The sequence below is a fragment of the Burkholderia sp. MSMB1589WGS genome (genome assembly GCF_001636105.1).
GTDB classification, from domain to species: domain Bacteria; phylum Pseudomonadota; class Gammaproteobacteria; order Burkholderiales; family Burkholderiaceae; genus Burkholderia; species Burkholderia humptydooensis.
Genome location: NZ_LNJT01000006.1, coordinates 228,213 through 1,140,389 on the forward strand (window position 1 = coordinate 228,213; position 912,177 = coordinate 1,140,389).

Annotated in this window: 821 protein-coding genes, 4 tRNA genes, 1 other RNA gene, 22 pseudogenes and 2 riboswitches (2 of these 850 running past the window's edge); of the genes and pseudogenes, 401 read left to right on the top strand and 447 right to left on the bottom strand. The window is 68.3% G+C overall.

Annotation, left to right across the window (positions count from 1 at the left end):
* The 13 genes from WT16_RS03395 to WT16_RS03455 all read right to left on the bottom strand — a co-directional run.
* On the bottom strand, positions 1-1,218 hold the beginning of the coding sequence (locus tag WT16_RS03395; protein WP_063532712.1) for an FtsX-like permease family protein. It extends 1,395 nt beyond the left edge of the window; only the first 1,218 of its 2,613 coding nucleotides appear in the window; the start codon lies at positions 1,216-1,218; its stop codon lies off the left edge, out of view.
* The gene (locus WT16_RS03400) at positions 1,215-1,832 is read right to left on the bottom strand and encodes a DUF4126 domain-containing protein (protein ID WP_015601015.1); all 618 of its coding nucleotides are present in this window, start codon (positions 1,830-1,832) and stop codon (positions 1,215-1,217) included. Before WT16_RS03400 ends, WT16_RS03395 begins: the two co-directional genes overlap by 4 nt.
* A 191-nt stretch (positions 1,833-2,023) precedes the next feature.
* Positions 2,024-2,344 (bottom strand): quaternary ammonium compound efflux SMR transporter SugE, encoded by a 321-nt coding sequence (gene sugE / locus WT16_RS03405; RefSeq protein WP_009911759.1) that lies wholly within the window; start codon positions 2,342-2,344, stop codon positions 2,024-2,026.
* A 130-nt stretch (positions 2,345-2,474) separates the two neighbouring features.
* Positions 2,475-2,771 (bottom strand): DUF333 domain-containing protein, encoded by a 297-nt coding sequence (locus WT16_RS03410; RefSeq protein ID WP_009911758.1) that lies wholly within the window; start codon positions 2,769-2,771, stop codon positions 2,475-2,477.
* 85 nt (positions 2,772-2,856) lie between these two features.
* Positions 2,857-3,555 (bottom strand): two-component system response regulator KdpE, encoded by a 699-nt coding sequence (kdpE, locus tag WT16_RS03415; protein ID WP_009911757.1) that lies wholly within the window; start codon positions 3,553-3,555, stop codon positions 2,857-2,859.
* Positions 3,548-6,577, bottom strand: coding sequence for a sensor histidine kinase KdpD (locus WT16_RS03420; protein WP_063532713.1), 3,030 nt, complete (start codon positions 6,575-6,577; stop codon positions 3,548-3,550). The genes kdpE and WT16_RS03420 overlap by 8 nt, the downstream gene beginning before the upstream one ends.
* Before the next feature lie 128 nt (positions 6,578-6,705).
* Positions 6,706-7,287 carry a potassium-transporting ATPase subunit KdpC gene (kdpC, locus tag WT16_RS03425; RefSeq protein WP_063532714.1) on the bottom strand — a complete coding sequence of 194 codons (582 nt, stop codon included), beginning with the start codon at positions 7,285-7,287 and terminating at the stop codon, positions 6,706-6,708.
* Between the two features lie 12 nt (positions 7,288-7,299).
* Positions 7,300-9,411: a potassium-transporting ATPase subunit KdpB gene (gene kdpB / locus WT16_RS03430; RefSeq protein ID WP_015600820.1), complete on the bottom strand. Its 2,112-nt coding sequence runs from the start codon at positions 9,409-9,411 to the stop codon at positions 7,300-7,302.
* Between the two features lie 67 nt (positions 9,412-9,478).
* Positions 9,479-11,287, bottom strand: a complete 1,809-nt coding sequence (gene kdpA, locus WT16_RS03435; protein ID WP_063532715.1) for a potassium-transporting ATPase subunit KdpA — start codon at positions 11,285-11,287, stop codon at positions 9,479-9,481.
* The gene (gene kdpF, locus WT16_RS03440; protein WP_004550719.1) at positions 11,284-11,376 is read right to left on the bottom strand and encodes a K(+)-transporting ATPase subunit F; all 93 of its coding nucleotides are present in this window, start codon (positions 11,374-11,376) and stop codon (positions 11,284-11,286) included. The genes kdpA and kdpF overlap by 4 nt, the downstream gene beginning before the upstream one ends.
* Positions 11,377-11,639: 263 nt before the next feature.
* Positions 11,640-12,614: a quinone oxidoreductase gene (locus tag WT16_RS03445; protein WP_015601250.1), complete on the bottom strand. Its 975-nt coding sequence runs from the start codon at positions 12,612-12,614 to the stop codon at positions 11,640-11,642.
* Positions 12,615-12,786: 172 nt separating this feature from the next.
* On the bottom strand, positions 12,787-13,179 hold the full coding sequence (locus tag WT16_RS03450; protein ID WP_006025061.1) for a methylglyoxal synthase: 393 nt from the start codon (positions 13,177-13,179) through the stop codon (positions 12,787-12,789).
* Between the two features lie 85 nt (positions 13,180-13,264).
* Entirely contained in the window at positions 13,265-14,044 is a 780-nt protein-coding gene (locus tag WT16_RS03455) for an SDR family oxidoreductase (protein WP_063532716.1), read from the bottom strand.
* A 234-nt stretch (positions 14,045-14,278) separates the two neighbouring features.
* Here WT16_RS03455 and upp point away from each other — a divergent pair, with 234 nt between their 5' ends.
* The 9 genes from upp to rng all read left to right on the top strand — a co-directional run bounded on the left by upp (position 14,279) and on the right by rng (position 22,328).
* The gene (upp, locus tag WT16_RS03460) at positions 14,279-14,929 is read left to right on the top strand and encodes a uracil phosphoribosyltransferase (RefSeq protein ID WP_006025059.1); all 651 of its coding nucleotides are present in this window, start codon (positions 14,279-14,281) and stop codon (positions 14,927-14,929) included.
* A 307-nt stretch (positions 14,930-15,236) separates the two neighbouring features.
* The gene (locus WT16_RS03465) at positions 15,237-15,965 is read left to right on the top strand and encodes a YebC/PmpR family DNA-binding transcriptional regulator (RefSeq protein ID WP_006025058.1); all 729 of its coding nucleotides are present in this window, start codon (positions 15,237-15,239) and stop codon (positions 15,963-15,965) included.
* Between the two features lie 110 nt (positions 15,966-16,075).
* Complete coding sequence (purD, locus tag WT16_RS03470) at positions 16,076-17,353, top strand: phosphoribosylamine--glycine ligase (RefSeq protein ID WP_006025057.1); 1,278 nt, start codon at positions 16,076-16,078, stop codon at positions 17,351-17,353.
* Between the two features lie 130 nt (positions 17,354-17,483).
* Positions 17,484-18,407: an oxygen-dependent coproporphyrinogen oxidase gene (gene hemF, locus WT16_RS03475; RefSeq protein ID WP_063532717.1), complete on the top strand. Its 924-nt coding sequence runs from the start codon at positions 17,484-17,486 to the stop codon at positions 18,405-18,407.
* Positions 18,404-19,156, top strand: coding sequence for a nicotinate-nucleotide adenylyltransferase (locus WT16_RS03480; protein ID WP_063532718.1), 753 nt, complete (start codon positions 18,404-18,406; stop codon positions 19,154-19,156). Before hemF ends, WT16_RS03480 begins: the two co-directional genes overlap by 4 nt.
* 4 nt (positions 19,157-19,160) lie before the next feature.
* Positions 19,161-19,637: a ribosome silencing factor gene (gene rsfS, locus WT16_RS03485; protein ID WP_015601569.1), complete on the top strand. Its 477-nt coding sequence runs from the start codon at positions 19,161-19,163 to the stop codon at positions 19,635-19,637.
* Between the two features lie 61 nt (positions 19,638-19,698).
* Positions 19,699-20,169, top strand: a complete 471-nt coding sequence (rlmH, locus tag WT16_RS03490) for a 23S rRNA (pseudouridine(1915)-N(3))-methyltransferase RlmH (protein ID WP_015601304.1) — start codon at positions 19,699-19,701, stop codon at positions 20,167-20,169.
* Positions 20,170-20,220: 51 nt separating this feature from the next.
* Entirely contained in the window at positions 20,221-20,853 is a 633-nt protein-coding gene (locus WT16_RS03495; RefSeq protein WP_015602220.1) for a nucleoside triphosphate pyrophosphatase, read from the top strand.
* Positions 20,854-20,861: 8 nt separating this feature from the next.
* Positions 20,862-22,328: a ribonuclease G gene (gene rng / locus WT16_RS03500; RefSeq protein WP_006025051.1), complete on the top strand. Its 1,467-nt coding sequence runs from the start codon at positions 20,862-20,864 to the stop codon at positions 22,326-22,328.
* Between the two features lie 179 nt (positions 22,329-22,507).
* Here rng and WT16_RS03505 read toward each other — a convergent pair whose 3' ends face one another.
* Complete coding sequence (locus tag WT16_RS03505; protein ID WP_063532719.1) at positions 22,508-22,891, bottom strand: DUF1493 family protein; 384 nt, start codon at positions 22,889-22,891, stop codon at positions 22,508-22,510.
* A 2-nt stretch (positions 22,892-22,893) separates the two neighbouring features.
* A complete protein-coding gene (locus WT16_RS03510) occupies positions 22,894-23,325 on the bottom strand; it encodes an STM2901 family protein (RefSeq protein ID WP_063532720.1) in 432 nt (143 codons plus the stop codon).
* Between the two features lie 284 nt (positions 23,326-23,609).
* Here WT16_RS03510 and WT16_RS03515 point away from each other — a divergent pair, with 284 nt between their 5' ends.
* Both WT16_RS03515 and WT16_RS03520 read left to right on the top strand, forming a co-directional pair.
* Positions 23,610-24,146, top strand: coding sequence for a GNAT family protein (locus WT16_RS03515; RefSeq protein ID WP_063532721.1), 537 nt, complete (start codon positions 23,610-23,612; stop codon positions 24,144-24,146).
* Positions 24,147-24,259: 113 nt separating this feature from the next.
* Positions 24,260-25,669: a uracil-xanthine permease family protein gene (locus WT16_RS03520; protein ID WP_009911738.1), complete on the top strand. Its 1,410-nt coding sequence runs from the start codon at positions 24,260-24,262 to the stop codon at positions 25,667-25,669.
* Positions 25,670-25,766: 97 nt separating this feature from the next.
* On the opposite strand, the gene WT16_RS03525 is transcribed toward WT16_RS03520, so the two are convergent.
* The 4 genes and pseudogenes from WT16_RS03525 to WT16_RS33430 form a co-directional block, all read right to left on the bottom strand.
* The gene (locus WT16_RS03525; RefSeq protein ID WP_063533043.1) at positions 25,767-27,140 is read right to left on the bottom strand and encodes a pectin acetylesterase-family hydrolase; all 1,374 of its coding nucleotides are present in this window, start codon (positions 27,138-27,140) and stop codon (positions 25,767-25,769) included.
* Positions 27,141-27,213: 73 nt separating this feature from the next.
* Entirely contained in the window at positions 27,214-27,927 is a 714-nt protein-coding gene (gene plcR / locus WT16_RS03530; RefSeq protein WP_063532722.1) for a phospholipase C accessory protein PlcR, read from the bottom strand.
* Between the two features lie 565 nt (positions 27,928-28,492).
* Positions 28,493-28,819, bottom strand: a pseudogene (locus WT16_RS34285) (chemotaxis protein).
* Positions 28,820-28,926: 107 nt separating this feature from the next.
* Positions 28,927-29,142 carry a hypothetical protein gene (locus tag WT16_RS33430; protein ID WP_015602052.1) on the bottom strand — a complete coding sequence of 72 codons (216 nt, stop codon included), beginning with the start codon at positions 29,140-29,142 and terminating at the stop codon, positions 28,927-28,929.
* Positions 29,143-29,491: 349 nt separating this feature from the next.
* Here WT16_RS33430 and WT16_RS03550 point away from each other — a divergent pair, with 349 nt between their 5' ends.
* Positions 29,492-29,785, top strand: coding sequence for a hypothetical protein (locus WT16_RS03550; protein ID WP_059934718.1), 294 nt, complete (start codon positions 29,492-29,494; stop codon positions 29,783-29,785).
* Positions 29,786-30,097: 312 nt separating this feature from the next.
* The gene (locus tag WT16_RS03555; RefSeq protein ID WP_006025040.1) at positions 30,098-30,427 is read left to right on the top strand and encodes a TfoX/Sxy family protein; all 330 of its coding nucleotides are present in this window, start codon (positions 30,098-30,100) and stop codon (positions 30,425-30,427) included.
* 187 nt (positions 30,428-30,614) lie between these two features.
* On the opposite strand, the gene WT16_RS03560 is transcribed toward WT16_RS03555, so the two are convergent.
* Positions 30,615-31,844 carry an MFS transporter gene (locus WT16_RS03560; RefSeq protein ID WP_063532725.1) on the bottom strand — a complete coding sequence of 410 codons (1,230 nt, stop codon included), beginning with the start codon at positions 31,842-31,844 and terminating at the stop codon, positions 30,615-30,617.
* 108 nt (positions 31,845-31,952) lie between these two features.
* Here WT16_RS03560 and WT16_RS03565 point away from each other — a divergent pair, with 108 nt between their 5' ends.
* The 6 genes from WT16_RS03565 to WT16_RS03590 all read left to right on the top strand — a co-directional run bounded on the left by WT16_RS03565 (position 31,953) and on the right by WT16_RS03590 (position 38,024).
* Positions 31,953-32,936: a LysR family transcriptional regulator gene (locus WT16_RS03565; RefSeq protein WP_063532726.1), complete on the top strand. Its 984-nt coding sequence runs from the start codon at positions 31,953-31,955 to the stop codon at positions 32,934-32,936.
* 191 nt (positions 32,937-33,127) lie between these two features.
* On the top strand, positions 33,128-34,021 hold the full coding sequence (locus WT16_RS03570; protein WP_015600752.1) for an RNA polymerase sigma-70 factor: 894 nt from the start codon (positions 33,128-33,130) through the stop codon (positions 34,019-34,021).
* Between the two features lie 296 nt (positions 34,022-34,317).
* Entirely contained in the window at positions 34,318-34,770 is a 453-nt protein-coding gene (locus tag WT16_RS03575; RefSeq protein WP_006025036.1) for a carboxymuconolactone decarboxylase family protein, read from the top strand.
* Positions 34,771-35,165: 395 nt separating this feature from the next.
* Positions 35,166-36,146, top strand: a complete 981-nt coding sequence (locus WT16_RS03580) for a hypothetical protein (protein ID WP_063533044.1) — start codon at positions 35,166-35,168, stop codon at positions 36,144-36,146.
* Positions 36,143-37,405 (top strand): MFS transporter, encoded by a 1,263-nt coding sequence (locus WT16_RS03585; RefSeq protein ID WP_006025034.1) that lies wholly within the window; start codon positions 36,143-36,145, stop codon positions 37,403-37,405. Before WT16_RS03580 ends, WT16_RS03585 begins: the two co-directional genes overlap by 4 nt.
* Before the next feature lie 61 nt (positions 37,406-37,466).
* Complete coding sequence (locus WT16_RS03590) at positions 37,467-38,024, top strand: FUSC family protein (protein WP_063532727.1); 558 nt, start codon at positions 37,467-37,469, stop codon at positions 38,022-38,024.
* Positions 38,025-38,281: 257 nt separating this feature from the next.
* Here the strand turns inward: WT16_RS03590 and WT16_RS03595 are convergent, their stop codons facing one another.
* Positions 38,282-38,665 carry an RcnB family protein gene (locus WT16_RS03595; protein ID WP_006025032.1) on the bottom strand — a complete coding sequence of 128 codons (384 nt, stop codon included), beginning with the start codon at positions 38,663-38,665 and terminating at the stop codon, positions 38,282-38,284.
* A 442-nt stretch (positions 38,666-39,107) separates the two neighbouring features.
* Here WT16_RS03595 and WT16_RS03600 point away from each other — a divergent pair, with 442 nt between their 5' ends.
* Positions 39,108-39,872, top strand: a complete 765-nt coding sequence (locus WT16_RS03600; RefSeq protein WP_063532728.1) for a glycosyltransferase family 2 protein — start codon at positions 39,108-39,110, stop codon at positions 39,870-39,872.
* A gap of 150 nt (positions 39,873-40,022) precedes the next feature.
* Here the strand turns inward: WT16_RS03600 and WT16_RS03605 are convergent, their stop codons facing one another.
* From WT16_RS03605 to dnaE, 7 genes are all read right to left on the bottom strand, one after another.
* Positions 40,023-41,195, bottom strand: coding sequence for a glycosyltransferase family 9 protein (locus WT16_RS03605; protein WP_059934712.1), 1,173 nt, complete (start codon positions 41,193-41,195; stop codon positions 40,023-40,025).
* A gap of 86 nt (positions 41,196-41,281) precedes the next feature.
* Positions 41,282-42,553 carry a glycosyltransferase gene (locus tag WT16_RS03610; RefSeq protein ID WP_006025029.1) on the bottom strand — a complete coding sequence of 424 codons (1,272 nt, stop codon included), beginning with the start codon at positions 42,551-42,553 and terminating at the stop codon, positions 41,282-41,284.
* Positions 42,550-43,848 carry an O-antigen ligase family protein gene (locus WT16_RS03615; RefSeq protein WP_063532729.1) on the bottom strand — a complete coding sequence of 433 codons (1,299 nt, stop codon included), beginning with the start codon at positions 43,846-43,848 and terminating at the stop codon, positions 42,550-42,552. Before WT16_RS03615 ends, WT16_RS03610 begins: the two co-directional genes overlap by 4 nt.
* Complete coding sequence (locus WT16_RS03620; protein WP_015601946.1) at positions 43,845-44,990, bottom strand: glycosyltransferase family 9 protein; 1,146 nt, start codon at positions 44,988-44,990, stop codon at positions 43,845-43,847. The genes WT16_RS03615 and WT16_RS03620 overlap by 4 nt, the downstream gene beginning before the upstream one ends.
* 317 nt (positions 44,991-45,307) lie before the next feature.
* Positions 45,308-46,390, bottom strand: a complete 1,083-nt coding sequence (locus WT16_RS03625; protein WP_063533045.1) for a glycosyltransferase family 4 protein — start codon at positions 46,388-46,390, stop codon at positions 45,308-45,310.
* Positions 46,391-46,443: 53 nt separating this feature from the next.
* Positions 46,444-48,234 (bottom strand): lipid A export permease/ATP-binding protein MsbA, encoded by a 1,791-nt coding sequence (msbA, locus tag WT16_RS03630; protein WP_043282092.1) that lies wholly within the window; start codon positions 48,232-48,234, stop codon positions 46,444-46,446.
* A 37-nt stretch (positions 48,235-48,271) separates the two neighbouring features.
* Positions 48,272-51,796, bottom strand: a complete 3,525-nt coding sequence (dnaE, locus tag WT16_RS03635) for a DNA polymerase III subunit alpha (protein WP_063532730.1) — start codon at positions 51,794-51,796, stop codon at positions 48,272-48,274.
* A gap of 328 nt (positions 51,797-52,124) precedes the next feature.
* Here dnaE and WT16_RS03640 point away from each other — a divergent pair, with 328 nt between their 5' ends.
* Complete coding sequence (locus WT16_RS03640) at positions 52,125-53,027, top strand: sulfurtransferase (RefSeq protein ID WP_059934710.1); 903 nt, start codon at positions 52,125-52,127, stop codon at positions 53,025-53,027.
* A gap of 25 nt (positions 53,028-53,052) precedes the next feature.
* Positions 53,053-53,946: a tRNA glutamyl-Q(34) synthetase GluQRS gene (gene gluQRS, locus WT16_RS03645; RefSeq protein WP_063532731.1), complete on the top strand. Its 894-nt coding sequence runs from the start codon at positions 53,053-53,055 to the stop codon at positions 53,944-53,946.
* A 348-nt stretch (positions 53,947-54,294) separates the two neighbouring features.
* Here gluQRS and WT16_RS03650 read toward each other — a convergent pair whose 3' ends face one another.
* The 4 genes from WT16_RS03650 to purT form a co-directional block, all read right to left on the bottom strand.
* Complete coding sequence (locus WT16_RS03650; RefSeq protein WP_006025021.1) at positions 54,295-55,743, bottom strand: DEAD/DEAH box helicase; 1,449 nt, start codon at positions 55,741-55,743, stop codon at positions 54,295-54,297.
* Between the two features lie 358 nt (positions 55,744-56,101).
* Positions 56,102-56,491: an MliC family protein gene (locus WT16_RS03655; RefSeq protein ID WP_006025019.1), complete on the bottom strand. Its 390-nt coding sequence runs from the start codon at positions 56,489-56,491 to the stop codon at positions 56,102-56,104.
* A 55-nt stretch (positions 56,492-56,546) separates the two neighbouring features.
* Entirely contained in the window at positions 56,547-56,711 is a 165-nt protein-coding gene (locus tag WT16_RS33435) for a DUF6726 family protein (RefSeq protein ID WP_015602246.1), read from the bottom strand.
* Between the two features lie 152 nt (positions 56,712-56,863).
* Positions 56,864-58,078, bottom strand: coding sequence for a formate-dependent phosphoribosylglycinamide formyltransferase (purT, locus tag WT16_RS03660; protein ID WP_015602086.1), 1,215 nt, complete (start codon positions 58,076-58,078; stop codon positions 56,864-56,866).
* A 557-nt stretch (positions 58,079-58,635) separates the two neighbouring features.
* Between purT and WT16_RS03670 the strand changes: the two genes are divergently transcribed.
* Both WT16_RS03670 and WT16_RS03675 read left to right on the top strand, forming a co-directional pair.
* Complete coding sequence (locus WT16_RS03670) at positions 58,636-59,184, top strand: META domain-containing protein (RefSeq protein ID WP_063532732.1); 549 nt, start codon at positions 58,636-58,638, stop codon at positions 59,182-59,184.
* A gap of 175 nt (positions 59,185-59,359) precedes the next feature.
* Positions 59,360-64,113: pseudogene (locus WT16_RS03675) on the top strand (DNA translocase FtsK).
* A gap of 66 nt (positions 64,114-64,179) precedes the next feature.
* On the opposite strand, the gene WT16_RS03680 reads toward WT16_RS03675, so the two are convergent.
* Positions 64,180-65,355: a lactonase family protein gene (locus WT16_RS03680; RefSeq protein ID WP_041861735.1), complete on the bottom strand. Its 1,176-nt coding sequence runs from the start codon at positions 65,353-65,355 to the stop codon at positions 64,180-64,182.
* Between the two features lie 234 nt (positions 65,356-65,589).
* On the opposite strand from WT16_RS03680, the gene WT16_RS03685 reads away from it, so the two are divergent.
* Positions 65,590-67,422, top strand: a complete 1,833-nt coding sequence (locus WT16_RS03685; protein ID WP_015601771.1) for a glycoside hydrolase family 15 protein — start codon at positions 65,590-65,592, stop codon at positions 67,420-67,422.
* A 218-nt stretch (positions 67,423-67,640) separates the two neighbouring features.
* Positions 67,641-69,110: a polyhydroxyalkanoate depolymerase gene (gene phaZ / locus WT16_RS03690; RefSeq protein ID WP_015601462.1), complete on the top strand. Its 1,470-nt coding sequence runs from the start codon at positions 67,641-67,643 to the stop codon at positions 69,108-69,110.
* An 18-nt stretch (positions 69,111-69,128) separates the two neighbouring features.
* Here the strand turns inward: phaZ and bspR are convergent, their stop codons facing one another.
* Positions 69,129-69,761, bottom strand: a complete 633-nt coding sequence (gene bspR / locus WT16_RS03695; protein WP_006025009.1) for a T3SS transcriptional regulator BspR — start codon at positions 69,759-69,761, stop codon at positions 69,129-69,131.
* A gap of 257 nt (positions 69,762-70,018) precedes the next feature.
* Between bspR and rsxB the strand changes: the two genes are divergently transcribed.
* Entirely contained in the window at positions 70,019-70,879 is an 861-nt protein-coding gene (gene rsxB / locus WT16_RS03700) for an electron transport complex subunit RsxB (protein ID WP_015600730.1), read from the top strand.
* A gap of 4 nt (positions 70,880-70,883) precedes the next feature.
* Positions 70,884-71,528, top strand: coding sequence for an endonuclease III (gene nth, locus WT16_RS03705; protein WP_006025007.1), 645 nt, complete (start codon positions 70,884-70,886; stop codon positions 71,526-71,528).
* A gap of 210 nt (positions 71,529-71,738) precedes the next feature.
* Here nth and WT16_RS03710 read toward each other — a convergent pair whose 3' ends face one another.
* The gene (locus tag WT16_RS03710) at positions 71,739-72,671 is read right to left on the bottom strand and encodes a DMT family transporter (protein WP_063532733.1); all 933 of its coding nucleotides are present in this window, start codon (positions 72,669-72,671) and stop codon (positions 71,739-71,741) included.
* A gap of 241 nt (positions 72,672-72,912) precedes the next feature.
* On the opposite strand from WT16_RS03710, the gene WT16_RS03715 reads away from it, so the two are divergent.
* Positions 72,913-73,464, top strand: coding sequence for a DUF1841 family protein (locus WT16_RS03715; protein ID WP_006025004.1), 552 nt, complete (start codon positions 72,913-72,915; stop codon positions 73,462-73,464).
* Between the two features lie 136 nt (positions 73,465-73,600).
* Here WT16_RS03715 and WT16_RS03720 read toward each other — a convergent pair whose 3' ends face one another.
* Entirely contained in the window at positions 73,601-73,969 is a 369-nt protein-coding gene (locus WT16_RS03720; protein WP_006025003.1) for a c-type cytochrome, read from the bottom strand.
* Positions 73,970-74,012: 43 nt separating this feature from the next.
* On the bottom strand, positions 74,013-74,372 hold the full coding sequence (locus WT16_RS03725) for a cytochrome c (protein ID WP_004185759.1): 360 nt from the start codon (positions 74,370-74,372) through the stop codon (positions 74,013-74,015).
* Between the two features lie 233 nt (positions 74,373-74,605).
* On the opposite strand from WT16_RS03725, the gene WT16_RS03730 reads away from it, so the two are divergent.
* The 5 genes from WT16_RS03730 to WT16_RS03750 all read left to right on the top strand — a co-directional run bounded on the left by WT16_RS03730 (position 74,606) and on the right by WT16_RS03750 (position 80,022).
* Positions 74,606-75,448: a MoxR family ATPase gene (locus WT16_RS03730; RefSeq protein WP_006025002.1), complete on the top strand. Its 843-nt coding sequence runs from the start codon at positions 74,606-74,608 to the stop codon at positions 75,446-75,448.
* 206 nt (positions 75,449-75,654) lie between these two features.
* On the top strand, positions 75,655-76,830 hold the full coding sequence (locus WT16_RS03735; protein WP_006025001.1) for a VWA domain-containing protein: 1,176 nt from the start codon (positions 75,655-75,657) through the stop codon (positions 76,828-76,830).
* Positions 76,831-76,913: 83 nt separating this feature from the next.
* On the top strand, positions 76,914-78,131 hold the full coding sequence (locus tag WT16_RS03740; protein ID WP_063532734.1) for a benzoate/H(+) symporter BenE family transporter: 1,218 nt from the start codon (positions 76,914-76,916) through the stop codon (positions 78,129-78,131).
* A 223-nt stretch (positions 78,132-78,354) separates the two neighbouring features.
* A complete protein-coding gene (gene tal / locus WT16_RS03745; RefSeq protein WP_006024999.1) occupies positions 78,355-79,308 on the top strand; it encodes a transaldolase in 954 nt (317 codons plus the stop codon).
* A gap of 279 nt (positions 79,309-79,587) precedes the next feature.
* Positions 79,588-80,022, top strand: a complete 435-nt coding sequence (locus WT16_RS03750; RefSeq protein WP_006024998.1) for a glyoxalase/bleomycin resistance/extradiol dioxygenase family protein — start codon at positions 79,588-79,590, stop codon at positions 80,020-80,022.
* 118 nt (positions 80,023-80,140) lie between these two features.
* On the opposite strand, the gene WT16_RS03755 is transcribed toward WT16_RS03750, so the two are convergent.
* The 3 genes from WT16_RS03755 to WT16_RS03765 all read right to left on the bottom strand — a co-directional run bounded on the left by WT16_RS03755 (position 80,141) and on the right by WT16_RS03765 (position 83,052).
* Positions 80,141-81,691 carry a sodium:solute symporter gene (locus WT16_RS03755; RefSeq protein ID WP_006024997.1) on the bottom strand — a complete coding sequence of 517 codons (1,551 nt, stop codon included), beginning with the start codon at positions 81,689-81,691 and terminating at the stop codon, positions 80,141-80,143.
* Positions 81,688-81,927 carry a DUF3311 domain-containing protein gene (locus WT16_RS03760; RefSeq protein ID WP_009911690.1) on the bottom strand — a complete coding sequence of 80 codons (240 nt, stop codon included), beginning with the start codon at positions 81,925-81,927 and terminating at the stop codon, positions 81,688-81,690. Before WT16_RS03760 ends, WT16_RS03755 begins: the two co-directional genes overlap by 4 nt.
* Before the next feature lie 204 nt (positions 81,928-82,131).
* Entirely contained in the window at positions 82,132-83,052 is a 921-nt protein-coding gene (locus WT16_RS03765; RefSeq protein ID WP_059932215.1) for a hypothetical protein, read from the bottom strand.
* A 190-nt stretch (positions 83,053-83,242) separates the two neighbouring features.
* Here WT16_RS03765 and WT16_RS35485 point away from each other — a divergent pair.
* Together WT16_RS35485 and WT16_RS03770 are read left to right on the top strand one after the other, a co-directional pair.
* Positions 83,243-83,292 (top strand): annotated as a pseudogene (locus WT16_RS35485) (hypothetical protein); the annotation flags it as partial.
* Between the two features lie 126 nt (positions 83,293-83,418).
* Complete coding sequence (locus WT16_RS03770) at positions 83,419-83,685, top strand: type II toxin-antitoxin system RelE/ParE family toxin (protein WP_156521409.1); 267 nt, start codon at positions 83,419-83,421, stop codon at positions 83,683-83,685.
* Positions 83,686-83,771: 86 nt separating this feature from the next.
* Here the strand turns inward: WT16_RS03770 and WT16_RS03775 are convergent, their stop codons facing one another.
* From WT16_RS03775 to WT16_RS03790, 4 genes are all read right to left on the bottom strand, one after another.
* On the bottom strand, positions 83,772-84,248 hold the full coding sequence (locus WT16_RS03775) for a DNA-deoxyinosine glycosylase (RefSeq protein ID WP_006024993.1): 477 nt from the start codon (positions 84,246-84,248) through the stop codon (positions 83,772-83,774).
* Positions 84,248-84,856, bottom strand: coding sequence for a chorismate lyase (locus WT16_RS03780; protein ID WP_006024992.1), 609 nt, complete (start codon positions 84,854-84,856; stop codon positions 84,248-84,250). Before WT16_RS03780 ends, WT16_RS03775 begins: the two co-directional genes overlap by 1 nt.
* Positions 84,856-86,754 carry a molecular chaperone HtpG gene (htpG, locus tag WT16_RS03785; protein ID WP_009911687.1) on the bottom strand — a complete coding sequence of 633 codons (1,899 nt, stop codon included), beginning with the start codon at positions 86,752-86,754 and terminating at the stop codon, positions 84,856-84,858. Before htpG ends, WT16_RS03780 begins: the two co-directional genes overlap by 1 nt.
* Positions 86,755-86,885: 131 nt before the next feature.
* On the bottom strand, positions 86,886-88,340 hold the full coding sequence (locus WT16_RS03790; RefSeq protein WP_006024989.1) for a PLP-dependent aminotransferase family protein: 1,455 nt from the start codon (positions 88,338-88,340) through the stop codon (positions 86,886-86,888).
* A gap of 148 nt (positions 88,341-88,488) precedes the next feature.
* On the opposite strand from WT16_RS03790, the gene WT16_RS03795 reads away from it, so the two are divergent.
* The 7 genes from WT16_RS03795 (at position 88,489) to WT16_RS03825 (ending at position 96,735) form a co-directional block, all read left to right on the top strand.
* Positions 88,489-89,181 carry a VOC family protein gene (locus WT16_RS03795; RefSeq protein ID WP_063532736.1) on the top strand — a complete coding sequence of 231 codons (693 nt, stop codon included), beginning with the start codon at positions 88,489-88,491 and terminating at the stop codon, positions 89,179-89,181.
* Between the two features lie 67 nt (positions 89,182-89,248).
* A complete protein-coding gene (locus WT16_RS03800) occupies positions 89,249-90,157 on the top strand; it encodes a DMT family transporter (RefSeq protein WP_063532737.1) in 909 nt (302 codons plus the stop codon).
* A 60-nt stretch (positions 90,158-90,217) separates the two neighbouring features.
* Entirely contained in the window at positions 90,218-91,399 is a 1,182-nt protein-coding gene (locus WT16_RS03805; protein ID WP_009911682.1) for a PLP-dependent aminotransferase family protein, read from the top strand.
* A gap of 64 nt (positions 91,400-91,463) precedes the next feature.
* Complete coding sequence (locus WT16_RS03810; protein WP_015601002.1) at positions 91,464-91,922, top strand: RidA family protein; 459 nt, start codon at positions 91,464-91,466, stop codon at positions 91,920-91,922.
* Positions 91,923-91,938: 16 nt separating this feature from the next.
* Positions 91,939-92,835: a PhzF family phenazine biosynthesis protein gene (locus WT16_RS03815; RefSeq protein WP_063533046.1), complete on the top strand. Its 897-nt coding sequence runs from the start codon at positions 91,939-91,941 to the stop codon at positions 92,833-92,835.
* Between the two features lie 202 nt (positions 92,836-93,037).
* Positions 93,038-95,398 carry an EAL domain-containing protein gene (locus tag WT16_RS03820; RefSeq protein ID WP_015600202.1) on the top strand — a complete coding sequence of 787 codons (2,361 nt, stop codon included), beginning with the start codon at positions 93,038-93,040 and terminating at the stop codon, positions 95,396-95,398.
* A 128-nt stretch (positions 95,399-95,526) separates the two neighbouring features.
* On the top strand, positions 95,527-96,735 hold the full coding sequence (locus WT16_RS03825; RefSeq protein ID WP_059932206.1) for a chromate transporter: 1,209 nt from the start codon (positions 95,527-95,529) through the stop codon (positions 96,733-96,735).
* Between the two features lie 79 nt (positions 96,736-96,814).
* Here WT16_RS03825 and WT16_RS03830 read toward each other — a convergent pair whose 3' ends face one another.
* The 3 genes from WT16_RS03830 to WT16_RS03840 form a co-directional block, all read right to left on the bottom strand.
* Positions 96,815-97,840, bottom strand: coding sequence for a histone deacetylase family protein (locus tag WT16_RS03830; protein ID WP_006024981.1), 1,026 nt, complete (start codon positions 97,838-97,840; stop codon positions 96,815-96,817).
* Positions 97,841-97,994: 154 nt separating this feature from the next.
* Positions 97,995-99,257: a Zn-dependent hydrolase gene (locus WT16_RS03835; protein ID WP_063532738.1), complete on the bottom strand. Its 1,263-nt coding sequence runs from the start codon at positions 99,255-99,257 to the stop codon at positions 97,995-97,997.
* A 1-nt stretch (position 99,258) separates the two neighbouring features.
* Complete coding sequence (locus WT16_RS03840) at positions 99,259-100,572, bottom strand: MFS transporter (protein ID WP_043282084.1); 1,314 nt, start codon at positions 100,570-100,572, stop codon at positions 99,259-99,261.
* Positions 100,573-100,786: 214 nt separating this feature from the next.
* On the opposite strand from WT16_RS03840, the gene WT16_RS03845 reads away from it, so the two are divergent.
* Positions 100,787-101,749, top strand: coding sequence for a LysR family transcriptional regulator (locus WT16_RS03845; protein WP_015600177.1), 963 nt, complete (start codon positions 100,787-100,789; stop codon positions 101,747-101,749).
* 120 nt (positions 101,750-101,869) lie between these two features.
* Here WT16_RS03845 and WT16_RS03850 read toward each other — a convergent pair whose 3' ends face one another.
* On the bottom strand, positions 101,870-102,331 hold the full coding sequence (locus WT16_RS03850; protein WP_063533047.1) for a multidrug/biocide efflux PACE transporter: 462 nt from the start codon (positions 102,329-102,331) through the stop codon (positions 101,870-101,872).
* A 105-nt stretch (positions 102,332-102,436) separates the two neighbouring features.
* On the opposite strand from WT16_RS03850, the gene WT16_RS03855 reads away from it, so the two are divergent.
* The gene (locus tag WT16_RS03855) at positions 102,437-103,321 is read left to right on the top strand and encodes a LysR family transcriptional regulator (RefSeq protein ID WP_006024975.1); all 885 of its coding nucleotides are present in this window, start codon (positions 102,437-102,439) and stop codon (positions 103,319-103,321) included.
* A gap of 87 nt (positions 103,322-103,408) precedes the next feature.
* Here the strand turns inward: WT16_RS03855 and WT16_RS03860 are convergent, their stop codons facing one another.
* The 5 genes from WT16_RS03860 to WT16_RS03880 all read right to left on the bottom strand — a co-directional run bounded on the left by WT16_RS03860 (position 103,409) and on the right by WT16_RS03880 (position 111,509).
* A complete protein-coding gene (locus tag WT16_RS03860; RefSeq protein ID WP_063532739.1) occupies positions 103,409-103,867 on the bottom strand; it encodes a CopD family protein in 459 nt (152 codons plus the stop codon).
* Between the two features lie 554 nt (positions 103,868-104,421).
* Positions 104,422-106,740, bottom strand: coding sequence for a DNA topoisomerase IV subunit A (gene parC / locus WT16_RS03865; protein WP_063532740.1), 2,319 nt, complete (start codon positions 106,738-106,740; stop codon positions 104,422-104,424).
* A 58-nt stretch (positions 106,741-106,798) separates the two neighbouring features.
* On the bottom strand, positions 106,799-108,781 hold the full coding sequence (gene parE, locus WT16_RS03870) for a DNA topoisomerase IV subunit B (RefSeq protein WP_063532741.1): 1,983 nt from the start codon (positions 108,779-108,781) through the stop codon (positions 106,799-106,801).
* Positions 108,782-108,986: 205 nt separating this feature from the next.
* Entirely contained in the window at positions 108,987-110,933 is a 1,947-nt protein-coding gene (locus WT16_RS03875) for an ATP-binding cassette domain-containing protein (RefSeq protein WP_063532742.1), read from the bottom strand.
* Positions 110,934-111,101: 168 nt separating this feature from the next.
* A complete protein-coding gene (locus WT16_RS03880; protein WP_015601721.1) occupies positions 111,102-111,509 on the bottom strand; it encodes a DUF4399 domain-containing protein in 408 nt (135 codons plus the stop codon).
* A gap of 207 nt (positions 111,510-111,716) precedes the next feature.
* On the opposite strand from WT16_RS03880, the gene WT16_RS03885 reads away from it, so the two are divergent.
* Positions 111,717-111,899 (top strand): rubredoxin, encoded by a 183-nt coding sequence (locus WT16_RS03885; protein WP_006024969.1) that lies wholly within the window; start codon positions 111,717-111,719, stop codon positions 111,897-111,899.
* 485 nt (positions 111,900-112,384) lie between these two features.
* On the opposite strand, the gene WT16_RS33445 is transcribed toward WT16_RS03885, so the two are convergent.
* The 8 genes and pseudogenes from WT16_RS33445 to WT16_RS34745 all read right to left on the bottom strand — a co-directional run.
* Positions 112,385-112,870: a hypothetical protein gene (locus tag WT16_RS33445; protein ID WP_066571992.1), complete on the bottom strand. Its 486-nt coding sequence runs from the start codon at positions 112,868-112,870 to the stop codon at positions 112,385-112,387.
* Between the two features lie 172 nt (positions 112,871-113,042).
* Positions 113,043-113,390, bottom strand: a complete 348-nt coding sequence (locus WT16_RS03895; RefSeq protein WP_156521395.1) for a hypothetical protein — start codon at positions 113,388-113,390, stop codon at positions 113,043-113,045.
* Positions 113,391-113,612: 222 nt separating this feature from the next.
* The gene (locus WT16_RS03900) at positions 113,613-113,876 is read right to left on the bottom strand and encodes a PAAR domain-containing protein (RefSeq protein WP_009911669.1); all 264 of its coding nucleotides are present in this window, start codon (positions 113,874-113,876) and stop codon (positions 113,613-113,615) included.
* Positions 113,877-113,893: 17 nt separating this feature from the next.
* Positions 113,894-114,223, bottom strand: coding sequence for a hypothetical protein (locus WT16_RS33450; protein ID WP_156521396.1), 330 nt, complete (start codon positions 114,221-114,223; stop codon positions 113,894-113,896).
* Between the two features lie 78 nt (positions 114,224-114,301).
* Positions 114,302-115,996 (bottom strand): DUF2875 family protein, encoded by a 1,695-nt coding sequence (locus tag WT16_RS03905; protein WP_082874688.1) that lies wholly within the window; start codon positions 115,994-115,996, stop codon positions 114,302-114,304.
* A complete protein-coding gene (locus WT16_RS03910; protein ID WP_063532744.1) occupies positions 115,993-118,332 on the bottom strand; it encodes a DUF3274 domain-containing protein in 2,340 nt (779 codons plus the stop codon). The genes WT16_RS03905 and WT16_RS03910 overlap by 4 nt, the downstream gene beginning before the upstream one ends.
* Before the next feature lie 19 nt (positions 118,333-118,351).
* Positions 118,352-120,782: pseudogene (locus WT16_RS03915) on the bottom strand (type VI secretion system Vgr family protein); the annotation flags it as partial.
* A pseudogene (locus tag WT16_RS34745) lies at positions 120,779-120,925 on the bottom strand (site-specific integrase); the annotation flags it as partial. The pseudogenes WT16_RS34745 and WT16_RS03915, both read right to left, overlap by 4 nt.
* A gap of 174 nt (positions 120,926-121,099) precedes the next feature.
* Here WT16_RS34745 and WT16_RS03920 point away from each other — a divergent pair.
* Positions 121,100-121,174, top strand: a tRNA-Arg gene (locus tag WT16_RS03920).
* A gap of 98 nt (positions 121,175-121,272) precedes the next feature.
* Here WT16_RS03920 and WT16_RS03925 read toward each other — a convergent pair.
* The gene (locus WT16_RS03925) at positions 121,273-121,617 is read right to left on the bottom strand and encodes a hypothetical protein (protein WP_231892026.1); all 345 of its coding nucleotides are present in this window, start codon (positions 121,615-121,617) and stop codon (positions 121,273-121,275) included.
* Between the two features lie 128 nt (positions 121,618-121,745).
* Here WT16_RS03925 and WT16_RS03930 point away from each other — a divergent pair, with 128 nt between their 5' ends.
* The 4 genes from WT16_RS03930 (at position 121,746) to WT16_RS03945 (ending at position 124,498) form a co-directional block, all read left to right on the top strand.
* Entirely contained in the window at positions 121,746-122,573 is an 828-nt protein-coding gene (locus tag WT16_RS03930) for a class I SAM-dependent methyltransferase (RefSeq protein ID WP_231892027.1), read from the top strand.
* Between the two features lie 23 nt (positions 122,574-122,596).
* A complete protein-coding gene (locus WT16_RS34290) occupies positions 122,597-122,902 on the top strand; it encodes a hypothetical protein (protein ID WP_197486459.1) in 306 nt (101 codons plus the stop codon).
* Positions 122,899-123,123, top strand: a complete 225-nt coding sequence (locus WT16_RS03940) for a hypothetical protein (protein ID WP_063532747.1) — start codon at positions 122,899-122,901, stop codon at positions 123,121-123,123. Before WT16_RS34290 ends, WT16_RS03940 begins: the two co-directional genes overlap by 4 nt.
* A gap of 232 nt (positions 123,124-123,355) precedes the next feature.
* Positions 123,356-124,498 carry a serine hydrolase gene (locus WT16_RS03945; RefSeq protein WP_015600486.1) on the top strand — a complete coding sequence of 381 codons (1,143 nt, stop codon included), beginning with the start codon at positions 123,356-123,358 and terminating at the stop codon, positions 124,496-124,498.
* Between the two features lie 101 nt (positions 124,499-124,599).
* Here the strand turns inward: WT16_RS03945 and eco are convergent, their stop codons facing one another.
* Positions 124,600-125,139 carry a serine protease inhibitor ecotin gene (gene eco / locus WT16_RS03950; RefSeq protein WP_059932182.1) on the bottom strand — a complete coding sequence of 180 codons (540 nt, stop codon included), beginning with the start codon at positions 125,137-125,139 and terminating at the stop codon, positions 124,600-124,602.
* A gap of 172 nt (positions 125,140-125,311) precedes the next feature.
* Between eco and WT16_RS03955 the strand changes: the two genes are divergently transcribed.
* Positions 125,312-125,704, top strand: coding sequence for a hypothetical protein (locus tag WT16_RS03955; RefSeq protein WP_063532748.1), 393 nt, complete (start codon positions 125,312-125,314; stop codon positions 125,702-125,704).
* 295 nt (positions 125,705-125,999) lie between these two features.
* Here WT16_RS03955 and WT16_RS33455 read toward each other — a convergent pair whose 3' ends face one another.
* Complete coding sequence (locus WT16_RS33455) at positions 126,000-126,371, bottom strand: hypothetical protein (protein ID WP_063532749.1); 372 nt, start codon at positions 126,369-126,371, stop codon at positions 126,000-126,002.
* A 158-nt stretch (positions 126,372-126,529) separates the two neighbouring features.
* Between WT16_RS33455 and WT16_RS03965 the strand changes: the two genes are divergently transcribed.
* The 4 genes from WT16_RS03965 to WT16_RS03980 all read left to right on the top strand — a co-directional run bounded on the left by WT16_RS03965 (position 126,530) and on the right by WT16_RS03980 (position 130,375).
* Entirely contained in the window at positions 126,530-126,910 is a 381-nt protein-coding gene (locus WT16_RS03965; RefSeq protein WP_063532750.1) for a DUF5594 family protein, read from the top strand.
* A gap of 398 nt (positions 126,911-127,308) precedes the next feature.
* On the top strand, positions 127,309-127,812 hold the full coding sequence (locus WT16_RS03970; RefSeq protein ID WP_009911637.1) for a YbhB/YbcL family Raf kinase inhibitor-like protein: 504 nt from the start codon (positions 127,309-127,311) through the stop codon (positions 127,810-127,812).
* Positions 127,813-127,931: 119 nt separating this feature from the next.
* Complete coding sequence (locus WT16_RS03975; protein WP_063532751.1) at positions 127,932-129,305, top strand: MFS transporter; 1,374 nt, start codon at positions 127,932-127,934, stop codon at positions 129,303-129,305.
* Between the two features lie 458 nt (positions 129,306-129,763).
* Positions 129,764-130,375: a glycine zipper domain-containing protein gene (locus WT16_RS03980; RefSeq protein WP_063532752.1), complete on the top strand. Its 612-nt coding sequence runs from the start codon at positions 129,764-129,766 to the stop codon at positions 130,373-130,375.
* Between the two features lie 156 nt (positions 130,376-130,531).
* Here the strand turns inward: WT16_RS03980 and WT16_RS03985 are convergent, their stop codons facing one another.
* The 3 genes from WT16_RS03985 to WT16_RS30155 all read right to left on the bottom strand — a co-directional run bounded on the left by WT16_RS03985 (position 130,532) and on the right by WT16_RS30155 (position 132,874).
* Positions 130,532-131,134, bottom strand: coding sequence for an AAA family ATPase (locus WT16_RS03985; protein ID WP_015600921.1), 603 nt, complete (start codon positions 131,132-131,134; stop codon positions 130,532-130,534).
* Positions 131,127-132,545: an alpha,alpha-trehalose-phosphate synthase (UDP-forming) gene (otsA, locus tag WT16_RS03990; RefSeq protein WP_015601718.1), complete on the bottom strand. Its 1,419-nt coding sequence runs from the start codon at positions 132,543-132,545 to the stop codon at positions 131,127-131,129. The genes WT16_RS03985 and otsA overlap by 8 nt, the downstream gene beginning before the upstream one ends.
* 131 nt (positions 132,546-132,676) lie before the next feature.
* Complete coding sequence (locus WT16_RS30155) at positions 132,677-132,874, bottom strand: hypothetical protein (RefSeq protein WP_006024936.1); 198 nt, start codon at positions 132,872-132,874, stop codon at positions 132,677-132,679.
* 282 nt (positions 132,875-133,156) lie between these two features.
* Here WT16_RS30155 and WT16_RS03995 point away from each other — a divergent pair, with 282 nt between their 5' ends.
* Complete coding sequence (locus tag WT16_RS03995) at positions 133,157-133,708, top strand: hypothetical protein (RefSeq protein ID WP_043282176.1); 552 nt, start codon at positions 133,157-133,159, stop codon at positions 133,706-133,708.
* Entirely contained in the window at positions 133,705-134,211 is a 507-nt protein-coding gene (locus tag WT16_RS04000) for a hypothetical protein (protein ID WP_006024934.1), read from the top strand. The genes WT16_RS03995 and WT16_RS04000 overlap by 4 nt, the downstream gene beginning before the upstream one ends.
* Before the next feature lie 88 nt (positions 134,212-134,299).
* Here WT16_RS04000 and WT16_RS04005 read toward each other — a convergent pair whose 3' ends face one another.
* Positions 134,300-135,640, bottom strand: coding sequence for a nitrate/sulfonate/bicarbonate ABC transporter ATP-binding protein (locus WT16_RS04005; RefSeq protein WP_006024933.1), 1,341 nt, complete (start codon positions 135,638-135,640; stop codon positions 134,300-134,302).
* 53 nt (positions 135,641-135,693) lie between these two features.
* Positions 135,694-137,451 carry an ABC transporter permease subunit gene (locus WT16_RS04010; protein WP_063532753.1) on the bottom strand — a complete coding sequence of 586 codons (1,758 nt, stop codon included), beginning with the start codon at positions 137,449-137,451 and terminating at the stop codon, positions 135,694-135,696.
* 492 nt (positions 137,452-137,943) lie between these two features.
* Between WT16_RS04010 and WT16_RS04020 the strand changes: the two genes are divergently transcribed.
* Positions 137,944-138,210, top strand: coding sequence for a hypothetical protein (locus tag WT16_RS04020; protein WP_006024930.1), 267 nt, complete (start codon positions 137,944-137,946; stop codon positions 138,208-138,210).
* A gap of 90 nt (positions 138,211-138,300) precedes the next feature.
* Here the strand turns inward: WT16_RS04020 and WT16_RS04025 are convergent, their stop codons facing one another.
* Complete coding sequence (locus tag WT16_RS04025; RefSeq protein ID WP_063532755.1) at positions 138,301-139,614, bottom strand: ATP-binding protein; 1,314 nt, start codon at positions 139,612-139,614, stop codon at positions 138,301-138,303.
* Positions 139,598-140,323 (bottom strand): response regulator, encoded by a 726-nt coding sequence (locus WT16_RS04030; RefSeq protein WP_006024928.1) that lies wholly within the window; start codon positions 140,321-140,323, stop codon positions 139,598-139,600. The genes WT16_RS04025 and WT16_RS04030 overlap by 17 nt, the downstream gene beginning before the upstream one ends.
* A 240-nt stretch (positions 140,324-140,563) precedes the next feature.
* On the opposite strand from WT16_RS04030, the gene WT16_RS04035 reads away from it, so the two are divergent.
* Positions 140,564-141,109, top strand: a complete 546-nt coding sequence (locus tag WT16_RS04035; RefSeq protein WP_009916750.1) for a periplasmic heavy metal sensor — start codon at positions 140,564-140,566, stop codon at positions 141,107-141,109.
* A 97-nt stretch (positions 141,110-141,206) separates the two neighbouring features.
* Here WT16_RS04035 and WT16_RS04040 read toward each other — a convergent pair whose 3' ends face one another.
* Positions 141,207-141,905, bottom strand: a complete 699-nt coding sequence (locus WT16_RS04040; protein WP_009916748.1) for a pirin family protein — start codon at positions 141,903-141,905, stop codon at positions 141,207-141,209.
* A 380-nt stretch (positions 141,906-142,285) separates the two neighbouring features.
* On the opposite strand from WT16_RS04040, the gene WT16_RS04050 reads away from it, so the two are divergent.
* The 5 genes from WT16_RS04050 (at position 142,286) to WT16_RS04070 (ending at position 147,250) form a co-directional block, all read left to right on the top strand.
* Entirely contained in the window at positions 142,286-143,062 is a 777-nt protein-coding gene (locus WT16_RS04050; protein WP_006024925.1) for an ABC transporter substrate-binding protein, read from the top strand.
* Positions 143,063-143,272: 210 nt separating this feature from the next.
* A complete protein-coding gene (gene hisQ, locus WT16_RS04055; RefSeq protein ID WP_006024924.1) occupies positions 143,273-143,962 on the top strand; it encodes a histidine ABC transporter permease HisQ in 690 nt (229 codons plus the stop codon).
* Positions 143,959-144,672: an ABC transporter permease gene (locus tag WT16_RS04060; protein ID WP_006024923.1), complete on the top strand. Its 714-nt coding sequence runs from the start codon at positions 143,959-143,961 to the stop codon at positions 144,670-144,672. Before hisQ ends, WT16_RS04060 begins: the two co-directional genes overlap by 4 nt.
* Before the next feature lie 22 nt (positions 144,673-144,694).
* Positions 144,695-145,474: an ABC transporter ATP-binding protein gene (locus WT16_RS04065; protein WP_041861743.1), complete on the top strand. Its 780-nt coding sequence runs from the start codon at positions 144,695-144,697 to the stop codon at positions 145,472-145,474.
* A 687-nt stretch (positions 145,475-146,161) separates the two neighbouring features.
* The gene (locus WT16_RS04070) at positions 146,162-147,250 is read left to right on the top strand and encodes a porin (RefSeq protein ID WP_009911629.1); all 1,089 of its coding nucleotides are present in this window, start codon (positions 146,162-146,164) and stop codon (positions 147,248-147,250) included.
* Between the two features lie 112 nt (positions 147,251-147,362).
* Here the strand turns inward: WT16_RS04070 and WT16_RS04075 are convergent, their stop codons facing one another.
* Both WT16_RS04075 and WT16_RS04080 read right to left on the bottom strand, forming a co-directional pair.
* On the bottom strand, positions 147,363-147,701 hold the full coding sequence (locus WT16_RS04075; protein WP_004193987.1) for a P-II family nitrogen regulator: 339 nt from the start codon (positions 147,699-147,701) through the stop codon (positions 147,363-147,365).
* Positions 147,702-147,761: 60 nt separating this feature from the next.
* Positions 147,762-149,471: an NAD+ synthase gene (locus WT16_RS04080; protein ID WP_063532756.1), complete on the bottom strand. Its 1,710-nt coding sequence runs from the start codon at positions 149,469-149,471 to the stop codon at positions 147,762-147,764.
* 130 nt (positions 149,472-149,601) lie between these two features.
* On the opposite strand from WT16_RS04080, the gene WT16_RS04085 reads away from it, so the two are divergent.
* The gene (locus tag WT16_RS04085) at positions 149,602-150,780 is read left to right on the top strand and encodes a GNAT family N-acetyltransferase (RefSeq protein WP_063532757.1); all 1,179 of its coding nucleotides are present in this window, start codon (positions 149,602-149,604) and stop codon (positions 150,778-150,780) included.
* Positions 150,781-150,849: 69 nt separating this feature from the next.
* On the opposite strand, the gene WT16_RS04090 is transcribed toward WT16_RS04085, so the two are convergent.
* Complete coding sequence (locus WT16_RS04090) at positions 150,850-153,090, bottom strand: glycoside hydrolase family 3 protein (RefSeq protein ID WP_063532758.1); 2,241 nt, start codon at positions 153,088-153,090, stop codon at positions 150,850-150,852.
* A gap of 144 nt (positions 153,091-153,234) precedes the next feature.
* Here WT16_RS04090 and WT16_RS34295 point away from each other — a divergent pair, with 144 nt between their 5' ends.
* Both WT16_RS34295 and WT16_RS04100 read left to right on the top strand, forming a co-directional pair.
* On the top strand, positions 153,235-154,269 hold the full coding sequence (locus WT16_RS34295; RefSeq protein ID WP_059932164.1) for an AraC family transcriptional regulator: 1,035 nt from the start codon (positions 153,235-153,237) through the stop codon (positions 154,267-154,269).
* 49 nt (positions 154,270-154,318) lie between these two features.
* Entirely contained in the window at positions 154,319-154,933 is a 615-nt protein-coding gene (locus tag WT16_RS04100) for a GIY-YIG nuclease family protein (protein WP_063532759.1), read from the top strand.
* Between the two features lie 57 nt (positions 154,934-154,990).
* On the opposite strand, the gene ppa is transcribed toward WT16_RS04100, so the two are convergent.
* Complete coding sequence (gene ppa / locus WT16_RS04105; RefSeq protein WP_006024915.1) at positions 154,991-155,518, bottom strand: inorganic diphosphatase; 528 nt, start codon at positions 155,516-155,518, stop codon at positions 154,991-154,993.
* Between the two features lie 160 nt (positions 155,519-155,678).
* On the opposite strand from ppa, the gene WT16_RS04110 reads away from it, so the two are divergent.
* From WT16_RS04110 to WT16_RS04120, 3 genes are all read left to right on the top strand, one after another.
* Positions 155,679-157,118, top strand: coding sequence for an aldehyde dehydrogenase family protein (locus tag WT16_RS04110; protein WP_059932162.1), 1,440 nt, complete (start codon positions 155,679-155,681; stop codon positions 157,116-157,118).
* A 76-nt stretch (positions 157,119-157,194) separates the two neighbouring features.
* The gene (locus WT16_RS04115; RefSeq protein ID WP_063532760.1) at positions 157,195-157,953 is read left to right on the top strand and encodes an SDR family oxidoreductase; all 759 of its coding nucleotides are present in this window, start codon (positions 157,195-157,197) and stop codon (positions 157,951-157,953) included.
* A 61-nt stretch (positions 157,954-158,014) separates the two neighbouring features.
* Positions 158,015-159,322 (top strand): MFS transporter, encoded by a 1,308-nt coding sequence (locus WT16_RS04120; RefSeq protein ID WP_015601842.1) that lies wholly within the window; start codon positions 158,015-158,017, stop codon positions 159,320-159,322.
* Between the two features lie 159 nt (positions 159,323-159,481).
* On the opposite strand, the gene WT16_RS04125 is transcribed toward WT16_RS04120, so the two are convergent.
* From WT16_RS04125 to hemC, 3 genes are read right to left on the bottom strand one after another with little or no spacing between them, the layout of a single operon-like run.
* Positions 159,482-160,672: a heme biosynthesis protein HemY gene (locus WT16_RS04125; RefSeq protein WP_015601378.1), complete on the bottom strand. Its 1,191-nt coding sequence runs from the start codon at positions 160,670-160,672 to the stop codon at positions 159,482-159,484.
* Positions 160,673-160,676: 4 nt separating this feature from the next.
* Entirely contained in the window at positions 160,677-162,668 is a 1,992-nt protein-coding gene (gene hemDX, locus WT16_RS04130) for a fused uroporphyrinogen-III synthase HemD/membrane protein HemX (protein ID WP_006024910.1), read from the bottom strand.
* Positions 162,668-163,657 (bottom strand): hydroxymethylbilane synthase, encoded by a 990-nt coding sequence (gene hemC / locus WT16_RS04135; RefSeq protein ID WP_015601225.1) that lies wholly within the window; start codon positions 163,655-163,657, stop codon positions 162,668-162,670. Before hemC ends, hemDX begins: the two co-directional genes overlap by 1 nt.
* A 262-nt stretch (positions 163,658-163,919) precedes the next feature.
* On the opposite strand from hemC, the gene ppc reads away from it, so the two are divergent.
* Positions 163,920-166,904, top strand: a complete 2,985-nt coding sequence (ppc, locus tag WT16_RS04140) for a phosphoenolpyruvate carboxylase (RefSeq protein ID WP_063532761.1) — start codon at positions 163,920-163,922, stop codon at positions 166,902-166,904.
* Positions 166,905-166,972: 68 nt separating this feature from the next.
* Here the strand turns inward: ppc and WT16_RS04145 are convergent, their stop codons facing one another.
* Positions 166,973-167,728 (bottom strand): class I SAM-dependent methyltransferase, encoded by a 756-nt coding sequence (locus tag WT16_RS04145; RefSeq protein ID WP_009911605.1) that lies wholly within the window; start codon positions 167,726-167,728, stop codon positions 166,973-166,975.
* A 188-nt stretch (positions 167,729-167,916) separates the two neighbouring features.
* On the opposite strand from WT16_RS04145, the gene WT16_RS04150 reads away from it, so the two are divergent.
* From WT16_RS04150 to WT16_RS04160, 3 genes are all read left to right on the top strand, one after another.
* Positions 167,917-168,732 carry a helix-turn-helix transcriptional regulator gene (locus tag WT16_RS04150; RefSeq protein ID WP_006024906.1) on the top strand — a complete coding sequence of 272 codons (816 nt, stop codon included), beginning with the start codon at positions 167,917-167,919 and terminating at the stop codon, positions 168,730-168,732.
* A gap of 305 nt (positions 168,733-169,037) precedes the next feature.
* Positions 169,038-170,447 carry an argininosuccinate lyase gene (argH, locus tag WT16_RS04155; RefSeq protein ID WP_059932150.1) on the top strand — a complete coding sequence of 470 codons (1,410 nt, stop codon included), beginning with the start codon at positions 169,038-169,040 and terminating at the stop codon, positions 170,445-170,447.
* 32 nt (positions 170,448-170,479) lie between these two features.
* Positions 170,480-171,154, top strand: coding sequence for an HAD family phosphatase (locus tag WT16_RS04160; RefSeq protein ID WP_015600318.1), 675 nt, complete (start codon positions 170,480-170,482; stop codon positions 171,152-171,154).
* 13 nt (positions 171,155-171,167) lie between these two features.
* Here WT16_RS04160 and WT16_RS04165 read toward each other — a convergent pair whose 3' ends face one another.
* From WT16_RS04165 to apbC, 5 genes are all read right to left on the bottom strand, one after another.
* Positions 171,168-171,881, bottom strand: a complete 714-nt coding sequence (locus WT16_RS04165) for a lysozyme inhibitor LprI family protein (RefSeq protein WP_063532762.1) — start codon at positions 171,879-171,881, stop codon at positions 171,168-171,170.
* A 2-nt stretch (positions 171,882-171,883) separates the two neighbouring features.
* The gene (locus WT16_RS04170) at positions 171,884-174,163 is read right to left on the bottom strand and encodes an arginine/lysine/ornithine decarboxylase (protein WP_063532763.1); all 2,280 of its coding nucleotides are present in this window, start codon (positions 174,161-174,163) and stop codon (positions 171,884-171,886) included.
* Between the two features lie 102 nt (positions 174,164-174,265).
* Positions 174,266-174,835, bottom strand: a complete 570-nt coding sequence (dcd, locus tag WT16_RS04175) for a dCTP deaminase (protein ID WP_006024901.1) — start codon at positions 174,833-174,835, stop codon at positions 174,266-174,268.
* Between the two features lie 104 nt (positions 174,836-174,939).
* On the bottom strand, positions 174,940-175,479 hold the full coding sequence (gene sodC / locus WT16_RS04180) for a superoxide dismutase [Cu-Zn] (RefSeq protein WP_006024900.1): 540 nt from the start codon (positions 175,477-175,479) through the stop codon (positions 174,940-174,942).
* A 132-nt stretch (positions 175,480-175,611) separates the two neighbouring features.
* Complete coding sequence (apbC, locus tag WT16_RS04185; RefSeq protein ID WP_006024899.1) at positions 175,612-176,700, bottom strand: iron-sulfur cluster carrier protein ApbC; 1,089 nt, start codon at positions 176,698-176,700, stop codon at positions 175,612-175,614.
* A 377-nt stretch (positions 176,701-177,077) separates the two neighbouring features.
* Here apbC and WT16_RS04190 point away from each other — a divergent pair, with 377 nt between their 5' ends.
* Together WT16_RS04190 and metG are read left to right on the top strand one after the other, a co-directional pair.
* Complete coding sequence (locus WT16_RS04190; RefSeq protein ID WP_015602359.1) at positions 177,078-177,725, top strand: OmpA family protein; 648 nt, start codon at positions 177,078-177,080, stop codon at positions 177,723-177,725.
* 489 nt (positions 177,726-178,214) lie between these two features.
* Positions 178,215-180,371, top strand: coding sequence for a methionine--tRNA ligase (gene metG / locus WT16_RS04195; protein ID WP_063532764.1), 2,157 nt, complete (start codon positions 178,215-178,217; stop codon positions 180,369-180,371).
* A 26-nt stretch (positions 180,372-180,397) separates the two neighbouring features.
* Here metG and WT16_RS30185 read toward each other — a convergent pair.
* The 4 genes and pseudogenes from WT16_RS30185 to WT16_RS04220 form a co-directional block, all read right to left on the bottom strand.
* Positions 180,398-181,046: pseudogene (locus WT16_RS30185) on the bottom strand (methyltransferase).
* Positions 181,043-181,636 carry a hypothetical protein gene (locus WT16_RS34750; protein WP_063533049.1) on the bottom strand — a complete coding sequence of 198 codons (594 nt, stop codon included), beginning with the start codon at positions 181,634-181,636 and terminating at the stop codon, positions 181,043-181,045. Before WT16_RS34750 ends, WT16_RS30185 begins: the two are co-directional and overlap by 4 nt.
* 50 nt (positions 181,637-181,686) lie before the next feature.
* Complete coding sequence (locus WT16_RS04215; RefSeq protein ID WP_063532767.1) at positions 181,687-185,760, bottom strand: translocation/assembly module TamB domain-containing protein; 4,074 nt, start codon at positions 185,758-185,760, stop codon at positions 181,687-181,689.
* 13 nt (positions 185,761-185,773) lie between these two features.
* On the bottom strand, positions 185,774-187,591 hold the full coding sequence (locus tag WT16_RS04220; protein ID WP_063532768.1) for an autotransporter assembly complex family protein: 1,818 nt from the start codon (positions 187,589-187,591) through the stop codon (positions 185,774-185,776).
* A 208-nt stretch (positions 187,592-187,799) separates the two neighbouring features.
* Here WT16_RS04220 and WT16_RS04225 point away from each other — a divergent pair, with 208 nt between their 5' ends.
* Both WT16_RS04225 and WT16_RS04230 read left to right on the top strand, forming a co-directional pair.
* Positions 187,800-187,988 carry a DUF3460 family protein gene (locus WT16_RS04225; protein ID WP_004193782.1) on the top strand — a complete coding sequence of 63 codons (189 nt, stop codon included), beginning with the start codon at positions 187,800-187,802 and terminating at the stop codon, positions 187,986-187,988.
* 4 nt (positions 187,989-187,992) lie between these two features.
* Entirely contained in the window at positions 187,993-188,868 is an 876-nt protein-coding gene (locus WT16_RS04230; protein ID WP_006024892.1) for a ScpA family protein, read from the top strand.
* 43 nt (positions 188,869-188,911) lie between these two features.
* Here the strand turns inward: WT16_RS04230 and WT16_RS30190 are convergent, their stop codons facing one another.
* Positions 188,912-189,322 (bottom strand): hypothetical protein, encoded by a 411-nt coding sequence (locus WT16_RS30190; protein WP_231892028.1) that lies wholly within the window; start codon positions 189,320-189,322, stop codon positions 188,912-188,914.
* On the opposite strand from WT16_RS30190, the gene panC reads away from it, so the two are divergent.
* Positions 189,312-190,151 (top strand): pantoate--beta-alanine ligase, encoded by an 840-nt coding sequence (gene panC / locus WT16_RS04235; RefSeq protein WP_063533050.1) that lies wholly within the window; start codon positions 189,312-189,314, stop codon positions 190,149-190,151. The two genes, WT16_RS30190 and panC, sit on opposite strands and share 11 nt — an antisense overlap.
* Before the next feature lie 53 nt (positions 190,152-190,204).
* On the top strand, positions 190,205-190,591 hold the full coding sequence (panD, locus tag WT16_RS04240) for an aspartate 1-decarboxylase (protein ID WP_009911576.1): 387 nt from the start codon (positions 190,205-190,207) through the stop codon (positions 190,589-190,591).
* A gap of 5 nt (positions 190,592-190,596) precedes the next feature.
* On the opposite strand, the gene WT16_RS04245 is transcribed toward panD, so the two are convergent.
* The 3 genes from WT16_RS04245 to WT16_RS04255 form a co-directional block, all read right to left on the bottom strand.
* Positions 190,597-191,220, bottom strand: a complete 624-nt coding sequence (locus WT16_RS04245) for a ParA family protein (RefSeq protein WP_006024888.1) — start codon at positions 191,218-191,220, stop codon at positions 190,597-190,599.
* A gap of 249 nt (positions 191,221-191,469) precedes the next feature.
* Positions 191,470-191,886, bottom strand: a complete 417-nt coding sequence (locus WT16_RS04250) for a DoxX family protein (RefSeq protein ID WP_015600407.1) — start codon at positions 191,884-191,886, stop codon at positions 191,470-191,472.
* A gap of 205 nt (positions 191,887-192,091) precedes the next feature.
* Positions 192,092-193,711 (bottom strand): cobyric acid synthase, encoded by a 1,620-nt coding sequence (locus WT16_RS04255; protein WP_063532769.1) that lies wholly within the window; start codon positions 193,709-193,711, stop codon positions 192,092-192,094.
* A gap of 27 nt (positions 193,712-193,738) precedes the next feature.
* Here WT16_RS04255 and cobU point away from each other — a divergent pair, with 27 nt between their 5' ends.
* Genes cobU through WT16_RS04275 form a run of 4 tightly spaced genes read left to right on the top strand, consistent with a single transcriptional unit; the run spans position 193,739 to position 197,214 of the window.
* Positions 193,739-194,296 (top strand): bifunctional adenosylcobinamide kinase/adenosylcobinamide-phosphate guanylyltransferase, encoded by a 558-nt coding sequence (cobU, locus tag WT16_RS04260; RefSeq protein WP_015601059.1) that lies wholly within the window; start codon positions 193,739-193,741, stop codon positions 194,294-194,296.
* Complete coding sequence (cbiB, locus tag WT16_RS04265; protein ID WP_063532770.1) at positions 194,290-195,234, top strand: adenosylcobinamide-phosphate synthase CbiB; 945 nt, start codon at positions 194,290-194,292, stop codon at positions 195,232-195,234. Before cobU ends, cbiB begins: the two co-directional genes overlap by 7 nt.
* Positions 195,227-196,285: a threonine-phosphate decarboxylase CobD gene (cobD, locus tag WT16_RS04270; RefSeq protein ID WP_063532771.1), complete on the top strand. Its 1,059-nt coding sequence runs from the start codon at positions 195,227-195,229 to the stop codon at positions 196,283-196,285. The genes cbiB and cobD overlap by 8 nt, the downstream gene beginning before the upstream one ends.
* A 5-nt stretch (positions 196,286-196,290) precedes the next feature.
* Entirely contained in the window at positions 196,291-197,214 is a 924-nt protein-coding gene (locus WT16_RS04275) for a cobalamin-binding protein (RefSeq protein ID WP_063532772.1), read from the top strand.
* Positions 197,215-197,293: 79 nt separating this feature from the next.
* On the opposite strand, the gene cobC is transcribed toward WT16_RS04275, so the two are convergent.
* The 6 genes from cobC to WT16_RS04305 all read right to left on the bottom strand — a co-directional run bounded on the left by cobC (position 197,294) and on the right by WT16_RS04305 (position 203,577).
* The gene (cobC, locus tag WT16_RS04280; protein ID WP_063532773.1) at positions 197,294-197,893 is read right to left on the bottom strand and encodes an alpha-ribazole phosphatase; all 600 of its coding nucleotides are present in this window, start codon (positions 197,891-197,893) and stop codon (positions 197,294-197,296) included.
* Entirely contained in the window at positions 197,878-198,636 is a 759-nt protein-coding gene (locus tag WT16_RS04285; protein WP_063532774.1) for an adenosylcobinamide-GDP ribazoletransferase, read from the bottom strand. The genes cobC and WT16_RS04285 overlap by 16 nt, the downstream gene beginning before the upstream one ends.
* A 6-nt stretch (positions 198,637-198,642) precedes the next feature.
* Positions 198,643-199,698 carry a nicotinate-nucleotide--dimethylbenzimidazole phosphoribosyltransferase gene (gene cobT / locus WT16_RS04290; protein WP_006024879.1) on the bottom strand — a complete coding sequence of 352 codons (1,056 nt, stop codon included), beginning with the start codon at positions 199,696-199,698 and terminating at the stop codon, positions 198,643-198,645.
* Between the two features lie 43 nt (positions 199,699-199,741).
* Positions 199,742-200,572, bottom strand: coding sequence for an ABC transporter ATP-binding protein (locus WT16_RS04295; RefSeq protein WP_063533051.1), 831 nt, complete (start codon positions 200,570-200,572; stop codon positions 199,742-199,744).
* The gene (locus WT16_RS04300; protein ID WP_015601725.1) at positions 200,569-201,570 is read right to left on the bottom strand and encodes an iron ABC transporter permease; all 1,002 of its coding nucleotides are present in this window, start codon (positions 201,568-201,570) and stop codon (positions 200,569-200,571) included. Before WT16_RS04300 ends, WT16_RS04295 begins: the two co-directional genes overlap by 4 nt.
* A gap of 78 nt (positions 201,571-201,648) precedes the next feature.
* Entirely contained in the window at positions 201,649-203,577 is a 1,929-nt protein-coding gene (locus tag WT16_RS04305) for a TonB-dependent receptor (protein ID WP_063532775.1), read from the bottom strand.
* A 68-nt stretch (positions 203,578-203,645) separates the two neighbouring features.
* A riboswitch (cobalamin riboswitch) is annotated at positions 203,646-203,906 on the bottom strand.
* Positions 203,907-204,108: 202 nt separating this feature from the next.
* Here WT16_RS04305 and WT16_RS04310 point away from each other — a divergent pair.
* The 5 genes from WT16_RS04310 to WT16_RS04330 all read left to right on the top strand — a co-directional run bounded on the left by WT16_RS04310 (position 204,109) and on the right by WT16_RS04330 (position 206,507).
* Positions 204,109-204,459: a hypothetical protein gene (locus tag WT16_RS04310; RefSeq protein WP_006024875.1), complete on the top strand. Its 351-nt coding sequence runs from the start codon at positions 204,109-204,111 to the stop codon at positions 204,457-204,459.
* Positions 204,456-204,770 carry a cell division protein ZapA gene (locus tag WT16_RS04315; RefSeq protein ID WP_006024874.1) on the top strand — a complete coding sequence of 105 codons (315 nt, stop codon included), beginning with the start codon at positions 204,456-204,458 and terminating at the stop codon, positions 204,768-204,770. The genes WT16_RS04310 and WT16_RS04315 overlap by 4 nt, the downstream gene beginning before the upstream one ends.
* A gap of 82 nt (positions 204,771-204,852) precedes the next feature.
* A non-coding RNA gene (gene ssrS, locus WT16_RS04320) (6S RNA) lies at positions 204,853-205,034 on the top strand.
* A gap of 75 nt (positions 205,035-205,109) precedes the next feature.
* Positions 205,110-205,571 (top strand): EVE domain-containing protein, encoded by a 462-nt coding sequence (locus WT16_RS04325; RefSeq protein WP_015602326.1) that lies wholly within the window; start codon positions 205,110-205,112, stop codon positions 205,569-205,571.
* A gap of 198 nt (positions 205,572-205,769) precedes the next feature.
* On the top strand, positions 205,770-206,507 hold the full coding sequence (locus WT16_RS04330; protein WP_015600668.1) for an SIMPL domain-containing protein: 738 nt from the start codon (positions 205,770-205,772) through the stop codon (positions 206,505-206,507).
* A 91-nt stretch (positions 206,508-206,598) separates the two neighbouring features.
* On the opposite strand, the gene lgt is transcribed toward WT16_RS04330, so the two are convergent.
* Together lgt and WT16_RS04340 are read right to left on the bottom strand one after the other, a co-directional pair.
* The gene (gene lgt, locus WT16_RS04335; RefSeq protein WP_063532776.1) at positions 206,599-207,489 is read right to left on the bottom strand and encodes a prolipoprotein diacylglyceryl transferase; all 891 of its coding nucleotides are present in this window, start codon (positions 207,487-207,489) and stop codon (positions 206,599-206,601) included.
* A gap of 106 nt (positions 207,490-207,595) precedes the next feature.
* On the bottom strand, positions 207,596-208,561 hold the full coding sequence (locus WT16_RS04340) for a LysR substrate-binding domain-containing protein (protein WP_063532777.1): 966 nt from the start codon (positions 208,559-208,561) through the stop codon (positions 207,596-207,598).
* 177 nt (positions 208,562-208,738) lie between these two features.
* Here WT16_RS04340 and ilvD point away from each other — a divergent pair, with 177 nt between their 5' ends.
* On the top strand, positions 208,739-210,412 hold the full coding sequence (ilvD, locus tag WT16_RS04345) for a dihydroxy-acid dehydratase (RefSeq protein WP_006024869.1): 1,674 nt from the start codon (positions 208,739-208,741) through the stop codon (positions 210,410-210,412).
* A gap of 140 nt (positions 210,413-210,552) precedes the next feature.
* Positions 210,553-210,876 carry a c-type cytochrome gene (locus tag WT16_RS04350; protein ID WP_015600121.1) on the top strand — a complete coding sequence of 108 codons (324 nt, stop codon included), beginning with the start codon at positions 210,553-210,555 and terminating at the stop codon, positions 210,874-210,876.
* Positions 210,877-211,034: 158 nt separating this feature from the next.
* Here the strand turns inward: WT16_RS04350 and WT16_RS04355 are convergent, their stop codons facing one another.
* Genes WT16_RS04355 through WT16_RS04365 form a run of 3 tightly spaced genes read right to left on the bottom strand, consistent with a single transcriptional unit; the run spans position 211,035 to position 213,714 of the window.
* Positions 211,035-211,721, bottom strand: a complete 687-nt coding sequence (locus tag WT16_RS04355) for a DUF2486 family protein (RefSeq protein ID WP_063533052.1) — start codon at positions 211,719-211,721, stop codon at positions 211,035-211,037.
* A 21-nt stretch (positions 211,722-211,742) separates the two neighbouring features.
* Positions 211,743-212,159 carry a DNA polymerase III subunit chi gene (locus WT16_RS04360; RefSeq protein ID WP_015601311.1) on the bottom strand — a complete coding sequence of 139 codons (417 nt, stop codon included), beginning with the start codon at positions 212,157-212,159 and terminating at the stop codon, positions 211,743-211,745.
* A gap of 43 nt (positions 212,160-212,202) precedes the next feature.
* Complete coding sequence (locus WT16_RS04365; RefSeq protein ID WP_063532778.1) at positions 212,203-213,714, bottom strand: leucyl aminopeptidase; 1,512 nt, start codon at positions 213,712-213,714, stop codon at positions 212,203-212,205.
* Between the two features lie 120 nt (positions 213,715-213,834).
* Here WT16_RS04365 and lptF point away from each other — a divergent pair, with 120 nt between their 5' ends.
* From lptF to WT16_RS04380, 3 genes are read left to right on the top strand one after another with little or no spacing between them, the layout of a single operon-like run.
* On the top strand, positions 213,835-214,932 hold the full coding sequence (gene lptF, locus WT16_RS04370) for an LPS export ABC transporter permease LptF (protein ID WP_006024864.1): 1,098 nt from the start codon (positions 213,835-213,837) through the stop codon (positions 214,930-214,932).
* Between the two features lie 3 nt (positions 214,933-214,935).
* Positions 214,936-216,087, top strand: a complete 1,152-nt coding sequence (gene lptG, locus WT16_RS04375; protein WP_006024863.1) for an LPS export ABC transporter permease LptG — start codon at positions 214,936-214,938, stop codon at positions 216,085-216,087.
* A 26-nt stretch (positions 216,088-216,113) separates the two neighbouring features.
* Positions 216,114-216,500: a CbiX/SirB N-terminal domain-containing protein gene (locus WT16_RS04380; RefSeq protein ID WP_063533053.1), complete on the top strand. Its 387-nt coding sequence runs from the start codon at positions 216,114-216,116 to the stop codon at positions 216,498-216,500.
* 168 nt (positions 216,501-216,668) lie between these two features.
* On the opposite strand, the gene cobA is transcribed toward WT16_RS04380, so the two are convergent.
* From cobA to WT16_RS04410, 6 genes are all read right to left on the bottom strand, one after another.
* Entirely contained in the window at positions 216,669-217,442 is a 774-nt protein-coding gene (gene cobA, locus WT16_RS04385; protein WP_059932107.1) for a uroporphyrinogen-III C-methyltransferase, read from the bottom strand.
* Positions 217,443-217,501: 59 nt separating this feature from the next.
* Positions 217,502-218,818: a GTP-binding protein gene (locus tag WT16_RS04390; RefSeq protein WP_063532779.1), complete on the bottom strand. Its 1,317-nt coding sequence runs from the start codon at positions 218,816-218,818 to the stop codon at positions 217,502-217,504.
* Positions 218,819-218,840: 22 nt separating this feature from the next.
* Positions 218,841-219,806, bottom strand: a complete 966-nt coding sequence (gene cysD / locus WT16_RS04395; RefSeq protein ID WP_063532780.1) for a sulfate adenylyltransferase subunit CysD — start codon at positions 219,804-219,806, stop codon at positions 218,841-218,843.
* A gap of 79 nt (positions 219,807-219,885) precedes the next feature.
* Positions 219,886-220,635: a phosphoadenylyl-sulfate reductase gene (locus tag WT16_RS04400; protein ID WP_059932103.1), complete on the bottom strand. Its 750-nt coding sequence runs from the start codon at positions 220,633-220,635 to the stop codon at positions 219,886-219,888.
* Positions 220,632-221,174, bottom strand: a complete 543-nt coding sequence (locus WT16_RS04405; protein ID WP_063532781.1) for a DUF934 domain-containing protein — start codon at positions 221,172-221,174, stop codon at positions 220,632-220,634. Before WT16_RS04405 ends, WT16_RS04400 begins: the two co-directional genes overlap by 4 nt.
* Before the next feature lie 22 nt (positions 221,175-221,196).
* On the bottom strand, positions 221,197-222,876 hold the full coding sequence (locus WT16_RS04410) for a nitrite/sulfite reductase (RefSeq protein ID WP_006024856.1): 1,680 nt from the start codon (positions 222,874-222,876) through the stop codon (positions 221,197-221,199).
* A gap of 219 nt (positions 222,877-223,095) precedes the next feature.
* Here WT16_RS04410 and WT16_RS04415 point away from each other — a divergent pair, with 219 nt between their 5' ends.
* From WT16_RS04415 to WT16_RS30205, 4 genes and pseudogenes are all read left to right on the top strand, one after another.
* Positions 223,096-224,037, top strand: a complete 942-nt coding sequence (locus WT16_RS04415; RefSeq protein WP_006024855.1) for a CysB family HTH-type transcriptional regulator — start codon at positions 223,096-223,098, stop codon at positions 224,035-224,037.
* Between the two features lie 53 nt (positions 224,038-224,090).
* Complete coding sequence (locus WT16_RS04420) at positions 224,091-225,251, top strand: ABC transporter substrate-binding protein (RefSeq protein WP_063532782.1); 1,161 nt, start codon at positions 224,091-224,093, stop codon at positions 225,249-225,251.
* 116 nt (positions 225,252-225,367) lie between these two features.
* Positions 225,368-225,452: transfer RNA gene (locus tag WT16_RS04425), tRNA-Leu, on the top strand.
* 174 nt (positions 225,453-225,626) lie between these two features.
* A pseudogene (locus tag WT16_RS30205) lies at positions 225,627-225,746 on the top strand (Arm DNA-binding domain-containing protein); the annotation flags it as partial.
* Positions 225,747-225,836: 90 nt separating this feature from the next.
* On the opposite strand, the gene WT16_RS04430 reads toward WT16_RS30205, so the two are convergent.
* From WT16_RS04430 to WT16_RS30215, 5 genes and pseudogenes are all read right to left on the bottom strand, one after another.
* Positions 225,837-226,124, bottom strand: a complete 288-nt coding sequence (locus WT16_RS04430; protein ID WP_009911534.1) for a PAAR domain-containing protein — start codon at positions 226,122-226,124, stop codon at positions 225,837-225,839.
* A 2-nt stretch (positions 226,125-226,126) separates the two neighbouring features.
* Positions 226,127-227,473 (bottom strand): type VI immunity family protein, encoded by a 1,347-nt coding sequence (locus WT16_RS30210; protein ID WP_082874694.1) that lies wholly within the window; start codon positions 227,471-227,473, stop codon positions 226,127-226,129.
* A 38-nt stretch (positions 227,474-227,511) separates the two neighbouring features.
* Positions 227,512-228,777 carry a VRR-NUC domain-containing protein gene (locus WT16_RS04440; protein ID WP_063533054.1) on the bottom strand — a complete coding sequence of 422 codons (1,266 nt, stop codon included), beginning with the start codon at positions 228,775-228,777 and terminating at the stop codon, positions 227,512-227,514.
* A 25-nt stretch (positions 228,778-228,802) separates the two neighbouring features.
* Positions 228,803-231,657, bottom strand: a pseudogene (locus WT16_RS04445) (type VI secretion system Vgr family protein).
* 195 nt (positions 231,658-231,852) lie between these two features.
* Positions 231,853-232,056: pseudogene (locus WT16_RS30215) on the bottom strand (hypothetical protein); the annotation flags it as partial.
* Between the two features lie 823 nt (positions 232,057-232,879).
* Between WT16_RS30215 and WT16_RS35355 the strand changes: the two are divergent.
* Positions 232,880-233,014 carry a hypothetical protein gene (locus WT16_RS35355; RefSeq protein WP_269447540.1) on the top strand — a complete coding sequence of 45 codons (135 nt, stop codon included), beginning with the start codon at positions 232,880-232,882 and terminating at the stop codon, positions 233,012-233,014.
* Positions 233,015-233,157: 143 nt separating this feature from the next.
* Here WT16_RS35355 and WT16_RS04450 read toward each other — a convergent pair whose 3' ends face one another.
* Positions 233,158-233,721: an XRE family transcriptional regulator gene (locus WT16_RS04450; RefSeq protein ID WP_063532784.1), complete on the bottom strand. Its 564-nt coding sequence runs from the start codon at positions 233,719-233,721 to the stop codon at positions 233,158-233,160.
* 131 nt (positions 233,722-233,852) lie between these two features.
* Between WT16_RS04450 and WT16_RS04455 the strand changes: the two genes are divergently transcribed.
* The 3 genes from WT16_RS04455 to WT16_RS04465 all read left to right on the top strand — a co-directional run bounded on the left by WT16_RS04455 (position 233,853) and on the right by WT16_RS04465 (position 236,317).
* A complete protein-coding gene (locus tag WT16_RS04455; RefSeq protein WP_063532785.1) occupies positions 233,853-234,635 on the top strand; it encodes an aldolase in 783 nt (260 codons plus the stop codon).
* Between the two features lie 81 nt (positions 234,636-234,716).
* Entirely contained in the window at positions 234,717-235,613 is an 897-nt protein-coding gene (locus WT16_RS04460; protein WP_009911529.1) for a dihydrodipicolinate synthase family protein, read from the top strand.
* A gap of 14 nt (positions 235,614-235,627) precedes the next feature.
* Positions 235,628-236,317 carry an MOSC domain-containing protein gene (locus WT16_RS04465; RefSeq protein WP_063533055.1) on the top strand — a complete coding sequence of 230 codons (690 nt, stop codon included), beginning with the start codon at positions 235,628-235,630 and terminating at the stop codon, positions 236,315-236,317.
* 50 nt (positions 236,318-236,367) lie between these two features.
* On the opposite strand, the gene WT16_RS04470 is transcribed toward WT16_RS04465, so the two are convergent.
* Positions 236,368-237,258 (bottom strand): alpha/beta hydrolase, encoded by an 891-nt coding sequence (locus tag WT16_RS04470; protein ID WP_063532786.1) that lies wholly within the window; start codon positions 237,256-237,258, stop codon positions 236,368-236,370.
* Positions 237,259-237,372: 114 nt separating this feature from the next.
* On the opposite strand from WT16_RS04470, the gene WT16_RS04475 reads away from it, so the two are divergent.
* Positions 237,373-238,269, top strand: coding sequence for a LysR substrate-binding domain-containing protein (locus WT16_RS04475; protein ID WP_063532787.1), 897 nt, complete (start codon positions 237,373-237,375; stop codon positions 238,267-238,269).
* 202 nt (positions 238,270-238,471) lie between these two features.
* Positions 238,472-239,434, top strand: a complete 963-nt coding sequence (locus WT16_RS04480) for a LysR family transcriptional regulator (RefSeq protein ID WP_006024844.1) — start codon at positions 238,472-238,474, stop codon at positions 239,432-239,434.
* A 294-nt stretch (positions 239,435-239,728) separates the two neighbouring features.
* On the opposite strand, the gene copC is transcribed toward WT16_RS04480, so the two are convergent.
* Complete coding sequence (gene copC / locus WT16_RS04485) at positions 239,729-240,100, bottom strand: copper homeostasis periplasmic binding protein CopC (RefSeq protein WP_006024842.1); 372 nt, start codon at positions 240,098-240,100, stop codon at positions 239,729-239,731.
* Positions 240,101-240,244: 144 nt separating this feature from the next.
* On the opposite strand from copC, the gene WT16_RS04490 reads away from it, so the two are divergent.
* Both WT16_RS04490 and WT16_RS04495 read left to right on the top strand, forming a co-directional pair.
* Positions 240,245-240,967, top strand: coding sequence for a 16S rRNA pseudouridine(516) synthase (locus tag WT16_RS04490; RefSeq protein WP_059932090.1), 723 nt, complete (start codon positions 240,245-240,247; stop codon positions 240,965-240,967).
* Between the two features lie 116 nt (positions 240,968-241,083).
* Positions 241,084-241,272, top strand: coding sequence for a hypothetical protein (locus tag WT16_RS04495; RefSeq protein ID WP_006024840.1), 189 nt, complete (start codon positions 241,084-241,086; stop codon positions 241,270-241,272).
* Here the strand turns inward: WT16_RS04495 and WT16_RS04500 are convergent.
* Entirely contained in the window at positions 241,265-242,344 is a 1,080-nt protein-coding gene (locus WT16_RS04500) for an NAD-dependent epimerase/dehydratase family protein (protein WP_063533056.1), read from the bottom strand. The genes WT16_RS04495 and WT16_RS04500 overlap by 8 nt on opposite strands.
* A gap of 28 nt (positions 242,345-242,372) precedes the next feature.
* Between WT16_RS04500 and WT16_RS04505 the strand changes: the two genes are divergently transcribed.
* The 3 genes from WT16_RS04505 (at position 242,373) to WT16_RS04515 (ending at position 245,329) form a co-directional block, all read left to right on the top strand.
* Positions 242,373-243,404, top strand: a complete 1,032-nt coding sequence (locus WT16_RS04505) for a CDP-6-deoxy-delta-3,4-glucoseen reductase (protein WP_006024836.1) — start codon at positions 242,373-242,375, stop codon at positions 243,402-243,404.
* 275 nt (positions 243,405-243,679) lie between these two features.
* Positions 243,680-244,864: an acetylornithine transaminase gene (locus WT16_RS04510; protein WP_063532788.1), complete on the top strand. Its 1,185-nt coding sequence runs from the start codon at positions 243,680-243,682 to the stop codon at positions 244,862-244,864.
* 6 nt (positions 244,865-244,870) lie between these two features.
* Positions 244,871-245,329, top strand: coding sequence for a GNAT family acetyltransferase (locus WT16_RS04515; protein ID WP_006024834.1), 459 nt, complete (start codon positions 244,871-244,873; stop codon positions 245,327-245,329).
* A 74-nt stretch (positions 245,330-245,403) separates the two neighbouring features.
* On the opposite strand, the gene WT16_RS04520 is transcribed toward WT16_RS04515, so the two are convergent.
* The 8 genes from WT16_RS04520 to WT16_RS04555 form a co-directional block, all read right to left on the bottom strand.
* Positions 245,404-246,072 (bottom strand): DUF2278 family protein, encoded by a 669-nt coding sequence (locus WT16_RS04520; RefSeq protein WP_015602268.1) that lies wholly within the window; start codon positions 246,070-246,072, stop codon positions 245,404-245,406.
* Between the two features lie 251 nt (positions 246,073-246,323).
* Entirely contained in the window at positions 246,324-247,040 is a 717-nt protein-coding gene (locus tag WT16_RS04525; protein WP_015600719.1) for an ABC transporter ATP-binding protein, read from the bottom strand.
* Positions 247,040-247,813, bottom strand: coding sequence for an ABC transporter ATP-binding protein (locus tag WT16_RS04530; RefSeq protein ID WP_009911514.1), 774 nt, complete (start codon positions 247,811-247,813; stop codon positions 247,040-247,042). Before WT16_RS04530 ends, WT16_RS04525 begins: the two co-directional genes overlap by 1 nt.
* A gap of 61 nt (positions 247,814-247,874) precedes the next feature.
* The gene (locus WT16_RS04535) at positions 247,875-249,044 is read right to left on the bottom strand and encodes a branched-chain amino acid transport system / permease component family protein (RefSeq protein WP_015600361.1); all 1,170 of its coding nucleotides are present in this window, start codon (positions 249,042-249,044) and stop codon (positions 247,875-247,877) included.
* A 10-nt stretch (positions 249,045-249,054) separates the two neighbouring features.
* Positions 249,055-250,005 (bottom strand): branched-chain amino acid ABC transporter permease, encoded by a 951-nt coding sequence (locus WT16_RS04540; protein WP_006024830.1) that lies wholly within the window; start codon positions 250,003-250,005, stop codon positions 249,055-249,057.
* Positions 250,006-250,226: 221 nt separating this feature from the next.
* Positions 250,227-250,727 (bottom strand): hypothetical protein, encoded by a 501-nt coding sequence (locus WT16_RS04545; protein WP_063532789.1) that lies wholly within the window; start codon positions 250,725-250,727, stop codon positions 250,227-250,229.
* Between the two features lie 274 nt (positions 250,728-251,001).
* Positions 251,002-251,982 (bottom strand): 4-hydroxy-3-methylbut-2-enyl diphosphate reductase, encoded by a 981-nt coding sequence (gene ispH, locus WT16_RS04550; RefSeq protein ID WP_006024828.1) that lies wholly within the window; start codon positions 251,980-251,982, stop codon positions 251,002-251,004.
* Between the two features lie 2 nt (positions 251,983-251,984).
* Positions 251,985-252,440, bottom strand: coding sequence for a peptidylprolyl isomerase (locus WT16_RS04555; RefSeq protein ID WP_009911510.1), 456 nt, complete (start codon positions 252,438-252,440; stop codon positions 251,985-251,987).
* A 138-nt stretch (positions 252,441-252,578) separates the two neighbouring features.
* On the opposite strand from WT16_RS04555, the gene radC reads away from it, so the two are divergent.
* The 4 genes from radC (at position 252,579) to nadB (ending at position 255,817) form a co-directional block, all read left to right on the top strand.
* Positions 252,579-253,373: a DNA repair protein RadC gene (gene radC / locus WT16_RS04560; protein ID WP_015602417.1), complete on the top strand. Its 795-nt coding sequence runs from the start codon at positions 252,579-252,581 to the stop codon at positions 253,371-253,373.
* Positions 253,374-253,629: 256 nt separating this feature from the next.
* Positions 253,630-253,863 carry a 50S ribosomal protein L28 gene (gene rpmB, locus WT16_RS04565; RefSeq protein WP_004186391.1) on the top strand — a complete coding sequence of 78 codons (234 nt, stop codon included), beginning with the start codon at positions 253,630-253,632 and terminating at the stop codon, positions 253,861-253,863.
* A 17-nt stretch (positions 253,864-253,880) separates the two neighbouring features.
* Positions 253,881-254,048 (top strand): 50S ribosomal protein L33, encoded by a 168-nt coding sequence (gene rpmG, locus WT16_RS04570; RefSeq protein WP_004185395.1) that lies wholly within the window; start codon positions 253,881-253,883, stop codon positions 254,046-254,048.
* Positions 254,049-254,215: 167 nt separating this feature from the next.
* Entirely contained in the window at positions 254,216-255,817 is a 1,602-nt protein-coding gene (nadB, locus tag WT16_RS04575) for an L-aspartate oxidase (RefSeq protein ID WP_009911507.1), read from the top strand.
* A 132-nt stretch (positions 255,818-255,949) separates the two neighbouring features.
* Here the strand turns inward: nadB and nadC are convergent, their stop codons facing one another.
* From nadC to purN, 6 genes are all read right to left on the bottom strand, one after another.
* Positions 255,950-256,834, bottom strand: coding sequence for a carboxylating nicotinate-nucleotide diphosphorylase (nadC, locus tag WT16_RS04580; RefSeq protein ID WP_059932083.1), 885 nt, complete (start codon positions 256,832-256,834; stop codon positions 255,950-255,952).
* The gene (gene nadA / locus WT16_RS04585) at positions 256,831-257,967 is read right to left on the bottom strand and encodes a quinolinate synthase NadA (protein WP_063533057.1); all 1,137 of its coding nucleotides are present in this window, start codon (positions 257,965-257,967) and stop codon (positions 256,831-256,833) included. Before nadA ends, nadC begins: the two co-directional genes overlap by 4 nt.
* A 156-nt stretch (positions 257,968-258,123) precedes the next feature.
* Positions 258,124-259,320: an acyl-CoA desaturase gene (locus WT16_RS04590; protein WP_063532790.1), complete on the bottom strand. Its 1,197-nt coding sequence runs from the start codon at positions 259,318-259,320 to the stop codon at positions 258,124-258,126.
* A gap of 196 nt (positions 259,321-259,516) precedes the next feature.
* On the bottom strand, positions 259,517-260,869 hold the full coding sequence (locus WT16_RS04595) for a mechanosensitive ion channel domain-containing protein (RefSeq protein ID WP_015601676.1): 1,353 nt from the start codon (positions 260,867-260,869) through the stop codon (positions 259,517-259,519).
* 15 nt (positions 260,870-260,884) lie between these two features.
* Positions 260,885-262,147: an RsmB/NOP family class I SAM-dependent RNA methyltransferase gene (locus tag WT16_RS04600; RefSeq protein ID WP_059932081.1), complete on the bottom strand. Its 1,263-nt coding sequence runs from the start codon at positions 262,145-262,147 to the stop codon at positions 260,885-260,887.
* Positions 262,144-262,806 carry a phosphoribosylglycinamide formyltransferase gene (gene purN, locus WT16_RS04605; protein WP_006024818.1) on the bottom strand — a complete coding sequence of 221 codons (663 nt, stop codon included), beginning with the start codon at positions 262,804-262,806 and terminating at the stop codon, positions 262,144-262,146. Before purN ends, WT16_RS04600 begins: the two co-directional genes overlap by 4 nt.
* A gap of 125 nt (positions 262,807-262,931) precedes the next feature.
* Here purN and WT16_RS04610 point away from each other — a divergent pair, with 125 nt between their 5' ends.
* The 5 genes from WT16_RS04610 to dut all read left to right on the top strand — a co-directional run bounded on the left by WT16_RS04610 (position 262,932) and on the right by dut (position 269,154).
* The gene (locus WT16_RS04610) at positions 262,932-263,924 is read left to right on the top strand and encodes a bifunctional riboflavin kinase/FAD synthetase (protein WP_006024817.1); all 993 of its coding nucleotides are present in this window, start codon (positions 262,932-262,934) and stop codon (positions 263,922-263,924) included.
* A gap of 110 nt (positions 263,925-264,034) precedes the next feature.
* On the top strand, positions 264,035-266,872 hold the full coding sequence (ileS, locus tag WT16_RS04615) for an isoleucine--tRNA ligase (RefSeq protein WP_063532791.1): 2,838 nt from the start codon (positions 264,035-264,037) through the stop codon (positions 266,870-266,872).
* The gene (gene lspA, locus WT16_RS04620; protein WP_006024815.1) at positions 266,873-267,373 is read left to right on the top strand and encodes a signal peptidase II; all 501 of its coding nucleotides are present in this window, start codon (positions 266,873-266,875) and stop codon (positions 267,371-267,373) included.
* A 61-nt stretch (positions 267,374-267,434) separates the two neighbouring features.
* On the top strand, positions 267,435-268,646 hold the full coding sequence (gene coaBC / locus WT16_RS04625; RefSeq protein ID WP_059932075.1) for a bifunctional phosphopantothenoylcysteine decarboxylase/phosphopantothenate--cysteine ligase CoaBC: 1,212 nt from the start codon (positions 267,435-267,437) through the stop codon (positions 268,644-268,646).
* A 61-nt stretch (positions 268,647-268,707) separates the two neighbouring features.
* On the top strand, positions 268,708-269,154 hold the full coding sequence (gene dut / locus WT16_RS04630) for a dUTP diphosphatase (RefSeq protein WP_006024813.1): 447 nt from the start codon (positions 268,708-268,710) through the stop codon (positions 269,152-269,154).
* Between the two features lie 83 nt (positions 269,155-269,237).
* Here the strand turns inward: dut and WT16_RS04635 are convergent, their stop codons facing one another.
* From WT16_RS04635 to clpS, 5 genes are all read right to left on the bottom strand, one after another.
* The gene (locus WT16_RS04635) at positions 269,238-270,041 is read right to left on the bottom strand and encodes a membrane protein (RefSeq protein WP_006024812.1); all 804 of its coding nucleotides are present in this window, start codon (positions 270,039-270,041) and stop codon (positions 269,238-269,240) included.
* A gap of 135 nt (positions 270,042-270,176) precedes the next feature.
* Complete coding sequence (locus WT16_RS04640; protein ID WP_063532792.1) at positions 270,177-270,911, bottom strand: hypothetical protein; 735 nt, start codon at positions 270,909-270,911, stop codon at positions 270,177-270,179.
* Positions 270,908-272,299: an amino acid permease gene (locus WT16_RS04645; RefSeq protein ID WP_015601623.1), complete on the bottom strand. Its 1,392-nt coding sequence runs from the start codon at positions 272,297-272,299 to the stop codon at positions 270,908-270,910. The genes WT16_RS04640 and WT16_RS04645 overlap by 4 nt, the downstream gene beginning before the upstream one ends.
* A gap of 99 nt (positions 272,300-272,398) precedes the next feature.
* Entirely contained in the window at positions 272,399-274,699 is a 2,301-nt protein-coding gene (gene clpA, locus WT16_RS04650) for an ATP-dependent Clp protease ATP-binding subunit ClpA (protein WP_006024809.1), read from the bottom strand.
* On the bottom strand, positions 274,696-275,010 hold the full coding sequence (gene clpS, locus WT16_RS04655) for an ATP-dependent Clp protease adapter ClpS (RefSeq protein ID WP_006024808.1): 315 nt from the start codon (positions 275,008-275,010) through the stop codon (positions 274,696-274,698). The genes clpA and clpS overlap by 4 nt, the downstream gene beginning before the upstream one ends.
* Before the next feature lie 529 nt (positions 275,011-275,539).
* On the opposite strand from clpS, the gene WT16_RS04660 reads away from it, so the two are divergent.
* Entirely contained in the window at positions 275,540-275,743 is a 204-nt protein-coding gene (locus tag WT16_RS04660; RefSeq protein WP_004196460.1) for a cold-shock protein, read from the top strand.
* Between the two features lie 123 nt (positions 275,744-275,866).
* Here WT16_RS04660 and WT16_RS04665 read toward each other — a convergent pair whose 3' ends face one another.
* Positions 275,867-277,465, bottom strand: a complete 1,599-nt coding sequence (locus WT16_RS04665; RefSeq protein ID WP_063532793.1) for a multicopper oxidase family protein — start codon at positions 277,463-277,465, stop codon at positions 275,867-275,869.
* A gap of 170 nt (positions 277,466-277,635) precedes the next feature.
* Positions 277,636-278,895 (bottom strand): NADP-dependent isocitrate dehydrogenase, encoded by a 1,260-nt coding sequence (gene icd / locus WT16_RS04670; RefSeq protein ID WP_006024806.1) that lies wholly within the window; start codon positions 278,893-278,895, stop codon positions 277,636-277,638.
* A gap of 264 nt (positions 278,896-279,159) precedes the next feature.
* Between icd and WT16_RS04675 the strand changes: the two genes are divergently transcribed.
* The 6 genes from WT16_RS04675 (at position 279,160) to WT16_RS35525 (ending at position 285,523) form a co-directional block, all read left to right on the top strand.
* Positions 279,160-279,738, top strand: coding sequence for a pseudouridine synthase (locus WT16_RS04675; protein ID WP_063532794.1), 579 nt, complete (start codon positions 279,160-279,162; stop codon positions 279,736-279,738).
* A 260-nt stretch (positions 279,739-279,998) separates the two neighbouring features.
* On the top strand, positions 279,999-280,217 hold the full coding sequence (locus WT16_RS30230; RefSeq protein WP_071810810.1) for a hypothetical protein: 219 nt from the start codon (positions 279,999-280,001) through the stop codon (positions 280,215-280,217).
* 192 nt (positions 280,218-280,409) lie between these two features.
* Entirely contained in the window at positions 280,410-280,919 is a 510-nt protein-coding gene (locus WT16_RS04680) for a DUF192 domain-containing protein (RefSeq protein WP_063532795.1), read from the top strand.
* Between the two features lie 274 nt (positions 280,920-281,193).
* Complete coding sequence (gene fusA, locus WT16_RS04685; protein ID WP_006024803.1) at positions 281,194-283,308, top strand: elongation factor G; 2,115 nt, start codon at positions 281,194-281,196, stop codon at positions 283,306-283,308.
* 260 nt (positions 283,309-283,568) lie between these two features.
* Positions 283,569-284,036 carry a hypothetical protein gene (locus WT16_RS33480; protein WP_156521401.1) on the top strand — a complete coding sequence of 156 codons (468 nt, stop codon included), beginning with the start codon at positions 283,569-283,571 and terminating at the stop codon, positions 284,034-284,036.
* Positions 284,037-285,055: 1,019 nt separating this feature from the next.
* Positions 285,056-285,523 carry a hypothetical protein gene (locus tag WT16_RS35525; protein WP_197486450.1) on the top strand — a complete coding sequence of 156 codons (468 nt, stop codon included), beginning with the start codon at positions 285,056-285,058 and terminating at the stop codon, positions 285,521-285,523.
* Positions 285,524-285,807: 284 nt separating this feature from the next.
* On the opposite strand, the gene WT16_RS04705 is transcribed toward WT16_RS35525, so the two are convergent.
* Positions 285,808-286,653 carry an aldo/keto reductase gene (locus tag WT16_RS04705; protein WP_063532798.1) on the bottom strand — a complete coding sequence of 282 codons (846 nt, stop codon included), beginning with the start codon at positions 286,651-286,653 and terminating at the stop codon, positions 285,808-285,810.
* Between the two features lie 167 nt (positions 286,654-286,820).
* Here WT16_RS04705 and WT16_RS04710 point away from each other — a divergent pair, with 167 nt between their 5' ends.
* On the top strand, positions 286,821-287,567 hold the full coding sequence (locus WT16_RS04710) for a GntR family transcriptional regulator (RefSeq protein ID WP_015600055.1): 747 nt from the start codon (positions 286,821-286,823) through the stop codon (positions 287,565-287,567).
* A 14-nt stretch (positions 287,568-287,581) separates the two neighbouring features.
* Here WT16_RS04710 and WT16_RS04715 read toward each other — a convergent pair whose 3' ends face one another.
* Positions 287,582-289,003, bottom strand: a complete 1,422-nt coding sequence (locus WT16_RS04715) for a CoA transferase (protein WP_063532799.1) — start codon at positions 289,001-289,003, stop codon at positions 287,582-287,584.
* A gap of 164 nt (positions 289,004-289,167) precedes the next feature.
* On the opposite strand from WT16_RS04715, the gene WT16_RS04720 reads away from it, so the two are divergent.
* From WT16_RS04720 to WT16_RS04730, 3 genes are all read left to right on the top strand, one after another.
* Positions 289,168-290,493 (top strand): citrate/2-methylcitrate synthase, encoded by a 1,326-nt coding sequence (locus WT16_RS04720; RefSeq protein ID WP_063533058.1) that lies wholly within the window; start codon positions 289,168-289,170, stop codon positions 290,491-290,493.
* Between the two features lie 224 nt (positions 290,494-290,717).
* Entirely contained in the window at positions 290,718-292,154 is a 1,437-nt protein-coding gene (gene mdtD, locus WT16_RS04725) for a multidrug transporter subunit MdtD (protein WP_009911484.1), read from the top strand.
* 503 nt (positions 292,155-292,657) lie between these two features.
* Positions 292,658-293,932: an EAL domain-containing protein gene (locus WT16_RS04730; RefSeq protein ID WP_063532800.1), complete on the top strand. Its 1,275-nt coding sequence runs from the start codon at positions 292,658-292,660 to the stop codon at positions 293,930-293,932.
* A 76-nt stretch (positions 293,933-294,008) separates the two neighbouring features.
* Here WT16_RS04730 and WT16_RS04735 read toward each other — a convergent pair whose 3' ends face one another.
* From WT16_RS04735 to WT16_RS04745, 3 genes are all read right to left on the bottom strand, one after another.
* Entirely contained in the window at positions 294,009-294,614 is a 606-nt protein-coding gene (locus tag WT16_RS04735) for a class I SAM-dependent methyltransferase (RefSeq protein WP_006024792.1), read from the bottom strand.
* A 434-nt stretch (positions 294,615-295,048) separates the two neighbouring features.
* Positions 295,049-296,071, bottom strand: coding sequence for a 2-dehydropantoate 2-reductase (locus WT16_RS04740; RefSeq protein WP_063532801.1), 1,023 nt, complete (start codon positions 296,069-296,071; stop codon positions 295,049-295,051).
* 9 nt (positions 296,072-296,080) lie between these two features.
* The gene (locus WT16_RS04745; protein ID WP_015602466.1) at positions 296,081-296,608 is read right to left on the bottom strand and encodes an Mpo1-like protein; all 528 of its coding nucleotides are present in this window, start codon (positions 296,606-296,608) and stop codon (positions 296,081-296,083) included.
* Between the two features lie 90 nt (positions 296,609-296,698).
* On the opposite strand from WT16_RS04745, the gene WT16_RS04750 reads away from it, so the two are divergent.
* On the top strand, positions 296,699-297,478 hold the full coding sequence (locus tag WT16_RS04750; protein ID WP_015600673.1) for a Crp/Fnr family transcriptional regulator: 780 nt from the start codon (positions 296,699-296,701) through the stop codon (positions 297,476-297,478).
* Between the two features lie 278 nt (positions 297,479-297,756).
* Positions 297,757-298,962, top strand: coding sequence for a chromate efflux transporter (gene chrA / locus WT16_RS04755; RefSeq protein WP_063533059.1), 1,206 nt, complete (start codon positions 297,757-297,759; stop codon positions 298,960-298,962).
* A gap of 380 nt (positions 298,963-299,342) precedes the next feature.
* Here chrA and WT16_RS04760 read toward each other — a convergent pair whose 3' ends face one another.
* The 3 genes from WT16_RS04760 to xseA form a co-directional block, all read right to left on the bottom strand.
* Complete coding sequence (locus WT16_RS04760; RefSeq protein ID WP_041861751.1) at positions 299,343-300,629, bottom strand: hypothetical protein; 1,287 nt, start codon at positions 300,627-300,629, stop codon at positions 299,343-299,345.
* A gap of 435 nt (positions 300,630-301,064) precedes the next feature.
* Positions 301,065-301,643 carry a superoxide dismutase [Fe] gene (gene sodB / locus WT16_RS04765; protein WP_006024786.1) on the bottom strand — a complete coding sequence of 193 codons (579 nt, stop codon included), beginning with the start codon at positions 301,641-301,643 and terminating at the stop codon, positions 301,065-301,067.
* 192 nt (positions 301,644-301,835) lie between these two features.
* Complete coding sequence (gene xseA / locus WT16_RS04770; RefSeq protein ID WP_006024785.1) at positions 301,836-303,218, bottom strand: exodeoxyribonuclease VII large subunit; 1,383 nt, start codon at positions 303,216-303,218, stop codon at positions 301,836-301,838.
* Positions 303,219-303,668: 450 nt separating this feature from the next.
* Here xseA and lpxK point away from each other — a divergent pair, with 450 nt between their 5' ends.
* The 5 genes from lpxK to WT16_RS04795 all read left to right on the top strand — a co-directional run bounded on the left by lpxK (position 303,669) and on the right by WT16_RS04795 (position 307,640).
* Positions 303,669-304,697, top strand: coding sequence for a tetraacyldisaccharide 4'-kinase (gene lpxK, locus WT16_RS04775; protein WP_043282042.1), 1,029 nt, complete (start codon positions 303,669-303,671; stop codon positions 304,695-304,697).
* Positions 304,678-304,884, top strand: a complete 207-nt coding sequence (locus WT16_RS04780) for a Trm112 family protein (RefSeq protein ID WP_006024783.1) — start codon at positions 304,678-304,680, stop codon at positions 304,882-304,884. Before lpxK ends, WT16_RS04780 begins: the two co-directional genes overlap by 20 nt.
* Positions 304,885-305,018: 134 nt before the next feature.
* The gene (gene kdsB / locus WT16_RS04785; protein WP_063532802.1) at positions 305,019-305,810 is read left to right on the top strand and encodes a 3-deoxy-manno-octulosonate cytidylyltransferase; all 792 of its coding nucleotides are present in this window, start codon (positions 305,019-305,021) and stop codon (positions 305,808-305,810) included.
* A 209-nt stretch (positions 305,811-306,019) separates the two neighbouring features.
* Complete coding sequence (adk, locus tag WT16_RS04790; RefSeq protein ID WP_063532803.1) at positions 306,020-306,682, top strand: adenylate kinase; 663 nt, start codon at positions 306,020-306,022, stop codon at positions 306,680-306,682.
* Between the two features lie 199 nt (positions 306,683-306,881).
* Positions 306,882-307,640 (top strand): 3-hydroxyacyl-CoA dehydrogenase, encoded by a 759-nt coding sequence (locus WT16_RS04795; protein WP_009911462.1) that lies wholly within the window; start codon positions 306,882-306,884, stop codon positions 307,638-307,640.
* Positions 307,641-307,689: 49 nt separating this feature from the next.
* Here the strand turns inward: WT16_RS04795 and WT16_RS04800 are convergent, their stop codons facing one another.
* Positions 307,690-308,532, bottom strand: a complete 843-nt coding sequence (locus WT16_RS04800; RefSeq protein WP_006024779.1) for a tetratricopeptide repeat protein — start codon at positions 308,530-308,532, stop codon at positions 307,690-307,692.
* A 9-nt stretch (positions 308,533-308,541) separates the two neighbouring features.
* The gene (gene murJ / locus WT16_RS04805) at positions 308,542-310,092 is read right to left on the bottom strand and encodes a murein biosynthesis integral membrane protein MurJ (protein WP_063532804.1); all 1,551 of its coding nucleotides are present in this window, start codon (positions 310,090-310,092) and stop codon (positions 308,542-308,544) included.
* Between the two features lie 415 nt (positions 310,093-310,507).
* Between murJ and rpsT the strand changes: the two genes are divergently transcribed.
* The gene (gene rpsT, locus WT16_RS04810) at positions 310,508-310,786 is read left to right on the top strand and encodes a 30S ribosomal protein S20 (RefSeq protein ID WP_004189743.1); all 279 of its coding nucleotides are present in this window, start codon (positions 310,508-310,510) and stop codon (positions 310,784-310,786) included.
* A gap of 182 nt (positions 310,787-310,968) precedes the next feature.
* Here the strand turns inward: rpsT and WT16_RS04815 are convergent, their stop codons facing one another.
* Positions 310,969-311,292 (bottom strand): DUF3579 domain-containing protein, encoded by a 324-nt coding sequence (locus WT16_RS04815; RefSeq protein ID WP_006024777.1) that lies wholly within the window; start codon positions 311,290-311,292, stop codon positions 310,969-310,971.
* 414 nt (positions 311,293-311,706) lie between these two features.
* Here WT16_RS04815 and argF point away from each other — a divergent pair, with 414 nt between their 5' ends.
* Complete coding sequence (gene argF / locus WT16_RS04820; protein WP_009911459.1) at positions 311,707-312,636, top strand: ornithine carbamoyltransferase; 930 nt, start codon at positions 311,707-311,709, stop codon at positions 312,634-312,636.
* Positions 312,637-312,729: 93 nt separating this feature from the next.
* On the opposite strand, the gene murB is transcribed toward argF, so the two are convergent.
* Positions 312,730-313,779, bottom strand: a complete 1,050-nt coding sequence (gene murB / locus WT16_RS04825) for a UDP-N-acetylmuramate dehydrogenase (RefSeq protein ID WP_063532805.1) — start codon at positions 313,777-313,779, stop codon at positions 312,730-312,732.
* A 135-nt stretch (positions 313,780-313,914) separates the two neighbouring features.
* On the opposite strand from murB, the gene WT16_RS04830 reads away from it, so the two are divergent.
* Positions 313,915-314,400, top strand: coding sequence for a YajQ family cyclic di-GMP-binding protein (locus WT16_RS04830; protein WP_059932043.1), 486 nt, complete (start codon positions 313,915-313,917; stop codon positions 314,398-314,400).
* Positions 314,401-314,457: 57 nt separating this feature from the next.
* Here WT16_RS04830 and plsY read toward each other — a convergent pair whose 3' ends face one another.
* On the bottom strand, positions 314,458-315,066 hold the full coding sequence (plsY, locus tag WT16_RS04835) for a glycerol-3-phosphate 1-O-acyltransferase PlsY (protein ID WP_063532806.1): 609 nt from the start codon (positions 315,064-315,066) through the stop codon (positions 314,458-314,460).
* A 109-nt stretch (positions 315,067-315,175) separates the two neighbouring features.
* Positions 315,176-315,667, bottom strand: coding sequence for a Cys-tRNA(Pro) deacylase (gene ybaK / locus WT16_RS04840; RefSeq protein WP_059932041.1), 492 nt, complete (start codon positions 315,665-315,667; stop codon positions 315,176-315,178).
* Between the two features lie 141 nt (positions 315,668-315,808).
* Between ybaK and WT16_RS04845 the strand changes: the two genes are divergently transcribed.
* Positions 315,809-317,371: an AMP-binding protein gene (locus WT16_RS04845; protein ID WP_063532807.1), complete on the top strand. Its 1,563-nt coding sequence runs from the start codon at positions 315,809-315,811 to the stop codon at positions 317,369-317,371.
* A 145-nt stretch (positions 317,372-317,516) separates the two neighbouring features.
* Here the strand turns inward: WT16_RS04845 and xerD are convergent, their stop codons facing one another.
* From xerD to queG, 3 genes are all read right to left on the bottom strand, one after another.
* Complete coding sequence (gene xerD, locus WT16_RS04850) at positions 317,517-318,518, bottom strand: site-specific tyrosine recombinase XerD (protein WP_015600900.1); 1,002 nt, start codon at positions 318,516-318,518, stop codon at positions 317,517-317,519.
* Positions 318,518-318,985, bottom strand: coding sequence for a methylated-DNA--[protein]-cysteine S-methyltransferase (locus WT16_RS04855; RefSeq protein WP_015601174.1), 468 nt, complete (start codon positions 318,983-318,985; stop codon positions 318,518-318,520). The genes xerD and WT16_RS04855 overlap by 1 nt, the downstream gene beginning before the upstream one ends.
* Before the next feature lie 80 nt (positions 318,986-319,065).
* Positions 319,066-320,295 (bottom strand): tRNA epoxyqueuosine(34) reductase QueG, encoded by a 1,230-nt coding sequence (gene queG, locus WT16_RS04860; protein WP_015601468.1) that lies wholly within the window; start codon positions 320,293-320,295, stop codon positions 319,066-319,068.
* 17 nt (positions 320,296-320,312) lie between these two features.
* On the opposite strand from queG, the gene WT16_RS04865 reads away from it, so the two are divergent.
* Positions 320,313-320,867 (top strand): bifunctional tRNA (adenosine(37)-N6)-threonylcarbamoyltransferase complex ATPase subunit type 1 TsaE/phosphotransferase, encoded by a 555-nt coding sequence (locus tag WT16_RS04865; RefSeq protein ID WP_015602338.1) that lies wholly within the window; start codon positions 320,313-320,315, stop codon positions 320,865-320,867.
* Entirely contained in the window at positions 320,849-322,417 is a 1,569-nt protein-coding gene (locus tag WT16_RS04870; RefSeq protein WP_015601141.1) for an N-acetylmuramoyl-L-alanine amidase, read from the top strand. The genes WT16_RS04865 and WT16_RS04870 overlap by 19 nt, the downstream gene beginning before the upstream one ends.
* 98 nt (positions 322,418-322,515) lie before the next feature.
* Here WT16_RS04870 and WT16_RS04875 read toward each other — a convergent pair whose 3' ends face one another.
* Positions 322,516-323,400: an EamA family transporter gene (locus WT16_RS04875; RefSeq protein ID WP_063533060.1), complete on the bottom strand. Its 885-nt coding sequence runs from the start codon at positions 323,398-323,400 to the stop codon at positions 322,516-322,518.
* A gap of 179 nt (positions 323,401-323,579) precedes the next feature.
* Here WT16_RS04875 and WT16_RS04880 point away from each other — a divergent pair, with 179 nt between their 5' ends.
* On the top strand, positions 323,580-324,461 hold the full coding sequence (locus WT16_RS04880) for a pirin family protein (protein WP_059932032.1): 882 nt from the start codon (positions 323,580-323,582) through the stop codon (positions 324,459-324,461).
* 53 nt (positions 324,462-324,514) lie between these two features.
* Entirely contained in the window at positions 324,515-325,363 is an 849-nt protein-coding gene (trxA, locus tag WT16_RS04885; RefSeq protein ID WP_006024763.1) for a thioredoxin, read from the top strand.
* Between the two features lie 123 nt (positions 325,364-325,486).
* Here the strand turns inward: trxA and tcdA are convergent, their stop codons facing one another.
* Complete coding sequence (gene tcdA / locus WT16_RS04890) at positions 325,487-326,353, bottom strand: tRNA cyclic N6-threonylcarbamoyladenosine(37) synthase TcdA (protein WP_059932030.1); 867 nt, start codon at positions 326,351-326,353, stop codon at positions 325,487-325,489.
* 133 nt (positions 326,354-326,486) lie between these two features.
* On the opposite strand from tcdA, the gene pdxH reads away from it, so the two are divergent.
* The 3 genes from pdxH to WT16_RS04905 all read left to right on the top strand — a co-directional run bounded on the left by pdxH (position 326,487) and on the right by WT16_RS04905 (position 329,912).
* Entirely contained in the window at positions 326,487-327,131 is a 645-nt protein-coding gene (gene pdxH / locus WT16_RS04895) for a pyridoxamine 5'-phosphate oxidase (protein WP_015602122.1), read from the top strand.
* 130 nt (positions 327,132-327,261) lie between these two features.
* Positions 327,262-328,482 carry a cyclopropane-fatty-acyl-phospholipid synthase family protein gene (locus tag WT16_RS04900; protein WP_015602204.1) on the top strand — a complete coding sequence of 407 codons (1,221 nt, stop codon included), beginning with the start codon at positions 327,262-327,264 and terminating at the stop codon, positions 328,480-328,482.
* 26 nt (positions 328,483-328,508) lie between these two features.
* Positions 328,509-329,912, top strand: a complete 1,404-nt coding sequence (locus WT16_RS04905; protein WP_063532808.1) for a DUF72 domain-containing protein — start codon at positions 328,509-328,511, stop codon at positions 329,910-329,912.
* Between the two features lie 116 nt (positions 329,913-330,028).
* Here the strand turns inward: WT16_RS04905 and msrA are convergent, their stop codons facing one another.
* Positions 330,029-330,586 carry a peptide-methionine (S)-S-oxide reductase MsrA gene (gene msrA / locus WT16_RS04910; RefSeq protein WP_063532809.1) on the bottom strand — a complete coding sequence of 186 codons (558 nt, stop codon included), beginning with the start codon at positions 330,584-330,586 and terminating at the stop codon, positions 330,029-330,031.
* Between the two features lie 278 nt (positions 330,587-330,864).
* Here msrA and WT16_RS04915 point away from each other — a divergent pair, with 278 nt between their 5' ends.
* Positions 330,865-331,380 (top strand): flavin reductase family protein, encoded by a 516-nt coding sequence (locus WT16_RS04915; protein ID WP_015601807.1) that lies wholly within the window; start codon positions 330,865-330,867, stop codon positions 331,378-331,380.
* Here WT16_RS04915 and WT16_RS04920 read toward each other — a convergent pair.
* Positions 331,367-331,870 (bottom strand): Lrp/AsnC family transcriptional regulator, encoded by a 504-nt coding sequence (locus WT16_RS04920; RefSeq protein WP_004189016.1) that lies wholly within the window; start codon positions 331,868-331,870, stop codon positions 331,367-331,369. The two genes, WT16_RS04915 and WT16_RS04920, sit on opposite strands and share 14 nt — an antisense overlap.
* 128 nt (positions 331,871-331,998) lie before the next feature.
* Between WT16_RS04920 and kynB the strand changes: the two genes are divergently transcribed.
* The 3 genes from kynB to kynA all read left to right on the top strand — a co-directional run bounded on the left by kynB (position 331,999) and on the right by kynA (position 334,951).
* Positions 331,999-332,640 (top strand): arylformamidase, encoded by a 642-nt coding sequence (gene kynB / locus WT16_RS04925; RefSeq protein WP_015600527.1) that lies wholly within the window; start codon positions 331,999-332,001, stop codon positions 332,638-332,640.
* Positions 332,641-332,682: 42 nt separating this feature from the next.
* Positions 332,683-333,933, top strand: a complete 1,251-nt coding sequence (gene kynU, locus WT16_RS04930) for a kynureninase (RefSeq protein ID WP_015601096.1) — start codon at positions 332,683-332,685, stop codon at positions 333,931-333,933.
* Between the two features lie 97 nt (positions 333,934-334,030).
* On the top strand, positions 334,031-334,951 hold the full coding sequence (kynA, locus tag WT16_RS04935; protein WP_015600141.1) for a tryptophan 2,3-dioxygenase: 921 nt from the start codon (positions 334,031-334,033) through the stop codon (positions 334,949-334,951).
* A 25-nt stretch (positions 334,952-334,976) separates the two neighbouring features.
* Here the strand turns inward: kynA and WT16_RS04940 are convergent, their stop codons facing one another.
* Positions 334,977-336,431, bottom strand: a complete 1,455-nt coding sequence (locus WT16_RS04940; protein ID WP_063532810.1) for an MFS transporter — start codon at positions 336,429-336,431, stop codon at positions 334,977-334,979.
* A gap of 9 nt (positions 336,432-336,440) precedes the next feature.
* On the opposite strand from WT16_RS04940, the pseudogene WT16_RS34765 reads away from it, so the two are divergent.
* A pseudogene (locus WT16_RS34765) lies at positions 336,441-336,628 on the top strand (hypothetical protein).
* Between the two features lie 287 nt (positions 336,629-336,915).
* On the opposite strand, the pseudogene WT16_RS04950 reads toward WT16_RS34765, so the two are convergent.
* The 3 genes and pseudogenes from WT16_RS04950 to mdlC all read right to left on the bottom strand — a co-directional run.
* Positions 336,916-337,083 (bottom strand): annotated as a pseudogene (locus WT16_RS04950) (2-dehydropantoate 2-reductase N-terminal domain-containing protein); the annotation flags it as partial.
* A gap of 12 nt (positions 337,084-337,095) precedes the next feature.
* Positions 337,096-338,547: an aldehyde dehydrogenase gene (locus WT16_RS04955; RefSeq protein WP_015601129.1), complete on the bottom strand. Its 1,452-nt coding sequence runs from the start codon at positions 338,545-338,547 to the stop codon at positions 337,096-337,098.
* A gap of 102 nt (positions 338,548-338,649) precedes the next feature.
* Positions 338,650-340,269: a benzoylformate decarboxylase gene (gene mdlC / locus WT16_RS04960; RefSeq protein WP_063533061.1), complete on the bottom strand. Its 1,620-nt coding sequence runs from the start codon at positions 340,267-340,269 to the stop codon at positions 338,650-338,652.
* Between the two features lie 100 nt (positions 340,270-340,369).
* Between mdlC and WT16_RS04965 the strand changes: the two genes are divergently transcribed.
* The 4 genes from WT16_RS04965 (at position 340,370) to WT16_RS04980 (ending at position 345,478) form a co-directional block, all read left to right on the top strand.
* Positions 340,370-341,284, top strand: a complete 915-nt coding sequence (locus WT16_RS04965) for a LysR family transcriptional regulator (RefSeq protein ID WP_063532811.1) — start codon at positions 340,370-340,372, stop codon at positions 341,282-341,284.
* Between the two features lie 129 nt (positions 341,285-341,413).
* Positions 341,414-342,856 (top strand): D-arabinitol 4-dehydrogenase, encoded by a 1,443-nt coding sequence (dalD, locus tag WT16_RS04970; protein ID WP_063532812.1) that lies wholly within the window; start codon positions 341,414-341,416, stop codon positions 342,854-342,856.
* A 97-nt stretch (positions 342,857-342,953) separates the two neighbouring features.
* On the top strand, positions 342,954-344,435 hold the full coding sequence (gene xylB, locus WT16_RS04975) for a xylulokinase (RefSeq protein WP_063532813.1): 1,482 nt from the start codon (positions 342,954-342,956) through the stop codon (positions 344,433-344,435).
* 95 nt (positions 344,436-344,530) lie between these two features.
* Complete coding sequence (locus WT16_RS04980; protein WP_006024745.1) at positions 344,531-345,478, top strand: sugar-binding transcriptional regulator; 948 nt, start codon at positions 344,531-344,533, stop codon at positions 345,476-345,478.
* Positions 345,479-345,541: 63 nt separating this feature from the next.
* On the opposite strand, the gene WT16_RS04985 is transcribed toward WT16_RS04980, so the two are convergent.
* Both WT16_RS04985 and WT16_RS04990 read right to left on the bottom strand, forming a co-directional pair.
* Positions 345,542-346,753, bottom strand: coding sequence for an MFS transporter (locus WT16_RS04985; protein WP_063532814.1), 1,212 nt, complete (start codon positions 346,751-346,753; stop codon positions 345,542-345,544).
* Complete coding sequence (locus WT16_RS04990) at positions 346,750-347,976, bottom strand: serine hydrolase domain-containing protein (protein WP_063532815.1); 1,227 nt, start codon at positions 347,974-347,976, stop codon at positions 346,750-346,752. Before WT16_RS04990 ends, WT16_RS04985 begins: the two co-directional genes overlap by 4 nt.
* Positions 347,977-348,092: 116 nt before the next feature.
* On the opposite strand from WT16_RS04990, the gene WT16_RS04995 reads away from it, so the two are divergent.
* Positions 348,093-348,977 (top strand): LysR family transcriptional regulator, encoded by an 885-nt coding sequence (locus WT16_RS04995; RefSeq protein ID WP_063532816.1) that lies wholly within the window; start codon positions 348,093-348,095, stop codon positions 348,975-348,977.
* A gap of 201 nt (positions 348,978-349,178) precedes the next feature.
* Positions 349,179-350,489 carry a haloacid dehalogenase-like hydrolase gene (locus tag WT16_RS05000; protein ID WP_063532817.1) on the top strand — a complete coding sequence of 437 codons (1,311 nt, stop codon included), beginning with the start codon at positions 349,179-349,181 and terminating at the stop codon, positions 350,487-350,489.
* A gap of 60 nt (positions 350,490-350,549) precedes the next feature.
* On the opposite strand, the gene ugpC is transcribed toward WT16_RS05000, so the two are convergent.
* From ugpC to WT16_RS05040, 8 genes are all read right to left on the bottom strand, one after another.
* Positions 350,550-351,662: a sn-glycerol-3-phosphate ABC transporter ATP-binding protein UgpC gene (gene ugpC / locus WT16_RS05005; protein ID WP_063532818.1), complete on the bottom strand. Its 1,113-nt coding sequence runs from the start codon at positions 351,660-351,662 to the stop codon at positions 350,550-350,552.
* 60 nt (positions 351,663-351,722) lie between these two features.
* A complete protein-coding gene (locus WT16_RS05010) occupies positions 351,723-352,421 on the bottom strand; it encodes an HAD family phosphatase (RefSeq protein ID WP_063532819.1) in 699 nt (232 codons plus the stop codon).
* Positions 352,418-353,296 carry a carbohydrate ABC transporter permease gene (locus tag WT16_RS05015; protein WP_006024739.1) on the bottom strand — a complete coding sequence of 293 codons (879 nt, stop codon included), beginning with the start codon at positions 353,294-353,296 and terminating at the stop codon, positions 352,418-352,420. Before WT16_RS05015 ends, WT16_RS05010 begins: the two co-directional genes overlap by 4 nt.
* On the bottom strand, positions 353,293-354,237 hold the full coding sequence (locus WT16_RS05020) for a sugar ABC transporter permease (protein ID WP_063532820.1): 945 nt from the start codon (positions 354,235-354,237) through the stop codon (positions 353,293-353,295). The genes WT16_RS05015 and WT16_RS05020 overlap by 4 nt, the downstream gene beginning before the upstream one ends.
* A 107-nt stretch (positions 354,238-354,344) precedes the next feature.
* Positions 354,345-355,673, bottom strand: coding sequence for a sugar ABC transporter substrate-binding protein (locus WT16_RS05025; RefSeq protein WP_063532821.1), 1,329 nt, complete (start codon positions 355,671-355,673; stop codon positions 354,345-354,347).
* Between the two features lie 50 nt (positions 355,674-355,723).
* A complete protein-coding gene (locus WT16_RS05030) occupies positions 355,724-357,157 on the bottom strand; it encodes a D-tagatose-bisphosphate aldolase, class II, non-catalytic subunit (RefSeq protein ID WP_063532822.1) in 1,434 nt (477 codons plus the stop codon).
* Entirely contained in the window at positions 357,145-358,101 is a 957-nt protein-coding gene (locus WT16_RS05035) for a sugar kinase (protein WP_015602152.1), read from the bottom strand. Before WT16_RS05035 ends, WT16_RS05030 begins: the two co-directional genes overlap by 13 nt.
* Positions 358,102-358,105: 4 nt before the next feature.
* Positions 358,106-358,882: an L-iditol 2-dehydrogenase gene (locus tag WT16_RS05040; protein WP_063532823.1), complete on the bottom strand. Its 777-nt coding sequence runs from the start codon at positions 358,880-358,882 to the stop codon at positions 358,106-358,108.
* A 273-nt stretch (positions 358,883-359,155) separates the two neighbouring features.
* Here WT16_RS05040 and WT16_RS05045 point away from each other — a divergent pair, with 273 nt between their 5' ends.
* From WT16_RS05045 to WT16_RS05060, 4 genes are all read left to right on the top strand, one after another.
* Positions 359,156-359,620: a Fur family transcriptional regulator gene (locus WT16_RS05045; RefSeq protein WP_006024733.1), complete on the top strand. Its 465-nt coding sequence runs from the start codon at positions 359,156-359,158 to the stop codon at positions 359,618-359,620.
* Between the two features lie 143 nt (positions 359,621-359,763).
* Positions 359,764-360,753: a zinc ABC transporter substrate-binding protein gene (locus WT16_RS05050; protein WP_059932000.1), complete on the top strand. Its 990-nt coding sequence runs from the start codon at positions 359,764-359,766 to the stop codon at positions 360,751-360,753.
* Between the two features lie 34 nt (positions 360,754-360,787).
* Positions 360,788-361,672, top strand: a complete 885-nt coding sequence (locus WT16_RS05055) for an ABC transporter ATP-binding protein (RefSeq protein ID WP_063532824.1) — start codon at positions 360,788-360,790, stop codon at positions 361,670-361,672.
* Complete coding sequence (locus tag WT16_RS05060; protein ID WP_015600444.1) at positions 361,665-362,456, top strand: metal ABC transporter permease; 792 nt, start codon at positions 361,665-361,667, stop codon at positions 362,454-362,456. Before WT16_RS05055 ends, WT16_RS05060 begins: the two co-directional genes overlap by 8 nt.
* Before the next feature lie 87 nt (positions 362,457-362,543).
* Here WT16_RS05060 and fghA read toward each other — a convergent pair whose 3' ends face one another.
* Positions 362,544-363,404 carry an S-formylglutathione hydrolase gene (gene fghA / locus WT16_RS05065; protein WP_082874703.1) on the bottom strand — a complete coding sequence of 287 codons (861 nt, stop codon included), beginning with the start codon at positions 363,402-363,404 and terminating at the stop codon, positions 362,544-362,546.
* A gap of 13 nt (positions 363,405-363,417) precedes the next feature.
* Positions 363,418-364,524 carry an S-(hydroxymethyl)glutathione dehydrogenase/class III alcohol dehydrogenase gene (locus tag WT16_RS05070; RefSeq protein ID WP_006024728.1) on the bottom strand — a complete coding sequence of 369 codons (1,107 nt, stop codon included), beginning with the start codon at positions 364,522-364,524 and terminating at the stop codon, positions 363,418-363,420.
* Positions 364,525-364,706: 182 nt separating this feature from the next.
* Between WT16_RS05070 and WT16_RS05075 the strand changes: the two genes are divergently transcribed.
* The gene (locus tag WT16_RS05075; RefSeq protein ID WP_063532825.1) at positions 364,707-365,741 is read left to right on the top strand and encodes a helix-turn-helix domain-containing protein; all 1,035 of its coding nucleotides are present in this window, start codon (positions 364,707-364,709) and stop codon (positions 365,739-365,741) included.
* A gap of 130 nt (positions 365,742-365,871) precedes the next feature.
* Here the strand turns inward: WT16_RS05075 and WT16_RS05080 are convergent, their stop codons facing one another.
* Complete coding sequence (locus tag WT16_RS05080; protein ID WP_063532826.1) at positions 365,872-367,296, bottom strand: FGGY family carbohydrate kinase; 1,425 nt, start codon at positions 367,294-367,296, stop codon at positions 365,872-365,874.
* A 400-nt stretch (positions 367,297-367,696) separates the two neighbouring features.
* Here WT16_RS05080 and WT16_RS05085 point away from each other — a divergent pair, with 400 nt between their 5' ends.
* Positions 367,697-369,070, top strand: coding sequence for a nucleobase:cation symporter-2 family protein (locus WT16_RS05085; RefSeq protein ID WP_015600163.1), 1,374 nt, complete (start codon positions 367,697-367,699; stop codon positions 369,068-369,070).
* A 214-nt stretch (positions 369,071-369,284) separates the two neighbouring features.
* Here WT16_RS05085 and oprB read toward each other — a convergent pair whose 3' ends face one another.
* From oprB to WT16_RS30280, 4 genes are read right to left on the bottom strand one after another with little or no spacing between them, the layout of a single operon-like run.
* Complete coding sequence (gene oprB, locus WT16_RS05090; RefSeq protein WP_063532827.1) at positions 369,285-370,826, bottom strand: efflux RND transporter outer membrane subunit OprB; 1,542 nt, start codon at positions 370,824-370,826, stop codon at positions 369,285-369,287.
* Between the two features lie 3 nt (positions 370,827-370,829).
* On the bottom strand, positions 370,830-374,030 hold the full coding sequence (gene bpeB / locus WT16_RS05095) for an efflux RND transporter permease BpeB (protein ID WP_015601799.1): 3,201 nt from the start codon (positions 374,028-374,030) through the stop codon (positions 370,830-370,832).
* A 15-nt stretch (positions 374,031-374,045) separates the two neighbouring features.
* Positions 374,046-375,290, bottom strand: coding sequence for an efflux RND transporter periplasmic adaptor BpeA (gene bpeA, locus WT16_RS05100; RefSeq protein ID WP_043282033.1), 1,245 nt, complete (start codon positions 375,288-375,290; stop codon positions 374,046-374,048).
* Between the two features lie 19 nt (positions 375,291-375,309).
* Positions 375,310-375,456, bottom strand: coding sequence for a hypothetical protein (locus WT16_RS30280; protein ID WP_009911389.1), 147 nt, complete (start codon positions 375,454-375,456; stop codon positions 375,310-375,312).
* Positions 375,457-375,699: 243 nt separating this feature from the next.
* Between WT16_RS30280 and bpeR the strand changes: the two genes are divergently transcribed.
* On the top strand, positions 375,700-376,335 hold the full coding sequence (bpeR, locus tag WT16_RS05105; RefSeq protein ID WP_063532828.1) for a TetR family transcriptional regulator BpeR: 636 nt from the start codon (positions 375,700-375,702) through the stop codon (positions 376,333-376,335).
* A gap of 126 nt (positions 376,336-376,461) precedes the next feature.
* On the opposite strand, the gene WT16_RS05110 is transcribed toward bpeR, so the two are convergent.
* The 6 genes from WT16_RS05110 to WT16_RS05135 form a co-directional block, all read right to left on the bottom strand.
* Positions 376,462-377,193 carry an SRPBCC domain-containing protein gene (locus tag WT16_RS05110; protein ID WP_006024720.1) on the bottom strand — a complete coding sequence of 244 codons (732 nt, stop codon included), beginning with the start codon at positions 377,191-377,193 and terminating at the stop codon, positions 376,462-376,464.
* 27 nt (positions 377,194-377,220) lie between these two features.
* Entirely contained in the window at positions 377,221-377,580 is a 360-nt protein-coding gene (locus WT16_RS05115) for a DUF427 domain-containing protein (RefSeq protein WP_006024719.1), read from the bottom strand.
* Positions 377,581-377,707: 127 nt separating this feature from the next.
* Positions 377,708-378,130 (bottom strand): carboxypeptidase-like regulatory domain-containing protein, encoded by a 423-nt coding sequence (locus WT16_RS05120; protein WP_006024718.1) that lies wholly within the window; start codon positions 378,128-378,130, stop codon positions 377,708-377,710.
* Positions 378,131-378,291: 161 nt separating this feature from the next.
* Complete coding sequence (locus tag WT16_RS05125; RefSeq protein WP_015600854.1) at positions 378,292-379,782, bottom strand: DegQ family serine endoprotease; 1,491 nt, start codon at positions 379,780-379,782, stop codon at positions 378,292-378,294.
* Between the two features lie 146 nt (positions 379,783-379,928).
* Positions 379,929-381,242, bottom strand: a complete 1,314-nt coding sequence (locus WT16_RS05130) for an ATP-binding protein (RefSeq protein WP_015601431.1) — start codon at positions 381,240-381,242, stop codon at positions 379,929-379,931.
* Between the two features lie 3 nt (positions 381,243-381,245).
* Entirely contained in the window at positions 381,246-381,908 is a 663-nt protein-coding gene (locus WT16_RS05135) for a response regulator (RefSeq protein WP_006024715.1), read from the bottom strand.
* Positions 381,909-381,938: 30 nt separating this feature from the next.
* On the opposite strand from WT16_RS05135, the gene WT16_RS33485 reads away from it, so the two are divergent.
* The 4 genes from WT16_RS33485 to WT16_RS05150 all read left to right on the top strand — a co-directional run bounded on the left by WT16_RS33485 (position 381,939) and on the right by WT16_RS05150 (position 386,147).
* Positions 381,939-382,106, top strand: a complete 168-nt coding sequence (locus tag WT16_RS33485; protein ID WP_156442991.1) for a hypothetical protein — start codon at positions 381,939-381,941, stop codon at positions 382,104-382,106.
* Positions 382,103-383,641, top strand: a complete 1,539-nt coding sequence (dacB, locus tag WT16_RS05140; RefSeq protein ID WP_063532829.1) for a D-alanyl-D-alanine carboxypeptidase/D-alanyl-D-alanine-endopeptidase — start codon at positions 382,103-382,105, stop codon at positions 383,639-383,641. Before WT16_RS33485 ends, dacB begins: the two co-directional genes overlap by 4 nt.
* Before the next feature lie 340 nt (positions 383,642-383,981).
* Positions 383,982-384,899: a sterol desaturase family protein gene (locus WT16_RS05145; protein ID WP_006024713.1), complete on the top strand. Its 918-nt coding sequence runs from the start codon at positions 383,982-383,984 to the stop codon at positions 384,897-384,899.
* Positions 384,900-385,007: 108 nt separating this feature from the next.
* Positions 385,008-386,147 carry an SGNH/GDSL hydrolase family protein gene (locus WT16_RS05150; RefSeq protein WP_063532830.1) on the top strand — a complete coding sequence of 380 codons (1,140 nt, stop codon included), beginning with the start codon at positions 385,008-385,010 and terminating at the stop codon, positions 386,145-386,147.
* Positions 386,148-386,378: 231 nt separating this feature from the next.
* Here the strand turns inward: WT16_RS05150 and WT16_RS05155 are convergent, their stop codons facing one another.
* The 10 genes from WT16_RS05155 to WT16_RS05195 all read right to left on the bottom strand — a co-directional run bounded on the left by WT16_RS05155 (position 386,379) and on the right by WT16_RS05195 (position 395,959).
* Positions 386,379-387,404 carry an L-threonylcarbamoyladenylate synthase gene (locus WT16_RS05155; protein ID WP_063532831.1) on the bottom strand — a complete coding sequence of 342 codons (1,026 nt, stop codon included), beginning with the start codon at positions 387,402-387,404 and terminating at the stop codon, positions 386,379-386,381.
* Positions 387,405-387,415: 11 nt separating this feature from the next.
* Positions 387,416-388,612, bottom strand: coding sequence for a 5-(carboxyamino)imidazole ribonucleotide synthase (locus WT16_RS05160; protein ID WP_063532832.1), 1,197 nt, complete (start codon positions 388,610-388,612; stop codon positions 387,416-387,418).
* Positions 388,613-388,706: 94 nt separating this feature from the next.
* Positions 388,707-389,225, bottom strand: coding sequence for a 5-(carboxyamino)imidazole ribonucleotide mutase (purE, locus tag WT16_RS05165; protein WP_006024709.1), 519 nt, complete (start codon positions 389,223-389,225; stop codon positions 388,707-388,709).
* 35 nt (positions 389,226-389,260) lie between these two features.
* Positions 389,261-390,151: a phosphoribosylaminoimidazolesuccinocarboxamide synthase gene (locus tag WT16_RS05170; protein ID WP_063532833.1), complete on the bottom strand. Its 891-nt coding sequence runs from the start codon at positions 390,149-390,151 to the stop codon at positions 389,261-389,263.
* A gap of 189 nt (positions 390,152-390,340) precedes the next feature.
* Positions 390,341-391,405, bottom strand: a complete 1,065-nt coding sequence (gene fba / locus WT16_RS05175) for a class II fructose-bisphosphate aldolase (RefSeq protein WP_063532834.1) — start codon at positions 391,403-391,405, stop codon at positions 390,341-390,343.
* A 282-nt stretch (positions 391,406-391,687) separates the two neighbouring features.
* Positions 391,688-393,124: a pyruvate kinase gene (gene pyk / locus WT16_RS05180; RefSeq protein ID WP_009911366.1), complete on the bottom strand. Its 1,437-nt coding sequence runs from the start codon at positions 393,122-393,124 to the stop codon at positions 391,688-391,690.
* Entirely contained in the window at positions 393,103-393,381 is a 279-nt protein-coding gene (locus WT16_RS35530) for a hypothetical protein (RefSeq protein ID WP_082874704.1), read from the bottom strand. The genes pyk and WT16_RS35530 overlap by 22 nt, the downstream gene beginning before the upstream one ends.
* A 28-nt stretch (positions 393,382-393,409) precedes the next feature.
* Positions 393,410-394,603, bottom strand: a complete 1,194-nt coding sequence (locus WT16_RS05185; RefSeq protein ID WP_063532835.1) for a phosphoglycerate kinase — start codon at positions 394,601-394,603, stop codon at positions 393,410-393,412.
* Between the two features lie 286 nt (positions 394,604-394,889).
* On the bottom strand, positions 394,890-395,213 hold the full coding sequence (locus WT16_RS05190) for an AzlD domain-containing protein (protein ID WP_063532836.1): 324 nt from the start codon (positions 395,211-395,213) through the stop codon (positions 394,890-394,892).
* On the bottom strand, positions 395,210-395,959 hold the full coding sequence (locus tag WT16_RS05195) for an AzlC family ABC transporter permease (protein ID WP_006024701.1): 750 nt from the start codon (positions 395,957-395,959) through the stop codon (positions 395,210-395,212). Before WT16_RS05195 ends, WT16_RS05190 begins: the two co-directional genes overlap by 4 nt.
* A 222-nt stretch (positions 395,960-396,181) precedes the next feature.
* Between WT16_RS05195 and WT16_RS05200 the strand changes: the two genes are divergently transcribed.
* The 6 genes from WT16_RS05200 to WT16_RS05225 all read left to right on the top strand — a co-directional run bounded on the left by WT16_RS05200 (position 396,182) and on the right by WT16_RS05225 (position 400,778).
* Complete coding sequence (locus WT16_RS05200; protein ID WP_009911362.1) at positions 396,182-397,105, top strand: branched-chain amino acid transaminase; 924 nt, start codon at positions 396,182-396,184, stop codon at positions 397,103-397,105.
* 67 nt (positions 397,106-397,172) lie between these two features.
* The gene (locus WT16_RS05205) at positions 397,173-397,370 is read left to right on the top strand and encodes a zinc-finger domain-containing protein (protein WP_004197553.1); all 198 of its coding nucleotides are present in this window, start codon (positions 397,173-397,175) and stop codon (positions 397,368-397,370) included.
* Between the two features lie 127 nt (positions 397,371-397,497).
* Positions 397,498-398,538: a lipopolysaccharide heptosyltransferase II gene (gene waaF, locus WT16_RS05210; protein ID WP_006024699.1), complete on the top strand. Its 1,041-nt coding sequence runs from the start codon at positions 397,498-397,500 to the stop codon at positions 398,536-398,538.
* 132 nt (positions 398,539-398,670) lie between these two features.
* Entirely contained in the window at positions 398,671-399,117 is a 447-nt protein-coding gene (locus WT16_RS05215) for a nuclear transport factor 2 family protein (RefSeq protein ID WP_006024698.1), read from the top strand.
* 19 nt (positions 399,118-399,136) lie between these two features.
* Positions 399,137-400,171 (top strand): hydrolase, encoded by a 1,035-nt coding sequence (locus WT16_RS05220; RefSeq protein WP_006024697.1) that lies wholly within the window; start codon positions 399,137-399,139, stop codon positions 400,169-400,171.
* On the top strand, positions 400,164-400,778 hold the full coding sequence (locus tag WT16_RS05225; RefSeq protein WP_006024696.1) for a DUF2946 family protein: 615 nt from the start codon (positions 400,164-400,166) through the stop codon (positions 400,776-400,778). The genes WT16_RS05220 and WT16_RS05225 overlap by 8 nt, the downstream gene beginning before the upstream one ends.
* A 289-nt stretch (positions 400,779-401,067) precedes the next feature.
* Here the strand turns inward: WT16_RS05225 and WT16_RS05230 are convergent, their stop codons facing one another.
* Positions 401,068-402,786, bottom strand: a complete 1,719-nt coding sequence (locus WT16_RS05230; protein ID WP_063532837.1) for a M48 family metalloprotease — start codon at positions 402,784-402,786, stop codon at positions 401,068-401,070.
* 150 nt (positions 402,787-402,936) lie between these two features.
* Between WT16_RS05230 and moaC the strand changes: the two genes are divergently transcribed.
* Positions 402,937-403,431: a cyclic pyranopterin monophosphate synthase MoaC gene (gene moaC, locus WT16_RS05235; protein ID WP_009911355.1), complete on the top strand. Its 495-nt coding sequence runs from the start codon at positions 402,937-402,939 to the stop codon at positions 403,429-403,431.
* 174 nt (positions 403,432-403,605) lie between these two features.
* On the opposite strand, the gene WT16_RS05240 is transcribed toward moaC, so the two are convergent.
* From WT16_RS05240 to recA, 10 genes are all read right to left on the bottom strand, one after another.
* Complete coding sequence (locus tag WT16_RS05240; RefSeq protein ID WP_059931261.1) at positions 403,606-403,971, bottom strand: TonB family protein; 366 nt, start codon at positions 403,969-403,971, stop codon at positions 403,606-403,608.
* A gap of 169 nt (positions 403,972-404,140) precedes the next feature.
* Positions 404,141-404,611, bottom strand: coding sequence for a DUF2501 domain-containing protein (locus WT16_RS05245; protein ID WP_015601045.1), 471 nt, complete (start codon positions 404,609-404,611; stop codon positions 404,141-404,143).
* 290 nt (positions 404,612-404,901) lie between these two features.
* On the bottom strand, positions 404,902-406,689 hold the full coding sequence (locus tag WT16_RS05250; protein ID WP_063532838.1) for a Wzy polymerase domain-containing protein: 1,788 nt from the start codon (positions 406,687-406,689) through the stop codon (positions 404,902-404,904).
* A 182-nt stretch (positions 406,690-406,871) separates the two neighbouring features.
* Positions 406,872-407,390: a type IV pilus assembly protein PilA gene (gene pilA / locus WT16_RS05255; protein WP_061083893.1), complete on the bottom strand. Its 519-nt coding sequence runs from the start codon at positions 407,388-407,390 to the stop codon at positions 406,872-406,874.
* A gap of 237 nt (positions 407,391-407,627) precedes the next feature.
* Positions 407,628-408,341 carry a TerC family protein gene (locus tag WT16_RS05260; protein WP_006024687.1) on the bottom strand — a complete coding sequence of 238 codons (714 nt, stop codon included), beginning with the start codon at positions 408,339-408,341 and terminating at the stop codon, positions 407,628-407,630.
* A gap of 162 nt (positions 408,342-408,503) precedes the next feature.
* Complete coding sequence (sucD, locus tag WT16_RS05265; RefSeq protein ID WP_009911351.1) at positions 408,504-409,385, bottom strand: succinate--CoA ligase subunit alpha; 882 nt, start codon at positions 409,383-409,385, stop codon at positions 408,504-408,506.
* A gap of 146 nt (positions 409,386-409,531) precedes the next feature.
* Positions 409,532-410,713, bottom strand: coding sequence for an ADP-forming succinate--CoA ligase subunit beta (gene sucC / locus WT16_RS05270; RefSeq protein ID WP_258006876.1), 1,182 nt, complete (start codon positions 410,711-410,713; stop codon positions 409,532-409,534).
* Positions 410,714-410,777: 64 nt separating this feature from the next.
* Complete coding sequence (locus WT16_RS05275; RefSeq protein ID WP_063532839.1) at positions 410,778-411,389, bottom strand: DUF2889 domain-containing protein; 612 nt, start codon at positions 411,387-411,389, stop codon at positions 410,778-410,780.
* A 270-nt stretch (positions 411,390-411,659) separates the two neighbouring features.
* A complete protein-coding gene (recX, locus tag WT16_RS05280; RefSeq protein WP_063532840.1) occupies positions 411,660-412,532 on the bottom strand; it encodes a recombination regulator RecX in 873 nt (290 codons plus the stop codon).
* Positions 412,532-413,602 (bottom strand): recombinase RecA, encoded by a 1,071-nt coding sequence (gene recA / locus WT16_RS05285; RefSeq protein ID WP_015600328.1) that lies wholly within the window; start codon positions 413,600-413,602, stop codon positions 412,532-412,534. Before recA ends, recX begins: the two co-directional genes overlap by 1 nt.
* 205 nt (positions 413,603-413,807) lie before the next feature.
* On the opposite strand from recA, the gene WT16_RS05290 reads away from it, so the two are divergent.
* The 4 genes from WT16_RS05290 (at position 413,808) to WT16_RS05305 (ending at position 418,251) form a co-directional block, all read left to right on the top strand.
* Positions 413,808-414,545, top strand: coding sequence for a response regulator transcription factor (locus tag WT16_RS05290; protein WP_063533063.1), 738 nt, complete (start codon positions 413,808-413,810; stop codon positions 414,543-414,545).
* A 23-nt stretch (positions 414,546-414,568) separates the two neighbouring features.
* Positions 414,569-416,128, top strand: a complete 1,560-nt coding sequence (locus WT16_RS05295; protein ID WP_063532841.1) for a sensor histidine kinase N-terminal domain-containing protein — start codon at positions 414,569-414,571, stop codon at positions 416,126-416,128.
* Between the two features lie 221 nt (positions 416,129-416,349).
* Positions 416,350-418,008: an MFS transporter gene (locus WT16_RS05300; RefSeq protein ID WP_015600611.1), complete on the top strand. Its 1,659-nt coding sequence runs from the start codon at positions 416,350-416,352 to the stop codon at positions 418,006-418,008.
* 166 nt (positions 418,009-418,174) lie between these two features.
* A tRNA-Met gene (locus WT16_RS05305) sits at positions 418,175-418,251 on the top strand.
* Between the two features lie 502 nt (positions 418,252-418,753).
* On the opposite strand, the gene WT16_RS30300 is transcribed toward WT16_RS05305, so the two are convergent.
* Positions 418,754-419,341, bottom strand: coding sequence for a restriction endonuclease (locus WT16_RS30300; protein ID WP_171845222.1), 588 nt, complete (start codon positions 419,339-419,341; stop codon positions 418,754-418,756).
* Positions 419,334-419,546: a helix-turn-helix transcriptional regulator gene (locus WT16_RS34305; RefSeq protein WP_061083862.1), complete on the bottom strand. Its 213-nt coding sequence runs from the start codon at positions 419,544-419,546 to the stop codon at positions 419,334-419,336. The genes WT16_RS30300 and WT16_RS34305 overlap by 8 nt, the downstream gene beginning before the upstream one ends.
* Before the next feature lie 130 nt (positions 419,547-419,676).
* Here WT16_RS34305 and WT16_RS30305 point away from each other — a divergent pair, with 130 nt between their 5' ends.
* The gene (locus WT16_RS30305) at positions 419,677-420,639 is read left to right on the top strand and encodes a site-specific DNA-methyltransferase (RefSeq protein ID WP_231755912.1); all 963 of its coding nucleotides are present in this window, start codon (positions 419,677-419,679) and stop codon (positions 420,637-420,639) included.
* Between the two features lie 406 nt (positions 420,640-421,045).
* On the opposite strand, the pseudogene WT16_RS34770 reads toward WT16_RS30305, so the two are convergent.
* Positions 421,046-421,454, bottom strand: a pseudogene (locus WT16_RS34770) (IS3 family transposase); the annotation flags it as partial.
* A 1,068-nt stretch (positions 421,455-422,522) separates the two neighbouring features.
* Here WT16_RS34770 and WT16_RS05315 point away from each other — a divergent pair.
* The 3 genes from WT16_RS05315 to WT16_RS05325 all read left to right on the top strand — a co-directional run bounded on the left by WT16_RS05315 (position 422,523) and on the right by WT16_RS05325 (position 425,228).
* Complete coding sequence (locus WT16_RS05315; protein ID WP_006024676.1) at positions 422,523-423,272, top strand: hypothetical protein; 750 nt, start codon at positions 422,523-422,525, stop codon at positions 423,270-423,272.
* 151 nt (positions 423,273-423,423) lie between these two features.
* Positions 423,424-424,770 (top strand): 3-phosphoshikimate 1-carboxyvinyltransferase, encoded by a 1,347-nt coding sequence (locus tag WT16_RS05320; RefSeq protein WP_063532842.1) that lies wholly within the window; start codon positions 423,424-423,426, stop codon positions 424,768-424,770.
* Positions 424,771-424,829: 59 nt separating this feature from the next.
* A complete protein-coding gene (locus WT16_RS05325) occupies positions 424,830-425,228 on the top strand; it encodes a LuxR C-terminal-related transcriptional regulator (protein ID WP_230479243.1) in 399 nt (132 codons plus the stop codon).
* A gap of 243 nt (positions 425,229-425,471) precedes the next feature.
* On the opposite strand, the gene WT16_RS05330 is transcribed toward WT16_RS05325, so the two are convergent.
* From WT16_RS05330 to WT16_RS05340, 3 genes are all read right to left on the bottom strand, one after another.
* Complete coding sequence (locus tag WT16_RS05330; RefSeq protein ID WP_063532843.1) at positions 425,472-426,557, bottom strand: enolase C-terminal domain-like protein; 1,086 nt, start codon at positions 426,555-426,557, stop codon at positions 425,472-425,474.
* Between the two features lie 77 nt (positions 426,558-426,634).
* Positions 426,635-427,573 (bottom strand): EamA family transporter, encoded by a 939-nt coding sequence (locus tag WT16_RS05335; protein ID WP_009916521.1) that lies wholly within the window; start codon positions 427,571-427,573, stop codon positions 426,635-426,637.
* A 103-nt stretch (positions 427,574-427,676) separates the two neighbouring features.
* Positions 427,677-428,159 (bottom strand): lipocalin-like domain-containing protein, encoded by a 483-nt coding sequence (locus tag WT16_RS05340; RefSeq protein ID WP_231892029.1) that lies wholly within the window; start codon positions 428,157-428,159, stop codon positions 427,677-427,679.
* Between the two features lie 191 nt (positions 428,160-428,350).
* Here WT16_RS05340 and WT16_RS05345 point away from each other — a divergent pair, with 191 nt between their 5' ends.
* Positions 428,351-429,226 (top strand): LysR substrate-binding domain-containing protein, encoded by an 876-nt coding sequence (locus tag WT16_RS05345; RefSeq protein WP_063532845.1) that lies wholly within the window; start codon positions 428,351-428,353, stop codon positions 429,224-429,226.
* A 67-nt stretch (positions 429,227-429,293) separates the two neighbouring features.
* Here the strand turns inward: WT16_RS05345 and WT16_RS05350 are convergent, their stop codons facing one another.
* From WT16_RS05350 to WT16_RS35535, 7 genes and pseudogenes are all read right to left on the bottom strand, one after another.
* Complete coding sequence (locus WT16_RS05350) at positions 429,294-430,442, bottom strand: malic enzyme-like NAD(P)-binding protein (protein WP_063532846.1); 1,149 nt, start codon at positions 430,440-430,442, stop codon at positions 429,294-429,296.
* Between the two features lie 70 nt (positions 430,443-430,512).
* Positions 430,513-431,844, bottom strand: a complete 1,332-nt coding sequence (locus tag WT16_RS05355; protein WP_059931240.1) for an ATP-grasp domain-containing protein — start codon at positions 431,842-431,844, stop codon at positions 430,513-430,515.
* Entirely contained in the window at positions 431,841-432,938 is a 1,098-nt protein-coding gene (locus WT16_RS05360; protein ID WP_015601017.1) for a DUF1611 domain-containing protein, read from the bottom strand. The genes WT16_RS05355 and WT16_RS05360 overlap by 4 nt, the downstream gene beginning before the upstream one ends.
* A 37-nt stretch (positions 432,939-432,975) precedes the next feature.
* Positions 432,976-434,211, bottom strand: coding sequence for an ATP-grasp domain-containing protein (locus WT16_RS05365; RefSeq protein ID WP_063532564.1), 1,236 nt, complete (start codon positions 434,209-434,211; stop codon positions 432,976-432,978).
* Positions 434,212-434,221: 10 nt separating this feature from the next.
* Entirely contained in the window at positions 434,222-435,124 is a 903-nt protein-coding gene (locus WT16_RS05370) for a phytanoyl-CoA dioxygenase family protein (RefSeq protein WP_006024663.1), read from the bottom strand.
* A 986-nt stretch (positions 435,125-436,110) separates the two neighbouring features.
* Positions 436,111-436,664, bottom strand: a pseudogene (locus WT16_RS05375) (hypothetical protein); the annotation flags it as partial.
* A gap of 164 nt (positions 436,665-436,828) precedes the next feature.
* A pseudogene (locus WT16_RS35535) lies at positions 436,829-437,273 on the bottom strand (sel1 repeat family protein).
* A 369-nt stretch (positions 437,274-437,642) separates the two neighbouring features.
* Here WT16_RS35535 and WT16_RS05385 point away from each other — a divergent pair.
* Genes WT16_RS05385 through atsR form a run of 3 tightly spaced genes read left to right on the top strand, consistent with a single transcriptional unit; the run spans position 437,643 to position 440,848 of the window.
* On the top strand, positions 437,643-438,518 hold the full coding sequence (locus tag WT16_RS05385; protein ID WP_063532849.1) for a helix-turn-helix domain-containing protein: 876 nt from the start codon (positions 437,643-437,645) through the stop codon (positions 438,516-438,518).
* 24 nt (positions 438,519-438,542) lie between these two features.
* The gene (locus WT16_RS05390) at positions 438,543-439,043 is read left to right on the top strand and encodes a molybdopterin-dependent oxidoreductase (RefSeq protein WP_006024658.1); all 501 of its coding nucleotides are present in this window, start codon (positions 438,543-438,545) and stop codon (positions 439,041-439,043) included.
* Positions 439,040-440,848 carry a hybrid sensor histidine kinase/response regulator AtsR gene (gene atsR, locus WT16_RS05395; RefSeq protein ID WP_063532850.1) on the top strand — a complete coding sequence of 603 codons (1,809 nt, stop codon included), beginning with the start codon at positions 439,040-439,042 and terminating at the stop codon, positions 440,846-440,848. The genes WT16_RS05390 and atsR overlap by 4 nt, the downstream gene beginning before the upstream one ends.
* A 52-nt stretch (positions 440,849-440,900) precedes the next feature.
* Here the strand turns inward: atsR and WT16_RS05400 are convergent, their stop codons facing one another.
* Both WT16_RS05400 and WT16_RS05405 read right to left on the bottom strand, forming a co-directional pair.
* Complete coding sequence (locus WT16_RS05400) at positions 440,901-441,875, bottom strand: LysR family transcriptional regulator (RefSeq protein WP_063532851.1); 975 nt, start codon at positions 441,873-441,875, stop codon at positions 440,901-440,903.
* Positions 441,876-442,076: 201 nt separating this feature from the next.
* Positions 442,077-444,503 carry a penicillin acylase family protein gene (locus WT16_RS05405; RefSeq protein WP_063532852.1) on the bottom strand — a complete coding sequence of 809 codons (2,427 nt, stop codon included), beginning with the start codon at positions 444,501-444,503 and terminating at the stop codon, positions 442,077-442,079.
* 465 nt (positions 444,504-444,968) lie between these two features.
* Between WT16_RS05405 and WT16_RS33495 the strand changes: the two genes are divergently transcribed.
* The 3 genes from WT16_RS33495 to WT16_RS05415 all read left to right on the top strand — a co-directional run bounded on the left by WT16_RS33495 (position 444,969) and on the right by WT16_RS05415 (position 450,348).
* On the top strand, positions 444,969-445,166 hold the full coding sequence (locus WT16_RS33495; protein ID WP_156521404.1) for a hypothetical protein: 198 nt from the start codon (positions 444,969-444,971) through the stop codon (positions 445,164-445,166).
* A complete protein-coding gene (gene tssF / locus WT16_RS05410; RefSeq protein ID WP_063533064.1) occupies positions 445,163-446,986 on the top strand; it encodes a type VI secretion system baseplate subunit TssF in 1,824 nt (607 codons plus the stop codon). The genes WT16_RS33495 and tssF overlap by 4 nt, the downstream gene beginning before the upstream one ends.
* A 269-nt stretch (positions 446,987-447,255) precedes the next feature.
* Entirely contained in the window at positions 447,256-450,348 is a 3,093-nt protein-coding gene (locus WT16_RS05415; RefSeq protein ID WP_063532853.1) for a transglycosylase domain-containing protein, read from the top strand.
* Positions 450,349-450,395: 47 nt separating this feature from the next.
* On the opposite strand, the gene WT16_RS05420 is transcribed toward WT16_RS05415, so the two are convergent.
* The 4 genes from WT16_RS05420 to WT16_RS05435 all read right to left on the bottom strand — a co-directional run bounded on the left by WT16_RS05420 (position 450,396) and on the right by WT16_RS05435 (position 454,628).
* Positions 450,396-451,094, bottom strand: coding sequence for a phosphoribosyltransferase (locus tag WT16_RS05420; RefSeq protein ID WP_009911333.1), 699 nt, complete (start codon positions 451,092-451,094; stop codon positions 450,396-450,398).
* Positions 451,095-451,247: 153 nt separating this feature from the next.
* Positions 451,248-452,609, bottom strand: a complete 1,362-nt coding sequence (locus tag WT16_RS05425) for a nicotinate phosphoribosyltransferase (protein ID WP_063532854.1) — start codon at positions 452,607-452,609, stop codon at positions 451,248-451,250.
* On the bottom strand, positions 452,606-453,283 hold the full coding sequence (locus tag WT16_RS05430; protein ID WP_015601239.1) for an alpha/beta family hydrolase: 678 nt from the start codon (positions 453,281-453,283) through the stop codon (positions 452,606-452,608). The genes WT16_RS05425 and WT16_RS05430 overlap by 4 nt, the downstream gene beginning before the upstream one ends.
* Positions 453,284-453,308: 25 nt before the next feature.
* Positions 453,309-454,628 carry an erythromycin esterase family protein gene (locus WT16_RS05435; protein ID WP_063533065.1) on the bottom strand — a complete coding sequence of 440 codons (1,320 nt, stop codon included), beginning with the start codon at positions 454,626-454,628 and terminating at the stop codon, positions 453,309-453,311.
* Positions 454,629-454,973: 345 nt separating this feature from the next.
* Here WT16_RS05435 and WT16_RS05440 point away from each other — a divergent pair, with 345 nt between their 5' ends.
* Together WT16_RS05440 and WT16_RS05445 are read left to right on the top strand one after the other, a co-directional pair.
* Positions 454,974-456,710 (top strand): ABC transporter permease subunit, encoded by a 1,737-nt coding sequence (locus WT16_RS05440; RefSeq protein ID WP_009911324.1) that lies wholly within the window; start codon positions 454,974-454,976, stop codon positions 456,708-456,710.
* A 110-nt stretch (positions 456,711-456,820) separates the two neighbouring features.
* Positions 456,821-458,086: a nitrate/sulfonate/bicarbonate ABC transporter ATP-binding protein gene (locus tag WT16_RS05445; protein WP_045554915.1), complete on the top strand. Its 1,266-nt coding sequence runs from the start codon at positions 456,821-456,823 to the stop codon at positions 458,084-458,086.
* A 74-nt stretch (positions 458,087-458,160) separates the two neighbouring features.
* On the opposite strand, the gene WT16_RS33500 is transcribed toward WT16_RS05445, so the two are convergent.
* Positions 458,161-458,328: a hypothetical protein gene (locus tag WT16_RS33500; protein WP_009911322.1), complete on the bottom strand. Its 168-nt coding sequence runs from the start codon at positions 458,326-458,328 to the stop codon at positions 458,161-458,163.
* Here WT16_RS33500 and WT16_RS05450 point away from each other — a divergent pair.
* A complete protein-coding gene (locus tag WT16_RS05450) occupies positions 458,327-458,521 on the top strand; it encodes a hypothetical protein (RefSeq protein ID WP_015600233.1) in 195 nt (64 codons plus the stop codon). The two genes, WT16_RS33500 and WT16_RS05450, sit on opposite strands and share 2 nt — an antisense overlap.
* 129 nt (positions 458,522-458,650) lie before the next feature.
* Here WT16_RS05450 and mnmH read toward each other — a convergent pair whose 3' ends face one another.
* Together mnmH and WT16_RS33505 are read right to left on the bottom strand one after the other, a co-directional pair.
* Positions 458,651-459,730 (bottom strand): tRNA 2-selenouridine(34) synthase MnmH, encoded by a 1,080-nt coding sequence (gene mnmH / locus WT16_RS05455; protein WP_063532855.1) that lies wholly within the window; start codon positions 459,728-459,730, stop codon positions 458,651-458,653.
* Positions 459,731-459,778: 48 nt separating this feature from the next.
* Positions 459,779-459,889 (bottom strand): annotated as a pseudogene (locus WT16_RS33505) (LysR family transcriptional regulator); the annotation flags it as partial.
* Between the two features lie 510 nt (positions 459,890-460,399).
* Between WT16_RS33505 and WT16_RS05465 the strand changes: the two are divergent.
* From WT16_RS05465 to WT16_RS05475, 3 genes are all read left to right on the top strand, one after another.
* Positions 460,400-462,160, top strand: coding sequence for a cholesterol oxidase substrate-binding domain-containing protein (locus WT16_RS05465; RefSeq protein ID WP_063532857.1), 1,761 nt, complete (start codon positions 460,400-460,402; stop codon positions 462,158-462,160).
* A 34-nt stretch (positions 462,161-462,194) separates the two neighbouring features.
* On the top strand, positions 462,195-462,572 hold the full coding sequence (locus WT16_RS34780) for a hypothetical protein (protein WP_063532858.1): 378 nt from the start codon (positions 462,195-462,197) through the stop codon (positions 462,570-462,572).
* Positions 462,573-462,650: 78 nt separating this feature from the next.
* Positions 462,651-464,402, top strand: a complete 1,752-nt coding sequence (locus WT16_RS05475; RefSeq protein WP_063532859.1) for a PAS domain-containing methyl-accepting chemotaxis protein — start codon at positions 462,651-462,653, stop codon at positions 464,400-464,402.
* 165 nt (positions 464,403-464,567) lie between these two features.
* Here WT16_RS05475 and WT16_RS05480 read toward each other — a convergent pair whose 3' ends face one another.
* Positions 464,568-465,161: a DUF4142 domain-containing protein gene (locus WT16_RS05480; RefSeq protein ID WP_009911317.1), complete on the bottom strand. Its 594-nt coding sequence runs from the start codon at positions 465,159-465,161 to the stop codon at positions 464,568-464,570.
* A 461-nt stretch (positions 465,162-465,622) separates the two neighbouring features.
* Between WT16_RS05480 and WT16_RS05485 the strand changes: the two genes are divergently transcribed.
* Both WT16_RS05485 and WT16_RS05490 read left to right on the top strand, forming a co-directional pair.
* Entirely contained in the window at positions 465,623-467,068 is a 1,446-nt protein-coding gene (locus WT16_RS05485; RefSeq protein ID WP_063532860.1) for an HD domain-containing phosphohydrolase, read from the top strand.
* A 61-nt stretch (positions 467,069-467,129) separates the two neighbouring features.
* A complete protein-coding gene (locus tag WT16_RS05490) occupies positions 467,130-468,968 on the top strand; it encodes a histidine kinase (RefSeq protein ID WP_063532861.1) in 1,839 nt (612 codons plus the stop codon).
* Here WT16_RS05490 and WT16_RS05495 read toward each other — a convergent pair.
* Positions 468,946-470,628 carry a metallophosphoesterase family protein gene (locus WT16_RS05495; RefSeq protein WP_063532862.1) on the bottom strand — a complete coding sequence of 561 codons (1,683 nt, stop codon included), beginning with the start codon at positions 470,626-470,628 and terminating at the stop codon, positions 468,946-468,948. The genes WT16_RS05490 and WT16_RS05495 overlap by 23 nt on opposite strands.
* A gap of 175 nt (positions 470,629-470,803) precedes the next feature.
* Here WT16_RS05495 and WT16_RS05500 point away from each other — a divergent pair.
* Positions 470,804-471,074, top strand: a pseudogene (locus tag WT16_RS05500) (DUF4377 domain-containing protein); the annotation flags it as partial.
* 66 nt (positions 471,075-471,140) lie between these two features.
* Here the strand turns inward: WT16_RS05500 and WT16_RS05505 are convergent.
* Positions 471,141-471,488: a GFA family protein gene (locus WT16_RS05505; RefSeq protein WP_015602258.1), complete on the bottom strand. Its 348-nt coding sequence runs from the start codon at positions 471,486-471,488 to the stop codon at positions 471,141-471,143.
* Positions 471,489-471,781: 293 nt separating this feature from the next.
* Here WT16_RS05505 and dgoD point away from each other — a divergent pair, with 293 nt between their 5' ends.
* Positions 471,782-472,930 carry a galactonate dehydratase gene (gene dgoD, locus WT16_RS05510; protein ID WP_009911311.1) on the top strand — a complete coding sequence of 383 codons (1,149 nt, stop codon included), beginning with the start codon at positions 471,782-471,784 and terminating at the stop codon, positions 472,928-472,930.
* A 197-nt stretch (positions 472,931-473,127) separates the two neighbouring features.
* Here the strand turns inward: dgoD and WT16_RS05515 are convergent, their stop codons facing one another.
* Complete coding sequence (locus tag WT16_RS05515; protein ID WP_015600761.1) at positions 473,128-474,054, bottom strand: CopD family protein; 927 nt, start codon at positions 474,052-474,054, stop codon at positions 473,128-473,130.
* A gap of 81 nt (positions 474,055-474,135) precedes the next feature.
* On the bottom strand, positions 474,136-474,276 hold the full coding sequence (locus WT16_RS34315) for a hypothetical protein (protein WP_167359303.1): 141 nt from the start codon (positions 474,274-474,276) through the stop codon (positions 474,136-474,138).
* Positions 474,277-474,478: 202 nt separating this feature from the next.
* Between WT16_RS34315 and WT16_RS05520 the strand changes: the two genes are divergently transcribed.
* The 3 genes from WT16_RS05520 to WT16_RS05530 all read left to right on the top strand — a co-directional run bounded on the left by WT16_RS05520 (position 474,479) and on the right by WT16_RS05530 (position 478,134).
* Complete coding sequence (locus tag WT16_RS05520) at positions 474,479-475,240, top strand: c-type cytochrome (RefSeq protein ID WP_009911308.1); 762 nt, start codon at positions 474,479-474,481, stop codon at positions 475,238-475,240.
* 19 nt (positions 475,241-475,259) lie between these two features.
* Complete coding sequence (locus WT16_RS05525; protein ID WP_015600703.1) at positions 475,260-476,558, top strand: cytochrome c; 1,299 nt, start codon at positions 475,260-475,262, stop codon at positions 476,556-476,558.
* A gap of 127 nt (positions 476,559-476,685) precedes the next feature.
* Positions 476,686-478,134 carry a DEAD/DEAH box helicase gene (locus WT16_RS05530; protein WP_063532863.1) on the top strand — a complete coding sequence of 483 codons (1,449 nt, stop codon included), beginning with the start codon at positions 476,686-476,688 and terminating at the stop codon, positions 478,132-478,134.
* 28 nt (positions 478,135-478,162) lie between these two features.
* Here the strand turns inward: WT16_RS05530 and WT16_RS05535 are convergent, their stop codons facing one another.
* From WT16_RS05535 to WT16_RS05545, 3 genes are all read right to left on the bottom strand, one after another.
* Entirely contained in the window at positions 478,163-478,672 is a 510-nt protein-coding gene (locus WT16_RS05535) for a hypothetical protein (RefSeq protein ID WP_059931202.1), read from the bottom strand.
* Positions 478,673-478,741: 69 nt separating this feature from the next.
* The gene (locus tag WT16_RS05540) at positions 478,742-479,575 is read right to left on the bottom strand and encodes a ferritin-like domain-containing protein (protein WP_063532864.1); all 834 of its coding nucleotides are present in this window, start codon (positions 479,573-479,575) and stop codon (positions 478,742-478,744) included.
* Between the two features lie 300 nt (positions 479,576-479,875).
* Entirely contained in the window at positions 479,876-481,522 is a 1,647-nt protein-coding gene (locus tag WT16_RS05545; protein ID WP_063533066.1) for a gamma-glutamyltransferase family protein, read from the bottom strand.
* Between the two features lie 214 nt (positions 481,523-481,736).
* Between WT16_RS05545 and WT16_RS05550 the strand changes: the two genes are divergently transcribed.
* The gene (locus WT16_RS05550; RefSeq protein WP_009911299.1) at positions 481,737-482,516 is read left to right on the top strand and encodes a DeoR/GlpR family DNA-binding transcription regulator; all 780 of its coding nucleotides are present in this window, start codon (positions 481,737-481,739) and stop codon (positions 482,514-482,516) included.
* Between the two features lie 317 nt (positions 482,517-482,833).
* The gene (locus WT16_RS05555; RefSeq protein ID WP_009911297.1) at positions 482,834-483,031 is read left to right on the top strand and encodes a phage tail assembly chaperone; all 198 of its coding nucleotides are present in this window, start codon (positions 482,834-482,836) and stop codon (positions 483,029-483,031) included.
* A gap of 66 nt (positions 483,032-483,097) precedes the next feature.
* Here the strand turns inward: WT16_RS05555 and WT16_RS05560 are convergent, their stop codons facing one another.
* Positions 483,098-483,469 (bottom strand): hypothetical protein, encoded by a 372-nt coding sequence (locus WT16_RS05560; protein ID WP_059931200.1) that lies wholly within the window; start codon positions 483,467-483,469, stop codon positions 483,098-483,100.
* Between the two features lie 167 nt (positions 483,470-483,636).
* Between WT16_RS05560 and glpD the strand changes: the two genes are divergently transcribed.
* The 3 genes from glpD to WT16_RS05575 all read left to right on the top strand — a co-directional run bounded on the left by glpD (position 483,637) and on the right by WT16_RS05575 (position 487,612).
* A complete protein-coding gene (glpD, locus tag WT16_RS05565; RefSeq protein ID WP_063532865.1) occupies positions 483,637-485,169 on the top strand; it encodes a glycerol-3-phosphate dehydrogenase in 1,533 nt (510 codons plus the stop codon).
* A 112-nt stretch (positions 485,170-485,281) separates the two neighbouring features.
* Positions 485,282-486,784 carry a glycerol kinase GlpK gene (gene glpK, locus WT16_RS05570; RefSeq protein ID WP_059931196.1) on the top strand — a complete coding sequence of 501 codons (1,503 nt, stop codon included), beginning with the start codon at positions 485,282-485,284 and terminating at the stop codon, positions 486,782-486,784.
* 111 nt (positions 486,785-486,895) lie between these two features.
* Positions 486,896-487,612, top strand: coding sequence for an MIP/aquaporin family protein (locus WT16_RS05575; RefSeq protein ID WP_006024617.1), 717 nt, complete (start codon positions 486,896-486,898; stop codon positions 487,610-487,612).
* 284 nt (positions 487,613-487,896) lie between these two features.
* On the opposite strand, the gene WT16_RS30355 is transcribed toward WT16_RS05575, so the two are convergent.
* Positions 487,897-488,301 (bottom strand): hypothetical protein, encoded by a 405-nt coding sequence (locus WT16_RS30355; protein WP_230479246.1) that lies wholly within the window; start codon positions 488,299-488,301, stop codon positions 487,897-487,899.
* A 183-nt stretch (positions 488,302-488,484) separates the two neighbouring features.
* Here WT16_RS30355 and WT16_RS05585 point away from each other — a divergent pair, with 183 nt between their 5' ends.
* From WT16_RS05585 to WT16_RS05615, 7 genes are all read left to right on the top strand, one after another.
* Entirely contained in the window at positions 488,485-488,892 is a 408-nt protein-coding gene (locus WT16_RS05585; protein ID WP_006024614.1) for a RidA family protein, read from the top strand.
* Between the two features lie 20 nt (positions 488,893-488,912).
* Complete coding sequence (locus WT16_RS05590) at positions 488,913-490,220, top strand: 3-phosphoshikimate 1-carboxyvinyltransferase (protein WP_006024613.1); 1,308 nt, start codon at positions 488,913-488,915, stop codon at positions 490,218-490,220.
* 39 nt (positions 490,221-490,259) lie between these two features.
* Complete coding sequence (gene aroA, locus WT16_RS05595; protein ID WP_063532866.1) at positions 490,260-491,615, top strand: 3-phosphoshikimate 1-carboxyvinyltransferase; 1,356 nt, start codon at positions 490,260-490,262, stop codon at positions 491,613-491,615.
* A gap of 41 nt (positions 491,616-491,656) precedes the next feature.
* Positions 491,657-493,189, top strand: a complete 1,533-nt coding sequence (gene asnB / locus WT16_RS05600; RefSeq protein ID WP_006024611.1) for an asparagine synthase (glutamine-hydrolyzing) — start codon at positions 491,657-491,659, stop codon at positions 493,187-493,189.
* Between the two features lie 76 nt (positions 493,190-493,265).
* Complete coding sequence (locus WT16_RS05605) at positions 493,266-494,486, top strand: ATP-grasp domain-containing protein (RefSeq protein WP_063532867.1); 1,221 nt, start codon at positions 493,266-493,268, stop codon at positions 494,484-494,486.
* Between the two features lie 73 nt (positions 494,487-494,559).
* Positions 494,560-495,438 (top strand): DMT family transporter, encoded by an 879-nt coding sequence (locus tag WT16_RS05610; RefSeq protein ID WP_063532868.1) that lies wholly within the window; start codon positions 494,560-494,562, stop codon positions 495,436-495,438.
* Between the two features lie 135 nt (positions 495,439-495,573).
* The gene (locus tag WT16_RS05615; RefSeq protein ID WP_006024608.1) at positions 495,574-496,260 is read left to right on the top strand and encodes an HAD family hydrolase; all 687 of its coding nucleotides are present in this window, start codon (positions 495,574-495,576) and stop codon (positions 496,258-496,260) included.
* A 78-nt stretch (positions 496,261-496,338) separates the two neighbouring features.
* On the opposite strand, the gene ribB is transcribed toward WT16_RS05615, so the two are convergent.
* The 3 genes from ribB to WT16_RS05630 form a co-directional block, all read right to left on the bottom strand.
* Positions 496,339-497,073 (bottom strand): 3,4-dihydroxy-2-butanone-4-phosphate synthase, encoded by a 735-nt coding sequence (gene ribB, locus WT16_RS05620; protein ID WP_063532869.1) that lies wholly within the window; start codon positions 497,071-497,073, stop codon positions 496,339-496,341.
* Positions 497,074-497,212: 139 nt separating this feature from the next.
* A riboswitch (FMN riboswitch) is annotated at positions 497,213-497,361 on the bottom strand.
* A gap of 134 nt (positions 497,362-497,495) precedes the next feature.
* Positions 497,496-498,164 carry an XRE family transcriptional regulator gene (locus WT16_RS05625; protein WP_009911291.1) on the bottom strand — a complete coding sequence of 223 codons (669 nt, stop codon included), beginning with the start codon at positions 498,162-498,164 and terminating at the stop codon, positions 497,496-497,498.
* Between the two features lie 133 nt (positions 498,165-498,297).
* Positions 498,298-499,470 (bottom strand): MFS transporter, encoded by a 1,173-nt coding sequence (locus WT16_RS05630; protein WP_015601882.1) that lies wholly within the window; start codon positions 499,468-499,470, stop codon positions 498,298-498,300.
* Between the two features lie 145 nt (positions 499,471-499,615).
* Between WT16_RS05630 and WT16_RS05635 the strand changes: the two genes are divergently transcribed.
* From WT16_RS05635 to WT16_RS05690, 12 genes are all read left to right on the top strand, one after another.
* On the top strand, positions 499,616-500,548 hold the full coding sequence (locus tag WT16_RS05635; RefSeq protein ID WP_015600550.1) for a LysR family transcriptional regulator: 933 nt from the start codon (positions 499,616-499,618) through the stop codon (positions 500,546-500,548).
* 175 nt (positions 500,549-500,723) lie between these two features.
* Positions 500,724-502,109, top strand: coding sequence for a tRNA (N6-isopentenyl adenosine(37)-C2)-methylthiotransferase MiaB (miaB, locus tag WT16_RS05640; RefSeq protein ID WP_059931182.1), 1,386 nt, complete (start codon positions 500,724-500,726; stop codon positions 502,107-502,109).
* Between the two features lie 23 nt (positions 502,110-502,132).
* Complete coding sequence (locus WT16_RS05645) at positions 502,133-503,206, top strand: PhoH family protein (RefSeq protein ID WP_015600092.1); 1,074 nt, start codon at positions 502,133-502,135, stop codon at positions 503,204-503,206.
* Positions 503,207-503,809: 603 nt separating this feature from the next.
* Positions 503,810-504,616: an rRNA maturation RNase YbeY gene (gene ybeY / locus WT16_RS05650; RefSeq protein WP_063532870.1), complete on the top strand. Its 807-nt coding sequence runs from the start codon at positions 503,810-503,812 to the stop codon at positions 504,614-504,616.
* Between the two features lie 28 nt (positions 504,617-504,644).
* Positions 504,645-505,277, top strand: a complete 633-nt coding sequence (locus WT16_RS05655; protein ID WP_063532871.1) for a gamma-glutamylcyclotransferase — start codon at positions 504,645-504,647, stop codon at positions 505,275-505,277.
* 306 nt (positions 505,278-505,583) lie between these two features.
* Positions 505,584-506,471, top strand: a complete 888-nt coding sequence (locus WT16_RS05660) for a transporter associated domain-containing protein (RefSeq protein ID WP_015600400.1) — start codon at positions 505,584-505,586, stop codon at positions 506,469-506,471.
* A gap of 39 nt (positions 506,472-506,510) precedes the next feature.
* Complete coding sequence (lnt, locus tag WT16_RS05665; protein WP_059931177.1) at positions 506,511-508,226, top strand: apolipoprotein N-acyltransferase; 1,716 nt, start codon at positions 506,511-506,513, stop codon at positions 508,224-508,226.
* Between the two features lie 246 nt (positions 508,227-508,472).
* Positions 508,473-509,480, top strand: coding sequence for a glycine--tRNA ligase subunit alpha (gene glyQ / locus WT16_RS05670; RefSeq protein WP_006024596.1), 1,008 nt, complete (start codon positions 508,473-508,475; stop codon positions 509,478-509,480).
* A gap of 16 nt (positions 509,481-509,496) precedes the next feature.
* A complete protein-coding gene (glyS, locus tag WT16_RS05675; protein WP_015600424.1) occupies positions 509,497-511,596 on the top strand; it encodes a glycine--tRNA ligase subunit beta in 2,100 nt (699 codons plus the stop codon).
* Between the two features lie 17 nt (positions 511,597-511,613).
* Positions 511,614-512,177, top strand: a complete 564-nt coding sequence (gene gmhB, locus WT16_RS05680) for a D-glycero-beta-D-manno-heptose 1,7-bisphosphate 7-phosphatase (RefSeq protein ID WP_006024594.1) — start codon at positions 511,614-511,616, stop codon at positions 512,175-512,177.
* A gap of 42 nt (positions 512,178-512,219) precedes the next feature.
* The gene (locus WT16_RS05685) at positions 512,220-512,999 is read left to right on the top strand and encodes a lysophospholipid acyltransferase family protein (RefSeq protein ID WP_006024593.1); all 780 of its coding nucleotides are present in this window, start codon (positions 512,220-512,222) and stop codon (positions 512,997-512,999) included.
* Positions 513,000-513,046: 47 nt separating this feature from the next.
* Entirely contained in the window at positions 513,047-513,934 is an 888-nt protein-coding gene (locus WT16_RS05690) for a SprT family zinc-dependent metalloprotease (RefSeq protein ID WP_043282012.1), read from the top strand.
* An 84-nt stretch (positions 513,935-514,018) separates the two neighbouring features.
* Here the strand turns inward: WT16_RS05690 and gloA are convergent, their stop codons facing one another.
* Complete coding sequence (gene gloA / locus WT16_RS05695) at positions 514,019-514,408, bottom strand: lactoylglutathione lyase (protein WP_009911274.1); 390 nt, start codon at positions 514,406-514,408, stop codon at positions 514,019-514,021.
* 316 nt (positions 514,409-514,724) lie between these two features.
* On the opposite strand from gloA, the gene WT16_RS05700 reads away from it, so the two are divergent.
* The gene (locus tag WT16_RS05700) at positions 514,725-515,663 is read left to right on the top strand and encodes a DMT family transporter (protein ID WP_006024590.1); all 939 of its coding nucleotides are present in this window, start codon (positions 514,725-514,727) and stop codon (positions 515,661-515,663) included.
* An 88-nt stretch (positions 515,664-515,751) separates the two neighbouring features.
* Here the strand turns inward: WT16_RS05700 and rsmA are convergent, their stop codons facing one another.
* From rsmA to WT16_RS05720, 4 genes are all read right to left on the bottom strand, one after another.
* The gene (gene rsmA, locus WT16_RS05705; RefSeq protein ID WP_059931171.1) at positions 515,752-516,579 is read right to left on the bottom strand and encodes a 16S rRNA (adenine(1518)-N(6)/adenine(1519)-N(6))-dimethyltransferase RsmA; all 828 of its coding nucleotides are present in this window, start codon (positions 516,577-516,579) and stop codon (positions 515,752-515,754) included.
* A gap of 31 nt (positions 516,580-516,610) precedes the next feature.
* Positions 516,611-517,660, bottom strand: a complete 1,050-nt coding sequence (pdxA, locus tag WT16_RS05710; RefSeq protein WP_063532872.1) for a 4-hydroxythreonine-4-phosphate dehydrogenase PdxA — start codon at positions 517,658-517,660, stop codon at positions 516,611-516,613.
* A 15-nt stretch (positions 517,661-517,675) separates the two neighbouring features.
* On the bottom strand, positions 517,676-519,022 hold the full coding sequence (locus WT16_RS05715) for a peptidylprolyl isomerase (RefSeq protein WP_059931168.1): 1,347 nt from the start codon (positions 519,020-519,022) through the stop codon (positions 517,676-517,678).
* Positions 519,023-519,088: 66 nt separating this feature from the next.
* Complete coding sequence (locus WT16_RS05720) at positions 519,089-521,449, bottom strand: LPS-assembly protein LptD (RefSeq protein WP_015600383.1); 2,361 nt, start codon at positions 521,447-521,449, stop codon at positions 519,089-519,091.
* A 212-nt stretch (positions 521,450-521,661) separates the two neighbouring features.
* Between WT16_RS05720 and WT16_RS05725 the strand changes: the two genes are divergently transcribed.
* Positions 521,662-522,696 carry a phosphotransferase gene (locus WT16_RS05725; protein ID WP_015600743.1) on the top strand — a complete coding sequence of 345 codons (1,035 nt, stop codon included), beginning with the start codon at positions 521,662-521,664 and terminating at the stop codon, positions 522,694-522,696.
* Positions 522,697-522,699: 3 nt separating this feature from the next.
* Positions 522,700-523,419 carry an N-acetylmuramate alpha-1-phosphate uridylyltransferase MurU gene (gene murU / locus WT16_RS05730; protein WP_015600985.1) on the top strand — a complete coding sequence of 240 codons (720 nt, stop codon included), beginning with the start codon at positions 522,700-522,702 and terminating at the stop codon, positions 523,417-523,419.
* A gap of 82 nt (positions 523,420-523,501) precedes the next feature.
* Here murU and WT16_RS05735 read toward each other — a convergent pair whose 3' ends face one another.
* Positions 523,502-525,373, bottom strand: coding sequence for an ABC transporter ATP-binding protein/permease (locus WT16_RS05735; protein ID WP_015601765.1), 1,872 nt, complete (start codon positions 525,371-525,373; stop codon positions 523,502-523,504).
* Positions 525,374-525,660: 287 nt separating this feature from the next.
* Between WT16_RS05735 and WT16_RS05740 the strand changes: the two genes are divergently transcribed.
* Positions 525,661-526,059, top strand: coding sequence for an acyl-CoA thioesterase (locus WT16_RS05740; protein WP_009892921.1), 399 nt, complete (start codon positions 525,661-525,663; stop codon positions 526,057-526,059).
* 57 nt (positions 526,060-526,116) lie between these two features.
* Here WT16_RS05740 and WT16_RS05745 read toward each other — a convergent pair whose 3' ends face one another.
* The gene (locus WT16_RS05745) at positions 526,117-526,596 is read right to left on the bottom strand and encodes a nitrate reductase associated protein (protein WP_009911269.1); all 480 of its coding nucleotides are present in this window, start codon (positions 526,594-526,596) and stop codon (positions 526,117-526,119) included.
* 134 nt (positions 526,597-526,730) lie between these two features.
* Here WT16_RS05745 and fdhD point away from each other — a divergent pair, with 134 nt between their 5' ends.
* Positions 526,731-527,555: a formate dehydrogenase accessory sulfurtransferase FdhD gene (fdhD, locus tag WT16_RS05750; RefSeq protein ID WP_059931166.1), complete on the top strand. Its 825-nt coding sequence runs from the start codon at positions 526,731-526,733 to the stop codon at positions 527,553-527,555.
* Between the two features lie 22 nt (positions 527,556-527,577).
* Here fdhD and WT16_RS05755 read toward each other — a convergent pair whose 3' ends face one another.
* The 18 genes from WT16_RS05755 to WT16_RS05840 form a co-directional block, all read right to left on the bottom strand.
* Entirely contained in the window at positions 527,578-528,342 is a 765-nt protein-coding gene (locus tag WT16_RS05755; RefSeq protein ID WP_009911268.1) for an enoyl-CoA hydratase, read from the bottom strand.
* Between the two features lie 94 nt (positions 528,343-528,436).
* The gene (locus WT16_RS05760; protein ID WP_015602255.1) at positions 528,437-529,636 is read right to left on the bottom strand and encodes an acetyl-CoA C-acyltransferase; all 1,200 of its coding nucleotides are present in this window, start codon (positions 529,634-529,636) and stop codon (positions 528,437-528,439) included.
* A gap of 74 nt (positions 529,637-529,710) precedes the next feature.
* Positions 529,711-532,146, bottom strand: coding sequence for a 3-hydroxyacyl-CoA dehydrogenase/enoyl-CoA hydratase family protein (locus WT16_RS05765; RefSeq protein ID WP_063532873.1), 2,436 nt, complete (start codon positions 532,144-532,146; stop codon positions 529,711-529,713).
* Between the two features lie 90 nt (positions 532,147-532,236).
* On the bottom strand, positions 532,237-534,024 hold the full coding sequence (locus WT16_RS05770; protein ID WP_006024576.1) for an acyl-CoA dehydrogenase C-terminal domain-containing protein: 1,788 nt from the start codon (positions 534,022-534,024) through the stop codon (positions 532,237-532,239).
* A 58-nt stretch (positions 534,025-534,082) separates the two neighbouring features.
* Positions 534,083-534,682, bottom strand: a complete 600-nt coding sequence (locus tag WT16_RS05775) for a TetR/AcrR family transcriptional regulator (protein ID WP_004189774.1) — start codon at positions 534,680-534,682, stop codon at positions 534,083-534,085.
* Positions 534,683-534,870: 188 nt separating this feature from the next.
* Positions 534,871-536,145 (bottom strand): cardiolipin synthase ClsB, encoded by a 1,275-nt coding sequence (gene clsB, locus WT16_RS05780; protein ID WP_059931162.1) that lies wholly within the window; start codon positions 536,143-536,145, stop codon positions 534,871-534,873.
* Positions 536,142-536,618 (bottom strand): dihydroneopterin triphosphate diphosphatase, encoded by a 477-nt coding sequence (nudB, locus tag WT16_RS05785; RefSeq protein ID WP_063532874.1) that lies wholly within the window; start codon positions 536,616-536,618, stop codon positions 536,142-536,144. Before nudB ends, clsB begins: the two co-directional genes overlap by 4 nt.
* Before the next feature lie 205 nt (positions 536,619-536,823).
* Complete coding sequence (gene aspS, locus WT16_RS05790; RefSeq protein WP_006024571.1) at positions 536,824-538,626, bottom strand: aspartate--tRNA ligase; 1,803 nt, start codon at positions 538,624-538,626, stop codon at positions 536,824-536,826.
* 56 nt (positions 538,627-538,682) lie between these two features.
* Positions 538,683-539,333, bottom strand: a complete 651-nt coding sequence (locus WT16_RS05795; protein ID WP_006024570.1) for a DUF502 domain-containing protein — start codon at positions 539,331-539,333, stop codon at positions 538,683-538,685.
* A 67-nt stretch (positions 539,334-539,400) separates the two neighbouring features.
* Complete coding sequence (locus tag WT16_RS05800) at positions 539,401-539,760, bottom strand: FmdB family zinc ribbon protein (RefSeq protein WP_063532875.1); 360 nt, start codon at positions 539,758-539,760, stop codon at positions 539,401-539,403.
* A gap of 100 nt (positions 539,761-539,860) precedes the next feature.
* Complete coding sequence (locus tag WT16_RS05805; protein WP_063532876.1) at positions 539,861-540,598, bottom strand: methyltransferase domain-containing protein; 738 nt, start codon at positions 540,596-540,598, stop codon at positions 539,861-539,863.
* Positions 540,599-540,748: 150 nt separating this feature from the next.
* Positions 540,749-542,326, bottom strand: coding sequence for a ubiquinone biosynthesis regulatory protein kinase UbiB (gene ubiB / locus WT16_RS05810; protein WP_006024566.1), 1,578 nt, complete (start codon positions 542,324-542,326; stop codon positions 540,749-540,751).
* 12 nt (positions 542,327-542,338) lie between these two features.
* Positions 542,339-542,986 carry an SCP2 sterol-binding domain-containing protein gene (locus WT16_RS05815; protein ID WP_063532877.1) on the bottom strand — a complete coding sequence of 216 codons (648 nt, stop codon included), beginning with the start codon at positions 542,984-542,986 and terminating at the stop codon, positions 542,339-542,341.
* Positions 542,987-543,093: 107 nt separating this feature from the next.
* The gene (locus WT16_RS05820) at positions 543,094-544,116 is read right to left on the bottom strand and encodes a TIM44-like domain-containing protein (RefSeq protein WP_063532878.1); all 1,023 of its coding nucleotides are present in this window, start codon (positions 544,114-544,116) and stop codon (positions 543,094-543,096) included.
* A gap of 42 nt (positions 544,117-544,158) precedes the next feature.
* Positions 544,159-544,890, bottom strand: coding sequence for a bifunctional demethylmenaquinone methyltransferase/2-methoxy-6-polyprenyl-1,4-benzoquinol methylase UbiE (gene ubiE, locus WT16_RS05825; protein WP_006024563.1), 732 nt, complete (start codon positions 544,888-544,890; stop codon positions 544,159-544,161).
* Positions 544,891-544,938: 48 nt separating this feature from the next.
* Positions 544,939-545,349, bottom strand: a complete 411-nt coding sequence (locus WT16_RS05830) for a DUF971 domain-containing protein (RefSeq protein WP_006024562.1) — start codon at positions 545,347-545,349, stop codon at positions 544,939-544,941.
* Complete coding sequence (locus WT16_RS05835; RefSeq protein WP_009911259.1) at positions 545,346-545,789, bottom strand: HIT family protein; 444 nt, start codon at positions 545,787-545,789, stop codon at positions 545,346-545,348. The genes WT16_RS05830 and WT16_RS05835 overlap by 4 nt, the downstream gene beginning before the upstream one ends.
* Before the next feature lie 34 nt (positions 545,790-545,823).
* Positions 545,824-549,852, bottom strand: coding sequence for an FAD/FMN-binding oxidoreductase (locus tag WT16_RS05840; RefSeq protein ID WP_063533067.1), 4,029 nt, complete (start codon positions 549,850-549,852; stop codon positions 545,824-545,826).
* On the opposite strand from WT16_RS05840, the gene WT16_RS30370 reads away from it, so the two are divergent.
* From WT16_RS30370 to queF, 3 genes are all read left to right on the top strand, one after another.
* Positions 549,823-550,125, top strand: coding sequence for a hypothetical protein (locus WT16_RS30370; protein ID WP_009911257.1), 303 nt, complete (start codon positions 549,823-549,825; stop codon positions 550,123-550,125). The genes WT16_RS05840 and WT16_RS30370 overlap by 30 nt on opposite strands.
* 233 nt (positions 550,126-550,358) lie before the next feature.
* The gene (gene ilvA, locus WT16_RS05845) at positions 550,359-551,882 is read left to right on the top strand and encodes a threonine ammonia-lyase, biosynthetic (protein ID WP_063532879.1); all 1,524 of its coding nucleotides are present in this window, start codon (positions 550,359-550,361) and stop codon (positions 551,880-551,882) included.
* Positions 551,883-551,901: 19 nt separating this feature from the next.
* A complete protein-coding gene (queF, locus tag WT16_RS05850; protein ID WP_015601476.1) occupies positions 551,902-552,726 on the top strand; it encodes an NADPH-dependent 7-cyano-7-deazaguanine reductase QueF in 825 nt (274 codons plus the stop codon).
* 27 nt (positions 552,727-552,753) lie between these two features.
* Here queF and WT16_RS05855 read toward each other — a convergent pair whose 3' ends face one another.
* The 3 genes from WT16_RS05855 to WT16_RS05865 all read right to left on the bottom strand — a co-directional run bounded on the left by WT16_RS05855 (position 552,754) and on the right by WT16_RS05865 (position 555,644).
* Entirely contained in the window at positions 552,754-553,140 is a 387-nt protein-coding gene (locus tag WT16_RS05855) for a RidA family protein (RefSeq protein ID WP_063532880.1), read from the bottom strand.
* Positions 553,141-553,267: 127 nt separating this feature from the next.
* Complete coding sequence (locus tag WT16_RS05860) at positions 553,268-554,749, bottom strand: D-aminoacylase (RefSeq protein WP_006024555.1); 1,482 nt, start codon at positions 554,747-554,749, stop codon at positions 553,268-553,270.
* 1 nt (position 554,750) lies between these two features.
* Positions 554,751-555,644 (bottom strand): MurR/RpiR family transcriptional regulator, encoded by an 894-nt coding sequence (locus WT16_RS05865; protein ID WP_063532881.1) that lies wholly within the window; start codon positions 555,642-555,644, stop codon positions 554,751-554,753.
* A gap of 147 nt (positions 555,645-555,791) precedes the next feature.
* Between WT16_RS05865 and WT16_RS05870 the strand changes: the two genes are divergently transcribed.
* Both WT16_RS05870 and WT16_RS05875 read left to right on the top strand, forming a co-directional pair.
* Positions 555,792-557,072, top strand: a complete 1,281-nt coding sequence (locus WT16_RS05870) for an amino acid deaminase (protein WP_063532882.1) — start codon at positions 555,792-555,794, stop codon at positions 557,070-557,072.
* 174 nt (positions 557,073-557,246) lie between these two features.
* On the top strand, positions 557,247-557,828 hold the full coding sequence (locus WT16_RS05875) for a DJ-1/PfpI family protein (RefSeq protein WP_015600671.1): 582 nt from the start codon (positions 557,247-557,249) through the stop codon (positions 557,826-557,828).
* Positions 557,829-557,889: 61 nt separating this feature from the next.
* On the opposite strand, the gene WT16_RS05880 is transcribed toward WT16_RS05875, so the two are convergent.
* Both WT16_RS05880 and WT16_RS05885 read right to left on the bottom strand, forming a co-directional pair.
* Positions 557,890-558,324 carry a MarR family transcriptional regulator gene (locus WT16_RS05880; RefSeq protein WP_006024551.1) on the bottom strand — a complete coding sequence of 145 codons (435 nt, stop codon included), beginning with the start codon at positions 558,322-558,324 and terminating at the stop codon, positions 557,890-557,892.
* A 49-nt stretch (positions 558,325-558,373) separates the two neighbouring features.
* Entirely contained in the window at positions 558,374-559,969 is a 1,596-nt protein-coding gene (locus tag WT16_RS05885; RefSeq protein ID WP_063532883.1) for an MDR family MFS transporter, read from the bottom strand.
* Positions 559,970-560,075: 106 nt separating this feature from the next.
* On the opposite strand from WT16_RS05885, the gene WT16_RS05890 reads away from it, so the two are divergent.
* The gene (locus tag WT16_RS05890) at positions 560,076-561,032 is read left to right on the top strand and encodes an EcsC family protein (RefSeq protein WP_063532884.1); all 957 of its coding nucleotides are present in this window, start codon (positions 560,076-560,078) and stop codon (positions 561,030-561,032) included.
* On the opposite strand, the gene WT16_RS05895 is transcribed toward WT16_RS05890, so the two are convergent.
* The gene (locus WT16_RS05895; protein WP_043282010.1) at positions 561,002-561,967 is read right to left on the bottom strand and encodes an alpha/beta hydrolase; all 966 of its coding nucleotides are present in this window, start codon (positions 561,965-561,967) and stop codon (positions 561,002-561,004) included. The genes WT16_RS05890 and WT16_RS05895 overlap by 31 nt on opposite strands.
* 91 nt (positions 561,968-562,058) lie before the next feature.
* A complete protein-coding gene (locus WT16_RS05900) occupies positions 562,059-562,493 on the bottom strand; it encodes a CHRD domain-containing protein (protein WP_015601636.1) in 435 nt (144 codons plus the stop codon).
* 496 nt (positions 562,494-562,989) lie between these two features.
* Here WT16_RS05900 and WT16_RS05905 point away from each other — a divergent pair, with 496 nt between their 5' ends.
* Positions 562,990-564,012, top strand: a complete 1,023-nt coding sequence (locus WT16_RS05905; RefSeq protein ID WP_043282154.1) for a hypothetical protein — start codon at positions 562,990-562,992, stop codon at positions 564,010-564,012.
* Between the two features lie 28 nt (positions 564,013-564,040).
* Here the strand turns inward: WT16_RS05905 and WT16_RS05910 are convergent, their stop codons facing one another.
* From WT16_RS05910 to WT16_RS05925, 4 genes are all read right to left on the bottom strand, one after another.
* On the bottom strand, positions 564,041-565,285 hold the full coding sequence (locus WT16_RS05910) for a glycosyltransferase family 1 protein (protein WP_063532885.1): 1,245 nt from the start codon (positions 565,283-565,285) through the stop codon (positions 564,041-564,043).
* A 170-nt stretch (positions 565,286-565,455) separates the two neighbouring features.
* Entirely contained in the window at positions 565,456-566,655 is a 1,200-nt protein-coding gene (locus WT16_RS05915) for a polysaccharide biosynthesis/export family protein (RefSeq protein ID WP_006024543.1), read from the bottom strand.
* Positions 566,656-567,128: 473 nt separating this feature from the next.
* Positions 567,129-568,511 (bottom strand): undecaprenyl-phosphate glucose phosphotransferase, encoded by a 1,383-nt coding sequence (locus tag WT16_RS05920; RefSeq protein ID WP_063532886.1) that lies wholly within the window; start codon positions 568,509-568,511, stop codon positions 567,129-567,131.
* Between the two features lie 32 nt (positions 568,512-568,543).
* On the bottom strand, positions 568,544-569,353 hold the full coding sequence (locus WT16_RS05925) for a Crp/Fnr family transcriptional regulator (protein ID WP_006024541.1): 810 nt from the start codon (positions 569,351-569,353) through the stop codon (positions 568,544-568,546).
* Between the two features lie 921 nt (positions 569,354-570,274).
* Here WT16_RS05925 and WT16_RS05930 point away from each other — a divergent pair.
* The 7 genes from WT16_RS05930 to WT16_RS05960 all read left to right on the top strand — a co-directional run bounded on the left by WT16_RS05930 (position 570,275) and on the right by WT16_RS05960 (position 579,234).
* Complete coding sequence (locus tag WT16_RS05930; protein WP_063533068.1) at positions 570,275-571,069, top strand: Crp/Fnr family transcriptional regulator; 795 nt, start codon at positions 570,275-570,277, stop codon at positions 571,067-571,069.
* A 259-nt stretch (positions 571,070-571,328) separates the two neighbouring features.
* A complete protein-coding gene (locus WT16_RS05935) occupies positions 571,329-571,580 on the top strand; it encodes an acyl carrier protein (protein WP_006024538.1) in 252 nt (83 codons plus the stop codon).
* A complete protein-coding gene (locus tag WT16_RS05940) occupies positions 571,577-572,800 on the top strand; it encodes an acyl-CoA dehydrogenase family protein (RefSeq protein WP_006024537.1) in 1,224 nt (407 codons plus the stop codon). The genes WT16_RS05935 and WT16_RS05940 overlap by 4 nt, the downstream gene beginning before the upstream one ends.
* On the top strand, positions 572,797-573,771 hold the full coding sequence (locus WT16_RS05945) for an amino acid--[acyl-carrier-protein] ligase (RefSeq protein ID WP_082874712.1): 975 nt from the start codon (positions 572,797-572,799) through the stop codon (positions 573,769-573,771). The genes WT16_RS05940 and WT16_RS05945 overlap by 4 nt, the downstream gene beginning before the upstream one ends.
* Positions 573,768-574,856 carry a DUF1839 family protein gene (locus WT16_RS05950; protein ID WP_063532888.1) on the top strand — a complete coding sequence of 363 codons (1,089 nt, stop codon included), beginning with the start codon at positions 573,768-573,770 and terminating at the stop codon, positions 574,854-574,856. Before WT16_RS05945 ends, WT16_RS05950 begins: the two co-directional genes overlap by 4 nt.
* On the top strand, positions 574,853-577,372 hold the full coding sequence (locus WT16_RS05955; protein WP_063532889.1) for a glycoside hydrolase family 2 protein: 2,520 nt from the start codon (positions 574,853-574,855) through the stop codon (positions 577,370-577,372). Before WT16_RS05950 ends, WT16_RS05955 begins: the two co-directional genes overlap by 4 nt.
* The gene (locus WT16_RS05960; protein WP_063532890.1) at positions 577,369-579,234 is read left to right on the top strand and encodes an alpha/beta hydrolase; all 1,866 of its coding nucleotides are present in this window, start codon (positions 577,369-577,371) and stop codon (positions 579,232-579,234) included. Before WT16_RS05955 ends, WT16_RS05960 begins: the two co-directional genes overlap by 4 nt.
* Before the next feature lie 55 nt (positions 579,235-579,289).
* On the opposite strand, the gene WT16_RS05965 is transcribed toward WT16_RS05960, so the two are convergent.
* The 3 genes from WT16_RS05965 to WT16_RS05975 all read right to left on the bottom strand — a co-directional run bounded on the left by WT16_RS05965 (position 579,290) and on the right by WT16_RS05975 (position 583,424).
* Complete coding sequence (locus WT16_RS05965; protein WP_009911221.1) at positions 579,290-580,678, bottom strand: sigma-54 dependent transcriptional regulator; 1,389 nt, start codon at positions 580,676-580,678, stop codon at positions 579,290-579,292.
* A 760-nt stretch (positions 580,679-581,438) separates the two neighbouring features.
* Positions 581,439-582,152, bottom strand: coding sequence for a phosphatase PAP2 family protein (locus WT16_RS05970; RefSeq protein ID WP_063532891.1), 714 nt, complete (start codon positions 582,150-582,152; stop codon positions 581,439-581,441).
* A gap of 27 nt (positions 582,153-582,179) precedes the next feature.
* Positions 582,180-583,424 carry a glycosyltransferase family 4 protein gene (locus WT16_RS05975; protein WP_059932576.1) on the bottom strand — a complete coding sequence of 415 codons (1,245 nt, stop codon included), beginning with the start codon at positions 583,422-583,424 and terminating at the stop codon, positions 582,180-582,182.
* An 18-nt stretch (positions 583,425-583,442) separates the two neighbouring features.
* Here WT16_RS05975 and WT16_RS30390 point away from each other — a divergent pair, with 18 nt between their 5' ends.
* The 5 genes from WT16_RS30390 to WT16_RS05995 all read left to right on the top strand — a co-directional run bounded on the left by WT16_RS30390 (position 583,443) and on the right by WT16_RS05995 (position 588,598).
* Complete coding sequence (locus tag WT16_RS30390; protein WP_197486457.1) at positions 583,443-583,835, top strand: hypothetical protein; 393 nt, start codon at positions 583,443-583,445, stop codon at positions 583,833-583,835.
* Positions 583,802-584,434, top strand: coding sequence for a drug:proton antiporter (locus WT16_RS05980; protein WP_009911218.1), 633 nt, complete (start codon positions 583,802-583,804; stop codon positions 584,432-584,434). The genes WT16_RS30390 and WT16_RS05980 overlap by 34 nt, the downstream gene beginning before the upstream one ends.
* Entirely contained in the window at positions 584,431-586,023 is a 1,593-nt protein-coding gene (locus tag WT16_RS05985; RefSeq protein WP_015600697.1) for a mannose-1-phosphate guanylyltransferase/mannose-6-phosphate isomerase, read from the top strand. Before WT16_RS05980 ends, WT16_RS05985 begins: the two co-directional genes overlap by 4 nt.
* Positions 586,024-586,056: 33 nt before the next feature.
* A complete protein-coding gene (locus WT16_RS05990; protein WP_063532892.1) occupies positions 586,057-587,253 on the top strand; it encodes a glycosyltransferase family 4 protein in 1,197 nt (398 codons plus the stop codon).
* A gap of 76 nt (positions 587,254-587,329) precedes the next feature.
* Positions 587,330-588,598 (top strand): flippase, encoded by a 1,269-nt coding sequence (locus tag WT16_RS05995; protein ID WP_006024526.1) that lies wholly within the window; start codon positions 587,330-587,332, stop codon positions 588,596-588,598.
* A gap of 79 nt (positions 588,599-588,677) precedes the next feature.
* Here the strand turns inward: WT16_RS05995 and WT16_RS06000 are convergent.
* The 6 genes and pseudogenes from WT16_RS06000 to WT16_RS06025 form a co-directional block, all read right to left on the bottom strand.
* Positions 588,678-590,957, bottom strand: a pseudogene (locus WT16_RS06000) (EAL domain-containing protein); the annotation flags it as partial.
* A 591-nt stretch (positions 590,958-591,548) separates the two neighbouring features.
* Positions 591,549-593,819 (bottom strand): TOMM precursor leader peptide-binding protein, encoded by a 2,271-nt coding sequence (locus tag WT16_RS06005; RefSeq protein ID WP_063532894.1) that lies wholly within the window; start codon positions 593,817-593,819, stop codon positions 591,549-591,551.
* Positions 593,820-593,912: 93 nt separating this feature from the next.
* Positions 593,913-594,275, bottom strand: a complete 363-nt coding sequence (locus WT16_RS06010) for a BMA_0021/BMA_0022 family TOMM bacteriocin (RefSeq protein WP_006024523.1) — start codon at positions 594,273-594,275, stop codon at positions 593,913-593,915.
* Between the two features lies 1 nt (position 594,276).
* Positions 594,277-594,639 carry a BMA_0021/BMA_0022 family TOMM bacteriocin gene (locus WT16_RS06015; RefSeq protein ID WP_015601332.1) on the bottom strand — a complete coding sequence of 121 codons (363 nt, stop codon included), beginning with the start codon at positions 594,637-594,639 and terminating at the stop codon, positions 594,277-594,279.
* Positions 594,636-598,727 carry a TOMM system kinase/cyclase fusion protein gene (locus WT16_RS06020; protein ID WP_063532895.1) on the bottom strand — a complete coding sequence of 1,364 codons (4,092 nt, stop codon included), beginning with the start codon at positions 598,725-598,727 and terminating at the stop codon, positions 594,636-594,638. Before WT16_RS06020 ends, WT16_RS06015 begins: the two co-directional genes overlap by 4 nt.
* A gap of 10 nt (positions 598,728-598,737) precedes the next feature.
* On the bottom strand, positions 598,738-599,736 hold the full coding sequence (locus tag WT16_RS06025; protein WP_015600851.1) for an FHA domain-containing protein: 999 nt from the start codon (positions 599,734-599,736) through the stop codon (positions 598,738-598,740).
* Positions 599,737-600,005: 269 nt separating this feature from the next.
* Here WT16_RS06025 and WT16_RS06030 point away from each other — a divergent pair, with 269 nt between their 5' ends.
* From WT16_RS06030 to WT16_RS06065, 9 genes are all read left to right on the top strand, one after another.
* The gene (locus WT16_RS06030; RefSeq protein WP_006024519.1) at positions 600,006-600,359 is read left to right on the top strand and encodes a hypothetical protein; all 354 of its coding nucleotides are present in this window, start codon (positions 600,006-600,008) and stop codon (positions 600,357-600,359) included.
* Between the two features lie 18 nt (positions 600,360-600,377).
* Positions 600,378-600,557 (top strand): hypothetical protein, encoded by a 180-nt coding sequence (locus WT16_RS35540; protein ID WP_075645041.1) that lies wholly within the window; start codon positions 600,378-600,380, stop codon positions 600,555-600,557.
* 422 nt (positions 600,558-600,979) lie between these two features.
* Entirely contained in the window at positions 600,980-601,357 is a 378-nt protein-coding gene (locus WT16_RS06035; RefSeq protein ID WP_006024518.1) for a hypothetical protein, read from the top strand.
* 58 nt (positions 601,358-601,415) lie between these two features.
* Positions 601,416-601,757, top strand: coding sequence for a hypothetical protein (locus tag WT16_RS06040; protein ID WP_006024517.1), 342 nt, complete (start codon positions 601,416-601,418; stop codon positions 601,755-601,757).
* Between the two features lie 715 nt (positions 601,758-602,472).
* A complete protein-coding gene (locus WT16_RS06045) occupies positions 602,473-602,820 on the top strand; it encodes a carboxymuconolactone decarboxylase family protein (protein WP_015601447.1) in 348 nt (115 codons plus the stop codon).
* A 412-nt stretch (positions 602,821-603,232) separates the two neighbouring features.
* Complete coding sequence (locus tag WT16_RS06050; protein ID WP_010676321.1) at positions 603,233-603,550, top strand: hypothetical protein; 318 nt, start codon at positions 603,233-603,235, stop codon at positions 603,548-603,550.
* Between the two features lie 141 nt (positions 603,551-603,691).
* The gene (locus tag WT16_RS06055; RefSeq protein WP_006024513.1) at positions 603,692-603,943 is read left to right on the top strand and encodes a hypothetical protein; all 252 of its coding nucleotides are present in this window, start codon (positions 603,692-603,694) and stop codon (positions 603,941-603,943) included.
* A gap of 403 nt (positions 603,944-604,346) precedes the next feature.
* Positions 604,347-605,075: a dienelactone hydrolase family protein gene (locus WT16_RS06060; RefSeq protein WP_063532896.1), complete on the top strand. Its 729-nt coding sequence runs from the start codon at positions 604,347-604,349 to the stop codon at positions 605,073-605,075.
* A gap of 254 nt (positions 605,076-605,329) precedes the next feature.
* The gene (locus WT16_RS06065) at positions 605,330-605,941 is read left to right on the top strand and encodes a hypothetical protein (protein ID WP_010676320.1); all 612 of its coding nucleotides are present in this window, start codon (positions 605,330-605,332) and stop codon (positions 605,939-605,941) included.
* A 264-nt stretch (positions 605,942-606,205) separates the two neighbouring features.
* Here the strand turns inward: WT16_RS06065 and WT16_RS06070 are convergent, their stop codons facing one another.
* Both WT16_RS06070 and WT16_RS06075 read right to left on the bottom strand, forming a co-directional pair.
* Positions 606,206-606,748 carry a single-stranded DNA-binding protein gene (locus tag WT16_RS06070; protein WP_063532897.1) on the bottom strand — a complete coding sequence of 181 codons (543 nt, stop codon included), beginning with the start codon at positions 606,746-606,748 and terminating at the stop codon, positions 606,206-606,208.
* 113 nt (positions 606,749-606,861) lie between these two features.
* Complete coding sequence (locus WT16_RS06075; RefSeq protein WP_043281995.1) at positions 606,862-608,049, bottom strand: MFS transporter; 1,188 nt, start codon at positions 608,047-608,049, stop codon at positions 606,862-606,864.
* Between the two features lie 213 nt (positions 608,050-608,262).
* Here WT16_RS06075 and uvrA point away from each other — a divergent pair, with 213 nt between their 5' ends.
* Both uvrA and WT16_RS06085 read left to right on the top strand, forming a co-directional pair.
* Complete coding sequence (uvrA, locus tag WT16_RS06080) at positions 608,263-611,130, top strand: excinuclease ABC subunit UvrA (RefSeq protein WP_015600126.1); 2,868 nt, start codon at positions 608,263-608,265, stop codon at positions 611,128-611,130.
* A 177-nt stretch (positions 611,131-611,307) separates the two neighbouring features.
* On the top strand, positions 611,308-612,393 hold the full coding sequence (locus WT16_RS06085; protein WP_063532898.1) for an AI-2E family transporter: 1,086 nt from the start codon (positions 611,308-611,310) through the stop codon (positions 612,391-612,393).
* Positions 612,394-612,420: 27 nt separating this feature from the next.
* Here the strand turns inward: WT16_RS06085 and purU are convergent, their stop codons facing one another.
* The 5 genes from purU to WT16_RS06110 all read right to left on the bottom strand — a co-directional run bounded on the left by purU (position 612,421) and on the right by WT16_RS06110 (position 617,591).
* Positions 612,421-613,302, bottom strand: a complete 882-nt coding sequence (gene purU, locus WT16_RS06090) for a formyltetrahydrofolate deformylase (RefSeq protein ID WP_006024505.1) — start codon at positions 613,300-613,302, stop codon at positions 612,421-612,423.
* 54 nt (positions 613,303-613,356) lie between these two features.
* Positions 613,357-614,208 (bottom strand): NUDIX hydrolase family protein, encoded by an 852-nt coding sequence (locus tag WT16_RS06095; RefSeq protein WP_006024504.1) that lies wholly within the window; start codon positions 614,206-614,208, stop codon positions 613,357-613,359.
* 11 nt (positions 614,209-614,219) lie between these two features.
* Positions 614,220-614,834 (bottom strand): LysE family translocator, encoded by a 615-nt coding sequence (locus WT16_RS06100; protein ID WP_006024503.1) that lies wholly within the window; start codon positions 614,832-614,834, stop codon positions 614,220-614,222.
* Between the two features lie 97 nt (positions 614,835-614,931).
* On the bottom strand, positions 614,932-615,498 hold the full coding sequence (locus tag WT16_RS06105) for an adenine phosphoribosyltransferase (protein ID WP_009911189.1): 567 nt from the start codon (positions 615,496-615,498) through the stop codon (positions 614,932-614,934).
* Positions 615,499-615,581: 83 nt separating this feature from the next.
* Complete coding sequence (locus WT16_RS06110; protein ID WP_006024500.1) at positions 615,582-617,591, bottom strand: monovalent cation:proton antiporter family protein; 2,010 nt, start codon at positions 617,589-617,591, stop codon at positions 615,582-615,584.
* A gap of 126 nt (positions 617,592-617,717) precedes the next feature.
* Here WT16_RS06110 and kdsD point away from each other — a divergent pair, with 126 nt between their 5' ends.
* From kdsD to WT16_RS06165, 11 genes are all read left to right on the top strand, one after another.
* The gene (gene kdsD / locus WT16_RS06115; protein ID WP_006024499.1) at positions 617,718-618,701 is read left to right on the top strand and encodes an arabinose 5-phosphate isomerase KdsD; all 984 of its coding nucleotides are present in this window, start codon (positions 617,718-617,720) and stop codon (positions 618,699-618,701) included.
* A complete protein-coding gene (locus WT16_RS06120) occupies positions 618,701-619,240 on the top strand; it encodes an HAD family hydrolase (RefSeq protein WP_009911188.1) in 540 nt (179 codons plus the stop codon). The genes kdsD and WT16_RS06120 overlap by 1 nt, the downstream gene beginning before the upstream one ends.
* Before the next feature lie 4 nt (positions 619,241-619,244).
* Positions 619,245-619,859 (top strand): LPS export ABC transporter periplasmic protein LptC, encoded by a 615-nt coding sequence (lptC, locus tag WT16_RS06125; RefSeq protein ID WP_006024497.1) that lies wholly within the window; start codon positions 619,245-619,247, stop codon positions 619,857-619,859.
* An 18-nt stretch (positions 619,860-619,877) separates the two neighbouring features.
* The gene (lptA, locus tag WT16_RS06130; RefSeq protein WP_006024496.1) at positions 619,878-620,543 is read left to right on the top strand and encodes a lipopolysaccharide transport periplasmic protein LptA; all 666 of its coding nucleotides are present in this window, start codon (positions 619,878-619,880) and stop codon (positions 620,541-620,543) included.
* Positions 620,540-621,316 (top strand): LPS export ABC transporter ATP-binding protein, encoded by a 777-nt coding sequence (lptB, locus tag WT16_RS06135; RefSeq protein ID WP_006024495.1) that lies wholly within the window; start codon positions 620,540-620,542, stop codon positions 621,314-621,316. Before lptA ends, lptB begins: the two co-directional genes overlap by 4 nt.
* Positions 621,317-621,484: 168 nt before the next feature.
* Positions 621,485-622,993, top strand: coding sequence for an RNA polymerase factor sigma-54 (locus WT16_RS06140; protein WP_006024494.1), 1,509 nt, complete (start codon positions 621,485-621,487; stop codon positions 622,991-622,993).
* A gap of 149 nt (positions 622,994-623,142) precedes the next feature.
* Positions 623,143-623,502 carry a ribosome-associated translation inhibitor RaiA gene (gene raiA, locus WT16_RS06145; protein WP_006024493.1) on the top strand — a complete coding sequence of 120 codons (360 nt, stop codon included), beginning with the start codon at positions 623,143-623,145 and terminating at the stop codon, positions 623,500-623,502.
* A 232-nt stretch (positions 623,503-623,734) separates the two neighbouring features.
* Positions 623,735-624,244, top strand: a complete 510-nt coding sequence (gene ptsN / locus WT16_RS06150; RefSeq protein ID WP_004534308.1) for a PTS IIA-like nitrogen regulatory protein PtsN — start codon at positions 623,735-623,737, stop codon at positions 624,242-624,244.
* A gap of 128 nt (positions 624,245-624,372) precedes the next feature.
* Complete coding sequence (gene hprK / locus WT16_RS06155; RefSeq protein WP_004195225.1) at positions 624,373-625,341, top strand: HPr(Ser) kinase/phosphatase; 969 nt, start codon at positions 624,373-624,375, stop codon at positions 625,339-625,341.
* 76 nt (positions 625,342-625,417) lie between these two features.
* The gene (gene rapZ / locus WT16_RS06160) at positions 625,418-626,311 is read left to right on the top strand and encodes an RNase adapter RapZ (protein ID WP_063532899.1); all 894 of its coding nucleotides are present in this window, start codon (positions 625,418-625,420) and stop codon (positions 626,309-626,311) included.
* 26 nt (positions 626,312-626,337) lie between these two features.
* On the top strand, positions 626,338-626,970 hold the full coding sequence (locus WT16_RS06165) for an LON peptidase substrate-binding domain-containing protein (protein ID WP_009911186.1): 633 nt from the start codon (positions 626,338-626,340) through the stop codon (positions 626,968-626,970).
* 82 nt (positions 626,971-627,052) lie between these two features.
* Here WT16_RS06165 and mutY read toward each other — a convergent pair whose 3' ends face one another.
* On the bottom strand, positions 627,053-628,159 hold the full coding sequence (gene mutY, locus WT16_RS06170) for an A/G-specific adenine glycosylase (RefSeq protein WP_063532900.1): 1,107 nt from the start codon (positions 628,157-628,159) through the stop codon (positions 627,053-627,055).
* Between the two features lie 4 nt (positions 628,160-628,163).
* Positions 628,164-628,994: a bifunctional DNA-formamidopyrimidine glycosylase/DNA-(apurinic or apyrimidinic site) lyase gene (gene mutM / locus WT16_RS06175; RefSeq protein WP_063532901.1), complete on the bottom strand. Its 831-nt coding sequence runs from the start codon at positions 628,992-628,994 to the stop codon at positions 628,164-628,166.
* 88 nt (positions 628,995-629,082) lie between these two features.
* Between mutM and WT16_RS06180 the strand changes: the two genes are divergently transcribed.
* From WT16_RS06180 to hisC, 8 genes are all read left to right on the top strand, one after another.
* Positions 629,083-630,903 (top strand): tetratricopeptide repeat protein, encoded by a 1,821-nt coding sequence (locus tag WT16_RS06180; protein ID WP_015601007.1) that lies wholly within the window; start codon positions 629,083-629,085, stop codon positions 630,901-630,903.
* Positions 630,900-631,532, top strand: a complete 633-nt coding sequence (lolB, locus tag WT16_RS06185; protein WP_041861765.1) for a lipoprotein insertase outer membrane protein LolB — start codon at positions 630,900-630,902, stop codon at positions 631,530-631,532. Before WT16_RS06180 ends, lolB begins: the two co-directional genes overlap by 4 nt.
* 33 nt (positions 631,533-631,565) lie before the next feature.
* Entirely contained in the window at positions 631,566-632,447 is an 882-nt protein-coding gene (ispE, locus tag WT16_RS06190; protein WP_063532902.1) for a 4-(cytidine 5'-diphospho)-2-C-methyl-D-erythritol kinase, read from the top strand.
* A gap of 53 nt (positions 632,448-632,500) precedes the next feature.
* Positions 632,501-632,577 (top strand) — tRNA-Gln (locus WT16_RS06195).
* A gap of 46 nt (positions 632,578-632,623) precedes the next feature.
* Positions 632,624-633,580: a ribose-phosphate pyrophosphokinase gene (locus tag WT16_RS06200; RefSeq protein WP_006024484.1), complete on the top strand. Its 957-nt coding sequence runs from the start codon at positions 632,624-632,626 to the stop codon at positions 633,578-633,580.
* 163 nt (positions 633,581-633,743) lie between these two features.
* Positions 633,744-634,358, top strand: a complete 615-nt coding sequence (locus WT16_RS06205) for a 50S ribosomal protein L25/general stress protein Ctc (RefSeq protein ID WP_015600789.1) — start codon at positions 633,744-633,746, stop codon at positions 634,356-634,358.
* Between the two features lie 125 nt (positions 634,359-634,483).
* Positions 634,484-635,089, top strand: coding sequence for an aminoacyl-tRNA hydrolase (pth, locus tag WT16_RS06210; protein WP_015602324.1), 606 nt, complete (start codon positions 634,484-634,486; stop codon positions 635,087-635,089).
* Between the two features lie 50 nt (positions 635,090-635,139).
* Positions 635,140-636,207, top strand: coding sequence for a histidinol-phosphate transaminase (hisC, locus tag WT16_RS06215; RefSeq protein WP_063533069.1), 1,068 nt, complete (start codon positions 635,140-635,142; stop codon positions 636,205-636,207).
* A 49-nt stretch (positions 636,208-636,256) separates the two neighbouring features.
* On the opposite strand, the gene WT16_RS06220 is transcribed toward hisC, so the two are convergent.
* The 3 genes from WT16_RS06220 to rsmD all read right to left on the bottom strand — a co-directional run bounded on the left by WT16_RS06220 (position 636,257) and on the right by rsmD (position 637,824).
* On the bottom strand, positions 636,257-636,520 hold the full coding sequence (locus WT16_RS06220; protein ID WP_059932616.1) for a YfhL family 4Fe-4S dicluster ferredoxin: 264 nt from the start codon (positions 636,518-636,520) through the stop codon (positions 636,257-636,259).
* Positions 636,521-636,584: 64 nt separating this feature from the next.
* Positions 636,585-637,085 (bottom strand): pantetheine-phosphate adenylyltransferase, encoded by a 501-nt coding sequence (gene coaD / locus WT16_RS06225; RefSeq protein WP_010676314.1) that lies wholly within the window; start codon positions 637,083-637,085, stop codon positions 636,585-636,587.
* A gap of 112 nt (positions 637,086-637,197) precedes the next feature.
* The gene (gene rsmD / locus WT16_RS06230; RefSeq protein ID WP_063532903.1) at positions 637,198-637,824 is read right to left on the bottom strand and encodes a 16S rRNA (guanine(966)-N(2))-methyltransferase RsmD; all 627 of its coding nucleotides are present in this window, start codon (positions 637,822-637,824) and stop codon (positions 637,198-637,200) included.
* A gap of 255 nt (positions 637,825-638,079) precedes the next feature.
* Between rsmD and ftsY the strand changes: the two genes are divergently transcribed.
* Positions 638,080-639,336: a signal recognition particle-docking protein FtsY gene (gene ftsY / locus WT16_RS06235; protein WP_063532904.1), complete on the top strand. Its 1,257-nt coding sequence runs from the start codon at positions 638,080-638,082 to the stop codon at positions 639,334-639,336.
* Positions 639,337-639,491: 155 nt separating this feature from the next.
* Here ftsY and maiA read toward each other — a convergent pair whose 3' ends face one another.
* The gene (maiA, locus tag WT16_RS06240) at positions 639,492-640,136 is read right to left on the bottom strand and encodes a maleylacetoacetate isomerase (RefSeq protein WP_010676309.1); all 645 of its coding nucleotides are present in this window, start codon (positions 640,134-640,136) and stop codon (positions 639,492-639,494) included.
* Positions 640,137-640,521: 385 nt separating this feature from the next.
* On the opposite strand from maiA, the gene nirB reads away from it, so the two are divergent.
* Genes nirB through ybiB form a run of 4 tightly spaced genes read left to right on the top strand, consistent with a single transcriptional unit; the run spans position 640,522 to position 647,246 of the window.
* Positions 640,522-642,966, top strand: coding sequence for a nitrite reductase large subunit NirB (gene nirB, locus WT16_RS06245; RefSeq protein ID WP_015602366.1), 2,445 nt, complete (start codon positions 640,522-640,524; stop codon positions 642,964-642,966).
* Between the two features lie 55 nt (positions 642,967-643,021).
* Positions 643,022-643,417 carry a nitrite reductase (NAD(P)H) small subunit gene (locus WT16_RS06250; RefSeq protein ID WP_063532905.1) on the top strand — a complete coding sequence of 132 codons (396 nt, stop codon included), beginning with the start codon at positions 643,022-643,024 and terminating at the stop codon, positions 643,415-643,417.
* A complete protein-coding gene (locus WT16_RS06255) occupies positions 643,414-646,269 on the top strand; it encodes a nitrate reductase (protein WP_063532906.1) in 2,856 nt (951 codons plus the stop codon). The genes WT16_RS06250 and WT16_RS06255 overlap by 4 nt, the downstream gene beginning before the upstream one ends.
* A complete protein-coding gene (ybiB, locus tag WT16_RS06260) occupies positions 646,266-647,246 on the top strand; it encodes a DNA-binding protein YbiB (protein WP_010676304.1) in 981 nt (326 codons plus the stop codon). The genes WT16_RS06255 and ybiB overlap by 4 nt, the downstream gene beginning before the upstream one ends.
* Positions 647,247-647,737: 491 nt before the next feature.
* Here the strand turns inward: ybiB and WT16_RS35545 are convergent, their stop codons facing one another.
* Positions 647,738-648,001, bottom strand: a complete 264-nt coding sequence (locus WT16_RS35545) for a hypothetical protein (RefSeq protein WP_010676303.1) — start codon at positions 647,999-648,001, stop codon at positions 647,738-647,740.
* Between WT16_RS35545 and leuA the strand changes: the two genes are divergently transcribed.
* A complete protein-coding gene (gene leuA / locus WT16_RS06265; RefSeq protein ID WP_063532907.1) occupies positions 647,895-649,535 on the top strand; it encodes a 2-isopropylmalate synthase in 1,641 nt (546 codons plus the stop codon). The genes WT16_RS35545 and leuA overlap by 107 nt on opposite strands.
* Positions 649,536-649,665: 130 nt before the next feature.
* Here the strand turns inward: leuA and WT16_RS06270 are convergent, their stop codons facing one another.
* A complete protein-coding gene (locus tag WT16_RS06270) occupies positions 649,666-650,052 on the bottom strand; it encodes a nuclear transport factor 2 family protein (RefSeq protein WP_010676302.1) in 387 nt (128 codons plus the stop codon).
* Between the two features lie 41 nt (positions 650,053-650,093).
* Positions 650,094-650,663, bottom strand: coding sequence for an acyloxyacyl hydrolase (locus tag WT16_RS06275; protein WP_015601857.1), 570 nt, complete (start codon positions 650,661-650,663; stop codon positions 650,094-650,096).
* A gap of 364 nt (positions 650,664-651,027) precedes the next feature.
* Between WT16_RS06275 and rpoH the strand changes: the two genes are divergently transcribed.
* The 5 genes from rpoH to cydX all read left to right on the top strand — a co-directional run bounded on the left by rpoH (position 651,028) and on the right by cydX (position 655,520).
* On the top strand, positions 651,028-651,963 hold the full coding sequence (gene rpoH / locus WT16_RS06280; protein WP_010676300.1) for an RNA polymerase sigma factor RpoH: 936 nt from the start codon (positions 651,028-651,030) through the stop codon (positions 651,961-651,963).
* A gap of 333 nt (positions 651,964-652,296) precedes the next feature.
* Positions 652,297-652,581, top strand: coding sequence for a cytochrome oxidase putative small subunit CydP (gene cydP / locus WT16_RS06285; protein ID WP_006024467.1), 285 nt, complete (start codon positions 652,297-652,299; stop codon positions 652,579-652,581).
* Positions 652,571-654,166, top strand: coding sequence for a cytochrome ubiquinol oxidase subunit I (locus WT16_RS06290; RefSeq protein ID WP_063532908.1), 1,596 nt, complete (start codon positions 652,571-652,573; stop codon positions 654,164-654,166). The genes cydP and WT16_RS06290 overlap by 11 nt, the downstream gene beginning before the upstream one ends.
* Before the next feature lie 37 nt (positions 654,167-654,203).
* Complete coding sequence (gene cydB, locus WT16_RS06295) at positions 654,204-655,340, top strand: cytochrome d ubiquinol oxidase subunit II (RefSeq protein WP_063532909.1); 1,137 nt, start codon at positions 654,204-654,206, stop codon at positions 655,338-655,340.
* 81 nt (positions 655,341-655,421) lie between these two features.
* Entirely contained in the window at positions 655,422-655,520 is a 99-nt protein-coding gene (gene cydX, locus WT16_RS06300; protein ID WP_004550904.1) for a cytochrome bd-I oxidase subunit CydX, read from the top strand.
* On the opposite strand, the gene WT16_RS06305 is transcribed toward cydX, so the two are convergent.
* A complete protein-coding gene (locus WT16_RS06305; protein ID WP_063532910.1) occupies positions 655,477-656,301 on the bottom strand; it encodes an oxidoreductase in 825 nt (274 codons plus the stop codon). The genes cydX and WT16_RS06305 overlap by 44 nt on opposite strands.
* On the opposite strand from WT16_RS06305, the pseudogene WT16_RS06310 reads away from it, so the two are divergent.
* The 3 genes and pseudogenes from WT16_RS06310 (at position 656,272) to WT16_RS06320 (ending at position 660,679) form a co-directional block, all read left to right on the top strand.
* Positions 656,272-657,118, top strand: a pseudogene (locus tag WT16_RS06310) (AraC family transcriptional regulator). The gene WT16_RS06305 and the pseudogene WT16_RS06310 overlap by 30 nt on opposite strands.
* Before the next feature lie 475 nt (positions 657,119-657,593).
* Entirely contained in the window at positions 657,594-657,944 is a 351-nt protein-coding gene (locus WT16_RS06315; protein WP_063532911.1) for a hypothetical protein, read from the top strand.
* 215 nt (positions 657,945-658,159) lie between these two features.
* Complete coding sequence (locus WT16_RS06320; protein ID WP_063532912.1) at positions 658,160-660,679, top strand: family 20 glycosylhydrolase; 2,520 nt, start codon at positions 658,160-658,162, stop codon at positions 660,677-660,679.
* A 187-nt stretch (positions 660,680-660,866) separates the two neighbouring features.
* On the opposite strand, the gene nagE is transcribed toward WT16_RS06320, so the two are convergent.
* The 8 genes from nagE to imuA form a co-directional block, all read right to left on the bottom strand.
* Positions 660,867-662,666 (bottom strand): N-acetylglucosamine-specific PTS transporter subunit IIBC, encoded by a 1,800-nt coding sequence (gene nagE, locus WT16_RS06325; RefSeq protein ID WP_063532913.1) that lies wholly within the window; start codon positions 662,664-662,666, stop codon positions 660,867-660,869.
* A gap of 117 nt (positions 662,667-662,783) precedes the next feature.
* Positions 662,784-665,348 carry a phosphoenolpyruvate--protein phosphotransferase gene (ptsP, locus tag WT16_RS06330; protein WP_063532914.1) on the bottom strand — a complete coding sequence of 855 codons (2,565 nt, stop codon included), beginning with the start codon at positions 665,346-665,348 and terminating at the stop codon, positions 662,784-662,786.
* A 57-nt stretch (positions 665,349-665,405) separates the two neighbouring features.
* Complete coding sequence (locus WT16_RS06335) at positions 665,406-666,413, bottom strand: SIS domain-containing protein (protein WP_063532915.1); 1,008 nt, start codon at positions 666,411-666,413, stop codon at positions 665,406-665,408.
* Positions 666,406-667,509, bottom strand: a complete 1,104-nt coding sequence (gene nagA / locus WT16_RS06340) for an N-acetylglucosamine-6-phosphate deacetylase (RefSeq protein ID WP_006024454.1) — start codon at positions 667,507-667,509, stop codon at positions 666,406-666,408. The genes WT16_RS06335 and nagA overlap by 8 nt, the downstream gene beginning before the upstream one ends.
* A gap of 100 nt (positions 667,510-667,609) precedes the next feature.
* The gene (locus tag WT16_RS06345; RefSeq protein WP_015602079.1) at positions 667,610-668,344 is read right to left on the bottom strand and encodes a GntR family transcriptional regulator; all 735 of its coding nucleotides are present in this window, start codon (positions 668,342-668,344) and stop codon (positions 667,610-667,612) included.
* A 295-nt stretch (positions 668,345-668,639) separates the two neighbouring features.
* On the bottom strand, positions 668,640-671,837 hold the full coding sequence (locus tag WT16_RS06350; protein WP_063532916.1) for an error-prone DNA polymerase: 3,198 nt from the start codon (positions 671,835-671,837) through the stop codon (positions 668,640-668,642).
* 5 nt (positions 671,838-671,842) lie between these two features.
* The gene (locus tag WT16_RS06355) at positions 671,843-673,318 is read right to left on the bottom strand and encodes a DNA polymerase Y family protein (protein ID WP_063532917.1); all 1,476 of its coding nucleotides are present in this window, start codon (positions 673,316-673,318) and stop codon (positions 671,843-671,845) included.
* A complete protein-coding gene (gene imuA / locus WT16_RS06360; protein WP_041861768.1) occupies positions 673,251-673,946 on the bottom strand; it encodes a translesion DNA synthesis-associated protein ImuA in 696 nt (231 codons plus the stop codon). Before imuA ends, WT16_RS06355 begins: the two co-directional genes overlap by 68 nt.
* A 226-nt stretch (positions 673,947-674,172) precedes the next feature.
* Between imuA and WT16_RS06365 the strand changes: the two genes are divergently transcribed.
* From WT16_RS06365 to arsB, 5 genes and pseudogenes are all read left to right on the top strand, one after another.
* Positions 674,173-674,508 carry a metalloregulator ArsR/SmtB family transcription factor gene (locus WT16_RS06365; protein WP_063532918.1) on the top strand — a complete coding sequence of 112 codons (336 nt, stop codon included), beginning with the start codon at positions 674,173-674,175 and terminating at the stop codon, positions 674,506-674,508.
* The gene (locus WT16_RS06370; protein WP_063532919.1) at positions 674,505-674,984 is read left to right on the top strand and encodes an ArsI/CadI family heavy metal resistance metalloenzyme; all 480 of its coding nucleotides are present in this window, start codon (positions 674,505-674,507) and stop codon (positions 674,982-674,984) included. Before WT16_RS06365 ends, WT16_RS06370 begins: the two co-directional genes overlap by 4 nt.
* Before the next feature lie 9 nt (positions 674,985-674,993).
* Positions 674,994-675,489, top strand: a pseudogene (locus tag WT16_RS06375) (arsenate reductase ArsC).
* 16 nt (positions 675,490-675,505) lie between these two features.
* Positions 675,506-676,000, top strand: a complete 495-nt coding sequence (locus WT16_RS06380; protein WP_063532920.1) for an arsenate reductase ArsC — start codon at positions 675,506-675,508, stop codon at positions 675,998-676,000.
* A 64-nt stretch (positions 676,001-676,064) separates the two neighbouring features.
* Complete coding sequence (gene arsB, locus WT16_RS06385) at positions 676,065-677,138, top strand: ACR3 family arsenite efflux transporter (protein ID WP_063532921.1); 1,074 nt, start codon at positions 676,065-676,067, stop codon at positions 677,136-677,138.
* Between the two features lie 304 nt (positions 677,139-677,442).
* On the opposite strand, the gene WT16_RS06390 is transcribed toward arsB, so the two are convergent.
* From WT16_RS06390 to WT16_RS06410, 6 genes are all read right to left on the bottom strand, one after another.
* The gene (locus tag WT16_RS06390; protein WP_006024445.1) at positions 677,443-678,237 is read right to left on the bottom strand and encodes an ABC transporter ATP-binding protein; all 795 of its coding nucleotides are present in this window, start codon (positions 678,235-678,237) and stop codon (positions 677,443-677,445) included.
* Positions 678,238-679,134 (bottom strand): ABC transporter permease, encoded by an 897-nt coding sequence (locus tag WT16_RS06395; protein WP_009911173.1) that lies wholly within the window; start codon positions 679,132-679,134, stop codon positions 678,238-678,240.
* A 221-nt stretch (positions 679,135-679,355) separates the two neighbouring features.
* A complete protein-coding gene (locus WT16_RS06400) occupies positions 679,356-680,327 on the bottom strand; it encodes an ABC transporter substrate-binding protein (protein ID WP_009911172.1) in 972 nt (323 codons plus the stop codon).
* A gap of 249 nt (positions 680,328-680,576) precedes the next feature.
* Positions 680,577-681,395, bottom strand: coding sequence for a MetQ/NlpA family ABC transporter substrate-binding protein (locus tag WT16_RS06405; RefSeq protein WP_006024442.1), 819 nt, complete (start codon positions 681,393-681,395; stop codon positions 680,577-680,579).
* Positions 681,396-681,548 carry a permease gene (locus WT16_RS30435; RefSeq protein ID WP_082874717.1) on the bottom strand — a complete coding sequence of 51 codons (153 nt, stop codon included), beginning with the start codon at positions 681,546-681,548 and terminating at the stop codon, positions 681,396-681,398.
* Entirely contained in the window at positions 681,545-683,185 is a 1,641-nt protein-coding gene (locus WT16_RS06410; protein WP_063532922.1) for a methyl-accepting chemotaxis protein, read from the bottom strand. Before WT16_RS06410 ends, WT16_RS30435 begins: the two co-directional genes overlap by 4 nt.
* 187 nt (positions 683,186-683,372) lie before the next feature.
* On the opposite strand from WT16_RS06410, the gene WT16_RS06415 reads away from it, so the two are divergent.
* The gene (locus WT16_RS06415; protein ID WP_006024439.1) at positions 683,373-683,663 is read left to right on the top strand and encodes a YciI family protein; all 291 of its coding nucleotides are present in this window, start codon (positions 683,373-683,375) and stop codon (positions 683,661-683,663) included.
* Positions 683,664-683,775: 112 nt separating this feature from the next.
* On the opposite strand, the gene WT16_RS06420 is transcribed toward WT16_RS06415, so the two are convergent.
* Genes WT16_RS06420 through WT16_RS06440 form a run of 5 tightly spaced genes read right to left on the bottom strand, consistent with a single transcriptional unit; the run spans position 683,776 to position 687,881 of the window.
* Positions 683,776-684,393 carry an SCO family protein gene (locus tag WT16_RS06420; protein WP_006024438.1) on the bottom strand — a complete coding sequence of 206 codons (618 nt, stop codon included), beginning with the start codon at positions 684,391-684,393 and terminating at the stop codon, positions 683,776-683,778.
* Between the two features lie 19 nt (positions 684,394-684,412).
* On the bottom strand, positions 684,413-685,315 hold the full coding sequence (cyoE, locus tag WT16_RS06425; protein ID WP_006024437.1) for a heme o synthase: 903 nt from the start codon (positions 685,313-685,315) through the stop codon (positions 684,413-684,415).
* A 12-nt stretch (positions 685,316-685,327) separates the two neighbouring features.
* Positions 685,328-686,437, bottom strand: coding sequence for a COX15/CtaA family protein (locus WT16_RS06430; RefSeq protein WP_009911166.1), 1,110 nt, complete (start codon positions 686,435-686,437; stop codon positions 685,328-685,330).
* Positions 686,438-686,479: 42 nt separating this feature from the next.
* A complete protein-coding gene (locus WT16_RS06435; RefSeq protein WP_015602042.1) occupies positions 686,480-687,121 on the bottom strand; it encodes a glutathione peroxidase in 642 nt (213 codons plus the stop codon).
* Between the two features lie 46 nt (positions 687,122-687,167).
* Positions 687,168-687,881 (bottom strand): SURF1 family protein, encoded by a 714-nt coding sequence (locus WT16_RS06440; RefSeq protein ID WP_015602351.1) that lies wholly within the window; start codon positions 687,879-687,881, stop codon positions 687,168-687,170.
* Positions 687,882-687,968: 87 nt separating this feature from the next.
* Here WT16_RS06440 and WT16_RS06445 point away from each other — a divergent pair, with 87 nt between their 5' ends.
* Positions 687,969-688,178, top strand: coding sequence for a twin transmembrane helix small protein (locus tag WT16_RS06445; RefSeq protein ID WP_004200193.1), 210 nt, complete (start codon positions 687,969-687,971; stop codon positions 688,176-688,178).
* Between the two features lie 160 nt (positions 688,179-688,338).
* Here the strand turns inward: WT16_RS06445 and WT16_RS06450 are convergent, their stop codons facing one another.
* The 8 genes from WT16_RS06450 to WT16_RS06485 form a co-directional block, all read right to left on the bottom strand.
* Positions 688,339-689,196, bottom strand: coding sequence for a cytochrome c oxidase subunit 3 (locus WT16_RS06450; RefSeq protein ID WP_006024431.1), 858 nt, complete (start codon positions 689,194-689,196; stop codon positions 688,339-688,341).
* Positions 689,197-689,329: 133 nt separating this feature from the next.
* Entirely contained in the window at positions 689,330-689,530 is a 201-nt protein-coding gene (locus WT16_RS06455; protein ID WP_006024430.1) for a DUF2970 domain-containing protein, read from the bottom strand.
* A gap of 19 nt (positions 689,531-689,549) precedes the next feature.
* Positions 689,550-690,155 (bottom strand): cytochrome c oxidase assembly protein, encoded by a 606-nt coding sequence (locus tag WT16_RS06460; RefSeq protein WP_006024429.1) that lies wholly within the window; start codon positions 690,153-690,155, stop codon positions 689,550-689,552.
* A 21-nt stretch (positions 690,156-690,176) separates the two neighbouring features.
* Positions 690,177-690,317, bottom strand: a complete 141-nt coding sequence (locus WT16_RS06465) for a cytochrome oxidase small assembly protein (RefSeq protein ID WP_006024428.1) — start codon at positions 690,315-690,317, stop codon at positions 690,177-690,179.
* A 68-nt stretch (positions 690,318-690,385) separates the two neighbouring features.
* Positions 690,386-691,993 (bottom strand): cytochrome c oxidase subunit I, encoded by a 1,608-nt coding sequence (ctaD, locus tag WT16_RS06470; protein ID WP_006024427.1) that lies wholly within the window; start codon positions 691,991-691,993, stop codon positions 690,386-690,388.
* Positions 691,994-692,036: 43 nt separating this feature from the next.
* Complete coding sequence (gene coxB / locus WT16_RS06475; RefSeq protein WP_015600434.1) at positions 692,037-693,614, bottom strand: cytochrome c oxidase subunit II; 1,578 nt, start codon at positions 693,612-693,614, stop codon at positions 692,037-692,039.
* 49 nt (positions 693,615-693,663) lie between these two features.
* Positions 693,664-694,140: a DUF2244 domain-containing protein gene (locus WT16_RS06480; RefSeq protein WP_197486451.1), complete on the bottom strand. Its 477-nt coding sequence runs from the start codon at positions 694,138-694,140 to the stop codon at positions 693,664-693,666.
* A gap of 236 nt (positions 694,141-694,376) precedes the next feature.
* On the bottom strand, positions 694,377-695,342 hold the full coding sequence (locus WT16_RS06485; protein ID WP_015600782.1) for a methyltransferase domain-containing protein: 966 nt from the start codon (positions 695,340-695,342) through the stop codon (positions 694,377-694,379).
* Positions 695,343-695,425: 83 nt separating this feature from the next.
* On the opposite strand from WT16_RS06485, the gene WT16_RS06490 reads away from it, so the two are divergent.
* Together WT16_RS06490 and trmL are read left to right on the top strand one after the other, a co-directional pair.
* The gene (locus WT16_RS06490) at positions 695,426-696,193 is read left to right on the top strand and encodes a ComF family protein (protein ID WP_015600171.1); all 768 of its coding nucleotides are present in this window, start codon (positions 695,426-695,428) and stop codon (positions 696,191-696,193) included.
* 61 nt (positions 696,194-696,254) lie between these two features.
* Positions 696,255-696,725, top strand: a complete 471-nt coding sequence (gene trmL / locus WT16_RS06495) for a tRNA (uridine(34)/cytosine(34)/5-carboxymethylaminomethyluridine(34)-2'-O)-methyltransferase TrmL (RefSeq protein ID WP_006024422.1) — start codon at positions 696,255-696,257, stop codon at positions 696,723-696,725.
* Between the two features lie 248 nt (positions 696,726-696,973).
* Here trmL and WT16_RS06500 read toward each other — a convergent pair whose 3' ends face one another.
* The 5 genes from WT16_RS06500 to WT16_RS06520 all read right to left on the bottom strand — a co-directional run bounded on the left by WT16_RS06500 (position 696,974) and on the right by WT16_RS06520 (position 699,941).
* A complete protein-coding gene (locus tag WT16_RS06500; RefSeq protein WP_063533070.1) occupies positions 696,974-697,507 on the bottom strand; it encodes an O-acetyl-ADP-ribose deacetylase in 534 nt (177 codons plus the stop codon).
* Between the two features lie 143 nt (positions 697,508-697,650).
* On the bottom strand, positions 697,651-698,649 hold the full coding sequence (locus tag WT16_RS06505) for an NAD(P)H-dependent glycerol-3-phosphate dehydrogenase (protein WP_063532924.1): 999 nt from the start codon (positions 698,647-698,649) through the stop codon (positions 697,651-697,653).
* Between the two features lie 25 nt (positions 698,650-698,674).
* Entirely contained in the window at positions 698,675-699,145 is a 471-nt protein-coding gene (gene secB / locus WT16_RS06510; RefSeq protein WP_006024419.1) for a protein-export chaperone SecB, read from the bottom strand.
* A 116-nt stretch (positions 699,146-699,261) separates the two neighbouring features.
* On the bottom strand, positions 699,262-699,522 hold the full coding sequence (gene grxC, locus WT16_RS06515; protein WP_015601575.1) for a glutaredoxin 3: 261 nt from the start codon (positions 699,520-699,522) through the stop codon (positions 699,262-699,264).
* A gap of 11 nt (positions 699,523-699,533) precedes the next feature.
* Positions 699,534-699,941: a rhodanese-like domain-containing protein gene (locus WT16_RS06520; protein WP_006024417.1), complete on the bottom strand. Its 408-nt coding sequence runs from the start codon at positions 699,939-699,941 to the stop codon at positions 699,534-699,536.
* A gap of 133 nt (positions 699,942-700,074) precedes the next feature.
* Between WT16_RS06520 and gpmA the strand changes: the two genes are divergently transcribed.
* The 3 genes from gpmA (at position 700,075) to moeB (ending at position 703,499) form a co-directional block, all read left to right on the top strand.
* Positions 700,075-700,827: a 2,3-diphosphoglycerate-dependent phosphoglycerate mutase gene (gene gpmA / locus WT16_RS06525; RefSeq protein WP_015600149.1), complete on the top strand. Its 753-nt coding sequence runs from the start codon at positions 700,075-700,077 to the stop codon at positions 700,825-700,827.
* Positions 700,828-701,057: 230 nt separating this feature from the next.
* Complete coding sequence (locus WT16_RS06530; protein ID WP_015601591.1) at positions 701,058-702,632, top strand: S41 family peptidase; 1,575 nt, start codon at positions 701,058-701,060, stop codon at positions 702,630-702,632.
* A 108-nt stretch (positions 702,633-702,740) separates the two neighbouring features.
* Entirely contained in the window at positions 702,741-703,499 is a 759-nt protein-coding gene (gene moeB / locus WT16_RS06535; RefSeq protein WP_063532925.1) for a molybdopterin-synthase adenylyltransferase MoeB, read from the top strand.
* A gap of 91 nt (positions 703,500-703,590) precedes the next feature.
* Here moeB and ptsP (WT16_RS06540) read toward each other — a convergent pair whose 3' ends face one another.
* The 7 genes from ptsP (WT16_RS06540) to WT16_RS06570 form a co-directional block, all read right to left on the bottom strand.
* The gene (gene ptsP, locus WT16_RS06540; protein WP_006024413.1) at positions 703,591-705,381 is read right to left on the bottom strand and encodes a phosphoenolpyruvate--protein phosphotransferase; all 1,791 of its coding nucleotides are present in this window, start codon (positions 705,379-705,381) and stop codon (positions 703,591-703,593) included.
* A gap of 178 nt (positions 705,382-705,559) precedes the next feature.
* Positions 705,560-705,829 carry an HPr family phosphocarrier protein gene (locus WT16_RS06545; RefSeq protein ID WP_006024411.1) on the bottom strand — a complete coding sequence of 90 codons (270 nt, stop codon included), beginning with the start codon at positions 705,827-705,829 and terminating at the stop codon, positions 705,560-705,562.
* Positions 705,830-705,907: 78 nt separating this feature from the next.
* Positions 705,908-706,381, bottom strand: coding sequence for a PTS sugar transporter subunit IIA (locus WT16_RS06550; protein WP_006024410.1), 474 nt, complete (start codon positions 706,379-706,381; stop codon positions 705,908-705,910).
* Between the two features lie 172 nt (positions 706,382-706,553).
* The gene (gene gshB / locus WT16_RS06555) at positions 706,554-707,510 is read right to left on the bottom strand and encodes a glutathione synthase (RefSeq protein ID WP_015601505.1); all 957 of its coding nucleotides are present in this window, start codon (positions 707,508-707,510) and stop codon (positions 706,554-706,556) included.
* A 27-nt stretch (positions 707,511-707,537) separates the two neighbouring features.
* Entirely contained in the window at positions 707,538-708,827 is a 1,290-nt protein-coding gene (gene gshA, locus WT16_RS06560) for a glutamate--cysteine ligase (RefSeq protein WP_006024408.1), read from the bottom strand.
* A gap of 392 nt (positions 708,828-709,219) precedes the next feature.
* Positions 709,220-710,743, bottom strand: coding sequence for an ammonium transporter (locus WT16_RS06565; RefSeq protein WP_063532926.1), 1,524 nt, complete (start codon positions 710,741-710,743; stop codon positions 709,220-709,222).
* Positions 710,744-710,775: 32 nt separating this feature from the next.
* Positions 710,776-711,114 (bottom strand): P-II family nitrogen regulator, encoded by a 339-nt coding sequence (locus WT16_RS06570; protein WP_004198020.1) that lies wholly within the window; start codon positions 711,112-711,114, stop codon positions 710,776-710,778.
* A gap of 368 nt (positions 711,115-711,482) precedes the next feature.
* Here WT16_RS06570 and WT16_RS06575 point away from each other — a divergent pair, with 368 nt between their 5' ends.
* Together WT16_RS06575 and WT16_RS06580 are read left to right on the top strand one after the other, a co-directional pair.
* Complete coding sequence (locus WT16_RS06575; RefSeq protein ID WP_006024405.1) at positions 711,483-711,734, top strand: accessory factor UbiK family protein; 252 nt, start codon at positions 711,483-711,485, stop codon at positions 711,732-711,734.
* 139 nt (positions 711,735-711,873) lie between these two features.
* Positions 711,874-713,459: pseudogene (locus WT16_RS06580) on the top strand (YifB family Mg chelatase-like AAA ATPase).
* Positions 713,460-713,776: 317 nt separating this feature from the next.
* Here WT16_RS06580 and WT16_RS06585 read toward each other — a convergent pair.
* Complete coding sequence (locus WT16_RS06585) at positions 713,777-714,217, bottom strand: GNAT family N-acetyltransferase (protein WP_063532927.1); 441 nt, start codon at positions 714,215-714,217, stop codon at positions 713,777-713,779.
* Here WT16_RS06585 and WT16_RS33515 point away from each other — a divergent pair.
* Both WT16_RS33515 and WT16_RS06590 read left to right on the top strand, forming a co-directional pair.
* Positions 714,207-714,371, top strand: coding sequence for a hypothetical protein (locus WT16_RS33515; RefSeq protein WP_156521405.1), 165 nt, complete (start codon positions 714,207-714,209; stop codon positions 714,369-714,371). The two genes, WT16_RS06585 and WT16_RS33515, sit on opposite strands and share 11 nt — an antisense overlap.
* 136 nt (positions 714,372-714,507) lie before the next feature.
* Positions 714,508-715,287: an alpha/beta fold hydrolase gene (locus WT16_RS06590; RefSeq protein ID WP_063532928.1), complete on the top strand. Its 780-nt coding sequence runs from the start codon at positions 714,508-714,510 to the stop codon at positions 715,285-715,287.
* 405 nt (positions 715,288-715,692) lie between these two features.
* Here the strand turns inward: WT16_RS06590 and WT16_RS06595 are convergent, their stop codons facing one another.
* Positions 715,693-716,292 (bottom strand): hypothetical protein, encoded by a 600-nt coding sequence (locus WT16_RS06595; RefSeq protein ID WP_348982051.1) that lies wholly within the window; start codon positions 716,290-716,292, stop codon positions 715,693-715,695.
* Positions 716,293-716,572: 280 nt separating this feature from the next.
* Here WT16_RS06595 and WT16_RS06600 point away from each other — a divergent pair, with 280 nt between their 5' ends.
* On the top strand, positions 716,573-717,109 hold the full coding sequence (locus WT16_RS06600) for a TlpA disulfide reductase family protein (protein WP_063532930.1): 537 nt from the start codon (positions 716,573-716,575) through the stop codon (positions 717,107-717,109).
* Between the two features lie 58 nt (positions 717,110-717,167).
* On the opposite strand, the gene WT16_RS06605 is transcribed toward WT16_RS06600, so the two are convergent.
* From WT16_RS06605 to WT16_RS06645, 9 genes are all read right to left on the bottom strand, one after another.
* Positions 717,168-718,523 (bottom strand): sigma-54 dependent transcriptional regulator, encoded by a 1,356-nt coding sequence (locus WT16_RS06605; protein WP_006024398.1) that lies wholly within the window; start codon positions 718,521-718,523, stop codon positions 717,168-717,170.
* A 49-nt stretch (positions 718,524-718,572) separates the two neighbouring features.
* Positions 718,573-720,606 (bottom strand): ATP-binding protein, encoded by a 2,034-nt coding sequence (locus WT16_RS06610; protein ID WP_063532931.1) that lies wholly within the window; start codon positions 720,604-720,606, stop codon positions 718,573-718,575.
* Between the two features lie 2 nt (positions 720,607-720,608).
* Positions 720,609-721,895 carry a dicarboxylate/amino acid:cation symporter gene (locus WT16_RS06615; RefSeq protein WP_006024396.1) on the bottom strand — a complete coding sequence of 429 codons (1,287 nt, stop codon included), beginning with the start codon at positions 721,893-721,895 and terminating at the stop codon, positions 720,609-720,611.
* A gap of 366 nt (positions 721,896-722,261) precedes the next feature.
* On the bottom strand, positions 722,262-723,977 hold the full coding sequence (locus WT16_RS06620) for a cation acetate symporter (RefSeq protein ID WP_059932714.1): 1,716 nt from the start codon (positions 723,975-723,977) through the stop codon (positions 722,262-722,264).
* 11 nt (positions 723,978-723,988) lie between these two features.
* A complete protein-coding gene (locus WT16_RS06625; protein WP_059932670.1) occupies positions 723,989-724,294 on the bottom strand; it encodes a DUF485 domain-containing protein in 306 nt (101 codons plus the stop codon).
* A 124-nt stretch (positions 724,295-724,418) separates the two neighbouring features.
* On the bottom strand, positions 724,419-725,624 hold the full coding sequence (locus WT16_RS06630) for a CaiB/BaiF CoA-transferase family protein (protein ID WP_063532932.1): 1,206 nt from the start codon (positions 725,622-725,624) through the stop codon (positions 724,419-724,421).
* Positions 725,625-725,649: 25 nt separating this feature from the next.
* Complete coding sequence (locus WT16_RS06635) at positions 725,650-726,792, bottom strand: acyl-CoA dehydrogenase family protein (protein WP_006024392.1); 1,143 nt, start codon at positions 726,790-726,792, stop codon at positions 725,650-725,652.
* A 14-nt stretch (positions 726,793-726,806) separates the two neighbouring features.
* On the bottom strand, positions 726,807-728,018 hold the full coding sequence (locus WT16_RS06640; protein ID WP_063532933.1) for an acyl-CoA dehydrogenase family protein: 1,212 nt from the start codon (positions 728,016-728,018) through the stop codon (positions 726,807-726,809).
* Between the two features lie 53 nt (positions 728,019-728,071).
* Entirely contained in the window at positions 728,072-730,198 is a 2,127-nt protein-coding gene (locus WT16_RS06645; protein WP_063532934.1) for a 3-hydroxyacyl-CoA dehydrogenase NAD-binding domain-containing protein, read from the bottom strand.
* A 158-nt stretch (positions 730,199-730,356) separates the two neighbouring features.
* Between WT16_RS06645 and WT16_RS06650 the strand changes: the two genes are divergently transcribed.
* Entirely contained in the window at positions 730,357-731,259 is a 903-nt protein-coding gene (locus tag WT16_RS06650; RefSeq protein ID WP_009911141.1) for a LysR family transcriptional regulator, read from the top strand.
* An 87-nt stretch (positions 731,260-731,346) separates the two neighbouring features.
* On the opposite strand, the pseudogene WT16_RS06655 reads toward WT16_RS06650, so the two are convergent.
* A pseudogene (locus WT16_RS06655) lies at positions 731,347-731,692 on the bottom strand (hypothetical protein).
* A 172-nt stretch (positions 731,693-731,864) separates the two neighbouring features.
* Here WT16_RS06655 and ggt point away from each other — a divergent pair.
* On the top strand, positions 731,865-733,757 hold the full coding sequence (gene ggt, locus WT16_RS06660) for a gamma-glutamyltransferase (RefSeq protein ID WP_063532935.1): 1,893 nt from the start codon (positions 731,865-731,867) through the stop codon (positions 733,755-733,757).
* A gap of 115 nt (positions 733,758-733,872) precedes the next feature.
* On the opposite strand, the gene WT16_RS06665 is transcribed toward ggt, so the two are convergent.
* Entirely contained in the window at positions 733,873-734,787 is a 915-nt protein-coding gene (locus WT16_RS06665; protein WP_015601691.1) for a LysR family transcriptional regulator, read from the bottom strand.
* A 103-nt stretch (positions 734,788-734,890) separates the two neighbouring features.
* Between WT16_RS06665 and WT16_RS06670 the strand changes: the two genes are divergently transcribed.
* Complete coding sequence (locus WT16_RS06670; RefSeq protein ID WP_063532936.1) at positions 734,891-735,880, top strand: zinc-dependent alcohol dehydrogenase family protein; 990 nt, start codon at positions 734,891-734,893, stop codon at positions 735,878-735,880.
* A 161-nt stretch (positions 735,881-736,041) separates the two neighbouring features.
* Here WT16_RS06670 and lipA read toward each other — a convergent pair whose 3' ends face one another.
* The 3 genes from lipA to WT16_RS06685 form a co-directional block, all read right to left on the bottom strand.
* Positions 736,042-737,031, bottom strand: coding sequence for a lipoyl synthase (gene lipA, locus WT16_RS06675; RefSeq protein ID WP_063532937.1), 990 nt, complete (start codon positions 737,029-737,031; stop codon positions 736,042-736,044).
* On the bottom strand, positions 737,024-737,812 hold the full coding sequence (lipB, locus tag WT16_RS06680; RefSeq protein WP_063532938.1) for a lipoyl(octanoyl) transferase LipB: 789 nt from the start codon (positions 737,810-737,812) through the stop codon (positions 737,024-737,026). Before lipB ends, lipA begins: the two co-directional genes overlap by 8 nt.
* Before the next feature lie 87 nt (positions 737,813-737,899).
* On the bottom strand, positions 737,900-738,226 hold the full coding sequence (locus tag WT16_RS06685) for a DUF2917 domain-containing protein (protein ID WP_059932683.1): 327 nt from the start codon (positions 738,224-738,226) through the stop codon (positions 737,900-737,902).
* A gap of 101 nt (positions 738,227-738,327) precedes the next feature.
* Here WT16_RS06685 and WT16_RS06690 point away from each other — a divergent pair, with 101 nt between their 5' ends.
* Positions 738,328-739,290: a transcriptional regulator GcvA gene (locus tag WT16_RS06690; protein ID WP_063532939.1), complete on the top strand. Its 963-nt coding sequence runs from the start codon at positions 738,328-738,330 to the stop codon at positions 739,288-739,290.
* Between the two features lie 10 nt (positions 739,291-739,300).
* Here the strand turns inward: WT16_RS06690 and WT16_RS06695 are convergent, their stop codons facing one another.
* The 10 genes from WT16_RS06695 to WT16_RS06740 form a co-directional block, all read right to left on the bottom strand.
* Positions 739,301-739,609 (bottom strand): YbeD family protein, encoded by a 309-nt coding sequence (locus WT16_RS06695; protein ID WP_004189266.1) that lies wholly within the window; start codon positions 739,607-739,609, stop codon positions 739,301-739,303.
* A 33-nt stretch (positions 739,610-739,642) separates the two neighbouring features.
* On the bottom strand, positions 739,643-740,554 hold the full coding sequence (locus WT16_RS06700; protein WP_006024379.1) for a D-amino acid aminotransferase: 912 nt from the start codon (positions 740,552-740,554) through the stop codon (positions 739,643-739,645).
* 85 nt (positions 740,555-740,639) lie between these two features.
* Positions 740,640-741,950: a D-alanyl-D-alanine carboxypeptidase family protein gene (locus tag WT16_RS06705; RefSeq protein ID WP_063532940.1), complete on the bottom strand. Its 1,311-nt coding sequence runs from the start codon at positions 741,948-741,950 to the stop codon at positions 740,640-740,642.
* Between the two features lie 239 nt (positions 741,951-742,189).
* Positions 742,190-742,834, bottom strand: a complete 645-nt coding sequence (locus WT16_RS06710) for an alpha/beta hydrolase (protein WP_006024377.1) — start codon at positions 742,832-742,834, stop codon at positions 742,190-742,192.
* Between the two features lie 34 nt (positions 742,835-742,868).
* On the bottom strand, positions 742,869-743,186 hold the full coding sequence (locus tag WT16_RS06715; protein WP_015601571.1) for an NAD(P)H-dependent oxidoreductase subunit E: 318 nt from the start codon (positions 743,184-743,186) through the stop codon (positions 742,869-742,871).
* Between the two features lie 152 nt (positions 743,187-743,338).
* Entirely contained in the window at positions 743,339-744,550 is a 1,212-nt protein-coding gene (locus WT16_RS06720) for a VanZ family protein (protein WP_197486452.1), read from the bottom strand.
* A 43-nt stretch (positions 744,551-744,593) separates the two neighbouring features.
* A complete protein-coding gene (locus tag WT16_RS06725; RefSeq protein ID WP_015602392.1) occupies positions 744,594-745,232 on the bottom strand; it encodes a PqiC family protein in 639 nt (212 codons plus the stop codon).
* Between the two features lie 18 nt (positions 745,233-745,250).
* On the bottom strand, positions 745,251-746,180 hold the full coding sequence (locus tag WT16_RS06730; protein WP_006024373.1) for an MlaD family protein: 930 nt from the start codon (positions 746,178-746,180) through the stop codon (positions 745,251-745,253).
* A 25-nt stretch (positions 746,181-746,205) separates the two neighbouring features.
* Positions 746,206-747,048: an ATP-binding cassette domain-containing protein gene (locus WT16_RS06735; RefSeq protein WP_063532942.1), complete on the bottom strand. Its 843-nt coding sequence runs from the start codon at positions 747,046-747,048 to the stop codon at positions 746,206-746,208.
* The gene (locus WT16_RS06740) at positions 747,045-748,169 is read right to left on the bottom strand and encodes an ABC transporter permease (RefSeq protein ID WP_063532943.1); all 1,125 of its coding nucleotides are present in this window, start codon (positions 748,167-748,169) and stop codon (positions 747,045-747,047) included. The genes WT16_RS06735 and WT16_RS06740 overlap by 4 nt, the downstream gene beginning before the upstream one ends.
* Before the next feature lie 298 nt (positions 748,170-748,467).
* On the opposite strand from WT16_RS06740, the gene WT16_RS06745 reads away from it, so the two are divergent.
* The 5 genes from WT16_RS06745 (at position 748,468) to WT16_RS06765 (ending at position 753,952) form a co-directional block, all read left to right on the top strand.
* Positions 748,468-750,534 carry a bifunctional 2',3'-cyclic-nucleotide 2'-phosphodiesterase/3'-nucleotidase gene (locus WT16_RS06745; RefSeq protein ID WP_063532944.1) on the top strand — a complete coding sequence of 689 codons (2,067 nt, stop codon included), beginning with the start codon at positions 748,468-748,470 and terminating at the stop codon, positions 750,532-750,534.
* Positions 750,535-750,609: 75 nt separating this feature from the next.
* Positions 750,610-751,503 carry a tetratricopeptide repeat protein gene (locus tag WT16_RS06750; protein ID WP_059932695.1) on the top strand — a complete coding sequence of 298 codons (894 nt, stop codon included), beginning with the start codon at positions 750,610-750,612 and terminating at the stop codon, positions 751,501-751,503.
* Positions 751,504-751,782: 279 nt separating this feature from the next.
* Positions 751,783-752,733 (top strand): biotin--[acetyl-CoA-carboxylase] ligase, encoded by a 951-nt coding sequence (locus WT16_RS06755; protein ID WP_063532945.1) that lies wholly within the window; start codon positions 751,783-751,785, stop codon positions 752,731-752,733.
* Entirely contained in the window at positions 752,730-753,512 is a 783-nt protein-coding gene (locus WT16_RS06760; RefSeq protein WP_006024367.1) for a type III pantothenate kinase, read from the top strand. Before WT16_RS06755 ends, WT16_RS06760 begins: the two co-directional genes overlap by 4 nt.
* A gap of 107 nt (positions 753,513-753,619) precedes the next feature.
* Positions 753,620-753,952, top strand: coding sequence for a hypothetical protein (locus tag WT16_RS06765; protein ID WP_063533071.1), 333 nt, complete (start codon positions 753,620-753,622; stop codon positions 753,950-753,952).
* 34 nt (positions 753,953-753,986) lie between these two features.
* Here the strand turns inward: WT16_RS06765 and rfaE2 are convergent, their stop codons facing one another.
* The 6 genes from rfaE2 to WT16_RS06795 all read right to left on the bottom strand — a co-directional run bounded on the left by rfaE2 (position 753,987) and on the right by WT16_RS06795 (position 760,146).
* Positions 753,987-754,472, bottom strand: coding sequence for a D-glycero-beta-D-manno-heptose 1-phosphate adenylyltransferase (gene rfaE2 / locus WT16_RS06770; RefSeq protein ID WP_006024365.1), 486 nt, complete (start codon positions 754,470-754,472; stop codon positions 753,987-753,989).
* A gap of 149 nt (positions 754,473-754,621) precedes the next feature.
* Positions 754,622-755,497 carry a ferritin gene (locus tag WT16_RS06775; protein ID WP_009911126.1) on the bottom strand — a complete coding sequence of 292 codons (876 nt, stop codon included), beginning with the start codon at positions 755,495-755,497 and terminating at the stop codon, positions 754,622-754,624.
* Between the two features lie 476 nt (positions 755,498-755,973).
* Positions 755,974-757,206 (bottom strand): patatin-like phospholipase family protein, encoded by a 1,233-nt coding sequence (locus WT16_RS06780; RefSeq protein ID WP_006024362.1) that lies wholly within the window; start codon positions 757,204-757,206, stop codon positions 755,974-755,976.
* 36 nt (positions 757,207-757,242) lie between these two features.
* Positions 757,243-758,055 (bottom strand): PhaM family polyhydroxyalkanoate granule multifunctional regulatory protein, encoded by an 813-nt coding sequence (locus WT16_RS06785; protein WP_063532946.1) that lies wholly within the window; start codon positions 758,053-758,055, stop codon positions 757,243-757,245.
* 88 nt (positions 758,056-758,143) lie between these two features.
* The gene (locus WT16_RS06790) at positions 758,144-758,971 is read right to left on the bottom strand and encodes an enoyl-CoA hydratase/isomerase family protein (protein WP_063532947.1); all 828 of its coding nucleotides are present in this window, start codon (positions 758,969-758,971) and stop codon (positions 758,144-758,146) included.
* A 182-nt stretch (positions 758,972-759,153) separates the two neighbouring features.
* The gene (locus tag WT16_RS06795) at positions 759,154-760,146 is read right to left on the bottom strand and encodes a fumarylacetoacetate hydrolase family protein (protein WP_063532948.1); all 993 of its coding nucleotides are present in this window, start codon (positions 760,144-760,146) and stop codon (positions 759,154-759,156) included.
* Positions 760,147-760,262: 116 nt separating this feature from the next.
* On the opposite strand from WT16_RS06795, the gene WT16_RS06800 reads away from it, so the two are divergent.
* The 5 genes from WT16_RS06800 to metH all read left to right on the top strand — a co-directional run bounded on the left by WT16_RS06800 (position 760,263) and on the right by metH (position 767,016).
* Positions 760,263-761,126 carry an IclR family transcriptional regulator gene (locus WT16_RS06800; RefSeq protein WP_015601048.1) on the top strand — a complete coding sequence of 288 codons (864 nt, stop codon included), beginning with the start codon at positions 760,263-760,265 and terminating at the stop codon, positions 761,124-761,126.
* An 83-nt stretch (positions 761,127-761,209) separates the two neighbouring features.
* Complete coding sequence (locus tag WT16_RS06805) at positions 761,210-762,526, top strand: DUF3108 domain-containing protein (RefSeq protein WP_063532949.1); 1,317 nt, start codon at positions 761,210-761,212, stop codon at positions 762,524-762,526.
* A gap of 182 nt (positions 762,527-762,708) precedes the next feature.
* Positions 762,709-762,966, top strand: coding sequence for a DUF3567 domain-containing protein (locus tag WT16_RS06810; RefSeq protein ID WP_006024354.1), 258 nt, complete (start codon positions 762,709-762,711; stop codon positions 762,964-762,966).
* Positions 762,967-763,158: 192 nt separating this feature from the next.
* A complete protein-coding gene (locus WT16_RS06815; RefSeq protein ID WP_006024353.1) occupies positions 763,159-764,238 on the top strand; it encodes a homocysteine S-methyltransferase family protein in 1,080 nt (359 codons plus the stop codon).
* Between the two features lie 60 nt (positions 764,239-764,298).
* On the top strand, positions 764,299-767,016 hold the full coding sequence (metH, locus tag WT16_RS06820) for a methionine synthase (protein ID WP_059932701.1): 2,718 nt from the start codon (positions 764,299-764,301) through the stop codon (positions 767,014-767,016).
* Positions 767,017-767,139: 123 nt separating this feature from the next.
* Here metH and WT16_RS06825 read toward each other — a convergent pair whose 3' ends face one another.
* Positions 767,140-767,463, bottom strand: coding sequence for a DUF1840 domain-containing protein (locus tag WT16_RS06825; RefSeq protein WP_006024351.1), 324 nt, complete (start codon positions 767,461-767,463; stop codon positions 767,140-767,142).
* A gap of 203 nt (positions 767,464-767,666) precedes the next feature.
* On the opposite strand from WT16_RS06825, the gene argS reads away from it, so the two are divergent.
* The 4 genes from argS (at position 767,667) to WT16_RS06845 (ending at position 771,868) form a co-directional block, all read left to right on the top strand.
* A complete protein-coding gene (gene argS / locus WT16_RS06830; protein WP_063532950.1) occupies positions 767,667-769,451 on the top strand; it encodes an arginine--tRNA ligase in 1,785 nt (594 codons plus the stop codon).
* 78 nt (positions 769,452-769,529) lie between these two features.
* Complete coding sequence (locus WT16_RS06835) at positions 769,530-770,381, top strand: SPOR domain-containing protein (RefSeq protein WP_015601198.1); 852 nt, start codon at positions 769,530-769,532, stop codon at positions 770,379-770,381.
* A gap of 49 nt (positions 770,382-770,430) precedes the next feature.
* Positions 770,431-771,069, top strand: a complete 639-nt coding sequence (gene dsbA / locus WT16_RS06840; RefSeq protein ID WP_006024348.1) for a thiol:disulfide interchange protein DsbA — start codon at positions 770,431-770,433, stop codon at positions 771,067-771,069.
* A gap of 19 nt (positions 771,070-771,088) precedes the next feature.
* Complete coding sequence (locus WT16_RS06845) at positions 771,089-771,868, top strand: SDR family oxidoreductase (protein ID WP_006024347.1); 780 nt, start codon at positions 771,089-771,091, stop codon at positions 771,866-771,868.
* Positions 771,869-771,956: 88 nt separating this feature from the next.
* Here the strand turns inward: WT16_RS06845 and WT16_RS06850 are convergent, their stop codons facing one another.
* The gene (locus WT16_RS06850; RefSeq protein ID WP_043281960.1) at positions 771,957-772,670 is read right to left on the bottom strand and encodes an SDR family oxidoreductase; all 714 of its coding nucleotides are present in this window, start codon (positions 772,668-772,670) and stop codon (positions 771,957-771,959) included.
* Positions 772,671-772,882: 212 nt separating this feature from the next.
* Here WT16_RS06850 and WT16_RS06855 point away from each other — a divergent pair, with 212 nt between their 5' ends.
* Together WT16_RS06855 and WT16_RS06860 are read left to right on the top strand one after the other, a co-directional pair.
* Positions 772,883-773,299: a MarR family transcriptional regulator gene (locus WT16_RS06855; RefSeq protein ID WP_015600951.1), complete on the top strand. Its 417-nt coding sequence runs from the start codon at positions 772,883-772,885 to the stop codon at positions 773,297-773,299.
* A 247-nt stretch (positions 773,300-773,546) separates the two neighbouring features.
* Positions 773,547-775,136 (top strand): ABC transporter substrate-binding protein, encoded by a 1,590-nt coding sequence (locus WT16_RS06860; RefSeq protein ID WP_006024343.1) that lies wholly within the window; start codon positions 773,547-773,549, stop codon positions 775,134-775,136.
* A 213-nt stretch (positions 775,137-775,349) separates the two neighbouring features.
* Here the strand turns inward: WT16_RS06860 and WT16_RS06865 are convergent, their stop codons facing one another.
* Both WT16_RS06865 and WT16_RS35550 read right to left on the bottom strand, forming a co-directional pair.
* A complete protein-coding gene (locus WT16_RS06865) occupies positions 775,350-776,429 on the bottom strand; it encodes an MBL fold metallo-hydrolase (RefSeq protein ID WP_015600151.1) in 1,080 nt (359 codons plus the stop codon).
* A 65-nt stretch (positions 776,430-776,494) separates the two neighbouring features.
* Complete coding sequence (locus tag WT16_RS35550; RefSeq protein WP_075644905.1) at positions 776,495-776,734, bottom strand: hypothetical protein; 240 nt, start codon at positions 776,732-776,734, stop codon at positions 776,495-776,497.
* Between WT16_RS35550 and aceK the strand changes: the two genes are divergently transcribed.
* From aceK to bioB, 10 genes are all read left to right on the top strand, one after another.
* Complete coding sequence (gene aceK, locus WT16_RS06870) at positions 776,726-778,537, top strand: bifunctional isocitrate dehydrogenase kinase/phosphatase (RefSeq protein ID WP_015601834.1); 1,812 nt, start codon at positions 776,726-776,728, stop codon at positions 778,535-778,537. The two genes, WT16_RS35550 and aceK, sit on opposite strands and share 9 nt — an antisense overlap.
* Positions 778,538-778,572: 35 nt before the next feature.
* A complete protein-coding gene (gene can / locus WT16_RS06875; protein ID WP_006024338.1) occupies positions 778,573-779,343 on the top strand; it encodes a carbonate dehydratase in 771 nt (256 codons plus the stop codon).
* On the top strand, positions 779,330-780,523 hold the full coding sequence (locus WT16_RS06880; protein WP_015601976.1) for an acetyl-CoA C-acetyltransferase: 1,194 nt from the start codon (positions 779,330-779,332) through the stop codon (positions 780,521-780,523). Before can ends, WT16_RS06880 begins: the two co-directional genes overlap by 14 nt.
* Before the next feature lie 32 nt (positions 780,524-780,555).
* The gene (locus tag WT16_RS06885) at positions 780,556-781,233 is read left to right on the top strand and encodes an SDR family oxidoreductase (protein WP_063532951.1); all 678 of its coding nucleotides are present in this window, start codon (positions 780,556-780,558) and stop codon (positions 781,231-781,233) included.
* 32 nt (positions 781,234-781,265) lie between these two features.
* A complete protein-coding gene (locus WT16_RS06890; protein ID WP_063532952.1) occupies positions 781,266-781,718 on the top strand; it encodes a YchJ family protein in 453 nt (150 codons plus the stop codon).
* A 138-nt stretch (positions 781,719-781,856) separates the two neighbouring features.
* Entirely contained in the window at positions 781,857-783,128 is a 1,272-nt protein-coding gene (locus WT16_RS06895; protein ID WP_015602099.1) for a CocE/NonD family hydrolase, read from the top strand.
* 456 nt (positions 783,129-783,584) lie between these two features.
* Positions 783,585-784,931: an adenosylmethionine--8-amino-7-oxononanoate transaminase gene (gene bioA / locus WT16_RS06900; RefSeq protein WP_063532953.1), complete on the top strand. Its 1,347-nt coding sequence runs from the start codon at positions 783,585-783,587 to the stop codon at positions 784,929-784,931.
* Entirely contained in the window at positions 784,928-786,112 is a 1,185-nt protein-coding gene (gene bioF / locus WT16_RS06905; RefSeq protein WP_063532954.1) for an 8-amino-7-oxononanoate synthase, read from the top strand. Before bioA ends, bioF begins: the two co-directional genes overlap by 4 nt.
* Complete coding sequence (gene bioD / locus WT16_RS06910) at positions 786,109-786,831, top strand: dethiobiotin synthase (RefSeq protein WP_015602386.1); 723 nt, start codon at positions 786,109-786,111, stop codon at positions 786,829-786,831. Before bioF ends, bioD begins: the two co-directional genes overlap by 4 nt.
* Positions 786,832-786,889: 58 nt before the next feature.
* Positions 786,890-787,900: a biotin synthase BioB gene (gene bioB, locus WT16_RS06915; RefSeq protein ID WP_015601451.1), complete on the top strand. Its 1,011-nt coding sequence runs from the start codon at positions 786,890-786,892 to the stop codon at positions 787,898-787,900.
* An 87-nt stretch (positions 787,901-787,987) separates the two neighbouring features.
* Here bioB and WT16_RS06920 read toward each other — a convergent pair whose 3' ends face one another.
* From WT16_RS06920 to WT16_RS06940, 6 genes are all read right to left on the bottom strand, one after another.
* Entirely contained in the window at positions 787,988-788,701 is a 714-nt protein-coding gene (locus WT16_RS06920; RefSeq protein WP_015600809.1) for a copper homeostasis protein CutC, read from the bottom strand.
* Between the two features lie 205 nt (positions 788,702-788,906).
* Entirely contained in the window at positions 788,907-789,656 is a 750-nt protein-coding gene (locus tag WT16_RS06925; RefSeq protein WP_041861773.1) for a hypothetical protein, read from the bottom strand.
* A 5-nt stretch (positions 789,657-789,661) separates the two neighbouring features.
* On the bottom strand, positions 789,662-791,065 hold the full coding sequence (locus WT16_RS06930; protein WP_006024327.1) for an alkaline phosphatase: 1,404 nt from the start codon (positions 791,063-791,065) through the stop codon (positions 789,662-789,664).
* A 31-nt stretch (positions 791,066-791,096) separates the two neighbouring features.
* Complete coding sequence (locus tag WT16_RS06935; protein ID WP_063532955.1) at positions 791,097-792,539, bottom strand: alkaline phosphatase; 1,443 nt, start codon at positions 792,537-792,539, stop codon at positions 791,097-791,099.
* 284 nt (positions 792,540-792,823) lie between these two features.
* Positions 792,824-793,000 carry a hypothetical protein gene (locus WT16_RS34320; RefSeq protein WP_197486453.1) on the bottom strand — a complete coding sequence of 59 codons (177 nt, stop codon included), beginning with the start codon at positions 792,998-793,000 and terminating at the stop codon, positions 792,824-792,826.
* Positions 792,997-793,377: a hypothetical protein gene (locus WT16_RS06940; RefSeq protein WP_006024324.1), complete on the bottom strand. Its 381-nt coding sequence runs from the start codon at positions 793,375-793,377 to the stop codon at positions 792,997-792,999. Before WT16_RS06940 ends, WT16_RS34320 begins: the two co-directional genes overlap by 4 nt.
* 437 nt (positions 793,378-793,814) lie before the next feature.
* Here WT16_RS06940 and WT16_RS06945 point away from each other — a divergent pair, with 437 nt between their 5' ends.
* The gene (locus tag WT16_RS06945) at positions 793,815-794,927 is read left to right on the top strand and encodes a hypothetical protein (RefSeq protein WP_059930475.1); all 1,113 of its coding nucleotides are present in this window, start codon (positions 793,815-793,817) and stop codon (positions 794,925-794,927) included.
* A 14-nt stretch (positions 794,928-794,941) separates the two neighbouring features.
* On the opposite strand, the gene WT16_RS06950 is transcribed toward WT16_RS06945, so the two are convergent.
* Positions 794,942-796,231, bottom strand: coding sequence for an EAL domain-containing protein (locus WT16_RS06950; protein ID WP_015601933.1), 1,290 nt, complete (start codon positions 796,229-796,231; stop codon positions 794,942-794,944).
* Between the two features lie 313 nt (positions 796,232-796,544).
* On the opposite strand from WT16_RS06950, the gene WT16_RS06955 reads away from it, so the two are divergent.
* Positions 796,545-798,212, top strand: a complete 1,668-nt coding sequence (locus WT16_RS06955) for a Na+/H+ antiporter (RefSeq protein WP_063532956.1) — start codon at positions 796,545-796,547, stop codon at positions 798,210-798,212.
* Positions 798,213-798,337: 125 nt separating this feature from the next.
* Here the strand turns inward: WT16_RS06955 and WT16_RS06960 are convergent, their stop codons facing one another.
* The 6 genes from WT16_RS06960 to WT16_RS06985 form a co-directional block, all read right to left on the bottom strand.
* Positions 798,338-801,913, bottom strand: a complete 3,576-nt coding sequence (locus tag WT16_RS06960; protein ID WP_063532957.1) for an indolepyruvate ferredoxin oxidoreductase family protein — start codon at positions 801,911-801,913, stop codon at positions 798,338-798,340.
* A gap of 218 nt (positions 801,914-802,131) precedes the next feature.
* A complete protein-coding gene (locus WT16_RS06965; RefSeq protein ID WP_063532958.1) occupies positions 802,132-803,151 on the bottom strand; it encodes an ion channel in 1,020 nt (339 codons plus the stop codon).
* Positions 803,152-803,295: 144 nt separating this feature from the next.
* On the bottom strand, positions 803,296-803,700 hold the full coding sequence (locus WT16_RS06970) for a hypothetical protein (protein ID WP_006024318.1): 405 nt from the start codon (positions 803,698-803,700) through the stop codon (positions 803,296-803,298).
* A 45-nt stretch (positions 803,701-803,745) separates the two neighbouring features.
* Positions 803,746-805,449, bottom strand: a complete 1,704-nt coding sequence (locus WT16_RS06975; RefSeq protein WP_063532959.1) for a peptidase S10 — start codon at positions 805,447-805,449, stop codon at positions 803,746-803,748.
* A 509-nt stretch (positions 805,450-805,958) separates the two neighbouring features.
* On the bottom strand, positions 805,959-806,972 hold the full coding sequence (locus tag WT16_RS06980; protein ID WP_063532960.1) for a sulfate ABC transporter substrate-binding protein: 1,014 nt from the start codon (positions 806,970-806,972) through the stop codon (positions 805,959-805,961).
* 201 nt (positions 806,973-807,173) lie between these two features.
* Positions 807,174-807,839, bottom strand: coding sequence for a hydantoinase/oxoprolinase N-terminal domain-containing protein (locus tag WT16_RS06985; RefSeq protein WP_063532961.1), 666 nt, complete (start codon positions 807,837-807,839; stop codon positions 807,174-807,176).
* A gap of 621 nt (positions 807,840-808,460) precedes the next feature.
* Between WT16_RS06985 and dapA the strand changes: the two genes are divergently transcribed.
* A complete protein-coding gene (dapA, locus tag WT16_RS06990; RefSeq protein ID WP_171845218.1) occupies positions 808,461-809,348 on the top strand; it encodes a 4-hydroxy-tetrahydrodipicolinate synthase in 888 nt (295 codons plus the stop codon).
* Positions 809,349-809,372: 24 nt separating this feature from the next.
* Here dapA and WT16_RS06995 read toward each other — a convergent pair whose 3' ends face one another.
* From WT16_RS06995 to WT16_RS07005, 3 genes are read right to left on the bottom strand one after another with little or no spacing between them, the layout of a single operon-like run.
* The gene (locus WT16_RS06995) at positions 809,373-810,215 is read right to left on the bottom strand and encodes an alpha/beta hydrolase (protein WP_063532962.1); all 843 of its coding nucleotides are present in this window, start codon (positions 810,213-810,215) and stop codon (positions 809,373-809,375) included.
* Complete coding sequence (locus WT16_RS07000) at positions 810,212-810,514, bottom strand: AzlD family protein (RefSeq protein WP_063532963.1); 303 nt, start codon at positions 810,512-810,514, stop codon at positions 810,212-810,214. Before WT16_RS07000 ends, WT16_RS06995 begins: the two co-directional genes overlap by 4 nt.
* The gene (locus tag WT16_RS07005; protein ID WP_059930497.1) at positions 810,511-811,239 is read right to left on the bottom strand and encodes an AzlC family ABC transporter permease; all 729 of its coding nucleotides are present in this window, start codon (positions 811,237-811,239) and stop codon (positions 810,511-810,513) included. The genes WT16_RS07000 and WT16_RS07005 overlap by 4 nt, the downstream gene beginning before the upstream one ends.
* 124 nt (positions 811,240-811,363) lie before the next feature.
* On the opposite strand from WT16_RS07005, the gene WT16_RS07010 reads away from it, so the two are divergent.
* Positions 811,364-811,822, top strand: a complete 459-nt coding sequence (locus WT16_RS07010) for an Lrp/AsnC family transcriptional regulator (protein WP_006024311.1) — start codon at positions 811,364-811,366, stop codon at positions 811,820-811,822.
* A gap of 32 nt (positions 811,823-811,854) precedes the next feature.
* Here WT16_RS07010 and WT16_RS07015 read toward each other — a convergent pair whose 3' ends face one another.
* Positions 811,855-812,493 carry a glutathione S-transferase N-terminal domain-containing protein gene (locus tag WT16_RS07015; protein ID WP_063532964.1) on the bottom strand — a complete coding sequence of 213 codons (639 nt, stop codon included), beginning with the start codon at positions 812,491-812,493 and terminating at the stop codon, positions 811,855-811,857.
* 116 nt (positions 812,494-812,609) lie between these two features.
* Here WT16_RS07015 and WT16_RS07020 point away from each other — a divergent pair, with 116 nt between their 5' ends.
* The 3 genes from WT16_RS07020 to WT16_RS07030 all read left to right on the top strand — a co-directional run bounded on the left by WT16_RS07020 (position 812,610) and on the right by WT16_RS07030 (position 816,155).
* On the top strand, positions 812,610-813,602 hold the full coding sequence (locus WT16_RS07020) for a LysR substrate-binding domain-containing protein (protein WP_063532965.1): 993 nt from the start codon (positions 812,610-812,612) through the stop codon (positions 813,600-813,602).
* 92 nt (positions 813,603-813,694) lie between these two features.
* Positions 813,695-813,991, top strand: a complete 297-nt coding sequence (locus tag WT16_RS07025) for a hypothetical protein (protein WP_059930501.1) — start codon at positions 813,695-813,697, stop codon at positions 813,989-813,991.
* Between the two features lie 46 nt (positions 813,992-814,037).
* Entirely contained in the window at positions 814,038-816,155 is a 2,118-nt protein-coding gene (locus tag WT16_RS07030) for a phospholipase C, phosphocholine-specific (RefSeq protein ID WP_015601082.1), read from the top strand.
* 195 nt (positions 816,156-816,350) lie between these two features.
* Here WT16_RS07030 and WT16_RS07035 read toward each other — a convergent pair whose 3' ends face one another.
* Positions 816,351-816,989 (bottom strand): alpha/beta hydrolase, encoded by a 639-nt coding sequence (locus WT16_RS07035; protein WP_059930505.1) that lies wholly within the window; start codon positions 816,987-816,989, stop codon positions 816,351-816,353.
* Between the two features lie 148 nt (positions 816,990-817,137).
* Between WT16_RS07035 and WT16_RS07040 the strand changes: the two genes are divergently transcribed.
* The 5 genes from WT16_RS07040 to WT16_RS07060 all read left to right on the top strand — a co-directional run bounded on the left by WT16_RS07040 (position 817,138) and on the right by WT16_RS07060 (position 820,410).
* A complete protein-coding gene (locus WT16_RS07040; protein ID WP_063532966.1) occupies positions 817,138-817,575 on the top strand; it encodes a VOC family protein in 438 nt (145 codons plus the stop codon).
* A gap of 4 nt (positions 817,576-817,579) precedes the next feature.
* Positions 817,580-818,521 (top strand): glyoxylate/hydroxypyruvate reductase A, encoded by a 942-nt coding sequence (locus WT16_RS07045; protein WP_063532967.1) that lies wholly within the window; start codon positions 817,580-817,582, stop codon positions 818,519-818,521.
* Between the two features lie 73 nt (positions 818,522-818,594).
* Positions 818,595-819,527 carry a hydroxymethylglutaryl-CoA lyase gene (locus tag WT16_RS07050; protein ID WP_009911100.1) on the top strand — a complete coding sequence of 311 codons (933 nt, stop codon included), beginning with the start codon at positions 818,595-818,597 and terminating at the stop codon, positions 819,525-819,527.
* 50 nt (positions 819,528-819,577) lie between these two features.
* Positions 819,578-820,084: a YbaK/EbsC family protein gene (locus tag WT16_RS07055; RefSeq protein WP_006024302.1), complete on the top strand. Its 507-nt coding sequence runs from the start codon at positions 819,578-819,580 to the stop codon at positions 820,082-820,084.
* Positions 820,081-820,410 carry a DUF1289 domain-containing protein gene (locus tag WT16_RS07060; protein WP_063532968.1) on the top strand — a complete coding sequence of 110 codons (330 nt, stop codon included), beginning with the start codon at positions 820,081-820,083 and terminating at the stop codon, positions 820,408-820,410. Before WT16_RS07055 ends, WT16_RS07060 begins: the two co-directional genes overlap by 4 nt.
* A 220-nt stretch (positions 820,411-820,630) precedes the next feature.
* On the opposite strand, the gene WT16_RS07065 is transcribed toward WT16_RS07060, so the two are convergent.
* A complete protein-coding gene (locus WT16_RS07065) occupies positions 820,631-821,545 on the bottom strand; it encodes a DMT family transporter (RefSeq protein WP_006024300.1) in 915 nt (304 codons plus the stop codon).
* Positions 821,546-821,656: 111 nt separating this feature from the next.
* On the opposite strand from WT16_RS07065, the gene WT16_RS07070 reads away from it, so the two are divergent.
* Positions 821,657-822,145, top strand: coding sequence for an Lrp/AsnC family transcriptional regulator (locus tag WT16_RS07070; RefSeq protein ID WP_015602269.1), 489 nt, complete (start codon positions 821,657-821,659; stop codon positions 822,143-822,145).
* 46 nt (positions 822,146-822,191) lie between these two features.
* On the opposite strand, the gene WT16_RS07075 is transcribed toward WT16_RS07070, so the two are convergent.
* The gene (locus WT16_RS07075) at positions 822,192-823,085 is read right to left on the bottom strand and encodes an alpha/beta hydrolase (protein WP_006024298.1); all 894 of its coding nucleotides are present in this window, start codon (positions 823,083-823,085) and stop codon (positions 822,192-822,194) included.
* A gap of 298 nt (positions 823,086-823,383) precedes the next feature.
* Between WT16_RS07075 and WT16_RS07080 the strand changes: the two genes are divergently transcribed.
* On the top strand, positions 823,384-824,343 hold the full coding sequence (locus WT16_RS07080; RefSeq protein WP_059930514.1) for a nitronate monooxygenase family protein: 960 nt from the start codon (positions 823,384-823,386) through the stop codon (positions 824,341-824,343).
* Between the two features lie 169 nt (positions 824,344-824,512).
* On the opposite strand, the gene WT16_RS07085 is transcribed toward WT16_RS07080, so the two are convergent.
* From WT16_RS07085 to WT16_RS34325, 3 genes are all read right to left on the bottom strand, one after another.
* Positions 824,513-825,475: a LysR family transcriptional regulator gene (locus WT16_RS07085; protein WP_063532969.1), complete on the bottom strand. Its 963-nt coding sequence runs from the start codon at positions 825,473-825,475 to the stop codon at positions 824,513-824,515.
* A gap of 158 nt (positions 825,476-825,633) precedes the next feature.
* A complete protein-coding gene (locus WT16_RS07090; RefSeq protein ID WP_063532970.1) occupies positions 825,634-826,710 on the bottom strand; it encodes a porin in 1,077 nt (358 codons plus the stop codon).
* A gap of 408 nt (positions 826,711-827,118) precedes the next feature.
* Positions 827,119-827,604: a hypothetical protein gene (locus WT16_RS34325; RefSeq protein ID WP_043281943.1), complete on the bottom strand. Its 486-nt coding sequence runs from the start codon at positions 827,602-827,604 to the stop codon at positions 827,119-827,121.
* Between the two features lie 379 nt (positions 827,605-827,983).
* On the opposite strand from WT16_RS34325, the gene WT16_RS07100 reads away from it, so the two are divergent.
* The 6 genes from WT16_RS07100 (at position 827,984) to WT16_RS07125 (ending at position 834,682) form a co-directional block, all read left to right on the top strand.
* Complete coding sequence (locus WT16_RS07100) at positions 827,984-829,024, top strand: bile acid:sodium symporter family protein (RefSeq protein ID WP_015602149.1); 1,041 nt, start codon at positions 827,984-827,986, stop codon at positions 829,022-829,024.
* Positions 829,025-829,208: 184 nt separating this feature from the next.
* Positions 829,209-830,768 carry a methyl-accepting chemotaxis protein gene (locus WT16_RS07105; protein WP_063532971.1) on the top strand — a complete coding sequence of 520 codons (1,560 nt, stop codon included), beginning with the start codon at positions 829,209-829,211 and terminating at the stop codon, positions 830,766-830,768.
* 172 nt (positions 830,769-830,940) lie between these two features.
* Positions 830,941-831,960, top strand: a complete 1,020-nt coding sequence (locus WT16_RS07110) for a LacI family DNA-binding transcriptional regulator (protein WP_015601005.1) — start codon at positions 830,941-830,943, stop codon at positions 831,958-831,960.
* The gene (locus WT16_RS07115; RefSeq protein WP_063532972.1) at positions 831,957-833,387 is read left to right on the top strand and encodes an AGE family epimerase/isomerase; all 1,431 of its coding nucleotides are present in this window, start codon (positions 831,957-831,959) and stop codon (positions 833,385-833,387) included. Before WT16_RS07110 ends, WT16_RS07115 begins: the two co-directional genes overlap by 4 nt.
* Positions 833,384-834,292, top strand: a complete 909-nt coding sequence (locus tag WT16_RS07120) for a carbohydrate kinase (RefSeq protein ID WP_006024288.1) — start codon at positions 833,384-833,386, stop codon at positions 834,290-834,292. The genes WT16_RS07115 and WT16_RS07120 overlap by 4 nt, the downstream gene beginning before the upstream one ends.
* Before the next feature lie 165 nt (positions 834,293-834,457).
* Complete coding sequence (locus tag WT16_RS07125; RefSeq protein ID WP_006024287.1) at positions 834,458-834,682, top strand: hypothetical protein; 225 nt, start codon at positions 834,458-834,460, stop codon at positions 834,680-834,682.
* A 108-nt stretch (positions 834,683-834,790) separates the two neighbouring features.
* On the opposite strand, the gene WT16_RS07130 is transcribed toward WT16_RS07125, so the two are convergent.
* A complete protein-coding gene (locus tag WT16_RS07130; RefSeq protein ID WP_006024286.1) occupies positions 834,791-834,985 on the bottom strand; it encodes a DUF2905 domain-containing protein in 195 nt (64 codons plus the stop codon).
* 18 nt (positions 834,986-835,003) lie between these two features.
* Positions 835,004-836,194, bottom strand: coding sequence for an SAM-dependent methyltransferase (locus WT16_RS07135; RefSeq protein ID WP_063532973.1), 1,191 nt, complete (start codon positions 836,192-836,194; stop codon positions 835,004-835,006).
* A 13-nt stretch (positions 836,195-836,207) separates the two neighbouring features.
* Between WT16_RS07135 and WT16_RS07140 the strand changes: the two genes are divergently transcribed.
* The 3 genes from WT16_RS07140 (at position 836,208) to ttcA (ending at position 838,513) form a co-directional block, all read left to right on the top strand.
* Positions 836,208-837,035 carry an SDR family NAD(P)-dependent oxidoreductase gene (locus tag WT16_RS07140; protein ID WP_063532974.1) on the top strand — a complete coding sequence of 276 codons (828 nt, stop codon included), beginning with the start codon at positions 836,208-836,210 and terminating at the stop codon, positions 837,033-837,035.
* An 81-nt stretch (positions 837,036-837,116) separates the two neighbouring features.
* Positions 837,117-837,521 (top strand): dihydroneopterin aldolase, encoded by a 405-nt coding sequence (locus WT16_RS07145; protein WP_006024283.1) that lies wholly within the window; start codon positions 837,117-837,119, stop codon positions 837,519-837,521.
* Positions 837,518-838,513: a tRNA 2-thiocytidine(32) synthetase TtcA gene (ttcA, locus tag WT16_RS07150; RefSeq protein ID WP_063532975.1), complete on the top strand. Its 996-nt coding sequence runs from the start codon at positions 837,518-837,520 to the stop codon at positions 838,511-838,513. The genes WT16_RS07145 and ttcA overlap by 4 nt, the downstream gene beginning before the upstream one ends.
* 65 nt (positions 838,514-838,578) lie before the next feature.
* On the opposite strand, the pseudogene WT16_RS34795 reads toward ttcA, so the two are convergent.
* Positions 838,579-838,710, bottom strand: a pseudogene (locus WT16_RS34795) (alkaline phosphatase family protein); the annotation flags it as partial.
* Positions 838,711-839,001: 291 nt separating this feature from the next.
* On the opposite strand from WT16_RS34795, the gene glmU reads away from it, so the two are divergent.
* Both glmU and glmS read left to right on the top strand, forming a co-directional pair.
* The gene (gene glmU, locus WT16_RS07155) at positions 839,002-840,363 is read left to right on the top strand and encodes a bifunctional UDP-N-acetylglucosamine diphosphorylase/glucosamine-1-phosphate N-acetyltransferase GlmU (protein WP_006024281.1); all 1,362 of its coding nucleotides are present in this window, start codon (positions 839,002-839,004) and stop codon (positions 840,361-840,363) included.
* Positions 840,364-840,425: 62 nt separating this feature from the next.
* Positions 840,426-842,258, top strand: coding sequence for a glutamine--fructose-6-phosphate transaminase (isomerizing) (gene glmS, locus WT16_RS07160; protein WP_015601271.1), 1,833 nt, complete (start codon positions 840,426-840,428; stop codon positions 842,256-842,258).
* A 39-nt stretch (positions 842,259-842,297) separates the two neighbouring features.
* Here the strand turns inward: glmS and WT16_RS07165 are convergent, their stop codons facing one another.
* From WT16_RS07165 to WT16_RS07175, 3 genes are read right to left on the bottom strand one after another with little or no spacing between them, the layout of a single operon-like run.
* Entirely contained in the window at positions 842,298-842,795 is a 498-nt protein-coding gene (locus WT16_RS07165; protein ID WP_009911086.1) for a TPM domain-containing protein, read from the bottom strand.
* Complete coding sequence (locus WT16_RS07170; protein WP_063532976.1) at positions 842,795-843,649, bottom strand: YgcG family protein; 855 nt, start codon at positions 843,647-843,649, stop codon at positions 842,795-842,797. Before WT16_RS07170 ends, WT16_RS07165 begins: the two co-directional genes overlap by 1 nt.
* Positions 843,646-844,326: a LemA family protein gene (locus WT16_RS07175; RefSeq protein WP_063532977.1), complete on the bottom strand. Its 681-nt coding sequence runs from the start codon at positions 844,324-844,326 to the stop codon at positions 843,646-843,648. Before WT16_RS07175 ends, WT16_RS07170 begins: the two co-directional genes overlap by 4 nt.
* A 678-nt stretch (positions 844,327-845,004) precedes the next feature.
* Between WT16_RS07175 and WT16_RS07185 the strand changes: the two genes are divergently transcribed.
* Positions 845,005-847,428, top strand: a complete 2,424-nt coding sequence (locus WT16_RS07185) for a heavy metal translocating P-type ATPase (protein ID WP_063532978.1) — start codon at positions 845,005-845,007, stop codon at positions 847,426-847,428.
* A 55-nt stretch (positions 847,429-847,483) separates the two neighbouring features.
* On the opposite strand, the gene WT16_RS07190 is transcribed toward WT16_RS07185, so the two are convergent.
* The 9 genes from WT16_RS07190 to WT16_RS34335 form a co-directional block, all read right to left on the bottom strand.
* Positions 847,484-847,684 (bottom strand): heavy-metal-associated domain-containing protein, encoded by a 201-nt coding sequence (locus tag WT16_RS07190; RefSeq protein ID WP_006024274.1) that lies wholly within the window; start codon positions 847,682-847,684, stop codon positions 847,484-847,486.
* 202 nt (positions 847,685-847,886) lie between these two features.
* Complete coding sequence (locus WT16_RS07195; protein WP_015600847.1) at positions 847,887-848,606, bottom strand: hypothetical protein; 720 nt, start codon at positions 848,604-848,606, stop codon at positions 847,887-847,889.
* Positions 848,607-848,685: 79 nt separating this feature from the next.
* On the bottom strand, positions 848,686-849,189 hold the full coding sequence (locus WT16_RS07200) for a hypothetical protein (protein ID WP_063532979.1): 504 nt from the start codon (positions 849,187-849,189) through the stop codon (positions 848,686-848,688).
* A gap of 233 nt (positions 849,190-849,422) precedes the next feature.
* Positions 849,423-850,763, bottom strand: coding sequence for an argininosuccinate synthase (gene argG, locus WT16_RS07205; RefSeq protein WP_006024271.1), 1,341 nt, complete (start codon positions 850,761-850,763; stop codon positions 849,423-849,425).
* 336 nt (positions 850,764-851,099) lie between these two features.
* On the bottom strand, positions 851,100-852,461 hold the full coding sequence (gene gor / locus WT16_RS07210) for a glutathione-disulfide reductase (RefSeq protein WP_063532980.1): 1,362 nt from the start codon (positions 852,459-852,461) through the stop codon (positions 851,100-851,102).
* A gap of 193 nt (positions 852,462-852,654) precedes the next feature.
* Positions 852,655-852,882 carry a hypothetical protein gene (locus WT16_RS07215; RefSeq protein ID WP_063532981.1) on the bottom strand — a complete coding sequence of 76 codons (228 nt, stop codon included), beginning with the start codon at positions 852,880-852,882 and terminating at the stop codon, positions 852,655-852,657.
* A gap of 353 nt (positions 852,883-853,235) precedes the next feature.
* Positions 853,236-853,379 carry a hypothetical protein gene (locus WT16_RS34800; protein WP_231892031.1) on the bottom strand — a complete coding sequence of 48 codons (144 nt, stop codon included), beginning with the start codon at positions 853,377-853,379 and terminating at the stop codon, positions 853,236-853,238.
* Positions 853,380-853,448: 69 nt separating this feature from the next.
* Positions 853,449-855,107 (bottom strand): NRAMP family divalent metal transporter, encoded by a 1,659-nt coding sequence (locus WT16_RS07225; RefSeq protein ID WP_063532982.1) that lies wholly within the window; start codon positions 855,105-855,107, stop codon positions 853,449-853,451.
* Between the two features lie 69 nt (positions 855,108-855,176).
* Positions 855,177-855,317, bottom strand: coding sequence for a hypothetical protein (locus WT16_RS34335; RefSeq protein WP_006024265.1), 141 nt, complete (start codon positions 855,315-855,317; stop codon positions 855,177-855,179).
* Positions 855,318-856,387: 1,070 nt separating this feature from the next.
* Between WT16_RS34335 and WT16_RS30490 the strand changes: the two genes are divergently transcribed.
* The 6 genes from WT16_RS30490 (at position 856,388) to WT16_RS07255 (ending at position 862,756) form a co-directional block, all read left to right on the top strand.
* Positions 856,388-856,657, top strand: coding sequence for a hypothetical protein (locus WT16_RS30490; protein ID WP_082874719.1), 270 nt, complete (start codon positions 856,388-856,390; stop codon positions 856,655-856,657).
* 98 nt (positions 856,658-856,755) lie between these two features.
* Entirely contained in the window at positions 856,756-858,219 is a 1,464-nt protein-coding gene (locus tag WT16_RS07235) for a carbohydrate porin (protein WP_063532983.1), read from the top strand.
* 447 nt (positions 858,220-858,666) lie between these two features.
* Complete coding sequence (hpnI, locus tag WT16_RS07240) at positions 858,667-859,914, top strand: bacteriohopanetetrol glucosamine biosynthesis glycosyltransferase HpnI (RefSeq protein ID WP_015601420.1); 1,248 nt, start codon at positions 858,667-858,669, stop codon at positions 859,912-859,914.
* A gap of 91 nt (positions 859,915-860,005) precedes the next feature.
* Positions 860,006-860,986: a lysylphosphatidylglycerol synthase domain-containing protein gene (locus WT16_RS07245; protein WP_197417878.1), complete on the top strand. Its 981-nt coding sequence runs from the start codon at positions 860,006-860,008 to the stop codon at positions 860,984-860,986.
* A 325-nt stretch (positions 860,987-861,311) separates the two neighbouring features.
* Positions 861,312-861,875, top strand: coding sequence for a hypothetical protein (locus WT16_RS07250; RefSeq protein ID WP_006024256.1), 564 nt, complete (start codon positions 861,312-861,314; stop codon positions 861,873-861,875).
* 59 nt (positions 861,876-861,934) lie between these two features.
* Positions 861,935-862,756: a hypothetical protein gene (locus WT16_RS07255; RefSeq protein WP_006024255.1), complete on the top strand. Its 822-nt coding sequence runs from the start codon at positions 861,935-861,937 to the stop codon at positions 862,754-862,756.
* Positions 862,757-862,829: 73 nt separating this feature from the next.
* On the opposite strand, the gene WT16_RS07260 is transcribed toward WT16_RS07255, so the two are convergent.
* The 3 genes from WT16_RS07260 to WT16_RS07270 all read right to left on the bottom strand — a co-directional run bounded on the left by WT16_RS07260 (position 862,830) and on the right by WT16_RS07270 (position 865,317).
* On the bottom strand, positions 862,830-863,963 hold the full coding sequence (locus WT16_RS07260; RefSeq protein ID WP_015601566.1) for a porin: 1,134 nt from the start codon (positions 863,961-863,963) through the stop codon (positions 862,830-862,832).
* 245 nt (positions 863,964-864,208) lie between these two features.
* The gene (locus WT16_RS07265) at positions 864,209-864,955 is read right to left on the bottom strand and encodes a YoaK family protein (RefSeq protein ID WP_063532984.1); all 747 of its coding nucleotides are present in this window, start codon (positions 864,953-864,955) and stop codon (positions 864,209-864,211) included.
* Between the two features lie 17 nt (positions 864,956-864,972).
* The gene (locus WT16_RS07270; protein ID WP_059930547.1) at positions 864,973-865,317 is read right to left on the bottom strand and encodes a zinc ribbon domain-containing protein YjdM; all 345 of its coding nucleotides are present in this window, start codon (positions 865,315-865,317) and stop codon (positions 864,973-864,975) included.
* Positions 865,318-865,429: 112 nt separating this feature from the next.
* Here WT16_RS07270 and WT16_RS07275 point away from each other — a divergent pair, with 112 nt between their 5' ends.
* Positions 865,430-865,768: a hypothetical protein gene (locus WT16_RS07275; protein ID WP_006024251.1), complete on the top strand. Its 339-nt coding sequence runs from the start codon at positions 865,430-865,432 to the stop codon at positions 865,766-865,768.
* An 82-nt stretch (positions 865,769-865,850) separates the two neighbouring features.
* Here the strand turns inward: WT16_RS07275 and WT16_RS07280 are convergent, their stop codons facing one another.
* Both WT16_RS07280 and WT16_RS07285 read right to left on the bottom strand, forming a co-directional pair.
* Complete coding sequence (locus WT16_RS07280; protein ID WP_059930550.1) at positions 865,851-866,381, bottom strand: chromate transporter; 531 nt, start codon at positions 866,379-866,381, stop codon at positions 865,851-865,853.
* Complete coding sequence (locus tag WT16_RS07285) at positions 866,378-866,974, bottom strand: chromate transporter (RefSeq protein WP_063532985.1); 597 nt, start codon at positions 866,972-866,974, stop codon at positions 866,378-866,380. Before WT16_RS07285 ends, WT16_RS07280 begins: the two co-directional genes overlap by 4 nt.
* 97 nt (positions 866,975-867,071) lie before the next feature.
* Here WT16_RS07285 and WT16_RS07290 point away from each other — a divergent pair, with 97 nt between their 5' ends.
* The gene (locus WT16_RS07290) at positions 867,072-867,953 is read left to right on the top strand and encodes a transcriptional regulator GcvA (protein WP_009911076.1); all 882 of its coding nucleotides are present in this window, start codon (positions 867,072-867,074) and stop codon (positions 867,951-867,953) included.
* A gap of 103 nt (positions 867,954-868,056) precedes the next feature.
* Here the strand turns inward: WT16_RS07290 and WT16_RS07295 are convergent, their stop codons facing one another.
* The 13 genes from WT16_RS07295 to flgB all read right to left on the bottom strand — a co-directional run bounded on the left by WT16_RS07295 (position 868,057) and on the right by flgB (position 881,752).
* Entirely contained in the window at positions 868,057-869,364 is a 1,308-nt protein-coding gene (locus WT16_RS07295) for a solute carrier family 23 protein (RefSeq protein WP_015600634.1), read from the bottom strand.
* 365 nt (positions 869,365-869,729) lie between these two features.
* Positions 869,730-870,962 carry a flagellar hook-associated protein FlgL gene (gene flgL, locus WT16_RS07300; protein WP_063532986.1) on the bottom strand — a complete coding sequence of 411 codons (1,233 nt, stop codon included), beginning with the start codon at positions 870,960-870,962 and terminating at the stop codon, positions 869,730-869,732.
* Positions 870,963-870,977: 15 nt separating this feature from the next.
* The gene (gene flgK, locus WT16_RS07305; protein ID WP_015601449.1) at positions 870,978-872,981 is read right to left on the bottom strand and encodes a flagellar hook-associated protein FlgK; all 2,004 of its coding nucleotides are present in this window, start codon (positions 872,979-872,981) and stop codon (positions 870,978-870,980) included.
* Between the two features lie 196 nt (positions 872,982-873,177).
* Positions 873,178-873,936 carry a flagellar brake protein gene (locus tag WT16_RS07310; protein ID WP_006024243.1) on the bottom strand — a complete coding sequence of 253 codons (759 nt, stop codon included), beginning with the start codon at positions 873,934-873,936 and terminating at the stop codon, positions 873,178-873,180.
* Positions 873,937-874,159: 223 nt separating this feature from the next.
* Positions 874,160-875,095: a flagellar assembly peptidoglycan hydrolase FlgJ gene (flgJ, locus tag WT16_RS07315; protein WP_063532987.1), complete on the bottom strand. Its 936-nt coding sequence runs from the start codon at positions 875,093-875,095 to the stop codon at positions 874,160-874,162.
* Positions 875,096-876,289, bottom strand: a complete 1,194-nt coding sequence (locus tag WT16_RS07320) for a flagellar basal body P-ring protein FlgI (protein ID WP_063533072.1) — start codon at positions 876,287-876,289, stop codon at positions 875,096-875,098.
* Between the two features lie 5 nt (positions 876,290-876,294).
* A complete protein-coding gene (flgH, locus tag WT16_RS07325; RefSeq protein WP_015600406.1) occupies positions 876,295-876,990 on the bottom strand; it encodes a flagellar basal body L-ring protein FlgH in 696 nt (231 codons plus the stop codon).
* A gap of 20 nt (positions 876,991-877,010) precedes the next feature.
* Positions 877,011-877,799 carry a flagellar basal-body rod protein FlgG gene (flgG, locus tag WT16_RS07330; RefSeq protein WP_006024239.1) on the bottom strand — a complete coding sequence of 263 codons (789 nt, stop codon included), beginning with the start codon at positions 877,797-877,799 and terminating at the stop codon, positions 877,011-877,013.
* A gap of 32 nt (positions 877,800-877,831) precedes the next feature.
* Positions 877,832-878,593 carry a flagellar basal-body rod protein FlgF gene (flgF, locus tag WT16_RS07335; protein WP_059930564.1) on the bottom strand — a complete coding sequence of 254 codons (762 nt, stop codon included), beginning with the start codon at positions 878,591-878,593 and terminating at the stop codon, positions 877,832-877,834.
* A 25-nt stretch (positions 878,594-878,618) separates the two neighbouring features.
* Positions 878,619-879,860, bottom strand: a complete 1,242-nt coding sequence (flgE, locus tag WT16_RS07340; protein WP_009911064.1) for a flagellar hook protein FlgE — start codon at positions 879,858-879,860, stop codon at positions 878,619-878,621.
* Positions 879,861-879,886: 26 nt separating this feature from the next.
* Positions 879,887-880,693: a flagellar hook assembly protein FlgD gene (flgD, locus tag WT16_RS07345; RefSeq protein ID WP_006024236.1), complete on the bottom strand. Its 807-nt coding sequence runs from the start codon at positions 880,691-880,693 to the stop codon at positions 879,887-879,889.
* 58 nt (positions 880,694-880,751) lie between these two features.
* A complete protein-coding gene (gene flgC, locus WT16_RS07350; RefSeq protein ID WP_009911063.1) occupies positions 880,752-881,177 on the bottom strand; it encodes a flagellar basal body rod protein FlgC in 426 nt (141 codons plus the stop codon).
* 83 nt (positions 881,178-881,260) lie between these two features.
* Positions 881,261-881,752, bottom strand: a complete 492-nt coding sequence (gene flgB / locus WT16_RS07355) for a flagellar basal body rod protein FlgB (RefSeq protein WP_015600307.1) — start codon at positions 881,750-881,752, stop codon at positions 881,261-881,263.
* Between the two features lie 261 nt (positions 881,753-882,013).
* On the opposite strand from flgB, the gene flgA reads away from it, so the two are divergent.
* From flgA to WT16_RS07435, 16 genes are all read left to right on the top strand, one after another.
* The gene (gene flgA / locus WT16_RS34340) at positions 882,014-883,357 is read left to right on the top strand and encodes a flagellar basal body P-ring formation chaperone FlgA (protein WP_063532988.1); all 1,344 of its coding nucleotides are present in this window, start codon (positions 882,014-882,016) and stop codon (positions 883,355-883,357) included.
* A 103-nt stretch (positions 883,358-883,460) separates the two neighbouring features.
* Positions 883,461-883,796, top strand: a complete 336-nt coding sequence (flgM, locus tag WT16_RS07365) for a flagellar biosynthesis anti-sigma factor FlgM (protein WP_063532989.1) — start codon at positions 883,461-883,463, stop codon at positions 883,794-883,796.
* A 25-nt stretch (positions 883,797-883,821) separates the two neighbouring features.
* Positions 883,822-884,316, top strand: a complete 495-nt coding sequence (locus WT16_RS07370; RefSeq protein ID WP_197486454.1) for a flagellar protein FlgN — start codon at positions 883,822-883,824, stop codon at positions 884,314-884,316.
* Between the two features lie 495 nt (positions 884,317-884,811).
* On the top strand, positions 884,812-885,102 hold the full coding sequence (locus WT16_RS07375) for a RebB family R body protein (RefSeq protein WP_006024230.1): 291 nt from the start codon (positions 884,812-884,814) through the stop codon (positions 885,100-885,102).
* A 32-nt stretch (positions 885,103-885,134) separates the two neighbouring features.
* Positions 885,135-885,404 carry a RebB family R body protein gene (locus WT16_RS07380; RefSeq protein ID WP_006024229.1) on the top strand — a complete coding sequence of 90 codons (270 nt, stop codon included), beginning with the start codon at positions 885,135-885,137 and terminating at the stop codon, positions 885,402-885,404.
* A gap of 38 nt (positions 885,405-885,442) precedes the next feature.
* Positions 885,443-885,709 carry a RebB family R body protein gene (locus tag WT16_RS07385; RefSeq protein ID WP_006024228.1) on the top strand — a complete coding sequence of 89 codons (267 nt, stop codon included), beginning with the start codon at positions 885,443-885,445 and terminating at the stop codon, positions 885,707-885,709.
* Between the two features lie 57 nt (positions 885,710-885,766).
* On the top strand, positions 885,767-886,039 hold the full coding sequence (locus WT16_RS07390; protein ID WP_006024227.1) for a RebB family R body protein: 273 nt from the start codon (positions 885,767-885,769) through the stop codon (positions 886,037-886,039).
* Between the two features lie 88 nt (positions 886,040-886,127).
* On the top strand, positions 886,128-886,319 hold the full coding sequence (locus tag WT16_RS07395) for a RebB family R body protein (RefSeq protein WP_009911057.1): 192 nt from the start codon (positions 886,128-886,130) through the stop codon (positions 886,317-886,319).
* A gap of 5 nt (positions 886,320-886,324) precedes the next feature.
* Positions 886,325-886,858, top strand: a complete 534-nt coding sequence (locus tag WT16_RS35360; protein ID WP_006024225.1) for a RebB family R body protein — start codon at positions 886,325-886,327, stop codon at positions 886,856-886,858.
* Positions 886,859-886,907: 49 nt separating this feature from the next.
* Positions 886,908-887,255, top strand: coding sequence for a hypothetical protein (locus WT16_RS07405; RefSeq protein WP_006024224.1), 348 nt, complete (start codon positions 886,908-886,910; stop codon positions 887,253-887,255).
* Between the two features lie 44 nt (positions 887,256-887,299).
* Entirely contained in the window at positions 887,300-888,400 is a 1,101-nt protein-coding gene (locus WT16_RS07410; protein ID WP_059930571.1) for a hypothetical protein, read from the top strand.
* On the top strand, positions 888,397-888,738 hold the full coding sequence (locus WT16_RS07415) for a hypothetical protein (protein WP_063532990.1): 342 nt from the start codon (positions 888,397-888,399) through the stop codon (positions 888,736-888,738). Before WT16_RS07410 ends, WT16_RS07415 begins: the two co-directional genes overlap by 4 nt.
* Positions 888,735-889,106 carry a hypothetical protein gene (locus WT16_RS07420; protein WP_015600243.1) on the top strand — a complete coding sequence of 124 codons (372 nt, stop codon included), beginning with the start codon at positions 888,735-888,737 and terminating at the stop codon, positions 889,104-889,106. The genes WT16_RS07415 and WT16_RS07420 overlap by 4 nt, the downstream gene beginning before the upstream one ends.
* Before the next feature lie 181 nt (positions 889,107-889,287).
* The gene (locus WT16_RS07425) at positions 889,288-891,237 is read left to right on the top strand and encodes a hypothetical protein (protein WP_231892032.1); all 1,950 of its coding nucleotides are present in this window, start codon (positions 889,288-889,290) and stop codon (positions 891,235-891,237) included.
* 91 nt (positions 891,238-891,328) lie between these two features.
* A complete protein-coding gene (locus WT16_RS07430; RefSeq protein WP_063532991.1) occupies positions 891,329-892,006 on the top strand; it encodes a glycoside hydrolase domain-containing protein in 678 nt (225 codons plus the stop codon).
* Between the two features lie 58 nt (positions 892,007-892,064).
* Complete coding sequence (locus WT16_RS07435) at positions 892,065-892,778, top strand: glycoside hydrolase domain-containing protein (protein ID WP_063532992.1); 714 nt, start codon at positions 892,065-892,067, stop codon at positions 892,776-892,778.
* Here the strand turns inward: WT16_RS07435 and WT16_RS07440 are convergent.
* Positions 892,759-894,669: a helix-turn-helix domain-containing protein gene (locus WT16_RS07440; protein WP_231755903.1), complete on the bottom strand. Its 1,911-nt coding sequence runs from the start codon at positions 894,667-894,669 to the stop codon at positions 892,759-892,761. The two genes, WT16_RS07435 and WT16_RS07440, sit on opposite strands and share 20 nt — an antisense overlap.
* Before the next feature lie 126 nt (positions 894,670-894,795).
* On the opposite strand from WT16_RS07440, the gene WT16_RS07445 reads away from it, so the two are divergent.
* On the top strand, positions 894,796-895,518 hold the full coding sequence (locus WT16_RS07445; protein WP_063532993.1) for a response regulator transcription factor: 723 nt from the start codon (positions 894,796-894,798) through the stop codon (positions 895,516-895,518).
* Here the strand turns inward: WT16_RS07445 and WT16_RS07450 are convergent.
* From WT16_RS07450 to WT16_RS07470, 5 genes are all read right to left on the bottom strand, one after another.
* Entirely contained in the window at positions 895,482-897,362 is a 1,881-nt protein-coding gene (locus tag WT16_RS07450; protein WP_063532994.1) for an ATP-binding protein, read from the bottom strand. The two genes, WT16_RS07445 and WT16_RS07450, sit on opposite strands and share 37 nt — an antisense overlap.
* A 634-nt stretch (positions 897,363-897,996) precedes the next feature.
* Positions 897,997-899,238: a multifunctional CCA addition/repair protein gene (locus WT16_RS07455; protein WP_006024213.1), complete on the bottom strand. Its 1,242-nt coding sequence runs from the start codon at positions 899,236-899,238 to the stop codon at positions 897,997-897,999.
* Entirely contained in the window at positions 899,235-899,882 is a 648-nt protein-coding gene (locus tag WT16_RS07460) for a glutathione S-transferase family protein (RefSeq protein WP_059930579.1), read from the bottom strand. Before WT16_RS07460 ends, WT16_RS07455 begins: the two co-directional genes overlap by 4 nt.
* Before the next feature lie 64 nt (positions 899,883-899,946).
* Positions 899,947-900,906: a complex I NDUFA9 subunit family protein gene (locus tag WT16_RS07465; RefSeq protein ID WP_015601159.1), complete on the bottom strand. Its 960-nt coding sequence runs from the start codon at positions 900,904-900,906 to the stop codon at positions 899,947-899,949.
* A 120-nt stretch (positions 900,907-901,026) separates the two neighbouring features.
* Entirely contained in the window at positions 901,027-902,982 is a 1,956-nt protein-coding gene (locus WT16_RS07470) for a lytic transglycosylase domain-containing protein (protein WP_015602139.1), read from the bottom strand.
* 21 nt (positions 902,983-903,003) lie between these two features.
* Between WT16_RS07470 and WT16_RS07475 the strand changes: the two genes are divergently transcribed.
* Positions 903,004-903,600, top strand: a complete 597-nt coding sequence (locus WT16_RS07475; protein ID WP_006024209.1) for a 5-formyltetrahydrofolate cyclo-ligase — start codon at positions 903,004-903,006, stop codon at positions 903,598-903,600.
* A gap of 80 nt (positions 903,601-903,680) precedes the next feature.
* Here WT16_RS07475 and WT16_RS07480 read toward each other — a convergent pair whose 3' ends face one another.
* Positions 903,681-904,193, bottom strand: coding sequence for a winged helix DNA-binding protein (locus WT16_RS07480; RefSeq protein WP_010113407.1), 513 nt, complete (start codon positions 904,191-904,193; stop codon positions 903,681-903,683).
* A 149-nt stretch (positions 904,194-904,342) separates the two neighbouring features.
* Here WT16_RS07480 and pxpB point away from each other — a divergent pair, with 149 nt between their 5' ends.
* From pxpB to WT16_RS07510, 5 genes are all read left to right on the top strand, one after another.
* The gene (gene pxpB / locus WT16_RS07485; RefSeq protein ID WP_059930584.1) at positions 904,343-904,999 is read left to right on the top strand and encodes a 5-oxoprolinase subunit PxpB; all 657 of its coding nucleotides are present in this window, start codon (positions 904,343-904,345) and stop codon (positions 904,997-904,999) included.
* Complete coding sequence (locus WT16_RS07490; protein WP_006024206.1) at positions 904,996-906,093, top strand: biotin-dependent carboxyltransferase family protein; 1,098 nt, start codon at positions 904,996-904,998, stop codon at positions 906,091-906,093. The genes pxpB and WT16_RS07490 overlap by 4 nt, the downstream gene beginning before the upstream one ends.
* 56 nt (positions 906,094-906,149) lie before the next feature.
* Positions 906,150-906,914, top strand: a complete 765-nt coding sequence (gene pxpA / locus WT16_RS07495) for a 5-oxoprolinase subunit PxpA (RefSeq protein WP_009911042.1) — start codon at positions 906,150-906,152, stop codon at positions 906,912-906,914.
* 497 nt (positions 906,915-907,411) lie between these two features.
* A complete protein-coding gene (locus WT16_RS07505; protein WP_015600507.1) occupies positions 907,412-908,155 on the top strand; it encodes a DUF969 domain-containing protein in 744 nt (247 codons plus the stop codon).
* Positions 908,152-909,108, top strand: coding sequence for a DUF979 domain-containing protein (locus WT16_RS07510; RefSeq protein WP_006024202.1), 957 nt, complete (start codon positions 908,152-908,154; stop codon positions 909,106-909,108). The genes WT16_RS07505 and WT16_RS07510 overlap by 4 nt, the downstream gene beginning before the upstream one ends.
* Before the next feature lie 490 nt (positions 909,109-909,598).
* Here WT16_RS07510 and WT16_RS07515 read toward each other — a convergent pair whose 3' ends face one another.
* The 3 genes in view from WT16_RS07515 to WT16_RS07525 are tightly spaced (each overlapping or abutting the next) and all read right to left on the bottom strand, a layout consistent with a single transcriptional unit that may run on beyond the window.
* Positions 909,599-910,747, bottom strand: a complete 1,149-nt coding sequence (locus WT16_RS07515) for a TraB/GumN family protein (RefSeq protein WP_063532995.1) — start codon at positions 910,745-910,747, stop codon at positions 909,599-909,601.
* Positions 910,740-911,756 carry a peptide ABC transporter ATP-binding protein gene (locus tag WT16_RS07520; protein WP_015601711.1) on the bottom strand — a complete coding sequence of 339 codons (1,017 nt, stop codon included), beginning with the start codon at positions 911,754-911,756 and terminating at the stop codon, positions 910,740-910,742. The genes WT16_RS07515 and WT16_RS07520 overlap by 8 nt, the downstream gene beginning before the upstream one ends.
* A protein-coding gene (locus WT16_RS07525) for an ABC transporter ATP-binding protein (RefSeq protein ID WP_063532996.1) crosses the window boundary here: on the bottom strand, positions 911,753-912,177 show its final stretch. 568 nt of this gene lie beyond the right edge of the window; 425 of the gene's 993 nt are visible here — the last part of the coding sequence; its start codon lies off the right edge, out of view; the stop codon is at positions 911,753-911,755. Before WT16_RS07525 ends, WT16_RS07520 begins: the two co-directional genes overlap by 4 nt.

A 912,177-nucleotide genomic window follows, 5' to 3' on the forward strand; every position in this document is an offset into this window, starting at 1 on the left:
CGGCAGCGCGAAGCCGAGCAGCAGCACGAGCCCCGTCGCGACGCCGATCGCCGCGGGCCACACCGAAGGCGGCGGCAGCACGACGTCGATCAGGCTGCCGAGCGCGCGCAGCAGCACGAGATGGCCGACGTAGCCGAGCGCCGCGCCCGCCGCGCCGCCCGCGACGCCGAGCAGCGCGAATTCGATCGCGAACAGCGCGGACAGCGTGCGCCGGCTCGCGCCGAGGCAACGCATCGCCGCGCAGCCGTCGAGATGGCGGCGCATGTAGCGCTGCGCGGCCATCGCGATCGCGACGGCCGCGAGCAGCGCCGTCAGCAGCGCGACGAGCGTGAGGAAATGGCGCGCGCGGTCGAGCGTCTGCCGCACCTGCGGCTGCCCTTCCTGCAGCGATTCGAGCGCGACGCCGCGCAGCTTGCCGCCGTCGACGCGCGCATGCGCGTAGCGCGCGAACCGCTCGACGGCCGCATCGTCGCCCGCGACGAGGAGCCGGTACGTGACGCGGCTGCCGTAGCCCGTGAGCCCCGTCGATTCGAGCTCGTCCGCGCGCAGCATCACGCGCGGCGAGAAATTGACGAACGAGAAGCCCCGGTCGAGCTCGCGGGTGATCGCCGCGCCGATCGTGAACGTGCGGCCGCCGACGCGCAGCGCGCCGCCGACCTTCAGATGCAGCGCGTCGAGCAGCGACGGGTCGACCCAGACGGTGCCGGGGACCGGAATCGAACCGGCAGCGCGACCGGGCCCGTTCGCATCGGGCGCGATCTCGACCGCGCCGCGCAGCGGATAGCCCGTGGACACCGCCTTCACGGCCGCGAGCCGCACGGGCGGCGAGCCGCCGCTTGAGCCGGACGTACCGGACGCGGCGGCAGGAGAATCGGGCGGATTGGCCGCGCCGACCATGCTCGGGAAGATCGCGGTCGTCGCGGTCGCGAGGCTAAGCGATCGCGCCTCGCGCGCGAACGCCGGATCGACCGGATGATCGGCCCGCACGACGAAATCCGCGCCGAGCATCCGGCGCGCGTCGCGCTCGAGCCCCTGGCGCAGCCTGTCGGCGAGAAAGCCGACGCTCGTGAGCGCCGCGACGGCCAGCACGAGCGCAAGCGCGACGAGCGTCAACTCGCCCGCGCGCCAGTCGCGCAGCGTCATCCGCCCCGCCTGGTGCAGCAGATCGGCGACGCCGAAGCGGCGGCCGGCCGGCATCGTTTTGCCCGCCGCCGTCAATCGCGCTTGCTCCCGATCGAATTCAGCCGCGACACCATGTGGTTCGCCATCCCGCGAAAGCCGCCCGACACGCCGCGCCAGAGGCGCGGCAGCGCCCACGCGGAGAACGCGAGAAAGCCGATCATCAGCGCGATGAACACGAGCGGCACGAAGAACGCGAGCGCGAGGCCGCCGACCGTGAGCCCGTCTTCCGTCGTCGACGCGATCCAGTTCGAGATCGGCTCCGGCGACAGGTTGATGAGCGCGCGCGTGCCTGCCTTCGCGATGTGCGCTGAGCCGGCGAGCGTGCCGCCCGCGAGGCCCGCGGCCACGAGGAGCGCGGGATCGGCGTGGCCGAGCGAGGCCGCCGCGAGCACGGCGCCCGCGGGAATCCGGATGAACGTGTGGACCGCGTCCCACAGCGAATCGAACGCGGGAATCTTGTCGGCGAGGAATTCGGCGACCGCGAGCACGGCGGCCGCGCCGATCACCCACGGCGACGTCAGCACCGCGAGCGCGTCGGGCAGGTGGATGAGGCCCGCGCGCGCGAACACGCCCGCGATCAGCACGGTGAGATAGAGGCGCAGGCCGCTCGCCCACGCGAGCCCCGCGCCGAGCGAAATGGCTTCGACCATGTGCCGCCTCCTTGCGCAATGCGCGCGGTTCGAGGGCGGACCGCGCCCGAGCCCGGGCGAAGCGGCCCATCGACCCGCCTGCCCCGCCGGTTCGCGCGCGGCGGCGGGACGTTGTCAGATGGATTTCGCTTCATTATAGACGCGCGCCGCGCGCAACCGCCGCAGCGCCGACGGCGGGGCAAACCCTGCGCTCAGCCCGCCGACGACAGCTTCAGGCCGACGAGCCCGACGACGATCAGCGAAGCGCTTGCAATCCGCGCGAACGTCGCCGCTTCGCCGAGCATCACGATCCCGAAAATGAACGCGCCGACGGCGCCGATGCCCGTCCAGACCGCGTATGCGGTGCCGAGCGGCAGCTCGCGCATCGCGACGGCGAGCAGGCCGAAGCTGCCGAGCGCGGTGACGATCGTGAAGACGGACGGGCCGACGCGCGTGAAGCCCTCGGACGATTTGAGACCGGCCGCCCACGCGATTTCGAGCAGACCGGCGATGAGAAGCCACAACCAAGGCATGCGGAGACTCTCCGTGAATCAAATGGGGTCGTCCCCGTTGGACATCGGCGGCCCAGGGTCGTCCCCGGGCCGCGAAAGTATAACAAGCGGCTTACAATCCTGCCGGCCGGGCCCGCGCCGGCCCGCTCCGTCACTTCGACGCGGGTTTCCTGTCGCGCTGCGCGATCGGCCAGCCGTGCGCATCGAGCTGCACGCAGCGGTCGTCGCGATAGAGCGCCCATTCCTCGCACTCGCGCCCGTCCCTGAACGCGCAGATTCCATACTGGCCGCGCGGGCCGTCGTGGATCACCACCTTGCCGCCCAGCTTTTCGCAATTCACCGACGCCGGATTCGCGAGCGTGGTCGACTGATTCGGCGGCAACGGCTGCGCGAGCGCCGTCGCGGCGGCGATGCCCAATGCGCAACCGAACAGTAGACGGACGAGCATGGCTGACCTCCTCATGTTGTTTGTCGAGCATTCAGCATAAGAGAAAAATGCTCGCCGCGGCGCCGGAAGAACGGGCGCCGCGGCGTCAGCCCGTGCCGACGAGCCGGTAGCCGACGCCCGTCTCGGTCACGATGTGCTGCGGCTGCGCGGGATCGGCCTCGAGCTTCTGCCGCAGATGCGCCATGTAGATCCGCAGGTAATGGTGGCTCTCGACGTGCGTCGGCCCCCAGACGTCGCGCAACAACTGGCGATGCGTGAGCACGCGGCCCGCGTGCCGCACGAGCGTCGCGAGCAGCCGGTACTCGAGCGGCGTCAGATGCACGATCTCGCCGCCGCGCCACACCCGCCGCAGCGCGAGATCGACGCTCACGTCGCCGAACCTCACGACCGGCGACTCGGCCGCGCCGCTCTGGTTGCGCCGCCGCAGGTGCGCGCGGATCCGCGCAAGCAGTTCGGAGACGCCGAACGGCTTCGTCAGGTAGTCGTCCGCGCCCGCGTCGAGCGCGGCCACCTTCTCCTCCTCGTGCGTGCGCGCCGACAGCACGATCACCGGCATCTCGGACCAGCCGCGCAGCTCGCGGATCACGTCGAGGCCGTCGCCGTCCGGCAGGCCGAGATCGACGATCGCGAGGTCGGGCTTGCGGGTCGCGGCCTCGATCAGGCCCTGGCGGCCCGTCTCGGCGTCGAATACCGCGATCCCCTCTTCCTCGAGCGCGCTGCGCACGAAACGGCGGATCTGTTTTTCGTCTTCGATCAGGACGACGGTAACGGTCGGTTCACTCATGGGCATGCGGATGTTCGTTGGCTACGGGTGCCGGCGCGCTGCCGTCGCATCGCGGCGCGGACGCAGGCGCGGCCTGGCCGGGCGCAGCGCGGACGCGCGGGTCGGCGGGTTCGTCGGGCGCGCGATCGCCAGTTTCACGCGCATCGGCGGCGCGATCGCCGGGCGTGTGCTCGCCGGCGTCGTGCTCGCCGGCGGCCGCCTCGCCCGCACCGCCTGCCTCATCCGCAGCTTCGCCCGCTTCGTCTTCCGGCACGTCTTCGCCGGCGCCGGGTTCGGGCGGCGGCGTGTCGACAGGCAGCGTGAACCAGAAGCGCGCGCCCTCGACCTTGCCATCCGGCCCGAGCCGGTTGAGCGCGCCGATTTTACCGCCGTGCGCGTCGACGATCGCGCGGCAGATCGCGAGCCCGAGGCCGATGCCGGGCGTCGCCGATTCCTTCTCGCCGCGCGTGAATTTCTCGAAGATCCGCGCCTCCATGCCGGCCGGCAGCCCCGGGCCGTGGTCGTCGACGAACACGCGCACGAACGGCCGGCTGTCGTCGATGATGCGCTCCGCGCCGATCTCGATCGGCGTGTCGAGCGGCGTGTATTTCGCCGCGTTCTCGAACAGGTTCGCGAAGAGCCGCTCCATCAGCACCGCGTCCATCTGCAGGAGCGGCAGGCCAGCGGGCAGCCGCACGCGCGCCGGATGACGCGCGAGCACGCGCTTGCACGCGGCGAGCGCCGCGCCGACCGTCTCCTCGAGCAGTGACCACTGGCGCTTCAGTTGCAGGCTGCCCGCCTGCAGCCGCGCCATGTCGAGCAGGTTCGTGACGATCCCCGTCATCCTGAGCGCCTCGTCGTGGATCGATTCGACGAGTTCGTCCTCGCGCGCGGACGAGGCGCCGCCGCCGCGCGCCGCGCCGCGCGCGTTCGCGAGCATCGACGACAAGCCGACGATCGCCGTAAGCGGCGTGCGCAGATCGTGCGAGATCGCCGACAGCAGCGAGTTGCGCAGCCGCTCCGATTCCATGTTGACGAGCGCGTCGCGCGCGATCTCGACGTAGTGAACGCGCTCGACCGCCAGCGCGATCTGCGCGGCGAACGCGTCGAGCATCCGCTGCTGCTCGGGCACCTCGAGCTCGCCTGGGTCCTTCGTGACGACGGCGAGCACGCCGCGCGTGCGCATCGGCGCCTTCAGCGGCAGATAGAGCGCGGTGGCCGCGGGCAGCGTGTCGGTGCCGTGCCCGGCCGGCTTCTGCTGGTCGTACACCCATTGGCCGACGTCGATGTCGAGCGCCGCGCCCGTGATCGTCACCGCCTCGTCGGGGTTCTCGATCTTCTGCTGGACCTTGTCGCCGCTGTCCGGCAGCAGGATCGCGACGCGCGCGCGGAACACCTCGGACACGTGCCGGCTGCCGATCTCGACGATCTGCTCGGCCGTGAGCGCGGCCCCGAGCTCGCGCGCCATCGCGTACATCGCGCCCGTGCGGCGCTCGCGCCGCTGCGCGAGCGCCGCGCCGCGCGTGAGGCTCGACGTCAGATGGCTGATCACAAGCGACGTGAGCAGCATCCCGAAGAAGGTCAGCAGGTACTGCGTGTCCGTCACGGAGAACGACATCCGCGGCGGCACGAAGAAGTAGTCGAACGCGGCGACCGACAGGAACGACTGCACGACGCCCGGCCCGCGCCCGAGGCGCACCGCCGAGAACACGACGCCGAGCAGGTACAGCATCACGAGGTTCGTCAGGTCGAGATGGTCCTGCAGCAGGTTCGCGACGCCCGTGATCAGCGCGCAGATCGCGGCCGCGTAGCCGTAGTTGCGCGGCGCCGAGCGGCCGACGACGACGCTCGAGAACGCGTCGCGCCACGCGCGCGCGCCCGGGTCGAGCGGCGTGCGCGCGTCCTCGCCTGCCGACGCGCGGATCAGCATCAGGTCGACGTCGCCCGCGCGCTCCGCGAGCTGCTCGCCGAACGGGCGCGAGAAACGGCGCAGGAAGCCCGCCTTCGACGAGCCGCCCGCGACGATCTTCGACACGTTGCGCACCTGCGCATAGCCGATCAGCGCGGCCACCGCGTCCGCGCCCGTGAGCGTCGCCGTCTCGGCGCCGAGCTCGGCCGCGAGCTTCAACGCGTTGAGCGTGCGCTGCCGGATCGCGTCGGGCAGCCGCGCGAGCCGCGGCGTCTCGACGTACACCGCGAGCCAGTCGGCCTTCAGGCTCGCCGCGAGGCGCGCGGCCGCGCGCACGAGCGTGGGCGCCTCGGGCCCCGCGCCCACGCACACGAGCAGGCGCTCGCGCGCCTGCCAGATCCGCTGGATCGAGCGGTCCGCGCGGTACTCGCGCATCTGCGCGTCGACGCGGTCGGCCGTGCGGCGCAGCGCGAGCTCGCGCAGCGCGATCAGGTTGCCCTTGCGGAAGAAGTTGCGCACCGCCCGCTCGGCCTGCTGCGCCATGTAGACCTTGCCTTCGCGCAGCCGGCTCAGCAGCTCCTCGGCGGGCAGGTCGACGAGCGTGACTTCGTCGGCGACGTCGAACACGCGGTCGGGCACGGTCTCCCACACGCGGATGCCCGTGATCGCGCCGACCACGTCGTTCAGGCTCTCGAGATGCTGGACATTGACGGTCGTGTAGACGTCGATGCCCGCGTCGAGCAGTTCGTACACGTCCTGCCAGCGCTTCAGGTGGCGCGCGCCCGGCACGTTCGAGTGCGCGAGCTCGTCGACGAGGACGAGCTGGGGGTGGCGCGCGAGCGCCGCGTCGAGATCGAACTCGCCGATCGTGCGGCCGCGATAGTCGATCTGCATGAGCGGCAGCACGTCGAGCCCGTCGAGCAGCGTCGCCGTCTCGCTGCGGCCGTGCGTCTCGACGATGCCGACGACGACGTCGACGCCCTCCTGCTTGCGCGCGCGCGCGGCGAGCAGCATCGCATAGGTCTTGCCGACGCCCGCCGACGCGCCGAAGAAGATCTTCAGCTTGCCGCGCTGCTGTTTTTCCTCTTCCCGCTGGATCTTGTCGAGAAGCTGGTCAGGATCGGGACGGTTCATGCGAGGCCGAGGTCTCCGGTTGGCGGCTGAATTTCATTGTCGTTCCAAAACGCCCCAAAAGGAAAGGACGGCGCGTCGAACGCGTCGTCCGGAACTCGGAGCGGCGCGCGGCGGCGCGCCGCGCTTCTTCAATGCGCGGTCTGCGCGGCGTCGAGCGCGAGATTGAGCTTCAGCACGTTCACGCGCGGCTCGCCGAGCACGCCGAACTGGCGGCCCGCCGTATTGTCGGCGACGAGGCGGCGCACGTCGGCCTCCGGCAGCTTGCGCGCATGCGCGACGCGCGCGACCTGATAGTCGGCCGCGGCGGGGCTGATCTCCGGATCGAGGCCGCTCGCCGACGCCGTCACGAGATCGACGGGCACGGGCTGCGACAGATCGGTGCCCGCCGCCTTCAGCGCGTCGAGGCGGCCCTTCACCTGATCCTTCAGCGAAGGGTTCAGCGGCCCGAGATTCGAGCCGCCCGAGCCCGTCGCGTTGTACGGCATCGGGCTCGTCGCCGACAGGCGGCCCCAGAAGTACTGCGGCGCATCGAACTGCTGGCCGATCAGCGCGGAGCCGACGACCCTGCCGCCCTTCTCGACGAGGCTGCCGTTCGCCTGCGACGGGAACACGGCCTGCCCGAAGACCGTCATCACGGCCGGATACGCGAGCCCCGTGACGGCGGCCAGCACGACGAACACGACGATGAGCGGACGAAACAGTGATTTCATGACGATGTTCCTTTAAACCCAGCCGAGCGCGGCGAGCACCACGTCGATCAGCTTGATGCCGACGAACGGCACGAGAATCCCGCCCAGCCCGTAGACGAACAGATTGCGGCGCAGCAGCGCCGCGGCGCCGAGCGGACGGTACTTCACGCCCTTCAGCGCAAGCGGAATCAGCAGCACGATGATCAGCGCGTTGAAGATCACGGCCGACATGATCGCCGACGCGGGCGTTGCGAGATGCATCACGTTCAGCGCGTTCAGTTGCGGATACGTGGTCGCGAACGCTGCCGGGATGATCGCGAAGTATTTCGCGATGTCGTTCGCGATCGAGAACGTCGTGAGCGAGCCGCGCGTCATCAGCATCTGCTTGCCGATCTCGACGATCTCGATCAGCTTGGTCGGATTCGAGTCGAGGTCGACCATGTTGCCCGCTTCCTTCGCGGCCTGCGTGCCGGTGTTCATCGCGACGGCGACGTCGGCCTGCGCGAGCGCCGGCGCGTCGTTCGTGCCGTCGCCCGTCATCGCGACGAGCCGGCCCGCCGCCTGGTGCTCGCGGATCGTCGAGAGCTTCGTCTCGGGCGTCGCTTCCGCGAGGAAATCGTCGACGCCCGCTTCCGCCGCGATCGCCGCGGCGGTGAGCCGGTTGTCGCCCGTCACCATCACGGTCTTGATGCCCATCTTGCGCAGCTCCGCGAAGCGCTCCTTGATGCCGCCCTTCACGATGTCCTTCAGCTCGATCACGCCGAGCACGCGCGCGGCCTCGCCCCGCTTCTCGGCGACGACGAGCGGCGTGCTGCCGCGGCGCGCAACGTCCGTCACCGCGCTCGACACCTCGGCCGGGAAGCGTCCGCCGTGGCTCTCGACGTACTTCTTCACCGCATCGGCCGCGCCCTTCCTGATTTCGCGGTCCGGCGCCCCGGCGGAAGTCCCCGTGGGGGACAGGTCGACGCCGCTCATGCGCGTCTGCGCGGAGAACGACAGGAACACCGCGTGCAGCGCGCCCATGTCGCGCTGGCGAATGTTGAAGCGCTCCTTCGCGAGCACGACGATGCTGCGGCCTTCCGGCGTCTCGTCGGCGAGCGACGACAGTTGCGCGGCGTCGGCGAGCATCACCTCCGTCACGTCGGGCGCGGGCAGGAACGCCGACGCCTGCCGGTTGCCGAGCGTGATCGTGCCCGTCTTGTCGAGCAGCAGCACGTCGACGTCGCCCGCCGCTTCCACCGCGCGGCCCGACGTCGCGATCACGTTCGCCTGCATCATCCGGCTCATGCCCGCGACGCCGATCGCGGACAGCAGGCCGCCGATCGTCGTCGGGATCAGGCACACGAGCAGCGCGACGAGCGCGGTGATCGTCACGACGTGGCCCGCCTTCATCGCGTCGACCGAGAATATCGAGAACGGCAGCAGCGTCGCGGTGGCGAGCAGCATCACGATCGTCAGCGCGACGAGCAGGATCGTGAGCGCGATCTCGTTGGGCGTCTTCTTGCGCTTCGCGCCTTCGACCATCGCGATCATCCGGTCGAGGAACGCCTCGCCGGGGTTCGCCGTCACCCTGACGACAATCCAGTCGGACAGCACGCGCGTGCCGCCCGTCACCGACGAGAAGTCGCCGCCCGATTCGCGGATCACGGGCGCCGATTCGCCGGTGATCGCCGATTCGTCGACCGACGCGACGCCTTCGATCACCTCGCCGTCGGCGGGAATCGTGTCGCCCGCCTCGATAAGCACGACGTCGCCGCGGCGCAGGTCCGACGCCGTCATGATGCGCACGGGCGACTTCGGATGCGGCTCGTTGAGCTTCTTGGCCATCACGTCCTTCTTCGCGCTGCGAAGCGACGCGGCCTGCGCCTTCGAGCGGCCCTCGGCGAGCGCCTCGGCGAAGTTCGCGAACAGCACCGTGAACCACAGCCACAGCGCGACCGCGAGAATGAAGCCCGCGGGCGCCTCGGCCTGCCCCATCAGCGCGGCGATCCAGAGGATCGTCGTCAGGATGCTGCCGACGTACACGCAGAACATCACCGGGTTGCGCAACTGCGTGCGCGGCGTGAGTTTCTTGAACGAATCGACGATCGCCGGGCGCACGAGCGCCGGGTCGAACATCGATCGCGTAGCGGAATGTTGAGTCATTGCAATCCTCAGATGCGCATCGCCAGTCCAGTGGCTTTGCGCGAGTCCTCTCGTGTCGTATGCGTGTTCAATGCGCGCCGACGAACAGCATCAGGTGTTCGACGCCCGGGCCGAGCGCGAGCGCCGGCACGTACGTGAGCGCGCCGACGAGCAGCACCGTGCCGAGCAGCAGCACGACGAAGAGCGGGCCGTGCGTCGGCAGCGTGCCGCTCGTCGCGGCGATGCGCTTTTTCGCGGCGAGCGAGCCCGCGATCGCGAGCACCGGCACGATCGTGCCGAAGCGGCCGAACCACATCGCGATCGCCGTCATCCAGTTGTAGAACGGCGTGTTCACCGAAAGCCCCGCGAACGCGCTGCCGTTGTTGTTCGCGGCCGAGCTGAACGCATACAGGATCTCCGAGAAGCCGTGCGGGCCGGGGTTCGCGATGCCCGCGCGGCCTGCGTCGGCGAGCACGGCGATCGACGTGCCGACGAGCACGAGCAACGGCGTGAGCAGCACGACGATCGACACCATCTTCATCTCGTACGACTCGATCTTCTTGCCGACGTACTCGGGCGTGCGGCCGATCATCAGGCCCGCGACGAACACCGCGAGGAGCGCGAACACGAGCATCCCGTAGAGACCGGAGCCGACGCCGCCGAAGATCACTTCGCCCAGTTGCATCAGCAGCATCGGCACGAGGCCGCCGACGGGCGTGAGCGAATCGTGCATCGCGTTCACGGCGCCGCACGACGCGGCCGTCGTCGCGACGACGAAGATGCCCGTCTGCGCGATGCCGAAGCGCGTTTCCTTGCCTTCCATGTTGCCGCCCGCCTGCAGCGCGCTCGCCGTCTGATCGACGTTCAGCGATGCGAGCACGGGCGTGCCGCCCTGCTCGGCGCTCGTCTCGATGCCGATCGCCACCGCGAGCGCGACCGTCATCGCGGCGAGCACCGCGACGCCCTGCCGGCGGTCGCCGATCACGTTGCCGAACACGAGGCAAAGCGCGGCCGGAATGATCAGGATCGAGAAGATCTCGAGGAAGTTCGAGAACGGCGTCGGGTTCTCGTACGGATGCGCGGAGTTGCCGTTGAAGAAGCCGCCGCCGTTCGTGCCGAGCATCTTGATCGCTTCCTGAGAGGCGACCGGGCCCATCGCGAGCGTCTGCGACTTCACGGGCGTCGTCACCGTCACCGGGTTGCCCTGCGCGTCCTTGAGCGGATTGCCCTGCGCGTCGAGCTTCGGCGCCGCGTAGGTCGTCGCCTGCAGCGTCGGCACGTCCTGGTACGCCTTCATGTTCTGGATCACGCCCTGGCTCATCAGCAGCGCGGCGATGATCGCGGCCATCGGCACGAGCACGTACAGCGTCACGCGCGTCACGTCGACCCAGAAGTTGCCGATCGTTTGCGCGGTGTGGCGCGCGAAGCCGCGGATCAGCGCGATCACGACGACGATGCCCGTCGCCGCCGACAGGAAGTTCTGCACGGTCAGGCCGAGCATCTGCGTGAGATAGCTGACGGTCTGCTCGGGCGTGTAGTCCTGCCAGTTCGTGTTCGTCACGAACGACACGGCGGTGTTGAACGCGCCGTCGACCGTCATCGGGCCGAAGCCTTGCGGATTGCCGGGCAGCAGGCCCTGCACGCGCAACAGCGCGTAGAGGAACAGCACGCCGAGCGCGTTGAACGCGATCGTCGCGAGCGCGTACTGCTTCCAGCTCATCTCGGTGCGCGGATCGACGCCCGCGATCCGGTAGAGCACGCGCTCGAGAGGGCCGAACACGCGCACGACGGCCGACGAGCCGTCCATCACGCGCGTCAGATAGCGCGAGACCGGCACCGCCGCCGCGATCAGGACGACGATGAAGATCGCCGTCTGCAACAGGTTGTTCGCGTTCATTCGATGTCCTCCGCGCGCAACAGCGCGTAGACGAGATACGCGAACAGCAGGAACGTCGACGCCCCCGCCAACCACAACATCCAGCTCATGAACGCCCCCCGCGACCGTATTGCGCAAGCTTCTCGCAACCGGCGATCAGCGCGAGTATCAACCCCGTGAAAAGCGCCAGACCGCCTATGTAAACCGCATCCATTTTTGTTTCTCCGTGTTCCAGATCGGACCGGTGAAACGTTAGAGGATCGCGTGTAAAGGGCGGGTCAAAGGTTCGTGGAGGGATGTAAAAAACGCGTAAATACGGGAGAGCCGCGGCGCGCGGGCCCGGGTCGCGGGCGCGCCCGCGCGCCGCCTGTGGTCAGGGCAGCAGGATCGTCGAGCCCGTGGTGCGCCGCGCCTCGAGATCGCGATGCGCCTGCGCGACGTTCTCGAGCGCATAGCGCTGCTGGATGCTCGCCTTCACGCGCCCGGACGTGAGCACGTCGAACAGTTCGGCCGCGTTGCGGTCGAGATCCTCGCGCTTCGCGATGTACGAGAACAGCGTCGGCCGCGTGAAGAACAGCGAGCCGCGCGACGAGAATTCCTTCGAGTCGATCGGCGGCAGCGGCCCGGACGCGTTGCCGAAGCTGACGAACAGGCCGAGCGGCGCGAGGCAGTCGAGCGAGCCGATGTACGTGTCCTTGCCGATCGAGTCGTAGACGACCGGCACGCCCGCGCCGTTCGTGATCGCCTTCACGCGCTCGGTGAAGTTCTCGCGCGTGTAGACGATCGGGTGGTCGCAGCCGTGCGCCTTCGCGAGCGCGGCCTTCTCGTCGGAGCCGACCGTGCCGATCACCGTCGCGCCGAGCGCCTTCGCCCACTGGCAGACAAGGAGGCCGACGCCGCCCGCCGCCGCGTGGATCAGGATCGTGTCGCCCGGCTTAACCTCGTACGTGCGGCGCAGCAGATACTGCGCGGTCAGGCCCTGCAGCATCACCGACGCCGCGTCTTCGTAGCCGATGGCGTCCGGCAGCTTCACGAGCTTCGCGGCGGCCAGCACGCGCTCCTGCGCATACGCGCCCGGCGGCTGCGCGACGTACGCGACGCGGTCGCCGGGCTTGAGCGTCGTCACGCCATCGCCGACTTCGGCGACTTCGCCCGCCGCCTCCATGCCGAGACCGCCCGGCAGCGGCTGCGGGTAGAGGCCGGTGCGGAAATAGACGTCGATGTAGTTCAGACCGACCGCGTGCTGCTTGATGCGGACTTCGCCCGGCTGCGGCGCGCCGACATCGACGTCGACCCATTTCATGACCTCCGGGCCGCCCGGCTGGTCGTAACGAATTGCCTTCGGCATGCTGGCTTCTCCTGGTTGCGATGCGCGTTGAGTTCGGATTCGGCTCGCGCGCCCAGGCGATGCGCGGGCGTCGCGACGCACGATTGTCGCGCGTTGGGGGAACTCTTGCAGGGAGCGGTTTCGACCGTGCGCGGAAGCGGCAAGGAAACAGGAAGAAAGCGGCGGGCCACGCTCACGCGCTCGCGGCAAGCCGGCGCACCAGATCGTCGAGCAGCACGCGCGCCGTGGCGACGTTCGTCGCGACCGGCACGTCGTGCACGTCGCAGGCGCGCACGAGCGCGGTGATGTCCGGATCGTGCGGCTGCGCGGTCATCGGATCGCGCAGGAAGATCACGATGTCGACGCGCCCGTCGGCGAGCTCCGCGCCGATCTGCAGGTCGCCGCCGAGCGGCCCCGACAGCTTGCGCTCGACGTCGAGCCCGTGCGCCTGCGCGATCCGCCCGCCCGTCGTGCCCGTCGCGACGAGCCGGCATTGCGCGAGCGCAGCCCGGTACGCGCCCGCGAGCGCGACGATTTCGTCCTTCTTCGCATCGTGCGCGATCAGCGCAATGCGGGGTGTGCTCATCTGTGCATCCTTTTCTGCTGATCAATCGACGCGAGCGCGCCGCCCCGCTACTTTACGGGCTCCCGGTGACAGGCTCAAATCGGTTTCAAAACGTGCCGGGATACGCGCCGCCGTCGAGCAGCCAGTTCTGCCCGGTGATGTAGCCCGCATGGACGCTGCACAGGAACGCGCATGCCGCGCCGAACTCGTCGGGCGTGCCGAGGCGCCTCGCCGGAATTTCCCTCGCGCGCCGCGCGCGCAGCTCGTCGACGGTCGCGCCTTGCGCGTTCGCCGCGGCGGCGAGCGTCGTCGCGATCCGGTCGGTGTCGAAGAGGCCCGGCAGCAGGTTGTTGATCGTCACGCCGTGCTCGGCGACCTTGCGCGCGAGCCCCGCGACAAAGCCCGTGAGCCCCGAGCGCGCGCCGTTCGACAGCGCGAGCACGTCGATCGGCGCCTTCACGGCCGAGCTCGTGATGTTGACGATGCGCCCGAAGCGGCGCGCGATCATCCCGTCGACAGTCGCGCGAATCAGCTCGATCGGCGTCAGCATGTTCGCCTCGAGCGCGCGAATCCAGTCGTCGTGCGAGAAATCGCGGAAGTCGCCCGGCGGCGGGCCGCCCGCGTTCGTTACGAGAATGTCCGGCTGCGGGCACGCGGCGAGCGCGGCCGCGCGGCCGTCGGGCGTCGTGATGTCGCAGGCGACGGCCGTCACGTCGGCGCCCGTCTTCGCGCGAATGTCGGCTGCGGCGGCCTCGAGCGTTTCGCGCGTGCGCGCGACGATCACGAGCCGCGCGCCCTCGGCGGCGAGCGCCTGCGCGCAGCCGCGCCCGAGCCCCTTGCTGGCCGCGCACACGAGCGCGGTCCGTCCTGCGATTCCCAGATCCATGAAGCGTGTCCCTTGTCGATGCCTGCGTGACGAAAACCGTCGCCGGCGGGGCGCGCGACGCCACACGCGCGCGGCCGAACCGCCTGCGGCCGAACGCGCGCCCGAAGCGCGCGTCGAAACGCCGATAATATCCGGATCGCGCGCGCCCATCTTCGGTAAACTTGCGGCTGTTGCGCGCGCAGCCTGCCGCCCCGGCACGCCCGCCGTCCCAGAATCCTTTGAGCCGCCGCCTCCATGAAACAGGACCGCCGTTTCCCGAATCTCTTCATCCTCGACCACCCGCTGATCCAGCACAAACTCACGCACATGCGCGACAAGGACACGTCGACGCGCACGTTCCGCGAGTTGCTGCGCGAGATCACGCTGCTGATGGGCTACGAGATCACCCGCAACCTGCCGATCACGACGAAGCGGGTCGAAACCCCGCTCGTCGAGGTCGACGCGCCCGTGATCGCGGGCAAGAAGCTCGCGATCGTGCCCGTGCTGCGCGCGGGCGTCGGGATGTCGGACGGCCTGCTCGAGCTGATTCCATCGGCGCGCGTCGGCCACATCGGCGTGTACCGCGCCGACGACCACCGCCCGGTCGAATACCTGGTGCGGCTGCCCGATCTCGAGGACCGGATCTTCATTCTGTGCGACCCGATGGTCGCCACGGGCTACTCGGCCGCGCATGCGATCGACGTGCTCAAGCGCCGCGGCGTGCCGGGCGAGCGGATCATGTTCCTCGCGCTCGTCGCCGCGCCCGAAGGCGTGCAGGTGTTCCAGGACGCGCACCCGGACGTGAAGCTCTATGTCGCGTCGCTCGATTCGCACCTCGACGACCACGCGTACATCGTCCCCGGCCTGGGCGACGCGGGCGACCGCCTGTTCGGCACGAAGAACTGACGAGCGAAACCGGCGACCGAAGCGCTCGCATGCCGCGCCCCGGCGCCCTCGCGCGCGGCCTTGCCCCGGCGCGCGGCGAGTCGCGGGCGAGTCGTGGGCGAGTCGCGGGCGAGTCGCGGGCAAGTCGGCGGCCGCGCGCCGGGCGTCGTCCGGCCGCCGTTCGGCGCATCGCCGCGTGATAAAATCTCGTTCCACTCGACAACGCGCGGCCCAAGCGGCACTTGCCCGCTCACGCGGCCGCCGGACTCAACGACAGACACATTGCTAGACGCCGGCGCGGGATGCGCGCGGGCGCACGGAGAAAAGTATGGCTGGTCACTCGAAATGGGCCAACATCAAGCATAAGAAAGCGGCAGCCGATGCGAAGCGCGGCAAGATCTGGACGCGCCTCATCAAGGAAATCCAGGTGGCCGCGCGTCTCGGCGGCGGCGACGCGAACTCGAACCCGCGCCTGCGTCTCGCGGTCGACAAGGCGGCCGACGCGAACATGCCGAAGGACAACGTGAAGCGCGCGATCGACCGCGGCGTCGGCGGCGCGGACGGCGCGAACTACGAAGAGATCCGCTACGAAGGCTACGGCATCGGCGGCGCGGCGATCATCGTCGACACGCTGACCGACAACCGCACCCGCACGGTCGCCGAAGTGCGCCACGCGTTCTCGAAGTTCGGCGGCAACATGGGCACTGACGGCTCGGTCGCGTTCATGTTCGATCACGTCGGCCAGTTCCTGTTCGCGCCGGGCACGTCGGAAGACGCGCTGATGGAAGCGGCGCTCGAGGCGGGCGCGAACGACGTGAGCACGAACGACGACGGCTCGATCGAAGTGCTGTGCGACTGGCAGGAATTCTCGAAGGTGAAGGACGCGCTCGAAGCCGCCGGCTTCAAGGCCGAACTCGCCGAAGTCACGATGAAGCCGCAGAACGAGATCGAGTTCACCGGCGAAGAGGCGGTGAAGATGCAAAAGCTCCTGGACGCGCTCGAGAATCTCGACGACGTGCAGGAGGTCTACACGAACGCCGTCGTCATCGAGGAATGAGCGTTGCGCGGCCGCCCTTTCGCGCGAAAGACGGCGGCCGCGGCCGTTTCTCGCGGCCGGCCCGCCTCGCGCGCGCCGGCCGCCCTATTTTCTAGTCTGCGGGGAATCCCATGAAACTACTCGTCGTCGGCTCCGGCGGCCGCGAACATGCGCTCGCCTGGAAGCTCGCCCAGTCGCCGCGCGTCCAGCTCGTCTACGTTGCCCCCGGCAACGGCGGCACCGCGCAGGACGAGCGCCTGAAGAACGTCGATCTGAGCTCGCCCGACGACCTGGCCGATTTCGCCGAATCCGAAGGCGTCGCGTTCACGCTCGTCGGCCCGGAAGCGCCGCTCGCGGCGGGCATCGTCAATCATTTCCGCGCGCGCGGCCTGAAGATCTTCGGCCCGACGAGGGAAGCGGCGCAGCTCGAGAGCTCGAAGGATTTCGCGAAGGCGTTCATGAAGCGCCACGGCATTCCGACCGCCGACTACGAAACGTTCACCGACGCGGCCGCCGCGCACGCGTACCTCGATTCGAAGGGCGCGCCGATCGTCGTGAAGGCCGACGGCCTCGCCGCGGGCAAGGGCGTCGTCGTCGCGATGACGCTGGACGAAGCGCACGCGGCCGTCGACATGATGCTGTCCGGCAACAAGCTCGGCGACGCCGGCGCGCGCGTCGTGATCGAGGAATTCCTCGACGGCGAGGAAGCGAGCTTCATCGTGATGGTCGACGGCAAGCACGCGCTCGCGCTCGCGTCGAGCCAGGATCACAAGCGCCTGCTCGACGGGGACCGCGGCCCGAACACGGGCGGCATGGGCGCGTACTCGCCCGCGCCGATCGTCACGCCGCAAATGCATGCGCGCGTGATGCGCGAGATCATCATGCCGACCGTGCGCGGGATGGAGAAGGACGGCATCCGCTTCACGGGCTTCCTGTACGCGGGCCTGATGATCGACAAGGAAGGCAATCCGCGAACGCTGGAATTCAACTGCCGGATGGGCGACCCCGAGACGCAGCCGATCATGGCGCGCCTGAAGAGCGATTTCTCGAAGGTCGTCGAGCAGGCGATCGCGGGCACGCTCGACACGGTCGAGCTCGACTGGGACCGCCGCACCGCGCTCGGCGTCGTGCTCGCCGCGCACGGCTACCCGGATGCGCCGAGGAAGGGCGACCGGATCAACGGCATCCCGGCCGAAACCGCGCACTCGGTGACGTTCCACGCAGGCACGACGTTCGACGGCGACAAGCTCGTCACGTCGGGCGGCCGCGTGCTGTGCGTCGTCGGCCTCGCGGATTCGGTGCGCGGCGCGCAGCAGGCCGCGTACGAGACGATCAACCAGATCAACTTCGAGGGCATGCAGTATCGCCGCGACATCGGCTACCGCGCGCTCAGCCGCAAGACGGTCTGACGCGCGCCCGCCGCCGTTCCTCGCGCGCCGGCTTTCGGGCGGCGCGCCCCCTCCTCTGCCGGGGTTCGCTAGAATGCCCGGCAGAAGCATTTTTCGACGGCGTCCGTCCCCCGGATGCCACCCCACATCGATGACCGATTCGACTTACGACGTCAACCGAGTACGCGCCTACCTGCAAGGGCTGCAGACGCGCATCGCCGACGCGCTCGGCGCCTTCGACGGCACGCCGCTTTTGGCCGACACGTGGCAGCGCGGCCCCGACGAGCGGCTGCGCGGCGGCGGCTGCACGCGCATTGTCGAGGAAGGCGGCTTCTTCGAGCGCGCGGGCATCGGCTTTTCCGACGTCGCGGGCGACGCGCTGCCGCCGTCGGCGAGCGCGTCGCGCCCGCAGCTCGCGGGGCGCGGCTTCGAGGCGCTCGGTGTGTCGCTCGTGCTGCACCCGCGCAATCCGTACTGCCCGACCGTCCACATGAACGTGCGGATGCTGATCGCGACGAAGCCGGGCGAGGCGCCCGTGTTCTGGTTCGGCGGCGGCATGGATCTGACGCCGATTTACGGCTTCGAAGAGGACGCCCGGCACTTCCATCGCACGTGCCGCGCGGCGCTCGATCCGTTCGGCGCCGAGCTGTACCCGCGCTTCAAGCAGTGGTGCGACGACTATTTCTTTCTGAAGCACCGCAACGAAGCGCGCGGCGTCGGCGGCATCTTCTTCGACGACTTCTCGGCGCTCGGCTTCGAACGTTCGTTTGAAATGCTGCAGAGCGTCGGCGACGCGTTCCTGCCGTCGTACCTGCCGATCGTCGAGCGCCGCCGCGACACGCCGTACGGCGAGCGCGAGCGCGCGTTCCAGGCGTACCGGCGCGGCCGCTACGTCGAATTCAACCTGGTGTTCGACCGCGGCACGCTGTTCGGGCTGCAAAGCGGCGGCCGCACCGAGTCGATCCTGCTGTCGATGCCGCCGACGGCGGGCTGGCGCTACGACTGGCGTCCGGACCCGGGCACGCCGGAAGCGCGCCTCTACAGCGATTTCCTCGTGCCGCGCGACTGGGCATGAGCCGTTCCGTCACCGGCCGAGCCGCCGCCCCGCCAGGACACGCGCCGAATTCCGACCATGCGGGCCCGCCCGCGCTGGCGCGCCGCATCGGCATCCTCGGCGGCACGTTCGACCCGATCCACGACGGTCATCTCGCGCTCGCGCGCCGCTTCGCGGACGTGCTGCGCCTGACCGAGCTCGTGCTGATGCCGGCCGGCCAGCCGTATCAGAAGCAGGACGTATCGGCGGCCGAGCACCGGCTCGCGATGACCCGCGCGGCGGCGGGCGCGCTCGCGCTGCCGGGCGTGACCGTCAGCGTCGCGACCGACGAGATCGAGCACGCCGGCCCGACCTACACCATCGAGACGCTCGCGCGCTGGCGCGAGCGGATCGGCGCGGACGTGTCGCTGTCGCTCCTGATCGGCGCGGATCAACTCGTGCGCCTCGACACGTGGCGCGACTGGCAGCACCTCTTCGATTACGCGCACGTCTGCGCGGCGACCCGGCCTGGCTTCGATTTCGCGGCGGCGTCGCCCGCCGTCGCGGCCGAGATCGCGAGCCGGCAGGCGAGCGCGGACGTGCTGCAGGCGACGCCCGCCGGGCGCCTTCTGATCGACACGACGCTCGCGCTCGACGTCGCCGCGACCGACATCCGCGCGCACCTGCGCGCCTGCATCGCGCGACGCGCGCAGGCGCCCGACGCGTCGGCCGAGCACGTGCCCGCCGCCGTGTGGGCCTATATTCTCCAACATCGTCTCTACCATCCCTGATTCCATGGATATCCGCAAACTCCAGCGCGTGATCGTCGACGCTCTCGAAGACGTCAAGGCGCAAGACATCAAAGTGTTCAACACGAGCCACCTGACCGAGCTGTTCGATCGCGTGATCGTCGCGTCCGGCACGTCGAACCGGCAAACGAAGGCGCTCGCGTCGAACGTGCGCGACAAGGTCAAGGAAGCCGGCGGCGACGTCGTCAGCTCCGAGGGCGAGGACACGGGCGAATGGGTGCTCGTCGATTGCGGCGACGCGGTCGTCCACATCCTGCAGCCGGCGCTGCGCCAGTACTACAACCTCGAGGAGATCTGGGGCGACAAGCCGGTGCGGATGAAGCTCGGCGGCCCGGCGGCGAACGCGCGCGGCGCGCGCGCGGCTGACGGCGCCGACGAGGACGAGCCGGACGAAGACGAGGCCCACACGGCCGCTACCGCAGCCCGCCCGGCCCGCAAGACGACGGCCGCGCGCCGCCGCTGAGCGCGCCGCCGCGCGCCGTTTTGTCGCTTTCCTTGTTGTCGCTCTCATTGCGTTCGCCGTCATGAAACTGCACATCGTCGCGGTCGGCCACAAGATGCCCGGCTGGATCGCAACCGGCTTCGACGAATATGCGAAGCGGATGCCGCCCGAGCTGCGGATCGAGCTGCGCGAGGTGAAGCCCGAGCTGCGCTCGGGTTCGCGCACGGCCGACAGCGTGATGGCCGCCGAGAAGCAGCGGATCGAGGCCGCGCTGCCGAAAAACGCGCGCGTCGTCGCGCTCGACGAGCGCGGCCGCGACTGGACCACGATGCAGCTCGCGCAGGCGTTGCCCGCGTGGCAGCAGGATGGACGCGACGTCGCGTTTGTGATCGGCGGCGCCGACGGGCTCGATCCGGAGCTGAAATCGCGCGCCGAGCTGCTGCTGCGCGTGTCGAGCCTCACGCTGCCGCACGGCATGGTCCGCGTGCTGCTCGCCGAGCAGCTTTACCGCGCGTGGAGCATCACGCAGAATCACCCCTACCATCGCGCGTAGCGGCCGTCGTCCCGACGCGCCGCGCACGCGCTCATCGAGACTACCGAGAAGATGCCCGACCGCGCCGCCGCCCCGTCCTACCCGTTCGTCTACCTCGCCTCGCAAAGCCCCCGGCGCCGCGAACTGCTCGACCAGCTCGGCGTGCGCTACGAACTGCTCGCGCCCGCGCCCGATGAGGATGCCGAAGCGCTCGAAGCCGTGCTGCCGGGCGAAGCGCCCGACCATTACGTGCTGCGCGTGTGCGTCGCGAAGGCGGAAGCGGCGCGCGCGAGGCTCATCGCGAGCGGCAAGCCGGCCGCGCCCGTGCTCGTCGCCGACACGACGGTGACGATCGACGGCGCGATCCTCGGCAAGCCCGCCGACGCCGCCGACGCGCTCGCGATGCTCGCGCGCCTCGCCGGCCGCACGCATGACGTGCTGACGGCGCTCGCCGTGATCGATGCGACAGGCGAGCTGATGCCGCCCGCGCTGTCGCGCTCGGAAGTCCGCTTCGGCCCCGCGACGCGCGGCGCGCTCGCACGCTACGTCGAAACCGGCGAGCCGTTCGGCAAGGCGGGCGCGTACGCGATCCAGGGGCGCGCCGCGGAATTCGTCGAGCAAATCGATGGCTCCCATTCAGGTATCATGGGTCTGCCCCTTTTTGAGACCGCGGCGCTGCTGCGCGCGGCGCACGTCGCCTTCTGAATCGCACCATGAACGAAGAGATCCTGATCAACATCACGCCGCAGGAAACGCGGGTCGCGCTCGTCCAACAAGGCGCGGTGCAGGAGCTTCACGTCGAGCGCACGCTGTCGCGCGGACGCGTCGGCAACATCTATCTCGGCAAGGTCGTGCGCGTTTTGCCCGGCATGCAGTCGGCGTTCATCGACATCGGGCTCGAGCGCGCGGCATTCCTGCACGTCGCCGACATCTGGCAGCCGCGCGCGGGCGACGCGCCCGCCGCCGCGGCGCACCACCCGATCGAGAAGATCGTGTTCGAGGGCCAGACGCTGATGGTCCAGGTGATCAAGGACCCGATCGGCACGAAGGGCGCGCGGCTGTCGACGCAGATCAGCATCGCGGGGCGCACGCTCGTCTACCTGCCGCAGGAGCCGCACATCGGCATCTCGCAGAAGATCGAGAGCGAGGCCGAGCGCGAGGCCGTGCGCGCGCGGCTGACCGCGGTGATCCCGGCCGACGAGAAAGGCGGCTACATCGTGCGCACGATCGCCGAGGACGCGAGCTCCGACGAGCTCGCCGGCGACGTCGCGTATCTGCGCAAGACGTGGGCGACGATCGTCGGGCAGGGCCAGCGGCTGCCGCCGACGAGCCTGCTGTATCAGGATCTCGACCTCGCGCAGCGCGTGCTGCGCGACTTCGCGAACGACGACACGACGCGCATCCAGGTCGATTCGCGCGAGACGCACCAGCGGCTCGTCGATTTCGCGGCCGAGTTCACGCCGGCTGTGAGCCCGAAGCTGCACCACTACACCGGCGAGCGGCCGCTCTTCGACCTGTACAACATCGAGGCCGAAATCCAGCGCGCGCTGTCGCGGCGCGTCGATCTGAAGTCGGGCGGCTACCTGATGATCGACCAGACCGAGGCGATGACGACGATCGACGTGAACACGGGCGGCTACGTCGGCGCGCGCAATTTCGACGACACGATCTTCAAGACGAACCTCGAGGCGGCGCACACGATCGCGCGGCAGTTGCGGCTGCGCAATCTCGGCGGGATCATCATCATCGACTTCATCGACATGGAGAACGCCGAGCATCGCGACGCGGTGCTCGCCGAGCTGAAGAAGGCGCTCGCGCGCGACCGCACGCGCGTGACGGTGAACAGCTTCTCGCAACTGGGGCTCGTCGAGATGACGAGGAAGCGCACGCGCGAATCGCTCGCACACGTGCTATGCGAGCCGTGCCCGACGTGCCAGGGCAAGGGCCAGGTGAAGACGTCGCGCACCGTGTGCTACGACATCCTGCGCGAGATCCTGCGCGAGTCGCGGCAATTCAACCCGCGCGAGTTTCGCGTGATCGGATCGCAGCAGGTGATCGACCTCTTTCTCGACGAGGAATCGCAGCATCTCGCGATGCTGATCGACTTCATCGGCAAGCCGGTGTCGTTGCAGGTCGAGTCGAACCTGAGCCAGGAGCAGTACGATATTGTGTTGATGTAGGGTTCACCCTATATCACCCCGCATCATCCCCCGTTACTATCTTCACGCCCCGATAATCGGGGTTTTGGCCAGCCAGGCCCGGTCTCGCCGAGCTTGAGCGCTTGCCTCAGGGGCGATACTCGTAAAGCGCAAAGCTATCGGCAAGGCGGTGCGGGCTGGCACGCCATGAACCGGTGGATCTAATCGCGGCGCGGTGCCCGGTACTGAGCCACGCGCTCGATTGCATCCGTCTCCCATCGACCAAGGCGCATTGCCTCTTCCAACATGCCGAGCGTCAGCGGCACTCGTGGCGGCTTACGAAACCGCTTGGAAAAGAGGGCGAGAAACGACGTCAACAGTTCCTGTCCCTCCGGGCCGAAATAACGGTCATACGGGAATCCTTCGGCCTGGACACCAAACGCCTCTGCCCATTTGTCGATATACTCGACCGCATCCGTGCCGGTCACGCCTAGGTCCTGCTCAAGGCGCGACGACGGTTCAAGTCGCAGTTCGCCGCCGAACAGCGGCCGCCCCAGTTCCTCGCGCGTAAACGCGGCCAACTTTTCCCATGTATCGGTCGGCATGGTCAGAACACCCTATCTTCCGGTTCGGCGACGGCGTTATACATGCGCACGGTGTTGAACATGATCATCGCCGCGTCCGTGGCCAGAAACACCTCTCCGACTACAGGAATAGTCCGGCCGACCCAAGCGCCAAGGTTCTTCGTGAACGCGATGCGCACACCCTGCACACCTACCGTCATGATCATCGGCAAGCGCCTTTTCAGTTCGAACGGCAGCAGCTTCCGGGCAGCGATCGATATAACCGACGTGCCTTTGGTCGCGTTGGCGAATTTCCCCGGCACTGGCACATCGGCCTGACCGAGTAGCGTAGCCGAGGCGGCGGCGAGATCGTAGAACCCGAGACGCTTTTGCGTCTCGTCGACGGCGACCCAGAAGAACAAGTCGACCGGTTGAAGATTAGTATGCCCGCTGTACGAATAGCGATTGTCCGCCATACGGCCCTCGGTGTTGTTTGAATGAGGCCGAGATTACCAGAATCGCAAACGCCGACTTACCCTGTATCATCCCGTCTCGCGCTCCAAACTGAATTTTCATCAACCCCGAGACAGTACGATATCGTCTTGATGTAGATTCGTCCGGCGGCGCTCGGGCGGCCGACGATCCGAGCGGCCGCGCATCGATCCGCCCGCCGGCCGCCGGCATTGACCGGCTTTCCCGCGGCGCCGAACGATGCGAAAACCATCGCGCCGCGACGCCCGCTCGACCGCCAGGGTTCCGCATGAGAATCGACCACGCGCCGCATCTGAACTATCCGGGCGTCTCGCTTCGCCCACTCGAACGCGCCGACACGCACGCGTGGTATGCGTACCTGAAACTGCCGCACGTCGTCGAGCACACGAGCTGGAACCTGCGCGCCCGTGAAGACCTGCTGCCGCTATTCGACGATGACGAATCCAATTCGGCCGAATCGAATCGGCGTCTCGCGATCGTCGACGACGGCACGCGCGAATTGATCGGCACGATCGGCTTTCACACGATTTCAGCGACGAACCGTACCGCCGAGATCGCCTACGATCTCGCGCCTTCGCATTGGGGAAAAGGCATCGCGCGCGCCGCATGCGCGTGCGTCACCGCGTGGTCGTTCGAGCACTGCGGCTTCGTCCGCGTGCAAGGAACGGTATTGACGAGCAACGCGCGATCGGCGCGCGTGCTCGTCGCTTGCGGCTATCGATACGAAGGCCTGCTGCGTTCCTATCGCATGGTGCGAGGCACACCGGGCGACTTTGCGCTCTATTCGCGACTGGCAGCCGATTGACGATCGCCGGCCGCGCTCGCAGGCAAACGAACAGCCGGACAGCCTCAACCGGCCAGCCGCCGCCGTCGCTTCCGTTAAAATCCCGCCTTTCCAACCGGACCGGCCCTTTCGCGATGCAACCCGCCCCCCTCGCCCCACCCGCTTCCCAAGGCACCGACGGCGCCGAATCCGCCCACGATCTCGTCTACGGCCCCGACGACCGCCCCGCGCCGACGGTCGCCTTCGTCGCCGCCTTGCAGCACCTGCTCGCCATCCTCGTGCCGATCGTCACGCCCGGCCTGCTGATCTGCCAGGCGCTCGGCGTCGCGAGCCGCGACACCACGCTGATCGTGTCGATGTCGCTCGTCATCTCCGGCTTCGCGACCTTCGTCCAGTGCAAGCGCTTCGGCCCGCTCGGCGCCGGCCTGCTGATCGTCCAGGGCACGAGCTTCAACTTCGTCGGCCCGCTCATCGCGGGCGGCAGCCTGATGGTCAAGCAGGGCACGCCGGTCGAAACCGTGATGGCCGCGATCTTCGGCGTCGTCATCGCCGGCTCGTTCGTCGAAATGGCCGTGTCGCGCATCCTGCCCTTCGTCAAGCGCCTCATCACTCCGCTCGTCACCGGCATCGTGGTGCTGCTGATCGGCCTCACACTCATCAAGGTCGGCCTCGTCAGCATGGGCGGCGGCTATGGCGCGATCGCCAAGGGCAGCTTCGGCAGCGCCGAAAACCTGACGCTGTCGGGCCTCGTGCTCGGCACCATCATCGCGCTGAACCGCGTGCCCATCGTCTGGGTGCGCAGCACCGCGCTCGTCATCGCGCTCGCGCTCGGCTATCTCGCGGCCGCCGCGATGGGCCGTCTCGACTTCACCGGCGCGCGCGAAGCCGCGCTGTTCCAGATCCCCACGCCGCTGCACTTCGGCCTCGCGTTCTCGTGGCCGCTCTTCGTGCCGATGCTGATCATCTATCTCGTCACGTCGCTGGAAGCGATCGGCGACGTCACGGCCACGAGCAAGATCTCCCGGCAGCCCGTCGAGGGGCCGCAGTGGATGCGCCGCATCAGGGGCGGCGTGCTCGTCAACGGCGCGAACTCGCTGCTCGCCGGCGTCTTCAATACGTTCCCGAGCTCCGTCTTCGCGCAGAACAACGGCGTGATCCAGCTCACCGGCATCGCGAGCCGCCATGTCGGCATCTGGATCGCGGGCATGCTCGTGCTGCTCGGCCTGTTCCCCGTCGTCGCGGGCGTCCTGCAAGCGGTGCCCGAGCCCGTGCTGGGCGGCGCAGCGATGGTGATGTTCGGCGCGGTGGCCGCGTCCGGCATCAACATCCTCGCCGGCATCCGGCTCGACCGCCGCGCGCTGCTGATCATCGCCGTCTCGCTCGCCCTCGGGCTCGGCGTGTCCCAGGTGCCGGAGATCCTGACGAACCTGCCGCACGCGCTCAGGAACGTGCTCGAATCGGGCGTCGCGACGGGCGGCATCTGCGCGCTCGTGATGAACTGGTTCCTGCCCGGGGAAGGCATGACGCGCCCGCAAGACTCCTGAAAAGAATCGGCGGTCTGCGGACCGCCGTCAGGCTTCGTCAGGCTTCGGCAACGAACGACGCTCGCGAATCCGGATGAATTCGCGCCGCCCCGTCCGTTCAGGACCGATGTCCGGAAATCGGCCCTGCCTCGCCGGTCAGGTTGAAGATGCTGTCGATCCACGCAAGAAAGGTCGAGAACGTGAAGTCCGACCATTGCTCGGTACGGTATGCCTTCATGACGGGCACGTCCGCCGGGTCCTGCTGATTGAGCAGATCGGCGACGAACGTGCCGACGTCCGCGTCGATGCCGTTCTCGTGGATGCCCGATCCCGTGAAGCTGACCGCCGTCACCTGATGGTTGCCCATGAAATCGTCGCGCGCCCACGGGATGAAATAGCCGAAGTTCGGCAGCGGATTCAGCACCTGCTTCAGATTGCTCAGTTCGCGGTCGAACATCGCGAGCGACAGTTCGTCCTTCGTCGCGTCGTCCGGCGCCGCGATCACCGCGGGCACGAAAGGACGGTAATGATAGGCCGCGATGATCTTGTCGCGCCGGTACGTCGTATAGCCGAAGCGGTCGCGCGGATAGGTCGCCGATAGCGCCGCATACGCGCTGCCCATGTTGCCCGGATCGAAGTGGCGCGTCAGCCGGCTGTTGATCGTGATCATGCCGTCGGGCGCCGTCATCCCCCATTCGTCGCGCACCTTGTCGTACAGGCCGACGGACGGGTACGTCGCCGGGTCGGCGCCGAAGCGCGTATTGAAGACGGTGCCCGCATCGTCGAGCAGCGAGCTGTGCATTTGCGGCTGCAACGTGCTGCGCAACGTCGCGTAGTTGCCGAGGGTGCCGTAGCCGCCCGCACTCGTTCCATACACGAGCAGCCGGCCCGGCTTGCCGAATCCGTGGTCGACGAGCCACTGCGCGACCACCCGGACGTTTTTCAGGCCACTGTAGTGCTGAATCCGCCAGTCGCCCGACGGCGACACATAGCTGCGCACCGCGCTGCCCATATGAATGTCGCCCGTACAGTACGGAACGAACACCTGCGTCCATTCCTGCGTCTCGACCTTCGGCTCGCCGACGAGGATATGCGCGAGATCCATCCGCGTCATCAGCGGCGACAGAAACGACGACTTCAGGCTCTGCTGCACGGTGCCGTTCACGTAGTTGTGCGGGATGCCGTCGGGATTGAACGCGCCGAGCCCCGCCTGCGCGCCGGTCGCGGTTTCGGTACAGGTGCCGTGATCCCAGCATGCGCCGCCCGGCTCCATCATGTAGAGCAGATTGTCCGATTGCGCGCGGTTGATATAGAAGCGCATCGGCGTGCCGTTGCCGCATGACGCGCCGCTGCTTTCCGGCAGCGTCACTTCGTACCACGAATAATAGGGAATCGACGGGTCCTGCATCGCAGCAGCAGCCTGCCCGCCGACGGCGGCTACGCTCAGCAGGCCGGCGACGCACAGGCGTTCGACACATTCGCGTACGGACATGCTCTCCTCCATCTCTATCGATCGGTTTTCCACGACGCGCGTGCACTTTCGCGGCGATGCGGTCGCGGCTCGCTCAACGGGTATCGGATCGGGAAGTCTGGTCGAACAGTTGAACGCGCAGCGCCTGCAGGCGCTGCGCGATGACGGCCTGTTGCTGATCGGGATCGGGAACGCTCGCCTGAACCTGCCGGACGATGTCCCGGCTCTGCTGCGCGTAGGCCAGATAACGCGGATCGCGTGCGGGCGACGGCCCCACCGTCTGCCGGGCGTAGGCGTCCCACTGTTGCCGCATCGACTGGATGGCCGCGCCGCGCGTCTCGGGGTCCGCCGTCGCGTCCGCAAGCAATGCGGCGCTGAGCGCCTCGGCCTGCACGGGAACAATTTCGTTGCGCGCAACGTGCTCGGGCAGCTCGGCAAGAATCTGACGGGCCAGCCGCGCCCGCTCCGCAGCCGGCATGCTGTTTCTGCCCTCGCCGTATGCCGCGATCCGGTCGCGAAAGCGGGCGAATGCGACGATGCGCTGCAATTGCGCTTGCGCATCGTCGCTGCCAGCGAGACTCTTTCGCAGTGCGACGAGATCCAGCTTGCGCTCGGAGGGGCCGGCGTCGGCTCGCGTCTCGTCCGCCGCATCCACGGGCGGTTCGCCGCGCTCGTTGGGCGTCGCGTCGGATCGCACGGGATGGGCTACAGCCGTCTGTGACGGCGACACGTATCGCCATCCCGCAACCGCTGCGCCGATCATCGCCAACAGCAACGCGGTTCGCCAAAGCGCTTTCGATTTTTTCACGGCGTCTCCTCATCGGGCCGTCGCGACGCTTCACTGTCTGCTTTCGTGTAGGTTCTATGTCGAAACCCAACCGTGGTCAAAGCGCGCACTAGAAGCGATCTACTAATCGACAAAAGACGAAGCGAACGCACGCATTGCCTGCATTTTTCGACACGCCGCGTTCGTCGACGACGGTCGTGTTTCAGTTGCGGTTCAGTTGGGCTTCGGTCGCGCTGCGGTCATGGATTCGACCGCGCGAACTCGTTCGCCCGAATGCGGCTGACGCTCGTTGCTCCGACGATGCGAATGCACGGCGAGTCGACATGCGCGATCGGCTCGTCGCATTGCGTCCGGAGCGCAATGGCCGTGCTCGTCGAATTCGAATCGACGAACCGCGCCGTCGGCGGATGCGCCCGCATGGCGGCCGTCATGTGCGGCTGATCGGCGCGCCGCGCGCGACGCCGTGGCGCGACTCGCTCAACGAAATGCAGGCAGGGGGGCGGCGGCGCAATCCGCGCGCGGCGGCACGCGTCGTCCGCCGCCGTCGCATTTTGCAATGGTCTTGTAAAAAAGCGCTCGCCGCCGTTCAGTCTTCGCCGCGCTTCGTCCGCGACACCCGCTCCGTGCGGTCCGGCACGATGTCCGCGCTGTCGTCGAACGTCAAATCGCCGTCCGCCGATGCGCGCTCGCCCATTCCGCCGCGGTCCGTGTCGCTTTCGAGTTCTTCGTCGCCCGTCTCGGGCGCGTGATGGTCGAACCCGGCGTCGACGTCGCACGGCCACCGCTTCGCCCCCGCAACGTCGCTACCGCAATCCGACTAATCGCTCGGGCCGAGCGAACGGCTGTCGTCGCTCGCCGACGGACGCTCGTCCGGTTGGTGCGGCTCGTCGTCCGGATTCGGCGTGCTGCTCATGTCGCCGCCCTCTGTCGATCGGGCGAATCGTGCGCCGGCCCAGGCGCGCCGTGCGCCTTGCGTGCGCGTTGCCTGCGCCGCGCGCCCGGCCGACGCGCTTCGGTGGATCAACCTCCGCCGGATGCGCCGCCGGGCGCCGCACCGGAACTGCCGGACGGCGCCATCGGTGTGGGCTGCACGCCGCCCGTCGCGCCGCCCGTCGAGCTCGAATCGGTGTTCGAGCCGCCCTGCTTCGAGCACGAAGCCATCGTCATCGCCAGTCCGGCCGTCGTCACCCCGACGGCGACCACTCGCCACATGCTTCGATGAAATTCGGGTCGCATAGCACCTCCTGCAGTGAACGAATCCGTCGCGCAGCAAGCGACGTGCCGCGTGCTGCTGCGGCGAGCGGGGCGTGCGACCGGCCGGCCGCGCGGTGGCCGGACGGCAGCCGGCGCGCGGCCAGCGACGCGTTCGCGGTGACGGCGGCGCTCGCGGCCCATGCTGGCCTCGCGGCCTGCGCTGCCTCGTTGCCTTTCGCCTTCCTCGTCTCCTTCGCAGCACACGTCGCACACGCTGCGCCGCACACGCCGCCGCGCTGCGCATCGCCTAGAATTTCCTTCAAAGGACAACGACGAAAAAACGGCCGCGCGACGGGCGCAGTGCATGCCGAGCGCGGCCTGGGAGACAGCCATGTCCGAGCCGCCGCTTCCGTCTCGACAAGTCGATTACGAAGGCTTCGAGATCCACGTGTCGCCGGCCCCAACGCAAACCGACGCGAACCGCTACACGTACGCCGGCTACGTGTGCCATCCGGGCGCCGATCCGGCGCTGCCCGGCCACACGGTGCCGTTTCACGCGGACGGCGAAGAGAGCTTCCGCAGCGCCGACGAGGCGTTCCACGAGGCGGTGTCGATCGGCCGCAGCATCGTCGACGGCACGCATCCGGATCTGTCGGTGCTGTCTCTCGTCACTCACGGCTATTGATGCCGCGCGACAAGCGGCGCGGCGCGGCGGCAATGCCGGCGTCGCCGGCTTCTGGCGTCGGCGTTCGGTGACGGCTGACGCTTGACGTGCGGCGTTTGCGGATTCACCTTCGGCTTCGGGCTGCCGGCATGGGGTCGCCCTTTGCTGTTCACCGTTCACTATCGGTCATCGATCACCCGCCGCGCGTCGCCGGCAAGCACCGCTCTTTCGTCAACCGCCCGCGACGACATCGCTCGCCCCCGGCTCCGCCGTTAAACCACGACGCCCGCCGGCGCCCAGCGCACGCTGCGCCACCAGGAACGAAAACGTCAGATGGCCCGCGATCCCGGACTCGAAGCGCTCGTCGAAGACGAACTGAAATTCGAACCCAACGTCGTCGCGCAAGCGATGTTCGGCGGTTGGGCGTGGCTGCTCGATGGCCATCTGCTGTGCGCCGCGCGCGACGACGGCATGCTCGTCAGGCTCGGCAAGGGCAACGACGGCTGGGCGCTGAAGCATCCGGGCATCGTCCGGATGATCTCGCGCGGCAGGCCGATGCTGGGCTGGGTGCGCGCCGCGCCCGACGCGTACGGCAACGACGCGTTGCGCCGCAGCCTGATCGACGCGGCGCTCGCGTTCGTCCGCTCGCTGCCGCCGAAGTAGCATGCGCGCGCCGTCTCCCGCGCCGTTCTCAGGCGGCGATCCGTATCGCGGCACGCCCGCCGAATACGCGCAGGCGGGACGCACGTAGCGCGGCTCGTCTGGCGGCGCACGACGCCGAACGGATGACATCGCGCGACGAGCGGGGACCGTCAATGAATCCCGGCTCGCGCCGCCGCCGATTCGCCCGTCATCCGGCAGCCCGCGTGCCCGCCGCGCGCGCGGCCGTACTCGCGCGCGGCACCACCGCATACCGTCGCGAAATGCCCAACGCAATCAGCGCGGCGACCGTCAGCGCCGCCGATGCCGGCGCGAGCAGGCCGACGCCCCACGTGTCGGCGACCCGCCCGCCGAGCGCCGAGCCGAGCGAGATGCCCGCGAAGATTCCCGACGAATTGAGCGCGAGCGCCATCCCCCGGTAATGCGGCTCGAGGCCGACGACGCGCCGCAGTTGCGACGGATAGAACAGATCCTGCATCAGCGCCCAGAGCGTGAGCAGCGCGAGCGCCGCGGCAAACCGCGCGTCGCCCCCGAAACCTGTCGCCGCGAGCGCGGCAAGGCCCGCGAACACCGCGAGCATCGCGCCCATCGCCGCGGCAAGCAGCGGCTCGGCGGACCAGCGCCGCGCGACGCGCTGCGCGACGAGATTGCCGAGCATGCCCGTCACGCCGAACACGAGGAGCGCGAACGCGCCCTCACCCGCACTCGCGCCGAAGCGCCGATGCAACAGCGGCAGGATCAGCGTGTACGTGCAGAAGAACGCGCCCGTCTGCAGCACGACGACGGCGAGGCCCGCCGCCGTCGCGGGACGCGCGAGCAACGCAACGAGCCCGCCCGCTCGCATCCGTTCGCCGCGCGACGCGTCGCGGACCGTGCCGGCGATCCACGCGGCGCTGCCGAGCGCGACGGCGGCGAGCCAGCCGAACGTCGCACGCCAGCCGAGCGCCTGCGCGACCCACGCCGACAGCGGCGCGCTGACGACGCTCGACAACGTCACGCCGACGAACACGATCGCGAGCGCCTTGCCCTGCCGCTCGGCCGGCGCGAGCCCGGCGCCGATCGCCGTCGCAACCGGGCTCACCGCGCCCGCGCCGACGCCCGCGACGATCCGCGCCGCAAGCAGCCAGCCGAAGCTCGGCGCGAACGCGCCGGCGAGCGTCGCGAGCGACGTCGTCAGCAGGCCGGCGATCAGCACGCCGCGCCGCCGCCGATGCCCGATCAGCATTTGCAGCACCGGCGCGCCGATCGCGAACGCGATCGAGAACGCCGCCATCAGGAGCGCCGCGCGCCCCGGCGCGATCCGCCAGTCGGCGGCCAGCGACGGCAGCGCGCCCACCACGCCGTACGACATGCTGCCCATCGCGAAATTGGCGCTCGCGAGCGCCCGTAGCGCATGACGCTCGGTTTCGTGTGTCTTCATCGAATGCCCTTCGAAAGTCCGGTCGCGGCCACCCAAGCCGCGTCTCGCGACAGTCTGCGCATCCCGTTGGTATATTTGAAATCGATTCTTCGTATTGGAGCCATTTACATGAAAAATATGTCGACCGAATGGCGCGGCGCCGACCTCGCGCTGCTCGCCGCGCTCGACGTACTGCTCGAAGAGGCGAACGTGACGCGCGCGGCCTCGCGGCTGCATTTGAGCCAGCCGGCGCTGTCCGCGCAGCTCGCGCGGCTGCGCGAGCTGATCGGCGATCCGCTGCTGCTGCCCGCGAAGAACGGCCGCGGAATGGTGCCGACCGCACGGGCCCTCGCGCTGCAAGGCCCGTTGCGCGGCGCGCTGCGCGAATTGCAGGCCGCGCTGCGCCACGGCGCCGCGTTCGATCCGGCGACCGACGAGCGCACGTTCCAGATCGTCGCGAGCGACAACGGCTTCGTGATGGCGGGCCTCGATCTCGTGCGGCACGTCGCGACGCACGCGCCGGGCGTGCGCCTCGCGTTCCGCAATGTGCCGGCCGACGCTGCGGGCGCACTGCTCGAGCGCGGCGAGGCCGACCTGCTGATCGCGGCCGATTTCGCGGTGCCGCGCGCGACGATCGCGCGCCCGCTGCTGCGCGAGCGCTATGTGATGGCGCAGCGCAACGGGCATCCGCGCGGCCTCGCGCCCCCCGATCTCGACGCGTACTGCGCGCTTCGCCACGTGATCGTATCGGGCGACGGCGGCGGCCTGCACGGCTTCATGGACGACCGCCTGCGCGCGCTCGGACGCTCACGGGCCGTCGCCGTGTCGGTGCAGCAGTACCATCTCGCGCCGCTCGTGCTCGAAGCGACCGACTATGTGTGCGCGCTGCCCGAGCGCTTCCTGCTGCGCTTCGCCGACCGGCTCGATCTGCTGCCGCTGCCCGTCGAAGTCGACGGCTTCACGCTCGCCGCCGCGTGGCACCCGCGGCTGCACGCCGATCCCGCGCATCGCTGGCTGCGCAGCGCGCTGTTCGCCGTCGCGGGCCGGCGCACGGAGGACGAGCCGCCCGCCGGGCCGGCCGCGGCATCGGACGACGACTCGCACGCGACATGACTGCCAGCGCCCTGCATACGCGAAACGGCGCGCCGAAGCCGAACGCAGCAGTTCAAGGGCGACGGCCTTCGGGCATCGCCGCGCCTGCCGCTGTCACAAATACGCCGCCTGCTTCGTCTTGATCCTTCGAACGCTTCAAACCCTTCGAACCGCAAGTCTTTCAAGCAGCCCGTCCAGCAAACCCCAGGAACATGACCGAAACCTCCCGCCCGGCGCCGCCCGACGAACCGTTCACCGCGCTACGCCCGCGCCTCTTCTCGATCGCGTACCGGATGCTCGGCACGCGCGCCGACGCCGAAGACGTGCTGCAGGACACCTGGCTGCGCTGGCACCAGGCCGCCCGCGACGCGCTCGACTCGCCCGAGGCGTGGCTCGTCACGGTCGTCACCCGGCTGTCGATCGACCGGCTGCGCGCCGCGAAAGCACAGCGCGACGCCTACGTCGGCTGGTGGCTTCCGGAGCCGCTCGTCGACGTCGACGAGCGCACGCCCGAGACCGCGGCCGAATTCGCCGACAACCTGTCGGTCGCGCTGCTGTGGGTGCTCGAACGCCTGTCGCCCGAGGAACGCGCGGCGTTCCTGCTGCGCCAGGCGTTCGAGCGCGACTACGCGGAAATCGCGCAGTTGCTCGACAAGAGCGAGGCCGCCTGCCGCCAGCTCGTCCACCGCGCGTCGACGCGCGTGCAGCAGGAACACCGGCGCTTCGACGTGTCGCGCGACCGGCACCGGCAACTCGTCGAGCGCTTCGCGCAGGCGTCGGCAAGCGGCGAGCGCAGCGCGATCCAGGCGCTACTCGCGGACGATGTCGAGCTCGTCGGCGACGGCGGCGGCAAGGTGCCGTCGTTCTTCAAGGTATTGCGCGGCGCGTTCCGGATCGCGAATCTGTACTGGGTCGTCGGCAGGCGCCATGCCGGGCGGGTCGAGTACCGGCTCGCGCAGATCAACGGCGAGCCGGGCCTGCTGCGCTTCATCGACGGGCAGATCGAATCGGCGCAGGCGTTCGTCACCGATGGCGCACGGATCGTCGCGATCTACGCGGTGCGCAATCCGGACAAGCTCGCGCATATTCCGACCGGCCATGCGTGACGCGCGTGGCGCGGCGCGCGCTGCGACGGATCACATTCCGGCGCGCCACGGCCCGGCTCGGTACGACTCGCTCTCCCTGTCTCGCCCCTCCACGCGACGCTTGGTCTCGTCTCGCACTCAGCATGGTACGGCGTGCATCGGAAACCGCTCCATCGTCCGAACGGCCAACGATTTCGCTCCGCGCCACACCGACCAGCAACGCATGCTCGCGACACCCTGTCACAAACGCGCGACGCGCCACGTCTTGTAGGCGAGAGGGCCGCATCGGGCGGCCCCGCTTTCAGAGGAAACCGATCATGGCGCACGCCCCCCGCCTTCCGTACCCGAAGCTCGCATCGAAGCCGTTCAACGCGCTGCTCCATCTGTCCGAAACCGTGTGGAGCGGCTCGCTCGGCAAGCAACTCGTCGATCTGGTGTTCCTGCGCGTCTCGCAGATCAACGGCTGCGCGTACTGCATCGACATGCACTGGCGCGATCTCGTGAAGCTCGGCGTGAACGAGCGGCATCTGAACGCGGTCGCCGGCTGGCGCGAGGCCCCGTTCTTCGACGCACGCGAGCGCGCCGCGCTGCAATGGGCGGAAAGCGTCGCGCGGATTCCGCACACGGACCCGGGCGACGAGGCGTTCGCGCAGTTGCAGGCGCACTTCTCCGATGCCGAGATCGCCGAGCTCGGCTTCGCGATCGCGACAATCAACGCGTGGAATCTGCTGAACGTCAGCTTCAGGAATCCGATTCCGGAGACGACGTAAGCGGACGCCGGGCGACGCGTCGCCTCTACCCCGCCGGATGCCGGGCCCGGCCGCAGCGACGGCGGCCACCGCCGCGCCGCCCGCGCCCGCAACGCAACCGCCCGGCGGGATACGCCAAACGACGAGCGGCAAAGCGAACAAGAGGCAAAAAAAAATTCTCCCGGCACCCGCCGTCCGCGGCGCTGACCGTCGCCAACTCAGCCATTCACTCCAACTGCCCCGCGCGAGCGTACCATTCGATTCGAACGCCCACCCCGGCCCGTCGCGCGGCGCCGTTTTCCGGCCCGTATTCTTCACAGGTTAAACTCTGTCCTCCCGCGATGCCCTTCGGGCGTCAGCCATCATCGCCAGCGGCGCGCCCATGCGGCCCGCCCCCGTCCATGGAGTATTTCTTGATGAGCGGCGGATTCCCGCGTTCTGCCTTCCGTCTCCCCAGTCCCGTCGCCACCGCGGCACCCGTCGTCCTCGCCACGCTCGCGCTGTCCGGCTGCGCGCTGTTCCGCGCGCCGCAGGCGCCCGCGCCCGTCGTCGAAGCGGTGGCCGTGCCCGTCGAGCCGGCGAGCGAGCCCGTCGCCGCGCCCGGGCCCGCGAGCGCGCCCGAGCCCGTCGAGACCACGCCGCCGAAGAAACCGCACCGCGAGGCCGCCCCGCCGAAAAAGCCCGCGCGCGCCGTACCGCCGCCTCCTGCGCCCGCGCCTGCGCCCGCGCCGCTCGTGACGACGCGCGCGATCGAGCGCGGCCAGGTGCACGCGCTCCTCGACAGCGAGGTGCGACGCGGCGGCAAGGTGATCGGCCGCGCGGTCGACATGACGGCCGACGCGAACGGCGCGCCGCGCGAGATGCTCGTGAACCTGCAGGGCTTCATGGGCGTCGGCGACCGCAAGGTCAGCTTCCCGTGGAAGCTGTTCCGCTTCACGCCGGGCGGCAAGCAGGAGCCCATCGTCCTCGACATGCCGGCCACCGCGCGGCTGCAACCCGCCGACCGCCCGAAGACAGTGCCGCTCACGGGTTCGACGCGGGCAGGCGCCGAGCCCGGCCAGATGCGGATCATCGACGCCGACATCGAGCGCCCGAACGGCACGAAGGTCGGCCGCGTCGTCGACGTGCTGATCGGTCACGACGCGCAGCCGCAGGCGGTCGTGCTCGACGTCGGCGGCCTCGTCGATCCGGATCGGCACACGATCGCCGCGAACTGGTCGGCGCTGCGCTTCGCGCCGAAGGACAAATCGCTGCGCGCGCTGCTCGACCTGAACGACGCGCAACTGAGGGCGTCGCCGCCCTACGCCGGCGACAAGCCGATCCTCGCCGTCTCGCCCGCCACCCCAGCCGCCCCCGCCGCCGCGCCGGCAACCGCTCGAGCAGGTGCGAAACAATGACGGTCCGGCATGCGGTCAGCGCGCGTAGCCTGCGCGCCCTCGACTGGCTCAACTTCTTTGTCGCGAACGTGCAGACAGGCTTCGGTCCGTTCATCGCGTCGTATCTCGCGTCGCACAAGTGGACGCAGGGCGAAATCGGCATGGTGCTGTCGATCGGAACCATCAGCGCGATGGTGAGCCAGGTGCCGGGCGGCGCGGCCGTCGACGCGCTGAAGAACAAGAAAGGCGCGGCCGCGTGGGCGATCGCCGCGATCATCCTGTCCGCGGTGCTGCTCGCCGCGAGCCCGACCGTCGTGCCCGTGATCGCGGCCGAGGTGTTCCACGGGTTCGCGAGCTGCATGCTCGTGCCGGCGATGGCGGCGATCTCGTTCGCGCTCGTCGGCCGCGAGAGCCTCGGCGACCGGCTCGGCCGCAACGCGCGCTGGGCGTCGCTCGGCAGCGCGATCGCGGCGGGCCTGATGGGACTCACGGGCGAGTACTTCTCCGCGCGCGCGGTGTTCTGGCTGACGGCGGCGCTCGCGCTGCCCGCGCTCGTCGCGCTCGCGATGATCGAGCCGGCGCACCGCCATCATCACGCGGCGCCGCGCGCATCCGCGCCGCGCGACGACGCCGATGAAGACGAAGAGCACGAAACGCTGCGCGAGCTGCTGCGCGACAAGCGGATGCTGATCTTCGCCGCGTGCGTCGTGCTGTTCCATCTGTCGAACGCGGCGATGCTGAACCTCGCCGCGGGCGAAGTGACGGCGGGCATGGGCGAGAACGTGCAGCTCGTGATCGCCGCGTGCATCATCGTCCCGCAGGCGATCGTCGCGATGCTTTCGCCGTGGGTCGGACGCTCCGCGCAGCGCTGGGGCCGCCGGCCGATCCTGCTGCTCGGCTTCGCCGCGCTGCCGCTGCGCGCGCTGCTGTTCGCCGGCGTGTCGAGCCCGTACCTGCTCGTGCCCGTGCAAATGCTCGACGGCATCAGCGCCGCCGTGTTCGGCGTGATGCTGCCCCTCATCGCCGCCGATGTCGCGGGCGGCAAGGGGCACTACAACCTGTGTATCGGGCTCTTCGGACTCGCGGCGGGTGTCGGCGCGACGTTCAGCACGGCGCTCGCCGGCTTCGCGGCCGACCACTTCGGCAACGCGACGAGCTTCTTCGGGCTCGCCGCCGCGGGCGCGCTCGCGACGCTGCTCGTCTGGTTCGCGATGCCCGAGACGCGCGACGCGGCGCTCGCCGAAGACGCGCAGCGCTCGAGCGCCGAGCCGGCGCAGTGACGGGCCGACGGCCGCTGAACCGGCGTGCGGCGCGCTTTCCCCCCCTCCTTGCCTGACCGAGATGGAAACGATCAAAGCATTCAACGACGCGCGCCGACAGATCCAGGAATCAGTGCTCGACCTGTTCAAGGGCTTGTCGCTCAGGGAGCGCCTGCTGCAAGGCGCGCTGATGGCCGTGCAGGCCGCGAGCGGCGCGTGCCTCGCGTATGGGATCGGCCGCGCGCTGCACACCGAGCAGGCCGTGTGGGCGGCGATCACCGCGATCGCGGTCACGCAGCACAACTACACGGACACGATCAACCTGTCGCGCGACCAGTTCATTGGCGCGATGGTGGGCGGACTGATCGGCTTCGCGGGCGCGGCGACGGGTGCCGGCCACTTCGTCGCGTACGCGGTCACGATCGTGGTCGCGATCATCTGCTGCTGGTGTCTGAACGTCGGCAGCGCAGCGCGGCTCGGCGCGATCACCGCGACGATCGTGCTGCTGTTTCCGGGCGAAGGCCCGCTGTGGGACATTCCGCTCGTGCGGCTCGGCGAAGTGACGCTCGGCACCGCGTGCGCGATGGCGGTCGGCTGGACGATGTCGCGGATCGAGCGGCGCTGGTTCGCGAAAGACTGAAGCCGCAGCGAACGGGCGAATGCGGCAAAAGTGAAAACGGCGGTGGCGCGCGAAGAAAGCGCGGTGTCGAACGGTGCTGAACAGTGCCGAACGACACCGCCCCGCGCGACGCTCCGACAGACAGCCGCCCTCGCCGGCGCGGCGGCCGCGAGCCGCATCCGAGCCGGCCGGGAAACGGGATGTGCGCGGCCCCCCGTATCGGCCGCTGCGCCCGATTTCGCGGGAAACGGCGGTCGGCGCACCGCGCGTCGGCCGGCTTACGGTCCGATCTGCAGGATGACGCCCGTCGAGATGCGCACGAGCAGGTAGTCGCCGCCGATCCCGACCCAGTGATAGCCGCGCGGCGGCGGCGACAGGCGGTACCCGCGCCAGTCGTCGATCACGTACTGGCGGTCCCGGTATTCGTCCGGCAGGCGATCTCCGCGGCGCCACGCGGCGTTTTCGTCCCCGCGGTGCTCGCCGGGACGGGGGCCGCCGTCGTCGCCGTATCCGCCGTGATCGCGCCCGACATGCTTGCCTGGAGGCGGCCCGTGGCGTTCGTCGCCCGGTCCGCCCGGGCCGTGGGGTTGGGCGGCGGCGAGCGACGACACGAGCGCGCCGGCAGCGAGCATCGAAATCCACAGCGTACGATGTGCTTTCATCGAATCTCTCCGTGAAAAGGCGCAACCGGCTGTCGGCGCCGGGGCGCATAGAAAAAGGTAGCACATCGCGCCGAATCCGCCGGAAATTGCGGGTCGAGATCAAAAAAATCCGAGACGGCTCAAATCGCCGATTCGGCGACACTGCTGCTTGCTCGGACCGCGCCGTCCGGCCTTCTGGTCCAGCTCCGTCTTCCGTCTCCGGCCATCCGCTCGTCTGCCCCATCGACCCTCCGATCTCTCCGGGTTGCCCCGTCCGAGTCGCCCGAGTCGCTCGAATCGTCGCTCGTCGCCGGGAGCCGGCGCGCTGATCACAACTGCCTTGCCGGACGCGCACCGCAAGCCGGCCCCCGTCCGCTTGCGCAATCGCGCCGGCCGCCCAGCGGCACGCGGGTATACTCGCGCTCACCGCTCAACGCCCCTCTCGCATTCAGACACCGCTTTCATGGCAGAACCCACTCTCGGCGTCGCCCTCATCGCCCACAACGCCGCGGCCCGACTGGCCGAATGCCTCGACGCGCTGTCGTTCGCCGACGACATCGTCGTCGTCGACGGCGGCAGCACCGACACGACCGTCGGCATCGCGAAGACGCACGGCGCGCGCGTCATCGTCGCCGCCGACTGGCCGGGCTTCGGGCCGCAGAAGAATCGCGCAGTGGCCGCGCTCGACACCGACTGGATCCTGTCGATCGACACCGACGAGATCGTCACGCCCGAGCTCGCCGCATCGATTCGCGCGGCGATGCGCGCGCCGCGCGCGCCGGTCTATGCGCTCGACCGGCTATCGAGCTTCTGCGGCACCTGGGTGCGTCACAGCGGCTGGTACCCGGACTGGCTGCCGCGGCTTTTCAGGCGAGGCGCGGCACGCTTTTCCGATGATCTCGTCCACGAGCGCCTCGTATTCGACGGACCGTCCGCGAAGCTCGACGGCAAGCTGCTTCACTACTCATACGAAGATTTCGAAACCGTGCTGCGCAAGCTCGACGCATATTCGAGCGCGGGCGCCGCACAGCGTCGCGCGGCAGGCAAGCGCGGCGGGTTGGCGAAGGCGCTCGGACGCGGTGCGTGGGCATTCGTGCGCACCTATCTGCTGCGGCGCGGCTTCCTGGATGGACGGGCGGGCTTCATGATCGCCGTGTTCAATGCCGAAACGGTCTACTACCGCTTCCTGAAGCTCGGATTTTCGCGGCCGCAAAAGAGGCGCGACTGACGCGCGGAGAATCCGCGCCGGCACGGTCGCACGATGCACTCGCTGCACGCGTGATCCGCACCACGCCCGATCGATCACACGCAGCCGAACGAATCGCGTCGTCGAAGTCGAGGCACGCCGCGATACACCGGCCCGATCCGGGGGGCCGCCTTACTTGCGCGCCCCGAGCCGGCTGACGTCGACCGGCATCGCGACGTCCGCCTGCGTGCTCGCCGCATCGAGTCCGAGCATCGCGGCCGCGGCGCCGATCACGCGCGCCGACGACAATTCAGTCAAGCATCGGCTCCAACTGTCCAGATGCCGGTCGCAGCCTTCGAGCTTGCACGGCACGCAGTCGCCTTCTCCTTGCAGAAGTTGGACGTTGCCGTGCCGCCCGGAGCCGCGCAGCGGCCACGGCTCGTTGCCGGCCGGCCAGTGCGCGGGCCACGGGCCCCAGCGCGTCGGATTCGACGGCCCGAAGAGGGCGATCGTCGGAACGCCGCAAGCGGCGGCAACGTGGGTCGCGCCGGTGTCCGGGCCGATGAAGAGCCGCGCGCGCCGGAACATCTCGGCGCTCTCGCCGAACGACAGCTCGCCCGCCATGTTCAGCACGGGCTCGCCCGCCGCTTGCGCGATCCGCGCCGCATAGTCGCGCTCGGGCTGCGCGGGGCCGCCGCTCAACGCAACCGCGAAGCCCCGGCTGCGCGCCCAGCGCACGAGATCGACCCAGCCGTCCTCGTGCCACTGCTTGTAGCGAAACATCGGATACGGATGCAGCACGACATACGGCTCGTCGCGCGACAGCGCGGACGACCCGTACAGCTTCGCGTCGAAGCGCGCGCGCGCGGCGGGATCGTCGCCGATGCCGGGCGCGACGACGTCGGCGCACGGCGTCACGCCGAGCGCGCCGGCGAGCGACAGATTGCTCGTGACGGTATGGACGCCGCGGTGCTCATCGGGCACGATGCCGTTCAGGATGAGCCGCGTGAGCCGCGTGACCCGCTCAGGATCGACGAGTCCGATCCGCCAGCGGCCCGCGAAGAACGCGTAGAAGCGCGCGCGATCGGAACTGATCGCAGCGCACGCGAGATCGTACTTGCGCCAGATGCGCAGCGCGTCGGCGATGCGTTCCTTCGGCCGAGCGCGCGGCGCGACCGTGATCACACGCCGGATGTCGGGATTGTGCTCGAGCACGCCTTCGGTGCCGCGAAACACGATCATGTCGATCTGCGCGTCGGGCCAGCGCGCCTTCAGCGACCGAACGAGCGGCGTCGTCAGCAGCACGTCGCCGAGACGACGCGTGCAGGACACGAGGATGGTGCGCGGCGGCCGGGGAAGCGTCAACGGAACAGTCACGGTGAAAGCCTGAGGAACGGGCGACTGGACATTTTAGCGAATTCGCGCCGCGCACCCTGGCGGCGCGGGCGTGCTCACGCCGACTCGAGCAGTTGCGCGGCGAGCGCCTGCATGCGCGCGTTCGCCGCGCGGGGACCGAACGCCTCGATCTTGCGCGACGCATGGGCGACGAGCGCCGCGCGCAGCGCGTCGTCGGCGAGCATCCGCTCGATCGCGTCCGCGAGCGCCGCGGCATCGCCGAGCGGCACGAGCAGCCCGCCGCGACCGCCGTCGAGCTGATCGCGCGGCCCCGTCGGACAATCCGACGAGATTACCGGCGTGCCGAGCGCCATCGCCTCGCCGAGCACCATCGGCAAACCCTCGTAGCGGCTGCTCAGGATCAGCATGTCGGCCGCGCGCACGTATGGAAACGGATTCGCGCAAAAGCCCGCGAACTGCACCGCATCGCACAGCCCGAGCTCCGTCGCGAGCCGCTCGAGCGCGCCACGGTCAGGACCGTCGCCCAAGAGCACGAGGCGCGGCGCGTCGGCACGGCGCGCACGCACTTTCGCATACGCACGCAGCAAAGTCCGATGGTCCTTCTGCCCTTCGTCGAGGCGCGCGACCGACACGATGAAACGCCCGGCTGGCAGTTCGGCCGGCTCGTCCGCACGCCCGCGCAGCGCCGCCGGATCGATCACGTTCGGCAGTGCGGTGACGACGACGCGGGTATTCGCGAAGAGCGGCTCGGCCTCGCGCTGCATACCGGGCGTGAGCACCGCGAGCGCCGCGTAGCGCTCGTACTGGCGAACGCGCCGCGCCATGTACGACGTGCTCTTGTCGCCGAACCGCGCGGCGAAGCTGTAATGGCTGACGCCGATCCACGGCATGCCGCCGCGCCCCGCAATACGGCGCAGCGAGAAATCGAAATCACAGACCACGTCGTAGCCGCGCGCGAGTTGCAGGAATCGGCGCGCGACGGCCGGCCGGATCAACGCATGCGTCGACGCCTTGTGCAACAGCTTCTCGCCGCCGCGCAGCTTGCGCACGCGCTCGCGCTGGTGGAGCGCATGCATCCACCGCTCGGGCGCAAGCACCTGCAGCGCGACGTCGGGCGGAATCGCCTTCGCGCACCACGTCGTCAGATCCGGCGTCGGATACGTGACCGACAGTCCGATCTCGAACACGCGGCGATCGAGCGCGTTGAGCCACGCGAGCAGCGCAGTCTCCGTGCCGCCCCGGCCGAAGTCGTTGATGTGAAACAGGATGCGCACGTGCCGGGCGCCCGGGCGGGCGAAGCCGGCCGACGCGGCGGCCTGCTCGAGGAGCGTAAGGGGCGGCGCGTCGGGCGCGACGGGCGTCGTCATCGTGCGTCTCCGTCTTGCGACACGCGCGGCGCGCGCGCCTCGCGTTCGCCTTGGCCGAGCAGGAAACCCGCGAACGACCAGAACGCGAGCATCGTCGTCTGCCACATGAAATCGTCGACGGTGTTCTTCGCGATCATCCCGACGACGAGCGCGAGCCCCGCCGCGGACACAGCCGGCACGCCGCGCCTGAGCCGCCAGAACGCGGCCGCGAGACTCACGAACAGCATCGCCTCCAGCGCGACGCCGATATAGCCCGTCTGCAACCACGTGTTGAGGAACAGGTTGTGCGCATGCGTGAGCGCCTGCGGCTCGATCTGCAACAAGAGCGGCGGCGCGTCGGCCGCGTACGCGTGTCCGGGCAGCGGCTTGCCAAAGCCGACGCCGAGCCACGCATGCTGCTTACCCTGCTCGGCATAGAATGCCCAGAGCTTCGGGCGCGTGTCGGACGACAGCGTATCGCCGAGCGCGTTCAGCTCGCCCGGCACGTAGACCCGCTGGCCGGCGACCGTGATGTCGCGCGCGGCCGACGACGCCGAAGCGGTTGCGGCGGACGCGGACGGATCGCGCTCGCGCGCGCTGTATTCGAGCAACCCGAGCGCCGCGGCGCCGAGGACCATGATCGCAACGACGCTCATGCCGAGCCGGCGCCGATAGAGCGGATAGAACGCGACCACGAGCGTCGCCCCCGCCGCCGGCCAGAAGAAGCGGTTCAGGCTCGCGAGCCCGACGAAGCCGCACGCGAAGAGCCCGACCACGCCGATCACGCGCCAGCGAACGCGCATCAGCAGCGCGGCGAAGAGCGGCATCGCGAACACGACGAGCGTGCTCGTGTGGCCGACGCGGTTGTAGAAGCGAACCGGGAAGATATCCGGCGTGGGCGGCTGCAGACGCCCCCAGTAGAACGCGCTGAGGAGCGCAAGCAGCACGCACGCGGCCCATACGACAAGCACCGGCCATTCGGGACGCTTCACGCGCGAGCCGAACAGCCAGAAGCCCCAGAACGTGACGAGCGGATACAGCACCTCGTCGAACCACGCGCGCAGACTGATGCGCGGATACAGCGACCAGCCGACCGACGCGAGGCTCCACGCAGCCCATGCGACGATCGGCAAAACGAGCGGCCATTGCCGGAACGGCGGCCGGCTCGCGGACAGGATGCCGGCAAGCGTGCCGACGCCGATCAACGCGAGCGTCGTGTTGACGACCCCGTTCATGTGGCCGAACATCACGCCGAACATCAGCGTGGGACACGCGATCCAAAGCACGCGCTCGACGCGCGATGTCGTAATCGTCATCGACTTGAACTTGACGGCGCAAGCGCCAAAACGTTTTGCAGCGCACGATGCACCGCATCCACTGAAAGACGTCCCATGCAGTCTGCATGGTCGTCGCGCCACGCGACGCAGGTCGTCGCATTCCGGTCGCAGCGCCGCACCCATGCGACGTGACGCCGGAAAATCGACGGCTGGTCGCGGCACGGCATGTCCGCGATCGTCAGCGCGACGAATGGCGCGTCCTGCCAATAGCGGCCCGCGCCATGAATACCGGCGTTGCCGGGGCCGAACAGCGCGACGGTCGGCACGCCGACGAGACGCGCGAGATGCGCGATGCCGGTATCGGGGCATACGACAGCCTGCGCGCCGGCGAGCACGTGCCACAGATCGGCCAGGCCGAGCCGCCCCGCGAGATTCGGCTGCGCGGGATCAGGACCGATCTCGGCGACGAGCTCGACTTCGCTCGGTCCACCGCTCCAGACGGGCAGATAGCCTTGCTCCTCGATGCGGCCCGCGAGATCGAGCCAGCGCGCGGACGGCCAGCGCTTGACCGCCGTGCTCGCGCCCGGATGGAGCACCACGTAGGGCCGCTCGCGCAACGCGGCGGGCAGCGGCGCGCTTGCCTGCGGCGCCGGCCAGTCGGACGGGCGATAGAGGCGCGGCGCGGGCCCGTCGACGAGCGCCGCAGCGAAATCGGCCCAAGCGGCGGGCGCTTCCGGATACGGAACCGGCTCGTCGACCGGCCAGTTCTTCCACGCGGGCGTATCACCCGCATGCGCGACGATCCAGCGGCAGCCCGCGCCGAGCGCAAGCCAACTGTGGCGGTTGTCGCCCGCGACGATGCCGAGATCGTACGGTCCCGACGCGAGGAGACGCCTGACCGACGAGCCGTCGCGCGGATCGAACGCGAGCGCGTCGACGCCGAACGGCCGCTTCGCGTAAAGCGGCGCAATCGCCTTCGGGCACGCCAGCACGATCTGCGCATCCGGGTGCTGCTCGCGCAGCTTCGCGACGAGCGGCGTCAGCAGCAACGTGTCGCCGAGCAGCAGATGATGCGCGATCAGGATGCGCCGCAGACGAACGGGCCTGCGCCGCAACGGCTTGAGAGCGAGCCTCGGCAGCGCTCGCGAGAAGATGTGGATCCGGCCGTGAAGTCTGCTCATTCGATTAGATCAACGGCCGATCGATTCCGTCACTTGTGGTGCGATGCGCCGGAGGCCGGCCGAAAGCCGTTTCGTCATGCAGAATTTCCACGATTCATATTGCGGGGGACAAACCGGAACGCGCCGGAACCCTCGTGAGACATCCGCGAAACCAACGCGCATTCCTCGTCACCGGGCCCAAGTACGCGGCTCGGCCCGCGACGCATTGCACATGCGCGCGAGGCCGAGCGGAACCCGCTGAGTATACCATTCGGCCCAGACGCTTCCGGAGCCAATATCCTGATGAAAGGCCGGGCCGGGCGACGCGCGAACGCGCGTCACCGCAGCCCGTCGCCCGCAGCCTCGGCGGCCAGATCGAGCAATTGCGCGACGTGGCGCGCGACGCCCGGATCGTACTGGATCGCTGCATGCGCCGCAGCGCCCGATTCGACGCGCACGGCGCCCGCCCTCGCCCGCCGCACGGCTTCATCGAGCACACCGCGTAGCCCGGCCGCGTCGCCGGGCGCGAACACGAGCTTCGCCGACGGCGCGATCGCGTCGCAGCAGCCGACGTTCGACGACAGAATGACGGGCGTGCCGCACATCACCGATTCGATGCCGACAAGCCCGAACGGCTCGTACTTCGACGCGAGGATCGTGAAATCGGCGGCACGGTAGCCGTCCTCGATGTCCTTCACGTAGCCGACGTAGCGCAGCCGCTCCGACGTTCGCTCGGGCGGCCGGCCGGCGACAGCGACGACGACGCCCGGCCCGGCGTCACGCAGCACCGCTTCGATGAGCGGCAGCCCCTTGCGCTCGTGGCTGCTCGACGGGAACAGCAGCACGACCTCGTCGCCGGCGAAGCCGAAGCGCGTGCGCAGCTCGGCACGGCGCACGGCGTCGACGGGCGTGAAGCGCGCGGCGTCGACGGGCGGGAACAACACGCGGATCTTGTCGTCGCCGAGCCCGTAGAAGCGGCGCAGTTCGTCGCGCATCAGCATCGAATGCGCGACGACAAAGCGCGCGCGCTCGTATTGACGGCGTTCGAGCGCGATCTGACGGCGATCGGAGCACGTCGGCGTGCGGCCGATCGCATCGAGAAAGCCGAGATGCGTGCCGCCGCAAATCGCGATGTCAGACGAATCGACGCGATTGCAGCCGATCAGCACGTCGACGGGTGACGCGCGGCGAGCCGCGCGCAGGCGCCATGAGAACCATGCGTCTCGGCACTTGCCGGGCAGGAACGAAACGTTGATCCGGTGCGGCTCGACGAACCGGTATTCCGGCACCGACGAATCGAACGATCGCGCAAAGATCGAAGGCCGGACCCCGACGGCGGCAAGACCGCGTGCGAGGTCGATCGCATAGCGCTCGAGCCCGCCGCCGTACTTGAGCGCGTTGCACGACAGGCCGATTTTCATCGGATCGCGACCATCGCGCTCGCCGGACGACCGCCCGGCCGGACGTGCGCCGCTCACCCTGCGTCCTGCTGGAACTGGATGCGATGCAGGTGCGCGTACAGTCCGCCCTGCTCGAGCAGTTCGCGGTGGCTGCCGCTTTCGACGATCTTGCCGCCTTCGAGCACGAGGATCCGGTCCGCGCGCTCGATCGTCGACAGGCGGTGCGCGATCACGAGCGTCGTGCGCCCCTTCATCAGCGTCTCGAGCGCCGCCTGCACGTGTCGCTCGGATTCGGAATCGAGCGCGGACGTCGCCTCGTCGAGAATCAGGATCGGCGCATCCTTGTAGATCGCGCGGGCGATCGCGAGACGCTGGCGCTGACCGCCCGACAGCCGCATCCCGTTGTCGCCGACGAGCGTGTCGATGCCGTCGGGCATCGCGGTGACGGTCTCCCACAGATTCGCCGCGCGCAGCGCCGCCTCGACGCGGTCGCGCTCGGGCGTCTGGCCGTAAGCGACGTTCGCGGCGATCGTGTCGTTGAAGAGCACGACGTCCTGGCTCACCATCGCGATCTGGTTGCGCAGGTCATGCAAGCTGTACTCGGGCAGCGCGACGCCGTCGACGCGCACCGCGCCCGACGACGGATCGAAGAAGCGCGGAAGCAGATTGACGAGCGTCGTCTTGCCGCTGCCCGACGGTCCCGCGAGCGCGACCATCTCGCCCGGCGCGACGGTAAACGACACGTCGTCGAGCGTTTGCCGGCCGTCGCGCGGCATGCCATACGAGAACGACACATGGCTGAACTCGATCGCGCCCGACGCGCGTGCGAGCGGCTTGCCCCCCCCTTCAGGCTCGCACGGCTCGTCGATCAGCCCGAAGATCAGCTCGGCCGCCGTCATCCCGCGCTGCAGCGGCTGGTTCACGTCCATCAGGTGCTTGAGCGGCGAAATGATGAGCAGCATCGCGGTCACGAATGCGACGAAGCCGCCGACCGTCGTCTGATCGTTCGCCGACTGGACGACCGCGATCGTCAGCACGACGGCGAGCGCGATCGACGCGAGAAACTGCGTGAGCGGCTGCGCAAGCCCGCCCGACACGGTCATCCGCATCGAATAGCCGCGCAGCTTGCGGCTCAGCTCGTTGAAGCGCCCGATCTCGTATGGTTCGCCGTTATGAACCTTGACGACCTTGTAGCCGCCGACCGTCTCTTCGACGATGTACGCGAGCTGGTTCGTGAGCGTCTGATGCTCGCGGTTCAGGCGGCGCAGCCGCCGGTTGATCTTGCCGACGAGCCAGCCGATGCACGGCAACAGGATCGCGACAATGAGCGTCAGGCGCCAGTTCAGATAGAACAGATAGCCAAGCAGGAAGACAACCGTCAGCGAATCGCGCACGAGCGTGATCGTGACGCCCATCAGCACGCTCAGCACCTGGTTCACTTCGAACACGACCGCGTTGATCACCGTGCTCGCCGTCTCGCGCTGGAAGAACGATACGCCCGTGTGAATCATCCGCTCGAACATCTGGATCCGCAGATCGAGCAGGATGCGGTTCGACACGTACTGCAGCAGATAGCCGGACGCGTATTGCGCGAGCGCGCGCGCAAGCGCGAGGCCGACGACCGCCACGGGCACATACAGCTTCGTCGTCATGTCGCCCTTCGAGCCGAAGCCGTGGTCGAGAAGCGGCTTGAGCAGCGCGGGAATCCCGGCTTCCGTCGCGGCAACCGCCGCCATCGCGAGCACGCCGGCGACGAGCACCCATACGAGCGGTTTCACGTACGGCCAAAGGCGGCGCATCACAACGGCGGGCGACGACGCGTCCTGGCCGCCGATCGGTTTGCTTAGGGTAGGCTTGACGCTCAAAATGTCCTCGGGAGAATCCGGAAAACGTGCAGGAGGATCAGTAGACGATCTCGACGACGCTGCCGCCGAACGCCGCGCGCAGGTCGGCGAGCAGCGCGTCGCTCGGCTTCACGCGCCACGCGTCGCCCAGGCGCATCTCGCCCTGCGCGCGCGCATTGCTGTAGGCGATCCGCACCACGAGGCCGTTCGGTATCACCACCTGCGCGCGCCGCCCGCCTTCGCGGCCGCCGCGCGGCGCCGGCGCCTCGGCGGGGGGCGTGTCGTCGGCTTTCGCGACGTGCGCTTCGAGCACGCGGCGCAGCGCCGCCGCGTCCGCGTTGCCGTTCATCGTCATCCGCACCGCCTGCGCGTAGCGGCTGCGCGCGCGCTCGAGATCCATCACGGAATCGGCGGTGAAGCGGATCCCGCCCGTGAACGCGTCGTTGCGCGCCTGCCCCTGGACGATCAGCAGTTCGTCTTCCTTGAAGAGTGCGCGGTTCACGTCGAACTGCTCGTTGAACACGGTGACTTCGCACTGGCCAGTGCCGTCGTCGAGCAGTGCGATCACCATCTTGCCGCGCTGCGTCATCTGCGTGCGCAGCGACGCGATCACGCCGGCCACCACCTTGTCGCGCCCTTCCTTCAGCTCGCCAAGCTTCTGGCGCACGAAACGGCGCACCTCGTCGCGATACGCGTCGAACAGGTGGCCGGACAGATAGAAGCCGAGCGCGCTCTTCTCCTCCTGCAGGCGGCGCTTGTCGTCCCAGGCGGGCTCGTCGACGAGCGCGTGCTGGTGCGCGGGCACGCCGCCGATGTCGAAAAGGCCCGCCTGCAGCGCGTTCGCGGCCGCCTGCTCGGCGGCCTCCATCGCGAGCGGCACCGACGCGAGCAATTGCGCCCGGTTCGCGTGCAGCGAATCGAGCGCGCCCGCGCGGATCAGCGCCTCGATCGTGCGGCGGTTCACGATGCGCCGGTCGATCCGCTCGCAGAAATCGAACAGATCGGCGAACGGCTTTTCCTCGCGTGCGCGCAGGATCTCCTCGATCGCGTTCTGGCCGCTGCCCTTGATCGCGCCAAGGCCGTAGCGGATCGTGCACGAACGCTTGCCGTCGGCTTGCGCGACCGGCTCGAAGCGGTAATGCGATTGATTGATGTCGGGCGGCAGCACGGCGATGCCGTTGACGTCGCAATCGTCGAACAGGATCTTCACCTTGTCGGTGTCGTCCATCGCGAGCGTCATGTTGGCCGCCATGAATTCGGCCGGATGGTGCGCCTTCAGCCACGCGGTGTAGTACGCGAGCAGCGCGTACGCAGCCGCGTGCGACTTGTTGAAGCCGTAGCCCGCGAACTTCTCCATCAGGTCGAAGATCTCGTCGGACTTCTCGCGCGTGAGGCCGTTCTTCGCGGCGCCCTCCGCGAAGATCTCGCGATGCTGGGCCATCTCCTCGGGCTTCTTCTTGCCCATCGCGCGGCGCAGCAAGTCCGCGCCGCCGAGCGAGTAGCCGCCGATGATCTGCGCCATCTGCATCACCTGCTCCTGATAGACCATGATCCCGTAGGTCTCTTTCAGGACGGGTTCGACGCGCATGTCGGGATACTCGACCTTCTCGCGCCCGTGCTTGCGCGCGCAGAAGCTCGGAATCAGGTCCATCGGGCCCGGTCGGTACAACGACACGAGCGCGATGATGTCCTCGAAGCGGTCGGGCTGCGCATCCTTCAGCATGCCCTGCATGCCGCGGCTTTCCAACTGGAACACGGCGACCGTGTTGGCCTTCTTGAGGATCTGGAACGACGTCGGATCGTCGAGCGGCACCTGCGCGAGCGACCAGTCGGCCTTCGACGGATCGAGCCGGCGGATGTAGCGCTCGGCCCAGTCGAGGATCGTCAGCGTGGTCAGCCCCAGAAAGTCGAACTTCACGAGGCCGACGGCTTCGACGTCGTCCTTGTCGTACTGGCTGACGACGCCGCCGTCGTCGCCCTGCGTGTAGAGCGGGCAGAAGTCGGTCAGCTTGCCGGGCGCGATCAGCACGCCGCCCGCGTGCATCCCGACGTTGCGCGTCAGGCCCTCGACGCGCTGCGCGAGATCGAGCAACTGGTGGACTTCGTCCTCGTTGTCGTAGCGCTCCTGCAGGAGCGGCTCTTCCTTCATCGCATCGGCGATCGTCACGTGCTTGCCCGGCTTGAACGGGATCAGCTTCGCGACGCCGTCGGTGAACATGTAGCCCAAGTCGAGCACGCGGCCGATGTCGCGCACGGCCGCCTTCGCGGCCATCGTGCCGAAGGTGGCGATCTGCGACACCGCGTCCGCGCCGTACTTCTCCTTCACGTACTGGATCACGCGATCGCGCCCGTGCTGGCAGAAGTCGATGTCGAAGTCGGGCATCGACACCCGCTCCGGATTCAGGAAGCGCTCGAACAGCAGGTTGTAGCGCAGCGGATCGAGGTCCGTGATGCCGAGCGAATACGCGACGAGCGAGCCCGCGCCCGAGCCCCGGCCCGGCCCCACCGGCACGCCGTTGTTCTTCGCCCAGTTGATGAAGTCCGCGACGATCAGGAAGTAGCCCGGAAAGCCCATCTTCTTGATCGTGCCGCACTCGAAATCGAGACGTTGGCTGTACTTGTCGCGCTGCGCTTCGCGCTCGGCCTCGTCCGGATAGAGTTGCACGAGGCGCTTCTCGAGCCCTTCCTGCGACAGTTGCACGAGGTAGTCGTCGAGCGACATGCCGTCGGGCGTCGGGAAGAGCGGCAGCTTCGGCTTGCCGAGCTCGAGCGTCAGGTTGCAGCGCTTCGCGATCTCGACCGTGTTCGCGAGCGCCGAAGGCAGATCGGCGAACAACGCGACCATGTCGTCCTGCGTGCGGAAGAACTGCTCGGTCGTGAAGCGCTTCTGGCGGCGCGGATTCGCGAGAATGTCGCCTTCCGAGATGCACACGCGCGCCTCGTGCGCGGTGAAGTCGTCAGCCGTCATGTACTGCAGCGGATGCGTCGCGACGACGGGCAGCATCAGCTCGGCCGCGATCGTCACCGCCTGCTGGATGTACGCTTCCGCGCCCGGCTGGCCGTGGCGCTGCAATTCGATATAGAAGCCGCCCGGGAACACCTGCGACCAGCGCTGCGCGTGGCGGCGCGCGGCCGCCTCGTTTCCCGCCGCGAGCGCGAGGCCGATGTCGCCCTGCTGCGCGCCGGACAGCGCGAGCAGCCCTGCGGCGAGCTCGCCTTCGAGCCAGTTCGCGTCGAGCTCCGCGCGGCCGCGGTATTGGTTCGTGAGCCACGCCTTCGACAGCAGCTCGCAGAGGTTCAGGTAGCCGCGCTTGTCCTTGACGAGCAGCAGCAGCCGCGACGGCTTGTCGCGATCGTCGTGGTTGGTGATCCAAACGTCGCAGCCGGCGATCGGCTTGATGCCCGCGCCGCGGGCTTCCTTGTAGAAACGGACGAGACCGAACGCGTTGCCGAGATCGGTCAGGGCGAGCGCGCCCTGACCGTCTTCGGCCGCCGACTTGACGATATCGTCGAGACGCACGATGCCGTCGGCAATCGAGAATTCGGAGTGAACGCGAAGATGAACGAAACGGGGATCTGACATGGGCGCTATTGTAGCCGGCCCGGGGGCCCGGCATCGTTCGCGGCGGCCAAAAAATCGCCGCGTCGGCCGTTCGGCCGAGTGCCGGCACAAGGCCGCGGGCGGCAAAGCCGCGCGCGACGGCGATTCGCCGCGGCCCGCAGCGGCGCCGCGGCGCGACGCCGACGCACGTCGTCCATTCGGCCGACTGCGGAAAGCCGCGCGGTTTGCGGGATAATACGGTTTTTCCGTTTTCGCCCGCTTGGCGCCCGGCCGCCCCGCCGCGCCCCGCCGCGCCCGTTTCGCGTGGCCTCGCCGCCGGGCTGCAGCCCCGCCTTACTGTCCGAACCTCATGACCACCGTCAATCTCGCCGCCTACCGTTTCGTCTCGCTCGACTCGATCGAGCAATGGCGGCCGCTCATTGCCGAGCGCTGCAACGCGCTCGGGCTGCGCGGCACGATCCTGCTCGCGCCCGAAGGGATCAACCTGTTCATCGCGGGCCCGCGCGACGCGACCGGCGCGTTCGTCGATTACCTTCGCCACGATCCGCTCTTCGAAGGCAAGTTCGCCGATCTGGCGTTCAAGGAGAGCCTGTCCGATTCGCAGCCGTTTCGCCGGATGCTCGTGCGCCTGAAGCGCGAGATCATCACGATGAAGATGCCCGCGATCAAGCCGGAGCTCGGCCGCGCGCCGTCCGTCGACGCGCGCACGCTGAAGGCGTGGCTCGACCGGGGCCGCGACGACGCGGGCCGCCCCGTCGTGATGCTCGATACGCGCAATGCGTTCGAAGTCGACGTCGGCACGTTCGACAACGCGCTCGACTACCGGATCGACAAATTCAGCCAGTTCCCCGGTGTGATCGAGGCGAACCGCGCGGACCTCGAAGGCAAGACCGTCGTGTCGTTCTGCACGGGCGGCATTCGCTGCGAGAAGGCGGCGATCCACATGAAGGACGCCGGCATCGAGAACGTCTACCAGCTCGAAGGCGGGATCCTCAAGTACTTCGAGGAGGTCGGCGGCGCGCATTACCACGGCGACTGCTTCGTGTTCGATTACCGCACCGCGCTCAACCCGCAGCTCGAGCCGACGGCCGACGTCACGTGCTTCGCATGCCGCGCGGTCGTGCCGGCCGACGCGCAACAGTCGCCGCTCTACGTGCCCGGCAAGTCCTGCCCCGCCTGCCATCACCCGGACAATTCGGGCAACCCGGGCGAGCGCGCGGACCGCCCCGCCGAACCGGCGCGCGCCCCTTGACCCGCTTCGCCGCGCGTTGCATCGGATGACACGCTATCGCGGGCGCTTCGCGCCGTCGCCCACCGGCCCGCTGCACTTCGGCTCGCTCGTCGGCGCGCTCGCGAGCTGGCTCGACGCCCGCGCGTGGGGCGGCGCGTGGCTCGTGCGGATCGAGGACATCGACGGGCCGCGCACGGTGCCCGGCGCGGCCGACGACATCCTCGCGACGCTGCGCAGCTTCGGCTTCATCGCCGACGAGCCGTCCGTCTGGCAAAGCGCGCGCATCGCACGCTACGAAGCGGCGCTCGCGCGGCTCACCGCCGCAGGGCTCGTCTATCCGTGCGGCTGCACGCGCAAGGAGATCGCCGATTCGCTGCGCGCCGCGCACGAGCGGCACACGACGCTCGCGTATCCCGGCACGTGCCGAACGGGCCTGCACGGCAAACCCGCGCGCGCATGGCGGCTGCGCGTGCCGGACGGCGCGGCGGCCGTCGTCACGTTCGACGATCGCTGGCAGCGCGCGCAGACACAGAATCTCTCGACCGAAGTCGGCGACTTCGTGCTCAAGCGCGCGGACGGACAATGGGCGTATCAGCTCGCGGTCGTCGTCGACGATGGCGATGCGGACATCACGCACGTCGTGCGCGGCGCCGACCTGCTCGACTCGACCGCTCGCCAGATCTACCTGCAGCGCTGCCTCGGCCTGCCGACGCCGCGCTATCTGCACGTGCCCGTCGTCGTCGATGCGAACGGTGAAAAGCTCAGCAAGCAGACGGGCGCGACGGCGCTCGATCCCGCCGCGCCGCTGCCCGCGCTCGCCGCGGCCGCGCGGCATCTGGGACTCGCGCTCGACGATGCGGCGTGCGCGTCGCTCGACGCGTTCCAGTCAGCCGCGATCGCCGCGTGGGACACGCGCTTCGGGCCGAACGCGCGTCGCTGAGGGCGCCGGCCGGAATACGCGCCCTCGTCGCTTCGATAGTCACCCGGCCGCGCCGTTCGCGATTCACCGATTCACCGATTCACCGATTCACCGATTCACCGATTCACCAATCCGCCGATTCACCGATATCGCGCTCACGCGCTCCGTCGCCGTGCCCCTCCCGGGCCTCGCCCTCGCCGAGCCGGGCGATTCCGCCGGCTCCCGGCCGCGACCGCAGCCCTTTTGCGTCACCGCCCCGATCGCCGTTCCCGCTCCGCTCGCCCGCAAAAAGAAAAGGCGGATGCTCGCGCGTCCGCCCTCTTCCCATCGGCCCGGCGCCGTTTCCGGCGCCCGATGTTCAATTCCGCGTCACGACGACGACGTCTTGCGCGGCATCCCGAACCCGCCCAGCAGCGCGGCGAGCGGCTGCTTGGGCGCCTTCTTCTCCGGCTGCACGGGCGTCGCCTCTTCCGGCTTGCTCGCGGACGGCGACGGCACGTACGGCTTCAGGAAGAAATCGTCGATCGGCGCTTCGCGGCGCGGATGATACGCGCGCTCGCCGCCCGCCGAACGGCGGCCGGCCGATGCGCCGCGGCGCTCGTCGCGGTCGCGCTCGCGGCGGCCGCCGCGCTCGTCATGGCGATGGCGCGGCAGGTCGAGCTCGAGCGTTTCGAGCGACAGCGTCCGCTTGATCAGCTTCTCGATGTCGGCAAGCTGCTTGCGCTCGTTCGGGCTGCACAGCGACAGCGCGTCGCCCGACGCGCCCGCGCGCCCCGTGCGGCCGATCCGGTGCACGTAGTCTTCCGCATTGAACGGCAGATCGAAGTTGATGACGGCCGGCAGTTCGACGATGTCGAGGCCGCGCGCCGCCACGTCGGTCGCGACGAGCGCTTCGATCTCGCCGCGCTTGAACGCGTCGAGCGCCTGCATCCGCTCGCTCTGCGAACGGTCGCCGTGAATCGCGGCCGCGACGATGCCGTCGCGCTCGATCTGGCGCGCAAGGCGGCTCGCGCCGATCTTGCTGTTGCAGAACACGATCACCTGCTTGAGCGAGCGGTCGCGGATCAGCTTGACGACGGCCGCCTGCTTGTCGCCCTCGGCGACGTCGTAGACGATCTGCGTGACGGTGGACGCGGCCGCGTTGCTGCGCGCGACCTCGATCGTCTGCGGATCGCGCAGGTAGGTGGACGCGAGCTTCTTGATCTCGGGCGAGAACGTCGCCGAGAAAAGCAGCGTCTGACGCTCTTTCGGCAGCAGGTTCAGGATGCGCTGCAGATCGGGCAGGAAGCCCATGTCGAGCATCCGGTCGGCCTCGTCGAGCACGAGGATCTGCACCTGACCGAGATTCGCGGTCTTCTGCTGGACGTGATCGAGCAGGCGCCCCGGCGTCGCGATCAGGATCTCGACGCCGCGGCGCAACTCGGCCATCTGCGGGTTCATGTCGACGCCGCCGAACACGACGGCGCTGCGCAGCGGCGTGTGCTTCGCGTACGCGTGCACGTTCGCGGCGACCTGATCGGCAAGCTCGCGGGTCGGCGTGAGGATCAGCGCACGCACCGGATGGCGGGCAGGCGACGCGCTCGTGTTCGCCTGCGGCAGCAGCCGCTGGATGATCGGCAGCGAAAAGCTCGCGGTCTTGCCGGTGCCGGTCTGCGCGGCGCCCATCACGTCGCGGCCGGACAGCACGACCGGAATCGCCTTCGCCTGGATCGGCGTCGGCGTCGTATAGCCCTGCTCGGCAATCGCTTTCAGGATCTCGGCGGCAAGGCCGAATTGATCGAACGTCGCGTCGACAGGCTTGGCAACAGAATCGGACATGGTGGCGTTTCGCTCAAAAGGCGCGGCGGGACATCTTGCGCACGGCCTGCTCGCTCGCGAGACAGGCGGCGCACCCCACTTCGGAATGAATACGAAGCCGCGGCGCGCCGCAGGGCGCCGCCGGCGCTTGAGGCCATCCGGGCCGCGCGCGAGGCTTCGTCCGGCAGGAGCGCCGGCAGAAAGGGGCGTATTGTAGCATCCCTCGCGAAACGGCTCGGTCGGCGGGCAAGCATCGGCGATCCGCGCGGCAGGGCCGCCGAAGCCGGCCCTGCGCGACGGCCCCCGCGACATGATGCGCGCCGCCGCGCGGCGGCGATATGACGCATTGGCGATCCGGCGACGGCGCACGCTCCGACGCTCAGCCCTTCCCGCGCTTCTTGCGGACCTCGCTGCAGCCGCCGAGCACGGGCGGCGCGTGCTCGCCCGCGATTTCGTCGTACAGGTCCGCGTCGCGCCCCTTCGTCCACCAGACGTAGCGGCCCGCCTGATAGCGCGCCCCCGACGCCGACACGGTGTCGACGAACAATAGCCGCGTGCCGTTGACGGGCACGAGCGCGAAGCTCTGGCCGTTGCCCGCGCGCCAGTACGACACCCGCACCGGCTTCGGCTCGTTCGCGCACTGATAGACGACGGTTTCGCGCGCGTCGGCGTCGATTTCCTCGACGGTCAGCCGCGCCGCGTGCGCGGCGCCCGCGGCGGCGGCGCACAGACCGGCGGCGCCGATCGCCGCCCGCGTTATCTTGTTCATGTCCTTCCTCGTCGAGCGATGGAGGCGAGCCGTGCGAGCGCCGCACGCCGCTCCGTCAATCCGGATCGATCACGCCCGCGCACGCGTCGGTCGGCGCGGCCGCGACGTGGCCCACGACGGGCACGACCTTCAGCCCCGCCGACGCGACCCGGCACGGCGCGGCGGCGAGCCCGCAGCCCGCCGTCGACGCACACAATGCAACGATCAACATCCACTTCATTGCCGCCTCCTCTCCCGGCCTCGCCGCGCGCGGGTGCGCGGCATCGGGCCGGAAACCACGACTGCCGAGAGCCCGGCGGCTGGCGGCGCGACCGGCACGATCCGGTTCCGGCGAGCGCATTCGCCGGCGCGCGCGATGCGCGCCTTCCTTCGTCAGCGCGCGGACACCGGACGCACCGCGGCGGCCGCCCGCTTCGCGCGCTCGCGCGCTTCGTCGACATTCGCGCCCGTCGCGAGCGCGACGCCCATCCGGCGCTTCGCGAAGCTCTCCGGTTTGCCGAACAGGCGCAGGTCCGCGCCCGGCACCGCGAGCGCGTCGCGCACGCCCTCGAACGCGATGCCCGCCTCGTCGAGCCCGCCGTAGATCACGGCCGACGCGGCGGGCGTCGCGAGCGCGGGCTCGACCGGCAGGCCGAGGATCGCGCGCGCATGCAATTCGAATTCCGACTGGCGCTGCGACGCGAGCGTCACGAGCCCCGTGTCGTGCGGACGCGGACTCACTTCGGAGAACCAGACGTCGTCGCCGCGCACGAACAGCTCGACGCCGAAGATCCCGCGGCCGCCGAGCGCGCTCGTCACGCGATGCGCGATGTCGCGCGAGCGCTCGAGCGCCTTCGCGCTCATCGGCTGCGGCTGCCACGATTCGACGTAGTCGCCCGCAACCTGCACGTGCCCGATCGGCTCGCAGAAATAGGTGTGCGTGTCGAGGCTCGCCGGATCGATCGCGCGCACCGTGAGCTGCGTGATCTCGTAATCGAACTCGACGAAGCCCTCGACGATCACTCGGCCGTGATTCACGCGGCCGCCCGCCATCGCGTACTGCCACGCGGGCTCGACGTCCGCGTCGCGCCTGAGGACCGACTGCCCCTTGCCGGACGACGACATCACGGGCTTCACCACGCACGGGAAACCGATCTGCGCGACGGCCGCCTTGAACGCGTCGAACGACTGCGCGAACGCGTACGGCGACGTCGGCAGCCCGAGCTCCTCGGCCGCGAGCCGGCGAATGCCCTCGCGATTCATCGTGAGCTGCGTCGCGCGCGCGGTCGGGATCACCTCGGCGACGCCGGCCGCTTCGATCGCGGCGAGCGCGTCGGTCGCGATCGCCTCGATTTCCGGCACGACGAGATGCGGGCGCTCGGCGTCGACGAGCGCGCGCAGCGCGTCCGGATCGGTCATGTCGATCACGTGCGCGCGATGCGCGAGCTGATGGCCGGGCGCGTTCGGATAGCGATCGACGGCGATCACTTCGACGCCGAGCCGCTGCAACGCGATGATGACTTCCTTGCCCAACTCGCCCGCGCCGAGCAGCATGACGCGCGTGGCGGACGGCGAAAGCGGCGTGCCGAGCCGCTGACCGATCTGCATGAGATTTCCCGCTGGATGATGGATGGAGAAAACGACTTGCGATGCTAACACGCGGGGCTTGGGAGCCGGGATCGCGCGCTCGCGCGCCTCTTGCGTTCTCCACGCCTGTCGCGTCGCTCGGCGGTCATCGCGGCGTCGACGGCTTCAAGCGCGCCCGCCGCGATCCGTCGGCCCGCCGTCGGTCGACAGCGCCGCTCGCCTCGCGAACGCGAAGACATCCGCATCATCGATGCAATGCGCGGACCCGGCACGTCGGCGACACCCACGATAAGGCGCCGTGGGCAGGACGAGCGCGGGGAACGCAACGGGCACGCGTCATCCTTGCCTCCCACACGCCCGCGTCTCGCAACCATCCCTTGTCAATCAGCCGCCAATCGGTCGCCAATCGGTCGCGACACCCCGCATTGCCGCCGAATCGCGCAAGAAACGCATCGCATCGTCGCCGCAAAACGCATGAACGAACGCGTGCGGCGACTGTCCGCTCGCGTCCGACGACACGAGTGCGTTACCCTTACGGCTTCGCCCGCAACATTGAAGATTCGAAGAGGAACGAGGTCATGTTCAATTCATCCGCAGCCGCGCACGTGCGCTTTCGCATCGTCCGCTCGCTGCGCGCGCCGCTCGGCGCGCTGACCGTCGCCGCGCTTCTCGCCGCCTGCACGATGCCGACTCATCCCGATTCGAGCGCCCCCGCCCCCGATCCGTTCAACCCCGCGACGATCCAGTTGATCGACGACACGAGCTGGGAGCTCGTCGGCTGGCGCAACGCCGACGGCTCGGCGCGCGACATCCCGCACGGCGACAACGGCGAGCCGATCAAGCTCGCGCTGTCGACCGAAACGGGCGTGCGGCGCGCGGCCGGCTTCTCGGGCTGCAACCGTTACATGGGCACCTACGACGTGAAGAACGGCGTGCTCGCGTTCGGCCCGCTCGCCGGCACGCGGATGGCGTGCGGCGCGCCCGCGCGCGCCGCGCTCGAGCGCGACTACCTCGCCGCGCTCGGCCACATCTCGAAGGCTGGCGTGCAGATGCGCGCCCCGCAGCAACTGATCATCATCACCGACGACGGCGCGACGCTGACGTTCGCGCGACGCGACGGCAAGTAAGCGCCGCGCGGCGCGCGGCGGACGGCCCTGCCGGCGAACCGGACGGCGGGCGTCATCCGCCGGGCCGCGCGCACGACGGCGGCGCGACGGTGCGCCGTTCCTGAAAACATCTTCGTCGACCGGTTAAACTCGACGGCGTCGCGCGTCGCGCCCCGTCCTCCTCCTGTTTCTGAGCATGCAAACGGTAGTCCTCGGCTGGTTCGGCTTTTCGGCCGTCTGGTTCATTCCTCTTTTCTGGCGGCTCGCCAAGGCGTCGCTGCCGGGCGGCGGCGGCCTCGCGGGCCCCGGCTCGATCCGGCTATGGCTCGGCTTCTTCTGCGTGCTGATCGCGAGCTGCACGCTCGCGACCGCGCTGACGGGCGACGCGACGACGAACGCGCTCGGCCACGCGCTCGCGGGCGGCTTCGAGCGCGTGTTCGGCCACGTCGGCACGCCGTTCGCGATGGTCGCGCTGTTCGTCGTCGGGCTGCCGTGGCTCGTCGGCGTCCGCTGGCGGCAGGTGAACACGTGGCTCGACGCATCGTTCGGCATCCGCTTCGCGCGCGAGCGCGGCGACGAGGAATCGCGCGGCGTCGCGGACCTGCCGCGCGCCGCATTGCACCGCGACGACGACCGGCGCGTGCGCCGCGCGGCCGACGTGCAGCCGACGACCGCGCATACGATCAACCCGATGGCGCCACGGCAGAACGGCCGTTATGCGCGGCCGACGCTCTGGAAGCCGAACGACGCGCAGCGCGGCGACCGGCGCAACGCGCCGGCGGGCGCCGCGGCGCGGGCCGCCGTCGAGCCGGCCGCGCCGGCCGGCTGGCTCAAGCCGGGCGCGCCGTCGCGGGGCGCGGCATCGACTGCGGCAGCGGGAACGGTGACGGCCGGCGTCGCGAAAACGGCCGGCGCCGGCACGTCGACGGCCGCATTCGCAAAGGCTGCCGGCACCGAGCCGGCGAAAACGGCCGGCATCGCCATGCCCGCCGACAACGCGCCGATGACGGTCGATCCGACGCCATCGGCGAGCGGCATGCCGAAGACCGCCGGTCTCGCGATGCCGGGAAGCGGCATCGCGAAAACGCCGCCCCCCGTTTCGGCCACGCCCGCGGCAACCGCCGCCGCGAAGCCTGCCGCCGCGAAGCCTACCGGTGCGGCGATGGCGTCGGGCGGACTGCCGAAGGCGGCGAGCCACGCGGCATCGACGGGCGGGGCAGCCGCCTCGCTCGTTATGCCCGTTGCACCCGGTTCGTCGGCGACGTCGCCCGCCGCGTTCGCGCCGGCTGCGACCGGCGTCGCGAAGCCGATCGGATCGACCGCAGCCGTCGCAGCGATCGGCAAACGCGCGCAAGCGCGCCCGGCCCCGCCCGATCCGCGCTTCGCGCCGCGCCGGCCGGTGACGCAGGCCGCCGTGTCGGCGGCCCGCAATCGGCCGATGACGTTCACGCCGTCGCGGCAGGCAACCGTCGCGGCGCGCGACGGCGCCGCGACGCCCCCGCAACCCGCAGCCCGCGCGCAGACGGCGGCGGCACCCGCCGAGATCGCGCGCAAGCGGCCGGCGGGCCCGGCGCGCGCGCCGCTCTATGCGTGGAACGAGAAGCCTGCGGAACGCATCGCGCCTGCGGCGAGCGTGCACGAGACACTGCGTTCGATCGAGGCCAGCGCCGCGCAATGGACGGCGCTGGCGGGCGCAACGGGCGCAGCCGCAGCACCTGGGACGGCGCGTGAATCGATGATTGCATCGGCTGCGCCGTCGCACGGCGCGGCGGTGACGGCCGCGTCGGGCAGGCACGCGCCGACGACCGCGGAAACGGCCGCCGTCGCGGCCCCTGCGGGCATCGCAACGGTTGCGCCGGCTGACGATGGAATCGCGCCGTGCGTCGCCGACGGCGTCACCTGCGCTGCCGAGGACGGCGTAATCGCTGCCGTCGAATCGACGACGGTATGCGCGGCGCCCGCAGCCGTCGGCTCCGACGCGATCGCCGACGCCGACGCCGACGCCGACGCTCGCGCGGCTGCGTCGGCCGTCGATCCCGCTTCCAGCGTCGGCATGGGCACATGTGTCGCGCACGGCCGAGAAACGGACATCGCCGTCGAGGCGGCGCTGACGGCGACCGAAGAGGCGCGTCCTGATAACGCGTCCTTCGCACCCGACGCCGCCGACATGCCGCTGTCGACGGTGAAATCGATGAGCGCCGCCGCCTCGAACGGGAACGAACGGCACCCCGCCGCCGTCCCGGCAGGCGTCGCGCCTGCTTCGCCGTCCGCTGCCGCGACCGCCGCTGATGTCGGCTCACAAGCCGCGGCGATGAACGCCGACGCGATGGATCGCCAGTCGATCGCGACCGCGAGCAACGAGACCGCCCAAGCCGTTGCGCGGCCGGCCGTCGCCGCCGATTCGCGCGCGGCGACGAGCGTGTCGCCCACGGTCGACGACATGCCACGCGCGCTCGCGCCACGGGAGGACGCGAGCGATACCGCCGCTGCGGCCGCTGCCTCCGCGACCACGCAAACCGAATCGCGCATGCAATTGCAATCGCAATCACAATCGCCGCGAGCCGCGACCGCAATCGGCGCGACCGCTTCGCAACCGGCGCCCATCGCGCCGCAATCGAGCGGCGCGGCCGCCCTCCTCCGATCGGGCGACGCCACTGCCCGTCCCACGACGGGCATTCAGCACAGCGAGGCGCAAGCCGCGACGCAAAGCGTGACAGCGCCCGCTCCGGACAAGACCGCGGCAGCCATATCGAACGACTCGAACGTCCAAAGCGCACCTGCTTCGGCCATGTCGCCGGCTGCGCCGGCGACGCCGGGCGCCGCGGCGGCCCCGGTCGTTTCGGCGCCTTCCACGGCGCAGACGTCGACAGGCCATGCAGCAGGCGCGATCGGCATCGTCGGCGCGGCATTCGGCATGCTCGACGCGGCCCGCGCGGCGGCCGCGACTGAGCCGGCCGCAACGGCAAGCGCGAACGCCACGACGCCTGCTGTCGGCGCACCCGCGTTCGATCGAGCCGCATCCGGTGCCACTGCCGCGCCGCCGAACGTGCCGAATGCGACGCTGCCCGGCAGCGCCAAGCCAAGCGCGGCCGTATCGAATTCGATCGCGTCGCTTACCGGCGCATCGGCCGTCGCATCGAGCGCGAGCACGCCGGCGATTGCGTCGACAGGTGTCGCAACCTCGGTCGCCTCCACGGCGGACAGCATTTCACCGAGCGTCGCTCCTGCGCTCGCCGCCGCGTCGAATGCGATCGTGTCGCCCGCCGGTGCATCGGCCGCCGCGCCGGACGTTGCGCAAGCCACGCGAGTCGCCGGCGCACCAGGCACGCCGGAAACGCCCGCCCCATCGCCCGTCTCCGCCACGTCGACGGCGCCCGCCCCCCCAGCCGAACGCCGTCCCCCGCCGAGCCCGCCCGCCCGACCCGCCCGCCCGCGCCGAACGCGTTCGAGTTCCACGCGCCCGCCGCGTCGAACGTCGAGCTGCCGACGCTCGACCTGCTCGAGCCCGCCTGCGACACGATCGAGGCGATCTCCGACGAGCATCTCGCGCAAACCGGCCAGATCATCGAGCAGCGCCTGCAGGAGTTCAAGGTGCCGGTGACGGTCGTCGGCGCGTCGGCGGGCCCGGTGATCACGCGCTTCGAGATCGAGCCCGCGCTCGGCGTGCGCGGCAGCCAGATCGTCGGCCTGATGAAGGACCTGTCGCGCGGCCTCGGCCTCACGTCGATCCGCGTCGTCGAGACGATCCCCGGCAAGACCTGCATGGGCCTCGAACTGCCGAACGCGAAGCGCCAGATGATCCGCCTGTCCGAAATTCTCGCGTCGCGCCAATACCAGCACTCGGCATCGCAACTCACGATCGCGATGGGCAAGGACATCACCGGCAACCCGGTCGTCACCGATCTCGCGAAGGCGCCGCACATGCTCGTCGCCGGCACGACGGGCTCGGGCAAGTCGGTCGCGATCAACGCGATGATCCTGTCGCTGCTGTACAAGGCGACGCCCGAGGACGTGCGGCTCATCATGATCGACCCGAAGATGCTCGAGCTGTCGGTCTACGAAGGCATCCCGCATCTGCTCGCGCCCGTCGTCACCGACATGAAGCTCGCCGCGAACGCGCTCACCTGGTGCGTCGGCGAGATGGAGAAGCGCTACCGGCTGATGTCCGCGCTCGGCGTGCGCAACCTCGCGAGCTTCAACCAGAAGATCCGCGACGCCGTCGCGAAGGAAAAGAAGATCGGCAACCCGTTCTCGCTGACGCCGGACGATCCCGAGCCGCTGTCGACGCTGCCCCTCATCGTCGTCGTGATCGACGAGCTCGCCGATCTGATGATGGTCGCCGGCAAGAAGATCGAGGAGCTGATCGCGCGGCTCGCGCAGAAGGCGCGCGCGGCCGGCATCCATCTGATCCTCGCGACGCAGCGCCCGTCCGTCGACGTGATCACGGGCCTCATCAAGGCGAACATTCCGACGCGCGTCGCGTTCCAGGTGTCGTCGAAAATCGACTCGCGCACGATCCTCGACCAGATGGGCGCCGAATCGCTGCTCGGCCAGGGCGACATGCTGTTCCTGCCGCCCGGCACGGGCTACCCGCAGCGCGTGCACGGCGCGTTCGTCGCGGACGAGGAAGTGCACCGGATCGTCGAATACCTGAAGCAGTTCGGCGAGCCGCAGTACGAGGAAGGCATTCTCGACGGGCCGAGCGCGGAAGGCGGCGCACAGGATCTGTTCGGCGAAGCGCCGGACGCGGAAGCCGATCCGCTCTACGACGAGGCCGTCGCGTTCGTCGTGCGCACGCGGCGCGCGTCGATCTCGTCGGTGCAGCGGCAGTTGCGCATCGGCTACAACCGCGCGGCGCGGCTCGTCGAGCAGATGGAAGCGGCCGGCCTCGTATCGCCGATGGGCATCAACGGCAGCCGCGAAGTGCTCGCGCCGCCGCTGGCCGAGTAAGCGCGGCGGGACGCGGCGGCGCGAAGCGCGGCACGGCTTCGATGCCGGGCGGCGCGCCGCCCGGCGTCACCGCACCGGCACGAACTTGAAGTCGACCGGCTTGCCGATCCTGAACTGCGCCGGATTCGGCTCGAGGCGGCCGCTCGCGACATCGCGCCTGAACACGAACACGCTGTCGCTGTCCTGGTTGCCGACGATGAGCCACTTGCCGCTCGGATCGATCGCGAACTCGCGCGGCGTCTTGCCGAGGCTCGACTGCCGGCCGACGAGCTTCAATTTGCCGTCGGCCGCGTTCACCGCGTAGATCACGATGTCGTTCGCGTCGCCGCGATTGGTCGCGTACAGGAAGCGCCCGTCCGGCGACAGATGCAGCGCGCCGCCGCCGACCTTGCCCGCGAAGCCCGGCGCCGTCATCGGCACGGTCTCGACGTGCGCGAGCCGGCCGTCGTCGTAGCGGTACACGCCGACCGACGCGTTCAGCTCGTTGGTCACGTAAGCGAACCGCCCGCTTGCGCCGAACACGAGATGGCGCGGGCCCGAGCCCGCCTTCACGAGCGTGTAGCGCGACTCGGTCGGGCCGATGAGGCCGCGGCCGCCGTCCGGCGCGTAGCGGTACGAGTAGAGCTTGTCCGCGCCGAGGTCCTGCACGAACAGGTACTTGCCGTCCGGCGAGAACACGGTCGAATGGACATGCGCGCCGTCCTGCCGCCCCGTTACCGGGCCCGTGCCCTCGTGATGCACGTTCAGCACCGCTGCGCCGAGCGCGCCCGTCGCCTCGACCGGAAACACCGAGAAGCTGCCGCCCGGATCGGACGCGACCGAATAGTTCGCCGCGACGAGATAGCGCCCGTCCGGCGACAGGCTCAGGTAGCACGGATCGTTCCCTTGCGCCGACACGCGGTTGACGAACTGGAGGGCGCCCGTCTTCGCGTCGAAGGCGAATGCGCTGACGCCGCCGCGCACGCTCGCGGGGCCGGCGTCGCCCGGCAGTTCGTTGACCGCGTACACGTGGCGGCCGTCGCGGCTCGCGACGAGGTACGACGGGTTCTCGGCCTTCGCCGACGACACGGGCGTCGCGCGGCCCGAGTCGGTATCGAAGCGATACACGTAGATGCCGTCGCCGCCCGCGCCCGTATAGGTGCCGACGAGCAGGTTGTACACGCCGCCCGCAGGGCCGCCGCTCGCATCCTGCGCGAACGAGGGATTGCCGAAAAGCGGCAGCGCGAGCGCGAAACCTTTCATCCAGTGACTCAGCCTAAGCGGGAAAGCGAACGACGAAGGCGCGTGAGCGCGTCGGGTCATCGGAACCTCCTTGCATCGATCCGTCTCAAGTGATGTGATGTTGCGAAGCGCGGGCCCTTCGAACGCCCGCGCCGCGCAGTCCGCCGAGTATACGGGCCCGTGCGCGCCGCCGTACAGCGCGGCGCGAAAATGCCCGGATCGTGAACGACAAGGATTGCTGGAGGATCGCCGCCCATGCCCGCCCTCATCGAAGACTACGCCCTCGTCGGCGACGGCCACACGGCCGCGCTGATCTCCCGGGACGGCTCGGTCGACTGGCTGTGCTGGCCCCGTTTCGATTCCGGCGCGTGCTTCGCCGCGCTCGTCGGCACGCCGGAGCACGGCCGCTGGCTCGTCGCGCCCGCCGACGACGTGCGCGTGAGCGCGACGTCGCGCCGCTACCGCGGCGACACGCTGATCCTCGAAACCGACTACGAGAGCGACGCCGGCGCCGTCACGGTGATCGACTTCATGCCGCCCGGCAGCGGCTGGTCGGAGCTCGTGCGGATCGTCGTCGGCCGGCGCGGCGAGATGAAGATGCAGATGCAGCTCGTGTTGCGTTTCGACTACGGCTTCTCGGTCCCGTGGGTCACGCGGCTGCCGCGCGAGGCGGGCGTGAAGGCGATCGCCGGCCCGGATACGGTCGTGCTGCGCACGCCCGTGCCGCTGTCGGGCGAGAACCTGCATACGGTCGCCGAATTCACGGTGAAGGCGGACGAGCGCGTGCCGTTCTCGCTGTCCTATGCGCCGTCGCACCTGCGGCTGCCGCCCGCGCGCGAGCCGCTGTCGATGCTCGCGCGCACCGAGAACCATTGGTTCGAATGGTCGGCGCGGTGCCCGTTGCGCGGCCGCTACGCGGCCGCCGTGCGCCGCTCGCTGATCACGCTGAAGGCGCTCGCGTACGAGCCGACGGGCGGCATCGTCGCCGCGCCGACGACGTCGCTGCCCGAGCAGTTGGGCGGCACCCGCAACTGGGACTACCGCTACTGCTGGCTGCGCGACGCGACGATCACGCTGCTCGCGTTGATGCGCGGCGGCTACTACGACGAGGCGCGCGCGTGGCGCACGTGGCTCGGCCGCGTGATGGCCGGCTCGCCCGAGCAGATCCAGATCATGTACGGAATTGCGGGCGAGCGGCGCCTGCCCGAGATGGAGCTCCACTGGCTGCCGGGCTACCACGATTCGCGCCCGGTGCGCATCGGCAACAACGCGGCGAACCAGTTGCAGCTCGACGTGTTCGGCGAAGTGATGGCCGCGCTGCACGTTGCGCGTGTGGGCGGCCTGCAGGCGGACGACACGGTCTGGTCGGTCCAGACGACGCTGCTCGCGCACCTAGAGAAGATCTGGCGCGAGCCGGATGAAGGCATCTGGGAGACGCGCGGCGGCCGCCGGCACTTCACGTTCTCGAAGGTGATGGCGTGGGTCGCGTTCGATCGCGCGATCAAGTCGGCCGAGATGTTCCGGCTGCCCGCGCCGCTCGAGCGCTGGCGCGCGGTGCGCGACGAGATCCACGCGGACGTCTGCGCGAACGGCTGGAATCCGCGGCTGCGCGCGTTCACGCAGAGCTACGGCAGCGACGCGCTCGACGCGAGCGTGCTGATGCTGCCGCTCGTCGGCTTCCTGCCGCCCACCGATTCGCGCGTCTCGGAGACCGTCGCCGCGATCGAGCGGGGCCTGATGCGCGACGGCCTCGTGCTGCGCTACCACACGAGCGAATACGACGACGGCCTGCCGCCCGGCGAAGGCACGTTTCTCGCATGCAGCTTCTGGCTCGTCGACAATCTCGCGCTCCTCGGCCGCATCGACGATGCGCACGCGCTGTTCCGCCGCCTGCTGTCGCTCACCAACGACCTCGGCCTGCTTGCCGAGGAATACGATCCCGTGACGCGTCGCCAGGTAGGGAATTTCCCGCAGGCGTTCTCGCACGTCGGGCTCGTGCACACCGCGTTCAACCTGATGCATCATGAAGAGGAAATGCTGCGCGCGGCCGGCCAGCCTACGGCGGCGGACGCCATCGCCGGGCGCTAGCGCCGAACCACGTTTGCGCGACAAACGTAAGACAAGGTCAGATGTCGAAGCAACGCTCGGAAATGCGGGTATGCTGCGTTGCGACACCCCTGAATGTCCGATATGATCAGTCGCGACTGATTCGATCCGACGAGTGAATCGGTCCGATTGCTGACTGACACGGCACGCCGCGGCGCCCCGCGCCGCCTTCGCGCACCGTTCTCCCATCGGGAGCTCGCATGCTTTACCAATTGCACGAATTCCAGCGGGCGATGCTGAGCCCGCTGACCGCCTGGGCGCAAGCCGCCTCCAAATCGTTCGCGAATCCGTCGAGCCCGCTTTCGCTCGTGCCGGGCGCGACGCGCCTCGCGGCGGGCTACGAATTGCTGTACCGGCTCGGCAAGGATTACGAGAAGCCGGAGTTCGCGATTCACCAGATCGTCAAGGACGGACACAACATTCCGATCGTCGAGCAGACGATCATCGAGAAGCCGTTCTGCCGGCTGCTGCGCTTCAAGCGCTACGCGGACGATTCGGGCGCCGTCGGGCAACTGAAGGACGAGCCCGTCGTGCTCGTGTGCGCGCCGCTGTCGGGCCACCACGCGACGCTTTTGCGCGACACCGTCCGCACGCTGCTGCAGGATCACAAGGTCTACATCACCGACTGGATCGACGCGCGGATGGTGCCCGCCGAAGTCGGCCCGTTCCATCTCGACGACTACGTCGACTACATCCAGGAATTCATCCGACATATCGGCGCGCGCAACCTGCACGTGATCTCGGTGTGCCAGCCGACCGTGCCCGTGCTCGCGGCGATCTCGCTGATGGCGAGCCGCGGCGAGGACACGCCGCTCACGATGACGATGATGGGCGGCCCGATCGACGCGCGCAAGAGCCCGACGTCGGTGAATTCGCTCGCGACGAACCGCTCGCATTCATGGTTCGAGAACAACGTGATCCACACGGTGCCGGCGAACTATCCGGGCGAAGGCCGCAAGGTCTATCCGGGCTTCCTGCAGCACACGGGCTTCGTCGCGATGAATCCGGAGCGCCACGCGCAATCGCACTGGGACTTCTACCAGAGCCTGTTGCGCGGCGACGAGGAAGACGCCGAAGCGCACCGCCGCTTCTACGACGAATACAACGCGGTGCTCGACATGGCGGCCGAATACTATCTGGACACGATCCGCATCGTGTTCCAGGAGTTCCGCCTCGCCGAAGGCACGTGGGACATCCACGGCGAGCGCGTGAAGCCGGCCGACATCCATTCGAGCGCGCTGATGACGATCGAAGGCGAGCTCGACGACATCTCGGGCAGCGGCCAGACGCACGTCGCGCACGAGCTTTGCACGGGCATTCCGCAGGCGCACCGCCGCAGCCTCACCGCCGAGAAGTGCGGCCACTACGGCATTTTCTCGGGCCGCCGCTGGCGCACGATCATCTATCCGCAACTGCGCGACTTCATCCGCGAGCATGCGTCGCAGCCGAAGAAGCCGACGCCGCGGGCCGGCTCCACGTCGACATCGCCTTCCACGCCGAGCCGGTCGACGGCGGGCAGCGAAACGATAAGCGCCGCGCCCGCGAAGGCGGCCGCGCTCAGGCTGACGGCCGCGAAGCGCCCCGCCGCGAAAACCCGTGCGGCGAAGCCGGCCGCCGCCAAGCGCGCCGCGACGAAAGCCGCATTGCCGCGCGCGCGCAAGGTCGCCTGACGCGCGCGCCCGTCCGGCTCAGCGCCTCAACAGAAACGCGAGCAGCAACTCGGTGTTCATCTTGATCATCTCGGTGCGCTCGTGCTGCGCGCTGAAATCGCGGCCGAAGATCGCGGCGAGCGTGAAGCGGTTCGACACCATGTAGTAGCCGAGCCCCGACAGCGTCACGTAGAACCGCAGCGAATCGATGTCCGTGCGGAAGAGCCCCGCCTTCTGGCCGCGATCGAGCACGCCGTCGAGCGTCTTGACGATCGGCGAGATCATCTCGCGAATGCGCGTCGATTTCTGCAGATAGCGCGCCTCGTGCAGGTTCTCGTTGTTGAGCAGGCGCAGCAGATCGGGATGATCGCGGTAGTAGTCCCACACGAAATGCGCGAGCCGCGTGATCGCTTCGACGGGCGCGACGCCTTCGAGATCGATCGCCCGCTCGGCCTCCATCAGCGCGGAAAACGCATATTCGAGCACCGCGGTGAACAATTGCTCCTTGCTGCCGAAGTAGTAATAGAGCATGCGCTCGTTGGTTTCGGCGCGGCGCGCGATCTGATCGACTCGCGCACCGAACAGCCCCCCTGTCGCGAATTCTTCGGCCGCCGCGAGCAGGATCCGGCGCCGGGTTCCCTCTGGGTCTCTTTTGATTTTTGGCTGATTCATAGTGGCGTTTTGCTATGTGAGCCGCGTAATCCGGCTCGCGCCGCCGGCGATCGACGCGGGGCCTGCGGCGATCGCCGGCGGCGTGAACGGGCGCGCCATCGTTAAGGGACACCCTGCTATAGTCACGCAAAAAAGCGTTTTGATTATGGCACATGCGTTGTTAAGCGCAATGCGAAAAATCGGCGATAATTGTTGTTTCCAGAAATATCCGGGCCGCGTTCGAACGCCCGGCCGCCGCGCCGGCCCACGTCGTCACTGTGACCGATTCCAAGACCCTCGCCGATCGCATCGAAGATCTGCTTCCCCAGACGCAATGCACGAAGTGCGGCTACGACGGCTGCCGTCCGTACGCGGAGGCAATCGCGGCCGGCACCGCCGGCTATGATCAATGCCCGCCAGGCGGCGCCGAGGGCGTCGCGCGGCTCGCGAAACTGCTCGGCAAGCCCGTGATACCGCTCAATCCGGAGCACGGCGTCGAGCGTGCGCGCCCCGTCGCGTTCATCGACGAGCAGCTTTGCATCGGCTGCACGCTGTGCATGCAGGCGTGCCCCGTCGACGCGATCGTCGGGGCACCGAAGCAAATGCATACGATCGTCGCCGAACTCTGCACCGGCTGCGACCTGTGCGTGCCGCCGTGCCCCGTCGACTGCATCGCGATGATACCCGTGACGGGCGAGCAGACCGGCTGGGACGCGTGGTCGCAACAGCAGGCCGACGCCGCGCGCGCGCGGCACGATGCGCGCCTCGCGCGTCAGAAGCGCGAGCGCGAAGCAGCCGAGGCGCGGGCGGCGGCCCGCCGCGCGGCAAGCGCCGCCGCGGCGGCCACCGCCCCCACCACCGCCCCTGCCGCCGCCGAGCCCGCGGCGCCGGCCGACGACGATCCGCAAGCGAAGAAGCGTGCGATCATTGCAGCGGCGCTCGAACGCGCGCGCAAGAAGAAGGAAGAACTCGCCGCCCAGGGCGCGGGGCCGAAGAACACCGAAGGCGTGAGCGCCGCGGTGCAGGCGCAGATCGACGCGGCCGAAGCGCGGCGCCGCCGTCTCGCCGGGCAGCGCGACGCAGCCGGCAAGCCCGATCGCGAAGACGACGCGCCGCCGATCTCGAAACCGAAACCGTGACCGCATGAACGCCAACAAACGACGCGCGATCTTCGAAACGCTGCAAAGCCTCAACCCACATCCGACGACCGAGCTCGAATACACGACGCCGTTCGAGTTGCTGATCGCGGTGATGCTGTCGGCGCAGGCGACCGACGTGTCGGTCAACAAGGCGATGCGCAAGATGTTCCCGGTGGCGAACACACCGAAGAGGATCGTCGCGCTCGGCGAGGAAGGCGTCGCCGACTACATCAGGACGATCGGTCTCTACCGGACGAAGGCGAAGAACGTCGTCGCGGCGAGCCGGATCCTGCTCGAGCGCTACGACGGCGAAGTGCCCGCCGACCGCGAGGCGCTCGAGAGCCTGCCGGGCGTCGGCCGCAAGACCGCGAACGTCGTGCTGAACACCGCGTTCGGCCAGCCGACGATCGCCGTCGACACGCACATCTTCCGCGTCGCGAACCGCACGGGCCTCGCGCCCGGCAAGGACGTGCGCGCGGTCGAAGCGGCGCTCGAGAAGTTCACGCCGAAGGAATTCCTGCACGATGCGCATCATTGGCTGATCCTGCACGGACGCTACGTGTGCAAGGCGCGCAAGCCCGAATGCTGGCACTGCGCGATCGAGCCGCTTTGCGAGTACAAGCCGAAGACGCCTGCGCCCGTGCAGTGACGGGGGCGGGTCGCGCGCTGCGGCGCGCGGCGGGCGCGGATCGCTTCGGGCATCCGCGGGCCTGCCGGACCGGACCCGCGATTGCTGCAAAGCGGCACGTTCATCGCACGTTCGCGTTCCGCGTTCCGCATTTCGCGTTCCGATCGGCGAAGCCGGCCGCGGGCCGCACCCGATCCCGGCCGACACCTCCCGCTACCCGCCCCGCGAGCCTCACGCGCTCGCGATCGTCGTCGGCTCCGCGTGGTCGGCCGGCGTGCCCGCGCGCACGAGCCACAGCACCGCCGCGAGGATCGCGACGCCGCCCGCCCATTGCAGCGGCGTCAGCGTCTCGCCGAACAGCGCGGCGGCCAGCGCGACCGTCACGACGGGCTCGAGCGTCGACAGCATCGACGTGCGGGCCGCGCCGAGCCGCGCGAGGCCGGCGAAGAACGCGAGCATCGCGGCGACGGTCGACACGAGCGCGATCGCGACGAGCGCGGCCCAGCCGGACGCCGCGCGCGGCCAGTGCGGCGGCGCGCCGAACGCCGCCGTGCGTGCGAGCGCGAGCACGATGAGCATCGCCGCCGCGGCGCAACAAATGATCGCGACGGTCGCGAGCGGATCGACGCCGCGCGCCGCCTTCGCGCCGACGACGATGTACAGCGAATAGACCACCGCCGCGCCGAGCGCGAGCGCGATGCCGAGCGGCTCGCCGCGACCGCCGCCCACCATCAGCGCCGAGCCGGCGACGCACAGCGCGAGCGCGACCGCCTTCGCGCGCGTGAGCCGCTCGCCGAGCCACCAGGCGGCGAGCAGCGTGACGAACGCCGGATACAGATAGAGCAGCAGCGCGACGAGGCTCGCCTGCGCATGTTGCAGCGCGCTGAAATAGCACAGCGACTGTCCGACGTAGCCGAGCGCGCCCATGCAGACGATCGCGGCGAGCGCACGGCCGCGCGGCCAGCGCACGCGCCGCCTCCGCGCGACGGCGACGAGCAGCGCGCCCGCGATCGAGAAGCGGACGATCAAGAGGCCGAGCACGTCGGCGCCGCCCGCGTATGCGTAGCGACCGAAGATCGCCATCGCGCCGAACGCGGCGGCCGACAACGCGACGTACAGCGCGCCGCGTCGCGCGGCGCAAGAGGTTCCGGCGGTCAAGGCCATGGCTCGTGCGAGTAGTGAAAGCGCTCGATTCTAACGAGCTTCGAACGGCCGCATAAGCGGTGTTTATGCCGAATCCGTTGCGGACCGCGATGCGTGCCGTGACGGATCTCGCGTCGAACGGTGAGCGGTGAGCGTGCCGCGCGCCCGAAATGCCCGGCAGCCCATCGCCGCGCGATTGCGTCGGCGCCCCGAAACCGGCGCATCACGCGCCTGAATGCCCGGATGCTGTTTCGCAGTTTCGTTGCTTCGCCGCTTCGTTACGCCGTCGCGCCGTCGCGCTTTCGGCAGCCCTGCCGCGGACAGCGTAAAATACGCGCTCGCGGGCCGCAGCGGCCTGTCACACGCCCTGCTTTACATCATGTTCAATCCGAGCCGCGACGACGTGCGTCGCTTCTTCATCGACACCTGGCGCAAGCAGCGCTCGGGCGAGATCCTCACGCCGCTCGAAGCGATGGCGGCCGACTGGATCGTCGAGCATCCCGAATATCACGCGGAACTCGAGGACGCCGGGCGCTCGGCCGCGCACGACTACACGCCCGACGAAGGGCGCACGAATCCGTTCCTGCATCTGTCGATGCATCTCGCGATCAGCGAGCAGTTGTCGATCGACCAGCCGCCCGGCATCCGGGCCGCGCACGAGAAACTCGCCGCCCGCTGCGATTGCGCGCACGACGCGCAGCACGCGATCATGGAATGTCTCGGCGAAACGATCTGGGAAGCGCAACGCACGAACACGCCGCCTGATTCCGACGCCTATCTGCAGCGGATCCTGCGACGCGCATCGCGCGGCTGACGCGGCCCTCGCGAAGGCATCACGCACCGCATGCCGCGCACGTGCGCAACGGACAAAAAAATGCCCCGCTCGAAGCGGGGCATTTTTCGGCGCGCGCGTCGCGCGAGCGGACACGCGCGACGCCGGCGTACCGGCGTTACTTCTTGAACACGAGGCTGCCTTGCAGCGACTCGAGGTACGCGGCGATGTCCTTCATGTCGGCAACGGACAGGCTCTGCACCTGCGCCTGCATGATCGCGTTGCTGCGGCCGAGGAGCGGGTTCGTCAGGCCCATCTGGTACTGGCGCATCGCCCAGACCAGGTAGTCGGCGTGCTGGCCCGCGAGGCGCGGATATTCGGCGTTGATCGGATTGTCGAGCTTCGCGCCGTGGCAGGCCGCGCAGTTGTGCGACTCGACGAGTTCCTTGCCCTTCGCGACGTCCGCCGCATGCGCGGTGCCGATCGCGAAGCCGGCTGCGAGCGCGAGCGCCGCCGCCGTCTTGAGTGCCGTCTGAGGCTTCTTCATGGATGATGCTCCTATCCCGGTGCTGAGGTCAGCAAGCGCGAGCTTACTTGTAGGGATTGTTCTTCGAATCGGGCTTTTGCGCGGCGTAGTAGGACGCGAGATCGGCGATGTCCTGATCCGTCAGCGATTCGGCGATCGCGTTCATCGACGGGAAATGGCGATCCTTCTTCCGGTAGGCCTTCAGCGCATTCTCGAGATAAACCTGGTTCTGGCCGCCGAGGAGCGGCACCCGGTAGACCTCCGGGTAGGCCACGCGGTAGCCGTCGATGCCGTGACAGCCGATGCACATCGCGGCCTTGCTTGCCCCGTCCTTCGGGTTGCCGACCACACCGGCCGCCTGCGCGCCGGCGGCGAGCGCCGCGAGCGCTGCTGCGACAACGACATGTTTGCCGAATTTATTCATAGCTCTTGTAACCTAGCTTGAGGGGAAACTGGCGCCCGCAAAGGCAACGGCCGGCGCCGTTTTACTTGTGAGGCCGCCACGCAGGCCAAAAAAACGGCCAGATTGTACCGCGTCGCCGGGGAACGCGTCCACCACGCGCGCCCACCGAATGCGCTTCGCACGATACGCCGGCCGCGCCAAGCCAGCGGCGCTTCTGACTTATACTGGGATTTTTTCGCCGGAAGCTCGCCGCCATGCGTTTCGAAGGTTCCTCGCACTACGTCGCGACAGACGATCTGAAGCTCGCCGTCAACGCCGCGCTCACGCTCGAGCGCCCGCTCCTCATCAAGGGCGAGCCCGGCACGGGCAAGACCATGCTCGCCGAGGAAGTCGCGGCGGCGCTTGGCATGCCGCTCCTGCAATGGCACATCAAGTCGACGACGAAGGCGCAGCAGGGCCTTTACGAATACGATGCGGTGTCGCGCCTGCGCGACTCGCAGCTCGGCGACGAGCGCGTGAAGGACATCGCGAACTACATCGTGAAGGGCGTGCTGTGGCAAGCGTTCGAGGCCGAGCGCCCGAACGTGCTCCTCATCGACGAGATCGACAAGGCCGACATCGAATTCCCGAACGATCTGCTGCGCGAGCTCGACCGGATGGAGTTCCACGTGTACGAGACGCGCGAGACCGTGCGCGCGCGGCACCGCCCGCTCGTCATCATCACGTCGAACAACGAGAAGGAGCTGCCCGACGCATTCCTGCGCCGCTGCTTCTTCCACTACATCCAGTTCCCCGATCCGTCGACGATGCAGAAGATCGTCGAGGTCCACTACCCCGGCATCAAGCAGGACCTGCTGCGCGCGGCGCTCGAGAGCTTCTTCGAGCTGCGCGGCGTGTCGGGGCTGAAGAAGAAGCCGTCGACGTCCGAGCTGCTCGACTGGCTGAAGCTGCTGCTCGCCGAGGACATCCCGCCCGACGCGCTGCGCTCGAAGGACCAGAAGCAGATCGTGCCGCCGCTTGCGGGCGCGCTGCTCAAGAACGAGCAGGACGTGAGCCTGTTCGAGCGGCTCGTCTACATGAACCGCCACAACCGCTAGACGCACGGGCGCCGCGAGGAGACACGCGAGATGAGCCGCCGGAATCCAGCCGCCACGCCCGCGGGCACGCGCGCGATGCGTCGCGCGAACCCGAACCCGCTGCGCGCTTCGTCGCGCGGCGCGTGCGCGCTCCGGCCCGCCGTCGCGCGGCGCGCCCGTGCGCCGCACGGCCGCCCGGCTCGCCGCGGCGATGCGAGGGCCCGCCCATGCTGATCGATTTTTTCTACTCGCTGCGCGCGGCGAAGCTGCCGGTGTCGGTCAAGGAATACCTGACGCTGCTGGAAGCGCTGAAGGCGCAGGTGATCGAGCCTTCGCTCGACGCGTTCTACTATCTCGCGCGGATGACGCTCGTGAAGGACGAGCAGTACTTCGACAAGTTCGACAAGGCATTCGGCGCGTACTTCCACGGCGTGTCCGCGCTGCCCTCGGATGCGTTCGACATTCCGCTCGACTGGCTCGAGAAACGCCTGCAGCGCGAGCTCACGCCCGAGGAGAAGGCGCAGATCCAGGCGCTCGGCGGCCTCGACAAGCTGATGGAGCGCCTCAAAGCATTGCTCGACGAGCAGAAGGCGCGCCACGAGGGCGGCAACAAGTGGATCGGCACGGGCGGCACGTCGCCGTTCGGGCACGGCGGCTACAACCCGGAAGGCATCCGGATCGGCGGGCCGTCGAACGGCAACCGCACCGCGGTCAAGGTGTGGGAGGCGCGCGCGTATCGCGATTACGACGATTCGGTCGAGATCGGCACGCGCAACATCAAGGTCGCGCTGCGGCGGCTGCGGCGCTTCGCGCGCGAAGGCGCGGCCGAGGAGCTCGACCTGCCCGGCACGATCCGCAGCACCGCCGCGAACGCCGGCTGGCTCGATCTGCGGATGGTGCCCGAGCGCCACAACAACGTGAAGGTGCTGATGCTGCTCGACGTCGGCGGCTCGATGGACGACCACATCAAGCGCACCGAGGAGCTCTTCTCCGCCGCGAAGGCCGAGTTCAAGCACCTCGAGTTCTACTACTTCCACAACTGCGTGTACGACCACCTGTGGAAGAACAACCGCCGCCGCCACGCGGAGCGCACGCCAACCTGGGACGTACTGCACAAGTTCACGCCCGACTACAAGCTGATCTTCGTCGGCGACGCGACGATGAGCCCTTACGAAGTGCTGCAGCCGGGCGGCTCCGTCGAATACAACAATCCCGAGGCGGGCGCCGTGTGGCTGCGCCGTCTCACCGATCAGTTCCCGCACTACGCTTGGCTCAATCCGGAGCCCGAGCGGCTATGGGAATACCGGCAGTCGATCGCGATCATTCGCGACGTGCTAGGCGACCGGATGTATCCGCTCACGCTCGCGGGCCTCGAATCCGCGATGCGCACGCTGAGCAAGTGACGCGCCCGCCGCACCCGCCGAGCTCCCTGAATTCCGTCGTTTTCGACGCCTCACCTCAACGCTTCAGACCCGACGTTTCACCGATGAGCAGTCAGCCACCCGCCTCCAATCTGTCGCCCGCCGTCGCGCGGCCGAATTTTTTCACCGACACGTCGCCGTCCGCGCTCGTCGCGGGCTTCGTCGCGATGATGACGGGCTACACGAGCTCGCTCGTGCTGATGTTTCAGGCGGGCCGCGCCGCGCACCTGAGCGACGCGCAGATCTCGTCGTGGATCTGGGCGCTGTCGCTCGGCATGGCCGTGACGACGATCGGGCTGTCGATGCGGTATCGCGCGCCGATCGTCGTCGCGTGGTCGACGCCCGGCGCAGCGCTCCTCGTCGCGTCGCTGCCGGGCGTCGCGTATGCGGACGCGATCGGCGCGTTCGTCGTCTGCGCGCTGCTGCTCGCCGCCGTCGGCGCGAGCGGCCTGTTCGACACGCTGATGCGCCGGATTCCGTCCGGCATCGCCGCGGCGCTGCTCGCCGGCATCCTGTTCGAGATCGGCATCGAGATCTTCCGCGCCGCGCAGTTCCAGACCGCGCTCGTGCTCGCGATGTTCTTCACGTACCTGATCGTCAAGCGCGCCGCGCCGCGCTATGCGATCGTCGCGACGCTCGCCGCGGGCATCGCGGCCGCGGGCGCGCTCGGCTTGCTCGACTTCAGCCGCTTTCACGTCGCGCTCGCGCGGCCCGTGTTCACGGCGCCGTCGTTCTCGATCTCGGCGATCGTGAGCATCGGCATTCCGCTGTTCGTTGTCGCGATGGCGTCGCAGAACGTGCCCGGCATCGCGGTGCTGCGCGCGGACGGCTACGGCACGCCCTCCTCGCCGCTCATCGCGACGACGGGCGTCGCGTCGCTCGTGCTCGCGCCGTTCGGCTCGCACGGGATCAACCTCGCGGCGATCACGGCCGCGATCTGCACCGGCCCCGAGGCGCACGACGATCGCGCGAAGCGCTACACGGCGGCCGTCTGGTGCGGCACGTTCTATCTCGTCGCGGGCGTGTTCGGCGCGACGATCTCCGCGCTGTTCGGCGCGCTGCCGAAGGCGCTCGTCGTGTCGGTCGCCGCGCTCGCGCTGTTCGGCTCGATCATGAGCGGCCTCACCAACGCGATGCAGGACGCGCGCCAGCGCGAAGCGGCGCTCGTCACGTTCATGGTGACGGCGTCCGGCCTCACGCTGCTGTCGATCGGCTCGGCGTTCTGGGGGCTCGTCGCGGGCGTGCTCACGCAGGCGATTCTCAACGCGCGTCGCGCCGCCTGACGCCCGTCCGGCTCGCGGCCGGATCGGGCATGGTTCGTGCGCGATTCGCCCCTGGCGCGCGTCACACCCGCCGGCGCACGAGCGTTCGGCACCGGTTCCGCTTTCCGGCCTAGAATGTAGGGTCCGGCGGCGCGCGCCAAGCGCGCCGCCCAGCATCGCCCCGCGCCCTGCCGCGCGGTCGTCCTCACCGAACCGGCGCGCCGCGCCTCGCTTTCGACTCGTCATGACTACCGCACTCGACCAGCTCAAGCAGTACACGACCGTCGTCGCCGACACGGGCGACTTCCAGCAACTCGCGCAATACAAGCCGCGGGATGCGACGACGAACCCGTCGCTGATCCTGAAGGCCGTCCAGAAGGACGCGTATCGGCCGATCCTCGAGAAAACGGTCCGCGATCATGCGGGCGAATCGGTCGGCTTCATCATCGACCGCCTGCTGATCGCTTTCGGCACCGAGATCCTGAAGCTGATCCCGGGCCGCGTGTCGACCGAAGTCGACGCGCGCCTGTCGTTCGACACGCAGCGCTCGATCGACAAGGGCCGCGAAATCATCAAGCTCTACGAAGCAGCGGGCATCGGCCGCGAGCGCGTGCTGATCAAGCTCGCGTCGACGTGGGAAGGCATCCGCGCGGCCGAAGTGCTGCAGCGCGAAGGCATCCGCTGCAACATGACGCTGCTGTTCTCGCTCGTGCAGGCGGCCGCGTGCGCGGAAGCGGGCGCGCAGTTGATCTCGCCGTTCGTCGGCCGGATCTACGACTGGTACAAGAAGCAAAAGGGCGCCGAGTGGGACGAGTCGAAGGACGGCGGCGCGAACGATCCGGGCGTGCAATCGGTGCGCCGCATCTATACGTACTACAAGCAATTCGGCTACCAGACCGAAGTGATGGGCGCGAGCTTCCGCACGACGAGCCAGATCACCGAGCTCGCCGGCTGCGACCTGCTGACGATCAGCCCCGACCTGCTGCAGAAGCTGCACGACAGCGCCGAGACGGTTGCGCGCAAGCTGTCGCCGGACGCGGCGAAAGATGCACGGCTCGAGCGCGTCGCGATCGACGAATCGTCGTTCCGCTTCCAGTTGAACGACGACGCGATGGCGACCGAGAAGCTCGCCGAAGGCATTCGCCTCTTCTCGGCAGACGCGGTGAAGTTGGAAAAGATGATCGACGCGCTGCGCTGACGCGCGCGGGCTCCGATTCGCGACGGGCGGTATGACAAACGTTCGTCCCGCGCTTCGGGGCCGCCATCTTTGGGGATCGGCATTTTTTTCGATGCGCGATTCGGCGGGCGCCGCCTTGCGAGGCGGTATCCGCCGAATCGCGCCCTTCCCCCGCGCGCATTCCCGGCCCGCTCGTTGCGGCCCTTTTCACGATTCCCGTTGCTGTCACCCGGACGCACTACAATCGTCAACATGGGCGCGGTTGCGCCCTATTCCCTCCCCAGGATCAAGGAGACGACGATGCAAGTACAACCGTATCTGTTTTTCGGCGGCCGCTGCGACGAGGCGCTGAAATTCTACGGCGACGCGCTCGGCGCACGGGTGAACTTCCTTGCGCGCTACAAGGACGCGCCGCCGAATCCCGAGCGGCCGACGCCGCCCGAGATGGCCGACAAGGTGATGCACGCGAATTTCCAGATCGGCGACTCGGTGCTGATGTGCTCGGACGGCGACTGCTCATCAGGCAACCAGCAGGTGCACAGCGGCTATTCGCTGTCGCTCGATCCGAAGAACGTCGAGGACGGCAAGCGGATGTTCGACGCGCTGCTCGCCGACGGCGGCGCGGTGACGATGCCGTTCGAGAAGACGTTCTGGGCGCTCGGCTTCGGCATGCTGCGCGACAAGTTCGGCGTGCACTGGATGATCAACGTCGAAGACCCGAACATGAAGAAGTGAACGCTTCGGAAGCCGAAGCGTTCGGGTTTGCTCCCGGTCGACCGATGCACGACGCCCGCGGCGCGATGCGCGCCGCGGGCGTTTTCATTCGCGCGCCCGGCCGGCGCGAAACCGCGCGTCAGCTCTCGACGACGTCGAGATAATCCTCCGGCCGCGTGCGATCTTCCGCATGCGCGATCCCGAGCACGCGCACGAGCACGCTGACCGCGATCGACACGATGAGGTTCACGGCCAGCGCCCAGACGGCCGCATAGCCCGGAATCGCATAGCCGAACAGATGGACCGCGAAGATCGAGCTCGCGAGCTTCAGCGAGATCGCCATCCACGTGCCGCACACGAGCCCCGCCACCCAGCCGAGCAGCAGCCCGCGATAGTCGAGCACCCGCGTGTAGAGCCCGAGCACGATCGCGGGCAGCGTCTGGATGATCCAGATTCCGCCGAGCAGTTGGAGCTGGATCGCGTACGTGAGCGGCAGGCCGAGGATGAACGCGACCGCGCCGACCTTCACGATCAGCGACACGAGCTTCGCGACGTTTGTCTCCTGATCGTGCGTCATGTTGCGGTTGACGAACTCGCGATGGATGTTGCGCGTGTACAGGTTCGCGGCCGCGATCGACATGATCGCCGCCGGCACGAGCGCGCCAATGCCGATCGCGGCGAACGCGACGCCGACGAACCACGACGGGAAGAAATGCAGGAACAACGCCGGCACCGCGAAATTCGGCCCGAACGCCTTGAAGTACGGCGCGTATTCCGGCATGTCCTTCACGCCCGAGGCGAGCGCCATGTAGCCGAGCAGCGCGAGCAGGCCGAGCACGAACGAGTACGCGGGCAGCATCGCCATGTTGCGGCGGATCGTGTTGCCCGACGACGACGACAAAATTGCCGTCACCGAATGCGGATACAGGAACAGCGCGAGCGCCGAGCCGATCGCGAGCGTCGTATAGGCGCTGAAGCCGTTCAGGCCCGCTGCGTCGGGCGCCTTCAGGAGCAGCTTCGCGGGCGGCACCGCGCCGAAGATGTGCCCGAAGCCGCCGAGCTTCGCCGGAATCACGATCACGGCCGCGGCGATCGTGATGTAGATCAGGATGTCCTTGACGATCGCGATCATCGCGGGCGCGCGCAGCCCCGACGTGTACGTGTACGCGGCGAGGATCGCGAACGCGATGATGAGCGGCAGGTCGCCGACGAAGCCCTTCGTGTCGAAGCCGAGCCCGCCGATCACCACTTCGATGCCGACGAGCTGCAGCGCGATGTACGGCATCGTCGCGACGATGCCCGTCACCGCGACGGCGAGCGCGAGCGAGCGGCTGCCATAGCGCGCGCTGACGAAGTCGGCGGCCGTCACGTAGCCGTGACGCTTCGCGATGCTCCAGAGCTTCGGGAACACGACGAACGCAAACGGGTAGATGAGGATCGTGTACGGCAGCGCGAAGAAGCCCATCGCGCCCGCGCCGAACACGAGCGCCGGCACGGCAACGAACGTGTACGCGGTGTAGAGGTCGCCGCCGAGCAGGAACCACGTGACGATCGTGCCGAAGCGCCGGCCGCCGAGACCCCATTCGTCGAGATGCGCGAGGTTGCCGCGCCGCCAGTTCGCGGCGAGAAAGCCCATGATCGTCACGCCGACGAAGAACAGCACGAAGACGAAGGTCGCGGTCAGATTCATTTGCCGTCTCCCCGCGGAACGCCCTTCCAGCAGTTCTTGGTCTTCTGGTAGACGAATGCGGTGATCACGGCGCTAATGAACACCCACAGCAGTTGATACCAGTAGAAAAACGGGAATCCGAACCATTGCGGTTCGGTCCGGTTGTACGACGGCACCCAGACCATCGCGACGAGCGGCAGGACCAGCAACCAGAGCCAGCGTTTCGCGGCCCGGTTGGCGTCGGCATCGTGAGCCATGACGTCTCCTCTTCACATCCCGGTTATTGATATGTTCTGAACGGGTACGGCGGTGCAAGAGGAACGACACGACGGGCAGGTTGCGACTCCCCTGGCGTCGGCCAGTATAGGAGTCGAAAAAAACGGCGGCAAACGAGGGCGAACCCGGAGCCCGCGAGCGCTGCGGCGCGGGCGGCCTGCTCGGCCATCCCGCGCGCTTTGGCCTCAGATCGTGAAGACGCCGGCGCGCTCGCCGAACGACGCTTTCAATCCTTTCACCCACGAGCGGGCGGGCAGGCGCAGCTCGGCTTCGATCAGCTTCGCGCGCTCGGTCAGTTGAGCGAACGATACCGACAGCGCCGGCCCCGAGAACGCGAGCGCGATCCGGTTGCCGTCATGCACTTCGGGCAGTGCGATCACGCGTTGATCGAATGCGGCGTTCAGGTGCTTCATGTTGCGCACGAAGCTCGGGTGATCGCCGAACAGGTTGATCGTCGCGACGCCCGCGTCGGCGAGGCAGCCGCGCACCGCGCGGTAGAACGCGACGCTGTCGAGTACCGGGCCGCGCGCGGTCGCGTCGTACAGGTCGATCTGCAGCGCGCCGATCGTGCCGCGATTCTTCGGATCATTGACGAAATCCCACGCGTCCGTTTCGTGGACGGTCAGACGCCCGTCGTCGGGCGGCAGCTCGAACATCGAGCGCGCAGCGACGATCACGGCCGGATTCAGCTCGACCGCCTCGACGCGCGCACGCGGCAGGAAGCGATGCGCGAACTTCGTCAGCGCGCCCGTGCCGAGGCCGAGCTGGACGACGCGCTGCGGCGTTTCGAGGAAGAGCAGCCACGCCATCATCTGCTGCGCGTACTCGAGCTCGATGTGATACGGCTTCGACAGGCGCATCGCGCCCTGCACCCACTCGGTGCCGAAATGCAGATAGCGCACGCCGCGCTCTTCGGAAAACGTGACGGGCGCGAAGCGCGGCTTGCGCGGCTCGTCGAGGACGGCGACGCCGTCGAGGTCGTCGAACTCGGCGCGGCTGCGCTTCGCGCGGGACGGCTTGAGCTTCTCGGAGCCGTTGAACGGAGACGGCGTGGCGCGCCGGGACGCGCGCGCCTCGGCGGAGGCTCGCTTGATGAGTCGGGTCATGGATGAGTCTCTTGCTGACGTGGCTGTTTGAGCGAACGAGAGGATAGCACTCGCGGCGTCGCGCGCAGGCAAACCGCTTGCTCGTCGGACCCGCCGACCGGCCGACTTGCATCAACAAAGCGAGGGACGGATATTGCATCGCAATTGCGATGCATCGAGAGACATCATGAAATCCGCCACCTTTCCATCCATGCGGGTTGAACCGGAACTGCGCGACGCCGCCGAAAGCGTCCTCGGCGAAGGAGAAACGCTGTCGGGTTTCGTCGAGCAATCGATCCGCGAGGGCATCGAGCGCCGTCGCAACCAAAGCGAATTCATTGCCCGCGGCATCGCGTCACGCGAAGCGGCCCGGCGCACCGGCGACTTCTGGACCGTCTTTATGGCTTCATCGTCGATCGCGAAGACGCCGACGTCGAACTCGCCGCCCGCGCGCTTGCCGCCATCACCGCCGGAATCGCCACGCTGGAATCGTCGCCGTTCACTTGCCGCAAAGCTCATCCGTCGATGCCATTTCTGCGGGAGCTGCTCATTCAGTTCGGCGCATCGGGATATGTTGCGCTGTTCGAGATCGACGACGATCGAACGGTGACGATCCTTGCCGTGCGCCATCAGCGTGAAAGCGATTATCACTGAGCCGGAACCACCCCGACGACCGGTCGCTCAGGCTGCGGGCCGGCCCGCATGTGGCGCGTCGTTGCGCCGCCATCCATCGAATGCCGTCAGGAAAGCACCTCGCGCCAACACGAGAGCTTCTGCTCGAACGACAGCATTGCATTCGCCGGACTCGACGACGGCAGCACGAGCGTATCGAACCCCGCCGCGCGTATCGTCGGCTCGAAGCGCCCCGCCGTCTTGCCGTTGAAACAGACCTTCCTGAGCTTCGGCGCGACTTCCCGCAACGAATCGAAGTCGTTCGGCTGCGCATGGCGAATCGCCGCGTCGAGGCTGCCTTCGCGATGGCACGCGGCGAGCACGTCCCAGATGCCGAAGTCGTGCGCGAGCACGCGCGAAAGCCGCGCGTCGTACGGCAGCGCCTGCAGTTCCGGCTCGCCGAGCACAGCGCCCAACAGCCGCCAGAACTGATTGCGCGGATGCGCGTAGTACTGCGCGGCCGCAAGCGACGCCTCGCCGGGGAAGCTGCCGAGAATCAGCGTGTGCGTGCCGGGCGACACGACGGGAGGAAAGCCGCGCAGCATCACGTCGCCTCGAAGTCGCGCGCGCGGCGCTCGCCGTGCGCGTCGAGATGCCGCCACAGCGCGGGCAGCATGCATTCGGTCACCATCAGCGGCGTGCCGCGCCGCTCGAACACCGAGCGGCGCGCGCCGAACGCGTGCGGCGCGGCATGCACGCGCACGCGCGCGAGCGCGTGCGACGCGAGCGCGAACAGCGGATGCCCGGCGATCACGCGCCGGCTCACGAGCGGCGAGCGCGTCACCTCCGGATCGCTGTAGAGCAGCTCCGCGAGCGGCCGCGTGCGCAGCCGCCGCATCGCCTGCCACACGCCCTTGCTCGCGGCAAGCGGCGCGATGCTGTGCGCGGCGACGAACGGCGTGCCGTCGACCGCGAGCACGACTTCGCGCACCCACACCGGCGCGCGCGACGCGCATGAAAGCGCGCCGTGCTCGTCGGCCCACGGCGTCGCGACCGTCTCGCGCGTCACGCGCACCGTCACGCGGCCGAGCCGGGCGAGGTGCGCGGTCAGCGAGCCGCCGCGCGTGAGCCAGTCCTTCTGCGCGCTCGACGCGCCGGGGCGCGGCGTCTCGCGCCAGTACGCATCGGCCGCGTCGAAACGCATCCGCGCCATCACGCCGCGCGCGACAGCAACAGCGCGTTGGTCCGCTTGACGAAGCTCGCCGGGTCTTCGAGCGCGCCGCCTTCGGCGAGCAGCGCCTGATCGAACAGCAGGTGGCACCAGTCGCCGAAATCCGCGCCGTCGGCCTTCAGCGCCTTGACGAGCGGATGCTCCGGATTGATCTCGAGAATCGGCTGGAACGACGGCGCATTCTGACCCGCCGCCTTCAGCATCCGCTGCAGGTAGCCGCTCATGTCGTTGTCGTCGGCGACGAGGCACGACGGCGAATCGGTCAGCCGGAACGTGACGCGCACGTCCTTCACCCTGTCGCCGAGCGTTTCCTTCATCTTGTCGACGACGGGCTTCATCGCCTCGCCCGTCTCTTCCTGCGCCTTCTTCTCGTCGTCGTTCAGCGCGCCGAGATCGAGATCGCCGCGCGCGACGCTCGCGAGCGGCTTGCCGTCGAACTCGTGCAGGAACGACAGCATCCATTCGTCGACGCGATCGGTGAGCAGCAGCACTTCGACGCCCTTCTTGCGGAACACTTCGAGATGCGGGCTGTTCTTCGCGGCCTGCCACGTGTCGGCCGTCACGTAGTAGATCTTCGATTGATCGGGCTTCATCCGCGCGACATAATCGGCGAGCGCCACGTTCTGCGCATCGGTGTCCCCATGCGTCGACGCGAAGCGCAGCAGCTTCGCGACGCGCTCGCGGTTCGCGTGATCCTCGCCGACGCCTTCCTTCAGCACCTGGCCGAACGCGCTCCAGAACGTCGCGTACTTCTCCTTGCCCGCGTCGTCCTCGGCGTTCGCGAGTTCTTCGAGCATCGAGAGGGCGCGCTTGGTCACGCCTTCGCGAATCGCCTTCACGTCGCGGCTTTCCTGCAGGATCTCGCGCGACACGTTCAGCGGCAGATCCGACGAATCGACGACGCCCTTGATGAAGCGCAGGTACTGCGGCAGCAGTTGCTCGGCGTCGTCCATGATGAACACGCGCTTCACGTACAGCTTCAGGCCGCCGCGATAGTCGCGGTTCCACAGGTCGAACGGCGCGTGCGACGGCACGAACAGCAGTTGCGTGTATTCGCTGCGGCCCTCGACGCGGTTGTGCGTCCACGCGAGCGGCTCCTGGTGATCGTGCGCGACGTGCTGGTAGAACTGCTTGTACTGCTCGTCGGTGACGTCGTTCTTCGCGCGCGTCCACAGCGCGCTCGCCTGGTTGACGGTCTCGTCCTCGTCCTTCTCGACCATCTCGCCCTTTTCCTGATCCCACTCTTCCTTCTTCATCAGGATCGGCAGCGCGACGTGGTCCGAATACTTCTGGACGATCGATTTCAGCCGGTACGACGACAGCAGCTCGTCCTCGCCGTCGCGCAGATGCAGCGTGATCGTCGTGCCGCGCGCGGCACGCTCGATCGTGTCGACCGAGAAATCCCCTTCGCCGGCGCTTTCCCAGCGCACGCCCTCGGACGCGGGCACGCCCGCGCGGCGCGTCTCGACCGTGATCCGGTCGGCGACGATGAAGCCCGAGTAGAAGCCGACGCCGAACTGGCCGATGAGCGCCGCGTCCTTCTGCTGGTCGCCGGAGAGCTTCGCGAAGAATTCCTTCGTGCCCGAGCGCGCGATCGTGCCGAGGTTCGAGATCGCCTCGTCGCGGCTCATGCCGATCCCGTTGTCGTCGATCGTGAGCGTGCGCGCGGCCTTGTCGAACGACAGGCGAATGCGCAGGTTCGGATCGCTCTCGTAGAGCGCGTTGTTTTCCAGAGCCTCGAAACGGAGCTTGTCAGCGGCGTCGGACGCGTTGGACACGAGTTCGCGCAGGAAGATTTCCTTGTTGCTGTAAAGCGAATGAATCATCAGGTGGAGGAGCTGCTTGACCTCTGCCTGAAAGCTCATGGTTTGCTGAGTCATCTTGATTTACCTGTTGATTGCGTCAATACGACAGACGGTTTCGATTCACGACCCCATAGGAGCCGGCGCGCGGCGTCATGCTGCTGCCGCGACGCCCGACCGCGCCCCAAGTTGGGGCGCTCGACGGAATTTCAAGAGGCGCGGCGGTTCACGCTGTCGAGATAGCGGCCGAGGAACGCGGGCAACGCGGGATCGCCGCAGTTCGCGACGTTAAAGCGCGTCCATGTCGAAGGCGACTGCTGCGGCGAGAAGAGGCTCCCCGGCGTGAGCAGGAAGCCCTCCTCGTGCGCGGCCGCGGCGAGCGCGTCCGAATCGACGCCCGTGTCGGCCCACAGGAACATCCCCGCCGCCGGCATCGTGAAGAGCCGCATCCCGGTGCGCTCGAGCATCCGCGCGGTCTTGTCGCGCACGCCGCCGAGCCGCGCGCGCAGCCGCTCGACGTGGCGCCGGTAATGCCCTTCCGTCAGCACCTTGTACAGCACGCGCTCGTTGAGCTCGGGCGTCGTCATCCCGACGAGCATCTTCTCGTCCGTCAGCGCCTTCGCGAGTTCCGGCGCGCACGCAATGTAGCCGACCCGCAGGTTCGCGGCGAGCGTCTTCGAGAAGCTGCCGAGGAAGATCACGCGCTTCAGTTGATCGAGGCTCGCCAGGCGCGTCGCCGGATAGCTCGGCGGGCACAGGTCGCCGTAGACGTCGTCCTCGACGACGAGGAAATCGTACGCCTCCGCGAGTTTCAGGATCCGGAACGCCTGCGCGGCCGACAGCGACGTGCCCGTCGGATTCTGCAGCACCGAGTTGATCACGAGCATCTTCGGGCGCCACATCTGCACGAGGTTCTCGAGCGCATCGAGATCGGGGCCGTCCGGCGTGTACGGCATCCCGACGAGCTGCGCGCCCTGCGACGCGAAGCGGCCGAACATCTGGAACCAGGCCGGATCGCCGACGATCACCGCGTCGCCCGGCCGCACGCAGTGGCGTGCGATCAGGTCGATCGCCTGCGTGATGCCGGACACGAGCACGAGCTGATCGGGCGTCGCGCCGATCTCGATTTCGGCGAGGCGCGTCTGAAGCTGCTGCCGCAGCGGCAGGAAGCCCTGCGCGCTGCCGAAGCCGAGCATCTGCGCGCCGGACTGCCGGCCGAGCGCGCGCAACGCGCTCGTGATCAGATCGCCGTCGAGCCAGCGGCTCGGCAGGTAGCCGAGCCCTGGCCCCTTTTCCGGGCTGACCGTGTGCAGCATGTTGCGCAAGAGCCAGACGACGTCGATCGTGTTGTGCACGGGCTGCGCCCGCCCGCCGCCGGACGCGCCGGCGGGCTGCGCCCCCGGCGCACGCTCGCGCACGTAGAAGCCGGAGCCGCGCCGCGAATCGAGATAGCCTTGCGCGACGAGCCGCTCGTACGCCTCGACGACCGTGAAGCGCGACACGCTCTTGTCGATCGCGAGCTTGCGGATCGACGGCATCCGCATGCCGGGCCGAAACACGCGCTCGTCGATCCGGCGGCGCGCCCACTGCACGAGCTGGTCGACGAGCGTGAGCGTCGCGGTATCGTGCGGCGCGGGAATCTGCGCAAGCGGGACGGTGGACATCGCGGGCCTCCAACTGTACCGAAGAGTATCGCGGCGATTGTACCGTTACTGTGCCGGTCGCCGCGATTACAGTTTTTCGGCGGCGATGCGGCGCACGCACGCCCGAAAACCGAAAACCGGTTCCGATTTCCCCTTCGCATTTCGTCCGATGGCAGCCCATTCGCTGAAACTCGATCATCTCGTCGTCGCCGCGCGCACGCTCGAAGAAGGCGTCGCGTACGTCGCCGACACCCTCGGCATCGAACCCGCGGACGGCGGCGCGCATCCGTCGATGCGCACCCACAATCGCCTGTTCGGCCTGTGGGGCGGCGCATATCTCGAAGTGATCGCCGCCGACCCCGGCGCGCCGCCGCCCGCCGACGGCCAGCCGCGGCCGCGCCTGTTCGGCCTCGACGATCCGGCGACGCACGCGCGGCTCGAGCAGGGCCCGTACCTCGCGCACTGGGTCGCGCGCGTCGATCGCCCGCGCCAGCTCGACCTGTGGCAGCGCCAGTATCCGGCGCGGATTGCGCGCATCGTGCCGATGACGCGCGGCGATCTCGGCTGGCGGCTGACGGTGCCCGACGACGGCTCGCTGCCCGCGTGGCGAGGCGCGGGCGACGGCGTGCTGCCGTCGCTGATCCAGTGGAACGACGCGCGCCATCCGTCCGACGCGCTGCCGCACGGCGGCGTCGCGCTGAAGGCGCTGAAGGCGGCGCATCCGCACGCGGGCACGGTGCGCGAGCAGCTTGCCTGGCTGAACGCCGCGCACCTGCTCGACGTCGAGGCGGTCGAGGCGGGCGAAGCGCCCGCGCTCGCCGCCGAATTCGACACGCCGAACGGCGCGCGCACGCTGCGTTAGCGCGCGGCGGCCCGGCGCACCGCCCCGCTTCCGGCAGAAACCCGATATCGACGGAGACACTTCACTCATGGATTCGCGCGAAACCCGCGGCATGCTGCTCGGCATGATCGGCGTGATGATCTTCAGCCTGACGCTGCCGATGACGCGCATCGTCGTCACCGAGCTCCATCCGCTCCTGAACGGCCTCGGGCGCGCGCTCGCCGCTGCGGTGCCCGCCGCTCTGCTGCTGTGGCTGCGCCGCGAGCGCGTGCCGACCCGCGCACAGTTGAAAAGCCTCGCCGTCGTGTCGGCGGGCGTGATCATCGCGTTTCCGGTGTTCTCCGCCTGGGCGATGAAGACCGTGCCCGCCGCGCACGGCGCAGTCGTCAACGGATTGCAGCCGCTCCTCGTCGCGCTGTACGCGGCGTGGCTCGCGCGCGAGCGGCCGTCGAAGGCGTTCTGGGCGAGCGCCGCGCTCGGCAGCGCGCTCGTGATCGCGTTCGCGCTGCGCGACGGCGGCGGCGCGCTGCAGCCGGGCGACCTGCTGATGCTCGTCGCGGTCGGCATCGGCGCGCTCGGCTATGCGCAAGGCGCGCGCCTCGCGCGCGAGATCGGCGGCTGGCAGGTGATCTGCTGGGCGCTCGTCGTGTCCGCGCCGTTCCTCGTGCTGCCCGTCGGCTGGCTCGCGTGGGCGCACCACGCAGCGCATCCGGGCCCCGTGTCGCCGCGCGTGTGGCTCGCGTTCGGCTACGTGACGCTGTTCTCGCAGTTCATCGGCTTTTTCGCGTGGTACGCGGGCCTCGCGACCGGCGGCATCGCGCGCGTCGGTCAGGTGCAACTGCTGCAGATCTTTTTCACGATCGCGTTCTCGGCGCTGTTCTTCGGTGAAACCGTTTCGCCGTCGACCTGGCTGTTCGCCGCCGCCGTGATCGCGACCGTCGTGCTCGGCCGCCGCGCCGCCGTGCGCCTCACGCCGCAACCGGCTCGCGCCGCCTGATTTGACGAGCGATAATCGACGCTTTCATCCGAACGACCCATGACACCGACCGAGGAGACCATGAATCCGAGCGATCTCAAGCCGCCCCACTGGGCCCTGTCCGAACGCGCACGCAAGCTCACGAGCTCGGCGATTCGCGAAATCCTGAAAGTGACCGAGCGCCCCGAGGTGATCTCGTTCGCAGGCGGCCTGCCATCGCCCGCGACGTTCCCCGCCGAGCGGATGCGCGAGGCCGCCGACCGCGTGCTGCGCGATTCGCCCGCCGCCGCGCTGCAATACAGCGCGACGGAAGGCTTCCTGCCGCTGCGCGAGTGGATCGCCGAGCGCTATCGCGTGCGCGCGACGCAGGTGCTCGTCACGACGGGCTCGCAGCAGGCGCTCGATCTGCTCGGCAAGGTGCTGATCGATCCGCAAAGCCGCGTGCTCGTCGAGACGCCGACCTACCTCGGCGCGCTGCAGTCGTTCTCGCTCTACGAACCGGCCTACGCGCAGGTGCCGACCGACGACGCGGGCCTCCTGCCCGATGCGCTCACGCCCGAGCTGACGAAGGGCGCGCGGCTGTTGTACGCGCAACCGAATTTCCAGAATCCGACGGGCCGCCGCCTCCCCGTCGAGCGCCGCCGCGCGCTCGCCGCCTTCGCGCAGACGAGCCCGTTCCCGGTGCTCGAGGACGATCCGTACGGCGCGCTGAACTACGCGGGCGAGCCGCTGCCGACGATGCTGTCGATGGCGCCCGATCACGTCGTCCATCTCGGCACGTTCTCGAAGGTGCTCGCCCCCGGCCTGCGGATCGGCTATATCATTGCGCCCGAGGAGTTGCACTTCAAGCTCGTGCAGGCAAAGCAGGCGACGGACCTGCATACGCCGTCGATCACGCAGCGCATCGCATACGAGGTGATCCAGGACGGCTTCCTCGACGCGCACATCCCGACGATCCGCGCGCTCTACAGCGCGCAGTGCGAAGCGATGCTCGCGTCGCTCGCGCGGCACATGCCGGAAGGCGTGAGCTGGAACCGCCCGGAAGGCGGGATGTTCATCTGGGTGAAGCTGCCCGCGCAGATCGACAGCATGCAGCTCCTCGAGGCGGCGGTCGCGAACAACGTCGCGTTCGTGCCGGGCGCGCCGTTCTTCGCGGACGACGCGCAGAAGAACACGCTGCGGCTGTCGTTCGTCACGGTGCCGCCGGAGAAGATCGAGGAAGGCGTCGCGCGGCTCGGCAAGCTGTTGCGCGAGCGTCTGTGACGCTTTTCGTTCGTTCACGCATTCACGATTGATTGATTCACGCACTCACGAGGATATGAATCAGATGGCAAACGTCTACGACAAACTGAAGGAACTCGGCATCGAGCTGCCCGTCGCGGGTGCGCCCGCCGCCGCCTACGTGATGAGCGCGCAAAGCGGCAACACCGTCTACCTGTCGGGCCACATCGCGAAGAAGGACGGCAAGGTCTGGGCGGGCAAGCTCGGCCAGGACGTCACGACGGAGCAAGGCAAGGAGGCCGCGCGCGCGGTCGCGATCGATCTGCTCGCGACGCTGCACGCGCACACGGGCGACCTGAACAAGGTCAAGCGCATCGTCAAGGTGATGAGCCTCGTGAACTCGACGCTCGAGTTCACCGAGCAGCATCTCGTGACGAACGGCGCGTCCGAGCTGATCGCCGAGGTGTTCGGCGACGCGGGCAAGCATGCGCGCTCGGCGTTCGGCGTCGCGCAGATCCCGCTCGGCGCGTGCGTCGAGATCGAGCTGATCGCCGAAGTCGCGTAACGCGATGGCAGCCGCGATGACCGTCGCGCCAGGCGCCGCGGGCGCGGTGCGCTTCAAGCAGGTCGACGTGTTCGCGTCGGCGCCGTTCAAGGGCAACCCGCTCGCCGTCGTATTCGACGCGGACGCGCTCTGCGACGCCGACATGCTCGCGATCGCGCGCTGGACCAACCTGTCCGAGACCGCGTTCCTCGTCGCGCCGACCGATCCCGCCGCCGACTACCGCGTGCGGATCTTCACGACGGGCGGCGAGTTGCCGTTCGCCGGCCATCCGACGCTCGGCGCCGCGCACGCGTTTCTCGACGCGGGCGCGCAGCCGAGAACGCCTGGGCGGCTCGTCCAGCAATGCGGCGCGGGGCTCGTCGAGCTCGCCGAGCGCGACGGCGGCTGGGCGTTCGCCGCGCCGCCCGCGCGCGTGACGCCGCTCGCGCAACGCGAGTGGCCCGCGCTCGCGGCCGCGCTGCGCACCGGCGCGATCGACTTCGGCGTGCCGCCGCAGGCGGTCGACAACGGCGCGCCGTGGCTCGTCGTGCAGTTCGCGTCGGCCGCCGACTGCCTCGCGCTCGATCCCGACCGCGCGGCGCTCGCGCCGATCGTCGCCGCGCTCGGCGCGGCCGGCCTCGCCGCATACGGCCCGCATCCGGCCGACGGCCCGGCGACGTTCGAAGTGCGCTGCCTGATGACGGGCGACGCGTTCGGCCCCGGCGAAGACCCGGTGACGGGCAGCGCGAACGCGGCGATTGCGGGCGTCCTCGCGCAAGCGGGACGCCGCCCGGGCCGCCGCTATACCGCGCGCCAGGGCACGGCGCTCGGCCGCGACGGCCGCATCTCGGTCGATTACGACGACGACGCCGGCAAGATCTGGATCGGCGGCGCGGCCGTCACGCTCGTCGACGGCGCCATCCGGCTGCGCTGAGCGGCGTTTGCGCCCGGTCGCGCTCGCCGCGCGGGCCGCGCATGGTGCCGCCCCTCCCGGCCCGGTTAGCGATATCCCGCTCACGCTAAATCAAAGACTGACCATTCAGTAATATCGGGCCTCGTCTATTGTCTTCTTTATCGGCCCGTTTACTCGGTTATCCTGTCGGATCGCCTATGCGCGCAAGGACACCTTTCGTCCGATGAGTTCGTCCCGGTCACACGCCGCCCGCGCCGCGCGGCCGGTGCGCGCGACACGCAAGTCGCGCCGCCGCCGCGCGTTGTTCGCGATCCCGCTCCTCGGCACGCTGGCGCTCGCGCTGCTGTGGGTGGCCATCATCGCGCGCCTGTCCGTCGAGAAGGACAGCGCGTTCCGCGACGCGGGCGCGTCGGCCGCGATCCTGTCGACGGCGCTCGAGCAGCACACGGTCAAGGCGATCCATCAGGTCGACCAGATCACCCGCTTCGTCAAATACGAGTTCGAGAAGTCGCCCGCCCGCTTCAATCTCGCGAGCACGGTCGAGAAAGGCGTCGTGCCGAGCGACACGCTGATCCAGGTGTCCATCCTCGACGCGCGCGGCCGGCTCGTCGCGAACACTGCCGAGTCGCATCCGAAGCCGATCGACCTGTCCGACCGCGAGCACTTCAAGGTGCACACGCAGCGCAACGACGACGAACTCTACATCAGCAAGCCGGTGTTCGGCCGCGTGTCGCGCCACTGGACGCTGCAGATGACGCGGCGCCTGAACCATCCGGACGGCTCGTTCGCCGGCGTGGTCGTCGTATCCGAGGATCCGACCTACTTCACGAACGACTTCTACAACAACGCGACGCTCGGCAAGGACGGCGTGATCGCCGTGATCTCGGATACGGGCGCCGTGCTCGCGCGCAGCACGGGCTCCACGCAGAAGGCGCCCGGCACGTTCTCGGCATCGGGCGTCTACCCGGTGTCGGAGCGCGCGTCGGGCACCTATGTCGATCCGATCGACGGCATCATGCGCATCGTGTCGTATCGCCATCTCGACGGCTATCCGCTCGGCGTGATGGTCGGCCTATCGCAGGCGGAAGAATTCGCCGACTATCACCACACGCGCAACGTCTACCTGCTGATGACGAGCTTCATCACGCTCGCGATGCTCGCGTTCTTCGGCGTCGCGACGGGCCTGATCGGCAAGCTGCTCGGCCGCGAGCGCGAGATGACGCAGCTCGCCGAGTTCGATCTGCTGACGGGGCTCGCGAACCGCTACGCGACGCTGCGCAGCCTGCGCAACGACGTCGCGCTGCCGTCGAATCTGTCGCGCCTCGCGATCCTGTTCATCGACCTCGACAATTTCAAGACCGTCAACGACACACTCGGCCACAATGCGGGCGACATCGTGCTGCAGATGACGGCCGCGCGCCTGTCCGACGCGGTGACGAACGAAGGCGCGCTCGCGCGGATCGGCGGCGACGAGTTCGTCGTCGTCGTGAAGGGCGAGAACGTCGAGCGGCGCGCCGAGCATCTCGCGGAGGCGATCGTGCGGATGTTCGCCGAGCCGTTCGACGTGCGCGGCAGTTCGTTCGTGCTGCACGCGAGCATCGGCATCGCGCTGCATTCGGTCGGGAACGAGAGCGAGATCGACCTGCTGAAGAAGGCCGATCTCGCGATGTACAGCGCCAAGGACGCCGGCAAGAACTGCTACCAGTTCTATGCACCGCACCTGTCGCATCGCGCCGATCACCTGATGCGCTGGGAGCAGCAGTTGCGCGTCGCGCTGTCGGACGGGCAACTGTTCCTCGCGTACCAGCCGAAGATCGATCTCACGTACCGCTGCATCACCGGCTTCGAGGCGCTCGTGCGCTGGGACCATCCGGAGCACGGCGTGATCTCCGCGAACGAATTCATCTCGATCGCCGAATCGACGGGACTCATCGTGCCGATCGGCGACTTCGTGATCCGCACCGCGTGCGAGCAGCTCGCGCGCTGGCGCGACGAGGGCCACGACAAGCTCACGCTCGCCGTCAACATCTCGCCCGTGCAGTTCTGGCGCGGCGACCTGATCGACACGATCTCGCGCGCGCTCGTCGAGACCAGGATCGAGGCGCGCCGCCTCGAGCTCGAGATCACCGAGACCGCGATGATGGAATACCCCGAGCTCGTGTCGGAGAAGATCGTCGCCCTGAAAAGGCTCGGGATCCGTGTCGCGCTCGACGATTTCGGCACCGGCTATTCGTCGCTGTCGTACCTGCACCGCTTCTCGGTCGACACGCTGAAGGTCGACCGCTCGTTCATCCAGGCGATCCCGGCCGACCGCAGCGTTTGCGTGATGGTGTCGTCGATCGTGCACCTCGCGCGCTCGCTCGGGCTCACGGTCGTCGTCGAGGGGACGGAGACGGAAGAGCAGATCGCGTGGCTCGCCGCGCTCGGGCGCATCGAGGCGCAAGGCTTCCTGTTCTCGCGGCCGGTGCCCTCCGACGGCATTCCGGCCCTGCTTGCGCGCTTCGGCGTCTGCGGCGGCGACGACGCGCCCGCTACCCGCCGCGACGGCGCGAACGCCGCTAAACAGTCGCTCGGCAGCGACTAAACGACGCATCCTGACTAGCGCCGCATACTCGTTTTTGCTCATACAACGAACGGCTTTCGGAGTCCACAATGAATTGTGCGACGCACGCGTGGCCGCACGTGCGACCGCGAGCGCACTGGACACAAGCCATGACAATCGCAAGCGTGAATGCCGCCTGCTGCGGCGAACGGGAATCGCTGTGGGCGTTGTTCAAGACCGTGACGGGCATATCCGCCGTGTCGTGGGGCGGCCTGGCGATGATGGCTCAGCTCGAGCAGCATTACGTCGAGCATGAGCGGCGTATCGATGCGCTGTCGTTCGCCGATCTCGTCGCGCTCGCATGGATGATGCCCGGCCCGGTCGGCTGCAACGTCGCGGTGCAGGTCGGCCACACGCTGCGCGGCCGCGCGGGCGCATGGATCGCCGGCGTCGCGAGCGTGCTGCCGTTCTTCGCGGCGATGACGGTCTTCGCGATCTTCTACCAAACCCCGCTCGTGCGCTCGCTCGCGTCGCCCGTGCTGCTGCATCACTTCGCGATGGTGCTCGCCGCGCTGATCGGGCTCACCTGGTTCAGGCAGGTTCGCGCGCTCGTTCACGCGCCGCTCGAGCGCGTGGTCGCCGCGCTCGCGACGGGGCTGCTCGCGCTCGCGCACAGCCCCGCCGCGTTCGTCGTGATCCTCGCCGCCGCGTTCGCAGTCGGCTGGCTCGCGAGCGGCCGGCGGCAAGGCGAAGCGCCGCGGCTCGCGCTGCCCGCGCGGGAATGGCGGCTGCTCGCATCGCTCGCGCTCCTGATCGCGCTGTTCGCCCTGCCGCTGCCGATCGAATACGAATCGCCGCTGCTCTGGCCTCGGCTCGCGGGCGCCGGCATGACGCTCTTCGGCGGCGGCTTCTCCGCGCTGCCCGTGCTGAAATCGCTGTTCGTCACGCGCGCGACGGGCATCACCGAGCAGGACTTCATGCTCGCGTTCACGCTGTCGCCCGTGTCGCCCGGGCCGCTTCTGAATGTCGTGCCGTTTCTCGGCTATCTCGAGGACGGCTGGCGCGGCGCGCTGCTGTCGACCGTCGCGCTGTTCGTGCCCTCCGGCTGTCTCGTCATCTTCGCGCGGCAGCACGTCGAGCGGCTGAAGCGGCATCCGCGCTTCGCGAGCGGCATGCGCGTGCTGCGCGCGGCCACCACCGCATTCCTCGTGATCGCAGCCTTGCGCCTCGTCGCGAAGACGCCTGCCGAGCCCGTGTATTGGGCGACGGGCGTGATCGCGTGGCTGTGTCTCGCGCGATTCAAGGTGCCCGTCTATGCGCTGTACGGCGCGGTTGCGGCGGCGTGCGGCGGCTGGCTGATCCTCGCGGCGCACGGGTGAGCACGCTTTGCCCGCATTGCGGCGTTCCGGTTCGGCGCGCGCCGCTGGCTGCCCGCCCCCGCGCGTCTCGCCCGCCGCCTCAGCCGCGCATTGCGCCGAATCCATCGAAGAACGACCGCGCGTTCGCCTCGAGGCTCTCGATGTGATAGCCGCCCTCCTGCACGATCACGGTCGGCAGCCGCAGCCCGCCGATCAGGCCGCCTAACCGTCCAAAGCCGTCCGTCGTCACCGCGACCTGCGATTGCGGATCGTCGCGATAGATGTCGAAGCCGAGCGACAGCACGAGCGCATCCGGCGCGAAGCGCCGCAGCTCGCGCAGCGCGTCGTCGACGCGCTCGAAGAACGCCGCCTCGCCCGATCCGTGCGGCATCGGCAGATTCACGTTGTAGCCGTGGCCGTCGCCCGCGCCGCGCTCGTCGTCGAAGCCCGCGACGGCCGGATAGAAGTTCGTCGGATCGCCATGGATCGACACATACAGCACGTCGCGTCGCGCGTAGAAGATTTCCTGGATGCCCTGTCCGTGGTGCATGTCGGTGTCGAGTATCGCGACGCGCGCATGGCGCGCGCGCAGCGCCTGCGCGGCGATCGCCGCGTTGTTCAGATAGCAGAAGCCGCCCGCGGCATCGACGCGCGCATGATGGCCGGGCGGCCGGCACAGCGCGTATGCTTCGGGCGCACCGTCGCGCACCGCCGCCGCGGCGGCGAGCGCGCTCTGCGCGGACCAGTACGCGGCGCGCCATGTGTGCTCGCCGACCGGGCAGCTACCGTCCGCGAGATGGCGGGCGGCTTGTGCGAGCACGCCGCGCAGCGCGTTCGGCTCGCGCACGAAAATGTTCGACATCGCCTCGTCGCCCCAGTCCTCCGGCATCTTCTTCCATTCTCGATGCACGGTCTCGAGAAAGCGCAGGTAGTTCATGTCATGCACGGCCGCGATCGGCGCGATGCCGAAGTCGTCCGGCTCGCGCACGGAAAAACCCATCGCGAGCGCGGCCGCGACGAGCCGCGTCGCGCGCTCGGGCACCTCCTGCGGCGTGCGCATCCGGCCGCGCGAAAAGTACGTGCGTGGATGATGCAGCGATTGGTCGGGGTGGAAGTACGTCAGCATCTTGATTTCCTCGGGTCGAATGAACGGACGGCAAGGCGCCCGTTATCGGTTGCAGGGTGTGGGCTGCGTTCGGCATTCGGCATTTGACGTCGGCGACCGCATTCGATGCTCGATGCCGGAATACGCGTCGCCCCGGCATTCGTCGCACCGCCCCTCACCGGCCGGCGACGCCAGCGCGATCGAGCACCGCGCCGAGCAGCACGTTCGCGCCGCGCGTCGCGTCGTCGGGCAACACGTCCTCGGCTGCGTTGTGCGACAGTCCGCCGACGCACGGAATGAACACCATCGCGCTCGGCGCATGCCTCGCCAGATGGATCGCGTCGTGCCCGGCGCCGCTCACGATCCGCTCATGCCGATAGCCGAAGCGGGCCGCCGCCGCCTCGACGCTCGCGACGCAAGCCGCGTCGAACGGCGTCGACGGACTCGCCCAATGCGTCGATACGTCGACGCGCAAGCCGCGCCGCGCGGCGATGCGCGCACACGCGTCAGTCGCCGCGCGCGCCATCGCGTCGAGCGTCGCATCGTCCGGATGGCGCAGGTCGAGCGTGAACTCGACCGCGCCCGCGATCGTGTTGCGCGACGCGTTCGGAACCCCGACGCAGCCGATCGTCGCGAGGCCGTGCGGCGCGAACTCGGCGAGCATCCGCTCGAGCGCGTCCGCGATCTGCGCGAAGCCGAACAGCGCGTCGCGGCGATGCGCGATCGGCGTCGTGCCCGCGTGCGCGGGCTGGCCCGCGATCGTCACGTCGAGCCAGCGGATCGCCTGCCCGCCCGTGACGACGCCGATCTCGGCGCCATTCGCCTCGAGCACCGGCCCCTGCTCGATATGCGCTTCGAAGTACGCGTCGATCGCCGGACGCACCGCGCGCCGCGCGCCGCGATAGCCGATCTGCTCGAGCGCGTCGCCAAGCGTCACGTGCGCGGCATCGCGCACCGCGAGCGCGCGGGCGAGCGGCATCGCGCCCGCGGCAACCGCCGAGCCGAGCATCGCTGGCGCGAAGCGCGCGCCCTCCTCGTTCGTCCACGACACGATCTCGATCGGCTTGCGCGTGACGATCGTCGCATCGTTCAGGCTGCGCACCACTTCGAGCGCGGCGAGCACGCCGTAGGCGCCGTCGAAGCGGCCGCCTTCCGGCTGCGTGTCGAGATGGCTGCCGATCAGCACGGGCGGCGCGCCGGCATCCGCGCCCGCGCGGCGCGCGAACAGATTGCCGATCTCGTCGACGCTGACCGCGAGGCCCGCATCGCGACACCACTGCGCAAACAGGTCGCGCCCGCGCCTGTCGTCGGCGGTCGCGGCAAGCCGCCGCACGCCGCCGTTCGCGGTGCCGCCGATCCGCGCCATCTCCATGAGCGAGCGCCACAGCCGCGCGGCGTCGATGGCGCGCGACCGCCCGTCGAATGCAGACGCAATCATGTCAGCGCGCCTCCAAAGCTTCGTTACCCGAAGCGCCTCGGGCCGCGCGGCGCGCGTCGAGCGCGACGATGCTCGCGAGCGACAGCCCCGCAAGACACGTATAGAACAGCGCGAGCGGCAGCCACGCGCCCGCGTACCGGTGCGCGAGCCACGTGCCGGCGAGCGGCGTGAGCCCGCCCGCGAGCGCGCCGCACACCTGATAGGACAGCGAGATCGCCGAGTAGCGGATGCGCGCCGGAAACACGCCGGACACGAAGCCCGCGATCACCGAGTAGAAGCCCGCCATGCAGACGACCGCGAGCGCGATGCCTGCGACGATCGCGCCGGGCCGCCCGCTCGTCACGAGCGCGAACATCGGATACGGCGACGCCATCGCGGCGACGGCCGCGAGCTTCAGGAAACGCGCGCCGCCGAGCTTCTCGGCGAGCCACGCGGCGACGGGCTGCGCGAGGAACTGGATGATCGCGACCGCGAACAGGCAATCGAGGATCGTCGAGCGCGGGATGCCGAGCTGCTGCGTCGTGTACGCGATCATGAACGTGTTCGTGAAATACACGCCGGCGATGCCGATCGTATTCGCGCCGATGCACAGCAGCACGAGCCCCGACGCCGAACGGAACACGTCGGCGATCGGCAGCTTCGCGGTGGCGCGCGTGCGCTTGACCGCCTCGAATTCCGGCGATTCGTTGACGCCGAGCCGGATCACGATGCCGACGATCAGCAGCACCGCGCTCGCGAGAAACGGCAGACGCCAGCCCCACTCGAGAAAGTCGGCCTTCTCGAGCGACGTGACCGCGCGAAACGCGACGAGCGACAGGATGAGCCCGGCCGGGCTGCCGAGCTGCGCGAACGACGCGAAGAACGTGCGCCGCCCTTCGGGCGCGTGTTCGCCCGCCATCAGCACCGCGCCGCCCCATTCGCCGCCCACCGCGACGCCCTGCACGATCCGCAGCAGCACGAGCAGCACGGGCGCGAGCGCGCCGATCGACGCATGGCTCGGCAACAGGCCGATGCAGACGGTCGCTGCGCCCATCATCGCGAGCGTCGTCATCAGCGCCTTCTTGCGGCCGATCCGGTCGCCGAGATGGCCGAACACGATGCCGCCGAGCGGCCTTGCGAAGAAGCCGGCCGCGAACGTGCCGAACGACGCCATCGTGCTGACGAACGGGTCGCCGGACGGAAAGTACAACTCGCCGAACACGAGCGCGGCGGCGGTCGCATAGATGTAGAAGTCGTACCACTCGATCATCGTGCCGACGAACGCGGCGCCGGCGGCGCGCACCGGCTGGCGCGCACACGGTTGGGAAACAGTCATCGCAAGATCTCCTCTCTGCTCTCACGCGCGTCGCCCGGCGGGTTCGGCGGGCGCGCGCCCGATGTCGCGCGGCCCGCTGCTCCGGGGCCTGCGCCGCACGCAGGCGGCTCTCGCGCTGCACGTTTTATCGCCGTCCATTAACTATTAGTCAAATTTCGACTTATTATTCATGACATAACTTTTACTAATGTCGATCCGCTGGAGACCCGCCGCCATGCGCGCTGCCGCCGCCCGCTTCCTGAACGACCGCCTCGACTGGAATCTGCTGCGCACGTTCCTCGTCATCATGCAGGAGCGCAGCGTGAGCCGCGCGGCGGCGCGCCTGCACGTCACGCAGCCGGCCGTGAGCCAGGCGCTCAGGCGGCTCGAGGAAACGCTCGGGCACACGCTGATCCGGCGTCGCGGCCCGCACTTCGAGCCGACGCAGGCGGGCGCCGAGGTGTACCGGATCGCGAGCGACATCTACGGCACGATCTCGCGGCTCGACACCGAGCTCGACGACGCGGCGGCGGACCTGACGGGCACGATCCGGCTGCTTTCGGTGAGCCGCGTCGAATCGGGCGCCTACGATCTCTTTCTCGCCGACTTCCACCGGCAATATCCGCGCGTCGATCTGCAGATCGAGGTGATGCGCTCGTCCGACATCATTTCGTCGCTGTTGCAGAAAACCGCGACGGCGGGCCTCGGCCTCTGCCGCAACCCGGTCGACAAGCTCGCGCGCACGCCGTTCCTGCGCCAGCGCTACGCGATCTACTGCGGCCGCCACCATCGCCTGTTCGGCCAGACGCAACTGACGACGAACGATCTGCTCGCGGAGAACTTCGTGTCGTTCACGAGCGACCAGATCGGCGACAGCCTGTCGCCGCTCACCGTGTTCCGCGACCAGAAGGGCTTCACGGGACGCATCGTCGCGGCATCGCCGAGCCTCGACGAAGTGCGGCGCCTCATCTTCGCGGGCTACGGGATCGGCTGCCTGCCCGAGCACATCGTGCGCGACGATCTCGCTCGCCAGCGGCTCTGGCGATTGCCGCCCGACGAAGGGCTCGTCGACGTCGACATCTACCTGCTGTGGCACCGCGAACGAAAAATGAACGCGGCCGAGCTCGCGTTCCTCGAGGGCTTCGAGCGCGCGATGCAGCGCTACTCGTTCGACGAGCGGCTGTCGGTCAATCCTTGACGCGGGGCGGCGCGCGGTCGCGCCTCACGCCCGGCCGTGCCTGGACCGGCGGTACAAAAAACAAAAGCCGGCATCGCGCCGGCTTTCGAAAGGGACCATCGAAGAAGATCAGGACTCCGCTCATCGACAGGCCACCGCCCTTTGCGCGATCCAGCGCGCGCGCAGCCGGTCGTAGCCGAGATTGAACAGGAACGTGTACGGCAGGAAGAACAGCAGGATGCCGAAGTCGAGCAAGAGCGCTTCGAGCAGGCTGATCTCCAGCCACCACGCGGCAAGCGGCAGCGCCATCGCGACGAGGCCGAGCTCGAACGCGATCGCGTGCGCCGCGCGCACCGCGAGCGTACGCGTCAGCCGGTAGCGGCGCTCGATCCGCTCGAAGAGCGCATTGAACGTGACGTTCCACACCATCGCGATCACCGACACCGCCGCCGTCAGCGCCCCCACGTGCACGAGCGACAGGCCGAGCACCCAACTGACGATCGGCGCGCAGATCGCGATTGCGGTCGCTTCGAACGTGAGCGCGTGCACGAGGCGCTCGGTCAGCGTCTTCCTCGGAACGAGTTTGGCCATTTGCATTTGCATGTTCAGCTCCATCAGTGGACGAAAGAGCCCCATTTTCATCGGATTAACCGTAAGCATCCAGTTTGATATGATCGGTTTTTCCGATATAGAGAAGGAGCACTCGCGATGCGCCACTCTCCGGAAGCGCTGCTCGCGTTCGCCGAGGCCGCGAACCTCGGTTCGTTCTCGGCCGCCGCGCGCAAGCTCGGCAAGCGCCAATCGACGGTCAGCGAAGCGATCGCGAACCTCGAGATCGATCTCGGCGTCACGCTGTTCGACCGCTCGACGCGCCAGCCGACGCTGACCGACGCCGCCCGCGCGCTGTTGCCCGAAGTCCAGCGCGTGCTCGAGGCGAGCGAGGCGATCGATCAGGTCGCCGCGCGTCTCGCGGGCGGCGAGGAGGCACGCCTCACGCTCGTCGTGTCGGACACCTATCAATCGAGCCGGTACGAGGAAACGCTCGCGGCGCTCGACCGCCGCTTTCCGACGCTCGAATTCGAATGCCAGATCGCCGAGCACGACGACGTGCTCGACCTGATCCAGCAAGGCCGCGCGCAGCTCGGGCTGATGGCGGCGCGCAGCACCTACCCGCCCGACATCGGCGCGGCGACGGTCGCCGAGCGCTCGGAAATCGGGCTCTACGTCGGCCCGCAGCACCCGCTCGCCGCGCACGGCAGCGCCGACGTGCCGCTCGCCGCGCTGCACGACGCGCGCGAGCTGCGCCTCAATACCTACGTCGCGCCGCGCGGCGAGCGGATCGAAACGGGGCTCGTCGCGGGCCGGCGGTGCTGGCTGGCGCCGAGCTATCTGCAGTTGCTGGAAATGGCGGTGGCGGGCTTCGGCTGGGCGGAGCTGCCGCGCTGGATGGTCGAGCACTTCGCGCGCGAGCGGCTCGTCGAGCTCAATGCGCGCGGCTGGCCGCGGCGCGTGCCGGTGGATGCGGTGTGGTCGCGCGGCCGGCCGCTCGGGCCGGCCGGCTCATGGCTGCTGGAGACGATGCTTGCCGCATGATGCGCGCCGCGAGACGCGCGTGGCAGCGATTGCAGTTGCGACCGGGGGCAAGATCGGCGGCGTGCGGCGCGTGCGTCCGCGCGAACGTCAGAAGCCGCGCGACAGCACGGCCGCGCCGATCGTCACGACGCCGAGCACGAGGTTGACGATCACGAGCAGGCGCACCGCATTGACCGCGCGCGCGCCGTCCGGCCAGTTCTGCGCCTGCACCGCGCGGCGGATGCGCGGAAACAGCGCGAAGCGGATATGCCCGTAGACCAGCATCATCACGACGCCGAGCCCCGCCATCGCGTGCAGCGGCCACGTCGCATGCGCGCCGCCGAATTGCGTGAGGAGGAAGCCGCCCGTGAGCAGGATCACGAGCACCGAACCCGCGACCCAGTTGAAGAAGCGGCCGAACACGGCTTCGACGAGCGGCAGGCGCAGTTGCGGCGACAGGTCCGACAGCGCGGGACGCAGGCAGAATTTCGCGAACACCATGCCGCCGACCCACACGGCAACCGCCAGCAGATGGAGAAACAAGGCAACGGCGATAGCGTGGGACATGGTGGGGTTCCTTCATGGTTTTCGAATGACCGATGCGCTGCTGGAACGCACGGCGCGCGAGACGTTGAGCGCGTTCGACAGCCGCGGCGCGCAGCGGTTCAGCGCAATGTCCGCGGGTCATGTTTTGTGGGGGATGCCCGCCAGCGCCTGGCGCGCCGGCGATGCGCATGGTTCGCATGCCGGGCGATGCGCGTGTAAGCAGGTGTCGGCGCGCAGCACGCATTGCCCTCGCCCCGCTCGTTCGAAAAGGATAACGAACGAAGACCAGTGGCGGTTCGCCGTTCGCCGCAACGTACTCGTCACTGCTGCGAACCACAAACTCAGCCGATGCCAGCGATTCGACGAACGGCGCTCGAACCGCGGATCGACGAATCGCCGAATCGCCTGCGTCCGGAAAATTCCGAACGCCAGCGCCGGCACTCGCTTCCCGACGCGCGCGCATCGCGAAAAAGGCCCCGCCGCCGCGCCGCGCGCCCCGACGTCCGCGCGGCCGGGCAGCCCGTTCGGGCCGCCCGCTCACGCCCGTCAGCGGGGCCCGGCGAGCCCGGCAAAGCTCAGTCGAGCACCGGACGCAGCCCGCTCACCTTCAGCCGGGTATCCGGCGCGCGGCCCTTGCGCGCCCGCTTGCCGACGTGCGGTTCGAGCGCGCGCCCCGCGAGCGCCTCTTCCTGCGCCTTGCCGCCGCGGCCCGCGCCCGTCAGCACGACGCCCGCCGCATTGATCGCGAGCGCCTGCACGAGCGTCTCCTTCGCGTCGAGCGCCATCAGGATCACGCCGCGCCCGCCGCCCGAAAGCGTCTTCATCTCGTCCATGCCGAACACGAGCAGGCGCCCGCCGCTCGACAGGCATGCGACCTGCGCGGCATCCGGCAGCACCGGCATCGGCGCGAGCGGCGCCGCGCCCGCATCGATCGTCATGAACGATTTGCCCGCCTTCACGCGGCTCACCATGTCGCCCACCTTCGCGACGAAGCCGAAGCCGTTGCTCGACGCGAGCAAGAGCGGCTGCTCGGCGGGCGCCGCGAAGTAGTGCAGCAGATGCGAGCCCGACTCGAGCTCGATCAGCGACGTGACGGGCACGCCGTCGCCGCGCCCGCCCGGCAGCACCTGGACGGACACCGAATACACGCGGCCCGTGCTGCCCCACGCGATCAGCGTGTCGGGCGTGCGGCACTGGAACGCCGCATACAGGCCGTCGCCCGCCTTGAACGAGAAGCTCGCCGGATCGAGTCCGTGGCCCTTCAGCGCGCGCACCCAGCCCTTCTGCGACACCACGACCGTCACCGGCTCGTCGACCACCTTCGCCTCGAACGTCGCGCGCTTTTCCTGCTGGATCAGCGTGCGGCGCTCGTCGCCGTACTGCTTCGCATCGGTCTCGATCTCCTTGATCATCAGCCGCTTCATCGCGCTTTCGTTCGCGAGCAGCTCTTCGAGCTTCGCCTTCTCCGCGCGCAGCTCCTCCAGCTCCTTCTCGATCTTGATCTTCTCGAGCCGCGCCAACTGGCGCAGCCGGATTTCGAGAATGTCGTCGGCCTGCCGCTCGGTGAGGCCGAACGCGCTGATGAGCGCGGCCTTCGGCTCGTCCGACTCGCGGATGATGCGGATCACCTCGTCGATGTTCAAAAAGACGATCATCCGCCCTTCGAGGATGTGGATCCGGTCGTTGACCTTGCCGAGCCGGTGACGGCAGCGCCGCGTGACGGTGGCCTGGCGGAACCGCACCCATTCGCCGAGGATCGACGCGAGCCCCTTCTGCGCGGGCCGCCCGTCCTCGCCGATCATCACGAGATTGAGCGCCGCGTTCGATTCGAGGCTCGTGTGCGCGAGCAGCGAATTGACGAATTCGGTCTGGTCGATCGTGCGCGTCTTCGGCTCGAACACGAGCCGCACGGGCGCGTCCTTGCCCGATTCGTCGCGCACCGCGTCGAGCAGGTCGAGCATCGCCTTCTTCGTGTTGATCTGCTCCTGCGTGAGCGTCTTCTTGCCCGCCTTGAGCTTCGGGTTCGTCAGCTCCTCGATCTCCTCGAGCACCTTCTGGCACGACGTGTTCGGCGGCAATTCGGTGACGACGAGCTGCCACTGGCCGCGAGCGAGATCCTCGATCTTCCAGCGCGCGCGCACCTTCAGGCTGCCGCGGCCGGTTTCGTACGCGGCGGAAATCTCCGCGTCGCTCGAGATGATCTGGCCGCCGCCCGGGAAGTCCGGCCCCGGCACGAGCTGCATCAGCTCCGCGTGCGGCAACGCAGGATGGCGGATCAGCGCGACCGCGGCGGCCGCGACTTCGCGCAGGTTGTGCGACGGGATCTCGGTCGCGAGACCGACCGCGATCCCCGACGCACCGTTCAGCAGCACGAACGGCAGCCGGCCCGGCAAGAGCTTCGGCTCGTCGAACGAGCCGTCGTAGTTCGGCATGAAGTCGACGGTGCCCTCGTCGATCTCGTCGAGGAGCAGCTTCGCGATCGGCGTGAGACGCGCTTCGGTGTAACGCATCGCCGCCGCGCCGTCGCCGTCGCGCGAGCCGAAGTTGCCCTGGCCGTCGATCAGCGGATAGCGCATCGAAAAGTCCTGCGCGAGACGCACGAGCGCGTCGTACGCGGACTGGTCGCCGTGCGGGTGGTACTTGCCGAGCACGTCGCCGACGACGCGCGCGGACTTCACGGGCTTCGCGTTGTCGCCGAGGCCCATCTCGTTCATCGCGTAGAGAATCCGGCGCTGCACGGGCTTCTGGCCGTCGCTGACGTCGGGCAGCGCGCGCCCCTTGACGACGCTCACCGCGTAGTCGAGATACTGGCGCTCCGCGTAGCGGCCGAGCGTCAGGAAATCGCCCTCGGGCGCCGCCGGCTCGGCGAAAAGATCGGGAGTGTTGTCGTCCATCTAGATTTCGTGTCCGTATATGCGATGCGTGCGTAGCCGGGCGCGCGCCCGGCTGCGCTCAGATATCCGCTTCGACTTCGTTGCCCTTTTCCTCGAGCCAGTTGCGGCGCGCGGCGGCTTCGCCCTTGCCCATCAGCATCGTCATCCGCGCGACCGTCGCCTCGAAGTCGAGCTCGCCGAGCGCGACGGGCATCAGGCGGCGCGTGTCGGGGTTCATCGTCGTGTCCCACAATTGCTCGGCGCTCATTTCGCCCAGGCCCTTGAAGCGGCTGATGGTCCATTGCGATTCGCGCACGCCGTCATTGCGCAGCTTGTCGAGGATCGCCTCGAGCTCGCCGTCGTCGAGCGCGTAGAGCTTCTGCGCGGGCTTCTTGCCGCGCGCGGGCGCGTCGACCCGGAAGAGCGGCGGCCGCGCGACGAACACGTGGCCGCGCTCGATCAGTTGCGGGAAATGCTTGAAGAACAGCGTGAGCAGCAGCACCTGGATGTGCGCGCCGTCGACGTCCGCATCCGACAGGATGCAGATCTTGCCGTAGCGCAGGTTCGACACGTCCACGCTGTCGTCCGGGCCGTGCGGATCGACGCCGATCGCCACCGAGATGTCGTGCACCTCGTTGTTCGCGAACAGGCGGTCGCGCTCGGTCTCCCACGTGTTGAGCACCTTGCCGCGCAGCGGCAGGATCGCCTGGTATTCCTTGTCGCGGCCCATCTTCGCGGAGCCGCCCGCCGAATCGCCCTCGACGAGGAACAGCTCGTTGCGCGCGATGTCCTCGGTCTCGCAGTCGGTCAGCTTGCCGGGCAGCACCGCGACGCCGGAGCTCTTCTTCTTCTCGATCTTCTGGCCCGCGCGCGTGCGCGCCTGTGCCTGCTTGATCACGAGCTCGGCGAGCTTCTTGCCGTGCTCGACGTGCTGGTTGAGCCACAGCTCGAGCGCCGGGCGCGTGAACGACGACACGAGCTTCACAGCGTCGCGGCTGTTCAGGCGCTCCTTGATCTGCCCCTGGAACTGCGGATCGAGCACCTTCGCCGACAGCACGAAAGACACGCGCGCGAACACGTCCTCCGCGAGCAGCTTCACGCCCTTCGGCTGCAGGTTGTGCAGCTCGACGAAGCTCTTCACCGCCTGATAGAGGCCGTCGCGCAGGCCGGATTCGTGCGTGCCGCCCGCGGGCGTCGGAATCAGGTTCACGTACGACTCGCGCGCGAGCGAGCCTTCCTCGCTCCACGCGACGACCCACGACGCGCCCTCGCCCTCGGCGAACGTGTCGTCGCCCGTGCGCGAATCGGCAAAGCGCTCGCCCTCGAAGAGCGGGATCAGGAGCTCGCTGCCATTCATCTCGTCGAGCAGGTAGCCGCGCAGGCCGTCGTCGTATTTCCAGCTCTGCCGCTCGCCCGTCTTCTCGTTGACGAGCACGACCTCGACGCCCGGCAGCAGCACCGCCTTCGAGCGCAGCAGCCGCTGCAGTTCTCCGAGCGGCAGGTTCGGCGAATCGAAGTATTTCGGATTCGGCCACACGGTCACGCGCGTGCCGGATTTCTTCTCGCCGCGGCCCGCGCCTTGCGTCGCGAGCGGCTTGACGACGTCGCCGTCGGCGAAGCCGAGCTGCGCGATCTTGCCGTCGCGCCAGACGGTCACGTCGAGGCGCGTCGCGAGCGCGTTCGTCACCGACACGCCGACGCCGTGCAGGCCGCCCGAGAACGTGTACGCGCCGCCCTTCGCCTTGTCGAACTTGCCGCCGGCGTGCAGCCGCGTGAACACGATCTCGACGACGGGCACCTTCTCCTCCGGATGCAGCCCGAACGGGATGCCGCGCCCGTCGTCCTCGACAGACACCGACTGGTCGGGGTGCAGCGTGACCGTGATCTGCCTGCCGAAGCCGCCCAACGCCTCGTCGGACGCGTTGTCGATCACTTCCTGGATGATGTGCAGCGGATTCTCGGTGCGCGTGTACATGCCGGGCCGCTGCTTGACGGGCTCGAGGCCCTTCAGCACCTTGATCGATGCTTCGCTATAGGCCGCTGCGGGCTTTTTCGTGGACATAGAAGCTCAGGTTCGTCATTCACCTTGACGTTATCCCCAGCTCGTGTGGATAACGTCGTGGACAAAACGTTGAATTCGATAAAAATCCGAGTCGAAACAATGGCGTGCTCGCACTGCTTCGAAAGTGGGCGGCGCGCCGCGCGCGACGGCTGCGCGGCACGCCGCCCGGAACGCGGCGTATTTTACTGGTTCCGCAACGGCGGGCTCATGAAGGCTTGCGTTTCGCTTCGAGCGCCTCCCAGCGCTCCAGCGCCGCGAGCAGCTCGTCGTCGAGCGCCGCGAAGCGCTCGGTCAGGCGCGCGCCCTCCTGCGCGTCCTTCGAGAAGATCGAGCCGTCCTCGAGCTGCGCGGAAATTGCCTTCTGCTCGGCCTCGAGCGCCGCGATCCGCTCAGGCAGCGCGTCGAGCTCGCGCTGCTCGTTGAACGACAGCTTGACCGTGCGCTGCGCGTTGCGGCCCGCCGCGCCCTTCGGCGCATCGTCCGCCGCGCTCGCGGGCTCCTTCGCCGCGCGCTTGGCCGCCTCCTCGTCCGCGATCCGCTGCGCGCGCTCGCGCTGGATCTGCCAGTCGGTGAAGCCGCCGACGTATTCGTGCCACCGGCCGTTGCCCTCCGACGCGATCACCGACGTGACGACATTGTCGAGAAACGCGCGGTCGTGGCTGACGAGCAGCACCGTGCCGTCGTAGTCGGTCAGCAATTCTTCGAGCAGCTCGAGCGTCGGGATGTCGAGGTCGTTGGTCGGCTCGTCGAGCACGAGCACGTTCGCCGGCCGCGCGAACAGGCGCGCGAGCAGCAGCCGGTTGCGCTCGCCGCCCGACAGCGACTTGACGGGCGAGCGCGCGCGCTCGGGCGCGAACAGGAAGTCGCCGAGGTAGCTCATCACGTGCTTGCGCACGCCGCCGATCTCGACCCATTCGCTGCCGGGGCTGATCGTGTCGCCGAGGCTTTTTTCCGGATCGAGCTGCGCGCGCATCTGGTCGAAGTACGCGACCTGCAGGTTCGTGCCGGTGCGCACCGTGCCCGCATCGGGCTTCAGCTCGCCGAGGATCAGCTTGAGCAGCGTCGTCTTGCCCGCGCCGTTCGGGCCGATGAAGCCGATCTTGTCGCCGCGCATCACGGTCGTCGAGAAGCGGTCGACGACCGTGCGCTCGCCATAGCGCTTCGTCACGTCGGTCAGCTCCGCGACGATCCGGCCCGACTTCTCGCCCTGCGCGACGTCGAGCCTCACGTTGCCCTGCGCGTTGCGGCGCTCCGCGCGCTCGCGGCGCATCTGCTCGAGCCGCGCGACGCGGCCGACGCTTCGCGTGCGCCGCGCCTCGACGCCCTTGCGGATCCACACCTCCTCCTGCGCGAGCAGCTTGTCGAACTTCTCGTTCTCGACGCGCTCGACTTCGAGCTGCTGCGCCTTGCGCGTCTGATACGCGGAGAAGTTGCCCGGATACGACAGCAGGCGGCCGCGGTCGAGCTCGACGATGCGCGTTGCGACGCGATCGAGGAACGCGCGGTCGTGCGTGATGAAGAAGAGGCCCGCGCGCTGCGAGACGAGCAGTTCCTCGAGCCACCGGATGCCGTCGAAATCGAGATGGTTGGTCGGCTCGTCGAGGAGCAGCACGTCCGGCTGCACGACGAGCGCGCGCGCGAGCGCCACGCGCTTCTGCATCCCGCCCGACAGCGCATCGATCTTCGAGTCGCCGTCGAGCCCGATCTGCGCGAGCGTCGTGGCGACGCGCGTGCGCCAGTTCCATGCGTCCGCCGCGTCGAGCGACGATTGCAGCGCGTTCATCCGCGCGAGCAGCGCGTCGTGCTCGGCGCCTTCGGGCGTATCCGCGAGCCGGTGCGCGGTCTCGTCGTATTCGGCGAGCAGCGCGCGCGTGCCGGTCAGCCCCGACGCGACGGCATCGAACACCGTCTGCCCGGCAACGAATTCCGGCTCCTGCGGCACGTAGACCGTCACGAGATTCTGCTGCCGCGTGACGAGCCCGTCGTCGGGCTTCGCCAGGTCGGCGACGATCTTGAGCAGCGACGACTTGCCGGCGCCGTTGCGGCCGATGAGCCCGACGCGCTCGCCGGCTTCGAGCGAGAAATCCGCGTGATCGAGCAGCGCGACGTGGCCGAACGCGAGTTGCGCGCCGGTGATGGAATAAAGCGACATGGGGAAGACGGCGGAGAAAAAAACGGAAGCGCTCATTGTACCGGGGGCGGCGCACGACGCCGATACGGCACAATGGCCTGACGCGAAACACGAGACGCCGGGCCCGCGCGAGACGGCCGGCGGCGCGGGCTGGCGGGAACCTTGCGCGGTCCTCGCCAGCCCAATGACCTACTTGACGTTGACCGTAATGGTCCGGCTCATCTCCGGGCCGTACGAGCGGTGCGCGCCATCGCCGAACTGCAGCGTCAGCGTGTGCTGACCGGGCGGCAGCCTCACATCCGTCTCGGTCTGGGGCTTGCCGAAATGCAGCGAGTGATCGTTGGCGGGAATCACGTCGCCCCTCGCCACCGGCTTGCCGTCGATCAGCAGGTGGTGATGGCCGGTGTGGGGCGTCATGTCGCCCGCGGGCCGAAGCACGATGTCGCCTTCGAGACCGAATTTCACGTGGACGGGGTTCGTGACGGACGCGCCGTCGGTCGGCTCGACGAAGTACACCCTCGCTTCCGCGTGCGCCGAGGCGGACGCGAAAAGCGCGGCCGCGGCGAACACGCCGGCCAGCCATTTGTTGTAGAACATCGCTCTCTCCTTTTGGGTTGAAAGGCCATCGAAGCATACACTGCGAGCGGGCGGCGCGTCGTGGGTTGTGGGTTTGGAGCGGGCGGCGGGGGCGCGGGAAAGCGGGCGGACGCGACAAATCCGGTACCATTGCGCCTTTCGCCGCTCGATGTGCCGCGTTCGCGCGATCGGGCGACGCCGATTGCAATGGTTCCTCAAGAGCGCAACATGAGCGAAGTGGTCGAATACAAGAGCTGGGTCTGCCTGATTTGCGGCTGGGTCTATAACGAAGCAGAAGGTTTGCCCGACGAAGGCATCGCGGCCGGCACCCGCTTCGCCGACATTCCGGACGGCTGGCGCTGCCCGCTGTGCGATGTCGGCAAGGAAGATTTCGTCGTCGTGGAGTTCTGAGGCAGGCGATTCCGAGGCCGGCGATCCGGTCGCCGCGACGCGAAGGCGGACGTTGCGCAAAACGTCTTTGCTATACTCTGCCCTCGCCATGCGTCGACCGACGGGCGGCGCGCTCGAATCGCATCGAAGTAAGATCGAATCGAGCGGCCGGACAAGCTCGATAAAGCGATTCCGATTCGAAGCTTGTTTCCGTTTGGCGAATCCTATCCGCTCCCCGTAGTTCAGGGGATGGAATGATAAGCGCGGGGCTTTTCCAACAAGGTTCCAGCCCCTTGCTGTAGCAAATTTGTAGCACACAAAAAAGCCTGCTCGATGCGGGCTTTCGTGCTTCCGGGGATCGATCCCGCTATTCGGTTGCAAAGCAACTTGCAGCGCCCAATGATGCAGCAGTGCCTGCGCCGTATCTAACAGGGCGTTGATCTCAAAGCTACGCTTGAAACATACGCCAGCAATTTCTGGAACGGTCGGCCGCTATAGCGCCGAGACTAGCCGTTCCACCACTCAGGCGTGGGCTGTTTCTTGGTGAAAGGCGAGCACTGCTCGCGAACAAGTCGCATGTCCTTGTAGTCCAACGTTACGACTGAGACGGCGGGGTCAGTTGGCCACTCCGCAACCGCGAAATCGGCTTCGTACTCTTTGCCTTCGATACACACGATATAGGGCTCACCATTGAACGCCACAGCCGTGGTCGCCCAGATGCGCGCTTCTCCATGTCGATCGAGCGTACCATCGAAGGCAGTCGAATCATATTGATTGCAGGAGGCCCCAGACAATCCGAATGACGAGATGCACGGCATCCGCCATGTCGTTTGGTAGACCTTGACATCTGCTCCAGATAAAGGGTGTCCTTCTCCCGCGACTACCCGTAACGTCAGGTGCCGGGGAAAGACCCAAGGCCCCGCGTGTTCCCACATCAGGAAATAGAGCGCCAAAGGGATGCCAACGAAGAGCCAACCATTTCTGAGCTTCATACGCACCTACGTGACGAATCTGCGCGCGTTCGAAGCCGCATCGCCCCGGGAGACAGATCCCTGAATATTAAAATTCGTTTGAAAACTGCCACGTCGGCAACCCCAAACACGATGGAGATCGAGCCCACTAGAATCCGACCGAGGCCGTCGGCGAAGAAGCACGCGTTTCGATCTAATGGCCGATGAATGGCATTCCTATGAACGCCCACATCCCAACCAGAACCAACGACTCAATGATAAACATTGCTTGATCATATGCGTTGCGAAGCACCGAGCGTCTCGCATAGACGATGTAAATCAACGTAAAGAGTGGCGTCACCACCCACGTGGCGAGCATGAATCCAAGAAACTCCATGGTGCCCGATACGAAAATTCCGCTGTGAAATCCGCCGACCTCCACGTACCAGTACGCGAACCCAATCCACGGAAGCCACAATCCAATGAGGGTGGCAATCGCAAGCTTGATTGCACCATATGAAGGTCCAGAACCAGCACTCTCCAAATCTGAGGGATTAATCATAGGAGACCTATTCACATTTTTTGCAGGTAAAGCAGTTGACCAACAGCACCGCTAGGTCTGCATCTGCAAGCGCCCAACGGATCCACGCGAGACCTACCTCGGCGCTCAACCTCCGCATCCTTACATGCCAGATTCTGTTTCTCTACTCACCATCATCAATCGACTCTGCCGACAAAGCTCCTTTGCTCACCGCGAGTCGGATGACCTCCTCAATACAGCAGCCTAAATTCGACCAGATGTCGGCATCGATGAAATCAAAACGCCCCCACATGACGTCCTGTGACCGTCGAAGGCAACCGCCCGTCCGTCAATCTGAACATGCTCATCACCTTCAAGAATTTCGCATTCGCCAAGCCCCGACTGACAAGTACAGCGATCGCCGACCCGAGCAACTGCGCGCCCCATCACCACGGATCGTTCGCTACCAGTCTTGACAACCTGACAACCATGATCCGTCGAATCGCCCACTCGAATCACGCCTCTCATCGACTTACTCTCCGAAGTTACTCAAAACCATGCCGAGAATCGAACGCCGCCGCGACTACTTCCGGTCCCGTCCAGACGAGGAAAACTATGCCCGCCATCAGTGCAACGCTGTTGATTACATAGCCTCGGCATCCAGGACCGCGCATTTCCCAAGGCGATGTGATAAAGGCATGCACGCAGCGAAGCACAAGCAACAACGCCGTGCTTCGAAAGGTCCATACCCACCACCAATCTGCACCGTTGGCACCGGCCATGCCATGAATCAACCCCGCGCAAACTCCAAAATCCCAAAGCCGAGGAAGGTCGCCATAAACAAGACAGAACGCACTGGCGAAGGCAGCATCCATTCCCGAACGTCGTCAGGTTTCGCATTTGTGGATTGGATCTGACGGTCGCGCTCTTTCATGGAGTTCACGATATAGCCATCATTTGAACGGATTCGCGCCGTTGTTCGCTTGAGCCCACGCTGCTTTACTCGTCGCGTCGGGCGGGCTAACCATGATGATGCTCGCTGTACCATTAGGGCGCCGGTTGACGGTCGCACTCGCTCCGCCATCCTGATAGCCTGCAATCAGTCCCAAACCGATCTGTACAAGTGGCGAACTCACACCGGTGTTGCCAATGCGAGCACCGATATCGTAACCATCCTTGACGTCGCTCAGGCTCGGGGCAGCCGCGCCTGCTTGCGCGAGCGCCTGATTCAATGGGACAGCCCATAGGCGATCGCCAGTCGTATCGTAAAACACGCGTTTCGGCTCCTTCCCGCCTGGCAACGTTGCGACGGCCTGCTCCCACCCCGCTTTTAGCGCTGCCGCCTGAGCCACAGTCTTGAGCGGTTGTCCGTGATCGTCGGTCAGCTTTACATCAACCGGACGATGGAGATATCCGAGCAAAGGTGCATCGTCGAATTGCTTGACCTGCCACGTCGTCCAGCGCACTGGAATATACGGCGTTGGCGTGAACTGACCCGGCCCTTTGTTGTCGATGGTTTTCCAGAACGCCGGCAATTTCGCCTGCCACCACGTAGACGACATCACGCCAATCGCTCCCGGATACAGAACGCCAGCCTGCTTTTCCTGCTCGATGTAATGCGCTGTGAAGCTGTCAGGGCCGCGGCCGTCGTTCTGCTCCCAAAAGAAATTCCACAGCTTGATGATGTCGTATTCGGTACTGTTCCGATCGATCTGCGCAGTCTGCTCGACGGCGTACGGACGAATAAGTTTGTCCACTCGATCCGAACGGGACACGAGGATGGCGCCCATACTATCCGGCAGTTCGGGAATGATGTGTCCCGCGCGAGATGTTCCGCCACTACCAGGCGCAACAAGAAGCGAGCGCAGCATCGACCCGTCCTGACTGACCACCAAGGCAGCCGGTACGTCTGGATGCGAGTCGAAAAACGCGAACAGCTTCTCGATCATTGCCGCGCCATCGCTAGTATTAGCGTCCGCCTCCCACAGGAAAAGCGTCACACCAAGACTCGCTTTTTGCCTGCCATCAGCAATATTCTTTGCCGCACGAAAATCATTCCGCTTGTCTTTTGGTGGTCCCCAGACAATGGTTGGCACCGGCCAGTATTCGACGGCATGACGACCGCCTTCCTTGAATGACAAAGTAGTTGACACACCAAGATCAGCCATCCGGATATCGTCACTATCCGGATAGTCTTCCGGATTTGCCGATACATACGATGCGTGGTTGTCAGCCTTTTTTTCGATCTCGCGCCAGATTTCCTCGTCGGCATATTCACCAACCACGATCCCCATTCCACGAACCTCAAGCACGTACTTTTGTCCGGCCTGTGACAACATCGTGGAAGAGCCGTTGAAGCCGTGCGCTACGACTGCACTGCTCTCTTGATTGCCCGGAACCGGACGGTCGGATGTGCCAGCAGTCGCCACCGGAGATCGATGCAACCACGCGACGCTCGCGGCGTACGCCAAGGCGATCAAAGCCAAGATCACTAGCACGCCATTCCGAATGCTACTTCCCATTTGCGGCATCTCCTGCCCTGTCGTTTGCCAATAACTGTAGTGTCGCGCCATCACAAAGATAGTCCAGATTATCGCCACCACAAAAAACGCGGCAGCATACGGCCAAATTCGCGGTCTCGCGATCATCGCGGCATCCCCTGGAATACTTCCCCGAGCGTCTTATTCCCATACATCATCTGGGCTTTCTGCGCCTCTTGTTTGTAGTACTCGGCCTGAGCCTTCTCTTGTGCAGCGATGGCCGCTGATGTCAATTCACTGGTTACCAATGGCGGCGGAGTCGAAGACACGTGCGCATCAGGAAAAGTCCCGTACATATAATAGTCGGAACAGGCTTGAATAAAATCCTGCATCTTGGAATCAAGACGATCATAATTTGCATTTTTTTTAATCTTGGCGAGTGACGCCGGAACCATTTTCCAGTCCGCCATCAGGATCAGCAATTCGCGCCAAACCGGATCATCGAGCGTGATGGCCTGACCAATCGCGACGTCCATCGCGGTCACCCACCGATGATTCTCCGTGCTGTGCAGCACACCCGAATGGTAATTGTTGGGTTCTCGAGCGTCCGGATTCTGCTGCATGTCCAGACGAGCTTCATTCGGGGTTTGCTCTCGTTGAATGAGATACTGCGGCGGAACGATCGGAAGCAATGCGTTCTTGATCATTGAGGTCGCAGATGTGTCCGGGACCACCCGCCAATTCTGCGACTGACCGTCGATCGCCTTGCCCTGATTGAAAGCAGTCTTGTAAGACTCGATGCTAGCCAGCGGATTACGCGTCGTCTCGACGGTAATCCATTTGAATGACGCGTATTGATTGCCCAACGAAACATCCTTCGTGACATCGTCTGGCGTCATCATCCCGGCCACGTCGGCGTGGCCGGGACGTGGACCACCTTTCTTGATTTCGCCACCGTACAAGTCGGGTTCGCACGGCGGCTTCAGTTCCTCACCGTTAATAAAACGGATATCGTTACGAGTAAATGACGCCTGCAGAGCAGCATTCTTGCTCGATTCAAGCACCGTGCCCAACATGGTTCCATCCGTGTCAGGTCCAGGTGTAAGTCGCTCGAACCGGTCGCGCACGGGCACCCGCGCAGGTGATGTGCCGACCAGCACCTTCTTGAACTTGCCATTGCCGTTATCATCGCGCTCCATCCGCGTCCACATGCGCTGGTGGAAACGCTTGGGCGCAAGGGCCGTCATGGCCTGCATGGTCTTACCATGTTTGGCGGCAGCTCCATCAGCAGGCACTTCATCAGGCACACCAAACGTTCCGATCCCGCGCACTTTCTTAAGCCCTACCACCGTATCTTCAGGGCAAAAGTACAGATACACCTTGCCGCGATTGTCTCGCTCGTCGAACGTAACCCAGTTCTTACCGTTCTTGTCCAGTCGCTTTCCGCAGGTCTTGCTCCAGTTCGCGCCTGCTCGACCACTTGATTGCTCCGCAGTGATCAGCAGGTCTGCCAGATCGGGAACGGTATGCGGCTCGCTCGTAACCACATTGACGATATCGATCAGCGTTTTCAGCTTTCCGTGGCCGGTCTGGTTGCCGTCGTCTTCCGTTGCGTAGAGGCTGTAGGGTGTGTCCACCATGATGATGCAATCAACGCAACGCTGCCCCTGTTGCTTAAGAATCGCCTGTGCCAGCAGGGTAATGATCGTCCCCTGACTGTGGCCCAACACTGTAATGGTTTCATGCCGAGGGTCTATGCCATGCTCAGAGGCCAACGCCTTCGGCTGGATTGTGCGAATCGTCTTGATGAGGTTCGCCAGTCGCGTCGCTGCCAGTACGAAATAGCGCCGATCAGGCGCTTTGCCCGCGAACACGCTGTTCCCAGCCACTGCGTTGCGCATCACAAGGCGCGTTTTCAAGTCCGGCTCGAAACCTCGACCGTACATCTGCGGGATGTTGTTGGTTGCGTTGGCAAAGAATCCGCCGGCCTTTGCAAAGTGTGCATCGAGCCGATTTCCGTTGACATCCTGATACTGGCCACGTGTCATAAGGTTGCCGCGATCGTCTGCCACCCGACTCTTGATGATGCCGGGGTTATTCAATTTGGCAATATCCCGATTGTCGGCACGCAACCCCCAATAGAACGGAATAAAAAAACTTTTCGTGATATTGGGAAGTTCGGCACGCTGATATAGATACATATCAGGATCGGACAAAATCTCCGCTTGCCGCTTGCTCGGATTGTTTTGAGTCTTTGCTCGTTGATAAAGGGCGCCGTAGCTACCCTCTTTCAAATCGGTCCGTGACAAGCGCTCATTGAGCCCTTGACACAGCCCTTGCTCGACAACGGAATACACGGCACCCGGATCGTTCACCCCGTGAATAAAGATCACGATGCCCGGCAGATCACCCGGCAGCTGCACGTTGCGAGCATCCGGTCGATCCGAAATCGTGACGCCAGCGCCCTGCGCATGCACACGATAGTCGTTGTTGGTCTCGGCCACAGAATTCTCCCCTGTCGTTTCAGAGCGACGGCTTCAAGATATCGATCTTGGCGATGCGCATCACGTCGTCCTTCACCAGATCCGTCAGCCCACTGGCATCCGACTTCCCTTCGATGATCCGACCGTCGTTGAGCGCGATGCGATATTGCTGGTTAGCCGCCAGCGCCGGCGTTTCCGGCGTATGCCCAGGGAAGTGCAAACGGAACTGCTGGTCGGTCGGCTGGTTCGTGAAGGATGTTTTCGAAGCCTGCTCCGTCGACGGCCCGCCCCACTGGTGCGACGCCGACAGCAACTTGATGTCACCGTTCGTGCCGAGCGTCACGCCACCGCCGATCTTGATATAACTGCCGTCTTCGGCAACGAACCGGATCGTCGGTGCGGTGACAAGCACCTCGTTCTCATTCGTCGCGATCTTGACGCCCTTCTGAGCATTCGCCGTCAGGGTGTCGGCCTGCGCCTGCAGCAACATCGGCCCCTCACCGGCCACGGCCTGTACGCCAGTGCCGCGCGCGAACAACTGCATTCCCTGTCCGGCCGTCGCATTAAAGCGCTGACCGCTCATCAACTGAAGATGCTGCTGCGCGACCTGATCGATGTTCTCGCCCGCATACGTTACGTGCGTCTTCGGCGTCACGTTCACCGACCCGGCCTGCGCCCCGAACGCCATCAGCGCCTGCGAACCGCCTGTGGCACTGCCGGATTCCGATGCACCGCTCCCCGGCGTCCAACCCTTGAACGCCTGCGCGACGGCGGTCTGCCCTGCCGTATCTGCCGCCTGCCCGCCATGCTGCCCCGCGTAGTCGCCGAGTGACTTGAAGAGCTCGGTGCACTCGCCGAGCAATTGCAGCAATTCATCGCGATCGAGCTGGCCGCCGCTCGCCTGCGAGCGCGCATAGGTCGTCAGCAGAATGCCCTGCGCCGCCCGCAGCGCCGCGGCCGCGTCCGTGCGCAGTTCCGCGCCTTCGCCGCGATCCTGTCCGACGCCGTTGTTGCGCGGCTGGGTCAGATAACCCAAATTCAATTGCGTATGCGCGTGTTCGCTCGCAAGTTGAGCACTTATCTGCTGCGGCGTATCGTCGAGACGGAGCTGGTTATATTTCCGGCCCTTGATTTCCTGCGTCTTGATTCCCGACACGAAACGGTTGCCCGGCAGCGAGCCGGTATGAGTGAACGTCGCGGGCGTGTTCACGCCGTTTCCGAGCACACAGAGGATCACCAAACGGTCGGGATCGCCCGCGATACAGCCCAGCAGAACCTCCATGCCGGCGCGCGGCAAGAACGTTACGCCGAAGCCCGCCCCGGCCAAACTGGATGCCACCCGGATCGGGGCGCTGTCGCCCATATTGCCGTTGGTGCCTGCGCCCTGCGCATGCGCGTGATCGCCCGCATCGAGCCCCTGTATCTGCACGTAGACCCGGCCAAGTTCGTCGCACACGACTTCCTCGCCGCTGCGCGTCACAATCACGCCCGTGAGCAGATGGACGGGCGGCAGGTCGATCTTCGGATCGTACGCGGGCGTGAGCGGAACGCCGCGCCGCACGCAGGTGAACGCGTTCTCGTAGCGGGTATCCGATTCCGCCTCGAGCGCGGCCGGCAATGCGGGTGCAGCCTGCGTCAGATTGCGGCTCGCGGCAAATAACGCGTGGACGCGCCCCGTCAAGCCCTTCGGCAGATTGTTCCAGACCTCGTGATGCACCGACGTGATCATGAACTGCCGTTTCTCGGCCGGCTGCATGTCGAGATCGACATCGCCGGTCAGCGTGAACCAGTGGCCGACCGGCATATCCCGCACACTGCTTACGCCGTCGTAGCGCTCGGCGTCGAATTGATGCGCGAGCATCCGGTCGCGCGTAATGCGATCGTGATCGTCCCACGAATCGCCGACATGCGGAATGTCGATCGCCACGTCCGTCAGCAGGTTCGCAAGGTCGTTGCCGGCTTCGCCCTGATCGATACTCGCGGTCGCTGCCGAATCGTGGACACGCCCCTGCTTGTAGTCCCACGACGGCCGGCTCGCCTGCCCGGAAATCAGTTGCTGATGCAGCGCAAACAGCGTGATCGTGTCGCGCTGCTCGGTCGCGGCGTCGCGCGGGTGCAGGCGCACCGTGCCCGCCGGGGCCTCCGGCAATTGCAGCGGGTTGTCGCAAAAAACAAGCGTATGGACGGGCGTCTCGTCGTGAATGTTGCGCGGCGGCGTCGCGGGACCGGCTTTCGCGAACACGTTGATGCCCTCGCGGCGCAGCAGCCGGCGCACGAACTTCGCGTCCGACTCGTTGACCTGCCGGGTCAGCTCGCGCGCCGGATAACGGCTCCGGTCGAGGCCGGACAGGTCGAACTCGAACGCCGGCCGCGAGCGCCGGGCTACGGCGCCGCCATTCGTTCAACAGGACCGCCAGCACGTCGACGACGCTCGTCTTGCGGAACACGCGCGAATTGGTGCGCTTGTCCATGCTTCAGCCGCGCCCTTAGTTCGAAACGTCTTTGATATACTCTGTCCCCGCTGGCGGACTTGAGCCCGCCAGCGGTCGCCGATCTTGAGGATCGAAGCCATGAAACACCCCGTTTGTGGACTGTAGCAATGCGTCATCCACATACGCTGCTACAGGGTCGATTTGTAGCAGAGTTGTAGCAGGCGGGGCGTTGAACTATGCTTCACGGCTTGTCATTTCGCGTCATACGCGGACAGGCGAAAATCCCGGAAAGGCAAGCTGGACAAGGCTAAGAACCTGATTCACAAGGGTTCGATCCATCCCGCTCAGGCTATCCGCTCCCCGTAGTTCAATGGATAGAACAAGCGCCTCCTAAGCGCTAGATACAGGTTCGATTCCTGTCGGGGGGACCAGTGGGACAAGGGTTTCAGGGATCGGCGTGATACGTTTGTGATAAATCGCCTTCCCTACTCCCCATCCGGAATCACCGCGTCATCGCCCGTCGTCGATGTCAGAGCGTTGTCGCAGTGCCCCTTAGCGTGTACTGTCCGGGCCCCGTCTGCGTGGCTGTGCGGAAATGCACGATCTCGCCACCGACGTGAGCCAGACAGAAAGCCATGCCGCACTGCTGGCGCGCATCCAGAAGCTCGAATCCCAGGTCGGGCAGTTGCAGGAAACGCTCGACGCGCAAGTCGAGACGAGCCTGCGCAAGCAGATGTTCGTGCCGCGATTCGACATCGCCGACGCAGCCGATTCGCATCGCTTCATGTCGGCCTCGACCTGCAGCGCATCCGATCTTCTGCACCCCGAATATCGGCGAATCTGCGGGCTCCTCAACATCGAGCGGCGCTTCCATCGCAAGGTCTGGGAGTGGGCGTTCATCGTCCACAAGCTCGAACAGGCCGGCGTGCGACGGAGGGCAAGCGCGGCCTCGTATTCGGCGTCGGACGCGAGCGGCTGCCGGCCTATTTCGCGAGCCGCGGCGTGTCGATCGTCGCAACCGACGCGCCCGCGGAAATCAGCGAGCAGGTCGGCTGGACGAAGTCGCTCGAGCACAGCAGCTCGCGCGACCAGTTGCGCTATCCGGACATCGTCTCCAACGAACAGTTCGACCGCCACGTGTCGTACCGCACCTGCGACATGACCGCGATCGACAAGGATCTCACCGGCTTCGACTTCACGCGGCCGTCATGCTGCTTCGAGCACCTCGGGCCGCTGCAAGCGGGCCTGCAGTTCGTCATCGACAGCGTCGAGCAGACACTGAACGACGGCGGCATCGCCTGCCACACGACCGAATTCAATCTGTCGTCGAACGAAGGCACGCTCGATCACGGGCCCGTCGTCTTCTATCGGAAGCGCGACATGCAGGCTCTCGTCGAGCGTCTGCAAGACCTCGGGCACGAAGTGCAGCCGTTCGTCGTCGCGCCGGATTCGCATTATCTCGATTCGTATGTCGATCTGCCGCCGTACCGGCAGAACCCGCATCTGAAGCTGCTGATGGCCACGCACGTCGTGACGTCGGCGGGCATCGTCATACGAAAGAACGGGCTGCGCGATAGGCGCAAATGGCTGGCGACGCTTGCGGTGCGCGCGTCATGGACGCATAGGCCGCCGCACGGGCATTACCGTGCGCGGCATCCGCATTCGGGACCCGCTTGGCGCTTGCACGTTCGGCCGCGCGCGCTCGACGGTGCGCGCTCGACGGTACGCCCTTGGCGGCACGCGCCGGACGGCGTGCCCGGCGGCTCGCGCTTCGCAACGTATCGGTCGCGGCTGTGTGCGCATCGAAAGCTCGCCGGGCTGCGGCATTGATCGCGGTCGCCGGGATCGCATCGATGAAGCAGCGCCGGAACGAATCCGCCGACGCGCCCGTATCGCGCGTCGTCCGGGCCGCCATCGACGTCCGCTCTTTCCGCTGGCACGCGCGATGCGTGCCTTGCAACGCCGCGGGCTTTGCTGCGATGATTGCCGTTGACCGGCGTTTCGATGCAGCCGCCGCAGATACACATGAGAAGCCGATGGCGACCAGCCAGCGTCCGCAGCGATACGCGGCCGCATTTGCCGCCGATACGTCGATCGCCGCCCGGCCGCCGCGCACCGTCCGCATGCGGCCGACCATGAAGTTTTCCGACTTGCGATGAAAGCCGCCCCGCCCGATCCTGCTGCCAGAAAACGCCGACGCCCGTCGCCCCTCGTGCTCAACCTCTTCGCCATGCTGATCGGCGTCGTCACGTTCGGCCTCGGCGCGGCCTGGGTGATCTACACGTGGCTCGTCGACCGCGAAGCGCCGTACTTCGCCATCCCGCTCGTCTTCTCGGTACCGGTGATCGTCGCGGTCGCCGTGCGCGGCATCTGGGAGTGACGCGCGTTCGCTCGCGCGGGCTGCGCATCGCACCCACCGACCTTCGCCGACCTTCGCCCCCCTTCGCCCCCCTTCGCCCCCCTTCGCCGCCGTTCACCATTGTTCGCCCCGCGTCGTCCGTCGACGCCGTCGAAGCGACCGACATCGCCGCCCCCGCGAATTTCCCGGCCGGACTGCTGTCCTACCGCGCAACACGCTCGTCCGATTCCCTCCCGTTTACCGCCTGACCGCCATGCCATCCAAGCCGCATCGCCCAAGCCTCAGTTTGTTCTCCGTCCGCCTGCTATTCGCCGTCTGCGTCGTCTGGATCGCGTCCGTTGCGGGTGTCGCATTCGCGTCGCCAGCCCACGCGGCGGACAAGGCCTGCGCGCGCACGTCGGCCGCGCACGGCCACGCCTGCCGCGTCGCGCGCCACGTTCATGCGAAGCACGCCAAGCGCGCCGCCCGCGCGCGGCATCATGCGCCGCACATCAAGCATGAGCGCAGGGCCATTCCGGGAAAGAGCGGGCATCGTGCTCGGGCGAGCGCGCATCAGCCTCATCCGAAACGCAAGCGTCCGCGCACGTCGCGCGACGCCGTCGTCGCGGCCGCGAAGCCGCAGTTGCTCGCGAGCTGCGGCTACACCGCCGCGTCGCGCCGCCTGCTGCGCTCGCGCGCGATCTACGTCGTCGACGAGCGCACGGGCACCGCGCTGATCGAAAAGAACGCGGATCGCGTCGTGCCGATCGCGTCGGTGACGAAGCTGATGATGTCGATGGTCGCGCTCGACACGCGCGCGCCGATGTCGCGCCCGCTGCGCGTCAGCGCGCAAGACCGCGACTACGAGAAGTTCACGGGATCGCGCCTGAAGGTCGGCTCTGTGCTGTCGCGCCGCGACATGCTGCACATCGCGCTGATGTCGTCGGAAAACCGCGCGGCGGCGGCGCTGTCGCGCGACTATCCGGGCGGGCGGCCCGCGTTCGTCGCCGCGATGAACCGCAAGGCGCGCACGCTCGGCATGAAGCGCACGCATTTCGTCAACGCGACCGGGCTCTCGCCGCGCAACGTGTCGACGGCGCGCGATCTGTCGCGGCTCGTCGCCGCGGCGAACCGCTATCCGCACATCAAGACGTTCTCGACCGATACGTCGAAAACGGTCTTCCCCAGCCGCGGCGAGCTGCGCTATGTGAATTCGAACGCACTCGTGCGCGCCGGCGACTCGAGCATCGTGCTGCAAAAGACCGGCTTCATCAACGAAGCGGGCCACTGCGTGGTGCTGCGCTACGCGGTGCGCGGACGGCTGGTCGACATCGTGCTGCTCGGCGCGCCCGGGCCGCACGACCACGTCGCCGACGCGGCGAAGATCCGCCGCTGGCTCACATGCTCGATGCAGTGACGCTGCCCGGGCGCGCCCGCTGCCTGGTGGGCGCCGCCGCGCGATCCGCGCACGGCGGCCATACCGCAACCGCCGCGGATCGCGGCGAGCGGCTGCGCCGCTTACTTCTCGATCGCGCGCGCCACTTCGTTCGATCCGTACCACAGCCGGTAGCGGACCTCGAACTCCTTCGGCACGTACACGACGATCGGCAGACGGCTGTTGTAGCGCAACAGGTAGCCGCTGCCGCGCACCGGCACGAACGCCTGCTGCGGTTCCTGGCCCGGGCAGGCCATCAGCGTGGCGGCCGGCCCCTTCGCATTGGCGAGCACGTAATACGGATAGCCCCAGCCCTGCACCGTTTCGTGCTTGAGGTCGCCGCCGAACCAGTGCTGATTGCAATCGACGTTGATCGTCTTGCCGACGACGAGTTCGACGCGAATGTCTTCTTCCAGCTTTTCGGCGGGCAGCACGATGACCTCGCGCTTCTGCCCCGCCTGGGCGGCCGGGAACATCTTGATGTCTTCCGCGGACGGCTTCGGCAACGATGCGGCGTCGGCGCCCGCGGCGGGCGTCGACGTGCTCGCCGCCGACGCGGCGGCGGAGAAGCCGGCGAATGCGACGCACGCCGCCCAGGCTGCCAGGCGAGAGGCTGATTTCATACGGTGCTCCTGAAGAAGAGTGATGAATTGAACGAAAAGCGCGACGCGCAGCCGGCTTCCGTCCTTCGACCGCTTACGTGATTGTAATGTGCAGACACAATTCGCTTCGCACGGAGCCGGTTCGCACACATCACAATGAAAACGACAGGAAATCAGGGAGAAGGAGAAAACCATGCTGAAACTCGTCGCTTCGCTCGGAGCCGCTGCGCTCCTGGCCGGCTGCGTCGCGGTGCCGGACGATGGGTACGGCTATGGCTACGCGCAGCCGTACTCGTACTATCCGGGCGGCTATGCGTATGGGCCGGGCTACGCGCCCGTGTACGGAACGGTGAATATCTGGGGCGGCGGCGGATGGCGCGACCGCGACCACTGGCGCGGCGGCGACGACCGCTGGCGTGGAGGCTGGCGCGGCGGCGACAACTGGCACGGCGGCGACCAGTGGCGCGGCGGCGGGCGCGGCAACGGCTGGCAAGGCGGCCGGGGCCCGGCCGGCGGCCGCAACGTCCGCGGCGGCAACGATTGGCCGGGCGGCGGCGACAGCGGCAGCCGGGGCGGGCGGCACTGATCGACGCGGGCCGCGGATTTGCAACGAGTTGTATCGCACGATGCGCTCGTGCCGCGGCGCGCGCATGTGGCGCATGCGTCATGCGTTGCGTCTTCGGCGCCGTCCCGTCGAACCGCTGCGGTTCTCATCTCCACAAGATCATCGAGGCCGCGAGGTCGCGCCCGATCGATTCGGCATGATCCCATGCGCGTTGCGCCGAGGCGATGCGCCGCCGGCCCACCACCCGGCCGAGCGCATCGATACGCATATCCGCGCACGGGCTCGTCGGCTCGTCATGACAGCGCGCCGCTCACGCTCACCATCCGGCCGGCTGCGGCTGCGCGTAGCCGTATCCGCGATAGCCATCGTCGTCGTACGCTTGCGCGCCGCAACCGACGTATGCGCGTCGATACGAGTCATAGCAATAGCCCGAGGGTTGACCGCCGTATCGGGGGGCCGGCTGATATTGTGCCGGCTGATAGGCAGGCGCCTGATACACGGGAGCCTGATAGGCGGGCGCCGTATACGCGACTGCCGGCGCCGGATTCAGCGCGGACGTCACGATCGCGCCCAGCACCGCGCCACCGATCAGCGCGCCGACGATGTCGCCGCCGCGATCGTGCGCGCTCGCGGGCCCCGCGAGCACGAGACTGCCCGCCGTCAACAGAACTGCCGCGATCTTCTTCATGATGGACTCCGCCGAACGTGGTGCATGACAAAGCCCATTGTGGGTGCCGCCCGCCGTAATAGATGCAGCAAGTGGTAACGCGGAATTACGCGTGTTGCGCCCTCGCTCGCGCCCGCCTGTGCCGTGCTACGATTTTCGGCACAAAGGAGACGCCGTCGATGAGCCCAGACACTGCCCGCCGATTCGATACCGAGTTCGCGCCGCGCATCGCGCGCGCCATCGCCGATTTGCTGACCCATCGGGCGGACACCGAGGTCGTCGGCTACGGCGGCCACGGCCATCCGACGCAGGTGCGAATCGTTGCGCCGCACACCGAGCACGTGCGCGGCTACGCGCACCCGCTCAACATCGCGCTCACGTGGGACACCGACGAGATCGAGCGCCTGATGGCGGAGGATGGCGCCGCGCGCTTCGAGCGCTATCTGGCGGCACTGCCGCACAAGCTGCCGGCCTGGGAAAACGCGCGCGGCATCGACTTCGGCTCGCGCACGCAGACCGACGCGCTCGTGCTGCTCGGCGGGCTCGACTTCGAGGCGTAAAGGTGGCGGCGGACGGCTGCGGGCAAGCCGCGTCGCACGATGCGTCGACCGGATTCGGTCCGGCATGCGGCGGCGAGGCGATCCGTCGCGATCCGTCACGATGCGCCGCTTGGCCGGCCGACGGACGCCGCACCCGATCGGCATCGGCGCATGATCGCGTTGCCGAGGCGTCCCCCGAATGCCCGGCTGCGCGATGGCCCAATTCGCGCAGCCTCGCACCGCTCGCGCATGCGCCCGCGCAACGCCCGACACGGCCGGCCCGCGCGTTCCCCCGCCACATGCCCGACTTCACGATTCAAGCGCCGGTGATACACTCGACCGGTTCACGCCGATGCTCGCGCGCGTTCGTCGCCGCGACGCGCAGGCGCCACTCTGTCGAACTTCACAAGGAGGCCCCCATGGCTGATTTCCGGCTTTGGACTGACGAGTTTCCGGCCAACGGCTTCATGCCGAAGGCGCAAGAGTACAAGCACGAAGGCTTCGGCGTCGACGGCGGCAACCGCTCGCCCGCGCTCCACTGGGAAGGCGTGCCCGCCGATGCGAAGAGCCTCGCGCTCACGGTCTACGATCCCGACGCGCCGACGGGCAGCGGCTTCTGGCATTGGACCGTCGTCAACATCCCGGCCGACGCGACGGGCCTGCCGCAGGACGCGGGCGCGGCCGGCAGCGCGGCGCTGCCCGCAAGCGCCGTGCAGGTGCGCAACGACTACGGCGACGAAGGCTTCGGCGGCGCCGCGCCGCCTCGCGGCGACAAGCCGCATCGCTACGTCTTCCGGCTGCACGCGCTGAAGGTCGACTCGCTGCCCGTCACGAAGGACACGACCAACGCGGTCGCCCGCTTCATGATCCATCTGAACGAGATCGATTCGGCGACTTACACCGGCCTCTACGAATTGAAGTAAGCCGTCCCGGCCGGGCGCACCGCCCGGCCCTTCGCCGCCGGCGCGCGCGACTCGGCGCGCGCGCCGCCGCTTGCGCCCGCCACGAACCCGCCGCCCCTCGCCTCGCCATCGCTTCCGTCATGAACGCCGATTCCGGACTGCCGTTCCCGCAACGCTACTGGGCGATCGTCTGCGTCGCGCTGGGCATCACGCTCGCCGTACTCGACGGCGCGATCGCGAACGTCGCGCTGCCGACGATCGCCCGCGATCTGCGCGCCTCCGACGCCGCGTCGATCTGGATCGTCAACGCGTACCAGCTCGCCGTCACGATCTCGCTGCTGCCGCTCGCGTCGCTCGGCGACCGGATCGGCTACCGGCGCGTCTACATCGCGGGGCTCGCGCTCTTCACGGCGGCGTCGCTCGGCTGCGCGCTGTCGAGCTCGCTGCCCGCGCTCGCGACGCTGCGCGTGATCCAGGGCTTCGGCGCGGCCGGCATCATGAGCGTCAACACCGCGCTCGTACGGATGATCTATCCGTCGTCGCAGCTCGGGCGCGGCGTCGCGATCAACGCGATGGTCGTCGCGCTGTCGTCGGCCGTCGGGCCGACCGTCGCGTCCGCCGTGCTCGCCGTCGCGCCGTGGCCGTGGCTCTTCGCGATCAACGTGCCGATCGGCATCGCCGCCGTATACGGCAGCCTGCGCGCGCTGCCCGTGAATCCGGGCCGCGACGCGCCGTACGACTTCGTCAGCGCCGTGATGAACGCATGCGTGTTCGGGTTGCTGATCGTGTCCGTCGACGGGCTCGGCTATGGCGAAAATCGCGCGAACGTCGCGGGCACCGCGCTCGCGGCCGCCGTGATCGGCTACTTCTTCGTCAGGCGGCAACTGACGCAGCCCGCGCCGCTCTTGCCCGTCGATCTGCTGCGCATCCCGATCTTCGCGCTGTCGATCGGCACGTCGGTCGCGTCGTTCACGTCGCAGATGCTCGCGTTCGTCGCGCTGCCGTTCTGGCTGCAGAACACGCTCGGCTTCTCGCAAGTGCAGACGGGGCTCTACATGACGCCGTGGCCGCTCGTGATCGTGGTCGCCGCGCCGCTCGCGGGCATGCTGTCCGACCGCTATTCGGCGGGCGCGCTGGGCGGCATCGGCCTCGTCCTCTTCGCGTCGGGCCTCCTCACTCTCGCGACGATCGGCGCGCACCCGGCGCCCGTCGACATCGTCTGGCGGATGGCGCTGTGCGGCGCGGGCTTCGGGCTTTTCCAGTCGCCGAACAACCGCGCGATCCTGTCGTCCGCGCCGCGCGAGCGCGCGGGCGGCGCGAGCGGGATGCTCGGCACCGCGCGGCTCACCGGGCAAACGCTCGGCGCCGCGCTCGTCGCGCTGATCTTCGGCGTCGCGCCGCAGCACGGGCCGACGATCGCGCTCTACACCGCAACCGCGTTCGCCGCCGTCGCGGCAGCCGTGAGCCTGATGAGACTCCGGGCGCGGCGCGACACCACCGCCGCGGCGGGTTGAGCGCCGCAGAATCGCCCGCGCGCGCCCACCCCGTGTTCGCGGCGGCGGCCGATCGCGGGCGGCCGCATGTCATGCCGCCATGCCGGCCCAGATACCGTTCGCCGAAGTCTCGCCGGCCCGCATGCATCGCGTGATGCGTCTCGCGTTGCCACCCGGCAATCCGCCGGAACGCAGCGTCCGGAATACCCCACCACTTTCGCAGTATCGCGCGGCCGCGTCGACTCGGCCATTCGGGCGACCCGCCCGCCGCGTCCACCCACCGGTTCTGCGCTTCCGCCCCGTTATTCCCCGCCCGTCGCCGTCCTCCGCTCCGCGCCGGGATCCGCACGCGCCCCCCTCTTCGCCAGCACTCCGCCCCGCACCGGCTGTCCAATACATGCCCGCGCCGCAAGCCGAGCGCATCCGCCGTTCGGGCGACGGGCTTCGGATGGCCTTCACGCCACCGTCAGGAGGGCGCCATGTCATTGATCGTCGCAGCACGCTTCACGACGCAGCCCGCCGCCGAGGCCGCTGCCCAGCGGCTTCTCGACAGCGATTTCGTCGCCGAGGACGTCAGCCTGTTCTTCGTCAATCCGCGCGGCCAGCACGCGCCACGATGGTCCGAACACCTGCCACGCGCCGAACATGCGGCTGCGCATCCGATCGACGCGATGCAGCACGCGCGACACGGCACGACGATCGGCGCCGTCGCCGGCGCGATCTTCGGCGTCGCGCTGTTTTCGCTCGTCACGCCGTCGCTCGTCGTCGCGATCTGTGCGGCCGGCGTCGGCGCGTTTCTCGGCGGATGGGTCGGCGGGATGATGCACAAGGAAGACTTCACGCGCATGCACGTGCGCGAGCTCGCGCACGACGCGATCCATCACGAGACGCGCGCGTCGGGGATGCTCGTCGCCGTGCACGTGACGGCCGATTCGCAGGCCGATGCCGCGCGCGTGCTCGCCGATGCCGGCGGCGCCGACATCGAGCGCGCGACGGGCCGCTGGCAGTCGGGCCACTGGGCGGACTTCGATCCGACCCGCCCGCCCGAACCGTTCAACGGCGCGCAGTCGCCGACGCACCGTCACGCGTGAGCGGCGCCGGCCGCATCGAACGAAAGACCGGGATGACGGCAGCGATCAGGAAGGAACGCGAAGCCGGAACGGGCAAAGCGCCGGGCCGATGCGATATCGGCCGGCGCCTTCAACGTGCGATTCCCGAGAAAAAAGCGAGGAGCAATGCGGAGGCGGTCACGCCTCCGCCGTCACGGCATCGAGAACGAAGCGGCAGCGCTCGTCGACGCTCGCACGCGGCAATTCGATCAGCCGATAGCCGCAGGCCGCATACGTATCGACCATCGCGTCGCAGGTGCGCACGGCCTCCGCGTAGTCCTGCTTGCGTTCGGTGTCCTGCACATAGATCTCCGGCCACGGCGGCGCGATGAACACGTCGCGGCGGTAGCGGAACCGCTCGGCGGCCGCGACGAGATGCGCGGGCACGGGCAGCGCGGACAGTTTCAGATAGCCGATCACGTCCGGCACGCCGCGATCGAAGAACACCGGCCCGTGCGCGCGCCGCGCGAGGTGGTGCGAGCGCATCTCCCAGCCGAGCATCAACTCGGCGAACGCAGCGCGGTCGCACCACGGCAGCGCATGGCCGCCGATCGCCATCTGATCCTGGATCACGCCGCGCCCGGCTTCGTGCGAGCGCGCGTAGCCGCGCGCCTCGAGCGCATCGATCAACGTGCTCTTGCCCGAACCGGGCCCGCCCGTGATCACGACGAAGCGCGCGACCGCCGCGTCGGCATCGGCGTCGGGGTCGCCCGCGCGGGCATCGGCGCCCGCGTCAAGCATTCGCGACGCGCCGTCCCGCGCGCTGCGTGACGGACGCGGCCGTCGCGACACTGCGCAGATCCGCGAGAAACGAATCGCGCCACACCGACAGATCGTTCTTGCGCAGCCGCTCGATGTTCTCCGCGTGGCGCGCCTGGCGCTCCTCGAGCGGCATCGCGAGCGCGCGCTCGAGCGATTCGGCCATCTGCGACAGGTCGAACGGATTCACGAGCAGCGCGCCCGGCAGCTCGGCCGCGGCGCCCGCGAATTCGGACAGCACGAGCACGCCGGGATCGTTCGGATCCTGTGACGCGACGTACTCCTTCGCGACGAGGTTCATCCCGTCGCGCAGCGGCGTCACGTAGCCCACCTGCGACAGCCGGAACAGCGCCATCAGCAGATTGCGCTCGTACTTGCGGTTCAGGTACTGGATCGGCGTCCAGTCGAGCTGCGCGAAACGGCCGTTGATCCGCCCCGCCTCGCCTTCTAGCGTCTGGCGGATTCGCTGATAGGTCTGCACGTCGGAGCGGGTCGGCGGCGCGATCTGCACGAGCGACACGCGCCCCTGCCAGCCGGGCGCGTTCGCGAGCATCCGTTCGAACGCCTGGAAGCGCTCGACGAGGCCCTTCGAGTAATCGAGGCGATCGACGCTGATCACGAGCCTGCGCTCGCGCATCGTGTCGCGCAGCGCCTTCACCGCCTTGCGCGAGCCGTATTCGACAGCCGCCTTGCCGATCGCATCCGGATAGATGCCGATCGGATACGCGGCGACCTTCACGACGCGGCCGTGCGCGTGCAGGATTCCATCCTCGCTCGAGGTGCCGAGCCCGCGGCGCTCGATGTAATCGACGAACGCCTGCTTGTCGCTTTCCGTCTGCAAGCCGACGACGTCATACGCGCACATGAACTTCATCAGCTCTTCGTGCGGCGGCACGGTCCGCAGGACCTCGGGCGACGGGAAAGGAATGTGCAGGAAGAAGCCGATTGGGTTCTTCACGCCGAGCTCGCGCAGGCAATGCGCGAACGGCAGCAGGTGATAGTCGTGCACCCAGATGATGTCGTCGGGCTGCACGAGCTCGCGCAACTGCTTCGCGAGCGCGCAGTTCACGCGCAGATAGCCTGCATATTCCTGGCGATCGAAGCGCGCGAGATCCCCGCGATAGTGGAACACGGGCCAGAGCGTGGCGTTCGAGAAGCCGCGATAGTACTGGTCGTAGTCGCGGCGGGTCAGGCCGACGGTCGCGTAGGTCACGTTGCCGGCCCGCTCGATCACGGGCTCCTCGGGCGCGCCGGCGATCTCGCCGTTCCAGCCGAACCAGACGCCGCCCGTCTCCTTCAGCGCGTCGAGCACGCCGACCGCCAGCCCGCCCGCCGTCGGACGCGCATCCTGGCCGGCCGCCACGCGATTCGATACCACGATCAATCTGCTCATTACGGCTTACCCTCCTGTATCAGATCGCCCGGCGAGCGGGAAAGCAGCACTCCCGTCAAATCAGGCAAGTCGCATGCCATCTCGCGACGTTTCGAACGTTAAAAATGCAAGAAGTTGTAACAAAGACGTCTTCATGCGTCCTGCTCCGAGCCGAGATCGCGCTGATAGTCAAGCCCTTCCGGGCGGGCGCCGCCCTGGTTGTGATCGCCGTCCGAAGGTGTATCGGGCGTGGAGCCGGCAGGCGCGGGAGAGGTCGGAGCATTGGCCGGCCGAGACGGGCCGGTGCCGGCGTCGCGCCCGCGATGCTCGGGGCGCTTGGAACGGCGCATGGCAGGGTGTCTCATGATCGGAGCGGCGCGGGGCCGTCGGTGAAACAGTCCATAGCTCTTTAGTTTAGGATCGCCGCGCAAGGTTCACGGTAACAATTACATTCAATTTGTAACGATTCGACCCCGGATCGCCGCTTTGCACCACAATGTTGCCGCTCGCGCGCGCCCGGCAGACGTTTTGTCAATTGTTTGCATTGCTCGTCGGACAATTGCAGAACAATGGCGCTCTACGTACGCTCGCTGCGCGACGCGCGGCGCACGAAGACAGGACCGCATTCAGGGATGAATCAACGCATCGCACGGCCGACGCGCCGTTGGGCCGCATGGGCCACGCTCGGCGCCGCCGCCTTCTCGACGCTGCTCTCCGGCTGCAATTCGCTCTATAGCGAAGGCGCGACGGCAGGTGCCGGCATCGCCGGCGCGGCCGTCGCCTCGAAAGTCACCAACAACGCCGCTGTCGCGACCGGCATCGGCCTGGGCGCCGTCGCGGGCGCGCGGGCGGGCGTCCAGTACACGCAGCGCGTCGCGCACCGCTATTCGCAGGCGCAGATCGCCGCGGCGGCGGGCCCGCTCGACGTCGGCGGCGTCGCGCCGTGGGCGACGCATCACTCGTTTCCGATCGAGGATGACGAGCACGGCCGCGTGACCGTGAGCCGGCTCATCAGCGTCGGGCCGCTCGACTGCAAGGAAATCGTGTTCTCGGTCGACACCGACGCGAAGGGGAACGCCCCCGCGCAATCGGGCTTCTACGTCGCGACGATCTGCCGGGACGGCCCCGCGTGGAAGTGGGCGTCGGCGGAACCCGCGACCGGCCGCTGGGGAGCGCTGCAATGAACGTGAACGCGCGCGCGGCGCTGCCGCTCGCGACGGCGCTCGCGCTCGCCGCAGCGGCGCTCGGCCTTTCCGGCTGCGGCTCGGTCGGCGCGGCGAGCGGTGCGCTCGCGGGCGCGGCGACGGGCCTCGTCACCGCGAATCCAGCCGTCGGCGTCGGCGTCGGCATCGCGGTGCAGGCGGCGACCGACGAGGCCGTCAACCGGACGATGAAGCAGCTCCACAAGAATCAGCAGGACGCGATCGCACAGGCGGCGGGCGGACTCGCCGTCGGCGAGACGCGCGCGTGGCAGGTGAAGAACCGGGTGCCGCTCGAAAACGGCGAAGGCGACGTGCGCGTGACGCGCGCGTTCCAGACGCCGCTCGCGCTCTGCAAGGAATTCGCGTTTTCGGTGAAGGACGGCGCGCGCGCCGACTGGTATCTCGCGAGCGCGTGCCAGGATGCGCAGGGCTGGCAATGGGCGTCGGCGGAGCCGGCCGTCGAGCGCTGGGGCAATCTGCAGTGAGGCGGGCGCGAGCCGAATGCCGCCGCGCGCACGCCCCTCGCCCCCTCCTCCGATCGGCGACCACGGGCCGCAACGGCCCGCCCGCCGCTCAGGACTCGACGTCCTCGAGGCTGAAGATCTCGGTCTGGTCGTTGTACGAGAAGATCTCGCCGTAACGGCCCCAGTCGATCACCGCGTCGAGCGTTTCCTCGGCCGCGCCGTCCGACAGGAAGTCCTCGAGCTCCTGCTCGAAGCGCACGCGCGGCGCGCGGTGCCCGGGCCGCTCGTTCAGCACCTTCTTGATTCGCGCGGCAAGCGGCACGTGGCGCAGCAGATGCTCGGCGAACATCATCTTGCGCTCCTGCGTGCCGAATTCGGCGAACACGCGCCCCGGCGGCGTGAGGAACACGTCGCCCTCGCGCACGTCGGCGAAGCCCAGGTACTGCAACACTTCGGCGATCGGGAACAGATCGTCGACCTCGAGATGCAGCGTGCGCGCGATTTCCGGCATGTCCGCGCGGCCGTGGTACGGCGGCGCGGCGAGCGTCTCGATGAGACCCGCCATCAGGTTCGTCGACACCTGCGGCAGCCAACTGCCGAGCTCGAGCCCCTTCTTCGTCGCCTCGCCGACCTGGCGCGCGGTCATCTTCGCGTAGATGTCGTCGACGAGGCGCCGGAACGCGGGGTCGAGCCGGTTGCGCGGATGCTTGAACGGCACCTTGATCTCGGCGATCACGCGGCCCGGATTCGACGACAGCACGAGAATCCGGTCGCACATGAACACCGCCTCCTCGATGTTGTGCGTGACGATCAGCACCGATTTGATCGGCATCCGGCCCTGCGTCCACAGATCGAGCAGGTCGGTGCGCAGCGTCTCGGCCGTCAGCACGTCGAGCGCGGAGAACGGCTCGTCCATCAGGAGCAGCGTCGGATCGACGACGAGCGCGCGCGCAAAGCCGACGCGCTGGCGCATGCCGCCCGACAGCTCGCGCGGATACGCGTTCTCGAAGCCGTCGAGACCGATCAGGTCGATCGCGGCGAGCGCGCGCTCGCGCCGCTCGCGCGCGCCGACGCCGAGCGCCTCGAGCCCCGCCTCGACATTCTGCAGCACGGTGAGCCACGGAAACAGCGCGAAGGTCTGGAACACCATCGCGACGCCCGCGGCCGGGCCGGAGAGCGGCTTGCCGAGATAGCTGACCTCGCCGCCCGTCGGCTCGATCAGCCCGGCGATGATGCGCAGGAGCGTCGATTTTCCGGAGCCCGAGCGGCCGAGCAGGCCGACGATCTCGCCTTCGCGCAGCGACAGGTTCGCGCCGTCGAGCACGAGCAGCTCGCCCTGCGTCTTGTTGAAGCCGCGGCTCACGTTCTCGACGCGCAGGATTTCCTCGCCGACCCGCGGCGGCACGGGCGGCGTGTGGACGGGGGCGTTGACAGCATTCGGGTTTTGCATCGCGTTTCGCTCTCGGTCGGTCTCAATCGGCTGACATCAGTCTCAAATCAGTCTCAATCGAGACGCAGCTTCGCTTCGGCGTACGCGTACAGCGGACGCCACAACAGGCGGTTGAACAAGGTGACGAACAGGGACATCACGGCGATGCCCAGGATGATCTTCGGGTAGTCGCCCGCGGCCGTCGTCTGCGCGATGTACGCGCCGAGGCCGTGCGCCTGGATCCTGGTGTCGCCCCACTGGACGAGCTCCGACACGATGCTCGCGTTCCACGCGCCGCCCGACGCGGTGATCGCGCCCGTCACGTAGTACGGAAAGATGCCGGGCAGGATCGCCTGCCGCCACCACTGCCAGCCGCGGATGCGGAAATTGGTGGCCGCTTCGCGATAGTCGTTCGGATAGGCGGTCGCGCCCGCGATCACGTTGAACAGGATATACCACTGGGTGCCGAGCACGATGAGGGGCGACAGCCAGATGTCCGCGTTCAGGCGATAGCGCGCGATCACGATCACGAACACCGGGAACAGCAGGTTCGCCGGGAACGCCGCGAGGAACTGCGCGAGCGGCTGCACCTTCTCGGCGATCGCGGGCCGCAGGCCGATCCACACGCCGATCGGCACCCAGACGACGGACGCGAGCGCGATCAGGAGCACCACGCGCAGCAGCGTGATGAGCCCCAGCACGAATACGTGGCCCACCTCGGCCATCGTCACGCCGGTCGACACGAAGCTGACCACGCGCCACACGACATAGGCCGTGCCGGCCAGCACGAGAATCGCCCACACGATATCGGCGGCGAACGACGCCTTCTTCTCGACCCGCGGCAACGTGAAGCGCACCGCTCCGGACAGCGGCAGGCGCAACGGAATCCGCGCGGCCTTCGCGAAGAACCAGCCGGCCGGCACCAGCAGTTGGTGGATCAGGCGCGTGCGGCGCACGAGGTCGAGCAGCCACGACTCGGGCGCGTTGCCGGAGCTGGTGGTTTCCATCCGGAACTTGTCGGCCCAGGCGACGAGCGGGCGGAACAGCAGTTGGTCGTACGCGAGGATCACGACCGTCATCGCGAGAATCACCCAGCCGACCGCGCCGAGATTCTTCTCGGCGATCGCCTGCGCGAGATAAGCGCCGATGCCGGGCAGCGTGATCGTGTGATTGCCGACCGTGATCGCCTCGGACGCGACGACGAAGAACCAGCCGCCCGACATCGACATCATCATGTTCCAGATGAGGCCCGGCATCGAGAACGGCACTTCGAGCTTCCAGAACCGCTGCCAGGACGTCAGATGGAAGCCGCGCGAGACCTCGTCGAGATCGCGCGGCACCGTGCGCAGCGACTGGTAGAAGCTGAACGTCATGTTCCACGCCTGGCTCGTGAAGATCGCGAAGATCGCGGCGAGCTCGGCGCCCAGCACGCGGCTCGGGAAGAGCGCGAGGAAGAACGTGACCGTAAACGAGATGTAGCCGAGCACGGGCACCGATTGCAGGATGTCGAGGATCGGCACGAGCACGATCCCCGCGCGGCGGCTCTTCGCGGCAAGCGTGCCGTAGACGAGCGTGAACGCGAGCGACGCGACCATCGCCGCGAGCATCCGCAGCGTCGTGCGCAGCGCATACTCGGGCAGATTCGCCGGATCGAGCGAAATTTTCTGCGTCTCGAGCGTCGCGATCGGCGCCATCGTCTCGTGAAAGCCGATCGCCGCCATCGCGATCACGCAGATGATGAGCGGGAACGCAACGAAATCCCAGCGGTTCGGCAGGACGCGCCACGCGGATGCGTTGGCGGTCCGGTTCGGATCGAAGAATCCGAGATCCATCAGGCGCCCTCCCCGGCAAGGCCGTGCGAATCGATAAATGAGGCCAGAAAGCGAATGTGACTCATGGCAAGGCGCGCTTACGCGGTAAATCGTTTTGACTGCAAGTGCCGCGAAAGCCGCGGCGCACCCGGCCGCCGGCATTTCGCTCGCGAAGCGGGGATCGCCCGGCCTCGCGACGGCAAGACACTACTACATCCTGTATTTCAGGCACAACCTTCCGGACGACGAACGATGGAATTCCGGCCTGGCCGCGAGCGCATCGTGTCTGGAACGGGCGCGCGGCGGGCGCATCTGCGGGGTGCGGCGGTGCGCCGGCCGGCCGCTGCTGCGCCGCAACGCCGAATTATGCCGCGATCCGGCCCCGCCGTGAACCCGCGTTCGCGCAAGCGCCGCGCGCCCGCAGGCGAGGCTTTCGTCGACGAATGGACACGCCGATGCGGGTATGATCGGTATTTGCCCCGAGCGGGGCCGATGGTCAATCAGGAGGAGTGAATGGCAGGAAATCTGGTTATCGTGTGCCGGGACCAGGACGCCGACGCGTTCGATCAACTGATGCAGGAGTATGGCTCGTTCCAGACGCGGCTGTCGTCGACGGCCTGGTATCTGAACATGAACATCGTGCCCGAGACGCTGCAGGAGGACATCCTCGAGCGTCTCGGCAAGTACACGACGCTTTACATCTTCGAGGCGACGAGCGTCACCTACAACACGATCGACAGCAACGCCGCCGAGACGCTCAGCACGCTCTTCGGCGAGTGACCCGCCGCCCGCGGCACGCCGGCGCGCTCGCGCCGGGCGCCGCGATTCCCGCGATTCCCGCGATCCCCGCGCCGCCCGTGCTGCAGTGCGTCAGGACGCCTCAGCCTGCGGTTCCGTCTTCGGCACGACGTCGAACGCAAACGTCATCGCGACCCGCAGGCCCCCTTCTTCCCGGTTGCCGATCTCGCATGTGCCGCCCGTGCGCTGCACGAGCCGCTCGACGATCGCGAGCCCGAGGCCGCTGTGGCCGTTGCCGCCGCGCGCCGGATCGAGCCGCACGAACGGGCGCGTCGCGTCCGCGAGATCGCGCGGCGCGATGCCCTTGCCGTGATCGCTGACGGTGAGCGTGTAGCCCGTTGCGGTGCGCGCGGTCGCGATCACGACGGGCGGCGCGCCGTACGCGTGCGCATTGTCGAGCAGGTTCGACAGCACCCGGTCGAGCGTCGCCGTCGGCAGGCGAAAGCCTGGCCCCGCCGCGAGCTCGGTCCGCACGGTCGGCGCGTTCGGCGACACCGCGCGGTACGTGCGCGCGATCCGCTCGCACGCCTGGTCGACCGGCACGGCCTCGCTGCGGTCGGCGTCGCCGTGCGCAAACACGAGGAATTGATCGACGATGTGCGTCATCGAATCGACGTCGCGCACGACGCCGTCGCGCAGCCGCGCGTCGTCCATCATCTCGGCGCGCAGCCGCATCCGCGCGAGCGGCGTGCGCAGGTCGTGCGCGACGCCCGCGAGCATCACCGCGCGGTCGTTCTCCGCGCGCGACACCTGCTTGACCATCTGATTGAAGCCGTGCGTGAGCTGGCGCAGCTCGCGCGGCCCGCGCTCGGGCAGCGGCGGCACCGCCATCCCGCGGCCGAAGCGCGCGACCGCGCGCGCGAGCGAGCTGAGCGGCTGCTGCAACTGCCACGCGGCGAAGAGCGCCGCCATCACTGCGGCCGAGAAGATCATCACGAGCCAGAGCACCATCCGGTCGAGCGAGCGCGGCGGCCGCAGCGGCTGAACCGGCACGACGATCCAGTCGCGGTCGGTCGGCTGCTTGACCCACAGCACGGGCGGATGGCCCGGCCTGCCGATGCGCACCTGCGTGCCGACCGGCAGGCGCTCGCGCAGGTCGTCGGCGAAGCGCTTGAGCGGGGGCGGCAGATCCGGGTTCGCAGCCGGCACGTCGCCGCTGCCCGGCGCGACGAGCCGCACCCGCGACGGCAGCGGCTGGTCGGGCGAGCGCTCCGCGTGCTGGCGCACCGCGTCGACGAGGAACGCCGCCTCCTCGACCGCGTAGCGCGTCTGGAACTGGTTGCGCTCGAGCCGGATCGCGAAGTACCAGGCGAAGTGCGACAGCAGCAGCACGCAGACGACGAGGAGCGCGAGCCGCCCGAACAGCGAATCAATGGGCTTGCGCATGAGCCTCGCCGTTCGGCACGAACACGTAGCCGCGCCCGCGCACCGTCTGGATGAAGCGCGGCGTCGACGGATCGGTTTCGAGAATCCGGCGCAGGCGCCAGACCTGCACGTCGATCCCGCGGTCGGTGCCGTCGTACTCGGGGCCGTGCAGCAGTTCGAGCAGGCGCTCGCGGGTCAGCGTGCGCAGCGCATGGTTGACGAAGATCTTCAAGAGCGCGAATTCGCTGCTCGACAGCGTCGCCGGCTTGCTGTCGACCGACAGCGTGCGCGCCTGGAAGTCGAGCACGAAGCGGCCGAACGCGTACGGCTCGCGCTGCTCGGGCGCCGCCGCCGACGGCGTCGCGCGACGGCGGCGCAGCACCGCCTGCGCGCGCGCGAGCAGCTCGCGCGGGTTGAACGGCTTGCCGAGATAATCGTCCGCGCCGAGCTCGAGGCCGACGATCCGGTCGACGTCGTCCGCGCGCGCGGTCAGCATGATCACCGGGATGTCGTCGCCCGCCGCGCGCAGTTGGCGCAGCGCGGTGAGGCCGTCTACGCCCGGCATCATCAGGTCGAGCACGATGAGATCGGGGCGCTCGCGTTCGAGGCGCTTTTCGAGCGAGGCGGCGTCGTGCAGCACCGACACCTCGATGCCCTGCCGCACGAGGTAGTCGCGCAGCAGGTCGCGCAGTTCTTGGTCGTCGTCGACGATGAGGATCTGTGTAGTCATGGCGTGAAGTTTACCGTGCGGGTTCTCGGGGCTGAGCGAAACAAATTCCTGAAAGGGTTACTGCGGATTACCGCGCAAGCAGAGTGTAATGCGCGGTAATCGCGGCGGCGGCGCGCGTAACACGGGGGCGGGAGCGCTTGGCTACGCTGCGCATTACCGGATGCCGCCTCACGCCGGGGCGCGAACGCCCAGGCGCCGAGCCGGCCGCAGCACCGGATTTTTCAATACAGGAGTTGCTCAATGTATAAGAAGACTTCCCGCCTCGCCATCGCCGCCGCCGTGCTCGCCCTGTCGTTCAGCGCCGTCTCGCGCGCCGCGCCGCCCGACATGCCGCCGCCGGGCGGCCCGGGCGAGCATCATCATAGGGAAGGCGGCCCGTTCATGATGATGCAGCGAATCCACGACAAGCTGAACCTGAGCGCCGCGCAGGAGCAGCAATGGCAGGCCGCCGTCAATACGATGAAGCAGAACCGCGACGCGATGCGCAAGAGCCACGACGCGCTGCGCCAGCAGTTCCAGACCCAGCAGAACCAGCCGATCCTCGATCTGAACGCGCTGCACGCGGCGCGCCAGCAGGCCGAGCAGCAGAACGCGCAGTTGCGCGAGCAGACGGCTTCCGCGTGGCTCGCGTTCTATAACGGCCTGAACGACCAGCAGAAGACGACGGTCAGCACCGCGCTCAAGCAGCAATTCGCGAAGATGGACGAGCGTCGCGCGAAGATGCACGAGCGCTGGGAGCAGCGGCGCGCGGCGAAGGGCGCGTCGGCGCCTGCGCCGCAGCAGTGACGCCGGGCGGTGGGCGAGCGGCGCGGCCGGGCAGCGCCGCGACCCGACGCTCGTCCGGTCGCGGTGTTTTCACATCGACGCGGCCCCGCCCGCCGCGTCACGCAAGATCGAACAGCAACACCTCCGCGTGCTCGCCGCGCTCGAACACGACGGTCTCGATTCCGGCAATCCGCGCGCCGTCGCCCGCCGCGAGCGCCTCGCCGTTCACCGCCACGCTGCCGCGCGCGACGTGCACGTACGCGCGCCGGCCGGCCGGCAGCGCAAACTCGGCGCGCTCGTCGCCGTCGATGAGGCCCGCGTAGATCGACGCGTCCGAGCGCACCGACACCGCCCCGTCGCGCCCGTCGGGCGACGCGACGAGCCTCAGCCGGCCGCGCTTGTCGGCGTCGGCGAAGCGCGCTTCCTGGTAGCCGGGCCGGCCGCCCGGCTCGGTCGGCAGCAGCCAGATCTGCAGCAGATGCAGCGTCGCGTCCCGCGACGCGTTGTATTCGCTGTGCACGATCCCCGTGCCCGCGCTCATCCGCTGCACGTCGCCCGCTCGGACGATCGAGCCGTTGCCCATGCTGTCGCGGTGCGCGAGCGCGCCTTCGAGCACGTACGTGACGATCTCCATGTCGCGATGCGGATGCATGCCGAAGCCGCGCGTCGGCGCGATACGATCGTCGTTCAGCACGCGCAGCGCGCCGAAATGCACGTGCTCGGGATCGCGATAGTCGGCAAACGAAAAGCTGTGATAGGTATCGAGCCAGCCATGATCTGCATGGCCGCGGTCGCCCGCGCGGCGGATCTCGAACATGGCGCTTCCCCCTGAGAAATATCGACAGCCTCGAATGTAGAGGTCGCGCACGCCTGCAACAATCCGGCGCGAATGCACCGGTTCGTTGCGCCGATCCGCGCAATCGTCCACACGATTCGCGCACTATTCGCACACGACGCCGCGCCGACGAGCGAAGCGATGCCGACGCGCGGCACGCTCGCATGCATCGTTTCTGCTGGGCCGCGGCCGGCGTTCGGGTAAAATACCGCGCTTTTGGCCGCCGTCGACGGTGCCTGGCCCGTTGGGCAAGCCGCGCCGACATCGACGAACGCGAATTTTGGCCACCTAGAATACGCCCGGCGCACGCGTGACCGGGCGAATCCGGCCGCGCGGCCGGGGAAGTCAGGAAGAGGAACGACATGAAGAAGCTCGCCTTGTGCGCGGCCCTCGCCCTTGCGGCGGGCGGCGCCTTCGCGAAGGAATGGAAGACCGTGCGGATCGGCGTCGACGCCAGCTATCCGCCGTTCGAATCGACCGCGCCGAGCGGCGAGATCGTCGGATTCGACGTCGATCTCGCGAAGGAAGTCTGCAAGCGGATCAACGCGAAGTGCGTCTGGACGCCGCAGGATCTCGACGGAATCATCCCCGCGCTGAAGGCGAAAAAGTTCGACGTGATCGTGTCATCGCTGACCGTCACCGACAAGCGCCGCGAGCAGATCGATTTCTCCGACAAGCTGTACGACGCGCCCGCGCGCATGATCGCGAAGGCGGGCTCGCCGCTCGCGCCGACCATCGAGTCGCTGAAGGGCAAGCGCGTCGGAGTCGAGCAGGGCTCGACCCAGGAGACCTTCGCGAAGGCGCACTGGGAGCCGAAGGGCGTGACGATCGTGTCGTACCAGAACCAGGATCAGGTGTACGCCGATCTCGGCTCGGGCCGCCTCGACGCGACGCTGCAAGACGAGCTGCAGGCCGACTACGGCTTCCTGCGCACGCCGCGCGGCAAGGGCTTCGCGTGGGCAGGCCCGGCCGTGAAGGACCCGAAGACGCTCGGCGACGGCACCGCGATGGGGCTGCGCAAGGACGACGCGGACCTGAAGGACGCGATCAACCGCGCGCTCGCGTCGATGCACAAGGACGGCACGTACGACAGGCTGTCGCGCAAGTACTTCCCGTACAGCGTCTATTCGGCGAAGTAAGCGCCGGGCGGGCCACGCCGAGCGACCGGCGCGCGGCCCGCGCAGCACCAGCGGTCGACACCACGCGCCGCAATGCGCCGCCGCCCTGCCCGATCGCAGGCGACGGCGCGGCCCGCGAAAGCGGAGCGGCGATGATACGCACGGGGCGTTCCGCGCAACACGCGGGGCGCGTCTTTCGCGGCGCGCACGACGCGCCGTCAAGGACTACATATGTTTCTTCAAGGCTACGGCCCGCTGATATTCTCCGGCACCTGGCAGACCGTCAAGCTCTCGGTGCTGTCGCTCGCGCTGTCGTTCCTGCTCGGCCTCGTCGGCGCGGCGGCGAAGCTGTCGAGGAACCGCGTCTCGAACGGGATCGGCACGCTCTACACGACGCTCATCCGCGGCGTGCCGGACCTCGTGCTGATGCTGCTCCTCTTCTACAGCCTGCAGATCTGGCTCAACCAGCTCACCGACGTGATGAACTGGGATCAGATCGACATCGATCCGTTCGCGGCCGGCGTGCTCGTGCTCGGCTTCATCTACGGCGCGTACTTCACCGAGACGTTCCGCGGCGCGTTCCTGTCGGTGCCGCGCGGCCAGCTCGAGGCGGGCAGCGCATACGGGATGACGAACTGGCAGGTGTTCGCGCGGATCATGTTCCCGCAGATGATGCGCTTCGCGCTGCCCGGCATCGGCAACAACTGGCAGGTGCTCGTGAAGTCGACGGCGCTCGTGTCGATCATCGGTCTCGCCGACGTCGTGAAGGCGTCGCAGGACGCGGGCAAGGGCACGCTGCGATTCTTCTTCTTCACGCTGCTCGCGGGCGCGATCTATCTCGCGATCACGACGATCTCGAACTTCGTGCTGATGTGGCTCGAGAAGCGTTATTCGACGGGCGTACGCAAGGCTGACCTATGATCGAGCTGATCCAAGAATACTGGCGCAACTACCTGTATACGGACGGGTATCGCTTCACCGGCCTCGCGATCACGATGTGGCTGCTCGTCGTGTCGATCGGGATCGGCTTCTGCCTGTCGGTGCCGCTCGCGGTCGCGCGCGTGTCGAAGAGGAAGTGGCTCGCGGGCGCCGTCTGGCTCTACACGTACGTGTTCCGCGGCACGCCGCTCTACGTGCAGCTTCTCCTCTGCTACACGGGCCTCTACAGCCTGCAGGCCGTGCGCGGCACGCCGATGCTCGACGCGTTCTTCCGCGACGGGATGAACTGCACGCTGCTCGCGTTCACGCTGAACACCTGCGCGTACACGACCGAAATCTTCGCGGGCGCGATCAAGTCGACGTCGTACGGCGAGATCGAGGCGGCCCGCGCCTACGGGATGTCGACCTTCACGCTGTATCGCCGGATCGTGCTGCCGTCGGCGCTGCGCCGCGCGCTGCCGCTCTACAGCAACGAAGTGATCCTGATGCTGCACGCGACGACGGTCGCGTTCACGGCGACCGTGCCCGATATCCTGAAGATCGCGCGCGACGTCAATTCGGCGACCTACATGTCGTTCCATGCATTCGGCATCGCCGCCCTCCTCTACCTCGCGATCTCGTTCACGCTCGTGTGGCTGTTCCGCCGCGCCGAGCGCCGCTGGCTCGCGTATCTGCGCCCGCAAGGCAAATGAGTTTCGCCCGGACATGCCTCAGATGAACACCCAGATGCACAAGCTCTTCGTCGACGATCTCCACAAGCGCTACGACAACAACGAAGTTTTGAAGGGCGTCTCGCTGCGCGCGAACGCGGGCGACGTGATCAGCGTGATCGGCTCGTCCGGCTCGGGCAAGAGCACGATGCTACGCTGCATCAACTTCCTCGAGCAGCCCAACGCGGGCCGCATCTTCGTCGACGGCGAGGAAGTGCGCACCGCGCAGGACAAGACGGGCGCGCTCAAGGCCGCCGATTCGAAGCAGCTCCAGCGCGTGCGCACGAAGCTCGCGATGGTGTTCCAGCACTTCAATCTGTGGTCGCACATGAACGTGCTGGAGAACGTGATGGAAGCGCCCGTGCACGTGCTGGGGATTTCGAGGCGCGAGGCGGAGGGGCGCGCGCGCGAATATCTGGAGAAGGTCGGTCTCGCGCCGCGGGTGGAGAAGCAGTATCCGTCGCATTTGTCGGGCGGCCAGCAGCAGCGCGTCGCGATTGCGCGCGCGCTGGCGATGCACCCGGACGTGATGCTGTTCGACGAGCCGACGTCGGCGCTCGATCCGGAGCTGGTCGGCGAAGTGCTGAAGGTGATGCAGAAGCTCGCGGAGGAAGGGCGGACGATGATCGTCGTCACGCACGAGATGGGCTTTGCGCGCAACGTGTCGAATCACGTGATGTTTCTGCACCAGGGTCGCGTCGAGGAGGAAGGCGCGCCTGCCGAGGTGTTCGGCGGCACGAAGAGCGAGCGCCTGAAGCAGTTCCTGTCGGGCAGCCTCAAGTAAGCCATCGGGCGCCGGTGCGGGCGCCATCGCATCGTCGAACCACGTTCGCGGGCGCTTCGCTCGCGAGCCGGTAGCGTACCCATTGCGCTCCACGTCCGCGCCGATCGCCTCATGGAAACGAATCGCGGGCTCGTTCCAGTCGAGCACACTCCATTCGAAGCGCCCGCAGCGAAGCGGCACGCGCGTGCGCCCCCCCTGCCGCCGTTTTCATTACGGATTCCTGACACAACCGACGCAAACGCGTTTACCCGCACGATTTCCCAGCGTCAATAGTGGCAATCCTTGATCCACCTCGCCCGATTCCGTGCGTGCCTTGCCCATCAAGGCATCCGACCGTTTCTGCGAAGGCCGTCCGGCACGGCTTCGCGCATGTTTATGGCAATTTGGCGACACGTGCTAGTCAAACAACGATTTTCATCGCCACAAAAGTGTATTTTTGCTAAATTAGTAACCAAAGTAGCAAAACGAAAGTCATGAAATGTAGTTTTACTTCATGACGGCAGGAGACCCCGGCAAGCCGTCACCGGCCACACGGGCCCGCAAAACGGTACTCCCGTCCGCTCGCTCACGTGCTTCGCCGAACCGGCTGCACGCGGTCTCTCTGGTTATCCCAATTTTGTCCGGCACACGAAGCCGGACATCTTGCGCAGTTCTGGGTTGACTTTTTGACAGGGTATGGAGGAGATGATGAAGAAAGTTATGCTCGCGGCGGTACTGGCGACTGCCGGAGTGGCGGCTCACGCTCAAAGCAGCGTGACGCTGTACGGCCGTCTGGACGCCGGCATCGAATACATGAACGGCCTGCCGAGCGCGAACGGCGGCAGCACGAGCCGCTGGCGCGCGGAAAGCGGCAACTGGGGCACGAGTCTCTGGGGCTTGAAGGGCTCGGAGGACATCGGCGGCGGCAACAAGATCGTGTTCCAGTTGGAAGGCAGCTTCGACACGATGAACGGCAACGGCCCGGGCGCCGGCAGCATCTGGAATCGCTGGGCGACGGTCGGCATCTCCAACGACACATACGGTACCCTGCTGCTCGGCCGCGAGCTCGCGATCGCGAACGGCGTGTGGGACTTCGATCCGTTCGGCCAGTCGTCGTGGTCGACGGCCTCGCTCGTGCGCGGCCGCAACTGGAACAAGACCAGCAACAACATTTCGTATCAATCGCCGAAGCTTTACGGCTTCGACGTCTACGGCCAGTACGCGCTGTCGAACGCGACGAACTGGAACGGCAACGGCTCGACGAGCCAGGGCCGCAGCGCGGGCCTGCAGCTCACCTACACGACGTCGCTCTTCCAGGTCCGCGGCCTCTATGACGAAGCGCGCGATCCGGCGAACGGCAAGCTCGACGACGTGTTCAACTACTCGCGCGAATATTTCGCCGGCGTGAACGTGTTCCTCGGCCAGTTCAAGATTCAGGCGGCATATCAGACGTCGCACGCCGACAGCGCGCCCGTCGTGAACAGCGGCATCACGTCGACGCAGCAAGTCTGGGGCGGCGTGACGTGGCAGGCAACGCCCGCCGCCGCGCTGATCGCGGCCGCCTATCACGTGAACGCGAACCACGGCGGCGGCAACGCGAACATCTTCACGGTCGGCGGCACGTACAACCTGTCGAAGCGCACGCTGCTCGACATGCAGGTCGCGACGGTTCGCAACAGCAAGACCGCGAACTTCGGCCTGAACGCGAACCCGGCCGGCACCGACATCTCGACCGGCAATCCGAAGTTCGGCGGCAGCCAGACGGGCGTGTACGCCGGCATCCAGCACCTGTTCTGATCACTCACGCCTGATCATTTGAACCGATAGTCTTTTCACGCTGCTGCGAGAGGCGCGTACCGGTGCGATACCCCTGGGTGTCGCACCGTTTTTTTATTCTTCGCGGCCTGCCTCAGACGGCCGCTTCGTTCTCCTCGCCCGTGCGAATCCGGATCACGCGCTCGACGTCCGACACGAAGATCTTGCCGTCGCCGATCTTGCCGGTGCGCGCGGCGCCGATCACCGCGTCGATCACCTGATCGACGAGATTGTTCGCAACCACCACTTCGATCTTCATCTTCGGCAGGAAATCGACCACGTACTCGGCGCCGCGGTAGAGCTCCGTGTGCCCCTTCTGGCGGCCGAAGCCCTTCACTTCCGTGACGGTGAGCCCCGTCAGGCCGACTTCGGCGAGCGCTTCGCGCACTTCGTCCAGCTTGAACGGCTTGATGATGGCGGTGATGCGTTTCATGATGTGCCCCTTGCTTCGAATGAGTAAAAATCGTCAGCCGATTCTACGCCGCGCGCCGCGTCAGTCGATGCTCTCGGTGAAGCGCGACGTGATCGGATAGCGCCAGTCGCGCCCGAACGCGCGGTGCGTGACGCGAATGCCGACGGGCGCCTGCCGGCGCTTGTACTCGTTGATCTTGATGAGCCGCGTGACGCGCTTCACGTCCGCCTCCGAATAGCCCGCCGCGACGATCTCCGAAAGCGGCCGGTCCTCCTCCATGTACATCCGCATGATCGCGTCGAGCACGTCGTACGGGGGCAGGCTGTCCTGGTCGGTCTGGTTCTCGCGCAACTCGGCCGACGGCGCGCGCGTGAGGATCCGCTCGGGAATGATGCCGAGCGCGCCATATTCGGCCGCCGCGTTGCGGTAATGGCAGAGCCGGTAGACGAGCGTCTTCGCGATGTCCTTGATCACCGCGAAGCCGCCCGCCATGTCGCCGTACAGCGTGCAATAGCCGACCGCCATCTCGCTCTTGTTGCCCGTCGTCAGCACAATCGAGCCGAACTTGTTCGACAGCGCCATCAGCAGCGTGCCGCGGATGCGCGCCTGGATGTTCTCCTCGGTCGCGTCTTCCGCGCGGCCCGCGAATTCGCCCGCGAGCGACGCGCGGAACGCGTCGAACATCGGCGCGATCGCGATCTCGTCGTAGCGCACGCCGACGCGCGCCGCCATGTCGGCCGCGTCGGTCGTCGAGATGTCGGCCGTGTAGCGCGACGGCATCATCACCGCGCGCACGCGCTCCGCGCCGAGCGCGTCGACGGCGACCGCGAGCACGAGCGCCGAATCGACGCCGCCCGACAGCCCGATGATCGCGCCCGGGAAGCCGTTCTTGCCGATGTAGTCGCGCACGCCGAGCACGAGCGCGCGATACACCTGCGCCTCGACGGACAGCGCCGGCGCGATAGCGGCGGGCAGCGGGTGCGCGCCGTCGAACTCGACGATCGCGTTGCCTTCCTCGAACTGCGGCATCTTCGCGACGAGCTCGCCCGCGCCGTCGAGCACGAACGAGCCGCCGTCGAACACGAGCTCGTCCTGGCCGCCGACGAGGTTCACGTAGACCATCGGCAGGCCCGTTTCGCGAATCCGCGCGCGCAGGATATCGATGCGCACCGTGTCCTTGTTCATGTGATACGGCGAGCCGTTCGGCACGATCAGCACCTGCGCGCCCGCCGCCTTCGCGAGTTGCGCGGCCGACGCGTGCCACACGTCCTCGCAGATCACGACGCCGAACGTCACGCCGTTCAATTCGAACACGTACGGCGCGGCGTCGGTCGCGAAATAGCGCTTCTCGTCGAACACCTCGGTGTTCGGCAAGTCCTGCTTCCGGTACGTGCCGGCCACCTCGCCGCCCACGATCAGCGACGCCGCGTTGTAGGTGTCGGCGGGCGCGGCGCCGCGCTCGATCGGGCGGTTTGCATTACCATCGGCGCTTGGCGCGCTTGGTGCTCCTGCGTCGCCCGCGCGCAGCGGATGGCCGACGAGCACCGCGAGCCCGGCGAGCGGCTTCAGTTGCGCGGCGAGCTCGGCGAGCGCCGCGTCGGACGCCGCGTAGAACGCGGGGCGCAGCAGCAGATCCTCGGGCGGGTAGCCTGACAGCGCGAGCTCCGGCGCGATCAGGAGCTGCGCGCCGGCATCGTGCGCGGCTTGCGCGGCGGCGACGATCTTGGCGGCGTTGCCGGCGAAATCGCCGACGGTGACGTTGAGTTGGGCGAGTGCGATACGGGTCTTCATCACGGAATCAGCGCGGCCTCCTCGGGCCGTGGCGCGAACGCCTTGGATCAAACGCACGGCCGGGGCGGCGCGGCAACACGCGCGACCGGCCCGCCGTGCAAACGGGTACGAACGAAACGGATTCGAATCGTTGAAACACGAACGTTACGATTATCGCATGGGCATCCTCACGTCTGCCCTCGACGCAAGCGCCGCCGAGTGGGACGCGCTCGTCGCGCGCGCGCCGCGCCCGACGCCCTTCCTGAAGCACGCGTTCCTGAGCGCGCTGCACCGCGCGGGCTGCGCGGTCGACGACACCGGCTGGGCGCCGCGCTTCGTCACGCTCGCGGACGGCGCGACGGGCGCGCTCGTCGCGGCCGCGCCCGTCTATGCGAAGCGCCATTCGTATGGCGAATACGTGTTCGACTGGGCGTGGGCCGACGCGTACCAGCGCAACGGGCTGCCGTACTACCCGAAGCTGCTGTGCGCGGTGCCGTTCACGCCCGTGCAGGGCAGCCGCCTGCTCGCCGTCGACGACGACGCGCGCCGCCAGCTCGCCGCCACGCTCGTCGCGCTCGCCGAGCAGAGCGACGTGTCGTCGCTGCACGTGCTGTTTCCGACCGGCGAAGAGGCGCGCACGCTCGCCGACATGGGGATGATGCTGCGCGAAGGCGTGCAGTTCCACTGGCTGAACGACGGCTATCGCGACTTCGACGCGTTCCTCGGCACGCTCGAGCAGAAGAAGCGCAAGAACATCCGCGCGGAGCGCCGCAAGGTCGCGGACGCGGGCGTCACGTTGCGCCGCGTGCGCGGCGAGGACGCGACCGACGCCGACTGGCGCTTCTTCGCGCGCTGCTACCGGCAGACGTACCGCGAGCACTTTTCGAGCCCGTATCTGAATCTCGAATTCTTCCGCGAGATCGGCGCGACGATGCCGGAGAACCTGCTGCTCGTGATCGCCGAGCGCGGAGGACGGCCGATCGCGAGCGCGCTCGCCGTCTACCAACGCGGCGCGTCGGGGGGCGGCGTGCTGTACGGCCGCTACTGGGGCGCGCTCGAACACGTGCCCTGCCTGCACTTCGAGACCGCGTACTACCAGTTGCTCGAATTCTGCATCGACGAGCGGCTCGACGCGTTCGAAGGCGGCGCGCAGGGCGAGCACAAGCTCGCACGCGGCTTCATGCCGACCGTCACGCACTCCGCGCACTGGCTCGCGCATCCGGCGTTCGCCGATGCGGTCGGGCGCTTCCTCGCGCAGGAGACGAACCAGATTCACGCGTATGTCGACGAACTGCACGAGCACAATCCGTTCAGGGACGGCGGGCGCTGACCCAACCCGCCGACCAAGCCTTGACGCCCCTGCGCCGAACCCGCGATCGGGCGCGGCGGCAGGACCAGACTACAGACGCGCGCCGCTCAACGACACCGGCTGCGACAGCGCATTCGGATCGCGCGACGACGCGGCGACGCTCAGCCGATAGCTGCCCGCGTTCAAGCGCCACGCGTGCGCGCCCGCATCCCAGGTCGCGAAGCGTTTCGCCGGAATCGTGACGGCGACGCGCTGCGCCTGCCCCGGCTGCAGCGCGACCTTCGCCCAGCCGACGAGCCGCTGCGGCGGCTCGCCGAGCCCGGCGGGCAGCGCCGCATAGACTTGCGCGGCCTCGGCACCCGCGCGCGCGCCGGTGTTCGTCACCGTGAAGCCAACCGTCACGTTGCCGGACGCGTCCGCCTGCGCGCTCATCCCCGAGTAGGCGAACGTCGTGTACGACAGCCCGAAGCCGAACGGAAAGAGCGGCTGAACGTGCTTCGCGTCATACCAGCGATAGCCGATCATCAGCCCTTCGCCGTACACGGTGCGCTGGCTCGCCGGATCGATCGCGGGCTGCGGCAGATCCGCCTCCTTCTGCGGGAACGTGACCGGCAGCTTGCCGGACGGGTTCGCGTCGCCGAACAGCAGATCCGCGATCGCCTCGCCGCCCTTCACGCCCGGATACCACGCCTCCAGCACGCCGTGCACGTTCGCGAGCCACGGCATCAGTACCGGGCTGCCGCTCTCGAGCACGACGACCACCCGCTTCGCCTTCGCCGCGACCGCCGCGATCAGCGCGTTCTGGTCGTATTGCTGGTTGTACGGATCGGCCGCGGCGTCGGGCAGCGACAGGCTCGGCAGATCGAGCCCCTCGGTCTGCCATTGCGTCGCGAAAACGATCGCGACGTCGGCCTGCGCGGCCGCGTTGGCCGCCGCGTTCGCATCGGCGCCGTCAAGGTAGCTGACCGCCGCGTGCGGCGCCTTCGCGCGGATCGCCGCGAGCGGCGCCGATTTGTACCAGGTCGCGCAGCCGCCGAACAGCATGTCCGCCGGCTGCCGGCAGCGCGTCACCGCATTGCCGTCGATCGCGGGCGCGGCGCCCGAGCCGCCGCCCGACAGCACCCCCGCGTCCGCGTGGCCGCCGATCACGACGACCGACGCGAGCGATGCGGCCGCGAGCGGCAGCACCGGCCGCGCATCGCCCGCCGCGGCCGCGTTCTTCAGCAGCACCGCGGACTGCCGCGCGATCGCGAGCGCGTCGGCGTTGCCGGCCGCTTCGTCGATCGCGCCGCCCGGCTTCGGCGGATCGTCCATCACGCCGATCCGGATCAGCGTGCGCAGCTTGCGCCGCACCATGTCGTCGAGCCGCGCGACGGACACCGTGCCCGCGTCGAGCGCCGCACGCAGCTTCGCATTGAAGTACGAGCCGAGCGGCGCGTCGTTGTCGTCGGCCGCGCCGGGCTCCTCTTCGTCGAGCCCAGCCAGCACGGAGGCGACTGTCGAGTGCGCCGCGCCCCAGTCGGACTGCACGACGCCCTTGAAGCCCCATTCGTTCTTCAGCACGGTCGTCAGCAGATACGGGTTCTCGCACGCGGCGATGCCGTTGACCTTGTTGTACGAACACATCACATTGCCAGGCCGGCCGTCGAGAATGCCGATCTCGAACGCGAGCAGCTCGGTCTCGCGCATCGTCCGCTCGTCAACGACCGAATCGTCGGTCGTGCGGTTCGTTTCCTGATCGTTGAACGCGAAGTGCTTGATCGTCGCGATCACCTTCTGCGATTGCGTGCCGGCCGTGCGCGCGGCGCTCATCACGCCCGCGAGCACCGGGTCCTCGCCCATGTATTCGAACGTGCGGCCGTTGCGCGGCTCGCGCGCGAGGTTGATCCCGCCGCCGAGCCCTTGCGCGAAGCCGAGCGCGCGCAGCTCGGCCGCGATGCGCACGCCGTACGCGCGCGCGAGCGCCGGGTCCCAGCTCGCCGCGAGCGCGACGCTCGCGGGCAGCGCGGTGATCCGCGCGTTCTTCACGTTGACGCCGCCCGCCGAATCCGCGCTGTTGACGGCCGGGATGCCGAGCCGCGGCACGCCGGGAATGTAGCTCGCGCCGTTCAGCGCATCGGCGGAAAACGGCCCGCCGATGTCGAAGGCCGGCATGCCCGTGCCGTGCACGAGCCGGATCTTCTCGTCGGTCGTCAGTTGCGCGACGAGCGCGGACGCCCGCGCGTCAGCGGCCGCCTCCGGATCGGCGGGGCGATTCACGTCGTCGCCGCCGCACGAAGCGAGCAGCACCGACAGCGCGATCGTCGACAGCCCAAACAGCGATTTTTCCATTGCTCCTCCAAGGGGGTTTCTGTTGTACTTACCAGCGCTCGACAGTCTATGAAGCCGCCGGCAGCGCGGTTTGACCGCAAGGAGCAGCGCTTGACCCATCGAGGCGGGGACAAACCCGATGGTCGCGACGACATGGAGAGAGACATGGAGTTACGGCAGAAATCCGTTTCCGCCCGCATCCACCGCGGGCTGTTCGACGCAGCCCGCGCGAACGGCTTCGACACGGCCCGCGTCGCCGATCTGCTCGGGCTCGCCGAAGCCGATCTCGACGAGCCGCACCGCCGCGTGCCGGGCGACCGGCACGTCGCGGCGATGCGGCTCGCGAGCGGCTGGACGCACGGCTGGCTGCGGCCGCCGCCCGATATCGTCCAGTGGCTCACGCCGTTTCCGGAATTCGCGGGCGTCGTCTGCAATGCCGCGACGCTGCGCGACGCGCTGCGGCAATACGCGGCGTATCGCCCGCTCGTCGGCGACGTCGACTGGCTGCTGCCCGCCGAGACCCGTGACGCGATCGCATTCGAATACGTGATCGAAGGCGACGGGCGGCGCGCGATCTGCGCGTTCGCGAACCTGGCGATCCTCGCGGCGCTCGCGCGGCTCTACGATCCCGCCGCGCAGATGCGCGAGCCCGAATTCACGGGCAGCGCGTTCGCGCCCGCTTCCACGCTCGCCGGCATGCTGCTCGCGCGCCCCGCGTTCGACGCGCCGCGCAACCGGATCGTGATCGCGTCGACGCGGCTCGACGCGCCGTTCGAGCGCTTCAACGGCGCGCTCGCCGCGATCCAGCGCCACGCGGCCGACGACGCGCGCGAACGGCTGCGCGCGCGAGTGTCGTTCGGCGCGGCGGTCGAGCGCTGCCTGCGCGACTGGCTGCGCGCGACGGGCGACGGCGACGCGCCGCCCGAGCGGCTGCTCGGGCACGTGTGCGAGCGCTTCGCGATCTCGCGCTGGACGCTGCGCCGGCGCCTGCATCACGAGGCGCTGACGTTCCACGCGCTCGTCACGCGCGCGCGTATCGGGGAGGCGGAGCGGCTGCTGCTGCACACGCGGCTGCCGATCGGCGAAATAGGCGCGCGGGTCGGCTTCGGCTCGACGAGCGCGTTCAGCCGCTTCTTCGCGCGCGAGCATGGCGCGGCGCCGAGCCGCTATCGCGAAGACCGCCGCGACAAATGGCATTGAGCCGCGCAATTTCTGCGACACTGGCGGCTTCGCGTCACGCCGCCCTTACATGTCCTGGTATCTGTATCTGATCGAATGCGCGGACGGCAGCGTCTACACCGGCATCACGACCGACGTCGCCGCCCGCTTCGACAAGCACGCGCAAGGCGTGGGCGCGCGCTACACACGCGCGCGCAAGCCGCGGGCGGTGCTCGCGTCGTTCGAGCTCGCCGATCGCTCAAGCGCGTCGCGCGCGGAATATTGGGTGAAGCGGCTCACCGCCGCGCAAAAGCGCGAGCTGGCGGCGGGCGCGCGCACGCTCGAGTCGGTGCTGCCGGTAGTGGCGGCGGTCGCGCCGGGCGACGCCGACGAAGATCGCGGCGCGGCTGCGGTGGCGACGACGGACGTGGAGGCGCATGACACCGCGGGGCGCATGACGCTCGTCGACGCGAATCGAGCGGCGGGCATGTTGGATACGCCGGGTATGGCGACGCCGCGGTCTCGCCGCGATGCCGCCCGGGCCTCGCCCGAGACGCCCGATGCAGGCGCGCCGGCCGACACGCGTGATACGACGGAGCCAACGAAGCCTTCGGGCGCTTCCCACGGAGCAAAATCCATTCGCGCGACCGCATCCGCCGCGCCGCCGAGGCGCGCGCGCGCAAAACAAAACCGCGCGGCCTCGTGACGAGACACGCGCGGTTCCGCGTAACCGATGGGCGCCGCAGCGGGCGCACCCGGCTGCTTACTTCTTGAAGTTCGCGATGCCGTCGGTGATTTCCTTGTGCGCAGCGTCGATGCCGTCCCAGCCCTCGACCTTCACCCACTTGCCCTTCTCGAGCGCCTTGTACTGCTCGAAGAAGTGCTTGATCTGATCCTTCAGGTACGCGGGCACGTCGTCGATCGACTTGATGTTCGCCGTCATCGGGCAGACCTTGTCGTGCGGCACCGCGACGAGCTTCGCGTCGACGCCCGATTCGTCGGTCATCTTCAGCATGCCGAGCGCGCGCGCGCGAACGACCGAGCCCGCGAGCAGCGGAAACGGCGTGATGACGAGCACGTCGACGGGGTCCCCGTCGCCCGACAGCGTCTGCGGAATGAAGCCGTAGTTCACCGGGTAGCGCATGCCGGTGCCGATGAAGCGGTCGACGACGAGGAGGCCGAGTTCCTTGTCGGCTTCGTACTTGACCGGCTCGCTTTGCGCCGGGATCTCGATGATCACGTTGAAGTCTTGCGGCAGATCCTTGCCGGCCGGAACATTGCTGAAGCTCATGAGCGTTCTCTGAAGTTCGGATGGGAATCGGGACGGATGGCGGCCTTGCGGGCGCCTCCGATGGAAAGCGCATTATAGCCAATCGCCCGATGGCGCTTGCGCCGCGTTCGGCCGATAATCGGGCGACGATCAGACAACGCGCGAACGGCCGGGAGCGGGCATGGAAGAAGCGAAGCACTTCATCGCGGGCGCATGGGCGGCGCCCGCGGGCGGCGAGACGATCGCCGTGATCGATCCGTCCGACGGCGAGCCGTTCGCGCGGCTCGCGCGCGGCACCGCGCCCGACGTCGACGCTGCCGTGCGCGCGGCCCGCGCGGCGTTCGACGGCCCGTGGGGCTCGGTCGGCGCGGCCGAGCGCGGGCGCGTGCTGTACCGGCTGTCGATGCTCGTCGCCGCGTGCCGCGAGGAGCTCGCGCTCATCGAGTCGCGCGACACCGGCAAGCCGCTCGCGCAGGCGCGCGCGGACGCCGACGCGCTCGCCCGCTACTTCGAGTTCTACGCGGGCGCGGCGGACAAGCTGCACGGGCAAACGCTGCCGTACCGCGACGGCTACACGGTGCTCACGCTGCGCGAGCCGCACGGCGTGACGGGCCACATCGTGCCGTGGAACTACCCGATGCAGATCCTCGGGCGCAGCGTCGGCGCGGCGCTCGCCGCGGGCAACGCGTGCGTCGTCAAGCCATCGGAGGACGCGTGCCTGTCGATCCTGCGCGTCGCGACGCTCGCCGCCGAAGCCGGGCTTCCCGCGGGCACGCTCAACGTCGTGACGGGCTACGGCCACGAGGCGGGCGCGGCGCTCGCGCGGCATCCGGGCGTCGACCACGTATCGTTCACCGGCTCGCCCGACACGGGCCGCCTCGTCGCGCAGATGGCGGCCGAGCACCACGCGAGCGCTACGCTCGAGCTCGGCGGCAAGTCGCCGCAGATCGTGTTCGCCGACGCGGACCTCGACGCCGCGCTGCCCGTGCTCGTGTCGGCGATCGTCCAGAACGCCGGCCAGACCTGCTCGGCCGGCAGCCGCGTGCTGATCGACAAGGCGGTCTACGAGCCGCTCGTCGAGCGGCTCGCAACCGCGTTCAACGGGCTGAAGGTCGGCCCCGGCCACGCCGATCTCGATTGCGGGCCGCTCATCAACGCGAAGCAGCAGCAACGCGTGTGGGACTTCCTGTCCGACGCGCAGCACGACGGCATCCCGATGGCCGCGCATGGCGAGGTCGTGCCGGACGCGCCCGAAACGGGCTTCTACCAGGCGCCCGCGCTGCTGCGCGACGTGCCGTACACGCACCGGCTCGCGCAGGAGGAGGTGTTCGGCCCGGTGCTCGCCGCGATGAAGTTCGCCGACGAGGACGAAGCGCTCGCGCTCGCGAACGGCACGCCCTACGGGCTCGTCGCCGGCATATGGACGCGCGACGGCGCGCGGCAGATGCGGCTCGCGCGCAAGCTGCGCGCGGGGCAGGTGTTCGTCAACAACTACGGCGCGGGCGGCGGCGTCGAGCTGCCGTTCGGCGGCACCGGCCGCTCCGGCTACGGCCGCGAGAAGGGTTTCGAGGCGCTGTACGGCTTCACCGTGCTCAAGACGATCGCGCTCAGACACGGCTGAGCCGGGCGGCGGCGCGCATGCGTGCCGCGGCGGCGTTCCGGCATTCGCATTCACAACAAGACTCAGGAGACAACCGATGCGGCTCAGCGGCAAGACGGCCGTCGTCACGGGCGCAGGCTCGGGCTTCGGCGAAGGCATTGCAAGAACGTTCGCGCGCGAAGGCGCGTGCGTCGTCGTCAACGATCTGAACGCGGCGGCGGCCGAGCGCGTCGCGAACGAAATCGCGCTCTCGGGCGGCCGCGCGCTCGCCGTCGCGGGCGACGTGTCGCGCGGCGAAGACTGGCATGCGCTGCGCGGCGCCGCGCTCGACGCGTTCGGCAGCGTGCAGGTCGTCGTCAACAACGCCGGCACCACGCACCGCAACAAGCCGGTGCTCGACATCACCGAAGCGGAATACGACCGCGTGTACGCGGTCAACATGAAGAGCCTCTTCTGGAGCGTGCAGACGTTCGTCCCGTATTTCCGCGGCGCGGGCGGCGGCGCGTTCGTCAACATCGCGTCGACGGCGGGCGTGCGGCCGCGCCCCGGCCTCGTCTGGTACAACAGCACGAAGGGCGCGATGATCACCGCGAGCAAGACGCTCGCCGTCGAGCTCGGAGCCGACCGGATCCGCGTGAACTGCGTGAACCCGGTGCTCGGCGAGACCGGCCTCACGAGCGAGTTCATGGGCGTGCCCGACACGCCGGAGAACCGCGCGCGCTTCGTCGCGACGATCCCGCTCGGCCGGCTGTCGACGCCGCAGGACATCGCGAACGCGGCGCTCTATCTCGCGTCCGACGAAGCCGCGTTCGTCACCGGCGTGTGCGTCGAAGTCGACGGCGGCCGCTGCGTCTGAACGCCGCGCGCCGGCCAACCGTACAGCCAAACAACCGGACGACACGCAAGAGGAGACGATCATGGCCAGCACCATGCCGGCGACCACGCCGAACGCGCCGCCCGCCTTCGAGGCGGCCACCTATCGCAAGGTTTCGTGGCGGCTCGCGCCGCTGTTGCTGCTCTGCTATGTGGTCGCGTATCTCGACCGCGTCAACGTCGGCTTCGCGAAGCTGCAGATGGCGGCCGACCTGCACCTGTCCGACGCGGTCTACGGCCTCGGCGCCGGGATCTTCTTCGTCGGCTATTTTCTGTTCGAAGTGCCGAGCAACGTGATCCTGCACAAGGTGGGCGCACGCATATGGATCGCGCGGATCATGGTCACGTGGGGCATCATCTCGGCGCTGACGATGTTCGTGTCGACGCCTGCGATGTTCTACACGATGCGCTTTCTGCTCGGCGTCGCGGAAGCCGGCTTCTTCCCCGGCGTGATCCTCTACCTGACCTACTGGTATCCGGCGCACCGCCGCGGCCGCATGACGACGCTCTTCATGACGGCCGTCGCGCTGTCGGGCGTCGTCGGCGGGCCGATCTCCGGCTACATCCTGAAGACGTTCGACGGCGCGAACGGCTGGCACGGCTGGCAGTGGCTGTTCCTGCTCGAAGGCGTGCCGTCGGTGCTCGTCGGCATCCTGCTGCTGTTCGCTCTCGACGACCGGATCGCGAAGGCGAAATGGCTCGACGACGACGAAAAGGCGCTGCTGTCGCGCAACATCGCCGCCGAAGAGGCGCGCAAGGAGGACCTGCCGCTTTCCGTCGTGTTCACGAGCCCGCGCGTCTGGCTGATGGGCCTCATCTACTTCTCGTTCGTGATGGGGCTCTACGGCGTCGGCTTCTGGCTGCCGACGATCATCAAATCGACGGGCGTGACCGACGCGTTCGCGATCGGCCTTTTGTCCGCCGTGCCGTACGCGGCGGCCGTCGTCGCGATGCTCGCGATCGCGCACAGCGCGGACCGCCGCCGCGAGCGGCGCTGGCACCTCGCGATTCCCGCGGCGGCGGGCGCGCTCGGGCTCGTGCTGTCGGTCGCCTGGGCGCACGACACGGCGCTCGCGATGCTCGGCCTGACGCTCGGGACGATAGGCATCCTGACGACGCTGCCGCTCTTCTGGAGCCTGCCGACCGCGTTCCTCGGCGGCACGGCCGCCGCCGCGGGCATCGCGATCATCAATTCGGTCGGCAACCTCGCGGGCTTCCTGAGCCCCTACCTCGTCGGCTGGCTCAGGCAGGCGACCGCGTCGAACGACGCGGGAATGTACATGCTCGCCGGGTTCCTCGTGCTGGGCGGTCTGCTCGCGCTGTCGGTGCCTAAATCGCTCGTCGACGTCTGATTCGACGCTCGATCCTCGGTATTCGATGCGCGATGCACGTTGCGCATCGCGGCGCCTCAACGAAAACGGCAGCCAACGAGGCTGCCGTTCTCGGGTTCCACCGTTCTGCCGTTCGGCGTCGGGCGCGCCGGAAAGCGCCCGCCGCCCGAGCGCTCAGACTCAGACGACCGTGATTGCAAGCGCGCTTTCGCGATAGTGCTGCGCGGCCTTGTCGGTCTCGCCGAGGTGCTCGAACAGGCGCGCGAGCGCGCGATGCGCGCGAATCCTGAGCGGCTCGTCGTCGGCAAGCTTCAGCGCCGATTCGAGGAACGATTGCGCCTTGCCCCACAGTTGCTGCTGCTGGCACAGGCGGCCAAGCGCGAACAGCAGGTCCGCGTCGTCCGGGCGCTCGCGACGCCAGCCCTCGGCCTTCTGGATCAGCGGCAGCGCGTCGGCGCCCGCCGTGTCCGGATAGCGGCGCAGCAGGCGCGCGTTCCAGTTGTGCGCGAGCGCGTCCTCGATGATCCGCCGCGCTTCCTGGCGGCGCTCGAGCGCGATCAGCAACTCGGCGGCGAGATCCGCGAGGCGCGGCGATTGCCGCTCGGCGGCCGACAGCGTCTGCCACACTTCGAGGAGCGCGTCGGCGTCGTGCCGGCGGTCGCGCAGCAGATGCTCGGCCGCCTGCTGGCGCAGACGCACGGCCGCGGCCGGATGCAGCGCCTCGCGCTTTTCGAGCGCCTTCGCGATCTTCAGCACCTCGACCCAGTTCTTGTTCTGCTGCTGCGCGCGCAGCGCGATCTGCTGCGCGTGGATGCGCTTGCCGCCCGACGCCTGCATCTCGGCGAGCGCGGCGAGCGCGCCCTCGGCGTCGCGGCCGTCCGCGCGCATGTCGGCCGTCGCGAGCAGGCGCGCGTCCTGCCATTCCTGGCCGCTCACCTTCGCGAGCCATTCGTCGCGCCGCGCATACTCGTGCATCCGGTGCGTCGCAGCCGCGGCGATGAGGCTCGCCGCGCCCTGGTTCGAGCCGACCGCGAGCGCATCGCGCGCGGCCTTCTCCGCACGCGAGAAGCGGCCCGCGTAGAGGTTCGCGAGCGCGTCGCGCAGCGAAGCCTGCGCGCGCTCGTTGCGCATCCGCGCGCGATACGCGGCCACGCGCTGCGGCATCCGCCACAGGTTGCGCACGATCCGCATCAGCGCGTACAGCACGATGAACGCGACGATGATCGCGAGCACGAAGAAGTTCAGCGACACGTCGATGCGATACGGCGGATAGACGATCAGCACCTGGCCGGCATCGAAGCGCCCGACCGTCGCGAGCGCCGCGGCGATCGCGAACAGCACGGCGAGCCAAATGATTCCACGCAGCGTCATGGCGTCAACCCCGGCTCTTGAACTGTTGAACCGCGTTCAGGCTCGCGTTGAGGTTCGGCACCGCAACCGTCAGCGACGCGGCGTCGACCTGCTTGAGCAGATCCTGAACGATCCGGGTGTCCTTCGACGCACCGTCGAAGTAGCGCGCGACGGCCGCCTGCGCGGCATGCAGATCGGATTTCATCGCGCTGTCGTCGCGCGCGAGCAGCGAAAGCCGCGCGCTCAGAAGACGCAGCTTCACGTTCTCGCGCACGAAGTAGCCCTGTTCGGGCGACGCGAGCATCGCGTCAGCGTGATCGATGCGGCGCACTTCGACGAGCGACTTCAGTTGCGCGCCGATGCCCGCCGAGAAACCGCGCCACCACGCCTTCCAGCGCGGCTCGCCCGCCGCCGCGGCCGCGTGCTCGGCGCTCGCGGCAACCTCGGGCTTCGCCTGCGCGTGCGGCGCGAGCACTTCGCCCGCGAGCGGCAGCGTGTCGACCTTCGCGATCGCATCGTCGAGCTTGATCGCGAGCCCGGTGAGGTCCGCCGTCGGCGCGGCCTTCAGCCGTTCGATGTCCTGCGCGACTGCCTTGCGCACGACGACGGCCTGCGCGCTCTGCGACGCCGCGAGCCGCGAATCGGCGTTCTGCAGCGCGATCAGCGCGAGCTGCGTGTTGCCCGTCAGCAGGAGCTGCTGGCTCGCGCTCGACAGCATCTGGCCGACTTCCTCGATCATCCACGCGTCGCGGTTGCGCGACAGATCCTGATATTGCTGCTGCAGCGCGGTCTGCGCGGTCTGCGCGTCGGCGAGCTTGCCTTCGAGCTGCGACAACTGCGAATCCGCCTGACGCACGCTTGCGAGCGCCTGATCGGTCTTCGTGCGGATCTCGGCCGTCTGCGCGTCGAGCGCCTTCTGACGCTCGAGCGCGTGCTGGTCGAGGCGGTCGACCTTGCGGTTCAGCGCGTAGCCGCCGGCGCCCGCCGCGGCCGCGATCACGACGACCACGAACCACAGCGCCGCGCTCGAGCCGCTGCGCCGCTCTTTCGTTTCAAACGGCGTAAACGGTTGATTCGGCGGCGGAACAGGAGCCGCGGCCGGTTTGGAAGAGACGTCTTTGGTATCGTTGGTGTCTGTCATGCGAGAAGGCATCGGTGCGGCTGTCGCCGGTTGATCGGCCTGGTCGGCCTGGTCGGCCAACGTGCGAAATGCGCGGACGATACGCTCATCGCCCGCGCCGGACAGCGTAATCCTATCAAAACCGAGTGCGCGCGCGGTCTCGACGATCCTCGGATGCGGCGCGACGAACTGCGCGCGCTTGAGCGCATCGATCTCGGCCTCGTTCAAATGCTCGTGCGCGAGCTCCTGCAGATTGCGCACGCCTTCCGAGCTCGTCACGAGCCATGCGTGCGGCGCGCCCGACAGCAACGCGTGCACGCGCTCCCACGCGCCGATCGAGGGTTCCGGGCTCACGCGCCGGTACGCGGCGACGAGCTCGACGTCGGCGCCCGCTTCGCGCAGGCGCTCGGCGAGCCATTCGCGGCCGCCGTCGCCGCGCACGATCAGCGCGCGCTTGCCGGCGAGCGTCGCCTCGCCGTCGAACGCGCGGACGATCTCGGCGAAGAGGCTTTCGGAATCGTAGTGCGGCTCGCCGCCGTCGTCGGGCGCGCGCGGCGCGATCACGCGATGCGCGCCCGGCGCGACCCCGTGCCGGGCGAGGGCGGCGACGCTGCCGGGCCCGACGACGCCGATCGGCAGCGAATGCGGCCAGATCGCGCCGAGCCGCGCGAGCGCGTGATCGATCGCGTTCGGCGACACGAACACGACGAGCGCATACGCGTCGAGCCGCGCGAACGCCTCGGCGAGCGGCGCGTCGTCCGCAAGCGGCGCGATGTCGATGAGCGGGAAGTCGAGCACGTCGATGCCCGCTGCGGCGAGTTGCGCCGCGAGCGCCGCCGACTGCCCGTCGGGGCGCGTGAGCACCGCGGTGAACGTCGTGCGCGGCGCGCCCGCCATCACGCGCCGCCCTGTTGCGCTTGCGCGCTCGCCGCGACGAGCGCGTCGACGATCGCGCGCGCGCCCTGCCGCTCGAGCTCGTCGGACACCGCGCGGCCGAGCGCGAGCGCATCGGCGGCCGTCGCGGCGCGCGACCGCGCGTGCGCGGCGAGCACGCGCGCGCCGTCCGTCGTCGACACGCTGCCCGTCAGATGCAGCTCGTCGCCGCGCCACACCGCATGCGCGGCGAGCGGCACCTCGCAACTGCCGCCGAGCGCGCGCGACACCGCGCGTTCGGCCTCGACCGCGAGCGCGGTCGCATGATCGTGCAGCGGCGCGAGCCACGCGGCGACGTCCGCGCGGCGCGCGGCGATCTCGATGCCGAGCGCGCCCTGGCCCGCGGCGGGCAGGCTGTCATCGACGTCGAGCAGCGCGCGGATCCGCGCGGCGAGGCCGAGGCGCTTCAAGCCCGCGGCGGCGAGAATGATCGCCGCGTAGTCGCCGCGGTCGAGCTTCGCGAGCCGCGTGTCGAGATTGCCGCGCAGCGGCCGCACGTCGAGCCGCGGATGGCGCGCGCGCAGCATCGCCTCGCGGCGCAGGCTCGACGTGCCGACGACGGCGCCCGCCGGCAGCGCGTCGAGCGACGCGTAATCGTTCGACACGAACGCGTCGCGCGGGTCCTCGCGGCTCATCACGGCCGCGAGCGCGAAGCCTTCGGGCAGCGCCATCGGCACGTCCTTCAGCGAATGCACGGCGAGATCCGCGCGGCCGTCGGCGAGCGCGCTCTCGAGCTCCTTCACGAACAGGCCCTTGCCGCCGACCTTCGACAGCGTGCGATCGAGAATTTGATCGCCGCGCGTCGTCATCCCGAGGATTTTCACGTCGCAAGCTGGATATAATTTGCGCAGCGCATCACGCACGTGCTCGGCTTGCCACATGGCGAGGCGGCTCTCGCGCGACGCGATCGTCAGCGTCGCGGGCAGCTCGGCCGGAAGAGTCTCGGAGTTCATTGCAGGGACATCGAGGGACGGGGTTAGGAACAGACTATGGTAGCACGCGCATCTTGCGCGGCCGCCCGCCGGACGGGCTGCGCGAGCGGCCCGCCCGGTCTGCGTCAAGATCCCGAACGGTCGTTCGGTTCGAGAAGGAGTCCGGCATCCGCCAGGGGGGGCCGGTCCGCCGTCGTCGCGTCATCCGCCGCGCCGCTTGATCGCCCTCGCTGTTGCTGGACCGCAGTTCCCGTTCACTCGTGCTTTCCCAAGGAAATCGATCGTGAAGTCTTCCGGATCGGCGCGCGCGACGCGCCGCAATGCTGTCTCGTCCTCCTCCGCCCCGGCGAACGCCGAGCTTCCCGCCCGCCGCGCCGCGAAACCCGCGCGCAAGCGCAACGGCGCCGCCGTGCGCACGATCGCGCCGACGAACGCCGCATCCGCGAAACCCCAGGGCCGCACGCGCGAGGACAAGGACCGCCCGCTCTTCGAGGACATCCGCTATCTCGGCCGCCTGCTCGGCGACGTCGTTCGCGAGCAGGAAGGCGACGCCGTGTTCGACATCGTCGAGACGATCCGCCAGACCGCCGTCAAGTTCCGCCGCGAGGACGACAAGGCCGCCGCGCAGACGCTCGAAAAAATGCTGCGCAAGCTCACGCCCGACCAGACGGTGAGCGTCGTGCGCGCGTTCAGCTATTTCTCGCACCTCGCGAACATCGCCGAGGACCGCCATCACAACCGCCGCCGCCGGATCCACGCGCTCGCGGGCTCCGCGCCGCAGGCGGGCACCGTCGCGTACGCGCTCGACAGGCTCCGGCAGGCGGGCGACGCGTCGCCGAAGACGATCAAGCAGTTCTTCGAAGGCGCGCTGATCGTGCCCGTGCTGACCGCGCACCCGACCGAAGTGCAGCGCAAGAGCATTCTCGACGCGCAGCACGACATCGCGCGCCTGCTCGCCGAGCGCGACCAGCCGCTGACCGCTCGCGAGCTCGCGCACAACGAGGCGCTGCTGCGCGCGCGCGTGACGACGCTCTGGCAGACCCGGATGCTGCGCGACGCGCGCCTGACGGTCGCCGACGAGATCGAGAACGCGCTGTCGTACTACCGCGCGACGTTCCTCGACGAGCTGCCCGCGCTCTACGCGGACATCGAGGAGGCGCTCGCCGAGCACGGCCTGTCCGCGCGCGTGCCGGCGTTCTTCCAGATGGGTAGCTGGATCGGCGGCGACCGCGACGGCAACCCGAACGTCACCGCCACGACGCTCGACGAGGCGATCACCCGCCAGGCGGCGGTGATCTTCGAGCATTACCTGGAGCAGGTGCACAAGCTGGGCGCGGAGCTCTCCGCGTCGAACCTGCTCGTCGGCGCGAGCGATGCGCTGAAGGCGCTCGCGGCCGCGTCGCCGGACCAGTCGCCGCACCGCGTCGACGAGCCGTACCGCCGCGCGCTGATCGGCGTCTACAAGCGGCTCGCGGCAAGCGCGCGCGTGCGGCTGGGCGAAGGCGCGGTGCCCGTGCGGAGCGCGGGCCGCGGCGCCGCGCCCGTGCGCGCGACGCCGTATGCGGACGCGGAGGAATTCGTCGCCGATCTGCGCGTGCTGACCGATTCGCTCGCGCTGCATCACGGCGAATCGCTTGCGACGCCGCGCCTCGCGCCGCTCACGCGCGCGGCCGAGGTGTTCGGCTTCCATCTCGCGAGCATCGACTTGCGGCAGAGCTCGGACATCCATGAAGCCGTGATCGCCGAGCTGCTCGCGCGCGGCGGCGTCGAGCCCGACTACGCGGCGCTGCCCGAAGCGGACAAGCTGCGCGTGCTGCTCGCGGCGCTCGCGGACCCGCGGCCGCTGCGCTCGCCGTATCTCGACTATTCGGACCTCGCGAAGAGCGAGCTCGGCGTGCTCGAGCGCGCGCGCGCGATCCGCGCGCAGTTCGGCTCGCGCGCGGTGCGCAACTACATCATCTCGCACACCGAGACGGTGAGCGACCTCGTCGAAGTGCTGCTGCTGCAGAAGGAAACGGGCCTCTTCGAAGGCACGCTCGGCACGCCGCACGCCAACGCGCGCAACGGCCTGATGGCGATTCCGCTCTTCGAGACGATCGCCGATCTGCGCAACGCGTCCGACATCATGCGCGAATTCTTCGCGCTGCCGGGCGTGGGCGAGCTGCTCGCGCACCAAGGCCACGAGCAGGAAGTGATGCTCGGCTATTCGGACAGCAACAAGGACGGCGGCTTCCTCACGTCGAACTGGGAGCTCTATCGCGGGGAACTGGCGCTCGTCGACCTGTTCCACGAGCGCGGGATCAAGCTGCGCCTGTTCCACGGCCGCGGCGGCACGGTGGGCCGCGGCGGCGGTCCCACCTATCAGGCGATCCTGTCGCAGCCGCCCGGCACGGTGAACGGCCAGATCCGGCTGACCGAGCAGGGCGAGGTGATCGCGAGCAAGTTCTCGAACCCGGAGATCGGCCGGCGCAATCTGGAGACGGTCGTCGCCGCGACGCTCGAGGCGACGCTCGCGCCGCACAGCAACGCGCCGAAGCAATTGCCTGCGTTCGAAGCGACGATGCAGGCGCTGTCGGATGCGGCGATGGCGTCGTACCGCGCGCTCGTCTACGAGACGCCCGGCTTCACCGACTACTTCTTCTCGTCGACGCCGATCACCGAGATCGCCGAGCTGAACATCGGCAGCCGGCCCGCTTCGCGCAAGCTGCAGGATCCGAAGAATCGCAGGATCGAGGATCTGCGCGCGATTCCGTGGGGCTTCTCGTGGGGCCAGTGCCGGCTGCTGCTGACTGGCTGGTACGGCTTCGGCAGCGCGGTCGCCGCGTATCTCGACGGCGCGCCGGACGCGGCCGAGCGCGGCAAGCGCGTCGCGCTGCTCAAGAAGATGAACAAGACCTGGCCGTTCTTCGCGAACCTGCTGTCGAACATGGACATGGTGCTCGCGAAGACCGATCTCGCGGTCGCATCGCGCTATGCGCAGCTCGTCGCCGACAAGAAGCTGCGCAAGCACGTGTTCGAGCGGATCGTCGCCGAATGGCACCGCACGGCGGACGCGCTCGCCGAGATCACCGGCACCGAGGCGCGGCTCGCCGCGAATCCGCTCCTCGCGCGCTCGATCAAGAACCGCTTCCCGTACCTCGATCCGCTGAACCACCTGCAAGTCGAGCTGATCAAGCGGCACCGCGCGGGAGACTCGAACGCGCGGCTGCGGCGCGGGATCCACCTGACGATCAACGGGATCGCGGCCGGCCTGCGCAATACGGGTTGAGCGTCGCGCGCGGGCGGCGACGCGCGCCTTCCTGCCCGCCCGCGCGCCCCGCCACCCTCGCCGCCGCATCAACGCGCGTCGATCATCACCGCGTCGAGCTCGAATGAGCCGTCCGGCTGCACGTCGAAATACGCGCGCACCTCGTCGGGCGCGTCCGCCCACAGCGCGCGGATCGCGTTCGCGCGCACGTCGGGCGTCCTCATCCGCGCGACCCAGCCGTCGAACCCGATCGGCAGGCGCCAGCGCTCGCGCACCCGCGCGACGAAGCCCGCCTGCGCGAAAAATGCGAGCCATTCGTCCGCGCGGTAATCGCGCACGTGCGACGCGTCGCGCAACAACTCGACCGTCTGCAGATGCGTGTCGACGAGCGGATGATCGGCGCCCGCGATGTCGACGAACAGCACGCGGCCGCCCGGCTTCAGCACGCGGCGCGCCTCGCCGAGCGCGCGCGGCACGTCGTGCCAGTGGTGCGCGCTCATCCGGCTCACGATCCAGTCGAACGACGCATCGGCGAACGGCAGCCGCTCGGCCGCGCCCTGCTCGATTCGCACGTCCGCGAGGCCGCGCTCGCGCGCCGCCGCCTCGACCGTCGCGAGCATCTGCGGCGCGAGGTCGTAAGCGATCACCTCCTGCGCGCCGCCGCGCGCGGCGGCAAAGCTCGCATGGCCCGCGCCGCAGCCGAGATCCAGCACGCGCGCGCCGGGCGTCGCGCCGATCTCGGCGGCAAGCGTGTCGAGATCCGCGCCGCTCGCATGGACGGCGCTCGTCAAATAGGCGGAGGCGGTCGTGCCGAACGCGTCGGCGACTCGATCGTGATGCTTCATCGGCGGATTCCTTGTCACGTGGGGATCGAAGGCGGCCGGCCAACAGCATCGGCCGCCATGAGCCGCTACAATAGAGCCCGATTGGTACTGGTACAAGCCAAGCAATTATCCTGGTATCCGCTCCACCAGCCTGCCTGCCGGAGCACCGCCTTCCCGTTCGTTCTCACGCATCGCCCGATCCGCCCCAGATGAGCCGCCCGTCCGCCCCGCCGCCGTCCCTCGATTCCACGCCCGCCCGCGCGCTCGGCGAGTTCATCCGCGCGCACCGCGAGCGGCTGTCGCCGCAGGCGCTCGGCCTGCCGCCCGGCCCGCGGCGCAGGACGCCCGGGCTGCGCCGCGAGGAAGTCGCGCAGCTCTGCGGCGTGAGTCCGACCTGGTACACGTGGATCGAGCAGGGCCGCGAAGTGTCGGCATCGGCCGACGCGCTCGCGCGCATCGCGGTCGCGCTGCGGCTGTCGCGCGCCGAGCGTGCATATCTGTTCGAGCTCGCCGCGCAGCGCGACCCGGCCGAGCCCGAATTCGCGGCGAGCGACGTGCCGGACACGCTCGTCGCCGCCGTGAAGCTGATCGCGACGCCCGCGTACGTGCTCGACCGCCAATGGAACGCGCTCGCGTGGAACGACGCGGCCGCCGCGCTCTTCACCGGCTGGCTCGACGGCGAGCGCGGCGAGCGCAACCTGCTGCGCTTCACGTTCACGTCGCCCGCGGCGCGCGCGCTGATCGTCGATTGGGAAACGCGTGCGCGGCGGCTCGTCGCCGAATTCCGCGCGGACACGATCCGCCATCTGAACGACGCGCCCACCCGCGCGCTGATCGATTCGCTGCTCGCCGACAGCGAGGCGTTCGCGCATTACTGGGCGTCGCAGGACGTGGGCGAGCGCGAAGGCGGCGAACGCGCGTTCGACCATCCGCGCGAGGGCCGCGCCGTCTATCAGCAAATGACGCTCAAGCCCGCGCACCGCGAGGACCTGAAGCTCGTCCTGCTGGTTCGGGAGGACGTCTGACGGCGCGAAACCGCGCCCGCGTTCGGCCGCACGCGTCAATCCGCCGTGCCGCGCCAAGCTGGCCGAAGCCGGGCAAGACCGCGTCAGAACATGATCGTCGCGGTGAAAGCGCATGCGGAAGCGACGCCCGGCATCTACAACGCGGGCGTCGCGAGAGCGGCGCCGCCGCCCCGGCGCGCGCCTTTTTCGCCGCGCGCGCCTCGCCGCTCCGGCCCCGCCGGCGTCGGCCGGCCGGCCCGCGAATGCTAGAATCCGCGTTGTCCATTCGCGGCGCGCGCCGCTCCACTCCCCTGCTAAGAATCGCCATGACGTCCCAACTGCACAAAAAGGGCGAGGCCTGGTCGGCCCGCTTTTCGGAACCGATGTCCGAGCTCGTCAAGCGCTATACGTCGTCGGTCTTCTTCGACAAGCGGCTCGCGCTCGTCGACATCGCCGGCTCGCTCGCGCACGCGGGCATGCTCGCCGCGCAGAAGATCATCAGCGCCGACGACCTCGCCGCGATCGAGCGCGGGATGGCGCAGATCAGGGGCGAGATCGAGCGCGGCGAATTCGAGTGGCAGCTCGATCTCGAAGATGTGCACCTGAACATCGAGGCGCGCCTGACCGCGCTCATCGGCGACGCGGGCAAGCGCCTGCACACGGGCCGCTCGCGCAACGATCAGGTCGCGACCGACATCCGCCTGTGGCTGCGCGGCGAGATCGACCGCATCGGCGGCCTCTTGACCGACCTGCGCGGCGCGCTGATCGATCTCGCCGAAAAGAACGCGGACACGATCCTGCCGGGCTTCACGCACCTGCAGGTCGCGCAGCCCGTCACGTTCGGCCATCACCTGCTCGCCTACGTCGAGATGTTCTCGCGCGACGCCGAGCGCATGCGCGACTGCCGCGCGCGCGTGAACCGCCTGCCGCTCGGCGCGGCGGCGCTCGCGGGCACGAGCTATCCGATCGACCGCCACGCGGTGGCGAAGACGCTCGGCTTCGACGGCATCTGCGCGAACTCGCTCGACGCGGTGTCCGATCGCGACTTCGCGATCGAATTCACGGCCGCGGCCGCGCTCGTGATGACGCACGTATCGCGCTTCTCGGAAGAGCTCGTGCTGTGGATGAGCCCGCGCGTCGGCTTCATCGACATCGCCGACCGCTTCTGCACCGGCAGCTCGATCATGCCGCAGAAGAAGAACCCGGACGTGCCCGAGCTCGCGCGCGGCAAGACGGGCCGCGTGAACGGCCACCTGATGGCGCTCCTCACGCTGATGAAGGGCCAGCCGCTCGCGTACAACAAGGACAACCAGGAAGACAAGGAGCCGCTGTTCGACACGGTCGACACCGTCGCCGACACGCTGCGGATCTTCGCGGAGATGGCCGCGGGCATCACCGTGAAGCCGGATGCGATGCGCTCGGCCGCGCAGCAGGGCTTCTCGACGGCGACCGACCTCGCCGACTATCTGGTGAAGCGCGGGCTGCCGTTCCGCGACGCGCACGAAGCGGTCGCGCACGCGGTGAAGATCTGCGATGCGCGCGGCATCGACCTCGCGGACCTGACGCTCGACGAAATGAAGCAGGAGCTGCCGAACGTCGCGCATCTGATCGGCGACGACGTGTTCGGCTACCTGACGCTCGAAGGCTCGGTCGCGAGCCGCAACCACCCGGGCGGCACCGCGCCGGACCAGGTGCGCGCGGCGGCGAAGGCCGCGCGCGCGGCGCTCGGCAAGTAAGCGGGAGCGGCGCCCGCGTCACGGACGATCCCATGTTCATAGCGGCAATCTTCGACATGGACGGCCTGCTCGTCGATTCCGAGCGGACCATCATGAACGCGTGGATCGACGTCGCGCATGCGCACGGCGCCGCGCTGTCGGCCGCCGATTATCTGCAGATCGTCGGCCGCTCGTTCCGCGAAGGCCAGACGATCCTCGCCGGCCTGCTCGGCGACGACACGTTCCACGCGGTGTCCGCGCAGGTGCGCGCGCGGCTCGCGGCGCCGCAGCCGCATCCGAAATTTCCGCTGAAGGCGGGCGCGCGCGCGTTGCTGGCCGCGCTCGCCGGCGCGGGCGTGCCGTGCGCGGTCGCATCGTCGTCCGCGCGCGACGTGATCCGCACGCGGCTTCACGCGGTCGGCGTGCTCGGGCATTTCGCCGCGATCGCGGGCGGCGACGAAGTGGCGCGCGGCAAGCCCGATCCGGCCGTCTACCGGCTCGCTGCCGAGCGGCTGAACGTGCCCGCGCACGCGTGCGTCGCGTTCGAGGACAGCGATTTCGGCGCGCTCGCCGCGACGCGCGCGGGCGCGTCCGTCGTCACCGTGCCCGATCTGAAGGCGCCGACGCCCGAGATCGTCGCGCTGAGCCTGCGCGTGCTCGATTCGCTCGACGATGCGGTCGCGCTCGTGCCGGCGTGGTTCGGCCCGCGCGCCGCGCGGCTCGCGTGAACCCTCGCGGCGCTCAGCGATTGTTGACGGTCTCGGAGAAGCGCTTGAGCGTCGCGACGCGCGCGCCGATCAGATCGACGCGCTCGCCCTCGCCGACGAGCGGCGTCGTCGCGTCGCGGAACGCCGCCCACTCGCGCTGCGCGGCGACGAGCGTCGGCAGCGAATCGACAGGCATCCGCGCGCGCAATTTCTCGTAATAGCGGTTCATGTCGAAGAGCGCGTGCTCGCACGCCGCATCGCGCATGCAGGGCCGCACCCGATGCACGGCGCCCTTGCCGCCGCCCGGCTGCGCGTAGCGTTCGGCCGCGCCGCGCAGCGCGAGCGCGCGGTCGCGCACCGGCTGCAGCCGCATGTCGGCGCTCGCCATCGCGTACATCGTCCCCTGCGTCGTCTCGTAGACCGCGCGCACGAGATGCGCCTCGTCCTTGCGCCACGCGAGCCAGCGGCGCTGGCTCTCCTGCCAGCCGCGCCGCGCGTCGGCGGGCGCGGTCTTCACGAGCCGCTGGTACGCGGCGTCGGCCTCGCCCTGCCACTGCTGCCGCGCCTCGTCCATGCACTGGATCTGGCCCGCCGTCGACGAGCGGTCGCGCCGCGCGAGACATTGGCGCATCGCGACGTCGATCGGATCGGCCGCCGCGACCTCGGCGCGCGCCGCGCCCGCCGCCGCGAGCCATCCGGCGAGCGCGGCGGCGGCGAAGCGCATGAGCGTCTTGCGGACTTGCGTCATCGTCAGTCGCGCACGCAGTCGACGTAGTACTCGATGCGCCCGTTCATCTCTTCCGCGACGAGACCGTGGATGTCCGTGTGGAAGCCCGGGAAGCGCTCGTTGAAGTCGCGCGCGAACCGCAGGTAGTTGACGATCGTCTTGTTGAAGCGCTCGCCCGGGATCAGGAGCGGAATGCCCGGCGGATACGGCGTGAGCAGGATGCTCGTCACGCGCCCTTCGAGCTCGTCGAGCGGCACGCGGTCGATCTCGCGGTGCGCGAGCTTCGCGAACGCGTCGGACGGCTTCATCGCGGGCTCCATGTTCGACAGGTACATCTCCGTCGTGAGACGCGCGATGTCGTTCGCGCGGTACACGTCGTGGATCTGCGTGCAGAGATCGCGCAGGCCGACGCGCTCGTAGATCGGATACTGCGCGACGAACTCGGGCAGCACGCGCCAGAGCGGCTGGTTGTTGTCGTAGTCGTCCTTGAACTGCTGCAGCTCGGTGACCATCGAGTTCCAGCGGCCCTTCGTGATGCCGATCGTGAACATGATGAAGAACGAGTACAGGCCCGTCTTCTCGACGATGATCCCGTGCTCCGCCAGATATTTGGTGACGATCGCGGCCGGAATGCCGGTCTCGCCGAATTCGCCGTCCACGTCGAGCCCCGGCGTGATGATCGTCGCCTTGATCGGGTCGAGCATGTTGAAGCCCTGCGCGAGCGGGCCGAAACCGTGCCAGCGGTCGTTCGGCTTCAGCATCCAGTCTTCGCGCGAGCCGATGCCTTCTTGCGCCAGGTTGTCCGGCCCCCACACGCTGAAGAACCAGTCGTCGCCGTATTCGGCGTCCACCTTGCGCATCGCGCGGCGGAAATCGATCGCCTCGGCGATCGATTCCTCGACGAGCGCGGTGCCGCCCGGCGGCTCCATCATCGCGGCCGCGACGTCGCACGACGCGATGATCGCGTACTGCGGGCTCGTCGACGTGTGCATCAGGTACGCCTCGTTGAAGCGGTGCTTGTCGAACGTGCGGTTCTCCGAATCCTGCACGACGATCTGCGACGCCTGCGAGATGCCCGCGAGCAGCTTGTGCGTGGAGTGCGTCGCGAACACGAGCGCGCCCGTGCGCGGGCGGCCCGCGCCGATCGCGTGCATGTCCTGGTAGAACGAATGGAACTCCGCGTGCGGCAGCCACGCTTCGTCGAAGTGCAGCGTGTCGACGAGGTCGCCGAGCAGATCCTTGATCTGCTCGACGTTGTAGACGACGCCGTCGTACGTACTCTGCGTGATCGTCAGGATTCGCGGCTTCGCGTTCGGGTTCTTCCGGAGCGCCTCGCGCGCGAACGGATTCGCCTCGATCTTCTTGCGGATGTTCTCCGGCTTGAACTCGTCGCGCGGAATCGGCCCGATGATGCCGAAGTGGTTGCGCGTCGGCGTGAGGAACACGGGAATCGCGTGCGTCATCGTGATCGCGTGCAGGATCGACTTGTGGCAGTTGCGATCGACGAGCACGATGTCGCCGGGCGCGACCGTCGCGTGCCAGACGATCTTGTTCGACGTCGACGTGCCGTTCGTCACGAAGAACAGGTGATCGGCGCTGAAGATCCGCGCGGCGTTGCGCTCGGAAGCCGCCACCGGCCCCGTGTGGTCGAGCAGTTGGCCGAGCTCGTCCACCGCGTTGCAGACGTCGGCGCGCAGCATGTTCTCGCCGAAGAACTGGTGGAACATCTGGCCGAGCGGGTTCTTCAGGAACGCGACGCCGCCCGAGTGGCCCGGGCAGTGCCACGAGTACGAGCCTTCGTCCGCGTACTTGACGAGCTCCTTGAAGAACGGCGGCGCGAGCGAATCGAGATAAACCTTCGCCTCGCGGATGATGTGGCGCGCGACGAACTCCGGCGTGTCCTCGAACATGTGGATGAAGCCGTGCAGCTCGCGCAGGATGTCGTTCGGCAGATGGCGCGACGTGCGCGTCTCGCCGTACAGGAAGATCGGGATGTCCGCGTTGCGGCGGCGCACTTCGGTCACGAACGCGCGCAGCTCGATGATCGCGGTCGCGAGCTCGGGCAGTTCGCCGTCCGCGCCGACTTCGCCGAGCATCAGCTCATCGTCGTCGATCGACAGGATGAAGCACGACGCGCGGCTCGACTGCTGCGCGAACGACGTCAGATCGCCGTAGCTCGTCAGGCCGAGCACCTCGACGCCCTCCTTCTCGATCGCCTCCGCCAACGCCCGGATGCCGGAGCCCGAGATATTCTCGGAGCGAAAATCTTCGTCGATGATGACGACGGGAAAACGAAACTTCATGGGCGATTCTCCAAAAAGAACGACCGCGGCGCAGGGGCCTGTTCATGCCCTGGCACAGCGGTCACCCGGACTGGCGATAGGTCAGATCGATATGCAAGCAGATCAGGTTTTCGGCAGCGTGACACCGCGCTGGCCCTGATACTTGCCGCCGCGGTCGGCGTACGACACGTCGCAGACTTCGTCGCTCTCGAAGAAGAGCACCTGCGCGACGCCCTCGTTCGCGTAGATCTTCGCGGGCAGCGGCGTCGTGTTCGAGAATTCGAGCGTCACGTAGCCTTCCCATTCGGGCTCGAACGGCGTCACGTTGACGATGATCCCGCAGCGCGCGTAAGTCGACTTGCCGAGGCACACCGTCAGCACGGTGCGCGGAATGCGGAAGTACTCGACGGTGCGCGCGAGCGCGAACGAGTTCGGCGGGATGATGCACACGTCGCCCTTGAAATCGACGAACGAGCCCTCGTCGAAGTTCTTCGGATCGACGATCGTCGAATTGATGTTCGTGAAAATCTTGAATTCGTCCGCGCAGCGGATGTCGTAGCCGTAGCTCGACGTGCCGTAGCTGACGATCTTGCGGCCGTCCGCGGCGGCGCGAACCTGATCGGGCACGAACGGCTCGATCATCTTGTGCTCTTCGGCCATGCGCCGAATCCACTTGTCGGACTTGATGCTCATAAAAAGGCGCCGGAAAACGCTGCGTATCGGGAAGGGAGCCGCCGGACGGTCCGGCGGCCACGAAAGGCGCACATTTTACGCGATCGCGAACGGACCGACTCGCGTCATTGCCGCACGACGCCGCACGCGAGCGCGGGGCCCGCGCCGTGCTGCGGGAACGCCGGATCGCCCGGATCGCGATGGACGAGCACCGAGCGGCCGAGCACCGAACGCACGCCGTCGAGCGCGAGGTCCGGCGCGGTGATGAACCCCGCCGCGACGCCGTTCGCGTCCGCATGGATGTTGCCGAGGTCGCCGCCGACGCGCGCGCCCGCGCGCAGCCGGTCGGCCGCGGGCGCGAACACCGCGCCCGCGCTCGAGCCGTCGGCGGCGTTGCAGTCGCCGCGCTCGTGAACCTGCAACGCGTGGTCGCTGTTGGGCGGCAGGCCCGCGAAGTTGTACGTGACCTGCACGCCGTCCGGGCGTTCGGCGAGCGTCACCGTGCCGCGCGCCTGGCTGCCGACGGTCGGCTGGAGCAGCGCGTCGGCGCGCTTTTCGTGTTGCGATGCAAAAGTAGTGCAGCCGGCCAAAAGGCCGATGGCGGCCAGGACGAGCGGCGCATTGAGCGCGAGCCACCCCGGCACGCCGTCGAGTCGTCGTTTCATGCGATCCTCATGCCGGGCGAAACGCTCGGGCGAGCGCCCGCCGGGCCGGTAAAGGGGACCTTCGGGAAAGTCGTCATGATACCGTGACTCGCGGCGCCGCAAACACCGCCCGACGCGGGCCGGCGCGGGATTTTACGTATTTTGAACAACGATCGTCGGAAACTTCGACGACATGTCCCGCGCGCGCTCGGCGATCGCGATCGCAACGCCGCGCGCGATCGCGCGGTAGCGCTCGGCGAGCGCGCCGTTCGGGTCCGCCACGACGCTCGGCGCGCCGCTGTCCGCCTGCTCGCGAATCCGGATGTCGAGCGGCAGGCTGCCGAGCACGGCGACGCCGTATTCCTGCGCCATCCGCTCGGCGCCGCCCGCGCCGAACACATGCTCCTCGTGCCCGCAGTTCGAGCACACGTGGATGCTCATGTTCTCGACGATGCCGAGAATCGGAATATTGACCTTCTCGAACATCTTGAGGCCCTTCTTCGCGTCGAGGAGCGCGATGTCCTGCGGCGTCGTGACGATCACGGCGCCCGTCACCGGCACGCGCTGCGCGAGCGTCAACTGGATGTCACCCGTGCCGGGCGGCATGTCGACGATCAGGTAGTCGAGATCGCGCCAGTTGGTCTGGCGCAGGAGCTGCTCGAGCGCCGACGTCGCCATCGGGCCGCGCCACACCATCGGGTTGTCCTCGCCGACCAGAAAGCCGATCGAGTTCGCCTGCAGCCCGTGGCCGACGAGCGGGTTCATCGACTTGTTGTCGGGCGATTCGGGCCGCTCGTGGATGCCGAGCATCGTCGGCAGCGACGGGCCGTAGATGTCGGCGTCGAGGATGCCGACCGACGCGCCCTCCGCCGCGAGCGCGAGCGCGAGATTCACGGCCGTCGTGCTCTTGCCGACGCCGCCCTTGCCGGACGCGACCGCGACGATGTTCTTCACGTTCGGCAACAGTTGCACGCCGCGCTGCACCGCATGCGCGACGATTTCCTGCGACACGTCGACGCGCGCGCTCCGCACGCCCGGCACCGCGGCAAGCGCGGCCAGGACGCGCGCGCGCGCGTCGTCGAACTGGCTCTTCGCCGGATAGCCGAGCACGACGCCGGCGGACACGGCGTCGCCGTCGATCGCCACGTTGCGGATGCCGCGGTGCGCCGCATACGGGCGGCCGGTGTTCGGGTCGACGACTGCCGCGAGTGCGGCGTCGACGAGCGCCCTGTCGATACTCATCGAAACTCCGTGGGAACGTCGCTCAAAATCGCCCAAAAGGTCAATAATCTTCAAATATCCGGGCGCAAAGCGAGAAAAGTGAAAGAATTTATTGCACGCCATTGCGCAAAGCCGACTTGCGGCGCAATCTTCGCGGGCGGCGCGCATCGGGGCCACATCGGTGGCCACACCGCCTATATTGTAGAGGCTGGGGCGCGCTCGATCCGAACAGCCATCCTGGCGAACGGGGCTTGTCGCGATGGCGACGGGCCCCTGACCGGACGCCGGACGGATCGGGGCGCTCGCGCGCCCGCATGATCGTCGGCGCGCGGGCCGCCCCCGCCGAAAGAGCAGTTCTTTTTTTGTTCTTGTCGAGTCACTCAAGAGAGGAAACCAAGATGAATACCAAAATCGCGACGCGCTTGTCCGTATTCGCTCTCGCCGGCGCCCTGCTGGCGGGCTGCGCGACCCAGCAAGGCACCAACACGGCTGTCGGCACCGGCACGGGCGCCGCGCTCGGCGCGGGCATCGGCGCGCTGGCTGGCGGCGGCAAGGGCGCGGCGATCGGCGCCGGCGTCGGCGCGCTCGTCGGCGGCGTGACGGGTTACAACTGGCAAGCGATCAAGAACAAGCTCGCGCCGTCGGCGCAGCAGACGGGCACGCAGGTCACCGAGCAGCCGGACGGCTCGCTCAAGCTGAACGTGCCGAGCTCGGTCACGTTCGCGACCAACCAGTACGCGGTCACGCCGGCCTTCACGCCGCTCCTGAACGACCTCGCGACGACGCTGAACCAGAACCCGCAGATCACCGCGTCGGTCGTCGGCTACACCGACAGCACGGGCTCGGCCGCGTACAACCAGACGCTGTCGCAGAATCGCGCGCAGAGCGTCGTGAACGCGCTCTCGCAACGCAGCGTGGCGGCGAACCGCCTGTCCGCGCAGGGCATGGGCGCATCGAACCCGATCGCCGACAACGCGACGGAAGCCGGCCGCGCGCAAAACCGCCGCGTCGAGATTTACCTGCGCGCGCCGCAAGCGGCGCAGTAAATCCGACCGACTCGGAGAATGGCGCGCCGAGCCCCGCCGCACAAGGCTTTCGAGGCGATTCGTAACAACTCGAAAAAATTTTCGAACTTCTTGCGAGCGGCGTAGTCTCTCTTTACGGTACGTGACTGGTGCTGCCGGCGCGTCACCATTCTCCTCTTGTCGTTGTTGCTCCGGGGCAAAGTCCGCCCCGGTTTTTTTTGCCCGCACGCAGCCTGGCTGCAGCGCAATATTTCTTCTGCCGCGCCAGCGCTGCGCGGCACCGAATCGCCGGCGTCAATGTAGCCGTCCCGCCCCAATCTTTCAATCCGCAAGTCATCATGCTTCGTGACATGCGGCCGAAGCAGCCGATGCGCCGCCGTCGCGCGCGGGATCGCAACCCCGCGCGACGGGCGCTACCGCGCGCGGCCCGCCCGCACATCGGCAGGCGGCCGCCCTGCTAGAATCGCAGCTTCCCTACGATTTTCCGCAAGCAGTCCCTTCAGAGACCCTATGTCCGCATCCGACCTCACCTCCGTGCAGGCCGGCGCGCCGCAAGGCCGCCGCCAGATCCTCGTCACGTCCGCGCTGCCCTATGCGAACGGGCAGATTCACATCGGCCACTTGGTCGAGTACATCCAGACCGACATCTGGGTGCGGACGATGCGAATGCACGGTCACGAGATCTACTACATCGGCGCGGACGACACGCACGGCACGCCCGTCATGCTGCGTGCCGAGCAGGAAGGCGTGAGCCCGAAGCAACTGATCGAGCGCGTGTGGCGCGAGCACAAGCGCGATTTCGACAGCTTCGGGGTTTCGTTCGACAACTTCTACACGACCGACTCGGACGAGAACCGCGTGCTGAGCGAGAAGATCTATCTCGCGCTGAAGGAAGCGGGCTTCATCGCCGAGCGCGAGATCGAGCAGGCTTACGACCCCGTCAAGGAGATGTTCCTGCCGGACCGCTTCATCAAGGGCGAGTGTCCGAAGTGCCACGCGAAGGACCAGTACGGCGACAGTTGCGAAGTGTGCGGCACGACCTACCAGCCGACGGATCTCATCCATCCGTATTCGGTCATCTCGGGCGCCGCGCCCGTGCGCAGGACGTCGACGCACTACTTCTTCCGCCTGTCCGATCCGCGCTGCGAGGCGTTCCTGCGCGAATGGGTGAGCGGCCTCGCGCAGCCCGAAGCGACCAACAAGATGCGCGAATGGCTCGGCGACGCGGGCGAAGCGAAGCTCGCCGACTGGGACATCTCGCGCGACGCGCCGTACTTCGGCTTCGAGATCCCCGGCGCGCCCGGCAAGTATTTCTACGTGTGGCTCGACGCGCCCGTCGGCTACTACGCGAGCTTCAAGAACCTGTGCGAGCAGCGCGGCATCGATTTCGACGCGTGGATCAGCAAGGATTCGACGACCGAGCAGTATCACTTCATCGGCAAGGACATCCTGTACTTCCACACGCTGTTCTGGCCCGCGATGCTCGAGTTCTCGGGCCACCGCACGCCGACCAACGTGTTCGCGCACGGCTTCCTGACGGTGGACGGCGCGAAGATGTCGAAGTCGCGCGGCACGTTCATCACCGCGCAGAGCTACATCGACACGGGCCTGAACCCCGAATGGCTGCGCTACTACTTCGCCGCGAAGCTGAACGCGACGATGGAAGACATCGACCTGAACCTCGAGGACTTCCAGGCGCGCGTGAACAGCGACCTCGTCGGCAAGTACGTGAACATCGCGAGCCGCGCGGCCGGCTTCCTGATCAAGCGCTTCGACGGCCGCGTGCAGGCGAGCGCAATGAATCATCCGCTCGTCGCGACGCTGCGCGACGCGATTGCGCAGATCGCCGCGCACTACGAGGCGCGCGAGTACGGCCGCGCGCTGCGCCAGACGATGGAGCTCGCGGATGCGGTCAACGGTTACGTCGACACCGCGAAGCCGTGGGAGCTCGCGAAGGACCCCGTGAACGCGGTCGCGCTGCACGAAACCTGCAGCGTGAGCCTCGAGGCGTTCCGCCTGCTGTCGCTCGCGCTCAAGCCCGTGCTGCCGCGCGTCGCGGAAGGCGTCGAGGCGTTCTTCGGCATCGCGCCGCTCACATGGGCCGACGCGGGCAAGCCGCTGTCGTCCGAGCAGCCGATCCGCGCATATCAGCACCTGATGACCCGCGTCGATCCGAAGCAGATCGACGCGCTCCTCGCGGCGAACCGCGGCTCGCTGCAGCGCGCGGCCGACGCCGCGGCCGACGCGGGCGCGGGCGCGACGAACGGGAAAAGTGCGAAGGCCGCGAGTGCGGCGAGCGCGGCGAGCGCTGGCGACGGCGCATCGCCGATCATCTCGATCGACGATTTCGCGAAGATCGATCTGCGCATCGCGAAGATCGTCGCGTGCCAGGCGGTCGAAGGCTCGGACAAGCTGCTGCAGCTCACGCTCGACGTCGGCGAGGAGAAGACCCGCAACGTGTTCTCGGGCATCAAGTCCGCGTACCAGCCCGAGCAGCTCGTCGGCAAGCTGACGGTGATGGTCGCGAACCTCGCGCCGCGCAAGATGAAGTTCGGCCTGTCCGAAGGAATGGTGCTCGCCGCATCGGCGGCCGACGAGAAGGCCGAGCCGGGCCTCTACATTCTCGAGCCGCACGGCGGCGCGAAGCCTGGCATGCGCGTGAAGTAAGCGCGCGACGCCGATGCGCGCGAACGTCACGGCTTCACGCCCGTCACGAGGCTGAAATACCCGGAACCCGGAATCGTCTCGATCGCCATCCGGCGGCGGCGAGCGGCCCGCCCTTGTCGTCGCGATACAGCACCTCGTGCAGCACGATGCGCCCGCCACACGGCAGCGCATCGAAGCTCTTGCGCACGAGCGCCGCGCTCCTGTCGGCCGGCCAGCCGTGAAAGATGTTCGAGTAGAAATGCAGATCGGCCGCAGGGAACGGATCGCGCCACATGTCGCCCGGATGCAGCGCCACGCGCTCGCGCCAGCGCGCAGCGACGGCCACGCCGACAGCGCGCCGACCGCGTTCGCGCCCGAGCCGCCGCCGACGTCGAGCATCACGCGATGCCGCGCGAGGTCGAGCTTGGTCGGCCACGCCAGCGCGTGTGACGCGCTCAGGCTTTCCATCGCGCGCATGAAACGCATGCCGAGCGCGACCGACGCGTTGACGAGCGCCTCGGCGGGCCGCCGCGCAAGGCCGAGCGCGGCGCCGATTTCGTCGAGCGTGCGCGGGCCCTCGCCCAGCCGCTTGAACAGGCCCAGCCGATGCGCGATCAGCATCGCCGGATAGACGAACAGATTCGTCGCGACGTCGAATACGGCGGCGGCGTCGTAGCGCGGGAGTGCGTGCGTCATGGCGTTTCCACCGAGACGGACGGCGCGCCGACGCGGGCGATCTCGCCTGCCGCTTCGTGCGTCCACGCGGCGAACGCGTCGAACACCCGGTCGACGGGCGCGACGCAGCGCCGCCGCTTCGCAGCGTCGAGCTCGATGCCGCTCAATTGCGCATGCTCGCGCGCGAAGTAATACGCGCCCACGTAACGCAGCTCGCGCCCCGTCTGCGCCTGTACCTCGTCGGCGAGCCGCGTCGTCAGCGCGAACAGCACGTTGCCGGTTTCCTCGATCGCCTCGACGATCGCGCACAGCTCGTACATCGGCAAACGGCATCGGTGCGTGTCGTCGTTCCACAGCGCGCGCAGCGCATCCGTCATCGTGGTCTCGCGGCTCCAGCCGAGCCTCTCCAGATCCTTGAGAAGCCACGGCCAATGACGATCGTCTTCGCGCGTGTGCGCGTTGACGCGCGGCGGCAGGCGGTCGTCGCGCAGCGAGGCGAAGAGCGGCAGCGTCGCGCACCGCTGCGTTCTGCGCATGATGTGGGTCAGCACGGTCATAGGTACGCGCCCTCGTATCGCCGCCGTTTCGTCGACGATATCATTCGTCTGCATGACGAACGATCGCGGCGGCTGCCTGCGCAACGACCACGCACGCTGCGCCGTCACCACCAGCGATCGAAGCGCCGCGTGTAGTTGAGGTCGACGCCCTGGAACGTGCCGCCGTAAGCGGAGATCGCCCAGAACCGCGTCAGGTTGATCGTCGCCTTGAACGCGTTGCTCGCCGACTGCAGCCCCTGCTCGTAGCCGAGCACGAAGCGCTCGTTGATCGCCTTCGACACGAGCACGACCTGCGGATCGGTCAGCCCGACGTCGCTGCGGCCGACCGACACTTCGTCCAGCCCGACCGTCTGCGCGACGCGCTTGCCGGTCGCGCTGCCGAGCAGCGCGAGCGCCGTCGTCATCGCGTTCTGCTGGCCGAGGTTGTTGCCCTGGTCGGTGCCGTGGCCGAACAGGAGCCACGACAGCTTCTCGTTGTCGTTCACGTTCGGCTCGGACACGAGCCTCACGGCCGGCGACTGCACAGTGCCCGTCACCTGCACGCCCGCCTCGACTTCCTGGTTGCGGCGCATCGCGAGGATGTTGATGCCCGGATTCGACACCGGCCCGTTGAACGTGAAGAAGCCGTTCTCGATCGCGAGCTTGCGGCCGAACGACGTGTACGTCGAGCCTTCCGTCACGCGCACGTTGCCGACCGCGCGCAGCGGCACGCCGGGCGCGCTCATCACGGTCACTGTGCCCGCGAGCCGCAGATCCGCGCCGTGGCCCTTGAAGCGGAAGTCGCGGCCGAGACCGATGTCGATGTTCGCGCGCGGCGCGAGCGACGGCGCGGGCTTCTCGGTCGCGGGCGCGGGCTTCGCGATCGCGGTGCCCGTCTTCGTCTCGCCGCGCTCGAGGCTGCCGGGGCGCACGATCACGACGTCGTCCGACAGGTGCGGCGCCGCCTCTTCGGGCAAGTCGAACAGCGCGCGGTCGACGGTGAACTTGCCGTTGATCGCGATGCCGCCGCGCGGCGCGTCGTTCCCGACGACCGCCTTGCCCGACAGCGACAGCTTGCGGTCCGGCGCCGCGAAGAGCTCGAGCTTGTCGGCGACGATGCTCGCCGTCAGATCCGGCTCGCTGCCGTCCAGCCGCACGCGGCCGATCGCGCGCAGCGTGCCGTCGCCGCCGTGGAACTCGACCTGCTGGAACTCGACGAGGTTCTCGGTCAGGTTCACGCGCACGATCCCCTCCTTCAACTGCACGCCCTGGTCGACGAGCGTCGCCGACAGGTTGTCGCCCGTCAGCGTGCCCGAGAGCTTCGGCTTCGCGGGCGTGCCGGCGACGGTCAGCTTCAGCGCCGCGCGCCCGTCGAGCAGATAGCTCGGCCCGAACAGGCCGCCCGTCGATTGCAGCGCGGGCACATCCGCGTCGACGCGGCCCGCGAGCGGTCCGTCCTCGGCCACGCCGAACACGCCGTCGCGCAGCGCGAACGGCACCGCGATGTTCGCGTCGAACGTGCCGACGCGGCTCGCCTGCGCGTGCGCGGCCGCATTCAGCCGGTTGCCGGGCGCGAACGCCGCGCGCGCCGACAGATCGGTGATGCCGAGCGAGGCGACGCCGCGTCCGGTCTCGATCGTCACGTCGCCGCTGCGGCGCTTGATCTGCGCGTGGCCCGCGGCCGCATCGCCGAGCGTGACGTCCCAGTCGCCGTCGAGAATCAGGTCGGTGCGCAGCGGCGAGCGCTTGCCCGTGAGCTCCGCGCGGATCTCGAGCGCGCGCGCGACCGACAGGTTCGTGATCGCGCCCGCGGTGCGCAGCTTGCCGCGCTCGAGCGCGAACGACTTCAGGTCGAGCGTCGCGCCTTCGACGGACAGCTTCGCCGCGCTCAGCGTCACGCGCTGCGCGCCCGCCGAGATCGTGAGCGGCGTGTCGAGCGAAATCGACGGCGTGCCGCGGTTCGACAGCCGCGTGACGGTGCCGTCCCAGCGCATTCCGTCGCGCGCGTCGACGACGCCTCCGTTCGCCGCGACCGCGAGATTGATCACGCGCCCTTCGGCGATGCCGACCGCGGTCGCCTCGAACGTGTGCTTCGCGCGCGTGCCGTTCAGGTGTGCGGATAGCGTCTTCAGGCTGACCGCGCCGAGCGCGATGTCGCTCGCGTCGGCGGTGAACACGAGCGCACCCTTCGCGCCGTCGCGAATGTTCGCGCGGCCTTGCGCCGCGCCGATCCGGTTCGAGCCGAACACGACGCCCGCCGCCGTGTAGTCGGCGACGACGTTCGGGTGTGCGAACGATCCCGTCAGCTCGCCGTTCGCGCGCACGAGGCCCGCGAGACCGAAACCGAGGCGCTCGAGCTGCGGCGCGTCGACATTGAAGCGCAGCCGGTCGCCGGGCGCGCCGAAGCTGCCGCGCAAGTCGACCTGGTTGCCCGCGATCGACAGGTTCGCGTTGCTCGGCAGGACCCGCGCGCCCGCCATCTGCACGGTGCCTTCGCCCGTCATCGGCAGGCCGTCGTAGACGCTGTCGCCGAGCCTGAACTGCACCTTCGTCGAGAAGCCGGGCGCGAGCGCGCCCGTGGCGGCGAGCGTGCCGTTCACGCGCGCCGTGCCCGCCCGTGGGGCAATCGCCGCGCCTTGCGCGGTCCGCGCGCCCTTCGCGCCCTTCGCGCCCTTGCCGCCGCCCGCCTTCGCGCCGGACGGCGCGCCGGCTGCCGCCAGCGCGAGCGGATCGAAGTCGACGAGCTTCGCCTTCAGGTCGTAAGTCGAGCGCGCGTCGTGCTCGAGCGCGCCCGCGAGTTCGATGCGCCCCTTGCCCGCCGTCACGCGCGCATCGGCGATCGTCGTCCGTTTCGCGTCGAGCCGGACCTTCGCCTTCGCGCCGAGCGCGAGCCTCGCGTCGGCGAGATCGAAGTCGATCGTCTGCGCGCCCGGCTCGAGCGCGACGCCGACGGGCCCCGCGAGCCGCATCGGCCGCAGCGCGGCGACGAACGCGTTCGGATCGAGATTCGCGACCTTCAGGTCGAATTTGCCGCGGCCGTTCGCGAGCGCGCCGCCACCCGTCACGCTGCCGTCGCGGATCGTGCGCACGGCGAGCGCGTCGACGCGCTGCGCGTGCGCGTCGAGCCGCACGTTCGCGTGCGCTTCGACGAGCGGCAGCAGCGCGTCGCCGAGCGGGCCGGGCTTCGCGTTGACGATCGACACCGGCCCCGTGACGACGAACGCCTTCGGCGACGTCGGATCGGGCGCGGCGGGCTCGAGCTGCGCGCGCACCGCGAGATCGGCGACGGGCGCGCCGGGCGACAGCGCGCGCGGGTTCACGTGATCGAACACGAGCGACGCGCGCGTGAGCGGCACGGCCGAAAACGGCGCGGCCTCGACGTGCGCGCGGCCGGCGAGCTTCATCCCCGACGCGTCGAGCTCCGCGACGAGCGCCTCGAGCGAGCCCGACACCCGCGCGCGCGCATCGACGCTCTCGCCCGAGAGCTTGCCCGCATAGGTCGCGCTGCCGTCGATCGCGAACGGACGCACGCCGTCGAGCCGCGCGTTCGCGGTGAGCGCGCCGAACGGCGTGTCGAGGCGCTCGAGCGTCGCATCGTGACGGCGGCCGTCGCTCGCGCCGCGAAAGATCAGGTTGTCGAGCTCGGTCGTCGAGCCGGCCTTGTGGATCAGCAGCTTGTCGAAGCGCAGATCGTCGATCGCGAGCTGCAGCGGCAATTGCAGATCCTTCGGCATCACCGTCGGCTGCGGCGGCGACGGCGCGACGCGCACGTCGATCGTGCCCGCGCGCAGCGACGCGATCGCGAAGCGCCACGGCGCGCGCGTGAGCGCCCAGCGCCCGGCGACGCGGTCGATCCTGACTTCGGTGCCCGAACCGTCCGGGCTCGTCCACGCGAGCTGCCTGATCCGCACGCCGGTTGCGAGCGCGCCGCCTTCGAGCGTGCCCGCGAGCCGCCCGCCGAGCAGCTTGACGGCCGCCTGCCACGCGAGCTGCGTGCCGCGTTCGGTCGTCGCGGCGGCGACGAGCGCGCCCGCCGTCGCGCAGACAAGCACGACGAGCGCGAGCGCCGCCCACGCGAGCGAAACGAGCGCGCGCGCGCCGGGCGAGCGGCGCGGCTTCGGCGCGGGCTCGCGCGGGCCGCCGGGCGCGCCGCCGTCCGGCGCGTCGGGAGGAGTCGGTTCGGATACGTCCTTCGTCATGCCAAATGAAAAATCAGAATGCGATGCCGAGCGTCAGATACGGACGCACGCTCTTGTTCTTCAAGCCGTAAGCGAGATCGAAATTGACGGGGCCGACCGGGCTGCGCCAGCGCACGCCAAGCCCCGCGCCCGGATAGAACACCTTCTCGCCCCATGCGTCGGTCGCGGTGCCGATGTCGAAGAAGGTCGCCGCGCCCCAGTCGCGGTTGAACCAGTGCTGGTATTCGGCCGTGCCCGTCACCAGGTACTTGGTCGGCAGCACCGAGCCGTCGACGGAATGGCCGATGCTCTGGTAGCCGTAGCCGCGCACCGAGTTCGAGCCGCCCGCGCGAAACAGCAGCGACGCCGGCACGCCCGACGAGCCGCCGCTCGTGAACACGCCGCCCAGCTCCGCGCGAAACACGAACAGGTCGCGCTTGCCGATCGGCACGTATTGCTGGCCGCGCGCGTAGCCGCGGATGAACGTCTGGTCGGTCAGCACGCCCTTCACCGCGAAGCCGGCTTCCGCGTGGATCAGGTTGCCCGAGCGCGGGAACAGCGGATCGTCGACGTTGCGGCGCGTCCACGCCCATTGCGGGACGAGCGCGCGGCTCGTCGTCGGGCCGGCGCCGTTCTGGTCGAGCCGGTCCTGATAGAACATCAGCGAGTACGAGTAGTCGATGAACTGGCCGGTGCGCGTGCGCTGCGCGCCGATGCGCGCGCTGTAGATCCGCGTGTCCGACACGTTCGTGTTCGTGTACGACGCGAGGATGCTGTTGGTCCACGCGCGCGGCCCCGGCGGCATCGATAGCTGGACCTGCCCGTACTGCTGGATCTGGTCGACCCGCCCCGACACCGACAGCGGCCACGCGGCGCCGAACGTGTCGAGATACGTATAGGAACCCTGAATGTGCGGCCCCGTGTCGGTCGCGTAGCCGATCCCGCCGCGCACGCTGTTGTACGGGTATTCGCTCACCTTCACGTGAACGGGCGAATCGAGCGGGCGCGCGACGTCGTCGGAGACGTCGATCGCGACGCTCGCGTAGTACGGCGTGTTCTGCAGTTGCCGCTGCAGTTCGGTGATGCGTTTCGCGTCGTAGATCTCGCCCACCGCCAGCGGATTCACGTTGTGCACGATCTTTTCCGGATAGCGGCGCACGCCGGACACGTCGAGCGCGCCGATCGTAAACGTCGATCCGCTGTCGAGCGTCACCGCGAGCGTCGCTTCTCGCGTGCGCGGATCGATGCGCGCCTCCGACGCGGTGATCTTCGCGCCGAGATAGCGGCGCGACTGCAGTTGCCTGAGCGCCGCGTTCTTCGCATCGTCCCAGCCGGACTGCGTAAACGGGTCGCCCGGCTTCAGCGAGAACGCAAGACGCGTCGCCGTCTCCTGCTTCGGGTCCTCGCTCGCGACCGGGCCGTCGAACTTCAGATCGACCGCGGACACCACCGTCTGCGCGCCCGGCTCGACCGACACCGTCACGCGGCGCTCGCCGCCCGTCGTGCGCACGTCGGTGCGCACGACGGGCGAGAAGTAGCCGGCCGTCGCGGCGAGCTCGCGCACCTGCTGCGGCGTCGCGGTCACGAGGAATTCGAACTGGTCTTCGCTCAGGTCCTCGCGCTTCGCGAAGCGGGCGATGTCGAGGTGCTGCTTGAGGAGGCTCCTGACCGAGCGCGGCGCGTCGATCTCGACCGCGTACTTCGCGAACGCGGGCGCCGCGAGCGTGGCCGCGCAGCCCGCGAGCAGCGCGCGCAGCCCGCACCGCGCAAATGCGTGCCATCCGGGCGAGCGGCTCGGCGCGCCGCGCGCGCCGCGCGAAAAAGCATGCTGTCGTGGTGCCCGCCCTGCCAAACAAAACCTCCGCTGTAAGAATTTCGTCGGATCAAAGCCGTCATTTGAACACAGTGCGGTGCACGCGGAACGCGCTTTCGGACACATTGACGCATGACGCTCGCGCTTTCGACGCCGTTTGCCGCCGGCTGTTCCCCGCGTTGCGGTAAAATCCCGGCGATCGTACCCGCGGGCGCGCCGCGCCCGGCTCAGAACGGAAAGCCAAGCCATGCCGTACCAGTCCGACATCACGCAATTCCTGAACCAGTTGAAGCAGCAAAAGCCGACGCTCGAAGAAGAGCAGCGCAAGGGCCGCGCGCTGCTGTGGGACAAGCAGCCGATCGACCTCGAAGAGCGCGACGCGCAGCAGCGCGCGCGCGTGCGCCAGACGCCATACGTCTACTACCAGAACTTCTGACGCCGTGAGCGCCGCCGACGAGGCCAGCGCCAGCGCGCAGCCCGAGGACGCGATCGCCGCGCCCGCCGGCGCGGATTCGACGCCCGACACGGTCGACGGCGTCGCGGCATTCGCTCGCCTGTACGGCGAGCCGCTCTTCAAGCTGCCGCAGGATCTGTACATCCCGCCGGACGCGCTCGAAGTCTTTCTCGAAACGTTCGAAGGCCCGCTCGATCTGCTGCTGTACCTGATCCGCAAGCAGAACTTCAACGTGCTCGACATCCCGATGGCGGAGGTCACCGCGCAGTATCTCGGCTACGTCGACCAGATCCGCGAGTCGAATCTGGAGCTCGCGGCCGAATACCTGCTGATGGCGGCGATGTTGATCGAGATCAAGTCGCGAATGCTGCTGCCCGTGAAGAAGGCGGACACGGGCGAGGAAGCGGAGGACCCGCGCGCCGAGCTCGTGCGGCGCCTGCTCGAATACGAGCAGATGAAGCTCGCCGCGCAGCGCCTCGATCAACTGCCGCAGCTCGGCCGCGACTTCCTGCGCGCCGAGGTGTACATCGAGCAGAGCATCACGCCGCGCTTCCCCGACGTGAACGCCGACGACCTGCGCGCCGCATGGGCCGACGTGCTCAAGCGCGCGAAGCTCGTCCAGCATCACAAGATCTCGCGCGAGGAGCTGTCGGTGCGCGAGCACATGAGCCTCATCCTGCGCAAGCTGCAGAACGCGCGCTTCATGGAGTTCGCCGATCTGTTCGACACGTCGCGCGGCGTGCCCGTCGTCGTCGTCAACTTCATCGCGATGCTCGAGCTCGCGCGCGAATCGCTCGTCGAGATCACGCAGGCCGAGCCGTTCGCGCCGATCTACGTGCGGCTCGCCTATCTGCCGGCTTGAGCGCGTTTCGCGCGGCGCTTGTGTGATTCGGCGCACGCGCCGGTCATTTCATCCGACGATTCAGGATTCGAAGCGTGACGGCGGCTTGCCGCGCGACGACACGCACCGACACATTGCGATACGTCACGTTTGATGCCGCCATGCCGCGCAGGCTGACAAAGCGGTTACGTGCGTCGGCGCACGGATGCGCGAAATCCGATCGCGCCGTCGGCCTCGGCGAAATCGCGATCGCGGCCGCCCTTTCGGTCCCGCCCCATCTGATCGCCGCCGCGTTGCCGCGCCTGTGCCGATTAAAGTGAACGATCGTGCTTTTATCGATGCGCCAAAACGGCAAATCCTCTACAATCGCCGACGCTCGACGCCCCATGCGTTCCGGCCACGACGATCCCGACCACGCCGCCTCGCGCGGCCAACGCGCGCACCGCGCGAGGAACCGCCAACTCATGAAAGTCATCAGCTCGATCCAGGAACTGCGCGACCAGCTACGCGGCCAGAACCGCACGGCGTTCGTGCCGACGATGGGCAACCTGCACGACGGGCACCTGTCGCTGATGCGGCTCGCGCGCCAGCACGGCGATCCGGTCGTCGCGAGCATCTTCGTGAACCGGCTCCAGTTCGGCCCGAACGAGGACTTCGACAAATACCCGCGCACGCTGCAGGAAGACATCGAGAAGCTGCAGAAGGAAAACGTCTACGTGCTGTTCGCGCCGACCGAGCGAGACATGTACCCCGAGCCGCAGGAATATCGCGTGCAGCCGCCGCACGACCTCGGCGACATCCTCGAAGGCGAGTTCCGCCCCGGCTTCTTCACCGGCGTGTGCACGGTCGTCACGAAGCTGATGGCGTGCGTGCAGCCGCGCGTCGCCGTGTTCGGCAAGAAGGATTACCAGCAGTTGATGATCGTGCGGCGGATGTGCCAGCAGCTCGCGATGCCCGTCGACATCGTCGCGGCCGAGACCGTGCGCGACGCCGACGGCCTCGCGCTGTCGTCGCGCAACCGCTATCTGAGCGAAACCGAGCGCACGGAGGCGCCCGAGCTCGCGAAGACGCTCGCGCAGGTGCGCGACGCGGTGCTGGGCGGCGAGCGCGATCTCGCGGCAATCGAGCAGCGCGCGCTCGCCCGCCTCGCCGCGCGCGGCTGGAAGGCCGACTACGTGTCGATCCGCCGGCGCGCGAACCTCGTCGCGCCGACCGCGGCGCAACTCGAGGCGGGCGAGCCGCTCGTCGTGCTCACGGCGGCGAAGCTCGGCGCGACGCGCCTCATCGACAATCTGGAAATCTGACGGCCGGCCACGCGGCCGCCCGCCTTTCGTCTGGTAGCACCAAGGGAGCCATCATGCAGCGCCACATGCTGAAATCGAAGATCCACCGCGCGGCGGTCACGCACTGCGAGCTGCATTACGAGGGCTCATGCGCGATCGACGAGGATCTGCTCGACGCCGCGAACATCGTCGAAAACGAGCGGATCGACATCTGGAACATCAACAACGGCGAGCGCTTCTCGACGTACGCGATCAAGGGCGAGCGCGGCAGCGGGATGATCTCGCTGAACGGCTCGGCCGCGCGCCGCGCGCAACTGGGCGACCTCGTGATCATCGCCGCGTTCGCGATGATCGACGAGGCGGAGCTGAAGGCGGGCTGGAAGCCGAATCTCGTGTTCGTCGACGAAGACAACAAGATCAAGGGCAGCCGCGATCACGTGCCGACGCAGAACTGGACGTAAAGCGCCTACTTCTGCGCCCACTCGACGATCGGTCCCCACTGCTCGAGATCCTTGTCGACGCGGCTTTTCGCGACATCCCACAGCGTGAGGCCGTGCGCGGCGAGCTGCACGTAGTTCTGCGTATCGCGCAGATAGCCGAGCACCGGCATATCGAGCCCCTCGACGAAGCGGTGCAACTGCTCGGCCGAGCGCGTGCGCGCGTCGACCCGCATCCCGACGATCCCCACCTTGATCGCGCCCTTCCTCACCGCCTTCTCGCTCGCGAGGCGCTCGAGGAATTGCTGGGTCGCCAGGATATCGAACATCGACGGCTGCAACGGCACGATCACCTTGTCGGCGAACTCGAGCGCGACGCTCATCCGATTGCCGTGCAGGCCGGCCGGCGTATCGACGATCGCGTATTCGAGGCCGCGCGGCGGCTTCGACGGCGCATCGGGATCGAGCGCCCAGGTCTCGATCGCGGGCAGCCCGGCCGGCCGCAGGTCGAGCCATGCGTGCGCCGACTGCTGCCGGTCGAGATCGGCGAGCGCAACCCATGCGCCCTGCGCCGCGAAATACCCAGCCAGATTGGTGGACAGCGTGCTCTTGCCGACGCCGCCCTTCGGATTCGCCACCACGATCACCGTCATGAATTCCCCCGAAGAAGCCACGCGGCGCGACGCCTGGCACCGGCGCCGCGCCGCGAAAAATGCGGATACAGGGAGCGATGATATCGGCAAATGCGTCCGCACCGAAACGGGTTTGTCCGGCGGCGCCCGAACGGACGGCGGCAAATCGACGCCGCGCGCAGCCCGCGCGCCGAGCGCCGCGCCGTGGCGAGGGCCGGCGTTGCGGCCGCCGCGGCTCGCCGCGCACGGGCGGCGGCGGCCGAACGCCGCTTACGCGGCCCGGCCGGCGACGCCGCGCGCGCCGCCGAGCGCGAACGCGCCGGCGCCGACGAGCGCCTGGACGACAAGCGTGACCGCCCAGAACGCCGGATACTCCCAGCCGCCGTGCGGCGCGGCGAAGCTCCAGCCGTTCGGGAAGTGCGTCATCGTCGCGCCGAGCATGAACGGCAGCAGCACGAGCGACGCGAGCCGCACCCGCACGCCCGCAAGAAGTGCAAGGCCGCCGGCGAGCTCGACGAGCGTCGTCACATAAGCGAGCCAGCCCGGCAGGCCGACCGATGCGAAAAACTGCGCGGTGCCGGGCAGCGTGAACACGAAGACCTTCTGCGCGACGTGCGCGAGGTACAGCACGCCGAGCGCGACGCGCAGCAACGCGGCGCCGGCGTCGTTCAAGCGGTTCGAATCCATGTTGGGTTCCTCGTTCGAAGTTTGAATGGAACGAACTTTATTCGAGTCGCTTTTGATGAAAAATAGCTCGTTTGGCCTAATTTATTTCCAAATGAGAATGAATTGCCAAGCGAGGGGCGAGCGGAAAATCAACGGGATCGCGCCCTTTGGCTGTCCGGGTTGCGTGCCGCGCCTCGCGCCCTGGCCTCCCGCCCGCGCGCGCCCATCACGCGAACGCCGCAAACACGCGATCGAGATCGAGGTGCTCGGCGAGCGTGTCGGCGAGCCGCTCGAGCGACGCCTCGCGCAGCGCCGGATAGTCGACCGGCTCCGCGCCGCCGAGCCCCGCCCATTCGAGCAGCGCCGAGCACGCCTGCGGCGTGTCGAAGAGCCCGTGAAGATAGGTCGCGAGAATCTGCCCGTCCGCCGACACCGCGCCGTCCGGCCGCTCGCCGTCCGGCCCCGCGAGCGCGAGCGCTGGCGACGCAAGCGCCGGCCCTTCCGTCCGCCCCATGTGGATCTCGTAGCCGGAGACGCGCGCATCGCCACCGAACGCGAGCCGCCCCGTCGCGTTGACGAGCGTCTTCTCCGGCGTCAGCGTCGTCGCATAGTCGAGGAGGCCGAGGCCCGCGCTCGTCGCGCCCGCCTCGCCCTCGACGCCGTGCGGATCGTCGAGCGTGCGGCCGAGCATCTGCATGCCGCCGCAGATGCCGATCACCTTGCCGCCGTAGCGCAGATGGCGCTTGACCAGCGCGTCCCAGCCCGCGTCGCGCAGCCACGCGAGATCGGCGAGCACGTTCTTCGAGCCGGGCAGGATCAGCAGATCGGCGTCGGGCGCGGGCCCGCTCTTCCAGTACGCGAAGTCGACGCGCGGATGCACGCGCAGCGCGTCGAAATCGGTGTGGTTGCTGATTCGCGGCAGCGCGGGCACGACCACCCGCAGCACGCTCGCGTCGCGCCGCGGCGCCGCCGTGCGCGCGCTCGCGGGCAGCATGTCCTCCGCGTCGAGCGTGAGGCCGTGCAAATAGGGCAGCACACCGAGCACGGGCTTGCCGGTCCGCGCCTCGAGCCAGCGCAGCCCCGGCTCGAGCAGCGCGGGATCGCCGCGAAAGCGGTTGATCACGAAGCCGCGCACGCGCGCGCGCTCGCTGTCCGACAGGCACGCGAGCGTGCCGACGAGATGCGCGAACACGCCGCCTCGGTCGATGTCGGCGACGAGCACGACCGGGCAGTCGACCGCTTCCGCGAATCCCATGTTCGCGATGTCGCCTTCGCGCAGGTTGATCTCGGCGGGACTGCCCGCGCCTTCGACGATCACCGCGTCGTACGCGCCGCGCAGCCGGCCGTAGGATTCGAGCACCGCCCGCATCGCGGTCGGCTTGTAGTCGTGATAGGCGCGCGCGTTCAGGTTCGCGCGCGCCTTGCCGTGGATGATCACCTGCGCGCCGCGATCGCCCGTCGGCTTCAGCAGCACCGGATTCAGATCGGTGTGCGCGTCGATGCCGGCCGCGAGCGCCTGCAGCGCCTGCGCGCGGCCGATCTCGCCGCCGTCCGCCGTCACCGCGCTGTTGAGCGCCATGTTCTGCGGCTTGAACGGCGCGACGCTTATGCCCGCGCGGCGCGCGAGCCGGCACAAGCCCGCGACGAGCGTGCTCTTGCCCGCGTCGGACGTCGTGCCCTGAATCATCAGCGCGCCGCGCGCACGGGCGGCGTTGGCGTTGGCGTTGGCGTTGGCGTTGGCGTTGGCGTTGGCGTTGGCGTTGGCGTTGGCGTTGGCGTTGGCGTTGGCAGTCATCGTGAACGAATCGCGCGACGCGCGGCGCGCGGCAAATGGCGAAAGCCGCATTATCGCGCGGCCCGTTACAATCACGCGATGACTCCGCGCGACCTCACCTTCGTTCTCGGCGGCGCGCGCTCGGGCAAGAGCGCGCACGCCGAACGGCTCGCCGCCGCCGGCGGGCGGCCCGTCACCTACATCGCCACCGCCCGCGTCGCCGACCGCGAATTCGCCGAGCGCATCGCGCATCATCGCGCGCGCCGGCCGGCCGACTGGGCGCTCGTCGAGGCGCCCGTCGAACTCGCGGCCGCGATCGCCCGGCTCGACGACGCGAACGCGTGCGTGCTCGTCGACTGCCTGACGCTCTGGCTCACGAACCTGCTCTGCCCGGCCGACGGCCCGGGCGTGGACGACGCGCGCTGCGGCGCGCACGTCGCCGAGCTCGAAGCGGCGCTGCGCGCGAGCCGCGCGCAGGTGATCGTCGTCAGCAACGAGATCGGCTTCGGCGTCGTGCCGCTCGGCGAGGAAACGCGCCGCTTCGTCGATACGCTCGGCCGCGTCAACCAGCGCATCGCGGCGCTCGCGACGCGCGTGACGCTGTGCGTGGCCGGCCTGCCCGTCACGATCAAGCACGAGGGCGCGCCGCGATGCTGATCCTGTCGCTGCCCGCCGTCGCCTTCCTCGCGGTCGCCGGCTGCGTCGTCGACAAGCTCGTCGGCGAGCCGCGCACCGCGCATCCGCTCGTTGCGTTCGGCCGGCTCGCCGCGCGCGTCGAGCGCGCGCTCAATACCGGACGCCGCGGCCGGCTCGCGGGCCTCGCCGCGTGGCTCGCGGTCGTCGCGCCGCCCGTCGCGCTCGCCGCATGGCTCGTCGCGACGCTGCCGTGGCCGATCGCCGCCGCGCTGCACGTCGCGCTGCTGTGGTTCGCGCTCGGCGCGCGCAGCCTCGCCGAGCACGTCGCGCCGATCGCCGCAGCGCTGCTGCGCCGCGACCTCGCGGCCGCGCGCATGCTGAGCTCGCGCATCGTGTCGCGCGACACGAGCGACGCCGACGAGGCCGCGCTCGCGCGCGCGGCGGTCGAATCTGCGCTCGAGAACGGCAACGACGCGATCTTCGGCGCGCTCTTCTGGTTCGCGCTCGCGGGCGGCCCGGGCGCGCTGCTGTTCAGGCTCGCGAACACGCTCGACGCGATGTGGGGCTATCGGACGCCGCGCTTCTCGCGCTTCGGCTGGGCGGCCGCGCGCATCGACGACGCGCTCAACTGGGCGCCCGCGCGCCTCACCGCGGCGAGCTACGCGCTCCTCGGCGACACCGCGAACGCGTGGCGCTGCTGGCGCGCGCAGGCGCGCCACTGGGACAGCCCGAACGCGGGCCCCGTGATGGCCGCGGGCGCGGGCAGCCTGAACGTCGTGATCGGCGGCCCCGCCGTCTATCACGGCGCGATCGAGGACCGTCCCGTGCTCGGCGCGGGCGAGCCCGCAGCGCCCGTGCACATCGCGGCCGCGCTGTCGCTCGTCGCGCGCACGATGATTCTCTGGCTCGCGCTGCTGATCGCGGGCGCGGCACTGTCGATCGCAACGCACCATGGCTGACGCACCGATCACGCACGGCGGCAATCTGCACGAAGCCGCCCTTCGCCACGGCATCCCGCGCGACGCGTGGCTCGATCTGTCGACGGGCATCAATCCGCACGGCTATCCGGTGCCGCCCGTGCCCGCCGACGCCTGGCGCCGGCTGCCCGAGGACGACGGCGCGCTCGCCGCGCACGCGGCGCGCTACTACGGCGCGCCGGGCGCCGCGCACGTGCTGCCCGTCGCGGGCAGCCAGGCGGCGATCCGCGCGCTGCCGGCGCTGTTCGCGCGCGGCACGGTCGGCGTCGCGCCGCTCGCATACAGCGAATACGCACCCGCGTTCGCGCGCCACGGCCATCCCGGCGCGCCGCTCGACTGCGGCAGCGACACGCTGCCTGCGGCGCTCACGTATGCGATCGTCGCCAATCCGAACAACCCCACCGCCGAGCGCGTCGATCGCGCGCGGCTGCTGCGCTGGCACGCGCAGCTCGTCGCGCGCGGCGGCGCGCTCATCGTCGACGAGGCGTTCGCGGATGCCGACACGCACGCGCACCCGAACGCGTCACTTGCGGCGGACACGCACCGCGACGGCCTCGTCGTGCTGCGCTCGGTCGGCAAGTTCTTCGGGCTCGCGGGCGTGCGCGCGGGCTTCGCGCTCGCCGCGCCCGCGCTGCTCGCGCGGCTGCGCGATGCGCTCGGCGCGTGGACCGTCAGCGGCCCGGCGCGCCACGCGGTGCTCGCCGCGTTCGCGGACACCGCGTGGCAGCGCGCGACGCGCGAGCGGCTCGCGCACGACAGCGCGCGCCTCGCCGCGCTGCTGCGTGCGAACGGCTTCGTCACGCACGCGACGCCGCTTTTCAGTTGGACCGCCGATCCGCGCGCGCACGCGCTGCACGACGCGCTCGCGGCGTGCGGGATCTGGACGCGCTACTTCGCGCACGCGCCGAGCGTGCGCATCGGGCTGCCCGCCGGCGAAGACGAATGGCGGCGGCTCGAATGCGCGCTCGCCGAATGCGTGCCGGCGCTGCCCGTCGCGTCGACGAAGCCGTCCGGATCGACGAAACAAGATTGACGCCCATGCGCCTCGCCCTCTCCCGCACCGCCCTCGCGGCGACCGTCGCCGCAAGCGCCTGCGCGCTTCCAACCGCCGCCGCGCACGCGGACATCGCCGTCACCGACGACGCCGGCCACGCGATCACGCTCGCCGCGCCCGCGCAGCGCGTCGTGAGCCTCGCGCCGCACGTGACCGAGCTGGTCTATGCGGCGGGCGGCGGCGCGAAGCTCGTCGGCGCGGTGTCGTACAGCGACTACCCGCCCGCCGCGAAGGCGATCCCGCGCGTCGGCTCGAACCAGGCGCTCGACCTCGAACGGATCGCGGCGCTCAAGCCGGACCTGATCGTCGTCTGGCGTCACGGCAACGCCGGACGCGAGACCGAGCGGCTGCGCGCGCTCGGCATCCCGCTCTACTTCAGCGAGCCGCGGCATCTCGACGACGTCGCCGCGTCGCTCGACAAGCTCGGCCTGCTGCTCGGCACGCGCGAGACCGCGTCGGCGGCGGCCGACGCGTACCGGCGGCGGATCGCGCAACTGCGCGCGCGCTACGCGGGCAAGCCGCCCGTGACGGTGTTCTTTCAGGCGTGGGACAAGCCGCTCATCACGCTGAACGGCGATCACATCGTCAGCGACGTGATCGCGCTGTGCGGCGGCCGCAACGTGTTCGCGCAACTGCAGCCGGTCGCGCCGTCCGTCACCGACGAAGCGGTGCTCGCGGCGAATCCGGAAGCGATCGTGACGACGGCGGCCGGCGCGACCCCGACGCGCGACGCGCTGCCCGACTTCGCGCGCTGGCGCGCGTGGCCCAGGCTGACCGCGGTCGCGCGAGACAATCTGTTCGCGATCGACGGCGACCTGCTGACGCGGCCCGCGCCGCGCATCGCGCAAGGCGCCGAGCAACTGTGCCGGGATCTCGACGTCGCGCGCGCGCGGCGGCCGAAGCCGTGAGCGCGGCGCGATGCGCGCTCACTGACTCACTCGAACGAAAATCACGCTCGCGCGCGGGCTCGCTTGCCGATTGCGGGCGTCACGCGTCCCAATGCTCGAGCCGCCAGGCGCCAGCGCAATCGCCGGCACAATCGTCATCGCGCCGCAACCACACGACGCCGCCCATCGCGATCGGCCGCGCGAGCATCGCCTCGAGCGGCGCATCGAGCGCCTGCGACGCCAGCGCGCGCATCACGCCCGCATGCGTGACGACCCAGCTCGCGCGCGCCGAAGCAGCGAGCGTCGCGAGCGCCGGCCGCACGCGCGCGACGAATTGCGCGGCGCTCTCCCCGCCGTGCTCGCGCGCATGCATCAGATCGGCGCTCCATCGATCGAGCGCGTCGCGGCCGATTGCGTCCCAGCTTTTCATCTCCCACGCGCCGAAGTCGATTTCGCGCAAGCGCGAATCGATCTCGACCGGCGCGCACACGTCGTCGGCCAGCATGCGCGCGACGTCCGCGCAGCGCGCGAGCGGGCTCGCCCACACGCGCGACGCGCGCGCGACGCCGAGCGCGCGCAGCCGCCGCAGGATGCCGGCCGCGCCCGCCGCCGCGCCCGCCGCGAGCGGCACGTCGCTGCTGCCGTAGCAAAGGCCCGCATCGACGGCGACGGCCGGATGGCGAATCAGGACGACATCCATCCGAGCATCGCCAGATAGATCGACAGCTCGAACACCTGCTGTGCGAAGCCGAGGCAATCGCCGGTATAGCCGCCGATGCGCGCGTCGAGATAACGCGCGATGCCCGCGCGCAGCACGAGCATCGCCGCGAGCGCGAGCGCGCCCGCGCGCCAGTCCGGCCAGAACAGCCACGGCAGGCCGAGCACGGCCGCGAACGCGAACGCGCCCGCGCGCATCCGGTGCGCGACCGGCTGCGCCTTGCCTGCGGCGCGCGCATAGTCGAGCGTGACGAGCAGGCTCGCGGCGAGCGTGCGGCTTCCCGCGTGCGCGGCGATCATCGCCCACGCGGCGCGCGCGGGCGGCATCGCGGCGAGCGCCTGCCACTTCAGCGCAAGCGCGACGACGAGGGCCGCCGCGCCGAACGTGCCGATCCGCGAATCGCGCATGATCCGCAGCACGTCATCGCGCGTGTAGCCGCCGCCGAACGCATCGCAACTGTCGGCAAGGCCGTCTTCGTGCAGCGCGCCCGTCGCGGCGAGCGTCGCCGCGATCGACACGAGCGCCGCGACGCCCGGCGGCCACACGCGCGAGGCGGCGAGATGCACGGCCGCGGCGAGCGCGCCGACGCACACGCCGACGAGCGGAAAGTAACGCGCCGCATGCGCGAGATCGACGGCCGCGCCGCTGATCGCGCGCGGCACCGGCACGCGCGTGAAGTACCCGAGCGCGACGACGAAGTAGCGCAGTTCGGCGAGCGGATTCATCGCGCGTCACGCATCGCGGTTCGCGACGCCCGCCGACTCGAAGCTCGCCATCTCGTTGACGAACGCCGCCGCCGCGCGCACGAGCGGCAGCGCGAGCGCGGCGCCCGTGCCCTCGCCGAGACGCAGGTCGAGCGCGAGGAGCGGCTCGCCGCCGAAGTGCTCGAGCATGCGCCGATGCCCCGCTTCGTTCGACACGTGCGAGAACACGCAGTATTCGCGCACCGCGGGCGCGAGCGCGTCGGCGACGACGAGCGCCGAGGTCGCGATGAAGCCGTCGACGAGGATCGCCATCCGCGCGCGCGCCGCTTCGAGGAACGCGCCCGCGATCATCGCGATCTCGAAGCCGCCGAACGCGGCGAGCACGTCGAGCGGCTCGACCGCGTCCGCGTGCCGCTCGAGCGCGCGCCCGAGCACCGCGCGCTTGTGCGCGAGGCCCGCGTCGTCGAGGCCCGTGCCGCGGCCGACGCACGCGTCGATCGGCACGTTCAGCAGGCGGCTCATCACGCACGCGGCCGCCGACGTGTTCGCGATCCCCATCTCGCCGAAGCCGATCACGTTGGTGCCGAGCGCCGCGTGATGCCGCACGCGCGCGGCGCCCGCGGCGAGCGCGGCGAGCGCTTCGTCGCGCGACATCGCGCGCTCGTGCGCGAAGTTGCGCGTGCCGCGCGCGATCGCGGCGCCGACGAGCTGCGGCGATTCCGGCAACGGCGACGCGACGCCCGCATCGACGATCTCGAGCGTGAGGCCCGCGACGCCCGAGAACGCATTGATCGCCGCGCCGCCCGCGACGAAGTTCGCGACCATCTGCGCGGTCACCGCCTGCGGATACGGGCTCACGCCTTCGGCGGCGATCCCGTGATCGCCGGCGAACACAATCATCACGGGACGCGCGACGCTCGGCGCGGTCGTGCGCTGGATCATGCCGAGCTGCAGCGCGAGCGCTTCGATGCGCCCGAGGCTGCCGGGCGGCTTCGTCTTGTGATCGATGACACGCGCAAGCGTCGCACGCAGTTCGGCGTCGTCGAGCGGCTCGACGGTCGGCAGGGAGAAGGTGAAAGTCATCGGTTCGTCTCCTGGATGAAATGGGTCGCGCGATGCGCGTCGATCAGGCGCTGCGGGGACGATCATGCGCATCGGGCCACGCGGGCACGAGCGCCTCGCGGCCGTCGCGCTCGATCAGCACGAGCGGGTAGCCGAACGCGCGGCTCGCGCGCTCGGGCGTGAGCACGTCGCGCACCGGGCCCGCGTGCGCGCCGCCGCGGCCGTCGAGCAACAGCGCGTGCGTCGCGAAGCGGCGCGCGAGATTCAGGTCGTGGCACGAGAAGATCGCGGTGCGCTCGCCCGCTCGCAGCCAGCCGGCGAGCGCGACGAGACAGTCGATCTGGTGATGCAGATCGAGATGCGCGAGCGGCTCGTCGAGCAACAGCAGCGGCGCGTCCTGGCACAGCGCGGCCGCGAGCGCGACGCGTTGCCGCTCGCCGCCCGACAGCGACAGCACGTCGCGCGCGGCGAACGATTCGAGCCCGAGCGCCGCGAGCGCCGCGTGCGCGGCCGCGCGGTCATCGGGGCGCTCCCAGCCCCAGCCCGTCAGATGCGGGAAGCGGGCGAGCAGCACGGTATCGAACACGCTCGCGCTGAACGCATCGTGCAGCGCCTGCGCCATCAGCGCGCGCCGCCGCGCGAGCGCTTCGGGCCGCCAGTCGGCGAGCGGCACGCCGTCCGCCTCGACGTGGCCCGCCGCCGGCTTCGCGAGCCCGGCGAGCGTCGTGATCAACGTCGTCTTGCCCGCGCCGTTCGGCCCGGCGACGCACCACAGCTCGCCCGGATGGAACGTATGCGTGAATTCGTCGAGCAGCGTGCGCGCGCCCGCCTTCAGCACGAGACGCAGCATGCCGTAGCGGGCCGAGCGCGGCGTCGGCGCGCCGTGCGTCGTCATCGCGCGGTCCTCCGCAGCAGCATCCACAGAAAAAGCGGCACGCCGATCAGCGCCGTCATCACGCCGACCGGCAACTGCGCGGGCGCGATCGCCGTGCGCGCGAGCAGGTCCGCGGCCATCACGCCCGCGCCGCCCGCGAGCATCGCGGCGGGCAGCAGCATCCGCTGATCGTTGCCGAACGCGAGCCGCAGCGCGTGCGGCACGACGAGCCCGACGAAGCCGATCGTGCCCGCCGTCGTGACGGCCGCGGCCGCCGCGAGCGACGCGATCAGATAGACGCGCAGCCGCAGCCGCGCGGCCGGCACGCCGAGCGCGGCGGCCGCTGCGTCGCCGCGCAGCAGCACGTTCAGTTGCGGCGCGACCGGCAGCGCGACGCACGCGGCCGCGGCGAGCGCCGCCAGCGCGAACCACGGCGACGCCGCGCCGCTCAGGTCGCCCGACAGCCAGAACAGGATGCCGCGCAGGCGCTCGTCGGGCGCGATCGCGAGCATCAGCGTGATGAGCGCGAACCAGCCGGCCGAGATCACGACGCCCGTGAGCAGCAACCGCGGCGACGCGTCGCGCGGCTCGCCGCGCCACAGCTCGCGGCGCGCGAGCCCGAGCACGAACGCGATCGATGCGAGCGCGCCGGCGAACGATGCGAAATCGACGATCCACCACGCGCCGCCCGCGATCATCGCGCCGAGCGCGAACGCGGCCGCGCCGCCCGACACGCCGAGCACGTAAGGCTCGGCGAGCGGATTGCGCAGCAGCACCTGCAGCAGCGCGCCGGCGAGCGCGAGGAGCGCGCCGCAGCCGAAGCCCGCGAGCGCGCGCGGCAGCCTGAGCGTGCGGACGATGTCGGCCGCGAGCGGATCGGCGCTGGCGCGATGGACGAGCGCCGCGAGCGCGTCGACGGGCGTCATCGGCACGCTGCCGAGCGTGAGCGACGCGACGAACGTCGCGCACGCGACGAGCGCGAGCGCGGCCCAGATCGCGGCCGCGCGCGCCGCATGCATGCCGGCGCCGCGCGCATCGGACCTCATGCGCCCACCCGCGCGCGGCCGCGCGAACCGCGCCGACGGCGCGGCCGGCCGTCAGCGCTGCTGCCAGCCGAGCGTGACATAGGCGCCGCGGCGCGGCGTGTTGTAGGCATAGGCAAGCTCGTAGTCCTTGTCGAACAGATTGTCGAGGCGCGCGCTCACGTACCACGACTTCGTGATGTCGTAGCGCGCGGACAGATTGACGACGCCGTATCCGCCGAGATGATCGCCGAAATCGTCGCGCGCGCCGCTCACGAGCCATTCGCCGCCGACGCGCCAGCCGCCGAACGAGCGGTTCGCCGAGATCGCCGCGAAGCGCCGCGCGCGCCGGTTCAGATCCCGGCCGGCGGTTTCATCGATCGGGTTCTGCAGCGTCGCGGCGACGCGCACGTCGGTCCTGCCGATGTGCCCCTGCCACGATCCCTCGACGCCCTGCACCTTCGCGCGGCCGACGTTCTGCGCGACATAGTACGGGCCGCTCGCGCCGGGACGATAGTCGATCAGGTTCGTGTAGCGCGTCTGGAACGCGGTGACGCGCACGACGCCCACCGCATCCGACGCATACTGCACGGCCGCCTCGACCGAATGGCTGCGCTCGGGCCGAATCGACCGGTTGCCCGCGTTCGGATAGTACAGATCGTTGAAGCTCGGCGCGCGAAACGCGCTCGAATAGCTCGCCGACACCTTCCAGCGCTCGGTGACGTCGAGCCCGTAGCCGAGATAGTAGCTGTTCGCGCCGCCGAAATCGGAGTACTGGTCGCGGCGCACATTCGCCTGGAACTGGCTGCCGCCGAGGCGGCCGGTGTAGCCGAGCCAGCCGGAATTCACGTGGCGCTCTGGCGCCGAATACCTGTTCGATTCGAACGACTGGTCGAGCCGCTCGTACCCCGCCTGGATCTTGTGGCCGCGCGCGATCGCGAAGTCGTTCTGCCACGTGTACTGGCGGTCGTCGGTATTGAAGTGATCGGTGTACGCGCCGTTCAGCGCCGACTGGTTGCGGTCCTTGCCGCTCGACACGTTCACGCGCGTCGTCCACCAGTCGGCGAGCTTGCCGTTCGCGAACGCGGACAGTTGCTGGACGCGGCTGTACAGGTCGTTCAGATCGGTCGGCGAGCCGTAGGCGTCGTCGTAGCTGTTGCGGCCGTTCGCCTGGAAGTATGTGACGCCCGCGTCCCATTTGTCGCTGAACCGGTGCCGAAGCGACGCGGAGGCGCTCTCGTTCAGATAGCCGTTCGCGTTCGGATTCGCCTGCGGCTTGCGCGCGGGATCGAGCGCCGAGAAGCCGTCGGTCTTCAGCCGCGCGAGCGACACGCTGAACGTCGTCTTGCCGTCCTCGTCGAGCCGGCCCGACGCGCCCGCGCTTTGCGTCTGCGTGTGATAGCTGCCGTAGCCCGCGGAGAAATCGAAGCGCGGCGGATGATCGCCGCCGTTCTTCGTGAACACCTGCACGACGCCGCCGATCGCGCCGGACCCGTACAGCGACGACACGTTGCCGTTCACCACTTCGACGCGATCGATCTGATCGAGCGGCAACTGACTGATCTGCGACTGGCCGAGACTCGCCGAATCGACGCGCGCGCCGTCGATCAGCACGAGCGATTGCGTCGGCTGCGCGCCGCGCAGGAAAAGGCTCGCGCTCGCGCCCGGCCCGCCGTTGCGCACGATCTGCGCGCCGGGCGCGAGCGCGAGCAGGCCGGGCAGATCGGTCGCGCCGCTGTCGGCGATGTCCTGCGCATCGAAGAGCGTCGTCTGCGGGATCGCATCGGCGAGCTTCTGCGGCCCGCGTTGCGCGGTGACGATGATCGGCGCGAGCGGCTCGGCGGATGTCGAGGATGTCGAGCGCGTCGGCGCGGCCGAAGACGCACTGGAGGCGGCGGTGGATGCGGTGGATGCGGCAGATGCCGACGCATCGCCTTGCGCGAGCGCGATGCAAGGCAGTCCGGACAGAGCGGCGAGCGCTGCGCGAACGAGAGGGGTTCGCATGAACGAAGATCCTGTTGAGTCACTGCGGCGCCCGCTTCCCCGCAGGCTCCGCATCACGGAGACGGGCACGCCCGTCTCCCCGCCTCGGCCGGTATCCGGGCTCGCGACATCACCGCCTCGCCTTCCCGCGCAATGCGCAGTGGCACGGCGCCGGCGGCCGGCCGAGGCGGCCGTGCCGGCGCATCGAGAGTGCGGCTTGCATCGAAACCGATGCGATCGCTTACCGTTGCGGGGGCAGCGCAGGTTGACTCGGTCCCGGCGGACGTCGCGCCCTGCTTCCCGTTTAACCGCGCGCGAAGCGCGCGAGCACCGAGGCGGCGCCAGTTTAGGAGTGCGCGCGCCGCAGCGTCAAGGCGCCGCGCCGACGCGGCGCAAGAAACGTCGCGCCGTCTATCGGCGAGACGATCGGCATCAACGAACGACGAAGATATTTCGCGGCGAGAAGCGGGGGTGTTACGTCTAGAAACGTTACAGATATCGGAAACTCGCCTATTCCGCGCTAAAATGCTGGGTCTTTAGAGGACGCAGCACATGCTCAACGAACTCGAAACCCTATCTCAAAACATCGGCCGCCTGATCGCGCTGAATCAACGCCATCAAACGGAACGGCTCGCGCTCGAGGAGCAGGTCGCGCAATTGCGCAGTGAAGCGCAGACGCTGCACGCGGAACTCGAGCAGTTGCGCGACGAGCGCAACGCACTCGCGGCCGAGCGCGACACGCTGTCGGCGAAAATCGACGACGCGCAAGTGAAGCTCAACGCGATCCTCGAGAAACTGCCGCGCACGAAAAGCGTGCCGGATGCGGAAAACCAGCTCGACCTGCTCGCACCGCAGGCGAACGACGAAGGCGAAAGTGCGACGGGCCACGGAGAACATGCATGAGCACGAAGCAGATCGAAGTATCGATTCTCGGCCAGTCGTATCGTCTCGCCTGCTCGGCCGAAACCGAGGCGGCGCTTCTCGAGGCGGTCGCGCGTGTCGACGCGGAAATGTCGAAGATCCGCGCGAACAGTTCGGTGCGCGGCACGGATCGCATCGCGGTGATGGCCGCGCTGTCGCTCGCGTCGGAGTTGCTCAGGCTGCAACAGAGCGTGCGTCACGGCGAGGCGTTCCCTGCGGAAGAAATCCGGCGTACAATGCGCCAAATGAATGAACAACTCGGTGCGGTGCTCGCACAGCACGAGGTGCAGTAAACAAGTTTCACCGGGTTCGGCCAATGCTTGATCTATCGCGTTCAAGCCGCTGAATCCAAAGGTGATTCGAACAGTCAAGTCAGCTTCCCTGCCTGGTTCGCCAAGGTCATATATTCCTTGAACCAATGCCATGTGCACGGTTGCGGAAATTTGTAGCACGGGCGCGCGCGTCACTCTGTCTGATGTACCCGAAGTGCTGCTAACTGCGACCAATTCTGAACCTCAGGTTCAGGATGCCGGCCTAGCGGCTAAGGCGGGGGCCTATTCGACGGCATCGGGCAAGTCCCGATGCCGTTTCCTTTTGTGCAGCCTTTTCATTGCGTCGAGTCATTGCGATCCATGCGCTACTGGCTGATGAAATCCGAACCGGACGAGGCGAGCATCGACGATCTCGCCGCCGCCCCCGACCAGACCTTGCCGTGGACCGGCGTGCGCAACTATCAGGCGCGCAACTTCATGCGCGACATGATGCAGATCGGCGACGGCGTGCTGTTCTATCATTCGAGCTGCCCCGAGCCCGGCATCGCGGGGCTCGCGCAAGTCTCGTCGACGCCCTACCCCGATCCGACGCAGTTCGATTCGCAAAGTCCGTACCACGATCCGAAGTCGACGCAAGAATCGCCGCGCTGGGTGCTCGTTGACGTGCGCTTCGTCAGGAAGTCGCCGCTCGTTCCCCTCGCCGCATTGCGCGGGCACGACGCGCTCGCGAACATGCGCGTGCTCGCGAAAGGCAACCGGCTGTCGATCACGCCCGTCACGCCGGACGAATGGCGCTTCATCACGACGCGCCTGATGAAGTGACGCGGCCGCCACGTCAAACATTGTCAGAGCCGGCGCAAGAATCCGCGCCGGCCGGAACCTCAGCCCGCCTTCGACGGCCTAATGGGCGCATCGACGGATGCAGTGCCGCGTCCGCCGGGCGTTTCTGGAGAAGCGCGGCGTCCGTCCGCGCATCGCACGCCCCCGAACGCGTGCGCGCTTACGCTCAAGGAGTCAACAATGACGAAAAAATCCGCTCTAGCCATTGCCGTCACGCTTGCGGCGGCGCTGCCGATCGCCCTCGCGCTCGCCCCGTCCGCCGCGCGCGCGCAAAGCATGGGCCAGATGCAGCCGCCCGCGGGCGTGCTGTCGCTGTCCGCACAGGCAAGCACCGACGTCCCGCAGGACGTCGTCGACATCACGCTGTTCTACGAGCAACAGGCAAAGGACCCCGGCACGCTGACCGCCGAGCTGAACAAGCGCGCGGATGCGGCGCTCGCGCAGGCGCGCGGCGTCACGGGCGTCACGGCCCGCACGGGTGAATTCTCGGTGTCGCCGAGCGTCGACCGCGACGGCAGGATCTCCGCGTGGCGCGGCCGCACCGAGGTCGTGCTCGAGTCGCACGACTTCGCAGCCGCATCGAAGCTCGCGGGCCAGTTGAGCCCGATGATGCAAGTGGGCAACGTCGCGTTCTCGCTGTCGCCCGAAGCGCAGCGCGCGGCCGAGCAGAAGCTCACGACGGAAGCGATCAAGGCGTTCCGCACGCGCGCCGAGGAAGCGACGCGCGCGTTCGGCTACAACAACTACGCGATCCGCGAAGTGAACGTCGGCAGCGGCCGCAACGTGCAGCCGTATCCGCGGATGTTCGCGATGGCCGCGCCCGCGATGGATAGCGCGAAGATGAGCGCGCCGATCGCCGTCGAAGGCGGCAAGACGACCGTGACCGTCAACGTGAACGGCTCGGTGCAGATGAAGTGACGTACTGGAAGCGGCGCGTTGGCGCGCCGTTGACAGTCGATACGAAAACGCCGGCGACGAGCCGGCGTTTTTCATCGCGCGCCCCGGACGATCAGGCCGGCTTCGCGACGCCGCCGCGCCGATACGCCCAGATCATCATCAGCACGCCCGCGACGATCATCGGCAGCGACAGCCACTGCCCCATCGACAGGCCGAACGTCAGCAGGCCGAGGAAATCGTCCGGCTCGCGCGCGAACTCCACCGTGAAGCGCGCGGCGCCGTAGCCGATCAAGAAGAGCGCCGAAATCGCGCCCATCGGCCGCGGCTTGCGCGAGAAGAACCACAGCACGAAAAAGAGCGCGATGCCTTCGAGCGCGATTTCGTACAGTTGCGACGGATGCCGCGGCAGCATCTGGTGCGACAGGAACACCTCGTTCAGATTCCACTTCGCGGCGATGTCCTGGTGCGCGGCGAGCCACGCGGCGTCGTCGCGCGACGCGCCCGGAAACAGCATCGCCCACGGCGCGTCGGGGCTCGTCACGCGGCCCCACAGCTCGCCGTTGATGAAGTTGCCGAGCCGCCCGGCCGCGAGCCCCGTCGGCACCATCGGCGCGACGAAGTCGGTCACTTCGAGCCAGTGGCGCTTGCGCTGCCACGCGAACAGCGCCATCGCCAGCGTGACGCCGAGGAAGCCGCCGTGGAACGACATCCCGCCCTCCCACACGCGGAAGATGTCGAGCGGATGCGAGAAGTAGTAGCCCGCCTTGTAGAACAGCACGTAGCCGAGCCGGCCGCCCAGCACGACGCCGAGCACGCCGTAGAACATCATGTCGTCGATGTCCTTCGCGCTCCAGCCTTGCGCGGCGACGTGCGGCAGCTTCAGGCGCAGCCGCCCGACGACGATCGCGAGGATGAAGCCGACGAGATACATGAGCCCGTACCAGCGCACGGCGAGCGGGCCGAGGTGAATCGCGACGGGATCGAAATTCGGATGAGTGATCATGAGTTAGCGTTGAAGGTTCTGAATCGATGCGGCATGCATGGGCACGTCGACCGCCACCGCGCGAACGCGTCGCGACCGCGATTCGACGCCCGCGCCGCGCGAACGTTCACGGCCGCGTCGCGCGCCTGCTCACGTCCACCCCGGCGGCCGCGTCCGGCGGCGAAGGCGAAGCGCGCCGCGCGGCGCCTCGCACGACGTCGATGAAGCCCGCGAGCACCGGACTTACGTCGTCCGTGCGCCACACGAGGCCCGTCTCGACGACGGGCGCCGGATCGGCGAGCGCGCGGTAGACGACCCCCGTGCGCCGCAGGTTACGCAGCGATTGCGGCACGAGCGCGACACCCATGCCCGCGGACACGAGGCTCACGATCGTCTGCATCTGGATCGCCTCCTGGCCGATGCGCGGCGCGACGCCCGCCGCGCCGTAGCAGCCCGTAATGATGTCATAAAAGCCGGGCGCCAGACGACGCGGGAAGATGACGAGCGGCAGCGACGCGATGTCGGCGATGCGCACGGGCGCGTCCCCCGCCGCCTCGGCGGCGTCGGCCGGCATCGCGACGACGAGCGGCTCGCGCAGCACCGGCAGATACGACAGCGACGCCGCGTGCCGCGGCGGCACGGGCGGGATCACGAGCCCCGCGTCGATGCGGCCCGCAGCGAGCTCCTCGATCTGCACGTCGCTCGTCGCCTCGGTCAGTTGCAGCCGCACGTGCGGGTGGCGCGCGCCGAACTCGCGCAACAGTTGCGGCAGCAACCCGTAGTCGGCCGTCGACACGAACGCGAGCGCGAGCGAGCCCGCCTCGCCGCGCGCAAGGCTCTGCGCGAGCGGCGGCAGCGCGTCGGCCGCGGCGATCAGCCGCCGCACGTCGGGCAGCAGCGCCGCGCCGACCGCGGTCAGCTCGACCGAGCGCTTCGTGCGCGCGAAGAGCGCGACGCCGAGCACATCCTCGAGCGCGCGGATCGCCTGAGACAGCGGCGGCTGCGTCATCGAGAGCCGCTCGGCGGCGCGGCCGAAGTGCCGCTCGTCGGCGACGGCGATGAAATAGCGCCATTGGCGCAGATCAGGGGTCAAATCAGGCTCCGCCTCGTCGTCAACACGCCAATTGATATGCGTATCGACCTAATAGACGATGAATAATATATTGGACATTCTCCAACAGAAACTGCATTCTTGCCCACCTGAGCCGGACCGCGCCGATGCAGCGCGCCGCTCGGCCCCACAGTCAACCAGTCGATGATGGAGTTCCCCATGTCGTACAACCGCCGCTCGAAGAACATCACGCAAGGCGTGGCCCGTTCGCCGAACCGCTCGATGTATTACGCGCTCGGCTATCAGAAGGAAGATTTCGACAAGCCGATGATCGGCATCGCGAACGGCCACTCGACGATCACGCCGTGCAACGCGGGCCTGCAGCGCCTGTCGGACGCCGCCGTCGCGGCCGTCAAGGACGCCGGCGCGAATCCGCAGATCTTCGGCACGCCGACGATCTCGGACGGCATGTCGATGGGCACCGAAGGGATGAAGTACTCGCTCGTGTCGCGCGAGGTGATCGCCGACTGCATCGAGACCTGCGCGCAGGGCCAGTGGATGGACGGCGTCGTCGTCGTGGGCGGCTGCGACAAGAACATGCCGGGCGGCATGATCGCGCTCGCGCGCAGCAACGTGCCGGGCATCTACGTGTACGGCGGCACGATCCGCCCCGGCCACTGGAAGGGCAAGGATCTGACGATCGTGTCGTCGTTCGAGGCGGTCGGCGAGTTCACCGCGGGGCGCATGTCGCAGGAGGATTTCGAAGGGGTCGAAAAGAACGCGTGCCCGACGACGGGCTCGTGCGGCGGCATGTACACCGCGAACACGATGAGCTCGTCGTTCGAGGCGCTCGGCATGTCGCTGCTGTACTCGTCGACGATGGCCAACCCCGATCAGGAAAAGGTCGACTCGGCGGCGGAATCGGCGCGCGTGCTCGTCGAGGCGGTGAAGCAGGACCTGAAGCCGCGCGACATCATCACGAAGCAGTCGATCGAGAACGCTGTGTCGGTGATCATGGCCACGGGCGGCTCGACGAATGCGGTGCTCCACTATCTGGCGATCGCGCACGCGGCCGAGATCGACTGGTCGATCGAAGACTTCGAGCGCATCCGCAAGCGCGTGCCGGTGATCTGCGACCTGAAGCCGTCGGGCCAGTACGTCGCGACTGATCTGCACGCGGCGGGCGGCATTCCGCAGGTGATGAAGCTCCTGCTCGACGCGGGCCTGCTGCACGGCGACTGCGTGACGATCACGGGCCGCACGATCGCCGAGGAGCTGAAGGACGTGCCGAGCGCGCCGCGCGCCGACCAGAAGGTGATCTACCCGATCGACCAGGCGCTGTACAAGGAAGGCCACCTCGCGATCCTGAAGGGCAACCTCGCCGAGGACGGCGCGGTCGCGAAGATCACCGGCCTGAAGAACCCGGTCATCACCGGCCCGGCGCGCGTATTCGACGACGAGCAGAGCGCGCTCGCCGCGATCCTCGACGACAGGATCCACGCGGGCGACGTCGTCGTGCTGCGCTACCTCGGCCCGCAAGGCGGCCCTGGGATGCCGGAGATGCTCGCGCCGACGTCGGCGATCATCGGCAAGGGCCTCGGCGAATCGGTCGGCCTCATCACGGACGGCCGCTTCTCCGGCGGCACGTGGGGGATGGTGGTCGGCCACGTCGCGCCGGAAGCGTTCGTCGGCGGCGCGATCGCGCTCGTGCAGGAAGGCGATTCGATCACGATCGACGCGCACAAGCTGCTGCTGCAGTTGAACGTCGACGACGCCGAGCTCGCACGCCGCCGCGCCGCGTGGAAGCAGCCGGCGCCGCGCTACACGCGCGGCGTGCTCGCGAAGTACGCGGCGCTCGCCCGCCCGGCGAACAAGGGCGCGGTGACGGGCTGACGCACGGCTGCGCCACAATGGCGCCACAGCGGGACGACAAAAAGCGACAAGACGAAGAAGGGGGCGCGACGTACTCGCGCCCCCTTTCCTTTTATAATGCGCGCACCGCCAAGCCGGACGCTGTGCCGGCGGAGACCAGCATGAAGAGAACGACCTTGCGCCTGATGGCAATCGCGCTCGTTGCCGCGGCCGCCCATGCGCACGCGCAGCAGGCCGACGGCCTCGCGCTCGCGCAACGCAAGAACTGCATGGCCTGCCACGCGATCGACAAGACGTTGATGGGACCGTCGTTCCACGCGATCGCCGACAAATACGCGACGCGCGGCGACGCCGCCGCCTATCTCGCGCAGACGATCGTCAAGGGCAGCGTCGGCGTGTGGGGCAACGTGCCGATGCCCGCGAACACGCAATTGACGAGCGCCGAGGCCGGCACGCTCGCGCACTGGATCCTGTCGCGCAAATAAATCATCCGCATCGACGCGCGCCGCCGATCGCGCGAGGCATCCTGTTGCGCGGGGTTGCCGATGATTGCGCGCGCAACGCGATGCCCGAGCGCCTCGCCGCTCGCCCCGCCCGTGACGGGCGACGCAACAGATGATGAGGCAAGCCGGCCGGCTTGCCGTTATGCGGTATCGCGCTGCGTGAGCGCGTTGCGGCGCGCGAGCGCCGCGCCGACTTCCTCCGTCACCCAGCCGGCGACCTCGGTCTCGAGCGTAAGCGCGACTTCGCGTGCGATCTGGCCGACGAGCCAGCCCGCATGGTCGTGCAGCGCCTCGCGGCAACGCGCCTCGATGAGGCCGCGCCCTTCCCCCGTCAGATAGTGGGTCATGCGGCTCTTCAGCCGCTCGGCGATCTGCCGCGCTTCGAGGTCCGCGGCGAACGACGGCGCGGCCTGCCCGACCTCGGGCACCGACGAAGGCAACGCAGCGGGTGGTTCGAGATCCGGCGCCGGATGCGCGGCGGGCAGATCGTCCGCATACGTCGCGCTCGCCGCATAGGCGGTCGGCAGTTCGGCGGCAAGCGGATCGGGCGCGGACACGAACGACGGCTCCGCGCGCGGCGGCACGCCCGTCTCGCCAACGGGTGGGATCGCCGCGTCACGCGCCACGGGCGCGGCCGCATCGAACTTGTCGGCCTCATGAGCTTCCTGGGCCTCATGCGCTTCATGCGCGTCGCCGGCCCGAGCCGCGGCGGCGGCCGTCTCGCCCGCCTCCGCGCGCCCGGCGACGGGCGGCCGCGCGAGCGCCGGATTGCCGGGCACGAGCACGTCGGTCAGCACGGGGATCGACGATTCGTTGGCTTCGACCACGTTATCCTCCATCCGCTCGGGCTAGCCGCCCTGCTTGTGATTGTTGAGCGCATAGCCGCGATCGCGGTAGAACCGGTACCGGTCGCGGCCGGCCGCGAGTTCGTCGGGCGTGTTGCCGACCACTTCGAGCAGGCGCTCGAAGCGCGCGAACTGCGCCGGCACCTGAACGCCCAGGTTCAGCAGGATACCGTGATGCGGCGCGCGGTCGAGATCCGCGGTCAGCACGATCGGCGTGCCCGCCGCGTGCGCGTTGTCGACCGCGCAATGCGGAATGAAATCGAGCGGCGAGAACGTCCACAAACGCTCGTCGAGCGCGCGCAGCCGCGCGGGCTCCGCGCACACGACGACGGGCCGCCCCGCCTGATACGCCTTGCGCAGCAGCCGGCACGCGTACGCGAGCGAATCGCCGACGTTCGTATGGAAATCGATCCGCGTCATCGCTCGCCGCGCCCCGCCGTGCGGTTCGTCGAACCTTGCGCCATCACGCGCCGGCGCGGTCGATCAGGAATTGCGCGAGAAGCGGCACGGGACGGCCCGTCGCGCCCTTCGCCGCGCCGCTCTTCCATGCGGTGCCCGCGATGTCGAGGTGCGCCCACGGATAGCTCTGCGCGAAGCGCGACAGGAAGCACGCAGCCGTCACGCTGCCGGCCGGCCGGCCGCCGATGTTCGCGAGATCCGCGAAGTTCGACTTCAGTTGATCCTGATACTCGTCGTCGAGCGGCAGGCGCCACGCCGGGTCGCCCGCCTCGCGCGACGCGTCGAGCAGTTCGCCCGCGAGCGCGTCGTCCGTCGAGAAGAGGCCGGTGTTGTGATGGCCGAGCGCGATGATGCACGCGCCCGTCAGCGTCGCGACGTCGACCACCGCGGCCGGCTTGAAGCGCTCCGCGTACGTGAGCGCGTCGCACAGGATGAGGCGGCCTTCCGCGTCGGTGTTGAGCACCTCGATCGTCAGGCCCTTCATGCTCGTGACGATGTCGCCCGGCTTGTTCGCGTTGCCGGCCGGCATGTTCTCGCAGGTCGGCACGATCGCGACGACGTTGATCTTCAGGCCCATTTCGGCGACCGCGCGGATCGTGCCGAGCACCGAGCCCGCGCCGCACATGTCGTACTTCATCTCGTCCATGCCCTCGCCCGGCTTCAGCGAAACGCCGCCCGAATCGAACGTGATGCCCTTGCCGACGAGCACGACGGGCGCCGCCTTCGCGGCCGCGCCCTGATACTGCAGCACGATGAACTGCGGCGGCTCGATCGAGCCCTTCGCGACCGACAGGAACGAGCCCATCTTGAGCGCCTGGATCTGCTTGAGCCCCAGCACGTCGGCTTTCAGGCCCCAGTCCTTCGCGAGCTTCTTCGCGGTGTTCGCGAGGTAGGTCGGCGTGCAGACGTTGCCCGGCAGGTTGCCGAGGTCGCGCGTCAGGTCCATTCCGTTCGCGAGCGCGACCGCCTGCTTCACGGCGACCTTCGCCGCCTTGTCGTCGGCCGGATCGACGCTGAACACGACGCGCTTGAGCGCCTGCGCGCCCGCGTCCGGCTTGCTCTTCATCTGCGTGAACTTGTACGTTTCATTGCGCAGCGCGAGAATCGCCGCGCGCACGCCCCAGTCGGACGCGCGCTCGGGCACGGGCAGTTGCGCGAGCGTGAACGTGACCTGGACCACTTTCGTGCCGATGAGCGCGCGCCATGCGGCCTTCGCCGCGTCGTTGTAGGCTTTCTGGCTGAAAGCATCCTGCTTGCCCAGGCCGACGAGCAGCACACGCGACGCGCCGATACCCGAAACTTCGTGCAAAAACAAGGTCTTGCCGAGCTTGCCGTCGATGTCGCCCGCCTTGATCACGCGCGAGACGAGGCCCTTCGTCGCTTCGTCGATGTCGAGCGCCGCGCCGGACAGGGTTTGCGCCTCGAACACGCCCAGCACGATGCAGTCGGATTTCCCCGTCAGGAAGCCCTTCGCCGCGCCTTTGCTCCAATCACAGCCTTTTATGCTAAAGTCCATCGCGCTTGTCCTCGGATAAAATCTGGGCTAAGGATGAAAGCCGCAATTATCCGCTATTTTTCCCGTGCGGCGTGAGCGCCCCCCACTCGTGCGCTGTTTCCCGCCCTCTTCGCATCAATAATGATCTTCGAACGCTCCCTCCAGCGCGAGCTGGCGTACACCGCCGGCGCCGTTTTCATGGTGCTGCTCACGATCATGCTGACGTCGATGATGATTCGCATCGTCGGCTACGCCGCGTCCGGCGAGGTGAATCCGAAGGACGTGCTGGTCCTGATCGGCCTCACCGTGATCGGCTATCTCGCGATGATCCTCGTCGGCACGCTGTTCGTGTCGATCCTGTTCGTGCTCACGCGCTGGTACAAGGATTCCGAAATGGTCGTCTGGCTCGCGTCCGGCGTGAGCCTCACGCGGCTCATCAAGCCGATCGGCGTGTTCGCGACGCCGATCGTGATCCTCATCGCCTTCTTCGCGTTCGTCGGCTGGCCGTGGTCGAACCAGCAGAGCAAGCTCATCAAGGCGCGCTTCCAGCAGCGCGACGAGGTGTCGCTCCTCGCGCCCGGCCAGTTCCGCGAATCCGCGGCGAACCACCGCGTGTTCTTCATCGAGAAGATGTCGCCCGACCAGGCGAAGGTGCAGAACGTGTTCGTCACGACGACCGAGCAAGGCAAGGTGAACGTCGTCGTGTCGCAGACGGGCCACACCGAGACGATGAAGAACGGCGACCGCTTCATCGTGCTCGAGAACGGCCGCCGCTACGACGGCGTGCCCGGCCAGCCGAACTTCAAGATCATGGAGTTCGAGCGCTACGGCGTGAAGATCCAGAGCAAGCAGATCGTGAGCCAGCCGACGACGACGGGCACGTCGACGCCCGATCTGCTGCGCAACCCGACCAACCAGAACCTCGCCGAATTCGCGTGGCGCGCCGGGCTGCCGCTCATCGCGATCAACCTGATGATCCTCGCGATCCCGCTCGCGTATCAGAACCCGCGCCGCGGGCGAACCGTGAACCTCGTGATGGCCGTGCTGATCTACCTCACCTATTCGAATCTGCTGAACGTCGTCCAATCGCAAATGGAGCGGGGCAAGATCGCCTTCGGGCTCGGGCTCGTCGGGCTGCACGTGGTCGTCGCCGGTGTCGTCGCGCTGCTGTTCTGGCTGCGCGTGCGCAACCGGCCCCTCTTCTCGCGCGCCGCGTCCGGCCGCTCGCAGGGGGCCTGACCGATGCGCCTCTACGAGAAATACTTCGCGCGGCAGATCTACGTCACGTTCATCTTCGTGCTGTTCGCGTTCTCCGGGCTCTTCTTCTTCTTCGACCTCATCAGCGAGCTGAACTCGGTCGGCCACGGCAACTACAAGTTCGGCTACGCGGTGCTGCGCGTCGCGCTGCAGGCGCCGTCGCGCTTCTATGAAATCATCCCGGTCGCCGCGCTGATCAGCGCGATCTACGTGTTCGCGCAGATGGCCGCGAACTCGGAGTTCACGATCTTCCGCGTGTCCGGCCTCGCGACGAACCAGGCGCTGCGCTCGCTCGTGAAGATCGGCGTGCCGATCGTCATCGCGACCTACCTGATCGGCGAATTCATCGGCCCGTACTCGGATCAGTTGTCCGAGCGCGTGCGGCTCGAGGCGCTCGGCTCGTCGGTGTCGACGAACTTCGCGTCGGGCGTCTGGGTGAAGGACACGCTCACCGCGCGCGACAACGGCGAGCCCGTCACGCGCTTCGTCAACGTCGGCAAGCTGTCGCCCGACTCGACGATCAGCGACGTGCGCATCTACGAATTCGATTCGAGGTTCAACCTGCAGAACGTGCGGATCGCGAAGAGCGGCCGCTATCAGCCGCCCGGCCACTGGCTGCTGACGGACGTCACCGACACGCAGCTCACGAGCCTCGCGGGCAACGGCGCGACGTCGCCCGCCGATACGCTCAGCCCCGTGTATCGCGCGCAGCAGGTCACGCTGCCGCAGTATTCGCTGCGCTCGGACCTGACGCCGCAGATCCTGTCGGTGCTGCTCGTGTCGCCCGAGCGGATGTCGCTCTTCAACCTGTTCCGCTACATCCAGCACCTGAAGGAAAACCAGCAGGACACGCAGCGCTACGACATCGCGCTGTGGCGCAAGCTGCTGTATCCGTTCGCGGTGTTCGTGATGCTCGTGCTGTCGCTGCCGTTCGCGTATCTGCATACGCGCGCGGGCGTCGTCGGCGTGAAGGTGTTCGGCGGGATCATGCTCGGCATGAGCTTCCAGCTATTCAACACGCTGTTCTCGCACATCGGCACGCTGAACACGTGGCCCGCGCCGCTCACCGCCGCGCTGCCCGGCTGCATCTACCTCGCGCTCGGCCTCTTCGCGCTGAAGTGGGTCGATCGGCACTGAGCGCGCGCACGTCATCGGAGGGCGTGATGAATCGACACGGAATCGTCCTTTTCGGCCACGGCGCGCGCGACGCGCGCTGGGCCGAGCCGTTCGAGCGCCTCGCGGCGAAGCTGCGCGCGGCGCGCGGCGCCGATGTGCCCGTCGTGCTCGCGTTTCTCGAATTGATGGAGCCGTCGCTCGTCGCGGCGGCAACCGCGCTCGCCGCACGAGGCTGCGACGCGATCACCGTGATTCCGGTGTTCTTCGGCGAGGGCGGCCACGTTCGGCGCGACCTGCCGCAACTGATCGATGCGTGCCGCGCCGCGCAGCCGGGAATCGACATCCGCTGCGCGACCGCGGTCGGCGAAGACGATGCGGTGCTCGACGCGATCGTCGCATATTGCGTGCGGGCGAGCGAGGGTCCCGCGCGTTGATCGCTCGCCGCTTGCGCGGGCCGCTCCGCTCGTGACGGCCGGCGCGGCGACATAAAAAAGACGCCGGCTCATCGCCGGCGTGTCGTTCGTTTTGCGTGTCTCGCGCGCTTTGCGTCTATCGCGCGGTTCGCTTCTTTCGTTCGTGTCTTTCCTTCGTTTCGCACCGCATCACGCGGCGCTGCGCATCCCGCGCTTGCCCCTTTCGTCGCCCGACTGCTCGTCCGCGAGCCGCTGCGCACGTTCGGCGAACGCGTCGCCGATCATCAGCAGGCTCGGCTGCGCCGGATCGAGCCACGCCTGCGCGGCGCCCGCCGCCATCTCGGCGAGCGTGAGCGTCAGCGTGCGCTCGCGCGGCGTGCTGCACGCCTCGACGATCGCCACAGGCGTCGCGCCCGCCCGCCCCGCGTCGATCAGTTGCCGCGCGATGCCGGGCGCGCTGTCGCGGCCCATGTAGTAGACGAGCGAATCCGCCCTTACCTGCTCGCGGATCTCGTCGCTGCCGGGCGCGCGGCTGTGCGTCGCGAACGCGACGCTGCGCGCGACGCCGCGCAGCGTCAGCGAGCGCCTGAGCGTCGCGGCGCCCGCGAGCGCCGCCGTGATGCCCGGCACGACCTCGTAATCGATGCCTGCTGCTTCGAGCGCGCGCATCTCCTCGTCCGCACGGCCGAACAGCATCGGATCGCCGCCCTTCAGCCGCACGACGATCGCATGCTCGCGCGCCGCGTCGACGATCTGCTTGTTGATGAAGTGCTGCGCGGTCGAGCGCTGCCCGCAGCGCTTGCCGACCGCGATCCTGCGCGCGCGCGGCGCGTAGTCGAGCATCGCGGGCTCGACGAGCGCGTCGTGCAGCACGACGTCGGCATCGGCGAGCAGGCGCGCGCCGCGCACCGTGATGAGGTCCGCCGCGCCCGGCCCTGCACCGATCAGATACACCTTACCCATTGGCATCGATCCCCTTCGTGCGCGCGTGCCCGCGGGCGCCGCCGATGCGGCGCGCGACGTCACGCGGAAAACGCACGAATCATACCCGCGGCGACCGTGTGATGGGTCGCCTCGTCGATCAGCACGAACGCGCCCGTGCCCGGATGCACGTCGTACGTGTCGCAGACGATCGGCTTTTGCAGCGTCAGCGCGACGCGGCCGATGTCGTTCATCTTCAGCTCGTGGCGATCGGTCGCGTGCGACAGCGTGTGCACGTCAAGCACCTGCTTGAGCGCGCCGATCTTCGTGAACACGGTGTTCGTCGTTTGCTTGAGCAAATACTTGCGCTGCGGCGAAAGCGGCGTCTCGTCGAACCAGCAGAGGTCCGCCTCGAGCTTCTTCGCCGGCTCGACGGGCTGCGCGCGCGGCACGAACGTATCGCCGCGCGACACGTCGACGTCCTCGGCGAGACGGATCGTCACCGCCTGCCCCGCGAACGCGCGATCGACTGCCGCCGTGCCGCCGGGCACCGGCGCGATGATCTCGGCGACCGTCGCCGCGCGGTTCGACGGCAGCACGGCGATCTCGTCGCCGACCTTCACCTCGCCCGCCTCGATACGACCCATGTAGCCGCGGAAATCGTCGGCCGAGCTGCCGTCCTGGCGCGCGACCCATTGCACCGGGAAGCGCAGCGCGTCATGCGCCTGCGCCTCGACGGGCAGCGTCTCGAGCACGTTCAGGAGCGGCTCGCCCGCGTACCACGGCATCCGCTCGCTCGCCGCGACGATGTTGTCGCCCTTCAGCGCCGACACCGGCACGAAGCGCACGTCGGCCAGGCCGAGCTGCTGCGCTAGCTTCACGTATGCGTCGCGGATCTCGTTGAAGCGGGCCTCGCTGTAGTCGACGAGATCCATCTTGTTGATCGCGACGATCACGTGCTGCAGATCGAGCAGCTTGACGATCGCGCTGTGGCGCTTCGTCTGCGGCAGCAGTTGCGCGGCGCCGTCTTCGAACGTCACGCGCGTCGCGTCGATCAGGATGATCGCCGCGTGCGCGGTCGACGCGCCCGTCACCATGTTGCGCGTGTACTGTTCGTGGCCCGGCGTGTCGGCGATGATGAACTTGCGCTTCGCGGTCGCGAAGTAGCGGTACGCGACATCGATCGTGATGCCCTGCTCGCGCTCGGCCTCGAGGCCGTCGGTGAGCAGCGCGAGGTCGAGCTCGTCGCCCACCGTGCGCTTGTTCTTCGCGCGCGACAGCGCGGAAAGCTGGTCGGACAGCACCGCCTTGCTGTCGTACAGCAGCCGCCCGATCAGCGTGCTCTTGCCGTCGTCGACGCTGCCCGCCGTGATGAACCGCAGTACGCCGAGGTCTTCGTTGTTCTCGATGATGCTCATGATGGATGTGTCCTCGCGTGCGTCAGAAATAGCCCTGCTTCTTGCGCTGCTCCATCGCGGCCTCCGACGCCTGGTCGTCCATCCGCGTCGCGCCGCGCTCCGTGATCTCCGTCACCGCCGTCTCCGCGATGATCTTCTCCACGTCGTCAGCGTCGCTCTCGACCGGGCATGTGCACGAGATGTCGCCCACCGTGCGGAACCGCACGAGCGCCTCTTCGCTCGTCTCGCCCTCGCGCATCGGCGTGAGCGGCGTGACGGGCACGAGCAGGCCGTTGCGGCGCACGATCTCGCGGCGGTGCGCGTAGTAGATCGCCGGCAGTTCGAGCTGCTCGCGCGCGATGTACTGCCACACGTCGAGCTCCGTCCAGTTCGAGATCGGGAACACGCGCAAGTGCTCGCCCTGGTGCAGCCGCGCGTTGTACAGGCTCCACAGCTCCGGGCGCTGCGCCTTCGGGTCCCACTGGCCGAATTCGTCGCGAAACGAGAAGATCCGCTCCTTCGCGCGCGCCTTCTCTTCGTCGCGCCGCGCGCCGCCGATCATCGCGGTGTAGCCGTGCTGCTCGATCGTTTCGAGCAGCGTGACGGCCTGCGCGGCGTTGCGCGAATCCGTCTCGCGGCGCAGCACCACGGTGCCGCGCGCAATCGAATCCTCGACGTGGCCGACGACGAGCTCCGCGCCGATCTCCTTCGCGCGGCGGTCGCGGAAGTCGATCACCTCGTCGTAGTTGTGGCCCGTGTCGATGTGCACGAGCGGAAACGGCAGCGCCGTCTTGCGGTTCGCGCCGAGCCCGAACGCCTTGAGCGCGAGATGCAGCACGACGACCGAATCCTTGCCGCCCGAGAACAGCAGCGCCGGCTTGCTGCACTCGGCGACGAGCTCGCGCAGGATGTGGATCGACTCGGCCTCGAGCCAGTCGAGATGGCCCATCCGGCTCGTCGACGCGCCGGCGGACGGGGCAAAAGCGGATTGTTCGAGCGTCGTGCTCATGATTACGGTCCTTGTCTGGGTTCGTGCCGCCGGGCTGGCCGGCGGCGCAATCTGACTATCTTATTATGCGGCGGCCGCCTCAGGCGGAAGCCGATTCGGCTCCGGCCGACGGCACCGGCGTGATCGCGATGTGCAGCCCGCACTCCTTCGTGTCGCGCGACTCCCACCACCAGCGGCCCGCGCGGCTGTCCTCGCCGGGACGGATCGCGCGCGTGCACGGCTCGCAGCCGATGCTCGGATAGCCGCGCGCGTGCAGCGGATTGACGGGCACGTCGAACGCCTTCAGGTAAGCCCACACGTCGCGTTCGGTCCAGTCGGCGAGCGGGTTGTACTTCGCGATCCCGCGCGCGGCGTCGTGCTCCTCTTCGTGGAGCTCCGCGCGCGTGACCGACTGCTCGCGCCGCTGGCCCGTCACCCATGCGTCGACGCCCGCGAGCGCGCGGTTCAGCGGCTCGACCTTGCGGATCTCGCAGCAGCGCTTGCGCAGCTCGACGCTCTCGTAGAACGCGTTCAGGCCGTGCTCGGCGACGTACGCGTCGACCGCGTCCTGCCGGGGGTGGAACTGCTCGATTTCGTAGCCGTAGCGCTCGCGCACGCGCTCGATCATGCCGAGCGTCTCCGTATGCAAGCGGCCGGTATTCAGCGAGAAGATGCCGATCGCGACGCCCTTCGACAGGATCGCATGCGTAATCAGCATATCTTCCGCCGCGAGGCTGCTCGCGAGCTTGACCTTCGGATGACGGCCGGCGATTTGCGCGAGCAGCGCGTCGAGCCGCCCGATCTTGCCGGCGAGCGCCGGGGTCAGCGTCGTTGCGTCGGCGGCGCTCATGCGTTCACCTTCGTTTCGGCCGCCGCCGCGCGGCGGCGGAACAGCGGCGCCGGCTCGTCGAACGCGCCCTGGTAGCGCTGCGAGAACTCGCCGAACGCGTTCAGCGCGTCGCGGATGTCCTTGTCCGCGCGCACCGCGAACGCATCGAAGCCGCAGCGCGACAGGTAAAGGAGCTGGTCGCGCAGCACGTCGCCGATCGCGCGCAGCTCGCCCGTCCAGCCGTGGCGCTCGCGCAGCAGGCGCGCGATGCTGTAGCCGCGGCCATCCGCGAAGCGCGGGAATTCGACGCCGATCACCGCGATGCGGCCGAAATCGGCCACGAGGTCGGCGGGTTCGCTGTCGGGCGCGAGCCACACGCCGAGTTCGTCCTTCGTCTTCGCGGCGACGAGCGCGTCGCGCGCCTCCAGCCACAGCGCGAGCGGCACGAGCACCTTGCCGGCCGGCAGCGCGTCGAGTGCGGGCAGCGCGCCGTCTTCGGCCGCGCGCACGACTTGCCATGCGTCGTCGACCACTTCGCGATTCTTGATAATCAAAGCCATCTGCTGATTCCTCTGCGCTGGGTTACGCGTGCGCGGTCTGGCGCGCCGCGTAGACGCGCGCCTTGAACGGCGCGATGCCGATGCGCTCGTACGTGTCGATAAAGCGCTCGCCGTCGATGCGCGCATCGACGAACGTGTCGATCAGCTTCGAGATCACGTCGGGCACCTCCTCCGCGGAGAACGACGGGCCGATCACGCGGCCGAGGCGCGCGCCGCCCGCGCCCGTGCCCTGCTCGCCGCCGAGCGACACCTGATACCACTCGGCGCCGTCCTTGTCGACGCCGAGAATGCCGATGTTGCCGACGTGGTGGTGTCCGCACGAGTTCATGCAGCCCGAGATGTTGAGCGACACGTCGCCCAGGTCGTGCACGTAGTCGAGATCGTCGAAGCGCTGCTGGATCGCGAGCGCGATCGGGATCGACTTCGCGTTCGCGAGCGAGCAGAAGTCGCCGCCCGGGCACGCGATGATGTCGGTCAGGAGGCCCACGTTCGGCGTCGCGAAGCCGGCCGCCTTCGCCTTTTCCCACACGGCGAACAGATCGCGCTTCTTCACGTTCGCGAGAATCAGGTTCTGCTCGTGCGACACGCGCAGCTCGCCGAACGAGTACGCGTCGGCCCAGTCGGCCACCTGCTCCATCTGCTCGGCGCTCGCGTCGCCGGGCGCCACGCGGTGATTCTTCAGCGACAGCGTGACGGCCGCGTACCCCGGCACCTTGTGCGGCGCGACGTTGCGCTCGACCCAGCGCGCGAACGCGCGGTTCTCGAGCAGATGCTGCTCGAACGGCGCGTCGGTGTCGGCGAGCTTTTCGTAGACGGGCGGCAGGAAGTACTGGGACACGCGGTCGAGTTCGGCCTGCGTGAGCGTCGACGGGCCGTCCTTCAAGTGCTGCCATTCCTCTTCGACCTGCTGCGAGAACTTCGCGGGCGACAGCGCCTTCACGAGGATCTTGATCCGCGCCTTGTACAGGTTGTCGCGGCGGCCGTAACGGTTGTAGACGCGCAGCACCGCCTCGCAATACGTGATGAGGTGCTGCCACGGCAGGTTTTCGCGGATGATCGCGCCGACGATCGGCGTGCGGCCGAGGCCGCCGCCCGCGAGGATGCTCGCGACCACTTCGCCCGCCTCGTTCTTCTTCAGGTAGACGCCGAGATCGTGGATCTGCACGGCCGCGCGATCGGCCTTCGAGCCGGACACGGCGATCTTGAACTTGCGCGGCAGCCACGCGAATTCGGGATGGAACGTCGACCATTGGCGCAGGATCTCGGCCCACGGGCGCGGATCGATCTCCTCGTCCTGAGCCACGCCCGCGAACTGGTCGGCGGTGATGTTGCGGATGCAGTTGCCCGACGTCTGGATCGCGTGCATCTGCACGGACGCGAGCTTCGCGAGAATCTCGGGCGTTTCCTCGAGCTTCACCCAGTTGAACTGGATGTTCGTGCGCGTCGAGAAGTGGCCGTAGCCGCGGTCGTGCTCGCGCGCGATGCGGGCGAGCATGCGCAACTGGCTGCTGCGGAGATTGCCGTAGGGAATCGCGATGCGGTGCATGTACGCGTGGCGCTGCATGTACAGGCCGTTCTGCAGCCGCAGCGGACGGAACTCGTCCTCGCTCAATTCGCCGGACAAGCGGCGGCGGACCTGGTCGCGGTACTGCGCGACGCGCTCGTCGACGATCGTCTGATCGTATTGGTCGTACTGGTACATTCGGGGACCCCAGGGTTTGCTCGATATGACCGCGCGACGTCCTAGCCACGCCGCGCCCGAATCCTGCACCGTCCGCGCCGAGCCGGCCATCCGCCCGGCCGGTCATTTGCAAATGACGATTACAGATATCCATATTTGAAAAACACGGGGCAATCGTAATAAACTCCCCTTATATTTCAAACGACTAAAAAATTCTGTTGATATGCGGAAGGGTTATAAATGAACCTGCACCAATTTCGCTTCGTGCGCGAGGCCGTCCGGCAGAATTTCAACCTCACGGAAGCCGCGAAGGCGCTGTACACGTCGCAGCCCGGGGTGTCGAAAGCCATCATCGAGCTCGAGGACGAGCTCGGCGTCGAGATCTTCACGCGCCACGGCAAGCGCGTGCGCTCGCTGACCGAGCCGGGAAGGATCATTCTCGCGTCGGTCGAGCGGATTCTCCAGGAGGTCGAAAGCCTTAAAAGGGTCGGAAAAGATTACGCGGCGCAGGACCAGGGCAACCTGACGATCGCCGCGACGCACACGCAGGCCCGCTACTCGCTGCCCGCCGCGATCGCCGAGTTCAAGAAGCGCTTCCCGAAGGTGCATCTGTCGATCCTGCAAGGCAGCCCGACGCAGGTCGCCGAAATGGTGATCCACGATCAGGCTGACCTCGCGATCGCGACGGAGGCGATCGCCGACTATAAGGAGCTCGTGTCGCTGCCCTGCTTCCAGTGGCACCACGCGGCCGTCGTGCCGGCCGATCACCCGCTCCTCGAGCGCAAGCCGCTGTCGCTCGACGATCTCGCGCAATTCCCGCTCATCACGTACGACGACGCGTTCGCCGGCCGCAAGAAGATCAACCAGGCGTTCGCGCTGCATCGCCTCACGCCCGACATCGTGCTCGAGGCGATCGACGCGGACGTGATCAAGACCTACGTCGAGCTCGGGCTCGGCGTCGGCATCATGGCCGACATCGCGTTCAACCCGGAGCGCGACCGCAATCTGCGCGCGATTCCGGTCGGGCACCTGTTCGGCAGCAACGTGACGCGCGTCGCGCTCAAGCAGGGCGCGTATCTGCGCGGTTATATCTATACGCTCGTCGAGCTGCTGTCGCCGACGCTCAATCGCAAGCTCGTCGAGACCGCGCTCAAGGGCGAGGCCGAGACCTACGAGCTGTGACGCACGGCGCGCCGTTCCCGCGCGCCGCCTCGAACCGGCATGGAGACCTCCGGATGAAGCCATTCTGCCTGCTGCGCCGCGCGGCCGCCTGCGCCGCGGTCGCGCTCGCCTGCACTGCGGCGCGCGCCGATCTGACGGTTGGCGTCGACCTGTCGACGACCGGCCCCGCCGCGACGATCGGCCTGACGAGCAAGAACGCGATCCTGATGTGGCCGAACACGATCGCGGGACAGAAGCTGAACGTGATCGTGCTCGACGACGCGTCCGATCCGGGCCTCGCCGTGCGCAACATCCGCAGACTCGTGACGGAGGACAAGGTCGACGTCGTCGTCGGGCCAAACATCACGCCGGCGGCGCTCGCCGCGCTCGAACCCGTCGCCGCCGCGCAGACGCCGATGATCACGCTGATCGGCTCCGGCTCGATTGTCGAGCCGCAGCAGGGCAAGCGCGTATGGGCGTTCAAGATGGCGCAGAGCGACCGCGCGATGGCCGACGTGCTGACCCGCTACATGGCGAACCACGGCGTGAAGACGGTCGGCTTCATCGGCTTCGCGGACAGCTACGGCGATAGCTGGCTCGACGAGTTCACGCGCTTCGCGGCGCTGCGCAAGGTGAGGATCGTCGCGACCGAGCGCTACAACCGAACCGACGCGAGCGTGACGGGCCAGACGCTGAAACTGATCGCGGCGAAGCCGGACGCGATCCTGATCGCGGGCGCCGGTACGCCGACCGTGCTGCCGCAGCGCACGCTGATCGAGCGCGGCTACCGGGGGCCCATCTACCAGACGCACGGGATCGCGACGCCCGAGTTCCTGCGGCTCGGCGGCAAGGACGTCGAAGGCACGCTGTTCCCGACGCAGCCTGTCGTCGTTGCGCGCACGCTGCCCGCCGGCCATCCTGCGAAGCGTGCGGCGCTCGCGTTCGTCGACGCATACGAGACGAAATACGGACTCGATACGGTCACGCAGTTCGCGGGCGACGCGGCGGGCGTCTACCCGCGCCTCGCGGACGCGGCCGGCCGCGCGCTGAAGATCGCGCAGCCGGGCACGCCGGCGTTCCGCACGGCGCTGCGCGCGGAGCTCGAGCGCGCGCACGAGCTCATCGTGCCGAACGGCATCGTCAACACGAGCGCCGCCGACCACGTCGGGCTCGACCAGCGGGCGAGCGTGATGGGCATCGTGAAGCACGGCGCATTTGTCTATCTGAGTCAGTGAATGAGCCGGTGAACCGCCCTGTCGCGCCGTGGCGGCGGCGGATGCTTGCCCGTATGAGGGATTTCGGTGATAATTTGCGTTTTCGCCGCGCACAATCGCATGTGCGGCGCAGGTTGGCCCAGGTGGTGAAATTGGTAGACGCAGGGGACTCAAAATCCCCCGCCGCAAGGCGTGCCGGTTCGATTCCGGCCCTGGGCACCATCAACTATTCCTCGAAATTCCCGGCAAGTCGCAAAAACCTTGATAAATAAAGGCACGGAAGGGAATTTCGTTCCTAAAGAGTCCGGCTCGGTTCGTTGATAGCCGGGGGTACATCGGGGTACTTTTAGGGGTATGTCCTCACTTCGAGGCTCCACCGCAACGGAAATACCCCTGATGCGCTTGACCGATACGGCAATCCGGACTGCCAAGCCCGGGCCGAAGATTCAAAAACTCTACGACGGTAACGGCCTGTTCTTGCAAGTCATGCCGAGCGGCCAAAAATACTGGCGGCTCGCGGGCGCGCAATTTTGACCGTCCGATAGTTGATGCTCGCAATGCGGCCCGCATGCAGCCGCCCAACAGTTTAGGCATTCCGGAAAACAGTCAGACATCGACCGACATGACCTGTTGCGACGCAATGAGCAACGGCGGAACCGGGCACTTGCAAATGCACAGATCATCGCTCAGTGCCACGCGTCGGCCGTCCGGCCCCGTCATCGGAATTCGCGGACCGGAGCATTGAATTTTGCCGATCGTTTTACACACCGGGCAAAACACATCGTCGTTCTCGTGCGCGACGTGCCTGCCGTCGAGTGCGAAGGGTGTCGCCTTGGCTTGGACTGTTCCCGCGACCGTCGTATGATCGCCGTCGAAAATCAAGTATCTCGTCATGGTCAACGTGACCCGTCTTGTTTCTCACTCGGCGACCAGTGCCAGTTCGTCGTACCCCAAGAACTTCCTTCGATCACCGGCATGATTTCACCCACTTCGAAATAACGGCGGCTGCCAGCTTTGGCTGGCGTATGCCACCAACCAGCTTCGGGACACGGGTTGCCGCCTCGCACGCTTTGGCGAGCCGGTTCGCGATTCACGGGCGGCGGAACGATCGTCGGCGGCTCAGCGATGGGCGGTGCATCCGGCAAGTCAAAACGTGCTACCCATTTGCGCGCATTTTTCGTGTCTGCACTCGGCAGATCGGGAATGTAGGTATGCAGCGCATCAGGCTTCGGATCGCGCAGCACACGCAAGACACTGTTCACGAACACGTACGGCTCAGGCAAGCCCTCTTCAGGAGCGCCAAGGCGCGGGAAGTCGCCCGCGCGGATCATCAGACATGCATTCGCGCGCTCGATATGAATATCGGGACGGTCAAGCTTTTCCCGAATCGCTGCCTCGCCGCCTAAGCGCTCGATGAACAGTTCGCCTAGGATCGTGTACCAGTTTACGCTCTTGATGAAACCCCATCGCCCAACCTTGGCACCCGGATGTAAGCCGGTATAGAAAGCCGTCATTTCCTCTTTGGACTCACCCTCATAGGAAATCGGGCTGTAGTCCCTTGCCTGCAAGTGTGCGGTACTATCAATTTCCAATCCACTGAACCGTTCCGCAAGTGCCCATTCCTGCGGCATATAACGATGGTAACTGTAAGGCAGAATTGGTGCTAATCCGCCATACCCTCCGCGCACGACAAGCTTGTTACATACATATCGCAGGAACCCCTCATACTGCGCGATTCCGTCGTCAGTGGTTACCAAATCCATCGGCACATTGAACTTCAAATACGACAGGCCGGATTCTTGCCCTTTCTTTGCTGTCCATCCGCGCGGCGAAACATAATCGCGGATGCTCGCAGTCCCGGTTAATACTCCGATATCGTATTCCGCCGCCGCGTCTTGGTCGGTAGCGCTGGAAAGCACCACGCTCACTGCTAAATGTGACGGCATATCGATGATCGCGCGGCGAATTTTCTCAATGCCCTTTGCATTTCGTTTTGTGAATTTTCCCTCATCGGTGTCCTTGCCGCCCTTCAGATGCTCGCCGAACATTTCAGCGAAGCGGTCAAAGCAGTCAAGAATCGCCTGCCTCACCTCAGGCTGCGAGCCACTCTCAAAGAACACCGTACCGATGACACCCGGCAACACGCCCATCGAGTTGTCGGCAAGGCGCACGCTCAAATCTTCCTGATAGCGGGAAAGTGCTTGCAACGGCGTCAAGACAGGTTTCGAATCACTCAAAGTCATAATCGGATCGTCAATTGATCAGTCGCACATGAATGCAGTCAGCTTGCGGAGAGTGCCGCAACTGCACTCCCGCCCCCGACGACTACACCAAGGGTCGCAGCCAATGCAGCAGCGGCCTCTGCACCAGCCGCGATAATCGCACACAGAGCAGCAAATATCGCGATCAACTCAGGCAACAACAGGATCACGATTGCGACGCCGACGACAATGGCTACCGCTATCGCGGCTCCTTTCAGCAGCGTCACGCCGACCTGCGCCCAATCGATATGCGTGAGCACATCCCACGTCAAATCGGTCATGCGTACGATCGCTTCCCATCCGGCCTTGAGTTGCGCGGCCGTATAGCGGAATAGCTCGTGACCTTTCTCGTCCACCCATATCCAAGCGCTATGCGTCTTGTCGGCGACCCACTGACCGGCCGTAAACATCCATGCTGCGTGCTGATGCAGGAAAGCGCTTGTCTCAGCAGACAGGTAAGAATATCCACGTTGAACCGCATCCCAAACCGGAGCGACAGCATGTTCGACCTCTTCACCGAATTCATGCGCCTTTTGCCACCAGTCCTCATACCAGACGTGGTGCGGAACAGCGGGAACGCTGCGAATGGGGACGCGCTGACGCTCCTTCTCATCTTCGGTTTTCGGCGCGGGAATAGGGGCGGGCTTGGGGATTTTCTGCAGGTCCCCGTTGCAATCGGTCACATCGATCACGGTCATGCGATTTTTGAAGTCACCAGCAATCGCCTGATAGGCCAACTCCTGCGCTCTCCCCAAGGTATCGCCGGGAAACTTGACTTCCACGAGCCTTAGCAAGTTGTTGACATGACGATCACCTTCGCGATCGATCGTCCCACGACCGGGCCAGAGAATCGCTTCTGTTTCTACGATGATTACATCGGGACGCCGTAGTAGGCCGACGGTTGCTCCCGGCGGGAATGGATTCAGACTGCGGCGACGCTCCGAACCGTGAGGTCTTTCGTTACTCAAAAATGGGATCGGCGCTTCCACCCCTTCCGAAAGAACACTGGCTTCCATATCAAAGCTGACTTCCGCCTTGTACTTGGATAGCCACTTCCATTTTTCCTCTTCCTCGATAATCATCGGCACACTCATCGCGGCCTGCATGAGCAACCGATAAACGATCGATCCATCGCGCAACTTGACAGGCACGTATTTTGCCGTTTTCAGCGCAGTCTCGACCTTTTCTTGCAAATATCCCTTGGTTCCCGGTGGTAGATACGCGTACTCAGGTACACGCTCTTTGATCGTCTCGCACGCGCCCGCCGGTTGAAGTGATCCGCCCATTGTGTTCTCCAAGTATCGCCGGCGCTCACGCGCGCTCGTCGGGGTCAACCTTCAGGTAATCGGCCCAAATGTCAGGTTCCCCGCCGCCCGCATATTTCCACGGCTCGACATCCTGCTTTTCCTGCTCGAACGCCTTGAGGCTTACGCTTTGAGCGCTCGGCGTGAAAATCGGTGCTGTCTCGCCGAGGTCGTTCGTGTGTCCGAGCACGGTTCGCCCCGATGGCAGCTTCATTTCGTAGGCGTGTCGAATCATCGGCGTACCATCTGCCTCGTTTTTCAGGACGTATTGCGCCTGATACGACGGCTTGAACTGCGGCATCGTGTACGACTCACTGACCAGCCCCGCAAAGCTGAATGACGCGCCCTTGAAGTCAACGTTGCCCGGTGCGTGTATCGAGACGTTGCCGTCTTTGATGCGAATCGTCGCACCGCCGCAGTACAGGGCCAGTTCCTGATCGGCCGCGATTTCCATTCGTCCGGTCACCGACAGCAATTTCACAAGCTGCTGCGCGATCATTTCCAGATCGCCGTCCTGCGCCTGTATTTCGACCTTGCCTTTACCCGCGACGGCTTTGATGCCCTGATTTCGTGCGAACAGGCTCAAGTGATCAATCGCCGCGGCGTGCAACGATCCGCCCGCCGCGAGATACGAATCCTGACCGCTGATCCAGCTCGCCTGTTGGTCGGCGCTGGCATGTAGCGACTGATGCGTGGACAGGCCGATACCGGCCGGACTGCCGAGCAGAAGCAGCGGTGCAGCGAACGCATTCGCGTTACCCGTGCCGCCGCCCGCTGTACGTCCGCCAGTAGCTTCACCGGACGCGGATTGCTTCGTCGCATCGGTGAACGTCGTCAGCGCATCGATGCCGGGTTTCAAGCTCTCGACCTGATGTTGTTCGCTTGCATCCGAAATGCTGCCGAGCAGGTTTTTCGAACGCGTGAGCTGCTCGCGCGCTTCGTCCACGTCGAGTTGATCGCTGTCGCGCGACACGGGATGCGCGCTGATCGACACGCCCCGGCCACCGCGTACCGATGCGTAATGGTCGGCGTGCAGCAGCAACCCCGAACCGAGATATCGCCCGCGCGTGTTGCCGCTCTGTTGAATCAAATAGCCCTGCGCGATCGATGCGTAGCTGCTGCCGGTGTAGCTGACGAGCCGTGTACCGCTTTGATTCGTGGCGTCATCGTGGACGAACGAATTGAACGCGCCCGTACCGCCGAACCCCTGCGACTGAAAACCCGACAGCAGGACATTCGAATGCCACTGCGAAGGCGTCGTTCCGCCGTTGACGCGCCCTAAAATGAACGGCTTGTCGCAATCGTTTGCCCAATAGGCGACTAAAACCCATTCACCGGCCCGTGGCACGTGAACCGCTCCGTAGCCGTTCCCGGTATCGGCCTGCATGGTCGATAGCAGCGGCGACGAAGCAAACGTGCCATCCGGATTTTTGCGGTCCCACGCGAAATGCACGCGGACTTGATTTCGCTCGTTCGTCCACGCTTCCGATCCTTGCTGCGTCACGACGATCGCATGCTCGATGGTCATGTTCGGCTTGGGATGCGCGAGCGGGCTGCGATATTCAACGCTCGCTTCTTGTGCCTCAATCTCGATGACGAAAAATCCGGCCGTCCCGTCCTGCGGATGCTCCGGAGTCTTGAAGCGCGCCCCGTGTGCCGCCTGTTGCTCAGCCAACGTCGCGCGCAGACTGCGCGGATATTCCGTCGCCTGTCGACCGATCGACACGTTGTTTTCGATGAACCATCGCGCCTCGATGACGAGAAATTCCCGTTTCTTGGGATCGCTGTCGGGATGACGCGGATGGTTGTTCAGCGTGAAGCGCAATCCGGCATCCAGCCAGCGCAACCCACCGACGCCGAAATACCGGCGTGCGCGCGAATCCCACTCCTGTAAGCGCCGACGTGCGCGAGCCGCGCCGCTGTCCGAATCGGGGTAGCCGTACGCTGTCGGCTCGTAGATCGTCATCGGAGCGTGTGGAATGCCGTGCGCTTCCCTGTGTCGCCCGTCGTCCTCTACATAGGTCGTAGATTGCAAAGCGCTGTCTACTTCAAACTGCGAGGTCGGACGCTTGTAATCGAACGCGCGCGACATGTAGCGCAGACTTTGCATCGTCTGCGTGACCGCCCATTGTGTGAACCCGTCCGCTTCGTGATCGGTGTTGCCGCGATAGTATTCGGCCGGTTTCGCTTCCGGCAGCGACGACACGCGATCCAGAATGATGAGCGTTGTTTTTGGCGGCTCACCGTCTTTCGTCTGTTCGTGAACCCAATAGAAATACCAACTCTCATCTTCGAGAAGGCGGTGTACGAAATGAAGATCGGATTCGCTCTGACGGCACCATGAGCGCACGGCAGGTTCGCGCGTCAGATTGAAGCGGAACCGCCCCTGAAGCTGCGGATACCGGTTGAAAATTTCCGAAATAATTTCGCGCGCGTCTTTTTCGAGCCAGCCTTCGTCGTTGTGAGTCTTTTGTTCAGGAAAATCAGGGCGGAGGAAAATTCGAGTTGAAACGTTGACACACTACCGTCGCCACCCAAGTAGCCGACCTGATGCACGAAGCCATGCACGGGGCGATAGATGAAGTCGGCGTAGAGTGCCGTCCGCTGCTGAATCCACAGAGTGACAGGCTGATGCATCAGCGACAACAGCGCCGTATCGTCGCGCAGCGACGCGACATCGACCGTCCAATGGTAGTCACCGCCGATCCCTGACGATCCGCGCTCCCGCAACGGGGTCAACGCGTTCTTGCCGAGCGGTGTATCCAGCATCAACAGCCGGTCGTGCTGCAACAAGCCGCGATGGACGGCTTCGTACAGGTCGCGATTCTTCAAATCCCCGGGCACGGGTGGTCTGAGTACCATTTCTTGTCGTCCTTCTCTCAGGTTCGACTACCGTCAGAGAAGCGACACAGCGACGGTCAGCCAACGGCGACGAAAGGTCGTTCTCGCGCGATTTTAGCTTATGTCAGATGAATGCAGCCTGAAGCAACGAGCGTTTAACAATCGTTTACGTGCCTTACGTGCCGCCGCCACCGAGAAGCCGCACCGGGTCTACTTTCAGCACTGATGCGAGCACCGCCAGATCATCAAGCGATAGATTGGCGACGCCGCGATCCAACCTACCACGACCTGAAATCCGACTGTCACGCGCGCTGTCGTAAAGCCGGACGGCTTGTAGATCGGCGTACCGGCGAAACGAGTCGCGATACTGCCCTTGGCGCCGACCACAGCACCGGCCAATTGCGTATCCACCAATGCCACACACGGCCACCGTGGGAAGTCGTGTCACCTTCCCGGATGAGCGATAACCCATGCCGAATCCACCGTGGAAAATCCGCGAGGACTGCGGCACGTGCCGAATAGGGGAAACTACCCTGCCGAAGTTACCGGGTAAACAAAGCAAAGCTCGGCGCGCACACATTGGCGGGCGGCGCGGGCGATCTTTCGCGCAGCCTGTACCAGTCCGGGAGCGTCCCATACCCTGGACAAGCTCAAGCCCGACGCGGATTTCGGGCGCTTGTTACTGATGTCGCCAGCGTTCTTGCTTTCGGCAGCGCGCACTGCCGAACGACGTCCATCGAAAACGCGCGGGGTACGATTGGGGCAGGACAACGCCCTTCGGCAATCAAATTAATTTTCCGCCACATAAAGCTCTGTCCGAAATTTGGCGTGTGCGGCCATGCGCGCCAGCAGACATCGAAGCATCGCGCCACTACCGCCTACGCTCGCTGCGGCATCGTCCGACGGACATGCCCCGCACCGCCGGCCGCGGCAATCGAGCCCCGCCTTGACACTATCAACGCGGAGCTTTTTCATTTGCGCCCGCCACGGCCCGCCATGCCATGGCGCGGTGCGGACCGCCAGTCGGCCATGCCGTGCGGCGCACACTCCTGCCCAATCAAGGTGGCGACGAACATCGGACGCCGCTCGCCTGGCCGCCGGCAGCCCCAACCTGCGTCCCGCCTAAAGAAACCGCCCGTCCGCTCGCCAAAAATTTCGCCACATGCAAACTTCCGGAAATGATTCAGTGGGAATTGTTACAATCCACATCCAAATGTATGAAGAATGCAATAGATGCAAGGCATTGTTTTTATCTCTTCAAAACGCGTTGTCGCTCGAGAACGTGCTGCTGGGATTGGGTGCGCTTGTCGTGGTCGGCGGCCTCGCGTATGCGATCCGATCGATCCGGCTCTTCATGAAAATCGGCAACGACGAGTGAGTCTTCGCTAACCGGCGATCCCCGTTCGTGCCGACCGGCGCGACACGTTCGCCAATCCGCCCTCCGTGTCGCGCGCATCCGTCGCCGGCGGACACCACCCGCCCGTCACGTATCGATCTCATCCTCCCGGTCGTCCGCCGCCGCTACTGCGCGTCGTCGCGCACGCCCTCGTCGTTGCTCACGACGACGAGCACCTCCGCCTGCGTCGCGCCGACGCTGCGCATCCGGTGCGGAATCAGCGCATTGAAATAAACCGAATCACCCGTCTTCAGCTTGATCGTCTCGTTCGGGAACGCGATCTCGACACGCCCCTTGTGGACGAACAGCATCTCCTCCCCTTCGTGCTCGCGAAACGCCGAGCTCACGTAATCGCGCGGCGGATACACGATGAACGGCAACAGCCTCTTCGGCGCGACGCCCGCCGCGATGCTCTCGTACGTGCGCGCGCGCACGCTCGATGCGCTGCCCATCGACGTGCGCTCCGACGCCCGCGTGACCGTGATCAGCTCGCGATCCCGGCTCTCCGAGAACAACTGCTCGACGTCGACCTGCAGCGCCTTCGACAGCTTCAGCGCGACCGCGATCGACGGCACGCTGAGGCCGCGCTCGACCTTCGACAAATAGCTCTTCGTGAGGCCGGTCGCTTCGGCCAGCACGTCGAGCGTCCATCCTTTCTGCTTTCTCAGCAGCTTCAGACGAATCGTCATGACGGCAAATGTCTTTTGAAAAACTGATTGTATCGCATGACACTTTGTGTCCTATAATCTACTTCGTGTTCTTGATGCGTCGCGACGACGCGTCAGGAACACGGCATATTCGTTCACATCCTGGAGGTGGTATGGTCGACACATTGAAGATGGGCAAGGCCGATCTCGTCGCGCTCGCGCAGCGGCGGCTCGACAACGAAATCAAGGATAGCGGGTGGACCGCGCGCGAGAAGCTTGCGCTCACGTGCCGGATCCTGTTCGACGACGGGCACGACTGCGGCCTCGCCGGACAGATCACGTGCCGCGCGGATACGCCGCACACGTACTACACGCAGCGCCTCGGGCTCGGTTTCGACGAGATCACCGAATCGAATCTGCTGCAGGTCGATCAGGATCTCGAAGTGATCGGCGGCGAAGGCATTCCGAATCCCGCCAACCGCTTTCACACGTGGATCTATCGCGCGCGCCCCGACGTCAACTGCATCATCCACACGCATCCGGCGCACGTCGCCGCGCTGTCGATGCTAGAGACGCCGCTCGTCGTGTCGCACATGGACACCTGTCCGCTCTACGACGATTGCGCGTTCCTGAAGGATTGGCCAGGCGTGCCCGTCGGCAACGAGGAAGGCGAGATCATCTCGAACGCGCTTGGCGACAAGCGCGCGATCCTGCTGTCGCATCATGGCCAGCTCGTCGTCGGCAAAACGATCGAGGAGGCGTGCATGCTCGCGATCCTGATCGAGCGCGCAGCGCGGCTGCAACTGCTGGCGATGGCGGCCGGCGCGATCGAGCCGATCCCGCCCGCGCTCGCGACCGACGCACACGACTGGATCTCGACGCCGAAGCGCGACGCCGTGACGTTCGCGTACTACGCGCGGCGCGCGCTGCGCCATCACCCCGACTGCCTCGGCTGATCCGCCGAATTGCCCGCGCGTCGAATCGATAGCGAACCGACGACGACCCGACGACCTCGAACACTCCGGAGCCCCCGACTCATGTCCAACCCATTGCAAGGCATCATCGCCTACCCCGTCACCCCCTTCTCGCCCGACGGCCAGGTCGACACGACCGCCCTCGGCGCGCTCGTCGAACGCCTGATCGCAAGCGGCGTGCACGGCATCGCGCCGCTCGGCAGCACAGGCGAGAGCGCCTATCTGTCCGACGCCGAATGGGAAGCCGCCGCGTCGGCCTCGATTCGCGCCGTCGACCGCCGCGTGCCGGCCGTCGTCGGCATCTCCGATCTCACCACCGCGAACGCGGTGCGCCGCGCGAAGTTCGCCGAGCAGGCAGGCGCTGACGCGGTCATGGTGCTGCCCGTGTCGTACTGGAAGCTGGACGACGAAGCGATCGTCGGCCACTATCGCGCGATCGGCGACGCGATCGGCATCCCGATCATGCTGTACAACAACCCGGCGACGAGCGGCATCGACATGTCGCCCGAGCTGATCGCACGCATCTTCCGCACGGTCGACAACGTGACGATGGTCAAGGAGAGCACGGGCGACATCAAGCGCATGCACCGGCTCGCGCAACTGGGCGACGGCGCGATCCCGTTCTACAACGGCAGCAATCCGATGGCGCTCGCCGCGCTCGCGGCGGGCGCGGCCGGCTGGTGCACCGCCGCGCCGAACCTGAATGCGCGCCTGCCGCTCGCGCTGTACGAAGCGATGCGCGCGGGCGATCTCGGCACGGCCCGCGCCGTCTTCCACCGGCAACTGCCGCTCTTGCAGTTCATCGTCGCGGGCGGGCTGCCCGTCACGGTGAAGGCGGGGCTGCGGCTTGCGGGCTTCGATGCGGGCGAGCCGCGCAAGCCGCTGCGCCCGCTCGGCGAAGAGCGCACGCGCGAGCTCGCCGCGATTCTCGACGCGCTGCGCGACGCTGCTCACGCGTGAACGGAACGGCGCGCATGCATTCGATGAACGCGAAACTCGATGCGCTGCTGATCGGCGCGATACGGCCGCTCGCGGATACGGCGCACGCGAGCGCGATCGGCAAGCAACCGGTGCACGAGCGCCTGTGGCTCGCGCGCACCGGCTTCGCCGGCGACGAACAGGCCGACCGCAAGCATCACGGCGGCCCGGACAAGGCGGTCCATCACTATGCGTTCGACCACTATGCGCTATGGGCGGCCGAGATCGGCCCGCGCGACGTGCTCGCGCGGCCGGGCGCATTCGGCGAGAACCTGTCGACGCGCGGCATCGCCGAGCGCGACGTGTGCATCGGCGACGTCTTCACGCTCGGCGGCGCGACGCTGCAGGTCTCGCAGTCCCGGCAGCCGTGCTGGAAGCTCAATGCACGCTTCGGATTCCGGAAGATGTCCGCGCGCGTCCAGCAGAGCGGACGGACCGGCTGGTACTACCGCGTGCTCGACGAGGGCTGGGTCGAGCCCGGCGGCGAACTCGCGCTGCGCGAGCGGCCGCATCCGGAATGGCCGCTGTCGAGCGTGCTCGATGTGCTGTACCGGCGCACGCTCGATGCCGGCGCGCTCGAAGCGCTGTCGCGCATCGACGCGCTGCCACTGTCATGGCGCCAACTGTTCGAGCGGCGGCTGAAGGCCGGCGCGGTCGAGGACTGGACGAAGCGGCTCGACGGATGACATGAGCGCGCAACGGGCGGCGAGGACCGGCGCCCGCCGCCCTGTCGCGCTCACGCGCCGGCGCAGAACGCGACGATCGCATCGGCGACGCGCGCCGCCGCCTCGCGTTGCGGAAAGTGACCGACGCCATCGAGTACGACGCGCTCGTAGCGTCCGGCGAAGAACCGCTCGCGCGATGCGGAGCTGTCCGGATGGTTGCAGGTGTCCGCGCCGCCGTGCAGCACGAGCGTCGGCACGGACAGAACGGGCGCGGGATTCAGACGCGCTTCGTCGTGCGCATACGCGGCACAACCGTTCGCGAAGCCCCAGCGGTGCCGGTACGAATGCAGCACGACGTCTGCCCAGTCGGGCCCATCGAACGCGTCGGCCGCTTCGTCGAAGTCCTCCGGCGCATACCAGCCGGCCGGCGCCCACGTGTCCCACATCGTCCTCGCGAACGCGCGGCGATCGTCGCGCACCGCTCGCTCGCCGCGCGACGTCGCCATGAACCAGTGATACCAGTAACGGCGCGCCTGCTGCAGCGACAGCGGCTGATTCGGGTCGTTCGTGCCGTAGCCGACCGACAGCATCACGAGATGCGACGCCGCCCGCTCACGCAACCCGCACGCGTTCGCGGCGGCGCGCGCACCCCAGTCATGTCCGACGAGCACCGGGCGTTCGAGCCCCAGCGCGTCGGCGAAATCGAGCAGATCGCGCCCGAGCGCCGCGAGTTGCCCGCTGCGCGGCGTCGCCGCGTCGCGAAAGCGGGTTGGCGCAAAACCGCGCAGCGCGGGCGCAAGCACGCGATAGCCGGCGTCGGCGAGCACGGGCGCGGCCGCTTTCCAGCACGCCGGGCTGTCCGGCCAGCCGTGCAGCAGCACGGCCGTGCGCGCGCCGTCCGGATTCCATTCGAGATACGCGACGTCCAGCAGCGGGGTCGTCGCAAACAGATAGTCGGGCATCGGGGTCTCCGCCGGTTATCAGGTCGGTGATGTCGATCGTAGCCCGGGCTCTCGTCACGATTCTCAAAGAATCATCATCTATTATTCGAATATCTCGTTGAATCGGTGATCCGCATGAATGCGCCGTCGGACTCGGCAGCGATGTCGCTCGACATCGTGCTGCTGCGCACCTTTCTCGAAGTCGCCGACAGCCGCGGCTTCGCGCCCGCGGCCGAGCGGCTCGCGCTCACGCCGTCGGCCGTCAGCGGGCACATCAAGCGGCTCGAGCAGGCGACGGGCGCCGTGCTGCTCGCCCGCACGACGCGGCGAGTTGAGCTCACGCCCGCGGGCGAGACGCTCTATGCATATGCACGCAACATCGTCGAGATGGAGCGCGAAGCGCGTGCGCGGCTGCGCGGCTCGCCGCTGCACGGCCGGCTGCGCGTAGGCGCGTCGGAGGATTTCGCCGGCGCGTGGCTGCCGCAGGTGCTGCACGCGTTCGGCCGACTGCATCCGCGCGCGACGATCGAGCTGAAGGTCGGCATCACCGCGGATCTGCTGCGGCACCAGGCGTCGGGCCGCCTCGACGTCGTGCTCGGCAAGCATTGCCGCCGCATCGACGACAACGCCGGCGAACTGCTGTGGGAAGAGCCGCTCGTATGGGCGTTCGCATCCGGCGCCGCGCTCGACGCAAACGACGCGCTGCCGCTCGCGCTCTTTCCCGAGCCTTGCGTGTACCGCGAAGCGGCGCTCGCCGCGCTGAGCGACGCGCTGCGGCCATTTCGGATCGCGTTCGAAAGCGGCAGCATGGCGGGCTGCGTGGCGGCCGCGCTCGCGGGATTCGCCGTCACCGTCGTCGCGCGCAGCCAGTTGCGCGACGGCCTGCGCGAATGCGGGCCGAACGACGCACTGCCCGCGCTGCCCGCCGCGCGCTTCTACGCGTTCTCGCATCGACCGACGCCCGCCAGCAACGCGCTGATCGACGCGGTGCGCGAAACCGGACGCCGCCGCCGTTTCGCACCGGCGCATTAACGCGCCGGCGCAAACGAACGCGCGCTCGTTCGAGACGTTCGTCTCACAATGAATCGCCAATACGCGGCAGCCGAAGCGAGATAAACGGTCGACGATGAATCGACGAGAATCGATGAACGCGGGCATAAGAAAATCCCGCGAGTTCGAAAACAAGTCGCGGATATACTAGGATTCATCCATTCAAAATCTCGTCAAAACGTCCATGCGCGAGGTCAATCGTTTCTCCGAGATGGCCGTGTTCGTTCAGGTGATCGAGTCGTGCGGATTCTCTGCGGCGGGACGACGGCTCGACATGACGCCATCGGCGATCAGCAAGTTCGTTCAACGGCTCGAGACGCGGCTCGGCGTGCGCCTTTTGAATCGCACGACGCGCAAGCTGCAGCTCACGCCCGAAGGCGCCGCGTTCTACGAGCGCTGCGTGCGCATCCTCGAAGACATCGCCGACGCCGAGCGCGAGGCGATGCACGGCGCGATTCCGCAGGGGCGCGTGCGGATCAATTCGCACGTGCCGTTCGGCAAGCATCATCTGATGCCGCTCTTGCCCGAGTTCCAGCGCCGCTATCCGGACATCACGCTCGACATCGTGCTGTCGGACGCGGCCGTCGATCCGCTCGACAACCGCAGCGACATCGCGATCCGCTCCGGCGCACTCGACGATTCGCGGCTCGTGATGCGCAGGCTCGGCGGCAGCCGGATGGTCGTCGTCGGCTCGCCCGCGTATTTCGAGCGCAACGGCGTGCCGGCGACGCCCGACGATCTCGATCGCCACAACTGCATCGGCCTCAGCGGCAACGCGAAGGCATGGCCGTTCGTCGCGGCGGAAGGCCAGCGCCTGCTGCCGTCGGGCGGCCACCTGCTGCTCGGCGACAACGAAAGCATCCGCGAAGCGGCCGTCTCCGGGCTCGGGCTCGCGCGGCTCGCGCGCTTTCACGTCGACGCGGACCTCGACGCGGGACGCCTCGTGCCGGTGCTCGAGGCATTCAATCCGGGCGACGAAGAAGAGATCAACGCGGTGTTCGTCGGGCCGAGCGAGCATCTGCCAATGCGCGTGCACGCGCTGCTCGATTTCCTGAAAGAGCGGATACGGATCGGGCCGCGCGCCGCCGGCGATCGCGGCGAGGCGCCGACGCTCGGCGCGCGCGCCGTCGTCACGCGGCTGCGCTGAGCGCGCCGCCGACGATGCGCTTCGGCGTGCCGTCGCGCGCACGAGCGGGTGCGTGCATATGCATATGTGCGTGCATCGTGCACGCGTGCTCGATGCGCTTTCAGCGGCTAGCCGCGTTTGACTCCGTCCGGAAGCGGGAAAACGGCGAAACGCGCGCCGAACGCCGGCGGACACATTCGCGGCTTCCGCGCAACCGGCGCGGCGACGAACGATCTCGAATAGCGAATCGACGAGATGTGGATTCGTCGAACGCTGCCGCGCATCGGAACACCGCGGCGGCCCCTCGCCCGGCGCCTATTTCACGGTGAACGTATAGCGGCCCTGCGTGCGGTGGCCGTCGGTTGCAACCGCCACCCATTTGACCGTATACGCGCCGGCCTGCAGCGGCTTGAGCGCGACCGACATGCGCTTGCGATCGTTCGCGTCGACGACCGCCTTCGCGGCCTGGGCCGGCGCGCCGGCTGCGTCGACGACGACGATCGAGCTGAACGCGGGCTCGAGCGTCTCGGTGAAGTCGATCGACACGGCCTGCGGCGCCGCGACCGCGGCATTCGCGGGCGGATCGGTCTTCTCGGGTTTCGCGTGCGCGAATGCGGCGCCCGACAGCGCGAGTGCGAGCGCGGCGGCGAGGCCGCGCCGCGCGACGGAAGTGATCGTCATGGTCATCGTTACCTTCGTTTGAACGAGGAATGGCGGTCGCGAGCGCGACCGCGGGGCCTCGAGCTTACCAGCCCACGCGCGCTTGCGCCCGAGCGCGCCGCGACCGTTCTCCCGATCCGCGTTTGATGCGCTTGGTACAATGCGCGCGCCATGGATCTCGAAAGCATTCTGTTCACCCAAGGCTTCGGGTCGCGCCGCCAGTGCCGCGCGCTCGTCGAAGCGGGACGCGTCGCCGCCGGCGGCGCGACGTGCACCGACGCGCACGCGTCGTTCGACACCACGCAGCTCGTGTTCGAAGTCGACGGCGTCGCTTGGCCGTACCGCGCGCGCGCGTACGTCGTGCTCAACAAGCCGGCGGGCTACGAGTGCTCGCGCGAGCCGCAGCATCATGCGAGCGTGTTCAGCCTGCTGCCGCCGCAGTTCGCCGAACGCGGCGTCCAGTGCGTCGGCCGCCTCGACCAGGACACGACGGGCCTGCTGCTCCTGTCCGACGACGGCCAGTTCGTCCATGCGTACACGTCACCGAAGCGCAAGACGCCGAAGACCTACGTCGCGACGGTGCGCCACCCGCTCGACGACGCGCAGCTCGACACGCTGCGCGCGGGCGTGCTGCTGCACGGCGAGCCGAAGCCGGTCGCGGCGCTCGCCGCCGTCGCCCGAGGAGAACGACTCCTCGAAATAACGATCGCCGAAGGGAAATACCACCAGGTGAAGCGGATGGTCGCCGCCGCGAGCAACCGCGTCGACGCGTTGCATCGCTCGCGCATCGGCGGCTTCGCGTTGCCCGGGGATCTCGCCGAAGGCGCATGGCGCTGGCTCGACGAGCACGATCTCGCCGCATTGCGCGGCACGGCGAAAACCCTGTCAGGGTAAGCCCGAACGGCCGCCGCCCGGCGGCCCGAGCCATGCCGCAGCGCGGCATGGCAGTGTCATCAAGCCCCGCTATACTCGAAACAAACCACAATACGTTCCAGGTTTGGGGGGACATCATGACCATCGACAATCCGATCGAAATATCGTCCGTGATACTGGCGTTCGCGGCGCTCGGCGCGATCATCATCGGCGGGCTGCTCACCGCGATGCATCTGAAGCGCAAATATCATCCGAATCTGATTGGCGCGCTGATCGGCGCGCTGCTGTGCTTCCTGCTGATCGAGGCGTTGCCGGCAATCACTTGACCGGGCGCGGCGCGGGCACGGTGCGCAGAAAGTCGTCGACAGTCGGATAACGCAGCGCGATGCGCAATTCGCGCTTCATTCTCGCGTTCGCGAGCCGCCGCGACTCGCGCATGAACGACAGCAGCATCGGCTCGAGCTGCCGCTCCGCTTCGGCGCGCGCGATGCGTGGCGGGCTGCGCATGCCGAACGCGCGCGCGATCCGCTCGAAGTAGTCCCCCATCTTCAGCTCGGTATCGTCGCTCGCATGGACGACCCGCGCGGGCTTGCCGCGCGCGGCGGCGCGCAACAGAATCGACGCGAGATCGTCGGCATGAATATGGTTCGTATAGACGTCGTCGGCCTCGGCGAGGGCCGGCGTGCCCTTCTCGAGCCGCGCGAGCGGCAGCCGGTTCGCCGCGTAGATGCCGGGGATCCGCACGATGCGCGCGGACAGCGCACCGCGCGCGGTCGCGCGGCGAAGCTGACGCTCGGCCGACACGCGCCGCTGCGCGCGCGGATTCGCGGGCCGCACCGGCCGCGTTTCGTCAACCCGCGCGCCGCCGCAATCGCCGTAGACGCCGCTCGTGCTCGCGTAGACGACGACGGGACGCGACGGGGCGTCGGGTACAATAGCCGATGCCCGAAAAGGCGGCCGAGCCGATCTGGCAGCGGCCCGCCCGGCGCGCAGCCTGCCGTATGCCGGCGCGAACTGACGCGACGGCCGCCGTGGCGACGCGAGCGCGGCGACGAGCGCCTGCGTTCGGCGATCGACGTCGCCCGTGGCCTGCGGCGGCGCGAGATGCAGCACGACGTGCGCGACGCGCGCGATCCGCTCGAGCGTCGCGCGCGCGTCCAGATCGCCGACGACGGGCACGACGCCCGCCGCCCGAAGTTCGGCGCAGCGCGAGCGCCGGCTCGTCAGCGCGACGACGCGCAGGTTCTCGCGCCGCGCGCGCAGTTGCGCGGCGCAGCGCAGGCCGACGTCGCCGCAGCCGACGATCAATACGCGCGGCCGGCGCAGGATTCGTGTCGCAATCATGGTGTATCGGTTGATCCGCAGGAATGCATTGTAGCTGCCGTGCACGCCTTGCACGGTCCCCACTTTTTGTTCTCAACGACTTATGGCTTTTAACGTAACCCTCAAGCAAAGCGGCCGGCAGTTCCAGGTCGAGGCCGACGAAACCGTGCTCGCGGCGGCGCTGCGCCAGAACGTCCATCTGCCCTACGGCTGCAAGAACGGCGCGTGCGGCTCGTGCAAGGGCACGATCGTGCAAGGCCAGTTCGAGCAGGGGCCGCATTCCGCATCGGCGCTGTCGAACGACGAGCGCACGCGCGGCCTCGCGCTCCTCTGCTGCTCGAAGCCGCAGAGCGACCTCGAAGTCGACGTGCGCGAGATCGCGGGCGTCGACGGCGTCCAGGTGAAGAAGCTGCCGTGCCGCGTCGCGGCGCTCGAGCGCCGCGCGGACGACGTGATCGTGCTGAGGCTGCAGTTGCCCGCGAACGAGCGCCTGCAGTATCTGGCCGGCCAGTACATCGAGTTCATCCTGAAGGACGGCGCGCGCCGCAGCTATTCGATGGCGACCGCGCCGCACGAGGAAGGGCCGATCGAGCTGCACATCCGCCACATGCCGGGCGGCAAGTTCACCGACCACGTGTTCGGCGCGATGAAGGAACGCGACATCCTGCGCCTCGAAGGCCCGCTCGGCACGTTCTTCCTGCGCGAGGATTCGGACAAGCCGATCGTGCTGCTCGCATCCGGCACGGGCTTCGCGCCGATCAAGGCGATCATCGAGCACGCGCACCACGCGAAGCTCGAGCGCCCGATGACGCTCTACTGGGGCGCGCGCCGCAAGAAGGACCTGTATCTGCTCGACGCCGCCGAGCAATGGGCGAAGGAGATCCCGAACTTCAAGTTCGTGCCGGTGCTCTCCGAGCCCGACGCGAGCGACGCGTGGGCGGGCCGCACGGGCTTCGTGCACCGCGCGGTGATCGAGGATCTGCCGGATCTGTCCGGGCACCAGGTGTATGCGTGCGGCGCGCCCGTGATGGTCGAATCCGCGCAGCGCGACTTCACGCAGCACCATGGCCTGCCCGCCGACGAGTTCTACGCGGACTCGTTCACGAGCGCCGCGGACCTCGCACACCCGGTCTGAGCGCCGCGCGGCCCGGGAAAACCGCCGCGACACGGAATTGTCGCGTCGCAGCGGTTTACTTGAGGCCGCGTGATGCCTTATGCTTGCGCACATGAACCGCTTCCACTCCCCTCTCCGACGTCGCCGCTCGCCGCTCCGCACGGATGCCGCCGGCTCGCCACGGACTCGCGCGTAACCGCTTCCCCGTTACGCACAAGCTGTTCGAACCACCAAGCCACGGCATCCCGTGGCTTTTTTATTGTCTTTTCGCCGACTGCCCGCTGGAGCCTGCCGCTATGCCGCTGAACGACTACCCGATCGACTCGCTGATGTACATCACGAACCGCCCCGACATCGTGTTCACGCACGGCAAGGGCTCGTGGCTCTACGACCACACCGGCAAGCGCTATCTGGATTTCATCCAGGGCTGGGCGGTCAACTGCCTCGGCCACTGCAACGACGGCCTCGTCCAGGCGCTGCAGGCGCAGGCCGAGAAGCTGCTGAACCCGTCGCCCGCGTTCTACAACGAGCCGATGGCGAAGCTCGCGAGCCTCCTCACGCAGCACAGCGTGTTCGACAAGGTGTTCTTCGCGAACAGCGGCGCCGAAGCGAACGAAGGCGCGATCAAGCTCGCGCGCAAATGGGGCCGCAAGTTTAGGAAGGGCGCGTACGAGATCATCACGTTCGACCACGGCTTCCACGGCCGCACGCTCGCGACGATGTCGGCGAGCGGCAAGGCCGGCTGGGACACGATCTACGCGCCGCAGGTGCCGGGCTTTCCGAAGGCCGAGATCAACGATATCAACTCGGTCGAGCGGCTGATCAACGACAAGACCGTCGCCGTGATGCTCGAGCCGATCCAGGGCGAAGGCGGCGTGATCCCGGCGTCGCGCGAATTCATGCGGCAACTGCGCGCGCTGACGAAGCAGCACGACCTGCTGCTCATCGTCGACGAAGTGCAAAGCGGCTGCGGCCGCGCCGGCACGCTGTTCGCGTACGAGCTCGCCGGCGTCGAGCCGGACATCATGACGCTCGGCAAGGGCATCGGCGGCGGCGTGCCGCTCGCGGCGCTGCTGTCGAAGGCGGACGTCGCGGTGTTCGAGGCGGGCGACCAGGGCGGCACCTACAACGGCAACCCGCTGATGACCGCGGCGGGCCACGCGGTGATCTCGCAACTCGTCGCGCCGGGCTTCCTCGAAGGCGTGCGCGCGCGCGGGGAATACCTGAAGCGCAAGCTGCTCGAACTGTCGGAGGAGCGCGGCTTCGAGGGCGAGCGCGGCGAAGGCCTGCTGCGCGCGCTCCTGCTCGGCAAGGACATCGGCCCGCAGATCGTCGAGAAGGCGCGCGACATGCAGCCGGACGGCCTGCTGCTGAACGCCGCGCGCCCGAACCTGCTGCGCTTCATGCCGGCCCTGAACGTGACGAACGACGAGATCGACCAGATGATGGCGATGCTGCGTTCGGTGCTCGATTCGCTCTGATCGCGCATGTCGACCGAGATCGTCACGAACGACGTCGCGATCCGCCCGTTCGGGCTCGGCGACACCGACGCCGTGCTCGCCGTGTGGCGCGACGCGTTCCCGTCGTATTCGGACGCGAGCGCGCCGCACCGCGATCCGCGGCGCTCGATCGAGCTCAAGCTCGCGACGCAGCCCGAGCTGTTTTTCGTCGCGACCGCCGACGGGCGTGTCGTCGGGACCGTGATGGCCGGCTACGACGGTCATCGCGGCTGGCTGTATTCGCTCGCGGTCGAACGCGGCGCGCGGCGGCTCGGCATCGGCCGCGCGCTGCTCGCGCATGCGGAGGCGGCGCTCGCCGCGCGCGGCTGCCCCAAGGTGAACCTGCAGGTGCTACCGGGCAACGACGACGCGTGCCGTTTCTACGAAGCGCTCGGCTACCGCGCGGAAGAGCGCATCTCGTTCGGCAAGCGGCTCGCGACGGATTGACGTTGCAGTGAGCGCGGCGCACCGCGCCGCCGTTTTTCGCGGCATGAGCCGCCGCCCCGCATCGCCGCGCCCGCCTACGAAATCGGCCCCGCGCCCGGCAGCGGATTGCCCAGGCCGTCGGTCGGCACCGCCTGCTGCTCGAATGCCGCGAAGTACGCGGCCCATTGCTCGCCGCCAAGATCGACGAAAAGCGCGCCGTCCTGCCACACGTCGTTGTGATCGTTCGCGTCGTTGCCCGGCCGATGCAGGAAGTGCGGCCCGGACGATCCCTGGTTCATGTGCGTATCGTGTATGCCGTTGCCTTCGACGTACGTGCGCCCGAACACGTACAGATCGAGGTTCTGCTGACGCGCGGCGTCGACGAGCCGCAGCATCGACGGAATCGGCTCCGGATGCTCGGTGCCGTCCATTACGTCGCTCATGCGCCACGCGCCTGTTTCGCTCAGGACGTCGCTGCGCACGAAGTCGAGCGCCGGCAGCGCAGCGCCGCCCGTCAGGTCCGTATAGCCTTCCGCCGCCGCGGCGAGCGTCTGCGTGACCGGATGATGGAAATCATAGACGAGCTTGTACTTGAGCAAGTCGTCCGCGTCGTTGGTGCCGACGTTGATCGCGACGTCCCAGTCGCCGTCGGGCAGCGCGAGCGTCAAATGGACGTGATACTGCGTCTCGTTCGCGCGCGCCGCCGCTTTCAGACCCGCAACCGCTTTGATCTTCGCTTTCACGAAACCGTAATCGAGGCTCATGTGCGTCTCCGTTCGAGGGTAGCGTACACATTGTGCCTGAGCTGCGTGTCGGTTTTCGATAGGCCAATCGGCGAACGCGGGCGACAGTTGCTCCGCGCGCACGCTGCCGCGCTCGGCACGCCCCCTGACACATTCGCCGCCCCGGCAAAACGAACGGGAGGCCGCCGAAAAACAAAAAGCCGCCACGGCGCGCCGTGACGGCCTCATGAACGCCACCCCGCACAAGCCGCGCGGCCGGCATCGATCGGCGTTTACTCGCCCAGATACGCGGCGCGCACCTTCGGATCGTCGAGCATCTGCTTCGCGTCGCCTTCCATCGTGACCGTGCCCGAGTCCATCACGTAGCCGCGGTCCGCCGCCTGCAGCGCGAGGCGCGCGTTCTGCTCGACGAGCAGCACCGTGATGCCCTCCTTCGAGATCTCGCGCACCACCTCGAAGATCTTCTCGACCATGATCGGCGACAGCCCCATCGACGGCTCGTCGAGCAGCAGCAGCTTCGGCTTGGACAGAATCGCGCGCGCCATCGCGAGCATCTGCTGCTCGCCGCCCGACAGCGTGCCGGCGAGCTGCGTCGCGCGCTCCTTCAGGCGCGGAAAGAAGCCGAACATCCGGTCGACGTCCTTCTTGATCTGCTCGTTGTCGTTGCGCAGATAAGCGCCCATCTGCATGTTCTCGACGATCGACATCCGCGCGAAGATCCCGCGGCCTTCCGGCACCATCGCCAGGCCGCGCTTGAGCAGTTCGTGCGGCGGCACGCCCTTGATCGACTGGCCGTCGTACTCGATGTCGCCCGCCGAATACGGCTTCAAGCCCGTGATCGCCTTCATCGTCGTGGTCTTGCCCGCGCCGTTCGCGCCGATCAGCGTGACGAGCTCGCCCTGACGGACTTCCATGTCAACGCCCTTGACGGCCTGGATGCCGCCGTAGTTGACCTGCAAGCCCTTGATTTTCAACATTGCCGCTGCCATCAGTGCACCCCTGCGCCGAGATATGCCTCAATCACCTTCGGATTCTTCTGCACGTCCTGCGGCAGACCCTCGGCGATCACCTTGCCGTAATCGAGCACCGTCATCCGGTTGCACAGGTGCATGACGAGCTTCACGTCGTGCTCGATCAGGAGAATCGTCCGGCCGTCCGACCGGATCTTGTCGAGCAGACGCGTGAGCTCGACCTTCTCGGTCGCGTTCATCCCGGCCGCCGGCTCGTCGAGCGCGAGCAGCTTCGGATCGGTCGCGAGCGCGCGCGCGATCTCCAGGCGCCGCTGGTGGCCGTACGACAGGTTGCGCGCGGTGTAATCCGCGTACTGCAGCACGCCGACGTAATCGAGCAGTTCGATCGCGCGCTCCTTGATCTCGCGCTCTTCCTTGCGCTCGGCGGGCGTCTGGAACACGGCGCCCAGCAGGCCGTGCTTCGTGCGCACGTGGCGCCCGACCATCACGTTCTCGAGCGCGGTCATTCCGCCGAACAGGCGAATGTTCTGGAACGTGCGCGCGATGCCCGCCTTTGCGACCTGATGCACGGCGGTCGGCGTGTAATCCGCGCCGTCGAGCTTGAACTCGCCGGAATCCGGCGTATAGAGCCCCGTGATCACGTTGAAGAAGGTGGTCTTGCCCGCGCCGTTCGGGCCGATCAGGCCGTAGATCTGGCCCTCGCGGATCTCGAGGCCGACGTCGGACAGCGCCTGCAGGCCGCCGAAGCGCTTGTTCACGCCTTTGACGGACAGTCGAATTTGTTCGCTCATTACCTTTTCTCCTGTGTCGACCGGCGCTGGCGCTTCAGCGCTTGCGCCGGTCCCACGTCCTTTACGCGCGCACCGGCTTCTTGCCGCCGCGCTTCGCCAGTTTCGCGATCCTGTCCTCATGCTTCGGCGCGGGCCACAGGCCTTCCGAGCGATACAGCATGATGACCACCATCGCAAGGCCATAGAGTGCCTGGCGAATCACTTCGGTATCGACGATGTCGTGGCCGAACAGCATGTGCTGCAGCGGGCTCATCGTCGAGCGCAGGAATTCGGGGAACACGGCGAGCAGGACTGCGCCGAGGATCACGCCCGGGATGTGGCCCATGCCGCCCAGCACCACGCACGCGAGCACGACGACCGATTCCCAGAACGTGAACGATTCCGGCGACACGAAGCCCTGGAACGCGCCGAACATCGCGCCCGACAGGCCGCCGAACGACGCGCCCATCGCGAACGCGAGCAGCTTCACGTTGCGGGTGTTGATGCCCATCGCCTTCGCGGCGATCTCGTCTTCGCGGATCGCGGCCCATGCGCGGCCGATACGCGAGTGCTGCAGGCGCGTGCAGACCCAGATGACGAGCAGCGCGCAGAGCACGAACAGGTAGTAGTACATGTACACGGACGGCAGCGAGAAGCCGAAGATCTCGTGCGTCTGCGACAGGTTGAAGCCCGCGACCTGGACGGGATCGATGCCGGTGATCCCCTGCGGCCCGTTCGTCACGTTGACCGGACGGTCGAGATTGTTCATGAAGATCCGGACGATCTCGCCGAAGCCGAGCGTGACGATCGCGAGGTAGTCGCCGCGCAGGCGCAGCGTCGGCGCGCCGAGCAGGATGCCGAAGATCGCCGCGAGCGCCATCGCGATCGGCACGATCAGGAAGAATGGCACGTGCAGGCCGCCCGGCACCATCTGCGCGATCCAGTCGAAGTGCGACGTCAGGTGAGGCGAGCTCAGGAGCGCCGCGGTATAAGCGCCCACCGCGTAGAACGCGATGTAGCCCAGGTCGAGCAGGCCGGCGAAACCGACCACCACGTTCAGGCCCAGCGCGAGCATCACGTACAGCATCGCGAAATCGAGCACGCGGACCCAGTAGTTGCCGCCCGCCGCGCCGATGACGAGCGGCGCGGCGATCACGAACGCCGCGATCAGGATGCCGATGGTGGCGGTCTTCGCGGGATGGCGCTCCTCGACGAGCGAAGCCGACGTTTCGATCGGTTGAATGGATGTCATGTTGTTCTCCTTACGCGCGATCGGCGACACGTTCGCCCAACAGGCCCGACGGCCGGAACACGAGCACGATGATGAGCACGATGAACGCGAACACGTCTTGGTAATTGCTGCCGAACACCCCGCCCGTCAGATTGCCGATGTAGCCCGCGCCCAACTGCTCGATGAGGCCGAGCAGCACGCCGCCCACCATCGCGCCGCCGAGGTTGCCGATCCCGCCCAGCACCGCGGCCGTGAACGCCTTCATGCCGGGGATGAAACCCATGTAGAAGTGGACGTTGCCGTATTCGGACGCGATCATCACGCCTGCGAGCGCCGCGAGCGCGGAGCCGATCATGAACGTCGCGGAGATCACGAAGTTCGGGTTCACGCCCATCAGGCTCGCCGTGTTCGGGTTCTCGGCGATCGCGCGCATGGCGCGGCCGAGCTTCGTCTTGTGCACGAGGAGGAGCAGCCCCGCCATCACGAGGAACGCGACGATGATGATCGTGATCTCGGTCATCGAAATCACCGCGCCCGGATTGTTCTCGCCCGCCCTGATCACGTTGATCGGATCGGTCGGCAGCAACTGCGGGAACGGCAGCGGGTTGCGCGACCAGATCATCATCGCGGCCGTCTGCAACAGGATCGACACGCCGATCGCGGTGATGAGCGGCGCGAGGCGCGGCGCGCGGCGCAGCGGCCGGTACGCGACGCGCTCGATCGTGAAGCCGACGCACGCGCAGACCACCGCGGCGATCCCGAGCCCGATCGTCAGCGTGGCGACGTGGCCGAGCCCGGGAAAGTGGTTCTGCAACACCGTGATCGCGGAAAGCGCGACCATCGCGCCCACCATCAGCACGTCGCCGTGCGCGAAGTTGATGATGCCGAGAATGCCGTACACCATCGTGTAGCCCAACGCGATGATGGCGTAGACACTGCCGAGCACCAGTCCGTTGAGGATCTGCTGGACGAAAATATCCATTTAAAGCTCCTTGGCCCGTGCCACCGGATGCGCGCTCAGCCATGCGGATAAGCGATGGAATCGCGCGATCTCAACGACACTGCGGGTACTTGATCAATACCGGTAAGGTGATGCCGGCCCGGCGCGGACGATGCGGACTGTGCGACCGCGCGTCTTGCCGGGACGGATACGAAAACGGCACCGCACTGAAGCCTCGGTGCCGTCGCGAGTCCCGTCTGTAGTCACGACTCGAGGACGGTGTGCTTGGCCTCCTTGAAGTCGTAGAGCGTCCATGCGCCAGCCCTCGCGGAGCCGACGCGGCCGCGCGTGACGCCGGCCGCCTCGCGGGCGGACGCCGACATCGGCTGCGGCACGTCGAATGCTTCGCTCGGGATGGCGCGCCTCGTGGTGTCGGCGATCGCGCGCACTGCGTCGCTCGTAATCGGCGCACGTCGGGACGGCGCCGCCACGCGACGGACGGCCGTCCGTCGCGCAACCGGCTCGCCCGGCGCGCCGATGTCGACGGATGCGACGACGTCGATGCGTGCGCGCTTGATCCGAGTCGGCTTCGCGGCGAAATTCGCCGCAGGACGCCCGGCCCCGGCGACGATCACGTCGCCCGGGGAGGCGGCCGAGGCTGTCGCGAGCCGCGCCGCCGCCCCGCCGTCGCGTCCGTCGGCGGCCGCTGCGAAGAGCGCAACCGCCGCGTCGACGGGCCCGGCGTAAACCAACTCCAGATGCATCGAATAAGGTCTCCAGCGCCTTGCCAAAACCATGTTCCGAGGCCATCAGGCCTGAAAACGGGCGCATTGTAACTCTATTTATAGGACGACCAATATTCCTGATTCGACAGGGTTTTCCTGCATTGCAACCTTTTTTGAGAGCGGAGTTCGGGACGATATTGCAACCGGGTTGCACTGTCTTAGTGCCGAATGGTTGCTCCCGGGGAAAACGCGCCCAAAACAAAAGCGCGCCCGAGGCGCGCTTTTTGCATTCCGACGGAAACGAAACCGGCGATCAGACGGCGGAAGACAGATTCAGGCCGCGCGGCAACGGGAACGACACGTTCTCCTCGATGCCTTCGAGCGCCCGCACGTTGGTCACGCCGAGCTCGCGCAAGCGCGCGATCACGGCCTGCGCGAGCACCTCGGGCGCTGACGCGCCGGCGGTCACGCCGATCCGGCGCTTGCCGGCGACCCAGGCCGGGTCGATCTGCTCGGGCGCGTCGACCATGTAGGCGGCGACGCCGCGCTTCTCGGCGACCTCGCGCAAGCGGCTCGAGTTCGAGCTGTTCGGGCTGCCGACGACGATCACGACGTCGCACTGCGGCGTCATGAACTTCACCGCATCCTGGCGGTTCTGCGTTGCGTAGCAGATGTCCTGCTTCTTCGGCTCGCGAATCGCGGGAAATTTCGCCTTGAGCGCGCCGATGATCTCGGCCGCGTCGTCGACGGACAACGTCGTCTGCGTGACGAGCGCGACGCGCCCGGGATCGGGCAGTTCGAGCTTGCGCACGTCCTCGACGCTCTCGACGAGATGCATGCCGCGCTCCACCTGGCCCATCGTGCCTTCGACCTCCGGGTGGCCCTTGTGGCCGATCATCACGATGTCGACGCCTTCCTGGCGCATCTTCGCGACCTCGACGTGCACCTTCGTGACGAGCGGACACGTCGCGTCGTAAATGCGCAGCCCGCGCACGGCCGCCTCGTCGCGCACCGCCTTCGACACGCCGTGCGCGCTGAAGATCACCGTGTTGCCGGACGGCACTTCCTCGAGTTCCTCGACGAAAATCGCGCCCTTCTTCTTCAGGTCCTCGACGACGTACTTGTTGTGCACGATCTCGTGGCGCACGTAGATCGGCGCGCCGTGCATCGCGATCGCACGCTCGACGATCTCGATCGCGCGGTCGACGCCCGCGCAGAAACCGCGCGGCTGGGCGAGCAGAATCTCGGCGTCGGCCGCGGCAACCTGGCCGGACAGCGTATCGGTGGAGCTCATGATTACAGAATCCCGATGATTTTCACTTCGAACGTGAGCGCCTGGCCCGCGAGCGGATGGTTGAAATCGAAGAGCGCGGCGGTCTCGCCGATCTCCTTGAGCACGCCCGCGTAGCGGCCGCCGTCCGGCGCGTTGAATTCGATCAGGTCCCCCGGCGCGAAATCGTCGCCGACCATGCCGTTTTCGCGCAGCGTCGCAAGCGACACGCGCTGGATCATGTCCGGATTGCGCGGCCCGAACGCTTGCTCGGGCGCTAGCCGGAAGGTCGAATGGTCGCCCGCCTTGAGGCCGGTCAGAATCTCCTCCAGCGACGGCGCGAGCTGCCCCGCGCCGAGGAGGAGCGTGGCGGGCTTGTCGGAGAACGTGTTGACGATGTCGGCGCCGTCGGCAAGGGCGAGCCGGTAATGAAGCGTGACGTGCGAACCGGGCTTCACTTCTGCAAGGTCGATGAGGCTCATGGGGTACTCGTTCAATCGGCGCCCGAAAAACGGCGGGCGGCGCAGCGCAAAGCCCATATTGTAAGTCACCTCGGCGATCGAAGCGGAATGCCGGCGCGATTCGCCTTGCGGGCACACAGGATATTGGAGGTCAGCAGCATGCGGCACGAGAGTCTCTCGGCTGGAGAAAACGTCGACGACGAGCCCGCGCGCGAGCGGCCCACCGCACCGCCCGCCGCCTTGCCGCCCGCCGCGCTGCCGCCCGTCGTCGCGCTGCCGGCCCGCGCGGCCGCGCGCCGCGGCCGCGATCTGCCGCGCGAGCGCCTGCTCGCGCGCGGCCCCGCCGCGCTGTCCGACGCGGAGCTCGTCGCGCTTCTGCTCGGCTCGGGCCTGCCCGGCCACGACGTGTTTGCGCTCGCGCACACGCTGCTCGCGCGCTTCGGCTCGCTGCGCGCACTGCTCGACGCGGCGCCCGACGATTTCAAGGGCCTGCGCGGAATCGGCCCCGCCCGCACCGCGATCCTCGTCGCGGTCGTCGAGCTCGCGCGCCGCGCGCTCGCCGAGAAGGCCCGCGAGCGGCCGCTCGTCGATTCGCCCGGCGCGGTCGAGGATTATCTGCGGCTCCTGATCGGCACGCGGCCGCGCGAAGTATTCGTCTGCCTCTTTCTCGACGCGCGGCACCGGCTGGTGCAGACGGAGGAAACCGCGCACGGATCGCTCACGCGGATGGCCGTCTATCCGCGCGAAATCGTGCGGCGTGCGCTCGCGCTGAATGCGGCGGCGCTCATCGTCGCGCATAATCACCCGTCGGGCGCGGTGCGGCCGAGCGCCGCGGACCGGCGCCTGACGAGCGTGCTGCGCGACGCGCTCGCGCTCGTCGACGTCAAGTTGATCGATCATTTCGTCGTCGGCGCGAGCGATACGTTTTCGTTCGCGCAGGCGGGCTGGATCTAGCTCGCCGCGGGCCCCGCGCCCCGCAACAGCCGCATGCGAAATTGGGTTTGATTTTCCTGAAGTTTTTCTGTTAGAATTGCCGTCTGTCTTTTTTCCAACCAGTTCTGAAGCCGCTGAAGCGGTCTCGTGGCAGGTCGTCAGGCCGACCACGGATCGGAGGCGCTTTTCCCGGCAAGGCCTAAGCTCACGCGGCCATGCGAGGAAGAGAACCTTCACCGGCGATCGAACCCGAATTCAGCGTATTAGGAGTGCTCTCATGGCACGCGTATGCCAAGTAACTGGGAAAGCGCCGATGAGCGGCAACAATGTTTCCCACGCCAACAACAAGACGAAGCGTCGCTTCCTGCCGAATCTGCAAAACCGCCGGTTCTGGGTGGAGAGCGAAAACCGTTGGGTGCGTCTGCGCGTCTCGAACGCCGGCCTGCGCCTGATCGACAAGAACGGCATCGATTCCGTGCTCGCTGACCTGCGCGCACGTGGCGAAGCCTAAGTCCAAGGAGCACGAACATGGCGAAAGGCGCACGCGACAAGATCAAGCTCGAGTCCACCGCGGGCACGGGTCACTTCTATACGACCACGAAGAACAAGCGCAACATGCCGGAAAAGATGGAGATCATGAAGTTCGATCCCGTCGCCCGCAAGCATGTGGCGTACAAGGAAACCAAGATCAAGTAATTCTCCGGTTTCAACGAGCCTGACGACGACGAAAAGCCCCGCAATCGCGGGGCTTTTTGCGTTGGCGGGCACGCAAGCGTTTCTCCGACGCGGTATGCTCTGCCCTTTCCGCCGCATTGCGCATGGCGGGAAAGATAAGACAAAACGCGCAAGAAACGGAGATGCAGATGAATTTCGATGTGGCGATCGTGGGCAGCGGCCTCGCCGGTCTGTCGGTCGCGCTCAATCTCGCGCAAACGCGACGCGTCGCGCTGATCGCGAAGCGGTCGATGATGGAGGGCGCGAGCGGCTACGCGCAAGGCGGCATCGCCGCGGTGCTCGATTCGGCGGACAGCGTCGAGAATCACGTGAGCGACACGCTGATCGCGGGCGGCGGCCTGTGCGACGAAGCGGCGACGCGCTACATCGTCGAGCACGGCCGCGAGGCGATCGAATGGCTGATCTCGCAAGGCGTGCCGTTCACGAAGGACGACGCCGCCGAGCTCGGCTTTCACCTGACGCGCGAAGGCGGCCACAGCCATCGCCGCATCATCCACGCGGCGGACGCGACGGGCCACGCGGTGCTCGCGACGCTATCCGCGCGCGCGCGCACGCATCCGAACATCACGTTCTTCGAGGATCACCACGCGATCGACCTGATCACGTCCGATCGCCTCGGGCTGCCCGGCCTTCCAGGCCGGCGCTGCGTCGGCCTCTATGCGCTCGACGTGCAGACGGGCCGCACGGTGACGATCGAGGCGCCGCACACGGTGCTCGCGACGGGCGGCGCGGGCAAGGTCTATCTGTACACGACGAACCCGGACACGGCGACGGGCGACGGCATCGCGATGGCGTGGCGCGCGGGCGCGCGCGTCGCGAACATGGAGTTCATCCAATTCCATCCGACGTGCCTCTTCCATCCGTACGCGAAGTCGTTCCTCATTTCCGAGGCGGTGCGCGGCGAAGGCGGCCTCCTCAAGCTGCCGGACGGCACCCGCTTCATGCCCGCGCACGATCCGCGCGCGGAGCTCGCCCCGCGCGACATCGTCGCGCGCGCGATCGACTTCGAGATCAAGAAGCGCGGGATCGACTGCGTGTATCTCGACATCAGCCACCAGCCCGAAGCGTTCCTGCGCGAGCATTTCCCGACGATCCACGCGCGCTGCCTCGAGTTCGGCATCGACATCTCGAAGGAGCCGATCCCGGTCGTGCCGGCCGCGCACTACACATGCGGCGGCGCCGTCACCGATCTGGCCGGGCGCACCGACGTCGCGGGCCTGTACGCGGTCGGCGAGACGTCGTACACGGGCCTGCACGGCGCAAACCGTCTCGCGAGCAATTCGCTGCTCGAATGCCTCGTGATCGGCCGCGCGGCCGCCGAGGCAATCGAGGCCGCCGGTTACGATTCGGCGACGCACGGCCCGCTGCCCGCGTGGGACGAGAGCCGCGTCGCGGACGCCGACGAGGAAGTGGTCGTCGCGCACAACTGGGACGAACTGCGCCGCCTGATGTGGAACTACGTCGGCATCGTGCGCACCGACAAGCGCCTCGAGCGCGCGCAGCATCGGCTCAAGCTGCTGCGCGACGAGATCCACGAGTACTACGCGAACTTCCGCGTGAGCCGCGATCTGCTCGAGTTGCGCAATCTCGTCGACGTCGCATCGCTGATCGTCGACAGCGCGCGGGCGCGCCACGAAAGCCGCGGGCTGCACTACAGCCGCGACTGGCCGCACGCATTGCCGAAGGCGCTGCCGACCGTGCTCACGCCGCCGCGGCGCGCGCCGAAATAACGACGGCCGGCCGCGCGGCACGACGCGCATCGGCCAGGCGGCGCGCGATAAAAAAGGCCGCCCGCGCATCGAGCGCCGGCGGCCTTTTCTTCAGCCCGGCTGCGCGCATCCGCGATGCGCGCAGCCATCATGTCATTCGACGATACGCATCGAATAATCGGTCGCGCGCACGTCCTTCGTCAGCGCGCCGATCGAGATCCGATCGACGCCCGTCTCGGCGATCGCGCGCACCGTATCGAAGTTCACGCCGCCCGACACCTCGAGCACCGCGCGGCCCTCGGTGATGCGCACCGCGTCGCGCATCATGTCGAGCGTGAAATTGTCGAGCAGCACCGATTGCGCGCCGTGCGCGAGCGCCGTGCGCAACTGGTCGAGCGTTTCGACCTCGATCTGCACCGGCACGTCGGCGTTCAGCGCGAACGCCGCATCGAGCGCCTCGCCGACGCCGCCCGCCGCCGCGATGTGATTCTCCTTGATCAGGATGCCCGCGTAGAGCGCGAGCCGCTGGTTCGCGCCGCCGCCCACGCGCACCGCGTACTTCTGCGCGAGCCGCAGGCCCGGCAGCGTCTTGCGCGTATCGAGAACCCGCGTGCGCGTCTCGGCGATCCGGTCGACGTAGCGGCGCGTCGCGGTCGCGACGCCCGACAGCAGTTGGAGGAAATTGAGCGCGTTGCGCTCGGCCGTCAGCAGCGAGCGCGCAGGGCCGCGGAGTTCGCAGACGGTCGAATCGGCCGTCATCCTGTCGCCTTCGCGATAGCGCCAGTCGACTTCGATCGACGGATCGACCACGCGCACCACCGCGTCGAACCACGGCACGCCACACAGCACCGCGTCCTCGCGCACGATCACGCGCGCGCGGCGCGGCGCGCCGTCCGGCACGAGACGCCCGGTCTGATCGCCGCTGCCGACGTCCTCGGCGAGCGCATCGGCGACATTGCGCGCGATCGCCGCGTCGAACGCGGCGCCGTATTCGCGCGAGATTTCCGCGAAGAGCGGCGACACCGCGTCGATCGTCATGCGGCCCCCACGTTCGCAAAGAGCGACTGGTCGCGCTGCAGATCGCCGCTCGCCTGCACGCGCTGCCGGTGACGCGCGGCGAAATCGAGCATCCGGTCGATCGGCACGCGCGCGCGCTCGGCGATCGCCGTATCGACGAAGATCTCGTTGTGACCGCGCTCGAGCACGTCGGCGAGGTTCGACAGCGCGTTCATCGCCATCCACGGGCAATGCGCGCAACTCTTGCACGTCGCGCTGTTGCCGGCCGTCGGCGCCTCGATGAAGGTCTTGCCGGGGGCCGCGAGCCGCATCTTGTGCAGAATGCCGAGATCGGTCGCGACGATGAAACGCCGCGCATCGAGCTTCACGGCAGCATCGATCAGTTGCGTCGTCGAGCCGACGACGTCCGCCAGCGCGACGACGCTCTCGGGCGATTCGGGGTGCACGAGGATCTTCGCGTCCGGGTATTCGCGGCGCAGCAGATCCAGCTCGATGCCCTTGAATTCGTCGTGCACAAGACACGAACCCTGCCACATCAGCATGTCCGCGCCCGTCTTCTTCCGGATGTAGCCGCCGAGATGCCGGTCCGGCGCCCAGATGATCTTCTCGCCGCGCGCGTGCAGATCGGCGACGATCTCGAGGCCGATCGACGACGTGACCATCCAGTCGGCGCGCGCCTTCACGGCGGCGCTCGTATTCGCGTAGACGACGACCGTGCGATCCGGATGCGCGTCGCAGAACTGCGAGAACTCGTCGACCGGGCAGCCGAGATCGAGCGAGCACGTCGCGTCGAGGTCGGGCATCAGCACGCGCTTGCCCGGGCTCAGGATCTTCGCGGTCTCGCCCATGAAGCGCACGCCGGCCACCACAAGCGTCTGCGCGTCATGATCGCGGCCGAAGCGGGCCATCTCGAGCGAATCGGCGACGCAGCCGCCCGTTTCGTCCGCGAGCGCCTGCAGGTCCGCATCGACGTAATAGTGCGCAACCAGCACCGCCCTTTCACGCTCGAGCAGCGCCTTGATTCGCGCCTTCAGCGCGTCGCGCTCGTCGGGGGCGAGCGCCGCCGGCACCTTCGCCCATGCCTCGCCAACGCCGCAGGCCGCCCCTGCCGCGATCGGGCGGTCGTACTCGACGGGTTTGATCGCCGATTGCATCCTCATCTCCTATCGACCGGCGCTTGCTCCGGTTCCATGCAAAGCACAGCCCTGCTGATCGGCCAGCATCGCAAAACGGCCGGCCCAAAAGAAAAAACCCCGCCAGCGCGGGGTTTGTGACGTCCTGAAATTCTAATCGATTTCGGCGCGGACGACTCACGCGTAGCGGCGCAGGCGCGTCGCGAACTCCTGCAATGCCTTGATGCCGCTTTGCTCGGCGCGATGGCACCAGTCCTGCAACTGCGCGAGCAACTGTTCGCGCGATGCGTTCGAGCGCTCCCAGATCGCGGCGAGCTCGGCGCGCAACTGGAAGAACGTGTGCAGCTTCTGGCTGTTCGCGAAGATCTCCGGCAGCATCCGCTTCTGCGGCTCGTCGAGGCCCGCCTCGTCCTTGTGGAACCACTTGCGCGCGCCGCGCATCAACTGATACTTCTCGCGCGCGCCCAATTCCTTCAGATGCGCGAGTTCCTGCTTGTACGCACGCTTGAGCGCCTTCGCATAGCGCGCCATCACCTCGTAACGGTTCGACAGCACGGCCTGCAGCGTTTCCTGGTCGAGCACCGTCTTGCGCGCGGCGAGACGCGGCGTCGGCGCGATCTTCTTCACCTTCGCGAGCCCGAACGCCGACATGATGCGGATGTACATCCAGCCGATGTCGAACTCGTACCACTTGTTCGACAGCTTCGCCGACGTCGCAAACGTATGATGGTTGTTGTGCAGTTCCTCGCCGCCGATCACGATGCCCCACGGAAACAGGTTCGTGCTCGCGTCGGCCGCGTTGAAGTTGCGATAGCCCCAGAAGTGGCCGAGGCCGTTGACGACGCCCGCCGCCCAGAACGGAATCCACACCATCTGGACCGCCCACACGGTAAGGCCGACCACGCCGAACAGCGCGACGTCGATCACCATCATCAGGCTCACGCCGAGAATCGGATACTTCGAGTAGAGATTGCGCTCGAGCCAGTCGTTCGGCGTGCCGTGGCCGTACTTGCGCATCGTCTCTTCGTTCTTCGCCTCCGCGCGATACAGCTCGGCGCCTTCGAGCAGCACCTTCCAGATGCCGCGCGTCTGCGGGCTGTGCGGGTCCTCCTCGGTCTCGCATTTCGCGTGGTGCTTGCGGTGGATCGCCGCCCACTGGCCCGTCAGCATGCCCGTCGTCATCCACAGCCAGAGGCGGAAGAAATGGCTCATGACCGGATGCAGATCGAGCGCGCGGTGCGCCTGGCAGCGATGCAGATAGACCGTCACGCCGACGATCGTCACGTGCGTGACGGCGAGCGTGAACAGCACGATCTGCCACCACGAGAAACGCAGAAGCCCGTTGGAAAGGAAATCGAGCAGGGAATTCAACAAGGCAGTTACCTGTGGAAGTAGTAAGAACGCCGGCTCAAATGACCCGCGTCAAGAAAATGAAAGCATACAGCACGATAGGATCGAATTTTACTTCATCCGTTCCAAGTCTTTGTAAAAAATGAATATTTTTTGTGGCGGCGCAATACGCGCGCACGGGTTTTCGGGTTGAGCGGGGGCGCGGCGGCGCCCCGCCGCGCTATGCGTCCCGCGGCTGCCGCCCCGCCGCCAGGCCGTCCGCGGCCGGCGCGGACGCGATGCCGTCCGGCAGCCCGATCACGCGCACTTCCCGCTGCGGGAACGGGATCGAGATCCCGTGTGCGACAAAAAGCCGCCAGATGTTCCGATTGACCGCCGAACGCACGCTCGCCGTCCCCTTCGCCGCGTCGGCGATCCAGAAGCCGAGCTCGAGATCGATGCCGTCCGCGCCGAAGCCGACGAGATAAGGCGTCGGCGCCGGCTCCTCGAGCACGCGCTCGACGCCCTTCGCCGCGTCGGCGAGCAGCGCCATCGCCTGCTCGACGTCCGACGTGTACGCGACCTGAACCGCGACCTTCGCATAGCCGCGCGTCAGGTACGACGACTGGTTCTGCACGACGTCGGTGATGAGCTTCTCGTTAGGGATCAGCGTTTCGTTGCCGTCGAGGCCGCGCACGACCGTGTAGCGCGTGCGGATCTGCGTGACGACGCCCTGCAAGCCGCCGACGTTGATCGCGTCGCCGAGCCGCAGCGACCGGTCGAGCAGGATGATGAAGCCCGACACGTAGTTGCTCGCGATCTTCTGCAGGCCGAAGCCGAGCCCGACGCCGAGCGCGCCGCCGAACACGCCGAGCACGGTCACGTCGATGCCGACGAGCGACAGCCCGATCAGCACCGCCGCGAAGATGAGAAGCGCGCGTCCGACGCGCGCGAGCACGACCCGCAGGTTCGCGTCGAGCGAGCGCGCGCGCATCAGCCGCTCTTCGAGCACCGAGCCGAGCCACATCGCGACGACGAGCGTCACGCAGATCCACAGCGCGCCCGACACGATCGACAGCAGCGTGAGGCGCGCATTCGCGACGCGGAACTGGACGCTGTCGAGCCACGCGAGCACGTCGCGCTGGATGCCGAGCACCGTGAGCGCCATCGCGATCCACACGACAGTCGACACGATCTTCTCGACGATCGACAGCCACGCGTGCGTGTGGCCGTCGCGCGCGAACACGCGGCGCGCGACGAAGAACAGGATGTAGATGAGGCCGATGCCGAAGAGCGGCACGAGCGCGAGCTGCAGCAGCGACGTTGGCATCAGCTCGTCGAACACGGTTTCCGCGAGCCACATGAACGCACCGCCGATGAGCGGGAACAGCGCGCGGTTCAGACTCAGCGCGCCGGGGCCGGGCGAGCGGCCGGCCGCGCGCCGGCGCGCGTCGATCCGCCCGCGCAGGTAGCGCGCGACGAGCCACGCGAGCGCGAGCGAGCCGAGGAACGCGACCGCCTGCCAGATCATCGCCGGCTGGCCGAAGTCGCGCGCGACGGCCGCGAGCTGCCGCGTAAGGTGATTCGTGACCATGCGCGAGCCCGCCCGTTACTGCGCGCGCCGCTCGAGCACCGCGGCGAAGAAGCCGTCGGTCGCGTGACGGTGCGGCCAGAGCGATAGATAGTCGCCCGTATCGAGCGCGATCCGCTGCTCGGCGAGCACGCGGCTCGCCGGCACGAGCGCGAACTCCGGATGCGCGGCGAGAAATTCGGACACGATCGCCTCGTTCTCCGCCTCGAGCACGCTGCAGGTCGCGTAGACGAGCCGGCCGCCCTTCTTCACGAGGCGCGAGGCGCTCGCGAGAATCGACGCCTGCTTCGGCGCGAGCTCGTCGAGCGTCTCGCGCGACTGGCGCCACTTCAGGTCGGGATTGCGGCGCAGCGTGCCGAGGCCGCTGCACGGCGCGTCGACGAGCACGCGGTCGATCTTGCCCGCGAGCCGCTTGATCTTCGCGTCGTGCTCGCTGTCGATCAGCACCGGGTTCACGTTCGACAGGCCGCTCCTCGCGAGGCGCGGCTTGAGCTTCGCGAGGCGCTTCTCGGACACGTCGAACGCATAGAGGCGCCCCGTCGAGCGCATCATCGCGCCGAGCGCGAGCGTCTTGCCGCCCGCGCCCGCGCAGAAATCGACGACCATCTCGCCGCGCCGCGGCGCGACGAGCGAGCACAGCAGTTGGCTGCCCTCGTCCTGCACCTCGATCTGCCCTTCTTCGAACAGCTTGAGCTTCGTGAGCGCCGGCTTGCCGACGACCCGCACGCCGAACGGCGCGAACGGCGTCGCGCCCGCGTCGATGCCCGCCGCGCGCAGGCCGTCGACGACCTGGTCGCGCGTCGCCTTCAGCGCGTTCGCGCGCAGATCGAGCGGCGCCGGATAGTTGACGGCCGCAGCGAACTGCGCGAGCTCGTCGGCGCCCATGCGCTCGGCGAGCGCCTGATGAATCCAGTCGGGCAGGTTCGTGCGCACGCGCAGCGGCAGGCTCGCCGGATCGATCTTCGCGACGTGGTCGAGCCACGCCCATTCGGCATCCGACACGAACGGCCTGAGCGCCGAGCGGCCGACCGTCTGCATCAGGCCGAGCAGCGCCAGGCGCCGCGCCGGCGCGCCGACGCCGCTTTCGGCGAGGTGCGCGTACTCCATCTTCCGCCGCAGCACCGCGAACACCGCCTCGGCGATCACGCCGCGCTCGGCGTGGCCGAGCTTCGGATGCGCGCGGAAAAAACGGCTCGTCGTCACGTCGGCCGGGCCGGCGAATTTCAGAACCTCGGCGAGCAGCGCCTCGGTCTGGCCAATCAGGAAACCGTGCAGCTTCATACGCCCTCGCTCGTCGACGTGTCGATCGCATCCGCGAACAGCCAGCGCGCCTCGTCGGGCGCGACGATCGCGCGCCCCGCGTCGAGACGCAGCTTCCCTTCGACGAACCAGCGCACCGCGCGCGGATACAGCACGTGCTCGGCGGCGAGCACGCGCGCGGCGAGCGCGCCGGCGTCGTCGCCCGCGACGACGGGCACCGCCGCCTGCGCAACGATCGCGCCGCTGTCGAGCTCCGGAATCACGAAGTGGACGGACGCGCCGTGCAGCGCGACGCCCGCGTCGAGCGCCTGCTGGTGCGTGTGGATGCCCTTGAAGCTCGGCAGCAGCGACGGATGGATGTTCAGCATCCGTCCCTCATATTTGGCGACGAAGGCCGGCGTGAGGATGCGCATGAAGCCGGCGAGCACGATGAGATCGGGGGCGAAGCGGTCGACCTCGACGGCGAGCGCCGCGTCGAAGCTGTCGCGGCCGTCGAACGCGCGGTGGTCGACGACGGCCGTCGCAATGCCGTGCGACGCCGCGAATTCGAGGCCGGCGGCGTCCGGCCGGTTGGAGATCACGGCGGCGACCTCGGCAGGCCAGCCCTCGCGCGCGCAAGCGCGTACGATGGCCTCCATGTTGCTGCCGCGGCCGGAAATCAGGATGACGAGTTTTTTCATCCGCGGGATTTTACCATTCGGCCCTGCCGTTTCCGGCATCCTGAGCCGCCCGGCCGCCCGAACGTTTATAATCTTTTGCTTTGCGGCATCCGGCCGCGCTTTCCCCCACGCTGTCACCCGCTATCGTGAAAGTCTTCCGCGGCCTGCCCAACGCCGAGAGCCGCGCCCCGTGCGCGCTGACGATCGGCAACTTCGACGGTGTCCATCGCGGCCACCAGGCCCTGCTCGCGCGCGTGCGCGCGGCGGCGGACGCGCGCGGGCTGCCCGTGTGCGTGATGACGTTCGAGCCGCACCCGCGCGAGTTCTTCAATCCGGCGAGCGCGCCGCCGCGCATCGCGATGCTGCGCGACAAGCTCGAGGCGCTGCGCGAGCACGGTGTCGACCGCGTGGTCGTCGAGCACTTCAACCATACGTTCGCGAGCCAGTCGCCCGAGGCGTTCGTCGAGCGCACGCTCGTCCACGGGCTGCACACCCGCTGGATCATGGTCGGCGACGACTTCTGCTACGGCGCGAAGCGCGCGGGCAATTTCGCGTCGCTGAAGGCGGCGGGCGAGCGCTTCGGCTTCGAGGTCGAGCAGATGGAAACGCTCGCCGACGCCGACGGCGCGCGGATCTCGAGCTCCGGCGTGCGCGCCGCGCTCGCGGCGGGCGACCTCGGCGCGGCCGCGCGCGCGCTCGGCCACGGCTACGCGATCAGCGGCCACGTCACGCACGGCCTGAAGCTCGGCCGCGACCTCGGCTTCCCGACGCTGAACCTGCCGATCGCGCACAAGCGCCCGGCGCTGTCCGGCATCTTCGTCGTGCATGTGCACGGCATCGCGCCCGAGCCGCTGCCGGGCGTCGCGAGCCTCGGCGTGCGGCCGACCATCGACGATTCCGGCCGCGTGCTGCTCGAGGTGCACCTGCTCGACTGGCACGGCGACGCCTACGGCAAGCTCGTTCGCGTCGAATTCCTGAAGAAGCTGCGCGACGAGGCGAAATTCGTCGATCTCGAGACGCTCGCGCGCGCGATCGCGCAGGACGTCGTCGACACGCGCGCGTACTTCGCCGAGCATGGCCGCGCGCCGGGCAGCCGCGCCACCGGCTTCGCGACGTCGGCCACCGACCGAATTAGCTGACCGGCGCCGCGCCCGCACGGGCGCCGCCCGCGCCGCGCCGCCGAAACCCGCGCCCGCCTCACCGATTTCATGACGCGCGAGCGTCCCCCAGATTTCACAGCGATCCCGACATGAGCAACAAGAAAGCCGATTCGAAACCGCAGGCCAAGTATCCGGTCAACCTGCTCGACACGCCGTTCCCGATGCGCGGCGACCTCCCGAAGCGCGAGCCGCAATGGGTGAAGGACTGGGAGGCGCGCGGCGTCTACGAGAAGATCCGCGCGGCGAGCCAGGGCCGCCCGAAGTTCATCCTGCACGACGGCCCGCCGTACGCGAACGGCGACATTCACCTCGGCCACGCGGTCAACAAGATCCTGAAGGACATGGTCGTGAAGTCGCGCAACATGGCAGGCTTCGACGCGCCGTACGTGCCCGGCTGGGACTGCCACGGGATGCCGATCGAGATCCAGATCGAGAAGCAGTTCGGCAAGTCGCTGCCCGCCGCCGAGGTGATGGAAAAGGCGCGCGCGTACGCAACCGAGCAGATCGAGAAGCAGAAGACGGGCTTCAAGCGCCTCGGCGTGCTCGGCGACTGGAGCAACCCGTACAAGACGATGAACTTCCAGAACGAGGCGGAGGAAATCCGCGCGCTCGGCAAGATCATCGAGAAGGGCTACGTGTACCGCGGCCTGAAGCCCGTGAACTGGTGCTTCGACTGCGGCTCCGCGCTTGCCGAGGCGGAAGTCGAATACAAGGACCGCACCGATCCGACGATCGACGTGCTGTTCGCGTTCGCCGAGCCCGCGAAGACCGCGCATGCGTTCGGGCTGAGCGCGCTGCCGCGCGCCGAAGGCGGGATCGTGATCTGGACCACGACGCCGTGGACCATCCCCGCGAACCAGGCGCTCAACCTGCATCCGGACGTCGTCTACGCGCTCGTCGACACCGAGCGCGGCCTGCTCATCCTCGCCGAGGAGCGCGTCGAAGCGTGCATGAAGGACTTCGGCCTCACGGGCAGCGTGGTAGCGACGGCGCGCGGCGACAAGCTCGCGAACCTGCGCTTCCACCACCCGCTCGCCTCCGCGCACCCGGGCTACAAGCGCACGTCGCCCGTCTATCTCGGCGACTACGTGACGACCGACACCGGCACGGGCGTCGTCCACTCGTCGCCCGCATACGGCGTCGAGGACTTCGCGTCGTGCAAGTCGCACGGGATGACCGATTCCGACATCATCAACCCGGTGATGGGCGACGGCCGCTACATCGAATCGCTGCCGCTGTTCGGCGGGCTCACGATCTGGGACGCGAATCCGAAGATCGTCGACGCGCTGAAGGCAGCGGGCTCGCTGCTGCGCAACGAGCACTACTCGCACAGCTACATGCACTGCTGGCGCCACAAGACGCCGATCATCTACCGCGCGACGTCGCAATGGTTCGCCGGCATGGACACGCAGCCGGCCGCCGGCGGCCAGACGCTGCGCGAAACCGCGCTCGACGCGGTCGACGCGACCGCGTTCTATCCGTCGTGGGGCAAGCAGCGCCTGCACGCGATGATCGCGAACCGCCCCGACTGGACGCTGTCGCGCCAGCGCCAATGGGGCGTGCCGATGGCGTTCTTCGTCCACAAGGAAACGGGCGAGCTGCATCCGCGCACGCTCGAGCTGCTGGAAGCCGTCGCGCAGCGCGTCGAGAAGCAGGGCATCGAGGCGTGGCAGACGCTCGACGCGCGCGAGCTGATCGGCGACGACGCGAACCTGTACGAAAAGAACCGCGACACGCTCGACGTCTGGTTCGATTCGGGCACGACGCACTGGCACGTGCTGCGCGGCTCGCACAAGGATCAGTTGCAGTTCCCGGCCGATCTGTATCTCGAAGGCTCGGACCAGCACCGCGGCTGGTTCCATTCGTCGCTGCTGACCGCGTCGATGCTCGACGGCCGCGCGCCGTACAAGGGCCTCCTCACGCACGGCTTCACGGTCGACGGCGAAGGCCGCAAGATGAGCAAGTCGCTCGGCAACGGGATCGATCCGCATGAAGTCGCGAACCGCCTCGGCGCGGAGATCATTCGCCTGTGGATCGCGTCGACCGACTATTCGGGCGAGCTCGCGATCTCCGAGGAAATTCTCAAGCGCGTGACGGAAGGCTATCGCCGGATCCGCAATACGCTGCGCTTCCTGCTCGCGAACCTGTCGGATTTCGATTACGTGAAGGACGCGCTGCCCGCCGGGCAATGGCTCGAGATCGACCGCTACGCGGTTGCGTTCGCCGCGCAGTTGCAGACCGAGCTGCTCGCGCATTACGAGAAGTACGAGTTCCACCCGGTCGTCGCGAAACTGCAGACGTTCTGCTCGGAAGACTTGGGCGGCTTCTATCTCGACGTGCTGAAGGACCGCCTGTACACGAGCGCGCCCGCGTCGAACGCGCGCCGCTCCGCGCAGACGGCGCTCTACCACGTGACGCAGGGCCTGTTGCGCGTGCTCGCGCCGTTCCTGTCGTTCACGGCGGAGGAAGCATGGCGCGTGTTCCAGCCGCAAAGCGACACGGTCTTCACCGAAACCTATTACGCGTATCCGGAAGTCGCGGACGCCGACGCGCTCGTCGCGAAGTGGGCGCTGCTGCGCGACGTGCGCGGCAACGTGACGAAGGCGCTCGAGGAAGCGCGCACCGCGAACCGGATCGGCTCGTCGCTGCAGGCGCAAGTCGAAGTGCGCGCGTCAGGCGAGCGCTACGACGCGCTCGCGAGCCTCGGCGACGATCTGAAGTTCGTGCTGATCACGTCGGCGGCGACGGTCGTGAAGGTCGATGCGCAAGACGACGAAAGCGTCGAAGTCGCGGCGTCGACGTACCAGAAGTGCGAGCGCTGCTGGCACTACCGCGAGGACGTCGGCTCGCACGCCGATCATCCGACGCTCTGCGGCCGCTGCTTCTCCAACCTGTTCGAAAACGGCGAAACCCGGAGCGCTGCGTAAATGGCGAAGATCCAGTCGAAATCCGCGGGCGGCGCGCTCGCGCCGTGGCTCGGCATCTCGCTGATCGTGATCCTGTTCGATCAGTTGACGAAGATCGCTGTGCTCAAGACGTTCGCGTACGGCGCGATGCACGCGCTCACGCCGTTCTTCAACCTGACGCTGATCTACAATCGCGGCGCCGCGTTCGGCTTTCTCGCGACGGCGGGCGGCTGGCAACGCTGGGCATTCACCGCGCTCGGCATCGGCGCGACGCTCGCGATCTGCTATCTGCTCAAGCGCCACGGCCACCAGCGGCTCTTCAGCCTGTCGCTCGCGCTGATTCTCGGCGGCGCGCTCGGCAACGTGATCGACCGCCTGATCTACGGCCACGTGATCGACTTCCTCGACTTCCACGTCGGCGCGTGGCACTGGCCCGCGTTCAACCTCGCCGACTCCGCGATCACGGTGGGCGCGGTGCTGCTCATCTACGACGAGCTGCGTCGCGTGCGCGGCGCGCGCTAAGCGCATACACTTCGCGCAGGGGCCGGCGCGCGCCGGCCCCACGTGCTTTCGGAGGCCTCAGTTGGCACACGCAGAACTCGCAGGAAAACACCTCGTCCTCGGCCTCTCGGGCGGCATCGCCTGCTACAAGATCGCCGAGCTCACGCGTCTTCTGACGAAGGCGGGCGCGACCGTGCAGGTCGTGATGACGGAAGCCGCGACGCAGTTCATCACCCCCGTCACGATGCAGGCGCTGTCCGGCCGCCCCGTCTACACGAGCCAGTGGGACGCGCGGATGCCGAACAACATGGCGCACATCGATCTGTCGCGCGAAGCCGACGCGATCGTGATCGCGCCCGCGTCGACCGACGTCCTCGCGAAGCTCGCGCACGGCTTCGCCGACGATCTGCTGTCGACGCTGTGCATCGCGCGCGACTGCCCGCTGCTCGTCGTGCCCGCGATGAACCGCCAGATGTGGCAGAACCCGGCAACGCAGCGCAACGTCGCGCAACTGCGCCACGACGGCGTCGCGGTGCTCGGCCCCGATTCGGGCGCGCAGGCGTGCGGCGAAGTCGGCGACGGCCGGATGCTCGAGCCGGAGGCGATCTTTGAAGCGATCGTCACGCATTTCCAGCCGAAGGTGTTCGCGCATCGCCGCGTGCTGATCACGGCCGGCCCGACGTTCGAACCACTCGATCCGGTTCGCGGCCTGACGAACCGCTCGAGCGGCAAGATGGGCTTCGCGCTCGCGCGCGCCGCGCAGCAGGCGGGCGCCGACGTGCATCTCGTCTCGGGCCCCGTCCATCTGCCGACGCCGTGGGGCGTGTACCGCGAGGACGTGCAGACCGCGCAGCAGATGTACGATGCGGTGCTGAACGCGGTGCCGGACACGGACGTGTTCATCGCGGTCGCCGCGGTCGCCGACTGGCGCGCCGCGCAGCCCGCCGAGCACAAGATCAAGAAGACCGCCGACCACAGGATGCCGGCGCTCACGTTCGTCGAGAACCCCGACATCCTCGCGACAGTCGCCGCGCTGCCCGATGCGCCCTACTGCGTCGGCTTCGCGGCGGAAAGCGGCGATCTCGACGTGCACGGCGAAGAAAAGCGCGTGCGCAAGAACGTGCCGCTCCTGATCGGCAATCTCGGGCCGCTCACGTTCGGCCTCGACGACAACGAAGTCGTGCTGTTCGAAGCGGGCGGCACGACGCGGCTGCCGCGCGCCGACAAGATGACGCTCGCGCACGCGATCGTCGCCGAGATCGCGAAGCGCCTGCCCGACACGAGCCTCATCTGACGCATTGCCGCGGCCGCGCCGCGCCACGCCACTCTCAACCCTCGTCACCGACTTCCGCCGCATGAAACTCGATCTGAAGATTCTCGACGCGCGCATGCGCGACTACCTGCCGAAATACGCGACGACGGGCAGCGCGGGCCTCGACCTGCGCGCGTGCCTCGACGCGCCCGTCACGCTGAAGCCGGGCGACACGGCGCTCGTGCCGACGGGCCTCGCGATCCATCTCGCCGATCCCGGCCACGCGGCGCTGATCCTGCCGCGCTCGGGCCTCGGCCACAAGCACGGCATCGTGCTCGGCAACCTCGTCGGCCTCATCGATTCGGACTACCAGGGCGAGCTGATGATCTCGACGTGGAACCGCGGCCAGACCGAGTTCGTGCTGAACCCGTTCGAGCGCCTCGCGCAGCTCGTGATCGTGCCGGTCGTGCAGGCGACGTTCAACGTCGTCGACGACTTCGCGCAAAGCGAGCGCGGCGCGGGCGGCTTCGGCAGCACCGGCCGCCACTGACCGGCCGCGTGCGGGGCCTCGCCTGGTCCGGCTGCCCCGCACGCTCGCCCGCCGCCTCATTCCCGTTTCCGTCGGGCCGCCGCTCAATCCTCGAGCGCGGCGCGTTCCTCCCAACCGACGCGCGGCTGCCGCGCCACGTTCGCCGCCCGCTCCCGCTTCTGCCGCTTCGCTTCGCCGGCGCTCGCATAAATCACGAGCGCGATCAGCACGCCCGCGAGAATCGCCGACGAGCCGACGGTGCCGAAGCCGAGTCCGCCCTTCGCGACGGGCTTCGTCAACAGATCGCCGACCGTCGCGCCGAACGGCCGCGTGAGCACGAACGCCGCCCAGAACAGGAACACCTTCGACACGTTCGTGAAGTACGCGGCAAGCACGATCACCGCGAGCAGGCCGCCGATCAGGAACGCGCCGCCCGCGAAGCCGAGGCCCGAGCTGTCGGCGAGAAAATCGCCGAGCGCGGTGCCGAGCGTGTTCGAGAACAGAATCGCGATCCAGTAGAGCACCTCGACCTTGCGCGTGCGAATCTCGGTCACGGCGAGCGATTCGCCCTGCAGGCGCCACACCGCGAAGATCGTCAGCAGGATCGCGATGAGGATGCCCGAGCCCGCCGCATAGCCGAGGCCGAGCGAGCGGTCCATGAAGTCGGACATCGTCGTGCCGGCCGTGCTCGTCGCGACGATCACCGCCCAGTAGATCGCCGGGCGGTAGCGCGTCGTCGCGAGCTGCGCGGCGAGCGTGACGATGAAGAACGAGAACAGGATCAGCGAGCTGTACGCGTAGCCGACGTCGAGCGTCATCGACAGCAGATCGCCGCCGGTTTCACCGAGCGTCGTCGCGCAGATCTTCATTACCCAGAATGCGAGCGTGATCGCAGGGAGTTTGTTCATGCGAGCCTCTCGAAGGAATTCGGAACAGTTCATTCGCCGCAATGCGGCACGAGACCCGAATGCTAGAGAACGGTCGCTTAAGAGAGTGTTAACCCGCATGCGCGGTGCGCGAACATGCCGGTTCCAGCATGCGCGTTATTGCTGCCTGCGCAGGATTCCCTCAGGATTCGCGCCCAGGATGAAACAATCACGCGCCGACACGACAAGATAGTCGCCGAGACGCCGCACGTCGAGATCGCACACGCCGTCCGACGCCGGCATGCGCGACAGCTTCGCTTCGTCACCCGACACGGGCCGCATCCGCAGCAGCATCTCGACGCGCGACTGCGCGCCGCCCGCGCCGCCGCCGGCAAACGAATAGCTGATGCGATCGCCGTGCACGATGAGCCGACGCGCGCCCGCGCTGCTGCGCCAGCGGCCGTCCCACGCGGACGGCGGCGCGGGTTTCGTCGCCTGCCGCAGATGCGAGCGCACGAGCCATCCGGACGTCTCGGCGCCCGCGCCGTCGATGTACGTCGCATGCACCATCCCGCCCTGCCACATATCGCCTTCCGCCGTTTCGCTGACGACGACCTCGCGCCCCTTCGCGACGTAATGGCCGCTGTTCGTGAAGTGGAACGACGCGCCTTGCGCATCTGGCTCGCGCGTGAAGAACGGAGTCTTCGGCGCCTGCACGCTCGCGAGCCAGGGTGTCGTGTCGAGGAGAGGAACAGCGGAGCTGCTCGACGCCGCGAACGCTGCGCCAAACGGGCCGGCGAGCGCGCCCAGCGCAGCCAGCACCGTGCGCTTCTTCATGCGCACGAGCCTGCTCGCCCGCGCGGCCGTCGCGGGGTCGACATCGGATGCGTCGCTCGTCTTTCTCGTCGTCATGCTGTCTCTCGCCAGATGTGCCGCGCGCGGTAATGCAGCCGATAGGCGAGCGTCAGCAGCACGATGAACGCAACGCCGACCATCATCGTCATTCTGAACTCGCGCGTGAACGCAGTCGTCACGAGCACCGCGCCGACGAGCGCCACGCCCGCCAGACTGCCCGCCGGATGCAGCCACATGCGGAACGCGGGTGCGGGGCCACGATAGCGTGCGCGAAAGCACAGATGCGTGACGAAGATCATCAACCACGTGAACAACGCGCCGAACATCGCGATCGCCATCAGCAGCGTGAACGCGGTCTCCGGATACAGCGCGACCAGCACGGCCGCTACCGCGACGCCGCTCGACGACACGACGAGCGCCGCCAGCGGCACGCCGTTCGCGCCGACGCGCCCGAACATCGCGGGCGCGAGCCGCGCGCGCGACAGGCTGAACATCATCCGCGTCGTCACGTACAACTGGCTGTTCATCGCGGACAGCGCGGCGACGAGCACGACGAAATTGATGACGCCCGCCGCATACGGCACGTGCGTCGCGGCCATCACCTTGACGAACGGGCTTTCGTCGGTGCCGGCCTGCGTCCACGGCACGATCGCGAGCATCAGCGCGAGCGTGAGCAGATAGAACAGCACGAGGCGGAACACGGTCGATCGAAACGCGCGCGACACCGCGCGCTGCGGATCGCGCGCCTCGCCCGCCGCGATCGCGACCGTTTCGATGCTCATATAGCTGAAAATCGCGACGATCACCGCAACCCACGCGCCCGAGAAGCCTTTCGGGAAGAAGCCGCCGTGCGCCGAATAATTCGCGAATCCGATGCCGGACGACGCGGGCGCCGTCGCGACAAAGTACGCGCCGAGCGCGATGAACATGACGATCGCGGCGATCTTCAGCATCGAGAACACGTATTCGACGACGCCGTAGAGCGTGACGCTCGTCATGTTGACCACGATCAGCGCGGCCGAAAAGCCGACGACCCAATACCAGCCGGGCACGCCCGGATACCAGTACTTCATGAAGACGGCGATCGCACTCACCTCGGTGCCGACCGCGAACACGACGGCCGACCAGTATGCATAGCGGACGAGAAATCCCGCGAGCGGGCCGACGTAGTGCTCGGCATACGCGCCGAACGACCCGGACGTCGGATGCGCGACGGTCATCTCCGCGAGCGCGCCCATCAGCAGCAGCGCGATCAGCGCGCCGATCGCATATGACACCAGCACGCCCGGCCCCGCTAGCCCGATCGCGAAGCCGCTGCCCAGAAAGAGGCCCGTTCCGATCGCGCCTCCGATCGCGATCATCGCCATCTGAGCCGACGAGAGCCCGCGCCGCAGGCCCTTCTCGCGTTCGACGATCAAGTCGAACGTCCGTTGTTGTTGTGTCAAACCAGACTCCTGCTTCCGTACCTTTTATCTGCCGCAAATAAAGCGAAACGGCGCGGAAGACTTCCCGCGCCGTTCATGCGAAACGTTTTGAACCTGCGATTATTCGACTTCGACCGCCTCTTCGTTCGGCTTGCTGGGCGGCGTCGCCGTCTTGTCGAACGACAGCAGCACCTTGTCGTCCTCGTCGACGTCGACCGTCACGTGGCCGCCGTTCACGAGCTTGCCGAACAGCAGCTCGTCGGCGAGCGCGCGCCGGATCGTGTCCTGAATCAGCCGCTGCATCGGCCGCGCGCCCATCAGCGGGTCGAAGCCGTGCTTCGCGAGATGCTTGCGCAACGCGTCGGTGAAGAGCGCGTCGACCTTCTTCTCGTGCAGTTGCTCCTCGAGCTGGATCAGGAACTTGTCGACCACGCGCATGATGATTTCCTCATCGAGCGCACGGAAGCTGATCGTCGCATCGAGCCGGTTGCGGAACTCGGGCGTGAACAGGCGCTTGATGTCCGCCATCTCGTCGCCCACTTCGCGCCGCGTCGTGAAGCCGATCGTCGCCTTCTGCATCGACTCCGCGCCCGCGTTCGTCGTCATGATGATGATGACGTTGCGGAAATCCGCCTTGCGGCCGTTGTTGTCCGTCAGCGTGCCGTGATCCATCACCTGCAGCAGCACGTTGAAGATGTCCGGATGCGCCTTCTCGATCTCGTCGAGCAGCAGCACGCAGTGCGGCTTCTTCGTGACTGCCTCGGTCAGCAACCCGCCCTGGTCGAACCCGACGTATCCGGGCGGCGCGCCGATCAGGCGGCTCACCGCGTGACGCTCCATGTATTCCGACATGTCGAAGCGAATCAGCTCGATGCCGAGCGTGAACGCGAGCTGGCGCGCCACTTCGGTCTTGCCGACGCCCGTCGGGCCGGAGAACAGGAACGCGCCGATCGGCTTGTCGAGCTTGCCGAGTCCCGCGCGCGCCATCTTGATCGCGGACGCGAGCGCGTCGATCGCCGGGTCCTGGCCGAACACGACGCTCTTCAGGTCGCGATCGAGCGTCTGCAGCTTGCTGCGGTCGTCCTGCGACACGCTCTGCGGCGGAATGCGCGCGATCTTCGAGATGATTTCCTCGATCTCGCTCTTGCCGATCGTCTTCTTCTGCTTCGACTTCGGCAGCACGCGCTGCGCGGCGCCCGCCTCGTCGATCACGTCGATCGCCTTGTCGGGCAGATGACGATCGGTGATGAAGCGCGCCGACAGTTCGGCCGCGGCCGACAGCGCGCCCGACGAATACTTGACGCCGTGATGCTCCTCGAAGCGAGATTTCAGGCCGCGCAGGATCGCGACCGTCTGCTCGACGCTCGGCTCGGTCACGTCGATCTTCTGGAAGCGCCGCGACAGCGCCGCATCCTTTTCGAAGATGCCGCGATATTCGGTGAACGTCGTCGCTCCAATGCACTTGAGCGTGCCCGACGACAGCGCCGGCTTCAGCAGGTTCGACGCGTCGAGCGTGCCGCCCGACGCGGCGCCCGCGCCGATCAGCGTGTGGATCTCGTCGATGAAGAGAATCGCGTGCGGACGCTCCTTCAGCTCCTTCAACACCGTCTTCAGACGCTGCTCGAAATCGCCGCGGTACTTCGTGCCCGCGAGCAGCGCGCCCATGTCGAGCGAATACACCTGCGCGTTCGCGAGGATGTCGGGCACCTCGCCGCGCGTGATGCGATACGCGAGGCCTTCGGCGATCGCCGTCTTGCCGACGCCCGCCTCGCCGACGAGCAGCGGATTGTTCTTGCGGCGGCGGCAGAGCACCTGCACGACGCGCTCGACCTCGGACTCGCGCCCGATGAGCGGATCGATGCGGCCGTCCTTCGCCATCTGGTTCAGGTTCTGCGTGAACTGCGCGAGCGGCGTTTCCTTCTGCGTGCTCGCGTCCTCGCCTTCGGCGTTCGCGTCGGCGGGCTTCGCGGATTCGCTGCTGCTCGTCTTCGCGATGCCGTGCGAAATGAAGTTGACGACGTCGAGGCGCGTCACGCCCTGCTGTTGCAGATAGTAGACGGCGTGCGAATCCTTCTCGCCGAAGATCGCGACGAGCACGTTCGCGCCCGTGACTTCCTTCTTGCCGTTCGAGGTCGACTGCACGTGCATGATCGCGCGCTGGATCACGCGCTGAAAGCCGAGTGTCGGCTGCGTGTCGACGTCGTCGGTGCCGGGAACGGTCGGCGTGTTGTCGTGGATGAAGTTGCGCAGGTTCTGCCGCAGATCCTCGATGTTCGCCGCGCACGCGCGCAACACCTCGGCTGCCGTCGGATTATCCAGCAGGGCCAACAAAAGATGCTCGACCGTAATGAACTCATGCCGCGCCTGGCGCGCTTCCATGAACGCCATGTGCAGGCTGACTTCCAATTCCTGGGCAATCATGCTTCCTCCATCACGCACTGCAGCGGATGCCCGGCCTGCCGCGCATGGGTAACGACTTGCTCGACTTTGGTCGACGCGATGTCTCGCGTATAGACCCCACAAACCCCCCGCCCTTCGCGATGCACCTTCAGCATAATCTGTGTGGCCGTCTCGCGATCTTTCCTGAAATACTCCTGCACGATCATCACCACGAATTCCATTGGCGTGAAGTCGTCGTTCAGGAGCACCACCTTGTACATCGAAGGCGGCTTGAGCTTCTGCTCCTTGCGTTCCAGGACGGTGCTGTCCTGCTTGTCCGGGATAATCGCCATACACCCATTCTAAACAACTCGGACAGGCCCGCAATCCTGTCATTAACCGACTGACCAGCCGGCGCCCTCCCCGGCTCCCCACGTGCGGCAGCGTCCCTCTCACATCGAACGGGAGCCGGCTGCGGGGCCGGCTCCCGTTCGATGTGCAAGCATGCGGCATGCCACCCGCGCACCATGCATGGATCGAGTATCCCACAACGCGCACGACCTCGAACGCCCGTCACTCGAGCCTGGTATGTGCGACGATTATGCGACTTTTCAAGCCCCCTCGCTCGCTCCGATGCTGCAAAGCAAAGCGGGATAAACCCTGAAAATGGGTTCTTTACAACGTCCCCGTATACGTCTAAAAATTTTCTTGACACTCAATTAAAGAGCGCCAACAATCAAGCTGGCACTTTTTTCAATTTGTCTTTGACAAATGAAAGAGGCCGAGGTGAGCTTGTGAGGGGGGAACGGCTGCGTATGCAGGTCGTTTAGCTTTTCGAGCGTGCTCGTTGTAAGTAGCGACTGTGTGACAGGGGAAGTAGGTATGGCAACTGGTATTGTCAAATGGTTCAATGACGCGAAGGGCTTCGGTTTCATCACGCCCGACGAAGGCGGCGAAGATCTGTTTGCACATTTCTCGGCGATCAACATGCAGGGCTTCAAGACCCTGAAGGAAGGCCAAAAGGTCAGCTTCGAGGTAGTGCAAGGCCCGAAGGGTAAGCAAGCGTCGAACATCCAAGCTGCTTGAGGGCCGTCTGGATCAGAAATGAAAACCCGGCTTCCAGCCGGGTTTTTTTCGCCCGCCCGCGCAGCGCCCGAGCGTCGCAGCGAGCACGCGCATGCGCTCGCCCTCCCTTGGCCGCCGCCCATTTCAAACGACTTTCAGCGTTCCCATCATCCCGAGATCCTCGTGCTCGAGGATGTGGCAGTGGAACATCCGCTCGCCGCGCTCCGTCTGTGTCGTGACAATCCGCACACGCTCGCCCTTCCGAACGTTCACCGTGTCGCGCCACGCGCGATAAGGCTCGGGCATCGTCTTTCCGTCGAGCTCGCGCTCGACGACCTGGAATTGCGTGCCGTGCAGATGGAACGGATGGTCCATGTCGGTTTCGTTGCGAATCGTCCACGATTCGACGTCGCCGCGCCGGCTCGTCAACGTCGCGCGATGCGGCTCGAACGTCGTGCCGTTCACCATGAAGCGCATGCCGGCCGGTCGGCCCCGCGCGTCCGCGCGCATCATCGCGGCCATGTCCATCTGCTCGCCGAACACGACTTCCTTGCGCGCAACCGGCTCGCCGAGCGCGGGCACCGCGCGCAGCCGATCGGGCAACGCGCGCGGAGCGGCGGGCTCGAATGCGACGTCGGCAAGCGGCAGCGCGGGATCGGGCGGCAGGCTGCCGTGCGCGGCATCCGACATCGCCATCTTGCCGCGCTCGTACTCGAGCGCCATCAGCGCCGCGCGCGACGCACGGTCGCCCGCGCGCACGACGAGCTCGGCGCGCTCGCCCGGCGCGAGCAACAGCGACGTCACGTCGCGCGGCGCGTCGAGCAGGCCGCCGTCGGTGCCGACGTGCGCGAACGCGCGCCCGTCGTCGAACGCAATGCGCAGATAGCGCGCGCTGCATGCATTCCATACGCGCCAGCGCTCGTCGCCAGTGAGCGAAATGCGCGGCCGCCGCGCACCGTTGACGAGCACGAACTGACCTTGGCGACCGTTCATCCAGTCCATCATGTCGTTCGGCGCAATCGCGCCGTCGCGCGCCAGCTTCAGGTCGGACACGAACAGATGCCGCTCGGGCCAGCCGGCGAGCGGGTCGTCGGGCGCGCGCACGACGAACGGCCCCGCGAGCCCGCGAAATACCTGCTCGGCTGTCGCCATGTGCGGATGCGGGTGATACCAGTACGTGCCCGCGCTCCCCTTCGGCAGCGTGAAGCGATAGACGCGCGTCGCGCCCGGCGCGACGAGATCGGATGGATTGCCGTCCTGGTCGGGCGGCACGGGCAAACCGTGCCAGTGGATCGTCGACGGCTGCGGCAGCCGGTTGACGAAGCGGATCTCGACCGTATCGCCTTCGCGCACGTCGATGAGCGGGCCGACCGCGGGCCCGTGCGCGCCCGCGCCGAACTGCCAGAACGTCGTCGCTGCGACGCCCGGCAAGAGCGCGCGCGCAACGGGCTGCGCGACGAGCGTCGCGCGGAACGCGCCCGGCTCGCGGCTCTCGTTCGCGAGCACGCGCAGCGCGGCGAGCGGCGCGCCCGCGGGCAGCGCGTCGGCGGCCGCGAGCGCGGCCGGCGCCGCCGGCTTGCCGTGCCGCGCGCGAGCCGGCGCGGGCGACATGTCCGGCATGTCGTCCATCCCCTCCATGCCTTTCATGCCATCCATCGCGTGGCCCGCGGCGAACGCGCCGCGCGCAAAGAGCGACGCCGCGGCGGCCGCGAGCGCGCTTGAGAGAAAGTGTCTGCGCAACATCGATCGATTCATCCCTGTGTCGCCGAAACGGAGATTCCGACGATACACCAGTCGGCGCGCACACTGCGCGCCGCTTTGCTGACAACGCGCACGCGCCGCACCAAAACGAAACACCCCGGCAGGCACGCGGCCCGCCGGGGTGTCGCTCGACATCGGCTACGCCGACGCGCTTACTGCATGTTTTCGATCAGCACCTGACCGAAGCCCGAGCACGACACTTGCGTCGCGCCTTCCATCAGGCGCGCGAAGTCGTACGTGACGCGCTTCTGCTGGATCGACTTTTCCATCGCGGCAATGATGACGTCGGCCGCTTCGGTCCAGCCGAGGTGGCGCAGCATCATTTCGGCCGACAGGATTTCCGAACCCGGGTTCACGTAGTCCTTGCCCGCGTACTTCGGCGCCGTGCCGTGCGTGGCTTCGAACATCGCGACCGAATCCGACAGGTTCGCGCCCGGCGCGATGCCGATGCCGCCGACTTGCGCGGCGAGCGCGTCCGAGATGTAGTCGCCGTTCAGGTTCAGCGTCGCGATCACGTCGTACTCGGCCGGACGCAGCAGGATCTGCTGCAGGAACGCGTCGGCGATCGAATCCTTGATCACGATCTCGCCGCCCGTCTTCGGGTTCTTGACGCGCATCCACGGGCCGCCGTCGATCAGCTCGGCGCCGAATTCCTTCTGCGCGAGCGCGTAGCCGGCGTCACGGAACAGGCCTTCCGTGAACTTCATGATGTTGCCCTTGTGCACGAGCGTGACCGACTTGCGGTTGTTGTCGATCGCGTACTGGATCGCCTTGCGCACGAGACGCTCGGTGCCTTCCGTCGACACGGGCTTGATGCCGATGCCCGACGTTTCCGGGAAGCGGATCTTCTTCACGCCCATCTCGTCCTGCAGGAACTTGATGAGCTTCTTCGCCTGCTCGGATTCGGCAGCCCATTCGATGCCGGCGTAGATGTCTTCCGAGTTCTCGCGGAAGATCACCATGTCGGTCTTTTCCGGCGCGCGCACCGGCGACGGCACGCCTTTGAAGTACTGGACCGGGCGCAGGCAGACGTACAGGTCGAGATCCTGGCGCAGCGCGACGTTCAGCGAGCGGATGCCGCCGCCGACCGGGGTCGTGAGCGGCCCCTTGATCGACACGACGTATTCCTTCAGCACCTGCAGCGTCTCTTCCGGCAGCCACACGTCCGGGCCGTAGATCTTCGTCGCCTTCTCGCCGGCGTAGATCTCCATCCAGTGGATCTTCTTCTTGCCGCCGTACGCCTTCTCGACCGCCGCGTCGACGACCTTGATCATCACCGGCGTGATGTCGAAGCCCGTGCCGTCGCCCTCGATGTAAGGGATGATCGGCTGATCGGAAACGTTGAGCGAGAAATCCTTGTTGACGGTGATCTTGTCACCGCCTTCCGGGACCTTGATGTGCTGATACGGCATGATCGACTCCAGTGATATGGCTGGGCTGGTGGGTATCTGGTTGTGCGCGGCCGGGCGCGCGCGGCGCCGGCCCTGCGTCCGCGACGGCGAGCCGCTATTCTAGCGCTCTCGCGGCGCAAGGCGGCGCGAATCCGGTGCGCGGGACTCGCGCAAGTCTTATATAAGACAAAAGACTTGCCGTTCCGTATTATGCATTAAGATTCCGCCATTTGCCATAGAACGCGGCCCGCGTCGCGCCGCCCGTCCCCTCGCGAGCCTTGCCTCATGCGCCTCATCGCCCTCAACAAGCCGTTCGGCACGATCTGCCAGTTCTCCCCGCACGAAACCCGCGCGTCGCTCGGCGACTGGGTGAAGACGCCCGATGTCTACCCGGCGGGCCGCCTCGACGCCGACAGCGAGGGGCTGCTTCTGCTCACCGACGACGGCGCGCTGCAGGCGAAGATCGCCGAGCCGCGCCACAAGCTCGTCAAACGCTACTGGGCGCAGGTCGAGGGCGCGCCGGACGCGGCCGCGCTCGCGGCGCTCGAGCGCGGCGTCGATCTCGGCGACTACGTGAGCCGCCCGTGCCGCGCGCGCTTCGTCACGCCGCCCGAGACGCTCTGGCCGCGCAACCCGCCGGTCCGCTACCGCGCGGCGATTCCGACGACCTGGATCGAGCTCGAGATCGCCGAGGGCAAGAACCGCCAGGTGCGGCGAATGACCGCGGCCGTCGGTTTCCCGACGCTGCGTCTCATCCGCGTCGGCATCGGCGCGCTCGACGTGTTCGCGCTCGGCCTGTCGCCCGGCGAGACCCGCGAGTTGCCGCCGCGCGCGCCGTGGGGGCGCGCAAAGCGGCCCGGATGACAATCCAGTGGCGCGTTTCATCACACGTCAACCGACTGTGAACCCGACGCGTTAAACCACGCAGATGCCACTCCCAGCTATCCGGCATTGGCGTCCGAACCGCGCTCCCGTCGCTCGAGCGACACCCCGCGAACCGGCCGCCCGCAGCGCGAAGAGATTTTTCTCGATGCGTCTGTCAACCGAAAGGTGGATGGCACGTTAGACGACATGACTCCTATGCCGGGTCATTTGGTTAATTAACTAAAGCTGAGGAACACAACATGAACAAACTGATCGCCGCTCTGGTCGCTGGTCTCTTCGCAACGGCTGCTTTCGCGCAAGCTTCGGCTCCGGCCGCTGCTTCGGCTCCGGCTGAGAAGGCTGAAGCTGCTTCGGCACCGGCTAAGAAGGCCCACGCCAAGAAGCACCACGCCAAGAAGCATGCGAAGAAGGCGAAGGAAGCCAGCGCCGCTGAAGCCCCGGCTGCCGCTTCGAACTAAGTAAGCAATTTGTAAAACGCAGTCAAGAACAAGCTGTTGCCGTTCTTACGGCGTTACAAGGCAGATCACCGCGAGGCGATCTGCCTTTTTCTTTGCGTCGCCGTTTGCCCGCCTCGCGCCGCGCCCGATGCGCGCGCGACGCCGCGCTTCGCGTACCATGCGGATCTCGAATTCCCGATAGGAGCCCTAGCCGTGCGATTTTCCCCGCGCCCTTCGCTCGCCCGACTCGTGCGAGCCGCCGTCTTTCCGGTCGCGCTCGCGCTCGCCGCGGGCGGCATGCATGCCGCGTCCGCGCAAACCGCGCAGTTGCCGCCCGGCGCGAAGCAGCCGGGCGAATTCCCGCGCGTGAAGCTGCGCGCCGGCATGTACGTGATCGATGCGGCCGTCGCGGCGAACGACGCCGATCGCGAGCAGGGTCTCATGTACCGTTCGCAGCTCGCGCCGAACGAAGGGATGCTGTTCGTGTTCAACGAGAACGCCGTCCATTGCTTCTGGATGAAGAACACGCTGATCCCGCTGTCGATCGCGTTCATCCGCGCGGACGGCACGATCACCGACATCGACGAGATGAAGGCCGAGACGACCGACAATCACTGTCCGCGCAACAACGGCGTCTATGCGCTCGAGATGAGCAAAGGCTGGTTCGCCGCGAAGGGCGTCAAGCCCGGAATGAGGATCGACGGGCTGCCGAAGCCGCAGTGACGCACGGCGCGGGCGATCGATGCGCGCTGCCCGCCCCGCTCGCCTCCGTCCGACAAGCCGGCCGCGCGCCGGCTTTTTTTGCGCGCCGTTTTCGTGCGCGGCCGGCGCGATGGAACGAGCCGAACACGCCCGCCACGGTGCAGGACTTGATTGCCGATCCATCGCCCGCATCTGCAAAAGCCTCGAGCAAGCGCTATCCTTTAAGTCTCGAAAGAGCGACGGCGCCGGCCGCACCGGCCGGGCCGTTTTCGTCCAGAACCATCAGGAGGTTCACGTGCCCCGCAAAACCCCCATCGAGCGCTATCGCAATATCGGGATCAGCGCTCACATCGACGCCGGCAAGACCACGACGACCGAGCGCATCCTCTTTTATACCGGCGTGAGCCACAAGATCGGCGAGGTTCACGACGGCGCGGCCACGATGGACTGGATGGAGCAGGAGCAGGAGCGCGGCATCACGATCACGTCCGCGGCGACGACCGCGTTCTGGAAAGGCATGGCCGGCAATTATCCGGAGCATCGGATCAACATCATCGATACCCCTGGCCACGTCGACTTCACGATTGAAGTAGAACGCTCGATGCGCGTGCTCGACGGCGCGTGCATGGTCTACGACTCGGTGGGCGGCGTGCAGCCGCAGTCCGAAACGGTGTGGCGCCAGGCGAACAAGTACAAGGTGCCGCGCATCGCGTTCGTCAACAAGATGGACCGCGTCGGCGCCGATTTCTTCCGCGTGCAGCGGCAGATCGGCGAGCGCCTGAAGGGGGTTGCCGTGCCGATCCAGATCCCGGTCGGCGCGGAAGAGCACTTCCAGGGCGTCGTCGACCTCGTGAAGATGAAGGCCATCGTCTGGGACGACGAGAGCCAGGGCGTGAAGTTCACGTACGAGGACATCCCGGCGAACCTCGTCGACATCGCGCACGAGTGGCGCGAGAAGATGGTCGAGGCCGCCGCCGAAGCCAGCGAGGAACTGCTCGAGAAGTACCTGACCGATCACAACTCGCTCACCGAGGACGAGATCAAGGCCGCGCTGCGCAAGCGCACGATCGCCAACGAGATCGTGCCGATGCTCTGCGGCAGCGCGTTCAAGAACAAGGGCGTGCAGGCGATGCTCGACGCGGTGATCGACTATCTGCCGTCGCCCGCCGATGTGCCCGCGATCCTCGGCCACACGCTCGACGACCAGCAGGCGGAACGTCATCCGAGCGACGACGAGCCGTTCTCCGCGCTCGCGTTCAAGATCATGACCGACCCGTTCGTCGGCCAGTTGATCTTCTTCCGCGTGTACTCGGGCGTCGTCGAATCGGGCGATACGCTGCTCAACGCGACGAAGGACAAGAAGGAGCGGCTCGGCCGGATCCTGCAGATGCACGCGAACGAGCGCAAGGAAATCAAGGAGGTGCGCGCGGGCGACATCGCTGCCGCGGTCGGTCTGAAGGAAGCGACGACGGGCGACACGCTGTGCGATCCCGCGAAGCCGATCATCCTCGAGAAGATGGAATTCCCCGAGCCCGTGATCTCGCAGGCGGTCGAGCCGAAGACGAAGGCCGACCAGGAAAAGATGGGGCTCGCGCTGAACCGTCTCGCGCAGGAGGACCCGTCGTTCCGCGTGCAGACCGACGAGGAATCCGGCCAGACGATCATCTCCGGGATGGGCGAGCTGCACCTCGAAATCATCGTCGACCGGATGAAGCGCGAGTTCGGCGTCGAGGCGACGGTCGGCAAGCCGCAGGTCGCGTATCGCGAGACGGTGCGCACGGTGGCCGACGACGTCGAGGGCAAGTTCGTCAAGCAGTCGGGCGGCCGCGGCCAGTACGGCCACGCGGTGATCAAGCTCGAGCCGAACCCCGGCAAGGGCTACGAGTTCCTCGACGAGATCAAGGGCGGCGTGATTCCGCGCGAATTCATCCCGGCGGTCAACAAGGGCATCGAGGAGACGCTCAAGAGCGGCGTGCTCGCGGGCTACCCCGTCGTCGACGTGAAGGTGCATCTGACGTTCGGCTCGTATCACGACGTCGACTCGAACGAAAACGCGTTCCGCATGGCCGGCTCGATGGCGTTCAAGGAAGCGATGCGCCGCGCGAAGCCGGTGCTGCTCGAGCCGATGATGGCGGTCGAGGTCGAGACGCCCGAGGACTTCATGGGCAACGTGATGGGCGACCTGTCGAGCCGGCGCGGCATCGTGCAGGGGATGGAGGACATCGCGGGCGGCGGCGGCAAGCTCGTGCGCGCCGAAGTGCCGCTTGCCGAGATGTTCGGCTATTCGACGTCGCTGCGCTCGGCGACGCAAGGCCGCGCGACCTATACGATGGAGTTCAAGCACTACGCGGAAACGCCGTCGAACGTGTCGGAAGCGGTCATCAACGCGAAGCAGGTCGGGCGCGGCTGAACGGCGCGGCATCCGATGCCGCGCGGCCCGCGGCGCCGCCCGATCGATGAAAGCGAGCCCGTCCGGAAACGGACGGGCTTTTTTGCTGTGCGCATCGCCCGGACATCGGCGAAGCCACGGCGAGGCGTTCGCGGCCGCCGCGTCATGACGATCGGCTTCGCCGTCACGCTCGGCATCGCGCGGACCGCGTGCTCGCTGCGCGAGCGTTTCGCCACGTTTCACGACATCGGCGGCACGCTTGGCGCACCGAGTCCGCAACGTTGCCGCTCGTGCCGGCGCGCATGCGCGCCTCACGGCTTCGTCGCACGCCGGCTGCGTCCGCCGTTCCTGCTCGTCAGGACGAACAGACGCATGTCTGCGGTCGGCAGGCTGCCCGGCCGAGTTTCAATACTGAAACCAAAATCGGCACGCTTGCGATGTTCGCCAAGCAGGCGAGTCATGGGCAGCCGCGCGTCAGGGTCCGGCTGTTTCCCCGCGCCGTTCACGGCCGGCTGACGCTGATCGACTCGATGGACGACGTGCCGACCTTCCTCCTGACGTTTCATTTCAGAAACGAAACCGCTTCACCGATGTTTCAGCGCTGCGCTAGCAACGCACTCACGCCTTGCACGACGGGCGCGCGCGGCCAATGGCACGGTTATCGCAGAGAAGGGCTCGCACGGCGGGCCCGCGTACCGATCGACATTGCCGACTGGTCACGCGCCAGATCGAAGACGATCGTCGACTGAAACGGCAACGCATCGTTTGGCCCCTGGGCAACACGCGCATAAAGCCGCACGGCAATAGGAACTGCGCGCTTTGGGAGGCCAATGATGCACAAAATGAAACAACCGCTCCACGCGGCGGAACGATGCTATCGCGCGACCTTGCTGGCTGCGGCCGCATTCGCGTGCTGCTGCGGCTCGTATGCTGTCGCGCAAGAAACCACGCCCACGGGGCCGAGCGCCGTGCAGTCGCGCGACGAAGCGCCATCGTCTGCACCGTTGCCAGTCGCGCAGAACGCGATGCCGGCCGGCACGCCGGACGGGTCCGCCGATGCGGACGTCACGATGCCGCTCGCGGAAGTTGCATCGCCGTGCTCTGCCGATCCGCTCCCGTGCGGATTCGAGTTCCATCTCGCCGGCGGCGTGGGGGGCAATGGAGAAAGCGGAATCGGAAGCGGCGGCAGCGCGGGCAGCGGCCATGGAAGCGGCGGCAGCGGAGACGGCGGGAATGGCGCCGTCGGGCCTGCGGGGATCGGCGTCGGCGGGACGACGGGTTCGACCTCCGGCGGCGCGACCGGCACGGGTCGCGGCAACGGCAACTCCGCCGGCAATGCATCGGGCAGCGCGAGCTCCGGCGGCGGGACGTCGGGCCACGGCAGTTCGGGGGGGCGGTGCTTCGGGTGGAGGCACTTCGGGCGGCGGTGCTTCGGGTGGTGGTGCTTCGGGTGGTGGTGCTTCGGGTGGTGGTGCTTCGGGCGGCGGTGCTTCGGGTGGCGGTGCTTCGGGTGGCGGTGCTTCCGGCGGCGGCACTTCCGGCGGCGGTACTTCCGGCGGCGGTACTTCCGGTGGCGGGCATTCCGGCGGCGGCACTTCCGGCGGCGGCACTTCCGGCGGCGGTACTTCCGGTGGCGGACACTCCGGCGGCGGCACCAGTGGCGGCAACGGCGGTGGCAATAGCGGCGGCCACGGTAACGGTAGCGGAAATGGTGGCGGCACCAGTGGCGGTAATGGCGGCGGCACCAGTGGCGGTAATGGCGGCGGCAATGGCGGTGGTCACGGCAACGGAAGCGGCGGCAGCAATGGCGACGGTAACGGAGGCCATGGCAACGGCGGCGGACACGGAAACGGAAACGGCAGTGGTGGCGGAGGCAATGGTGGCGCCAACGGTGTTGGCAATGGCAATGGCGGCAGCAACGGCGGCCACGGTAACGGCCACGGTAACGGTAACGGCAATGGTGGCGGCACCAGTGGCGGCAATGGCGGTGGTCACGGCAACGGAAACGGCGGCAGCAATGGCGGCAGCAATGGCGGCGGTAACGGCGGCGGTAACGGAGGCCATGGCAACGGCGGCGGACACGGAAACGGTCGGTGACCCAGCGCGCCGAGCGGCATCGCCGAATCACAGCATGTCGAGCGCGTCTGCTGCGCGGCGCACGGAAGCACGCGTCGAGCTGCGCGCGCTCGCATCGCTCGACACAAGATCGAACGCTGCGCGGTTTTCGTGCACGTGATCGATCCGTGCCGCGTAACACACCACAACCGCGCCAAGCTCGACACGCTCTGTCCAAGCGCCGCGCATCAACGCCGCATCGCGCAATCGCGGAACCTCATCGAGCGGCGAACGCATCGGCAGGCGCGTGTGATCGACAGAGCTATGGCGCATCGCCGGCATCCGGCGCGCGGCGAGCGATGGCAGCGGATCGAATTGCGATTCGCGCGACGCACCGCCCGCAGGTCGCGCAAGCAAGCCGCTCGCCCGAACCGGCCGCCTTGCCTTGCCGCAGCGCGCGCGGCGCTACAGCATGTCGAGCGGCCGCTTGCCGCGCGGCGGCTTGAACTGCGCGTCGAGCCGCGCGAGCTCGCCTTCGTCGAGCACGAGATCGAGCGCCGCGCGATTGTCGCGCACGTGCTCGACGCTGCCCGCCTTCGGAATCGCCAGCACGTTCGGCTGCCCGAGCACCCATGCGAGCGCGACGCGCGGCGGCGACACGCCGCGCTCGCGTGCGATCTCATCGAGCGCCGTGCGCTTCGGCAACCGCATGTGATCGATCGGGCTGTACGCCATCGCCGGCATCGCGCGTTGCGCGAGCCACGGCAGCAAATCGAACTCCGGGCCGCGACGCGCGAGATTGTAGAGAATCTGGTTCGTCGCGCAGGCGTCGCCGCCCGCTTCGGCGACGAGTTCCTCCATGTCGTCGACGTCGAAATTGCTGACGCCCCAGTGGCGAATCTTGCCCGCGTCGCGCAGCGCCTCGAAGCCCGCGACCGTCTCCGCGAGCGGAATCGGGCCGCGCCAGTGCAGCAGATACAGATCGACGCGATCGGTGCGCAAACGCTTCAGCGTCGCCTCGCACGCGGCAGCGACGCCAGCGCGGCTCGCATGCTGCGGCAGCACCTTGCTCACGACGAACAGCCGGTCGCGCACGCCGGCGAGCGCTTCGCCGACGAGCGTCTCGGTCGCGCCGTCGCCGTACATCTCCGCGGTATCGATGAGCGTCATGCCGAGGTCGACGCCCTCGCGCAGCGCGGCGATCTCGGCCGCGCGCTTCGCGGGCCGCTCGCCCATTTCCCAGGTGCCCTGCCCGAGCTTCGGTACGCGTTCGCCGCCGGGCAGCGCGACGGTTTCGAGCCTGCTGGTCATATCGCTCCTCGTCACGTGTGCGGGCGCGGCACGCGCTGCGTGCGGCCCGCGGGTGTTTCATCAGTGTAACGATTCGACGCGCGCCGGACAGCATGGCGCGCAAAACCCGGCTATAACCGCGGCGCGCGATGTCTTAGAATGGCCGCACTGTTTTCTACATCCACTCCATGAAGCCATCGACGGAAGACCGCTGGTCCGACCTGCGCCCCGACCCCGACAACGACACGCCGCTCTATCTGCAACTCGCCCGCAAGCTGGGCGACGCGATCCACGACAACCGCTGGGCCGCGGGCGAAGCGCTGCCTTCGGAACGGCTGCTCGCGGAATCGCTCGGCGTGTCGCGAATCACCGCGCGCAAGGCGATCGCGCTCCTCGTCGAGCAAGGGCTCATCCGGCGCACGCAAGGCGCGGGCAACTTCATTCAGCCGCGCTACGAGGATCCGCTGTCGCGACTGTCGAGCTTCAGCGAGATGCTCAAGCGCCGCGGCTTCACGCCGAGCTCGACGTGGCTGTCGCGCGACGTCCAGCCCGCGAATCGCGACGAGGTGATCCAGCTCGGGCTGTCGCCCGCCGCGTCGGTCACGCGCCTGAAGCGCCTGCGGCTCGCGGACGGCATCGTGATGGCCGTCGAGAACTCGACGTTTCCCGCAACGATCGTTCCCGATCCGCAGGCGATCGGCGATTCGCTGTACAGCTATCTCGAGCAGCGCGGCACGCCGATCGTGCGCGCGCTGCAGCACTTCCGCGCGGTCAACGCGACCGACGAGATCGCGCGGCAGATGGGCATCGCGCCGCACGACGCGCTCCTTCTGATCACGCGGATCGGCTTCACGCACGATCAGCGCGCGATCGAGCTGACCGACACATACTGTCGAAACGATTACTACGATTTCGTCGTCGAGCTGCGCAAGTAGGCGGCAAGCGCGCGTCACGGCAGCCAGCGCGGCGCATCGCGGCCGAATGGCGCGGGGCCGCACGAAAAGCGCGGCGGCGTCGCCGACAGCGTCTCCGCATGCCGCACGCCGCGCACCGCGCCGAACGGCGACGCGAGCGCGTCGTCGAGGCAGTCCCGCACGTCGTCGAGCGTCGTGTCGGGCACGCGCTCGCCGCCTTCGACAATGCCGAACGATTGCAGCCAGCGCCCCGTCTGCGCGAGCGACACGCGCACGTGCCAGCTTCCGCCTTCGCGCGCGCGACGCGCGAGCGCCGTCATCGCGCCGAACGCGGCGAGATAGCCGGTCGCGTGATCGAGCGCCTGACACGGCAGATGCCGCGGCGCGCGCCCGCCCGCTGCCCGCCGCTCGACCCACGCGATGCCGCTCGCCGACTGCACGAGGCTGTCGAAGCCGCGACGCGACGCCCACGGCCCGTCATAGCCGTATGCGCACACCGATACGCAGACGATGCCCGGATGCCGCCGCGCGAGATCATGCGCGCCGAAGCCGCGTGCGTCCAGCGCGCCGGGCCGGTACGACTGCACGAACACGTCGGCTTGCGAGGCAAGCGCGTCGAGCGTCGCGCTACCCTGCGCGTCGCGCAGATCGACGAACGCCGCACGCTTGCCGCGGCCGTTGTCGATCGCGAACGCGGGAATGTTCGGCAGATGCGGGCTCGTGACGACGAGCGTCTGCGCACCATGCGCGGCGAGCGTGCGCGCCGCGACCGGCCCCGCGATGATCCGCGTCAGATCGAGCACGCGCACGCCGGAAAGCGGCTGCCCGGCCGCATGCGGGCCCTCGTCCGCCCCCTCGTCCGCCCCGATCGGCCGCGGCGGCGCATCGCCGGTTCGCTCGATCTCGACGAGCGGCCGGCGCGCGAGCGCGCGCGCGTGCTCATGCGCCTGCCATTCTTCCGGAGACCGAATCAGTGCCGCACACAGGCCCGCATCGGCGAGCGCCGCTTCCAGCGCGTCGCCGTCCCAGCCGCGCACCGCCGCCGCCACCTGCGCGCGCTGTTCGCCGCAACCGAGCACGTCGAGCGCGCCTCGCAGGTGATGCGGGAAATTCGCATGCAACTGAATCCACCGCGCGTCGCGCGTCTCGTAGAAGCCGGTGACGGGATGCCTCGGCTCGGGCGGCGCGCGACCGTCGATGCGCAGATACCGCTCGCTGCGAAACGCCGCGAGCGCGTGCCGCACCGATACGCGAACCCGCTGCGCGCGAGCCGTCCGCACACGATCGCATTCGGCGGCGGCGAGCCCCGCCGCCGCGATCGACGCCGCAGCAAGCGTGCCGATTCGATGAACCGACGGCAGGCACGGATCGCCGCCGTCGAGATCGACGCGTTCGAGCGCGGCCGGGTCGCCGCCCGCGAGACGCCACAGATGCGTCAATGCGTGCCGGGGAGTCATCGCATCGGCCTCGCCGTGGTGAACATTGAAACGAGTCTAGAATGGCGCGCGGACGCATTCAATCCCGATTGCGAGCCTCCGTGCTCGACGAACGGCCGCCGCGCGAGCGTCGCGCGCGCATCGCCCCGATCGTCCGTCCGCCCTTCGACCGAGGAACCGCCGCCATGTCCCGCTTGAGCGCGAACGAAGCCGCGCAACTGCTCGGCGTCAGCGTGCCGACCCTCTACGCGTATGTGAGCCGCGGCCTGCTGCGCTCGCGCGCCGACGGCGCGAGCAGGCGCCGCTATTACGACGCCGACGAGGTTCGCCTGCTCGCGCGCCGCCGCGCGGACGCGAAGCGCGCGGGGAACGTCGCGGAGCGCACGCTCGATTGGGGCGTGCCCGTCCTCGAATCGCGCATCACGCAGATCGCAAACGGCACGCTGCGGTATCGCGGCCGCGATGCGATCGCGCTCGCGACGGCGGCGACGCTCGAAGAGACCGCCGCGCTGCTGTGGGAGTGCCCGCCCGCGCGCTTGCAAGCGGCGCCCGGCGTCGGCCCGTCGTTCGATACGGCGCGCTGGCTCGGCGCGCTCGATCCGTGGCGCGATCTGTCGCCGCTCGAGCGCGCGCTCGCGCTGCTGCCCGTCGCCGCGCCCGCGACGCTGTCCGATGCCGCCCGCGTTTCGCCGTCGGCCGACGATGCGCCGCCGCGTGACGCATCGCCCGACATACCGGCTCCCGCCGCTGCTCCCGCCGCCAACGCCGACGTCCGACGCCGCGAGGCCCAGCTCGACGAAGCCGCCGTGCTGCTGCGCGTCGCGACGGCCGCGCTCGCGGCGCGCGCGCCGTGCGCCGAGCCCGTGCATCGGCAGTTCGCCGCCGCATGGCAACTGACGGACCCGCGCGACGCCGAGCTGCTGCGAATCGCGCTCGTGCTCTGTGCCGATCACGAGCTCAATCCGTCGACGTTCGCCGTGCGCTGCATCGCGTCGACGGGCGCGCCGCTGTTCGGCGCGATCGCGGGCGGCCTCGCCGCGCTGTCCGGACCGCGCCACGGCGGCGAGACGCGGCGCGTCGCGGCGCTCCTCGACGGCGCCGCGCACGCGCGCGATCTCGACCGCTACGTCGCCGCGCGGATCGCCGCGTACGAACGCGAGCCGGACGCGCGCACGCGGCTGCCGGGCTTCGGCCATCCGCTGTATCCGGACGGCGACCCGCGCGCGACGCTGCTCGTTGACGCACTCGCCGCCCGCGCGAACCCGAACGCCGCGCTCGACGGCGCGCTGTCGCTCGTCGACGCGGCGCAAGCCGCGCTCGGCGACAAGCCGACGATCGATTTCGCGCTCGTCGCGCTCGAGCGCACGCTCGCGCTGCCGCCGGGCGCCGCGTTCGCGCTGTTCGCCGCCGGGCGCGTCGCCGGCTGGATCGCGCATGCGCTCGAGCAGCGCGCCGACGGCAAGCTGATCCGGCCGCGCGCGCGTTACGTCGGCGTCGACCAGGCGGCCTGAGCGCGCCAGACGGCCGCCGGGTCCGGATAGCCGGGTAGCCGGGTGCAGGTGCGGTTTTCGCGCATGGCCTGCTCCGCTCGTGAAAGTCCTTCGATATCCCGATGATTCATCGCGATGCGCGCGTCGCCCCATGCACGCCTGCGCGCGCCGCTCGCTGCACGCATCGCCGGCTTTCCCTACAATGTCGGCTGCCCGCCCGAACGCGCCCGCAGCGCCCCGCTTTCATGCTCCAAGCTCCGCCCGCCGCCCCGAGCGAGAAATCGCTGACTGTCATGCTGTGGCTCGTCGCCACCGGTTTCTTCATGCAGACGCTCGATGCGACGATCGTCAACACCGCGCTGCCGTCGATGGCCGCGAGCCTCGGCGAATCGCCGCTCAGGATGCAGTCGGTCGTGATCGCGTACTCGCTGACGATGGCCGTGATGATCCCCGTGTCCGGCTGGCTCGCCGATACGCTCGGCACGCGCCGCGTGTTCTTCAGCGCGATCCTGGTCTTCACGCTCGGCTCGCTCCTGTGCGCGAACGCGCACACGCTGCCGCTCCTCGTCGCGTTCCGTGTGATCCAGGGCATCGGCGGCGCGATGCTGCTGCCCGTCGGGCGGCTCGCGGTGCTGCGCACGTTCCCCGCCGAGCGCTATCTGCCCGCGCTGTCGTTCGTCGCGATTCCGGGCCTGATCGGCCCGCTGATCGGGCCGACGCTCGGCGGCTGGCTCGTGAAGATCGCATCGTGGCACTGGATCTTCCTGATCAACGTGCCCGTCGGCATCGCGGGCTGCATCGCGACGTTCTATTCGATGCCCGACGCGCGCAACCCGGCCGCGGGCCGCTTCGACCTGAAAGGCTACCTGCTGCTCACGATCGGGATGATCGCGATCTCGCTGTCGCTCGACGGCCTCGCCGATCTCGGCATGCAGCACGCGATGGTGCTCGTGCTACTGATCCTGAGCCTCGCGTGCTTCGTCGCGTACGGCCTGTACGCGGTGCGCGCGCCGCAGCCGATCTTCTCGCTCGAGCTCTTCAGGATCCACACGTTCAGCGTCGGCCTGCTCGGCAACCTGTTCGCGCGGATCGGCAGCGGCGCGATGCCGTATCTGATCCCGCTGCTGCTGCAGGTGAGCCTCGGCTACGACGCGTTCGAGGCGGGCCTGATGATGCTGCCCGTCGCGGCCGCGGGGATGTTCTCGAAGCGGATCATCACGGTGCTCATCACGCGCCACGGCTACCGCCAAGTGCTGCTCGCGAACACGATCATGGTCGGGCTGATGATGGCGAGCTTCGCGCTGATGAGCGACGCGATGCCGGCATGGCTCAAGATCGCGCAGCTCGCCCTCTTCGGCGGCTTCAACTCGATGCAGTTCACCGCGATGAACACGCTCACGCTGAAGGACCTCGGCACGGGCGGCGCGAGCGGCGGCAACAGCCTGTTCTCGCTCGTGCAGATGCTGTCGATGAGTCTCGGCGTGACGGTCGCGGGCGCGCTCCTCGCGACCTTCACTGGCATGATGCGAAGCGTCACGCCGACGCACACGCTGCCCGCGTTCCATGCGACGTTCGTGTGCGTCGGCCTCATCACCGCCGCGTCCGCGTGGATCTTCGCGCAGTTGTCGCCAGACGTGCGCGGCGCCGCGCGGCGCAAGACCGATCCGTCCGAGCGCGCGTGACGCGGGCGGGACTGCCGCGCGGCCGGCATGGCCGCGACGGCGCGCTCGAGATGGCTGGCGGGCGAGCGGGATTTCGCATCGCCGTCGAAGGAGGCCGTGTGCGGCCGCTTCGGCGCGGTTGCGGCGCGCGCGACGGACCGGCCCGCGCGAACGCACGCGCTTGCCCGGACGTCGCTGCGGCCGGCCCTAAGCCCCTCGGCTCTGTTCGCCTCCGGCCGTTCGGGCATCCGAGCGCTTCGACACCCGAGCGCGGCGCCTTCGAGCGTCCGATTGTCGCAGCGCGCCCGCCGCGCGCCGGTCCGGCGCATGTCCGGACGCGCCTCGCGGCGTCCCGGCGAACTGCCCGAACGCCGCGCGCCGCGCCGCCGCGACGCACGGCGCACCATGCGAGTGCACCATGTCCGCGCTGCGCGCGAAGCGGCGGCGCGCCAGCGCGCCTTTTTGCGCATGGTTCTTGCTCACCTATTCTGTAGGTAAACTGACGGTTCTCAAGCAGCCGAATCATGAGCATGATCGACATCGATCCCCCCAGCTTCCAGTCGCCGCGCCCGATCGCGGGCGACGACGGCAACCGGCGCACCGTGCTGTACGGCGACTACACCGTATTCAGTGTGTTCCAGCCGGTCTTCTCGGTGTCGCATCGCCGTGCGATCGGCTACCACGCATCGCTGCGCGCGCACGATTCGCACGGCAACCAGGTGCCGTCGCACGAGGTGTTCACGCAGGCCGCGCGCCGCGGCGATCTGCTCGAACTCGGGCGGCTCGCCGAATCGCTGCATCTCGGCAACTTCCACACGTTCGACAGCCATGACGAATGGCTCTTCCTGAGCCTGCATCCCGCCGCGCTGATGGACACCGTCTACGGCGACGCGCTCCTCGCGAACCTGAAGGCGCTCGGGCTGCCGCCGCAGCGCGTCGTGCTCGAGGTGCCCGAGCAGGCGGGCGGCGAGACGCCGCGCTTCGCGGCGATCGTCGACGGCCTGCGCAAGGCGGGCTTCCTGATCGCGCTCGGCGGCTTCGGCGCGAAGCACTCGAACATCGATCGCGTCTGGCACCTGCATCCGGACATCGTCACGCTCGATCGCGGCATCCTCGCGCAGGCGAGCGAGCATTCGCATCTCGAGCGCGTGCTGCCCGGCCTCGTGTCGCTGCTGCACGAATCGGGGCAGCTCGTGCTGATGGGCGGCATCACGACCGAGCGCGAAGCGCTGATCGCGCTCGAATGCGGCGTCGATTTCGTGCAGGGGCAGTATTTCGCCGGGCCGAGCGTCGAGCCGGTGCAGCCGCAGGTCGCGGCGGGCATCATGGATACGCTGTCGGCCGCGCTGCGGCTGCGCGTCGCCGAGCGCTCGCGCGCGCAGGAAGCCCACCTCGCGCCGTATGTCGCCGCGCTGCTGCGGGCGGGCGCGCTGTTGCGCGAGGGCCGCGACCTGACCGAAGCGTCGAAGGAACTCCTCGAGCTGCCCGAGGCCGCGCGCTGCTTCCTGCTCGACGCATCGGGCCGGCAGATCGGCGACAACGTGCTGCCGCGCGTGCATGCATCGCAGCGCGCGAAGCGCTTCAGCCCGCTGCTGCATTCGGAAGGCGCGAGCTGGGAGCGCCGGCCGTACTTCATCGAGGCGATGCGCGTGCCGGGGCGCGTGCACTTCACGCCGCCCTATCTGTCGATCAACGAAGCGCACCTGTGCGTGACGGCGTCGATCGCGACGCCCGCCGCGCAAGGCATGCAGGTGCTGTGCGTCGACATCAACTGGGAAGCCGCGGCGCACCGCGACTAGCGGGACACGGCCGAGCGTCGGGCGCCCGTCGCCCGGGCGTTCGCGCGGCTGACGCGCGTCATGCGCGTTAGCCGCGTTAGCCGGCCGCGGCCGCGCGCCTTCTCACGACGAGCCGATGCACGCGCTTGCCGGACGATTCGCTCGTCCGCTCATGCTCGAACAGCACGTCGCACGCATCGCCGAGCGCCGCGTGCACGCGTTCGGCATCGACCACCTCGTAGAGCCGCCCGCGCCCGTCGCGCTGCGCGTCGCCCGTCGTCACCCGCCAGCTCAGATACAGCGTGCCGCCCGGCGCGAGCAGCTCGACGAGCCGCGCAACCGCCGCATCGACGTCCGAAGCCGGCAGATGCATGATCACCGTCTCGCACAGCACGTTGCGAAACGCGCCGGACGGCACGCCCGCGAGCGCCGGCAGCAGCGCCTGCTCGAAGCGCAGCGCCGGATGGCTGCGCCGCGCTTCGGCGACAAGCGACGCGCTGCCGTCGTAGCCGCAAGCGTCGAAGCCGCGGCTCGCGAGCCATGCGACGTCGCGCCCCGCGCCGCAGCCGACGTCCGCGGTCGGCCCAGGCTCGAAGTAACGTTCGAGCAGCGCATACATGTCCTCAGGCGCCGGTTGTTCGTCCCATTCGCGTGCGTAATCGGCCGCGTGGCGGTCGTATGCGTCGAGTGTCGTGCGATCCATCGTCGTCTCCTCGGTAGGCGGTCGCGCGCCGGCTCGCCGGGGCGGGCACGCGCCGCCGTCATATTAATCGGGATGGGCTCTTCACGCTTCGGACATCGCGGCGTCGCGGTGACGGCCGAAGCGATGCGGCGGCCACGCGTCCGGGATGTCGGCGAGGGCCGACGCGCCGTCGCGCCGACCGATTGCGTCGATGTCGACGGCTCGATGCCCGCATCGATTGCCATCCGCGAACGACGTTCGACGTCATCGGCAGGCGAGCGTCGACGATCGGCAATGACGCGTCCGGGCGGACCGCGCACGCCGAACGACCGTCTCCCGCAGCCACGAGCGATCCGCCGCGCCCATGCCGACAACCGCACGGCGACACGGCCACGCGTGCGCGTCGCGAGGGCCTGCCGGCCGATGCGCGCGAAGCATCCGACCGCCTCCCAGCGCTACCCCGCCCGCGCCGCCGCGCGCAATTCGGCGAGCAGCGCGTCGCCGCCCCACGCGGGCCGCGCCTGCGAGCGCTCCGCGTCGTGGACGAGCGCGCAAAGGCGCGCGTTGACGGGCGCCGCGCGTCCGAGCTGCCCGGCCAGACACACGATCTCGCCGTTGATCCAGTCGACCTCGGTCGTCCGCCCCGCCGCCAGATCGTCCGACATCGACGAACGCGCGAGCGGATCGATCTCGAGCATCTTCCGGCCGAGCCGCGCGAACAGCGGGTCCGGCACGCCCAGCACCCGCGGCACCCATGTGGCGGGCAGCGGCGTGAGCCGCGCGGGGCGGACCCCGGCCGCCGCCAGCAGGCGCAGCGCCTCGATTTGCGCCAGCGCGAAGCAGCGCCGATAGCTGCGCGCCGCGAGCTCTTCCTTCAGCGGCCGGTTCGCGAGCGCGTTGATCGCGTTGTTGAGATTGAGCAGCAGCTTCGCCCACTGAACCGCGCGCATGTCCGCGCACGGCACGAGCGGCAGCCCCGCGCGCGCGAACGCATCCGCGAAGCGCCGCAGCGCGGGCGCGGCCTCGACCCGCAGCTCGCCCGCCGTGCCCTGGTGGAACGCGCCCTCGCCGCGCGCGATCACGTTGAACGGCACCATGCCGGCGAGTACGGTTGCGTCGGGCAGCGCAGCGCGCAGCGCGTGCGCGTTGCGCACGCCGTTCTGAAAGCTGATGACGACCGCGTCGGGCCGCGCGATGCGCGCGAGCGCGGCGCCGGCGGCGGGCGTCGCGGCCGATTTCACCGTGACGAGCACGAGCTCGGCCGATGCGGCCGCCGCATCGGCCGTCGAGAACGCGATCGCGGACGGCGGCACGCGCGCGTCGCGGCCACGGTAATCGGACAGCGAGAGCCCATGCGCGCGCAACTCGCGGCCGATCCGCTCGCGGCCGATCAGCGCGACGTCGGCGCCGCCCGCGAGCAGCCGGCCGCCGATATAGCAGCCGACCGCGCCCGCGCCATAGACGCAAATCGCCGCCATCGACGCGGCTCAGACGCGCGCGTTGCGCGCGCCGACGCGCACCGGCCCGGCGCGCCGCTCGACCTCGTCGCGCACTTCGCCGCGCAGCCCGGCGAAGAACGCGACTTCGGCGACGACGAACAGCGGGCCGACGACGAGCCCGATCAGGTCGTCGACGAACGCGGGCTTGCGGCCCTCGAAGCAATGGCCGACGAACTGGATCACCCAGCCGGCGAAAAAGAGCCCGAGACCCGCGCCGAGCCAGAGCGCGGTCGTCTGCGCGGCGAGCGCGCGGCCGGCCCAGAGACTCAGCGCGAGCAGCGCGGCCATCGCGACGCCGAAGCGCAGATCGAGCCGCAGGTAGAAGAGCGCGGCCGCTAGCGCGACGAGCGCCGCGGGCGTGAGCGCGAGCGCGCCCCATGCGCCGAACGCCGGCCGCGACAGCAGCACCGTCACCGCGACGACGATCATCGGAATGCCGACGAGATGCGTCGCGATGTTGCGCGCGTCGCGGTGATAGGCCGCGTACTGCGCGAGTTGATCGACCAAGGTTCTCATCGTGTCTCCTCCTGCTTCTGATGCGAGTGAGCGCTATCATGCCCGTCACGCGACGTTTTCTCTGTCAGCTACCCGACACCGCGACGGCCGATGCATCCGCTCTTCGAACCCTATCGCCTCCAGCTCGACACGCACCCGTGGTTCGGCGCGCTGCCCGCCGCGCTGCGCGAGGCGCTCATCGCGGCCGCGATGCCGCACCGGCTCGCGTCGGGCCAGGTGCTGTTCCGCCGCGGCGACGCGCCGTGCGGGCTCTACGCGGTGCTGAGCGGCGCGCTGTCGGTGGGCGCCGTCGACGCGAGCGGCAAGGAAGCGCTCCTCACGGTGGCCGAGCCGACGACGTGGTTCGGCGAAATCGCACTCTTCGACGAGTTGCCGCGCACGCACGACGCGATCGCGCTCGAAGACGCGCTGCTGATGCACATTCCACAAGCTGCGCTGCAGCAACTGCTCGACGAAACGCCCCGCTACTGGCGATATTTTGCGCTTTTGATGGCGCAGAAGCTGCGCATGTCGTTCATGAACGTCGAGGCGCTGACGCTGATGCCCGCCGCGCAGCGGCTCGCGGCACGGCTGCTGATGATCGCGGAAGGCTACGGCGGGATCGGCACGCGGCATCGGCGGGTCCGGCTGTCGCAGGAACGGCTCGGCGCGATGCTGTCGCTGTCGCGGCAAACGGCGAACCAGTTGCTGAAGGATCTCGCGGCGCGCGGCGTCGTGAGGCTGCACGTCGGCGAAATCGAGATCGTCGATCTGGATGCGCTGCGCGCGGCGAGCGGCGCGGGCGATGCACGAGCGGACGGCAACGCAAACAGCGCCGCCGGCGACGCCAACCGCACAGACGCGTCGCGCGCTTCGCGCCGCCGATCGTAATCGCGCAAGCGGCCGCGGCAACGGCGGATTCGGAATCCGAATCGATATCGATCGAGATCGGGGCCAGCACCGGCAAGAACGAATGCCATCGCCAACGCGCTTCGTCGCGCAATACGCATGTCCGCCGATGCACGCAACGGCGCGCGCGCCGCAGACCTATCCGTCGCCGCGTCGCCCCGCGCCCGCCAATCCGGTCGGCGATTTTCCCACAACGCACACGCGAGCCCGCTATCATCGCGCTTCGCTCCTCTCGCACCTTCATGCGCGGCCGCCATCATATGCACGCCTCCCGCTCCACCATCGGCCGCGCCTGGCCGGTCTTCGTCGCGTTCCTGCGCCTCGGCGTCACGTCGTTCGGCGGCCCGATCGCCCACCTCGGCTATTTCCGCGACGAATTCGTCGTCCGCCGGCGCTGGCTGAGCGAGCGCAGCTACGCGGACCTCGTCGGCCTCTGCCAGTTCCTGCCCGGCCCGGCGAGCAGCCAGGTCGGCATCGCGATCGGCCTGTCGTGCGCGGGCTACGCGGGCGCGCTCGCCGCGTGGGCAGGCTTCACGCTGCCGTCCGCGCTCGCGATGACCGCGTTCGCGTACGGGATCGCCGGCGCGGCGGGCCATGCGCTCGCGCCGGGCGCGCTGCACGGGCTGAAGATCGTGTCGGCGGCCGTCATCGCGCAGGCCGTCTGGGGCATGGCGCGCAATCTGTGCCCCGACGCGCGGCGCGTGACGATCATGACGGCCGCGACGGGCGTCGCGCTCATCGCGCCGTCGACATGGACGCAGCTCGCCGTCATCGCAAGCGCGGGCTGCATCGGGCTGCTGCACATCGCCCCCGCGCGCGACGGCGCGCACGATCCGCTGCCGATCTCGCTCGGCCGCCGCGCCGGCGCGTGCTGCCTCGTGCTGTTCGCCGCGCTGCTGGCCGGCCTGCCGCTCGCCGCGCGCGCGTCGGGCAGCCACGCGCTCGCGATCGTCGACGCGTTCTACCGCGCGGGCGCGCTCGTGTTCGGCGGCGGACACGTCGTGCTGCCGCTGCTGCAGGCGTCGGTCGTCGCGCCCGGCTGGGTCGGCGGCCAGACATTTCTCGCGGGCTACGGCGCCGCGCAGGCCGTGCCCGGCCCGCTCTTTACGTTCGCGGCGTTTCTCGGCGCGTCGATGAAAGACGCGCCGTCGGGCTGGCTCGGCGGCGCGCTCGCGCTCGCCGCGATCTTCGCGCCGTCGTTCCTGCTCGTCGCGGGCGCGGTCCCGTTCTGGGAACTCTGGCGAACGAACGCGCGGATGCAGGCGGCGCTCGCGGGCGTCAACGCGGCCGTCGTCGGCCTCTTGCTCGCCGCGCTTTATCAGCCGGTGTGGACGGACGCGATCCTCGCGCCGCGCGACTTCGTCGCGGCGCTCGTCGCGTTCGTCGCGCTGACGTTCTGGCGCGTGCCGCCGTGGATCGTGGTGATCGTCGCGTGCGTCGCGGGGTGGGTCGTCTTTTCGGCTTGATGCGCTTGATGCGCTTGACGGGTCCGTCGATCGCGCGCCGAGCGCGGCGATCGGTTCACCCTCGTCGAACGCGCGCCGCCGCTGCCGGACGATCGCAGGCGCGACAGCGGCCACGCATCCGGCCACAGCGTCGCCGCGCGTGCGTCGCCGTGCGGATGACGAGACGAAGAAACGAAATTCGGGGAAAGCCATGAACGCGGATCGCGCGGACGTTCCTTGCGATGCGCATCCGATCCGAGACGAGCAGGCGCAATCGCTGCGGCCCGCCCGCACCGCCGTCGCCGGCCGCGCGGACGAGCCGGGCCCCCGGTCAAGGGCGCCCGGCGGCAACGACTCAGTCCGGCCGGCGCTCGCCGCCGCCTGCCGGACTCACGCGCCGATCAGGGGAACGCCTTCATCCCGAGCAACGCCGCGACCGCGAACCCGGAGACGTTCGTCTCCTGATCCGGCGAGCCGGGGTAGTCGTGGATGCCGTGCGTCCGCGGATCAAGCACGTTGTTCACGATCCACGGCAGCGTCGTCGACGGCGCCTGCATGCCCTGCGTCGGCGCGCCGAGCAGCAGGATCACGTCGGACAGCGCGTACGCGGGGTCGGTCGATGGCGAGCGGATGCTGCCGTCGGCGGCCGTCTGGTTGGTCATCCACTGGATCGAGCCGATGCTCTGCGAATTCGAGCCGAACACCCACGGCAGGTAGCCCTGCGGGAAGATCGTATCGATGCCGAGATCCGCGTCGAGCGGCGCGCCCGTGTCGCGGCCGACCGAATAGCGCTGCGCGTCCGCCATGTAGAACTGCGACGGCACGTTGTTCCTCAGGAAAGCCGCCTTTGCCGCGTAGTTCGGATTGTCCGGAAACAGCAGCGCGCCCGCGTTCATGCCGAGATAGACGTCGCCCTGATCCGCCGCGTACTCGTATGGCCAGAACTGCCACGTGGTGCTGCCGACGGGCAATTGCCACGAGCTGCCCGAGTAGCCGCTCGGATTGATGTTCTTCGCGAGCACGAAATCAAGCGCCGCGCGCGCATTGGCGCCGTACTGCGTGACGAGCGCCGTGCTGCCCGTCAACTGTCGGTCGAGATAAAGCAGGTAGACGAACAGCGCGGACGTCGCGTCCACGCCGCGCACGTCGGCAATCCCGGTGCCCGGCGACGTCGCAATCGCAGCGTACGGCGGCGTCATCGAGTAGGCATAGCGCCAACTGCCCCGCCAAGCCGGATCGGTCATCTCCTCGCGCGCGGCGAGCCACGCGATGCCCTTCTCGAGGCCGGTCAGGTACTTCGCGTCATGCGTCGCGCCGTATGCGGCCGCGAGGCCGATCAGCGCGTACTCCATGTCGGAGTCCGTATTGGCGGTGTCCGTGCCCGCCTCGTCCGGAATCGCGCCGTTGATGTCCTGCTGAGCGAGGATGAAATCCGCGATCTGCAGCGCCATCGTGCTCTGCGTGCCGGTACTCGTGCTGCTCGTGGTACTGCTGGTGGTGCTGGTCGTGCCCGTGGTGCTCGACGTGCCGGTACCGCTCGATGTGCCCGAGCCGTGCGGCGATTTGAAGGCGCTGGCGCCGGGTGCGCCGCCCGAGCCGTCGGAGCCGCCGCAAGCGGCGGTCATCAGCGTCACGGACGCGCAAAGCGTTGCGCCGATCAAGGTACGAGTGCCTCGTAAGAGTGCCATATTGTCTGTCTACCTTTTCTACAAGCCAAGAAAAGTACCGCGCCCCCCCGGACGCGACGGCACACTGAATGCCGGGCGACGGCGAGATCACCGCCGCCCGGCGAAATCGGGCATGGCAAGCACAACGCCATGCCCCGAAAACAACGACGGGATCGCGCCCGCTCACGCGAAGCGCGCGCTGAACGAGCGAACTCGCCGGCCGCCGCGATTCGTCCCCCGACGAGCGGATGCGCTTCGCTCGTCGATGCCGACATTCACGGCTACCGGCCAATCCGCTGAAGGAATGGCAACCTGACGCAAGTAGGGTGGGCCCCCGTTAAAGACGAAAAAAAAGCCCTCCGATGGAGGGCTTCTTCGCCGAGACTGATTCGAGATCTCGTCACTATGTATCGCTCGATTTTTTCCGAACTGTAATCGTCAGATGACGGGCGCGCCTTAAGCGAAGTTCTTCGCGGCGAAGTCCCAGTTCACGATGTTCCAGAACGCTTCGACGAACTTCGGACGCGCGTTGCGGTAATCGATGTAGTAAGCGTGCTCCCACACGTCGATCGTAAGGAGCGGCTTGTCGGCCGTCGTGAGCGGCGTGGCCGCATTGCTCGTCGACACGATGTCGAGCGAACCGTCCGCCTTCTTCACGAGCCACGCCCAGCCCGAGCCGAACGTGCCGACCGCCGCCTTCGTGAACGCTTCCTTGAACGCGTCGAACGAGCCCCACTTCGCGCTGATCGCGTCGCCGAGCGCGCCCGTCGGCGCGCCGCCGCCGTTCGGCGACAGGCTGTTCCAGAAGAACGTGTGATTCCAGATCTGCGCGGCGTTGTTGAAGATGCCGCCCGACGACTTCTTCACGATCTCTTCCAGCGGCAGGCTCTCGAATTCCGTGCCAGGGATCAGGTTGTTCAGGTTCGTCACATAAGCCTGGTGATGCTTGCCGTAGTGATACTGGATCGTCTCCTGCGAGATGTGCGGAGCGAGGGCGTCTTCAGCGTACGGCAACGGCGGGAGCGTATGAGCCATGATCGGTTCCTTCGAAGTGTATGTAGGGAGGACAGTGTTGGGTGCCGCGGAACGCCCGATTGTAGGCGAGTCCGAATAACCCCGCAAACTCGCGGGCCTTTATCCGTCTCATCCGAAAAATCGACGCTCGCGCGGCATGCGCAAGACGCGCGACGTCCGCGTGCCGCGCGTGCGTCGCCGGGTCAGAACGGGTCAGAACGTATCCGAAAGACGCGGTTGCACATCGGCGAGCGACACGTCGGCCGAGCCCTCGGCGAGATGCACGGTCAACCGGCGCTGCGGCTTGAGCGCCGCGGGCGCGCGCACCGCGCGGCCCGTCTGCGCGTCGATGATCGCCGCGTAGCCGCGCTCCAGCGTGCGTTGCGGGCTCAGCACCTCGAGCCGCGCCGCGCACGCGGCGACGCGCGCGGTGTCGCGTTCGAGACGCCGCTGCAGCGTCGCATCGAGCCTTTGCGCGAACGTCGCGAGCACCTGCCGCGCCTGCGTGACGTCGGGCCGCGCGCGCTGCCAGCGCAATTGCACGAGCGCGAAACGCGCGCGCGCGTCGCGCACGGGCCGCGCGCCCGCCGCCGCGAGCCGCGCGGCGAGTTGCCCCACGTGCATGGACTGGCGCTGCAGGCGCTCGGCCGGGCTGATCAGGCGGCGCGCGAGCCAGTCGAGCTGCTGCGCGCGCGAGTCGAGGCCGCGCCGCAAGCCGCGCGCGAGCGCGTTGCGCCGGTCGCCCAGCTCGCGCAGCAACAGCGCGCGCTGCGGGCTCACGAGCTCGGCCGCGCCGGTCGGCGTCGGCGCGCGCACGTCGGCCGCGAAATCGGCGATCGTGAAATCGGTCTCGTGGCCGACGCCGCAGACGACGGGCACGTCGCTCGCCGCAATCGCGCGCGCGAGCCCCTCGTCGTTGAACGACCACAAGTCCTCGATCGAGCCGCCGCCGCGGCAGACGATCAGCACGTCGACCTCGCGCCGCGCGTTCGCGGTCTCGACCATCGCGGCGAGCTTCTCCGCCGCGCCCGCGCCCTGCACGGGCGCCGGATAGACGATCACCGGCACGTGCGGCGCGCGGCGCGCGAGCGTCGTCAGCACATCGCGCAGCGCGGCCGCCTGCAGCGACGTGACGATGCCGATCGCGCGCGGATGCGTCGGCAGCGGCCGCTTGCGCTCGGGCGCGAAGAGCCCTTCGGCCTCGAGCTGCGCCTTCAGCCGCAGGAACGCTTCGTAGAGCCGCCCCTGCCCGGTGCGCCGGATCGCCTCGACGTTCAGTTGCACTTCGCCACGCGGCTCGTACATCGTGACGAGCGCGCGCACTTCGATCTTGTCGCCTTCGCGCGGCATGAACTCCGCGTGTTGCGCGCGGCCGCGGAACATCACGCAGCGCATCTGCGCCTGCTGATCCTTGATCGAGAAATACCAGTGGCCGCTCGCCGCGCGCGTGAAGTTCGACACTTCGCCCGCGACCCACAGCAGCGGGAACGTGCGCTCGAGCATCGTGCCGATCGCGCGGTTGAGCGCGGACACGGGAATGACGCCGTCGCCCGCGGGCGCGCCGCCGGAGCCGGCAAAGGTGGTTTCGGAATGCATGGACGGTCGGAAGATTTCAGGCGCCCAACGATAGACCGCCTCGGCGCGCGCGGCAAGCCGCGCGTGCGGGCCGCCCAGGTGTCCACACGGCGCGCGAAACGGGGACGGGGTTGTAACAATCGCCCCGAAACCCCTGATGATTTCGATCAAATGCTTGATTTCAATGGTTTTTTTATCGAGCCCAACACGCATTGCGCCGACTGGAAGCCCGCCGCACGGCCTTGACGAACGCTTCGACGCGGAGTTTTTCACAGAGTTATCCACAGGCCGTTCACGCACGCGGCCATGCGGCGCGCACCGCATGCCGCGCCCGCGCGACTTGCGGGCCGCGCGGCGGGCGCGCTAGAGTGCCGCCTTTCGAAGACCGCGCGGCCGCCCGCCGCCATCCGGAGAAACCGTGTTGACGAATCCGTCCTCAGCCGCGCCGCGCGGCGCCTCGCGCATCGCGTCATGAGCGCTCGGCCGGGATTGCTCGCGCGCGCCGAAGCGCGCCTCACTCGCGAATGGCAGCGCCGCGGCGCGCTCGCGTGGGCGCTCGCGCCCTTCGCATGCGCGTTCGGCGCGATCGCCGCGCTGCGCCGCGCCGCCTATGCGCGCGGCTGGAAGAAACGCGTCGACTGCGGCGTGCCCGTCGTCGTCGTCGGCAACGTGACGGTCGGCGGCACCGGCAAGACGCCGACGGTGATCGCGCTCGTCGACGCGCTGCGCGCTGCGGGCTTCACGCCCGGCGTCGTGTCGCGCGGCTACGGCGCGAAGATCGTCGCGCCGACCGCGGTCACGCCCGAGTCGCCGCCGCAGCGGGCGGGCGACGAGCCGCTGCTGATCGCGCGCCGCACGCTCGCGCCCGTGTGGGTGTGCCCGGACCGCGTCGCGGCCGTGCGCGCGCTGAAGGCCGCGCACCCCGAAGTCGACGTCGTCGTGAGCGACGACGGCCTGCAGCACTACCGGCTCGCGCGCGCAGTCGAGATCGTCGTGTTCGATCATCGCCTCGGCGGCAACGGTTTCCTGCTGCCGGCCGGGCCGCTGCGCGAACCGCTGTCGCGCCGCCGCGACGCGACGCTCGTCAACGATCCATACAGCCGCGCGCTGCCGCCGTGGCCCGACACGTTCGCGCTCGCGCTCGCGCCCGGCGACGCATGGCATCTCGATCGGCCGTCGCGCCGCAGGCCGCTCGCGCAGTTCGCGGGCGAGCGCGTGCTCGCGGCGGCGGGCATCGGCGCGCCGGAGCGCTTCTTCGCGACGCTGCGCGCGGCGGGCGTCACGCCCGCGACGCGCCCGCTGCCCGACCACTACGCGTTCGCCACGAACCCGTTCGCCGACGATCATTTCGACGCGATCCTGATCACCGAGAAGGATGCAGTAAAATTGGGGACTTCGTGGCGCGACACTCGCATCTGGGTCGTCCCGGTCGAAGCCGCGCTCGATCCCCGCCTTATCGCTCTCGTTGTGGAGAAACTCCGTGGACGCACGTCTGCTTGAAATCCTCGTCTGCCCGATTTGCAAGGGCCCGCTCCACTACGACCGCGGCGCGCAGGAGCTCGTCTGCAACGCCGACAAGCTCGCGTATCCGATCCGCGACGGCATCCCGGTGATGCTCGTCGACGAAGCGCGGCAGACCGTCGAAGGCACGCCGGTCGATCCGGCCGGCCCGGCCCAGGGCCGCTGACGCACACGCGGCGCGACCGCCGCCGTCGCGCCGTCCGGGCGCTCGCGCCAGGCCGGCGCCCGCCCGATCCAACGCTGCTGCCCGCATGTCACGCGGGCGCATTTTTCGAACCCTTTGCGCTTCGCGCCCGTCCGATGACCTCCCCGCCCCCTTTCGTCGCCGTCGTCCCCGCCCGTCTCGCGTCGACCCGCCTGCCGAACAAGCCGCTCGCCGATCTCGGCGGCAAGCCGATGGTCGTGCGCGTCGCCGAGCGCGCGCGTGAAGCGGGCGCGCAGCAGGTGCTCGTCGCGTCCGATGCGCAAAGCGTGCTCGACGCGGTGCGCGAGCACGGCTTCGACGCGGTGCTCACGCGCGCCGACCACCCGTCCGGCACCGACCGCCTCGCCGAGGTCGCCGCGAAGCTCGGCTTCGGCGATGACACGATCGTCGTCAATGTTCAGGGCGACGAACCACTGATCGATCCGCAGCTCGTGTGCGACGTAGCGTCGCACCTCGCCGCGCATCCGTCGTGCGCGATCGCGACGGCCGCGCACCCGATTCACGAAGCGCACGAGGTGTTCAATCCGAACTACGTGAAGGTCGTGCTCGACGCGAACGGCGTCGCGCTGTACTTCTCGCGCGCGCCGATTCCGTGGTCGCGCGACGCGTACCTGCCGCACTGGCCGAACGTCGCGGCGATGCCCGCGCCGACGTGCCCCGTCTATCGGCACATCGGCCTCTACGCCTATCGCGCGCGTTTCCTGCGCACGTATCCGACGCTCGCGCAGGCGCCGATCGAGGCGGCCGAGCAGCTCGAGCAACTGCGCGCGATGTGGCACGGCGAGCGGATCGCGGTGCTCGTCACCGAGCACGCGCCCGAGGCCGGCATCGACACGCCGGCTGATCTCGAACGCGTGCAGGCCCTTTTTCGGTCTCGCGCCAAATAACCCATGGCATAATCGGGCGATTGTGCGAGCGATCCGCCCGCGCCGCTCACCGAGATTCCGCCCCAAGCCCGACATTCGCCGGCCGCCGCGCGTCGCTTTCGACCCGCCGCAGTCAGACCGGCCGATCGCGCTTGCGGCAGGGTCGCCGAGCCGCGCAGCGGTTCCCGTAGCGTCTCGCGCCAAAGCATTCACATACCGGAGATATCACCATGCGTTTGATCCTGTTGGGCGCGCCCGGCGCGGGAAAGGGCACCCAGGCAAACTTCATCAAGGAAAAGTTCGGCATCCCGCAAATCTCGACGGGCGACATGCTGCGCGCCGCCGTGAAGGCCGGCACGCCGCTCGGCGTCGAGGCGAAGACGTACATGGATGAAGGCAGGCTCGTGCCGGATTCGCTGATCATCGGCCTCGTCAAGGAGCGCCTGAAGGAGGCGGACTGCGCGAACGGCTACCTGTTCGACGGCTTCCCGCGCACGATCGCGCAGGCCGACGCGATGAAGGAAGCGGGCGTCGCGATCGACTACGTGCTTGAAATCGACGTGCCGTTCCCGGAAATCATCGAACGGATGAGCGGCCGCCGCACGCACCCGGCGTCGGGCCGCACGTACCACGTGAAGTTCAACCCGCCGAAGGTCGAGGACAAGGACGACGTGACGGGCGAGCCCCTGATCCAGCGCGACGACGACAAGGAAGAGACGGTGAAGAAGCGCCTCGACGTGTACGAAGCGCAGACGAAGCCGCTCATCGCGTACTACGGCGACTGGGCGGCGCGCGGCGCGGAGAACGGCCTGAAGGCGCCCGCGTACCGGAAGATCTCCGGCCTCGGCTCTGTCGACGAAATCCGCGCGCGCGTGTTCGACGCGCTGAAATAATCGCGCCGCGGCGTGCGCCGCGCATGCCGCACGCGTGACGATGACGAAGGAACCGCCCTCCCCGGGCGGTTTTTTTTCGTCCGGTCGTTCGCTTCGCGCCGGGCTTCGGCGCTCGCTCGTACAATCGTCGCAGCGCGCGCGTCGCTTCACGACATTCGATCGACATTCATTCCAATCAATCCAAGGAGAAGGAGCAAACATGGAGATTCGCGACAACGTCTTCCTGATCACGGGCGGCGCGTCCGGGCTCGGCGCGGGCACCGCGCGCCTCTTGACCGAGGCGGGCGGCAAGGTCGTGCTCGCCGACCTGAATCAGGAAGCGGGAGAAGCGCTCGCGCGCGAGCTGGGCGGCGTGTTCGTCAAGTGCGACGTCGCGCGCGAAGAAGACGCGCAGGCGGCCGTCGCCGCCGCGACGAAGCTCGGCACGCTGCGCGGGCTCGTCAACTGCGCGGGCATCGCGCCCGCGGCGAAGACGGTCGGCAAGGACGGCCCGCACCCGCTCGAGCTGTTCGCGAAGACGATCACCGTGAACCTGATCGGCACGTTCAACATGATTCGCGTCGCAGCCGCCGCGATGGCCGCGAACGAGCCGGCGCAAACCGGCGAGCGCGGCGTGATCGTCAGCACCGCGTCGGTCGCCGCGTTCGACGGCCAGATCGGCCAGGCCGCGTACGCGGCGTCGAAGGCGGGCGTCGCCGGCATGACGCTGCCCATCGCGCGCGACCTGTCGCGCAACGCGATTCGCGTGATGACGATCGCGCCCGGCATCTTCGAGACGCCGATGCTGCTCGGCATGCCGAAGGAAGTGCAGGACGCGCTCGGCGCGATGGTGCCGTTCCCGCCTCGCCTCGGCAAGCCGGCCGAGTACGCGATGCTCGTCAAGCAGATCGTCGAGAACCCGATGCTCAACGGCGAGGTGATCCGCCTCGACGGCGCGATCCGGATGCAGCCGAAGTAACGAAGCGGCGCGCGCGGCCGTCGGGCGCCCCGCCCGGCCGCCCCGCCGCTCAATCGTCGTCGTCGCGCTGCATCCGCTGCCGCAACTCGCTGACCTGCGCTTCGACGATCGTCGCGTCGACCGCGTCGGGCCGCTCGCCGAGATACGTCTGCAGATCCTCGAGCGCGGGACGCAGGTAGTCGAGGCGCGCGTACGCGAAGCCGCGGTCGCGCACTTCGTCGAGCTGCCCCGGCAGCAGGATCACGAGCCGTTCCTGCACGCCGAGCAGCCGCTGCCAGCGCTCCGTCTGCAAATAGACGGCCTTCAGGTTGTTCAGCATCCGCGCGACGATCTCGCGTTCCGTCGCCGGCTGCAGCAGCGCGCGCAGCACGCTCGCCGTGCCGCCCTCGGCATGCGCGACGTACGGCTCGAGCATCTCGACGAGCTCCGGTTCCGACAGCGAGCGCCCCGTCGTCGGATCGAGGATCGAATCGCCGTCCGGCAGCGCGATGCGCAGCAGGAAATGCCCGGGAAACGACACGCCGCGCGCCGGCACGCCAACCTGCCCGGCAAGCTCCAGATACAGCACCGCGAGCGTAATCGGAATCCCGCGGCGGCGCTTGAGCACCATGTTCAGATAGCTGTTGTCCGGATCGTAGTAGTCGTTATGGTTGCACGCGAAGCCGAGCTCGCGGAAGAAGAAGTCGTTCAGGAGCGCGAGCTTCTCGCTCGCGCCCGCGCCGTCCGGCAGCCGCCTCGCGAGCCGCGCGGCGAGCGCATCGAGCTCGGCGAGCACGCCTTGCAGGTCCACGTCGGGATAGGCGTCCTGCGCGAGCGACAGCGCCGCCTCGGTGAGCGGCAGGCCGTCGTCTTCGGCGACGAGCGAACTGAAATAGTCGAGAACGCGAGTCATTGGGGTCCGTTACTTGGCGCGCCGTCTGAAGTACGCGTATTTGAAACCCATCAGCCACAACATACCGAAATATAGTGCAGCGAACAGAACGAGGCAGGCGGCCATCAGCGCGATCCGCTCGAGCGGCGCCGCGCGCATCGCGGTCCAGTCGAAGTTGATCGCGAGCCAGTGCATCACGCCGGCGAGCACGAGCGACGCGCCCGCGAGCTGCGCGAAAAAACGCAGCCAGCCGGGCGACGGCTGGTAGATGCCGCGGCGGCGCAACCCGATGAAGAGGAGCAGCGAATTCAGGCACGCGCCGACGCCGATGCTGAGCGTGAGCCCCGCATGGCCGATGATCGGCACGAACACGTAGTTCGATAGCTGCGTGACGACGAGCACGCCGACCGCGATCTTCACGGGCGTCTTGATGTCCTGCTTCGCATAGAAGCCGGGCGCGAGGATCTTGATGAGGATGATGCCGACGAGGCCGATCCCGTATGTCGCGAGCGCGCGCGCGACCATCGTGACCGTGTGCGCGTCGAACTTGCCGTAGTTGAAGAGCGTCGCCGTCAGCGGCTTGGCGAAGAAGAAGAGCGCGAGCGCGCTCGGCGCCGCGAGCAAGAACGTGACCCGCAGTCCCCAGTCGAGGAGCGCCGAATACTCGGTCGGATCGGCGTCGACATGCGCCTTCGACAGGCTCGGCAACAGGATCGTGCCGAGCGCGACGCCGAGGAGCGCGGTCGGGAATTCCATCAGCCGGTCGGCGTAATTGATCCATGACACGGCGCCCTGCCCGAGCCGCGACGCAATGTTCGTATTGATGATCAGCGATAACTGCGCGACCGACACCGCGAACGTCGCGGGCACCATCTTCGCAAGCACGCGCTTCACGCCCGGATGCGCGAGCGCGCGCATCGGATTGACGCCGATCGCGGGCACCATGTCGATCTTCTTCAGCCCCGGCAACTGCACCGCGAACTGCAGCACGCCGCCCGCGATCACCGCCCACGCGAGCGCGTAGACGGGCACCTTCAGATACGGCGCGACGAACACGGCCGCGACGATGAACGCGACGTTCAGCAGCACGGGCGCGAACGCCGGCAGCGAGAAGCTCTTGTATGTGTTGAGCACGCCCGACGCGAGCGTCGTGAGCGAAATGAACACGATGTACGGGAACATGATCTGCGTCATCGCGACGGCGAGCGGGAACGCCTGCCCGTCCGCGCGCAGCCCCGACGCGACCGCGAACACGACCCACGACGCGCCGGCGATCCCGGCGAGCGACAGGAATGCGAGCGCCCACGCGAGCACGGTCGACATCGCGTCGACGAGCGCTTTCGTCACATCATGCCCTTTTTGATTCTTGAACTCGGCGAGAATCGGCACGAACGCCTGCGAGAACGCGCCTTCGGCGGACAGCCGGCGCAGCAGGTTCGGAATGCGGAAGGCGACGTAGAACGCGTCGGTGAATTGACTGGCGCCGAACGCGCGGGCGATCAGCGTCTCACGGGCCAGTCCGGTCACGCGCGACAGCAGCGTGAAGCCGCTGACCGTCAGCAGGGCTCGGAATAGATTCATGGGGCGCTTATTATACGGACCTCGGGCGACGGCGACCGATACGTTCGAGCAAAAGGGGCGTACCGGCGCGGGCGTACCGGCGCGGGCGGACCTGCGAGAGGCATCCGGTCATGGGCGCGCCGCCGTCGACATATCGGCACGGACGCCCGCGCCGGCGTTTCGGCGAATGCGTCTTGCGCTTGTCACTCGCTTGATTTTGTTGTTATAATTGTCGGTTTCTGAGCCTGTCATACGATACGCGTGCGTTGCGTGCGTCGCCCAAGCGTCGTTTCGCGGTCAAGCGCGTCGGCCGGCCTCGGTTAAAACCGACGTTTTTTTTGCGCTCCCGGGCAATCGCTCCCGGGAGTCGGATCGAAAAGCAGCGCTTGGCCGTCAGGCTCCAAGCTCTGGAAACAGGACAGGATAAGGAACCGTCATGGCTAACTCCGCACAAGCACGCAAGCGCGCCCGCCAGGCAGCGAAGGCAAACTCGCACAACTCGGCGCTGCGTTCGAAATTCCGCACCGCGATCAAGGCCGTCCGCAAGGCGATCGACGCCGGCGATCAGGCAAAGGCCGCCGAACTCTTCAAGGCCGCGACGAAGACGATCGACACGATCGCCGACAAGAAGATCGTTCACAAGAACAAGGCCGCTCGCCACAAGAGCCGCCTCTCCGCAGCCGTCAAGGGCCTGCAGGCACAAGCCGCGCAGTAAAGATCCGGCGCGCCCGCAAGGCGGGCGCCCTGTTTCCTCTGCGATCGACAAAAAAGCCCGCTTCACGCGGGCTTTTTTGCTTCGGATTTTCGCCGCTCTCACGACGCTCGGCCGCCGCGGCCCGATCCACGCCCGCCTGCGTCGCCCGCCCTCGCCTCATTGCCGAAGCGCAGCCGTTTCGCCTACTTTTGCGTCTTGCTGTAATCGGGCAGCTCGCACGCCTCGGTGACAACGAGGTTGTTGTCCTTAGCGAAATTCATCACGAAATCGAACGCCATCGGCTCGACATCGCGCAGCCGGGCATCGACGATCACGCACTTGAGATCGCCGAGCAGCGTCGGCCGCACGTAGCGCGAATATTGAAGGCGGGCATTGGGCCCGCTCGCCCCCGGACCGTAGCACGACATCACGCCTGCGAGACGCTCGGACCAGTCGCTCGGCCGAAACTTCTTCCCATCTTTCGTGATGCCCTGAATGAAATATTCGGTCGGGAGAGTTTCAGCCATGAGGGTACCCAAGTGACGGCCCAGCAGTGCTCCGGCGCCGTTGCGCCTGGACACTTCGAACACAATGGAAGCGGCTTCGCGGCGGCTCTCGACGAGCGCACCCGACCGTGCATTCCGGCTTGCGGCGCATCGCGCGCAGGCAAGCCGTCACGTCGGCCGATTGTGTCCGGCAGACCAGGCATGAACCTTGCCCGCCGGGCTTGAGAAAACCTTGAAATTATACCGCAGCGCGCCATTGCGCGTCGTGTCGAGGCATGCCGGAAATCGGCGCGGCGGCGCGGCGAGCGCCCGGCGGCCGCGCCGCGCGGCTCGTCAAAGCATAAAAAATCCTTTATGCTGGTTCGAGTTATCACATCCGACGGCGGCGCCGTCCGGCGCGTTCGCCGCCGGTTTGAGTCCGCCGTATTCCGTTTCATGACCGCCAAAACCATTCGTCACTACCTGCAGTTCAAGGATTTCTCGCTGGAAGACTACGAGTACGTGCTCGAACGCACGGGTATCCTGAAGCGCAAATTCAAGAACTACGAGACCTATCACCCGCTGCACGACCGCACGCTCGCGATGATCTTCGAGAAGAGCTCGACGCGCACGCGCCTGTCGTTCGAGGCCGGGATATTCCAGCTAGGTGGCCACGCCGTGTTCATGAGCACGCGCGACACGCAGCTCGGCCGCGGCGAGCCCGTCGAGGATTCGGCGCAGGTGATCTCGCGAATGGTCGACATCATCATGATCCGCACGTTCGAGCAGGACATCATCCAGCGCTTCGCCGAGAATTCGCGCGTGCCCGTGATCAATGGTCTGACGAACGAGTACCACCCGTGCCAGGTGCTCGCCGACATCTTCACGTATTACGAGCATCGCGGCCCGATTCGCGGCAAGACGGTCGCATGGGTCGGCGACGCGAACAACATGCTGTACACGTGGATACAGGCCGCGCGCATCCTCGACTTCAAGCTGCGGCTGTCGACGCCGCCCGGCTACGCGCTCGACGCGAAGCTCGTCGACGCGGAAAGCGCGCTGTTCTATCAGGTGTTCGACGATCCGAACGAAGCGTGCAAGGGCGCGGACCTCGTCACGACCGACGTGTGGACGAGCATGGGCTTCGAAGCGGAAAACGAGGCGCGCAAGCAGGCGTTCGCCGACTGGTGCGTCGACGGGGAGATGATGTCGCACGCGAATCCCGACGCGCTCTTCATGCACTGCCTGCCCGCGCACCGCGGCGAGGAAGTGGCGGCGAGCGTGATCGACGGCCCGCAAAGCGTCGTGTGGGACGAGGCGGAAAATCGCCTGCACGTGCAAAAGGCGCTGATGGAGTTCCTGCTGCTCGGGCGCCTGAACCACTGACGCACGGGCGCGACAAAAAACCTCGCTGATCGACAGCGAGGTTTTTTTATCGGTCTACCGCCGATGCGGCCGATGCGCCCGGCCGCGCCCCGCCTACAGGCATACCGGCTCCAGTTCCAGCTCGACGCCGAAGCGCTCGCGCACGTCGCGCTGAATCGCACGCGCGAGCGCGAGGACGTCAGCGCCCGACGCGCCGCCGCGATTGACGAGCACGAGCGCCTGCCGCTCGTGGACGGCCGCCGCGCCGAGCGCGCGCCCTTTCCATCCGCAGCGGTCGATCAGCCAGCCGGCCGCGAGCTTCACGCGCCCGTCCGGCTGCGGATACGACACGACGTCGGGCTCGCGCGCGCGCAGCGCGGCGAACGCCTGCGCGTTGATCACCGGATTCTTGAAGAAACTGCCCGCGTTGCCGAGCTCGAGCGGATCGGGCAGCTTCGCGCGCCGGATCGCGACGACTGCGTCGAACACGTCGCGCGCGCGCGCGACGTTTGCGTCGATGCCGCGCGCGGCGAGTTCGCGCGCGACGTCCGCATAGCCGATGCGCGGCGTCCATGCCTTCGGCAGCCGAAACGTCACCGACACGATCGCGAAACGGCCGCGCCCTTCCCGCTTGAAGAAACTGTCTCGATAACCGAACGCGCAGCGCGTGGCGTCGAATTCGGCGATCTCGCCCGTCGCGAGCTCGACCGCGCGCAACGACGCGAAACGCTCCCTCATCTCGACCCCGTACGCACCGATGTTCTGGATCGGCGCCGCGCCGACCGTGCCCGGAATCAGCGCGAGATTCTCGAGCCCCGGCATGCCTTCGGCGAGCGTCCATTCGACGAACGCGTGCCAGTTCTCGCCGCCGCCCGCCTCGACGTACCACGCGTCGTCGTCCTCGCGCGCGAGCGCGCGGCCGCGGATCTCGTCGAGCAGCACGAGGCCGTCGAAGTCGCCCGTCAACACCACGTTGCTGCCGCCGCCGAGCACGAGCGTGTCGAGCCCCGCGACGCGCGGGTCGCGCGCGAGCGACGCGAACTGCCCGGGCGAGCCGATCCGCGCCGCAACGCGCGCGCGCACATCGAAGCCGAACGTGTTGTGCGCGCGCAGCGGATAGTCGGGAAGCAACTGGACGGAGGAATCGGGATGGAACATCGGCATTCGCGGTTGCGCCGGCGCGCGGTCAAGTCCGCGGCCTTGGGCAAATGTAGGGGCGCCGGTAAAATGGCGGTCGTCCGCAATTATAGCGAGTGCCCGTGCGCTGGCCGCGTGCGGCACGCTCTACAGGAGAATGCCATGCCATCGTTCGACGTCGTTTCCGAAGCGAACATGATTGAAGTGAAAAACGCAGTCGAGCAATCGAACAAGGAAATTTCGACCCGCTTCGACTTCAAGGGCTCCGACGCGCGCGTCGAGCAGAAGGAGCGCGAACTCACGCTCTACGCCGACGACGACTTCAAGCTCGGCCAGGTCAAGGACGTGCTGATCGGCAAGATGGCGAAGCGCAACGTCGACGTGCGCTTCCTTGACTACGGCAAGATCGAGAAGATCGGCGGCGACAAGGTCAAGCAGGTCGTGACGATCAAGAAAGGCGTGTCGGGCGACCTCGCGAAGAAGGTCGTGCGCATCGTGAAGGACAGCAAGATCAAGGTGCAGGCGAGCATCCAGGGCGACGCGGTGCGCGTGTCCGGCGCGAAGCGCGACGATCTGCAAAGCGTGATCGCGCTGTTGCGCAAGGAAGTGACCGATACGCCGCTCGACTTCAACAACTTCCGCGACTGACGCCCGGACGGGCGGCGCGTGGGCGGCTCATACTCGCGCCGCGGGCGAGCGCGCGAATCACGCGCCCGTTTTCTTTCGCCCGATCCGGCTTTCCTCGCCGGCGAGCAGCTTCGAGATGTTCGACCGATGCCGCCAGATCAGCAGCACGCTCATCGCGAGCACGGCCCACGCGACCGGATTGTTGCGCGTGCCGAACAGGAACACGTCGAAAACCGGCGCGAACACGGCCGCGACCAGTGCCGCGAGCGACGAATAGCGAAAGAAGAACGCAATGATGAGCCACGTGAGCGCGGTCGCGAGGCCGAGCGCCGGATGCACGGCTAGCAGCACGCCCGCCGCGGTCGCGACGCCCTTGCCGCCCTGGAAGCGGAAGAACACCGGATACAGGTGGCCGAGGAATACGGCGATCGCCGCGAGCGCGACGCCGATCTCGCCGCCGATGCCGAAGCGCCTGACGAGCCAGACCGCGAGCCAGCCCTTGAATGCATCGCCGACGAGCGTGAGGATCGCCGCCTTCTTGTTGCCGCTGCGCAGCACGTTGGTCGCGCCGGGATTCTTCGAGCCGTACGAGCGGGGGTCGGCGAGCCCCATCGCGGCGCTGACGACGACGGCGAACGACACCGATCCGATCAGATAGGCGGCGACGGTAGCGAGCAGGATCTGCATGCGAAGGACTCTTGTTTCAACGTATGGGTTGGATGGGCGGCCTCGATCGCGAAGCCGCGGCGGCGCTCATTCTACCGAAGCGGCGCGGCGCGCCATGCGGGTGAAACCCTCAGTCGACGCTCGCGCACTGCACCGGCCGCGCGTTCAGCAGCGTCGTCAGCACCGCCGGCGCGAGGCTCACCAGATAGCCGCGCCGGCCGCCGTTCAGGTAGATCGACGGCAGATCGAGGATCGTCGATTCGACATAGACGGGCATCGCCTTCTTCGTGCCGAACGGCGACGTGCCGCCGACGAGGTAGCCCGAATGCCGGTTCGCAACCTCCGGCTTGCACGGCTCGACGCGCTTCGCGCCGATCTGCCGCGCAAGGTTCTTCGTCGACACCGTGCGGTCGCCGTGCATCAGGATGATGAGCGGCTTCGCGTGCTCGTCTTCCATCACGAGCGTCTTCACGACCGCGTGCTCGTCGGCGCCCAGTTGCCGCGCCGATTCGGACGTGCCGCCGTGGTCGACGTATTCGTAGACGTGCTCGCCGAATGCAACGCCGTGGCGGCGCAGGAACTGCGTCGCGGGCGTTTCGGAAACGTGTTTGGATTTGCTCATGCGCGCATTTTAATTGCTCGCGGCGCGCGGGACCATTGTCCGAATGGCAGATTGTCCGCGCGGCGGCTGCGTGGCACGATCGTCGCCACACGATCGGCGACGCGCGCGACACCGCGCTCGCGCTGATTCATCGGAGAAACCATGACCATCGAGTTTTCCACCGGCGCGGCGATCGACGTCGATGCGCTGATCGGCGCATTGCCGTCGCGAATCGCGGCGCTGCCCGTGCTCGTCGCCGAGCGCACGCCCGATCACGTCGCACTGATCGAGGACGCCCGTCGGCTCACGTATGCGCAGCTCGCGCGCGCAATCGACGCGGCGGCGGACCGGCTGCGCGGCCTCGGCGTGCAAGGCGGCGACCGCGTGATGATCGTCGCGGAGAACAGCATCGCGCAGATCGTGCTGCTGTTCGCGGCGACACGACTCGACGCGTGGGCGATCGTGTCGAACGCGCGCCTCTCGGCGGCCGAGCTCGACGCGATCGCCGCGCATGCGCAGCCGCGCCTGATCGCGTTCGTCACCGGCACGTCGCCCGATGCGCACGCCCACGCCGAGCGACGCGGCGCGCAGCCGGCCGCGCCGTTCGAGCTCGACATCGGCGCGTGGTCGTACACGATCGATGCACGCCCGCGCGCGGAGCCGGTCGAGGCGGACGGCGCACGCCAGTGCGCGGCGCTCGTCTATACGACGGGCACGACCGGCACGCCGAAGGGGGTGATGCTGTCGCACCGCAATCTGCTGTTCGTCGCCGCGGTGTCGAGCGCACTGCGGCGCGTCGCGCCCGCCGACATCGTCTACGCGGTGCTGCCCGTGTCGCACGTGTACGGGCTCGCGTCGGTCTGCCTCGGCAGCCTCTACGCGGGTGCGACGCTCAGGCTGGCGCCCCGCTTCTCGCCGCAGGCGCTGCGCCGCGCGCTCGTCGACGAGCGCGTGACGATCTTCCAGGGCGTGCCCGCCATGCACGCGAAACTGCTCGAGCATCTGCGCACGCACGGGCATGCGTGGCACGCACCGCACCTGCGCTTCGCGTACTCGGGCGGCTCGCCGCTCGACGCCGATCTGAAGGCGCGCGTCGAACGCGTCTACGGCCTGCCGCTGCACAACGGCTACGGAATGACCGAGAGCAGCCCGACGATCGCACAAACGCCGATCGACGCGCCGCGCGCCGATTGCTCGGTCGGCGTGCCGATCCCGGGCGTCGCCGTGCGCTTCTGCGCGGCGAACGGAGCCGATGTCGCGCCGGGCGAAGTCGGCGAGCTGTGGGTGCGCGGGCCGAACGTGATGCTCGGCTACTACCGCAATCCGGAGGGCACGCGCGCGGCGGTCACGGCGGACGGCTGGCTGAAGACGGGCGACCTCGCGCGCGCCGGCGCCGACGGCGCGGTGACGATTGTCGGCCGCAGCAAGGAACTCATCATCCGTTCGGGCTTCAACGTCTATCCGTCCGAAGTCGAGCAGGCGCTGAACGCACATCCGGACGTCGTGCAGTCCGCGGTGATCGGACGCGCGGTCGAAGGCGACGAGGAAGTGATCGCGTTCGTCGAGCTCGCGCCGAACGCGGCCGCAACCGAAGGCGATCTGAAGGAATGGTGCGCGGACAGGCTCGCGCCGTACAAGCGCCCCGCGCAAATCCGCGCGCTCGACGCGCTGCCTGCCGCGTCGACGGGCAAGGTGCTCAAGCACCGGTTGCGCGAGATGCGATGATTCGGCGCGGCCCGCGATCACGCCGCTCGTCGGTGAGCCCGCAGCCGCGCGAACGAGACGAGGATGCCGGCGCACGCCGAGATCCGCGCGCATCGACTCCGACGATCACGCGCGCAACGGCGCCCCCGATTGCAACGCGAGAGCGTCACCCGCGCGGATGATGCGCCGCATGCAGCATCTTCAACCGCTCGCGGGCGACGTGCGTGTAGATCTGCGTCGTCGAGATATCGCTATGGCCGAGCAGCAGTTGCACGACCCGCAAATCCGCGCCGTGATTCAGCAGGTGCGTCGCGAACGCGTGCCGCAGCGTGTGCGGGGACAGATGCACGCGAACGTCCGCCTGCTGCGCATGGCGCTTGATGATGTTCCAGAACTGTTGGCGCGTCATGCCGTCGCCGCGCGCGGTGACGAACAGCGCGTCCGCCGCGCGTGCACCGAGGAGCGCAGGCCGCGCGCCGCGCAGATAGCGCTCGATCCAGCCGTGCGCGACTTCGCCGAACGGCACGAGCCGCTCTTTCGAGCCCTTGCCCGTCACGCGCACCACGCCTTCGTTCAATCCGACCTCGACTGTCTTCAGCGTGACGAGCTCGCTCACGCGCAGCCCGCTCGCATACATCAGTTCGAGCATCGTGCGGTCGCGCAGGCCGAGCGGCGTGTCGACGTCGGGTGCGGCGAGGAGCGCCTCGACCTGCGCCTCGGACAGCGTCGACGGAAACCGCGGCGCCTGTTTCGCCGATGCGATCCTGAGCGTCGGATCGACGGCCGTGCGGTGCTCGCGCACCGCCCAGCCGTAGTAGCGGCGAAACACCGACAGCCGGCGATTCGACGACGTCGCCTTGCCGTCGCTGCGTGCGGCGATGTAGCCCTCGAGCATCGGCCTTTCGGCACGATCGAGACTCGCCGCGTGCCGCGCGGCGAGCCACTGCGCGAACAATTGCAGGTCGCGCCGATACGCGTCCAGCGTGTTGCGCGACAGCCCGTGCTCGAGCCACATCGCATCGCAGAACAGATCGATCGACGTGCGGCTGTCGAGCCACGCGGGCGACGCGGCCGACTCGTCGGCCGGACGGTCGGCCGACGGCGCGAGCGCGCGGCCGGCGTCGCCGCCCGCCGGGTCGGTTGCGGGAATGCGTACTGCGCGCGCCATCAGTACCGCACGCCCTCGTGCGCAAGCAGCCAGCGCTTGACCTTCAGGAAGTAGCCTTCGTCGTCGTGGTTCGCGAATCCGCCGATCCCGCCCGACGCGACGACGCGGTGGCACGGAATCACGAGCGGAAAATAGTTCGCCCCGCAGGCCTGGCCGACCGCGCGCGGCGCGCTGCCGATCTGCTTGGCGACCTGCCCGTAGGTCAGCACGATGCCGGGCGGAATCGCGTTGATCGCGCTCCACACCCGATGCTGGAACGGCGTGCCGACTTCGGCGAGCGGCAGGTCGAAACGCGCGGATGCGCGCTCGAAATAGCGCTCGATCTGACGCGCCACCCGCTTCGCGAGCGCCGTGTCCGGCGCGACGCTCTTCATCGAATCAGGCAGATAGACGATCTCTCGCACGACCGACGCGTCGGTGCGGATGCCGACCTTGCCGAACGGCGCATCGATTACTGCGTTGAACATCGTTCTCTCCTGAAAGGGCGCGCCCGCGCGATGCGCCGGCCGCCCGCCAAACCGTCACAAGCCGTCACTTTACGCCGCCTTCACGCGGCGCGCAGCGCCCATTCGACGTGCTCGCGCACGAGCGCGGACACGGACGGGTCGCCCAAACGCGCGCGCAGCGCCGCAACGATCGCCGCGCGCGCGCCGGGCTCGATGCTGCCGGGCGCGGCGCGCAGCGCGTTGCCGAGGCCGACCGCGAGATTGCGCAGCCAGCGCTCGTAGCCGATCCGGCGAATCGCGCTGCCTTGCATCCGCTCGCCGAATTGCTCGGCAGTCCATTCGAACAGCTCGACGAGCGACGCGCGATCGAGCCCGTGCCGCACGTCGAAATCGGCGACGGGCGCCGCCTGCGCAAACTTGTTCCACGGGCAGACGAGCTGGCAGTCGTCGCAGCCGTACACGCGATTGCCGATGAGCGGCCGCAGCGGCTCGGGGATGCTGCCGTGCAATTCGATCGTCAGATACGAGATGCAGCGACGCGCGTCGACGCGGTACGGCGCGACGATCGCGCCCGTCGGGCATGCGCCGATGCAGCGCGTGCAACTGCCGCAATGCGCGCCGGGCGTCTCGGGCGCGGCGTCGGGCGACGTCTGCGCGTCGGTCGGCAGCGGCACGTCGACGTAAATCTCGCCGAGGAAGAAGAACGAGCCCGCGTCGCGCTGCAGCAGCAGCGTGTGCTTGCCGCGCCAGCCGGCGCCCGCCTTCTGCGCGAGCTCGACCTCGAGCACGGGCGCCGAATCGGTGAACACGCGGTGGCCGAACGCGCCGATCTCGGCTTCGATCCGCTCGGCGAGCGTCTGCAAGCGGTTGCGCAATACCTTGTGATAATCGCGGCCGCGCGCGTAGACGGACACGACGGCCGCCTGCGGATCGGCGACGCGCGCCGCCTCGCGCGCGCGCCAGTCGCGCCGCGCGGCCCCCGAATCGGGCGCGTCTTCGAGCGTTTCCGCGGGCAGATACGCGAGCCGCGCGGAGATCACGCGTCGCGTGCCGGCCACAAGTTCGGCCGGCCGCGCGCGTTTCATCCCATGTTTGGCCATATAATCCATCTCGCCGTGGCATCCGGCTTCCAGCCAGGCGGCGAGCCCTGCTTCGGCATCCGAGAGATCGGTATCGCTGATGCCGATCGCCCCGAAACCCAATTCGCGCCCCCAGGCCTTGATGCGCGACGCGAGCTCGGCGAGCTCGGCGCCGTCGAGGCGAGACGGCGCGGCGCGCCCGTCCTGCGAGGGGCGCGCATCCGCGACTGCGAGTTCCGGAATTTGGTCCATTGCTCTATTTTACGAGAATGCCCGAGCAGCCTAGCCACGCGCATGCCGCGCCCCCCCTGCCCGCTCCGCTCGCCGAGCGCACGCTCGCGCTCGCCGACGAAGCGGCGACGATCGCGTTCGCCGAACGCTTCGCGCACGCGCTCGACGCGGTGCGCGGCGAACGCGCCGCCGAGCATGCGTTCGGCGGCCTGCAGATCCAGCTATACGGCGATCTCGGCGCGGGCAAGACGACGCTCGTGCGCGCGATGCTGCGCGGCCTCGGCCACGCGGGCCGCGTGAAGAGCCCGACCTACACGCTCGTCGAGCCGTATGCGCTCGCGCGTTCCGATGGGGAACTCGAGGTCTATCACTTCGATCTGTACCGTTTTAGCGATCCGGCCGAATGGGCCGACGCAGGCTTTCGCGAGTATTTCAATTCCGGCGCGATCTGCGTCGTCGAATGGCCGCAACGGGCGGGCGCGCTCCTTGGCGTGCCGGATCTCGTGTTCTCGCTCGACGTGGACGGCGAAGGCCGCCTCCTCACCGCCCGGGCGTACAGCGCATCAGGAAAGGCATGTCTCGAAAGATGTTGATCAAACCGTTCCGCTCGATCGAATCGGCGGCCACCGCGACCCATAACTGGCGACGCCGGCAGATCCTGCGCGCCGGCGCGTCGACGCTCGTGCTCGGGCTCGCGCTGCCGCGCCTCGCGCACGCGAGCTCGGTGCTCGGCGTGCGCGTATGGCCCGCGCGCGACTACACGCGCGTGACGATCGAATCGGACCAGCCGCTGCAGAACACCCAGCAGTTGCTGCAGGGTCCGGACCGGCTCGTCGTCGACCTGAACGGCCTCGAGCTCGACCAGGCGCTGCGCGACCTCGTATCGAAGATCGCGCCGAACGATCCGCAGATCCAGTCGGTGCGGGTCGGCCAGTATCAGCCGCACGTCGTGCGGATGGTGTTCGACCTGAAGGGCTCGGTGAAGCCGCAGGTGTTCACGCTGCCGCCCGTCGGCACCTACAAGTACCGGCTCGTGTTCGACCTGTATCCGGCCGTCGCGCCCGATCCGCTGTCCGACCTGATCGCGCAGACGGAACGCAAGGAACAGCAGTTGAACGATACGCTGCGCGCGCAGCAGGCGCAGCCGCCGACGGCCGCGCTCAACGGCCCGACCGCCGCGCCGCCCGCCGCGGCCGACAACAGCGATGCGTTCTTCCAGCGCTTCGCGCAGAACAACCCGCCGGCCGCGCACTCGACGCGGCCGGCGCCCGCCTCACCCGCCAATCCGCCCGTCGCTCAGGCGACGCCGCCCGCCGCGCCGCCGCGGCCCGCGGTCAAGCCGCCGCCCGTCATCGCGCGCAGGAACGACGACGACGATTCGGGCGACGCCGACACCTACGCGTTCACCGCGCCGAAATCGGGCCGCGGCACCGTGCGCCTCTTGACGGTCGCGATCGACCCGGGCCACGGCGGCGAGGACCCGGGCGCGATCGGCGGCGGCGGCACGTACGAGAAGCACATCGCGCTCGACATCGCGAAGAAGCTGCGCGCGAAGATCGACGCCGCGCCGAACATGCGCGCGATGATGACGCGCGACGCCGATTTCTTCGTGCCGCTGAACGTGCGCGTGCAGAAGGCGCGGCGCGTCGGCGCGGATCTGTTCGTGTCGATCCACGCGGACGCGTTCACGACGCCGTCGGCTCGCGGCTCGTCGGTGTTCGCGCTGTCGGACCACGGCGCGTCGAGCGCGGCCGCGCGCTGGCTCGCGAACAAGGAGAACTCGTCGGACCTGATCGGCGGGATCAACATCAAGACGCAGGACGTCGCGGTGAATCGCGCGCTCTTCGACATGTCGACGACCGCGCAGATCCGCGATTCGCTGCGCTACGGCAACTACGTGCTGCGCGAAGTCGGCGGCATCAACAAGCTGCACAAGGGCTCGGTCGAGCAGGCGGGGTTCGCGGTGCTGAAGGCGCCCGACATTCCGTCGATCCTCGTCGAGACCGCGTTCATCAGCAATCCGGACGAAGAGCGCCGGCTGAACGACGACGCGTATCGCGACCAGATGGCCGATGCGATCTTGCGCGGGATCAAGCGCTATTTCGCGGCGAATCCGCCGCTCGCGAAGAGCCGGATGACGTAACCGCGCGAGCGCGGCGCGGCGCGGCGCGGCGCGGCCGCCGCGCCCGAATTTCCACCTTCCGGCTCGCGCGCTCGCCGTAGCCGAACCCCGCCCCGCCATCACGACGCGGCCGCGAAAAACCGCCGCGCGATGCGATCGCCGAACACGTTGACCGCGAGCCCCGCCATCACGAGCGCGGCGCCCGCGAGCTGCGCGGGCGTCAGCCGCTCGCCGAGCAGCAGCGCCGAGGACGCCAGGCCGACGATCGGCACGAGCAGCGAAAACGGCGCGACCTGCCCGGCCGGATAGCGCGACAGCAGCCGGCTCCACAGCCCGTAACCGAGCAGCGTCGCGACGAACGCAAGATAGACGATGGCGAAGATCGACGCGCCCGACAGCGACGTCAGCGCGGCCTCGATCCGCCGCGGCCCCTCGAACCAGTACGACAGCGCGAAGAACGGCACCGGGGGCACGAGGCTCGCCCACACGACGAGCGACACGAGATCGACCTTGCCGACCTTCTTCGTCACGACGTTGCCGAGCGCCCAGAGCGCCGCCGCGCCGATCGTGAGCAGAAAGCCCGCGAGCGTCATGCCGCGGCCGCCCTGCACGGCGATCGCGACAAGGCCGGCCGCGGCGATCGCGAGGCCCGCGAGATTGCGCGCGTGCAACCGCTCGCCGAGCACGAGCATCGCGAAGAAGAGCGTGAAGAACGCCTGCGCCTGCAGCACGAGCGACGCGAGCCCGGCCGGCATGCCGACGTACATCGCGGAAAAGAGGAACACGAACTGGCCGAGCAGGATCGTCGAGCCGTACAGCGCGAGCAGCCGCCACGGAATCTGCGGGCGGCGCACGAAGAACACCGCGGGCACCGCCGCGAGCAGGAAGCGCAGCCCGCCGAGCAGCATCGGCGGCACGCCGTGCAGCCCGACCTTGATCACGACGAAGTTCACGCCCCACGCCAGGATCACCACCAGCGCCAGCAACAGGTCTTTCGGGGCCATCGTCGTCTCCTCGGTCTTTTTCGCGCGAACCGCCGAGTCTACCGGCGTTTCGCGAAGCGTGCAGCCCGCCCCGCGCGCCGCGAGCGCGCGCCGCCGCATCGGCCGGGACGCCGTTACAATGGGCCGCATATCCCGCATCCGTCACGCGAACGCGTCGAGCGTTCCGGACGCCTCCAGCCATGACCGACTCGATCAAAGCCATCCTGACGCCGCACGTGCGCGACATCGGCAACCTGACCGTGCGCCGCACGCTGCCCGCGCTCGCCGAGCGCACCGTCGGCCCGTTCATCTTCTTCGATCACATGGGCCCCGCCGGGCAGCCGGCGGGCGTGGGCCTCGACGTGCGTCCGCATCCGCACATCGGCCTTGCGACCGTCACCTACCTGTTCGACGGCGCGATCATGCACCGCGACAGCCTCGGCTCCGTGCAGAAGATCGTGCCGGGCGACGTCAACTGGATGACGGCCGGACGCGGGATCGTCCATTCGGAGCGCACGCCGGACGACGCGCGCGCGAGCGGGCAGACCGTGCACGGCATCCAGACCTGGGTCGCGCTGCCGCGCGCGGACGAGGCGCGCGAGCCGTCGTTCGAGCACCACGCGGCCGCGACGCTGCCGAAGCTCGAGCGCGACGGCGTCGCGCTGACGGTGATCGCGGGCGACGCGTTCGGCGTGCGCTCGCCCGTCACGACGTTCTCGCGCACGCTGTACGCCGCCGCCGTGTTCACGGCGGGCGCCGCGCTCGCGCTCGACGCCGATCACGAAGAGCGCGCGGTCTATCTCGTCGACGGCGACCTGACGATCGACGGCGCGCCGCTCGAGGCCGCGCGGATGGCAGTGCTCGCGCCGGGCGCGCAGGTCGCGCTCGCGAGCGCGCGCGGGGCGCGCGCGATGCTGCTCGGCGGCGACAAGCTCGACGGCGAACGCTTCATCGAATGGAATTTCGTCGCGAGCTCGCGCGACGCGATCGAGCGCGCGAAGCGCGCCTGGGCGGCGCAGCAGATGGGGAGGGTACCCGGCGAAACCGACTGGATTCCGTTTCCGGAGCGCCGCGCGCATTGAAAAACCGCCCGCGCACCCTCATTGTGCATTCATCCAACACCGACGAGAACGCCATGGACACCACGCTCGCCACTTTCGAACGCGACGTCATCGACGCATCGCTTGCCGCCCCCGTGCTGGTCGACTTCTGGGCGCCCTGGTGCGGCCCGTGCAAGACGCTCGGCCCGCTGCTCGAGAAGCTCGAGCAGGAGTACGAGGGCCGCTGGAAGCTCGTGAAGGTCAACGTCGACGAGAATCAGGAGCTCGCCGCGCACTTCCAGACGCGCAGCATTCCGCACGTGATCGCATTCGCGGGCGGGCGGCCGGTCGACCAGTTCGTCGGCGTGCTGCCCGAAGGACAACTGCGCGCGTTCCTCGACCGCCTCGTGCCCGCGCCCGACGAAGCCGAGCGGCACGCCGCGCAGGCCGCGCTCGCCGACGAGCGGATCGACGATGCGCTGTCGCACCTCGAGAACGCGCTCGCGCTGAACCCCGGCTACGACGAGGCGCGCCTCGATCTGGTCGAGCTGCTGCTCGCGCTGAACCGGATCGACGACGCCCGCGCGGAGGCCGCGCGCCTGTCGCCGCAGACGACGGGCGGCGCCGACGCGCGCTACCAGGCGATCAAGACGCGCTTCGACGCACTCGATGCAACGGCCGACCTGCCACCGACCGACGCGCTCGAAGCGCGGATCGCAAGCGACCCCGCCGATCTCGACGCGCGCTTCGATCTCGCGCAGAGCCTGATCGCGCGACGCGCGTACGAAGGCGCGCTCGAGCAGTTGCTGGAGATCGTCCGGCGCGACCGGACGTTCGGCGACGACGTCGGCCGCAAGACGATGATTTCGGTGTTCGAGCTCGCGGCGGACCAGCCCGAGCTCGTGTCCGCGTGGCGGCGCAAGCTGAGCGCGGCGCTGAACTGACGACCCGACGCCCGACGAACGGACAATGACGGGCTCAGGCCGGAGCGGCCATGCGGCGGGCGCGCGCATGGCGCGTGCGCCACTTTTTTCTTTCGCCGCGATTGCACGGCGGCCGCGCCGGCGTTACCGCCCCGCCCGCGCGGCGAGCGCGCGCAGCGCATGCGCGGCCGCCGCGAACCCGAAGCTCGCGGTCACGCACACGCTCGAGCCGAAGCCCGCGCAATTGAGCCCGGTGGGCCCCGGCGCCTGCGCGTCGGTTGCCGTGTGCAGCGCGACGTCGTCGACGTCGCACACGGCCGCCTCCGGGTAGATCAGCGGCTCGTCCGAGTAGACGGCGCTCACCTTGAATTTCGCTTTCGGCCCGCGCGGAAAGCCGTGCTGCTTGCGCAACTGCGCGCGCACCTTCGACAGCAGCGGGTCCTGGATCGTCTGCGCGAGGTCGTCGATCCGGATGCGAGTCGGATCGAGCTGGCCGCCCGCGCCGCCGACCGTCACGAGCGGCTGCCCGCGCGCGACGCACCACGCGATCAGCGCGACCTTCGTGCGCGCGCTGTCGATCGCGTCGACGATGTAATCGAAGCCGCCGCCGAGCAGCGCATCGAGATTGTCCGGCTCGACGAAATCCTCGATCTTCACGACGCGGCACGCCGGATCGATGAGCGCGATCCGCTCGGCCATCGCGTCGACCTTCGGCTTGCCGTAGTTGCCGTCGAGCGCGTGGATCTGCCGGTTCGTGTTGCTTTCGGCAACGTTGTCGAGATCGATCAGGGTCAGTTCGCCGACGGCGCTGCGCGCGAGCGCCTCGGCCGCCCACGAGCCGACGCCGCCGATGCCGACCACGGCGACGCGCGCGCGCTCGAACGCGGCGAGCGCGTCGGCGCCGTAGAGCCGCGCGACGCCGCCGAAGCGTCGCGCGCGATCCGCGTCAAGCTGTCCGGATGGCTGCGGAGTAACATCGTGAGGCGTCGCAATGGCGTCGGTACGAGACATACAAGCTGAACGAAAGGCAACGGATAGCCCGCTATTTTGCCTGATCGGCCGGCGGCAAACACACACCGAACCGCTGCAACGCAGGTTTTTTCCACCTTCGTTATACTGGCCCCGATTGAGCGCCCGCACACCGATGACGACACTTGCCGATCTCCGCACCAACTATTCCCGCGCGTCGCTCGACGCAGCGGACGTGAACCCGAATCCGTTCGTCCAGTTCGACGTCTGGTTCAAGGAAGCGCTCAGCGCGCAGTTGCCCGAGCCCAACACGATGACGCTCGCGACCGTCGACGAATCCGGCCGGCCGTCCGCGCGGGTCGTGCTCATCAAGGGCGTCGACGAGCGCGGCTTCGTGTTCTTCACGAACTACGAGAGCCGCAAGGGGCGCGAGCTCGCGCACAACCCGAACGCGGCGCTGCTCTTCTACTGGATCGAGCTCGAGCGGCAGGTCCGCATCGAGGGGCGCATCGAAAAGACGAGCGAAGCGGAAAGCGACCGGTATTTCGCGTCGCGGCCGCTCGGCTCGCGGATCGGCGCATGGGCGTCCGAGCAGAGCGCGGTGATCGAGAGCCGCGCGCTGCTCGAGGCGCGCGAGAAGGACATCAGCGCGCGCTTCGGCGAAAATCCGCCGCGCCCGCCGCACTGGGGCGGCTACCGTCTCGTGCCGAGCGCGATCGAATTCTGGCAGGGCCGCCCGTCGCGGCTCCACGACCGCCTGCTGTACGTGCGCGATCCCGCGTCGGAGAGCGGCTGGAAGATCTCGCGCCTCGCGCCGTAACGCGCCGCGCGCCCGCACCCGCCCTGCCCGCGTTTCGTTTTTGCTCGCGGGCGGCCGCCGTCCCCGCACGCCGGCCGCCCGCCCGACAACCTGGCGGTATTTCGTTTCAACGAACAAAAGGGGATTCCAAATGTTCTGGGAAAAGAAACTGGCACAGTGGGCGGACGAAGTACGGGAGAAGTCGAACATACCGGCGCGCCTCGTCCTCTGGAACGGACAGCAACTCGACTTCGGCACGTTCGCGGCGCCGCAGGTGACGCTGAAGGTCAACAGCGCGTCCGCGCTGCCGCTGCTGCTCGAGCCGAGCCTCGACAACCTCGGCGAGGCGTACGTGAAGGGCAAGATCGACATCGAAGGCAAGCTCGCCGACATCATCAACATCAGCTATTCGCTCGCGCGCAGCACGGTGACGAGCGCGAGCAAGCTCGCGCGCGTGAAGCGCTACTTCAATCACTCGAAGAGCTCCGACCGGAAAGCGATCCAGTATCACTACGACGTGTCGAACGAGTTCTACGCGCTGTGGCTCGACGAGAACATGGTCTATTCGTGCGCGTACTTCGAGAACGGCGACGAAGACCTCGGCACCGCGCAGATCAAGAAGATCGACCACATCCTCACGAAGATCGGCGTGCAGCCCGGCCAGCGCCTGCTCGACATCGGCTGCGGCTGGGGCGCGCTCGTGCTGCGCGCGGCGGGCAAGTTCGGCGCGCGCTGCGTCGGCGTCACGCTGTCGCAAAACCAGTTCGAGCTCGCGACCGAGCGCGTGAAGCGCGCGGGCCTCGAGGACCGGATCGAGATCAGGCTGCAGGACTATCGCGAGATCGACGGCCAGTTCGACCGGATCACGAGCGTCGGGATGTTCGAGCACGTCGGCCGCAAGAACCTGCCGCTCTACTTCTCGCGAATCCGCGAGCTGCTCGCCGACGACGGCATTGCGATGAACCACGGCATCACGTCGACCGACGCGGAAAGCGGCGAGACGGCGCTCGGCGGCGGCGAATTCATCGACCGCTACGTGTTCCCGGACGGCGAGCTGCCGCACATCAGCCTCGCGCTCGAGGCGGCGCAGCGCGGCGGGCTCGAGGCGGTTGACGTCGAGAGCCTGCGACGGCACTATGCGCGCACGCTCGACATCTGGACCGAGAACTTCGAGGCGAAGGCCGAGGAAGCCAGAAAGCTCGTCGACGACGAAAAATTCCGCATCTGGCGCGTGTATCTGGCCGGCTGCGCGTATGCATTCGAGCACGACGACGTGTCGATCTTCCAGATCGTGTGCCGCAAGGCCGGGCAGAGCGCGAAAACGCTGCCGTGGTCGCGGCGCTACATGTACGAACACGCGCTGCCGCGCTGACGGGCGGCGCCTTTTTGCGATGACGGATGGGTGACGGCAGCACGCGGCGCAAACCTGCGCCGCCACGAGAAGACGACGCGCGAAGCGATCAATTCGACCTGTTCGGGGCGCAGCCGCTGTCGCAGCCGCCTTCACCCGCGTCGTCGTCCGGATCGGGCGGCAAGCGCAAGCGCGCGGCGCGCGGCCGGCCGGCCGACGCGTCGCGGGATGTCGCGGCGTCGGGTGACGCGTCGCCGTCGGACGACATGGCGGGAACGCCGCCGCCCGCGGCGAAGCGCGCGCCGGGTGCGAACGGCGGCGCGAACGGCAAGAGCGGAGGCGATGCCGACGCGCCCGCCGCCCCGCCCGACTCCGCCGCGACACCCACGCTCCCCGGTTTCGACGCGCCGCCGCCCGCCGCCGCGCCCAGGAAGCGCGCGCGCCGGCGCGGCGTCGCGCCCGCCGCGATCACGGACGACATCGCCGCCGCCGCGCGCGCGCTGCCGCCGCACGTGCGGCTCGGCACGTCGTCGTGGTATTTCCCCGGCTGGAAGGACATCGTCTACGGCGACGACTACGCGCAATCGAAGCTGTCGCGCGAAGGCCTCGAAGCGTACGCCGCGCATCCGCTGCTCAAGAGCGTGAGCCTCGACCGCTCGTTCTACGCGCCGCTCACCGTCGCCGATTATCTGCGCTACGCGCAGCAGGTGCCGGACGACTTCCGCTTCGTCGTCAAGGCGCCGGCGCTCGTCACCGATGCGGTGCTGCGCGGCGCGCGCGGCGAGCCGACCGGCCCGAACCCGGCGTTCCTGAACGCGCGGCTCGCCGCCGACGAATTCGTGCGCCCGTGCCTCGAAGGGCTCGGCAACAAGGCGGGCGCGCTCGTCTTCCAGTTCCCGCCGATGCCCGATACGCTGCTCGCCGATCCGGCCGCGCTCGTCGATCGCCTGAGCGCGTTCCTCTGCGCGCTGCCGCCGCTGCCGCCGCCGGATGGCTCAGATGGCATAGGCGGCCCGGACGGCCCGCGCTACGCGGTCGAGATCCGCGACGCGAGCCTTCTCACGCCGCGCTTCATCCGCGCGCTCGCGGCGGCGGGGGTGCGCTACTGCGTCGGGCTGCACGCGAAGATGCCGGACCCGCTGCGTCAGGCGGCGGCGCTCGCGCTCCTCGACGGCGAGCCGTCGGGCCCGCTGATCGTCCGCTGGAGCCTGCACAGCGGCTTCAAGTACGAACAGGCGAAGGCGAAGTACGAGCCGTTCGACCGGCTCGTCGACGAGGACCCGCATACCCGCACGGCGCTCGCGGAGCTCGCGGCGCGCTACGTGCTCGCCGGCCAGCCGGTGCTCATCACGGTGAACAACAAGGCGGAAGGATCGGCGCCGCTGTCGTGCATCGCGCTCGCGAAGGAAATCGCGGCCGCGTGCGCGCGCTGGCGCGGCGAGGCGGCGTAACGCGCGGGGGGCGCACCGCGCGCCGGCGGGCGATCCGCACCCCGTCAACGCTCGCCCCGCGCGGCCATGCGACACGCGACGCATCCGGCGTCGCCCCATCGCGTCATGCGCCGGCGTCACGCGCCGCGCGACTTCAGCCGATGCGCGAACTTCTGCCGAAACTTCGCGAGCTTCGGCCCGATCACGACCGCGCAGTAGCCCTGCCCCGGATTGCGCGCGTAATAGTTCCGGTGATATTCCTCCGCGGGCCAGTAGTTGCCGTTCAGCGGCTCGACCTGCGTGACGATCGGCTCGTCGTACAGCTTGTCGCGCTCGAGCGTGCCGATCACGTCGAGCGCCGCGTCGCGCTGCGCGTCCGAGTGCGTGAAGATCACCGACCGGTATTGCGTGCCGACGTCGTTGCCCTGCCGGTTCAGTTGCGTCGGATCGTGCGTCGCGAAAAAGATTTCGAGGATCTCGCGATAGCCGATCCGGTCCGGATCGAACGTCACGTTGACGACTTCCGCGTGGCCCGTGTCGCCGCCGCACACGTCACGGTAGCCGGGATCGCGCGTATGGCCGCCCGCGTAGCCCGATTCGACGGCCGTCACGCCGTCGACGTCGAGAAACACCGCCTCCTGGCACCAGAAGCACCCGCCGCCCAGCGTCGCGACTTCGTTCGTTGCTTGACTCATATCGGTTTCCTTTCGTTCGTTACGTTCGTCCCCCGCACCACGCCCGCGCCCGTCCCGGCCGCCGCACGCGATGCGCGCCGCGTTCCGCGAAAAATGTGGCGCCTGCCAGTCGCCGGGTGCGGCGGCCCGTCGCAGCCGTGCACGATTGCCGCTAAAATCGTCGCTAACCAGACGAATTTTCCGATGACCGTCCTGCTCACTTCCCGCCATTTCACCCGCGGCGCCGCCGCCCGTTCCGCTCGCCGCCGCGCGCGCCCGTCGCCCGAGGCCGTCACGCGATGAAACATGGACAGGCCAGCCCGCCGAATTTCGATGCCGCCGCGTTCCGCCAAGCGCTCGGCCAGTTCGCGACCGGCGTGACGGTGATCACGACGCGCGCGCCGTCCGGCCAGTTGATCGGCATCACCGCGAGCTCGTTCAACTCGGTGTCGCTCGATCCGCCGCTCGTGCTGTGGAGCCTCGCGCACAAATCGGCGTCGATGCCGGTGTTCCGCACGAACAGCCATTATGTCGTCAACGTGCTGTCCGCGTCGCAGCATGATCTGTGCATGCGCTTCGCGACGCTGAAGGGCAACCGCTTCGAAGGCGTGTCGCATGCGCAGGGCGACTCCGGCATGCCCGTGCTCGACGGCGCGCTCGCGTGGTTCGAATGCCACAACCGCAGCCGCTACGACGAGGGCGACCACGTGATCTTCGTCGGCGAGGTCGAGCGCTGCGGCGTGCACCCCGACGCCGCCGCGCTCGCGCCGCTCGTGTTCCAGAGCGGCGGCTTCCACGGCCTCACACGGCTTTGATCGCGGGGCCCGTGCGCGCGAGCGCGACGGGCGGCCCCGCTTCGTCCTTCAGCGTCTGCAGCACGATGTTCGAGCGGATGTCGAGCACGCCGGGCGTCTTGTATAGCTGATTCAGCACGAAATCGGAGTAGTGCTTCAGGTTGTGCGCGAGCACGCGCAGCAGATAGTGCGTCTCGCCCGTCACGACGAACGCGCCGACCACCTCCGGCCATTCGCGCACCGCTTGCGCGAAACGCTCGTGCCACTGCGTCTGGTCGTTGCGCATCGACACCTGCACGAACGCCTCCAGCTCGAACCCGAGCTTCTCGCGGCTCAGGCACGCGCGATAGCGTTCGATCACCCCCTGCTCTTCGAGGAGCCGCATCCGCCGCAGGCACGCGGACGGCGACAGCGAAATGCGCTCGGCCAGATCGAGGTTGCTGATCCGGCCTTCTTCCTGAAGGACCGCGAGAATACGGCAATCGGTTGCATCCAGCGTAATCGCATGCATTTTTGGTCTCCGTTTTAGAGCTATTTCGAATTATCTGCCATATTGGTGGATTGTCCATGCTTATTTCGCAAGCACCTGCTTCGCGGCTTTGCCTATCATGCGAATCATCCGAGGTTCTTCGACAACGCATGGACACGATCTGGGACATCTCCCCGTCAATCTCCGCCGCGACGCCCGTCTGGCCGGGCGACACGCCCGTCGGCATCGAGCGGGTGTGGCGCATCGAGGCGGGCTCGCCCGTCAACGTCGCGCGCATCACGCTGTCGCCGCACACGGGCGCGCACGCGGATGCGCCGCTGCACTACGACGCCGACGGCGCGCCGATCGGCGCGGTGCCGCTCGACGCATATCTCGGCCGCTGCCGCGTGATCCATTGCATCGGCGCGCGCCCCGTCGTCGCGCCCGACGACGTGCGCGCGGCGCTCGCCGGCGCGCCGCCGCGCGTGCTGCTGCGCACATACGGCCAGGCGCCGCAGCGCGCGTGGGACAGCGCGTTCTGCGCGGTCGCGCCGCAGACGATCGATCTGCTCGCCGCGCACGGCGTGCGCCTCGTCGGCATCGACACGCCGTCGCTCGACCCGCAGGAATCGAAGACGATGGACGCGCACCGGCGCATCCGCGCGCACCGGATGGCGATTCTCGAAGGCCTCGTGCTCGACGAAATCGCCGCCGGCGACTACGAGCTGATCGCGCTGCCGCTGAAGTTCGCGACGCTCGACGCGAGCCCCGTGCGCGCGGTGCTGCGCGCGCTGCCCGACGCGCCGCGCTGAAAAACGGACGCGCTGCCCCCTTCCCCAACCAGGTTCGACATCATGAAAACACGTGAAGAAGCGCTCGCGCTCGACCGCGACGACCCGCTCGCGCCGTTGCGCGACCAGTTCGCGCTGCCCGCCGGCGTGATCTATCTCGACGGCAATTCGCTCGGCGCGCAGCCGCGCGCGGCGGCCGCCCGCGCGCAACGGGTGATCGGCGCCGAATGGGGCGAAGGCCTCATCCGAAGCTGGAACGCGGCCGGCTGGTTCGCGCTGCCGCGCCGGCTCGGCGACAGGCTCGCGCCGATCATCGGCGCGGCGCAAGGCGAAGTCGCGATCACCGACACGATCTCGATCAACCTGTTCAAGCTGCTGTCCGCGATGCTGCGGCACCAGGCTCGGCACGCGCCGAAGCGCCGCGTGATCGTGTCGGAGCGCTCGAATTTCCCGACCGACCTGTACATCGCGCAGGGGCTCATCGCGCAGCTCGACCGCGATTACGAGCTGCGCCTCATCGACGACCCGGCCGACCTGCCCGACGCGCTCGACGACGAAACCGCCGTCGCGATGATCACGCACGTGAACTACCGGACGGGCTACATGCACGACATGCCATCCGTCACGCAGACGGTCCGCCAGGCGGGCGCGCTGATGCTGTGGGATCTCGCGCACTCGGCGGGCGCCGTGCCCGTCGATCTGAACGGCGCGCTCGCGGATGGCGCGGTCGGCTGCACGTACAAGTATCTGAACGGCGGCCCCGGCTCGCCCGCGTTCGTCTGGGTGCCCAGGCGCCATCAGCGCGCGTTCGAGCAGCCGCTGTCCGGCTGGTGGGGCCATCGCGCGCCGTTCGCGATGCAGCCCGCGTTCGAGCCCGACGCGGGCATCGCGCGCTTTCTGTGCGGCACGCAGCCGATCGTGTCGATGTCGATGATCGAGTGCGGGCTCGACGTGTTCGCGCAGACCGACATGCACGCGATCCGCCGCAAGTCGCTCGCGCTGACCGACGCGTTCATCGCGCTCGCCGAATCGCGCTGCGCGGGCCAGCCGCTCAAGCTCGTCACGCCGCGCGCGCATCATCAGCGCGGCTCGCAGGCGAGCTTCGAGCATCCGCACGGCTACGAAGTGATGCAGGCGCTGATCGCGCGCGGCGTGATCGGCGACTACCGCGAGCCGCACATCCTGCGCTTCGGCTTCACGCCCCTCTACACGCGCTTCGTCGACGTGTGGGACGCGGTCGAGACGCTGCGCGACATCCTCGAAACCGAAGCGTGGCGCGCGCCCGAATTCGCGACGCGCGCCGCGGTGACCTGAGCCCGCGCGAGCGCCACGCGATCCGTGCGGCAGTCGGCCGGTCGGCCGCCCGCATCCTCACATCCGTTCCATGGAGACAATCGTGAATTCAGGCCACATGCAGCCGCCCGGCAACGACAACGCCCCCCGCTGCCCGTTCGCCGGCGCGCACGCGCCCGACGCGCCGCACGTGCCCATCGCCGAGGGCGACGACGCGCCGGCCGGCTGGCATCGCGCGCAGCTCGACTTCTCGCAGTCGATGAGCTACGGCGACTACCTGTCGCTCGATCCGATCCTCGATGCGCAGCATCCGCTCTCGCCCGATCACAACGAGATGCTGTTCATCATCCAGCATCAGACGAGCGAGCTGTGGATGAAGCTCGCGCTCTACGAGCTGCGCGCGGCGCTCGCGTCGATCCGCAACGACGCGCTGCCGCCCGCGTTCAAGATGCTCGCGCGCGTGTCGCGCGTGCTCGAGCAGCTCGTGCAGGCGTGGAACGTGCTCGCGACGATGACGCCGTCCGAGTACTCGGCGATGCGACCGTATCTCGGCGCGTCGTCGGGCTTCCAGTCGTATCAGTATCGCGAGCTCGAGTTCATCCTCGGCAACAAGAACGCGCAGATGCTGCATCCGCACGCGCACCGGCCGGCGATCCACGCGCATCTCGCGGCGTCGCTGCAATCGCCGTCGCTGTACGACGAAGTGATTCGCCTGCTCGCGCGCCGCGGCTTTCCGATCGCGCCCGAGCGGCTCGACGCGGACTGGACGCAGCCGACGCGCCACGATCCGACCGTCGAGGCCGCGTGGCTCACCGTGTACCGCGAGCCGAACGCGCACTGGGAGCTGTACGAAATGGCCGAAGAGCTCGTCGACCTCGAAGACGCGTTCCGCCAATGGCGCTTCCGCCACGTGACGACGGTCGAGCGGATCATCGGCCTCAAGCAGGGCACGGGCGGCACGAGCGGCGCGCCGTATCTGCGCAAGATGCTCGACGTCGTGCTGTTCCCCGAACTCTGGCACGTGCGCACGACGCTGTAGCGCCGCACGCACGCGCGGCGACACGTCAGGGCGCGGTGCGCGCGAGCTCGTCGCCCGCCGGCAGCCGGCTGCGGCGCAGCCGCGGAATGTGCCGGCGCAGCGCGAGCAACGCGACGAGCACGGCCGTCATCGCGGCGGCGAGCATCGCCAGGTACGCGTTCGCGCCGCCCGCCGAGATCACGTAAGCGCCCGCGAACGCGCTCAGGATCGCGCCGACGCGGCCGAACGCGACAGCGCCAGCGGTGCCCGTCGCGCGCACGGGCGTCGGATAGATGAACGTGCAGAGCGCGTACATCGTCGATTGCACCGCGTTCACGAAGAAGCCGTGCGCGGCGAGGCCGGCGATCAGCCAGCCGGTGTGGCCACCGGCATCGACGCCGAGCAGCCACGCGGCGCTCGCCGCGCCGCCCGCGCAGCAGAACGCGAGCGGCCAGCGCGAGCCGAAACGCCCGATCGCGAGCGCGCAGCCGAGCGCGCCCAGGACGCCGCCGAGGTTGTATGCGGTGAGCCCGGAACCCGCGACCGACACGCTCAGGCCTTGCGACGTCAGCATCGTCGGCAGCCAACTGAACGCGCTGTAGACGGCGAGCAGGCACATGCAGAACGCGCACCACAACGCGACCGTGTCGCGCGCGTAGACCGCCGAGAACAGCGTGCGCACGCCGCGCCGCTGCCCTTCGTGCGCGCGCGCCTCGGCGAGATCGGTGAAGGCGGTGCCGTCGGCGACGGGCCGGCCCATGCGCACGAGCAGCGCGCCGAGCTCGCGCCAGCGCGCGGGATCGCGCGCGAGATAGCGCGGCGATTCGGGCAGCGCGCGCACGAGCAGCAGGCCGAGCGCGAGCGGCAGCGCGCCGCCGAGCCAGAACAGGCCGCGCCAGCCATATGCGGGCAGCACCTCGTGCGCGAACAGGCCCGCGAGCATTCCGCCCGCCGGCACGCAGACGATCGTCGCCGTCACCATCATCGTGCGGCGGCGCGCGGGCGTGTACTCGGCCGTCATCGTCGTCGCGGTAGGCAGCGCGCCGCCGATCCCGAGGCCCGCGACGAAGCGCAGCGCGGCGATGGTCGCGACGTTCGGCGCGAAGCCGATCGCGCAGGTGGCCGCGCCGAACACGAATACGCTGCCGATGATCGCCCAGCGCCGGCCGAAGCGGTCCGCGAACAGGCCCGCGCACGTGCTGCCGACGCCCATCCCGAACAAGCCCGCCGCGACGGCGGGCGCGAACGCGTCGCGCGCGATCCCCCACTCCTTGATCAGCACCGGAATCGCGAAGCCGATCAACTGGCTGTCGAAGCCGTCGAGCATGATCGCGAACGCGGCGAGCAGCACCGCGACGCGCTGCATCGCGGTGAACGGGCCGTGGTCGAGCGTCGCGCCGATGTCGACCGCAAGCGGCGCACCGCCGTGGCGGGCGCTCATGCGAGCCTCCGGCGCGCGGCGCTCGAACCGGCGATGCGGCGGCGCGCCGCGGCGAAACACGGGGTCGGGGTGTGCTTCATGTCGTCTCCTGAATGTCCTCTGGATCGGCGCGTCGCGCTGACCCGCCCCGCCCGGCCTTCTTCGAAACCGTTTGCGATGTCGCGGGCATGCCCTGCGGCGCAAGGGCTTCATCCGCCTTGCACAAGCCGCGCGCGGCGCGGGTCGGCAAGCATCCGCGCGAGCGCGCATTGATCTAGCGCAAGCTTATGAATTTACGCATGGTAAAACCAATTTCGATTAGTTGAATTGTTGGAAACCCCTACGGCGGCTGGCATGCAGCCGTCGGCCGTCGAGCCGCCGCGTCGTCACGTTGCCGCAACGCCTTCACAGCGCCCCCGAAGCCGCGCGAACGACGTCGCGTGACCTCCTGCGCGCCCGCTTCGCCGCCCTGCCGCCGTCACCCGCCCGGCGCGTCGATCAGCCTGACGAGCTGCAACAGCGTCCGCACATGCGGCACCGCCACGCCGAGCTCGCGCGCGGCCGCGAGCGCCGCGCGCGTGCGCAGCGTCTTCGTGAACACGATCACCAGTTCGGGCGGCGCGTCGACGTGCGCGGCATTCGCATCGACGAGCGTCACGTCGTGCCCGCCCTCGGCGAGCAATCCGCCGAACAGCGAGCCCATCGCGCCCGCGCCGAGCATTGCGATCTTCATCGTCGTCATTGCTCAGAACGGATAGTGGCGCGGGGCCGTCTGCACGGTGATCCAGCGCAGATCGGTGAATTCGGCGATGCCCGCCTTGCCGCCGAAGTGGCCGAAGCCGCTGTCCTTCACGCCGCCGAACGGCATCTGCGCCTCGTCGTGAACGGTCGGCCCGTTCACGTGGCAGATCCCCGATTCGATCCGCGCGGCAACGCGCATCGCGCGCGCGACGTCGCGGCTGAACACGGCCGACGACAGGCCGAACGCGTTGTCGTTCGCGCACGCGATCGCCGCCTCCTCGCCCGCGACGCGCACGATGCCCTTCACCGGCCCGAACGATTCCTCGGCGTAGATGCGCATCGCGGGCGTCACGCGGTCGACGAGCGTCGCGGGCATCAGCGTGCTGTCGGCCTTGCCGCCGCAGAGCAGCACCGCGCCTTTCGCGAGCGCGTCGTCGATGAGCGCGTTGCAGCGCTCGACCGTCTGCGCGTCGATCACCGAGCCGAGCACGACGGGCCCGTTGCGCGGGTCGCCCAACGGCAGCGACGCGGCCTTGTCGGCGAGCTTCGCGACGAACGCGTCGGCGATCCGCTCATCGACGACGATCCGCTCGGTCGACATGCAGATCTGCCCGGAATTCGCGAACGCGCCGAACGCGGCCGCCGCGACGGCCGCGTCGAGATCGGCATCGTCGAGCACGACGAACGGCGCCTTGCCGCCGAGCTCGAGCACGGCGGGCTTCAGATGCCGCGCGCAGCGTTCGGCGATGATCCGGCCGACCCGCGTCGAACCCGTGAAGTTCACGCGGCGCACGGCCGGGTGCGCGATCATCGCGTCGACGACAGCGCCGGCGTCGGCGGGCGCGTTCGTCACGAAGTTCACGACGCCGCGCGGCAGCCCCGCTTCGTGCAGCGCGTCGGCGATGAGGCCGTGCGTGGCCGGGCACAGCTCCGAGCCCTTGAACACCACCGTGTTGCCGCATGCGAGCGGCAGCGCGAGCGCACGCACGCCGAGGATCACGGGCGCGTTCCACGGCGCGATGCCGAGCACGACGCCCGCCGGCTGCCGCACGCCCATCGCGAGCGAGCCCGGCACGTCCGACGGAATCAGCTCGCCGCCAATCTGCGTCGTCAGCGCGGCCGCCTCGACGAGGCCGTTCGCGGCGAGCTCGACGTTGAACCGCGCCCAGATCGCCGATGCGCCCGTCTCGGCCGCCATCGCGGCGACGAACGCATCGCGCTTCGCCTCGAGCGCGGCGGCCGCCTTCAGCAGCAGCGCGCGGCGCGCGCTCGGGCCGAGCGCGGCCCACGGCGCAAACGCGGCGGACGCGGCGTCCACGGCCGCGCGCGCGTCGCCGGCGGTCGCGGCGGCCGCGCGCGTCGCGAGCTCGCCGTCGAGCGGATTGCGGCGCTCGAACGTCGCGCCGCCCGTGGCCGGGCGGCGCTCGCCGCCGATCAGCATCGAGATGTCCTGCATGCGTGTGTTCTCCTTCTGAATGCCTTCCAATGCTTCGTGATGCTCATGATCGCCGTTGCGCGGGCTTTTCGGGCTTATCGGTCCTCCGGGCCCTCGCGCGCATCACGCGATCTCGACGTCGACGACGACGGGCACGGGCGACGCGAACGCCCGTTCGAGCGCGTCGCGCAGGCGCGCCGCGTCGCTCACGCGCACGCCGTCGCAACCGAGCCCGCGCGCGAGCGACACGAAATCGAGATCGGGCAGCGCGGTGCCCTGCACCGGCTCGTCGTCGCGAAAGCCGAACACGGGCGCGAAATCCTGCAGCGCCGCGTAGCGCGCGTTGTTCAGGATCACGAACGTGACCGGCAGCTTCAGATGCGCGACGCTCCAGAGCGCCTGAATCGAATAGAGGCTCGAGCCGTCGCCGATCAGCGCGATCACGCGCCGCCCCGGCGAGCCGAGCGCGATGCCGACCGCGGCCGGCATCCCGTAGCCGAGGCCGCCGCTGTCCATCGTGTAGAACGCGTCGGCGCGCGAGAACGGCAGGTGCTCGTGCATCGCCGGCCGCGCGCTCGGCGCTTCCTCGACGACAACGTCGTGCGAGCCGCGCACGGCGGCGAGCGTCTGCAACGCGAACGCCACCGGCATCCGCTCGCCGGGCGCGCCCGGGCCGACTCGCTCGCGCGGCGCGCGCGGCGCGGGCATCGGCCGCTCGCGCGGCGCGGCGCGCGCGAGCAGGTCGCGCGCGGCGAGCCGCAGATTGCCGACGACCGCGTCGCCGACGGGCGTCCACGCGGCCACCGACGGATCGTCGACGAGCTGATGGAGCGTCGCGCCCGCAGGCACGTGCGGGCCGAAGCCTTCGATGTGATACGTGAAGACGGGCGCGCCGAACGCGAGGATGAAATCGTGGCCGGCGAGCTGTTCGACGATCCGCTCGCGGATCGGCGGCAGAAAGCCCGCGAAGAGCGGATGTTCCTCGGGAAAGCTGCAGCGGCCCGACATCGGCGCGGCATACACGCGCGCGCGGTGCCGCTCGGCGAGCCGCACCGCATCGTCCCACGCGCCCGCGCGCGCCACCGCCGCGCCGACCACGAACGCCGGGCGCTCGCTCGCGTCGAGCGCGTCGCCGAGCCGCGCGAGCGCCTCGGGCGCGGGCCGCACTTCGCCGCTCACCGTGCGCGCGGGCATCGGCTCGGCGGGGCGATCCCAGTCGTCGGCCGGGATCGACACGAACACGGGCCCGCGCGGCTCCTGCATCGCGACGTGATACGCGCGCGCGATCGCGGCGGGCACGTCCTCGGCGCGCGCGGGCTCGATGCTCCATTTCACGTAAGGCTTCGGCAATTCGGCCGCCTGCACCGACGCGAGAAACGGCTCGAACGGCAGGATCGAGCGCGCCTGCTGGCCGGCCGTGACGACGAGCGGCGTCTTGTTCCGATAGGCGGTGAACAGCACGCCCATCGCGTTACCGACGCCCGCCGCCGAATGCAGATTCACGACGGCCGCGTTGCCGCTCGCCTGCGCGTAGCCGTCCGCCATCCCGACCGCCACCGCCTCGTGCAGGCCGAGCACATATTCGAAATCGTCGGGGAAATTGCGGAACATAGGCAGCTCGGTCGAGCCCGGATTGCCGAACACCTTGCGGATGCCGAACCGGCGCAGCAGATCGATTACGGCGTCGCGCACCGTGTACGGTGCGCGGGCAGGCGCGTCGGCGCGAGGATCGGGGGGCGTCATGCGGGCGTGTCTCCTCATCGTCATCATCGGTTTCCACAGTATCGGCGGCGCACATATTCCTCGATACTGTATTTTCTGAAATAAGTCATTACACAACGGCATGACTTTCGACCTGCGCCAGTTGCGCGCCTTCACGACGATCGCCGCGAGCGGCAGCCTCGGGCGCGCGGCCGACGCGCTGCACGTCACGCAGCCGGCGTTGAGCCGCATCCTGAAACGGCTCGAGGACCAGATCGGCGCGCCGCTCTTCGAGCGCCATTCGAAGGGCGTGCAACTGACCGCGATCGGCGAGGCGCTGCTGCCGCACGCAGCGCTGCTGCAGCACGAGGCCGAGCATGCGCGCGAGGAAATCGATGCGCTGCGCGGGCTCGCGAAAGGCACGATCAAGGTGGGCGCGGTCGGCAGCATCGCGAGCCTCGTGCTGCCGGTGGCGATCGGGCGCGTGCTCGACCGCTGGCCGAACCTGCGCGTCGTGATCGTCGAAGGCGTGTGGGACCGGCTCGTCGACGCGCTCCTCACGCACGAGATCGACGTCGCGTTGAGCACGCGCGTGCCGGACACCGACGATGTCGTCGCGATCGCCGAGTGCCGGTGGGACGACGTGAGCCATGTCGTCGCCGCGCCCGATCATCCGCTGCGCACCGCCGCGCGCGCGCCGCTCACGCTCGCCGACACGCGCGCCGCGCGGTGGGCGATCCCGCCGCGCGGCACCGCGCCGTTCGAGCAGATGCGCGCGGCGTTCGACGCGCACGGGCTCGCGCCGCCCGACATCGCGGTCGAGACCCGCTCGGTGACGGCGCTCAAGAGCCTCGTCGCGCACGCGGGCTTCCTGAGCTGGATGGCCGAGCCGATGTACCGCGCGGAACGCCGCGCGCGCACGATCGACACGCTCGCCGTCGAAGGCGTGGCCGCCACCCGCACGCTGACCGCGTTCCGCCGCCGCCACGGCATCCTGCCCGGGCCGGCCGCGCGGCTGCTCGAACAGCTCGCGCTGCTGACCCGCGAGCCGTTCTGACGCTCGCCGGCGACGCGTCCCGACACCCCGCGCCCATGCGGCGATTGGCGCGCCGCAGCATCGAAAGCCCGCTCGATCGCCTTGACTTTCGCGCACCCGGATACGATCATTCGCTCACATAAAGAGCAAATGATCTATGGAAAATTCGGCGGGCGCGAGCCGGCCGTCAGGAGACACGGGATGAGCAGCCCATCCACCGCCGCGCCGGCGATCTTGCACATCGGCGTCGGCTCGTTCCATCGCGCGCATCAGGCGTGGTATCTGCATCGCGTCAACGAAGCGTCGCCCGCCGGCGCACGGTGGTCGCTCGTCGTCGGCGACATTCGCGACGACATGCGCGCGACCCGCGACGCGCTCGCCGCGCAGCACGGCGTCTACACGCTCGAAACGGTCACGCCGCAGGGCGAGCGCGCGTACGAGACGATCCGCTCGATCACGCGCGTGCTGCCGTGGTCGATCGATCTGGCGGCGCTGATCGACGCGGGCGCCGATCCGGTGTGCCGGATCGTGTCGTTCACGGTGACGGAAGGCGGCTACTACCTCGACGAGCACGACCGGCTCGACGCGGCGAATCCCGATCTCGCGGCCGATCTGCAAGGCGCGCGGCTCACGATCTACGGCGCGCTCGCGGCGCTCCTCGCCGAGCGCGTCGCGCGCGGCGCGGGCCCGGTCACGCTGCAGAGCTGCGACAACCTGCGCAGCAACGGCGCGCGCTTTCGGGCAGGCATGCGCGAGTTCCTGTCGCGGCGCGGCCTCGTCGAGCTGCTCGCATGGTTCGATGCGAACGTCGCGTGCCCGAGCTCGATGGTCGACCGCATCACGCCGCGCCCGACGCCCGACGTGCGCGAGCGCGTGCGCGCGGCCACGGGCGTCGACGACGCGTGCCCGGTGATGGGCGAGTCGTTCATCCAGTGGGTGATCGAGGATCGCTTCGCGGCCGGCCGCCCCGCGTGGGAGAAGGCGGGCGCGGAGCTCGTCGGCGACGTCCATCCGTACGAGGAAGCGAAGATCCGGGTCCTGAACGCGACGCATAGCTGCATCGCGTGGGCGGGCACGCTCGCGGGCCATTCGTACATCCACGAAGGCACGCACGACGCGGAAATTCGCCGCTTCGCGCACGCTTACGTGACGGACGACGTGATCCCGTGCCTCACGCCGAGCCCGCTCGATCTCGCGCGCTATCGCGACGTCGTGCTCGACCGCTTCGGCAATCCGCATATCCGCGACACGAACCAGCGCGTCGCGGCCGACGGCTTCTCGAAAATCCCCGGCTTCATCGCGCCGACGCTCGCCGAATCGATCGCGCGCGGCGCCGAGCCGGTGTCGACCGCGGTGCTGCCCGCGCTCTTCCTGCGCTTCCTGCAGCGCTGGGCGCAGGGCGCGCTGCCCTACGCGTATCAGGACGGCGTGATGGACGCGGACGTCGCACGCGCGATCGCGCGCGCGGACGACCCCGTCGCCGCGCTCGCCGGGCAGCGCCCGCTCTGGGGGACGCTCGCCGGCGCGCCCGCGCTCGAGCGCGCGCTGCGCGCGGGCGCCGCGCGCGTCGACGCATGGCTCGCCCGCCGCTGAACGGCCGCGCGCGTCACTCGGGTCAAATCGCCATTGGCACGGCGGCGGGCGCGCGGCTAAAGTAGCGGCTTCCCGTCGACGCGTCGTTTTTCGCCCCATGTATCTCGGCATCGATCTCGGCACCTCCGAAGTGAAGGTGCTGCTGCTTTCGCCCGACGGCGGCGTCGTCGGCACGGCGGGCACGCCGTTTACCGTCGAGCGCGCGCATCCGCGCTGGGCCGAGCAGCATCCGGACGACTGGTGGGCGGGCACGCTCGCCGCGCTCGCCGTGTTGCGCGCGCAACATCCGCGGGCGTTCGCCGTGGTGCGGAGCATCGGACTGTCCGGCCAGATGCACGGCGCGGTGCTGCTCGATCGCGACGATCGCGTGCTGCGCCCCGCGATCCTCTGGAACGACATGCGCTGCGCCAACGAATGCGCGGAATTCGAGGCGCGCGCGCCCGGCCTGCACGCGATCGCCGGCAATCTCGCGATGCCGGGCTTCACCGCGCCGAAGCTGCTGTGGGTCGCGCGGCACGAGCCCGACGTGTTCCGCGCGATCGCCTGCGTGCTGATGCCGAAGGATTATCTGCGCCTGAAGCTCACGGGCGCGAAGGTGTCCGATCCGTCCGACGCGGCGGGCACGCTGTGGCTCGACGCCGCGCGGCGCGACTGGTCCGACGCGCTCCTCGCCGCGGGCGGCATGACGCGCGCGCAGATGCCGAGGATCGTCGAAGGCAACGCGCCGTCCGGCACGCTGCGCGCGGACGTCGCGCGCGCGCTCGGGCTCGCCGAAGCGGTCGTCGTCGCGGGCGGCGGCGGCGACAACGCGACGAGCGCGCTCGGCATCGGCGCGACGCAGCCGGGCGACGGCTTCGTGTCGCTCGGCACGTCGGGCGTGCTGAGCGTCGTCGGCGACCGCTTCCGGCCGAACCCCGCGTCGGCCGTCCACGCGTTCTGCCATGCGATTCCCGACCGCTGGCAGCAGATGAGCGTCGTGCTGTCGGCGGCGAGCTGCCTGCGCTGGGTCTGCAAGCTCACGTCGACCGACGAGCCGGCGCTCCTCGCCGAAATCGCCGCGCTCGATCCCGCCGCGTGCGAGAACGCGCCGATCTTCCTGCCCTATCTGTCCGGCGAGCGCACGCCGCACAACGATCCATACGCGCAAGGCGTGTTCTTCGGGATGACGCACGGCACCGATCGCGCGCTCCTCGGCTACGCGGTGCTCGAAGGCGTGACGCTCGCGCTCGCCGACGGCTTCGACGCGCTGATCGCGGGCGGCACGCAGACCGACGCGCTGTCGCTGATCGGCGGCGGCGCGCGAAGCGCGTACTGGGCGCAACTGATCGCCGACGCGCTCGGCGTGCGCACGCGCCGTCACGGCGGCGGCGAAACGGGCGCGGCGCTCGGCGCGGCGCGGCTCGGCTGGCTCGCGGTTGGCGGCGACGCGCACGACGTGCTGGCGAAGCCGCCGCTGCGCGACGAATTCGCGCCGAACGCGGCCCGTCACGCGGCGCTGCGCGCGCGGCTCGACACGTTCCGCGCGCTGTACCGGCACGTGCGGCCGCTCTTCGAGCCGTCGCGCGCGCGGCTCGCGTGAGCGCGGTGCGCTACAGTGCGAGTTTTCCCCGCGCGTGGCGGGCATCGGGCCGGCCTGATGCCCGTCGCGCGCGCCCGACCTGAGATTCCGCCATCGTGTCCAAGTCCTCCGAAAAACTCGATCTCGCGACGCGCGCCGCCTGGCTCTACTACGTCGCGGGCGACACGCAGAACGAAATCGCCGAGAAGCTGCAGGTGTCGCGCCCCGTCGCGCAGCGCCTCGTCGCGTTCGCGGTCGAGAAGAACCTGATTCGCGTGCGCGTCGACCATCGCGTCGCCGATTGCCTCGATCTCGCCGCGCAGCTATCGAAGCGCTACGGCCTCGCGATGTGCGAAGTCGTGCCGATCGACGGCGACGCGCCCGACGCGATCGACCGCAAGCTCGCGGTCGCGGGCGCGCAGGTGATGGAGCGCTATCTGAACGAAGAGAAGCCGATGGTGGTCGCGGTCAGCAGCGGCCGCACGCTGAAGGCCGCCGTCGCGCAGATCGCGCAGCTCGAGCGGCCGCAGCACCGGCTCGTGTCGATGGTGGGCGCGATCGCGCAGGACGGCTCGTCGAACCCATACGACGTCGCGCAGCACATCTCCGAGAAGACGGGCGGCAAGCACTTCCTGCTGCCCGCGCCGCTCTTCGCGGACAGCGAGGCCGAGCGCGCGCAGTGGTGCAATCACCGGCTGTACCGGATCGTCGAGAAGCTGTCGGCGCAGGCCGACGTCGCGTTCGTCGGCGTCGGCAACATCGGCGCGCACTGCCCGCTGTTCGAGGACGGCTTCATCACCGAGGGCGAACTCAACGAGATGGTCGAGCTCGGCGCGGTGGCCGAGATGCTCGGCCTGCCGATCGACGCGCAGGGGCGGCCGATCGTCGCGTCGACGAGCACGCGCGTGACGAGCGTCGCGCTCGACGCGCCGCCGTTGCGCCCCACGATCGGCTTCGCGGGCGGGCCGCGCAAGCGCGCCGCGGTGCTCGCCGCGCTGCGCGGCCGGTGGCTGTCGGGGCTCGTGACCGACGAGACCTGCGCGCGCGCCGCGCTCGCCGAGTAATCGCGCCGGGCGCGTCAACCGATTCAACCGATTCCGCCGGGCCAACCGCGCGCATCGCGCCCGTCACGACGCGCGCGCCGCCGGAAACCCGTGGCGGCGCGCGCGCCACGCGCCGAACCACGCGGGCACGAGAAGCACGACGAGCGCCCACGGCATCACGCCCGCGCCGAACCGCTCGAGCAGCACGCCGCCCGCGACGCCCCCGCCCGCGATCGCGAGATTCCAGACCGTGACGATCATCGATTGCGCGACGTCGGCCGCGTCGCCCGCCGCGTTCGCCGACGCGGTCTGGAAGATCGTCGCCGCGCCGCCGAACGTGAGCCCCCAGGCGGCGACGCTCGCGTAGACGATGACGGGCGACGCGCTCGCCACGCCGAGCAACGTGGACGCGAGCGCGAAGAGCGCGATGCTCGCGAGCGCGAGCCGCCGCAGCCCATTGCCGATCCACGCGCCCGTCAGCCCGATTCCGACGAACGACGCCGCGCCGAACGCGAACAGCGCCGCGTCGATCCGCGCGCCCATTCCCGCGCTCGCGAGAAACGGCGCGATGTACGTGTAGAGGATGTTGTGCGCGAGCACGTAAGCGAACATCACCGTCAGCACGGGCCGCACGCCCGGCACCATCAGCACGCGGCCGATCGGCAGCCGCTCGCCGGACGGCTGCCCCGGCGCATCGGGCAGGCTCGCGCACACCCACCCGATCAGCGCGAGCGTGAGCGCCGTCACGCCGGCGAACGTCGCGCGCCAGCCGAGCGCCGCGCCAAGCGTCGTGCCGAGCGGAATGCCGATCGACATCGCAACCGGCGCGCCGAGCATCGCGATCGCGATCGCGCGGCCACGCAGCCGTTCATCGACCATCCGGCTCGCGTAGCCCGCGAGCAGCGCCCACAGCAGCCCGGCCGCGATGCCCGCGACGAAGCGCGCGGCGAGGACGAGCGCGTAATGCGCCGACGCGGCCGTCGCCGTGTTCGCGACGACGAAGCCCGCGAGCGCGACGAGCAGGAGCGGCCGCCGGCGCATGCCGCGCGTCACCGCGACGAGCGGAATCGCCGCGACGATCGAGCCGATCGCATAGACAGTGACGAGCTGGCCGACGAGCGCCTCGGACACGCGCAGATCGCGGCCCATCAGCGGCAGCAGCCCGGCGGGCAGCGCCTCGGTCACGATCGTGATGAAGCCCGCCGTCGCGAGCGCGAGCAGGCCCGCGAGCGGCAGGCGCGCGGCCGCGCGCGACGGCAGCGCGAAGCCGGCGGATGGCGTCGTGCAGTCGCTCATGCCGCCCGCTCCCGCGCGGCGGACACCGCGCCGTACACCGCGTCGCGCACGTCGGCGACGAAGCGTCCCGACATCCCCTCGTAAGCGGTATTGGTGAGCGCGACGACGCTCAGGCCGGCCGCGCGGTCGACGAACCACGCGTGTCCATACGCGCCGCCCCAGCGCCACGTGCCGACGGATTCGGGCGATCGCGCGGCGGCCGGGTCGCGCAGCACCGAGAATCCGAGCCCGAAGCCGTAGCCGGGCGCCGTCGGCAGATCGGCCGCGCCCGGCTGGATGCGCGCCATCTCGTCGATCCGCGCGGCGGGCAGCCAGCCGTCGCCCTCGGTGCGCAGCGCCTCGATCAGCGCGAGGACATCAGGTGCCGTGCCGGCCATCCCGGCGCCGCCCGATGCGAACGCGTGCGGATCGAGCGCGCGGGCGGGCTCGAAGCGGATGCCGACCGTATCGGGAAATGGCGCCGCGATCTCGAGCGCCGCCATGCGCCGCGGCTCGCCCGACGTGGCGACGCCCGACGTGGCGACATCCGCCTCCGCGACGCCCGCCGCGTCCACATACGCCGCCGCGAGCCGCGCCGCGTCGTGCGCGTAAAAGCGCGTGTCGACCATGCCGAGCGGCGTCGTCACGAGCTCGGCCACCGCGTCTTCGAGCGGCTTGTCGCACACGGCCTCGAGCAGCGCGCCGAGCACGTCGATCGCGAGCGAATACGCCCACGATGTGCCGGGCGCGTACTGCAGCGGCACGCTCGCGATGCGGCGCAGGTTCTCGGCGAGCGAGATGCCCGCGCGATCCATGCCGTCCGACACGCCGGCGCGCGCATACGGGCCGCGCTCGTCGGCTTCGAGAAAGCGGTAGCCGAGGCCTGCCGTGTGCGACAGCAGATGCCGCGCCGTGATGCGCGCCGGGCGGCCGTCCGGCAGCCGCGGCGCGAACTCGGGCAGCCAGCGCGTGATGCTCGCGTCGAGATCGAGCTTGCCCGCCGCGACGGCGCGCATCGCCGCCGCCGACACGATCGGCTTCGACACCGACGCGAACCGGAACAGCGTGTCTTCGCGCATCGGCGCGCCGGCCTCGCGATCGGCCAGCCCCGCCGCGCGCCGATACGCGAGCTCGCCCCGCCGCGCGACGAGCACGACCGCGCCGACGACACGCCGCTCGGCAAGCGCGGCGTCGATGGCCGCGTCGACGCGCTCGCCGAGCGCGGACGACGATGAAAGAGTCATGGCGCTTCCCCGTGAAATGGATGGAGCGCTCATGGTAGGCAGCCGGCGAATGAAGAAAAACTAGGATAGAGTTCCTGACACTGCGGACATTGGCGTCCGTAATCGGGAGCGGCCGGATGGAAAGCCTGAGCGGGTTCGTCGTCTTCGTGCAGGTCGCCGAGACCCGCAGCTTCGTCGCGGCCGCGCGCGCGCTCGGCGTGTCCGCATCGGCCGTCGGCAAGCGGATCGCGCGGCTCGAGGCGCGCCTGAACGTGCGCCTGTTCCATCGCAGCACGCGCAGCATCGCGTTGACCGCGGAGGGCACGCGCTTTCTCGAGCGATGCCGGCGCGTGCTCGCGGAAATCGAGGAGGCGCAGCAGGAGCTGTCGCGCAGCGCGCACGCGCCGAGCGGCCGGCTGCGCGTGAGCCTGCCCGCGCTCAGCTCGCCCGTGCTGCCCGTGCTGGCCGACTTCATGGCGGCGTACCCGGACATCCAGCTCGATCTCGATTTCACCGACCGGCTCGTCGACGTGATCGACGAGGGCTTCGACGCGGTCGTGCGCGGCGGCGAGCCGCACGATTCACGGCTGTCGGCGCGGCGGCTCGGCACGTTCTCGCAGGTCGTCGTCGGCTCGCCCGACTATTTCGCGCGCCACGGCGCGCCGCGCACGCCCGCCGATCTCGCGCGCCACGCGTGCCTGCTCTACCGCTTCCCGACCACCGGCAAGCTCGAGCGCTGGCCGCTGCGGCCCGCGCCGGGCGACGCCGACGTCGAGCTGCCGAAATCGATGATCTGCAACAACGTCGAGACGCGCGTGTGCTTCGCGATTCGCGGCCGCGGGCTCGCGTGCGTGCCGGATTTCGCGGTGCGCGACGAGCTCGCGAGCGGCAGGCTGCGCACGGCGCTCGACGAGTATGTCGAGCGCTCGCAGTCGTTCTATGTGCTGTGGCCGTCGGGGCGGCACGCTTCGCCGAAGCTGCGCGCGTTCGTCGATTTCATCGCCGGACGCATGTTCGCGTAGGCACGCGCGCGGCTTCGCGGCCGCGCCGCGCGGAGCAAGCCGCGCGCGTCGGTCGCATTTCGACATCCGGATGTCCGATTTCGTCGGGCGCGCCGTTTTATGGGCGACGATGCTGGGCGGCACCCGCCTCTTCCGGCGGATCAGCGGGCGGCCGCGCGGTCCGCCCGGCTTCGGCGTGCGAATCCCCCTTCGGAGAACTCGATGAAAACAGGACGTCGACACTTCGTGCGCTCGGTCGCGAGCGCCTCGGCCGCGCTCGCGGCTGCCGCATGGTCCCCGGCGCGCGCCGCATCCGGCGCGCCCGACGCATCCGCCCCGCCCGCGGCCCCGCTGTCGCTCACGCCCGGCCGCTGGTCGCCGAACAACGTCGCGCGGCTGCGCGCGGTGCTCGCCGAGCATGGCGCGTCGAGCCCGCGCTACCGCGCCGAGCGCCGCCCGTACGCAGTGTTCGACTGGGACAACACGAGCATCATGAACGACTGCGAAGAGGCGTTGCTGATGCATCAGATCGACGGGCTGCACTACCGGCTGACGCCCGGGCAGTTCGCCGCGATCCTGCGCCAGGGCGTGCCCGACGGCCCGTTCGACGCGAAGCTCGGCTATACGACCGTCGACGGCAAGCCCGTGCGGATGGAGGACATCGCGGCCGACGTCGACGCCGATTACCGGTGGCTGCACGCGAACTACCGGGGCCTCGCCGGCGACAAGCCGCTCGACGAGATCCGACGCAGCGAGCGGTTCCTGGATTTCCGCGCGAAGCTCTACTTCATGTACGACGCGATCTGCGACACGTACCCGGTCGAGATAGGCTACAAGTGGATCATGTACTGGTATGCGGGAATGACGCGCGACGAGTTGCAGGCGATGGCGTTCGACAGCAACCTCGCGAATCTCGGCGACGCGCTGCGCAAGGTCACCTACGAAAGCTCGCGCGCGCTGCCGGGCAAGGCGGGCGTCATTGCCGCGACGCACTTCCATGGCATCCGCATCCATGAGGAAATCCGCGCGGTAATGGATACGCTGCGCTCGAACGGCATCGACGTGTACATCAGCACCGCGTCGCTCGACGACGTCGTGCGCGTGTTCGCGGGCCATCCGGCGTTCGGCTACGGCGTGCCCGCCGAGAACGTGATCGGCATGCGGCTCGTCATGGCGGACGGCAAATACGTCAACGAATACCTGCCGAACTGGCACTTCAACTACGGGCCGGGCAAGACGGTCGGCATCCGCCGCGAACTGGAGTCGAAGAAGGGCTACGGGCCGCTCTTCGTATTCGGCGACAGCGACGGCGACGCGTGGATGCTGCGCGACTTCGCCGACACCGCGGTCGGCGTGATCGTCAACCGGATGAAGAAAGGCGAGATCGGTCTCGACAGCCGCAAGGCGGCCGAGCAGATCGGCGCGGCGAACGCGCGTCTCGTGCTGCAGGGGCGCGACGAGAACACCGGGCTGATGGTCGCCGACGAGCGCTCGATCAAGTACGGCAAGCGCGAGCCCAAGCTGCTCGCGTGATCGCGACGGCGCGCGGGCCGCGCGATACGTATCGGGCGGCCCGCACGGCCCGCCGCCGCGTCACGCCGCCAACGCGTGCTTCGGCTTGCGCTTGAACGCGCGCCCGTTGGCGTCGAACAGATGGCAGTGCTCGGGCTGCGCGCCGACGCGCAGCCGCTCGCCCGCCCGATGCGTATCGAGCGGCGGAATGCGCGCGATCAGCCCGTCCGGCGCGACGGCCGATTCCGCATACAGATATGCGGCGTCGCCGAGCGATTCGACAGCCATCGTCCGCGCGACGACGCCGTCGCCGCCCGTCGCGCCGACGTGCAGGTGCTCGGGCCGGATGCCGACCGTCACGCGCTCGCCCGCGCGCAGCGTCGGCGCGTCGACCGCGGCGCGCTGCGTCTCGCCCGATTCGAAGCGCACGAGCACGCCGTCGGCCGACGCCGATTCGACGACGCCCGCGAGAAAATTCATCTTCGGCGAGCCGATGAAGCCCGCGACGAACTGGTTCGCGGGTGCGTGATACAGCTCGTTCGGCGCGCCGACCTGCTGCACGCTGCCCGCCGACAGCACGACGATCTTGTCGGCGAGCGTCATCGCCTCCACCTGGTCGTGCGTCACGTAGATCATCGTCGTCCTCAGCTCGTCGTGCAGCCGCGCGAACTCGAGCCGCATCTTCACGCGCAGCGCCGCGTCGAGGTTCGACAGCGGCTCGTCGAACAGGAACACCTTCGGCTTCCTCGTGATCGCGCGGCCGATCGCGACGCGCTGCCGCTGTCCGCCCGACAGTTGCTTCGGCTTCCTGTCGAGCAGGTGATCGATGTGCAGGATCCTCGCCGCCTGCCTGACCGCGTCGTCGATCTCCTGCTTCTTCGCGCCCGCGAGCTTCAGGCCGAACGCCATGTTGTCGTAGAGCGTCATGTGCGGATAGAGCGCATACGACTGGAACACCATCGCGATGCCGCGCTTCGCGCTCGGCACGTCGTTGACCTTCGCGCCGTCGATCAGCAGGTCGCCGTCCGAGATGTCCTCGAGCCCGGCGATCATCCGCATCAGCGTGGATTTGCCACAGCCGCTCGGCCCGACGAACACGACGAACTCGCCGTCGGCGATGTCGAGATTCACGTTGCGCAGCACTTCGTTGTCGTCGTAGCGCTTGCCGATATTGCGCAGGAGCACGCTTGCCATGATTTGTCTCCGTTCAGTTGTGCGGCCGCGCGGCGCATCGGGCGCGCGCGGCGCAATCGTTCAGTGCGGCTCGACCCCACCCGTCTCGACCCACCGCGAGACGAGGCCGGGCAGCTCGCGCATGTCGTCGAACACGCGCTGCGCGCCAATTCCGCGCAGCGCGTCGACCTGCCGCGGCGACGCGTGGCCGCCGCCGACGAAGCCGAGCACCGTCATGCCCGCCGCCGAGGCGGCCGTCACGCCGGTCGCGCTGTCCTCGACGACGAGGCATTGCCGCGGCGCGACGCCGAGCGTTTGCGCGGCGGCCAGATAAACATCGGGCGCGGGCTTCGGGCGCGCGACGCCGTCCGCGCAGAACAGGCGCTCGCCGAAGAAGCGCTTGAGGCCCGTGCGGCACAGCGCGGCGTCGACGTAAGGCCGGCGGCTGTTGCTCGCGCACGCGATCGTCAGATCGATCTGCGCGAGCGCAGCATCGATGCCGTCGACGATCGGCGCCTGAACCGCAGCCGCCTCGACGCTGCGCCGAATCGCTTCGACGTCCGAATCGGCGAGCGCACGGCCTGCGCGCTCGCTCGCGCAGCCGAGCACGCGCTCGGTGCGCAGGCCGAGGAGCGGCATCACGATCGGCCGCGCCGCGACGCCCGGCCAGCGCGCCTCGAGCTCGCGCACGAGCACGTCGGCCGCGATCGTCTCGCTGTCGATCAGCACGCCGTCGCAATCGCAGACGAGCACGCGCGCGTCGTTCGCGTCTGTCGTCATTTGACCGCCCCGAACGTGAGGCCGCGCACGAGCTGCTTCTGCGACAGCCAGCCGACGACGAGGATCGGCGCGACCGCGAGCAGCGACGCCGCCGACAGCTTCGCCCAGAAGAGCCCTTCCGGGCTCGAATACGACGCGATGAACACGGTCAGCGGCGCGGCGTTCGAGCTCGACAGATTGATGCTCCAGAACGCCTCGTTCCACGACAGGATCACGAGCAGCAGCGCGGTCGACGCGAGGCCCGGCAGCGCCATCGGCATCAGCAGATAGACGATCTCCTGCCACGTCGACGCGCCGTCGATGCGCCCCGCCTCGAGGATGTCCTTCGGAATCTCGTTGAAGTACGTGAACGTCATCCACACCGCGATCGGCAGGTTGATCAGCGTGTAGACGATCACGAGCCCCGAGACGGTGTCGAGCAGGCCCGCGTTCTTCCACATCAGATAGATCGGCACGAGCACGCCGACGGACGGCATCATCTTCGTCGACAGCATCCACAGCAGCACTTTCTGCGTGCGCCTGCCCGGGAAGAACGCCATCGCGTACGCGGCGGGCACGGCGAAGAGCAGGCAGATCACGGTCACGCCCGCCGAGATCAGCACCGAGTTCCACGCGAACGCGAAGTAGTTGCTGCGCGCGAACACCTCGCGGAAGCTGTCGAGCGTCGGCACGAAGAAGAGCGCCGACGAATACGCCTGCTGCTCGGTCTTGAACGCGGTGATCGCCATCCAGAAGATCGGGAAGAACAGCGCGAGCGCGACGAGCCACGCGAGCACGCCGGGCAGCGCGCGCCTCACCGCGCCGAGCGCGGCGGGCAGCCCGCCGCCCGCGCCGCGCGGCGCGCCGTGTGAAGTCGATGCGGTCAGATCGCTCATGCTTCGTACTCCCCTTTCAGATTCCGCGCGAGCATTCTCACGAGGAAGAACGACACGACGTTCGCGAGCACGACGGCGAGAATGCCGCCCGCCGACGCGAGCCCGACGTCGAACTGCTGCAGCCCGAACGCGTAGATCAGGTACGACAGGTTCGTCGTCGCGTCGCCCGGGCCGCCGCCCGTGGTCGTATAGATTTCCGCGAAGATCGACAGCAGGAAGATCGTCTCCATCATCACGACGACCGCGATCGCGCGCTTCAGGTGCGGCAGCGTGATGTAGAAGAACATCGCGACGGGGCCCGCCCCGTCGATCCGCGCGGCCTCCTTCTGCTCCTGGTCGAGCGACTGGATCGCGGTGAAGAGAATCAGGAACGCGAACGGCAGCCACTGCCATGCGACGATCATCACGATCGACGTGAGCGGATACTGCGCGAACCAGTCGATCGGCTGCATGCCGAGCGCGCGCATCGCGCGCGCGACGAGCCCGTACACCGGATGCAGGATCATGTTCTTCCAGATGAGCGCCGACACCGTCGGCATCACGAAGAACGGCGCGATCGCGATGAGGCGCGCGACGCCCTGCCCGTAGAACTTGCGGTCGAACAGCACGGCCATCAGCACGCCGCCCGCGACCGTGATCGCGAGCACCGAGCCGATCAGCGCGAGCGTGTGCCAGATCGCGGGCAAAAACGACGGATCGGTCGCGAGGAAGCGGTAGTTGTCGAGGCCCGCGAAACCCTTGACGTCGGGATTCAGCAAGTTGTAGCGCGTGAGCGAGAACCAGATCGTCATCGCAAGCGGAATCGCCATCCACAGGAACAGCACGGCGACGGACGGCGCGGCGAGCCAGCGCGCCGGCTTGCCGCGCGCGCGCTCGTCGGCAACGGGCCCCGCGTCGCCGAGCGACGCCGAGTGAGCGAGAGGAAGACGTAAGTGACGCATGATCGGGACCACCTCTTTCGATGCGCGGGCGCGCACCCCGCTTGCCGCCCGCGCTGCTGCGATGCCGTGCGCGCCGCGCCCGCATCGGGCGCGGCGCGCGCGGCGCTTCACTTCCGGTAGCCGGCCTGGCGCACCGCGCGGTCGGCCGCCGCCTGCCCCGCGGCGAGCGCCTGATCGACGCTCATCTGGCCCGCGACCGCCCCCGCGATCGCCTGGCCGACCACCGTGCCGAACGACTGGAATTCAGGAATCCCGACGTACTGGACGCCCGTGTACGGCACCTTCTTCAGCGACGGATCGGTCGGATCGGCGGTCTGGATCGCCTTCAGCACGAAATCGGAGAACGGCGCGGCGGCCTTGTACTCGGCGCGCTGATAGGTCGACTGGCGCGTGCCCGGCGGCACCGACGCCCAGCCCTCGTCCTTGCCGACCATCTCGACGTACTGCTTCGACGTCGCCCACGTGACGAACTTCTTCGCCGCGTCCTGCTGCTTCGATGTCTTCGGAATCGCGAGCGCCCACGCCCACAGCCAATGCGAGCCCTTCGGCGTGACGGCCACCGGCGCCGCCGCGAAGCCGATCCTGTCCGCGACCTGCGACTGCTGCTTGTTGTACAGCATGCCGGCGGCGACCGTCGCGTCGATCCACATCGCGCACTTGCCCGACGCGGTGAGCGTCAGGTTCTCGTTGAAGCCGTTCGAGCTCGCGCCCGGCGGCCCGTTCTTCTTCAGCAGGTTCACGTAGAAGTTGATCGCCTTCTTCCACTCGGGCGACGTGAGCTGCGCGTTCCAGTTCTCGTCGAACCAGCGGCCGCCGAACGTGTTGACGACCGTCGACACGTACGCCATGTTCTCGCCCCAGCCCGCCTTGCCGCGCAGGCAGATCCCGTAGGTGCCGTTCGCGCGGTCGGTCAGCTTGTCGGCGAATTCGGCGATCTGGTCGTAGGTCGGCTGCTCGGGCATCTTCAGGCCCTTCGCCGCGAACAGATCTTTACGGTAAAACGTCATCGAGCTCTCGACGTAGAACGGCAGCGCGTAAAGCTGGCCGTTGTACGACAGCGAATCCCGCGCCGTCTTGATCACGTCGTTCAGGTCGTAATCGGCGGAGAGGTTCGTCATCGGCGCGAGCCAGCCGCGCTTGCCCCACTGCGGCGCCTCGTACGTGCCGATCGCCATCACGTCGAACTGGCCGCTGCCCGTCGTGATGTCGGTCGTCGCGCGCTGGCGCAGCACGTTCTCCTCGAGGATCACCCAGTTGAGCCGGATGTCCGGGTTCGCCTTCTCGAACGCGGACGACAGCTTCTTCAGCTCGATCATGTCCGGGTTGTTGAGCGTCGCGATCGTCAGCGTCGCCGCCTGCGCGGCGAGCGCCGGCGACGCGAGCGCGACGAGCGCGGCAACGCGTGCGGCGGCGGCGATGAGCGTGTTTCGTTGCATGGCATGTCTCCTGTTTTGATATCGTGTTGCCGCCCGGCGGGCGGACTGCTTCAAGCGCTTTGCTGCATCCCGCACGCGCGCGCGTAGCGCGAGATCACGTCCCGGACCCGGTGGCGCACCCACGCGACGGGCTCGCGCGCGAGCGCGCCGCGCCGGCATGCCGCGTACACGTCGGGCAGCCATTGCGCGACGAGCGTCTCGGGCGGCGCGCGGCGCGCGAGGTTGTCGAAAAGGCGCTCGAGCGCCGCCGCGACCGCGGGCTGCAGCCAGTAATAGCGAATCCGGTCACTGTAGCTGAACTGGCGCGCGATCCGCTGCGCGAGCGCGTCGCCGCGGTAATACGGCGCCCAGTATTCGGGGCGCTCGCGCATCGCCGCGTCGATCACGTCGCGCAGTTGCGAGCGCTTGGACGCATCGTCGAAGAGCGCGTCCTCGATGTAGGTCAGCGCGAACAGCGCCTCGCGCAGCGCGAACGTCAGCGCCGGCCCGACCTTCAGGATCGCGAAGTGATCGCGCACGAGCGCGGCGAGCGCGCCTTCCGTCTGATAGTCGGTCGAATGCGCTTCGAACACGAGCGGCGGCGTGCGCAGGATGCTCGCGCCGAGCGCGGCCGCGCGCGCCGGATCGTAGTCGAGCACGCGGCGATCGTCGAAATCGACGCCCGGCTGCGCGACGATCGCGATCACGCGCGACCATGCATGCTGCAAGCCGCACCGCGCGAAGGCGTCGCGGTGCGCGGCGAGCGTCGCGCTCACGCTGTCGGCGCGCGTGACTTCGATCTGCGAAAACGCGCCGCCGCCATCGGCCGCCTCGCCGTGCACATCGCGCGCATCGCACGCCGGCCGATTCGCTTCGTCGTCCGCATCGTTGGCCGTGCCCGTTGCCGCCGCGCTCACCTCGCCGCCCGGCGTCGGCACCTCGGTGCCGATCACGTAGACGGGCGATACGCCCGCCACGGCCGCCGCTTCCTCGGCGGCCGCGCACAACTGCGCGGCACGCTCGGCGATCGTCTCGTCGGACAGCGGCGCGGCGTCGTCCGCGCACGCCATGCTCGCGTCGAGATGGATCTTCGTGAAGCCCGCGCCGACGTACGCGGCGACCATCGCCCGCGCCTCGCGCATCGCATCGCGCGCGGCGAGATGCCGCCACGGATTCGGGCCGAGATGATCGCCGCCGAGAATCAGCGCCTGCGCCGGAAAGCCCGCGTCGCGCGCGAGCGCGTCGACGTCGCGCCGGAAATCCGCGGGCGTCATCCCGGTATAGCCGCCGCGATGATTGACCTGATTGCAGGTCGCCTCGACGAGCAGCGGCGATTCGTCGGCGCGCGCCGCTTCGAACGCCGCTTCGAGCACGAGGCGATGCGCGCTGCATACCGAATAGATGCCGCTCGCGCAGCCCGCGCGGTTCGCGTCGAAGATCTCGCGCAGCAACTGCGCGTGGTCGCCCGCGCGCGGGCGTTCGGCGACCGTGCTCACGCTGCGCATCGCACACCCCGCTCGGCGAGAAAACGGTCGATGTCGTCCGGCATGCTGTTGCCCTCCATCGGCCCGACGCGCGACACCGCAAGCGCGCCCGCCGCATTCGCGCGCGCGAGCGCGGTCGCGACGGGCAGCCCCGCGATCGTGCACGCGACGAACGTGCCGCCGAAACAGTCGCCCGCGCCCGTCGGATCGATTTCGACGGTCTCGTAGGCGGGCGCGGCGACGCTGCCCGTGCGGTCGAACGCGGCGCTGCCCGCCGCGCCGCGCTTGAGCACGACGCGCTCGAGAAGCGGATGCGTCGCGAGCAGCCCCGCGATCGCGCGCTCGGCCGGCTGCGGTCCGCAGAAGAACGGCAGATCGGCCTCGCTCGGCAGGAACAGGTGGCACGCGTCGAGCATGTCGTGCAGCGCCGCGCGCATCGGCGCGAACGCGAGCATCTCGGCGCGCACGTTCGGATCGAACGAGATCTTTGCGCCGACGCGCGCCGCCTCGATCACGCCGCGCTTGACCGCGGCGATCGCGTTCTCGCTCGTGAGCGACGAGCCCATCACGTGGAAATAGCGGCAGCCCGCGAACATCGACGGATCGACGTCGGCCGGCTCGAGCAGCGCGCTCGCGCTGCCTTCGATGCTGAACACGAATTGCCGGCCGCCGTCCGCGCGATACGCGACGCACGCGATGCCCGTGGGCCGCGCGGCGCGGCGGATGCGCGCGACGTCGACGCCGTGGCCCGCGAGCCGCGCGACGATCGCGTCGCCGAACGCGTCGCGGCCGACGCAGCCCGCATACGCGACCGACGCGCCCATGCGCGCCGCCTGATCGGCGAAGATCGCGGGCGCGCCGCTCGGGAACGGGCCGGCGAACTCGCCCGGCGCGTCGAAGCCCTGGCCGCGCTTCGCGGCGACGAATTCGGCGAGCAGCTCGCCCGCGGCGACGATCGCGGCCATGATGTCAGCTCATCCAGTTGCCGCCGTCGACGTTCAGCGTCTGGGCGGTGATGTAGTCGGCGTCCGCCGATGCGAGAAAGAGCGCGGCGCCCGTCAGATCGTCGGGCACGCCCATCCGGCCGAGCGGCACCGCTTCGCCGACGAGCCGCTTCTTCTCGCCGAGCGGCCGGTTCTCGTAGCGGGCGAAGAGGGCATCGACCTGCTCCCACATCGGCGTGTCGACGACGCCCGGCGCGATGCCGTTCACGTTGATCCCGTGCTTGGCGAGCGCGAGCGCGGCCGACTGCGTATAGCTCAGCACCGCGGCCTTCGTCGCGCAGTAGTGCGACACGAGCGCCTCGCCGCGGCGTCCCGCCTGCGACGACATGTTGATGATCTTGCCGCCGCGCCCCTGCTCGACCATCCGCTGCGCGACCGCCTGCATCAGGAAGAACATGCCCTTCACGTTGACGGCGAACAGGCGGTCGAACACGTCCCACGATTCGTCGAGGAGCGGGCGCATATCGAAGAGCGCCGCGTTGTTGAACAGGATGTCGACGCCGCCGAAGCGCTCGACGGCGGTGGCGACGATGCGCGCGATGTCGTCGCGGCGCGTGACGTCCGCCGACACGGCGATCGCGCGCTCGGCATGCGCGCCGATGAGCTGCGCGAGCGCGCCGTCGGCCGGTTTCAGATCGACGAGGACGCAGCGCGCGCCCTCCTCCAGATAGCGTCGCGCCACCGCTTCGCCGATACCGCTTGCCGCGCCCGTCAGGATCGCGACCTTCTGCTGCAGTCTCACTGGTGTCTCCGATTCGTTATACGTCGTGCCGCCGGCCGCGAAACCGAGCGTTCGCTCATCAACAGATCATTTGCTCTATCCGCGAACGAATGATTGACCACGAAGCCGGCACTGTCAAGGCGGGAAATCGGTGTTTCGATGATGCGCCGCCGCATTGCGATCCCGGGCGGAGCGCGCGGGACAAGGGCGACGGGCAAGGCGGGCGGCACGGGGATGCGGCGCGGCCAGATACGTTATATCATCACGCCATCTCCCCGCCGACCGGTTCGCACGATGGCCTCGACCCACTCCCTCGCCGCCCGCCTTTCCCGCGCCGACGCGTTCGCCGCCGAGCACGGCCTCGCGTGGACGCCGCTGCGCCGCCAGGTCTACGAGCGCGTGCTCGCCGCCGGCCGGCCGATCGGCGCGTACGATCTGCTCGCCGAACTCGAGCCGCAGCGCGGCCGCGTGCCGCCGACGACCGTCTACCGCGCGCTCGAATTTCTCGTCGAGCACGGCTTCATCCACCGGATCGAATCGAAGAACGCGTTTATCGCGTGCTGCGAGATCGGCAAGCCGCACGAAGGGCAATTCCTGATCTGCGAGGAATGCGGCGACACCGTCGAGATTCCCGGCGGCGATCTCGCGAAGCAACTGTCGTCGAGCGCGCCCGCGCACGGCTTCGAGGTGCATCGGCAAGTCGTCGAGCTGACCGGCCTGTGCGGACAGTGCAAGACGAAGCACGCGCACCACGGCTGAACCCGCCCGCCGCGCTTTCCGGCCGCGGGGCGGCTCGCCCGGTTGGTCACCGGGCTGGCCGCCTGACCGAGCGGCCGGCCGCTTTTCCCGGCTTTTGCTTTTTCCGGCCTTTCATTCCGTCAACCGAATCGAGGATCAACCACATGTCCCTTGCCGCCACGTTGCGCGCGCCGCTGCGCAAGTTCGCCTCTTCGCCGGGCCCGGCGCACTCGTCGCGCTCCGCGCGCCCGGCGCTCGAGCTGCGCGCGTCGCCGCTGCTGCGCGCAGCGCGCACGCTCGCCGCCGGCGTCGCCGCGCTCGCGCTCACGGGCGCCGCGTTCGCGCAAAACGCGACGCTCAAGGTCGTCGCCGCCGAGAACTTCTACGGCGACGTCGCGAAGCAGATCGGCGGCGCGCGCGTCGCCGTGTCGAACATCCTCAGCAATCCCGATCAGGACCCGCATCTGTTCGAGGCGAGCCCGAAGGTCGCGCGCGAGCTGCAGCGCGCGGATCTCGTGATCTACAACGGCGCCGACTACGATCCGTGGATGGCGAAGCTCCTCGCCGCGTCGAAGAACGCGAAGCGCGCGACCGTCGTCGTCGCCGAGCTCGTCGGCAAGAAGGCGGGCGACAACCCGCACCTGTGGTACGACCCGGCGACGATGCCCGCCGCCGCGCGCGCGCTCGCCGCGGCGCTCGGCTCGGCGGACCCCGCGCACAAGGCCGAGTACGATGCGAATCTCTCGAAGTTCATCGCGTCGCTGAAGCCGATCGATGCGAAGGTGGCCGAGCTGCGCGCGCGCTACAAGGGCGCGCCCGTGACCGCGACGGAGCCCGTGTTCGGCTACATGGCCGACGCGATCGGGCTCGACATGCGCAACCAGCGCTTCCAGCTCGCGACGATGAACAGCACCGAGGCGAGCCCCGCCGACATCGCCGCGTTCGAGAACGACCTGAGGAAGCGCCAGGTGCGCGTGCTGATCTACAACAGCCAGGCGGTCGAGCCGATGACGAAGCGCATGCTCGGGCTCGCGCGGGACGCGCGCGTGCCGATCGTGAGCGTCACGGAGACGCAGCCCGCCGGCAAGACCTTCCAGCAATGGATGCTCGCGCAGCTCGACGCGCTCGCCGCCGCGCTCGGCGCGCGCCCGTAACGACGTTCGCGATGGCAACGACATGACCCACCCCATGCATGCGCTCGAACTCGATCGCGTGACGCTCGCGCTCGGCGGCCGCACGATCCTGCGCGACGTGAGCTTCGCCGTCGAGCCCGGCGAATTCGTCGGCGTGCTCGGGCCGAACGGCGCGGGCAAGACGACGCTGATGCGCGCCGTGCTCGGCCTCGTGCCCGCGCAGTCCGGCGCGATTCGCGTCGCGGGCGAGCCCGTGGCGCGCGGCAATCCGGCGATCGGCTACATGCCGCAGATCCGCAGCGCGCTCGCCGGGCGGCGCGTGCGCGGCCGCGACTTCGTCGCGATGGCGGCGGACGGCCACCGCTGGGGGCTGCCGCACGCGAGCGCCGCGGTCGCGGCCGACGTCGATCGCGTGCTCGATCTCGTCGACGCTGGCTCGCTCGCGAAACGGCCGCTGTCCGAACTCTCCGGCGGCGAGCGCCAGCGCCTCCTGCTCGCGCAGTGCCTGCTCGGCACGCCGAAGCTGCTGCTGCTCGACGAGCCGCTCATCAGCCTCGATCCGAACCATCAGCGCGGCGTCGTCGAGCTCGTGCGGCGCGTGCAGCGCGAGCTCGGCATCACCGTGCTGTTCTCCGCGCACGAGCTCAATCCGCTCCTGAACGCGCTCGACCGCGTGCTGTATCTCGGCAACGGCGTCGCGGCGCTCGGCACCGTCGACGAAGTGATCACGAAGCCCGTGCTGTCGCGCCTGTACGGCTCGCCGATCGACGTGATGCGCGTGAACGGGCGCATCTTCGTGATGTCCGGCGGCGTCGAAATCGAGAAGCTCGATCACGGGCACGAGGACGAGCGCGACCACGGTCACGGACACGATCATGGCCACGCGCACGGTCACGGGCATGCGCATTCACACGGCGGCGGGCACTCACACGATGTTTGAATACGAATTCATGATCAACGCGTTCGCGGCGGCGGGGATCGTCGCCGTGCTCGCGGGCATCGTCGGCTACTTCCTCGTGCTGCGCGGGCAGACGTTCGCTGGCCACGCACTGTCGCACGTCGGCTTCACCGGCGCGACGGGCGCGGCGCTGTTCGGGCTGTCGCCGATCTGGGGGATGCTCGGCTTCACGCTCGCCGCCGGCATCGGGATGGGCGCGCTCGGCGAGCGGCTCGCGGGCCGCGACGTCGCGATCGGCGTGATCCTGTCGGTCGCGCTCGGCTGCGGGCTGCTGTTCCTGCATTTCTACACGAGCTACGCGACGCAGGTCACGGCGCTGCTGTTCGGCAACGTGCTCGGCGTGAACCACGCCACGCTCGTCGTGCTCGCCGCGATCGGCGCGGTGAGCCTCGCCGCGCTGGCGGCGATCGCGCGGCCGCTCCTGTTCGCGTCGCTGCAGCCGGAGCTCGCGGAGGCGAAAGGCGTGTCGCTGCGGCTCGTGTCGATCCTGTTCCTGTCGATCTGCGCGCTCGCCGTCGCCGCGTGCACGCAGATCGTCGGCGTGCTGCTCGTGTTCACGCTGCTCGTCGGGCCGGCCGCCGCCGCGCAGAATCTCGCGACGCGGCTGTCGGCGGGCGTCTGGCTCGCGGCCGCGTTCGCGCTCGGCGAAGCATGGCTCGGCATCGCGCTCGCGTACTACACCGACTGGCCGACGAGCTTCTGGATCACCGCGCTGTCGGCGCTCGTCTACGGCGCGAGCCTCATGGGGAAACGGCATCACGCGTGAAGCATGACGCGCGGCGGCTCGCGAAGCGAGTCGCTCGATGTTCGGCGCGACGCGACACAACGCGCCGCGTCACGCGCGCTCACCGGCTCATCGGCCGAGCACGCGCGCGTGATGCTCGATGTGATCGGCGATGAACGTCGAGATGAAGTAGTAGCCGTGATCGTAGCCCGCGTGACGGCGCAGCGTGAGCGGCTGGCCCGCCGCGCGGCACGCGGCCTCGAACACGTCGGGGTTGAGCTGCGTCGGCAGGAACGGGTCGGCGAGCCCCTGATCGATCAGGATGCCTTCGGCGAACCGCTTCGCGTCGGCGCGCGCGACGAGCTCGCTCGCGTCGTACTGCTTCCACGCTTCGCGATCGCCGCCGAGATAGCCCGAAAACGCCTTCTCGCCCCACGGGCAGCGCGACGGCGCGGCGATCGGCGCGAACGCCGACACCGAGCGATACAGGTCCGGATGGCGCAGCGCGAGCACGAGCGCGCCGTGGCCGCCCATCGAGTGGCCGAAGATCCCGAGCCGCGCGCCGTCGATCGGCAGCTCGGCCGCGGCCACGCCGCGCAGCTCGTCGGCGACGTATGACTCCATCCGCCAGTGCGTCGACCACGGCACCTCGGTCGCGTTCAGGTAGAAGCCCGCGCCGACGCCGAAATCCCACGCATCCGCCTCGCCCGGCACGAGCGCGCCGCGCGGGCTCGTATCGGGCGCGACGAGCGCGATGCCGTGCTGCGCGGCGAAGCGCTGCGCGCCCGCCTTGATCGCAAACGTCTCCTCGGTGCACGTGAGCCCCGCGAGATAGAACAGCGCCGGCACGCGGCCGTGCGCGGCCTGCGGCGGCAGGTACGCAGAGAACTTCATCGGCAATCCGATCGTCTTCGACGCGTGCCGATAGAAGCGCTGCTCGCCGCCGTGACACGCGTGCGACGAAACGAGTTCGAGCATCGTCGTCCCCATGCAAGACTCCTGATCAGTACAGCACGACCGAGCGGATCGACTCGCCCTTCTTCATCAGGTCGAAGCCGTCGTTGATCTTCTCGAGCGGCAGCGTGTGCGTGATCAGGTCGTCGATGTTGATCTTGCCTTCCATGTACCAGTCGACGATCTTCGGCACGTCGGTGCGCCCGCGCGCGCCGCCGAACGCGGAGCCCTTCCACTCGCGGCCCGTCACGAGCTGGAACGGCCGCGTGCTGATCTCCTCGCCCGCCGCCGCCACGCCGATGATGAACGACTGGCCCCAGCCCTTGTGCGTGCACTCGAGCGCCTGGCGCATCACCTTCACGTTGCCGATGCATTCGAACGAGTAGTCGGCGCCGCCGTCGGTGAGCTGCACGATGTGATCGACGACGTTCTCGACCTCGTTCGGGTCGATGAAGTGCGTCATGCCGAACTTCTTCGCGAGCGCGACGCGCTTCGGGTTGATGTCGACGCCGATGATCTTGTCCGCGCCCACCATCTTCGCGCCCTGGATCACGTTCAGGCCGATGCCGCCCAGGCCGAACACGACGACGTTCGCGCCCGCCTCGACCTTCGCCGAGTAGACGACCGCGCCCACGCCCGTCGTCACGCCGCAGCCGATGTAGCAGATCTTGTCGAACGGCGCGTCCTCGCGCACCTTCGCCACCGCGATCTCGGGGACGACGATGTAGTTCGAGAACGTCGACGTGCCCATGTAGTGGAAGATCGGCTTGCCGCCGATCGAGAAGCGCGACGTCGCGTCCGGCATCAGGCCGCGCCCTTGCGTCGCGCGGATCTTCTGGCACAGGTTCGTCTTGCGAGACAGGCAGAACTTGCACTCGCGGCATTCGGGCGTGTAGAGCGGAATCGCGTGATCGCCCTTCTTCAGCGTGCCGACGCCCGGCCCGACATCGACGACGACGCCCGCGCCCTCGTGCCCGAGGATCGCCGGGAAGAGGCCTTCGGGGTCCGCACCCGACAGCGTGTAGTAATCGGTGTGGCAGATGCCGGTGGCCTTCACTTCGATCAGTACCTCGCCCGCGCGCGGTCCTTCGAGATCGACCTCTTCGATCGTCAGCGGTTCGCCCGCCTTCCAGGCGATCGCGGCTTTCGTCTTCATGCGTGTTCTCCAGAGAAGTCACTGGGTGGAATATCGCCCAGTGTATCCGCATGCGCGGCCGGCCCGGCGGCTGCGGCGCGGAAATTGGCAGGATTCGGCGGAAAGTTGTCAGGCTCGGGCGGCCGCGCCGCACCAAGTGGGTTAAGATCGGCGCGGTCTCGGCAAGTCGATGGTGAAGCGGCATGGCAGCGGAAATTTCCCCCCGGCATCGGACGACGGCCGTCGACGTCGTGATCTATCCGGGATTCAAGGCAATCGAGGCCGTCGGCGTCATCAACGTGTTCGACTACGCGAATGCGCGGCTCGCCGCCGCCGGGCTCGCGCCCGTCTACGATCTTCAGATCGCCGCGCCCGCGAAGGGCCCGGTCAAGTCCGACACCCTCATCGTGCTCGAGGCGACGAAGGCGCTCGACACGCTCGCCGTGCCGGACACGGCGATCGTCGTCGGCGCGCGCGACATCGAGCGCGCGCTGCGCGACACGTCGATGCTCGTCGGATGGTGCCGCGACGTGTCGCGCCGCATCGGCCGGATGGTCGGGCTGTGCTCGGGCTGCTTCTTTCTCGCCGAGTCCGGCATGCTCGACGGCTGCCGCGCGACGACGCACTGGAGCGTCGCCCCCATGTTGAAGGCGCGCTATCCGGCGGTGAAGGTGGAGCCCGATGCGATCTTCGTCCGGGAAGGCAACGTGTGGACGTCGGCGGGCGTCACGGCCGGTCTCGATCTCGCGCTCGCGATGGTCGAGGAGGATCTCGGCCGCGAGATCGCGCTCGCCGTCGCGCGCGATCTCGTGATCTATCTGAGGCGGCCGGGCGGCCAGTCGCAGTTCAGCGTGTATCTGGCGAGCCAGATGACCGCGCACGCGTCGATCCGCGACGTCCAGGACTGGATCCTGAACTCGCTCGACGAGCGTCTGGGCATCGCGCAGCTCGCGAAGCGCGCCGCGATGAGCGAGCGCAACTTCGTCCGCGTGTTCGTGCGGGAGACCGGCTATCGCCCGGCCGAATTCATCGAAATCGCGCGGCTCGAAAAAGCGCGCCGCCTGCTCGAGCAGGAAACGCTGCCGCTGAAGACGGTCGCCGTGCGCAGCGGGTTTCATTCCGACGACCAGTTGCGGCGCGTATTCATGCGCCGCCTCGGCGTGACGCCCGGCGCGTATCGAGAGCGGTTCTCCGGCACCGGCGTGCGCGACGTGCCGGTGAGCGGCGACGCGGACTGACGCATTGGGCGCGGCGGCCATGCAACTCATGCGAAGCGCATCCCGCCGTCACGACGACGCTCGCGTCGTGCCGCTCGGCACGACGCCGATCACGGCATCGATCAGACGCCCGCCGGCGCGGCGGACCGGCTCACCCGCCTGCGTCGAACCACCCTTCGGTCCGCCGATACAGGTCGATGAAACGCGCGTGGCGCGCGGCGAGCGCCGCATCGTGCGTCGGCGCGGCGACGCGCGTCGCGCCCGGCGCGAGCGCGGCGAGCTCCGCCGCGCGCCAGCGACCCGCCGCGACGCCGCCGAGCAGCGCCGCGCCGCGCGCGGCGGCGTCCGCGCCGTCGACCGCGTGCAGCTCGACATCGAGCGCATCGGCAAGCAGTTGCCGCCAGCGCGGCTCGACCGAGCCGCCGCCCGCGAGCCGCAGCGTGCGCACGGGCGAGCCGTCCGCGCGAATCGCGTCGAGCCCCGCGCGCAACGCGAACGCGACGCCTTCGAACGCCGCGCGCATCAGCGCGCCGCGCGAATCGCCGAGCGACAGGCCGAGCCAGCCGCCGCGCGCGGCGGGATTCATCCACGGTGAGCGCTCGCCCGTCAGGTACGGCAGAAAGCTGATCCGCGGCGATGCGCTCGCGCCGAACGCGTCGTCGTATGCGGCGCGCCAATCCGGATAGACGAGCCAGCCGCGCGCCGATTCGAGCGCGATCCCGACGTTCTGCATCGCGGCCATCGTGTAATAGCGCGCGCCGCCCGCCGCGCGATAGCGGTGCAGGCCCACGCCCGGCGCGGCGCCCTGCGCGGTCAGCACGACGATCTGCCCGCCCGTGCCCGTCGTGAGAAGCGCGTCGCCGTCATGCGCGAGGCCGCTGCCGAGCGCCGCGCACGGCGTGTCGCCCGCGCCCGTCGCGAGCGCGATTCCGGCTGGCAGGCCGAGCGCGCGCGCCGCGTCGGCCGACAGCGCGCCGCACCGCGCGTCCGACGCGCGCGGCGCCGCGAACAGCGCACGCGGCAAGCCGAGCGAGGCGATCAGCGCATCGTCCCAGTCGCCGTCCGGGCCGGCGAGCGCGGTCGCGCACGCATCGGACGGATCGCTCGCGAGGTCGCCGCCCAGCGCGACGCGCAGCCAGTCCTTCGGCTGCAGCGCCCAGCGCGCGGCGCGCAGCGTGTGCGGCTCGTGCGCGGCGAGCCACGCGAGCAACGGCCCCGCCATGCCGGGCGACACCGGATTCGGCGACGCGGGCCAGCGTGCGACGAGCGCGGTCGCGCGCGCATCGGGCCACAGCATCGCGGGCCGCAGCGCGCGTCCCGACGCGTCGGCCAGCACGACGCCATGCATCTGCCCCGAAAAGCCGATCGCGCGCACCCGCGCGCGTTCCTGCCCGGACAGCCGCATCGCGGCGTCGACGAGCGCGCGCCACCATATGTCGACGTCGATCTCCGCCCAGCCGGGCTGCGGCGTCGCCACCGCATACGCGGCGCCCGACGATGCGCACACGCGGCCGTCGCCGTCGACGATCGCGAGCTTGAGGGACCCGGTCCCCAGATCGATGCCGAGATATCGCATAACGGAACATGGATTCGAATGAGCCGACGCCGATGATACCTTGCGGGCCGCCGATGCTCGCGCGCGCCGCGCGCATGGCCCTGATTCCCGGCCGAAGCGGCTGCGCGGGGGGTAAACCCGCTGCGCTTTTCGCGCATCGCGCACGGCCACTATGCCGATACGACGATACAGACCATAAACCAGACGATATTTGGCGGCGTCGACCGATCAATTTTGGCTGGCGATAAAACGGCATCACTCACCCGCTCGCGCAGGCCCCCGAGATGAACACATCGCTCCAGCATGCCCGGCGCGCATATCGACGCAGCGAAGCACGGAATAGAAACCCACGCTCTTGTTGCGATTCGTCAATGCGCATAACGTTGAACCACCGTCAAAACAAGATCATGGAGTGAGACAAATGCAATCGAACACGGTCCATCCGTGCGACGAGGTATTGCCGTCCGGCAAGCTGCTGACGCTCGGGCTGCAGCACGTTCTCGTCATGTATGCGGGCGCCGTCGCGGTGCCGCTCATCGTCGGCGGCGCGCTCAAGCTGCCGAAAGACCAGATTGCATTCCTCATCAGCGCGGACCTGTTCGCGTGCGGAATCGCGACGCTGATCCAGACGCTCGGCGTGTGGCTCTTCGGCATCCGCCTGCCCGTCATCATGGGCTGCACGTTCGCGGCCGTCGGCCCGATGATCGCGATCGGCACGAATCCCGGCCTCGGCATCCTCGACATCTTCGGCTCGACGATCGCCGCGGGCGCGATCGGCATCGTGCTCGCGCCGATGATCGGCAGGCTGTTGCGGTTCTTTCCGCCCGTCGTCGTCGGCACCGTGATCTCGGTGATCGGGCTGTCGCTGATGGAGGTCGGCATCAACTGGGCGGCGGGCGGCGTCGGCAATCCGAACTACGGCGACCCCGTCTATCTCGGCCTGTCGTTCATCGTGCTCGCGCTGATCCTCGTCATCAACAAGTTCGGCCGCGGCTTCGTCGCGAACATCTCGGTGCTGCTCGGCATGGTCGCGGGCTTCGCGATCGCGTTCGCCGCGGGCCGCGTGAACACCGACGGCGTGGCGGCAGCGCCGTGGGTCGGCTTCGTCGCGCCTTTCCATTTCGGACTCCCGCATTTCGATCCGCTGTCGATCGCGACGATGGTGATCGTGATGTTCGTCACGTTCATCGAATCGACCGGGATGTTCCTCGCGGTCGGCGACATGGTCGAGCGCCCCGTCGATCAGGAGACGCTCGTGCGCGGGCTGCGCGTCGACGGGCTCGGCACGCTGATCGGCGGCATCTTCAATTCGTTTCCGCACACGTCGTTCTCGCAGAACGTCGGGTTGATCGGCGTGACGGGCGTGAAGAGCCGCTTCGTCTGCGCGACGGGCGGCATGATCCTCGTGCTGCTCGGGCTCTTTCCGAAGATGGCGCAGCTCGTCGCGTCGGTGCCTCCGTTCGTGCTCGGCGGCGCGGGCATCGTGATGTTCGGGATGGTGGCCGCGAATGGCGTGAAGGTGCTGTCGAAGGTCGACTTCGTGCGCAACCACCACAATCTCTTCATCGTCGCGGTGAGCATCGGCCTCGGGCTCGTGCCCGTCGTGTCGCCGAACTTCTTCTCGAAGCTCCCCGCCGCGCTCGCGCCGATCCTCCATAGCGGGATACTGCTCGCGTCGGTATCGGCCGTCGTGCTCAATCTGGTGTTCAACGGCATGAAGGGCGAGAAGGACGCACGCTGCGACATTCGCCGCGCGGGGCACGACTTCGACGGGCGGCCGGTCGATCTGCATTGAGCCGCCATCGCGCGGCGCGGCCGAAGCGGCATCGCATCATGGAACCGACACGACGCCGGCCGGAACCGACAGCCACACCCCAACAAAAACCCCGCGCTCCGAAGAACGCGGGGTTCTTGTTTGTGCGTCGCGATGCGGCGAATCCGCTGCCGATCGCGTGCCGCGCGACGAACGAATCGGCTGCCTTCGTCCGGCGCGCGGCGCCGGCGAACGCTCAGCCGGCCGCCGGCGCGCTGGCTGCCGCAGTCGGCGTCGCCGACGCCGGCGCGGCCGCCTTGCCGTAGTCGACGGGCGCATCGGCCGGGCGCGGCGTCTCGCCCGCGCGCTCGATCCAGCCGCCGCCCAGCGCGCGATACAGATCGACGAGGTTCGTCCAGCGCGCGAGCCGCGCGCTGATCAGTTGCTGCTGCGCCGAGTACAGATCCGTCTGCGCGGTCAGCACCGACAGATAGCTGTCGACGCCGTTCTTGTAGCGCAGGTCCGACAGATCGTAGCGGCGCTGCTGCGCATGCTCGTTGCGCTCGAGCGCCGCGATCTGCTGATCGTACGTGCCGCGCGCGGCGAGCCCGTCCGACACCTCGCGGAACGCGCTCTGGATCGCCTTCTCGTAGTTCGCGATCTCGATGCGCTTCTGCACGTGCGCGAGATCGAGGTTCGCGATGTTCTGCCCGCCTTCGAAGATCGGCAGCGCGATGCTCGGCGCGAACGACCACGCCGCCGTGCCCGCCTTGAACAGGCCGCCGAGCGTCGGGCTCGCGGTGCCGAACGCGCCCGTGAGCGAGATCTTCGGGAAGAACGCCGCGCGCGCCGCGCCGATGTTCGCGTTCGCCGCGCGCAGCGTCTGCTCGGCCTGCATGATGTCGGGGCGCCGCGTCAGCAGATCGGACGGCAGCCCGGCCGGGATGTCCGTCAGCAGGTTCTGCGCGTTCAGCGGCAGGCCGGCCGGCAGATCGTCGGGCAGCGGCTCGCCGATCAGCAGCACGAGCGCGTTGAGCGCCTGCGCCCGCGCGCGCGCCTGCGCCTGCTGGTTCGCGAGCGCCGTCTCGACGACCGTCTGCGCCTGCCGCAGATCGAGCTCCGAGCCGGTGCCGTTGTCGAACTGCAGCTTCGTCAGGTCGTACGACGCGCGCGCCGTCTTCAGCGTGTTCTGCGTGATCTGCAGCAGGTCGTCGGTCGACAGCAGCGTCAGATACTGATCGGCGACTTGCGCGACGAGCGAGATCTCCGCCGCCTTGCGCGCCTGCGCGGTCGCGAAGTATTGCGCGAGCGCCTGGTCCTTCAGGCTCTGCACGCGGCCGAACAGGTCGAGCTCCCACGACGCGGACACGCCGACGTTGTAGGTCCGCGTGATGAGCGGCTGGCCCGTCGTCGACACGCCGGCCGGATAGCGCTGGATCGTGCCCGTGCCGGTGCCGTCGAGCGTCGGGAACAGGCCCGCGCGCGTGATCTGATACTGCGCGCGGGACGCCTCGACGTTCAGCACCGAGACGCGCAAATCGCGGTTGTTCTTCAGCGCGATCTCGATCAGCCGCTGCAGGCGCGGATCGACGAAGAACTCGCGCCAGCCGATGTCGACGGCCGACTGGCCGTTCGCGCTGCGCGCGCCGGACGCGGCGCCCGGCTGCGCGGCGTAGACGCCGTCGGTCGGGAACGCGCCCGACACCGGCGCGGCCGGACGCTCGTAGCGCGGCGCGAGCGTGCAGCCCGCGGCGAGCAGGGCGACTGCGAGTGCAGTCAAAGCATGTTTTCGCTTCATCTGTTAATCCTTCTTGCCAGCGTCGTCGCCGTGCTCCGGCTTTTCGTCACGGTGCATGTGCTCGTGCGCGAGGCGCAGCGCTTCGTCGACGTCTTCCTTCTCGCCGCTGAACACGGCCCGCACCTTCACGAAGAACATCGGGATCATGAAGATCGCGAGGAACGTCGCGGTGATCATCCCGCCGATCACGCCGGTGCCGATCGCGTGCTGGCTCGCCGAGCCGGCGCCGTTGCTGATCGCGAGCGGCAGCACGCCGAGAATGAACGCGAGCGACGTCATCAGGATCGGACGCAGCCGCAGCCGCGCCGCCTCGAGCGCCGCCTCGATCGGCCCCATCTTCTCCGTCCGCTGCAGCTCGCGCGCGAACTCGACGATCAGAATCGCATTCTTCGCGGACAGACCCACCGTCGTCAACAGACCGACCTGGAAGAACACATCGTTCTCGAGCCCGCGCAGCGTCGCCGCGAGCAGCGCGCCGATCACGCCGAGCGGCACGACCATGATCACCGAGAACGGGATCGACCAGCTTTCATACAGCGCGGCGAGACACAGGAACACGACGAGGATCGAGATCGCGTACAGGATCGGCGCCTGCGAGCCAGACTGGATTTCCTGGAACGACAGCCCCGTCCACGAATAGCCGATGCCCGTCGGCAGCTTCTTCGCGAGCGCTTCCATCGCCGTCATCGCCTGGCCGGTCGACTTGCCCGGCGCGGCCTGGCCCTGGATTTCCATCGCCGAGATGCCGTTGTAGCGCTCGAGCTTCGGCGAGCCGTAGGTCCAGTGGCCGGTCGCGAACGCCGAGAACGGCACCATCCCGCCCGAGCCGTTGCGCACGTACCAGATGTTCATGTCCTCAGGCGTCATCCGGAACGGCGCGTCGGACTGCACGTACACCTTCTTGATCCGGCCGTCGGTGTCGAGGAAGTTGTTCACGTACTTCGACGCCCACGCGATCGAGAACGTCTGGTCGATCGCATCCGCGGTCACGCCGAGCGCGTTCGCCTTCTCGCGATCGATGTCGACCTTGTACTGCGGCGTGTCGTTCAGCCCGTTCGGACGCACGCCTTGCAGCGTCGGGTCCTTCGCGGCCATCCCGAGCAACTGGTTGCGCGCGGCCATCAGCGCGTCGTGGCCGAGACCCGCGCTGTCGGTCAGCTCGAAGTCGAAGCCGGCCGCCGTGCCGAGTTCGGGAATCGACGGCGGGTTGAACGGAATCACGAGCGCGTCCTTGTAGCCCGCGTAGCGTCCGAACATCCGGCCGATCAGCGCCTGCACCTTCTGGTTCGCGCTCTGCCGCTGCGAGTAGTCCTTCAGCTTGACGAACACGAGGCCCGAGTTCTGGCCGCGGCCCGCGAAGCTGAAGCCGTTCACCGTGAACGCGGATTCGACGATGTCCTTTTCCTGCTTGAGCAGGTAGTCGGAAATGTTCGCGAGCGTGCGCGCGGTCGTCTCCTGCGTCGAGCCCGACGGCGTCTGGACGATCACGAACATCAGGCCCTGGTCCTCGTCGGGCAGGAACGACTTCGGCAGGCGCACGAACAGCAGGCCGACCGCGACGATCACCGCGAGATAGATGATGAGCCAGCGGCCCGAGCGCTTGATCACGTGGTGGACGCCGACGTGGTACTTGTCGCGGCTCGAGTTGAAGGTCCGGTTGAACCAGCCGAAGAAGCCCTTCTTCTCCTCGTGATGCCCTTGCGGAATCGGCTTGAGGATCGTCGCGCACAGCGCCGGCGTCAGAATCAACGCGACGAGCACGGAGAGCACCATCGCCGACACGATCGTCAGCGAGAACTGACGATAGATCGCGCCGACCGAGCCGCCGGAGAACGCCACCGGCACGAACACCGCCGACAGCACAAGCGCGACGCCGACGAGCGCGCCCGTGATCTGGCCCATCGCCTTGCGCGTCGCTTCCTTCGGCGGCAGGCCCTCTTCCGCCATCACCCGCTCGACGTTCTCGACCACGACGATCGCGTCGTCGACGAGCAGACCGATCGCGAGCACGAGACCGAACATCGACAGCACGTTGATCGAGAAGCCGACCATCGACATGATCGCGAACGTGCCGAGCAGCACGACGGGCACCGCGATCGTCGGGATGATCGTCGCCCGCAGGTTCTGCAGGAACAGATACATCACGAGGAACACGAGGACGATACCCTCGAGCAGCGTCTTCACCACTTCCTCGATCGACAGGCGCACGAACGGCGTCGTGTCGTAGGGGTACTTGACGACGAGGCCGTGCGGGAAGTACGTCGACATCTCGTCGATCTTCGCGCGCACCGCCTTCGCGGTCGCGAGCGCGTTCGCGTTGGTCGCGAGCTGGATGCCGAGCGCCGCGGTCGGCTGGCCGTTGTACTTCGTGTCGAAGTTGTACGTCTCGCCGCCGAGGCCGATCTGCGCGACGTCCTTCAGCCGCACCTGCGAGCCGTCCTGGTTCACCTTCAGCAGGATGTTGCCGAACTGCTCGGGCGTCTGCAGCAGCGTCGCCTCGGTGATCGTCGCCTGCAGCACGGTGCCCGGCACGGCCGGCGTGCCGCCCAGTTGGCCGCCCGCGATCTGCACGTTCTGCGCGGAGATCGCGGTCGTCACGTCGACCGGCGTGAGCCCGTAGTTCGTGAGCTTCGTCGGGTCGAGCCAGATCCGCATCGCGTACTGCGAGCCGAACAGCGTGACGGTGCCGACGCCGTTGATCCGGCTGATCGGGTCCTTCACGTGCGACGCGACGTAGTTCGCGAGGTCGTACTTGTTCATGCTGCCGTCTTCGGAGTTGAAGGCGAGCACGAGCAGGAAGCTGCTGCTCGACTTCGTCACCGACAGGCCGAGCTGCTGCACCACCTGCGGCAGGATCGGCGTCGCGAGCGACAGCTTGTTCTGCACCTGGACCTGCGCGATGTCCGGGTTCGTACCCGGCGCGAACGTGAGCGTGATCGTCGCGTTGCCCGAGTCGTCACTCGTCGACGACATGTACAGGAAGTTGTCAAGACCGCTCATCTGCTGCTCGATCACCTGCGTGACGGTGTCCTCGACGGTTTTCGCCGAAGCGCCCGGATAGTTCGCGGTGATCTGGATCGACGGCGGCGCGATCGTCGGATACTGGGCGATCGGCAGCGTGAAGATCGCCGCGACGCCGGCCAGCATCAGGATGATGGCGATCACCCACGCGAAGATCGGGCGATCGATAAAAAACTTTGCCATGAAGCAGGCCCCCTGTTATTGCGCGCTCGACGCGGCAGCGGCGCTCGACGGCGCGGCGCCCGACGCGGCCTGGGCAGGCGATGTGCCCGCAGGCGCGGCGCCCGGCGCGCCGGCCGCCGCGGCCGGCAGTTGCGCCTCGGCGGCCTTCACGCTCATCCCCGGGCGCACCTTGTCGATGCCCTGCACGATCACGCGGTCGCCCGCCTGCAGGCCGCCTTCGACGACCCAGTTCTGGCCCTGCGTGCCGCTCGTGGTGAGCACGCGCGGCGCGACCTTGCCCTTGCCGTCGACGATCATCGCGATCGCCTGGCCCTTCGGATCGTGCGAGACGCCGATCTGCGGGACGAGGAACGCGTTGTCGTTGACGCCCTCTTCGATGCGCGCGCGCACGAACATGCCCGGCAGCAGCACGCGCTGCTTGTTCGGGAAGATCGCGCGAATCGTGACCGAGCCCGTCGTCTGGTCGACGGTGACGTCGCTGAACTGCAGCTTGCCCGGCTCCGAGTACGGCTTGCCGTCCTCGAGGATCAGCGTGACCTTCGCCGCGCCCGGGCCTTCCGTCTTGATGCGCCCGCTCTGGATGTCCTGGCGCAGCTTCAGGCCGTCGAGGCTCGACTGCGTGAGGTCGACGTAGACCGGATCGAGCTGCTGGACGGTCGACATCAGCGTCGCCTGGCTCGCCTGCACGTACGCGCCCGGCGTGACCTGCGAGATGCCGACGCGGCCCGTGATCGGCGAGACCACGTCCGTATAGCCGAGGTTGATCTGCGCGGTCTCGACCGCGGCCCTGCCGGCGCCGACGTCGGCGGCCGCCTGCCCTTGCGCGGCGACCGCGTCGTCGTACTGCTGCTTGCTGACCGCGTTCGCGGCGACGAGCACCTTGTAGCGCGCGACGAGCGCGTTCTGCGTCGCGAGGTTCGCCTGCGCCTTCGCGAGCGTCGCCTTCGCGCTGTTCAGTTGCGCGACGTACGGCGCGGGATCGATCTTGTAGAGACGCTGGCCGGCCTTGACGTCGCTGCCTTCCGTGAACTCACGCCGCAACACGATGCCGTCGACCCGCGCGCGCACCTGCGCGACCAGATACGCGCTCGTGCGGCCCGGCAGTTCGGAGACGACCGGCACGGCTTGCGGCTGGACGGTGACCACGCCGACTTCGAGCGTTTGAGGGGGCGGAGCCGATTCTTTTTTTCCGCACGCGGCCAGGAAAACGGCAGCCGTCGCGACAGTGATTAAGCGGTATGGAACCCGTTCGACGCGCATGGAGCGACCTCGTTTGTAACTAGATGAAATAAGTGCCGGCCTCGGGGACACAACACGAACGCGCCTTGCGGCGCGGATCGGACAACTGGATTGCTTGACTGCGAATACAACAGCGGCACGCGACTGCCGTGCCGGGATGCCGCCGCGCGCAGCACGCGCGGAACAACAATGAGGAGGGAAATCAGCAGAGACGGATATTAACTGATTGCCTCGAAGGCCATTCGGCCGTAAGCTGGCATTGTATATACATTCACGAATGTATGTAAAAGTCCTTCGTGCGCTGCACAATTTCTTACACATTACCAAGGTTTACAGCGGTGACGCCGAGCGTGCGACCCCGGTGCGGCGCTTATGATGCAACCCTGTTATTCACGCAATGACCTCGATCTTGCACACAATGAGCTGTTGAATGGCCAGACGCACGAAGGAGGAAGCGCTCGCGACGCGCGACCGCATTCTCGACGCCGCCGAGCGCGTCTTCTTCGAGAAAGGCGTGTCGCACACGTCGCTCTCCGACATCGCCCAGCACGCGGGCGTCACGCGCGGCGCGATCTATTGGCACTTCGCGAGCAAGAGCGAGCTCTTCGACGCGATGTTCGACCGCGTGCTGCTGCCGATCGACGAACTGAAGGCCGGCACGGGCGAGCCGCACGCGGACCCGCTCGGCCGGATTCGCGAGATCCTGATCTGGTGCCTGCTCGGCGCCGCGCGCGATCCGCAGTTGCGGCGCGTGTTCAGCATCCTGTTCATGAAGTGCGAGTACGTCGCGGACATGGGGCCGCTCCTGCAGCGCAACCGCGAAGGGATGCGCGACGCGCTGCGCAACATCGAGGCGGATCTCGCGCAGGGCGTAGCGAACGGCCAGTTGCCGGCCGATCTCGACACGTGGCGCGCGACGCTGATGCTGCATACGCTCGTCAGCGGCTTCGTGCGCGACATGCTGATGCTGCCGGGCGAGATTGACGCGGAGCGGCATGCGGAAAAGCTCGTCGACGGCTGCTTCGACATGCTGCGCACGAGCCCCGCGATGCGCAAGGACGATTGAGCGCGGAGCGACGAAGGGGCCGCGCGCGCAGAGCCCGCGCGTTCGCGGCAATCAGGCGGGAACGGATGCGAGGAAAAAGGCGGACGCGCGCCGTTCGGGGCGGCGCAGCGGCGGGAGTCGCGCGGCTCAGCCGCCGTTGAACCAGCGCGCCGCGTACAGCAGCAGCGCGACGAAAAAGATCATCGCGGCCCACGCCCAGAGCGGCACCGGGTTCGATTCGCGATGATGCAGCGCGCTCGCCGCGCGCCCCGTCAGCGCGCCGCCCAGGTGCTGCGCGTGCGCGCGGCGCGCGATGCCGGCGGCGAACGCCGCGGGCCGCAGGAACACGTGCTGCCGCTGCGGCGCGCCATCGCGCACGCGGTTCGGCGCGAGCCCGTGCTTCGCCTGCACGACCGCGCAGAATTCGGTGAAGAAATCGTCGGCAAGCTCATGCAGCGCGTTCCGGATCTGACGCCCCGGCAGCTCGGCGAGCGGGCCGGAGGCCGTCGCCCACACCGCATATTCGATCCGCGTCGCCGGTGCGCCGCGGCTTGCGCCCCGCTCGTCGTCGGCGGGCGCGAGCACGACGTCGATCTGGCCGCGCAGCGCGCCGATGCCGTCCGCTCGGGCCCGGAAGTTCAGCGTGCGCCTCGTGTGCTCGGGCTCGTCGCGGCGCTCGCTGACGACGTGCGCGCGCACGTCGTAGCGCGCACGCAGCGGACCGAGCGGCACCGTCAGCGCGAGCGCGTATTCACCGCGCGCGAGCCGCGAAAACGACTCGCAGTGATCGAGGCTCGCGCGCACGAGCGCGAGATCCTGCAGCGCATCCCAGACGACGGACGGCGCGAGCGGAATGTACAACGCGTCGTTCAGTTCCATGATCGCCTCCCCCGAAGAACCGCCGCGTCAGGACGTCACGTCGATGCGGTCGACGCGCGCGGCATCGAACGCGACATACTGCCGGATCGCGTCCGTGATCCCGGACGGCTCCTCGTAACTCCACGCGGCGTTCTCGATCACGCCGTCTTCGGTATGCAGATGGAAATAGGTTGCCGGCCCCTTGTGCGCGCAGTGCGCGACACGGCCGGACGGCACGAGCCGCGACATGTTGACGTCGTTGCGCGGCAGATACTGGACGTCGGGCGCGCCCGATTCCTTCAGCGTGTAGGCGGCAAGCGAATCGGCATAGGTGATCCCCCGATGGATCACGCGAACGCGATGGCGGTTCGGCACGATTTCGATGCGATGGCCTGCGGCGTCGGACATCGGTTTCCCCTACGGCCGCTGCGCGCACGCGCCGGCCGAAAATAAGCATGGCCGCGGCGAAACGCCGCTTGTTATCGCATTATCGGCCAAACCGCCGCAAATTGCGCGGCGTCATCGCCGCAGCAGGTCACTGCGCCTTCCACGAGAACGCCGCCTTCGTGCCGCCCTTCGCCGGCACCGTGACCGCGTGGGTCTGCTCGCTGCCGTTGTAGCTCGCATGCACGGTGTAGCGCCCCGGCTTCAGCCTGACGAGCATGTAGGGGCCGCGCGCATCGGTCTTCAGCACTTCGCCGCCTTGCGCGTCGAGCACGGACACGTGCACGTCGGACAGATACTCGCCGCCCGCGCCCGTGAAGCGCAGCGCGAGCGGCCAACTGCCTTCGCTGCGCTGGAACGCGGTGGACTCGTCGAGCCCCACGCCGCCCGACACGAAGCCGACGTCGCCCTGGTGCTGCACGTCGGGCAGGCCGGGCTGCGCGCTCGCGACGCCCGCGAGGCCGAAGGCCAGCGCCGCCGCGATCAGGTATCTGGAAACGCTTTGCTGTCGCATGATTCGCTCCTTGAATCCGCCAGCCGAAGCCGGAGGCCCCGCAGGACCGCCGGCGAAGACGACGGGCGAAGGCCGGCCGCGCGAAGCGGAGGACGGCCGTCATGCCGCCTGCGCGCCTTGCCGCCGCGCCGGCCGGCCCGTCGCGCCGGGCCCGACCCGGCTCAGCCCAGATCGACCGGCACGAAAATCTGGGCGTCGTCGCGCTGGATCAGCAACGCAAGGCTGTTGCCCGCGCGCTTGACCGCATCGCGCAATTGTTCCGCGCTCGTGACGGGCCGCCCGTTCACCGCGAGGATCACGTCGCCCGGCTGGATGCCCGCGCTCGCGGCGGGGCCCGTCGACTGCTGGACGACAAGGCCGTGCGTGAGCGACGAGCCGTTGCGCTCGCGCGGCGAAAGCGGCCGCACCGCGACGCCGAGACGCCCCTGCTCGACGGGCCCGTCGACGCCCGCCTTCGCCTGGTCGTCGGTCAGCGACGCGAGCGTCACCGACACCGTCTTCTTCGACCTGTCTCGCCAGATCTGCAGATCGGCCTTCGTGCCCGGCTTCATGCCCGCGATCTGCGCGGGCAGCATCGTCGAATCCTGAACCGGCACGCCGTCGACCCCGAGGATCACGTCGCCCGGCTGCAGCCCCGCCTTCGCGGCCGGCCCCTTCGGATCGACCGAGCTGACGAGCGCGCCGTCGGGCTTCTGCAAGCCGAACGAGCTCGCGAGCGTCTGGTTGAGCCCCTGCACGGCGACGCCGAGCCGGCCGCGGCTCACGTGGCCCGTCTTCACGAGCTCGTCCTTCACCTTCATCGCCTCGTTGATCGGGATCGCGAACGACAGGCCCTGGAAGCCGCCCGTCTGCGAGTAGATCATCGAGTTGATGCCGATCACCTCGCCGTTCAGGTTGAAGAGCGGACCGCCCGAGTTGCCGGGGTTCACCGGCACGTCGGTCTGGATGAACGGCGTGTAGTTCTCGTCGGGCAACGCGCGCGACTTCGCGCTGATGATGCCCGACGTGACCGTGTTGTCGAACCCGTACGGCGAGCCGATCGCGACGACCCACTGGCCGACCTTGCTCTGCGCCGGATCGCCGATCTTCACGGTCGGCAGGCCCGACGCGTCGATCTTCAGCACCGCGACGTCGGACTGCTTGTCGGTGCCGACGACCTTCGCCTTGTACTCGCGCTTGTCGGTGAGCTTCACGGTGACGACGTTCGCGCCGTCGATCACGTGCGCGTTAGTCAGGATATACCCGTCCGCGCTGATGATGAACCCGGAGCCCAGGCTCGTGCTCGGCTGGTCGTCCGGCTGCGGCTGGCGGCCGCCGCCCATCCCGGGGATCTGCCCGTAGAAATGTCGGAAGAACTGGTAGAACGGATCGTCCGGGTCGATCGGCAATTGTTGCGGCGCCGCACGACGCTGCGCGGCGCGCTGCACGACGTGCTTCGCGCTGATGTTCACGACGGCCGGCCCGTAGGTCTCGACCAGCCCGGAAAAGTCGGGAATGCCTGTCTTCGCGGCCGCCTCGGCCGGCATCAGCGCGGCGACGGCCGGCGTGATGACCTGCGGCTCCGCATGGCGGGTGCCCGCCACATACCCCGCCGACAACGCCGCGGCGACGGCCACGGCAACTGCGCCACGCGCAAGGATTCGGGTAGTCATCGATCGTTCTCCTCGTCTAACGGTTCGAAGCGTAACGACCCTGACTTAAAGCAGGCTTAATCGGCCTCGGGAACCATTGAGCGGATGAAGCAAGCGAGGGGCCCGCGCCAGGGCGCACGCGGCCGCATGCCGCCGCACGCGTGCCGTCAAGCGCCGCCCGAGCACGGCAGCGAGACGCTGACGAGGAGCCCGCCCGCCGCCGCCTCGCCGAGCGTCACGGTCGCGCGCTGCTGCGCGGCCACCCGCTTGACGATCGCGAGGCCGAGGCCGCTGCCCGCGACGTCGGTGCGCGCCCGCGCGGACGTGTCGCGGTAGAAGCGGTCGAACACGCGCTCGCGCTCGGCGGCCGGAATGCCGGGGCCGCTGTCGCCGATCTGCACGCATGCGCGCGCGCCGCCGCGCGCGAGCGACACGTCGATGCGCCCGCCCGCCGGCGTGTACTTCACCGCGTTGTCGAGCAGGTTGTTGAACATCACGCGCAGCGCGGCGGGATCGGCGTCCACGCTCGCGTCCTCGAGCTGCTCGAAGCCGAGGTCGATGTCGCGCCGCTGCGCGAGCGGCGCGTGCGCGGCGACGCACTCCTCGACGATCGCGCGCAGATCGACGCGCTCGCGCACCGTCGCGTTGCCGGGCTCCGCGCGCGCGAGCGCGAGCAGTTGCTCGGCGAGACGCGTCGCGCGCGTGACGCCGCTTTGCAGATCGACGATCGCCTCGCGGCGCGACACGTCGTCCTGCGCGCGCGCGACGAGCTGCGCCTGGATCTGCACGGCGGCAAGCGGCGTGCGCAACTCGTGGGCGGCGTCCGCGACGAACGCCTTTTGCGTGTCGAGCGCGGCCGAGAGCCGCGCGAGCAGCCCGTTGAGCGCGTGCACGAGCGGGCGCACTTCGAGCGGCAGCGGCGAATCGGGCAGCGGGTCGAGCGCGTCGGGCCGGCGCGCCTCGACCGCGCGCGTCATGCGCGAGAGCGGCGCGAGCCCGCGCCCGACGATCATCCAGACGGCCGCGCCGAGAAACGGCAGCAGCACGATGAGCGGCCAGAGCGTGCGCAGCGCGACGCTCGCGGCGAGCCGGTTGCGCACCGACAGCGGCTGCGCGAGCTGCACGACGTTGTCGCCGACGATCGCGCCGTACACGCGCCACGCGCCGCGCTCGGTGCGCTCGGTCGAGAAGCCGAGTTCCGCGCGCGGCGCGATCGGCGCGCGCGGATGCGAGAAATACATCAGCACGCCGTTGCGGTTCCAGATCTGGATCACGATCCCTTCGTCGCCGTTCGTCTGCGAGCCGAGCACCTGCGAGAACGGCTCGGACGGCAGCGCGGCCGCGATCTGCTGCAACTGATAGTCGAACAGCTCGTTCGCGGCGGCGAGCGCCTGCCGATAGATCATCCAGCCGGCGAGCCCCACCCCGGCCACGACGATCGCGAGCAGCCAGATCAGCAATTGATGGCGAATCGACCTCACGCGCTACGCTTCCTTCACGACCATGTAGCCGAGGCCGCGGACGTTGCGGATCAGGTCCGAGCCGAGCTTCTTGCGCAGCGCGTGGATATAGACTTCGACGGTGTTGCTGCCGATCTCCTCGCCCCAGCCGTACATCTTCTCTTCGAGCTGGCTCTTCGACAGCACCGCGCCCGGTCGCGCGAGCAGCGCTTCCAGCAGCGCGAACTCGCGCGCCGACAGCGCGACGGGCGCACCGCCGAGCGTCACCTGGTGCGACGCCGGATCGAGCGTCAGCGTGCCGTGCCGGATCAGCGATTCGCTGCGCCCCGACTGGCGGCGGATCAGCGCGCGCATCCGCGCGGCGAGCTCGTCGAGATCGAACGGCTTGACGAGATAGTCGTCGGCGCCGGCGTCGAGGCCCTTCACGCGATCGGCCACCGCGTCGCGCGCGGTCAGGATCAGCACCGGCAGCGCGAGCCCGCGCGCGCGCAGCGTGCGCAGCACGTCGATGCCGTCGCGCTTGGGCAGCCCGAGATCGAGCAGCAGCAGATCGTACGCCTCGCCGCCGAGCGCGGTGAGCGCCGCATCGCCGTCCTGCACCCAGTCGACCGCGCAGCCGTCGGCCTTCAGCGCCTTGCGCACCCCTTCGGCGATCATTCGATCGTCTTCAACCAGCAATATCCGCATCCTGAAAAACGTCCGTCGCATGCGTTCGAGATGGCGGACATTGTAGCGCCGCCGCGCGCGCGAACGGACCTTCGGCCGATTTCGGCGCTGCTCGCGCGCCGTTTTCTCTACATTCTCTACAATGTGCGGCTTGGCACCGCGCGCCGCCCGCGCACGCCCATTGCTCACGTCGCCTTCCTCTCCCGTATTCGTCGATGAATCACAACGCCTCCCGCTACGCCGCCTCGCCACGTCCGACCGGTCCCGCCGCCCGCGCGCCGCGCGCGCTCCTGCGCGGCGCGATGCTCGCCGCGGCGTGCGCCGCGCTCGCGTTCGCCGCGCCCGCCGACGCCCGCAGGAAGCCGAAGCCGCCGCGCTATCCGGCCGCGGTGTCGGCCGCGCGCAACGTGCTGCCCGCGTCGGTGCTCGTCGCGCTGCAGCGCGCGCGCGTGCCGGCGTCGAGCCTGAGCGTCGCCGTCGAGCGGATCGGCGATCGCACGCCCGTCGTCGCATGGAACGCGAGCCGGCCAATGCAGCCCGCATCGACGATGAAGCTCGTGACGACCTACGCGGGGCTGTCGCTGCTCGGCGCCGACTATCGCTGGCGCACGAGCGCGTATGCGGACGGCGACGTCGACGAGAACGGCACGCTGCACGGCACGCTGTACGTGAAGGGCACGGGCGATCCGAAGCTCGTGCCCGAGGAACTGATCGACCTCGTCAACAAGATCCGCCGCGCGGGGATCGTCAACGTGGACGGCGCGCTCGTGCTCGACAAGACCTTCTTCGCGCCCGAGACGCGCGACCTGCCGCCGCTCGACGACGACGCGAGCGCGCCGTACAACGTCGGCCCCGATCCGCTTCTCTACGCGTTCAAGGCGCTGTCGTTCACGGTGACGCCGACCGACAACGGCGCGGTCGCGGTCGACGTCGTGCCGCCGCTCGCGAACCTGAGCGTCGACAACCAGCTCGTCGAAGGACAAGGCTCGTGCGGCTCGGCGCGACCGACGCTCGCGACCGACGCGAACGGCGAGCTCACCGCGTCGTTCGCGGGCGACTATCCGCCGAGCTGCGGCCCGACGACGACCAATCTCGCGGTGCTGAACCATTCCGCGTTCTTCGCGCGCGGCTTCCTCGCGCTGTGGCGCCAGACGGGCGGCTCGTTCTCGGGGACGATCGCCGAGGGCAAGGTGCCGGGCCGCGCGCGGCCGGTGGCGTCGCACCACGGTCCGGTGCTGTCGAGCGTCGTGCACGACATCAACAAGTTCAGCAACAACGTGATGGCGCGCAACCTGTTCCTCACGATCGGCGCGGTCGAGCACCAGCCGCCCGCGACGCCCGCTCAGTCGGCGGACACGATCCGCGCGTTCCTCGCGAAAAGCGGGCTGCCGATCGACGGGCTCGCGCTCGAGAACGGCTCCGGGCTCTCGCGCGACGAGCGCGTGAGCGCGCTGTCGCTTGCCGACATGCTGCAGGCGGCGAACGCGAGCCCCGTCGCGCAGGCGTTCGTCGATTCGCTGCCGGTCGCGGGCGTCGACGGCACGATGAAGAACCGGCTGACGAACGCGCCCGTCGGCGGCAACGCGCACATCAAGACGGGCACGCTGCGCGACGTGCGTGCGATCGCGGGCTACGTCGCGTCGGCGGACGGGTCGAGCTACGTCGTCGTCAGCTTCATCAACGACGACCGCGCGGCGGCCGCGCGCGCGGCGCACGACGCGCTGCTCGAATGGGTGTACGAAGGGCCGCACTGATTCGCGTCCGGCACGCACAGCGGCGGCGCGGCCTTCGCGCGGCCGCGCGCGGACCGGAACCGATTCCGCTCCCGCTGTTTTCCTCGCTGTTTTCCTCGCTGTTTCCCGGCCATGTTCCACGCGGACGTCCGTCCCCGTGGGTTTCGCCGATGGCCGCCGCCGCGGCTCGGCGCGCCGCACCATGCCGCGCGCCCGTCGAAGACTCCCTCTACGAAACACTCTCGCGTCCGGTACGCCGATTGCGTACCCTTTTGGCTGCAATTGACGCCGCCGAACCGCGCGCGTGGGCCGCAAGCCGCATGCGCCGGATCGCGCGAACCACAACAAGAGGGAGACACTCATGCAATTCAACGTCGAATTGCTTCTGCTCGCGCTCGCGCCCGTCTTCCTGCTCTGCATCGGCTGGGAAGCGTGGCACCTCGCGCGCACGCGCCCCGGCGAGCGCGTCTACAACCTGCGCGATACGCTCTGCAACGCGGCGCTCGCGCTGATGCACCAGGGCGCGGACAAGATCGCGTGGATCTTCGTGATCCCGATCTATGCGTACTGCTACACGCACTACCGGCTCTTCACGTGGGACAGCACGTGGGTGTCGTTCGCCGTGCTGTTCGTCGCGCAGGACCTGCTCTACTACGTGTTCCACCGCTGCAGCCACCGCGTGCGCTGGCTGTGGGCCGCGCACGTCGTCCACCATTCGTCCGAGCGCCTGAATTTCTCGACCGCGATGCGGCAAAGCCTGATGTATCCGATCGCCGGCATGTGGGCGTTCTGGCTGCCGCTCGCGTTTCTCGGCTTCGCGCCGCAGCAGATCGTCGGCATCGTGCTCATCAACCTCGCGTTCCAGTTCTTCGTCCATACGCAGACGATTCCGAAGCTCGGCTGGCTCGAATACGTGCTGAACACGCCGTCGATCCATCGCGCGCACCATGCGCGCAACCCGCGCTACATTGATCGCAACTACGCCGGCGTGCTCGTGATCTGGGATCGCCTGTTCGGCAGCTACGTCGACGAGGACCCGCGCGATCCGCCCGAATACGGGATCGTCGAGCCGCTCCGGTCGAACAATCCGCTCGTCGCGACGTTCCATGAATGGCGGTCGATGGCGGCCGACGCGTTCGGCGTCGAAGGCTGGCGCAACAAGCTGCGTGCCGTTTTCGGCCCGCCCGAATGGGCGAGCGCTTATCATGCTCGGGTTGCGCATGCGCGCGCGCAGCCGCACGAACCGCCCGCGCTCGCCGCCGCGCCCCGCGAACGATAACGAAACACGGCTTCACCACCATCGCGCCGGGCCGCGTCGCCGCCACACGTTGCGGCGCGGCACGGCGCAGGCCATGCAGCACAAGCATATCTACGAGGAGAGACCCGCATGAATCAGCAGCAACGACAACAACAACCCGCCGGCACCGCACGCCGCCGCTTCTGGCGCGGCGCGCAGGTCGCGCTCGCGAGCGCCGCGTTCGCGCTCCTCGCCGCGTGCGGCGGCGGCGACGACAACGGCTCGTCGCCGCCGAGCGCCGGCGTGAACATGCAGGTCGTGTCCTTCGGCGACAGCCTGTCGGACGCCGGCACCTACTCGCCGCAGATCCTGATCGGCTTCGGCGGCGGCCGCTTCACGACGAATCCGGGCCAGGTGTGGACGCAGGACGTCGCCGCCTACTACGGCAGCACGCTCACGCCAGCGTTCGAGGGTGGCTTCGGCGTGCCGCTGCAGGCGGCAGGCGGCCTGGGCTACGCGCAGGGCGGCTCGCGTGTCACGCAGCAGCCGGGTATCGGCCACGCGGACGCGAGCGTCGCGAACGCCGATTACGCGCAGGCGACGACCGTGCCCGTCGCGACGCAGGTGCAGCAATACCTGCAGCAGCACGGCAGCTTCAACGCGAATCAGATCGTGCTCGTCAACGGCGGCGCGAACGACATCTTCTATCAGGTGCAGGTCGCGCAGGCTCAGGGCAATACGCCCGCCGCGCAGCTCGCCGCCGCGCAGCAGATCGGCCTTGCCGCGCAGCAGCTCGCGGGCATCGTCCAGCAGATCGTCGCGGCGGGCGCGACGCACGTGTTCGTGTCGAACGTGCCGGACATCGGCGGCACGCCGCTCGCGGTGTCGACGGGCCAGCAGGCCGCGCTCACGCAGTTGTCGACGGTCTTCAACAGCACGCTCGCCGCGGCGCTGAAGGCGCTGAACGTCGACCCCGCGAAGGCCGTGCTCATCGACGCGTTCACGTGGCAGGACGGCATCGCCGCGAACTATCAGGGCAACGGCTTCTCGGTGGCGAACACGGGCACCGCGTGCAACCTGCAGTCGATGATCGCCGCCGCGACGAAGGCGGGCGTCTCGAACCCGAGCGCGTTCGGCTCGTCGCTGTTCTGCTCGCCGCAGATGTACACGGTCGCGAACGCGGACCAGACCTACATGTTCGCCGACACGGTCCACCCGACGACGCGCCTGCACGCGCTCTTCGCGCAGTACGTCGAGCAGCAGATCGCGAAGACGGGCGTCGGCAAGTAAGGCGCCGGCGCGCGGCGGGCGGCGCGTCTCGCACGCCCCGCCCGGTCGCGACGCGGAGACGAATCCGCGTCGTGAAGCGAAAACGCCCGGTTCGCGTGATGCGAACCGGGCGTTTGCCATTGGAGGAGCCGGCCCTGCAGGGCTTTTCGTCGCTTGGGCGACAAGAGCAGCATAACGAAGCCACGCCCGGCTTCGCCGGCCCGCCGAATCAACCGCCTCGCCGCCCGGCGTTCACTCCAGCGCGTCGAACGCAGCCGCCGCACGGCCGAGCCGGTCGTTCACCGCGATCCATTCGGCCGTATCCGGCAGCTTCTCGACGAGAATGCGCGCGACCTGCGCACGATCGAGCGCGCGCAACAGCCCGTAAAGCTCGCGCGCGTAGACTTGCGGGTCCTCGGGCGCCGCAACGAAATGCACGCCCTCCGCGTGCGCCCACGCGCCGGCACGCGATGCGCGCGCGACGAGCGCGACCCGCTCGCCGGCATCGCGCGCGGTCGCGAGCAGCGGCTCGATCCGCTCGAACGGCGCAAGCGCGAGCGGCGTGCGCGGCGCGTAATGCGCCTTCAGCGTGCCGGACGCGCGCGGCGCGGTCGCGTCGCTGCCGTCGGGCAGGCGCGGCGCGACGCCGAGCACGTCGGCGATCTGCCGCGGCGTCACCTGGCCCGGGCGCAGCAGCGCCGGAAAGCCGCGCGACAGATCGAGAATCGTCGATTCGATCCCGACGTCGGACGGGCCGCCGTCGAGCACGTGGACGGCATCGCCGAACTCGTCGCGCACGTGCTGCGCGGTGGTCGGGCTCACGTGGCCGAAGCGGTTCGCCGACGGCGCGGCGACGCCGCCGTGCCCGCCGCGACGCGCGTCGAACGCGCGCAGCAGCGCCTGCGCGACCGGATGCGACGGGCAACGCAGGCCGACCGAGTCCTGCCCGCCGCTCACCGCGTCCGGAATATGCGCGGCGCGCTTCAGGATCAGCGTGAGCGGGCCGGGCCAGAACGCGTCGATCAACTTTTGCGCGTCGGCGGGCAACGAATCGACCCAGTAGCCCGGATCGCTGCCCGGCGCGAGGTGGACGATCACCGGATGGTTCGCCGGCCGCCCTTTCGCCGCATAAATGCGCGCGACGGCGGCCGGGTTCTGCGCGTCGCCGCCGAGCCCGTAGACGGTCTCGGTCGGAAACGCGACGAGTTCGCCCGCATCGAGCAGCCCGGCGGCCTCGTCGATCTGCTCGGCGGTCGGAATCGGTCGATCGTTCGACATCGCGCGCCCCGTCAGTCGAGCGGAATGCGCAGCAGCCGCGCGCAGGCGGTCGCGCCCGCGACCGCGCCGTCGAGCGTCGCCGCGGTGAAGTTCACGTGGCCCATCTTGCGGCCGGCGCGCGCGTCTTCCTTGCCGTACAGATGCAGCCGCGCGGTCGGCATCGCGGCGACCCGGTCCCACGGCGGCGTGACGGGCTCGCCCGACGCGCCGTCCGCGAACCACACGTCGCCGAGCACGTTGAGCATCGCGGCGGGCGAATGCTGGCGCGTGCTGCCGAGCGGCAGCCGCGTCATCGCGCGCACCTGCTGCTCGAACTGGCTCGTCTCGCACGCATCGACCGTGTAGTGGCCGGAGTTGTGCGGCCGCGGCGCCATTTCGTTCGCGACAAGCGAGCCGTCCTCGAGCACGAAGAACTCGACGCACAGCACGCCGACGTATTCGAGCGAATCGGCGATCCGCACGGCCGCCTGCTGCGCGTCGCGCACGAGCGCGTCGTTCGCGGCGGGCGCGGGCACGACGGTCAGCGACAGGATGCCGCCGTGATGCGTGTTCTGCGCGAGCGGAAACACCGCGGACGCGCCATCCGCGCCGCGCACGATCAGCGCCGACACTTCGTATTTGAGCGGCAGGCGCTTCTCGAGCACGCACGGCACGCCGCCGAGCGACGCGTACGCGTCTCTCGCTTCCCGCACGGTCGCGACGCGCACCTGCCCCTTGCCGTCGTAGCCGAGGCGCGCGGTCTTCAGGATGCCGGGCAGCACCGCGGCGAGATCCGCATCGGCGAGCGCCGCGAGCTGCGCGGGCGACTCGATCACGACGTGCGGCGCGACGGGCACGCCAGACGCCGCGATGAACCGCTTCTCGGCGATCCGGTCCTGCGCGATCGCGACGCATCGGCCGGCGGGCGCGACGAACGTCGATTGCGCGAGAAAGTCGAGGCTCGCGGCGGGCACGTTCTCGAACTCGGTCGACACGGCGTCGCACCATTGCGCGAGCTCGGCGAGCGCGGCCTCGTCGTCGTACGCGGCGCGCAGATGCTTGTCCGCGACGGCGCCTGCGGGGCTCGTCGGATCGGGATCGAGCACCGCGACGCGGTAGCCCATCGCCTGCGCGGCGAAGCAGAACATGCGGCCGAGCTGGCCGCCGCCGACCATGCCGAGCCAGGCGCCCGGCAGGATCGGGGAATTCGGGGTGGGGAGTGCAGTCATGATATGTAAAACAGACCCTGGGGTCGGTGTCGGCGGGCGGCGGCGCCCGCCGCGGTCAGGACGATCGATGTTGCAAGCGGCTCGCGCGGCGGCCTCACAGCGGCGGCAGCGCCATCGCGTGCGCGGCCTCGTTCTGCCGCACGCGGAACGCGGCGAGCCGGTTCGCGTAGTCGACCGACGTGCCGGCCAGGATCGACACCGCGAAAAGCGCCGCGTTCGCCGCGCCGGCCTCGCCGATCGCGAACGTCGCCACCGGCACGCCCTTCGGCATCTGCACGATCGAATGCAGCGAATCGACGCCCTTCAGGTACTTGCTCGCCACGGGCACGCCGAGCACGGGCACCGTCGTCTTCGCGGCGAGCATGCCGGGCAGGTGCGCGGCGCCGCCCGCGCCCGCGATGATCGCGCGCAGGCCGCGCTCGCGCGCCTTCTGAGCGTAGTCGAACATCTCGTCGGGCATCCGGTGCGCGGACACGACCTTCGCCTCGTACGGCACGTCGAATTCCTGCAGGATCGCGACGGCGTGCTTCATCACGTCCCAGTCGGAGCTGGAACCCATCAGCACGCCGACGAGCGGCGCGCTGTGCGTGTGGGCGGTCTGGACTTCGCTCATCGTGCGCTTCCTCGTTTCGGTGAATCGGACGATGCTCAGTCGAGCGTCTTGCCCGTGATGCGCTCGAGCGCTTCCTGATACTTCGCGCTCGTCTTCGCGACCACGTCGTCGGGCAGCTTCGGCGCGGGCGGCTCCTTGCTCCAGTTCTGCGCCTCTAGCCAGTCGCGGACGAACTGCTTGTCGAACGACGGCGGATTCGTGCCGACCCGGTATTCGTCCGCCGGCCAGAAGCGCGACGAATCGGCCGTCAGCGCCTCGTCCATCAGGAACAGCTTGCCGTGCTCGTCGAGGCCGAATTCGAACTTCGTGTCGGCGATGATGATGCCGCGCGTCGCCGCGTAGTCGGCCGCTTCCTTGTACAGCTTGATCGAGATGTCGCGGATCGTCACGGCGAGCTCGGTGCCGATGCGGCGCTCGGTTTCCTCGAACGAGATGTTCTCGTCGTGATGGCCCATCTCGGCCTTCGCGGCGGGCGTGAAGATCGGCTCGGGGAGCTTCTGCGCATTCGAGAGGCCGGCCGGCAGCTCGACGCCGCACACCTTGCCCGTCGCCTGGTAGTCCTTCCAGCCGCTGCCCGCGAGATAGCCGCGCACGACCGCCTCGACGAGGATCGGCTCGAGCCGCTTGACGACGACCGCGCGCCCCTTCACCTGCCCGACTTCGTCGTCGGCGACGACCGTCTCGGGCGCGACGCCCGTCAGATGGTTCGGGACGATGTGCGCGAGCTTGTCGAACCAGAAGTTCGCCATCTGGTTCAGCACGCGGCCCTTGTTCGGAATCGGCTCGCCCATGATGACGTCGAACGCCGACAGGCGATCGGTCGTGACGATGAGGAGCTTGTCGTTGCCGACCGCGTAGTTGTCGCGGACCTTGCCGCGACCGAGAAGCGGCAGCGAGCGCAGCGTGGATTCGTAGAGGGTAGACATCGTCTTTTCGCAGATAAGGAGCCAAACAAAAAGGGAAACGCCGTTCCCCGCGGCTGGCGGGAACGGCGGCCTTGCAATACTTCGGCGAACCGGCCGGGCGGCTTGGCCCGGCGGGGCCTGGCGGCTTCGGGGCCGGACCGGGCGTATCCGGCCGCCCCGCCCGCGGGCCGGCCAGATCGTACTACAGACTCAACGCACCACTTGCGCGAGGTCGCCCGCCTTGTACTTCTCGGCGATCTTCTCGAGCGGCACCGGCTTGATCTTCGCCGCCTGGCCTTCGCAGCCGAACGCCAGATAGCGCGCGACGCAGATCTTCTTCGCCGCTTCGCGTGCGGGCTTCAGGTAGTCGCGCGGGTCGAACTTGCCCGGATTCTCGAACATGTAGCGGCGGATCGCGCCCGTGATCGCGAGACGCAGGTCGGTGTCGATGTTGACCTTGCGCACGCCATGCTTGATGCCTTCCTGGATTTCCTCGACGGGCACGCCGTAGGTTTCCTTCATGTCGCCGCCGAACTCGCGGATTTCCGCGAGCAGATCCTGCGGCACCGACGACGAGCCGTGCATCACGAGGTGCGTGTTCGGGATGCGCGCGTGGATTTCCTTGATCCGCTGGATCGACAGGATGTCGCCCGTCGGTTTCTTCGTGAACTTGTACGCGCCGTGCGACGTGCCGATCGCGATCGCGAGCGCGTCGCACTGCGTGAGCTTGACGAAGTCGGCGGCCTGCTCGGGGTCCGTCAGCAGTTGCTCGCGCGTCATCGTGCCTTCGGCGCCGTGGCCGTCTTCCTTGTCGCCCTTCATCGTCTCGAGCGAGCCGAGCACGCCGAGCTCGGCCTCGACCGTCACGCCGATCGAGTGCGCCATCTCGACGACCTTGCGGGACACGTCGACGTTGTACTCGTACGATGCGACCGTCTTGCCGTCGGCCTCGAGCGAGCCGTCCATCATCACGCTCGTGAAGCCGCTGCGAATTGCCGTCATGCACACGGCGGGCGACTGGCCGTGATCCTGGTGCATCACGACGGGAATGTGCGGGTACGACTCGACCGCCGCTTCGATCAGGTGGCGCAGGAACGCCTCGCCCGCGTACTTCCGGGCGCCCGCCGACGCCTGCATGATCACGGGCGCGCCGACTTCGTCGGCGGCCGCCATGATCGCCTGCACCTGCTCCAGGTTGTTCACGTTGAACGCGGGCAGGCCGTAGCCGTTCTCCGCTGCGTGATCCAGCAGTTGACGCATTGATACGAGAGGCATTGTGGTACTCCTTGAATGAAAACCTTGCGCCCTACGCGGCGCTTGACGGCCCGCCCCGGATGACAGGCGGGCGGACCGGCGCGGCCGAGCGTCGAATAGCCGCATTTTATCGCGAAGCGCCCCCGATTCAGGCCAAATGGCGGATTCGCTGGCAATTTGTTACGTCTTTCAGGCCGCCTTCAAGCGAAAAAGCCGCGGGGCGTCGGACCCCCGCGGCTTTTTCGTTCCCGCGCAAGCGGCATGCCCGGCAGGCGCTCGCGCTCGCCGGGCGTCCGTTCCGCTTCAGTAATGCTCGCCGACGCGCACGATCTTCAGCGTGTTCGTGCCGCCCGCCTGCCCCATCGGCTCGCCGACCGTCAGCACGACCATGTCGCCGTGCGCGACGTAGCCGCGCCGCACGATCAGCTCGAGCGCCTGCTGCAGCGCGGAATCGCGGTCGCTGTCGAAGTCGACGTGCAGCGGCGTCACGTTGCGAAAGAGCGCCATCGTGCGCTCGCTGCCGACCCGCGGCGTCAGCGCGAAGATCGGCACGTGCGTGTAGTGGCGCGACATCCAGAGCGCCGTCGCGCCCGATTCGGTCAGCGCGACGATCGCCTTCGCGCCCAGGTGATACGCGGTGAAGAGCGCGCCCATCGCGATCGACTGGTCGATCCGCGTGAACGTGCGGTCGAGGAAGTCCTTGTCGAGCTCGACGTGCTCGGATTTCTCCGCCTCGACGCAGATGGCCGCCATCGCCTCGATCGTCACGGCCGGGTACTTGCCCGTCGCCGTCTCGGCGGACAGCATCACCGCGTCGGTGCCGTCAAGCACCGCGTTCGCGACGTCCGACACCTCCGCGCGCGTCGGCACGGGCGCGTGGATCATCGATTCCATCATCTGCGTCGCGGTGATCACGAGCTTGTTCGACTCGCGCGCCATCCGGATCATCCGCTTCTGCAGCGCGGGCACGGCCGCGTTGCCGACCTCGACGGCCAGGTCGCCGCGCGCGACCATGATCCCGTCCGACGCGTCGAGAATCTCCTGCAGCGCCGGAATCGCCTCCGCGCGCTCGATCTTCGCGATCATCTTCGGCTTGATGCCGTAAGGCGCGCCCGCGATGTTCGCGAGCTGGCGCGCCATCTCCATGTCGGTCGCGTTCTTCGGGAACGACACGGCGACGAGATCCGCGCCGAGCGACATCGCGGTACGGATGTCCTCCATGTCCTTCGCGGTCAGCGCGGGCGCCGACAGCCCGCCGCCCTGCCGGTTGATCCCCTTGTTGTTCGACAGATCGCCGCCCACCTTGACGGTCGTGTGAATCTCGTCGCCGAGCACGCGATCGACCTTCAGCACGATCAGGCCGTCGTTGAGCAGCAGCACGTCGCCCGGCTTCAGGTCGCGCGGCAGATCCTTGTAGTCGAGGCCGACCCGCTCGTCGTTGCCGAGCTCGCACGTCGCATCGAGAACGAACGGCTGGCCGGGAGCGAGCGTCGTCTTGCCCGCCTCGAACTTGCCGACGCGGATCTTCGGCCCCTGCAGGTCCGCCATGATCGCGATTTCCCGGCCGACCCGGCGCGCGGCCTCGCGGACCATCTCGGCGCGCTCGCGGTGATCGTCGGCCGAGCCGTGCGAGAAATTGAGCCGCACGACGTCGAGACCCGCGTGCATCATCTGCAACAGGACCTCCGGCGAGCTGGATGCCGGGCCGATCGTGGCGACTATCTTGGTGGCGCGGTGCATGAATCTCCTCGTCTGACTGAGTGAAAGCGCTGGATGTACCGCCGCGAGAGCCGAAGCCGCGCGGCCCAGCCGCCGCCGCTTCGGAACGCGCGCCGGTGCGTGCGCCCGGCGTCGCTTTGTCCGCGGGCGCCGGCGTGGACGGCCGGCGCCGCATCGTCGATTCGGGTCCGGCGCGCCCGCCCCGGGCGCGCCGCCGGCAGCCCGACGAGAGCCGCCGGCCCGACGGGGCGCGCAACGCGCGTGCCCGCCGGCGTCACGCGGGCGGCTGCCGCCCGCGCTGCGCGCTTACGCGCGCGTTTCCAGCACTTCGACGGCGGGCAGCTTCTTGCCCTCGAGGAATTCGAGGAACGCGCCGCCGCCCGTCGAGATGTAGCTGACCTTGTCGTGGATCCCGTACTTCGCGATCGCGGCGAGCGTGTCGCCGCCGCCCGCGATCGAGAACGCGGCCGAGTTCGCGATCGCGTCGGCAAGCGTCTTCGTGCCGTTGCCGAACTGGTCGAACTCGAACACGCCGACGGGGCCGTTCCAGACGATCGTGCCCGCCTTCTCGAGCTGGCCGGCGAGCGCCTTCGCGGTGTCCGGCCCGATGTCGAGGATCATGTCGTCGGCTTCGATGTCGGCGACCTTCTTCACGGTGGCGGCGGCCGTCGGCGAGAACTCTTTCGCGACGACGACGTCGGTCGGGATCGGCACGGACGCGCCGCGCTTCCTCGCCTCGTCGATGATCGCCTTCGCCTCGCCGGCGAGATCGGCTTCCGCGAGCGACTTGCCGATCGCAAGGCCCGCCGCGAGCATGAACGTGTTCGCGATGCCGCCGCCGACGATCAGTTGATCGACCTTCTCCGCGAGCGACTTCAGGATCGTCAGCTTCGTCGACACCTTCGAGCCCGCGACGATCGCCACCAGCGGACGCTTCGGGTTGCCGAGCGCCTTGCCGAGCGCGTCGAGCTCGGCGGCGAGCAGCGGGCCCGCGCACGCGACGGGGGCGTACTTCGCGATGCCGTGCGTGGTCGCCTCTGCGCGGTGCGCGGTGCCGAACGCGTCGTTCACGTAGACGTCGCAGAGCTTCGCCATCTTCTGCGCGAGTTCGTCCGAATTCTTCTTCTCGCCCTTGTTCACGCGGCAGTTCTCGAGCAGCACGACCTGGCCCGGCGCGACTTCGACGCCGTTCTCGACCCAGTTCGCGACGAGCGGCACGTCGCGGCCGAGCAGCTCGGCCAGCCGCTTCGCGACGGGCGCGAGCGAATCCTCGGGCTTGAACTCGCCTTCCGTCGGGCGGCCGAGGTGCGACGTGACCATCACGGCCGCGCCCGCGTCGAGCGCCGCCTCGATCGCGGGCACCGACGCGCGCACGCGCGTGTCTTCGGTGATGTTGCCGTGATCGTCCTGCGGCACGTTCAGATCGGCGCGGATGAACACACGTTTGCCGGAGAGCTTGCCTTCGGCGATCAGGTCAGTAAGACGCTTTACTTGGCTCATGGGACTGATGAAGGTTGATGAAGGAAGGCGGTTCGACGCGCGCGGCGCTGCCGCGCCGGGCGCCTTGCGCGGCCCGCCGGCTTTGCGCGGCAGGGCCCGCGCGGCGCGCGCGAAAAAATTCCGGAAGGGGTCATTCTAGCCGATCCGCCCGGCGCGCTGCCCCGCCGCGCGGCGAAATCCTGCTGAATTCCCGCCGAATTCCTGTTATTTCGCAGCATTGCGCGCCGTTGCGGCGCGCATGCCGCGGCAGCCCGCCCGGCATGCCGGGCGACCGTGCCGGAACCGGTCAGGACAGGACCCGCAGCGCGGTGAACACGAGCATCCCGACGACGATCGTGCCGAGCATGCTCCGCCGCCACAGGAACCACGCGAGGCCCGCCGCCGCCGCGTAGAAATCGTGGTTCGACAGCGCGAACGAGATGCCTTCGGGCGTCTCCAGCACGTCGGGCAGCACGACCGCGACGAGCGCCGCAGCGGGCGCGTAGCGCAGCGAGCGCTGCACGCGCTCGGGCAGCACCGTGCGCTCGCCGCCGGCGAGAAAGAGCGCGCGCGTGATCGCGGTGACGAGCGTCATCCCGGCGATCGCGAGCCAGACTTGCCAGTCGCTCATTCGGCGTCCTCCGTGCGCGCCGCCCGGATGCGCCGCCAGTCGGCGCGCTCGACGAACCAGTCGGCGACGCTGCCCGCCGCAAGCGCCGCGACCACCGCGAGCGGCAGCGCGAGCCGGTACGGCAGCTCGAACGCGACGAGCGACACGCCCCCCGCCACCGCGACGGCCGTGAGCGTCGAGCGGTTCGCGATCGCCGACACCATGATCGGAATCAGCGCGAGCGTGCCGGCGAGCGCGAGCCCCCAACTGTCGGGAAACGCGCTCGCGAGCGCGATGCCGACGAGCGACGACGCCTGCCATGCAAGCCAGCTCGTGAGCGCCATCCCCCAGAAGTACGCCTCCTTGCCGGGCACGTGGCCCGCCGCGAAGCCCTGCTTCTGGAACAGCAGGTAGATCACGTCGCCGTTGAAATAGCCGATCGCGAGCCGCCGCCACAGCGGCAGATACGAGAAATGGGGTGCGAGCCCCGCGCTGAAGATCACGAAGCGCATGTTGACCATCGCGGCCGTCAGGAGAATCGTCCAGACCGGCAGCTTCGCGGCGAAGAGCGGCAGCACCGCGAGCTGCGACGAGCCCGCGTAGACGAGGATCGACATGCCGAGCGCCTGCCCCGTCGTCAGCACCGACTTGCTCATCGCGATGCCGGTGACGAGGCCCCACGACAGGATCGCCATCAGCGTCGGGGAAAAGTCGCGGAAGCCCTGGGCGAGGGCGAAACGGTCGGTGGCGGAGAGGCGAGCGAGCATCGAGGAGGCGCCGCGAAGGCGAAAAGCCGGACCGCTCGCGCGCATCGCGCGCCGCCGCCCGTTATTTTTCACGCAGATTGCGCGTCGATTATAGCGCCGGACTCTGCCGTACCGACCGTTGCGCGTACAAAAACGCTAAAATGAGCCCCTTTGCGACGCGGCGCGGTTTCGAGCCGCCGCGCGCCCTTTCTGCGCATCCCCGCATCCACCAGGAGAAGACCTATGTCAATGGCCGATCGCGACGGCAAGATTTGGATGGACGGCAAGCTGATCGAATGGCGCGACGCCAAGATCCACGTGCTGACCCACACGCTGCATTACGGCATGGGCGTCTTCGAGGGCGTGCGCGCGTACAAGACGGCCGACGGCAGCACGGCGATCTTCCGCCTGAAGGAGCACACGAAGCGCCTGCTGAACTCGGCGAAGATCTTCCAGATGGACGTGCCGTTCGACCAGGAAACGCTCGAGGCCGCGCAGCGCGACGTCGTGCGCGAGAACAAGCTCGAGTCGTGCTACCTGCGCCCGATCATCTGGATCGGCTCGGAGAAGCTCGGCGTGTCGGCCAAGGGCAACACGATCCACGTCGCGATCGCCGCGTGGCCGTGGGGCGCGTACCTCGGCGAGGAGGGCCTCGCGAAGGGCATCCGCGTGAAGACCTCGTCGTTCACGCGCCATCACGTGAACGTATCGATGGTGCGCGCGAAGGCGTCCGGCTGGTACGTGAACTCGATCCTCGCGAACCAGGAAGCGACGGCCGACGGCTACGACGAGGCGCTCCTGCTCGACGTCGACGGCTACGTGTCCGAAGGCTCCGGCGAGAACTTCTTCCTCGTGAACCGCGGCAAGCTCTACACGCCGGATCTCGCGTCGTGCCTCGACGGCATCACGCGCGACACGGTCATCACGCTCGCGAAGGAAGCCGGCATCGAAGTGATCGAGAAGCGCATCACGCGCGACGAGGTCTATACGGCCGACGAAGCGTTCTTCACCGGCACCGCGGCCGAAGTCACGCCGATCCGCGAGCTCGACAACCGCACGATCGGCAGCGGCGCGCGCGGCCCGATCACCGAAAAGCTGCAAAGCGCGTTCTTCGACGTCGTCAACGGCAAGAGCGCGAAGCACGCGGACTGGCTCACGAAGATCTGAGCCCGAATGCGGCGCGCGGCGCAACGCCGGCGCGCGCCGCTCGCCATCGCTATAACGAGAAAGCCCCATGAGTGAAATCAAGGAAATGCCGCTCATCGAACTGACGGCCAAGGATCTGCCCGCTTACTGCCCGAATCCCGCGATGCCGCGCTGGAGCGCGCACCCGCGCGTGTTCATCGACGTCTCGCACGGCGAGGCGCGCTGCCCGTACTGCGGCACGCGCTACAAGCTGCGCGACGGCGAAGTGCTGCGCGGCCACCATTGAGCGCGCGGCGGCTTCGCCGCCCGACGCGGCGCGCACCGGCCGTCCGGCGCGCGCCGCCGCCCCTCCCCCGCAACCCGAGCGCGGCGCACGAGCGTCGCGCTTCATTACGACATCGGAAATCGACCTGATGCGTCGCGCGTTGGTAATCGCACCGAACTGGATCGGTGACGCATTGATGGCGCAGCCGCTTTTCGCGCTGCTGAAGAAACTGCATCCCCGCATCGTCATCGACGCCGTGGCGCCCACGTGGGTCGCGCCCGTGCTGGAGCGGATGCCCGAGATCCACGATGTCCACGCGACCGAGCTCGCGCACGGCAAGCTGCAGATGCTGCACCGCTGGCAGCTCGCGAGCGATCTGCGCGAGCTCGGCTACGACGCCGCGTACGTGCTGCCGAACTCGCTGAAATCCGCGCTGATCCCGTGGCTCGCCGGCATCCCGCTTCGGGTCGGCTACACGGGCGAGCATCGCTACATGCTCCTGAACGTGCGGCACGCGAATCCGGGCAAGGCGCGCGACACGCGCGCGCCGATGGCCCAACATTACGCGGCGCTTGCGTACGCGCCCGGCGCGAAGCTGCCCGAATCGCTCCAGACGCTGCCGCCGCCGCGGCTCGAAGCGGACCTGAACGAGACGGCGCGCGTCTCCGCGCGCTTCAACCTCGACACGCGCAAGCCGCTCGTCGTGTTCTGCCCGGGCGCCGAGTACGGCCCGGCGAAGCGCTGGCCACCCGAGCATTTCGCCGCGCTCGCGCAGAGCGTGAGCCAGTCCTTTCCGTATACGCAGATCGTCGCGCTCGGCTCGCCGAAGGACGCAGCGGCCGCGCAGGCGATCGCCGAGCGCGCGCCGAACGTGCGCAGCCTCTGCGGCCAGACCTCGCTCACCGAGGCGTGCGCGCTGATCGCGCGCGCGAACGCGGTCGTCACCAACGATTCCGGGCTGATGCACGTCGCGGCGGCGCTGCGCCGACCGCTCGTCGCGCTCTACGGCTCGACCGATCCGCGTCATACCCCGCCGCTGTCGGAGCTGGCAAAGGTACAATGGCTGCATCTCGAATGCAGTCCCTGCTTCGAACGCGAATGCCCGCTCGGCCATCTGAAATGCCTGCGCGAGCTGAGCCCGGAGCAGGTGTTCGGCGATTTGCGCGGGATGCTCGTCGGACAGCGCTGACGTCCGCGGCCGCGAGGCCGCCCGTCGCGCGCCCGCGCACCCGCACCCGACTCACCGCTTGAGCGGGCGGCCCCGTCGACGACGAGGCCGCCTCGATGAAACGGCGCGCGCCGCGCGCGAGAGATAGACCCGATGCCACGTTTTGCCCGCCTCTTCGAAGCCGCCGCCGATACGCTGAACGCGTACTACCAGGCAATCGCCGACGCCAACCTCGACGCGCTGATGGTCCTCTGGATCGACGAGGACTTCGCCAGTTGCATCTGGTCGGACGGCACGCACCTGCACGGCCTCGAGCAGATCCGAAGCGGGTTCGGCGCGCGGCTGTCGACACAGCCCGTCACGATCGAGCCGCTCGACATCCGCGTCTACGACAGCCTCGGCACCGTCGTCTACACGGTCGCGGAAGCGCACCAGCAGGCCGATCTCACGGCCGAGCCGCAGATGGTGTTCACGACCTACGTGATGATCCACGAGCGCGGCGAATGGCGGATCGCCCACATCCACGCGAGCCCGATCCCCGAGCAGACGGCGACGCAGTTCGCCGCGAAGATCCGCCACGCGCAGGGGCCGCTCCACTGAGCAACGGGCGTTCGCAGCGATGAGCACCGCACTCCCCCCGCTTCCCGCTGCCGACGAGACCGCCCCCCCGGCAGCCTCGTCCCTCTACCGCGCGCCGCTCTGGCTGCCGACGAGCCACGCGCAGACGATCGTCCCCGCCCTCTTCGCGCGCCGGCCCGACGTCGAATACCGGCGCGAGCGCTGGGACACGCCCGACGGCGACTTCATCGACGTCGACTGGCTCGCGCCGGCGGCGGGCGCGGCGCCCGAGCCGGGCGCGCCGCTCGCCGTGCTGTTCCACGGCCTCGAAGGCAGCTCCGATTCGCATTACGCGCGCGTGCTGATGGCGGCCGCCCGCGCGCGCGGCTGGCACGGCGTCGTCCCGCACTTCCGTAGTTGCAGCGGCGAGATGAACCGGATGCCGCGCTTCTATCACCTCGCCGACAGCGCCGAAGTCGACTGGATCCTGCGGCGGCTCGCGAAAAGCCATCGCGGGCCGCTCGTCGCGGTCGGCGTGTCGCTCGGCGGCAACGTGCTGCTGCGCTGGCTCGGCGAACGGCGCAGCGATACGTCGATCGTCGCGGCGGCCTCGGCGGTGTCGACGCCGATCGACGTCCACGCGGGCGGCCGCGCGCTGTCGCAAGGCTTCTCGATGGTCTACACGCGCAGCTTCCTGAAGACGCTCAAGCTGAAGGCGCTCGTGAAGCTCGAACAGTATCCGGGGCTCTTCGACAGGCACGCGATGCTCGCCGCGCGCACGATGCACGACTTCGACGATATCGTCACTGCGCCGCTGCACGGCTTCGTCGACGCGAACGATTACTGGACGCAGGCGACCACGCGCCCGCTCCTCGCGGCGATCGACGTGCCGACGCTGATCCTCAACGCGCGCAACGATCCGTTCCTGCCGGCGTCGGCGCTGCCCGGCCCGCGCGACGTGTCGCGCGCGGTCGTGCTTGACCAGCCCGAGCACGGCGGCCACGCGGGCTTCATGACGGGCCCGTTCCCTGGGCGCATCGACTGGCTGCCCGCGCGCATCTTCGAATTCTGCTCACGCTTCACCGATCATGGATGACATCGTCAAACAGGCGCTCGCCAAGTGGCCGAACGTTCCGCACTGCACCGGATGGCTGCTGCTCGACCGGCGCGGCGGCTGGCGGATGCGCGACGACGCCGCGCAGGCGGCGGGCGCGCTCGGCTCGCCCGTGCGGCACCCGGCGCTCGTCGACTTCATCGCCCGCAATTACGAGCGCGACGAAGATGGCCAGTGGTTCTTCCAGAACGGGCCGCAGCGCGTGTACGTCGAACTGGCGTATACGCCGTGGATCGTCCGGCTCGCGGCCGATCGCGACGGCCGTCACGATCATGACGATCCGGCGCGCGTCGCGCTGACCGACCACACCGGCCGCGCGTTCGAGCCGGCGAGCGCCTGGCTCGACGACGCGGGCGGCGTGCTGTTTGCCGACCGCGCAACGCCGCCGCGCGTCGCCGCGCTGCACGATCACGATCTGGCGCTCTTCGCCGATTGCGCCGACCTCGATGACGACGGCGCGCACGGCGTGCTGCATCTCGGCGGCGGCGTCGATCTGCCGCTCGAGCCGATCCGGCGCGACGACGTTGCGCAGCGGTTCGGGTTCGTCGCAAGCCCGGCCGCGCGCGCGGGAGGGCGGGCGGCGGGCTGACGCGGCGCGCGGTGGCGGACGGCGGGTGAACCGCGCGCCGTGCTTTGCGTCGGCGCTTCGTCTGCTTCGTCTGCTTCGTCTGCTTCGTCTGCTTCGTCTGCTTCGTCTGCTTCGGCCGATGCGTCTGGCGCTTCGGCTTCTTCCGATTCCTCGGACTCTTCCGCGCCGCGCGCTTCGCCCGGCTTTCGTCCAGAGATTCGCCAGCCGGCAACGTGACTGACCGCGCCCGCCCGCAATCGCTGGCGCCCGTTGCCCGTTGCCCGCGGCAATCGCTGCGCCGCGCCGCGCGTCACCCGCGCCGGTTATCCTTGTCCTCTTCCCGCTCTTCCTTGTAGCGCGCCTCGAACTCGTGCAGCCGCGCGCTGATGATCGACTGCTCGTAGAAGCTGGCCGACTTGAGGTCGCGCGCCTCGCGCAACTGCCGGATCGCCGACGGCCACGCGCCTTCGAGCGCGAACTTCTCCGCGAGCGCGCGGCGCTGCGTGACCGCGTCGCCCTGGCCGAGGCTCGCCTGCGCGAGATAGTTCCACCAGTCGGGCTGGCCGGAATCGGCGCGCGCTTCGGATTGCGCGAGCGTCTGCGCCTGCCCGTAGCGCCGCGCGGCGAGGAGCGCCTGCAGATGCGCGGCGATTGCCGCGTGCGAGCCCGGCCAGCGCGCTTGCGCGGCGGCGGCGAGCCGCACCGCGTCGTCCGCGCGGCCGGCGCGACGCGCGATCTCCGCCGCGAGCACGTCGAGGCTCGGCGAAGTGCGCGCCGCCTCGCCCTCGCGCGCGGCCGTGCGCATGAGGGCGTCGCGCGCCGCGGCGAGCGCGCGGTCCGCGTCGCCGTAGCGGCCGCCCAGCATCTCGCCGAGTGCGATCCCGTACCAGTTCGCCGCGACGTTCGGCGCGACCCTGTCGTCGAGCTCCGCGCGCATCCGCCGCACCTCGTTCGCGTAATCGGTCGGCGAGCGGTTCTGCAGCATCCGCAGGCGCGCGCGCACGAAGCCGTATTCCGACGACTGTCGCGGCTGCCGGTACGGCGCGCGCCGCGCGCGATCGTCCATGTCGGCGATCCGCTCGCCCGTCAGCGGGTGCGTGCGCGCATACGCGGGCACGCCCGCGTCGCCCATCGACGCGCGCTCGAGCCGCTCGAAGAAGCCCCGCATGCCATACGGATCGTAGCCAGCGCCCGCGAGCAGTTGAAAGCCGACGCGATCCGCCTCGCGCTCGGCCGAGCGCGAGAACCGAAGCTGGCTGTCGACCGCGAACGCCTGGCCGCCCATCGCGATCGCGCTGCCAAGATCGCCGCTGCGCGCGAGAATGCCGGCGAGCACGCCGAACAGCATCGTCGCGAGCGCCGCGTAGCCGCTCTTCTCGCTTGCGCTGATCATCCGCGCGATGTGCCGCTGCAGCACGTGCCCCATCTCGTGGCCGATCACCGACGCGAGCTCGGACTCCGTCTGCGTCGCCGCGACGAGCCCGCTGTTGATTCCGATGAAGCCGCCCGGCAGCGAGAACGCGTTGATCTGCGGATCGCGCATCGCGAACAGATCGAAATCGGGCATGTAGCCGCCGATGAACTGCGCGGCGGCCGCCGCCGAAAGCTTCGTCGCGACCGAATTCAGGTAGTCGCGCACGAGCCAGTCGTCGAGGTAGTCGGGGTCGCGGCGCACCTCGCGCATCACGCGCTCGCCGAGACGGCGCTCCGCCTGCGGCGTCAGAGAGCCGCCCGAGCCGTCGCCGAGATCCGGCAGTTGCAGCGAGCGAAGCGGCGCGCGCAAACTGGGCGTGCCCGACGCCGGATCGGCGAGCCGGCTGTCCGTGCCGCCATACGTGCCGAACACGCCGGCCGCGATGCCGGACGGCATGGTGGACAGCGCGTCTCGCGTGAGCAGCGCGGCGTCCGCAGCGCCGGTGGAGCGCGCGGGCTCGAGCGGCGGCGCATCGCCGCGCGACTGCGCGTGGCCGCCGGGCGGCAGGGCGAGCGCCGCGGACAACAAAACGGCAAACGACGATTTGACGCGCATGGACAAGGATCTGGGCGGCCGTGGCGTAATGGCTCGATGGGGCTGCGTCATTGTAACGGCGCGCCGGCCTCCGCTCGCGCGACGCCGAAGCGCGCCGGACGGGCAGGCGAGCCGCGCTGCTATGATAGACGCCCTCTAACGGAGCACGACATGTCTGGATCAGGATTCACCCACTTCGACGCCGCCGGCCATGCGCACATGGTCGACGTCGGCGGCAAGCAGGAAACGAAGCGCATCGCGGTGGCGCGCGGCGCGATCCGGATGCTGCCCGACACGCTCGCGCTGATCCGCGAGGGGCGCGCGAAGAAAGGCGACGTGCTCGGCGTCGCGCGAATCGCGGCGATCCAGGGCGCAAAGCGCACCGCCGATCTGATTCCGCTCTGCCATCCGCTCGCGCTCACGCGCGTCGCGGTCGATTTCGAATTCGACGACGCGCTGCCCGGCGTGCGTTGCAGCGCGCAGGTCGAGACGCTCGGGCGCACGGGCGTCGAAATGGAAGCGCTGACCGCGGTGCAGGTCGGGCTGCTGACCGTCTACGACATGTGCAAGGCGGTGGATCGCGGAATGACGATCACCGACGTGAGCGTGCGGGAAAAGCGCGGCGGGAAGTCGGGGGACTGGAAGGCGGACGAAGCCGGCGCGTGATGCGGCCGGTCGGCCGCTGATCACGCGCGCCTGGCCTGGTCCAGGCGCACGCGTCGCTCGCGACGTTCAGCGCGCTCGAAGCTTCGAACGACGGTTGCGCCAAGCCGGGACAGCGCCGGATGTCGTTCGCCCGTCACCGCCTGCGTCGGCGCGCTCAATGCGCTCCGACATGCGTCACCGCGACGCCCTCGCCTGCGGCTCGAACACGAACGGCCGCGTCAGCGTGAACGGATACGGCTCGCCGCCGCGCGCGGGCGTCTGCGAGCATGCGATCTTCGACATCGCGTCGACCGCCGCACGGTCCGCCGCGGCGTTCCGGCTGCTCGTCGTCACCGTGACGTTCTCCGTGTTGCCCGACGCCGTGATCATCGCGCGCACGAGTACGGTCGCCCGGCGCTCGAGCGGCTTCGCATTCTCCGGATATGCCGCGACGGGCATCGTGCATTCGAGCTTCGCCGCATCGCGCGGCGCGAACGCCGCACAGCCGGCGAACAGCGACGCGGCAAGGGGAAGCGCCAGGTACGTCGAGTAGGTCTTCATGTTCGTTGCGGTCCGTCTACAGCGTCCGTCGCGCGAATCGACAGCATGCGCGTCACGCGCCGCCGTGCGATTCCGCACCCCGTTACTCGTGGATGTTTCGTCCGCGCGGAGCGCCGGTGTCGGGCGCCGCGCGCGGTCCCAGGCGTTCGCCGCGTTCTGCCGACAGCGCTTACAACAGCGACTTCGCTTGCGACAACACCTTGTCGCACACCTGCTTCGTCAACTGCTGCTTGAAGCTTTGCCCGCCGGCCAGATCGAGCGTACGGCCGTTGCCGGCATCGAGAATCCCGTTCGCGCCGCTCGCATATGCGCTGTCCGACGTGACGCCGCCGCCCAGCTTGCTCATCAGCGCATCCTTGACCGACGATGCGCCGCCGTCGCCGAGATAGTTGTTCTTGATGCAGAACTGCAGCAGGCCCGCGACGTTACCGGTGCTGCCGGGCGTCAGCAGCGCGCCGGCCGACGCCGCGCCGCCGGCGCCGCCGAGATTGCCGAGCGCGCCGGCGATACCGCCCGCGCCGTTGCCGGCGTCGGCGCCTTGCTTGAGAAAATCGCCGAGTTGCGCATGCGCGGTCGAAAACGACAGGATGCTGGCAACCAGGATGCCTGCTGCGGCAATACGATGAGTACGCGTTTTCATGGGCTTTCTCTCAGGGCAGGAAATCGGTCCGGTCGATGGATACCGCGCCCAAGCATACCCGAACGACATCGCGCGCATCCGCTCGCGGCGGCTGGCGAGGCGCGAATGCGGCGAGATTTAACACTGGTTAACGTCATCTGCCATGAGGCGGCGGCGAGGCGGGATGCTCGCGGCGATTTCCAGCCGTGGTCTTGCTGCGATTGCTCGCGTCGGTCGTCCGTAGCGGCAAGGCCGTGCCGCCGCATGCGGCGGTTTCTCGATCGAGCGACGCGTTTCGAGCCGGCCGGCGATCAATCGTCGCTGTCGTCCTCCTCGTCGTCGGCCGACAGGTTCGAGGCAGGCGTTCCGTACTTCACGACGAGCGCCGCCTTGAAGGGTTTCAGCGACGGCTGGTCGTCGAGCAGCTTGTACAGCGCGGCGAGCTGCACCGGCCAGTCGTGCAGTTCTTCCGCGAACACGCGCAATCGCTCGACCGTATCGAGCGCGTCGGCCTCGCGGCCGTCGAGCGCCTGCAACACCGCATAGCGGCGCAGCACCGTCTCGCCCGGCAGCAGCGCGATCGCGCGTTCGTGCGCGGCCAGCTTCGCCTGCAAATTGTCGCGCGAGATCGCGAGCAGCGTCGCCGCACCGTAATCGCCCCAAGCACCGAACAGGAACGACGGCTGCTCGCGGTACTGCTCGGCCGGATTCGTGCCGTAATACAGCACTTCGGCGCGCTGGTAGTCGCGCAGCACCGGGTACAGCGACGCGAGCCCCGCCACCGACAGCACCGCGAACAGCGCGAACGCCGCACGGCCCCGCAACACGCGCAGCGGCTTCGTCTCGAGCAGACCGATCACGAACATCACGGGCAGCAGGAAAAACGTGTACTGCTGCGGATACTCGACGAGCGCGTGCATCAGCACAATGCCGACGAGCGCGAAGCCAAATACGCGGCTCTCGGTATGCGGCACGCGCAGCGCGCGCACGAACCACGCAACGAGCGCGACGAGCAGCACGCCGAGGCCGAGCAGGCCGGATTTCGCAAGAAGATCGATGAAGATGTCGTGCGAGTTGTTCGCGATCTCGACGCCGCCCAGCCTGCGCACGAGCTCGAACTGGTGAATCGGGAATTCGCCCCAGCCGACGCCGAGCAGCGGATGCTCGCGGAACATCGTGAGGCCGTACTTCCAGAGCGCGAGGCGCGGCGCGATCTGGCCGGCGTCGCGCATGCGATCGGCGGCGGATTCCGCGAGACCGAGATGGTAGTGGACATTCGCCCAGCGCACCGCGACGTTGACCGCGACGAACAGCGCGCCCAGCACGACGGGAATCGCCCATGCACGCGCGCGGCTCGCGGCCGGATCGCGCCGCGCCTGCGTGAACGCCATCCAGAAGCCGGCGACGACCATCACGCCGACCTGCAGCCACGGCCCGCGCGACACGGTGAGCGCAAGCCCGGCGGACAGGAGCGCCGACAGCGCCGCCCACGCAAGCGCCGGCATCCGCCGCGTCTGCACGAGATAGAGCGCGCCCGCGAGCGCGAACGCGATATAGGTCGCGAGGTGATTGGCCTGCGCCATGTTGCCGTACGGACGGCGGTCGACGGTCACGCCGTACGACACGACGAACGGCGAGAACGCCGTCTCCAGATGGAACAGTTGCACGAACTGGCAGGCGACTGCGACGATGCCGCCGACGATCGTCGCCCCCGCGATCATCCGCGCGGCCATGTCGACCATGTTCGCGCGCGCGAGTGCATAACCGGCCTGCATCGCGCCGAGCGCGCCCAGCAGGTAGCCCATCGCGAGCCAGTTCATCGAAGGCTGGCGCAGCGGCAGCAGCGCGATCTGCGCAAGCAATACCGCGCCGAATCCGAGCGGCGCGACGAGCGCCATCGGCGCGGCGAACGACTGCTCGGCGCGCTCGGCTTTCACGAGCAGCACGACGCTCGCGCCGAGCACCCAATACAAGGCGAACGCGGCAAACTCGGAATAGAAGGTCGGAATCGGGTACGTGTGGTTCGTGACCGCATACGGCAGGATCAGGGCGACGGCGAGCGCGATCAGCGATAAAGAACGCAGAAAAGAAGAAGGCATGAGCGAACCGGGTATCAGCAACCGGCGCACTATACAAAAAAAACCTCCCGCTGTGCGGGCGCGGACGCCCGACACGCACGGACATCATGCGACGCACCATCGCGGTGCGCGGCCGTCGCCGGACGGCCGCCAGTTCGCGCAAGGCCCGTGCCCGGCGATCGCGCCACTGCGCCGCCGCCCCTTCACGCGCGGCAATCGGGCGGCGCGAGCTTGCCGGCCAGCGTCGGCGCGTCGGTCGGCATCGGTCCGGCGCCCGGCGCAGGCAGCGACGACGACGCCTTGCCGTCCGCAAAGCACTCCCACGTGATCGCCCCCGCCTGAACGACGCCCTTCGACAACGCGACACGCGCCGTCGGCACGTCCGGCTGATCCGGCGACGACGGCACGAGCACGAGCGTATTCGCGCCCGCCGCCGCGACGCGCGTCGTGAAGGCGACGACGATCTGTCCGGAGTCGTCGTCGATCCGGATCGATTCGACGTTGCGCGTGGCGGGCGGCGACACATAGCCGCCCGAGAATCCATTGCCGCTCGCCGCATTCTCGGCGACAGCGAGCCGCGCGGATGCGGCGAGCGCGAGCCCCTCGCCGACCCGGCTGCGCGCGAGGTAATCCTGATACGCGGGGATCGCGTACGCGGCGACGACGCCGACGATCGCGAGCACGATCATCAATTCGATCAGCGTGAAGCCGCGGCCGCGCATCGCGCGCATCGACGCTCGCCGCGCGCGGCGCAGACCGCGCGTCACGCCCCTTCGCCGCCACACGAGCGGCGAAAGCGACGAAAGCGACGCAACCGGCGGTAAAACGGAAAGAACTTCGCTCATGACAGGCTCCGAAAACGAAACACGCCTGCCGGATCAGGCAGGCGTGTCGATCGTAGCCAGCGGACGGCAACGCGGGCAGTCGGCCGAACGGCCGACGCCGCGCGTTCGCGTCCGTCAGTGGGAATTCGTCGCGCTCGATACCGCGCGCCGCTTCTTCAGCGCATAGCCGGCGATCACGACGAAGAGCGCGCCCGCGGCGCTCGCGCCATAGATCGCGGCGGGCGTGTCGAGGAGCGGCCAGCGGTCGCCCGCCGGATCGTTGACCATCAGCCCGCCTGCGATCCAGCCGAGCAGCGCCGCGCCGAACGTGATGAAGATCGGAAAGCGGTCGAGCAGCTTGAGGACGAGCGTGCTGCCCCAGACGATGATCGGAATGCTGACGAGCAGGCCGAAGATCACGAGCGCGATCCGATGGCCGGGGTCCGCCTGCTCGGCCGCGCCCGCGATCGCGATCACGTTGTCGAGGCTCATCACCGCGTCGGCGATCACGATCGTCTTCACTGCGTCCCACAGCTTGTCGGCGGGCTTGACGTTGTCGTGCGCGTCCTCGGCGGGCGCCATCAGCCGCACGCCGATCCACAGCAGCAGCACGCCGCCCGCAAACTTGAGGAGCGGCACGTCGAGCAGCAGCACCGCGAACGCGATCAGCACGACGCGCAGCGCGATCGCGCCGGCCGTCCCCCACAGCACGCCGCGCACGCGCTGCTGCGCGGGCAGGTTGCGGCAGGCGAGCGCGATCACCACCGCGTTGTCTCCGCCGAGCAGGATATCGATGATGACGATCTGGAGAACGGCGCCCCAATGGAGCGAGGCAAAGAATTCGAGCATGAGAGCGAAGCAAAGGGGGTGAGACCGGCGGGCGTCGGCATGCGTTCGCCCGCGCCGGACCGCCCGGCGCGAGCCTGACGAAACGCTTGCGCGAGCATAACAAAAAACGCCGGCGGAACCGGCGTTTTTCGTGGCGATGAAACCGACGTTGCAGCGCGATGCTTACAGCGCCGCCTTCAGCAGGCGGCCCATTTCCGACGGATTGCGCGTGACCTTGATGCCGCACGCGTCCATGATTTCCAGCTTCGCTTCGGCCGTGTCCGCACCGCCCGAGATCAGCGCGCCGGCGTGGCCCATGCGCTTGCCCGGAGGCGCCGTGACGCCCGCGATGAAGCCGACGACAGGCTTCTTCATGTTGTCCTTGATCCACTGAGCCGCCGTGGCTTCGTCCGGACCGCCGATCTCGCCGATCATCACGACTGCGTCCGTATCCGGATCGTCGTTGAACATCTTCATCACGTCGATGTGCTTCAGACCGTTGATCGGGTCGCCGCCGATGCCGACCGCCGACGATTGGCCAAGGCCAAGCGCCGTCAGTTGCGCGACCGCTTCGTACGTCAGCGTGCCCGAGCGCGACACGACGCCGATGCGGCCCTTGCGGTGGATGTGGCCCGGCATGATGCCGATCTTCAGCTCGTCCGGCGTGATCGTGCCCGGGCAGTTCGGCCCGAGCAGCAGCGTCTTGCGGCCTTCACGGCGCATGCGGTCCTTCACTTCGATCATGTCGCGCACGGGAATGCCTTCCGTGATGCAGATCGCGAGATCGAGATCGGCCTCGACCGCTTCCCAGATCGCCGCGGCGGCGCCCGCGGGCGGCACGTAGATGACCGACACGGTCGCGCCGGTTTCCGCCTTCGCTTCCTTGACGCTCGCGTAGATCGGAATGCCTTCGAAATCTTCGCCGGCGCGCTTCGGGTTCACGCCCGCGACGAACGCTTCGCGGCCGTTTGCGTACTCACGGCAGGCGCGCGTGTGGAACTGGCCGGTCTTGCCGGTGATGCCCTGCGTGATGACCTTCGTGTCTTTGTTGATCAGAATCGACATGTAATGACCTCTGTTCGATCGGCGTCGCGAGAAAAGCCGCGCCGCCATGCGTGTTCAATGTTGCGCTCGGAAAAACGCGGGGCTGCCCCGAGTCCTCCCGCCCCGCTTCGGGGGCCTGGCGCGCAGCGCCAGGTCGCGGGCGCTCGTTACTTGCCCGCAGCAGCCGCGACGACCTTCTGCGCGGCTTCTTCCATGCTGTCCGCCGAGATGATCGGCAGGCCGGATTCCGCAAGCATCTTCTTGCCGAGGTCTTCGTTCGTGCCCTTCATGCGCACGACGAGCGGCACGTTCAGGTTCACGGCCTTCGAGCCCGCGATCACGCCTTCCGCGATCACGTCGCAGCGCATGATGCCGCCGAAGATGTTCACGAGGATCGCCTTCAGGCCCGGGTTCTTCAGCATCAGCTTGAACGCTTCGGTGACCTTCTCGGTCGTCGCGCCGCCGCCGACGTCGAGGAAGTTCGCCGGCTCGCCGCCGAACAGCTTGATCGTGTCCATCGTCGCCATCGCGAGGCCCGCGCCGTTCACGAGGCAGCCGATGTTGCCGTCGAGCGAGATATACGCGAGGTCGAACTTCGACGCTTCGATTTCAGCCGGATCTTCTTCGTCGAGATCGCGGTACGCGACGATTTCCGGATGACGGAACAGCGCGTTCGAATCGAAGTTGAACTTCGCGTCGAGCGCGATCACCTTGCCGTCGCCCGTCAGCACGAGCGGGTTGATTTCGGCGAGCGACGCGTCCGTTTCCCAGAACGACTTGTACAGACCCTTCAGGATTTCGCGCGCTTGCGGGATCGATGCATCCGGCACGCCGATCTTCTTCGCGAGATCGTCGGCTTCGGCGTCCTGCAGCCCCAGCGACGGCTCGACGGCGACCTTGTGGATCGCTTCCGGCGTCTTTTCCGCAACTTCCTCGATGTCCATGCCGCCTTCGCTCGACGCCATCACGACGACCTTCTGCGACACGCGATCGATCACGATGCCGACATACAGTTCCTTCCTGATGTCCGCGCCTTCCTCGATCAGCAGACGGTTGACCTTCTGGCCTTCCGGACCCGTCTGGTGCGTCTTCAGTTGCATGCCGAGGATCTGGTCCGCGTACTCGCGCACTTGCTCGAGCGACTTCGCGACCTTCACGCCGCCGCCCTTGCCGCGGCCGCCCGCATGAATCTGAGCCTTGACGACCCAGACCGGGCCGCCCAGCTCTTCCGCCACCTTGACGGCCTCGTCCACCGAGAACGCTGGCTTGCCGCGCGGGACCGCGACTCCGAATTTCCGCAGGATTTCCTTACCCTGGTACTCGTGAATCTTCATGCGTGATTCCTTCAGTCTGTGAGTTGGCTAAAAAAAGTCGATTGACGATCGCTTCTTCTGACGATTCAAGCGCTCGCCCTCATTCCTTCGCACTGTCCGAGCCCTCGCGCGCGGAGCCGCTCGCGCCGTACCAGCGCGGATAGAACTGCCGAACCGCCTCCCCGTCGAACCGCAGCGCGTGACAGCGGCCGAGCTGGAACGGCGGCTCGTCGGCCGCGCGGTCGCGCCCGGTCGCGCCGTCGCCCGACAGCTCGTGCACGTTCCATACGTCGCCCGCGAACGCCTGAATCGCGGCCGTCGGCAACACCGCGCACAGCTCGGTCAGATGCGAGCAGCCGGCGACGCCGGACAGCAGCCGGGACACGTCGCGACGGAAATGGCGGAAGAGATTGAGTCCGATGAGGACGTGGTAGGCGGGTTTGGCTGCTTCGCATTGACCGGGATAGGGCACCCAGTCCGACGACGTGTCGGCGTCGACGATATTCAGCTCCCGATCGATCGTCACGCGCAGCCAGAGTTCGTGGATCGGCAGGCCGTTCGGCCTGACGCTCGACGCAAGCGTCACGTCGCGAGGCTTGTGATCGGTCAGGCAGGCTTCGATGTCCCACAAGCCGTCGGCGCGCTCGTAGGCTTCCGCTCGAATTGCGCGGCGATGGCGCAACTGTCGGGGGACGGGCTCGGGTAGCGGCATGCGGAAAGTGAAGCCGAAGAGGAAACTCGGCGATTCTAGCATATCGTCCACACCGGCCCGGTCTGGCCCCGTGCGGGGTTTCGAGGGTTTTGGGGGGATTGGACGGGGCCTGCAATCGGCAAGGCATCGTGGCCGCTCGCCCGGCCGTTGCAGGACATTCTTGCGAAATTCCCACACCGGCTCGATATCAGGCCGGCGACGAGAGCCCGCGAAAACGAATCAGCGAAAACGAATCAGCGAAAACGAGCCGGCGAAGTGGGCTCGCCCCGCTCAATCGCCACCAAATTCGTCGACATCGCCTTTCAGCAGCTTCGCGATCGTCGCACTCGAAAAACCGCGCATCGCGAGAAAACGCGCCTGCTTCGCGCGTTCCGCCGGCGTTTGCGGCGCCGTGCCGAACTTCTTGCGCCAGACCGCCTGCGCGCGCTCGAACTCGCTCTCGCGCAGCCGCGAGCCAACGGACTCGACGAGCGCGTCGCCCACCGCGTGGCGCTTCAGTTCGCTGACGATGCGCGCCGAACCGACGCGCGACGCGCGCCGATGCACGAGACTTTCGGCGAACCGCGAATCGGACAGCCAGTTTTCCCGCTCGAGCGCGTCGAGCAGCGATTCGATATCGTCGCTTTCGTCGGCATACGGCGCGAGCTTGCGCGCGAGCTCCGCGCGACTGTATTCGCGGCGCGACAGATAGGCGACCGCACGCCCTTTCAGCGTGCGTGCCGGACGTTGCGATGCCGACGAGCGTTCCGCATCATTCACATCCGACGTGGACGAATCGGAATGGAAAGGCGATGCGCGCCGCCGCGACCGGGGCCCGGCCTGGCTCGTGCGCGTATAGACGTCGCCGGCAACCGCCCCCCGCGCCGCGGCGGACGAAACACCCACCGGCGCACGCTGCCGCGCGTCATCGTGCGCATCGAACGATTCATATGGATCGAACGGCTCATCCGATTCGGACGCAACCGATCGCCGAAACGAAACGAGGGCATCGCCGGATGCCCTCGCTGCCGGGCGGCCAGACGGCCGCCCTTCGCCCGAAACCGTCGTGCGCGTTTCGCATTCGGCGTGAGGCTCGCCGGCGGACACCGCCCGCGCACCGCGCGCTGTCTGCTGCGAATCCGCGCCCTGCCGGTTCTTGCGCATTACTCCTCTTCGTCCATGATCTCGGCTGCGGAATCGGCGCCCTGCGGCATCGCGGCGACACCGAGCGACTCGCGAATGCGATTCTCGATATCGCGCGCGATTTCCGGATTCTCGCGCAGGAATTCGCGCGCGTTGTCCTTGCCCTGGCCGATCTTCTCGCCGTTATAGCTGTACCACGCGCCCGCCTTGTCGACGATCTTCGCCTGGACGCCGAGATCGATGATCTCGCCCTGGCGCGAGATGCCTTCGCCGTACAGGATGTCGAAGATCGCTTCGCGGAACGGCGGCGACACCTTGTTCTTGACGACCTTCACGCGCGTTTCGTTGCCGATCACCTCGTCGTTCTTCTTGATCGAGCCGATCCGGCGGATATCGAGACGCACCGACGAATAGAACTTGAGCGCGTTGCCGCCCGTCGTGGTTTCCGGGTTGCCGAACATCACGCCGATCTTCATCCGGATCTGGTTGATGAAGATCACGAGGCAGTTCGTGCGCTTGATCGAGCCCGTCAGCTTGCGCAGCGCCTGGGACATCAGGCGGGCCTGCAGGCCGGGCAGCGCGTCGCCCATCTCGCCTTCGATTTCGGCCTTCGGCACGAGCGCCGCGACCGAGTCGATGACGATCATGTCGATCGAGCCCGAGCGGACCAGCGCGTCGACGATTTCGAGCGCCTGCTCGCCCGTGTCCGGCTGCGAGATCAGCAGCTCCGGCACGTTCACGCCGAGCTTCGACGCATACTGGACGTCGAGTGCGTGCTCCGCGTCGATGAACGCCGCGGTGCCGCCCAGCTTCTGCATCTCGGCGACCACCTGCAGCGTGAGCGTCGTCTTGCCGGACGATTCCGGCCCGTAGATTTCGACCACACGGCCGCGCGGCAGGCCGCCGACGCCGAGCGCGATATCGAGACCGAGCGAGCCCGTGGACACCACCTGGATATCCTCGACTGCCTCGCCGTCGCCGAGCCGCATGATCGACCCTTTGCCGAACTGCTTCTCGATCTGCGCGAGCGCGGCGGCAAGCGCCTTGCTCTTCTCTGCAGTCAGCCCGGAGCCTTTCTTGCTTTCTTCCATGAATCGTCCTTTGCTATGATGAGCAGCGTCTGATACGGACGCACCGGCTTCGACACGGCCAGCAAGCCGTTAGGTGCGCGAATGCAGACACTGTATAAAAAAACAGTGGTTTATGCAAGCCCGCGTTGCAGGCAGGCATCGCCGCATATTTCGGAGACAGCCGCGCGCAGCGTCATTGCCGCGGAGCGGCAATCGGTTGCGCATCATGCGAATTCTCATCGCCGAAGACGACAGCATACTCGCGGACGGCCTCACCCGGTCGCTCCGCCAATCGGGCTATGCCGTCGACCACGTGAGGAACGGCGTCGAGGCCGACACGGCCTTGTCGATGCAGACTTTCGACCTGCTGATCCTCGATCTCGGCCTGCCCAGGATGTCCGGCCTCGACGTGCTGCGCCGCCTGCGCGCGCGCAATTCGAACCTGCCCGTGCTGATCCTGACGGCCGCCGACAGCGTCGACGAGCGCGTGAAGGGGCTCGACCTCGGCGCCGACGACTACATGGCGAAGCCGTTCGCGCTCAACGAGCTCGAAGCGCGCGTGCGCGCGCTGACGCGGCGCGGCGCGGGCGGCGGGCCGACCGTCGTGCGGCACGGCTCGCTGTCGTTCGACCAGGTCGGCCGGATCGCATATGCGAACGGCCGCGTGCTCGACCTGTCCGCGCGCGAGCTCGGGCTGCTCGAAGTGCTGCTGCAGCGCATCGGCCGGCTTGTGTCGAAGGAGCAGCTCGTCGACCATCTGTGCGAATGGGGCGAGGAAGTCAGCAACAACGCGATCGAGGTCTACGTCCACCGGCTGCGCAAGAAGATCGAGCCGAGCGGCGTGCGGATCACGACCGTGCGCGGCCTCGGCTACTGCCTCGAGAAAGCCGCGCCCGCGAGCGACACGCCGAACGCCGCCGCGCCGCAACCGGCCGAAACCGCCGCGAGCCAGCCGCTGCGCTAGCGCCGTCGACGAGCGAGCGGCCGATGGCCACGCCAGTCCGTTCCATCCACGCCGCGCGACGCGCGGCTGCCGCGGCGCCCGATACGGACGCCGCGCGCGACGCGCGTTACGAGAACCCGTTCGCGCCGCCGGACGAAACCGACGCCGCCGAAGGCCCCCGCCCCCGCTCGCTATTCGGCGAGATTCTCGACTGGATGCTCGCGCCGCTCCTCCTGCTGTGGCCGATGAGCATCGCCGTCACCTATCTCGTCGCGAAAACGATCGCGAACGGCCCGTTCGATCGCGCGCTCGAGACCGACGCATACGTACTCGCGCGGCAGATCACGCCGGTCAACGGCGTCGCCGAGCTGAGGCTGCCGCAGGCGACGCTCGACTTCCTGCGCGCCGACAACGTCGACAGCCTCTATTTCCAGGTGCTCGGCACGCGTGGCGAGCTCGTCGCGGGCGAAGCCGACCTGCCGCTGCCGCGCGACGACGACCGGCCGCCGCCCGGCGTCGTCGTGTTCCGCGACGATCTGCTGCGCGGCAACGACGTGCGCGTCGCGTACACGACCGTCGCGCTGCCGGGCGCGACGGGCTCGCAGCCCGTGCTCGTGCAGATCGGCGAAACGCTCGACAAGCGCAACGCGCTTGCGAACGACATCATCAAGGGCGTGATCCTGCCGCAATTCGTGATTCTGCCGCTCGCGATCCTGCTCGTCTGGTTCGGGCTGTCGCGCGGGCTCGCGCCGCTCACCGCGCTGCAGGCGCACATCCGCGGCCGGCGCCCGGACGACCTGTCGCCCGTCGAGGCGCGGCGCGCGCCGCCCGAGATCGAGCCGCTCGTCACGTCGTTCAACGATCTGCTCGCGCGCCTCGAGCAGAACATCACGCTGCAAAAGCGCTTCATCGCCGACGCCGCGCACCAGATGAAGACGCCGCTCGCGGGCCTGCGCACGCAGGCCGAATTCGCGCTGCGCCACGAGGTGCCGAACGACGTCGCGCGCTCGCTCGAGCAGATCGCGACGAGCTCCGAGCAGGCGGCGCGGCTCGTCACGCAACTGCTCGCGCTCGCGCGCGCGGAAAACCGCGCGACGGGGCTCACGTTCGAGCCCGTCGAGATCGCGACGCTCGCGCGACAGGCCGTGCGCGACTGGGTGCAGGCCGCGCTCGCGAAGCAGATGGACCTCGGCTACGAAGGCCCGGACGCCGACTCGGAGCCGCTTCGCATCGACGGGCATCCGGTGATGCTGCGCGAGATGCTCGGCAACCTGATCGACAACGCGATCCGCTACACGCCGGCGGGCGGCCGCATCACCGTGCGCGTGCGCGCCGATCGCGCGGCGAGCGTCGTGCATCTCGAAGTCGAGGATACGGGCCCCGGCATCCCGGCAAGCGAGCGCGAACGCGTCGTCGAGCGCTTCTACCGGATACTCGGCCGCGAAGGCGACGGCAGCGGGCTCGGCCTTGCGATCGTCCGCGAGATCGTCGCGCAGCACGGCGGCACGCTGACGATCGGCGACAACGTGTATCAGACGTCGCCGCGCCTCGCGGGCACGCTCGTGCGCGTGAGCGTTGGCTTACGGCGCGAGGCCCCGGAATAACCCTAAGCGAAGCCGCCGCCCGCCTCTCACCAGAGGCACAGTGTCGAAACTTGACAGCAATTTAAAAGAAGATGAAAGACAAACCAAGATGTAATGCGCAAATTGCCGGCACGCGATTTTGACGCAGCGAGTCAGTGCGCCGTAAGTTTGCCCTCCAATAATCGACTCGGAGCCGCCCTCCCGAGAGGACGCGCGACCCCATATCAAAATTGGAGACATTCATGGCAACGGTTGGCGGACAAATTGCGCACGCGCCGATGACGGGCGACGAAAAGCGCGTGATCTTCGCATCGTCGCTCGGCACCGTGTTCGAGTGGTACGACTTCTACCTGGCCGGCTCGCTCGCGGCCTACATCAGCAAGAGCTTCTTTTCCGGCGTCAATCCGACCGCGGCGTTCATCTTCACGCTGCTCGGCTTCGCGGCGGGCTTCGCGGTCCGGCCGTTCGGCGCGATCGTGTTCGGCCGCCTCGGCGATCTCGTCGGCCGCAAGCACACGTTCCTCATCACGATCGTGATCATGGGGATCTCGACCTTCGTCGTCGGCTTCCTGCCGGGCTACACATCGATCGGCATCGCCGCGCCCGTGATCTTCATCGCGATGCGGCTGCTGCAAGGCCTCGCGCTCGGCGGCGAGTACGGCGGCGCGGCGACCTACGTCGCCGAGCACGCGCCCGGGCATCGCCGCGGCTTCTACACGGCGTGGATCCAGACGACCGCGACGCTCGGCCTCTTCCTGTCGCTCCTCGTGATCCTCGGCGTGCGCACCGCGATCGGCGAGGAAGCGTTCGGCACCTGGGGTTGGCGCGTGCCGTTCGTCGCGTCGATCCTGCTGCTCGCCGTGTCCGTGTGGATCCGGCTGCAGTTGAACGAATCGCCGGTGTTCCTGCGGATCAAGGCCGAAGGCAAGACGTCGAAGGCGCCGATCAAGGAAGCGTTCGGCCAGTGGAAGAACCTGAAGATCGTGATTCTCGCGCTCGTCGGGCTGACGGCTGGCCAAGCGGTCGTCTGGTACACGGGTCAGTTCTACGCGCTCTTCTTCCTCACGCAGACGCTGAAGGTCGACGGCGCGAGCGCGAACATCCTGATTGCGCTCGCGCTCCTGATCGGCACGCCGTTCTTCGTGTTCTTCGGCTCGCTGTCGGACAGGATCGGTCGCAAGCCGATCATCCTCGCCGGCTGCCTGATTGCCGCGCTCACCTACTTCCCGCTCTTCAAGGCGCTTACGCACTTCGCGAATCCGGCGCTGGAGGCGGCGACGCAGAAAGCGCCGATCACGGTGATCGCGAATCCGGGCGAATGCTCGTTCCAGTTCAACCCGGTGGGCACCGCGAAGTTCACGTCGTCGTGCGACATCGCGAAGAGCGCGCTCGCGAAGGCGGGCCTCAACTACGAAAACGTCACCGCGCCGCCTGGCACGCTCGCGAAGATCAAGATCGGCGACTCGGCGATCGACACGTACGACGGCAAGGCCGCCGACGCGAAGGACAAGGCGAAGGCGTTCGACAAGACGCTCGCGTCGACGCTGAAGGCGGCGGGCTATCCGGCGAAGGCCGATCCGGCGCAGCTCAACTGGCCGATGACGACGGTGATCCTCGCGATTCTCGTGATCTACGTGACGATGGTGTACGGGCCGATCGCGGCGATGCTGGTCGAGATGTTCCCGACGCGAATCCGCTATACGTCGATGTCGCTGCCGTATCACATCGGCAACGGCTGGTTCGGCGGCTTCCTGCCGGCGACCGCGTTCGCGATCGTCGCGGCGAATGGCGACATCTATTCGGGGCTCTGGTATCCGATCGGCGTCGCGCTCGTCACGTTCGTGATCGGGCTACTGTTCGTGAAGGAAACCAAGGATTCGAATATTTACGCGCAGGATTGAGGAAGGGCGGGCCGCGGCGCGGGTAGTGCCGTCGTGAAGTGGCGGGACGCGGCCGGACGATGACGAAGCGCGCCCGCCCTCGCCGCGACACCCTCCACTTTTTTGAGGAGGTCGACAAAAAGGGCTTGACACGCCCTGGGCCGACCTTCATAATTTGTTTTCTGTTGGCGAATTAGCTCAGTCGGTTAGAGCGACGGAATCATAATCCGCAGGTCCGGGGTTCGAGTCCCTGATTCGCCACCAAATCTCAAAAGCCCTTTGCAATCAGCAGGTTGCAGAGGGCTTTGTCTTACTGGTTTACCTGTTGGTGTACCTGACCACCAACGATGAACCTGCCAAACCTCACGCAGTCACGACACGCTACCTTCTATCTTCGGCTACAGCGGAACGGTGTAGATTGTCGGGTCAGCCTTTGGACCAAGATCAGTTCAAACGAGAAGGGGGTATGCAAATTGTGGATAATTAGCTGGTTTTCCCGCCCACTCATTGTTGGAATTACTCAGGACGACGGCCAAACCTTCCGCCAGAGCCTTGGGCTGGCATATGGGTGGGCAGGTGCAGCTATTCTGTGTATGTTCTTCTTGCATTTGTCAATCGATACTGCGCCAGGAAAATTCTTCTTGATATTTTTTACCGTATGCGCATTGCCGTGCTTCCTACTGATACGCAAAGTACGGAAGGTTTCTGCGGACCATTCTTACTGAGCACTCGATAAAAAAGCACCCTCGAGGTGCTTTTTTGTTCTTCACAGCCCACTCAAGATGATGGCATTTTTCTTCCTCGTTTTTACAGGTCTATTGGGATCTTTCACCAATTTTGGGCGAACAAAACCCGCCGAACCTTCTGGAAGCCAAATCACCTCACCATGCCTCATGACATAAGTAAGGGGAATCTTTGGATTATTAATATCTTTCCCTCCCCTATCATGCCACTTCTTTTCCCAACTTGAATAATAGAACTCCAAGTGCTTGGGCTTCAAACGATAAATAACCTGCAGCTCAATATTCTTGAATGCCGCAAAATACCAATCCACTTTGCGATACTTTTCAATAATAGCAGGATTCAAGTGGTGGTGGGTCGTGAATTGGTGCTGCAAATCCAAATTCACAGTTTTAATTTCATACTCATTTCCATCTTTATCAACGGCGTCATTCCCTTCCCGAGCCCCGTCAGTGCTAAGCCCAAGAATCATTAGCAACTGGAGATACTTTCCTCCGTTGTCCTGAAAAATGTCGTTTATCTTGTATTTTGACGCCAGGGCTTGGTATTCTCGAATATATGGGAAAAGTCTGTCGAATTTCTGTTTATCAGCTTCTTCTACGGGACTATTCATTTGGCGTCAGTAGCTCTCTGATATCAACACCAAGAGCCACTGCCAGCCGTTCCATGTTATCGACCGTGATGTTTCGCTCTCCTCGCTCCACCGAGCTGACATAGGTGCGGTGAAGATTGCAGAGCTCGGCCAGCTTTTCCTGGGAAATCCCCTGAGAAATCCTGACCTCTTTCATTCGTTTGGCAAAAATGAGTCTGGCTGACATGCTTATTGGTGCATGTTGGAAAGCACCGAGTGTCAGCACTTGACAACTTTGAGTCTACAGACTATAAGTTTCTCCTTGCTCATGTTTCCCCTCTCAGCCACTGATGTTCACAACCCTCAAACAGCCCCCCTTGTACACCACTTCGCTGGGACAGGCCTACCTTGCTGATTCGCTGGACATGCTGGCACAGCTACCAGACAACTCGGTCAATCTGGTGCTGACCTCTCCCCCGTTCGCGCTGCAACGAAAAAAAGAGTACGGGAACAAAGACGAGGTCGACTATGTCGATTGGTTGGCTCAGTTTGCAAAGCTCGTTTTCCAGAAGCTGACTCCTGACGGTTCATTTGTGGTTGACCTTGGCGGAGCATATCGCAAGGGTGTTCCTGTTCGTAGTCTTTACAATTACCGCGCTTTGATTAAATTCTGCGATGAAATTGGCTTTCACCTTGCAGAAGAATTTTTCTGGTTCAATCCAAGCAAGCTACCCTCACCCATTGAATGGGTAAATAAGCGAAAAATTCGCGCAAAGGATTCTGTAAACACCGTCTGGTGGTTCTCCAAGACGGAATGGCCCAAGGCTGACGTTTCTAAGGTTCTGACTGAATATTCAGAACGGATGAAGAAGCTGATTAAAGACCCGGAGGCTTACTACTCCCCTGCCAAGAGACCGTCAGGTCACGATATTGGCTCTGGCTTTGGCAAAGACAACGGTGGGGCGATACCCTCCAACTTGCTTCAAATTCCCAATTCAGAAGCAAGTTCAAAATATTTGAAACTCTGCAAGGAAATTGGAATTCAAGCTCACCCAGCAAGATTTCCAGCCAAGCTACCCGAATTCTTTATTCGTTATTTGACGGAACCAAACGACTTGGTCGTAGATATTTTTGCTGGCTCGAATACAACGGGATTCGTATGCGAACAGGAAGAACGCCGCTGGTTGGCTTTTGAAGAAATACCAGAATACCTGTCCGCTTCTGTATTCCGATTTATGCAAGACGAGCCACTAGATAAAATAAAAGCGGCCTATGAAGATCTAATGGCAGGAAAACCAAGAAATCTTCATACTACCGAACACCAACCTTGGTTAATATGAGAGAAAGCTCCTTCAGGGGCTTTTTTATTATCTATGCACTCAATCGCCGTGCAGGCTCTTCAAGAAGTCTGCCTGTCAGCATCGCACTACGTGCTACGGTACGATAAATTGGTGTCAGGTGTACCTGATGGTGCACCTCTTTTTCATTCCACCATACGAGATGAACTCAGTAAGGCACTGATTTACAACTTGTTTTTTGAGGCAGTGAGGGCTAACTCCTGATTCGCCACCAAATTCTGGAAGGGCTTAGTGCTAGCTAAGCCCTTTTTCTTTACTCCGCAAAAGTAGCTGAAACACCCCTCCGCCATCTCAAAGTCACCTCAATTCATGCCGAGAACTGGGGTCCATACGACCTAAGCGAACCGCTTTCTCGATAGCACCCAAAGCGCGCTACTAGCAAGTCTCGTCAAGCTGGCCTTCCCCCGTTTTCCCGGACGGATTCACTAGCCCCCGTAATACACAGCTCGAACTGAACCGGGCCAAGGAAGTTCAGCGTTGAATGTCGACGGTGCGGGTTATAGAAGCATTCGATGTAGTCAAACACATTGGCCGGTGTCTCGTCGCGGGCGCGATAGACGCTTCGGTTCACGCGATCTGTCTTCAGGGTGCTAAAGAGGCTTTCCATTGCAGCGTTGACCGAGTGTCCCAACAATCGCCTCGACGGCTCATGCCACAGGTAATGCCCTCCTGCCTGAGTAGCGTCCGGAAGTCTTCGCTGATGTACTGGGCGGATTCAACCGGTTGTCATGGTGTATCAGCCCAACTGGCCGGCCGCGTCGCCAGTGCGCCATCAGCAAGGCGTCTGCAACCATCCGACGCGCACTTCACTCCGGGCCCTTCGCGAAGTAGCCGAGCGCTTTTTTAGAATGTCGCGCTCCATCGTGACTCGCTTCAGTTCGCGCTGTAGGCGCTGGACTGCCGAGAGCGCTTCCGTGCGTAACGGCTTGCTAGCGTCCATTCCCATCGCGCCATCTCGCATCAGCCCGACCCAGCGGCGCAACGGGTTGTCGCCGACGCCCAGGTCACGTGCAATTCCGCGTGACGGTCGCACCGAGCTCATTACACAGCCGCGCCGCTGCGCGCTTAGCTCAAATTCATCAGTGAAGTGCCTTCTTGTTCTGTTCATTTTGTCCTCTTCGAATTACAACAGCTTAGCTGATGCATCCGGGAAAACGGGGGCCAGCCCCATTGCCTTCGAGCATTACAACGAACAGCATCCTCATAGCGCATTGAAATATCGCTCGCTACGCGAGTTCCGACGCAGGACCGAATCATCGACTCAAGTGTAAGGCCGCGTCCGGAGGTACGGGGACAAATCCACCATCGACGATGACACGCTCCCCGGCCATCCGATCCTTGGGAAGCGACCACACCGTATAGCCGATCCCTGCAGAACGACGTGAGGACAGTCGGCACCGACTCATATTGCATATCAGCCTGGCTGTATCGCAATAAATAGGCTCCATTCTGGTGCAGGACGAGTGAATGGATCGGAATTTTCCGCCTTAATTCCACTCCCCATCAAATAGCCGCCCAAAAAATTACTGACCATATCTATTGGCGTTCCTCGATTTCATGACGCCATATACCTTCGGATATCTTCACTCCATCGATTAGATGAATATTATGGCCTTCATGGTTTCGCTGTTATTACCAGATAAGAGCGATAGCGCAAACTCGCCGTGATCAGGCGATTCCCGCCCTTACCCAAATTCAGCAAGCACTAAAAACAAGGTTTCCCCGGCAGATTCCAGAGACGCCAACCGATCACACGTCTACGAGCGAGGTATCTCCATTCGAGTTGTTCCCGCAATAGCGCGGTCGCCGACCGCCCGTCCATTTCACCGAGCTTCATTTCTCGCGATCGTTACCGGAGGCATCCAATGAACCGAGTCCGCAATTCCGGCATCATGCATCCCGCACCTTTCTTCTCCGAATCGGAAGGACTGGAACGCAAGACAAAAATCGACCGATATCTCGACAAAAAAATGGAGGAATGGCGTCAGTCGATTCCCTATGCGTCACACATGAAAGACAAGAATATCAACATGAATTACTATCGCCGCACGTTGATCGAACATGTGTGGCGCATTCGCCTGTCGCGCGCGAGCCAAGCCAAGGCCATCTACAAGATCGCGCAGATTTCGCCGTCGGCCGCCCAGGACTATGCGCACTATCAAGCCGACGAAATGCTGCACGACAGGCTCTACATCCGCGATTGCGAGGCAGCCGGCGTATCGATCGAGGAAATCCTGAACACCGAGCCGTATCTGTCGACCAAGCTCTTCGAAGGCTTTTTCTACTACACCCTCGAGCACGAACACCCGATGGCGCCCGTGGTATCGAACTACCTCGTCGAATACACGCAAGCCAAGCTGCAACCGGACATCGTGAGGAATCTTCAGTCGACGCTCGGTCACGATCTGATCAAGGGGCAAGAGGCACATCTCGTCGTCGACACGCGAGACGATCATTCGATGGAGATGTGGAAGATCCTCAACCAGCTCATCCTCAGCGAAGACGATTACGAGGCCGTATTCAAGTACATCGATGACGTTCAGGAGATTCTTGCGATGTTCTTCCGCGAAATCTACGAAGACACCGTGCTGGCGCCGCAGAAGTCCGCAGCCTGACCGCGACCGGGCGGCAGTGCGCGCCCCGGATGCCGGTTCGTCGGCATCGTCCCTTCCGCCTGCCGATGCGCCGGCAGGCGGATCGCGTACGCGTTTCCAGAACCGATTCCTCGTTACAAGATCCGTGAAATTCAGATCAATTGGAGGAAGTATGTACTTACGTGTCGAACCGATTAAGACGTTGGGGCGGGATATGAGGGTTCCCGCCTCGAAACCGGAGACCCAGCGCGCAATCGTCGCCGCCAGTCTCGCCCACGGCACCTCGGTCGTGCACAACGACCTGCGCTGCATCGAAACGGAAACGATGAAGGCCGCGTGCCGCAAGCTCGGCGCAACGATCGACGAAACCCCCGATACGCTGACGATCACGGGTATCGGTGGCCGCTTCAGCACCGACGTTCACGTCATCGACGCAAAAGGCTCCGGCCTCGTGTTTCGAACGATGATGGCGTTAAGCAGCATGCGCGGCATTCCGACGATTCTCACCGGTGATGCAACGCTGCGCCGGCGTGTGATGAAGCCGCTGTTCGACGCCCTTCACGCGCTCGGCGCAAACTTCACCTATCTCGGCGACGACGGCAAAGCACCCGTGATCAACTGGGGCAAGGCGCTCGACGGCTCACATTGCACGCTGGCGGGCGACATCAGCTCACAGTTCGTCACCGCGTTGCTGATGACCACTCCGCTCGGGCAGCGCGGCGTCGACATCCGGATCACGCCGCCCGTCCTGTCCCAGTCGTATATCGACCAGACGCTCGATTTCATGAGACTCGCCGGAATCGACGTGCAAGCCAGCCCGGACTACACCGCATACCGCGTATCACCGGGCGGATACCGGGCCTTCGACACGCATATCAACGCCGACTTCACTTCGCTATCCTACCTTCTGATGGCCTGCGCGCTCTTTCCGGGCGTCTATCGGATCGCCGGCATTCAAGAAAAGACATTGCAAGGAGAAAAACTCTTCGTCGACATCGTCGAGGCGCTCGGCGTCCGTCTGCGCTATGCGTCAGGCCACATGCTCGACGTGGACAGCTCGAATGCCGATCTTGAGGGGAATTTCGAATTCGACGTCAGCAGCGGACCCAACATCATTCCGACGCTCGTCGCACTGAGTCTCTTCGTCAAGGGGAAACTGACCGTGCGGGGCGGCTCGGTCACTCGCTTTCATAAATCGTCACGCATCGAATCGATGGTGGGAGAAGTCCGCAAACTGGGAGCGGATATCGAGATCATTCGTCACCCTGACGGCCACACGGACGGCTTCGTCACGCGCGGCAGGGATCGCTACGCGGGCGGCGTTTCGCTCAGCAGCAACGGCGACCACCGGAACTTCATGTCGCTTTTCGTCGCCGCCTTGCGCTTCGACAACGCTTGCAGCCTCGACGGATATGCCGACGTGTCGTGCTCGTTTCCGGATTTCATCGACCAATTCCGCAAGCTCGGCGTGGAAAGTCTCGCCGCGGCCCACTACTACGTCGCCGCCGCGGACGACTGAATCAACGTTGTTGGACGGCGCCTCACGCGTCGTCATACTTCCTCCCCACCACCTCGGAGATGCCCGTGGACAATCGATTCAAACTCGACGGCAACGATACGCATGCGTCGCAAGCCGACAGCCGCGCCCGATCGCAACGCCACGCGATGCCGTCGGAAAGTTCGTGTACGTCTCCCAAGCACCGTTGGCAACCCACCTCGCAGCCGACGCTGGACAGCGAATCCGGCCAGACTCATCCGAAACTGTCGTCCCGGCAGCAACAAATCCTGACCTACATCATCCAGGGCTACCAGAACAAGGCCATTGCACGTCTGCTCGGCATCGAAATCGTGACCGTCAAGATGCACATCGGCGTGCTGTTCAAGAAGCTGGGTGTCCGGAACCGCACCACGGCGGCCGTGCGCGGCATCGATCTCATCCGGGACAAAATGGGTGAAGAATCGACCAACGTGTACTGAGCGAGCGCGAGGCTTGCGCCGTCTGCGAATCGTACACACCGTCATCCCTATTTCCCCGAACCCTGACAGACTCGTCCGAGTCATCGCCCGGCCTTCCGCCGAAAGGCCGGATCATCCGAGCCCGGCTTCGACTTCCCATATCGTCGACCACGCGGGGACGAGGCGGCGGCGCGCGGTCCACCGGGTGCCATCCGACATCGCCCGCCGCGCGCCCCGAACTCGATGCCGCCCCTCGCATGGAATTCACGCAATCCGATAGCGAGCGAGCGCCGCCTGGTCCCATTCGATGCCGCTTCCGGGCGTTTCGCCCGGAAGCGCATTCCCGTCGACGATCCGCATCGGCTCGGCAAGCACGGGATCAGCGTAGTCGTAGTACTGCAACCAGTGCGCGGTCGGCGTGACCGCCATCAGGTGCGCGCTGAATTCCTGATAATTGTGCGTACTGACCGACAGTGACGCCGCATCGGCCAACGCCGCGCCGTGCAGCCAGCGCGACACGCCGCCGATCTTCATCAGATCGAACATCAGCAGATCCGATGCGCCGGCGGCAATGCACTTCGCAAGCTCGCTCGTCCCGAAGCAATTCTCGCCCATCTGGATCGGCGTGATCGTTTCGCGCGCAATGCGCGCATGCCCTGCGTAGTCATCCTGTCGGGTCGGCTCCTCGATCCAGCCCAATCCGAACTCGTCGAGCGCGCGGCAACGGCGAATCGCCTCGTCCAGCGTCAATCCCTGGTTGTAGTCGACGCATAGCATCGACTGCGCTCCGAGCACGGATTTCACCGCTCGGACGACTTCGAGGTCCTGTTCGAGCGTCACGTAGCCGATCTTGATTTTCATCGCGCGGAAACCGCGCGCCAGCGATTGCTCCGCGAGCCGGCAGCTAGCGTCGACGCCGAGCATGCCGATGCTCGAATAAGCCGGAACGGGCTGTGGCGCGCCGCCGAGTGCACGGACGAGCGGCACGCCGAGCGCGCGGGCGTGCGCATCCCAAAGCGCCATCTCGACGCCGGCCACCGCCATGCTGACGAGCCCGGTATTGCCGACCAGATGGAAATACGACTCGAGCAGATCGCGCGCATCAAGCGGGGCGAGCCGCTTTCCTTCGAGCAGCTCGCCGAACGACGCGATCAGCGTCGACAATGGCTTGAGCACGATCGGCGTGAATACGAACAAATAGGCATGGCCCGTCACCCCCTGCTCGGTATGCAGGTCGATCAACACGAACGGCGCGTCCGCGATCAGGCCGCTCGCCGTGCGGATGGGGTTCGACATCGGCAACCGCACCGCGGTGGCCGTCAACTCGCGAAACGTCAATACAGACGACATGCCCCCCTCCCTCGTCTTGCGCGTCGGCCCCGGCTTGGCGACGAGTCACCATGCGCCGGGCGCCGCCGCCCGAACCGTCAGAACTGCGCGCATACGACGATGAGCCCGGAGGTGACGAGCGTCAGCCCCCAGCGCTCGAACGCGCCGAGTTTTTCGCGTAGCAGCTTGCGCGACACCAGATAACTGAACAGCACCTCGATCAGCCCGAGCGTGCGCACATCCGCCGCGCCGTGCAACGCGAGCGCGGTCAACTCCCCGATCGTCGCGAGCGCGCCGACCGTTCCGACCGTCAGCGAAAAACGCCAGATCCGAATGATCGTGAGCAACCCCGAGCGATTCGTCAGCACCAGATATCCGCCCAGCAGGACCGACTGGATCAACTGCGCCCACAGCACACCCCATGCGCCGTTCAGCCACGGCGTAATGCCCGGTTGGTGCAGCGCCGCTGCGCGATAGCCGACCGCCATCAGCGCGAACGACGCCCCCGCGCCCAGACCATAGACGGCGGACAGGCCCAGCCGGCCGCCCGCACTCGCAGCCGCCGCGTGCTGCCCAGGTTTCGGACAGGTCAGCAGGATCACGCCGAACATCGCGATCAGCATGCCGAGCATCGAGATCCGGCTCGGCGCTTCATGCAGGACCAGCAGCGAGAACAACGCCACTTGCAACGGTTCGGTCTTCGAGAAAGCCACCGACACGACGAAATTTCGCTGCTTCATCGCCATCAGCAGCAACGCGGTGCCGCCCAGTTGCGCGACCGCGCCGAGCGTCAACCAGCCCGCCCAGGCAGGCGTGACGATGGGCAGCCCGCCCGCCGCCCGCCATAACAGCAGCACCCAGAGCAGCGAAAACGGCAAGCCGTACAAAAAGCGCACCAGCGTCGCCGGCAACGTTCCCGCCTGCTCGGTCAGGCTGCGCTGCGCGGCATTGCGCACGGTGCGCCCGAACGCGGCGCACAGCACGATAGGCACCCACGCCCATTCCCATACGGTCGAGACTTGCAACGGCATCTCCATAGTTATCCGCATGACTCGATCGACGATCGGGTCGTGCAGACAGCCACACCCGCCCGCGTTCCGCATGCTTGCGAACCACGAAACCCGCGTCTTGCGAACGGATTCATTGCGCCCGCTTCCACACCGATATCGGCACATCGCCGTTCGGACGCGCGACGACGCGATAGCTCAATTCGTCGCCGTTCAGTTCATACGTGCGCATTTGCCGTTCGCCCTCCCAGTTCGGAAATGACGCATGCTGAACGTGAAAAGCCAGCGAGTGCGCGGCATGGTCGATTTCGATCGTGCCGAAGTGCGTGCTCGATCCCATCACCGCATCCCTGTATTCGGCATCCGTTCCCGAGCGCTTGTCGCCCGAAACGAAGCGCTTGCGTTCCGCCTTGAATATCTGCACCGAATAACGTCCCTCGCGATCGATCATCATGAGGCCGGACGGCACGGTGCCGTAATCCCTGGCACGCGTGCCGTCCGGATGTTCGACGTCCGCTGCGACAAGGGTCCAGGTGCCGGCAAGCGACGCCGCAGAATCGCCCGCGGCGAATGCCGCCGGCGTCGCGAATATCCCTGCGGAAATTGCCAGCGCCATTGCCGATTTAATCCGCGTTCGCCCTTCTGTCATGTTCAAACTCCCGAATCGTCATCCAGTCAATCAAAAATCATGTTTCATTCGCACAAAACCGGCTTCCGTTTTTAGACGCAACCATCGCCTCGATGATAGCCAAACGGTTCAGGAAGAAATGCGATAATTCTGCATCGACGCTGCGGGAAAACTGAATCATGTCTCCACCGAATCTCGATATGGATGTGATGCGAACGCTGCTGGCCGCTCATCAATTGGGCAGCCTGAATCGCGCGGCGGAGCGCGTCGGCCGATCCCAATCCGCAATCAGTCAGCAAATCCGCAAGCTCGAGGAGCAAGTCGGCCTGCCGCTGTTTCGCCGCCAAGGGCGCGGACTCGTGCTGACCGACGCGGGCGACGTGATCCTCTCCTATGCGAAACGCATTCTCGACCTCAACGACGAAGCCATACGCTCGGTGCGCGGCGCCGTGCTCGAAGGCAGCGTACGTTTCGGGCTGCCGGGCGATTTCGCGGAAACCTGGCTGCCCGCCGTCCTCGGCGCATTCAAGAAAACCCATCCCGCCGTGCGCGTCGAAGTTGCGGTCGAACCCAATCGCCTGCTGCTCGAACGTCTCGACAAAGGGGAGCTCGATCTGGTCCTCGCCCTCGATCATCAGACGCGCCCCGACGCCGAGCACGTCGCGCGGCTGCCGATGACGTGGATCGGTCCGGCGAACGTCGAACCCCTCTCGAACCCCGACGGCCCGCTGGACCTCGCGCTCTACAATCCGCCCTGCCTGTTCCGCCGCATAGGCGTGCAGGCGCTCGACGACGCGAACGTCTCGTGGCGGCTTGCCTACACCACCGCGAGCCTGAACAGCCTGTGGGCGGGCGTCGCCGCGGGCCTCGGCATCACGCTGCGCACGGCCACGGGCATTCCGTCCGCGCTGCGGCGGCTCGGCACGCAGGACGGCCTCCCGGAACTGCCTTCGGTCGACCTTTGCCTGCATGGTGCCCACCGGAAGCTGTCGCCCGCGCTCGATCAGCTCAAGCAGGTCGTGTTGAAAAGCGCTGCCGAGCATCTTGCAGCGTAACGCCCGGCATGGCGACAAGCCGCCGCCATGCCGTCCGCGCGGGCCGCGCCGGTTCCAGGCAGCGCTGTCATGCCGCACCGGCTACCGCTGCCGCGACGGCGGGCATGACCCGCTCGTCGAAGATGTCCGGAATGATGCAGCCGGCGTCGAGTTGATCCACGTCGACGAGGCCTGCCAGCGCGTGCACGGCGGCCAGTTTCATCGCGTCTGTGAAAGCCCGCGCGTGGCTGTCCAGCACGCCGCGGAAGAGCCCCGGATAGGCCAGCCCGCCGTCGATCTGGTTCGGCAGGTCGCTGCGGCCCGTCGCGACGATGGCCGACGTCGTCCGCAGGTCCGCCGGCAGAATTTCCGGCTCTGGATTCGCCAGCGCAAAGACGATCGGATCGCGCGCCATCGAGCCGATATCACCCGCCGTCACCACCCCCGGCCCCGACACGCCGAGAAACACGTCGGCCCCCGCCAGCAGGTCGCGCAACGTGCCGGTCTCGCACGCGTCGTTCGTATGCTCGGCAAACCACGCCTTCGCGATATTGAGATCGGCCCGTTCGCGATGGATCGCGCCGGCGCGGTCGCACGCGATCAGCCGCGCCACCCCGAGCTGCTTGAACAGCTTCGCGCAGCCGGTGCCGGCCGCTCCTGCCCCCACCATCACAACCTTGATTTCATCGATCCGCTTGCCAATTCGCTTCAGCGCATTGAGGAGCGCGGCACCCGCCGAAATCGCGGTCGCGTGCTGATCGTCGTGCAATACCGGAATGCCGAGCATCGACTCGAGCCGCGCCTCGATCTCGAAGCAGCGCGGCGCCGCGATATCCTCGAGCATCACCGCGCCGAAAGCCGGCGCGATGCGGGCCACGGTATCGACGATCTCGCCGCTGTCACGCGTGTCGACGCAGATCGGCACCGCGTTGATGCCTGCGAAACGGCGGAACACGAGCGACTTGCCTTCCATCACCGGAAGCGCGGCCTGCGGCCCGACGTCGCCGATGCCGGATACGGCCGTGCCGTCAGTCACGATCGCGACGGTGTTCTGGCGAATCGTATAGCGCCGGATCAGTTCCGGGTCGCGATGAATCGCTGCGGCGACTCGGGCGAAACCGGGCGTATAGACACGGGCGAGGTCTTCGCGGGTCTCGATGCCCACTCTGCCCGTCACCTGCAGCTTTCCGCCGAGATGCACCTGAAACGCCGGATGAGATAGATCGATCATGAGCATGAGCTCTCGACTGGATTTGGACTGGATTGAGAAAAAACGCACCCTCCGGCGCCAAGCCGGCGGGCATCCGCTATTCGCGATAGCTGATCCGGAAACGCGCATCTGATTCGCGCTCGAGCAGTTCGACCGATTGCGCGAGCGTCTGTCTGTCGACTGCCCAGAGCGCGTCCATCACGCAGATCGCTCGATCCGAATCCTCGAGGGTGAGCCCCGGCTTGCCGTGCAGCTCGATCAAGTCGGGCGCGCATCCGGCCGGGTCATAGCCGATCGACTCGATCGTGCGGCCTTTTTCACCGTACTTGCTGACGAATACGGTGGCCCGCTGCTCGGCGGGATCGTCGAGGCGCGCGAGCTGCGACACGCGATCGATGAACGCGTGAAGCACCGCGCGCTCGGCGTCGTCCTTCAACAGCAGCGCCCGCAGCCACATCTCGAGCATCGACACGCCGGTCACGCGCTCGGTGCTGGCGTTGATCAGACTGCCGCCCATGCGCGGGTTGACCTCGATGATTTCCCAGCGCTGCTTCGCCTCCCAGTACTTCATCTCGACGTGATACGCGCCCTCCGTCAGACCGATGCGCGTCAGGCATTCGCAGACGAATCGCGCGCCTTCCAGCAAGGTGTCGCGCGGCAATGAAATCGGCGGCGAAATCGACATGCTTTCGAGCGTCGTTCGCCGCCGCCGTTCGACCCGCGCCTTCTCGTGAATGCAAACGACGCGCGGCTGCCCGGACGCGACGAGCTCGAAGCTGAATTCCGGCCCCTCGACGTATTCCTCCGCGAAGAAGCCGTACTTGCCCATGAAGATGGCCGACAGCTTTCGGTCGCCAAGCATCTGCGCGCGCATTCTCGGCAGATCGTCGAGATCGCGCGCGCTATCCAGAATGAAGCATCCGAACGACGCGGCGCCGCGCACCGGCTTGACGAACCAGCGGCGCGACGGGTCCAGATCGAGCCGCGCCGGGTCGCCGTCGGCGTCGGCGTCGGCGTCAAGCGGAATGCACTCGACAGCGCTCAATCCGGCACGGCGGAGAAAGTCCCGGCAGCGAAACTTGTCGAGCCCGAGCTCCAGCGCCTCGCGCGGCGCATCGCGCGTACCGAGCGCGCGATTCAAATCGGCCATCAGCAAGCGATAGCCCTCGAAAGTCGCGATGGCCGCCAGCAGCCGGTATCCGCGCCGCTCGAACGTCCGGACCGCCTCGTCGATGTCGGCCTGCGCAAGCTCGGCGCGCTCGGCGAGCACCCAGTCGTCGAGCAGCGGCTTGTTGCGATCGAACACATCCTGATCGGGCGGCAGCGAACTGATCGCGACGATCGCGATGTCGCGCGTGGCGAGCAGCGCATTCAGCTCGCGCGTAAACGAATTGCCCTGGTGCATCAACAAGACGATCGCGTCCTTCATTGCGCGGCCTCCCCAACCGGCCGGCGCGCATCGTGCATTTGCTGATACGCGCGCAGCGCATCGACGAGCAGGCCAGCTCCGTCACGGCACGGATCGACGACGGGCAAGCCGGTCTGTTCTTGCAACCGCCGCACTTCGCTACGGTACGCGTCGTCGCTCAGGCCCGCGCTGTTGACGCTGATCGCCACGACCTTCGCTGGCCGTTCGAAAACCGTCAGCGCCTCGTTCAGACGGATCAGCTCCGGAAGCGGCCGAATCTTCGTATTCCAGACTTTCGTGCGCTCGAGCCCGAGCCGGTGGCAAAAGATCAACGCATGCGGCAAACCGCCATGCAGCAGCGCGAGCGCAATGCCGCTCGCGCCGATGTGATTGAGCGATCCCTGCCCTTCGAGCACGACCCAGTCGTTCCCGACGGCCGCGTCGAGCACCACCCGTTCCGCGGCGCCGGCGACGAAATCGCTCGGAATGCAATCGACGACGATCCCGGTGCCGGAGATCAGCATGCCGGTCTGCCCCGTCGCCGCGAATCCGGTGCGAATACCCCGTCGGTTCGCCTCGCGGGTAATCTCGAGCGCCGTGGTCTTTTTCCCGATATTCGAATCGCTGCCGCACGTGTGCGCAACGAAACAGTTCAGCTCGAGCACGCGCGCCTTGTTGAGCTCGAGCGGAACCGGCTCCTTCGTCTCCCAGATCGCGATACCGGCCTCGTCCGCGGCTTTTGCGAGATCGGGATCGGTACGCAGTCTGAAATGGATGCTGTTGATCACATGCAGGCCGCGCTGCATCGCGATGCGAATCGGCTCCTTCCAGCCCGGCGGCAATTGCGCGGAATGCAGCCCCTTGCCGATGAACAGCACCTCCGGATCGAATTCCAGCGCGCGCTCGATGTCCGCCACGATCGGGATGTCGCCGCCGTAGCCGATCACCTCCTCCACGCGCTTGCCGGCCTGGGTGCTATCGATCACGGCGAGGCAGCGGTCGGGCCGGTAGCGAAGATACGACGCCGCGACCTTGCTCGTGAACAGTCCGAAGCAACCTTCGGCAAAAACCACGCACTTCTTCGCGAGCAGTTCGGCATGAGATAAGGTTTGCATCCAGAGCCTCCATTGAACGGTCAAACGGAAAAGCGCTTTACGCGGGGACAGTTTCCAGCACGTATTGCGCCCTGATCGCGCTCATCGAAGCGAGCACCTGCGCTTCGCTGTCGCCTTCGACGAGAAAACGCCCGCCCTGCAGGTGCGTATAGCCGCCGCCGGTGTCGGCCAGCATCTCGCCCGCGGCGGGAACCAGCTCGCGATAGAGTCCCGGCACGCGTCCGATCAGGGAGGGTGCCGCGATCACCTTGCGCGGCAGCGGGCCCGGGCGCGGAATCGTCAGCCAGCCGCCGCTCGTGGCCGCCGGCCGCAGCGGCTGTATCGGGCGACCGAGCACGACGTCGACCCACATCCGGAACAGATTGACGCCGAAAACGCGATGCAGGACGTACGGCACGTCGGCGCCCGGCACGCGCGCACCGATTTCGAGAAAGGTGAGTTCGCCGTTGCGGTCGAACAACTCGAGATGGAATGCCGAACTGCGCAATCCGAGCGCCTGCAGACAGGCGGCCGCAAACGAGCGGCACGCGGCCGTCGCGGGAGATTCGGTCTGCACGACCGAGCCGAGCGGCGCGCCGGATTCGAAATCGAGGCAAGACGAGACATACCGGCTGACCGACGCGAACACGCTCTGCCCGGCGGCATCGACCACGCCGTCCACGTGGAGAATGTCGCCGTCGATATACTCCTCGATCTCGAACCCGCGAAGATCGCTCGTTTCGACGACGCGGCGCCACGCATCAGCGGACGCCACTTTCAGCACGCCTTTGCTCGACGCGCCGCGCACCGGTTTCAGAATCAGCGGGAATCCCAGTTCGAGCGCGCGCGCATCGACGTCGTCCGCTCCGTCACATGCGAACCACGCCGGCACGCGAATGCCCGCCGCCCGCAGCAACCGCTTCATCTCGGTCTTGTCGCGAAACCGGTCGACGTCGTCGGGCCAATGCCCCGGAATGCCGAAATGCGCCCTGACGACTGCCGCCGAATCGAGCAAATATTCCGAAAACGCCAGCACGTGCGTAATCGGCCCGTGGATGTCGATCACGCTCGCCACCCGCTCGAGCAACGCGCCGATATCGTCGAAATCGGCGACGGCATGCACGCGGCTGGGATCGGCCGTAGCCGGCACGCCGCGACGGCCCTCATCGTCGCACAGATAGCTGACATCGCAATGCGGCGCAACGATGTCGTCGTAGCGGCAGAGTTCATGATCCCACTGACGATCGTTCCGATACTGCGGCCAGCGGTTCATCACCAGGACATGCGGATTCATCGCGCCCTCGTCACTTTTGCGCTGCGGCCTGCACGTGCGTCGCGTATCCGCTCGAGCGAGTGTGCAGTTCGTCGGCGAGCAAGTGCTCGCCTTGCTGAAGCGCATAGAGCGAGTTGAAGGCCTTCTCCGTGATCGGCAGCGGGTATTCCCCGGCCTCGCTCAGCGCGACCGGACGGCGCTGCCCGCGCAGCAGATAGGTTCCCGGCTCGTTGTGCGCGGCATGCGGCCCGTAGTAGATCGGCAGCGCGTCGGCGGCGCGGTACGCGGGAATGAAGCAGCGGCGATAGTGTTCCGAGCGATTCGAATCGGAACGATGCAAAGCCTTGCAATGCAGGAAGACCACCGTGCCAGCGCCGCCGGAGGCCGTCATCTCCGTACACCCCGCCGGCAGATTCGCGAGGGCGACCTTGCCGCGAAAATAGCCGTGCTCCGTATGATCGTAGATCGACGCGCGATGCGAGCCGGCCAACACGCGCAGGCATGCATTGTCCTCGCCGGCGTCGTCGAGGTAGACGAGACACGCGACCAGTTTCGGGTTCGTATGCGGATAATAGGAAAAATCCTGGTGCCACTCGACAGGTGAACCAACGCGCGGCCCCTTCATGTTGAGCTTGCTGTGGTGAAAGACGATATCCGGCCCGATCAGCGATTCGAGCCGATCGACGATGCGCGGGTCCTCTTGTATCGCACGAAAGGCGGCGTGGCGCTTCGACGGTTCCCAGATGCGCCGGATGATCGACGGATCATCCGGCTCCAGTTCCGCGACTTCGCGCAAGTCGTTGGCAGCGCCAATGATCTCGGCGATCGCCGCATGCATCGACGCGAGTGCTTCGGCGTCCAGCAAATCGCGGACGACGAGAAAACCGTTCTCGTCGAACGCGGCCACTTCTTCATCGGAAAGGTGAAATGACATGTCGCGCCCTCGCTGAGTAATCGAATCTGACTGTTTGTCCGTCTCGCTGCTTGCCTGCTGGAACCCATCGTATCGCCGCGCCCACCACGCCGACAGCTAGACGAAGGTATAGCGCGCCCGCCGGCACGCAAGCGGGCGGCGGAGAACCGCGTGCAGTCACACGCGCCAAAGACCGCCGAGTCGAGCCGTGGCTTCGCACTCGTCACCCGTCTTTACGAATCGAATCGTGATGAAGCGCCGACGCGCGATGCGCGGTGAACGTCGAGAAAAACAGAGAGGTGAGCCGTCGATGCGCGGGCCCTCAGCCGCGCAAGCGCTGCGGGCCGATAGGCCGATTCGCGGCGCACGCGCGAGGCGATGGAGGATCACCGGTGCATGTAAGGTGGCAAGACGCCCGCTTCTTCGAGACGATTGGCGAAACGGCGAAAGCTTGCGCGGGACACTGCGCGCTATATCGCCGAGCCCGTCTCCCACCCGTTTTCGGACCGTAATCGACGAGCGACCGGAGCGCAGAGCTTGGGCGAGCGCCCCGTCACGCGCCGAATCAGAATTCGTCGCGCCGGGCTTTCAACCCACCCACTCCCCCAAAATCAAAGCCCCTGGAATCGACCGATTACCAGGGGCTTCATCTTCACTACTTAGCCAGCCACTTGGCGCAGCTTCTCCGCGCACAAGTCACCACCACCTGGCCGGCATCCACCGAAGCGCCCGCCTGCCGTCATCACTGCCAGCATTCGCGCGATCCGAACCGAACAAGAAGCCCACGCCCGCCACGAGCCCGAACCCCTTGCCAAGCCGGAATCCCGGTCCCCGTACCGGATTCTCGGCTTGCAATGCCGCCCCCCTCGCCTTCGACCTCGCCCGCAAGTCGCCGCAGGCAAGACGGCAGCGCGCCGCCGCCTCTCTCCAATCGAAGACGAAAGACCTTGCGCGCCGTCGCCGATCGTCGCCCGAAGCGAGCCCGCCGGCGGCGCGCGCACCCCGCGTCAGTTGACCTGCAATTGCCCGCCGCGCCCGAGCCCGCCCTTCACGTCCTGCGCCTTGCAATTGCGCACCGCGACGACGAACTTGTTCCATGCGTCGATGAGAACGCGACCACGGTCGCCTTGCCTTCCGGCGTCGTCGAACTCCCCTCGGCCGCCGCGATCCACACCGCCGAGCGGATGTCGAACAGCGTCAGCATGACGACCGACGCTTTCGCCTTCACACTGCCCGCAAGCATCGACACCGCGCTGTCGCCGGTCAGCCCGCCGATCATGCTGCCGATGCCGCCGACCGGCGAATCGTCGATCGCGATCTGCGGGTCCATGCAGTAATCGGCCGCGACGCGCTGCCCCTTGTGCTGCTTCGAGCCCGCGCGGTATTCGCCGGAATTGCGCTGCAAGCCGGTGATCCGCATCAGGCGCGCGTCGCGCTTCGGATTGCCGATCGACGTGATGACGAAGCGGCTCGACCGCTGCACGGCGAGGCGCAGCAGCGGATCGATGCTCGTCACCTTCGTCGCGCTGCCGAACGGCCCCCACCAGTCCGCATTGCGCCCGCCGTCTTGAGAATGAGTGGGGGGAAAGATGGTCTTCATGTCGTTATCGATGTCGCTGGTCTTTATTTTCGGCTTGCGCGCTCGTGCGAACCCCGTTAAGCCACCCCGGCAAAGCGCGCGATGAGTTGGTCTCCTGCGATCGCCCCGTTGACGCCGGCACACGGTCAATACCAGGACCAGTCCGTCTGTCGCCAGACGCCGAGGTACGGATAGCCCGAATACCAGTAGCCGTATAGACGTCACGCCACTGCGTGCGTCACTTGCAATCCTCTTCGTCCGCGCGCGTGCGCGCCCATCTCTTCGAGGCCGAACAGATAGAAGACGCCGAGCGCCTGGTAGCTGTCCTGCCGAACGCCGTCGCCGCGGAAGTAGCGCAGGCCCAGGTCGTAAGCCGCCTTCGACTCGGTTTTCGCGCGCTCCTTCAGCGCCGCGATCCGCGGGTCCTCCTGCTCGGCATCGTCCTTTTTCGACTCATAGGACATCTGATTTTTAAGGCCGATCGAAGCAGCCGTGATCGGCGCATATCCGTGCCATGTCGCTCGCGGACGGATTCTGCGCATACGCGGCCAGCCACAACAGCAGCGACGACGCGAACAAACGGCAGCGCATTTGGGCGTGACCTCGAGTCTTTTTTGAGTTGCAAATTGAAATCGCTCGAACCCGCACCAAGCCATACCGCCCGACGCAGCGGATGCAACGCCGCCGTCATCGGACGCTATTGCACAAGACCTCTCTCAGGTTCCCCTTGTCTAGTCGTTCGGCCCGACGCACCCGTTTTTTCTTTCGCGTCGGAAGCCGACATCGCCATGTATCGCTATGTATCGCCCGTCATCGGACATGACGCATCGAACAATGGTGACGCAGAACGTCATAATAATGCAGAAAATTGGCATGTCAAGCCAATTCAAACGAAACAAATTTGCATATCACGTCACTTTTGTTATTCTTCCACCAAAATCCACCGAGGAGCGCACCGAAATGACCCATCCCGATTCGGCCAACGCCGACTTGATCACCGCCACCAGAGTCCGCGATCTCCTCACTCGGACGGGCATTGCGCCGCGCAGTCACAACACGACGATCGCCAACATCCTCGGCCTGAGTTTTTCCGTCGTCACGCGCAAGATGAAAGGGCAGATTCCGTGGAATCTGTCGCAGCTTCAGGACATCGCGTCGTACTTCGGCGTGCCGCCCGCGATCCTGCTCGACGACAAGGGCGCCTCGCCGAATCCGGCCGTCGACATGCACGACGCGACGCTCGTCATCGAGACGCGGCGCTTCCGGTGTCGCGCGGCGATCGCGACGAGGACGAGCAGCCAGGCCGATTCGGATTTCGTCGCGCTCCAGTGGCAGGACAGTTGGGTCGTCTACGAAAGGAAGCACGCGCCCGAAGGCCGCGCTTATCCGGTCGACGTGATCGAGCTGCGCTCGAGCGAAAGCAGCACGTACGAAGTGCGGATCGCGGTCGTCGACGACTCGCCCGACGTCGCCGAAACGATCTGCGAGTACTTCGCCGAAAAAGGCGTCGCCGCGATCGCGTATTACGACAGCGCTTCGTTTCGCCAGGCGCTGGCAGTCGAGGACTTCGACGGATACATTCTCGACTGGATGCTCGGCGCGGAAACCGCCGCGCATCTCGTGCGCGGCATCCGCGCGAGCGAAAATGCCGATGCGCCGATCTTTCTGCTGACCGGAAAGATCTCGACCGGCGAGGCGAGCGAAGACGAGATCGCGGAAATCGTGTCGAGCTTCAATGCCCGCTGCGAGGAGAAGCCGGTCAGGCTGCCGATCCTGTTCGCCGAGGTCGCGCGCGCGCTGAAGATTGCGTATCCGCCCAATGCGCAGGCGAGTTGAACCACCACTTTGCGAGGAGAAACCATGCGGATTTCGACGAACTGGATAAAGAGCCTCGCGCTGGCGCTGCTGCTTGGCGTCGCGCTCTCGTCTCACGCTGCCCCGTTCAAGTTCACCGTCGACGGCAACATCAAGCACGCCAATCAGACGGGACGCCGTGCGTATGTCTTTTCCGAAGCGGCGCTGCTGGCGCTGCCGCAGCATTCGATCACGACGTCCACGAGCTGGACGCCGAAGGCGACGTTCACCGGCCCGCGCCTGAGCGACATCCTGAAGACCGTCGGCGCGACCGGCACGCAAATCGAGTTCCATTGCATCGACGAATACACGTTCACGATTCCCGCCTCCGACGCCGACAAATACGGCGTGATCCTCGCGCGGACGATGAACGGCAAGGTGCTCGACAACAACAACTACGGGCCGCTGTGGATCATGTATCCGCGCGACCAGTTCCCCGATGAGTTGAAGACGCCGATCAGCGAAGCGAAGTTCGCATGGCAGATCATCGGACTCACGGTGAAATGAGCCAGGTCAAATGGCGAAACGAAAAAATCATCGTCACCCTGGGATCCTTGTGGATTCTGGGCTTCGCCGCGTGGGCGTTCCTGCTGTACGACCTGCTCGGAACGTCCGTCAAGGAAGGCATTCTGGAAGGCCCGCGCGAAGGCGTGTTCTGGACCGCCGCGCAATACCGGAACTCGTTCAGCCGGTTCGACCGGCAACTGATTCTCTATGCGGCCCGCCAGGATCGCGACTTCGACAACGTGCTGCTTCAGCTCGACAGCCTCGAGGCGTCGTTCGGCTTCCTCGAGCGGCCGTCCGAAGTCTCCGCGTACTGGCTGAGCATCCCGAAGGCCCGTGACGACATCGCCGGGTTGTCCCGCTTCATGGCGAACCTGCGTCGCGACGTTCCGGCGCTGCGCGAGCGCCCCGACGAGGCGAAGCGCGTGCAGGAAGACCTCGCCCGGCACTGGCCCAAGGTGAACGCGCTCGCGAATTATTTTCGCGCGATCGAAATGGAGCAGCGCGACTTCACGTTTCATCAATTGAAGGAGAAGCGCCGCGCGATCGTCATGCTGGGCGGCGTGCTCGGCGTCATTCTCGGCGCGCTGTTCCTGCTGCTGTTCTACACGATACGCACGCGCGGCAGTCTGCTCGAGCAGCAGCAGGCGGCGCTCGACGCGGAACGCAAGGCGTCCGATCGCGCATTCGAGATGATCGCCGCGAAGAACGCGTTCCTCGGCATGGTCAGCCACGAACTGCGCACGCCGTTGCAGGCGATCTGCGGTTCGATCGAAGTGTTGCTCGCACGGCCCCAGTCCGACGCGAACATGAAGACGATCAAGCGCCTGCAGAACTCGGCCGCATCGCTCGAAGCGCAGGTGAAGGACCTGACCGACTATATCAAGCTCCGGTCGACGAATCGGTCGGTTCAGTCGGAGACCGTCGAGGTCGCGCCGCTGCTCGCCGACGTCGTCGATCCGCTGCGCGGCAGGATCCGCGACAAGCACCTGGGCGCGTCGCTGCGCGTCGAGCCGCCCGGGCTCGTCGTGAAGTCGGACCGCAAGCTGATCCAGCAGATCGTGTCCAACCTCGTCGAAAACTCGATCAAATACACGCACAGCGGAACGATCGCGATCTCGGCGGAGCTGGCCGGCACGCCCGCCAGTCGAACGATGAAAATCACGGTGCGCGACACCGGCGTCGGCATCGCGAAAAATCTGCTGTCGAAGATCTTCGAGCCGTTCTTTCGCGTGAACGATCCGGGCGTGCGTCACGTCGACGGCATCGGGATGGGGCTCGCGGTCGTCCAGGAGCTCGTCGTCGCGCTGCGCGGGCATGTCGACGTTCGCAGCGCCGTCGGCGAGGGCAGCGAATTCGTCGTCACGCTGCCGGTCGAGCTGCCCGGCAGCGCAGACGCGCCCGATAACGACGCGCAGCCGTCATTGCAAATGCCACATCGCGATCTGCGCGCGCTCGTCGTCGACGACAACGAGAACGCGCGCGAAACGCTCGGCGCGATGCTGACGGCGCTCGGCATCCAGGTGGATTTGCGCGCCACCGGCAAGGACGGTCTGCGGTGCTTCGGCGAATGCCGGCATGACATCGTCGTGCTGGATCTGGAATTGCCCGACATCAGCGGCTTCGAAGTGGCCGAACAGATTCGCTGGGCGACGTCGCCCGACGCGGCGGCGAAGACGGCGATACTCGGCGTGAGCGCGTATGAATCGGCGATGCTCGCGGGCGACCACGCGATCTTCGATGCATTCATCCCCAAGCCGATTCATCTGGACACGCTCAGCGGCATCGTGAACCGGCTGCGGCGCTGAAAAGCCGGGCCACCCGCGCCAACGCCCGGCTCCACCACGCCGCGACGCGCCACTACGCCGCGACCTGCCTGCGCTGCGCCGGCTTCTCGCGCGCCGCGACGCTGCTGCGCCAGTCTTCGCCGCCTTCGAGCGCGGGCGTCGAGTCGAACAGCTCGGCGATCCAGTCGGCGAACACGCGGACCTTCGCGGACAGATGCCGGTTGTCCGGATAGACGATCGAGATCGGCTTCGGCTTCGGATTGAAGCCCGGCAGCACCTCCAGCAGCGTGCCGTCGAGCAGGTGCGGCAGCACCATGAAGAGCGTCGGCTGGATCATCCCGAAGCCTTCGACGCCGCAGGTCACGTAGGCATCCGAATCGTTGACGGTCACGGCGCCGTTCATCCTGACCTCGACCGGTCTGCCGTCGATCACGAACACCCACGGCACAGGCCGCGAACCGTGGCTCGCGCGGAAATTCACCGCATGATGCGCGGCCAGCTCCGCGATCTCCGCGGGCTCGCCGAAGCGCTTCAGGTAATCGGGCGACGCGCAGGTGACGCGCTTGAGCATCCCGATGCGCCGCGCGACCATCGACGAATCCTCGAGCGGCCCGACGCGGATCATGCAGTCGATCCCCTCTTCGACCGGATCGACGGGGCGATCGGACAGCCCCAGATCGAGCACGATGTCCGGGTAGCGCTGGCGGAAGATCGGCAGCGCGGGAATCACGAGCCGCCGGCCGAGCGAGCTCGGCATGTGCACGCGCAGCGCGCCGCTCGGCTTGCGGTTGCCGACCTGAAAGCTCGCGTCCGTCTCCGCGATCTCGGTGATGATCTTGATGCAATGCTCGTAGTACGCGGCGCCTTCCGGCGTCAGCGACAGCCGGCGCGTCGTCCGATGCATCAGGCGCACGCCGAGCAGCGCCTCGAGATTCTGGATGATCGTCGTCACCGACGCGCGCGGCATCCCGAGCGTCTCCGCGGCCCGCGTGAAGCTGTTCGCATCGACCACGCGGGTGAAGACTTCCATTGCCTGAATGCGGTCCATGCCCTTCCCCTTCGAATCGCCAACGGAACAGAATAGAGCACGCGACGGCCCGGATTCAAGCCGCTTCGCGACTATTCGCTTTCGCCGAATAGTCGGACGTTTTGCACGCCGCGCGTTCGCAACGCACGCGCCGGCTCAGGCGCCGGCGTCGACATCGGCGATGCCGCGGGCGCGCGCCCGCCCGATCGTTCGCATCTCGAATCAACGCACGAAGCGTAACGTGTGCTCGGCCGGCCCCGGCAGCAGCGGCAGCGGCTCGCCCTTCACCCATGCGTCGTGCCCCGCGAGGAAGAACGGGCTGAGCGGATGCCCGCTCTGTCCGCCCGGCATGTTGAAGAGGCCGCGCTCCTCGTGCCCCGGCGACACGACGATCCGCTCCGATTGCCCGAACTTCGGCGCGGCGACGCGCGGCATGTTCGCGTCGCCCGGCACCGGATCGGCGGGCGCGGACAGCCAGCGTCCGACGAGCGGCACGCTGCGCGCGAACGGATGCGCGATCCGCAGCGTGTTGCGCTCGCCCCAGGTTGCGTCGGCGAGCGGCGCGCCCTTCGCGGTCAGCGCCGCGATCGTCCGGTCGATCGCGGCGAGCTGCACGTCGCGCCAGCTCGCCGCGTCCGCGGGCAGCCACGCGGCCGGCTGCTCGTCGAGCAGCCGCGCGATCACGGCAGGCCAGCGCGGATTCGCCAACGCGTAATCGGCGTCGCGCTGCTGCTTCAGGCGCGCGTCGAGGCCGCCGAACAGCACGTCGTAGAGCCGATACAGATAGCCGCGCGCGAGCGTGTAGCCGACCGAGTCGACGCTCGCCCGCCCCGTCCAGCCGCTCGCGAGCAGCCGGCGGAATTCCGCGCGCGCCGGATGGCCGGCGAGCGCCGCTTCGTCGAGCACGCGCAGCGCCCGATCGCGCCAGGGCGACATGAAAAGCGCGCGATCGTCGAGATCGAGCCGGTACGCGGCGCGCTCGCCGGTGCGCCCGAGCGCCGTCAGGCCGTCGCGCAACTGGCTCGCGCGCGCGCCGAGATCCGCGCCGCCGTCGCCGATCAGCCGGTATGCGTCGCCCGCGAGCTGCCGGTTGTTCGCGGTCCACAACTGGCCGGCCGCCGGATCGACGATGCGTGGATGCGCGTCGGGCGGCAACACCGTCCGCCACGACGGCGCGCCGCCGTTGCCGGACGCGTCGGCGCCACCCCGCCCTCGCCCCTGCCCCCGGCGATCGGGCAGCGCGCCCGCGACCGTCCAGCCGATGCGCCCCGCGCTGTCGCCGATCACGATGTTCTGCGCGGGCAGGCCCGCCGCGGCGGCGACGCCGATCGCGTCCTCGACGCCCGCCGCATCGATCATTTTCGCGAAGGCGAGATTCGCCGCGCCGCTCGCCTGCGCGATCCAATGCGCCGCGTAGGCCTTGCCGCCGATGTCGCGCACGGGGCCCGCCGTCGTGTCGAGCACGGTCAGCGCGACGGGCGCCGCGCCGTGCACGCGTATCGTCTCGACGGTCTCGCGCGCGGTCTGCCATGCGCCGCCGAGCCTGAAGCGATTCGGATCGCGAACGTCGCGCTCGAGCGGCAGCAGTTCGAGGCAGTCCGCATAGCCGTTCGTGAAGCCCCACGCGATGCGCCCGTTGCTGCCAACGACGACGGCGGGCAAGCCGGGCAGCGTCACGCCGACGACGCGCATGGCCGCCCCCGCGCCGCCGCCCAGCTTGAACATCGCGCGGTACCAGATGTTCGGCAAGCCGAGCGACAGATGCATGTCGTCGCCGACGATCGCTGCGCCGCTCGCCGTGCGGCCGCCCGCGATCACCCAGTTGTTGCTGCCGACCGACGTTTGCGCGTCGACCGACACGCTGCTGATCGACGCCGCCGGCCGCGCGTCGCGCAGCCAGGCCGGCGCGGTCGCGCTCACCGGCGCGCCCGGCGCGGCGATGCCCGGCGCATCAAGCGGCGCATCAAGCGGCGCGTCGAGCGGCGCGTCGAAGCGGCTCGACGCCGGCAGCAGAAACGCGAGCTGCTCGGGCGTCGAATGCGCTTGCAGCCAGTGTCGCGCGAACGCGCGCGACGCGAGCTTGCCCTGCAGGTCGAAGTACATCGCCCAGATCACGAGCAGCGAATCCTCGGGCCGCCATCGCTGTGGCTGCATGCGCAGCAGCGCGTATTCGAACGGCCGCGCGCGCAGCGCGGCGAGCCCGTCGTTCACGCCCTGCGTGTAGCGTTGCAGCAGGCGCAGATCGTCGGGCGGCAAATGCGCGACGGCGGCGGCCGCAAGCGCGCGGAAGCGGTACAGGCGATGGTCGCGATCGACGTCGATCGCGATCGGCCCGAACAGCTCCGACAGCTCGCCCGAACCGCTTCGGCGCAGCATGTCCATCTGGAAGAAGCGGTCCTGCGCATGCAGGTAGCCGATTCCGTAAGCGGCGTCGAACCGGTCGCGCGCGGCGATCGTCGGCACGCCGAGCGCGTCGCGCTCGGCCGTCATCGACGCGCCGAGCATGGGCGCGCGAACGTCGCCGTCGAGCTGCGGCAGGCTCGCGCGCAGGTAAGCGGCGGCGCCCGCGATCGCAAGCAGCAGACAGAGCAGGATCAGGCCCGACAGGATCTTCAGGCGGCGCTGCATGCGGTTCCGGGTCGAAGCCATGATTTGCGCGAGTCCGTGGGTTGCGCCGGCGCGCCGGCAGGTTGGGCGGCCTTCGCCGCTCGTCGATATCGGTCGTCTCGAACCGCTCGATCGCGTCGCGTGCCGTCCGCGCGACCTGCCCCCGAATATTCTGCAGCGGCGGCGCTTCCGTCAAGGCGTCGCGTGCGTTCGCCGCCCGCTTCCGCCCGCCGCGAATATCGGCATTCGACGTTCGCGACCGGTTTCGCATTCGCGCGCCAATCGGACGATAGATAATCAATCGCCGTCTCCGGATGTTCCAATTCGATGACCGCCGCCGGCGCGCTTCGATACCGGCGGAATAACGGTTGCGATAATTCGTGATTGCGCAGACAATCTGCCGGACATGAATCCGGGCCGGACAGCGTCGCCTCCACGATTGCCGCGACGACTGTTTTTAGACATTAAAAATACCTTTCACATCATGCGGCTGCACGATTACGCGGAATGTTCATCCTCGTCTCCCGCCAATCCTGGTTTGATGAAGCGCGCGAAACGCATGCCGATTCGAGCGCGAGGCGGCAACGATGCAGCCATTTGGCGCGTATTCCGGCGATGACGGCAAGGTTTTCCCGTTCGCTGCGCCGCGATGCGCCGATGCGATGCGCGCCGACCGGCCTCACCCGGACCGCCTCTTGCCGATGAACGACCTCCTTCCCTACTACGAACGCGAAATCGCGCTGCTGCGGCACTCGGTGCGCGAATTCGCGATCCGCCATCCGAAGATCGCGACGCGCTTCGGCATCGCCGACGGCCAGACCGACGACATGCACGTCGAGCGCATGCTCCAGTCGTTCGCGCTCCTCGGCGCGCAGATCGGCGAGGCGCTCGACGACGAGTATCCGGAGTTCACCGAAGCGCTCGTCGAAACCGTGTGCCCCGACTATCTGCGCCCGTTTCCCGCGTGCTCGATCGCGCAGTTCGACGCGGCTTCGCTGTTCAGCCAGTTGACGGAGGGCGTGACGATCGAGCGCGGCACCACGCTCGAGAGCCGCATCGGCGCGAACCGGTTCCGCACCGCCTACGACGTGGCGCTCGCGCCCGTGTCGATCGTCGACGCGCGCTTTCGTCCGGCGTCGGCCGCGCCGTCCGCCGCGCAGATGCCGCCGTCGTCGGCAGGCATCGTGTCGATCACGTTCGATGCGCTGACCGCGCAGCCGGTGCTCACGGCGCTGCGCGCGCGCAGCCTGCGCGTGCACCTGCACGGCGACGCGCCGCTCGTCGCCGCGCTCGCCGACACGCTCGCGATGCGCACGCCGGCCGCGTTCATCGAGCTCGACGGCGACGGGCGCTGGAAGCCGCTATCGAAGGTGCCGCTCGCGCCCGTCGGATTCGCCGACGAGGACGCGCTGCTCGATCCCGGGCGCAGCGCGTCGCCGTTCCGGCTGCTGATGGAATATTTCGCATTCCCGGCGAAATTCGATTTCGTCGACATCGACGTCGCGCGCATCGCACGCGCGGCGGGGCCGTGCCGGCGCCTGTCGCTGCACTTGCCCGTCGTCGACATCGCGCCGGATTCGCAGCACGCGCGCGCGCTCGACACGCTCGCCGCGTCGAACCTGCGCCTGTTCTGCACGCCGATCGTCAATCTGTTCAGCCAGGACGCGATGCCGATTTCGCTGCGCGACGCCGCGACCGCGTACCCCGTCACGCCGCAGGCGCTGAAATCGAACGGCATCGAGGTGCGCTCGATCGACGCGGTGCGCATCGCGCGCGAAGGCGAGCAAGGCGCGAGCGTCGACGTGACGCCGTACCGCTCGCTGCTGCACGGGCAGCGCGGCCGCAAGGAGCCCGTCCATTGGGTCGCGGCGCGCGACCGCTTCGTGCACGGCGCGCAGCCGGCGGCGCCCGCGGCGCTTGCGCTCGTCGACGCCGACGGCGCGCCCGTCAGGCCGCGCGCCGATCAGTTGAACGTCGAGCTGACCTGCACGAACGGCGACTATCCGCAGACGCTGCCGATCGGCGACGCCGAAGGCGATCTGCTCAACGAGAAGGACAATCTGCCGGGCCGGATCGCGCTCCTGCGCCGGCCGACGCCGGCCCGCCGGTTTGCGCGCGACCACGGCGCGCTGTGGCGCATGATCGCGGCGATGACGCCGCACGCGCTGCTGCTGCAACCGTCGGGGCTCGGCGCGCTGAAAGCGCTGCTCGTCCAGTACGCGACGCGCTCGTCGAGCGCGGTGCCGCAAATCGACGCGATCGCGAATCTCGATCACAAGGCCGCCGTGCGCTGGATGGCCGTGAAACCGATGCCGACGTTCGTGCGCGGCATCGAAATCGCGCTGACGCTGAACGAGGCCGCCTTCGTCACGAGCAGCCTGAAGGCGTTCGTCGACGTGATGGACAGCTTCTTCGCGCTGCATGCGCCGCCGAACGGTTTCATCCAGCTCGTCGTGTATTCGCGCGACACGGGCCGCGAGCTGCATCGATGCGAGCCGCGCAGCGCGATCGCGCAGCTCGTGTAGCGGCGCGTCGTCGCCCGCGCGGCCCGGTCAAGCCGTCACGGCCGTCACACGCGCGCAAACGGCGCCACATCGCGTCCGTTCGCCCGGATCGCGCGCGACGCCCCATTTCCGGGCGCAGCGGCCCTTCAAGCCGCAAGCCGCGCGAAAGCGGAAACGTTGCCAGCGACTGTGGTTTTTCAGAGTCAACCCGTACAGTGACTTGCGCGATTCGGTACTAAACTTATCGAAATGGCCGCGGCACGTGCCGCGGCCCGCCGGGAGACGCCGCCATGAATCGGCCGCTGATTCGGATTGCGCTTCGCCCGACCGGAACGCTGTCGTTCTGGAAGGGATTCAAATGGTCAGTGATCGTGATCGTCGCGATCGCGCTTGCGATCGTCGCACGCCTGGTCCAGATCGAAATCGAAACCTCCCGGCTGCAGGCGCGCTTCTTGTCTGAACTGACGCGCGACGTCGGCTACAGCGTCGATGAAGGCGCGAGCAACCGCATCCGCTTCCCCGACAACGGCCCGTACGACCTGCGCCTCGGCTACGCGCTGCTGCCGTCGTTCCAGGCGCGGCTGCTGTCGCGCGGCTTCGTCGTCGCGGCGCAGGCGCGCGCGTCCGACCGGATGCTGTCGCTCGCCGACGAGCGCCTGTTCCTGCCATACGACGAAAAGGATCAGGCCGGCCTGTCGATCGTCGACTCGACGGGCTCGCCGCTCTTCGACGTCACCTATCCGCACCGCGTGTACGGCGACTTCGAGACGATCCCGCCGCTCGTCGTGCAGTCGCTTCTCTTCATCGAGGATCGCTACCTGCTCGACCCGAGCCAGCCGAACCGCAATCCGGCGATCGACTGGGGGCGCTTCAGCCGCGCGCTCGCCGACCAGGGGCTGCGCTTCGTGGACCGCCATCAGGCGACGCCCGGCGGCAGCACGCTCGCGACGCAGCTCGAGAAATTCCGCCACTCGCCCGACGGCCGCACCGCGACGCCGCCCGAGAAGCTCCGGCAGATCGCGTCGGCTTCGGTGCGCGCGTATCTGAACGGCCCGCAGACGATGGGCGCGCGCCAGGCGATCGTCGTTCACTACCTGAACTCGGTGCCGCTCGCCGCGCGCGCGCACGTGGGCGAAGTCACGGGCATCGGCGACGGCCTCGCCGCGTGGTACGGGCGCGACTTCCACGAAGTGAACCGCCTGCTCGCCGCGCCGGCGACGCCCGAGAACCTCGCCGCGCAAGGCACCGCGTTCCGGCAGGTGCTCTCGCTGATGATCGCGCAGCGCGCGCCGTCGTACTTCCTGAATCGCGGCTACCCGACGCTGCAGCGCCTCACCGACAGCTACCTGCGCCTGCTCGCGACGGGCGGCGTCATCACGCCGGCGCTGCGCGACGCGGCGCTTGCCGCGCACATCGAGCGCAGCGCGGCGCCCGCCGACGCCGACGCGCGCTCGTTCGTCGCGCGCAAGGCGGTGACGTCCGCGCGCTCGCACCTGCTCGGCGCGCTCGGCATCGACAACGTCTATCAGCTCGACCGGCTCGACCTGCGCGCGACCGACACGCTGAACAACAAGGTGCAGCAGGCGGTCGCGGCGGGCCTCGCGCGCGCTGCGACGCGCGACGGCGCACGCGAAGCGGGCCTCTACGGCTTCGAGATGCTGCGCTCGGGCGACGATCCGTCGAAGATCCAGTACAGCTTCACGCTGTACGAACGCCGCAACGGCGCGAACCTGCTGCGTGTGCAGACCGACAGCGTCGACCAGCCGTTCGACATCAACCAGGGCGCGCGCCTGAATCTCGGTTCGACTGCGAAGCTGCGCACGATCGTCACGTATCTGCAGATCATCTCCGAGCTGCACACGCGCTACGCGAACCTGAGCGCGGCCGAGCTCGCGAAGGTGAAGCCCGATCCGACCGACGCGCTCACGCGCTGGGCGCTCGACTATCTCGCGCACACGCAGGACCGCTCGCTGCAGGCGATGCTCGCCGCGTCCGTCGAGCGCAAGTACTCGGCGAGCCCGGGCGAGACGTTCTACACGGGCGGCGGCGCGCAGAGCTTCACGAACTTCGACAAGTCGGACAACGGCAGAATCCTGACCGTGCACGTCGCGTTCCAGGCCTCGGTGAACCTCGTGTTCGTGCGGCTGATGCGCGACATCGTCCATTACGAGATGATCCGCACGAGCGGGCCGTCGTCGTCGTGGCTCGACGATCCCGCGCAGCGGCAGCGCTATCTGATGCGCTTCGTCGATTCCGAGAGCCGCGTATACGTGAAGCGCTTCTACGCGAAGTACGCGGGCAAGCCCGACGACGACGCGCTCTCCGCGATGCTCGAGAACGTGCGCAAATCGCCGCCGCGCGTCGCGACGGTGCTGCGCAGCGTCGCGCCCGAAGCGCCGCGCGCGTGGTTCGACGCGAAGATGCGCGGGACGCTGCACGGCACGCCGGCCGCCACGAAGCTGTCGGACGACGCGCTCGACAAGCTCTACACGAAGTACGCGATCGACCGCTTCAACCTGAACGACCGCGGCTACATCGCGGGCATCCACCCGCTCGCGCTGTGGACGCTCGCGTATCTGCGCAAGCATCCGGACGCGTCGCTCGACGACGTGCAGAAGGCGAGCCGCGACGCGCGGATCGCCTCGTATTCGTGGCTCTTCAAGACGCGCTATCACGCGACGCAGGACCGCCGCATCAAGCGGATGGTCGAGCTGCGCGCATACGACGCGATCGGCGATTCGTGGCGCGCGCTCGGCTATCCGTTCGATCACCTGACGCCGTCGTACGCGGCCGCGATCGGCGCGTCGGGCGATCAGCCGGCCGCGCTCGCGAAGCTCGTCGGCCTGATCGCGAACAACGGCGCGAAGGTGCCGAACGAGCGGATCTCGTCACTCGAGTTCGCGCACGGCACGCCGTACGAGACGCGCTTCGTCCGCGCGGCCGCGCAGCCGCAGCCGCTGCTGTCGCCGGAGATCGCGAATCAGGTGCACATGCTGCTCGGCGACGTCGTGCAGAAAGGCACGGGGCGCCGCCTCGCGCAGGGCCTCACGTTCCCGGACGGCGAGACGCTGCCCGTGTACGGCAAGACGGGCACGGGCGACCAGCGCTTCAACGTCTACGCGCGCGGCGCGCGCCTCATCGAATCGCGCAAGGTCAATCGCAGCGCGACGTTCGCGTTCTCGCTCGGCGACCGGTTCTTCGGCGTGCTGACCGCCTACACGCACGAGCCGTATGCGGCGCGCTACGACTTCACGAGCGCAATGGCGGTGCAACTGCTGAAATCGCTCGCGCCGGCGCTGCAGCCGCTGATGGCCGCGCCCGCGCAGCCGAGCGCGAACGCCGCCCCTAACGGCTCGCCCGCGCAGGCGGCCGCCCACGGCTGAGCGGCGCAAGACGGCCCCACGCCGCGCCGCGCCGCCTTCCGCTGTCTTCAATCGTCAGGACCGGCTTCGGCGGGCGGCGCGTCCTTTCCGCCCGGCTGCGCCCGTTCGCGCGCGCGGCCGAGCAGCGCGCGCACCTCGTCGTCGCTCGTCTGATCGAAGTTCAGATAGAACTGGCCGATGCCCATCAGCCAGTCCGGCCGCATCACGCAGACGATCGCGTCCGCCGCCGCCCTCACCTTCTGCGCGCTGCCCGGCGACGCGACGGGCACCGCCGCGACGAGCTTCGCCGGCTTCCGCGCGCGCACCGCCTCGAGCGCGGCGAGCATCGTCGAGCCTGTCGCGATGCCGTCGTCGACGACGATCACGGTCCGCCCTTCGAGCGCGGGCGGCGCGCGATCGCCGCGATACGCGGCTTCGCGCCGGGCGAGTTCGTCGCGCTCGCGCTCGATCGTGTCGGCGAGCTCGCGCTCGGTCACGCGCATCGCGCGCAGCACCGACTGCTCGAGCAGCACGACGCCGCCCGTCGCGATCGCGCCCATCGCGAGCTCCGGATTGCCGGGCGCGCCGAGTTTCCTCACGATCAGCACGTCGAGCGGCACGCGCAGCGCCTTCGCGACTTCGAACGCGACCGGCACGCCGCCGCGCGGCAGCGCGAGCACGACGACGTCGTCGCGGTTCGCATAATCGGCGAGATGCGCGGCGAGCTGTCTGCCGGCATCGACGCGATCGCGAAAATAATCGTTCATCACGCCTCCTTCGCCGCGGCGCGGACGACGATCTCGCCATCCCGCGGCTCGTTCGATTGCATGCCGACGCGTGCCGATGCATGCCGGCACATGCCTGCGCATGCGACGATCTACGTCGATGCGCGGCGATTCGCGCAGCCCGTGCGCGCCGCGCTACGTGAGCGACGCGTCGCTCGCCGCCTGTGCGTCGAGCCGTTGCGCGAGCGCCGACAACGCGTCGGTCACGGCGACCGGATACTCGGCCGCGCGCGTGAGATCGCGCAGCGCCGCAGGCAGCGCGTCGAGCTGCGCACTCGCATGCGCGCGAACGTCGGCGAGGCTCGGCGGCGGCGCGACGCGCTCGCCGTCGATCATCACCGGCTCCAGCAGCGCGACGCCCGCATGCGCCTCGTCGTGCAGCGCGAGGCAATCGCCGTCGAGCACGCCGTCGTCGCGATAGCGGCGGAACACCTGCTTGCGTCCGGGCCACGTCGCCTTGCCCTCCGAGCGCTTGCGGCGCGGCACACCCGCGTATTCGGTCAGCTTGTACGCGCAATCCGCATACGGCGCGTCCGCCGACGTGTTCATCCGCGTGCCCACGCCGAAGCCGTCGATCGGCGCGCCCTTCCCGATCAGCTCGGCGAGCCGGTACTCGTCGAGATTGCCGCTCGCGAAGATCGTCACCCGGACGAGCCCCGCGCGATCGAGCAGCGCGCGCACGCGCATCGCGTGCTGCGCGAGATCGCCGCTGTCGAGCCGCACGCCCTTCACTTCGACGCCGTCGCGCGCGAGCTTCCCCGCGACGGCGATCACCTTGCGCACGGCCGCTTCGGTGTCGTACGTGTCGACGAGCAGCATCGCGTTGCGCGGAAACGAACGCGCGAAATGCTCGAACGCGAGCGATTCGTCGTCGTGCGCCTGCACATACGAATGCGCCATCGTGCCGTACGTCGGAATCCCGTAGCGCAAGCCGGCGAGCAGCGTCGCCGTGCCCGCGAAGCCGGCGACGTAGCTCGCGCGCGCCGACAGCAGCGCGGCCTCCGCGCCGTGCGCGCGGCGCAGCCCGAAATCGACGAGCGTCTTGCCCGGCGCCGCGAGCACCGCGCGCGCGGCCTTGCTCGCGACGATCGACTCGTAATGCAGCAGGTTCATCACGCGACTCTCGATCAGTTGCGCCTCGCGCATCGGCGCGGTGATCTGCAGGATCGGCTCGTCGGCGAAGAACACCGTACCCTCGCGCATCGCGCGCACCGAGCCCGTGAAGCGCAGCGATTCGAGCGACGCGAGAAAGCCGCCGCTGAAGAGCCCCGTGCTCGCGAGCGCTTCGATCTCGTGCGCATCGAGCGTGAGGTCCACCAGATAATCGAGCGCCTGCTCGAGCCCCGCCGCCATCAGGAAATTTCGATGCGCGGGCAGCTTGCGCACGAAGAGCTCGAACGTCGCCGTGTCGTTCATCCCGCAGTCGAAGTACGACTGCAGCATCGTGAATTCGTACAGGTCGGTCAGCAGCGCGCTGTCGCACGCGGGCTTCGTCATCTTCGGGCCCCTGCGGCCGGCCGCCGGCCGTCGCCGAGATGCACGACGAACCACTCGGCCGCGACGCGCGCGACTTCGTCGAGCGTGCCCGGCTCCTCGAACAGATGCGTCGCGCCCGGCACGACGACGAGCTTCGATTCGCCGATCAGCCAGCCGGCCGCGACGCGGTTCAGCCGGAGCACTTCGTCGTCGCGCTCGCCGACGATGAGAAGCGTCGGCACGCGCACGCGCGGCAGCGCGTCGCCCGCGAGATCGGGGCGGCCGCCGCGCGAGACGACCGCGCGCACGACGCGACCGCGCGCGTTCGCCGCGATCAGCGCGGCCGCCGCGCCCGTGCTCGCGCCGAACAGGCCGACGGGCAGCTTGCCGACGTCCGGCCGCTCGCGCAGCCAGTCGAGCGCGCTCACGAGCCGGCGCGCGAGAAACGCGATCGCGAACCGGTACTCGGCCGTCACCGCGTCGCGCCGCTGCTCCTCGATCGTCAGCAGATCGAACAGGAGCGTCGCGAGCCCCGCGCGCTGCAGCACCGCCGCGACTTCCTGGTTGCGCGGGCTGAGCCGGCTGCTGCCGCTGCCGTGCGCGAACACGACGATGCCCGACGCATGCTCGGGCATCGCGAGCATGCCGTTCAGCTCGACTTTTCCGATGGGTATCCGTACTTCCTGAATCTGCATTGCATTCTCCACGTCCGCCTCGCCGTCACGGCGCGGACACCGGCGCCTCGCGCGGATGCCACGCACCGGGCGGCGCGAGCGGTTCGAGCGGGTTCGTTTCGTCGAGATGGAACAGCGCGTCGAACTGTCCCGTGATCGACGACATGAAATAGTGACTGTCGCGCTCCGTCTCCGGCAGATAGATCACGCCGATCGCGCGCTCGAGCAGCGCTTCGCGAAGCGGCTGCGCGACGATCTCGCGCAGCGGCAGGAAAAAGCGGTCGAGCCGCGTCGCATGAAACAGATGTTCGTAGCTGTCGGGCAGCGCCGGGCGCATCCATTTCCGCTCGACGTCGCCGTCCCAGCGCGATGCGGCCGATACGTGCCCCGTGTACGCGGTGAAGCCGAGCGACAGCGCGCGTTCGCCGAGCGCTTCGCGCACGAGCTGGCCGAGCGTCCATTCGCCGCGCAGATGCATCTCGGTCGCGCGCGCGTCGCTGACGTGCGAGTTGTGCGCCCAGACGACCGCGCGCCCGGCGCAGCCGCAACGCGCGCGATGGCGGCGTAGCGCGAACAGCGTGTCGCGCATGTGCGCATCGCGCAGATTCCACGTGTTCGCGCGCGATCCGAACATCGCGCGGTAATAGGTCTCCGCGTTGACCACGACTTGCGCGTTGTGCTCCGCGAAGAACTGCGCGTCGAGCGCGTCGATGCCGTCCTGCGCGAGATACGCCGCTTCGCGCTCGCGCAATTGCCGCAGTTGCGCGAGCACGTCGGCCGTCGCGGCAGGCCGCGCGCCGGAGGCGACCGCGTAGCCGTATGCGCCCGGCTCGCGCACGTGGTCGAGCGCCGCGTAGCGCTGCCGCGCGAGCTCGGCCTGACCGGGATCGACATCGTCGAGATAGCGGATCACCGCGTCGGCGCAGCGGTACAGGCTATACAGATCGAGCCCGTAGACGCCCGCGCGCGATTGCCGCGGCAGCGTCGCGTTGCGATCGCGCAGCCAGCCGACGAATTCGCGCATCGGGCGATTGCGCCACATCCATGCGGGAAAACGCGTAAAGTCCGCGAGCGCCGCGTCGGCATCGGCCATCGCGGCGTCGCCCTGCACATAGCGATTCACGCGCCACGCGTCGGGCCAGTCGCCCTCGATCGCAATGGTGTCGAAACCGCATTCGTCGACGAGGCGCGCGGTGATCCGCGCGCGCATCCGGTAGAACTCGTCGGTGCCGTGCGTCGATTCGCCGAGCAGCACCACGTCGGCATCGTCCGCCATGTCGATCAACGCATCGAAATCGGCCGCGTCGCCGCGCAACGGGCGCGCGAGATCCCGCACGGCGAGAAAGGGCGTTTTCGCAGGATGCATGAATCGTCTCCGGACGACCGCCGCCCCGTCGCGCGCGTTCGCGGCGGGCCGTCGCGCGACGCCGCGCAGGGCGCGCTGATCGATCATTGTCGACCGCGGTTTCGCCGAAACCTTGCGTTGAGTCAACGATTGCGGCCGCGATCGCACCGCCGCTCCTGGACGACGCGTCTCTTTCAATTTACGCGCTCCGCGCAGAAGTTGCAGTGCGAATAACCCGATCCGCACACATGCGCCCGCGTCATTTCCGAAGCGCGGCGCGGCGGCCCCGATACGTTTGACGCACATCAAGCCCGCGCGCCGGGCTTTCGCCGACGATGGAGCGCGGCCATTCGAACCGAGGTGGACATGGCGCATCATGCCGACCTGCTCGCCGGCGGACGCCGGCATCTGCGCACGCTCGGGTGGCGCGACGCGGTCGCGCTGCTGCTCGTGCTCGCGCTCATCGTGCTGCTCGGCTCCGGCGTGCGCCAGATGTCGCTGCCGCTCGACATCGCGCGCCCCGAGGCGATCTCGCTGTCGCCGCTCGCGTTGCCGGGTTACGTGCTGCGCACCGTGCTGCGGATGCTCGCCGCGCTCGGCGCGTCGATCGCGTTCACGTTCGCGTATGCGCCCCTTGCCGCGAAGAGCCGCACGGCGGAGACCGTGCTGATCCCGCTCCTCGACGTGCTGCAGTCGGTGCCGATTCTCGGCTACCTGTCGTTTACCGTCGTGTTCTTTCTGTCGATCGCGCCCGGCACCACACTCGGCGCGGAACTCGCTGCGATCTTCGCGATCTTCACGAGCCAGGCGTGGAACATGGCGTTCAGCTTCTACCAGTCGCTGCGCACGGTGCCGCACGATCTCGACGAGGCGAGCCGCAGCTTGCGGCACACCGGCTGGCAGCGCTTCTGGCGGCTCGAGGTGCCGTTCGCGATGCCGGGCCTCGTCTGGAACGCGATGATGTCGATGTCGGGCGGCTGGTTCTTCGTCGTCGCGTCGGAAGCGATCTCGGTGGGCGGTCTGCACATCGCGCTGCCGGGCGTCGGCGCCTATGTCGCGCGCGCGATCGCGGAGCGCGACCTCGCCGCTGTCGGCTGGGCGATCGCGGCGATGACGATCGCGATCACGCTCTACGATCAATTGTTGTTCCGGCCGATGGTCGCGTGGGCGCACAAGTTCCGCTGCGATCAGACCGTAAGCGGCCCCGCGCCGCGCAGTTGGCTGCTCGATCTGCTCCATCGCGCAAGCCTGCCGCAGCGCGTCGGCGCGCCGCTCGGCGCGACGCTGCATCGCGCGGCGCGCGCCCGTCTGTCGCTCGGCGCGCTGCGGCTGTCGACGCGCGAACGCGCGCTGTCGCGGCGCATCGCGCGCATCGTGTGGTTGTCGCTCTGCGCGGCGCTCGCCGTCTATGCCGGCGTCGCGCTCCTGCGGATCGCGGCGCCCGCGCTGTCGTGGTTCGACGTCGTCGACGTCGCGCGCAACGGCGCGCTGACGCTCGCGCGCGTGCTCGTGCTGATCGGCGTCGCGACCGTCGTGTGGGTGCCAGTCGGCGTGCTGATCGGACTGCGGCCGCGCGCGACCGCGCTCGTGCAGCCCGTCGCGCAGTTCCTCGCGGCATTTCCCGCGAATCTGCTGTTTCCGCTCGCGGTGTTCGCGATCGTGCGCTTCGGGCTCGCGCCCGCGATCTGGCTCAGTCCTCTGATGATTCTCGGCACGCAGTGGTACATCCTGTTCAACGTGATCGCCGGCGCGACCGCGTTCCCCGACGATCTGAAAGAAGCCGCGGCGAGCCTGCGCGTGCGCACGCCGACGTGGTGGCGCGAGGTGATGCTGCCCGGCATCCTGCCGTACTACGTGACGGGCGCGATCACCGCATCGGGCGGCGCATGGAACGCGAGCATCGTGTCTGAACTCGTCGTCTGGGGACACACGACGATCGACGCAGCCGGCCTCGGCGCGTACATCGCGCGAACGACCGCGGCGGGCGACTATCCGCGGATCGCGCTCGGCGTCGCGGCGATGTCGCTGCTCGTGATCGCGATGAATCGTCTGATCTGGCGGCCGCTCTATGCGTTCGCGGAACGCCGCTCCCGCCTCGACTAGGTGAGCCCATGCCCGAGCCGACACTCCCCGCCTACGCCCCGCCGCCCGCTTCGGCGGACGATGCGCAGCACGACGCCCGTGCGCCCGTGATCGCGCTGCGCGGCGTCAGCATGTCGTTCGCGAAGCCGTCGGGCGAGCCGCTGCCCGTGCTCGCCGGCATCGATCTGACCGTCCGCGAAGGCGAGATTCTCGGGCTGCTCGGCCGCTCCGGCTCCGGCAAGTCGACGCTGCTGCGCATCGCGGCCGGGCTCGTGAAGCCGACGAGCGGGCGCGTCGAATATCGCGGCGCGCCGCTCGACGGTCCCGCCGCCGGCATCGGGGTCGTGTTCCAGACCTTCGCGCTCTATCCGTGGCTCACCGTCGAGGAGAACGTCGAGCTCGGGCTCGACGCCATCCGCGTGCCGCCGTCGGATGCACGCGCACGCGTGATGTCGGCAATCGAGCTGATCGGGCTCGACGGGTTCGAATCCGCGTATCCGCGCGAGCTGTCGGGCGGCATGCGCCAGCGTGTCGGCTTCGCGCGCGCGCTCGTCGGCGATCCGGCGCTGCTGTTGATGGACGAACCGTTCTCGGCACTCGACGTGCTGACGGCCGACACACTGCGCACCGATTTCCTCGATCTCTGGCACGCGCGCCAGTTGCCGATCGACGCGGTGCTGATGGTCACGCACAACATCGAGGAAGCGGTGCTGATGTGCGACCGGATTCTCGTGCTCGGCGCGCATCCGGGCCGCATCCTCGCCGAGGTGCCGATTCCGCTCGGCTATCCGCGCAATCGGCTCGATCCGGAACTGCAGCACATCGTCGACGACATCTACGCGGCGCTCACGTCGCGCATCGCCGATGCGGTCGCCGCCCGAAACGGCAAGCCGGGCGTTCCCGCGCAGCGGTTGCCGAACGTGTCGAGCCATCGGCTCGACAGCTTCGTCGACGCATTCGTTGCGCATGCGCGCGACGGCTGCGCGGAATTGCCGCGGCTCGCATCCGCGCTCGCGATGCCGGTCGGCGATCTGCTGCCGCTCGCCATCGCGCTGCACGTGCTCGAGTTCGCGGAGCTGCGCGACGGCGCGCTGCGGCTCACAGCCGCAGGCCGCGTCTACGCGCAGGGCGACGCGAGCGAGCGCAAGCGGCTGTTTCGCGAGCATCTCGAGCACTTCGTTGCGCTCGCCGCGCACATTCGTCAGGTGCTCGACGAGCGCGCCGGCCATCAGGCGCCGCGCGAGCGCTTCGAGCTCGAACTGCTCGACCGGTTGAATCCGCTCGACGCGGCGAATACGCTGCGCGTCGCGATCGATTGGGGACGCTTCGCGGGCCTCTACGACTATGACGACGACGCGCGCGTGTTCCGACGCGACGGGGACGACGCGCGCGGCTAGCGCCTGCTCGCGCTCATGACGCGCTTGCGCCGTCGCTTCGCAGTCCGAGCGTTTTTCGGCCCGATTGAGTTCGATCAAAAGGCGGCGCGGCGTTGCTCGTACAGTGGTCGCAGTGCCTCGTCGCGCGAGTTGCGCCGAGCGGGCCGACGTTCACCATGCCGCCATGCGCGCGGCTCGCACGCATCCGAACGCGGCATCGATGCGCGCACCGGCGCCGCGCGATTCTTCTGGAGATCGATCATGGTTGCAGGTGTCGTGCTGTGGGTCGCCCTCGCGGTGATCTTTCCGACCGTCGTCGTGCCCGCCGCGCAACATGCGGTCGAACACACCATCAGGAAGCAGGACAGGAGCGCGTCAGCGCCGGGCGCATCCGCCGGCGGCGGTGCGCCGGCACAGCCCGCTTCTCCCGACGGCGGCGATTCGATCGGGCATTGACGAATATCGGCTGCGAACGGGTAGCGCCGGCGACGCGAACGCCGCGCGGCCGCACGCAATGCGCGGCAACGCAACGGCGGCCGGCTCGCCGGGCGCGCCGCCCCTCGCAGGCCGCGCGCGCCGCGCCGTTCAGGCCCGCTTGCTGCAAGCGCTAGCGCCCGCCGCATCGAGATGCGCGAGCAACGCCCGCGCCTGCTCGACGACGTCGCTCGCGGTCGGCCGGAACGGGAAGCGCTCGGCCTGCGGCAGGCGAACGAAGTGCGCGCCGCTGCTGCGCGCATAGGCGGGATCATAGTGAACGTCGACGAGCTCCTCGAACAGCTCGCTGCGCAGCCCTGCGTCGAGCATCTCGTGCCACTTGCGGATCCGCGCACGCCCGTGCAGCGGCACGAGCTTCTCGAGCTGGATCTTGAAGAACGCGGTCTGGTCGAACAGATGCCCGTAGTCCTGCAACAACAGCGCGACGCGCTCGTCGCGTTCGGTCTCGATGTTCACGCAATCCGCCGCGTGCATGCCGGTCAGCAGCGCGAGCGGCAGCATGATCGCGCCGATGCGCCGGCTCTCCGCTTCTATGAACACGGGCCGCTCGCGGTCGAAGCCGCGCAGCGCGCCGACGAGCGCCGTGTCGAATGCCTTCTGCGACGGCTGTTCGCTGCTCGGCAGCGCGCCCAGCAGCGAGCCGCGATGCGCGGCGAGCGCCTCGAGATCGAGCGTCTGCGCGCCCGCCTGCGCGAGCGCGTGCAGCAGCCGGGTCTTGCCGCTTCCCGTGTGCCCCGTCAGGACGACGTAACGAAACCCGGCGGGCAATTGGCCGAGCGCGTCGACGACCGAACGGCGGTACGACTTGTAGCCGCCGTCGAGCTGCCGCGCGCGCCAGCCGATCATGTTGAACCAGACCGTCATCGATCCGGAGCGCTTGCCGCCGCGCCAGCAATAGATAAGCGGCCGCCAGTTGCGCGGACGGTCGGCGAACGTCGTGTCGAGATGCGCGGCGATGTTGCGCGCGACCATCGCCGCGCCGACGCGCGTCGCCTCGAACGGCGACACCTGCTTGTACATCGTGCCGACGATCACGCGCTCTTCGTTGCTGAGAACCGGCGCGTTCAGCGCGCCCGGAATATGGTCCTCCGCGTATTCGAGCGGCGTGCGCACGTCGACGATCTCGTCGAAATCGTCGATCTGGTCGAGGGAAACGGGCTGGAGATTCAACGTATCGGGTGCGGCGGGGCCGTATCATCGCTGACGGTGGAAGCGCGATTATCTCACGCGCGGCGCGGCGTCCCGCGCGCCCGCCGGCTGACCGCCCGCCGGCGCCGGCGCGCCCAGGCGCGCGACGAGAAAATCGATCAGCGCGCGGGCGCGAGCCGACTCGCGGTCGCTCGCTGGGAGCGCGCACTCGACATCGAGCGAGCGCGCGCGGTGCTGGGCGGGCAAGACGCGGCGGACAGCGAGCCTGCGCCGCAAGCGCGCGACGCGGGCGCCGAGCAAGCGCCCGTCGCGCCATGCGCCGTTGCGGGCCTGCGCGCGCCGCGAACGCACATCGCGCATACAAACCGTGTCTTCCTGCCAGGAGCGCGCGCCGCGGCAGAACCGGCGGCGGCACGCGCTGGCCGATTCACCCCAATCCACGCCGAGTCGATGCGGTCGCCCCGCCGTTCCTCCACCCGCTTCTTTCCCCGCGCGATCGATGCTTCGATTCGCTTGACGCATGCACGCGGCCACCTATCATCCAATGGCTTTCGGTCAGCCGGCCACGATCTTTTCAAAAACAATGACGCGCTTCGAACAACAAGCACGCAGTCAAAGAGGGAAACGTATTTCGATTCACGGAAAAGTTTCACTCCTTCATTGCGCAATCAACCAACTTTCGAGAAGCCCATGAAAAAGATCCTCGGAGATCCCGCTTCGCGTGTTCGTCGCCGCGCGTTTCTCGGCGACGTCGCGCGTCTCGCCGGCGCAGGCATCGTCGCCGGGTGGACGCCGATCCGGCCGATTGCCGCACACGCGCAACCCGCGGGCGCGACGCCGCCGAATTTTCCTTCCGGCATCCCGCTCTACAAGCAGGCGTTTCGCAACTGGAGCGGCGAGATCGCGGTCGCGGACCTGTGGACCGCCGCGCCCACGATGCCCGCCGACGTCGTCGCGATCGTCAACTGGGCGGCCGACAACGGCTATCGCGCACGGCCGCTCGGCCACATGCACAACTGGTCGCCGCTCACGGTTGCCGCCAACGATGCGCACGAGCGCACGATTCTCGTCGACACCACGAAGCATCTGAGCGCGGTGTCCGTCGACGCGTCGGCGACGCCCGCGCGCGTCATCGCGCAAGCGGGCGTTTCGCTGGACACGCTGCTCGCGACGCTCGAGCAGCACGGGCTCGGGATGGCGGCGGTGCCCGCGCCCGGCGACATCACGCTCGGCGGCGCGCTCGCGATCGGCGCGCACGGCACGGCGCTGCCGGCAGCGGACGAAACGCGCCCGCCCGGGCATACGTACGGCTCGCTCAGCAATGCGGTGCTCGCGCTGACCGCGGTCGTCCACGATGCATCGTCGGGCCGCTACGCGCTTCGCACGTTCGATCGCGCCGATCCGGACATCGGCCCGTTCCTCGCGCACGTCGGCCGCGCGTTCATCGTCGACGCGACGTTGCAGGTCGGCGCGAATCAACGGCTGCAATGCGAGAGCTTCGTCGATATCCCCGTCACCGAGCTGTTCGCGCCGCCGGGCAAGCGAGGCCGAACCGTCGAATCGTTCGTGCGGCGCTCGGGCCGCATCGAGGCGATCTGGTTTCCGTTCACCGATTATCCTTGGCTGAAGGTCTGGACCGTCCGGCCGAATCCGCCGTCCGGCGCGCGCGTCGTCGATCAGCCGTACAACTATCCGTTTTCCGATTCGACATCGCAGGAATTGTCCGATCTGGTGAGCCGCATCGTATTGAACGGCGAAGTCCAGTTGGCGCCGCTCTTCGGCAAGACGCAGTACACGATCACGTATCTCGGCCTGACGAATCTCTTCGGGCCGCTGACGAATCTGTGGGGATGGTCGCGCTCGGTGCTGCACTACGTGCGGCCGACGACGCTGCGCGTGACCGCGAACGGCTATGCGGTGCTCACGCGCCGCGAGAACGTGCAGCGCGTGATCAACGAGTTCGTCGGCGCGTATCGGCAGCGGATCGCCGACTATCGCGCGGCAGGCCGCTACCCGGTAAACGGCCCCGTCGAGATCCGCGTGACGGGCGTCGATGCGCCCGACGACGTCGGCCCGGGCGCGGTGCCGCCATCGCTGTCCGCGATCCGGCCGCGGCCCGACCATCCCGACTGGAACGCAGCGATCTGGTTCGACATCCTGACGATACCGGGCACGCCCGACGCGAACCGCTTCTATCGCGAGAACGAGCAGTGGATGCTGTCAAACTACAGCGGCGACTACGCGACCGTGCGGCCGGAATGGTCGAAGGGCTGGGGCTACGCGGACACCGCCGCGTGGAGCGACGGCACGATGCTCGGCACGACGATTCCGGATCTGTTCCGGCAGGGGCTGTCGCTCGCCGACAACTGGGACGCGGCGCTGCGCACGCTAGAGCGCTACGATCCGCGGCGCGTGTTCTCGTCGCCGTTGCTCGACCGGTTGATGGGCTGACGCGCCCCGACGCGCCGTCGGCGCGGGACTCGACATGAAGGCCGCGAAAGCGGCGAGCGGCCCCGTGCTGCAATCGTCGTTCATCAAGCTGCTGCTCGTGCCGCTGCTGACGCTCTGGATCGGCGTGAGCCTCGGCATCAAGGGCCCCGCGCTCACGATCATCGTGCTGTTCAACTCGCTGCCGTGCACGCCGTCCGCCTACATCATGGCGAAGCTGCTCGGCAAAGACCATCGTCGCGCGGCTGACCGCAGGCCGCCGCGCGTCCGGCCGCTTCGCTTAGCGCAGACAATATGGAATCCGATCATTTTCTTTCGCCTCCGCGTCGAACCGCAAACGATTGCGCACGCGTTGACCCACATCAAGCAAGCATCATGGATTCCACCCACTCAGCTCTCGCGAAATCGTCCGTAAACCCGATCATGTCGCCGGACTGCGCATTCGCCGCATTCGCGACACACGACGTTCCGGATCTTTTGGAGAAAGCCTTCCATGCGCGCCAATCTTCCAGTGACCCAGCGGGAATACGATTTTCCCGACGATGCGACGCTGATGTCGACGACCGACCCCCAGAGCTACGTCACATACGCGAACGCCGCGTTCGTCCAGGTGAGCGGTTTCGAGCGCGACGACATCCTCGGCGAGCCGCACAACATCGTTCGGCATCCTGACATGCCGGCCGAAGCGTTCGCCGACATGTGGACGACGCTGAAGGCCGGCCGCTCGTGGACCGCGATCATCAAGAACCGCCGCAAGAACGGCGACCACTACTGGGTGCGCGCGAACGCGACGCCCGTGATCCGCAACGCGCAGCTCGTCGGCTACATGTCGGTGCGCACGAAACCGTCGCGCGACGAAATCGAGCGCGCGGAAGCGCTCTATCGCGACTTTCGCGAGCATCGCACGCGCGGCCGGAAGTTTCATCAGGGCCTCGTCGTGCGCACCGGGCTCCTCGGATGGATGTCGCTGCCGCAGACACTCAGCGCGCGCTGGCGCGTTCGCGCCGCGCTGCTCGCGCTCCTCGCCGGCTCCGTATCGACGGCGTTCCTCTTCGGGTTGCACGGCGCGATGCTCGACGGCTTCGCCGCCGCCGAAACGGCGCTGTTGCTGCTCGCGGAGTTCTGGCTCGCCGCGCAGATCACGGCGCCGCTGCAACGCGTTCTGAAGCAATCGCTCGCGGTCGCCGCAGGCCAGGCGGGCGACAACGTCCATTTGAACCGCGTCGACGAGATCGGCATGATCATGCGCGCGGTCAATCAGGCCGGGCTCAATCTGCGCTCGCTCGTCGACGACGTAAGCGATCAGTTGTCCGGCCTGCAGAGCGCGAGCGGCAAGATCACCGCGGGCAACGATGATCTGAGCAGCCGCAGCGAGCAGGCGGCCGCGAGTCTCGAGGAAACCGCCGCGTCGATGGAACAGATGACCGCGACGGTGCGCAACAACGCGGATACCGCGACGCGGGCGAGTCAGCTCGCCGGCTCGACGAGCGACGCAGCCGAAAAAGGCGATGCGGTGGTCGGCAGGGTGGTGACGACGATGGGCGAGATCAGTGCGTCGAGCCGCAAGATCAGCGAGATCATCGGCGTGATCGACAGCATCGCGTTCCAGACGAACATCCTTGCGCTGAACGCGGCCGTCGAGGCGGCCCGGGCGGGCGAGCAAGGGCGCGGCTTCGCGGTCGTCGCGGCCGAAGTGCGCACGCTCGCGCAGCGCAGCGCGAACGCGGCGAAGGAAATCGCGGCGCTGATTCACGACAGCGTGCAGAAAACCGCGGCGGGCAGCGCACTCGTCGATCAGGCGGGCGAAGCAATGAACGATATCCGTTCGCAGGTCGCGCGGGGCGCGGGCCTGATCGGCGAGATCAGCTCGGCGACGCGCGAGCAGTCCGACGGGATCGCCCAGGTCAACGTCGCCGTCACGCAGTTGGACAAGATGACGCAGCAGAACGCCGCGCTCGTGCAGGAATCGGCGGCGACCGCAGATGAGCTGAAGCGTCGCACGCAGCGGCTCGTCGATGCGGTGGCCGTGTTTCGCATGAACGGGCGCGCGCATTCGCGCAGAGATGATGCGCGTGCGCCGCAAGCCGGCGCCGAGCACGCGATGCGCCACCGCGCGAGCGTCGCGCGGACCCGGCCCGCGATGCGCGCGACGCCTGCCCCGTCGCTCACGCCGGCGAGCGCGTCGCCGGCGGACGCCCCCGCACGAGCGACGACGAACGCGGAGACGGATTGGCAGACGTTCTGACCGGCGTGCGCCGTGCATTGCGGCGTCGATACGAAAACAGGCGGCGCTCACGCGCCGCCTGTTCGTTTGCGGTCCCGCGCGCCGGATGCACGGCGCGCGGCGAGCAGGCTCGTCGCCGCAGCGCGTGCCGCCGCGAGCGCGGCGGCACGCGGCGATCGATCGCCGTCACTTCGACGCGTCGCTCGCCAGGTGCTTGCGGCTCGCGAGTTCCTGAGCCTGCTGGTAATGCGCCTGGATCACCGGCAAGCCCTTGCGCGCGGCGTTCTTCAACTGCTCGTTGCGGCCCGACGCGATCTCGGCCTGGAACACCGACAGCGCCTTCCGGTTGCCTTCGAGCGCGACCTGCTCGATGTACACCTTGTCGAACGCGTCGCCGCGCAGGTTCTTGATGCTGTCGAGCACGGCCGGGTCCGGATCGTTGTGCGGCACGTCGACGCCGCGCGGGCTCGCGGCGCGCAACGCCTGCGACAGCTTCTCGTTGTCGCTCGCGACGCGTTCGGCGAATGCCTTCACGGCGCGATCGCTCGAGCGCGAATCCGCGATGCGCGCGGCGTCGCGCTGCGTCGACACGGCCTTCGTCGCATCGGCGACGAACGCCTGATCGGCTTCGTGCAGTCGCGTGCCGGCATCGGCGGCCGCCTCGGGACGCGGCTGCGTCGGCGCGGGCGACGGTGCGTTTTGTGCGGATGCGGCGGTCGCGAAGACGAACAGCGCGGCGGCACACACGCCGGCGAGAGAAAAAGCGGAACGGCGAGTCATACGTTCTCCTTAGGGTGAAATTCATCAACGGATCGACGATCGGGGCTGCGATGCTGCGGCCGGGCACGGCGCGGCGAGACATGCGGCGCCTTCGCCGCGCGCACCGGCTGCGGACTCGGATGCGGCGCAACCCGTCGAGTGCATTCTAGGAGGTGCGTCGCGACCGAGGTGCAACGATGGTGTCGATTGTGTAACGGGAGGTAAGACGAAAGGCTGCGCGAGCATGCGCGCACCATCTCGGTCGAAATTGTCCTGAAATCGACACGCGCGGAGCCGATGCGCGCGTCCGAAACAGTCGACCCGATTCTTTCGGCTCGCACGCTCCGTTCGCGCGCATCGCGGGGCGCCGCGGGCACACGCTCTAGGTAGATACGCTAACGCCCCGTTTTTTTAGCTCAAGCGCGCACGCGCGCACGCCGATATCGCAGCTAGCCGATGACAAAAATTGAAGCGGAGGCTTCGTGAACGGACCCGAGGAATCGACAACGCCGATCGCGCCGGACACGCCGCACCCGCGCGGGGCCGATCATGCGCGCAGCGCCGGTTCCGCGCCCGCGGGCGTGGACGGCGGCGCGCCCGCCGCGCCCGTGATCCTGATCGTCGACGACGAGCCGAGCATCCTGTCCGCGCTCAAGCGCCTGCTGCGCACCGCGCGCTACCAGGTCGTGACGGCCGGGAGCGGCGCCGCGGCGCTCGACGTGCTCGCCGCCGGCGAGGTCGACCTCATCGTCTCCGACATGCGGATGCCCGGCATGACGGGCGCCGAATTCCTCGCGCGCGCGCAGACGCTCCATCCGGACACGATGCGCATCCTGCTGACGGGCTATTCCGAGATCGACGCGGTCGTGAGCGCGATCAACGAAGGCGGCGTGTATCGCTACCTGAACAAGCCGTGGGACGATCACGACCTGCTGCTGACGGTCAAGCAGGCGCTCGAGCAAAGACGGCTGCGCCAGGAGGCCGCGCGCCTCTTCGCGCTCACGCAGAAGCAGAACGGGGAGCTCATCGCATTCAGCACGGAACTCGAAGCGCAGGTGCGCGCGCGCACCGAGGAGATCCGGCAGACCGTGATGTTCCTCGAAGATGCGCAGCGCGACCTGAAACGCAATTTCATGACGATGATCCAGGTCGGCGCGAACATGATCGAGCTGCGCTGCGGCGTGATGGGCGGCGAATCGCGGCGCATCGGCGAACTCGCGAAGCGGCTCGCGCTCGCGTTCGACATGAGCGAGCTGCAGGCGCAGGATCTGCATTTCGCCGGCCTCCTGCACGGCATCGGCAAGCTGTCGCTGCCGGACGAGCTGCTGCGCAGATCGATCGACCGGATGAGCGCGGAAGAGAGCCGGCTGTTCCATCAGCATCCGTTGCGCGCGCAGATGGTGCTCACGCCCGTCGCGCAACTCAATCACGTCGCGCACATCATTCGCCATCAGTACGAGCGCTTCAACGGACGCGGCACGCCGGACGGCCTCGCGGGCGACGACATTCCGCTCGGCTCGCGCATCCTCGCGATCGCGCGCGACTACGAGGGATTGCAGCGCGGCGGCGTGGTCAATCAGCGCCTGCAGCCCGAGCAGGCGGTCGCGCTCATCAAGTCGCAGGCCGGCCTGCGCTATGACCCGCAGATCGTCGATCGCTTCGCCGCGCTCGTGAAGGATCTGGCGACGCTCGGCTGCAACACGCCGTATGCGCGGATCACGGGCGGCCAGTTGCTCGAAGGCATGCGGCTCGCCGACGATCTGCGCACGAGCCGCGGCGTGCTGCTGATGACGAAGGGCAGCGTCGTGTCCGCGCACCAGGTCGCGCTCGTGCGGCGCTACGAGGCGCAGGAGAGCACGCCGTTCACGATCCTGATCCAGACGACGCCGCTCGCCGAAGCCGCGGCCGCCGCCGGGCGCGAACGCTGACGCGCGCGCCGCGCCCGCCGCCCGCCCGCACGCACGCACGCACCAGGAAAGACCAACGCCCATGCACGGAACCTTCGACCTCCCGCTCGTCGCGCTGTCGCTCGCGATCGCGACGCTCGCGTCGTACACGGCGCTCGACCTGAGCGCGCTCATCACGCTCCTCGATCAGTCCCGGATGCGGCGCGCATGGCTCGCGGGCGGCGCGGCCGCGATGGGCACGGGCATCTGGGCGATGCACTTCGTCGGGATGCTCGCGTTCTCGCTGCCGATCCCGCTCGGCTACGACTTCGGCCACACGTTCGCGTCGCTCGCGATCGCGGTGGTCGTGTCGTACTTCGCGCTCAGCGCCGTCACGCGCGCCGCGCTCACGCGCGAGCGGCTCGCGATGGGCGGCGTGCTGATGGGGATCGGCATCGCTGGCATGCACTACACCGGCATGAGCGCGTTGCGGATGCAGCCCGCGATCGCCTACGACTTCACGCTTTTCGTCGCGTCGATCGCGATCGCGATCGGCGCGTCGACGACTGCGCTATGGATCGCGCACCGCCTGAGCAGCGAGAACGAACCGCGCGTGTTCGCGAAGCGGATCGCCGCGGCGGGCGTGATGGGCATCGCGATCACCGGCATGCATTACACGGGGATGGCGGCCGCGCATTTTCCGGCGAACGCGGTGTGCGGCGCGGCGGGCGAGATCAGCGGCGCCTGGCTCGGCGCGACGATTGCGCTCTTCACCGCGACGATCCTGAGCGCGACGCTCGTCGTATCGCGCTTCGACGCGCGCACCGCGTTCCTGCGCGGGATGACCGACGCGCTCGAGGAACTCGTCACGAAGCGCACGAGCGAGCTCGAAGGCGCGCTGCGGCAGTACGAGCGCACGACGCACGTGCTGCAGCGAACGCGCAGGAAGATGGAGCAGGAGATCGACGAGCGCAAGGCCGCGCAGGCGCGTCTCGAGCACGAGAAGGACGAGCAGCGCCGCCTGATTCGGCGGCTCGAGGAAACGCACGTGCAGTTGCTGCAATCGGAAAAGCTCGCGTCGATCGGGCAGCTCGCGGCGGGCGTCGCGCACGAGATCAACAACCCGATCGGCTTCGTCAACGCGAATCTGAACACGCTGAAGAGCTGGGTCCGGGGCCTCCTCGACGTGATCGCCGCGCAGGAAGCGCTGACGGGCACGCTCGCGGCCGACGCGCGCGCGCCGCTCGCCGCGGTGGCGCGCGACGTCGATCTCGACTACGTGCGCGGCGACATCATCGCGCTCATCGACGAATCGATCGACGGCGCGATGCGCGTGCGGCGCATCGTCTGCGACCTGCGCGACTTCTCGCGGCCGAGCGGCGACGCGTGGGCATTCGCCGATCTGCATGCGAGCCTCGAAAGCACGCTGAACGTCGTCCACAACGAACTCAAGTACAAGGCGGACATCGTGCGCGAATACGGCAGCCTGCCGCTTGTCGAATGCAACGCCGCGCAGTTGAGCCAGGTGTTCATGAACCTGCTCGTCAACGCCGCGCAGTCGATCGGCACGCACGGCACGATCACGATTCGCACGACGCACGACGACCACACCGTGTCGATCTCGATCGCCGACACGGGCGCGGGCATTCCGGACGACGTGATCGGCAGGATCTTCGATCCGTTCTTCACGACGAAGCCGGTCGGCCAGGGCACGGGGCTCGGGCTGTCGATCTCGCACGGCATCGTCGAGCATCACGGCGGGCGCATCGACGTCGAGAGCCGCGTCGACCGCGGCTCGACGTTGACGGTCACGCTGCCGATCCGGCGCAAGCCCGGCCCGGCCGCGCAGGCAGCCGCGCGCGACGGGGCGTGCGGCGCGGCGCGCGCGGCCGAGCACGCCGCCGCGCCGGCGGCGCCGCTTACGCGCGGTGCGGCTTGCTGAGCACGATCGTCTCGAACAGCTCGTATTCGGCCGTCGGCTTCTGGTCTGCGCCCGGCGCGTGATAGTAGTTCACGGTGATCGTCGAGTGACCGCCGTGCTCGCCCGGCTCGTAATCGAACACCGCGATCCCGTAGCCCGTGCCCGTGTCGCGCCGCGCGGACCAGATCGCGTCCTCCACGGCGTCCGCGCCGTGCCGCACGAACGTGTTCGGCGCCGTGCCCGGCACCGGCCGGTTCGGCTTCGTGAACACGCGCGCCTGCGGCAGGCCGGTCGCCGGATTCTCGCCGTACACGTCGAGCGGCGCGCTCGTGCCGCCGCCGCCGAGGATCATGTGGATCGTGCCGTGCGACGTGTCGAACTTGCCGTCGGCCGGGTCCGTCGTGACGATGGGGCGCGGCTGCAGCGTGTCGACGACCTCGCCCGTCGCCGCGTCGACGCCCGCGCGATGATTGCACCCGCGCACCGGGAAGCTGCGCTCGTAGTCGTGATCGTGGCCGCACAGCACGAGGTCGACGCCGTAGCGGTCGAACAGCGGCAGCCACGCTTCGCGAATGCCCTTGTCCGAGCCGTTGCCCGTCTTCGACGAGCTGAGCGCGTCCTGATGCATCTGCACGACGATCCAGTCGACGTCGCGATCGTGCGACGCGCGGCGCAGCGTTTCCTCGAGCCAGCGCGTCTGCTCGCCGCGGCTGTAGCCGCGCACGTAGAGCGACGTGCCGGGGGCGATCGCCTCGTTGCCGGTGCTCGCCGCCGGCACGAGCGGGTTCGGGCCCGCGACGAACGCGGCCGCGTCCTGATAGACGACGTCGTCCGCGTCGAGCGACACGAACAGCACCGCGCCGACGCGGAAGCTGTACCAGCGGCCCGAAAAGCGCGTGCCGTTCTCCGGCAGCGTGTAGCGCGCGAGATACGAATCGAGGCCCTGCGCGCCGTTGTGGAACTCGATCTCGTGATTGCCGGGGCACGGCATCCACGGGCGGTTCGCGGCGGACGCCTGGTTGTTGTTGCCGAAGTCGCGCCACACGGCCGGCTGATGCGCGGGGTTCAGGTTCGCATAGCAGAGATCGCCGTTCAGCAGATGAAAGAGCGGCTGGAAGCGCTCGACCGCCTGCACCGCGAAGCGGCTCTGCGGCGACGACAGCACCCAGCCCGTGTTCGGCGTGGCCAGGTCGCCGTAGCTCGTCCAGCGAAACGGCGCGCGGCCGTGCGGCGCGGCCTCGAAGCGCGCGGCGAACGGCTGCGCCGCGTTGCTGTCGTTGTCGGCCGTGACCTCGTAGCGATAGACGGCGCCCGGCCTCAGGCCGCGCAGCCGCGCGTGATACGTGAACACGACTTCGCCGTTCAGGCCATCCGTGTACGTGCGCTGCACGCCGTGGACGGTTCGCCACGCCTCGTTCGGACCCGCGAAGCGCACGCGCGGGTTCGTCGCGGCCGCGAGCGACGCCCACGACACGACGATCTCGTGCGCGTCGGCGTCGCCCCAGGTCAGATGAATCTGCTCGGGGGTGCCGTCGGGCGCGGCGGCCGCCGCGCGCGTGGCCGCGAGTCCGCTCGCGGCGGTCGCGAGCCCGGATACGCCCGCGAACTTGAGAAAGCCGCGGCGCGAGACGGCGCAAGTATGGTCGGTCGGCGGTGCATCGGGGGCTGGCTTGTTCGGCATGGTTTCGTCCGATTGTCGGGGGTCTGCGGGAAAGGAACGACAGCGAACGGCGGTTGCCGCGCGCGTCAGCGCCGACACCTTATGACGGGATGCGTGACGCGACGATGTCAGCGCATCGCGCGAGCGCGGAGCGCGTCCGCGCGCGGCGAATGTGACGAATGTGACGAACGTGACGAACGCGCCCGCCGCGCAGACGGCCGCGCCGCAAGCCGCGCCGAAGACCGTCTACGAAGACCGTCTACGTCGCGCCGATGGATTGCCTGCAGGTGCGCACGGACCCGAACGAGCCGTGGCGGCTTTGGTACAGCGGCATCGAAGGCAACGATTACCGCCCCGGCTACGAATACCGGCTCGAAATCGCCGAATGCAGGGCGCCGAATCCGGCCGCCGACGGCTCGTCGATTCGCTGGGTGCCCAAGCGCATCGTCCGGCAGCAGCCGCGTTGAGCCGGACGATGCGAGACCGCGGGCGCGGCGCGCGTCGAAGCATGCCGCGCACGCCGCCCGATGCGCTCAGAGCGCGCGTCCGTCGAAATGCCGGACGCTCACCGCGTCGAGATCGATGCCGTCGACGCAGCGAAGGTTGACGGCCGCCATCGCGTTGCCCTTCGGGTCCGTGCCTTCCGCAAACGGATGAATCCCGCAGGTCGGGCAGAACCGATGGCGGATCACGTGCTTGTTGAACAGATAGGTCGCGGCGTCTTCATCAGGCGTCTTCAGGCGAAACGCGTCGCGCGGCACGAACCACAGCAGCGAGCCCTTGCGCATGCACATCGAGCAGTTGCACGCACACGCGCCGTCGATCTCCCCTTCCACCTCGAACCTGACCTTGCCGCAATGGCAACTGCCGGTGTAAAGCATGATCGCCTCCCTGGATCGGTTCCGACGCGGCGGCGCGGCGGCGCCGCGTCCGGACGACCGGCCGGTGGCGTACGGTAACGCCCGGCCGGGCGAATCGCAACCGCTGAACGACGTGCGACGTGCGCGAAAGCGACAATTCGCACCCGACCCGAGTCGCGCGATCCCGCGCAAACCCGCGAAGCGCCGCGCCGCCGCGCTCACTATGTGCACAACGGCGCGATCGATACTACTTTCGCGCGACGCCGCTGTACGATTCACGCATGATTCAAGCTGACAGACAGGAGACACCCGCCATGAAAATCACCCGCCTCGAAACCTTCGTCGTGCCGCCTCGGTGGCTGTTCCTGAAGATCGAGACCGACGCGGGCATCGTCGGCTGGGGCGAGCCGATCGTCGAAGGCCGCGCGCACACGGTCGAGGCGGCCGTGCACGAACTCGCCGACTACCTCGTCGGCCAGGACCCGCTTCGCATCGAGGACCACTGGCAGGTGATGTACCGCGCGGGCTTCTACCGCGGCGGCCCGATCACGATGAGCGCGATCGCGGGCATCGACCAGGCGCTGTGGGACATCAAGGGAAAGCACCACGATGCGCCGGTGCATGCGCTGCTCGGCGGCCCGGTGCGCGACCGGATCAAGGTGTACTCGTGGATCGGCGGCGACCGGCCGAGCGACGTCGCGAACAACGCGCGCGCGGTCGTCGAGCGCGGCTTCCAGGCGGTGAAGATGAACGGCTCGGAAGAGCTGCAGATCATCGATACGTTCGACCGGGTCGACAAGGTGATCGCGAACGTCGCGGCGGTGCGCGACGCGGTGGGCCCCTACGTCGGCATCGGCGTCGATTTCCACGGCCGCGTGCACAAGCCGATGGCGAAAGTGCTCGCGAAGGAGCTCGATCCGTACAAGCTGATGTTCATCGAGGAGCCCGTGCTGTCGGAGAACGCCGAGGCGCTGCGCGACATCGCGAACCACACGAGCACGCCGATCGCGCTCGGCGAGCGGCTCTACTCGCGCTGGGATTTCAAGCGCATCCTCGAAGGCGGCTACGTCGACATCGTGCAGCCCGACGCGTCGCACGCGGGCGGGATCACCGAGTGCCGGAAAATCGCGGCGCTCGCGGAAAGCTACGACGTCGCGCTCGCGCTGCACTGCCCGCTCGGGCCGATCGCGCTCGCCGCGTGCCTGCAGCTCGACGCGGTCAGCTACAACGCGTTCATTCAGGAGCAGAGCCTCGGCATCCACTACAACCAGGGCAGCGATCTGCTCGACTATCTTCGCAACCCCGAGGTGTTCCGCTACGCGGACGGCTTCGTCGCGATTCCGCAGGGGCCGGGGCTCGGCATCGACGTCGACGAGGAGAAGGTGCGCGAGATGGCGAAGACCGGGCACCGGTGGCGCAATCCGGTGTGGCGGCACGCGGACGGCAGCGTCGCCGAGTGGTGACGATGCGAGCGGTTGATCGGTTGATCGGTTGATCGGTTGATCGGTTGATCGGTTGATCGGTTGATCGGTTGATCGGTTGATCGACTGATCGGCAAATCAGCGGATCGCATTTCGGCGGCGGGCGACACGCCTCGCTGCCGATGGCCGATGCCCACCCGGCCCGCCGCCCCGCCCTCGCTCCAGGCGAGCGCTCCGCGTCAGCCCGCCGCGATCGGCGCGGTGAACGACAGCACCGCCGCCGCGACGAACACGCCGATCATCGCGAGCGCCTCGAGATGCAGCACGTTGCGGAACGTGTGCGCGTCCTCGGTCGATGCGGTGCGGCGCAGCCGCGGCAGCGCCGAGAAGCGATTGAGCGCCGCGAGCACGAGCGCGAGCGCGACGAGCGCGAGTTTGAGCAGCAACACTCGGCCCCACGTGCTGCCGTCGAGCGCGGCGAAATCGCCGCCCGTGCCGCGGATCGTGTTGAGCGCGCCCGTGACGACCACGAACGCGAGCGCCGCGATCGACGCGCCCGACAGCCGCTGCGCGATGCGGATCATCGCGCCGCGCGCGATCGACGAGCCGAGCGCCGGCAGCACGGCCATCCCGCCCGCGATCACGAGCCCGCCCCAGGTGGCCGTCGCGGCGACGTGCACCGTCTGCACGCCGACCGCGGCCGAGAACGCGCCCGAATCGGCCGCGTGCCCGAGCGACGCCTTGCCCGCCGCGACGACGAGCGTCGCGAGCGCGAGGAGCGCGCCCGCGAGCGGGCCGCCCGGCCGCGCGAGCGCGACGACGAACAGCAGCAGCGCGCCGCCGCACAAGACGGCCCACGCATGCCCGACGTGCGTTTGCGCGAGCACGACCGGAATCGCGCCGAACGCGCCGCGCAGGCCCGCGCCGCTCATCGACGCGGCCTGGTAGACGAGCCAGCCGACGTCGGCGAGAACGAGCACGGCCGCCGCGACGGCGAGCGAGCGCAGCGACTGGCGCCACGCGGGATGCGACGGCGCGATCACGCTCTTCGCGCCGTCGTTCGCGAGCCACGCGCCAAGGAGCGCGGAGCCCACCGCGACCGCGAACGCGACGTCGCCGAGCGCGGCGAGCGCCGCCTGGCCGAACCAGAGGCTGTCGAGCTTCATCGCGCACCGCCCGCGCCGCGCGCACCGGATACGGCCCCGACGCGCCGCGCGCGCAAGGCATGAAAGGATCGGCCGTTGTTTTCAGGCAAACAGGAAAAAGAAGACTTCATCGACTCGCATGAAAGGAAAGAAATCGGCGGCGGCGCATCGGCCATCCGCCCCGATGCCGCGCCCCCCGGAAGTGTACGGGCTTCGCCGCCCGCTGCGCAGCTTGTCCGGCATTCGGCCGGGTCCCGAGCGCCATTCGCGCGTCATATTGTCGCAACCCGACCACGGCTTGGAACCGTGCCCTCCGCGTCAAATAGCCGCCATTACCCATCGATGATAGAATTCCGCGTCGCAGCAGCCCGGCTGCCTGCCCCTCGTTAGTTCTTGCCGTCATGCCGAGCCGATCGGAGCCCGGTCAGGTCCCCGACGAATAACAATGGAGTCCCGTGTGTCTTCTAGACGCCTTTTCCGTCCGCTGCTCGCCGTTGTGTTGATGGGCGCAGCGGGCCTTCTGAGCACTGCGCACGCGCAGACCAAGCCCACCGAGCCGGCCGCCGCGAAGGCGCCCCTGAAGGCGCCCGACTCGATGGCGGAGCGCGTGCGCGGCTGTACGGCCTGTCACGGCACGCACGGGCAGGGCACCGACAACGATTACTTCCCGCGTCTGGCAGGCAAGCCGGCCGAGTACCTGTACAACCAGCTCGTGAACTTCCGCGACGGTCGCCGCAAGTACCCGCCGATGAACTATCTGCTCACGTACCTGAGCGACGATTACCTGCGCGAGATCGCCGAGCACTTCTCGGAACAGCGTCCGCCGTACCCGGCGCCGACGAAGCCGACGGCGCCCGCCGCCGTCGTCGAGCGCGGCAAGCAGCTCGCGCTGCACGGCGATCCGGCGCGCAAGCTGCCCGCGTGCGTCGCGTGCCACGGCACCGCGCTGACCGGCATGCAGCCCGCGATTCCAGGTCTCGTCGGCCTGCACAGCGACTACCTGAGCGCGCAGATCGGCGCGTGGCGCTCGGGTACGCGTCATGCAAAGGCGCCCGACTGCATGCACGACGTCGCGAGCAAGCTGTCCGACGAGGACGTGACCGCCGTGACCGCGTGGCTCGCCGCGCAGCCGGCGCCCGCCAACCCCGTGCCGGCCCCGGCCCGCTCGATGAAGACTCCGCTCGCCTGCGGCAGCGAACCGCAATAAGGCAAGGGAGACAGACACAATGAAACGCAAGTCCCTGTTTGCACTCTCGGCTGTCGCGATCGTCGCGGCAGCGGCCCTCGTGCCCGTCCTGTGGCCGGGCAACGACACGCTGCACGGCAATGCCGCCGTCGCCGCGACGCCCGCCGACCAGGCCGCGCTCATCAAGAAGGGCGAATACCTCGCGCGGGTCGGCGACTGTATCGCGTGCCACACCGTGCGCGGCGGCAAGTCGTTCGCGGGCGGCCTGCCGATGGCGACGCCGTTCGGCACGATGTACACCCCGAACATCACGCCGGACGATCAATACGGGATCGGCAAGTGGACGTCGGACGACTTCTACCGCGCGATGCACACGGGCCGCTCGAAGGACGGCAGCCTGCTCTATCCGGGCTTCCCGTTCGCGAGCTACACGAAGGTCACGCGCGCGGATTCGGACGCGATCTACGCGTACCTGCGCTCGGTCGCGCCCGTCAACGCGCCGAGCCGTCCGCACGAGCTGCGCTTCCCGTTCAACAACCGCAACCTGCTGATCGGCTGGCGCACGCTGTTCTTCAAGGAAGGCGAGTACAAGCCGGACCCGACGAAATCGGTCGAATGGAACCGCGGCGCGTATCTCGTCGAAGGCCTCGGCCACTGCTCGATGTGCCACACGTCGATCAACATGATGGGCGGCCCGGTGAGCTCGGCTGCGTTCGCGGGCGGCCTGATCCCGCTGCAGAACTGGTACGCGCCGTCGCTCACGAACGACAAGGAGCTCGGCCTCGGCGACTGGCACGTCCAGGAGCTGTCCGACCTGCTGCAGGCGGGCGTGTCGCACAAGGGCGCGGTGTTCGGCCCGATGGCGGACGTCGTCCACAACAGCCTGCAGTACATGACGGACGAGGACACGCGTGCGATGTCGACTTACCTGAAGTCGATCCCGCAGAAGGCCGAAGCGCCGAAGAACATGCAGTACGAGCCGTCGCAGCAGTACGGCACGACGCTCCTCGAGCACGGCAAGAAGATCTACGCGGACAACTGCGCGACTTGCCACGGCGCGCAGGGCGAAGGCAAGCCGACCGCCTACCCGCCGCTCGCGCAGAATCGTTCGATCATGATGGAATCGGCCGTGAACCCGATCCGCATGGTGCTGAACGGCGGCTATCCGCCGAGCACGCTCAAGAATCCGCGCCCGTACGGGATGCCGCCGTTCGCACAGTCGCTGTCGAACCAGGAAGTCGCGGCGGTCGTCACGTACATCCGGATGTCGTGGGGCAACAACGGTTCGCCGGTTTCACCGCAACAGGTGAGCGACCTGCGTTCCGCGCCGCTCGACTGAGTATCGGGTGACGCTAACGGGGCGCGGCTGCGGGAAACCGCGGCCGCGCCCTTTTGTTTTTCCGGCGACGTCCGCTTTCCGCGCGGGCCGCGCGAGGACGCCGCCTTACCAATAATCAAGAGTTTCTATGTCTTTCGCTTCTCTCGGACTCGCCGAACCGCTCGTGCGGGCCGTCAACGAGCTGGGCTACACGCAGCCCACGCCGATCCAGGCTCAGGCCATTCCCGCCGTGCTGGGCGGCGGCGATCTCCTCGCCGGCGCGCAGACGGGCACCGGCAAGACGGCCGGCTTCACGCTGCCGATCCTGCAACGCCTGCACACGTTCTACGCCGAAAACCGCAGCGCGCGCCGCGCGGTGCGCGCGCTCATCCTCACGCCGACGCGCGAGCTCGCCGCGCAGGTCGAGGAAAGCGTGCGCGCGTACAGCAAGTACGTGAAGCTGCGCTCGGCCGTGATGTTCGGCGGCGTCAGCATCAATCCGCAGATCGATGCGTTGAAGCGCGGCGTCGACATCGTCGTCGCGACACCAGGGCGCCTGCTCGATCACATGCAGCAGAAGACGATCGACGTGTCGAGCCTCGACATCCTCGTGCTCGACGAAGCCGACCGGATGCTCGACATGGGCTTCATTCACGACATCAAGCGCGTGCTCGCGAAGCTGCCGGCGAAGCGCCAGAACCTGCTGTTCTCGGCGACCTTCTCCGACGAGATCAAGTCTCTCGCGGACAGCCTGCTCGATTCGCCCGCGTTGATCGAAGTCGCGCGCCGCAACACGACGGCCGAGACGATCGCGCAGAAGATCCACCCGGTCGATCGCGACCGCAAGCGCGAGCTGCTCACGCATCTGATCCGCGAGCACAACTGGTTCCAGGTGCTCGTGTTCACGCGCACGAAGCACGGCGCGAACCGGCTCGCCGAGCAACTGGCGAAGGACGGCATCAGCGCGATGGCGATCCACGGCAACAAGAGCCAGTCGGCGCGCACGCGCGCGCTGTCCGAGTTCAAGAACAGCACGCTGCAGGTGCTCGTCGCGACCGACATCGCCGCGCGCGGGATCGACATCGATCAATTGCCGCATGTCGTCAACTTCGATCTGCCGAACGTCCCCGAGGACTACGTGCACCGGATCGGCCGCACCGGCCGCGCGGGCGCGAACGGCGAAGCCGTGTCGCTCGTGTGCGTCGACGAGAAGCAGTTGCTGCGCGACATCGAACGGCTGATCAAGCGCGAGATTCCGCAGGAAGTGATTCCGGGCTTCGAGCCGGATCCGAACGCGAAGCCGGAGCCGATCCAGCGGCGCGGGCAGCGCGGCGGAAACGGCGGCGGCAGCAGCGGCGGCGCGGGCAGCGGCGGTCGCGGCAATCGCCCGCCGCGCGCGGCGGGCCAGCCGCAGGCGCAGCAGGGTCAGCCCGCCGCGCGACGCGACGGCGGCGCGCAGGCGAAGCCCGCCAAGCCGCAACAGGCGCGCGGCGGCAGCGGCCGCCCGGCGGGCAACGGCAATTCCGGCAATTCGAACGGCGGCGGCGCGCATGCGAACCGCAACCGTCCATCGCGCAGCGGCCAGCGCGGCCACTGAGCATCGTGCCGGGCGGGCCGCGCGTCGTTCAGCGCCTGAGCTGCGCGATCTGGCGCGCCCAGCGCGCGAGCACGGCCGGCGCGTCGGCTCCGGCGAGCTCGAACGCGATGCCGGACGTCAGGCGCGCATAGCCGACCCGCTGCGCTTCGCCGCCGACGAGCGTGGCCGTGAAGCGCGCAAGCCTGTCGTCGGACGAATCGGACGAATCAAACGAATCAATGTGCAGGCGCGCCTGATGAAATGCGTCGTCCGCGACGAACGCGAGCGTCGCGTCGGGATGCACGGCGAGCGCGCGCGCGGCACGCGACTGCGGCCATAGCGAGAAGCGCAGCGACCGCGCATCGGGCGCATACAGCTCGCCCGCGCTCAGCAGCGTCGTGCGCGGTTGCGGCGGATCGTTGCTGCGATCGACGACGACGAGCGACGCGGTGAAGCCCGCCTTGCCGGCGAGATCGTCGCCGTCGAACAGCGCCAGCGCGGCGCGCGGCCACGCGTCATACGTCGTCCGTTCGAGGGTGCGTCGGTCCGGATCGGTCACGGGGTTCTCTCCTGCTGCGCGTCGCGTCGAGTGAAACCCGCAGCATACCGCGCGACGCGCCGCCGGCATTCAGCGAAAGAACACGTGCTGCGTGAGCTTCGTCAGCGGATAGTGAACGCCCGGCTGGATCTTCGCGGGTAAGTCGAGCGGCTTGAGCAGCATCTTCACGCACATGTCGGCGGAAAGATAGCGCCGCACGAGCGCGTTCACGCGCGCGGTGCGCTCGCGGCAATACGCGGAATCGCCCACGCGGTCCGGATAGCGGATCGCGAACACGTGCCGCAGCGCGATCTCCGAATCCTCGCTCTTGATCTCGAGCACGCGCCGCGTCAGCGCGCCCAGCACCGCGAGCCGGCCATTGCCCTCGATCTTGTTGTACTTCTTGAAGTAGCGGAAGAAATGCTTGTAATGACGGACTTCGTCGGTGCGGATGTTATCGGTGATCTCCTTGAGCACGGGCTCGTCCGAGCACTCGTTGATCGCGCGATAGAGCGTCGCCGTGCCCGTCTCGACGACGCAGCGCGCGACCATCTCGAGCGCGCGCGTCTTCTCGAACGCCTCGACCGAACAGGTTTTCGAATACTCTTCGAAGAAATTCGCGAATGCGAGATCCCAGTCGAATTCGGGCCACACGTGCGCGATATACGCCTTCAGCGCGCGGCCGTGCTGCAATTCCTCGTGTTCCCATTCGGCGTTGAGCCACGCCGACACTTCGGGATCGTCGTCGAAGAATTGGCTCAGATTGCTCGTGTAAAGATCGGAGCCGCTTTCGATGAACGACGCTGCGCACAGCAGCAGCAGCAGATCCTCGTTCGCCGCGGCGCGCTGACGGTCGATGCGCGTCAGGTCGATGTCTTCGATGCGCCAGGGCATCTCTCGCGTGGTATCGGAATCAGCCAGCATGTTTCGCGCTCCCAAACGCTGCTTCGCATCCGGACGGATCGCGCGGCGCTCGGCTCGCGATCCCGCCGCATGCGGCGCGTTGAAATCGGTTATTCGACACGTCCGGCCATCTTAGCCGGACTTTTTTGATCGTGCTTCAAAGCACTGACCTTAACCGGCAATCGCAGTTCCACAGCAATCATCACGCAATATTAGACCCGTAATTCGAAAAGGCGAACGAAATCGAAAGCCTCCTTTGAAATGCCTTTCGATATCGTTTCGCCTGCAACGAACCGCGCGCGCCGTGCGCGCCGGTACGCGTCAAAAGCCCGCCGCGAGGCCGTCGCGCCGGCTGTCGCTCGCCGCGACATAGCCGCGGTCGGGCTCGTCGCGATCGAGCCGCCGGATGAACTGGCCGGCGCCGAAGTCCATGTAGGGATCGTCGATCGCCTGGATCGCATGGCCGCGCGCGGCGAGCGCAGCGACGACGGACGCATCGAGCGTCGCCTCGACGTCGAGCGAAAACGACCGGCTCACCTTCCAGCGCGGCGCGTCGCACGCGGCCTGCGGCTGCTGGCCGTAGCCGAGCATCCGCACGATCGTCTGCAGATGGCCCTGCGGCTGCATGTCGCCGCCCATCACGCCGAAGCTCATCACCGCGTGCCGCACGCCGTCCGCCTGCTGCGTGACGAACGCCGGAATGATCGTGTGGAACGGCCGCTTGCCGCCTTCGACGACGTTCGGCGACGTCGGGTCCATCGAGAACCCGCAGCCGCGGTTCTGCAGCGCAATCCCCGTACCCGGCACGACGAGGCCCGAGCCGAAGCCCATGTAGTTCGACTGGATGAAGCTCACCATCATCCCGCGCTCGTCGGCCGCCGACAGATAGATCGTGCCCCCCGCGCGCGGCAGGCCGAACGAGAAATGCGTCGCGCGATTGACGTCGATCAGCTTCGCGCGCGCGTCGAGATACGCGTCGTCGAGCATCTGCGCGGGCGTGACCGCCATCGCGCGCGGATCGGCGACATGGCGATGGATGTCGGCGAACGCAAGCTTCATCGCCTCGATCTGCACGTGCTGCGCATCCGCCGAATCGAGCGGCAGGTCGTCGAGACCGAAGCGCTCGACGATGCCGAGCGCGATCAGCGCGGCGATCCCCTGCCCGTTCGGCGGGATCTCGTGCACCGTGTAGCCGCGAAAGTCCTTGCCGATCGGCTCGACCCACTCGGGCCGGTACGCGCGCAGGTCGTCGGCCGTCAGCGCGCCGCCGCCGTCGCGAAAGAACGCGGCGATCGACTCGGCGATGCCGCCTTCGTAGAACGCGCGCGCGCCTTCGCCGGCGATCGTGCGCAGCGTCTTCGCGTGGCCCGGCAGTCTAACCAGTTCGCTCACCCCGGGCGCGCGGCCGCGCGGCATGAAGGTTTCCGCGAAGCCCGGCTGGCCGTTCAGATCGGGCACGGCGGCCGCCCACTTGTGCGCGACGATGGCCGCGACCGCATGCCCGCGCTCCGCGAGCTCGATCGCCGGCTCGAGCAGATCGGCGAACGGCAGCGAGCCGAACTTCGCGTGCAGCGCTTCCCAGCCGGCGATCACGCCGGGCACCGTCACCGTGTCCCAGCCGCGCATCGGCTGCCGCGCGAGGCCGTTGCCCGCCTCGCCGTGCCGCCGGCGAAAGTAGTCGACGCTCCATGCGGCGGGCGCGACGCCCGACGCGTTCAGGCCGTGCAGCTTCGCGCCGTCCCAGACGAGCGCGAACGCGTCGCCGCCGAGGCCGCACGACACCGGCTCGACGACGGTGATCGCGGCCGCCGCGGCGATCGTCGCATCGACCGCATTGCCGCCCTTCCACAGCATCCTGAGCCCCGCCTGCGCGGCGAGCGGATGCGATGTCGACACGACGTTGCGCGCGAACACCGGCACGCGCGTGGTCGGATACGGATTGCGCCACGAGAACGGCGCGCCGGACATGTTCGAATGAAGATTCATCGCACGCACACTGTAAACAGGACCGAAACGGACATTCCAGCGCGATTGCGCGGTCCCGACAAATTCATTTATCACATGAATCGATGCATGGACAGCATGAATCGAGTCTAGACCGAGACCGGCGCGAACAGCCCTTACAATGCGGATTGGCCGTCCCCGTTTCCCGTCCCACCGAGTCGAATCGAAATCCGCGAACATGACACGAGACCCCCGCCTCACCCTGAATGCGCGTCAACAGGAATTGCTCGAATGGGTGCAGCGCGACGGCTTCGTCACTGTCGACGATCTCGCCGCCCATTTCAACGTGACGCCGCAGACGATTCGCCGCGACGTCAACTGGCTCGCCGACCTGAACCTGCTGCGCCGCTACCACGGCGGCGCGAGCCTGCCGACGAGCTCGGAGAACGTGTCGTACACCGCGCGCCAGCGGATGTTCCACGACGAGAAGCGCCGGATCGCGGCGCTCGCCGCGTCGCACATCCCCGATCAGGCGTCCCTCTTCATCAACCTCGGCACGACGACCGAGGAAGTCGCGCGCGCGCTGAACCGGCATCGCGGCCTGCGCGTGATCACGAACAACCTGAACGTCGCGAGCATGATGAGCGGCTATCCGGAATGCGAGGTGCTGATCACGGGCGGCATCGTGCGGCCGTGGGACAAGGGCATCGTCGGCGAGCTCGCGATCGACTTCATTCGCCAGTTCAAGGTCGACTACGCGATCATCGGCACGTCGTCGATCGAAAGCGACGGCACGCTGCGCGATTTCGACACGCGCGAGGTGCGCGTCGCCGAGGCGATCATCCAGCATGCGCGCACCGTCTATCTCGTCACCGACCATTCGAAGTTCGGCCGCCCGGCGCTCGTGCGGCAGGGGCATCTGAGTCAGGTCCACGCGCTCTTCACCGACAAGCCGCTGCCCGACGTGATGGCCGAGACGATCGCGCAGGCGGGCACGCAGGTCTACGTCGCCGACTGAGCGGCCACCCGCGCGAACGGCGCCGCGCGATGCTGCGTCGCACCCAAAACTTCAAGTGAAATCAAGAAATTGCCGCATCGGTGCAACCGCCTGAGGATTTCCTTGATGTCAATCAGAAAATTATCGGGGTGCGATTTGTAGATGCCGGCGCGCTTGACTACACTCCAAATCCCCGGCGCGGTTGCGCGCGCGCGCAACCGGGGCGACGTCAATAACGCCAAGGCCGGGACAGCGGCTTTTCCCCCCACGCCTTCCCTTGCTGGGTCACTCGACCGGACATTTGCGCCCGGGACAGTACGGTTGTCATGGAGAGAACGATGCTAAGTCCGCATGAATTCGCCACGCTGTTGCTTGTGAAGGATGCGCCCGACCAAGCCGACATGGACCGCGACGAACTCGACGCGTTGCTCGAGCAGCAACTCGTGAAGCTGGAAGCGCTCGGCTCCGGCAGGAAATACTGCGTCACCGAAATCGGCGACGCGGCCCTGCGATCGATCAAGCTCCGCTATTCGTGATGTTCCGGGCGCAAGGGCGCAGCCCGTGCCAGGCAGCGCCCTTGCGGCCCACTCCTCTCCCGCCTTTCAACCGCCGCGCAGCGACGGGTCCACCGCCGCGCGCCAACTGAGCGCCTGTGCGCGCGCGTCGTTGAGATAGCTCACCCAGCGGCCGCGCTTGGCCGGGTCGGTGCTCGTCCCGAGCACCGCGTGACGTTGCGCGAGTTCGTTTTCGAACGCGCAGAAACGCGCATCGGTCAGCTTGCCGTGGCGCTTCGCGACCCACGCATCGAACACCGCCGAATAGACGGACCGCGCGTCGTCCCCGTAATCGCGCACGTCGCCGCAACCGCGCTGCAGCTCCGCGAACGACGGTCCGCCCCAGCTACCGAATCCGGCCGGTACGCCCGCACATCCGGCCAGCAGCGCGAGCGCGCCGGCCGCGATCATCGTACGCATCAGTATCCCCTCGCTCGTTGGTCAGCCGCCAGTATCGTCCGGGAACGTGCGCGGCGCCACCCGACCCTCAAAAGCGAACTTTACTTTTTCGATTATGTTCGTTAAATTTCGAATACGAACATTTCTGGTTCGCTCATTTTCTGTCATACGAACGTTAGGATCAGCGGGTGACTCAACAGAATCGTTACGATCTGCTCGTCGTCGGCGGCGGAATCAACGGCGCGGGCATCGCGCGCGACGCGGCCGGCCGCGGCCTGTCGGTACTCCTTTGCGAACAGGACGACCTTGCGTCGCACACGTCGTCTTCGAGCACGAAGCTGATCCACGGCGGTCTGCGCTACCTCGAGTACAAGGAATTCGGGCTCGTGCGCAAGGCGCTGCAAGAGCGCGAGACGCTGCTGCGCGCCGCGCCGCACATCATCTGGCCGCTGCGCTTCGTGATGCCGCACATGCCGAACCTGCGCCCCGCGTGGCTCATCCGGATCGGCCTCTTCCTGTACGACCATCTCGCGAAACGCGAGCTGCTGCCCGGCTCGCGCGGCATCGACATGCGCCGTCATCCGGCGGGCGCGCCGCTCGTCGATTCGATCAAGCGCGGCTTCGTCTACTCGGACGGCTGGGTCGACGACGCGCGGCTCGTTGTGCTGAACGCGCTAGACGCGCAGGAGCGCGGCGCGCGCATCCTCACGCGCACGAAGCTCGTATCGGCCGAGCGCCGCGACGGGCAATGGCATGCGAGGCTGCAGCGCGCCGACGGCTCGACGCTCGACGTGCGCGCCCGCGCGGTCGCGAACGCGGCGGGCCCGTGGGTCGGCGAAGTGCTGCACGGCGCGCTCGGCCGCGGCGCACAGCACAGCGTGCGGCTCGTGAAGGGCAGCCACATCGTCACGCGGCGCCTGTTCGATCACGACCACGCGTACATCTTCCAGAATCCGGACAAGCGGATCATCTTCGCGATTCCGTACGAGCACGACTTCACGCTGATCGGCACGACCGACGTCGAGTACCGCGACGATCCGTCGCGCGTCGCGATCGACCGCGACGAAACGCGCTACCTGTGCGAGTCGATCAATCGCTATTTCAAGCGTAAGATCTCGCCCGCCGACGTGTGCTGGACCTATTCGGGCGTGCGCCCGCTCCTCGAGGACGAGAACGCGGACAACCCGTCCGCCGTCACGCGCGACTACCGCCTCGAGCTAGACGGCGGCGATGGCGCGCCGCTCCTGTCGGTGTTCGGCGGCAAGATCACGACGTTCCGCAAGCTCGCCGAAGAGGCGACCGACATGCTGGGCGGCGCGCTCGGCGCGTCGCGCGGCGCATGGACGGCGGGCGTGCCGCTGCCGGGCGGCGACATCGCGAACGCGCGCTTCGCGCCGTTTGCCGAAGCGTTCGCGAAACGTCACCCGTGGCTGCCCGCCGCGCTCGCGCGCCGCTACGCGCGCGCGTACGGCACGCGCGCCGAGCGCGTGATCGGCCAGGCAAAGTCGCTCGCCGGGCTCGGCGCCGAGCTCGCGCCCGGTCTCTACGAAGCGGAATTGCGTTATCTGCGCGACGCCGAATGGGCGAGCTGCGCGGACGACGTGCTGTGGCGGCGTTCGAAGCTCGGCCTGCATGTCGCGCCGGGCACGCTCGAGCACGTGACGGCCGCGCTCGACGCCTGGTTCGGCGCCGCGCGCGAAGCGGCGAGCGCCGCGCACTGACCGGCGCGCACGACGTCGGCAACGACGCGCGACGCACGACGGCAGGGAAGCATCAGGAATGCGCCGCGCCCGCGGCGCCAATCACAACTACGTACGGATGGAGATGAGACACATGCAGGATCAGTACATCCTCGCGCTCGACCAGGGCACGACCAGTTCCCGCGCCATGTTGTTCGACCGACAAGGCAACATCGTGTCGATCGCGCAGAAGGAGTTCGAGCAAATTTATCCGCAGCCAGGCTGGGTCGAGCACGATCCCCAGGAGATCTGGTCGACGCAGGCGGGCGTCGCGGCCGAGGCCGTCACGCGCGTCGGCCTGAACGGCACGGCGATCGCCGCGATCGGCATCACGAACCAGCGCGAGACGACGATCGTCTGGGATCGCGAGACGGGTCATCCGATCTACAACGCGATCGTCTGGCAGGACCGCCGCACCGCCGATTTCTGCGACCAGTTGAAGGCGCAGGGGCTGAGCGAGAAGGTGCGCGCGAAGACGGGCCTGCCGATCGATTCGTATTTCTCGGCCACCAAGATCCGCTGGATTCTCGACAACGTCGAAGGCGCGCGCGAGAAGGCGCGCCAGGGCAAGCTCGCGTTCGGCACGGTCGATAGCTGGCTCGTCTGGAACTTCACGAAGCACGAGCTGCACGTAACCGACGTGACGAACGCGTCGCGCACGATGCTCTTCAACATCCACACGCTCGACTGGGACGACGAGCTCCTCGACGCGCTCGAGATTCCGCGCAGCATGCTGCCGGAAGTGCGCGCGTCGTCGGAGATCTACGGGCCGACGAAGACGACCGTGTTCGCATCGAAGATCCCGCTCGCCGGCATCGCGGGCGACCAGCAGGCCGCGCTCTTCGGCCAGATGTGCACGAGCTCCGGCATGGTGAAGAACACCTACGGCACCGGCTGCTTCCTGATGATGAACACCGGCGAGACGCCGATCGAATCGCAGAACAACCTCGTCACGACGATCGCATGGCAGGTCGACGGCAAGGTCAACTACGCGCTCGAAGGCAGCATCTTCATCGCGGGCGCGGTCGTGCAATGGCTGCGCGACGGGCTCGGGATCATCAAGAGCGCGGCGGAGATCGAGGCGCTCGCGGCCAGCGTGCCGCACACGGACGGCGTCTATCTCGTGCCGGCGTTCGCCGGCCTCGGCGCGCCGCACTGGAACGCGCGCGCGCGCGGGTCGCTCTTCGGCGTCACGCGCGGCACGACGTCCGCGCACCTCGCGCGCGCGGCGCTCGATTCGATCGCGTACCAGTCGCTCGACGTGCTGAAGGCGATGGAAGCCGACTCGGGCATCCGCATCGGCGAGCTGCGCGTCGACGGCGGCGCGAGCGCGAACAATCTGCTGATGCAGTTCCAGGCCGACCTGCTCGGCGTCGACGCGGTGCGCCCGCGCATCACCGAGACGACCGCGCTCGGCGCCGCGTATCTAGCTGGCCTCGCGATCGGCTACTGGCAGAACGTCGACGAGCTGCACAGCCAATGGCAGCTCGAGCGCCGCTTCGCGCCTTCGATGCAGCGCGAACAGGTGGGCTCGTGCCTCGCCGGCTGGCAGCGCGCGGTGCGCGCGGCGAAGGCGTGGGCGGACGACACGCAGTAAGCCCGTTCGTTCGGCATCCGTATCGATCACATTTCAACGACACATTCACAACAATCAGGCGGGCCGCGCGACGCAAGCCGCGAGCCCGCCATACCGGTAGAGAGACACATCATGTCACCATATATCGCGGAGTTCATCGGCACGGCTCTCCTCGTGCTGCTCGGCAACGGCGCCGTTGCGAACGTGCTGCTCGCGAAGACCAAAGGCAAAGGCGCGGACCTCATCGTCATCGTGATGGGTTGGGCGATGGCGGTATTCGTCGCGGTCTACGTGACCGCGTCGTTCTCCGGCGCGCACCTGAATCCGATCGTCACGATCAGCCTCGCGCTCGCGGGCAAGTTCGCCTGGGCGAAGGTGGGCGGCTATATCGCGTCGCAGATGCTGGGCGGCATGGCGGGCGCGTTCCTCGTGTGGCTCGCGTATCGCCAGCACTTCGCGAAGGAAGCCGATCCCGATCTGAAGCTCGCCGTGTTCTGCACGGCGCCCGCGATCCGCAGCGTCACGCACAACGTGCTGACGGAGGCGATCTGCACGTTCGTGCTGATCCTCGGCGTGCTGTATCTCGCGTCGCCGCAAGTCGGCCTCGGCGCGCTCGACGCACTGCCCGTCGGCCTGCTCGTGCTCGGCATCGGCATCTCGCTCGGCGGCCCGACGGGCTACGCGATGAGCCCCGCGCGCGACCTGTCGCCGCGCATCATGCACGCGCTGCTGCCGATTCCCGGCAAGCGCGACAGCGACTGGCGCTATGCATGGGTGCCGGTGCTCGGGCCGCTCCTCGGCGGCGTGCTCGCGGCGAACCTGTACCTGTATCTGCATACGACGCACTGAACACCGCGCGGCCGCGCGCCGCGCCGCAACCCTTCCGCCGCAGGTCGGCGGCACCCCGGCCCCCTCGCTCGGCGACGCGCGAGGGGGTTTTTCGTTTCCGGCGCGCGCCGCGCCGAAACGATTCGAAATCGTTTCAAAGACCTCGCCCCGATTTGACATTCAATTACTTTCTTATAAAAAAGGGTTTTATATCGCCCAATCCGAATATTATGTCGCCAAATCAAATATACAAAATCCATCTGAAGTAAAGTTAATCCTGGCATTTTTATCAGTTGTCAATTTCCCTAATTGAACTGATCCCCCGCCATCAAAATAATCAGCAAACCAATCGATACCAATATTTCCGGCCTGCGCACGTCGATCGATTTGCGCCGGTCGGCGTGAATCGGCCCGGACAAAATCAGTGTCGCATCGATTCCAGTGTTCGCGATGACCCGGTAACCCCTATCCTGAAGGATTGCCATGATCGCAAGACCCGTTGCATCGAATGTGATTTGCCGTCCCCTCGGCTCGCCACGCGAGCCGGCCCTCGCAATCGCGCCGCCCGCCGCGCGCACGCGCGCCGCGTCCCGGCGCGCCAGCCTGCCACCATCCTGATCCCGTCGATTTCGCCTGGCTTCGCCGTGCTGTTCGCGTGAACGCGAACGGCTGGCCGTGTTGCGGCACGGCGAATCGGCTGCCGGTTTCATTCAAGGCCCGCTTCGATACGCGGGAAGGCGGCGCTCGTCCTCAATGATTCAACTCACGCGTCGCACAAGCCTGACATTCGGAAAATCGTCAAAGGAGGCCATTAGTCACCTCGACTCAATCAATCACGCGATATCGCGCCCATCCATTCCTGTTTTCACGCCATTCATTTGCGAGCCAAAACCATGTCCACCATCGATACGAGCGAATTCCGGAAAACCGTCTTCAGCCCCTCCTTCTGGGAGGACAAGATGGGCTACGCGCGCGGCAAGCGGGTCGGCAATCACGTATACATCGCGGGCTGCGTCGCGTCGGACGGCAGCGCCGCCGTGATCGGCAACGACGCGTACGAGCAGACCGCGTTCATCATCGACAAGATCGAAAAGTACCTGAACGAGCTCGGCGCCGAACTGAGCGACGTCGTCAGCACGGTCACGCACCTGACGGGCTTCGAGCACTTCGACGACTACTGCCGCGCGTTCAGCGAGCGCTTTCGCGACATCCGCCCGGTCAACACGACGGTCGCGGTGAAGTCGCTCGTCGAGCCCCGGCATTACGTCGAGATCACCGCGACGGCGATCGTCGGCGACTGACTTTCCGATACGAGGCAGCCATGAGCCACGCAACCGTCTACCCGAGCGGCGCACTCAAGGGCGCCGCGACGCTTCCCGCTTCGAAGCCGCACGTTCAGCGCGCGCTGCTGCTCGCGCTCCTGAACGGCAGAACGACGCGGATCGAGAACGTATCGTGGTGCGCGGAGACCGAACTGCAGTTCGCCGCGCTGCGACAGTTCGGGCTCACCGTCGTCGAGCGCGGCGACACGTCGCTGACGCTGCGCGGCGTCGGCGGCGACGTCGAGGCGAGCGGCACGATCGACGCGGCCGGCTCCGGCATGCTCTTCAGGATGAGTGCGGCGCTCGCCTCGCTGTCGGACAGGCCCGTCACGATCCGCTGCAACGATTCGCTGTTCAGCCGCGACAGCGTGTTCGACGACAGCTTCTTCTCGCATCTCGGCATCGACGCACGCCGCCAGGCGGGCAATCTCGTCACGATCTCGCGCCAACCGCATCCGGAGCGCCTTGCGCTCACGACGCGCAAAAGCACGCAGTTCATCTCGTTCGCGCTGTTCGTCGCGCCGTTCTCGGCCGAGCGGACGCTGCGCGTCGCCGACGACGGCAGCCAGGCCGGCTACATCGACATGACGATCAAGGCGATGTCGCTGCTGCACGGCACCGTGGTTCGCGCGCCGGGCAGGCTGGTAGCCGGCGAGTATCGCGCCGACGACATCGTCATCGGCATCCCGACCGATTTCACGTCGCTCAGCTATCTCGCATCCGCCGCGCTGAGCGTCGGCGCGCCGAGCGCGATCGACATCGCGAATTACCGGCCGGGCGATACGCTCAACGAAGAGGCGCTGTTCGACGTCTATCGCGCACTCGGCATCCGGCTCACCCGCGACGACGTCCGCCATACGCTGCGGATCGAATGCGAGCGGGACCGCGCCGCGCGGCGCGCGCCGCGCGAGCTGTCGCTGCACGAGCTGCCGTCTGCCGCGACGAACATCATCGCGGCCGCATCGAATCTCGGCGATTCGATCCGCTTCGGCGGCGTCGACGGCATCAACAACCACAAGTGCCAGCGCGCGTTCGTGATCAACGAGAACCTTCGCGCGATGGGCGGACGCAGCGCGCTCGTGTTCAACGACGTCGGCCGCTTCGACAAGATCGACGTGATGAGCGACGGCCCGCTGCAAGGCGGCGCCGAGCTGCCGAGCTATCGCGATCACCGGATCTGCGCGGCGAACATCGTCGCGGCGCTCGGCGCGCGGCGCAAATCGGTCGTCCGCGACACCGACAAGCTCGACGACGGATTTCCCCGATTCATCGACACCCTGAGGACGTTGGGCGCCGAAATCGCCTAGCCGGCCGGCCCCTCGCCCATTCACGATTACGGAGTAGCCATGACCACCAGCGATCGTCTCCAGCCGTCGTTCGTCGAAGTGAAGAACACTTCGACGCTGAGCGGCACCATCGACCTTCCCGCGTCGAAGAGCTCGTCGACGCGCGCGCTCCTGACCGCGGCGCTCACGCCCGGCATCAGCACGATCCGCAACGTCGCGACGGGCTTCAACTCGAACGCGATGAAGCACAACTGCGAACGGCTCGGCGCGTCGTTCTCGAGCGAGGGCGACACGACGGTCGTCAAGGGCGTCGACGTGGTGCACGTCGATCGCAAGATCGTCTTCGATCCGGGCAACTCCGGCGTCGTGCTGCGCCTGCTGATGGGCGTCGCGGGCTACCTGCCGGACACCGAGTTCGTCACGCAATACCGCTATTCGCTCGGCGTGCGCTCGCAGGCGGAGATGGTCGCCGCGCTGCGCCGGCTGAACGTCGAATGCGAAGCGGTCGGCCCCGAGGCCCGGCTGCCGATCAGCATCCGCTCGACGCGCGAGCTCGGCAGGCATACCGAAGTGTCGTGCAAGAAGAGCTCGCAGTTCCTGAGCGGCCTGCTCTATCTCGGCGCGATCGGCGAGCGCGATCTCGAGATCGACGTGGTCGATCACATCACCGCGCCGTCCATGGTGCACACGACGATCAACAATCTCGCGCACGCGGGCGTCGCCGTCGAGTACGACGCGCCCTTTCGCCGCTTCTTCGTGCCGGGCCGCGACCGCTTCGAGCCGTCCGAATTCACGGTCGGCGCGGACCCGGCGAGCACGGCCGCGATCCTCGCGCTGTGCGGCTCGCTCGCGTCGGACGTCACGCTCAACGGCTTCTTCGAGGAAGAGCTCGGCAGCGGCGCGGTGATCCGCTATCTGACCGACACCGGCACGCTGATCGACGAGCTGCCCGGCAACCGTATCCGCATCCGCGGCGGCGCGTCGATCCGCGCGCAGGACTTCGACGGCTCGCTCGCGCCGGACGCGGTGCCCGCGCTCGCCGGCCGCGCTGCATTCGCTGACGGCACGAGCACGTTCTACAACATCGAGCACATCCGCTACAAGGAATCGGACCGCATCTCGGATTTCCGCCGCGAGCTCGACAAGCTCGGCGTGCGCTCCGAGGAGAAGGTCGATCAGTTGATCATCCACGGCAATCCGCGCGGCTACCGCGGCGGCGCGGTCGTCGACGGCCACTACGACCACGGGCTCATCATGGCGCTCACGACGATCGGCCTGCACTGCGAGCATCCGGTGCTGATCAAGGAGCCGCATCACGTCGGACAGACGTATCCCGACTACTTCGCCGACATCGGCTCGATCGGCGCGAACGTCGACGAGCTGATCTATCCGAACGTCGCCGCGGCGCGCGCGTGAGCGCCGGCCGCGCCATCGAATCCACTCACGAGAGAAAAGACATGTGCGGAATTGGGGCAATTTTCAGCACGCAGCGCGCGGCGGTCGACGGCATCGAGCGTTCGCTGACCGCGTTGATGTCGAAGATCGCGCACCGCGGAGACGCGTCGCGCTTCAACGAGAATCTGATTCGCGAACGCTTCGGACTGGCGACGAACCGCCTCGCGATCGTCGAGCGCGACCATGCGCGCCAGCCGGTGTCCGATCACGAGCGCGACCTGCACGTCGTGCTCAACGGGCAAATCTACAACTACAAGGAATTGCGCGACGAGCTCGCCGCGCGCGGCCACCGCTTCAGCCACGCGGGCGACGCCGAAGTGCTGCTGCGCGCGTACCTCGAGTACGGCCCGTCGTTCGCGACGAAGCTCGACGGCATGTTCAGCTTCGTGCTGTTCGACAACCTGAACGGTAGATTCCTGATCGGGCGCGACCACGTCGGCATCAAGCCGCTCTATTACGCGCAGCGCGACGGCGTCTGGCACGTCGCGTCGGAGCTCAAGGCGCTCACGCACGTGAACGCGCGGATCGAAACGCTCGCGCCCGGCACGCTGTTCGACGGCCAGGAAACGATCAGGTACGTGTCGTACGACAACAGCCATCCGGTGAGCCGCGACAGCTTCGACGAAGCGAAGGCGCGCGTGCGCGCGTTGCTTGAGAATTCGGTGCGGCGCCGCGTCGACACGGACCTGCCGATCTGCGTGATGTTCAGCGGCGGCATCGACAGCGCGATCGTGCTGCAGCTCGCGCATCGCCATCATCCGGACGTGACCGCGATCTCGTTCGGCCTGCCCGGCTCGAACGACATCGAGATCGCGCACCGCTACTGCGCCGAGCACGGCATTCGCCACGTGATCTACACGTTCACGAAGCAGGACCTGCTCGAGAACATCGACGACGCGGTCTATTACGGCGAATTCTTCGAGAAGATCGACGCAATCGATTCGACGATCGCGCATTTCGGCTACTACATCGCGAACAAGCTCGGCTTCAAGGTGGCGCTCTGCGGCGAGGGCAGCGACGAGATCTTCGGCGGCTACGATCTCTTCAAGACCCACGCGCAGCCCGGCGCGCTGTCGCTCTATCGGCTCAACAACCTGCACCGGACCGATCTGCAGCGCGTCGATCGCGCGAGCATGCGCAACACGGTCGAGGCGCGGGTGCCGTTCATGGACGCCGAGCTGATCGATTACGTGCTGAGCCTCGACTTTTCCTACAAGCTGCACCGCGGCGTCGAGAAGCACATCCTGCGCGAGGCGTTCCGCGACGTGCTGCCGGACTACATCATCGATCGCCCGAAAATCCGGATGCCAGACGGCAGCGGCGTGAAGAACGTCATCATCGATCACATCGACAGTCTCGGCGACGCCCCGCCCACCGACGCGGCGAGACGGCTCGGCGAAATCGGGCTGTCCGACCGCTCGGCGCTCTTCTTCGCGCAGAAGTATCTGGACTGTAACTTCCCGTTTCCGACGCAGCGGTTCAAGCAGGCCGGCAAGGATTTTTCGGAATCCGGATATTTCAACTTCATCTCGTGACGCACGGGCGCGGCGAACCGCGCGCCGCCCGCGTCGCGGCGGCGGCCGCGCCGTCGCGCCCGCCCGGGGAATGCCCATGAAGACCTTTCTGTTCGTCGAAGCCCGCCCGATCGAATGCGCGGGCATCGGCTACATCCGTTCGCTCGGCTACGCGCCCGTGCTGTTCACGTCGATGCACGCGAGGAACAAGGTGCTGTTCGACGACCTCGATCTGAATCTCTTCGACGCGGTCCATCACGTCGACACGCGCGACGCCGGCGCGATGCGCGAGCGCATCGACGCGTTGCGGCTGCCGGTGGGCGCCGTGCTCGGCTGCTACGACGACGTGATGATTCCGGCATCGGAGCTCGCCGACGCGCTCGGTCTGCCGCATCCGTCGCTGGCCGGGCTGCGCAATGCATACGACAAGGCGCGCGTGCGCGACAAGCTGCGAGAGCACGGCTACCGGCAGCCGGGATACCAGGTGCTGTCGGCCGACCGCTTCGCGCCGCGCCCCGACATCGGCTTTCCATGCGTGCTCAAGCCGCTGCGCGACGCGGGCGCCTACGGCGTCAGCCTGTGCGCGAACGAGGCCGACTATCGCGCCGCCGTCGAGCGCTTCCGCTCGGGCGAGGGCGTGTCGATGCTCGGCACCCGGCACCGCGAGTTCCTCGCCGAAGCCTTCGTCGAAGGGCCCTTCTACGGCGCGGAGCTGCTGCACAACGGCGGCCGCTGGCACGTGCTCGGGATCAACCGGATCTTCGTGTCGCCGCACGACAGCCTGTGCATGACGGGCATCTCGCATCCGTCCGATCTGCCCGCCGTCGACAAAGAAGCGATCGCGGACGAGATCGTCGACTGGGTGAACCTGCTCGGCCTCGCGGGCGGCGCGCTGAACGTCGAATTCATCCTCGCGGAAGCCGGGCCGGTGCTCGTCGAGATCAACCTGCGGATCGCGGGCGCGCGCGCCGTCAGGCAGATCGCGCTGACGACGGGTATCGACATGGTCGGGCATCTGATAGATTTCGTCTGCGGAATCGATCGGCCCGTCGCGCCGCGAGAGCCCGCTCGCTACGACTTCGTCGCGGACGCGTTCGTGTTCGCGCCGGCGGCGGGCGTCGTGCGCGACGTGACGTTCGCGCCGGGCAATGCGCATTACGTCGCGAGCGGCTTCCGGAAGCTGCCGCTCGAATCGACGTGCGCATCGAGGAATTTCGGCTCGGTGATCGGCTACGTGCTCGCGCACGGCCGAACCTGCGACGAAGCGATGCGCCACGCGCGCGCGCTCGCCGACGCCGTGCGCGTCGAGCTCGGCTGAGCCGCGCGACGCGCAAGCGCCGGCACGACGATGGAAGATCGAAAGACACACGATAGACAGACGAGGGAACGACATGGCGATTCTGATGGGCTTGCTGTCGGCACTGTGCTGGGGCAGCACCGATTTTCTCGCGGGACACGCGGCGCGACGCGTCGGCGTCACGAAGTCGCTGTTCTACAGCCAGTCGTTCGGGTTCCTGATCCTCACCGCGTCGCTCGCGCTGCATCCGTCTTCGCTGCGCATCGCGACGATCGACGCGGGCTTCGGCGTCGGCATCCTCGCGGCTGTCTGCAACCTGATCGCGATGGCCGCGCTGCTCAGGGCGCTCGCGATCGGCAAGGCGTCGGTCGTCGCGCCGATCGTGTCGCTGTACGGCGCGGTGACGACGATCCTGTCGCTCGCGACCGGCCAGTCGATCACGCAATTCGCGATCGCGGGCCTCGCGCTCTGCATCGTCGGCGCGAGCCTCGCAAGCATCTCGAAGTCGGCGGACGGCAAAACGGAATCGCCCGCGTCGATCGGCTTCGCGCTGCTGTCGGCCGCGATGTTCGGGCTCGGCTTCTGGCTGCAGGGCGCGTTCGCGGTCAAGAGCCTGGGCGTCGTCAGCGCGCTGTGGATCTATTACCTGACGGCCGTCGTGACCCTGTTCGCGGCGCTCGCCCGCGCGCGCAACCTGTCCGCGCCGCCCGGCTCGATCGTCCTGCTGATCCTGTCGATCAGCGTGTTCAGCCTCGTCGGCTTCTTCTCGCTCGCATACGGCTCGACGACGGGACACGTCGCGATCGTCACCGTATTGAGCTCGCTCGCGAGCGGCGTCACGGCGCTGCTCGGCTTCTTCGTGCGCGGCGAGCGGCCGAGCGCGCTGCAATGGGTGGGCATCGCGACGATCATCGCTGGCGTCGTGATGCTGAAGATCACGCCGCAAGCGCTCGCGGCGGGCGTAGCGGCGTAGCGGCGGCGCGCGCGAACGAGCGCGCCGCACCGCACGCCGCGCGGCCCCTGCCCCCGCCGCCTTCGACAAACCGCGCCCGCCGCCGGCAAAGCACGTATCATGGCGCTTCGTCGCCTCACCCTTTTTGTTGTCCCTATGCTCGACCACCTCATTTGCGACTGCGACGGCGTGCTCGTCGACAGCGAAGTGATCGCCGATCGCGTGCTGTTCGACACGCTGTCGGCCACGTTCCCCGCGATCGATTTCGCGGCCGACGCGAAAGCCGCGTTCGGCCAGCAGACATCGCGCTTCCTCGCGGGTCTCGAAGCGCGCCACGGCATCGCGATGCCGGCGGATTTCCTCGATACGATCGAGCACAACATCGAGATCGGACTCGCGCAATGGCTCGCGCCGATCGCGGGCGTGCGCGACGCGCTGACAAGAATCGCGCTGCCCGCCGCCGTCGTGTCGAACAGCCGGCTCGAACGCGTGCGCAACTCGCTCAAGCGCGCGGCGCTCACCGACGTGTTCGGCGAGCGCGTGTTCAGCGCCGAGCAGGTCGCGCGGCCGAAGCCCTATCCGGACGTGTATCTGCACGCGGCGCGCACGCTCGGCGTCGAGCCGGCGCGCTGCGTCGTCGTCGAGGACAGCGTATCGGGGCTGAACGCGGCGCGCGCGGCCGGCATGAAGACGATCGCGTTCGTCGGCGCGAGCCACATCCCCGGCGGCTATGAGGATGCGCTGCGCAAGATGGGCGTCACACGGATCATGCGCTCGATGGACGAGCTGCCCGCGCTCGTCGAGGCGGGCGTGCGCGGCGAATTCGGCGACGCGCAGTCGTAGCCGGGCGGAGCCGCTTCGCGCGCGGCGCGGCTCGCGCGCCGCACGCGGATCGCGTATCGCCCGCCGAACCGGAGCCGATCAGGCAACATCCTCGCAGCACGCGTCGCGTTCCCGCTCGCGCTCGCGCAACGACGCGAGCCGTTCGCGAAACTCGACGAGCTCGGCGATCGTCAGCATCGGCAGCCCGTGTTGCGCGGCGAACCGCTCGACATCCGCGCCGCGCGTCATCGTGCCGTCCGGATTCATCAGCTCGCACAGCACGCCGGCGGGCTTCAGCCCGGCGAGGATCGCGAGATCGACGGTGCCCTCGGTGTGGCCGCGCCGCGCGAGCACGCCGCCCGGCGCCGCGCGCAGCGGAAACACGTGGCCGGGGCGCACGATGTCGTGCGGCTTTGCATCGTCGGCGATCGCCGCGCGGATCGTCGTCACGCGATCGGCGGCCGACACCCCCGTCGTCACGCCGGCGCGCGCCTCGATCGACACCGTGAACGCAGTGCCGTTCTTGCTCTCGTTCAATTGCGCCATCGGCGGCAGCTCGAGCGCGCGCACCTTTTCGTCCGTCAGGCACAGGCAGACGATGCCGCTGCACTCGCGGATCAAAAGCGCCATCGTCTCGTCGGTGAGCCGCTCGGCGGCGACGATCAGATCGGCTTCGTTCTCGCGGTCGTGATCGTCCTGCAGCACGACCGCGCGCCCTTCACGCAGCGCGGCGAGCGCGGCGGCAATGCGCGGCGGCACCGGTTCGGCATCGAGCAACGGGAAATCGGAGAAAGCGTCGGCGGGCGCCGACTTCGAAGGCAACGGAAACGACATGATGTGAAACGCTCCTCGCGGAAAAGATTGGGGCGAAAAACGTTTCAGGGCTCAGCAAACAGACAGCGCGACGCCGCTTCCGCACCGCGCGCATGACATCGCGCGCGCCGCGGACGAGGCTGGGCGCACATGACTATCTGCACATCTTCTTTCATCCGGACTATGACCGTCGGCTCTGGCATCGGACCAGATCTGCTGACCCCGCGCATCGCGCGGGCGCTCGCGGGCTCGCCGGCAACATGCCGGCCTACCGCCGGTGGGGAATTTCGCCCCGCCCTGAAGACGCACTGATTGCCGGACGAACCGGCCGGTGAAGCATACAACAGCTACGGATTCGCCGCAGCGGGAACCCGACAAGGCCCTACTGACGAATCCGTCTAAACCGCGCCGCGCGCAGGCGCGCTGCGAATCGCGACATCACGTCACGCCGGCACGTGCCAGCGCGGCGGCACTTCGGCGTTCACCGTCACGCGGAACGCGCGCGCCTCGGTGTCGCCCGGGTTGCGCAGCGCGTACGGCTGATCGGCGTCGAAGACGATCGCGTCGCCCGTCGCGAGCAACTGGCGGCGATCGTGGATGCTGACTTCGAGCGTGCCTTCGCTGACGACGAGATTCACGCTGGTGCCGGGCGCGCGCGGCGCGCCGGGCTCGGTGTGCAGGGGCGCGATCCGCAGCTCGTGGAACTCGGCGACTGCGGGCTCGCCTTCCGGATACAGCGCGCGCGCGGAGAAGCGCCCGTTCGAGCTGACGACGCGCACCGCGCGCTCGGCGCTCAGATGCTCGAAGCCGTTGACCGCATGGCGGCGCAGGAACGCGGCGACCGACACCTTCAGCGCGGCCGCGACCTTGCAGAGCACCTTGATCGACGGCACGCTGCGCGCCGATTCGATCTGCGCGAGCATCGCGCGGGACACGCCGGAGAGCCGCGCGAGCGCGTCGAGCGACAATTGGCGTTCCGCGCGCAGCCGCGCGAGATTCACGCCGACGAGCCGCTCGAGCGCATCGAACGACGCGTGCGACGCATCGGCGTCGGCCGCCGCAGCGGCATCCGGTGAAGACACATCGCGAACAAGCGCCAACGGTGAATGCATGACGTTGCCTCCAGGGCCTGAGCGGGCCCAGCGGTTTCAGGTGAGGCAAAGACTAACATCCGCTACGGGGCCATCAAACAAAGTTATCTTCACACTGTTATCAGGATCGCAGAGGACTGCGTTTTGCAATGCGTCATTGCGCTGTTGCAGCCGCACCCGATGAGACGCGCGTATCGAGCCGCGCGGCGAGCACCGTGACCGCGAGCGCGGCGAGCGTGACGACGGCCGCCACCCAAGGCAGCGCGTCGAGCGGCACCCCGTGCGAAAGCGCGACGCCGCCCAGCCATGCGCCGCCCGCATTGCCGACGTTGAACGCGCCGATGTTCAGCGTCGACGCGAGATTCGGCGCGTGCGCGGCCTTCTCGACGACACGAGACTGTAACGGAGGAACCGTCGCAAAAGCAGCGCCTCCCCAGACGAACACGGTGACGGCGGCCGCGGCGGGCAGATGGCTCGTCTTCGCGAACACCGCCATCACGGCGATCAGGGCGACGAGAATCGCGATCAGCGACGGCATCAGGGCGCGATCCGCGAGCCGGCCGCCGATCATGTTGCCGACCGTGAGCCCGGCGCCGAACAGCACGAGCACGAGCGACACCGCGTGCGGCGAGAAGCCCGTCACGTCCTCGAGGATCGGCGCGATGTAAGTGAACACGACGAACACGCCGCCGAAGCCGAGCACCGTCATCGCGAGCGCGAGCCACACCTGCGGCTCCTTGAGCACGCGCAGCTCGCGGCCGAGCGCCGCGCCCGCCGCGTCGCGCTGCTTCGGCACGAGCGCGGCAATGCCGGCGAGCGCCGCGACGCCGAGCGCCGCGACGATCCAGAACGTCGCCCGCCAGCCGAGCGTCTGACCGACGAAGGTGCCGAACGGCACGCCGAGCACGTTCGCGAGCGTGAGCCCCGTGAACATCAGCGCGATCGCGCTCGCGCGCCTGTCGACGCTCACGAGCGATGCGGCGACGACCGCGCCGATGCCGAAGAACGAGCCATGCGCGAACGACGTGACGACGCGCGCGATCATCAGCATCCCGTAGCTCTGCGCGAGCGCGCACAGCACGTTGCCGGCGATGAAGATCGCCATCAGCAGTTGCAGTGCGGCCTTGCGCGGCATCCGGCTCGTCAGCACGGCGAGGAGCGGCGCGCCCGCGGCGACGCCGAGCGCATAGCCGCTCACGAGGAGGCCGGCGGACGGCAGCGTGACCGCGAGGTCGCGCGCGACGTCGGGCAACAGGCCCATGATGACGAATTCGGTGGTGCCGATGGCGAACGCGCTGATCGCGAGCGCGAGTAACGGTAGAGGCATGAGACGCTCCGGTGCGGGACGGACGCGGCGCGACCCATGCCGCACCGCATCAAAAAATCTGACGAGCGCGCATTGTCCCGAATCCGAAGATTTTTGATAATTGGCGTAGCATTTGAATCATTTTCAAAAATTATCTTGAAATAGCATGGATCAACTGGGCGACATCCGCTTGTTCGTCGAGGCGGCGGAGCTCGGCAGCCTGTCGGCCGCCGGGCGCAAGCTGAACCTGACGCCCGCCGCGGCGAGCGCGCGGCTCGCGAAGCTGGAGGCGCAAGTGTCGACGCGCCTGTTCGAGCGCTCGACGCGGCGGCTGCGGCTCACCGACGAGGGCCGCCTATACCTGAACTGCTGCCGGCAAGCGCTGCGGGCGCTCGACGACGCGGACGCGATGCTGCAGGAAGGGCGCAACGTCGTGAGCGGCAAGGTGCGGCTGTCGTCGACGGCGGATTTCGGGCGCAATCAACTGCTCGACTGGCTCGACGAATTCAACGCGCGCTATCCGGACGTGACGTTTTCGGTGACGGCATCGGATTCGTCGTCGAATCTGTGGCAAGACGAGATCGATCTCGCGATCCGCTTCGCCGCGCCGCCCGACGGCGCGCTGATCGCGCGGCGGCTCGCGGCGAACCGGCGCGTGCTGTGCGCATCGCCCGCGTTCGTCGACAAGTACGGCTCGCCGAAGGAGCCGCTCGATCTGGCCCGCTTTCCATGCAACGTGATCACGGTCGCGTCGGGACCGCTCAACGTGTGGCGCTTCACGCGCGACGACGACACGCAGACCTACACGGTGCCGCTCGCAACCGCGCACGAGACTAACGACGGCGGCCTCACGCGCGAATGGACGATCCGCGGTTACGGAATCGCGCTGGAATCGATCTGGGACATCGCGCGCGACGTCCGCGCGGGCCGGCTCAAGGTGCTGCTGCCCGAGTGGCGGCACCACGACGCGCCGCTGCACGCGATCTATCACAGCAAGCGTTACATGGCGCCGCGCGTGCGGGTGCTGCTCGATTTTCTCGTCGAGCGCTTCGCGCGGGAGGAAAAGGCGCTCGAGGATCTGTTGAACGCGTGCCGGTGACGCCGGGCCAGCCTGCCCCGCCCGGCGGGGCCTGAAAAGCTATAATGAAAAGCTTTCCCGGCGGCATCTTCCCGTACGCAGCGCGCGCATCGCGCGGCTGGCGGCGCGCTGATCCGTCCCCCTGATTCATTTTGAACGACGCCCCCAGGTCAACCACTGCGAACGGCGAATCCTCATGACCAAGAAAGTTTACGTAAAGACCTTCGGCTGCCAGATGAACGAGTACGACTCCGACAAGATGGTCGACGTGCTCAATGCGGCCGAAGGGCTGGAGAAGACCGACACCCCGGAAGACGCGGACATCATCCTGTTCAACACCTGCTCGGTGCGCGAAAAGGCGCAGGAGAAGGTGTTCTCCGATCTCGGCCGCGTGCGCGAGCTGAAGGAGGCGAAGCCGGATCTGCTGATCGGCGTGGGCGGCTGCGTCGCGAGCCAGGAAGGCGCGTCGATCGTCGCGCGCGCGCCGTACGTCGACCTCGTGTTCGGCCCGCAGACGCTGCACCGCCTGCCGCAGATGATCGACGCGCGCCGCGAAAGCGGCCGCGCGCAGGTCGACATCACGTTCCCGGAGATCGAGAAGTTCGATCACCTGCCGCCCGCGCGCGTCGAGGGCCCGAGCGCGTTCGTGTCGATCATGGAAGGCTGCTCGAAGTACTGCAGCTACTGCGTCGTGCCGTACACGCGCGGCGACGAAGTCTCGCGCCCGCTCGACGACGTGCTGACCGAGATCGCCGGCCTCGCCGATCAGGGCGTGCGCGAAGTCACGCTGCTCGGCCAGAACGTGAACGCCTACCGTGGAAAATTCGGTGGCGCGCTGCCGGCGGGCGCGCACGACGTCGCCGATTTCGCGACGCTGATCGAATACGTCGCCGACATCCCCGGCATCGAGCGGATCCGCTACACGACGTCGCACCCGAAGGAATTCACGCAGCGCCTGCTCGACGTCTACGCGAAGGTGCCGAAGCTCGTCGACCATCTGCACCTGCCCGTCCAGCACGGCTCGGATCGCATCCTGATGGCAATGAAGCGCGGCTACACGGTGCTCGAATACAAATCGTTGATCCGCAAGCTGCGCGCGATCCGCCCGAACCTGTCGCTGTCGACGGACATCATCGTCGGCTTCCCCGGCGAGACCGAGGCCGACTTCGACAAGACGATGGCGCTCGTGCACGAGATGAGCTACGACACGAGCTTCTCGTTCATCTACAGCCCGCGCCCCGGCACGCCGGCCGCGAACCTCGCCGACGACACGCCGCGCGGGGTCAAGCTCGAACGCCTGCAACATCTGCAGGCGACGATCGAGGAGAACGTCGCGCGCATCAGCCAGTCGATGGTCGGCAGGGTCGAGCGGATCCTCGTCGAGGGGCCGTCGCGCAAGGACCCGAACGAGCTCGCGGGCCGCACCGAGAACAACCGGGTCGTGAATTTCCCCGCGCCGCTCGCGGCGCACTCGCGCCTGATCGGCCAGATGATCGACGTGAAGATCAATCACGCGTATCCGCACTCGCTGCGCGGCGAGCTCGTGCTCGCGCACGACGGCGCGAGCGCCGCCACGCACTGACGCTACAGGAACCCGACGCCACTTTGAAAACTGCTCAAGCACTGGAATTCACCGCGCCGCGCGACGACAACGCGCGCCTCGCGAATCTCTGCGGCCCGCTCGACGAAAATCTGCGGCAGATCGAACAGGCGCTCGACGTGACGCTCTCGCGGCGCGGCCACCGGATCGCGATTCGCGGCCGCGGCGCGAGAACCGCGCTCGTGGCGCTCGAGAACTTCTACAACCGCGCGCGCGATCCGCTGTCGGTCGACGACATCCAGCTCGCGCTCGTCGAGGCCCGCCATCCGGGCAATCCGCGGCGCAGAGGCAACGGCGAAGGCGAAGGCGAAACCGAAGCGCTCGACGTGCGCTTTCGCGGCGATCCGGACCATCCGTTCGACGAGCCCGTCGTGCACATCGGCGAAGAGCCGCACGCCGACGAAGCGGCGCCGAAGCTCTACACGCGCCGCGCCGATCTGCGCGGGCGCACGCCCGCGCAGCGCGAGTATCTGAAGCAGATCCTGTCGCACGACGTCACGTTCGGCGTCGGGCCGGCGGGCACCGGCAAGACGTATCTCGCGGTCGCGTGCGCGGTCGACGCGCTCGAGCGCGACCAGGTCAAGCGCATCGTGCTGACGCGCCCGGCCGTCGAGGCGGGCGAGCGGCTCGGCTTCCTGCCGGGCGACCTCGCGCAGAAGGTCGATCCGTACCTGCGGCCGCTCTATGATGCGCTGTACGACCTGCTCGGCTTCGACAAGACCGCGAAGATGTTCGAGCGCCAGATGATCGAGATCGCGCCGCTCGCGTACATGCGCGGCCGCACGCTGAACCACGCGTTCATCATCCTCGACGAGGCGCAGAACACGACGCCCGAGCAGATGAAGATGTTCCTCACGCGGATCGGCTTCGGCTCGAAGGCGGTCGTCACGGGCGACACGAGCCAGGTCGACTTGCCGCGCGGGCACAAGAGCGGGCTCGTCGAGGCGCAGCAGGTGCTCTCCGGCGTGCGCGGCATCGCGCTCACGCGCTTCACGAGCGCGGACGTGGTCCGGCATCCGCTCGTCGCGCGGATCGTCGAGGCTTACGACGAGTTCCACGCGCAGCACAAGGACGAATAAGCGGGGCCGAGACGGGCGAGCCGGTCCGGTCGGGCGGCCGACGCGGTCGGCGGACGGCCGCGGTCGCGCGACGCGCGCGACGCGCTCGGCGGGCCGCGCGTTCCATGCGCCGTGTCCGCTTTGCGCCGTTCGTTCAGGCGCTTGATCATCGGAGCACGGGCCCATTTGGGCCCATTGGGCCGATAGGGCCAATGGGTCACTTTGATCGCCGGGATGTCCGATCGATCGTTCGCCGTTCGCATTGCAACAGCATCGATCAGAACCGCGCAGCCGTGGGTGATCACCGGATTCCGAGCCACACGGCGCCATGCTTGCCGATCCCGCGTCGTTCCTTCGACAACCGCGCGCCGGCCGGCGCCGCGCCCGGGCGATGCTCTCCAGCCAGGCGACGCGCACGCGCGACGCATATCGGCGAACCGTCGACCGCGCATCGGCCATTCGCGTCGCAAAAAGCCTGCCGCCACACCGCCCGCAGCGCCGCCCGCCGGCATCCCGAACGGCCCCGCGCCGGTCGCTCGCCGGCCTGCGGCGATCGGCGAAACGCCCTCCGGACGCTCGTCCGTTTGGTGTATCCTCAACCGCGTTCAAACCGACGTCAGCGTGATGAAATCGTCCCGTTCCTCCAAGTCCATACGCGCCGAAGCGGCGCAACCCGAGTGTCCCCGCCTGTCGCTGTTCGATGCGAAGGGCAAAGTCAAGACGGTCGAAGCGCAGGCGCTGCGCGTCGATTTCGCCGACGGCCGCAGCCTGACGTTCGACCTGTCCGGCAGTTCGGGCGACGCGGCCGTCGCGATCGTCGCGCAGCACGCGGACCCGTCGCGGCGCGCGACGATCGCGCTGCGCCCCGAGCACTACGATAGCGTGACGGTCGAAGCCGGCGCCGACGAGAACCCCGGCTTCGCGCACGACGAGGCGGGCGACATGGACGAGGCGGGCGAAGACGCGCCGGACCGCGAGCCCGAGCTCGATCTCGCGGTTCAGTACGGCGACGAGATCGGCGACGCGCAGCGCAAGCCGCTGCCCAAGCGCAAGGTGATCGCCGAATGGCTCGAACCCGCGATCTTCTCCGACGCTCAGTTCACCGTGCGCTTTGTCGGCGCCGACGAGGGGCGCGCGCTCAACCACAGCTATCGGCACAAGGACTACGCGACGAACGTGCTGACCTTCGCGTACGGCGAGGAGCCGGACGGCGTCACGGTCGCGGATCTCGTGCTGTGCTGCCCCATCGTCGAAAAGGAGGCGCGAGAGCAGGGCAAGACGCTCGTCGCGCATTACGCGCATCTGCTCGTGCACGGCGCGCTGCACGCGCAGGGCTACGACCACGAGCGCGGCGAAGAAGACGCGGCCGAGATGGAAGCGCTCGAAATCGACATCCTCGCGAAGCTCGGCTTCCCGAATCCGTACCGCTGATTGGCGCCGCGCTGACCGCTCCGCCGCCGTGAACCGCTCCGCCTCCACCCGCTGCCCCTATCCTCCGTCGCTCGGCGAGGCGCGCCACCTGAGCGACGACGAGCTCGCGGCATCGCTCGACGCGACGCTCGCCGGCTGGAATCGCACGAGCGACCTGTGGCTGTTCGGCTATGGCTCGCTGATCTGGAACCCGGGGATGCCGGCCGTCGAGGCGCTGCGCGCGAAGGTCCACGGCTACCACCGCGGGCTCTACCTGTGGTCGCGCGTGAACCGCGGCACGCCCGAGCAGCCTGGGCTCGTGCTCGCGCTCGACCGCGGCGGCTCGTGCACGGGGCTCGCGTTCCGGCTCGCCGGCGGCACCGCGGTGGCGCACCTCGAAGCGCTCTGGCGGCGCGAGATGGCGATGGGCTCGTACCGGCCCGCATGGCTGCCATGCGCGCTCGCGGGCGGCGAGCGGGTCCGCGCGCTCGCGTTCGTGATGCGGCGCGACGTGCCGACCTACACCGGCAAGCTGACCGACGACGTCGTGAGAGCCGTGTTCGGCTGCGCGAGCGGCCGCTACGGCACGACGCTCGACTACGTGAGCCGCACCGTCGATGCACTGCGCGACAGCGGAATGCCCGACCGCGCGCTCGAAGCGCTGCTCGCGCGCTGCCGGTAGGTGCCGGTAGCCGCCGGAGGCTGAAGCGTTCGAAGCCATCGGCCGTCGGCGAACGCGAACGCGGACGGCCAGTGCGACGAGCGGCCGCGCGCGCCGCATCGCATCCGCCGCTTTTTTTCCAACGCTGCCCGCGCAGGCGTTTCTGCGCTACGATGGAAGCGCGCCCGAGGCCGCGCCGCCCGGCCGGAACCGCGCGACACGCCGCTTCGGCCAGCGCGCCCGCCCGTCGACACGGACGCGCCACGACCTTGGTGTATCCTTGCCTATTCCGTGACAGCGCGCTCCCGATTCGCGGGGCGCACCACCATGAACGATTCGTATCCCAGTCGAAAATCCGCCGACAAACCGCCTGAAAAACGCTCACTGCTCGAGCGTCTGACCGACTTCATCTCGCCCGAGCCCGATTCGCGGGCCGAGCTCCTCGAAATCCTGCAGGATGCGCACGAACGCAACCTGATCGACGCCGATTCGCTGTCGATGATCGAGGGCGTGTTCCAGGTGTCCGACCTGTGCGCACGCGACATCATGGTGCCCCGCGCGCAGATGGACGCGCTCAACATCGCCGACAAGCCCGAGGACTTCATCCCGTTCGTGCTCGAAAAGGCGCACTCGCGGTATCCGGTATACGAAGACAACCGCGACAACGTGATCGGCGTGCTGCTCGCGAAGGATCTGCTGCGCTTCTACGCGGAAGAGGAATTCGACGTGCGCGGGATGCTGCGCCCCGCCGTCTTCATCCCCGAATCAAAGCGGCTGAACGTGCTGCTGCACGACTTCCGCGTGAACCGCAACCACCTCGCGATCGTCGTCGACGAATACGGCGGCGTCGCCGGCCTCATCACGATCGAGGACGTGCTCGAGCAGATCGTCGGCGACATCGAGGACGAATACGACTTCGACGAGGAAGCCGGCAACATCATCGCCGCGCCCGACGGCCGCTACCGCGTGCGCGCGCTGACCGAGATCGAGCAGTTCAACGAAACGTTCGGCACCGATTTCCCCGATGACGAAGTCGACACGATCGGCGGCCTCATCACGCACCATTTCGGCCGCGTCCCGCATCGCGGCGAGAAAGTGCGCCTGGGCGACCTGCTGTTCGAGATCCAGCGCGGCGACGCCCGCCAGATTCACGTGCTGCTCGTGCGCCGCGCGCCGCTCGCCGGCCGGCGCAGCGGCTCGGCCGGCGAAGACTGACGCGCCCACGCCTCCCCACCCGCTCCTTCGACGCAACGCATGGCCGAACCGATCTCGACCCGCTCGCAATCGAGCGTCTCCGCAACGGCCGCCGGCCGTGCGCTGCCCGTCTGGCACTATCCGGCCGCGCTCCTCGCCGGCGCGGCCAACACGCTGACGTTCGCGCCGACGCCGCACGGCGGCTGGCTGCAGCTCGTCGTGTTCGCATGGCTGTTCGCGCAACTGACGCGCACGACGAGCTGGAAGCACGCGGCGGCCACGGGCGGCGCGTTCGGCTTCGGCAACTTCATCACCGGCATCTGGTGGCTCTACATCAGCATGCACGTGTACGGCGAGATGGCCGCGCCGCTCGCGGGCGGCGCGCTCGTGCTGTTCTGCCTGTACCTGTCGATCTATCCGGCGTTCTCGGCGGGGCTCTGGTCGTTCTGCGCGGGGCACGCGCGAAACGGCAAGGCGGCCGACCCGCGTCCGTTCTCGCCGACCTGGCACGGCGCGTTCGCGTTCGCGAGCGCGTGGGCCGTCGGCGAATGGCTGCGCGGCAACGTGCTCACCGGCTTTCCGTGGCTCGCGAGCGGCTACGCGCAAGTCGACGGGCCGCTCGCCGGCTACGCGTCGATCGTCGGCGTCTACGGGATCGGCTGGGTGCTCGCGCTCGTCGCGGCGCTCGTCGTGCAGGCGATCGTCCGCGCGCGTGAAAGCGGCCGCAGCCGCGGCAACGATCGCAACAGCGGCGGCGGAAACAGCCGAATCGACGCGCCGGCCGGCATCGCGCCGCATGCGCTGCGCGCGCCGCGCGTCGCGGCGCCGGCGCTCGCGGCCGCCGCGCTCGTCGCGCTCGGCCCGCTGCTCGCGCTCGTGCCGTGGACCGTGCCCGCGAACGCGCCGCTCACGGTGCGCCTGCTGCAAGGCAACGTGAAGCAGGACATCAAGTTCGAGGAAGCGGGCATCAAGGCGGCGATCGCGATGTACCAGAAGATGATCACCGAGAAACCCGCCGATCTCGTCGTCACGCCCGAGACCGCGATCGCGGTGCTGATCCAGGAACTGCCCGAGCCGTTCGCGCGCGCGGTGCGCAATTTCAGCGACGCGACCGACACGGCAGTGCTGTTCGGCGCGGTCGGCGGCACCGTGACGGACGACGGCAGGATCGTCGACTACACGAACAGCCTGTACGGCGTGACGCCGCATTCGCGCGACATCTACCGCTACGACAAGCATCATCTGGTGCCGTTCGGCGAGTTCATCCCGTGGGGCTTTCGCTGGTTCGTCGACCTGATGAAGATGCCGCTCGGCGATTTCGCGCGCGGCGCGCCCGTCCAGCAGCCGTTCATCGTGCGCAACCAGCCGGTGATGGCCGACGTCTGCTACGAGGACATCTTCGGCGAGGAGATCGCGGCGACGATCCGCGACAACCCGGTGTCGCCCGGCGTGCTCGTCAACGTGACGAACCTCGCGTGGTTCGGCGACACGATCGCGCTCGACCAGCACCTGCAGATCGCGCGGATGCGCTCGCTGGAAACGGGCCGGCCGATGCTGCGCGCGACGAACACCGGGATGACGGCCGCAATCGACGCGCAGGGCCGCGTGATCGGCCGGCTGAAGCCCTTCACGATCGGCTCCCTCGACGTGCGCATCGAGGGCACCGCCGGCCGCACGCCGTACGTGACGAGCGGCAACGCGACGGTGCTCGCGCTGTCGCTGCTGCTGCTCGCATTCGGCTTCGCGTTCGGCCCGGGGCTGCGCCGGCGCGGCTGACGCCTGCCGCACGAGCCGCGCGCTGCCGCGCCGCGTTCGACGCCCGCGTGTTTTCCGGCGATTTCCCCGCCCGCGCACGCGCATGGAGGCGGCCCCACCCCGTTGCGGCCGCACCCGCCCGCCGATCCGGTAAAATTACGCGTTTCAGCACAGACCCAAGCCGCGCGCCGCGCGAGCTGCCGGCGCGGCGCTCACCGCCGCCGCCGTCTGCCCGAAGCGGAGCGCCCGGCGCCACGAAGGCCACTCATGCTTACGTTTCAGCAAATCATCCTGACGCTCCAGTCCTATTGGGACAGGCAGGGTTGCGCCCTGCTCCAGCCGATCGACATGGAAGTCGGCGCCGGCACGTCGCACGTGCACACGTTCCTGCGCGCGATCGGCCCCGAGCCGTGGCGCGCCGCGTACGTGCAGCCGTCGCGCCGCCCGAAGGACGGCCGCTACGGCGAGAACCCGAACCGCCTGCAGCACTACTACCAGTATCAGGTGGTGCTCAAGCCGGCGCCGGAGAACATCCTCGACCTGTACCTCGGCTCGCTGGAAGCGCTCGGCTTCGACCTGAAGCAGAACGACGTGCGCTTCGTCGAGGACGACTGGGAGAACCCGACGCTCGGCGCGTGGGGCCTCGGCTGGGAAGTGTGGCTGAACGGGATGGAAGTCACGCAGTTCACGTACTTCCAGCAGGTGGGCGGCCTCGACTGCAAGCCCGTGCTCGGCGAAATCACGTACGGCCTCGAGCGCCTCGCGATGTATCTACAGAAGGTCGAGAACGTCTACGACCTGATCTGGACCGAGTGGGAAGAGCCGGGCCCGAACGGCCCCGAGCTGCGGCGCCTCACCTACGGCGATGTCTACCACCAGAACGAAGTCGAGCAGTCGACGTACAACTTCGAGCACGCGAACGTCGAGCTGCTGTTCACGTTCTTCAACAGCTACGAATCCGAAGCGAAGCGGATGATCGAGGCGCAGCTCGCGCTGCCCGCGTACGAGCTCGTGCTGAAGGCCGGCCACACGTTCAACCTGCTCGACGCGCGCGGCGCGATCTCCGTGACCGAGCGCGCCGCGTACATCGGCCGCATCCGCGCGCTGTCGCGGCTCGTCGCGCAGGCGTACTACGATTCGCGCGAGAAGCTCGGCTTCCCGATGATCGGCAACCCGGTGCCGGGCGTGCCGGGCCTGACCACCGACGCGCAGGAGGCCGCGCAGCCCGCGTGGGCGCCGCCGCTGAAAGCCGAACGCAAGATCGATCAGGACTGACGAGATTCTTCACACCATGACGCAAAACCATTCCGCATCCCTGCTCGTCGAACTGCTGACCGAAGAGCTGCCGCCGAAAGCGCTCGCGCGCCTCTCCGACGCGTTCGCCGAAGGCATCGCGCAGCGCCTCGCCGCGCGCGACCTGATCGAAGGCGAGCTCGCGTTCGAACGCTACGCGACGCCGCGCCGCCTCGCGGTCGTCGTCCAGAACGTGCGCGCCGTCGCGCCCGAGAAGCAGGTCCGCGAAAAAGTCCTGCCGGTATCGGTCGCGCTCGACGCCGAGGGCAAGCCGAGCGCGCCGCTCGCGAAGAAGCTCGCGGCGCTCGGCCACCCGAACCTGTCGATCGCCGATCTCGAGCGCGCGCACGACGGCAAGGCCGAAGCGTTCTTCGTCAATTACGCGGCGCCCGGCGCGACGCTCGCCGACGGCCTGCAGGCCGCGCTCGACGAAACGCTCGCGAAGCTGCCGATCCCGAAGGTGATGACCTATCAGCGCCCGGACGGCACCGACGTGCAGTTCGTGCGCCCCGTGCACCGCCTGACCGTGCTGCGCGACGATCGCATCGTGCCCGTCACCGCGTTCGGCATCGACGCGGGCGACACGACGCTCGGCCACCGCTTCCTGTCCGACGGCCTCGTCGCGATCCAGCACGCGAGCGCCTATGCGGACACGCTGCGCGAGAAAGGCCGCGTGCTCGCGCACTTCGCGGGCCGCAAGGAAGCGATCCGCACGCAGCTCGAAGCGAACGCGAACGGCGACCAGGTCGTGATGCCCGAGGCGCTCCTCGACGAAGTGACGTCGCTCGTCGAGTGGCCGGTCGTCTATCCGTGCCGCTTCGAGGACGAGTTCCTGCAGGTCCCGCAGGAATGCCTGATCCTCACGATGCAGACGAACCAGAAGTACTTCGCGCTCACCGACGCGGCGGGCAAGCTGCGCTCGCGCTTCCTGATCGTGTCGAACATCGGGACGAAGACGCCGAGCGAGATCATCGAGGGCAACGAGCGCGTCGTGCGCCCGCGTCTCGCCGACGCGAAGTTCTTCTTCGAGCAGGACAAGAAGAAGCCGCTCGCCGAGCGCGTGCCGCTCCTCGCGAACGTCGTCTATCACAACAAGCTCGGCTCGCAGCTCGCGCGCGTCGAGCGCCTCGAAACGCTCGCGGGCGAGATCGCGCCCGCGATCGGCGCCGACGCGACGGTCGCGATCCGCGCGGCCCGCCTCGCGAAGGCCGACTTGCTGACCGACATGGTCGGCGAATTCCCCGAGCTGCAAGGCACGATGGGCACGTACTACGCGCGCCACGACGGCGAGCCGGAAGACGTCGCGATCGCGTGCAGCGAGCACTACCGGCCGCGCTTCTCTGGCGACGCGCTGCCGGCGACGCCCGTGTCGACCGCGGTCGCGCTCGCCGACAAGCTCGAGACGATCGTCGGCATCTGGGGCATCGGCCTCGCGCCGACGGGCGAGAAGGACCCGTTCGCGCTGCGCCGCCACGCGCTCGGCGTGCTGCGCCTGCTGCTCGAAAAGCAGTTGCCGCTCGATCTCGTCTGGCTGCTGCGCACCGCGTACGAGCGCTTCGCGGCGGTGCCGGGCGTCGCCGAATCGACCGACGCGATCTACGCGTTCTTCGTCGACCGCCTGCGCGGCCTGCTGCGCGAGCGCGGCTACACGGCGGGCGAAGTCGACGCGGTGCTGAGCCTGAACCCGACGCGCCTCGACGACATCGTCGCGCGCCTCGACGCGGTGCGCGAGTTCACGCGCCTCGCGGAGGCCGAAGCGCTCGCGGCCGCGAACAAGCGGATCTCGAACATCCTGAGGAAGTCGGAAAGCGGCGCGAACGGCGCGGTGCAGCCGGCGCTCTTCGTCGAAGCGGCCGAGAAGGCGCTCGCCGAGCAGCTCGCCGACGTGACGCCGCGCGTGCAGTCGCAGCTCGAGGCGCGCGCGTACACGGGCGCCCTGTCCGCGCTCGCCGCGCTGCGCGCGCCCGTCGACGCGTTCTTCGACGGCGTGATGGTCAACGCCGAGGACCCCGCGCTGCGCGCGAACCGGCTCGCGCTCCTGTCCGCGCTGCATCAGCAGATGAACTGCGTCGCGGACATCTCGAAGCTCGCCGCCTGAAGGCCCGGAGCCACGCGATGCCGATCAGTCTCAGCAAGAAGCTCGTCGTCCTCGATCGGGACGGCGTCATCAACGTCGATTCGGAGGCGTTCATCAAGTCGCCCGACGAATGGGTCGCGCTGCCCGGCAGCCTCGAGGCGATCGCGCGGCTCAATCACGCGGGCTACCGCGTCGTCGTCGCGACGAACCAGTCGGGCATCGGCCGGGGCCTGTTCGACATGGCGACGCTGAACGCGATGCACCTGAAGATGCATCGCGCGGCGGCCGCGGTCGGCGGCCGGATCGACGCGGTGTTCTTCTGCCCGCACACGGCCGACGACCATTGCGATTGCCGCAAGCCGAAGCCCGGGATGATGAAGCTGATCGCCGAGCGCTTCGAGATCGATCCGGCGGATACGCCGGTCGTCGGCGATTCGCTGCGCGACCTGCAGGCGGGCGCGGCGCTCGGCTTTCGGCCGCATCTCGTGCTGACGGGCAAGGGCAAGAAGACGCTCGCCGCGGGCGGGCTGCCGGAAGGCACGCGCGTGCACGACGACCTGCGCGCGTTCGCGCTCGATTTCCTTTCCGAAGAACACGAGTGATGCCAGCCCGCGCGCATCCTCCCTCACCGTAACGTCACGCCGATGCGCTTCGTCCGCTCCCTGCTGCTGCTCGTCTATTTCATCGTCTATACGGTGCCGTACGCAACCGCGTGCTTCATCGCGTTCCCGTTCCTGCGCCCGAACGCGCGCTACTGGATGGCGGTCGGCTGGTGCAGGTCGACGCTCTTCGCCGCGCGCTGGCTCACCGGCATCCGGTACCGCGTCGAAGGCTACGAGAACCTGCCCGACGGCCCGGCCGTGCTGCTGCCGAAGCATCAGTCCGCATGGGAAACGATCGCGCTGCCCGCGCTGATGCCGAAGCCGCTCTGCTACGTGTTCAAGCGCGAGCTGCTGTACGTGCCGTTCTTCGGCTGGGCGCTCGGGATGCTGCACATGGTCCACATCAACCGCAAGGACGGCAAGAACGCGTTCGACTCGGTGATCCGCCAGGGCCGCAAGCGGATGGCGGACGGCGCGTGGGTCATCATGTTCCCCGAAGGCACGCGCACGCCGGTCGGCAGCCAGGGCAAGTACAAGACGGGCGGTGCGCGCTTCGCGCTCGGCGCGGGCGCGCCCGTCGTGCCGATCGCGCACAACGCGGGGCGCGTGTGGCCGCGCAACTCGTTCACGAAGTACCCCGGCACCGTCACGGTGTCGATCGGCAAGCCGATCGACACGCAGGGCCTCACCCCCGACCAATTGAACGATCGCGTCGAGAACTGGATCGAAGCGGAAATGCGCCGCATCGATCCGGACGCGTACCGGCACGAGCGCGACGGCGCACGCGGCGCCGAGCGCGCGTCCGACGCCGCGCATCCCTGAAGTCAAGCGAGTTTCACCCATTGCGCACTGCCAAACGAAGCGAACTGATGCCGAAGCGTCCCAGGCCACGGCCGGCCGTCGTGGCTCTCGATCACCGCCAGCTCGACCTGCCGCTCTTCGACGGGCCGGCCGCCGCGCCGCCCCCCGCTTCCCCTTCCGCCGCGCCGCCCGCCTCGCCCGTCCCGCCCGCGACGCCGCCCGAGGCCGACCGCTCCCGCCGCCGCACGCTCGCGCTCGACGGCCGCGTGCTCGAATACAAGCTGAAGCGCTCCGCGCGCCGCACGATCGGCTTCGCGATCGACGGCAACGGTCTCACGATCACCGCGCCGCGCTGGGTGACGCTCGCCGACATCGAAGCGGCGATCGCCGAGAAGCGCCGCTGGATCTTCAACAAGCTCGCCGAATGGCAGACGCGCGCCGAGCAGCGCGCGCTGCCGCAGATCGACTGGAAGGAAGGCGCGCAGATTCCGTATCTCGGCAGGCCCGTCAGCATCGTGCTCGCGTCGGCGAAGGGCGCGCTCAGCTTCGATCCGGTTGCCGCGACGCTGGAGCTCGGGCTGCCCGCGCACGCGAGCGAGCAGCAGATCAAGGATCGCGTGCAGGGCTGGCTGCAGGGCGAGGCCAAGCGGATCTTCGGCGAGCAGCTCGCCGTGTATGCGCAGAAGCTCGGCGTCACGTATTCGATGTATGCGCTGTCGTCGGCCGCGACGCGCTGGGGCAGTTGCTCGAGCGACGGCAAGATCCGCCTGAACTGGCGGCTCATCCACTTCCCGATGTCGATCGTCGACTATGTCGTCGCGCACGAGCTGTCGCATCTGCGCGAGATGAACCATAGCCCGGCGTTCTGGCAGACGGTCGAATCGATCTTCCCGGAATTCCGCGAAGCGCGGCACACGCTGAAGCACCATCCGCCGGAGCTGCTGCCGGCGCTCTGAGCAGCGCGCGCATGCATGAGCGCACGCGCGCCCAAACGCAGGCCGGCGCGGGGCGCCGCGGCGCCCCGCGCGGCGAGACAGCGCTCAGTGAGCCTTGCGCTGGATGAACTCGATCTTGTAGCCGTCCGGATCTTCGACGAACGCGATCACCGTCGTGCCGTGCTTCATCGGGCCGGCTTCGCGCGTGACCTTGCCGCCTTGCGCCTTGATCTGCTCGCACGCCTTGTACGCGTCTTCGACCTCGAGCGCGAGATGGCCGAAGCCCGTGCCGAGCTCGTACGATTTCGTGTCCCAGTTGTGGGTGAGCTCGATGACCGTGTGGTCCCGCTCGTCGCCGTAGCCGACGAACGCGAGCGTGAATTTCCCGTCCGGATAGTCTTGGCGGCGCAGCAATTTCATGCCGAGCAGCTCGGTGTAGAACTTGATCGAGCGGTCGAGATCGCCGACTCGCAGCATCGTGTGAAGCAAACGCATGATGGGTACTCCGTGGGGACTTGCTTGAACGTGCGAATGTACCAGACCCGCGCGATTTCCGCCGGGCGCCGCATCGCCCATCCGCGCGGCAGGGACGATGCGCGGCGCGCATGTCGATCGGTTAAGATCGTCGCGTCGGGCAGCCCGGCAGCGCGCGGCGAATCGAACCGCTCTTTCCACCACTCTTTCCGACAGCCGAGTCCGTCGGCTTGCAAACCGTGCGAACCTGCTTCCTGGTCTTCCTGAAACCGAGCCTGCCCACCGGGCGCCCGGCCGCCGGCACGTCCGCGGCTCGCGCCGCCTTCGGGAGCGCCCGATGAGCGCCGTCGCCGGCGCGCCGGCGCGTCCGTCGCTCGATCTGCGCGCGATCGGCGTGATGGTCCTGCTGTGCGCGATCTGGGGCTTTCAGCAAGTCGCGATCAAGAGCGCGACGCACGCGATCCCGCCGATGCTCCAGGCCGGACTGCGCTCGGCGATCGCGGCGCTCGGCGTATGGGCGTGGGCGAGCGCGCGCGGCACGTCGCTCTTTCGCGCGGACGGCACGTTCGCGGCCGGCATCGTCGCGGGCACGCTGTTCGCGGGCGAATTCGTCTGCCTGTTCTTCGGCCTCACGCTGACGAGCGCCGCGCGCATGGCGATCTTTCTGTACACCGCGCCGTGCTTCACCGCGCTCGGCCTTCACCTGTTCGCGCCAGGCGAGAAGATGCGCCGCCTGCAATGGTCGGGCGTCGCGATCGCGTTCGCGGGCATCGCGGTCGCGTTCGCCGACGGCTTCGCGCGGCCGGCCGCCGGCGGCGCATCGGCGCTCGCCGGACTCGCGGGCGACGCGCTCGGCGTGCTCGGGGGCGTGATGTGGGCGGCGACGACGGTCGTCGTGCGCTCGACGCCGCTCGCGCGCGCGAGCGCGAGCAAGACGCTGTTCTATCAGTTGACCGTGTCGTCGGCGGTATTGCTCGGGCTCGCCGTCGTCACCCGCCAGACGACGTTCGCGAACGTGACGCCGCTCGCCGTCGCGAGCCTTGCGTATCAGGGCGTGATCGTCGCGTTCGCGAGCTATCTCGCGTGGTATTGGCTGCTCACGCGCTACAGCGCGGCGCGGCTCTCCGTGTTCACGTTTCTCGCACCGCTCTTCGGCGTGAGCTTCGGCGTGCTGCTGCTCGGCGACGCGATCGGCCCGCGCTTCGTCGCGGCGGCGGCGCTCGTGCTCGCGGGCATCGCGCTCGTCAACGCGCCGCCGCGCGGCGGTCGCAAATAGGCATAGGCGAAGCGGGAAACGGCGGCGCGATCGCCGACGCCGGACGAGCGATCCCGCGACGCGTCGCCCGCGCGGCGGCCCATCGCTTTCAGCGGCCCGCCCGCGCCGCGCCCGCCGCCTGCGCGACGCGCACGTACTCGTCGACCCCGACGTCTTCCGCGCGGCGCGCGAGATCGAAGCCGAGCGCATCGAAATCGACGAGATCGCGATAGCCGCCGAGCGTGTTGCGCAGCATCTTGCGGCGCTGCGAGAACGCGGCCGTCACGACTTCGCCGAGCACCGCCGGATCGACGGCCGGCAGCTCGTGCGGCGCATGCGGGATCATCCGCACGATCGCCGAATCGACCTTCGGCGGCGGCTGAAACGATTCGGGCGGCACGTCGATCAGCTTGTCCATCACGTAGCGGTACTGGAGCATCACCGACAGCCGGCTGAACGCCTTCGTGCCCGGCTCGGCGACCATCCGCTCGACGACCTCGTTCTGCAGCATGAAGTGCTGGTCGATCACGACGGGCGCAAACGCCATCAGATGGAACAGCAGCGGGCTGGAAATGTTGTACGGCAGGTTGCCGATGATCCGCAGGGACGGCTGGTCGCCCGGCCGCGCGAGCGAGCCGAAATCGAATGCGAGCGCATCGCCCGCGTGCAGCTCGAGCAGTTCGCCGAAGCGCGCCTTGAGGCGGCCGATCAGATCGCGGTCGAGCTCGACCGCATGCAGCGGCGAATCGGGCGTCGCGAGCCGCGCGATCACGGGCCCCGTGAGCGCGCCGAGGCCCGGCCCGATCTCGACCATCCGCTCGCCGCGTTCGGGACGAATCGCCGCGACGATCGCGTCGATCACGCCGTGATCGACGAGAAAGTTCTGCCCGAAGCGCTTGCGCGCGAAATGCCCTTGGTGCTGTCTGCTGTTCGACATCGAAAGATAGAAAAACGGATGACGCGAAAACTCAGGCCGTGCGCCGATGGCGCGCCATCGTCACCGCGGTGTCGATGGCCGCGACAAGGCTGCCCGGATCGGCGCGGCCCGTGCCGGCGAGATCGAGCGCCGTGCCGTGATCGACCGACGTGCGGATGATCGGCAGGCCGAGCGTGACGTTGATGCCCTCGCCGAACGTCGCGTACTTGAGAACCGGCAGCCCCTGATCGTGGAACATCGCGAGCACGCAATCGGCGTGCTCGAGGTAGCGCGGCTGGAACAGCGTGTCGGCCGGATACGGGCCGCGCGCGTCGATGCCCGCCGCCCGCGCGCGTTCGAGCGCAGGCCCGATCACGTCGATTTCCTCGCGGCCGAGATAGCCGTTCTCGCCCGCATGCGGATTGAGGCCCGTCACGAGGATGCGCGGCGCGGCGAGGCCGAAGCTGCGGCGCAGGTCGCGATCGACGATCGAGAGCGTGTCGACCAGGCCGTCGATCGTCAGCGCGGCCGGCACGTCCTTGAGCGGCAGGTGCGTCGTCGCGAGCGCGACGCGCAGCGGCCGCTCGCCCGTGCCCGCGAGCATCATCACGACGCGCGGCGTGTGCGTGCGCTCGGCGAGATATTCGGTGTGGCCGGTAAACGGCACGCCGGCGTCGTTGATCGTGCTCTTTTGCAGCGGCGCGGTGACGATCGCGTCGTATTCGCCTGCGAGCGCGCCGTCGATCGCCGCATCGAGCAGATCGAGCACATAGCGCCCGTTCGCCGGATTCAGCTTGCCCGCTTCGGCGGGCGCGGCAAGCGCGCGATGCGCGACGGCGACATGCGCGTTCGCGACATGCGCGTTGGCGACGTGCGCGTTGGCGACATGCGCGTTCGCGCCGCCCGCCGTCACGCGCGCCCAGTCGACGCCCGCCGCCGCCGCGCGCTCGGCGATCAGGCTCGCGTCGCCGAGCACCGTGAAGTGCGCATCCGGCCAGCGCGCCGCCGCGTCGTCGAGCGCGCGGGCCGTCAGCTCGGGGCCGACGCCGGCCGGCTCGCCGGTCGTGATCGCAATGCGCAGCGGCTGCGGACGGGCGGACATGATGCGCCTATGTGCCTACTGGACGACGGGCAGCTTGATCTGCACGTACGACGAGTCGCGCAGCTCGCGCAGCCAGTCGGAATACGCCTGCTCGGCCTTGCGCTGGCCGATCGCCTGGCGCGCGATGTCCATCTGCTGCTGCACCGAGCCCTCCGCGTCGCGGCGGCCGAGCACCTGGATCAGGTGGTAGCCGTACTCGGTGCGCACCGGGTTGCTGACCTGGCCGTCCTGCAGCGTGTTCATCGCGCGCTCGAATTCGGGCACCGTCTCGCCCGGGCTGATCCAGCCGAGATCGCCGCCCTGCGACGCCGAGCCGTCCTGCGAGTAGGTGCGCGCGAATTTCTCGAAATCGCCGCCCGCCTCGATCTGCCGGCGGATGTCGATCAGTTGCTGGCGCGCCTGCGATTCCGACTTGCCTTCGCCGACGCGCAGCAGGATGTGGCGCACGTGCGTCTGCACGATCTTCGGCGACGCGGCCGGATTCTGGCTCGCGCGGCGCTCGACGAGGCGCACGATCTCGAAGCCGTCCGGCACGCGGATGAGCGTCGGGTTGACCTCGCCGGGGCGCAGCTTCGACACGGCGTCGACGACGTCGGACGGCAGCGACGACGGCGACTTGAAGCCGAGATCGCCGCCCTTCTTCGCATCGTCGGCTTCCGACTGGCTCTTCGCGAGCCGCTCGAAATTGGCGCCCGACGCGAGCGCCTGCTGCAGCAGGCCGTCAGCCTTCTTCTGCGCGGCGTCGATGTCGGCCTGCGGCGCGTTGGTCGGCGCCTTCACGAAGATGTGCTCGAGCCGCAGATCCTGCTGCGAGCCCGCGTTCGGGCCGCGCTGGCTCGCGATGTAGCTCGCGACCTCGGCGTCCGACACGGTGATCTTGCTGTCGACCTCCTTCTCGCGCAGCTTCGAGAGCATCAGCTCGGTGCGCGCGTCGCGCACGAACAGGTCCCACGGCACGCCCTGCGCCTCGATGCGCGCCTTGTACTGGTCGAGCGGCATGCCGTTCGCCTGCGCGAGACGGCCGAGCGTCGCCTGCACGGTCGCGTTGTCGACGACGATGCCGTCGTCCTTCGCCCGCTGGACCTGGATGCGCTCGAGCACCATCTGGTTCAGCACCTGCGCGCGCAACTGGTCCGTCGGCGGCACGGGCGCCTTCTGCTGCTGCAGGCGGCGCGCGATCAGGCCCACGCGCTGATCGAGCTCGCGCCCGGTGATCACGTCGTTGTTGACGACGGCGACCACCTCGTCGGCGAGCGACGCGCCCTGCGCGCGCAGCGCCTGCGCGGACGCCGGCGGCGCGACCGTGATGAGCGACGCGACCAGACCGGATGCGACAGCCGCGAAGCGAAGGGTTTTCTTCATTGCCACAGGTACTCCATTGAAAGCGGGCTGCGCAAACGCCGCTCGCCGCGAACGCCTCGTCGGCGGTTAATCGTAATTGCTGAAACGCGACAGCGGCGCAGGCGCGGGCGGCAGCGGCGTGTAGCCCTGCACGCCGGCGCGGAACGCCGACACGAGGCCGTTGTCGATGCTCGTCAGCCCCTTGAGCACGAGTTGCGCGAGCACGCGGGTCGACGAATGCTGCTGCCCCGACGAGTTCACGCCGTTCGCGTAGCGCTGGATGCCGACGCCGAACGCCCAGCAGTCGGCATCGTACTGGAAGCCGACGAGACCGTCGACAACCCGGCTGCTCGCGAGATCGTAGTTGAAGCGGCCCACCGTGTAGAGCCGCCGCGTGAGCGGCCACTGCGCGGACACGAGGATCTGGTTGATCGGCTCGTTGCTGAGCGTCGGATTCTGCCGCGTGTAGCGGTAGCCGACGTTGATCACGCGCCGCTCGCCCGGGCTGTAGCCGAAGCCGACGCTCGACTTCACGAGCTGGTTGTTGTCGACGTTGTACTGGAACGCCGTCTCCGACGCGAAGCCCGCGCCGAGCTTGACCGACGCGCCGAGGATCAGGTCCGAGTGCCGCGCGGTCGCGGGCGCCTCGGTCGGCAGAAGCGTCACGCGCTGATCGGTGAAGTAGTACTGCTGCGCGATCACGAAGCGCGCGCGCTCGTCGCCCGTCGTCGGATTGATGAAGCGGGTCGTGAGCGCGGCCGTCAGGCGGTTCGCGTCGGCGATCCGGTCGTTGCCGACGAACGTGTTCGGCGTGAAGATCTCCGCGAGCCCGAAGTCCGACACGGCCGTGTCGAAGAGCGGCGCGTTAGACTGGTTCCGGTACGGCGTGTACACGTAGTACAGGCGCGGCTCCAGCGTCTGGATGAAATCCTGGCCGAACAGGCGCACCGAGCGGTCGAACACGAGCCCGGTGTCGAGGCTGAGCGTCGGGATCGAGTACGTGAAGCGCTTCGCCTGATCGGGCACGCCGCCCGTCGTCGTCGTCAGGTCGTACGACGCGATGTGCAACTGCGCCTTCGGCACGAAGAAGTAGCCGGGACCGTAAAGCCCGTACGACACGTACGGGTTGAACATCACGCGGTCGCCTTCCGGCTGGTCGGCCGTCGTGATCCGGAAGCGCGAATAGTCGGCTTCCGCGCCGAAGTCGAAGCCGCCGACGTTGTACTTCGTGTACTTCACGTTCAACTGCGGCTCGCGCCCGTACGGCGCGATCGACGGCGCGAGCGTCTGCCAGTGCTGGTAGCGCCCGAGCACCGACCACGGCCCGTTGTTGTACGTGAGGCCGGCTTCCTGCTGGTAGACGGTCTGGATCCCGTTCAGGAACTGGTTCGTCGAGCCCAGATCCTCCGGATACGTGTTGTCCGAGACCTTGTTGTAGTAGATGTAGCCGGCGAAGCCGTTGCCGAAATTCTGCTGGTGCTGCCAGTAGATCGCGTAGCGGTTGCGCTTCGCGACACGGTCGTCGGGCAGGTATTCGCCCGTCAGCGTGCCCGAGTAATTCGTCGACAGGTAGCGGAACGTCGCCTGCGTGAAGATCCCGCGCTTCGAGATGACGTGCGGCGTGATCGTCAGGTCGCGGTTCGGCGCGATGTTGAAGTAGTACGGCAGCGCGAGCTCGAAGCCGCTCGACGAATCGAGCGAGAACGTCGGCGGCAGGAAGCCGCTGCGCCGCTCGCCCGACAGCGGAAACGTGAGCCACGGGCTGCCGAAGAGCGGCACGCCCTGGAAGAACAGCACGCCGTTGCGCGCGACGCCCTCGTCCGCGCCCGTGTCGAAATCGAACTCGCTGCCCTTGATGTACCACGCCGGATTCGTCGCGCACTGGCAGCCCGTGTACGTGCCGTTGGTGAACACCGAGCGCTCGCTGTCGAGGAGCTGCACGCGCTCGGCGCTGCCCGAGCCGCCCGTCGCCGTGAAATGGTACTTCGGCGTCGTCATGAAGCCCTGGTTCGCCTCGACCTTCAGATGCGCCTCGGGCCCCGAGAACGTCGTGCCGCCGTTGGCCACCGTGACCTTGCCGTACGCGTCGGCCATGTCGGTGTCCTGATCGTAGTGGATCGCATCCGCCTTGACGACCGCGTTGCCGCGGCGGATCTCGGCCGAACCCTTCGCGGCGAGATCCTGGTCGGCGGTGCCGCCCGTGTGATCGGCGAGCACGAACGTCGCGGGCTTGCCGCCCTGTTTTTGCGGATGCTCGTCGAGCTGCGGCGCGAGGCGCAGGTCCCACGGCGAGCCGAACGTCTGCGGCTCGGCCGCGACGCCCGACAACTGGGCCTGCGACACCGCCGGCACGAGGCCCGGTACGGCCAAAAGCGCGACCGCGAGCCGTTTTTTGCGCGGCGCGGCATCGCAAGCTGGGACGAGCGGGAATAACGTTTTAGGCGGCATCTATCGTTCGGCGAATCGCCCCTGTCAAGCCCGGCCTCCGCATGCCGCGCCCGCGCAATCGAACCGTGACTGCGGCTTCGCGCATACCGGGGGAAACGGGCAAACGGACGGCGTGGCGGGCTGCGGGCCCGCGCCGGCGGGAATTGACACGGGACGCGTCAAAAAAGTCGTGGGGTATTATATGGCAAGACGTTCCCCCTCCCCGACTTTCAATGACGCAGCCCCCAGCCGATCCCCGTCTCGCCCGCCTCGCCGCCTGGCTCGCCACTTTCGCCGACCGCTACGCGCTCGACCTCGCGTCGCTCGCCCCGGCGTCCGCCGACGCGAGCTTCCGCCGCTATTTCCGCGTCGCGAGCGCGGCCGCGCCGGGCGGCACGGCGATCGCCGTCGACGCGCCGCCGCCCGAGAAATGCCGCGAGTTCGCGCAGATCGCGCAACTGCTCGACGCGGCCGGCGTCCACGTGCCGAAGGTGCTCGAGCACGACTTCGATGCGGGCTTCATGCTCGTCACCGATCTCGGCACGCGCCCGTACATCTCGGCGCTCGACCCGGCGGCGCCCGCCGCCGCGCGGCCGCTGATGCGCGACGCGCTCGACGCGCTGATCCGCTGGCAGCTCGCGTCGCGCGAGGGCGTGCTGCCGCCGTTCGACGAAGCGTTCCTGCGCCGCGAGATGGAGCTGATGCCCGAATGGTACGTCGGCCGGCATCTCGACAAGACGCTGTCCGACGACGCGCGCGGCGTGCTCGAGCGCACGTTCGCGCTGCTGATCGCGAGCGCGAAGGCGCAACCGCAGGGCTACATGCTGCGCGACTTCATGCCTCGCAACCTGATGATCGCGGAGCCGAACCCGGGCGTGCTCGACTTCCAGGACGCCGTCTACGGGCCGCTCACGTACGACGTGGTGTCGCTCATGCGCGACGCGTTCATCAGTTGGGACGAAGCGTTCGAGCTCGACTGCTTCGCGTACTACTGGGAAAGAGCGAAGAAGGCGGGGCTGCCCGTCGAGCCGGATTTCGGCGAGTTCTACCGGCAGCTCGAATGGATGGGCCTGCAGCGCCACATCAAGGTGCTCGGCCTGTTCGCGCGCATCAACTACCGCGATCACAAGCCGCACTATCTCGCCGATCTGCCGCGCTTTCTCGGCTACGCGCAGCGCGTCGCGCTGCGCTACCGGCCGCTCGCGCCGTTCGCGAGGCTCCTCGACGATCTCGAAGGCAAGACGGCCGACGTCGGCTACACGTTCTGAACGATGACGCACACACTCGATACGGCGATGATCTTCGCCGCCGGGCGCGGCGAACGGATGCGCCCGCTTACCGACACGACGCCGAAGCCACTTCTCGTCGCGGGCGGCAAGCCGCTGATCGTCTGGCAGATCGAGCGGCTCGCCGCGGCGGGCATTCGCACGATCGTCGTCAACCATGCGTGGCTCGGCGCGCAGATCGAGGCCGCGCTCGGCGACGGCTCGCGCTGGGGCGTGCGGCTCCTGTATTCCGCCGAGCGCGAGGCGCTCGAGACCGCGGGCGGGATCGCGCAGGCGCTGCCGCTCATCGAGGGCGGCGGCGGGCCGAAGGTGTTCGTCGGCGTCGCGGGCGATATCTATGCGGACTTCGATTACGCGGCGCTGCGGGAGCGTGCAGCCGCGCTCGCCTCGGCATCCGAGCCCGGCATGCATCTCGTGATGGTGCCGAACCCGCCGTTCCATCCGGCGGGCGATTTCGCGCTCGACGGCAGCGGCCGGCTGTCGCTCGACGGCGCCGCGCGCGTCACGTTCGGCAGCATCGCGCTGTACGACACGCGGATGTTCCGCGATCTGCCCGCCGGCACGCGCCGCGCGCTCGCCCCCTATTACCGCGAGACGATCGCCGCGCGCCGCGCGACGGGCGAGCTCCACACCGGAGCGTGGGAGAACGTCGGCACGGCCGCGCAACTGGGCGAGCTCGATGCGGCGTTGAAGGCCGCCCGCTGAGAGCGCCGGCCCGGTCGCTTCGCCGCCGGATCGACCGGCTCGCCGAAACGCGCGGCGTCGTCGCCCGTCCCGCCCCGCTTCGTCAAACCTCTTCCGCCGCCGCGCCGTCGGCCGCCGCGCGCTGCTGCTGCAACGCCCACATCTGCGCGTAGAGGCCGTCCGCGCGCAGCAGCTCCGCGTGCGTGCCGCGCTCGACGATGCGCCCGTGGTCCATCACGATGATCTGGTCCGCATGCACGACGGTCGACAAGCGGTGCGCGATCACGAGCGTCGTCCGGTGCCGCGCGATCTGGTCGAGCTCGTGCTGGATCGCGCGCTCGGAACGCGAATCGAGCGCCGACGTCGCCTCGTCGAACACGAGGATCGGCGGATTCTTCAGGATCGTCCGCGCGATCGCGACGCGCTGCTTCTCGCCGCCCGACAGCTTGAGCCCACGCTCGCCGACGGGCGTGTCATAGCCCTTCGGCAGACTCTCGACGAACGCGTGGATGTGCGCGGCGCGCGCGGCCGCGATCACCTCGTCGCGCGTCGCCGACGGCCGGCCGTACGCGATGTTGTAGTAGATCGTGTCGTTGAAGAGCACGGTGTCTTGCGGCACGATGCCGATCGACGCCCGCAGCGAATCCTGCTTCACGTCGCGAATGTCCTGGCCGTCGATCGTGATCGCGCCGCCCGTCGCGCGATCGAGATCGTAGAAGCGGAACAGCAGGCGCGACAGTGTCGACTTGCCCGAGCCGCTGTGGCCGACGACCGCGGTCGTCGAGCCCGCCTCGATCGTGAAGTCGACGCCGCGCAGGATCTGCCGCGACGGCTCGTAGCTGAAATCGACCCGCTCGAAACGCACTCGCGCGCCGCTCACCTTCAGCGCGCTCGCGCCGGGCGCGTCGTCGACTTCGCGCGCGGCCGACAGCAGCCCGAACATCCGGTCCATGTCGGTCAGGCTCTGCTTCAGCTCCCGATAGACGACGCCGAGGAAGTTGAGCGGAATGTACAGTTGCAGCATGAACGTGTTGATGAGCACGAGATCGCCGAGCGTGAGCCTGCCCGCGAGCACGCCCTGCGTCGCGCGCCACAGGATGAACACGAGCCCCGTGCCGATGATCGCCTGCTGGCCGAAGTTCAGGAACGACAGCGAATTCTGCGAGCGGATCGCCGCCTTCCGGTAGCGCTTCAGGTTTTCGTCGTAGCGCTGCGTCTCCCATTCCTCGTTGCCGAAGTACTTGACGGTCTCGTAGTTGATCAGCGAATCGATCGCGCGCGAGTTCGCCCGCGAATCGAGCTCGTTCATCGTGCGGCGGAAATGCGTGCGCCACTCGGTCACCTTCACGGTGAATGCGATGTAAGCGACGAGCGCGGCGAACGTCACATATGCGTAATACGCCTCGTACTTGACGACGAAGAAGCCGAGCACGAGCCCCACTTCGACGAGCGTCGGCAGGATGCTGTACAGCGAATACGAGATCAATTGCTGGATGCCGCGCGTGCCGCGCTCGATGTCGCGCGACATGCCGCCCGTCTGCCGCTCGAGATGAAAGCGCAGCGACAGGCCGTGCAGATGCCGGAACACCTGCAGCGCGAGCCGCCGCACCGCGCTTTCCGTCACCTTCGAGAACAGGATCTCGCGCAGCTCGGTGAAGAGCGACGTCGACAGCCGCACGAGCGCATAGGCGATCACGAGGAGCCCGACGCCGCCCGCGAGCACGACGGTCGCCGACTGCTCGGCGCGGCCGAGCGCGGTCAGATGCTGGACGGCCGCGAGGCTGTCGACGATCCGCTTCATCACGACGGGCACGCCGAGATTCGCGACCTTCGCGCCGATCAGGCACGAAAGCGCGAACGCGACGCGCCATTTGTAGGCGCTCAGGTACGGCAGCAGCGAGCGGATCGTCTGCCAGTCGTTGCGCGGCCCGGTCGCGGCGGGCGCGGGCTCGGAGGAAGCGGGATAGCGGCGCATGGGGAGTTCGTGGGTTCGCTTCGTCGGTGAAAGTGGGCGTGTCGGGCTTTCCTGGCCGGCCGTCGATGCGGCGCGCATCACGCTACGCGGCGGCGCGTGCGCGGCGCGGCCCCGGCCTGCGAGGCCCCGGCCTGCGAGGCCCGGCCCAAATCCACACTTTCTCGTACAATTTCAGAACTCTGCATTGTCTCAGAAGCCGGTTCACGCCGCTGTCCGCCGCATCTCCGGCGACGGCCGCCGAATACGCGCAAGCCGGCCGCTTTTCTTACAAGATGGAAGCTTCAACCATGACCGATTCGCCCATGCAACTCCCGCAAAAACCGCCCGCGCTGCGCGTCGTCCCGCAACCGTCCGACGCGAACGTCCACGGCGACGTGTTCGGCGGCTGGATCATGGCGCAGGTCGACATCGCGGGCTCGATCCCGGCGAGCCGCCGCGCGAACGGTCGGGTCGCGACGGTCGCGGTCAATTCGTTCCTGTTCAAGCAGCCGGTGTTCGTCGGCGATCTGCTCAGCTTCTACGCGAGCATCGTGAAGACGGGCAACACGTCGGTGACGGTCGACGTCGAGGTCTACGCGCAGCGGATGAGCCTGATGAGCGAGATCGTCAAGGTGACGGAAGCAACCCTCACCTACGTCGCGACCGACGCCGATCGCCGCCCGCGCGCGCTGCCGCCGCTCGAATAAGCGCGGCGCACGCACGCGCGCATCGCAAGGCGGCGCGTGCCGCCGCCCCTCGCCCGCTCAGTGCGCGGCGAGGCCGAACTCGCGCATCGCGGGAACGAAGTCGTGGTTGAGCTTCGGCTTGCGCGACAGCTTCGCGAGCACGTAGCGCTGAAACGGCGTGAGCGTCGACCACTGCGAGGCGGACGGCGCCGGCAGGCCGGCGAGCCCGCTCTGCGCGACGAGCGCGTCCGGCACGGCATCGGCGCTGCGCCACGCAGGATGCTCGTCCGGCTGGAACCAGGTCGGCTCGACGTTCGCGTGCGTGCGCAACATCTCGAACAGCGCATGATCGAAATTCGGCTCGATCACGACGTCTTCGTCGGCCGGAAAGCGCGCGAGCAGCCTGCGATCCTCGAGCGGCAGCATCTGCCATTGCTCGAGCGAGATCCTCAGCCCGAAACGGTCGAGGTTGAAGCGGACGATCATCGGAATGTAGGTCAGATCCTCCGACGATTCGATTTCGAAATTGAACAGCAACGGCGCGTCGCTCAGTCCCATGTTTGCACCCACTATGACGTTTGCCGGCACGTTTGGCCCGTGTGGAGTATTTTAGAACCTTCGCGGGCATCGAGCGTGCCGCCCGGCGTCGCGCCCCGCTCGCCCGTCCAGCCGTCCCATCGAAGGAGCCCCCCGTGAGTCTGTCCGAAACCGTCGAACCCAGCGGCATCGTCGAGCTTTCGGTGCGCAGGCGGCGCGGCGACGCGATCGAGGCGGCCGTCGACCGCGTCGGCCAGGAATGGCCCGTCGCGCTCGTGTTCAACGGCATCTCGCACGCGGTGATGATGTGCACGCCGCGCGATCTGGAAGCGTTCGCGGTCGGCTTCGCGGTGTCGGAAGGCATCGTCGGGCGCGGCAGCGACGTGAAGGACATCGAGGTCGCGCTGCACGGCGACGCGCCGCTGCCGCACGCCGAAGTGCAGTTGACGGTCGTCCAGCAGGCGTTCGCCGCGCTGAAGGAAAAGCGCCGCGCGCTCGCGGGGCGCACCGGCTGCGGCGTTTGCGGGATCGAAAGCATCGATCTGCTCGATCTCGTGCCGCAGCGCCTGCCCGATACCGGCTTTCTCGCGCGCCTCGCGCCGGATGCGATCGCACGCGCGGCGCGCGAGCTTCCCGCGCATCAGGCGCTCACGCGGCAGACGGGCGGCCTGCACGCGGCCGCGTGGTGCGATGCGTCGGGCGCGATCGTCCATGCGTTCGAGGACATCGGCCGCCACAACGCGCTCGACAAGCTGATCGGCACGCTGACGCTCACGCGCGCCGACATGACGAACGGTTTCGTGTTCCTGTCGAGCCGCGCGAGCTACGAGCTCGTGCGCAAGTCGGCGCGCGTCGGCATTCCGATGGTCGCGACGATCTCCGCGCCGTCGTCGCTCGCGATCGAGATCGCGCGGCAGGCCGGGCTGCGGCTCGTGAGCTTCTGCCGCGAGGCGGGTTACGTCGATTACGGCACCGCGTAGCGCGCCGCCGCCGCGATCGCGCTCAGTCGAACTGCCGGAAATCCGGCTTGCGCTTCTCGAAGAACGCGGTGATCGCCTCGCGCACTTCGGGCGAGCGCAGCATCTCGCCGAACTGATCGCCTTCTTCCGACATCCGCGCGGCGATTTCCGCGCCGCTGCCCTTCTTGAGGAACGCCTTCGTCGCGCGCAGCGACGAAGCCGGCAGCGCGACGAGCTTCGCCGCCTGCTGCGCGGCGAACGCGTCGAGGTCCGCGGCGGGCAGCACGCGGTTCACGAGGCCGATCCGGTGCGCCTCGAGCGCGTCGAACGGCTCGCCGAGCAGCAGCTTCTCCGCGGCGACCTGATGGCCGGCGAGGCGCGGCAACAGCAGGCTCGACGCCGCCTCCGGGCACAGGCCGAGCTGCGTGAACGGCAGCGACAACTGCGCGGTATCGGCCGCGTAGACGAGATCGCAGTGCAGCAGCATCGTCACGCCGATGCCGACCGCAACGCCCGCGACCGCCGCGACGATCGGCTTCTGCGCGCTCGCGATCTGGCGCAGGAACTGGAACACGGGCGCGTGCTCGTCCTTCGGCGGCGCCTTCATGAAATCGTCGAGATCGTTGCCCGCGCTGAAGTTGCCGTCGCTGCCGCGAATCAGGATCGCGCGCACCGACTTGTCGTCCTGCGCCGCCGCGAGCGCATCGGCCATCGTCTGGTACATCGCCGCCGTGATCGCGTTCTTCTTCGCTGGGCGCGCGAGCGTGATCGTCAGCACGCCGCCTGCGTTTTCGACCTGGATATCCATTTGAGCCGTCTCCATGACTGTTTTCATTCGATCGACAAAAAACGGTGCGCGAGCCCGCCGCCCGCGCACCGTCGTCATGCGTCGCGCGCGCCGATCAGAGCCGCTCGATGATGCCCGCCGCGCCCATGCCGGTGCCGACGCACATCGTCACCATCCCGTACTTCAGGTTGCGGCGGCGCAGGCCGTGCACGACCGTCGACGCGCGAATCGCGCCCGTCGCGCCGAGCGGGTGGCCGAGCGCGATCGCGCCGCCGAGCGGGTTGATCTTCGACGGATCGAGGCCGAGATCGCGGATCACGGCGAGCGATTGCGCGGCGAACGCCTCGTTCAGCTCGATCCAGTCGATGTCGTCCTGCTTGAGGCCCGCCGCCTTCAGCGCGGCCGGAATCGCTTCCTTCGGGCCGATGCCCATGATCTCCGGCGGCACGCCGCGCACGGCGAAGCTGACGAAGCGCGCGAGCGGGGTCAGGTTGAACTGCTTGAGCACCTTCTCCGACACGACGAGCAGCGCGCCCGAGCCGTCCGACGTCTGCGAGCTGTTGCCCGCCGTCACCGAGCCCTTGTTCGCGAACACCGTCTTCAGCTTCGCGAGCCCTTCGAGCGACGTCTCCGCGCGCGGACCTTCGTCGAGCGCGATCTCGCGCGTCTTCGTTTCGATTTCGCCCGTCGCGAGATTCGGGAAGCGCTCGACGATCGCGTAAGGCGCGATCTCGTCCTTGAACTCACCCGCCTGCTGCGCCGCGAGCGCCTTCCGGTGCGATTCGACCGAGAACGCGTCCTGGTCTTCGCGGCTCACCTTCCACTGCTCGGCGACGCGCTCGGCCGTCAAGCCCATCCCGTAAGCGATGCCGAAGTCTTCGCTGCGATCGAAGATGTGCGGCGACATCGACGGCTTGTTGCCCATCATCGGCACCATGCTCATCGATTCGACGCCGGCCGCGAGGATCGCGTCCGATTCGCCGACGCGGATGCGGTCCGCCGCCATCGCGAGCGCGGTGACGCCCGACGCGCAGAAGCGGTTCACCGTCACGCCGCCGACCGTGTTCGGCAGGCCCGCGAGCAGCGCACCCATCCGCGCGACGTTCAGGCCCTGCTCGGCCTCGGGGATCGCGCAGCCGACGATCGCGTCTTCGATCAGCTTCGTGTCGAATTGCGGCACTTGCGCGATCGCCGACTTGATCGCGTGGACGAGCAGTTCGTCCGGGCGCGTGTTCCTGAATGCACCGCGGGGCGCCTTGCCGATCGGCGTGCGGCTTGCGGCGACGATGTATGCGTCTTGCAACTGTTTGCTCATTTCAAGCTCCTGTCGACCGGAGTGGTGCTTGAGCGCTCACTCCGCTCCCATGCAAAGTTGTCCGCTCGGCTCGATCAGTTGCGAACCGGCTTGCCGGTCTGCAACATGCCCATGATCCGCTCCTGCGTCTTCTGCGTGCCGAGCAGCTCGACGAACGCGCGACGCTCCAGCGCGAGCAGCCATTCCTCGTCGACCGTGCTGCCGGCCTCGACATCGCCGCCGCAGACCGCTTCCGCGATCCGGCTCGCGATCAGGAAGTCGTGATCGCTGATGAAGCGGCCGTCGCGCATGTTGACGAGCTGGGCCTTGATCGTGGCGATCGCCGAGCGGCCGGCCACCGGGATTTCCTTCGCCTTCAGCGGCGCGCGATAGCCCGCCGCCGCGAGGCCGCGCGCTTCCTTCTTCGCGACGTCGAGCAGCTCGAACACGTTGAACACGATCGTGTCCGACGGCTTCACGTAGCCCATCGCGCGCGCTTCATGCGCGGACATCGACACCTTCGCCATCGCCGCGTTCTCGAACGACTTCGTCAGGAACTTGAGCAGCTCGCTCGTCATGCCCGCCGCCGTCGCCGCGTCCGCCGCGCGCAGCGCCGCTTCCTTCAGGCCGCCGCCCGCCGGCACGAGGCCGACGCCCACTTCGACGAGGCCGATGTAGCTCTCGACGTGCACGACGCGCTTCGCGCTATGCAGCATCAGCTCGCAGCCGCCGCCGAGCGCCAGGCCCGACACCGCCGCGACGACCGGCACGTTCGCGTACTTCACGCGCAGCATGCCTTCCTGGAACTTCTTCACGAACGGCTCGATGCCCTTCGCGCCGCCCATCATGAACGCGGGCATCGCCTCTTCGAGGTTCGCGCCGGCGGAGAACGGACCGCCCGGATTGCCGAGCTTGAGCGAGCTCGGCTGCCAGATCACCACGCCCTTGTAGTCCTTCTCCGCAAGCGTGATCGCCTGCACGAGGCCGTCGATCACGCTCGGGCCGATCGTGTTCATCTTCGACTTGAACGACACGATCACGACGTCGTCCTCGCCCGCGCGGTCGTCGACCCATGCGCGCACCGAGTCCGTCTCGAACAGCGTCTTGCCGAACGTCTTCGGGTCGCGCCCCGCTTCGCCGAACACGGGCGCGCGGAACACCTGCCTGTCGTAGACGGACAGCGCCGAGCGCGGCACGAAGCGCTTCGCCGCGGCCGACCACGAGCCTTCGGCCGCGTGCACGCCGCCCTTCTCGGCGACGGCGCCTTCCAGCACCCACGCGGGCAGCGGCACGGTTGCAAGCGACTTGCCGGCCGCGATGTCTTCCTGCACCCACTCGGCGATCTGCTTCCAGCCCGCCGCCTGCCAGTCCTCGAACGGGCCCTGGCTCCAGCCGAAGCCCCAGCGGATCGCGAGATCGACTTCGCGTGCGTTGTCGGCGATCGATTCGAGGTGGATCGCGATGTAGTGGAACACGTCGCGGAAGACCGACCACAGGAACTGCGCGTGCGGATGCTGCGTCTCGCGCAACAGCTTCAGGCGCTCGGCGGGAGGACGCTTCAGGATGCGGCCGACGGTCTCGTCCGCCTTCGCGCCGGAGTCGACGTAGGTCCCCGTCTTCGCGTCGAGCACCTTGATCGCCTTGCCTTCCTTCCGGTAGAAGCCGGCGCCCGTCTTCTGGCCGAGCGCGCCCTGCTCGACGAGCTTCGCGAGCACGACGGGCGTCCGGTAGACCGGGAAGAACGGATCGTCGGCGAGGTTGTCCTGCATCGTCTTGATCACGTGCGCCATCGTGTCGAGGCCGACCACGTCCGCCGTGCGGAACGTCGCCGACTTCGCGCGGCCGAGGCGGCTACCCGTCAGGTCGTCGACTTCGTCGAAACGCAGGCCGAATTTCTCGGCTTCGACGATCACGGCGAGAATCGAGAAGATGCCGACGCGGTTCGCGATGAAGTTCGGCGTGTCCTTCGCGCGCACGACGCCCTTGCCGACGACGCTCGTCAGGAACGTCTCGAGCTGGTCGAGGATGTCGGCTCGCGTGTGCGCGGTCGGGATCAGCTCGACCAGGTGCATGTAGCGCGGCGGGTTGAAGAAGTGCACGCCGCAGAAGCGCGCCTTCAGCTCGTCGGCGAAGCCGTCGGACAGCGTCGTGATGGACAGGCCCGAGGTGTTGGTCGCGAAGATCGCGTGCGAAGCGATGTGCGGCGCGACCTTCTTGTACAGGTCGTGCTTCCAGTCCATCCGCTCGGCGATCGCCTCGATCACGAGATCGCATTCGGCGAGCTTCGCGATGTCGTCCTCGTAGTTCGCGGCTTCGAGATACTTCGCGTCGTCCTTCACGCCGAACGGCGCGGGCGACAGCTTCTTCAGGTGCTCGATCGCCTTCAGCGCGATGCCGTTCTTCGGGCCTTCCTTGGCGGGCAGGTCGAACAGCAGCACGGGCACGCGCGCGTTGACGAGATGCGCGGCGATCTGCGCGCCCATCACGCCGGCGCCCAGCACGGCGACCTTGCGAATGTTGAAATTGCTCACGGGACTCCTCCGGATTGAGCCGCGCGGCGCCGGTCGTAAGGGCGCGCGCGGCGTGTGAGTGCGAATAATCGGTCGTTCGGACGGCGCGCGTCAGAACAGCGCTTCGTCGATTTCCATCATCGTCTTCGCGCCGGCGCGCGCGAGACGAATCGACGACGCCGTTTCGGGCAAGAGGCGCGCGAAGTAGAAGCGCGCGGTCGCGAGCTTCGACTTGTAGAACGGATCGCCCGACGCTTCCTTGTCGAGCGCGATGCGCGCCATCCGCGCCCAGAAGTACGAGAACACCAGGTGACCGACGGTGCGCAGATACGGCACGGCGGCCGCCCCCACCTCGTCCGGGTTCTGCATCGCCTTCATGCCGATTTCCATCGTCAGCTTCTGCACCTTCTCGCCGATGTCGGCGAGCGGCGTGATGAATTCGGACATTTCGGGCTTCACGCCTTCCGCTTCGGCGAACTCGGCGACGATCTTGCCGAACTTCTTCAGCTTCGCGCCCATGTCGCCCAGCACCTTGCGGCCGAGCAGGTCGAGCGCCTGAACCGAGTTGGTCCCTTCATAGATCATGTTGATCCGCGCGTCGCGCACGTACTGCTCCATGCCCCACTCGGAGATGAAGCCGTGGCCGCCGTAGATCTGCATCGCGTGGTTCGTGCACTCGAACGCGTTGTCGGTCAGGAACGCCTTGATGATCGGCGTGAGGAGCGCGACGAGATCCTCCGCTTCCTTGCGCACCGCTTCGTCGGCGTGCGACAGCGCCTTGTCGATCTGCAGCGCCGACCAGTACGTGAACGCGCGCGCGCCTTCCGCGTACGCCTTCTGCGTGAGCAGCATGCGGCGCACGTCCGGGTGGACGATGATCGGATCGGCCGGCTTGTCCGGCGCCTTCGGGCCCGTCAGCGAGCGCATCTGCAGGCGCTCCTTCGCATACGTGAGCGAGTTCTGGTAAGCGACTTCGGTGAGGCCGAGCCCCTGCATGCCGACGCCGAGGCGCGCTGCGTTCATCATCACGAACATCGCGTTCAGGCCCTTGTTCGGCTCGCCGATCATCCAGCCCTTCGCGTTGTCGAGGTTGATCACGCAGGTCGCGTTGCCGTGGATGCCCATCTTGTGCTCGATCGAGCCGCACTTGACGCCGTTGCGCTCGCCCGGCTCGCCCGACGCGTCGGGGACGAACTTCGGCACGATGAAGAGGGAGATGCCCTTCGTGCCCTTCGGCGCGTCCGGCAGGCGCGCGAGCACGAGGTGAACGATGTTCTTCGAGAAGTCGTGTTCGCCGCTCGAGATGAAGATCTTGGTGCCGCTGATCGAATACGAGCCGTCGCCGTTCGGCTCGGCCTTCGTGCGCAGGATGCCGAGGTCGGTGCCGCAGTGCGGCTCGGTCAGGCACATCGTGCCCGTCCATTCGCCCGACACGAGCTTCGGCAGGTAGAGCTTCTGCAGCTCGGGCGCGCCGTGCGCGTGCAGGCATTCGTACGCGCCGTGCGACAGGCCCGGATACATCGTCCATGCCTGGTTCGCCGAGTTCAGCATTTCATACAGCGCGTTGTTGACGAACGCGGGCAGGCCCTGGCCGCCGTAATCGGGATCGCAGCCGAGCGCGGGCCAGCCCGCCTCGATGTACTGCTGGTACGCTTCCTTGAAGCCCGTCGGCGTCTTCACGACGCCGTCGCCGACATACGTGCAGCCCTCGCGGTCGCCGACCTGGTTGAGCGGGAAAAGCACCTCCGAGCAGAACTTGCCCGCTTCCTCGAGCACCTGGTTGATCGTGTCGGCGTCGAGATCAGCATGCTTGGGCATCTGCTTGACCTCGGCTTCGACGTTCAGAAGCTCATGCAACACGAATTGCATGTCGCGCAACGGCGCGGCGTACTGTCCCATGACTCTCTCCAAGATATGGCAATCGGCTCGAGCTCCCCCGACGGCGGTCGTGCCGCCGCTAACGGCTCTCGCTCTGGTACGAAACAATCGTCTTTTCAAGCGCGGCCCACGTGAGCCGCACCGCATCCGGCTGATGCAGGAAGCGTGCGTCGTGGTGCAGGCCGAGCGTGAAGCTGTACAACTCGAAAAGCATCAGGTTCGGATCCGTGTCCGGGCGCAGATGCCCCTCCTCCTTCGCTTGCGAAATGGCGCGCAGCAGCGCGGCGCGCCACGCTTTCACGCTCGCGATCAACTGCTCGCGCACCGCGCTGTCCGGGCGATCGTCGTATTCGACGGCGCCGCTGATGTAGATGCATCCCGTCGTCACCTCCTGGATGCGCTTCTCGATCCAGCGCGCCAGCATCGCCCGCAGGCGCGGCAAACCGCGCGGCTCGCGCAGGCTCGGAAAAAACACCTCGTTCTCGAAACGATGGTGGTACTCTCGCACGACCTCGACCTGCAAATCGTCGCGCGATCCGAAGTGCGCGAACACGCCGCTCTTGCTCATCTGCATGCGTTCGGCCAATAGGCCGATCGTCAGACCCTCGAGCCCGTCACGGCTGGCAAGGTCCAATGCTGCTTCGAGTATCGCGGCACGCGTCTGTTCGCCTTTTCGCATAGCTTTTAATAACCGTTCCAGGTGATCGAATAAAATCGAACGGCCGTACTATTATTGAGTGCGGCCGGCGGCGAAACAAGGAAATTATTAGAAATCGGTTTCTAACCGTCCCCGCTATTTTGCAGGGTCGCGCGCCTTTGGAGGAGGCCCTGTGCAGGCCGCGGCGCGCCGCATGTGTAAGCGAATGCTTAGTCGTATCCGCCGACCGTCAGCAGCTTCATCGCACCCCGGTACGCGTTGTACGCGAACCAGTTCAGAAACCGCTCGACGGCGGGCCGCGCCGCGTAGAGCGCGGGGTCGATCTCGCGGCCGTCGGCGAACGCGACGCCGATTGCGTCGCGCAGCGCGGCCGTCTCCTCGCGGTGGCGCACGAGCACGACGTTCGCCTCGTTGTTCAGCATCAGGCTGAGCGCGTCCAGATTCGACGAGCCGACGGTCGCCCAGTGATCGTCGATCACCGCGACCTTGCCGTGCAGCATCGTCTTGTCGTATTCGGCAACGCGCACGCCCGAGCGCAGCAACGCATGATATAGGAACGGCACAGCCATATCGAGCGACGCGAATTCGTTGCGCCCGAGCAGGATCCGCACGTCGACGCCGCGCCGCGCCGCCCCGGCGAGCGCGCGCCGCAGCTTGCGCCCCGGCAGGAAGTAGGGATTGGCGAGCAGGATCGACCGACGCGCGCGGCCGATCGCCGCGAGATACGCCTTCTCGATCGTCCTGCGGTTCACGACGTTGTCGCGCGCGACGAACGCGACGCTCGGCTCGGTCACGACGCGCAGCGCGCCCGCCTTCACCCAGCGGTGGCTGCGCATCCAGCGGCGAAAGCGCGCGGCGAACGCGGAGCCGTCGACGCCATGCGGCAGGTATTGCGCGTAGCGCTTGTGGCCGACGGCGATCCGTTGCCACTGCACCTCGAACGCGGCGCGCACGTCGGCGACGGCGGGCCCGTTCAGCTCGAGCGCGAAATCCCAGCGCGGATACGGCAGGCGCTCGCCGTTCTGCTCGAAGTCGTCGACGATGTTGATGCCGCCGCAGAACGCGTAGGCGTCGTCGATCACCGCGAGCTTGCGGTGCGTGCGCGAGAAGCCGAAGCGGCCGAACAGATAGGGGTTGTAGATCCGGTGCTCGACGCCCGCGTCCGGCCACGCGCCGAAGAGCGGCAGGCGCTCGGTGCCGATCCCGTCGGTGATGACGCGCACGTGGACGCCGCGCGCGGCCGCGCGGATGAGCGCGTCGGACACCGCGCGGCCGACGGCGTCGTCGCAGAAGATGTAGGTTTCTAGCGCGACGCGCTCGCGCGCGGCGTCGATCCGTTCGATCAGCGCGGGGAAGAACGCCGCGCCGCCGTCGCAGAGGCGCACCGCGTTGCCGGACGTGAACGCGAGCCGCGCCGCGGAACCGCGCTCCTGCAGGAACATCTGCCGCAGTTGCGCGAGACGGTGCCGGGTCCGGCCACTCATGCGGCGCGCGACGCGAGGCGCTCGGGCAGTTGCAGGATCGCTTCGGCGTTCGACGGCGAGTAGCAGCGCGCGGCCGCTTCGCGGTAAGGCAGCCACAGATAATCGGTGTGCTCGCGCGGCGACAGCGTCACGTCGCCGCGCGCCGGCACTTCCAGGCTGAACCAGTGCTCGGTGTTGCGGGTGACGCCGGGCGCGTAGCGGTGCAGGTACTGCGGATAGATCGTGTACTCGATCGCGTGATGCCAGTCGACGAGCGCGGCCAGCGCAATGCCGGGGCTGCCGACGACGATGCCCGTCTCCTCCGCGACCTCGCGCGCGGCGGCCTGCGCGATCGGCTCGTCGGGCGCGTCCTTCGAGCCGGTCACGGACTGCCAGAAGTCGGGCTGATCGGCGCGCTTGATGACGAGCACGTCGAGCGCGGGCGTATGGATTACGACGAGAACGGATTCGGGGATTTTCGGTGGTTTCGTCATCGGGATGTCATCGGCGCCAGCCCGCCCGACGCGGCGGACGGCGCGGCACCGTCAAGAAAACCATGGGTCGACTGTACCGCAAAAAACGAAAAGGGCGCGCGCGCCCTTTTTTGTGGTCCTTTTCGGCGTCGGCCGAAGCCGGCCGTCGCGCCGAGCGCGAGCCGAGCCGGCACCCCGATTCGGCCGCGGCCGGCGCGCGGCGGCGTTACGCCTTCGGCTGCTCCGGCTGGCGCAAGCGGATGTGCAGCTCGCGCAACTGGCGCTCGTCGACTGGGCTCGGCGCCTGCGTGAGCAGACACTGCGCGCGCTGCGTCTTCGGGAACGCGATCACGTCGCGGATCGAATCGGCGCCCGCCATCATCGTGACGATGCGATCGAGGCCGAACGCGATGCCGCCGTGCGGCGGCGCGCCGTACTGCAGCGCGTCGAGCAGGAAGCCGAACTTCGCCTGCGCCTCCTCCGGGCCGATCTTCAGCGCGCGGAACACCTTGCTCTGCACTTCTTCGCGATGGATACGCACCGAGCCGCCGCCGATTTCCCAGCCGTTCAGCACCATGTCGTACGCCTTCGCGAGGCAGCGGCCCGGATCGGTCTCGAGGTATTCGAGATGCTCGTCCTTCGGGCTCGTGAACGGGTGGTGCGCGGCGACGTAGCGCGCATCTTCGTCGTCGTACTCGAACATCGGGAAGTCGACGACCCACAGCGGCTTCCAGCCCGCCTCGACGAGGCCGTTCGCGCGGCCGAACTCCGAATGGCCGATCTTCAGGCGCAGCGCGCCGAGGCTGTCGTTGACGACCTTCGCGCGGTCCGCCGCGAAGAAGATGATGTCGCCGTCTTCGGCGCCCGTGCGCTCGAGGACCGCCGCGATCGACGCGTCGTGCAGGTTCTTGACGATCGGGCTCTGCAGGCCGTCGCGCCCCTTCGCGCGCTCGTTGACCTTGATCCACGCGAGGCCCTTCGCGCCGTAGATGCGCACGAATTCGGTATAGCCGTCGATGTCGCCGCGCGTGAGCTCGCCGCCCTTCGGCACGCGCAGGGCCGCGACGCGGCCGTCCTTCGTGTTGGCCGGCGTGCTGAACACCTTGAAGTCGACGTCCTTCATCGCATCGGTGAGCTCGGTGAACTCGAGCTTCACGCGCAGGTCGGGCTTGTCCGAGCCGAAGCGCGCCATCGCCTCCGAGTGCGGCATCACCGGGAATGTCGCGGCGAGCTCGACGCCGATCGTCGTCTTGAAGATGTGACGGATCATGTCCTCGAACAGATCGCGGATTTCCTGCTCGCCGAGGAACGACGTCTCGCAGTCGATCTGCGTGAATTCGGGCTGGCGGTCCGCGCGCAGGTCTTCGTCGCGGAAGCACTTCGTGATCTGGTAGTAGCGGTCGAAGTTCGCGACCATCAGCAGTTGCTTGAACAACTGCGGCGATTGCGGCAGCGCGAAGAACTGGCCCGCGTTCACGCGCGACGGCACGAGGTAGTCGCGCGCGCCTTCCGGCGTGCTCTTCGTGAGCATCGGCGTTTCGATGTCGATGAAGCCCTGTTCGTCGAGGTACTTGCGCGCCTCGATCGCGACGCGGTAGCGCAGCCGCAGGTTGTGCTGCATCTGCGGGCGGCGCAGGTCGAGCACGCGGTGCGTCAGGCGCGTCGTCTCCGACAGGTTGTCGTCGTCGAGCTGGAACGGCGGCGTGACAGACGCGTTCAGCACGTCGAGCTCATGGCACAGCACTTCGATCTTGCCGCTCGTCAGGCCGGCGTTGATCGTGCCTTCCGGACGGCTGCGCACGAGACCCTTCACCTGGATGCAGAACTCGTTGCGCACGCCTTCGGCGGCCGCGAACATTTCGGCGCGATCCGGATCGCACACCACCTGCACGAGACCCTCGCGATCACGCAGGTCGATGAAGATCACGCCGCCGTGATCGCGGCGACGATGGACCCAGCCGCACAGCGACACCGTCTGGCCCAGCAGGTGTTCGGTCACGAGACCGCAGTATTCAGTTCGCATCGACATGATGTTTGCTTTCTTTCGTAGTGATCAACGGGAAGAGCCGCACTCTCTCCCGGGCATTACATCGGCGGCTCGACGGGACGGCGCGCCGGCGCGGCAACGGGCGCCGGGGGCGCGACGACGCCCATCGAGACGATGTACTTGAGCGCGGCGTCGACCGACATGTCGAGCTCGACGACCTCGCTTTTCGGCACCATCAGGAAGAAGCCGGACGTCGGATTCGGCGTCGTCGGCACGTAGACGCTCACGTGCTCTTCCTTCAGGTGATTGACCACGTCGCCGCCGGGCGTGCCGGTCAGGAACGCGATCGTATAGGAGCCGCGGCGCGGATACTCGATCAGGAGCGCCTTGCGGAATGCGTTGCCGCTGCTCGACAGCAGCGTGTCCGACACCTGCTTCACGCTCGTGTAGATCGGCCCGACGACGGGAATGTGCCGCACCACCGCGTTCCACCAGGTGACGAGCTTCTGGCCGATGAAATTCTGCGTCGCGAGCCCGACGACGAAGATGAACGCGAGCGTGAGCACCGCGCCGATCCCCGGCAGCCGGAAGCCGAACAGCCGCTCCGGCTGCCACGCCGCGGGCAGCAGCAGCAGCGTCTGGTCCATCGTGCCGATGATGAGCCCGAGCACCCACAGCGTGATCGCGAGCGGAACGAGAACCAGGAGTCCGGTCAGAAACACCGATTTGAGGGTCGTCTTTTTCATCATCTGCCGTCGAAAAATCGCGCCGGTGCGTCAAGCGCGGGACGCGCCGCCGACACGGGCGGCGCGGCGGTCACGTACTGCTCGCGGGCGCGGCGGCAGGCGCGGGCGCGGACGCCGCCGGCGCGCTCGCCGCGCTGTCCGCCGCGGCGGCGGGCGCCGCCGCCTGCTCGCCGCCGGCCTGCTCGCCGCCGGCCTTCTCGCCGCTCGCCTTCTCGCCGCTCGCGGCGGGCGCGCCCGCGCCGCCCGAGCCACCGCGGAAGTCGGTCACATACCAGCCCGAGCCCTTCAATTGGAACCCGGCGGCCGTGACTTGCTTGCGAAACGCGTCCTTCCCGCATTCCGGGCACTGCGACAGCGGTGCGTCGCTCATCTTCTGAAGCACATCTTTCGCGTAACCGCACGCTTCGCAACGATAGGCGTAGATCGGCATGGTATTTTCCCGCAGAAACAATAACCGGTATAAAAGGCTTGCAAAGCCTTGAATTATAGCCGAAAGGCGGACGCCTTCCCCGGTCCGCGCGGGCGCACCGCTACGAGCGGCGCCACGCGAGCCAGCGCTCGCGTCCGGCGAATACCGGCAGCGAATCGGCGGCGGGCTCGTCCTCGACGAGCGCGAAATTCGGCGAAAGGAGCGCGTCGAGCTCCGCGCGCTCGATTCCGAACGGCGGCCCCTTCGGCGTCGCGCCGACGAAGAAGAAGCCGGCGAGGAAGCCGCCCGCCGGCAGCAGCTCGGCCATGCGCCGCGCGTAATCGGCGCGGCGGCTCCTCGGAATCGCGCACAGGAACGCGCGCTCGTAGATCCATTGCGGGACGAACGGCGGCGCGTACGCGAAGAAATCGGCCTGCTCGACGAGCGCGGCGTCTTCGCCCAATTCGCGGCGCGCGGCCGCGACCGCCTGCGCGGAAAAGTCGATCGCGCGCACGGGCCAGCCGGCGCGCGAGAGCCAACGCGCCTCGTACGCGCTGCCGCAGCCGGGAATCAGCACCGGGCACCGCGGATGCCGTGCGGCGAACGCGGCGAACGCTTTCGGCACGCGCGCGCTGTCCCACGGCGTCACGCCCTGCTCGAAGCGCTCGTCCCAGAACGACGCTTCGCCCGGATCGCGCGACGCGAAATTCGCGACGGACGGGGCAGGCGCCACGGAAGACGGTGCCATCGCGGCCTGCGCGGCCGCGGACGGCGGATTTGCCGGTTGCGCAGGTTGCGCCGATTGCGCATCGCCCGCCGCGTGTCCGGCCGCATCACGTTTGTTCGCTTCGCTCGTCATGCCGTCGCTTCGCCTCGCAATTCGTCCTTCATTCGCTCTTCGCCCGCTCACCGCGCGCCGCTCATCGGCGGCGTCCGCGTTCCGGCGGCCCGCGTCGCGCGCTCCGCCGCGATCTCCCCCGCTGCTTCAGCCGCGACTTCAGCCGCGACCTCAGCCACCATACGCGACGATGATCAGCACCCGCGCGATCACCGCGCCCGCGCCGACCGCGATCCCGAACACGAGCAGCGCCTGCAGCAGCCGGTTGGTCCGCCGCTGCTCGACGAGAATCTGCCGGATCAGATCGTCGCTGATCGCGCGCGGCGTCTCATGGTGCGAGACGAGCGCCTGATGCACGAGGCGCGGCAATTGCGGCAGCGTCTTGCTCCATTGCGGCGCCTCGACCTTGAAGCGCTCGTACCAGCCGCGCAGCCCGATCTGCTCGGTCATCCAGCGCTCGAGGTACGGCTTCGCGGTCTTCCACAGATCGAGCTCCGGATCGAGCGAACGGCCGAGCCCTTCGACGTTCAGCATCGTCTTCTGCAGGAGCACGAGCTGCGGCTGGATCTCGACGTTGAAGCGGCGCGACGTCGAGAACAGCCGCATCAGCACCTGGCCGAGCGAGATGTCCTTCAGCGCGCGATCGAAGTACGGCTCGCAGACCGCGCGGATCGCGCTTTCGAGCTCCTCGACGCGCGTATCGGGCGGCACCCAGCCGGATTCGAGGTGCAGCGTCGCGACGCGGTGATAGTCGCGCTTGAAGAACGCGAGGAAGTTCTGCGCGAGGTAGTTCTTGTCGAAATCCGACAGCGCGCCGACGATCCCGAAATCGAGCGCGATGTAGCGCCCGAAGTGCTTCGGATCGAGGCTCACCTGGATGTTGCCGGGATGCATGTCCGCGTGGAAGAAGCCGTCGCGGAACACTTGCGTGAAGAAGATCTCGACGCCCTCGCGCGCGAGCTTCGGAATGTCGACGCCCGCCGCGCGCAGCGTGTCGACCTGGCTGATCGGCACGCCCGTCATCCGCTCCATCACGAGCACGGCGGGCGTCGAGTAATCCCAGAACATTTCCGGCACGAGCAGCAGATCGAGCCCCGCGAAGTTGCGGCGCAACTGGCTGCCGTTCGCCGCCTCGCGCATCAGGTCGAGCTCGTCGTGCAGGTACTTGTCGAATTCGGCGACGACCTCGCGCGGCTTGAGCCGCCGGCCGTCCGCCCACAGGCGCTCGGCCCAGGTCGCGATGTCGCGCATCAGCGCGAGATCGGAATCGATGACGGGCAGCATGTTCGGCCGCAGCACCTTGACCGCGACCGCCCTGCCCTTGTGCTCGCCCTGCTTGAGCTTGGCGAAGTGCACCTGCGCGATCGATGCGCTCGCGACGGGCTCGCGCTCGAACTCGTCGAACAGCGCGTCGATGCGCGCGCCGAGCGACTTCTCGACGATCGCGATCGCGACGGCCGAATCGAACGGCGGCACCTGATCCTGCAGCTTCGCGAGCTCGTTCGCGAAATCGACGGGCAGCAGATCGCGCCGCGTCGACAGCACCTGGCCGAACTTCACGAAGATCGGCCCGAGGCTCTCGAGCGCGCGGCGCAGCCGCACCGCGGGCGGATCGGCGAAGCGCCGGCCGATCGTCGTGATGCGCAGCAGGAACTTCACGCGAGGGTTCTCGATGCGCGACAGCATCACCTCGTCGAGGCCGAAGCGGATGACGGTAAAGACGATTTTGACGAAACGGAAAATGCGCATGCCTTCCGGCCCTCAATGCGCGCGTCGCGAGCTGCCGCCCGCGCGCGCGTCGATTTTTTGCTCCAGTCGTTCGATCCGCTTCTCGACGCGCGCTAGCGCGTCGCGAGCCCGCGCGAGCTCGGCGTCGAAATCGGCGAGCTCGCTCGTGCGCACGACCTGCGGGTTCTCGTCGAGCCAGTATTCGGCGATCGAATCAAGTACGTTGCGGCCCGTGCGGCGCGCATGCGCGCCCGCCGAACGGGCGACCGTCGCGATCCGGTACGCGGCCGCGTCGCCGACGATCTTCGCGAGATCCTCCTCCGGCTCCCAGCGCAGGTGCTCGGCGAGCTTCGCGATCTGCGTCGCGAACTCCGCGTCGCCGTCGATCTTCACGTGCTTCATCACGGCCGCCTGCCCCCCTTGCAGGAACGAGGCCACCGCGTCGAACGCGCCGCCGCCGGCGCTGCGCGACAGCGCGATCGACACGTCGAACTGGCGCGCGTCGTGCGCCTCGACGGCGGCGAGATAGCCGTCCGGCTGCACGAGCAGCACGAGCGTCACGGGCGGGACTTCGAGCCGGGCGGTCTTGCCGGCATAGGGAATCAGACGATCGCGCGCCCAGGATTCGCGGGCGAGCAGGTGATTGACGGCGGCTGCAAAAGGCTTGGCGGCAAAGGTCATCTGGGTGGCAATGAAAAGCCCGCGCAGGCAGGGCGCCGGCGCGGGCTTCTATTGTAACGTCGGTTCGGGCGCGACCTCGCGAGGCGCAACGCGCGGCACGACTTCCGTCAGTGCGCGCTCACCTGCTGAATGCCCGCGAGGAGCCAACCCTGGCTGCCCGCCTTCGACAGATTCCACACCTCGTTGAACGGCTCGGCCGCCGCGCCCTGCGTCTCGCGGATCAGGCCGTGGAAACGCACGCTCGCGAAGTGCTCGTCGCCGCGATCCTCCACCGCGAGCAGCTCGGCGTCGAGCTGCACGACGTCCGTCTGGTTCGCGCCCGCGCCGCGGCCGTCGAGGTCGATCTTCACTTCGGCGAACATCTCGGGCGTCGTGAACTCGCGGATGTCGGCAAGGTTGCCCTCGTCCCACGCGGCCTGCAGGCGCACGAAATAGACCTTCGCGTTGCGCAGGAACGCTTCGGTGTCGAAGCCCGCCGGCACCGCGGGCGCGGCAGCCGCCGCCGTCGTCGCCGCGGCCGCGCCGCCGAACACGCGCTGCGCTTCGCCTGCGTACGCGCTGCCCGAGCCCGGGAACGCGTCGTTCTGCGCCGCCTGGCGCTGAACGCCCGCGTCCTGGCGGTAGCCGTCATGGCCGTGGTTCAGCGACGGCTGACCGCCCGCGTAGGCCGGCTGCTGTGCGCCGCGCCGGTTCATGAACTTGCGGACAAGCCAGATGCCGACCATCGCAAGGAGCGCGATCACGATGACGTTCGCCATCATGCTGGCGAACGCGCCGCCGAGACCGAGGTGCGACAGCAGCGCCGCGATGCCGAGGCCGGCCGCGAGACCGGCGATCGGGCCGAGCCAGCGCGAGCGGTTCGGCTGCGCGGCGGGCGCCGGCTGCTGGCGCGGCGCCTGCGTGGGCGCGGCCTGCTGCATCGGCTGCTGCGCGGGCGGCGTCGCCTGGCGCTGCTGCAGCGTCTGCGACTGGCGGCCGAAGCTGCGGCCGCCGCCCATGCGCTTCGCTTCGGCGTCGAGCGACGCGAACGTGCCGGCGGCGAGAAGACCGACCATCAAGAACGTGCCGATTCGTCGCGCCAACGACTTCGGCTCTTTGCTGCGGTTGAACGACGAACGCGATACGGACATCCCGGCCTCCAAGCTGAAAGTAAAATGTATGGATGGAACCCCTTAATACTTGGTTCCCACGTGTAAAGCTACCACGCCACCTGACAAATTGTAATATTTGACGGCATCGAGGCCCGCTTGTTCCATCATCGTCTTCAGCGTCTCCTGATCCGGATGCATCCGGATAGATTCAGCAAGATACCGGTAACTGTCGGCATCTTTCGCGAACTTGTCGCCAAGCCACGGTAATACTTTGAAAGAATAGACGTCGTACGCTTTCTTCAGCGGCGCCCAGACTTTCGAGAATTCGAGCACCATCACGCGGCCGCCCGGCTTCGCGACGCGGCGCATCTCGGCGAGCGCCGAATCCTTGTGCGTCATGTTGCGCAGGCCGAACGCGACCGTGACGACGTCAAAGTAGTTATCCGGGAACGGCAGCTTCTCGGCGTCGCAGAGCAGCGACGGCGTGACGACGCCCTTGTCGAGCAGGCGGTCGCGGCCGACGCGCAGCATCGATTCGTTGATGTCGGTATGCCAGACCTCGCCCGTCGGCCCGGCGGCCTTCGCGAACGCCTTCGTCAGATCGCCCGTGCCGGCCGCGATGTCGAGCACCTTGCCGCCCGGGCGCACGTTCGCCTGCGCGATCGTGAACGCCTTCCACGCGCGATGCAGGCCCGCCGACATCAGGTCGTTCATCAGATCGTAGTTGCTCGCAACCGAGTGAAACACCCCCGCGACCTTCTTCGCTTTTTCGTTTTCCTCGACGGTCTCGAAGCCGAAGTGGGTTTTGCTCATCGCGTTGATCCTCTATCAATGGCAAACGGCGCCGCCCGGCGCCGTCGTTCAGTGGTGGTGGCCTCGCGGTAGCGAGTCCGCCGGCATCGGCGCGTCTCGCTCGACGCCCGCCGCCTTCAATTTGTCGAAATATTCGCGCCAGAGCGCGTCCTGCCGGGTCGCGAGTTCGTACAGCAGCTCCCACGAGTAGATACCCGTCGAATGGCCGTCGGAAAACGTCGGCTTGAGCGCGTAGTTGCCCACCGGCTCGAGGGCGGTGATCGTCACGTCGCGCTTGCCCGTCTGCAGCGTCTCCTGGCCCGGACCGTGGCCGCGCACCTCGGCCGACGGCGAATACACGCGCATCAGCTCGAACGGCACGCGAAAGCACTCGCCGCTCGGATACTGCAGCTCGAGCACGCGCGACACCGCGTGCACGACGACGCCGGACGGCACGGGCGCCGCCGCCTGCCCGCTCATGCCCGCCCCCCGTTCACCGCCTGCTCGATTTCCTCATGCACGGCGTTGTGCAGGAGCGTCGCCTGCGCGGCGCGCAGCCGCAGCAGCGCATCGGACACCGACCGCTGGCGCGGCGCCCAGATCGGCTGCGGGAAGTGCGCGTCGTTCGAGAAGCGCGGAATCACGTGCCAGTGCACGTGCGGCACCTGGTTGCCGAGGCTCGCGAGATTCACCTTCGCCGGCTGCATCACGCGCCGCACCGCCTTCTCGACCGCATAGACGATCCGCATCAGATGCGCGCGCCCGGCCTCGTCGAGATCGGAAAACTCGGCGACGTGCGCGTGCCAGATCACCCGGCAGAAGCCCGGGTAATCGGTCTCGGTCGTCGCGAGGACGACGCGCACCGCATCGTCCTTCCAGAGCACTTCGCCGCCGTCTTCGCGGCAGAATACGCAATCCATCGTCAATTCCTTCACTGGTGGAACGTTCGTCACCTTACACCAGCACGCGCTCGATCCCGCCGTTGTTCGCGCGCGCGACGTAGTCGGCCATCCAGTTTTCGCCGAGCATGTGACGCGCGATCTCGACGACGATGTAGTCGGCCTCGATGTCCGCGTCCTCGTTGTAGCGCGACAGGCCCTGCAGGCACGCCGGGCAGCTCGTCAGGATCTTCACGTCGGACGCGCCCGCGGCCGCACCGTTCGCGCCATTCGCGCCGTTGCCCGACACCACCGGAATGTTACGCAATTTGGCGGCGCCCTTCTTGATCTCTTCCTCCTTTCGGAAGCGGACCTGCGTCGACACGTCCGGGCGCGCGACGGCAAGCGTGCCCGATTCGCCGCAGCAGCGATCGTTCTTCTCGATCCGGTAGCCGTCGTGCTGCGCGCCCATCAGCTCGTTGACGAGCTTGACCGGGTCCATCGTCTTGATCGGCGTGTGGCATGGATCGTGATACATGTAGCGCGTGCCCGTCACGCCGTCGAGCCTCATTCCCTTTTCGAGCAGGAACTCGTGGATGTCGATGATCCGGCAGCCTGGGAAGATCTTGTCGAATTCGTAGCCGGCGAGCTGGTCGTAGCAGGTGCCGCACGACACGACCACCGTCTTGATGTCGAGGTAGTTCAGCGTGTTCGCGACCCGATGGAACAGCACGCGGTTGTCGGTGACGATCTTTTCGGCCTTGTCGTACTGGCCCGAGCCGCGCTGCGGATAGCCGCAGCAGAGGTAGCCCGGCGGCAGCACGGTCTGCACGCCCGCCTCCCACAGCATCGCCTGCGTCGCGAGCCCGACCTGCGAGAACAGCCGCTCGGAGCCGCAGCCGGGGAAGTAGAACACCGCCTCCGAATCGACGGTCGTCGTCTTCGGATTGCGGATGATCGGCACGATCTTGTTGTCCTCGATGTCGAGCAGCGCGCGCGCCGTCTTCCTCGGCAGGTTGCCCGGCATCTTCTTGTTGACGAAGTGGATCACCTGCTCGACTGCGGGCCGCTTGCCGGTGGTCGACGGCGGGTGCGCGGTCTGCTTCTGCGCGACCTTCTTCAGCACGTCGTTCGCGAGGCGCTGCGCCTTGTAGCCCAGGCCCATCATCACCGCGCGCGTCGCGTTGATCGTCTGTGGGTTCGTCGCGTTCAGGAAGAACATGCCGGCCGCGCTGCCCGGGTTGAACTTCTTCTTGCCCATCTTGCGCAGCAGGTTGCGCATGTTCATCGTCACGTCGCCGAAGTCGATCTTGACGGGGCACGGCGTCGCGCACTTGTGGCAGACGGTGCAATGATCGGCGACGTCGTTGAATTCGTCCCAGTGCTTGATCGACACGCCGCGGCGCGTCTGCTCCTCGTACAGGAACGCCTCGACGAGCAGCGACGTCGCCAGGATCTTGTTGCGCGGGCTGTACAGCAGGTTCGCGCGCGGCACGTGCGTCGCGCACACCGGCTTGCACTTGCCGCAGCGCAGGCAGTCCTTCACCGATTCGGCGATCGCGCCGATGTCGGACTGCTGCATGATGAGCGATTCGTAGCCCATCAGGCCGAAGCTCGGCGTGTACGCGTTGCGCAGATCCGCGCCTTCGAGCAGCTTGCCCTTGTTGAAGCGGCCCTGCGGATCGACGCGCTGCTTGTATGCGCGGAATTCGGCGATCTCGTCGTCGGTCAGGAACTCGAGCTTCGTGATGCCGATCCCGTGCTCGCCGGAGATCACGCCGTCGAGCGAGCGCGCGAGCCTCATGATCCGCGCCACCGCCGCGTGCGCGTCCTGCAGCATCGCGTAGTTGTCGGAGTTCACCGGGATATTCGTGTGAACGTTGCCGTCGCCCGCGTGCATGTGCAGCGCGACGAACACGCGGCCGCGCAGCACCTGCTTGTGGATCGCCTGCGCCTCGTCGAGGATCGGCTTGAACGCGCCGCCGTTGAAGATCTGCCGCAGCTCCGCGCGGATCTCCTGCTTCCACGACACGCGCACCGTGCGGTCCTGCGTCACGTGGAAGACGGCCGCGTCCGGCTGCGCGTCGACGCGATCCGCGAACTTTTCCGCGAGCGCCTCGTAGCCGAGCGTGACGAGATAGTGCTGCGCCTCGCGCAGCGGCATGTCGAGCTTCTCGCGCAGGAATTCCCAGCGCGCGCGCACGCGCTTGAGCAAGTCGAGCGCCTGCTGCACGCGGTCCTCGAGCAGCTCGGCGCTCGGAATCTCGCTCGCGTCGTCGCTCTTGCCGAGCGGCAGGTTGCCCGCGGTGAAGAACGCCTCGAGCGCGTCGACGAGCTGCAGCTTGTTCTTGATCGACAGCTCGATGTTGATCCGCTCGATGCCGTCCGTGTACTCGCCCATCCGGTTCAGCGGGATGACGACGTCCTCGTTGATCTTGAACGCGTTCGTGTGCTTCGCGATCGCGGCGGTGCGGCTGCGGTCGAGCCAGAAGCGCTTGCGCGCCTCCGCGCTGACGGCGACGAAGCCTTCGCCGCTCTTGCCGTTGGCCATCCGCACGACTTCGGACGTTGCATGCGCGACCGCGTCGGCGTCGTCGCCGACGATGTCGCCGATCAGCACCATCTTCGGGAACGCCTGGCGCTTGCTCTTCGTCGCGTAGCCGACCGCGCGCAGATAGCGTTCGTCGAGGTGCTCGAGGCCCGCGAGGATCGCGCCGCCGCGCTTCGACGTCTCGAACAGGTAATCCTTGATCTCGACGATGCTCGGAATCGCCTCGCGCGCCTGGCCGAAGAATTCGAGGCAGACGGTGCGCGTGTGCGCGGGCATCTTGTGCAGCACCCAGCGCGCGGACGTGATGAGGCCGTCGCAGCCTTCCTTCTGCACGCCCGGCAGGCCCGCGAGGAACTTGTCCGTCACGTCCTTGCCGAGGCCTTCCTTGCGGAAGCGCCGGCCTTCGATGTCGAGCGTCTCGGCGCGCAGCAGCTTCTCGCCCGGCGCGCGCGCGCCGTCGAACCACTTGAGCTCGAAGCGCGCGACGGGGATGTCGTGGATCTTGCCGAGGTTGTGCTCGACGCGCGTGACTTCGAGCCAGTTCCCTTCCGGATCGACCATCCGCCACCATGCGAGGTTGTCGAGCGCGGTGCCCCAGAGCACCGCCTTCTTGCCGCCCGCGTTCATCGCGATGTTGCCGCCGATGCACGATGCGTCGAGCGACGTCGGATCGACCGCGAACACGTAGCCCGCCGCCTCGGCCGCCTCGGTCACGCGGCGCGTGACGACGCCCGCGCCGGAGAATATCGTCGGCACCTTGTGCGCGACGCCCGGCAGCTCGGTCAGCTCGACGGCGCCCAGTTGCTCGAGCTTCTCGGTGTTGATGACGGCCGAGAACGGCGTGAGCGGCACCGCGCCGCCCGTGTAGCCCGTGCCGCCGCCGCGCGGAATCACGGTCAGGCCGAGCTCGAAGCACGCCTTCACGAGGCTCGCGATTTCCGCCTCGGCATCGGGCGTCAGCACGACGAACGGATATTCGACGCGCCAGTCGGTCGCGTCCGTCACGTGCGACACGCGCGCGAGGCCGTCGAAACGGATGTTGTCCCTTTGCGTGCAGCGGCCGAGCACCTTCGTCGCTCGGCGGCGCAGCTCCGCCATCTTTTCGAACTCCTGCGCGAACTCGTCGACCGCGCGCTGCGCGGCCGCGGCGAGCATCTCGACGCGCGCGGCGCGTTCGCGGCCCGCCGTGTCGCCGTGCTCGGACAAGTCCGCGCGGCGGCGCTTCTCGATCTCGGACAGCCGGTGGTTCAGCGCCTCGACGAGCAGCGCGCGCCGCTTCGGATTGTCGAGCAGGTCGTCCTGCAGATACGGATTGCGCCGCACCACCCAGACGTCGCCCAGCACCTCGTACAGCATCCGCGCCGAGCGGCCCGTGCGGCGCTCGGCGCGCAGCTCGTCGAGCGCGGCCCACGCTTCGCCGCCGAGCAGGCGGATCACGATCTCGCGATCGGAGAACGACGTGTAGTTGTAGGGAATTTCGCGCAGGCGCGGAGCGGGGTCGGCGGCGACGGCGGCTGCCGCGCCGTGCGGATCGAAAACTTGCGGTGCGTTCATGTTCGGACGATTCGGAGGCCGGCGCGCGACGAAGAGGCGCGAAACCGGCAAGCGCGTGGCGCGCGATTTTGGGGAAATCTTCTGTTACCAGGCGCGCGGAGGCCTGGCGGCGCTCGGTACCGTCACCACGATCGCGCGCAGCGCGCGTGCCGTTGCGCCGCGGGACACGCTGCGCGCGGCGACGGCTTCAAAAGGACGATCCGAGACTGCCTTTGCATCTTCCGATCCTTGATTCAAAACGAAATTCTAACTCAGGTTGGACGAACGCGTTAATCGTTGGCGCGGCAGTCGAATGGCGCGTCGAACCAGCCGGCGCCCCCGAGCGGCGGGCATTTGCGACGGATCGCGCAGCGCGGCGCGCCGGTCTTTCAGTCCGCCGACGGCGCGCCGCGCGCGCCCGATTCGCCGTCCGGCCGGTCGCTAGCCGTTCGGTCGAGGCCGAAACAGCGAGGGTTGGCGCTATCATTGCCTTTTTTCTGCCGCATCCACGCTTTTCGCACCCTCTCATGGCTTCCCACGATTATCTGAAGAAAATCCTGACCGCCCGGGTGTACGACGTCGCGCTCGAAACCGAGCTCGAACGCGCGCGCAACCTCTCCGCGCGGCTCAACAACGCCGTCTACCTGAAGCGCGAGGACAACCAGCCGGTGTTCTCGTTCAAGCTGCGCGGCGCGTACAACAAGATGGCGCACATCCCGGCCGGCGCGCTCGCGCGCGGCGTGATCACCGCATCGGCGGGCAACCACGCGCAGGGCGTCGCGTTCTCGGCCGCGCGAATGAACGTGAAGGCAGTGATCGTCGTGCCGGTGACGACGCCGCAGGTCAAGGTCGACGCGGTGCGCGCGCACGGCGGGCCGACCGTCGAGGTGATCCAGGCGGGCGAATCGTACAGCGACGCGTACGCGCACGCGGTGAAGGTGCAGGCCGAGCGCGACCTCACGTTCGTCCATCCGTTCGACGATCCTTACGTGATCGCGGGCCAGGGCACGGTCGCGATGGAAATCCTGCGCCAGCATCAGGGGCCGATCCATGCGATCTTTTTGCCGATCGGCGGCGGCGGGCTCGCGGCGGGCGTCGCCGCGTACGTGAAGGCGGTGCGCCCCGAGATCAAGGTGATCGGCGTGCAGACCGACGATTCGTGCGCGATGAAGCAATCGCTCGCGGCGGGCAAGCGCGTCGAGCTCGCCGAGGTCGGGCTCTTCTCCGACGGCACCGCGGTCAAGCTCGTCGGCGAGGAGACGTTTCGCCTCTGCGCCGCGTATCTCGACGACGTCGTGACGGTCGACACCGACGCGCTCTGCGCGGCGATCAAGGACGTGTTCCAGGATACGCGCAGCGTGCTCGAGCCGGCGGGCTCGCTCGCGGTCGCGGGCGCGAAGCAGTATGCGGAGCGCGAGGGGATCGAGGGCGAGACGCTCGTCGCGATCACGTCCGGCGCGAACATGAACTTCGACCGGATGCGCTTCGTCGCCGAGCGCGCCGAGGTGGGCGAGGCGCGCGAGGCCGTGTTCGCGGTGACGATCCCCGAGGAGCGCGGCAGCTTCAGGCGCTTCTGCTCGCTCGTCGGCGAGCGCAACGTGACCGAGTTCAACTACCGGATCGCCGATGCGCGATCGGCGCACATCTTCGTCGGCGTGCAGATCCGGCGGCGCGACGAAACGGACGAGATCGCGCGCAACTTCGCCGCGCACGGCTTCACGACCGTCGATCTGTCGGGCGACGAGCTGTCGAAGCAGCACATCCGCTACATGGTGGGCGGCCGCTCGCCGCTCGCGCGCGACGAGCGGCTGTTCCGCTTCGAATTCCCGGAGCGGCCGGGCGCGCTGATGAAGTTCCTGTCGTCGATGGCGCCCGACTGGAACATCAGCCTGTTCCATTACCGGAACCAGGGCGCCGACTATAGCTCGATCCTCGTCGGCCTGCAGGTGCCGCAGGCGGACCACGCGGAATTCGACCGCTTCCTCGCGGCGCTCGGCTATCCGTTCTGGGAAGAAAGCGGCAACCCGGCGTATCGTCTCTTCCTGTCGTAATCCGTCCATTCCATACGATATGAACCCCGACCACTCCCCGCTCGGCAAGGCGACCGTCTACTCGAACCAGTACGACGCGTCGCTGCTGTTTCCGATTCCGCGCGCGCGCGCGCGCGAGCAGATCGGCATCGGCGCGCAGTTGCCGTTCTTCGGCACCGACATCTGGAACGCATACGAGCTGTCGTGGCTCAATGCGCGCGGCAAGCCGCAAGTCGCGATCGCGACGTTCTACGTGCCGGCCGAATCGCCGAATATCGTCGAATCGAAGTCGTTCAAGCTGTATCTCGGCTCGTTTGCGCAGACCGCGTTCGAATCGCTCGACGCAGTGCGCGACGCGCTCAAGCGCGACGTGTCGGCCGCGTGCGGCGCGAACGTGACCGTGCGGCTCGCGACGCCCGCCGAATTTCGCAAGCTGCAGATGGACGAGCTCGACGGGCTGTCGCTCGACCGCCTCGATCTCGAAGCCGACGTCTACGAGCCCGATCCGTCGTTCCTCACCGCATCGCACGACGAAGCGCCCGTCGAGGAAACGCTCGTCACCGATCTGCTGAAGTCGAACTGCCCGGTGACGGGCCAGCCCGACTGGGGCAGCGTGCAGATCCACTACGTCGGCGCGCCGATCGATCACGCGGGCCTGTTGCGCTACATCATCTCGTTTCGCAACCACACGGGCTTTCACGAGCAATGCGTCGAGCGGATCTTCGTCGACATCCTGCGCGCGTGCAAGCCGGTGAAGCTGGCCGTCTACGCACGCTACACGCGCCGCGGCGGGCTCGACATCAATCCGTTCCGCACGAACTACAACCAGCCGATGCCGGACAACGCGCGCACCGCGCGGCAGTGACGCAGACGGCGCCCGCCGCGCGCCGCATCACTTCGCCGACGCCTTGTACGCGATGCAGTCGACCTCGACCTTGCAGTCGATCACCATGCTCGACTGCACGCACGCGCGCGCGGGCGGATGCCCGCCGAAGTACGAGATGAAGACCTTGTTGAACGACGCGAAATCGCGCGCGTCGTCGAGCCACACGCCGCAGCGCACGACGTGCTCGAGGCCGTAGCCGGCTTCCTTCAGGATCGCGATCACGTTCTCGATCGCCTGCTTCGATTGCGTGACGATCCCGCCCTCGACGACCTCGCCGTTCACCATCGGCGTCTGGCCGGACACGTACAGCCACCCGTCCGCCTCGACCGCGCGCGCGAACGGCATCACCTGGCCGCCCGTGCCCTTCGCTTCGCCCACGCCATATCGCTTCATCGTTTCACTCCTTCGTTTCGTTTGCCAACACGCGCCGCCCGCGCGATGCGGGCGACGCGCGACGTTTGGTCACGCTCGCGCGCCGAATCGACCGCGGCGCGCCGAATCCGTCGATCGACGAGCCCGCTCAAAACGCGTCGTGCGCCGTCGCCGCGGCCCGCGCGCCGCGCGCGACGAAGCGGCCCGCGCGCTCGCCCGTCGGCGCGCCGTCGCAATACGACAGCACGCCGTTCACCCACACGGCCTCGATCCCGTGCGCCGGCTGCTGCGGCTGCTCGAACGTCGCCGCGTCGCGCACGCGGTCCGCATCGAACAGCACGAGGTCCGCGTGATAGCCGACCCGCACTTCGCCGCGCTGCGCGAGCCCGAAGCGCCGCGCGGACAGCGACGTCATCTTGCGCACCGCCTCTTCGAGCGAAATCAGTTGCTCGTCGCGCGCGTAGTAGCCGAGCACGCGCGGGAATGCGCCCCAGAGGCGCGGATGCGGCAGCGGATCGTTCGGCAGGCCGTCGGAGCCCACCATCGTCGCCGGATGCGACAGGATTCGCCGCACGTCGTCCTCCGACATGTTGTGATACACGGCGCCCGCCGGCTGCAGCCGGCGGGCCGCGTCCCGCTCGGGCACGCCCCACTCCGCCGCGATCGCCTTCAGCAGCTTGCCCGCCATTTCCGGATGCGGGTCGGACCACGTGATCGTGATGTCGATGTCGCCCGTCGCCTGCTTGATGTCGAGCGTCGACGAGCTGCGGCTGTATGGATAGCAGTCGCAGCCGACGGGCTGGATGCGCCGCGCGCGTTCGAGCGATGCGAGCACGTCGGCGCTGCGCCCCCAGTTCGCCGGCCCCGCGCACTTCAGATGCGAGATCACGACGGGCACGCGCGCATGCCGGCCGACGCGGTATGCCTCGTCCATCGCGTCGAGGATCGCGTCGAACTCGGTGCGCATGTGCGTCGTGTAGACGGCGCCCGCGTTCGCGAGCGGCTCGGCGAGCGCCATCACTTCTTCGGCCGGCGCGGCGAACGCCGAGCCGTACGCGAGCCCCGAGCTCAGGCCGAGCGCGCCGTGCGCGAGCGCTTCTTCGAGCTGCGCGCGCATCGCGGCGATTTCGGCGTCGGTCGCCGCGCGGTCGAGCCGGTCCATCTGGTTGTTGCGCAGCGCGGTATGGCCGACGAGCGCCGCCACGTTGACGGCCGGCTTCGCCGCGCCGAGCGCGTCGACGTAGGCGGCGAACGTCGGATAGCGGAACGCCGCGCGCGCGCCGAGCAGGTTCATCGGATCGGGCGGGTCGCCATTCAGCGCGACGGGCGACGCGCTGATTCCGCAGTTGCCGACGATCACCGTCGTCACGCCCTGCGAGATCTTCGGCAGCATCTGCGGCGCGTCGATCACGTGCGTGTCGTCGTGCGTGTGCACGTCGACGAAGCCCGGCGCGAGCGCGCGGCCGTTCGCCTCGACCACCTGCTCCGCGAGCCAGTTCGTCAGGTTGCCGATCGCGACGATCCGGTCGCCGCGAATCGCGACATCGCGCTCGACGCGCGGCGCGCCCGTGCCGTCGTACAACTGCGCGCCGACGATCAGCGTATCGGCCGCTTCGGGATGCGAGTGCATGTCAGTCTCCTAACGGTTGGCGGTCGCCGCCGCCGCGGTGCAGGTCGAGCGCGTGCTTCATCCGGCGCAGCGGCTCGCGGCAGTCGTCGCCCAGGCGCAGCGCGACTTCGGTGACGAGCACGTCGAGCGCCATCAGCATCGCGTAGCGCGACGTCGACGGCTTGAAGATGAAATCGGTTTCGAACGCGACGACGGGAATCAGGTGATCGGCGAGCTGCGCGAGCGGCGACGCGGGCGCGGTGAGCGCGACGAGCGTCGCGCCGTAGCGCTTCGCGAGCGCGCAGCTTTCGAGCTGCTCGGGGACGCGCCCCGACACCGACAGCGCGACGACGACGCAGCCGGGCGCCGCGGTGGCCGCGACCATCCGCTGCAGCAGCGCGTCCTGGTAGGTCGCGACCGGCCGGCCGAAGCGCACGAGGCGAAAGCGCAATTCGTCGGCGAGCGCGGTCGAGCCGCCGCCCTGCCCGTACACGTAGATCATGTTCGCCGTGGCGAGCGCGGCGGCGGGCGCCTCGAACGACGTCTGGCGCAGCAACCGGTGGTTGTGCTCGAGCGCCACCTGCACGTCTTCGTACACGCGCGAAACGGGCGTCTCGTCGCGCCGAGCATCGGCTGCGGCCGGGGTCAGAAAGCGCTGGCCGACCGCGGCGGCCTGCGCGAGCCGCAGCTTGAGCTCGCGCACGTCGCGGCAGCCGACCGCCTTCGCGAAGCGCGTGACGGTGGCGACGCTTACGCCTGCTTGCGCGGCGAGCGCGCCGATGCTCGCGTGCGCGGCCTGCGTCAGATCGCCGAGGATCAGCGCCGCGACCTTGCGCTCGGCATCGCGCAACTCGGGCGCGCACTCGGCGATCCGGGCGACGATGTCGAAGGCGGGCTGCTCGGCGGACGGCGTCATGAGGCGGCGATCGGTTGAGATCGGTTGAGGGTGACGGCCGGTGCGAACCGTCGCGTTAATAAATAACATTACCGAGGCGATGCTACTTTCTGTACTATCGCGAAGTCAACTTCGCATCGATACATATGGACGATGGAGCGAGATAAGATGAAAGTTACAAACTATCAGGAAGCGACGATCGATCCCTTCGGCAAGGGTCTCGGCAACGTGCCGAGCGCGAGCGTGCCGCTGTCGGACGCGGGCCGCCTCGAATGGAACCTGCTCGCCGAGGACGTGAGCCTGCCCGCCGCCGTGCTGTACGCGGACCGGATCGAGCACAACCTGAAGTGGATGCAGGCGTTCGTCGCCGAATACGGCGTGAAGCTCGCGCCGCACGGCAAGACGACGATGGCGCCGCAGTTGTTCCGCCGCCAGCTCGAGACGGGCGCGTGGGGCATCACGCTCGCGACCGCGCATCAGACGCGCGCCGCGTACCACGGCGGCGTGCGGCGCGTGCTGCTCGCGAACCAGCTCGTCGGCCGGCACAACATGGCGATGATCGCCGAGCTCTTGACCGACCCCGATTTCGAGTTTTTCTGCCTCGTCGATTCGGTCGACGGCGTCGAGCAGCTCGGGCGCTTCTTCGGCGCCGCGGGCAAGCCGCTCAACGTGCTGCTCGAGCTCGGCGTGCCGGGCGGTCGCACCGGCGTGCGCGACGACGCGCAGCGCGACGCGGTGCTCGCCGCGCTCGCGCGCCACGCAGGCGTGCTGAAGCTCGCCGGCATCGAACTGTACGAAGGCGTGCTGAAGGAGGAAGGCGAGATCCGCGCGTTCCTGCGGCGCGCGGTCGAGCTCGTGCATGAGCTCGCCTCGGCCGGCTGCTTCGCGCACGCGCCGGCGCTGCTGTCGGGCGCGGGCTCCGCGTGGTACGACGTCGTCGCCGACGAATTCGCGCAGGCGGCCGCGGCCGGCGTGATCGACGTCGTGCTGCGCCCCGGCTGCTATCTGACGCACGACATCGGCATCTACAAGAAAGCGCAGACCGACATCTTCGCGCGCAACCCGATCGCGCAAAAAATGGGCGAAGGCCTGCTGCCGGCGCTGCAGTTGTGGGCGTACGTGCAGTCGATCCCGGAGCCCGAGCGCGCGATCGTCGCGCTCGGCAAGCGCGATTCCGCGTTCGACGCGGGCCTGCCGGAGCCGGCGCGCCACTTCCGCCCGGGCGTGGGCGGCCTGCCGCGCGACATCGCGCCGGGCGAAGGCTGGGAAGTGACCGGCCTGATGGACCAGCACGCGTACCTGAAGATCCCGGCGGGCGCGGACCTGAAGGTCGGCGACATGGTGTCGTTCGACATCTCGCACCCGTGCCTCACGTTCGACAAGTGGCGGCAGTTGCTCGTCGTCGATCCGCAGTACCGCGTGACCGAGGTGATCGAGACGTACTTCTGACGTCGGCGCTCAGGCGGCGCGGGCGGTCGGGCGCACGAGCGGCCGACCGCCCGCGCGACGCGGCCGCGCCCTCCGTCACACCCGCTTCACGCACCCGTCATCAGCAGCCCGGCAGCCCGGAGTACACTGCCCGTTCGTCCTGGATCATCCGATGTCGTTCAACAGGAGAAGGTCATGGCAGCAAAGAAGATTCTGTTTCTGACGGGCGATTTCGCCGAAGACTACGAGACGATGGTGCCGTTCCAGGCGCTCCTCGCGGTCGGCCATCACGTCGACGCGGTATGCCCCGGCAAGCGCGCGGGCGACAAGGTGAAGACGGCGATCCACGATTTCGAAGGCGACCAGACCTACACGGAAAAGCCCGGCCACCAGTTCACGCTGAACGCGACGTTCGACGACGTCGACGCGACGGGCTACGACGCGCTCGCGGTCGCGGGCGGCCGCGCGCCCGAGTATCTGCGGCTCGACCCGAAAGTGATCGCGCTCGTGCGCGCGTTCGCCGAAGCGAAGAAGCCGATTGCGGCAATTTGTCACGCCGCGCAGTTGCTCGCGGCGGCCGACGTGATCCGCGGCAAGCGGATCTCGGCCTACCCGGCGTGCGCGCCGGAAGTGCGGCTCGCGGGCGGCGAGTATGCGGACATTCCGGTCGACGCGGCCATCACCGACGCGCCGTTCGTCACCGCGCCCGCGTGGCCCGCGCATCCCGCGTGGCTGTCGCAATTCCTCGCGCTGCTCGGCACCCGCATCGAGCTCTGAGGGCCGGCACGCGCGGCGGCGGCATGTCGCCGCGCGCGGCCCGCGCTCCTTCGCTTCGCGCTCACTTCGCGCCGGCTTCGGCGACGCGCGCCTCCAGCATCGTCAACGCGCCGGACAGCGCATTGAGCACGTCGTCCGGCAGCGACGCCATCGTATCGTGCAGGAACGCGTTGCGGCGCGGCAGGCACGCCTCGAACGCCGCGCGCCCGGCCTGCGTGAGCTTCACGTTCGTCACGCGATTGTCGCGCGCATCGGCTTCGCGCTCGATCCAGCCGAGCGTCTCGAGCGTCTTCAACTGGCGTGTGAGCGCACCCGGATCGACGCGCAGCAGCTCGACGAGCCGCTTCTGCGACGACGCGCCGCCGTGCTGCTCGAGCGCGACCATGATGCGCCAGCGCGGCAGCGGCTGGCCGACGTGCGCCTCGAACGCGGACATGAACGCGCGGTACGTGCGTCCGAACTGCTGCAAGATCGCGATGCGGTCCTGTTCTTCCATGCGCTGACTTCGGCTCCGGTAGGCGTGAATGAGGTAACGAAGCGCCCGCTCACTCGGCGACGACGGTCGGCTCGAGCTTGCGGCGCAGCTCGACGGGCGGCACGCGGCGGCTTTGCCACACCGCCGCGAGCGCGACGAGCGCGCCGACCGCGATGCCGATATGGATCGCACCGACGAGCGATTCGCGCGCCGCTTCGAGCAAATGGGCGCCATGATGCCCGGCGCGCACGAGTTCGTCCACCACGCGCGACTGCGCGGCGCGGTCGATCAGCACCTGCGGATCGGCGAGGCGCGCCTGCCAGCGCAGCGCGCCGTCCGCGGCGAGCGCGTCGCGCACGCCGCTCGCGTAGAGCTGGTTGACGAGCGTGCCGGTGAGCGCCGTGCCGACCATCCCGCCCACCATCCGCAGCGACTGCAGCAGCGCGGTCGCGATCCCGAGATGCTCGCGGCCCGCCGTCTGCTGCGCGAACACGGTCAGGTTCGGCAGCACGAAGCCGAGGCCCACGCCGCCCGCGACCATCAGCGCCATCAGCGCCCAGCCGGGCGTCGCATGCGTCGACGCGACGACGCCCGCGCACGCAATCGCGAACAGCAGGAAGCCCGCGTGCAGCATCGCGTTCGGGCGGCGGATGCGCGTGATCACGCGGCCGTTCATGATGCTGCCGATCGTGATGAACACGACGAGCGGCGTGATGACGACGCCCGCCTGCTGCGGCGACATCCCGAAGCCGCCCTGGAACAGCAGCGGCGCGTAGAAGAGCAGCGAGAACATCGCGAAGCCGGCGAGGATCGCGAGGATGAAGAGCGCGGACAGCGCGCGGTTCGAGAACATGTCGAACGGCAGAATCGGCTGCGCGCAGCGCTTCTCCCAGCGCCACAGCGCGGCGGCGCCCGCGAGCGCGACGACGATCAGGAGCGTCGGCCAGCCGCCGATGCCGTACTTCGGCAGCCATTCGACGAACAACTGCATCGCGCCGAGCGTCGCCGCGATGAGGAGCGCGCCCGGCCAGTCGAGCCGCATCCTGGCCGTGTGCTCGACATGCCGCAGGTGCGGCAGATAGCGCCAGACGAAGAGGAGCGACAGCAGGCCGACCGGCAGGTTCACGTAGAACACCGCGCGCCAGCCGTAGTGCTGCGTCAGCACGCCGCCGAGCGACGGCCCGACCGCGTTCGCGATCCCGAACGCCGAGCTCATCAGCACCTGCCAGCGCAGCCGCACGACCGAATCGGGAAAGAGGTCCGGAATGCACGCGAACGCGGTGCCGACGAGCATCCCGCCGCCGACGCCCTGCAGCGCGCGCGCGAGCACGAGCGACAGCATGTCGTGCGCCATCCCGCACAGCACCGACGCGCCCGTGAACACGGCGAGCGATGCGATGACGAACGGCTTGCGCCCGTAGTAATCGCCGAGCCGCCCGAAGATCGGCACGGTGATCACCGACGCGAGCAGATACGACGTCGCGACCCACGCGTACAGGTCGAAGCCGCGCAGCTCGGCGACGATCGTCGGCAGCGCGGTGCCGACGACGGTCTGGTCGAGCGCGACGAGCATCGTGACGAAGGAAATGCCGAGCATTGCGAGCAACGATTCGCGAAACGGAAGGACTTGCCCGCTCGAATGGTGGGCGGCGGTATGGACAGCCATCTTTTGTTCGTGCAACTTTTGATGCGTCAACGAATCGAAAATTCTATCATGCATCAGGTAATCTAGCCGGCGCCCCCATGCGATGCGCGCGCCGCGAAGGAGTCAGATGGAACCGCTCACAATCGTTGCCGGGCCGACGCTGTCGGCCGCGGATCTCGGCACGCTGCGGCGCGCGAAGCTCGCGCTCGAAAGCCCGTCGCTGACGATCAAGCTGACGAGCGTCGTCGGCGCGCCGGTCGAGAAGATGATCGGCAAGCTGCCCGGCTTCGCAACCGACAAGATCAACGACGCGACGCAGCTCGCGCTGCGCAAGTGCCTGCACATCGCGCTGCGCACGCTCGGCAAGTCGGGCGGCGTCGCGAGCGAGGGCGAGACGCCGGGCAAGCCGAGCAACCTGCTGCACAAGCTCGCCGTCGCGACGACGGGCGCGGCGGGCGGCGCGTTCGGCCTCCTCGCGCTGCCCGTCGAGCTGCCCGTCACGACGACGCTGATGTTCCGGTCGATCTGCGACATCGCGCGCAGCGAGGGCGAGGATCTGTCGAGCGCCGAGGCGCAGTTGCAATGCCTCGCGGTGCTCGGGATGGGCGGCGGCTTCGGCCCGCTGCCGGGCGCGGGCAAGACGGGCGGCAAGACGGCCGGCGAGCCGCGCGAGCGCGACGGGCACGAGAGGCAGGGCGAGCACTGGGAACACTGGGAGCACGACAAGGAGGAGGAAGACGCCGACATCGGCTATTTCGTGCTGCGCGGCGCGCTCGCGCAGGCGGTGTCGAAGGCGTCGTCGGAAATCGCGTCGAAGGGTTTCGCGACGCACGGCTCGGCCGCGCTGCTGCGCCTCGTGCAGTCGATCGCGTCGCGCTTCTCGGTGCAGGTGACTGAGCAGATCGCCGCGAAATCGATTCCGGCGATCGGCGCCGTGCTCGGCGCGACCGTCAACACGCTCTTCATCGACCATTTCCAGCAGGCCGCGCACGGCCACTTCGCGGTGCGCCGGCTCGAGCGCAAGTACGGGCAGGCGGCCGTGAAGGCGGCGTATCAGGCGATCGACGCGTCTGCCGTGCGCTGAGTCGCGCGCTCGACCGCGATGCGCCGCACGAACGCGGCCGCGCGCTCGAGCGCGCGCGCCGATTCGGGCACGAACGGCACATAGATCTGCCAGACGTGCGGCATCTGCGGCCATATCTCCAGTTCGACGTGCACCCCCGCCGCGCGCGCCTTGTCGGCGACGCGCCGCGAATCGTCGAGCAGCACCTCGGTGCTGCCCGCCTGGATGAAGAGCGGCGGCAATCCCGTGAAATCCGCGTACAGCGGCGACGCATGCGGATGCGTGCCCGGCGTGTCGCCGAGATACAGGCGCGCCGCGCGGCCGAGCGCCGCGCCCGCGAACATCGGGTCGAGCCCGTCGTGCGAGCGCAGCGTGTCGCCCGTCGCGGCGAGATCGGTCCAGGGCGAGAACAGCACGGCGCCCGCGGGCAGCGGGTCGCCCGCGTCGCGCAGCGCGACGAGCGCCGCGAGCGCGAGGCCGCCGCCCGCCGAATCGCCGCCGAACACGATCGACTCCGGCGGCGTGCCGGCGGACACGAGTTGCCGGTACGCGGCGAGCGCGTCGTTCAGCGCGGCCGGAAACGGATGCTCGGGCGCGAGCCGATAGTCGAGCGAGAACGAGCGCACGCCGGCGTGCTTCGTCAGCGCGAACACGAGCGGGCGGTGCGTCTGCGGCGAGCAGAAGTAATAACCGCCGCCGTGGAAATACAGCAGCATCCGGCTGTGCTGCGCGCGGCCCGGCATGGCGTCCGCGCGCTCGAGCCATTCGCCGCGCAGCGGCGCGTCGCCGGCGCCGTAACGCTCGCGCAGCCGCCAGCCGGCGGGCGGACGGCGCGGCACGCGCATCCGCAGCTTCGTCAGCCGCCGCGCGCGCGCCGGATCGATCACGGGACGCTGCGTCTCGGGATGAAACTGCCGGCGCAGCAGCCAGCACGCCACTTTGCTCTGCCAACTCATCGAACGCACTCCCAACCGGAAGAATGTGACGATACTACGTGCGTTCCGGCGCGCGCCCGTCGACCGGGTCCTCTAAATCCGGCCGCGCGGCTCAATTCGCCGGCTGCACCTGGCCGCGAATTTCGCCGCCCGGATGGGCTTTCGTATGCACATTGAAATACCACTTGCCCGCCATCAGATCGCCGACCTGCTCGTCCGTCAGCGCCTTCTCGCCGACGATCGGGCTCGCGAGCGCATCCTTCGGGATCGGCACCTGCACGCCCGCGTTCTGCCCGACGGGCGCCGGGCCGTGGAAGTGCGCGGCGGTCGCGGGCCCCGTCAGATCGCGGTATGTGGCGTGCCAGCGCAGCGTATGGGTTGCCGTGTCGTAGGTCGCGTCGAGCGCGCCCGATCCCTTGCTCGTCGTCGGCGGCACTTCGCTCGACGGCTGCAGGCTCGCGACGAGCTTCACCGTTTCCGCCCGCGCGACGCCCGCCGCGCACGCGCACACGAGCACCCCGAATCCGATCCTGCGCAATGTCAACATGAATCCTCCTTGCGATCGCCGAACAGGTTGCGCGAACGGGCATGCCGTCCGCTCGACACCCGATGGTAGACGATCTTGCACGCGCGGCGCCCGGCGCGAAGCGCTTCGCCGTTCGCGACGCGGCGGCGCGACGCCGCGCCGTGCCGCTTCCGCCGGCCGTTGCACGGATGCCGGCGGGCGGCACGCCACGGCCAAGAATAGAGCTTTGCACGAAACCCTCTGAATCCGCATCCGGCGTTTCGCTACACTGCTTCGCACACAGTTGCTTGTTTCCTTCCGTCCGAAGGAATATCTGCGAGTTTGAAAGCGGCCTTCGGGCCGCTCTTTTTTTGCGCGGCGCGGCCAGCCCGCGTGGCGGCTGCTCGGCGTGCGCGATCCGCGGTTTCGTCGCATCGCGCGCGATGAGCGAGATCAGCCCCGGCGCGCGCGCATCCACGCGCATATCACCGATTTACGAGACAATCGGCCTGTTCGGATCGAAACAATGCGAAAAACCGTGCCGTTTCTTCGTTCGCTCTCTCCGCTTCTTCGCGTCGCCCCGCCCTGTCGGCTGCTACTTGGAAGCGCGTCGTGCGTGTGCGCGCTGGCGGCAACGCCTGCGCACGCGCAGGAATTCGCGCTGTTCGGCGGCCTGCTCACGGGCGGCGGCGGTCACAGCTACGCGTGGGCATTCGACTATCAGGAAGGGCTCGGCCGCTACGCGGCCGCGGGCTTCGCCTGGTACAACGAGGGACATATTCCGAATCACCATCGCGACGGCCAGGCGGTCCAGCTCTGGGGGCGGCTGCCGCTGCGCGAGAACCGCTTCGTGATCTCGGCGGGCGTGGGCCCTTACCGGTATTTCGACACGATCCCCGCGACGGAAGGTCGCGGCTATTCGAACTCGCACGGCTGGGGCATGCTGATGAGCGTGCGCGCCGCGTACTACACGTCGCATCGCTGGCTCGCGCAACTGCAGGTGAACCGGACGCAGGTATTCAGCGGGCCGAACACGACGTCGCTGATGTTCGGCATCGGCTATCAGCTCGACGCGCCGGACACGCCAGGCCCGCGCGACTACGCGGCGAGCCGCGCGGGACGCGTCACCGCGAACGAAGTCACCGCGATGCTCGGCGAGACGATCCTCAACAGCCGGCGCTCGCCGACCGCGCTCGGCGGCAGCGTCGAATATCGGCGCGGCGTCGCGAAATACGTCGACTGGACGGCCGCCTATCTATACGAAGGCTCGAAGCAATCGGTGCGCCGCAACGGCATCGCGTCGCAATTCTGGCTCACGCGCGCGTTCCTCGACGACAAGGTCGCGCTGTCCGCCGGCGCGGGCGCCTACCTGCCGCTCAACGAGCGCGACATCCGCGGCCGCTCCGGCGAAGGCGGCGGACGCGTGTCGGGCATCGTGTCGATTTCGGCGAGCTACCGCTTCGACGATCGCTGGCTCGCGCGCATCACGTGGAATCGCGTCGTCACGCGCTACGATCGCGATACCGACGTGATTCAGGCCGGGCTCGGCTACCGCTTCTGAAATCCTGCCCGGCTCCCGCCGCGCGACGTCAATCGAGCGCGCGCAGCACGCCGATCAACTGCTTCGCGGCAACGTCCCAGCGATACCGCGACGCATGCCTTCGCCCTTTCTCCCGCATCTCGCGCCGCAGCTCGGCGTCGCCCATCAGTTGCGCGATCGTCGCCGCGATGTCGACCGCGTCGTGCGCGTCGCAATACAGCGCGGCGTCACCGCACGCCTCGGGCAGCGACGCCTCGCGCGACACGATCACCGGACACCCGCAATACATCGCCTCGAGCGGCGGCAGGCCAAATCCTTCGTATAGCGAAGGAAACACGAAACAACCGGCGTTCTCGTACAGCGCCTTCAGCTCGCCGTCGCTGACATAGCCCGCCCACGTGACGTTGTGCGCGCTCGCGCGCTCGCCGAGCGCCGATGCGCCGAAGATCCTCACGTTGCTGCCGCCCGCGATCACGAACCTGAGCTCGGGGCGCATGCGCTCGAGCCGCGCGATCGCGTCGAGCGTGCGCACGAGATTCTTGCCGGGCGCAAGCGAGCCGACGATCAGCACGTAGCCGTCGTAGGCAAGGCCGAGCCGCTCGAGCACCGCCGGATCGCTCGCGATGCGGCCGAAGTGATCGACGCCGGACACGATCGTCGATACGTCGGCCGGCGCGACGCCCAGACGCGCGACGATCCGCTCCTTCGAGAAGCGCGACACCGTCAGGATGTGCCGCGCGCGGCGCTTGATCATCCAGAACGCGAAGCGATACCAGAGCCTGAACTTGAGCGAGTAGCCTTGCGGAAAGTCAAACACGGCGACGTCGTGAATCATCACGACCTGATTGCGCTTGAAGAGCGGCCCGACGTTGCACAGGCTCACGAGCGTCTGCCCGCGCGTCGCGAACGGCAGCGCGAGCTGCTCCCACAGCGCGCCGCGCAGCCGCGGCACGACGCGGCGCGCAACCGCGGGCGGCAACGCGTCGCTCGCATGATCGCGCGGCACGACGAGCGTCGGGTTGCGCTCGCCCGGCAGCAGGCGCGCGAGCGCCGACGTGAATTCGTGCGCGACGCGCTGCACGCCCGTCAGACGCTGCGACGTGAACTTGCCGTTGATCGCGACGGGCTTCGGCAACGCCGCCATGCCCGAACGGTCGCCGGCGAACGCGGCGCGCGGCGGCGCATCGCGCAACGCACCCGCTGCCTGCGACGCGCTCGTCGTCATTGCATCGAAGTCCTGATGATCGCGCCGCACGTTCGGCGACGGCCTGGATAACGGGGAAGACAGCTTCATGGCGGCAGCAGCGGCGTGACGGCACCCGGTTGACGGGCGCATCCGCGACGTTCGCGGATGCGCGCTCTATGCGTTCAAGTGTCGCCATTCCCCCGCGCGCAGTCTGTGCGCTCCGTCGCACAACGCGGCGCGCGGTGCGCGTATGACGCCGTGCGCCGCGATCGCGCGCGTCAGCGGCCGCGGCTCACCGACCAGATCAGATAGAACGATTCTGCGGTCGGCAGGATTTGCGAGAGCATCCGGTTGAAGCGCGCGGCAGGCGCCGTGCCGACATACACGACGTCGAGCGGCTTCATGTCGAACTCGGTCGCGAGCATCAGCGCGTCCACCTGCGTCATGTCGAGACGAAACACTTCGGGCTTGTTGCGCTCGGGCGCGTAGCTGACCTTCTTCAGGCCCTCCTGCAACGCGCTCTGCACGCCCGGCGCCTGCGCGAGCGGCGGATTCGGATGGCGAATCACGATCACCTGGCGCGGATTCGCTCCCATCGGGTCGATGCTGCCCGCCGCGCTCAACGCGTCCGCGAGCGAGAGCTGCCCCTGGTTCATGTAGACGGTTTGCGGCTTCGGCACCTCGCCCATCACGAATACGCGGTTCTGCGTGCGATCGGGCACGTGGACGATGTCGTTCGCCTGCAGCACGATGTTCTGGCGCAAGTCGCCGCGATTCAGGATGCGGTTCACGTCGATCGTCATCACCTGATCGCCGCGCGTGACGAGCACGCGCTGCAGATCCGCATCCGGGTTGCCGCCGCCCGCGCGGTTGATCGCATCGACGACGCGCAGATGCGAGCCCGTCAACGACAGTTGCCCAGGGTTCTTCACGTCGCCCGTCACCTGCACGCGCTGACTGCGATACTGCGTCACGCGCACGTCGATCTGAGGATTCCTGATCTGTTTGTTCAGGCGCCGAGACAGCAGCGCGGCGATCTGCACGGGGCTCATCCCTTCGACACGCACGCGGCCGAGCGTCGGAAAGAAGATCGTGCCGTTGGCGGCGACGCGCTGGCCCGGCGAGTCGACCTCGCCTTGCCCGTTCGTGCCGAATGCGCTGACCTGCTGCGGCAGCACGCCGCCCAGGCCGCCCGATGCCTGCAGCGTGCCGATGTCGGCGAGCGGCGACGTATCGGCGAGCGTGCCGTTGCCGCCGCCGCGCGTGAGCTCGGGGTGATCCCACACGACGATGCCGAGCACGTCGTCCGGGCCGACGCGATAGTCGCCGGGCGCGGTGGGCAGGCTTTGCGCGATCCCCGCTTCCTTCGCGCGCGTATCGGCCTCGTCGGCCTGCTTGAGCGTATAGACGAGCTGCGGCGTGATCAGCCTGACGTCGTACACCGTCGAATCCGTCGGTGCGCTCAAATTGTCGTTCATGCGGCTCGAATCGAGCGCCGGTCCCGGCGCCAGCGCACAGCCCGACAAGGCGAGCGCCGCGGCGCTCGCCCATGCTAGGGTCTGTTTACATACGGAACGTGCATGCGAATGCCCGAAATCGCCCGTAGGGCAAGAAGCGAGGAGCGCGGTTTGGCCGAGCCAAACGCCCCGAAGGAAGTCCCCTTGGGGGACAAGCGACGAGCGACGCCGCCCTACGGGCGATTTCGGGCATTCCCCTGGAATGGATTCCAAGTTTGGGGTTGCCACGAGAACGGCCGCTCGCCGCGTTGCGCTCCTTGCGAATACGTCCAGTATTCGCAGCGTCGCGCGCCTCGCGAGCGGCCGTTCTCGTGGCAACGCATGCACGTTCCGTATGTAAACAGACACTAGGGGCTTGAACATCTTGTCGTTTCTCCTTGGTAGCGTGGTCGTCGAAAAAGGATGCCGCGCGTTCGCAGCGAACGCGCGCCGGCTCAGAACGCGTTGCGGCCGACGAATCCCTTGACGAGCGTGATCAGGATGATCTTGATGTCGAACCAGAAGGTCCAGTTCTGCATGTAGAAAAGATCGAACTTCACGCGCGCGGCCATCTTCTCGACCTTGCGCGTCTCGCCCCGATAACCGTTCACCTGCGCCCAGCCGGTGATGCCGGGACGCACGCGATAGCGGTACATGTAGCCGTCGACGAGCTCCTTGTAGATGTCGTCGTGCTCGATCGCGTGCGGACGCGGACCGACGACGGACATCTGGCCGAACAGCACGTTGAAGAATTGCGGCAGCTCGTCGAGCGACGTGCGGCGCAGGAACGCGCCGACCTTCGTGATGCGCGAATCGTTGCGCGACGCCTGGCGCACGACGCCCGCCGCCTCGGCATGCACGCGCATCGTGCGGAATTTCAGGATCTCGAACTCGCGGCCGTCGACGCCCTTGCGCTTCTGCCGGAACAGCACAGGCCCCGGCGACGAGAACCTCACCGCGAGCGCGAGCGCCGCGAGAATCGGCGACAGCGGAATCAGCACCGCGAGCGCGAACAGGCGATCGAAGATGAACTTCGGCCAGAGCTGCGGAATCGACAGCGGGCTCGTCGCGAGATTGATCGCGGGCATGCCAACGACCTGCGTGACCGAGCGGTTGAAGAACGTGATCCCGCGCACGTCGGGCAGGAAGCGCAGGTTCACGAAATCGTGGCGAAACTCGCGCACGATCCGCTGAATCTGACGCTCGTGCGACAGCGGCAACGCGAGCCAGATCTCGTCGATCGCGCCCGCGCGCACGCGGCGCTTCAACTCGCGCAGATCGGAGACGCAGGACACGCCGCCCACGCGCGCCTCGGCATCGGCCGTGCGCACGCTGTCGTCGAACACGCAGACAGCCTCGTAGCCGTGCGACGGCGACGCCCGAAGCTGCTCGAGCACCGCGCGTCCGTAGACCTCGGAGCCGACGATCGCGACCGCGCGCGGCTTCGCGCCCGTGCGACGCAGGCTGTTCAGCACGCCATGAATCGACGCCTTGCCAAGCAGCAACACCGCGCCCGACATCAGCATCGTCCGGCCGAGCCACGCGAGCGACACGTCGGCGTCGCGCTGCAGCAGCAGCGTGAAAGCCCCGGCGATCGCCGCGACGCCGAGCCAGCCGAGCAGCACGCGCGACAGCGTGCGATACGACATCTGCTCGCGCGCGCCGTCATAAACGCCGATCGCCGGAAAGACGAGCAGCGTCAGCGCGCACAGCAGCGCGATGGCCGTGCGCTGCTCGTCCGACACGGCGAGGACACCGCCGTCGTACAGCATCTGTGCGAGCAGCGCGCCCGCCGCGGCCAGTGCGACATCGAGCAGTTTGTTCAAGAGTCCCGACATTACCGAATCTCCGCGTTCCGTGTTCCGCCGTCTCAAGCCGCTGAGCGCACTGCGCCGTGATAGCCCGCGACGCGCAGCGGCCGGCCTTCCGCCGGAATCGGCTGCGGCGCGTGCGCATCGCGCCTCGCCTCGAGGATGAGGCGGTTGAATTCGCCGCGTATCACGCCGTAGCACTCGCACGCGCGCGCTTCGAGGCCCTCGCGGTCGAGCACCGTGATGTGGCCGCGGCGCTGGCGAATGAGCCCCGCCTCCTGCAGCTTGCCCGCCGCCTCGGTGATGCCCTCGCGCCGCACGCCGAGCATGTTCGCGATCGTCTGCTGCGTGACCGCGAGCTCGTCGCCTTCGACGCGGTCGTGCGCGAGCAGCAGCCAGCGGCTCAACTGCTCGCTGACGGAGTGATGACGGTTGCAAAGCGCGCCGCGCGCGATCTGCGTCATCGCGGCTTGCCAATAGCGCAGCATCAATTGGAAGGTATCGAGCGAACGGTCGAACTCGCGGCGGAATACCTGCGTCGGCACGCGGTACGCGTAGCCGCCGCTGCGCACTTCGATGCGGCCCGACGCGCCGCCGCAGCCGTAGTCGGCGAGCGTCGACACGCCGACGACGCCTTCGCAGCCGACCGCGGCGACTTCGACCATCGCGCCATCCTCCATCAGATACAGCACGGACATCATCGCGGTGGTCGGGAAATACAGGTGGCGCATCGGCTCGTCGGTTTCGCAGAGCAACTGAGCGCTCTTGATCTTCACGAGCTCGAGATGCGGCGCGAGTGCGCGAAGGCTGTCATCGGCGAGCGAACCCAGCAGTGCGTTGGCATGAAACCCATTGTTCTGATGAAGCATGATCGTGTCCCGGTTTGTCGGCGCCGCTCCACTACGGCGCAGGATTCCGTTTCGCAAGACACGGTCACGGCAAGAATCGATGTTCCCCGGAATCGTGTCGGCGGCCCTTCTGGTCGTCCTCTTACACACTGACGCACCACCCTCTTGGCGGGGGCGAAAACCCTTAAGCGATTAACGTGCCAATTGGTACGGTTCCTTAATATGCAAAGGCATTGGCCGGACAATTCTTATCCAGATATTTATTCGCCAATCGAAAACGTCTCATTCGCGGACACTTTGATACAGATCAAGCGACAGCAGGTGTCTCATCTAACAGTTTCGTAATCTTTACGTCACCCTTGCCGCTTGACGCTTAGCCCTTCAGGCTCAACGATTGGCGCACCTTTACAGACGGCGATGGAATGACGCGACCATTTCATCTCAATAAAACCCGCGTTCGCAGCGGTTCTTTTCAAACTGTCTCAAAGGTGAGCCAGCGAAAATCGGACACATTCTGTCATCCAGCCCACACAACGCTCGCAAGGCATTGATTAAAAAAGATTTAACAAAAACACAAAAACCTGACCAGGCACCTCGGCCATGAAGTAGCAAAAATTTCCCCTCACTCCATCACAATCGGAAATAAATACCGAAAAGCGAGTGTCGACGACATTGAAAAGACACAAACCCGCTTATTCCTTTGCAGGCATTTAAATCTTCGTGCTGAAATTTAGGAAAACTCCTAAATGTCAAAATTTGTGAGATTCGCATTTCACGCAAACCTCAAAAAATCCACCGTGATAATCTGAAACAGGATTTTCAACGTCAAGCAGAATTAACAAATAAAAATCGTACCTGTCTAGTCGGGCAGGTGTGGTTGCGCGCGGCGCCGGCCAGGCGCGGCGCAGTTGCTCCGGATCGTCGATCCGGGAAGGACAAGCCGTGACTTACCGTGAACACAAAGAACCGGCGACGAGGGCCGGAGGCATCATCGAACTGCCGCACCGCACCGACGCAAACCGCTTCCTCGCGTCGCTCTGCGCCGCCGAGCGCGCGACGCTCGCGAGCCATCTGCAACTCGTGCACGTGAAGTCGGGCCAGGTGCTGTGCGAACCGGGCATGCCGCTCGAGCACGTCTATCTGCCCGTCACGACCGTGATCTCGATCCAGTACGCGTCATCCGACGGCATGACGCTCGAGATCGCGGAGATCGGCAACGAAGGGATCGTGAGCCCGCAGCTCGTCGGCACCGACGGCGCGACGCCGTGCCGCGTGATCACGTGCCGCGACGGCTTCTCGTACCGGCTCGGCGCGCGCGTCCTGTCGAACCGGCTCGAGGAATCGGCGCAGATGCGCCAGGCGATCTTCCGCTGCACGCACCTGCTGATGGCGCAAGCGAAGCAGATCTCGTTCTGCAGCCGCCACCACGTGCTGAAGAACCAGCTTTGCCGCTGGTTCCTGCTCGCTTACGACCGCTCGCGCAGCGTCGAGATCCAGGTCACGCACAGCATGCTCGCGCAGATGCTCGGCGTGCGTCGGGAAACCGTCACGGACGCGGCCGGCGACATCCAGAAGATGGGACTGATCCGCCAGTACCGCAGCTCGATCATCCTCGTCGACCTGGGTGGGCTCGATGCGCAATCGTGCGGATGCCATACGATCATCCGCGAAGAAATGAAGAAGATCCTGTCCGCGCCGACGGACGCATCCGGCGCGCTCACCGAATTGCGCAGCTAACCCCGCTTCACATTCCGCTTCACACCCCGCTGCGCGCCGCGCGCTCGCAGCGGCGCGCACCTTGCACGACACCTTCCGCGGCACCGCCGCCGCATGCGCGGCGCACGGCGTGGCGCTTGCGCGCGGCACGCGACATCGTCGGTTAGGTGCCGAACAGAACCCGCGCATGCCCGATGGTCTACTAGACGCTATACGCCACGCGGGCGTCTTGTGTCTCGCCCGCAGGTACGGGGACCCTCATCCAAGCCGGAGCCGCCAGATGAAAAACGAATTGAGAACAATCATCAAGGACGTCGCGCATCTCGAAGCGTCGATCGATCACATCGCGGACAGCGACGATCTGTACGAAGCAGGTCTGTCTTCGCTGAACACGATCCAACTGATGCTCGCCATCGAAAAGCACTTCAACATCGAAATTCCGGACGAAATGCTGAACCGTCAGCTATTCCAGAGCATCGACTCGCTCGCCGGGGCCGTCACGCAACTGCAGTGTGCCGAGCAATCCGCATGAAGCGCTTCGATGCCGAAACCGGCAACGCGCACGTTGCCGCCGTCGAATCCGTGCTCGCCGACGATCACGCGTTGAACGAAGCCGCGCGCCGCGTCGCGCAGGTCGCCGCGCGCTTCGCCGACGCGGTCGACCGTGACGCGCGCTTTCCGACCGAAGCGGTCGATGCGATGCGCGAGGAGCGCCTGCTCGGCGCGCTCGTGCCGGCCGAGCTGGGCGGCCGCGGCGCGTCGCTCGCGGCCGTGGCCGCCGCATGCCGGATCATCGGCCAGGCGTGCTCGTCCGCCGCAATGATCTATGCGATGCACCAGACGCAAGTGGCGAGCATCGTCGATCACGCGCTGTCGAGCGACTGGCATCGCCGCTTCGCCGAGCAGCTCGTCGAGCGCGAATGGCTGCTCGCGTCCGCGACGTCCGAAGAGGACGTCGGCGGCAATCTGCGCAACAGCCGCTGCGCAATCGAAGCGGACGGCGACATGTTCACGCTCGCGAAGCTCGCGCCGACGATCTCGTACGGCGCGCAAGCCGACGCGATCCTCGTGACCGCACGGCGCGATCGCGAAGCTCCCGCCGCCGAGCAGGTGCTCGTCACGCTGCTGAAGGAAAATGCGACGCTCACGCGCCGCAACGGCTGGGACACGTTCGGCATGCGCGGCACCTGCAGCGAAGGCTTCGCGCTCGACGCGCGCGGCTATTGCGAGCAGATCTTCCCGGTGCCGTTCGCGCAAATCGCCGAGCGGACCATGGTGCCGACGTCGCACATTCTGTGGGCCGCCGTGTGGACCGGCATCGCGAACGACGCGTTCCTTCGCGCACACCAGTTCTTCCGCGCGCAGATGCAAAAGCAAGGTGGCGCGCTGCCGCCGTCCGGCCGCCGGATCGCGGATGCGCTCGCGCTGCTGCAGGCGATGCAGGCGCGCATCGACGGCGCGCTGCGTCTGCACGAGCACAGCGCGTCGCGCTCGTGGACCGCGACGATGGCGCAGGCGGCAGAGATCAACACGCTGAAGACCTATGTGTCGACGACCGCGCTCGACGTGGTCAGGCACGCGGCGATGATCTGCGGGATGGCGTCGTACAGGAACGGCACGCCGTACACGCTCGGCCGCCACATTCGCGACCTGCATTCGGCGCCGCTCATGATCAGCAACGACCGCATCGAGGCGAACACGGCCAACCTGCTGCTCGCGCTGCGTCCCGCCACGCTTGAGAGAGAGATTTGAACGACATGACCCATCCTTCCGTGCGCGCGGCCGACGCGGCCCACGCGCCCATCGATCGCGACGGCGTGAACAAGCTGCGCGACGAGCTCGTCGAAGCGGGGCTGCTGATCTCGACGGGCATCCAGGGCCTGTTCGGCCGCAGCGAGAAGTTCGAGCGCGTCGTCGACGCGCTCGATGCCTACATCACGCGCCTCGGCGCCGACCATCATGCGGAAGTGCTGCGCTTTCCGCCTGCGATGAGCCGCCCCGAATTCGAGCGCAGCGAATATCTGAAGAGCTTCCCTCAGCTCGCGGGCACCGTGCACAGCTTCTGCGGCAACGAGCACGATCATCAGCGCGTGCTGCAATGCCTCGACCGCGGCGACGACTGGACCGAGAGCCAGAAGCCGACCTACGTCGTGATGACGCCCGCCGCCTGCTATCCCGTCTATCCGGTCGTCGCGCAGCGCGGCGCGCTGCCCGCGGACGGCCGGATCGTCGACGCGTTCTCGTACTGCTTCCGGCACGAGCCGTCGCTCGATCCGACGCGCATGCAGTTGTTCAGGATGCGCGAGTACATCCGGATCGGCACGCCCGAGCAGATTCTCGCGTTCCGCCAGGACTGGATCGAGCGCGGCACGCGGATGATCGACTCGCTGCGGTTGCCGAACAGCATCGACCTCGCGAACGATCCGTTCTTCGGCCGCGGCGGCAAGATCGTCGCGAGCAGCCAGCGCGACCAGAACCTGAAGTTCGAGCTCCTGATTCCGATCGAATACGACGGCCGCCTGACCGCATGCCTGAGCTTCAATTACCACATGGACCACTTCGGCCTGCTGTGGGGCATCAAGACCGCGGATGCCGCGGTCGCGCACACGGGCTGCGTCGGCTTCGGCCTTGAGCGCCTGACGCTCGGCCTCTTCAGGCATCACGGCCTCGATCCGCATGCATGGCCGCAGGCGGTGCGCGACGTACTGTGGGGACATCGATGAGCAGCGCCCTGCTCGACGCGCCGGCAAACGGCGCGTCGCTCGAAGAAATCTTCACCGACATCCGGCATCGCGTGCGGCACTACCGTCCGCACGCGCTGCACGGGCCGCAGATGGTCTGGAAGCAGACGAACTGCTACGTCGATCTGTGGATCGAGGTGCTCGGCTGGTGGGGATTCAATCCGTATGCGGCGCTGCCGTTTACGATCACGCTCGACTTCGAGGGCGACCAGTTCTCGTTCTTCAAGTTTCCGTTCGAGGATATCGAGACGCTGTACGGGATCGTCGTGCAGGAACACGCGATCTTCGAGCCGGCCGACGTGCACGTCGAGCACCAGGTCGCGCGCGGCAACCTGATGCTCGTCGAAGTCGACGCATGGTATCTGCCCGACACGCGCGGCAACAGCTACCAGGCCGAGCACACGAAGACGACGATCGGCATCGACGCGATCGATCGCGAACGCCGCCGCGTCGGCTACTTCCACAACAGCGGCTACTACCTCGCCGAAGGCATCGATTACGACGGCCTGTTCGGCAAGCATGGGCCGGCTCACCTCGTGCCGTATGTCGAACGCGCGAAGCGGCAGTTCAAGCCGCTCGAAGAGCGCGAGCTGTGCGACGCGTCGCTCGCGCTGCTCGCGCGCCATCTGAAGCGCCGGCCGGCGTCGAATCCGATCGCCGCGTTCCGCGAGCAGCTCGCGCGCGACGCGAAGACGATCGCGTCGCAACCGATCTCGTACTTCCACGCGTATTCGTTCAACACGCTGCGCCAGCTCGGCGCGAACTTCGAGCTGTTCGGCCGCTATCTGCGCTGGCTCGAAGCGAGCGGCTGCGGCGGCCCGATCGACATGCTCGTCGCCGCATGCGACACGATCGCCTCCGAATCGATGGTGCTCGAATTCCGCCTCGCGCGCGCGAGCGCACGCGGCAAGGAGGAGCGCGGCGAAAGCAGTCTCGACATCCTCGAGCGCGCATACGCGTCGCTCGTCGACGGTGTCGCGCGAATCGCGCCGCCCGGCAGGGCCGAGCCGAATCCGCCGTTCGGCACGCTGTACGTGCCGCCGAGGCCCGTCACCGCGGTCCGATGAAATCCGCGCCGGATCGCATGGCGCGCGGCGCCGCCCAATGGACGTTGATCGCGACGCCCGCCGGCGCGATCGCGCGACCGAGCGAGCTCGGCGAAGCCGGCTGGTGCGCCGCGAGCGTACCCGGCACCGTCGCGCAGGCGCTCGCCGCCGCTCGACGCTTCGATCCCGCGCATCCGTATCCGCTCGGCGACAGCGACTACTGGTATCGAACGACGCTGCACGGCGCCGGGCCGCGCATCGTTCGCCTGAACGGCCTCGCGACGATCGCCGAGGTCTGGCTCGACGACACGCTGCTGCTCTGCTCGGACAACATGTACGTCGCGCACGATGTCGCCGTGACGCTCGGCGGTGCGAACCGTCTCGCGATCTGCTTTCGCTCGCTCGACCGCCATCTCGCCGCGCACCCGCCGCGCGGCCGCGCGCGCTGGCGCACGCGCCTCGTCGATGCGCCCGCGCTGCGCGGCGTGCGCGCGACGTTCCTCGGCCGGATGCCGGGCTGGTTTCCGGCGATCGAGCCGATCGGTCCGTGGCGCCCGATCGACATCGTGAATCCGGCCGGCGCGCCGACGATCGTGCGCGACACGCTGCGCGCGACGCTCGACGGCCGCGACGGCGTGCTCGACGCGACGCTCGAATTCGCCGCGCCGCTTCCGGGAACGACGCGCGCGCGGCTCGTCTGCGGCGCATACGCGGCCGCGCTCGAAGCAACCGGCCCGCGCAACGCGCGCGCAACGCTCAGGATTCCAAACGTCACGCCGTGGTGGCCCCATACGCACGGCGAGCCCGCGTTGTACGACGTCGGCGTCGAAATCGGCGGCGCGACGATTCCGCTCGGGAAAACGGGCTTTCGCACGCTCGCCGTCGAGCGCGGCGACGACGGCCGGGGCTTCGCGCTGTCGATCAACGGCACGCCGTTCTTCGCGCGCGGCGCGTGCTGGACGAGCGCCGACCCGGTCGGCCTGCACGCCGATCCAGCCGCCTACCGCCGCGCGCTTTCGCTCGCGCGCGACGCGGGCTGCAACATGATCCGCGTCGGCGGCACGATGACCTACGAAGCCGACGCGTTCCATGCGCTCTGCGACGAGCTGGGCCTGCTCGTGTGGCAGGACTTCATGCTCGCGAACTTCGACTACCCGTCGGACGACCCGCGCTTCGCCGAAGCGCTCACGCGCGAGGCCGAGCAGTTCCTCCGCCGGCACGCGGCGCGCCCGTCGATCGCCGTGCTGTGCGGCGGCAGCGAGATCGCGCAGCAGGCGGCGATGGTCGGGCTCGCGCCCGACGAGCGCCGCGTGCCCGCCACCGAGCAATGGCTCGCCGAACTGTGCGCCGCGCATCGGCCCGATGCGGTCTACGTCAGCGATTCGCCGCACGGCGGCGTGCTGCCGTTCGCGCCGCGCGAAGGTCTGACGCATTACTACGGCGTCGGCGCGTATCTGCGGCCGCCCGAGGACGCACGCCGCGCCGGCGTGCGCTTCGCGAGCGAGTGCCTGGCGTTCGCGAACGTGCCGTGCGATGCGACGCTCGCGTCGATCGGCTCGCCCGCCGCGCACGATCCGGCCTGGAAACGCGCGGTGCCGCGCGATCCGGGCGCACCCTGGGATTTCGACGACGTGCGCGATCACTACCTGCGCACGCTGTACGGCGTCGAGCCCGTGCGTCTGCGCAGCTCCGATCCCGCCCGCTATCTGACGCTGTCGCGCGCGATCGTCGCCGATCTCGTCGCAGAGACGCTCTCCGAATGGCGGCGCGTCGGCTCGTCGTGCGCGGGCGCGCTCGTCTGGCAGTTCCAGGACGTGATGCCGGGCGCGGGCTGGGGCCTCGTCGACGCGCACGGCCGGCCGAAATCCGCATGGCATGCGTTCCGGCGCGTATCCCGGCCGCGGCAGATCCTGCTGACCGACGAGGGGCTCAACGGCCTCGACGTGCACGTGCTCAACGACGCGCCGGCGCCGCTCGACGCCCGCATCGAGCTCGTCGCATTGCGCGAAGGCAAGACGCCGATCGCGCGCGCGAGTCGCACGTTACGCATCGGCGCCCACGCGGGCGAATGCGTGAATTCCGCCGACCTGCTCGGCCGATTCTTCGATTTCACGTATGCGTACCGCTTCGGCCCGCGCGAGCATGACGTCGTGATCGCATCGCTATACGCGGCCGACGGCGCACTGCTGTCGCAGGCGTTCCACTTCCCCGAGCGCACCGCGCCGACCGTGTTCGAGCGCGGCGACATCGGCCTCGAAGCGAGCGCCGCGTACCGAGACGGCCGCTGGCACGTCGACGTGCAAACGCGCACGTTCGCGCGCTACGTGCACGTATGCGCGCCGGGCCTCCTGCCCGACATCGACTGGTTTCATCTCGCGCCGGGTGCCGCCGCGCGGATCGAGCTCGCCGCCGACCCTCATTCCCCCGCTTCCGACAACAGCCTGCCCGACGCGTCCGCGCTTCGCCCCGCGCCGCCCGCGATCGAGGTGCGCGCACTCAATTCCAACAAGACCATTCGCCCAAGGATAGAAAATTGAGACCAGTTCGATTCGACGATTGCTTAGGATGGCTGCATGAAGGGCGCACGCGACGCGGCGCCGTGATCTGCGAGGCGCTCGGACACGAGTCGCTGTGGACGCACAAGGTGGTCCGCGCGCTCGCCGAGCGCCTCGCCGGCGAAGGCATGTGGGTGCTGCGCTTTCATTACCCGTGCACTGGCGATTCGGCGGGCGACGATCTCGCGCCGGGGCGGCTGCCCGCGAGCGTCGCGAGCGTGCGCCGCGCGCTTGCGGTGCTGCGCGAGCACGCGCCGCTCGACGACGTCACGCTCGTCGGCCTGCGCGCGGGCGCCGCGTTCGCGATGCTCGCGCTCGCGGGCGAAGACGCGCCCGAGGTCGACGCCTTCGTCGCGCTCGCGCCCGTCGTGCGCGGGCGCGCCTATCTGCGCGAGCTGTCGGTCGTGCAGAAGCGCTGGCTCGACACGACGCCGCCCGCGATTCGCGAGCAGCACCACGAGGAGCCGTGGCTGAACATCCTCGGCCATCGCTACCCGGCCGATTTCGTCGCCGATCTGAAGCACGTCGATCTGAGCGATGCGGCCGCGACGACGGCCGCACCGCCGCGCGCCGCGCTGCTCGTCGACACCGGCTACGGCGACAGTCCCGCGCTGCGCGATGCGCTCGTCGCGCGCGGCGTGCCGACGAACATCGAGCCGTTCCCGGAATGGCCGAACGCGTTGCAGGAAGGCGCGCGCTCGCGCGTGCCGCTCGCGGCGCTCGAATCGGTCGTGCGCTGGATCGGCCATCGCGAGCGGGCGGCAACGCCGGAGCCGATCGCGGTCGATCGCGGCGCGCACGCGGCCGCCGCACGTGCGCCGGAAGCCGCGCCGCCGATCGTGTTCGCATTCGACGGCATCACCGAAACGCTCGTCCACGTCGGCGCGAAGCGGCTCGTCGGCACGCTGTGCGAGCCCGTCGTGCCCGCGCGCGCCGGCACGCCGTGCCTGCTGATCGCGAACACCGCGGCCAATCCGCGCAGCGCGGACGGCCGCATCGGCGTGCGGCTCGCGCGCACGCTCGCGCAGCGCGGCATCGCATCGCTGCGAATCGACATCGAAGGCATCGGCGACAGCGGCGCGCGTGCGCCCGACGATCAGGCCGACGTGCTGTATTCCGATCGCGCGATCGCGGACGTCGCCGCGGCCGCCGACTGGCTCGGCGCACACTGCCGGCGGCCGGTCGTCGCGTTCGGCGTGTGCTCGGGCGCGTTCGCCGCGCTGCACGCGGCCGCGCACGCGCATGTGGCCGCGGGCGTGATCGCGGTCAACCTGCCGCGCTTCATCTGGCCGCACGGGCTCACCATCGCCGAAGCCCGCAAGCAGCAGACGAACTCCGCGCGCGGCTATCTCGCGTCGATGCGCGACTGGAACAAATGGCGCCGCCTGCTGCGCGAAGGCCGCGACCTGCGCCCGGTGCTGGGCGCGCTGCGCCGCCATCTGACGTCGCGCCTGAGCGAGCCGGCCGCACGCCTCGCGGAGCGGTTCGGCCGCCGTCCGAAACCCGATACGCCGCGCGGCCTCGTCAGGACGCTCACCGACCGGAACGTCCACACGATGCTCGTCTACGGCGAGTTCGATCCCGGCGTCGACGAGCTGAGCCGCTACTTCGGCTCGCCGCGCCGCGCGTTCAGGCGTTCGCCGCTCGTGAGCGTCACGATGATCCGCCTGCTCGATCATTCGGTGTACGGCGCGTCGGCGGCCGACATGATCATCGGGCTCTGTATCGATACGTTGACGGAATGGAACGACCGGACGCGCGGCCCGCAGCCGCGGCAGCGGCCGGCCAGCGCGCGGCGCGGCGCGGCGCACGCGGCCTCCGCCGATGCGGCCGCGTCGCCCTGACGGCGACGCTCGCGCCCACGCTCGCGCGCCGCTTTCGCCGCGACGCGCCGGCGTTTCAATTGGTGGACGTTGCAGCGCTGCGCGGACGCTCGATGCCGTATGCCTGCATCCATCGATACAGCGTCGCGCGCGAGATGCCGAGCTCGCGCGCGGTGCCCGCGAGGCGCCCGCGATTGCGCAGCAGCGCGAGCTCGATTACTTCCCGCTCGATCGATTTGCGAATCGCGGCCACTGACAGCGGCGCGACCTCGGTGCAATGGTCGAGCTCGAGATCGTGCGCGGTGACGAGCCGCCCTTCCGCCATCACGAGCGCGCGGCGCACGCGATTGATGAGCTCGCGCACGTTGCCCGGCCAGTCGTGCTTGTAGAGCGCCGAGATCGCATCGGTCGAGAAGCCGCGCACGCGGTGCCGCGCGTCGGCGCGAAAGCGCTCGAGCATGTGCCGCGCGAGCAGTTCGATGTCCTTGCCCCGCGCGCGCAGCGGCGGCTGATCGACGCGCAGCACGCACAGCCGGTGATACAGGTCCGCGCGAAAGCGCCCTTCGGTCATCGCGCCGCGCAGATCGACGTGGGTTGCCGACACGATGCGCACGTCGACGGGCACCGGCTCGCTGCCGCCCAGCCGATGGATCGTGCGCTCCTGCAGGAAGCGCAGCAGGCTCGCCTGGCTTTCGAGCGGCAGATCGCCGATCTCGTCGAGCAGCAGCGTGCCGCCGTTGGCCGATTCGACATGGCCGATCTTGCGCGTGGTCGCGCCGGTGAACGCGCCGCGCTCGTAGCCGAACAGTTCGGATTGCAGCAAATGCGGCGGAATCGCGCCGCAGTTCACCGCGACGAACGGGCCCGCGCGGCGCGCGGAATGCTGATGGATCGCGGCCGCCGTGAGCTCCTTGCCGGTGCCCGTCTCGCCCGACACGAGCACGGGCGCGTCGGTGCGCGCGATCCGGCGCACCGCGTCGAACAGTTGCAGCATCGCGTCGCAGGTGCCGATCATCCCCTGATCGGCGGACGCGATGGGCGCCGTGCTCGGCGCGAACAGGCACTCCATCCCGTACGCATGGCCGACCGCGTCCGCGATCCGCTGATGCGACGCAGGCAGCGTGATGTAGTCGAAGCAGTAATCGCGCAGCAGCGTGCGCACGTCCGGCGCGCTCGCCTGATGCGCTTCGACGAGCGCGACCCACGCGACGTTGCGCAGCGACGCACAGACGGCCGCGACCGCGTTCATCTCGTCGATCGACACGGCGCTCAGATCGAGAATGCCGCCCGTAACCTCGCCCGCCGTCATGCGCACCTGGTTCGCGTTCGTGACGACGGAGATCTTCCACTCGCGGCGCGCGAGCTCCTTGCGCAGCAGCGTCGATGGCTGATGCGTCCAGTAAATCAATGGTCGCTGTCGGATAGATCCCCGGGAGAGACCTCCGATGATCGCGCTAGTCGTCATTGGCGCCTCCGATCATGAACTGACTGTGTGACTCGACGAATTCGTGTATGGGCGAAAGCCGACGATCGTCTGCCTACCGGCAATGCAGCGCGAGATGGGAGGGTGTCGCGCCCCGCCCGTACACGATGCCGGGACGCGCCCGCTCGTATCGTTCGGGAGCGCACGTGAGATGCCTCGCTGGTCTCTGATTGAAGGTTAGATTTCGCAAAGAAAGCGGCGACGTATCGTATCGGCCGCGTTTCTGCACATGCGGCGCGCCGCGAGATCGGCAAGCAGCCTCGGACAAGCGGCGCAAGGTCCGCTCCGACAGCCGCGACACGCGTCGAATCGCCCGCGTCGCCGGGCTCGTTGAACTCGTCCGGTCGGATTGCGCGGCACGCCGCGCGATCTTTTTCACCTCGCTCTCTCAGGATGGCTTTACTGCGCTTACTGCGTCGCGCTCAAGAAGCGGACTGTCGAAGTCACTCTACCATTCACGCTCTTTTGCCATCGAATTCCCGCCCGTGATTTGACCATCGTTGACCATTTATTGGGCAACCGCCACGGTTCGTATTGGACATTTTCACCCTGTTTAGTCATTGTCGCGCAGCCGCGCCGTAATGTTTGTGTATGAATGAAACAAATCCTCCAGACCGGCCGTTTCCTGCCCGGCATTATTGAGATAAGACGCGTGTGCGATTCGTCGGGTCGAACTCGTCGAATGCTTGCGTCAGCGTCCAAGACGCGGTTCGTCTACATCGCTTGAACGAGGCCCTCGGGGTCAGCGCGCATCGTCGCGCCAGACGCGGCTCCATTCAGCGACCTTCGGCGCCGCATGCGAGATCCACGCGCTCACGGGCGCGCTGCGCCCGTAGCACGACACGGCGATCGTGCAGGCCACCGCAGCGAACATGATAGTCGATCGCGAAACGCGCGCCGCGCGCCGCGCAGCAACGGCACTTGCACTTGCACGCGGATGCGCGATGCCGATGCCGTACTCACGCCGCGACATCGGAACATTCCGAGCCGCATGCGCGCTGCCCGCCTGCACGCCGCAGATGCCGCGCAGACATCTCGCCGTCGACACCGCGACAGCCGCGCCGAGCAGCCAGCCGGTCACGATCTCGGACCACGAATGAAAGCCGAGCAGCACGCGTGACATGCCGATCGCGAGCGCGAACGCGAGCCCCGCCGCGATCGCGCGCCGCACATGCGCATCGCGCACGCAGATCGCCGCAACGAGCGGATACACCGCCGCGCCGAGCATCGTGTGCCCGCTCACGCCGGTGAAGCGCCAGGCGGCGATGCCGATTCCCCAGCCCGCGTAGACGAATTTCGTCATCGCGACCACGCCCACCGCGCAAGCGAAGCCGAACGCCCAGGCGAGCGCGGCGCGACGGCGGCCGGTCGCCGCGAGCCAGCTCAACACCGCGAAGGCGAGCGGCGCGGTGAGAATCGGATCGCCGAAATTGGTCAGCAGAAAGAGTAATCGCATCACGTCAGATCGAAGAGACGCCCGCGCTCAGATGCGCGCGAGCGTTTCGTTCCGGGAAGCGCCGTGCGGCACCGTCGTCGCATCGCGTTCGGCGGGCGCGTCGCCCGCCGCGACGCGCGATTCGAGCGGCGCGTCCCGCATCGTCTCGCCCAGTTCCGCCTGCAACGCGGCGTAGCCCTCGAGCACGAAGCGCGAGAACGCCGAGCGGAACCGCGCCGCGCTGAACCGCTCCGCGTTCGCGCGGCACGCATGCGGATCGAACGTGCCCGCCGGCATCGCCTCGAACCGGTCGATCGCATCGATCAGCGCGCCGCATGTCTGCTTCGCATAGAAGAGGCCCGTCGGCGCCGCGCCCGTCGCACGCACCGATTCGCAGACGCCGCCCTTGCCGTACGCGATCACGGGCGTGCCGCACGCCTGCGCTTCGACGGGCGAGATGCCGAAATCCTCTTCCGCGGCGAACACGAACGCTTTCGCGCGCTGCAGATGGTCGTGCAGCACGTCGAACGGCTGGTAGCCGAGCAGCGTGACGTTCGGGCCCGCGAGCGAGCGGATCTTCGCCGCCTCCGGCCCGTCGCCGATCACGATGAGCCGGCGCGACGGCATGTGCGAAAACGCCTCGACGATCAGGTCGATCCGCTTGTACGGCACGAGGCGCGACGCCGTCAGGTAGAAGTCGTCCTTCGTGTCGCGCAGCGCGAGATGATCGACGTCGACGGGCGGATAGATGACCGTCGCGTCGCGCCGATACGTCTTGCGAATGCGTCGCGCGACGAAGCGCGAATTCGCCGCGAGCAGATCGACCCCGTTCGCGGAGCGCGCATCCCAGTTGCGAATGTAGTGCAGCAGCGTGCGCGCGAGCGCCGACTTCACGCCGCGCGCGAGCCCCGCCTCGTTCAGGTATTGATGCTGCAGATCCCACGCGTAACGCACGGGCGAATGCACGTAGCTCGCGTGCAACTGGTCCGGGCCGTTCAGCACGCCCTTCGCCACCGCATACGAGCTCGACAGGATCAGGTCGTAGCCGGACAGATCGAACTGCTCGATCGCGAACGGGAAAAGCGGCAGATAGCTGCGGTATTTGCTGCGCGCGAACGGCAATGTCTGGATGAACGACGTATGCACCGGCCGGCCGCGCAGGCACGAGCGGTCGTCGAGAAAATCGACGAGGCTGTAGATGTCGGCCTGCGGAAAGCAGTCGATCATCTGCGCGAGCACACGCTCCGCGCCGCCATACACCACCAGCCAGTCGTGAACGATTGCTACCTTCAAACAGAAAGTCCTTTCGATGTGCGCTTGGGCGCGTCGGATCGAACGCGGGTTGCGTCGTCAGCGAGCGTCGCGAGTGGCACGGTGGCGCGTCGTCATCGCATCGCGGCCATTATCCGAACAAGCACGCACGCCCTATGTGCGCGAGCGCACATTACGCAAGGATCGACGCCGCGGCTCGTGTGCGCCGCACACATCGGCGGCGCGCCGCACGCCGCGCTTCGCTCGTCACGCGCACGGTACGCTTTCGAACAGAACGGCCCAGGGTCCGCTCGTATCTTTGCGATCATAGGCCGCATCGGAAACATCTCTCATGTCGCGGCGCACCAAACCCGCGCCGCACGACGCGGCACGCGGCCCAGAAACGAGGAATCTCCATCATGGACTGGACATGCTGCGAATTCAGGCATCTGAGTTCGAACGAGCTTTACATGATCCTTCGCGCACGCAACGCAGTCCTCGTCGTCGAGGATGCGCACACGCATCTCGACATCGACGGCAAGGACGAATTCGCGATCCACGTGTTCGCCGCCGACAAGCGCGGCGAGCAGCCGTCGATCGCCGCATACGCGCGCCTGCTGCCCGGTGACGACATCGACCCCGAAACGACGATCGACAAGATCCTGACGAGCGCCGCGCATCGCGACGATCGCACGATCGACGCGCTGATCGAGCACGTGCTGGCGGCCGCGCACGCGCGCTGGCCGGATGCGCCGGTGCGCGTGCAGGCGCCCGCCCAACACGAAGGCTTCTACAACCGCTTCGGTTTCCGCAAGGTCGACGGGCCGTATCTCGAGCATGGCGCGCCTTACGTCGGCATGCTGCGCGCGGCGAGCAGCCCGTCGGAGGCCGTGCGCAATCTGCTCGATCTCGTCGGCACCGCGCCGAATGCGAGCGCCGTCGCCGCGACCGCGGCGCGCAAGGCGCGCCAGGCCGATGCCGAATCCACCACCGAAGGCGAGCGCTACGCGTTCGCCGGCCGGCTGCCGGCCGATTCCGGAATGAACCGATGACCGATCTCGCCACGAACCCCACTTCCACCGCGCCGCGCGACGCGTTGCCGCGCATCCTGCCCGTGATTCTCGCGGGCGGCTCCGGCACACGCCTCTGGCCGCTGTCGCGTGAGCACCATCCGAAACAACTGATCGACCTGATCGCCGACGAATCGCCGCTGTCCGCAACCGCGCGCCGCCTCACGGGCATCGCGAACGCCGAGCTCGCCGACACGCTGCTGCTCGTCTGCGGCGAGCAGCATCGCTTCACGAGCGCCGCGCAAGTGAGCGCGCGCGGCCTGAACGCGCGCATCCTGCTTGAGCCGGACGCACGCAACACGGCGCCCGCGCTCACGCTCGCCGCGCTCGAAGCGCTCGCGCATCACGACGACCCCGTGCTCGCGGCGATGCCCGCCGATCATGCGGTGTCCGATGCGCGCGCGTTCCAGGACACGGTCGCGCAGGCGGCGCGCTACGCGCAGGACGGCGCGATCGTCACGCTCGGCGTGCTGCCGCGCCGCGCGGAAACGGGCTACGGCTACATCAAGGTCGGCGCGCCGCTTGCGGACTCGAACGGTGCCGAAGGCGGCCACGCGATCGACAGCTTCGTCGAGAAACCGCACCAGGAACTCGCGCAGCAATACCTGCAATCCGGCGACTACTGGTGGAACAGCGGCATCTTCGTCGTGCGCGCATCGACGTGGCTCGCGGCGATCCGCGCGCTGCAGCCGGACATGCACGCGGCCTGCGAAGCGGCGTGGCGCAACGGCGCGAACGACGGAGCGTTCTTCAGGGCGGATGCGGCGGCATTCGCCGGGTGCCCGTCCGATTCGATCGACTACGCGGTGATGGAGCGCCTGACGGGCGCGCGCTCGCTCGGCATCCCGGGCGTGATCGTGCCGCTCGCGGCCGGCTGGTCCGACGTCGGCTCGTGGGATGCGATCTGGGAACTGCTGCCGAAGGACGAAGCGGGCAACGTCGCGCGCGGCGACGTGCTGTTCGAAGGCACCGAAGACAGCTTCGCGCGCTCCGAAGGCCGGCTCGTCGCGTGCGTCGGGCTCAAGGACGTGGTCGTCGTCGAGACGCCGGATGCCGTGCTCGTCGCGAACAAGCATCGCGTGCAGGACGTGAAGACCGTCGTCGCGCGCCTGAAGTCCGGCCAGCACGATCAGGTGCGCGATCACCGCAAGGTGCAGCGCCCGTGGGGCTACTACGATTCGATCGATCGCGGCGAGCGCTTCCAGGTGAAGCGGATCGTCGTCGATCCGGGCAAGCAGTTGTCGCTGCAGATGCACTATCACCGCGCCGAGCACTGGATCGTCGTGCGCGGCACCGCGAAGGTCACGCGCGGCGACGAGACGTTCCTGCTGAGCGAGAACGAATCGACGTACATCGCGGTCGGCGCGGTTCACCGCCTGGAGAACCCGGGCAAGATTGCGCTCGAGATCATCGAGGTTCAATCGGGCGACTATCTCGGCGAAGACGACATCGTTCGCTTCGACGACCGTTACGGCCGCGCGAGCGCGCAACCCGCGCCCGATGCGGCGAAGCCGGCCGAGGCCGGGCTCGCGCCATCCGCCGAGCCCGCGCGCGCGCTCGGCGAGCACTGAAAAGCGCGGGCGGACCCGCCCGCGCCGTTTCGCATGAAAGTACTCGTCATCAACGATTTCGCCCGCAAGGGCGGCGCCGAAGAGGTCTACCGGACATCGGTCGACGTCCTGCGCGCGCAGCCGGGCGTCGAAGTCGCGACGTTCGACGAGCGCGCGTTCGAAGGGGCCGCGAGCGGCGCGGCGCGCGCGTGGAATGCGCCCGCCGCGCGCGCGCTCGCGGCCGCGCTCGAACGCGAGGCGCCGCAGCGCGTGCTCGTGCACAACTATCACAACCTGCTGTCGCCTTCCGTCGTGCCGGCGATCGCGCGCTACAAGCGGCGCACGGGCTGCCGCGCGTACCTCACGTGCCACGACTACCATCTCGTCTTCTACAACCCGAACCTGCTGACCTACCCGCGCGGCCGCGCGACGCCGCTACCGCTCGACGCGCTCGCGCGCGGCGCTCGGCTCTTCGAGCGATCGAGCCCGCGCGGCGCGCTGCACGACGCGATCAAGAAGCTGCACTGGCACGCGATCGACGCGCTCGTGCAGCCCGCCGACGCGTTCGATCTGCTGCTCTGCCCAAGCCCGTACATGCGCGACGCGCTCGCGCAGCGCGGCATCGCGCGCACCGCGCTGCTGCACAACCCGGTCAGCACCGCGCTCGCGCCGCGCGAGCCGAAATGCGCGGACCGCGAGCGGCTCGATCTCGCGTTCGTCGGCCGCATCGATCCGGAAAAGGGTCTCGACGAATTTCTCGAACTCGCGAGCGCGTCGCGCTTCGAGCGCATCGCGAGCGTGACCGTGTACGGCGACGGCGCTCAGCGCGCGATGCTCGAGCACAAGTACGCGGATCTGATCGCGGCCGGCCGGTTGCGCTTCGCCGGCCGGCTCGATCACGCGCGGCTCTTCGTCGCGCTGCGCGAGCACGATGCGCTCGTGCTGCCGTCGGTGTGGGCGGAAAACGCGCCGCTCGTGATCGTCGAGGCGGCGATGATCGGGCTGCCCGTGCTCGTCCACGACGTCGGCAGCCTGTCGAGCTTCGGCGACGAGATCGGCAACAAGATCCGCTACGCGCGCAACGACGCGAGCCTCGCACACGCGCTCGACGCGTTGCGCGCGCATCTGCGCGACCCGCGGCGCCGTTACGACTGGTCGCTCTACACGCGGCAGCATTACGCCGAACGCCTGGCCGCGCTGCTGCAACTGAGCGCCGACGAAGCACGGGAACTCGCGCCGCAATGCGATTGATCGATCCGGTTCACCTCGCCGCGCGCGGCACGAGCGCGCGCGGCACGATGTCGCCCATGCGACGCGAAGGCCACGCATGACGACCGTCCGCAAGAACTTCCTGCTGCTGATGACGCTGCAGATCTCGACCTATGTCGTGCCGCTCGTCACGCTGCCGCTCCTCACGCGCGTGCTCGGCCCCGAGGCATACGGGCAGTTGTCGTTCGTGCTCGCCGTCATCACGTACTTCATCAATTTCACGAACTACAGTTTCGATCTGACCGCGACGCCGCGCGTCGCGCTCGCGCACGACGATCTCGCCGCGCGCTCGAAGATCTTCTGGGCGACCTTCGCCGCGCAGGCCGCGATCACGGTGGCCGGCTTCGCGATCCTGCTCGCGCTCACGTTCGCGATCGGCCGGTTCGCGATTGACCGCACGCTGCTCGTGATCGGCTTCGGCATGACGGTGGGCGCCGCGCTCACGCCCGGCTGGTATTTCCAGGGCATCCAGAAGCTGCGCATCTACAGCGTCACGCTGTTCGCGTGCCGCGCGCTCAGCGTGCCGGCGATGTATCTGTTCGTGCGCTCGCCCGCCGACCTGATCGACGCGGTCGCGATCAACGCGGCCGTGCCGCTCGTGTGCGGTGCGCTCGTGTTCGGCTATCTGATCGCGCGGCGCGAAGTGGCGTTCGTGCGCATCGGCGCGGCCGACGTCGCCGCGTCGCTCAAGGGCGGATGGCAGGTGTTTCTCGCGTCGACGTCGGTCGCGTTCTATGCGTCGACGAACACCGTGCTGCTCGGCTTCGTGTCGGGCAACGTCGCGGCGGGCTACTTCGCCGCGGGCGACAAGCTGATCCGCTCGGCGATCAGCCTGCTGCAGCCGCTGAAGGCGGCCGCATATCCGCACGTCAGCTATCTGATGCATCACGCGCGCGAGGACGCGATGTCGTTCCTGCGCAAGCTGCTCGTCGTGCAGGGCGCCCTGGTGCTCGCGATCTCGCTCGCGATCTTCGCGCTCGCGCCGCTCGCCGTGCACATCCTGTACGGCCCGACCTATGAGCCGACCGTCGGCGTGCTGCGCTGCATGGCGTTCATTCCGTTCATGGCCGGCATGACCGACCTGTTCGGCGTGCAGACGATGCTGCCGCTCGGCATGAAGAGCGCATTCAGCCGCGTGCTGATTTCATCCGGCGTGCTGAACGTCGCGCTGCTGCCGCTGCTCGCGAAGTTCTTCGCCGAGCAGGGCGCGGCGGCCGCCGTGCTGATCGCGGAGACCGCGGTTGCCGCGACGCTCGCATACGTACTGTATCGCAAGCGCGTGTCGATCTTCGCGCGGCCTGCGCCGCGTCCCGCGTCCCGCGGGTGACGGCTGTCGGCTGGCAATCGGCAAGCGGCAATCTACAACCAGCGCACGATAACCGCTCGCGCCTCCGAGCGCGGCGCTACGAACGCGCCGCCTCGCGCCACGGCACGGGCCGCCCGATGTAATAGCCCTGCGCATAATCGACGCCGAGCGCGGCGAGCTTGCGCAGCGTCGCCGCGCTGTCGACGTACTCTGCAATCGTCTTGCAATTCATCGCATGCCCGATGTCGTTGATCGACGCGACGATGTCGAGTCTCGCGGCGTCGTTCGCGATGCCCGTCACGAAGCTGCCATCGATCTTCAGGTACTCGACGGGCAGTTGCCTCAGATAGCTGAGCGACGCCATCCCGGAGCCGAAATCGTCGAGCGCGAACCGGCAGCCGAGCGCCCTCAGTTCGTGCATGAAGCGCAGCGCGCCGGCCAGGTTCGCTATCGCGGCCGTCTCGGTGATCTCGAAACAGATCAGCGCGGGCGCGACGCGCGTCCGCGCGAACTGTTCGAGCACGTAATCGAGGAAACGCTCGTCGCCGATCGAGATCCCCGAAAGATTGATCGCGTATTCGCTGAAGCGCCGGCTGCGCGTGCGCGCGAGCGCGTCGAGCACCGTGCGCACGACCCAGCGGTCGATATCCGTCACGAGCCCGTAGCGCTCGGCCGCGCGAATGAAAAGGCCGGGCGGCGCAACGCCTTCGCGCTCGCCGAGCGAGCCCATCCGCAGCAGCAGCTCGCCCCGGTTCGCGCGTGGCAGGCTGCTCGCGCCCTGTGTCGCGGTATCGATGATCGGCTGCACGTACAGGCAGAAATCGTCGTATTCGAGCGCCTGCCTCACGCGCGCGCACCACGACACGTCGCTGATGTGGTGCGCGAGCGCGCGATCGTGCGGATCGGCCAGTTGCACGCGGTTGCGTCCGCGCGCCTTCGCGACGTCGCACGCGATGCCGGCGAGACGCACCGCATCCTCGACGCGCGGCGCGCGGTCCGGCGCGCCGAGCAGCGCGACGCCGACGCTCGCCGTCACCGAGAACGGCTGACCGTCCCAGACGAACACGAAGCCGTCGACGCTCGCGCGCAGGTGCTCCGCCGCGCACACGGCCGATGCTTCGTCACCCGCGTCGAGCAGCACGCAGAATTCGTCGCCGCCGAGCCGCGCGACGACGTCGGCCGACGCCGCGCACGACACGAGGCGCGCGGCGAGCGCGGCGAGCATCGCGTCGCCCGCAGCATAGCCGCACGTGTCGTTGACGATCCGGAAGCAATCGAGATCGACGAACAGCAGCGCGACCGGCCTGCGCACGTTTGCCGCGCGCGCGAAAGCGACGTGGCGTTCGAACTCGGCGCGATTCGGCAGACCGGTGAGCGGATCGTGCGTCGTCTGCCACGCGAGGCGGCGCACGAGATCGTGCTCGGTCGCGAGGCTCTTCAGCACGAGCACGCGGCCGCTGCCGCACGCGCGCGGCGCTCGCCCGGACGGCGGCGCGATCGACGACGCGGTCGCGCGCACGGCGATCGCGCCGCCGTCGGCGCGGTACAGCGTCGCGTCGCAACTGCCGCCGTCCTCGAGACCGCCGAGCGGCGCGTCGGCCGATGCGGCCGAGCCGGATGCATCGAACGAATCGAACGAATCGGACGCGCCTGACGAACCGGCCGAGCCGGCCGCATCGCCGCATGTGCGCGACAGCCGCAGCGCCGACACGAGCGGGCGGCCGCGGCAATCGTCGGCGAGCATGCCGATCAGCCGCTCCGCCGCCGGATTCAGGCATTCGACGCGCCCTGCCCGGCCGGTGAAGATCACGCCGTCGCCGACCGCGACGAGCGCCGCGCGCGCTCGCGCTTCGCTCATCGCGAGCGCGCCCTCCGCTTCGCCGAGGCGAAGCGCGAGCCGCCTGATCCGGAACACGGGCAGCAGCGCGAGCGCGATCATGCCGAGCAGGCTCAAAGCAAGCACGATGGCTGCCGGTTCGCGAAACGTCGAATCGATCATGTCCAGGTACGATTGCGATTGTGGGACCGCCGCGGCGCCCGCTTCGGACGGTCGCGGCGTGGTGTTCTGCGCAGTGTGCGGCGCGTCCGCCACGCTTGCATCCGCCGTGCACGTCGCGTCGTGCGCGCGCCGTTCGCGCATGCCGATCGGGCCGAACACGCGCTCGATCGCATCGAAGTCCGGCGGCACGTCGCCGCGCGCGGCTTCGGCGGATGCCTCGCCGACGCCCTCGGCAATGAACGCGCAACCTGTCAAGCGCGCGCCGATGCTCGTCGGGATCGCGACCGGCGCGCGGCTGCGCGCGATGCCGTGCAACCCGGCGGACAGCAGCGCCGCGCCGAGCAGGGCCGCCGCCAGCGCGATCGCGACGGCCGAGCGCACGGGCCGGACGCACCGCGCGCTCGGTCCGCAAGACAGTCGACTGGGGACGGAAGCCATCGATGCATCACCGAAAGCGATAAGCCGCGAACATTTCGAGCGCGCATTCGATTAATCGATTCGAAATTCCGATGCCAAATCGATTCCGATTTGCGCCGATTCAACCTGATTCGATCATCCACGACATCGTGATGCGAGTGTGTGGGCTGGATGACGCAATTCATTTCGGATCGATGCCCGCCCTACGTGGCGCGCGCCTTTCACGACTAAGCGTTTCAGGCTTGCCGTTCCGGCATGTATCGAATGAAAATGAAGCGTCGGGTTAGTCCTTGCCCATGCCTGTTCATAATCGAGCGAAATCGAAATTCAAAACACAAATCATCAAATTTCGATTCCGAATGCAGGCGCTCCGGATCAATTGATTCCTGATATTTGAAGTCAATCCGGCGAACGATTTTGATCAGAACAATCGCCGCATCCGCATTCAGCTCCGATAACCCGGATCGATCCAGTCGACGATCCGCCTGCCTTCGTCGGGCAGCGCCGCGTGAAGCGCCCTCGCGCGGCGCGCGCAAGCACGGCGGCGGGCCCGCGCTACAGGAACAGCAGCGAGCGGTTGAGTTCATCCTCGTCGCGCGGCCGCTCGCACCAACGCTCGGCGACGGGCACCGAATACAGCCGCTGCGCGCCGAAGCGCGGCCAGAAGTGGCACAGGCCGGGCGCGATCACCTGCACGACCGGCAGGCCGATGTCGGGCCGCGTCTTGTCGACGACGAGCGTATCGATGCCCGCCGCGGACAAGCGCGCGACGCAATCCTCGATGTCGCCCTTCAGATCGCTGGCGCCGTGCGACGCCCGCGACGGCGCACGCGTCGGCGGCAACGCGGGATCGGGATGAAGGAAGGCGTCGCCCGGCAGCTTGTCGACATCCCAGGGCGGCGGCGCCGACGCGCCGACGTCGAGCAGTTGATTCACTTCGGTGAGCGCGCGCTGTAACGCGATCCGGCTGTCAAGATGACAGCCGAAGCCGATCGAGTAGCGCCCTGTCGCCGTTTCTCGCGCCAGCGCGACGAACACCGGAATGCGCAGGTCGTGCGTGATGTCGAGCGCCCACAAGCGCCAGCCGAGCGATGCATAGTCGGCGACGAGCGCGTCGAAGTACGGATCGCCGAAGCTTTCGATGTCGACGGCCGGCCGGCGCAGCATGTTGTACCACCAGATCGCGACCGCATCGCGCTCGACGAGTTCGAGCAGGCCCTGCAGGATCGCCTCCTCGATGCACGCGCCCGCCGCGCAGCCGTTCGGGTTGTGTATGCAATACGCGGTGCCGCTCGCCGCGGGCGTTTCCGCATAGCAGTACGCAAGCGGCACGAGCCGCCGCGCGCCCGTCGCGATCGACCAGGCGGGCGTCCAGTCGATCACGCTGTCGCGCGCGAAGCGCCGCGGCACCTGCTTGCGCGGGTCGTCGGTCGTCGCGTTGTGGCGCTCGCGCCGCTCGAACTGGCGATCGCTGTATTGCTGCAGCGCGTTGACGTCGATCGGCCCGCCGCCCGGCGGCGCGTGCGCGGAAAGCTCCGCGAGGCTGCCGCGCAGCGTCGCTTCGTCGCCCTGATACACGCCGCTGAAGCGTTCGAGCGCCTCGGCGAGCGCGCTTGCGCGCGCCTGTGCGTCGCTCGCGCCCTTGCCCGAGCACAGCTTGTCGAAACGGTTCTCGCGCGGCGCGCTCGGCGGGCACACCAGGTAGCCCGCCACATAGACGTGCCGCATGCCGGCGTTGCGCCCGGGCATCGGATGCAGATACGCGATCGGGCCGCTCACCGGAGAAATCAGATGTCCGTAGCGTTTGAAGAGCTCCGCGGCGGCGAGCGTCCGATAGCCGCCTTCGCGGCGCGCGCCCGCATCCGCCGATGCAAGCGCCACCGGGCGCTCGGCCTGCTCGCGCATCCATCCCGCCTTGCCGCAACGCGGACACTGCGGCCGCCTCACGACGCGATGCGCGGCGGTGGCAAGCGTATCGACGCGCAGCGACACGATGTGCGCGCCCGCATGGCGGCGGCGCTGCGCATTCACTGCGATCTGCTCGACGAACGACGCGACGACGGCCGCGACGGCGGCGGCGCTTGCGCGGCTATGCGCGCCCGGCAGGCGCGCCGCGTCGCTGCCGTGCAGGCGCGCGAGCAGCGTCTCGACCGGGTGGTTCAGCGCGGTCCAGTAGCGCACGCATTCGATGCAGGGCGGCGCATCGGCGCCGGCATCGGCGTCCGCCGCCCGCGCCGGTGCCGGTGCCGCGGGCGCACCGAGCAACGGCCCCAGCAGCGGCTCCACGCGATCGGGAACGGCGACGAGCAGCGCGCCGCCGCGCGCCGCCGCGCGTTCGGCGGCCTCGACCAATTCGGCGCGCTCGTAGCTGTCCGCGAGCGCGACCGTCAGCGGCGCGTCGGGCGCGACGCCGATGCCGCACGCGGCGAATGCGTCGAGCTGCGCGCGCGGGTCCACGCCGAACGCCTCGACGGCGACCGAGAGCCGCGATGCGAGCTCGCACGCCGCATCGCCGTCGACGCCCGTGCGCTCATAGAAGCCGATGGCGGCATCGCGCTCGCCGGGCGCGTCGGCGCGCACGTAGCCGCGCCGCACGAGGTGATCGAGCGCGGCGAGCACCTCCCATTGAGAAAACCGCGCGGCGAGCGCCGCGAACGTCTGCGCGATCGTCAGGCGCTCGCGCATGCACGCGGCGAGCGCGGGAAACACGTCGCCCGGCAACACCGAGCGCCTGAATTCGTCCACCACATACAACGCGCCGGAACCGGCGTCGCGCACCAGCAGATGCGGCTTGAAACGCAGCACGCGCGAGAAGTCGTCGAGCATCGTCCCCCCGTAAGGGATACCGCGATTGACATGCGCGGCGCGGCCCGCGCGCGCGATGCGCCGGGCCGCGCCGCAGGCCGCCGTATGAACGGCTCAGCAGCAGGTGAAGAGATAGGCGGGCCCGGCGTCGTTGTATGCGGCGAGCGCGATGCCTTCTTCGGCGAGGTTCGCGGGCTGCTTCGGAATGCCGACGCTCAACGTGTTGGCGGGCAGATTCCAGCGCTGCCGTTTGGCATCCCAGCCATAATGAGGCTCGCTCGCCGGGACTTCGGCGACCTTGAGATTCAGGATCCACGGGCAGCGATAGTCGAGATAGCGTTCGAGCGCATCGAGCGGATCGGCGAGCAGATCCCGCTTGAATTCCTCGTTCTCCCACGACAGCGCGATCGCGCGCAGATAGACCTCAGGGAATTCGAGCAGCGATTGGTGGGTAGGGACGGCGTTGTTGTCGGCCATGTCAGATCTCCTTGCGGTCCGGTCCAAACAGACTGATGTGCCTCGCGTTGTACGCGGCGAGCGCGGCCGCGCGCTGCTCCGGCGGCGGCGCCGGCGGCAGCACGAGATCGAGGCCGTTGACCTCCTTCGTCGTCCACCCGCCGTTCGTGAGCGGCGTCCACGTCGCGCTGTCGTCGTGCACCTTCAGATGCATCTTCATCGGGAACCGGTAGTCGAAACGCTTGTACAGCGCGTCGACCGGATGCGCGATCAGATCCTTGCGAAACTGGGGATCGTGCCACGCCGCCGCGATCGCCTGCACGATCACCGCGCGGTACTCGAGAAACTGGTCATACGTCGGAATACTGGGGCTTCGGTCTGTCATTGCTCTTCTCCAGTGGTTGATCGGAGTCCTCGTTGCAGCTCGCGCAGCTCCGCCTGCGCTTTCTTCACGATTCGAGCCATGCCGCTCTGCCGCGCGACGGCGGCGGCCCGCGCGCACAACGCATCGACCTCGTCGGCCGCGCGGCGGCCGTGCGCGTCGCGCACGCAGCGCGCCTTCTTGAGCAGCAGCTCCGCGACGTAATGGCGCTCGTCCATCGATTCGGCGAGCGCGAGACATTCGTCGAGCGTCGCGATCGCGGCGCGCGCGTCGCCGCGATCGGCTTCGATGTCGGCGACGACCGACACGTAATACGTGAGACCGAGCAGGCATCCCGACACGCGCAGCGCGTCGACGTTCGCGCGCGCCGCGTCGCGATCGCCGTCGCACCACGCATGCAGGACGGCCGCGTAGCGCTCGACCGCGTTGAGCCCGTAGCAGCGCGACAGCCGCAGCACCGCGTCCGACGTCGTGCGCGCGCCGTCGCGGTCGCCCGCGCATTGCTGCATTCGCGCGAGATACATCATCGTCAGGCCGATCGTCGGCAGATGATCGCTGCAGGTCGCGAGTTCAACCGCGTCGTGCGCGAGCGCGAGCGTGCGCGGGACGTCGTCGTCGATGCCCCACAGCACGCACGCGCGCGCGGACAGCGCCCACGCGCGCGTATCGAGGCCGAACGTGCGCCGATGATCGCCGTCGCGGCGCGGGTCGTACGCGGCGAGCGCCGCGTCGAACGCGTCGAGCGCGGGCGTGTAGTGGCCGTCGATCCAGAGCGCCATGCCGCGCAGCGTATCGGCCGCGACGCCGAGATCGGCGCGCGCCGACGCGCGCGCGAGCGCCGACAGTTGCGCGCCGATACGGCGCACCGCCTCGCGATCGCCGGCGACGTGGTGATACACCGCGACCGTCCACAACGCGCTCGCGGCCGCCTTCGCGTCGCTCAGCTCGCCGACGCGCGCCAGCACGCGGTCGGTATGCTCGCGCACGCGCGGATCGCCCCAGCCGTCGCGCGCCATCTGCGCGTGCGCGAGCGTCAGGTCGATCGAGACGGCGTCCTCCTGCTGCCCCGGATAGTCGCAATGCAGCAGCCAGCCGCGCACCGCGCTCGCGTAGCGGATCGCGTCGTCGTGCAGCGCGCGAGCGAGCGCGTGGCGCGCGGCCTCGATGCCGTGCGGCACCGCGTCGGCGAACGCGTGCGCGCGCGCGAAATGGTCGGCGATGTTCGCCGAGCGCGCCGCCGGATCGCCGGCCGCGGCGCGCGCGAGCAGCGCGTGCGCGACGCGCCGGTGGTGCTCGCGGCGCATCGCGGCCGGCATCGATTCGTACGCGGCCTCGCGCAGCAATGCGTGGCGGAACACGTACGTCGCGCCGCCGATCCGGTGCTGCGCGTACAGCACGCGGCCTTCGAGCAGCCGCCGCAACCGGTCGTCGAGTTCCGCGCCCGCGTGCGGCGACGCATCGGCGAGCAGCCGCGCGTCGACTTCGAGGCCGATCGTCGCGGCGAGCTGCACGGTGTCGAGCGCGTCGTCCGCGCGTTCGAGCGCAAGCTCGAGCGTCTCGCGCAGGCTGCCCGGCAGCGGGCAGCGCCCCGCTTCCGCGAGATCCGGCAGACGTCCGCTCGCCGTCGGCACGACGCCGCCCTCGGCGAGCGCGCGGATCGTTTCCTCGACATACAGCGGCACGCCGCCCGTGCGCTTCACGAGGAAGTCGAGCGCCGCGCGGTCCGCGCCCGCGTCGGGCATCAGCGACACGATCAGATTGCGCGTCGCGGCGGCCGGCAGGCGGCGCAGCATCAGCCGCTCGGTGCCGCGCCGCCAGCGCTCGAGCTGCTCCGGCCGCGACGTCAGCACGGCGCACACCGCCGCGCACGCCGGATGACGCGCGAGCGCGTCGAGAAAATCACCCGTCGCGCTGTCGCACCATTGCACGTCGTCGACGATCAGCAGCACCGGGCCACCGCCGCCGAGCGAGCCGAGCAGTTGGCACAGCACGTCGAAGAGCGCCTGCTGCTGCCGCGCGCCCGACCAGCGCAGCGTATCCGCGCCGCCCGGCAGGCCGAGCCACGCGGCGAGCGTCGCGCGCGCGGACGCGCGATCGCCGTCGAACGCTTCGAGCATCCGGTCGAGCGCGTGCGGATCGCCCGCGTCGAGCTGCCAGTGCGCGCGCACGAAGCGCAGGATCGGAAAGAGCGCATGGTTCGTCTGCTCGGGCAGGCACACGCACGCCGCGCACGCGCCGCGCTGCGCGCGCACCATCTCGCGCAGCGCATGCACGAGCCGCGACTTGCCGATGCCCGGCTCGCCGACGATGAGCGTCGCGCGCCGCCGCCCGCGCGTGCCGCCCGCCGCCGCGCGCATCGCATCGCGCCACGCGCGCGCGAGCGCCGCCTGCTCGCGGTCGCGGCCAACGATGGGCGCCGCGTCGCCAAGCTCGAGCGATTCGAACGGCCCGCGCTCGTAGCGCTCGCCGAGCAGCTCGCGCACCGGCTGCGGCGCGGCGCCGGGCGCGGCGAACACGAGCGGCGTCGCCGCGGCGTCGACGTGGCGCTCGAGCGCGCGCGCCGCCTCGTCGCTCAGCAGAATGCCGCCCGGCGGCGCGATGCGCTGCAGGCCGACCGCCGCGCTCGCGATCGCGCCGCCAGACGCGCCGCGCGCGTTCGCGAGCGCGGTGCCGACGTGGATCGCGCCCGCGATCTCGATCCGCCACGCGGGCGCGGGCGCGGGCGCACGCGCGCCGTCGTCGTCGTCGTTGTCGTAGGCGGACGAGCGCGGCACGCCCGTCGGCGGCCCCGCATGCCGCGTCATTTCGAGCGCCGCGCGACACGCGCGCTGCGCGGGACGATCGATGCCTTCCGGGTAGCCGAAGTAGAACAGCAGCGTGTCGCCGAGCGCGCCCGCGACGTGGCCGCCGTAGCGCACCGCGATGTCCGAGCAGCGCGTGAGCCACTGCGCATGGTAGGCGTCGAGCGCTTCCTCGGCCGCCGCCGCGTCGTCCGGCTGCGCGCCGGTCGCGACGATCGCGACGCGGCAGCAAAGCGCCGTGACCTGCCGGCGCCCGACGGGCGCGTCGAGCGCGATCGTCCTGCCCGGCTCGCGATACGCGGCGCCCGGCTCCGCCTGCGCGCGCCGCCCGTAGCGCAGGCCGCCGACGAGCGCCGGAAAGTGGATCGCGCGAAACCGGCCCGCGAGCGCCTGCGCGGATTCCGCGCGCTGCCGGGGGTCCTTGTTCAGCGCATCGCGCAGCACGTCGCCGAGCGGGTGCGCGGCGATCGCGGGCGGCAGCGCGACGTCGACGGGGCTCAGATGCTGATACAGGACGTCCGCGATGCTCGCGCCCTGCATCACCGGGTGCCCGGTCAGGCACTCGATCACCATCAGGCCCCACGCGTAGAAATCGCTCTTCGCCGTCGGCGGCTCGCCGCGCAACTGCTCCGGCGCGCAATACTGCGGCGAGCCGAGCACCTCGGCCGTCGCGGTGAGCGTCAGCTCGTCGGCCGCGTGCGCATCGGGCAGCAGCGCGCCGATCCCGAAGTCGAGGATCTTCGCGCACGGCTCGCCGTCGAGCGTCGTCACCATCACGTTCTGCGGCTTCAGGTCGCGATGCACGACGCCGTTCGCATGCGCGTGCGCAAGACCGTCGAGCACCTGCGCCATCAGCGTGCCCGTCGTCTCGGCGGGCAGCGCGCCGTCGGCCGCGAGCAGCGCGCGCAACGTGCGGCCCGCGACGTGCTCGAACACGGCGAACAGCAGGCCGTCCGGCGTCTCTCCGCTGTCGAGCAGCGCGACGACGTGCGGATGCGACAGCCGCGCGCACAGCGCCATCTCGCGGCGAAAGCGCGCGCGCAGCCGGGTGCGCTCGCGCGCGCCGCTCGGCGCGTCCTCGCGCAGCAGCTTGATCGCGACGCGCTGCGACGTGTCGAGCCGGATCGCTTCGTGCACGCGGCCCGCGCCGCCTTCGCCGAGCACGGCGCCGAGCCGGTAACGATGCTCGCCTTGCAGTTCGTCGCCGTCGCCGGGCAGCAGCGGCGCAAGCGCGCGCGGCGAACGGCGATTGCCGGCGCGCGCGCGTTCAGCCAGAACGGGAGCAGACATGTAGCGCCGCTCAGCCGAGCGCGGCGGGCGAGACGAACGCCACCGCGCCACGCACGAGCGGATCGGGCAGCGGCGCTGAAGCGTCGGCCTCGGCTGACTGGCATTCGAGCCGGTCGCCGCGCACGACGCGAAATGCGAGCGCGCCGAAACGCACGCTGCCCCGGCGGCGCTCGACGAGTTCGGGAGAGCCCGGAGACAGGAGCGGCAGGAACTGCGTGCGGGCGCGGTGAATCTGCACGTTGACGTGCGATTCGTCGAGGCCGAGCATCCGCGCGAGCACGTCGAGCTCGATCCAGCCTTGCGACGCCGCGTCGTAGCCCGCTTGCGCGTCGGCGAAGCGCGCGCGGGCGAGCGTCACGAGGCAATAGTGATGGGCGCGCGCGCCGAGATCGACCGCGCCGCCGCGCGCGTGCAGCGTCGCCGTCACGTGCTCCTCGTCGCGGCTCACCGTGAAGTCGACGCGCTGCGGCAGCGTCGCGATCTGCGTCGCACGCGGCAGCGCGGCCGTCACGTTGCGATGCGCGAGCACCAGTTGCCACGCGAATTCGCCGCAGATCACCGCATCGCCGTCGTGCAGCACGCGCGCGGGTGTCGTGTCGTTGCAGAGCCAGTCGCCCTGCGCGGAGCGGCTGACGGTGAGCGCGGCGCCCGGCAGCGCCTGCGCGCGATCGAGCGCGATCGGCTGCGCGGGCGAGCGCAGCGGCCACAGCATGTCGACGGGCTCGCCCAGCTCGCGCGCGCGCCAGCGAACCGAGCTGGCGCTGCCGAACTGGATCAGATCGCCGTCGCGCAGCACCACCCATTCGCCTTCGCCGACGAATCGCCCGGACACGAACGTGCCGTTGCGGCCGTGATCGTGCAGTTCCCACCGCCCCGCCGTCCAGCAGATGCTCGCGTGAATGCGCGACACATACGGATCGGCGATGACCGTGTCGCAGCGCTGCGGATCGCGACCCAATACGTGGCGTGCGCGCAGCAAACCGGCTTCCCCGGAAAAACCGTTTTCCAATAGCGCCATTTCGTCGACCCGCGTAAAAAATGCACGACGTCCGGCGGCACCTCCAAAGGACGTCGTGCGTGTTTTATGTGAATGATTGACGGTCGAATATCAGATTCTGTTGAATCATAGGCAAGCGCCGCATCGCCGACAAGACGTAATTGGGTGTAATGGATTTTGGCGATCGTCTCGCCTAGTTTTTGTTTCACCGGTACATCCGTATGCCGGTCACGATTCAATATTCCGAAAATGTTACGGATATCTAGCGTTTGGAGACCGCCATGGGATTCTATGGACCCGAGCCGTTCGAAAAAGCGACCGCCACCTACGTGTGGCTGGGCCTGCGCGTACCCGGCGCCCTCATCGTCGAGGTCGACGGCAACGCGCCGCGCTTCACGACTGGCATTCAACTGGTACGCGATCCGCGCTTCGTCGGCGGACTGAAGATCGACGTGATGGGCTGGACAGGACCGCTGTCGAGCGGCACGCAGCCGTACAGGGTGCGACATACGTTCCAGGGCGTATTCCACCCGACGATCGTCGTGCACGGCAGCAACAAGACCGAGGTCGTCGAGGTCAGGCAGATCCCGCACGAAGAAGCCGACGCGTTCCTGCAGGCGCTCGACGCCGCGTGAACGCGGCGCGCCGGCCGAATCGGAGCCGGCCGACGCAGCCCCACCGCACTCCGAATCGTTTGCACGACAACTGAAGACGAATTCCGTCGAAACCAGAAAATCGTCAGACAACAACAAGCGAACGAAAGCGCCCGGCATCCGGAAATGGATCGCCGGGTCTTTTTTTTATCGATTTCCGATTACATTCGCAGCTCGTGAATGCCGCGCTCGAATATCGAGATAAGAATGGAAGTCGTGCGTCGTCATATTTAAATGCGTTTCGATCCCGATGCCAAACGGCTGAATGCGCCGGTCAAATCGAATTCATTGTCGACTGTCACAGTCAATGAATTTGGCAATCCAAAGCGGAGGTTGCGCGTCGATATATCCGACTGCGTTACGGCGCGAGACAGCGAAAGCGATTTCGAATCGGTCCGAAGCCGCGGCGTGCGCCGCCTGGCTCGACGCCAAAGAATAGCCGCCGTCCGCGATCCGCCGCACGCCGCACACCGCCCGTAATCGCCTGTAATGGATTTCGCCCCGCCGCCGCCATACCGTTCGTTTCACCGGCACCGCCGCATGCCGCCAACGACGCTTCTTTCGACTGATGACGCTGCGCCCAGCAGCGCGCGGAGACCAACATGAGTTCGTCGGACATCATCCAGCCACGCCAGGTCCTCGTCTCGATCGCGAGCGCAACGGCCACGTATACGGCGTTGAGCCCGCACGTGCCGGGATTCCTGCACATTGTCGCGGAAGGCGAGGCGCCGCTTCACGTGGGCAACATCCATCTCGCGCACGATCCCGGTTTCATCGGCGGGGTGCTGCTCGAGGTCGTGGGCATTGCGGGGCGCCCGTCGCCGACGGTGAAGAAGTACCGGACGCCGGCTTGCTCGTTCGAAAGCCGGTATCACAAGGAGATCTTCATTCGCGGTGCGAACGGAATCATTCCCGTCAAGGTCGGGCTGTTTCGCCACGAAGCCGTGCAGGCGGCCGAGGCGACGCTCGACGCCGAGTGAGTGGACGAGCGCCGCCCTTGCGCTTCGATTTCCTGACGACGACAACAGGGAACAAAACATGAACCAGGAGCTGCTCACGCACATTCGGGCCGACCAGCTCGACGGCAGCATTTTCGCCGTGTCTTGCCAAGCGGTGACGATCGGCCCGGTCACGGTGGAGTTCCGCACCAGTGCGGAGCCTCCTTCCGCGACGGCCGAGCTGCACATCTCGCGGCAGTTGGTTGGCGGCTGCACGGTGAACGCCGCGCATCCGAGCGGCAAGTGCGGGGGCTCGGTCGGCAAGTTGAAAGCCGAAGTCGATCTGACGCTCGACGTGCCGGGTGGAAAGCTTGACTACAAGCTGACCGTCTGCGCGCCGATCATAGGAGGCACGAGCAAGAGCGGCACGCTCAGCCTGTGACCCGTCGAACGAGGGCCGGCTGACTGCGAACCGGCCGCCGCGGCGATCCGCGGCGGCGGCAAGCGGAGCGCGCGCGACGGACATCGGCTTCGGCAAATCGTGCGCCGTCGATTCGAAACGGCGCCCGGCGGACAGCGTATCGTCCGGCCGGAATAAAAATGCGTTCGGTAGCACCTTGGAGTCGTTTCGCGATAACGCAAGCATTCCCGATCGAATGCGACGGGATCGACAGAACAACAAGCGCGCAAACGAGAAACCCGGTGGTCCGGTCGGGCCGCCGGGTTCTGTTTTGGGGCGGGCGGCGACGCGATGCGCTGCGGCGCGTGGATGACGGCGTGCGCTCCTGGTTTCGCTTCGCCGCTTGGGCCGCCGGATGGCGAGCGACCCGATCCGTTCGGATGCCGATCGAATGCACGCGACTGATTGCGGCAGATCAAATCGTCGCGGGCGAGCTTTCTTATGCTCGATGTCGAGTGCGATCCGGTGATGCGATCCGATCTTGCGCAGGTTTGCGCAGTCTCGCCGGATAGATCAGACGAAATTCCCGCATCGATGCGAGCGCTCGAACCCGGACGAATGAGGTCCGCGGTTTCGGTCGCCCCGCGCGATTGCGCATCGAGCCGGATTCGAATGGATTCGAGCCGGAATAGAACCGGATTCGCGGATGCGAGCTATCGGCATCGCCTCGCTCATCACGTGCGATCGGAGAAACATCATGGCTCTGCCACGAAGCTATCGGGAATTGACCGGCGAAGTCGCGACGCAAATGCGCGCGCTGCGCAAGACGCAACCGGGTCTGATGTCGGCGTTCGGCGCGCTCGCGGCGGCGGGAACGAAAGAAGGCGCGCTCGGGAAGAAAACGCGCGAACTCGTCGCGCTCGGCATCGCGATCGCGTCGCGCTGCGACGATTGCATCGGGTTTCACGTGCAGACGCTCGTGAAGCTCGGCACGACGCGCGAGGAATTCGAGGATCTGCTCGCGACGGCGGTTTATATGGGCGGCGGGCCATCGATGATGTATGCGGCGCATGCGCTGACGGCGTTCGAGGAATTTGCGGCTTGATGGCGGCAATCGGCGGGAGCGGCCGCCCGAATATGCTTCGGCTACGTCCGTCCGTATCCGCGCGGATCGTCCATTCGACAATGAGCGCGGAACGATCGGGAGTCGGCAATTGCCGCCCGACAATACGCACGCCAACCTGCGCGTCTCGACTCGGCATCGACGCCGTGCGAGCGACGTCTCCGCATTGGATCGAGTGGACAGCGAATGGCTGCTTTGGATCGGTCACAGTCTTGCATTCACACTAAACACGGCCTCCACAAAACCCATCGGCTGCTCCGCCAAGAAAGAACACGAGAAGAAGCCACCCGCGGCCACGATTTCCGATACCCACCTCCGACAATCATCAAGCTCCCCTATCCCCCGGACCGCCCCACAGCGCTAAACTAAGGTTGCCTACGCCGGAGAACACACCATGATTCCTCCCGACCCTGAAAGCACCTTCCGCGGCTTGCCGTTGACGCCCGAGCAGAACGCTGAAGTAATGCATTACATCAAGGTTCGCGCGCAGCGCGGTCAACCGTGGGATACGCCGGAATTGGAAGCGATGATTCGCGACATGATGCTGCCGCCGGAGGACGACTCCAACGAATCCGATTTCCTGTCGGACGAGACGCGGGCCGTTGCCGAACGCGCGATGTCGTCGGTGGATGACGAGATGGACCCCATCGAGGCGCGCGAGGAATGGCGAGCGGCAATGGAAGCGGAAAGCATGAAGGGCTTGCGTCGATAACGGCTTTTCCCGCTTCGCGAAGTCATCGGGCCATGACATGACGCACGGCGCGCCGCCATGCGAGTCGGCGAACATCGATCGTCGGCCGCTGCCGGCGCGCACCCATCGAACGTAGAGCGTCGAACGCACGGGAGGAAGACCATGCGACTGATCGAAACGAGCGAGCACCACGCCTATCTCGCGGCGCTGCACAGCCGCGGCCTGTCGGGCAACGACTTCGCGCTTCGCGAAACGGACACGACGGACCCGAAGAGCGACGAGAACATTGGGCAAATGGGCTTCGTCACGATCACCCGGCGCTCGACGCACGTGACGAAGGAATACCCGCTCGGCGACGCGAGCGATTGGCTTCGGCACTTCAAGCAGGATCTCGAAGCGGGCGCGTTCGACTGAAGGGGCGAACGGGCGTCGCTGTCGCGCGACGGCGGCCCCTTCCCGCATCGATCGGCTCGCCGCCACCGCCTCGGGCCGCCGGCCAACCGGCCCGACCATCGACCATTACCCGTCCGCTCGGCCGAACGCTCCCGCGACGTCACCGGCCATCCCGCCGGAACACCAGCACGCCCATCGGTCCCGCGAGCCGCGGCGGATGCTCGCTGGCCGCGCGCACGACATGAGCGCTGGATGCGAACGACCTCATTCGGGCAGGCGGATCGGACACTGGGTGAGGCATACTTCGCGACGCCGCCCGCGATCCAATCGGCAGCATGATCGCCCACGACGCTCCGCTCATGAAATCCCGGGAGACCGCTCGGACGAGCGAGGCCCCCTTACTACCGCGCAAGGAATTCCGACAATGGAAATACGCTCGATAGCCTACGAATGTGAAGGGACCAAGCTGACGGGGTACTTCGCCGACGGCGCGCCAAACACGAAGAAGCCCGCCATTTTGATCGCACACGAGGCTTTCGGAATCAACGACCATGTACGGGCAAGAACGAGACGCCTGGCCGAACTCGGCTATGCCGCGTTCGGCCTCGATATGTATGGCGCCGAGGGATTTTCGATGCCGGAGGCGATCAGACGGCATATCGCATTGATGTCCGCGCCGGGACTCATGTACGCCCGCGCAAACGCTGCGCTCGGGGTCCTGACGGAACAGCCCGGAGTGGATCGGGAGAGGGTCGCGGCAATCGGCTTTTGCCAGGGCGGCATCAGCGCTCTCGAACTCGCGCGTGGCGGGGCCCCGATTCGATGCGCGGTCGGCTTCCATCCTGGTTTGATGCGTCCGGCAGGCAGCCAGGATCAGCCGCTCCACGCCAAGGTCCTGATGATGATCGGCGACCAGGACCCCGATGTGCCGGCGGAGGATCAGGCCGCGTTCGCCGCGGAAATGCAGGGAAAGCGGGTGGACTGGCAGCTTCATCTCTTCGGCGGAATCGGGCACGCTTACACGAATCCGGACGCGGACCGGTGGAACAAACCCGGCTACGGCTACAGTCCCGCCGCAGACAAGCGGGCGTGGACGATGATGCTCGCGCTTTTCGACGAAGTGTTCGGCGCGGCCGCCATCGGCAAGGCGTGAATTCCGGGGCTTTGAGGCGCTGCCGAGTTCGTGTCGCCCATATTCGAACAACGCGGACCGGAACGACGTGGCGCGCGGGGACCCGCTCCATCCGTGGTCGGGCGTCCCGCAAGCCCGTCCCGTCCGTATCCCGCCCAAGCCCAAGCGTGATGTTCTTCGGCAGGCCGATCACCGCGAGACGGGCAACCGCGGCCGCATGATATGAATACTTCGGCATCGGCTCCAATATGTTTCGAGCGAACGAGGTTATTCACTTGAGCGTCGATCAGAATGCCGTTTCGATATTTGGAGTCGCCGGTTCAGCCGTCTCTCTTCTAGCGGCCATTCCGTATGGGCTCGCGATATACAGGCGTGAAATTCGCCCCCATCTTTTCACGTGGCTGATCTGGTCGATCGTAACGGCCATTGCCGCCGCCGGGCAATTCGTTGCGGGCGCCGGCCCGTCCGCGTGGTGTACGGCGGCAATTGCCGCCACATGTTTTCTTACCCTCGTGGCCAGCATTTTTCGCGGCGACAAAAACTGGACGCAATCGGATTGGTTTTTTCTTGCCGCCGCCTGCTCGGCTATTCCGATTTGGGTATTGGCCAAAGACCCGACGGTTTCGATCTGCCTCGTGACGCTCATCGAGCTTGCCGGCCTCGGCCCGACGATCCGCAAGACTACCCGGGCCCCGTGGAGCGAAAGCCTCACCTATTTCGCATTGTGTGTCGTCAAATATGCGCTGGCGGTGATGGCCCTGGAAAAGTGGACTGTCGCGGTCGCGTTTTATCCGGTCGTCAACATCGTGGCGTCGGTCAGCATCTGCATGCTGATAATCGCGCGGCGCCGCTCGCTGCCGAGAGCAACGGCGAAAACCCGCGGGTGATCGGAAGCGCATTGCCGGTTGTCCATCCCGCGTGCAACAGGGCAACCGATGCCGCGCCAATCCGTGACGGGTTCCACGATCTTCATCAGCCGAGCCCTCGCGATTCAGCGCAGGCGATGTTGACGATTTCTTCGCGACAACGCCCGCCCTGAGCGGCCCGCCGGTCGAGGTTGCGGGTCGAACGACGCCCTGAAACTGAAATACAAAAAGAAAAACCCCGCCAAAAGGCAGGGTTGAGCTTTACAGCGTTTGGTTAACGAGACCTCAAAAGGGAATATCGTCATCCATCTCGTCGAACCCGCCGCCCGCCGGCGCGCTCGGCCGGCTCGCGCCGCCGCCACCACCGCCACCGCCGCTGCGCGCACCCGTGCCGCCGCCGCCCGACGCGCGGCCACCGCCGCCGCCGCGCTCCGTATCGCGGCCGCCGCCGTAACCGCCGCCGTAGCCGTCGTCACCGCCGCCGCCCGAGCCGCCGCGGCCGCCGAGCATCTGCATCTGGTCGGCGACGATTTCGGTCGAGTAGCGGTCCTGGCCGTCCTGGCCTTGCCACTTGCGCGTGCGGATCCGGCCTTCGATGTACACCGACGAGCCCTTCTTCAGATACTCGCTGACGATCTCCGCGAGGCGTCCGAAGAACGCGACGCGGTGCCATTCGGTCATTTCCTTGAATTCGCCGGACGCCTTGTCCTTGTAGCGGTCGGTCGTCGCAAGGCGGATGTTCGCCACCGCGTCGCCGCTTGGCAGATAACGCACTTCGGGATCGGCGCCGAGGTTGCCGACGAGAATGACCTTGTTGACGGATGCCATGTGTTTCTCCAGTTGATTCGATGCCAAACAGCGCGGCAAAACCGTTCACGGCTTCATCGGCCCGGCGTGTGCCGGACCGGAGCACGCCGCGCGCTTCGAAGGGCGTTCGCGTGTCAGGCTTTGCGCGGCGGCTGTTTCATGCCGGCCGCGATTATAAGCCACACGGCTACCAGCGCCGAACACGCGAAAAACACCGCGTTCGCGCCGCCGTGCTTCAGCAGCACGCCGCCCACGACGCCGCCGAGCGCAAGCCCGATCGACTGCGTCGTGTTGTAGACGCCCGTGGCCGCGCCCTTGCGCGAACCGGGCGCGAGCTTCGACACGAGCGACGGCTGCGACGCCTCCAGAATGTTGAAGCCCAGGAAGTAGACGAACAGGATTGCCGCGACAATCAATATCGTATGCGTTGCCACGCCGAGCAACAGTTGACCGATCAGGATAGCCGCAATTCCGCCCAATAGCACGGGCTTCATCTTGCCCTGTTTTTCCGCGACGATGATGGCCGGCACCATCATCACGAACGCGAGCCCCATCACCGGCAGATAGACCTGCCAGTGCGACGCGACGGGCAGCCCGCCGTCGACGAGCAGGCGCGGCACGACGAGGAAGAGCGCGGTCTGCGTCGCGTGCAGCACGAGCACGCCGAAGTTCAGGCGCAGCAGCTCGACGTTGCGCAGCACCTCGGCGAACGGCGCGGGCACGTGCACGGGTCGCGGCGCATCCGGCACGACCCACAGCACGACGCCGATCGCGACAACCGACAGCGCGCCGACGATCGCGAAGAGCCCGCTCATCCCGACCCAGTGGAACACGATCGGCGCGCCGACGATCGCGACCGCGAACGACATGCCGATCGAGCCGCCCACCATCGCCATCGCCTTGGTCCGGTTGTGCTCGGACGTCAGATCGGCGATGAACGCGAGCACCGCCGACGATACCGCCCCCATTCCTTGAATGACCCGGCCGACGATGATCCACGTGATGTCGTGCGCGAACGCCGCGACGAAGCTGCCGAGCGCGAAGATCAAAAGGCCCGCCGCGATCACCGGCTTGCGCCCGAACTTGTCCGACGCCCAGCCGTAAAAGATGTAAAGGAGCGATTGCGTGACGCCGTAAGCGCCGAGCGCGACGCCGACGAGCACGACGTTCTCGCCGCCGGGAATCGTCTTCGCGTAGACGGAGAACACCGGCATGATCATGAAGAGACCGAGCATGCGCAGCGCAAAGATCGCCGCGAGCGACGTGGTCGCGCGCAACTCGGGCGCGCTCATGCGAGTGGAGGTAGCGGACGGATTGGACATCGGGCGTGTGTTCGATTGAATCGGTGGTCCGCCCGCTGCCGGACGGCGGAAGATCCGGGGCCGGCCGCCTGCCGCCGCGCGCCGCCCCGCTGCGGCCCGGGCGTCGCGAAAGCCCGCTGCCGGAGGGCGCGGGAATTGGTTGGGAGCCTGAAACGACGGACTCGAAAAGTCGTTATAGTAGCAGGTTTGGTTCTCTCGTCTTCCGCCGGGTTCATGGAACAAATTCGTATCCGTGGGGCGCGCACCCACAACCTGAAGAACGTCAATCTCGACCTTCCGCGGCACAAGCTGATCGTGATCACCGGCCTCTCCGGCTCGGGCAAATCGTCGCTCGCGTTCGACACGCTGTACGCCGAAGGGCAGCGGCGCTACGTCGAAAGCCTGTCGGCGTACGCGCGCCAGTTCCTGCAGTTGATGGAGAAGCCCGACGTCGACCTGATCGAGGGCCTGTCGCCCGCGATCTCGATCGAGCAGAAGGCGACGTCGCACAATCCGCGCTCGACGGTCGGCACCGTCACCGAAATCCACGACTACCTGCGGCTTTTGTACGCACGCGTCGGCACGCCGTACTGTCCGGACCACGAAATTCCGCTCGAGGCGCAGAGCGTGTCGCAGATGGTCGACGCGGCGCTCGCGCTGCCCGAGGAAACCAGGCTGATGATCCTCGCGCCCGTCGTCGCGAACCGCAAGGGCGAGCACGCGGAGCTGTTCGACGAGATGCAGGCGCAGGGCTTCGTGCGCTTTCGCGTGCGCTCGGGCGGCGGCGCGGCGAACGAAGGCGTCGCGAAGATCTACGAAGTCGATTCGCTGCCGAAGCTCAAGAAGAACGACAAGCACACGATCGACGTCGTCGTCGATCGCCTGAAGGTGCGCCCGGACATGAAACAGCGGCTCGCCGAATCGTTCGAGACCGCGCTGCGGCTCGCCGACGGCCGCGCGATCGCGCTCGAGATGGATACGGACCACGAGCACCTGTTCAGCTCGAAGTTCGCGTGCCCGGTGTGCTCGTACTCGCTGCAGGAGCTCGAGCCGCGCCTCTTCTCGTTCAACAACCCGATGGGCGCGTGCCCGGAATGCGACGGCCTCGGCCAGATCACGTTCTTCGATCCGAAGCGGGTCGTCGCGCACCCGTCGCTGTCGCTCGCCGCGGGCGCGGTGAAGGGCTGGGACCGCCGCAACCAGTTCTACTTCCAGATGCTGCAAAGCCTCGCGGCGTTCTACGATTTCGACATCGACACCGCGTTCGAGGACCTGCCCGAGAAGATCAGGAAGATCCTGCTGTACGGCTCCGGCAAGCAGACGATCCCGTTCTCGTACATCAACGAGCGCGGCCGCACGACGATCCGCGAGCACGTGTTCGAGGGGATCATCCCGAACCTCGAGCGCCGCTACCGCGAGACCGATTCGGCCGCCGTGCGCGAGGAGCTCGCGAAGTACCAGAACAACCAGCCGTGCCCGTCGTGCGACGGCACGCGCCTGCGCCGCGAGGCGCGCTTCGTGCGCGTCGGCCAGGGCGACTACGCGCGCGCGATCTACGAAGTGAGCAGTTGGCCGCTGCGCGACGCGCTCGGCTACTTCGACGGCTTGACGCTCGACGGCGCGAAGCGCGAGATCGCCGACAAGGTGATCAAGGAAATCGTCGCGCGGCTCACGTTCCTGAACAACGTCGGCCTCGATTACCTGTCGCTCGAGCGCAGCGCCGAGACGCTGTCGGGCGGCGAGGCGCAGCGCATCCGGCTCGCGTCGCAGATCGGCTCGGGCCTCACGGGCGTGATGTACGTGCTCGACGAGCCGTCGATCGGCCTGCACCAGCGCGACAACGATCGCCTGATCGCGACGCTCAAGCACCTGCGCGACCTCGGCAACTCGGTGATCGTCGTCGAGCACGACGAGGACATGATCCGCACGGCCGACTACGTCGTCGACATGGGCCCCGGCGCGGGCGAGCACGGCGGCAAGGTCGTCGCCGAAGGCACGCCGAAGCAGGTCCAGGCGAACGGCGATTCGCTCACGGGCCAGTATCTCGTCGGCAAGCGCACGATCGAATATCCGGACGAGCGGATCTCGCCCGATGCGCAGCGGATGCTGCGCATCGCCGACGCGCACGGCAACAACCTGAAGAACGTCGATCTCGATCTGCCGGTCGGCCTGTTGACCTGCATCACCGGCGTGTCGGGCTCCGGCAAGTCGACGCTCATCAACGACACGCTGTACAACGCGGTCGCGCGCCACCTGTACGGCTCGGCGACGGAACCCGCGCCGCACGAGTCGGTCGAGGGCCTCGAGCACTTCGACAAGGTGATCAACGTCGATCAATCGCCGATCGGCCGCACGCCGCGCTCGAACCCGGCCACCTACACGGGCCTGTTCACGCCGATCCGCGAGCTGTTCGCGGGCGTGCCCGCGTCGAAGGAGCGCGGCTACGATCCGGGCCGCTTCTCGTTCAACGTGAAGGGCGGCCGCTGCGAGTCGTGCCAGGGCGACGGCGTGCTGAAGGTCGAGATGCACTTCCTGCCGGACGTCTACGTGCCGTGCGACGTGTGCCACGGCAAGCGCTACAACCGCGAGACGCTCGAAGTGCAGTACAAGGGCAAGAACATCAGCGAAGTGCTCGACATGACGGTCGAGCACGCGCACGAGTTCTTCAACGCGGTGCCCGTCGTCGCGCGCAAGCTGAAGACGCTGCTCGACGTCGGCCTCGGCTACATCCGGCTCGGCCAGTCGGCGACGACTCTGTCGGGCGGCGAGGCGCAGCGCGTGAAGCTGTCGCTGGAGCTCTCCAAGCGCGACACGGGCCGCACGCTCTACATTCTCGACGAGCCGACGACCGGCCTGCACTTCCACGACATCGCGCTCCTGCTCGAGGTGATCCACCGGCTGCGCGACCAGGGCAACACGGTCGTGATCATCGAGCACAACCTCGACGTGATCAAGACGGCCGACTGGGTGATCGACCTCGGGCCGGAAGGCGGCGCGGGCGGCGGCCGGATCATCGCGCAGGGCACGCCCGAGCAGGTCGCGAAAACGAAGGCGAGCTTCACGGGCAAGTACCTCGCGCCGCTCCTCAAGCGCCAGAAGTAAGCGGGATGCGGCCGTCCGGGCGAACGCCGGCGGCCGCTCCGGGCGCGCGACGCCAAATTCCTCCTTACAAGATCCTAATATTCAGGTCGATAATCGTTGCTATACTCGCGGCGATACAAGGTTACGCCCGCTTGCGGCCACAAGCGCGCCGAGTAGCCTCCGAATACAGGGATAGTCATGGAGAAGCAATCTGAGCCGACGCGCGAGCCGCAAACGCGGGAACCGCACTTGCGCAGCGTCCGGCTGACGAGCGATTTCAGCCTGCCGAAGCTTTCGGCAATCGAGATCGGCAGCTACTTCCTCGCCCTCCTCGGCCTGTGGCTCGTCCTGCACCTGAAGCTGCTCGGCGGCCTCCTCGCCGGCCTCCTCGTCTATCAGCTCGTCCACATGATCGCGCCCGCGATCGAGCGCCACATGTCGAGCCAGCGCGCGCGCTGGCTCGCGGTCGTGCTGCTGTCCGCCGCGATCGTCGGCGGCCTCGCGGGCCTCACGATCGCGGTCATCGAGCACTTCGAGCACGCGGTGCCGAACGCGCAGAACCTGCTCGGCCAGGTGATGCAGATCGTCGACCAGGCGCGCACCCGCACGCCCGAGTGGATATCGAACCTGCTGCCCGTCGACGCCGAGCAGATGCGCGCGAAGGCGACGGGCCTGATGAGCAAGCACATGGATCAGTTGCAGCAAGGCGGCAAGAGCGTCGCGCGCGGCTTCGGGCACGTGCTGTTCGGGATGATCATCGGCGCGATGATCGCGATCGGCGTCGATCGCCACAAGCTGCGCCAGCCGCTATCGACCGCACTCGTCACGCGGATCTCGCGCTTCTCCGACGCGTTCCGCCGGATCGTGTTCGCGCAGATCAAGATCTCGGCGCTCAACGCGTTCTTCACCGCGCTCTACCTGCTCGTCGCGCTGCCGCTCTTCCATCAGCGGCTGCCGCTGTCGAAGACGCTCGTGCTCGTCACGTTCATCGCGGGCCTGTTGCCCGTCGTCGGCAATCTGATCTCGAACACGCTGATCGTCGCGGTGTCGCTGTCGGTCAGCATGGGCACCGCGATCGCGTCGCTCGTGTTCCTCATCGTGATCCACAAGCTCGAATACTTCCTGAACGCGAAGATCATCGGCGGCCAGATCGAATCGCGCGCGTGGGAGCTGCTGCTCGCGATGCTCGTGATGGAGGCCGCGTTCGGCGTGCCCGGCGTGATCGCCGCGCCGATTTTCTACGCATACGTGAAGCGCGAGCTGATCTACCTGCGGCTCATCTGAGGCGCGGCGCGCGCCGCGCGGCCTCGCTCAGCGAAACACCACCGTCTTCGTGCCGTTCAGCACGATTCGGTGCTCGACGTGCCACTTGACCGCGCGCGCGAGCGTCACGCACTCGACGTCGCGGCCGACTGCCGTCAGTTCGTCCGGCGTCATGCTGTGATCGACGCGCTCGACTTCCTGCTCGATGATCGGGCCTTCGTCGAGATCGGTCGTCACGTAGTGCGCGGTCGCGCCGATCAGCTTCACGCCGCGATCGAACGCCTGGTAGTACGGCTTCGCGCCCTTGAAGCTCGGCAGGAACGAGTGATGGATGTTGATCGCGCGCCCCGCGAGCCGCTCGCACATGTTCGGCGACAGGATCTGCATGTAGCGCGCGAGCACGACGAGATCGGCGGCGTGCTCGTCGATCACCTCGAGCACGCGCGCCTCCTGCGCGGCCTTCGCGTCGGCCGACGCGCCCGCGGCGAGCGGGAAGTGATGGAACGGGATGTCGTAGCTCGCGGCGAGCTGGTAGAAGTCCTTGTGATTCGACACGATCGCCGGAATCTCGATCGGCAACTGGCCCGTGCGGTAGCGGAACAGCAGGTCGTTCAGGCAATGGCCGATCTTCGACACGAGGATCACGACGCGCGGCTTCACCGATGCGTCGTGCAGCTCCCAGCGCATCGCGAACTGCTCGGCGAGCGGCGCGAACTCGGCGCGCAGGCCATCGAGCGCCGCCGCGGCATCCGCGCCGCCCGCCTGCCCCGCATGCACGCGCATGAAGAATTCGCCGGTGCGGCTATCGCCGAACTGCGCCGAATCGAGGATGTTGCTGCCGCGTTCGAGCAAAAAGCCCGAGACCGCGTGAACGATGCCGCGCCGGTCCGGGCACGACAGTTTCAGGATAAAGCTGTGATCGGTCGACATGACCGCTACTCCCTTCTCAAATCTTCTGAACAATGCGATGCGCGCGCGCCGCGCTCAGCCGGGCGGCGGCGGCGCGAACAGCGCGTCGATTCCGTGCGCGTCGTCGGGCGAAAGCGCGCGGTGGCGCAACAGGCTGTCGAGCATCGCGAGACTCGCGTCGACGGTGGCTTCGCCCGCGCGCAGCCACGCGACGATCTCGCCCACGCCGGCGAGCAGGTGCTCGGCGACTTCGCCGTCCTGATTGCGGGGCGCGAAATCGCGCGGCAGCGGCAGGTCGTAGACAAAGATCTGCTCGGCCTGCGTGCCTTCCGGCAGCGAGCACAGCACGTACGCGACGCGGCCGGGAATCGCGCGCGCGGCGAGCTCGGCCGGAATGCCCGCTTCTTCCCAGCATTCCTTCGCGATCGTGTCCTCGATGCCGAGCCCCCAGCCGATGCCGCCCGCCACGACGTTGTCGAGCATGCCCGGATCGGTCGCCTTCGTCGCGCTGCGGCGGCCAAGCCACATCGCAAGCGGCGCCGAAGGCGCATATTCTACGACGCCGTTCAGATGCACCGCGTACGTCATCGTACCGAAGAAGCGCGACGCGGCCCGCTCGATGTAAGCGAGCGGCGGATCGTCGAAGCGGTTGCGGATCGCGTAGATCTCGTCGCGCCAGCCGACGATCGCGCCTTCGGCCGCGAGCGCGCCGATCGGGCTCGCGAGCGCCATGCTGCGCGCGTCGACGCTGTCGTAGCGCGCGGCGAGCTCGACGCGCCCCGCCGGAAACTCGAACACGTCGGGCCAGCGCGCGAGGCGCGCGACGTCGCCGCGGCGCAGCCAGCCCACCTGCCGGCCCGCGATCCAGAACGGCACGTGCGCGGCCGGATCGAAGCGGCGCGCGGCGGCAATGCACGGAAACGTCATCGCGCCGCTCCTCAGTCCTTCAGCGCGACGCGCAGGCCGAGCGCGACGAACGTCGCGCCCGCGAGCCGGTCGAGCCACACGCCAACCCGCGGCCGGCGCTTGAGCCACACGCCGATCGCGCCCGCGCCGACGCCGAACACCGAGAACACGACGGCCGTCTGCGCCATGAAGAGCGCGCCCAGCTCCAGCATCTGCAGCGCGACGGGCTGCGCGCCGCGCGGATCGACGAACTGCGGCAGGAACACAACGAAGAACAGCGTCACCTTCGGATTGAGCAGATTGCCGATCACGCTCTGGCGGAAGATCGTCGACAGCGGCTGCGGCGCGCGCTCGTGCGCGGTCGCGAGGCCCTTGCTGCGCAGCGCCTTGAGGCCGATCCAGATCAGATACGCGCCGCCCGCGAGCTTGAGCAGGTGAAACGCGACGGGCGACGAGCGCAGCAGCGCGGCAACGCCGAACGCGGCGAGCGTCGTATGGAACAGCACGCCCGACGCGAAGCCGAGCGCCGCGACGATGCCGGCCGCGCGGCCCTGCGAGATGCCGCGCGCGAGCACCTGCAGGTTGTCGGGGCCGGGCGCGACGGTGATCGCGATCGACGTCGCGAGGAACAGCATGAAGTTCGGCATCGTGAGCTCGCTTGAATCGGTGGATGAGTAGGCCGCGTTCGGGCGGGCGCGGGATGGAACCGCGGCCGGGCATCCGGTGCGCGGTGGCGCGCCGCGCTCAATGTCCGGCGAATCCGGTGACCGTGTAGAGCGACAGGCCGGCCCCGCGCAGCAGCGCCGAGCCGCCGAGATCCGGCAGGTCGACGATCGCCGCGCCCTCGACGACCACGGCGCCGAGCCGCTCGAGCAGGTTCTTGCCCGCCATCATCGTGCCGCCCGTCGCGATCAGGTCGTCGACGATCACGACACGGTCGCCCGGCTGGCACGCGTCTTCGTGGATCTCGACGGTCGCGGCGCCGTATTCGAGCGCGTACGATTCGCGCTGCGTCCGGTACGGCAGCTTGCCGACCTTGCGGATCGGCACGAAGCCGACGGACAGCTCGTACGCGACGATCGGCGCGATGATGAAGCCGCGCGCGTCGAGGCCCGCGACGTAGTCGAGCTTCGCGTCGACATAGCGCTCGACGAACAGATCGACGAGCACGCGCAGCGCCTTCGCGCTTTGCAAGAGCGGCGTGATGTCGCGGAACATCACGCCCGGCTGCGGCCAGTTCGGCACCGTGCGGATGCGGCTGTGAATGAACTCGACGGGATCGAGCTGCGCGTCCGACGACGTGGACATCATGGAACTCTCCGAAAAAAACGGCGCCGGAATCTCGCGCCGTTCGTCGATCGCTCGACAACTCAACAATCAGCGGCCGCGCGGCGTCACGCCACCACGGTCGATCCGCCTTCGCGCCGATGGCGCGACAGCCGCTCCTCGGCCTCCGCGAGCGCCTCGGGCAGCCCGCGCAGCACGACGATGTCGCTCGCGCGCAGCTTCGTCTCGGGGTCGGGTTCGACGCCGCGAATCCCGTGCCGGCGGATCGCCGTCACCTCGAGGCCGAGCGCGAAAAGCCCCAGCTCGGCGAGCGAGCGGCCGACCGCGTCCGAACGCGCGTCGACGGGCACCGATTGTAGCCGCACCTGCTCGTGGTCGTCGTCGTCCGCGTCGTCGGCGCCGCGGAAGTAGCCGCGCAGCAGGCTGTAGCGCGCGTCGCGCATCTCCTCGACGCGCCGCACGACGCGCCGCATCGGCACGCCCATCAGCACGAGCGTGTGCGACGCGAGCATCAGGCTGCCTTCGACGATCTCCGGAATCACCTCGGTCGCGCCCGCGGCGAGCAGCCTCTCGAGATCGGCGTCGTCGACCGTGCGCACGATCGCGGGCAACGTCGGCTCGAGCTCGTGCACGTTGTGCAGCACGCGCAGCGCGGACGGCGTGTTCGCATACGTGACGGCCACGGCCGCCGCGCGATGGATGCCCGCCGCGAGCAGCGACTCGCGGCGCGCGGCGTCGCCGAACACGACCGATTCGCCCGCCGCGGCCGCCGCCGTCACGCGGTCCGGATCGAGGTCGAGCGCGACGTACGCGATCCCCTCCTGCTCGAGCATCCGCGCGAGATTCTGCCCGGCGCGGCCGTAGCCACAGACGATCACGTGGCCCTTCTGCTTGATGCTCTGCGTCGCGATCCGCGTCATCTGCAGCGATTGCTGCATCCATTCGGCGGCGGACAGCCGCATCACGATCCGGTCCGCGTTCTGGATCAGGAACGGCGCGGCGAGCATCGACAGCAGCATCGACGCGAGGATCGACTGCAGCAGCGTCGCGTCGACGAGATGCCGGTCGAGAATCAGGTTCAGCAGCACGAAGCCGAATTCGCCCGCCTGCGCGAGCCCGAGCCCCGTGCGCATCGCGACGCCGGGCGTCGCGCCGAACGCGCGCGCGAGCGCCGTGATCATCACGCTCTTGAGCAGCACCTGGCCGGCGAAGAACGCGAGCACGAGAAACGGATGCCGCCAGATCACGCTCGGATCGAGCAGCATGCCGGTCGTCACGAAGAACAGGCCGAGCAGCACGTCGCGGAACGGCTTGATGTCCTCCTCCACCTGATGCCGGTACGGCGTCTCGGAGATCAGCATCCCCGCGATGAACGCGCCGAGCGCGAGCGACAGGCCGAAGCGGTCGGTGATGAACGCGGCGCCGAGCGTGACGAGCAGCAGGTTCAGCACGAACAGCTCCTGCGAGCGCCGCCGCGCGACGACGTTCAGCCACCGCGTCATGAAGCGCTGGCCGACGATCAGGAGCAGCGCGAGCGCGACGACGATCTTCACGGCCGCGAGCCCGAGCGACATCGCGAGATCCCTGGACGATTCGCCGCCGAACGCGGCGATCACGATGAGCAGCGGCACGACGGCGAGATCCTGGAACAGCAGCACGCCGAAGATGTTGCGGCCGTGCTCGGTCTCGATCTCGAGCCGCTCGGCGAGCATCTTCGAGACGATCGCCGTCGACGACATCGCGAGCGCGCCGCCGAGCGCGACGCTGCCTTCCCACGTGATATGCATCCAGCGCTCGAAGAGCGCGCCCAGCGCGAGCGCGATCGCGATCGTGCCGAGCACCTGCGCGAGCCCGAGCCCGAACACGAGCCGGCGCATCGCGCGCAGCTTCGACAGGGAGAACTCGAGGCCGATCGAGAACATCAGGAACACGACGCCGAACTCGGCGAGATGCTCGGCGCGCTCGAGGTCGGCCGCGAAGCCGAGCGCATGCGGGCCGACCACGATGCCGACCGTCAGATAGCCGAGCATCGGCGGCAGGTTCAGCGAACGGAACACGACGACGCCCGCCACCGAAGCAAGCAGCAGCAGAAGCGTCATTTCGAGCGGGGAAATCACGGGCAAAGCGTCCTCGTTCGTCGACGGCGCCGCGAAACGGACGCCGGGTTGGGCCGGGAGACTACTCGAAAAGGTGGGCGCAAGGGGCCCGGCGCGGCGAACAAACGCCTTTGCTATACTCCGCGCATGATAGCGAAAATCAATGATGATCGGGCGCTCGCGCTCGCCCGCGACGTGCTCGACATCGAGGCGAACGCCGTGCGCGCGCTCGCCGGCCAGCTCGACGGCGAATTCGTCGCCGCGGTCGGGCTGCTCCTGAATTGCCGCGGACGCGTCGTCGTGTCCGGCATCGGCAAATCGGGGCACATCGCCCGCAAGATCGCAGCGACGCTCGCGAGCACCGGCACCCCCGCGTTTTTCGTCCATCCGGCCGAAGCCAGCCACGGCGACCTCGGCATGGTCACGAAGGACGACGTGTTCATCGCGATCTCGAACTCCGGCGAATCGGAGGAGCTCGTCGCGATCCTGCCGCTCATCAAGCGGCTCGGCGCGAAGCTGATCGCAATGACGGGCCGCCCGGCATCGAGCCTCGCGACGCTCTCGGACGTCCATCTGAACGCGGGCGTCGCGAAGGAAGCCTGCCCGCTGAACCTCGCGCCGACGGCCAGCACGACGGCCGCGCTCGCGCTCGGCGACGCGCTCGCCGTCGCGGTGCTCGACGCGCGCGGCTTCGGCTCCGACGATTTCGCGCGCTCGCACCCCGGCGGCGCGCTCGGCCGGCGCCTGCTCACGTACGTGCGCGACGTGATGCGCACGGGCGACGAAGTGCCCGCCGTGCCGCTTGGCGCGACGCTCTCCGACGCCCTCTTCCAGATCACCGCGAAGCGCATGGGCATGACGGCCGTCGTCGACGACGCGGGCCGCGTGGCCGGCATCTTCACCGACGGCGACCTGCGCCGCGTGCTCGAGCGCGACGGCGATTTCCGCCGGCTGCCGATCATCGACGTGATGACGCACGATCCGCGCACGATCGCGCCGGATCACCTCGCCGTCGAGGCGGTGGAACTGATGGAGCGCCACCGGATCAACCAGATGCTCGTCGTCGACGAGCACGGCGCGCTGATCGGCGCGCTCAACATGCACGATCTGTTCTCGAAGAAGGTGATTTGATGTCCGCGCCCCCTGCCACGGCGGCCGAACGCGCGAGCCGCGTGAAGCTGATGATTTTCGACGTCGACGGCGTGCTGACCGACGGCGGCCTCCATTTCACCGCAGCGGGCGACACGACGAAGTCGTTCAACACGCTCGACGGCCACGGCGTGAAGCTCCTCGGCGAAGCAGGCATCGCAACCGCGATCATCACCGGCCGCCGCTCGGAAGCCGTCGCCGCGCGCGCGCGGGAAATGCGCATCGCGCACCTGCATCAGGGCGTCGAGAACAAGCTCGCCGTGTTCGGCGAGCTGCTGCGCACGCTCGGCCTCGAGCCCGCCGAGTGCGGCTACATGGGCGACGACTGGCCCGACCTCGCGGTGATGCTGCGTTGCGGCTTCGCGGCCGCGCCGGCGAACGCGCATCCGGACGTGATCGCGCGCGCGCACTGGGTCGCCGAGGCCCGCGGCGGCCACGGCGCGGTGCGCGAAGCGTGCGACGCGATCCTGCGCGCGCAGCGCCGCTACGACGCGCTGCTCGCCGCCGCCTGCGGAGCCTGAGCGGATGGACGGCAAATTCCGGCTGACCTCGCTGATCCCGCTCGTCGCGATGGCGGCGCTCGCGGGCGGCACGTACTGGCTGCTGCAGGCCACGCTGCCGCCGCCCGGCGAGGCGCTCGTGCGGCCGAAGTCGCACACGCCCGACTATTTCGCGAACAATTTCTCCGTCACCGAGCTCGACCAGACGGGCTCGACCCAGTACCGGCTGACGGCGGCGGGCCTCGTCCATTACGAAGACGACGAGACGAGCGAGCTCGCGCAGCCGGCGTTGCGCGCGTTCCAGCCCGGCAAGCCGACCGTGACCGCCACCGCGAAGCGCGGCGCCGTCAACGGCGACGTGTCGATCGTCGATTTGTATGACGATGCGCGAATCCTGCGCGCGGCGGGCGCGGGCGACCCGCCGATGCAGGCGGATTCCCAGCATTTCCGGGTGTTGGTCAACGACGATGTGATCGAGACCGAAAAGCCGGTTAAACTTCAGCGCGGCCTGTCGATCGCGAACGCCGCCGCCGGGATGAAGTACAACAACGTCACCCGGGTCATCGAACTTTACGGCAACGTGCGCGGCACGATCGCCGCTTCCGACACGTCCGGCGGCGCTGCTGGCCAACCCAAGTAACTCACCACGCGGGACTGCATGAACGAATCGTTCCCTTGTTTATTTCCGAGCGGCGCACGCCGCGCCGCGCGCGCGTTGGTCGCGGCGGCGCTCGTCGCGGCGCCGCTCGCGGGCGTCGCGCCCGCAGCCCACGCCGAGAAGGCCGACCGCGACAAGCCGATCAACGTCGAAGCGGACAACCTCACCTATGACGACCTGAAGCAGGTCACGGTCGCCACCGGCAACGTCGTCATCACGAAGGGCACGATCCTGATCAAGGGCGATCGCGTCGAGGTGCGCCAGGACCCGCAGGGCTACCAGTACGCAACGGCGACGGCCTCCGGCAAGAAACACGCGTCGTTCCGCCAGAAGCGCGAGGGCCTCGACGAGTACATCGACGGCGACGCCGAGCGCATCGACTACGACGGCAAGCAGGATCTGACCACGCTCACGACGAACGCGACCGTGCGCCGCCTGCAGGGCCAGTCGACCGTCGCCGACACGGTCCACGGCAGCGTGATCACGTACGACGGCCAGCGCGACTTCTACACGGCGCGCGGCGGCAAGGACGTCGCCGGTCCGGGCAACCCGGGCGGCCGCGTGCGCGCGATGCTGACGCCGAAGAACGGCGGCCCCGCGCCGCTGTCAGGCGGCCCCGCGCGGCTCGCGCCGTCGAACGACGTCCAGGGAGCGCCGAACCCGTGAACGCGCTCCCCAATCGCCAACCGGCCGGCACGTCGAGCTCGCTCGTCGTGCGCAACCTGAAGAAACGCTACGGCTCGCGCACCGTCGTCAAGGACGTGTCGCTCGACGTGAAGAGCGGCGAAGTGGTCGGCCTGCTCGGTCCGAACGGCGCCGGCAAGACGACGTCGTTCTACATGATCGTCGGCCTCGTGCCGCTCGACGCGGGCGACATCTCGCTGAACGGCAGCCCGATCAGCCTGATGCCGATCCACAAGCGCGCGTCGCTCGGCCTGTCGTACCTGCCGCAGGAAGCGTCGGTGTTCCGCAAGCTGACCGTCGAGCAGAACGTGCGCGCGGTGCTCGAGCTGCAGCACGACGACAACGGCAAGCGGCTGTCGAAGGACGAGATCGGCGCGCGCACGGAAGCGCTCCTCGAAGAGCTGCAGATCGCGCACCTGCGCGAGAACCCGGCGCTGTCGCTGTCGGGCGGCGAGCGCCGCCGCGTCGAGATCGCGCGCGCGCTCGCGAGCAACCCGAGCTTCATCCTGCTCGACGAGCCGTTCGCGGGCGTCGACCCGATCGCGGTGCTCGAAATCCAGAAGATCGTGAAGTTCCTGAAGCAGCGCAACATCGGCGTGCTGATCACCGATCACAACGTGCGCGAGACGCTCGGCATATGCGATCACGCATACATCATCAGCGACGGCTCGGTGCTCGCGTCCGGCGCGCCGAAGGAAATCATCGAAAACGAAAGCGTGCGGCGCGTCTACCTCGGCGAGCACTTCCGCATGTAGGCGGCGCGGGACACGATCCCGCGGCCGCCCGCTCCCCGGCGCGATCCGCGCCGCCTCACCGCACGCCCGGCTCGCGCCGCGCGCGCTCGCCCCGCGCGCCGAGCGTCATCCCGAATGCCTCAACGCGCCGCCCTCGTGGCAAACTTCCGGTACGACTCCCTTTTTGCCATGAAAGCCAGTCTCCAACTTCGCCTGTCGCAGCATCTCGCGCTCACGCCCCAGCTTCAGCAGTCGATCCGGCTGCTGCAGTTGTCGACGCTCGAACTGCAGCAGGAAGTCGCGACGGCGATCGCGCAGAACCCGCTGCTCGAAAGCGACGACGACTGGATCGCGAGCCCGTTGCGCGTCGCGGCCGACGGCTCGGTGATCGCGCAGACGCCCGCGCCGTCCGCGCCCGAGCCGATGGCGGGCGCGTCGAACGGCACGACTGCGACGAATGAGCGCACCGAGCGCGACGAAGCCGCCGGCGTCGACGAATACGACAGCTATTCGGCCGACAGCGGCGACGCGAACCAGTGGAACCTCGACGATTTCGGCCGCTCGCCCGCCGCGTCCGACGACGACGATCTGCCGCCGATGCAGATCCACGAAACGTCGACGTCGCTGCGCGATCATCTGATGGCGCAGTTGCGCGTCACGCAGGCGAGCCCGCGCGATCGCGCGCTCGTCACGTTCCTGATCGAATCGCTCGACGACGACGGCTATCTGACCGCGTCGCTCGAGGAAGTGCTCGCCGATCTGCCCGAGGAGCTCGAAGTCGACGTCGACGAACTGAATGCGGCGCTCGCGCTCGTGCACAGCTTCGATCCCGCGGGCGTCGGCGCGCGCTCCGCATCCGAATGCCTGAAGCTGCAACTGCTGCGCCTGGATCCGTCCCCGACGCGCACGCTCGCGCTCGATATCGTGTCGCAGCATCTCGAGCTGCTCGCCGCGCGCGATTTCACGCGCCTGCGCAAGCAACTGAAGGCGACCGACGACGAGCTGCGCGACGCGCACGCGCTGATCCGCTCGCTCGAGCCGTTCCCCGGCGCGGCATACGGCAAGGCCGAAGCCGATTACGTGGTGCCCGACATCATCGTGAAGAAGACCGGCCAGAACTGGCAGGCGGAACTCAATCCGGAAGTGGTGCCGAAGCTGCGGATCAACCATCTTTACGCGAACATCCTGCGCAACAGCCGGGGCGATCCGAGCACGGGATCGCTGAAGCAGCAGCTTCAGGAAGCGCGCTGGCTGATCAAGAATATTCAGCAGCGATTCGAGACGATCCTGCGCGTCGCGCAGGCGATTGTCGAACGTCAGAAGAATTTCTTTGCGCACGGCGAAATCGCGATGCGCCCCTTGGTTTTGCGGGAAATAGCTGATACGCTGGGCCTACACGAATCGACTGTCTCCCGTGTGACAACCGGCAAGTACATGCTGACCCCGTTCGGCACGCTTGAATTTAAGTACTTCTTCGGATCGCACGTATCGACAGACACCGGAGGCGCCGCGTCGTCGACAGCGATCCGCGCCCTCATCAAACAACTGATAGGAGCCGAAGACCCCAAATCCCCTCTTTCGGACAGTCGCATAGCCGAGCTGCTAGCGGAACAAGGGTTCGTGGTCGCGCGCCGCACGGTTGCCAAATATCGCGAAGCCCTCAAGATCCCGGCGGTGAATCTGCGCAAGTCTCTGTAGCCCGTCGCCACACGGCGGGCGTTTTCCGGCCGCCGCATCGTCGACGGCAAAGCCGGCCGACCGATGCTTGCTCACCACGAGCGTCGGCAACAGAATCGGCAGGCATGCCGCCTCTATGCGGAAGGTGGTCATTAGCTTGGAGAAGCACTATGAACCTGAAGATCAGTGGACACCATCTCGAAGTCACGCCTGCTATCCGCGAATACGTGATCACCAAGCTCGACAGGGTGCTACGCCATAGCGATCAGGTCATCGATGGCGCAGTGATCCTCACGGTCGACAACCACAAAGAGAAGGACAAGCGGCAAAAGGCGGAAATCACGCTGCATCTGAAGGGCAAGGATATCTTCGTCGAAAGTGCGAACGGCGATTTGTACGCGGCGATCGATCTGCTGATCGACAAGCTCGACCGCCAGGTCGTCAAGCACATGGAGCGTCTGCAGACGCACACGCACGAGCCGATCAAGCACCAGCAGGCTGCCGAACAGATCGAGCTGCCGCCGCAATGATCGCGGCGCGACAGCGCCAGCCGAACCGCCCGCCTCGACGGGCGGTTTTTTATTGTGCAAACCGCTGCGGCGCGACGCGGATGCGCCGCGCCCCGAGCGATTCCCGACGTTTTGCGCGGTGCGCGGCGCCGTCTGCAGTGCTCTATAATGTCTCGGTTATTATCGGGGGCGATGAGCCGGTTCGCCGCGCTTCACAGGTCTCCGTCGCCTAACGCCGTCCTTTTTGACCGACATGGAAAATCAGTCCGCCGCGAGGAGACCCCAGGCCGCCCCTACGCCTGCCAACATGAATCGCCTAGCCAAAATCCTGCCTCTGGAGAACGTCGTCATCGATCTCTCCGTCACCAGCAAGAAACGCGTCTTCGAACAAGCCGGCCTGATCTTCGAGAATCAGAACGGCATCGCCCGCAGCACCGTCACCGACAATCTGTTCGCGCGCGAGCGTCTCGGTTCGACGGGCCTCGGCGAGGGCGTCGCCATTCCGCATGGCCGGATCAAGGGGCTCAAGCACCCGCTCGCCGCTTTCGTGCGGCTCGCCGAGCCGATCCCGTTCGAAGCGCCGGACGGCCAGCCCGTGTCGCTGCTGATCTTCCTGCTCGTGCCCGAGCAGGCGACGCAGGCGCACCTCGAAATCCTTTCCGAAATCGCCCAGTTGCTGTCCGACCGCGACACGCGCGAGCGTCTGCATACTGAACCGGACCGCGACGAGTTGCATCGACTCCTGACTCAGTGGCAACCTTAGGCTGATCGGGGCGGTTCGTTCCCCATTGCGTCGCGGCCCGCGCCGCCGAGCCGAGCCGCCCGCCGCCGGGCCGGCGCCGCAACCGTCGTTGCAGCGCCAGGGCGCCGGCTCCTTGGAGTGACGGACTCATGGATACGTCCAGCATCAACGCCCAGAGCATCTTCGACGACAACGCAGCCATGCTGAAGCTCAGTTGGCTGACGGGGCATGAAGGCTGGGAACGCGGCTTTTCCGCCGACACGGTGGCGAACGCGACGTCGAGCGCCGATCTCGTCGGCCACCTGAACCTGATCCACCCGAACCGGATCCAGGTGCTCGGCGAGGCCGAGATCGACTACTACCAGCGCCAGACCGACGAAGACCGCTCGCGCCACATGGCCGAGCTGATCGCGCTCGAGCCGCCGTTTCTCGTCGTCGCGGGCGGCGCCGCCGCGCCGCCCGAGCTCGTCCTGCGCTGCACGCGCTCGTCGACGCCGCTCTTCACGACGCCGATGTCGGCCGCCGCGGTGATCGACAGCCTGCGCCTGTACATGTCGCGCATCCTCGCGCCGCGCGCGACGCTGCACGGCGTGTTCCTCGACATCCTCGGGATGGGCGTGCTGCTGACGGGCGATTCGGGCCTCGGCAAGAGCGAGCTCGGCCTCGAGCTGATCAGCCGCGGCCACGGGCTCGTCGCCGACGACGCGGTCGACTTCGTTCGACTTGGCCCCGATTTCGTCGAAGGGCGCTGCCCGCCGCTGTTGCAGAACCTGCTCGAAGTGCGCGGCCTGGGCCTTCTCGACATCAAGACGATCTTTGGCGAAACCGCGGTGCGCCGGAAGATGAAGCTCAAGCTGATCGTCCAGCTCGTGCGCCGGCCCGACGGCGAGTTCCAGCGGCTGCCGCTCGAAAGCCAGACCGTCGACGTGCTCGGCCTGCCGATCAGCAAGGTGACGATCCAGGTCGCGGCGGGCCGCAACCTCGCGGTGCTCGTCGAGGCGGCGGTGCGCAACACGATCCTGCAACTGCGCGGCATCGACACGCTGCGCGATTTCATGGATCGCCAGCGCCTCGCGATGCAGGACCCGGACAGCCAGTTTCCCGGCAAGCTCGTGTAACCCGCGCCGGCCTCGCGCCCGCCACGCTCGCGCAACGAGCCGGTGCTATGATGAAACGTCAGGATTTCCTCTTTCCATGCGCATTGTCCTCATCACCGGCATCTCCGGCTCAGGCAAGTCCGTCGCGCTGAACGCGCTCGAGGACGCGGGCTACTATTGCGTCGACAACCTGCCGCCGCACGTGCTGCCCGAGCTCGCCCGCTACCTCGCGAACGAAGGCCAGAACCGGCTCGCCGTCGCGATCGACGCGCGCTCGAGCGCGTCGCTCGACGAAATGCCGGGCCTCATCCGCGCGCTGTCGCGCGAGCACGACGTGCGCGTGCTGTTCCTGAACGCGAGCACGCAGGCGCTGATCCAGCGCTTCTCCGAGACGCGCCGCCGCCATCCGCTGTCGGGCTCGCCGTCGCACGACGCGGACGTCGGCCTTCTCGTGTCGCTCGAAGAGGCGATCGAGCGCGAGCGCGACCTCGTCGCGCCGCTCGCCGAATTCGGCCATCAGATCGACACGAGCAATCTGCGCGCGAACGTGCTGCGCACGTGGGTCAAGCGCTTCATCGAGCAGAAGAACGACGATCTCGTGCTGATGTTCGAATCGTTCGGCTTCAAGCGCGGCGTGCCGCTCGACGCCGATTTCATGTTCGACGTGCGCGCGCTGCCGAACCCGTATTACGACCACGAGCTGCGCCCGCTCACCGGGGTCGACCAGCCGGTCGTCGCGTTTCTCGACGCGCTGCCCGTCGTCCATCAGATGCTCGACGACATCGAGTCGTTTCTCGGCAAGTGGCTGCCGCATTTCCGCGAGGACAACCGCAGCTACCTGACGGTCGCGATCGGCTGCACGGGCGGCCAGCATCGGTCGGTGTTTCTCGCGGAGACGCTCGCCGCGCGTCTGTCGCGGCAGGCCAACGTGATCGTGCGGCATCGTGACGCGCCCGTCGCCGTGGACGCGTCGTCGCGGCTCGTGACCTAGCGCCGCTCACTTTTCCCGGGCCCGCCATGTCCTCTCTGTCGACCACGCTCATCGATTTGCCGCTCTTCCCGCTGCATACGGTGTTGTTCCCGGGCGGGCTGCTGCCACTGAAAGTCTTCGAGGCGCGTTATCTGGACATGGCGCGCGCATGCCTGCGCGACGACGCGCCGTTCGGCGTGTGCCTGCTGAAGAGCGGCCCGGAAGTCGCTCAGGAAGGCGAAGTATCGGTGCCCGAAACGATCGGCTGCATGGCGCGGATCATCGAATGCGATACCGGCGAATTCGGCATGCTGTTGCTGCGCACGATCGGCACGCAGCGCTTCGAGCTGCTGTCGCACCGGGTCGAGGCGAACGGCCTGCTCGTCGGCATCGCGGAGCCGATGCAGGACGACATCCCGCTCGAAGGCGACGACGCGCTCGCGCAGTTCGGCGCGTGCGCGGAGGCGCTCGACCGGATCGTCGAAGTGCTGCGCAAATCCGAAGCCGAGCTGCCGTTCGCGGAGCCGTTTCGGTTCGACGACCCTACGTGGGTGTCGAACCGGCTCGCCGAAGTGCTGCCGCTCGATCTGCGCGCGCGGCAGAAGCTGATGGAATTCCCCGATGTCGGCGCGCGCATCGATGCGGTTCATCGGGAGTTGAATCGTCACGGGTGGTTGTAGGCGCACCGCGCCGGAAACGGCGGCGCCATTCGCTTCCACTTCGGCCCCCGCGCGGCCACCCCGCCTGCCGCAGTTACAGCGCCTACAGCAACGACCCGCTCAACCCGTCGAGCAATTTGCGCACGGGCGCGGGCACGCCGTACGCGTCGAGCTTGTGGAGCGCGACCCATGCGGTCTCGTCGTCGGCCGCTTGCAACGCGCCGCCCGCTGCGCCGTCGAGCTCGGCGAGCCGCGGCTCGATCTCGAGCTTGAAATGCGTGAACGTATGCGTGAACGGCGCGAGCGGCACGAGCGCCGCGCCGCCGAATTCGCGCGCGCGCCGCGCGAGCGCCGCGTCGCCGTCCGCTTCGGGCAGGCTCCATAAGCCGCCCCAGATGCCCGCGGGCGGGCGCCGCTGCAACAGCACCGCGTCGCCGTCGCGCAGCACGAGCATCCACGTGCGGCGCGTCGGCACCGCCTTCTTCGGGCGCGCGGCGGGCAGCTCGCGCTGCCGGCCGCTGCGATCGGCAACGCAATCGCCCACGAACGGGCAGCGCGCGCAATCGGGCTTGCCGCGCACGCAAAGCGTTGCGCCGAGATCCATCAGGCCCTGCGTGTACGCCGTGACGTCGGCCTGTTCGGCCACATCCGGCAAGAGCGCCTCGGCGAGCGCCCACATCTCGTTCTCGACGCGCTTGTCACCCGGGAAGCCTTCGACGCCGAACACGCGCGCGAGCACCCGCTTCACGTTGCCGTCGAGGATCGTCGCGCGCGCGCCGAACGCGAACGACGCGATCGCCGCGGCCGTCGAGCGGCCGATGCCCGGCAGCTCGGCGAGCGCTTCGGGCGAGCCCGGGAACGCGCCGCCGTGCAGCTCGACGACCGCCTGCGCGCAGCGGTGCAGATTGCGCGCGCGCGAGTAGTAGCCGAGCCCGGCCCAAAGCGCCATCACGTCGTCGATCGGCGCGGCCGCGAGCGCGGCGACGTCCGGATAACGCTCGAGAAAGCGCACGTAGTACGGCACGACGGTCGACACCTGCGTCTGCTGCAACATGATCTCCGACAGCCAGATCCGGTACGGATCGCGGGTGTTCTGCCACGGCAGGTCGTGGCGGCCGTGCTTGCGCTGCCAGGCGATCAGCGTCGGCGCGAAGGCCGCGTGAAGCGGCGTGATGACGGGCGGCGCGGGAGGAATGCGGGGCGGTTTCAAGTTCTTAACGCTGACAATTCGGACAGAAATAGGTGGATCGCTGCCCCTGGACGATCTGGCGGATCGCCGCGCCGCAGACGCGGCACGGCTCGCCCGCGCGATCGTAGACGAAACAGTCGAGCTGGAAATAGCCGCTCTCGCCGTTGCTGCCGACGAAGTCGCGCAGCGTGCTGCCGCCGCGCTCGATCGCGGCGGCGAGCGTCGCGCGCACCGCGTCGGCGAGCCGCTCGTAGCGCGGCAGCGATACGCGCCCCGCCGCCGTGGTCGGCCGGATGCCGGCGCGAAAGAGGCTTTCGGACGCATAGATGTTGCCGACGCCGACGACGATGTCGCCCGTGAGCAGCGCCTGCTTGACGGACACCGTGCGCCCGCGCGTGCGCTTGAAGAGGAGCGCGCCCGAGAACGCGGCCGAGAACGGCTCGACGCCGAGGCTCGCGAGGAGCGGATGCGCGTGCACGTCGCCCGCGTCGCGCGGATGCCAGAGCACCGCGCCGAAGCGGCGCGGATCGCGAAAGCGCAGCACGAACTCGTCGAAGATCCAGTCGACGTGATCGTGCTTCGCCGGCGCGGGCGGCGGCGCGTCGTTCGGCAGCACGCGCAGCGTGCCCGTCATGCCGAGATGGACGATGAACCATCCGGCGTCGACTTCGAACAGCAGGTACTTGCCGCGCCGCTCGACGCGCAGCACCTCGCGCGACCTGAGCAGCTCGGCGAAGCCGGCGGGCACGGGCCAGCGCAGCATGGCGGTGCGCACGTCGACGCGCTGCACGCGCCGCCCGGCGACGAACGGCTCGATGCCTCGGCGCGTAACCTCGACTTCCGGCAACTCTGGCATGTTTTACGGGTCTCTATCTGGCTGATGGCGATGGTGCGCGTATTGTAGCGAGCGCGTTACAATCGGCTGAAACATTGAACGGATTTCCATGACCTTGCCCTCGAAGCTGTCCCAGAAGCGCCTTGCCGCTGCGCGCGGCCCGCGCGCCGTTCCGGTGCGCCGCGCGATCGGCGCTGCGCTCGTCGCGGCGTGGGCGCTCGCCGCATTCCCCGCTCACGCGCAAGACGACGCAGGCGACGAAGCCCCTCAGGGCGCATTCGCGTCGACGCTGCCGGAAGAGCAGAAGGATCTGCCGAACGTCGCGCTGACGAGCCAGATCGTCTACCAGGTGCTCGCGGCCGAGGTCGCGCTGCAACGCAATCTTCCCGCGCCCGCGTACCAGACCTACCTCGCGCTCTCGCGCGACACGCGCGATCCGCGCATGGCCCAGCGGGCGACCGAGATCGCGCTCGCCGCGCAGAGCCCGGCGGACGCGCTGACGGCCGCGAATCTGTGGCGCGAGTATTCGCCGGGCTCGCAGCGCGCCGCGCAGGTCGACGCCGCGCTCCTCGTGCTCGGCGGCAAGCCGGCCGAGGCGCAGCCGATGCTCGCGCAGGAACTCGCGCGTGCGACGGGCGACAGCCGCGGCCAGGCGATCATCGCGCTGCAGGCGCTGCTCGCGCGCGGACCGAACCGCGTCGGCGGCCTGACGGTGCTTCAGGATCTGCTGAAGAACGACATGAACCGGCCGGAGGCGCGGTTCGCGATCGCGCGCCAGCAGCTCGCGACCGACGACAAGGACGGCGCGACGCAATCGCTGAAGGAAGCGCTGCGCATCAAGCCCGATTATCTGCCGGCGGCGCTGATGCTGTCGCAGATGGGGCCGGACGAGCGCGCGGCCGGGGTTGCATCGTTCGAGAAGTTCGTTCAGCAGAATCCGAAGTCGCGTGACGGCCGCCTCGCGCTCGCGCAGTTGTATCTCGCCGACGATCGCCTCGACGACGCGCAGAAACAGTTCGACGCGATGCGCCGCAACGATTCGAGCGACCCGACGCCGCTGATGGCGATCGCGCTCATCAAGATCCAGCAGAAGCACCTCGACGACGCGACCGCGTACCTGAAGCAATACGTGAAGGTCGCGCAGAAGAAGCCGGGGGCGGACGTCGGGCAGGCGTACGTGTATCTCGCGCAGATCGCGCTCGACCAGAACAACGAGGCGCTCGCCGCGCAATGGCTCGACAAGGTCGACGAATCGAGCCAGCAATACGTGCCCGCGCAGGTCACGCGCGCGCAACTGCTGCAGAAGCAGGGCAAGACCGACGAAGCGCGCAAGCTGCTCGCGAACCTGCAGGCGTCCGATCCGCGCGACGCCGCGGTGATCGCGCGCACCGATGCGTCGATCCTCTTCACGTCGAGACGCTACAAGGAGGCCGCGGACCGGCTCGCGCAGGCGGTCGAGGATTTCCCGGACGATCCCGATCTGCGCTACGACTACGCGATGGCGTGCGAGAAGATCGGCCAGTACACGATGATGGAACAGCAGTTGCGCCTGCTGATGCGCGCGCAGCCGGACAATCCGCAGGCATACAACGCGCTCGGCTATTCGCTCGCCGACCGCAACCTGCGCCTGCAGGAAGCGAGCAAGCTGATCGAGAAGGCGAGTTCGCTCGCGCCGAACGACGCGTTCATCATGGACAGCCTCGGCTGGGTCAAGTACCGCCTCGGCGACACGGCGGGCGCAACGACGATCCTCAAACGCGCTTACGACCTGCAGCCGAACGCTGAAATCGGCGCGCATCTCGGCGAAGTGCTGTGGAAGAGCGGCTCGCGCGACGAAGCGCGCGCCGCGTGGCGCGCCGCGCAGAAGCTCGAGCCCGACAACGACACGCTCGTGCAGACGCTCAAGCGCCTTGAGGTGAACGGACTTTGATGACGATGCCGCGTTTTGCCCGGCCGCATGCGCGCAGCGCGCGCGGCTTCGCCCTCGCCGCTGCGGCCGCGGCCGCCGTCGCGCTCGCCGGCTGCGCGACGCAGCCGCAGCGCGCGCCCGTCACCGCGCCGAACGCGCTGCAGACCGAGCAGAATCGCGCGTACACGGGCCGCTTCGCGGTCCAGTACCACGATCAGCTCGGCAATCCGCGCAACGTCTACGGCAATTTCGACTGGCAGCAGCAAGGCACGAACGTGTCGCTCGAACTGCGCAGCCCGCTCGGCCAGACGCTCGCGATCGTGAAGTCCGCGCCGGACGGCGCGTCGCTCGAATTGCCGAATCGTCAACCGCAATTCGCGCCCGACGTCGGCGAGCTGATGCAGCGCGCGCTCGGCTTCGCGCTGCCGCTCGACGGCCTGCGCTACTGGCTGCTGCCGACGCCGTCGCCCGCAACGCCCGCGACGACGGTGCGCGATCCGCAGGACGGCACGCGAATCAAGGAGATCCGCCAGGACGGCTGGACCATCGATTACCTCGCATACGCCGACGCGCCGGCCGCCGGCGTGAAACGCATCAACCTGGTGCGGCAGACGCCGCCCCTCGACATCAAGCTCGTGCTCGACCGCTGAACACGCGCTTTTGCCCGACCAAGCTGCCTTAGCATGACCGATACGACCCGCTCGCTGCGCGACTGCCTCGCCCCGGCGAAACTGAACCTGTTCCTGCACATCACGGGCCGCCGCCCGGACGGGTACCACGAGCTGCAAAGCGTGTTCCAGCTACTCGACTGGGGCGACACGCTGCATTTCACGCTGCGCGACGACGGCAAGGTGTCGCGCAAGACCGACGTGCCGGGCGTGCCCGAGGAAACCGATCTCGTCGTGCGCGCGGCGTCGCTGCTGAAAGCGCACGCGGGCGTCGCGGCGGGCGTCGACATCGAGATCGACAAGCGGCTGCCGATGGGCGCGGGCCTCGGCGGCGGCAGCTCGGACGCGGCGACGACCTTGCTTGCGCTCAACCGCCTCTGGAAGCTCGACTTGCCGCGCGCAACGTTGCAATCGCTCGCAGTGAAGCTCGGCGCCGACGTGCCGTTCTTCGTCTTCGGAAAAAATGCATTCGCAGAGGGTATCGGGGAAACGCTACAAGCTGTAGAATTACCGGCTCGCTGGTTCCTGGTTGTGACACCACGGGTTCACGTTCCGACAGCAGCGATTTTTTCCGAAAAATCGTTGACAAGAAATTCGAAACCCATCACAATTACGGACTTTCTTGCACAGCGAAACTGCACTGCAGGATGGCCAGACAGCTTCGGCCGGAATGACATGCAGCAGGTTGTGACAAGCAAGTACGCGGAAGTTGCAAAGGTGGTCGAGTGGTTTTATAATCTGCCCCCCGCGCGGATGACCGGCTCTGGAGCAAGTGTGTTTGCGGCGTTCAAGAGCAAGGCTGAAGCAGAAGCGGCGCAAGCCAAACTGCCGGCCGGCTGGAATAGCGCAGTTGCCGAGAGCTTGGGTGAACATCCATTCTTCGCTTTCGCGTCATAAAGTTTCGCTTCACCGGATGGCCTACACTTCCGATGGAGCTAAAAGTTTAGTGTAGGGGAGTCGCCAAGTTGGTCAAGGCACCGGATTTTGATTCCGGCATGCGAGGGTTCGAGTCCTTCCTCCCCTGCCAAAATTTCTTTCCCGCATTTCCCGCCTAAGCCTGAAGCAGGTGCACGATGAGCAGCCATGACGGCCTGATGGTTTTTACTGGCAACGCCAATCCCGCGCTTGCTCAGGAAGTCGTCAAAATTCTTGGTATTCCCCTCGGCAAAGCGATGGTTAGCCGTTTCTCCGACGGCGAGATTCAGGTCGAAATCCAGGAAAACGTGCGCGGCAAGGACGTCTTCGTCCTGCAATCGACGTGCGCGCCGACGAACGACAACCTGATGGAGCTGATGATCATGGTCGATGCGCTCAAGCGCGCATCCGCCGGCCGGATCACCGCCGCCATCCCCTACTTCGGCTACGCGCGCCAGGATCGCCGCCCGCGCTCGGCGCGCGTCGCGATCTCCGCGAAGATCGTCGCGAACATGCTGGAAATCGCCGGCGTCGAGCGGATCATCACGATGGATCTGCACGCCGACCAGATTCAAGGCTTCTTCGACATCCCCGTCGACAACATCTATGCGACGCCGATCCTCCTGGGTGACCTGCGCAAGCAGAACTACCCGGATCTGCTCGTCGTGTCGCCGGACGTCGGCGGCGTCGTGCGCGCCCGCGCGCTCGCGAAGCAACTGAACTGCGACCTGGCGATCATCGACAAGCGTCGTCCGAAGGCGAACGTCGCCGAAGTGATGAACATCATCGGTGAAGTCGAAGGCCGCACCTGCGTGATCATGGACGACATGGTCGACACGGCGGGCACGCTCTGCAAGGCCGCGCAAGTGCTGAAGGAGCGCGGCGCGAAGCAGGTGTTCGCGTATGCGACGCACCCGGTGCTGTCGGGCGGCGCGGCAGACCGGATCGCCGCTTCGGCGCTCGACGAGCTCGTCGTCACCGATACGATTCCGCTGTCCGCCGAATCGCTCGCGTGCTCGAAGGTCCGCGCGCTGTCGAGCGCGGGCCTCCTCGCCGAGACGTTTTCGCGGATCCGCCGCGGCGATTCGGTGATGTCGCTGTTCGCGGAATCGTAAAGCGATCCGCCGCAAAATGGTTTAGCGCAAAAAGCGAAGCGACGAGCTTCGCTTTTTGCACAATCGGCCGGGACCGACGAACCCCCGGCCATCGTTCGGGGGCCTCATGCTGTCGCGGGGCCCCGTTTTACTGCCTGGTCGCGGGCAGCACATGGAGAAACACATGAAAGTCGTCGCTTTCGAGCGCCAACAGCAAGGTACGGGTGCGAGCCGCCGCCTGCGCAACGCCGGTAAGACCACGGGTATCGTGTACGGCGGTGAAGCAGCCCCGCAAATGATCGAGCTCGATCACAACGCCCTGTGGCACGCGCTGAAGAAGGAAGCCTTCCACTCGTCGATCCTCGATCTCGAAGTGGCCGGCAAGTCGCAACGCGTCCTGCTGCGTGACGTGCAATACCATCCGTTCCGTCAGCTCGTGCTGCACGTGGACTTCCAGCGCATCGATCCGAAGAAGAAGCTGCACACGAAGGTGCCGCTGCACTTCCTGAACGCGGAAACGAGCCCGGCCGTGAAGCTGTCGAGCGCGGTCGTGTCGCACGTCGTGACGGAAATCGAAATCGAGTGCCTGCCGGCCGACCTGCCGGAATTCCTCGAAGTCGATCTGTCGAAGATCGAAGCGGGCCAATCGCTGCACGTGAAGGACATCGCGCTGCCGAACGGCGTCGCGCTGACCCCGCACGTCGACGCGGAAAACCCCGTGGTCGCCTTGGCGACGATCCCGGCTGGCGCCGTGTCGGAAGAAGCGGCTGCGGGCGAAGGCGAAACGCCGGCTGCCTGAGCGCCCTTCGGACCCGCCTTTCGAACCGTTTCGCACGACGGTCGACGAGACCCGCCGCGGCTTGCCCGGCGGGTTTTTTCATTTTGCAGCCCGCGAGGGCGAGCCCTGACGGGCAAGCATTCATCATGATCAAACTGATCGTCGGCCTCGGCAATCCCGGGGCGGAATACACGGCGACGCGCCACAACGCGGGCTTCTGGCTCGTCGACCAGCTCGCGCGCGAAGCCGGCGCGACGCTGCGCGACGAGCGGCGCTTCCACGGCTTGTACGCGAAGGCGCGCCTCTTCGGCGACGAAGTGCATCTGCTCGAGCCGCAGACGTACATGAACCGTTCCGGCCAATCGGTCGTCGCGCTCGCGCATTTCTTCAAGCTCCTGCCGAACGAAATCCTCGTCGCGCACGACGAGCTGGACTTGCCACCCGGCGCGGTCAAGCTGAAGCTCGGCGGCGGCAGCGGCGGCCACAACGGCCTGAAGGACATCTCCGCGCACCTGTCTTCGCAACAATACTGGCGGCTGCGGATCGGCATCGGCCATCCGCGCGACCTGATTCCCGAAAGCGCGCGCGCGGGCGCGAAGCCCGATGTCGCGAACTTCGTGCTGAAGCCGCCGCGCAAGGAAGAGCAGGACGTGATCGACGCCGCGATCGAGCGCGCGCTCGCCGTGATGCCGACCGTCGTCAAGGGCGAGACCGAGCGCGCGATGATGCAGTTGCATCGCAACGGCGCGTGAGCCGCGCGCATCGGTTAAGCTCGTCGTTTTACCGCATCAGGAGCCACGTGGTGAGCCGTTACTGGAGCGACATCGTCCATCAACTCGAGCCGTACGTGCCGGGCGAGCAGCCGGCGCTCGCGCATCCCGTCAAGCTGAACACGAACGAGAACCCGTATCCGCCGTCGCCGCGCGCGGTCGACGCGATCCGGCGCGAGCTCGGCGACACGGGCGAGGCGCTGCGCCGCTATCCCGACCCCGTCGCGCGCAAGCTGCGCGAAGCGGTTGCCGCCCACCACGGGATCGCGCCCGAGCAGGTGTTCGCCGGCAACGGCTCCGACGAAGTGCTGGCGCACGTGTTCCAGGCGCTCTTGCGGCACGACAGGCCGCTGCGCTTCCCGGACATCACGTACAGCTTCTATCCGACCTATGCGCGGCTCTATCGCGTCGAATACCAGACGGTGCCGCTCGCCGAGGATTTCTCGATCGTCGTCGACGACTATCTCGACGACGCCGGCTGCGTGCTGTTCCCGAATCCGAACGCGCCGACGGGCCGCGCGCTGCCGCTTGCCGACATCGAGCGGATCGTCGCCGCGAATCCGGGCTCGGTCGTCGTGATCGACGAGGCGTATGTCGACTTCGGCGCGGAATCGGCCGTGTCGCTGATCTCGCGCTACCCGAACCTGCTCGTCGTGCATACCGCGTCGAAGGCGCGCTCGCTCGCCGGCATGCGCGTCGGCTTCGCGTTCGGCGACCCCGCGCTGATCGACGCGCTCACGCGCGTGAAGGACAGCTTCAACTCGTACCCGCTCGACCGTCTCGCGCAGGTCGCGACGCAGGCGTCGTACGAGGACACCGCGTGGTTCGAGGCGACGCGCAAGCAGGTGATCGCGAGCCGGGAGCGGCTCGTCGCCGCACTCGCCGCGCTCGGCTTCGACATCGTGCCGTCGGCGGCGAATTTCGTGTTCGCGCGCCATCCTCGCCACGATGCGGCGACGCTTGCCACGCAACTGAAGCAGCGGGAGATTTTCGTGCGGCACTTCAAGCTGCCGCGGATCGACCAGCATTTGCGCATCACGGTCGGCACCGACGCCGAATGCGACGCGCTCGTCGCCGCGCTGCGCGAATTGCTCGCGTAACGGGCGGAGGGCGACGACCCAGCCGTCGCGCCGGCCGCCGCGCGGCGCGTCACGCGCCGTTCTTCTCCGCCGCGATCAGCGCGCGATACTTCGCCATCAACTGATCCTTCGTCTCGGGACGACCCGGGTCCCGCGGGATGCATTCGACCGGGCACACCTGCTGACACTGCGGTTCGTCGAAATGACCGACGCACTCGGTGCACTTGTCCGGATCGATCACATAGATTTCCGGGCCCATCGAAATCGCGCCGTTCGGGCACTCGGGCTCGCACACGTCGCAATTGATGCACTCGTCGGTAATCATCAAAGCCATACTGGTCTCACTTCCGCTGGCGCGCGGCCGGCCGCTCCGGGCCGCCTGCCGCGCGCGCGAGCGCTCACGCGGACGGCCCCTGGGCCATCGCGGCCACCTTCTCAGTCAGCCATTTCTCGACCGACGGGAACACGAACTTGCTGACGTCGCCGCCCAACTGCGCGATCTCGCGCACGATCGTGCCCGAGATGAACTGGTATTGGTCCGACGGCGTCATGAACATCGTCTCGACGTCGGGCAGCAGGTAGCGGTTCATCCCCGCCATCTGGAACTCGTACTCGAAGTCCGACACCGCGCGCAGGCCGCGCACGATCACGCGCGCGTTGTTCGCGCGCACGAAATCCTTCAAGAGGCCGGTAAAGCCCATCACCTTCACGTTCGGGTAATGGCCCAGCACCTCGTTCGCGATCTCCAGACGTTCCTCGAGCGAGAAGAACGGCTTCTTCGCACGGCTGTCGGCGACGCCGACAACCAGCGTATCAAAAATGCTCGACGCGCGCCGCACGAGATCCTCGTGGCCTCGCGTCAGCGGATCAAACGTACCTGGGTACACGGCGACTACCATGTCGCTCCTCCTGTCATCGAGCAATTGGGGTCACACGGCCATGCGCGTCATGCGCGGCCGCCGACATGGGCGCACGTCGCGACTGCACGCGGCGCCTCGTTTGGAACGCGCATTATTCATCATTTTCGCGTTGCAGCAAATGATAGTGGACGGCGCCCGCCTTGCCGCGCCGCGTCACCTGCCAGCCGGCGAGCGACGCATGCGCTGACGGATCGAGCAGCGCGCCCGTCTCGACGTACAGAAAGCCGCCCGGCGCGACGAGCTCCGGCGCGAGTTCGAGCGCGCGCGCGAACGCGGCCGCGTCGCCGAACGGCGGATCGACGAACACGACGTCGAACGAGCGCGGCGCGAGGCCCGCCGCGATGCGCAGCGCGTCGGCCTCCGCGACTTCGACCGCGCACGCGGCGAGCTTGTCCTTCAGCGCGCGCAGTTGCTGCGCGGCGCGCGGATGGCGCTCCACCATCACGACGCTCGCCGCGCCGCGCGACGCCGCTTCGAAGCCGAGCGCGCCGCTGCCCGCGAACAGGTCGAGGCAGCGCCGCCCTTCGAGATTCTGGCCGAGCCAGTTGAAGATCGTCTCGCGCACGCGGTCAGGCGTCGGACGCAGGCCGTCCAGGTCGAGCACCGGAAGCGGCGTGCGCTTCCAGTCGCCGCCGATGATGCGGATCGTGTGCGGCTTGCCGCGGCCGGCCGCTAGGGCTCGCTGCGCCTGCGGCCGCGCCGGAGAGGAACGGGACATGCGGAAGATTCGATACGGAAGCGTTGGAAACGGAATGAACCGGCTGAAACGGCGCGATGCGCCGCGATGACGCGCACGTTACCACAAGCGGCGCGCCCGCCATGCCGCCGCCGCACGGCGAAGCGCGAGCGCCTGATAAAATGCCGGGTTTGCAGCGCGCGAACCCGCCGCATGCGCGCCGCCGGGCTCTTTTGCACGGAGCCCGGCCGGCCGGCGCACCCGGTGCCGCGCCCCGCCTCTTCCGCAAGCGAAACCATGTTCAGCTTCTTCAAACGATTCAAGAAAGCGCCCGATGCCGCACCGGCCGAGCCGCAGCCAGCGCCCGACGCGCCGCAGGACGACGCCCGCGCGCCGGCCGCGCCCGAGGCCACGCGAGTCGACGCGCCCACCGCGCCGGTCGCGCGCGCCGAAACGCCGCCCGCCTCCGCCGCCGCCGCGGCGCCGGAATCGCCGGTCGGGCAGCCGCAGCCCTCCACAGCAGCAGCAGCAGCGGCTCGCGCGAGCGCCAAGCCCGCGCCGTCCGTCGTGATGACGGTCACGCCGTCGTCGAACGGCCGCAACGGCGTCGTCGAGACGGTCGAGATCGTGCCGCCGCCCGCGCCCGAGCCGGCCGCGAAGAAATCGTGGATTGCACGGCTGAAGTCCGGCCTCGCGAAGACGAGCTCGAGCATCACGAACGTGTTCGTCAACACGAAGATCGACGACGCACTCTACGAGGAACTCGAGACGGCGCTACTGATGTCCGACGCCGGCATCGACGCGACCGAGCATCTGCTCGGCGCGCTGCGCGAGAAGGTGCGCACGGGCCGCCTCACCGATCCGCAACAGGTGAAGGACGCGCTGCGCGGCCTGCTCGTCGATCTGCTGACGCCGCTCGAGAAGTCGCTCGTGCTCGGCCGCGCGCAGCCGCTCGTGATGATGATCGCGGGCGTGAATGGCGCGGGCAAGACGACGAGCATCGGCAAGCTCGCGAAGCATCTGCAGAGCTTCAATCAGTCGGTGCTGCTCGCCGCGGGCGACACGTTCCGCGCGGCCGCGCGCGAGCAGCTCGCGATCTGGGGCGAGCGCAACAACGTGACCGTCGTCCAGCAGGAAAGCGGCGATCCGGCCGCGGTGATCTTCGATGCGGTCAGCGCCGCGCGCGCGCGCAACATCGACGTGATGATGGCCGACACCGCGGGCCGCCTGCCGACGCAGTTGCATCTGATGGAAGAGCTCCGGAAGGTGAAGCGCGTGATCGGCAAGGCGCACGACGGCGCGCCGCACGAGGTGCTGCTCGTGATCGACGCGAACACCGGCCAGAACGCGCTCGCGCAGGTGAAGGCGTTCGACGACACGCTCGGCCTCACGGGCCTCATCGTCACGAAGCTCGACGGCACCGCGAAGGGAGGCATCCTCGCCGCGATCGCGCGTCAGCGGCCGATTCCCGTGTACTTCATCGGCGTCGGCGAGAAGGTCGAGGATCTGCAACCGTTCAGCGCGGAGGAATTCGCGGACGCGTTGCTCGGATAAGCCGGGCAGCCGATCCCTCTGGCGGGACGCAGCCGCCGCCGTGAAAAGGGGCGCCTTGCGCGAACCGCACGTCAACGTCGGGCCCGATGCCCGGCGTCTGGCGGCGCGGTTCGGCAAGGCGCCCGTTTTTCATCGGCGCGCCGCCGATGCCGCGCTCACTCGGCGTCCGGCTGCGCGGCGGGCGCGGCCGCCTTGAACGCGTCGAGCGTCATCGCATGATCGTGGATGCGCTGAATCGTCGGAAACCGCTCGAGGCCGATCGAGAAGCGCTGCGCGTTGAACACCTGCGGCACGACGCACAGATCGGCGAGCGTCGGCGCATCGCCGAAGCACAGCTTGCCCGCGCGCGGATCGCTCGACAGACGCGCTTCGAGCGACTTGAAGCCGTCCTCGATCCAGTGGCGATACCACGCGTCCTTCGCGTAGTCGTCAACCTGCAACGTGTGCTTCAGATACTTCAGCACGCGCAGGTTGTTCAGCGGATGAATCTCGCAGGCGACCTGCAGCGCGATCGCGCGCACGTAAGCGCGGTCGACGGGCGCCTTCGGCAACAGCGGCACATCCGGATACGCTTCGTCGAGGTATTCGACGATCGCGAGCGACTGCTGCAGCGGCGAATCGCCGTCGATGAGCGTCGGCACGAGCGCGTCGGGGTTGAGCGCGCGATAGTCGTCCGTCAGTTGCTGGCCGCCGTCGCGCAGCAGATGCACGGGCACGTAATCGAACGGCAGCTTCTTCAGATGCAGCGCGATGCGCACGCGAAACGCCGCCGAACTGCGGAAATAGCTATATAGCTTCATCAATGTCCCTCCATCTCTCGATCGTCGATCTTCTCGCCGGCGCTCGGGCGCGACGGGCGGCGCGCGCCGCGAAGCCGCCGGGCGGGCGTTCGAGCGCTTCGTCACGCCGAACGCCGCGGCAACGGCCGCAAGTGTAACGCGGCGCGCCGGTTCGCGCGGCCGATCCGGCGGCACTTTGCTGGTGCGCAACTGCGGCAATGCACGCTTCGCGTGCGAAATGGCGCATCGGCCGTGTGCCGGCGCACCACGCGCGCGCGCACGATTGCCGCGCGATCGGCCGGCCGCCTTCTAAATAGCGGCCAAATAAAAAGTGGCATGGCAATTGCTGTTTTCCGTCCATCGAACATGGGCCCCCACGACAAGCGGCCCGGTCAGGAGATCCCCGATGCGGAAGATGAAGCTGGTGATGGTCGGCAACGGCATGGCCGGAGTGCGCACGCTCGAAGAGTTGCTCAAGCTCGCGCCCGATTTGTACGACGTGACGGTATTCGGCGCCGAACCGCATCCGAACTACAACCGGATCCTGCTGTCTCCCGTGCTCGCGGGCGAGCAGACGCTCGAGCAGATCGTCCTCAACGATTACGCGTGGTACGAATCGCACGGCATCACGCTCCACGTCGGCAAGCAGATCGTGAAGATCGATCGCGTGAAGCGCATCGTGATCGCCGAGGACGGCACCGAGGCCGCGTACGACCGGCTGCTGCTCGCGACCGGCTCGACTCCGTTCATGCTGCCGATTCCGGGCGCGGATCTCGACGGCGTGCTCGGCTATCGCGACATCGCGGACACGCAGGCGATGATCGACGCCGCCGCGCGGCACACGCACGCGGTCGTGATCGGCGGCGGCCTGCTCGGCCTCGAGGCGGCGAACGGCCTGAAGCTGCGCGGGATGAGCGTGACGGTCGTGCACCTCGCGCCGACGCTGCTCGAGCGCCAGCTCGACGCGAAGGCGGGCGGCCTGCTGCGCGCGTCGCTGGAGGCGCGCGGCCTGACATTTCTGATGCCGAAGGAAACGCAGGCGCTCGTCGGCGACGACAGCGGCCGCGTGCGCGCGGTGCGCTTCAAGGATGGTGAGGAATGCAAGGCCGATCTCGTCGTGATGGCGGTCGGCATTCGCCCGAACACGGCGCTCGCCGAAAGCGCGGGCCTCTATTGCAACCGCGGGATCGTCGTGAGCGACACGATGCAGACCTACGATCCGCGCATCTACGCGGTCGGCGAATGCGTGAGCCATCGCGGCATCGCGTACGGCCTCGTCGCGCCGCTCTTCGAGCAGGCGAAGGTCGCGGCGAACCATCTCGCGCAATTCGGCATCGGCCGCTACACGGGCTCGGTGACGTCGACGAAACTCAAGGTCACGGGCATCGATCTGTTCTCCGCGGGCGACTTCCTCGGCGGCGGCGACACGGAGGACATCACGCTGTCCGATCCGATCGCGGGCGTCTACAAGAAGCTCGTGATCAAGGACGACAAGATCGTCGGCGCCTGCCTGTACGGCGACACGGCGGACGGCGCGTGGTACTTCAAGCTGCTGCGCGAGGGCCGCAACATCGCCGACATCCGCGACACGCTGATGTTCGGCGAGACGGGCCTCGGCGACACCGGCCACAGCGGCGAGACGCGCGCGATGGCGATGGCCGACGACGCCGAGGTGTGCGGCTGCAACGGCGTGTGCAAGGGCACGATCGTCACGGCGATCAAGGAGAAAGGCCTCTTCACGCTCGACGACGTGCGCAAGCACACGAAGGCGTCCGCGTCGTGCGGCTCGTGCACGGGCCTCGTCGAGCAGATCCTGATGTCGACGCTGGGCGGCGACTACTCGGCGTCGCCGAAGGCGAAGCCCGTATGCGGCTGCACCGATCATACGCATGCCGAAGTACGCACGGCGATCCGCGAGCACAAGCTGCTGTCGGTGCCGGACGCGATGCGCTTTCTCGAATGGCGCACGCCGAACGGCTGCTCGAGCTGCCGCCCGGCGCTCAACTACTACTGCATCAGCACGTGGCCGCACGACGCGAAGGACGATCCGCAGTCGCGCTTCATCAACGAGCGCGCGCACGCGAACATCCAGAAGGACGGCACGTATTCGGTCGTGCCGCGGATGTGGGGCGGCGTGACGAGCGCCGGCGAGCTGCGCCGCATCGCCGACGTCGTCGACAAATACGCGATCCCGACCGTCAAGGTGACGGGCGGCCAGCGCATCGATCTGCTCGGCGTGAAGAAGGAGGATCTACCCGGCGTGTGGCGCGACCTCGGCATGCCGAGCGGCCACGCGTATGCGAAGGCGCTGCGCACTGTGAAGACCTGCGTCGGCTCCGAATGGTGCCGCTTCGGCACGCAGGATTCGACGCTGATGGGCCAGCAGCTCGAGCGCGCGCTGTGGCGGATGTACGCGCCGCACAAGGTGAAGCTCGCGGTGTCCGGCTGCCCGCGCAACTGCGCGGAATCGGGGATCAAGGACGTCGGCGTGATCGGCGTCGATTCGGGCTGGGAGATCTACGTCGGCGGCAACGGCGGAATCAAGACCGAGGTCGCGCAGTTCTTCTGCAAGGTGAAGACGCACGAAGAAGTGCTCGAATACGCGGGCGCGTTCCTGCAACTGTATCGCGAGGAAGGCTGGTATCTCGAGCGCACCGTGCACTACCTCGAGCGCGTCGGCCTCGACCACGTGAAGGCGCGCGTGCTAGACGACGCCGGGAACCGCCGCGCGCTGTGGGAGCGGCTGCAGTTCGCGCTGAAGGACGAGCCGGACCCGTGGCACGACACGCAGGACGCGCAGGTCGATCTGCGCCAGTTCATCCCGATCGCGGTGGCCCCCGCCGATGCGTGATGCGCCGCGCATCGCGCCGCCCACGAGCCCCGTCAATCAGCCAGGAATTCGAATCATGTCCGCCACGCAACCCGAATGGATCGCCGTCTGCCAACTGGACGACATCCCGCCGCTCGGCGCACGCGTTCTCACGCGGGCCGCCGGCGCGCCGATCGCCCTCTTTCGCACCGCGAGCGACGCGGTGTTCGCGCTCCTCGATCGCTGCCCGCACAAGGGCGGCCCGCTGTCGCAGGGAATCGTCCACGGCGAGCAGGTCACGTGTCCGCTGCACGGCTTCAATGTCGCGTTCGCGAGCGGCTGCGCGCTGCCGCCCGACGATGGCTGCACGACCGTCTTCAGCGTGAAGCGCGACGGCGGCGCGGTGCTGCTCGCGCGCACCGAGCTCGCGACGCTCGGCGTCGACGATGCGTCGCAGCCGGCGCCGCTCGCATCGCCGGACGCCGCCACATGACGGTCGACACGCCCGCGCAGCCCATCGCGCAACACACGCCCGGCGCCGTGCGCGAAACGCGTTCGACGTGCTGCTATTGCGGCGTCGGCTGCGGCGTCGTGATCGAAACCCGGTGCGACGCGAACGGCCGCGACACGATCGTCGGCGTGCGCGGCGATTCCGACCACCCGGCGAACTTCGGGCGCCTGTGCTCGAAAGGCAGCACGCTGCATCTGACGGCCACGCCCGAGCGCTACGCGCAGACGCGCGCGACGCATCCGGAGCTGCGCGCATCGCGCGACGCGGCACGCACGCGCGTGCCGTGGAACGACGCGCTCGATCACGTCGCGCGGCGCCTCGCGCGCATCGTCGAGCAGCACGGGCCCGACGCGGTCGGCTTCTACATCTCCGGCCAACTGCTGACCGAGGACTACTACGTCTTCAACAAGCTCGCGAAGGGGCTCGTCGGCACGAACAACATCGATTCGAACTCGCGGCTCTGCATGAGCTCGGCCGTCGTCGGCTACAAGAGGACGCTCGGCGCCGACGCGCCGCCGTGCAGCTACGAAGACCTCGATCACGCGGGCACCGTGCTGATCGCGGGCGCGAACCCCGCTTACGCGCATCCGATCCTTTACCGGCGGCTGGAGGCGGCGCGCGCGCGCAATCCGCAGATGAAGGTGATCGTCGCCGATCCGCGCCGCACCGATTCGGCGAGCGACGCGACGCTGCATCTCGCGCTGCAGCCCGGCACCGACACGATGCTGTTCAACGCGATGCTGCACGTGCTGATCTGGGACGGCGCGCTCGATTCCGCATTCATCGCCGCGCACACGCAGGGCTTCGACGCGCTGCGCGATGCGGTGCGCGACGCGACGCCCGCCGCGGCCGCGCAAGTGTGCGGGCTGCGCGCGGACGACGTCGTGCAGGCCGCGCGCTGGTTCGGCGCGGGGCCGTCGCTGTCGCTGTATTGCCAGGGGCTCAATCAGTCGGCGACCGGCACGACGAAGAACGTCGCGCTCGTCAACCTGCATCTCGCGACAGGCCAGATCGGCAAGCCCGGCGCGGGGCCGTTCTCGCTGACGGGCCAGCCGAACGCGATGGGCGGCCGCGAGGTGGGCGGCATGGCGACGCTCGCGTCCGCGCACCGCGATCTCGCGAACCCGGCCGATCGCGCCGAGATCGCCGGCCTCTGGGGCGTGCCCGATCTGCCTGCGAAGCCGGGCTTGACCGCGGTCGAGATGTTCGAGCAGCTCGCCGAAGGCGCGCTGAAAGCGATCTGGATCGTCTGCACGAACCCCGCGCATTCGATTCCGGGCCAGGCGGTCGCGCGCGCGGGGCTCGAGCGCGCGGAATTCGTCGTGCTGCAGGACGCGTATGCGCACACGGGCACCGCGCCGTACGCGGACGTGCTGCTGCCCGCGGCGACGTGGGGCGAGAAGGAAGGCACGGTGACGAACTCCGAGCGGCGGATCTCGCGCGTGCGCGCGGCGACGCAGCCGTACGGCGACGCGCGCGCCGACTGGCGGATCGCGGCGGACGTCGGCCGCCGGCTCGAAGCGCGGCTCGCGCCCGGCCGCCCGACGCTCTTTCCGTACGAAGACGCCGAAGCGATATGGAACGAGCACCGCGCGACGACGATCGGCCGCGACTGCGACATCGGCGGGCTGTCATGGCCGCTCCTCGCGCGCGACGGCCCGCAGCAATGGCCGTTTCCGGCGGGCGCCGTGCAGGGCCTCGCGCGCCTGTACGCCGACGGGCGCTTTCCGACCGGCGACGGCCGCGCGCGCTTCGTGCCGACGCCGTATCACCCTGTCGCCGAGGCCGTCGACGCGCGCTACCGCTTCGCGCTGACGACAGGCCGCCTGCGCGACCAGTGGCACGGCGGCAGCCGCACGGGCTCGGTTGCGAAGCTGTTCGCCCACGCGCCGCAGCCGTGCGTCGAGCTCAATCCCAGCGACTGCGCGCGGCTCGAACTCGGCCCGCACGATTTCGTCCACCTGACGTCGCGGCGCGGCAGCGCGCTCCTGCCCGCACGCGCCGACGACGCGGTCGTCCCCGGCCAGGCGTTCGCGCCGATGCACTGGGGCGACGAATACGTGTCGGGCGTCGCGGGCAACCGCGCGGCAATGGGCATCAACGCGCTGACGACGCCGGCGCGCGACCCGTATTCGCAGCAGCCGGAACTCAAGCACGCGGCGATCAAGCTGCTGAAGGCCGATCTGCCGTGGCGCTGGCTGATCGCCGCGCGCGTGCCGGCGGGCGAGCTGCTCGCGCGCCAGCGGGCCGCGCGCGCGTTCTTCGCGCGCTTTCCGTATGCGAGCTGCGTGCCGTTCGGCACCGACGCGTACGCGGGCCTCGCATGGCGCGTCGCCGCGTACGAGCCCGCGCCCGCCGAGCTGCAGCGCGAAATCGAAGCGCTTTTCGAATTGCCCGCGCAGGCGGCCGACGTGATGAGCTACGGCGACGCGCGGCGCGGCGCCGGCCGGCGCGTGCGGATCGTCGACGGCGCGCTCGTCGCGTTCTCCGTCGCCGGCGCGGCGGGCACGACCGAGGACGGCGCGGCCGTGCTGCGCGAGTACGTCGACAGCGGCGCGAGCGTCGGCGCGCTCGGCCGCCTGCTGCTGTTCGCCGGCCGCGTGCCGCTGCAGGCAGCGCCTGCGCGCGGCCGCACGATCTGCAACTGCGTCGGCGTGGGCGAGCGCGAGATCGGCGCGGTGCTGGCGGCCGACGCGCCGTCCGCGGCGCCCGGCGAGCGGCTCGCGAACTTGCAAGAACGGCTCAAATGCGGTACTCAGTGTGGTTCCTGCATACCCGAGCTGCGCCGCCTGATCGCCGAAACCGCGACGGCCGCGGCCCCTTCCCCTCGATGACCGAATCCGACGCCAACGCCAGCCAGCAGCCCGACCACTTTTCCTGCGCCCGCTTGATCAAGGAAATCGGGCGCGGACCCAACGGCGCACGCGCGCTGCCGTACGACGACGCGTTCGCGCTGTTCCGCGCGATGCTCGACGCCCGCGTGTCCGACATCGAGCTGGGCGCGGTGCTGATCGCATACCGGCTCAAAGGCGAGACGGCCGCCGAGCTCGCGGCGATGCTCGCCGCCGCGCACGCGTCGTTCGAGCCGCTGCACGTGCAGGACGCGATGTTCCGCACCGTGTCGATCCCGAGCTACAACGGCGCGCGCAGGCAGCCGAACCTTGTGCCGCTCCTCGCGCTGCTGCTCGCGCGCGAAGGCGTGCCGGTGCTCGTGCACGGCGTGGCGGAGGACCCGGGCCGCGTGACGAGCGCAGAGATTTTCACCGAGCTGTCGATTGCGCCCGGCGGCACGCATGACGAGATCGAGGACACGCTCGCCGAGCGCCGCGTCGCGTTCGCGCCGATCGACGTGCTCGCGCCGAAGCTCGCGCGGCTGATCGCGTTGCGGCGCGTGCTCGGCGTGCGCAATTCGACGCACACGATCGTCAAGCTGCTGCAGCCGTTCGAGCCCGCCGGGCTGCGGCTCGTTAACTACACGCATCCGCCGTATCGCGACAGCCTCGTCGAGCTGTTTCGCGATCATCCGGCGGCCGCGGCAGGCGGCGCGCTGCTCGCGCGCGGCACCGAAGGCGAGGCGGTGGCCGATACGCGCCGTCAGGTGCAGGTCGACTGGCTGCACGACGGGCTCTGCGAGACCGTCGTCGAACCGGCGCGCTCGTCGTCCGACGCGCCGCCCGTCGAGCTGCCCGCGTCGCGCGACGCCGCGACGACGGCCGCATGGACCGATTCCGTGATGCGCGGCGAAATTCCGATTCCGGACGCGGTCGCGATGCAGGTCGACACGATCGTGCGGCTCGCGCGGATCGCGTGAGCGCGTGCCTCTCGATGCGTCGCCGAGACGCGTGGCGGCGCGGGCGACGGGTTCGCGCGAGCTGTTCGCGCGTGGCGGCGAATGCCGGCGAACGCGTGCGCGAGCGTCCGCATCGCTCGCCCGACACGCGCCGCGCGGCTTCAGCATTCAGCCGACGCCGCGCGCTTCGGCGCGCTGATCAGCACGCTGTTCGACACGCCTGACGCGAAGACGGTCGCGCCCGCTGACGCGGGCCGGGCGGGTGGCGAACGCCGCGCCGCCGACCGAATGCCCGGACCGAATGCCCGACCGAATGTCCCGACGATTGACAGCCGCGGACGACTTCGCATAGAGTTGCCCTCATGCGTTCCTTCCAGAACACCCTCCGAATTACCTCCGGCCGCCTAGCGCGGCCGCTATCGCTACGACTAGCGTAAAGCTGTCGTGGCGCCGCGCCGTCCCGGTGCGGTCCCTCCCCTAGCAGTTCCTCGCAGTTTCTTTCTCGCAGTTTTTTACAACCCGTAGTCGTCAGCTTTCGTTCGTCGATCCGACGGGCGAACCGCGAAGATTCCGCGTCGTCGTGCCATCGGGCATGCACGTGCGCAGGCGGCGCCCACCGGCGCGTCATGCCGTCTGTCTTCGCTCGCGACTTGACCGCCCGAGGCAAAGATGAAGCGCAACCCCGCCGACAAATACCGACCGTTCGAACCCGTTCGCATCAACGGACGCCGATGGCCGAGCCGCACGATCGAGCATGCGCCGATCTGGATGAGCACCGATCTGCGCGACGGCAACCAGTCGCTGATCGAGCCGATGACGATCGGGCAAAAGCTCGAATTCTTCGAGATGCTCGTCGCGATCGGCTTCAAGGAAATCGAAGTCGGTTTTCCGTCGGCGTCGCAAACCGACTTCGATTTCGTGCGCAAGCTGATCGTCGAGCAGCGCGTTCCCGACGACGTGACGATCGAAGTGCTCGTGCAGTCGCGCGAAGACCTGATCGCGCGCACGTTCGACGCGCTCGAAGGCGCGCCGCGCGCGATCGTCCACCTGTACAACGCGATCTGCCCGTCGTTCCGGCGGATCGTGTTCGGGATGTCGAAGGACGACGTGAAGGCGCTCGCGGTCGACGGCGCGCGGATCATCAAGGCGCACACGCAGGCGCGCCCCGGCACGCACTGGACGTTCCAGTATTCGCCCGAGACGTTCAGCATGACCGAGCTGCCGTTCGCGCGCGAGGTCTGCGACGCGGTCGCGCAGACGTGGCGGCCGACGCGCGATCACAAGATGATCGTGAACCTGCCCGCCACCGTCGAGGCCGCGACGCCGAACGTGTTCGCCGACCAGATCGAATGGATGGACCGCAACCTCGGCTATCGCGACAGCATCGTGCTGTCCGTGCATCCGCACAACGATCGCGGCACCGCGGTCGCGGCGGCCGAGCTCGCGCTGCTCGCGGGCGCGGACCGCGTCGAAGGGTGCCTGTTCGGCAACGGCGAGCGCACGGGCAACGTCGATCTCGTCACGCTCGCGCTGAACCTGTACACGCAGGGGATCGATCCGGGCCTCGATTTCTCCGACATCGACGCGGTGCGCCGCGTCGTCGAGCGCTGCAACCAGATTCCCGTGCATCCGCGCCATCCTTACGCGGGCGATCTCGTGTTCACCGCGTTCTCCGGCTCGCATCAGGACGCGATCCGCAAGGGCCTCGCGCAGCAGCGCCCCGACGCGGTCTGGGACGTGCCCTACCTGCCGATCGATCCCGCCGACGTCGGCCGCAGCTACGACGCGGTGATCCGCGTGAACAGCCAGTCCGGCAAGGGCGGCGCGACGTACCTGCTCGAGCGCGGGATGGGCTTCTCGCCGCCGCGTCGCGTGCAGATCGAATTCAGCCACGCGGTGCAGGCGCTCGCCGACACGTCCGGCGAGGAAGTGACGGCCGACGCCATTTGCGCGCTCTTCACGCGCGAATATCTGCAGACGATGGGCCCGGCCGCGCGCGCGGGCGCATCGGCGAGCTGGCATGACCGCGAGGTCGTGCTCGCGCAGGCCGACGACGCGCCGGGCGCGGCGCGGCAAGCCGCGGCCTCGTTCGCCTCGGCGGCGGGCGTCGCGATCGACGTCGTGTCGTGCGAAGTCGAGCGCACCGCGAACGGCGACGCTGTCGTGTTCGTCGGCGCGAAGGTCGGCGACGCCGCGCTGCGCCACGGCGCGGGCGTGCATCCCGATCCGGTCGCGGCCGCGACGGACGCGCTCGTGAGCGCGCTCAACCGCTCGGCCTGGAGCCGCGACAAGCGGCGCGCCGCGGCCTGACGCGGCGAATTCGACGACAGACGAAAAGACACGCGAGCAGCGGCCAAGCGCCCCGACGAGGGGCCGGAAAAGCAGGCGGCCATCACGGGCGAAGGCGCGCTTCGCGCCCTGGGCCGCTTCACCCTGTAACCTAGCCGTCAGTCGCGCAACGCGTCGCCTGCCATGCGAGGAGGCGCCAGTGGCCGCTCTCCTGCGTCTGAACGGCGGTGTAGGCGATCGGGAACACGAGGCCGCCGTTGTTCGTCTCCATCTCGATCAGCGCGCGGCCCGCGACGACATACGTGGCGTCGCCGACGGGCAACACCTCCTGCGACTGGATCTCGATCTGCCGGTAGCGGCGGCGCCCCGCGGTGATCGCATCGATGAACTGCTGCTTGGTCTCGCGCTTGCCGTTGGTGTGCACGTAGCAAACCTTGTCGGACAACAGCGCGTCGAGCGCCTCGCCGTCGCCGTCGACCATCGCCCGAAACCGGTCGCGCTCGAGCGCGCGAATCGCATCGATCCCCTTCGCCACCATCGCCATACTCCTCGACTGCATGCACGCGTCCGGCGCGCCGATCAGAAGTTGTATTGCACGTAGAGCTGGCTGAAATTTATACCAGGATTCGGGTCTTTGATACCCGCGTTCGATACGTGCTGGAAACGAAGACCCGCCTGATACTGCTGACGATTGCCGAATTGCGCGCCAACGCCGACCATGTCGGCGAACTGGAACGACGTCGACATCGAGTAGTTCTGCGAAATCGTCGGATGCGACAGGAAGCGCACGCCTGCGCCCGCCTCGATGAACGGCCGCACGTAGCCTGCGCTCTTGATGAACCGGATCACGGGCGTCGCGCCGACTTCCCAGACGCTGTCGTTGATCGCGCGATCGCCCGTATAGCGCCAGTACGACAAGTGCCCTTCGGCGACGAACGCGAAATGCCAGCCACCGATTTCCCACCAGGTCCAGTTCGGATCCCAGACGACGGCGATGTCGCCCTTCTTCATGTCGTGATCGGCCACGCCGCCGCCGAGTTGCAGGCCCCAGCGCTGCGCAAACGCAGAGCCGCAAGCGCCGACGAGCGCCAAGACCAGCGCGGTCTGCGCAATGGCCCGCCCCACCCGACCGCCGTTCTTATCGTTCATCTCATACTCCAACTTCTCTGGTTGAATAGAGCCTCGGCACAATCGACATGCCGTGCTCGAGCGAACAGCATCTTATGGTAAAGGACTTTTCCGATCGGCATCGTCTGACGAAATGGTTTTCTTCCGAATTGACAAGAATCAGGAACCTTTACCCGAAATGCCCGTAAAACAAACACTTACGGAACCATTGCGGGAAATGGGGCGCCAGCAATGGCTATCGGCCTCCAAAAATCGATAGCAAAATGGGAACTCCGGTGCCCCTGTTCCTTCTAAGGATTAGCACTCCAGTAGACGGAGTGCTAAGATTCATCGAGGAATCGCCCCGGCAAAGGGGCTCGTCCCTGATTCCAAAGGAGTTTTCTACGTGAGCAACGCATTGACCCTTCCGAACACTCTGCGCCCGGCGTCCGCTAAGGCCGCATCGGCAGGCTCGCTGGCGCTCGCATCCTATTCGATGCTGCCCGGCCAGTTGGGCAACATCGACGCCTATATCCAGGCCGTGAACCGGGTTCCGCTGCTGACGGCAGAGGAAGAGCGCCAATACGCGACCGAATACCGCGAGCAAAACAATCTCGACGCCGCGCGCCAGCTCGTGCTGTCGCACCTGCGGCTCGTCGTGTCGGTCGCGCGCAACTATCTCGGCTACGGCCTGCCGCACGGCGACCTGATCCAGGAAGGCAACATTGGCCTGATGAAGGCGGTCAAGCGTTTCGATCCCGCTCAGAACGTGCGCCTCGTGTCGTACGCGATCCATTGGATCAAGGCCGAGATTCACGAGTACATCCTGCGCAACTGGCGCATGGTCAAGGTGGCGACGACGAAGGCGCAGCGCAAGCTGTTCTTCAACCTGCGCAGCCACAAGAAGGGCACGCAGGCGTTCACGCCGGAGGAAATCGACGGCCTCGCGCAGGAGCTGAACGTCAAGCGCGAGGAAGTGGCCGAGATGGAAACCCGCCTGTCGGGCGGCGACATCGCGCTCGAAGGCCAGATCGACGACGGCGAGGAATCGTACGCGCCGATCGCCTATCTCGCCGATTCGCACAACGAGCCGACCGCCGTGCTCGCCGCGCGGCAGCGCGACATGCTGCAGACGGACGGTATCGCGCGCGCGCTGGAATCGCTCGACGCGCGCAGCCGCCGGATCATCGAGGCGCGCTGGCTGAACGTCGACGACGACGGCTCGGGCGGCTCGACGCTGCACGATCTCGCGGCCGAGTTCGGCGTGTCGGCGGAACGCATCCGCCAGATCGAGGCGAGCGCGATGAAAAAGATGCGCACGGCGCTCGCCGCGTACGCATAACGCCCGAACGTGCGGCCCGCCCGGGCCGCGCCGAAGCGAAACAGCCCGCTGTCGCAGGACAGCGGGCTTTTTTGTGCGCCGCGAAGCCGTGCGCGCTGCTTGCATGCTTGATCAACGTTATGAAAAATTTCATCCGACGCATCGCGAATCGCGCAAGCCTTGAGCAAGCGCAAGATTTCGCAATCGCTTCGCGACGGTGTGCCGCAGCGCGGCACTAAGGGTTTTCCGGGGCGCCTCCTACAATGGGGGGGACCGGCCAGCAAATGCTGCACGTGCACGAAGCACGTCGCGAGACCGGCCCAGTTTTGCGCTTATCGCTTCATCCCGGACATCATGGCTTTGACTTTCATCAACAAGAAGGCGTCGCCCGACGGCGCGCCGCCCGCCCGTCCGGCGGGCTGGCGCGGCCGGGTCGCCGCCTGGGCGCGCGGCCCCACTCTCGCGCGCGACATCTCGATCGTGCTGGCGTTCAAGCTCATCCTGCTCGTCGCGCTCAAGTACGCATTCTTCAACCATCCGCAGGCAGAGCACATGTCATTGCCGCCTGCCGTCGTCGCCGCGCAATTGCTGTCGGCAACGCCATCCGCACCCTCTGAGGGAGACCGCCATGATAAGTAGCGAAGTCGTCGATCTGTCGCGTCTGCAGTTCGGCATCACAGCGCTCTACCATTTCCTGTTCGTTCCGCTGACGCTCGGCATGTCCTGGCTGCTCGTCATCATGGAAGCCGTCTATGTGATGACGGGCAAGCAGGTCTACAAGGACATGACCCAGTTCTGGGGCAAGCTCTTCGGGATCAACTTCGCGATGGGCGTGACCACGGGGATCACGCTCGAATTCCAGTTCGGCACGAACTGGTCGTACTACTCGCACTACGTCGGCGACATCTTCGGCGTGCCGCTCGCCGTCGAAGGGCTGATGGCGTTCTTCCTCGAATCGACGTTCGTCGGCCTGTTCTTCTTCGGCTGGAACCGTCTGTCGAAGGTCCAGCACCTTGTCGTCACGTTCCTCGTCGCGCTCGGCTCGAACCTGTCCGCGCTGTGGATCCTCGTCGCGAACGGCTGGATGAACAATCCGGTCGGCGCCGAGTTCAACTACCAGACGATGCGCATGGAGCTCGCGAACCTGTTCGACGTGCTCTTCAACCCGGTCGCGCAGGTGAAGTTCGTGCACACGGTGTCGGCGGGCTACGTGACGGCCTCGATGTTCGTGCTCGGCGTGTCCGCGTGGTATCTGCTGAAAAAGCGCGACACCGACTTCGCGCTGCGCTCGTTCGCGGTTGCCGCGGGCTTCGGCCTCGCGTCGACGCTCTGCGTGATCGTGCTCGGCGACGAATCGGGCTACACGACGGGCGAAGTGCAGAAGATGAAGCTCGCTGCGATCGAATCCGAATGGGAAACGCAGCCCGCGCCTGCGTCGTTCACGCTGATCGGCCTGCCGAACCAAGAGGCGGAGCGCACCGATTACGCGATCAAGATCCCGTATGCGCTCGGCCTCATCGTGACGCGCTCGATCAGCGAGCCGGTGGTCGGCCTGCGCGATCTCGCGAAGCGCAGCGAAGAGCACATCCAGAGCGGGATGATCGCGTACGGCGCACTGCAGAAGCTGAAGGCGGGCGATACGAGCGCCGAGACGAAGGCGACGTTCGATCAGCACAAGCAGTATCTCGGCTACGGCCTGATGCTCAAGCAGTTCACGCAGAACGTGACCGACGCGACGCCGGATCAGATCAAGGCCGCGGCAAAGCAGACGATCCCGCCCGTCGCGCCCGTGTTCTTCTCGTTCCGGATCATGGTGTTCCTCGGCTTCCTGTTCCTCGCGACCTTCATCGCCGCGTTCTGGTTCTGCGCGCGCCGCCAGTTGCTGCAGGACAACCGCCGCTGGTTCCTGCGCTATGCGGTGTGGGCGATTCCGCTGCCGTGGCTCGCCGCCGAATTCGGCTGGGTCGTCGCCGAACTGGGCCGCCAGCCGTGGACGATCGCGGGCATTCTGCCGACGCATCTGTCCGCGTCGAGCCTCACGGCCACCGATCTGTACCTGAGCCTCGCGGGCTTCATCCTGTTCTACACGACGCTCTTCATCATCGAGATCACGCTGATGTTCAAGTACGCGCGGCTCGGCCCGTCGTCGCTGCACACCGGCCGCTATCACCACGAACAGGCCGGGCGGCCGCTCGAGAAGGCCGTCGCCGGCACGGTCGCGTGACGGCCCCGGCACCCTCGAATTCGCACAAGGAATCGCCATGGACTATGCAACTCTGAAAGTGATCTGGTGGCTGCTCGTCGGGATACTGCTCGTCGGCTTCGCGCTGACGGACGGCTTCGACATGGGCGTGGCCGCGCTCCTGCCGTTCCTCGGCAAGACCGACGACGAGCGCCGCATCATCGTCAACACGGTCGGCGCGACCTGGGAAGGCAACCAGGTCTGGCTCATCACCGCGGGCGGCGCGATGTTCGCCGCGTGGCCGCTCGTCTATGCGGCGTCGTTCTCGGGCTTCTACTTCGCGATGCTGCTCGTGCTGTTCGCGCTGTTCTTCCGGCCCGTCGGCTTCGACTACCGCAGCAAGCGCGACGATCCGCGCTGGCGCACGAGCTGGGACTGGGCGCTCTTCGCAGGCGGCTTCGTGCCCGCGCTCGTGTTCGGCGTCGCGTTCGGCAACCTGCTGCAAGGCGTGCCGTTTGCGTTCGACACCGACATGCGCGTCACCTATCACGGCAGCTTCTGGGCGCTGCTCAATCCGTTCGCGCTGCTCTGCGGGCTCGTGAGCCTGACGATGCTCGTCGCGCACGGCGCCGCGTTCGTCAAGATGAAAACCGACGGCACGATCGCAAAGCGCGCGTCGATCGCGCTGCGCGTGTCGTCGCTCGTCGCCGTGGTGCTGTTCGTGCTCGCGGGCGCGCTGATCGCTTCGTTCATCGACGGCTTCCAGATCACGCAGGCGGCCCCCGTCGATACCGTCGCGAATCCGCTCCTCAAGCAGGTTTCCGCGGCGCCGGGCATCTGGCTCGTGAACTACGGCCTGTATCCGTGGATGATCGCCGCGCCCGTCGTCGGCATCGCGGGCGGCGTGCTCGCGATGCTGCTCGCCGGCTCGAAGCGCGAGAAGACCGCATTCATCTGCACGGGCCTGATGATCACCGGCGTGATTCTGACGGCGGGCTTCTCGATGTTCCCGTTCATCATGCCGTCGTCGCTCGATCCGAAGAGCAGCCTGACGGTCTGGGATTCGACGTCGAGCCAGTTGACGCTCGAAGTGATGCTCGCCGCGGTGATCGTGTTCCTGCCGATCGTCCTGCTCTACACCGGCTGGGTGTATCGCGTGCTGCGCGGCAAGGTGACGCCGAGCGCGCTCGAGGAAAACCGGCACTCGATGTATTGATGTCCGGCCGGCCGCCGCGTGCGCCGCACCGCGAGGCCGGCCCTTTCGCACGATTTTCGCAAGTTTCGAAGGAGTCGGATCATGTGGTACTTCAGTTGGATTCTCGGCATCGGCGTCGCGCTCGCGTTCGGCATCATCAATGCGATGTGGCTCGAAGCGCGGCAGAAGCGCGACGCGTAGCGCCTGGCGCGTGGTGCGCCGAGAGCGGCTTGCGTCGTGTCGTGCCAGGTGCGCGCGACGCGATGTGGCGCGGCGGCGGATGGTGCGGGCAATCGCCGCGCGTTCGTTCCCAATACGGCCCCCGCCTTTCGCGGGGGTTTTTCTTTGATGCCTCGCGGATTTCCGCGGGATAGCCGTTTGCGATTCGCTTTCGATGCGGGCGGGAGAGGCTCGAGCGGCCGGCCCAGTCGGTGCGGAACGACCCCGGCGCCACGGCCGTCACGGCGATGCCGAAAGGCTGGACCTCCTTGCCCAAGGCTTCGGAAGGGCCTTCGAGCGCGAACTTGCTTGCGCAGTAATACGCGATTCCCGGCATGGTGATATGGCCGCCCATCGACGTGATGTTCAGAATGCGCCCACGCCGGCGGTCGCGCATGAAGGGCAATACGGCCTTCATCATCGCGGCCGCGCTGAAGACGTTTACGTCGAACTGTCGACGCATCTCCGACAAAGGCGATTCTTCCATGATGCCCTCGTGGCCATAGCCGGCATTGTTGACCAGCACGTCGATAGGTCCCACGTCCGCTTCGATCGCCGACACGACGCCGTCGATGGCGTCGAAGTCAGTCACATCGAGGACGCGTCCAAATGCGGCATGCGCGGACAGCGACGCGAAATCGCGCAATGCCTGCCCGCTTCTCACGGTACCGACCACCCTGTGGCCGACCGCCAGCGCTTCCTGCGCGAGCGCCCGGCCGAAGCCGCTGCTGACATGAGAAGCACCCGCGCAACCCCGCGCCATCCCGAACTGTCGCCGCGAAGCCGGAAGCGCATGGTCTCTCTGCTGCTCAGCCTGGCGCCGGACGAGGGCTACAACTTGACGGCGCTGCCGAGCGTGCGCGTCCTGCGTTCGAACCGGGCGTTGTCGCGCACGCCGGTTCTGTACGATCCCGGGATCGTGATCGTTTGCCAGGGCCGCAAGCGCGGTTACTTCGGTGACCAGCTCTATCTGTACGACGAGCGCCACTATCTGGCATGCGCGCCGAAGCGCATGGAAGCGCCCCGCAGCATGACCTCCACGCCGATGGATGATGCGATGCAAACGTCGATGTTGCGCTTTCTCGAAGCCATGCATCGGCCGCTCGAAGCCGCCGTGTTGGGCCAAGGGTTGCTGCGCGAACTGTACTTTCGCGTGCTGACCGGGGCCCAGGGCGGCTCGATGCGCGAGGCTCTGGCGATGCGAGGGCAGTTCGGCAGAATAGGCCGATCGCTACGCCTCATCCACGCCGCCTATGCGCAGCCGCTCGACGTGCCCCGGCTTGCTGAGGAAGCGGGGGAGCATTCCGAGCTTTCACAGCCACTTCAAGGCGATCACGCAGGTCTCACCGATGCAATACGTGAAGTCGACGCGTCTGCATCAGGCTCGACTGCTGATGTTGCGTCACGACCTGACCGCCGAGGCGGCGGGCCACGCCGTGGGTTATACGAGCGCGTCCCAGTTCACGAGGGAGTTCAAGCGACTCTTTGGCCTGACACCCACCGCGGAGGCGAAACGCATGCGCGAGAGCTTCGCCATTCCCGAGGCGTTCGACGGCGCGACGTATGTGTCGTCGCACTAAGCTTCGCGCGTCTCTTTCGGCGTCTCTTTCGTCGAGCGTGTCATCGGGCAACACGCTTGCGCTCGGCGCTCGGCGTTGGCCGTGCGCTTCGGCCAGCGACGATTTCGTCCCGGCTGGCGATCGCGCCGGCGCGATGCGTTCGCGCCCGGACACATCGCGCTCGGGCGGTCTTTCCGTAGCGCCGGCGCGCGTCGTTTTCGACTACGTCCCGGCTTCGGTCCCCTTCCTTGACGCGCCGCTCGCCGCGCGCGCATCCCGGCTTCGCCGACGCCGGGCGCGCTCGGCCGCCGCGTTCGCGCATTCGCATTCGACCTCACCGCGCGCCCCGCTCGCCACACGATTCAATCCAGCCCTTTTTGAACGATCAAATGCCAATTCGATTCCAGATTGATACCACTTGAACACCAATCGAAGGTTTCATAAGATCTTTCACACACGGCCGCTCAGCGGCCGCATCCACGTCGGTGGAGGAGACATGAAGGAACCCCATTGGGTCCGCTTGGTTCGTCCGGCCCGCGCGGCCGGGCTTGTCGCTTCTCGCCCGGCCGGCGCGCGGAGCTTGCAGCCGCGCCGGCCGGCCATGATCGGCGCAGGCCGTCCGTGGGCGGCCGGTTCCGCGAATCCCGCGCGCCACGTTGCGCGAGCCGCCGCTCGTGCCGACATGCACGCCGACATTCCGGCCACGGCCTGCGCCGACATTTCGGTCGACATTCCGGCCAGCGCGCCGGCCGATATCCGGTTCGACGCGCGGCGCGCCGCCGCGCCCAAGGCGACCGGCGCCATCGCAAACGCCGTCTCCCCTTCCTCGTCCGCGCGGCGGCGCTGATGAATCCGTCCGCGCCCACGCGCACGCGCCGCCGCCCCGACCGGCACGATCGCCCGGAACCCGACCCGTGACGCGCGCTCGCGCGCGCGGCCCCGCTTCGCCCCTCCCTTCCCGCGCGCGGCTCCCGAGCCTTCTCCGCAGCTTCCTTGAAAGACCCGATCGCAGCGACGTATTTCCCCGGCGTCGTATCGCCGTTTTTTTGCCAAGGAACCCCCATGAACCGAATCTCGCATTCCCTGTGCGCCGCGTTATTGGCCGCGACGGCGCTATTGCCGGCGGCCTCGCGCGCGCAACCGCCCGCGCGAGCCACAACCGGCGCGGCCGTGACCGCGACAACCGCCGCCGCTCGCCCCGCGTCCGCGCCCGCCACGCCCGCCACGCCCGCCGAGCTCGCCGCACTGCTCGCGAACGGCCTCGCGGTGCGCGTCGCCGTCGACAACAATCACGCGGCGTCCGCCGGCGTGCCGTGCGCCGATCTCGGCGCGGACTGGGCAAGCTGCGCGACGGGCCGCCTGATCCTGCAGAATCGCGGCCACCCGACCCTCACCGACGGCGGCTGGAAGCTCTATCTGCACAGCATCCGCCGGCTGCTCAGGATCGACCGCCCCGGCTTCACGCTGCGCCATCTGACGGGCGATCTGTACGAGCTGACGCCGCAGCCGGGCACGGTGCGGCTCGCGCAGGGCGAGCGGATCGAGTTGCCGTTCGTCGCCGAATACTGGCTGCGCCGCTACAGCGACGTGATCCCCCGCCCGTACGTGGTCGTCGACGGCGCGGCGCCCGCGGTGCTCCGCTACGACGATACCGACGACGAGCTGCGCTACGTCGAAACGCTGCCCGCCGACGCGCAGAACAACTCGCCCGGCAATGCGCCGCCCGCTGCCGCGCAGCCGGTCGCGAACCGCGCGCTGCCGAGCGTGAAGCGGCAGCGCACGCTGTCCGGCGCGCTCGATCTGCGCGGCGTCGAGCTGACGCTGCCGGAGTTGCCTTCCGCGCAGGTCGCCGCGCTGCGCGACCGCGCGGGCACGCTCGGCCTCGACGGCGCGCGCGTGCCCGTGTGGGGCGCCGTCGCGCCGCGCCGGCTGCCCGCCGACATCGCGGTGCCGGGCGGCTACCGGCTCGCGATTGGCCCGCGCGGCGCGTTCATCGAGGGTTACGATCGCGCGGGCCTCTACTACGGCGTGCAGACGCTGTTCTCGCTCGTGCCGGCGGGCGGCGCGACGGTGCCCGCGATGCTGATCGAAGACGCGCCGCGCTTCACGCACCGCGGGATGCACGTCGACCTCGCGCGCAACTTCAAGCCGCCCGCGACGCTGCGCCGGCTGATCGACCAGATGAGCGCATACAAGCTCAACCGGCTGCATCTGCACCTGTCCGACGACGAGGGCTGGCGCATCGAAATTCCCGGCCTGCCGGAGCTGACCGACGTCGGCGCGCGCCGCTGCCACGATCCGGGCGAGACGCGCTGCCTGCTGCCGCAGCTCGGCTCCGGTCCGGACAACCGCTCGGGCGGCGGCTACCTGACGCGCGACGATTACGTCGCGCTGCTGCGCTACGCGGCCGAGCGCTTCGTCGAAGTGATCCCCGAGATCGACATGCCCGCGCACTCGCGCGCGGCCGTCGTGTCGATGGAGGCGCGCTATCGCCGCCTGCATGCGGCGGGGCGAGAGCAGGAGGCGAACGCGTACCGCCTGCTCGATCCGCAGGACACGTCGAACCTGCTGACCGTGCAGTTCTACGACCGGCGCAGCGATCTGAACCCGTGCATGCCGGGCGCGCTGAACTTCGCGTCGAAGGTGATCCGCGAGATCGCGTCGATGCACGCGGACGCGCAAGCGCCGCTGCGGATCTGGCACTTCGGCGGCGACGAGGCGAAGAACATCCTGCTCGGCGCGGGCTTCCAGCCGCTCGACGGCGCCGATCCCGGCAAGGGCCGCGTCGATCTTGCCGCGCAGGACAAGCCGTGGGCGCGCTCGCCCGCCTGTACGGCGCTGCTTCGGCGCGGCGAGATCAAATCGATCGACGAGCTGCCGACGCGCTTCGCGAAGCAGGTCAGCGCCGTCGTCAACGCGAACGGAATCGGCACGATGGCCGCATGGCAGGACGGCATCAAGCACGCGAGCGGGCCGCAGGATTTCAGCACGCGCAGCGTGATGGTGTCGCTGTGGGACACGATCTTCTGGGGCGCGTCCGACAGCGCGCGCGATCTGAGCGCGAAGGGCTACCGGACCGTGCTCGCGCTGCCCGACTACCTGTACTTCGATTTTCCGTACACGCGCAATCCGCGCGAGCGCGGCTACTACTGGGGCTCGCAGGCGACGGACGAGTACAAGGTGTTCTCGCTCGCGCCGGAGAACCTGCCGCAGAACGCCGAGGTATTCGGCGATCGCGACGGCAACCCGTTCGAGGTGACGAGCGCGGGCGCGGCGCCGAGCATCGAGGGCATCCAGGGGCAGGCGTGGGGCGAGGTGATGCGCAACGGGCCACTGCTCGAATACATGGTGTATCCGCGCCTGCTCGCGCTCGCCGAACGCGCGTGGCATAAGGCCGACTGGGAACTGCCCTACGCGGCCGGCGTGCGCTACAGGCTCGGCGACACGCATCACGTCGACACGGCCGCGCTCGAGCGCGACTGGGCGGGCTTCGCGACGCTGCTCAAGCAGCGCGAGCTGCCGAAGCTCGAGCGCGCGGGCATCGGCTATCGCAAGCCGACGTTCACGCTGACGGGCGAATGACGGGCGGCCGGGCGATGCGCCGCGTGCGCGTCGCCCGGCTCGTCGTTCGTCGCTCGTCGCGCAAAGACAACTCGCGCCAACCACCCCGCACCGAAGAAAAAACGGCTCGCGAATATCGCAAGCCGTTTGCCACATTGCCCGATCGAAGCCGAACCCGCATCGCGGATTCGGCCGCCCCGCCGTCGCGTCAGGCGGGCTGCGCCGCCGCGCCGCCGTCCGACGAAGGCAGACGCGCCGCGAGCTGCTGCGCATAGCGCGGCGCCGACGGGCCGCAGACGATGTGGAACGTGTCGCTCGCGACCCACGCGACGTCGAGCGTCGCGAGGCGCTGGCGATCGACCGCCGACGGATCGCGCACGACGACGCGCAGGCGCGTCGCCGCGACCGCATCGAGCGACGCCACGTTCGTCGCGCCGCCGAACACCGCGAGCCAGCGCGTCGGTTCCGGATCGAGCGGGCCCGCCTGCGCGCCCGCCGCCGTTGCCGCAGCGGCCGGCGCAGCCGTTGCAGTTGCCGCAGCGGCCGGCGCAGCCGTTGCAGTTGCCGTTGCCGGGAATGACGTCGCGCCGCTGCCGAGCGTCGAGCGGATCTCATCGGCGATGAGGTCCGCCTCCGGCCCGATGATCACCTGCACGCTGCTGCCGCCGCGCTTCAACACGCCGCGCGCGCCGATCGTGCGCAGATCCGCTTCGGACACCTTGTCCGGATCGACGACGGACAGCCGCAGCCGCGTCGTGCACGCATCGACGACCGACAGGTTCGCCGCGCCGCCGAGCGCCGCGATGTAGCGCTGCGCGCGCGGCACCGAAGCGCCCGCCGTCGGCGCGACGAAGCCGCCCGACGCGAACGACTGCGCCTGCGCGTCGGCGCCCGCCGGTTCGCGGCCCGGCGTCGCCATGTTGAACTTGCGGATGAAGAAGCGGAAGAGGCCGTAGTAGGCGACGCCATACGCGAGGCCGAGCGGGATGGCGATCCAGCCCTTCGTCGACAGCCCGTAGTTCAGCACGTAGTCGATCGCGCCCGCCGAGAACGTGAAGCCGAGCTTCACGCCGAGCAACTGGCAGATCGCGAGCGAGAGCCCCGTCAGCACCGCGTGGATCACGTAGAGCACGGGCGCGAGGAACATGAAGCTGAACTCGATCGGCTCGGTCACGCCCGTCAGGAACGACGTGAGCGCCATCGAGAACAGCAGGCCGCCGACGATCGCGCGGCGCTCCTTCGGCGCCTCGTGAAACATCGCGAGACACGCGGCCGGCAGGCCGAACATCATGATCGGGAAGAAGCCCGCCATGAAGCCGCCCGCGGCCGGATCGCCCGCGAAGAAGCGATGCAGGTCGCCCGTCACCGCCGCGCCGCCCGACGCCGGCGTGAACGTGCCGAACACGAACCAGACGAGCGAATTGATGATGTGGTGCAAGCCCGTGACGAGCAGCAGGCGGTTCAGGAACCCGTAGACGAACGTGCCGATCGCGCCTGCCGTCAGCAGCCACTGGCCGACCGCGTCGATCGCGTGCTGGACCGGCTGCCATGCGTAGCCGAACACGACCCCGAGCACGACGCACGCGAGCCCCGTGATGATCGGCACGAAGCGCTTGCCGCCGAAGAACGCGAGGTAGTCGGGCAGCTTGATGTCCTTGTAGCGGTTGTACAGGAGCCCCGCGACGACGCCCGCGATGATCCCGGACAGCACGCCCATGTTCAGCTTCGGATCGATGTCCTTCATGATCGCGACTTCGATCAGGTAGCCGATCGCGCCCGCGAGCGCCGCGACGCCGTTGTTGTCCTTCGCGAAGCCCACCGCGACGCCAATCGCGAACAGCAGCGGCAGGTTGTCGAAGATCGCGCCGCCCGCGTCGGCGATCATCTTGATGTTGAGCACGTCCTGCTGCCCGAGGCGCAGCAGGATGCCCGCCACCGGCAGCACCGCGATCGGCAGCATCAGCGCCCTGCCGAGGCTCTGTATTTTCAGAAACGGATTCCCGTCCATTCGATCCTCCAATCCTTTATCGTGTCTCGTCGTTGAATAGTTGATCAGGTCTCTTCGATTGAAACGTGCTTGAAACGTGCTTGAAACGCGCGCGATTCGCCGGACGACGGACGTGCGTCATTCCGCCGGCCAGATCTCGCGGCTTGCTGCCCTCACCGCCTGCGCCGATTCGAGCGCGAGCAGGTCTTGCGCGCGCTGGCGGCACAACTGGTAATCGAGATGGCGCACCTGCGCCTTGATACCCGGCACCGACACCGGGTCCACCGACAATTCCGTCACGCCGAGGCCGACGAGCACCGGCACCGCGACCGGATCGCCGCCGAGCGCGCCGCACACGCCGACCCACTTGCCATGCTTGCCGGCGCCGCGCACGGTCGCGTCGACGAGCCGCAGCACGGCCGGATGCAGGCCGTCCGCCTGCGCGGCGAGATCCGCCTGGCAGCGGTCCATCGCGAGCGTGTATTGCGTAAGGTCGTTCGTGCCGATCGACAGGAAATCCGCGTGCTTCGCGAGTTGATCCGCGAGGAGCGCGGCCGACGGCACCTCGATCATCACGCCGACTTCGACGGGCTGCTCGCGGCCCATCGCGCGCGCGAAATCGTCGATGCGCTTCCTGATCCGCACGAGCTCTCCGACGTCCGTCACCATCGGCAGCAGGATTCGCACCGAGCCGTACGGCTTCACCGAAAGGAGGCCCTGCAACTGATCGTCGAGCAGATCGGGGCGCACCTGCGCGAGACGGATCCCGCGCAGGCCGAGCGCCGGGTTCGGCTCGGGCGGCAGCGTCAGGTAATCGACTTCCTTGTCCGCGCCGACGTCGAGCGTGCGGATGATCGCGGTGCGCCCTTGCAGCGCGTCGACGATCGATTGATAGCTCTGCTGATGCTCGGACGTCGTCGGCGCCGCCTGCCGGTGGATGAACATCAGCTCGGTGCGCAGCAGGCCGACCGCGTCGGCGCCGTTGTCGACCGCGACGCGCGCGTCATCGAGCGTCGCGATGTTCGCGGCGACCTCGATCCTGTGGCCGTCGCGCGTCACCGCCGCTTCGCCCGACATCCGCCGGTTCGCCTCGCGCACGCCGGCAAGACGCTGCCGCTCGTGGCGCGCGCGCTCGACGTCGAGCGCGGTCGGCGCGTACTCGAGGCGGCCCGCGCTCGCGTCGACGACGACCTGCGTGCGCTGCGGAATCGCATACAGCGCGTCGCCGACCGCGACGAGCGACGGGATGCCGAGCTGGCGCGCGATGATCGCCGCATGCGAGGTCGCGCCGCCGCGCGCCATCACGAGCGCCGTCACGCGCTCGCGATCGAGCGACGCAAGATCGGACGGCGTGAACTCCTCCGCCGCGAGCACCGCCTCGGCCGGCAACTCGCGCGCGGTCGCGCTCGCGTAGCCGAGCGCGCGCAGCACGCGCTTGTCGATGTCGCGCAGATCGGCCGCGCGCTCGGCGAGGAGCGCGTCGTCGACGTCGGCGAGCACGGCCGTCTGCGCGCGGATCGTCTCGCGCCACGCGTAGCCCGCGCTCTTGCCGAGGCTGATCAGGTCGCGCGCGGCGTCGACGAGCGCCGGGTCCTCGAGCAGCACGCGGTGCACGGCGAAGATGCCGGCTTCGCCGATCGCGCCGCGCTTCGACGCTTCGCGCACCGTCGTCTCGAGCTGCGCGTCGACTTCGGCGAGCGCGCGGTCGAGCAGCCGGCTCTCGGCCGCGGGCGTGCCGCTCGCGAGCTCGGGCGGCGCGATGTCCGCGTCGTCCCAGCGCACGAGCGCGCCGAGCGCGATGCCGGGCGCCGCGCACACGCCCGCGAGCGTGTTCGGATCGAGCGGCGCGTGGCCGCCGCTCGCGATGACGGGGGCGGGCGACACGACGCGCGCCGGCTTCTCCTCGGCTTCGCCGTGCGCTTCGCGCAGCAGCTCGTGCGCGACGAGCTCGACCGCCTTCGCCGCGTCGCGGCCCGTGGCGACGAGCTCGATCGTCGCGTGCTCGCCCGCGCCGAGGCCAAGCAGCCCGACGACGCTCTGCAGCGCCGCCTTGCGCCCGTCGAAATGCACGTCGACGTGCGCGTCGAGCCCGCGCGCCGCTTCGCGCGCGCGCGCGGCCGGCCGCGCGTGCAGGCCGCCCGGCTGCGTGAGCGTGATCGACTTGCGCGCTTCGGCGGCGGGGCCTGCGGAGCCTGCCGCCGAACCCGCGCTTGCCGCCGCGCCGCGCGCGCGCAGCGTGAGCAGCGGCGTCTCGCCCGCCTTCGCGACGCCCGCGCCCGCGCGCCCGACGACTTCGAACGCATCCGAATTCGCGATCGCGATCACCGATACGAGGCTGTGCGCGGCGCGCGCGATCGCGTCCTGATCGAACTCGATCAGCAGATCGCCCGCCGAAACGCGCGCGCCTTCGGCGATCTTCGCCGAGAAGCCGAGCCCGTTCAGCTCGACCGTGTCGATGCCGATGTGCAGCAGGATCTCCGCGCCGCCGTCGGCCGCGACCGTCACCGCGTGGCCCGTGCGCGCGACGTGCGACACGACGCCCGCGCACGGCGCGAGCAGCCGGCCCTCGAGCGGATCGATGCCGATGCCGTCGCCGAACATGCCGCCCGAGAACACGGGGTCGGGCACGTCGGCGAGCGGCACGACGGGCCCCGTCAGCGGAGCGACCAGCACGATCTGGTCGTGGGATGCTTGTTGCTTCAACTGTGACTCCTCGGCACGTCTCATGGCTGTCTCGTCTCGTCGGTGATCGTCAGATCGTCAGTGTGTTTCGGTGACTTTGTGCAGATGGCGCGGCGCATCGGGATCGCGGCCGCGCGCGAGCGCGAGCCCGGCCGCCATCACGTAGAACGACAGGATCGCGGCGATCGGATCGAGCGCCGCATGCGCGGTGCGCGCGAGCGGCAGCGTCGCATCGGGCGTGCCCGCCGGCGCGGCGAGCAGCACGCGCGCGCCGCGCGCGCGCATGTCGCGCGCGAGCTGCAGCAGGCCCTCCTGTTCCGGCCCGGGCGGCGCGAACACGAGGAGCGGATAGTCGCGGTCGATCAGTTCCATCGGGCCGTGCCGCACTTCGGCGCTCGAGAACGCCTCGGCCTGGATGCCCGAGGTCTCCTTCAGCTTGAGCGCCGCCTCCTGCGCAATCGCGAGGCCGAGCCCGCGGCCGATCACGATCATCCGCTCGACGTCGCGCAGCTCGTCGACGGCGCCCGACCAGTCGAGCCGGCCCGCCTCGTCGAGCGCGTCGGGCAGGCCGCGCAGCGCGGATACGAGCGCGGCGTCGCGCTGCCAGAACGCGACGAGCTGCGCGGCGAGCGACAGCATCGCGATATAGCTCTTCGTCGCGGCGACCGACAGCTCGGGGCCGGCGAGGAGCGGCAACGGGTGCTCGCACGCGTGCGCGAGCGGCGACGGCAGCACGTTGACGGCCGCCACCGTCAGCGCGCCCGCGTCGCGCAGCGCGGCCATCGTGTTGACGAGATCCGGGCTCTTGCCCGATTGCGAGAACGCGAGCGCGAGCTGGCCCCGCACTTTCAGTGGCGCCTGCTGCAGCGTCGCGACCGACATCGGCAGCGACGCGACGGGCACGCCGAGGCGGCTCATCGTCAGGCTCGCGAAGTAGCTCGCCGCGTGATCGGAGCTGCCGCGCGCGACGGTGAGCGCGACCTGCGGCGTGTGCGCCGCGAGGTGGAGCGCGAGCGTCTCGACGCGGCGCGTGTCCGCAAGCTGCGCGGCGACGACTCGCGCCGACTCGCGCGCCTCGTTAAGCATATTCGACAATCGATTCTCCTTCGACGAAGGTTGCGGCCAGATTCAGTTCGCGATCGAACACGACGACGTCGGCCCACGCGCCGCGCGCGATGCGGCCGCGATCGGCGAGCCCGAGGTAGTCGGCCGCGTAGCGCGACATCCGGTTCGACACGTCGGCGATCGGCAGGCCGAGCGACACGAGATTGCGCAGCGCCTGATCCATCGTCAGCGTGCTGCCGGCGAGCGTGCCGTCGGCAAGACGCACGCCGCCCAGGCACTTCGTCACGCGCTGGCTGCCGAGCCGGTATTCGCCGTCGGGCATGCCGGTGGCCGACGTGCTGTCGGTCACCACGTACAGGCGCGGAATCGCGCGCAGCGCCGCGCGGATCGCGCCCGGATGCACGTGCAGGAGGTCCGGGATGATCTCCGCGTATTCGGCGTGCGCGAGCGCCGCGCCGACGATGCCGGGATTGCGGTGATGCAGCGGCGACATCGCGTTGAACAGGTGCGTGAAGCCGCAGGCGCCGTGCTTGAGCGCGGCGACCGCGTCGTCGTACGTGCCGAGCGAATGGCCGAGCTGCACGCGCACGCCGCGCGCGGCCATCTCCGAGATGATCTCGACGTGCCCGGAAATCTCCGGCGCGAGCGTGACGACGCGGATCGGCGCGATCGACAGGTACTTCAGCACCTCGTCGAGCACCGCGGACACCGCCGCGTCCGGCTGCGCGCCGAGCTTGCCGGGATTGATGTACGGGCCTTCGAGATGCACGCCGAGCACGCGCGAGCCGCCCGGCGTGCGCGTGCGCGCGACGTCGCCCAGGTTCGCGACGACGCGCATCAGCTCGTCGCGCGGCGCGGTCATCGTCGTCGCGAGCAGGCTCGTCGTGCCGTAGCGCGCATGCGTGCGCGCGATCGTCTCGATCGCGTCGCCGCCTTCCATCACGTCCGCGCCGCCCGCGCCGTGCACGTGCAGGTCGATGAAGCCGGGCAGGATGTAGGGCGCATCGTTCTTCGACGGGTCCGTCGCGTCGCCCGACAGCGCCGTGATCCGGCCGTTCTCGAATTCGAGCGTGCCGTGAATCCAGCCTTCGGCGGTCAGTATGTTTCCGGTCAGCATGACGTTCTCTGATATCTGGTGATGCGTATGGGGTCGGTACCGCTTGCTGCTTGCGAGAGGGCTTGCCAGTCGTCCGGGCTGCCGCGGACAGTCTGTCGTGTCAGCGTTTCAGCTCGGCGACGAAATCGTAGTAATCGTCGCGGCAATAGGTTTCGGTCGCTTCGATCGCCCGCCGATCGGCGCCGTAACCGATCCGCGTGATGACGAGGAGCGCCGCGCCCGGCACGAGGCCGAGCCACTGTGCGACGTCGGCCGCCGCATTCACCGCGCGAAAGCGCTGCGACGCGCGCACCACGTCGAGACCGCGCGACCGCAGGTAGCCGTACAGCGACCCTTCGAGCGCCTGCGGCTCGGGCACGCAGGTCGCGGGCAGCGTCGAGCGCTCGTACGCCATCACGACGCCGTCCGCGCGCCGCAGCCGCTCGAGGCGCGCGACCGTCGCGCCGGGCGACAGGCTGAAGCGCGCGAGCTCGTCGCGGCTCGCGGCGCGCAGGCTGCGCGCGAGCCACACCGAATCGGGCGCGAAGCCGCGCTGGCGCATCTTCGCGGTGAACCCGACGAGCCGCGACAGCGGATCCGCGACGCGCGGCGTGATGAAGCTGCCCGCGCCGCGCACGCGCCGGATGAGGCCCTGCTCGACGAGGAGCGCGAGCGCGCGGCGCGCGGTGATGCGCGACACGCCCGCCCCCGCCGACAAGCCGCGCTCGGACGGCAGCGCTTCGCCGGCGCGCCAGGCGCCGCCGTGAATCGCGCCCGCGAGATTGCGGGCGAGCTGCAGGTAGAGCGGGGTGTCGCTGCGGGCGTCGGGCGCCAGCGCCGACCAGCCGATGTCCATAGGTCTCCGGGTACGAAAACGGGAGGGCGTCGTCCGAAAAGCGAGGCCATTATATAACCAAAATAATACCAGTCAATTTGATCGAAACCGGAATGCCGGCTCGCCGGAAAGTGTTGTCAGCCAAGGGCCTCGACGTGTCGAAGCCCTTTATTTACAGGATATTTCTGGATAGGTATTTACCCGCATGCCAAAGACCGGCCGCTGGACACGGGGGTTGGAGCAAGCCGGATTTCGGCCGAATAGATACCGAAATAGCACCAGTGTTGCGCATTGGTATGCATCGATTCGCGGCCGGTCAATGGAATTCGCGGCTCTCGGTTCGCAAGCCCGCGATCAGCGGCGTCAGATCCTCCAGATATTGCGCGACGAGATGCCGGACATCGCTCTCGCACTGCCAGACGCCCGACACCGCGAGCAGCCGCGAATCGAGCGTCTCGCGCCGCTGCCGCTCGAGCAGCTCCGGCCGGACGATCACGTTCACGCTGCCCGTCTCGTCCTCGAGCGTGACGAACAGCACGCCCTTCGCCGTGCCCGGCATCTGCCGCGCGGTCACGAGCCCGCACGCGCGCGCGAGCTGGCCGTTGCGGCGATCGCGCAGCGCCGCGGCGGACGACAGCCGCCGCGCATCGAGCGCGGGCCGCAGCAGCGCGACCGGATGCCGGTTCAGCGTGAGGCCGATCGTGTGATAGTCGGCGAACACGTCGTCGGCCTCGGACGGCGCGCCGAGCGCCGGCCTCACCGCTTCGTCGATCGGCGCGGCGGCGAGCAGGCCGCGCTCCGGCACGGCGGCGACCGCCTGCCACAGCGCATCGCGGCGATTGCCGGCGAGCGTCGCGAACGCGTTCGCGGCGGCGAGCGCCTCGAGATCGCGGCGCTCGAGGCGCGCGCGGCGCGCGAGTTCGTCGACGCTCGCGAACGGCCCCGCCGCGCGCGCCGCCTCGATCCGCCGCGCGGCCTCCTCGCCCAGCCCGCGCACGAGCGACAGGCCGAGCCGCACCGACGGCCCGCCGTCGGGCGGCGCCGCGCCGGGCCGCGCTTCGAGCGACGCTTCCCAGTCGCTCTTCGTCGCGTCGATCGGCAGCACCGTCACGCCGTGGCGCTTCGCGTCCTGCACGAGCTGCGCGGGCGGATAGAAGCCCATCGGCTGGCTGTTCAGGAGCGCGGCGAGAAAGATCGCCGGCTCGTGGCACTTGAGCCAGCTACTTGCGTAGACGAGATGCGCGAAGCTCGCCGCGTGGCTCTCCGGAAAGCCGTATTCGCCGAAGCCCTTGATCTGCTCGAAGATCTGCTCGGCGAATTCAGGCGGATAGTCGCGCTCGCGCATGCCGTCGACGATCTTGCGCCGGTACTGCTCGATATTGCCCTTGCGCTTCCATGCGGCCATCGCCCGGCGCAGCTCGTCGGCCTCGCCGGGCGTGAAGCCCGCGGCGATGATCGCGATCTGCATCACCTGCTCCTGGAAGATCGGCACGCCGCGCGTGCGCTCGAGCGCCTGCTTCAGATCGGCCTTCGGATACGTGACGGGCTCGAGCCCTTGCCGCCGCTTCAGGTACGGATGCACCGCGCCGCCCTGGATCGGCCCCGGCCGCACGATCGCGACCTCGATCACGAGATCGTAATAGTTGCGCGGCCGCAAGCGCGGCAGCATCGACATCTGCGCGCGCGACTCGATCTGGAACACGCCGACCGTGTCCGCGCGGCAAATCATGTCGTATGTCTTCACGTCGCCCTGCTCGATGTGCGCCATTCCGAACGGCTTGCCATCCCGCGCGCCGCGCCACGCCGTGACCATGTCGAACGCGCGATGCAGCGCGGACAGCATGCCGAGCGCGAGCACGTCGACCTTCATCAGCCCGAGCGCCTCCAGATCGTCCTTGTCCCACTGGATCACGCGCCGCCCCTCCATCGCCGCGTTCTCGACCGGCACGAGCCGCGTGAGCTTGCCGCGGCTCACCACGAAGCCGCCCGAGTGCTGCGACAGGTGGCGCGGAAAGTTCAGCAGCCGCGCGGCGAGTTCGGCCCACGCGCCAATGAGCGGCGTGTCCGGATCAAGCCCGACCGACTCGAAGCGCGCGAGCAGATCGCGGCTGCCGTCGAACCAGCGATGCGCCTTCGCGACCCGCTCGACGAGCATCGGATCGACGCCGAGCGCCTTGCCGGTCTCGCGCAGCGCGCCGCGCGGGCGATAGGTCGATACGGCCGCCGCGAGCGCCGCGCGGTCGTGGCCGTATTTCTCGTAGAGATACTGGATGACCTCCTCGCGGCGCTGATGCTCGAAGTCGACGTCGATGTCGGGCGGCTCGCCGCGCTCGCGGCTGATGAAGCGCTCGAACAGCAGCGTGCTGCGCTCGGGGTCCACCTCGGTCACGTGCAGGCAATAGCAGACGACCGAGTTCGCCGCCGAGCCGCGCCCCTGGCACAGGATGTTCTTGCTGCGCGCGTATTGGACGATGTCGTAGACCGTCAGGAAATACGGCTCGTAGTTCAGCTCGGCGATCAGCGCGAGTTCGTACTCGATTCTTTTTCGCACCGTTTCCGGCATGCCGCCGGGATAGCGCTCGCGCGCGCCCGCCCAGGTTTCCTGCGCCAGATAGCTCGCCGGCGTATGCCCTGCGGGAACGATTTCATGCGGATATTCGTAGCGCAGCTCGTCGAGCGAGAAAGCGCATGCGTCGAGCATCCGGCACGTCTGCGCGACCGCGTCGGCCGGAAACAACTGCGCGATCCGCTGGCGCGTGCGCAAGTGCTGCTCCGCGTTCGGCGCGAGCGCATGGCCGCATTCGGCAATCGGCATCCCGAGCCTGATCGCCGTCATCGTGTCCTGCAGCGGCTTGCACGAGCGGATGTGCATCGTCACGTCGCCGAGCGCGACGAGGCGCATCCCGCGCCGCTCGCCCGCCGCCCGGACTTCCTCGCGATGAGCGCCGTCGAGCGCGCGCTGCAACTGGACGAGCCCGAGCCGCGCGCGCTCGCCGAACAGCGCGTCGAACCACGCGAGTTGCGCGTCGAGCACGTCGGCGCGCGCCGGATACGTCGGCACGAGAATCGCGAAGCAGTCGGGCACGCCGCGCAGATGCGCGAACGGCGGCGGCGGCGCGGCGAGCATGCGCGGCGTGAGCCGGTAGGTGCCTTTGGGCGCGTCCATCCGCCGCCACGAAATCAGCTCGGAGAGGTTGCCGTAGCCCTCCCGGTTCTGCGCGAGCAGCACGAGACCGAACGCGCCGGGCCCCGGATCGCGGCCCGGCGCGACGTCGTCCGGCGTCACGTCGAAGTACGCGCCGACGACGAGCGGCAACCCCTGCGCCTTCGCCGCGACGTGCATGCGCGGCGCCCCGGCGAGCGAGCATTCGTCGGTGATCGCGATGCCGCGATAGCCCTGCTTCTTTGCGCGCTCGATGAGCTCTTCCGCCGACGATGCGCCGTGCAGGAACGAGAAGTTCGACCGGCAGAACAGCTCCGCGTAATCGGGCAGGCTCTTGAACGGCGAATCCATGCCGCTCACCCGAACAGGCCGTGCAGGAACCAGCATTGCCCCGCCGCGCCGCTGCCGCGCTCCTGGTAGACCCAGTAGCACGCGCCGTCGCCGTCCTGCGCGATGCGATAGTCGCGCGCGACGAGCTGGCCGTCGAACCAGCCGGCCTCGATCCGCTCGATCGACGACACGAACCTGAGCGGCGTGCGGTAGAACGGCCGGTTCTCGCGCATCACGAGCGGCAGCGGCGGCGCGAGCAGCCACGCGGGACGCGGCGGCGCGACGCCCGGCACGGCCGGCTTGCCCGCCGGCGCGCCGAGCGGCAGCCAGCGGTTCGCTGCCTCGGGCCGGTGATCGGCGATGGGCGCCGCGCGCAGCACGTTGTCCGCGCCGAGCCGCGCGGTCAGGAGCTCGACGAGCCGCGCGCGCGCCTCGCGGGTGCCGCCCGGCTCGGGGAACAGATCGTCGGCGGGCGGCGCGACCGATTCGACGCGCGTCGCCGTCAGACGCACCGCGATCACCGCGGCGGGCAGCGCGACGCGCGCGAGCCGCTCGCCGAGGACGCGCATGAAGTGCGCCTCGTCGCGCGCGGGCTCGGCGAACGCGAGTTCGAGCGGCGTCGGCGGCACCGCCTGGCGGCCGCGCTCGTGCTCGAGCGCGAACGCCATCGCCGACAGCGACAACTGCCGCGCGGCGAGCCAGCCGCACAGTTGCACGACGAGCCGCCGCGCGACGAACAGCACGGCTTGCGCATATTCGACACGCTCCGGCAATTCGAGGCGCATGTCGAACACGGGCGGCACCGGCATCCAGGCGAGCGGCTCCACGGCGTCGCCGTATGCGCGATCGAGCGCGGCGACGAGCGCGGGACCGCAGCGGCGCGTGAGCCCCGCGCGCGGCAGGCGGCGCAGATCGGCGAGCATGCGGCAGCCAATGCCGTCGAACCAGCCGGCGTACGGGCGCGCGGCGGGCAGCAGCTCGCACGGCAGCGCATCGAGCGCGCGCGCGAGCGACGCCGCCCGCACGATCCGCCGCCGCGCGCCCGGCTTGCCCGGCGCGCGTGCGAGCAGCCACGCGCCGCGCCCCGTCGGCGCGGCGGCAAGACGCGCCGCATAGCCAAGCGTGGCGAGCGTTGCGCGCACCTGCCGGCACAGCGACGGCAGGCCGCCGAACAGCCGCAGGCTCGCGCCGACGTCGACGACGAGCGTCGCTTCGTCGTCGAGCGCGACGCACGGCGAGAAGCGCAGCAGCGCGAGCGCGACCGCGCGCAGCGCGTCGGCCTCGCGCGCCGGATCGCGCTCGACGAGCCGCGTGCCGGACGCGAGCGTCAGCACGCCGCCGCGCTTCATGCCGACGCGCACGCCATGCGCGCGCGCGGCCGAATCGGCGATCAGCACGACGCCCTGCTCGAGCACCGCACAGCCGTTGCCGCCGTCAGGCGACGGCGGTGCGCACACGTCGAGCGGCAGGCGCGGCAGATGGATGCCGAGCAAGACGCGCATAGCGGCTCTCCACGATGGGCGACGGCAATTCGAGCGAAAGCGGCTCGCCGCACGCCGGCCCGCGGCGCTTGACGATCTCGACCGACACCCCGCCCGGCGACGGATGCAGCGCGAGGCGCAGCACCGCGGGCGACGGCTGCTGCGCGGCGGCGAGCGGCCGGAACATCACGAACAGCGTGTCGCCCGCGCGGGCGGCGGCGAGATGCAGGCGGCGCAGCGCCTCGGCGCGCGTGTTCTGCTGCCACAGCAGGAGCGCGCCGCAGCAGCCTGTCTTGAGCGCCTGCTCGGCCGCCCACAGCGCGTTGGCGCCGCTGTCCGCGCGCAGCCACAGCAGCGCGTCGAGCGGCACACCGAGGCCGGCGAGCGCGCACGCGTGCGGCGGCTGCGGCGGCGCGACGAACGCGAGCGGCCGCCGCGCGCTGCCCGTCGCCGCGAGCGCGGGCGCGAGCACGCGCATCTCGCCGCAGCCCGCGTGCGGCACGAGCAGCTCGACGAGCCCGCCGACCGGCCAGCCGCCCCCCGGCAACTCGGCCGACAGCGCCGCATAGCCGGTATCGACCGTGCGCGGGCCGCCGCGCGCGAGCTGCGAGCCGCGCCAGAGCGTTATTCCCCCCAAGTCGGAATACATGGTTCTGTCGAGTAACGCATCAATAGAACGCGCCCGTTCATCGGAGCCGCGCATCTGCAGGGGCTGAATAACGGTGCGATTCATGGGGGAACTCTCATCAAATACTGTATAAATATACAGTTATTCTAACGCAAGATTCCGGGATTGCCAGAGGGCGTCGACGAACCCGCTGGTCGAGTGTGTGTCGATCCTTCGCAATATTCAATATTTCCATTATTATCGAATAATGGAAACGAACCAAACCATTGCTGCCCTCGCAGCACTCGCGCACGAGTCCCGGCTCGCCATCTTCCGTGCTCTTGTGCAGGCGGGCCCGGAGGGCATGCCGGCCGGGCAGATTGCCACGCTGCTAGATGTGCCGCCATCGTCGCTCTCCTTCCATTTGAAGGAGTTGGCGCATGCGCAGCTCGTCACTAGCCGCCAGGAAGGCCGCTTCGTCTTCTACTGCGCGAACTTCGAAACGATGAATGGCCTGCTGGCCTACCTCACGGAGAACTGCTGCGGCGGCAACCCTTGCTCGCCGGCAGCCGCCTGTTCGACGTCCAAGAAGCATCAATCATGAAACGCTTTCATGTTCACGTCGGCGTCGCCGATCTCGCCGAGAGCGTTCGCTTCTACTCGGCGCTGTTCGCCGCCGAACCGACCGTCGTCAAGGACGACTACGCCAAGTGGATGCTCGACGACCCGCACATCAATTTTGCGATCTCGCAGCGCGGCGCAGCGCCGGGCCTCGACCATCTCGGCGTGCAGGTCGAGAACGAGACCGAGCTTGCGGAAATGCACGCGCGTTTAAGCGCGGCGTCCTTGCCCGTCGACGCGCAGATCGGCACGGCGTGCTGCTATGCGCGTTCCGACAAATACTGGACGGTCGATCCGCAAGGCGTTGCCTGGGAGACATACCAGACGCTCGGCGAGGTTCCAACCTTCGGTGAATCCCGTAGCGCGCCGGCGGCTGAATCGAACGCCGACGCTTCTGCTTGCTGTTCCCCCGCGCGCGGCAAGCCGATCGGCGTGCCGGTGAAATCTTCCTGCTGCTGAGGTCCGACCATGAGCGGCAAGCGCTACAACGTGCTGTTCATCTGTACCGGCAATTCCGCCCGATCGATCCTGTCCGAAGGCTTGATGACCCAGCTTGGCGACGGGCGCTTCGTTGCCTACTCGGGCCGGCAGTCATCCGAAAGGCGAGGTGAACCCGTTCGCACTGCGCGAGCTGGCACGTTGGCAATTGCCGACCGAAGGGTATCGAAGCAAGAGCCGGGATGAATTTGCGGCGCCTGGCGCGCCCATGCTCGATTTTGTCTTCACCGTGTGCGGCAAGGCCGCCGGCGAGGTCTGCCCGATCTGGCCCGGTCAACCGATCACCGCGCACTGGGGCGTGCCTGACCTGGCCGATGTCGAGGGCTCCGACGAGCAGAAGCAGCAGGCCATGCACGACGCCGCGCTGACGTTGAAGCGTCGGATCGACCTGCTGCTGTCATTGCCGCTCACCAAACTCGATAACGTCGCGCTGCAGAAATCGGTGCGCGAAATCGGCCAACAGTAAATCTGGATTCTCGGACATGACCACGAACGTACTGATCCTCTGCACCCACAACTCGGCGCGCAGCGTGCTGTCGGAAGGGATGCTCAATCACTGGGCAGCGAAGCTCGGCAAGGATGTGCGAGCGTACAGCGCCGGCAGCGCGCCGAGCGGTCGCCTCAATCCGTGCGCGCTGGAGGCGCTGACGAACGCCGGTATCGACGTGAGCGACTACCGTAGCAAGAGCTGGGACGAGTTCGTCGGGGACAGTGCGCCCGAAATGCGCGTCGTCATCACGGTGTGCGATAGCGCGGCCGCCGAGACGTGCCCGTACTGGCCCGGTAGCCCCGTCAAAGTGCACTGGGGCTACGCCGATCCGTCGAATGCAGCGGGCGGCGACGAAGGCAAGCGCCTCGCGTTCGAACTCACACGCCAGGCAATCGGCTATCGCATGCTGCAGTTGCTGGCGCTGCCGCTCGATCGCATGAGCAATACCGAACTCCAGACAGCGTTGACCGAGATCTCGCAGAACTGAACATTCGCATGGCGGCCTGCCGAAACACGCGGCTGCCGACGACTTCAAGACCGACCCCTGTCCAATGAACGCGTCCAATGTCGCCCCGCCGGGCCAGGCCGTCGCAAAGCCTTCCATCAATTTCTTCGAACGCTATCTGACCGTCTGGGTTGCGCTGTGCATCCTCGCCGGCATCGCGCTCGGCCAGGTGCTGCCCGGCCTGTTCCAGCAGATCGGCCGGATGGAATATGCGCAGGTCAATCTCCCGGTCGGGCTGCTGATCTGGGTGATGATCATCCCGATGCTGGTCAAGGTCGACTTTGGCGCTCTGCATGAAGTGCGCCAGCACGTGAAAGGCATCGGCGTCACGCTCGCCGTGAACTGGCTCGTCAAACCGTTCTCGATGGCATTCCTCGGCTGGCTGTTCATCCGCCACCTGTTCGCGCCGATGCTGCCCGCTGATCAGCTCGACAGCTACATCGCCGGCTTGATCTTGCTGGCCGCCGCACCGTGCACGGCGATGGTATTCGTGTGGAGTCGACTGACGGGCGGCGATCCGCTGTTCACGTTGTCGCAGGTCGCGCTGAACGACAGCATCATGGTGATCGCCTTCGCGCCGCTGGTCGGCCTGCTGCTGGGGATGTCCGCAATCACGGTGCCGTGGGCGACGCTGCTCACGTCCGTCGTGCTTTACATCGTTATCCCGGTGATCATTGCGCAGATCCTGCGCAAGCGGCTGCTCGCGAACGGTCAGGCTGCATTCGATGCCGCGATGGCGAAGATCGGCCCGTGGTCGATCGCCGCGCTGCTGACCACACTCGTGTTGCTGTTTGCGTTCCAGGGCGAAGCGATCCTGAAGCAGCCGCTGGTGATCGCGCTGCTCGCGGTGCCGATCCTGATTCAAGTGTTTTTCAACTCGGCGCTCGCTTACTGGCTCAATCGCGCCGTGGGCGAGAAGCACAACATCGCGTGCCCGTCCGCACTAATCGGCGCATCCAACTTCTTCGAGCTGGCCGTCGCGGCCGCAATCAGCCTGTTCGGTTTCCATTCCGGTGCGGCGCTGGCCACCGTCGTCGGTGTGCTGATCGAAGTGCCGGTCATGCTGTTGGTGGTGCGCATCGTCAATCAGTCGAAGGGCTGGTACGAGTGCCGGACCTGACATGTCCACCCAGGCAAAGCCGCGCTATGCAGCAGCAAGGCATCGCAACGTTTCTATGCTATCGGGCCACAAACCATGCATCGCCAGAATAAAGGTCCAGAGCGACGGATGCAGCGATTCGAGGGAGAGGGAGGAAGCGGACGTCGCATAGCCGATTACTGCATGTTTATGCAACATATGGCAATGCGTTCGCTGCGCACATCACGAACCACGCCCGTTCGGCCAGCGGCCGAAGCAGCGTCCGTCCCGGCACGGCATCCCGAAACGACCGCCCCGAAACCGCAGCCGCCGCCGAAACCGCCCGTCAGCCGAGCAGCAACGCGTCGTCGTCGAGCTTCTCGTGCCGCGTCTTCTCGAACAATTGCAGCAGATCGGGCACGTCGAGCCCGCGACGCTCGTCGCCGGACACGTCGAGCACCACCTGCCCCTGATGCAGCATCACCGTGCGATCGCCGTAATCGAGCGCCTGCCGCATGCTGTGCGTGACCATCATCGTCGTCAGCCGGCTTTCCTCGACGATCCGCGCGGTCAGCTCCAGCACGAACGCGGCCGTCTTCGGATCGAGCGCGGCCGTGTGCTCGTCGAGCAGCAGGATGCGCGACGGCCGCAGCGACGCCATCAGCAGGCTCACCGCCTGCCGCTGTCCGCCCGACAACAGGCCGATGCGATCGGTGAGCCGGTTCTCGAGCCCGAGATTCAGCAGCCGCAGCCTGTCGCGAAACAGCTCGCGCGACGCGCGGTTCAGCGCCGGCAGAAAGCCGCGCCGCGCGCCGCGCGCCATCGCGAGCGACATGTTCTCCTCGATCGTCAGCGCTTCACAGGTGCCCGCCATCGGGTCCTGGAACACGCGCGCGACGAGCGGCGCACGATCCCACGCCGGCTTGCGCGTGACGTCGATGCCGTCGATCGCGATCCGTCCCGAATCGACCGGCTGATCGCCGCTCACCGAATTCAGGAACGTCGATTTCCCGGCGCCGTTCGAGCCGATCACCGTGACGAACTGGCCGTCCGGAATGTCGAGCGACAGCCCGCGCAGCGCGCGCGTCTCGATCGGCGTGCCGGGGTTGAACGTGAGCTTCAGGTCTTGTGCGCAGAGCATTTACGCCCCCCTCGTCTTGCGGCCGAACAGTTTCTTGCGCGTCGCGGGCAGCACGAGCGCGACCGTCACGAGCACGGCCGTCACGAGGTTCAGGTCCTGCGCCTTCAGGCCGACGAACTCGCTGTTGAGCGCGAGCGCGATGAAGAAACGATAGAGGATCGCGCCGAGCACGACGGCGAGCGTCGTGAGAAAGAGCCGCCGCGCGGGCAGCAGCGTCTCGCCGATGATCACGGCGGCGAGCCCGATCACGATCGTGCCGATCCCCATCGAGATGTCCGAGCCGCCCTGCGTCTGCGCAAAAAGCGCGCCCGCGAGCGCGACGAGCGCGTTCGACAGCGCCATGCCGGCGAGCGTCGCGCGGCCCGTCGCGATGCCCTGCGCGCGCGCCATTCGCGGATTCGCGCCCGTCGCGCGCATCGCGAGCCCGAGCTGCGACGAGAAGAACCAGTCGAGGCCGAGCTTCGCGATCACGACGACGACGGCAAGGAGCGCCGGCCGCAGCACGTAGTCGGGCATCCAGTCGAGCTGCAGCACCGTGAAGAGCGTCGGCTCGGTGATGAGCGGCACGTTCGGCCGGCCCATGATCCGCAGGTTCACCGAATAGAGCGCGATCATCATCAGGATGCTCGCGAGCAGATCCATGATCTTCAGCCGCACGTTCAGCCAGCCGGTGACGAAGCCCGCGCACGCGCCCGCGGCGATCGCGGCGAGTGTCGACGTGAACGGATCGTGGCCCGCGGCGATCAGCGTCGCGGCGACGGCGCCGCCGAGCGGAAAGCTGCCGTCGACGGTCAGGTCCGGAAAATTGAGGATGCGAAACGAGATCAGCACCCCGAGCGCGACGAGGCTGAAGATGAGGCCGATCTCCAGCGCGCCGAGAAGAGAAAAAAGAGACATGGTTGGGGAAATCCTGTTGCAGCGTGCTGCGCGTGACGGAGCGGCGAGCGCGGCGGCCAGGCCGGACCCGACTCGGCCCGGATGCGTCGGCCGCGCGCGGCGCCTGTCGCGCAATGCGTCGCGGACCGCCGAAGCAAAACACGGCCAAGCGTAGCGACGCCCGACATGCCGACGCCCGGCGCATCGAAGCCCGTCGAGACCGGCCGCCGCCCGCACGTGCGTTACTTGATGACCGTCTTCGCTTCTTTGACGAGATCGGGCGAAAGCGTCACGCCCTGCTTCGCGGCCGCGTCGGTGTTCACGAACAGTTCGAGATTGCTGCTCGTCTCCGATGCGATCGCGCCCGGCTTCTCGCCCTTCAGGATGCGCGCGACGACCTTGCCCGTCTGCCGGCCGAGGTCGCCGTAGTTGATGCCGAGCGCCGCGACGCCGCCGCGCTTCACGCTGTCGGTGTCGCCCGCGACGAGCGGGATCTTCGCCTCGTTCGCGACCTTCACGAGCGATTCGTATGCGGACACGACGTTGTTGTCGGTATTCGTGTAGATCACGTCGACCTTGCCGATCAGGCTCTTCGCGGCGGGCGCGATGTCGACGGTGCGCGGCGCGGCCGCTTCCTTGAGCGTCATCCCCTGCTTCGCGAGGATCTCCTTCATTTCCTTCACGACGACGACCGAGTTCGCCTCGCCCGGGTTGTAGACCATCCCGACCGTCTTCGCCTTCGGCGCCACGCGCTTGATGAGCGCGACCTGCCGGTCGAGCGGCAGTTTGTCGGACACGCCCGTCACGTTGGTGCCGGTCGGCCCCCAGCCCTTGACGAGCTGCGCGGCAACGGGATCGGTCACGCCCGAATAGACGACAGGCACGCTCTTCGTCGACGCGACGACGGCCTGCGCGGCGGGCGTCGCGATCGCGACGATCACGTCCGGACGGTCGCCGATGAACTTGCGCGCGATCTGCGCGGCGGTGCCCGTATTGCCCTGCGCGCTCTGGTATTCCCACTTGAGCCTGTCGTCGCCGTAGCCTTCGGCCTTCAGCTCGGCGCGCACGCCGTCGCGGATCGCGTCGAGCGCCGGATGATCGACGATCGACAGCACCTTGACGGTCTGCGCGTGCGCGGCGCCGGCGCCCAGCATCGCGAATGCCGCGACGCCCGCCGCAATCGAATGAGCGGCCACGATCTTGAATCGCTTCATCTGTCTGTCTCCCCCGGTTCTGAATGGTGGACGGGCCGCGCTCCCCGGAACGTGCGCGGCCCGCGCGGCCGCGCCGGAACGGGCGCGGCGGCAAGCGTCTGAGGATACCATTTCCCCAGACCGTTCAATATTTCGGGACAGTACCGAGAGCGCCGCGCCGGCGGCCGCCCGATGCCCGATGCGCGGCCGAAAACAAATAAGCCCGCGCGATGCGCGGGCCTTCGGCGATTCGGGACGATCGGACGACGCTCAGAACGACGCGACCATCGAACCCTTGAACTGCTTCGTGATGAACTCCTTCACTTCCGGCGACTGGTACGCCTTCACGAGCTTCTTCACCCACGGCTGATCCTTGTCCTTCGCGCGGACCGCGATCAGGTTCGCGTAAGGGCTCGTCAGCGATTCGAGCGCGATCGCGTCCTTGGTCGGCTGCAGGTTCGCCGCGAGCGCGTAGTTCGTGTTGATCACGGCCGCGTCGACGTCGGACAGCACGCGCGGCAGTTGCGCGGCGTCGAGCTCGGTCAGCTTCAGCTTCTTCGGATTCTCGGCGACGTCGAGCACGGTCGCGTTGCTGCCGCCCGTGCCGGCGCCCGCCTTCAGCTTGATCACGCCCTGCGTCTGCAGCAGCAGCAGCGCGCGGTTCTCGTTCGACGGATCGTTCGGCAGCGCGACCTTCGCGCCCGCGGGCAGATCCTTCAGCGTCTTGAACTTCTTCGAATAGACGCCGATCGGCGAGATGTACGTGAGGCCCGCGCTCACGATCTTGTAGCCGCGCTGCTTCACCTGGCTGTCGAGGTACGGCTGGTGCTGGAAGCTGTTCGCGTCGAGGTCGCCCGCATCGAGCGCCGCGTTCGGCTGCACGTAGTCGTTGAACTCGATGACCTTCACATCGAGGCCCTGCTTTTCCTTCGCGACCTTCTGGACGACTTGCCAGACCTGCGCGTCGGGGCCCGCGACCGTGCCCACCTTGATCACCTTGTCCTGCGCCTGCGCGCCGACGGAAACGGAAAGGGCGGCGGCGCCGGCCGCGACCGCGGAGACAACTTTCAGGAGAGTGCGACGCTTCATCTATTTCTCGCTTGCTTGCGGAACCATCCAGGCTCGGTAGAGGGGGCGCGACGGCCTGACCGGCCGGGCCGCGCGGACGAAAGCGCAAATGGTGTCACAAGATCGCCAGGCTGTGAAATACATCCCGCTCATATAGGTATGGGAATGCGTCATGCGAGCGCCGGCTCGACGCGCCCGGACGACGCGGCCGCATTCGGGCCGCTGCCCGCCGCCGCGCTCGGCGCCCCCGCGGCCGCCGCGCCGTCGCCGACCTGGAACGCGCTCACCGATTCGCGCAGCCGCGCCGCCTGCTCCTGAAGCGACGACGCCGCGGCCGCCGCCTCCTCGACGAGCGCCGCATTCTGCTGCGTCATTTCGTCCATCTGCGTGACCGCGCGGCCGACTTGCGAAATCCCGCTCGACTGCTCCTCGGACGCGGCCGCGATCTCGCCCATGATGTCGGTCACGCGCCGCACCGCCTGCAGGATCTCCGTCATCGTCTCGCCCGCCTGGCCGACGAGCGCCGAGCCGTTGCTCACGCGCTCCACCGACGCGTCGATCAGTTGCTTGATCTCCTTCGCGGCCGTCGCGCTCCTCTGCGCGAGCGAGCGCACCTCGCCCGCGACGACCGCGAAGCCGCGGCCCTGCTCGCCCGCGCGCGCCGCCTCGACGGCCGCATTCAGCGCGAGGATGTTGGTCTGGAACGCGATGCCGTCGATCACGCCGATGATGTCGGCGATCTTCTGCGAGCTGTCGTTGATCTCGCCCATCGTGCCGATCACGCGGCTCACGACGTCGTTGCCCTTCAGCGCGATCTCGGACGCGCTGTTCGCGAGCCCGCTCGCCTGCCGCGCGTTCTCGGCGTTCTGCTTGACGGTCGCGGTCAGCTCTTCCATGCTCGCCGCGGTCTCTTCGAGCGATGCGGCCTGCTGCTCGGTGCGCTGCGACAGATCGTGATTGCCCGACGCGATCTCGTGGCTCGCGGCCGCGATCGATTCGGCCGCCTGGCGGATGCCGCCGATCGTCGACCGCAGGCGGCCCTGCATGTCGCGCATCGCGGCCATCATGCTCGTCCTGTCGCCCGCGCGCACCGTGACGGGCCGCGTCAGGTCGCCCGCCGCGATCCGCGCGGCGAGCGAGGCCGCCGCATCCGGCTCGCCGCCGAGGCTCGCGCGCACGTTGCGGATGATGACGAGCATCGCCGCCGTGATCACGAGGCCGATCACGAACACCATCGCGAGATGGCCGACGAGCGTCTCGTAGTAGACGGTATCGATGTCCTTCAGGAACACGCCGCTCGAGATGTTCCAGTCCCACGGCGCGAAGCGCGTCACGTAGCTGATCTTCGGCACCGCGGTCTCGCTGTGCGGCAGTCGCCCGCGATACTCGGCGAAGCCGCGCCCGCTCTCCTTCGCCGCGTTCACGATCGTGACGAAAAGCCGCTTGCCGTCCGGGTCCAGGTAATCGCCGACCTGCGTGCCGACGAGCTTCGGCAGCGTCGGATGCATCAGCACGACGGGCGTCGAGTCCGTCACGAACAAGTAGCCGGAATCCCCATAGCGCATCGCCGACAGGCGCGCGAGCGCTTCGCGCCGTGCGTCCTCGTCGCTCATCCTGCCGCTCTGCGCGAGCGCGTAGTACGCCTTCACCACGCCCGCCGCCGAATCGACGAGATTCGCCATCCCTTCCTTGCGCTCGGCGAGCATCGTCGTGCGCGTCTCGAACGCGCTCCACGCGCCTACCCCCAGCAATCCGACCCATACGAGCGCAAGCGCCAGCCACAGCTTGCGGTTCAAGCTCATTCTGTTCATCGTGTGTGCGTTCCCGTGTCGTGTTCGTCGCGCGCCGTCCGCGCCGCGGCCCCGGCCGCGAACGATCGCTGCCGCTATTTACGGCACGCCGGCTTACAACTTGAATGGAAGCGCGATGGCGACGACTGTGCTACAAGAGCGGCTTGGCTGCGGCATGGCGTCGCGGCCCACATTCAACGAGGCCTCCATGTACGTGATCGACATCCGCTACACCGCGCCGCTCGAGCGCATCGACGACGCGCTCGAACGCCACCGCGCCTACCTGCAACGCCATTTCGACGCCGGCGTGTTCGTCGCGTGCGGGCCGAAGGTGCCGCGCGACGGCGGCGTGATCCTCGCGGTGCGGATCGAGCGCGACAAGCTCGATGCGATCCTCGAAACCGATCCGTTCGTCACCGAAGGGCTCGCCACGTACACGGTGACCGAATTCAAGACGACGCGCATCGCGCCGGGCGTCAATCTGCCGGCGCTGCCGTAATGAAAAACACCCCGAAGTCCGGACAAGCGTCCGGCGCTTCGGGGTGCATGCCGCGGGGTGCATGCCGCGGGGTGCATGCCGTATCGGCAGGCAGCCGCTCGTTTTCGAGTCGTCAGTCGAGCAGCAGCTTCAGATCGTGGACCCACGGCCCCGGCCCCTGGCCGTCGCGCACGAACAGGCGCAGCTTGCCGCTCGGATCGAACACGTAGCTCGCGGCGGTGTGGTCCATCGTGTAGCTGTCGGGCGTCTTGCCCGGCACCTTCGCATAGTAGACGCGGAAGTCCTTCGTCACCTTCTTCAGTTGCGCTTCGTCGGCGGGCCGCAGGCCGACGAACGCCGGATTGAACGCGGGCACGTACTGGCCGAGGATCGCCGCGGTGTCGCGCTCCGGATCGACGGTGACGAACAGCACCTGCACGCGCTTGCCGTCCGGGCCAAGCTGCTGCAGCGCCTGCGACAGCTCCGCCATCGTCGTCGGGCACACGTCCGGGCAGTGCGTATAGCCGAAGAACACCACGACCGCCTTGCCCTTGAATTCGCCGAGCGTGCGGATCTTGCCCGTCGTGTCCGGCAGCGCGAAGTCGCCGGTGAACTGCGAGTTGCCGGTGATGTCGAGATTCTGGAACGCCGGCTGCTGGTTGCAGCCCGCGATCAGCAAGGCGCCCGCGAGTGCGCAGGCGAACAACCAGCCGCGCTGCGCGCGGCGGCATGCAAACAGGGATTTGAGCATCGCGATCGAACCGTTGGAGTTACATCCCGATCATGGGACGTGCGTAGTGGTCGACGAGGAGCGCCGCGAACAACAGCGACAGATAGACGATCGAATAGCGGAACGCGCGGCGCGCGAGCGCATCCGAGTAATCGCGGTAGATCTTCCACGCGTACGCCAGGAAGATCGCGCCGAGCAGCACCGCGCTCGTCAGATAGACGGCCCCGCTCATCCCGGAGATGAACGGCATCATCGTGACGGCGAACAGGATCACCGTGTACAGCAGGATGTGCAGCCGCGTGAACTGCTCGCCGTGCGTGACGGGCAGCATCGGCAGGCCCGCGTTCTCGTAGTCCTTGCGGCGGTAGAGCGCGAGCACCCAGAAGTGCGGCGGCGTCCACACGAAGATGATCAACACGAGAATCCACGCGTCGCCGGGCACCGCGCCCGTGACGGCCGCCCAGCCGAGCGCGGGCGGCATCGCGCCCGACGCGCCGCCGATCACGATGTTCTGCGGCGTCATCGGCTTGAGCAAGAGCGTGTAGATCACCGCGTAGCCGACGAACGTCGCGATCGTCAGCCACATCGTCAGCGGGTTCGTGAACGTGTAGAGCGTCCACGCGCCGAGGCCGCCCAGCACGGTCGAGAACGCGAGGATCTGCAAGGTCGTGATCTCGCCGCGCGCGGACGGACGCCACGCGGTGCGCCGCATCATCGCGTCGATCTTCTGCTCGACGAGGCAATTGATCGCGAACGCCGAGCCCGCGAGCAGCCCGATGCCGATCGTGCCGCCGAGCAGCACTTTCCACGGCACCATGCCCGGCGTCGCGAGGAACATCCCGATCACCGCGCAGAACACGGCGAGCTGCGTGACGCGAGGCTTCGTCAGCGCCAGATACTGGGAGAGACGGCTACCGGGCGTATGGGAAAGTGTCGTGTCCATGTACGGTCAACGTCACGCGGGCGCGGCGTCGCGCGCGGGTTGCGCGACGCGGCCGGGACGGCTTGAAAGGATGCGAAAGTTTAGCATGACGACGAGGAGCAGCAGGATCGCGGCCCCGCCGTTGTGCGCGACGGCGACGGGTAACGGCCATTGCAGCACGATATTCGTCAAACCCGTGACGAACTGCAGCACGACGACGGCGAGCACGCCGTTCGCCGGCCGCCGCAGCGACGCGAAGCGGCGCATCTTCAGCGCGAACGCGATCAGGTACGCGACGACGACGAATGCGAACGTGCGGTGGGTCCAGTGGATCGCGACGAGCGCGTCCTGCGTGATCGCGCCGCCGTCGTTCGTCATCCCGAGCGCGCGCCAAAGGTGAAAGCCGTTGCGGAAGTCCATCGGCGGCATCCACGCGCCGTTGCAGGTCGGGAAATCGGTGCACGCGAGCACCGCGTAGTTCGTGCTGACCCAGCCGCCGAGCGCGATCTGCGCGACGAGCAGCACAAGCGCCGCGAGCGCCGCCGCGCGGTAGCGGCCCGCGCCGGGCTCGTGCGCGGGCAGCGGCGTCTGCCGCGCCGCGAGCCAGCCGAGCGTGCCGAGCAGCGTCAGGCCGAGCAGCAGGTGGATCGTGACGATCACCGGCTGCAGCTTCATCGTCACGGTCCACGCGCCGAACGCGCCCTGCACGAGGATCAGCAGCAGCAGGCCCGTCGGCCACCACGGCGAGACATGAAGCGGCTTGCGGCGCAGCCGCGCGGCCCATGCGATCGCCGTCTGCGCGATGATCAGCACGCCGATCGCCATCGCGAAATAGCGGTGGATCATCTCGATCCATGCCTTCGTCATGCTGACGGGGCCCGTCGGCATCGCCTGATGGGCGGCCGTGATCGCCGCATGCGCGACGAACGGCGACGACGTGCCGTAACAGCCCGGCCAGTCCGGGCAGCCGAGCCCCGAATCGGTCAGGCGCGTGAAGCCGCCGAACATCACGAGATCGAGCGTGAGGAACGTCGTGATCCAGACGAGCTTGCGGAACTTGCCGTCGTCCGCCTTCACCCACACGTAGGACAGCGGCAGCAGCGCGATGCAGAGGCCGATCAGGCCGAGTTGCAATAGGTACATCGTGTTTCTCTCTTACCCTCTATCGCCGGTCGGGGCCGGCGCTCAACCGATGCTCGACCACTTGAGGAGCTTCGTCACGTCCTGCTTGATCTTGCTCGGGTCCGGATTCTTCGGGAAACGCATCATCAGGTTGCCGTTCGGATCGACGAGATAGAGGTGATCCGCGACCTGCGTGCCCGCATCGGCGGGCAGCCACGCGGCGACCGCGGCCGGATCGGCGCGCAGCTTGCGCGTGTCCGGATACGCATCGGCGATCGCCGCCGGCACGTTCGCCGCGTCGCTCTTCAGCCACACCATCGTGATCCGCTGCCGCTCGCCCGCCTGCGTCGCGCGCACCTGGCGCATGAAGTAGAGCTTCTTCGCGCATGCGTCGCCGCACGCGCCGCCGTCCTCCATCACGAACAGCCACACGCCGCGCAGCGACGCGAGCGGCACCGTCTTGCCCGTTTCGTCGACGACGGTCAGATCGGGCGGAATCGGCCGCTGCGGCTCGATCAGCGTGCCGTAGTTGGTCGCACCGCCGCGCGGCTTGATCACGTAATACGTGAAATACGACGCGACCACGGGCGCCGCGCAGACGAGCGCGAGCGCGAGCAGCACCCAGCGGCCGCGCCGCCACGAGCCGCGCTGCGCGGGTTCCGCTTGCCGGCCGTCTTGCGGCCGCGTCGGATGGGAAGATTGCATCACCAAAGAGACCTCTTGAAACGATGGACGTCGCGCGGCGCCGCGCTCACGCGTCACCGGACTGCTTTTTCGCCGCGCGCCGCGCGGCATACAGGCCGAAGCCGGCGGCGGCCGCCGCCATGCCCCACCACTGGAACATGTAACCGTAGTTGCGCTCGACGCCTGTCGTCGGCGCGGGCCAGTCGCGCACGAGCTTGTCGCCGTCGTCGCTCGTCTGCTGGATCACGAACGGCTGCAGCGGCAGGCCCGTTTCCTGCGCATACGCGGCGGCGTCGAGATTCTGCCGGATCTTCTGGCGCGCGGCCGAGCCGCCCTCGCCGAGCTCGAACGCGCGCGACGCGTTGCCGCGCGCGATGCCCTCGATCGTCACGTCGCCCGCGGGCGTCGCGAACGGCTCGATCGCGGTGCGATCGGCGTAATTGCGCGGCAGCCAGCCGCGGTTCACGAGCACGTAGCCGCCGTTCGCGAGCTTCATCGGCATCACGACGTAGAAGCCCGGCTGATCGTTGTACGGCCGGTTGTCGAGGAACACCGCGAGTTCCGGCATGAAACGCCCCGTGGCGCGCACGCGATGGAACTCGATGTCCTTCAACGCGACGCTCTCGCGCGGCACGTCGGCCGGGCTCGCATGCTCGTAGCGCGCGATCTGCGCGTCGAGCGCCTCCTTCTGATGCGCGCGGTCGCGCTGCCAGAAACCGAGCCGCACTGTGATCGCGATCACCGCGAGAATCAGCAGCGCAGGCAGCCAGCGGATTCTCATCGCGCCGCTCCCCGGGCGCGACGATCGCCCGACCGAAGTGCGATAATGCCCCTTTCTTCCTCCAACTGCCGGTTTCCGGTTAGCTTCATGCACATTCTCGTTCCGATCGCCTTCGTACTCATCATCGCCAGCATGGTGTCGGCGCTGTATTTCATGATGCACGACCGAGGCCATACGAAGCGGATGGTCTGGTCGCTCGCGATGCGCGTCGGGCTGTCGATCTCGCTGTTCCTGTTCATCCTGTTCGCGAACTGGATGGGCTGGATCCATTCGACCGGCATTCCGATCGGCCGCTGATGCGGCATAACGCCGCACGAGTGCCGCCCCTTCAAGCAAAAGCGCCGCCCGATGAAGTCGGGGCGGCGCACCGGTCCTGCCTGCGGCGCTTCGGCGCGCATCGCGGCGCCGACGAACCAGGCAAACGGCCCGCGCATCGCTGCGCGGGCCGTTTTCGTTGTTACAGCCAGTAGACGACGACGTACAGGCCGAGCCAGACGACGTCGACGAAGTGCCAGTACCACGCGGCGCCTTCGAACGCGAAGTGGTGATCCGGCTTGAAGTGGCCGCGGATCATACGCACCAGCACCACCGCGAGCATCGTGCCGCCCAGGAACACGTGGAAGCCGTGGAAGCCCGTCAGCAGGAAGAACGTCGAGCCGTACACGCCGGAGCCGAGCGTCAGGTTCAGCTCGTTGTACGCGTGGAAGTATTCGAAGCCCTGCAGGAACAGGAAGCAGACGCCGAGCACGAGCGTCGCGGCGAGCCAGGCGATCGCCTTGCCGCGATGATCCTCGCGCAGCGCGTGGTGCGACACCGTCAGCGTCGCGCCCGACGACAGCAGCAGCGCGGTGTTGAGGGTCGGGATCGGCCACGGGCCCATCGTCTTGAAGTGGCCGACGAGGGCGCCCGGGCCTTCGTTCGGCCACACGGCGGAGAAGTCCGGCCAGATCAGCTTGTAGTCGAGGCTGCCGAGCTGGTGCATCGCGATTTCGCGCGCATAGAACAGCGCGCCGAAGAACGCGCCGAAGAACATCACTTCGGAGAAGATGAACCAGCTCATGCTCCAGCGGTACGACTTGTCGACGCGCTTGCCGTACATCCCGCCTTCCGACTCGGCGATCGCGTCGCCGAACCAGTGATACAGCACGAACAGGAGCCACAGCAGGCCGACGAGCGCCGTATAGGGCGCCCACGGCTCGCCGTTGACCCACAGCGCGAACGAGCCGAGCATGATCAGCAGGCCGATGGCCGCGCTGATCGGGTGCTGCGACGGGTGCGGCACGAAATAGTACGGGCTCTCGTTTTGACCGGTCATGCTTGATTCTCCACTTCAGTCCAATTTGTTCCGGAACGATCCGGCTTATTTCTGCAGCGGCGCGCGCGGCGCCGCCTCGCTTTGTTTCTGCTCGCGGCCGCGCACGGCGGCGCGCCCGCTGAATCCGCCCCTGCTACCCGACGACCGCGTGCACGATCAGGATCAGCACGCCGACGAACACGGCCGCCCCGATCAGCGCGGCGATCAGCACGTACAGCGGGTTCAGTTGCGTCGCGTCCGCCTCGAGATCGCGCCGCTTGCGCACGCCGAAGAACGACCACATCACCGCCTTGATCGTCTGCGCGAACGTGCTCTTGTTGTCCGTTCCGCTCACCTACGTCGCCTCCTCAATATCACGCGGCGGGCTTCGCCGCAGCGCCGCCCGTGCGCTCCGCCGCGCCGCGCACGGCGGGCGCGGGCGTGTTCAACTCGAAGAACGTGTACGACAGCGTGATCGTCTTCACGTCCTTCGGCAGCTTCGGATCGATCACGAACACGACCGGCATGTCGCGCGTCTCGTTCGCCGCGAGCGTCTGTTGCGTGAAGCAGAAGCACTCGATCTTCTTGAAGAACTCGGTGGCCTGCTTCGGCGCATAGCTCGGGATCGCCTGCGCGACCACCGTCCTGCCCTGCCCGTTCGTCACTTCGTAGACGACCGTCGTCAACTCGCCCGGATGCACGTCGATGCTGTTGCGCTTCGGCTTGAAGCCGAGCGGGCCGCGCGCGTTCGCGTCGAGCTCGATCGACACCGTCCGGGTGTAATCGATCTGCGTATTTCTCGCCTCTCGCGCGCTGACGTCGCGCTGCAACAGGTTATTGATGCCGGTGATCTGGCAGATCGCGCGGTACATCGGCACCAGCGCGAAGCCAAAGCCGAACATCAGCCCCGCCACGACGACGAGCTTCACGAGCATCGACCGGTTGAACGCGCGATCGACGTTCGCCTCGGGCTTCGACATCAGGACTTCCTCAATACTGCGTCAGGACGTGGACGCAATCCACTGCCTGACGACGGCACCCACAAAGAAAACGGCGACGACGATGAGCAGGATCAAGAGCAGCCGCCTGTTGCCCGCGCGAATCTCGTCGGGCGTTCGTCTTTTTTGTGAATTCCGGGTCATGCGAATTTTTTCGTTCGGGTTGGCGCCGCCCGCGTCGTGCGACACGGGCGGCGAACGCCATCAAACCATTACTCGACCGTCGGCGGATGCTCGAACGTGTGGAACGGAGCCGGGCTCGGCACCGTCCACTCGAGGCCCGTCGCGCCGTCCCACGGCTTGTCGGAAGCGCGCTCGAGCTCGCCGCCGCCGCGATACGCGGGCAGCACGACCGCGAACAGGAAGTACACCTGCGCGAGGCCGAAGCCGAACGCGCCGATCGTCGCGAGCTGGTTGAAATCGGTGAACTGCGCCGGGTAGTCCGCATAGCGGCGCGGCATGCCCGCGAGCCCCACGAAGTGCATCGGGAAGAACGTGATGTTGAAGAAGATCATCGACGACCAGAAATGGATCTTCCCGCGCGTCTCGTTGTACATCCAGCCGGTCCACTTCGGCGCCCAGTAGTACCAGCCGGCGAAGAGCGCGAACAGCGAACCCGCGACGAGCACGTAGTGGAAGTGCGCGACGACGAAGTACGTGCCGTGGTACTGGATGTCGAGCGGCGCCATCGCGAGCATCAGGCCCGTGAAGCCGCCCATCGTGAACACGAACAGGAAGCCGATCGCGAACAGCATCGGCGTCTCGAACGTGAGCGAGCCGCGCCACATCGTGGCCGTCCAGTTGAACACCTTCACGCCCGTCGGCACCGCGATCAGCATCGTCGCGTACATGAAGAACAACTGGCCCGTCACCGGCATGCCGGTCGCGAACATGTGGTGCGCCCAGACCATGAACGACAGGATCGCGATCGACGCGGTCGCGTACACCATCGAGCTGTAGCCGAAGAGGGGCTTGCGCGAGAACGCCGGGATCACCTGCGACACGATCCCGAACGCCGGCAGAATCATGATGTACACCTCGGGGTGGCCGAAGAACCAGAAGATGTGCTGATACATCACCGGATCGCCGCCGCCCGCCGCGTTGAAGAACGACGTGCCGAAGTGGCGGTCGAACAGCACCATCGTGATCGCGCCCGCCAGAACAGGCATCACGGCGATCAGCAGGTACGCGGTGATGAGCCACGTCCACGCGAACATCGGCATCTTCATCAGCGTCATGCCCGGCGCGCGCATGTTCAGGACCGTCACGACGATGTTGATCCCGCCCATGATCGACGACGCGCCCATGATGTGCACCGCGAAGATCGCGAAATCCATGCCCGGACCCATCTGCGTCGACAGCGGCGCGTACAGCGTCCAGCCGGCGGCCGTCGCGCCGCCCGGCGCGAAGAACGAGCCGACCAGCAGCACCGCCGCGACGGGCAGCAGCCAGAAGCTGAAGTTGTTCATCCGCGCGAACGCCATGTCCGACGCGCCGATCTGCAGCGGAATCATCCAGTTCGCGAAGCCGACGAACGCCGGCATGATCGCGCCGAACACCATGATGAGCCCGTGCATCGTCGTCAACTGATTGAAGAACTCGGGCCGCATGATCTGCAGGCCCGGCTCGAACAGCTCGGCGCGAATCGCGAGCGCCATCACGCCGCCCGACAGGAACATGATGAACGAGAACAGCAGGTACAGCGTACCGATATCCTTGTGGTTGGTGGCGAACAGCCAGCGCCGCCAGCCGTGCGGGGTTTCGTGCGCGTGGTCGTCGTGCGCGTGGCCCGCGGCTACGTCGTGCCCGATGCTAGACATGAGAATCTCCTAATGCGAATACGTCGACAAACACAGCGACACGTCAAGCCGCCGGGCCGATCTCGACCCGCCGGGCTTCCTTCGCGTCCGCCCCGCCCGTGATCGTTTCCGGCTTCTTCAGAATGATGCGCTCCTGCGCGACGCCGGCCGTCTTCAGCGCGTCGCGCACGGCCTGCGCGCGGCGCCTGGCCAGTTCGGCGTTCGCGTCGGCCGAGCCCGTCTTGTCGGTGAAGCCTGACAACGCGAGCTTCGCGTCCGGATGCGCCTTCACGTATTCAGCCGCCGCGGCGATCGCGTCCTTCGCGTCCGCCGGCAGTTCGCTCTTGCCCGTCTCGAAATAGATCGCCGCCGGCAGCGCCTGTGCCTGCGCCGGCGCGGCCGCGCCCGATGCGTCGGCCGCCGGCGCCGCCGCACCGCCGTCCGCCTGCTGCGCGTCTTCCGGCATCTTGCCGTTGCGCGCGTCGGCCACCTGCTTCGGCTGCAGCGCGTCGCCCTTGTGGTTGCCCCACGAGTTGCGCTCGTACGTGATCACCGACGCGATGTCGAGATCCGGCAGCGACGCCCACGACGGCATTGCGCCCTTGCCCTTGAGCACCTGCTCGAGATGGCCGGCGATCGGGCCGTTGACGATCTTGCCCCCGTCGAGCGCCGGGAACGCGCCGACGCCCTTGCCGTTCGGCTGGTGGCACACCGCGCAGTTCGCCTTGTAGACTTCCTCGCCGTGCGCCATCAGCTCGGCGCGCGTATACACCTTGTCCGGATCGACCGCGCCCGCGGCGAGCTTCGCCTTCTGCGCGCTCACCCACTTCGCGTAGTCGTCGTCCGACAGCACCTCGACGACGACCGGCATGTACGCGTGCTCCTTGCCGCAGAGCTCCGTGCAGAAGCCGCGGTAGGTGCCGACCTTCTCGGCCTTGAACCAGGTATCGCGCACGAAGCCCGGAATCGCATCCTGCTTGACGCCGAACGCCGGGACGTACCACGAATGGACGACGTCGTTCGCGGTCGTGATGACGCGGATCTTCTTGTTGACCGGCACGACGAGCGGGTGATCGACTTCCTGCAGGTAGGTGTCGCTGATCGGCTGCTGGCCGTTCACTTCGGCGCGCGGCGTCGACAGCGTGGACAGGAAGCTGATGCCTTCGCCCGGGCCCTTCACGTAGTCGTAGCCCCACTTCCACTGATAACCGGTGACCTTGACCGTGAGGTCGGCGTTCGTCGTGTCCTTCATCGCGACGACGGCCTTCGTGGCGGGCAGCGCCATCAGCACGACGATGATGAACGGCACGATCGTCCAGATGATTTCGACGGTGGTGCTTTCGTGGAAATTGGCGGCCTTGTGGCCTTTCGACTTGCGGTGCGCGAAGATCGAATAGAACATCACGCCGAACACGCCGACGAAGATCGCTGTACAGAGGATCAGCATCATCGTGTGGAGGTCGTAGAGCTCCTCGGCGATCTTCGTCGCGGGCGGCTGGAGATTGATCTCGTTGACGCGGGGGCCGCCCGGGCTGTCGCCCACCGCCAGAGCGGCGCCGGACAAGAGCAGACCGCTGCATGCCAGCACGCCCGTGAGGGCTCGCTTGATTGTTTTCATAGCTTCCTTACCCAAAATTTCCATTCAAACCCTCCCCCGTCGCAAGCCGCCCGCTTCACGCCGGCCGCCTCGTTCAGCCGCAGCGCGAAAGCGACGCGCGCAGCTCGCGCGCGAACTGCGCGCGCCGGTATTGCGCGAGGTGCTGCCCGACCACGACGGACTCTCCGCGCGACACCAATGTGACGGGATCGCGCGGCGACGCACCCGGCTCGACCCGCACCCAGCGCGGATTCAATTCGATCTGCGTCAGCCGCTCCGCGCTCATCCGCTCGATGACGAGCCGGTGAGGAAACAGCCGGATGCGTTCGTAATCGACTGCATGGCGCGCGTAGATGGCAAACGCGACGCCCACCGCCAGCAACTCGACCCCGGTGAAAGGCAGCACGAGCCACGCTCCGCGCCACGACAACAGGACCGCGATCAACAGCGAAAACGCCGCGAGCGACACGTAGAACGCCACGAACTGGCGTGGAGACGCCGAGCAGTTGCGCTTCATCAGCCAGTCCGCGAGGACCGGTTCGGCGTCGTGCAACCCGTTCGCTGCTTCCATCGCTGCCTCTCGCGAATGGCGTCTGATGCTTGCCCGCATCGGGCCGGCCGTCCTGTATTGTGAGGACCCCCAGGACGACAAACTGTCGCATTATAGGCGGGTTCAAAGTCATCCACAAGCAAACGGCCATCGCCCGGCGAGCCAAGCGCGACAAGCTTCCCGGCCGTTTTAGGAGGCTTTTTGCAGCGTCCCTCGGCCGTTAATTTCCGGCATAACGAAAACCCCTCTTTACCGCGTCACGAACGCTTCGGCCGCCCTTTGCCGATGTCCTGCACGCGCACGATGCCGAAGCCTTCCGCCGTCGTGCGCGGCGCCGCCTTCCATGCATGCCCGTAGATCACTTCGAACGTGAGCGGAATCGTTCCGTCGTCGCGCCGGCGCGCTTCGAGCGCGTCGTACAGCGCCGCGCGCAGGCGGCGCGACGCATGGCCCGACGCGCCGCGCTCGAACGGATACGCGCCGAGGCGGCGCACGTCGGCGAGCAGCGAATCGGCGGACTTGTACGTGACGGTCAGCGTCTCCTGGTCCATCACCGGAATCTCGAAGCCGCTCTCGACGAGCATGTCGCCGAGGTCGTGCATGTCGACGAAATCGATCACGCGCGCGACGGCGCGCGCGCCGCCCGCCGCGGCGGCCGCGTCCGCGCACGCGGCGCGCAGCTCGCGCAGCGTGTCGGGGCCGAGCGTGCTGAACATCAGCAGCCCGTCGACGCGCAGCACGCGATGCCATTCGGGGAACACGAGATCGGGACGCGCGTGCCAATGCAGCGCGAAGTTGGACCAGAGGAGATCGAACGCGCCGCTCGCGAACGGCAGCGCGGAGAAATCGGCTTGCGCGACGCGCGGCCCGCGATGGCCGAGCGCTTTCGTGAGCGTCGCCGGCAGGAACCGGCGCCAGCTCGTCTCGGCCGTGTCGCGCGCGGCCGCGCGCGCGAGCATCCCGCCCGACGCGTCGACGCCGAACACGGGCGCTTCCGGAAAGCGCGCGCGCAGCAGCGGCAGGTCGTCGCCCGTGCCGCAGCCCGCATCGAGCACGCCCGCCGGGTTCACCTTGATGTAGTCGAGGCGCTCGCGCATCCGCTGCGCAATCTCGCGCGGCAGGAACGACACGGCGTCGAACGCGGCGGCGCGGCGGTCGAAGATCCGCCGCAAGCGCCGCGGATCGTAGGCCGGACGGCCGGTTTTTGCGGAAGCTGGGGACATGTCGGGCACACTGGCGAAGAGCCCGAAGTATACTCGCTCGCTTCGCGCCATTCAGCGAAGCGGCCCTCCGCAGGAGCCCGGCGATGGCGAATCCGGCCGTATTGCGCCGCCGCATACGTGCGGCGGCCGCGTGCGTGGGCATTGTCCTGGCACGTTTTTCCGCTGCTGCGCTGCCGAACCGCTGCGCGTTATGCGGCAATTTGTCACATAGGACAATTTGCGACTGTTGCGACGACGCCTATTGGAATGAGACCCGGCTGCGCTGCTCACGCTGCGCGTTGCCGCTGCACGGCGCGCGCGGTGCGATGCACTATTGCTGCGCCGCGTGCGCGAACGCGCCGCCGCCGTTCGACGCGACACTCGCGCTCGCCGACTACCGCGCGCCGCTCGACAGCCTCGCGCTCGACCTGAAGTTCCGCGCGCAGCTCGCGCTCGGCCGCGAATTCGGCGAGCGCCTCGCGCGGCTCGCGGCGGACGCGCTCGACGGCGCGCCGCCGCTCGACGTGATCGCGCCCGTGCCGCTCGCGCGGCGGCGGCTCGTCGAGCGCGGCTACAACCAGGCGTGGGCGATCGCGCGGCCGCTCGCGCGCGCGCTGAAGGTGCGCGCCGATGCGGCGCTCGTTGCGCGCGTGGCCGATACCGCGCCGCAATCGCGGCTCGCGTTCGATGCGCGGCGCACGAACGTCGCGGCGGCGTTCGACGTCGCGCGGCCGGTCGCGGGGCTGCACGTCGGCATCGTCGACGACGTGATGACGTCGGGCGCGACGCTCGATGCGCTCGCGCGCAAACTGAAGGATGCGGGCGCGCGGCGCGTGACGAACTTCGTCGCGCTGCGCACTGCGAAGGATTGACGGCGCGCCGCAGCGCGGCCGCCGCACGGGTTCACACGCTTTTCACCGATCGAATCGAATCATGTTCAACGTTGTTCTCGTCGAGCCCGAAATTCCGCCGAACACCGGCAACGTGATCCGGCTGTGCGCCAACACGGGCGCGCGGCTGCATCTGATCGAGCCGCTCGGCTTTCCGCTCGACGACGCGAAGATGCGCCGCGCGGGGCTCGACTATCACGAATACGCGCAGATGCGCGTGCATCGCGACTGGGACGCGTTCGTCGCCGCCGAGGCGCCCGATCCCGCGCGGATGTTCGCGTTCACGACGCGCGGCTCGGGACGCTTTCACGACCGCGCGTTCGAGCCGGGCGACTGGTTCGTGTTCGGCCCGGAGACGCGCGGGCTCGCGAGCGCGCTCGTCGAGCGCTTTCCCGCCGGGCAGCGCGTGCGGCTGCCGATGCGGCCGGGCAATCGCAGCCTCAATCTGTCGAACACGGTCGCGGTCGTCGTGTTCGAGGCGTGGCGGCAGACGGGGTTCGAAGGCGGGGCTTGAGCGAATGTCGGCCGCCTGGCGGCGCCGCGAAGCAAACGGCATGCGCGACCCACGCGCACGAAGCGAACGCCGCGTGCGCCTCTCGCACGACGCCTCTCGCACGACGCCTCTCGCACGACGCTTCTCGCACGACGTTACGCCGCCGGCCTCCGATCGCCGGCCGATCACAAGCCGATTGCCGGCGCGGGGGCCGCGGCGGGAACCGATCGACGACGGCGGCGAGCGGCGAGCCGCGAACGAACGCGCACTCAAATACGCGCAAGCGCCGCGCGATAAAGATCGAGCATCGCGTCGGAAAAGCACGCGAATACGATGCGCTCGAATCTCGCGTCGGCCAATTCGCCCGCGAGCGCGTCGGTCACGGTGCGCACCGCGATCGCAGTCGCGTCGGCCGGCGGAAAGCGATACACGCCGCAACTGATCGCCGGAAACGCGATCGACGTGCAGCCGGCGCCGGCCGCGACTTCGAGCGAGCGCCGGTAGCACGACGCGAGCAGTTCGGCCTCGCCGCGCCCGCCGCCGTGCCAGACCGGGCCGACCGTGTGGATCACGTACTTCGCGGGCAGGCGATAGCCTTGCGTGAGCTTCGCGTCGCCCGTCGCGCAGCCGCCGAGCGTCGCGCATTCCTTCACGAGCCCGGGCCCCGCCGCGCGGTGGATCGCGCCGTCGACGCCGCCGCCGCCCAGCAGCGACGCGTTGGCCGCGTTGACGATCGCGTCGAGCGCGAGCGTCGTGATGTCGACGACGCGCGCTTCGACCGACGTCGAACCGATGTTCGGCATGATGCCCTCCATCGAGTGGATCGCGATGCGCACAGCGTACGCCGGCGCGCCCCCGGGCGCACGGAACGCGCGAACGCGGGCGCGCCGTGCAGCGCGCCCGCGTCCGTTCGCTTCGGATTGGATTCGATCCGGCCCGCCGGACCCTATTCGGCCTTCGCGTCCCGCCGCAGCAGGCCGCTCACCGCGTCACGCGGCGCGACGCCGTCGAACAGCACCGCGCACACCGCTTCGGTGATCGGCATGTCGACGCCGCGCTCGCGCGCGATCGACAGCACCGCGCGCGCGCACCGCACGCCTTCGGCCACGTGGCCGAGCGCGGCCAGGATGTCGTCGAGCGAGCGGCCGGCCGCGAGCTGCAGGCCGACGGTCCGGTTGCGCGACAGATCGCCTGTCGCCGTGAGGATCAGGTCGCCGAGCCCCGTGAGGCCCGTGAACGTCTCCGTGCGGCCGCCGAGCGCGACGCCCAGGCGCGACATCTCCGCGAGCCCGCGCGTGACGAGCGCCGCGCGCGCGTTGAGGCCGAGGCCCAGGCCGTCGGCGATGCCCGTCGCGATCGCGAGCACATTCTTCACCGCGCCGCCGACCTCGACGCCGACGACATCGTCGCCCGTGTAGATCCGCATCGCGCCGTGATGGAACGCGGCGAGCGTGCGCTCGCGGCACGCGGCCGACGCGCTCGCGACGGTCAGCGCGACGGGCAGCCCCTGCGCAACTTCGCGCGCGAAGCTCGGGCCCGACAGCACGCCGTAGCTCGCGTGCTCCGGCAGTTCCTCGGCGACCATCTGATGCGGCAGCAGCCGCGTGTCGGCCTCGAAGCCCTTGCAGACCCAGACGAAATGAGCGGGCACGCAGCATGCGTCGCGCATCGCGCGGCAGAGCGCGCGCAGCCCGGCCACGGGCGCGGCGATCACGCAGAGCGCGCCGTCCGCTTGCGCGTGCGACAGCGCGGCCGCGAGATCGGCCTCGTAATGCAATGCGGGCGGCAGCGCGACGCCGCCCAGGTAGCGGACGTTCTCGCGCCGCGCGGCAAGCTCGGCGACAAGCGCCGCGTCGCGCGCCCAGAGCAGCGTATCGTGCCGCGCGGCCAGATGCGCCGCGAGCGCGGTGCCCCATGCGCCGGCGCCGAGAACAGCGACTTTCATGCTCAGCACCGGTCGTCGTTCATGCTCAGTTCACCGTCGCGCCGCTCGGCACACCGCCTTGCTGCGCGATCTCGGCGAGGCGCTGCTCGTACAGCGCCTGGAAGTTGATCTCGGCGAGATGGATCGGCGGGAAGCCCGCGCGCGTGATCGCATCGGCGATGTTCGAGCGCAGGTACGGGAACAGGATCGTCGGGCATGCGATGCCGCAAAGCGGATCGATCTGCTCGGCCGGGATGTTACGGATGTCGAAAATGCCCGCCTGCTTCGCTTCGACGAGGAACGCGACCTTCTCGCGCACCTTCGCGGTGACGGTGCCCGCGACGACGATCTCGTAGACCGTGTCGGCGAGGCGCTCGGCTTTCACGTCGACTTCGACTTCAACGGCGGGCATCTCCTGCTCGAGGAAGATCGCGGGCGAATTCGGCTGCTCGAGCGACAGATCCTTCAGGTAGATGCGCTGGATGTTGAAGAACGGTTGGTTTTCGACGTCGGACATGGTGGCTCCCTAAAAATGATTTCGTGGCGGCCGGAACCCTCCGGCACGCCCGGTATGATCGCGCCTGGACCGCGCACCGCCCGCAAGACGGCGGCCGCGCGATGGCTCGCGCCTCGTCAGGCGGCTTCGAGAAGCGGCTTCAGGCCGCCTTCGCGGTCGAGTTTCGACAAGTCGTCGTAGCCGCCGACGTGCGTGTCGCCGATATAGATCTGCGGCACGGTGCGGCGGCCGGTGCGCTCCATCATTTCCGCGCGGCGCGCCGGCTCCCTGTCGATCAGCACCTTCTCGACGTGCTCGACGCCGCGCAGCTTGAGCAGCCGCTCGGCCTGCATGCAATACGGGCACACCTGCGTGCTGTACATGACCACTTTGTTCACTTCGCCACTCCTCATTTGACGACCGGCATGCCGGCCTGCTGCCATGCGGCGACGCCGCCCTGCAGCACATGGACGTCCTGGTAGCCCGCTTCCTCGACGATCTTGCGCGCCTTTTGCGACTGCTGACCGTTCTGGCACACGAGCAGCACGGGCGTAGCCTTGTTCTTCGACAACTGGCCGGCCTTCGCCTGCAGCTCGCCGAACTCGACGGAGCGCGCGGACGGCAGGTGGCCCGCGCCGTACTCGGCCGCCGGCCGCAGATCGACGACGACCGCGTTGCGGCGGTTGATCAGTTGGGTCGCCTCCGCGGCCGACAGGCCGCCGCCCCCGCGCCGCAGCGCGGGCCACGCGAGCAGGCCGCCGGAAACCACCAGGATCGCGATGAGCGCGAGGTTCGTGTAATCGGTGAAGAACGTCACGGAAAATCCGCCGAAAAAGAGAAATCGGAAAGGGCAATCTTGCCATTATAAAATAACCATCTGACGCGATGTCGCCCCAGAGCACGGGTCCGCATCCTGCTTACCGCTTCCTCACCACCGACCGCAAGCATCTATGTACAAGCTCGTTCTCATCCGCCACGGCGAATCGACCTGGAACAAGGAAAACCGCTTCACCGGCTGGGTCGACGTCGACCTGACCGAACAAGGCAACCGCGAAGCCCGGCAGGCCGGCCAGCTCCTGAAGGAAGCCGGCTACACGTTCGACATCGCGTACACGTCGGTGTTGAAGCGCGCGATCCGCACGCTCTGGCACGTGCAGGACCAGATGGATCTGATGTACGTGCCCGTCGTCCATTCGTGGCGGCTGAACGAGCGCCATTACGGCGCGCTGTCGGGCCTGAACAAGGCGGAGACGGCCGCGCAGTACGGCGACGAGCAGGTGCTCGTCTGGCGCCGCAGCTACGACACGCCGCCGCCCGCGCTCGAGCCGACCGACGAGCGCGCGCCGTACGGCGATCCGCGCTACGCGAAGGTGCCGCGCGAACAACTGCCGCTCACCGAGTGCCTGAAGGACACGGTCGCGCGCGTGCTGCCGCTCTGGAACGAATCGATCGCGCCCGCGGTGAAGGCGGGCAAGCAGGTGCTGATCGCCGCGCACGGCAACTCGATCCGTGCGCTCGTCAAGTATCTCGACGGCATTTCGGACGCGGACATCGTCGGCCTGAACATCCCGAACGGCGTGCCGCTCGTCTACGAACTCGACGCGAGCCTCACGCCCATCCGGCACTACTACCTCGGCGATCCGGACGCGATCGCGAAGGCGCAGGCCGCCGTCGCGCAGCAGGGCAAGGCGTCGGCGGCCTGATCGCCGCCTTGCGCGGCGCGCGGACGGCAGCCCGCCCGTGCCCGCCCGCCGGCATGCGCCGCGCGAACCTGAACCTGTTTCGCGCGGCGCTGTCCGAATCACGCTGGCGCTCCCCGTTTCGCCCCGATCCACAAGGCATCCGGACGAACAGTTATACTTGACCGTCCTATGACCGTCACCATCCCGTTGCTCCCGCGACAGCCACGCGCTTTCCGACCGCACCAGACTCTATGCGTATGAAATTGAAGAACATCGGCCTGATTGCCGCGGGCCTTGCGACTGGCGTCTTCGCGACGCTGCAAATCTCCGCGTCGGCCCAGCAGGCCGTCACGACGGCCGCCGCGCCGCTGCCGCTCGATCAATTGCGGCTCTTCGCGGAAGTGTTCGGGCAGATCAAGCGCGAATACGTCGAGCCCGTCGACGACAAGAAGCTCTTGACCGCGGCGATCAAGGGCATGGTGTCGAGCCTCGACCCGCACTCGTCGTTTCTCGACAAGACCGATTACCAGGAGCTGCAGGAGCAGACGAAGGGCCGCTTCGCCGGCCTCGGCATCGAAATCTCGCAGGAAGACGGCCTCGTCAAGGTGATCTCGCCGATCGAGGACACGCCCGCGTTCCGCGCCGGCATCCGTCCGGGCGACCTGATCACCCGCATCAACGATCGCCCGGTGCGCGGCATGACGCTCGACAAGGCGGTCAAGCAGATGCGCGGCGAGCCCGGCACGAAGGTCACGCTGACGATCTTCCGCAAGAGCGACGACCGCACGTTCCCCGTCACGGTCACGCGCGCGGTGATCCGCGTGCAGAGCGTGAAGATGAAGCTGCTCGATCCGGGCTACGCGTACCTCCGCATCACGAGCTTCCAGGAGCGCACGACGCCCGATCTCGCGGCGAAGCTGCAGGACATCGCGCGCCAGCAGCCGAACCTGAAGGGCCTGATCGTCGATCTGCGCAACAACGGCGGCGGCCTGCTGCAAAGCGCCGTCGGCGTCGCGGGCGCGTTCCTGCCGCCGGATTCCGTCGTCGTGTCGACGAACGGCCAGATCCCCGATTCGAAGCAGATCTACCGCGACAACTACGAGAACTACCGCCTGCCGTCGTTCGACTCCGATCCGCTCAAGAACCTGCCCGCCGTCTTCAAGACGGTGCCGATGGTCGTGCTGACGAACGCGTATTCGGCGTCGGCGTCGGAGATCGTCGCGGGCGCGCTGCAGGATTCGCACCGCGCGGTGATCATGGGCAAGGCGACGTTCGGCAAGGGCTCGGTGCAGACGGTGCGGCCGATGACGGCCGATTCCGCGCTGCGCCTGACGACCGCGTACTACTACACGCCGAGCGGCCGCTCGATCCAGAACAAGGGCATCCTGCCCGACATTCCGGTCGATCAGTACGCGGATGGCGATCCGGACGACGTGCTCGTCACGCGCGAGGTCGACTACACGAACCACCTCGCGAACACGCAGGACCCGAACGAGAAGAAGGAGCTCGAGGAACGCGAGCAGCGCAGGATGGAGCAGTTGCGCATCCTCGAAGAGCAGAACGACAAAAAGACGCCCGAGCAGCGCCAGAAGGATCGCGAGCGCAAGCCGATCGAATTCGGCAGCGCGGACGATTTCATGATGCAGCAGGCGCTCAACAAGCTCGAAGGCAAGCCGGTCGCGCAATCGAAGATGATCGCCGCCGACAGCACGACGAAGAGCGCCGCCGCCAAGGCCGCCGCCGCATCGGCACCGAAGGGCGCGTCGGGCGCGGCTGCGAAGCCCGCGTCGGCTGCCAGGCCGGCGTCGGCGCCGCAACCGCAGTAAGCGCACGGCGCCACGCACGGGCCATCGCGGCACACCGCCGCGATGGCCCGTTTTCTTTGCGCGCCTAGAATAATATTCGAGACCGTTTCACCGCCTTGCGGCCCCACGATGAACGACGAACAACTCCTCCGCTATTCCCGCCACATCCTCGTCGACGAGATCGGCATCGACGCGCAGCAGCGCTTTCTCGACGCGCACGCGATCGTCGTCGGCGCGGGCGGGCTCGGGTCGCCCGCGGCGATGTATCTCGCGGCGGCGGGCGTCGGCACGATCACGCTCGTCGATGCCGATACCGTCGATCTCACGAACCTGCAGCGGCAGATCCTGCACGTGACGGCGTCGATCGGCCGCAAGAAGGTCGAATCGGCGCGCGACGCGCTCGCGCAGCTCAATCCCGACGTGAAGGTGAACGCGGTCGCCGAGCGCGTCGACGACGCGTGGCTGAACGCGCACGTGCCGCGCGCGGGCGTCGTGCTCGACTGCACCGACAACTTCGCGACGCGCCACGCGATCAACCGCGCGTGCGTCGCGCATCGGGTGCCGCTCGTATCAGGCGCGGCGCTGCGCTTCGACGGGCAGATCAGCACGTTCGACTTCCGCGATCCCGGCTCGCCGTGCTACGCATGCGTATTTCCGGAGGATCAGCCGTTCGAGGAAGTCGCGTGCTCGACGATGGGCGTATTCGCGCCGACCGTCGGCATCATCGGCGCGATGCAGGCGGCCGAGGCGCTGCGCGTGATCGGCGGCATCGGCACGACGCTCGTCGGCCGGCTGATGATGCTCGATTCGCTGCGGATGGAATGGAACACGATGAAGATCGCGCGGCAGCCGGATTGCCCGGTGTGCGGCGCGGGCGGCACGCATTGAGCGGCGGCGCCGCTGTCTGCATCTCGTAAAAGCGCAGCGCGCGATCGCGCTTGCGATCGAACCGGAACGGGCGGGCGCGTGCGCCGCCCGATCACGCGGCCACGTCCGCTCGCGGCTCCGCGCTCGCGAGCCGCCCGAGCGCCGCCTGCACTTCTTCCGGCTCGAACGCCGCGAGCACGTCCGCGGTCGGCTTCTCGAGCGCCTTCAGATGCGCGCGCAGGATCTCCTGCTTGACGACGAGCAACTGGCTCGGATGCATCGAGAACTCGGTGAGCCCCATGCCGAGCAACAGGCGCGTGAGCGCCGGATCGCCCGCCATCTCGCCGCACACCGACACCGGCACGCCCGCGCGCTTCGCTTCGCGCAGCGTGAACGCGATCAGATGCAGCACCGCCGGATGCAGCGGATCGTACAGGTGCGCGACCGCGTTGTCCGCGCGGTCGATCGCGAGCGTGTACTGGATCAGGTCGTTCGTGCCGATCGACAGGAAGTCGACGCGCTTCAGGAACAGCGGCAGCGCGATCGCCGCGGCCGGAATCTCGATCATCGCGCCAACCCGCACGTTCGGATCGTAGGCGAGCCCCGCCGCGTCGAGCTGCCGCTTCGCCTCGTTGATGAGGTCGAGCGTCTGGTCGATCTCCTGCGCGTGCGCGAGCATCGGCACCAGGATCTTCACCTGGCCGAACGCCGACGCGCGCAGGATCGCGCGCAACTGCGTGAGGAACATCTGCGGCTCGGACAGGCTCCAGCGGATCGCGCGCAGGCCGAGCGCCGGATTCGGCGCGGTTTCGTAGCCTTCGTCGTGCGCGTCGAGCGGCTTGTCCGCGCCGACATCGATCGTGCGGATCGTGACGGGCATCCCTTGCATCAGCTCGACCGCGCGCTTGTACGCGGCGAACTGCTCCTCTTCCTCCGGCATCCGCACCTTGCTCATGAACAGGAACTCGGTGCGGAACAGGCCGACGCCGACCGCGCCCGCGTCGACGGCCGCCTTCGCGTCGTCGGGCAGCTCGATGTTCGCGAGCAGGTCGATCTTCGTGCCGCAGAGCGTCTGCGCAGGCGAGAACTTCAGGCGCTGCAGCTTGCGCTGCTCGAGCGCCTTCTCCGATTGCCGGTACGAGTATTCCTCGAGCACGATCGGCGCGGGATCGACGATCACGATCCCCTGATCGCCGTCGACGATGATGAGATCGTCCTGGCGAATCAGCGCGCTCGCGTGCTGGACGCCGACCGCGGCCGGAATCCCGAGGCTGCGCGCGACGATCGCCGTGTGCGACGTGCGCCCGCCCAGATCGGTGACGAACGCCTGGAACGACTGCGTCTTGAACTGCATCATGTCGGCGGGCGCGATGTCGTGCGCGACGACGATCATCTCGTCGTGGCCGTTGCCCGCCGCGCGGTCGAGCGCCTGCGCGGCGGACGGCGCGCCCGCGAGCGCCTTCAGCACCCGCTCGACGACCTGCTCGATGTCGGCGCGGCGCTCGCGCAGGTATTCGTCCTCGATGTCGTCGAAGTGGCCGGCGAGCACGTCGAGCTGCTCGGTCAGCGCCCATTCGACGTTGTAGCGGCGCGTGCGGATGAGGTCGATGGTTTCCTGCACGAGCATCGCGTCGCCGAGGATCATCGCGTGCACGTCGATGAATGCCGCGACTTCGGTCGGGGTATCGTCGGCCAGATCGGCGCGCAGCACGTCGAGCTCGCGCCGGACCGCGTCGAGCGCCGCACGGAAACGTTCGATCTCGGCCTCGATCCGCTCGGCCTCGATCAGGTAATGCGCGACGTCGAGCGCCGCCGGCGCGATCAGATACGCTCGTCCGATCGCGATGCCTCTTGAAACGGGAATGCCATGCAGCGTGAAGGACACGCGCACCTCCTTGATCACGTGAGTCGCGGCGCACCGCTGCGATGCGCTTATGACCCCGATCGACGATTATAAATTCCGCATGCCCTGCGTGACTGCGTGCGGCGCAGCATCGCGGCACGCCGCCGCGGGACGAAAAAAATGCCGCGACGTTGCGCGGCATTCTCGCTGGATAGCTGAGCGGCCTGCCGCCGCGGCGTCATTGCCCTTCGCCGAATTTGTCGGCGATCAATTTGAGGAGCGCGTCCATCGCCTCCCGCTCGTCCGGCCCCTCGGTCTCGATCGTCACCGTGCTGCCGATGCCCGCCGCCAGCATCATGACGCCCATGATGCTCTTCGCGTTGATCCGGCGGCCGTTGCGCGTCATCCATACTTCCGACTGGAAATTGCCCGCGAGCTGCGTGAGCTTGGCCGACGCGCGCGCATGGAGCCCCAATTTGTTCACGATGGTCGTTTCTTGTTCAAGCATGGTGTTCCGATGAGGTCAAAACGGGCTGCGGCCGGCCTGCCGGCCGCACGGGGTGATGCGAATCGGTGCGCGGCAGGCTCAATGCGGTTGCGTCTGCGCCTTCGGCTCGGGCGGAATCGGCGCGCACTCGCCGCACCCGAGCGCGCTCGGATGCGGCGGCGGCGTGCCCGCCGCGATCTCGTGGATGCCCTTCGTCGAGCCGGCGAGCGCCTTGTCGACGAGCGTGTCGAGCGGCGTCGTCCGATAGCAGACGGCGCGCACGAGCATCGGCAGATTGACGCCCGCGAGCACGCGAACGCCTTCGACCTTCGCGAGCTGCCCCGCGATGTTCGCGGGCGTCGCGCCGTACATGTCGGTCAGCACGAGCGCGCCGTTTTCTTCCTTCAGGCGCGCGAGCTCCGCGTGCGCGAACGCCATCACCTGGGCCGGATCGTTCTCGGCCTGCACGTCGATGCAACCGATCCGCGCGGGCACGCCGCCGTAGATGTGCGCGATGCAGTCCCGCAAAGCGGTAGCGAGCGGCGCATGCGCGATGATGAGAATGCCTGCCATGTCAGCCTTGCAACGTGTTCGGCCCGACCGCCGGGCCTGACGCACGGAAAACCGTGCCGGGCGAACGGGCATTGTAGCAGGCCAGTCGAGCCTGTCCGGCCGGGCTTGCCGGGCCGGGCGGACCGATCCGGCGGCGGGGGCCTGCGCAAGCCGCCGCCGGGCCGTGCGCGCATCAGTCGACCGCGCGCTCCAATGCGTCGACGAACATGCCGGCGACGTCGAATCCAGTCTGCTCCATGATTTCGCGAAAGCAAGTCGGGCTCGTGACGTTCACCTCGGTCAGCCAGTCGCCGATCACGTCGAGACCGACGAGCAGCAAGCCGCGCGCCGCGAGCGCCGCGCCGAGCGCCGTCGCGATCTCGCGGTCGCGCCCGGTGAGCGGCTGCGCGACGCCGACGCCGCCCGCCGCCAGATTGCCGCGCACCTCGTTGCCCTGCGGAATCCGCGCAAGCGAGTACGGCACCGGCTCGCCGTCGATCAGCAGAATCCGCTTGTCGCCGGCTTTGATCTCCGGGATGAACTTCTGCACCATCACCGAGCGCGCGCCGTCGTGGCTCAGCATCTCGATGATCGAGCCGAGGTTCATGCCGTCCGCCTTCACGCGGAACACGCCCATCCCGCCCATGCCGTCGAGCGGCTTGAGGATCACGTCGCCGTGCTCGGCATGGAACGCGCGCAGCCGCGCCGCGTCGCGCGTGACGAGCGACGGCGCGACGAACTGCGCGAACTCGCCGATCGCGAGCTTCTCCGAATGGTCGCGGATCGTCTGCGGCTTGTTGAACACGCGCGCGCCCGCGCGCTCGGCGAGCTCGAGCAGCCACGTCGACGTCACGTACTCCATGTCGAACGGCGGATCCTTGCGCATCAGGATCGCGCCGAACGACGGCAGCGCGCGCGACTCGCGCGCCGCCGCCTCGTACCAGCGATCGCGGTGCAGATCAGCCGTGTCGCCGACGATCGCCACGCGGCGCACGTCGGCCTCGACGCCCGCGCCCGTCCACGCAAGCTGGTTCGGCTCGCACGCGTACACCGCGTGCCCGCGCCGCGCCGCCTCGGCCATCATCGCGTAGGTCGAGTCCTTGTAGATCTTGAAGCGCTCGAGCGGGTCGGCGATAAAGAGAATGTCCATGCGAATCCTGATACTGGAAGGAGCGCGTCACACCTGGATCGCTTCCGGGTCGGTCTTCTCGAGCTCGACCGACGACGCAAGCAGCCCGAGCCGTGCGACGACGCCATACATGTAGAAGCGGTTCGGCGGCGCCGCGCCGGGCTTCGCGTGCGTATCCGGCAGCGCCGTGTGCTCGAAGCCGAGCGGCACGTAATGCATGCCGGGCGCATTCAGATTCTGGTCGCGCTCGCGCGCGCCGTGTGTGCGGTAGAACCCGCCCACCACGTAGCGGTCGATCATGTAGACGACGGGCTCGGCCACCTCGTCGCCGATCCGCTCGAACGTGTAGACGCCTTCCTGCACGATCACGTCGCGCACCGGCACGCCCGCCTTCGATTCGGCCATCTGCGCGCGCTCGTGCTTCGTCATCCGGCCGATCTCGGACGCGTCGTGCACCGTCATCACGCCGCGCCCCGCCGTGCCGGCGTCCGCCTTCACGACGACGTACGGCTTCTCGCCGATCCCGTATTCGCGATACTTGCGCGTGATCTTCTTGAGCACCGCGTCGATCGCTTCGGCGAGCGCCTCGCCGCCGTTGCTCGCGTGCCAGTCGACGCCTTCGACGTGCGAGAAATACGGATTCAGCATCCACGGATCGACGCCCACCATCTTCGCGAACTTCTTCGCGACGTCGTCGTAGCACGAGAAATGCGTCGACTTGCGGCGCACCGCCCAGCCGGCGTGCAGCGGCGGCAGCAGATACTGCTCGTGCAGGTTTTCCAGCATGCCCGGAATGCCCGCCGACAGATCGTTGTTCAGCAGGATCGAGCACGGATCGAAATTCTTCAGGCCGAGGCGGCGCGGCGTGCGCTCGAGCGGCTCGAGCACGATCTTCTGGCCGTCGGCGAGCGTGATCGGCGTGACGTCGACGATGCCCGGATCGAGCGAGCCGAAGCGCACGTTCAGGCCCGCCTGGCGCATGATCATCGCGAGGCGCGCGACGTTCTCGAGATAGAACGCGTTGCGCGTCGGCAGCTCGGGGATCACGAGCAGATTCTTCGCGTCCGGGCAGATCTTCTCGATCGCGGCCATCGCCGCCTGCACGGCGAGCGGCAGCACTTCGGGCGGCAGGTTGTTGAACGCGCCCGGGAACAGGTTCGCGTCGACGGGCGCGAGCTTGAAGCCCGCGTTGCGCAGATCGACCGAACAGTAGAACGGCGGCGTGTGTTCCTGCCATTCGAGCCTGAACCAGCGTTCGATCGCGGGCGTGGCGTCGAGGATCTTCCGCTCGAGCTCGAGCAGCGGGCCGTTTAACGCCGTAACGAGATGGGGAACCATGTGTGACTCGCGGACGGGAGAAAAAAGATTGTAGAGCAATTGCCCGTCGCATTTGGGGATTGTTCCCGGTATCGCAAGGATTTACCGCATGTTTGTCGCTATTGACCCGATAGCCCACAGGGTTATCGCGTGCGGCCCGCTCCGGGCGCGGGCTTCCGGCGGGTGTTGCGAAGGCGTCGCCCGGCTGTTACGCGAGTGTCGCGCGGTATCCGGCGAGGTGTCGCGAGCGAGGTTTCCGACGCCTTGCGCGCGACGCCCGGTGCGCCGCCCGGCGGGCCGCGAGCGCGCGAAAAAAAACCCGCCTGGAGGGCGGGTCGAAATCGCTGCGCTCATTCTGCGGGCGGCGAAGCGTGCGAGCACTTCGCCACCCTGGATTCGGGGATTGAATCCTGTTATTCGACGTGCTCGCCATGCAGGATCACGTCGAGGCCTTCGCGCTCTTCTTCTTCCGTCACGCGCAGGCCGATCACGAGGTCGATCACCTTCAGCAGCACGAAGCTGACGACGCCGCTGTAGACGAGCGTGATCAGCACGCCCTTCGCCTGCAGCAGCAGGCTGCCGTCGGCGCCGCCGATGTCCTTGACCGCGAAAACGCCCGTCAGGAGCGCGCCGAGCATGCCGCCCACGCCGTGCACGCCGAACGCGTCGAGCGAATCGTCGTAGCCGAGCTTCGACTTGAGCCACGTCGCCGACCAGAAGCAGACGACGCCCGCCGCGATGCCGATCACGAGCGCGCCCGCGACGCCGACGAAGCCGGCGGCCGGCGTGATCGCGACGAGGCCCGCGACCGCGCCCGACACGATGCCGAGCACCGAAGGCTTACCCTTCGCGATCCACTCGGCGAACATCCAGCCGAGCGCCGCGCACGCGGTGGCGACTTGCGTCGTGAGCATCGCGAAGCCGGCGCGGCCGTCCGCGGCGACCGCGGAGCCCGCGTTGAAGCCGAACCAGCCGACCCACAGCATCGAGCCGCCGATCAGCGTCAGCACGAGGTTGTGCGGCGCCATCGCTTCGCGGCCGTAGCCGACGCGCTTGCCGAGCACGAGGCACGACATGAGGCCCGCGATACCGGCGTTGATGTGCACGACCGTGCCGCCCGCGAAGTCGAGCACGCCGTCAGACGACAGCCAGCCCGTCGGCTCCCAGACCATGTGCGCGATCGGCACGTAGACGATCAGCGACCAGAGCGTCATGAAGACGAGCATCGCCGAGAACTTCATCCGGTCGGCGAACGCGCCGCAGATGAGGGCCGGCGTGATGATCGCGAACGTCATCTGATAGACGAAATAGACCGATTCCGGGATCGTCGGCGCGAGGTGGCTGACGGTGAGCGTCGTCGCCTTGTCGCCGTGGATGTAGTTCATCCCGGACAGGAACACGCGCGAGAAGCCGCCGATGAAGCCGCTGCCCGGCGTGAACGCGAGGCTGTAGCCGACCACCGTCCAGAGGACCGTGATCAGCGCGGTGATCGCGAAGCTCTGCATCACGGTCGCGAGCACGTTCTTCTTGCGGACCATGCCGCCGTAGAAAAGCGCAAGGCCCGGGATCGTCATGAACAGCACGAGCGCGGTCGACGTGAGCATCCACGCGGTGTCGCCCGAGTTGATCTTCGACGAATCGACCGAGAACGGCGCGCTCGGCGCGGCAGGCGCGGCGGCGGCCGAGGCCGGCGCGGCGGCCGAAGCGGCCGCGGAGGCATCGGCCGGCGCGGATGCGGCCGACGAGGATGCGGCCGGCGTGGATGCGGCCGGCGTGGATGCGGCCGACGTGGATACGGCGGCGCTCGCCGACGTGTCGGAAGCCGTTGCGGCCGATGCGGCGGCGGGAGCCGACGAAGCGTCGTCGGCCATCGCGGCGCCGATGCCGCCCGCAAGCAGCGAGCCGGCCATCAACAGGGACATCAGGATTTTGCGCATCTTGGTTTTCCTCTTATCGCTCGTGTCTCTTGTTACAGGGCGTCAGCGCCCGTCTCCCCAGTACGAATCCGAATCACCTGCTCGATCGACGTGACGAAGATCTTGCCGTCGCCGATCTTCCCCGTACGCGCCGCGCGCTCGATCGCCTCGACGGCCTGGTCGACGAGGTCGTCCGACACCGCGGCTTCGATCTTCATCTTAGGAAGGAAATCGACGACATATTCGGCCCCCCGGTACAGCTCGGTATGCCCCTTCTGGCGGCCGAACCCCTTGACCTCCGTCACCGTGATGCCCGAGACGCCGAGCGCCGAGAGCGCCTCGCGCGTCTCATCGAGCTTGAACGGCTTGATGATTGCGGTAATCAGTTTCATGAAGTCCTCTCGCTATGGTGGTTGTCCCATCACTGCTGCAATGTGTAGCGAAACACCTACAGCAACTCGCATGCCATATCGGCACACGCCGGTCTCGAAAGGCTTTCACGCAGATTTCCGCTATCCGCACACGCTTGCGTAAACGCAAGCGCGCCTTGGCCGAACGGCCAACGCGGGCCCGGTTTGCTGGCGCGCTGAAAGGAAGGTTGCTAGAGTGCACGCACGTCCGGCGCATCACGAACGCGGCTTCACGCGGGCGAATGCCCGGAAAACGGGCCTGCGGGCGCACCAATTTCGGTCATGCGCAATTCGTGGGCACGACTGCAACGGCTATTGCACAAATTTTGTGCATCTGGAAGGGGAACACCATGAAGCAACCCAGCGACGTTTTCAACGACCTGCAGGCGCGCATCGGCGATCTGCTGAAAAACTCGCCGGTCAAGGATGTCGAGCGCAACGTGAAGGCCATGCTCACGCAAGGCTTCTCGAAGCTCGACCTCGTCACCCGCGAAGAATTCGACACGCAGGCGCAGGTGCTCGCGCGTACCCGCGCGCGGCTCGAGGAGCTCGAAAAGCGCGTCGCCGAACTCGAACAGAAGCTGGCCGACGTCCAGTCGTGACGTCCGCCGCCGCTCGTATTCGCTGAGCGGCTTCCCCCGCAGTTCGCGCCACGCCGGCAAGCGCGCATCGAAACCATCCTCCGGACGCCACGGGCGGCGCGATTCGCGCCGCCCGGTCCGGGTCACGCGGAGTCGAATCATGTCGCTTGCCGTGGTGCGCAGCCGCGCGCCCGCTGCCGGCCGCGCGCCGGAAGTCACCGTCGAAGTCCATCTCGCCAACGGGCTGCCGTCGTTTTCGATCGTCGGGCTGCCCGATCTCGAAGTGCGCGAAAGCCGCGAGCGCGTGCGCGCCGCGCTGCAGAACTGCGGCTTCGAATTCCCCGTGCGGCGCATCACCGTCAACCTCGCGCCCGCCGACTTGCCGAAGGAGTCCGGCCGCTTCGATCTGCCGATCGCGCTCGGCATCCTCGCCGCGAGCGGCCAGCTTCCGGCAGGCGCGCTCGACGGCCGCGAGTTCGCGGGCGAGCTGTCGCTGACGGGCGCGCTGCGGCCGATGCGCGGCGCGTTCGCGATGGCGTGCGGCGCCGCCCGCGGCCAGCAGGCGGACGAAAGCGGCTCGTCCGCGGATGCCGAATCGCCGCCCGTGGCGATGACGGCGGCGGCCGCGGAGCTTTACCTGCCGCTGCCGAGCGCGGCCGAAGCGGCGCTCGTGCCGGGCGTGACGGTATACGGCGCGGCCGATCTGCCCGCGCTGTGCGCGCATCTCGCCGACGCGCCGGACGGGCGGCTCGCGCCCGTCGCCGCGCCCCCGTCTCGACGCGCGCCCCGCGGCATCCGCCCCCCGACCTCGCGGACGTGATCGGCCAGACGAGCGCGAAGCGCGCGCTCGAAGTCGCGGCGGCGGGCGGCCACCACATGCTGATGATCGGGCCGCCGGGCGCGGGCAAGTCGATGCTCGCCGCGCGCCTGCCGGCCCTCTTGCCGCCGCTCACCGACGACGAGGCGCTGACGTCGGCCGCGATCCTGTCGTCGAGCCGCGCCGGCTTCTCGCTCGCGCAATGGCGGCGGCGCCCGTTTCGCGCGCCGCATCACTCGTCGAGCTCGGCCGCGCTCGTCGGCGGCCGCAATCCGCCGCAGCCGGGCGAGATCACGCTCGCGCACCTGGGCGTGCTGTTCCTCGACGAGTTGCCGGAATTCGACCGGCATGTGCTCGAGACGCTGCGCGAGCCGCTCGAAGCGGGCCGCATCACGATCTCGCGCGTCGCGCTGCAGGCGGATTTCCCGGCCGCGTGCCAGTTGATCGCCGCGATGAATCCCTGCCCGTGCGGCTGGCGCGGCGACCCCGGCGGCCGCTGCCGCTGCTCGCCCGAGATCGCCGCGCGCTATCTGCGCAAGCTGTCCGGGCCGCTCCTCGACCGGATCGACATCCAGATCGAGATTCCCGCGCTTACGCCCGCCGAGCTGGCCGAACGGCCCGCAACCGCCGGAGAATCGAGCGAGACCGTGGCCGCGCGCGTCGCGCTCGCGCGCGGGCGGCAATTCGCGCGGCAGCGCAAGACCAACCACATGCTGACGGGCCGCGAGACCGATGCGTTCTGCCGTCCGGACAGCGCGGGCGAGACGCTGCTGCGCGACGCTGGCGAGCGGTTCCGCTGGTCGGCGCGGGCGTACTACCGGGTGCTGAAGGTCGCGCGGACGATCGCCGATCTCGCGGGCGACGAGGCGCCGAGCGCTGCGCATATCGCCGAGGCGATCCAGTACCGACGGGTGTTCGCACCGGCGTGAACGGGACCTCGATCCGAGAATCCGCCGACGGTTGCCGAGGCGGAACCCGGAAAGGCGGCGGAGTGGCGGGCGATGTGGCGCCGCACCGCGAGCGGCGACATGGAACGATGCGTCAATGCCAAGCTGACGCCCGCCGGAATACCGGCCTGGGTCGAGAGAGAACCGGCGGGCGCGCGCCATCGGCAGAACGAGCCGCGCGTCGATGCGATCGGCGCGATGCAGCCGTGCCGCGAACGCTGCGTGTCGACCGGCGGCGCGATACTGGAATGCGCGCGAACAGAAGCGCCCGTCGCTCGCGACTTCCCGGCCGAGCGCCGTCAGTCGCCCGCTTCCCGTGTCTCCAGCAGCCGATATTCGCCGTCCTTCGATACGCCCGAATCGATTTCGACGAATCCGTGCGCGCGATAGAACGCGAGCGCTCGTTCGTTCCGCACGAGACACTTGAGCCGGTAGCGCTCGGCGGGCCGGCCCGGCAGCGCGCGCAGCAGCGCGCTGCCGATTCCTCCACGCAGCCTCGATCCCGCGACGTACAGATGATGGACGAAGCGCTCCGGCTCCCACACCGACACGAAGCCGACGATACCCTCGCCCTCCGCTTGCGCGACGAGCAGCGATTCGCCCCGCGTGTGCGCGTCGAAATCGTCGAGTGCGAAGTTGTCTGCTGGCAGCCAGACGAACGTGTCGCGGCGCGCGCGCAGATAGAGCGCGCGCAATGCAGGCCAGTCGGCGCGACAGGCGGCACGGACGATGATCGCCATGTTTTTTTACCCGAGAACGGTGGCGCTGCCCACGGAAAGCGCCCGGCGCCCGACGTTCAGCGCGATGGCCATCGCAACCGCAGCCGACAATAACAACGACACGGCCGAGCATTCGAACCGCGAAACGAAAACGGGAATCGTGGGCGAATCGTAATATAGTAGGCGCAATGACGCCCTTGCTTTCAACACAGGGCATCGCCTCGCGTCCTGCGCCCCGAGCATTCGCGGCGCCGCTGGACCGCCCGAAGACTTGCCTTCCCTGACACGGACCGACACTGGAGCGATCGCGCATGGCCCTGCTGCCCGGCACCCTCACCATTCCCGACCGACGCGAGCACGCGCGGCACCGGCTGCTGATGTTCCATCACGCGTGCGGCTCCGCAACGAACTACTTCCGGTGGGCCGTCGCGTTTCCGCCGCATGTCGAAGTCTGGCTCGTCGAGCTGCCTGGGCGGGGCAGAAGTCTCAAGCACGCCGCCTTCGACACGCTGCCGGCGCTGCGCGACTACCTGCGCGAGCTGGCCCCCGCGCTCCCCGCCGACTATGCGATCTTCGGCCACAGCATGGGCGCGCTCGTCGCGTACTGCTTCGCGCACGACATGACGCAGCTCGGGCGTGCGCCGCGCTGGCTCGGCGTATCGGGCGCCGACTCGCCGTTCGCCGCGTCGCGGCGCCGCGCGTTCCCGGTCCATCAGCGCCCCGACGCGGCGATCGTCGAGCACCTCGCGACGCTCGGCGGCACGCCGCCCGAAGTCTTCGCGCACGACGAGTTGCGCGCGATGCTGCTGCAACTCGCGAAGGCCGACTTCCGGATCGTCGAGGCGTTCTTTCCGCTCGCGCCGGCCACGCCGTTGCCCGTGCCCGTCACGGTCTTCGCCGGCGCGCACGACACCGTGCTGTCCGAGGGCGGGCTGCAGGACTGGCAGCGCGCGTCGACGCTGCCGATCGGGCGCGAGACGTTCGACGGCGGGCATTTCTACCTGCTCGACACGCCGTCCGCCGTGCATGGCGCGATCGACGCCGCGCTGACGAAGCTCGAACGGCGGGCGGACATCTCCGTCGTGCAGTAATCGGAAGGTGGCGGGATCGCGGCCGACCGCACCGCCCGCGGGCGTCGGCACAAGGGTTTCGAGCCCGGTCGCCTTCGAGCGACCGGCAAAAAGATGCATGTCAAGACTTGACTTATGCACAATTGGCCGAATCCAGCCCAATCTCAGCACGTTCCAGCCATCACTTGAAGCGTTCCTTGCAATGCATTGATTTTATTGATTTTTTGCAAGTGCAAAGATTGCGGGCAATCTAACTGAAAGGCCCTCTGGCGGGCCTTTGCCGACTGCCCGTCGAACTTTTCAACAAAGTTGTCCACAGTGTCTGTGGATAGTCGAAAAAATCCCGCAAAATCCGGCGATTAGCGCCCGTTCTTGCGAAGGAACTTTCACTCCGGAACCGGCTCTCATGCATCCCGCATCGCCCGCTCAATCGAGTTTTAACGAGCCGAAAAATTGTTCAAGCGGCTCCGACGCCAGCGGCGCATCGGAAATCACGATCACTTCGTACACGTGCCGGCCGTGCGCGACGAGCCTCGCGATCACCGTCTTCGACGCGCGCGCGCCGGACGCGCCATCCGCCTGCCGATCCGCGCCGGATGCATCCGATGCGCCGGCAGGCGCCCCGCTCATCCGCAGCTCGACGCCCGCCGTCTGGCCGCCGGCCGCGAGCGGCACGAACACCGCCTGTTCGGACGGCTGCGCGCGCAGATTGCGCGCCAAGCCGGTGCGCAGATAGTCGAGCGCCGCGTGCTGGGTCGCGTCGCGGTCGTCCGGCAGCATCACCGTGCCGACGGCGAACACCGCGCCGCCGACGTGCGCCGCCTGCATCCGCATCTTCATCGGCACGCCGCCGATCGCGACCGGATGCTCTTCGACGGTCGGCTTGGCCGGCAGGTCGATCGTGTAGCCAGCATCGTTGTGCAGCGTGCGCCAGTCATAGGCGGGCGAGCACGCGGCCAGCGACGCGAGCGCGCCGAGCACGACGGCCGCGCGGCGCGCGCGAACGCCCGGCGACGCGCGGCCCACGCGCCCACGCGTCGCCCCCGACGGACGTAACCGCGCCGCCGGGCCGAACGCCTCAGGCCGGCCAATCGAACGGAAACGAAGCAAGCGCGCGTAGCGAAGAGCGGCACGAATCATGAAAAAGGGTGCAATGGACGTAGAACGAAGCTGCATTATCGCCGCTCGGCGCGACAGCGCGGCGCCGGTGCGCACGTCCGATTGACGGTACAATGAGCGCCGTTCGCATCGATCGGGCGCCCGCACGCGGCGCCGCCTGAAGTCCACGCATTCAGAGGTCCCGCAGATGAGCCCCGCTCCCGCCTCCGCCGGCCGCCGCGCCGGCCCATTGCGCTACGTCGCGATCGCCTTCGCCGTGGTCGCGATCGCCGTCGCCGGCTATTTCGCGTTCAACGGCAAGTCCAGCGCGCCCGAAGCGACGTTCACGCTGCTGTCCGGCCAGAAAGTCTCGACCGCCGCCGATCTGAAGGGCAAAGTCTATCTCGTCAACTTCTGGGCGACGAGCTGCGCGACCTGCATGCAGGAAATGCCGCAGATGGTCGACACGTACAACCGCTTCAAGGGCCAGGGCCTCGAATTCGTCGCGGTCGCGATGAACTACGATCCGCCGATGTACGTCGCGAACTACGCGCAGACGCGCCGGTTGCCGTTCAAGGTCGCGCTCGACGACGGCAGCGTCGCGAAGCAGTTCGGCAACGTCCAGCTCACTCCGACGACATTCGTGATCGGCAAGGACGGCAAGATCCTGAAGCGCTACGTCGGCGCGCCGCAGTTCGCGGAGCTCGATCAACTGCTGCAAAAGGCGCTCGACACGAGCGCGTGAGCGCGCCCTGCATCGCGGCGCCGCCGCGCGGATCGCTCGACGCGGGCCCCCGCCCGCATCAGCGGTCCGTTTCTCCTTTCGCGCTCAGCCCATAGCGCTTCATCTTCTCGTAGAGCGTCGCCTTGCCGACGTGCAGCTTGTCGGCCGTCGTCGCGACCGCGCCGCCCGTGCGATTCAGCGTCTCGGCGATCACCGCGCGCTCGAATTGCTCGATGCGCTCCTTCAGCGACTGCTCGGCGCTCTCGTCGGCTTGCGCGCCCGCGTCGCCGGCGATGTCTTCCGTCACGCCGAGCACGAAGCGGTCGGCCGCGTTGCGCAGCTCGCGCACGTTGCCCGGCCAGTCGCGCTGCATCAGGCTCGCGCGCTGACGATCGGTGAGAAGCGGCGCGGGGCGCCCGTAGCGCACCGCCGCGTCGAGCATGAAGTGCTCGAAGAGGGGCACGATGTCCTCGCGACGCTCGGCGAGCGGCGGCAGCGCGATCGTCACGACGTTCAGCCGATACAGCAGGTCGCGCCGGAACGTGCCTGCCGCGACGTGCTCGCTCATGTCGCCCTTCGCCGCCGCGACCACGCGGCAGTTCACGCGGATCGGCTGGTTCGAGCCGAGCCGCTCGAGCACCCCGTCCTGCAGCACGCGCAACAGCTTCACCTGCAGCGCGAGCGGCATGCTCTCGATCTCGTCGAGGAACAGCGTGCCGCCTGACGCGTACTCGAGCTTGCCGATACGGCGCTTTGCCGCGCCGGTGAACGCGCCCGGCTCGTAGCCGAACATTTCGGATTCGAACATCGGCTCGGGCAGCGCGCCGCAGTTGACCGCGATGAACGGCTTGTCGCGGCGCGGCGACAGCTCGTGCAGGCTGCGCGCGATCAGCTCCTTGCCGGCGCCGGTGTCGCCGTTGATGAGGACCGACGCGTCGGTCGGCGCGACGTTGGCGATCAGCCGCCGCACCTGCTCGATTGCGGGGCTGCGGCCGATGATCCGCGGCGCGACGACGCCCTGCCCCGCGAGCTCGCGCCGCAGCGCGTGATTCTCGAGCACGAGCGCGCGCCGCTCGAGCGCGCGCCGCACCGTCTCGATCAGGCGCTCGGCCGCGAACGGCTTTTCGATGAAATCGTATGCGCCGTCGCGCATCGCCTGCACGGCCATCGAGATGTCGCCGTGCCCGGTGACGAGCACGACGGGCACGTCGGGCGTGCGTTCGCGGCACTGCGCGAGCAGATCGAGGCCGCTCGCGCCGGGCAGGCGGATGTCGGACACGATCACGCCGGCCGCGTCGCCGCCGATCGCCTTCTCGGCCGCCTCGACCGAACCGAATCCGATGACGTCGAAGCCCGCGAGCTGCAGGCTCTGCACGCTCGCGCGGCGCACGAGCTCGTCGTCTTCGATGTAGATCACTTGCAGGCGGTTCGCCATCTTCTGTCACCCCATGATGCTGACACGCGCCGCGCGCGAAAAAGCGCGCTCAGCGCGCGGCGGAAGTGTCCGGATGATGCGTGCGCACGCGGCGCAGCGTCAAGACGAACTCCGCGCCGCCCGCCGGCGCGTTTCGCGCGGTGAGCGAGCCGCCCGCGTCGCGCGCGATCGACGACGAGATCGCGAGGCCGAGCCCGAGCCCGCGCCCCATTTCCTTCGTCGTGAAGAACGGCTCGAACAGCCGCGCGAGCGATTCCGGCGCGATCCCCGGCCCATTGTCGCGCACGACGATCGCAAGCGTCGCGGCCGTCGCGCGGATCGTCACGTCGATGCGCGGCGCGGCGGCCGTCGCGACCGCGTCGAGCGCGTTGCCGAGCAGGTTGATGAGCACCTGCTCGAGCCGCAGATCCTCGCAGCGCGCGACGAGCGCCGGCTCGTCCCGCGACGGATCGAAGCGCGCGGCCTCGACAGGATCGCGCGTCTCGTCGCGCAGCGTGATCGCAAGCTCGACGCCCTGCATCCGCTCCTTGAGCAGCGCGAGCACGTTGCGCAGCGCGCGCGCGACGTGCGCCTGCTCGTTGCGCGGCTTCGCGCGCCCGACGAACAGCTTCAACTGATTCGTGATCTTGCCCATCCGCTCGGTGAGCGCCGCGATCGCCTCGAGGTTCTCGCGCGCGGCCGCCTGCTCGCCGCGGTCGAGCAGCACGCGCGTGTTGTCGGAGAAGCTGCGAAGCGCGGCGAGCGGCTGGTTCAGCTCGTGCGTGATGCCGGCCGCCATCTGGCCGAGCGCGGCGAGCTTGCTCGCCTGGACGAGCTCGTCGTGCGCGGCCCGCAGCTCCTGCTCCGCGCGGATCCGCTCGCCGACTTCCTTCTTGAGCCGCGCGTTCGCCTGCGACAGATCGGCCGTGCGCTCCTCGACGCGCCGGTTCAGCTCCGCATACGCGCTTTGCAGCAGCACGCGGCTGCGCAGCATCTCCTTCACGCGCGCGCGACGCGTGCGCCAGTAGAACGCGAGCAGGCTGAGCGACACGAAGCCGAACGCGGTGACGATCGTCGCATTGCGCGCGTCGGCGTCGACGGGCTCGATCGGCGCGAGCGTGACGAGCTGCCAGTCGGGCTCGCCGAGCAGGCGGCGCGTCGCGAGATAGCGCGGCGCGCGGCGCCCCGCGCCCATCCGCACGATCTGCGCATCGGGCCCGAGCACACGCTCGACGCGCAGCGGCAGCGGCGTCACCGGATACTGCGCATACTGGCGCGTCTCGTGGATCGACGTCGCGATCGGCCCCGGCAGCGGCTTGAGCGTGTGGTACTTCCACTCCGGCACCGACGACAGGAAGATCACGCCGTGGTCGTCGGCGACGACGAGCGGCTCCGACGCGTCCGCGCCCTGGAACCATTCGAGATTGAGCTTCACGACCGCGACGCCGACGATCTTGCCGTCGTGCCGCACGGGTTGCGAGATGTAGTAGCCGGGATCGCGCGAGATCGTGCCGATTCCGAAGAAGCGGCCGGTGCCGCCCTTCACCGCATCGATGAAGTACGGGCGGAACTGATAGCCGATGCCGGTGAAGCTGTCCGGGCCGCGCCAGTTGCTCGCGGCGACGCACAGCCCGTTCGCGGTGATCACGTAGGTCGCCGTCGCGTGCGCGTGGCGGTTCACGTCCTCGAGGTAGGCGTTCGCCCGATTCACGCGGCGGCGATTGCCCGGCGCGGCGAGGACGTCCTGCACGAACGGATGGCCGCCCAGCAGGTACGGCAGGGATTCGTAGCGGTCGAGCGTGCTTTTCAGCGCGTTCGTCGTGCGGTCCACGCGCGCCGCCGCGCTGTCCCGCAAATCGGCGACGCCGCGCTGCCATGTGATGGTCCACGTGAGCGCGCACGCGGCCGCGAGCATCGCGGCGAGCGCGAGAACGACGAGCAGGCGGCGCTTCACGGTGACGGCTTCCGGATTGTAAGGATCGTCTATTGTGGCATAGCCGCCGCCCGAAAAGGCCGCGGGGCCGGGCGAAGCGCGCTTCGACGCGCCCGGCCCGGCCCCGCCCGGCGGGCGCGCCGCTGCGCGCCCCGCCGTGTTTCCGCTCATCGTCAGATCCGCGCGGCTTCGCCCGCGGCGGCCCCGCCGTTGCCCGACAGCGCCGCGCGCAGCTTCGCGCGGTCGAGTTCCTTCTCCCATGCGGACACGACGACCGTCGCCACGCCGTTGCCGACGATGTTGGTCAGCGCGCGGCATTCGCTCATGAAGCGGTCGATGCCGAGGATCAGCACCATGCCGGACAGCGGAATGGTCGGCACGACGGCGAGCGTCGCGGCAAGCGTGATGAAGCCCGCGCCCGTCACGCCGCTCGCGCCCTTCGACGTCAGCATCGCGACCGCGAGCAGCGTGAGCTGCTGCATCCACGTGAGCTCGATGTTGGTGGCCTGCGCGATGAAGAGGACGGCCATCGTCATGTAGATGTTGGTGCCGTCGAGGTTGAACGAATAGCCGGTCGGCACGACGAGGCCGACGACCGAGCGCGAGCAGCCCGCCTTCTCGAGCTTCTCCATCAGTTGCGGCAGCGCCGCTTCCGACGAGCTCGTGCCGAGCACGATCAGCAGCTCTTCCTTGATGTAGCCGACGAAGCGGATGATCGAGAAGCCGGTGAAGCGCGCGATCGTGCCGAGCACGACGAGCACGAACACGACCGACGTCAGGTAGAACGTGCCGATCAGCTTGAGCAGCGGCACGAGCGAGCCGACGCCGTACTTGCCGATCGTGAACGCCATCGCGCCGAACGCGCCGATCGGCGCAAGCTTCGTGACGATGTGCACGATGCCGAACAGCACGCGCGTAACGCCGTCGATGAACTCGGTGACGACGCGGCCGCGCTCGCCGAGGTGCGCGAGCACCGAGCCGAACAGCAGCGCGATCAGCAGGATCTGCAGGATCTCGCCCTGCGCGAACGCGTCGATCATCGTGTTCGGGATGATGTGCATCAGGAAGTCGACGGTCGACTGGCCGTGCGCCTTCGCCGCGTACGACGCGACTTCCTTGCCGTTCAACGTCGCCGGATCGATGTTGAAGCCGACGCCCGGGCGCAGGATGTGCGTCGCTGCGAGGCCGAGCACGAGCGCGAACGTCGACACGATCTCGAAATACAGCAGCGCCTTGCCGCCGACGCGCCCCACCTTCTTCATGTCCTGCATGCCGGCGATGCCCGTCACGACGGTGCAGAAGATGATCGGGCCGATCACCATCTTGATCAGCTTGATGAAGCCGTCGCCGAGCGGCTTCATGTCGACGGCGAGCGACGGATAGTAGTGACCCAGGATCACGCCGACGACGATGGCGAAGATCACCTGCACGTAGAGGACTTTATAGAACGGTTTCTTCACGGTGGTTCCAGAGAAGAGAGAAGGTGAGTCGAAGGAGGTCGGCGTCACGCGCGCGGACGAATGTCAGGGGAAGCCACTCGCCCGCGCGGCTGCCGTGCCGCAACAAGCGATGGCCTCAGCGAATCCGGGGGAGGTGGACGAGATGGGTCATCGAATGTCTCCTTGCTGTAGTAGTGAGGCCCAGGCGGCCTTGGGCGTTTACTTTGCAAGGTCGATGCCAGCCACTCGATCAGGCTCAGCCTGTTGATTTCTCTGGGTTTTCCGAATCTTCGAGGGCGCGTGCGTTCCGGAAATCCGGATTTCCGGAACGCGGCCGTCCGGATCGCCGGACGAATCGCACGCCGCCGCGCGCTGCTTCCCGACGATTCAGTGCGTGACGGCCTGCGCGGCGAGCGCGCCCGTCTGCGCGTAGAACTCCTGCCGCGCGAACGCGTCGCGCTCGCGCCGCGCGCGCTCGCCGCGGTCGGCGAGCGAGCCGATCACGATGCCCGCGAACGCGAGCGGCACCGACACGAGCGCCGGGTTGTCGAGGAACACCGGCGCGTGCGCGTGATGCAGCACGTCGACCCACACCGATTTCGACAGCAGCGTGAGCACGACGGCCGACGCGAGCCCGAGCCCGCCGCCCGCCACCGCGCCGCGCGTCGTCATCCCGCGCCAGAAGATCGACGTCGCGAGCACCGGGAAATTCGCGCTCGCCGCGACGGCCGCGACGAGCCCGACCATGAACGCAACGTTCACGTGCTCGAACAGGATCGACAGGCCGATCGCCACTGCGGAGAGCGCGAGCGTCGCCGCGCGCGAAATGCGCATTTCGCGCCGCTCGTCCGGCAGGCCGCGCGCCCACATCTGCGCGTAGAGATCGTGCGAGATCGTCGTCGCGCCGGCAAGCGTCAGGCCCGCGACGACGGCGAGGATCGTCGCGAACGTGACAGCCGCGATGAAGCCGTAGAACCAGTTGCCGCCGACGGCCTGCGCGAGCTTCACCGCGACCATGTTCGAGCCGCCGACGAGATCGCGCGTGAGGCTGAACGCGCCCGTCGCGTCGTGGCGGAAGAACTCCGGATGCTGAGCGAGCAGCACGATCGCCGAGAAGCCGATCACGAACGTGAGCAGATAGAAGTAGCCGATGAAGCCCGTCGCGTACAGCACCGATTTGCGCGCCTCCTTCGCGTTCGGCACCGTGAAGAAGCGCATCAGGATGTGCGGAAAGCCCGCGGTGCCGAACATCAGCGCGATGCCGAGCGACAGCGCGTTCGCCGGATCGCGGATCAGCTTGCCGGGCCCCATGATGCCGAGCGCGCCCGGATGCACGGCCACCGCGCGGCGGAACATCTCGTCGACGCTGAAGCCGAACTCGCCGAGCGCGAGCGCGGCGAGCAGCGTCGCGCCGGCGAGCAGCAGCACGGCCTTGATCATCTGCACCCAGGTCGTCGCGGTCATTCCGCCGAAGAACACGTAGACGACCATCAGCACGCCGACGATCAGCTCCGCGACGCCGTACGACAGCCCGAACAGCAACTGGATCAGCTTGCCCGCGCCGACCATCTGCACGACGAGGTACAGCACGACGATCGTCAGCGCGTTCGCGGACGTGAGGAGCCGGATCGGCCGCTGCGCGAAGCGGTACGCGACGACGTCGACGAACGTGAACCTGCCGAGATTGCGCAGCGGCTCGGCGATCAGGAACATCACGAACGGCCAGCCGACGAGAAAGCCGATCGAATAGATGAGCCCGTCGAAGCCGAACGTGAACACCATGCCCGACAAGCCGAGAAACGACGCGGCCGACATGTAGTCGCCCGCGATCGCGAGGCCGTTCTGCAGGCCGGTGATGCCGCCGCCCGCCGTGTAGAAGTCGCGCGCGCAGCGGGTGCGGCGCGCGGCCCAGCGCGTCAACGCGAGCGTCGCGAACACGAAGACGAAGAACATGCCGATCGCGACGGGATTCAGCGCGACCTTGCCCGGCATCGGTGCGGCGGCGACGCCCATCGCGTGCGCGGCCGCGGGAGAAAGCGCCGCGCACGGGAAGAGCGCGGACAGTGCGAAAAGCGCGGGACGCGCGGTCGATTTGCGCAGCATCGCGGCCTCCGTCACGAACGCTCGAAGAGCGCGTCGAACGAGCGGTCGAACGAGCGGTTCGCGCGCAGCACGTAGCCCGCCGTCAGGCCGATCGCGACGAGTATGATCGCGACGCCCGCGACAATCCCGACGCTGATCGTCGCGCCCGCGTAGAGCGGCGCGGCGAGCGTGCGCGGCGCGAGCGCGACGAGCAGGATGAAGCCGTAGTACGTCGCGATCATCAGCGCCGTCAGCGTGAAGCTGAAGCGGCGCCGCGCACGCACGAGCTGCTGATAGTCGCGGCGAGCCACGACCGTTTCGATGACGGAAGTCTCCATGACGTCTCCTCCTCGATCGACGAGGTTGTTGTGTAATCGTTGCCGCCTGCGCGGCGGTCGTGCGTTCTGCGGTGATGCGGCGATGAAACGACGCGGCGACGCGGCGACGCATCGCATCGCCCGCTCAGACGACGCGGTTGCTGCGCAGTTGCGCGATCTCGCGCGCGGACATCCCGAGCCAGTCGCCCAGCACGCGTTCGGTATCCGCGCCGAGCACGGGCGGTGCGCCGCGCACGGGCAGGCGCTCGCCGTCGAACCGGTACGGCGGCGCGAGCACGTCGACTTCGCCCGCGGCCGGATGCGGCTGCCGCGTGACGAGCCCCGCCGATTGCGCGCGCTCGGAGGTGAGCGCCTCGCGCAGGCCGAGCACCTCGCCGCACGGAATGCCCGCGTCGGCGAGCGCCGCGAGCAGCGCCGCGCGCGGCCGGCGGCCGAGCTCGCGGAGAATCTCCGGCAGCAGTTCCGCGCGATTCGCGGAACGCGCGATGTTGGTCGCGAAGCGCGCGTCGGCCGCGAGCTCCGGCCGGCCGATCACGTCGCAAAAGCGCGCGAACTGCGCGTTGTTGCCGACCGTGATCACGATCGGGCCATCCGCCGCGTCGAACACACCATACGGGACGATCGACGGATGCGCGTTGCCGTAGCGCGGCGGGTCCTCGCCCATCAGCAGCGCTTCGAGCCCGTAGTACGACGTGACCATCAGCCCGCAATCGAAGAGCGCCATCTCGATGCGCCGCCCGCGCCCCGTCGCATGCCGCTCGTAGAGCGCGGCGAGGATCGCCTGCGCCGAGTACATGCCGGTGAAGAGATCCGCGACGGCGACGCCGAACTTCAGCGGCGGCCGCCCCGCTTCGCCGTTCAGCGCCATCAGGCCGGCCTCGCCCTGTACGACGAGGTCGTAGCCCGGCCGGCTCGCTTCGGGGCCCGAGCGGTCGTAGCCGGAGATCGCGCAATGGACGAGCCGCGGATTGAGCGCGGCGAGCGCGTCGTAGCCGAGCCCGAGCTTCTCCGCGCCGCCCGCCTTGAAGTTGTGCACGACGACGTCCGCCTGCGCGGCGAGCCCGCGCGCGATGCGCCGCCCCGCTTCCGTCTGCAGATCGACGCAGATCGAGCGCTTGCTGCGGTTCACGCTGTTGAAGTAGGTCGTCTCGGTGTCGCCGACGCGCAGGCCCCAGTCACGCGTGTCGTCGCCGCGCCGCGGATGCTCGACCTTGATCACCTCCGCGCCGAGATCCGCGAGCACCATCGCGCACCACGGCCCCGCGAGCACGCGCGAGAAGTCGAGCACCTTGATCCCCGCGAGCGGCTGCGCGCCCGGTTCGTTGCGCATCTTCGTCTCCCCCGTTCGTTCGCGGTCATTGCATCGGCTGCGGCTTCGACAGCGCGGCGTAGCGCGCGAGATGATGATCCTCGTCGCCGAGCTGGTGATCGATCATCACGAGCCGCTTCGCATAGTGCGCGAGCGGCAGCTCCCACGTCATCCCGATGCCGCCGTGAAGCTGGATGCTCTCCTCGGCGACGAGCGCGCCGATCCGCCCGACGCTGTATTTCGCGGCGGACAGCGCGCGCTCGCGCGCAACGCGCGGCGCGTCGAGCTGCGCGGCCGCGTTGATCACCGCCGAGCGCGCCTGCTCGATCTCGAGCAGCAGGTCCGCCATCCGGTGCTGCAGCGCCTGGAAGCTGCCGATCGGCACGCCGAACTGGCGGCGCGTGTGCAGATATTCGAGCGTGTGCGCCTTCGCGACGTCCATCGCGCCGAGCGCCTCCGCCGCGAGCGCGAGCAGGCCGAAGCCGATCGCGCGCTCGATCGCGTCGGCCGCTTCGCCCGGCGCGCCGAGCAGTGCGTCGCCTTCGAGCGCGACGCGCTCGAAGCGCACGTCGGCCGCGCGGCCGCCGTCGATCTTCCGGTAGCCGCGCACCGCCACGCCCGCCGCCGTCTTCGGCACGACGAAGAGCGACAGGCCCGCCGCGTCGTCGTCGCCGCCCGCGGTGCGCGCGCTCACGACGAAGAACGTCGCGTGCTCGCCGCAATCGACGACGGCCTTCGCGCCGTCGAGCACCCAGCGCCCGCCTTCGCGCGTCGCGCGCGTCCTCACGGTGTGCAGCTCGTAGTGCGTGCCGGGCTCCGCGTGCGCGAACGCGCCGATCGCGCGCCCTTCGATCAGCGCCGCGAGCCGTTCGCGGTGCGCGGGGCCGCCCGCCTGCGCGAGCGCACGCCCGGCCATCAGCGCGCCGGCGAACGGCTCGACGACGAGCCCGCGGCCGACGCACTCGAACACGAGCGCGATGTCGAAGCCCGCGCCGCCGAAGCCGCCGCAGTCCTCCGGGAAGAGCGCGCCGATCGCGCCCAGCTCGGCGAAGCGCCGCCACATGTCGTCGCTGTAGCCGGCATCGGACAGCGCGATCCGGTCGCGCGCGGCGAACGGATATTGCTCGGCGATGAAGCGGTTCAGGCTGTCCGCCAGCATCCGGCGGTCTTCGGTGTGTCGAAAGTCCATGATCGTCCTTCCCCTTACAGCCCGAGAATCATCTTCGAGACGATGTTCTTCTGGATCTCGTTCGAGCCGCCGAAGATCGACAGCTTGCGGTTGTTGAAATACTGCGCCGCCGCGCTCACCGCTTCGGGCAGGCCGCCCAACGGCTCGCCGTCGTCGGCGGCGTCGAGCGCTTCGTCGATGAACGGCTGCGCGTGCGGCCCCATCGCGCGCCGCATCAGCGACGAAATCTCCTGGCGGATCTGCGTGCCGCGGATCTTCAGCATCGAGCTCTCCGCACCCGGCGCGCCGCCGCCCGCGACGGCCGCGAGCACGCGCAGGTTCGTCGTCTTCATGTTGTCGAGCTCGATCTCGACGCGCGCGAGCCGCGCGGCGAAGAGCGGATCGTCGGCGAGCGGCCGGCCGTTCTTCGTCACTTTCGCCGCCACCGCGCGCAACTTGTCCAGCGCCGCGACCGAAAAGCCCACGCCCGCGATGTTCGTGCGCTCATACGTGAGCAGGTATTTCGCGTAGGTCCAGCCCTTGTTCTCCTCGCCGACCAGGTTCTCGGCGGGCACGCGCACGTCGGTGAAGAACACTTCGTTGACTTCGTGCTCGCCGTCGAGCGTGACGATCGGGCGCACCTCCACGCCGGGCGAACTCATGTCGACAAGCAGGAAGCTGATGCCTTCCTGCTTGCGCACGCCGGTCGCGGTGCGCACGAGGCAGAAGATCATGTTCGCGTAGTGGCCGAGCGTCGTCCACGTCTTCTGGCCGTTGACGATGTAGTGGTCGCCCTGCGCGTCGACGCCCCGCACCGCGCTCGTCGAAACCGACGCGAGATCGGAGCCCGCGCCCGGCTCCGAATAGCCCTGGCACCACCAGTCGGTGCCGTCGAGAATGCGCGGCAGCCAGCGGCGCTTCTGCGCTTCGCTGCCGAACTTGATGAGCACGGGGCCGAGCATGTTCACGCCGAACGGCACGATGCGCGGCGCGCCCGCGATCGCGCATTCGTTATCGAACAGGAACTTCTGCGCGACGCTCCAGCCGGGGCCGCCCCATTCGCGCGGCCAGTGGCTCGCGAGCCAGCCCCGCGCGTTGAGGATGGCGTGCCATTCGCGCATGTCGTCGCGCGTGAGACGCAAGCCGCCCTTCACCTTGCGCGAAATGCGCGGCGGCAGCGCGTCGGCGAGAAAGCGCTGCACTTGCGCGCGGAACGCTTCCTCTTCTGCGGTGAAATTGAGATCCATGTGCGTCGTTCTCGAATACTTGAAGGGCAACCGGCGGGCGACCGGGCGCGGCGTCAGTCGATGCGGTTCAGGCTCGCGAAGGTCTCGCCGCGCGCGACGAGATCGACGAGGAGCGGCGACGGCTTCCAGAAGACCGGGTCCTCGCTCGCGAACGCGCGAATGTCGGCGAGCACGTTCGCGAGGCCCATCGCGTCCGCGTAATGCATCGGGCCGCCGCGATGGCGCGGGAAGCCGTAGCCGTGCAGGAACACCGCGTCGACGTCGAGCGGGCGCAGCGCGATCCGCTCGTGCACGACGTTCGCGCCTTCGTTGATCATCGCGGCGAGATAGCGGCGCACGATCTCGTCATCGGTGAACGCGCGCGGGCTCACGCCCTTCTTCGCACGTTCTTCGGCGATGATCGCGTCCACTTCCGGGTCCGGCGTGCCGACGCGCGCGCCGTCCGGATACAGGTAGTAGCCGCGGCCCGTCTTCTGGCCGAACCAGCCGCGCTCGCAGAGGCGATCGCCGATCTCGACGTAGCGCAGCCGCGGATCGCGCGTCGGCGCGCGGCGCTTGCGCGTCGCCCAGCCGATGTCGCCGCCCGCGAGATCGACGACCTGGTACGGCCCCATCGGAAAGCCGAATTCGCGGATCGCGCGATCGATCCGATACGGCGACGCGCCGTCTTCCATCATGTAATCGGCGGCCGTCCGGTAGACGGCGAGCACGCGGTTGCCGATGAAGCCGTCGCACACGCCCGCGCGCACCGGAATCTTCTTGAGCTTCTTCGCGAGCTCGAACGCGGTCGCGACCACGTCCGCGCTCACCTTCGCCGGCACCACCACTTCGAGCAGCTTCATGATGTTCGCGGGCGAGAAGAAATGCAGGCCGATCACGTCCGGCGCGCGCTCGACGCTCGCGGCGAGTTCGTCGATGTCGAGATACGACGTGTTCGTCGCGAGCACCGCGCCCGGCTTGCACGCGCGCGCGAGTTCGGCGAACACGACCTTCTTGACCGCCATGTCCTCGAACACCGCCTCGATCACGACGTCGGCCTGCGCGAGCGCATCGTACGACGTGCCGCCCTTGAAGCGCGCGAGGCGCGCCGCCTGCGCGGCGGGCGTCATCCGGCCCTTCGCGACGAGGCCCGCGTAGACCTTCTCGACGTGCGCGCGGCCGCGCTCGAGCGACGCGTCGTCGCGCTCGATCATCGTCACCGGGAAGCCCGCGTCGAGCGCCGCGACCGCGATGCCCGCGCCCATCGTGCCGCCGCCGACCACGCCGATCCGCTCGATCGCGCGCGGCGCGGCGCGGCGCGTCTCCGGCGACTTCGCCGCCTCGCGCTCCGCGAAGAACGCATGCACGAGCCCCGCGCGCTGCGGGCTGTCGAGGCATTCGACGAACAGCCGGCGCTCGGTGCGCAGGCCCTCGTCGAACGGCTGCGCGAGCGCGGCGGCGACCGCGTCGACGATCTTCGCCGGCGAAAACAGGCCGCGCGACTTCTTCGCGACGTCGGCGCGCGCCGCGTCGAGCGCGGCTTCGGCCGCCGCGCGATCGGCGAGCCCTTGCGCGTCGCGCGTGCGGCGCGCGCTCGCGCCCGCCGCGAGCAGCTCGTGCACGTACGCGAGCCCTTCGGCGAGCGTGTCGTCGCTGTGCGCGAGACGATCGACGAGGCCGAGCGTCAATGCCTCCTCGGCCGGCGCGTGCCGGCCGCTCAGCATCAGCTCGAGCGCCGCCTTCGCGCCGACGAGGCGCGGCGTGCGCTGCGTGCCGCCCGCGCCGGGCAACAAGCCGAGCTGCACTTCGGGCAGGCCGAGCTTCGCGCCCGGCACCGCGATCCGGTAATGCGCGGCGAGCGCGATCTCGAGGCCGCCGCCCAGCGTCGCGCCGTGCAACGCGACGACGACGGGCTTGCCGCTCGCCTCGATCCGGTTGCATACGTCGGGCAACAACGGCGGCACGGGCGGCTTGCCGAATTCGCGGATGTCCGCGCCGGCGATGAAGTTGCGCCCGGCGCCGACGATCAGCACCGCGCAGACGGCGGCATCGGCGTCGGCCGCGTCGAGCGCGTCGACGAGGCCGCGCCGCACGCCGGCGGACAGCGCGTTGACGGGCGGATGGTCGATCGTGACGACGAGCACCTTGTCGCGCCGCTCGCGCGTGACGGCGCCGGGTGCGTGGGAAGCCTGCTGATTCATGTCTGTCGCTCCGTGCGGAATGCGCGCCTTCGCTCCATCGAGGGAAGCGCGGGGTTTGCCACGATTCTCGATTGATCCAGATTGATTGACAATTCCAGCATTCTTTAACAACCTGTCAAGCCGGTTTTGACAATTAACTGCTACACGCGGGCATGGCGATGGATCTGAATGCGCTCACGCTGCTCGTCGACATCCTCGACGCGGGCAATCTCAGCAAGGCGGCGCAGCGGCTCAAGATGAGCCGCGCGAACGTCAGCTACCGGCTCAACCAGTTGGAGAAGTCGATCGGGCTGCAGCTCGTGCGGCGCACGACGCGGCGCATCGAGCCGACCGAGGTCGGGTTGCGGCTCTACGAGCACGGCCGGCGAATCCAGAACGAGCTGCTCGCCGCGCGCGAGGCGTTGACGACGCTCGGCCAGGATCTGCAGGGGCGCGTGCGGCTGTCGGTGCCGAGCGGCTACGGGCAGCTCGTGATGTCGAACTGGCTGATCGCGTTCAAGCGGCTCTATCCGGGGATCGTGCTTGACGTCGTGTTCGAGAACCGCGTCGAGGATCTGATGCGCGACGAAGTCGACATCGCGGTGCGCGTGATGTCCGAGCCGCCGCAGAACCTTGTCGCGCGCGACATGGGCGCGGTGCGCTACGTCGCGTGCGCGTCGCCCGGCTTCGCCGCGACGCACGGCATGCCGACCGGGCTCGACCAGTTGTTCGACGCGCCCGTCATCACGTCGACGGTAGTCGGCCGGCAGTTGCGAGTGGCCGCGTACCTCGGCGACGAGCGGCACGAGGTGCTGCTCGAGCCAACGCTCATCTCCGAGAACTTCCTGTTCCTGCGGCAGGCGATCCTGGCCGGCCTCGGCGTCGGGATCGTGCCGGACTACGTCGTCCACGACGACGTGCGGCGCGGCGCGGTCGTCACCACGCTCGACGCGTACCGGCTCAGCATCTTCGGCACGCACATGTACATGCTGTACATGCCGAACCGCCATCACACGCGCGCGACGTCGACGTTCATCGACTTCGTGCTCGACGAGGCACGGAACGCCGGGCGCGGCGGGTGACGCGGCGCGCCCGGCGATGTCCGCCGATGTCCGGTCCGGCGCCGGGACGCAGGGCGGCCGCACGCCGGTGAATGGAATGGGCGAGGGTCAGCGCCGCGCGTCCGCGCGACGCATCGCGCGCCGGCGCCGCAGATGCACGAGCAGCGCGATCGCCCAGCCCGTCAGCAAAAGGCCGCCGACGGGCAGCGAACCGAGCATCAGCCATGCCGTGCACGCCCATCGCGTAAAGCGTCTCGCCGAAGTCGATGCCGCCGATCAGGCAAGGATGGACAGCGGCTTCGTTCAGCTCGCAGCCGGCCGCGTCGGCGACGATCCCGGCGGCCGCCACCGACAGCACGGGAAACAGCGCGATCACGAGGATCGCGGCGAGCGCGAATCCGTATGCGCGGACCAGCGCGCGCCGCGCGGCGGGCGGCGGACATCGCCGGGCCACCGTGGCAGTCGGCGGCAGTTCGAACCCGCGACGCTAAGGGTTTATTGTCGGATGACAAGCCGCTTCCGACGCGGCGACAATACCCCGCCCGCGGCGCCGCACGGGCGTTCGCATTTGCATGCGCATGCGCCGTCGTCGTCTTTCGTCGTCTTTCGTTCGCACCGAGGTATTCATGACCGACCGGATTCGTCCGCGCCCATCCCGCTCGCGGGCTGGCGCGATCGCCGCCGCCCTCTTCGCCGCCGCCGCCGCCGGATGCGCGAACGCGCCCGGCCCGGGCGCGCAGAACGCCGCCGCGTCGGCCTCGGCGGCAGCGTCGGCCTCGGCGGCTTCCGCGACGTCGGGCGACGAATCGCCGGCCGCGCCCGCCGAGCTGTCGAGCTGGGTCGACAAGCCGGGCTGGACCGCGCAGCGCGACATGATCGCGGCCGCGCATCCGCTCGCCGCGCAGGCCGGCCAGGAGATGCTGAAGGCGGGCGGCGCCGCCGTCGACGCGGCGATTGCCGCGCAGATGGTGCTGATGCTCGTCGAGCCGCAGGCGTCGGGCATCGGCGGCGGCGCGTTCCTGCTGCATGCGAACGGCAAGACAGTCGAAGCTTACGACGGCCGCGAGACCGCGCCCGCCGCCGCCACCGACCGGCTCTTCCACGATGCCGGCGGCAAGCCGCTGCCGCGCGCGGCGCTCGGCGCGCGCGCGGTCGGCGTGCCGGGCGTGCTGCGGATGCTCGAGCTCGCGCACCGCTCGCACGGCAAGCTGCCGTGGCGGCGCCTGTTCCAGCCCGCGATCCGGCTCGCCGAGCAAGGCTTTCCGCTCGGCCCGCGGCTGGCGGCGGCGCTCGCGAACGATCCGTCGCTCGCGAGCGATCCGGCCGCGCGCGCGTACTTCTACGACAGGAACGGCGCGCCGAAGCCCGCCGGCGCGACGCTGAGGAATCCCCAGCTCGCGGCGACGCTCAGGCTCGTCGCCGCGCACGGCGCGAACGCGTTCTATACGGGCGCGATCGCGCGCGACATCGTCGCGAAAGTCCGGCAGGCGCCGAATCCGGGCGTGCTGAGCGTGCAGGACCTCGCGCAATACCGCGCGAAAGCGCGCGAGCCGCTGTGCGCCGACTATCGCAAGTGGACCGTGTGCGGGATGCCGCCGCCGTCGGCGGGCGGGCTCGTCGTCGCGCAGATCCTCGGCCTGCTCGAAGCGCAGCCGGACTGGCGGCAGATCGGCGCGCAGAAGCCCGTGCGCAATGCGACAGGCGTCGAGCCGACGCCGTTCGCCGCGCATCTGTTCAGCGAGGCGGGCCGGCTCGCGTATGCGGACCGCGCGCAATACGTCGCCGATCCCGATTTCGTCGCGCCGCCCGGCGGCAACTGGAAGAGCCTCGTCGAGCGGCGCTACGTCGCCGAGCGCGCGCGGCTGATCGGCGATGCGAGCGCGGGCGCCGCGAGCGCCGGCTCGCCGTCCGGCCTGCCGCCCGCGTCCGCCGCCGACCGCGGCGCGGAGCCGCCGTCGGGATCGCAGATCACGGTCGTCGATCGCTACGGCAACGCCGCATCGATGACGTCGACGCTCGATGACCGCTTCGGCTCGCGACTGATGGTGCGCGGCTTCCTGCTCAACAGCCAGTTGCTCGACTTCTCGCCCGTGTCGGCCGAGCACGGCAAGCCGGTCGCGAATCGCGTGCAGCCGGCCAAGCGCGCGCGCTCGACGCTCGCGCCCGAGCTCGTGTTCGAGAAAGGCTCGCAGCGGCTGATGATGGCGCTCGGCTCGGCGGGCGGCGCATCCACCGCGAACGACGTCGCGAAGACGCTCGTCGGGATGATCGACTGGGGCATGACGATGCAGCAGGCGATCGCGCTGCCGAACTTCGGCTCGCGCAACGGGCCAACCGAGCTCGAGAAGGGGCGCGTGTCCGATGCGCTCGCCGATGCGCTGAAGGAGCGCGGGCACGACGTGCGCGTCGTCGAGCTGGGGTCGAGCCTGCAGGGGATTCAGCGGATCAACGTCGAGGGGCAGTCGGTGTGGTTCGGCGGCTCGGACCCGCGGCGCGACGGGATCGTCGCGGGCGATTGAGCGCTTCGCCGAGCGGTCCGCGCTTCGGAACGCAGGGGGAGCGCTCGCACGCCGCGCCCCGCCGCCCCCCGTTCGCCCGGCCCACCCGGCCTTACGCCGAACCTCGCGCCAAACCTCACGCCCGCCCGTCGCCCGCCCGTTCACCGAACCCCGCCATCACGGCGTCGATGAAGCTCCGCAGCTTCGGCGTCGGCTGCCGGTCGGGCGAATACAGCAAATGGATCGGCCGCGCGGGCGGCTCGTGGCCGGGCAACAGACGCACGAGCCGGCCCGCCGCGAGATCGTCGCGCACGAGTTCGGCCGGCTGCAGGATGATCCCGAGCCCGTCGAGCGCGGCCATCCGCAGCGCCGCGCCGTTGTTGACCGCGAGCCGGCTCCTCACGCGTACCGAATGCTGCTGCCCTTGCGCGCTCTCGAACGGCCATTCGAGCGCCGCCGGCTGCCCCGAATACGAAAACCCGAGGCATTCGTGCGCGGCCAGATCGGCAGGCGTGGCCGGCGTGCCGCGCTCGGCGAGATACGCGGGCGACGCGCACAGCACGAGCCGGTATGGCGCGAGCGGCCGCGCGATCAGCCCCGAGTCGGCGAGCGGCGCGATGCGGATCACCGCGTCGTAGCCTTCGTCGACGAAATCGACGACGCGATCGCTCAACGTCAGATCGACCCGCACCTCCGGATACGCGCGCAGGTACGACGCGAGCATCGGCATCAGGCAATGCACGCCGAAGCTGATCGGCGCGTTGATGCGCAGCGTGCCGCGCGGCGCGGCCATCAGGTTCGCGGCGAGCGCATCGACGGCCTGCGCCTCGGCCAGCACCGCGCGGCTGCGCTCGTAGAACGCGCGGCCGGCTTCAGTCAGGCTCTGGCGGCGCGTCGTGCGATTGATGAGCCGCATCCCGTAATGGGTCTCGAGAAAGCGCACGTGCTTGCCGACCATCTGCGACGACAGGCCGAGCGACGCGCCCGCCGCCGCGAACGAGCCTGTTTCCGCGGCCTTCACGAACACCGCCATGCTGGTGAGTCGATCCATAATTCGAAACTGTTTGTTTCAATAGATGATCCGGCTACGCGATTTATCGTCGAATCGGCGCGAATTATAGTGGGCTCACCGATTTTTCTCACGGAGATCCGATATGGCACGCATCGTTCGCATCCATCAAACCGGCGGCCCCGACGTCCTGCGCTTCGACGAAATCGCCCCCGCGCCGCCGGGACCAGGCGAAATCACGCTGCAAGTGAAGGCGCTCGGCCTGAACCGCGCCGAATCGATGTTCCGCTCGGGGCGCTATGTCGAGGACCCGGTCTTCCCGGCGCGGCTCGGCTACGAGGCGGCGGGCGTCGTCAGCGCGGTCGGCCCCGGCGTAACGGGCTTCGCGGCCGGCGATGCGGTCAGCATCGTGCCGCCGCTGTCGATCACGCGCTGGGGCACGTACGGCGAAGTCGCGACAGTGCCCGCCGCCGTCGCCGTCAAGCATCCCGCGTCGCTCGGCTGGACCGAGGCGGCCGCGGTGTGGATGCAGTACGTGACCGCGTGGGGCGCGCTGATCGACCTCGCGCGGATCGAGCGCGGCGACGCGGTCGTCATCACGGCGGCGTCGAGCAGCGTCGGCCTCGCGGCGATCCAGGTCGCGCGGATGGTCGGTGCGGTCGCGATTGCGACGACGCGCACCGACGCAAAGGCGCAGGCGCTGCGCGAGTTCGGCGCCGACCACGTGATCGTCACGCAGCGCGAGGATCCCGCCGCGCGCGTGCGCGAGATCACGGGCGGCGCGGGGGCGCGGGTCGCGTTCGATCCGGTGGCGGGCCCGATGCTGCCGCAACTGGCCGACGCGCTCGCGGTAGGCGGCATCGTGATCGAATACGGCGCGCTCGCAGCCGACCAGGCGCCCTTCCCGCTGTTCGCCGTGCTCGGCAAGATGCTGAGCGTGCACGGCTACCAGTACAAGCGCGTCGTCGGCGATCCGGCGAAGCTCGGCGCCGCGAAGCGCTTCGTGCTCGACGGGCTCGAGGCCGGCGCGCTCAAGCCGGTGATCGACCGCGTGTTCCCGCTCGAGCGAATCGCCGACGCGCACCGCTATCTGGAATCGAACGAGCAGTTCGGCAAGATCGTCGTCACGGTGTAGCGCCGGACGCACGAGCTTCGCCCGTTCGGACGCGACGGACGCGATCGGCGCGGCGGAATCCGCGAAGGTGGCGCGCAGCGCATCGCGTGCCACGCGCATGAAAAAACCGCAGCCTTCGCTGCGGTTTTTTCATTCGGCTGCCCGTCAGGCCGGCGGAGCGGTCAAACCACTCCGGCGCCGTGCGCCTGCTGATCGGCGTGATAGCTCGAGCGCACCATCGCGCCGACGGCCGCATGCGTGAAGCCCATCTTGTACGCCTCTTCCTCGTACATCCTGAACGTGTCCGGATGCACGTACTCGCGCACCGGCAGATGGTGCTCGGACGGCTGCAGGTATTGGCCGATCGTCAGCATGTCGACGTCGTGCGCGCGCAGATCCCTCATCACCTGCAGGATCTCGTCGGTCATCTCGCCGAGGCCGACCATCAGGCCCGACTTCGTCGCGACGTCCGGATGCAGCGCCTTGAAGTCCTTCAGCAGCTTCAGCGAGTGCGCGTAGTCCGAGCCGGGGCGCGCTTCCTTGTACAGGCGCGGCACCGTTTCGAGGTTGTGATTCATCACGTCGGGCGGCGCGGCGTTCAGGATCGAGATCGCGCGGTCGAGACGGCCGCGGAAGTCCGGCGTCAGGATCTCGATGCGCGTTTGCGGCGACTGCTCGCGCACTTCGCGGATGCACTCGACGAAGTGGCCGGCGCCGCCGTCGCGCAGGTCGTCGCGATCGACGCTCGTGATCACCACGTACTTGAGCTTGAGCGCCGCGATCGTGCGCGCGAGGTTCTTCGGCTCGTCGGCGTCGAGCGGATCGGGCCGGCCGTGGCCGACGTCGCAGAACGGGCAGCGGCGCGTGCACTTGTCGCCCATGATCATGAACGTCGCGGTGCCCTTGCCGAAACATTCGCCGATGTTCGGGCAGCTCGCTTCCTCGCACACGGTATGCAGGTTGTGCTCGCGCAGGATCGTCTTGATCTCGTTGAAGCGCGAACTGCCGGTGGCCGCCTTCACGCGGATCCATTCGGGCTTCTTCAGCTTCTCGATCGGGACGATCTTGATCGGAATGCGCGCGGTCTTCGCCTGCGCCTTCTGCTTGGCGGTCGGATCGTAGGCGGGCGCGGCCGGTTCGGCGGGTGCGGGGATAGCGGTAAGGTCAGTCATTCGATTGTTCCAGTGCCTGCGGCGGCAATGCGGCGGCCGCGGTTGCGCCGTCGAGGTTGGCGATCAGACGGCGCACGAGCGTCTGCGCAACCTCGTGCCAGTCGGCGGTCGCGCCGAGGCTCGCCATGTCGATCGTTTCGAGCCCCGCGTAGCCGCACGGGTTGATCGCGAGAAACGGGCGCAGATCCATCTTCACGTTGACGCTCAAACCGTGATAGCTGCAGCCGTTGCGGATCTTGAGACCGAGCGCGGCGATCTTCGCGCCCCGATGCGGCCCCGATTCCACGTAGATCCCGGGCGCGCCGGCCTTGCGGACCGACGCGAGATTATACGCCGCGAGCGTCTCGATCACGGCCTCTTCGATCCGCGTGACGAGCGTGCGCACCATCAGCTTGCGCCGCCTCAAGTCGACGAGCAGATACGCGACGATTTGCCCTGGGCCGTGGTACGTGATCTGCCCGCCTCGATCGACCTTCACGAGCGGCACGCCGCTGTCGGCGACGAGCAGGTGCGCCGGGTTGCCCGCCTGGCCGAGTGTATAGACGGGCGGATGCTCGACGACCCAGATCTCGTCGCCGGTGTCCGGCGTGCGCGCGTCGGTGAACGCGCGCATCGCGTCGAAACACGTGTCGTAGGGCGTCTCGCCGAGCCAGCGAACCGTGACGGGCGGCGTGACGGGCCGCGCGGTGGGAGGAGAATGCGGGGAAACGGACGCGGCGGCGTCGGGCGCGGCATGCGCGTCGGGAGCGGGAGGCACGATGGAAACCGGCGAGGCTGACATGGGCGGTAGTTTACCGAAAACCCATGCACCTCGCCGGTGCCGGATGGAGCCGGCCGCGCGGCGGCGCGCCGGCGGCCGGTGTGACGCTCAGACCGTGCGCCACCCGTCGCGAAAGAGCGCGACGAATCGCGCCGCGAGCCGCATGATGCCGGACACGGCCGCCTGCTGCGGCGGCACGATCATCGAGAACGACACGCACGCGCTCGTCGCGCCGTCGGCGCTCAGCCACAGGCGCTCGCCTCGCCGCAGCTTCAGCGTCTCGCCGGCGCACAGGAAATAATCGTGGACATCGTTGCTGCGCGTCGCCCAGACGGGCGCGCCCCGCACGGTGAGCCGCGTGCTGCGCGCGACCTTCATCGGCACCGTTTCGCCGGGCTGGATCTCGAACGTGATGCTTGAGGAAATCTCTTTCATGACAGCCTCCGCCAAAATTGCTTCAGTGGCTACAATCGTAGTTCCCACAAGGCTTTGCGCAAAACGATCGATTCTCACGTGCTTGTGAGAAAAACTAACCGATGACCGTCCGTCAACTGCCGATGCTGAACGCGCTGCGCGTGTTCGAGGCCGCCGCGCGGCACGAAAGCTTCTCGCGCGCGGCGAACGAGCTGTCCGTCACGCACGGCGCGGTCAGCCACCAGATGCGCGCGCTCGAAGCGGAGCTCGGCGTGCGGTTGTTCGTGCGCCACGGCAAGCGGCTCGCGCTGACGGAGGCGGGCGGCCGCTACGCGCAGCAGGTGCGCGCCGCGCTCACGCTCCTCGCCGACGCGACCCGCGAGATCCGCGCGACCGACCGGGACAAGCGGCTCGTCGTATCGACGCTGTCGTCGTTCGCCGCGCGCTGGATCACGCCGCGCATCGGCCCGTTCATCGAGCGGCATCCGGAGATCGACCTGGAGCTGCGGGCAAGCGATTCGCTCGTCGATTTCACGCGCGACGACGTCGACGTCGCGATCCGCTTCGGCTACGGCGTCTATCCGGGGCTGTACGTCGAGCCGCTCCTCGACGAGACGTTCTTCCCCGTCTGCGCGCCCACGCTCAACGGCGGCGTGCTGCCCGAGACGCCCGCCGATCTCGTCCGCTATCCGCTGCTGCGCTCGGACGACGAGCTGTGGCGGCCGTGGTTCGACGCGGCGGGCCTCGACACGCTGACCGAGCCGAAGCGCGGCGTGCTGTACCAGGATTCGTCGAATCTGCTGCAGGCGGCGATCGACGGCCAGGGCATCGCGCTCGTGCGGCGCTCGCTCGCGGTGCCCGAGGTGGCGGCGGGAAGGATCGTGCGGCTGTTCGACATCGCGGGGCCGAGCCCGTGGCACTACTTTTTCGTGTGCCCGCCGTCGCTCGCGCAGACGCCACGCGTGCAGGCGTTCAGGACCTGGCTGCTGGACGAGATCGCGCGCTTCAAGGCGCTGTGCGCGGCGCAGGAGGCGCGGCACGCGGCGGCCTATGCTGCCGCGCGTGCGCGAAAGGAAGAGGATTAGCGGCCGGCCGTCACAGCACGACCTTGACCATCGGGTGGCCCGTCAGCGCGCGGTAGATGTTGTCGAGCTGCGCCTGGCTCGTCGCGCGCACGGTGATCGTGAGGCCCGTGTAGTTGCCGCCGCTCGACGCGCGCTCCTCGATCTTCTCGAGATCGATCTCGTTGTCGTGCACGCTCACGACCTTGAAGATCGTGTCCTTGAACTCCGGATGCGCGCGGCCCATCACCTTGATCGGAAAGTCGCACGGAAATTCGAGCAGCGTTTCCTTGGGCGTTGCGATTTCGCCCGTCAGCTCGACGGTCTTGTTCGGTTCGGTCATGTCGTTTCTCCACGCGTCGGCGGGGCGGCCCGCTCAGGCGCTTTCCATCTCGCGCGCCTTCGCCCGCTGGTACGCGGCGTACAGCGCCTCGAACACCGGGCCCGGCTGGCCGCCCTGCACGGGCAGATCGTCGAGCAGGGTCACGGGCAGGATTTCCTTCGTCGCCGACGTGAGCAGGATCTCGTCGGCTGCACGCAGCTCCGCTTCGTTGATCTCGCGCGCGACGAAGCGGATCCCGCACTCCTCGGCGAGCTCCTCGACGAGCGCGTAGCGGATCCCTTCGAGAATCCTGTTGCTGCGCGGCGGCGCGATCAGCTCGCCGTTCTTCACGATCCACACGTTCGACGACGAGCCTTCCGTCACGTTGCCGTCGCGCAACTGGATCGTCTCGGTCGCGTCGTGTTCAACCGCATGCTGCGCCATCAGCACGTTGCCGAGCAGCGACACCGACTTGATGTCGCAATGCAGCCAGCGGCGATCCTCGGCCGTCACGCAGCGCACGCCTTGCGCGCGCTGCGCGTCGGTCGGCAGCACGAGCGGGCTCGCCATCGCGAACACGGTCGGCACCGCGTTCGCCGGAAACGCGTGGCCGCGCTTCGCGACGCCGCGCGTCACCTGGATGTAGACGATCGCGTGCTGGCCGTCTCCGAGCGCGGCCGCGTTCGCGCCGACGACCCGCGCGACGAGCGCGCGCCAGCCCGCTTCGTCGTGCGGATCGGCGATGCCGATCTTCTTCAGGCTGCGCGCAAGACGCGCGAGATGCTGCGCGATCCGGAACGGCGCGCGGCGCGCGCCGTCCGCGTAGACCGGCACGACTTCGTAGACGCCGTCGCCGAAGATGAAGCCGCGGTCGAGCACCGGCACGCGCGCTTCGGAAAGCGGCACCAGCTCCTCGCGCGAAGCGACGCTCAGATAGACGATCGGTTCGATGTCGGCTTGACTCATGGCGTTGAACGAATGACGAAAATCGTGACGGAAGGCGAATGCCTGCGGCGCCAGCGTGCCCGGCGCCGCAGGCGGTGCGGACAGCTTACTTCTTTTTGCTGAACATCAGCAGGATCGAATCCCAGATGCGGCCGAGGAGGCCCGCTTCCGGCACCGGCTGCAGCGCGACGACCGGGAATTCCGCCACCGTCTTGCCGTCGGCGACGAGCTTCACCGAGCCGACCGCCTGGCCGTCCGCGAGCGGCGCGATGAGCGGCGCGTTCAGCGCGACTTCCGGCTTCACCTTGTCCGCCAGGCCGCGCGGCACGGTGATGAACTGGTCCTTCTTCACGCCGACCTGCACGTTGTTGCTCTTGCCCTTGTAGACGCGCGGCGTGTCGATCGGCTGGCCGGCCTTGTACAGGCGCACCGAATCGAACGCGGTGTAGCCGTAGCTCAGCATCTTCATGCTGTCCTGCACGCGGTCGCTCTCCTTCGTCTCGCCCATCATCACGGTGACGAGGCGGCGCGTCGCGTCGGCCGCGCCCGGCAGCGAGCGCTTCGCCGACGCGATCAGGCAGTAGCCCGCCGCCTGCGTGTGGCCGGTCTTCAGGCCGTCGACAGTCGGATCGAGCCACAGCAGCCGGTTGCGGTTCGGCTGCTTGATGTTGTTGTACGCGAATTCCTTGACCGAGAAGATGTTGTAGTAATCCGGATAGTCGCGGATCAGGTGCGTCGACAGCTTCGCCAGGTCGCCCGCCGTCGTGTAGTGATTCGGGTCGGGCATTCCGTTCACGTCGGCGAAGTGCGTGTTCGTCATCCCGAGGCGCTGCGCCTGCGCGTTCATCATGTTGACGAACTGCCCTTCGCTGCCGCCGACGAGCTCGGCGAGCGCGATCGCCGCGTCGTTGCCCGACTGGATGATCATCCCGTAGACGAGGTCGTGCACGCTGACGGGCTTGTTCGCCTCGATGAACATCCGCGATTCGTCGCGGCCGACGCGGCGCACCGCTTCGCCCGGCGTGACGATCTGCTCCATCGTGATCTTTTTCGAATCGAGCGCCTCGAACACGAGGTAGGCCGTCATCAGCTTCGTGAGCGACGCGGGCTCGACGCGCTCGTCGGCGTTGCCGGACGCGAGCACCTGATTGCTCGACGCATCGACGAGCACCCACGAGCGCGCGTTCACGCCGGGCGGCGGCACCGCGCCCGGCACGTACGTGGCGGGCGCGCCCGTCGGCGCGGCGGCGGCCGGCGCGGCCGCGTGCTTCGCCTTGGCGGCGGGCTTTGCCTGCGCGACGGCGATCGTCGACACGAGCGCGGCGGGCAGCACGATGCCGAGCGCGACGTTACGCGCGGCGACGGCGATGGCGGTGGAGGAAGCGAGTGACGTGAGGCCGAAGGAAGACAGACGCATATCGATTCAGGCTGATGGCAGAAATGGCAGCGCGCACGGGGCGCGCGGTTGAAGGGCCGGTCGGCGGCGTTCCGGCGGCATGTCAGGGAACGAAGGCTCGCGAAACGCGCCGATTGGACAGGCGGCGGCGCGATCGGTTCGCAGAGCGAAAAGCGGCGCGGCGGCCTGCACGGCGCATCGGACGTCCGTGCGGACGGGCCGACGCAAAACCTGGCCATTATACGGAAGTTCGCCGCCCGTCAGCGCCACGCGCCGACGACGACGCGCTTCAGGATATGCAGCTTGCGATGGAAGAAATGCTCGGCGCCCGGAATCACGACGACGGGCAGCTCCTGCGGACGCGCCCAGTCGTAGACCGATGCGATCGGCACCGTGTCGTCGTTCTCGCCGTGGATCACGATCGTGTCTTCCGGCACGTCGGCGACTTGCCAGCGGCTCGCCGCCGTGCCGACGAACACCATCCGCTCGATCGCCTGCCCCGCGTCGCGCAGCCGCTTGCCGACGTGCGACAGCACGAACGTGCCGAACGAGAAGCCGGCGAGCACGATCGGCAGCTCCGCGTGGCCGGGCAGCGCGCGCATGTGCGCGAGCACCGCGAGCAGATCGTCGACTTCGCCCGCGCCGTTGTCGTGCTCGCCCTCGGTCGCGCCGACGCCGCGAAAATTCGAGCGGATCACCGCGTAGTTCAACTGGACGAAGATGCGCGCGAGCGTCTGCGCGACCTTGTTGTCCATCGTGCCGCCGAAGAGCGGATGCGGATGCGCGACGAGCGCGATCCCGCGCGGCGCGGCCGAGCCGTCGCGCACGGCGTCGGGCAGGTCGATCGCGATCTCGATGTTGCCGACGGGGCCGGCGACCAGGGACTTCTGGGTATGGGCGTTCATGCGACAGCGTGTGGGGCGATTCGAAAAACCGTGCTCAAATTCTCAGGCGCTCGACGACCTGGCCGTCGCGCAGATGCGATTCGACGATTTCGTCGATGTCGCTCTTGTCGACGTACGTGTACCAGGTGCCTTCCGGATAGACGACGACGACAGGGCCTTCCTCGCAGCGGTCGAGGCAGCCCGCCTTGTTGACGCGCACCTTGCCCGCGCCCGCGAGGCCGAGCTCCTTGACGCGCTTCTTCGCGTATTCCTGCATCTCCTGCGCGCCGCAGTTCGCGCAGCTCGGGCGCTCGGCGTCCTTTTCGCGCTGGTTCAGGCAGAAGAAGACGTGGTGTCGATAGTAGGGATCCATGATGTGGCCCATTGCGTGCGGACGCCGCGTGAGCGCCCGGCATTATTGGACAGAAACCCGGACAGCAACTCGAACAGAAACCCGGATTGAAACTCGGATTGAAACGATCGGCCGGCATCGGCAGGCAGGTCGCGGCCGGTAGTCGTGGCCGATTATAGCGACCGGCGCCGTTTGCCGCTGGCGCCGCGCGAAGCGCCCGCCCCGCGCTTCGCGAGCCACGCGCGCTCCGCGCGGCCGGCAAGCCAGACGAGCGCCGCGTACGGCCAGATCCACGCGAGCCAGCGCGCGATGCTGTTGAAGTGCACGTAGCGGCCCTGCTGCCAGCCGGACAGCGCGAAATCGAAGAACGGATTGACGGGCAGCACGTTGACGAGCACGAGCGCGACGGCGAGCGCGGCCGCCGCGAGCGCCGCGCGCCATGCGCCCGGCAGCCGCAGCGCGACGAGCGCGGCGACGAGGCCCGCCGCGATGCCGCGCAGCGCGCCGGGCGTCGCCCAGTCGAACACGAGCCCCGTGTGCGACTGCATGAACGTCGCGGCCGCCTTCAGCGCGAGCGCGAGCGCGGTGAAGCCGACGACGAGCCGCACGCGCGGCGCGCGCACGCGCATCGCGAGCGACGCCACCGCGAGCGCCGCGAACAGGCCGAGCGCGGCGAGCAGCGTCTCCCATGCGGAATCGGACAGGAGGCCGTCGAGCCGGTCCGGCCACGCGGGCACGTTCCACGCGCCGGGCGCCCATGCGAGGAGCGCGCCGCGCATCGACACGTCGGCGCGCTCCCACAGCTCGCTCGGCCAGTCGCCGATGCCGAACAGGAACGGCGACGGAAACAGGATCGCGCCCGCCCACAGCGCGGTGAGAAAGAGCGGCGTCGGCGCGTCGCGCTCGAACCACGCGAAGCGCACGCGCCGCACGACGCCGCGCTCGATCAGCGCGGTCGCGGCGGGCGCGGCCGCCGCCGCGCCGACGAGCGCGCCGAGCGCGTTCGCCGCGAGATCGAGATTCGACGACACGCGCGTCGGCAGGTAGGTTTGCAGCGCCTCCATCGCGCCCGACAGCAGCGCGCCCGCGAGCGTCGCGGCGAGCACGGCCGGCACGCCGCGCAGCGGATAGAGCGCGAGCACCGCGAGCGCGCCGAACGGCAGATAGCCGATCACGTTGCTGACGACGTCGAACGCGGTCAGATAGCGCGGCAGCGGCGCGAGCAGATAGTCGAACGGGCCGATGCCGAGCGAGCGCCAGCCCGTGAACGGATAGAGCGACGCATAGACGACGAGCGCCGCGTAGACGGCGAACGCCTGACGCGCGAGCGTCGACTGGCGACGCTGCCGGCGCGCGGCGGGCGTCATCCCGGCGGCGCCGGGCACGGCGCGGCACGCGTCATCCCGGCGGCGGCGCGCGCGGCGGCGTTCATGGCGCGGCCGCGTAAGCCTGGACGCCGAGCCACGCGACGATCTGCGCGACGAGCTCGTCGCTCGCCGAGGCGAGCGCCTGCGCGCCGCCCGCCGCATCCGGCGTGCTCGCCGGCGCGCGCGACACGAACGTGCGCTGGCCGAGCACCCGGCCGTCCTGTGTGAGCGTCGCGCGCGCAGTGACGGCCGCGTGGCTCTCCGAGCGGCCGTCGAACACCTGCTCGAACTCGGACAGCTCGACCTTCAGCACCGGCGCGCGCACGCCGTCGCCACCCTCGAGCACCGCGCCGCGCAGCGACAGCGCGCCGCGCAGCCGCTGCGTCAGCAACTGCGCGGGCGGCGCGGTCCATTTGCTGTCGCGGTAGACGGCGATCCGCTGCGCGTCCGCATACGCGAGCCGGTAGACGAAGCGGTCCGAGTTGAGCGCGTCGGGCGCGCTCACGTCGAGCACCTTGAGCGCGGGCCCCGCGCCCGCCGACGCGGCCGGCTGCGCCGGACCGAGGTCGTAGCGGATGTTCGTGAGCGCGGCGGGCGTGCCCGCGCAGCCGCTCGCGCCCGCGATCGCGAGCGCCGCGGCGAGTGCGAGCGCCGGACGGCCGCGGCGGAACAATGAACCTGACATGAAGTGTGCGTGCATCGCGAATTCCAGAAAAACTTATTGGGCAGGCGTGGCGCCCGGCCACACGAATCCCGACTCGCCCGGGCCCGGCTCCGCCGCCGGCGCGCCGAACAGCAGGCTGCGCGGATTGCGGCCGACGTCGCCCGCGACGTCCTTCAGCGTGCGCGACGTGTCGCCGACGTTCGTCGCGAGCGCGTTGAAGCGCGGCAGCGTGTCGTAGCGCACGCGCGCGCTCAGCTCGGCAAGCGTGTCGTTCATCGACGCGAGCGCCTGCCCCGCGCGGTTCAGGTTCGCGACGAGCGGCCCGCCCGGCGCGACGAGCGCGTTCGCCGAGCCGAGCGCGCGGTTCACGTGCGCCATCGTCTGCGGCATCTGTGCGAGCGCGGGCTCGACCTGCTTCGACAGTTGCGTGATGCCGTCGGCCGCGTGCTGCATGCTCGCCGCGGTCGCCTTCAACTGGCCGCGCATCTCGGGCGACAGCATCTCGTTCACGCTCTTCGCGGCGATCTCCATCTGCTTGAGCAGCACGTCGCCGCGCTGCTGGAGCTGGTCGAACAGGCTCGGGCGCATCGGGATCTGCGCGACCGCCTTCGCCGACGTCGGCAGCGGCGCGAGATCGGCGCCCGTGTCGTCTAGCTGCACGAACGCGATGCCCGTCACGCCCTGGAAGCCGAGGCTGCCGAATGTCGAGCGCGTGATCGGCGCGTTCGTGTCGACGAGGATGCGGATCACGATCTGGCCCGGATGGCCGCGATCGAAGTTGATCGACTGCACCTTGCCGACGTCGAGCCCGCGATAGCGGACGGCCGCGTCGGGAAAGAGCCCCGTCACGTTCGAGCGCGACACGAGATCGTACGGCGCGCGCACCGTGCGATCGACGTTGAACCAGTAGACCGCGCCGACGATCGCGGCGAGCAGCGCGATCGTGAAGAGGCCGGCCCAGAACGCGTGTGATTTGTTTTCCATGCGGGGGTTCCCTCGTGTTCCTCGACTACAGCTCGACGTCCGACGGCGCCGGCTCGAGCGCGGCCTTCGGCAGGCGCGCGCGACGCTCGGGCGGCAGCGCCTGCAGCGCGCGGCGGCCGCGCCGGCCGAGAAAGTATTCGCGGATGAACGGATGATCGACGCCCGCCGCCACCTCGACGCTCGCCGCGACGAGCACCTTGCGCTCCGCGATCACCGCGACGCGCGTCGACAGCGCGACCATCGTGTCGAGATCGTGCGTGACCATCACGACGGTCAGGCCGAGCGTGCGATGCAGCGTCGCGATCAGCTCGACGAACTCGTCGGACGCGCCGGGGTCGAGCCCCGCCGTCGGCTCGTCGAGGAACAGCAGCTCCGGCTCGAGCGCGATCGCGCGCGCGATCCCGACCCGCTTGACCATCCCGCCCGACAGCGTAGCCGGCATCTTCGACGCATGCTTGCACGGCAGCCCGACCATCTCGAGCTTGAGCATCACGATGTCGTGCAGCAGATCTTCCGGCACGCGGCCGAGCTCGCGCAGCGGCTGCGCGACGTTGTCGAACACGGTCATCGACGAGAACAGCGCGCCGTGCTGGAACAGCATGCCCGAGCGGCTGCGCATCACGCGCGCGGTGTCGGCGTCGATCTTCGAGGTGTCCTCGCCGAACACCCTGATCGTGCCGGCGCTCGGCCGCTCGAGCCCGAGGATCTGCCGCACGAGCGTCGTCTTGCCCGAGCCCGAGCCGCCGACGATCGACACGATCTCGCCCGCGCGCACGTCGAAGTCGAGATGTTCGTGGACGACGTTGCGCCCATAGCGCTTCGTCAGGTCGCGCACCTCGATCACGAAATCGTCGTCGCGCGCACTCATCCGAGCCCCACGTTCTGGAAAAGGATCGCGAACACCGCGTCGGCGAGGATCACGACGGTGATCGACGTGACGACGGACGTCGTCGTCCCTTCGCCGAGGCTCTGCGAATTCGCCTTGATCCGGAAGCCGAAGTGGCACGCGACGAGCGCGATCAGCATCCCGAACACGACGCCCTTGCCGAGCCCGATGAACAGGTTCGCGATCGGCACGACGGACGGCAGCGAGCGCACGAAGAAGTTCAGGTCGATGCCGAGCACGAACTTCGCGGCGAGCGCGCCGCCCGTGAGCGCGATGACGTTGGTCCACATCACGAGGAGCGGCATCGCGACGCCGAGCGCGAGCACGCGCGGCAGCGTGATCCGCAGGCCGTGCGGAATGCCCATCACGCGCATCGCGTCGAGCTCTTCCGTCACGCGCATCACGCCGATCTGCGCGGTGATCGCGGAGCCCGAGCGGCCCGCGACGAGGATCGCCGACAGCACCGGTCCGAGCTCGCGGATCACCGAGAGGCCGAGGATGTTGACGATGTAGCGGTTCGCGCCGAACAGTTGCAACTGCTGCGCGGACAGATACGACAGCACGATGCCGATCAGGAATGCGACGAGCGCCGTGATCGGCAGCGCCTTGGCGCCCGCCGCGTAGACGTTCGCGGAAATCTCCGTCCACGGCATCGTGCGCGGCCGGCGCAGCACCGACAGCAGATCGACGATCAGGCCGCCGAGCAGCGCGATGCCGCCGTACAGGTGCTCGCCGAACGTCAAGAGGCCCTGGCCGAAGCGCGTGACGGGATCGATCCGCACGACGGGCTCGGGCGCCTCGCGGCCCGCGTCGAGCCGCTCGATGCGCTCGAACACGATCCGCTGGGTGTCGGTGAGCGCGATCCCGGCGGGCAGCCTGCGGCCCCACACGCGCCACAGCGCCTGGCCGCCGACGTGGTCGAGCCGGTCGACGCCCGACAGGTCCCACTCGCCGACGGACTCTTTCGCGAGCCGGGCGATCCGGCGCGCGACGTTGCCGCGGTCGCGCGCGAGCGCGAGCGCCGTCCACTGGCCGGACAGGCGCACGGTCTGGCCTTGGCTGCCGGCGTCGACCGACAGGCCGGGAGGAGTCTGGAAGTTCAAGGGCGATTTTGCAAAACGGTGACAGCGGCCATTGTAGCGAACCGCTTCGCCGCGCGAAGTCTCGTTTCGCCCGGCCGCCCGGCGCGGCGCGCGCGAGGCGCGCGGCCCGCACCGGCGGCTCCCGCGCCGCGCAAGCTTCCGGTATGCTTTCCGCGCGCCTTCCGGTCAGCCTTCCGCAAGCTTTCATTCTTCGGTCACGTTTCCTTTCGATACTCTCACGCGCTGCATGCCAGGCCGCCGGCGCATGCGCCGCTCACGCCATCCCCGGCTCAACGGAAACAGAACAGGAAAAATCCCGATGCCATCCCCCTTGCGTTTTCGCCGGCGGCGCCTAGCCGCCGCCCTCGTCGCGTGCGCGGCGCTCGTCGCCGGCTGCAACGACGACGTCGACTCATCGCAGCCCCCCGCGTCGTCCGACGCGCAGGCCCCCGCCGGCACGAAGGCGACGCTCGCCTTGCTCGAGACGACCGATCTGCACACGAACGTGCTGTCGTACGATTACTTCAAGCTCGCGGCGGACAAGTCGCTCGGTTTCGAGCGCGTCGCGACGCTGATCGCGCAGGCGCGCGCGCAATACCCGAACACGCTGCTGCTCGACAACGGCGACACGATCCAGGGCACGGCGCTCGCCGACTACCAGGCGCTCGTGAAGCCCGTGTCGTGCAGCGAGACGCTCGCGATCTACAAGGTGATGAACGCGGCGAAGTTCGACGGCGGCGGCATCGGCAATCACGAATTCAACTACGGACTGCCGTACCTGTCGCAGGTGACGGGCAACGCGTTCGCCGTCGACGGCCTGCCCGATCCGGCGCAGCAGAAGAAATGCGCGGGCCCGGGCTTCCCGCAGGTGCTCGCGAACGTGATCAGCGCGAAGACGAACGCGCCCCTCTTCACGCCGTACACGATCCTCACGAAGACCATCACCGCGACGACGCCTGACGGCCACACGATCACGGCGCCCGTGAAGGTCGGCATCATCGGCTTCACGCCGCCCGCGATCATGAGCTGGGACAAGCGCTGGCTCGACGGCAAGGTCTACACGACGGGCCTGAAGGAAGCGGCCGAGAAGTACATCCCCGAGATGCGCGCGAAGGGCGCGGACCTCGTCGTTGCGATCTCGCACGGCGGCCTCGACAACTCGCCGTACTCGCCGACGATGGAAAACGGCAGTTGGTGGCTGTCCACCGTGCCCGGCATCGACGCGATGCTGATCGGCCACTCGCACCAGGTGTTCCCCGACGCGACGAGCACGGTCGCGCAGTTCAACCTGCCGGGCGTCGACAAGGCGAAGGGCACGGTCAACGGCGTGCCGACCGTGATGGCGAACTACTGGGGCAAGCACCTCGGCGTGATCAAGCTCGGCCTCGCGTTCGACGGCAAGACGTGGAGCGTCGACAAATCGCAGACGAGCGTCGAGGCGCGCTCGATCCAGAATCCGGACAAGAGCTACGTCGCCGCCGATCCGTCGGTGGCCGCGGCGATCGCGGCCGAGCATCAGGCGACGATCGACTACGTGAAGACGCCGATCGGCAGCACCGACTACCGGATGACCAGCTATTTCGCGGACGTGGGCGACCCGGGCGCGATCCGGATCGTCAACGAGGCGCAGGCCGACTACGTCGCGAGCTACGTGCAGGCGAACCTGCCGCAGTACGCGTCGCTGCCGGTGCTGTCGGTGAGCGCGCCGTTCAAGAGCGGCTTCGGCGGCGGCAACGACTTCACCGACGTCGCGGCGGGCGCGCTCGCGATCAACAACGCGGCCGACCTCTACCTGTATCCGAACACGGTCTACGCGGTGAAGGCGAGCGGCGCGGACATCAAGAACTGGCTCGAGACCGCGGCGAAGCGCTTCAACACGATCGATCCGACGAAGGCGACCGTGCAGAAGCTCGTGAGTTCGTTCCCCGGCTACAACTTCGACATGTTCACGTCCGCCGATCTGCGCTACGAGATCGACGTCACGCAGGCGGTCGGCAGCCGGATCAGGAACCTCGTGTACAAGGGCGCGCCGATCGATCCGAATGCGCAGTTCATCGTCGCGACGAACAACTACCGCGCGAGCGGCGGCGGCAACTTCCCGGGCCTCGACGGCAGCAAGACGATCTTCGCGTCGCCCGACGCGAACCGCGACGTGCTGATCGCGTACATCAAGAAACGCGGCCAGATCACGCGCGCGGCGGACGGCATGCAGCGTAGCTGGCGCTTCACGAAGCTCGCGGGCTCGATCGCGCACGTGCAGTTCGCATCGGCGCCGAACCTCGTCGCGCTCGCGAACGCCGCGAGCGTCGCGGGCATCACACAGGTCGCGGCCGACGACGGCTCCGGCAAGGGGCTCGCGACTTACGAGATCGATCTGACGCAATGACGGAGCGGGCGGCGCGCCCCGCCAAGACGCGCCGCGCGCCGCCCCGCCCGTCGACCCTGAAACCGATTCACCTCGATGATGAACGCGACCAAGAATCTGCTCTCGACTCATGCTCAAGCCGCGACGCCGCCCGATGGCGCCCGTCGCCCATCGCCGCTGCGGCGCCTGCTGCGCGCGACGCTGTCGCCCGTCGGCATGCTCGCCGTCGCGGCGGCGCTCGCGGCGGGTGTCGCCGCAACGGACCGGATCGGGCGCCCGGCGTCCGGCGCGCCGGGCGTCACCCGCGCGCAACTCGACGAATGGCGCGCGATGGTCGAACAGGCGGCCGAGCCGAACGCGCTCGGCCGCCTGCGCGCGCTCGCGCGGCGCGGCTCGACCGACGCGCAATCGGCGCTCGGCCTTGCGCTCGCCGGCTCGCGCGATCTCGCGCTGCGCGACGAAGGCAGGCGCTGGCTCGAAACGGCCGCGCACGCGAACCCGGCCGGCCGCGCGCCGACGAGCGCCGGCGTGCGCGACGCGCGCCTCGCGCTCGGCAAGGCTTGGCTGCTCGGCACGGGCGGCGTCGCGCGCGACTACCCGCGCGCGCTCGCGATGCTGCGCCCGCTCGCCGCCGCGGGCGATCCGAACGCCGCGTACTACGTCGGCCTCATCTACCGCAGCGGCTACGGCACGCCCGCCGATCCGACCGAGGCGGCCCGCTGGTTCGAGCTTGCCGCGCGGCACGACATCGCGGCCGCGCAGTTCATGCTCGCGAACGCTTACCGCGACGGCAGCGGCGTGCATCGCGACGAAGCGCGCGCGCTCGCGCTGTACCGGCAGGCCGCCGACCACGAGCTGCCGGAAGCGGTGCAAACGCTCGCGATCGCATACCGCAACGGCGAGCTCGGGCTGCCGCGCGATCCCGACGCGTTCCATGCGCAGTGGATCGAGGCCGCGCACGCGCTCAAGCATCCGGCGCTCGCGCCTTGAGCGGGCGGTGACGGCGGAGCGGGGCGGTGACGGCGGGGCGGTGACGGGCAACGACGGGTAGCGGGCAGCGAATGACAGGTAGCGGATGGCGAGTGGCGGTGACAGGTGACGGCCCGCCGCCGTGAGCGCGCGCCGCGACGCAGCGCCGCCCGTGCGCGGCTATGATGGGCGCATCGCCGACGAACCCGCGCACGGACGCGATCCGCCCTCCCCGTCAAGCGACGGGACCATCGAACATTACGCTGGCAACCGTCGGCCAGTTCCGCAACAATACGCGCCATGAATGTCGCCACCCAACCTTCAACGCCCGCGAGCGACGGGCCGCTCATCGATCGCGCCCGCGTCGATGCGCACCTTGCTCCCGCCGCGCGCGAATGGTCGATCGAGATCGTCGACACGACCGGCTCGACCAACGCCGACCTCGGCGCGCACCTGAAAACGCTGCCCCGCCGCCGCGACGCGCTCGCCGCGCCGATCGCGCGCGTCGCGTACGAGCAGACGGCCGGGCGCGGCCGGCAAGGCCGCCCGTGGTTCGCGAAGCCGGGCGACGCGCTGCTTTGCTCCGTCGCGTGCGTGCTGCCGCGCCCCGTTGGCGCGCTCGCGGGGCTGAGCCTCGCCGTCGGCGCGGCGCTTGCCGAAGCGTTCGCCGCGCTGCCCGCCGAACCGCGCGACGGCGTCGCCGACGACGCCCGCCGCATCGCGCTCAAATGGCCGAACGACCTGCTCGTCGCGACGACGCGCGACGGCGAAACCGCGATCGTCGGCAAGCTCGCCGGCGTGCTGATCGAAACCGTCTGGAACACGAGCGATGCGACCGCGGTCGTGATCGGCTTCGGCGTCAACGTGCGCACGGCCGACGCCGCCGCGGCCGAAATCGACGCGCTGCGCGCGCGCGATGCGACGCTCGCGGGCGGCCTGCCGCCCGTCACGCTCGCCTCGGTGCGCGCCGGCGCGACGCTCACCGATGCGTTCGCCGCCGCGCTGAACGCGCTCGCCGCCGCGCTGAACGCGTTCGCGGCCGACGGCCTCGCGCCGTTCGCCGCGCGCTGGAACGCGCTGCACGCTTACGCGGGCCGCGAAGTCGCGCTGCTCGAACGCGGCGTGGAGCACGCGCGCGGCATCGCCGTCGGCATCGACGAAACCGGCCAGTTGCTGCTCGACACGCCCGCCGGCCGGCAGGCGATCGCGGCGGGCGACGTGTCGCTGCGCGCGCCGGGAGCCGTCCGATGAGCGGTTTGCGCTTGCTGATCGACGCGGGCAACAGCCGCATCAAATGGGCGCTCGCGGATACCGAGCGCCATTTCGTCACGAGCGGCGCGTTCGAGCATGCGGACGACACCCCGGACTGGTCGACGCTGCCCGCGCCGCGCGGCGCGTGGATCTCGAACGTCGCCGGCGACGCGGCTGCCGCGCGCATCGACGCGCTGATCGACGCGCACTGGCCCGCGCTGCCGCGTACCGTCGTGCGCGCGAGCGCCGCGCAGTGCGGGGTGACGAACGGCTACGCGGAACCTGCGCGCCTCGGCAGCGACCGCTGGGCGGGGCTCATCGGCGCGCACGCCGCGTTTCCGGGCGAGCATCTGCTGATCGCGACGTTCGGCACCGCGACGACGCTCGAAGCGCTGCGCGCGGACGGCCACTTCGCGGGCGGGCTGATCGCGCCCGGCTGGGCGCTGATGATGCGCTCGCTCGGCATGCACACAGCGCAGTTGCCGACGGTGTCGATCGACGCGGCGACGAGCCTGCTCGACGAGCTCGCCGCGAACGACGCGCCGCACACGCCGTTCGCGATCGACACGCCGCATGCGCTGTCGGCCGGCTGCCTGCAGGCGCAGGCGGGGCTCATCGAGCGCGCGTGGCGCGATCTCGAGCAAGCGTGGAAGGCGCCCGTGCGGCTCGTGCTGTCGGGCGGCGCGGCGGATGCGATCGTGCGCGCGCTGACCGTCCCGCACACGCGGCACGACACGCTCGTGCTGACGGGTCTCGCGCTGATCGCGCATTCGGCGTGACGCGCGCCGTGCGCGGATGCGGCCTGCGCGCCGCGCGCACGAAGCGGGGCCTCGCGGCGATGCGCGATGGAGTGAGGGTAACGAAACGATTCCTGGGAGTATTGACGATGCTGCGCTGGCTGATCTCGATTCTCTTTCTCGCCAACATGCTCGCGTTCGTCGTGGTGCGCGGCGTGTTCGGCCCGCTGCCCGCCGCGGGCCCGCGCGAGCCGGGCCATGCGCTGCTGCAGGTGCGGCCGGATGCGCTGCGCGTGACGCCCGTGTCGCAGGCGGCGGATCAGCCGATCGTCGGCGGGCCGATCGTGTCGCCGACGCTCGACGCCACGCCACTGAACGCGTTCGGCGCAGCGCCGGGCTGGCCGGTGGCGTCGGCATCTTCATCGTCGCCCGCCGCGTCCGCCCTCGCGCCAACCTCCCCGCGCGCCCCCGCCGCGCGATAACCCGGCGGCAGACCACCGTCGCGCGCGCACTCGCTCAGCTCGACTGCGAGCGCACCTTCTTCAAGAGCGCGGTCGTCGAGCGCTCGTGCTCGAACGGAATCGCGAGCGAGCGCCCGCCCCATCCGCGCACGAGCGCCGATTCGGGCAGCGCGTCCATGTCGTAGTCGCCGCCCTTCACGAGGATGTCGGGGCGCACCGCCTCGATCAGCGACACCGGCGTCTTCTCGTCGAAGCCGACGACCCAGTCGACGCATTCGAGCGCGGCGAGAAGCGCCATCCGGTCTTCCTGCACGTTGATCGGCCGGTCGTCGCCCTTGCCGAGCATGCGCACCGATGCGTCGCTGTTCACGCCGACGATGAGGCACGCGCCGAGCGCTTTCGCGTCGGCGAGATAGGTGACGTGGCCGCGATGCAGGATGTCGAACACGCCGTTCGTGAAGACGACGGGCGCGGGCAGCGACGCGCGCAATGCGACGAGCGCGTCGCGGGTGATCAGCTTGCGTTCGAACGAAGCGGGCATGGGGCGAAAACTCGTTGGACGGATGAACGGGAAAACGATGTCGAGCGTCGCGGCTCACACGCGCCGGCCGCGACCCGCATCGGCAAGAATCGGCAAAAGAAAAGCCCGCCGGACCTGCGAGCGAGCCTGTCGCGATGCGGCGCCGCGCGTCACACGGGCTGCGTGGCGGCCGGGCCGCTCTCCGGCTGCAGGCGCGCGGTCACTTCCTTGCGGTAGCGGTTCAGCTCCTGCGCGGTCGCGAACGTGCGCTCGAACAGCACCGACAGGTTGTGCAGAATCCGCTCGACGACCTTCTTCTCCCACTCGCCGTCGAAGCGGATCTGCTCGTCGAGCCAGCGCTCGAGCCATTCCGGATCGGGCAGGCGCGACTGCACGGTGTCGCGCGGGAACAGCGACTGGTTCACGTGCAGGTTCGTCGGGTGCAGCGGCTTCTCGGTGCGGCGCGCCGACGCCATCAGCACGCCGATCTTCGAGAACGCCGCGCGCGCGACATCGCCGCAGTTGCTGAGCGCCTTCTTCATGTAGCGCAGATACGCGCCGCCATGACGCGCCTCGTCGCGCGAAATCGTCTCGTAGATGTGCTTGATGACGGGCTCGGTATGCCACTCGGCCGCACGGCGATACCAGTGGTTCAGGCGGATCTCGCCGCAGAAGTGCAGCATCAGCGTCTCGAGCGGCGGCGCCGGGTCGAACTCGAAGCGCACCGCGTGCAGTTCCTCCTCGGTCGGCATCAGCTCCGGCTTGAAGCGGCGCAGGTACTCCATCAGCACGAGCGAATGCTTTTGCTCCTCGAAGAACCACACGCTCATGAACGCGGAGAAGTCGCTGTCGTGATGATTGTCGCGCAGGAACATCTCCGTCGCGGGCAGCGCCGACCACTCGGTGATCGCGTTCATCTTGATCGTCTTCGCCTGCTCGTCGGTCAGGAGCGACGCGTCGAACTTGTCCCAAGGGATGTCCTTTTCCATGTCCCAGCGGACGGCTTCGAGCGACTTGTAGAGTTCCGGATAAAGCATGGTGTTCATGGTCCCACCCCTGTTCTGCGCAATGCGACAACTAAACGAGACTGTTGCGGAAAATCGGCCCAGTGAGGGCGCTTTCGCGGCCAAGTCAATAATTTTACGCGCTAATCCGGGCCCGGACGCAGGTTTCGCGCCGGACGCCGGGCGACCGCGCTTCCACCGTGGGGCAGGCCGCACTCAGCGCTCCCGGCGATCGGAAGCCGTGCCGCGCGTGCCTGAAAGGCGCCGGCGCACCGCCGGCTTCGTTGCAAGGCCCCGCACGCGCCTGCCGTCCTGGACGGCCGCGCGCGAGCGGCCCGATGTGATGTATTCGGCGGCGGCCATGATAGCACGCGACCATGACCGTTCCGGGACGGCGGCGAACGCCAGAGCCGCGCCCGTGCGGCAAAGCGTCGCAGCGAAAGCATTCCGTCAGCGTGGCGAAAACGCAACCGAAACCGCGGGGGCGACGGCCGGACGCGACGAGTTCGCCGCGCCCATCACATCGTCGTCCGCCGCGCGACGCTCGCGCCCGCGCCGACGCTCGCGCCGGGAGCGCGCTCGGCCTCCGCGACGCGGCGCTCGGCGGACGCGATCCACTGCGCGAGCCGCTCGCGCTGCCCGTGAGCGTCGCGGTAGCCGAGCTCGACGAGTTCGCGCGCAAACTCGGCCTCGAACAGCAGATAGCTCGCGAACGACGCGCCCGCCGGCTTGTTGCCGCCGACCGCGCCAAGCAGCCCGCGCACCGTGAGCGGCAGCCGCTTCAGATGCTTCGACGCGATGAGCTCGATCCGCTCGGACGGCGCGATCGCGAGCACGTCGACGTGCCGCCAGCCGCTCGCCGGCTCGACGTACGCGGGCAGGTGCTCGATCATCCGGTTCACGTGGTCGATCCGCTCGATGTCCGCGCCGATCGAATCGAGGAACACGCTCGCGAGCACCTGCTGGCCGATCTGCGCGAGCGACGGGTAGCCGCGCCCGTTGCCGCTCGCGGCGGGCACCTCGGGCCGCGGGTCCGCCGCGCCGACGACGACGATCCGGTCGCTGCCGAAATGGATCGCGGGCGACAGCGGCGCGATCTGCCGGATCGAGCCGTCGCCGAAATATTCGATCTGGCCGTCGAGCACGAGCGGCACCGCGGGAAACACGAACGGGATCGCCGACGACGCGATCAGATGCTCGGCCGACAGGTCGACCATCCGCGCGGTGCGCTCCGCGCGCCGCCATGCCTGGATCGGCTCGCTCGCCTGATAGAACGTCAGGTGCCGGCCGCTCGAATAGCTGAGCGCCGTCACCGACAGCGCATGCAGCTTGCGCGCCTCGAGCATCAGTTCGATCCGGCGGAAGTCGAGCTCGCGCCGCAGCAGGTAGGCGAGCGGCGCGTTGTCGAGCAGCCCGCGCGGCGAGCGGCGCGCGGCCCAGCCGATGCTCATCGCGGCAAGCCAGCGCGCGCCCGCGGCGGCGATGCCGAGCCAGTCGGTCCGGTAGACGCGCTCGGCGCGCAGTTGCTCCCAGAATTCGAGCAGACGCCGCACACCGTACTCGAAGTCGTCGGCGTGGCTCGCGAGCGACGTCGCATTGATCGCGCCCGCCGACGAGCCGCAGATCACCGTGAACGGCGACGTGCGCCGCTTCGGATCGACGTCATGCGCGATCTCGGCGAGCCCCTTCAGCACGCCGACCTGATACGCGGCGCGCGCGCCGCCTCCCATCAGCACGAGCGCGAGCCGCATGTCTGCCTCAGCGTGTCCTCATCGGCGCCGCGCGCGTCACGGGCTGCGCTTCGCCGGCTTCTTCGCGGCGGCGGGCTTCGCTGCGCCGGCCGCGCTCGATGCGCTCGATGCGCCCGGCGCGCGGTCGGCCGCCGAGCCGCTCGCGCGCGGGGAAGCGGCGCGGCGTGTCGCCGGCTTCTTCGCGGCGGACGGCTTCGGCGCGGCGGCCGCGCCCGACGCGTGCGCGTCGCCGCCCGCCGCCATGCCCGGCTGCGTCATCGCAAAACGCGCAAGCTGATCGAATTGCGATTGCAGCAGGTTCCACCAGCCCGCCGGATCGAATGCGTCGGCGGCGGACGGCGGCGTTTCGTTGCCGGCGTCGCCCGCCGCGCCCGCCTCGGCGCCCGTATCCGAGCCGGCGCGCGCGTCGGCCGGCTCGCCGGCGCACGCTTCGCGCTTCGTCGCCGGCGCGGATTCGCGCTGCGCCGAGTCGTCGGGCGACAGCGCGGCTTCGGCAGCGGCCATCGACGTCTGCGCGAGCGTGCCGAATGCACGCAGCGTCGCGAGCGTCGCGCGCTGCACCTCGAGCGCCTGGATCGCGGATTGCAGCATGCCGAGATTGAGCTTCAGCCATTGCTCGACCGCGCGCAGATCGGTGATCCGCTTGTCGAGCTCCTCGACGCTCGCGAGCGGCGCCATCAGGTCCGACATCGCCGACAGCGAAGGCGGCAACCCTTGCGACGCACCGGGAAACGCGCTCATTGCGCCGAACGGTGCAAGACGCATCATGTCCCACATCTTGTCGAGGAAGCCGGCGGGCTGAAAGCTGCCGTAGCCGGAAAACGGATTGGAGCCGTTGGTGTCGGTCATCGTCGATTCCTTCGAAGCGAGTGAAGCGGGTCGCGGAGAAACGCCGCGCGGCGGCGGCGTCCATGATCGATCATAGCGCGCGCGGCGCTCACGAAGGCGCGTCGCCCGTGAAGTCCGGCGCGCGGCGCTCGCGCAGCGAGCGAATGCCTTCGCGCACGTCCGGCCCGGAAAATCCCATGAATTCGAGCGCGAGCGATGCGTCGAACGTCGGCCCGGCGAGCCGCAGCCAGTTGTTGAGCGCGTACTTGGTCCAGCGGATCGCGCTTTGCGAGCCTTGCGCGAGGCGCTCCGCGAGCTCATACGCCTTCGGCAGCAGATCGTGATCGTCGACCGCGAGCGACACGAGCCCGATGCGCTCGGCTTCCTCACCGCTCACGGGCTCGCAGAGGAGCAGGTGGTATTTCGCCTTCGCCATCCCGCACAGCAGCGGCCAGACGATCGCCGCGTGATCGCCCGCGGCGACGCCGAGACGCGTGTGGCCGTCGATGATCCGCGCGCTCTTCGCGGCGATCGACACGTCGGCGAGCAGCCCCGCGACGAGCCCCGCTCCGACGGCCGGCCCGTGCATCGCCGACACGATCGGCTTGCCGCAGTTGATCACGTTGTAGACGAGATCGCGCGCCTCGCGCCAGACGCGCTCGCGCACCGCGTGATCGCCGGCCATCCGCTCGACGAGCGCGAGATCGCCGCCCGCCGAGAAGCCCTTGCCCTCGCCGCGGATCACCGCGACGCGCGCGTCGGGATCGCGGTCGACGTCGCGCCAGATGTCGGCGAGCTCGCGGTGCATCGCCTCGCTCGCGACCGCGAGGCCGCTGCGGTTCGCGCCTTCGCCGCTCATCACGATTTCGACGATGCCGTGCGGCTGACGCCGGACGCGCAGCGCTTCGTAGCCGGCATAGAGAGCGAGATCGGTCATGCTGGACCTCCCTTCGAGGTGGGTGTGGAGTTGGCGGTCGCGACGCGTGCAAATTCAGTGTAGCGAAGGCCGGGGGCGCGGTCATCCGGCGAAACCCGGCGCGGGATGGGCAATGCGGCGCGTGCGCGGCGGCGATACCCGCCTGCGCGGCCTGAGCGGACTGCGCGACCGCTGCGGCCCGGTCACGCGGCGGCGTCCACCGGCGCCACCGCCTGCTCGATCGCGCCGAAGATCGACTTCCCGGCCTCGTCGACCATCTCGATCTTCACCCTGTCGCCGTAGCGCATGAACTCGGTCTGCGGCGCGCCGTGCTCGATCGTCTCGAGGCAGCGCTTCTCGGCGATGCAGCAGTAGCCGCGCTTCGCATCCTTGTTCGACACCGTGCCCGAACCGACGATCGAGCCCGCGCGCACGTTGCGCGTCTTCGCCGCGTGCGCGATCAGTTGACCGAAGTGGAACACCATGTCGACGCCCGCATCCGGCTGGCCGACCTTCCTGCCGTTCCAGTGGACGAGCATCGGGCGATGCAGGCGGCCGTCGCGCCAGTGCTCGCCGAGCTCGTCGGGCGTCACGGCCACCGGCGCGAACGCGCTCGCCGGCTTGCTCTGGAAGAAGCCGAAGCCCTTCGCGAGCTCGGCGGGAATCAGGTTGCGCAGCGACACGTCGTTCACGAGCGTGACGAGCCGCACCGCCTTCAGCGCTTCGTCGGGCGCGGCGCCCATCGGCACGTCGGCCGTGATCACCGCGACCTCCGCCTCGAAATCGATGCCCCACGCCTCCGACGCGCAGACGATGTCGTCGCGCGGCCCGAGGAAATCGTCGCTGCCGCCCTGGTACATCAGCGGATTGGTCCAGAATTCCGGCGGCATCTCGGCACCGCGCGCGCGGCGCACGAGCTCGACGTGGTTCACGTACGCGGAGCCGTCCGCCCATTGGAACGCGCGCGGCAGCGGCGCCATGCAGTCGGCCGGCTCGAACGCGAACGCGTTGCGCGCGCGGCCGTGATTCAGCGCGTCGTACAGGTCGCGCAGTTGCGGCGCGTAGAACGCCCAGTCGTCCAGCACGCGCTGCAGCGTCGGCGCGATCGCGTCGGCGATCGCCGCCGTGTGCAGGTCGCGGGATACGACGATCAACTGGCCGTCGCGCGTGCCGTCCTTGAGCGAAGCAAGTTTCATAAGGAAGTGAGCCGTTGTAGTGACGATGGAAGGAATCTATTTTACGATGGCGAATCCGCGCGGCGGCACGCGCTGCGAGCCGCGCGGGGCTCCACCTCCCTTTCTCCCGCAACGCCGTGAACAAGTCCGCCTCGAACGCAACCGACGCCCCCGACGACGATCTCCCCGACGACCACGACTCCGCCGAGGAAAAGGTCCGCTCGGGCATCCAGTCGATCGAAGTCGGCTTTCGCCTTCTCGACGTGCTGACGAGCGAGCCGCGCGCGATGATGCTGCGCGACCTCGCGCAGCGCGCGGCAATGAGCCCGGCGAAGGCGCACCGCTACCTCGTCAGTTTCCAGCGGCTCGGGCTCGTGTCGCAGGACCCGGTGTCGGGCCGCTACGAACTCGGCGGCTTCGCGCTGCAGATGGGCTTGGCGCGCCTCGCGCGCGTCGACGGCGTGAAGCTCGCGCGGATCGCGCTCACCGCGCTGCGCGATCAGCTCGACCAGACAGTCGGCATCGCGGTATGGGGCAACCAGGGGCCGACGATCGTCCACTGGATGGAGTCGAGCCATCCGGCGAAGGCGTCGCTCAAGCTCGGCGACGTGATGCCGCTCCTCGGTTCGGCGACGGGCCTCGTGTTCGCCGCGTATCTGCCGCGCAGCAAGACGGCCGCGATGATCGCGCGCGAGCTCGCCGACACGCGGCGCGCGGCGCACTACACGGGCCCGCGCACGCCCGCCGAAGTCGACGCGGCGCTCGCCGACGTGCGCGCGCATCGCGCGGCGCGCGTCGAAGGCATGCTGCTGCCGACGATCAACGCATTCGGGATGCCGGTGTTCGACGCGGTCGGCGATCTCGCGCTCGCGATCATCGCGCTCGGCCACGAAGGCGCATTCGACATCCGCTGGGGCGGCGAGGTCGACGTCGCGCTGCGCGCCTGCGCGCAAAAGCTGTCGTACGAGCTTGGGTATAGTGAAGGGGCGCGCGACGCCTGACGGGCGCCGCCGCATTCCGGAGCGCGCGAGTCGCGCGCTCCGTTTCCCGTTTCGTCGCTGTTCGAGAGGCTCGCCCGCCCCTGATGCCTTCGTCGTCCATCGTTTCACCGAATCCGCGCCGCGTGCGGCGCGCGGCGTTCGTTCTCGCGCTCGTGCTCGCGCTGCACTGGCTCGCCGCGCTGTGGCTCGTGCGGTTTCGCGAGCCGTTCAAGCCCGTCGAGCCCGATAACGTGCCGGTTCAGGTCGAATTGCTGAAGCCGCAGCCGATCGAGCGCGCGAGCGCGCCCGAGAAGCCCGCCGCCGACGGGCCGCGGGCCGCGCCGAAGCGCGCGGCGCCTGCGCCTGCGCCCGCGCCCGCGCCGCGCGCCCGTGCGCCGCGCGCTTCGGCGCCCGTATCGAGCGCCGTCGAATCTCCCGACGAATCTCCCGCCGCCGCTTCCGCCACCGCTTCCGCGGCCGAGCCGGCGGGCGCGGCGGCGAGCGGTGCGGCGAGCGACGCAACGGGCAGCGCGGCAAGTAGCGCAGCGGCCGGCGCGTCGGGCGCAGCCGCGCCACCCGGCGAAGCAACGAAGGGCGAAGCAACGAAGGGCGTCAAGTTCGCGCTGCCGCCATCCGCCGACCTGCAATACGACACGTTCTACAACGGCATGCAAAACATGCCGGGCACGATCCACTGGCGCACCGACGGCAGCGGCTATTCGTTGTACGTATCGATGCCCGTGCCGTTCGTCGGCCCGTACACCTACGAAAGCCGCGGCCGCGTCGACGCGTTCGGCATCGCGCCGGCACGCTACGTCGAGACGCGCGGCAGGCGGCCGTCCGACTTCGCGATCTTCAATCGCGAGACGAAGCAAATCGTGTTCACCGGCACGCCGAATTCGCTCGCGCTGCCCGACGGCGCGCAGGACCGCTTCAGCATGCTGATGCAGCTCGCGGGCCTCGTCGGCGGCGATCCCGACGCGTATCGTCCGGGCGTCACGCGCGAGTTCTTCGTCGTCGATCGCGACAGCGGCGAGACATGGCCGATCACGACGATCGACGACGAAACGATCTCGACGAGCGCGGGCTCGCTCGATGCTAGACATTTCATGCGACTGCCGCGCCGCGCGGGCGATGCGCGCCGCATCGACATCTGGCTCGCGCCGTCGCTCGGCTGGCTGCCCGTGCGGATGGTTCAGACGGAACCGAGCGGCGCGCAGATCGAGCTGCTGCTGCGCCAGCGCGCGAGCGCGAGCGACGCGGCGGGCGAACGCGCAAGCGCGGATGCGAACGGCGACTCCGGCGCGGCGTCCGCGCCGACGCCCGCGTCCGGCGCGCCGCGCAACGCAGACGAATCGGTAAATTCGACCGCGGGCGCGCCGGCCAGTCCGCCCGCCGTTCACGAGCGGCAACAACCTTGACAATCTTTGACACCAACTTTCGTCCACCGGAGGAGAATCGGAAACGTTTTAAGGTCATCGGCATCCAACCGATACGCCCCGGAGATGCGACCGGCGTGCAGCGCCAACCCCTTGAAACCGGCTCGGTCCGCCCCACTTACGGGGCAACACGGCCGAAAGCCACAGCAAAGAGGAGTGCCGCCATGCAAATGATCTACAACAGCCCCAACTACTGCGTCGTCGAATTTCCGCCGCAAGACGGCCACCACGCGATGAACTCGGGTGGCTACGAAATCGTCGACAAGAACGCGCAACGCGAAATCTTCATCGACGGCGAACTCGCCGCGCGCTTTCGCGAGCACGTGAAGCAGTTGATCAAGGCCGAGCCGACGCTCGACGAAGTCGATGAATTCCTCGGGCAGTTCGACAGCCTGATGACGCAACCCGTCGTTCTCCACTGACGTCGCGCCAGCGCGGCCGCCTGCCGGACCCGCGGGTCCGCGACAGCGCCGCCGCCCGACGCGATCCGGCGCACTCCAATCCGCCCCCGCCCGGCCGCCGCGCGGGGGCTTTGTTTGTCCACGCGCGGCCGCCTCACGGGCGACGGAAGCAGCGGCTACAATGACGGCTTTCCGATTCGCCGGTAATCCGCCATGTCCGAGCCCAAGCCGACCGCGTCTTCCGCCCCATCCGCCGCCCTCGCCGCGCCGTACACGCGCGGCGCGGCGCTGCCGCAGTTGCTCCGGCAGCGCATCCTGATCCTCGACGGCGCGATGGGCACGATGATCCAGCGCTACAAGCTCGACGAGGCCGCGTATCGCGGCGAGCGCTTCAAGGATTTTTCGCGCGACGTGAAAGGCAATAACGAGCTGCTGTCGATCACGCAGCCGCAGATCATCCGCGAGATCCACGACCAGTACTTCGCCGCCGGCGCCGACATCGTCGAGACGAACACGTTCGGCGCGACGGCCGTCGCGCAGGCCGACTACGGGATGGAAGCGCTCGCCGCCGAGATGAACGTCGCGTCGGCCAGGCTCGCGCGCGAATCGGCCGCCAAATACGCGACGCCGGAGAAACCCCGCTTCGTCGCGGGCGCGATCGGGCCGACGCCGAAGACGGCGAGCATCTCGCCCGACGTCAACGATCCGGGCGCGCGCAACGTCACGTTCGACGAGCTGCGCGACGCGTACTACGCGCAGGCGAAGGCGCTGCTCGACGGCGGCGTCGACCTGTTCCTCGTCGAGACGATCTTCGACACGCTGAACGCGAAGGCCGCCCTCTTCGCGCTCGACCAACTGTTCGACGACACCGGCGAACGGCTGCCGATCATGATCTCGGGCACCGTCACCGACGCGTCCGGCCGCATCCTGTCCGGCCAGACGGTCGAGGCGTTCTGGAATTCGCTGCGCCACGCGAAGCCGCTCACGTTCGGCCTGAACTGCGCGCTCGGCGCGGCGCTGATGCGCCCGTACATCGCCGAACTCTCGAAGCTGTGCGACACCTACGTGTCGTGCTACCCGAACGCGGGCCTGCCGAACCCGATGAGCGATACCGGCTTCGACGAAACGCCCGACGTCACGTCAGGCCTCCTGAAGGAATTCGCGCAGGCGGGCCTCGTGAACGTCGCGGGCGGCTGCTGCGGCACCACGCCCGAGCACATCGCGGCGATCGCGAAGGCGCTCGCCGAGGTCAAGCCGCGCCGCTGGCCGAGCCAGTACAGCGAAGCCGCCTGACGCGCCACGCACGCCGCACGTCCCACCCCAATCCGCCAACCCGAATACGCACGCACCGCCATGACCGACCATACGATGCGCCTAGCCGGCCTCGAGCCGTTCAACGTCACGTCCGGGACGCTCTTCATCAACGTCGGCGAACGCACCAACGTCACCGGCTCGAAGGCGTTCGCGCGGATGATCCTCAATGGCCAGTTCGACGAGGCGCTCGCCGTCGCGCGCCAGCAGGTCGAGAACGGCGCGCAGGTGATCGACATCAACATGGACGAGGCGATGCTCGATTCGAAGGCGGCGATGGTGCGCTTTCTGAACCTGATCGCGTCGGAGCCGGACATCGCGCGCGTGCCGATCATGATCGACTCGTCGAAGTGGGACGTGATCGAGGCGGGCCTGAAATGCGTGCAGGGCAAGGCGATCGTCAACTCGATCTCGCTGAAGGAGGGCAAGGCTGCGTTCGTGCGCCAGGCGAAGCTGATTCGCCGCTATGGCGCGGCGAGCGTCGTGATGGCGTTCGACGAGCAGGGCCAGGCGGACACCTTCGCGCGCAAGACCGACATCTGCAAGCGCTCGTATGACGTGCTCGTGAACGAAGTCGGGTTCCCGCCCGAGGACATCATCTTCGATCCGAACATCTTCGCGGTCGCGACCGGCATCGAGGAGCACAACAACTACGCGGTCGACTTCATCGAGGCGACCCGCTGGATCAAACAGCACCTGCCGCACGCGAAGGTGAGCGGCGGCGTGTCAAACGTGTCGTTCTCGTTCCGCGGCAACGATCCCGTGCGCGAGGCGATCCACACCGTGTTCCTCTATCACGCGATCCAGGCGGGGATGGACATGGGCATCGTCAACGCGGGCCAGCTCGGCGTGTATGCGGAGCTCGACCCGGAGCTGCGCGAGCGCGTCGAGGACGTGATCCTGAACCGCCGCGCGGATTCGACCGACCGCCTGCTCGAGATCGCCGACAAGTTCAAGACGGGCGCCGCGAAGAAGGAAGAGAACCTCGAATGGCGCAACCAGCCGGTCGAGAAGCGTCTCGCGCACGCGCTCGTGCACGGCATCACGAACTTCATCGTCGAGGACACCGAGGAGGCGCGCGCGAAGATCGCCGCGGCGGGCGGCCGCCCGATCAACGTGATCGAAGGCCCGCTGATGGACGGGATGAACATCGTCGGCGACCTGTTCGGCCAGGGCAAGATGTTCCTGCCGCAAGTCGTGAAGTCCGCGCGCGTGATGAAGCAGGCGGTCGCGCACCTGATCCCGTTCATCGAGGAAGAAAAGCGCCTGCTCGCGGAAGCGGGCGGCGACGTGCGCGCGAAAGGCAAGATCGTGATCGCGACCGTGAAGGGCGACGTGCACGACATCGGCAAGAACATCGTGTCGGTCGTGCTCCAGTGCAACAACTTCGAAGTGGTCAACATGGGCGTGATGGTGCCGTGCAACGAGATCCTCGCGAAGGCGAAGGTCGAGGGCGCCGACATCGTCGGGCTGTCGGGCCTCATCACGCCGAGCCTCGAGGAGATGGCTTACGTCGCCTCCGAGATGCAGCGCGACGACTACTTCCGCGTGAAGAAGATTCCGCTCTTGATCGGCGGCGCGACCACGTCGCGCGTGCACACCGCCGTGAAGATCGCACCGAACTACGAAGGGCCTGTCGTCTACGTGCCGGACGCGTCGCGCTCGGTGTCGGTCGCATCGAGCCTGCTGTCCGACGAAGGCGCGGCGAAGTACCTCGACGAGCTGAAGTCCGATTACGAGCGCATTCGCACGCAGCATGCGAACAAGAAGGCGCTGCCGCTCGTCACGCTCGACGAGGCGCGCGCAAACAAGACGAAGATCGACTGGGCGCACTACGCCCCCGTCAAGCCGAAGTTCATCGGCCGCCGCGTGTTCAGGAACTACGACCTGAACGAGCTCGCGAACTACATCGACTGGGGCCCGTTCTTCCAGACCTGGGATCTCGCGGGCCCGTATCCGGCGATCCTGAACGACGAGATCGTCGGCGAATCGGCGCGCCGCGTGTTCTCCGACGCGAAATCGATGCTCGCGCGCCTGATCCAGGGCCGCTGGCTGACCGCGAACGGCGTGATCGCGCTGTTGCCCGCGAACACGGTCGGCGACGACGACATCGAGATCTACACCGACGATACGCGCTCGGAAGTGCTGCTCACGTGGCGCAACCTGCGCCAGCAGAGCGTGCGCCCGGTGGTGGACGGCGCGATGCGGCCGAACCGGTCGCTTGCCGATTTCATCGCGCCGAAGGATTCGGGCGTGGCCGACTACATCGGGATGTTCGCGGTGACGGCCGGCATCGGCGTCGACGCGAAGGAAAAGCAGTTCCTCGCCGACCACGACGACTACAGCGCGATCATGCTGAAGGCGCTCGCCGACCGGCTCGCGGAAGCGTTCGCCGAAGCGATGCATGCGCGCGTGCGCCGCGAGCTGTGGGGCTACGCGGCGGGCGAGCAGCTCGACAACGACGCGCTGATCGCCGAGAAGTACGCAGGCGTCCGCCCGGCGCCCGGCTACCCGGCGTGCCCCGATCACCTCGTGAAGCGCGCAATGTTCGAAGCGCTTCATACAGACGAAATCGGGATGAGCATCACCGATTCGCTCGCGATGCTGCCTGCCGCGAGCGTGTCGGGCTTCTATCTCGCGCATCCGGACAGCACGTACTTCTCGGTCGGCAAGATCGGCCAGGACCAGCTCGAGGATTTCGCGCGCCGGATGGCGCTGTCGAAGGCGGACGCGGAGCGTGCGCTCGCGCCGCTGCTCTGACGGACGGTGCGCGCGACGCGCGCCGTGCGGCCGCCGCCGGCCGCCCCGCAACCCCGGCCCCCAACATGCAAAAAGCCCGCGCGACGCGGGCTTTCCGGGGGCCGGAGGGCCGACGAACGGTGCTCAGAAGCCCCAGTGGATGTCGGCGTTCTGCGCCTTCGCCTCGCGCAGCATCACGAGGAACGGCGCGACGCGTTGCGCGAGGCTCGGCGGCACTTCGTGGTGCGCATGGTCGGGCTCGTCTTCATGGAAGTGGCCCGCGTGCTCGGCCCGCGCCTGCTTCGCCTGGTTGACCGCGTCTTCGAGCTTCGCGATCGCGCCGTCGAGCTCATCGAACGTGATCACGCCGCGCTCGCCGAGCTGCTTGCCGACGAGGCCGAGCACGTAGACCGCGAAATCCTTCAGCACATCCAGATCCTGTGCCGCCTTGCTTTTGAACGTAATCATGACAATTCCCTTTTCATCTTGTCGTGCTCGCCGTACGTCCGCGACGGACGCCCGGCCGGCGCGCTGAACAAACGTCGGGGGCGCGTAGCACCTGAGCGGCATATTAGCACCTGTTAAAATTCAGCGATCCCTGAAACGCGCGCCCTGCGGCGCGACGGCGCCCCAGTCACGCTGGACCGCCGCCAACGATATCCTCGACCAGCATGCTGCCTGCCCAAAAACATACTCTCGAAACCCTGCTCGAAAACAGCGTGAAGCAGGTCGTCCAGGCGTCGAAAGGCGACGCCGACGCCGCGTTCGTCCTCCCCGCGATCGCGCTCGAGCGCCCGAAGGTCGCCGCGCACGGCGACGTCGCGTGCAACGTCGCGCTGCAGCTCGCGAAGCCGCTTGGCGCGAATCCGCGCCAGCTCGCCGAACGGATCGTCGCGGCGCTCACCACGCAGCCCGCGGCGGCGGGCCTCGTCGCCGCGGCCGAGATCGCCGGCCCCGGCTTCATCAACCTGCGCCTCACGCCCGCATCGAAGCAGGCGGTGATCGGCGCGGTGTTCGCCGAAGGCCGCGCGTTCGGCGCGTCCGAGCGCGAGCGCGGCAAGCGCGTGCTGCTCGAATTCGTGTCCGCGAACCCGACGGGCCCGCTGCACGTCGGTCACGGCCGGCAGGCCGCGCTCGGCGACGCGCTCGCGAACGTGCTGGCGAGCCAGGGCTACGCGGTGCACCGCGAGTTCTACTACAACGACGCGGGCGTGCAGATCGGCAATCTCGCGATCTCGACGCAGGCGCGCGCGCGCGGCCTCAAGCCCGGCGACGCCGGCTGGCCGGAAGCCGCGTACAACGGCGAGTACATCGCCGACATCGCGCGCGACTACCTGAACGGCGAGACCGTCGCGGCGAGCGACGGCGAGCCGGTGACGGGCAAGCGCGACGCAGAGGATCTGGAGGCGATCCGCAAGTTCGCGGTCGCCTACCTGCGCCGCGAGCAGGACATGGACCTGAAGGCGTTCGGCGTGAAGTTCGACCAGTACTACCTGGAATCGTCGCTCTACACGGAAGGCCGCGTCGAGAAGACGGTGGACGCGCTGATCGAGGCCGGCATGACCTACGAGCAGGAAGGCGCGCTGTGGCTGCGCACGACCGACGAAGGCGACGACAAGGACCGCGTGATGCGCAAGACGAACGGCACGTACACGTACTTCGTGCCGGACGTCGCGTACCATGTGACGAAATGGGAGCGCGGCTTCACGAAGGTCATCAACATCCAGGGCTCGGATCACCACGGCACGATCGCGCGCGTGCGCGCGGGCCTGCAGGGGCTGCACGTCGGGATTCCGAAGGGCTACCCCGACTACGTGCTGCACAAGATGGTCACGGTGATGCGCGACGGCCAGGAAGTGAAGATCTCGAAGCGCGCGGGCAGCTACGTGACGGTGCGCGACCTGATCGAATGGTCGGGCGGCGCGACGCCGGGCTCGGAAGCCTCACCCGAGCTGCTCGACGAGGCGACGATCACGCGCGGCCGAGACGCGGTGCGCTTCTTCCTGATTTCCCGCAAAGCGGACACCGAATTCGTGTTCGACATCGATCTCGCGCTGAAACAGAACGACGAAAACCCGGTCTACTACGTGCAGTACGCGCACGCGCGGATCTGCTCGGTGCTCAACGAATGGAAATCGCGCTACGGCGCGACCGACGCGCTGCTGCCGGGCGCCGAGCTGTCGCCGCTCGACAGCAAGCAGGCGATGGCGCTGATGCAGAAGCTCGCCGAGTATCCGGACGTGCTCGCGCACGCGGCGAACGAGCTGGCGCCGCATGCGGTCGCGTTCTACCTGCGCGAGCTCGCGAGCGAGTTTCACTCGTTCTACAATGCGGAGCGCGTTCTCGTCGACGAAGAAGCGCCGCGCACCGCGCGCGTCGCGCTCCTCGCGGCGACGCGCCAGGTGCTCGAAAACGGTCTCGCGATGCTCGGCGTATCCGCGCCCAGCAAGATGTAACGCCGAGGCCGTCGGCCAAGCGCCGCGGCGCAGCGCGTCGCGGCTGTTTCACGAAATCTTTCGCAGGTGACTCAAGCAATGGCAAAACCACGCCGAACGTCGAAGCAATCGAAACAAGCCGGAGGAACATTTCTTGGTATCGTGCTGGGCCTCATCGTCGGCCTGGCCATCGCGGTAGTGGTGGCGCTCTACATCACCCGCGCGCCGTCGCCGTTCGTCTCGAAGGTCGCGCCGCCCGCCGACAACAACGCGAGCCAGCCGCAGCAGTTCGATCCGAATCGCGCGCTGCAGGGCAAGACGCCCGGCCAGCCGGTGACGCCGCAGGCCGCGCAGCCCGCGCCGCCCAACACGGCGCCCGGCCAGGCCGCGAACCCGAGCCAGCCGCCGCTGCTGCCCGAGCCGCAGATCGTCGAGGTGCCGTCGTCGAACAACAACGGCAACGGCTCGCCGAGCGCGTCGAACAACGCCGCGGACAACGGCGTCGCCGTCGCGCCGAAGCCCGCCGAGCTCACGCCGCCGCCCGCGAAGAAGCCGCAGACGGCCGCGAACGGCAGCTCGGCGCCGCACGTCGCGAACAACAACGCGCAGGCGAGCGCGGCGACGCCGCCCAAGGCCGCACAGGCGCCGAAGGGCGCGTCGTCGGCGACGACGGCCGCCGCGAAGCCGGCGCCGACGCCGGGCGCCGACGCGAACACCGGCTACTTCCTGCAGGTGGGCGCGTACAAGACCGAGGTGGACGCCGAGCAGCAGCGCGCGCGCCTCGGCTTCCAGGGCTTCGAATCGAAGGTGTCCAAGCGCGACGTGAGCGGCGTCACCTACTTCCGCGTGCGGATCGGGCCGTTCTCGAAATTCGAGGACATGAACTCCGCGCGCCAGCGGCTGTCCGATGCGGGAGTCGATACCGCTGTGATCCGCTTTACGAAGCAGTAAGCCGCGCCGTCCGACTTCGCTACCCACGCAACCGATTGAACGTTCGAACATGAAAAAACTGCTTAGCTCGCTGTTCCTGTCCCTGAGCCTCGTCGCGGGCTTCGCACAGGCGTCGCCGTCCGCGCCCGTCACCGGCAAGGACTTCGAAGTGATGAAGTCGCCGCAGCCGGTGTCGGCGCCCGCAGGCAAGGTCGAGGTGATCGAGTTCTTCTGGTACGGCTGCCCGCACTGCTACGAGTTCGAGCCGACGGTCGAGGCGTGGGTGAAGAAGGAGGGCGACAAGATCGCGTTCAAGCGCGTGCCGGTGGCGTTCCGCGACGATTTCGTCCCGCACTCGAAGCTGTTCTACGCGCTGTCGGCGCTCGGCGTCTCCGAGAAGGTCACGCCCGCCGTGTTCAACGCGATCCACAAGGAGAAGAACTACCTGCTGACGCCGCAGGCGCAGGCCGACTTCCTCGCGACGCAGGGCGTCGACAAGAAGAAGTTCCTCGACGCGTACAACTCGTTCAGCGTGCAGGGCCAGGTGAAGCAGTCGGCCGAGCTGCTGAAGAGCTACAACATCGACGGCGTGCCGACGATCGTCGTCCAGGGCAAGTACAAGACGGGCCCGGCGTACACGAACAGCCTCGAAGGCACCGCGCAAGTGCTCGATTTCCTCGTCAAGCAAGTGCAGGACAAAAAGCTGTAATCCCCCCCCTCGCGCCGGCATGAACGCCCCTCCTCCGCTCAAGGTCTTCATCACCGGCGCGTCCAGCGGGCTCGGCCTCGCGCTCGCCGCCGAATACGCGCGGCACGGCGCGACGCTCGGCCTCGTCGCCCGGCGCGCCGACGCGCTCGCCGAGTTCGCGCAACGCTTCCCCAAGGCCGCGATCTCGATCTACCCGGCCGACGTGCGCGACGCCGATGCGCTCGCGCTCGCCGCGTCGCGCTTCGTCGCCGCGCACGGGTGTCCCGACGTCGTGATCGCGAACGCCGGCATCAGCAAGGGCGCGATCACGGGCGAAGGCGATCTCGCCGCGTTCCGCGAGATCATGGACGTCAACTACTACGGGATGATCGCGACGTTCGAGCCGTTCATCGCGCCGATGACGGCCGCGCGGCGCGGCACGCTCGTCGGCATCGCGAGCGTCGCCGGCGTGCGCGGGCTGCCGGGCTCGGGCGCGTACAGCGCGTCGAAGGCAGCGGCGATCAAGTATCTCGAGGCGCTCAGAGTCGAGCTGCGGGCCGCGCAGGTGGCGGTCGTGACGATCGCGCCCGGCTACATCCGCACGCCGATGACCGAGCACAACCCGTATCCGATGCCGTTCCTGATGGACGCGGACCGCTTCGCGAAGCGCGCGGCGCTCGCGATCTCGCAAAAAACCGCGTTTCGCGTGATTCCGTGGCAGATGGGCGTCGTCGCGAAGCTGCTTCACGTGATGCCGCGCTGGCTGTATGACCGCCTGTTCGAGAAGGCGCCGCGCAAGCCTCGGGCGAAGGCGGGCTGAGCGGGGCGGCGGCGCCGATCCGCGCCGCGCCGTTCATGCATCCATCCCGCAGCGCCAGCGCAACCGGCGCGCGCCGCTCACCGCGCCGTCACGCGCCCGCCGGCGGCTGCGTGTAGACCGCCGGATCGGCCGACAGCCCAGCCTTCACGTCGCGCGTCAACGCGTCGACGAGCACTTCGTCGCGGCCCGCCGCAAGCGCGTCGAGCGTCTGCCGGACGACGTCCTCCGGGCGATTCTTCGGCACGCCCTGCGCGTGCGCGACCATGTCGGTGTCGATGTACGCGGAATGCAGCGCGAGAACCCGCGTGCCCTGTTCGCGCAGCTCGTTGCGGATCGCGTTCGTCGCGGCCCATGCGGCCGCCTTCGAAATGCCGTATGCGCCCGTGCCCGGCAAGCCTAGCCACGACAGCACCGACAGCACGTTGACGATCGCGCCGCCGCCGTTGTCGCGCAGCACCGGCGCGAACGCGCGCGCCATCGCGAGCGGACCGAAGAAATTCGTGTCGAGCTGCGCCTGCAGCCCGCCGCCGTCCGCATCCGCGAGAAGCGAGCCCATCCGGAAAATGCCTGCGTTGTTGACGAGCAGATTGACGTCGCGCAGATCGCGCGCGGCGGCGGCGACGTCGTCCGCGCGCGTGACGTCGAGGCGCACCGGCTGCGCGCCGGGCGTCGTCACGCGCGCCGGGTCGCGCGCGGCCGCATAGATTTTCCTCGCGCCGGCGGCCTTCAGCCCGTTGACGAATGCGAGCCCCAGGCCGCGATTCGCGCCAGTCACCAATACGACAGCATCATCCAGTTTCATCTCGATTCTCTCCAACAAGACCACGGATTCGCGCGGCTCTCGCCGCTGAATCGATGCATACGCATCGATCCCTCCAGCAATACGTCATGGCCAGATGTTACGCCGAAATGCATTGGCTGCTCGGCACAAAACCATGCATATGCATTTTGTACGTCATAGAATGTTCGCCATCGACGAACGATTCCGAAGGACCCACGATGAGCGACGCTCCGATGAGACTCCCGTGCCACTGCGGCACGCTGCGCCAGGCCACGCGCGCGATCACGTCGCTCTATGACGCGCATCTCGCGAAACACGGCATCCGCATCACGCAATTCACGATACTCGCGGCGCTGCACGGCAGCGACACGCTGCCGACGGGCGAGCTCGCGACGCGCCTGCTGCTCGACCAGACCACGCTGAGCCGCACACTCGCGACGCTGCAATCGAATCAGCTCGTGCGCGCCGAATCCGGCGACGATCAGCGTGTGCGCCTCTGGCGCCTCACGCCGAAGGGCACCGCGCTGTACAAGGCGGCCCGCGTCGATTGGGAGGCCGCGCAGAACGACGTGTATCGCCGCATCGGCAAGCGGAACATGCAGGCACTCGACGCCGGGATTTTCGCGCTCGCCGAGGCGCTCTCGCACTGACGCGCGGCGCGGCGTCGCGAGCCTGTGCATCGGCGGCGGCGAGGCGACCGCGCTGGCGATCGAGCTGACGTAACGCCGCTCGCCCGCGGCGGTGCGCCGCTGCGGCGGCGGTTCCGGCGCCGCGGCGCGACGCGCGCCGACGCCGGCTAACGTCGAGCGCCCATTGACGGTATGCTATCCCGCTGGCGTGCGGCCGCTGCGGCGTTGCCGCCCGCCGTCGACAGAATTACGCCACGTGGGAGATCTCATGCGCTTCACGCACATCGCCGCTGCCGCGCTCGTCGCCGCCGCATCCGCCGTCGCCGTCGCGAAACCGCTGACGGTCTGCACCGAGTCGAGCCCGGACGGCTTCGACGTCGTCCAGTACAACTCGCTCGTCACGACGAACGCGTCCGCCGACGTCGTCTTCAACACGCTCGTGTCGTACGACGAAGCAACGAAGAAAGTGGTGCCCGCGCTCGCGGATAAATGGGACGTCAGCGCCGACGGCCTCACGTACACGTTCCATCTGCGCCCGAACGTCGCGTTCCAGACGACCGACTACTTCAAGCCGACGCGTGCGCTCGATGCCGACGACGTCGTCTTCACGTTCAGCCGGATGCTCGACGACGCGAATCCGTGGCACAAGGTCGCCGGCGCGAGCGGCTTTCCGCACGCGCAGTCGATGGGGCTCACGAAGCTCGTGAAGGCGGTCTCGAAGGTCGACGATTCGACCGTGAAGTTCGAGTTGACCGAGCCGAACGCGACGTTCGCGCCGCTCCTGACGATGGGCTTCGCGTCGATCTATTCGGCCGAGTACGCGGATCAACTGCTGAAGGCCGGCAAGCAGACGGATCTGAACGCGAAGCCGGTCGGCACCGGGCCGTTCGTGCTGAAGAGCTACACGAAGGACGCGGTGATCCGCTACGAGGCGAACCCGACGTACTGGGGGCCGAAACCGAAGGTCGAGCGCCTCATCTACGCGATCACGCCCGATCCGTCGGTGCGCGCGCAGAAGGTGAAGGCGGGCGAATGCCAGATCGCGCTGTCGCCGAAGCCGCAGGACGTCGCGGCGGCGAAGGCCGATCGCGCGCTGAAGGTCGTCGAGGCGCCCGCGTTCATGACCGCGTTCGTCGCGCTCAACACGCAGAAGAAGCCGCTCGACAACGACAAGGTTCGCGAGGCGCTCAATCTCGCATTCGATCGCGCGACGTACCTGAAGGTCGTGTTCGACAACACCGCGACGCCCGCGACGAATCCGTATCCGCCGAACACGTGGAGCTACGCGAAATCGATCGCGCCGTATCCGCACGATCCGGCGAAGGCGAAGCAATTGCTCGCCGCGGCGGGCTTCCCGAACGGCTTTTCGACGACGATCTGGGTGCGCCCGACGGGCAGCGTGCTGAACCCGAACCCGAAGGCGGGCGCGGAGCTGCTGCAGGCGGACCTCGCGAAGATCGGCGTGAAGGCGGATGTGAGGGTGATCGAATGGGGCGAGCTGATCAAGCAGGCGAAGCTCGGCCAGCACGATCTGCTGTTCATGGGCTTCGCCGGCGACAACGGCGATCCGGACAACATCCTCACGCCGCAATTCAGTTGCAACTCGGTGAAGTCGGGCCTGAACTTCGCGCGCTATTGCGATCCGAAGCTCGACAAGCTGATCGCCGACGCGAAGGAAACCGCCGACCAGGCGAAGCGCGCGAAGCTGTACGAAGCCGCGCAGAAGATCATCCACGACGAGGCGCTGTGGATTCCGCTCGGCTACCCGACCGCCGCTGCGATCACGCGGCCGAACGTCGCCGGCTATCGCGTGAGCCCGTTCGGGCGACAGCATTTCGACGCGGTGTCGGTGCAGTAACGCTGCGACGCCCCCGCTGCGGCCCGCGCGCAACGACACGCGCCGGGCCGCATCGCGCGGCGCTTGCCCTGCTCCGCGCATCTCTCATCCGACGAATTCAGAGCCGCCAGGTGAACGACTGAGCCTTCCCCGGCTGGTCTCGCCGCTGCGCATTGCGCTTCGTGCGCTTCGTGCGCGCCGCAAAGCGACGGCGGCGCGGCGCCGCCCGCCGCGTCAGCGCGCGTGCCGGAACCGGATCACGCCGTCCGCGCCCGCGTCGCGCGCGAGCTCGCCCGCGAGCCACAGCAGGTTCAGGTGCGCGATCGCCTCGCCGAGCGCGAAAGTCATCTGATGAATGTCGAGCCCGCCCCGCTTGAACATGATCGGCACGATATCGGCCGCGCTCATCGGCCGCTCGCGGCAGGCGGCGCGCACTTCGGCCAGACGCGCATCGTGATGCGCGCGCAACTGCGCGACGCGCGTCCTCACGCCGCGGAACGGCTTGCCGTGCGACGGCAGCACGAGCGTGCCCTCCGCCATCGCTTCGTAGCGGCCGAGCGAGTCCAGATACAGCGCGAGCGGGTTCGCCTCCGGCTCGAGATCGAACACCGACACATTCGTCGAGATGCGCGGCAGCACCATGTCGCCGGAGATCAGCACGCCGTCGGCCGCGCAGTGGAGCGCGCAATGTTCGGGCGAATGGCCGTAGCCCGTGACGACCCGCCATTCGCGAGCGCCGATCGCGAGCGCGTCGCCTTCGCGCAGCCGCCGGTAGCGCGGCGGCACGGCGGGCACGAGGTCCGCGAAGTAGCTGCTGCGGTTGCGCAGCTTGTCGAGCGCGGCCGGATCGGCGAGGCCGTGCCGCGCGAAATGGTCGGCGGCGGCAGGCCCGCCGGCGTTCGAGCCGTTGCCGGCCGCCATCAGGCAGCCGAACAGGTATTCGCCGAGCGTCATCCACAGCCGCACGTTCCAGCGCGCGCGCGCGCCGCCTTCGCACAGCCAGTTCGCGAGTCCGAAATGATCCGGATGGCAGTGCGTGACGATCACGCGCAGCACGGGCAGCCCGTCCAGGTGCGCATCGAAGATCCGCTCCCAATGCGCCTTGATCTGCGCCGACGCGATCCCGCAGTCGACGATCGTCCAGCCCGCCTGCCCGTCGATCTCGTCGCGCAGCAGCCAGAGATTGATGTGATCGAGCGCGAACGGCAGCGGCATGCGCAACCAGCGCACGCCCGGCGCGACCTCGACGAAGCCGCCCGGCTCGGGCAGCGTGTCGGCGAACGGGTAATCGAGTTGGTGTTCCAGTGCGTTCATCGGGGGGTCTCGTTGCGTTGTCGTCGGGCCCGCGGCGCGGCGCCGGCCGGAACCGATTCTATCGCTCAACGCGCGGAAGGTGCGCCGGACCGCCTTCGCGCCCCGGAAAAAAGATCGGGCCACGATCCCGCGCGAACCCCGATCGTTGCGAAAAGATCCGCCAAACGTCGCGGAACGTCGCCGAACCGGCCGGGCCGCCCGAAGCGGCCGCCTGCGCCGAATCGCCCCGCATTGGCTAAAGCGCGCCCGCCCGGCGCTAAAATGGCGTGAGCTTTCCGCCCGTGAGCCCGCGCACGATGAATCATTTTCCCAAACTGCTGTCCTCGCAGATCGGCTTCGACGTCGCGCAGACGATCCTCGAAAACTTCGATCGCCACTACCGGATCTTCCGCGAGGCGGCCGTCGAGGCGAAGGGCCTGTTCGAGCGCGCGGACTGGCACGGGCTGCAGCGGCTCGCGCGCGAGCGCATCACGTCGTACGACGACCGCGTGCGCGAATGCGTCGAGCTGCTCGAGGACGAATACGATGCGGAGAACATCGGCAACGACGTCTGGCCGCAGATCAAGCTGCATTACATCGGCCTGCTGACGTCGCACCGCCAGCCCGAATGCGCGGAGACGTTCTTCAATTCGGTGTGCTGCAAGATCCTGCATCGCGCGTACTTCAACAACGATTTCATCTTCGTGCGCCCGGCGATCTCGACCGAATACATCGAGAACGACGAGCCCGCCGCGAAGCCGACGTACCGCGCGTACTATCCGGGCAGCGAGGGGCTCGCCGCGACGCTCGAGCGGATCGTCACGAACTTCCAGCTCAACCCGCCGTTCGAGGATCTCGAGCGCGACATCGCGTGCATCATGCAGGCGATTCACGACGAATTCGGCGCGTTCGACGAAGCGGTGAATTTCCAGATCCACGTGCTGTCGTCGCTGTTCTATCGGAACAAGACCGCGTACGTCGTCGGCCGCATCATCAACGGCGACCGCGTGCTGCCGTTCGCGATGCCGATCCGCCACGTGCGCGCGGGCCTTCTCGCGCTCGACACGGTGCTCCTGCGCCGCGATCAGTTGAAGATCATCTTCAGCTTCTCGCACTCGTACTTCCTCGTCGACATGAACGTGCCGTCCGCCTACGTGCAGTTCCTGCGCTCGGTCATGCCGGGCAAGCCGAAGGCGGAGATCTACACGTCGGTCGGCCTGCAGAAGCAGGGCAAGAACCTGTTCTATCGCGATCTGCTGCATCACCTGTCGCATTCGAGCGACCGCTTCATCATCGCGCCCGGCATCAAGGGCCTCGTGATGCTCGTGTTCACGCTGCCGTCGTTCCCGTACGTGTTCAAGATGATCAAGGATCACTTCCCGCCGCCGAAGGAGACGACGCGCGAGCAGATCATGGGCAAGTACCTGCTCGTCAAGCGCCACGACCGTCTCGGCCGGATGGCGGACACGCTCGAATACTCGAGCGTCGCGCTGCCGCTCGCGCGGCTCGACGACGCGCTCGTGCGCGAGCTCGAAAAGGAAGTGCCGTCGCTGATCGAATACGAGGGCGACAACCTCGTCATCAAGCACCTGTACATCGAGCGCCGGATGGTGCCGCTCAACCTGTATCTGCAGAACGGCAGCGACGCCGAGATCGAGCACGGCGTGCGCGAATACGGCAACGCGGTGAAGGAGCTGATGCAGGCGAACATCTTCCCCGGCGACATGCTGTACAAGAACTTCGGCGTGACGCGCCACGGGCGCGTCGTGTTCTACGACTACGACGAGATCGAATATCTGACCGACTGCACCATCCGCCGCGTGCCGCCGCCGCGCAACGAGGAAGACGAGATGTCGGACGAGCCGTGGTACACGGTCGGCCCGCACGACATCTTCCCGGAAACCTACGCGCCGTTCCTGCTCGGCGATCCGCGCGTGCGCAAGCACTTCATCGCGCATCACGCGGATTTCTTCGATCCGCAGCTCTGGCAGGACAGCAAGGACCGCCTGCTGCGCGGCGAGCTGCCCGATTTTTTCGCCTACGAGCCGGCGCTGCGCTTTTGCATCCGCTATCCGGAGCGCTTCGCGCCAGGCGCCGCGGCCGACGACGGCAAGCGCGCCGCCGCGTGAGCCGCGCCTTTTTCATCCCACGGAACCCACTTGAGATGAACACGAACGACCATCCGCTCTCGCATCTGTTCGACAACAACGACGCCTGGGTCAAGCGCAAGCTCGCCGTCGATCCGCAATACTTCTCGCGCCTCGCCGACCAGCAGGCGCCCGAGTATCTGTGGATCGGCTGCTCCGATTCGCGCGTGCCCGCGAACCAGATCATCGGCCTGCCGCCGGGCGAGGTGTTCGTCCACCGCAACATCGCGAACGTCGTCGTGCACACCGATCTGAACTGCCTGTCGGTGATCCAGTTCGCGGTCGACCTGCTGAAGGTCAAGCACATCATGGTCGTCGGCCACTACGGCTGCTCGGGCGTGAACGCGGCGCTGCACAGCCGCCGCGTCGGGCTCGCGGACAACTGGCTGCATCACGTGCAGGACGTGCGCGAGAAGCACGCGGCGCTGCTCGGCGAATGGCCGCTCGGCGAAGCGCGCTATCGGCGTCTGATCGAGCTCAACGCGATCGAGCAGGTCGTCAACGTGTGCCGCACGACGATCGTGAACGACGCGTGGGCGCGCGGCCAGCCGATCACCGTGCACGCGCTCGTGTACGGCGTGCACGACGGCCGGATGCGCAACCTCGGGATGGCCGTGTCGCATCCCGGGCAACTCGATGCGACGTACCGCCGCGCAGTGGGCGCGCTCTCGGCAAAAGGCGCGCATTCGGCGGACAATGACGTCGTGGCGGCCGACGCGGCGCAGCTCGCCGGTGCGGCCGATCTCATTGCCCAAACCATCAAGGAGACGAAACATGACGGCTGTTGATCAGGACCCGATCGTCATCGCGTCGGCGGCGCGCACGCCGATCGCGGGCTTTCAGGGCGACTTCGCGTCGCTCGCCGCGCCGCAACTGGGCGCGGCCGCGATCGCCGCGGCGCTCGAGCGCGCGGGCCTCAAGCCCGAGCAGATCGACGAAGCGGTGATGGGCTGCGTGCTGCCCGCGGGGCAGGGACAGGCCCCGGCGCGGCAGGCGGCGCTCGGCGCGAAGCTGCCGCTTTCGGTCGGCTGCACGACGGTCAACAAGATGTGCGGCTCGGGCATGCGCGCGGCGATGTTCGCGCACGACATGCTTGTCGCGGGCTCGGTCGACGTGATCGTCGCGGGCGGCATGGAAAGCATGACGAACGCGCCGTACCTGCTGCCGAAGGCGCGCGCGGGCATGCGCATGGGCCACGGCCAGGTGCTCGACCACATGTTCCTCGACGGCCTGGAGGACGCCTACGACAAGGGCCGCCTGATGGGCACGTTCGCCGAGGAATGCGCGGGCGAATACGCGTTCACGCGGGAGGCGCAGGATGCGTTCGCGATCGAATCGCTCGCGCGCGCGAAGCGGGCGAACGAGGACGGCTCGTTCGCGTGGGAAATCGCGCCCGTGACGGTGGCCGGCAAGAAGGGCGACACGGTGATCGCGCGCGACGAGCAGCCGTTCAAGGCGAACCCCGAGAAGATCCCGACGCTCAAGCCCGCATTCAGCAAGACGGGCACCGTGACCGCCGCGAATTCGTCGTCGATCTCCGACGGCGCGGCCGCGCTCGTGATGATGCGCGCGTCGACGGCGAACCGGCTCGGGCTCGCGCCCCTCGCGCGCGTCGTCGGCCATTCGACGTTCGCGCAAGCGCCGTCGAAGTTCACGACGGCGCCCGTCGGCGCGATCCGGCGCCTGTTCGACAGGAACGGCTGGCGCGCGGCCGAGGTCGATCTGTACGAGATCAACGAGGCGTTCGCCGTCGTCACGATGGCGGCGATGAAGGAGCACGACCTGCCGCACGACAAGGTCAACGTGAACGGCGGCGCGTGCGCGCTCGGCCATCCGATCGGCGCGTCGGGCGCCCGCATCCTCGTCACGCTGATCGGCGCGCTGCGCGCGCGCGGCGGCAAACGCGGCGTCGCGAGCCTGTGCATCGGCGGCGGCGAGGCGACCGCGATGGGCATCGAACTGATCTGACCTTCGCCACGCACCCGAACAGGAGTCCTTCGATGAAGACCGTATTGATCGTCGGCGCATCGCGCGGCATCGGCCGCGAGTTCGTCGGCCAGTATCTGCATGACGGCTGGCGCGTGATCGCAACGGCGCGCGACGCGGCGTCGCTCGCGTCGCTCGATGTGCTCGGCGCGCGCGCGCTCACGCTCGACGTCGCGCAGCCCGACGACATCGCGGCGTTCGACGCCCGGCTCGGCGACACCGCGCTCGACGCGGCCGTCGTCGTGTCGGGCGTGTACGGTCCGCGCACGGCGGGCGTCGAGCCCGTCGGCGCGGAGGACTTCGATGCGGTGATGCACACGAACGTGCTCGGCCCGATGCTGCTGATGCCGATCCTGCTGCCGCTCGTCGAGGCGAGCCGCGGTGTCCTCGCGGTGCTGTCGAGCAAGATGGGCAGCATCAGCGAGGCGACCGGCACGACAGGCTGGCTCTACCGCGCGAGCAAGGCAGCGGTGAACGACGCGCTGCGGATCGCGTCGCTGCAGGCGCGGCACGCGGCCTGCATCGCGCTGCATCCGGGCTGGGTGCGCACCGACATGGGCGGCGCGCAGGCCGCGCTCGATCCGCAGACGAGCGTCGCCGGCATGCGCCGCGTGATCGCGCAGGCGGCGGGCGACCGCGAACACGCGAACGGCCGCTTCTTTCAATACGACGGCGTCGAGCTCGGCTGGTGAGCCGGCCGCGCCGCCTCGTTCCTCGAATCACGATGCAAGCCGCGACGAACGTCTCCGGGCGCCCGCTCGATTGCCCGTGCGGCGGCGCCGCGCCCGGCGCGAATGCGAATGCGCGCGCGCCGCGCTACGCGGATTGCTGCGCACGCCTGATCGACGGGCACGCCACCGCCAGGACGGCGCTCGAGCTGATGCGCTCGCGCTATAGCGCATACGTACTTGGCGCAACCGACTACCTGCGCGCGACCTGGGACGCGCGCACCTGCCCGCCCGATCTCGACGCCGATGCCGGCCGCGCCGACGCGCCGCGCTGGCTCGGCCTCGCGATCAAGCGCCATGTGCAGCTCGACGATACGCACGCCGAAGTGGAATTCGTCGCGCGCTACAAAATCGGCGGCCGCGCGCACCGGATGCACGAAACGAGCCGGTTCACGCGCGACGCGCAAGGCGCGTGGCGTTACGTCGACGGCGATGTAAGCGAGCGCTGAGTCCATCGCATCGCTTCGCAGTTCTGCGGATTCGGCGACACATTTCGGCATGGCCGGGTAATTACGGCGTTGCACAACCGAAATTTGTCAGGCTAGGATGGCCCACGTTTGGCGCAACTCGCGTGGGTGGGCTCGGGCATGGCATTCGGCAAGGTGATGACGGGATGGATCGCGGCATGCGTGCTGTCGGCCGCTCAGGCCGGCACGCTTGCGTCCGACGTTCCGTCCGCGTCTGCCGCCGCGCCGCGCGCATCCGGCGCGCTCGCGAACGCCGAGCGCTTCGACTACGGCGATTCGGGCCTGCCGCCCGTCGCCGCGAATCTCAACGAAACGATCATCCGCATTCCGGTCGACGCGGCCGGCACGATCACGCTCGAGGCGACGGTGTTCAAGCCGGACGGCCCCGGCCCGTTCCCGCTCGTCGTCTTCAACCACGGCAAGAATCCCGGCGACCTGCGCGCGCAGCCGCGCAGCCGGCCGCTGTCGTTCGCGCGCGAGTTCGTGCGGCGCGGCTACGCGGTCGTCGCGCCGAACCGCGAAGGCTTCGCGGGCTCGGGCGGCGCGTACGTCCAGGAAGGCTGCGACGTCGAGCGCAACGGCGTCGCGCAGGCGCGCGACGTCGCCGCGACGCTCGGCTACATGTCGAAGCTGCCTTATGTCGACGCGAAGCACGTCGTGGTCGCGGGCACGTCGCACGGCGGGCTCGTGTCGCTCGCATACGGCACCGAGGCCGCGCGCGGCGTGCGCGGGATCATCAACTTCTCGGGCGGGCTGCGCCAGGATCTCTGCGAAGGCTGGCAGAAGAACCTCGTCAGCGCGTTCGACACGTACGGCTCGCGCACGCACGTGCCCTCGCTGTGGCTGTACGGCGACAACGATTCGGTGTGGTCGCCCGCGCTCGTCGCGCAACTGCGCGACGCGTACATGTCGCACGGCGCAAGCACGCTCTTCGTCGATTTCGGCCGATACAAGGACGACGCGCACCGGATCATCGTCGATCGCGACGGCGTGCCGATCTGGTGGCCGCCCGTCGCGTCGTTCCTCGCGCAGTTGAGCCTGCCGACGTCGGTGCGCTACGCGGTCGCGAATCCGCACGAGCCGAAGGCGAGCGGCTATGCGGCGATCGAATCGGTCGAAGCGGTGCCCTTCATCGACGACGCCGGCCGCGCCGCGTATCGCCGCTTCCTCGCGCAGCATCCGAGCCGCGCGTTCGCGGTGTCGAGCGAAGGCGCATGGTCGTGGGCCGAAGGCGGCGACGATCCGATGGCGCTCGCGCTCGAAGGCTGCCGCAAGCAGGGCGCGGGGGCATGCCAGTTGTACGCGGTCGACGAGCGCGTCGTGTGGCGCGACGCGGGCACGCAAACGGCCGACGAATCGACGAGCGCGGCGCGCGCGCTCGCGAGCCGCTGACCGGCCGCGCCTGACGATACCGGCCGTCCGGTCGACGGCGACGCGCCGCGCGTTCCTTCCCCGCCGTTTTCTCCAGGTTCTTTCTTCACATCGACGCGACATCGCGCATCGCACGCGCCCTCTTTTCGAGTCGTCAGACGTTTTTCGGCCGCCGCTCGCACGGTTGCCGTCCGACAGGTAGCGACTCTTTGCCGTCGTCTTCTCCCGCGTATTCGGATGATCTGCCCCGAACCGTCGCGAGACGCCGCGAAATGCGCCGAACTCCGCGTCCGACAAGGCTCCGGCGTTTTGTAACGAGTACTGCAGCCGAGCGCAAAACACGCTAATCTCAGCGCCGGTTTTCGATTTGCACACGCGTTTTCTTCGCCATCCGATCGCACGCGTTCTCGCTGTCGATCCCGCATGAACGAGCGGCGCTTCGCGCGCCCTCGACGCGTTCTGGTCCCGGAGCAGTCCTTGAGCACACACGCAACCGACGACTGGGTCGCGCGCAGCCTGCGCGCGGTCTGGCATCCCTGCACGCAGATGAAGCACCACGAGCGGCTGCCGCTCATTCCCGTCGCGCGCGGCGAACGCGCGTGGCTGTTCGATCGCGCGGGCAACCGCTATCTCGACGCGATCAGCTCGTGGTGGGTGAACCTGTTCGGCCACGCGAACCCGCGCATCAACGCGGCGCTGAAGCAGCAGCTCGACACGCTCGAGCACGCGATGCTCGCCGGCTGCACGCACGAAAGCGCGATCGAGCTCGCCGAGCGGCTCGCCGCGCGCACGCAGCACACGCTCGGCCATGCGTTCTTCGCGTCGGACGGTGCATCGGCCGTCGAGATCGCGCTGAAGATGAGCTTCCACACGTGGCGCAATCGCGGCCGCGGCGACAAGCGCGAATTCGTCTGCATCGCGAACGGTTATCACGGCGAGACGATCGGCGCGCTCGGCGTCACCGACGTCGCGCTGTTCAAGGACGCATACGATCCGCTGATTCGCACGGCGCACGTCGTCGCATCGCCGGACGCGCGCGGCGCGCGCGACGGCGAAACGGCGGCCGACGTGGCCGCGCGCGCGCTCGGCGACGTGAAGCACCTGTTCGCCGAGCGCGGCGAGAAGATCGCCGCGCTGATCGTCGAGCCGCTCGTGCAGTGCGCGGCGGGCTTCGCGATGCACGATCCGTCATACGTGCGCGGCCTGCGCGCGCTGTGCGACGCGCACGACGTGCATCTGATCGCCGACGAGATCGCGGTGGGCTGCGGGCGCACCGGCACGTTCTTCGCGTGCGAGCAGGCGAGCGTGTGGCCCGATTTCCTGTGCCTGTCGAAGGGCATCAGCGGCGGCTATCTGCCGCTGTCGCTCGTGCTGTCGCGCGACGCGATCTTCGACGCGTTCTACGACGACGACGTGACGCGCGGCTTCCTGCATTCGCATTCGTACACGGGCAATCCGCTCGCGTGCCGCGCGGCCGTCGCGACGCTCGATCTGTTCGACGAAGACGACGTGCTTGCCGAAAACGCGCGCAAGGCCGCGCTGATGCGCGACGCGCTCGCGCCGCTCGCGTCGCATCCGCAGGTACGCCACCTGCGCGAGCGCGGCACGATCTTCGCGTTCGACGTCGCGCTCGAAGGCGATGCGGCGCAGACGTTCCCGCGCCGCTTCTTCGGGCACGCGCTCGCGCGCGAGACGCTGCTGCGCCCGATCGGCACGACGGTCTATCTGATGCCGCCTTACATCCTCGACGACGGCGAGATCGAATGGCTCGCCTCGCGCACCCGCGCGACGCTCGACGCCACGCTTTCGGAGGCTCACGCATGAATCTGCTCGCCACGCTCGAACGCGGCCTCGCCGACATCGACGCGCAAGGGCTGCGCCGCCGCCGCCGCATCGCGGACACCGCGTGCGGCGCGCACATGAGCGTCGACGGCCGCGAGATCGTCGGCTTCGCGAGCAACGACTATCTCGGGCTCGCCGCGCATCCGCGCCTCGTCGAAGCGTTCGCCGAAGGCGCGCGCCGCTACGGCTCGGGCAGCGGCGGCTCGCATCTGCTCGGCGGCCACTCGCGCGCGCACGCGGCGCTCGAGGACGAGCTCGCCGCGTTCTCGGGCGGCTTCTCCGATGCGCCGCGCGCGCTCTACTTCAGCACCGGCTACATGGCGAACCTCGCCGCGCTCACCGCGCTCGCGGGCCGCGGCGCGACGATCTTCTCCGACGCGCTCAATCATGCGTCGCTGATCGACGGCGCGCGGCTGTCGCGCGCGAACGTGCAGGTCTATCTGCACGGCGACGCCGACGCGCTCGAGATGCTCCTGCGCGCCTGCGACGCGCCGGCGAAGCTGATCGTCTCCGACACCGTGTTCAGCATGGACGGCGACGTCGCGCCGCTCGCGCGCCTCGTCGCGCTCGCCGAGGCGCATGGCGCATGGCTCGTCGTCGACGACGCGCACGGCTTCGGCGTGCTCGGCCCGCAAGGCCGCGGCGCGCTCGCCGCGCACGGGCTGCGCTCGCCGAACCTCGTCTGCGTCGGCACGCTCGGCAAGGCGGCGGGCGTCGCGGGCGCGTTCGTCGTCGCGCACGAGACCGTGATCGAATGGCTCGTGCAGCGCGCGCGCAGCTACATCTTCACGACGGCCGCGCCGCCGTCCGTCGCGTGCGCGGTGTCCGCGAGCCTCGCGATCATCGCGGGCGACGAAGGCGACGCGCGCCGCGCGCATCTCGGCGCGCTGATCGAGCGCACGCGCGCGATCCTGCGCGCAACGCCCTGGCGGCCGGTCGATTCGCACACGGCCGTGCAGCCGCTCGTGATCGGCAGCAACGAAGCGACGCTCGCCGCGATGGCCGCGCTCGACGCGCAGGGCCTGTGGGTGCCCGCGATCCGGCCGCCGACGGTGCCGGCCGGCACGTCGCGGCTGCGGATCTCGCTGTCGGCCGCGCATTCGTTCGACGATCTCGCGCGCCTCGAAGCGGCGCTCGTCACACGGGTCGAGGCCGCCGCATGAGTGCGCCGCTTTCGCTGTTCGTGACGGGCACCGATACCGGGATCGGCAAGACCCTGGTGTCGGCCGCGCTGCTGCGCGGCTTCGCGCGCGCTGGGCTGCGCGCGGCTGCGATGAAGCCGGTCGCCGCGGGCGCGTACGAGCGCGACGGCGTGCGGCGCAACGAAGACGCCGACCAGCTCGACGCGGCCGCGAACGTCGCGCTGCCCCCGGAAATCCGCACACCGTTCCTGCTGGAGGCGGCCGCCGCGCCGCACATCGCCGCCGCGCGCGAAGGGGTGACGCTCGACATCGGCATGATCGTCGGCGCGCATCGCCGCGCGTGCGAGAGGGCGGACGTCGTCGTCGTCGAAGGCGTCGGCGGCTTTCGCGTGCCGCTCACCGGCGCGCGCGACACCGCCGATCTGGCGGTCGCGCTCGGCCTGCCTGTGGTGCTCGTCGTCGGCGTGCGGCTCGGCTGCATCAGCCACGCGCTCCTCACCGCCGACGCGATCGCCGCGCGCGGCCTCGCGATCGCCGGCTGGGTCGCGAACCGCGTCGATCCGGCGATGAACTTCGCCGACGACAACGTCGGCACGCTGCGCGCATGGCTCGAACGCGAGCACCGCGCGCCGCTTCTCGGCGACATCGCGCACATGAGCCCGCCGTCGCCCGACGCGGCGTCGAAGGCGCTCGACGTGAACCGCTTGCTGCATGCGCTGCGCACGGCCGCGCCGCGCTGACGTTTCGCCCGCTCATCGCCGATTTTTCGAATCGATCCCTGACCGAAGGATGACCGACATGACTCAAGCTCAAACCGCTCCCGCGACGACCGAAACGCCGGTGGCCGCGCCCGCCGCGCCGCGCTGGCGCGTCGCCGACGTGATCGCGCTCTACGAGCTGCCGTTCAACGATCTGCTGTTCCGCGCACAGCAGGCGCACCGCGAGCACTTCGATGCGAATGCGATCCAGCTCTCGACGCTGCTGTCGATCAAGACGGGCGGCTGCGAGGAAGACTGCGGCTACTGCTCGCAATCCGCGCACCACGAAACCGGCCTGAAGGCGGAGAAGCTGATGGAAGTGGACGCCGTGCTCGCCGCCGCGCGCACCGCGAAGGAAAACGGCGCGACGCGCTTCTGCATGGGCGCCGCGTGGCGCAATCCGAAGGATCGGCACATCGAACCGATCAAGGACATGATCCGCGGCGTGAAGGAGATGGGCCTCGAGACGTGCGTGACGCTCGGCATGCTCGAAGCGCACCAGGCGAAGGCGCTTGCCGAAGCGGGCCTCGACTACTACAACCACAACCTCGACACGTCGCCCGAGTTCTACGGGCAGATCATCTCGACGCGCACGTACCAGGATCGCCTCGACACGCTCGAGCGCGTGCGCGACGCGGGCATCAACGTGTGCTGCGGCGGGATCATCGGGATGGGCGAATCGCGCCGCGAGCGCGCGGGCCTCATCGCGCAGCTCGCGAACATGGACCCGTATCCGGAATCGGTGCCGATCAACAATCTCGTCGCGATCGAGGGCACGCCGCTCGAGAATGCGCAGGCGCTCGATCCGTTCGAGTTCGTGCGCACGATCGCGGTCGCGCGCATCACGATGCCGAAGGCGATGGTGCGGCTGTCGGCGGGCCGCGAGCAGCTCGACGATTCGATGCAGGCGCTGTGCTTCCTCGCCGGCGCGAATTCGATGTTCTACGGCGACGTGCTGCTGACGACCGGCAACCCGCGCGCCGAAGCGGACCGCAAGCTGCTCGCGCGGCTCGGGATGTCGGCCGCCGAAGCGACGCAGTTGAGCGCCTGAACGTCGGCCGCGGCCAGGCAACAAGCCGGGCGAGGTCCCGGCTTCCTTCGTCGTGCACGGCGCACGACGCTGCGCGCGACCGACGTGCTACCCCCGCGCCGCCGCATCGAGCGCCGCGCGCGCCTTCGCGACGAGCCGCTCGTCGACCGGCGCGAGCACGTCGCCGCGCTCGCGCACGCCCGAGCCGAAGTGCACGGCCCGCACGCCCGTGGCGCGCACGAAATCGCCGAGCGCATCGACGGTGAGCCCCGCGCCCGCGAGCACCGTGCACGTCGCGCCCTCGGCGCGTTGCACCATCCGCGCGACGACGTCGCGCGCATCGAGCACCGACGGATGCCCACCCGAGGTCAGCACCGACGTGACGGACGGCACGCGCAACAACGTGTCGAGCGCGGCGTTCAGATCGCGTGCGACGTCGAACGCGCGATGGAACGTGAGGTCGCGCCCGTCGGCCGCATCGGCGATGCGCTGCAATGCGTCGAGATCGATGTCGCCGTGCGCGTCGAGCATTCCGAACACCACGCCGTTCGCGCCCGCCGCGACGGCCGCGCGCACGTCGCGCGCGATCGCCGCGAGCTCGCTCGCGTCATAGTGGAACGAGCGGCTGTGCGGCCGCACGATCACGTTCACGGGAATCGGCGCCGCGGCGATGACGGCTTCGATCACGCCGACGCTCGGCGTCAAGCCGCCTTCGCTGATCGCGGTCACGAGTTCGAGGCGGTCGGCGCCCGCGCGGGCGGCGGCTTTCGCATCGCCGATCGTCGTCGCGATGACTTCGAGAAGGATCGAGGAAGCTGGCATGCAAGCGCCCTGGGAGGAGTTGAACCAGCCAGCATCGTAACCGACGGCGCGAACGCGCGTGTAACGGCCGAGCGGGCGGAGTGCGGCGGGGCGGCGCGCCGCATCACGTCGCTTTGCCGGATTGCGCCGCGTTGCTTCGCCTTGCCCGGACCGGTTCGGCCTCGCATGCGAAGCGCAGCGTCTCACGCGCAAAACGAATCGCGCATCAATCGAGATAGTCCGCATACTCCTTGCGCGCATACGACTGCAGTTGCCGCCACGGCGGCGCCTTCGCGCGCGGCGCGGGCGTGAGCGTCAGCTTGCGCGATGCATGGCCGTCCGCGCTGCGGTATTCGACGACGAGCGGCGCCTGCAGCGCGTCGCTCCACAAAATGCGATTGACGCCCTGCGCGCGCGGCGCGCCGACCGTCTGCTCATACCAGCGCGTGCCGGGCGCGGGCCCCGGCTTCGACTTCGCGGCGAGGCGCTTCAGTTGCGACGGCGGCGTGATGTAGAACGCGTTGTCCCACGAGCCATCGAAGCCCGTCGTCTCGTACTCGGCGGGCGGCACCGCGACGACCGTGCGCTGCGCCGCATCGACGTATTCGACGCCGATCTTGCCGCCGTCGTTCGTCACGTGCCGCGCGGCCGCGTCGAAATCGAAATGCTTGTGGCCCGCGTGCGCATGCGCATCGCCGGCTTCCGCGCGCTTTGCGCCGGCAGGCAGCACGCGCTCGATCCAGACGTGCCCGTCCCGGCGCACCATCCGCTCCCGATACGTGACGGTGCGCGTCACGCCGTCCGCGCTCACCGTCATGCTCTCGTGCAGCAGCACCGCATCGAGCTCCGGGGCGGGGGCGGCGGCGCGCGCCGCGATCGCCGGCGCGGCGGCGAGCATGGCCGCCGCGCCGAACGCCGCGCACGCGCGCCGCGCGGCGACGCGTTGCATCGCGGACATCATCAGCATTGCGGCCATTGCGCTCAGAACCCGAACGCCGACTTCACGAGACCGAACACCTTCGTGTTGTCGAGCGTGCCCTTGAACGCCTTCGCGCCGGCGCCGTCGGCGAACAGCATCACGTCGCCGCCGCCGTGCGTCTCGGAGCCCGCGCTGCCCATCCGCACGCCGACTTCCTGAAGGTACGCGTCGTTCGTCGCCGTTGCCGAATCCACCGGCGCGCGCACGTTCGGCCGGTTCGCGCCGTTGCCGAACACGAGCGTCGTGTAGGTGTTGCCGTCGGCGTCCTTGTTCGGCTGGCCGTCGCGATAGCTGCGGCTGATGTCGAGAACCGGATTGCCGCGCTTCGAATAGCCGTTGATCGTCATCGTGTGGTCGTGGTCGGCCGTCACGACGATCAGCGTGTTCGACAGATCGACCTTCGCGAGCGCGGTGCGGATCGCCTCGTCGAACGCCGCCGTGTCTTCGAGCGCGCGCTTCGCGTTCGTGCCGTGCAGCGCGTGATCGATGCGCCCGCCTTCGACCATCAGGAAATAGCCGTTCGGATTCTTCTGCAGCACGTCGATCGCCTTTGCGGTCATCTCCGCGAGGCTCGGCTGCGTCGCGCCCTCGCCCTTGCCCGCGACGCGGTCGAGCTCGTATTCGAGATGGCTCGTCGTGCTGAAGAGTCCGATCAGCTTGGCCGCGCCCGCCTGCGCGAGCTGGTCCTTCGTCGCGACGACCGCGTAGCCCTTCGCCTGCAGCTCGGCGAGCAGGTTGCGCCCGTCCGCGCGGCCGCGCTTGTTCGCGACCGGATCGTACGGCGTCCAGTGATTGCGGCCGCCGCCCATCAGCACGTCGACGCCGTCGCCGAGGGCCGCGTTGTAGCCCGCGCCGCCCGGCACCGCCTGCGCGGCGATGTCGTACTGCGCGTCGCGATGGCAGATGTGCGAATACGTCGCGGCGGGCGTCGCGTGCGTAAGCTCGGTCGTCGTAATCGCGCCGACCGCCTTGCCGCGCGCCTTCGCGAGCTCGAGCAGCGTCGACACCGGCTTGCCGTTGCCCGCGACGCAGTTGTTCACCGTCTTGTTGCCGTTCGCGTCGCTGCCGGGCGCGATCGCGCGCGTGTCCGACGACATCGACAGCACCTCGTTGTTCATCTTCACGCCGGTCATGTACGCGGCCATCGACGGCGCGCTGTCGGTGGTCTGCGCGTCGTTCGAGAAGGTCTTGATGCGCGCGGTGCGCGGCAGCTTCTCCATCGTCAACTGGCCGGCCTCGCCGACCTTGTAGAGGCGGCTCGCCGTCACGGTGGTCGGCCCCATCCCGTCGCCGAGGAAAAAGATCACGTTCTTCGCCTGGCCCGCGGCGTGCGCCGCCTGGCCGACACCGCCCGAGAGGGCCGCCGCGGCGAACGCCGCCGCCGCGATGCGCTTGATAGTCGACATCCTGTATTCCCCTGTTCCGTCCAAGCCGCGCTCAGAGCTGCGCCGCGCTGCGCACGAGCTCGAACACCTTGTTGTTCTCGATCACGCCGTGAAAGCCTTCCGCGCCGCGGCCGATCGCGCCGAGGAACACGTCGGTGCCGCCGTGCGTCTCGCCGCCCTTCGCCATCCGCACGACCGCTTCCTGGCGATAGTCGTCCGCGCCCGTCACCGCGTCGGTGAGGCTCGTGCCCGCGCGGCTGCCCTGCACGCGGTTCTCGCCGTTGCCGAAGCCGATGATCGTGTACGGCGCGCCGTCCGCGTCCTTCGCGACCGCGCCCGTCTGATAGTTGCGCAGCACGCCGAGCACGCCCGGCTTGCCCGCTTCCGTCTTGCCCGTGCGCGCCGCGTAGCCGTTCAGCACCAGCGTGTGGTCGTGGTCGGCCGTCACGACGACGAGCGTGTTCTTCAGATCCGGATCGGTCTGGCGAACCTTGTCGAGCGTCGCCTTGATCGCGTTGTCGAACGCCACCGTGTCCTGCAGCGCGCGCTTCGCGTTCGTGTCGTGCAGCGCGTGATCGATGCGCCCGCCTTCGACCATCAGGAAATAGCCGTTCGGGTTCTTCTGCAGCACGTCGAGCGCGCGCGTCGCCATGTCGGCGAGGCTCGGCTCCTTCGTCGCGCCGCGGTCGAGGTCGTAGCTCATGTGGCTCGTTGCGAAGAGACCCGCGAGCTTGCCGCTCTTCGCCGCATCGGCGGCGAAGAGCTCGTCGCGGTTCTGCGCGATCGCGTAGCCCTTCGCCTTCAGCTCGTTCACGAGATTGCGGCCGTCCGCGCGCTTGCCGCCCGCGTCCTCCGGCACGAAGAACTGCGCGCCGCCGCCCAGCACGACGTCGACACCGTTGCCGAGCGCCGCGTTGTAGCCCGCGCCGCCCGGCACGAGCTGCGCGGCGATGTCGTTCTCGGCGTCGCGATGGCACACGTGCGCGTAGGTCGCCGCAGGCGTCGCGTGCGTGACGCGGGTCGTCGTGACGACGCCCGTGGCGAGCCCCTTCGCCTTCGCGATCTCGAGCAGCGTCGGCACCGGTTTGCCGTTGTTCGCGCCGCAGTTGCCGGTGAGGCTCGCGGTCGGCTCGATCGCCTTCGTGTCGGGCGTCATCGAGATCACTTCGTTATTCGTCTTCACGCCCGTCATGTACGCGGACATCGACGGCGCGCTGTCCGTCACCTGCGCATCGTTCGAATAGGTCTTCACGAACGCGGTCTCGGGCAGCGTGTCGAGCGTGAGCGCGCCGTCCTCGCCGACCGCGTAGATGCGCGCGGCCGTCAGCGTCGTCATCCCCATCCCGTCGCCCAGAAAGAAGATGACGTTGCGCGCGGCACTCGCTTGCGCGCCGTCGTCCGATGCGCCCGGCGTCTTCGGCTCGTCGCTGCCGCAGCCCGCCGCCGCGAAGACGCTCGCGCAAAGGAGCGCGGCCAATCTCACTCGCTGCTTCATGTTTTCGGCTTCCCGTTGGTGTGATTGCTTTCAAAAACGCAAGGACGATACGGGGGCGATATGACGCGAATGTGAATTAAATTGAAAGAACATGGAATGGCAATTGAATGGTTTTGCGCGGAAGGCGGATTGCGCCGGCCGTCGGCTACGCATGCCTCTTCGCGAATGGTCCCGGCGGACGTTTTCAATGCACGCCTTCCCGACGAACGAGCGCCGGTCAGCCGCCGTCGCCGAACGCGCGACAGCGCTCGCGCCCTCGCTTCGCGCGCGTCGGGGCCGGCGCGTCAGTCGCCGCCGCGCGCGGCGAGGCGCCAGCCCGCGACGGCAAGCAGCGCCGCGATCCACGCGAGCCGCGGCGAGATCGATGGCTGCAGCCAGACGACGAGCGTCATCGCGGCGATCGCGACGAAGCTGCCGAACACATGGAACAGCGCGGCAAACGCGTTGCGCAGCACGTTCATGACGCCGCCTGCCTGAAGTAGGCCGTCGCGGCCGGGCGATACAGGATGAACAGGAACAGCGCGATCAGCGCGGCGACGACGATCAGCATGCCCTTGAACGGCGTCGTGAATGAGGAGATCGCGAATCCGGCGAGCGCGACGATCGCGTAGAGCGTGCGTCCCCAGATCCGCCGCTTCAGTATCGCGACGCCGGCGGCGAGATGCAGCCCCTCGCTGACGACGGCGATCGCGACGGTCGCCTCGAGCGGCAGCGGCGAGTAGCGCAGGATCGCGACGGCATTCGGATCGCGCAGCGAAAGCGGCAGCGAGATCAGCCCGATCACGTTCGAGACGATGACGAACCACGCAAGGACGGTCAACGAAAGCGGTCTTTTCATGATTGTTCTTCGCGTTGTGCCGATGACGGGATCGCTTGATGCCGGCCCGGCATCGCAATCCTCAGCGCATTCTCGGCCTCGCGTTCGCAAAATGCAACGGCGTGCCGCCGCCGGTCGCGTCCACGGTGACGCGCAAAGGAGTCCGCAAACGCCCGCGAACCGCCCGCGGCGTTGGAAGGCTCGAATGCACGAGCCAAGAGCGCGTTGCTCGCAGCGCGTCGCGAGGCCGGATCGCATGCAGAGGAAACAACGCCCGATCGAATCAAAAACTCAAACAAAAATCGCAATTAATTCCGCAGACACATTGCAAACCTACGTTTGCTGCAGCAACGCCCGCACGCCGCGCATCGCGCTTCAAATACATCAGGCCGCGACTTCAAGAAACCCCTTCACGAACTTTCGCAGTTCATTACCGATCTTTCATTCAGGATATCCATATGAAAAAAATCTCCCTGCTTTGTGTAATCTCCGCCGCCATGCTGTCCGCGTGCGGGGGCGGCGACGACGTCGCCCCGGTGCCGGGCGCGGTAGCGGCCAATGCCGCCCCCGTGCCGAACACCGCGACCGCGAGCGGTTACACGCTGTCCGTCTTCGCGAAGGCGCCCTCCTCGAACGCCAAGCCGGATTCGATCGTCCGCTACAACGACACGGTCTTCATCGGCTACCAGATGGCGGGCGACGTGAAGGACGGCTCGGTGCCGAACCTGACGAACACGATCGTCCAGTACGATCTGAACGGCAACGTGCTCAAGTCCTACGTGGTGCCGGGCCATGTGGACGGTCTGATGGCGCGCGCCGACACGAACGCGCTTTGGGCGATGGCAAACGAGGACGGCAACCCGGAGCTGACGATCATCGATCTCGCGTCGGGCAACCAGAAAACGTATCTGCCGACCGTCAATCCGACCGCGCATGGCGGCGGCTTCGACGACATGCAGCTACTGAACGGCGTCATCTACGTGAGCGCGTCGAATCCGACGACGCCGGGTGCCGCGCCGACCGTCGTGTCGCTCACGCTCAATCCGAACGGCACGACATTCGACGTCGCGCCGGTGCTGGCCGGTAACGCGCAGGCGATCGACGTGACGCCGACTGTCGGCGGCGCGGCGAACCCGACCTACAACCAGCCGGTCACGCTGAGCCTGACCGATCCGGATTCCGAAGCGATCGATTCGGCCGGCGACCTCATGCTGGACAGCCAGGCCGACGGCAAGCTGGTATTCATCCACAACCCCGGCCCAGCGCAAACGGTCAGCGTGCTGACGCTCACGCTCTACAACGACAAGGACGGTCCGGTCTATCCTGTCGACGATACGCGCTGGGTGCCGGCGTCCGGCCCCGTGGGCAAGACCTTCATGCTCTTCACCGATGCGAGCAACACGACCTATCGGGTCGATGCGCCGTTCAAGCAGGGCGATGCGTACAGCGCCGGACAAGGTCAGGTCATGCAGCTCGACACGAAGACGGGGCACCTGACCCCGGTGGTCGCGGGCATCGGCAGCGCATCGGCGCTGCAGGACCCGCACGGGATGCTGTTTGTCGCGCTCTGAGGGCGCGCCGACGCTCAGGCGCCCGTCGACGCTTCGTCGTCGATCCAGTCGATATCGCCGCAGAGCACGCACAGCGCGTCGTTCACGCGAACCGCGATCGACAGCGTGACGCACGGCAGCGCCTCGTTGATCGACAGATACGGCCGCGTCGCCTGCACGCGCCCCGGCTCGACGATCGCCGACCGGAAATACGGGCGCCTCAGCCAGCTCGCGCCCTGCGCGTCGGCGAGCGGCAGAAAGCGCGTCTCGCGCGACGCGCGGTCCGCGCGCAGCACGACGTTGCGGCCCGCCTGCCGTCCGCGCTCGTCGAGCAGGAAGCAGCGCGCCGCGTGGTCGAGCGCGAGAAAGTTCCAGCAGACCTCGTCGAGCGGCTCGCCCGCCGCGAGGCGCTCGGCCGCGCGCTCGAACGCGCGCTGATAAGGCGCGAGCCGCTGCGCGTCGCGCCGCTCGGACGCTTCGGTCTGCTGGCGATAGCGCTCGGTCAGCTCGCCGATGCACGCGGACGCCGCCGCGCTGTCGGGCAGCCCCGGCGCCGGACGTCCGAAGAAATGGCCCTGCACGAAATCCGCGTCGCACGACAACGCGATCTGCGCCTCGTGCTCGGTCTCGACCCCTTCGATCAGCACGAGCTTGCCCGCCTCGTGCAGCAGCGTGACGAGCCCGTGCAGGATCGCCGTGAGCCCCGCGCGGTGCTGCGCGTGCGACAGCATGATCCGGTCGAGCTTCACGATGTCCGGGCTCAGTTGCCAGATTCGTTCGATGTTCGAATGACCGGCGCCGAAGTCGTCGAGCGCGATCAGGAAGCCCTGCTCGCGGAATTCGCGCACCGCGTCGGCGAGCCGCTCGATGTCGTCGGCGCGCTGCTCGAGCACTTCGAGCACGATGCGCCGCGGCGGAATATCCAACCGCTTCAGGTTCGCGAACAGCGCGGCGGCCTGAAACGGATCGGTGAGCACGCCGGGGTGCACGTTGAGGAACAGCCATTCGCGCTCGGCGCCGAAGCGCGCGAAGTTTTCGAGATGCAGCGCCTGCGCGAGGCGGTCGACCTGCGTCGCCTCGCCGTGGCGCGCGGCTTCGCCGAACACGTCGAGCGGCGACACGGGGCGGTCGAGCGCATCGTGCGCGCGCAACAGCGCCTCGTAGCCGACCGCGCGCATGTGCGACAGGCTGAAGATCGGCTGAAACACGGACGTGAGCGTCAGATCGTGATGATGCGCGGCGACGCGCTCGAGACCGGACGTCATCTCCGCCTCGAAGCGATACGGCGACGCGGCGACGGGGCGCTCCTGCTGTGCGATGGTCATGCGGCGGCCCTCCTGATGACGAAAACGTCGGCAGGCGAAACGTGCGACTCGCGGGTTTTCATCGGTGGTCCTCGGTTGTTCGATCATAGTTGTCGGCAAGCATCAAGCAAGCTCCGTGCTCACTCGCGCGGCGCCGCGTCCCGCCGCTCGCTCCCCGGCACGGGCGCGCCGCCCGGGGCGCGCCGCGCATGCATGCCGATGGGGATTGTGCGCACCACCACAGTGCGCCCGTGCTCGCTTCCCCGCTTCACGCCGCGCATTTCGCGCGCACGCTACACTGCGTACCGTCGTTTCATCCCCGTTTCGCTCATCGATGGCAATCGTCTTCACTGTTCTGATCCTGTTGCTCGCGGTCGCGCTGTCCGGCGTCGCGACGCGCGTGCTGCCGCTGCGCCTGCCGTTGCCGCTGATGCAGATCGCGATCGGCGCGGCGCTCGCGTGGCCGAGGTTCAACCTGCACGTCACGTTCGATCCCGAAATCTTCATGCTGCTGTTCATCCCGCCGCTGCTGTTCGCGGACGGCTGGCGCATCCCGAAGCGCGAGCTGTACCTGCAGCGGCGCGCGATCCTGATGCTCGCGTTCGGCCTCGTGTTCATGACGGTACTCGCGGTCGGCTACTTCGCGCATTGGTTGATTCCCGGCCTGCCGCTGCCCGTCGCGTTCGCGCTCGCCGCGGTGCTGTCGCCGACCGACGCCGTCGCGCTCGCCGGCATCGCCGGCAAGGGCCGCATCCCGCCGCAACTGATGCACATTCTCGAAGGCGAGGCGCTGATGAACGACGCGTCGGGCCTCGTCGCGCTCAAGTTCGCGATCGCGGCCGCGCTGACCGGCATGTTCTCGCTGCGCGACGCGTCGATCAGCTTCATGATCGTCGCATCGGGCGGCCTGGCGACGGGCGCGGCGCTCGCGTGGCTGTTCAGCGCGCTGTCGACGCGCTTCCTGAACGCCGCGCAGGAAGGCGATCCGGCCCCCGGCATCGTGATGACGCTGCTCGTGCCGTTCGCGTCGTATCTCATTGCCGAGCACCTCGAATTGTCGGGAATCCTGTCGGCCGTCGCGTCCGGGATGATGATGAACTACACGAGCTTCTCGAAGAGCAGCACGGTCGCCGCGCGGGTGCGCGCGGAAAGCACGTGGGCGATGATCGAGTTCGTGTTCAACGGCATGGTGTTCATCATGCTCGGGCTGCAGTTGCCGCACATCATCGGCCGCGCGCTCGTCGATGCGCACCATACGAGCGACGCGCTCGTCGGCGCGATGATCGGCTACGTCGCCGCGATGCTCGCCGCGCTCTACGCGATCCGCTTCGCGTGGGTGTGGCTGCTGCGCTGGATCGCGAGCCGCCGCGCCGCGAAGCAGGGCCTCGCCGGCACCATGGCGGGCCTGCGCACGATCGCCGTGATGACGGTGGGCGGCGTGCGCGGCGCGATCACGCTCGCCGGCGTGCTGTCGGTGCCGGTCGCGCTCGGCGACGGCACGCCGCTCGCGGGCCGCGACACCGCGATCTTCGTCGCGTCGGGCGTGATCCTCGGCTCGCTCGTCGTCGCGGTGATCGCGCTGCCGCTGCTGCTGCGCGGCGTGCGCCCGATGCGCAATCCGCACGCGGAGGAGGAGCGCGCCGCGCGCGCGGCGGCCGCGCAGGCGGCGATCCGCGCGGTCGACGCGGCGCACGACGCGCTCGCCGTCGATCTCGACGAGACGGCCGCCGCGCGCTGCGCGGACGTGACCGCGCGCGTGATGGACCTGTACCGCCGCCGGCTCGCGGGCCTCGCCGCGGACGGCGCGACGCCGCGCGAGGAAGCGCGGCAGACGGAGAAGATGGAGCTGGCGCTGAAGATCGCCGCGATCCGCGCGGAGCGCTCGGTGCTCTACCGGCTGCGCGGCGAGCAGCAGATCAACGACGAGACGCTCGCGAAGCTGATGCGCGAAATCGATTTGTCGGAGACGGCGCTATCGACGCGCAAGAAGGGGATCGTCTGACGCGGCGCGCGCCGCCCCCAAAACGCGCCGCGAAAAAACGGCGGGCGGCCACGCGTTTGCGCACCACCGCCCGCCCGCGCGTCACTCCGCGCTCAAGCGACATTCACGCGCCGCTCACACGACATTCACGACTTCGCGACGACGACCGGAATCCCGCGCAACGCGCCCGCGCCCTTCATCTCGTCGAGCGCGCGCTGCACGGCGGCGCTCGTCGCCGCGTCGATCGACAGGCGCGCGGCCAGTTCGCGTTCGCTGCGCTTCACGCCCGCGACGCTCGCGAGCTTCACGTGCCCGTAGCCGCGCGCCTTCGCGTGCAACTCGGCGAGCCGTGCGACGAGGTCGGCCGTCTGCGGCGTCAGCGCCGCGAATGCGCGGCGCATCGTCGTTTCGTAGTCGTCGGCGAGCGCGCGCTCCATCCTGCGCTCGACGGTGCCGCCGAACGGATCGAGCCGCGTGCCGCGCAGGCCGCGCACGCGCGCGAGCATGCCGAGCACCGGCCACAGCCACTGCCCGAACACCTGCTTGCGCGGCGCGGCGCCGTCCCTGCCCGCCTTCGCGGTCGCGGGCGGCGCGAGATTGAACTTCACGCGGAAGTCCTTGCCCGCCGCGCCTTCGAACTGCGCCTCGAGCGCCGTGCGGAACGCGCCGTCCGTATAGAGCCGCGCGACCTCGTACTCGTCCTTCACCGCGAGCAGCCGGTAGAACGTCGCCGCGACCGCGCGCGCGATACGCTCGTCGCCCGTCGCGCGCGCCGCGCCGACGAGCGCGCGATAGCGCTCGACGTAGCGCGCGCCGCCGTAATCGGCGAGCCGCGCCTCGCGATCGGCGACGATCGCATCGAGCGTCTGCGGCAGCGGCGGCGCATGCACCGGATGTCGCGCATCCCACAACGCGTCGAGCCCCGCCGCATCGGCGGCCGCCATCCGGCCGATCGAGAACGCGAGCTTGTTCATCGGCACGGCCACGTCGTTCAGCTCGATCGCGCGCATCATCGCGTCGAGCGACACCGGCACGAGCCCCTGCTGCCACGCGAAGCCGAGCATCAGGATGTTCGCGCCGATCGTGTCGCCCAGGAACTTCGTCGCGAGCGCCTGCGCATCGCAGCGCGACAGGAAGACGTCGCCCGCCGCGTGCCGCATTTTCTCGACGAGCGCGTCCGCGTGCAGGCTCGCGTCGGGATCGCGCACGAACGCCGCGTTCGGAATCGCATGCGTATTGACGACGATCCGCGTGCGCTCGCGGCGCACCGTCTGCAGCGCATCGGCGCTCGCGCCGACGACCATGTCGCACGCGAGCAGCACATCGGCCTGCTGCGTGTCGATCCGCACCTGGTTGAGCCACGCGTCCGACGACGCGATCCGCACGAATGACAGCACCGAGCCGCCCTTCTGCGCAAAGCCCATGAAATCGAGCACCGACGCGCTCTTGCCTTCCAGGTGCGCGGCCATGCTGACGAGCGCGCCGACCGTCACGACGCCCGTGCCGCCGACGCCCGTCACGAGCATGTCGTACGGCGCGTCGGCGAGATGCGTCGCGGGGCGCGGCAGCGCGTCGACACGCGCGGCGAGCGCGGCTTCGTCGAACGCGACGCCCGCCGCCTTCTTCAGCTTCGCGCCCTCGACCGTGACGAAGCTCGGGCAAAAGCCGTTCACGCACGAGAAATCCTTGTTGCACGACGATTGATCGATGCGCCGCTTGCGGCCAAGCCCGGTTTCGACGGGCTCGACCGACAGGCAGTTCGACTGCACGCCGCAATCGCCGCAGCCTTCGCACACCGCTTCGTTGATGAACAGGCGCTTGTCCGGATCGGGAAACTCGCCCTTCTTGCGGCGGCGGCGCTTCTCGGCCGCGCACGTCTGATCGTAGATCAGCACGGTGACGCCCGGCGTCTCGCGCAGCTCGCGCTGCACCGCGTCGAGCTCGCGCCGGTGATGGAACGTCGTGCCCTTCGGGAACAGCGCGTGATGGCCGTCGTACTTCTCGGGCTCGTCGGACACGACGACGAAGCGCGACACGCCTTCCGCCTCCACCTGCCGCGCGATCTGCGGCACCGAGATGCTGCCGTCCACGGGCTGGCCGCCCGTCATCGCGACCGCGTCGTTGTAGAGGATCTTGTAGGTGATGTTCGCGCGCGCGGCCACCGCCTGCCGGATCGCAAGGATCCCTGAATGAAAGTACGTGCCGTCGCCGAGATTCTGGAACACGTGGCGCGTGTTCGTGAACATCGCGTGCGCGGCCCAGTCCACGCCCTCGCCGCCCATCTGGATCAGGCCCGTCGTGTCGCGCTCCATCCACGACGCCATGAAATGGCAGCCGATTCCCGCCTGCGCGATCGAGCCCTCCGGCACCTTCGTCGACGTGTTGTGCGGGCAGCCCGAGCAGAAATACGGCGTGCGCCGCACGGCGTCCGCTTCGTTCGACAGGATGCTCGGCGCGACGAGATCGACGACGCGCGCGCGCCGATCGAGCGCGCGCTTGTGGCGCGCGAGCCATTCGGCGAACACGGGCAGGATGCGCGACGGCCGCAGCTCGCCGAGCTCGGACAATAGCGGCGCGCCGGCGGCATCGTACTTGCCGAGCACGACGGGCCGCGCGTGCGGCGCGCGGTTGTACAGATGATCCTTGATCTGCTGCTCGATCACGGGGCCTTTTTCCTCGATCACGAGCACTTCGGCGAGGCCCTCGACGAACGTATCGATCCGCGTCATCTCGAGCGGGAACGACAGGCCGACCTTGTAGATCCGCACGCCGGCTGCGTCGAGATCGGCCACCGTCAGATCGAGCCGGCGCAACGCCTCCATCAGGTCGAGATGCGCCTTGCCGCACGTGACGATGCCGACGTTCGCGCGCGCGCTCTTCGCGATCCACTTGTCGATGCTGTTCGCGCGCGCGAAGTGGCGCACCGCGTCGAGCTTCGCGGCGAGGCGCGCCTCGATCGTGAGGCTCGGCAGGTCGGGCCAGCGGTTGTGCAGGCCGCCCGCGGGCGGCGCGAAGCCTTCGGGCGCGGGCCAGCGCATCGTCAGCGCGTCGAGATCGACGGTCGAGCCGGATTCGACCGTCTCCGAGATCGCCTTGAAGCCGACCCACGCGCCCGAGTAGCGCGACAGCGCCCAGCCGTACAGGCCGAATTCGAGCATGTCGGCGATGTTCGACGGATTCACGACCGGCATGCGCCACGCGATCATCGCGAAGTCGCTCTGATGCGGCATCGACGACGACACGCAGCCGTGATCGTCGCCCGCCACCACGAGCACGCCGCCGTGCGGCGACGAGCCGTACGCGTTGCCGTGCTTGAGCGCGTCGCCCGCGCGATCGACGCCCGGGCCCTTGCCGTACCACATCGCGAACACGCCGTCGACGGTGCGCTGCGGATCGGCCTCGACGCGCTGCGTGCCGAGCACCGCCGTGCCGCCGAGCTCCTCGTTGATCGCCGGCAGGAAGCGCACGCCGCTCGCGTCGAGCTGCTGCTTCGCCTTCCAGAGCTGCTGGTCGACCATCCCGAGCGGCGAGCCGCGATAGCCGCTCACGAAGCCCGCGGTGTTGACGCCCTGCGCGGCGTCGAGCGCGCGCTGCATCAGCAGGAGGCGCACGAGCGCCTGCGTGCCCGTCAGGAAAATGCGGCCGTGCGTCGCGCGAAGATTGTCGGCCAGGCGATAGTCGGCCAACGCGGGCGGGCCGTCGATCGGCAAGCGAGCGTTCATGTGTCGTCTCCTCGATGTGCTGTTCGCCGTTGCCGCATCGCCGCGCGCCGGGAAAGCGCGCCCCTCTGTTTCGATGCGCAACGCAATGAGCCTTATTTTTTTACGCCAATAGAAGAATTTTTTTGCTCATCTTGATGTCGATCAGCGTTTCATCGAAAGACGGCTGAAGCTTTGCTTGCGATTCGAGAAAGATTTCGCTCCGCGCAGGCTCGGCGGGGTCAGACCGGGCGGGCGTCGCCTTCGCCGGGAGGCTTTGCGCAGGGCGTCGCCACGCCGGGCACGTCCGCCGCCGGCGGCTCGACCGGCTCGACGTCGTTGAAGCGCGTGTAATCGATGTGCGTCATGCCGTCGACGTCGCTCATCAGGTCGACGTAGCGGTGGTGCCAGCGGATGTCGCCGTGCTCCCACGCGTGGCGCGCCTGCATCACCTGCGCGGTGGTCTCGTCGGAGCCCTCGATCGTCACGAGCAGCATCGCGCTGCGCTCGGCGAGCGACTCCGGCGTCTCGCCGAACAGCGGGCTCGACTCGTCGATCACGTGCATCATGTTCCAGCCGAGCAGGAAAATCGGATGCTCGCTGCGCACGAGCTTCAGATCGTGGATCTTCATCAGCGAATACCCCTCGGACGAGCGCTCGCGCCGCATCAGCCGCATCTTCGCGCGCGCCTCGGCGATCACGTTCTGCCGCGCGTTCGCCGCGCGCACCATCAGCGTCATCCGGCCGTTGAGCGGGCGCACGATCGCGTGGCGCGCGAACATGATCTTCGCGCGCGGCCGCGCGAAGCGCGCGAACACGAGCCCCGTCGACAACGCGATCCCCGACATCCCGACGAAGATCTCGAGCGTCGCGACCACGTGCGCGTAGACGGTTTGCGGATGCATGTCGCCGTAGCCGACGGTGGCGAGCGTCTCGACGCTGAAGAAGAACGCGCCGGCGAAACCGGGCGGCGACTGATTCGCGATCGGCGCGGCGCCGAGCTGGTAGAGCAGCGCGAACAGCGTGTTGTTGACGACGAACAGCGCGGCGAGCGACGCGAAGAACACGGGCCAGCTCACTTTCAGCGCCCAGTAGTAGAGATCGCGCCAGACGGACGCCGGCATGCCGTATGCGATCACCTCGCGCGTGCCGGACCAGATCCGGCGGCCGCCGCGCGGCGGCTTGCGCGCTTGCGCGCCGTCGCGTGCGCCGTCGCGCGCGAAAGGATCGGAGGAATGCGGGAAGGAGGGATCGACGTTCATCGCAGTCTCGCCGGAATCGGTGCGGCGAGCGTAGCACGCGGCGCTTGCGATGCGTTCGTCGCGCGGCCGGATTTCGCGCGATCCGCGAGCGGCGGCACACCCGGCCTTCGGCGGGCCGGGCGCGCCGCGCCGCCCGTCAGCGCGTCACTGACGCTGCTGCTCGATGAACTGCTGGACCTGCTTGAGCGTGACCTTGCCGGTGTGCGCGGCGTCGATCTCGTCGAAATGCTGCGCGACGTAGCCGAGGCCGCTCGCCTGCGCCTGCGCCTTCGTGACCGCCGCGCCGTTGCGAAGCGCGCCGCTCGCGCCGAGGCTCGCGGCGAGCCGGCTCTGCGCCTGCTGCTGCAACTGCGCGCCCGTCGTCGCCGAAGCCGACGCCGGCACGGCCGACGCTGCCTTCGGAAAGAACGGGCCGTCGACGCCGCCGTGCAACGGCGCGACGGACGAAACGGCCTGCAAGGTTTCGGCGGACGCGCCGATCGAACACGCGGCGGCGAACGCGAATGCGACCGCCGGAAGGATGCGCCGCAACGGGAGAATCTGGAACATGACTGGACTCGCAATATCAGGGGTTCAACGAAGCGGGCCGCAATCTCAGCGGGCCGCGGCGGCTCGCGCGATCTTCGCCGTCGGCGTGTTCGCCGGGCTCTCGTCGGGCCACGGCGACGGCAGCGCCGCGAGCGTCAATGCATTCGCCGCCGGCCGGTTCTGGTAGAACGCGACGAGATCCGCCTGCATCTGCGGCCTCGCAACGTCGTCGAGATAAATCATGTGGCCGCCCTGATAGAACGTCACCTGCAGATTCGGCGCAAGACCGGACACCGTCTGCAGCCGCGCGAGCTCCTTCTCCGTCTCGAAATACGGCGTCGCGAGATCATGATAGCCGTTCGACGCGAGCACCTTCAGCTTCGGATTCAGTTGCAGCGCGGCGAGCAGGTCCGGGATCGTGTCCGGATACGGCTGCCCCGCGTGGCTGAAGTTCCACACGCCGATGATGTCGGGATTCAGCGTCTGATATGTCGCGTTCGGCGCGGTGTAGCCGAGGTAGTTCGGCATCTGCGAGGCGAGCGCGGTCGTGAACGGCTTCGAGATCAGGATGTCGGACGGATCGTCGTCGCTCGCGAGGCGCGGATCGCTGTTCGGCAGCGACACGCGGCCGTCGTAGCGGCCAATCGTGTAGCCGGGCACGAGCGTCGTCTGGCCGGGCGACGGTTCCGTGTCATAGAAATACTGGAAGTACGCGCTGATCGACGCGGTCGTCATGCTCGTTTGCGTCGACCATGCGGAGAGCGTGCCGGCATCGGGCGAAATCGGCGACGACGCCGTTGCGTAATGCACGATCGGCGCGTATTGCGCGGTCACGAAATCCTCGATGCGCTGCGCGTATGCGCCGAGATTCGTCGGCGACGGCGACACCTGGTTGAAGTACGCGGCCACCTGCGCATACGACGGGAAGGTGCCGGCCGCCTGATCGCCCGTGGCCGCCATGTAGTTCAGGATCGACGACTGCAGCACGATGCCCGCGAGCGGCACGCCGGCCGATTCGAGCGCGAGCGCGAGCATGTCCGTGCGCGGCGTGCCGTACGATTCGCCGTACAGATAGATCGGCGAGCCGCCGCGGCCGTTGACCGACAGATAGCGGCGAATGAAGTCGCGCATCACCTTCACGTCGGCGTCCGCGCCCCAGAACGTCTGGTTCGTGTTCGGCTGGATCGCCTCCGAGAGGCCCGTGCCCGGCGGATCGATGAACACCATGTCGGTGGTTGCGATCAGGCTTTCCGGGTTGTCGACGAGCGGATAGTTCGGCCAGTTCGTCATCAGCGGATCGGGCGTCGCGACGCGCGTCGGCGCGAACGAGCCGAGACGCAGCCACACCGACGACGAGCCCGGGCCGCCGTTGTAGAAGAACGTGACGGGCCGCGGCGAGCCGTCGCGGCTCGGCACCGTGTACGCGACGTACGACATCGTCGCCTGCGCGTTGCCGTTCGGATCGTAGGCCGTCAGATGCCCGGTCGTCGTCAGGTAGTCGAGCGGCGCGCCGTTCGCCGACCACTGGTGGCTCATCACCGCCGCGCGCTCCGATACCTGCGACGCCGGCAACCCGTCGCCCGCCTTCGGCGAGTACGCGGTCGTGTCCGTGTACGGTTGATTGAGCTGCGCGGGCGTCGTGGTGCTCTGCAGATCGTTGCCACACCCGCCGAGCGCGAGCAGCATCGCCGCGGCGGCGGCCACTGCCGCCGACATCCGGCCACGCGATCGCGCCGGGCCGGCATACCCTCCATGCATCGTTTTTTTCATTTTTGCTTTCTATTTATTTCAAAGACGTAAGATATTGCGGCGCAATATCTTCCTCGATAAAGTCTCAATTGATTTATTCAATTTCGGCGCATCGTAATAATGAAAAAATGGCGCGTCAACCGTGGAAGCCCACCATTCTTCAATCGATCGTCAATCGATGAATGCGGCCGCGTTTGCCTCTCTGCCGAAAGCAATCACGCGCGGTTTGCGAGGCCCGGCGCGTACACAAGCCGCCTCAAAGGCGTCTCGGCTTGCGAACGTTCGTTGCGGACACAACGAATCAGGCGGCTTGCGACAGGCACGCGGCCGGGCGGTGACTGAATCCGCGCCGGGAATACCGAAATGCGCGAAATAATCCGGCATTCGAACCGGAGAAAGGAAACAAAACGGGCGCATTCCGATTCCATCGAATACGCCCGTGAATTTCCGAAGGGATGATGCAATCGTCATCCGGACGGCGAATGACGAAGCGGCGACAGCCCGCGCGAATCGCCGGCCGGCCGATGCGCTTACTTGCGGTCGACGATGATCTTGTCGAACGTGCCGCCGTCGGCGAAATGCGTCTTCTGCGCGTTCGCCCAACTGCCGAAGATCTGCTCGACGCTGAACGTCCTGAGCGGCTTGAACTCGCTCGCGTGCTTCTTCAGCACGTTCGGGTCGCGCGGGCGCAGATGGTGCTGCGCGACGATCTCCTGCGCGGCGGGCGAGTACAGATAGTCGAGGTACGCCTGCGCCGCGCGGCGCGTGCCCTTCTTGTCGACGACCTTGTCGACGATCGCCACGGGCGGCTCCGCGAGAATGCTCGCCGATGGATAGACGGCGTCGAAGCTCGCGCCCGCCGCGCCCGTGTCGATCAGCGCGACTTCGTTTTCGAACGTGACGAGCACGTCGCCGATGCCGCGCTGCGTAAACGTCGTCGTTGCTCCTCGGCCGCCGGAATCGAGCACCGGCACGTTGCGGAAGATCGCCTTCTCGAAGTCGAGCGCCTGCTGATCGGTCGCGCCCTTCAGCTTCTGATAACCCCACGCGGCGAGATACGCGTAGCGGCCGTTGCCCGACGTCTTCGGATTCGCGATGATCACCTGCACGCCGGGCTTCGCGAGATCGCTCCAGTCCCTGATCTGCTTCGGATTGCCGTGGCGCACGAGGAACACCATCGTCGTCGAGTACGGCGAGCTGTTGTCCGGCAGGCGCGCGCGCCAGTCCTTCGGCAGCAACTGGCCGCGCTCGGCGAGCAGATCGATGTCGTTGGGCTGATTCATCGTCACGACGTCGGCCTGCAGCCCCTGCAGCACCGACAGCGCCTGCGCGCTCGACGCGCCGTGCGACTGCCGCACCGACACCGTCTCGCCCGTCTTCTGCTTGTACGCGGCGACGAAGCTCGCGTTGATGTCCTTGTACAGCTCGCGCGTGACGTCGTAGGACACGTTCAGCAGCGACGTATCCGCATGCGCGGCCGCCGCGAGCAGCGCCGCGGCGACGCCGGCGGCGAGCCGGCGGCCGATTCCATTGTTGTGCTTCATCGTTGATGCTCCGCAGGTGGTTCGACGTGATTCGTCAGGTTTTCGCAAGCGACGATTTTAGCGGCGATCGGCGCGGCGCGAGTCGATCCGGCGCGAAGAGATGCGAAGGACGATGGGGACATTGTTCACGCCGCCGATATATTCTCGGGGCATTGCGATGGCGTCGCCCGAAGGCGCATGTAGAGCGTCTTGCCGCCCGCGTCAATGCCCCCCACGCCGACGCGTATCGCTCACCGCCCCGAGCAGACCGTACTCGCGAATCTTCTCGTACAGCGTGCTTTTCGCGATGCCGAGCTGGTTTGCCGTCTTTGTCAGATTCTTGTGCGATTGCAGCAGGCAGATCACGATCGCCTTCGCGCCCGCCGCGACGAGTTCGCGCGTTGCGTGCCGCACCTCGTCCTCGCGCAGCGGAATCACGATGTCGCCCTGCACGTCGGTGCGCTCGGTGACGCCGCGCGTGCGCGACAGCGGCACGAGCGGCTCGTCGTAGCGATGCGCGTTCAGGTGGATCCGCTCTTCGAGCGCGTAGCCGAGATAGCTCTGGATCGCGCGGCCCATCGAATGGATGTGCTCGAAACCCTTGTTCACGAGCAGGCCGACGTCGAGCCCCTTGCGCTGCACGACGCGGTTGAGCATCGCCGTGCCCGAGTATACGCAGGTGAGCAGCTCCGGATACACGTCGTCGACGTCCCGCCGCCAGTGGACGAGCGCATCCTGCGACGAGTTGAGGATCGCGAGCGATTCGTCTTCGGGATTGCTTTGCGCCTTGCCGACGACGAACCGGCCGTCCGCGCGCACGAAGAAGGTGTCGGTCATCGTGCCGCCTGCGTCGATGCCCGGCACCTGGACTTGCGAAAGCCCTTCCATGTTTTCGTCTCCAGTGATTGATGTAGTCGTGAGCCGCGATACGCCCGAATGAACGTGTTCGTCGAATCGGAAGCGACGGCTCGGAGACGACGTCGCAATAGCCGCGCCATTGGCGGCCGGCGCGCACGGCGTGATGCCAGTCGCGATGCCGGCGATCGAGCATCTCGACGCGGTGCGAGGCACGATGCGGCCGTTGCTACGCAGGGGGTGTCCAGCGCGACGCCGCGCGGCTCGCGCGTTCGGCATGCGTGTTCCGGCACGCGCCCCGGCCATTCATGCGGCCCGGCGCGCGAACCGCCGCGCAAAACATGCGCCGCCGTGTCGCAGCCGCTCGCCATCGCCAACGCATTGGTGCTAAGATCGCCGCTCAGCCCACTTTTCGTTCAGCCATGTCCGCCGCATTTCACTCGCGTTCGCTGTCGCCATCCGCCGCGCTTGCGGCGCACGCGCGCATGGCCGGGCTGAACCTCAAAAAACGACTCTCCGACTGACGGGGACGTCGCATCCCGTCAGGCGATCGCCGGACGGGATGCCCGCGTGTTCACGCACCATTCGCATACCTCGATCCGGCGCCGGCCGGCGGGACGGCTCCCCTCCACCCGTTTCATCTAGAGGATGCACATGCAATCACGTTTCGAAGGTATCTGGCTTCCGATCATCACGCCGTTCCACGCCGGCGAAATCGACCATTCGGCGCTCGCGCGCCTTGCGCGGCACTATGCGGACGAAGGAATCGCGGGCTTCGTCGCCGGCGCGACGACGGGCGAAGGCGCGCTCCTGAACGCGGGCGAGCAGGAAGCGATTTTCGCGACGCTGCGCGACGCCGCCCCGGCGCTGCCGGTCGTGCTCGGCGTGACCGCGGTCGCGACGCACGCGGCGGCCGAACGCGCGCGCTCGCTCGCGGCGCTGCGCCCGGACGGGCTGCTCGTCACGCCGCCCGTCTACGTTCGACCGACGCAGGCGGGCGTGCAGCGGCACATCGAAGCGATCGTCGAAGCGGCCGATCTGCCCGTGCTCGTCTACAACATCCCGTACCGCACCGGCGTGAACGTCGAGCTCGATACGCTGAAGGCGCTGTCGCGCGATGCGCGCGTCGTCGGCGTGAAGGAATGCGGCGGGACGATGGAGCGAATGCTGCGCCTCGTGCACGAAACGCCGCTGCGCATCCTCTCCGGCGATGACAACCAGAATTTCGCGGCGCTGTGCGCGGGCGCGCACGGCGTGATCGCGAGCGCCGCGCACGTGCTGCCCGCGTGGCACGTGCGCGCGCACGCATTGCTGCGGGAAGGCCGGCTCGACGACGCGCGGCGGATCGCGGCCGCGTTGCAGCCGCTCGTCGCCGATCTGTTCGCGGAGCCGAATCCCGCGCCCGTGAAGGCGCTGCTCGCCGCGCAGGGCTGGTGCGACAACGCGCTGCGGCTGCCGTTCCTGCCGGCGAGCGACGCGCTCGCATCGCGGCTGGTCGCGCATTGGGAAGCGCTGCGGCAAAGCGAAATGGCTGGCGTTTGAGCGAACGGGGGCGCGCCGCCGACATCACCCGGCCGAGTCTGAACCGCCGCAACGCGCGTCACGAAGAAACGCCGCAACGCGCTCCGCCACCCACTGCTCGCGCTCGCGATGCGGCACGTGCCGCACGCCGGGCGCGATTTCGATCTGCGAAGGCCCGCCGACCGAGCGCGCGATCGTCTCCGGATGCAGCGTCGAGCCGTATTCGTCGTCGCTGCCGTGAATCGCGAGCGTCGGGCACATCACCTGCGGCAACACATCGCCGAGCGACCAGTCGGCAAATTCCGGCGACAGCCACGTGCCGATCCACGCATCGAGCACCCAGCGCGCCTTGTCGCCGTGATGCGCGCGCAGCCGCTCGAACGCGTCGCGCCGCTCGAACTGCTCGCGCGCGTCGACGATGCCGGCGCGCGTGCGGTCTTCGACGAACGCCTGCGCGGATTCGGTGATCAGCGCTTCGCACGCCGACGGGAACGCGGCCGCGCAATGCACGGCCATCCCGCCGCCGACGCTATGACCGAACGCGACGAAACGATCAAAGCCGAGCGCATCGCGCAGCATCGGGAAAAAACGTCGCGCCTCGTCGCGCACGAAGCCGGCGTCGAGCGTATCCGTGCGCGCATCCGACTGACCGAAGCCGAGGCGATCGTAAGCGATCACGCGCCGCCCCGCGCATGCGGCCAGCGTCTGCGGAAACGTTCGCCACAGACGAATGCAGCCGAGCGAATCGTGCAGCAGCACGATGGGCGGCGTATCGTCCGGCGCGCCCGCGCGATGCGGCGCGGGCCAGCATCGCGCGAACAGGCGTCCGCGCCCGGTATCGATCCGGCGATCTTCGGCGGCGTGCGATAGGTCGTCCATGTTCGTCATTGACCGAGCAGATGGCGCAACACGCCGGTCGACACGATGCCGATGATCACAGTCGGCAGGATCGACAGGCGGGTCGCGGCGAGCAGCGTGATCGCGAGCGCGAGCAGATTGGCCGGCTTGTCCGACACGAACGCCGGCGCGATCACCGATACCAGCACGCATCCCGGCACGTTCGCCATCACCGACGTCATGCGCGGGCTCAGCGTGCGATTGCGCAGCACGACGTAGCCGAGAATCCGGCTCAGGTAGGTGGACGAGGCCATCAGCACGATCGTCAGCAGCGTCGGGATGTCGATCATGCCGGCTCTCCGCAGGCGACGGCCGCGACGAGGCCGGCGAGCGCGCCCGCCGCGACGTACCACGCGCCCGGCACGAGCAGGTAGGTCGCCGCCGCGACGACGAGGCTGACGAGCCACGGGCGGCTCGCGCGCGCGCCTTTCCACATGCCCCGCAGCAGCACGAGGAAGACCGCGGTGAACGCCATGTCGAAGCCGTATTGCTCGACGTCGCCGATCGTCGGCCCCAGCGCCGCGCCGAGCGCGGTGCACGAGATCCAGGTGAGATACAGCCCGGCCGACACGCCGAGATAGTACGGCAGGCTGACGCGCCCGCGTCCCTCGCGCCGCGCGTCGGCGAGCGCCATCGCCCAGCTTTCGTCACACATGAAGAAGAGCGCCGGGAAGGTCTGCTTGCGCGACAGATGCCGCAGATACGGCGCGAACGCCGCGCCCATCAGGATGTGCCGGCAGTTGACGAGAAACGACATCGCGACGATGAGCAGGATGTGCGGCGGCGACGTCCATAGCCGGATCGCGGTGAATTCGGAGCCGCCGCCGAAATTCAGGCCGGTCAGAAGCGGCACTTCGACGACGCTGAAGCCCTTTTGCGCCGCCTGCGCACCGAGCACGAGCGCAAACGGAACGAAGCCGAGCATCACGGGCAGCGATGCGCGCAGGCCGCGCCAGGCTTCGGATCTTGCAGGGGATTCCTCGGAAACGAGGGTGGATGTTGGCAGACTGTTCATTAAACCTCCTTCGGGGCAATATTGTCTGCCAAAATCGATGGAATCGGGTTGCGTTGTTGCTATATGCTGATGCCAAATTGGGATTGACCGCTGATTTTCGGTATTTTTCTGGAATGGAATTTCAATGAAGCTCGACACCATCGATCGGCGCATCCTGCAGGCGCTGCAACGCGACGGCCGGCTGCAGAACGTCGAACTCGCGAAAGAGATCGGCCTGTCGCCTTCGCCGTGCCTGAGGCGCGTGCGGCTGCTCGAGGAAGCCGGCGTGATCGAACGGTACGTCGCGGTGCTCAATCCCGCGATGGTCGGCCGCGGATTGACCGTGTTCACGCGCGTCTGGCTCAAGGAGCAGGACGCGGACACCGTCGATCACTTCGCCGAGGCGGTCCAGCAGTTGCCGCAGGTCGTCGAGTGCCACCTGATGGCGGGCGACTGCGATTTCCTGCTGCGCGTCGTCGCGGCCGACATCGACGACTACCGGCAATTCCAGATGCAGCACCTGACGCGAATCAGGGGCGTGCAGAGCGTGAAGACCGAGATTCCGCTGCAGAAGGTGAAGCTGACGTCGGAAGTGCCGGTGTGAAGGCTCGGCGGCACATACGCGCCCTTGCGTCGCTACAGCCCCTCCGTCGCGAGCGCCCGCTTCGCCGCATCGCGCGCAGAGACGCGCGCCGCATGCTCGCCCCACGCATCGCGTCGACCCATGTCGAGCCCGATCGCGCACCCCCACCGATACAGCACGAGCAGGAACGGATCGACGATCGAATACCCGCCCGGCTCCGCCCATTGCCGCCCGTCGCGCAGCGACGCGTCGATCGCGCCGTTCGCTTCGTCGATCACGCGCCTTGCGTGCGCGGAGATCGCCGGATGAATCGATTCGTCGCCGGCGAACCGCCCCGGCCGCCACAGCGCGCCGTAACCGACGCCGTGCACCCAGCCGACGAGCCACGCGAGCCATTCATGGCAACGCGCCTCGCGCAGCGGATCGTCGATCGGCAGCAGCGCGGCGTCCGGATGCCGGCGCGCGAGATAGGTGAGGATCGCGGGCGTCTCGGTCAGCACGCGCGCTTCGCCGGAAATCGCGAGCGCGGGCACGCGCGCCTTCGGATTGATCGCGAGATAGCGCTCGCCGAGATGCTCGCGATGCGACAGGCGCACTGGCTCGGCATCGAACGGCGCACCGGTTTCCTCGAGCGCGATGTGCGCGGCGAGCGAGCACGCGCCCGGCGAATAGTAGAGTCGATAACTGCTCATGATTGCGAGGCCTCCTTTGCCGACATGAATGGCGATGGCGGCGAGTGTAGGAACCGGATGCGCTCGCGACAAACGATAAATTGTCGTGCTCGGGCATTAGTGTTACTAATACGCGAATGACACGATCCCGCATTCCACCGTTGCAGACGCTGCGCGCATTCGAGGCTGCGGTGCGGCTGCAAAGCTTCACGCGCGCGGCCGACGAGCTCGCGCTCACGCAAGGCGCGGTCAGCCAGCACGTGCGCGCGCTCGAAGCGCAACTCGGCCGCCCGCTCTTCACGCGCGAGCGCAACGGCGCAGTGCCGACGCAAGCCGCGCATGCGCTCGCGCTGCAAGTGCGGCAGGGCTTGAGCGTGCTCGCGCGCGCGTTCGACGCGACGAAGGCGGTGCGCGCCGCCCGCGCATCGAACACGACGCTGCACGTGAGCGTGCTGCCGAGCGTCGCGACGCGCTGGCTCGAGCCGCGCCTGCCGCGCTTTCGCGCCGCGCATCCTGCGATCGACGTCGTGCTCCATCCGGACATCGCACTCGCGCCGCTCGACAAAGGCAGCCGCATCGACGTCGCGTTGCGCTACGGCCCCGGCGCGTGGCCCGGCGTGGTCGCGGAAAAGCTGATGAACGAGACGCTGTTTCCGGTCGCGAGCCCCGCGTATCGCAACCGCGATGGCGTCGCGCCGCGCGAGGCCGCCGACCTCGCGCGCTCGACGCTCCTGCGACACCCCGCGCAGCCGTGGGAGCCCTGGTTCCAGGCGGCGCGCGTCGATCTCGTCGAACCGCGCCGCGCGCCGCGGTTCGACGATGTCGAATCGCTGATCGAAGCCGTGCTGAAAGGGCGCGGCGTCGCGCTCGCGCGCCGCTCGCTGATCGCGCCGGAGCTTGCGTCGGGCGCGCTCGTGCGGGTGTCGAAGGTGAGCCTCGCCGACGTCCACGCGCACTATGTGGTCTGGCGGCCCGGGCATCCGAAAGCGCGCGCGATCGCCGCATGGCTCGGCTGGCTGCGCGACGAGGCGCGCCGCAAGCCGCCTCGCCGCACGTCCGTGACCGGCATGTCCGTGACCGGCACGTCCGTGACCGGCGGCCGCCAGCAAATCGAAAGCGATTCGTCATAATATGGCCGTCGCAAACGGTTCACGTAACCGACGCATCGTTTCCTCATACTAGCGGATGTTCAGCACCCGCGATCCCTCAGGAGACACCCCCGATGCGCCAGCGTCTCGCCGCCGTCGTTGCAGCACTCTGCGTCGCGCCGCTCGCCGCCGCGTGCAGCGACGATACGTCCCAAGCCCGCGCGAACGCGAACGCCGACACGTCGCCCGCGTCGCTGCAAGGCGGCGCCGCGAACGCGTTCAACGGCGGCGCGACGGCGGCCGGCAATGCGCCCGCGGGCGCGAGCGCGCCGCTAGCGACGCCCGTGATCCACTACCCGCCCGAAGACAGCGCCGACGACGCATCCGGCGCGACGGCGGCATCCGCGCAACCCGCATCGAATCCTGGCTGATCGCTTTTTGCCGCGCCCTCTTCCCCGCAGAGCCAAAGGTGAAAACATGACGTCAGAAAGCCGCCGCCGTTTCCTGCATGCCGTTGCGCAATCCGCGAGCGCCGCCGCCGCGCTCACCGTGTTTCCCGAATCGATCCGCCGCGCGCTCGCGATTCCCGCCGCGTCGCGCACGGGCACGATCCGCGATGTCGAGCACATCGTCGTGTTCATGCAGGAGAACCGCTCGTTCGACCATTACTTCGGACACCTGCGCGGCGTGCGCGGCTACAACGATCGCCTCCCGATTCCGCTGCCGAACGGCAAGCCCGTCTGGTATCAGCCGTCGAAGGCGGACCCGGGCAAGCCGGTGCTGCCGTTTCGCCTGAACACGCTGACGACGAGCGCGCAATGCATCGGCGACCTCGATCACTCGTGGTACAAGACGCACGCGGCGATCGACGGCGGCCGCTACGACCGGTGGCCCGCGAACAAGACCGACATGACGATGGGCTATCACGTGCGCGAGGACATCCCGTTCCACTACGCGCTCGCCGACGCCTTCACCGTCTGCGACAACTACTTCTGCTCGCTGCCCGGCCCGACGCATCCGAACCGCTCGTACCTGATGACGGGCACCGTCGACCCGACCGGCAAGTACGGCGGCCCGCTTCTCGACAACAGCGATTATGTCGACGGCGACGTGCCGCCGAAATACGATTTGCTCACGTGGACGACGTACCCCGAGCGCCTCGAGGCGAGCGGCATCTCGTGGCAGATCTATCAGCAGGGCACGACGGGCGCCGATCCGCTGAACGGCAACTACGGGACGAACATCCTGCAGAACTTCGCGAACTTCATCAACGCGAAGCCGGGCTCGTCGCTGTATCAGCGCGCGCAGACGGCGCGCACGCTCGACGATCTGAAAGCCGACGTGCTCGCGAACAAGCTGCCGCAGGTGTCGTGGCTGCTGCCGCCCGCCGCGTTCTCCGAGCATCCGAAATACACGCCCGCATACGGCGCGAACTACACGTCACAGATCCTCGACGCGCTGACGTCAAACCCCGACGTGTGGCGCAAGACCGTGCTCTTCATCATGTACGACGAGAACGACGGCTTCTTCGATCACGTCGTGCCGCCGCAGCCGGCGACGACGCGCGCGCAGGGCCTGTCGACCGTCACCGTCGACGGCGAGATCCACGACGTCGTGAACCCTGGGCGCGGCGGCAGCTACACGGCCGACGGCCTGCCGTACGGCCTCGGCCCGCGCGTGCCGATGACGGTCGTGTCGCCATGGACGAAGGGCGGCTTCGTGTGCTCGCAGGTGTTCGACCATACGTCGGTGATCCGCTTCATCGCCGCGCGCTTCGGCATCGACGAGCCGAACATCACGCCGTGGCGCCGCGCGGTGTGCGGCGATCTGACGTCGGCATTCGATTTCCGCACGCCCGACGCGACGCTGCCGCCGCTGCCCGATACGAGCAACTATCGGTCGATCGCCGATCAACTCTGCTCGACGAAGCCCGCGCCGACCGTGCCCGCCGCGCCGAGCCCCGTCGATCCGCAGGAGCCCGGCGTGCGCCCGGCGCGCGCGCTGCCTTACGAGCTGCACGTGAACGCATCGGTGCACGGCGGCGCGCGCCTGCGGATCGAGTTCGCGAATCGCGGCGAGCAAGGCGCGCACTTCTATGTATATGCAATGAATCGCAGCGACGGCCCGTGGCGCTACACGGTCGGCGCGCACCGCTCGCTGCACGACGAGTTCGATCTCGCCGCGACGAACGGCGCGTATGCGTTCGCCGTGCATGGTCCAAACGGCTTCGTGCGCCGCTTCGAAGGCGTCGCCGCCGCCGAGGGCCACGGCAGGCATGCGGCTGCGCATCCGGAAGTGAAGGCGGGCTACGACGTCGCGAACGGCAACCTGTATCTGAAGCTCACGAATCACGGCGGGCAGAGCGTGCAACTGACGCTCGCCGACAACGCGTATGGCGCGTCGCCGCGCCAGATCACGCTGCACGGCGGCGACGAGCGGGTCGAGCAATGGGCGCTCGCATCGAGCCATCACTGGTATGACGTGACGGTATCGGACGGCGCGAACGGCAAGTTCGCGCGCCGCTTCGCGGGGCACGTCGAGAACGGCAAGTCGAGCTATTCCGATCCGGCCGCGGTCGCCCCCGTCACGAACTGACGATTCGGAAGCCGGGCGACGGCATGCGTGGGCGGATGCCGTCGTCCTGTTGATTCGTTCAGTCGATTCGGTCGGGCGCACCCGGTCCGTTTCGATGCGGTCGAAAACACGTTCGGCGAGACATTCGGCGCTGCACATCCGGACAAATAGCGGGAAAACAGCATCAAGCGGCATCAAGCATGCCTCAAGAATGCCTCAGGCCGCCGTCACGAGCCGCTCCGGCACGAGTGAGCCGAACGCCGGCGCATCGTCGTCGCGAAACCTGAGCGGTGCCGCGCAGTGCACGAGCGTGTCGACGAAGTATTTCGCGCGCGGCCACGGACCGTAGCCCGCCGCGGCGTTGATGTGCCCCGCGTCGCCGAGATTGACGAACGCGCTGCCGAGCCGGTGCGCGAACTCGCGCGCGTCCGCGAGCGTCATCCACGGGTCGCTTTCGCTGCCGACCACGATCGACGGCACGGTGAGGCGCCGCGCGTCGAAATCGCCCGCGAACGCGAACTTGCGCGGATTCGCCGGCGCGACGAACAGCACGCCGACGACGTCCGCTCCTCGCGCATCCGCGGCCGATGCGTGCCGCGCCAGCGCATGCGCGGTCGCGAGGCAGCCGAAGCTGTGCGCGGCGAGCACGAACGGCCCGCGCTCGCGCGCGAGCAGATCGCCCACCTTCCGCGCCCAGCGCTCGACATGCGGCGCGTCCCAGTCGTCCTGCTCGACGCGCAGCGCGCGCGCGAACTGTCTCTCGAGCCAGGTCTGCCAGTGCGCGCCTTCGCTGCCGTGCAGGCCTGGCACCGTGACGAGCCGCGGCGGCCACGTCGATTTGCTGCATGAGCGCATGTGTCCCTCGCGAAGCTAGGAGCCTGCGCCGATTGTCGCGTGCGCGCCGCGCGCGGCGAACCAATTTTTTGTGCTTTGCATTTCCCCGCTTTGCGACGCAACGCACGGCAAAACCGTAGAATGAGGGCTTCCCTTCAGGAGACGATGCATGTCCGCCACGCCGCGCGGCGCGTTGCGCCCGTTTCATCTCGCATTTCCGGTCACGAGCCTCGAGCACGCGCGCCGCTTCTACGGCGGCCTGCTCGGCTGCCCGGAAGGCCGCAGCTCCGATCGCTGGGTCGATTTCGATTTCTTCGGACATCAGCTCGTCGCGCATCTCGCGCCTGACGAGACGGGCCGCTCGGCCGTCAGCCCGGTCGACGGCGACGACGTGCCGGTGCGCCATTTCGGCGTCGTGCTGTCGATGGACGAATGGCACGCGCTCGCCGACAGGCTGAAGACAGCCGGCACGCGTTTCGTGATCGAGCCGCACATCCGCTTCAAGGGCGAAGCCGGCGAGCAGGCGACGATGTTCTTCGTCGATCCGTGCGGCAACGCGCTGGAATTCAAGGCGTTCGCCGACATCGGCCAACTGTTCGCGAAGTAGACGCATGCGCATTCTGCTCTACACGCCGCATCGGGACGCGCAGGACTGGAAGCGCGACATCGAGCGCGCGCTGCCCGGCGCGCAGTTGCGCGCCTGGGCGCCGGGCGACGACGCGAGCGCCGATTACGCGCTCGTCTGGCGCGCGCCGCGCGAGTTCTTCGCGCCGCGCGCCGGTCTGAAGGCGGTGTTCAACCTCGGCGCGGGCGTCGACGCGATACTCTCGCTCGAGCGCGCGCATCCGGGCCTGCTGCCGCGCGGCGTGCCGCTCGTGCGCCTCGAGGACGCCGGGATGGCGCGGCAGATGGTCGAATACGCGACGCACGCGGCGCTGCGCTATCTGCGCCGCTTCGACGAATACGCGCTGCTGCAGCGCGAGCGCCGCTGGCAGGTGCTCGAGCCGCATTCGCGCGAGACCTTCGTCGTCGGCGTGCTCGGGCTCGGCGCGCTCGGCGCCGAAGTCGCGCGCTCGCTCGCCGCGCTCGGGCTGCCGGTGCGCGGCTACAGCCGCGCGCCAAAGACGCTCGACGGCATCGCGACGTTCGCGGGCGCCGCGCAGCTCGACGCATTCCTGTGCGGCGTGAAGCTGCTCGTGAACCTGCTGCCGAGCACGGCGAGCACCGACGGCATCCTGAACGCGCGCACGTTCTCGAAGCTCGCGCACGGCGCGTATCTCGTGAACCTTGCACGCGGCGCGCATCTCGTCGAAGCGGATCTGCTCGACGCGCTCGCGAGCGGCCGCCTTGCCGCCGCGACGCTCGACGTGTTCGCAACCGAGCCGCTGCCGGCCGAGCACCCGTTCTGGCGCGAGCCGCGAATCGCGATCACGCCGCACTGCTCGGCCGATACGCTGCGCGCGGAGGCGGTCGAGCAGATCGCCGCGAAGATCGGCGCGCTCGAACGCGGTGAGCCGATCGGCGGCGTCGTCGACCGCGATCGCGGCTACTGATCGCGGCCTGCCAACGCGCGCCGGACAACCGCATGCCCCACATTCATCAGAAGACAGGAATCAGGAGACTCGGATGACGCTCCCCCAATCCGTGAAGATCGTCGAAGTCGGCCCGCGCGACGGGCTGCAGAACGAGCAGGCGTTCGTGCCGACCGGCGTGAAGATCGAACTCGTGAACCGGCTGTCGCGCGCCGGGTTTCGCAACGTCGAGGCGGCGTCGTTCGTGTCGCCGAAATGGGTGCCGCAGATGGCCGACGGCGCTGACGTGATGGCCGGCATCGAGCGCCGCGCGGGCACGATCTACTCGGCGCTCACGCCGAACCTGAAGGGCGTCGAGAACGCGCTCGCCTCGCGCGCCGACGAAGTCGTGATTTTCGGCGCGGCGAGCGAAGCGTTCTCCCAGCGCAACATCAACTGCAGCATCGCCGAGAGCATCGCGCGCTTCGAACCCGTCGCGCGCGCGGCGCAGGACGCGGGCGTGCGGCTGCGCGCGAGCGTGTCGTGCGCGCTCGGCTGCCCGTATCAGGGCGACGTGCCGATCGAGGCGGTCGTCGATGTCGTCGAGCGTCTTGCCGCGCTCGGCTGCGACGAGATCGACATCGCCGACACGATCGGCGTCGGCACGCCGGGCCGCACGCGCGCGGTGCTCGACGCGGTCGCGAAGGCGTTTCCGCGCGAGCGGCTGTCGGGCCACTTCCACGATACCTACGGGCAGGCGCTCGCGAACATCTACGCGGCGCTCCTCGAAGGCATCGCGATCTTCCACGCGTCGGTCGCGGGCCTCGGCGGCTGCCCGTACGCGAAGGGCGCGACGGGCAACGTGGCGACGGAAGACGTGCTGTACATGATGCGCGGGCTGAACATCGACACGGGCGTCGACCTCGATCAGGTCGTCGCCGCCGGCGATTTCATCTCGAATGCGATCGGCCGCGCGAACGTGTCGCGCGCGGGCCGCGCGCTGCTCGCGAAGCAGCGCGCGGCCACCGAGCCGCCCGCCTGCGCATGACGCGCGCGGGCGCCCATTCACCCCACTCCACGAGGATGCGAAGCGCACTCATGGCTACCCCCGCCCCCATCGACAAGCTTCCCGATTCCGCCCGCCGCGTCGCGTTGCTGCTGCGCGAGCGCGGCCATGCGAAGGGCATCGTGATGCTCGAGGAAACCGGCAAGACGTCGGCCGAAGCCGCTGCGGGCCTCGGCTGCTCGGTCGCGCAGATCGCGAAGTCGATCCTGTTCCGGCGCCGCGCCGACGGCGCGCCGGTGCTCGTCGTCGCGAGCGGCGCGAACCGCGTCGACGAAAAGAAAGTCGCCGCGCAGGTCGGCGAAGTAGGCCGCGCGGACGCAAAGTTCGTGCGCGACAACACCGGCTACGCGATCGGCGGCGTGTGCCCGATCGGCCATCTCGTCGAGCCCGTCATGCTGATCGATCGCGACTTGCTCGAACTCGACAGCCTGTGGGCGGCGGCGGGCCACCCGCACGCAGTATTCAACCTGTCGCCGCAGGAACTCGTGTCGCTGACTGGCGCGCCGGTCGCCGACGTCGCGCAACGCAGCGACGCATGAGCGGCGACCTAATGGAAACGCACGGCGCGACGCCCGCCGAGTGCGCGCCGGGCGCGGCGCCCGCCCTCGATGCGGCGACGCATGCGCCGACCACCGCGCGCACGGACGCAAGCGCCAACGCCACGGCGGCAAGCGCCGCTGCGCAACACGCAGTGCCGAATGCGGGCGTGCCGTCACCATGCACGAACGTCTGCCGGATCGATGCGGGGACCGGCTGGTGCGAGGGCTGCCGCCGCACGCGCGACGAAATCGCCGGCTGGCGCAAGCTCGACGACGACGCGAAGCGCATCGTGCTCGCGCGCATCGCCGCACGACGGGCAGCATGAGCGGTGCGCATCGAGCGCGTGCCGCGCACGCAAAAAAAAACCGTCCGACCTGAAAGGCGAACGGCGTATCGAATGAGAATTCTGTGGACGTGATCAACGTCACTGCGCATCATACGAGCGCCCTCGCTGCACCGCATCAGGAGTTTCCCTACAACTTTCTTGCGCGTGTCGGAATGTCGCAGCGCGCGCTCGCGCTCACATTCGCATTCGCGCGGCGCGTTCAGCCGCGCGCCGCGACGCTTCGCGCCGGCGCGATCCGCCATCCGAGGTTCACGCCCGCCGCCGCGAGCAGGATCAGCGCCGCGCCGAACACCTGGCTCCACGCGAGCGCCTGTCCGAACGCGATCCGGTCGACGACGATCGCGACGACCGGATAGACGAACGACAGCGCGCCGATCGTCGCGGTCGGCAGCTTCTGGATCGCGCCGTACAGCAGCACGTACATGATCCCCGTGTTGACGACGCCGAGCACGACGAGGTCGAGCCACTGCCCCGCCGTCGCGGGCAGCGCGTCGTAGTGGACGAACGGCGCGAGCGCGAGCACGCCGACGCCCGTCTGGAACAGCGCGAGCAGATGCGGCGGCGTGCCCTTCAACCGCTTCGTGACGATCGACGACACCGCGTACAGGAACGCCGCGCCGAGCGCGAGCGCGACGCCCTCGAGATACTCGCCGGGCACCGCGAGCACCGCGGGCTCGACGCGCACGACGAGCGCGAGCCCGCCGAACGCCAGCACGAGCCAGGCGACGGCCGACGCGGTGAGCCGCTCGCGGAACACGATCGCGCCGAGCGCGACGAGCATGAACGGCTGCGTGTTGTAGACGGCCGTCGCCATCGAGATCGACGCGCGCGAATACGCGGCGAACAGCAGCGCCCAGTTCGCGACGATCGCGATGCTGCCGATCAGCGCGAGCGCGGCCGTGCGCTTCGTCAGCAGATCGCGGCGCAGCAAGCCGAGCGCCGCGCAAATGATCAGCATCGTCGCGCCGCCGAACAGGCAGCGGAAAAATACGACATTCATCAGATGCTGCCGCGACGACACGACGAGCCAGCCGATCGTGCCGGACATCAACATCGCGACCACCATTTCGAGCGCGCCGCGGCGCGTGTCGTGCGAAGCCAGGTTCGAAGCCATGTGAGTTCTCGCGAGAAGAAAGCCTGACTTCGATTCTAGGGACTTGATTCGCGCATCTCCATCGATAAACTGAGCACAAAGCGTCTTTCCACCTTTGAAAAGAAGGCTGCCATGCAAAAACGCCTTTCCACACCGCCACCCGTGGCGGGCGCGCTCGATGCGATCGACCGCGAACTGCTGCGCACGCTCGCCGACGACGCGCGCCAGCCCGTCAGCGAGCTCGCGCGGCGCGTCGGGCTGTCCGCGCCGAGCACGGCCGACCGGCTGCGCCGGCTCGAAGCGCAGGGCGTGATCGCGCGCTTCACGGTCGAGCTCGATCCGCGCGCGCTCGGCTACACGCTGCAGGCGATCGTGCGCGTGAAGCCGCTGCCCGGCCAGTTGCATCTCGTCGAGGAGTTGCTGCGGCGGATTCCGGAATTCGTCGAATGCGACAAGGTGACGGGCGACGACTGCTTCGTCTGCCGGCTTTATCTGCGCTCGATCGAACAGCTCGACGGGATACTCGCGAAAGTGACCGAGCGTGCGGAAACGAGCACGTCGATCGTCAAGTCGACGCCCGTCGCGCGGCGATTGCCGCCGCTTGCGCCCGAAGAAGATTGACGCGCGCGCGTCGCGCCGTCGATCGCCGCCGCCCGCGGCGTCGGCGTCACGCCGCCTCGCGCGCCTCGAAGAACGAGACGATCTCGTCGATCAGCGCGACGGGCGCCTCTTCCGGAATGTAATGCCCGCATGCGAGCGCGCGGCCGCTCACGTCGCGCGCGACGCGCCGCCATTCGTCGAGCGGCTCGAAGCAGCGCGCGACGACGCCTTGCTCGCCCCACAGCACGCGCAACGGGCACGCGAGCTTGTGCCCGCGCTCGAGATCGGCGCGATCGTGATCGAGATCGATCGTCGCCGACGCGCGATAGTCCTCGCACATCGCATGCACCGCGCCCGGCTGCCGCAGCGCGTCGCGATACGCGTGCAATGCCTCCGTCGAAAACGGCGCGAGCCCCGCCGAGCGATTGCCCATCACGGCCTCGACGTACGCGTCCGAATGGCCGCCGATCAGCGTCTCGGGCAACGGCTCGGGCTGGATCAGGAAGAACCAGTGGAAGTACGCGGTCGCGAACGCGCGATCGGTGCGCTCGTACATCGCGAGGGTCGGCGCGATATCGAGAAGCAGCATCCGCTCGACCGCGTCCGGATGATCGAGCGCCATCCGGTGCGCGACGCGCGCGCCACGATCGTGCGCGCACACGTAGAAGCGCGAAAAGCCGAAGTGGCGCATCACGGCGACCTGGTCGGCCGCCATCGCGCGCTTCGAATACGGCTCATGCCGCGCATCGCTCGGCGGCTTGCCCGATGCGCCGTAGCCACGCAGATCGGTGGCGATCACCGTGAAATGTCTGGCGAGCGTCGCGGCGACGCGATGCCAGATCATGTGCGTTTGCGGGTGCCCGTGCAGCAACAGAAGCGGCGGTCCCGCGCCTCCTTTGACGCCGAAGATGTCGACGTCTTGCGCCGTGACGCGAAACGGCGCGAACTCCTCAAACGGCATGGTCTTGTTCTCTCGGATTGTTGTGCTCGTTATTGTAGGAGCGCGATCGACTCGCCATCGCAGCCGCCCCCGCGCAAAGCGTAGAAACAGAGCACTCATTCGACAGCCGTGCGGCAGCGCGTTCGTCGAAGCGCGTCTATAATGGCACGACCGTTCGTATTAATTCATCGCGGGCGCGCAGTCGGCACGACACTCCCATAACATATCGACAGCGCGCGACGCGCGTCCGCAAGGGCGGCGCGACGCGACGAATTTCATGCATCCGCCGCGCTCGCGGCGACGATTCAGGAGACACCGCATGGCCCTGCCCGCCGTCCTGCAAAACCTCGCGCTGCCCGTCATCGCGTCGCCGATGTTCATCGTCAGCTATCCGGAACTCGTGCTCGCGCAATGCAAGGCGGGCATCGTCGGCTCGTTTCCCGCGCTCAACGCGCGCCCGGCCGAATTGCTCGACGAATGGCTCACGCAGATCCAGGCGCAGCTCGCCGAGCACAAGGCCGCGAACCCGGACGCCGTGATCGGGCCGATCGCCGTGAACCAGATCGTCCATCAGTCGAACGTGCGGCTCGAGCACGACATTCGCGTGTGCGTCGAGCACAAGGTGCCGATCTTCATCACGAGCCTGCGCGCGCCGGCGCGCGAGATCGTCGACGCGGTGCATAGCTACGGCGGCATCGTGCTGCACGACGTGATCAACCTGCGGCACGCGCAGAAGGCGCTCGAAGCGGGCGTCGACGGCCTCATCCTCGTGGCCGCCGGCGCGGGCGGCCACGCGGGCACGACCTCGCCGTTCGCGCTCGCCGGCGAAGCGCGCAAGATCTTCGACGGCCCGATCGTGCTGTCCGGCTCGATCGCGAACGGCGGCTCGATCCTCGCCGCGCAGGCGATGGGCGCCGATCTCGCGTACATGGGCACGCGCTTCATCGCGACACAGGAAGCGCACGCGGTGGACGCGTACAAGCGCGCGATCCTCGACGCGAAATCGGCCGACATCATCTACACGAATCTCTTCACCGGCGTGCACGGCAACTACATCCGCGAGAGCATCGTGAACGCGGGGCTCGATCCGGATGCGCTGCCCGAATCCGACAAGACGAAGATGAACTTCGGCGGCGACAAGGCGAAGGCGTGGAAGGACATCTGGGGCGCGGGCCAGGGCGTCGGGCTGATGGACGACGTTCCGTGCGTCGCGGAGCTCGTCGCGCGCCTCAAGCGCGAATACGACGACGCGAAGGCGCGCCTCGGGATTCGCGCGTAACCGGGCCCGCCGCATGGTCCGAACGTCGCGGCGCTCTCGCGGGTGAACGCGAAGAACGAGAAGCGGTAAACAACAAAACCCTCGCGATGCGAGGGTTCGTCTTCAGTCTGATGCGGACCGCACGGTCCGCTTTTTTTCGTCGCTACGCGGCGCGCGGCGCCCCCGCGCGTCATCCGAGCCGCTTCATCCGCGGCATCGCGATCTGCCGCAGCCGCTCGTCGATCGACGGGCACAGCGACTGGCCGGCGAAGCGATCGGCGAGGAAATCGACGAACGAGCGCACCTTCGCCGACACGTGCCGGCGGCTCGCGTACACCGCGTAGATCGGCAGCTCGCGCGGCGGCAGCGCATCGAGCAGCAGCGGCACGAGGCGGCCGGACTCGATGTCCTCGCCGACCACTTCGGTGCCGAGGAGCGCGACGCCCGCGCCGCCCAGCACCGCGACGCGCAGCCCTTCGAGATGATTGACGATCACGTTGCCCGACAGCGGCACGCGCGAGGCGGCCGCGACGTCGGAGATCGCCGCGTCGATCAGCGTCTCGTTCGGCTCGCGGCGAATGAAGCTGTGATGCTGGAGATCGGCGATCGTCGCCGGCGTGCCGTGCTTCGCGAGATAGTCGGGCGACGCGACGAGCACGATGTGCGCGGTCGCGATCTGCCGCGCGACGAGCGACGACGATTTCATGCCCGTGGGCGCCGCGCGCACCGCGACGTCGTAGCCTTCGTCGATCAGCTCGACGACGCGATCGGACAGCGTGATCTCGACCGTCACGTCGGCGTAGCGCTGCGCATATGACGTCACCGCGTCCATCACGTGCCGCAGCCCGAACGCGGACAGCGACGTCACGCGCAGCCGCCCTTGCGGCACGACGCTCGCGGCGCCCACCGCCTGCCCGGCCTCGTCGAGTTCGGTAAGCGCCTGCACGAGCCGCTCGTAGTATTCGCGTCCCGCCTCCGTCGGCGCGACGCGGCGCGTCGTGCGATGCAAAAGACGCGCGCCGAGCTGGTGCTCGAGATGCATCACGTGCTTGCTCGCCATCGCCGCCGACATCTCCATGCGTTCGGCCGCGCCGACGAAGCTGCCAACTTCGACGACATAGCGAAACACATTCATGCTGACGAGGGTATCCATCCGAAATGCTCGCAATCGAGAGGAATTATGCAATCGCAAGCAACTGTAACAAAGCTGGTGAATTGAAAACGTCAAAAAAGGCAAAACGGCGCCGCTAATGTGACGCCGCTCACTTTTCCCTGCATCGCCCGGGCGGCGCGCGCCCGGCATCCCATTCGTTAGAACTTCGCACGAATTCCCGCGCCGAACGTGTCGCCGCTCGACATGCCCGAGTAGCGATCGTTCATGTAGGCGGCATACACGTCGGTGCGCCTGGACAGCGGATAGTCGTAGCCGAGCGCCCATGTGCGATGCGTCTGATCGAGCCCGCCCGAATCGCGCGAATATGCGTACGACGCGAGCGCGCTGCCCGGCCCGAGCGGCACCGACACGCCGCCTTGCGCGGTGTTCACGTGCCAGCTTCCGGCGTTCCGCTCGTTCTTCGTATACATATATTGCGCGTAAATCTTCGCAAGCTTGAAGTCATACGACAGGCCGACCTGCGCGACGCCCTGGCTCTTCATGCCGGACACGAGCGCGCCGAGGTCGCCCGGGCTGCCGTTGAAGTTCACGTATTGATAGATCGCCGTCGCCGCGAACGGGCCGTTCGAATAATTCAACTGGCCGCTCCACTTCTTCGAGCGGTTGTCGCCCGCCGTGTTGCCGAACGCGTACATCGCGGCCGCGTTGAAGCCGCCGAAGCTCGGGCTCGTGTAGTCGATCGCGTTGTTCCAGCCCGAATCGCCGACGACGCCCTGATCGGTCGTGTACGTCGGGAACGTGCCGAGCCCGAGGAACACGTGGTACACCATCGGCGAGAACACGTACGAATCGATGAACGGATTGAAGAGGATCGTCGAGATGAAGAGCTGCGTCGTCAGACGCCCCGCGCGCACGGTGCCGTACGGGGTCGCGAGTCCGACGTATGCGTTGCGGCCGAAGAACGTGTCGCCGTCGAAGCGGCCGTAACGGCCGTTCTGGGCGCGAAAGAAATCCTCGAGCGTGAAGATCGCCTGATAGCCGCCGCCGAGATCCTCGGTGCCGCGCAGCCCCCAGTACGACGTCGACATCCCGCCGCCCTGCACGCCCCACGCGCGCTGCCCGCCCGGGAATTTCTGCGCGCCGATCCATTCGTCGACTTGCCCGTAGAGCTGAACGCTCGATTGCGCGCGAGCGCCCGATGCGCCCGCGGCCAGCGCCGCGACGGCGACGCACGCGAAAGTGGTTTGCAGCGCGCGGCTGACGGTTGACTTCATGTGATCTCCAGATTGTCGTCCAACGGAAGCGAGGCGAACGGGCGGGCGACGCCAGGAAGACGCGATGCCGTTCGGGGGGCGTCGCCATCTTCCCGAGCCATTTTTCCGGTCAAAAAAGGAGGGACTTATTGCGGATATAGCGTCAGCGTTAACTTCCCGGCGATTTGTCGGGTGTCGGCGATCGGCTCGCCGGTTTCAAACTGACGAACGGCTTTCCTGCGCGCGCGGAACGCGCGCCGGCGACGATCGCGGGCGGCGGTTCGAACGCGGAGAAAACGCCGGCGTGCGCGCGTCGTCCTCGCAACGAGGCGCGAAAGATAGCGTAATCAAGGAAATGCGAGGCAGGATTTCGCGCGAGTGTCGCGGATTTGCATCAGCCGGCGGCGAGCGCGGCCGCCGGCCCGGCGCTCAGTTGCGGTAGAACGGCGCGAAAAACGGCACGCGCGGGGCTTCGTCCTGCCTCGGCGCCGGCGCGGGACGGCCGCCGCGCTCCTCGTTGTAGCGCGCGACGTCGGCGCGGATCGAGCCGGCGCGCATCGGCAGGTTGGCCGAGCCCGGCGCGTGCGGCGCCTGGCGCGCCTCGGCGCTGATCGGCCGGTACGGGTTTTGCGCCGCGTAGCGGCCATACGACGGCGTCGGGCGCAGCCCCCAGCGCTGGCGATAGCCGTTCACGCCGATCCGCGCGTCGCCGCCGTGCGGCGCCGCCTGCAGATAGCCGGGCGCGCTGCGCCAGCCGCCCCCGCTGCCCGCCATGTACGGCGCGCCGCCGCGCCCGCTGCCGAAACCGGGCCCGCCACCGTGCGGCGGCTGCGCGAAGGCGAGCGTCGCTGCGAGCGCGCACATCGCGCCCGCCGCCCATTGCCCGATCTTCCGTACTGCCCGTTCCGTCATCATGATTGGTCTGCTGCTTGGCTTTTTTGCCCGCGCGCGCACCTGAATCGCGCGCAAGCCTTTCAGCGGTAATTTATGGGCGAGGCGAAAACGTGTCGAGCGCAAAAGTGTTAGACCAAAAGCATCGGTGTAACACCGTGTTACTGCACGGCTTTTGCCGATCCCGCATACGTTTCCGGCGCATGCGCGCCGCCCGTTTTCGACCGTTTCCGCCGTAAGGTTCCAATGTGCCGGCAGCGTGCATCTGCATGCATTCGAATCATCAATCGATTCTTCGAATGAATTTGCCTATTCAATCGCCGGCCGCGACAATATCAGGTCAATAACCGCCGCGCCGCCCGCGGGCCGCCGGCGCTTCCACCGCATTCGATCGAGACCCGAGATGGCGCGCTCCCGCTTCGTTCCCGACAACTTCACGCTCGCGCTCGTCGGCACCGTCGTGCTCGCGAGCTTCCTGCCGTGCCGCGGCGCAGCCGCGCACGCATTCAACTGGGCGACCGACGTCGCGGTCGGCCTGCTGTTCTTCCTGCACGGCGCGAAGCTGTCGCGCGAGGCGATCATCGCGGGCGCGACGCACTGGCGGCTGCACGCGGTCGTGCTGCTCAGCACGTTCGCGCTGTTCCCGCTGCTTGGCCTCGCGCTCAAGCCCGTGCTCACGCCGCTCGTCACGCCCGCACTGTACGCCGGCGTGCTGTTTCTCTGCACGCTGCCGTCGACCGTGCAATCGTCGATCGCGTTCACGTCGATCGCGAAGGGCAACGTGCCGGCCGCCGTCTGCTCGGCGTCCGCATCGAGCCTGCTCGGCATTTTCGTCACGCCGGCGCTCGTCGGCGTGATGGTGTCGACGCAGGGCACGGGCGCGACCGCGTCGCCGTGGAGCACGATCGGCGCGATCGTGATGCAACTGCTCGTGCCGTTCATCGCCGGCCAGTTGCTGCGGCCCGTGATCGGCCGCTGGATCGAGCGCAACCGCGGCGTGCTGCGCTTCGTCGATCAGGGCTCGATCCTGCTCGTCGTCTACGTCGCGTTCAGCGAGGCGGTGAACGAAGGGCTCTGGCACCAGATTCCGGCGACCGCGCTCGCGGGCCTCGTCGTCGTCAACGTCGTGCTGCTCGCGATCGCGCTCGCGGTCACGACGATCGTCAGCAAGCGGCTCGGCTTCAACCGCGCGGACCAGATCACGATCATCTTCTGCGGCTCGAAAAAGAGCCTCGCGGCCGGCGTGCCGATGGCGAAGGTGATCTTCGCCGCGCACGCGGTGGGCGCGGTCGTGCTGCCGCTGATGCTGTTCCATCAGATCCAGTTGATGACCTGCGCGGCGCTCGCGCAGCGCTGGGGCGCACGCGATACGAGCCGCGAGCGGCCCACGGGCGCGCGTGGCGGCCGGCCGCTTGGCTCGGGCGCGAGCGCGGCGAAGCGCTGAGCGACGGGCGCGGCGAAGCGGGCTGCTTCGGCCGCGCCGCCGCCTCCCCGGCGGCCGACGCCCCAAAGCGGGGCGTCGCTTCACGAAAAATTCATTCAACCCTGGTTCCGCGACGCCGTTAAGCCGGCTTCTCGTCACGGCCCGGCGCGTCACGAGCGCGGCGCGCCGCTTCCGGAACCACCCGATGAACACCACCCGCCTCACCGTCAAGACCCGTCTGCGCGCCCTCGTCGCAGTCGTCGTCCTCGTGCTCGCCGCCGCCGGCGGCATCGGCCTCGCCGGCGTCGCGCGCGTCGGCGACGCGCTCGCGCACGTCTTCGAAGATCGCGCGAAGACGCTGCAGCGGATCTCGTCGATCGACGAGCTCGTCACGCAGACGCGCTACGCGGTCGGCGACGCGGTGCTCGATCCGTCCGCCGCGAAAACGGAGGCGGTCGCCGCGGCGTCGGCGCGCGACATCGACGCGATCGATCGCCTGCTCGCCGACTTCCGCGCGACGCCGCGCGCCGGCGCCGAGCGCGAGCAGGCCGAGCGCCTCGCCGCCGACTGGGCGACGTTGCGCGACAAGGGCATCCGGCCCGCGGTCGATCTGCTCAAGGCGAACAACCTGTCCGAAGCGCAATGGGTCGTCACGCAGACGCTCGATCCCGTCGCGCAACGCGTGAAGGGCGAGGCCGCGCAACTGCGCCAGGGGCAGCTCGAGGCCGCGCAGCGCGCGTACGATCGCGCGCGCGGCGTCGCGCGGCTCGTCCAGTGGGCGGTCGCGCTCTGCGTGCTCGCGGGCGTCGCCGCCGTCGCGATCCTGTGCGCGGCGATGGCGCGCGCGCTCGCGCGACAGTTGGGCGGCGAGCCCGACTACGCGGCGAGCGTCGCGAACGAGATCGCGTCCGGCAATCTCGCGCTCGACGTGCGCGCCGCCGGCGCCGCGTCCGGCAGCGTGATGCATGCGATGCACGCGATGCGCACGCGCCTCGCGGCGACGATCGGCACGCTGCAGCGCGCGGCCGACGCGATCGCGCACGCGACGTCCGACATCGCGCACGGCAACCACGACCTGTCGCGCCGCACCGACGAACACGCGGCCGGCCTGCAGCAGACGGCGAGCAGCATGGAGCAGCTCGCGGCGACGGTGCGCACGAACGCGGATCACGCGCGCCAGGCGAGCTCGCTCGCGCTCGCCGCGTCGACGCAGGCCGAGCAGGGCGACGCCGCCGCGCGCGATGCGATCGCGCGGATGGAGGCGCTGTCGGTGCGCTCGCGGCAGATCCGCAGCATCTCGTCGACGATCGAGGGCATCGCGTTCCAGACCAACCTGCTCGCGCTGAACGCGGCCGTCGAGGCGGCGCGCGCCGGTCAGGCGGGGCGCGGCTTCGCGGTCGTCGCGCAGGAAGTGCGCGGCCTCGCGCACCGCAGCGCGCAGGCGGCGAAGGAGATCTCGGCGCTGATCGCCGACGTGACGGGCGAAGTCGAGCTCGGCGCGGACACGGTGAAGGCCGCGGGCGGCACGATAGTCGGCATGCTCGCGTCGGTGCGGCAGGTCGCGACGCTCGTCGACGAGATCTCGCACGCGTCCGAGGAGCAGCGCAGCGGCATCGATCAGGTGAACCGCGCGGTCGCGCAGATGGATGAGATGACGCAGCACAACGCGCTGCTCGTGCAGAAGGCGGCGAGCGCCGCGGGCGCGCTCGCCGGCGAGGCGGCCGCGCTGCGCGAGGCGGCCGCGATCTTCCGGGTCGCGGCGTAAGCGCTGCCCGCCTCGGCGCAATCGCCTTGTTTAGCATTTTTAGTAAACGATTATGGCTACATTTACCGTTTATACATAAGCACTTATAAGCCGATTCCGCGCAATGCCGGAGCGTTTTGCGGCGATTTTTACTATACAATCGCCAACACTCTAAACATCCCGGCTCAAAACGATGGGCACCACCATTCGCGACGTCGCGCAGGCGGCCAACGTGTCGATCGGCACCGTGTCGCGCGCGCTCAAGAATCAGCCTGGCCTGTCCGAGGCGACGCGCGCGCGCATCGTCCAGATCGCACACCGCATGAACTACGATCCGACGCAGTTGCGCCCGCGGATCAAGCGGCTCACGTTCCTGCTGCACCGCCAGCACAACAACTTCGCGACGACGCCGTTCTTCTCGCACGTGCTGCACGGCGTCGAGGACGCATGCCGCGAGCGCGGCATCGTGCCGACGCTGCTGACGACGGGCCCGACCGACGACGTGCTCCGCCAGATGCGCCCGCACGCGCCCGACGCGATCGCGGTCGCGGGCTTCATGGAGCCGGAGACGCTCGAAGCGCTCGCCGCGACGGGCCGGCCGCTCGTCCTCATCGACATCCGCGCGCCCGGCCTGCGCTCGATCAACGTCGACAACGCAGGCGGCGCGGCGCTCGCGATGCATCACCTGTTCGCATCGGGCCGCCGGCGCGTCGCGTTCATCGGCGGCTCGCTCGCGCACTACAGCATCGCGCAGCGCGCGCTCGGCTATCGCCGCGCGTTCTTCGACGCGGGCATGCTGTTCGATCCGTCGCTCGAGCTGTCGATCGACACGAGCCTCGGCCCCGACGCCGGCGCGGCGAACGCGATGCGGCAGTTGCTCGACGCGGGCGGCCCGCTGCCCGACGCGGTGTTCGCATACAACGACGCGGCCGCGCTCGCCGCGATGCGCGTGTGCGTCGAGCGCGGCGTGCGCGTGCCCGAGGACATCGCGTTCGTCGGCTTCGACGACATCCCGGCCGCCACGCACGCGGCGCCGCCTCTCACGACGCTCGCGATCGACAAGGAGGCGCTCGGCCGGCAAGGCGTCGAGCTGCTGCTCGCCGATTCGCCCGCGCAAACCGAACTCAGCCTCCCCGTGCGGCTCGTCGCGCGGGCCAGCAGCGCGGGCGCCGCACGCACGCCGCGCGCCCTCACCCCGGTACTCGGATCATGACGACCTCAGCCACGCCCGCTCCCCGCCCGGCTCCCGGCGCGCCGCACGCCACCGCGCCATACGTCGCGAGCTTCCGCGACCCGCAGTTCCTCATCGCGCATGTCGAGGACACGCTGCGCTTCTACGCGCCGCACGCGTTCGACCCGACGGGCGGCTTCCACCACTTCTTCCGCGACGACGGCAGCATCTACGACCGCACGACGCGCCATCTCGTCAGCAGTTGCCGCTTCGTCTTCAACTATGCGATGGCGTACCGCCACTTCGGCGACGCGCGCGATCTCGACCACGTGCGCCACGGGCTGCGCTTTTTGCGCGACGCGCACTGGGACGCCGAGCACGAAGGCTACGACTGGGAGATCGAATGGCGCGACGGCGAGAAGCGCGCGACACGCGACGGCACGCGCCACTGCTACGGGCTCGCGTTCGTGCTGCTCGCGGCCGCGCATGCGGCAATGGCTGGCGTCGAAGAGGCGAAGCCGCTCATCGCGCATACGTTCGACCTGATGGAGCATCGCTTCTGGGATCGCGCGGCGGGCCTCTACGCGGACGACGCGACGCCGAACTGGACCGTGTCGAGCTACCGCGGCCAGAACGCGAACATGCATGCGACGGAAGCGCTCCTCGCCGCATACGAGGCGACGGGCCATCTGACATATCTCGATCGCGCGGAGAAGATCGCGACGAACATCGTGCAGCGGCAGGCCGCGCTGTCGCAGGGGCTCGTGTGGGAGCATTTCCACGCGGACTGGTCGATCGATTGGGAATACAACAAGGAAGACAGCTCGAACATCTTCCGGCCGTGGGGCTTCCAGCCCGGCCACCAGACCGAATGGGCGAAGCTGCTGCTGATTCTCGAGCGTCACCGCCCGCTCGACTGGCTCGCGCCGCGCGCGATCGAGCTGTTCGACGCGGCGTTCTCGCACGCGTGGGACAGCGATCACGGCGGCCTCTGCTACGGCTTCGGGCCGGACTACACGGTGTGCGACCACGACAAGTACTTCTGGGTGCAAGCGGAGAGCTTCGCGGCGGCCGCGCTGCTCGCGCAGCGCACCGGCAGCGAGCGCTTCTGGGACTGGTACGACGAGATCTGGCGCTATAGCTGGGCGCACTTCGTCGATCACCGCCACGGCGCATGGTACCGGATCCTCACCTGCGACAACCGCAAGTACAGCGACGAAAAGAGCCCGGCCGGCAAGACCGACTACCACACGATGGGCGCGTGCTACGAAGTGCTGCACGCGCTCGCGTCGACACGCGACGACGGCGGTCGCGGCGCGCGCGCGGGCGACGGCGCGGGGGGCGACGGCCAGGCCGCGCCCGCTGCGCGCGGCAACGGGCACGGTGGCAACGCCAGGAACGACGGCAGCAACGACAACAGCGACAAAGGCGACGGCGCCGCGCGCCGCCGCAACGGAGAAGTTCGATGAGCGCAGGATTTCCGCAATTCGTGTCGGCGGGCGACATTCTCACCGACATGGTCCGCACGGGCGGCGCGCACTGGACGTCGCGCCCGGGCGGCGCCGGCTGGAACGTCGCGCGCGCGGTCGCGCGGCTCGGCGCGCCGAGCGCGTGCGCGGGCGCGGTGGGCCGCGACTGCTTCTCCGACGAGCTGTGGCGCGAAAGCGAGGCGGCCGGCCTCGATCTGCGCTTCCTGCAGCGCGTCGAGCGCGCGCCGCTCCTCGCGATCGTCCACGAGACGCAGCCGCCCGCCTATTTCTTCATCGGCGAAAACAGCGCCGATCTCGCGTTCGATCCGAAACGGCTGCCCGACGGCTGGCGCGAGCATGTGAAGTGGGCGCATTTCGGCTGCATCAGCCTCGTGCGCGAGCCGCTCGCGTCGACGCTCGTCGCGCTCGCCGCGGAGCTGCGCGAAGCGGGCGTGAAGATCAGCTTCGATCCGAACTACCGGAACCTGATGACGGACGGCTACCGGCCGACGCTCGCGAGGATGGCCGAGCTCGCCGATCTGATCAAGGTGTCCGACGAAGACCTGTGCCACCTGTTCGCGGGCGATGACGAAGCAGGCGCGATCGCACGGCTGCGCGCGCTCAATCCACATGCGGCGCTGCTCGTCACGCGCGGGCCCGACACGGCGACGCTCTACGCGGGCGGCGAGACGCTCGACGCGCAGCCGCCGCGCATCGAGGTCGCCGATACGGTCGGCGCGGGCGACGCGACGATCGGCGGCCTGCTGTTCAGCCTGATGACGGTGCCGGAGCGCGGCTGGCGCGCGCATCTGTCGTTCGCGCTCGCGGCGGGCGCGGCGGCGTGCCGGCACACGGGCGCGCACGCGCCGACGCTCGACGAAGTCGTCGCGCTCGTCGCGGCGTGACGCGAGCGCCGGCGGCGCGGCGCGCCGCCCGATGCCGTCTTCGGGCGCCCGCTCCCGGCCGCCCATGCGCGCGCGGCCCCGCTCGCCCGCCGCGCGTTTTTGCCGCCGCTGAAAGCGCGGCGTCGGAATGCTACGATGGGAGCGTCCTTTCTCGGGAGAGGCATCATGGACGGCGGCAACACCTACACGAAGGGCCTTTACACGGCCAAGGCGCACACCCGCAAGACGGATAACGGACGCTTTCAGGGCTACGTGATCCTGTCCCGGGACGAAGGCGGCACGCCCGACAACACGCTCTACGAGGTCGAAGCGACGAGCGCGAACGAGGCGGAAGCGTTCGACGAAGCGAAGGCGCTCGCGCACCGGATTCTCGGCGAGCTCGAGCTGTAACGCGAGCGCGGGCGGCGCGGTGCGCGACAGGCGGCCGGTTGCGCGCACGCCCGCCGCGCCCGGGCCTCGGGTCGTCCGAACGCGGCGTCGGCCGCCCGGGCGCCGGCGTCACCAGAGCCGCGCGATCACCGACACGATGCCCATGATCACGAGCGTCGACATGAACGGAAACGGATAGACGCGCGAGCCGAGCCGCAATGTCACGTCACCCGGCAGCCGCCCGACGCCGAGCTTCGCGAGCCACGGCCACGCGCGCGCGAGCACCATCACGGCGATGAACGTGGTGAGCAGCCAGCGCAGCATCGCGTCGCGTCCGGCCGGCTACAGCGTGTGCGAGCGGTCGCCGCGCGCGAACGCGTCGAGCGTGCCGTCGATGCCGCGCGAGAACGCGATCACCTTGAAGAGCTCGCCCATCTCCGCCTCGGAAATCAGCTTCTGCACCGCGTTCGCGGCGGGCAGGAAATGCTGCGCGTCGGACGGGTCGATTTCGGCGAGCACGTCGGTGATGCCCGCGTTCAGCAGGAAGCGCGCCTGCGACGTATAGCCGAGCAGATCCGCGCCCGCGCCGACACCCGCCTCGTAGATCGCGCTGAATTCGACGTGCGCGGTGATGTCCTGCAGCCCCGGATAGACGAAAGGATCGCCATGCGCGCGGTGCCGGTAGTGGCACATCAGCGTGCCCTGCGCGCGCTGCCGGTGATAGTACTCGTGACCCGGAAAGCCGTAGTCGATGAAAAACGCCGCCCCGCGCGCGAGCATCGCGCAGGCCGTGCGCACGAACGCCGCCGCCGCCTCGTGCGTCTCGGTCACGTAGCCTTCGTCGGCGTCGAGCTCCGCGAGCCGCGCCGCGTCTTCGGCGCGCGCGAGCGGCCGGTCGGCGAACACGAACGCGCCCGCGTCGTCGACCGACACGCCGCGCTCGCGCCAGCCGTGCGCCTGTTTCGCGACGAGTTGCACCGGCATCGCGTCGAGCACTTCATTGCCGACGACGACGCCCTCGAAGCGCTCGGGCAGCGCATCGAGCCAGCGCACGCGCGCGGCGAGACCGGGCGCGTGCGCGGCGAGCGTCTCGCGCTGGCGCGCGCGCAGTTCGCCGGACAAATCGACGATCGCATATTCGTCGAGCTCGACGCCGAGCGCGGCGAGCGCGTTCAGCAACCCCGCCGCGAGCTTGCCCGTGCCCGCGCCGAATTCCATCACGCGCCGCGTGCCGCTCGCGCCGAGCGCCTGCGCGACGGGGCGCGCGAGCGTCCGCGCGAAGAGCGGCGACAGTTCGGGCGCGGTCACGAAATCGCTGCCGTCGTCGGCGCGCCAGCCGAATTTCTGCGCGCCGCCGCTGTAGTAGCCGATGCCCGGCGCATACAGCACGCGCTCCATATAGCGCGAAAACGGGATCCAGCCGCCCGCCGCGGCGATTTCGGCGCGCAGCGAAGCGGCGAGCGCGTCGGACTGCGCGAGCGCGTCGGGGCCGGGAACGGGTAAACTAGCGGGTTCGTGAGCTTTCGGATTCATCCCGGCATTGTAAATGACCGCCCCAGCCGACACCTGCGACACATCCGCGGCCCGCTCCGCGCGGGTCGTGCTGATTACGGGCGCCGTGCAGACGGGCGCCGTGCAAGCGGGCGCCGCCGAAGCCGCGCGGGCGAGCGCGCAGCAGACGCCCGCCGCCGCGCGGCCCGCGCCCGACACCGCGGCCGTCGGACACGCGCTCGCCGTCGGCTTCGCGCGACGCGGCTGGGACGTCGCGCTCGCGGCCGACGCGGGCGACGAAGCCCGCGCGGCCGCCGCGCTCGCCGTCGAAGTCGAGGCGCTCGGCCGCCGCGCGGCGGTGCTCGTCGCCGATCTGTCCGTGGAAGCGGATGTCGCGCGGCTCGTCGCCGCCTGCGACGCGGCGCTCGGCCGGCCGACCTGCGTCGTCGCGCAGGCCGCGGGCGTCGCGGACAACGCGCACGACGTCGGCTACGCGTCGCTCGCGGGCGCGATGGCGCGCGGCGTCGCCGCGCCGCTCGTGCTCGCGCGCGCGCTCGCCGACGCGACGCCCAACGCCGCGCGCGATGACGAGCGCGAGCGCGCGGTCGTGATCCATCTGCTGGACGAGACGCTGTTTCATCCGGCGCCCGAGCGCCTGTCGCACTCGCTCGCGCAGGCCGCGCTGCACCGCGCGACGACCGCGCAGGCGCTCGCGCTCGCGCCGAAGGTGCGGGTCGTCGGCCTCGCATGCGGGCGCGCGCCGCACGCGCGCGACATCGCCGACGCCGCGTGCTATCTCGCGGACGCGCCCGGCGTGACGGGCGCGACGCTGACCGTCGACGGCGGCGAGCATCTCGCGCCGCCCGCGGACGAACGGAATTGACGGGCGCGGCCCCGTGCGGACATCTCGACGCCGCGCCCGGCCGCGCCCCTTTGCATGCTTCACCCTTTGACTGGAACGACCATGTTTGCCGCCCTCCTGCATCCCAGGCTCGCCGATTGCCGCAGGCTCTACCTGCGCAATCACGAGGTGTACATGAACATCGGCGCCTTCGAGCACGAGAAGCGCGGCGAACAGCGCGTCGTCATCAACGTCGACCTGTTCGTGCCGCTCGCGCTGACGACGCCCGTCGAGGACAGGCTGCGCGAAGTCGTCGACTATGATCTGATGAAGCAAAGCGTCGCGCAGTGCGTCGCGCGCGGCCACATTCATCTGCAGGAAACGCTCTGCGACGCGATCGCAACGAGCCTGCTCGCGCACGACGCGGTGCGCGCGGTGCGCGTCTCCACCGAAAAGCCGGACGCCTATCCCGATTGCGACGCCGTCGGCGTCGAAGTATTTCGCATCAAGGACGAGGAGCGAGCATGAATGCGCCCCACACCCCGCATCTGAACGAAGCCGACGCGGCCGCCGCCGTCGAAGCGAACACGGCCGAGATCGGCCGCCGCGCGCTCACGCGCCGCGAGCAGAAGGAAGCGTACGAGAACAACAAGCTGTTCAAGCGGCTCGCGCGCCAGGTCGGCCAGGCGATCGGCGACTACAACATGATCGAGCACGGCGACAAGGTGATGGTCTGCCTGTCGGGCGGCAAGGACAGCTACGCGCTCCTCGACATCCTGCTGCGGCTGCGCGAGCGCGCGCCGATCGATTTCGACATCGTCGCGGTGAACCTCGACCAGAAGCAGCCGGGCTTTCCGGAGCACGTGCTGCCCGAGTACCTGACGAAGATCGGCGTGCCGTTCCACATCGAGAACCAGGACACGTACAGCATCGTGAAGCGCCTCGTGCCCGAAGGCAAGACCACCTGCTCGCTGTGCTCGCGGCTGCGCCGCGGGATCCTGTACCGCGTCGCGGGCGAGCTCGGCGCGACGAAGATCGCGCTCGGCCACCATCGCGACGACATCGTGCAGACGCTGCTCCTCAACATGTTCTACGGCGGCAAGCTGAAAGGAATGCCGCCGAAGCTGCAATCGGACGACGGCAGGAACGTCGTGATCCGTCCGCTCGCCTACGCGAAGGAAACCGATCTCGAGAAATACGCGGAGCTGCGCGAATTCCCGATCATTCCGTGCAACCTGTGCGGCAGCCAGCCGAACCTGAAGCGCGCGGAAATGAAGGCGCTGATCCGCGACTGGGACAAGCGCTTCCCGGGCCGCGTCGACAACATGTTCAACGCACTTGCGAACGTCGTGCCGTCGCACCTGATGGACGCGCAACTGTTCCCGTTCGCCGGACTGCGCGCGACGGGCGAAGCCGATCCGAACGGCGACATCGCGTTCGACGAGGACCCGTGCGGCACCGACGCGCTCGCGCCGGGCGGCGCGAAGTCCGTGTCGATCGTGCAGTTCGACGATCTGTAATCCGTCATTCTCGGCGCGCGCCGCCGTTGAACGAAACGCACGCGTAACGAACAGCGGCGCGCCAGGCTTGCTCCCGCATAGCCGAGATACGGCAGCCCGAACGCGCCCTCGATGCTCTTCAGCAGCGCATAGTGGTTGTACGGCGCGTTGCTGACCGTGCCGCCCATGATGAACGGCGACAGCAGCACCGCGCCCGTCGGATCGTCGACACTGATGAGACGCCGGCGCGTCTTGAAACGCGCGGACGCATTGCCCTGATCCTGATTCACACTCCCTCCCTGAAACCGCGCGTGGCGCGATCGGTTCAGCTCGCCGATCCGCCGTCGCGTCATGCGAGCGGGAGTCTCGCGTTGCGCGTGTGACACGCCGCTGACGACGACAGCGATTCGCGAGTGGGTCGACACGTGGCTCGCGGCGAGCCGCAGCGGCCGGAGAGGGCCTGCATGCTAGAATGGCCAGCTTCGAACTCTCCCTACGAAACTGGCGCCATGAATATCGTGATTTTGGCGGCAGGCACCGGCAAGCGCATGCGTTCGGCGCTGCCGAAAGTGCTTCATCCTCTGGCCGGCAGGCCCCTTCTCTCCCACGTGATCGATACCGCCCGCGCGCTCGCGCCGTCCCGGCTCGTCGTCGTGATCGGCCACGGCGCCGAGCGGGTGCGCGCGGCCGTCGCCGCGCCCGACGTGCAGTTCGCGGTGCAGGAGCAGCAGCTCGGCACGGGGCACGCGGTGCGCCAGGCGCTGCCGCTGCTCGATCCGTCGCAGCCGACGCTCGTGCTGTACGGCGACGTGCCGCTCACGCGCACGGCGACGCTCAAGCGCCTCGTCGACGCCGCGACCGACGCCCGCTACGGCGTGCTGACCGTCACGCTCGACGATCCGACGGGCTACGGGCGCATCGTGCGCGATCAGGCCGGGTGCGTCACGCGCATCGTCGAGCAGAAGGACGCGTCGGCCGACGAGCTGAAGATCGCCGAGATCAACACGGGCATCGTCATCGCGCCGACCGCGCAGTTGTCGATGTGGCTCGGCGCGCTCGGCAACGACAACGCGCAGGGCGAGTACTACCTGACCGACGTCGTCGAGCAGGCGATCGAAGCGGGCTTCGAGATCGTCACGACGCAGCCGGACGACGAATGGGAGACGCTCGGCGTGAACAGCAAGGCTCAGCTCGCCGAGCTCGAGCGCATTCACCAGCGCAACCTGGCCGACGCGCTGCTCGCCGCAGGTGTCACGCTCGCCGATCCGGCGCGCATCGACGTGCGCGGCAAGCTCGTGTGCGGGCGCGACGTGTCGATCGACGTGAACTGCGTGTTCGAGGGCGACGTGACGCTTGCCGACGGCGTGGCGATCGGCGCGAACTGCGTGATCCGCAACGCGGCGATCGCCGCGGGCGCGCGCGTCGACGCGTTCTCGCATCTCGACGGCGCGACGCTCGGCGCGCACACGGTCGTCGGCCCGTACGCGCGGCTGCGCCCGGGCGCGGTGCTCGCCGACGAAGCGCACGTCGGCAACTTCGTCGAGGTGAAGAACGCGACGCTCGGCCACGGCTCGAAGGCGAACCATCTGACCTATCTCGGCGACGCGGACATCGGCGCGCGCGTGAACGTCGGCGCGGGCACGATCACCTGCAACTACGACGGCGCGAACAAGTTCCGCACGATCATCGAGGACGACGTGTTCGTCGGCTCGGACACGCAGCTCGTCGCGCCCGTGCGCGTCGGCCGCGGCGTGACGATCGCGGCGGGCACGACCGTATGGAAGGACGTCGCCGAAGGCATGCTCGTGCTGAACGACAAGACGCAGACCGCGAAAAGCGGCTACGTGCGCCCCGTCAAGAAGAAGAGCTGAACCGTTTTTCGGGCGCGCAGCAGCGCGCCCGCATCATTGTCGAGTTGCGAGGATAGATTTTCATGTGCGGGATTGTCGGCGCAGTTGCGCAACGTAACATCGTTCCAGTGCTGATCGAAGGACTGCGCCGTCTCGAGTATCGCGGCTACGACTCGTGCGGCGTCGCGGTGCTCGATGCCGGCGCCCCTGCGCCGGGTGCGCCGAAGCGCGCGCGCAGCGTCGCGCGCGTCGCCGATCTCGATGCGCAGGTGCGCGAATCGCATCTCGAAGGCGCGACAGGCATCGCGCATACGCGCTGGGCGACGCACGGCGCGCCCGTCACGCACAATGCGCATCCGATCTTCTCGTCGAACGCGCTCGCGCTCGTGCACAACGGCATCATCGAGAACTTCGAGCCGCTGCGCGAAGCGCTGCGCGCGAAGGGCTACGAGTTCGTGTCGCAGACCGACACCGAAGTCATCGCGCACCTGATCCACAGCCTCTATCGCGGCAATCTGTTCGCAGCCGTTCAGGAAGCCGTCAAGCAGTTGCACGGCGCATACGCGATCGCGGTGGCCCACAAGGACGAGCCGCATACCGTCGTCGGCGCGCGCCAGGGCTCGCCGCTCGTCGTCGGCTTCGGCGAGCATGAGAACTTCCTCGCGTCCGACGCGCTCGCGCTCGCGGGCAGCACCGATCGCTTCACGTTCCTCGAGGAAGGCGACGTCTGCGAACTGACGCTCGCGGGCGTGACGATCGTCGATCGCGACGGCGCACGCGCAGCGCGCGACGTGCGCGTCGTCGCCGCATATGGCGGCGCGGTCGAGCTGGGCCCGTACCGGCACTTCATGCAGAAGGAAATCTTCGAGCAGCCGCGCGCGATCGCCGACACGATTGCGCAAACCGAAGCGTTCGATCCTTCGCTGTTCGGCGGCAACGCAAGCGGCGTGTTCGCCGATATCGACAGCCTGCTGATCCTCGCGTGCGGCACGAGCTACTACTCGGGCCTCACCGCGAAGTACTGGCTCGAATCGATCGCGAAAATCCCGACGCAAGTCGAGATCGCAAGCGAATACCGCTACCGCGAATCGGTGCCGAACCCGCGCGCGCTCGTCGTCGTGATCTCGCAATCGGGCGAGACGGCCGACACGCTCGCCGCGCTCAAGCACGCACAGGCGCTCGGCCACGCGCACACGCTCGCGATCTGCAACGTCGCGACGAGCGCGATGGTGCGTCTGACCGAGCTGCAATTCCTCACGCACGCGGGCACCGAGATCGGCGTCGCGTCGACGAAGGCGTTCACGACGCAGCTCGTCGCGCTGTTCGTGCTCGCGGCGACGCTCGGCAAGCTGCGCGGCCACGTCGACGCGGCCCGCGAGGCCGACTTCCTGAAGCAGTTGCGCCACCTGCCCGCCGCGCTCAACAGCGTGCTCGCGCTCGAGCCGCAGATCATTGCGTGGTCCGAAGAATTCGCGCGCAAGGAGAACGCGCTGTTCCTCGGCCGCGGGCTGCACTACCCGATCTCGCTCGAAGGCGCGCTGAAGCTCAAGGAGATCTCGTACATCCACGCGGAAGCGTATCCGGCGGGCGAGCTGAAGCACGGGCCGCTCGCGCTCGTGACGGAGGCGATGCCGGTCGTGACGGTCGCGCCGAACGATACGCTGCTCGAAAAGCTGAAATCGAACATGCAGGAGGTGCGCGCGCGCGGCGGCGAGCTGTACGTGTTCGCCGACGCGGACACGCACATCGTCAACGACGAGGGGCTGCACGTGATCCGGATGCCCGAGCATTACGGGCCGCTGTCGCCGATCCTGCACGTCGTGCCGCTGCAGTTGCTCGCGTATCACACCGCATGCGCGCGCGGCACCGACGTCGACAAGCCGCGCAATCTCGCGAAGTCGGTGACGGTGGAATAATCGCTCGCCGCGCGAGCGCGCGGCGGCACGGCACGCGGCTCACAGCACGACGGGCGCGCTCGACAACTCGTCGCCCGGCGCGCGGCGCGACGGATAGTGCCGCGCGAGCAACGCGGTGACGGCCTCGATCCCGTGAATCGAGCCCGCCTCGAAGCGGCCTCGGCGGAATTCCGCTTCCATCTCGCGGCACGCCTTCTCCCAGTCGTCGCTGTCGACACGCGCATGAATCCCGCGATCGGCGACGATCTCGACGTCGTGATCGGCGAGCAACAGATAGATGAGCACGCCGTTGTTGTGCTCGGTGTCCCACACGCGCAGTTCGGAGAACACATCGATCGCGCGATCGCGCGCGGTCATTCCGCGCAAGAGCATCGACGCGTGCAGCGCGCCTTCGACCGCGAACCGCAGTTGGCCGACGTGCTTCCCGTGGCTCGCGACGATCGCGCGCTCGATCTTGCCGAGCGTGCGTTTCGGAAACGCCGCGCCGACGCGCCAGCGCGTCATCGACAGGTGCCTCGCGATTCGTGCGATATCCATCACCACCTCCCGGACGCGCCGCCGCCGCCGAACCCGCCGCCGCCGCCGCGAAAGCCGTCGCTCCCGCCGCCCCAGCCGCCGCCGCGCCCGCCGATGAACGGCCCGCCGACGCGCGCGCCCATCCCGCCGCCGAGCAGCGTGAAGAAAAGCGCGATCGCGGCCGCCGCGATCGCAACGAAGAGCGCGCCGGACAACAGCCACGCGACGAAGCCCACCACGCCGCCCGTGACGACCGAGCCCGCGAGCCGCCCGAATATCGCGCGCAGCACGCCGCCCGCGACGATCGTCATCACGAACAGCAGCGGCAGCAGGCGGCCGAGCCCGCCTGCATCGCCGCGACGCGCGCGCGGCGGCGGCAGCGGCTCGCCTTCGATCACGCGCATCATGCTGCCGACGCCCGCCGAGATGCCGCCGTAGAAATCGCCGCGCCGAAAGCTCGGCACGATGATCTCGTCGATGATCCGGTGGCTCGTCGCATCGGTCAGCACGCCTTCGAGCCCGTAGCCAACCTCGATGCGCAGCGTGCGGTCGTTCTTCGCGACGATGAGGAGCGCGCCGTCGTCGACGTTCGCTCGGCCGAGCTTCCATTGCTCGACGACGCGGATCGAATACTGCTCGATCGTCTCGGGCTGCGTCGTCGGCACGATCAGCACCGCGATCTGGCCGCCCTTGCGCGCTTCGAAATCCTTCAGCGACTGTTCGAGCGCCGCGCGTTCGGCGGCCGTCAGCGTGCCTGTCTCGTCCGTCACGCGCGCGGCGAGTGGCGGCACCGGCTGCTCGGCGCGGCAGGCGCCGCCGCCGATCGACAGGAACGTGAGGACCGCGAAGCACGCCGCGCGGAACAAGCCCTTCAATTCGACGCTCCGGCGGCCGGCGCGGGCGTGGTGGCGGGCGCGGGCGTGGTCCCGAAGTCGACGCGCGGCGGCTTCGAGATCTCCGCTTCGTTCGCGACCGAGAAGTTCGGTTTTTCCTGGTAGCCGAACGCCATCGCGGTCAGGTTGCTCGGGAACGAGCGAATCGTCGTGTTGTACGCCTGCACCGAGCGGATGTAGCGATTGCGCGCGACCGTGATGCGGTTCTCGGTGCCTTCGAGCTGCGCCTGCAGATCGCGAAAGTTCGCATCGGACTTCAACTGCGGATAGTTCTCGGACACGACGAGCAGCCGAGACAGCGACGACGTCAGTTGCCCCTGCGCGGCCTCGAATTTCGCGAACGCCTGCGGGTCGGACAGCAGCTCCGGCGTCGCGCGAATCGAGCCGACCTGCGCGCGCGCCTCGGTCACGCGCGTGAGCACGTCGCGCTCCTGATTCGCATAGCCCTTCACGGTATTGACGAGATTCGGCACGAGATCCGCGCGGCGCTGATACTGATTCAGCACCTCCGACCAACTCGCCTTCACCTGCTCGTCCTGCACCTGAATCGCGTTGTAGCCGCAACCGGACAATGCGAATGCGAGCGCCGCCAGCAGCGCGGCGCCGATCAGACGCATCCACGTCGCGGCGGGACGCGGGCCCGAAGAGTGATGTCGCATTCTGCCATCTCCATTGCAGTTCGCCGGGGAAGGCGCGGCGCCGGCCGCCGACGGCTCGTCTCGGGCCATCGCCCGCGAATCGCCGTACAGGCTTCGAATCGATGCTACGTATGCGGTTCCTGATCCACTTGATTTGCGTCAATGGTCGACCTGCGCGGCGAGACAGCAAGAATCGTACGCGATATCCCGCCGCCGTTTTTGGGCCCGCTCGGCGGCCGAGCCTCAGCATGTGTCGGCCGGCGCGCATGCAACGGGGCTCGATTGAGGTAGGTCAACCCGCATCATCCAGCCGGCACTACAGTGAAACGATTATTCGCGTTCGATCCCGGTGCTCAGGCCCCCGAAATGAAAGCACTCAAGCGATTCGCGATTGCAACGGTCGCCACGCCGCTCGCAACGGGATTCGGGATTGCCCGCCCCACGCGGGCGTCGGTGGAGATGGAGGCTGCACGGCGCTTCGCGATCGGCGCGGCGCGCCGGCTCGGCGCAATCGCAACCGTCGTGTGGCTGCCTCGCCATCGATGCCGCACGCTCGGCTTCCTGCCGTATCCGTTGTTGCTCGCGCCCGCTCGCCCATCTTTTCATGCATCGCGGCCATCGGCATCGCAACGCTTCGGGAAGTGAAGCGCACCGTTGCGGCAGACATCGACATCCATCGACGAGAAAGGAGCGCTTGCCATGCACGACGCACATGTCCATCACGATCACGGCCACGACGCGGACGAACGGCGTGATCCGAGTCGCTCGCGCGATGCGGGGGCGCCCGGTGAAACGGTGGTCGACCCGGTCTGCGGCATGACGGTGCCGCTCGACGCGAAACGTCGATACGACTATCGGGGCCGCACGTATCGCTTCTGCAGCGACCAGTGCCTGGCAGCGTTTCGCGCATCGCCGCAGCAGTTCGTCGGGATGCCGAAGCAGCCGCCCGGCGAAGCCGCGGCGCAGCCGGGCACGATCTACACGTGCCCGATGCACCCGCAGATACGCGCAAACGCGCCGGGCGACTGCCCGATCTGCGGGATGGCGCTCGAGCCGCTCGCGCCGGGCGCGGCCGAAGAGAGGAACCCCGAGCTTGAATCGATGACGCGGCGCTTCTGGGTCGGCCTCGCGCTGTCCGTGCCGCTCGTGCTGATGACGATGGGCGCGATGGCGCTGCCGTTCGATATCGACGCAGGCATCGACGCGCTGCTCGCACGCTGGCCGCGGCCGTTCGGGACGGCGGCGTCGTGGCCGCAATGCGTGCAGGCCGCGCTCGCGACGCCTGTCGTGCTGTGGGGCGGCTGGCCGTTCTTCGTGCGCGGCTGGAAGTCGTTCGTCACGCGGCAGTTGAACATGTTCAGCCTGATCGCGCTCGGCGTCGCGGCGGCCTATCTGTTCAGCGTGTTCGCGCTGCTGTTCCCCGACGCGCTTCCGCAGGCGTTCCGCAACGGCCATGACATTCCGCTCTATTTCGAGGCATCGGCGGTGATCGTGACGCTCGTGCTGCTCGGCCAGGTGCTCGAACTGCGCGCGCGCGCACGCACGTCGAGCGCGATCCGCGGCCTGCTGCAGCTCGCGCCGCACACGGCGGTGCGCGTGAAGTCCGACGGCTCGGAGGAGAGCGTCCCGCTCGAGGCGGTCGTCGTCGGCGATACGCTGCGCGTGAAACCCGGCTCGAAGGTGCCGGTCGACGGCATCGTCGTCGAAGGGCACTCGAGCGTCGACGAATCGATGATCACCGGCGAGCCGGTGCCCGCCGAGAAAACCGAGGGCAGCCCGGTGACGGGCGCGACCGTCAACCAGACGGGCACGTTCGTGATGCGCGCGGAAAGGATCGGCGCCGACACGCTGCTCGCGCGGATCGTGCAGATGGTCGCCGAAGCCGGACGCTCGCGCGCGCCGATCCAGAAGCTCGCCGATCAGGTGTCCGGCTGGTTCGTGCTCGCCGTCATCGCGCTCGCCGCGATCGCGTTCGTCGCATGGGCGGCGTTCGGTCCGGCCCCCGCGCTCGCGAACGCGCTCGTCGTCGCGATCAGCGTGCTCATCATCGCGTGCCCGTGCGCGCTCGGCCTCGCGACGCCCGTGTCGATCATCGTCGGCATCGGCCGAGGCGCGCGCGAAGGCGTGCTCATCAAGGATGCCGAAGCATTGGAACTGATGGAGAAGGTCGATACCGTCGTCGTCGACAAGACCGGCACGCTGACGCAGGGGCGGCCGCACGTGCAGACGGTCGTCGCGCTCGACCCGCGGCGCGAGCGCGCGCTGCTCGGCGATGCGGCGAGCCTCGAAGGCGTGAGCGAGCACCCGCTCGCGCAGGCGATCGTCGAGCATGCGACGCAGGCGGGCGCGGCGCGCAAACCGGTGGAATCCTTCGATTCGGTGCCCGGCAAGGGCGTGAAAGGCACGATCGACGAGCGCGCGGTCGCGCTCGGCAACGCGCATCTGATGGCGGACCTCGCGATCGACTGCACGGCTGTCGAAACGGATTCGAATCGCCTGCGCGAAGCCGGCCAGACCGTGATGTATGTCGCGATCGACGGAAGGCTTGCCGGCTATATCGGCGTCGCGGACCCGATCAAGGCGACGACGCCGGACGCGGTGCGGCTGCTCAAGGCGTCGGGCGCGCGCATCGTGATGCTGACGGGCGACAATCCCGTCACCGCGAACGCGGTCGCGAAGACACTGTCGCTCGACGGCGTGAAGGCGGGCGTGCTGCCCGAGGACAAGTACCGGCACGTGCAGGCGCTGCAGCAGCAAGGGCATGTCGTCGCGATGGCGGGCGACGGCGTCAACGATGCGCCGGCGCTCGCGCAGGCGAACGTCGGCATCGCGATGGGCACCGGCACCGACGTCGCGATGAACAGCGCCCGGATCGTGCTCGTGAAGGGCGATCTGCGCGGCATCGCACGCGCGCGCGCGCTCAGCGTCGCGACGATGAAGAACATCCGGCAGAACCTGTTCTTCGCATTCGTCTACAACGCAGTCGGCATTCCGGTCGCGGCGGGCGTGCTGTATCCGTGGTTCGGCATCACGCTGAGCCCGATCTTCGCGAGCGCCGCGATGGCGGCGAGCTCGGTTTCAGTCATCGGCAACGCGCTGCGGTTGCGCGCCGCGAAGACCTGAGCGGGCGGCGCGCGGGCGGCGGATCTTCTCGACGCTCGAACGCCGGCCATGCCGCTCACGCGGCGACGACGGCCGGATGGAATCCCGCGGCTTCGATAATCTCGACCACGCGCTCGACGCCGAGCGCCGAGCCGACTTCGACCACCTTCGACGCGATGTCGACGGAAACGGCCGCCGACGCATCGACGGCCTTGATCGCCTGCGTGATCGCGTTCGCGCAGCCGCCGCACGACATGTCCTTCACTTCGAGCTTCATGTTGCTTCTCCAGGGGGATTTGGGGCGATCGAAGGATGAATCTTCCCACAGTGGGAAGGTCAAGCGCGGGCGGCCGGATCGGCTGCGCAGCCGGGGCCGGCGCGCCCGCTGCGATCGGCTCCGGCGACACGTTCGTCGCGGCCGTCGAATCGTCGAATCGTCGAATCGTCGAATCGTCGAATCGCCCCGCCCGGCTCGCGCGTCAGCGCTTCGCCGGCGCCCGGCAAAGCGCGAGATTGTGCAGGATCGCGTCGCCCGTCGGCTTGTAGTTGTCGGCGTCGCACGGCGGCAGGCCGAACGCCTCGCTATGATCCTGCTGCGCGCGATAGGCGAGCGTATCGGACAGCACGGCCACGCATTGCGCGCGATCGCCGCGGTGGTACTCCGTCAGCGCCAGATCGCTCTTCGCCCGGTCCAGCTCGATCCAGTCCATGAAGCCGCTGCATTCGGCCAGCAGCGATTTCAGCGTCGCGCGCGCGCCATCGTAGTCGTGCGCCGCGTATTGCTTGTGCGACCGCTCGGTGCGCACGCTCCGCGCGCGATCGGCGCACGCGGCGCTCGGGCGCCGATATTCACCGTCGAACGACGCGCGCATCCCGCAAAAATCGCGGCACGCGTCCGAGCCTGACGTATCCAGCCTGACGACGCCGTGCCCGCCGGACACCGCGATCCGGCATACGTTGTCGCCGTCGCGCGCGATGCCGACGCGCCCATCGAACGTGCCGCTCAGCGCGCAGGTATGGCAGTTGCCGCCGATCGTCTCGATGTTGAAGGCATTGCCCTTGACGGTCAGCACGCCGTGCGCGCTGCCGCCTTCGACGTACAGATAGCGGCCCGCGTCGACCGCCGGGCCGGCGGCGATCGCCGGCACGCTAGCCGAAAGGCCCGCTGAAAACACGGCCGCCGCGACCGCCGCCCGCATACGGATTCTCCAGTTCATTCGCGCCCCCTTCGTCGATGTGCGGTGCAACCCGCGCGCGCCGGTCACGGCGCGCGCAACGTCATGCGGATTCGCCCGCGAGCAGCCGCAGCCGCCGCGCCTGCCGCGGCAGCACGATGTACATGCTGGCCGCGACGTTCAGCATCCAGCCGATCGCCTGACCGACGAGCGGATGGCCGGCATGGCGCAGCAGCATCGTCGCCACGCTGATCGGCAGCGCGGCCAGCACGGCCCAGCCGGCCGTCGTCAGTCCGAGCGTCAGCGCCTGCCGCAGCGACAGCCGGCCGGGCGCCGTCAGCGCGTGCGCGGCGAACCCGCCGCGCACCATGTATCCGGTGATCGGCAGGCAAACCGCGAGACCAACGATGAAGGCGACGCCGGCGATCGCCGTCGCGTTGCCGCTCGGCAGCCGGCCGGCGACGGGATCGGTTCGCCATATCCACCATCCGACGATCGCGACGCCGGCGATCCATACCGGCGCGCTGGCGAGCGTCTGACGCCACATGCACGACCACCACACCGACAGGCGTCGGCCGAACGTCATCGGCGGCAGCATCTGGAACATATCAACCTCCATTCTTGTTATCGGTTCTGTGAACGCGACGAATGCGGCTTCGTTCGACGGTTGATGCGTGCGGACGGCGGGCGCGCTCGCCCTGGTCCGGCAGCGCGGACCGGCGAGCGGCCCGCGCTTTTGCGCGCTTTCGCGGCGCGCCGCCCGCGCGATTGCGGCGCGGGCGTCTTCTTGCTTCACGTCGGCCGGCCCGCGCTGCCGCGGCCGGGCCGGACGTCAGGACGTCATTTGCCGTTCTCGTCTTCCTTCAGCTTCGGCAGCGCCGACGATTCGCCCGGCGTCAGCAGGCCGACTTGCGAGTAGATGCGCAGCTTGTCGCGGGTGTCGGTGATGTCGAGGTTGCGCATCGTCAACTGGCCGATCCGGTCGCGCGGCGAGAACATCGACTCCACCTTCTCCATCGACAGGCGCTCCGGCTGGTACGTGAGGTTCGGCGAGCGCGTGCCGAGGATCGAATAGTCGTTGCCGCGGCGCAGCTCGACCGTCACTTCGCCCGTGACCGCGCGCGCGACCCAGCGCTGCGCGGTCTCGCGCAGCATGATCGCCTGCGGATCGAACCAGCGGCCCTGGTACAGCAGGCGGCCGAGACGGCGGCCGTTCTCGCGGTACTGCTCGATCGTGTCCTCGTTGTGGATGCCGGTGACGAGGCGCTCGTATGCGATGTAGAGGAGCGCGAGCCCCGGGGCTTCGTAGATGCCGCGGCTCTTCGCCTCGATGATCCGGTTCTCGATCTGGTCGCTCATGCCGAGGCCGTGGCGGCCGCCGATCCGGTTCGCCTCGAGCAGCAGCTCGACCGCATCCTTGTACTCGACGCCGTTCAGCGCGACCGGGCGGCCCTCTTCGAAGCGGATCGTCACTTCTTCCTTGTCGATCTTCACGTCGTCGCGCCAGAACGCGACGCCCATGATCGGATTGACGATCTTGATGCCGCTCTCGAGGCTCTCGAGATCCTTCGCCTCGTGCGTCGCGCCGAGCAGGTTCGAATCGGTCGAGTACGCCTTCTCGGCGGACATCTTGTACCCGAAGCCCGCCTGGTGCATGAATTCGGACATTTCCGCGCGGCCGCCGAGCTCGTCGATGAACTGCTGGTCGAGCCACGGCTTGTAGATCTTCAGGTCCGGATTGACGAGCAGGCCATAGCGGTAGAAGCGCTCGATGTCGTTGCCCTTGTACGTGCTGCCGTCGCCCCAGATGTTGACGCCGTCCTCCTTCATCGCGGCGACGAGCATCGTGCCCGTCACGGCGCGGCCAATCGGGGTCGTATTGAAATACGTGACGCCCGCCGTCGAGATGTGAAACGCGCCGCACTGGAGCGCCGCGATCCCTTCGGCCACGAGCTGCGCGCGGCAATCGATCAGGCGCGCGCCTTCCGCGCCGTACTGGATCGCGCGCTTCGGGATCGCGTCGTAGTCGTCTTCGTCGGGCTGGCCGAGATTGGCCGTGTACGCGTAAGGAACGGCCCCCTTGATGCGCATCCAGTGCAGCGCGGCGCTCGTATCGAGGCCGCCGGAGAACGCGATGCCGACCTTCTGGCCGGCCGGGAGATTTTCAAGAATCGTGGTCATGACGAAAACCGTTCAATCAGTTGGAAGGGGGAATTTCGCGGAATCCAAGAGTATCGGCTGTGCCCGATTATGAGGCAAGTCTCGCGCGCGCCCGCGGCGGGCCGTAAATGGGGGCCGTGGCGGCACGCGGCGCGGGTGGGCGGGCGATTGAATGGCGCAATGGCTCGGCGGTGCAACCGACCGGCCAGTCAGCGGGATCGGGCCGGACGATCGCGCTCGACGCACGCTTGCTGGCGCCCGGCCGGGCATTGCGGCGGCCTCGCCCGCCCGCATGCGGCGAGCGGCCACCGCCGGCCTGAAGGCGCCAGGCGCGCCCGCCGGCCCCCATCGACGCAATCACGCGTCGTCCGGCTCCTTCTGCCGCATCGTGACGAACTCCTCGGCCGCGGTCGGGTGGATGCCGACCGTCTCGTCGAACTGCGCCTTCGTCGCGCCCGCCCGGATCGCGATCGCGATGCCCTGGATGATTTCCGCCGCATCGCGCCCGACCATGTGCGCGCCGACGACGCGCTGGCTGTCCCGCGCGACGACGAGCTTCATCAGCGTCTTCTCGTCGCGGCCGGACAGCGTATGCCGCAGCGCGCGAAACGATGTCCTGTAGATGTCGAGCGCGCCGAGCTCGGCGCGCGCATCCGCCTCGGTGAGGCCGACCGTCGCGATCTCCGGCTGGCTGAACACCGCGGAAGGGATGTAGCGATGATCGGCCGCGATCCGCTTGCCGCCGAACAGGTTCGCCGCGAGCAGCATGCCGTCGCGCGTCGCGACGGGCGTCAGTTGCGGGCGCGCGGTGACGTCGCCGATCGCGTGGATCGACGGCACCGTCGTCGTCGAATACGCGTCGACCTCGATCGCGCCGCTCGCGTCGCGCGCGACGCCGACCGCCTCGAGCCCGAGCCCGTCGGCATTCGCGACGCGCCCCGTTGCGTACAGCACCGCGTCGTACGGGCCGTGCGCGCCCTGCGCGAGCCTGAGCGTCAGCGCGCCGTCGGCGCCGCGCTCGATCGCCTCGATCGCCGCGCGCGTATGGATGGCGACGCCCTGCTTCGTCATCTCGCCGTGCAGCGCGCGCCGCACGTCGTCGTCGAAGCCGCGCAGGATCTGCTCGCCGCGATAGAACAGGTCGACGTCGACGCCGAGCCCGTTGAAGATGCCGGCGAACTCGACCGCGATGTAGCCGCCGCCGACGATCGCGATCCGCCCGGGCAGCTCGGGCAGGCTGAGCGCCTCGCGCGACGTGATCGCGTGCCCGATGCCGGGAATCGGGGGCAGCACCGGCCGAGAGCCGGTCGCGACGCCGATGTGCCGCGCGGTGACGCGCCGGCCCGCGACATCGACCGTATGCGCGTCGACGAGCGTCGCGCGCCCCGCGTGGATCTCGACGCCCGACTTGTTCAGCAGATCGACGTAGATGCCGCTCAGGCGCGCGATCTCGCGATCCTTCGCCTCGATGAGCGCCGGCCACGAGAAGAGGCCGATGTCGAAGGTCCAGCCGAAGCCCGCGGCATCCTCGACGTCGTGGCTGTAGTGCGCGGCATAGACGAGCAGTTTCTTCGGAATGCAGCCGCGCAGCACGCAGGTGCCGCCGATCCGTTCTTCCTCGGCGATGCCGACGCGCGCGCCGCAGGACGCCGCGACCCGGCTCAGGCGCACGCCGCCCGAGCCCGCGCCGATGACAAAGAGATCGTAGTCGAATTCCATAGCGCCGCCTGATCGAAGCCTCGATGACCGGACGATAGCAAGTTTCCGAATTTCTTGCGGCGCGGTGCGCGCGTACTGTCATACAGCGCAATCATCTGTGGATTCTTCCGCGCGCCGCCCAGAAAAAAGCGGAGGGCAATGCCCTCCGCTTCATCGGGTGCCGTGCGCGACGCGAATTCGTCGCGCCGACGCATCACGCCTGCGATGCGTCGCCGTCCTGCGGCGCGGCCGTGTTGTCGCCGTCGGCCACCTCGTCGTCCTTCTTCTTCTCGACGAGATTCTCGAGCGCCTCGGCGCCCTTGAAGCCCGCGACCGCGGCCGCGGCCTTCGTCAGCAGACCGGCGTCCGGATCGACCTTCTCCGCTGCCTCGACGGCCGCCACTGCGCCCGCAATCTCACCTACCGTATTCAGGATTCCCATCGCAATCACCGTTTGGGTTGAACGTGAGCGAGCATGATTGCACGGACATTCATGCAGCGCCGCGTTTGTCACATTCGGTAGCACCGGTTACTTCGGCGCGACCGCTCACGAGCCGGCGCGCAAGACGCCGGCGAATGCGCGCGCCGGCGCACGACAGCGAACCGGAACGCATGCGCGGCGCACGATCGGCGACGATCGCGCTTCGATGCCGCGCGCGAAGCAGCTTAGCTCACTGCCGTCCGCGCAACTGTCAAACTATGTCGGATAATTTTCAGGCGGCTTTCATTCGAAGGATTCCTTGGTTTTTCCGCATGCACCGCAGCGCGCGACGCGCATCGCGCGCGCGTTTGCGTTCATTCGCTCGCGCCCGACGCGCCCGCCGCCGCGACGGCCACATCGTTGGTCTTGCTGCTCACTTCGTCGTCGTCCGTCCTCGTGCACGCGGCAAGCAGCAACACCGCCGTCATCATCGATGCAGCCCATGCGTAACGCTTCATCCTGTCGCTCCCATCGGAACCGAATCGTCGGAAAACGGCCGCTGCGCGCCGAACGGCCGCACGCACCGGCTACCTGAAAAACGCCATCTGCACGACCTTCACGATCACGAGCCCGACCGCGAGCACCAGATAGCCGCGCAGCACGCCCATCCAGATGCGCGTCGACAGCGTGATTCGCGGCGCCGGCAGCGCGTCGAGCGGCGGCATCCGCCACGTGTCGCGGCCGCTGCGGTCGATGCCCGCGCCGGCCGCGACGTTCGCGCCGCCGACGCGCTTGCGCACCACGAGCGTCGCCGCGAGCCCGGCCACCGCGAGCAGCGTGCCGCCCGCGAGCACCTCGAGCATCGTCTCGCCGCTCATGTCCGGATACATCACGGAAGCCGTCAGGATAATCGACAACATCACGAGCACCCAGATCACCGCGCCCGTGAACAGATTCAATTTCGTCGAGTTGACCCACGGGCCAAGCACGGCCCGGTCATTGCACAGCAGCAGCAGGAACACCGTCGCGCTCGGCAGCAGCACGCCCGCGAGCGTCTGCACCGCTTCCGTCAGCAGGCCGAGCGGGCTGCCCGGCATCAGCACGAGCGCGGCCGCCGCGGCGACGATCCCGAAGTAGACGAGATAGAAGCCCTTCGCATCCGACACGCCGCGATGCAGCGAGTGATGGATCTTGAACACGTCGCCGATCGCGTACGCGGTCGCAAGCGACACGGCCGCCGCGCCGATGATGCACGCGTCGAGCAGCGCGATCGCGAAGAGCGTCGCGCTCGTGTGGCCCGCGTACTTCGCAAGGCCGGCGATCACGCCGCCCGCGTCGGTGAAGCCGCCCGCCTCCGGGCGGCCCGCGTAGAGCGCCGCGCAGAACGAGATCATCGCGATCGCGCCGATCATCACGAACACGATGCCGATCCACAGATCCGCTTTCTCGTACTTCATGAAGCGCGGCGTGATCCGCTTGTCGATCACGTAGCTCTGCTGAAAGAACAACTGCCACGGCGCGACCGTCGTGCCGACGATGCCGATCACGAGCAGCATCACGTCGGAGAGCTTCGCGTGCGCGGGCCAGGCCGGCACGAACAGGTCCCGCGTCATCTGATGCACGGGCGGATGGATCGACACGAGCACCGGCACGAGCAGCAAGCTCAGCACGCACAGCACCACCGCGAAGCGCTCGAAGCGGCGGAAGTCGCCCGTGCTGACGGCCGCCATCGTGAGCGCCGCCGCGATGCACACGCCCGCGACCTTCGACACGCCGAAGAAATCGAGCACGAACGTGATGCCGATGAACTCGGTGACGATCGTCAGCGCGTTCAGGATGAAGAGGTCGATCACGCTGAACGCGCCCCAGAACTTGCCGAAGCGCTCGAAGATGAGGCGCGCGTGGCCGACGCCCGTCACGGCGCCGAGGCGCAGCACCATCTCCTGGTTCACGAACAGCACGGGCACGAGCAGCAGCAGCGTCCACAGCAGCGACGTGCCGTAGTTCTGCCCCGCCTGCGTATAGGTGCCGAACGCGCCGGCGTCGTTGTCGCCGACCATCACGATGAGACCCGGCCCGAGGATCGCGAGCAGCGTGCGCACGCGCGCCCACCAGCCGCTGCGCGGCGCCGTGTCGTGGTGCGCGATCGTGCCGAACGCACCCTTGATATCGCCCAGGTGCGCCTGATCGAGGACCGCGCCGCGCTCGAGCGCGATGGGCGGCGAGATATCGGTTGGCGTGGACATGTGTTTTCTCCCTATGCGTATGGTTGTCGTCGAAACGCCGCATCGGCATGCGTAAGCGCGCCGCTGGTCTCAGGAAATCAGGGTTTTCAGGCGCCGCCAGAACGAGGCGAATGCCGGCTTGCCGGCGGCTTCGAGCGACAGCATCGCGTCGTAGTGGACGCGCGATTCAGCGACGTGCGGCAGTTGCGACAGAAGCAGACCGAATTGCATGATGATTCTCCGGGCGCGGGTTCTCGCGCATGGCGGGAAGCCGCGTGCCCGAACGTCATGCGCGCGATGCGCTTATCGATCGAGCCCTACGCGCTTCCCTTGATGATCGAAATCGAAAAGATCCAGGGTGCGGCATATGGGATGACTGTCACTGTCCGGCATGTCGGCTCCTTGTCTGAAGGTCGGGGCACTGCGAGCACGCATGCACGACGAACGCGCACGCGAACACGCACGCTCGACGCCGCCGTCATGCCAAGCATGCGGCAGCGCCAAGCGAACGCGCGCCGCGAACCGGCGTTCGCGGCGAGTGCCGGATGGGCGCGCGAAAACGCAGCGCTCATGCGGCGCGAATCAAGGGTGCACGGGGAAGCGGTACTGCGAACTGCGACGCGCACCGTCTGCCTGATCGGCTGGACGGCGGCGAATGAATGGGCGCGGACGTCTTGCCGTTCAGGCGGAGAAACTGCTCGAAAGTCGACTACTGCAAGTGTCCAAGGCGGATGCCCCATTTGTGGAGATGGCGGGATTCTAGGTAGGCGGCGAACCTAAAGTCAATGACGTTCGTCGGCTTCACGAAAAAAAATTTCCGCGCTTGCGGCACTGTAAGTTTTTACGCAATGAAACCGTGCCCGTTGCTTTCAATCGCCGAGGGACGGAGCCGGATCGAAAGCCGGAACGCGCACCGTGCGGCGCTTGCCGCGCGCACGCGCCGATTTCGCCGGATGTTGACCGATCCGGCATCTTTATTCGTTTTTTTCTTGCGCGCCCACGTACGGCACGCATACAATCCGCCGCGGTTCATCACAGAAGGAGAGTCCCTCGTGGACACGTCCCCCAGTAGTTGCAGTCCGACGCCGGTCGAAGCCGGCAATGCAATCGCGCGCTAGCCGCCTGGTCCTCCTTCGCCGCTAGCTCGCATTGGTCGAGTTAGCGCGCTTCATCGCCGGCGGCCTCCGTCCGCACGCACGCAGCACGCTTCCTCTGTTCAGGTCTCGTCGCAAGCCCCCCTCCGGCGCGCAAGCGATGTGTTACGTCGTCCGGCGCAAGCCGGAGCGGACGGGAGCGAAGTCATGCTTGTTCAGTTTTTCAAGGCTAAGCTCGGGCGCTACGCCCATTTCGCGAGCCGCCGGATCGTCATATCGGCGATCTCGCCGCTCGCGCATGCGGCGAACGCATCGAGCAACGGCGCGCTGCCAGGCGCGAGGCTGATCGTCCGGCCAATCAGTTGCGCGATCGTCGGCGCCATCGCGGGGGCTGTCGCGATCGTCGCGCTGCTGTCCGCCTCGGGCGGCCGCGCCAGCCTGAATCAGGCGATGCGCGTTAGCTGGTGGTCCTCCTGAGCACCCGGCAAGCCCGACGGTCAGCCGTGCCCGGCGGGCAACCTCAAGCGGCGAGCGGGCGAGGATGTCGCCCGCATTCATCCAGGCAACGATTCGTCATGAAGAAAACCATCCGTCACATGCTCGTCAAATCCGGCATCGTTTCCGGCCTGCCGTTGCTGCTGTCGCTCGGCGTCTCGCACCCCGCGCTCGCGCAAGCCGCGGCCGCGGACGGCGCGCAGACGCCATCCGCCGCGCAGGCCGCCGATGCCGCCGCCACGCCCGCCCCCACCGGCTTCTGGGAACGCTCGAACCTGTTCGGCGACATGGGCGGCCTGCGCAGCAAGCTCGGCGATCACGGGATCACGCTGAATCTGCAGGAAACGAGCGAGTACCTGCGCAACCTGTCGGGCGGCACGAGCCGCGGCGGCGCATACGACGGTCTCACGCAATTCGGCTTCAGCGTCGACACCGAAAAAGCGATCGGGCTGCCCGGCGGCACGTTCAACGTGTCGGGTCTGCAGATTCACGGCACGAGCCTCACGTCGCGCAACCTGCAGTTGCTGCAGACGGCGAGCGGCATCGAGGCCGAAGGGACGACGCGCTTGTGGGAGCTGTGGTATCAGCAGTCGTTCGCGAACGGCCGCGCCGACGTGAAGATCGGCCAGCAAAGCCTCGACCAGGAATTCATGGTGAGCCAGTACGCGAGCACGTTCATCGACGCGACGTTCGGCTGGCCCGTGCTGCCCGCCGTCGACATGCCGGCGGGCGGCCCCGCGTATCCGCTGTCGTCGCTCGGCGTGCGGCTGCGCGCGAAGCCATCCGACGCTTGGACGGTGATGGCGGGCGTGTTCGACGGCAATCCGGCAGGCGGCGTGGGCGACGCGCAACAGCTCAATCGGCACGGCACGAATTTCAACCTGCGCAACGGCGCGCTCCTCATCGGCGAGCTCCAGTACGCGCTCAACGCGCCGCCCGCCGATCCAAAGGCGCCGCAGGCGGGACTGCCCGGCATGTACAAGCTCGGCGTCTGGTACAACTCCGAGCGCTTCGCCGATCCGCGCTACGACACGAACGGCGTGCCCCTCGCCGATCCGGCAAGCAACGGCATCGCGGCGACGCATCGCGGCAACTACGGCTTCTACGCGGTCGCGGACCAGATGGTGTGGCGGCCGAGCGCGGACAGCCCGCGCTCGCTGAACGTGTTCGCGCGCGTGATGGGCGCGCCCGGCGATCGCAACGCGGTCGATTTCACGCTGAACGCGGGCGTCACGCTGAAGGCGCCGTTCGCCGGACGCGACAACGACACGGCGGGGCTCGCCGTCAGCTACGCGAAAATCGGCTCGCACGCGCGCGGCGCCGACGGCGACGCCGGCGTGTTCCAGACGCCCGGCTATCCGGTGCGCCGCGCGGAAACGCTGATCGAGGCGACTTATCAGTATCAGGTGACGCCGTGGTGGCAGTTGCAGGCGGACTTCCAGTACGCATTCCGGCCGGGCGGCGGCATCCCGAACCCGAACGAGCCGGGCTCGCGCATCGGCAACGAGGCGATCGTCGGCGTGCGCACGACGATCACGTTCTGATCCGCTTCGCTTGCCACGCCAGGCACGCCTTTCACGCGTTTCATTCTTCCGCCGCGTGCGTGTCGCTCACGACGGCACCGCGCCTGCGCGCATCGCCCGCGCGCCGTCAAATCGCCGGGAGCCTGTTCACGCCGGGAACGGGCGCTAAACCGATTTGTCACCATAGTGCCATCAGAAAGTCGGCTCCGTGCATTACCGTGATTCATTCGGCCGCACACCAACGCCGCTTCGCGTAGTAACTTAAGCGTTGCGGCGCGCGACCGGACACGGCATGCCGGACCGGTCGCGCGCCGCGCGCGAGCGCCGGCCCGGCGCCTCCCGACGAGAGTCGCATTCACGCGGAGCCATCAGCTTGTTCTGTCTCGATCTCGCCGCACGCCGCCACGCTCGCACGACCGATCGCGCGGCAGCCGTTCGTCCGCGCCGCCGCACGCCGAAGGCCGCGCGATGAAAGCGCTCGCGTGGCTCGCCGGCACCGTCTGCGCGCTGCTCGCGGCCGAGCTGGTCTCGTTCGGCGACATCGGCCGCTTCGTCGCGCTGCTCGCCGACTTGCTCGCTGCGCTGTGCGCGATCGCGGCCGCATTCGGCTGCGCGTACACACTCGTCGCGGCCGCGCTCACGCACCGCTTCTTCGCGCGTGCGCCGCGCGAGCCGCGCGAGTGCCCGCCGGTGACGATCGTCAAGCCGCTGCACGGCACCGAGCGAACTCTGTTCGCGAATCTCGCGAGCTTTTGCGAGCAGCGCTACGACGGCCCGATCCAGTTCCTGTTCGGCGTGCACGATCGCGACGATCCCGCGCTGCGCGCCGTCGATGCATTGCGCGACGCGTTTCCCGGCGCGCACGTGACGATCGTCGCCGACGCCCGCCTGTACGGCCCGAACCGCAAGATCGCGAACCTCGTCAACATGCTGCCCGCCGCCGTGCACGACGTGCTGATCTTCGCGGACAGCGACGTGAGCGTCGGCCCCGACTACGTGCGGCACATCGTCGGCGAGCTCGGCGAACCGGACGTCGGGCTCGTCACCTGCGTCTATCGCGGCCGCCCGGACCCAGGTTTCTGGCCGCGCGTCGAGGCGCTCGTCACCAATCATCAGTTCCTGCCGGGCGTCGTGACGGGCCTCGCGCTGAAGCTCGCGCGACCATGCTTCGGCCAGACGATCGCGATGCGCCGCGCGATGCTCGACGCGATCGGCGGCCTCGCGCAGTTCGCGCATCATCTCGCCGAGGATCACGCGATCGGCGAAGCCGTGCGCGCGCGCGGCGCGCGCGTCGTCGTGCCGCCGTTCGCGGTCGAGCACGGCTGCGTCGAGACGCGCGTCGCGCAGCTCGCCGAGCATGAATTGCGCTGGAGCCGCACGATCCGCGCGGTCGATCCGCTCGGCCACCTCGGCTCGCTGCTCACGCATCCGCTCGCGCTCGCGCTGCTCGCCGGCGTGCTGTCGAGCGGCGCGGCGTGGGCGTGGCCGCTCGTGCCCGTCTCGCTCGCCGCGCGCGTCGCCGCGAAGTGCATCGTCGATCGCGCGACGCTGCGGCCGGTGCGCGATCTGTGGCTGCTGCCGCTCGCGGACCTGATCGCATTCGGCATCTTCGTCGCGAGCTTCTCGTCGTCGCGCGTGATCTGGCGCGGCTTCAGCTTCGACGTCGACCGCGACGGCCGCCTGTGCCCCGCGCCGGAAAAACGCCCGAATGCCTGATCGGCGTCACGCATCGAACACGTTTTTCTTCGTCATGCCAAACGAACTTACGCAATCACGAAGCAATGCGCGCGACGCGCGCAACCGACGATTGATGCAGCATGCGGGGCGCATTGCAGCGCTCGCGGGGCTCGCGGTCTCGCTCTGGCTCGTCGCGCGCGACAATCCGCGCGCGGTGCTGGATCTGCTGCGCGCGGCGGGGATCGGCCTCGTCTTCGCCGCCGCGTCACATCTGCTGCCGATGCTCGCGAACGCGAAGGACTGGCAAACGCTGATCGCGCCGCCGGATCGGCCGAGCCTGCGCGCGATGCTGCGACTCGTGTGGATTCGCGAATCGGTCAACGGGCTGCTGCCCGTTGCGCGCATCGGCGGCGAGTTCGCATCGTTCCGCTTGTTGCGCGCGCATGGCCTGACGGCACCCGCCACGGTCGCGAGCCTCGTGTCGGACATGCAGCTCACACTGATCAGCCAGGCGCTTTTCGCGCTCGCGGGCGTCGGCTATCTGCTCGTGCACGCGACGTCGGACACCGCGCGCGTCGCCGGCATGTTCGCGTGGGGGCTCGCCGCGCTCGCGCCGCTCCTGATCCTGTTCGCGCTCGTTCAGCACGCGAAGCCGTTCGAGCGCGCGATGCATGCGCTCAATCGCGTCGCGGGCGGTCAGCTCGCATCGCTCGTCGAACGCTCCGCGCAGATCGACGAAGCGCTGAAGGCCGTCTGGCGGCGGCGCGGCACCGTCGTGCGCTATCTGTTCTTCTGGCAGCCGCTGCAACACCTCGCGACATCGCTCGAAATCTGGCTCGCGCTGCATTTTCTCGGCGCGCCCGTTTCGATCGTCGACGCGCTCGTGATCGAAGCGCTGATCCAGGCGCTCAGCAGCGTCGCGTTCTTCGTGCCGGGCGGGCTCGGCGTGCAGGAAGGCGGCTTCGTGCTGATTGGCGGCGCGCTCGGGCTCGACCCGGCGACGTCGCTCGGGCTCGCGGGCGCGCGACGCATCCGCGATCTGCTGATCTTCGTGCCCGGCCTGTTCGCGTGGCAGCACGCGGAAAGCACGGTCGCGGCGAACAGTTCGTGAGCGATCGGCGCACTGCGTCGTGATTCGTGCGATTCGTGCGATTCGTGCGATTCGCGCGGTTCGCCGTCACGCCATTTTCAATTTCCACCTGCATGATCGGATCGGGCCGGACGGCTCGTCACGCGGCGCAATAATCGAAGCAATTGACGCCGCACTCGAACCGCCACGACGCGAGGCCCTCGCTCACGATACGGTAACGCTTCCCCGTTGCGATGATTTCTTGTAACGTTTGCAAGCCGTTGGTGGAGACGAGAACTGCGGAATCGCGACGGGAAACCGGCTGCGGTCCGCAACGAATACAAAAGACACAACAAAAGGAGAGGGCATGCGATGGCAATACCCCGTTGCGGCCGCGCTCGCGATCGCCGCATTCGTGTGGGCCTGCGCGCGAATCGTGTCGACCGATGCGGCGCCCGCCGCCACGCCGGCCGAGCAAACAAAATCACCCGCGCCCGCAGCGCTCGCGAGCGCATTCGCCGTCGCATCGGCGGCGGCGCCGCACGGCGCGCCGCCACCGCTACCCCCTCGCGTCATCGAATACATCGCGCATGAATACGCGGATTCGGCCGTCACGCGCGAAGCGCTCACGCAGATCGCATACGGCTGGAGCCAGGCGGTCAACGACGTCCACGATCCGGGCGACGCCAAGACGGCCGGCGACGCGATCGCGAAAGGCATCGCATGCGCGCTGAGCGCGCGCGTGCTCGCGAAGGCGGGCGTCGACCAGCAGACGATGCTCGACCGGATCAAGAGCACGCGCGCGATCATGCTCGACACCGAAGCCGACACGCTCGCGTACATCCGCTTCCAGTCGCTCGCGGGCGGCCAGTTCTTCGACGATCCCGGCCCCGCATCGTGCGGCTTCAACCCGACGTCCATGCCGAATTGAGTTCACCGACGCCGTAGCGCTTCAACCACCATCCGAGGGGACTTTCGATGAAAAAGTTAGTGACGCTGACGATTGCCGGCGCGCTCGTCGCGCTGCCCTGTTCTATGCACCTGAACGCCGCGCATGCGGCGACGGTCACGCCAGCCGCAGCGGCCTCGCCCGGCTCCGCGATCGTGTTCGTCAACGGCATCAACAATACGTTCGACGATGCGGTCGCGAGCCTGCAAGTGCTGAAGAACCAGTTGAACGCGCGCGACGCGAACAACGCATACGTGTACGGCAACGCATATAACGCGACGCAAGGCACGTTCAGCGACCTGTGGCAGGTGTTCAAGCAGAAATCGGTCGAAGGCGCGAGCCCGGCGGACTTCTGGCGCGCGATCGACGGCGGCGCGATTCCCGCGGGCGGCATGGACGCGGCACTGCAACAGAAATACATCGACATCCTGACGAAGAGCGAGACTCCCGAGCTGCCCGATCACCTGAACCAGTACCGCACGTATCTGCAGCAGAACCGCAAGGTCGTGCTCGTCGGCCACTCGCAGGGCACGCTGTACGCGAACTTCGAGATGAATCTGCTGATCACGGGGCCGGAGCGCGCACAAGGCAAGATCAGCTCGGTGAACGTCGGCAACGCGGCGCGCTATCTGCTGCCGGGCTCGAGCTATCTGACGTCGTCGTCGGACACGGTGATCGGCAGCCTCGGCCTCGTGCAGACGGTGATGCCGTCGAACTTCTCGCTCGGCCTGCATCTGCTCACCGATCCGCTCGGCCATTCGTTCACGAAGATCTACCTGAACCCGTCGTTCGCGGCGGCCGGGCAGATCCTCACGCAAGTGTCGCAGCAGGCGAACAGCGCGACGAAGGCTGCCATGCGCTGAGGCAGCGCTGCCGCCACGAGAAAGGCCCGCTTTTGCGCGGGCCTTCCACGGACGCCGAGCGACGCCGAAACGCTCAGAAGATGTTGCGCAGACCGATCGCGACGCCCGTCTGGTTGCTGCGGCCCGGCATCTCGACCGTCGCCGCGCCGTTCACCTTGTTGAAATCGACGGTGCCGTAGATCTCGGTGCGCTTCGACAGCGCATATTCGACGAGGCCGACGACCGTATAGCGATTGCCGCTGTCGAGCTGGCCGTTCGCGATCGTCGCGTTGCGCATCCGGTCGTAGTAGAACGCGCCCGTCAGCGTGAGCGCGGGCGTCGCCTGCCAGCTCACGCCGGCGAACGGACCGTCGTCGATCCGGCCGGTGCGCTTCGGCGCGCCGTTCGCGAAGAGGCCGGGCTGCTGCGCGAGCACTGTGTCGACGAAGCCGGTGTCATCCTTCGAATGCAGGTAGCCCGCGTAGATCTTCGCCTTGCTGAACGCGTAGACGACGTTCGCGTGATAGATCGTCTGCTTGCGGTTCGAGTTGTCGCTGTTCTGCTGCACGCCCGCCGCGACGCTGACCGGCCCGGCGACGTACGACAGCGAGAAGCCGTACATGTTGCCCGCGCCCATGTGGCCCGGAAGCTGGCCGGAAAAGCCGCCCGCGCCCGTCGACGTCGAGTCGGTGCCGAACGAGTACATCGCGCCGATCGTCAGGCCGCCGAACGTGCCGCGATACTTGACCGAGTTGTCCGCGTACAGGCCCGCGCCGAGCGCGACGGGCAGCCACGCGTTTTCCAGATAGTTGCCGACCGTCAGCGGATCGTACGTGTCGCTCAGCAGATCGAACAGCACCGTCTTCTGGCGGCCGAGCGTCACGGTGCCGTACTGGCTCGTCAGGCCGACGTATGCGGCGCGATTGAAGATGCGCTTGCTGTCCGAGAACGAGCCGTCCTGCAGATTGACGCCGCTCTCGAGATTGAAGACCGCCTTCAGGCCGCCGCCCAGGTCTTCGCTGCCGTGCAGGCCGATGCGGCTATTGGTGATCGCGCCGTTCGTCATGAAAAAGCGGCCGTCGTTCTGCGCATTCGAGTTGCTCAGGTAACGCAGGCTCACGTCCGCGACGCCCCAGAGCGTCACCGAGCTTTGCGCCATCGCCTGCTGGCCTGCGATCGCCAGCATTGCTCCTCCTACCAGTCCCGCGATCTTGGTGGTTTGCTTCATAAGCTTTCCTTTGTGAATTGTCTCCGTCTCTTCTCCGGCCACGGCCGCGGCCGCGGCCGGCTCGCCGCGCGCGGCGAGCCCACGAATCATATGACGATGTAAGGTCTGTAAAAAAATAAACGCCGCGAGAATCGCGGCGTTGTCGTGGTGATGCAACGGTGGGCGCTTGCCGAATGGATCGGCGAGTTTCATCACCCGCTCCCGGCCGTGGCGTTCGGCGCGGCGGCGAGCGCGCGATGCCTCCTCTATCGCTCGGCGCGTTCGGCGGATGCGCCACGCGGCGCGTCGCGCGCGACGGATTCGTCCTTCGGGACGCCGCCGCCCGCATCGCGGCGCGCGCGCCGCACGATCTCGGCGAACGCCGCAACGAGCAGCAGCACCGCGCCCCACAGCGCGCCGTCGCCGACGATCCGCGTGACGAAGCCGCCCGCCACCGCGCCCATGAGAAAGCACAGGCTGATCACGGCGAGCAGACCGGAATCGTGCAGCGCGAGCGCGTCGTAACGCGGAATCAGCCCGGCGAACAGCAACTGCGCGGAACGCCTCAGGTTGCCCGTCGTCATCACCGACGTGTACGACAGATTCTCGAGATGCGTGAACGACAGCGTCTGCAACGTCGCGACGAACGAAATGCCCGGAATCAGCCACGCGCTCGACATCGCGGGCCAGCCGGCCGACGCGAACGCGAGAAAGCCGATCTCGACGATCAGGCTGATGAACGCGGCGTGCCGGATCCAGCCCTTCTGCGCGGCGAGGCCGAGCGTGTGCGCGACGAACACCGCGATCACGAAGCCCGCGAGCGGCGGCACGTGATGCAGCGCCTGCGCCCACTCGCCCGCCGCCGCATTGATCCCGAGCAGCGCGACGTTGCCCGTCATCGTGTTCGCGAACACGTGGCCGTGGCCGACGTATGTGTATGCGTCGAGATAGCCGCCCGACAGCGTGAGCAGCGATGCGACCGTCAGGTTGCGGCTGGCGGCGTCGGGATTCATCGTCCGTCGCGCGCCGCTCAGACCTTCTTCAGATAGCACGCCTTCAGCATGAAGTTGCCGGCGTCCATCTTGCAGTCGACTTCGTGATCGCCGCCGACGAGACGGATGCTCTTCACCTTCGTGCCCATCTTCAGCGTGATCGACGAACCCTTCACCTTCAGGTCCTTGATCAGCACGACCGAGTCGCCGTCGGCGAGCACGTTGCCGTTCGCGTCCTTCACGACGGCGGCCGCGTCGTCATCGGCGGCGCTCGCGTCGCCGGCGATCGGCCATTCGTGCCCGCAGTCCGCGCAAATATACTGTTCGCCGTCCGGATACGTGTTTTCCATTGCGCATTGAGGGCAGGCGGGAAGTGTCGACATGGTGTTGCAGCCTTGTTTGCAATTGAACGAATGCATGAAAGTATACTCGCCCGCACGCACGCGCCGACCACGCCCGGCGATCCGTCTCCCGATTCACTGCATCCGCCCTGCCATGAAAGCCGTCAAGTTCTTCCTGCGCTATACCCTCGTGCCGTTCATCGCGATCGTGCTCGTCGTCGTGTGGGCGTTCAATCGCGAATCGGACGAAATCGATGCGCGCCAGTACGCGGCGCTCGTCGCCGCCTATCCGGGCTTCACGCCGGACCTTCAGGACGAAGTGAATCGCGCGATGCGCGACGGCAAGCTCGCGAAGTCCGATTACGCGTCGATCGTCCGCGATTCGCTCAACCACGGCTATGTGCTCGACTGGTCGTCGACGAACGTCGATCTGAACGCCGAGCGCGGCAAGCTCCTCGGCCTCGTGAAAAGCGGCGCGCGCACGCCGGGCTGACGCCTCCCGTGAAGCGCCCGGCTCCCGCGCGCGGAGCCGGGATTCGCGGATGGCTGCGCTCGCGCACCGCCCCAGGGCGCGTCTACGCGAAAAATCCGCCGGCGAGCCCGGCGAGCGCGCCGCCCGCGAGCAGCCACAGCGGATGCACGCGCGTCCGGTACGCGAGCGCCGCGACCGCCGCGGTGATCCCCCATTGCAGCGCCGAGCGGTTCGACGCCTCGGAGATCAGCATCGCGCTCGCGACGACGAGGCCCGCGGTGACGGGCATCATCCCCTGCTGCACGTAGCGCCGCCACGGCTTGTCCCTGAAGCGCTCCCACGCGTGCAGCGCGAGCATCGTTACGATCGACGACGGCCCGAACTTCGCGACCGACGATACGAGAAGGCCCGGCCAGCTCGCAACGTGCCAGCCGACGAGCGGCACGATCATCATGTTCGGCCCGGGCGCCGCCTGCGCGAGCGCGAAGAGCGCGGTGAACGCCTGCGCGCTCATCCAGTGATGCACGTCGACGACCTGCCGCTGCATCTCCGGCAGGATCGTGTTGCCGCCGCCGAACGCGAGCAGCGAAAGCTGGCCGAAGATCGCCGCGAGTGCGGCAAGCGTGCCGCTCATCGCCGCGCTCCCTGCGCGCCCGCATTCGCGCCGCGCGGCGCGCGCGACGCGAGCCAGATGCTCATGGGCGTCAGCACGAGCATCGTCGGCAGCAGCGGCGCGCGCAGCAGCGCGATCGCGACGAACGCGAGCGCCGCGACGCACGCGCCCGCGCGCATGTGGCGCAGCGGCTTCGCGACCTTCACCGCCATCGCGACCAGCAGGCCCGCCGCGGCCGCCGCGAGGCCGCCGAACAGATGGTGGACGGCCGGATTCTGCTGCGTCCTCGCATACAGCACGCCGAGCGCGATGACGACGAGCGTCGGCCCGGCGACGAGGCCGAGCAGGCCCGCGATCGCGCCCGGCACGCCGCGAAACCGCATGCCGACCGCGACCGACAGGTTGATCACGTTGCCGCCCGGCAGAAACTGGCAAAGGCCGAGCAGATCGGTGAACTCGTCGGCGCTCAGCCAGCGGCGCTCCTCGACGAGCGCGCGGCGCGCGAACGGCAGCGCGCCGCCGAACGAGATCAGCCCGAGGCCGAGAAAGCCTGCGAACAGATCGGCAACGCTCACGTCGAGCGCATGGCCGCCAGGTCCGGAACGAGATTGCATGGGAGTCCTCGTGATTTTCACGAACCGAGATTACGCCCGTTCGCCGTGGACTCCAAACGATTTTATCGGCGCGCCCTTGTGATCTAGAATCACAAGCATGGCACGCGATCTCCCACCGTTTCCGGCCCTCAGGGCCTTCGAGGCAGCAGCAAGACATGAAAGCTTCAGCGCCGCGGGCGAGGAGCTGCATGTGACCCACGGTGCCATCAGCCGGCAGATCGCCGCGTTCGAGGCGTGGCTCGGCCAGCCGGTGTTCCGCCGGCACGGCAAGCGGGTGAAGCTCACCGACGAAGGCCGCCGCTATCTCGCAACCATCGAGGCGGCGTTCGACAGCATCGCACGCGCGACCGACCAGTTGCGCGAGACGGGCACGGCGCGCGTGCTGCGGATCAACGCGCTGCCGACGTTCGCGATGAAATGGCTGCTGCCGCGGCTGTCGCGGTTTCAGCGCGAGGCGCCGAACGTCGAGCTGAAGCTGTCGACGTCGAATGCGCCGCTCGGCTCGCTCGACGGCTTCGACGTCGCGATCCGGCGCGGCCCGGGCCGCTGGCCGAACTGCACGAGCGGCCGCTTTCTCGACGAAAGCGTGATTCCCGTGTGCAGCCCGGCGCTCCTGAAGCGCACGCCGATCGCGAGCGCGGACGATCTCGCGCGCCACGTGCTGCTGCATTCGGATACGCGCCCGGACGCGTGGCGCGAATGGTTCGCCGCGGCGGGCGCGCCGATGAAGGGCCGCAAGAAGCAGTCGTTCGACCACTTCTATCTGGCTTTGCAGGCGGCCGTGGACGGTCTCGGCGTCGCGCTCGGGCCGCTGCCGCTCATTGCCGACGAGCTCGCGAGCGGCCGGCTCGTGACGCCGCTGCCGGGCCCGCGCATCGCGACGCTCAGCTATTGGTGGATCGCGCCGCGCGAGACGGCGAGCAACGCGCTCGTCGGCCGGTTCTGCGCGTGGCTCGACGCGCAGGCGCAGGCGGGCTGAACGTTCGGGCGGGTTTCGGCAGGCAGGCTCGAGGCCGGACAAACCGCGCGCGCCGATGCGCCCGACGGCGCGATCACGTTGCGGGCCGGCCGCGCCCGTGCGCTCACACCATCGGCCCCGGCTCCTTCTCCTTGCGCAGCAGCGCATAGAGGATGATCGCGCCGAACGTCGCGGTGCCGATCCCGCCGAGCGCGAAGCTGCCCAGCTTCAGCGAGAAGTCGCCCGCGCCGAGCACGAGCGTGACGGCGGCGACGATCAGATTCCGGTTGTCGGAGAAATCGACGCGGTTCACGACCCAGATCCGCGCGCCCGTCACCGCGATCAGGCCGAACACGACGATCGACACGCCGCCCAGCACCGGCCCCGGAATCGTCTGGATCACCGCGCCGAACTTCGGCGAGAAGCCGAGCGCGATCGCGATCAGCGCGGCCGCGACGAACACGAGCGTCGAGTAGATCCGCGTCACCGCCATCACGCCGATGTTCTCCGCATACGTCGTCACGCCCGTGCCGCCCAGGCTGCCCGACACGATCGTCGCCAGGCCGTCGCCGATGAACGCGCGGCCGACGTAGCGGTCGAGATTGCGGCCCGTCATCGCGCTCACCGCCTTGATGTGGCCGAGGTTCTCCGCGACGAGGATCACCGCGACGGGCGCGATCAGCAGCATCGCATGCGGATCGAACACGGGCCGATGGAACGTCGGCACGCCGAACCATGCGGCATGCGCGACCATCGAGAAATCGACCGGCTTGCCGAGCCCCATGCCGTTCGTGAGCGCCGCGTAGATCGCGTACGCGATCAGCACGCCGACGAGAATCAGCAGGCGCTGCAGCATCCCGCGCGCGAACACCGCCACGCCGCCGACGCAGAGCACCGTCACGAGCGCGAGCGTCGAATCGAAGGTCGACGCGGACACGCTCTTCACCGCGATCGGTGCGAGGTTCAGCCCGATCACGGCGACGATCGCGCCCGTGACGACGGGCGGCATCAGCGTCTCGATCCAGCGCGTGCCGATCGCGGACACGACGAGCCCGATCAGCGCATAGGCGACGCCGCTGGCGACGATCCCGCCGAGCGCGACGGGGATGTTCGGATTCGCGCCGCCGCCCGCGTAGCCCGTCACCGCGATCACGAGGCCGATGAACGCGAAGCTCGAGCCGAGATAGCTCGGCACGCGCCCGCCGACGAGCACGAAGAACAGCAGCGTGCCGATCCCGGACATCAGGATGCAGAGGTTCGGATCGAAGCCCATCAGCAGCGGCGCGAGCACGGTCGAGCCGAACATCGCGACGACGTGCTGCACGCCCATCGCGAACGTCTGCGGCCACGGCAGGCGCTCGTCGGGGGCGACGAAGCGGGCCGCGTCGTCGCGCGGCTGCGCGCGCCACCGCGGAAAATAGGAATCGGCCATCGCGGGATTCTCCTGGTTGTCTGGATTGAGGCGCGCGCGACGGCGCGTCGAGGCAAAATCACGCGCGAGTGTACGAAGCGGGAATCGCGCTGACAAGCGGCGGGCGCGCAAAAACGCCCCGCCGCGCGGGATGCGCGCGGGCAACAAACGCAAGGAACGGGTAAGGAAACGGGCGCGGGCGCGCGAGAGCGGCGGGAATCGACGACAACGGGCGGCAAGCGCCAACAACATGGCAACGGCGCGATGGCCTCGCCGAAAAAACAAAGCGGGCGGCGCGTGCCGTCCGCTTCATCGCACCGCACGAGGTCTCGGCGCAGCCAACCGCCCGCTGTTTGCGCGGCCGATTCGCGAACCGAATCGGCCGCTTACGGATTCAGATACTGGAACAGCGACAGGTTCTGCATCTGCACGAACGCCTTCTGCGCGGCGCTCAGCGAATTCTGCAGTTGCAGGAACTGGCTGATCGCGGCGGGCAGGTTCGTGTCGGTCAGGTTCGACAGGCTGTTCGTCGTTTGCAGCGAATTCGTCGTCGTCACCGCCTGCATCGCCTTCACTTCCTGCAGGCGGCCGCCCACCGACGCCTGCACGGTCAGCACGTTCGTCATCGTGTTCATCAGTTTCGTCGACGCGGTGGCCATCGTGTTCGTCAGCTCGGTCGACGCGGTCGGGTTGTTGCCGACGGGCGTCTTCAGCGCGGCGATCACCGTGTCGAGCGTCGCGAACACGTCGGTGCCCGCCTGCGGCGCGGGCGTCACCGTGAACGTGTCACCCGCGGCCGGCGTGCCCGACACCGCGACCGTCTGGCCGCCGAGATCGATCCCCTCGCCTGGCGAGTACGGCTGCGCGACCGGCGGCGTCGGCGACGTGACCGTATTGTCGGTCACCGTGTAGGTCGGCGCCGCCGCCGTGCCGCCGAACGTGATCGTGAACTGGTGCGTGTTGGTCGGATCGGACGGGTTCGTGATGCTGACCGCGCCGATCGTGCCCGTGCCCGTGTTGCTCGCGCCCGCGGCGGGCACCGGCAGGCTGCCGAGGAACGGCACCGACATGAACACGCTCGCGCCGTTGTCGCCCTGCGGGACCGTGCGCGTATCGGCAATCTGCACCGTGCGCGCGCCGTAGTCGCCCGCATACGTGACGCCGCCGCCCGGCTTGTTCGAGAACGGCTGCGTCGTCGGCTGGAAGCCCGCGAACAGGTAGTTGCCCGCGCCGTCCGCGGTGTTCGCGAGCGTGAGCAGATGGTCGCGCGAGCCCTGGATCTGCGCGGCGAGCGCCGCGCGGTCGCTGTCCGACAGCCCGCCGTCGCCCGCGTGCATGATCGCCTGGTACGCGGCGTTGAGCACGTCGTTGACGCTCGTGAGCGTCGTGTCCTCGGTCTGCAGCGCGGTCTGCACGATGGTCTGGTTCTGCGTGTACTGCGAGAGCGTCGCGGACGTCGCCGACAACTGCACCGCCTGCGCGGCCGCGATCGGATTGTCGGCGGGCGTCGTCAGGCTGACGCCGCTCGACACCTGCTGGTAGAGCTGAGCGATCTGCGCCTGCTGGTCGTTCATCATGTCGACGTTCAGGCTGTAGAGCTGAGAGCTGGAAATGCGCATCGCCGCCTACCTCGTTCAGTTGAAGAGACCGAGCACGGTCTGGAATACCGAGTTCGCCGTCTGGATCACCTTCGCGTTCGCCTGATACAACTGCTGGTACTGCATCAGGTTCGCCGCTTCCTCGTTCTGATTCACGCCCGACACCGACTGCTGCGCCTGCGTGATCTGGCCGACGAGCGCCGTCTGCGCGGCGCTCGACGCCTTCAATTGGCTCGCCGCGTTGCCGATCGCGTTCACGTAGCCCGCGTACGCGCCGGTCAGCGTCGCCGTGCCGTTGTTCATCGTCTTCGAGTTCACGAGCTGGGACAGCGCAAGCGCATTGCGCCCGTCGTTGGTGCCCTTGTTCGCGCCGATCGTGAACTGGTCGCCATCCGCGGGCGTGCCCGACAGCGATACGCTCACGCCGTTCATCACGCCCGACGGCGCCGGCTGCGTCGTGCTCGAGATCGTCATCGACGCGCCCTTCGACGGGTCGTATGGCACGGGCGTCGTCGCGCTCGTGATGTCGATCGACGTCGGCGGCGTGCCCGCGATCGTCACCGTCGTGCCGACCGGGAAGCCCGACAGCGTCTTCGACGACGCGTTGTACGTGAGCGTCGTCGTGCCGGACGGCAGTTGATAGCCCGCGCTCACCGAGCCCTGCGAGATCGCGCCCGTGCCGCTGTTCGTCGGCGCGGCCGCCGCGAGCACGGGCGACGCGGCCGCGATCGCCGAGCCGTTCGCGGTGGCGAGCGCGAAGCCTTCGAGCGCGCCGCGCGTCGGCAGCACGGTGAACGCGTCGCCCGCGTTGGGCGTGCTCGTGAGCGACAGATTCAAGCCGCCGATCGTCATCGTCGGCGGCGTGGACGTCGATGTCGCCGTGCCGACGACACTGCCCGTCGCGCGATCCGTCAGCGTGTACTTCGAGCCGTCGTACGACAGCGAATAGTCGCTCGACGGCGGCTGCGTGCCGTCCGCGATCGACGCCGTCAGCGTCGCGCCGCTGGTATTGCCCTGATTCGCATAGACGGTCGGGCTGCCGACCGTGAACAGATTGCCGCCCGGGTTGCCCGACATGTCGACGCCGAGCGCGTTCTGCGCGTTGACCTGCGACGCGAAGCTGACCGCGAGCGCGCCGAGCTGCGCCTGCGCGGGGTCCAGCGTCTGGCTGCGAAACGCGAGCAGGCCGCCCAGCGTGCCGCCCGACAGCGACGCGTCGGGCAGGTATTGCGGGCTGCCCTGCGGATTCGCGCCGGCGATGCCGTTCGACACGATCGTGAGCTCGCTCGGATCGGATTTCGATGCGACGGCGGCGAGCTGGTAGCTCGTGTTGCCGACGACGAGCGGCTGGCCGCCCGCGAGGAACACGCTGTAGCTGCCGTTGCTCTGCACGACCTGCACGCCCGCGAGCTGCGACAGATTCGACACCGCGAGATCGCGCTGGTCGAGCAGTTGGTTCGGCGGCTGCCCCTGCGAGCTCGCCGACGCGATCTGCTCGTTGAGCTGCGCGATCTGCGAGGTGTAGCTGTTGATCTGCTTGACGCTGTCGGTGAGCTGCGAGTTCACGCTCTGACGCAGTTGCGAGTATTGCTGGCTCGCGGCGACGAGCTGGCTCGCGAGCGTCTGCGCGTTGCTCATCGCGGTCTGCCGTGCGGACGGGTCCGCCGCGTTGTTCGCGACAGTCTGCAGGCCGGTGAAATAGTTCGTGATCGCGGTCGCGATGCCGGCCGTCGGGCTGCCGACGTAGTTGTTCAATTGCGCGACGAGCGTGTAGTAGGTCGACAGCGCGTTGCCCTGCGTCTGCGCGGCGTTGAGCTGGTCCGACAGATACTGGTTGTACTGCCGCTGGACCGTCACGGTCGACACGCCTTGCGGCAGATAGCCGCTGCTCGTGTACTGGCCGCTTGCCTCCGCATAGACGGGACGCTCGACGGAGTAGCCGGGCGTCGCCGCGTTGCTGATGTTCTGGCCGGTCGTGGTGAGCCCCCAGAGTGCGGCGTTCAGGCCGCTGACCCCGAGGTTCATGAGGGTATTGGACATGCGCGATCCTATGAGCCGGCCGCGCCGCGGCCGCCGGGTTGCGTGGACTCCCGGTATAACGGCCGCGCGTCGAAAAAATTGAGGGACCGCACGCGCAAAAGATGCGCGCCGCGTTGCGCGGCCGGCGCGCGAGCGCCGCCGCGAGCGTTTCCGTTGCCCCGCGCGGTCGCGTCGGCCACGCGCGAGAGCGGCTTCGTCAGGCGCGCGCGAGTTGCCGGCGCTTCATCTCGAGCTGCGTGATGATGCGCTGCAGCGTGTTCTCGGCATTGCCCGGCAGCGACAGGAAGCGAAAGCCGAGCTGGTAGCGGCGCGCGCCGCTCGGCGTCTCGGTCGCGCGGTGCGACACGAGCTGCAGATCGAGCGACAGCTTCCCGTGGCCGTTCAGGTTCAGCTCGACGTCGGGCAGCGTCGTGCCCGGCTCGAGCGACGCCACGCGGTCGTCGCCCGTGCGCAGCCCGAGGCCGCCGAGCGACAGGTTGTGCACCTCGAACAGGAAGCTCTCGCCGTCGGGCAGCTTGCCGCGGCACACGTACGGATCGAGGATCGGCGCGTCGACCCGGAAATATTCGCGGCGCTGCACGCAGTACAGCACGTCGGGGAAGTCGGCCTCGAACGCGGGCAGGTTTTCGTAGCGGGTTTCGCGCGGGGGCGCGGTCGAGAATTCGACGCGCACGCCATCCGGCGACGCATGGAACACGCAGCGCGGCGCGGCGAGGATGCCCGCGTTCTGATCGGCAAGCGCGCCCCAGTCGAATACGAAGGTCCGCGCGCCGACGTCGACGTCGAGGATGCGGGTGACGAGCTGGCCGCCCTGGTACTGGACGGTCAGGAAATCTCCGCGATTGACGAGGTTGCGCAACTGCACGCCGATCTCGAGCGGATTGCGGCGGCCGTAATCGTGGCCGGAATGCGCGGCGGCGCTCTCGGCCAGACTCGTCGACTGTTCGGTATTCATGGCTTGCCGGTATTTTATCTCTATGCGCCCGGCGGATTTCGGGGGCGCGTTATGACCGGGTGTGATCCGCCCGATCGCTGGTCTCTCACGTTTAGCGGCAACAGCAACGCAAAGTTTAGATCGAAACCGGAGTTTATTTTTTCAGCAAACGTTAAAACCGCGCGGGGCCAGCCGGCGCGGTCCGAAATGTACCGAACGGTTGCTCGGCTTGTGTCAACCGAGGTCAGCCGAGCTGCTGCATGATCGAAATCAGCTTCTTCGCGTAGTGCGGATCGGTCGCGTAGCCGGCCTTCTGCATCCCGTTGGCGAAGCCTTCCGCGCTGTGGCCCGCGTTCAGCACGCCCGCGTAGCGCGGGTTGTTCTTCAGGAGGTTCGCGTAATCGGTCATCGCGTGCTCGTATGAGTCGTACGCGCGGAACTGCGCGACGACGCGGTGCGGCTTGCCGTTCTCGTACTCGGTCGTGACGGCCGACACCGTGCGGCCGGCCCAGCCCTTCGTCGCCTTGATGCCGAACACGTTGTAGCTCGATTCGCCGTTCGCGCCGCGGATCTCGCGCTTGCCCCAGCCGGATTCGAGCGCCGCCTGGCCGACGATGAAGCGCGCCGGAATGCCGGTGGCCGCGCTCGCTGCCTGCGCGGCGCCCGCCATCTTCTCGACGAACGCGTCCGCCTGCGCGGAATTGCCGTTGCCCTTCAGCGGCGGCGTGAGCGCGCTCGCCGCCGAATAGCCGCGCGTGCCCGCGAGCGCGCCGTTGCCGGACGACGCATTCGAATTCGCATACGCCCTCGCGAGCGCGTTCATTGCCGCGAGGCCGCCTTCGCCCTGCGCGTCGGCCGCGACGTTCGCGTTGCGCAGCAACTGCTTCGTCAGCGCGTCGGCGACGCCGATGCCCTTCGACGACATCTGCTGCGCGAGCTGCTGATCGAGCATCGACGTGTACATCTTCGACGAGCTCGAATCGAGCAGGCCGTCCGACGGCGTCGCGTCGCGCATGCTCTTCAACATCATCTGCGTGAACATCGCGTCGAACTGGCCCGCGACCATCTTCACACCCTCGCGCGGCGACGCCGCCGTGGCCTTCGAGCGCAGCGCGTCGAACCCCTGAACGTCGAGCGCGAAGCGCTGCGACAGATCGTTCGCTTTCGTGAAAGTCGTCACTTAGATGATCTCCAGGTCCGCGCGCAGCGCGCCCGCCGCCTTCATCGCCTGCAGGATCGACATCAGGTCCGCGGGCGTCGCGCCGAGCGAGTTGAGCGCCTTCACCACTTCGGCGAGGTTCGCGCCCGCCGTCACCATCCGCAGCGAGCCGTTGTCCTGCTTGAGCTGGATCTGCGACTGCTGCGCGACGACCGTCTGCCCGTTCGAGAACGGCCCCGGCTGCGACACGACGGGCTGCGTGTTGACGACGACCGACAGATTGCCGTGCGCGACCGCGCAGTTCTGCAGCGTCACCATCTGGTTCATCACGATCGAGCCCGTGCGCGCGTTCAGGATCACCTTCGCCGCCGCCCGCTCGGGGCTCACCTCGAGGTTCTGCAGCCGCGCCATGAACGCGACCTGCTGCGCCGAATCGGCGGGCGCGGTGAGCTGGATCGTGCGGCCGTCGAGCGCCGTCGCCGTGCCCGCGCCGAAGCTCGAGTTCACCGCGGACACGATCCGCTGCGCGGTGCCGTAATCCATGTCGTTCAGTTGCAGTTGCAGCACGCCGTTCATCTGCGCGATCGCGTTCGGCACCGAGCGCTCGACGATCGCGCCGCCGGCGATGCGGCCGGCCGCGAGCTGGTTCACCTGCACGCGGCTGCCGTTCGCGCTCGCGCCCGCGCCGCCCACCGCCATGTTGCCCTGCGCGAGCGCGTACACCTGGCCGTCCGCGCCCTTCAGCGGCGTGAGCAGCAGCGTGCCGCCGCGCAGGCTCTTCGCGTTGCCGAGCGACGATACGGTCACGTCGATCGCCTCGCCCGGCCGCGCGAACGGCGGCAGCGTCGCCGTCACCATCACCGCGGCGACGTTCTTCAGTTGCATGTTCGTCATCGCCGACGATCCGCCGCCGTTCGCCGAGCCGTTGTTGATCGAGATGCCGAGGTTCGCGAGCATGTTCGCGAGCGTCTGCGTCGTGAACGGCGTCTGCATCGTCTGGTCGCCCGTGCCGTCGAGGCCGACGACGAGGCCGTAGCCGATCAGCGGGTTGTCGCGCACGCCCTGGATCTGCGCGAGATCCTTCAGGCGCTCCGCGCGCGCCGCGGCGGGCGCGCATGCGAGCGCGAGCGCGCACGACGCGAGCGCGCAGCACGCCGCCGCGCGGCGATTCGATCGGACGAGGGCGCGCACGGCGCGCGCGAGCAGGATACGCATCGTCTTCACCACGGCGCGATGTTGAGGAAGAAGCGCTGCAGCCAGCCCATCGTCTCGGCTTCGTTGATGTAGCCCTTCGCCGAATATTCGATCTTCGCGTCCGCCACCTGCGTCGAGTAGACCGAATTCTGGCCGGAGATCGTATTCGGATTGACGACGCCCGAGAAGCGCACGAATTCGTTGCCCTGGTTGATCAGCATCTGCTTCTCGCCGCTCACGACGAGGTTGCCGTTCGGCAGCACGTTCGTCACCGTCACGGTGATCGTGCCGTTGAACGTGTTCGCCGCGCTCGCGCCGCCCGTCGACGCGAACTTGTTCGCGCCCTGCGCGGACAGGTTCGCCTTGTTGAAGAGGCCGCCGAGAAAGCCCGCCGTCGGCACGTCGAAGCTCGTGTTGCCCTGCCGGTTCGTGTTCGCGCCCGACGACTTCGTCGCGTTGATGTTCTCCGCGATCACGATCGTCAGGATGTCGCCGACGTTGCGCGGCCGCTGATCCTCGAAGAGCGGCCGGCCCGCATAGCCCGGGTTGTAGATCGAGCCGGGCGCCTGCATCGCGGGCGGCATCGGCGGCGCCGCCGACATCGGCTGCTGCGTGATCGGCTCGCGCGGGATCTGCGCGCAGCCCGCGAGCGCGGCGGCCGCGAGCGCGGCCGCGACGCGCGCGCGGCGCGCCGGTTGCGGGAGGAAACGAACCTGCTTCATGGCTTCTGACCTGGTGCCGGTTAGCGCGACATCTGCGTGACGGTCTGCAGCATCTGGTCGGACGTCGTCACGGCCTTGCTGTTGATTTCGTACGCGCGCTGCGTCTGGATCATGTTGACGAGCTCCTGCACGACGTTCACGTTCGACGATTCGACGTAGCCCTGCTTGAGCGTGCCCGCGCCGTTCAGGCCCGGCTGCGACACGTTCGGCGCGCCCGACGACGTCGTCTCCGCGAACAGGTTCTCGCCCTTCGCGTCGAGGCCGGCCGGATTGATGAACGTCGCGATCTGCAGCGCGCCGATCTGCACCGCGTTGTTCGAGCCCGGCTGCGTGACGGACACGACGCCGTCGCTGCCGATCGTGAGCGACGTCGCGTTCTGCGGCATCGTGATCGCCGGAATCACCTGATAGCCGCTCGACGTGACGAGCTGGCCCTGCGCGTTGGTCTGGAACGAGCCGTCTCGCGTGTACGCGTTCGTGCCGTCCGGCATCAGCACCTGGAAGAAGCCCTGGCCGTTGATCGCGACGTCCTTCGAGTTGCCGGTCTGCTGCAGGCTGCCCTGCGTGTACAGGCGCTCGGTCGCGACCTGCTGGACGCCCGTGCCGAGCTGCAGGCCGGAAGGCAGCTCGGTCTGCTGCGTCGAGTTCGCGCCCGGCTGGCGCACGGTCTGGTACAGCAGATCCTCGAACACCGCGCGCGAGCCCTTGAAGCCGTTGGTGCTCACGTTCGCGAGGTTGTTCGAGATCACGTCCATCTGCGCCTGCTGCGCATTCATGCCGGTCGCGGCGATGTAGAGGGAACGGTTCACGTGTTGACTCCTTGTCTGGCGCCCGGCGGCGCTTAGCTGAAGTTGAGCAGTTGGTTCGCCGCCTGCTCGTTCTGGTCGGCGGACTGGATCAGCTTCGTCTGCAATTCGAACGCGCGCGCGTTGTCGATCATCGACACCATCGCCGCCACCGGATTGACGTTGCTGCCCTCTAGCGAATTCGGCACGACCTTCACGGCCGCGTCGGCGTCGGCGGGATTGCCGTCCGCGGTGCGGAACAGGCCGTCGTCGCCGCGCTTCATCGTCGCGGGATCGGGGTTCACGAGCTTCAGTTGATCGATCATCGCGACGGCGGTCGGCGGATCGCCCGGCATCAGCGCCGACACCGTGCCGTCCGCGCCGATCGTGAGCTGCGCGTTCGGCGGCACGGCGAGCGGGCCGCCGTTGCCGACGACGGGCAGGTTGTTCGCGGTCACGAGCTGCCCGTTCTGGTCGACGTGCAGGTTGCCCGCGCGCGTATACGCCTCGGTGCCGTCCGGCAGCATCACCGACAGCCAGCCCGGCCCCTGAACCGCGACGTCGAGCGGATTGCCCGTGCGCTCGATCGGCCCCGGCGCGAAATCCGCGCCGGGCGTCGACGACAGCGTGTAGGTGCGCGTCGTCGCCGGATCGACGTTGCCGCTGCCGTCGTCGAAGTTCATCGGCACCGCGCGGAACGTCGCGAGCTGCGCGCGAAAGCCCGTGGTCGACGCGTTCGCGAGATTGTTCGCGACGACGGACTGCTGCTCGAGCGACTGCGTCGCGCCCGTCATCGCCGTATAGATCAGTCGGTCCATGCTGGCTGTTGTCCGCGAAGGCCGCTTACAGGTTGATGAGCGTCTGGTCGACGGCCTGCTGCGTCTTGATCGTCTGCGCGTTCGCCTGGTAGTTGCGCTGCGCGGTGATCAGGTTCACGAGCTGGCTCGTCAGATCGACGTTCGAGTTTTCGAGCGCGCTGCCCTGCAGCGTGCCGTGGTTCGTGCTGCCGGGAGCCGAGATCTGCGGCACGCCCGATGCGGCCGTCTCGACGTACTGGTTGTTGCCGATGTTCACGAGGCCGTTCGGGTTGTTGAAGTTCGCGAGCACGATCTGGCCGAGCGTCGCGGTCTGGCCGTTCGAGTAGTTGCCGGTCAGCTTGCCGTCGTTGCCGATCGTGAAGGTCGTGAGCGTGCCGCTCGCGAAGCCGTCCGGCGCGAGGTTGGTCACGCCGTCCTTGCCGCCGTACTGCGTCGTGCCCGTCAGGTCGAGCGTGAGCGCCTGCGGCGTCGCGGAGCCGTCCGTGTTCGGGATCGAGAACTGGAACTGGCCGAGCGTCGTGGTCGGCGTGGTCGAGCCCGCCAGCGTCGTGCTCTTGATCGCGCCCGACGTATCGAACGTGACCGTGCCGAGATCGGTCGGCGTCTGGTTCTTGACGCCCGCGTATGCTTCCCACGTGCCGGCCGCCGACTTCACGAAATACATGTTGACCTGCTGCGAGCCGCCGAGCGAGTCGTATACCTGGACCGCCGTCTGGAAGTTGTACGTCGTGGAATCCGCATAGTCGAACGGCGTCTTGGTCGGCACCGTATCCTGTGAGTTCAGGTTGAACTGGCCGGAGATCCTGGTCGTCGCGGTCGGCGCCATGTTGTTCGTCGGCGCCTGCAGCGGCACGGTCTGCGCAGTGTTGATCACGCCGTTCTTGTCCGCCTGGTAGCCCATCAGGCTCAGGCCCTGCGAGTTGACGATGTAGCCGTTCTTGTCGCGCTGGAACGTGCCGTCGCGCGAGTACGTGAGAACGCCGTTGTTCGACATCTGGAAGAAGCCGTTGCCGTTGATCGCGACGTTCAGCGACGACGTGCTCGACGTGATCGTGCCCTGGCTGAACTGCTGCTGCACCGATGCGAGCATCGTGCCGATGCCGATCGGATTGTTGACGGCCGATGCGACCGAATTCGCGTACATGTCGGAAAACTGCGCGGTGCTTCCCTTGAAGCCCACCGTGTTCGCGTTCGCGATGTTGTTGCCGATCACGTCGAGGTTGCTCGACGCGCCCGCCAAACCGCTCAAACCTTGTTGATAGCCCATCTCGGTCTCCGTAGCGAAGTGCTGGATCAGTTGGTGGAAGACGACGAGCTGTCGGTCGACGCGCTCTTCGTGGTGTTCGGGAAGATCGACGCGACCTGGCTGAAGCCGACCGTCGAGCCGTTCGACAGCACGAGCCCCGGCGTGCCGTCCGCCTGCTTGATGACGCTCAGCACCTGCGCGGACGACAGCGTGGTCGGCGCGTACTGCTTGCCGGACGTGTCGGTGTAGCTCGCGCTGATCGTGTAGGTGCCGTCGGGCAGCGCGTTGCCGGCCCCGTCCGTCGGCGTCCAGTTGAACGGCACGGTGCCCGCCGACTGCGCGCCCGCGTCGATCGTGTTGACGACGACGCCCGCCGAGTTCTTCACGTTGATCGTCAGGTTCGACACGGCGCTCGTGAGCTGCACGCCGAACGGCGACGCCGCGCCGCTCTTGACGGGCACGGTGTTGCCGGGCGCGAGCACGTTCGAGCCGATCAGCATCGCTGCCTGCGTCTGCTGGCTCGCGGTGATCTGCGACGACAGCGACGTGAGCGCCGTGTTCAGTTGCGCGATGCCGCTCACGGTGTTGATCTGCGCGAGCTGCGACGTCATCTGCGAGCTGTCGACGGGGCTCGTCGGGTCCTGGTTCTGCAACTGCGTGACGAGCAGCTTGAGGAACGTCGTCTGCAGATCGGCCGCCGACGTCGTCGACAGCGAGCTCGCGACATTGCTGTTCGCATTCGTGCCGCTCGCGCCGCTCGTGCCCGACGACTGGCCGTTCGAGCTCATCGTGTCATACGGCAGCGAGTTCACGGAGGTGCCGCTGCTGCCGATGGTCGTGGAGGAAGATGTCATCCCGGTTCGCCTTTCTCTCTGCTGTGCGTGTTTCTTTCGGTCGATGCAAAGCCGCGTGTCAACTGCCGATCGTCAGCGTCTTCAGCATCAGTTGCTTCGCGGTGTTGAGCGTCTCGACGTTCGCCTGGTACGAGCGCGACGCGGAAATCATGTTGACCATCTCCTGCACCGGATCGACGTTCGGCATCGTCACGTAGCCGTTCTGGTCGGCGGCCGGGTTCGACGGATCGTAGGTCGTCTTCATCGGCGACGGATCGTCGACCACCTTGGTCACCTGCACGCCGCCGACGCCCTGGCCGGACGCGGTGCGCGCGCGGCCCATCGGCGCGGTCGCGAACACCACCTGCTTCGCCTTGTAGGGCTTGCCGTCGGGCCCCGTCACGCTGTCGGCGTTCGCGAGATTCGACGCCGTCACGTTCAGACGCTGCGACTGGGCCGACATCGCGGAACCCGCGACGTCGAAAATGTTCATCAACGAAGGCATGCATGCTCCTTATCGCGTTGCGCGCTCATTCAACCGTTTCCCGTGACGCGCGCGGCACGCGGGAAAAGCGCCGATGCGGCGCATCACGAACCCGAATTCGACGTGATCGCGGCGATCATCGTCTTGATCTGCTGCGTCATCACCGTCATCCCGGCCTGGTAGTGCACCGCGTTGTCGGCGAACTGCACGCGCTCGGTGTCGAGATCGACGGTGTTGCCGTCGAGCGCCGGCTGCTGCGGAATCCGGTACTGCGCGCGGCCGTAGTCGTCGCTCGGGCCGCCCGTCGGGATCAGCTTCACGTTGCCCGCGAGGTGCGCGCCCGAAGTCGCCGCCATCGACATCCCGCTCGTCACGCCCGCCGGCTGCGCGAGCGGCAGTGTCGCCCCGTTGCCCGCGCTCGCCGCGCCGTCCTGCTTGAGCGCGCGGGCGAGCGTCGACGAGAAGTCGACATCGCGCGCGCGGTAGCCGGGCGTATCGGCGTTCGCGATGTTCGACGACAGCAGTTCCTGCCGATACGCGCGCACGTCGAGCGCCTGGCGGCCGAACGCGAATTCGGCATCGAGTTTGTCCAGCATCCGCGAGCTCCGTCTGAAGATAAGATGCGCCGCTCTTTCGCCGCCCGCGGCACCCGCGGCGCGGACAACCGGCGATGGACGGCCAAAGAGGCTTTTTCCCATGGGACGCATGGTAGGCGGACAACGCAACGGGCAATCGGGCGAATAACCGGCAAAGGGCCCCTCTATTCGCGGTTTGCCGGCGCTCGCCCATCCCTAGAATGCAACCCCGTATCAATCGGTTTCCAAGCGGGTTTCCAAACGGGTTTCGAGGAGGGCGCGATGACGACTGACGCAGGCCGCGCAACGCGCGTGCGCTTTGCCGCGGCGCTCGCGCTGGCGGGCTGGATGGGCGCGGCGCTCGCGCAGCAGGCGGGCGACGGCGGGATGATCGTGATCCCGGGCCGCGGCGAATCGGCACAGACCGCGCTCGCGAATGCGAACGCGGCGAGTGTGCGCGGCGCGAATGCCGCGGGCGCGGCGGGCCTGAACGGGGCCGACCGCACGGCAAGCCCGAGCGGATGGAGCGCGCAGGCGGCTGCCGCATGGGCCGGCCGAGCCGGCGCGGCGCCGGGCGCGGAATCGGGCGAACCCGGCAATGTCCACGCGGCGGCCGAGCCGGGCCACGGCCTGATCGTGATTGAACCCGGCCCGGCCGAATCGAAGGGCCGGGCCTTGACCGCCGCCCCGAGCGGCTGGAACCGGCAAGCAACCGCGGCCGCGGCGGGCCAAGGCACCCCGGCGGCGACGCTCGCCGCGCAAGACGGGGCCCCACCGGCCGGCCAACCCGCGAATGCGCGGACGGCTGCGCGATCATGGCCCGCGCCGCGCATGCAAGGCGCGGCGGCCACGCAAGGCGGCGTGATCCCCGTGTCGTTCCGCTCGCAACCCGCGCCGCGCACGCTGCCGGTCCGTCCCGCGCCGATTCGGGCGGCGGCGAGCGCACCCGGCGCGCAACCGGCGGCCGCAACCGGCACCGCCACGGCGGCTCCGGCTCCCGCCGGCCAGCAGGACGGCGAATCGATCCGCCGCGCGGCGCTTGCGTTCCTGCAGCAGCAGGCGGCCGGCCTGCCCGGCAAGACCACCGTCACCGTCGCGCCCGCGTTCCCGCGCGGGCTCGCCGCGTGCGCGACGCTCGAGCCGTTCCTGCCGTCGGGCGCGCGCCTGTGGGGCCGCACGACGGTCGGCGTGCGCTGCGCGGGCGAGCGTCCGTGGACGATCTACCTTCAGGCGAAGCTCGCCGTGCAGGCAACCTACTATGTCGCCGCGCGCCAGATCGCGCCGGGCGAGACGCTCACGGCCGCCGATCTCGTCGCGCGCGACGGCGATCTGACGATGCTGCCGCTCGCCGTGATCACCGACGCGCAGCAGGCGGTCGGCGCAACCACGCTCACGCGGGTCGCGGCGGGGCTGCCACTGCGCCAGGATCTGTTGAAGAGCGCGGCGTCGGTGTCGATCGGGCAGACGGTGCGGGTCGTCGCGTCGGGGCAGGGATTCACGATTTCGGCGGAGGGCAGCGTGCTCAACAACGCGGCGCCCGGCCAACAGGTGCGGGTGCGGATGGCGGCGGGCCAGATCGTCACGGCGATCGTCAAGGACGCCGCGACGGTGGAAATCCCCCTCTAAGATTGCAAACTTTCGTTGATTCAGGGGGTTACTGAAAAACGGGGGCTAAAGTTCGGGCCGGCCTTGCCGTTATTGTGGTCAAACCCGTACAGGAAACACCATCGTGAATGTCGATTCCACCCCTACTTCGAACGCCCGCACGCTGTCGAACGCCAGTACGGGCGCGGCTCGCGCGCAAGCCGACCAGCCGCCCGCGACCCAGGCGCCCGCGGGCGCGCCGGCGGGCGGAGACGCGAGCGTGAGCCTGTCCGGCCTGTCGTCGACGCTGCGCAGCCTCGCCGCTTCGGGCGGCGCCGACATCGATACCGCCCAGGTCGACGCGATCCGGGACGCGATCAAGAACGGCACGCTGTCGATCGACACGGGCAAGATCGCCGACGGGATCCTGCAGACCGCGCGCGATCTGCTGAAGCCGCCGCCGCAGACGGGCAACAGTTGAGCCGGCTTCGCAGCCGGACGACGGAATGCACAACACGGTGCGCGGACGGCCCGCGCGCCGCCATGCCGAGCGAAACGAAATGAGAGACGAACTGCTGGCCACGGTCAACGACGAGCACGCGACGGTCGAGGCGTACGCGTCCCTGCTCGCGTACGAGGAGAAGGCGCTGACGACGGCGTCGCCGCTCGACGCGTTGCCGGGCATCGTCGAGCGGAAAACCGGGCTGCTCGAGAAGCTCGCGCAACTCGAGCGCCGGCGCGACACGCTGCTCGCGTCGCTCGGCCTGCCGGCCGGCAAGAAAGGGATGGATCTCGCGGCGGAAAACGACGCGCGCCTCGCGAACGGCTGGCAACTGCTGCAGCTATCGGCCGAGCGCGCGCGCCATGCGAACGCGATCAACGGGATGCTGATCCGCATCCGGATGGACTACAACGAACGCACGCTGTCCGTGCTGCGCGCCGCGCCGCCGCGCAACGGCTTCTATGGGCCGGACGGGCGCGTCGCCGCGGCCGCACGCTGAAATCGGAGCGGCAGCGCGGCGCACGCGTTGCCGCTCGCCAGAGCGCGCACCGAGCGCGCCGGCCGCCTCCCCCGCCAACCCCGGCACCCGCCTGCTCGCCAGCGCCGATCGCCTGCGCGCGCATGCGCACGCGCGCGGTGCGCCGCCTCCTTGATCATCGCTGAAGCGCCGGAGACGTTTCGTCCGGCCGACTGCGCCTTCTCGCGCCCTTGCGGGCCGGATCGGAAATTTCGCCGCAAATCGGCGCTTTTTCCGCATGCCGCCTTTTCTGCCACCACGAAACCGACACCGATACGGCGAAACCGCCGATCGGCGCGGCAGGTTCGTCTGGCCGGTTGCGACGATTTGCCGATTCGGCGCCGTGTTTTCCATCGGTCGCACCAATTGGGGCCGCGGTTGCTTTTCTAAGATGTTTTCACGGCCCTGCCAAGTTGCGCAGGGTTCGTACCGAAAACATCCCGCCGAAAGGCAGCCACACCGTCACAAGGAGCAACCATGGCATTCCCGACCAGCGTCAACGACCAGATCACCGATTCCGTCACACAGGCCAATACCAAGGTATTGGGCGATGCGCCGGCGATCGCGATGGGCAACCTCTACCAGGCCACCGCGCAAGCGCTCGCCAATACCGCCCACAACGCCACCAACGCTCAGCAGCAAAGTTACGTCACCACGCAAGCCGCCACCACGATGGGCGTCGCGACGCTGTACTCGCTCGATACCGCCGCCACGGGCGTGTCGACCAAGGACATCCTGAGCACCGGCGTTCGCGGCCTCGGCAGCTAAGCGGCCAGGACTAAACCACCAAGGAGCCCGACATGGCTTTTCCGACCAGCGTCAATGACCAGATCACCGATTCCGTCACGCAGGCCAACACCAAAGTGTTGGGCGATGCGCCGGCGATCGCGATGGGCAACCTGTACCAGGCTACGGCGCAAGCCCTGGCCAACGCGGCGCACAACGCGACCTATGCGCAGCAACAGAGCTACGTGACCGCGCAAGCCGCCACCACGATGGGCGTCGCGACGCTGTATTCGCTCGACACGGCCACGACCGGGATCGCCACCACCAAGATCCTCGGTACCTGAGGATCGCCGGCAACCGTTGATCCCAAGGAGTTGAGCACATGGCCTTTCCGACTGCCGTCAACAACCAGATCACCGATTCGGTGACTCAGGCGAACACCCAGGTGCTGGGAGTCTCTCCGTCCATCGCGATGGGCAACCTGTACCAGGCCACGGCGCAGGCGTTGGCCAATGCGGCACACAACGCGACCCTGGCGCAACAGCAGATGTACGTCACGGCGCAGGCTGCGACCACGATGGGCGTCGCGCTGCTGTACTCGCTGGACACCGGCAGTACGGCGATGGCGACCAAGAAGATCCTCGGCTGAGGGTCCGTGCATTGATCATCGCCACACTCGTCATCTCTATATTAAGGAGTATGAATCATGGCATTTCCGACTTCAGTCAACAGCCAGATCACCGATTCGGTCTCGCAAGTCAACACGAAGGTACTGGGCGACGCGCCGTCCGTCGCGATGGGCAACCTGTATGTGGCAACGAGCCAGGCGCTGTCGAACGCCGCACACAACGCGACGAACAATCAGCAGCAATCGTACGTGACGATGCAGGCATCCACCACGCAGGCCGTGTCCACGCTGCTGACGGTGGAAACGGGCACCACGGGCGCCGCCACCGCGGAGATCCTCGGCCTGAAATAACCGCGCCTGACGCCCGCGGCCGACGCACCGGGGCACGCGGGCGCCATGCGCGCCGGCTATCGGGTACTCGGCCGCACCGGTCCGCGCGATGCCACAGCTCGCCGTAGATCAAACGGCCGCCGCCGCGATGGCCATGACCTATCTCGCGATGGCCGACAGCATCGGCATCGCGATGGGCAATGCCGTCGCCAATCAGCAGCGGGGCCAGGTCATCGCCGGCGCGGCCACGACTCAGGTTCTCGCATTGATCATCGCCAAGGGAAGCCAACAGGGAAGCTAATCGTCATGAGCACCGATGACAGCACCGTCAACAGTCAAATCGTCGACGCCGTCAGCAACGTCGTCACGCTGACGACCGGCCAATCGCCGTCACAAGCGTTCGGCATGCTCGACGCCGTCTTGCTGGAAACGCTCGGCATGGCCATGCACAACGCGGTGAATCGCCAGCAAAGCGCCGGCATGATCAACTCGGCCGCGCTGACGGCCGCGTGCGCGAAGATCCTCGCCGTGCCGTTCCCGGCGCCGCCCCCGCCGCCGCCGCCCGCGCCGGCACCGCCGCCCGAAGTGCATCCGCTGCCGGGGCCCGGCGAATCGTCGTCGCCGGCCGCCGTCGTGGAAGCCGCCGTCAAGGAAAGCGAGACGGCTTTCGGCGAAGCCAAGGCCGCCCTCGACGAGCTGAAGGCCTCGGCCGACACGGCCGCGAAGGACGCGGGCGACGCCGAGTACGCGCTGGACCAGTTCGCGCAATCGGTCACGGCCGCGCTGTCGAAGCCGGGCGGCGACACGCCGAACCACGGCGCACCGAGCAGCAGGAACTGAAGGATTTCGCGCTGCCCGCTGACACATTCACCCCACCGAAGGAAATGTCATGGATCCCTCGAAGGTCAACTCTCAAGTCATCGACGTGATCAACCAGAGCCAGCTCGCGACGATGAGCCCGCAGGTGGTGTTGACGAGCGGCGCGGGCAAGGCCTATCAGTCGGTCGCCCAATCGACCGCGCTCGCGGTGCAGGACGCGACCGACGCGTTGCGCAACATCACCACGATCGCGACGACGGCGGCCGGCGTGGCGATGGCGCAGTTCCTCGCCACCGGCAAGCCGCAATACGCGACGGCGCTCACCCAGGCGCAGGAGATGATGAAGTCCGCAACCGACGACTACGCGAAGATCGGCTCGGTCGCCGCGACCGTGCTCAAGGGATTCCCGGCCGGCTGAAGCGAACCCGTATGCCTCCCGCAGTCCGATCAAGGAGCATTGCCATGACCGTATCCGTTGCCGGCAAGCTGATACCGCTGCCCAACGCGCTGTCCGACATCGGGCGGCTCGCGCTCGCGTTCGTCGACGGCGGCATAGAGTGGCTGGTCTGGGCCGCCACCGCGCCGTCGGCGCGCTACGACTTCGCGGACGAGACGGAGCTGATCGCCACGGTCCAGCAGGGGCTGCACGCGTCGCGCTACACGCTGCTGCCGCAGCTCGGACTGATGATCAGCCCGGTCAAGCTCATGACGCTGAGCCTGGCCGACCTGCACATCCTCGCGCGCGCCGAGAGCGGCGACGGCTCGTCCGTCGTGGCCGCGCAGGTGGCGAAGGTCCTCTCGGAACACCGTCTCGTCACCCGCGACGAACTGGCCGCGGGCACGAGCTTCCTCGCGCAGTTGGGCGTCAAGTCGGCGCCGCTGTTCCAGGCGCTCGGCTTCGACGACAGCCTGGCGGTCACGGACCTGATGCACCTGCCGCAGGGCGCACGACAGCAGCCGCTGCAGCAGGAGGCCGCCTCGTTCGCGTTGAAGCAGGCGCGCACCGTGCTCGAATTCTGCGACTTCTACCGCTTCTATCTCGACTACGCGGAACAACTGAACAGCAGCGCCGCCACGCCCGAGCGGCGCGAAGCCGCGGCGACGGATGCGTCGGAAGCGTTGCTGCCGATTCTTTTCGGCGCGCTGGACTGTCCGCAGGTGCAGGGCCTGGCGGGGCCGTCCGACGTCGCGCAGACCGTGCGCAACTGGCTCGCTCAAGGCCGAATGGTGGGCTTCGCGAGGCTGTCGCAAGGCGCCCAGCAGATCGTCCAGCACACCGCCTACAAGGGCGAGACGGGCGAAGCGGCCAAGCGCATCGTCGAGCTCTTCATGCACGCGGCGCAGGCGTTTCTGGCCGCCCACCAGCCCGACCGCGGCACGATGGGCCAGGATGGCGCGACCTGTCTGTTCCCCGTCGAGTCCGCTCAATTGCATGCCGAATTGCAGTTGAGCGGCAACGGCGTGATTTCGCTGAACGACTTCGGCGCGAAACCCGCCGCGCCGGCGGCGCTTGCGCCCGCCGCGACGGAAAACGCAACCGCAGAACAGGAGAACGTATCGTGAGCATTCCCAATAAACCGATTTCGAACGCATTCGAACGGCCGGAAGACTCGCAAGCGGCGGCCGGGCGGCTACGCGTGTCCGCGCCTTCCGGCGTCGCGCCGGCCATCACGCCGGCCATCACGCCGGCCAACGCGCCGGCCAACGCGCCGCCTGAATTCGCGAACCCGCACGCCGCCGTCGCCGACATGCGCAGGCAAGCGCGCGCGAAGGCTCAGCAGATGGTCGTGGACGCCAGGCTGGCGCTGCTGGAATCGCTGCACGCATTGCACACCGCCGGAAAGACGGATGCCGTTTCCACGGTTGCGGTTCCGGCTCCGATCAAGCGAGGCATGCGATGAACCCCCGACGTGACGTATCGGCGACGAATCCGCCCGAGTCCATTTCGCAGACCGCCGAGATGCAGGCGCAACAGGCGGTCGATGACGCGGTCGCGGCGACCGACAAGGCGATGCGCGCCGCGTTGAACAGCACGGCGCACGCCGGCGCAGCCGACGGCGATCACGCCGCGCGCGAAGCGATGACGCAGGCCGAGCAGGCGCTCGCGGCCGCGCTGAGCGGCGCGGCAGCCGGCGAAGCCGCCGTGGCGAACGCGTCGCGGCAAGCCGGAGAGGCCCAGGCTCGCGCGGTCGAGGCGGCGCAGCGACAGGCGGAACAGGCGATGGCCGCGGCGGCGGGGGCCGGGGCGACGGGATCTCGGGCGGGATAGCTCATGGGCAGCGCCTGCCTTGCGGGAGACCCGCTCTCGTCAGACGGCTTCGTGTCATGCCAGGTCGCGACCGCCCTACGACCGGGTCAAGCCAAGGCTTTGGGGGCGGCCGACAACGGACTCGTCATGACTCGACGAACTCGTTCAATCGCTGCAATTGAAACTTAGTCCGGGAGCATGTATGGAAACGCCCGAACAGCGGTCGGCGCGGCGCGCGATGAGCAGTTGGCTGACCGAACTGATCAACGACGTGGAAAAGCCGGACGGCATCGAGAAGCGGGCCATCCGCGCGCGAGTCCTGGAGGCGCTGCAGGAAATCGACGTTCGCATCGCCGAGTTGAACGAGTCGTTGCAAGCGAAATTTCACGTTGTCCAGGGCCGGAAACTGGTGAAGTTCTATATGAAGGGCGGCAACGCGTTCAAATGCATACACGAGCCCGAGGGAACAGCGGCCACGGAAAACGGCGGCGGAAAATCCGACTGGGATACGCAGGTCGTCATCGATCCGTGGGCGCCGGTACCGCTGCAAGCCTACGTCTACGGCCTGCTTGAAGAGCTGGTGACGGACACGATGATCCGGGCAGGGGTCGACATCGCACGGGTGGCAGGCGACTTCGCCGATCAGACGATCAAGCAATGGATCGCGCAGCGGGACGACCCAAAGTCAAAGCATCGGATCTACTCGGCTTATTCGCTCGAATACGACGACCCGCAATCGCTGCGCCAGGTGTTCGACCAGCAACGGCTGGGGCTCTGGACCAACGACAGGCGCCGGATATCCGACCCGGACGTCGATCACCCGGAACGGATACCCGGCATCTTGCTCAATGACGCGATCCGTCCATTCATCCTGCACCGGCTCGGCTACACCTGGCACGCCCAATTGCCGTCTCTGCCACCGCTGCTGCTATCCAAGCTTCCGGTGCCGCAGCCAACCCTGCTGCGGGGCCCCTTGCCCGCGCAGATAAAAACGGATGTTCGCAAGCCGCTGCTGATGGAACTGATCGACGTCACGCTGCCGCGACGGGACACGATCGAAGCGGTGGCGGTCTGGGAGGAACTGGCCCAGGGGCAGATCGACATCCAGAACACGACGATCGCGGTGAAATCGTCCGGCGCCGACAGCGCGGAAGTCGGGGCGACCGGCGACAGCACCGAAGTGAAGCTGCCGCTGCCGGACATCATGTACCACCTGCGGGAAATCGCGACGATGCTGTGCGAGATCGCGGATGGAAGTTCGCGTCACCCGGATAAGCTCGATAGACGCTTTGAACGCTTCGGGCAAATCTGGAGATCCAGCGACAGATCACAAATTGCCCACACGCTAAGCGAAATGGCCGGGGTGGCCGATATCAATGCGGCCCCTCCCGCGCACGTGGCGAGCGTCACCGATGCCATCGAACAGCATGGCGGCTCCCTGACACAAGCCATACTGGATGATGGAGACCCCGCTTACTGCCTGGCACGCAACCTGATGGACCGGATTGCCGACGGAATGGCCGCGAATCACAACGACTTCACTGCGGGAGGCCATGTCCCCCGCGAACTGCTGATCCGCTTTGACGAGGCGCGAGTGAGGTTGAGGCAACTGATCGATCGAACGGTGGCGCGCTTGCCCGACGAATTAGCCGTAGGCGTACTCGACGCCGCATTCAGCGACGACTTGGTGCTGATCCGCGTCCTCGAGCAAAACGAATACGTTGAGCCCAGGCAAATCGGCTTTTCGGGCGTATTGATGGCCGTCGTGATTCGCGTGAAAAACCAGTTGCAGTTGGACACCCTGTGCGAGCTGTTCCGAACGGAATTCGATCCGCGCTATGTCGACACGCCGATAAGCACGTCGGTACGCTTTCGGACTTACAGCGTACCGCGCGCCACTGGCATCACCCATGAGATGACGATGGTGGTATTCGAGAAAGGCAAGGCGATCGCCTATCTGACAATGACGACTGCCACTCCCGGCGAAGCCCCATTCCGACGCGATGCGGCATATCCCGACCTCGAATACGCATCGCTGCCGGAAATCGCCGCGCAGCGCAAGGTCGCCGCGGCATTGATCGAAGACTACCTGATTCGCAAAACGATCTCGCAGCAATACGAGGCGCTGAAAACGCTGCTTCCCGTGGTGTGACGGATCGCGCGAGCCCCCTGTGTTTCGTGGCCTCGCATGTTCTGCCAGCACGCCAACTATCGCTGCGAGTCGTCAATCAAGGAGCGCCAGCATGACCTTCTATGCAGGATTCGACATTGAGGACTTTCCTGGTCTGGACCAGCTCAAATGGCTGAAGGAGAAAACCAACCTCTCCTGGTGCGGCTACCATCTGACGCCCCCGCCCGGGCGTCCTGACAGCGAGTGGAAAGGCAAGCGCGAAGCGCTGACCAAACAGGGTTGGGGCTTGCTGCCCCTCTACAGGAGCCAGCAAGCCGACCCAGCGAAAATCGACGAGAAGCAAGGCAAAGACGACGGCTCAGATGCCGCCGAGCTGATGGACAACGAAAAATTTCGAAAGGGCGCCTACGTATTCATCGACTGGAGAAGCAGCAGCCTTGCCGACGAAAAGGCAAAAGCCTATCTCCTCGCATGGGCGGACAATGTCATGAAGGGCAAATATCAATATCGCCCCGGCGTCTGTTGCTCGGGCAAGCTTGCCGCCAAGATAGCGACGTGGACGGCCGATCTGGACCCGCCGCCCGAGTTGCGTATCTGGGCCACGAAGGAAACAACCGAGGAGCTACATCCGTACTCAGGGTCCATCGGTCAATTTGAGACCGACAACCCCGCCAATTGCGACTACGCGGACGCCATCGCATACCAATACGAGAAAGACAGCGTGCTGATGCTGTGGACGTTGCAGGTGGGCCTGAGTTCGTCAACGCTGAAGGACCCGTCCGCCCCCTGACATCCTCATAGCCGTTGGAATGGCCCGCCGCCGCGGGCCATCTGAAAGGAGCAACGCCATGCCCTTCTACGCAGGCTTCGACACCGACATCTTCCCCGGCCAACTGCAGCTCGACTGGCTCAAATCCAACACCAATCTCAGTTGGTGCGGCTACTATCTCGCGCCTGCGCCGAACCATCCCGACGACAGTTGGATGGGCAATCGTCAGGCGTTGATCGAGCAAGGCTGGGGGCTGCTGCCGATTTACGTCGGCCAACAGGCCGGATCGAACACGCTGACCGATGCGCAAGGCACCGCCGACGGCTCGCAAGCCGCTCACCTGGCGCGCGCCGAAGGCTTTCCGCGCGACGGCTACCTGTACATCGACTGGGAGGACGGCAGCCCCCTCGACGCCGATTCCCAGGCCTATCTCGGCGCATGGGCGGCCGAGGTCGTCAAGAACGGCTATCAGCCCGGCGTCTATTGCTCGCACGATCTGGCCGATTCGATCGCGTCGCTGATGGCCGGTCTGAATCCGCCGCCGGAACTGCGCATCTGGGCCTGGAACGTGCCGACGACGAACCCGCAGCCCTACCTGGGCCCCCTCGGCGCATTCCCCGCCGTCACGCCCGCCGGTTGCGGCTATGTGCACGCGATGGCGTGGCAACACCTGCAAAACTGCGTGCTGATGCCCGGAGCGTTGCAGGTGGATCTGAGCGCGTCGAACCTGAAGGACCCGTCCGCGCCGTCCATATCGCGATGGCAGCGGCCCGTCACGCCGCCGAGCCCCTGAACTCGCGCGGGCTCGATCCCACGATGCGCCGGAAGCTTTTTTCGAAGTGGCTCAAGTCGCCGAAGCCGACGCTCAGCGCAACCTCGGTCACACGCGGACAGTCGTGGCGCATCAGCATTTCCTTCGCCTTCTCGATGCGAATGTGCTGAAGCAACGGCTTGAACGCGACATTCAGCGTGTGACGGAACAGATAGCTCAAATGCGACGGGCTCACGTGCGCGTGCTGCGCCAACTGCTCCATCGAAATCGGATTGGCGTAATGCTCGCCGAGATAAAGCAGCGCCTTGCGCAGCGCCTTATGCAATCGCGCCAGCTCCGCGGCGTTGCGCGTCATTGCGCATCGCGCCCAGTGGGCCGGCAGCACCGAAGATTGCAACGCGGCGGCATTCGTCTCGATCGCGGGCCGTGACGTCCCGTCGTCCCGATCGTGGCCGTGCGCCGCGCCGACGCGCTCGCCGTGCGGCCGATCAATCATCCACGGCACATGAAGCGCGACGTCGTCGCGGCCAATGGGGGCATCGCCCGTCATGACCGCCAGGCGCGCGATCACGCGCTCGAGCTCATAGACGTTTTCCGGCCACGCGTAGCGCTCGCATATCTCGAGCAGTGCGTCGCTGCACTTGCGCTCGGCGACGTAGCCATGATGCTCGAGCGCCGCGGCGACGAGGGGCGCGATGTCGTTTTCGCGCTGGCGAAGCGTCGGCACCGTCGCCGACAAGAAGTCCAGCTCGGCCAGCAGCGCTTGCGAGAATCGCCCTTCCTCCACGCATCGTCGCAAATCGGACGTCGTCGACGCGATCACGCGCACCTCGCACTCGCCCGGCACCACCAGCCATTGCCCGAGCCGCGAATGCAGATACTGCCGCACCTGATTCTGAAGCCGGGGAGCGAGCTCGTCGATGCCGTTGAAGAACAACGTGCCGCCCGCCGCCTGCCTGAACCATTGCGCCGGATCGTCCGCCGGATCGGCGCAGTTGACTTCGATGAACGGCCCGTCACGTCTCGGCCCGCAGCAATGCAGCGCCGCCGCCAACGGCGCCTTCTCGGTGCCGAACTCGCCGGTGAGCAACACGGGCAACAGGCTGTACGACGCCTTTTCGACGAATATCTCAATGCGATGCAACGGCTCGGACATGCCCACGAGCAACAAGCTTCGGCTCAGCCGCTGCCGGGCCCAGCGTTGCACGCCGTAGCGCTGGAACAGGAGCGCGCAGCGATGCGCAAAAGCCGCGCCGTGCGCGGCGAAGGCGTCCGACCGCGCGGCGCCCTCCGTCGCGCTCAACGTCAGCATGCCGAGCGGCTCTCCCGCATAGGTCACCGGAAACCGCGCCGAATGCGCGACCGCGCGGATGTCGTCGTCGGCGTGGGCGCCGGCGCCCTTCCCGTCAAGCCAGACGAGATCGAACCGCTCGCCGCTGCGATGCAACCGCAGCACGCCGACGTCGCGCAATCGCAATGACGCGCCGCCCAGGTCCAGATGTCGAGCGAACGCGCGCATCAACAATTCGAGCAAATCCGGCAATCGCCGATACGGTCGATAAACGTTTCGCAATATCGCTTCCACGTCGAAGGCCTCGCTCGTGCATTCACGAATTCGATCACTCCGGCATCGGGGTTCCGATGCGGTCTTTCGACGATCTCCCGACATGGACGCGCGATCCCGCATACGTGGCGTCGAGTCCGGAAACGGGATACGCCGGGAAGGCCCGAATGAACCGGCATGCCGCGACGGCGAGCCGTCGCTGGCGTGCGCCCAGTATGCGAGGCTCGCGCGGCATCGAACGTCGCCGGCCCACCGTTGTCGACCGTTGTTCACACGGAAGCGCGGCATCGCGTGACGACGGGGCCGCGACGGCGAACGATCGCGCGACGGCGGCACGGCTTCGAGCATTCGATTGCATGCTCCGCTTAACATGGCGACTGACAATTTGCCGGCCGGGATCGACGGCGGAACCGGCGCGGAACCGTTGCCATATTCGAATCAATCGCGCCAATTGGTTATCCGGAAGGAGACGCCATGGAAACAGCACCGGGACGCATTCTCGTCGTCGAGGACGATCCCATCACCCGCACGATGCTGGCGCGCTACCTGTGCAGCGCCGGCTTCGATCTGCGCACGAGCGGCAACGTCGCGCAAGCGCGCGACGCGCTGCGCGCCGCGCCCGCCGACGTGCTGCTGCTCGACATCAATCTTCCCGACGGCGACGGCATCTCGCTTGCCCGCGAACTGCGCGAGCACAGCACGGCCGGCATCATCTTCGTCACGCAACGGGACGGCGACCTCGATCGCGTCCTCGGCCTGGAAACCGCCGGCGACGACTACATCACCAAGCCGTTCCGGCTGCGCGAGCTGCTCGCGCGCGTGCGCGCCCTGTTGCGCCGGCAACGGCTGTATCACGAGCTCGCGCCTGTCGACACGGTGCTCACGTTCGACCGCTGGCTGATCGACCTGCGGCGCCGGGAGCTGGCGCTCGTGGGCGGCGCCGTGCTGCCGCTGACCCCGCGCGAGTTCGATCTGCTGGCGGCGCTCGTGATGGTTCGCGGCACGACGCTCACGCGCGAGTACTTGCTCGAAGTGGTCAGCAAGCGCGAGCGCGCCGCGGACGCGCGCACGGTGGACACGTTGATCGCGCGGCTGCGCCGCAAGATGTCCGGCGACGCGGGCGGGCTCCGCTGCCCGATCGGCACGGTAGTCGGAGTCGGCTATCGGCTCGACGCCGCGGTGAACCGATGCAGTTGACGATTGCGCCGCGCGCCCCGCGCCTCCCGCGCGATGTCGCGTAATGCATCGAAAGCGTGTTCGAACTCGATGTCGAGCGCGACCAGGAGCGCGGACAGGTCCGACGGCGGATGACGAGCGGCCGCCTGCTTCAGGCGCTCGGCGAGCGCCCCGAGCCGCAGCAGTCCCAGCGCGGCGGCCGAGCTCGCGAGCCGGTGTGAAAGCTCGTTGACCCGGTGCAGGTTTTGCTCCGTGATCGCTTCGCCGAGCTCGCGCAGCAAGCGCCGTCCCGCGAACCGGAACTGATGCACGAGCCAGCCGACCGCGGCGACGCCGAGCGCCTCCGCATGCTCGCTCAGGCACGCGAGATCCACGGCCATGTCCGTCGAACCGATTCCGTCCGAAGGCCGGGCGGGCTCGGCAGCGCCGGCGACGAGTTCGAGCACCCGGCACAGCGCGTCTCGCCGAACCGGCTTCACGAGGATCGACATGAACGCGTCCGCCACGTCGGCATGCCGCGCACGAAGCAGATCCGCGGTCAGCACGACGATCGGCATCTCCGGCCGCCCCTGGCTGCGCGCGTTCTGCACGCGTATGCGGCGCGCCGTCTCGATGCCGTCCACGAGCGGCATGTGCAGGTCCACGAATACGGCGTCGAAGCGCCCGCGGGCGATCTCCGCGACGGCCGCGTCCGCGCTGCTCACCGGCGTCGCGTCGTGGCCCGCCTGGGTCAGAAGGCCGCCAATCACGATCAGGTTGACCGGGTCGTCGTCGACGACGAGGAGCTTCAAGCGTCGCGATGAAGGCAACGCCGATATGGCCGGCGGCCGCGCAGCAACCGCCGCGGCCACCGGCACGACGACCCGGAACCGGCTGCCGACGCCGTATTCGCTGGCCACGGCGATCGTGCCGCCCAGCGTCTCGACGATGCGCCGGCATACGGCGAGCCCGAGGCCCGCGCCGCCGAAGCGTCGCCCGATCGACTCGTCGGCTTGAACGAACTCGTCGAAAATCCGCGTCAGCATGTGTTCCGGGATACCTATCCCCGTATCCTCGACGGCGATCTCCAGTTGCCACGCGCCCGCGACGCGGCCCCGCATCGTCAACGACACGCCGACGCGGCCCCGTTCGGTGAACTTCACCGCATTGCTCAACAGATTCATCAGCACCTGACGCAGCCGTCCGGCGTCTGCGTGCAGCGCCGGCGGCACGCGATGGTCGACGAAGACATCGATGGCCGTCTGGCGGGCCGACGCATGCGTGCGCATCAATTCGACAACGCCTTCAATCAGGTGCCGAGGATCGAAGTCGATCGGAGCCGGCGCGTCGAGCGCCGCGCCGCCGCGCACGTAATCGGCCACGCCGTCGAGCAGGCCGACCAGATGCTCGGCGCAATCCCGCGCAATCGAGACCTGGCGACGCTGTATCGCATCCAGCCGAGAACCTTCGAGCAATTGCAGCACGCCGAGCACGCCGTTCATCGGTATGCGGACTTCGTGGCTGACCATCGCCAGCAGGCTCGTCTTGGCCCGGTCCGCGGCTTCGGCGGCCTCCTTCGCACGCCGCAGCTCCTCGCACAGGCGCGCGTCGCGGCGCATACGGGCGAATTCCTGACGGCGCATGCGCTCGGTGCGCCAGACCTGCTGCAAACCCACGGCAAGCGCGAAACCCATCGTGATCGACAGCGGGCAAAGCAGCGGCGATGCGGCCGCGCACCGCCATCGCAGTATCACGGAGAGTCCTGCCACAACGCATGCGGCGTTGATTGCGCTCGGCAGAAAGCGCAGCAGCAGGCATGCCGCCCCCAGGACGACGGCAAAGCGCAAGCCGTGTGGAATTACGCCCCGCAGCATGTCGGCAGTCATAGTTGTTCTGGTTGAGCATTTCCCGGCGGATAAGCGGGTCGGGCCGGCCAGTCTGAATTTTAGGAACAGAAAAAATCGACAGCAGTATTCGTTTTCGAGATCGAAGATTAGCGGAACGGGCGGCGGCGAGCCGGCAACGACGATACAAGCCGGCGCGCGGTTGCGCCGCGGAATGCGAGGCGGAAACGCGATATGGGAAAGGCCGGAGCAGCGGATCGAAGGTCGGGGATGACGTCGACTGTCAGGATCGGAAAGCCGGCGGACAATGACGCCATCGCAGCGAACCGGCATTCGGGAAAACGAGGGGCCGCGAGATGAACCGGCCGTCCAGCATGCCGCGCGACGCGGAGCCGACGCCGGAGACCAAAATCGAAACCGGGACCGGGCGCGTTTCGGCGCCATACGATGCGAATCGGTTCATCGCCGGGTGGCGAGACGATGTCGCAATGTGCGCGCCGCAGCGCGGTGAGCGGGCATGGCGAAGCGCGGAGCGATTGCGCAGTCAGACGGCCCCCTCGCCGCGACAGACGCGGCGATTCGATAGGACGAGCCGCATTCGCGGGGGCACTACCATCGAAGAGCGGCCGATCGCCGGGCTCGGCTGCCCAACCCCACCATGTCGGCGCCGCCGGCCTCAGTCCGCTATGCCGATCGCCTGCGCGACCGCGCGCACGCGCGCGCGGTGCACCGCATCCTTGATCTTCGCGGGCTCGCCCGCGAGCCCCTGCGCGATCGCGCCCGCGTCGACCGAGCGCGCGGCGACGAGCGCCTGCCGCAACCGCTCGGCCTGCGGATAGGGCGTCGCATCGAGGCCGAGCCGGCCGCGCGCGTCGGCCTCGCTCGCCTGCAGCGCCTCGGCGAAGCGCGCCGGCTTGCGCAGCGCATCGGCGCGCTCGAACAGGCGCACCAGCGCGGCCGCGCCCATCTCCATCACGCGATGCAGGTTGCCGTGCTCGCGCGCGACGACGAGCGCCAGATCGCGGCACTCGTTCGGCACCCGCAGCCGCTCGCACAGCGGCTTCAACAGATCGACGCTGCGGCCCTCGTGGCCGATGTGGCGCGGCAGCACGTCGGCGGGCGTCGTCGCCTTGCCGAGATCGTGCGTGAGCGCCGCGAAGCGCACCGGCAGCGAATAGCCCTGCTTCGCCGCGTGATCGATCACCATCATCACGTGCACGCCCGTGTCGACCTCCGGGTGATAGTCGGCGCGCTGCGGCACGCCGAAGAGCGCGTCGATCTCGGGCAGGATCCGCGCCAGCGCGCCGCATTCGCGCAGCACCGCGAACATCCGCGACGGTTTCGCTTCCATCAGCCCGCGCGCGAGCTCCTGCCACACGCGCTCGGGCACGAGCGCGTCAGCCTCGCCCGCATCGACCATCTTGCGCATCAGCGCGGCCGTGTCCGGTGCAACCGAGAACTCGGCGAAGCGCGCCGCGAAGCGCGCGACGCGCAGGATGCGCACCGGATCCTCGACGAACGCGCCGCCGACGTGCCGGAACAGCTTCGCACGCAGATCCGCCTGCCCGCCGAACGGATCGACGACCGGCCCGACGAGCGCGCCGTCCGGGCTCACTTCGCGCGCCATCGCGTTGATCGTCAGGTCGCGCCGCACGAGATCCTGCTCGAGCGTGACGTCGGGCGCGTAATGGAACTGGAAGCCGTGATAGCCGGCCGCCGTCTTGCGCTCGGTGCGCGCGAGCGCGTATTCCTCATGCGTGTCCGGATGCAGGAACACCGGAAAATCCTTGCCGACCGGCTTGAAGCCTTGCGCGGCCATCTGCTCGGGCGTCGCGCCGACGACGACGTAGTCGCGATCACGCACCGGCAAGCCGAGCAGTTCGTCGCGGATCGCGCCGCCCACCGCGTAGATCCTCATCGCGACGGCCCGTAGAGGTCGATCACGCGGGTCTCGCCGCGCGCGCCCTCGATCCATTCGCGCACGGCCGGCAGCTCGGCGACGCGCGCCGCATACGCGCTCGCCTCGGGCGACAGCGGCGGCGCGTAGGTCTTCAGGCGCAGCACGACGGGCGCGTACATCGCATCGGCGATCGAGAACGCGCCGAACAGGAACGGGCCGCCCGACGCGGCGAGGCACGTGCGCCACAGCTCGTCGATGCGCGCGACGTCGGCGAGCGCGGCGGGCGTCGCGCCGCGCCCGGGGTGGGACTCGCGCACGTTGAGCGGCATCTCGGCGCGCAGCGCGGTAAAGCCCGCGTGCATCTCGGCGGACACGCTGCGCGCGTGCGCGCGCGCGGCCGGATCGCTCGGCCACAGCGCATGCTGCGGGAAGCGCTCGGCGAGCGTCTCGACGATCGCGAGCGAATCCCAGACCGCGCCGCCGTCGTCGTCGACGAGGCACGGCACCTTGCCCGACGGCGAGTGCGCGCGGATGCGCTCGGTCGTGTCGTCGAGCCGCAGCCCGATCATCACTTCGTCGAACGGGATTCCGAAGTGCTTCATCAGCACCCACGGGCGCATCGACCACGACGAATAGTTCTTGTCACCGATCACGAGTTTCATGGGATTCATCCTGTAGTTGTCGATCGTCCGGTCCGCCCGCGGCGGCCGCGGTCGTTCCGTCCGCTTACCGGCGCGTGCGCCGGCCGGGAAAGCGCGAGCGCGGCGCCGCGTCGCCGATGTAGGTCGGCGCGATGCTTTCGAGGCTCGCGGGCGTGATGCCGAGCTCGGGCGCGATCGGCCCCGTCATCACGCTCGGCACCGACAGCGAAGCGAGATTGTCGCGCGTGATGAGCGGCTCGCCCGGCAGCATCTCGAACACGCACGCCTGCAGCCGCGCGAGCGCGTCGGGCAGCCGGACGATCCGCGCGGGGCGGCCGGCGAGCCTGCCCGCATAGCGGACGATCTCCTCGAGCCGGTACGTGCGCGGCCCGCCGAGCTCGTAGGTCCGGCCGCGCGTCGCGTCGCGCGCGCAGGCGTTCGCGATCGCCTGCGCCACGTCGCCGACGTAGATCGGCTGCATCAGCGCGTCGGGCATCGCGAGCGGCAGCACCGGAAAGATTCGCTGCAGCCGCGCGAACGTATTGACGAACGCGTCGCCCGGACCGAACACGATCGACGGCCGGAACACCGTGACGTCGAGCACGCCCGCCGCGGCCTGCGCGCGCAGCGCTGCCTCGCCGTCGCCCTTCGAGCGCAGGTACATGCTCGGCGCGCGCGGATCGGCGCCGAGCGCGCTCACGTGAAGCATGCGCGGCACGCGCGCTTCGATGCACGCGGCGGCGAGCGCCGCGGGCAGCGCGACGTGCAGCCGCTCGAAGCGTTCGCCGTAAGGCTTGCCGTGCCCGCCGTGCAGCACGCCGACGAGGTTGACGGCCGCGTTCGCGCCCGCGACGAAGCGGGCGAGCTCGCGCACGTCGAACGCGGACAGCTCGACGATGTCGACGGGCAGCATCGCGAGATGCCGCGCATGTTCGCGGCGGCGCGAGCCGATCCGGACGCGCGCGCCCGCCTCGACGAGCGCGTTGACGAGGCGGCTGCCGATGAAGCCCGTGCCGCCGAGCACGGCGATGGTCTGGCCTTGCATGATCGTGCCTCACCCAAGCGCGCCGCCGCGCGATGCGCGGTGGCGAATCTCACACGAAGCGTCGGCCGGCGGCGCCCGGAAAACGCCTGTGCGATGTTCCGGGCCGTTGCGCGACGCGCGTTACGGCGCGATGAAGCCGAGGCGAGCCTTCAGCGATTGCGGCTTCTTCTCGAAGAGCGCCGCGTAGTACGTCTCGTTCGACAGCACGTTCTTCACGTATTCGCGCGTCTCGTTGAACGGGATCGTCTCCGCGAAGATCGCGCCCTCGACGGGGCGCGCGAGCCCCTGTCGCCACTGGGCCGGCCGGCCGGGCCCGGCGTTGTAGCCGGCCGTCGCGAGCACGGCCGAGTTGTCGAACTTCTGGTAGATGTCGGACAGGTACCAGGTGCCGAGCTGCACGTTCGTGTCGATGTCGTGCATCTGCGCGCGCGTGACCGTGCCGAGGCCGAGCTTCCTCGCGACGAGCTGCGCCGTCGCCGGCATCAGTTGCATCAGGCCGCCCGCGCCCACCGACGAGCGCGCGTTCGTGATGAAGCGCGATTCCTGGCGGATCAGCCCGTACGCCCATTCGATGTCGAGCCCGTTGGTCCGCGCGTAGCGCTCGACGATGTCGCGATACGGCGACGGATAGCGCAGCGAGAAATCGTGCTCGGCCGTCGTGCGATCGGCGGTGTTGACGGTGCGGTCGAGCAGGTCGACACGCTTGCCGTACTCGGCCGCGGCGAGCAGTTGCCGATCGGTCATCCCGCGCAGCGGCCAGTTCCATTCGCGGTTGCCTTCGAGCCGCAGATCGAGCGCGTAGAAGCGCTGCGCGAGCGCGAAGCCCGGCACCTTGCTGATCGCGTCGATCTCGGCGTCCGTCACCTTCGCGCGCGGCGGGATCGTCGTCTTCTGGCCGAGCTCCTCGCCCGCGAGCTGCCCGTAGAAGTTGAACTGCCCGGCGATCCGCTCGAATTCCTGGTTCGCCTTCAGCGTGTCGCCACCCTCCTTCAGCGCGCGGCCGCGCCAGTAGATCCACGCGGTGTCGTCGCGCAGCCGCTCGGGCATCTGCTCGATCGAGCGGCGCACCATCGGCCAGTCGCCGGCGAGGAGCGCCGCGCGCACGCGCCATTCGTACGCCGGATCCGACAGCGGCGCGCCCATCGACTTCCGATACCACGACGCGGCCTGCGGCAGCCGCTTGACCGTCGCCTGATAGCCGATCTCGCCCCAGCCGATCGCCTGCTCGTCCGCCGTCAGCGTCGACGCGAGCGACGCGAGCTGCCCCGCCGCCGCTTCCGGGTCGTTGCGCGCCATCCGCGTGATCGCGACGAGCGCGAGCTGCCGCGACACCGCATCGGAGCCGATGCCGCGCGCGAGGAAGAGCGGCGGCGCGCTCGTCACCTGATCGAAGCCGACCGGGCGCGGGCCGAGCGCGTCGGCGATCTTGCCGCCGAGCGTCGTGTAGTTCTGCTCGTACGCGAGGCGCACCTGCGCCCACACGTCGTCGCTCGAGAACTGCTTGTTCGCCGCGAGCGCGGTGATGAGGTCGACGCACGCATCGCCGTAGTACTTCGGCTCGACGAGCAGCTCGCGCGCCATGTCCGCGACGTTCTCGCCGTGCGCCGCGCGCGATTCGAGCGCATAGCACTTGACCTGCGTGTCGTCGTCGAGCACGAAGCGCTTGTACTGCTCGTCGAAGGTGCGCCAGTCGTGGCGCGCGCCGAGCACGAGCAGGTAATCGTTGCGCATCCGGTCGGCGATCGCCTGGCCGTCGTAGCGCGACAGGAACGACAGCACCGGCGCGTCGGGCGCGTCGAGGCGCGCGTGGCCCGCCGAGTCGAACAGTTGCGGCTTGATCTGGAAGTAATCGAGATACGACGGCGCCGGATAATTCGGGATCAGCGCGGCGAGCTGCGCGGCGCGCACCGGATCGTTCCTGCGCGCGGCCTCGCGCAACTGGACGAACACCCGATCGTCGTTCGACGCCACTTCGTCGGCGGTCTGCGCGGCGCAGGCGGCCGTCCCCGCGGCCAGCACGGCCGCGACGAGGGGCGCCGCGAACGCGCGATATACTCGAAAAAGTCTGGTTGACATCGTTGTATACGGAGCACTCTAGTGAGCGAAAGCATAGCACGCGCCCAAGCGCCGAACCCGAAGCAAACGCTGCGCGAAACGCTTGCGCAGCGCCGCCTCGACGCGCATCGCTCGCCGCTCGCGCACGACGCGCTCGCGCAGCGCGTGCTCGCGATTCTCGCGCAAGCCGCGCCGCGCACGGTCGGCTTCTACTGGCCGCTCGCGGGCGAGTTCGACGCGCGCGAGATGATCGCGTCGTGGCTCGCGGGCGACGCGAGCCGGCAGGCCGCGCTGCCCGTGATCGGAGCGCCTCGCACGCCGCTCGAATTCCACGCGTGGACGCCCGATGCGCCGATGCGCGAGGGCCGCCACCGGATCGCCGAGCCCGCGGCGGGCGCGCGGCTCGTGCCGGACCTGCTGCTGATTCCGTGCGTCGGCTTCGATCACGGCTGCTTCCGGCTCGGCTATGGCGGCGGCTATTACGACCGCACGCTCGCCGCGTGGCCGGGCACGGCGCGGCCCGTGACGGTCGGCGTCGCTTACGACGCGTGCGGCGTGCGCGAATTGCCGCGCGAAGCGCACGATCTGCCGCTCGACTGGATCGTCACCGAGACGCGGCTCCATCGGTCCGGCGACTGACGCGCGCCGGCCGGCACGCGGGGCGCGGCGGCCGGCGCTCGGCGCGGCACTGCCCGCCCCGCCGCAGCGCCGCCCGGAAGCTACAGCGACGCGGCCGCGCGCGCCGCGGTGTCGTACAGCCCCGACGCGTGGCGAAGCAGTTGCGCGGCGTCGCCGATCTGCTCGTTCGTGAGCCCGCTGTCCTTCAGGGTCTCGATCAGGCAGCGCTCGCGCACGTCGCGGTACTTGAGGCAGAGCGCGCGGCCCGCGTCGGTCGCGTCGAAGAACACTTCCTTGCCTGTCTTTTCGCTTTTTACGTACCCTCTAGCTACCAGCTTCTTGAGTGCATACGTCGCGACGTGCGTGTCCTCGATGTTGAGCACGAAGCAAATGTCGGCCAGCTTCTTCTTGCGGTCCCGGTGGCTCACGTGGTGCAGCAGCGACACCTCGACCGCCGTCATGTCCTTCGCGCCGGCCGCTGCCATGCACCGGACCATCCAGCGATTGAACGCATTTCCCGCCATGATGAGCGCATATTCAAGCTCGGAGAGCTCCGCGCTTGTCTCGGAAACGAGATGTTCGGACGATACGATCTTGGTCGGATGGCGCTGCATGGCGGATCGGCGAAGGCGAGTCGGAGGTGCGCGAAAGTGTACGCCAAAGTCGTCCGCGCGACGTCCGGCAAAATTTTTTGACGATAAGTTATCGACATTTTATTGATAATGTATTCTTCACCCGGCTCAACGCCGTTTGCTTGCCACCGATGACCACTCCACGCATCTATCCGCTTGGCGACACCGCCCTCGTCTGCGAGGCGCCCCCGCCCGCGACGCTCGAATGCCAGCGCCGCGTGTGGGCGGTCGCGAGCGCGGCGGCGGGCTGGCCGCACGTCGTAGACGTCGTGCCCGGCATGAACAACCTGACGATCGTGTTCGACCCGCTCGAAACGACGGCCGACACGCTCGCGCCGCTGATGAAGGCCGCGTGGCGCGACGCCGACGGCGTCGCCGAAAACGGCCGCGAGATCGAGATCCCCGTCGAGTACGGCGGCGCATTCGGCCCCGATCTCGACGCGGTCGCGAAGCACACGGGGCTCGCGCGCGACGAGGTCGTGCGCCGCCATTCGGCGGGCGCCTACGTCGTGTTCTTCCTCGGCTTTCAGCCGGGCTTCACGTACATGGGCGGCCTCGACGGCTCGCTGCACACGCCGCGGCGCGCCGTGCCCCGGCTCGAGGTGCCCGCCGGCTCGGTCGGCATCGGCGGCGAGCAGACGGGCATCTATCCGGCCGCCGCGCCGGGCGGCTGGCAACTGATCGGCCGCACGCCGCTCGCGCTCTTCGATCCCGCGCGCACGCCGCCCACGCTGCTGCAGCCGGGCGACCGCGTGCGCTTCACCGTCGCGGGGGTGCATACCGGATGACTTCACGCCAAGCAACGAGCGGCATCGAAGTGCTGCGCGCCGGGCCGCTGTCGACAGTCCAGGATCTCGGCCGCCGCGGCTATCGCCATCTGGGCGTCGCGCAAAGCGGCGCGCTCGACTCGCTCGCGCTCGAAGTGGGCAATCGCCTCGTCGGCAACCGGCCGGACGCCGCCGCGATCGAAATCACGCTCGGCCCCGCGTCGTTCCGCTTTCCGCGCGCGGCGCGCATCGCGATCACCGGCACCGAGTTCGGCGCGACGCTCGACGGCGTGCCGATCTACTCGTGGTGGAGCGTGCCCGTCGCGGCCGGCCAGACGCTCGCGCTGCCCGTCGCGAAGCGCGGGATGCGCGGCTATCTGTGCGTCGCGGGCGGCATCGACGTGCTGCCGATGCTCGGCTCGCGCAGCACCGATCTCGCGTCGCGCTTCGGCGGCCTCGGCGGCCGCGTGCTGCGCGACGGCGACCGGCTGCCCGTCGGCGCGCCGCCCGCCGCCGCGCCCGCGTGCGTCGCGCCCGACGCGCCCGAGTTCGGCGTGAAGGCGCCCGCGTGGTGCGCGTTCGCGCGCGTCGACAAGGAGCCGCGCCGCCACAAGCACGCCAAGCACGCCAAGCACGCGCACGCCGCATGGGCGATGCCCGTGCGCGTGCTGCCCGGCCCGCAATACGCGAGCTTCGCGCCGGCGGCGCAGCAGGCGTTCTGGGACGAGGAATGGATCGTCACGCCGAACAGCAACCGGATGGGCTACCGGCTCGCGGGCGCGAAGCTCGAGCGCACCGAGACGGGCGACCTGCTGTCGCACGCGGTGCTGCCGGGCACGATCCAGGTGCCGGGCAACGGCCAGCCGATCGTGCTGATGAACGACGCGCAGACGACGGGCGGCTATCCGCGGATCGGCGCCGTGATCCGCGCGGACCTCTGGAAGCTCGCGCAGGCGCGCCTGAACCTGCCGGTCCGCTTCGTCCGCGTGACGGCGGCGGCCGCGCGCGACGCGCTCGCCGCCGAGCGCGCGTACCTGCGGCAGATCGACATCGCGATCGAGATGCGTGAGGAAGCGCTGCAGCGTGCGCGCGCCGCGCGGGCAGTGGCCGCATGATTCCGGGGCCGGGTGCCGCCGCGCGGCCGGCCGCGAACGCTTTGGATAGAAACGTCATGGAAATCGATTTGAACGCCGACCTCGGCGAAGGCTGCGGCTCCGACGAGGCGCTTCTCGACTTCGTCACATCGGCGAACATCGCGTGCGGCTGGCACGCGGGCGGCGCCACGGCGATGCGCGACTGCGTGCGCTGGGCGGTCGAAAAAGGCGTGTCGATCGGCGCGCATCCGAGCTTTCACGATCCGGAGAATTTCGGCCGCAGGGAAATGGATCTGCCCGCGAGCGAGATCTACGCGGGCGTGCTGTATCAATTGGGCGCGCTATCTGCGATCGCTCAGGCGGAAGGCGGGCGCATCGCGCACGTGAAGCCGCACGGCGCGCTGTACAACCAGGCCGCGCGCGAGCCCGAGATCGCCGACGCGGTCGTGTCGGCGATCCACGATTTCGATCCGTCGCTCGCGGTGTTCGGCCTTGCGAAAAGCGGGTTCGTCGATGCCGCGCGGCACGCGGGGCTCGTCGCCGTCGAGGAAGTGTTCGCCGATCGCGGCTATCGCGCGGACGGCTCGCTCGTGCCGCGCAGCCAGCCGGGCGCGCTCGTCGACGACGAGAACGAGATGCTCGCGCGCACGCTCGAGATGGTCCGCGGTCAGCGCGTGCGCGCGGTCACGGGCGAATGGGTGCCGCTCAACGCGCAGACGGTCTGCCTGCACGGCGACGGCCCGCACGCGCTCGCCTTCGCGAGACGAATCCGCCACGCGCTCGAAGCGGCCGGCATCGACGTGCACGCGCCCGGCGCGCTGCACGCGGGAGAGCGCGCGTAACGCTTCGCGCGGGATGCGTCCCGGATTCGTCTGATTCGCACGCGCGGCCGGCGGCGCTTTTTCCCAGCGACCCGGCCCTGCGCGAGCGGCCTGCCCGCGCCGAAGCCGCGAAGGCGATCGTCAAGGCGCGTGCGCATCGCGCATCCCGTCGACCGCACGCCTGCCGTCCGGCTGCGCGCAGCGAAGACCGAGAAGGTCACGAAGCATGAACACCGCCCGCGCGCCGGGCGCACACGACACCTTGCAGGCGGCGGGCCGCGCCCGCCGCACGAACGATTCGCCGACACGGCGAAGGCCGGCGCGCACCCATGTCCGCGCGACAGCCTTCGCCGTCGCCAGGATCGGGCGGACGCGCACGACGAGCGCGCGTCCACTCCGCAGTCCCGAGCGGCCATGAGAGCCGCGAAGGCCCATCGGCGCGACGGCCGCGCGCCGATCGCAAGCCGCCGCGCGCCGCCCGAAGACGGCGCGCGTCAACCCATGTCAGGAGAATGTTCATGCAAGGCACCGTAAGTCTATGGCCGCTGATCGGCGTCGCCGTGATCGTCGTCGGCTTCGCGCTGCGCTTCAATCCGATGCTGATCGTCGCGACCGCGGCGATCGTGACGGCAGCGAGCGCGCACTTTCCGCCCGAGCGGATTCTCGCCGCGATCGGCGCGGGCTTCCTCAAGACCCGCAACATCCCGCTCATCATCCTGCTGCCGCTCGCCGTGATCGGCCTCCTCGAGCGGCACGGGCTGCGCGAGCGCGCGCAGGCGTGGATCGCGAGCATCAGGGCGGCCACTGCGGGGCGCCTCCTCATCCTCTATCTGCTCGTGCGCGAGCTGACGGCGGCCGTCGGCCTGACGGGCCTGGGCGGTCATCCGCAGATGGTGCGGCCGCTGATCGCGCCGATGGCCGAAGGCGCGACCGAGAACCGTTTCGGTCCGCTGCCCGACGCGATCCGCCACCGGCTGCGCGCGTACGCGGCCGCGACCGACAACGTCGGCCTCTTCTTCGGCGAAGACATCTTCGTCGCGTTCGGCGCGATCGTGCTGATGGTGACGTTCCTGAAGGAAGCGGGCATCGCGGTGGAACCGATGCACGTCGCGCTCTGGGGCATCCCGACCGCCGCGTCCGCGTTCCTGATCCACGGCCTGCGGCTGTGGCTGCTCGACCGCCGGCTCGAACGCGAGCTGCGCGCGGGCGCCGCGTCGCACCTCGCCGCGAACCCCGCCGCCGACAACGGAGGCCGCGCATGACGCTCACGATCGATTATCTGTTCTGGCTCGTCGGCCTCGTGCTGCTCGCGGTCGGCGCGACGATCGTCACGGACCGCGCGCACCCGCGCCGCTTCACCGCGGGCGGCTTCTGGCTGCTGTACGCGCTCGTCTTCCTCATCGGCGACAAGCTGCCCGTCGAGCTCGTCGGCGCGCTCGTGATCGTGATGGCGCTGATCGCGGGCTTCGGCGGCGTGACGGCGGCCAAGCCGAAGCTGCCGTCCGACGATGCGCGCCGCGCGAGCGCCGCGCGCATCGGCAACCGGCTCTTCATGCCCGCGCTCACGATTCCGTTCGTGACGGTCGCGATCACGCTCGCGGCAAGCCATCTGCACGTCGGCGGCGCGCCGCTCGTCGATCCGAAGAACGTCACGCTGATCGGCTTCGGCATCGGCTGCGTGATCGCGCTCGGCTTCGCATGCCGGATCACGCGCGATTCGGTCGGCCAGTCGCTGCAGGAGGCGCGGCGGCTGATCGACGCGCTGTCGTGGGCGGCCGTGCTGCCGCAGATGCTCGGCATGCTCGGGCTCGTGTTCTCCGACGCGGGCGTCGGCAAGGCGGTCGCGCACGTGACGACCGCGTATGTGAACCTCGATTACCGGCTCGTCGCGGTCGCCGTGTACTGCATCGGGATGGCGCTCTTCACGATGGTGATGGGCAACGGCTTCGCCGCGTTCCCGGTGATGACGGGCGGCGTCGGCGTGCCGATCCTCGTCAACGTGTTCCATGGCGATCCGGCCGTGATGGTCGCGATCGGGATGTTCTCCGGCTACTGCGGCACGCTGATGACGCCAATGGCCGCGAACTTCAACATGGTGCCCGCCGCGCTGCTCGAGCTGCCCGACAAGAACGGCGTGATCAAGGCGCAGATCCCGACCGCGCTCGCGCTGCTCGCGACGAACATCGTTCTGCTGAATGTTCTGATGTTTCGGTGAGCGGGCGCGGCGCGCGGCCGCACGGCGCACATGAAAAAAGCGCCCTCGGGCGCTTCTGCTTCGATCGGCCGGCCGATCCGCGCGGCAGGCCGGCCAGCGGCCCCGCATCGTCGCGACCGAATCCGTCGCTCAGGATGAAAAATGCGTCCGCCGCCGCCCGCATCTGCTTCCCCCGGCCGGACGGCGGAACGCCCATCGAATAGGCGTACGTGCCTGCATGGTGGCTTGTTGTCGTGACTGGCCCCGTCGTGCATGCAGACAACCGTTGCCGGCACGCCGAAAGCATGCCGGCAACGCTACCCCCGCGCTGTTTTTATTGTTCCCCGTAGCGCATTTTCTTTTTTACGGCTTGGTGAAAAGAGCATAGGTTTAGCGCCTTGGAGTGTCAATCGTCGGAACAGGGTTTGCCCGTGCGCCGCGGCCAAAATGTGGGTTTATCCCTATCCCCATCTCCATCCCTATTCGCCCGCCCGTTCGTTCGGGTTCCCGATTACCCGGCGTCGACGCGATAGCCCTGCTGCCGCAGCAATTCGAGCACGCCCTTCGGGCCGCCCAGGTGCAGCGCGCCGATTGCGACGAACAGCGGCCGGTTCGGCGCGGCGATCGCCGTCATCCGCGCAACGAAGCGGCGGTTGCGCTCGTAGACGATCTTGTTGTCGATCGAATCGGCGATCGACTGCGCGCGCGCGAGCCGCTCCGTCTTCGCGCTCGCCCAGGCGGCGATCGCGTCCGCGTCGCCGATGCGCCAGAGGCGATGCAGCGCGCGCACGTCGGCCGCGTTCTGCGCGGGCGTCTGCACCATGTCCTGCGCGAGCATCTCGCGCTGCTGCGCGAGCGTGAGCCCCGTGAACGCGCGCATCTGCTCGGCGAGCGTCTCGAGCCCGACCACCCTGCCGCCCTTCTTGCGCAGGAACACGTTCTGCAGTTGCGCCTCGGTGCCGTATTCGGTCTGCAAGCCGGCCGACAGCGAATCGTACGTTTCGACGACGAGCGACGCGAGCCACGGCCGCATGTTGCGGATGCCGGCGAGCGCGGCCGGATTGCCGCGCAGCCGGCTCGCGAGCTTCTGCCAGAGGGGCGGCGGCAACAGGCGCGGCAGGCACGCGTAGTTGCATACGCCGTACTTCGACACGTCGTCCTGCGATTCGAGCAGATCGTCCGGCGACAGCTCGAGCGCGAGTGTCGGCGACGCGGCGAGCGCCGCGAGGATCGGCCGGCGAAACGGCTGGCTCGCCGGATAGTCGGCGGGGTCGCCGACGTGCAGCGTGCCGAGCACGTAAATCGTGACCTTGTTTTTCGTCGCGACGTAGAACGGCATCCGCGCGGGCTGCGTGCGCACCGCGCCGCTCGCGACGGTGCCGTTCGACGTCGACGGCGGCGGCGCGTGGAAGCCCGGCAGCGACATGCTCGGCGCGGGAATCGGCGCCTGCGGCAGCGGCGCGGTCGCGACGCTGCCCGCCGCCAGCGCGCCGACGGGCGGCCAGGCGAGCCCGCCCGTCGCGCACGCGCCGGCGAGCACGGCGCTCGCGAGCGAGCGCGCGCGCCAGCGCCGGGGCGTCCGTGCGGCGTGCGTCGCCACGCGCCGCACGCTGTTACGCGAGCGGCGCGCGGCTTCGCGCGCCGCCACTGCCTCAGGCATTCGCCTCCCCCACCTCCTCGGCGCGATGGCAGGCAACGAGCCGGCCATCGACGTCGCGCAGCTTCGGCTCCTCGGCGCGGCACCGCTCGACCGCGTACGGGCAGCGCTGATGGAACGCGCAGCCGGACGGCGGATTGAGCGGCGACGGCAGCTCGCCCTGCAGCTTGATCTGGATCTTGCGATCCGCCTCGAAGATCGCGGGCGTCGCCGACATCAGCGCGCGCGTGTACGGGTGCCGCGGCCGCGCGTAGATCGTCTTCTTGTCGCCGAGCTCCGCGACGCTGCCGAAGTACATCACCATCACGTCGTCGGCGATGTGCTCGACGACCGCGAGGTTGTGCGAGATGAACACGTAGCTCGTCCTGAACTGCTCCTGCAGATCCATGAAGAGATTCAGGATCTGCGCCTGGATCGACACGTCGAGCGCGGACACCGGCTCGTCGGCGACGACGATCCGCGGCTCGAGGATCATCGCGCGCGCGATCGCGACACGCTGGCGCTGCCCGCCCGAGAACATGTGCGGGTAGCGCTTCGCATGCTCGGGCCGCAGGCCCACCGTGCGCATGATCTGCGCGATCCGCTGCGCGCGCTCGGCGGCCGTGAGCCGCGTGTTGATCGCAAGCGGCTCGGCGAGCGTCTGCTCGACCGTCTTGCGCGGATTGAGCGACGCGAACGGATTCTGGAACACCATCTGCACGCGGCGGCGCAGCGCGGCGATCGTTTCCTTGCTGGCGCCCGCGACGTCGCGGCCGTCGATCGACAAGTGCCCCGCGCTCGGCTGCTCGATCATCGTGAGCTGCCGCGCGAGCGTCGACTTGCCGCAGCCGGACTCGCCGACGACGGCGAGCGTCTTGCCGCGCACGAGCGAAAACGACACGCCGTTCAGCGCCTTCACGGTGCCGTGGCCGAACATCCCGCGCCGCACCGTGTAGTGCTTCGCGAGATGGTCCGCGACGAGCACGACGTCGTCTCGCGCGGCGGCTTCGCGCGTTTCGTGGACTGCGTTCATCGCGCGCCTCCTTCGGTGTGCATCGCTTGCAGATTGAGCGGCTTGATGCAGCGCGCGCGCACGCCGGTGCCCGGCGCGAGCTCGGCAAGCGCGGGCCGCGCCTTCATGCAGTCGTCGACGACGTACTTGCAGCGCGGCGCGAACAGGCACCCGCTCGGCCTGTCGTCGCGGCCCGGCACCATCCCGGGCAGCGCGGCGAGGCGCTTCGCGCCCGCATTGTGCTCCGGAATCGCCGCGAGCAACGCTTCGGTGTACGGATGATGCGGATGCGCGAAGATCTCCGGCACGCGGTTCGTCTCGATGATCTCGCCCGCGTACATCACCGCGACGCGCTGCGCGACTTCCGACACGACCGCGAGATCGTGCGAGATCAGCACGAGCGCCATCCCGCGCTCCTTCTGCAGCGTGACGAGCAGATCCA

Excerpts from the sequence above, each read along its gene's own strand:
- WT16_RS04110 (WP_059932162.1), top strand. The coding sequence starts at position 155,679 with ATGGAAGAAGCGAAGCACTTCATCGCGGGCGCATGGGCGGCGCCCGCG.
- WT16_RS05430 (WP_015601239.1), bottom strand. The coding sequence starts at position 453,283 with ATGCAGATTCAGGAAGTACGGATACCCATCGGAAAAGTCGAGCTGAAC.
- WT16_RS34800 (WP_231892031.1), bottom strand. The coding sequence starts at position 853,379 with ATGAAGCGTTACGCATGGGCTGCATCGATGATGACGGCGGTGTTGCTG.
- WT16_RS34325 (WP_043281943.1), bottom strand. The coding sequence starts at position 827,604 with ATGATGACGGAACGGGCAGTACGGAAGATCGGGCAATGGGCGGCGGGC.
- WT16_RS06095 (WP_006024504.1), bottom strand. The coding sequence starts at position 614,208 with ATGACGTTTCCGTGCATTGCCGCCGCGCGCCGCTTCGATCCGGCCGCG.
- lptG (WP_006024863.1), top strand. The coding sequence starts at position 214,936 with ATGCGCCTCTACGAGAAATACTTCGCGCGGCAGATCTACGTCACGTTC.
- WT16_RS03940 (WP_063532747.1), top strand. The coding sequence starts at position 122,899 with ATGAAAGCCGCCCCGCCCGATCCTGCTGCCAGAAAACGCCGACGCCCG.
- WT16_RS06585 (WP_063532927.1), bottom strand. The coding sequence starts at position 714,217 with ATGGCGATCATCGTCCGTGCCGCCTGTCGCGCCGACTGGCCTGCATTG.
- WT16_RS03505 (WP_063532719.1), bottom strand. The coding sequence starts at position 22,891 with ATGCCGACCGATACATGGGAAAAGTTGGCCGCGTTTACGCGCGAGGAA.
- rng (WP_006025051.1), top strand. The coding sequence starts at position 20,862 with ATGAACGAAGAGATCCTGATCAACATCACGCCGCAGGAAACGCGGGTC.
- WT16_RS03815 (WP_063533046.1), top strand. The coding sequence starts at position 91,939 with ATGACCGTCGCGCCAGGCGCCGCGGGCGCGGTGCGCTTCAAGCAGGTC.
- WT16_RS04360 (WP_015601311.1), bottom strand. The coding sequence starts at position 212,159 with ATGACGCGGATCGATTTCCATACGAACGTCGGCGATTCGCTCGCGTAC.
- WT16_RS05505 (WP_015602258.1), bottom strand. The coding sequence starts at position 471,488 with ATGCTTTACACCGGCAGTTGCCATTGCGGCAAGGTCAGGTTCGAGGTG.
- WT16_RS05560 (WP_059931200.1), bottom strand. The coding sequence starts at position 483,469 with ATGCGTACGATGATCGCGGCCGGCGCGCTCGCGCTGCTGGCCGGATGT.
- waaF (WP_006024699.1), top strand. The coding sequence starts at position 397,498 with ATGCGTCGCGCGTTGGTAATCGCACCGAACTGGATCGGTGACGCATTG.
- WT16_RS06865 (WP_015600151.1), bottom strand. The coding sequence starts at position 776,429 with ATGAACGCACTGGAACACCAACTCGATTACCCGTTCGCCGACACGCTG.
- WT16_RS07395 (WP_009911057.1), top strand. The coding sequence starts at position 886,128 with ATGCCACAGCTCGCCGTAGATCAAACGGCCGCCGCCGCGATGGCCATG.
- WT16_RS07175 (WP_063532977.1), bottom strand. The coding sequence starts at position 844,326 with ATGCGACATCACTCTTCGGGCCCGCGTCCCGCCGCGACGTGGATGCGT.
- bspR (WP_006025009.1), bottom strand. The coding sequence starts at position 69,761 with ATGAATCAGCCAAAAATCAAAAGAGACCCAGAGGGAACCCGGCGCCGG.
- WT16_RS06605 (WP_006024398.1), bottom strand. The coding sequence starts at position 718,523 with ATGGCGAACCGCCTGCAAGTGATCTACATCGAAGACGACGAGCTCGTG.
- WT16_RS03595 (WP_006025032.1), bottom strand. The coding sequence starts at position 38,665 with ATGAAAGCACATCGTACGCTGTGGATTTCGATGCTCGCTGCCGGCGCG.
- WT16_RS06290 (WP_063532908.1), top strand. The coding sequence starts at position 652,571 with ATGATAAGTAGCGAAGTCGTCGATCTGTCGCGTCTGCAGTTCGGCATC.
- cydB (WP_063532909.1), top strand. The coding sequence starts at position 654,204 with ATGGACTATGCAACTCTGAAAGTGATCTGGTGGCTGCTCGTCGGGATA.
- glyQ (WP_006024596.1), top strand. The coding sequence starts at position 508,473 with ATGCTTACGTTTCAGCAAATCATCCTGACGCTCCAGTCCTATTGGGAC.
- mdtD (WP_009911484.1), top strand. The coding sequence starts at position 290,718 with ATGCTCCAAGCTCCGCCCGCCGCCCCGAGCGAGAAATCGCTGACTGTC.
- WT16_RS04450 (WP_063532784.1), bottom strand. The coding sequence starts at position 233,721 with ATGACGATTCGTCTGAAGCTGCTGAGAAAGCAGAAAGGATGGACGCTC.
- WT16_RS05350 (WP_063532846.1), bottom strand. The coding sequence starts at position 430,442 with ATGCTCATGATCGATCTATCTCATCCGGCGTTTCAGGTGCATCTCGGC.
- WT16_RS06935 (WP_063532955.1), bottom strand. The coding sequence starts at position 792,539 with ATGAAGCAGCGAGTGAGATTGGCCGCGCTCCTTTGCGCGAGCGTCTTC.
- WT16_RS07375 (WP_006024230.1), top strand. The coding sequence starts at position 884,812 with ATGGCATTCCCGACCAGCGTCAACGACCAGATCACCGATTCCGTCACA.
- WT16_RS33515 (WP_156521405.1), top strand. The coding sequence starts at position 714,207 with ATGATCGCCATGTTTTTTTACCCGAGAACGGTGGCGCTGCCCACGGAA.
- WT16_RS05240 (WP_059931261.1), bottom strand. The coding sequence starts at position 403,971 with ATGAAGACCTACTCGACGTACCTGGCGCTTCCCCTTGCCGCGTCGCTG.
- WT16_RS05865 (WP_063532881.1), bottom strand. The coding sequence starts at position 555,644 with ATGACGCCGTCCGCCGAGCAGCCCGCCTTCGACATCGTCGCCCGGATC.
- WT16_RS04640 (WP_063532792.1), bottom strand. The coding sequence starts at position 270,911 with ATGACGACGAGAAAGACGAGCGACGCATCCGATGTCGACCCCGCGACG.
- WT16_RS03520 (WP_009911738.1), top strand. The coding sequence starts at position 24,260 with ATGCAACCCGCCCCCCTCGCCCCACCCGCTTCCCAAGGCACCGACGGC.
- rfaE2 (WP_006024365.1), bottom strand. The coding sequence starts at position 754,472 with ATGCCCGCTTCGTTCGAACGCAAGCTGATCACCCGCGACGCGCTCGTC.
- WT16_RS03855 (WP_006024975.1), top strand. The coding sequence starts at position 102,437 with ATGCGCCACTCTCCGGAAGCGCTGCTCGCGTTCGCCGAGGCCGCGAAC.
- WT16_RS05955 (WP_063532889.1), top strand. The coding sequence starts at position 574,853 with ATGAAATCCGCGCCGGATCGCATGGCGCGCGGCGCCGCCCAATGGACG.
- WT16_RS04400 (WP_059932103.1), bottom strand. The coding sequence starts at position 220,635 with ATGAGCGCCGCCGACGCAACGACGCTGACCCCGGCGCTCGCCGGCAAG.
- WT16_RS07430 (WP_063532991.1), top strand. The coding sequence starts at position 891,329 with ATGACCTTCTATGCAGGATTCGACATTGAGGACTTTCCTGGTCTGGAC.
- WT16_RS04125 (WP_015601378.1), bottom strand. The coding sequence starts at position 160,672 with ATGACGCTGCGTGGAATCATTTGGCTCGCCGTGCTGTTCGCGATCGCC.
- WT16_RS07505 (WP_015600507.1), top strand. The coding sequence starts at position 907,412 with ATGCAAGGCACCGTAAGTCTATGGCCGCTGATCGGCGTCGCCGTGATC.
- WT16_RS05205 (WP_004197553.1), top strand. The coding sequence starts at position 397,173 with ATGAGTGAAATCAAGGAAATGCCGCTCATCGAACTGACGGCCAAGGAT.
- WT16_RS06590 (WP_063532928.1), top strand. The coding sequence starts at position 714,508 with ATGGCCCTGCTGCCCGGCACCCTCACCATTCCCGACCGACGCGAGCAC.
- WT16_RS03450 (WP_006025061.1), bottom strand. The coding sequence starts at position 13,179 with ATGAGCACACCCCGCATTGCGCTGATCGCGCACGATGCGAAGAAGGAC.
- queF (WP_015601476.1), top strand. The coding sequence starts at position 551,902 with ATGAACCCCGACCACTCCCCGCTCGGCAAGGCGACCGTCTACTCGAAC.
- WT16_RS05125 (WP_015600854.1), bottom strand. The coding sequence starts at position 379,782 with ATGACTACCCGAATCCTTGCGCGTGGCGCAGTTGCCGTGGCCGTCGCC.
- kynB (WP_015600527.1), top strand. The coding sequence starts at position 331,999 with ATGGACACGATCTGGGACATCTCCCCGTCAATCTCCGCCGCGACGCCC.
- WT16_RS04075 (WP_004193987.1), bottom strand. The coding sequence starts at position 147,701 with ATGAAACGCATCACCGCCATCATCAAGCCGTTCAAGCTGGACGAAGTG.
- WT16_RS05480 (WP_009911317.1), bottom strand. The coding sequence starts at position 465,161 with ATGACTCGCCGTTCCGCTTTTTCTCTCGCCGGCGTGTGTGCCGCCGCG.
- WT16_RS07125 (WP_006024287.1), top strand. The coding sequence starts at position 834,458 with ATGGACGGCGGCAACACCTACACGAAGGGCCTTTACACGGCCAAGGCG.
- WT16_RS04525 (WP_015600719.1), bottom strand. The coding sequence starts at position 247,040 with ATGGCAGCGGCAATGTTGAAAATCAAGGGCTTGCAGGTCAACTACGGC.
- purE (WP_006024709.1), bottom strand. The coding sequence starts at position 389,225 with ATGAGCGAAGTCCAGACCGCCCACACGCACAGCGCGCCGCTCGTCGGC.
- WT16_RS06500 (WP_063533070.1), bottom strand. The coding sequence starts at position 697,507 with ATGCCGAACATCGGTTCGACGTCGGTCGAAGCGCGCGTCGTCGACATC.
- imuA (WP_041861768.1), bottom strand. The coding sequence starts at position 673,946 with ATGTATTCCGACTTGGGGGGAATAACGCTCTGGCGCGGCTCGCAGCTC.
- WT16_RS03420 (WP_063532713.1), bottom strand. The coding sequence starts at position 6,577 with ATGAACCGTCCCGATCCTGACCAGCTTCTCGACAAGATCCAGCGGGAA.
- WT16_RS05035 (WP_015602152.1), bottom strand. The coding sequence starts at position 358,101 with ATGGCCGCGATCGTCGCCGCGGGCGAGCTGCTCGCCGAATTCGTCGCC.
- ispH (WP_006024828.1), bottom strand. The coding sequence starts at position 251,982 with ATGAGCTCCACCGATACGCTGTCCGGCCAGGTTGCCGCGGCCGACGCC.
- WT16_RS05250 (WP_063532838.1), bottom strand. The coding sequence starts at position 406,689 with ATGCCTTCTTCTTTTCTGCGTTCTTTATCGCTGATCGCGCTCGCCGTC.
- WT16_RS05385 (WP_063532849.1), top strand. The coding sequence starts at position 437,643 with ATGACCCATCCCGATTCGGCCAACGCCGACTTGATCACCGCCACCAGA.
- hemC (WP_015601225.1), bottom strand. The coding sequence starts at position 163,657 with ATGAACTCCGAGACTCTTCCGGCCGAGCTGCCCGCGACGCTGACGATC.
- WT16_RS05995 (WP_006024526.1), top strand. The coding sequence starts at position 587,330 with ATGACGACCGTCCGCAAGAACTTCCTGCTGCTGATGACGCTGCAGATC.
- WT16_RS05685 (WP_006024593.1), top strand. The coding sequence starts at position 512,220 with ATGCGCTTCGTCCGCTCCCTGCTGCTGCTCGTCTATTTCATCGTCTAT.
- sucD (WP_009911351.1), bottom strand. The coding sequence starts at position 409,385 with ATGTCGATTCTGATCAACAAAGACACGAAGGTCATCACGCAGGGCATC.
- WT16_RS07480 (WP_010113407.1), bottom strand. The coding sequence starts at position 904,193 with ATGCAGCGCCATCCGACCAAGATCGTATCGTCCGAACATCTCGTTTCC.
- atsR (WP_063532850.1), top strand. The coding sequence starts at position 439,040 with ATGAGCCAGGTCAAATGGCGAAACGAAAAAATCATCGTCACCCTGGGA.
- sodB (WP_006024786.1), bottom strand. The coding sequence starts at position 301,643 with ATGGCTCATACGCTCCCGCCGTTGCCGTACGCTGAAGACGCCCTCGCT.
- WT16_RS07110 (WP_015601005.1), top strand. The coding sequence starts at position 830,941 with ATGGGCACCACCATTCGCGACGTCGCGCAGGCGGCCAACGTGTCGATC.
- WT16_RS06815 (WP_006024353.1), top strand. The coding sequence starts at position 763,159 with ATGTCCGAGCCCAAGCCGACCGCGTCTTCCGCCCCATCCGCCGCCCTC.
- WT16_RS06610 (WP_063532931.1), bottom strand. The coding sequence starts at position 720,606 with ATGAGCGGAAACACGGCGGGGCGCGCAGCGGCGCGCCCGCCGGGCGGG.
- aroA (WP_063532866.1), top strand. The coding sequence starts at position 490,260 with ATGACCACCAGCGATCGTCTCCAGCCGTCGTTCGTCGAAGTGAAGAAC.
- rsmD (WP_063532903.1), bottom strand. The coding sequence starts at position 637,824 with ATGTCCCGTTCCTCTCCGGCGCGGCCGCAGGCGCAGCGAGCCCTAGCG.
- dalD (WP_063532812.1), top strand. The coding sequence starts at position 341,414 with ATGATCTATGGAAAATTCGGCGGGCGCGAGCCGGCCGTCAGGAGACAC.
- dgoD (WP_009911311.1), top strand. The coding sequence starts at position 471,782 with ATGAAAATCACCCGCCTCGAAACCTTCGTCGTGCCGCCTCGGTGGCTG.
- gpmA (WP_015600149.1), top strand. The coding sequence starts at position 700,075 with ATGTACAAGCTCGTTCTCATCCGCCACGGCGAATCGACCTGGAACAAG.
- WT16_RS34290 (WP_197486459.1), top strand. The coding sequence starts at position 122,597 with ATGAAGCAGCGCCGGAACGAATCCGCCGACGCGCCCGTATCGCGCGTC.
- WT16_RS04090 (WP_063532758.1), bottom strand. The coding sequence starts at position 153,090 with ATGGAAAAATCGCTGTTTGGGCTGTCGACGATCGCGCTGTCGGTGCTG.
- WT16_RS05010 (WP_063532819.1), bottom strand. The coding sequence starts at position 352,421 with ATGACGACAGACGCGAACGACGCGCGCGTGCTCGTCTGCGATTGCGAC.
- WT16_RS05465 (WP_063532857.1), top strand. The coding sequence starts at position 460,400 with ATGAAAAAGATCCTCGGAGATCCCGCTTCGCGTGTTCGTCGCCGCGCG.
- ribB (WP_063532869.1), bottom strand. The coding sequence starts at position 497,073 with ATGTCGTTTCCGTTGCCTTCGAAGTCGGCGCCCGCCGACGCTTTCTCC.
- WT16_RS05340 (WP_231892029.1), bottom strand. The coding sequence starts at position 428,159 with ATGGCGCTGGCAATTTCCGCAGGGATATTCGCGACGCCGGCGGCATTC.
- WT16_RS04865 (WP_015602338.1), top strand. The coding sequence starts at position 320,313 with ATGCCCGAGCAGCCTAGCCACGCGCATGCCGCGCCCCCCCTGCCCGCT.
- rpsT (WP_004189743.1), top strand. The coding sequence starts at position 310,508 with ATGGCTAACTCCGCACAAGCACGCAAGCGCGCCCGCCAGGCAGCGAAG.
- msrA (WP_063532809.1), bottom strand. The coding sequence starts at position 330,586 with ATGAGTCAAGCAACGAACGAAGTCGCGACGCTGGGCGGCGGGTGCTTC.
- argS (WP_063532950.1), top strand. The coding sequence starts at position 767,667 with ATGCTGCCTGCCCAAAAACATACTCTCGAAACCCTGCTCGAAAACAGC.
- WT16_RS06635 (WP_006024392.1), bottom strand. The coding sequence starts at position 726,792 with ATGGACTTTCGACACACCGAAGACCGCCGGATGCTGGCGGACAGCCTG.
- WT16_RS05405 (WP_063532852.1), bottom strand. The coding sequence starts at position 444,503 with ATGGCTTCGACCCGGAACCGCATGCAGCGCCGCCTGAAGATCCTGTCG.
- WT16_RS06275 (WP_015601857.1), bottom strand. The coding sequence starts at position 650,663 with ATGAACGATAAGAACGGCGGTCGGGTGGGGCGGGCCATTGCGCAGACC.
- kdpA (WP_063532715.1), bottom strand. The coding sequence starts at position 11,287 with ATGAACGCGAACAACCTGTTGCAGACGGCGATCTTCATCGTCGTCCTG.
- cyoE (WP_006024437.1), bottom strand. The coding sequence starts at position 685,315 with ATGGACACGACACTTTCCCATACGCCCGGTAGCCGTCTCTCCCAGTAT.
- hemDX (WP_006024910.1), bottom strand. The coding sequence starts at position 162,668 with ATGGCGGGCGCGCCGCGCACGACGTTCACCGCGGTGCTCACGCGCCCC.
- purU (WP_006024505.1), bottom strand. The coding sequence starts at position 613,302 with ATGTCGACCGATCACAGCTTTATCCTGAAACTGTCGTGCCCGGACCGG.
- WT16_RS06165 (WP_009911186.1), top strand. The coding sequence starts at position 626,338 with ATGTCCTCTCTGTCGACCACGCTCATCGATTTGCCGCTCTTCCCGCTG.
- ileS (WP_063532791.1), top strand. The coding sequence starts at position 264,035 with ATGAGCAACAAGAAAGCCGATTCGAAACCGCAGGCCAAGTATCCGGTC.
- glmS (WP_015601271.1), top strand. The coding sequence starts at position 840,426 with ATGTGCGGGATTGTCGGCGCAGTTGCGCAACGTAACATCGTTCCAGTG.
- WT16_RS05495 (WP_063532862.1), bottom strand. The coding sequence starts at position 470,628 with ATGCCGAACAAGCCAGCCCCCGATGCACCGCCGACCGACCATACTTGC.
- WT16_RS06640 (WP_063532933.1), bottom strand. The coding sequence starts at position 728,018 with ATGGATCTCAATTTCACCGCAGAAGAGGAAGCGTTCCGCGCGCAAGTG.
- WT16_RS04020 (WP_006024930.1), top strand. The coding sequence starts at position 137,944 with ATGGCAGGAAATCTGGTTATCGTGTGCCGGGACCAGGACGCCGACGCG.
- adk (WP_063532803.1), top strand. The coding sequence starts at position 306,020 with ATGCGTTTGATCCTGTTGGGCGCGCCCGGCGCGGGAAAGGGCACCCAG.
- WT16_RS03590 (WP_063532727.1), top strand. The coding sequence starts at position 37,467 with ATGGAAACGATCAAAGCATTCAACGACGCGCGCCGACAGATCCAGGAA.
- WT16_RS04855 (WP_015601174.1), bottom strand. The coding sequence starts at position 318,985 with ATGTTCAACGCAGTAATCGATGCGCCGTTCGGCAAGGTCGGCATCCGC.
- cobC (WP_063532773.1), bottom strand. The coding sequence starts at position 197,893 with ATGGATGTCGTCCTGATTCGCCATCCGGCCGTCGCCGTCGATGCGGGC.
- WT16_RS05390 (WP_006024658.1), top strand. The coding sequence starts at position 438,543 with ATGCGGATTTCGACGAACTGGATAAAGAGCCTCGCGCTGGCGCTGCTG.
- WT16_RS06880 (WP_015601976.1), top strand. The coding sequence starts at position 779,330 with ATGACGGCTGTTGATCAGGACCCGATCGTCATCGCGTCGGCGGCGCGC.
- WT16_RS34315 (WP_167359303.1), bottom strand. The coding sequence starts at position 474,276 with ATGCCGGACAAGCTGCGCAGCGGGCGGCGAAGCCCGTACACTTCCGGG.
- nadA (WP_063533057.1), bottom strand. The coding sequence starts at position 257,967 with ATGCAATCGGCGATCAAACCCGTCGAGTACGACCGCCCGATCGCGGCA.
- WT16_RS04795 (WP_009911462.1), top strand. The coding sequence starts at position 306,882 with ATGGAGATTCGCGACAACGTCTTCCTGATCACGGGCGGCGCGTCCGGG.
- WT16_RS04050 (WP_006024925.1), top strand. The coding sequence starts at position 142,286 with ATGAAGAAGCTCGCCTTGTGCGCGGCCCTCGCCCTTGCGGCGGGCGGC.
- WT16_RS05900 (WP_015601636.1), bottom strand. The coding sequence starts at position 562,493 with ATGTTGACATTGCGCAGGATCGGATTCGGGGTGCTCGTGTGCGCGTGC.
- WT16_RS06620 (WP_059932714.1), bottom strand. The coding sequence starts at position 723,977 with ATGCTGCGCAAATCGACCGCGCGTCCCGCGCTTTTCGCACTGTCCGCG.
- WT16_RS06530 (WP_015601591.1), top strand. The coding sequence starts at position 701,058 with ATGCGTATGAAATTGAAGAACATCGGCCTGATTGCCGCGGGCCTTGCG.
- ybeY (WP_063532870.1), top strand. The coding sequence starts at position 503,810 with ATGAAATCGTCCCGTTCCTCCAAGTCCATACGCGCCGAAGCGGCGCAA.
- WT16_RS06465 (WP_006024428.1), bottom strand. The coding sequence starts at position 690,317 with ATGACCCGGAATTCACAAAAAAGACGAACGCCCGACGAGATTCGCGCG.
- WT16_RS04310 (WP_006024875.1), top strand. The coding sequence starts at position 204,109 with ATGCTCAACGAACTCGAAACCCTATCTCAAAACATCGGCCGCCTGATC.
- WT16_RS06725 (WP_015602392.1), bottom strand. The coding sequence starts at position 745,232 with ATGCACGCACACTTCATGTCAGGTTCATTGTTCCGCCGCGGCCGTCCG.
- WT16_RS06445 (WP_004200193.1), top strand. The coding sequence starts at position 687,969 with ATGCACATTCTCGTTCCGATCGCCTTCGTACTCATCATCGCCAGCATG.
- queG (WP_015601468.1), bottom strand. The coding sequence starts at position 320,295 with ATGGACCAAATTCCGGAACTCGCAGTCGCGGATGCGCGCCCCTCGCAG.
- WT16_RS05335 (WP_009916521.1), bottom strand. The coding sequence starts at position 427,573 with ATGGAGATGCCGTTGCAAGTCTCGACCGTATGGGAATGGGCGTGGGTG.
- uvrA (WP_015600126.1), top strand. The coding sequence starts at position 608,263 with ATGGAACAAATTCGTATCCGTGGGGCGCGCACCCACAACCTGAAGAAC.
- WT16_RS06480 (WP_197486451.1), bottom strand. The coding sequence starts at position 694,140 with ATGGAAGCAGCGAACGGGTTGCACGACGCCGAACCGGTCCTCGCGGAC.
- WT16_RS04635 (WP_006024812.1), bottom strand. The coding sequence starts at position 270,041 with ATGAACAAACTCCCTGCGATCACGCTCGCATTCTGGGTAATGAAGATC.
- WT16_RS07380 (WP_006024229.1), top strand. The coding sequence starts at position 885,135 with ATGGCTTTTCCGACCAGCGTCAATGACCAGATCACCGATTCCGTCACG.
- nagE (WP_063532913.1), bottom strand. The coding sequence starts at position 662,666 with ATGGACGGGAATCCGTTTCTGAAAATACAGAGCCTCGGCAGGGCGCTG.
- flgL (WP_063532986.1), bottom strand. The coding sequence starts at position 870,962 with ATGCGCATTTCCAGCTCTCAGCTCTACAGCCTGAACGTCGACATGATG.
- WT16_RS06790 (WP_063532947.1), bottom strand. The coding sequence starts at position 758,971 with ATGACCGATCTCGCTCTCTATGCCGGCTACGAAGCGCTGCGCGTCCGG.
- radC (WP_015602417.1), top strand. The coding sequence starts at position 252,579 with ATGCGGCACGAGAGTCTCTCGGCTGGAGAAAACGTCGACGACGAGCCC.
- lptF (WP_006024864.1), top strand. The coding sequence starts at position 213,835 with ATGATCTTCGAACGCTCCCTCCAGCGCGAGCTGGCGTACACCGCCGGC.
- aspS (WP_006024571.1), bottom strand. The coding sequence starts at position 538,626 with ATGTCGATGCGAACTGAATACTGCGGTCTCGTGACCGAACACCTGCTG.
- WT16_RS04705 (WP_063532798.1), bottom strand. The coding sequence starts at position 286,653 with ATGACCAGCAGGCTCGAAACCGTCGCGCTGCCCGGCGGCGAACGCGTA.
- WT16_RS03615 (WP_063532729.1), bottom strand. The coding sequence starts at position 43,848 with ATGACGATTACGACATCGCGCGTCGAGCGCGTGCTTTGGATCGCGTGT.
- clsB (WP_059931162.1), bottom strand. The coding sequence starts at position 536,145 with ATGAGTGGCCGGACCCGGCACCGTCTCGCGCAACTGCGGCAGATGTTC.
- WT16_RS06975 (WP_063532959.1), bottom strand. The coding sequence starts at position 805,449 with ATGAAAAAAACGATGCATGGAGGGTATGCCGGCCCGGCGCGATCGCGT.
- WT16_RS04660 (WP_004196460.1), top strand. The coding sequence starts at position 275,540 with ATGGCAACTGGTATTGTCAAATGGTTCAATGACGCGAAGGGCTTCGGT.
- WT16_RS05815 (WP_063532877.1), bottom strand. The coding sequence starts at position 542,986 with ATGACCTTTGCCGCCAAGCCTTTTGCAGCCGCCGTCAATCACCTGCTC.
- WT16_RS06750 (WP_059932695.1), top strand. The coding sequence starts at position 750,610 with ATGATGAACGCGACCAAGAATCTGCTCTCGACTCATGCTCAAGCCGCG.
- WT16_RS05425 (WP_063532854.1), bottom strand. The coding sequence starts at position 452,609 with ATGACGAAGCCCGCGTGCGACAGCGCGCTGCTGACCGACCTGTACGAA.
- WT16_RS03965 (WP_063532750.1), top strand. The coding sequence starts at position 126,530 with ATGAGCCCAGACACTGCCCGCCGATTCGATACCGAGTTCGCGCCGCGC.
- icd (WP_006024806.1), bottom strand. The coding sequence starts at position 278,895 with ATGCCGTATCAGCACATCAAGGTCCCGGAAGGCGGTGACAAGATCACC.
- WT16_RS07390 (WP_006024227.1), top strand. The coding sequence starts at position 885,767 with ATGGCATTTCCGACTTCAGTCAACAGCCAGATCACCGATTCGGTCTCG.
- WT16_RS03525 (WP_063533043.1), bottom strand. The coding sequence starts at position 27,140 with ATGTCCGTACGCGAATGTGTCGAACGCCTGTGCGTCGCCGGCCTGCTG.
- WT16_RS05625 (WP_009911291.1), bottom strand. The coding sequence starts at position 498,164 with ATGCATTCACCGTTGGCGCTTGTTCGCGATGTGTCTTCACCGGATGCC.
- apbC (WP_006024899.1), bottom strand. The coding sequence starts at position 176,700 with ATGAGTATCGACAGGGCGCTCGTCGACGCCGCACTCGCGGCAGTCGTC.
- rpmB (WP_004186391.1), top strand. The coding sequence starts at position 253,630 with ATGGCACGCGTATGCCAAGTAACTGGGAAAGCGCCGATGAGCGGCAAC.
- hprK (WP_004195225.1), top strand. The coding sequence starts at position 624,373 with ATGGATACGTCCAGCATCAACGCCCAGAGCATCTTCGACGACAACGCA.
- WT16_RS05520 (WP_009911308.1), top strand. The coding sequence starts at position 474,479 with ATGGAGTCCCGTGTGTCTTCTAGACGCCTTTTCCGTCCGCTGCTCGCC.
- WT16_RS06955 (WP_063532956.1), top strand. The coding sequence starts at position 796,545 with ATGGCAATCGTCTTCACTGTTCTGATCCTGTTGCTCGCGGTCGCGCTG.
- WT16_RS07010 (WP_006024311.1), top strand. The coding sequence starts at position 811,364 with ATGAAGCTCGACACCATCGATCGGCGCATCCTGCAGGCGCTGCAACGC.
- WT16_RS07515 (WP_063532995.1), bottom strand. The coding sequence starts at position 910,747 with ATGCCTGAGGCAGTGGCGGCGCGCGAAGCCGCGCGCCGCTCGCGTAAC.
- WT16_RS03555 (WP_006025040.1), top strand. The coding sequence starts at position 30,098 with ATGGCCCGCGATCCCGGACTCGAAGCGCTCGTCGAAGACGAACTGAAA.
- WT16_RS03875 (WP_063532742.1), bottom strand. The coding sequence starts at position 110,933 with ATGTCGCTTTATTCCATCACCGGCGCGCAACTCGCGTTCGGCCACGTC.
- WT16_RS04010 (WP_063532753.1), bottom strand. The coding sequence starts at position 137,451 with ATGGATCTCGGATTCTTCGATCCGAACCGGACCGCCAACGCATCCGCG.
- WT16_RS03710 (WP_063532733.1), bottom strand. The coding sequence starts at position 72,671 with ATGGCCTTGACCGCCGGAACCTCTTGCGCCGCGCGACGCGGCGCGCTG.
- WT16_RS04100 (WP_063532759.1), top strand. The coding sequence starts at position 154,319 with ATGTCCTGGTATCTGTATCTGATCGAATGCGCGGACGGCAGCGTCTAC.
- aceK (WP_015601834.1), top strand. The coding sequence starts at position 776,726 with ATGAATCATTTTCCCAAACTGCTGTCCTCGCAGATCGGCTTCGACGTC.
- WT16_RS05920 (WP_063532886.1), bottom strand. The coding sequence starts at position 568,511 with ATGTCGGGACTCTTGAACAAACTGCTCGATGTCGCACTGGCCGCGGCG.
- WT16_RS03400 (WP_015601015.1), bottom strand. The coding sequence starts at position 1,832 with ATGGTCGAAGCCATTTCGCTCGGCGCGGGGCTCGCGTGGGCGAGCGGC.
- WT16_RS03610 (WP_006025029.1), bottom strand. The coding sequence starts at position 42,553 with ATGACGACGCCCGTCGCGCCCGACGCGCCGCCCCTTACGCTCCTCGAG.
- flgE (WP_009911064.1), bottom strand. The coding sequence starts at position 879,860 with ATGGGCTATCAACAAGGTTTGAGCGGTTTGGCGGGCGCGTCGAGCAAC.
- WT16_RS03620 (WP_015601946.1), bottom strand. The coding sequence starts at position 44,990 with ATGAGCAGACTTCACGGCCGGATCCACATCTTCTCGCGAGCGCTGCCG.
- WT16_RS06205 (WP_015600789.1), top strand. The coding sequence starts at position 633,744 with ATGAAAGTCGTCGCTTTCGAGCGCCAACAGCAAGGTACGGGTGCGAGC.
- WT16_RS03445 (WP_015601250.1), bottom strand. The coding sequence starts at position 12,614 with ATGCCGAAGGCAATTCGTTACGACCAGCCGGGCGGCCCGGAGGTCATG.
- WT16_RS07290 (WP_009911076.1), top strand. The coding sequence starts at position 867,072 with ATGGCACGCGATCTCCCACCGTTTCCGGCCCTCAGGGCCTTCGAGGCA.
- WT16_RS06100 (WP_006024503.1), bottom strand. The coding sequence starts at position 614,834 with ATGCCGAACTTCATGCTGTTCCTCGCGACGTCGATCGCGATCACCGTC.
- kdpC (WP_063532714.1), bottom strand. The coding sequence starts at position 7,287 with ATGAAATCACTGTTTCGTCCGCTCATCGTCGTGTTCGTCGTGCTGGCC.
- clpS (WP_006024808.1), bottom strand. The coding sequence starts at position 275,010 with ATGGCGATTATCCCGGACAAGCAGGACAGCACCGTCCTGGAACGCAAG.
- WT16_RS05330 (WP_063532843.1), bottom strand. The coding sequence starts at position 426,557 with ATGTCGTCTGTATTGACGTTTCGCGAGTTGACGGCCACCGCGGTGCGG.
- WT16_RS06320 (WP_063532912.1), top strand. The coding sequence starts at position 658,160 with ATGAACCGAATCTCGCATTCCCTGTGCGCCGCGTTATTGGCCGCGACG.
- WT16_RS05070 (WP_006024728.1), bottom strand. The coding sequence starts at position 364,524 with ATGAAGACGAAAGCCGCGATCGCCTGGAAGGCGGGCGAACCGCTGACG.
- WT16_RS03780 (WP_006024992.1), bottom strand. The coding sequence starts at position 84,856 with ATGGCGCGGATGCGTTTCGACGCGGCCGATGCGTACTGGCGCGAGACG.
- argG (WP_006024271.1), bottom strand. The coding sequence starts at position 850,763 with ATGACCACGATTCTTGAAAATCTCCCGGCCGGCCAGAAGGTCGGCATC.
- WT16_RS03600 (WP_063532728.1), top strand. The coding sequence starts at position 39,108 with ATGGCAGAACCCACTCTCGGCGTCGCCCTCATCGCCCACAACGCCGCG.
- bioF (WP_063532954.1), top strand. The coding sequence starts at position 784,928 with ATGAATCTGCTCGCCACGCTCGAACGCGGCCTCGCCGACATCGACGCG.
- ybiB (WP_010676304.1), top strand. The coding sequence starts at position 646,266 with ATGACCGAATCCGACGCCAACGCCAGCCAGCAGCCCGACCACTTTTCC.
- WT16_RS07420 (WP_015600243.1), top strand. The coding sequence starts at position 888,735 with ATGAACCCCCGACGTGACGTATCGGCGACGAATCCGCCCGAGTCCATT.
- dapA (WP_171845218.1), top strand. The coding sequence starts at position 808,461 with ATGCAATCACGTTTCGAAGGTATCTGGCTTCCGATCATCACGCCGTTC.
- kdsB (WP_063532802.1), top strand. The coding sequence starts at position 305,019 with ATGACCTCCCCGCCCCCTTTCGTCGCCGTCGTCCCCGCCCGTCTCGCG.
- lptA (WP_006024496.1), top strand. The coding sequence starts at position 619,878 with ATGAACGAATCGTTCCCTTGTTTATTTCCGAGCGGCGCACGCCGCGCC.
- rapZ (WP_063532899.1), top strand. The coding sequence starts at position 625,418 with ATGCGCATTGTCCTCATCACCGGCATCTCCGGCTCAGGCAAGTCCGTC.
- WT16_RS05745 (WP_009911269.1), bottom strand. The coding sequence starts at position 526,596 with ATGGGACTGAGCGACGCGCCGTTGCTGTTCAATTTCGAAATCGAATCG.
- WT16_RS04815 (WP_006024777.1), bottom strand. The coding sequence starts at position 311,292 with ATGGCTGAAACTCTCCCGACCGAATATTTCATTCAGGGCATCACGAAA.
- WT16_RS05530 (WP_063532863.1), top strand. The coding sequence starts at position 476,686 with ATGTCTTTCGCTTCTCTCGGACTCGCCGAACCGCTCGTGCGGGCCGTC.
- cobU (WP_015601059.1), top strand. The coding sequence starts at position 193,739 with ATGACTCCGCGCGACCTCACCTTCGTTCTCGGCGGCGCGCGCTCGGGC.
- WT16_RS06890 (WP_063532952.1), top strand. The coding sequence starts at position 781,266 with ATGCAAGCCGCGACGAACGTCTCCGGGCGCCCGCTCGATTGCCCGTGC.
- WT16_RS05195 (WP_006024701.1), bottom strand. The coding sequence starts at position 395,959 with ATGCTCGCTCGCCTCTCCGCCACCGACCGTTTCGCCCTCGCCCAGGGC.
- WT16_RS04430 (WP_009911534.1), bottom strand. The coding sequence starts at position 226,124 with ATGACGAGATACTTGATTTTCGACGGCGATCATACGACGGTCGCGGGA.
- purT (WP_015602086.1), bottom strand. The coding sequence starts at position 58,078 with ATGCAGATCGGTCAGCGGCTCGGCACGCCGCTTTCGCCGTCCGCCACG.
- WT16_RS04405 (WP_063532781.1), bottom strand. The coding sequence starts at position 221,174 with ATGGCTTTGATTATCAAGAATCGCGAAGTGGTCGACGACGCATGGCAA.
- WT16_RS06420 (WP_006024438.1), bottom strand. The coding sequence starts at position 684,393 with ATGCTCAAATCCCTGTTTGCATGCCGCCGCGCGCAGCGCGGCTGGTTG.
- WT16_RS04760 (WP_041861751.1), bottom strand. The coding sequence starts at position 300,629 with ATGGCACTCTTACGAGGCACTCGTACCTTGATCGGCGCAACGCTTTGC.
- WT16_RS05515 (WP_015600761.1), bottom strand. The coding sequence starts at position 474,054 with ATGAAGCTCGACAGCCTCTGGTTCGGCCAGGCGGCGCTCGCCGCGCTC.
- ptsN (WP_004534308.1), top strand. The coding sequence starts at position 623,735 with ATGGAAAATCAGTCCGCCGCGAGGAGACCCCAGGCCGCCCCTACGCCT.
- WT16_RS07030 (WP_015601082.1), top strand. The coding sequence starts at position 814,038 with ATGACGTCAGAAAGCCGCCGCCGTTTCCTGCATGCCGTTGCGCAATCC.
- WT16_RS07470 (WP_015602139.1), bottom strand. The coding sequence starts at position 902,982 with ATGTCAACCAGACTTTTTCGAGTATATCGCGCGTTCGCGGCGCCCCTC.
- WT16_RS06810 (WP_006024354.1), top strand. The coding sequence starts at position 762,709 with ATGCAAATGATCTACAACAGCCCCAACTACTGCGTCGTCGAATTTCCG.
- WT16_RS03575 (WP_006025036.1), top strand. The coding sequence starts at position 34,318 with ATGGCGCACGCCCCCCGCCTTCCGTACCCGAAGCTCGCATCGAAGCCG.
- plsY (WP_063532806.1), bottom strand. The coding sequence starts at position 315,066 with ATGCAGATCCTGCTCGCTACCGTCGCCGCCTATCTGATCGGATCGGTG.
- WT16_RS05880 (WP_006024551.1), bottom strand. The coding sequence starts at position 558,324 with ATGGAAGAACAGGACCGCATCGCGATCTTGCAGCAGTTCGGACGCACG.
- WT16_RS05295 (WP_063532841.1), top strand. The coding sequence starts at position 414,569 with ATGGCCACGCCAGTCCGTTCCATCCACGCCGCGCGACGCGCGGCTGCC.
- WT16_RS07450 (WP_063532994.1), bottom strand. The coding sequence starts at position 897,362 with ATGACTGCCGACATGCTGCGGGGCGTAATTCCACACGGCTTGCGCTTT.
- WT16_RS07020 (WP_063532965.1), top strand. The coding sequence starts at position 812,610 with ATGACACGATCCCGCATTCCACCGTTGCAGACGCTGCGCGCATTCGAG.
- WT16_RS33445 (WP_066571992.1), bottom strand. The coding sequence starts at position 112,870 with ATGAAGCTCAGAAATGGTTGGCTCTTCGTTGGCATCCCTTTGGCGCTC.
- WT16_RS04520 (WP_015602268.1), bottom strand. The coding sequence starts at position 246,072 with ATGAGCCTCGATTACGGTTTCGTGAAAGCGAAGATCAAAGCGGTTGCG.
- WT16_RS07285 (WP_063532985.1), bottom strand. The coding sequence starts at position 866,974 with ATGCAATCTCGTTCCGGACCTGGCGGCCATGCGCTCGACGTGAGCGTT.
- asnB (WP_006024611.1), top strand. The coding sequence starts at position 491,657 with ATGTGCGGAATTGGGGCAATTTTCAGCACGCAGCGCGCGGCGGTCGAC.
- WT16_RS06050 (WP_010676321.1), top strand. The coding sequence starts at position 603,233 with ATGATTCCTCCCGACCCTGAAAGCACCTTCCGCGGCTTGCCGTTGACG.
- WT16_RS04995 (WP_063532816.1), top strand. The coding sequence starts at position 348,093 with ATGGAAAGCCTGAGCGGGTTCGTCGTCTTCGTGCAGGTCGCCGAGACC.
- dnaE (WP_063532730.1), bottom strand. The coding sequence starts at position 51,796 with ATGTCAGATCCCCGTTTCGTTCATCTTCGCGTTCACTCCGAATTCTCG.
- flgK (WP_015601449.1), bottom strand. The coding sequence starts at position 872,981 with ATGTCCAATACCCTCATGAACCTCGGGGTCAGCGGCCTGAACGCCGCA.
- WT16_RS04285 (WP_063532774.1), bottom strand. The coding sequence starts at position 198,636 with ATGAATCCGCTCGCCGAACTGCGCTACTTCGTCGTCGCGCTCGGGTAC.
- WT16_RS05610 (WP_063532868.1), top strand. The coding sequence starts at position 494,560 with ATGGCGATTCTGATGGGCTTGCTGTCGGCACTGTGCTGGGGCAGCACC.
- WT16_RS04250 (WP_015600407.1), bottom strand. The coding sequence starts at position 191,886 with ATGGATTCGAACCGCTTGAACGACGCCGGCGCCGCGTTGCTGCGCGTC.
- kdsD (WP_006024499.1), top strand. The coding sequence starts at position 617,718 with ATGATAGCGAAAATCAATGATGATCGGGCGCTCGCGCTCGCCCGCGAC.
- WT16_RS03685 (WP_015601771.1), top strand. The coding sequence starts at position 65,590 with ATGCCCGCCCTCATCGAAGACTACGCCCTCGTCGGCGACGGCCACACG.
- WT16_RS05345 (WP_063532845.1), top strand. The coding sequence starts at position 428,351 with ATGTCTCCACCGAATCTCGATATGGATGTGATGCGAACGCTGCTGGCC.
- WT16_RS05060 (WP_015600444.1), top strand. The coding sequence starts at position 361,665 with ATGTTTGAATACGAATTCATGATCAACGCGTTCGCGGCGGCGGGGATC.
- cobT (WP_006024879.1), bottom strand. The coding sequence starts at position 199,698 with ATGACTTTCACCTTCTCCCTGCCGACCGTCGAGCCGCTCGACGACGCC.
- WT16_RS30155 (WP_006024936.1), bottom strand. The coding sequence starts at position 132,874 with ATGCGCCGTTCCAAGCGCCCCGAGCATCGCGGGCGCGACGCCGGCACC.
- WT16_RS06010 (WP_006024523.1), bottom strand. The coding sequence starts at position 594,275 with ATGGCCGACAACAACGCCGTCCCTACCCACCAATCGCTGCTCGAATTC.
- WT16_RS05170 (WP_063532833.1), bottom strand. The coding sequence starts at position 390,151 with ATGTCTACCCTCTACGAATCCACGCTGCGCTCGCTGCCGCTTCTCGGT.
- WT16_RS34780 (WP_063532858.1), top strand. The coding sequence starts at position 462,195 with ATGAAGGCCGCGAAAGCGGCGAGCGGCCCCGTGCTGCAATCGTCGTTC.
- WT16_RS30490 (WP_082874719.1), top strand. The coding sequence starts at position 856,388 with ATGCTTGTTCAGTTTTTCAAGGCTAAGCTCGGGCGCTACGCCCATTTC.
- WT16_RS33450 (WP_156521396.1), bottom strand. The coding sequence starts at position 114,223 with ATGGATGCTGCCTTCGCCAGTGCGTTCTGTCTTGTTTATGGCGACCTT.
- murU (WP_015600985.1), top strand. The coding sequence starts at position 522,700 with ATGACGCACACACTCGATACGGCGATGATCTTCGCCGCCGGGCGCGGC.
- WT16_RS06960 (WP_063532957.1), bottom strand. The coding sequence starts at position 801,913 with ATGAACGCTCGCTTGCCGATCGACGGCCCGCCCGCGTTGGCCGACTAT.
- WT16_RS06390 (WP_006024445.1), bottom strand. The coding sequence starts at position 678,237 with ATGCTCTGCGCACAAGACCTGAAGCTCACGTTCAACCCCGGCACGCCG.
- WT16_RS07015 (WP_063532964.1), bottom strand. The coding sequence starts at position 812,493 with ATGAGCAGTTATCGACTCTACTATTCGCCGGGCGCGTGCTCGCTCGCC.
- WT16_RS35360 (WP_006024225.1), top strand. The coding sequence starts at position 886,325 with ATGAGCACCGATGACAGCACCGTCAACAGTCAAATCGTCGACGCCGTC.
- dcd (WP_006024901.1), bottom strand. The coding sequence starts at position 174,835 with ATGAGCATCAAGTCCGACAAGTGGATTCGGCGCATGGCCGAAGAGCAC.
- WT16_RS04715 (WP_063532799.1), bottom strand. The coding sequence starts at position 289,003 with ATGACTCCCCGGCACGCATTGACGCATCTGTGGCGTCTCGCGGGCGGC.
- lgt (WP_063532776.1), bottom strand. The coding sequence starts at position 207,489 with ATGATCACTCATCCGAATTTCGATCCCGTCGCGATTCACCTCGGCCCG.
- WT16_RS06735 (WP_063532942.1), bottom strand. The coding sequence starts at position 747,048 with ATGAGTGCGCGCGACGACGATTTCGTGATCGAGGTGCGCGACCTGACG.
- WT16_RS06925 (WP_041861773.1), bottom strand. The coding sequence starts at position 789,656 with ATGGCCGCAATGCTGATGATGTCCGCGATGCAACGCGTCGCCGCGCGG.
- WT16_RS07455 (WP_006024213.1), bottom strand. The coding sequence starts at position 899,238 with ATGAGGATCTACGCGGTGGGCGGCGCGATCCGCGACGAACTGCTCGGC.
- nudB (WP_063532874.1), bottom strand. The coding sequence starts at position 536,618 with ATGACGAAACCACCGAAAATCCCCGAATCCGTTCTCGTCGTAATCCAT.
- WT16_RS06760 (WP_006024367.1), top strand. The coding sequence starts at position 752,730 with ATGAGCGGTTTGCGCTTGCTGATCGACGCGGGCAACAGCCGCATCAAA.
- WT16_RS04275 (WP_063532772.1), top strand. The coding sequence starts at position 196,291 with ATGCGCCTCGCCCTCTCCCGCACCGCCCTCGCGGCGACCGTCGCCGCA.
- WT16_RS03900 (WP_009911669.1), bottom strand. The coding sequence starts at position 113,876 with ATGAGAGGCGTGATTCGAGTGGGCGATTCGACGGATCATGGTTGTCAG.
- WT16_RS04515 (WP_006024834.1), top strand. The coding sequence starts at position 244,871 with ATGTCGACCGAGATCGTCACGAACGACGTCGCGATCCGCCCGTTCGGG.
- WT16_RS03560 (WP_063532725.1), bottom strand. The coding sequence starts at position 31,844 with ATGAAGACACACGAAACCGAGCGTCATGCGCTACGGGCGCTCGCGAGC.
- WT16_RS05325 (WP_230479243.1), top strand. The coding sequence starts at position 424,830 with ATGCCCGTGGACAATCGATTCAAACTCGACGGCAACGATACGCATGCG.
- WT16_RS05220 (WP_006024697.1), top strand. The coding sequence starts at position 399,137 with ATGAGCACCGCACTCCCCCCGCTTCCCGCTGCCGACGAGACCGCCCCC.
- WT16_RS05420 (WP_009911333.1), bottom strand. The coding sequence starts at position 451,094 with ATGAACGATTATTTTCGCGATCGCGTCGATGCCGGCAGACAGCTCGCC.
- WT16_RS05110 (WP_006024720.1), bottom strand. The coding sequence starts at position 377,193 with ATGGAACTGAACGACGCGTTGTACATTCCGCTCGCGCCGTCCGTCGTC.
- WT16_RS04710 (WP_015600055.1), top strand. The coding sequence starts at position 286,821 with ATGAAGCCATCGACGGAAGACCGCTGGTCCGACCTGCGCCCCGACCCC.
- trxA (WP_006024763.1), top strand. The coding sequence starts at position 324,515 with ATGGACACCACGCTCGCCACTTTCGAACGCGACGTCATCGACGCATCG.
- miaB (WP_059931182.1), top strand. The coding sequence starts at position 500,724 with ATGACCAAGAAAGTTTACGTAAAGACCTTCGGCTGCCAGATGAACGAG.
- WT16_RS05445 (WP_045554915.1), top strand. The coding sequence starts at position 456,821 with ATGTCGTTCGCGAAGCCGTCGGGCGAGCCGCTGCCCGTGCTCGCCGGC.
- WT16_RS03765 (WP_059932215.1), bottom strand. The coding sequence starts at position 83,052 with ATGACCCGACTCATCAAGCGAGCCTCCGCCGAGGCGCGCGCGTCCCGG.
- WT16_RS06835 (WP_015601198.1), top strand. The coding sequence starts at position 769,530 with ATGGCAAAACCACGCCGAACGTCGAAGCAATCGAAACAAGCCGGAGGA.
- WT16_RS04490 (WP_059932090.1), top strand. The coding sequence starts at position 240,245 with ATGGATCTCGAAAGCATTCTGTTCACCCAAGGCTTCGGGTCGCGCCGC.
- WT16_RS30230 (WP_071810810.1), top strand. The coding sequence starts at position 279,999 with ATGAACAAACTGATCGCCGCTCTGGTCGCTGGTCTCTTCGCAACGGCT.
- WT16_RS03735 (WP_006025001.1), top strand. The coding sequence starts at position 75,655 with ATGCTGATCGATTTTTTCTACTCGCTGCGCGCGGCGAAGCTGCCGGTG.
- WT16_RS06845 (WP_006024347.1), top strand. The coding sequence starts at position 771,089 with ATGAACGCCCCTCCTCCGCTCAAGGTCTTCATCACCGGCGCGTCCAGC.
- WT16_RS03985 (WP_015600921.1), bottom strand. The coding sequence starts at position 131,134 with ATGCTTGACGCGGGCGCCGATGCCCGCGCGGGCGACCCCGACGCCGAT.
- WT16_RS04115 (WP_063532760.1), top strand. The coding sequence starts at position 157,195 with ATGCGGCTCAGCGGCAAGACGGCCGTCGTCACGGGCGCAGGCTCGGGC.
- WT16_RS05355 (WP_059931240.1), bottom strand. The coding sequence starts at position 431,844 with ATGAAGGACGCGATCGTCTTGTTGATGCACCAGGGCAATTCGTTTACG.
- WT16_RS05315 (WP_006024676.1), top strand. The coding sequence starts at position 422,523 with ATGAACCGAGTCCGCAATTCCGGCATCATGCATCCCGCACCTTTCTTC.
- WT16_RS06685 (WP_059932683.1), bottom strand. The coding sequence starts at position 738,226 with ATGAAAGAGATTTCCTCAAGCATCACGTTCGAGATCCAGCCCGGCGAA.
- WT16_RS06400 (WP_009911172.1), bottom strand. The coding sequence starts at position 680,327 with ATGAAGCGATTCAAGATCGTGGCCGCTCATTCGATTGCGGCGGGCGTC.
- WT16_RS04735 (WP_006024792.1), bottom strand. The coding sequence starts at position 294,614 with ATGGATCGCACGACACTCGACGCATACGACCGCCACGCGGCCGATTAC.
- WT16_RS04225 (WP_004193782.1), top strand. The coding sequence starts at position 187,800 with ATGCCGTACCAGTCCGACATCACGCAATTCCTGAACCAGTTGAAGCAG.
- WT16_RS04255 (WP_063532769.1), bottom strand. The coding sequence starts at position 193,711 with ATGCGGCTTTCGCCATTTGCCGCGCGCCGCGCGTCGCGCGATTCGTTC.
- WT16_RS04145 (WP_009911605.1), bottom strand. The coding sequence starts at position 167,728 with ATGAAGCATCACGATCGAGTCGCCGACGCGTTCGGCACGACCGCCTCC.
- WT16_RS07295 (WP_015600634.1), bottom strand. The coding sequence starts at position 869,364 with ATGGCCGATTCCTATTTTCCGCGGTGGCGCGCGCAGCCGCGCGACGAC.
- WT16_RS07250 (WP_006024256.1), top strand. The coding sequence starts at position 861,312 with ATGCGATGGCAATACCCCGTTGCGGCCGCGCTCGCGATCGCCGCATTC.
- WT16_RS07045 (WP_063532967.1), top strand. The coding sequence starts at position 817,580 with ATGCGCATTCTGCTCTACACGCCGCATCGGGACGCGCAGGACTGGAAG.
- WT16_RS06305 (WP_063532910.1), bottom strand. The coding sequence starts at position 656,301 with ATGGCGCGGGGTTGCGCGGGTGCTTCTCATGTCAGCAGCGGCTTCGGC.
- WT16_RS05225 (WP_006024696.1), top strand. The coding sequence starts at position 400,164 with ATGGATGACATCGTCAAACAGGCGCTCGCCAAGTGGCCGAACGTTCCG.
- WT16_RS30435 (WP_082874717.1), bottom strand. The coding sequence starts at position 681,548 with ATGACGCATTCCCATACCTATATGAGCGGGATGTATTTCACAGCCTGG.
- WT16_RS07270 (WP_059930547.1), bottom strand. The coding sequence starts at position 865,317 with ATGTCGACACTTCCCGCCTGCCCTCAATGCGCAATGGAAAACACGTAT.
- WT16_RS05885 (WP_063532883.1), bottom strand. The coding sequence starts at position 559,969 with ATGGCTGTCCATACCGCCGCCCACCATTCGAGCGGGCAAGTCCTTCCG.
- WT16_RS04505 (WP_006024836.1), top strand. The coding sequence starts at position 242,373 with ATGGCTTTTAACGTAACCCTCAAGCAAAGCGGCCGGCAGTTCCAGGTC.
- WT16_RS06105 (WP_009911189.1), bottom strand. The coding sequence starts at position 615,498 with ATGATGTCCACGTCGTCGGACGCGCAGCTCGATCCCGTCGAGTTCATT.
- WT16_RS07520 (WP_015601711.1), bottom strand. The coding sequence starts at position 911,756 with ATGAACGCAGTCCACGAAACGCGCGAAGCCGCCGCGCGAGACGACGTC.
- WT16_RS04900 (WP_015602204.1), top strand. The coding sequence starts at position 327,262 with ATGTTCTGGGAAAAGAAACTGGCACAGTGGGCGGACGAAGTACGGGAG.
- WT16_RS07055 (WP_006024302.1), top strand. The coding sequence starts at position 819,578 with ATGGCTACCCCCGCCCCCATCGACAAGCTTCCCGATTCCGCCCGCCGC.
- cobD (WP_063532771.1), top strand. The coding sequence starts at position 195,227 with ATGGCTGACGCACCGATCACGCACGGCGGCAATCTGCACGAAGCCGCC.
- WT16_RS06855 (WP_015600951.1), top strand. The coding sequence starts at position 772,883 with ATGAGACTCCCGTGCCACTGCGGCACGCTGCGCCAGGCCACGCGCGCG.
- WT16_RS05370 (WP_006024663.1), bottom strand. The coding sequence starts at position 435,124 with ATGTCATTTCACCTTTCCGATGAAGAAGTGGCCGCGTTCGACGAGAAC.
- maiA (WP_010676309.1), bottom strand. The coding sequence starts at position 640,136 with ATGAAGCTATATAGCTATTTCCGCAGTTCGGCGGCGTTTCGCGTGCGC.
- WT16_RS06430 (WP_009911166.1), bottom strand. The coding sequence starts at position 686,437 with ATGTACCTATTGCAACTCGGCCTGATCGGCCTCTGCATCGCGCTGCTG.
- rsmA (WP_059931171.1), bottom strand. The coding sequence starts at position 516,579 with ATGTCGAACAGCAGACAGCACCAAGGGCATTTCGCGCGCAAGCGCTTC.
- WT16_RS07225 (WP_063532982.1), bottom strand. The coding sequence starts at position 855,107 with ATGTCCACGCCAACCGATATCTCGCCGCCCATCGCGCTCGAGCGCGGC.
- WT16_RS03835 (WP_063532738.1), bottom strand. The coding sequence starts at position 99,257 with ATGATTGCGTCTGCATTCGACGGGCGGTCGCGCGCCATCGACGCCGCG.
- WT16_RS07085 (WP_063532969.1), bottom strand. The coding sequence starts at position 825,475 with ATGGATACCCTCGTCAGCATGAATGTGTTTCGCTATGTCGTCGAAGTT.
- WT16_RS07405 (WP_006024224.1), top strand. The coding sequence starts at position 886,908 with ATGGATCCCTCGAAGGTCAACTCTCAAGTCATCGACGTGATCAACCAG.
- WT16_RS04800 (WP_006024779.1), bottom strand. The coding sequence starts at position 308,532 with ATGACTCGCGTTCTCGACTATTTCAGTTCGCTCGTCGCCGAAGACGAC.
- WT16_RS07135 (WP_063532973.1), bottom strand. The coding sequence starts at position 836,194 with ATGAATCCGAAAGCTCACGAACCCGCTAGTTTACCCGTTCCCGGCCCC.
- WT16_RS03800 (WP_063532737.1), top strand. The coding sequence starts at position 89,249 with ATGGATTCGCGCGAAACCCGCGGCATGCTGCTCGGCATGATCGGCGTG.
- WT16_RS03830 (WP_006024981.1), bottom strand. The coding sequence starts at position 97,840 with ATGCTGACGTACTTCCACCCCGACCAATCGCTGCATCATCCACGCACG.
- WT16_RS05555 (WP_009911297.1), top strand. The coding sequence starts at position 482,834 with ATGCTAAGTCCGCATGAATTCGCCACGCTGTTGCTTGTGAAGGATGCG.
- metG (WP_063532764.1), top strand. The coding sequence starts at position 178,215 with ATGTCCGCATCCGACCTCACCTCCGTGCAGGCCGGCGCGCCGCAAGGC.
- WT16_RS05055 (WP_063532824.1), top strand. The coding sequence starts at position 360,788 with ATGCATGCGCTCGAACTCGATCGCGTGACGCTCGCGCTCGGCGGCCGC.
- WT16_RS05805 (WP_063532876.1), bottom strand. The coding sequence starts at position 540,598 with ATGACGAGCGAAGCGAACAAACGTGATGCGGCCGGACACGCGGCGGGC.
- rsfS (WP_015601569.1), top strand. The coding sequence starts at position 19,161 with ATGGATATCCGCAAACTCCAGCGCGTGATCGTCGACGCTCTCGAAGAC.
- WT16_RS33455 (WP_063532749.1), bottom strand. The coding sequence starts at position 126,371 with ATGAAGAAGATCGCGGCAGTTCTGTTGACGGCGGGCAGTCTCGTGCTC.
- WT16_RS03995 (WP_043282176.1), top strand. The coding sequence starts at position 133,157 with ATGAATCAACGCATCGCACGGCCGACGCGCCGTTGGGCCGCATGGGCC.
- WT16_RS05050 (WP_059932000.1), top strand. The coding sequence starts at position 359,764 with ATGTCCCTTGCCGCCACGTTGCGCGCGCCGCTGCGCAAGTTCGCCTCT.
- WT16_RS05120 (WP_006024718.1), bottom strand. The coding sequence starts at position 378,130 with ATGCGACAGCAAAGCGTTTCCAGATACCTGATCGCGGCGGCGCTGGCC.
- dacB (WP_063532829.1), top strand. The coding sequence starts at position 382,103 with ATGAATCACAACGCCTCCCGCTACGCCGCCTCGCCACGTCCGACCGGT.
- WT16_RS03655 (WP_006025019.1), bottom strand. The coding sequence starts at position 56,491 with ATGAACAAGATAACGCGGGCGGCGATCGGCGCCGCCGGTCTGTGCGCC.
- WT16_RS03760 (WP_009911690.1), bottom strand. The coding sequence starts at position 81,927 with ATGGCTCACGATGCCGACGCCAACCGGGCCGCGAAACGCTGGCTCTGG.
- WT16_RS05915 (WP_006024543.1), bottom strand. The coding sequence starts at position 566,655 with ATGAACGACAATTTGAGCGCACCGACGGATTCGACGGTGTACGACGTC.
- WT16_RS03945 (WP_015600486.1), top strand. The coding sequence starts at position 123,356 with ATGCCATCCAAGCCGCATCGCCCAAGCCTCAGTTTGTTCTCCGTCCGC.
- WT16_RS04920 (WP_004189016.1), bottom strand. The coding sequence starts at position 331,870 with ATGCATGCGATTACGCTGGATGCAACCGATTGCCGTATTCTCGCGGTC.
- WT16_RS05545 (WP_063533066.1), bottom strand. The coding sequence starts at position 481,522 with ATGTCCGGCGCGCCGTTCTCGTGGCGCAATCCGTATCCGACCACGCGC.
- htpG (WP_009911687.1), bottom strand. The coding sequence starts at position 86,754 with ATGACTCAGCAAACCATGAGCTTTCAGGCAGAGGTCAAGCAGCTCCTC.
- WT16_RS33485 (WP_156442991.1), top strand. The coding sequence starts at position 381,939 with ATGGCGGACATTGTAGCGCCGCCGCGCGCGCGAACGGACCTTCGGCCG.
- WT16_RS06380 (WP_063532920.1), top strand. The coding sequence starts at position 675,506 with ATGACCACGAACGTACTGATCCTCTGCACCCACAACTCGGCGCGCAGC.
- ubiB (WP_006024566.1), bottom strand. The coding sequence starts at position 542,326 with ATGCGCATTTTCCGTTTCGTCAAAATCGTCTTTACCGTCATCCGCTTC.
- WT16_RS06920 (WP_015600809.1), bottom strand. The coding sequence starts at position 788,701 with ATGCCAGCTTCCTCGATCCTTCTCGAAGTCATCGCGACGACGATCGGC.
- cbiB (WP_063532770.1), top strand. The coding sequence starts at position 194,290 with ATGCTGATCCTGTCGCTGCCCGCCGTCGCCTTCCTCGCGGTCGCCGGC.
- WT16_RS05415 (WP_063532853.1), top strand. The coding sequence starts at position 447,256 with ATGAATCGGCCGCTGATTCGGATTGCGCTTCGCCCGACCGGAACGCTG.
- WT16_RS03515 (WP_063532721.1), top strand. The coding sequence starts at position 23,610 with ATGAGAATCGACCACGCGCCGCATCTGAACTATCCGGGCGTCTCGCTT.
- WT16_RS06200 (WP_006024484.1), top strand. The coding sequence starts at position 632,624 with ATGAGCAGCCATGACGGCCTGATGGTTTTTACTGGCAACGCCAATCCC.
- WT16_RS04955 (WP_015601129.1), bottom strand. The coding sequence starts at position 338,547 with ATGCAGGACATCTCGATGCTGATCGGCGGCGAGCGCCGCCCGGCCACG.
- WT16_RS06395 (WP_009911173.1), bottom strand. The coding sequence starts at position 679,134 with ATGTCTCTTTTTTCTCTTCTCGGCGCGCTGGAGATCGGCCTCATCTTC.
- chrA (WP_063533059.1), top strand. The coding sequence starts at position 297,757 with ATGCACGCCTCCCGCTCCACCATCGGCCGCGCCTGGCCGGTCTTCGTC.
- WT16_RS03790 (WP_006024989.1), bottom strand. The coding sequence starts at position 88,340 with ATGTCCACCGTCCCGCTTGCGCAGATTCCCGCGCCGCACGATACCGCG.
- WT16_RS04030 (WP_006024928.1), bottom strand. The coding sequence starts at position 140,323 with ATGACTACACAGATCCTCATCGTCGACGACGACCAAGAACTGCGCGAC.
- WT16_RS03730 (WP_006025002.1), top strand. The coding sequence starts at position 74,606 with ATGCGTTTCGAAGGTTCCTCGCACTACGTCGCGACAGACGATCTGAAG.
- WT16_RS04455 (WP_063532785.1), top strand. The coding sequence starts at position 233,853 with ATGGTCGACACATTGAAGATGGGCAAGGCCGATCTCGTCGCGCTCGCG.
- WT16_RS06965 (WP_063532958.1), bottom strand. The coding sequence starts at position 803,151 with ATGAACGTCGATCCCTCCTTCCCGCATTCCTCCGATCCTTTCGCGCGC.
- WT16_RS04365 (WP_063532778.1), bottom strand. The coding sequence starts at position 213,714 with ATGGACTTTAGCATAAAAGGCTGTGATTGGAGCAAAGGCGCGGCGAAG.
- WT16_RS07200 (WP_063532979.1), bottom strand. The coding sequence starts at position 849,189 with ATGTTCCAGATGCTGCCGCCGATGACGTTCGGCCGACGCCTGTCGGTG.
- panC (WP_063533050.1), top strand. The coding sequence starts at position 189,312 with ATGAAAGTCATCAGCTCGATCCAGGAACTGCGCGACCAGCTACGCGGC.
- ttcA (WP_063532975.1), top strand. The coding sequence starts at position 837,518 with ATGAATGCGCCCCACACCCCGCATCTGAACGAAGCCGACGCGGCCGCC.
- WT16_RS07075 (WP_006024298.1), bottom strand. The coding sequence starts at position 823,085 with ATGCCGTTTGAGGAGTTCGCGCCGTTTCGCGTCACGGCGCAAGACGTC.
- WT16_RS34320 (WP_197486453.1), bottom strand. The coding sequence starts at position 793,000 with ATGAACGTGCTGCGCAACGCGTTTGCCGCGCTGTTCCATGTGTTCGGC.
- WT16_RS04150 (WP_006024906.1), top strand. The coding sequence starts at position 167,917 with ATGAGCCGCCCGTCCGCCCCGCCGCCGTCCCTCGATTCCACGCCCGCC.
- WT16_RS05215 (WP_006024698.1), top strand. The coding sequence starts at position 398,671 with ATGCCACGTTTTGCCCGCCTCTTCGAAGCCGCCGCCGATACGCTGAAC.
- hpnI (WP_015601420.1), top strand. The coding sequence starts at position 858,667 with ATGAAAGCGCTCGCGTGGCTCGCCGGCACCGTCTGCGCGCTGCTCGCG.
- WT16_RS05760 (WP_015602255.1), bottom strand. The coding sequence starts at position 529,636 with ATGAGCAAACAGTTGCAAGACGCATACATCGTCGCCGCAAGCCGCACG.
- WT16_RS03495 (WP_015602220.1), top strand. The coding sequence starts at position 20,221 with ATGCCCGACCGCGCCGCCGCCCCGTCCTACCCGTTCGTCTACCTCGCC.
- WT16_RS33500 (WP_009911322.1), bottom strand. The coding sequence starts at position 458,328 with ATGATCGATCTCCAGAAGAATCGCGCGGCGCCGGTGCGCGCATCGATG.
- WT16_RS07510 (WP_006024202.1), top strand. The coding sequence starts at position 908,152 with ATGACGCTCACGATCGATTATCTGTTCTGGCTCGTCGGCCTCGTGCTG.
- WT16_RS05245 (WP_015601045.1), bottom strand. The coding sequence starts at position 404,611 with ATGAAAACGCGTACTCATCGTATTGCCGCAGCAGGCATCCTGGTTGCC.
- lspA (WP_006024815.1), top strand. The coding sequence starts at position 266,873 with ATGGCGAAGATCCAGTCGAAATCCGCGGGCGGCGCGCTCGCGCCGTGG.
- WT16_RS07440 (WP_231755903.1), bottom strand. The coding sequence starts at position 894,669 with ATGCTCGAAGCCGTGCCGCCGTCGCGCGATCGTTCGCCGTCGCGGCCC.
- ispE (WP_063532902.1), top strand. The coding sequence starts at position 631,566 with ATGACCGATACGACCCGCTCGCTGCGCGACTGCCTCGCCCCGGCGAAA.
- WT16_RS05085 (WP_015600163.1), top strand. The coding sequence starts at position 367,697 with ATGCAATCGAACACGGTCCATCCGTGCGACGAGGTATTGCCGTCCGGC.
- WT16_RS07215 (WP_063532981.1), bottom strand. The coding sequence starts at position 852,882 with ATGGGAATCCTGAATACGGTAGGTGAGATTGCGGGCGCAGTGGCGGCC.
- pdxH (WP_015602122.1), top strand. The coding sequence starts at position 326,487 with ATGACGACACTTGCCGATCTCCGCACCAACTATTCCCGCGCGTCGCTC.
- bioB (WP_015601451.1), top strand. The coding sequence starts at position 786,890 with ATGACTCAAGCTCAAACCGCTCCCGCGACGACCGAAACGCCGGTGGCC.
- kynU (WP_015601096.1), top strand. The coding sequence starts at position 332,683 with ATGAAAACACGTGAAGAAGCGCTCGCGCTCGACCGCGACGACCCGCTC.
- WT16_RS07190 (WP_006024274.1), bottom strand. The coding sequence starts at position 847,684 with ATGAAGCTCGAAGTGAAGGACATGTCGTGCGGCGGCTGCGCGAACGCG.
- WT16_RS04595 (WP_015601676.1), bottom strand. The coding sequence starts at position 260,869 with ATGGTCACGAATCACCTTACGCGGCAGCTCGCGGCCGTCGCGCGCGAC.
- WT16_RS03670 (WP_063532732.1), top strand. The coding sequence starts at position 58,636 with ATGTTCAATTCATCCGCAGCCGCGCACGTGCGCTTTCGCATCGTCCGC.
- WT16_RS04415 (WP_006024855.1), top strand. The coding sequence starts at position 223,096 with ATGAACCTGCACCAATTTCGCTTCGTGCGCGAGGCCGTCCGGCAGAAT.
- WT16_RS06120 (WP_009911188.1), top strand. The coding sequence starts at position 618,701 with ATGTCCGCGCCCCCTGCCACGGCGGCCGAACGCGCGAGCCGCGTGAAG.
- ubiE (WP_006024563.1), bottom strand. The coding sequence starts at position 544,890 with ATGAGCAAAACCCACTTCGGCTTCGAGACCGTCGAGGAAAACGAAAAA.
- WT16_RS07000 (WP_063532963.1), bottom strand. The coding sequence starts at position 810,514 with ATGATCGACATCCCGACGCTGCTGACGATCGTGCTGATGGCCTCGTCC.
- WT16_RS06180 (WP_015601007.1), top strand. The coding sequence starts at position 629,083 with ATGACCTTGCCCTCGAAGCTGTCCCAGAAGCGCCTTGCCGCTGCGCGC.
- WT16_RS04390 (WP_063532779.1), bottom strand. The coding sequence starts at position 218,818 with ATGAGCATCATCGAGAACAACGAAGACCTCGGCGTACTGCGGTTCATC.
- WT16_RS03980 (WP_063532752.1), top strand. The coding sequence starts at position 129,764 with ATGTCATTGATCGTCGCAGCACGCTTCACGACGCAGCCCGCCGCCGAG.
- WT16_RS06255 (WP_063532906.1), top strand. The coding sequence starts at position 643,414 with ATGACGGTCGACACGCCCGCGCAGCCCATCGCGCAACACACGCCCGGC.
- WT16_RS06795 (WP_063532948.1), bottom strand. The coding sequence starts at position 760,146 with ATGAAACTTGCTTCGCTCAAGGACGGCACGCGCGACGGCCAGTTGATC.
- WT16_RS05720 (WP_015600383.1), bottom strand. The coding sequence starts at position 521,449 with ATGCCGCCTAAAACGTTATTCCCGCTCGTCCCAGCTTGCGATGCCGCG.
- WT16_RS05700 (WP_006024590.1), top strand. The coding sequence starts at position 514,725 with ATGAGCGCCGTCGCCGGCGCGCCGGCGCGTCCGTCGCTCGATCTGCGC.
- WT16_RS07310 (WP_006024243.1), bottom strand. The coding sequence starts at position 873,936 with ATGAATACCGAACAGTCGACGAGTCTGGCCGAGAGCGCCGCCGCGCAT.
- WT16_RS06415 (WP_006024439.1), top strand. The coding sequence starts at position 683,373 with ATGTACGTGATCGACATCCGCTACACCGCGCCGCTCGAGCGCATCGAC.
- WT16_RS04905 (WP_063532808.1), top strand. The coding sequence starts at position 328,509 with ATGGGTGACGGCAGCACGCGGCGCAAACCTGCGCCGCCACGAGAAGAC.
- WT16_RS07195 (WP_015600847.1), bottom strand. The coding sequence starts at position 848,606 with ATGCGGGCGGCGGTCGCGGCGGCCGTGTTTTCAGCGGGCCTTTCGGCT.
- pdxA (WP_063532872.1), bottom strand. The coding sequence starts at position 517,660 with ATGTCCGCCCGTCCGCAGCCGCTGCGCATTGCGATCACGACCGGCGAG.
- WT16_RS07235 (WP_063532983.1), top strand. The coding sequence starts at position 856,756 with ATGAAGAAAACCATCCGTCACATGCTCGTCAAATCCGGCATCGTTTCC.
- WT16_RS06070 (WP_063532897.1), bottom strand. The coding sequence starts at position 606,748 with ATGGCATCCGTCAACAAGGTCATTCTCGTCGGCAACCTCGGCGCCGAT.
- ilvD (WP_006024869.1), top strand. The coding sequence starts at position 208,739 with ATGTCGTACAACCGCCGCTCGAAGAACATCACGCAAGGCGTGGCCCGT.
- WT16_RS05820 (WP_063532878.1), bottom strand. The coding sequence starts at position 544,116 with ATGTCCGTATCGCGTTCGTCGTTCAACCGCAGCAAAGAGCCGAAGTCG.
- WT16_RS06405 (WP_006024442.1), bottom strand. The coding sequence starts at position 681,395 with ATGAAGCGTCGCACTCTCCTGAAAGTTGTCTCCGCGGTCGCGGCCGGC.
- WT16_RS03975 (WP_063532751.1), top strand. The coding sequence starts at position 127,932 with ATGAACGCCGATTCCGGACTGCCGTTCCCGCAACGCTACTGGGCGATC.
- leuA (WP_063532907.1), top strand. The coding sequence starts at position 647,895 with ATGAAGCGCAACCCCGCCGACAAATACCGACCGTTCGAACCCGTTCGC.
- WT16_RS06650 (WP_009911141.1), top strand. The coding sequence starts at position 730,357 with ATGGATCTGAATGCGCTCACGCTGCTCGTCGACATCCTCGACGCGGGC.
- WT16_RS30300 (WP_171845222.1), bottom strand. The coding sequence starts at position 419,341 with ATGAATAGTCCCGTAGAAGAAGCTGATAAACAGAAATTCGACAGACTT.
- clpA (WP_006024809.1), bottom strand. The coding sequence starts at position 274,699 with ATGATTGCCCAGGAATTGGAAGTCAGCCTGCACATGGCGTTCATGGAA.
- WT16_RS07275 (WP_006024251.1), top strand. The coding sequence starts at position 865,430 with ATGAAAGCCGTCAAGTTCTTCCTGCGCTATACCCTCGTGCCGTTCATC.
- WT16_RS05925 (WP_006024541.1), bottom strand. The coding sequence starts at position 569,353 with ATGCTTCATCAGAACAATGGGTTTCATGCCAACGCACTGCTGGGTTCG.
- WT16_RS06705 (WP_063532940.1), bottom strand. The coding sequence starts at position 741,950 with ATGCGTCTGTCTTCCTTCGGCCTCACGTCACTCGCTTCCTCCACCGCC.
- WT16_RS07165 (WP_009911086.1), bottom strand. The coding sequence starts at position 842,795 with ATGGATATCGCACGAATCGCGAGGCACCTGTCGATGACGCGCTGGCGC.
- WT16_RS07035 (WP_059930505.1), bottom strand. The coding sequence starts at position 816,989 with ATGCGCTCATGCAGCAAATCGACGTGGCCGCCGCGGCTCGTCACGGTG.
- WT16_RS06440 (WP_015602351.1), bottom strand. The coding sequence starts at position 687,881 with ATGAGAATCCGCTGGCTGCCTGCGCTGCTGATTCTCGCGGTGATCGCG.
- WT16_RS05940 (WP_006024537.1), top strand. The coding sequence starts at position 571,577 with ATGAAGCGCTTCGATGCCGAAACCGGCAACGCGCACGTTGCCGCCGTC.
- WT16_RS06860 (WP_006024343.1), top strand. The coding sequence starts at position 773,547 with ATGCGCTTCACGCACATCGCCGCTGCCGCGCTCGTCGCCGCCGCATCC.
- argH (WP_059932150.1), top strand. The coding sequence starts at position 169,038 with ATGACGTCCCAACTGCACAAAAAGGGCGAGGCCTGGTCGGCCCGCTTT.
- WT16_RS05575 (WP_006024617.1), top strand. The coding sequence starts at position 486,896 with ATGTCACCATATATCGCGGAGTTCATCGGCACGGCTCTCCTCGTGCTG.
- WT16_RS05970 (WP_063532891.1), bottom strand. The coding sequence starts at position 582,152 with ATGCGATTACTCTTTCTGCTGACCAATTTCGGCGATCCGATTCTCACC.
- WT16_RS05440 (WP_009911324.1), top strand. The coding sequence starts at position 454,974 with ATGGCGCATCATGCCGACCTGCTCGCCGGCGGACGCCGGCATCTGCGC.
- WT16_RS05550 (WP_009911299.1), top strand. The coding sequence starts at position 481,737 with ATGACACGAGACCCCCGCCTCACCCTGAATGCGCGTCAACAGGAATTG.
- WT16_RS04740 (WP_063532801.1), bottom strand. The coding sequence starts at position 296,071 with ATGGCGGCGATTTGCGTCTATGGCGCGGGCGCGGTCGGCTGCTATATC.
- WT16_RS05965 (WP_009911221.1), bottom strand. The coding sequence starts at position 580,678 with ATGACGACTAGCGCGATCATCGGAGGTCTCTCCCGGGGATCTATCCGA.
- WT16_RS05400 (WP_063532851.1), bottom strand. The coding sequence starts at position 441,875 with ATGGACCGCATTCAGGCAATGGAAGTCTTCACCCGCGTGGTCGATGCG.
- nadB (WP_009911507.1), top strand. The coding sequence starts at position 254,216 with ATGAATTTCGATGTGGCGATCGTGGGCAGCGGCCTCGCCGGTCTGTCG.
- hisQ (WP_006024924.1), top strand. The coding sequence starts at position 143,273 with ATGTTTCTTCAAGGCTACGGCCCGCTGATATTCTCCGGCACCTGGCAG.
- WT16_RS05300 (WP_015600611.1), top strand. The coding sequence starts at position 416,350 with ATGGCAACGGTTGGCGGACAAATTGCGCACGCGCCGATGACGGGCGAC.
- upp (WP_006025059.1), top strand. The coding sequence starts at position 14,279 with ATGAAACAGGACCGCCGTTTCCCGAATCTCTTCATCCTCGACCACCCG.
- phaZ (WP_015601462.1), top strand. The coding sequence starts at position 67,641 with ATGCTTTACCAATTGCACGAATTCCAGCGGGCGATGCTGAGCCCGCTG.
- WT16_RS03580 (WP_063533044.1), top strand. The coding sequence starts at position 35,166 with ATGAGCGGCGGATTCCCGCGTTCTGCCTTCCGTCTCCCCAGTCCCGTC.
- WT16_RS05185 (WP_063532835.1), bottom strand. The coding sequence starts at position 394,603 with ATGAGCCAAGTAAAGCGTCTTACTGACCTGATCGCCGAAGGCAAGCTC.
- WT16_RS05365 (WP_063532564.1), bottom strand. The coding sequence starts at position 434,211 with ATGAATCCGCATGTCCTGGTGATGAACCGCTGGCCGCAGTATCGGAAC.
- bioD (WP_015602386.1), top strand. The coding sequence starts at position 786,109 with ATGAGTGCGCCGCTTTCGCTGTTCGTGACGGGCACCGATACCGGGATC.
- WT16_RS05320 (WP_063532842.1), top strand. The coding sequence starts at position 423,424 with ATGTACTTACGTGTCGAACCGATTAAGACGTTGGGGCGGGATATGAGG.
- mdlC (WP_063533061.1), bottom strand. The coding sequence starts at position 340,269 with ATGACGCCCCCCGATCCTCGCGCCGACGCGCCTGCCCGCGCACCGTAC.
- lnt (WP_059931177.1), top strand. The coding sequence starts at position 506,511 with ATGGCCGAACCGATCTCGACCCGCTCGCAATCGAGCGTCTCCGCAACG.
- WT16_RS06885 (WP_063532951.1), top strand. The coding sequence starts at position 780,556 with ATGAAGACCGTATTGATCGTCGGCGCATCGCGCGGCATCGGCCGCGAG.
- cydP (WP_006024467.1), top strand. The coding sequence starts at position 652,297 with ATGGCTTTGACTTTCATCAACAAGAAGGCGTCGCCCGACGGCGCGCCG.
- WT16_RS03750 (WP_006024998.1), top strand. The coding sequence starts at position 79,588 with ATGCAAGTACAACCGTATCTGTTTTTCGGCGGCCGCTGCGACGAGGCG.
- WT16_RS03905 (WP_082874688.1), bottom strand. The coding sequence starts at position 115,996 with ATGATCGCGAGACCGCGAATTTGGCCGTATGCTGCCGCGTTTTTTGTG.
- WT16_RS06970 (WP_006024318.1), bottom strand. The coding sequence starts at position 803,700 with ATGTTCCAGATTCTCCCGTTGCGGCGCATCCTTCCGGCGGTCGCATTC.
- WT16_RS06690 (WP_063532939.1), top strand. The coding sequence starts at position 738,328 with ATGACCGTCCGTCAACTGCCGATGCTGAACGCGCTGCGCGTGTTCGAG.
- WT16_RS04330 (WP_015600668.1), top strand. The coding sequence starts at position 205,770 with ATGACGAAAAAATCCGCTCTAGCCATTGCCGTCACGCTTGCGGCGGCG.
- WT16_RS06020 (WP_063532895.1), bottom strand. The coding sequence starts at position 598,727 with ATGTCTGCTCCCGTTCTGGCTGAACGCGCGCGCGCCGGCAATCGCCGT.
- glmU (WP_006024281.1), top strand. The coding sequence starts at position 839,002 with ATGAATATCGTGATTTTGGCGGCAGGCACCGGCAAGCGCATGCGTTCG.
- ggt (WP_063532935.1), top strand. The coding sequence starts at position 731,865 with ATGACCGACCGGATTCGTCCGCGCCCATCCCGCTCGCGGGCTGGCGCG.
- WT16_RS04875 (WP_063533060.1), bottom strand. The coding sequence starts at position 323,400 with ATGGCCCCGAAAGACCTGTTGCTGGCGCTGGTGGTGATCCTGGCGTGG.
- can (WP_006024338.1), top strand. The coding sequence starts at position 778,573 with ATGAACACGAACGACCATCCGCTCTCGCATCTGTTCGACAACAACGAC.
- WT16_RS05735 (WP_015601765.1), bottom strand. The coding sequence starts at position 525,373 with ATGCGCCGCTATCCCGCTTCCTCCGAGCCCGCGCCCGCCGCGACCGGG.
- dut (WP_006024813.1), top strand. The coding sequence starts at position 268,708 with ATGAAACTCGATCTGAAGATTCTCGACGCGCGCATGCGCGACTACCTG.
- WT16_RS05630 (WP_015601882.1), bottom strand. The coding sequence starts at position 499,470 with ATGCCTCTACCGTTACTCGCGCTCGCGATCAGCGCGTTCGCCATCGGC.
- WT16_RS07370 (WP_197486454.1), top strand. The coding sequence starts at position 883,822 with ATGCACAACACGGTGCGCGGACGGCCCGCGCGCCGCCATGCCGAGCGA.
- WT16_RS07050 (WP_009911100.1), top strand. The coding sequence starts at position 818,595 with ATGACGCTCCCCCAATCCGTGAAGATCGTCGAAGTCGGCCCGCGCGAC.
- WT16_RS04305 (WP_063532775.1), bottom strand. The coding sequence starts at position 203,577 with ATGCGAACCCCTCTCGTTCGCGCAGCGCTCGCCGCTCTGTCCGGACTG.
- WT16_RS06785 (WP_063532946.1), bottom strand. The coding sequence starts at position 758,055 with ATGACCGACACCAACGGCTCCAATCCGTTTTCCGGCTACGGCAGCTTT.
- WT16_RS04555 (WP_009911510.1), bottom strand. The coding sequence starts at position 252,440 with ATGAGCCTCATCGACCTTGCAGAAGTGAAGCCCGGTTCGCACGTCACG.
- WT16_RS06670 (WP_063532936.1), top strand. The coding sequence starts at position 734,891 with ATGGCACGCATCGTTCGCATCCATCAAACCGGCGGCCCCGACGTCCTG.
- WT16_RS07465 (WP_015601159.1), bottom strand. The coding sequence starts at position 900,906 with ATGCAAGGCCAGACCATCGCCGTGCTCGGCGGCACGGGCTTCATCGGC.
- sodC (WP_006024900.1), bottom strand. The coding sequence starts at position 175,479 with ATGAAACGACGACTCGACGGCGTGCCGGGGTGGCTCGCGCTCAATGCG.
- mutM (WP_063532901.1), bottom strand. The coding sequence starts at position 628,994 with ATGCCAGAGTTGCCGGAAGTCGAGGTTACGCGCCGAGGCATCGAGCCG.
- WT16_RS07425 (WP_231892032.1), top strand. The coding sequence starts at position 889,288 with ATGGAAACGCCCGAACAGCGGTCGGCGCGGCGCGCGATGAGCAGTTGG.
- WT16_RS06040 (WP_006024517.1), top strand. The coding sequence starts at position 601,416 with ATGAACCAGGAGCTGCTCACGCACATTCGGGCCGACCAGCTCGACGGC.
- WT16_RS06030 (WP_006024519.1), top strand. The coding sequence starts at position 600,006 with ATGGGATTCTATGGACCCGAGCCGTTCGAAAAAGCGACCGCCACCTAC.
- flgD (WP_006024236.1), bottom strand. The coding sequence starts at position 880,693 with ATGACATCTTCCTCCACGACCATCGGCAGCAGCGGCACCTCCGTGAAC.
- WT16_RS06335 (WP_063532915.1), bottom strand. The coding sequence starts at position 666,413 with ATGCTTAACGAGGCGCGCGAGTCGGCGCGAGTCGTCGCCGCGCAGCTT.
- murB (WP_063532805.1), bottom strand. The coding sequence starts at position 313,779 with ATGCCGATGTTCCATCCCGATTCCTCCGTCCAGTTGCTTCCCGACTAT.
- hemF (WP_063532717.1), top strand. The coding sequence starts at position 17,484 with ATGACCGATTCGACTTACGACGTCAACCGAGTACGCGCCTACCTGCAA.
- WT16_RS05895 (WP_043282010.1), bottom strand. The coding sequence starts at position 561,967 with ATGAGTTGGCAGAGCAAAGTGGCGTGCTGGCTGCTGCGCCGGCAGTTT.
- WT16_RS05980 (WP_009911218.1), top strand. The coding sequence starts at position 583,802 with ATGGACTGGACATGCTGCGAATTCAGGCATCTGAGTTCGAACGAGCTT.
- WT16_RS30190 (WP_231892028.1), bottom strand. The coding sequence starts at position 189,322 with ATGACTTTCATGAGTTGGCGGTTCCTCGCGCGGTGCGCGCGTTGGCCG.
- WT16_RS06075 (WP_043281995.1), bottom strand. The coding sequence starts at position 608,049 with ATGTCCAATCCGTCCGCTACCTCCACTCGCATGAGCGCGCCCGAGTTG.
- WT16_RS04295 (WP_063533051.1), bottom strand. The coding sequence starts at position 200,572 with ATGACGACGCACGGCGCGCCGACGCCGCGCTCGGCCCGCTACGGCATG.
- WT16_RS04675 (WP_063532794.1), top strand. The coding sequence starts at position 279,160 with ATGCGCCTCATCGCCCTCAACAAGCCGTTCGGCACGATCTGCCAGTTC.
- ppa (WP_006024915.1), bottom strand. The coding sequence starts at position 155,518 with ATGAGCTTCAGCAATGTTCCGGCCGGCAAGGATCTGCCGCAAGACTTC.
- WT16_RS07445 (WP_063532993.1), top strand. The coding sequence starts at position 894,796 with ATGGAAACAGCACCGGGACGCATTCTCGTCGTCGAGGACGATCCCATC.
- WT16_RS04165 (WP_063532762.1), bottom strand. The coding sequence starts at position 171,881 with ATGACGCAAGTCCGCAAGACGCTCATGCGCTTCGCCGCCGCCGCGCTC.
- murJ (WP_063532804.1), bottom strand. The coding sequence starts at position 310,092 with ATGAATCTATTCCGAGCCCTGCTGACGGTCAGCGGCTTCACGCTGCTG.
- WT16_RS04880 (WP_059932032.1), top strand. The coding sequence starts at position 323,580 with ATGACCGACTCGATCAAAGCCATCCTGACGCCGCACGTGCGCGACATC.
- WT16_RS04870 (WP_015601141.1), top strand. The coding sequence starts at position 320,849 with ATGTCTCGAAAGATGTTGATCAAACCGTTCCGCTCGATCGAATCGGCG.
- WT16_RS04035 (WP_009916750.1), top strand. The coding sequence starts at position 140,564 with ATGTATAAGAAGACTTCCCGCCTCGCCATCGCCGCCGCCGTGCTCGCC.
- cydX (WP_004550904.1), top strand. The coding sequence starts at position 655,422 with ATGTGGTACTTCAGTTGGATTCTCGGCATCGGCGTCGCGCTCGCGTTC.
- WT16_RS04845 (WP_063532807.1), top strand. The coding sequence starts at position 315,809 with ATGACCATCGAGTTTTCCACCGGCGCGGCGATCGACGTCGATGCGCTG.
- xseA (WP_006024785.1), bottom strand. The coding sequence starts at position 303,218 with ATGCATTCCGAAACCACCTTTGCCGGCTCCGGCGGCGCGCCCGCGGGC.
- flgC (WP_009911063.1), bottom strand. The coding sequence starts at position 881,177 with ATGCCTTCGTTGATGAACATTTTCGACGTCGCGGGTTCCGCGATGTCG.
- WT16_RS05690 (WP_043282012.1), top strand. The coding sequence starts at position 513,047 with ATGCCGAAGCGTCCCAGGCCACGGCCGGCCGTCGTGGCTCTCGATCAC.
- WT16_RS34305 (WP_061083862.1), bottom strand. The coding sequence starts at position 419,546 with ATGTCAGCCAGACTCATTTTTGCCAAACGAATGAAAGAGGTCAGGATT.
- cobA (WP_059932107.1), bottom strand. The coding sequence starts at position 217,442 with ATGGGTAAGGTGTATCTGATCGGTGCAGGGCCGGGCGCGGCGGACCTC.
- recA (WP_015600328.1), bottom strand. The coding sequence starts at position 413,602 with ATGGAAGAAAGCAAGAAAGGCTCCGGGCTGACTGCAGAGAAGAGCAAG.
- WT16_RS06945 (WP_059930475.1), top strand. The coding sequence starts at position 793,815 with ATGAAAAAAATCTCCCTGCTTTGTGTAATCTCCGCCGCCATGCTGTCC.
- WT16_RS06345 (WP_015602079.1), bottom strand. The coding sequence starts at position 668,344 with ATGGACATCGGCTGGTCGGCGCTGGCGCCCGACGCCCGCAGCGACACC.
- flgF (WP_059930564.1), bottom strand. The coding sequence starts at position 878,593 with ATGGACCGACTGATCTATACGGCGATGACGGGCGCGACGCAGTCGCTC.
- WT16_RS06270 (WP_010676302.1), bottom strand. The coding sequence starts at position 650,052 with ATGGTGGCGAAGGGGATCGATGCGATTCGCGCGCTCGAGCGCGACCGG.
- WT16_RS04965 (WP_063532811.1), top strand. The coding sequence starts at position 340,370 with ATGACTTTCGACCTGCGCCAGTTGCGCGCCTTCACGACGATCGCCGCG.
- WT16_RS05000 (WP_063532817.1), top strand. The coding sequence starts at position 349,179 with ATGAAAACAGGACGTCGACACTTCGTGCGCTCGGTCGCGAGCGCCTCG.
- WT16_RS03805 (WP_009911682.1), top strand. The coding sequence starts at position 90,218 with ATGAATCCGAGCGATCTCAAGCCGCCCCACTGGGCCCTGTCCGAACGC.
- WT16_RS33435 (WP_015602246.1), bottom strand. The coding sequence starts at position 56,711 with ATGAAGTGGATGTTGATCGTTGCATTGTGTGCGTCGACGGCGGGCTGC.
- WT16_RS35525 (WP_197486450.1), top strand. The coding sequence starts at position 285,056 with ATGGCGGTGGTCACGGCAACGGAAGCGGCGGCAGCAATGGCGACGGTA.
- WT16_RS30355 (WP_230479246.1), bottom strand. The coding sequence starts at position 488,301 with ATGAAACCGGCAGCCGATTCGCCGTGCCGCAACACGGCCAGCCGTTCG.
- WT16_RS06980 (WP_063532960.1), bottom strand. The coding sequence starts at position 806,972 with ATGAAGCACAACAATGGAATCGGCCGCCGGCTCGCCGCCGGCGTCGCC.
- WT16_RS03465 (WP_006025058.1), top strand. The coding sequence starts at position 15,237 with ATGGCTGGTCACTCGAAATGGGCCAACATCAAGCATAAGAAAGCGGCA.
- WT16_RS06435 (WP_015602042.1), bottom strand. The coding sequence starts at position 687,121 with ATGCAATCTTCCCATCCGACGCGGCCGCAAGACGGCCGGCAAGCGGAA.
- rpmG (WP_004185395.1), top strand. The coding sequence starts at position 253,881 with ATGGCGAAAGGCGCACGCGACAAGATCAAGCTCGAGTCCACCGCGGGC.
- WT16_RS06460 (WP_006024429.1), bottom strand. The coding sequence starts at position 690,155 with ATGTCGAAGCCCGAGGCGAACGTCGATCGCGCGTTCAACCGGTCGATG.
- nadC (WP_059932083.1), bottom strand. The coding sequence starts at position 256,834 with ATGACGATCGACGCGGTGTCGCCGCTCTTCGCGGAAATCTCGCGCGAA.
- WT16_RS06035 (WP_006024518.1), top strand. The coding sequence starts at position 600,980 with ATGAGTTCGTCGGACATCATCCAGCCACGCCAGGTCCTCGTCTCGATC.
- WT16_RS04070 (WP_009911629.1), top strand. The coding sequence starts at position 146,162 with ATGAAGAAAGTTATGCTCGCGGCGGTACTGGCGACTGCCGGAGTGGCG.
- WT16_RS04190 (WP_015602359.1), top strand. The coding sequence starts at position 177,078 with ATGAATACCAAAATCGCGACGCGCTTGTCCGTATTCGCTCTCGCCGGC.
- WT16_RS06625 (WP_059932670.1), bottom strand. The coding sequence starts at position 724,294 with ATGGAGACTTCCGTCATCGAAACGGTCGTGGCTCGCCGCGACTATCAG.
- kdpB (WP_015600820.1), bottom strand. The coding sequence starts at position 9,411 with ATGACTCAACATTCCGCTACGCGATCGATGTTCGACCCGGCGCTCGTG.
- WT16_RS33430 (WP_015602052.1), bottom strand. The coding sequence starts at position 29,142 with ATGCGACCCGAATTTCATCGAAGCATGTGGCGAGTGGTCGCCGTCGGG.
- copC (WP_006024842.1), bottom strand. The coding sequence starts at position 240,100 with ATGACCATGACGATCACTTCCGTCGCGCGGCGCGGCCTCGCCGCCGCG.
- WT16_RS04215 (WP_063532767.1), bottom strand. The coding sequence starts at position 185,760 with ATGACGAAGGACGTATCCGAACCGACTCCTCCCGACGCGCCGGACGGC.
- WT16_RS06140 (WP_006024494.1), top strand. The coding sequence starts at position 621,485 with ATGAAAGCCAGTCTCCAACTTCGCCTGTCGCAGCATCTCGCGCTCACG.
- WT16_RS03740 (WP_063532734.1), top strand. The coding sequence starts at position 76,914 with ATGAGCAGTCAGCCACCCGCCTCCAATCTGTCGCCCGCCGTCGCGCGG.
- WT16_RS03880 (WP_015601721.1), bottom strand. The coding sequence starts at position 111,509 with ATGTTCTACAACAAATGGCTGGCCGGCGTGTTCGCCGCGGCCGCGCTT.
- WT16_RS03885 (WP_006024969.1), top strand. The coding sequence starts at position 111,717 with ATGAGCGAAGTGGTCGAATACAAGAGCTGGGTCTGCCTGATTTGCGGC.
- WT16_RS05890 (WP_063532884.1), top strand. The coding sequence starts at position 560,076 with ATGGAACCGCTCACAATCGTTGCCGGGCCGACGCTGTCGGCCGCGGAT.
- flgA (WP_063532988.1), top strand. The coding sequence starts at position 882,014 with ATGACGACTGACGCAGGCCGCGCAACGCGCGTGCGCTTTGCCGCGGCG.
- rlmH (WP_015601304.1), top strand. The coding sequence starts at position 19,699 with ATGAAACTGCACATCGTCGCGGTCGGCCACAAGATGCCCGGCTGGATC.
- WT16_RS05080 (WP_063532826.1), bottom strand. The coding sequence starts at position 367,296 with ATGCGATATCTCGGCATCGATCTGGGGACCGGGTCCCTCAAGCTCGCG.
- parE (WP_063532741.1), bottom strand. The coding sequence starts at position 108,781 with ATGTCCACGAAAAAGCCCGCAGCGGCCTATAGCGAAGCATCGATCAAG.
- coaD (WP_010676314.1), bottom strand. The coding sequence starts at position 637,085 with ATGGTAGTCGCCGTGTACCCAGGTACGTTTGATCCGCTGACGCGAGGC.
- oprB (WP_063532827.1), bottom strand. The coding sequence starts at position 370,826 with ATGAAGCGAAAACATGCTTTGACTGCACTCGCAGTCGCCCTGCTCGCC.
- WT16_RS03795 (WP_063532736.1), top strand. The coding sequence starts at position 88,489 with ATGGCAGCCCATTCGCTGAAACTCGATCATCTCGTCGTCGCCGCGCGC.
- WT16_RS04160 (WP_015600318.1), top strand. The coding sequence starts at position 170,480 with ATGTTCATAGCGGCAATCTTCGACATGGACGGCCTGCTCGTCGATTCC.
- coxB (WP_015600434.1), bottom strand. The coding sequence starts at position 693,614 with ATGGAAATTTTGGGTAAGGAAGCTATGAAAACAATCAAGCGAGCCCTC.
- WT16_RS06570 (WP_004198020.1), bottom strand. The coding sequence starts at position 711,114 with ATGAAACTGATTACCGCAATCATCAAGCCGTTCAAGCTCGATGAGACG.
- ugpC (WP_063532818.1), bottom strand. The coding sequence starts at position 351,662 with ATGGCAAGCGTGCTCCTGCGCAATATCGGCAAGCGCTACGACGACAAC.
- WT16_RS06005 (WP_063532894.1), bottom strand. The coding sequence starts at position 593,819 with ATGCTCGACGACTTCTCGCGCGTGCTGCGTTTCAAGCCGCATCTGCTG.
- WT16_RS07260 (WP_015601566.1), bottom strand. The coding sequence starts at position 863,963 with ATGAAGCAAACCACCAAGATCGCGGGACTGGTAGGAGGAGCAATGCTG.
- WT16_RS07280 (WP_059930550.1), bottom strand. The coding sequence starts at position 866,381 with ATGAGCGGCACGCTTGCCGCACTCGCGGCGATCTTCGGCCAGCTTTCG.
- WT16_RS05490 (WP_063532861.1), top strand. The coding sequence starts at position 467,130 with ATGCACGGAACCTTCGACCTCCCGCTCGTCGCGCTGTCGCTCGCGATC.
- WT16_RS04245 (WP_006024888.1), bottom strand. The coding sequence starts at position 191,220 with ATGACGGTGATCGTGGTGGCGAATCCGAAGGGCGGCGTCGGCAAGAGC.
- WT16_RS05160 (WP_063532832.1), bottom strand. The coding sequence starts at position 388,612 with ATGACTGCACTCCCCACCCCGAATTCCCCGATCCTGCCGGGCGCCTGG.
- argF (WP_009911459.1), top strand. The coding sequence starts at position 311,707 with ATGACCGCCAAAACCATTCGTCACTACCTGCAGTTCAAGGATTTCTCG.
- WT16_RS06710 (WP_006024377.1), bottom strand. The coding sequence starts at position 742,834 with ATGAACGCCCATACCCAGAAGTCCCTGGTCGCCGGCCCCGTCGGCAAC.
- WT16_RS07065 (WP_006024300.1), bottom strand. The coding sequence starts at position 821,545 with ATGGCTTCGAACCTGGCTTCGCACGACACGCGCCGCGGCGCGCTCGAA.
- WT16_RS05910 (WP_063532885.1), bottom strand. The coding sequence starts at position 565,285 with ATGAAGCTGTCTTCCCCGTTATCCAGGCCGTCGCCGAACGTGCGGCGC.
- WT16_RS07120 (WP_006024288.1), top strand. The coding sequence starts at position 833,384 with ATGAGCGCAGGATTTCCGCAATTCGTGTCGGCGGGCGACATTCTCACC.
- WT16_RS05795 (WP_006024570.1), bottom strand. The coding sequence starts at position 539,333 with ATGATGAAAAAGACGACCCTCAAATCGGTGTTTCTGACCGGACTCCTG.
- WT16_RS05615 (WP_006024608.1), top strand. The coding sequence starts at position 495,574 with ATGCTCGACCACCTCATTTGCGACTGCGACGGCGTGCTCGTCGACAGC.
- WT16_RS06055 (WP_006024513.1), top strand. The coding sequence starts at position 603,692 with ATGCGACTGATCGAAACGAGCGAGCACCACGCCTATCTCGCGGCGCTG.
- tal (WP_006024999.1), top strand. The coding sequence starts at position 78,355 with ATGACTACCGCACTCGACCAGCTCAAGCAGTACACGACCGTCGTCGCC.
- WT16_RS04065 (WP_041861743.1), top strand. The coding sequence starts at position 144,695 with ATGAACACCCAGATGCACAAGCTCTTCGTCGACGATCTCCACAAGCGC.
- WT16_RS34750 (WP_063533049.1), bottom strand. The coding sequence starts at position 181,636 with ATGCAGACGAATGATATCGTCGACGAAACGGCGGCGATACGAGGGCGC.
- WT16_RS06755 (WP_063532945.1), top strand. The coding sequence starts at position 751,783 with ATGAATGTCGCCACCCAACCTTCAACGCCCGCGAGCGACGGGCCGCTC.
- WT16_RS06850 (WP_043281960.1), bottom strand. The coding sequence starts at position 772,670 with ATGAAACTGGATGATGCTGTCGTATTGGTGACTGGCGCGAATCGCGGC.
- WT16_RS05145 (WP_006024713.1), top strand. The coding sequence starts at position 383,982 with ATGCAATTCAACGTCGAATTGCTTCTGCTCGCGCTCGCGCCCGTCTTC.
- lipB (WP_063532938.1), bottom strand. The coding sequence starts at position 737,812 with ATGTCAGCCTCGCCGGTTTCCATCGTGCCTCCCGCTCCCGACGCGCAT.
- gor (WP_063532980.1), bottom strand. The coding sequence starts at position 852,461 with ATGGAATTCGACTACGATCTCTTTGTCATCGGCGCGGGCTCGGGCGGC.
- WT16_RS05770 (WP_006024576.1), bottom strand. The coding sequence starts at position 534,024 with ATGGGACAGTACGCCGCGCCGTTGCGCGACATGCAATTCGTGTTGCAT.
- pth (WP_015602324.1), top strand. The coding sequence starts at position 634,484 with ATGATCAAACTGATCGTCGGCCTCGGCAATCCCGGGGCGGAATACACG.
- WT16_RS04600 (WP_059932081.1), bottom strand. The coding sequence starts at position 262,147 with ATGAAGCTGCACGGTTTCCTGATTGGCCAGACCGAGGCGCTGCTCGCC.
- WT16_RS03955 (WP_063532748.1), top strand. The coding sequence starts at position 125,312 with ATGCTGAAACTCGTCGCTTCGCTCGGAGCCGCTGCGCTCCTGGCCGGC.
- WT16_RS04080 (WP_063532756.1), bottom strand. The coding sequence starts at position 149,471 with ATGAAGACCCGTATCGCACTCGCCCAACTCAACGTCACCGTCGGCGAT.
- WT16_RS03895 (WP_156521395.1), bottom strand. The coding sequence starts at position 113,390 with ATGATTAATCCCTCAGATTTGGAGAGTGCTGGTTCTGGACCTTCATAT.
- WT16_RS06665 (WP_015601691.1), bottom strand. The coding sequence starts at position 734,787 with ATGGATCGACTCACCAGCATGGCGGTGTTCGTGAAGGCCGCGGAAACA.
- WT16_RS06745 (WP_063532944.1), top strand. The coding sequence starts at position 748,468 with ATGCCATCCCCCTTGCGTTTTCGCCGGCGGCGCCTAGCCGCCGCCCTC.
- WT16_RS06895 (WP_015602099.1), top strand. The coding sequence starts at position 781,857 with ATGGCATTCGGCAAGGTGATGACGGGATGGATCGCGGCATGCGTGCTG.
- WT16_RS05540 (WP_063532864.1), bottom strand. The coding sequence starts at position 479,575 with ATGCTGGCTGATTCCGATACCACGCGAGAGATGCCCTGGCGCATCGAA.
- WT16_RS05605 (WP_063532867.1), top strand. The coding sequence starts at position 493,266 with ATGAAGACCTTTCTGTTCGTCGAAGCCCGCCCGATCGAATGCGCGGGC.
- WT16_RS03455 (WP_063532716.1), bottom strand. The coding sequence starts at position 14,044 with ATGGATCTGGGAATCGCAGGACGGACCGCGCTCGTGTGCGCGGCCAGC.
- WT16_RS05230 (WP_063532837.1), bottom strand. The coding sequence starts at position 402,786 with ATGCGCGTCAAATCGTCGTTTGCCGTTTTGTTGTCCGCGGCGCTCGCC.
- WT16_RS06565 (WP_063532926.1), bottom strand. The coding sequence starts at position 710,743 with ATGCGCAAAATCCTGATGTCCCTGTTGATGGCCGGCTCGCTGCTTGCG.
- WT16_RS06730 (WP_006024373.1), bottom strand. The coding sequence starts at position 746,180 with ATGGAAAACAAATCACACGCGTTCTGGGCCGGCCTCTTCACGATCGCG.
- WT16_RS06805 (WP_063532949.1), top strand. The coding sequence starts at position 761,210 with ATGCCTTCGTCGTCCATCGTTTCACCGAATCCGCGCCGCGTGCGGCGC.
- gshB (WP_015601505.1), bottom strand. The coding sequence starts at position 707,510 with ATGGACATTCTCTTTATCGCCGACCCGCTCGAGCGCTTCAAGATCTAC.
- WT16_RS04475 (WP_063532787.1), top strand. The coding sequence starts at position 237,373 with ATGAATGCGCCGTCGGACTCGGCAGCGATGTCGCTCGACATCGTGCTG.
- WT16_RS05290 (WP_063533063.1), top strand. The coding sequence starts at position 413,808 with ATGCGAATTCTCATCGCCGAAGACGACAGCATACTCGCGGACGGCCTC.
- WT16_RS06485 (WP_015600782.1), bottom strand. The coding sequence starts at position 695,342 with ATGTCCCCAGCTTCCGCAAAAACCGGCCGTCCGGCCTACGATCCGCGG.
- WT16_RS05950 (WP_063532888.1), top strand. The coding sequence starts at position 573,768 with ATGAGCAGCGCCCTGCTCGACGCGCCGGCAAACGGCGCGTCGCTCGAA.
- otsA (WP_015601718.1), bottom strand. The coding sequence starts at position 132,545 with ATGAGCAGATTGATCGTGGTATCGAATCGCGTGGCGGCCGGCCAGGAT.
- fghA (WP_082874703.1), bottom strand. The coding sequence starts at position 363,404 with ATGGGGACGACGATGCTCGAACTCGTTTCGTCGCACGCGTGTCACGGC.
- WT16_RS05475 (WP_063532859.1), top strand. The coding sequence starts at position 462,651 with ATGCGCGCCAATCTTCCAGTGACCCAGCGGGAATACGATTTTCCCGAC.
- WT16_RS07080 (WP_059930514.1), top strand. The coding sequence starts at position 823,384 with ATGGCCCTGCCCGCCGTCCTGCAAAACCTCGCGCTGCCCGTCATCGCG.
- WT16_RS07100 (WP_015602149.1), top strand. The coding sequence starts at position 827,984 with ATGGCGCGCTCCCGCTTCGTTCCCGACAACTTCACGCTCGCGCTCGTC.
- WT16_RS06985 (WP_063532961.1), bottom strand. The coding sequence starts at position 807,839 with ATGGAAGGGCTTTCGCAAGTCCAGGTGCCGGGCATCGACGCAGGCGGC.
- WT16_RS03720 (WP_006025003.1), bottom strand. The coding sequence starts at position 73,969 with ATGAAGAAGCCTCAGACGGCACTCAAGACGGCGGCGGCGCTCGCGCTC.
- moeB (WP_063532925.1), top strand. The coding sequence starts at position 702,741 with ATGAACGACGAACAACTCCTCCGCTATTCCCGCCACATCCTCGTCGAC.
- WT16_RS05870 (WP_063532882.1), top strand. The coding sequence starts at position 555,792 with ATGAAAGTTACAAACTATCAGGAAGCGACGATCGATCCCTTCGGCAAG.
- WT16_RS05015 (WP_006024739.1), bottom strand. The coding sequence starts at position 353,296 with ATGAGCGATCTGACCGCATCGACTTCACACGGCGCGCCGCGCGGCGCG.
- ftsY (WP_063532904.1), top strand. The coding sequence starts at position 638,080 with ATGTTCAGCTTCTTCAAACGATTCAAGAAAGCGCCCGATGCCGCACCG.
- WT16_RS07385 (WP_006024228.1), top strand. The coding sequence starts at position 885,443 with ATGGCCTTTCCGACTGCCGTCAACAACCAGATCACCGATTCGGTGACT.
- nagA (WP_006024454.1), bottom strand. The coding sequence starts at position 667,509 with ATGCTGACCGGAAACATACTGACCGCCGAAGGCTGGATTCACGGCACG.
- WT16_RS33495 (WP_156521404.1), top strand. The coding sequence starts at position 444,969 with ATGTTCATCCTCGTCTCCCGCCAATCCTGGTTTGATGAAGCGCGCGAA.
- WT16_RS07320 (WP_063533072.1), bottom strand. The coding sequence starts at position 876,289 with ATGCGTATCCTGCTCGCGCGCGCCGTGCGCGCCCTCGTCCGATCGAAT.
- WT16_RS06600 (WP_063532930.1), top strand. The coding sequence starts at position 716,573 with ATGAGCCCCGCTCCCGCCTCCGCCGGCCGCCGCGCCGGCCCATTGCGC.
- WT16_RS06700 (WP_006024379.1), bottom strand. The coding sequence starts at position 740,554 with ATGAGTCAAGCCGACATCGAACCGATCGTCTATCTGAGCGTCGCTTCG.
- WT16_RS05740 (WP_009892921.1), top strand. The coding sequence starts at position 525,661 with ATGACCGATTCGCCCATGCAACTCCCGCAAAAACCGCCCGCGCTGCGC.
- WT16_RS04315 (WP_006024874.1), top strand. The coding sequence starts at position 204,456 with ATGAGCACGAAGCAGATCGAAGTATCGATTCTCGGCCAGTCGTATCGT.
- pxpA (WP_009911042.1), top strand. The coding sequence starts at position 906,150 with ATGGAAATCGATTTGAACGCCGACCTCGGCGAAGGCTGCGGCTCCGAC.
- WT16_RS03640 (WP_059934710.1), top strand. The coding sequence starts at position 52,125 with ATGACCACCGTCAATCTCGCCGCCTACCGTTTCGTCTCGCTCGACTCG.
- WT16_RS07090 (WP_063532970.1), bottom strand. The coding sequence starts at position 826,710 with ATGAAGTCAACCGTCAGCCGCGCGCTGCAAACCACTTTCGCGTGCGTC.
- WT16_RS07460 (WP_059930579.1), bottom strand. The coding sequence starts at position 899,882 with ATGAAACTCGTGATCGGTGACAAGAACTATTCGTCGTGGTCGATGCGC.
- WT16_RS05755 (WP_009911268.1), bottom strand. The coding sequence starts at position 528,342 with ATGGATATCCAGGTCGAAAACGCAGGCGGCGTGCTGACGATCACGCTC.
- WT16_RS03725 (WP_004185759.1), bottom strand. The coding sequence starts at position 74,372 with ATGAATAAATTCGGCAAACATGTCGTTGTCGCAGCAGCGCTCGCGGCG.
- WT16_RS07130 (WP_006024286.1), bottom strand. The coding sequence starts at position 834,985 with ATGCTGCGCTGGCTGCTCACCACGTTCATCGCCGTGATGGTGCTCGCG.
- glpK (WP_059931196.1), top strand. The coding sequence starts at position 485,282 with ATGCAGGATCAGTACATCCTCGCGCTCGACCAGGGCACGACCAGTTCC.
- ctaD (WP_006024427.1), bottom strand. The coding sequence starts at position 691,993 with ATGTCTAGCATCGGGCACGACGTAGCCGCGGGCCACGCGCACGACGAC.
- WT16_RS05200 (WP_009911362.1), top strand. The coding sequence starts at position 396,182 with ATGTCAATGGCCGATCGCGACGGCAAGATTTGGATGGACGGCAAGCTG.
- ybaK (WP_059932041.1), bottom strand. The coding sequence starts at position 315,667 with ATGAGCAAATCCAAACACGTTTCCGAAACGCCCGCGACGCAGTTCCTG.
- WT16_RS06550 (WP_006024410.1), bottom strand. The coding sequence starts at position 706,381 with ATGGCAGGCATTCTCATCATCGCGCATGCGCCGCTCGCTACCGCTTTG.
- WT16_RS05800 (WP_063532875.1), bottom strand. The coding sequence starts at position 539,760 with ATGCCGATCTACGCCTATCGTTGCGAAGCGTGCGGTTACGCGAAAGAT.
- WT16_RS07040 (WP_063532966.1), top strand. The coding sequence starts at position 817,138 with ATGTCCGCCACGCCGCGCGGCGCGTTGCGCCCGTTTCATCTCGCATTT.
- WT16_RS04380 (WP_063533053.1), top strand. The coding sequence starts at position 216,114 with ATGAATCGACACGGAATCGTCCTTTTCGGCCACGGCGCGCGCGACGCG.
- WT16_RS03585 (WP_006025034.1), top strand. The coding sequence starts at position 36,143 with ATGACGGTCCGGCATGCGGTCAGCGCGCGTAGCCTGCGCGCCCTCGAC.
- WT16_RS05150 (WP_063532830.1), top strand. The coding sequence starts at position 385,008 with ATGAATCAGCAGCAACGACAACAACAACCCGCCGGCACCGCACGCCGC.
- WT16_RS06645 (WP_063532934.1), bottom strand. The coding sequence starts at position 730,198 with ATGAATCAGCAGGCTTCCCACGCACCCGGCGCCGTCACGCGCGAGCGG.
- WT16_RS04530 (WP_009911514.1), bottom strand. The coding sequence starts at position 247,813 with ATGAGCGAACAAATTCGACTGTCCGTCAAAGGCGTGAACAAGCGCTTC.
- WT16_RS04990 (WP_063532815.1), bottom strand. The coding sequence starts at position 347,976 with ATGACTCTTTCATCGTCGTCCGCGCTCGGCGAGCGCGTCGACGCGGCC.
- bpeB (WP_015601799.1), bottom strand. The coding sequence starts at position 374,030 with ATGGCAAAGTTTTTTATCGATCGCCCGATCTTCGCGTGGGTGATCGCC.
- gmhB (WP_006024594.1), top strand. The coding sequence starts at position 511,614 with ATGCCGATCAGTCTCAGCAAGAAGCTCGTCGTCCTCGATCGGGACGGC.
- WT16_RS04410 (WP_006024856.1), bottom strand. The coding sequence starts at position 222,876 with ATGTACCAGTACGACCAATACGATCAGACGATCGTCGACGAGCGCGTC.
- panD (WP_009911576.1), top strand. The coding sequence starts at position 190,205 with ATGCAGCGCCACATGCTGAAATCGAAGATCCACCGCGCGGCGGTCACG.
- WT16_RS04540 (WP_006024830.1), bottom strand. The coding sequence starts at position 250,005 with ATGGATATTTTCGTCCAGCAGATCCTCAACGGACTGGTGCTCGGCAGT.
- WT16_RS03755 (WP_006024997.1), bottom strand. The coding sequence starts at position 81,691 with ATGAATCTGACCGCGACCTTCGTCTTCGTGCTGTTCTTCGTCGGCGTG.
- WT16_RS04440 (WP_063533054.1), bottom strand. The coding sequence starts at position 228,777 with ATGGGCGGATCACTTCAACCGGCGGGCGCGTGCGAGACGATCAAAGAG.
- WT16_RS04465 (WP_063533055.1), top strand. The coding sequence starts at position 235,628 with ATGCATTCGATGAACGCGAAACTCGATGCGCTGCTGATCGGCGCGATA.
- WT16_RS06220 (WP_059932616.1), bottom strand. The coding sequence starts at position 636,520 with ATGGCTTTGATGATTACCGACGAGTGCATCAATTGCGACGTGTGCGAG.
- WT16_RS06450 (WP_006024431.1), bottom strand. The coding sequence starts at position 689,196 with ATGACCGGTCAAAACGAGAGCCCGTACTATTTCGTGCCGCACCCGTCG.
- WT16_RS03680 (WP_041861735.1), bottom strand. The coding sequence starts at position 65,355 with ATGAAAGGTTTCGCGCTCGCGCTGCCGCTTTTCGGCAATCCCTCGTTC.
- WT16_RS06370 (WP_063532919.1), top strand. The coding sequence starts at position 674,505 with ATGAAACGCTTTCATGTTCACGTCGGCGTCGCCGATCTCGCCGAGAGC.
- WT16_RS04000 (WP_006024934.1), top strand. The coding sequence starts at position 133,705 with ATGAACGTGAACGCGCGCGCGGCGCTGCCGCTCGCGACGGCGCTCGCG.
- WT16_RS05715 (WP_059931168.1), bottom strand. The coding sequence starts at position 519,022 with ATGAAGAAAACCCTTCGCTTCGCGGCTGTCGCATCCGGTCTGGTCGCG.
- WT16_RS35550 (WP_075644905.1), bottom strand. The coding sequence starts at position 776,734 with ATGATTCATCGTGCGCGGGCTCACGGGCGGAAAGCTCACGCCATTTTA.
- raiA (WP_006024493.1), top strand. The coding sequence starts at position 623,143 with ATGAACCTGAAGATCAGTGGACACCATCTCGAAGTCACGCCTGCTATC.
- parC (WP_063532740.1), bottom strand. The coding sequence starts at position 106,740 with ATGGACGACAACACTCCCGATCTTTTCGCCGAGCCGGCGGCGCCCGAG.
- WT16_RS04350 (WP_015600121.1), top strand. The coding sequence starts at position 210,553 with ATGAAGAGAACGACCTTGCGCCTGATGGCAATCGCGCTCGTTGCCGCG.
- WT16_RS06490 (WP_015600171.1), top strand. The coding sequence starts at position 695,426 with ATGGCGAATCCGGCCGTATTGCGCCGCCGCATACGTGCGGCGGCCGCG.
- WT16_RS06045 (WP_015601447.1), top strand. The coding sequence starts at position 602,473 with ATGGCTCTGCCACGAAGCTATCGGGAATTGACCGGCGAAGTCGCGACG.
- WT16_RS04420 (WP_063532782.1), top strand. The coding sequence starts at position 224,091 with ATGAAGCCATTCTGCCTGCTGCGCCGCGCGGCCGCCTGCGCCGCGGTC.
- WT16_RS04830 (WP_059932043.1), top strand. The coding sequence starts at position 313,915 with ATGCCATCGTTCGACGTCGTTTCCGAAGCGAACATGATTGAAGTGAAA.
- WT16_RS05985 (WP_015600697.1), top strand. The coding sequence starts at position 584,431 with ATGACCGATCTCGCCACGAACCCCACTTCCACCGCGCCGCGCGACGCG.
- WT16_RS03925 (WP_231892026.1), bottom strand. The coding sequence starts at position 121,617 with ATGGAAGCGCCGCTCGATGTTGAGGAGCCCGCAGATTCGCCGATATTC.
- WT16_RS05590 (WP_006024613.1), top strand. The coding sequence starts at position 488,913 with ATGAGCCACGCAACCGTCTACCCGAGCGGCGCACTCAAGGGCGCCGCG.
- WT16_RS04510 (WP_063532788.1), top strand. The coding sequence starts at position 243,680 with ATGCCGCTGAACGACTACCCGATCGACTCGCTGATGTACATCACGAAC.
- arsB (WP_063532921.1), top strand. The coding sequence starts at position 676,065 with ATGAACGCGTCCAATGTCGCCCCGCCGGGCCAGGCCGTCGCAAAGCCT.
- WT16_RS06545 (WP_006024411.1), bottom strand. The coding sequence starts at position 705,829 with ATGCTTGAACAAGAAACGACCATCGTGAACAAATTGGGGCTCCATGCG.
- WT16_RS05855 (WP_063532880.1), bottom strand. The coding sequence starts at position 553,140 with ATGAAGCGATATGGCGTGGGCGAAGCGAAGGGCACGGGCGGCCAGGTG.
- WT16_RS06825 (WP_006024351.1), bottom strand. The coding sequence starts at position 767,463 with ATGATTACGTTCAAAAGCAAGGCGGCACAGGATCTGGATGTGCTGAAG.
- WT16_RS04470 (WP_063532786.1), bottom strand. The coding sequence starts at position 237,258 with ATGCCCGACTATCTGTTTGCGACGACCCCGCTGCTGGACGTCGCGTAT.
- purD (WP_006025057.1), top strand. The coding sequence starts at position 16,076 with ATGAAACTACTCGTCGTCGGCTCCGGCGGCCGCGAACATGCGCTCGCC.
- WT16_RS07105 (WP_063532971.1), top strand. The coding sequence starts at position 829,209 with ATGAACACCACCCGCCTCACCGTCAAGACCCGTCTGCGCGCCCTCGTC.
- WT16_RS05840 (WP_063533067.1), bottom strand. The coding sequence starts at position 549,852 with ATGAACGCACCGCAAGTTTTCGATCCGCACGGCGCGGCAGCCGCCGTC.
- cysD (WP_063532780.1), bottom strand. The coding sequence starts at position 219,806 with ATGAGCACGACGCTCGAACAATCCGCTTTTGCCCCGTCCGCCGGCGCG.
- WT16_RS06365 (WP_063532918.1), top strand. The coding sequence starts at position 674,173 with ATGGAAACGAACCAAACCATTGCTGCCCTCGCAGCACTCGCGCACGAG.
- WT16_RS04170 (WP_063532763.1), bottom strand. The coding sequence starts at position 174,163 with ATGAAGTTTCGTTTTCCCGTCGTCATCATCGACGAAGATTTTCGCTCC.
- WT16_RS03860 (WP_063532739.1), bottom strand. The coding sequence starts at position 103,867 with ATGTCCCACGCTATCGCCGTTGCCTTGTTTCTCCATCTGCTGGCGGTT.
- WT16_RS05585 (WP_006024614.1), top strand. The coding sequence starts at position 488,485 with ATGTCCACCATCGATACGAGCGAATTCCGGAAAACCGTCTTCAGCCCC.
- WT16_RS04120 (WP_015601842.1), top strand. The coding sequence starts at position 158,015 with ATGGCCAGCACCATGCCGGCGACCACGCCGAACGCGCCGCCCGCCTTC.
- WT16_RS05435 (WP_063533065.1), bottom strand. The coding sequence starts at position 454,628 with ATGCATCCTGCGAAAACGCCCTTTCTCGCCGTGCGGGATCTCGCGCGC.
- WT16_RS07145 (WP_006024283.1), top strand. The coding sequence starts at position 837,117 with ATGTTTGCCGCCCTCCTGCATCCCAGGCTCGCCGATTGCCGCAGGCTC.
- WT16_RS03820 (WP_015600202.1), top strand. The coding sequence starts at position 93,038 with ATGAGTTCGTCCCGGTCACACGCCGCCCGCGCCGCGCGGCCGGTGCGC.
- WT16_RS05835 (WP_009911259.1), bottom strand. The coding sequence starts at position 545,789 with ATGGATTGCGTATTCTGCCGCGAAGACGGCGGCGAAGTGCTCTGGAAG.
- kdpF (WP_004550719.1), bottom strand. The coding sequence starts at position 11,376 with ATGAGCTGGATGTTGTGGTTGGCGGGGGCGTCGACGTTCCTGCTGTTC.
- WT16_RS05045 (WP_006024733.1), top strand. The coding sequence starts at position 359,156 with ATGGCCTCGACCCACTCCCTCGCCGCCCGCCTTTCCCGCGCCGACGCG.
- WT16_RS06695 (WP_004189266.1), bottom strand. The coding sequence starts at position 739,609 with ATGACCGAACCGAACAAGACCGTCGAGCTGACGGGCGAAATCGCAACG.
- WT16_RS04325 (WP_015602326.1), top strand. The coding sequence starts at position 205,110 with ATGCGCTACTGGCTGATGAAATCCGAACCGGACGAGGCGAGCATCGAC.
- WT16_RS07185 (WP_063532978.1), top strand. The coding sequence starts at position 845,005 with ATGCACGACGCACATGTCCATCACGATCACGGCCACGACGCGGACGAA.
- WT16_RS06780 (WP_006024362.1), bottom strand. The coding sequence starts at position 757,206 with ATGCGGCTCGCGCTCGTGCTGATGGGAGGCGGCGCGCGCGCCGCGTAT.
- WT16_RS05260 (WP_006024687.1), bottom strand. The coding sequence starts at position 408,341 with ATGCTCGAATTCTTTGCCTCGCTCCATTGGGGCGCCGTTCTCCAGATC.
- WT16_RS04005 (WP_006024933.1), bottom strand. The coding sequence starts at position 135,640 with ATGCAAAACCCGAATGCTGTCAACGCCCCCGTCCACACGCCGCCCGTG.
- WT16_RS06765 (WP_063533071.1), top strand. The coding sequence starts at position 753,620 with ATGCTGCGCTGGCTGATCTCGATTCTCTTTCTCGCCAACATGCTCGCG.
- kdpE (WP_009911757.1), bottom strand. The coding sequence starts at position 3,555 with ATGAGTGAACCGACCGTTACCGTCGTCCTGATCGAAGACGAAAAACAG.
- WT16_RS06995 (WP_063532962.1), bottom strand. The coding sequence starts at position 810,215 with ATGACGAACATGGACGACCTATCGCACGCCGCCGAAGATCGCCGGATC.
- WT16_RS04535 (WP_015600361.1), bottom strand. The coding sequence starts at position 249,044 with ATGACATCCATTCAACCGATCGAAACGTCGGCTTCGCTCGTCGAGGAG.
- sugE (WP_009911759.1), bottom strand. The coding sequence starts at position 2,344 with ATGCCTTGGTTGTGGCTTCTCATCGCCGGTCTGCTCGAAATCGCGTGG.
- WT16_RS04985 (WP_063532814.1), bottom strand. The coding sequence starts at position 346,753 with ATGAGCGACTGCACGACGCCATCCGCCGGCTTCGCGCTGCCGTCGCGC.
- WT16_RS06630 (WP_063532932.1), bottom strand. The coding sequence starts at position 725,624 with ATGCGCAACGAACCGGGCGCGCAGCCGCTCGCGGGGATCAAGGTGCTC.
- WT16_RS04750 (WP_015600673.1), top strand. The coding sequence starts at position 296,699 with ATGCATCCGCTCTTCGAACCCTATCGCCTCCAGCTCGACACGCACCCG.
- secB (WP_006024419.1), bottom strand. The coding sequence starts at position 699,145 with ATGTCCGACGTCGAAAACCAACCGTTCTTCAACATCCAGCGCATCTAC.
- WT16_RS06505 (WP_063532924.1), bottom strand. The coding sequence starts at position 698,649 with ATGAAAGTCGCTGTTCTCGGCGCCGGCGCATGGGGCACCGCGCTCGCG.
- WT16_RS03480 (WP_063532718.1), top strand. The coding sequence starts at position 18,404 with ATGAGCCGTTCCGTCACCGGCCGAGCCGCCGCCCCGCCAGGACACGCG.
- bpeA (WP_043282033.1), bottom strand. The coding sequence starts at position 375,290 with ATGCGCGTCGAACGGGTTCCATACCGCTTAATCACTGTCGCGACGGCT.
- flgH (WP_015600406.1), bottom strand. The coding sequence starts at position 876,990 with ATGAAGCAGGTTCGTTTCCTCCCGCAACCGGCGCGCCGCGCGCGCGTC.
- WT16_RS07490 (WP_006024206.1), top strand. The coding sequence starts at position 904,996 with ATGACTTCACGCCAAGCAACGAGCGGCATCGAAGTGCTGCGCGCCGGG.
- WT16_RS05190 (WP_063532836.1), bottom strand. The coding sequence starts at position 395,213 with ATGAGCGACTGGCAAGTCTGGCTCGCGATCGCCGGGATGACGCTCGTC.
- nth (WP_006025007.1), top strand. The coding sequence starts at position 70,884 with ATGAACGCCAACAAACGACGCGCGATCTTCGAAACGCTGCAAAGCCTC.
- WT16_RS34335 (WP_006024265.1), bottom strand. The coding sequence starts at position 855,317 with ATGCAATTCGGTCTGCTTCTGTCGCAACTGCCGCACGTCGCTGAATCG.
- bpeR (WP_063532828.1), top strand. The coding sequence starts at position 375,700 with ATGGCCAGACGCACGAAGGAGGAAGCGCTCGCGACGCGCGACCGCATT.
- WT16_RS05450 (WP_015600233.1), top strand. The coding sequence starts at position 458,327 with ATGGTTGCAGGTGTCGTGCTGTGGGTCGCCCTCGCGGTGATCTTTCCG.
- WT16_RS06355 (WP_063532917.1), bottom strand. The coding sequence starts at position 673,318 with ATGCGCGTCTTGCTCGGCATCCATCTGCCGCGCCTGCCGCTCGACGTG.
- WT16_RS06350 (WP_063532916.1), bottom strand. The coding sequence starts at position 671,837 with ATGGATTCGCCGTTCAAGAGCCTGCCCGATTACGCGGAGCTGTTCTGC.
- WT16_RS03550 (WP_059934718.1), top strand. The coding sequence starts at position 29,492 with ATGTCCGAGCCGCCGCTTCCGTCTCGACAAGTCGATTACGAAGGCTTC.
- WT16_RS03840 (WP_043282084.1), bottom strand. The coding sequence starts at position 100,572 with ATGACTGTTTCCCAACCGTGTGCGCGCCAGCCGGTGCGCGCCGCCGGC.
- metH (WP_059932701.1), top strand. The coding sequence starts at position 764,299 with ATGACCGACCATACGATGCGCCTAGCCGGCCTCGAGCCGTTCAACGTC.
- WT16_RS05860 (WP_006024555.1), bottom strand. The coding sequence starts at position 554,749 with ATGCACTCGCATCCCGAAGCGGCCGATACGCTGATCGTCGGCGCGCAG.
- gluQRS (WP_063532731.1), top strand. The coding sequence starts at position 53,053 with ATGACACGCTATCGCGGGCGCTTCGCGCCGTCGCCCACCGGCCCGCTG.
- WT16_RS06575 (WP_006024405.1), top strand. The coding sequence starts at position 711,483 with ATGAAGCAACCCAGCGACGTTTTCAACGACCTGCAGGCGCGCATCGGC.
- WT16_RS07435 (WP_063532992.1), top strand. The coding sequence starts at position 892,065 with ATGCCCTTCTACGCAGGCTTCGACACCGACATCTTCCCCGGCCAACTG.
- kynA (WP_015600141.1), top strand. The coding sequence starts at position 334,031 with ATGCAGCCGCCCGGCAACGACAACGCCCCCCGCTGCCCGTTCGCCGGC.
- tssF (WP_063533064.1), top strand. The coding sequence starts at position 445,163 with ATGAACGACCTCCTTCCCTACTACGAACGCGAAATCGCGCTGCTGCGG.
- WT16_RS06775 (WP_009911126.1), bottom strand. The coding sequence starts at position 755,497 with ATGAACACCATGCTTTATCCGGAACTCTACAAGTCGCTCGAAGCCGTC.
- WT16_RS04545 (WP_063532789.1), bottom strand. The coding sequence starts at position 250,727 with ATGCATCTGGAGTTGGTTTACGCCGGGCCCGTCGACGCGGCGGTTGCG.
- WT16_RS04915 (WP_015601807.1), top strand. The coding sequence starts at position 330,865 with ATGAAACATGGACAGGCCAGCCCGCCGAATTTCGATGCCGCCGCGTTC.
- WT16_RS03970 (WP_009911637.1), top strand. The coding sequence starts at position 127,309 with ATGGCTGATTTCCGGCTTTGGACTGACGAGTTTCCGGCCAACGGCTTC.
- glyS (WP_015600424.1), top strand. The coding sequence starts at position 509,497 with ATGACGCAAAACCATTCCGCATCCCTGCTCGTCGAACTGCTGACCGAA.
- WT16_RS03625 (WP_063533045.1), bottom strand. The coding sequence starts at position 46,390 with ATGAAAATCGGCCTGTCGTGCAACGCGCTCAAGTACGGCGGCGGGCTC.
- WT16_RS04745 (WP_015602466.1), bottom strand. The coding sequence starts at position 296,608 with ATGAGAACCTTGGTCGATCAACTCGCGCAGTACGCGGCCTATCACCGC.
- WT16_RS03650 (WP_006025021.1), bottom strand. The coding sequence starts at position 55,743 with ATGTCCGATTCTGTTGCCAAGCCTGTCGACGCGACGTTCGATCAATTC.
- WT16_RS06940 (WP_006024324.1), bottom strand. The coding sequence starts at position 793,377 with ATGAAAAGACCGCTTTCGTTGACCGTCCTTGCGTGGTTCGTCATCGTC.
- WT16_RS03565 (WP_063532726.1), top strand. The coding sequence starts at position 31,953 with ATGAAAAATATGTCGACCGAATGGCGCGGCGCCGACCTCGCGCTGCTC.
- WT16_RS03775 (WP_006024993.1), bottom strand. The coding sequence starts at position 84,248 with ATGCTGCGCGGCTTTCCTCCCGTCGTGTCGCCCGGCACGCACACGCTG.
- WT16_RS05660 (WP_015600400.1), top strand. The coding sequence starts at position 505,584 with ATGAACGATTCGTATCCCAGTCGAAAATCCGCCGACAAACCGCCTGAA.
- pilA (WP_061083893.1), bottom strand. The coding sequence starts at position 407,390 with ATGCGCGGCCGCGGCTTCACGCTGATCGAATTGATGATCGTGCTCGCG.
- flgB (WP_015600307.1), bottom strand. The coding sequence starts at position 881,752 with ATGCTGGACAAACTCGATGCCGAATTCGCGTTCGGCCGCCAGGCGCTC.
- WT16_RS03825 (WP_059932206.1), top strand. The coding sequence starts at position 95,527 with ATGACAATCGCAAGCGTGAATGCCGCCTGCTGCGGCGAACGGGAATCG.
- WT16_RS06085 (WP_063532898.1), top strand. The coding sequence starts at position 611,308 with ATGGAGAAGCAATCTGAGCCGACGCGCGAGCCGCAAACGCGGGAACCG.
- WT16_RS06315 (WP_063532911.1), top strand. The coding sequence starts at position 657,594 with ATGAAGGAACCCCATTGGGTCCGCTTGGTTCGTCCGGCCCGCGCGGCC.
- WT16_RS30210 (WP_082874694.1), bottom strand. The coding sequence starts at position 227,473 with ATGACTTTGAGTGATTCGAAACCTGTCTTGACGCCGTTGCAAGCACTT.
- WT16_RS07005 (WP_059930497.1), bottom strand. The coding sequence starts at position 811,239 with ATGAACAGTCTGCCAACATCCACCCTCGTTTCCGAGGAATCCCCTGCA.
- WT16_RS03570 (WP_015600752.1), top strand. The coding sequence starts at position 33,128 with ATGACCGAAACCTCCCGCCCGGCGCCGCCCGACGAACCGTTCACCGCG.
- gloA (WP_009911274.1), bottom strand. The coding sequence starts at position 514,408 with ATGCGTTTGCTTCACACGATGCTGCGAGTCGGCGATCTCGACCGCTCG.
- WT16_RS06715 (WP_015601571.1), bottom strand. The coding sequence starts at position 743,186 with ATGGATCCCTACTATCGACACCACGTCTTCTTCTGCCTGAACCAGCGC.
- nirB (WP_015602366.1), top strand. The coding sequence starts at position 640,522 with ATGCGGAAGATGAAGCTGGTGATGGTCGGCAACGGCATGGCCGGAGTG.
- WT16_RS04040 (WP_009916748.1), bottom strand. The coding sequence starts at position 141,905 with ATGTTCGAGATCCGCCGCGCGGGCGACCGCGGCCATGCAGATCATGGC.
- WT16_RS34295 (WP_059932164.1), top strand. The coding sequence starts at position 153,235 with ATGGAGTTACGGCAGAAATCCGTTTCCGCCCGCATCCACCGCGGGCTG.
- WT16_RS07265 (WP_063532984.1), bottom strand. The coding sequence starts at position 864,955 with ATGAATCCCGACGCCGCCAGCCGCAACCTGACGGTCGCATCGCTGCTC.
- WT16_RS03410 (WP_009911758.1), bottom strand. The coding sequence starts at position 2,771 with ATGCTCGTCCGTCTACTGTTCGGTTGCGCATTGGGCATCGCCGCCGCG.
- WT16_RS05875 (WP_015600671.1), top strand. The coding sequence starts at position 557,247 with ATGGCAGCAAAGAAGATTCTGTTTCTGACGGGCGATTTCGCCGAAGAC.
- WT16_RS05115 (WP_006024719.1), bottom strand. The coding sequence starts at position 377,580 with ATGTCCGACGCCGCAGGCCATCGCATCGAAATCGTGCCGAACCGCCAT.
- WT16_RS05635 (WP_015600550.1), top strand. The coding sequence starts at position 499,616 with ATGGATCAACTGGGCGACATCCGCTTGTTCGTCGAGGCGGCGGAGCTC.
- moaC (WP_009911355.1), top strand. The coding sequence starts at position 402,937 with ATGTCTGGATCAGGATTCACCCACTTCGACGCCGCCGGCCATGCGCAC.
- eco (WP_059932182.1), bottom strand. The coding sequence starts at position 125,139 with ATGAAATCAGCCTCTCGCCTGGCAGCCTGGGCGGCGTGCGTCGCATTC.
- WT16_RS04025 (WP_063532755.1), bottom strand. The coding sequence starts at position 139,614 with ATGCGCAAGCCCATTGATTCGCTGTTCGGGCGGCTCGCGCTCCTCGTC.
- WT16_RS07025 (WP_059930501.1), top strand. The coding sequence starts at position 813,695 with ATGCGCCAGCGTCTCGCCGCCGTCGTTGCAGCACTCTGCGTCGCGCCG.
- WT16_RS05155 (WP_063532831.1), bottom strand. The coding sequence starts at position 387,404 with ATGTCGAACGATCGACCGATTCCGACCGCCGAGCAGATCGACGAGGCC.
- WT16_RS05830 (WP_006024562.1), bottom strand. The coding sequence starts at position 545,349 with ATGAGCGGGCAGGCGGCGGCGCCCGTGCCGTCCGGCGTCGTCGTGCAC.
- WT16_RS04730 (WP_063532800.1), top strand. The coding sequence starts at position 292,658 with ATGAGCATGATCGACATCGATCCCCCCAGCTTCCAGTCGCCGCGCCCG.
- trmL (WP_006024422.1), top strand. The coding sequence starts at position 696,255 with ATGTTCAACGTTGTTCTCGTCGAGCCCGAAATTCCGCCGAACACCGGC.
- WT16_RS05775 (WP_004189774.1), bottom strand. The coding sequence starts at position 534,682 with ATGCGAAAAGGCGAACAGACGCGTGCCGCGATACTCGAAGCAGCATTG.
- WT16_RS03850 (WP_063533047.1), bottom strand. The coding sequence starts at position 102,331 with ATGCAAATGCAAATGGCCAAACTCGTTCCGAGGAAGACGCTGACCGAG.
- WT16_RS05725 (WP_015600743.1), top strand. The coding sequence starts at position 521,662 with ATGACGCAGCCCCCAGCCGATCCCCGTCTCGCCCGCCTCGCCGCCTGG.
- lptC (WP_006024497.1), top strand. The coding sequence starts at position 619,245 with ATGGACGGCAAATTCCGGCTGACCTCGCTGATCCCGCTCGTCGCGATG.
- lpxK (WP_043282042.1), top strand. The coding sequence starts at position 303,669 with ATGAGCGCTCGGCCGGGATTGCTCGCGCGCGCCGAAGCGCGCCTCACT.
- xerD (WP_015600900.1), bottom strand. The coding sequence starts at position 318,518 with ATGGCGCGCGCAGTACGCATTCCCGCAACCGACCCGGCGGGCGGCGAC.
- WT16_RS07070 (WP_015602269.1), top strand. The coding sequence starts at position 821,657 with ATGCAAAAACGCCTTTCCACACCGCCACCCGTGGCGGGCGCGCTCGAT.
- WT16_RS07410 (WP_059930571.1), top strand. The coding sequence starts at position 887,300 with ATGACCGTATCCGTTGCCGGCAAGCTGATACCGCTGCCCAACGCGCTG.
- WT16_RS04300 (WP_015601725.1), bottom strand. The coding sequence starts at position 201,570 with ATGCATGCGGCGCGCGCGGCCGCGATCTGGGCCGCGCTCGCGCTCGTC.
- WT16_RS03845 (WP_015600177.1), top strand. The coding sequence starts at position 100,787 with ATGCGCGCTGCCGCCGCCCGCTTCCTGAACGACCGCCTCGACTGGAAT.
- WT16_RS05990 (WP_063532892.1), top strand. The coding sequence starts at position 586,057 with ATGAAAGTACTCGTCATCAACGATTTCGCCCGCAAGGGCGGCGCCGAA.
- recX (WP_063532840.1), bottom strand. The coding sequence starts at position 412,532 with ATGCGCAAGAACCGGCAGGGCGCGGATTCGCAGCAGACAGCGCGCGGT.
- WT16_RS07060 (WP_063532968.1), top strand. The coding sequence starts at position 820,081 with ATGAGCGGCGACCTAATGGAAACGCACGGCGCGACGCCCGCCGAGTGC.
- WT16_RS06015 (WP_015601332.1), bottom strand. The coding sequence starts at position 594,639 with ATGACAGACCGAAGCCCCAGTATTCCGACGTATGACCAGTTTCTCGAG.
- WT16_RS05025 (WP_063532821.1), bottom strand. The coding sequence starts at position 355,673 with ATGCAACGAAACACGCTCATCGCCGCCGCCGCACGCGTTGCCGCGCTC.
- WT16_RS06930 (WP_006024327.1), bottom strand. The coding sequence starts at position 791,065 with ATGTCGACTATCAAGCGCATCGCGGCGGCGGCGTTCGCCGCGGCGGCC.
- WT16_RS06950 (WP_015601933.1), bottom strand. The coding sequence starts at position 796,231 with ATGACCATCGCACAGCAGGAGCGCCCCGTCGCCGCGTCGCCGTATCGC.
- WT16_RS05935 (WP_006024538.1), top strand. The coding sequence starts at position 571,329 with ATGAAAAACGAATTGAGAACAATCATCAAGGACGTCGCGCATCTCGAA.
- dsbA (WP_006024348.1), top strand. The coding sequence starts at position 770,431 with ATGAAAAAACTGCTTAGCTCGCTGTTCCTGTCCCTGAGCCTCGTCGCG.
- gshA (WP_006024408.1), bottom strand. The coding sequence starts at position 708,827 with ATGGTTCCCCATCTCGTTACGGCGTTAAACGGCCCGCTGCTCGAGCTC.
- fba (WP_063532834.1), bottom strand. The coding sequence starts at position 391,405 with ATGCCTCTCGTATCAATGCGTCAACTGCTGGATCACGCAGCGGAGAAC.
- WT16_RS04495 (WP_006024840.1), top strand. The coding sequence starts at position 241,084 with ATGACCATCGACAATCCGATCGAAATATCGTCCGTGATACTGGCGTTC.
- WT16_RS05525 (WP_015600703.1), top strand. The coding sequence starts at position 475,260 with ATGAAACGCAAGTCCCTGTTTGCACTCTCGGCTGTCGCGATCGTCGCG.
- WT16_RS04060 (WP_006024923.1), top strand. The coding sequence starts at position 143,959 with ATGATCGAGCTGATCCAAGAATACTGGCGCAACTACCTGTATACGGAC.
- pxpB (WP_059930584.1), top strand. The coding sequence starts at position 904,343 with ATGACCACTCCACGCATCTATCCGCTTGGCGACACCGCCCTCGTCTGC.
- WT16_RS03510 (WP_063532720.1), bottom strand. The coding sequence starts at position 23,325 with ATGGCGGACAATCGCTATTCGTACAGCGGGCATACTAATCTTCAACCG.
- WT16_RS05135 (WP_006024715.1), bottom strand. The coding sequence starts at position 381,908 with ATGCGGATATTGCTGGTTGAAGACGATCGAATGATCGCCGAAGGGGTG.
- WT16_RS04460 (WP_009911529.1), top strand. The coding sequence starts at position 234,717 with ATGTCCAACCCATTGCAAGGCATCATCGCCTACCCCGTCACCCCCTTC.
- pyk (WP_009911366.1), bottom strand. The coding sequence starts at position 393,124 with ATGCACCGCGCCACCAAGATAGTCGCCACGATCGGCCCGGCATCCAGC.
- WT16_RS06060 (WP_063532896.1), top strand. The coding sequence starts at position 604,347 with ATGGAAATACGCTCGATAGCCTACGAATGTGAAGGGACCAAGCTGACG.
- xylB (WP_063532813.1), top strand. The coding sequence starts at position 342,954 with ATGTATCTCGGCATCGATCTCGGCACCTCCGAAGTGAAGGTGCTGCTG.
- WT16_RS04665 (WP_063532793.1), bottom strand. The coding sequence starts at position 277,465 with ATGTTGCGCAGACACTTTCTCTCAAGCGCGCTCGCGGCCGCCGCGGCG.
- WT16_RS07115 (WP_063532972.1), top strand. The coding sequence starts at position 831,957 with ATGACGACCTCAGCCACGCCCGCTCCCCGCCCGGCTCCCGGCGCGCCG.
- WT16_RS07140 (WP_063532974.1), top strand. The coding sequence starts at position 836,208 with ATGACCGCCCCAGCCGACACCTGCGACACATCCGCGGCCCGCTCCGCG.
- WT16_RS04480 (WP_006024844.1), top strand. The coding sequence starts at position 238,472 with ATGCGCGAGGTCAATCGTTTCTCCGAGATGGCCGTGTTCGTTCAGGTG.
- WT16_RS05360 (WP_015601017.1), bottom strand. The coding sequence starts at position 432,938 with ATGCAAACCTTATCTCATGCCGAACTGCTCGCGAAGAAGTGCGTGGTT.
- WT16_RS04720 (WP_063533058.1), top strand. The coding sequence starts at position 289,168 with ATGTCCCGCTTGAGCGCGAACGAAGCCGCGCAACTGCTCGGCGTCAGC.
- WT16_RS05075 (WP_063532825.1), top strand. The coding sequence starts at position 364,707 with ATGGCAGCGGAAATTTCCCCCCGGCATCGGACGACGGCCGTCGACGTC.
- WT16_RS05275 (WP_063532839.1), bottom strand. The coding sequence starts at position 411,389 with ATGCCGCTACCCGAGCCCGTCCCCCGACAGTTGCGCCATCGCCGCGCA.
- tcdA (WP_059932030.1), bottom strand. The coding sequence starts at position 326,353 with ATGTCTCGTACCGACGCCATTGCGACGCCTCACGATGTTACTCCGCAG.
- purN (WP_006024818.1), bottom strand. The coding sequence starts at position 262,806 with ATGAAAAAACTCGTCATCCTGATTTCCGGCCGCGGCAGCAACATGGAG.
- WT16_RS05020 (WP_063532820.1), bottom strand. The coding sequence starts at position 354,237 with ATGCGTCACTTACGTCTTCCTCTCGCTCACTCGGCGTCGCTCGGCGAC.
- ilvA (WP_063532879.1), top strand. The coding sequence starts at position 550,359 with ATGGCTTCCCACGATTATCTGAAGAAAATCCTGACCGCCCGGGTGTAC.
- WT16_RS06250 (WP_063532905.1), top strand. The coding sequence starts at position 643,022 with ATGTCCGCCACGCAACCCGAATGGATCGCCGTCTGCCAACTGGACGAC.
- WT16_RS03810 (WP_015601002.1), top strand. The coding sequence starts at position 91,464 with ATGGCAAACGTCTACGACAAACTGAAGGAACTCGGCATCGAGCTGCCC.
- lipA (WP_063532937.1), bottom strand. The coding sequence starts at position 737,031 with ATGACTGACCTTACCGCTATCCCCGCACCCGCCGAACCGGCCGCGCCC.
- WT16_RS05030 (WP_063532822.1), bottom strand. The coding sequence starts at position 357,157 with ATGCGCAGCGTGAGCACGGTCGCCGAACGCCCGCGCGCGGGCGACCAC.
- WT16_RS06410 (WP_063532922.1), bottom strand. The coding sequence starts at position 683,185 with ATGAACAGAATGAGCTTGAACCGCAAGCTGTGGCTGGCGCTTGCGCTC.